Origin of the sequence: Pseudomonas sp. Tn43 (assembly GCF_014192635.1) — a bacterium.
In the GTDB taxonomy this organism is placed as follows: domain Bacteria; phylum Pseudomonadota; class Gammaproteobacteria; order Pseudomonadales; family Pseudomonadaceae; genus Aquipseudomonas.
The window spans coordinates 304,518-986,024 of the sequence record NZ_JACHYG010000001.1 but is presented as its reverse complement, the minus strand read 5'-3'; the positions used below and the strand labels follow the sequence as shown (position 1 = coordinate 986,024).

At 58.7% G+C, this 681,507-nt stretch carries 590 protein-coding genes, 10 tRNA genes, 1 rRNA gene and 22 pseudogenes; 333 read left to right on the top strand and 290 right to left on the bottom strand.

All coding sequences use genetic code 11. The features are described from left to right. The 5 genes from rrf to FHW68_RS04330 all read left to right on the top strand — a co-directional run. Window positions 1–94: ribosomal RNA gene (rrf, locus tag FHW68_RS04350) — 5S ribosomal RNA — on the top strand; the annotation flags it as partial. A gap of 331 nt (window positions 95–425) precedes the next feature. After that, window positions 426–2,330 (top strand): sigma-54-dependent Fis family transcriptional regulator, encoded by a 1,905-nt coding sequence (locus FHW68_RS04345; RefSeq protein WP_183678997.1) that lies wholly within the window; start codon window positions 426–428, stop codon window positions 2,328–2,330. Then, window positions 2,330–4,048 (top strand): ABC transporter ATP-binding protein, encoded by a 1,719-nt coding sequence (locus FHW68_RS04340; protein ID WP_183678995.1) that lies wholly within the window; start codon window positions 2,330–2,332, stop codon window positions 4,046–4,048. The genes FHW68_RS04345 and FHW68_RS04340 overlap by 1 nt, the downstream gene beginning before the upstream one ends. Continuing rightward, complete coding sequence (locus tag FHW68_RS04335) at window positions 4,038–4,715, top strand: S8 family serine peptidase (RefSeq protein ID WP_183678993.1); 678 nt, start codon at window positions 4,038–4,040, stop codon at window positions 4,713–4,715. Before FHW68_RS04340 ends, FHW68_RS04335 begins: the two co-directional genes overlap by 11 nt. Then, window positions 4,712–6,007: an FAD-dependent monooxygenase gene (locus FHW68_RS04330; protein ID WP_183678991.1), complete on the top strand. Its 1,296-nt coding sequence runs from the start codon at window positions 4,712–4,714 to the stop codon at window positions 6,005–6,007. The genes FHW68_RS04335 and FHW68_RS04330 overlap by 4 nt, the downstream gene beginning before the upstream one ends. Window positions 6,008–6,145: 138 nt before the next feature. Here FHW68_RS04330 and FHW68_RS04325 read toward each other — a convergent pair whose 3' ends face one another. After that, a complete protein-coding gene (locus FHW68_RS04325) occupies window positions 6,146–7,636 on the bottom strand; it encodes an aldehyde dehydrogenase (protein ID WP_183678989.1) in 1,491 nt (496 codons plus the stop codon). A gap of 283 nt (window positions 7,637–7,919) precedes the next feature. On the opposite strand from FHW68_RS04325, the gene FHW68_RS04320 reads away from it, so the two are divergent. The 5 genes from FHW68_RS04320 to peaD all read left to right on the top strand — a co-directional run bounded on the left by FHW68_RS04320 (window position 7,920) and on the right by peaD (window position 13,163). Next, window positions 7,920–8,174, top strand: coding sequence for a DUF1652 domain-containing protein (locus FHW68_RS04320; protein WP_095634618.1), 255 nt, complete (start codon window positions 7,920–7,922; stop codon window positions 8,172–8,174). Between the two features lie 408 nt (window positions 8,175–8,582). After that, window positions 8,583–10,163: a quinohemoprotein amine dehydrogenase subunit alpha gene (peaA, locus tag FHW68_RS04315; protein WP_183678987.1), complete on the top strand. Its 1,581-nt coding sequence runs from the start codon at window positions 8,583–8,585 to the stop codon at window positions 10,161–10,163. Window positions 10,164–10,246: 83 nt separating this feature from the next. After that, on the top strand, window positions 10,247–11,677 hold the full coding sequence (gene peaB, locus FHW68_RS04310) for a quinohemoprotein amine dehydrogenase maturation protein (RefSeq protein ID WP_183678985.1): 1,431 nt from the start codon (window positions 10,247–10,249) through the stop codon (window positions 11,675–11,677). Window position 11,678: 1 nt separating this feature from the next. Then, window positions 11,679–12,002: a quinohemoprotein amine dehydrogenase subunit gamma gene (gene qhpC / locus FHW68_RS04305; RefSeq protein ID WP_046032633.1), complete on the top strand. Its 324-nt coding sequence runs from the start codon at window positions 11,679–11,681 to the stop codon at window positions 12,000–12,002. Window positions 12,003–12,044: 42 nt separating this feature from the next. Then, complete coding sequence (gene peaD / locus FHW68_RS04300) at window positions 12,045–13,163, top strand: quinohemoprotein amine dehydrogenase subunit beta (protein WP_183678983.1); 1,119 nt, start codon at window positions 12,045–12,047, stop codon at window positions 13,161–13,163. A 142-nt stretch (window positions 13,164–13,305) separates the two neighbouring features. Here the strand turns inward: peaD and FHW68_RS04295 are convergent, their stop codons facing one another. Together FHW68_RS04295 and FHW68_RS04290 are read right to left on the bottom strand one after the other, a co-directional pair. Beyond that, complete coding sequence (locus FHW68_RS04295; RefSeq protein ID WP_095634614.1) at window positions 13,306–13,707, bottom strand: lysozyme inhibitor LprI family protein; 402 nt, start codon at window positions 13,705–13,707, stop codon at window positions 13,306–13,308. 48 nt (window positions 13,708–13,755) lie between these two features. Beyond that, complete coding sequence (locus tag FHW68_RS04290) at window positions 13,756–14,676, bottom strand: ADP-ribosylglycohydrolase family protein (protein WP_183678981.1); 921 nt, start codon at window positions 14,674–14,676, stop codon at window positions 13,756–13,758. Window positions 14,677–14,873: 197 nt separating this feature from the next. On the opposite strand from FHW68_RS04290, the gene FHW68_RS04285 reads away from it, so the two are divergent. After that, window positions 14,874–15,365, top strand: coding sequence for an SRPBCC family protein (locus tag FHW68_RS04285; RefSeq protein ID WP_095634612.1), 492 nt, complete (start codon window positions 14,874–14,876; stop codon window positions 15,363–15,365). Window positions 15,366–15,908: 543 nt separating this feature from the next. On the opposite strand, the gene FHW68_RS04280 is transcribed toward FHW68_RS04285, so the two are convergent. After that, window positions 15,909–17,234 carry a PLP-dependent aminotransferase family protein gene (locus FHW68_RS04280; protein WP_183678979.1) on the bottom strand — a complete coding sequence of 442 codons (1,326 nt, stop codon included), beginning with the start codon at window positions 17,232–17,234 and terminating at the stop codon, window positions 15,909–15,911. A gap of 88 nt (window positions 17,235–17,322) precedes the next feature. Here FHW68_RS04280 and FHW68_RS04275 point away from each other — a divergent pair, with 88 nt between their 5' ends. Beyond that, entirely contained in the window at window positions 17,323–17,952 is a 630-nt protein-coding gene (locus FHW68_RS04275; RefSeq protein WP_183678976.1) for a LysE family translocator, read from the top strand. Window positions 17,953–17,978: 26 nt separating this feature from the next. After that, complete coding sequence (locus FHW68_RS04270; protein WP_183678974.1) at window positions 17,979–18,317, top strand: antibiotic biosynthesis monooxygenase; 339 nt, start codon at window positions 17,979–17,981, stop codon at window positions 18,315–18,317. A 90-nt stretch (window positions 18,318–18,407) separates the two neighbouring features. On the opposite strand, the gene inhA is transcribed toward FHW68_RS04270, so the two are convergent. Further along, window positions 18,408–19,094 carry an isonitrile hydratase gene (gene inhA / locus FHW68_RS04265; protein ID WP_095634608.1) on the bottom strand — a complete coding sequence of 229 codons (687 nt, stop codon included), beginning with the start codon at window positions 19,092–19,094 and terminating at the stop codon, window positions 18,408–18,410. 90 nt (window positions 19,095–19,184) lie between these two features. On the opposite strand from inhA, the gene FHW68_RS04260 reads away from it, so the two are divergent. Beyond that, window positions 19,185–20,177 carry a GlxA family transcriptional regulator gene (locus tag FHW68_RS04260; protein WP_183678972.1) on the top strand — a complete coding sequence of 331 codons (993 nt, stop codon included), beginning with the start codon at window positions 19,185–19,187 and terminating at the stop codon, window positions 20,175–20,177. Window positions 20,178–20,209: 32 nt separating this feature from the next. Here FHW68_RS04260 and FHW68_RS04255 read toward each other — a convergent pair whose 3' ends face one another. Further along, a complete protein-coding gene (locus FHW68_RS04255; RefSeq protein WP_095634606.1) occupies window positions 20,210–20,599 on the bottom strand; it encodes a hypothetical protein in 390 nt (129 codons plus the stop codon). Window positions 20,600–21,084: 485 nt separating this feature from the next. Further along, complete coding sequence (locus FHW68_RS04250; RefSeq protein WP_183678970.1) at window positions 21,085–22,908, bottom strand: glycoside hydrolase family 15 protein; 1,824 nt, start codon at window positions 22,906–22,908, stop codon at window positions 21,085–21,087. 165 nt (window positions 22,909–23,073) lie between these two features. On the opposite strand from FHW68_RS04250, the gene FHW68_RS04245 reads away from it, so the two are divergent. From FHW68_RS04245 to FHW68_RS04220, 6 genes are all read left to right on the top strand, one after another. Then, window positions 23,074–23,814, top strand: a complete 741-nt coding sequence (locus FHW68_RS04245; RefSeq protein ID WP_183678968.1) for a thioesterase II family protein — start codon at window positions 23,074–23,076, stop codon at window positions 23,812–23,814. 40 nt (window positions 23,815–23,854) lie between these two features. After that, the gene (locus FHW68_RS04240) at window positions 23,855–24,838 is read left to right on the top strand and encodes a TauD/TfdA family dioxygenase (RefSeq protein ID WP_183678966.1); all 984 of its coding nucleotides are present in this window, start codon (window positions 23,855–23,857) and stop codon (window positions 24,836–24,838) included. Window positions 24,839–25,015: 177 nt separating this feature from the next. Then, on the top strand, window positions 25,016–28,423 hold the full coding sequence (locus FHW68_RS04235; RefSeq protein ID WP_183678964.1) for a non-ribosomal peptide synthetase: 3,408 nt from the start codon (window positions 25,016–25,018) through the stop codon (window positions 28,421–28,423). Next, a complete protein-coding gene (locus tag FHW68_RS04230) occupies window positions 28,420–36,243 on the top strand; it encodes a non-ribosomal peptide synthetase (protein WP_183678962.1) in 7,824 nt (2,607 codons plus the stop codon). Before FHW68_RS04235 ends, FHW68_RS04230 begins: the two co-directional genes overlap by 4 nt. Window positions 36,244–36,255: 12 nt before the next feature. After that, entirely contained in the window at window positions 36,256–49,914 is a 13,659-nt protein-coding gene (locus FHW68_RS04225; protein WP_183678960.1) for a non-ribosomal peptide synthase/polyketide synthase, read from the top strand. A gap of 75 nt (window positions 49,915–49,989) precedes the next feature. After that, on the top strand, window positions 49,990–50,946 hold the full coding sequence (locus FHW68_RS04220; RefSeq protein ID WP_183678958.1) for an alpha/beta hydrolase: 957 nt from the start codon (window positions 49,990–49,992) through the stop codon (window positions 50,944–50,946). A gap of 157 nt (window positions 50,947–51,103) precedes the next feature. On the opposite strand, the pseudogene FHW68_RS27180 reads toward FHW68_RS04220, so the two are convergent. Next, a pseudogene (locus tag FHW68_RS27180) lies at window positions 51,104–51,253 on the bottom strand (DUF6124 family protein); the annotation flags it as partial. Window positions 51,254–51,541: 288 nt separating this feature from the next. Here FHW68_RS27180 and FHW68_RS04215 point away from each other — a divergent pair. Next, on the top strand, window positions 51,542–51,922 hold the full coding sequence (locus tag FHW68_RS04215) for a hypothetical protein (protein WP_183678956.1): 381 nt from the start codon (window positions 51,542–51,544) through the stop codon (window positions 51,920–51,922). A gap of 58 nt (window positions 51,923–51,980) precedes the next feature. Here the strand turns inward: FHW68_RS04215 and FHW68_RS04210 are convergent. From FHW68_RS04210 to pvdM, 7 genes and pseudogenes are all read right to left on the bottom strand, one after another. Next, window positions 51,981–52,120, bottom strand: a pseudogene (locus FHW68_RS04210) (IS5/IS1182 family transposase); the annotation flags it as partial. 101 nt (window positions 52,121–52,221) lie between these two features. After that, window positions 52,222–52,581 carry a DUF6124 family protein gene (locus FHW68_RS04205; RefSeq protein WP_183678954.1) on the bottom strand — a complete coding sequence of 120 codons (360 nt, stop codon included), beginning with the start codon at window positions 52,579–52,581 and terminating at the stop codon, window positions 52,222–52,224. Between the two features lie 709 nt (window positions 52,582–53,290). Continuing rightward, complete coding sequence (locus FHW68_RS04200; RefSeq protein WP_183678952.1) at window positions 53,291–55,771, bottom strand: TonB-dependent receptor; 2,481 nt, start codon at window positions 55,769–55,771, stop codon at window positions 53,291–53,293. Between the two features lie 296 nt (window positions 55,772–56,067). Then, complete coding sequence (locus FHW68_RS04195) at window positions 56,068–57,717, bottom strand: cyclic peptide export ABC transporter (RefSeq protein ID WP_183678950.1); 1,650 nt, start codon at window positions 57,715–57,717, stop codon at window positions 56,068–56,070. A gap of 155 nt (window positions 57,718–57,872) precedes the next feature. Continuing rightward, a complete protein-coding gene (locus tag FHW68_RS04190) occupies window positions 57,873–58,760 on the bottom strand; it encodes a formylglycine-generating enzyme family protein (RefSeq protein WP_183678948.1) in 888 nt (295 codons plus the stop codon). Between the two features lie 43 nt (window positions 58,761–58,803). Continuing rightward, window positions 58,804–60,090 carry an aminotransferase class V-fold PLP-dependent enzyme gene (locus FHW68_RS04185; RefSeq protein WP_183678946.1) on the bottom strand — a complete coding sequence of 429 codons (1,287 nt, stop codon included), beginning with the start codon at window positions 60,088–60,090 and terminating at the stop codon, window positions 58,804–58,806. Further along, window positions 60,087–61,457 carry a pyoverdine-tailoring dipeptidase-like protein PvdM gene (gene pvdM, locus FHW68_RS04180; protein WP_095632968.1) on the bottom strand — a complete coding sequence of 457 codons (1,371 nt, stop codon included), beginning with the start codon at window positions 61,455–61,457 and terminating at the stop codon, window positions 60,087–60,089. Before pvdM ends, FHW68_RS04185 begins: the two co-directional genes overlap by 4 nt. Before the next feature lie 278 nt (window positions 61,458–61,735). On the opposite strand from pvdM, the gene FHW68_RS04175 reads away from it, so the two are divergent. Then, a complete protein-coding gene (locus FHW68_RS04175; RefSeq protein WP_183678944.1) occupies window positions 61,736–63,361 on the top strand; it encodes a PvdJ/PvdD/PvdP-like protein in 1,626 nt (541 codons plus the stop codon). A 128-nt stretch (window positions 63,362–63,489) separates the two neighbouring features. On the opposite strand, the gene FHW68_RS04170 is transcribed toward FHW68_RS04175, so the two are convergent. Genes FHW68_RS04170 through FHW68_RS04160 form a run of 3 tightly spaced genes read right to left on the bottom strand, consistent with a single transcriptional unit; the run spans window position 63,490 to window position 68,026 of the window. Continuing rightward, entirely contained in the window at window positions 63,490–64,884 is a 1,395-nt protein-coding gene (locus FHW68_RS04170; RefSeq protein WP_183678942.1) for an efflux transporter outer membrane subunit, read from the bottom strand. A gap of 7 nt (window positions 64,885–64,891) precedes the next feature. After that, entirely contained in the window at window positions 64,892–66,865 is a 1,974-nt protein-coding gene (locus FHW68_RS04165) for a MacB family efflux pump subunit (RefSeq protein WP_183678940.1), read from the bottom strand. Further along, a complete protein-coding gene (locus FHW68_RS04160) occupies window positions 66,866–68,026 on the bottom strand; it encodes an efflux RND transporter periplasmic adaptor subunit (RefSeq protein ID WP_095632972.1) in 1,161 nt (386 codons plus the stop codon). A gap of 303 nt (window positions 68,027–68,329) precedes the next feature. On the opposite strand from FHW68_RS04160, the gene FHW68_RS04155 reads away from it, so the two are divergent. The 5 genes from FHW68_RS04155 to FHW68_RS04135 all read left to right on the top strand — a co-directional run bounded on the left by FHW68_RS04155 (window position 68,330) and on the right by FHW68_RS04135 (window position 75,076). After that, window positions 68,330–68,812 (top strand): sigma-70 family RNA polymerase sigma factor, encoded by a 483-nt coding sequence (locus FHW68_RS04155; protein ID WP_095632973.1) that lies wholly within the window; start codon window positions 68,330–68,332, stop codon window positions 68,810–68,812. Between the two features lie 144 nt (window positions 68,813–68,956). Further along, window positions 68,957–70,294: a lysine N(6)-hydroxylase/L-ornithine N(5)-oxygenase family protein gene (locus tag FHW68_RS04150; protein WP_095632974.1), complete on the top strand. Its 1,338-nt coding sequence runs from the start codon at window positions 68,957–68,959 to the stop codon at window positions 70,292–70,294. A gap of 327 nt (window positions 70,295–70,621) precedes the next feature. Then, window positions 70,622–71,059, top strand: a complete 438-nt coding sequence (locus tag FHW68_RS04145; protein ID WP_183678938.1) for a response regulator — start codon at window positions 70,622–70,624, stop codon at window positions 71,057–71,059. A 153-nt stretch (window positions 71,060–71,212) separates the two neighbouring features. Then, entirely contained in the window at window positions 71,213–71,833 is a 621-nt protein-coding gene (locus FHW68_RS04140) for a response regulator transcription factor (RefSeq protein WP_095632976.1), read from the top strand. Then, window positions 71,834–75,076 carry a transporter substrate-binding domain-containing protein gene (locus tag FHW68_RS04135; RefSeq protein WP_183678936.1) on the top strand — a complete coding sequence of 1,081 codons (3,243 nt, stop codon included), beginning with the start codon at window positions 71,834–71,836 and terminating at the stop codon, window positions 75,074–75,076. Window positions 75,077–75,230: 154 nt separating this feature from the next. Here the strand turns inward: FHW68_RS04135 and FHW68_RS04130 are convergent, their stop codons facing one another. Further along, window positions 75,231–76,139, bottom strand: a complete 909-nt coding sequence (locus FHW68_RS04130) for a LysR substrate-binding domain-containing protein (RefSeq protein ID WP_183678934.1) — start codon at window positions 76,137–76,139, stop codon at window positions 75,231–75,233. A 104-nt stretch (window positions 76,140–76,243) separates the two neighbouring features. Here FHW68_RS04130 and FHW68_RS04125 point away from each other — a divergent pair, with 104 nt between their 5' ends. The 8 genes from FHW68_RS04125 to FHW68_RS04090 all read left to right on the top strand — a co-directional run bounded on the left by FHW68_RS04125 (window position 76,244) and on the right by FHW68_RS04090 (window position 84,546). Continuing rightward, window positions 76,244–77,110, top strand: a complete 867-nt coding sequence (locus FHW68_RS04125) for a pirin family protein (RefSeq protein WP_183678932.1) — start codon at window positions 76,244–76,246, stop codon at window positions 77,108–77,110. A gap of 127 nt (window positions 77,111–77,237) precedes the next feature. Beyond that, the gene (ycaC, locus tag FHW68_RS04120) at window positions 77,238–77,864 is read left to right on the top strand and encodes an isochorismate family cysteine hydrolase YcaC (RefSeq protein WP_008011497.1); all 627 of its coding nucleotides are present in this window, start codon (window positions 77,238–77,240) and stop codon (window positions 77,862–77,864) included. A gap of 107 nt (window positions 77,865–77,971) precedes the next feature. After that, on the top strand, window positions 77,972–79,414 hold the full coding sequence (locus tag FHW68_RS04115; RefSeq protein WP_183678930.1) for a mechanosensitive ion channel domain-containing protein: 1,443 nt from the start codon (window positions 77,972–77,974) through the stop codon (window positions 79,412–79,414). Window positions 79,415–79,662: 248 nt separating this feature from the next. Further along, the gene (locus FHW68_RS04110) at window positions 79,663–79,803 is read left to right on the top strand and encodes a hypothetical protein (protein ID WP_168185095.1); all 141 of its coding nucleotides are present in this window, start codon (window positions 79,663–79,665) and stop codon (window positions 79,801–79,803) included. A gap of 67 nt (window positions 79,804–79,870) precedes the next feature. Next, complete coding sequence (locus FHW68_RS04105; protein ID WP_095632981.1) at window positions 79,871–80,311, top strand: carboxymuconolactone decarboxylase family protein; 441 nt, start codon at window positions 79,871–79,873, stop codon at window positions 80,309–80,311. 198 nt (window positions 80,312–80,509) lie between these two features. Continuing rightward, window positions 80,510–81,010 carry a sigma-70 family RNA polymerase sigma factor gene (locus FHW68_RS04100; protein WP_183678928.1) on the top strand — a complete coding sequence of 167 codons (501 nt, stop codon included), beginning with the start codon at window positions 80,510–80,512 and terminating at the stop codon, window positions 81,008–81,010. Between the two features lie 40 nt (window positions 81,011–81,050). Then, window positions 81,051–82,025, top strand: coding sequence for a FecR family protein (locus FHW68_RS04095; protein ID WP_095632983.1), 975 nt, complete (start codon window positions 81,051–81,053; stop codon window positions 82,023–82,025). A 97-nt stretch (window positions 82,026–82,122) separates the two neighbouring features. Continuing rightward, window positions 82,123–84,546 carry a TonB-dependent receptor gene (locus FHW68_RS04090; protein ID WP_183678926.1) on the top strand — a complete coding sequence of 808 codons (2,424 nt, stop codon included), beginning with the start codon at window positions 82,123–82,125 and terminating at the stop codon, window positions 84,544–84,546. Between the two features lie 93 nt (window positions 84,547–84,639). Here FHW68_RS04090 and FHW68_RS04085 read toward each other — a convergent pair whose 3' ends face one another. Next, complete coding sequence (locus FHW68_RS04085) at window positions 84,640–85,791, bottom strand: MFS transporter (protein WP_183678923.1); 1,152 nt, start codon at window positions 85,789–85,791, stop codon at window positions 84,640–84,642. A 168-nt stretch (window positions 85,792–85,959) separates the two neighbouring features. Here FHW68_RS04085 and FHW68_RS04080 point away from each other — a divergent pair, with 168 nt between their 5' ends. After that, window positions 85,960–86,952: a diaminopimelate epimerase gene (locus FHW68_RS04080; protein WP_183678921.1), complete on the top strand. Its 993-nt coding sequence runs from the start codon at window positions 85,960–85,962 to the stop codon at window positions 86,950–86,952. 103 nt (window positions 86,953–87,055) lie between these two features. Here the strand turns inward: FHW68_RS04080 and codA are convergent, their stop codons facing one another. The 5 genes from codA to FHW68_RS04055 form a co-directional block, all read right to left on the bottom strand. Next, window positions 87,056–88,303 carry a cytosine deaminase gene (codA, locus tag FHW68_RS04075; RefSeq protein ID WP_183678919.1) on the bottom strand — a complete coding sequence of 416 codons (1,248 nt, stop codon included), beginning with the start codon at window positions 88,301–88,303 and terminating at the stop codon, window positions 87,056–87,058. A gap of 13 nt (window positions 88,304–88,316) precedes the next feature. Then, window positions 88,317–89,588, bottom strand: coding sequence for a cytosine permease (gene codB, locus FHW68_RS04070; RefSeq protein WP_183678917.1), 1,272 nt, complete (start codon window positions 89,586–89,588; stop codon window positions 88,317–88,319). Window positions 89,589–89,849: 261 nt separating this feature from the next. Next, window positions 89,850–90,677 carry an alpha/beta fold hydrolase gene (locus FHW68_RS04065; RefSeq protein ID WP_183678915.1) on the bottom strand — a complete coding sequence of 276 codons (828 nt, stop codon included), beginning with the start codon at window positions 90,675–90,677 and terminating at the stop codon, window positions 89,850–89,852. Window positions 90,678–90,939: 262 nt separating this feature from the next. Further along, the gene (gene queD / locus FHW68_RS04060) at window positions 90,940–91,296 is read right to left on the bottom strand and encodes a 6-carboxytetrahydropterin synthase QueD (protein WP_003173033.1); all 357 of its coding nucleotides are present in this window, start codon (window positions 91,294–91,296) and stop codon (window positions 90,940–90,942) included. A 75-nt stretch (window positions 91,297–91,371) separates the two neighbouring features. Next, window positions 91,372–92,451: a patatin-like phospholipase family protein gene (locus FHW68_RS04055; protein WP_183678913.1), complete on the bottom strand. Its 1,080-nt coding sequence runs from the start codon at window positions 92,449–92,451 to the stop codon at window positions 91,372–91,374. Between the two features lie 248 nt (window positions 92,452–92,699). Here FHW68_RS04055 and FHW68_RS04050 point away from each other — a divergent pair, with 248 nt between their 5' ends. Genes FHW68_RS04050 through FHW68_RS04035 form a run of 4 tightly spaced genes read left to right on the top strand, consistent with a single transcriptional unit; the run spans window position 92,700 to window position 95,310 of the window. Next, window positions 92,700–93,008: a PepSY domain-containing protein gene (locus FHW68_RS04050; RefSeq protein ID WP_095632992.1), complete on the top strand. Its 309-nt coding sequence runs from the start codon at window positions 92,700–92,702 to the stop codon at window positions 93,006–93,008. Continuing rightward, window positions 93,008–93,328 carry a PepSY domain-containing protein gene (locus FHW68_RS04045; RefSeq protein WP_183678911.1) on the top strand — a complete coding sequence of 107 codons (321 nt, stop codon included), beginning with the start codon at window positions 93,008–93,010 and terminating at the stop codon, window positions 93,326–93,328. The genes FHW68_RS04050 and FHW68_RS04045 overlap by 1 nt, the downstream gene beginning before the upstream one ends. A 3-nt stretch (window positions 93,329–93,331) precedes the next feature. After that, entirely contained in the window at window positions 93,332–94,000 is a 669-nt protein-coding gene (locus tag FHW68_RS04040; RefSeq protein WP_095632994.1) for a response regulator transcription factor, read from the top strand. After that, entirely contained in the window at window positions 93,997–95,310 is a 1,314-nt protein-coding gene (locus FHW68_RS04035) for an ATP-binding protein (RefSeq protein ID WP_183678909.1), read from the top strand. The genes FHW68_RS04040 and FHW68_RS04035 overlap by 4 nt, the downstream gene beginning before the upstream one ends. A gap of 54 nt (window positions 95,311–95,364) precedes the next feature. Here the strand turns inward: FHW68_RS04035 and FHW68_RS27480 are convergent, their stop codons facing one another. Next, the gene (locus FHW68_RS27480) at window positions 95,365–96,120 is read right to left on the bottom strand and encodes a methyl-accepting chemotaxis protein (RefSeq protein WP_409258739.1); all 756 of its coding nucleotides are present in this window, start codon (window positions 96,118–96,120) and stop codon (window positions 95,365–95,367) included. Window positions 96,121–96,222: 102 nt separating this feature from the next. Continuing rightward, window positions 96,223–96,369 (bottom strand): annotated as a pseudogene (locus tag FHW68_RS27475) (HAMP domain-containing protein); the annotation flags it as partial. Window positions 96,370–98,045: 1,676 nt separating this feature from the next. Here FHW68_RS27475 and FHW68_RS04025 point away from each other — a divergent pair. The 4 genes and pseudogenes from FHW68_RS04025 to FHW68_RS04015 all read left to right on the top strand — a co-directional run bounded on the left by FHW68_RS04025 (window position 98,046) and on the right by FHW68_RS04015 (window position 101,659). Next, complete coding sequence (locus FHW68_RS04025) at window positions 98,046–99,362, top strand: Na+/H+ antiporter family protein (RefSeq protein ID WP_095632997.1); 1,317 nt, start codon at window positions 98,046–98,048, stop codon at window positions 99,360–99,362. 140 nt (window positions 99,363–99,502) lie between these two features. Continuing rightward, window positions 99,503–100,327, top strand: a pseudogene (locus FHW68_RS27470) (cache domain-containing protein); the annotation flags it as partial. Between the two features lie 36 nt (window positions 100,328–100,363). After that, window positions 100,364–101,185 (top strand): methyl-accepting chemotaxis protein, encoded by an 822-nt coding sequence (locus tag FHW68_RS27465; protein WP_409258738.1) that lies wholly within the window; start codon window positions 100,364–100,366, stop codon window positions 101,183–101,185. A 315-nt stretch (window positions 101,186–101,500) separates the two neighbouring features. After that, a complete protein-coding gene (locus FHW68_RS04015; RefSeq protein WP_095632999.1) occupies window positions 101,501–101,659 on the top strand; it encodes a metallothionein in 159 nt (52 codons plus the stop codon). 70 nt (window positions 101,660–101,729) lie between these two features. Here FHW68_RS04015 and FHW68_RS04010 read toward each other — a convergent pair whose 3' ends face one another. Next, on the bottom strand, window positions 101,730–101,957 hold the full coding sequence (locus FHW68_RS04010) for a DUF6555 family protein (protein ID WP_007907010.1): 228 nt from the start codon (window positions 101,955–101,957) through the stop codon (window positions 101,730–101,732). Window positions 101,958–102,210: 253 nt separating this feature from the next. Here FHW68_RS04010 and selD point away from each other — a divergent pair, with 253 nt between their 5' ends. Then, complete coding sequence (selD, locus tag FHW68_RS04005; protein ID WP_183678904.1) at window positions 102,211–103,245, top strand: selenide, water dikinase SelD; 1,035 nt, start codon at window positions 102,211–102,213, stop codon at window positions 103,243–103,245. Further along, window positions 103,245–104,336, top strand: coding sequence for a tRNA 2-selenouridine(34) synthase MnmH (gene mnmH, locus FHW68_RS04000; RefSeq protein ID WP_183678902.1), 1,092 nt, complete (start codon window positions 103,245–103,247; stop codon window positions 104,334–104,336). Before selD ends, mnmH begins: the two co-directional genes overlap by 1 nt. Before the next feature lie 149 nt (window positions 104,337–104,485). Here mnmH and FHW68_RS03995 read toward each other — a convergent pair whose 3' ends face one another. Next, window positions 104,486–105,160 carry a histidine phosphatase family protein gene (locus FHW68_RS03995; protein ID WP_095633093.1) on the bottom strand — a complete coding sequence of 225 codons (675 nt, stop codon included), beginning with the start codon at window positions 105,158–105,160 and terminating at the stop codon, window positions 104,486–104,488. A gap of 286 nt (window positions 105,161–105,446) precedes the next feature. Between FHW68_RS03995 and FHW68_RS03990 the strand changes: the two genes are divergently transcribed. Next, window positions 105,447–106,154 (top strand): glutathione binding-like protein, encoded by a 708-nt coding sequence (locus tag FHW68_RS03990; protein ID WP_183678900.1) that lies wholly within the window; start codon window positions 105,447–105,449, stop codon window positions 106,152–106,154. A gap of 66 nt (window positions 106,155–106,220) precedes the next feature. Here FHW68_RS03990 and FHW68_RS03985 read toward each other — a convergent pair whose 3' ends face one another. Continuing rightward, window positions 106,221–107,753, bottom strand: a complete 1,533-nt coding sequence (locus FHW68_RS03985; RefSeq protein ID WP_183678898.1) for an FAD-dependent oxidoreductase — start codon at window positions 107,751–107,753, stop codon at window positions 106,221–106,223. Window positions 107,754–108,085: 332 nt separating this feature from the next. Here FHW68_RS03985 and FHW68_RS03980 point away from each other — a divergent pair, with 332 nt between their 5' ends. Further along, window positions 108,086–109,180: a DUF1615 domain-containing protein gene (locus FHW68_RS03980; RefSeq protein ID WP_095633005.1), complete on the top strand. Its 1,095-nt coding sequence runs from the start codon at window positions 108,086–108,088 to the stop codon at window positions 109,178–109,180. 245 nt (window positions 109,181–109,425) lie between these two features. Next, window positions 109,426–110,046 carry a glutathione S-transferase N-terminal domain-containing protein gene (locus tag FHW68_RS03975; RefSeq protein WP_095633006.1) on the top strand — a complete coding sequence of 207 codons (621 nt, stop codon included), beginning with the start codon at window positions 109,426–109,428 and terminating at the stop codon, window positions 110,044–110,046. 183 nt (window positions 110,047–110,229) lie between these two features. Here the strand turns inward: FHW68_RS03975 and FHW68_RS03970 are convergent, their stop codons facing one another. After that, window positions 110,230–110,670, bottom strand: coding sequence for a CBS domain-containing protein (locus tag FHW68_RS03970; RefSeq protein ID WP_095633007.1), 441 nt, complete (start codon window positions 110,668–110,670; stop codon window positions 110,230–110,232). Window positions 110,671–110,906: 236 nt separating this feature from the next. Between FHW68_RS03970 and FHW68_RS03965 the strand changes: the two genes are divergently transcribed. Beyond that, a complete protein-coding gene (locus tag FHW68_RS03965; protein ID WP_183679032.1) occupies window positions 110,907–113,267 on the top strand; it encodes a DNA polymerase II in 2,361 nt (786 codons plus the stop codon). On the opposite strand, the gene FHW68_RS03960 is transcribed toward FHW68_RS03965, so the two are convergent. From FHW68_RS03960 to FHW68_RS03950, 3 genes are all read right to left on the bottom strand, one after another. Then, complete coding sequence (locus tag FHW68_RS03960; RefSeq protein WP_095633009.1) at window positions 113,232–113,702, bottom strand: DUF1810 domain-containing protein; 471 nt, start codon at window positions 113,700–113,702, stop codon at window positions 113,232–113,234. The genes FHW68_RS03965 and FHW68_RS03960 overlap by 36 nt on opposite strands. A 30-nt stretch (window positions 113,703–113,732) precedes the next feature. Beyond that, complete coding sequence (locus tag FHW68_RS03955) at window positions 113,733–114,554, bottom strand: aldo/keto reductase (RefSeq protein WP_183678896.1); 822 nt, start codon at window positions 114,552–114,554, stop codon at window positions 113,733–113,735. A 130-nt stretch (window positions 114,555–114,684) separates the two neighbouring features. Continuing rightward, entirely contained in the window at window positions 114,685–115,833 is a 1,149-nt protein-coding gene (locus tag FHW68_RS03950) for an aldose epimerase family protein (RefSeq protein ID WP_183678894.1), read from the bottom strand. Between the two features lie 251 nt (window positions 115,834–116,084). On the opposite strand from FHW68_RS03950, the gene FHW68_RS03945 reads away from it, so the two are divergent. The 3 genes from FHW68_RS03945 to FHW68_RS03935 all read left to right on the top strand — a co-directional run bounded on the left by FHW68_RS03945 (window position 116,085) and on the right by FHW68_RS03935 (window position 119,179). After that, complete coding sequence (locus FHW68_RS03945) at window positions 116,085–116,834, top strand: hypothetical protein (protein ID WP_183678892.1); 750 nt, start codon at window positions 116,085–116,087, stop codon at window positions 116,832–116,834. 116 nt (window positions 116,835–116,950) lie between these two features. Next, on the top strand, window positions 116,951–117,736 hold the full coding sequence (locus FHW68_RS03940; protein ID WP_007901717.1) for a sulfite exporter TauE/SafE family protein: 786 nt from the start codon (window positions 116,951–116,953) through the stop codon (window positions 117,734–117,736). A gap of 84 nt (window positions 117,737–117,820) precedes the next feature. Further along, window positions 117,821–119,179, top strand: coding sequence for an erythromycin esterase family protein (locus tag FHW68_RS03935; protein ID WP_095633013.1), 1,359 nt, complete (start codon window positions 117,821–117,823; stop codon window positions 119,177–119,179). A gap of 18 nt (window positions 119,180–119,197) precedes the next feature. Here FHW68_RS03935 and FHW68_RS03930 read toward each other — a convergent pair whose 3' ends face one another. Beyond that, complete coding sequence (locus tag FHW68_RS03930; protein ID WP_183678890.1) at window positions 119,198–119,566, bottom strand: VOC family protein; 369 nt, start codon at window positions 119,564–119,566, stop codon at window positions 119,198–119,200. A gap of 178 nt (window positions 119,567–119,744) precedes the next feature. Between FHW68_RS03930 and FHW68_RS03925 the strand changes: the two genes are divergently transcribed. Further along, complete coding sequence (locus FHW68_RS03925) at window positions 119,745–120,278, top strand: DUF4174 domain-containing protein (RefSeq protein WP_095633015.1); 534 nt, start codon at window positions 119,745–119,747, stop codon at window positions 120,276–120,278. Between the two features lie 200 nt (window positions 120,279–120,478). Here the strand turns inward: FHW68_RS03925 and ampC are convergent, their stop codons facing one another. The 3 genes from ampC to FHW68_RS03910 all read right to left on the bottom strand — a co-directional run bounded on the left by ampC (window position 120,479) and on the right by FHW68_RS03910 (window position 124,732). Continuing rightward, on the bottom strand, window positions 120,479–121,633 hold the full coding sequence (gene ampC / locus FHW68_RS03920; protein ID WP_311654729.1) for a class C beta-lactamase: 1,155 nt from the start codon (window positions 121,631–121,633) through the stop codon (window positions 120,479–120,481). A 372-nt stretch (window positions 121,634–122,005) separates the two neighbouring features. Next, window positions 122,006–123,349: a glucarate dehydratase gene (gudD, locus tag FHW68_RS03915; protein WP_183678886.1), complete on the bottom strand. Its 1,344-nt coding sequence runs from the start codon at window positions 123,347–123,349 to the stop codon at window positions 122,006–122,008. 36 nt (window positions 123,350–123,385) lie between these two features. Continuing rightward, window positions 123,386–124,732, bottom strand: coding sequence for an MFS transporter (locus FHW68_RS03910; protein ID WP_095633018.1), 1,347 nt, complete (start codon window positions 124,730–124,732; stop codon window positions 123,386–123,388). A 366-nt stretch (window positions 124,733–125,098) separates the two neighbouring features. Between FHW68_RS03910 and FHW68_RS03905 the strand changes: the two genes are divergently transcribed. Continuing rightward, on the top strand, window positions 125,099–125,812 hold the full coding sequence (locus FHW68_RS03905) for a FadR/GntR family transcriptional regulator (protein WP_183678883.1): 714 nt from the start codon (window positions 125,099–125,101) through the stop codon (window positions 125,810–125,812). A 93-nt stretch (window positions 125,813–125,905) separates the two neighbouring features. Next, a complete protein-coding gene (locus FHW68_RS03900; RefSeq protein WP_095633020.1) occupies window positions 125,906–126,148 on the top strand; it encodes a hypothetical protein in 243 nt (80 codons plus the stop codon). A gap of 137 nt (window positions 126,149–126,285) precedes the next feature. On the opposite strand, the gene FHW68_RS03895 is transcribed toward FHW68_RS03900, so the two are convergent. Next, complete coding sequence (locus tag FHW68_RS03895) at window positions 126,286–127,635, bottom strand: heavy metal sensor histidine kinase (protein ID WP_183678881.1); 1,350 nt, start codon at window positions 127,633–127,635, stop codon at window positions 126,286–126,288. After that, window positions 127,635–128,315 (bottom strand): heavy metal response regulator transcription factor, encoded by a 681-nt coding sequence (locus FHW68_RS03890; RefSeq protein ID WP_095633022.1) that lies wholly within the window; start codon window positions 128,313–128,315, stop codon window positions 127,635–127,637. The genes FHW68_RS03895 and FHW68_RS03890 overlap by 1 nt, the downstream gene beginning before the upstream one ends. A 153-nt stretch (window positions 128,316–128,468) precedes the next feature. Here FHW68_RS03890 and FHW68_RS03885 point away from each other — a divergent pair, with 153 nt between their 5' ends. After that, window positions 128,469–129,005 carry a plastocyanin/azurin family copper-binding protein gene (locus tag FHW68_RS03885; protein ID WP_183678879.1) on the top strand — a complete coding sequence of 179 codons (537 nt, stop codon included), beginning with the start codon at window positions 128,469–128,471 and terminating at the stop codon, window positions 129,003–129,005. A gap of 61 nt (window positions 129,006–129,066) precedes the next feature. After that, a complete protein-coding gene (gene queF / locus FHW68_RS03880; RefSeq protein ID WP_095633024.1) occupies window positions 129,067–129,897 on the top strand; it encodes an NADPH-dependent 7-cyano-7-deazaguanine reductase QueF in 831 nt (276 codons plus the stop codon). Between the two features lie 170 nt (window positions 129,898–130,067). Here the strand turns inward: queF and FHW68_RS03875 are convergent, their stop codons facing one another. After that, window positions 130,068–130,331: a DUF4404 family protein gene (locus tag FHW68_RS03875; RefSeq protein WP_095633025.1), complete on the bottom strand. Its 264-nt coding sequence runs from the start codon at window positions 130,329–130,331 to the stop codon at window positions 130,068–130,070. 109 nt (window positions 130,332–130,440) lie between these two features. Beyond that, window positions 130,441–131,061, bottom strand: a complete 621-nt coding sequence (locus tag FHW68_RS03870) for an HAD family phosphatase (RefSeq protein WP_183678877.1) — start codon at window positions 131,059–131,061, stop codon at window positions 130,441–130,443. Window positions 131,062–131,263: 202 nt separating this feature from the next. On the opposite strand from FHW68_RS03870, the gene FHW68_RS03865 reads away from it, so the two are divergent. The 3 genes from FHW68_RS03865 to rssC all read left to right on the top strand — a co-directional run bounded on the left by FHW68_RS03865 (window position 131,264) and on the right by rssC (window position 134,042). Further along, window positions 131,264–131,953, top strand: coding sequence for a VacJ family lipoprotein (locus FHW68_RS03865; RefSeq protein WP_095633027.1), 690 nt, complete (start codon window positions 131,264–131,266; stop codon window positions 131,951–131,953). 425 nt (window positions 131,954–132,378) lie between these two features. After that, window positions 132,379–133,560: a two-component system response regulator RssB gene (gene rssB / locus FHW68_RS03860; protein WP_095633094.1), complete on the top strand. Its 1,182-nt coding sequence runs from the start codon at window positions 132,379–132,381 to the stop codon at window positions 133,558–133,560. Then, on the top strand, window positions 133,560–134,042 hold the full coding sequence (rssC, locus tag FHW68_RS03855; protein ID WP_095633028.1) for an anti-sigma factor antagonist RssC: 483 nt from the start codon (window positions 133,560–133,562) through the stop codon (window positions 134,040–134,042). The genes rssB and rssC overlap by 1 nt, the downstream gene beginning before the upstream one ends. Window positions 134,043–134,262: 220 nt before the next feature. Here rssC and tal read toward each other — a convergent pair whose 3' ends face one another. From tal to FHW68_RS03790, 13 genes and pseudogenes are all read right to left on the bottom strand, one after another. Then, window positions 134,263–135,189 carry a transaldolase gene (gene tal / locus FHW68_RS03850; RefSeq protein ID WP_095633029.1) on the bottom strand — a complete coding sequence of 309 codons (927 nt, stop codon included), beginning with the start codon at window positions 135,187–135,189 and terminating at the stop codon, window positions 134,263–134,265. Window positions 135,190–135,367: 178 nt separating this feature from the next. Continuing rightward, entirely contained in the window at window positions 135,368–136,363 is a 996-nt protein-coding gene (gene dusA / locus FHW68_RS03845) for a tRNA dihydrouridine(20/20a) synthase DusA (RefSeq protein WP_183678875.1), read from the bottom strand. A gap of 216 nt (window positions 136,364–136,579) precedes the next feature. Then, window positions 136,580–137,038 (bottom strand): hemerythrin domain-containing protein, encoded by a 459-nt coding sequence (locus FHW68_RS03840; RefSeq protein ID WP_183678873.1) that lies wholly within the window; start codon window positions 137,036–137,038, stop codon window positions 136,580–136,582. A 315-nt stretch (window positions 137,039–137,353) separates the two neighbouring features. After that, complete coding sequence (locus tag FHW68_RS03835) at window positions 137,354–138,145, bottom strand: transporter substrate-binding domain-containing protein (RefSeq protein ID WP_095633074.1); 792 nt, start codon at window positions 138,143–138,145, stop codon at window positions 137,354–137,356. 141 nt (window positions 138,146–138,286) lie between these two features. Beyond that, window positions 138,287–138,556, bottom strand: a complete 270-nt coding sequence (locus FHW68_RS03830) for a heavy-metal-associated domain-containing protein (RefSeq protein WP_183678871.1) — start codon at window positions 138,554–138,556, stop codon at window positions 138,287–138,289. 132 nt (window positions 138,557–138,688) lie between these two features. Continuing rightward, window positions 138,689–139,309 (bottom strand): annotated as a pseudogene (locus FHW68_RS03825) (heavy metal-binding domain-containing protein); the annotation flags it as partial. A 3-nt stretch (window positions 139,310–139,312) separates the two neighbouring features. Beyond that, the gene (locus tag FHW68_RS03820; protein WP_183678869.1) at window positions 139,313–139,519 is read right to left on the bottom strand and encodes a DUF2933 domain-containing protein; all 207 of its coding nucleotides are present in this window, start codon (window positions 139,517–139,519) and stop codon (window positions 139,313–139,315) included. A gap of 82 nt (window positions 139,520–139,601) precedes the next feature. Then, complete coding sequence (locus tag FHW68_RS03815; RefSeq protein ID WP_095633077.1) at window positions 139,602–140,018, bottom strand: hypothetical protein; 417 nt, start codon at window positions 140,016–140,018, stop codon at window positions 139,602–139,604. A gap of 147 nt (window positions 140,019–140,165) precedes the next feature. Beyond that, complete coding sequence (copD, locus tag FHW68_RS03810; RefSeq protein ID WP_183678867.1) at window positions 140,166–141,086, bottom strand: copper homeostasis membrane protein CopD; 921 nt, start codon at window positions 141,084–141,086, stop codon at window positions 140,166–140,168. A gap of 3 nt (window positions 141,087–141,089) precedes the next feature. Further along, entirely contained in the window at window positions 141,090–141,473 is a 384-nt protein-coding gene (gene copC / locus FHW68_RS03805) for a copper homeostasis periplasmic binding protein CopC (protein WP_095633079.1), read from the bottom strand. 54 nt (window positions 141,474–141,527) lie between these two features. Next, complete coding sequence (locus tag FHW68_RS03800) at window positions 141,528–142,415, bottom strand: copper resistance protein B (protein ID WP_095633080.1); 888 nt, start codon at window positions 142,413–142,415, stop codon at window positions 141,528–141,530. A 10-nt stretch (window positions 142,416–142,425) separates the two neighbouring features. Further along, on the bottom strand, window positions 142,426–144,210 hold the full coding sequence (locus tag FHW68_RS03795; RefSeq protein WP_183678865.1) for a copper resistance system multicopper oxidase: 1,785 nt from the start codon (window positions 144,208–144,210) through the stop codon (window positions 142,426–142,428). Between the two features lie 145 nt (window positions 144,211–144,355). Continuing rightward, window positions 144,356–145,060, bottom strand: coding sequence for a murein L,D-transpeptidase catalytic domain family protein (locus tag FHW68_RS03790; protein ID WP_183678863.1), 705 nt, complete (start codon window positions 145,058–145,060; stop codon window positions 144,356–144,358). 81 nt (window positions 145,061–145,141) lie between these two features. On the opposite strand from FHW68_RS03790, the pseudogene FHW68_RS03785 reads away from it, so the two are divergent. Next, a pseudogene (locus tag FHW68_RS03785) lies at window positions 145,142–146,889 on the top strand (murein L,D-transpeptidase). On the opposite strand, the gene FHW68_RS03780 reads toward FHW68_RS03785, so the two are convergent. Further along, a complete protein-coding gene (locus tag FHW68_RS03780) occupies window positions 146,886–147,368 on the bottom strand; it encodes a hypothetical protein (protein WP_095633084.1) in 483 nt (160 codons plus the stop codon). The pseudogene FHW68_RS03785 and the gene FHW68_RS03780 sit on opposite strands and share 4 nt — an antisense overlap. 116 nt (window positions 147,369–147,484) lie before the next feature. Further along, entirely contained in the window at window positions 147,485–148,126 is a 642-nt protein-coding gene (locus FHW68_RS03775; protein WP_183678861.1) for an HAD family hydrolase, read from the bottom strand. A gap of 342 nt (window positions 148,127–148,468) precedes the next feature. Between FHW68_RS03775 and xth the strand changes: the two genes are divergently transcribed. After that, window positions 148,469–149,263: an exodeoxyribonuclease III gene (gene xth / locus FHW68_RS03770; protein WP_095633086.1), complete on the top strand. Its 795-nt coding sequence runs from the start codon at window positions 148,469–148,471 to the stop codon at window positions 149,261–149,263. Between the two features lie 112 nt (window positions 149,264–149,375). Then, a complete protein-coding gene (locus FHW68_RS03765; RefSeq protein WP_183678859.1) occupies window positions 149,376–150,215 on the top strand; it encodes an arylamine N-acetyltransferase in 840 nt (279 codons plus the stop codon). 80 nt (window positions 150,216–150,295) lie between these two features. Here FHW68_RS03765 and FHW68_RS03760 read toward each other — a convergent pair whose 3' ends face one another. After that, window positions 150,296–150,640, bottom strand: coding sequence for a BrnA antitoxin family protein (locus tag FHW68_RS03760; protein WP_095633088.1), 345 nt, complete (start codon window positions 150,638–150,640; stop codon window positions 150,296–150,298). A 3-nt stretch (window positions 150,641–150,643) separates the two neighbouring features. Continuing rightward, window positions 150,644–150,925, bottom strand: a complete 282-nt coding sequence (locus tag FHW68_RS03755; protein WP_183678857.1) for a BrnT family toxin — start codon at window positions 150,923–150,925, stop codon at window positions 150,644–150,646. Between the two features lie 253 nt (window positions 150,926–151,178). Between FHW68_RS03755 and FHW68_RS03750 the strand changes: the two genes are divergently transcribed. Next, entirely contained in the window at window positions 151,179–152,696 is a 1,518-nt protein-coding gene (locus tag FHW68_RS03750) for a nucleobase:cation symporter-2 family protein (RefSeq protein WP_095633090.1), read from the top strand. Window positions 152,697–153,055: 359 nt separating this feature from the next. On the opposite strand, the gene FHW68_RS03745 is transcribed toward FHW68_RS03750, so the two are convergent. After that, window positions 153,056–153,367, bottom strand: coding sequence for a hypothetical protein (locus FHW68_RS03745; RefSeq protein ID WP_183678855.1), 312 nt, complete (start codon window positions 153,365–153,367; stop codon window positions 153,056–153,058). A gap of 200 nt (window positions 153,368–153,567) precedes the next feature. On the opposite strand from FHW68_RS03745, the gene FHW68_RS03740 reads away from it, so the two are divergent. Next, complete coding sequence (locus FHW68_RS03740; protein WP_183678853.1) at window positions 153,568–156,027, top strand: glucan 1,4-alpha-glucosidase; 2,460 nt, start codon at window positions 153,568–153,570, stop codon at window positions 156,025–156,027. Window positions 156,028–156,500: 473 nt separating this feature from the next. Here the strand turns inward: FHW68_RS03740 and FHW68_RS03735 are convergent, their stop codons facing one another. Further along, entirely contained in the window at window positions 156,501–157,520 is a 1,020-nt protein-coding gene (locus FHW68_RS03735; RefSeq protein ID WP_095633092.1) for a substrate-binding domain-containing protein, read from the bottom strand. 675 nt (window positions 157,521–158,195) lie between these two features. On the opposite strand from FHW68_RS03735, the gene FHW68_RS03730 reads away from it, so the two are divergent. From FHW68_RS03730 to FHW68_RS03705, 6 genes are all read left to right on the top strand, one after another. Beyond that, window positions 158,196–159,419 (top strand): carbohydrate porin, encoded by a 1,224-nt coding sequence (locus tag FHW68_RS03730; RefSeq protein WP_183678851.1) that lies wholly within the window; start codon window positions 158,196–158,198, stop codon window positions 159,417–159,419. Window positions 159,420–159,985: 566 nt separating this feature from the next. Continuing rightward, on the top strand, window positions 159,986–161,632 hold the full coding sequence (locus FHW68_RS03725; RefSeq protein WP_183678849.1) for a glycoside hydrolase family 13 protein: 1,647 nt from the start codon (window positions 159,986–159,988) through the stop codon (window positions 161,630–161,632). A 507-nt stretch (window positions 161,633–162,139) separates the two neighbouring features. Next, on the top strand, window positions 162,140–163,336 hold the full coding sequence (locus FHW68_RS03720; protein ID WP_183678846.1) for an ABC transporter ATP-binding protein: 1,197 nt from the start codon (window positions 162,140–162,142) through the stop codon (window positions 163,334–163,336). 110 nt (window positions 163,337–163,446) lie between these two features. Further along, window positions 163,447–164,715 carry an ABC transporter substrate-binding protein gene (locus tag FHW68_RS03715; RefSeq protein WP_221217027.1) on the top strand — a complete coding sequence of 423 codons (1,269 nt, stop codon included), beginning with the start codon at window positions 163,447–163,449 and terminating at the stop codon, window positions 164,713–164,715. Continuing rightward, on the top strand, window positions 164,709–165,695 hold the full coding sequence (locus tag FHW68_RS03710) for a carbohydrate ABC transporter permease (protein WP_183678843.1): 987 nt from the start codon (window positions 164,709–164,711) through the stop codon (window positions 165,693–165,695). Before FHW68_RS03715 ends, FHW68_RS03710 begins: the two co-directional genes overlap by 7 nt. 11 nt (window positions 165,696–165,706) lie before the next feature. Then, on the top strand, window positions 165,707–166,534 hold the full coding sequence (locus FHW68_RS03705) for a carbohydrate ABC transporter permease (protein ID WP_095631408.1): 828 nt from the start codon (window positions 165,707–165,709) through the stop codon (window positions 166,532–166,534). Window positions 166,535–166,724: 190 nt separating this feature from the next. Here the strand turns inward: FHW68_RS03705 and FHW68_RS03700 are convergent. The 3 genes and pseudogenes from FHW68_RS03700 to FHW68_RS03690 form a co-directional block, all read right to left on the bottom strand. Next, window positions 166,725–167,682: pseudogene (locus FHW68_RS03700) on the bottom strand (DUF3987 domain-containing protein); the annotation flags it as partial. An 894-nt stretch (window positions 167,683–168,576) separates the two neighbouring features. Beyond that, complete coding sequence (locus tag FHW68_RS03695) at window positions 168,577–169,860, bottom strand: phage integrase central domain-containing protein (protein WP_183678842.1); 1,284 nt, start codon at window positions 169,858–169,860, stop codon at window positions 168,577–168,579. Window positions 169,861–170,016: 156 nt separating this feature from the next. Next, window positions 170,017–170,092: transfer RNA gene (locus tag FHW68_RS03690), tRNA-Asn, on the bottom strand. 225 nt (window positions 170,093–170,317) lie between these two features. Between FHW68_RS03690 and FHW68_RS03685 the strand changes: the two genes are divergently transcribed. Further along, a complete protein-coding gene (locus FHW68_RS03685) occupies window positions 170,318–170,548 on the top strand; it encodes a hypothetical protein (RefSeq protein ID WP_008007186.1) in 231 nt (76 codons plus the stop codon). On the opposite strand, the gene FHW68_RS03680 is transcribed toward FHW68_RS03685, so the two are convergent. After that, the gene (locus tag FHW68_RS03680) at window positions 170,545–170,745 is read right to left on the bottom strand and encodes a hypothetical protein (protein WP_183678841.1); all 201 of its coding nucleotides are present in this window, start codon (window positions 170,743–170,745) and stop codon (window positions 170,545–170,547) included. The genes FHW68_RS03685 and FHW68_RS03680 overlap by 4 nt on opposite strands. Before the next feature lie 239 nt (window positions 170,746–170,984). Then, window positions 170,985–172,181 (bottom strand): amino acid aminotransferase, encoded by a 1,197-nt coding sequence (locus FHW68_RS03675; protein ID WP_095634577.1) that lies wholly within the window; start codon window positions 172,179–172,181, stop codon window positions 170,985–170,987. 337 nt (window positions 172,182–172,518) lie between these two features. Between FHW68_RS03675 and uvrB the strand changes: the two genes are divergently transcribed. From uvrB to FHW68_RS03610, 13 genes are all read left to right on the top strand, one after another. Next, the gene (gene uvrB, locus FHW68_RS03670) at window positions 172,519–174,534 is read left to right on the top strand and encodes an excinuclease ABC subunit UvrB (RefSeq protein WP_183678840.1); all 2,016 of its coding nucleotides are present in this window, start codon (window positions 172,519–172,521) and stop codon (window positions 174,532–174,534) included. Window positions 174,535–174,730: 196 nt separating this feature from the next. Next, complete coding sequence (gene gltX, locus FHW68_RS03665) at window positions 174,731–176,212, top strand: glutamate--tRNA ligase (protein ID WP_183678837.1); 1,482 nt, start codon at window positions 174,731–174,733, stop codon at window positions 176,210–176,212. 190 nt (window positions 176,213–176,402) lie between these two features. Then, window positions 176,403–176,478, top strand: a tRNA-Ala gene (locus FHW68_RS03660). Window positions 176,479–176,557: 79 nt separating this feature from the next. Beyond that, window positions 176,558–176,633 (top strand) — tRNA-Glu (locus FHW68_RS03655). A gap of 53 nt (window positions 176,634–176,686) precedes the next feature. Continuing rightward, window positions 176,687–176,762: transfer RNA gene (locus tag FHW68_RS03650), tRNA-Ala, on the top strand. 80 nt (window positions 176,763–176,842) lie between these two features. Further along, window positions 176,843–176,918: transfer RNA gene (locus FHW68_RS03645), tRNA-Glu, on the top strand. Window positions 176,919–177,098: 180 nt separating this feature from the next. Further along, a complete protein-coding gene (locus FHW68_RS03640; protein ID WP_095633302.1) occupies window positions 177,099–177,638 on the top strand; it encodes a TetR/AcrR family transcriptional regulator in 540 nt (179 codons plus the stop codon). 30 nt (window positions 177,639–177,668) lie between these two features. Beyond that, a complete protein-coding gene (locus tag FHW68_RS03635; RefSeq protein ID WP_183678835.1) occupies window positions 177,669–178,502 on the top strand; it encodes an alpha/beta fold hydrolase in 834 nt (277 codons plus the stop codon). Window positions 178,503–178,550: 48 nt separating this feature from the next. After that, window positions 178,551–178,988 (top strand): thioesterase family protein, encoded by a 438-nt coding sequence (locus tag FHW68_RS03630; protein ID WP_183678833.1) that lies wholly within the window; start codon window positions 178,551–178,553, stop codon window positions 178,986–178,988. A 173-nt stretch (window positions 178,989–179,161) separates the two neighbouring features. After that, window positions 179,162–180,121 (top strand): tRNA-dihydrouridine synthase, encoded by a 960-nt coding sequence (locus FHW68_RS03625; protein ID WP_183678831.1) that lies wholly within the window; start codon window positions 179,162–179,164, stop codon window positions 180,119–180,121. Between the two features lie 120 nt (window positions 180,122–180,241). After that, window positions 180,242–180,688, top strand: a complete 447-nt coding sequence (locus FHW68_RS03620) for an Hsp20 family protein (RefSeq protein WP_095633298.1) — start codon at window positions 180,242–180,244, stop codon at window positions 180,686–180,688. 187 nt (window positions 180,689–180,875) lie between these two features. Further along, the gene (locus tag FHW68_RS03615) at window positions 180,876–181,574 is read left to right on the top strand and encodes a DUF1266 domain-containing protein (RefSeq protein WP_183678829.1); all 699 of its coding nucleotides are present in this window, start codon (window positions 180,876–180,878) and stop codon (window positions 181,572–181,574) included. Further along, on the top strand, window positions 181,571–184,252 hold the full coding sequence (locus FHW68_RS03610; RefSeq protein WP_183678828.1) for a DUF805 domain-containing protein: 2,682 nt from the start codon (window positions 181,571–181,573) through the stop codon (window positions 184,250–184,252). The genes FHW68_RS03615 and FHW68_RS03610 overlap by 4 nt, the downstream gene beginning before the upstream one ends. On the opposite strand, the gene FHW68_RS03605 is transcribed toward FHW68_RS03610, so the two are convergent. From FHW68_RS03605 to FHW68_RS03595, 3 genes are all read right to left on the bottom strand, one after another. Continuing rightward, window positions 184,249–185,940: a molecular chaperone HscC gene (locus tag FHW68_RS03605; RefSeq protein ID WP_183678826.1), complete on the bottom strand. Its 1,692-nt coding sequence runs from the start codon at window positions 185,938–185,940 to the stop codon at window positions 184,249–184,251. The genes FHW68_RS03610 and FHW68_RS03605 overlap by 4 nt on opposite strands. Window positions 185,941–186,054: 114 nt before the next feature. Then, complete coding sequence (locus FHW68_RS03600; protein ID WP_183678824.1) at window positions 186,055–189,333, bottom strand: bifunctional diguanylate cyclase/phosphodiesterase; 3,279 nt, start codon at window positions 189,331–189,333, stop codon at window positions 186,055–186,057. Between the two features lie 83 nt (window positions 189,334–189,416). Beyond that, the gene (locus tag FHW68_RS03595; RefSeq protein WP_095633296.1) at window positions 189,417–190,307 is read right to left on the bottom strand and encodes a LysR family transcriptional regulator; all 891 of its coding nucleotides are present in this window, start codon (window positions 190,305–190,307) and stop codon (window positions 189,417–189,419) included. Window positions 190,308–190,468: 161 nt separating this feature from the next. Between FHW68_RS03595 and leuC the strand changes: the two genes are divergently transcribed. From leuC to FHW68_RS03485, 22 genes are all read left to right on the top strand, one after another. Beyond that, a complete protein-coding gene (leuC, locus tag FHW68_RS03590; RefSeq protein WP_183678822.1) occupies window positions 190,469–191,887 on the top strand; it encodes a 3-isopropylmalate dehydratase large subunit in 1,419 nt (472 codons plus the stop codon). Between the two features lie 10 nt (window positions 191,888–191,897). After that, window positions 191,898–192,542: a 3-isopropylmalate dehydratase small subunit gene (gene leuD / locus FHW68_RS03585; RefSeq protein WP_183678820.1), complete on the top strand. Its 645-nt coding sequence runs from the start codon at window positions 191,898–191,900 to the stop codon at window positions 192,540–192,542. A 138-nt stretch (window positions 192,543–192,680) separates the two neighbouring features. Then, complete coding sequence (locus tag FHW68_RS03580; protein WP_095633293.1) at window positions 192,681–193,448, top strand: class I SAM-dependent methyltransferase; 768 nt, start codon at window positions 192,681–192,683, stop codon at window positions 193,446–193,448. A 58-nt stretch (window positions 193,449–193,506) separates the two neighbouring features. Then, complete coding sequence (gene leuB, locus FHW68_RS03575; RefSeq protein ID WP_183678818.1) at window positions 193,507–194,589, top strand: 3-isopropylmalate dehydrogenase; 1,083 nt, start codon at window positions 193,507–193,509, stop codon at window positions 194,587–194,589. A gap of 68 nt (window positions 194,590–194,657) precedes the next feature. Continuing rightward, on the top strand, window positions 194,658–195,770 hold the full coding sequence (asd, locus tag FHW68_RS03570; protein ID WP_095052129.1) for an aspartate-semialdehyde dehydrogenase: 1,113 nt from the start codon (window positions 194,658–194,660) through the stop codon (window positions 195,768–195,770). Between the two features lie 249 nt (window positions 195,771–196,019). Beyond that, complete coding sequence (locus FHW68_RS03565; protein ID WP_095633291.1) at window positions 196,020–197,030, top strand: aspartate-semialdehyde dehydrogenase; 1,011 nt, start codon at window positions 196,020–196,022, stop codon at window positions 197,028–197,030. A gap of 209 nt (window positions 197,031–197,239) precedes the next feature. Continuing rightward, window positions 197,240–199,903 carry a FimV family protein gene (locus FHW68_RS03560; protein WP_183678816.1) on the top strand — a complete coding sequence of 888 codons (2,664 nt, stop codon included), beginning with the start codon at window positions 197,240–197,242 and terminating at the stop codon, window positions 199,901–199,903. Window positions 199,904–200,242: 339 nt separating this feature from the next. Beyond that, window positions 200,243–201,067, top strand: coding sequence for a tRNA pseudouridine(38-40) synthase TruA (truA, locus tag FHW68_RS03555; protein ID WP_168185105.1), 825 nt, complete (start codon window positions 200,243–200,245; stop codon window positions 201,065–201,067). A gap of 63 nt (window positions 201,068–201,130) precedes the next feature. Then, window positions 201,131–201,751 (top strand): phosphoribosylanthranilate isomerase, encoded by a 621-nt coding sequence (locus FHW68_RS03550; protein ID WP_183678814.1) that lies wholly within the window; start codon window positions 201,131–201,133, stop codon window positions 201,749–201,751. Between the two features lie 183 nt (window positions 201,752–201,934). Beyond that, window positions 201,935–202,855, top strand: a complete 921-nt coding sequence (gene accD / locus FHW68_RS03545; RefSeq protein ID WP_095633287.1) for an acetyl-CoA carboxylase, carboxyltransferase subunit beta — start codon at window positions 201,935–201,937, stop codon at window positions 202,853–202,855. Next, window positions 202,852–204,159 (top strand): bifunctional tetrahydrofolate synthase/dihydrofolate synthase, encoded by a 1,308-nt coding sequence (folC, locus tag FHW68_RS03540; protein ID WP_183678812.1) that lies wholly within the window; start codon window positions 202,852–202,854, stop codon window positions 204,157–204,159. The genes accD and folC overlap by 4 nt, the downstream gene beginning before the upstream one ends. Then, complete coding sequence (locus FHW68_RS03535; protein ID WP_183678809.1) at window positions 204,143–204,814, top strand: SPOR domain-containing protein; 672 nt, start codon at window positions 204,143–204,145, stop codon at window positions 204,812–204,814. Before folC ends, FHW68_RS03535 begins: the two co-directional genes overlap by 17 nt. 98 nt (window positions 204,815–204,912) lie before the next feature. After that, entirely contained in the window at window positions 204,913–205,473 is a 561-nt protein-coding gene (locus tag FHW68_RS03530) for a CvpA family protein (RefSeq protein ID WP_095633284.1), read from the top strand. A gap of 41 nt (window positions 205,474–205,514) precedes the next feature. Further along, window positions 205,515–207,020, top strand: a complete 1,506-nt coding sequence (purF, locus tag FHW68_RS03525; RefSeq protein ID WP_095633283.1) for an amidophosphoribosyltransferase — start codon at window positions 205,515–205,517, stop codon at window positions 207,018–207,020. Between the two features lie 65 nt (window positions 207,021–207,085). Further along, window positions 207,086–208,297 carry an O-succinylhomoserine sulfhydrylase gene (locus FHW68_RS03520; protein ID WP_183678808.1) on the top strand — a complete coding sequence of 404 codons (1,212 nt, stop codon included), beginning with the start codon at window positions 207,086–207,088 and terminating at the stop codon, window positions 208,295–208,297. Further along, window positions 208,294–209,070 carry an SDR family oxidoreductase gene (locus tag FHW68_RS03515; RefSeq protein WP_183678806.1) on the top strand — a complete coding sequence of 259 codons (777 nt, stop codon included), beginning with the start codon at window positions 208,294–208,296 and terminating at the stop codon, window positions 209,068–209,070. The genes FHW68_RS03520 and FHW68_RS03515 overlap by 4 nt, the downstream gene beginning before the upstream one ends. Window positions 209,071–209,262: 192 nt before the next feature. Then, a tRNA-Val gene (locus FHW68_RS03510) sits at window positions 209,263–209,338 on the top strand. Between the two features lie 54 nt (window positions 209,339–209,392). Beyond that, a tRNA-Asp gene (locus FHW68_RS03505) sits at window positions 209,393–209,469 on the top strand. 93 nt (window positions 209,470–209,562) lie between these two features. Continuing rightward, window positions 209,563–209,639, top strand: a tRNA-Asp gene (locus tag FHW68_RS03500). Between the two features lie 258 nt (window positions 209,640–209,897). Beyond that, window positions 209,898–210,407, top strand: a complete 510-nt coding sequence (locus tag FHW68_RS03495; RefSeq protein WP_095631499.1) for a sigma-70 family RNA polymerase sigma factor — start codon at window positions 209,898–209,900, stop codon at window positions 210,405–210,407. After that, window positions 210,404–211,348, top strand: coding sequence for a FecR domain-containing protein (locus FHW68_RS03490; RefSeq protein WP_183678804.1), 945 nt, complete (start codon window positions 210,404–210,406; stop codon window positions 211,346–211,348). Before FHW68_RS03495 ends, FHW68_RS03490 begins: the two co-directional genes overlap by 4 nt. A 67-nt stretch (window positions 211,349–211,415) precedes the next feature. Continuing rightward, complete coding sequence (locus FHW68_RS03485; RefSeq protein WP_183678802.1) at window positions 211,416–213,839, top strand: TonB-dependent receptor; 2,424 nt, start codon at window positions 211,416–211,418, stop codon at window positions 213,837–213,839. A gap of 101 nt (window positions 213,840–213,940) precedes the next feature. Here FHW68_RS03485 and FHW68_RS03480 read toward each other — a convergent pair whose 3' ends face one another. Next, window positions 213,941–215,224 (bottom strand): FAD-binding oxidoreductase, encoded by a 1,284-nt coding sequence (locus FHW68_RS03480; RefSeq protein ID WP_095631496.1) that lies wholly within the window; start codon window positions 215,222–215,224, stop codon window positions 213,941–213,943. 183 nt (window positions 215,225–215,407) lie between these two features. On the opposite strand from FHW68_RS03480, the gene FHW68_RS03475 reads away from it, so the two are divergent. The 4 genes from FHW68_RS03475 to FHW68_RS03460 all read left to right on the top strand — a co-directional run bounded on the left by FHW68_RS03475 (window position 215,408) and on the right by FHW68_RS03460 (window position 217,446). After that, window positions 215,408–215,484 (top strand) — tRNA-Val (locus tag FHW68_RS03475). A 160-nt stretch (window positions 215,485–215,644) separates the two neighbouring features. After that, the gene (locus FHW68_RS03470; RefSeq protein ID WP_095631495.1) at window positions 215,645–216,112 is read left to right on the top strand and encodes an anti-virulence regulator CigR family protein; all 468 of its coding nucleotides are present in this window, start codon (window positions 215,645–215,647) and stop codon (window positions 216,110–216,112) included. Between the two features lie 177 nt (window positions 216,113–216,289). Then, window positions 216,290–216,787, top strand: a complete 498-nt coding sequence (locus FHW68_RS27175) for a hypothetical protein (RefSeq protein WP_260296349.1) — start codon at window positions 216,290–216,292, stop codon at window positions 216,785–216,787. Window positions 216,788–216,990: 203 nt separating this feature from the next. Beyond that, window positions 216,991–217,446: a DUF2214 family protein gene (locus FHW68_RS03460; protein WP_095631494.1), complete on the top strand. Its 456-nt coding sequence runs from the start codon at window positions 216,991–216,993 to the stop codon at window positions 217,444–217,446. Window positions 217,447–217,637: 191 nt separating this feature from the next. On the opposite strand, the gene csrA is transcribed toward FHW68_RS03460, so the two are convergent. Next, window positions 217,638–217,832 carry a carbon storage regulator CsrA gene (gene csrA / locus FHW68_RS03455; RefSeq protein ID WP_007905913.1) on the bottom strand — a complete coding sequence of 65 codons (195 nt, stop codon included), beginning with the start codon at window positions 217,830–217,832 and terminating at the stop codon, window positions 217,638–217,640. 248 nt (window positions 217,833–218,080) lie between these two features. Between csrA and FHW68_RS03450 the strand changes: the two genes are divergently transcribed. Then, a complete protein-coding gene (locus FHW68_RS03450) occupies window positions 218,081–218,446 on the top strand; it encodes a penicillin-binding protein activator LpoB (RefSeq protein WP_095631493.1) in 366 nt (121 codons plus the stop codon). A gap of 69 nt (window positions 218,447–218,515) precedes the next feature. Here FHW68_RS03450 and FHW68_RS03445 read toward each other — a convergent pair whose 3' ends face one another. The 3 genes from FHW68_RS03445 to FHW68_RS03435 form a co-directional block, all read right to left on the bottom strand. Further along, window positions 218,516–219,205 (bottom strand): endonuclease, encoded by a 690-nt coding sequence (locus FHW68_RS03445; RefSeq protein WP_095631492.1) that lies wholly within the window; start codon window positions 219,203–219,205, stop codon window positions 218,516–218,518. A 4-nt stretch (window positions 219,206–219,209) separates the two neighbouring features. Next, on the bottom strand, window positions 219,210–219,500 hold the full coding sequence (locus tag FHW68_RS03440) for a DUF1654 domain-containing protein (RefSeq protein ID WP_095631491.1): 291 nt from the start codon (window positions 219,498–219,500) through the stop codon (window positions 219,210–219,212). 162 nt (window positions 219,501–219,662) lie between these two features. Beyond that, a complete protein-coding gene (locus FHW68_RS03435) occupies window positions 219,663–220,751 on the bottom strand; it encodes an asparaginase (protein ID WP_095631490.1) in 1,089 nt (362 codons plus the stop codon). Window positions 220,752–221,079: 328 nt separating this feature from the next. On the opposite strand from FHW68_RS03435, the gene FHW68_RS03430 reads away from it, so the two are divergent. From FHW68_RS03430 to FHW68_RS03395, 8 genes are all read left to right on the top strand, one after another. Beyond that, window positions 221,080–221,532, top strand: coding sequence for a hypothetical protein (locus tag FHW68_RS03430; RefSeq protein WP_183679030.1), 453 nt, complete (start codon window positions 221,080–221,082; stop codon window positions 221,530–221,532). A 179-nt stretch (window positions 221,533–221,711) separates the two neighbouring features. Next, entirely contained in the window at window positions 221,712–222,668 is a 957-nt protein-coding gene (locus FHW68_RS03425) for a sugar ABC transporter substrate-binding protein (protein ID WP_095631488.1), read from the top strand. A gap of 55 nt (window positions 222,669–222,723) precedes the next feature. Further along, entirely contained in the window at window positions 222,724–224,277 is a 1,554-nt protein-coding gene (locus FHW68_RS03420) for a sugar ABC transporter ATP-binding protein (protein ID WP_183678799.1), read from the top strand. Further along, complete coding sequence (locus FHW68_RS03415; RefSeq protein ID WP_183678797.1) at window positions 224,274–225,251, top strand: ABC transporter permease; 978 nt, start codon at window positions 224,274–224,276, stop codon at window positions 225,249–225,251. Before FHW68_RS03420 ends, FHW68_RS03415 begins: the two co-directional genes overlap by 4 nt. 3 nt (window positions 225,252–225,254) lie before the next feature. Continuing rightward, window positions 225,255–226,274 (top strand): LacI family DNA-binding transcriptional regulator, encoded by a 1,020-nt coding sequence (locus tag FHW68_RS03410; protein ID WP_095631485.1) that lies wholly within the window; start codon window positions 225,255–225,257, stop codon window positions 226,272–226,274. A gap of 41 nt (window positions 226,275–226,315) precedes the next feature. Then, window positions 226,316–227,233 carry a ribokinase gene (gene rbsK, locus FHW68_RS03405; RefSeq protein WP_095631484.1) on the top strand — a complete coding sequence of 306 codons (918 nt, stop codon included), beginning with the start codon at window positions 226,316–226,318 and terminating at the stop codon, window positions 227,231–227,233. Further along, on the top strand, window positions 227,230–227,634 hold the full coding sequence (gene rbsD / locus FHW68_RS03400) for a D-ribose pyranase (protein WP_183678794.1): 405 nt from the start codon (window positions 227,230–227,232) through the stop codon (window positions 227,632–227,634). The genes rbsK and rbsD overlap by 4 nt, the downstream gene beginning before the upstream one ends. Before the next feature lie 33 nt (window positions 227,635–227,667). Next, window positions 227,668–228,696, top strand: coding sequence for a nucleoside hydrolase (locus FHW68_RS03395; RefSeq protein WP_183678791.1), 1,029 nt, complete (start codon window positions 227,668–227,670; stop codon window positions 228,694–228,696). Between the two features lie 39 nt (window positions 228,697–228,735). Here FHW68_RS03395 and FHW68_RS03390 read toward each other — a convergent pair whose 3' ends face one another. Continuing rightward, window positions 228,736–228,942 carry a hypothetical protein gene (locus tag FHW68_RS03390; protein ID WP_095631481.1) on the bottom strand — a complete coding sequence of 69 codons (207 nt, stop codon included), beginning with the start codon at window positions 228,940–228,942 and terminating at the stop codon, window positions 228,736–228,738. 131 nt (window positions 228,943–229,073) lie between these two features. On the opposite strand from FHW68_RS03390, the gene FHW68_RS03385 reads away from it, so the two are divergent. Together FHW68_RS03385 and FHW68_RS03380 are read left to right on the top strand one after the other, a co-directional pair. Further along, window positions 229,074–229,379 (top strand): hypothetical protein, encoded by a 306-nt coding sequence (locus tag FHW68_RS03385; protein ID WP_183678789.1) that lies wholly within the window; start codon window positions 229,074–229,076, stop codon window positions 229,377–229,379. Between the two features lie 140 nt (window positions 229,380–229,519). Further along, entirely contained in the window at window positions 229,520–229,837 is a 318-nt protein-coding gene (locus FHW68_RS03380; protein WP_095631479.1) for an I78 family peptidase inhibitor, read from the top strand. 72 nt (window positions 229,838–229,909) lie between these two features. Here the strand turns inward: FHW68_RS03380 and FHW68_RS03375 are convergent, their stop codons facing one another. Further along, entirely contained in the window at window positions 229,910–230,122 is a 213-nt protein-coding gene (locus FHW68_RS03375) for a cold-shock protein (RefSeq protein WP_003179963.1), read from the bottom strand. A 290-nt stretch (window positions 230,123–230,412) separates the two neighbouring features. Further along, window positions 230,413–230,715, bottom strand: coding sequence for a hypothetical protein (locus FHW68_RS03370; RefSeq protein ID WP_095631478.1), 303 nt, complete (start codon window positions 230,713–230,715; stop codon window positions 230,413–230,415). Between the two features lie 374 nt (window positions 230,716–231,089). Here FHW68_RS03370 and thrS point away from each other — a divergent pair, with 374 nt between their 5' ends. The 9 genes from thrS to FHW68_RS03325 all read left to right on the top strand — a co-directional run bounded on the left by thrS (window position 231,090) and on the right by FHW68_RS03325 (window position 238,545). After that, the gene (thrS, locus tag FHW68_RS03365; RefSeq protein ID WP_095631477.1) at window positions 231,090–233,012 is read left to right on the top strand and encodes a threonine--tRNA ligase; all 1,923 of its coding nucleotides are present in this window, start codon (window positions 231,090–231,092) and stop codon (window positions 233,010–233,012) included. After that, window positions 233,012–233,563, top strand: coding sequence for a translation initiation factor IF-3 (gene infC / locus FHW68_RS03360; protein WP_177409317.1), 552 nt, complete (start codon window positions 233,012–233,014; stop codon window positions 233,561–233,563). The genes thrS and infC overlap by 1 nt, the downstream gene beginning before the upstream one ends. A 60-nt stretch (window positions 233,564–233,623) precedes the next feature. Beyond that, entirely contained in the window at window positions 233,624–233,818 is a 195-nt protein-coding gene (gene rpmI, locus FHW68_RS03355) for a 50S ribosomal protein L35 (protein ID WP_002553160.1), read from the top strand. 28 nt (window positions 233,819–233,846) lie between these two features. Then, complete coding sequence (gene rplT, locus FHW68_RS03350) at window positions 233,847–234,203, top strand: 50S ribosomal protein L20 (protein WP_007905879.1); 357 nt, start codon at window positions 233,847–233,849, stop codon at window positions 234,201–234,203. 109 nt (window positions 234,204–234,312) lie between these two features. After that, window positions 234,313–235,329, top strand: coding sequence for a phenylalanine--tRNA ligase subunit alpha (pheS, locus tag FHW68_RS03345; RefSeq protein ID WP_095631475.1), 1,017 nt, complete (start codon window positions 234,313–234,315; stop codon window positions 235,327–235,329). Window positions 235,330–235,355: 26 nt separating this feature from the next. Beyond that, window positions 235,356–237,737, top strand: coding sequence for a phenylalanine--tRNA ligase subunit beta (gene pheT, locus FHW68_RS03340; RefSeq protein ID WP_183678787.1), 2,382 nt, complete (start codon window positions 235,356–235,358; stop codon window positions 237,735–237,737). Window positions 237,738–237,740: 3 nt separating this feature from the next. Beyond that, a complete protein-coding gene (gene ihfA, locus FHW68_RS03335) occupies window positions 237,741–238,043 on the top strand; it encodes an integration host factor subunit alpha (protein ID WP_002553164.1) in 303 nt (100 codons plus the stop codon). After that, window positions 238,024–238,380, top strand: coding sequence for a MerR family transcriptional regulator (locus tag FHW68_RS03330; protein WP_003179985.1), 357 nt, complete (start codon window positions 238,024–238,026; stop codon window positions 238,378–238,380). Before ihfA ends, FHW68_RS03330 begins: the two co-directional genes overlap by 20 nt. An 88-nt stretch (window positions 238,381–238,468) precedes the next feature. Continuing rightward, window positions 238,469–238,545 (top strand) — tRNA-Pro (locus FHW68_RS03325). Between the two features lie 69 nt (window positions 238,546–238,614). On the opposite strand, the gene FHW68_RS03320 is transcribed toward FHW68_RS03325, so the two are convergent. The 5 genes from FHW68_RS03320 to FHW68_RS03305 form a co-directional block, all read right to left on the bottom strand. Next, complete coding sequence (locus tag FHW68_RS03320) at window positions 238,615–239,796, bottom strand: tyrosine-type recombinase/integrase (RefSeq protein WP_260296356.1); 1,182 nt, start codon at window positions 239,794–239,796, stop codon at window positions 238,615–238,617. Continuing rightward, on the bottom strand, window positions 239,682–240,083 hold the full coding sequence (locus FHW68_RS27170) for a hypothetical protein (protein WP_260296348.1): 402 nt from the start codon (window positions 240,081–240,083) through the stop codon (window positions 239,682–239,684). The genes FHW68_RS03320 and FHW68_RS27170 overlap by 115 nt, the downstream gene beginning before the upstream one ends. Window positions 240,084–240,119: 36 nt before the next feature. Beyond that, window positions 240,120–240,584, bottom strand: coding sequence for a hypothetical protein (locus FHW68_RS03315; RefSeq protein ID WP_183678784.1), 465 nt, complete (start codon window positions 240,582–240,584; stop codon window positions 240,120–240,122). Window positions 240,585–240,845: 261 nt separating this feature from the next. After that, window positions 240,846–241,163, bottom strand: coding sequence for a hypothetical protein (locus tag FHW68_RS03310; RefSeq protein WP_183678782.1), 318 nt, complete (start codon window positions 241,161–241,163; stop codon window positions 240,846–240,848). Then, window positions 241,160–241,474: a hypothetical protein gene (locus tag FHW68_RS03305; RefSeq protein WP_183678779.1), complete on the bottom strand. Its 315-nt coding sequence runs from the start codon at window positions 241,472–241,474 to the stop codon at window positions 241,160–241,162. Before FHW68_RS03305 ends, FHW68_RS03310 begins: the two co-directional genes overlap by 4 nt. 412 nt (window positions 241,475–241,886) lie before the next feature. On the opposite strand from FHW68_RS03305, the gene FHW68_RS03300 reads away from it, so the two are divergent. Next, the gene (locus FHW68_RS03300) at window positions 241,887–242,816 is read left to right on the top strand and encodes a hypothetical protein (RefSeq protein ID WP_183678777.1); all 930 of its coding nucleotides are present in this window, start codon (window positions 241,887–241,889) and stop codon (window positions 242,814–242,816) included. Here the strand turns inward: FHW68_RS03300 and FHW68_RS03295 are convergent. Next, a complete protein-coding gene (locus FHW68_RS03295) occupies window positions 242,786–243,016 on the bottom strand; it encodes a DUF4406 domain-containing protein (protein WP_183678775.1) in 231 nt (76 codons plus the stop codon). The genes FHW68_RS03300 and FHW68_RS03295 overlap by 31 nt on opposite strands. Window positions 243,017–243,114: 98 nt before the next feature. On the opposite strand from FHW68_RS03295, the gene FHW68_RS03290 reads away from it, so the two are divergent. Beyond that, on the top strand, window positions 243,115–243,375 hold the full coding sequence (locus FHW68_RS03290) for a hypothetical protein (RefSeq protein ID WP_183678773.1): 261 nt from the start codon (window positions 243,115–243,117) through the stop codon (window positions 243,373–243,375). Window positions 243,376–243,390: 15 nt separating this feature from the next. Here FHW68_RS03290 and FHW68_RS03285 read toward each other — a convergent pair whose 3' ends face one another. Then, the gene (locus tag FHW68_RS03285; protein WP_183678771.1) at window positions 243,391–245,448 is read right to left on the bottom strand and encodes a DNA cytosine methyltransferase; all 2,058 of its coding nucleotides are present in this window, start codon (window positions 245,446–245,448) and stop codon (window positions 243,391–243,393) included. Between the two features lie 76 nt (window positions 245,449–245,524). Between FHW68_RS03285 and FHW68_RS03280 the strand changes: the two genes are divergently transcribed. Together FHW68_RS03280 and FHW68_RS03275 are read left to right on the top strand one after the other, a co-directional pair. Further along, window positions 245,525–246,220: a hypothetical protein gene (locus FHW68_RS03280; RefSeq protein ID WP_183678769.1), complete on the top strand. Its 696-nt coding sequence runs from the start codon at window positions 245,525–245,527 to the stop codon at window positions 246,218–246,220. 106 nt (window positions 246,221–246,326) lie between these two features. Beyond that, on the top strand, window positions 246,327–246,848 hold the full coding sequence (locus tag FHW68_RS03275) for a hypothetical protein (protein WP_183678767.1): 522 nt from the start codon (window positions 246,327–246,329) through the stop codon (window positions 246,846–246,848). A 10-nt stretch (window positions 246,849–246,858) separates the two neighbouring features. On the opposite strand, the gene FHW68_RS03270 is transcribed toward FHW68_RS03275, so the two are convergent. The 16 genes from FHW68_RS03270 to FHW68_RS03195 all read right to left on the bottom strand — a co-directional run bounded on the left by FHW68_RS03270 (window position 246,859) and on the right by FHW68_RS03195 (window position 256,926). Next, window positions 246,859–247,266, bottom strand: a complete 408-nt coding sequence (locus tag FHW68_RS03270; protein WP_183678765.1) for a hypothetical protein — start codon at window positions 247,264–247,266, stop codon at window positions 246,859–246,861. 292 nt (window positions 247,267–247,558) lie between these two features. Next, window positions 247,559–247,885, bottom strand: coding sequence for a hypothetical protein (locus FHW68_RS03265; RefSeq protein WP_183678763.1), 327 nt, complete (start codon window positions 247,883–247,885; stop codon window positions 247,559–247,561). Window positions 247,886–247,966: 81 nt separating this feature from the next. Then, window positions 247,967–248,428, bottom strand: a complete 462-nt coding sequence (locus FHW68_RS03260; RefSeq protein WP_183678761.1) for a hypothetical protein — start codon at window positions 248,426–248,428, stop codon at window positions 247,967–247,969. Then, entirely contained in the window at window positions 248,425–248,667 is a 243-nt protein-coding gene (locus tag FHW68_RS03255) for a hypothetical protein (protein WP_183678759.1), read from the bottom strand. Before FHW68_RS03255 ends, FHW68_RS03260 begins: the two co-directional genes overlap by 4 nt. Beyond that, window positions 248,664–250,307, bottom strand: a complete 1,644-nt coding sequence (locus FHW68_RS03250) for a YqaJ viral recombinase family protein (RefSeq protein ID WP_183678756.1) — start codon at window positions 250,305–250,307, stop codon at window positions 248,664–248,666. Before FHW68_RS03250 ends, FHW68_RS03255 begins: the two co-directional genes overlap by 4 nt. Continuing rightward, window positions 250,304–251,161, bottom strand: coding sequence for an ERF family protein (locus FHW68_RS03245; RefSeq protein WP_260296347.1), 858 nt, complete (start codon window positions 251,159–251,161; stop codon window positions 250,304–250,306). The genes FHW68_RS03250 and FHW68_RS03245 overlap by 4 nt, the downstream gene beginning before the upstream one ends. 274 nt (window positions 251,162–251,435) lie before the next feature. Further along, window positions 251,436–251,630, bottom strand: coding sequence for a hypothetical protein (locus FHW68_RS03240; RefSeq protein ID WP_183678754.1), 195 nt, complete (start codon window positions 251,628–251,630; stop codon window positions 251,436–251,438). After that, window positions 251,630–251,815 (bottom strand): hypothetical protein, encoded by a 186-nt coding sequence (locus FHW68_RS03235; protein ID WP_183678752.1) that lies wholly within the window; start codon window positions 251,813–251,815, stop codon window positions 251,630–251,632. Before FHW68_RS03235 ends, FHW68_RS03240 begins: the two co-directional genes overlap by 1 nt. Next, window positions 251,812–252,231 (bottom strand): hypothetical protein, encoded by a 420-nt coding sequence (locus tag FHW68_RS03230; RefSeq protein ID WP_183678750.1) that lies wholly within the window; start codon window positions 252,229–252,231, stop codon window positions 251,812–251,814. Before FHW68_RS03230 ends, FHW68_RS03235 begins: the two co-directional genes overlap by 4 nt. Window positions 252,232–252,618: 387 nt before the next feature. Beyond that, window positions 252,619–253,377: a hypothetical protein gene (locus tag FHW68_RS03225; RefSeq protein WP_183678748.1), complete on the bottom strand. Its 759-nt coding sequence runs from the start codon at window positions 253,375–253,377 to the stop codon at window positions 252,619–252,621. Window positions 253,378–253,444: 67 nt separating this feature from the next. Further along, a complete protein-coding gene (locus tag FHW68_RS03220; protein ID WP_183678745.1) occupies window positions 253,445–253,642 on the bottom strand; it encodes a hypothetical protein in 198 nt (65 codons plus the stop codon). Between the two features lie 435 nt (window positions 253,643–254,077). Then, the gene (locus tag FHW68_RS03215; protein WP_183678743.1) at window positions 254,078–254,329 is read right to left on the bottom strand and encodes a DUF1654 domain-containing protein; all 252 of its coding nucleotides are present in this window, start codon (window positions 254,327–254,329) and stop codon (window positions 254,078–254,080) included. A 160-nt stretch (window positions 254,330–254,489) separates the two neighbouring features. Next, window positions 254,490–254,705: a hypothetical protein gene (locus FHW68_RS03210; protein WP_183678741.1), complete on the bottom strand. Its 216-nt coding sequence runs from the start codon at window positions 254,703–254,705 to the stop codon at window positions 254,490–254,492. A 103-nt stretch (window positions 254,706–254,808) separates the two neighbouring features. Beyond that, window positions 254,809–255,546 (bottom strand): hypothetical protein, encoded by a 738-nt coding sequence (locus FHW68_RS03205; protein ID WP_183678739.1) that lies wholly within the window; start codon window positions 255,544–255,546, stop codon window positions 254,809–254,811. 316 nt (window positions 255,547–255,862) lie between these two features. Further along, window positions 255,863–256,201: a hypothetical protein gene (locus FHW68_RS03200; protein ID WP_183678737.1), complete on the bottom strand. Its 339-nt coding sequence runs from the start codon at window positions 256,199–256,201 to the stop codon at window positions 255,863–255,865. Window positions 256,202–256,272: 71 nt separating this feature from the next. Then, window positions 256,273–256,926 (bottom strand): LexA family transcriptional regulator, encoded by a 654-nt coding sequence (locus tag FHW68_RS03195; RefSeq protein ID WP_183678734.1) that lies wholly within the window; start codon window positions 256,924–256,926, stop codon window positions 256,273–256,275. Window positions 256,927–257,035: 109 nt separating this feature from the next. Between FHW68_RS03195 and FHW68_RS03190 the strand changes: the two genes are divergently transcribed. From FHW68_RS03190 to FHW68_RS03135, 13 genes and pseudogenes are all read left to right on the top strand, one after another. Then, window positions 257,036–257,215: a Cro/CI family transcriptional regulator gene (locus FHW68_RS03190; protein WP_183678732.1), complete on the top strand. Its 180-nt coding sequence runs from the start codon at window positions 257,036–257,038 to the stop codon at window positions 257,213–257,215. A gap of 53 nt (window positions 257,216–257,268) precedes the next feature. Further along, window positions 257,269–257,883: a hypothetical protein gene (locus FHW68_RS03185; RefSeq protein ID WP_183678730.1), complete on the top strand. Its 615-nt coding sequence runs from the start codon at window positions 257,269–257,271 to the stop codon at window positions 257,881–257,883. 148 nt (window positions 257,884–258,031) lie between these two features. Beyond that, window positions 258,032–258,754, top strand: coding sequence for a Rha family transcriptional regulator (locus FHW68_RS03180; RefSeq protein WP_183679026.1), 723 nt, complete (start codon window positions 258,032–258,034; stop codon window positions 258,752–258,754). Between the two features lies 1 nt (window position 258,755). Continuing rightward, a pseudogene (locus FHW68_RS27165) lies at window positions 258,756–259,046 on the top strand (phage replication protein); the annotation flags it as partial. 9 nt (window positions 259,047–259,055) lie between these two features. Next, on the top strand, window positions 259,056–259,343 hold the full coding sequence (locus tag FHW68_RS27160) for an HNH endonuclease (RefSeq protein ID WP_260296355.1): 288 nt from the start codon (window positions 259,056–259,058) through the stop codon (window positions 259,341–259,343). Next, entirely contained in the window at window positions 259,340–260,248 is a 909-nt protein-coding gene (locus FHW68_RS03170; RefSeq protein WP_183678725.1) for a helix-turn-helix domain-containing protein, read from the top strand. Before FHW68_RS27160 ends, FHW68_RS03170 begins: the two co-directional genes overlap by 4 nt. Next, window positions 260,235–261,038 (top strand): hypothetical protein, encoded by an 804-nt coding sequence (locus tag FHW68_RS03165; protein ID WP_260296346.1) that lies wholly within the window; start codon window positions 260,235–260,237, stop codon window positions 261,036–261,038. The genes FHW68_RS03170 and FHW68_RS03165 overlap by 14 nt, the downstream gene beginning before the upstream one ends. Beyond that, entirely contained in the window at window positions 261,031–261,618 is a 588-nt protein-coding gene (locus FHW68_RS03160) for a DUF1367 family protein (RefSeq protein ID WP_183678723.1), read from the top strand. Before FHW68_RS03165 ends, FHW68_RS03160 begins: the two co-directional genes overlap by 8 nt. Next, window positions 261,615–261,893, top strand: coding sequence for a hypothetical protein (locus tag FHW68_RS03155; RefSeq protein ID WP_183678721.1), 279 nt, complete (start codon window positions 261,615–261,617; stop codon window positions 261,891–261,893). Before FHW68_RS03160 ends, FHW68_RS03155 begins: the two co-directional genes overlap by 4 nt. Next, complete coding sequence (locus FHW68_RS03150) at window positions 261,884–262,468, top strand: recombination protein NinG (RefSeq protein WP_183678719.1); 585 nt, start codon at window positions 261,884–261,886, stop codon at window positions 262,466–262,468. Before FHW68_RS03155 ends, FHW68_RS03150 begins: the two co-directional genes overlap by 10 nt. After that, the gene (locus FHW68_RS03145) at window positions 262,465–263,142 is read left to right on the top strand and encodes a hypothetical protein (protein ID WP_183678717.1); all 678 of its coding nucleotides are present in this window, start codon (window positions 262,465–262,467) and stop codon (window positions 263,140–263,142) included. The genes FHW68_RS03150 and FHW68_RS03145 overlap by 4 nt, the downstream gene beginning before the upstream one ends. 176 nt (window positions 263,143–263,318) lie before the next feature. Then, on the top strand, window positions 263,319–263,813 hold the full coding sequence (locus FHW68_RS03140) for a hypothetical protein (protein WP_183678715.1): 495 nt from the start codon (window positions 263,319–263,321) through the stop codon (window positions 263,811–263,813). A gap of 314 nt (window positions 263,814–264,127) precedes the next feature. After that, window positions 264,128–264,358, top strand: a complete 231-nt coding sequence (locus tag FHW68_RS03135; protein ID WP_183678714.1) for a hypothetical protein — start codon at window positions 264,128–264,130, stop codon at window positions 264,356–264,358. Here FHW68_RS03135 and FHW68_RS03130 read toward each other — a convergent pair. Continuing rightward, window positions 264,332–264,631: a hypothetical protein gene (locus FHW68_RS03130; protein WP_183678711.1), complete on the bottom strand. Its 300-nt coding sequence runs from the start codon at window positions 264,629–264,631 to the stop codon at window positions 264,332–264,334. The genes FHW68_RS03135 and FHW68_RS03130 overlap by 27 nt on opposite strands. 109 nt (window positions 264,632–264,740) lie before the next feature. Between FHW68_RS03130 and FHW68_RS03125 the strand changes: the two genes are divergently transcribed. Then, a complete protein-coding gene (locus tag FHW68_RS03125; RefSeq protein WP_183678709.1) occupies window positions 264,741–265,064 on the top strand; it encodes a phage holin, lambda family in 324 nt (107 codons plus the stop codon). A gap of 62 nt (window positions 265,065–265,126) precedes the next feature. Here FHW68_RS03125 and FHW68_RS03120 read toward each other — a convergent pair whose 3' ends face one another. Further along, on the bottom strand, window positions 265,127–265,468 hold the full coding sequence (locus FHW68_RS03120) for a hypothetical protein (protein WP_183678708.1): 342 nt from the start codon (window positions 265,466–265,468) through the stop codon (window positions 265,127–265,129). Window positions 265,469–265,609: 141 nt separating this feature from the next. Here FHW68_RS03120 and FHW68_RS03115 point away from each other — a divergent pair. The 24 genes and pseudogenes from FHW68_RS03115 to FHW68_RS03000 form a co-directional block, all read left to right on the top strand. Beyond that, a pseudogene (locus FHW68_RS03115) lies at window positions 265,610–265,822 on the top strand (hypothetical protein); the annotation flags it as partial. Between the two features lie 208 nt (window positions 265,823–266,030). Further along, window positions 266,031–266,501 carry a hypothetical protein gene (locus tag FHW68_RS03110; protein WP_183678706.1) on the top strand — a complete coding sequence of 157 codons (471 nt, stop codon included), beginning with the start codon at window positions 266,031–266,033 and terminating at the stop codon, window positions 266,499–266,501. A gap of 63 nt (window positions 266,502–266,564) precedes the next feature. After that, window positions 266,565–267,188: a putative metallopeptidase gene (locus tag FHW68_RS03105; protein ID WP_183678704.1), complete on the top strand. Its 624-nt coding sequence runs from the start codon at window positions 266,565–266,567 to the stop codon at window positions 267,186–267,188. 31 nt (window positions 267,189–267,219) lie between these two features. After that, window positions 267,220–267,681 (top strand): DUF2280 domain-containing protein, encoded by a 462-nt coding sequence (locus tag FHW68_RS03100; protein ID WP_183678702.1) that lies wholly within the window; start codon window positions 267,220–267,222, stop codon window positions 267,679–267,681. Beyond that, window positions 267,668–268,969: a terminase large subunit domain-containing protein gene (locus FHW68_RS03095; RefSeq protein ID WP_183678700.1), complete on the top strand. Its 1,302-nt coding sequence runs from the start codon at window positions 267,668–267,670 to the stop codon at window positions 268,967–268,969. Before FHW68_RS03100 ends, FHW68_RS03095 begins: the two co-directional genes overlap by 14 nt. Then, a complete protein-coding gene (locus FHW68_RS03090) occupies window positions 268,966–270,429 on the top strand; it encodes a DUF4055 domain-containing protein (RefSeq protein ID WP_183678698.1) in 1,464 nt (487 codons plus the stop codon). The genes FHW68_RS03095 and FHW68_RS03090 overlap by 4 nt, the downstream gene beginning before the upstream one ends. Further along, window positions 270,404–271,501, top strand: coding sequence for a minor capsid protein (locus FHW68_RS03085; RefSeq protein WP_183678696.1), 1,098 nt, complete (start codon window positions 270,404–270,406; stop codon window positions 271,499–271,501). Before FHW68_RS03090 ends, FHW68_RS03085 begins: the two co-directional genes overlap by 26 nt. Before the next feature lie 13 nt (window positions 271,502–271,514). Further along, a complete protein-coding gene (locus FHW68_RS03080; protein ID WP_183678694.1) occupies window positions 271,515–271,742 on the top strand; it encodes a hypothetical protein in 228 nt (75 codons plus the stop codon). Between the two features lie 85 nt (window positions 271,743–271,827). Next, window positions 271,828–272,535, top strand: coding sequence for a hypothetical protein (locus FHW68_RS03075; protein WP_183678692.1), 708 nt, complete (start codon window positions 271,828–271,830; stop codon window positions 272,533–272,535). A gap of 11 nt (window positions 272,536–272,546) precedes the next feature. Further along, window positions 272,547–273,515 (top strand): major capsid protein, encoded by a 969-nt coding sequence (locus FHW68_RS03070; RefSeq protein WP_007941820.1) that lies wholly within the window; start codon window positions 272,547–272,549, stop codon window positions 273,513–273,515. Between the two features lie 53 nt (window positions 273,516–273,568). Then, window positions 273,569–273,880, top strand: coding sequence for a hypothetical protein (locus FHW68_RS03065; protein WP_183678689.1), 312 nt, complete (start codon window positions 273,569–273,571; stop codon window positions 273,878–273,880). A 3-nt stretch (window positions 273,881–273,883) separates the two neighbouring features. Beyond that, window positions 273,884–274,384, top strand: a complete 501-nt coding sequence (locus tag FHW68_RS03060; RefSeq protein WP_183678687.1) for a DnaT-like ssDNA-binding protein — start codon at window positions 273,884–273,886, stop codon at window positions 274,382–274,384. 37 nt (window positions 274,385–274,421) lie between these two features. Then, window positions 274,422–274,613 carry a hypothetical protein gene (locus FHW68_RS03055; protein WP_183678685.1) on the top strand — a complete coding sequence of 64 codons (192 nt, stop codon included), beginning with the start codon at window positions 274,422–274,424 and terminating at the stop codon, window positions 274,611–274,613. Between the two features lie 47 nt (window positions 274,614–274,660). Further along, complete coding sequence (locus tag FHW68_RS03050; protein ID WP_183678683.1) at window positions 274,661–275,029, top strand: hypothetical protein; 369 nt, start codon at window positions 274,661–274,663, stop codon at window positions 275,027–275,029. Beyond that, window positions 275,026–275,622, top strand: a complete 597-nt coding sequence (locus FHW68_RS03045; protein ID WP_183678681.1) for a hypothetical protein — start codon at window positions 275,026–275,028, stop codon at window positions 275,620–275,622. The genes FHW68_RS03050 and FHW68_RS03045 overlap by 4 nt, the downstream gene beginning before the upstream one ends. Further along, window positions 275,619–276,035 carry a phage tail terminator-like protein gene (locus FHW68_RS03040; RefSeq protein ID WP_183678679.1) on the top strand — a complete coding sequence of 139 codons (417 nt, stop codon included), beginning with the start codon at window positions 275,619–275,621 and terminating at the stop codon, window positions 276,033–276,035. The genes FHW68_RS03045 and FHW68_RS03040 overlap by 4 nt, the downstream gene beginning before the upstream one ends. 68 nt (window positions 276,036–276,103) lie before the next feature. Beyond that, entirely contained in the window at window positions 276,104–276,751 is a 648-nt protein-coding gene (locus FHW68_RS03035; protein WP_183678677.1) for a phage tail protein, read from the top strand. A 9-nt stretch (window positions 276,752–276,760) separates the two neighbouring features. Continuing rightward, window positions 276,761–277,144, top strand: a complete 384-nt coding sequence (locus FHW68_RS03030; protein ID WP_183678675.1) for a phage tail assembly chaperone — start codon at window positions 276,761–276,763, stop codon at window positions 277,142–277,144. Window positions 277,145–277,191: 47 nt separating this feature from the next. Next, a complete protein-coding gene (locus FHW68_RS03025) occupies window positions 277,192–277,464 on the top strand; it encodes a DUF1799 domain-containing protein (RefSeq protein WP_183678673.1) in 273 nt (90 codons plus the stop codon). 26 nt (window positions 277,465–277,490) lie between these two features. Then, the gene (locus tag FHW68_RS03020; RefSeq protein ID WP_183678670.1) at window positions 277,491–280,529 is read left to right on the top strand and encodes a phage tail tape measure protein; all 3,039 of its coding nucleotides are present in this window, start codon (window positions 277,491–277,493) and stop codon (window positions 280,527–280,529) included. Next, on the top strand, window positions 280,529–280,867 hold the full coding sequence (locus FHW68_RS03015) for a phage tail protein (protein WP_183678668.1): 339 nt from the start codon (window positions 280,529–280,531) through the stop codon (window positions 280,865–280,867). The genes FHW68_RS03020 and FHW68_RS03015 overlap by 1 nt, the downstream gene beginning before the upstream one ends. A gap of 9 nt (window positions 280,868–280,876) precedes the next feature. Then, entirely contained in the window at window positions 280,877–281,626 is a 750-nt protein-coding gene (locus FHW68_RS03010) for a phage minor tail protein L (RefSeq protein WP_183678666.1), read from the top strand. A 2-nt stretch (window positions 281,627–281,628) separates the two neighbouring features. Then, on the top strand, window positions 281,629–282,393 hold the full coding sequence (locus FHW68_RS03005) for a C40 family peptidase (protein WP_183678664.1): 765 nt from the start codon (window positions 281,629–281,631) through the stop codon (window positions 282,391–282,393). A gap of 200 nt (window positions 282,394–282,593) precedes the next feature. Further along, a complete protein-coding gene (locus FHW68_RS03000; protein ID WP_183678662.1) occupies window positions 282,594–283,034 on the top strand; it encodes a Panacea domain-containing protein in 441 nt (146 codons plus the stop codon). Window positions 283,035–283,046: 12 nt separating this feature from the next. On the opposite strand, the gene FHW68_RS02995 is transcribed toward FHW68_RS03000, so the two are convergent. Then, window positions 283,047–283,358: a hypothetical protein gene (locus tag FHW68_RS02995; protein WP_183678660.1), complete on the bottom strand. Its 312-nt coding sequence runs from the start codon at window positions 283,356–283,358 to the stop codon at window positions 283,047–283,049. A gap of 171 nt (window positions 283,359–283,529) precedes the next feature. Here FHW68_RS02995 and FHW68_RS02990 point away from each other — a divergent pair, with 171 nt between their 5' ends. The 6 genes from FHW68_RS02990 to FHW68_RS27155 are packed head-to-tail and all read left to right on the top strand — an operon-like array spanning window position 283,530 to window position 290,496. Beyond that, entirely contained in the window at window positions 283,530–283,952 is a 423-nt protein-coding gene (locus FHW68_RS02990) for a hypothetical protein (protein ID WP_183678658.1), read from the top strand. Window positions 283,953–284,003: 51 nt separating this feature from the next. Continuing rightward, the gene (locus FHW68_RS02985; protein ID WP_183678656.1) at window positions 284,004–284,606 is read left to right on the top strand and encodes a tail assembly protein; all 603 of its coding nucleotides are present in this window, start codon (window positions 284,004–284,006) and stop codon (window positions 284,604–284,606) included. 57 nt (window positions 284,607–284,663) lie between these two features. After that, window positions 284,664–288,227 (top strand): host specificity protein J, encoded by a 3,564-nt coding sequence (locus tag FHW68_RS02980; protein WP_183678653.1) that lies wholly within the window; start codon window positions 284,664–284,666, stop codon window positions 288,225–288,227. A 15-nt stretch (window positions 288,228–288,242) separates the two neighbouring features. Further along, the gene (locus FHW68_RS02975; protein ID WP_183679022.1) at window positions 288,243–288,551 is read left to right on the top strand and encodes a hypothetical protein; all 309 of its coding nucleotides are present in this window, start codon (window positions 288,243–288,245) and stop codon (window positions 288,549–288,551) included. Next, window positions 288,551–289,234, top strand: coding sequence for a hypothetical protein (locus FHW68_RS02970; RefSeq protein ID WP_409258736.1), 684 nt, complete (start codon window positions 288,551–288,553; stop codon window positions 289,232–289,234). Before FHW68_RS02975 ends, FHW68_RS02970 begins: the two co-directional genes overlap by 1 nt. Window positions 289,235–289,257: 23 nt before the next feature. Next, entirely contained in the window at window positions 289,258–290,496 is a 1,239-nt protein-coding gene (locus FHW68_RS27155; RefSeq protein WP_260296345.1) for a hypothetical protein, read from the top strand. A 103-nt stretch (window positions 290,497–290,599) separates the two neighbouring features. Here the strand turns inward: FHW68_RS27155 and FHW68_RS02960 are convergent, their stop codons facing one another. Beyond that, window positions 290,600–291,778, bottom strand: a complete 1,179-nt coding sequence (locus tag FHW68_RS02960) for an acyltransferase (RefSeq protein WP_260296344.1) — start codon at window positions 291,776–291,778, stop codon at window positions 290,600–290,602. Between the two features lie 112 nt (window positions 291,779–291,890). Between FHW68_RS02960 and FHW68_RS02955 the strand changes: the two genes are divergently transcribed. The 5 genes and pseudogenes from FHW68_RS02955 to FHW68_RS27150 form a co-directional block, all read left to right on the top strand. Beyond that, window positions 291,891–292,316, top strand: coding sequence for a cell wall hydrolase (locus FHW68_RS02955; protein ID WP_183678651.1), 426 nt, complete (start codon window positions 291,891–291,893; stop codon window positions 292,314–292,316). Further along, on the top strand, window positions 292,313–292,630 hold the full coding sequence (locus FHW68_RS27050; protein WP_221216997.1) for a DUF6527 family protein: 318 nt from the start codon (window positions 292,313–292,315) through the stop codon (window positions 292,628–292,630). Before FHW68_RS02955 ends, FHW68_RS27050 begins: the two co-directional genes overlap by 4 nt. Then, a complete protein-coding gene (locus FHW68_RS02950) occupies window positions 292,621–293,133 on the top strand; it encodes a lysis system i-spanin subunit Rz (RefSeq protein WP_183678649.1) in 513 nt (170 codons plus the stop codon). The genes FHW68_RS27050 and FHW68_RS02950 overlap by 10 nt, the downstream gene beginning before the upstream one ends. A gap of 75 nt (window positions 293,134–293,208) precedes the next feature. Then, the gene (locus FHW68_RS02945; protein ID WP_183678647.1) at window positions 293,209–293,508 is read left to right on the top strand and encodes a hypothetical protein; all 300 of its coding nucleotides are present in this window, start codon (window positions 293,209–293,211) and stop codon (window positions 293,506–293,508) included. A 366-nt stretch (window positions 293,509–293,874) separates the two neighbouring features. After that, window positions 293,875–294,353 (top strand): annotated as a pseudogene (locus FHW68_RS27150) (DNA adenine methylase); the annotation flags it as partial. Window positions 294,354–294,544: 191 nt separating this feature from the next. Here the strand turns inward: FHW68_RS27150 and FHW68_RS27145 are convergent. Both FHW68_RS27145 and mobH read right to left on the bottom strand, forming a co-directional pair. Beyond that, a pseudogene (locus FHW68_RS27145) lies at window positions 294,545–294,692 on the bottom strand (DUF159 family protein); the annotation flags it as partial. Between the two features lie 169 nt (window positions 294,693–294,861). Beyond that, window positions 294,862–296,585 (bottom strand): annotated as a pseudogene (mobH, locus tag FHW68_RS02935) (MobH family relaxase). 222 nt (window positions 296,586–296,807) lie between these two features. On the opposite strand from mobH, the gene FHW68_RS02930 reads away from it, so the two are divergent. Beyond that, window positions 296,808–297,005: a hypothetical protein gene (locus tag FHW68_RS02930; RefSeq protein ID WP_095631501.1), complete on the top strand. Its 198-nt coding sequence runs from the start codon at window positions 296,808–296,810 to the stop codon at window positions 297,003–297,005. A gap of 132 nt (window positions 297,006–297,137) precedes the next feature. Here FHW68_RS02930 and FHW68_RS02925 read toward each other — a convergent pair. Next, a pseudogene (locus FHW68_RS02925) lies at window positions 297,138–297,617 on the bottom strand (zincin-like metallopeptidase domain-containing protein); the annotation flags it as partial. Here FHW68_RS02925 and FHW68_RS02920 point away from each other — a divergent pair. Then, window positions 297,604–298,062, top strand: a pseudogene (locus FHW68_RS02920) (transposase); the annotation flags it as partial. The pseudogenes FHW68_RS02925 and FHW68_RS02920 sit on opposite strands and share 14 nt — an antisense overlap. A 17-nt stretch (window positions 298,063–298,079) precedes the next feature. On the opposite strand, the gene FHW68_RS02915 reads toward FHW68_RS02920, so the two are convergent. Then, the gene (locus FHW68_RS02915; RefSeq protein ID WP_095631473.1) at window positions 298,080–298,538 is read right to left on the bottom strand and encodes a helix-turn-helix domain-containing protein; all 459 of its coding nucleotides are present in this window, start codon (window positions 298,536–298,538) and stop codon (window positions 298,080–298,082) included. Window positions 298,539–298,634: 96 nt separating this feature from the next. On the opposite strand from FHW68_RS02915, the gene FHW68_RS02910 reads away from it, so the two are divergent. Further along, complete coding sequence (locus tag FHW68_RS02910; RefSeq protein WP_183678644.1) at window positions 298,635–299,591, top strand: aromatic alcohol reductase; 957 nt, start codon at window positions 298,635–298,637, stop codon at window positions 299,589–299,591. Window positions 299,592–299,903: 312 nt separating this feature from the next. Then, window positions 299,904–300,685: pseudogene (locus tag FHW68_RS27400) on the top strand (LysR family transcriptional regulator); the annotation flags it as partial. Window positions 300,686–301,249: 564 nt separating this feature from the next. On the opposite strand, the gene FHW68_RS02895 reads toward FHW68_RS27400, so the two are convergent. The 7 genes from FHW68_RS02895 to gcvA all read right to left on the bottom strand — a co-directional run bounded on the left by FHW68_RS02895 (window position 301,250) and on the right by gcvA (window position 308,740). After that, window positions 301,250–302,233: an MDR family oxidoreductase gene (locus FHW68_RS02895; RefSeq protein WP_095631342.1), complete on the bottom strand. Its 984-nt coding sequence runs from the start codon at window positions 302,231–302,233 to the stop codon at window positions 301,250–301,252. A gap of 46 nt (window positions 302,234–302,279) precedes the next feature. Next, entirely contained in the window at window positions 302,280–302,819 is a 540-nt protein-coding gene (locus FHW68_RS02890) for a TetR/AcrR family transcriptional regulator (protein ID WP_095631341.1), read from the bottom strand. Window positions 302,820–303,187: 368 nt separating this feature from the next. Continuing rightward, the gene (locus FHW68_RS02885) at window positions 303,188–304,036 is read right to left on the bottom strand and encodes an ABC transporter permease (protein ID WP_047542132.1); all 849 of its coding nucleotides are present in this window, start codon (window positions 304,034–304,036) and stop codon (window positions 303,188–303,190) included. A 5-nt stretch (window positions 304,037–304,041) separates the two neighbouring features. Then, entirely contained in the window at window positions 304,042–305,316 is a 1,275-nt protein-coding gene (locus FHW68_RS02880; RefSeq protein ID WP_095631340.1) for an ABC transporter permease, read from the bottom strand. Between the two features lie 40 nt (window positions 305,317–305,356). Next, complete coding sequence (locus FHW68_RS02875; protein ID WP_095631339.1) at window positions 305,357–306,439, bottom strand: ABC transporter ATP-binding protein; 1,083 nt, start codon at window positions 306,437–306,439, stop codon at window positions 305,357–305,359. A gap of 112 nt (window positions 306,440–306,551) precedes the next feature. After that, window positions 306,552–307,607, bottom strand: coding sequence for an ABC transporter substrate-binding protein (locus FHW68_RS02870; RefSeq protein WP_095631338.1), 1,056 nt, complete (start codon window positions 307,605–307,607; stop codon window positions 306,552–306,554). A 233-nt stretch (window positions 307,608–307,840) separates the two neighbouring features. Further along, window positions 307,841–308,740, bottom strand: a complete 900-nt coding sequence (gcvA, locus tag FHW68_RS02865; protein ID WP_095631337.1) for a transcriptional regulator GcvA — start codon at window positions 308,738–308,740, stop codon at window positions 307,841–307,843. 281 nt (window positions 308,741–309,021) lie between these two features. Here gcvA and FHW68_RS02860 point away from each other — a divergent pair, with 281 nt between their 5' ends. From FHW68_RS02860 to FHW68_RS02845, 4 genes and pseudogenes are all read left to right on the top strand, one after another. Beyond that, on the top strand, window positions 309,022–311,520 hold the full coding sequence (locus FHW68_RS02860; protein ID WP_095631336.1) for a CoA transferase: 2,499 nt from the start codon (window positions 309,022–309,024) through the stop codon (window positions 311,518–311,520). Window positions 311,521–311,652: 132 nt separating this feature from the next. After that, entirely contained in the window at window positions 311,653–312,810 is a 1,158-nt protein-coding gene (locus FHW68_RS02855; RefSeq protein ID WP_095631335.1) for an iron-containing alcohol dehydrogenase, read from the top strand. A gap of 71 nt (window positions 312,811–312,881) precedes the next feature. After that, a complete protein-coding gene (locus FHW68_RS02850; RefSeq protein WP_183678642.1) occupies window positions 312,882–314,378 on the top strand; it encodes a CoA-acylating methylmalonate-semialdehyde dehydrogenase in 1,497 nt (498 codons plus the stop codon). 587 nt (window positions 314,379–314,965) lie between these two features. Further along, window positions 314,966–315,217 (top strand): annotated as a pseudogene (locus FHW68_RS02845) (aromatic alcohol reductase); the annotation flags it as partial. Window positions 315,218–315,898: 681 nt separating this feature from the next. Here FHW68_RS02845 and FHW68_RS02840 read toward each other — a convergent pair. Next, window positions 315,899–316,789: a LysR family transcriptional regulator gene (locus tag FHW68_RS02840; protein ID WP_095630469.1), complete on the bottom strand. Its 891-nt coding sequence runs from the start codon at window positions 316,787–316,789 to the stop codon at window positions 315,899–315,901. 167 nt (window positions 316,790–316,956) lie between these two features. Between FHW68_RS02840 and FHW68_RS02835 the strand changes: the two genes are divergently transcribed. From FHW68_RS02835 to FHW68_RS02820, 4 genes are all read left to right on the top strand, one after another. After that, window positions 316,957–318,039 carry a 4-oxalomesaconate tautomerase gene (locus FHW68_RS02835; RefSeq protein WP_183678639.1) on the top strand — a complete coding sequence of 361 codons (1,083 nt, stop codon included), beginning with the start codon at window positions 316,957–316,959 and terminating at the stop codon, window positions 318,037–318,039. A 44-nt stretch (window positions 318,040–318,083) separates the two neighbouring features. Next, a complete protein-coding gene (gene dctA / locus FHW68_RS02830) occupies window positions 318,084–319,409 on the top strand; it encodes a C4-dicarboxylate transporter DctA (RefSeq protein ID WP_095630467.1) in 1,326 nt (441 codons plus the stop codon). Between the two features lie 136 nt (window positions 319,410–319,545). Next, on the top strand, window positions 319,546–320,850 hold the full coding sequence (locus FHW68_RS02825) for a CitMHS family transporter (RefSeq protein WP_095630466.1): 1,305 nt from the start codon (window positions 319,546–319,548) through the stop codon (window positions 320,848–320,850). A 92-nt stretch (window positions 320,851–320,942) separates the two neighbouring features. Further along, complete coding sequence (locus FHW68_RS02820; RefSeq protein WP_095630465.1) at window positions 320,943–322,196, top strand: OprD family porin; 1,254 nt, start codon at window positions 320,943–320,945, stop codon at window positions 322,194–322,196. 89 nt (window positions 322,197–322,285) lie between these two features. Here FHW68_RS02820 and FHW68_RS02815 read toward each other — a convergent pair. Continuing rightward, window positions 322,286–322,558 (bottom strand): annotated as a pseudogene (locus tag FHW68_RS02815) (Arm DNA-binding domain-containing protein); the annotation flags it as partial. A 272-nt stretch (window positions 322,559–322,830) separates the two neighbouring features. After that, window positions 322,831–323,221 (bottom strand): annotated as a pseudogene (locus FHW68_RS27460) (hypothetical protein); the annotation flags it as partial. A 663-nt stretch (window positions 323,222–323,884) separates the two neighbouring features. Between FHW68_RS27460 and FHW68_RS02805 the strand changes: the two are divergent. Beyond that, complete coding sequence (locus tag FHW68_RS02805) at window positions 323,885–324,088, top strand: hypothetical protein (protein ID WP_095630464.1); 204 nt, start codon at window positions 323,885–323,887, stop codon at window positions 324,086–324,088. 51 nt (window positions 324,089–324,139) lie between these two features. Here the strand turns inward: FHW68_RS02805 and FHW68_RS02800 are convergent, their stop codons facing one another. Together FHW68_RS02800 and FHW68_RS02795 are read right to left on the bottom strand one after the other, a co-directional pair. Further along, a complete protein-coding gene (locus FHW68_RS02800; RefSeq protein WP_256582773.1) occupies window positions 324,140–324,298 on the bottom strand; it encodes a MerR family DNA-binding transcriptional regulator in 159 nt (52 codons plus the stop codon). Window positions 324,299–324,458: 160 nt separating this feature from the next. After that, the gene (locus FHW68_RS02795) at window positions 324,459–326,162 is read right to left on the bottom strand and encodes an ABC transporter ATP-binding protein/permease (RefSeq protein WP_183678637.1); all 1,704 of its coding nucleotides are present in this window, start codon (window positions 326,160–326,162) and stop codon (window positions 324,459–324,461) included. Between the two features lie 195 nt (window positions 326,163–326,357). On the opposite strand from FHW68_RS02795, the gene fhuF reads away from it, so the two are divergent. Beyond that, window positions 326,358–327,047 (top strand): siderophore-iron reductase FhuF, encoded by a 690-nt coding sequence (gene fhuF, locus FHW68_RS02790; RefSeq protein WP_183679015.1) that lies wholly within the window; start codon window positions 326,358–326,360, stop codon window positions 327,045–327,047. 86 nt (window positions 327,048–327,133) lie between these two features. Here fhuF and FHW68_RS02785 read toward each other — a convergent pair whose 3' ends face one another. The 8 genes from FHW68_RS02785 to FHW68_RS02750 form a co-directional block, all read right to left on the bottom strand. Beyond that, on the bottom strand, window positions 327,134–328,777 hold the full coding sequence (locus FHW68_RS02785; protein WP_183678635.1) for a cyclic peptide export ABC transporter: 1,644 nt from the start codon (window positions 328,775–328,777) through the stop codon (window positions 327,134–327,136). Further along, window positions 328,774–332,583 carry an amino acid adenylation domain-containing protein gene (locus FHW68_RS02780; RefSeq protein ID WP_183678633.1) on the bottom strand — a complete coding sequence of 1,270 codons (3,810 nt, stop codon included), beginning with the start codon at window positions 332,581–332,583 and terminating at the stop codon, window positions 328,774–328,776. The genes FHW68_RS02785 and FHW68_RS02780 overlap by 4 nt, the downstream gene beginning before the upstream one ends. A 52-nt stretch (window positions 332,584–332,635) precedes the next feature. Then, the gene (locus FHW68_RS02775; RefSeq protein ID WP_183678631.1) at window positions 332,636–341,731 is read right to left on the bottom strand and encodes a non-ribosomal peptide synthetase; all 9,096 of its coding nucleotides are present in this window, start codon (window positions 341,729–341,731) and stop codon (window positions 332,636–332,638) included. An 87-nt stretch (window positions 341,732–341,818) separates the two neighbouring features. Next, a complete protein-coding gene (locus FHW68_RS02770; RefSeq protein WP_183678629.1) occupies window positions 341,819–355,753 on the bottom strand; it encodes a non-ribosomal peptide synthase/polyketide synthase in 13,935 nt (4,644 codons plus the stop codon). 52 nt (window positions 355,754–355,805) lie between these two features. Beyond that, window positions 355,806–358,868 carry an amino acid adenylation domain-containing protein gene (locus FHW68_RS02765; RefSeq protein ID WP_183678627.1) on the bottom strand — a complete coding sequence of 1,021 codons (3,063 nt, stop codon included), beginning with the start codon at window positions 358,866–358,868 and terminating at the stop codon, window positions 355,806–355,808. 112 nt (window positions 358,869–358,980) lie between these two features. After that, entirely contained in the window at window positions 358,981–360,027 is a 1,047-nt protein-coding gene (locus tag FHW68_RS02760; protein WP_183678624.1) for a TauD/TfdA family dioxygenase, read from the bottom strand. 17 nt (window positions 360,028–360,044) lie between these two features. Continuing rightward, a complete protein-coding gene (locus tag FHW68_RS02755; protein ID WP_183678622.1) occupies window positions 360,045–363,473 on the bottom strand; it encodes a condensation domain-containing protein in 3,429 nt (1,142 codons plus the stop codon). 7 nt (window positions 363,474–363,480) lie between these two features. Continuing rightward, on the bottom strand, window positions 363,481–364,458 hold the full coding sequence (locus FHW68_RS02750) for a TauD/TfdA family dioxygenase (protein WP_183678620.1): 978 nt from the start codon (window positions 364,456–364,458) through the stop codon (window positions 363,481–363,483). 257 nt (window positions 364,459–364,715) lie between these two features. Here FHW68_RS02750 and FHW68_RS02745 point away from each other — a divergent pair, with 257 nt between their 5' ends. From FHW68_RS02745 to FHW68_RS02735, 3 genes are all read left to right on the top strand, one after another. Then, window positions 364,716–366,776 carry a TonB-dependent receptor gene (locus FHW68_RS02745; protein ID WP_183678619.1) on the top strand — a complete coding sequence of 687 codons (2,061 nt, stop codon included), beginning with the start codon at window positions 364,716–364,718 and terminating at the stop codon, window positions 366,774–366,776. Window positions 366,777–366,897: 121 nt separating this feature from the next. Further along, on the top strand, window positions 366,898–368,319 hold the full coding sequence (locus FHW68_RS02740) for a diaminobutyrate--2-oxoglutarate transaminase (protein ID WP_183678617.1): 1,422 nt from the start codon (window positions 366,898–366,900) through the stop codon (window positions 368,317–368,319). 263 nt (window positions 368,320–368,582) lie between these two features. Beyond that, window positions 368,583–369,158, top strand: a complete 576-nt coding sequence (locus tag FHW68_RS02735) for a hypothetical protein (protein ID WP_095632945.1) — start codon at window positions 368,583–368,585, stop codon at window positions 369,156–369,158. Window positions 369,159–369,279: 121 nt separating this feature from the next. On the opposite strand, the gene FHW68_RS02730 is transcribed toward FHW68_RS02735, so the two are convergent. The 4 genes from FHW68_RS02730 to FHW68_RS02715 form a co-directional block, all read right to left on the bottom strand. Next, window positions 369,280–369,462, bottom strand: a complete 183-nt coding sequence (locus FHW68_RS02730) for a hypothetical protein (protein WP_183678615.1) — start codon at window positions 369,460–369,462, stop codon at window positions 369,280–369,282. Between the two features lie 127 nt (window positions 369,463–369,589). Continuing rightward, window positions 369,590–370,855 (bottom strand): nitrate/nitrite transporter, encoded by a 1,266-nt coding sequence (locus FHW68_RS02725; RefSeq protein ID WP_183678613.1) that lies wholly within the window; start codon window positions 370,853–370,855, stop codon window positions 369,590–369,592. 38 nt (window positions 370,856–370,893) lie between these two features. After that, window positions 370,894–371,964, bottom strand: a complete 1,071-nt coding sequence (locus tag FHW68_RS02720; RefSeq protein ID WP_183678611.1) for a sugar phosphate isomerase/epimerase — start codon at window positions 371,962–371,964, stop codon at window positions 370,894–370,896. Window positions 371,965–372,075: 111 nt separating this feature from the next. Continuing rightward, complete coding sequence (locus tag FHW68_RS02715; RefSeq protein WP_183678609.1) at window positions 372,076–373,584, bottom strand: PLP-dependent aminotransferase family protein; 1,509 nt, start codon at window positions 373,582–373,584, stop codon at window positions 372,076–372,078. A 231-nt stretch (window positions 373,585–373,815) separates the two neighbouring features. On the opposite strand from FHW68_RS02715, the gene FHW68_RS02710 reads away from it, so the two are divergent. The 7 genes from FHW68_RS02710 (at window position 373,816) to FHW68_RS02680 (ending at window position 380,216) form a co-directional block, all read left to right on the top strand. After that, a complete protein-coding gene (locus FHW68_RS02710) occupies window positions 373,816–374,796 on the top strand; it encodes a quinone oxidoreductase (protein WP_095632941.1) in 981 nt (326 codons plus the stop codon). A gap of 14 nt (window positions 374,797–374,810) precedes the next feature. Further along, the gene (locus FHW68_RS02705) at window positions 374,811–375,659 is read left to right on the top strand and encodes a TauD/TfdA family dioxygenase (RefSeq protein WP_095632940.1); all 849 of its coding nucleotides are present in this window, start codon (window positions 374,811–374,813) and stop codon (window positions 375,657–375,659) included. 88 nt (window positions 375,660–375,747) lie between these two features. After that, window positions 375,748–376,800, top strand: coding sequence for a 3-keto-5-aminohexanoate cleavage protein (locus FHW68_RS02700; protein WP_183678607.1), 1,053 nt, complete (start codon window positions 375,748–375,750; stop codon window positions 376,798–376,800). Between the two features lie 92 nt (window positions 376,801–376,892). Continuing rightward, a complete protein-coding gene (locus FHW68_RS02695) occupies window positions 376,893–378,224 on the top strand; it encodes an MFS transporter (RefSeq protein WP_183678605.1) in 1,332 nt (443 codons plus the stop codon). Next, window positions 378,221–378,886 (top strand): DsbA family oxidoreductase, encoded by a 666-nt coding sequence (locus FHW68_RS02690; RefSeq protein ID WP_095632937.1) that lies wholly within the window; start codon window positions 378,221–378,223, stop codon window positions 378,884–378,886. Before FHW68_RS02695 ends, FHW68_RS02690 begins: the two co-directional genes overlap by 4 nt. Next, window positions 378,883–379,209, top strand: a complete 327-nt coding sequence (locus FHW68_RS02685) for a Rieske 2Fe-2S domain-containing protein (protein WP_183678603.1) — start codon at window positions 378,883–378,885, stop codon at window positions 379,207–379,209. The genes FHW68_RS02690 and FHW68_RS02685 overlap by 4 nt, the downstream gene beginning before the upstream one ends. Further along, window positions 379,206–380,216, top strand: coding sequence for a YeiH family protein (locus tag FHW68_RS02680; protein WP_183678601.1), 1,011 nt, complete (start codon window positions 379,206–379,208; stop codon window positions 380,214–380,216). The genes FHW68_RS02685 and FHW68_RS02680 overlap by 4 nt, the downstream gene beginning before the upstream one ends. A gap of 342 nt (window positions 380,217–380,558) precedes the next feature. Here FHW68_RS02680 and FHW68_RS02675 read toward each other — a convergent pair whose 3' ends face one another. Next, the gene (locus FHW68_RS02675) at window positions 380,559–381,611 is read right to left on the bottom strand and encodes an AraC family transcriptional regulator (protein WP_095632934.1); all 1,053 of its coding nucleotides are present in this window, start codon (window positions 381,609–381,611) and stop codon (window positions 380,559–380,561) included. Window positions 381,612–381,967: 356 nt separating this feature from the next. Here FHW68_RS02675 and FHW68_RS02670 point away from each other — a divergent pair, with 356 nt between their 5' ends. The 7 genes from FHW68_RS02670 (at window position 381,968) to FHW68_RS02640 (ending at window position 393,301) form a co-directional block, all read left to right on the top strand. Then, complete coding sequence (locus FHW68_RS02670) at window positions 381,968–382,534, top strand: alpha/beta hydrolase (protein ID WP_183678599.1); 567 nt, start codon at window positions 381,968–381,970, stop codon at window positions 382,532–382,534. A 129-nt stretch (window positions 382,535–382,663) separates the two neighbouring features. Further along, complete coding sequence (locus FHW68_RS02665) at window positions 382,664–384,676, top strand: DUF1302 domain-containing protein (protein WP_183678597.1); 2,013 nt, start codon at window positions 382,664–382,666, stop codon at window positions 384,674–384,676. Between the two features lie 41 nt (window positions 384,677–384,717). After that, complete coding sequence (locus tag FHW68_RS02660; protein ID WP_183678595.1) at window positions 384,718–386,076, top strand: DUF1329 domain-containing protein; 1,359 nt, start codon at window positions 384,718–384,720, stop codon at window positions 386,074–386,076. Between the two features lie 150 nt (window positions 386,077–386,226). Further along, the gene (locus FHW68_RS02655) at window positions 386,227–387,315 is read left to right on the top strand and encodes a YCF48-related protein (RefSeq protein ID WP_183678593.1); all 1,089 of its coding nucleotides are present in this window, start codon (window positions 386,227–386,229) and stop codon (window positions 387,313–387,315) included. Window positions 387,316–387,330: 15 nt separating this feature from the next. Next, window positions 387,331–389,847 carry an RND family transporter gene (locus FHW68_RS02650; protein WP_095632929.1) on the top strand — a complete coding sequence of 839 codons (2,517 nt, stop codon included), beginning with the start codon at window positions 387,331–387,333 and terminating at the stop codon, window positions 389,845–389,847. A 7-nt stretch (window positions 389,848–389,854) separates the two neighbouring features. Then, complete coding sequence (locus FHW68_RS02645; protein ID WP_183678591.1) at window positions 389,855–391,633, top strand: acyl-CoA dehydrogenase C-terminal domain-containing protein; 1,779 nt, start codon at window positions 389,855–389,857, stop codon at window positions 391,631–391,633. Window positions 391,634–391,657: 24 nt separating this feature from the next. Beyond that, window positions 391,658–393,301 (top strand): fatty acid--CoA ligase, encoded by a 1,644-nt coding sequence (locus tag FHW68_RS02640; protein ID WP_183678589.1) that lies wholly within the window; start codon window positions 391,658–391,660, stop codon window positions 393,299–393,301. A 181-nt stretch (window positions 393,302–393,482) separates the two neighbouring features. Here the strand turns inward: FHW68_RS02640 and FHW68_RS02635 are convergent, their stop codons facing one another. From FHW68_RS02635 to FHW68_RS02565, 15 genes are all read right to left on the bottom strand, one after another. Beyond that, the gene (locus tag FHW68_RS02635; RefSeq protein ID WP_183678587.1) at window positions 393,483–395,063 is read right to left on the bottom strand and encodes an aldehyde dehydrogenase (NADP(+)); all 1,581 of its coding nucleotides are present in this window, start codon (window positions 395,061–395,063) and stop codon (window positions 393,483–393,485) included. 307 nt (window positions 395,064–395,370) lie between these two features. After that, window positions 395,371–396,288 carry a dihydrodipicolinate synthase family protein gene (locus FHW68_RS02630; protein ID WP_095632925.1) on the bottom strand — a complete coding sequence of 306 codons (918 nt, stop codon included), beginning with the start codon at window positions 396,286–396,288 and terminating at the stop codon, window positions 395,371–395,373. 190 nt (window positions 396,289–396,478) lie between these two features. Continuing rightward, window positions 396,479–397,507: a trans-3-hydroxy-L-proline dehydratase gene (locus tag FHW68_RS02625; protein WP_095632924.1), complete on the bottom strand. Its 1,029-nt coding sequence runs from the start codon at window positions 397,505–397,507 to the stop codon at window positions 396,479–396,481. A gap of 134 nt (window positions 397,508–397,641) precedes the next feature. Next, window positions 397,642–398,364 carry an amino acid ABC transporter ATP-binding protein gene (locus tag FHW68_RS02620; RefSeq protein ID WP_183678586.1) on the bottom strand — a complete coding sequence of 241 codons (723 nt, stop codon included), beginning with the start codon at window positions 398,362–398,364 and terminating at the stop codon, window positions 397,642–397,644. Beyond that, a complete protein-coding gene (locus tag FHW68_RS02615) occupies window positions 398,357–399,007 on the bottom strand; it encodes an amino acid ABC transporter permease (RefSeq protein ID WP_095632922.1) in 651 nt (216 codons plus the stop codon). Before FHW68_RS02615 ends, FHW68_RS02620 begins: the two co-directional genes overlap by 8 nt. 10 nt (window positions 399,008–399,017) lie before the next feature. Continuing rightward, window positions 399,018–399,683, bottom strand: a complete 666-nt coding sequence (locus FHW68_RS02610) for an amino acid ABC transporter permease (RefSeq protein WP_007903733.1) — start codon at window positions 399,681–399,683, stop codon at window positions 399,018–399,020. Continuing rightward, complete coding sequence (locus tag FHW68_RS02605) at window positions 399,676–401,454, bottom strand: aconitase X (RefSeq protein WP_183678583.1); 1,779 nt, start codon at window positions 401,452–401,454, stop codon at window positions 399,676–399,678. The genes FHW68_RS02610 and FHW68_RS02605 overlap by 8 nt, the downstream gene beginning before the upstream one ends. A gap of 10 nt (window positions 401,455–401,464) precedes the next feature. Further along, window positions 401,465–402,283 carry a transporter substrate-binding domain-containing protein gene (locus tag FHW68_RS02600; RefSeq protein ID WP_007903735.1) on the bottom strand — a complete coding sequence of 273 codons (819 nt, stop codon included), beginning with the start codon at window positions 402,281–402,283 and terminating at the stop codon, window positions 401,465–401,467. Window positions 402,284–402,700: 417 nt separating this feature from the next. Then, complete coding sequence (locus FHW68_RS02595; RefSeq protein WP_183678581.1) at window positions 402,701–403,060, bottom strand: DUF6124 family protein; 360 nt, start codon at window positions 403,058–403,060, stop codon at window positions 402,701–402,703. Between the two features lie 467 nt (window positions 403,061–403,527). After that, a complete protein-coding gene (locus FHW68_RS02590) occupies window positions 403,528–404,277 on the bottom strand; it encodes an AraC family transcriptional regulator (protein WP_095632918.1) in 750 nt (249 codons plus the stop codon). A 71-nt stretch (window positions 404,278–404,348) separates the two neighbouring features. Continuing rightward, window positions 404,349–405,605 carry an FAD/NAD(P)-binding oxidoreductase gene (locus FHW68_RS02585; protein ID WP_183679013.1) on the bottom strand — a complete coding sequence of 419 codons (1,257 nt, stop codon included), beginning with the start codon at window positions 405,603–405,605 and terminating at the stop codon, window positions 404,349–404,351. Next, window positions 405,602–405,838, bottom strand: coding sequence for a (2Fe-2S)-binding protein (locus FHW68_RS02580; protein WP_183678579.1), 237 nt, complete (start codon window positions 405,836–405,838; stop codon window positions 405,602–405,604). Before FHW68_RS02580 ends, FHW68_RS02585 begins: the two co-directional genes overlap by 4 nt. Next, window positions 405,831–406,946 (bottom strand): FAD-binding oxidoreductase, encoded by a 1,116-nt coding sequence (locus tag FHW68_RS02575; protein ID WP_183678577.1) that lies wholly within the window; start codon window positions 406,944–406,946, stop codon window positions 405,831–405,833. The genes FHW68_RS02580 and FHW68_RS02575 overlap by 8 nt, the downstream gene beginning before the upstream one ends. After that, on the bottom strand, window positions 406,943–407,875 hold the full coding sequence (locus FHW68_RS02570; RefSeq protein WP_183678575.1) for a 4-hydroxyproline epimerase: 933 nt from the start codon (window positions 407,873–407,875) through the stop codon (window positions 406,943–406,945). Before FHW68_RS02570 ends, FHW68_RS02575 begins: the two co-directional genes overlap by 4 nt. A gap of 113 nt (window positions 407,876–407,988) precedes the next feature. Then, window positions 407,989–408,660 carry a GntR family transcriptional regulator gene (locus tag FHW68_RS02565; RefSeq protein ID WP_095632914.1) on the bottom strand — a complete coding sequence of 224 codons (672 nt, stop codon included), beginning with the start codon at window positions 408,658–408,660 and terminating at the stop codon, window positions 407,989–407,991. A gap of 340 nt (window positions 408,661–409,000) precedes the next feature. Here FHW68_RS02565 and FHW68_RS02560 point away from each other — a divergent pair, with 340 nt between their 5' ends. Further along, the gene (locus FHW68_RS02560; protein ID WP_183678573.1) at window positions 409,001–410,677 is read left to right on the top strand and encodes an MFS transporter; all 1,677 of its coding nucleotides are present in this window, start codon (window positions 409,001–409,003) and stop codon (window positions 410,675–410,677) included. A 63-nt stretch (window positions 410,678–410,740) separates the two neighbouring features. On the opposite strand, the gene FHW68_RS02555 is transcribed toward FHW68_RS02560, so the two are convergent. The 3 genes from FHW68_RS02555 to FHW68_RS02545 form a co-directional block, all read right to left on the bottom strand. Beyond that, window positions 410,741–411,268, bottom strand: a complete 528-nt coding sequence (locus FHW68_RS02555; protein WP_095632912.1) for a cytochrome b/b6 domain-containing protein — start codon at window positions 411,266–411,268, stop codon at window positions 410,741–410,743. A gap of 7 nt (window positions 411,269–411,275) precedes the next feature. Continuing rightward, complete coding sequence (locus FHW68_RS02550) at window positions 411,276–411,539, bottom strand: PepSY domain-containing protein (protein WP_095632911.1); 264 nt, start codon at window positions 411,537–411,539, stop codon at window positions 411,276–411,278. Window positions 411,540–411,791: 252 nt separating this feature from the next. Then, window positions 411,792–413,915, bottom strand: a complete 2,124-nt coding sequence (locus FHW68_RS02545) for a TonB-dependent siderophore receptor (RefSeq protein WP_095632910.1) — start codon at window positions 413,913–413,915, stop codon at window positions 411,792–411,794. 160 nt (window positions 413,916–414,075) lie between these two features. Here FHW68_RS02545 and FHW68_RS02540 point away from each other — a divergent pair, with 160 nt between their 5' ends. The 6 genes from FHW68_RS02540 (at window position 414,076) to FHW68_RS02515 (ending at window position 419,475) form a co-directional block, all read left to right on the top strand. After that, window positions 414,076–414,438 (top strand): metalloregulator ArsR/SmtB family transcription factor, encoded by a 363-nt coding sequence (locus FHW68_RS02540; protein ID WP_183678571.1) that lies wholly within the window; start codon window positions 414,076–414,078, stop codon window positions 414,436–414,438. Between the two features lie 32 nt (window positions 414,439–414,470). Continuing rightward, entirely contained in the window at window positions 414,471–415,187 is a 717-nt protein-coding gene (arsH, locus tag FHW68_RS02535) for an arsenical resistance protein ArsH (protein ID WP_183678569.1), read from the top strand. 10 nt (window positions 415,188–415,197) lie between these two features. Continuing rightward, a complete protein-coding gene (locus FHW68_RS02530) occupies window positions 415,198–416,202 on the top strand; it encodes an ArsJ-associated glyceraldehyde-3-phosphate dehydrogenase (RefSeq protein WP_183678567.1) in 1,005 nt (334 codons plus the stop codon). 9 nt (window positions 416,203–416,211) lie between these two features. Then, window positions 416,212–417,432 (top strand): organoarsenical effux MFS transporter ArsJ, encoded by a 1,221-nt coding sequence (gene arsJ, locus FHW68_RS02525; protein WP_183678565.1) that lies wholly within the window; start codon window positions 416,212–416,214, stop codon window positions 417,430–417,432. Window positions 417,433–417,770: 338 nt separating this feature from the next. Further along, on the top strand, window positions 417,771–418,370 hold the full coding sequence (locus FHW68_RS02520) for a serine protease (protein ID WP_095632905.1): 600 nt from the start codon (window positions 417,771–417,773) through the stop codon (window positions 418,368–418,370). 202 nt (window positions 418,371–418,572) lie between these two features. Further along, window positions 418,573–419,475, top strand: coding sequence for a universal stress protein (locus tag FHW68_RS02515; RefSeq protein WP_183678563.1), 903 nt, complete (start codon window positions 418,573–418,575; stop codon window positions 419,473–419,475). Here FHW68_RS02515 and FHW68_RS02510 read toward each other — a convergent pair. Next, window positions 419,469–419,879 (bottom strand): hypothetical protein, encoded by a 411-nt coding sequence (locus FHW68_RS02510; protein WP_183678561.1) that lies wholly within the window; start codon window positions 419,877–419,879, stop codon window positions 419,469–419,471. The two genes, FHW68_RS02515 and FHW68_RS02510, sit on opposite strands and share 7 nt — an antisense overlap. A 334-nt stretch (window positions 419,880–420,213) precedes the next feature. Between FHW68_RS02510 and FHW68_RS02505 the strand changes: the two genes are divergently transcribed. Next, on the top strand, window positions 420,214–421,050 hold the full coding sequence (locus FHW68_RS02505; RefSeq protein WP_095632902.1) for an undecaprenyl-diphosphate phosphatase: 837 nt from the start codon (window positions 420,214–420,216) through the stop codon (window positions 421,048–421,050). A 54-nt stretch (window positions 421,051–421,104) separates the two neighbouring features. Here FHW68_RS02505 and rfaH read toward each other — a convergent pair whose 3' ends face one another. The 4 genes from rfaH to FHW68_RS27125 form a co-directional block, all read right to left on the bottom strand. Beyond that, window positions 421,105–421,611 carry a transcription/translation regulatory transformer protein RfaH gene (gene rfaH / locus FHW68_RS02500; protein ID WP_183678559.1) on the bottom strand — a complete coding sequence of 169 codons (507 nt, stop codon included), beginning with the start codon at window positions 421,609–421,611 and terminating at the stop codon, window positions 421,105–421,107. Further along, the gene (locus FHW68_RS02495; RefSeq protein WP_183678557.1) at window positions 421,608–422,039 is read right to left on the bottom strand and encodes a phosphomannomutase; all 432 of its coding nucleotides are present in this window, start codon (window positions 422,037–422,039) and stop codon (window positions 421,608–421,610) included. Before FHW68_RS02495 ends, rfaH begins: the two co-directional genes overlap by 4 nt. A gap of 76 nt (window positions 422,040–422,115) precedes the next feature. Then, window positions 422,116–422,949, bottom strand: coding sequence for a UTP--glucose-1-phosphate uridylyltransferase GalU (galU, locus tag FHW68_RS02490; protein WP_095632899.1), 834 nt, complete (start codon window positions 422,947–422,949; stop codon window positions 422,116–422,118). Between the two features lie 494 nt (window positions 422,950–423,443). Then, the gene (locus FHW68_RS27125) at window positions 423,444–423,683 is read right to left on the bottom strand and encodes a hypothetical protein (RefSeq protein WP_260296358.1); all 240 of its coding nucleotides are present in this window, start codon (window positions 423,681–423,683) and stop codon (window positions 423,444–423,446) included. On the opposite strand from FHW68_RS27125, the gene FHW68_RS02485 reads away from it, so the two are divergent. The 16 genes from FHW68_RS02485 to FHW68_RS02410 all read left to right on the top strand — a co-directional run bounded on the left by FHW68_RS02485 (window position 423,597) and on the right by FHW68_RS02410 (window position 441,084). After that, a complete protein-coding gene (locus FHW68_RS02485; RefSeq protein ID WP_260296343.1) occupies window positions 423,597–424,037 on the top strand; it encodes a low molecular weight protein-tyrosine-phosphatase in 441 nt (146 codons plus the stop codon). The genes FHW68_RS27125 and FHW68_RS02485 overlap by 87 nt on opposite strands. Window positions 424,038–424,081: 44 nt before the next feature. Further along, window positions 424,082–426,310 (top strand): polysaccharide biosynthesis tyrosine autokinase, encoded by a 2,229-nt coding sequence (locus tag FHW68_RS02480; RefSeq protein ID WP_183678553.1) that lies wholly within the window; start codon window positions 424,082–424,084, stop codon window positions 426,308–426,310. 297 nt (window positions 426,311–426,607) lie between these two features. Continuing rightward, complete coding sequence (locus tag FHW68_RS02475; protein WP_183678551.1) at window positions 426,608–427,933, top strand: UDP-glucose/GDP-mannose dehydrogenase family protein; 1,326 nt, start codon at window positions 426,608–426,610, stop codon at window positions 427,931–427,933. Between the two features lie 260 nt (window positions 427,934–428,193). Beyond that, window positions 428,194–429,495, top strand: coding sequence for a lipopolysaccharide biosynthesis protein (locus tag FHW68_RS02470; protein WP_183678549.1), 1,302 nt, complete (start codon window positions 428,194–428,196; stop codon window positions 429,493–429,495). A gap of 19 nt (window positions 429,496–429,514) precedes the next feature. After that, on the top strand, window positions 429,515–430,393 hold the full coding sequence (locus tag FHW68_RS02465; protein WP_183678547.1) for a glycosyltransferase: 879 nt from the start codon (window positions 429,515–429,517) through the stop codon (window positions 430,391–430,393). Continuing rightward, a complete protein-coding gene (locus FHW68_RS02460; RefSeq protein WP_183678545.1) occupies window positions 430,383–431,486 on the top strand; it encodes a glycosyltransferase family 4 protein in 1,104 nt (367 codons plus the stop codon). Before FHW68_RS02465 ends, FHW68_RS02460 begins: the two co-directional genes overlap by 11 nt. 155 nt (window positions 431,487–431,641) lie before the next feature. After that, complete coding sequence (locus FHW68_RS02455) at window positions 431,642–432,763, top strand: DUF1972 domain-containing protein (RefSeq protein WP_183678543.1); 1,122 nt, start codon at window positions 431,642–431,644, stop codon at window positions 432,761–432,763. Next, entirely contained in the window at window positions 432,760–433,827 is a 1,068-nt protein-coding gene (gene rfbB / locus FHW68_RS02450) for a dTDP-glucose 4,6-dehydratase (protein WP_183678541.1), read from the top strand. The genes FHW68_RS02455 and rfbB overlap by 4 nt, the downstream gene beginning before the upstream one ends. A 44-nt stretch (window positions 433,828–433,871) precedes the next feature. After that, complete coding sequence (gene rfbA, locus FHW68_RS02445; RefSeq protein WP_183678538.1) at window positions 433,872–434,750, top strand: glucose-1-phosphate thymidylyltransferase RfbA; 879 nt, start codon at window positions 433,872–433,874, stop codon at window positions 434,748–434,750. Further along, on the top strand, window positions 434,747–435,286 hold the full coding sequence (gene rfbC, locus FHW68_RS02440) for a dTDP-4-dehydrorhamnose 3,5-epimerase (protein ID WP_183678536.1): 540 nt from the start codon (window positions 434,747–434,749) through the stop codon (window positions 435,284–435,286). The genes rfbA and rfbC overlap by 4 nt, the downstream gene beginning before the upstream one ends. A gap of 435 nt (window positions 435,287–435,721) precedes the next feature. After that, window positions 435,722–436,003 (top strand): hypothetical protein, encoded by a 282-nt coding sequence (locus tag FHW68_RS02435; RefSeq protein WP_183678534.1) that lies wholly within the window; start codon window positions 435,722–435,724, stop codon window positions 436,001–436,003. Between the two features lie 87 nt (window positions 436,004–436,090). Further along, window positions 436,091–437,203, top strand: a complete 1,113-nt coding sequence (locus FHW68_RS02430) for a polysaccharide biosynthesis/export family protein (protein ID WP_183678532.1) — start codon at window positions 436,091–436,093, stop codon at window positions 437,201–437,203. A gap of 14 nt (window positions 437,204–437,217) precedes the next feature. Further along, window positions 437,218–437,877: a YjbF family lipoprotein gene (locus FHW68_RS02425; protein ID WP_311654601.1), complete on the top strand. Its 660-nt coding sequence runs from the start codon at window positions 437,218–437,220 to the stop codon at window positions 437,875–437,877. Further along, window positions 437,874–438,641, top strand: a complete 768-nt coding sequence (locus tag FHW68_RS02420) for a capsule biosynthesis GfcC family protein (RefSeq protein WP_183678527.1) — start codon at window positions 437,874–437,876, stop codon at window positions 438,639–438,641. Before FHW68_RS02425 ends, FHW68_RS02420 begins: the two co-directional genes overlap by 4 nt. Next, window positions 438,638–440,728 carry a YjbH domain-containing protein gene (locus FHW68_RS02415; protein WP_183678525.1) on the top strand — a complete coding sequence of 697 codons (2,091 nt, stop codon included), beginning with the start codon at window positions 438,638–438,640 and terminating at the stop codon, window positions 440,726–440,728. The genes FHW68_RS02420 and FHW68_RS02415 overlap by 4 nt, the downstream gene beginning before the upstream one ends. Next, window positions 440,725–441,084, top strand: coding sequence for a VanZ family protein (locus tag FHW68_RS02410; protein ID WP_183678523.1), 360 nt, complete (start codon window positions 440,725–440,727; stop codon window positions 441,082–441,084). The genes FHW68_RS02415 and FHW68_RS02410 overlap by 4 nt, the downstream gene beginning before the upstream one ends. Before the next feature lie 272 nt (window positions 441,085–441,356). Here FHW68_RS02410 and FHW68_RS02405 read toward each other — a convergent pair whose 3' ends face one another. The 3 genes from FHW68_RS02405 to FHW68_RS02395 are packed head-to-tail and all read right to left on the bottom strand — an operon-like array spanning window position 441,357 to window position 445,006. Further along, entirely contained in the window at window positions 441,357–442,409 is a 1,053-nt protein-coding gene (locus FHW68_RS02405) for a glycoside hydrolase family 99-like domain-containing protein (protein ID WP_260296342.1), read from the bottom strand. A 16-nt stretch (window positions 442,410–442,425) separates the two neighbouring features. After that, complete coding sequence (locus FHW68_RS02400) at window positions 442,426–443,598, bottom strand: acyltransferase (protein WP_183678521.1); 1,173 nt, start codon at window positions 443,596–443,598, stop codon at window positions 442,426–442,428. A 13-nt stretch (window positions 443,599–443,611) separates the two neighbouring features. Continuing rightward, a complete protein-coding gene (locus tag FHW68_RS02395; protein ID WP_183678519.1) occupies window positions 443,612–445,006 on the bottom strand; it encodes a hypothetical protein in 1,395 nt (464 codons plus the stop codon). A gap of 296 nt (window positions 445,007–445,302) precedes the next feature. On the opposite strand from FHW68_RS02395, the gene FHW68_RS02390 reads away from it, so the two are divergent. From FHW68_RS02390 to FHW68_RS02380, 3 genes and pseudogenes are all read left to right on the top strand, one after another. Further along, on the top strand, window positions 445,303–446,400 hold the full coding sequence (locus tag FHW68_RS02390; protein WP_183678517.1) for an acyltransferase: 1,098 nt from the start codon (window positions 445,303–445,305) through the stop codon (window positions 446,398–446,400). Beyond that, window positions 446,397–447,161 (top strand): SGNH/GDSL hydrolase family protein, encoded by a 765-nt coding sequence (locus tag FHW68_RS02385; protein WP_183678515.1) that lies wholly within the window; start codon window positions 446,397–446,399, stop codon window positions 447,159–447,161. Before FHW68_RS02390 ends, FHW68_RS02385 begins: the two co-directional genes overlap by 4 nt. 102 nt (window positions 447,162–447,263) lie before the next feature. After that, window positions 447,264–448,075: pseudogene (locus tag FHW68_RS02380) on the top strand (transposase); the annotation flags it as partial. Window positions 448,076–448,335: 260 nt separating this feature from the next. Here the strand turns inward: FHW68_RS02380 and FHW68_RS02375 are convergent. The 5 genes from FHW68_RS02375 to FHW68_RS02355 all read right to left on the bottom strand — a co-directional run bounded on the left by FHW68_RS02375 (window position 448,336) and on the right by FHW68_RS02355 (window position 454,115). Next, window positions 448,336–449,730 (bottom strand): undecaprenyl-phosphate glucose phosphotransferase, encoded by a 1,395-nt coding sequence (locus FHW68_RS02375; protein ID WP_183678513.1) that lies wholly within the window; start codon window positions 449,728–449,730, stop codon window positions 448,336–448,338. Window positions 449,731–450,207: 477 nt separating this feature from the next. Continuing rightward, entirely contained in the window at window positions 450,208–450,876 is a 669-nt protein-coding gene (locus FHW68_RS27395; protein ID WP_095631797.1) for a winged helix-turn-helix domain-containing protein, read from the bottom strand. Window positions 450,877–450,915: 39 nt separating this feature from the next. After that, complete coding sequence (locus tag FHW68_RS02365; RefSeq protein WP_183678511.1) at window positions 450,916–451,671, bottom strand: EAL domain-containing protein; 756 nt, start codon at window positions 451,669–451,671, stop codon at window positions 450,916–450,918. An 11-nt stretch (window positions 451,672–451,682) separates the two neighbouring features. Next, entirely contained in the window at window positions 451,683–452,414 is a 732-nt protein-coding gene (locus tag FHW68_RS02360) for a winged helix-turn-helix domain-containing protein (protein ID WP_183678502.1), read from the bottom strand. Window positions 452,415–453,392: 978 nt separating this feature from the next. Further along, window positions 453,393–454,115, bottom strand: a complete 723-nt coding sequence (locus FHW68_RS02355; RefSeq protein WP_183678500.1) for a pirin family protein — start codon at window positions 454,113–454,115, stop codon at window positions 453,393–453,395. Window positions 454,116–454,328: 213 nt separating this feature from the next. Here FHW68_RS02355 and FHW68_RS02350 point away from each other — a divergent pair, with 213 nt between their 5' ends. From FHW68_RS02350 to FHW68_RS02295, 12 genes are all read left to right on the top strand, one after another. Beyond that, window positions 454,329–455,279: a GlxA family transcriptional regulator gene (locus FHW68_RS02350; RefSeq protein WP_095631793.1), complete on the top strand. Its 951-nt coding sequence runs from the start codon at window positions 454,329–454,331 to the stop codon at window positions 455,277–455,279. Window positions 455,280–455,547: 268 nt separating this feature from the next. Then, window positions 455,548–456,372: an alpha/beta fold hydrolase gene (locus FHW68_RS02345; protein ID WP_183678498.1), complete on the top strand. Its 825-nt coding sequence runs from the start codon at window positions 455,548–455,550 to the stop codon at window positions 456,370–456,372. A gap of 255 nt (window positions 456,373–456,627) precedes the next feature. Further along, window positions 456,628–457,551, top strand: a complete 924-nt coding sequence (locus FHW68_RS02340) for a LysR family transcriptional regulator (protein ID WP_183678496.1) — start codon at window positions 456,628–456,630, stop codon at window positions 457,549–457,551. Between the two features lie 497 nt (window positions 457,552–458,048). Then, window positions 458,049–458,429: a DUF6124 family protein gene (locus FHW68_RS02335; RefSeq protein ID WP_095631790.1), complete on the top strand. Its 381-nt coding sequence runs from the start codon at window positions 458,049–458,051 to the stop codon at window positions 458,427–458,429. A gap of 260 nt (window positions 458,430–458,689) precedes the next feature. Continuing rightward, window positions 458,690–459,106, top strand: coding sequence for a DoxX family protein (locus tag FHW68_RS02330; protein WP_095631789.1), 417 nt, complete (start codon window positions 458,690–458,692; stop codon window positions 459,104–459,106). Next, a complete protein-coding gene (locus FHW68_RS02325) occupies window positions 459,099–459,689 on the top strand; it encodes an antibiotic biosynthesis monooxygenase (RefSeq protein ID WP_183678494.1) in 591 nt (196 codons plus the stop codon). Before FHW68_RS02330 ends, FHW68_RS02325 begins: the two co-directional genes overlap by 8 nt. 9 nt (window positions 459,690–459,698) lie before the next feature. Continuing rightward, window positions 459,699–461,537 carry an amidohydrolase gene (locus FHW68_RS02320; protein ID WP_183678492.1) on the top strand — a complete coding sequence of 613 codons (1,839 nt, stop codon included), beginning with the start codon at window positions 459,699–459,701 and terminating at the stop codon, window positions 461,535–461,537. A 68-nt stretch (window positions 461,538–461,605) separates the two neighbouring features. Further along, window positions 461,606–462,232, top strand: a complete 627-nt coding sequence (gene ycaC, locus FHW68_RS02315; RefSeq protein WP_095631786.1) for an isochorismate family cysteine hydrolase YcaC — start codon at window positions 461,606–461,608, stop codon at window positions 462,230–462,232. Between the two features lie 198 nt (window positions 462,233–462,430). Continuing rightward, entirely contained in the window at window positions 462,431–463,336 is a 906-nt protein-coding gene (locus FHW68_RS02310; RefSeq protein ID WP_095631785.1) for a LysR family transcriptional regulator, read from the top strand. Window positions 463,337–463,429: 93 nt separating this feature from the next. Next, window positions 463,430–464,236 (top strand): class I SAM-dependent methyltransferase, encoded by an 807-nt coding sequence (locus FHW68_RS02305; RefSeq protein WP_183678490.1) that lies wholly within the window; start codon window positions 463,430–463,432, stop codon window positions 464,234–464,236. A gap of 283 nt (window positions 464,237–464,519) precedes the next feature. Then, entirely contained in the window at window positions 464,520–465,962 is a 1,443-nt protein-coding gene (locus FHW68_RS02300; protein WP_095631784.1) for a catalase, read from the top strand. Window positions 465,963–466,106: 144 nt separating this feature from the next. Further along, a complete protein-coding gene (locus tag FHW68_RS02295) occupies window positions 466,107–467,846 on the top strand; it encodes a hypothetical protein (RefSeq protein WP_183678488.1) in 1,740 nt (579 codons plus the stop codon). A gap of 161 nt (window positions 467,847–468,007) precedes the next feature. Here the strand turns inward: FHW68_RS02295 and FHW68_RS02290 are convergent, their stop codons facing one another. The 17 genes from FHW68_RS02290 to FHW68_RS02210 all read right to left on the bottom strand — a co-directional run bounded on the left by FHW68_RS02290 (window position 468,008) and on the right by FHW68_RS02210 (window position 486,776). Next, entirely contained in the window at window positions 468,008–468,697 is a 690-nt protein-coding gene (locus FHW68_RS02290; RefSeq protein ID WP_183678486.1) for an N-acetyltransferase, read from the bottom strand. Window positions 468,698–468,758: 61 nt separating this feature from the next. After that, a complete protein-coding gene (locus FHW68_RS02285) occupies window positions 468,759–469,571 on the bottom strand; it encodes a ChbG/HpnK family deacetylase (protein ID WP_095631803.1) in 813 nt (270 codons plus the stop codon). After that, window positions 469,543–470,757, bottom strand: a complete 1,215-nt coding sequence (locus FHW68_RS02280; RefSeq protein ID WP_183678484.1) for a GNAT family N-acetyltransferase — start codon at window positions 470,755–470,757, stop codon at window positions 469,543–469,545. Before FHW68_RS02280 ends, FHW68_RS02285 begins: the two co-directional genes overlap by 29 nt. Window positions 470,758–470,761: 4 nt before the next feature. Then, window positions 470,762–471,451: a GNAT family N-acetyltransferase gene (locus FHW68_RS02275; protein WP_095631804.1), complete on the bottom strand. Its 690-nt coding sequence runs from the start codon at window positions 471,449–471,451 to the stop codon at window positions 470,762–470,764. Between the two features lie 92 nt (window positions 471,452–471,543). Continuing rightward, on the bottom strand, window positions 471,544–473,463 hold the full coding sequence (locus FHW68_RS02270; protein WP_183678482.1) for a hypothetical protein: 1,920 nt from the start codon (window positions 473,461–473,463) through the stop codon (window positions 471,544–471,546). Continuing rightward, window positions 473,460–474,764 (bottom strand): lipopolysaccharide biosynthesis protein, encoded by a 1,305-nt coding sequence (locus FHW68_RS02265; RefSeq protein WP_095631779.1) that lies wholly within the window; start codon window positions 474,762–474,764, stop codon window positions 473,460–473,462. Before FHW68_RS02265 ends, FHW68_RS02270 begins: the two co-directional genes overlap by 4 nt. Next, window positions 474,761–475,762, bottom strand: coding sequence for a polysaccharide deacetylase family protein (locus FHW68_RS02260; RefSeq protein ID WP_183678480.1), 1,002 nt, complete (start codon window positions 475,760–475,762; stop codon window positions 474,761–474,763). Before FHW68_RS02260 ends, FHW68_RS02265 begins: the two co-directional genes overlap by 4 nt. A gap of 12 nt (window positions 475,763–475,774) precedes the next feature. Continuing rightward, window positions 475,775–476,911, bottom strand: coding sequence for a glycosyltransferase (locus tag FHW68_RS02255; RefSeq protein WP_183678478.1), 1,137 nt, complete (start codon window positions 476,909–476,911; stop codon window positions 475,775–475,777). Next, window positions 476,904–477,872, bottom strand: a complete 969-nt coding sequence (locus tag FHW68_RS02250) for a glycosyltransferase family 2 protein (protein ID WP_183678476.1) — start codon at window positions 477,870–477,872, stop codon at window positions 476,904–476,906. The genes FHW68_RS02255 and FHW68_RS02250 overlap by 8 nt, the downstream gene beginning before the upstream one ends. Next, window positions 477,869–479,236 carry an O-antigen ligase gene (locus tag FHW68_RS02245; protein WP_183678474.1) on the bottom strand — a complete coding sequence of 456 codons (1,368 nt, stop codon included), beginning with the start codon at window positions 479,234–479,236 and terminating at the stop codon, window positions 477,869–477,871. Before FHW68_RS02245 ends, FHW68_RS02250 begins: the two co-directional genes overlap by 4 nt. Then, entirely contained in the window at window positions 479,233–480,288 is a 1,056-nt protein-coding gene (locus tag FHW68_RS02240; RefSeq protein ID WP_409258737.1) for a glycosyltransferase family 4 protein, read from the bottom strand. The genes FHW68_RS02245 and FHW68_RS02240 overlap by 4 nt, the downstream gene beginning before the upstream one ends. A gap of 32 nt (window positions 480,289–480,320) precedes the next feature. Next, the gene (locus FHW68_RS02235) at window positions 480,321–481,916 is read right to left on the bottom strand and encodes a Wzz/FepE/Etk N-terminal domain-containing protein (protein ID WP_095631774.1); all 1,596 of its coding nucleotides are present in this window, start codon (window positions 481,914–481,916) and stop codon (window positions 480,321–480,323) included. Window positions 481,917–481,933: 17 nt separating this feature from the next. Further along, window positions 481,934–482,956 (bottom strand): polysaccharide biosynthesis/export family protein, encoded by a 1,023-nt coding sequence (locus tag FHW68_RS02230; RefSeq protein ID WP_095631773.1) that lies wholly within the window; start codon window positions 482,954–482,956, stop codon window positions 481,934–481,936. A 24-nt stretch (window positions 482,957–482,980) separates the two neighbouring features. Next, the gene (locus FHW68_RS02225; protein WP_095631772.1) at window positions 482,981–483,625 is read right to left on the bottom strand and encodes a CpsD/CapB family tyrosine-protein kinase; all 645 of its coding nucleotides are present in this window, start codon (window positions 483,623–483,625) and stop codon (window positions 482,981–482,983) included. Beyond that, entirely contained in the window at window positions 483,626–484,372 is a 747-nt protein-coding gene (locus FHW68_RS02220; protein ID WP_095631771.1) for a sugar transferase, read from the bottom strand. Between the two features lie 11 nt (window positions 484,373–484,383). Next, window positions 484,384–485,427, bottom strand: coding sequence for an NAD-dependent epimerase (locus FHW68_RS02215; protein ID WP_095631770.1), 1,044 nt, complete (start codon window positions 485,425–485,427; stop codon window positions 484,384–484,386). Beyond that, a complete protein-coding gene (locus FHW68_RS02210; RefSeq protein WP_095631769.1) occupies window positions 485,424–486,776 on the bottom strand; it encodes a UDP-glucose/GDP-mannose dehydrogenase family protein in 1,353 nt (450 codons plus the stop codon). The genes FHW68_RS02215 and FHW68_RS02210 overlap by 4 nt, the downstream gene beginning before the upstream one ends. Before the next feature lie 380 nt (window positions 486,777–487,156). Here FHW68_RS02210 and FHW68_RS02205 point away from each other — a divergent pair, with 380 nt between their 5' ends. The 7 genes from FHW68_RS02205 (at window position 487,157) to FHW68_RS02175 (ending at window position 494,545) form a co-directional block, all read left to right on the top strand. Beyond that, the gene (locus tag FHW68_RS02205) at window positions 487,157–488,854 is read left to right on the top strand and encodes a sulfatase-like hydrolase/transferase (RefSeq protein ID WP_183678472.1); all 1,698 of its coding nucleotides are present in this window, start codon (window positions 487,157–487,159) and stop codon (window positions 488,852–488,854) included. A 325-nt stretch (window positions 488,855–489,179) separates the two neighbouring features. Next, window positions 489,180–489,848 (top strand): ABC transporter ATP-binding protein, encoded by a 669-nt coding sequence (locus FHW68_RS02200; protein WP_183678469.1) that lies wholly within the window; start codon window positions 489,180–489,182, stop codon window positions 489,846–489,848. A 1-nt stretch (window position 489,849) separates the two neighbouring features. Further along, window positions 489,850–492,321: an ABC transporter permease gene (locus FHW68_RS02195; RefSeq protein WP_183678467.1), complete on the top strand. Its 2,472-nt coding sequence runs from the start codon at window positions 489,850–489,852 to the stop codon at window positions 492,319–492,321. Beyond that, window positions 492,311–493,384 carry a lipocalin-like domain-containing protein gene (locus tag FHW68_RS02190; protein ID WP_183678465.1) on the top strand — a complete coding sequence of 358 codons (1,074 nt, stop codon included), beginning with the start codon at window positions 492,311–492,313 and terminating at the stop codon, window positions 493,382–493,384. Before FHW68_RS02195 ends, FHW68_RS02190 begins: the two co-directional genes overlap by 11 nt. Before the next feature lie 62 nt (window positions 493,385–493,446). Beyond that, window positions 493,447–493,689 (top strand): hypothetical protein, encoded by a 243-nt coding sequence (locus FHW68_RS02185; RefSeq protein WP_095631764.1) that lies wholly within the window; start codon window positions 493,447–493,449, stop codon window positions 493,687–493,689. Window positions 493,690–493,699: 10 nt separating this feature from the next. After that, a complete protein-coding gene (locus FHW68_RS02180; RefSeq protein ID WP_168185070.1) occupies window positions 493,700–493,873 on the top strand; it encodes a hypothetical protein in 174 nt (57 codons plus the stop codon). An 87-nt stretch (window positions 493,874–493,960) separates the two neighbouring features. Beyond that, window positions 493,961–494,545, top strand: coding sequence for a hypothetical protein (locus FHW68_RS02175; RefSeq protein ID WP_095631763.1), 585 nt, complete (start codon window positions 493,961–493,963; stop codon window positions 494,543–494,545). Between the two features lie 395 nt (window positions 494,546–494,940). On the opposite strand, the gene FHW68_RS02170 is transcribed toward FHW68_RS02175, so the two are convergent. The 20 genes and pseudogenes from FHW68_RS02170 to FHW68_RS02080 all read right to left on the bottom strand — a co-directional run bounded on the left by FHW68_RS02170 (window position 494,941) and on the right by FHW68_RS02080 (window position 521,056). Beyond that, window positions 494,941–496,809, bottom strand: a complete 1,869-nt coding sequence (locus FHW68_RS02170; RefSeq protein ID WP_095631762.1) for an ATP-binding protein — start codon at window positions 496,807–496,809, stop codon at window positions 494,941–494,943. Window positions 496,810–497,099: 290 nt separating this feature from the next. After that, the gene (locus FHW68_RS02165; protein ID WP_183678463.1) at window positions 497,100–497,366 is read right to left on the bottom strand and encodes a hypothetical protein; all 267 of its coding nucleotides are present in this window, start codon (window positions 497,364–497,366) and stop codon (window positions 497,100–497,102) included. Next, the gene (locus FHW68_RS02160) at window positions 497,363–497,710 is read right to left on the bottom strand and encodes a DUF6124 family protein (RefSeq protein WP_183678461.1); all 348 of its coding nucleotides are present in this window, start codon (window positions 497,708–497,710) and stop codon (window positions 497,363–497,365) included. The genes FHW68_RS02165 and FHW68_RS02160 overlap by 4 nt, the downstream gene beginning before the upstream one ends. Before the next feature lie 217 nt (window positions 497,711–497,927). Beyond that, complete coding sequence (locus FHW68_RS02155; RefSeq protein ID WP_183678459.1) at window positions 497,928–498,332, bottom strand: Imm50 family immunity protein; 405 nt, start codon at window positions 498,330–498,332, stop codon at window positions 497,928–497,930. Between the two features lie 394 nt (window positions 498,333–498,726). After that, window positions 498,727–499,032, bottom strand: a complete 306-nt coding sequence (locus tag FHW68_RS02150; RefSeq protein WP_095631759.1) for a hypothetical protein — start codon at window positions 499,030–499,032, stop codon at window positions 498,727–498,729. A 524-nt stretch (window positions 499,033–499,556) separates the two neighbouring features. Continuing rightward, entirely contained in the window at window positions 499,557–499,952 is a 396-nt protein-coding gene (locus FHW68_RS02145; RefSeq protein ID WP_183678457.1) for a hypothetical protein, read from the bottom strand. 289 nt (window positions 499,953–500,241) lie between these two features. Next, on the bottom strand, window positions 500,242–500,667 hold the full coding sequence (locus FHW68_RS27455; protein ID WP_033036432.1) for a DUF6896 domain-containing protein: 426 nt from the start codon (window positions 500,665–500,667) through the stop codon (window positions 500,242–500,244). Window positions 500,668–500,784: 117 nt separating this feature from the next. Then, window positions 500,785–501,198, bottom strand: coding sequence for a hypothetical protein (locus FHW68_RS02140; RefSeq protein WP_007900671.1), 414 nt, complete (start codon window positions 501,196–501,198; stop codon window positions 500,785–500,787). Window positions 501,199–501,581: 383 nt separating this feature from the next. Beyond that, window positions 501,582–504,951: pseudogene (locus FHW68_RS02135) on the bottom strand (RHS repeat-associated core domain-containing protein); the annotation flags it as partial. A gap of 8 nt (window positions 504,952–504,959) precedes the next feature. Next, window positions 504,960–505,655: a DUF4123 domain-containing protein gene (locus tag FHW68_RS02130; protein ID WP_221217012.1), complete on the bottom strand. Its 696-nt coding sequence runs from the start codon at window positions 505,653–505,655 to the stop codon at window positions 504,960–504,962. Window positions 505,656–505,727: 72 nt separating this feature from the next. Then, on the bottom strand, window positions 505,728–506,153 hold the full coding sequence (locus tag FHW68_RS02125; RefSeq protein ID WP_256582816.1) for a hypothetical protein: 426 nt from the start codon (window positions 506,151–506,153) through the stop codon (window positions 505,728–505,730). 44 nt (window positions 506,154–506,197) lie between these two features. After that, a complete protein-coding gene (locus FHW68_RS02120; protein ID WP_095631756.1) occupies window positions 506,198–506,470 on the bottom strand; it encodes a hypothetical protein in 273 nt (90 codons plus the stop codon). A gap of 30 nt (window positions 506,471–506,500) precedes the next feature. Further along, window positions 506,501–511,396: a polymorphic toxin type 46 domain-containing protein gene (locus FHW68_RS02115; RefSeq protein ID WP_095631755.1), complete on the bottom strand. Its 4,896-nt coding sequence runs from the start codon at window positions 511,394–511,396 to the stop codon at window positions 506,501–506,503. Continuing rightward, the gene (locus FHW68_RS02110) at window positions 511,393–512,133 is read right to left on the bottom strand and encodes a DUF4123 domain-containing protein (RefSeq protein WP_095631800.1); all 741 of its coding nucleotides are present in this window, start codon (window positions 512,131–512,133) and stop codon (window positions 511,393–511,395) included. Before FHW68_RS02110 ends, FHW68_RS02115 begins: the two co-directional genes overlap by 4 nt. A 592-nt stretch (window positions 512,134–512,725) precedes the next feature. Next, window positions 512,726–513,820 (bottom strand): DUF6708 domain-containing protein, encoded by a 1,095-nt coding sequence (locus FHW68_RS02105; RefSeq protein ID WP_311654569.1) that lies wholly within the window; start codon window positions 513,818–513,820, stop codon window positions 512,726–512,728. A gap of 36 nt (window positions 513,821–513,856) precedes the next feature. Further along, on the bottom strand, window positions 513,857–517,177 hold the full coding sequence (locus tag FHW68_RS02100; protein ID WP_095630455.1) for a toxin VasX: 3,321 nt from the start codon (window positions 517,175–517,177) through the stop codon (window positions 513,857–513,859). Continuing rightward, window positions 517,174–518,073: a DUF4123 domain-containing protein gene (locus tag FHW68_RS02095; protein WP_095630454.1), complete on the bottom strand. Its 900-nt coding sequence runs from the start codon at window positions 518,071–518,073 to the stop codon at window positions 517,174–517,176. The genes FHW68_RS02100 and FHW68_RS02095 overlap by 4 nt, the downstream gene beginning before the upstream one ends. Next, window positions 518,066–520,108, bottom strand: coding sequence for a type VI secretion system tip protein TssI/VgrG (tssI, locus tag FHW68_RS02090; protein ID WP_183678455.1), 2,043 nt, complete (start codon window positions 520,106–520,108; stop codon window positions 518,066–518,068). Before tssI ends, FHW68_RS02095 begins: the two co-directional genes overlap by 8 nt. A 131-nt stretch (window positions 520,109–520,239) precedes the next feature. Next, window positions 520,240–520,755 (bottom strand): Hcp family type VI secretion system effector, encoded by a 516-nt coding sequence (locus FHW68_RS02085; RefSeq protein WP_007900657.1) that lies wholly within the window; start codon window positions 520,753–520,755, stop codon window positions 520,240–520,242. 106 nt (window positions 520,756–520,861) lie between these two features. Further along, on the bottom strand, window positions 520,862–521,056 hold the full coding sequence (locus tag FHW68_RS02080; protein ID WP_183678453.1) for a hypothetical protein: 195 nt from the start codon (window positions 521,054–521,056) through the stop codon (window positions 520,862–520,864). A gap of 102 nt (window positions 521,057–521,158) precedes the next feature. On the opposite strand from FHW68_RS02080, the gene FHW68_RS02075 reads away from it, so the two are divergent. Then, window positions 521,159–521,836: a type 1 glutamine amidotransferase domain-containing protein gene (locus FHW68_RS02075; RefSeq protein WP_095635211.1), complete on the top strand. Its 678-nt coding sequence runs from the start codon at window positions 521,159–521,161 to the stop codon at window positions 521,834–521,836. Window positions 521,837–521,955: 119 nt separating this feature from the next. On the opposite strand, the gene FHW68_RS02070 is transcribed toward FHW68_RS02075, so the two are convergent. From FHW68_RS02070 to FHW68_RS02050, 5 genes are all read right to left on the bottom strand, one after another. Continuing rightward, on the bottom strand, window positions 521,956–523,356 hold the full coding sequence (locus tag FHW68_RS02070) for a VOC family protein (RefSeq protein WP_183678451.1): 1,401 nt from the start codon (window positions 523,354–523,356) through the stop codon (window positions 521,956–521,958). Between the two features lie 129 nt (window positions 523,357–523,485). Further along, a complete protein-coding gene (gene glcF, locus FHW68_RS02065) occupies window positions 523,486–524,703 on the bottom strand; it encodes a glycolate oxidase subunit GlcF (protein WP_183678449.1) in 1,218 nt (405 codons plus the stop codon). A gap of 12 nt (window positions 524,704–524,715) precedes the next feature. Beyond that, a complete protein-coding gene (glcE, locus tag FHW68_RS02060; protein ID WP_183678446.1) occupies window positions 524,716–525,765 on the bottom strand; it encodes a glycolate oxidase subunit GlcE in 1,050 nt (349 codons plus the stop codon). Continuing rightward, window positions 525,765–527,264: a glycolate oxidase subunit GlcD gene (gene glcD, locus FHW68_RS02055; protein ID WP_095635207.1), complete on the bottom strand. Its 1,500-nt coding sequence runs from the start codon at window positions 527,262–527,264 to the stop codon at window positions 525,765–525,767. The genes glcE and glcD overlap by 1 nt, the downstream gene beginning before the upstream one ends. Window positions 527,265–527,360: 96 nt before the next feature. Beyond that, window positions 527,361–528,290, bottom strand: coding sequence for an alpha/beta fold hydrolase (locus FHW68_RS02050; RefSeq protein ID WP_095635206.1), 930 nt, complete (start codon window positions 528,288–528,290; stop codon window positions 527,361–527,363). Window positions 528,291–528,493: 203 nt separating this feature from the next. On the opposite strand from FHW68_RS02050, the gene FHW68_RS02045 reads away from it, so the two are divergent. Further along, complete coding sequence (locus FHW68_RS02045; RefSeq protein WP_183678444.1) at window positions 528,494–529,567, top strand: diguanylate cyclase; 1,074 nt, start codon at window positions 528,494–528,496, stop codon at window positions 529,565–529,567. A 35-nt stretch (window positions 529,568–529,602) separates the two neighbouring features. Here FHW68_RS02045 and FHW68_RS02040 read toward each other — a convergent pair whose 3' ends face one another. The 11 genes from FHW68_RS02040 to FHW68_RS01990 form a co-directional block, all read right to left on the bottom strand. Next, window positions 529,603–530,241, bottom strand: coding sequence for a transposase (locus tag FHW68_RS02040; RefSeq protein ID WP_183678442.1), 639 nt, complete (start codon window positions 530,239–530,241; stop codon window positions 529,603–529,605). Next, window positions 530,238–531,017, bottom strand: coding sequence for a hypothetical protein (locus FHW68_RS02035; RefSeq protein WP_183678439.1), 780 nt, complete (start codon window positions 531,015–531,017; stop codon window positions 530,238–530,240). Before FHW68_RS02035 ends, FHW68_RS02040 begins: the two co-directional genes overlap by 4 nt. 299 nt (window positions 531,018–531,316) lie before the next feature. Beyond that, complete coding sequence (locus FHW68_RS02030; RefSeq protein ID WP_183678437.1) at window positions 531,317–531,490, bottom strand: hypothetical protein; 174 nt, start codon at window positions 531,488–531,490, stop codon at window positions 531,317–531,319. A 282-nt stretch (window positions 531,491–531,772) separates the two neighbouring features. Beyond that, window positions 531,773–532,642, bottom strand: a complete 870-nt coding sequence (locus FHW68_RS02025) for an oxaloacetate decarboxylase (protein WP_183678435.1) — start codon at window positions 532,640–532,642, stop codon at window positions 531,773–531,775. A gap of 363 nt (window positions 532,643–533,005) precedes the next feature. Further along, a complete protein-coding gene (gene astA / locus FHW68_RS02020) occupies window positions 533,006–534,040 on the bottom strand; it encodes an arginine N-succinyltransferase (RefSeq protein ID WP_095635201.1) in 1,035 nt (344 codons plus the stop codon). Window positions 534,041–534,101: 61 nt separating this feature from the next. After that, window positions 534,102–535,133, bottom strand: coding sequence for an arginine N-succinyltransferase (locus FHW68_RS02015; RefSeq protein WP_183678433.1), 1,032 nt, complete (start codon window positions 535,131–535,133; stop codon window positions 534,102–534,104). Window positions 535,134–535,252: 119 nt separating this feature from the next. Beyond that, on the bottom strand, window positions 535,253–536,614 hold the full coding sequence (locus tag FHW68_RS02010) for an APC family permease (RefSeq protein ID WP_183678431.1): 1,362 nt from the start codon (window positions 536,612–536,614) through the stop codon (window positions 535,253–535,255). A 57-nt stretch (window positions 536,615–536,671) separates the two neighbouring features. Next, the gene (locus tag FHW68_RS02005) at window positions 536,672–537,424 is read right to left on the bottom strand and encodes an N-formylglutamate amidohydrolase (protein WP_095635198.1); all 753 of its coding nucleotides are present in this window, start codon (window positions 537,422–537,424) and stop codon (window positions 536,672–536,674) included. Beyond that, the gene (locus FHW68_RS02000; protein ID WP_183678429.1) at window positions 537,408–538,739 is read right to left on the bottom strand and encodes a glutamine synthetase family protein; all 1,332 of its coding nucleotides are present in this window, start codon (window positions 538,737–538,739) and stop codon (window positions 537,408–537,410) included. The genes FHW68_RS02005 and FHW68_RS02000 overlap by 17 nt, the downstream gene beginning before the upstream one ends. Continuing rightward, a complete protein-coding gene (locus tag FHW68_RS01995; protein ID WP_095635196.1) occupies window positions 538,736–539,380 on the bottom strand; it encodes an isochorismatase family cysteine hydrolase in 645 nt (214 codons plus the stop codon). The genes FHW68_RS02000 and FHW68_RS01995 overlap by 4 nt, the downstream gene beginning before the upstream one ends. 2 nt (window positions 539,381–539,382) lie before the next feature. Continuing rightward, on the bottom strand, window positions 539,383–540,237 hold the full coding sequence (locus FHW68_RS01990) for a MurR/RpiR family transcriptional regulator (RefSeq protein ID WP_183678426.1): 855 nt from the start codon (window positions 540,235–540,237) through the stop codon (window positions 539,383–539,385). A gap of 475 nt (window positions 540,238–540,712) precedes the next feature. Here FHW68_RS01990 and FHW68_RS01985 point away from each other — a divergent pair, with 475 nt between their 5' ends. Together FHW68_RS01985 and cobF are read left to right on the top strand one after the other, a co-directional pair. Next, window positions 540,713–541,285 (top strand): histidine phosphatase family protein, encoded by a 573-nt coding sequence (locus FHW68_RS01985; protein ID WP_183678424.1) that lies wholly within the window; start codon window positions 540,713–540,715, stop codon window positions 541,283–541,285. Then, a complete protein-coding gene (gene cobF / locus FHW68_RS01980) occupies window positions 541,285–542,040 on the top strand; it encodes a precorrin-6A synthase (deacetylating) (RefSeq protein ID WP_183678422.1) in 756 nt (251 codons plus the stop codon). The genes FHW68_RS01985 and cobF overlap by 1 nt, the downstream gene beginning before the upstream one ends. Window positions 542,041–542,170: 130 nt before the next feature. Here cobF and ftrA read toward each other — a convergent pair. Further along, window positions 542,171–543,127, bottom strand: a pseudogene (gene ftrA / locus FHW68_RS01975) (transcriptional regulator FtrA); the annotation flags it as partial. Window positions 543,128–543,228: 101 nt separating this feature from the next. Here ftrA and FHW68_RS01970 point away from each other — a divergent pair. From FHW68_RS01970 to FHW68_RS01960, 3 genes are all read left to right on the top strand, one after another. Beyond that, window positions 543,229–543,663 (top strand): rhodanese-like domain-containing protein, encoded by a 435-nt coding sequence (locus FHW68_RS01970; RefSeq protein WP_095635192.1) that lies wholly within the window; start codon window positions 543,229–543,231, stop codon window positions 543,661–543,663. Window positions 543,664–544,129: 466 nt separating this feature from the next. Further along, window positions 544,130–544,909, top strand: coding sequence for an ABC transporter substrate-binding protein (locus FHW68_RS01965; RefSeq protein ID WP_183678420.1), 780 nt, complete (start codon window positions 544,130–544,132; stop codon window positions 544,907–544,909). Window positions 544,910–545,096: 187 nt separating this feature from the next. After that, the gene (locus FHW68_RS01960; protein WP_183678417.1) at window positions 545,097–545,813 is read left to right on the top strand and encodes an alpha/beta hydrolase; all 717 of its coding nucleotides are present in this window, start codon (window positions 545,097–545,099) and stop codon (window positions 545,811–545,813) included. A gap of 11 nt (window positions 545,814–545,824) precedes the next feature. Here FHW68_RS01960 and FHW68_RS01955 read toward each other — a convergent pair whose 3' ends face one another. From FHW68_RS01955 to FHW68_RS01930, 6 genes are all read right to left on the bottom strand, one after another. After that, window positions 545,825–546,412 (bottom strand): hypothetical protein, encoded by a 588-nt coding sequence (locus FHW68_RS01955; protein WP_183678415.1) that lies wholly within the window; start codon window positions 546,410–546,412, stop codon window positions 545,825–545,827. Between the two features lie 137 nt (window positions 546,413–546,549). Further along, window positions 546,550–546,720, bottom strand: a complete 171-nt coding sequence (locus FHW68_RS01950; RefSeq protein WP_183679034.1) for a hypothetical protein — start codon at window positions 546,718–546,720, stop codon at window positions 546,550–546,552. Window positions 546,721–546,747: 27 nt separating this feature from the next. Continuing rightward, window positions 546,748–547,662 (bottom strand): DMT family transporter, encoded by a 915-nt coding sequence (locus FHW68_RS01945; RefSeq protein WP_183678413.1) that lies wholly within the window; start codon window positions 547,660–547,662, stop codon window positions 546,748–546,750. 103 nt (window positions 547,663–547,765) lie between these two features. After that, a complete protein-coding gene (locus FHW68_RS01940) occupies window positions 547,766–548,542 on the bottom strand; it encodes an AraC family transcriptional regulator (RefSeq protein ID WP_183678412.1) in 777 nt (258 codons plus the stop codon). A gap of 170 nt (window positions 548,543–548,712) precedes the next feature. Further along, on the bottom strand, window positions 548,713–549,510 hold the full coding sequence (locus tag FHW68_RS01935; RefSeq protein WP_183678409.1) for a hypothetical protein: 798 nt from the start codon (window positions 549,508–549,510) through the stop codon (window positions 548,713–548,715). Between the two features lie 201 nt (window positions 549,511–549,711). Continuing rightward, window positions 549,712–550,614 carry a LysR family transcriptional regulator gene (locus FHW68_RS01930; RefSeq protein ID WP_183678407.1) on the bottom strand — a complete coding sequence of 301 codons (903 nt, stop codon included), beginning with the start codon at window positions 550,612–550,614 and terminating at the stop codon, window positions 549,712–549,714. 110 nt (window positions 550,615–550,724) lie between these two features. Here FHW68_RS01930 and FHW68_RS01925 point away from each other — a divergent pair, with 110 nt between their 5' ends. After that, window positions 550,725–551,327, top strand: a complete 603-nt coding sequence (locus FHW68_RS01925) for an NADPH-dependent F420 reductase (RefSeq protein WP_095635187.1) — start codon at window positions 550,725–550,727, stop codon at window positions 551,325–551,327. Between the two features lie 173 nt (window positions 551,328–551,500). On the opposite strand, the gene FHW68_RS01920 is transcribed toward FHW68_RS01925, so the two are convergent. From FHW68_RS01920 to FHW68_RS01910, 3 genes are read right to left on the bottom strand one after another with little or no spacing between them, the layout of a single operon-like run. Further along, window positions 551,501–552,682 carry an acetyl-CoA C-acetyltransferase gene (locus tag FHW68_RS01920; RefSeq protein ID WP_183678405.1) on the bottom strand — a complete coding sequence of 394 codons (1,182 nt, stop codon included), beginning with the start codon at window positions 552,680–552,682 and terminating at the stop codon, window positions 551,501–551,503. A gap of 11 nt (window positions 552,683–552,693) precedes the next feature. Next, window positions 552,694–553,359: a CoA transferase subunit B gene (locus FHW68_RS01915; protein WP_095635185.1), complete on the bottom strand. Its 666-nt coding sequence runs from the start codon at window positions 553,357–553,359 to the stop codon at window positions 552,694–552,696. Window positions 553,360–553,395: 36 nt separating this feature from the next. Then, window positions 553,396–554,094 carry a CoA transferase subunit A gene (locus FHW68_RS01910; RefSeq protein WP_007896014.1) on the bottom strand — a complete coding sequence of 233 codons (699 nt, stop codon included), beginning with the start codon at window positions 554,092–554,094 and terminating at the stop codon, window positions 553,396–553,398. 244 nt (window positions 554,095–554,338) lie between these two features. Here FHW68_RS01910 and FHW68_RS01905 point away from each other — a divergent pair, with 244 nt between their 5' ends. Further along, window positions 554,339–555,235 (top strand): LysR family transcriptional regulator, encoded by an 897-nt coding sequence (locus FHW68_RS01905; RefSeq protein ID WP_183678403.1) that lies wholly within the window; start codon window positions 554,339–554,341, stop codon window positions 555,233–555,235. A gap of 129 nt (window positions 555,236–555,364) precedes the next feature. On the opposite strand, the gene FHW68_RS01900 is transcribed toward FHW68_RS01905, so the two are convergent. Then, window positions 555,365–556,411, bottom strand: a complete 1,047-nt coding sequence (locus tag FHW68_RS01900) for a class I SAM-dependent methyltransferase (RefSeq protein ID WP_095635217.1) — start codon at window positions 556,409–556,411, stop codon at window positions 555,365–555,367. Between the two features lie 296 nt (window positions 556,412–556,707). Here FHW68_RS01900 and FHW68_RS01895 point away from each other — a divergent pair, with 296 nt between their 5' ends. Together FHW68_RS01895 and FHW68_RS01890 are read left to right on the top strand one after the other, a co-directional pair. Beyond that, complete coding sequence (locus tag FHW68_RS01895) at window positions 556,708–557,544, top strand: DUF692 domain-containing protein (RefSeq protein WP_183678401.1); 837 nt, start codon at window positions 556,708–556,710, stop codon at window positions 557,542–557,544. After that, window positions 557,537–558,295, top strand: coding sequence for a DUF2063 domain-containing protein (locus FHW68_RS01890; RefSeq protein ID WP_183678398.1), 759 nt, complete (start codon window positions 557,537–557,539; stop codon window positions 558,293–558,295). Before FHW68_RS01895 ends, FHW68_RS01890 begins: the two co-directional genes overlap by 8 nt. 118 nt (window positions 558,296–558,413) lie before the next feature. Here FHW68_RS01890 and FHW68_RS01885 read toward each other — a convergent pair whose 3' ends face one another. Both FHW68_RS01885 and FHW68_RS01880 read right to left on the bottom strand, forming a co-directional pair. Continuing rightward, the gene (locus FHW68_RS01885) at window positions 558,414–559,721 is read right to left on the bottom strand and encodes an ATP-binding protein (protein ID WP_095635181.1); all 1,308 of its coding nucleotides are present in this window, start codon (window positions 559,719–559,721) and stop codon (window positions 558,414–558,416) included. Then, window positions 559,718–560,458, bottom strand: coding sequence for a response regulator (locus tag FHW68_RS01880; RefSeq protein ID WP_095635180.1), 741 nt, complete (start codon window positions 560,456–560,458; stop codon window positions 559,718–559,720). Before FHW68_RS01880 ends, FHW68_RS01885 begins: the two co-directional genes overlap by 4 nt. Window positions 560,459–560,762: 304 nt before the next feature. Between FHW68_RS01880 and FHW68_RS01875 the strand changes: the two genes are divergently transcribed. From FHW68_RS01875 to FHW68_RS01855, 5 genes are all read left to right on the top strand, one after another. Then, window positions 560,763–561,026, top strand: a complete 264-nt coding sequence (locus FHW68_RS01875) for a DUF2790 domain-containing protein (RefSeq protein ID WP_095635179.1) — start codon at window positions 560,763–560,765, stop codon at window positions 561,024–561,026. A gap of 41 nt (window positions 561,027–561,067) precedes the next feature. Continuing rightward, window positions 561,068–561,289: a hypothetical protein gene (locus tag FHW68_RS01870; protein WP_095635178.1), complete on the top strand. Its 222-nt coding sequence runs from the start codon at window positions 561,068–561,070 to the stop codon at window positions 561,287–561,289. Between the two features lie 83 nt (window positions 561,290–561,372). After that, entirely contained in the window at window positions 561,373–562,584 is a 1,212-nt protein-coding gene (locus tag FHW68_RS01865; protein WP_183678396.1) for a cytochrome c biogenesis protein DipZ, read from the top strand. A 186-nt stretch (window positions 562,585–562,770) separates the two neighbouring features. After that, the gene (locus FHW68_RS01860; RefSeq protein ID WP_095635176.1) at window positions 562,771–563,043 is read left to right on the top strand and encodes a DUF4242 domain-containing protein; all 273 of its coding nucleotides are present in this window, start codon (window positions 562,771–562,773) and stop codon (window positions 563,041–563,043) included. A gap of 36 nt (window positions 563,044–563,079) precedes the next feature. Then, window positions 563,080–563,892, top strand: a complete 813-nt coding sequence (locus FHW68_RS01855) for a class I SAM-dependent methyltransferase (protein WP_095635175.1) — start codon at window positions 563,080–563,082, stop codon at window positions 563,890–563,892. 204 nt (window positions 563,893–564,096) lie between these two features. Here the strand turns inward: FHW68_RS01855 and FHW68_RS01850 are convergent, their stop codons facing one another. The 3 genes from FHW68_RS01850 to pcsA form a co-directional block, all read right to left on the bottom strand. Next, a complete protein-coding gene (locus FHW68_RS01850) occupies window positions 564,097–565,023 on the bottom strand; it encodes a universal stress protein (protein ID WP_095635174.1) in 927 nt (308 codons plus the stop codon). A 293-nt stretch (window positions 565,024–565,316) separates the two neighbouring features. Continuing rightward, window positions 565,317–565,703: a DUF488 domain-containing protein gene (locus FHW68_RS01845; RefSeq protein WP_095053438.1), complete on the bottom strand. Its 387-nt coding sequence runs from the start codon at window positions 565,701–565,703 to the stop codon at window positions 565,317–565,319. Window positions 565,704–565,714: 11 nt separating this feature from the next. Next, a complete protein-coding gene (gene pcsA / locus FHW68_RS01840; protein WP_183678394.1) occupies window positions 565,715–566,437 on the bottom strand; it encodes a phosphatidylcholine synthase in 723 nt (240 codons plus the stop codon). Window positions 566,438–566,890: 453 nt separating this feature from the next. Between pcsA and FHW68_RS01835 the strand changes: the two genes are divergently transcribed. The 4 genes from FHW68_RS01835 to ligD are packed head-to-tail and all read left to right on the top strand — an operon-like array spanning window position 566,891 to window position 573,080. Then, window positions 566,891–568,276 (top strand): iron-containing redox enzyme family protein, encoded by a 1,386-nt coding sequence (locus FHW68_RS01835; RefSeq protein WP_183678392.1) that lies wholly within the window; start codon window positions 566,891–566,893, stop codon window positions 568,274–568,276. 28 nt (window positions 568,277–568,304) lie between these two features. Next, window positions 568,305–569,306: a class I SAM-dependent methyltransferase gene (locus FHW68_RS01830; protein ID WP_183678390.1), complete on the top strand. Its 1,002-nt coding sequence runs from the start codon at window positions 568,305–568,307 to the stop codon at window positions 569,304–569,306. Further along, the gene (locus FHW68_RS01825) at window positions 569,278–570,444 is read left to right on the top strand and encodes a carboxylate-amine ligase (RefSeq protein WP_183678388.1); all 1,167 of its coding nucleotides are present in this window, start codon (window positions 569,278–569,280) and stop codon (window positions 570,442–570,444) included. The genes FHW68_RS01830 and FHW68_RS01825 overlap by 29 nt, the downstream gene beginning before the upstream one ends. Then, window positions 570,441–573,080, top strand: a complete 2,640-nt coding sequence (gene ligD, locus FHW68_RS01820; RefSeq protein WP_183678386.1) for a DNA ligase D — start codon at window positions 570,441–570,443, stop codon at window positions 573,078–573,080. The genes FHW68_RS01825 and ligD overlap by 4 nt, the downstream gene beginning before the upstream one ends. A 43-nt stretch (window positions 573,081–573,123) precedes the next feature. On the opposite strand, the gene FHW68_RS01815 is transcribed toward ligD, so the two are convergent. The 7 genes from FHW68_RS01815 to FHW68_RS01785 form a co-directional block, all read right to left on the bottom strand. Then, a complete protein-coding gene (locus FHW68_RS01815; RefSeq protein ID WP_183678384.1) occupies window positions 573,124–573,405 on the bottom strand; it encodes a DUF3303 domain-containing protein in 282 nt (93 codons plus the stop codon). Window positions 573,406–573,617: 212 nt separating this feature from the next. Next, a complete protein-coding gene (locus tag FHW68_RS01810) occupies window positions 573,618–574,019 on the bottom strand; it encodes a hypothetical protein (RefSeq protein ID WP_183678382.1) in 402 nt (133 codons plus the stop codon). Window positions 574,020–574,115: 96 nt separating this feature from the next. Beyond that, the gene (phnE, locus tag FHW68_RS01805) at window positions 574,116–574,883 is read right to left on the bottom strand and encodes a phosphonate ABC transporter, permease protein PhnE (RefSeq protein ID WP_183678380.1); all 768 of its coding nucleotides are present in this window, start codon (window positions 574,881–574,883) and stop codon (window positions 574,116–574,118) included. Continuing rightward, window positions 574,880–575,707 carry an ABC transporter permease gene (locus FHW68_RS01800; RefSeq protein ID WP_183678378.1) on the bottom strand — a complete coding sequence of 276 codons (828 nt, stop codon included), beginning with the start codon at window positions 575,705–575,707 and terminating at the stop codon, window positions 574,880–574,882. Before FHW68_RS01800 ends, phnE begins: the two co-directional genes overlap by 4 nt. Beyond that, on the bottom strand, window positions 575,701–576,498 hold the full coding sequence (locus FHW68_RS01795) for a phosphonate ABC transporter ATP-binding protein (RefSeq protein WP_095635164.1): 798 nt from the start codon (window positions 576,496–576,498) through the stop codon (window positions 575,701–575,703). The genes FHW68_RS01800 and FHW68_RS01795 overlap by 7 nt, the downstream gene beginning before the upstream one ends. Further along, window positions 576,495–577,346 carry a putative selenate ABC transporter substrate-binding protein gene (locus FHW68_RS01790; RefSeq protein ID WP_095635163.1) on the bottom strand — a complete coding sequence of 284 codons (852 nt, stop codon included), beginning with the start codon at window positions 577,344–577,346 and terminating at the stop codon, window positions 576,495–576,497. Before FHW68_RS01790 ends, FHW68_RS01795 begins: the two co-directional genes overlap by 4 nt. A gap of 234 nt (window positions 577,347–577,580) precedes the next feature. Continuing rightward, window positions 577,581–577,796: a hypothetical protein gene (locus tag FHW68_RS01785; RefSeq protein WP_095635162.1), complete on the bottom strand. Its 216-nt coding sequence runs from the start codon at window positions 577,794–577,796 to the stop codon at window positions 577,581–577,583. Window positions 577,797–578,041: 245 nt separating this feature from the next. On the opposite strand from FHW68_RS01785, the gene FHW68_RS01780 reads away from it, so the two are divergent. Next, window positions 578,042–579,055 carry a GlxA family transcriptional regulator gene (locus FHW68_RS01780; RefSeq protein ID WP_183678376.1) on the top strand — a complete coding sequence of 338 codons (1,014 nt, stop codon included), beginning with the start codon at window positions 578,042–578,044 and terminating at the stop codon, window positions 579,053–579,055. A 73-nt stretch (window positions 579,056–579,128) separates the two neighbouring features. Here FHW68_RS01780 and FHW68_RS01775 read toward each other — a convergent pair whose 3' ends face one another. From FHW68_RS01775 to FHW68_RS01765, 3 genes are all read right to left on the bottom strand, one after another. After that, window positions 579,129–579,509, bottom strand: coding sequence for a RidA family protein (locus FHW68_RS01775; RefSeq protein ID WP_095635160.1), 381 nt, complete (start codon window positions 579,507–579,509; stop codon window positions 579,129–579,131). 344 nt (window positions 579,510–579,853) lie between these two features. After that, window positions 579,854–580,894 (bottom strand): AraC family transcriptional regulator, encoded by a 1,041-nt coding sequence (locus FHW68_RS01770; RefSeq protein WP_183678374.1) that lies wholly within the window; start codon window positions 580,892–580,894, stop codon window positions 579,854–579,856. Between the two features lie 9 nt (window positions 580,895–580,903). Then, the gene (locus tag FHW68_RS01765) at window positions 580,904–581,818 is read right to left on the bottom strand and encodes a GGDEF domain-containing protein (RefSeq protein WP_183678372.1); all 915 of its coding nucleotides are present in this window, start codon (window positions 581,816–581,818) and stop codon (window positions 580,904–580,906) included. A gap of 359 nt (window positions 581,819–582,177) precedes the next feature. On the opposite strand from FHW68_RS01765, the gene FHW68_RS01760 reads away from it, so the two are divergent. The 11 genes from FHW68_RS01760 (at window position 582,178) to FHW68_RS01710 (ending at window position 596,471) form a co-directional block, all read left to right on the top strand. Then, on the top strand, window positions 582,178–584,706 hold the full coding sequence (locus FHW68_RS01760; RefSeq protein ID WP_183678370.1) for a TonB-dependent receptor: 2,529 nt from the start codon (window positions 582,178–582,180) through the stop codon (window positions 584,704–584,706). A gap of 63 nt (window positions 584,707–584,769) precedes the next feature. Then, the gene (locus FHW68_RS01755; RefSeq protein WP_183678368.1) at window positions 584,770–586,683 is read left to right on the top strand and encodes a phytase; all 1,914 of its coding nucleotides are present in this window, start codon (window positions 584,770–584,772) and stop codon (window positions 586,681–586,683) included. 96 nt (window positions 586,684–586,779) lie between these two features. Further along, on the top strand, window positions 586,780–587,490 hold the full coding sequence (gene tolQ, locus FHW68_RS01750) for a protein TolQ (RefSeq protein ID WP_183678366.1): 711 nt from the start codon (window positions 586,780–586,782) through the stop codon (window positions 587,488–587,490). Between the two features lie 13 nt (window positions 587,491–587,503). Beyond that, a complete protein-coding gene (gene tolR, locus FHW68_RS01745; protein ID WP_052963043.1) occupies window positions 587,504–587,950 on the top strand; it encodes a protein TolR in 447 nt (148 codons plus the stop codon). Then, window positions 587,947–588,750 carry an energy transducer TonB gene (locus FHW68_RS01740; protein ID WP_183678364.1) on the top strand — a complete coding sequence of 268 codons (804 nt, stop codon included), beginning with the start codon at window positions 587,947–587,949 and terminating at the stop codon, window positions 588,748–588,750. The genes tolR and FHW68_RS01740 overlap by 4 nt, the downstream gene beginning before the upstream one ends. Before the next feature lie 96 nt (window positions 588,751–588,846). After that, entirely contained in the window at window positions 588,847–590,067 is a 1,221-nt protein-coding gene (locus FHW68_RS01735; protein WP_183678362.1) for a helix-turn-helix domain-containing protein, read from the top strand. A 36-nt stretch (window positions 590,068–590,103) separates the two neighbouring features. Continuing rightward, window positions 590,104–590,733: a PQQ-binding-like beta-propeller repeat protein gene (locus tag FHW68_RS01730; RefSeq protein WP_183678360.1), complete on the top strand. Its 630-nt coding sequence runs from the start codon at window positions 590,104–590,106 to the stop codon at window positions 590,731–590,733. A 103-nt stretch (window positions 590,734–590,836) separates the two neighbouring features. Next, complete coding sequence (locus tag FHW68_RS01725; protein WP_183678358.1) at window positions 590,837–591,529, top strand: DUF2238 domain-containing protein; 693 nt, start codon at window positions 590,837–590,839, stop codon at window positions 591,527–591,529. A 156-nt stretch (window positions 591,530–591,685) separates the two neighbouring features. After that, window positions 591,686–594,886, top strand: a complete 3,201-nt coding sequence (locus FHW68_RS01720) for a glycogen debranching N-terminal domain-containing protein (protein WP_183678356.1) — start codon at window positions 591,686–591,688, stop codon at window positions 594,884–594,886. A gap of 144 nt (window positions 594,887–595,030) precedes the next feature. After that, a complete protein-coding gene (locus FHW68_RS01715; RefSeq protein ID WP_183678354.1) occupies window positions 595,031–596,101 on the top strand; it encodes a hypothetical protein in 1,071 nt (356 codons plus the stop codon). Window positions 596,102–596,117: 16 nt separating this feature from the next. Further along, window positions 596,118–596,471, top strand: coding sequence for a DUF1428 domain-containing protein (locus FHW68_RS01710; RefSeq protein ID WP_095635148.1), 354 nt, complete (start codon window positions 596,118–596,120; stop codon window positions 596,469–596,471). A gap of 14 nt (window positions 596,472–596,485) precedes the next feature. On the opposite strand, the gene FHW68_RS01705 is transcribed toward FHW68_RS01710, so the two are convergent. Next, entirely contained in the window at window positions 596,486–596,680 is a 195-nt protein-coding gene (locus tag FHW68_RS01705; RefSeq protein ID WP_095635147.1) for a hypothetical protein, read from the bottom strand. A gap of 126 nt (window positions 596,681–596,806) precedes the next feature. On the opposite strand from FHW68_RS01705, the gene thpR reads away from it, so the two are divergent. After that, window positions 596,807–597,346, top strand: a complete 540-nt coding sequence (gene thpR / locus FHW68_RS01700) for an RNA 2',3'-cyclic phosphodiesterase (RefSeq protein ID WP_095635146.1) — start codon at window positions 596,807–596,809, stop codon at window positions 597,344–597,346. A 194-nt stretch (window positions 597,347–597,540) separates the two neighbouring features. On the opposite strand, the gene FHW68_RS01695 is transcribed toward thpR, so the two are convergent. The 5 genes from FHW68_RS01695 to FHW68_RS01675 all read right to left on the bottom strand — a co-directional run bounded on the left by FHW68_RS01695 (window position 597,541) and on the right by FHW68_RS01675 (window position 602,820). Continuing rightward, window positions 597,541–598,638, bottom strand: coding sequence for a polyamine ABC transporter substrate-binding protein (locus FHW68_RS01695; RefSeq protein ID WP_183678352.1), 1,098 nt, complete (start codon window positions 598,636–598,638; stop codon window positions 597,541–597,543). Between the two features lie 135 nt (window positions 598,639–598,773). Beyond that, window positions 598,774–599,658 (bottom strand): ABC transporter permease subunit, encoded by an 885-nt coding sequence (locus tag FHW68_RS01690; RefSeq protein WP_183678350.1) that lies wholly within the window; start codon window positions 599,656–599,658, stop codon window positions 598,774–598,776. Further along, complete coding sequence (locus FHW68_RS01685; protein ID WP_168185154.1) at window positions 599,655–600,536, bottom strand: ABC transporter permease subunit; 882 nt, start codon at window positions 600,534–600,536, stop codon at window positions 599,655–599,657. Before FHW68_RS01685 ends, FHW68_RS01690 begins: the two co-directional genes overlap by 4 nt. A 29-nt stretch (window positions 600,537–600,565) precedes the next feature. Then, complete coding sequence (gene potA / locus FHW68_RS01680; protein ID WP_063343315.1) at window positions 600,566–601,708, bottom strand: polyamine ABC transporter ATP-binding protein; 1,143 nt, start codon at window positions 601,706–601,708, stop codon at window positions 600,566–600,568. A gap of 350 nt (window positions 601,709–602,058) precedes the next feature. After that, the gene (locus FHW68_RS01675; RefSeq protein ID WP_183678348.1) at window positions 602,059–602,820 is read right to left on the bottom strand and encodes a gamma-glutamyl-gamma-aminobutyrate hydrolase family protein; all 762 of its coding nucleotides are present in this window, start codon (window positions 602,818–602,820) and stop codon (window positions 602,059–602,061) included. Window positions 602,821–603,100: 280 nt separating this feature from the next. Between FHW68_RS01675 and FHW68_RS01670 the strand changes: the two genes are divergently transcribed. The 4 genes from FHW68_RS01670 (at window position 603,101) to FHW68_RS01655 (ending at window position 608,609) form a co-directional block, all read left to right on the top strand. After that, window positions 603,101–604,477, top strand: coding sequence for a glutamine synthetase family protein (locus tag FHW68_RS01670; protein WP_183678346.1), 1,377 nt, complete (start codon window positions 603,101–603,103; stop codon window positions 604,475–604,477). A gap of 247 nt (window positions 604,478–604,724) precedes the next feature. Further along, complete coding sequence (locus tag FHW68_RS01665; RefSeq protein WP_183678344.1) at window positions 604,725–606,215, top strand: aldehyde dehydrogenase; 1,491 nt, start codon at window positions 604,725–604,727, stop codon at window positions 606,213–606,215. Window positions 606,216–606,267: 52 nt separating this feature from the next. Then, window positions 606,268–607,566 (top strand): FAD-binding oxidoreductase, encoded by a 1,299-nt coding sequence (locus tag FHW68_RS01660; RefSeq protein ID WP_183678342.1) that lies wholly within the window; start codon window positions 606,268–606,270, stop codon window positions 607,564–607,566. A gap of 494 nt (window positions 607,567–608,060) precedes the next feature. Next, window positions 608,061–608,609, top strand: coding sequence for a cupin domain-containing protein (locus FHW68_RS01655; protein ID WP_183678340.1), 549 nt, complete (start codon window positions 608,061–608,063; stop codon window positions 608,607–608,609). A gap of 100 nt (window positions 608,610–608,709) precedes the next feature. Here FHW68_RS01655 and FHW68_RS01650 read toward each other — a convergent pair whose 3' ends face one another. After that, window positions 608,710–610,530: a di-heme-cytochrome C peroxidase gene (locus tag FHW68_RS01650; protein WP_095635137.1), complete on the bottom strand. Its 1,821-nt coding sequence runs from the start codon at window positions 610,528–610,530 to the stop codon at window positions 608,710–608,712. Window positions 610,531–610,801: 271 nt separating this feature from the next. Between FHW68_RS01650 and FHW68_RS01645 the strand changes: the two genes are divergently transcribed. From FHW68_RS01645 to FHW68_RS01635, 3 genes are read left to right on the top strand one after another with little or no spacing between them, the layout of a single operon-like run. Further along, the gene (locus FHW68_RS01645) at window positions 610,802–611,797 is read left to right on the top strand and encodes an isocyanide synthase family protein (RefSeq protein ID WP_183678337.1); all 996 of its coding nucleotides are present in this window, start codon (window positions 610,802–610,804) and stop codon (window positions 611,795–611,797) included. Beyond that, complete coding sequence (locus tag FHW68_RS01640; RefSeq protein ID WP_095635215.1) at window positions 611,797–612,513, top strand: HAD family hydrolase; 717 nt, start codon at window positions 611,797–611,799, stop codon at window positions 612,511–612,513. The genes FHW68_RS01645 and FHW68_RS01640 overlap by 1 nt, the downstream gene beginning before the upstream one ends. 27 nt (window positions 612,514–612,540) lie before the next feature. Beyond that, a complete protein-coding gene (locus FHW68_RS01635; RefSeq protein WP_183678335.1) occupies window positions 612,541–614,301 on the top strand; it encodes an L-tyrosine/L-tryptophan isonitrile synthase family protein in 1,761 nt (586 codons plus the stop codon). Window positions 614,302–614,426: 125 nt separating this feature from the next. Here the strand turns inward: FHW68_RS01635 and FHW68_RS01630 are convergent, their stop codons facing one another. Continuing rightward, on the bottom strand, window positions 614,427–614,720 hold the full coding sequence (locus tag FHW68_RS01630) for a fructose-bisphosphate aldolase (RefSeq protein WP_183678333.1): 294 nt from the start codon (window positions 614,718–614,720) through the stop codon (window positions 614,427–614,429). 672 nt (window positions 614,721–615,392) lie between these two features. Here FHW68_RS01630 and FHW68_RS01625 point away from each other — a divergent pair. Continuing rightward, a complete protein-coding gene (locus tag FHW68_RS01625; protein WP_095635129.1) occupies window positions 615,393–615,815 on the top strand; it encodes an HD domain-containing protein in 423 nt (140 codons plus the stop codon). Window positions 615,816–615,947: 132 nt separating this feature from the next. Here the strand turns inward: FHW68_RS01625 and FHW68_RS01620 are convergent, their stop codons facing one another. Then, on the bottom strand, window positions 615,948–616,166 hold the full coding sequence (locus FHW68_RS01620) for a PLD nuclease N-terminal domain-containing protein (RefSeq protein WP_183678331.1): 219 nt from the start codon (window positions 616,164–616,166) through the stop codon (window positions 615,948–615,950). A gap of 241 nt (window positions 616,167–616,407) precedes the next feature. Between FHW68_RS01620 and FHW68_RS01615 the strand changes: the two genes are divergently transcribed. Further along, window positions 616,408–617,379: a formyl transferase gene (locus tag FHW68_RS01615; protein ID WP_260296330.1), complete on the top strand. Its 972-nt coding sequence runs from the start codon at window positions 616,408–616,410 to the stop codon at window positions 617,377–617,379. 663 nt (window positions 617,380–618,042) lie between these two features. On the opposite strand, the gene FHW68_RS01610 is transcribed toward FHW68_RS01615, so the two are convergent. Beyond that, window positions 618,043–618,819 (bottom strand): NAD(P)H-dependent oxidoreductase, encoded by a 777-nt coding sequence (locus tag FHW68_RS01610; protein WP_095635126.1) that lies wholly within the window; start codon window positions 618,817–618,819, stop codon window positions 618,043–618,045. 85 nt (window positions 618,820–618,904) lie between these two features. On the opposite strand from FHW68_RS01610, the gene FHW68_RS01605 reads away from it, so the two are divergent. The 5 genes from FHW68_RS01605 to FHW68_RS01585 all read left to right on the top strand — a co-directional run bounded on the left by FHW68_RS01605 (window position 618,905) and on the right by FHW68_RS01585 (window position 621,872). Continuing rightward, window positions 618,905–619,798 carry a LysR family transcriptional regulator gene (locus FHW68_RS01605; RefSeq protein WP_183678327.1) on the top strand — a complete coding sequence of 298 codons (894 nt, stop codon included), beginning with the start codon at window positions 618,905–618,907 and terminating at the stop codon, window positions 619,796–619,798. 112 nt (window positions 619,799–619,910) lie between these two features. Next, window positions 619,911–620,699 carry a DeoR/GlpR family DNA-binding transcription regulator gene (locus tag FHW68_RS01600; RefSeq protein ID WP_095635125.1) on the top strand — a complete coding sequence of 263 codons (789 nt, stop codon included), beginning with the start codon at window positions 619,911–619,913 and terminating at the stop codon, window positions 620,697–620,699. 61 nt (window positions 620,700–620,760) lie between these two features. Continuing rightward, entirely contained in the window at window positions 620,761–620,997 is a 237-nt protein-coding gene (locus FHW68_RS01595; protein ID WP_095635124.1) for a hypothetical protein, read from the top strand. A 173-nt stretch (window positions 620,998–621,170) separates the two neighbouring features. Further along, window positions 621,171–621,404 carry a hypothetical protein gene (locus FHW68_RS01590; protein WP_095635123.1) on the top strand — a complete coding sequence of 78 codons (234 nt, stop codon included), beginning with the start codon at window positions 621,171–621,173 and terminating at the stop codon, window positions 621,402–621,404. 69 nt (window positions 621,405–621,473) lie between these two features. After that, entirely contained in the window at window positions 621,474–621,872 is a 399-nt protein-coding gene (locus FHW68_RS01585) for a DUF5329 domain-containing protein (RefSeq protein WP_183678325.1), read from the top strand. Between the two features lie 14 nt (window positions 621,873–621,886). Here the strand turns inward: FHW68_RS01585 and chrA are convergent, their stop codons facing one another. Both chrA and FHW68_RS01575 read right to left on the bottom strand, forming a co-directional pair. Beyond that, window positions 621,887–623,245 (bottom strand): chromate efflux transporter, encoded by a 1,359-nt coding sequence (gene chrA / locus FHW68_RS01580; RefSeq protein ID WP_095635121.1) that lies wholly within the window; start codon window positions 623,243–623,245, stop codon window positions 621,887–621,889. Window positions 623,246–623,279: 34 nt separating this feature from the next. Beyond that, entirely contained in the window at window positions 623,280–624,131 is an 852-nt protein-coding gene (locus FHW68_RS01575; RefSeq protein WP_095635120.1) for a CAP domain-containing protein, read from the bottom strand. On the opposite strand from FHW68_RS01575, the gene FHW68_RS01570 reads away from it, so the two are divergent. The 3 genes from FHW68_RS01570 (at window position 624,130) to FHW68_RS01560 (ending at window position 626,996) form a co-directional block, all read left to right on the top strand. After that, window positions 624,130–624,294 (top strand): hypothetical protein, encoded by a 165-nt coding sequence (locus FHW68_RS01570; RefSeq protein ID WP_183678323.1) that lies wholly within the window; start codon window positions 624,130–624,132, stop codon window positions 624,292–624,294. The two genes, FHW68_RS01575 and FHW68_RS01570, sit on opposite strands and share 2 nt — an antisense overlap. A 26-nt stretch (window positions 624,295–624,320) precedes the next feature. Next, the gene (locus tag FHW68_RS01565; RefSeq protein ID WP_183678321.1) at window positions 624,321–624,941 is read left to right on the top strand and encodes a cell wall hydrolase; all 621 of its coding nucleotides are present in this window, start codon (window positions 624,321–624,323) and stop codon (window positions 624,939–624,941) included. Between the two features lie 339 nt (window positions 624,942–625,280). Further along, window positions 625,281–626,996 (top strand): amidase, encoded by a 1,716-nt coding sequence (locus FHW68_RS01560; RefSeq protein ID WP_183678318.1) that lies wholly within the window; start codon window positions 625,281–625,283, stop codon window positions 626,994–626,996. A 307-nt stretch (window positions 626,997–627,303) separates the two neighbouring features. Here FHW68_RS01560 and FHW68_RS01555 read toward each other — a convergent pair whose 3' ends face one another. The 3 genes from FHW68_RS01555 to FHW68_RS01545 all read right to left on the bottom strand — a co-directional run bounded on the left by FHW68_RS01555 (window position 627,304) and on the right by FHW68_RS01545 (window position 628,959). After that, complete coding sequence (locus tag FHW68_RS01555; protein WP_183678316.1) at window positions 627,304–628,044, bottom strand: Mut7-C RNAse domain-containing protein; 741 nt, start codon at window positions 628,042–628,044, stop codon at window positions 627,304–627,306. A 31-nt stretch (window positions 628,045–628,075) separates the two neighbouring features. Further along, a complete protein-coding gene (locus FHW68_RS01550) occupies window positions 628,076–628,555 on the bottom strand; it encodes a VOC family protein (RefSeq protein ID WP_183678314.1) in 480 nt (159 codons plus the stop codon). A 104-nt stretch (window positions 628,556–628,659) separates the two neighbouring features. Beyond that, on the bottom strand, window positions 628,660–628,959 hold the full coding sequence (locus tag FHW68_RS01545) for a hypothetical protein (protein WP_183678312.1): 300 nt from the start codon (window positions 628,957–628,959) through the stop codon (window positions 628,660–628,662). 132 nt (window positions 628,960–629,091) lie between these two features. Here FHW68_RS01545 and FHW68_RS01540 point away from each other — a divergent pair, with 132 nt between their 5' ends. The 3 genes from FHW68_RS01540 to FHW68_RS01530 all read left to right on the top strand — a co-directional run bounded on the left by FHW68_RS01540 (window position 629,092) and on the right by FHW68_RS01530 (window position 631,694). Beyond that, entirely contained in the window at window positions 629,092–629,484 is a 393-nt protein-coding gene (locus tag FHW68_RS01540) for a GFA family protein (RefSeq protein ID WP_183678310.1), read from the top strand. Window positions 629,485–629,785: 301 nt separating this feature from the next. Beyond that, on the top strand, window positions 629,786–631,045 hold the full coding sequence (locus tag FHW68_RS01535) for a molybdopterin-dependent oxidoreductase (RefSeq protein ID WP_183678308.1): 1,260 nt from the start codon (window positions 629,786–629,788) through the stop codon (window positions 631,043–631,045). A gap of 10 nt (window positions 631,046–631,055) precedes the next feature. Next, complete coding sequence (locus FHW68_RS01530) at window positions 631,056–631,694, top strand: c-type cytochrome (RefSeq protein ID WP_183678306.1); 639 nt, start codon at window positions 631,056–631,058, stop codon at window positions 631,692–631,694. Window positions 631,695–631,758: 64 nt separating this feature from the next. On the opposite strand, the gene FHW68_RS01525 is transcribed toward FHW68_RS01530, so the two are convergent. The 6 genes from FHW68_RS01525 to FHW68_RS01500 all read right to left on the bottom strand — a co-directional run bounded on the left by FHW68_RS01525 (window position 631,759) and on the right by FHW68_RS01500 (window position 636,375). Beyond that, complete coding sequence (locus FHW68_RS01525) at window positions 631,759–632,244, bottom strand: cupin domain-containing protein (protein WP_183678304.1); 486 nt, start codon at window positions 632,242–632,244, stop codon at window positions 631,759–631,761. Window positions 632,245–632,501: 257 nt separating this feature from the next. Then, window positions 632,502–632,963 (bottom strand): arsenic resistance N-acetyltransferase ArsN2, encoded by a 462-nt coding sequence (gene arsN2 / locus FHW68_RS01520; RefSeq protein ID WP_260296328.1) that lies wholly within the window; start codon window positions 632,961–632,963, stop codon window positions 632,502–632,504. Window positions 632,964–633,016: 53 nt separating this feature from the next. Next, window positions 633,017–634,204 (bottom strand): MFS transporter, encoded by a 1,188-nt coding sequence (locus FHW68_RS01515; protein WP_095635108.1) that lies wholly within the window; start codon window positions 634,202–634,204, stop codon window positions 633,017–633,019. Between the two features lie 63 nt (window positions 634,205–634,267). Further along, window positions 634,268–634,966, bottom strand: coding sequence for a dienelactone hydrolase family protein (locus tag FHW68_RS01510; protein WP_095635107.1), 699 nt, complete (start codon window positions 634,964–634,966; stop codon window positions 634,268–634,270). Between the two features lie 47 nt (window positions 634,967–635,013). Next, window positions 635,014–635,529, bottom strand: coding sequence for a DoxX family protein (locus tag FHW68_RS01505; protein ID WP_183678302.1), 516 nt, complete (start codon window positions 635,527–635,529; stop codon window positions 635,014–635,016). Window positions 635,530–635,745: 216 nt separating this feature from the next. Then, complete coding sequence (locus FHW68_RS01500) at window positions 635,746–636,375, bottom strand: ferric reductase-like transmembrane domain-containing protein (RefSeq protein ID WP_095635105.1); 630 nt, start codon at window positions 636,373–636,375, stop codon at window positions 635,746–635,748. 229 nt (window positions 636,376–636,604) lie between these two features. Between FHW68_RS01500 and glsB the strand changes: the two genes are divergently transcribed. From glsB to FHW68_RS27110, 5 genes and pseudogenes are all read left to right on the top strand, one after another. Next, on the top strand, window positions 636,605–637,513 hold the full coding sequence (glsB, locus tag FHW68_RS01495; RefSeq protein WP_095635104.1) for a glutaminase B: 909 nt from the start codon (window positions 636,605–636,607) through the stop codon (window positions 637,511–637,513). A 75-nt stretch (window positions 637,514–637,588) separates the two neighbouring features. Beyond that, a complete protein-coding gene (locus FHW68_RS01490) occupies window positions 637,589–638,713 on the top strand; it encodes a DUF3616 domain-containing protein (RefSeq protein ID WP_183678300.1) in 1,125 nt (374 codons plus the stop codon). A gap of 63 nt (window positions 638,714–638,776) precedes the next feature. Then, on the top strand, window positions 638,777–640,279 hold the full coding sequence (locus FHW68_RS01485) for an aldehyde dehydrogenase family protein (RefSeq protein WP_183678298.1): 1,503 nt from the start codon (window positions 638,777–638,779) through the stop codon (window positions 640,277–640,279). 226 nt (window positions 640,280–640,505) lie between these two features. Then, the gene (locus FHW68_RS01480) at window positions 640,506–640,847 is read left to right on the top strand and encodes a BON domain-containing protein (RefSeq protein WP_183678296.1); all 342 of its coding nucleotides are present in this window, start codon (window positions 640,506–640,508) and stop codon (window positions 640,845–640,847) included. Between the two features lie 125 nt (window positions 640,848–640,972). Beyond that, a pseudogene (locus FHW68_RS27110) lies at window positions 640,973–641,098 on the top strand (transcriptional regulator CynR); the annotation flags it as partial. 1 nt (window position 641,099) lies between these two features. Here the strand turns inward: FHW68_RS27110 and FHW68_RS01475 are convergent. From FHW68_RS01475 to FHW68_RS01460, 4 genes are all read right to left on the bottom strand, one after another. Next, window positions 641,100–641,402 (bottom strand): hypothetical protein, encoded by a 303-nt coding sequence (locus FHW68_RS01475; protein WP_183678294.1) that lies wholly within the window; start codon window positions 641,400–641,402, stop codon window positions 641,100–641,102. 158 nt (window positions 641,403–641,560) lie between these two features. Continuing rightward, window positions 641,561–641,890: a hypothetical protein gene (locus tag FHW68_RS01470; protein WP_095632034.1), complete on the bottom strand. Its 330-nt coding sequence runs from the start codon at window positions 641,888–641,890 to the stop codon at window positions 641,561–641,563. A gap of 462 nt (window positions 641,891–642,352) precedes the next feature. Beyond that, the gene (locus FHW68_RS01465; protein WP_095632035.1) at window positions 642,353–642,886 is read right to left on the bottom strand and encodes a GNAT family N-acetyltransferase; all 534 of its coding nucleotides are present in this window, start codon (window positions 642,884–642,886) and stop codon (window positions 642,353–642,355) included. Window positions 642,887–643,050: 164 nt separating this feature from the next. Then, window positions 643,051–645,000 carry a DNA topoisomerase III gene (locus FHW68_RS01460; RefSeq protein WP_183678292.1) on the bottom strand — a complete coding sequence of 650 codons (1,950 nt, stop codon included), beginning with the start codon at window positions 644,998–645,000 and terminating at the stop codon, window positions 643,051–643,053. 355 nt (window positions 645,001–645,355) lie between these two features. Between FHW68_RS01460 and FHW68_RS01455 the strand changes: the two genes are divergently transcribed. Then, window positions 645,356–645,718 carry a DUF427 domain-containing protein gene (locus tag FHW68_RS01455; protein WP_095632036.1) on the top strand — a complete coding sequence of 121 codons (363 nt, stop codon included), beginning with the start codon at window positions 645,356–645,358 and terminating at the stop codon, window positions 645,716–645,718. 183 nt (window positions 645,719–645,901) lie between these two features. Here FHW68_RS01455 and FHW68_RS01450 read toward each other — a convergent pair whose 3' ends face one another. After that, window positions 645,902–647,524, bottom strand: a complete 1,623-nt coding sequence (locus FHW68_RS01450) for an MFS transporter (RefSeq protein WP_183678290.1) — start codon at window positions 647,522–647,524, stop codon at window positions 645,902–645,904. Between the two features lie 179 nt (window positions 647,525–647,703). Then, complete coding sequence (locus FHW68_RS01445; protein WP_183678288.1) at window positions 647,704–649,353, bottom strand: GMC family oxidoreductase; 1,650 nt, start codon at window positions 649,351–649,353, stop codon at window positions 647,704–647,706. A 133-nt stretch (window positions 649,354–649,486) separates the two neighbouring features. Here FHW68_RS01445 and FHW68_RS01440 point away from each other — a divergent pair, with 133 nt between their 5' ends. Then, entirely contained in the window at window positions 649,487–650,371 is an 885-nt protein-coding gene (locus tag FHW68_RS01440) for a LysR family transcriptional regulator (protein ID WP_095632039.1), read from the top strand. Between the two features lie 421 nt (window positions 650,372–650,792). On the opposite strand, the gene FHW68_RS01435 is transcribed toward FHW68_RS01440, so the two are convergent. The 7 genes from FHW68_RS01435 to FHW68_RS01405 are packed head-to-tail and all read right to left on the bottom strand — an operon-like array spanning window position 650,793 to window position 657,138. After that, a complete protein-coding gene (locus FHW68_RS01435) occupies window positions 650,793–652,211 on the bottom strand; it encodes an ATP-binding protein (protein WP_183678286.1) in 1,419 nt (472 codons plus the stop codon). Further along, window positions 652,208–652,870, bottom strand: coding sequence for a response regulator (locus FHW68_RS01430; protein ID WP_095632043.1), 663 nt, complete (start codon window positions 652,868–652,870; stop codon window positions 652,208–652,210). The genes FHW68_RS01435 and FHW68_RS01430 overlap by 4 nt, the downstream gene beginning before the upstream one ends. 11 nt (window positions 652,871–652,881) lie before the next feature. Beyond that, window positions 652,882–653,526, bottom strand: coding sequence for a tetratricopeptide repeat protein (locus FHW68_RS01425; protein WP_183678284.1), 645 nt, complete (start codon window positions 653,524–653,526; stop codon window positions 652,882–652,884). After that, on the bottom strand, window positions 653,523–654,332 hold the full coding sequence (locus tag FHW68_RS01420) for an SDR family oxidoreductase (protein ID WP_095632045.1): 810 nt from the start codon (window positions 654,330–654,332) through the stop codon (window positions 653,523–653,525). The genes FHW68_RS01425 and FHW68_RS01420 overlap by 4 nt, the downstream gene beginning before the upstream one ends. Beyond that, window positions 654,319–654,993 (bottom strand): TenA family transcriptional regulator, encoded by a 675-nt coding sequence (locus FHW68_RS01415; protein ID WP_183678282.1) that lies wholly within the window; start codon window positions 654,991–654,993, stop codon window positions 654,319–654,321. Before FHW68_RS01415 ends, FHW68_RS01420 begins: the two co-directional genes overlap by 14 nt. After that, a complete protein-coding gene (locus FHW68_RS01410; RefSeq protein ID WP_183678280.1) occupies window positions 654,990–656,471 on the bottom strand; it encodes an AMP-binding protein in 1,482 nt (493 codons plus the stop codon). Before FHW68_RS01410 ends, FHW68_RS01415 begins: the two co-directional genes overlap by 4 nt. Then, window positions 656,461–657,138, bottom strand: coding sequence for a thermostable hemolysin (locus FHW68_RS01405; protein WP_183678277.1), 678 nt, complete (start codon window positions 657,136–657,138; stop codon window positions 656,461–656,463). The genes FHW68_RS01410 and FHW68_RS01405 overlap by 11 nt, the downstream gene beginning before the upstream one ends. A gap of 186 nt (window positions 657,139–657,324) precedes the next feature. Between FHW68_RS01405 and FHW68_RS01400 the strand changes: the two genes are divergently transcribed. Further along, window positions 657,325–657,894 (top strand): cytochrome b, encoded by a 570-nt coding sequence (locus FHW68_RS01400; protein WP_183678276.1) that lies wholly within the window; start codon window positions 657,325–657,327, stop codon window positions 657,892–657,894. On the opposite strand, the gene FHW68_RS01395 is transcribed toward FHW68_RS01400, so the two are convergent. Then, window positions 657,878–658,984 (bottom strand): DNA alkylation repair protein, encoded by a 1,107-nt coding sequence (locus FHW68_RS01395; RefSeq protein ID WP_183678274.1) that lies wholly within the window; start codon window positions 658,982–658,984, stop codon window positions 657,878–657,880. The two genes, FHW68_RS01400 and FHW68_RS01395, sit on opposite strands and share 17 nt — an antisense overlap. Before the next feature lie 135 nt (window positions 658,985–659,119). Next, a complete protein-coding gene (locus tag FHW68_RS01390; protein ID WP_095632051.1) occupies window positions 659,120–660,928 on the bottom strand; it encodes a monovalent cation:proton antiporter-2 (CPA2) family protein in 1,809 nt (602 codons plus the stop codon). A 246-nt stretch (window positions 660,929–661,174) separates the two neighbouring features. On the opposite strand from FHW68_RS01390, the gene FHW68_RS01385 reads away from it, so the two are divergent. Then, the gene (locus FHW68_RS01385; protein ID WP_095632052.1) at window positions 661,175–661,639 is read left to right on the top strand and encodes a hypothetical protein; all 465 of its coding nucleotides are present in this window, start codon (window positions 661,175–661,177) and stop codon (window positions 661,637–661,639) included. A 5-nt stretch (window positions 661,640–661,644) separates the two neighbouring features. Here the strand turns inward: FHW68_RS01385 and FHW68_RS01380 are convergent, their stop codons facing one another. After that, window positions 661,645–662,718, bottom strand: coding sequence for a sensor domain-containing diguanylate cyclase (locus FHW68_RS01380; RefSeq protein ID WP_095632053.1), 1,074 nt, complete (start codon window positions 662,716–662,718; stop codon window positions 661,645–661,647). A 165-nt stretch (window positions 662,719–662,883) separates the two neighbouring features. Between FHW68_RS01380 and FHW68_RS01375 the strand changes: the two genes are divergently transcribed. Continuing rightward, window positions 662,884–663,222, top strand: a complete 339-nt coding sequence (locus tag FHW68_RS01375) for an FKBP-type peptidyl-prolyl cis-trans isomerase (protein WP_095632054.1) — start codon at window positions 662,884–662,886, stop codon at window positions 663,220–663,222. Between the two features lie 278 nt (window positions 663,223–663,500). On the opposite strand, the gene FHW68_RS01370 is transcribed toward FHW68_RS01375, so the two are convergent. Continuing rightward, window positions 663,501–663,836 carry a hypothetical protein gene (locus FHW68_RS01370; protein WP_311654475.1) on the bottom strand — a complete coding sequence of 112 codons (336 nt, stop codon included), beginning with the start codon at window positions 663,834–663,836 and terminating at the stop codon, window positions 663,501–663,503. A 353-nt stretch (window positions 663,837–664,189) separates the two neighbouring features. On the opposite strand from FHW68_RS01370, the gene dmeF reads away from it, so the two are divergent. Further along, complete coding sequence (dmeF, locus tag FHW68_RS01365; protein ID WP_183678272.1) at window positions 664,190–665,113, top strand: CDF family Co(II)/Ni(II) efflux transporter DmeF; 924 nt, start codon at window positions 664,190–664,192, stop codon at window positions 665,111–665,113. An 8-nt stretch (window positions 665,114–665,121) separates the two neighbouring features. Here dmeF and FHW68_RS01360 read toward each other — a convergent pair whose 3' ends face one another. Next, window positions 665,122–666,243, bottom strand: coding sequence for a cytochrome P450 (locus FHW68_RS01360; protein WP_183678270.1), 1,122 nt, complete (start codon window positions 666,241–666,243; stop codon window positions 665,122–665,124). A gap of 81 nt (window positions 666,244–666,324) precedes the next feature. Here FHW68_RS01360 and FHW68_RS01355 point away from each other — a divergent pair, with 81 nt between their 5' ends. Further along, a complete protein-coding gene (locus tag FHW68_RS01355; RefSeq protein ID WP_183678267.1) occupies window positions 666,325–667,089 on the top strand; it encodes a helix-turn-helix transcriptional regulator in 765 nt (254 codons plus the stop codon). On the opposite strand, the gene FHW68_RS01350 is transcribed toward FHW68_RS01355, so the two are convergent. Beyond that, window positions 667,086–667,694: a LysE family translocator gene (locus tag FHW68_RS01350; protein WP_183678265.1), complete on the bottom strand. Its 609-nt coding sequence runs from the start codon at window positions 667,692–667,694 to the stop codon at window positions 667,086–667,088. The two genes, FHW68_RS01355 and FHW68_RS01350, sit on opposite strands and share 4 nt — an antisense overlap. A gap of 104 nt (window positions 667,695–667,798) precedes the next feature. Between FHW68_RS01350 and FHW68_RS01345 the strand changes: the two genes are divergently transcribed. Beyond that, a complete protein-coding gene (locus FHW68_RS01345; protein ID WP_183678263.1) occupies window positions 667,799–668,725 on the top strand; it encodes a LysR substrate-binding domain-containing protein in 927 nt (308 codons plus the stop codon). On the opposite strand, the gene FHW68_RS01340 is transcribed toward FHW68_RS01345, so the two are convergent. The 6 genes from FHW68_RS01340 to FHW68_RS01315 form a co-directional block, all read right to left on the bottom strand. Further along, the gene (locus FHW68_RS01340; protein WP_095632059.1) at window positions 668,715–669,056 is read right to left on the bottom strand and encodes a hypothetical protein; all 342 of its coding nucleotides are present in this window, start codon (window positions 669,054–669,056) and stop codon (window positions 668,715–668,717) included. The two genes, FHW68_RS01345 and FHW68_RS01340, sit on opposite strands and share 11 nt — an antisense overlap. Window positions 669,057–669,186: 130 nt before the next feature. After that, window positions 669,187–670,206, bottom strand: coding sequence for a branched-chain amino acid aminotransferase (locus FHW68_RS01335; protein ID WP_095632060.1), 1,020 nt, complete (start codon window positions 670,204–670,206; stop codon window positions 669,187–669,189). A gap of 236 nt (window positions 670,207–670,442) precedes the next feature. Then, on the bottom strand, window positions 670,443–671,825 hold the full coding sequence (lpdA, locus tag FHW68_RS01330; RefSeq protein ID WP_183678261.1) for a dihydrolipoyl dehydrogenase: 1,383 nt from the start codon (window positions 671,823–671,825) through the stop codon (window positions 670,443–670,445). A 3-nt stretch (window positions 671,826–671,828) separates the two neighbouring features. Further along, window positions 671,829–673,097, bottom strand: a complete 1,269-nt coding sequence (locus FHW68_RS01325; protein ID WP_183678259.1) for a dihydrolipoamide acetyltransferase family protein — start codon at window positions 673,095–673,097, stop codon at window positions 671,829–671,831. Next, complete coding sequence (locus FHW68_RS01320) at window positions 673,098–674,156, bottom strand: alpha-ketoacid dehydrogenase subunit beta (RefSeq protein WP_007895121.1); 1,059 nt, start codon at window positions 674,154–674,156, stop codon at window positions 673,098–673,100. 1 nt (window position 674,157) lies between these two features. Continuing rightward, the gene (locus FHW68_RS01315; RefSeq protein WP_095632064.1) at window positions 674,158–675,393 is read right to left on the bottom strand and encodes a 3-methyl-2-oxobutanoate dehydrogenase (2-methylpropanoyl-transferring) subunit alpha; all 1,236 of its coding nucleotides are present in this window, start codon (window positions 675,391–675,393) and stop codon (window positions 674,158–674,160) included. A 185-nt stretch (window positions 675,394–675,578) separates the two neighbouring features. Here FHW68_RS01315 and bkdR point away from each other — a divergent pair, with 185 nt between their 5' ends. Beyond that, entirely contained in the window at window positions 675,579–676,067 is a 489-nt protein-coding gene (gene bkdR, locus FHW68_RS01310) for a Bkd operon transcriptional regulator BkdR (RefSeq protein ID WP_017339472.1), read from the top strand. 118 nt (window positions 676,068–676,185) lie between these two features. Here bkdR and FHW68_RS01305 read toward each other — a convergent pair whose 3' ends face one another. Further along, complete coding sequence (locus FHW68_RS01305) at window positions 676,186–677,049, bottom strand: MBL fold metallo-hydrolase (protein ID WP_183678257.1); 864 nt, start codon at window positions 677,047–677,049, stop codon at window positions 676,186–676,188. Between the two features lie 103 nt (window positions 677,050–677,152). On the opposite strand from FHW68_RS01305, the gene FHW68_RS01300 reads away from it, so the two are divergent. The 4 genes from FHW68_RS01300 (at window position 677,153) to FHW68_RS01285 (ending at window position 681,181) form a co-directional block, all read left to right on the top strand. Beyond that, window positions 677,153–677,488: a helix-turn-helix transcriptional regulator gene (locus FHW68_RS01300; protein ID WP_026331709.1), complete on the top strand. Its 336-nt coding sequence runs from the start codon at window positions 677,153–677,155 to the stop codon at window positions 677,486–677,488. A gap of 238 nt (window positions 677,489–677,726) precedes the next feature. After that, the gene (locus tag FHW68_RS01295) at window positions 677,727–678,971 is read left to right on the top strand and encodes an FAD/NAD(P)-binding oxidoreductase (protein ID WP_183678255.1); all 1,245 of its coding nucleotides are present in this window, start codon (window positions 677,727–677,729) and stop codon (window positions 678,969–678,971) included. Between the two features lie 9 nt (window positions 678,972–678,980). Next, the gene (locus tag FHW68_RS01290; RefSeq protein ID WP_183678253.1) at window positions 678,981–679,787 is read left to right on the top strand and encodes a sulfite exporter TauE/SafE family protein; all 807 of its coding nucleotides are present in this window, start codon (window positions 678,981–678,983) and stop codon (window positions 679,785–679,787) included. Between the two features lie 209 nt (window positions 679,788–679,996). After that, window positions 679,997–681,181 carry a porin gene (locus FHW68_RS01285; protein WP_183678251.1) on the top strand — a complete coding sequence of 395 codons (1,185 nt, stop codon included), beginning with the start codon at window positions 679,997–679,999 and terminating at the stop codon, window positions 681,179–681,181. Window positions 681,182–681,507 lie beyond the last annotated feature (326 nt).

The following is a 681,507-nucleotide window of genomic DNA, read 5'->3' as shown; positions in this document are numbered from 1 at the left end:
AACCACCTGATCCCATCCCGAACTCAGCAGTGAAACGATGCATCGCCGATGGTAGTGTGGGGTTTCCCCATGTGAGAGTAGGTCATCGTCAAGATCAAATTCCGAAACCCCTATCTGCATCTGCAGGTAGGGGTTTTGTTTTGTCCGCAGGAAAGTGCCGCGGTGGTTACATTCGGCTGCATTGTTCATGACGTTTCGGTAGAACGGGCGCAGCTCGTTTCTTAACAGACTGACTTGAAGATCACGGATCGGCATCCTTTACATCAAGAGTCGATGCAGGCGGATTGATCTATGATCGAGATCACGTGGTGCAACGGACCAAACCCAAGCGCCATAAGGCACTTGCCATAACCCTGACGTTAACGTAAAGATTGCGACAGGGCGCTGAACTTAAAAGTGCAGGGCGGACCGATCCGGAGCGCTTGATGACGCTAATAAAAACAACTTCCCCCAAGCTGCACCGCGAAGCTCGATTGGCGCGGGAAAAGCTTCATCTCGAAGGCGCCGTCCCTGATGGCGTATTGCGTGCGGAAATCGATGCGTCGTGGCGGCGTAGCCTCAGCCATGGCGTGCATTTCAATGCCAAGCATGAGCTGGCGCTGGAATCGAGCGCGAGTCTTGAAGTGCTGCTGGTGAGCAATCGGTTGTTGATCGATGCGGCGATGCCGGCAATCGACTATCTGGCCGAGCGTCAGGGCAAGGAAGGGCTGATCATCCTGGCCAATTCCGACGCCACTATCCTCGCTGCCGAAGGTCGCGCCGACCGCTTCAGGGGTAGCGGCCTGCAAGACATCGCTCTCGGGGCCTGCTGGAGCGAAGCGGCGCGTGGCACCAATGCGCTGGGTACCGCATTGGTCGAAGCCCGGCCAACTTTGATCGATTGCGGCGAACATTACCTTGATCGCCTGACTGATTTCTCCTGCACCTCAGTGCCGATTTATTGTCCTCAAGGCGACATCCTCGGTGTGCTCGACCTGACCCGCGAAGGCCCGCTCGGCCGTGTTCACGACAGCACCGCGTTGCTGACCATGGCCGTCAGCCAGATTGAAAGCCGCGTGTTCAACGCCAGTTACCCGGACCAGATCGTTCTGGCCTTCCACAGCCGTCGACAATACCTCGAATCCCCTTGGCAGGGCTTGCTCGCGGTGAGTCTCGGCGGGCAAATTCTTGCGGTCAGTGCCCAAGCCTGTCAGTTGCTCCACGCCGAGCGTTCGGCGTTGGTAGGGCGACGCTGTGAAGAGTTTCTGGGTATCGATGGCCTGCAATTGTTATCGCGACTGCATCAGGGCGGCATCGGCAGTTTGCAAACCGCCAAAGGCGAATTTTTCTACAAAACCCTGCGCGCACCGCAGCGGTCGATCAATGTCAGCACCCCATCACGCAGCTCAGCCAAAACTGCCAAACCACAGCCTGATCTCGAATCCCTGGCCGGTAATAATGCCCGTTACGCCCGGACGTTACGCATGGCCCGCCAGGGCCTGGCCAATGAACTGCCGGTGTTGCTGCTGGGCGAAACGGGCACCGGTAAAGAAGTGATTGCCCGAGCGCTGCACATGGCCGGTACGCGCTGCGACAAACCTTTCGTCGCGGTGAACTGCGCAGCAATTCCTGAAGGCCTGATCGAATCGGAGCTGTTCGGTTACCGCGAAGGCGCCTTCACCGGTTCGCGCCGGGGCGGGATGGTCGGTCGCTTGCAACAGGCCCATGGCGGCACGTTGTTTCTCGACGAAATTGGCGACATGCCGCTGGCCTTGCAGGCTCGTCTGCTGCGGGTCTTGCAGGACCGCAAGGTTGCACCGCTAGGTGCTGGAGAAGAGCAAGACATCGACATCGCGCTGATCTGTGCCACTCACCGCGACCTCAAGCGTCTGGTGGAAGACAAGCACTTCCGCGAGGACCTGTTCTACCGGGTCAACGGTATCAGTGTGATGCTTCCGGCCCTGCGCGAACGTGACGACTTCAATGGCCTGGTCGAGCGTTTGCTGGCCAAACTCGGCGCGCCTACGGTGGTCCTGCATGATGATTTGATGCGTTTGCTCGGCAACTATCATTGGCCAGGCAACATTCGCCAATTGGAAATGGTTTTGCGCACCGCGCTGGCCATGCGCGAGCCGGGAGACACCGTGCTCACCCTCGACCATTTGCCTGACAGCATGCTCGACGAATTGACCGCCGGCGAACGCCCTCAGGGCGGCAGTATTCGTGAACAGGAACTGGAGCTGATTCGCCAGTCCCTGGATACTCACCAAGGCAACGTCTCCGCCGCCGCCGATGCCTTGGGCATCAGTCGCGCGACCCTGTATCGCAAGCTTAAACAGTTGCGTTCGTGATGCTGCGCTTGATCGTTCGGCTGATCGACAGCCAGAACCCCATGGCCCTGCAAGCGGCATTGCGCTGGCTGTACAGCTTCGTACGGCCGCATCGGTGGGCGATTGCCGGGCTGCTTGGTCTGTCGGTCTGCGCTTCGTCGCTGGTATTGGTACAGCCCTGGCTGACCAAACTGCTGATTGACGATGGCCTGCTGGCGCGCAATTTTCCGATGCTGGTGCTGATCGCCGGGCTGATGATCGTCGCCGGGTTGTTAGGCACGGCGCTGTCGGGCATCAATCGGTACCTGCACACGCGACTGTCCGGCCGGATTCTGTTTTCCCTGCGCGATGACCTTTATCGGCATTTGCAAACCCTCTCGCCGGGTTTCTACGGCCAGCGGCGAATCGGCGATTTAATGTCGCGCCTCGATGGCGATGTCGCGGAGATCCAGCGCTTTGCCGTGGACTCACTGTTCTCTGCGGTGTCGAGCGTGATCGGTCTGGTGGTCGCTGTGGCGATGTTGGTGACGTTGTCGTGGCAACTCTCGCTGCTGGCCCTGGTACTGATTCCGCTCGATGTGCTTTGGCTGCGCTGGATGCGGCGTAAAGTCGAGCGCGATGTGCGGCAGTTGCGCGAGCGTTCGGCGGACATGTCCTCGTTCATGATCGAGACCTTGCCGGTGATGAAATTCATCCAGTCCGCCGGTCAGCAACAGCGAGAAGCGCGGCGGCTGGAGACGTTGGGTCACGGGTATATGAGTCAGCTTCTGCGCCTGCAAGTCACCGAATTTGTCACTCAAGCGGTACCCGGAACCCTGACGTCGTTGTCCCGGGCCTGCGCGTTTTTGATTGGCGGTTACTGGGTGGTGCAAGGGACTTGGCAACTGGGCGCGCTAATCGCCTTTTCGACCTATCTTGGGATGGCGGTCGGCCCGGTTCAGAGCCTGCTCGGGCTCTACGTCGCGGTTCAGCGGATGACCGTCAGCCTCGGGCGAGTCATGGAGTTGCGCGGTGAAGAACCGACCGTGCTGACGCCGGTTGTGCCGCAGCCGATGCCGGCTTCTGGCGAATTGCGTTTCGACAACGTGCACTTCAGCCATCCCGGTCGCCCCACGACTTTGCGCGGCATCGAAGCGCGGATTCCCTACGGTTTGAAAGTCGCCCTGAGCGGTGGCTCCGGTGTCGGCAAATCGACCCTGATCGACCTGCTGCAACGGCACCATGATCCGCAATCCGGCCGGGTGTTGCTGGGGGAAGTCGATCTGCGGGAACTGGACCTGTTCCAGTTGCGTCGGCGGATCGCCGTGGTCAGCCAGGACATCGTATTGTTTCGCGGCAGCCTCGCCGACAACCTGGCCTACGCCGCGCCGCACGCCAGTCGCGAAGCCATTGCCGAAGTGGCACGGCTCGCGCAACTCGACAGCTTGATCGAATCCCTGCCGGAAGGCCTCGACAGTCCTTTGGGCGAGCGCGGCCAGCAGTTGTCCGGCGGACAGAAACAGCGCATCGCCATCGCCCGGGCGTTGCTGCAGGATCCGTTGATTCTGGTGCTGGACGAAGCAACTTCGGCGGTCGATGAAGCCACCGAGCGCGAAGTGATCGAGGCCATTGATCGGCTGTTCGCCGGGCGTACACGAATTCTGATCAGCCATCGCCCCTCGACCCTGGCCGATGCCGATCTGCGCTTTGAATTGCTGGATGGCGTGCTCACGTCCAAAACGGTGCAGCATGAAGCCTGAACTGCGGATTGGTGTGGTGGACAGCGGTCACTCAGTGGCGCAACGGGTGCAGGTTGTGGCCGGTCGACGGTTCTCGTTGCTGGAAGACGGACTGCTCGAAAGCGATGTGCGCGACGATCCGCTGGGCCATGGTAGCGCGGTGATCGAGGCCATTGGCCGACGGGCGCCTTCGGCAGTTTTTTGCGTGGCCCAGGTGTTTGACCAGCGCGGCGTCACCAGCGCCTTGCAAATCGCCACTGCGATCGATTGGCTGAGAGCGCAGGACGTGCGGTTAATCAATCTGAGCCTCGGTTTGCGGCAGGATCGCCGTCTGTTGCGTGAAGCCTGCGCGTCAGCGGCAGCACAGGGCATTATGCTGTGTGCATCCAGCCCGGCCCAGGGCGAGGGTGTGTTTCCGGCGAATTATCCTCAGGTGTTGCGGGTCACCGGCGATGCGCGTTGCGCCGAGCAGCAATGGTCGTGGCTCAATAGCGCCCAGGCGGATTTTGCCGCGTGTGTTCATGGCACCTATCCAGGGCAGTCTGGCGCGAGCCTCGGTTGTGCGGCATTGAGCGGGCACATCGCAAGCTTCCTGGTTGAAAATCCCGAGGCGAGCAACGAACAAGTAGTCGAGTGGCTGCGTGAGAACGCCCGTTATCGTGGTCCTGAAAGGCGCTCCGGAGCATGAACCCGATTGTGATTCTTGGTGCCGGGCCTGCGGGGGCGGCGGTGGCCCTGGGGCTGCGACGGCTCGGGTATGCCGTAACGCTGGTCAGTGAATGGCGACGGTTTGCGGCGCTGGAAGGGGTTTCCGTGCGGGTGCTCGATGCCTTGCGGGCGGCGGGACTGCATCAAGCGCTGACGGATGCGGCGCAGCCTTCCCAAAGGCAGGTGTCCTGGAACGGCCAGCAGCATGCGCAAAACATCGAATTTCTCCTGGATCGCCCGAGCTTTGATCGAGGCTTACGGCAGGATTTGCGGCTGGCCGGCGTCGAACTGATCGAAGCTCGGGTGCTGGCGGTGCAGTCGACGGCTTCGGGGCATCGAATCGAACTGGAGGGACGCGAAGCACTGGTCGCGGATTTTCTGGTGGAGGCTCGCGGGCGCCAAGCGCCGACACTCGGCAAAGGCCTGCGTGGGCCGGAGACGGTCAGCTTGCTCAATCGCTGGCAAGGTGCGCCGGGTACAACGGCCAGCGCTGTGGAGAGCCTTGAGGACGGCTGGGCCTGGATGGCGCGACGGGCCGACGGCCAGTGTTACTGGCAATGGACGGTGGACGTGGCCAGTGCCGAGTTGCCGGGCAAGGCTATATTGCTCGATTACTGCCGTCAGCGACGCCAGGATTCGGCGTTGGCCCGGGAGTTTTTCGGGAATGAGCCGGAAACCGATCTGCACCTGCATGCCCGCAGCAGCACGGCAATTGTGTGTCCGCAGGTGTGTGGCGATCACTGGATTCGGGTGGGCGACGCGGCGATGGCGGTGGATCCGCTGTCAGGTAATGGCATCTTTCAGTCATTGTCTTCGGCGTTGCAGGCGCCAACGGTGATCAACACGCTATTGCGCAAACCTGAGCGGGCGTTGCTGGCCCAGCGTTTTCATCAGCAGCGGGTGGAGCAGTTGTTTTTGCGTTTTGCGCGTATTGGCCGGGATTTTTATGCCGATGAGCAGCGGTGGCGGGATCAGCCGTTCTGGCTGGCGCGGCGGCAGTGGCCGGATGCTGAAGTGGCGCATGCCGAGGCGGATTTTTCCTCGTTGAGAGTCGAGCGTGCGCCGGTACTGCGCGATGGATTTGTGGATGAGGCCGAGGTGGTGATCACAGCGGATCAGCCGCTGGGGATCTGGCATGTGCAAGGGGTGGAACTGGCACCGTTGGTGCGGCAGTTGCGCACCGAGCCGGCCGAGCGGGTGTTGGCCGGATTGACGATGGAGCAGGGGCGGTTGGTTCGGGGGTGGTTGATCGCACAAGGTTTCAAACCCTGAGATTCTTGTTGGCCGGTGCGGCCCTAGCGCGGGTAAGCCCGCTCCCACAGGTTTTGTGATGAAGCTGCAATCTGCGGCATCACACAAATCACTGTGGGAGCGTGCTTGCCCGCGATGGCGGCCTTGAGATCGCCGAAATTACAACTTGATCAACACCGACTTCAACTCGGTGTAATGCTCGATCGCCGCATACCCCATTTCACGCCCGACCCCCGACATCTTGTAGCCGCCAAACGGCAGCGCCGGGTCCAGGGCGCTGTGGCAGTTGACCCACACCGAGCCCGATTTGATTCGCGGAATCATCCGGTGCACCGCCGCCAAATCATTCGACCAGATGCTCGCTCCCAGGCCGTAAGGGCTGTCATTGGCCATGCGCAACGCATCGGCTTCATCATCGAATGGAATCGCCACCAGCACCGGGCCGAAGATTTCCTCCTGCACCAGCGAATGTCGCTGATCGACATCGACAATCACCGTTGGCTTGACGAAATACCCGGGCCCGAATTGCTCGCCACCACAGGCGATGGTCGCGCCACTTTCCCGACCCTTTTCGATGTAACCGTAAACCCGCTCCTGTTGGCGCGCCGAAATCAGCGGCCCCATTTCGACACTCGGGTCCAGGCCATTGCCGAGCTTCATTGCATTGGCGATGTCGGCGATGTCCGCCACCACATTGTCGAAATGTTTGCGCTGCACATACAGCCTGGAACCGGCACAGCAAACCTGGCCCTGGTTGAAGAAAATCGCACTGGCGGCACCCGCTGCTGCGGTCTTCAAGTCGGCATCGGCCATGACGATGGTCGGCGATTTGCCGCCCAGTTCCAGCGTGACCCGGGTCATGGATTCCATGGCGATTTTGCCGATCTGCTTGCCCACGGCAGTGGAGCCGGTGAAGGTCAATTTGTCCACCAGCGGGTTATGGGTCAGGGCGGACCCCGCCGTGATGCCGGTGCCGGTGACTACGTTGAACACGCCTTCGGGGTAACCGGCTTCCAGCACCAGCTCGGCGAGTTTCAGTGCGGTCAGCGGGGTTTCGTCGGCGGGTTTAAGCACTACGGTGCAACCGGTGGCCAAGGCCGGGCCGAGTTTCCAGCAGGCCAGCAGCAACGGGAAATTCCAGGCGACGATGGCGCCGACCACGCCCACCGCTTCGCGGCGAATGAAACTGTGAAACTGATCGTTGGGCATCAGCGGCAGCGACACGTCAACGCTGGAGCCTTCGATCTTGGTTGCCCAACCGGCCATGTAGCGCAGGAAGTCGATGGACAGCTGCACGTCCATCACTTGGGCCACCGCCGCGCTTTTACCGTTGTTCAGGCATTCGAGTTGCGCCAGCAGTTCGGCGTCGCGCTGCATCAGGTCGGCGAGTTTCCACAACAGGTTCTGCCGCTCCCGGGGCCGGGTGTGGGTCCAGGCTGAATCGTCGAAGGCCTGACGGGCGGCGAGTACCGCGCGGTCGACATCCTCGGGTGTGGCCCGTGGCACCACGCACAGGACTTCGCCGGTGGCGGGATTGTGCAGGGGCATGGTCTGGCCGTCGGCGGCCTCGACCCAGTCACCGCCGATAAGCATGCGCGGTGCGCGCTGGATAAAAGCCGACGTGGCGGGAAGCAGATAGGGGAGGGGCATGACGAGACCTCTTGTTGTGCATGAGAACGGAGCTTTCTCCACGGTTGGCAATGGCTGTGCCAAGTATCAGGAACGGGCGGATAGCCCTTTGTCGGTGGGGTTTTGAGCCATGAAGGGAGAAGAGTGGCACCCAGGTTTTGTCGCAAATCGCGACAGCGGATGAGACGACGAGCAACCTGTTACGGTCTTGAGACACCTGCCATTGAGGATTAGAATTTTCAGGTTAATAGGGTGAATGATGGAGTATTTGCCCAGCCACACATCTGGCGTGAGGGAGGTAGCGATGTTCCTTTCAACCCTGGAAATTCAAAACATCATTGAGCACAGTTTTCTGCCCGCCGTGTGCACTTGCAGCCTGGAAGCGGACCAGTCCATGACGATTCGGGTCTGCGATTGCATGACCGGCAAAGTGGATCTGGTAGCCACCCATGTACCGGTATGGACACTGGACAGCCCCCACGCGATCGCATCGCTGGTCGCTGATATGCGGCAAGAAATTGCAGCTCACAAAAGCATTCACCCGACGTTTTTCAGCTGAGCCGATGGATGCGCCGCACCACGTCAGTGGTGCGGCGTATGTCCGTCGGGTCATGATGGATTTCCTGGAAACGTCCCGCTATCTACAACCCTCAAAAATCTTCTGCCCTTGTTGGGGCACCGCAACGTCGTGAGCGATGAAGTGTTCCGACCGCAGGCATCTATGCTTGTCTCAGACTGCAACAGCTGTCGCGATATTGGACGCGGGCATTCTCGTTCTGATGCGCTCAAAAGCCGATTTATTCAGTTAACTGATTGATTAAAAAGGTATTCCTTAAGCTGGCACGCTCCGTGTATTGCTCATCGCAGACGTTTCTCTTGCCTCCGTCAGCGGGTCACCGCCGACGGCAGAAACCATAAAAACGATAAGCCACAAAAATAAGAAAGCACCGTGCGAGGTTCGACGTAGATGAAGAGAAAACTCCGATCAGGCCTGAGTGTCAGTCTGCTGGCCGTGGCGGCCTGTGTGGCGCTGCATTCGCCTTACAGCCTGGCAGCTCGCGACGCCCAGACCATCCTCAAGGAAACCTGTCAGGGCTGTCATACCCCCGAAGCCGATAGTGCCCTGAGCCGCATCAGCCACCAGCGCAAAACCCCGGAAGGCTGGCTGATGAGCATCGCCCGGATGCAGACCATGCACGGTTTGCAGATCAGCGATGAGGACCGCCGAACCCTGGTCAAATACCTGGCCGACACCCAAGGCCTGGCGCCGAGCGAAACCGACGGCGTGCGTTATGCGCTGGAGCGGCGACTCAATACCGTCGAGAAATTCGACGAGCTGACCAGCCAGATGTGCGGCCGCTGCCACTCCGGTGCGCGGGTTGCCCTGCAGCGTCGACCGGCTCAGGAATGGGAGCGTCTGGTGAACTTCCACCTCGGCCAATGGCCGTCCCTGGAATACCAGGCCCTGTCCCGCGACCGCGATTGGTTCGATCTGGCCCGCAAAGACATGGTGCCGCTGCTGGCCAAACGTTATTCGCTGGACAACCCGGCCTGGAAAAAATGGCTGAGCAGCGCGCCGAAAGCCGAGGAGCTGGTCGGCGACTGGAGCTTCAGCGGCCACCTGCCGGGTAAAGGCGCACTGACCGGTGTAATGGGCGTGACGGCCGATGGCAGCGATACCTTCAAGATCAGCGTCAAAGGCCAATACGCCGATGGCACGCCATTCAACGGCGATGGCAGCGCGATTCTCTACACCGGTTACGAATGGCGCGGCAACGTGACCATCGATGGCGTGACCATGCGTCAGGTATTCGCCGCTCAGGACAACGCCATGCAGGGCCGGATGTTCGAAGCCGAGCACGACGAGCGCGGTCTGGACTTCGTCGCCGCCAAACAGGGTTCCAGTCGTTTGCTGGCGGTGCAGCCGGGTTATCTGAAGGCGGGCAGCGAAACCGAAGTTACCTTGATCGGCAGCGGTCTCACCGGCAAGCCGAGCTTCGGCAAAGGGGTGGAAGTGGTCGAGGTACTGGAGCAAAGTCCCGAACGTCTGCGGGTCAAACTCAAGGCGGCTGCCAATGCCCAACCGGGCCTGCGCAACGTCACGGTTGGCACGCTGAACGGCCCGACCCTGTCGGTCTACAGCAAGATCGCCGAAGTCAAAGTCGTGCCCGAATTCTCGGTGGCGCGGATTGGCGGGGGCGGCGGTTCAACGCCGAAAGTCCAGGGCCGGTTCGATGCGGAAGCCTGGGGCAAGGATGCCGATGGCAAGCCGTATCGCATCGGCGTGTTCCCGGCGCAGTGGAAAGTCGAAGCCTTCGATGAGCGCGCCAAAGAGGATGAGGACGTCAAGTTCGCCGGCACCATGCAGGCCGACACCGGCGTGTTCACCCCAGGCGATGCCGGGCCGAACCCTGCGCGCAAAATGTCCACCAACAATGCCGGCAACCTCAAGGTGATCGCCGCCGTGGACGATGCCGGGAAATCCCTGACCGGCGAGGGCCACCTGATCGTCACCGTGCAACGTTGGAACAATCCACCCATTCCTTGAGTTGGCTGAACGTACGCGTTTTTCAGACACTTTTTGGAATGACCGCAAGCCCTGAACCGGGGGTTTTGCACATGAGGTTTGCAATGGGCGCTATTTTGAATCTGGTCGAACGGAACCTGCACGAAGTGCATGTCGACGCCGACCGCATGCTGTTCCATATCCCCAGCAGTTCGCTGTTCGCCAGCGATGAACTGACGGGCTCCATCATCGATACCTTGCGCGGTCCTGGCTGTTCATCGGACGACTTGATCCAGCGGTTGGCCACACGCTTCAACGGCGAAGAAATCACCGAGACCTTGCGCGAGCTGATGGCTCTGGAACTGGTCAGCGACGGCTCGCCACTGACCCCGGACATCGGCACCAAACGGGTGGAGCGCACCGCGATCAATACCGTGGTGCTCAACGTCAACACCGGCTGCAACCTGAGCTGCACCTACTGCTACAAGGAAGACCTCGACAAGCCGTCGGCCGGCAAGAAAATGAACGTCGAAACAGCGGTCGCGTCGGTGGAAATGCTGCTGCGCGAATCCCCGGATGAAGAGCGTTTCACCGTGGTGTTCTTCGGCGGCGAGCCGCTAAGCAATCGCAAGCTGATCGAGTACATGGTCGACTACTGCGAGAAGCGCTTTGCCGAGGCGGGCAAGTTCGTCGAGTTCGTCATGACCACCAACGCCACGCTGCTCACCGAAGACACTGTGGATTACCTCAACGCCCATCGCTTCGGGCTCTCGGTCAGCATCGACGGGCCGAAAACCGTGCACGACCGCAACCGCATCACGGTGGGCGGGCAGGGCACGTATGACGTGGTGCGGCGCAAGGCCGAGATGCTGTTGTCACGCTACAACAGTCGTCCGGTCGGCGCGCGGGTAACCCTGACCACTGGCGTCACCGACGTTGAAACCATCTGGGATCACCTGTTCAACGAATTGGGGTTTGCCGAAGTCGGTTTTGCTCCGGTGACTTCCGGCGACATCAGCAGCTTCAACCTGACCAGTGACGAGCTGATCGAAGTCTTCGCTAACATGAAAAAGCTCGGCCGGCGCTATCTGGACGCGGCGCTGGAGCACCGCAATATCGGCTTCTCCAACCTGCACCAGCTGATTACCGACATCCATGAAGGCCACAAAAAGGCCCTGCCGTGCGGCGCGGGTCTGAAGATGCTGGCGGTGGACCACAAGGGCGAATTGAACCTGTGCCACCGCTTTACCGGTTCGAGCCTGCCGACCTTCGGCAACGTTCACAGCGGGGTGAAACAGGTCGAGTTGAACGACTTCCTGTCCCAGCGTCTGGACCGCACCAACACCGGTTGCGAAGACTGCCAGATCCGCAATCTCTGCTCCGGCGGCTGCTACCACGAGAGCTATGCCCGATATGGCGACCCGACCCATCCGACCTATCACTACTGCGAACTGATGCGTGACTGGGTCGACTTCGGCATTGAGGTCTATACCCGGATCATGGCTCACAACCCTGCGTTCATCAGCAGCTACATCACTCCGCGCAAGGCTCACTGACATGAAACATCTCAAGGCAATCAATAACAAAGCGCTGAAAATGGATCAGGCCGCGGCCGAAAACCGTATCGAGGAAGTTGTGGCGATGAGTTCCGTCGCCGGCTGCGCCTCGACCACCGACCCCGGTTGGGAAATCGATGCTTTCGGCGGTGTGTCGTCGTTGTGCCAGCCGATGGAAGCCGACCTTTATGGCTGCTCCGACCCGTGCTGGTGGCCGGCCCAGGTGCCGGACATGATGAGCACCTACCCGGACTGGAACAAGGATGCCCAGGCGTCCAACGAAAACTGGCGCAACCTCGGGACTGTCTTTCCTAAAGACAAATGATCGTCCATTGAAAGCAGTCGGACAAAGAAGAAGGATTCCAGCATGCCTAGCATCAAAGCCTGCGGCCTGGCCGCGTTCTGCCTCCTGAGCGCCATGTCGCTCAGTGTTCTGGCCGATGAAAGTACCGCGCTCCAAATCGGTCACGAATACATGGTGACCACCAATTACCCGAACAACCTGCACGTGATCGACCTGGCCACCGACAGCCTGTTCAAGACCTGCAAAATGCCGGACGCTTTCGGTCCTGGCACCGTGCAACTGTCTCCGGATCGCAAGACCGCTTACGTGCTGAACAACCATTACGCGGATGTCTACGGTGTTGAGCTGGACAGCTGCAAGCAGGTGTTCCACGCCAGCATCACCCAGAAGCCGGGGGAGAAAGCGAAATCGATGTTCGCCTTCACCGTCAGCCATGACGGCAAGGAACTGTTCACCATCGCCAACCCGACGTTAATGCTCAATGATCGCTACGAAGTGCAGCAACCCCGGCTTGATGTGTACGCCACCGACGCCGGCATGGACGCCAAGCCTGTGCGCAGTTTCCCGGCGCCGCGGCAGCTGACCATCATGCAAAGCGGCGACGATGGCACGCTGTATGTGGCGGGGGCGGATATCTACAAAGTCGATGTGAATACCGGCAAGTTCGACGTGCTGATCCCCAGTCGGCATTGGAAGCGCCCCAACTACAGTGCGCCGGATGTGCTTTACATATGGAATCAACAAACCTACCAGCATGATTTTTCGCTGCTCTACACTGCCGCGAAATTCAAGGACAAGAAGCAGGACCCGGCCACCGCCGAGTACGTTTACGGACTGTTCAGCATTGATCTGAAAACCGGCAAGACCGAGACCACCGATTTCGGCCCGTTGACGGAGATCTACTTCAGCGGCATGCGCTCGCCCAAGGACCCGAACCTGATGTTCGGTGTGCTCAATCGCTTGGCCAAGTACGACATCAAGCAACAGAAAATGCTGCAGGCGGCGACGCTTGATCATTCTTATTACTGCATTTCCTTCAACAAGGACGGCAGCAAGCTCTACCTGACCGGGACATTTAACGATGTGGCGATTTTCGATGCCGATAGCCTGAAGCAGATCGGCAACATCAAGTTGCCAGGTGGGGATATGGCGGTCACTACCACGCAGGTGTTCATGCGGTAATTGTGGTGCCTGAGCGGACGCCTTCGCGGGCAAGCCTCGCTCCTACATTGGGTTTTTTGGTGGACACACAATTTATGTACCGCCAAAGCCCCTTGTAGGAGCGAGGCTTGCCCGCGAAGAGGCCCTCAAGCACACCGCAGCCTCAAGCCTCAGGCACCGGACAACTCAAATCCCCTTCCTGGCACTTCAAATAAGTCTTGAACGCCTCGACCCGCCTCTTGGTCAGCTCAGTGGTGCAGTTGCTGTAGATCAGCGGATACACACTGCCACCCGCCACCCCGGACGCCGAGAACGTGCACTCGGCATCGCGAAACGCAATCCATGAGCGCTGCGCGCCGACCAACAGCTTTTTCGCCTCGGGATCGTCCTTCAACCGTGTGGTGATTTGCTGGTAAAGCGTATTCAGTTCCTTGTCGGCGGCTTTGTACTGCTGCGCCGCGCACTGATTCATCGTCGACTGGTCGGTGGCGTTGTCGCAGTCGATGGCTTGTGCAAAAGAAGCGAAAAACAGTGGCGTCAGTGCAAGGAGATAATGTGGAGGCATGAGGGGGCTCGCTGTGATGATGGAAAGTTGGGGGCAGTCTGGGAAGTTTCAACTTGTACCAAGGGCACCCGAAGCCGCGAGCAATTGGTCTGCACAGGCCTGGATATCATCGCGCCTGTGCAATTTCGCAAGCCACCCGTCAGGAATCGCCCGCACACCGTAGTGAGCCCCGGCCAACTGGCCGACGATGGCGGCAGTGGTATCGGCGTCATCGCCCAGGTTGGCGGCTTCGAGGATGGCGGCTTCAAAACTGTCAGTGTGGTGAAAGCACCACAAGGCCGCTTCCAGTGATGCAACGCAGTAACCGGTACCGCGAATATCTTCTCTGGATTTGCCGAGGTAATCGCCCCGGGCAATGTTCGCCACCTTCAACTCCACGAACGTCGTCTCTGGCAGGCTCTGCAAATCTTGCTTGGACGCTCCTTGCAATGCCTTGCGGATCAGCTCGGCAAGCAACTGACAGCATTCAAGTGCTTCCGGCGCCGCATGGGTCGTGCGCGAGCTGTCCGCGGAAAACCTCCTGATCCGCTCGGGGTCGGGAAAGTAGTACAACACTATTGGCGCTAACCGCATCAGCGAACCGTTGCCAGCTGTGTAGGGATCGGTGGAACCTGCGAATGGCTGACCGTTTTCGAGATAACGAGTCAGCGCTTCACGGACGGTCATGCCGATGTCGAAGCATTCGCCGGTCGAACTCAGGTAACCCGATTGCCACCAGTTGAGATAACGACCCATTTGATCGGCCGCATCAAAACCTTTTTTGTTCAGCAGGCTTTCTGCCAGGCAAAGCGCCATGGAAGTGTCATCGGTCCATTGCCCTGGCTTCAGATTGAACGGGCCGCCTCCAACCATATCGGTCAGCGGAGCGAATGAGCCGCGTGGCTGGAACTCGGCACGGGTGCCAACGGCATCCCCACACGCAAGCCCCAGCAAGGTTGCACGATAACGTTCCGTAAGTGAAGGCTGCATGAATCGTCCTTGTAAGGGTTCCCGTCGTTGCAAACGTTAGCAGTTTCAACCTGCTGACTCTTCCTTCAAACCAGAACTTATGGTCAAAACTGAGGCCGAATATTTCAGGCACGCTCGATGGCGGCATGCGTTTGATACAACTTTCAGGTTGGTCTTATGGTCTTTACAGGCCTACTGTTTACTACAGGAGGTGACTTATGAACCCAGCATCAGATCGCATCGAAAGGAAGATCCTGCTCAAGGCGCCGCGCTCGCAGGTATGGCGCGTGCTGGCCAATGCCGAAGTCTTCGGTCAATGGTTCGGCGTGGCGCTCGAAGGCAAGCGCTTTGTCGCCGGAGAGTGGACTCAGGGGCAGATCACTTATCCTGGTTATGAGCACTTGTTGTGGAATGTGCTGGTGGAGCGTGTCGAACCGGAGCGGGTGTTTTCGTTTCGCTGGCACCCGTATGCAGTCGATCCCGAAACCGACTATTCCCAAGAACCCACTACGCTGGTGAAATTCGAACTCCAGGATATGGACGAAGGCACATTGTTGACGGTTGTCGAGTCCGGTTTCGATCACATCCCCCAGTCGCGCAGGCTCAAGGCGTTCCGCATGGACAGCCGGGGCTGGGAAGAGCAGATGAATAATATCGAACAGTTTCTGGAAACAAATCCCAAGACTCACGAGCGGCGTCAGGGAAGTTAATGGCTGCAAGCCATGAAACTCGTGGCTTTAATGCATGATGGCGCAGCCATCCAAGGGTTTTCGGAGGGGCGGCTATAGCGAATGTCTTACACGCGATAGTAGTTATGTCGTCTATTGCAGATTGGATCCCACGCGTAATCTAACCCCATCAACTGAAGCACAGGAAGTGCTTCAGGGTCACGGATGATCGACCATAGCAAGGATCGCTGCCGACAGGGAGTCGATATGGTCTTGGGAAAAACCCGCTTCGGCGGGTTTTTTTTCGTCGTGCAAAAAAACGCGATCCTGTAGCAGCTGCCTTCGGCAGCTGCTACAGGGGAAGGTTTTCAGGCGCTGAATGGTCAATGGCTTACACGTAGTCAGTGGTATGTCGTCTTTTGATGCTTCACCGATGCGTTTAATCTGGATCCATCAACTGAAGCACAGGACGTGCTCAGGATCACGGATGATCGACCATACGCCAGGATGGCTGCCGACAGGATGTCGCAATGGTCTTGAGAAACCCGCTTCGGCGGGTTTTTTCATGGGCGTCAGAAAAGCCCGTCAGATGTCCACGACTTCACGCAAAGTTTCCAGGGCGCGCTTCAACACATCGAGGCTGATCGATCCCATGGCCACCCGCAGGGCAGGAGGCACATGAGTGGTCGTGGCAAAGGGTTCGGCGTTGGTTACCCGCACGCCTTTGCGTTCCAATTCGGCAACCACCGTCTCGGCCCGCAATCCTTCAGGCAATCTGAGCCAAAGGTAGTAGGAAGCGGGATGCGTCACCACATCGCAATGGTTCAGGATTTGCCGAGCCAGGTCCTGTCGTTGCCGGGCGTCCAGGCGCTTTTGCTCTTCGAGATTGTCGACCTCGCCGCTATCGATCCAGCGGCAGGCCAGAGCGACGGTCAGCGACGGAGTGCTCCATGTCGACACACGGATGGCTTGTTCCAGTACCGGCATCATCGCTTTGGGGGCAACGATGAAGCCAATGCGCAGACCCGAGGCAATGCTTTTCGACAGGCCGCTGATATACAGCGTGCGCTGCGGGGCCAAGGTAAACAGCGGTTTGGGCGCGGGTTCTGCGAGGAAGGCATAGGCGCCGTCTTCGATGATCAGAAAATCATAGCGTTCGGCCAATTGCACCAGGCGTTCACGGTCGGCGATGGACATCACCGTCCCCAGCGGATTGTGCATCGTCGGCATGCTGTAAATCGCCCGTACGGGGCGCCGTTTGCACAGTGCTTCCAAGGCGTCGAGGTCGGTGTGCCCGGCAATTTGCGGCAGGGCTTCGAGGTCCAGTCGATGGGCCTGGGCCAGGGTTTTCAGACCGGGGTAGGTAAGGGCGTCGAGGGCCAGAATATCTCCCGGCTGGAGTAATGCCATCAGCGTCACGGCAAGACCTTGCTGGGCGCCGTTGACGATCAGCACCTGATCTGCGCCCACTCGAATTTCCCGATTGCGTAAATGCCGGGCCGCCGTCTGCCGTTCATGCACCCGTCCGCCCTGAGGCGCGGAATGCAATAACGCATCGATATCCCCGGATGCGGCAATTGCTCGAAGACCCTCGCGTAATAACTCGTCCTGCCCGGGTACCGACGGGTAATTGAAGGTCAGGTCTACCATGCCGATACCCAAAGGTTGCTGTTCCAGCCCCAGCCCTCGAGGCAACGAAGTGTCGCGCACAAAGGTGCCACGGCCGGTTTCGCCTACGACCAGGCCGATCGCTTCCAGCTCGTTATAGACCCGCAATGCCGTGGCCAGCGCAATTCGCTCGTTCTGCATCAGCGCGCGAATGGTCGGCAATTGCGTGGCCGGTGGTAGTTCACCGCTGCGAATCTTCCCGGCGAATTCATCGACCAGGCGTTTGTAGCGAATACGGGTCATGAGTGGGGCTCTTTGTATCTGGATCAATTTTTTGTTTGTATCAGATTAGCGCTCTAATCTACAGGCTTTCCAGGACGGAGACTGCGCCGTGATTGACCCTGCAACCTTATCGATTTTCGTCGGTGCGGTGATGCTGCTGCTACTGTCGCCCGGGCCGAACATGGCCTTCGTGATCAGCCATGGGGCCAGTTATGGCTGGCGCGGTGGCGTGGCGTCGGGATTAGGCATTGGCCTGGCCGATCTGATTCTGACGGCGCTGACCGCGATGGGGGTTACGGCGCTGATTGCGAGTTGGCCGCCGGCCTTTGACCTGATCCGGTATGCCGGTGTCCTGTACCTGCTGTGGCTGGCATTCAAGGCATTGCAAAAAACCTCGGCCAGCGACACGTCGGATGTTGCGCGAGTGCCGCTCAAGACCCTGATGATTCGGGCAATGCTCAACAGCCTGTTAAACCCCAAGGCTTTGCTGTTTTTCATGGTGTTCCTGCCGCAATTCGTTGATGCGCAGCAGGGCCCCATTGCCTTACAGCTTGTGCTGCTGGGCGTGGTGCTGACGCTGGTCAGTGGTGTGTTTCACACCCTGCTCGGGGTTTTCGGCAGTACTGTCAGCGGGCGTATTTCCAGCCTTTCGACATTCGCCAAATGGCAGTCATTGGGGCTGGCCGCAGTACTGCTGTTGCTCGCCATCCGGTTGGCCCTGATGACCCGTCCGGTCTGACTCATTCACTGAAAAGGAACCTGTGCATGTACATCGCTTCGTTTATTTACAAACCCGGGCAACGGGACGAGGAGTTCAACCGCTTGAGCGCTTTGATCGACGAAGTCGCGATCAGCATCGAAGGGTTCGTGGGCACCCAGTCCTGGTGCTCGGCAGATGGCGAGCTGATCAACGCCAGTTACTACTGGCAGGACGAAGCCTCTATCCATGAGTTCGCCAGCCATCCCAGGCACCTGGAGGCCAAGCGACAGTACCGCAAATGGTACGCAGGTTATCAAGTGGTCATCTCTAAAGTGGAGCGGGCTTATGGCGATGGCACGGTCGAGCTGTTTGTGCCCAATGGTCGGCGTGCGGCGAATGCTTGAGAGGACGTTTTGGGGCTGCACAAAAACGGCGACGGATGTTGCGGCCTGAGCGACAGGCTGCGAGGGCGATAGCTCCCGCAGCCGGTTCTTTCACTGGCGGGCGAGTTTCGCCGCTGCACGTTCGGTGATTTCCGAGCGCAATGTCAACGACGCGACAGCGCGTTTGCGGGCTTCCTCCAGTACGCTGACCGGTGCTGTCTCGGGACTGCCAGAAGCAAACGGAGGGGCCGGAGCATATTCGAGCTGCAACTGCACCAGTTGCGCGGTGTCCTTATCAAACAATTCAGCCGCCAGGGTCAGGGCAAAATCGATCCCCGCGGTGATCCCGCCACCGGTCAACAGATTGCCGTCGCGCACCACCCGATCATTCACCGGGATCGCCCCCAAAACCCCGAGCAATGGGTGATACGCCCAGTGAGTGGTGGCGCGTTTGCCCTTGAGTAACCCCGCCGCGCCAAGCACCAGCGCGCCGGTGCATACCGAGGTGACATACCGCGCCTGGGCGGCCTTTGCCTTGATGAAGGCCAGGGTTTCGTCATCCTCCATCAACGGCCCGACGCCGCTGCCGCCAGGAATGCAAATCACATCCAGCGGCGGACAATCGTCGAACGTGGTGGTCGGTTTCAACACCAGCCCGGTACTCGCGGTGATCGGGACCAGGTTCTTCCAGATCAGATGCACCTTCACGTCCGGCAACGAGGCCAGCACGTCATAAGGGCCGGTCAGGTCCAGTTGCTGAACCTGGGGAAACAACAGAAAACCGATCTGCAACGTCATGGTGCTTTTTCTCCTGGTTGGGTGGACGGCTTCACTCTAGGCTCGTAGGATCTGGCGCATACGCCAATAACCCCACGAATTACGCCAAACATGCCCAGTACCCCGAAAACCATTCATGTGCTGGCCTTTGCCAGCGTACAAGTGCTCGACGTCACCGGCCCCTTGCAGGTGTTCGCTTCGGCCAATGACATTGCTCGCCAGCACGGTTTGCCGCCACCCTATGCGCCCTCGGTGATTGCCAGCGGTGGCGGGGCGGTGATGTCATCGGCGGGGTTGGCGCTGTTGGCAGAGCCGTTGCCGGATCAGGGCAGCGACACGTTGATCATTGCCGGAGGCTGGGGCGTTTACGCGGCGGCGCAAGACGAGTCGCTGGTGGCCTGGGTGCGTGAGCACGCGACGGGGTGTCGGCGGGTGGCGTCGGTGTGTACCGGGGCGTTTCTGCTGGCGGCCAGCGGTTGGCTCGATGGCCGGCGAGTGGTCACGCACTGGACTCGTTGCGAGCAATTGGCGCAGCAGCACCCCAAACTGCACGTCGAACCCAACCCGATCTTCATCAACGACGGCCCGGTCTGGACCTCGGCCGGGGTCACCGCGGGCATCGACCTGGCCCTGGCGATGGTCGAACAAGACCTGGGCCGAACCATGGCCCTGGACGTCGCCCGGCAACTGGTGGTGTTTCTCAAGCGTCCGGGTGGCCAGTCGCAGTTCAGCGTGACCCTGTCTTTGCAAAAAGAAGGTAATCGTTTCGACGAACTTCATGCCTGGATCAGCGAAAACCTCACCAAGGACCTCGGCATCCCGACCCTGGCCTTGCAGGCCGGCATGAGCGAGCGCAGCTTCGTCCGTCACTACCGCGCCGACACCGGCCAGACACCGGCGCGGGCCATCGAACTGATTCGGGTCGAGACCGCGCGAAGGCTGCTCAGCGACACCGGTGTGCCGATCAAACGGGTCGCGGTGCAATGCGGATTTGGCAGTGAAGAGACCTTGCGCCGCAGTTTTCTGCGAGCCATGGGCGTGACGCCGCAAGCCTATCGCGAGCGGTTTTGCGTCAGCTCACCAGCAGAACCAGTATTGCCTTGAGGGACGAGTCAAGTCGTCGTAGAGCCTTCCTCTCAGGCTTCGACGTCCACCACCTGATTGAAATACTTCGACCGGTCCGGTGTAAACGTCACGACCATTTTGGTTCTGGAACAGGTCAACGCCCGTTCTGCGCTCAAATCAATATCCAGATCTTCCCCGCGCAACCCCTGCCATTGGGCGAGGTATTTGAGGGATCCGTATTTTTCGAGTTTCTTCAGGCTGCGGCTGATGCCACCTTTCCAGCCCAGCACCGGGAGTTCGCCGATGAGGCATTGCTGGGCGAGGTCAGGAAAGCGGGCGGCGCGTTGGCGGCCGATTTCCCAGCATTTGATCAGGCCTTTGTCGTGGCCTTCCCACAATTCATCCCGGTTCAGGCCTGATCGGAGTGGGGTGTCGATGCTGCGATGGATACGCTGGGTCATTCTGGTTCCTTGAATTCGGGTTTTGTTGGACAGCTCCGCTGTGCCCGTTGACGTGGATGGTAGGGACGGATGTAGGCGCTGGCAACAAGGTATTTCCGGATGTAGGAATGAGTTACCGCGTATTGATTGGGCTGGTTTTGTTGAGTGATTGTAGGTTCGGCCTACCCGGTTCTGTGGCGAGGGGGCTTGCCCCGTTCGGCGGCGCAGCGGCCGCAAAACCAGCAAATGCGGTGCTTCTGGAGGAAATGGGTTGTGCATTCAAAGGGCCGCTACGCGCCCCAACGGGGGCAAGCCCCCTCGCCACGGAGGGACAGTAGTGGCTGACGGTGCGGGTTTAAGTTCATTGGGTGTAGCCTCGGTCCTACAAAAAAACGTCGTAAAAGGGGATATTTCCGACGAGTTTTGGCGGCAGTGAGCCTTGTATCAGGGATGATGGCCTTTTCGCGGGCAAGCCTCGCTCCTACAGGTTCAGCGCAACCCGGTCTTCAGGGCTGCCAGAAGTTTTTCTCCCCGCTCAACTTCCTGTTCAGAAAACTCGCCGCGCTGATCAGCGCCAGGTGCGTCAGCGCTTGTGGCGTGTTACCCAGATGCCGGGCATGGCTGTCGAATTCTTCGGCATACAGCCCCAGCGGGTTGGCGTACTTCAGCAATTGCTCGAACTCCAGGTGGGCCTTTTCCACCTGGCCGGCACGGGCCAGGCATTCGACGTACCAGAACGAGCACGCAGCGAAGGCCCCTTCGGTGCCGGGCAGGCCGTCGATCCGGCCATCGTCGTTGCGGTAGCGGTAGACCATGCCGGCGCGCACCAGGGTTTTCTCGATGGCTTCGAGGGTCGCGATCCAGCGCGGATCCTTGGCACTGACAAAACGCACCAGCGGCATCAGCAGCATCGAGCCGTCGAGGCCGGTGCCGCCGATGTGCTGGACGAAATGTCCGCGTTCTTCATTCCAGAAGTTGCTCCAGATGTCGGTGTAGATCGCTTGACGGGTCTGGTCCCAGCGGGCGAACGGGGCGGGCAGCGAGCGTTTAGAGGCCAGCCGGATGGCCCGGTCCACGGCCACCCAGCACATCAGTCGCGAGTGCAGGAAATGATACGGCTCGCCGCGCATTTCCCAGATGCCGACATCTTTTTGCTGCCAGGTTTCACAGACTTGATCGACCACTTCCACGGTGTGTTTCCAGCCTTCATGGGAAATTGCTTCACCGTGCTTGTTGACCAGGTACACCGCGTCCAGCAGCTCGCCGAAGATGTCGAGCTGGATTTGATCGTAGGCTTGATTACCGATACGCACCGGTGTCGCGCCGCAGTGACCGGCCAAGTGTGGCAGTTCAACTTCCGGCAGTTCCTGATGGCCATCGATGGCGTAGAGGATGTTGAGCTTCATGGTCTTGCCGTGACAATCCCTGACCCGACCGCGCAACCAGCGCGTATAGGCGTTGGCTTCCTCGACGAAGCCCAGGCGCATGAAGGCATAGACGGTGAACGAGGCGTCGCGGATCCAGGTGTAGCGGTAGTCCCAGTTGCGTTCGCCGCCGGGTGTTTCCGGCAGGCCGAAGGTGGCGGCGGCGAGGATGGCGCCGTGTTTGCGCGAGGTCAGCAGCTTAAGGGTCAGGGCCGAGCGATTGACCATTTCTCGCCAGCGCCCGTGATAATTGGACTGGCCGATCCAGTCACGCCAGAATTTCAAGGTGCGTTCCAGGCACAGCGCGGCAGCCCCTTCCTTGAAGCGCGCATCGTCAACGCCGCCGAGCAGGAACTCGGCGCTCTGGTCCTGTTCGAGGCTGAATTGGGCGACGGCCGCATGGCCCTCGACGCGCAAGGACTGATCCGAGCACAGCTGCATGGCTGGCTGGCCGGGAGCCTCGAAATACACACTCCGATCACGTGCGCGGGCCTTGGTCGGAGCCCGGGCATAATCATGCCGCACGGCGCAACGCATGCCGATGGTCGCTTGTCCGCTGACCACGCGCACCCGGCGCATCAGCATCGGCCAATCGTCTTCGCTGTCACCGATGGGCAGCAGGTCGGTGACTTCGACCACCGCGTGATCGCTGAGCCAGCGGGTTTGCAGGACGTTGGTGTCGGGCAGGTAGATTTGCTCACGGCGAGCGTCGGGCAGGTCCGGGGCGAGCTGGAAAATGCCGGCTTCGGGAGTGTCCAGCAGCGCGCAGAAAATCGATGGACTGTCGAATTCCGGCCAGCAGAAAAAGTCCACGCTGCCCTTGTCGTTGACCAGCGCGGCGCTGCGCATGTCGCCAATGATGCCGTGGGCGTCGATGGCGCTTTGTCGTTCGAACGGATCAACCATTGCCGCCGTGCTCCGGGGATGAGGATCTAACTAGCTGACCGGTTTTAGCCACAGAGAGTTCATTTGCCGGCAAACTGCCCCGCAGGTAGCTTATCCATCCAACAGACTAATTCTGATCACAACTCATCCGTTCTCCTAAACAGATAACCAATCGAGGTAAGTGCGGTGACAAAGCTGACACTGCTGTGCCTGCCCTATTCGGGCGCCAGCGCCATGGTCTATAGCCGCTGGCGGCGCCAGTTGCCGCCGTGGCTGCACTTGCAGCCGGTGGAGTTGCCGGGGCGGGGCGTTCGTTATGACGAACCCTTGCAGACCGACATGCGCGCCCTGGCCCTGCAGTTGGCCAGGGAACACAAGCCGTCCCTGCATGGCCCCTATGCCTTGTTCGGTCACAGCCTGGGGGCGTTGCTGGCCTGCGAGATGGCCCACGCCTTTCGTGCCCTCGGCGTTGCGGAGCCGGTGGCGCTGTTTGCTTCGGGCACGGCCGCTCCGACGATGCGCAGTGACTATGACCGTGGCTTCGCCGAACCGCAGAGTGACGAACAGTTGATCGAGCAACTGCGCACCTTCCAGGGCACCAGCGAGGAAGTGTTGGCCAATCAGGAGTTGATGAGCCTGATGCTGCCGATCCTGCGCGCCGACTTCATGCTTTGCGGGCGCTTCCGACCGATGCAGCGTCCGCTGCTCAAGTGCCCCGTGCACGTGCTCGGCGGCAAGGAAGACAGGGCGACCACCGAGCAATTGATCGGCTGGAGCCAGGAAACCCTGGGCAGTTTCTCGGTGGACATGCTGACCGGCGGGCATTTCTTCATTCATGAGCATGAAGCCAAGGTGCTGCGGATTATCAAGAATCATCTGGAAGTCCATCACCGACGTCATGCGCAACTGGCCGCGCCGGTTTTTTAGCGCGCGGTTCGCTTTATCGAGTGTTAACAGGAGGCCCGTCATGGGTGTTGCCGTGGGTTTTGCCGTTCGGCCGTTGCTGCCGGCGCGGGGTCGCTTGCCGCTGTTGGTGGAGGCGACCGAGCCGAATACCAGCCTGTTGGCGGTGTTCGATGAATTGAATGAGTTGGTGGATGAGCATTTGCTGCGTGATGGCGGCATTCTGTTTCGCGGGTTCCGGCTCGATGGCGCCGAGCAGTTCCGCCAATTCGCCGCCGGCTTCGGCCATCCGCTGCTCAATTACGAGTTTGGTTCGACGCCGCGCACCAATGTCACCCAAGGGGTTTATACCTCCACCGAATACCCGGCGCATCAGAGCATTCCGTTGCACAACGAGCAGGCCTATTCCCGGGACTGGCCGATGAAAATCTGGTTCTACAGCATGATCGCCGCCACCTCGGGCGGTGAAACGCCGATTGCCGACAGCCGGGAAGTCTATCGGCGCATGCCTGTCGCGATCCGCGAGCGCTTCATCAGCAAAGGCCTGATGTACGTGCGCAATTTCGGCAACGGGCTGGACGTGGCCTGGGAGCAAGTGTTCAACACCGAAGACCGTGAAGTGGCCGAGGCCTACTGCAAGGCCCACGGCATCATTTGCGAGTGGAAGGACGACGGAGAATTGCGCACTCGCCAGACGTGCCAGGCGGTGGCGTGTCATCCGGTGACCGGCGACCGGGTCTGGTTCAATCAGGCGCACCTGTTCCACATATCCAACCTTCAACCGGAGGTGCGCGAAACCTTGCTGGACATCGTCGATGAAGAAGACCTGCCGCGTAACGTCTACTACGGCGACGGCTCGCCCATCGAGGATGAAGTGCTCAATGAAATTCGTGCGGTGCTCGATGACTGCGCCATCAGTTTTCCCTGGCAGGAGGGCGATGTGCTGATGCTCGACAACATGCTCTCGGCCCACGCCCGCGCGCCGTTCGAAGGCAAGCGCAAGGTGATTGTCGCGATGGCTGAAGGGCACTCCCAGGACGCGCGCTGATCTGAACAGTCCTTGACGCGCCTGTCGCCGAAGCCGGTCTTGCACCGGCTTCGGCGTTTTTGTGTTCTCTCAAGAGAGCCCGGGTATCTGTACCGCTAAATCATCGCGCTAGCCATTCGTTCTTGTTGATACGACCGGGCCTCCTGGTCACGCCGCCGATCAGCAAGGACCCCATGCATGAATGCCGCAGACGCACAGAAACTCGCCCGTCGTTTTATCGAACTGCCGCAGGACAAGCGCCGCTTGTTTCTGGCCGGCATGGCCCGCGAAGGCATCGATTTTGCGCAGCTTCCCATGACCTGTTGTGTCGGGGTCGATGAGCGTGACGGCCTGTCCTATGCCCAGCAGCGGATGTGGTTTCTCTGGCAGCTGGACCCGCAGAGCGCGGCCTATAACCTGCCAATGGCGGTACGCCTGAGCGGTGCGTTGCAAATCGATGCGCTGGAGCGCGCGTTCAGTGTGTTGGTGGCGCGCCATGAGTGCTTGCGCACCACCTTCGGCCAGAAGGGCGAGCGTGCATTCCAGCGGGTGGCCGAACCCCGTGACCTGACGCTGGCGATCAATGACCTGTGTGCCTTGCCTGAAGAGCGGCGCTGGCCGCAGGCGCAACAGCACATGATGGCTGAAGCCACTCAGGCCTTCGACTTGCAACAGGGGCCGCTGCTGAGCCTTCGCCTGTTGCGTCTGGCCGAGCAGGAACATGTGTTGCTGCTGACGCTGCACCACATCATTGCCGATGGCTGGTCGATGAACATTCTGATCGACGAGTTCATGCGCACCTACGATGGGCTGGTCGCGGGGCGGCAACCGGCCTTGCCGGAACTGACCGTGCACTACCGCGACTATGCGCTGTGGCAGCGCAGTTGGCTGGAAGCGGGGGAGCGCGAGCGCCAGCTCGATTATTGGCGCACGCAGTTGGGGGAAGAGCACCCGATCCTCGAATTGCCCACTGACCGTGCCTATCCGGCCCACTCCAGCCACCAGGGCGCGCGCCTGGAAAAAGTCATCGACGGTGCTCTGCGCCAGAACCTGAAAACCCTCGCCCAGCGCCAGGGCGTGACGCTGTTCGTGGTGCTGCTGGCGGCTTTCAAAACCTTGCTGCATCGCTACAGCGGCCAGACCGATATTCGCGTCGGCGGCTTGATCGCCAACCGCACCCGCAGTGAAACCGAAGGCCTGATCGGCTTCTTCGTCAATACCCAGATCCTGCGCAGCGAGGTCACCCCGCAGACCCGTTTCAGCGACCTGTTGCAAAGCCTGCGTCAAGCAGCGCTGGGCGCCCAGGCTCATCAGGAGTTGCCATTCGACGCCTTGATCGAAGCCCTGCAACCGGCCCGCAGCCAAAGCCACAATCCGTTGTTTCAGGTGATGTTCAATCACCAGCCACTGGTGACCGATCTGCAGGACGTGCGCCTTGATTGCGGTTTGCAGGTCGGCTATCTGAGCGAGCAGCAACTGGCCGGCAGCGGGCGTCAACATGCGGCCACCAGCGACCTGATGCTCGACACCCGAGAGGAGGGCGAGCAACTGTTCGCCGCGTTCACTTACGCCACCGACCTCTTCGATGCACAAACCATCGCCGCATTGGCCGAGCATTGGCACAACGTGCTGGTGTCGGTCTGCCGTGATCCGCAACAACCCCTGGGCGAGGTGGCGATGCTCGGCACGGATGAGCGCGAGCGCTTGATTCAAGCCGTCGCCACTCCGGCGCTGCTGCCCGGCATGCCGCAACTGTTCGAGGCCCAGGCGGCGCGCATTCCCGAGGCCAGCGCCGTGATCCTCGTGGGCAATCAGTCGCCCTCGCTCAGCTATGCCCAATTGAATGTTCGCAGCAATCGTCTGGCCCATCAGTTACGCGCCAAGGGTGTCGGTCCCGATGTGCTGGTCGGTGTGGCGTTGGGGCGTTCGCTGGAACTGGCGGTGGCGTTGCTGGCCGTGCTCAAGGCTGGCGGCGCCTATGTGCCGCTGGACCCGCACACCCCGACCGAACGCCTGCGCCATGTGCTGGATGACAGTGGACTGAAACTGTTGCTGACCGAGAGCCCGCTGCTGAGCAGTTTGCCGGGGCTCGATGGCATCGATTGCCTGTGTCTGGACCGACTGCCGGACAGCGATGCGGCGAGTGAAAACAATCTGCAAGTGACGGTAGATCCGCAGAACCTCGCCTACGTGATCTACACCTCCGGCTCCACCGGCCGGCCGAAGGGCGTGGCCGTCAGCCACGGCGCGCTGAGTGAATTCATCGCCCGGGCGATCGACTACAGCGATTTGCGCGAAGGCGATCGCGTCCTGCAATTCGCCACCAGCAGTTTTGACGGTTTCGTCGAGCAATTCTTCCCGCCGCTGTGCCATGGCGCCTGTGTGGTCCTGCGCGATGCGGGCCTGTGGGACAGTGCGACCTTGCATCAGGTGATCGTCGAACAGGGCATTACCCTGGCGGATTTGCCGGCCGCTTACTGGTACTCGGTGGTGCAGGATTACGCGGCCAACCCGCCTGCCCATTTTGGCGTCTTGCGCCAGATTCACGTGGGTGGCGAGGCGATGGCGGTGGACGGGCTGCGCCTGTGGCAACGCGTCGGATTGGGTCATGTGCGTTTGCTCAACACTTATGGCCCGACCGAGGCGACGGTGGTTTCGACTCTCCACGATTGCAGCGCATTGACCGCCGAGGCGGTGTCGTGGCGTGGCATTCCGATCGGTCACGGTCTGGAACAACGCCGGCTGTACGTGCTTGACGATGATTTGAATCTGCTGCCTCAAGGCGCGGTGGGCGAGTTGTACATCGGCGGGCCGGGTCTGGCCCGTGGTTATCACCGGCAACCGACGCTCAGCGCCCAACGGTTTATCGCCGATCCGTTCGCGGTCGGCGAGCGCCTGTACCGCACCGGCGACCGTGCCCGGCTGCGCGACGACGGCGCGGTGGAGTACATCGGCCGCGTCGATCACCAAGTGAAAATTCGCGGCTTCCGCATCGAGTTAGGGGAAATCGAGTCGCGGTTGCAGCAATGTCCGGGAATTCGTGAGGCGGTGGTGCTGGCCTTGCCCCTGGTCGGCGGGCCTCAACTGGTGGCGTATCTGGTGGTCGATCAGGGCGTGCTCGACAGCGCGGCGGAGCAGGCGATTGTGCGTCAGCAAACCAGAACTTCGCTACAGAACAACCTGCCGGACTACATGGTGCCCGGCCACTGGCTGCTGTTGCCGCGCCTGCCCCTGACCCCCAGCGGCAAACTCGACCGCAAGGCCCTGCCGATTCCCGATCCAAGCCAATTGCAGAGCAGCTATCGCGCCCCGCAAACCGCCACCGAACAGGCGTTGGCGCAGATCTGGATCGAGGTGCTGCAAGTGCCACGGGTCGGTGTCGATGACCATTTCTTCGAGTTGGGCGGGCATTCGTTGCTGGCCGCTCAAGTGATCGCGCGGATCAAAAGCCAGTTGGGCGTGGTGCTGCCGTTGCGCAGCCTGTTCGAGACACCGCTGCTGGGCGATCTGGCCCTGGAGCTGGCCGCGCTGGCCGGCGGTGCCAGCGATAACGACTGGTCCGACATGGATCAGTTCATGAATTCTTTGGAGGGAGTTGAAGTATGAGCGGCAATAGGGCGGAGCGTATCGCTAAAAGATTCGTCGGTTTGCCGCTGGAGCAACGTCGACTGTTTCTCGCCAGACTGCGCGAGGAGGGCAAGGACTTCAGCCTGCTGCCGCTGCCGGTCAGTCGTCATGACTGCGCGGTGATCCCGCTCTCGTTTGCCCAGCAGCGCTTGCTGTTTCTCTGGCAGCTCGACCCGCAGAGCGCCGCGTACAACATGGCCGCCGGCCTGCGCTTGCACGGGCAGCTGAACGAGGCCGCGCTGTTGCGTTCCTTCGATCATCTGGTGGCGCGCCATGAAGTGTTGCGCACGGTGTTCCAGACCGACAATGACTCGCCGAGCCAGATCATCCTCGACCAACAAAGCGTGCCACTGCAGCGCGTCGATCTGTCGACCGTCGCCGTGCAAGAACGTGAAGCCGAGCTGGCGCGGCAGGTTCAGGAGGCGGCCGCGCAACCGTTCGATTTGCTCCACGGGCCATTGCTGCGGGCCAGCCTGTTCCGTCTGGCGGACGATGAACATGTGCTGATCGTGAGCATGCACCACATCGTCTCCGATGGCTGGTCGATGGACGTCATGGTCAAGGAATTCGTGCAGTGCTATCAGGCCTTCAGCCTGGAGCGCGCACCGCAGTTGCCGGCGTTGCCGTTGCAGTACGCCGACTACGCGATCTGGCAGCGCCGCTGGCTGGAGGCCGGCGAGGGCGAGCGGCAACTCGATTACTGGCGTCAGCAGTTGGGCGAAGAGCATCCGCTATTGGACGTGGCGGCGGATTTCCCCCGGCCGCTGACCCAGAGTTTCGAAGGCCAGACCCTGAGCTTTGATTTCGGTGCGGACCTGTCCCGGCAGTTGAATGGTTTTGCCCGGACTCAAGGCATCAGCTTGTTCATGCTGGTGCTGGCCGGGTTTTCGCTGTTCCTGTCACGTCTTGGCGGCGAGCGCGATATCCGCGTCGGCGTGCCCAACGCCAACCGTGGGCGCTCCGAGGTCGAAGGGCTGATCGGTTTCTTCGTCAACACTCAAGTATTGCGTTGCCAGGTCGATGAGCGCGGCAGTTTCGTCGATTTGCTGGCCCGGGTCCGGGAGGTATCGTTTGGTGCCCAGGCCCATCAAGAGCTGCCGTTCGAGCAACTGGTGGATGAACTGGTGCCCGAGCGAACCCTGGGGCATAACCCGTTGTTCCAGGCCAAGTTCAACCAGAACGTCGGCATGCAGACCCAGCGTGCGATGAACCTGCCGGGCCTGAGCGTCACCGAGTATCCACTGGACAAAGCAGGCACGCACTTCGATCTGGCGCTGGACATCACCGATGACGGCACGCTGATCCACGGGCAACTGACCTACGCCAGCGACCTGTACCGCCACTCGACCATCGAGGGGTTCATTCCGACGCTGCTCGGCCTGTTCCGCGCATTGCTCAGCGCCCCGCAGGCGCCGCTGCACAGTCTTGCAACCACATCTGTGCAACCGGTGCTGGCGCCACGGCAGCCGGCGGAGTCGGTGTTGCAGCAATGGGATCGTCAGGTGGTCGCGCAGCCTGAAGCGCTGGCCGCTCGCTGTCTTGAACGGACGTTGAGTTTCCAGACGCTGGATCAGGACGCCAATCGCCTGGCCCACTACCTGCGTGCGCAAGGTGTGCAAAACGGGCAACCCGTGGCGGTGCTGATGGAGCGCTCCCTGGAATGGCTGACCTGTGTGTTAGGGGTGATCAAGGCCGGGGCGGTGTACATGCCGCTGGACCTCAAGGCGCCGGCCGCGCGATTGCAGCAGATGCTCGCAGGCGCGCAGGCGAAAGTCCTGTTGTGTGCCGCAGGCGATGCGCGGGAAAGCAGTCTGGCGGTCGCCGGTTGCCAGGGGCTGGCCTTCGCCCCCGAACGCTGGCAGGACCAGCCGGCGACGAAGCCTTCGCTGTCGGTGTCGGCGGATGCCGCGGCCTATGTGATTCACACCTCCGGTTCCACCGGCCAACCCAAAGGCGTGCTGGTGAGCCACGGCGCCCTGGCCAGTTACGTGCGCGGTGCGCTGGAACGTCTGGCGCTGGAGCCGGCAGCGAGCATGGCGCTGGTGTCGACCATTGCCGCGGACCTGGGATTTACCGTGCTGTTCGGCGCCCTGTGTTCCGGGCGTTTGTTGCATGTATTGCCGGAGGAATTGGGCTTCGACCCGGACCGGTTTGCCGATTACATGGCTGAGCACCAAGTGGGCGCGTTGAAGATCGTGCCGGGGCATTTAGCGGCGTTGATGCAAGCGTCCCGGGCCGCCGACGTGTTGCCGCAACACGCACTGATCGTGGGTGGCGAAGCCTGCTCGCCGGCATTGCTCGAACAGGTGCGGCGCCTCAAGCCGGGCTGCCGGTTCATCAACCATTATGGCCCGAGTGAAACCACGGTGGGCGTGCTGACCCATGAGCTCAAGGATCTCGACTCGGGTGCCCGCAGCGTGCCGGTCGGCCGGCCGTTGTCGGGTGCGCATGTCTACGTGCTGGACGACGTGCTCAACGCGGTCGCCGATCAGGTGGCGGGCGAGCTGTACATCGGCGGCGACAGCGTGGCGCTGGGTTATCTGGGGCAGCCGGGGCTGACCGCCGAACGCTTCCTGCCGGATCCGTTTGGCGCCGTCGGCGCGCGGGTGTACCGCAGCGGTGACCGCGTGCGCCGCAACCGTCAGGGCGCGCTGGAGTTCATCGGTCGCGCCGATGACCAGGTCAAGGTGCGCGGCTATCGGGTGGAGCCGGCGGAAGTCGCCCGGGTAGTGCTGGGCTTGAACGGCGTAAGCGAGGCCGCAGTATTGGCCTTGCCACTGGACGGTGATGAAACGCGCCTGCAACTGGTGGCGTACTGCGTGGCCGCACCCGACCTGTCGTTGAATGTCGACGACCTGTGCCAGCAGTTACAGGCCTGCCTGCCGGAGTACATGGTGCCGGCGCAGATCGTGGTGCTGGAGCGCCTGCCGCTGACCGCCAACGGCAAACTGGACAAGCGTGCCTTGCCGGCGCCGGGGTTGGTCACGCAGCAATTTGTTGCCCCGGTGGGCGAGGTCGAACAGAAGCTTGCCGCGATCTGGGCCGATGTCCTGAAGCTTGAACAGGTGGGCAGCACCGACAACTTCTTCGAGCTGGGCGGCGATTCGATCCTTAGCCTGCAAATCATTGCCCGGGCCAAACGCCAGGGCATCAAGCTGAGCCCCAAGCAACTGTTCGAGAAGCAAACCATCGGCCAGTTGGCGGCGGTGGCCAAACTGATCGAGAGCAAACCGGCCGCCAGCGTCGTGCAGAAGGTCAGCGGCGAGCTGCCGTTGTTGCCGATCCAGGCCCGCTTCTTCCAGACCGACATTCCCCAGCGTCATCACTGGAACCAGTCGGTGATGCTGCAACCGCAAATCCCCCTCGACGCGATGCATCTCAGCAACGCATTGGCCGCCCTGATCGAGCAGCACGATGCGCTGAACCTGAGTTTCCAGGCGTCGGGCGAGACTTGGCAAGCGACGTTCCAGACGCAGCGCCACACAGACCTGTTGTGGGTGCGGGCGCTGGACGACCTGGCCGATTTGCCCGCGCTGGCCACCGAAGCCCAGCGCAGTCTCGATCTGCAACAGGGCCGGCTGGTGCGCGCGGTGCTGGTGAACCTGCCTGACGCGACACAACGTTTGCTGCTGGTGATCCATCACCTGGTGGTGGATGGCGTGTCCTGGCGGGTGCTGCTGGAAGATTTGCAGCAAGCCTATACCGCATTGACGGCAGGCAAGGCGATGGTCCTGCCGGGCAAAAGCAGCTCGCTCCAGGCCTGGGCGCAACACCTGCACCGTTACGGGCAAAGCGATGCCTTGAACGCCGAGCGCGATTACTGGCAGCGCACGCTGGAGGGCGGTAACAGCGACTTGCCGAGGGATTTTCCCGAGACCGTCCAGACTCGTCGCCAAGCCGCTCGGGCCACTTCTCGCCTGAACAAGACACTGACCCATGCGCTGCTCAAAGTGGCGCCGGCCGCCTATCGCACCCAGATCAACGACTTGCTGCTGACCGCCCTGGCGCGGGTGTTGTGCGACTGGAGCAAACAGGAATCGGTGCTGATCCAGCTCGAAGGCCACGGTCGCGAAGACCTGTTCGACGACCTCGATTTGAGTCGCACCGTCGGTTGGTTCAGTAGCCTGTTTCCGGTGCGTCTGACCCCACAGGCAGAGCCGGGCACTTCGCTGTGCGCAATCAAGGAACAACTGCGAGCCGTGCCGGGCAAAGGCATCGGCTACGGCGTGCTGCGCTACCTCGCGGGCTTCGAACCGCTGCGTGATCTGCCGCAACCGCGCATCACCTTCAACTACCTGGGCCAATTCGACGGTGCGTTCAGTGTCGCTGACGGCGCACTGTTGGTGCCGGCCGCCGAAAGCACTGGCGAGCATCAGGACGATGATGCGCCCTTGGGCAACTGGCTGAGCGTCGATGGTCAGGTCTACGGCGGCGAGCTGGAATTGAGCTGGACGTTCGGCCAAGGCATGTACCGCCCGCACACCATTCAGGCGCTGGCCGATGCTTATTGCCATGAGTTGGAACGGCTGATCGAACATTGCACTGGCGGTGAGCATGCCGGGGTCACGCCGTCGGACTTCAATCTGGTGCGCCTGACGCAAGCGCAACTGTCGGCGCTGCCGGTACCGGCACGGGAGATCAGCGATCTCTATCCGTTATCGTCAATGCAACAGGGCATCCTGTTCCATAGCCTCAACGAGCCGGACGGCCCGGCCTACACCAACCAGTTGCGGGTCGATGTGCAGCAGTTGGACACCGAGCGTTTCCGCCAGGCCTGGCAACAGACGCTGGAGGCCCATGAGATTCTGCGCACCGTATTCGTCTGGCCCGAGGACGCCGATGCGCCGGTGCAGATTGTAAGGCAGACGGTGCAGATGCCCATGACCGTGCAGGACTGGCGCGGTCGTGATGACCTTCACGCAGCGCTCGATCAGTTGGCCCGAGAGGATCTGGCCGCCGGTTTCGAACTGAACCAGGCGCCGCTGTTGCGTGTGTTGCTGGTGCGAACCGCTGAAGCGCAGCATCACTTGATCTACACCAGCCATCACATCTTGATGGATGGCTGGAGCACCTCGCAGTTGTTCGGCGAGGTGTTGCAACGCTATGCCGGCATGACCCCGGCGGCGACTCCGGGGCGCTATCGCGATTACATTGAATGGCTGGGGCAGCGCGACGTTCAGGCCAGTCGCGCGTTCTGGACATCGGCGTTGGTTGACCTACAAGAGCCGACCCACCTGGCCAGCGCCATGCCGGTCAGCCAGGCGCCGGCCAGCGGTTATGCCGATTACCGGCATGTGTTCAGCGAACAGCAGACCGGCGATCTGAACCGCTTCGCCCGCGAACAGAAAGTCACCCTCAATAGCCTGATGCAAGCCGCGTGGCTGGTGCTGTTGCAGCGCTATACCGGCCAGGACACGGTGGCTTTCGGCGCGACGGTGGCCGGTCGGCCAACGGACTTGCCCGGTGTTGAGCAGCAAATCGGCCTGTTCATCAATACCTTGCCGGTGGTGGCTGCGCCGTCCGCCGAGATCCCGGTCGGCCAATGGATTCAGCAAGTGCAGCGCCTCAACCTGGCCCTGCGCGAACATGAGCACACGCCGCTCTACGATATCCAGCGCTGGGCGGGGCAGGGCGCGCTGTTCGACAGTATTCTGGTGTTCGAGAACTACCCCATGGCCGAAGCGCTGGCCCAAGGCTCGGCCACCGGTCTCGAGTTCTCCACCCTCTCGCGTCAAGAGCAAACGAACTATCCGTTGACGCTGGTGGCGGTTACCGGTCGTGAGTTGACCCTGGGCTTGAGCTTCGATCAGGCCTGTTTCGATCACTCCACCATCGCCGACCTGAGCACCCAGATCGAAGGCCTGATGATGCAATTCATGGCGGTTGCTTCGCAGCCTCTGGGCGCGTTGCAACTGCTGGACGGCGCACCGCGCCAAGTGGCGGTCGACTGGGGCAAGGCTGCGATCACGGCGCTGGATTCGCGCAACGTGGTCGAGCGGATCGATGCGCAGGTACAACGCCGACCGCAGGCCGCGGCGGTGTTGTTTGCCGAGCAGACTCTCGATTACCACACCCTGGACGCCCGGGCCAATCGATTGGCGCACAAACTGCAAACGCTGGGCGTGGGGCCGGAAGTGCGGGTGGGCGTGTGCATGCGCCGCACCCCGGACATGCTGGTCGGGCTGCTGGCGATCCTCAAGGCCGGCGGTGCCTACGTGCCGCTGGACCCGGAGTATCCGCAAGAGCGCTTGCTGCACATGCTCGAAGACAGTTGCGCGGCAGTGCTGCTGACCGAAGCCGCGTTGCAGACGATGTTGCCCGAGGCGTTGCCGGCGCAAGTGCTGTTGGTCGAAGAGGGCGCCGAATGGCTTGCCGGGTATCCGTCCACGGCGCCTGTTTGCCGCATCGTGGCGCAGAACCTGGCCTACGTGATTTACACCTCCGGCTCCACCGGCAAGCCCAAAGGCGTGGCGATTACCCACGCTAACCTCGCGGCGCTGATCCAGTGGTCGCAGGGTGTTTACCGCGAAGAGCAACTGCGTGGCGTGCTGGCTTCGACCTCGATCTGCTTCGACCTGTCGGTGTGGGAGATTTTCGTCACGTTGGCCAGCGGCGGTTGCATGGTGCTGGCGGACAACGCCCTGGCGCTGTCCGAGTTGCCGGCCCGTGAGCGCGTGACGCTGATCAACACCGTGCCGTCGGCGATTGCCGCGCTGCAACGGGCCGGGCAGATTCCGGCGTCGGTCACCACCATCAATCTGGCCGGCGAGCCGCTCAAGCAGACGCTGGTCGATACGCTGTACGCCAGCACCTCGGTCAAGCAGGTCTATGACTTGTACGGGCCGTCGGAAGACACCACCTATTCGACCTTCACCCTGCGCACCGCCAATGGCCGGGCGAACATCGGGCGGCCGCTGGACAACACCGTGGCCTACCTGCTCGACAGCCAGTTGCAAGTGTTGCCGGCAGGGCTGACGGCCGAGTTATACCTGGCCGGTGCCGGTGTGACCCGAGGTTATCTGCTGCGTCCCGGCCTGACTGCTGAACGCTTCGTACCGGACCCATTCGCCATTAATGGTGAGCGGTTGTATCGCACCGGCGATCTGGTGCGACAGGGGCCAGACGACAGGATCGAGTACATCGGTCGTGCCGACCATCAGGTGAAGATTCGTGGTTTCCGCATTGAATTGAGCGAGATCGAAGCCCGATTGCTGGAACAGCCCGAGGTGCGCGAAACCGTGGTGCTGGCGCAGGAGGGCGCGGCGGGCAAGCATCTGCATGCCTACGTCGTAGCGAGCCAACCGGGCAATTTATCGTTGGGCGAAACCCTGCGGGCAGCCCTGGCCAGTCGTTTACCGGCGCACATGCTGCCGAGCCATCTGCACGTGATCGACGCGCTGCCGCTGACGCCCAATGGCAAGCTCGACCGCAAGGCCCTGATGGCGCTGGGCGGCCATCCGACGCCGCAGCGTTACGAAGCGCCGCGCACCGATCTGCAATGGGCGGTGGCGACCGTCTGGCAAGAGGTACTGGACGTCGAGCGCGTCGGCCTGACGGACAACTTCTTCCAGTTGGGCGGACATTCGTTGCTGGCGACGCTGGTGGTGACCCGGATCAAGGAACGGCTGGGTGACAAGGTGCCGCTCAAGGAATTGTTCGAAGCCGATACCCTGCAAACGTTCTGCACCCGCATCGAAGCGTTGCGCGTCGATTTATCACCGGTTCAGGACGAATTGGCTAAATCCCTGGAGGCCCTCAAACGTCTATCCCTCGATGATCTGGAAAAACTGATTTCTTGAGGGGAACAACGCGTGCAAGAGTTAATCGAGTCGGTAGGACAACTTTCGGCTAAGCAAAGAAAGGCTCTGGCGGTTCTGCTCAAGCAGAAGGGCGTCAACCTTTTTGAGATTGCCCCGGTTTTCAAGCGCACGGCTGAAGAACCGTTGTTGCTGTCCTACGCTCAGCAGCGCCAGTGGTTTCTCTGGCAATGGGCACCGCACAGCGCGGCCTACAACATCCCCACGGCCCTGCGTTTGCAGGGCCCGCTGGAGGTGGCCGCGTTGCAGCGCAGCGTCCAGGCGCTGATTGAACGTCACGAAACCTTGCGCACGGTGTTCACTCAAGACGCCGGGCACCCCTTGCAAACGATCCTGCCCGCAGGATCGTTTGCCCTGGATATTCACACGCTGAGCCCTGAACTGGCGGCAAACCCGCAGGCGTCGATCCAGGCCTTCGTCCAGACCCAGAGCCAGCAAGCTTTCGATTTGCAGACCGGCCCGCTGTTGCGCGCGGCCCTGCTGCAAGTCGCCCCGCAGGATCACGTGCTGGTGTTGACCCTGCACCACATCGTGTCGGACGGTTGGTCGTTGCAGGTGATGATCGAGGAACTGGTGCAGTTGTATGCCGGTTTCAACCTCGGGCATGACGCCGGGCTGCCGGCCTTGCCGATTCAATACGCCGACTACGCTTTGTGGCAGCGGCAATGGATGGAGGCCGGCGAACAGGAACGTCAACTGGCCTACTGGCAACACAAGCTCGGCGGCGAGCAACCGGTGCTGGAGTTGCCCAGCGACCGTGCGCGTCCAGTGGAACAGAGCTTTGCCGGCGCCAGTCACAACCTGATTCTGGACCCGACCCTGAGCGACAGCCTCAAGGCCTTCGCCCGACGGGAAAACGTCACGCTGTTCGTGCTGTTGCTGGCCTCGTTCCAGGCCTTGTTGCACCGCTACAGCGGCCAGGCCGACATCCGCGTCGGCGTGCCGGTGGCCAACCGCGGACGCGTGGAGATCGAGCGTCTGATCGGTTTTTTCGTCAACACCCAAGTACTCAAGGCGGACGTCGACGGCCAAGCCAGCTTCATCGATCTGCTGCGCCAGGTTCGGCAAACCGCCCAGGAAGCCCAGGCGCATCAGGACCTGCCGTTCGAACAACTGGTGGAAGCCCTGGAGCCGGGACGCAGCCTGAGCCACAGCCCGTTGTTCCAGGTGATGTTCAATCACCAGGCGGAAAGCCGGATCAGTGTCGAGACTCGGTTGAACGGCTTGAGCATCGAACCGCTGGAATGGCAAAGCACAACCGCGCAGTTCGACCTGGTGCTGAACACCACCGAACAGGCCCATGGCATTGAAGCGGTGCTCAAGTACGCCACCGACCTGTTCGAAGCTTCGACCATCGAACGCCTGGCGCAGCACTGGCGCAACCTGCTGCAGGCGATCGTTCAGGACCCGACCCAGCGTATTGCCCAACTGCCGGTGCTCGATGACGCGCAGCAACAGCAACTGCTCGCGCACTGGAACCCGAGCCCGGTGATGCACCCGGTCAGCCAATGCATTCATCAGTTGATCGAGGTTCAGGCCGAGCGTCATCCGCAGGCGCCGGCGGTGGTGTTCGCCGGGCAACGGCTGACATACGCCGAACTCAATCAACAGGCTAACCAATGGGCGCATCAGCTGATCGCCCGTGGCGTGGGCCCCGATGTGCGAGTGGGCGTGGCGGTGGAGCGTTCGCTGGACATGATCGTCGCCATTGTCGCGGTGCTGAAGGCCGGCGGTGCTTATGTACCGCTGGACCCGAGCTACCCCGACGACCGTTTGCGCTACATGATCGAGGACAGCGGGATCGAGCTGTTGCTGACCCAGGGCCATCTGTTGGCGCAGCTGCCGATTCCACCGGGGCTGGCCTGCCTGGACCTGAATCAACCACCGCCGGACAGCAGCACGGCCAATCCTCCTTGCCGCACCACTGCAGACAACCTCGCATATGTGATTTACACCTCCGGTTCCACCGGCAAGCCCAAAGGCGCGTTGCTGCCCCATGGCAATGTCATTCGCCTGTTCAGCGCCACCGATCACTGGTTCGGTTTCGGCCCCGAGGACAGCTGGACCCTGTTCCATTCCTACGCGTTCGATTTCTCGGTGTGGGAAATTTTCGGCGCGCTGCTTCACGGTGGCAAACTGGTGGTGGTGCCCCACGACGTCACCCGTTCGCCGGAAGAGTTCTACACCTTGCTCTGCGATGAACAAGTCACCGTTCTGAACCAGACGCCATCGGCGTTCAAACCGCTGATGCAAGTGGCCAGTGCCTCGTCGCGCAACCATGCGCTGCGTTACGTGGTGTTTGGCGGTGAAGCGCTGGAAGTGCAGAGCCTGCGCCCCTGGTTCGAGCGTTTCGGTGATCGCGCGCCGACCCTGATCAACATGTACGGCATCACCGAAACCACCGTGCATGTGACTTACCGGCCGCTGTCCATGGCGGACTTGCAGCACAGCCACAGCAGCCCGATCGGCGCGCCGATTGTCGACCTGTCGTGGTACTTGCTCGATGACGCGCTGAACCTGGTGCCCCAAGGGTGCATCGGCGAGTTGTACATCGCCGGGGCCGGGCTTGCGCGGGGGTATCTGAACCAGCCAGGCATGAGCGCCACCCGGTTCGTACCGGATCCGTTCAATGCTGTGGCCGGCGAACGCCTGTACCGCACCGGCGACCTGGCACGGCTGCGCGGCGACGGGGTGGTCGAATACATCGGCCGTATCGACCATCAGGTGAAGATTCGCGGTTTCCGTATCGAACTGGGGGAAATCGAAACCCGATTGCTCAAGCATGACGCGGTGCGTGAAGCCGTGGTGCTGGCGGTCGATGGGCTCAGTGGGCAGCAACTGGCCGCGTGGATCGTGCCGAGCGAGCCACTGGACGCGGAGGCCCATGGCGGCTTGCGCGATTCGATCAAGGCGCAATTGCGTGAAAGCCTGCCGGACTACATGGTGCCGGTCAGCTGGGTATTCCTCGACCGCCTGCCGCTGACGGCCAACGGCAAGCTCGATCGCAAGCAACTGCCCAACCCCGATGTGAGCCTGGTGCAAGAGGCTTACGCGGCACCGCGCAGCGAACTCGAACAGCGCCTGGCCGAAATCTGGCAAGACGTATTGAAAGTCGAGCGGGTCGGGCTCAACGATAATTTCTTTGAATTGGGCGGCGATTCGATTATCTCGATTCAGGTGGTCAGCCGGGCGCGTCAGGCGGGCATTCGCTTCTCGCCCAAGGACATCTTCCAGCACCAGACCGTGCAACGCCTGGCCACCGTCGCGCAGCAGAGCGATGCGGTGCAGGCGATGCAAGGTGATGTGCTCGGCGCGGCCGTGCTGACGCCGATTCAACAGTATTTTTTCGCCACCGACATTCCCCAGCGACAGCACTGGAACCAGTCGATCCTGCTGACCCCGGCCGAACCTCTGCAAGCGGCTGCGCTGGAGCAGGCCCTGGAACACCTGCAACGACATCACGATGCCTTGCGTCTGCGCTATCGCCAGACCGCAGGTGGCTGGGCGCAAGAACATGCCGCCGTCGATCAGCCGAACCCACTGCTGCGCACTGTGGCGTTGGCAGACAGCGAGGCCTTGCCGGCGCTGTGCCTGGAGTTGCAGCGCAGCCTGAACCTGAGCGACGGTCCGTTGATCCGCGCGGCCCTGGTGGATTTGCCCGATGCCAGCCAGCGATTGCTGTTGGTGATCCATCATCTGGTGGTCGATGGCGTGTCGTGGCGGATCTTGCTCGAAGACCTGCAAACCGCTTATCAACAACTCAGCGCCGGCACGCCGTTGCGCCTGCCGGCCAAGACCACGGCGTTCAAGGATTGGGGTGAACGCTTGCAAGGTCATGCGCGCAGCGCCGGGCTGGAAGCCGAGCTGGATTACTGGCGCGGGCAACTGGCCGAAGCGCCGGCGGACTTGCCGCTGGACAACCCTGATGGGCAACTGCAGAACCGTTTCGAGCGCAGTGTCGATACCCGTCTGGATGCCGAGCGCACCCGCCAATTGCTGCAACAGGCGCCGGCGGTGTATCGCACTCAGGTCAACGATTTGCTGTTGACCGCGCTGGCTCGGGTGTTGTGTGAGTGGACCGCCTCCGACAGCGCCCTGGTGCAGCTCGAAGGGCATGGCCGCGAAGACCTGTTCGACGACCTCGACCTCAGCCGTACCGTGGGCTGGTTCACCAGCATGTTCCCGGTGCGCCTGACTCCGCAGGCCAGCCTCGAAGCGTCCATCAAGGGCATCAAGGAACAACTGCGCTCGATCCCCAACAAAGGCATCGGCTATGGGTTGCTGCGTTATCTGGGCAGCGACGCTGCGCAGGCGGCCCTGAGCGGCGTGTCCCAACCCAAGGTGACGTTCAATTACCTGGGGCAGTTCGATAACAACTTCGACGAAGGCGCCCTGTGGGTGCCGGCCACCGAAGACAAGGGCGCCGGGCAGGACGAACAGGCGCCGATGAGTAACTGGCTGACCATCGACGGCCGCGTCTACCAGGGGCAATTGAGCCTGACCTGGACCTACAGCGCTGACGTGTTCGAAGAGGCGACCATCAACGCCCTGGCCCGCGCCTATGAAGTGGCGCTGGGTGAGTTGATCGAGCATTGCCTGAGTCATCCGAGCGGCGGCCTGACCCCTTCCGATGTGCCATTGGCCGGGTTATCCCAAGCGCATCTGGACAGCCTGCCAATCGCCGCGCAGCGGATCGAGGACATTTACCCGCTGGCGCCGATGCAGCAGGGCATTCTGTTCCACAGCTTGTACGACGCCGACGCCAGCGCTTACGTCTATCAGATGCTGCTGGATATCGACGGGCTGGATGTACCGCGCTTTCAGCAAGCCTGGCAGCGGGTGGTGGACCGTCATGAAGTGCTGCGCGCCGGTTTCATCTGGGGCCGCGACGGCCTCGATACTCCGTTGCAGGTGATCTATCGCCAGCTGACCCTGGAAATGCCGGAAGTGGATGTGCGCGCCGAACCGGACCTGCAAACCGTGCTCGAGGCCCGTGCCTTGGCCGATCGCGAACGCGGTTTCGACTTGCAGAATCCGCCGCTGCTGCGCCTGTGCCTGCTGCGCACCGACGATGACCGTCATCGCCTGATCTTCACCTGCCACCACATTCTCATGGACGGCTGGAGCAACTCGCGGATGTTTGGCGAAGTGCTGCAGGATTACGCCGGGCATCCGGTGCCGAGTGCCCAAGGCCGATATCGCGACTTCCTGGCCTGGCTGCAACGCCAGGACAAGGACGCGGCGCAAGCCTTCTGGTGCGGGCAGTTGGCCGAACTGGACGAGCCGACGCGGCTGGCCTCGGCCTGCCACGGGCAAACCGTGCCCGGCCCCGGCAAAGGCGTGCATAAGCTGACCTTTGACGCCGCCTTCACCCAGCGCCTCAACGGTTTCTCGCGCCAGCAGCAAGTGACGCTCAACAGCCTGGTGCAAGCCGCGTGGCTGCTGGTGTTGCAGCGCTACACCGGGCAAAGCAGCGTCGCATTTGGCGCGACGGTGTCGGGTCGCCCGGTGGACCTGCCGGGTATCGAGCAACAGTTGGGCCTGTTCATCAATACCCTGCCGGTGATCGCCAGCCCGCAAGCGACCTGCAGTGTCAGTGACTGGGTGCGCAGCGTGCAGGACAAGAACCTGCTGCTGCGCGATTACGAGCAGACGCCATTGCAAGACATCCAACGGCTGGCCGCGCTCAACGGCGAAGCGTTGTTCGACACCTTGCTGGTGTTCGAAAACTACCCGGTGTCCGACACCCTGGAGGCCAATCCAGGTGGACTGCGTTTCAGCGGTCTCGAACACCGTGAGCAAACCAACTACGGCCTGACGCTGATCGCCGGTGCCGGCGAGGTGTTGAGCCTGGACTTCAACTACCTCACCGAGCACTTCGCCGAGCGCAGCATTGTCGGCCTGGCCCGTCATTTGGAAGAAGTGCTGCGCCAGTTCCTCGACGCACCGCAACGCTTGCTGGGCGAGATCGGCTTGTTGCCGGCGACCGAGCTGCGCACTCTGGCCGAATGGAATGACCATCACGCCGCGTACCCGGCCCAGGCGTTGATCCATCAGGGCTTCGAAGCCCAGGTCGAAGCGCGGCCACAGGCGATTGCCTTGCGCCATGCCGGTGCCGAATTGACCTACGCTGAACTCAATCGCCGCGCCAACCAACTGGCCCGTCATCTGCAAGCCCTGGGGGTCGGTGCGGAAATCCGCGTGGGCGTGGCGATGCCTCGTTCCGCCGAACTGGTGATTGCCCTGATGGCGGTGCTCAAGGCCGGTGGCACCTACGTGCCGCTGGACCCGGACTACCCGGCGGATCGCCTGGCCTACATGCTCGACGACAGTCAGGCGCGAGTGCTGCTGACCCAACAGCACTTGCTATCGCAATTGCCCGAGACCCAGGCGCAAGTGGTGTGGGTCGAGGCGGGTGGGCAGGCTTTTGCCGATCTGGCGCCGCTCAACCTTGAACCCCGGATCGACTCCGCCAACCTGGCGTATGTGATTTATACCTCCGGTTCCACCGGTAAACCGAAGGGCGTGGCGATTGCTCATCGCAACGTACAGGCGCTGATCCACTGGTCGCACGAGGTGTACAGCGAGGCGGACCTGCAAGGTGTGCTGGCCTCGACTTCGGTGTGCTTCGACCTGTCGGTGTGGGAGATTTTCGTCACCCTGGCCCGTGGTGGTTCGATCATCATGGCGCGCAATGCCCTGGAATTGCCGGAGCTGCCGGAGCGTGATCAGGTGCGCCTGATCAACACCGTGCCGTCGGCCATCGCGGCTTTGCAGCGCGCAGGGCAGATCCCCCAAGGCGTACGCATCATCAATCTTGCGGGTGAACCGCTCAAACAAAGCCTGGTGGACACGCTGTACCGCGAGACCTCGGTCGAGCACGTTTACGATTTGTACGGGCCGTCGGAAGACACCACCTATTCGACTTGCACCCGCCGCGAAGCCGGCGGCCAGGCCAACATCGGCCGGCCGCTGGTGAACACCACCGCGCACGTGCTCGATGCCCAATTGCAGGCCGCGCCGATTGGGGTTGCCGCCGAGTTGTACCTGGCCGGCGACGGCATTACCCGTGGCTATCTGTTCCGCCCGGGCCTGACCGCCGAGCGCTTCGTGCCCAACCCGCTGGCCAGCAACGGCGAGCGGATGTACCGCACCGGCGACCTGACCCGTTTGCGTGAAGACGGTGTGATCGAGTACGTCGGCCGCATCGACCATCAGGTCAAGGTGCGCGGCTTCCGTATCGAGCTGGGGGAAATCGAAGCGCGCCTGCTGGCCCACGACAGCGTGCGCGAAGGCGTGGTGCTGGCAGTGGAAGGTCATAGCGGTCAGCAATTGGTGGCTTACGTGGTGCCGACGCAGTCCGACCTGAGCCCGCAACAGCAGGACGATCTGAGCGAAGCGCTCAAGGCCGGACTCAAGGCGCATCTGCCGGATTACATGGTGCCGGCGCAATGGCTGTTCATCGAACAATTGCCCCTGACCCCCAACGGCAAACTCGACCGCAAAGCCTTGCCGACCCCGGACACTAACCCATTGCAGCGCAATTACGTGGCACCGCGCACCGAGCTGGAACAGCAAATTGCCGGAATCTGGCAAGACATTCTGAAACTCGAACGAGTTGGCGTGACCGACAACTTCTTCACCCTGGGCGGCGATTCGATCATTTCCATTCAGGTGGTGAGCCGGGCGCGTCAGCAGGGCATCAGCTTCACGCCCAAGGATCTGTTCCAGCAGCAGACCGTCCAGGGGCTGGCCACTGTCGCGCAGCTAGGCAAAGCCCTGGCGCCAATCGATCAAGGCCCGGTGACAGGTGAGACACCGTTGCTGCCGATTCAGCAATGGTTCTTCGAGCAACCCTTGCCGCAGCGTCATCACTGGAATCAGTCGGTGCTGCTCAAACCGTTGAACCCTCTGCTGGCCGCGACACTTGAGCAGGCCTTGCACGCGCTGATCGATCATCACGACGGCCTGCGCCTGGGCTTTACCCAAACCCTGGGTGGCTGGTCGGCGAGCTATCGGGCCGTGGAACAGCAGCGCCTGTCGCCGTTGTGGCTGGAATCGGTCCGTGATGCCGCCCACCTGGAACGCGTTGCCGAACAAGCCCAACGCAGCCTGGATTTGCAACAAGGCCCGTTGTTGCGCGCGGTGTTGTTCAGTTTGCCCGAGGGCGAACAGCGCTTGTTGTTGATCGTTCATCACCTGGTGGTCGATGGCGTGTCGTGGCGGATCCTGCTGGAGGATTTGCAGGGCAGCTACCGTCAGTTACTGGCCGGCGAACCGTTGGCATTGGCGGCCAAGACCACGTCCTTCAAGCAGTGGGCGGAGCAATTGCAAACTCATGCCCGCAGTGAATCGCTGCTGGGACAACTGCCTTACTGGCAGGCGCAGTGCCCGGACGGCGCATCGCTGCCGCAAGATAATCCCCAGGGCAGTCTGCAGAGCCGCCATGCCTTGACGCTTTACAGTCGCCTGAACCCGACCTTGACCCGACGACTGCTGCAACAGACCCCGGCGGCTTACCGCACACAGGTCAACGACCTGTTGCTGACGGCGCTGGCCCGGGTGATCGCCCGTTGGAGCGAGCAGTCGTCGGTGCTGATTCAGCTCGAAGGCCATGGTCGTGAAGATCTGTTCGACGGCCTCGATCTGACCCGCACGGTCGGCTGGTTCACCAGCCTGTTCCCGGTCAAATTGACCCCGACCCAGGAGCTGGCCGGCTCGATCAAGCAAATCAAGGAGCAACTGCGCGCGATTCCGGATCGTGGCCTGGGTTACGGTGTGCTGCGTTATCTGGGGGACGAGGCTTGCCAGGCGTCGCTGCGGACCCTGCCGACACCGCGTATCACCTTCAACTACCTGGGCCAGTTCGACGGTAGCTTCGATAGCCAGAGCGGTGCCTTGTTCGTGCCGGCCGATGAGGGCAAGGGCGCAGAGCACAGTGACGATGCGCTGCTGGGTAACTGGCTGACGCTCAATGGCCAGGTGTACGGCGGCGAGTTGAGTGTCGGCTGGTCGTTCAGCACGCACATGTTCAACGCCTCGACCATCGAACGCCTGGCCGAGGAGTACGCCCGGGAACTGGAGCTGCTGATCGAGCATTGCTGCCAGCCGGACAGCCACGGCGTCACGCCGTCGGACTTCTCGTTGGCGCATCTGGATCAGGCCCGGCTGGACGCCTTGCCGGTCGCCCCGTCCCGGATCGAAGACATTTATCCGCTGTCGCCGATGCAAGAGGGCATGCTGTTCCACACCTTGTCGGACAATGGTTCCAGCCTGTACGTCAATCAGATCAGTTTGCCGGTGGGCGGTCTGGATGTTGAGCGTTTCCGCAAGGCCTGGGAGGCGGTCATCGAGCGTCAGGCCATCCTGCGCACCAGCTTCCATTGGCACGATGGCTTGGCCAAACCGCTGCAAATTGTCCAGCGTCAGGCGACGCTCGATTTGCAGGTGCTCGACTGGCGCGATCGCGACGCCAGCGAGGCGGACATCGCCGCGCGGGCCGCCGAGGACCGCGCGCGAGGCTTCGAACTGACCCAGGCGCCACTGCAGCGAGTGTTATTGATTCGCAGCACTGAAGATCAGTATCAGATGGTCTGGACCAGTCACCACATCCTGATGGACGGCTGGAGCAGTTCGCGGCTGTTTGGTGAGGTAATCCAGCACTACGCCAAGGGTGAAATCAGCGCTGAAAATGGCCGCTACCGCGACTTCATCGCCTGGTTGCAAGCCCAGGACCAGGACGCCCGGGAGCTGTTCTGGAAAGCCCGGCTGGCCCCGGTCAACGAGGCGACGGCGCTGAGCCAGGCGATCCATCCACGGCATGTGTCCGATGAACCCGGCCACAACGCCATCTACTCCCATTGGGACGCGCAACAGACCGGTCGTCTGCTGCAGTTCTGCCGCGATCTGCGGATTACCCCGAACACCTTGATCCAGGGTGCCTGGTTGCTGCTGTTGCAGCGCTACACCGGGAAAAACACCGTGACCTTTGGTGCCACGGTGTCCGGGCGTCCCGAGAGTTTGCCCAATGTCGGCAACATGCTGGGTCTGTTCATCAACACCTTGCCGATCATTCAGACGCTGGAACCGGATCAGCCTCTGGCAGACTGGCTGAACCGGCTCCAGGCCTACAACCTGGATATCCGCGACCATTCCCAGGCTCCGTTGGCGGACGTGCAACGCTGGTCCGGCCTGGGCGGGCAGGCGCTGTTCGACAGCATCATCGTGTTCGAGAACTACCCGATCGACGACCGCCTGCAAGAAGACAACGATAGCGGCCTGAGCTTCGGCAAATCCATCGGCCATGACGTGACCAACGTGCCGATGGACCTGGCGGTGACGCTCGGCGACGAATTGTCGATTGAATACCTGTACCTGCGCAGCCACTTCAGTGCCGAGGCGGTGGAGGGTATCCGCCTGACCCTGGAAAACACCCTTGAGGCGATGATGCGCGCGCCTGACGAACGCCTGGGTAACCTGCAGCGCCTGTCGCTCGAGCAATGGCAGGCGATGCAAACCTGGAGCGCCGAGCCGCCAGCGGATCATCAGCCACAGCTATTGCCGGAGCTGATCAGCCGACACGCACTGACTCAGCCCGAGGCCATTGCGGTGCAATGCGCCGGGCTGAGCCTGAGCTACGGCGAACTGGAACGCCGGGCCAATCGTCTGGCCCATTGCTTGATCGAGCATGGCGCGGGGCCAGAAGTGGTGATCGGCGTGGCGCTGCCGCGTTCGCTGGAAATGGTCGTCAGCTTCCTCGCCGTGCTCAAAAGCGGCGCGGCGTATGTGCCTTTGGACATTGATTATCCGCCGGAGCGTCTGGCGTACATGATCGAAGATTCCGGCATGGCGCTGCTGCTGACCCAGAGCAGCCTGCGGGCAACGTTACCGGCGCCCGAGGGCCTGTTGCGCCTTGAGCTGGATCAGCTCGACGAGTCCCGTTATGCCGATGAGGCGCCGGTGTATCGCGTGCTGGAGCAAGGGCTGGCCTATCTGGTTTACACCTCGGGTTCTACCGGCCGGCCAAAAGGCGTGGCGGTCACCCAGGGGCCACTGAGCATGCACTGTCAGGCCATCGCCAAGCTGTATGAAATGGACCCCCGCAGCTGCGAACTGCACTTCATGTCGTTCGCCTTCGACGGTGCCCATGAGCGTTGGTTGAGTACGCTGTACAGCGGTGGCCGGCTGGTGGTGCGCGACGGTTGCCTGTGGACCCCGGAGCAGACCTACCGGGCGCTGCACGAGTACGGCGTGACCATCGCTTGCTTCCCGCCGGCCTATCTCAAGCAACTGGCCGAGTACGCCGCGGCCAGTGGAATTGCACCGCCACCGGTGCGCATCTACTGCTTCGGCGGCGATGCGGTGCCGGACCAGACCTTCGAACAGGTCAAGGCGGCACTGCGTCCCGAGTACTTCACCAACGGCTACGGCCCGACGGAAACCGTGGTCACGCCAATGCTGTGGAAAGTGCCGGTGAGCGCGCAGTGTGAAGCGGCCTATGCGCCGATCGGCCGGGCAGTGGGCGCACGTTCCCTGTATGTGCTGGATGAAGAATTGAATCCGCTGCCGCCCGGTTTTGCCGGCGAGTTGTACATCGGCGGCTACGGGGTTGCCCGGGGTTATCACGGTCGGCCAGACCTGACCTGTGAACGCTTCGTGCCCAACCCCTTTGCCAGCGGCGAGCGGATGTACCGCACCGGCGATCTGGTGCGCTTGCGCCAGGACGGCGTGGTCGATTACGTCGGCCGCATCGACCATCAGGTCAAGGTGCGCGGGTTCCGCATCGAACTGGGCGAAGTCGAGGCCAGCCTGCGGCAACTGGCGCAGGTCCGCGATGCGCTGGTGATCGCCCGGGACAATGCTTGCGGCAAGCAACTGATCGGTTATGTCGTCACTGATGCTGGCCAGCAGTTGGGTGATGAACTCAAGGCCGCTCTGCGCAGCACCTTGCCGGAATACATGGTGCCGGCGCAGATCGTTTGCCTCAGTGCCTTCCCGGTCACCCCCAACGGCAAGCTCGACCGCAAGGCATTGCCCGAGCCGGAGTTCAAAAGCGAGGAATACATTGCCCCGCGTAATCAGCAGGAACAGTTGCTGGCGGACATCTGGGCGCAGGTGTTGCAGGTGGAGCAGGTGGGTATCAGCGACAACTTCTTCGAACTGGGCGGCGACTCGATCCTGAGCCTGCAAGTGATTTCCCGGGTCAGGAACCACCCGACTTTGCAAATGGAACTCAAGCTGCGCGATCTGATGCGCTACCAGACCATCGCGGGCATCGTCGAACAGAACGTGGTCCAAGCGAGCACCGCGCAACCGGCGGCGGACCTCACCCATGTCGCCAGTGAAGGGCTGTTCAATCTGCTGCCGATCCAGGAGTGGTTCTTTGCCGAGGGCATGGTCGAGTCTCATCACTACAACCAGTCGTTTTTGCTGAGTGCGCGTCAGGTGTTGGATCTGGATGCGCTGGAACAGGCGCTGGGCTGGATCGAAAACCACCACGACAGCTTGCGCCTGCGCTTCTGTCAGGAAGGCGGGCGCTGGTTGCAGCGCTATGCCGCACCGACCGAGCGCCGCGAGCCGGTGCTGTGGCGTCGTGAGGCCGAGAACAGCGAGCAGGTCGAAGCCTTGGCCAACCTGGCTCAGCGCAGCCTCAAACTTGACGATGGACCGGCCTGGCGTGTGGTGCACATCGCCTTGCCGGATGGCCAGGCGCGGCTGTTGATGGTCATCCACCATCTGGTGGTCGATACCGTGTCGTGGCGGATTTTGCTCGACGATTTGAAGGTGGCCTACGAGGCTTGCGTGATGGGCATCGAACCGCAACTGCCGATCCGCACCAGCAGCTATCGTGCGTTTGCCGAAGCGTTGCAGGCGCAGGCGCCGGTGATTGCCGAGCAGGAATTGGCCTACTGGCTGGAGCAACTGGATCAGCCGGGGATCGACCTGCCGTGCGACAACCGTCGCGGCAAGAATCAGGTGCGTCATCAGGCTCAGGCGCGGCTCAAGTTGTCTCGCGAACACACCGAGCAGTTGCTCAAGCAGGCGCCGGCGGTCTATCGCACGCAGATCAACGATTTGCTGCTGTCGGCCCTGAGCCGGGCGTTGTGCCGCTGGAGCGAACAGCCGTCGGCGCTGATTCTGCTGGAAGGGCACGGCCGCGAGGACCTGTTCGAGAACATCGACCTGAGTCGCAGCCTGGGCTGGTTCACCAGCATGTTCCCGGTCCGGCTCACCCCCGACAACGCGGACATCGGCGCGTCGATCGTCAACGTGCAGGCGCAATTGGCGGCCATCCCGCAGAAGGGCATCGGCTATGGGGTGTTGCGTCATCTGGCCGGCCCGCAACGGGCCCGCCAATTGGCCGACCTGCCGCAGGCACGGGTGACGTTCAACTATCTGGGGCAGTTCGACCAGAGCTTCGACGAGCAGGCCTTGCTGGTGCCGGCGCTGGAGGAAAGCGGCGACAACTACAGCTTGCAGGCCAATCTGGGCAACTGGCTGGAGGTTGTCGGCCAGGTATACGACGGACAGTTGACGCTGCGTTGCATCTATAGCAGCCAACGTTATCGGGCCAGCACCGTGGAGCGGCTCATGCAGGATTATCAGCGCGAGCTTGAGGCGTTGATCGAGCATTGCATGGCGCGGGTGGGCTGAGGGCCGGGGGTTTAATCATCGTTAGGGGTGTTGCTTAGGCATGCCCCTTTTTTTACGGACATAAGGATTCTTTCGATGTCGTTACACCCTGATCTGGAAGCCTTCCTCGACCTGGCGCAAGACGGCCAGGACGCAGGCCAGCCGGCGCTGCATCAACTGACGCCGGTCGAAGCCCGGGCGATCTTCGAACAAACCACGGCGCAATTGCGTTGGGATGCTCCTCAGGATCTTGATGTGCAAGAGATCGACACCACGGCCCGGGACGGTGCGCCGCTGGCGTTGCGTTTGTATCGCCCGAGCGGGGCGACGGCACCGATGCCGGTGCTGGTGTATTTTCATGGCGGTGGTTTTGTAGTGGGCAGCCTGGATTCCCATGACGGAGTCTGCCGCGAATTCTGCCGACGTACGCCGTGCGCGGTGTTGTCGGTTGGCTATCGGCTGGCTCCGGAGCATCGTTTCCCGACAGCGCTGGAGGACGGTGAAGACGCCGTGTCCTGGCTGGCGGAACAGGCGCTGGCCCTGGGGCTGGATGCCGGTCGCGTCGCGTTCGGCGGTGACAGTGCCGGTGCCACGCTGGCGACGGTGCTGGCCTTGCAAGCGGTGGTTCAGCCACACACCGTGGCCATCGTCCCCAAGGTGCAGCTGCTGTGTTATCCGGTCACGGATGCCTCGCGCACCCACGATTCGCGCTTGTTGTTCAGTGAGGGGTATCTGCTGGAGAACGACACGCTGGACTGGTTTTACCAGCACTACGCCCGCAGCCCCGAAGATTTGCTGGACTGGCGCTTCTCACCGTTGCTGGCCGATGACTTGCACGAGGTGGCGCCGGCGATTGTGTTGCTGGCCGGGTTCGATCCGTTGCTCGATGAAGGCCAGGCCTACGTCGATAAACTGCGCGCGCAAGGGGTGAATGTTGAACTCGAACATTGCCCAGGGCTGACTCATGACTTGCTCAGATTGGCTTCGGTGATGCCGGATGTGTTGGGGGTGCATGAGCGCTTGAGTCGGGCGCTGAGTCGGCATTTGGGTTGAGCATGGAGACTGCGGGATAGTGCGATCTGTGATCGTTCCCACGCTCCGCGTGGGAACGCAGCCCGGGACGCTCCACGTCCCATCTAAAGCCGAACGCGGAGCGTCCGTTGAGGCATTCCCACGCAGAGCGTGGGAACGATCGGTTACAGGTTCTTCGCTAGCCTCGCGGATCGAGGTTATCCAGCACCCGGTTCACTGCCAGCTCCCTGAGCATGACCACCGATTGAATCCCCAACATCATGTTGCGATGTGGCATGTCCATCAATCCGGCGAACTCGCTGAGCATCATGCTGGCTGATGCCAGGGTGCACAACGTGAACTTTTAACAATAAAAAAAACTGCTCGCCAGTTTATCCAGTACGCATGCCACATCGTAGATGCTCTTTCACTCAGAAGTGTGCCTTCGAAATAATAATATGCAGTCGAGTATGAATGAGTTTATGGCTATCGCGGAAAAATATAAAAAACTGTAGTTTCTGATAGGTTCATTTTTTCTATTTATTAGTTAATGTTTGGTCGCTGCAATTTGATTTGCGTATCTGTGAATTATTCACGCGTTCGCTTTTTATGGTTTATTAAATTGGAGGGTACTAAAATGTCTCACTCGGAAATGAAAGCGACTTACAACTCATATCCAGATAGGTACGTCTTTAAAGTTGAAAGTATGGATGAAAGCTCTGGTAAGTTTTCAGGAATATTTCAAGAGCACTCTTGCAATGTGGAGCTTGTAACGGGGTGGTTTAATTTTAATGATGCTGCCAAGTGTACGGATCTCAAGTTTTCCAGTAATACTGATAGTTGGAGTTTAAAGGCGCGTTATGAAAGTGGGGAGAGATATTTTGAAGAGTGGAGTGCAATACGCACATCGAAGTCAGGATCGATAGACACAGAAAATATAAAATTTTATATGGATATGTCCGATCATGGTACCAGCTGGTTTGGTGACACTGATTGGTGGGGGAAAGGACATATGTGAGTGAAAAGTAATGTCGTAAGCACCGCATAGTACAAATCAATGAGACCATCGCCGCCTAACTTTTTGCGAGTTTGCCGAATTATATATCGATGCGGCCCGGTTCTCCTTCAGCCATCCGAACATGCGCTCGATGATGGTGCGCTGGCGGTACTTGAGCCGATCAAGCAGTCTGGGCAAGCCCGGCTTGGGTTTGCGCTTTGATCGTTCTCATACTCTGCGTACCATCTAGAGCCGAACGCGGAGCGTCCGTTGAGGCATTCCCACGCAGAGCGTGGGAACGATCGGTTACAGGTTCTTCGCTAGCCTCGCGGATCGAGGTTATCCAGCACCCGGTTCACCGCCAGCTCCCCGAGCATGACCACCGATTGAATCCCCAACATCATGTTGCGATGTGGCATGTCCATCAACCCGGCGAACTCGCTGAGCATCATGCTGGCTGATGCCAGGGATTCGCAGGCGTTGACCAGCAGGGTTTCGTTATCGACTTCGGTGCCGACGTGGTAAATGGTGCTGGGCTTGCGTTTGGTGTCTTTGGGAATGTCCGGTTTGAGGTAGTAATCGAGGGCGCGGTCGGCGGCTTCGTTGAGTTTTTTGGAATCGAGGGATTCGTAGGGGGAGGTTGGATCGGTTTCCGGTGGGTTCGGTGTAGGTTTGAACATAGATGGAACTCCATATGTGATTAAAGGAGCCATCACCCTCGCTACCAAACGAAGGGTGGCGGCCATACGAAGGTTGGTAGACCGGCCCACATGGAAAAACCGGCGCGCCCGAGGGCGCCCTGCGCATGGCCACCATCAAAACAAATGCCGAAAAAGCACCTGCATAAGGTGACGCTATGCGTCATGTGGGACAGCGGGCTACCAAACCCGATCGCTGTTTTTCAGCGACCCGGAAACGATAAAGCCCGGCCCTTAGACGCACAAGCCGGCGGATTCTGGCGCAGTCGTAGGCAGCGGCGCAAGGATGTGTAGCCTGGGTGAGTGTCTGGAAGTGTCGTTTAAACATCGCCTGTTTATTGGTCTGACATCGAGCCTTGTGGCTGTCCCGGCCTCATCGCGGGCAAGCCCGCTCCCACAGGTATCTGCTTAGACCAAAGGATTTGTGAACGACACCCATCACTGTGGGAGCGGGCTTGCCCGCGATGAGGCCCGAAAGAACACCCTTGAACTTTCAGTTAAAAATTACCGCCATTGATCGTTCCCACGCTCTGCGTGGGAATGCCTCAACGGACGCTCCGCGTTCGGCTCTGGAAGGGACGCGCAGCGTCCCGGGCTGCATTCCCACGCAGAGCGTGGGAACGATCAACATCAGCTTTTCCCGCACAAAAAAACGCCCCGCAATGGCGGGGCGTTTTCATTGAGGCTGCAATCAGAAGTCAGCCTTGACCGACATCACGAAGTTGCGCGGTTCACCGTAGAAGTTGCCCCAACTTTCGGTACCGATGGTGGCGTAGTAGCGCTTGTCGAACAGGTTGTTGCCGTTCAGTGCCACGGACCAGGTGTCGTCGATGCGGTAGCCGATGCGACCGTTCCAGACCGCATAACCCGCCTGGGTAATGTTGTTGCCGCTGCTCGGCGAGGTGCGGTAGTTGCTGCTTTGGGCATTGACGCCGGCACCGACGGTGACGCGTTCCAGTGGGCCGCTGAGCGCATAGTCGCCCCACACCCGCAGCAAGTGGCGCGGCACATAGGTGTTGTACGACACGCCGTCCTGACTGACATCAGCGTCTTCCAGAATCTTGGTCTGGGTGTAGGTGTAGCCGGCGAGCAATTGCAGACGGTCGATGACTTCACCGCTGACTTCAGCTTCGAAGCCCTGGGCGCGCACTTTGCCGGAGTTCAGCGAGCAGCTGCTGTCCGGGCAGGCCGGGTCATCCTGGGCTGCGTCTTTCTGGATGGTGCGGAACAGGTTGACGGCGCTGTTCAGGCGACCGTCGAACCATTCACCTTTGATCCCCAGTTCATAGCTCTGGCCGATCAATGGCTTGAGCGTCGAACCGGTGATGGTCTTGTAGCCGCCCTGTGGGGTGAAGATATCCGCGTAGCTGGCGTAGGCGGTCAGGTTGTCGTTGATGTCGAACAGCAAGGCAGCGAACGGGGTGACTTGTCCGGTTTCCTTGGCCTCGGAGCTTGTCGGCGTGCCTTCGCCGCGCCAGAACGACACGGAATCGGTTTCGGACTTGTACCAGCTGACGCGACTGCCCAGGACGAAGGTCAGCGGATCGGCCAGTTTCAGGCGTGCCGTGGAGTAGGCGCCGTATTGCTTGATCCGGATGTCCACCGGACCACCCCGGGTGGCATTGGCCAGGTAAAAACTTTCATCCGGCTGGGGCAGGTGATGGTCGGGGTTCAGCACATCCTGGCTCTGCGGCAGGAGGGCCACGGCGTAGAAGTCATCCTTGTGGGAGCGGCTGGCGTTGGCACCGACGATCAGCTCATGCTCTTGGCCGAATGCGTTGAACTTGCCGTCCACATAAGCGTCGAGGCCGTAGTCGACCTGATCGTAGTCAAAGGTGCTGCCGATCATCGCGGTACTGGTGCTGGTGGCGCCAAGCGGTACCGTACCGCTGGGGAAGGCGTATTCCATGTCCTGGGTGTTTTTCGAATAAACCCCTGCAACCTTCAGCGCCCAGTTGTCGTTGAACTCGTGTTTCAGGTCGCCAAAGTAGGTGGCCCGTTTGCTGCGCTGGTTGTTCCAGGCGGTGTTCAGGCACGTGGAGCGTGAGAGCTTCAAGTCGCTGCCATCGGCGTAGCGCGGCAAGCCGCCCCAGCACGGAGTGGCATCGATGTCTTCATAGGCCATGCCCAGGCCCAGGGTGGTGTAGTCGCTCAGGTCGAAATCCAGCGCGCCGTAGTAGATCTGGTCCCTGCGTTCGGCCACGTCATAGAAATACTGACGATTCTGCTGGGTTACCACGGCACGGCCACGGATGGTGCCGGCGTCGTTCAGCGGGCCACCGGTGTCGACCTGGCCACGGTAGTTGTCCCAGGTGCCGGCAGACAACGACAATTGAGTGTGCGGGGTGTCCTGGCCGCGCTTGCGCACGAAGTTCACACCACCGGCAGTGCCTCCGGCGCCCTTCATCATCCCGGCCGCACCGCGCAACACTTCGACCCGATCATAGATCGCCATGTCGCTGTTGAAGGCATCGGCCTGCACGTAGCTGCTGCCGATGTCCAGCGGCACGCCGTCGTACTGGTACTGGCCGGTCATGCGGAAACCCCGGGAGAAGAAGTACTTGCCGCCCATGGGCGAGTCGTAAACGGTGATGCCCGGGGTCTTTTCCATGACCTGTTCGATGGTGTTCAGGTTCTGGTCATCGAGCATCTTGCGCGTAATGACGGTGATCGACTGCGGGGTTTCCCTGAGCGAATGCTCGCCCTTGCCAATGGTCACCGCGCCGGTGGTGTAGGAGTTGCTGCCTTCGGTGGTCGCGCCCAACCGCTGACCGTTGATGCTGGTCGGTGCCAGTTCCATCGCACTGCCGGTGGCCGGCGCCAGCAGCGTGACGGTGTTGCCGTCGCGTTGATGGCGGATCCCGGTGCCCTTGAGCATCGCATTCAGCGAATCATCTTCCTGATAGCGACCGTTGAGGGCGCTGGACCGCAGGTTCTGAATGCTCTCGGGGCTGTAGATGATTTGCAGATTGGTCTGTTGACCGAGGGTCTGCAGCGCCTGAGGCAATGGCTGAGCCGGGATATTCAGGGTCCATTCCTGGGCCTGGACATACGGCGTCACCGCCAGGGTCATTGCCAGGCCCAGGCTGGTGGATGTCATGCGCGAGCGAGTGGTGCTGCTCATTAACAGGGCGCGGGTCAGAGGTCGAAGCATGAAACGGGATGCGGACATGAGGTTAAGACCTTGGCAGGTATAGTTGGTAATGGTTCTTATTCATCTCATTAAGACGAGGCGGCCGCGGCAAACCGGAAAATTATTTTTCCGGTCCAGGGCAATGCCGATCAGTCACATGGAGACCAAGACCTGTGGCGAGGGGGCTTGCCCCCGTTGGACTGCGAAGCAGTCCTGCACCTGCCACCTCGTTCTGCCTGGCACACCGCATGCAACGCATTTGCGACTGCTTCGCAGCCGAACGGGGGCGAGCCCCCTCGCCACAGGGGGCTTGGCACGCCCCTTGGCCTCGTCAGTCAGGCGGGTTGCAGTTCGCTTTTGACCTTGCCGGCCTCCATGCGCACCAGTTGATCGGCGACGTCGAAGTAGCGGTCATCGTGGGAGATGACGATGATGGTCTTGCCCAGGCGCTTCAGGTCCGGCAGCAGTTCGGTGTAGAAAATGCGGCGGAAGGTCGGGTCCTGATCGGCCGCCCATTCGTCGAACACCAGCACCGGCCGTTCTTCGAGCCAGGCGTTGACCAGCGCCAGGCGTTTGCGTTGGCCGGTGGAAAGGTCGGTGGTGCTGAACGCGCCGTCGCGCACGCTGACCTTGTGCGCAATCTCCAGGCGTTCGAGGTAGCGCGTGGCATCTTGCGGCACTTGCCGGTCGCCCTGGATCAGGTCATCGAACAGGTAATAATCGGCAAATATCGTGGTGAAGTTCTGCCGGTAGTCATCGCGATTGAGCGCGGTGATCGGCTGGTCGTTCACGCGGATCTCGCCTTCGGTGGGCGCATAAAGGCCCAGCAGCAGCTTGATCAGCGTGGTTTTGCCACAGCCGTTCTCACCAACAATGAACACGATGTCGCCTTGCTCGATACGCAGGTTGACCGGGCCGAGGCGGAAGGGCTCGCTGCCTTCCACCGGTGGGAAGGCGTAACGCACATTGCTCAGTTCCAGGCTGTGGACCGGGCCGGGTTTGTGGCCTTGGTCCTCCAGCAGCAGGTGCGGTTCCGGGGAGGAAAACTGTTCGCTGAGTTCGGCGATCCGGCGAAATGCGATCTGCGCCCGGCTGATGATCGGCAGCGTGCTGACCAGATGTTCCAGCGGTCCTTTCATGTACAGCAGCACCAACACAAACCCGCTCATCACGGCCTTGTCGGCACTGGGCCAGAACGATTGCAGGGCCAGCGCCAGGCCGATGACCACGAAGAACAGCATCGAGCCGAACGACTTGGCGATGACGAAGGTATTGATCGAGCGGATCTGCGTGTCACAGATTTTCTCGGCGGTTTTCCGGATGCCGGACACGAACATGCGCTGACGCCGCGGGCGGTGGATGCGCAGTTCCTTGGCCCCTTCGGCGATGGCGTTGTAGTGCTTTTGCAGCTCGTCTTCGCAGTCTCGCGCCGCATAAAAACCGCGCATGCCCCTGGCCCGGGCGATCGCCTGGATGGTAGTGCCGATGGCGATGGCCACCAGCATCATCAGAAACATCGGCCACGACAGCATGGCCAGGTAGCCGAGGCAACCCAGGGTCACGGTCATGGAAATCGCCAACGGCGCGAAGGCGAAGGCGAAATCGCTGATGGTGTCCACGTCATGGGTCAGCACCGGGATCAACCGGTGGCTACGGTAACGCTCGATCTGGTCGATTGGCGCCGACAGCACTTTCTCCCCCAGCTCTTTTCGCAGCCTGGCGATGATGTGCTGGCCGACGTAGTTGGTGCCGATGTCGGACAAAATTGAAGTCAGCAGCGCCAGCATGCACAGCCCGGCAAAAATCATTACCACGGTGCGGGTCAGGCCGTCAGCGGAATGCAGGGCATTGTTGATGGTCGCCAGCAACACGGTGACGCTCAGGCCACCGATCATGCCGAGCACGATGGACACAGAGACGATCAGGCGGAAGGGCTTGAGCAGGGCGAACAATTCGTTGATCGCCCCATGCGTTGGCTTGGTCATGGAGGATTCCTTTCGACACGGAGGGAGTGCCGGTACTTAAGGAAAACGAATGGTCGGGGACTTTATTTAAACGGCAGTGGAGGGTAATGCCGGTGTAGCAGCTGGCGAAGCCTGCGTTCGGCAGCTGCTACAAGGCGTGCGGCGGCCTGTAAAAATCAGAGTTCACGCACGACGCGAAACCCCAGCCAGTCGCCGCTGCTGGTGGGCAGGCTGCTGTTGCGATTGCCGGAGCGGGAAAACACCGGCGCTTCGCCCCAGTCGTTGCCGCGCATCACCTGGCGTTTGCAGTTTTGCTCCAGCCACGGGCTGCCGTCGCTGGGCACGCCCACATAGTCTTCGCGGTAGCAGTCGGCGACCCACTCATAAACATTGCCGTGCATGTCGAACACGCCAAAGGCATTGGCCGGGAAAGTGCCGGCCGGCGAGGTGAAGTTGTAGCCGTCAGCGGCGCCGTAGGTGTTGGCGTTTTTCGAGATCTGGTAGTCGGCGCCTTCATCGAACGCAAACGGGAAAGCCCCGGTGCTGCCGGCGCGGGCGGCGTACTCGCGGATCGACTCGCTGGGCATGCGATAGGCATGACCGGTTTTCTCCGACAGCCAGGCAATGTAGCCCTGGGCCTCGGCCACGTTCATGCACACGGCCGGGTGGCGCGCGGTCTGTTTGAAGCTGGGTTTGCCGGCGGTGCAGCGACGTCCCGGGCGATCATCGAAGTCGGCGGGGGTGTTGCCGGTGGCGCGCACGTACGCGTCCCATTCGCCGGCCAGTACCTGGAAGCGACTGATGGCGAAAGGACGGGTGAAGGTCACTTCATGCAACGGACCTTCATCGGGCTGGTGGCCGACTTCATCCGCTGGTGTGCCCATGGTGTAGCGGCCCGCGGGCAGCACAACCATTTCCGGACACTCCTTGCAGTCCTTGAACACCTTGCCGGGTGCTGGCGGGCTCGCGGCCTGGACCGTGCCGGGCAGCAGGCCGGCGAGCAGTGCGGTCAATGTCAGGGCCGATAGGGTTCGCAGGGAAGAGGGTGTGTGGGGCGTTTTCATAAGTCGTCTCGGTTAAAGGAAAACGGTGCCTCGCAGCGAAGGTTCACGCGGAGCGCTTCTTGCGCAGCACGTCGATCAAACGGTCCACCTCGGCTTCGGTATTGAGCAGGCCCGGCGCAGTGCGAACCACCGGGCCGACGTCGCGGCTGACCGCATCGCTGACAATGCGGTTTTGCATCAGGTGCGCCGCCACGGCATCGGCGTCCTCACCCTTGACCCGGAAGAAGCTGAACCCCGCCGAAAACTTCGCATCGACCGGGGTGACCAGCTCGATACCCGGTTGCTCCAGCAAACGCTGTTTGAGGTAGCTGTTGAGCTGATGGATGCGCGCCTGGACGTCGGCCTTGCCCAGTTCCAGGTGCAATTTGAACGCTTCATCCACGGCCCAGCGATGTTCGAACGCGTGATAGCCGCCCGGAGACATGGTGGTGGAAAAGGTCGTGGCTTCGGAGAAGGTCGGCACGCTCGGGCTGACGTATTTCAGTTCTTCGCTGCGGCTGCAAACGATGCCGGTGCCGCGGGGGCCGAACATCCATTTGTGGGTGCCGGCAATGAAAAAGTCGCAGTTCATCGCCGGAAAACTCAGGTCTTCGACGCCGAAACCGTGCACGCCGTCGACCACGTAAACGATCCGGTCCTGATCGTCGCGCTGACGATTGTGTTCATCGACGAGGCCGGCGATGTCGCTGATCGGCAGCTTCACGCCACTGCCCGAATGCACCCAGGTCATGCCCAGCACGCGGGTCTCGGGGCGGATGTTGCGGTTGATGGTATCCAGCACCTGGTCGGTCGAGATCGACTGTGGCTGCTCGAACAACTGAATCTTGCGCACCCGGGTGCCATCGCGCCGGTTGCGAAAATGCAGGATGTTGTTCGTGGAATAGTGCTCGTGAACCGTGGTGAGGATTTCCTGATCGGAGCGCACGTGCACGCCGCCATATATCATCGCCAGGCCTTCGGTGGTGCTGCCGGTGAGGGCGATCTGAGTCGGTTTGGCCTGCAAATACCGACCGGCCCAGAGCCGCACGTTTTCTTCGCGCTGGTGGGTCACGCCCAGGTCCCAATCCATGGCCAGCCCGGGGTTCAGGTCCAGTGCGGCACGATGACGGGCGATGGCCTCACGCACGGGTTTGGGGTGGGAGGTCACCAGAAAATTGGCGAAGTGAATGCAGTTCGGGTCCTGGTCGAACAACTGACGCAACTGCGCCCACTTGTCCCGGGGCAGCGCTTGCGATTGCCCAGCGGCGACCGGTGAGCCGAGGCTGGCCGCCAACGGCAGGCCGGCGGCGAGGACCCCGGCCTGTTTCAGAAAGGTCCGACGGTTACTCATGGCTTGACCGGTTCCTGGCGAGAAATCAGCGTGGGTTTCGCGGCTTTTTGCACCTGTTCCCAGACCCGCAGGAAGTTGCCGCCCCAGAGCTTGGCGATGTCGGCTTCGGAGTAACCGCGCTGGATCAATTCGGCGGTGACGTTGCGGATTTCGCCGACATTTTCCCAGCCCTTGATGCCGCCCCCATCGTTGAAGTCCGAAGCGATACCGACGTGGTCGATGCCGACCTTGCGCACGGTGTAATCGATGGCGTCGCCGAGGTCCTTGAGTGTGGCCTTGGGTTCTTCCTCGAGAATGGCGTACAGACCGCTGGCGTATTGACCGAGCTTCTGTTCGGACCACGCGGTGATGATCGGGTCGCCGGGCATCAACGCCATCGCCAGGTTGGGCAATGGCGGCAGATCGAAACGCGCGCGCAGGGCGTTGAGTTTGTCCTGTGTGCCTTGGGTCAGCGGTTTGAGGTATTGCGAGAAGCCGACCACTTGCACCACGCCACCGCTGTTCTTGATCAGCTGCAACTCTTTGTCGCTGAGGTTGCGCGGGATGTCTACCGAGGCCCTTGGTGCCGAGTGCGAGGCCACCATCGGCGTGCGGCTCAGTTGCGCCACTTGCTCCAGGCCTTTGCTCGACATCTGCGACACATCAATGATCACGCCCAGATCGTTCAGGCGCTGCACCGCTTGTTTGCCGATGTCCGACAACCCGTCGAGGGCATCGGGGGAATCGTTGAAAAACGGCAGCGGTCGTGACGAATCGGCCCAGCTGTTGTTGCCGATGTAGCTGAAACCGAACATGCGCATGCCACGGGCGGCCCACAGGTCCAGTTTGCTCAGGTCGTTGCCCAGCGGGTAGGCGTTGAGCATGCTGATGAAAATCGCAAACTTGCCTTCGCCGTGCAGGCGCCGGAAGTCGTCGGGGGTGTAGGCGATGCCGACCTGATTGGGAAAGTCGCGCACCAGTCCGGAGATGATTTTGTAGCGCACTTCCTGCTGGTTGCGCGCTTCTTCGACGAAACCGTCGGTGGGCCGGTGTGGGGCGTTCGGGCCGTTCCACATTTCCGGCCAGCCGAAGACCGTCAAGGCCGCGCCGGACAGTCGGCCACGATTGGCCTTGATCAGGTCGAACTGGCCGGAGCCATCCTTGTCGGCCTCGTTGCCGTGGGCACCGAAACTCAGGGGAACGGTGATGTGGCTGTCGAAGGAAAGGATCCGCCCCTGCAATTCGGTGGCCTGTTTCATGACCTTGACCGGGTAGCCGGGGTTGTCTTTGAACCCGTAATCCCAGACCAGCCAGCCTGCGCCGGCACTGATGGCCAAGGCCAGTGGCAGGCCGAGGTACAGCGCCTTTTTCGAACGTGTTTTGGTCATCGCCATCTCAGTCAGGTTCGCCGTTGAGTTGCAGGCGCAGGGGCCTTTGCTATCTGGGAGGAACGAGTGACCGGCACAGGAATTTAGGTGGCCCCGAAAAGATCGCCTTTCAAATGTAGGAGCTGGCGCAGCCTGCGATCTTTTTGGGGGCACCCCAAGATGAAGATCAAAAGATCGCAGCCTTCGGCAGCTCCTACAGGGGATCGCATAAATTTGTCGGGGCAACAAACGTTCTAGCTTGGATAAAGCCATGCTTCATGGCTGACACAGGTAGGGCAATGACGATTTCTCGACGCTGGTTCATGGCGGGCCTGGCGCTCACGAGCGCTGCGGTGCCTGCCGCTTTTTATGCACATCGTGAGTTGACCCGGGAGAAGGAACCGATCACGCCGGGGGAGGCCACGGTCGACCTGGCCAGCACCGCCGGGCAGCAACTGGCGGACAGCTTGCGCGGAGTCTGGGACATTCGTTTTGTCGGCCGCGATGCCGGGCTTGAGGGCTTGCCGCAGGACGGGCTGGAGCTGTTTCTCGACATTGCTCATCGCGGGCGCGGGTTGCGCGGTTGCCTGGATACCGGCGCTCACCTGCGCGGGGAAGGCCAGCCGTGCTATCAGGTCATCGGCGATCTGGCGCCAGCCAATGGCGCCGAACTGTACTGGCGACTGATGCGCACCGATGCCCCGTTGGTGGCGCCGGTGTATGAATTCAAGGCAAAACTCGACGAAGTCTGGGCAGTATTCGGCAACGCCGGCAGCGGCACGTTCAGCGGCCAGGTGCTGAGTCTGAATCGCCCGCTGGGGTTGCCCGAACTCGACAACCGTTTTATCGCCATCAAGCGGCGGTTTCCCGAAGCGCGAGAGCGAACCGCCCTCAACCCGGCGTTTCTGGCCTGGCTGGTATCCCCCGAACATCGATTGTTTCACCAGCTCTGGCACGCATCCCGGGACAAATGGCACAAGCTCCCGGAGAAAAAGCGCGAGGCCTTGCGCGGTATCGGCTGGCAACCCGGCCCACGGGACAACGAGCGTGATGCCCGCGGGCCGCGCAAGGACCGCAACGGTTCGGGCATCGATTTCTTCTTCATGCACCGGCATATGCTCGGCATCGCCCGGTCCATGCAGGACTTGCCTTCATGGCCGGCGTTCCCTTTGCCGCAGCCGGAACTCGAGCGTGATCGCCAGGGCTTCGCGCGCTATTTCGATAATCACGATGGCAATGCCTTGCCGCCGACCTGGTTGACCGAAGGCGACGACGAGTACACCAAGTGGGTCAGTGACATCAAAGCCGCAGAGACCTATCACAGCAACTTCCAGGTCTGGGAGTCGCAGTACCGGGATCCGCGTTATCTGTCGAAACTGACCCTCGGCCAGTTCGGCTCGGAAGTCGAGTTGGGCCTGCACGACTGGCTGCACATGCGCTGGGCCTCGGTGGCTCGGGATCCGTCCAACGAAATACCCGTGCCAATGGCCCGGGATCAGGCCGACTTCGCGGCGCGCTGGTATGCCCCGGAAAACGATTTTCTCGGCGATCCGTTTTCGTCGCACGTTAACCCGGTGTTCTGGCGTTTCCACGGCTGGATCGACGATCGCATCGAAGACTGGTTCCGCGCCCATGAGCGTTTTCACCCTGGCGAACTGAGCCGCCTGGAGGTCAACGGCGTGCCGTGGTTTGCGCCGGGGCGTTGGGTGGAAGTGGGCGACCCGTGGCTCGGGCCGGACACCCACGGTTGCAGCACGACCCCGGGGTTGCAAACGGGGCGCTCGGTGGAAATGGACCCGGAAACCATGAAGCTGGCGTTGCGCATCACCTTTGGCGATGAAGACAACATGAGTGACCTGTTGCGCAAAGTGCCGCGACGGCCGTGGTATGCGCGGCATTTGAAGGTCAAGGGATGGCAGTTGTAAAACCCTGAAAGATCGCAGCCTTCGGCAGCTCCTACAGAGATTGATGTTCGTCGAAATATCGCGAGTGAACATCGATCCTGTAGGAGCTGCCGAAGGCTGCGATCTTTTGCTCTTTGAAAAACAAGCCGTCAGATGATCTGCCAACCCCCACCCAACGCCTTGTACAGCGCAATACTGGCCTGCAACCGCGACAATCTCAGCTGCACATTCAGATCCTGGGCGGCATACAGCGTGCGCTGGGTTTGCAGCACCGTGAGCAGGTCTTCGGCGCCGGCCTGGTAGCGGCTCTGGGCGATGTCGAAAGCGCTCTGCGCCTGGCTCAGTTCTTCCCCTTGCCACTGACGTTGTTCGTCCAGCCCATGAATGCTGTTGAGGGCTTTTTCCACATCGGCGAAGCCATTGATGATTGCCCCGCGATAGGTTTCCAGCAGTTCCTGTTGGCGTGCCGTGGCCTTGTCGCGCTCGGCGCTGAGGCGACCATTGTTGAAGACCGGCGCCACCAGCCCCGAGGACAGGTTGTAAAAAGTCGTGCGCAACAGATCCGAGGCCAGATCGGCGCCGGTGCCCAGGCTGGCGGTGAGCGTCAGCTTGGGCAGCATCGCCGCGCGGGCGACGGTCACATCGGCCTGGGCAGCGGCGAGTTTGGCTTCGGCGCTGGCGATGTCCGGGCGGCGGCTCAACAACTCACTGGGCACGCCGCTGGCAATCTGCGGCCAATGCAGTTGATCGAACGGCTGCTCCGTCAGCGTCAGTGCCTGCACCGGTTGGCCGAGCAGGGCGGCGAGGGTGATCCGCGCTTCCTGTGCCTGTTGTTGCACCAACGGTAGTTTGCGTTGCTGTTCGGCCACCAGGCTTTTTTGCTGAGCCAGTTCCAGCGCCGTGGCGCTGCCGGCGTCGTAGCGAGTCTGCACCAATCGCAAAACGCTTTGGGCGTTGGCCAGGTTCAGCTCGGCGATCCGTTGCTGTTCACGCAACGACAAGGCCTGGGTGTAGCTGTTGGCCACGCCGCTTTGCAAGGTCAGTTCCACGGTGGCCCGATCGAACTCACTGGCCTGCAAGCCAAAAAGGGCGCTGTCTCGGGCCGCCCGTTTGCCGCCCCAGAAATCGATTTCGTAACTGGCGCTCAGTTCTGCATCGTAATAATTCAGCGAGCGATTATCGGGGCTGACGTCAAGTTGGCTGTAGCCCTTGCCATGCAGCAAGCGTTGGCGATTGGCGTTGAGACCGGCCTTGAGTTCGGGCAGCAGCGGGGCGCCGGCGATGGTGGCGCTGGCCTGGGCTTGCTGCACCCGGGCGACAGCGGCGGCCAGGTCATGGCTGCCCACGCTGGCCTGTTCGATCAGGCGATTGAGTTGCGGGCTGCCGAACTGCGTCCACCATTGCCGATTGCTGTGTGCAGCGGCGGCGGTGTTCGGCGATTGCCAGGTGGCGGCTGGTTGCAGGCCGCTGTCGGGGCGTGGCGCAGGGTTACTGCAGGCGGCCAGCAACAGGCTGGCGGCCAGAAGGGTCAGGGGCACTTTCATAGGTCGATCATTCACTGGTAAGGGCCGTGACCGGATCGAGCCGGGCAGCCTTGCGGGCAGGCATGAAGCCGAAGATGACGCCGGTGACCAGCGCGCAGCCGAAGGCGCCGAGCACGGCGGTCAACTGGAACGCGACCGCAACATTGCCAAGCAGCAACACGCCACCGACCAACAGCGCCAGGCCGATCCCGGCGATACCACCGACCACCGAGAGCATCACCGCCTCGGTGAGAAACTGGCGCAGAATGTCGCGCTGACGGGCGCCAGTGGCCATGCGAATGCCGATTTCCCGGGTGCGTTCACGTACGGTCATCAGCATGATGTTCATGACGCCGATGCCACCGACCAGCAGCGAAATCGCCGCAATCGAACCGAGCATCAAGGACAGCGTGCCCTGGGTGCGGGCTTCTGCCTGGATCATGGCGGCGTTGTTGGTCAGTTCGAAATCGCGCTTGCCCTTGTGTTCGCGCAGCATCGTGTGTTCGATCGCCTGCTCGGCCTCCTTGACCTTGCGCGCATCTTTGGCGGCGATCACCACGTACTCGGGGTTGCGGCTGCCAAACAGCCGCACACTGGCGGCCGAGTAGGGCACGGCGATGCGGTTGTCACTGTCGGAATCGCCGGAACTGGAGCCTTTTTCCGCCAGCACGCCGAGCACCTGGAACGGCACGTTTTCAATCAGGATGTACTGGCCAATCGGGTCGACCCGGTCGTTGAACAGCTTCTCCCGGACCTTGTGGCCGATCACCGCGACGGCGGCGGCGCTGTCTTCATCGGCCTGGCTGAAATAGCTGCCGTGAACCACCGGCCAATTGAAAATGCTCGGGAAGTTGGTGTCGTTGCCACCCACATAAGCGGTGTGATCGGCGTTGCCGAAACGCACGCCGGCCGTCGAACCGTTGACCGGCATGATCCGCTGTACCTGGGGCAGGTCGGCGAGCGCGGCGACGTCGTCGAGGGTAATGATGCCGGGCGGTGTACGCGGATTGGGCGCGGCGCCGCTGAGGTAAATGATGTTGGAACCGAAGGCGCCCATCTGCGCCATCACTTGCCGTTTGCTGCCTTCACCCACCGCCAGCATCACCACCACCGACGCAACGCCAATGACAATCCCCAGCAGCGTCAACGCGGTGCGGAAGCGGTTGATCCACATCACGCGCCACGCTGCCTGAACCGCGTCCAGCAGTTCGCCTTTCCAGGCACCATTGGTTTCGCTGCCGGCGCTCAGGCGCTGGCGCAGGTCCACGGCTTGCAGTGCGTCGGGACGGGCCGTGCGCGGGGGAGCCGAAGGGTGGGCGGCCGTGTCGCTGATGATCAGGCCGTCGCGGATTTCGATGACCCGATTGGCGCGCCTGGCCACTTCGCGGTCGTGGGTGATCAGGATCACCACATGCCCTTGACTGGCCAGTTCATCGAGCAGGCTCATGACTTCGGCGCCGCTGTGGCTGTCGAGGGCGCCGGTGGGTTCATCGGCGAGGATGATGTGGCCGCCATTCATCAAGGCGCGGGCGATCGACACCCGCTGCTGTTGGCCACCGGAGAGCTGATGCGGACGGTTGCCGGTGCGCGAGCCCAGGCCGAGGCGCTCGAGCAGGGCGGCTGCGCGAGCATGGCGTTCATCCGCCGGAGTGCCGGCATAGATGGCCGGCATCTCGACATTTTCCTGGGCCGATCCGGACGGGATCAGGTGGTAACCCTGAAACACGAAACCAAAGGCCTCGCGCCGTAGCCAGGCCAGTTCGTCGCTGCCCAGGCCGGCGACGTTTTCTCCGGCGAACAGGTAGTCGCCGCTGGTGGGGCGGTCGAGGCAGCCGAGGATGTTCATCAGGGTCGATTTGCCGGAACCGGAAGCGCCGACGATGGCGACAAATTCGCCAGCATGAATCGCCAGGTCGATGCCGCGCAGCACCTCCACCACGGGGCTGTCGCCACCGCCGTAGGCTTTGCGGATCTGTCGCAGGTCAATCAGGGGCGTTTGCATTCAGCCTCCGCTGCCGGTGAGCGGGGCGCTCAGCACATGATCGCCTTCCGCCAAGCCGTCGAGAATCTGCGTGCGCAAACGGTCGCTGATCCCGGTGCGAACCTCGCGGCGCTGCACCTCGCCGTTGGCCGCCACCACTTGCGCGATCTGGCGATCCGCCGCGGTGCCGTTTTGCAGGGCAGCGGTGGGCACCGTCAGCACGTTCTGTGCTTGCCGGGCGACGAAAAATACCTGGGCGGTCATGTCGGTCATCAAGGCGTTGTCGGCGTTGTCGACATCCAGCAACACGGTGTAGAGCACCACCCGTTCGCTGCCGCTGCGCCCGCCGGTGGGGCTGCCCTGCGTTTGTTCGAGCGGGCGCGGCGGCACCGGCAAAATCTGCCGCACGGTGCTGCTCCAGCGCCGGCTGCCACCGCTGAGGGTGGTGAACCAGGCGGTCATGCCGGGTTTGACCTGGCCGATATCGGCCTCCGACACTTCGGCCCATACGGTCATTGGTGACAACTTGGCGATGCGCAATATCAGCGGCGTCTGTTGTTGGGCGTTGAGCGTCTGGCCTTCCCGGGCGCCGACGGCGACCACCGTGCCGGACATCGGCGCGTAGATCCGTGTGTAACCGAGCTCTGCTTCATCGCTGCGCAAACTGGCCTGGGCTTGACGAATCTGAGCCTGGAACATGTCGATGCGCGCTTGTCTCGCCCGCACTTCGGCGCGGGCGGTCTGCACATCTTCTTCGCGGGTCGCGCCGCCCGCCTTGAGGTTCTGCTGACGCTGGTATTTTTGTTGCGCCAGGTCGTGCTGGGCGCGCTGCTCTTGCAACTGGGCCTTGAGGTTGTCGATGGAAAAGCGCCCGGCGTCGAGTTTGGCTTTCTGGGTCGAGGGATCGATCTCCACCAGCAATTGGCCTTCCTTGACTTGATCGCCGGCCTCGACATGAATCTTCTGGATCTGCCCGGAGGCCTGGGCGCCGACGTCGACGTACCGTCGCGGTTGCAGGGTGCCGAGGGCGGTCACGCTGGTTTCGATATCGGCGCGGGTCACGGTGGCGGTGGCAAGTTTTTCACGCCCCGGCGGGATCACTTGCCAGGCGGCCAGGGCTGCGGCGGGGATCAGGCACAGTGCGACAAACAGGGCGCGTCGGGTAGGGCGGGGACGTTTCATGCGGGGTTCCAGCCGGTAAAAATCGGCCCGTCGCTCGGCGAGCGCGGCAGTGACCGGCGTCGCTGAACGCTGTCGGTGGACCGACAGACACGGGAAGCTGTCCTGTAAACGAGAACCCCGGAGCAGAATTTAAGCCTTGAAACAGGGCGTTACAGGCCGGGCAAATGAGGTTATTTCTCAGGTAAATGGATCCAGTGCTTTAAATCTATATGAGAATTACTATAAATTACGCCTCTTGCGCGCTGCCATCATCGTGCCGCCATTCTCTTTTTTGGCGCAGATCTGGCTCAAGGACGGGGAGTCATGTTGGAAAACTACTATCGCGAGCTGGTGTGTTTCCTGAACGCCAAGCTTGGCAACCGTCAGGTGGCCGAAGATGTGGTGCATGACGCTTATCTGCGGGTGCTGGAGCGTTCCAGTGACACGCCGATCGAACAACCCCGGGCGTTTCTATATCGCACCGCGCTCAATCTGGTGATCGACGACCACCGACGCAATGCCTTGCGGCAGGTCGAACCCCTGGACGTGCTCGACAGCGAAGAGCGCTACTTCACGCCATCCCCTCATAACAGCCTCGATCATGGCCAGCGCCTGGACATGCTTCAGCGTGCACTGGCGGAGTTGCCAAAGCTGTGTCGCGAGAGTTTTCTTTTGCGCAAGATCGACGGCTTGTCGCACCCGCAAATCGCCGAGCGCCTGGGTATTTCCCGGGCGCTGGTGGAAAAGCACATCGTCAATGCCATGAAGCATTGCCGGGTGCGCATGCGCCAGTGGGACGCTCCCTGATCGCCACTTCAATCAGGCCTCGTTAAATTTTTTTTCATTGTCCTCGTTCCTATTCAACAGACGATCTGCTGCCGCACAAGGCCGGTCAGGTCACCCAGGCGCTTTATCCCCGCTGCTCCGGGGTTCATCCAGAGGACACTGGAAATGACACAGGCAATTGCATCGCCCATCGTTCACGACCTGATCGGCGTCGGTTTCGGCCCTTCGAACCTGGCGCTGGCCATCGCCCTGCAAGAGCGCGGGCCGAGTCAGGGCGAGCTGGACGTGCTGTTTCTCGACAAGCAGGCGGACTACCGCTGGCATGGCAACACCCTGGTCACCCAGAGCGAACTGCAGATTTCCTTCCTCAAAGACCTGGTGACGCTGCGTAACCCCACCAGCCCCTATTCTTTCGTCAATTACCTCAAGCATCACGGTCGTCTGGTGGACTTCATCAACCTCGGCACGTTTTATCCGTGCCGCATGGAGTTCAACGATTACCTGCGCTGGGTCGCCGGGCAATTTACCGGGCAGAGCCGTTACGGCGAGGAGGTGTTGGCCATCGAGCCAGTGCTGCATCACCAGCAGGTCGAAGCACTGCGAGTGATCTCGCGTGATACGCAAGGCCGCCAGCAGGTGCGCACCACCCGTTCGGTAGTGGTCAGCGCCGGCGGTACACCGCGCATTCCCGAGGCGTTCAAGGCACTCAAGGATGACGGTCGGGTGTTCCATCACTCACAGTATCTGGAGCGCATGGCCAAACAGCCGTGCGTGAACAACCAACCGATGAACATTGCGATCATCGGCGGCGGGCAGAGTGCGGCGGAAGCCTTTATCGATCTGAACGACAGCTTCCCGTCGGTGCAGGTGGACATGATCCTGCGCGGTTCGGCCCTGAAACCGGCCGATGACAGTCCTTTCGTCAATGAAGTGTTCTCGCCGCAATTCACCGACCTGGTGTTTCAGCAGGCCAGCGGCGAGCGCGAGCGTCTGGTCAACGAGTACCACAACACCAATTATTCGGTGGTCGATATCGACCTGATCGAACGCATCTACGGCATCTTCTACCGGCAGAAAGTCTCGGGCATTGCGCGCCATGCGTTCCGTACCCTGACCACCGTCGAAAAGGCCACCGCCACCGAGCGCGGCATCGAGCTGGCGGTGCGCGACAACGCCACCGGTGAAGTCACGGTTCGTCATTACGACGCCGTGGTACTGGCCACCGGTTACGAGCGTCAGCTGCACCGCAAACTGCTGGCGCCGCTGGAACAGTACCTGGGCGATTTCGAGGTCGACCGCCACTACAAAATGATCACCGATGAGCGCTGCAAGGCCGGCATTTACATGCAGGGCTTCTGCCAGGCCAGCCACGGCTTGAGCGACACCTTGCTGTCGATCCTGCCGATCCGCGCCGATGAAATTGCCGGCTCGTTGTATGAGCATGGCAAGTCGCGGGGGCATGGCCGCTCGGTGATGGATGTGTTGTTGGCGACTGCCAGCTAAACCTTTTGCACCTGCCAAGCCGCTATCGCGGGCAAGCCCGCTCCCACAGTTTGATCTTCAGTCACCAAATCTGGGTTCACTGAAGATCCCTGTGGGAGCGGGCTTGCCCGCGATGCGGCCCTCAAAAACACCACGAATCCAGAATTCTGACCCTGCTGAAGAATCCCGCGCTGCAACGGCGCGCCGAACCCCGACCCATTCCTTGAGCGCCAGGTACTGAAGGAATAAATGGCGCAGTTTTTAGGAAATGTCCTACAGAACGCTTCTTCGGTCTTGCGTAGCCTTGCCGCCTCATTCATCAGTCATCGATTGACCTGGAGGCACGCGATGATCAATAAAGCCTTGCGTATCCTGATCGCCGACGAACAGCATTTTCACCGGATGAAAACCGAGCGGCTGTTCAATCAGCTCGGTTATTACCGCGTGGCCCCGGTACAAAGCCTTGTGGAGATGCTGACTCTGATCGAGTACGCCTGGGAGCCATTTGACCTGGTGGTCATCAATGCCTCGCTGGCGGATGGGGCATTGGACCTGCTCGGGTTCTTCCTCGATAACGGCCAGGTTCACCACGCCTTGATCTACGATGGCCGGCAGGCACCGTTGTCGCCGACCCTGGCCGCCGGTGTTGAACAGAAGGTTCAGGTGAGCCACGGGGCGCGGCCTGATCTGGAGTCCATTCAACGGCTGATGGCGCTCATCGATCCGCCTGCGGGTGAAGCTGCACAGTCCTTCCTGCCTGCGCAATATCAGCATCAAATTGCCTGATTTCGGGTTACCGCTCGTCGGTACTATCATTTCTGACAGGTGTCTTTTGCCTGTCTGCCGTGCAAAAGTCCTGGCGCAGCCGTTGCGTCCGGTCCGTCATCATCCAGAGTGCCGTCGTGGCGCAATCATCGGGTCTTTGGACAGGATTTCTCCATGAAGAAAGTGCTGATTGTGGACGATCATCCGGTGGTACGCGCGGCAGTCAGACTTGTCCTTGAGCTGGAGGGATTCAAACATATTCATGAGGCGTCCAGCGGTGGCGAGGCGATATCGTTACTCCACGAACATTCATTCAATCTGGTAATCCTCGATCTGGTCATGCCCGGCGGCGATGGGCTGGAACTGCTGGATCGGATCAGGGCCAGTGACTGGTCATGCCTGGTACTGGTTTTCACCTCTCTGGACCCACTGTTTTTTCAAGAGCGTTGCATGCGTGCCGGAGCTATGGCGTATGTCGCCAAGACCAACGTCCTGAGCCAATTGCACAAAGCCGTGCATGCGGTCATGACCGGTTATACCTATTTTGCGCGGCTGCCTTCGGTATCGCAGGACGCCTTGCAACGCAGCGAAAAACAGATGATCGACAAGCTCTCCAATCGCGAACTGACCATCCTGCAATACCTGGCCCGGGGTATGAGTAACAAAAACATCGCCGAGCTTATGCACCTGAGTCACAAGACCGTCAGCACCTACAAGACCCGCTTGATCGAAAAGCTCGGCGTGAACGCGGCGGTGCACCTGCGGGACTTCGCCAAGCGCAATCATCTGATCTGAATGAAACCGACCGTGCCCATCGTTTTGTTGGCCTTGATACTGAGCCTTGTATCGCACGTTTCAGTGTCACTGGCCGACGAGCCGCAGCAGTTGCATCTGCTGGGGCGCTCCACCGTGGAGGGCGTTGAGGTCAGGCTGGAGGAAAAGGACTGGCAATGGCTGCGCGATAAACGAACCCTGCGCCTGGGGGTAACGGGGGCGGATTACCCGCCGTACGAGGTGACGCGCCATCGCGCTGTGCTGGAAGGGATTACCGCCGATTACGCCAACCTGCTGGGGCAACTGCTGCACGTCAAGATCGACGTGCTGCGCTACGCCACTCGTGAAGCCGCCATGGACGCCCTCAAACGCCATGAACTGGATCTGCTCGGGACATCGAACAACTTCGAATTGGCCGACCCTGCGCTGACCCGGTCCCGAGCCTATGCCGAAGATCAGCCGATGCTGGTCACCCGAGTGGACGAGCGAATGCCCGTCGACCTTGCCGGCAAACGCATTGCCATGGTCGAAGACTATTTGCAGGCTCAGACGGTTGAAGCGTTTTATCCCGAGGCAAGTTTGCAGCTCTATCCCTCGGCACTCGTTGCGCTCGGTGCAGTAGCGTTCGGGCCAGACGATGTGTACCTGGGCGACTTCATCAGCGCCAATTACCTGATCAACAACAACTACCTCAATAATGTTCATCTGGCGGGGCCTTCCGGTCTGGATGCCAATCCGTTCGGCTTCGCTTTGGCGAAGGACAATCCGCGTCTCAAAAGCATCATCGACAAGGCGCTGGCGGCGATTCCGATGGAACAGCGCGTCGTCATCGAAGTGCGCTGGAGTGCCGGTAAGGCTGATTCGGCGGGTCAGGAACAGGTGAGTTTGAGCCCCAGCGAACAACGCTGGCTGGAGCGGCATCCGGTAGTCACTGTGGGTGCGATCGACAACTTTGCCCCGCTGACGTTCTACAATGCCCAAGGCCGGCTCAGCGGGTTGACGGCGCAGTTGCTGACGCTGATCAGCCAGCGCAGCGGTTTGATCTTTGAGGTGCAACGTGGCCATTCGCTGGACCGGCAGATCGAGCAACTCCAGGAGGGTGAAATCGATCTATTACCGGTGATTACTCCCAGTACCGAACGTGAAGACGCGTTGCTGTTTACCCGCGCCTATCTCAGCAATCCATTTGTGCTGGTCAGTGCAACGACCCAAGGCAGCCCCAGGACGCTGGACGAGCTGGCCGGTAAACGCCTGGCGATTTATCGTGGTCATCCGTTGTTCGGGTTCATACAGATGCGGGCGCCGCAGGTGCGCCTGATCGAGGTGCAAAGTCCGGCCGAGGGCATGGAACGGGTGATCAAGGGGCAGGCTGATGCGACGCTCAGTTCATTGATCGTCGCCCGTTACCTGATCGCTCGGCATTTCCCGGATCATCTGCGCATCAGCAGCACCGTCGGCGACCAACCTGCCCGAATTGCCCTGGCCACGCACCGCGGCGCGCTGGAGTTGCACTCGATTCTGAACAAGGCGTTGCTGAGCATATCGCCTCAGGAAATGGACGATCTGGTGGCCCGCTGGAGCAATGATGTGGTGCCGGATGACAGCTATTGGCTGCGCCATCGTCAAGGCATTCTTCAGGCGTTTGCCGTGGCTGGCGCCTTGTTGTTGCTCGCCCTGGGCTGGATCGCCTGGCAACGCCGGCAAATTCGCCAGCGTCAGCAGTGGTTGCAGCAATTGCAGGAGGCCAAGAACGAGGCGGACGATGCCAATCGCGCCAAAACCACTTTTCTGGCGACCATGAGTCATGAGATCCGCACCCCGATGAGTGCCCTGATCGGCATGCTCGAACTGGCCCTAAAACGGGCGGAGGAGGGCGTTACCGATCGCTTTGCCATTGAGGTCGCGTCCAATGCCGCACAGCAATTGCTGGCGCTGATCGGTGACATTCTGGACATCGCCCGTATCGAATCCGGACATTTGTCCCTGACACCTGAACGCGCCAATCTTCGGGAGCTGGTGGCGTCGGTGTGCCGGGTTTTCGAAGGCCTTGCACGGCAAAATGAACTGGCGTGGCGCATCGATCTGGACGAACACAGTGACTGCGATGTGATGATCGATCCCACCCGTTTCAAGCAGGTGCTGTCCAATCTGCTGAGCAATTCCATCAAGTTCACCCGTGAGGGCGAGGTGAGCCTGACGCTGCGGGTCACGCCGATGCCGTCGGGGCATCTGGCGGTCAATGTTCGCATCGAAGACACCGGCATGGGCATCAGCGACGTTGACCGGCAACGGTTGTTCAGTCCGTTCGCTCAAGCCGGCAATAACCAGCAGTCAGCTCGCGGCGGCTCCGGGTTGGGCCTGGTGATCAGCCGCACCCTGTGCGAAATGATGGGCGGCCGGCTGCAACTCGACAGCGTCCTTGGACAAGGCACGCAAGTCGACATCACCCTTGAGCTGATCGCACTGCAACCGTTGCCTTGCATTGCGGCAGTGGAAAGCGGGGTGCAGGTGCCGATGCGCTCGCTGACGATTCTGGTGGTCGACGATCATCCGGCTAATCGGTTGTTGCTTTCATGGCAACTGAGCCACCTGGGGCATCATGTCCAGGAAGCTGAAGAGGGCGCGCGAGGGCTCAAGCTGTGGCGCGAATGTGAGTTTGATCTGGTGGTTACCGACTGCAATATGCCCACGCTCAGTGGTTATGAGCTGGCGGGCGCAATCCGCGATGAAGAGCGCGCCCAGGGATTACCGTCGACGCTGATTCTGGGCTTTACCGCCAATGCACAGCCTGAGGAAAAAGTCCGCTGCCTGCAGGCTGGTATGGACGACTGCCTGTTCAAACCCATTCTGCTGGCGGATTTGAGCGCATGGCTGGCGTCCAGGTTTGCAAGCGAAGCCCCACAGACGCTCCAAGAGCAGCTCGCGCCCGAGATGGATTTGAGTGGCCTGGAGCAATACGTCGGTGCCGACCGCACGTTGCTTGATCACCTGGTGCGTGAACTGGCGGTGACTAACCGCAGTGACCGGAACAATCTGCTGCAGGCGCATGCCAAGGGTGATCGCCATGACCTGCAAGACCTGGCGCACCGCATCAAGGGCAGCGCGCGCATGGTCCGGGCGGTGCGTTTGATTGAGCATTGCGAGCGACTGGAGCGTGTCATCGATGAGGGCAACACGCTGCTGCTCGATGAAGCTGTCGATCGGTTGCAGCACGCTATGTCATTGCTGGACAAACACTTGAGCGCAGATTCGAGCCAGGGCTGAGACTTTGTTTGCAAGTCAGGAGTGGAGAATTGTTAAGAGCAAAAGATCAAAAGATCGCAGCCTTCGGCAGCTCCTACAGATGCGATGTAGGCCGCAATATCGCAGTCAAACACAATCCCGGGTAGGAGCTGCCGAAGGCTGCGATCTTTTGATCTTAGGCAATATCGCTATGGCTGAATTCCTCACCCAGAAAGTCGATCAAGGTCCGCACCGACGGCAGCAATCCGCGTCGTGACGGGAAGATCGCATGCACGATCCCGCACTTGGGTGTCCAGCCCGGCACCAGTTCCACCAGTCGGCCGGCGGCAATGTCATCGCGCACCACCACACTGGGCAGGTGGGCGATGCCGATGCCGGCGAGTACCGCGTGACGCAAGGCCAGCAAGTCGTCGGTGACCATCCGCGGGGTATGACGAATCAGCGCGCTGGCGCCATCGGCACCGAACAATTCCCACTGGTACTCGCGCTGCGCGCCACCCCAATGCACGCTCGGCAGACCGCTGAGGTCGGCCGGTGTGGCCGGTGATGACAAGCGCTGCAAAAACGCCGGAACCCCCACCAGGCATTGGGTGCTGTTGCCCAGCACCTTCATCACCATGTCGGTGTTTTCCAGTGGCGGAAAGCGCACACGCAGCGCGATGTCGAACCCTTCGTGGATCAGATCGACCCGGCGGTTGGTGCTTTCGATGAACAATTCCACCAGCGGGTATTTGAGCATGTAGCGGGTCAGCATCGGCCCGACCCAGGAATTCAGCAGCGCTGTCGGGCAACTGATGCGCACCAGGCCCTGGGGTTCGGAGCGATTGCGTTCGATCAGTTCGGCGGCGCTTTCGGCTTCCACCCGCATGGCCAGGCAACGCTGGTAATACGCCTGGCCGATTTCGGTCAACGAACAATGCCGACTGCTGCGGTGCAGCAAGCGAACACCGAGGCGTTCTTCGAGCTCGGCGATGCGTCGGCTGAGCTTGGATTTGGGCATGTCCAGCGCGCGCCCGGCCGGGGCGAAACCGCGGTGTTCCACCACTTGGGTGAAGTAGTACAGGGTGTTGAGGTCTTCCACCATCGTTCTCCAAATAGAACGCTAAGGCTGATTTTTGCAGTCTAGCGCACCAAAGGCGCCGGTTTTAAGCTTTGTCCATCGCGTCACACCACAGATTTGGAGGAAAGATGAAAAACATCATCGGTCTCTACACCAGCCCACGGCCTCATTGGGTCGGCGACGGTTTTCCGGTTCGCACGCTGTTTTCCTACGACAACCTGGGCAAACATATCAGCCCGTTTCTGCTGCTGGATCACGCCGGCCCTGCCGAATTCACCCCGACCACCGAGCGTCGTGGCGTTGGTCAGCATCCGCACCGCGGTTTCGAAACCGTGACTATCGTCTACAAGGGCGAACTGGAACACCGCGACTCCACCGGCAGCGGCGGCAAGATCGGCCCCGGCGATGTGCAATGGATGACCGCAGCGGCGGGGATTCTCCATGAAGAGTTCCACTCCGAAGGTTTCGCCAAGAGTGGCGGCACCCTGGAGATGGTGCAGCTGTGGGTCAATCTGCCGGCCAGGGACAAGATGGCCGAGCCCGGTTACCAGACGATTCTCGACGCTGACATCCCGAGCATTTCACTGAAGAACAACGCTGGCAGCCTGCGCTTGATCGCCGGTGAGTTCGAAGGCCACAGCGGCCCGGCGCGGACCTTTACACCAATCGATGTGTGGGACGTTCGCTTGAACGCCGGCAAGTTGCTGACCCTGGATCTGCACCAAGGCCGCAACACGGCACTGGTGGTGCTGCGCGGCACGGTTCAGGTCAATGGTGTGGAACTGGTTCGTGAAGGGCAGTTGGCGCTGTTCGAGCGCGATGGCGATCAGCTCAGCCTGCAAGCCAATAACGACGCCGTGGTGCTGGTGCTCAGCGGCGAGCCGATCGATGAACCCATTGTCGGCCACGGTCCGTTCGTGATGAACAGCGAGCAGGAGATTCACCAGGCCTTTGCCGACTTCCAGTCGGGACGCTTTGGCCGGATGAGTGATTGAAATCATTGTTGTAGCGCTGTGGCGTGCCGGGTTTGGCTGACTACGCTTGCCTGGCCGCGTTTAAACGAAAAATCAGAGTTCACTTCCGCCGGCCCGTTCGGCATCAACAAAAAGCGAGGATTACCCCATGACCACTTCCTACAAACGTCTCGACAAAGATAACGCCGCCGTTCTGCTGGTTGATCACCAGGCGGGTCTGCTTTCTCTGGTGCGCGATATCGATCCGGACCGTTTCAAGAACAACGTGCTGGCCCTGGCCGACCTGGCCAAGTACTTCAAGCTGCCAACGATTCTGACCACCAGTTTTGAAACCGGCCCTAACGGCCCTCTGGTACCGGAACTCAAAGCGTTGTTCCCGGATGCGCCTTACATCGCTCGTCCCGGCCAGATCAATGCCTGGGACAACGAAGATTTCGTCAAGGCGATCAAGGCTACCGGTAAGAAGCAACTGATCATCGCTGGCGTAGTGACCGAAGTCTGCGTGGCGTTCCCGGCGCTGTCGGCCCTGGCCGAAGGCTTTGAGGTGTTCGTGGTGACCGATGCTTCCGGCACGTTCAACGAACTGACCCGTCAATCGGCGTGGGATCGCATGTCGTCCTCCGGTGCCCAACTGATGACCTGGTTCGGCCTGGCCTGCGAGCTGCATCGCGACTGGCGCAACGACGTGGAAGGTCTGGCGACTCTGTTCTCCAACCACATCCCGGACTACCGCAACCTGATGACCAGCTACAACACCCTCACCAACAGCAAGTAATTAATGTGGGAGCGGGCACAGGCCCGCTCCCACAGCGTTTTGTGTTGTTCTGAAGGCATCAAATCCTCCTACACTGTGCCCATCCGTACTATTGCTGGAGTTGCTTGATGCTGTCACTGCTTACCGATCACCCGTTGCTCAGCGCGCTGCTCCTGATTCTTATCGATCTGGTGTTGTGGCGTTTGATCGCCGCCAGTGGCAGCAATTGGAAACTGGCGGTACGACTGGTGATTTTTTCCTTGTTCAGCGTGCTGCTGTTCAATGAAGGCTTGAACCCCATGGCGCCGGCGCCTTGGGTCGACAATGTGCCGTTGCACCTGGCGGCGACCGGTTTGCAGATCGGTTGGTGGCTGTATGCAGCGCGTACCCTGACGGTGTTGATCGGCACGGTGATGATGCAACGGGTCGGGCACACCGGGCGTTTGCTGCAGGATCTGCTCGGCGCCGTGATTTTCCTGATCGCGGTCATCGCCGCCCTGGCGTATGTGCTCGAATTACCGGTCAAGGGCGTGCTGGCAACCTCTGGTGCGTTGGCGATCATCGTCGGTCTGGCCTTGCAAAGTACTCTCAGCGACGTGTTCTCGGGAATTGTCCTGAACACCACCAAACCCTATCAACTGGATGACTGGATCTCCATCGACGGCACCGAAGGCCGGGTCACCGACATCGACTGGCGCGCCACACGCCTGCAGACCGCGCAAGGCAGCATGGCGGTGATTCCCAACTCACTGGCGGCCAAGGCCAAGATTGTCAACTTCAGCCGGCCCAGTGACATTTTCGGGGTGTCGATCAGCGTGCACGTAAGCCCCCATGCTCGTCCGCAAACGGTGATTGATGCACTGGAGCGGGCCATGCAGGGCTGCCGCTTTCTGTTGGCCAGACCGGCACCGAGCGTGTCATTGAAAAGCTCCGGCAGCACTGGCATGGAATACGAAATCAGTGGCTTCGTGGTCTCCATGGATCAGAAACGCATGGTGCGTAATCTGCTGTTTGATCTGGCGTTCCGGCACTTGCAGGCGTCCGGTGTCAGCCTGTTGTCCAGTGTCGAGCCCAACGCACCTGCTGCGCCGTCACGGCCGCGGGCGCTGCTGGACAGCTCGAACATCTTCTCGACCTTGCGTCAGGAAGAGAAAGAAACCTTCAGCCAGAATATGAAGCTGCAAACCTTCCGCGCCGGGGAAATGATCCTGCCGGCGGGGGAGGTCAGCGATCACCTGTTCATCATCGAATCCGGCGTGGTGTCGGTCACCCTGAGCCGCGCTGGCAAAAAAATCGAGGCCGGGCGCATGGGGCCGGGTGAGGTGATAGGCGAGGCCGGGATTCTGTCCGATGAATCGACGCTCGCCGATTTTTCGGCCAAGACCTTTTGCACGCTCTACCGCATCGAGAAGGAATACCTCAAGCCATGCCTGGATGCGCGGCATGACATCAATGAGGCGATGCAGGCCTTGCTGGATTTCCGTTTGCATACGGCTCAGGCACTGATCCAGGAAACGCCCAAGATGGTGGAGAAGAAGGGGTTTTTGCAGTGGTTGCGCAGGCGGGCTTAGGTTCGCGTGCATCCGTACACTCGGCTGGGGCTTCAACAGGCACTGAACGGATGGGCTGTTCTGCGACAGGGGTGCGGTCTTGAGCGCTCTGCTCCAAGGGCAGATGTTGCAACGCCATGCCGATGGGGCCAACCGCCAGTAACAAGCCTAGACGAGCCAGGGTTTGGCGACGTGTCAGCGGTTGCTGATGCGCCGTCCCAGAAATTGACGAAGTGACACAGGACAACGGCATTCGGGAGGAGAGCGACATGATGGCAGATACTCCTTTCGGGCATCCCGGCCGCGTAATCAAGAATGAATCGCATTCTAATGGCGTCGAGGCGCTGATGGCAATTACCCATGCCTTCTATTTATCGCGCTTGCCTTTGGCATCCTCAACTTCCCAATAATTGGCTATTTGTTCCACCGCAGGCCGGCATTAACGTAGCGCCAACCCATCTGTGACTGGAGCTCACCATGCAACCTCGTATCGATTTCTACACCGCCTCCCCGGACGGCCTCAAAGCGATGATCGCCCTGGAAGCCGCTGTCTCGAAGCTGCCCCTGGAAAAATCGCTGATCGAACTGGTCAAGCTGCGCGCATCGCAGATCAACGGCTGTGCCTTCTGCCTCGACATGCACGCCGCCGATGCCCGCAAGGATGGCGAGACCGAGCGTCGGCTTTACACCTTGTCGGCATGGCGTGAAACGCCGTTTTTCACCCCCCGTGAACGGGCGGCCCTGGCCTGGACCGAGTCCTTGACCCAACTGAGCCTGACCCACGCCCCGGACGAAGACTATGTAATGCTCAGCGCCGAGTTCAGTCCCAAGGAAATGGTCGACCTGACCGTGGCGATTTCCACCATCAACAGCTGGAATCGCCTGGCCGTGGGTTTTCGCAAAATGCCTCAAGCCTGATTTTTTGAAATAGCGACCGGGGCTCAATGGGCATCGGAAAAGGGCGCCCGCGGCATCAATGCCGGCGCGGGCCGCCCGCCCTTATTCTGGTTCAAATCTCCAGTCTTCCGACGGGCTACATCGCAGCACGGAGGGAATCCATTGCTTCCAGTTAATAGGAAGCATTACTATTCGCGCCCCCCTCCACAGCACACCGCAATGACCTCCAAGCTGCCCCGCAGACACGGCTTTTTCGAGCATTACGAAGAGTTGATTGGCACCTGGACCCGTCGCCTGAGAAATCGTCAGCAGGCCGAGGACCTGGCCCACGACACCTTCGTGCGGGTGCTTGAGTCCGATTCGGCGGAGGTGCAACAACCTCGGGCGTATTTGCACCAGACCGCACGCAACATTGCGGTGGATGGTTATCGGCGTGAGGATCGGCGGGGCGCCATGGAGTCGGAGGCGATCGATCACAGTGCGTCGTCGTCCGGCGACCCGGAGCATTTCATGCACGCGATCCAGTTGGCGGATTCCATCGAACGGGCGCTCACCGAGTTGCCGCTCAACTGCCGCAAGGTGTTCGTCTGGCAGAAGATCGAAGGCCTGACCCAGGCCGAAATCGCCGAGCGCCTGGGGCTTTCCAGGAACATGGTGGAAAAGTATATGATCCGCACCCTGCGGCACCTGCGTGATCGCCTGGACGGGTTGCAACCATGATTCGCCGCGCCTTTTCATTCCCGGCCCAACAGGACTTTCCATGATGGATACTTGTGATTGTGCGTGCGGGCAAACAACGGTTCGCGATGAAGCGGCGCGCTGGTTTGTGCGTTTGCAGGACCCTGCCGTCAACGCCGAAGAGCAGCGGGGTTTCGAGGTCTGGCTGGACGAACACCCACAGCATCGCGACGAATATCAAATGCTTCAGCGTCTGTGGGCAGCGGCCGATCTGCTACCCGCCAAACGCTTGCACGCCTTGTGCGAAACTCCGCCGGCACGCCGCACACGTCATTCGCTGGTGGGTTATGCAGCGGCCGCCAGTGTGTTGGCGGTGGCGCTCGGCCTGGGCGTATTCAGTGGCTTGAACCATCCGGCGACCTACACGGCTGAATATTCCACGGCCTTTGGCGAACGTCGCCATGTGGCACTGCCGGACGGTTCGGTGATCGATTTGAACAGCCGCAGCCGGGTGCAGGTGCGCTATGAAAAGGATCGTCGCAGCATCGAATTGACGCAAGGCGAGGCGATGTTCAGCGTCGAGCACGACAGCGGCCGACCGTTCGTGGTCGAGGCGGGCAGCGGCAAGGTGACGGTCACCGGCACCCGTTTCGACGTGCGTCGCGACAGCAGCGAAACCCGGGTCGCGGTGGAGCAGGGCACGGTCAAGGTTCAAGGTAGCGGCACGGATTTCGTCAGCCTCACCGCCGGCCTTGGTACTCGCGTCAATGCCCAGGGCTTTGTCGCTGCCGCCTATGCGGTCAACCCTGCTGAACTGACCGCATGGCGCAGCGGCAAACTGGTGTTCAACAACGCCAGCCTGAGCGAAGTGGCCGAAGAAGTGTCGCGCTACCGGGAAAAACCGCTGACGGTCGGTAGCGCCAAAGTAGGCAATCTGCGCCTGACCAGCGTGTTCAAATCCGACAACACTGACGCACTGCTCAAGGCCTTGCCGAGCATTCTGCCGGTAGCCATTCGGACCCTCGATGACGGCAGTCAGGAAATAATTGCCCGTTAGATTCAGGTTTTTTTCGAGTTCTTCGTCTTCTTGTCCAACTGCAACTGGTTTGCATTAACAGCCGCACACTTTTGCGATCCACAGGACAACGTTCGACGTGAAGAAAACCACCGCTAAAAATAACAAAACATCCTGGCTGCCCCTCGCTCTCGCCTTGGCGGTCAGCTCTGCGCTGCCTCAGGCATTCGCTGCCGATGCCATTCATATTCAGGCGCAGCCGTTGGGCCAGGCCTTGAGTCAGCTGGGCCAGCAAACCTCGTTGCAGGTTTTTTTCAGCCCTGAACTGGTGGCTGGCAAACAGGCTCCGGCAGTCGACGGTAATCTTTCGCCGGAACAGGCTTTGCGCCAATTGCTGCAAGGCAGCGGTCTGGAATATCAGATCGATGAAGGCTCGGTGACCCTGATGCCAGCCCCGACTTCCGCCGCCAACGGCCCGCTGGAATTGGGCGTGACCGACATCAAAGTGGTTGGCGACTGGCTCGGCGATGCCAATGCCGCCGTGGTGCAAAACCATCCCGGCGCGCGCACGGTGATCCGCCGCGAAGCCATGGTCGAGCAGGGCGCGATGAACGTGGGTGAGGTGCTGCGTCGCGTACCCGGCGTGCAAGTGCAGGATGCCAACGGCACCGGCGGCAGCGATATTTCCCTGAACGTTGGCGTGCGTGGCCTGACCTCGCGCCTGTCGCCACGCTCTACCGTGCTGATCGACGGCGTACCGGCCGCCTTTGCGCCTTATGGGCAACCGCAGCTGTCCATGGCACCAATTTCCTCCGGCAACCTGGACAGCATCGACGTGGTGCGTGGCGCCGGTTCCGTGCGTTATGGGCCGCAGAACGTCGGTGGCGTGATCAACTTCGTCACCCGGGCGATTCCGGAGAAAGCCACCGGTGAAATCGGCACCACTTTGGAAACCACTCAGCGCGGTGGCTGGAAACACATCGACACCGCGTTTCTCGGTGGCACCGCCGATAACGGCATGGGCGTGGCACTGCTGTATTCCGGGGTGAACGGCGACGGTTATCGCAAAAGCAACAACAGCAATGACATCGACGACGTGATCCTCAAGACCCATTGGGCGCCCACCGATCAGGACGATTTCAGTCTCAATTTCCACTACTACGACGCCAGCGCCGACATGCCCGGCGGCCTGACGCAGAAGCAGTACAACGCCGATCCGTTCCAGTCCGTTCGCGATCATGACAACTTCAGCGGCCGGCGCAAGGACGTGTCCTTCAAGTGGATCCGGCAGATCGACGACCGCACCCAGGCCGAAGTGCTGACTTACTATTCCGACAGCTTCCGTGGCAGCACCATCGCCGCACGCGACCAGAAAACCCTCAGCTCTTATCCGCGCACTTACTACACCTTCGGCATCGAACCGCGGGTGTCCCATGTGTTTGACCTTGGGCCAACCACTCAGGAAGCCAGCGTCGGTTATCGCTACTTGAAAGAAGGCATGCATGAGGAGGCGAGCCGCCTGGCGCTGGTGAACAATCAGCCGGTGGTCACCAAAACGTCTGATGGCCATGTGTTCCAGGATCGCACCGGCGGCACCGAAGCTCACGCCATTTACATCGATAACAAGATCGACGTCGGCAACTGGACCGTGACTCCCGGCATCCGTTTCGAGAGCATCAGTACCGAATGGCACGACCGTCCGGTTCTCGATACCGCCGGCAAACCTGTTCAGGAAAAGCGCCGCAGCATCGACAGTAATGAACCGCTGCCGGCCCTGAGCGTGATGTATCACATGTCTGAAGCCTGGAAGCTGTTCGCCAACTACGAAACCTCGTTTGGCAGCCTGCAATATTTCCAGCTCGGTCAGGGTGGTTCGGGTGACAACACCGCCAACGGCCTGAACCCGGAAAAGGCCAAGACCTACGAGATCGGCACGCGCTACAACGATGACGTGTGGGGCGGGGAAGTGACGCTGTTCTACATCGACTTTGATAAGGAGTTGCAATACATCAGCAACGATGTGGGCTGGACCAACCTGGGCGCCACCACGCACCAGGGCCTTGAAGCCTCGGTGCACTACGACATGGCGGCGCTGGACCCACGGCTCGACGGCCTGACCGCCAATGCCGGTTTTACCTACACCCGCGCGGTTTACGAAGGTGAGATTCCAGGCTTCAAGGGCCGTGATCTACCGTTCTACTCGCGTCAGGTGGCCACCGCCGGGCTGCGTTACGACATCAACCGCTGGACCTACAACCTCGATGCCTTTGCCCAGTCCAAACAGCGCTCGCCGGGCACCGCGGTGAACGCTGATGGTAGTTTCAGCGGCAACTACATCACCGAAGGCAGCGCGGACGGCCAGTATGGCGACATTCCGGGTTACGTCACCTGGAACGTGCGTGGCGGTTATGACTTCGGCTCGCAACTGTCGAACCTGAAAGTCGGAGCGGGGGTGAAGAACATTTTCGACAAGCAGTACTTCACCCGCTCCAGCGACAACAACTCGGGGATGTACGTCGGCGCGCCACGCACATTCTTTGTGCAGGCCAGCGTTGGTTTTTAACAGCTGAAGATCAAAAGATCGCAGCCTGCGGCAGCTCCTACACGGGATATGCGTTTCCCTGTAGGAGCTGCCGCAGGCTGCGATCTTTTCGCTCTAAACCTTCAACACCTTCCCGCCAATCGCCACGGCCACCAGCAACACCGCCATCAACCCAAAGGCAAAACTCAAACTACTGCCATGGGCGATAAAGCCGATCACCGCAGGCCCGGCGAGAATACCGGCATAACCCAAGGTGGTGATGGCCGGCACGGCGATGCTTTCCGGCATGACGGTCTGTTTGCCGACGGCGGTGTACAGCACCGGCACAATGTTCGAGCAGCCAGCCCCCAGCAACGCATAACCCACCAGCGCCGCCTCCCAGGCCGGTGCGAACGTCGCCAACGCCAAGCCTGCCGCGGCCGTCAGCCCACCGAACACAATCACCCGCGTATATCCAAGACGCCGAACAATCCTGTCGCCGGTCAAGCGCCCAACGGTCATGGTCAGCGCAAACGCCGCATAACCCAGCCCCGCATACGCCGTGTCGATCCCGCGCTCCTGTGCCAGGAACACCGCGCTCCAGTCGAGCGCCGCGCCTTCGGCCAGGAACACGATGAAGCACATCCCGCCGATAAACAGCACGATGCCATGGGGCACGGCGAATGCCGGGCCAGAACTTTCACTGCCGTAAGGTAACAGGTGCGGCGCGGCTTTGAGCAAGGCCAGCACGAGTATCACGATCACCACCAACATCGCCCCCAGCGGCGAAAAACCCAAACCGAGCAGGGCGCTGACACCCGCCGCACCGACGATTCCGCCGAGGCTGAACAGCCCATGAAAACCCGACATCATGGTCTGGCCGCTGGCCCGCTCGACGATCACCGCTTGCAGGTTCACCGTCGAATCCACGGTGCCCAGGCCCGCGCCGAACATGAACAATGCTGCGATCAACGCCGGAATCGAAGACACCGTCGCCAACAGCGGCAGTGCCGCACAGATCAATAAAGTCCCGCCGCTCAACACCCGGCGGCAGCCGAAACGCGTCGCCAGAATACCGGCCATGGGCATCGCCAGAATCGAGCCCACCCCCAGACACAGCAGCAACAGCCCGAGGGTTCCTTCATCCAGGCCGGCCCGCGCCTTGGCGTAAGGCACCAACGGCGCCCAGGCCGCGATGCCGATGCCTGCGATGAAAAAGGCGATGCGGGTGGACATCTGTTCCAGACGCCCGGGGACGAATGCGGCTTGGGTGTTGAGGCTGGTCATATCGATCCTTGGCAAAAAACGTCGCGTCCCCAAAGGGACACTGAACAACCGCAACGGGTTCGATCACCTCGTTGGGGCGGGCTGCTGTCAGACAGCGTGACATCCTTGCACAGCCGGCCACTGTTTCGCGATATCGTCAACGCATCAGTTATTCATAGAGGGAACGCCATGACACGGATGTACGACGCTCGAGGGAATATCTATGCGGTCGTGACGCCGAACGACGTGCGCAGTAGCGGAATCGAATTGCCTGCGCTGGCCAGCCTTGCCGCGCAAACCCGTGAGGCTTGGGCAATGTCGGCCATCGAGGCGTTCTGCGGTTGGGCTCCAGGTACACAGCCGCCCGGCAGCAAGGCACATTGCTGCGATGGGCTGCTGGTGGGGCCGTTTCAATCGTCGCCGCCGTTTGATCTGTTGATCGTCAACACTGACGGCACACTGGCCGAGCGTAGCGGCAATGGCCTGACGATTTTTTCCCAGGCCCTTGCTGAACAAGGGTTGATGCCCACGCAACAGACTTGTCTGCTTCAGGTTCATCACGACAAGAGCGACACGGTTTCGCCGGTGCAGACTTTGGTGAAGCCCGCTGAAATCGATGGCGTGCAAGGGTTCTGGCTGGACCTGGGGCAGCCATCGTTCGGGCCTGAAGCGGTGGCTGCGCAAGGGGTTGAACCGGCGACGTTGATGGGTTGTGAAGTCAGTCATGTGCGGCCCTTGTCGACGCTCGATCCCGCCTGGAACCGCAGCCAGTTCGTGCGCATCGGTAATCCCCATTGCGTAACGTTGGTGACCGGTGCCGAGGCGTTGCCGAGTAACGCGCAGATGCGCGAACCGGGATTGGCCAACGGCTTGACCCGCATCGCATACGCCATGCCGACCGGGGCCGGGCAGCCATGTCCGGCAGGGGTCAACCTGCAATGGGCGATGCTTGAAGCCGAGGGCCGAATCATTGCGCGGGTGTTCGAACGCGGCGAAGGGCCGACTGCCTCGTCCGGCACCAGCGCCAGTGCAGTGGCGTGTGCGGCGTGGCGCGTGGGTTGGGTGACGGCGGGGGCCGTGAAGGTGGTCATGCCTGGCGGCACGGCGCCGATTTTGCTGGAAGAGTTGGATGGTGAATTGAGTCGGGTCAAATTATTCGGGACGGCGCGGTTGATGCGGTGAATTTTAAACCGCTATCGCGGGCAAGCCCGCTCCCACAGGGATCACGCTGAACCTGTGGGAGCGGGCTTGCCCGCGATGGGGGCCATCACGTTCAACGAAGATCTCAGCTCAAACCACCACTAAACTCCACCACCGGCATCTGCCGCTTCATCAACACCTTGCCCTCGCGAACCGAATACAGCGGCAAACCCTGGCTGCGAATCACCTCATAATCGCTGTCCGCTGACAGAATCAGCAGATTCGCCGGTCGCCCTTGTTCCAGTCCATAGCGATCACCCAGGTTCATGGCCTTGGCACTGTTGTCGGTCACCAGGTCCAGCGCACTTTGCAGATTGCGATAACCGAGCATGTGGCAGATGTGCAACCCAGCCTCGAGCACCCGCAAAATGTTGCCATTACCCAGCGGATACCACGGGTCGACGATCGAATCCTGGCCGAAGCACACGTTCATCCCGGCTTCGAGCAACTCGTTCACTCGGGTCACGCCGCGGCGTTTCGGGAAGTTATCGAAGCGTCCCTGCAGGTGAATGCTTTCGGTGGGGCAAGAGACAAAGCTGATCCCCGAATGCCCGAGCAGCCGGAAGAGTTTGGCGCAGTAGGCGTTATCGTAAGAGCCCATGGCCGTGGTATGGCTGGCGGTGACGCGCGAGCCCATGTCGCGGCTGCGGGCCTCTTCGGCCAGTACCTCAAGGAAGCGTGAATGCGGGTCGTCGGTTTCGTCGCAATGCACGTCAACCAGACAACCGGTGCGCTCGGCCAGGTCCATGAGGAACTTCACCGAACTGACGCCCTGATCCCGGGTGTACTCGAAATGCGGAATGCCTCCGACCACATCGGCGCCCAGGCGGATCGCTTCTTCCATCAGCTCCCGACCGTTGCGGTACGACTCGATGCCTTCCTGGGGGAACGCGACGATTTGCAGGTCGATCAGATGATGGCTTTCCTCGCGCACTTCAAGCATCGCCTTGAGCGCTGTCAGCTCGGGGTCGGTGACATCGACGTGGGTACGCACATGCTGGATGCCGTGGGCGGCGAGGGTCTGGATAGTCTTCTTGGCGCGGGTTTTGGTGTCTTCCTGGGTGATGGTTGCCTTGCGCTCGCCCCAGCACTCGATGCCTTCGAACAGCGTGCCGCTCATGTTCCAGCGCGGTTCGCCGGCGGTCAGGGTGGCATCGAGGTGAATGTGCGGTTCGACAAAGGGCGGCACCACCAGATTACCGCCAGCGTCCAGGTCGTCAGGCCCCAGTGACGGGGCTTCGGTTTGCCGGGCAATGCTGTGAATCAGGCCCTTTTCCAGGTGCAACTCATGCAGGCCTTCTTGGTTGCGCAGGCGGGCATTGATGATATGCATCAGGCAATCCTTCTCAGAGATCTTGTAATGGTGCGTCGGCGGTACGGATACCCAGTACCCCGGTCAATAGCACATACGTTAGCGCGGCTACGGCAATCCCTACCAGCGGCGCGACCCACGGCGAGCTGAAGGCGGCGATTGTGCCGACCGCATAAGCGCTCAGCCCCGGCCAGTTGAACGCGGGCAACCGTGTGTCGGCCAGACGTGGGTAGCGGCCCCGATAGCGAAAGAAAAAGTCCGCCATGATCACCCCGCCAATTGGCGGAATCACTGTGCCCAGCAGAATCAGATAAGGCACCAGCATGTCGTACATGCCCAGCAGCGCCAGTAACGTACCGATCACCGCGCCGGTCAGGGTCACGGCTTTGCGCCGGCCGGTGCGCAGCAGGTTGCAGCCGGCGACGGCGAAGTTGTAGATGGTGTTGTCCTGAGTGCTCCAGATGTTGAGCAGCAACATTGCCATCGCGGCCATGGCGAAGCCTTGCAACAGCAGCACTTCGACCACATCCGGCTGCTGATAAACGATGGCGCCGTAGGCACCGATCAACACCATCAGACCGTTGCCGACGAAGAAACCGATCAGGCTCGCCAGCACCGCCACCCGCGCCGAACGGGAGAAGCGTGTCCAGTTGGTTGCTTGCGTCGCACCGCTGACGAACGTGCCGAACACCAGGGTAATGGCGGTCGACCAATCCAGCGTTCCCGTCGGCACCACCGCGAGCAAGCCCTCGAGACCGCCGACCTTCACCGTGGCGACCCACATCGACAGCATCAGCAGCAACATCATGGCCGGCACGGCGATGTACGACAGAATCTCCAACCCGCGATAGCCGATGTAGGCCGTGGCGCAGAAACCCAGGCCGAACACCACCATCAGCCCCAGAACCGTGCCCTCGCTCAGTTCGAAATATTTGCCCAGCACCACCGCCGCCGTTGCGGTGCCCCAGGCGTACCAGCCGATCTGGGTGAAGCCGAGGATCAAATCGCTGAGCTTGCTGCCCACTTCACCAAAGCAGAAACGTCCCATCAGCACCGAGTTCAGGCCGCTCTTGAAGGCGATGTAGCCCAGCCCCGCGGCATAAATTCCCAGCAGCAGATTGCCGACGATAATCACCGCCATCATCTCGCCGAAACTGAACGCCACACCGAGCTTGCCACCGGCAAACATGGTCGCGGTGAAGAAGGTAAAACCCAGTAGCACCATGGCGGTGGAGGCGAGTCCCTTGCGGGCATGCATCGGGACTTCGCTGAGGGGGTAATCGTTGCCCGAATCGTTTTGCGTCATGTGGCGTTCCTTGCTGGATGGAGGACGCGGGGGTGTTGCAGTGCTCGTGCCAAGCGTGGGGTGGCGTAGTTATTTATAGCCGAGCCAACGGAGTTGGCCCGCAGAGGGCTCGAAAGCGGTGCGGAGTTGAGTCAAATTGGAACATTTGCTGATCGTTCCCACGCTCTGCGTGGGAATGCAGCGCGGGACGCTCTGCGTCCCTTTCGAGGCGGACGCAGAGCGTCCATTGAGGCATTCCCACGCAGAGCGTGGGAACGATCATCATCCACCGGCCAACGGCAAAAACCGCAGCAGCGCCGCCACAATCGCTTCCGGCGCATCCTCCTGAACCAGATGCCCGGCATTGGCAATGGCATGAAACTGCGACCCCGCAATCATCTGATGCAACGCCCGGCCGCGTTCGATGGGAAGCCACTGATCGTTCTCTCCCCACAGAATCTGCACCGGGCACCGAACCGTCGGGTACAGCTCTTCCACCTCGCGGGTATAACGTTCATCCATCTGCGCGATCTGCCGATAGAACGCTGCTTGTCCAGACTCCCCAAGCCATGGCTTCATATGGGGCGCCAGCTCCTGATCGGGAATCTCGCGCTTGATCGCGCCACGAATGTAGGCCGGCACAATTGCCTGTTGAATGTAATCGGGCAGTCCACTGAATGCGGCTTCATGCTGACGCACATGCTGCACGAACGGCGAACCCCAGGGCGACAGCGCCACGGGATCGATCAGCGTCAGGCTGCGGTATTCCTTGCCATTGAGCAGATGCGCACGCAACGCGGTGGCGCCGCCGAAATCGTGGGCCACCACGTCTGGCCGTTCCAGGCCCCAGTGCTCCAGCAGTTGCGCCAATAGTTGGTTTTGCACGCCCAGCGACACATCGCCGTCCGGCTGTGCGGATTGTCCGTAACCCAGCAGATCGAAGTAGTGCACCCGATGCGTGGTGATGAAGTGCGGCGCAATCCGGTGCCACACATAAGAAGAGAAGGGCGTGCCATGCACGAACACCAGCGGCGGCCCGTCGCCACGCACGGCGTAGCGCACGAAGTGCCCGTTGAAGCGATAGGTCTGAGCCAGCGGCCAGTCAGCCATTGGGAGCGTCCTCTTGGCGTGTGCGAGCCAAGAAGCATAAGCATAAAAAAACAGCCATTGAAGGCTGTTTTTCTATTCACTGACGAAACGCAGTTGCCCTTGTGGGAGCCCTGTGGCGAGGGGGCTTGCCCCCGTTGGGTTGCGAAGCAGCCCCAAAATCTCTGATACACCAAAGATCTTGTGAGTGCTACGCACTCAAACGGGGGCAAGCCCCCTCGCCACAGAATCTCCCACAGGGGATTTTCGTTGTCTTTAGATCGGCTTACTCACCGCGATAGATGCAACCGCTGGTGCACGTCTCGTGGATACGAATCGCGCTGAGTTCCGGCAACAGGGGCTTCAATTCATTCCAGATCCACTTGGCCAGCACTTCGCTGGTCGGGTTTTCCAGGCCGGGAATGTCGTTCAGGTAGTTATGATCCAGGCGCTCGTAGAGCGGCTTGAAGATCGCCTTGATTTCCGAGAAGTCGCGGATCCAGCCCGTGTGCGGATCGAGGTCGCCGCTCAGGTGAATCGCCACTTTGAACGAGTGACCGTGCAGGCGACCGCATTTGTGGCCGTCTGGTACGTGGGGCAGGCGGTGGGCGGACTCGAAGGTAAACTCTTTGAAGATTTCCACAGTGATGTTCAGCTCTGTCAGGTGGCGATCGCCGCGGCGATATGGGCAGGCGGCGAGTTTAACAGTTTGTCCTGACTAAAGGGTCAGCAAGCGCTCGCCAAGGCGACCGTTGGCGGTCAGTTCGAGGAATTCGTCACCCAGCCTGCGGCTTTCATCCATCGTCGTGCGCCAGTATTTCTGTCGGCTCGGGGCATCGCCCATGAAGCGCTTGAAGTCGTTACGGTCCGGCAGTTTGCCGTAGGGCAGGCGCGACAGATAGTCCTTGGACGGCGCCAGCAACAGAACATCCTGCAAGCGCGCAGGGCAGGCGCGGCGCCACGGCAGGGTCTTGTCGAACCAACCGGGGATCACTCGATCAGTGAAATGCGGATACAGCACAATATCGTTGCCGCTGTAGGGCAGGTCGAGGTGATAGTCCAGCAGCCCCCCATCGCGAAACGTCCCGGCACCGGCACCCGGCAGGTCACGCACGCCTTGCATGACCATCGGGATGGAACCGGAGGCGAGCAGGGCCTGGCGCAGGTTGCCGGCATCCAGCGCAACGAAGCGCGACGGGAAGTCATCCAGCGCGTTGACCGGTGGCGCCAGGCGCGGGTCGTGGATGATCAGCCGCTCGAAATGCCGCGACAACCGCGCGCGCCCGCGCAGGTTGTCGGCGATCACCGACGACAGCCCCAGCCCAAGCCGACCGCGATGATCGTCCGCCAGCAGGCCATGACTTTTGACCACCATGATGTTCAGTCGATAGTGGACGTTGTCCAGAATCGAGGCATCGCGGCCGTCGAGCAAGTCATCGAGCATGCGTCGGGAGCTCTGGCTGATCTGCGCCATGGTCACGCCCTTGGCGAAATTCTGCTCGGTGTACAGATGACCGAGGCGGCGGATGCCTTCGGCGGCATCCGGCAGGCAGGCGCTGGCGAACCGCCAGGAACCCACTGAGGCACCGATCAGCGAACGTTCCCGTGGCGCCGCCGGCAGCCATTCACCGAACAGCGCCAGATCCAGCCCCTGAATGCCCAACGCCTTCGGGCCGCCGGCGGCACCCGGCAGCGTGCCCACATCGGCGGCGCTCAAGCCATTGGCGCGGATGCGCGCCAAGGCACGCGGGCCGGCCTTGAGCGTCAGGGAAGGGAACTTGATGTGGATCGCGGTCATACCGGTCTCGATGTCTGGCAGGCGGGGGATTATAAGCGCGTGTCAGACAGCGCAGCGCACAATCTGTAGGAGCCAGGCTTGCCGGCGAAGGCAATTTCGAGGACGCCTTCGCCGGCAAGCCTGGCTCCTACAGGGATTTGTGCAGGTCAGTAATGTCGAGTTGCCGTCGATGATGGCAATTCAGTTTCAGTTAAGTTCAAATCACTAAGGTAGCTCTCGTAGCAACACATAAAAATACGGAGACACCCATGAAAATCCTGACTGCCCTGTTTACCGCCTCCATCATCACCATGACCGCCAGCATCGCCCACGCGCGCGACCTCGGCCCCGACGAAGCCCTGAGACTGCGCGACGCTGGTACCATTGTGTCCTTCGAGAAACTCAACGTCACGGCATTGGCCAAACACCCCGGCGCCAAAATCACCGAAACCGAGCTCGAAGAAGAGTACGGCAAGTACATCTACCAGGTGGAACTGCGCGATCCGCAGGGCCTTGAGTGGGACCTGGAACTGGACGCTGTCAGCGGGCAGGTTCTCAAGGATCATCAGGATACGTAATGAAGGTGTTTTCTTTTAATCGGCGTGCCAGCGGTCGGATGGCGCTGGTGCTGCTGGCTTTTTGCTCGGTGGTCATGGCCCGCGACCTGGATCAGGACGAGGCCCTGCGCTTGCGCCAACAAGGTGTGATCCTGCCGCTGGAGCAGCTCTTGCAGCAGGCGCTGGATCTCTATCCCGGGGCCAAGCTGCTGGAAGCCGAGCTTGAGGAAAAGCACGACGTCTACATTTATGAGGTCGAGCTGCTGACCGGCGAAGGCGTGGTGCGCGAGCTGGACCTTGATGCCATCACCGGCCAATTACTGAAAGACAAGGAAGACTGACCGATGCGTTTGCTTCTGGTGGAAGACCATGTGCCGCTGGCCGACGAATTGATAGCCGGCCTCAACCGACAGGGGTACGCCGTGGACTGGCTGGCCGACGGTCGCGATGCGGTGTACCAGGGCAGCAGCGAGCCTTATGACCTGATCATTCTCGACCTCGGCCTGCCGGGTTTGCCGGGGCTCGACGTACTGGCGCAATGGCGGGCCGGCGGCTTGGCCACGCCAGTGCTGATCCTCACCGCGCGCGGTTCCTGGGCTGAGCGGATCGAAGGTCTGAAGACCGGCGCCGACGATTACCTGACCAAACCGTTCCACCCCGAAGAGCTGCACCTGCGAGTCCAGGCATTGTTACGCCGCTCCCACGGGCACGCCAATCAGCCCACGCTCAAGGCCGCCGGTTTGCATCTGGATGAAGCTCGCCAATGCGTGACCCGCGATGGCGCCGACATCCAGCTCACCGCTGCCGAGTTTCGCCTGCTGCGTTATTTCATGCTGCACCCCGAACAGATCCTTTCCAAAAGCCACCTTGCCGAACACCTCTACGACGGTGAAACCGAGCGCGATTCCAACGTGCTGGAAGTTCATGTCAACCACCTGCGACGCAAGCTCGGCCGCAGCGTGATCGAAACCCGTCGCGGTCAGGGTTACCTGTTTGGCGGGCAAGCCCAGTGAGGTCGATCCAGCGCCGCTTGAGCCTGGGCCTGATCAGCGTGATGGTGATCGTCGGCCTGGTGCTGGCGCAAACCAGCTTGTGGCTGTTCGAAATGGGATTGCAGCGCTACCTCGAAGCCGGGCTGCGCAACGACAGCGAAAACCTGCTGGTGGCGCTGGTGCGTGGGCCGCAGGGTTTGCAACTGGATGAACGGCACTTGTCGCCGGCCTATCAGCGACCGTTTTCCGGGCATTACTTCCGTATCGATTTTGCCGACAGCCATTGGCGTTCCCGCTCGTTATGGGATCAGGAGCTACCGCAACTTGACCACCCTGGCCTGCATAGCAACTTGCAACTGGGGCCGGAAGGGCAGCAATTGCTGGTGTTGCGTTCGGACTATCGCCGGTTGGGCCTGGCGATTTCCATCAGCGTCGCCCAGGACTACACCCCGGTACGCGAGAGCTTTTGTCGCATGCAACAGGTCGGCCTGGGGTTGGGGCTGGCGGGGCTGTTGTTTATTTTGCTATTGCAACGGATCACCGTGCGCCGCGCCTTGCGTCCCCTGGAAAAAGCCCGCGAGCAAATCGCCCAGTTACAGCAGGGGCAGCGCTCGCAACTCGACGAAGAAGTGCCGTTGGAGCTGGAACCGCTGGTGGCGCAGATCAACCATTTGCTGGCCCACACCGAAGACAGCCTCAAGCGTTCACGCAACGCCTTGGGCAATCTCGGCCATGCCTTGAAAACCCCGCTGGCGGTGTTATTGAGCCTGGCGTCCAGCGAAAAACTCGATGCTCACCCGCAACTGCGCAAAGTCATGCAGGCGCAACTGGAACAGGTTCAGCAACGGCTCAATCGCGAACTCAACCGCGCCCGCCTGTCCGGCGATGCACTGCCGGGGGCGTTGTTCGATTGCGATGCCGAACTGCCGGGCTTGCTGGCCACCTTGAACATGATTCACGGCGAACACCTCGACTTGAGCTACCGGGCCCCGGCCGGTTTGCAACTGCCATGGGACCGCGAAGATCTGCTGGAATTGCTCGGCAATCTGTTGGACAACGCCTGCAAATGGGCGGATGCCGAGGTTCGATTAAGCGTGGTTGAAACGGCTGAAGGGTTTGAGTTGAGCGTGGAGGATGATGGGCCGGGAATTCCCGAAGAGCAGCGCGCTCAGGTATTCAGCCGCGGTACCCGGCTGGATGAACAGACGGATGGGCATGGGCTGGGGCTGGGCATCGTGCGTGATATCGTCGATACGTGGGGCGGGGTGTTGAAGTTGCAGGAAAGCGAGTGGGGCGGGTTGAAAGTGATGATCGAGTTGCCCAAACGCTGATTTCCCTCCAGCCGATCGTTCCCGCGCGGAGCGCGGGAACGATCATGCGTTGAATCACACGCGAAACTGATCCATCAAGTTCTGCTGCTGATTCGCCAAGCTATTAAGCGACTGGCTCACCCGCGCCGATTCATTGGCCTGCCCTGACAGGGACTCGGTCACATCCCGAATGGTCGCCACGTTGTTATTGATTTCTTCAGCCACCGCACTCTGCTCTTCTGCCGCACTGGCAATCTGCAGGTTCATGTCACTGATCACCGTTACCGCCTCACCAATCTGCCGCAATGCCGTCACCGCCTGACTAACCTGCTCGACACTGCCCTGAGCCTGGCGATGGCTGTTGTTCATCGAACTCACCACCTCCTGCGTACCGCTCTGCAGCTGCTCGATCACCAGACGGGTTTCCTCCACGGACTCTTGAGTACGCCGCGCCAGGTTGCGCACTTCATCGGCCACCACGGCGAAACCGCGTCCGGCTTCACCGGCACGGGCGGCTTCGATGGCGGCGTTCAGTGCCAAGAGATTGGTCTGTTCGGCGATAGCGCGAATCACTTCCAGCACCGAACCGATTTTTTCGCTGTTCGCTGCCAGGCCTTCGACCTGGACCATGGCCGCGCTCATGTCGATGGCGAGGTGGTCGATGCTGGCGGTGGTGCGGTCGATCACGGCCAAACCCTGACGGGTCGCCTGATCGGCATCGCGCGCCGCTTGTGCGGCCTGCGCGGCGCTACGGGCGACGTCCTGGGCGGTGGCGCTCATTTCGTGGGACGCGGTGGCGACCTGATCGACCTGACGGTATTGCTGCTCCATGCCGGCGCTGGTCTGGGTAGCGATGGCGGATGATTGGTCCGCCGTGCTGCGGGCGTCCTGCACCGAGCGTTTCACTTGGGCAATGATCGGTTGCAGCTTGTCGAGGAAACGGTTGAACCAACCGGCCAACTGGCCCAGCTCATCCTGCTTGTCATAAGCCAGGCGCCGGGTCAGGTCGCCTTCGCCGCTGGCAATGTCTTCCAGCATGCGGGCCACGCCCAGGATCGGTCGGGTCACGCTACGCGCCATCAGCCACACCAACAGCAGACCGACGAGCGCCGCCAGCACACCCAGGCACAGTTCAATCAGCGTACCGGTGGTGTTGCTATCGTCGAGTTGTTTTTTCAGCGCTTCGGCGGGGCCGACCAGGACCTTCTCGGGCACGTCGAGCAACACGCCCCAGGATTTGCCACCGGGAATCGGTTGAAAGGGCGACAGCACTTTCAGTTGCCGATGGCTATGCAGGCTTTCGGTTTTACCGCTGGTGGCCAGTCGGCGCAGCAATTGGGCACCGTCGGTCGTGTCCACGGCGTCCAGGCGTTGGCTGAGCTTGCTGGCGTCCCGGCTGTAGCCGGCCAGCAGGCCGACCGGACTGACGATGCTGACGCTGGTCTGGCCGTCATAGAGTTTTTTGCTGGCGCTCTGGCTGATTGCTTGCAGGCTGTTGAGGTTGATGTCCACCGACAGCGAGGCAATGACTTTGCCGTTGATCATCAGCGGGAACACGATGCTGGTCATCAGCACGTTCTGGCCGTCGATCACATAGAAGTAGGGCTCGATCACACATGGCTTGAGCGTGGTGCGCGGGCATGTGAACCAGGCGTTGGCCGGCTCGCCGCTGGGGCCGGTGGCGGTGTCGGCCATGTCGCTTTCCGGCAGGGCCATGGAGGTCAGCTTGCCCGGTATCGGTTGCGACCAGTACAGGGCGAAGCGACCCTTTTCGTTACTGCCAATCTCTGCCTGATCGGCAAACAGTTCATCCTTGCCGTCCAGCGCATTGGCTTCGAACACCAGCGACAGGCCGAGCAGTTCCGGGTTGGCTTGCAGGGCCGACTTGACCTGCCGGGTCAGATCTTCACGCAGATCAAAGGCATCGAGAAAACGCTTCTCGGCCTGATCGCGCAAAAACAGCACCTGCCGCGAAAAGCCATGGCCATATTGATAGGCGTCCATGAACTGCTGACGAATGCCCAGCGCCTGGACTTCCCCTTGGGACTCGATGCGCGCCTGGGCAGCTTCGGTCAGCATGTCCATGCTCGAGGCTTTCACCAACGCGGAGCTGTGCTCCATGCGATACAGCGAAAGCCCTACCAGCAGGGTCACGATGCCTGCCAGGCACAGCCCGGCCAACAGGGTGATTTTCCATTGAATGGAAAGTTGTCTGAGCGACATGGAAACGTCCTTTTATTCGATAAATATCTGAGACTTTGCCCTGTAGCGGCCGGGATCCGGTTTTCTTTATCTCGTCAGCCGAAGCTTTATGGCGAAAGAGCTTGTTTGTGGTGAGGCTTGCCTGTGGTGGGGGAGTTTGGACCGGGACATGGTGGCCTGTGGCGAGGTGCCTTGCCTGTGGCGAGGGGGCTTGCCCCCGTTGGGTCGCGAAGCGGCCCCGGCATTTGATCAAATATTCGATCAGACACCCCCCATCGACAGGTCTTGCGACTGCTTCGCAGCCGAACGGGGGCAAGCCCCCTCGCCACAAAGCCCTCTGGCCACAAGCCCCTCATCACAAGCCCCTTCACCACCGGTATAAACCATCGGTCCAAACGGGGTGTTCGCTTTGACAAGGGGACGACGGTCCGGCACAGTGCGCGCCCTCTGATAAAACCCTTTTCTCCATCCGCTGGTGGCGCTCATACAGACTACCGGCCGGACTCATCCGTTTGGCGGTGATGCCTCACCGCGCTGCTTTTGAGGTAACGACAATGAATGCAGTAATTGCCGCGGTCGGCATCATGCTGATACTCAGCCTGTCCCGCGTGCATGTGGTGATCGCGCTGATCGTGGGGGCGCTGGTCGGTGGCTTGACCGGTGGCCTGGGCATCGACGCGACCCTTAAAGCTTTCAACAGCGGCCTCGGCGGCGGAGCGACTGTCGCGTTGTCCTACGCCTTGCTCGGCGCGTTCGCGGTGGCCATCGCCAAGTCCGGCCTGGCCCATGCGCTGGCCGACAGGGCCCTGGCCCTGGTCGATCGCCAGCACGCCAACGGTGGCGGAAATGTCAAATGGCTGCTGATCGGCTTGCTGTGGGTGGTGGCCATCGCCTCCCAGAACATTTTGCCGATTCATATCGCCTTTATCCCGTTGCTGGTGCCGCCACTGCTCTATGTGCTGACCAAACTGCAACTGGACCGTCGTTTGATTGCCTGCGTTATCACCTTTGGCCTGATCACGCCGTACATGTTCCTGCCCGTGGGCTTCGGCAACATTTTCCTCAATGAGATCCTGCTGGCCAATGTTGCCCGTAGCGGCGTGGACATCAGCGGCATCAACGTCACCCATGCCATGGGCATTCCAGCATTGGGCATGGTGTTTGGCCTCGCAGTAGCCTTCATCAGCTACCGCAAGAAGCGCGTTTACAACCTGGAAAAGATCGAACAGGTCGAACAGGTCGCGGTGCAATACAACCCGTTGAGCTTGATAGTCGCCGGCCTGGCCATTGCTGCTGCGTTCATTATTCAGTTGCTGCTCGATTCGATGATTATCGGGGCGCTGGCAGGCTTTCTGATTTTCTCGGCGTCGGGCATCGTCAAATGGCGCGACACCGATGACCTGTTCACTGAAGGCATGAAGATGATGGCGATGATCGGCTTCATCATGATCGCCGCGTCCGGTTTTGGCGAAGTGATCAAAGCCACCGGGCAAGTGCAGACGCTGGTCGAAGCCTCGGCCTCATGGATCGGCCACAGCAAAGCCATTGGCGCGTTGTTGATGTTGCTGGTGGGCCTGTTAGTGACCATGGGCATTGGCTCGTCATTTTCCACCGTACCGATTCTGACGGTGATTTTCGTACCGTTGTGCATGCAACTGGGCTTCAGCCCGCTCGCGATTGTCAGCATCATCGGTACCGCCGGCGCATTGGGCGATGCCGGGTCTCCCGCGTCGGACTCGACCCTGGGCCCGACCTCCGGTCTGAATATCGACGGCCAGCATCACCACATCTGGGACACCGTGGTCCCGACCTTCCTGCACTACAACCTGCCGCTGCTGGTGTTTGGCTGGGTAGCGGCGATGGTTCTCTGATTTCGCTCCCGTAGGAGCCAGGCTTGCCGGCGAAGGCGATTTCGAGGACGCCTTCGCCGGCAAGCCTGGCTCCTACAGTTTTACGTTGGCCTGCCGTTATAGCCTTGACCACGCCAACAAAAATCAAAAGAGTGAACCTCATGCGCATGAGTCTGAAGGCTAAAGTCCTGTCCCTTGCCGTCCTCCCGGTGCTGCTCTTTGCGCTGGTCATCAGCCTGACCACGTTGTTCATTCTGCAGGAGCAGGCCCGCAAGGAAGTCGAGCAAACCCGTCAGCGCCTGCTCAGCGATGCCAAGGCAACTCTGCAAAGTTACGTTGCCGTGGCCATGACCACGATCAAACCGCTCTACGACGCGGCCGCCCCCGGCGATGACGCCGCGCGTGCGCAAGCGATCAAGTTGCTGTCGAGCATCAGCTACGGCAAGGACGGCTACTTCTTCGGCTATGACTCCAATACCGTGCGCCTGTTCAAGGCCAGCAGCCCCGAAGGCGTGGGCCAGAGCTTCAAAGACAATCGCGACCCGAACGGCGTCTACGTCAACCGCGACCTGGTGAAAGTCGCCAAGGACGGTACCCACTACCTGCAATACAGCTCGACGCTGCCCGGCAACACCCAAATGCTGGTGCCCAAGCTCGGCTACACCGAATACCTGCCGAAGTGGGACATGGCGGTCGGCACCTCGGTCAACCTCGACGGCATCGAAGCGCAAGTGGCGGTGGTTGAGGCCAAGGTCCAGGAACGCATGCAAGGCGTGGTGCTGAGCATTGTCGGGATTGCCGTGGTGGTGCTGCTACTGATCGCGGCTGCCGGGATGCTGTTGGCCAACACCATTCTGCGTCCGCTGAACCTGATGAAAGCCAACCTCGACGACATCGCGGCGGGCGAGGGCGACCTGACCCGGCGTCTGGCCATCACCAGCCAGGATGAACTCGGCCAGCTGGCCGGCTCGTTCAACCGTTTCGTCGACAAGATTCATGGCCTGGTACGGCAGATCACCGAAATGACCTCGCAACTGACCGGGCTGGTGAATCAGGTCTCCGATCAGGCCCAGCGCTCGGATCAAGCCATGGAGCGTCAGCGTCACGAAACCGATCAGGTGGCCACCGCAATCAACCAAATGTCAGCGGCGGCTCAGGAAGTGGCCAAAAGTGCGCAAAACGCGGCAGTTGCTGCCCAGCAGACCGACGAAGAGGGTCAGGCCGCCAAACGCGTGGTGGCCGGCAGCATCGTGAAGATTCATGCGTTGGTGAATGACATTCGCAGCAGCGGCGTGTCGCTCGACAGCCTGCAGAAAGACGTGTCGTCAATTGTCAGCGTGCTCGGGGTGATCCGTTCGATTGCAGAGCAGACCAATCTGTTGGCGCTCAACGCTGCGATTGAAGCGGCCCGCGCCGGTGAGGCCGGGCGTGGTTTTGCGGTGGTCGCCGACGAAGTGCGTGCATTGGCCAGCCGCACGCAAATCAGCACCCAGGAAATTCAGAGCATGATCGACCGCTTGCAGGCCGGCACCCAATCGGCGGTCGAAGCCATGCGCCGCTCCAGCGAGGCCGGCGACGGCACGTCGGCCCAGGCCAACGAGGCGGGGGCGTCTCTGGACGCCATGGCCCAATTGATCGGCACCATCAACTCGATGAACGCCCAGATCGCCAGCGCCGCCGAAGAGCAAACCGCCGTGGCCGAAGAGATCAACCGCAGCGTGCATCAAATCGCCGTGGCCGTAGACAGCGTCGCCGATGAAACCCAGCTCGGCGCCCAGACCTCGCGTAGCCTGGCCGATCTGGGGCAGCGCCTGGGGCAACTGGTCGGGCAATTCCGTATCTGATTGATGTTGCTTTTGTGGCGAGGAGGCTTGCCCCCAATGCCGGTAAGTCAGGACGTAGAACCTGTAGGAGCTAGGCTTACCCGCGAAGAATGCGCCGCGGTTTTTCAGGTATTACGTGTCATCGCTCTTCGCGGGCAAGCCTCGCTCCTACAGGTGCTGTGCTTCCCCTCACCATAGGGCAATCGCGACTACCCTCATAAGTAAGCAAGCACCGTCCAAGGGTTAGTTTGAACCCGTTTGGGGAGCGGACGGTCACCTGCTTCAGGTGTCGCGCATTCGCGGCACCCGGACGACCCTAACCACGGAGTCAGACTTATGAATGACGGTACCTGCGACTGCCCGAAATGCAACTGTAAACTCGGTGAACACCCTATCGTGCGTCACGGCAAGCACTATTGCTGTGAAGCCTGCGCCAAGCACCATGAAAACGGCGAAGCCTGCGCCAACAAAGACTGCAAGTGTGCTCAACCCTGACCGCTCAGGCAAAAAAGTGGAGCCGTCCAGGCTCCACTTCACTTCAAATCTTTCCCCTCCTGTTTGACGCTCAACTGGCGGGTCGCCAAGTTACATTCTCGATGCCGAATTTTTCCGCCAGCGGCTTGCTGGTCTTCTGCACCCGTTCACGGCCAAAGCGCGGGATCCGGCCTACTCCGGCATCGCAACTTGCCCAGTGCCAAGCCTCTGCATTGTCCATCTTGTCGAGGCGGATGATGAAAGACTTGGGCTTGCCATGAAGGGTGTATTCAATGACGAAAAGTTTTGCGTTGTTCATAAAACCTGTATTCCTCCCTGTAGTTATAGAGGGATCGCGAGGCGCGGCGAAAATTCAGTCGAATTGTCGGACGGCGACAGTGACTGGCGACAGCCGGACGCCCCGTGATCCTGGTTGAACCAGTCCGACAGGCAGGCACCTTTTTTCTGCAGGTTCGCCACAATGGATCGCTTATTCCTGCGGGTTGTGAAGACCCCGCAGGAATGGGGTTGCTGTAGAATCCTCGGCATTGACTTTACAAGGTGCATCCCCGATGAGCGAGCCGATTCGTCTGACCCAATATAGCCACGGCGCAGGCTGTGGCTGCAAGATTTCACCCCAGGTACTGGAGGTGATTCTGGCCGGCAGCGGCGCGCAAAACCTGGACCCGAAACTCTGGGTCGGCAACGCTTCTTGCGATGATGCGGCGGTGTATGCCATCGACGAAGAACGCGGCGTAGTGTCGACCACCGACTTTTTCATGCCGATCGTCGACGATCCATTCGATTTCGGCCGTATCGCCGCGACCAACGCCATCAGCGATATCTACGCCATGGGCGGCGATCCGTTGATGGCAATTGCGATTCTCGGCTGGCCGGTCAATGTGCTGGCGCCGGAGATTGCCCGGGAAGTGATTCGCGGCGGGCGTTCGGTCTGCGATGAGGCGGGGATCCCACTGGCGGGCGGCCATTCGATCGATGCGCCAGAGCCGATCTTCGGCCTGGCCGTGACCGGGCTGGTGGAAAAACGCCACATGAAGCGCAACGACACCGCCACCGCCGGTTGCTTGCTGTACCTCACCAAACCCTTGGGCATCGGCATCCTCACCACCGCCGAGAAGAAAGGCAAGTTGCGCACGGCCGACATCGGCCTGGCCCGGGACTGGATGTGTACCCTGAACAAACCCGGCAGCCGTTTCGGCAAACTCGACGGCGTGACCGCGATGACTGACGTCACCGGTTTCGGCCTGCTTGGGCACTTGGTCGAGATGGCCGACGGCAGCAACGTGACTGCACGCATCGAATATGACCGGGTGCCGCGCCTGCCAGGTGTCGAGTATTACCTCGATCAGGGCTGCGTGCCGGGCGGCACGCTGCGCAATTTCGACAGCTATGCCAGCAAACTGGGGCGGCTTCAGGAACTGCACAAACGGGTGCTTTGCGATCCGCAGACCAGCGGTGGCCTGCTGATTGCGGTCACGCCTGAGGGCAATGAACAGTTTCTGGTGGTGGCAGCCGAACTCGGCCTGGCCCTTGAGCCGATCGGCGAACTGATCGAGCGACAGACTAATGCGGTCGAGGTGTTTTGATGTCCATCGACTTCACCGATTACCGCGACATCTTTCTAAACGACCGGCCAATGATGGATACCCGCGCGCCGATCGAATTCTGCAAGGGCTCATTCCCTGGCGTGGTCAACCTGCCGCTGATGAATGACCTGGAAAGGCAACGGATCGGCACTTGCTACAAGCAGCAAGGTCAGCAAGCCGCCATCATCCTGGGGCATCAATTGGTGGCCGGCGAAATCAAGGCCGAGCGCATCCAGGCCTGGGCCGATTTTGCCCGGGCGCATCCGGATGGTTATTTGTATTGTTTTCGCGGCGGTTTGCGTTCGCAGATCGTTCAGCAATGGCTCAAGGACGAAGCGGGCATCGACTATCCGCGGGTCGGTGGCGGCTACAAGGCCATGCGCACCTTCTTGCTCGATACGCTCGATCAGGCTATTGCCCAGTGTGATTTCGTTTTGCTGGGCGGCATGACCGGCACCGGCAAGACCGAGGTACTCACGCAATTGAGCAACGGGCTGGATCTCGAAGGCCACGCCCATCATCGCGGCTCCAGCTTCGGCAAACGCGCCACCGGGCAACCTTCCAACATCGATTTTGAGAACCGCCTGGCGGTGGATGTGCTGAAGAAGCGTGCCCGTGGTATCGAACAGTTCGTGCTGGAAGACGAGAGCCGCATGGTCGGCAGCTGCGCCTTGCCGTTGCCGTTGTATCAGGGCATGCAGCAATTTCCGATGGTTTGGCTGGAAGACAGCCTGGAAGGGCGGGTCGAGCGAATCCTGCGTGATTACGTGGTGGACTTGTGCGCCGAATTCATCCAGGTGCATGGCGATGAAGGCTTCGCAATGTTTTCCGAGCGTTTGCTGGCAAGTCTGAACAATGTCCAGAAACGATTGGGCGGCGAACGTCATCAGCGGATGTTGGCCTTGATGGAAGACGCGCTGGCAGAACAGGCGAACAGCGGTGCGGTGGATTTGCACCGAGGCTGGATCGAAGGGTTACTGCGCGAATATTACGACCCGATGTATGCGTTTCAGCGGGAGAAGAAGGCTTCGCGGATCGAGTTTGTCGGGGAGCGGGGGGCGGTGCTTGAATATCTGCGGGAGCGGGGGTAATGACCTAGGGTGATGTTGTTTTCGCCGGCCCCATCGCGAGCAGGCTCGCTCCCACACTGGATTTCAGTAGTACGCAGAATCTGTGGTCACTGAAGATCAAATTGGGAGCGAGCCTGCTCGCGATGAGGCCCTGACAAGCGCCCGACCGCTTACGTCGGACAAGTCTTCTGACCGTTATCCAGGCCTTGCTTGTAGCTGTTGCTCTGCAGGCTGGCCTTGCCGTTGTGCCAGGTCAGCGTGAGCACGTACAGCGAGTCGTAGTCGCTGGATGCCCAGTCCTCGGTGATGTTCTGTTTCTTGCCGACGGCTTCCCCGGCGACCTTGTTGATCAGCTCGGGCAGGTAGCCGTGGGACCAGGCCGTATAAATGACCGAGTTGTGATACTTGTCGTCCAGCAGTTCATCCGCCAGGTCGCTGGTGTCATTGGCCGAGAAGTTGATGTTCACCGGCAAGCCGAGCTTGATCGCGCTGGGGCTGATGGTCATCAGGGGGCGGATATAACTGTAGGAATTATCCAGTTCGCCTTCCTCGACATTGCGTGTCGGGTTGGCGGCAAACACGTAGTCGGCCTTGCCGAATTTTTCCGGCAACAAGGTGGCCAGGTCGATGGCGCGGTTCAGCCCCTGACAATTAAGCTGACCCAGTCCGCCAGCGGGTTTTTCCGCATGTCGCAGGAAGACCAGCGTCTGGGTGCCGTCCGCCGGTTGGGCGCGGCTTTCACTGGACTCAAGCGACAAAAACAACGCGCTGACCGCCAGCAGGGAGGGCAGGAAGATATAGGCGCGATGTTTGAAGCGTTGGGCGAATTTCAATGGATTCATCATCGAATAGGTCATCTTCAGCGTATTCGGTTAAGGCTGACAAACCTTGGCACCGCGAGCTCCCAGCATCGGGTGTTTTCCATGTCATTGACCCGGTCCGTTTCCTACAGGGCAATGCTCAGAGTCCTCTGGAGCCCTTTGGTTCGATCCGGGTAAGGCGCCTGGCACTTTAACGGCATCCTTGAACGGATTGGGGAAAGGTTATCGACTGGATGTTGCGGATTTATGGACAGGGCACATACCTTATCCACCTTATGACCTTCACTCCGTCTTTGCGTGGATGCCCCTTATGACCGATTTGTCTGCATTCCCCATTACTCGAAAATGGCCGGCCCAATACCCCGAATGGCTCCAGCTCTATTCCTTGCCAACGCCCAATGGCGTCAAGGTTTCGATCATGCTCGAGGAAATCGGGCTGCCCTACGAGCCCCATCGTGTGAGCTTCGACACCAACGATCAGCTGTCTCCTGAATTTCTCTCGCTGAACCCCAATAACAAGATCCCGGCGATCCTCGACCCCCATGGGCCGGGGGACCAACCGCTGGCCTTGTTCGAATCCGGGGCGATTCTGATTTACCTCGCCGACAAGAGCGGGCAACTGCTGGCGCAGGAATCGGCGGCACGTTACGAGACCATTCAGTGGCTGATGTTTCAGATGGGCGGTATCGGGCCAATGTTCGGCCAACTCGGTTTTTTCAACAAATTCGCCGGCAAAGACTACGAAGACAAGCGTCCTCGTGATCGCTATGTCGAGGAAAGCAAGCGCTTGCTTCAAGTCCTTGAAGGCCGTTTGCAGGGGCGGGACTGGATCATGGGCGAACGCTACACCATTGCCGACATCGCGACTTTTCCTTGGGTGCGCAACCTGATCGGCTTCTATGAAGCCGGCGAGCTGGTCGGTATCCAGAATTTCCCCAACATCATCCGCGTGCTGGAACGTTTCCTGGCGAGGCCGGCGGTGATTCGCGGGCTGGAAATCCCCAGGCAGCCGCTTTGAATCCCATCATCAGGCAATGAACTCATCGCGCCGAATTTGTGGGAGCGAGCTTCAGTGGTCTCGGGGTCAGCCGAAAAACGGCCGAATTTCTCGCTCCCGGAAATACCGCTCGATCACCTTCGGATCGGCGCTGTAGTCGGCAATCGCCACATACGTATCCGGCCGCAGCAGGTAAAACCCGTTGCGCGCCAGGCCCGCCGCTTCAAACGCCGGTCGCCAGTCGAACACCTGCAACGGCAGGTGATGCTCGGTGCACCAGGCGATCATCTCGTCGCTGGTATCGCCATACACATGCACCTGCCAGGTCGAGTCCTTCAGCGGTTCGAAATTGTCCCCTTCACCGTCGTGGGCCCAGGGCAGGCGATCACCGCCGTGAACATGGCCCGCAACGCCCTCGCTCAACGGCATGCCGCGATAGTTGAGAGTGGTCTGCGACACCGTGCGAAACAGGAACTCCCGAGCGGCTTCCAACGAGGTCATTTTCGGGATCAAAAAAGGTGCCACACGGGTGCGCAAGACGTCGGCAATTCGCCCTTCGGCGGTGACGAAACTGAAGACCCGGTCGGTAGTCGCCACCAATCGCCGGGCAAAGGCAATGCGCTCGGTTTCATAACTGTCGAGCAGTTTGGCCGAGGCGCCACCGGTTAACACCGCCGCGAGTTTCCAGGCCAGATTGATTGCATCGCCAATTCCGGTGTTCATGCCTTGGCCACCCGCGGGGCTGTGGACATGGGCGGCGTCACCCAGCAGAAACGCGCGCCCGGTGCGAAAATGATCCGCAACCCGGTGATGCACGCGGTAGGTCGAGAACCAGTTCACCTTATCGATCTGCACCTTCAGATGCTCGATGGCCCGGTGGCTGATGTCTTCAAACTGAAGGGTTTCGGCACGGTCGGCGCGCTCGTCGCGAACCGTGCCGATCAGTCGGGCCCGACCTTCGCCGGCCAAGGGGAATACGGCGAGGAAGTCGGCTTCATCAAGGTCCACATGCAGTTCACCGTTGAACGTGGGGCCGCGAGCCTGAACGTCCGCCACGTAAAAAATCTGCTGGTAAGTGCCGCCTGGAAAACCGGTGTCCAGCGTTTTGCGCACAATCGACCGGGCGCCATCGCAGCCTGCGAGGTAACAGGCCTGGCAAGTTTCCTCCTGACCATCGGGCAAACGCAGCCGGGCGGTGACGCCATCGCCGGTTTGCTCGAAGCTGTGCAGTTCGGTGTTGCGCTCAACTGTAATACCGAAGCCGGCCTCCAGGCGGTCGATCAGCAGGCGTTCGTGTTCGTCTTGCGGATACATTTCCAGAAACGCGTAGGGCGTCAGACCTTCGCCGATGCTGCTCAGCGGCAGGCGCGCGACCGGTTCGCCCTTGACCCAGAAATTAGCCGCGGCCACTTTATGGCCGTTTTGCACAACGGTGTCGCTGAGGTCGAGCTGGCGATACAGTTCAAGCGTTCGCGCCTGTACCGCCAGCGCACGTGAAGTGGTGCCGGGTTCCGAGGTCTTGTCGATAATGCGCACCGCAATCCCCAGTTTGCTCAGCCACAGCGCCAGTACCAGCCCGGTCGGGCCGGCACCGATGATCAGCACGTCGCTACGGTTCATGAGCCTGTCCTCCTCGGTGTGTGGAGCAAGTATGGTTCAGCCCGGATACACCCACCGCCCGCCTGCCCAACGGAACCAACCAGATTTTGTAGCAGCTGCCGAGCTTGCGAGGCTGCATTCGGCTGCGCAGCAGTCGTGAGTCCGATTAACGCGGTCAGCCTGACGTACCGCAATCTCTGGTTTTACGACTGCTGCGCAGCCGAACGCAGCCTCGCAAGCTCGGCAGCTGCTACAGCGCTGCAGGGGAACAGTCAGCAGCTGTCACAGTCATAGCCTGCGCCATGCCATTGATCGTATGGTTAACCCGGCTCAACGGATTTTGATGGAGCAACATGCAAGTCAATCGATTGATCATGAGCATCACGGCATTGTTGGTCCTGGCCGGTTGCGGTACCCAACGCACGATGGAACCGCCGCCGCGCAAGCCCGCCGAGGTCAAGGCCGAGATCATGCGTCTGCTACCGGCCAAGACCCCCGACCGCCAAGGCTGGGCCACGGACATCTACGCGGCGTTTGCCGCGCAAAATATTCCGCCGACCACGCAAAACCTGTGTTCGGTACTCGCGGTCACTGAGCAGGAGTCGACGTTTCAGGCTGATCCGCCAGTGCCAGGCCTGGGCAAGATCGCCCGGGACGAAATCGACCGTCGCGCCGCCAAGGCTCACATCCCAGGTCTGCTGGTGAGCGGTGCCTTACAGGTCAGTTCACCCAATGGCAAAAGTTACAGCGACCGGCTGAATGCCGCGCGCAGCGAAAGAGAACTCAGCGCGATTTTCGATGATTTCATTGGCATGGTGCCCATGGGGCGGACGCTGTTCGATGGTTTCAACCCGGTGCATACCGGTGGGCCCATGCAGGTCAGCATCGACTTCGCCGAACAGCAGGCGCGTCATTATCCCTACCCGGTAAACGGCTCGATTCGCCGCGAAGTGTTCACCCGTCGTGGTGGCCTGTATTTCGGTATTGCCCATTTGCTCGGCTACCCGGTGAGCTACAAGCAGCCGCTGTATCGCTTCGCCGATTTCAATGCCGGTTGGTACGCCAGTCGCAATGCGGCGTTTCAGAACGCAGTAAGTCGTGCAACCGGCATCCCGCTGGCGCTGGATGGCGATCTGGTGCGCTACGGTTCGATCATGCCTGGCGCTACGGAATTGGCGGTGCGCACCCTCGGCAAGCAGTTGGACATGCGCAACCTGACCATCAGGGATCAATTGGAGGAGGGCAAAGGCCTTGAATTCGAGGACACCAAGCTGTATCGGCGGGTGTTCGCCCTGGCCGAACAGGCTGAAGGCCGGCCATTACCCCGTGCGGTATTGCCGGGAATCGTACTGCAAAGCCCGAAAATCACCCGCAAACTCACCACGGCGTGGTTCGCCAAGCGGGTCGATGAGCGTTACCAGCGTTGCATGAAGCGTGCGGGGAAGTAACTGGAGCAAAAATGACTAAAAAAACCGGCTGATGAAGGCTAATGTCAGTCAAGCCATTTCAGCCGTGATGCAGTCTTTGTAGCCGCTGGCGAAGCCTGCGTTGGGCGGCGTAGCCGTCGTAACACCGCAGAGTGTGGGATGTGAGGCAGATTGCATTAGCCATTATCACGACTGCTGCGCAGCCGAACGCAGCCTCGCGGGCTCGGCAGCTGCTACAAAGAGAGAGTCGCAGAGGAGGTTTCGTCATGTATCAGCTTTACGGACATCAGAACTCGGGTGCGGCTGCCATCGAAGCTGCGCTGGAACTGTGCGAGGTGCCTTATCGCTTTATCGATGTCTCATCGTCTCCGGAGGCGGTTCAGGCATTGGAGAAGCTCAACCCGCTCAAGCAGATTCCGACCCTGCAATTGCCCGATGGCGGGGTTCTGACCGAGAGCGCGGCCATCCTGATTCACCTGGGCCTGACGTTCCCGGAGTCGAACCTGTTGCCGGAAAACCCGCTCAAACGTGATCAGGTTATTCGGGGCCTGGTGTACATCGTCACTAATTGCTATGCCGCCATCGGCATTATCGACTACCCCGAGCGTTGGCTGGCCGAGGCGGACGAATCATCCAGGGAAAACCTTAGGGCCGGTGCCCGCCGGCGCCTGCACTGGAGTTGGCAGGTGTTTGCCGATCAGTTCGCCGGCAAGTTGTACCTGGGCGACGGAGCACCGAGTGCGCTGGATATTCTGGCGGCGGTGGTGACGCGCTGGGCGGGGACGCGGGAGCATTTGCGCGTTGCGCGACCGGGGTTTTCCGCCTGGCTCGAACGCTTCGACCGGCACCCTGCCTTGGCGCCGGTTTTCGCGCGGCATTGGCCGTAAGAACACCAACAAACTATTGTGGGAGCAAGCTTTTGTGTTGAGTGAGCTTTGTGGCGAGGGGGCTCGCCCCCGTTCGGCTGCAAAGCAGTCGCAAGGCTTTCGGGGGCGCTTCGCGACCCAACGGGGGCAAGCCCCCTCGCCACAGAAGCCCGCTCCCACAGGGGGATTTTCGGTGTGCTGGAATCACTCGCCGCGAATGTACTGCTCCAGCTGGCGAATCAGTTCAGCCTGTTCGGCGATGGCTTCCTTGACCAGGTCGCCGATGGACAGCAAGCCGATCAACTCGCCGTTTTCCACCACCGGCAAGTGCCGCAGGCGCTTTTCGGACATGATGCCCATGCAGGTTTCGACGGTTTGATGGGTGTCCACGGTGATGACCGGCTTCACCATGATGTCACTGACCGGCGTGCCGACGGAGGAGCGCCCCTTGAGTACCAGTTTGCGCGCATAGTCCCGCTCGCTGATGATGCCGACGACCTTTCCCTCTTTCAGCACCGGTAACGCGCCGACGTTTTTTGCGGCCATCACCATCAGCGCTTCCAGCACCATTTGATGAGGCGCAATGGTGTGGACTTCCTGATTCTGTTGGGCCTTTAACTTGAGCAGTTGGGCGACGGTTTTCATGGCGGTTTCTCGGGTGTTGTCGTTGTTCTTGAAGAATCGTAGAGACAGGCTCTCAGAGCAAGGCAGAAAGCGGCAGATATCGCGCAAAAAGCGTCATTCAGTGATTTTTCTTTGTAAAAACTCGACGAAAATCCAGTAGGCGCGAGCGGTTTTACCGGCGTTAGGGCAAGCCTCCTCACCACACCGCCGATCACGCGTAGAATTACCCCTTGAATCGATTCGTTGAGGTTGCAGTGGTGGATTTACAGCAGGGCTTCGTCCTGACCCGGCATTGGCGCGATACTCCGGCCGGCACGGAAGTCGACTTCTGGCTGGCGACTGATGCCGGTCCCCGGCGTATCCGCCTGCCGCATCAACCGTCGGTAGCGTTCATTCCGCTAGCCCAACGTGAGCAAGCCGAAGCGCTGCTGCACGACGAGAAAAACGTCGAGTTCAAGCCCCTGGCGCTTCTGGACTTCGAGCATCGCCCGGTGCTCGGCCTGTATTGCCGGCAGCACGGTCAATTAATGCGCCTGGAAACTGCGCTGCGCAGATCAGACATCGATGTATTCGAAGCCGATATCCGCCCGCCGGAGCGCTACATGATGGAGCGTTTCATCACCGCGCCCGTTCTGTTCGGCGGCACGCCCGGCGCCGAAGGCCTGCTGCTCGACGCGCAAATGAAACCCGACCCCGGCTATCGGCCGAAGCTCAGACTGGTTTCGCTGGACATCGAAACCACCGCTCAGGGCGAGTTGTATTCCATAGCCCTGGAAGGCTGCGGCGAGCGGCAGGTGTACATGCTCGGGCCGCCCAATGGCGACGACAGTGAGGTGGATTTCCAGCTCGAATACTGCGATTCGCGAACCCTGCTGCTGAAAAAACTCAATGAATGGTTCGCCCGGCACGATCCCGACGCCATCATCGGCTGGAACGTCGTGCAGTTCGATTTGCGCGTACTGCACGAACATGCCCGGCGCCTGGCGGTGCCGCTGAAGCTGGGGCGTGGCGGTGAAGAAATGCAGTGGCGCGAACACGGCAACGGCAACCATTACTTCGCTTCGGCTGCCGGCCGGTTGATCATCGATGGCATCGAATCGCTGCGTTCGGCGACCTGGAGTTTCCCCTCGTTCAGCCTGGAAAACGTCGCGCAAACCCTGTTGGGCGAAGGCAAGTCGATCGACAATCCATACCAGCGCATGGACGAAATCAATCGCATGTTCGCCGAGGACAAACCGGCCCTGGCGAAGTACAACCTCAAGGACTGCGAACTGGTGACGCGGATCTTCGCCAAGACCGAACTGCTGACTTTCCTGCTCGAGCGTGCCAGCGTCACCGGTTTGCCGGCGGACCGCAGCGGTGGCTCGGTGGCGGCATTCACTCACCTGTATATGCCGTTGATGCACCGTCAGGGCTTCGTCGCGCCGAACCTGGGCGGCAAACCTCCAGAGGCCAGCCCCGGCGGTTTTGTCATGGACTCGCAGCCCGGGCTGTACGAATCGGTGCTGGTACTCGACTACAAAAGCCTTTATCCGTCGATCATCCGCACTTTTCTGATCGACCCGGTGGGCTTGATCGAAGGGCTCAAGCATCCCGAGGACAGCGAGTCGGTGCCGGGCTTTCGCGGTGCACGTTTTTCAAGAACCCGCCATTGCCTGCCGGCCATCGTCGCCCGGGTCGCCGAAGGTCGCGAAACCGCCAAGCGCGAACACAACGCGCCTTTGTCCCAAGCCCTGAAGATCATCATGAACGCCTTCTACGGCGTCCTCGGTTCCAGCGGTTGCCGCTTCTTCGATACGCGACTGGCCTCGTCGATCACCTTGCGCGGGCATGAAATCATGCTGCGCACCCGTCAGTTGATCGAAGCCCAAGGCCACGCGGTGATCTACGGCGACACCGACTCCACCTTCGTCTGGTTGCGCCGCGCCCACGGTCAGACAGAAGCCGCGCAGATCGGTCATGCGCTGGTGGACCACGTCAATCAGTGGTGGCGCGAGCATGTGAAACAGGAGTACGGGCTGGAAAGTGCCCTGGAACTGCAGTTCGAAACCCATTACAAGCGCTTTCTGATGCCGACCATTCGCGGTGCCGAGGAGGGCAGCAAGAAGCGCTATGCCGGATTGGTCACCCGCGCCGACGGCACTGATGAAATGGTCTACAAGGGCCTGGAAACCGTGCGCACCGACTGGTCGCCGCTGGCCCGGCAATTCCAGCAGGAGTTGTACCTGCGCATCTTCAATCGCAAGCCCTATCAGGATTACGTACGTGACTATGTGCGCAAGACGTTGGCCGGCGAGTTCGACGAGCGCTTGATCTACCGTAAACGCCTGCGTCGTACCCTCGACGATTATCAGCGCAACGTGCCGCCCCATGTGCGCGCAGCGCGGATCGCCGATGACTACAACGACCAGCAGGGACGCCCGCGGCAATATCAGAACGGCGGCTGGATCAGTTATGTCATCACCGTCGCCGGCCCCGAGCCGCTGGAAATCCGCAGCGCGCCCATCGACTACGACCATTACGTCACCCGGCAGTTGCAACCGGTGGCGGATGCGATCCTGCCGTTCGTGGATGACGATTTCTCAACGCTGATTGGGGGGCAACTGGGCCTTTTTTGAGTCCAGCAGCGATAACGTCCAGTCGTCCGGTATGCCGTGAAAATACTGATCCAGCGCCTGATGGAACAGACTACCTTTTGGCGAAACCTGGGCGAACAGTGTCATCGATGAGTGAAATTTGAGGTTATCGGGATGGCCGAAAATCTTGGTGATCGAGCTGTGAGGAATGTCCAGAACCAGCTGCGTGCACAGGCGCAAGCGTGGTCCCAGTAACGGATGCTTGAGGTAGGCGGCGGCTTCTTCACTGGAGCGAATGGCGAAGTAGCGGGACATCTCGCTGTCGCCCAACCCGGAAAACTGCGGGAAGATAAACCACATCCAGTGTCGGCGCTTCTGGCCGGCGCGCAACTCTTCCTGCACCCACTCGAACACAGGGTCCTGCGCCTGAACGAAGCGTGGCAAATTGAAAGAGTCGAGTTGATCGGTACTTCTCATGCCGATGCCCTCTGACAGCACCGCGATGGCTCAGACCATGGCCAACCGCTGCTTACATTGTGGCGCATGAAATGCCTGGTCCAGCGCCTCCAGATCCCCGATGTCAAGCTGCAACTGCGCCGCTTGTGCATTGAGCTGCACATGCTCGGGGCGGACCGCTTTGGGGATGGCGATCACGCCGTTCTGACGCAGAATCCATGCCAGCGCCACCTGCGCCGGTGTCGCCTCGTGACGGGCGGCAATCTGCTTGAGCGTCGAGTTGGCCAGCATGTGCCCACCCTGGCCGATCGGACAATAGGCCATCACCGGCATCCCGTGATGCTGGCTCCAAGGGAGCAGGTCGAACTCGATGCCGCGTTCTTCCAGGTTATACAGCACCTGATTGGTGGCGCAGGTGAGCGAGGCCAGTTCTTCCAGGTCATCCAGGTCGAAATTGGACACACCCCAACGGCCGATCTTGCCCTCTTCGCGCAGGCGCTCGAAGGCTTCGACGGTTTCCGCCAAGGGATAGTCGCCTCGCCAATGCAACAGGTAGAGATCGATGTAATCGGTATTCAATCGCCGCAGGCTGCGCTCGCAGGCCTGGGGGATGCCTCTGCGGCTGGCGTTGAAGGGATAGACTTTGCTGACCAGAAACACCTGATCGCGAAGGCCGGCGATGGCTTCACCCACCACCTCTTCAGCGCCTCCTTCTGCGTACATTTCAGCGGTGTCGATCAGGGTCATGCCCAATTCGATGCCCAAACGCAGCGCTGCAACTTCCTTTGTGTGTCGGGAGCGTTCCTCGCCCATGCGCCAGGTTCCTTGGCCGATGACCGGCACTTGGCTGCCGGCCAGCTCAAGAGTACGCATGCATCCTCCTTTCTAACGTCCGATCGATACTTCAGTTGGCAGCAAAATGGCCCGGTGGTTCCGTGGTGGTCATCGAAAGATCGCAGCCTGCGCAGGTGCTGTCGAAGGCTGCGATCTTTGATCTTTTGATCTACAGGGTAGAAAACTTGTACACCGTAGTCTGGTTATAGCTCTGGCCCGGATCCAGCCGTGTGGACGGGAAGTTCGGCTGATTCGGCGAATCCGGATAATGCTGAGTCTCCAGAGTAAACGCCCCCCAATGCGGATAAACCTTGCCAGCCTTGCCCTTGACCGTGCCATCGAGGAAATTGCTGGTATAGAACTGCACACCCGGTTCAGTCGTGTAGAGCTGCAACCGGCGTCCGGATTGCGGGTCGCTGACATCGGCAGCGAGTTTGCCCAGATCACCCTTGGCGTCCAATACCCAATTGAAATCGAAACCGCCTTGTTTGGGTTCGGCGAATTTCAGTTGCGGGTGATCAGCCTTGATGTGTTGACCGATGGCGGTCGGTTGAGTGAAGTCCATGGGTGTGCCGGCGACCGGGGCCAGTTCACCGGTAGGGATCAGTCTGCCGGTGACCGGCGTGTAGCGGGTTGCATGCAAGGTCGCAAGCTGCTTCAGGACGTCGCCATTGCCGGCGCCGGCCAGGTTGAAGTAACTGTGGTTGGTCAGGTTCAGCACCGTGGGCTTGTCGGTGCTGGCCTTGTACTCGATACGCAGCTCATTGTTTTCGGTGAGGCTGTAGGTGACTTCGGTTTTCAGGTTGCCCGGGAAACCCATTTCACCGCTCGCCGACAAATACGTCAGGGTCACGCCCACCGAATCCTTGCCTTTGCTCGGTTCGGCTTTCCACACCCGTTTATCAAAACCCTGGGCCCCGCCGTGCAGTGAATTGCTGCCGTCGTTGAGTGGCACCTGATAACGCTTGCCGTCCAGATCGAAGGTGCCATTGGCCAGGCGATTGCCGAAGCGGCCGATGGTCGCGCCGAAGTACGCGGTCCCGCTTTGGTAACCCTGTACATCGTCAAAGCCCAGCACCACATCGTCGAGCTTGCCGTTTTTATCCGGCACTTTCAGCGACTGCAGAATCCCGCCGTAGGTAATGACCGTGGCTTGCAGGCCATGGCTGTTGCGCAAGATGTATTGCTCGACGGGCGTGCCATCATCGGTTTTGCCGAAAGCTTTGTGTTCGCTGGACAAGCCGGCGGCGTGAGCGGGGAGGGTGGCGATCATCAGGGACAGTCCGAGGCTGGAGAGCAGGTATCGAGGTTGACGCATGGTTGAACCTTCCTTTTTTGTTGTTTTTGATAAGTAGTCATACTAATAAGTGAGATTTAACGCAATCAAGGAAGGATTTATAGCTTATCTAGGCAGAGTTGCAATTATAAAGTATGACTAATGCGAGGCCGCTTTCACGGTGACCTGTGTTTACGGACCACCGGCACTGCACTTTTCTGGCTTTCGCGGTTCTATCCTTGGCCAGCCCGCGGCGATCCCCACCGCCGGCCCATGCCCAAGTTCAAGAACCCATGGCTCGAGTTTTACCCGGTTTTACCCTGCGCATTCGCCGTTATTGCTGGCTGCTGATTGGCCTGTCGATGCTCTTCGCCAGTGGCTGCAGCCATCAGCCGGGCAACGACATCATTAGCCAGTTTCGCAAAGGCACCCCCCAGGAAGTTCTCCAGACCAGCGTCGATCGCATGGCGACCCTGACCATGCGCAACAACCTCGAAAGCCTCTACCTGCTGATGAACAAGCTCTACCTGCGCAACCCGCAGGAGCTGAAGAAATCCGGCTTCCTCGATGTCGGCACCGCGGAAAAACAAGTGCGCATGGCCATCGAACAGCAGGAGCCGCTGCCCACTCTCGGCGGCAAAAAAGACCTCGCCGCGCTGAGCTATGCCATGAGCCCGGAATTTCTCGGCGACCGGGTCGGTGCCTTTATCTATGCCATCGGCAGCATGCTCGTCACCGCTCACGGCAATCGGCTGGAGTTCTACATGACGGATGCGATCAACCCGACCTTCGTCAGCAATGCCGCGCGCAACATCGAGAAAGCCACCTGGATCTTGAGTCAGCGACAAAACAGGCAAGGCGAGCCCTTGCTGTTTTCCAACGAAATCTCGGAGGAGGGCAGCAACCTGAGCTTTGCCGTGGAGTTCGGCAAAATCGTCGCACGGCTGGACCTGCTGACCCAGATGCTCGATGAACGCTACCGGCGGATCGGCCTCAACTATGCCCAGAGTTTGCTGTTTCTGAATTTTTTGCCGGTGCAGTAAAACGAGTGCTGAACCCAATTCCTGGCATAACGATAGACCGCATCGATATAACTGGTTATAAGAAAAATCGCTATGCTGCGAGCCGGTTATTTTCCTGCGATTTTCTGGGCGTATTAATGGAATTCGGTAATTTCGGGTTGGTCGTTGCAGGTCTGGTGGTCGGCTTTATTGTCGGCATGACCGGCGTCGGAGGCGGTTCGTTGATGACGCCGATTCTGCTGTGGTTCGGCGTCAATCCGGCGACAGCGGTGGGCACTGATTTGCTGTATGCGGCCATTACTAAATCCAGTGGTGTGCTGGTTCATCGCAAGAACAAGAACATCGACTGGGCGATCACCGGTTGGCTGACCCTTGGCAGTGTGCCGGCGGTGGCCCTGACGCTGTGGTTTTTGAGCAGCTTGCAGACTTCGCCCGACGCGATGAACGCCGTTATCAAACAAGCCCTGGGCTTCGTTTTGTTCGCCACGGCGCTGGCCATTTTCTTCAAGAAGCGCTTGCTCGATTTCGCCCACAAACGGGCCGGCGGCCACTACAACCCTAGCGGCCCCCGGTTGAACGCACTGACCGTCATCACCGGTCTGATCCTGGGCGCCATGGTGGCTCTGACTTCCATCGGCGCTGGCGCTCTGGGCACCGTAGCGCTGTTCATTCTGTACCCGATGCTCCCCACCCGCCGTCTGGTCGGCACTGAAATCGCTCACGCGGTGCCCCTGACCCTGGTCGCCGGCCTGGGCCATGCGAGCATGGGCAACATGGATTGGCATATTTTGGGCTACTTGCTGGTCGGTTCGCTGCCGGGGATTTACCTGGGCAGCCATTTGACCGGGCGTATCTCCGACGAACTGCTGCGTCCGTGCCTGGCCACGATGCTGGTGCTGATCGGCTACAAGCTGGCGTTCTGAGCCGCGATCACTGAATTCAGCGGAATCATGCCCTCGCTGACGTAGTCAAAATGATGACGACGTGCAGATGAGGTCATGACGTCCATGAACAGTCCCGTAAGCGATCTTCTGCGACGGTTCAGCCGTCCTCGCGGCGAGCCACCCGCCAATGCGGCCGACGTGCTACGCCGTCATGCCGAGCCGTTGCCGGCACTCGACTCACCGGAATTCGGCAAACTCTTCGACCGTTTTGGCGATGCCAGCGTGGTGCTGATCGGCGAAGCCAGTCATGGTACTCAGGAGTTCTACCAGACCCGGGCGGCGATCACCCGCCGCCTGATCGAGCAGCATGGCTTTGGCATTGTCGCCGTTGAAGCTGACTGGCCCGATGCCGGCCAGATCGACCGATGTGTCCGCGACCTGGGCCGCTCAGCCTGGAAAAAACAGGCCTTCGCCCGGTTCCCCACCTGGATGTGGCGCAACACCGCCGTGCAGACGTTCACCCGCTGGCTGCACCACCATAATCGCGGGCTGACGCCTGAGCAGCGGGTGGAGTTTCGGGGGCTGGATGTTTACAGCATGCGTCACTCCATCGACGAAGTGCTCGACTACCTCGATAAGACCGACCCGCAACTGGCGAAAGAGGCGCGTCATCGCTACAGCTGCCTGACGCCGTGGCATGACGACCCGGCGCTGTACGGTCATTTCGCCGAGCGGGGCAACATGGCCACGTGCGAGGACGCCGTGGTCGAGCAATTGAATGTGTTGCTGGGCGAACGGCTTGACCCGATGGTCGCCGACGACGAGGCGTTTTTCAGCGCCACCCAGAACGCCCGCGTGGTGCGGGCTGCCGAGCAGTATTACCGCGCCATGTACCGCGGCTCCACCGCTTCGTGGAACCTGCGTGACCTGCACATGTTCGACACCTTGCAAACCCTCATGGTGCACCGCGGGGGAGGCGCCAAAGCGGTGGTGTGGGCGCATAACTCGCACATCGGCAACGCCGCCGCGACGCAAATGGGGTGGGAGGGGCAATTCAACATCGGCCAGTTATGCCGCACGGCCTACGGTTCACAAGCGGTACTGATCGGCATGGGCACCGACCATGGCACCGTTGCCGCCGCTGACGACTGGGACGAGCCGATGCAGGTTAAAAAAGTGAACCCGGCATTGGCCGACAGTTGGGAGCAGCTGTTTCTCCAGGCCGGCATCCCCGCAGCGCTGCTCGACTGGCGGACGTCGCCGAGCGAGGAGTTGCTGGACGTACTGGCTGAACCGTTACTTGAGCGCGCCATCGGTGTCATCTATCGACCCAGGACCGAGCGCCAGAGTCATTACTTTCAGGCCGTGCTGGCAGAGCAGTTCGACGCTTTCGTGTGGATCGAAAAAACCCACGCGGTCTCGCCATTACCCGCGCCTGAATTCATGGAGCATGAGGAAGACACCTTTCCGTTCGGTATATGACACGCCAATGACGGGTATCTATTGCTGGGTAAAAATCTCCAGCAGATGCCCGTCCGGGTCATCGAAATACACCCGTCGGCCGCCGCCGTATTCATTGATCTCGTTCGGCCTCTGTTTGCCTGGATCGGCCCACCAGGGCTGCTTGCTCGCTTGCAGGCGAGCGAAGGCCGCATCGAAGTCTTTGTCACCAATCAGGAACGCATAGTGTTGGGAGGCAATCGGCGGGTCGTTGTTGTAGAAATCCAGCGACACACCGTTATCGAATTTGACCACCAGCATCGGCCCGAACGGCTCGGCATCGGGCAGGCCGAGGAGGTCGGTCAGGTAGCGGGCCGACACCTGTTTGTCACGGCACCAGACGATGGTGTGGTTCAGCTGAGCGCTCATGGAAAAATCCTCACGGCGAATCAGAGGGGCGAGTCGTGTTATGAGATTAGCCCAGGCTGTTGCGCAATGACTGCCCTGACCTAAGCTTGGGGCAAGGCGAACACAAATACGTTGCCTCCCCCGGAACGTTCGCCGCGATGCGCAATCATTAGAGCGTGGATATCAAAAGGAGATGCGCATGCTCATCAGGTCTTTGACCCTGGCTTCTTTGCTGGCTTTCGTCGGCCCCTTGTTCGCCGCCGATGACGATTCCCCTCTGGTTAAAGACGTGGGCAGGGCCCGTCCCCTGATTGTCATCGCACCCAGTTCGGTCGACCCCACTTGGGTCAGCCTGAAAAAGTCGCTGGATGAACCCGCCAATCGCAAGAACTTCACCGAGCGAAACATGGTGCTGTACACCGTGATCAACACGATGGGCCAGCGCGACGGCAAAGACCTCGATCCGCAAACAACGATGGCGTTGATTCGCTCGCTCAAGTTGGGTGCCGGGGCGAAAAGCAAAATCATCCTGGTTGGCAAGGACGGCGAAAAGAAACTTGAAAAGGACGCGGTCGAGTTGAAAGAGATTTTCAGCACCATCGACGCGCTGCCAGCCGCCGAAAAGGAAGCGACAGTACCGGTGCCAGCGCCGGTGGCTGACGTTGCACCGGCCAAAGGCACAAAAGGTAAACCGGCGAAGCCCGCCAAACCGCCTGAGCAGCCGAATGATTGAATTTCCGCTGGTAAGTTAAGACATTTTAGCGACGAGAATCCTGTGGGAGCGTGGCTTGCCCCCGTTCGGCTGCATAGCAGTCGTAAATCCGGCATCAGAAGTCTATCTGATACAACACGGTGGCTGGTTTGGGGCCGCTGCGCAGCCCAACGGGGGCAAGCCCCCTCGCCACAGGTGCGCGGTTGCCCAGACTTGATGGATTATTCGACCAACGCATTCAATATCTTGTAAGCGATTTTGACTCGCTCGGCGTTCGGGTAGTTTTTGTTGGCCAGGATCACGATGCCAATGTCCTTCGCCGGGACAAAGGCGACGTAGGCGCCAAAGCCGCCGGTTGAGCCGGTTTTGTTGATCAGCGCATGATCGTGTTGGGGCTGCGGTGGGTTCAGCGGTTGGACTGCATGAGCCTCAAGCGCCATCTGCGACGAGTTGCCCGCCAGCAATGTATCGAGCGTTACCGGGTAGTTGTAGAGTTCCCATCCCAACCCTTGAGTCATCTCGCCGACGCTGTAGTAACCGGTGTGTGTGGTGGCGATGGCTTGCTGCAAAGGCTTTTCCAGCGAAGCCGGATTCATGTTCGCCTCAACATAGCGCAGTAGATCCGAGGCACTGGTTTTCACGCCATACGCTTCAGAATCCAATGCGCCCGGGCCGACCCGCACAGGCTTGTCGTCCTTGTTGTAACCCTGGGCATAAAGCGCCATCTGATCCTGCGGCACCTTGAGGTAGCTGTGCTTCAGGCCGAGTCTGGGCAGCAAGGTGTTTTCCATCAGCTCCTCGAACGGCGCTCCCATGCGGTGAGCTGCCAGATAGCCGAACAACCCAAGGCTGGGGTTTGAATACTGGCGATGAGTGCCGGCGGCGTAGGCCGGTTTCCACTGCTTGAAATAGCCAAACATTTTGTCCTGATGGTCTGCATCGCTGGGGAACTGCAGCGGCAAACCACCGGCGGTGTAGGTGCCCAGTTGCAGCACGCTGATAGTGTCGAACGCGCTGCCACGTAATGTCGGCAGCACCTGGCTGGCTTTGTCCGTAAGCGACAATTTGCCGGTAGCCTGCGCGTAGGCGGCGAGGGTGGCGGTGAAGGTTTTGCTCACCGAACCGATCTCGAACAAGGTGTCTTCGGTAACGGCTTTGCCGTTTTCTTTCGAGGCCACGCCGTAGTTAAAGTAATGCGGTTTGCCGTTGACGGTAATCGCGACCGCGACACCGGGGATCTGCTGTTGCTGCATCACCGGCTCAACGGCGGCCTTGACGATCGCTTCGATGCGGTCGTCAGCAAAGCTGTGACTGACGCCTGACAGAAGTGCGAAAGCGCTGTAAGCCGCGAGTTTTCTCTGATTTTTTATACGCATGATTGAGTCACTTTCCATGAGTTTCTGTTGTGTTAACCGCTACACTCCGAGCGGTTTTTCAAGTTGCTCCGTTGTTGGGCGAGCCAAATCTATGCAGTTTGGCGAAGACCGACAAACGACGATAATTCGGATGAGCCATTAGAACGAAACATCCGTTTATCGATTTGCGCCTGTCGACCAACAATAACCGGGTGGACGTGGCCGCTGAAGGTTCAAGGACTGGTTGCTGCAAGTGGCCCACGATGAATCGTAGGAGCTGCCGAAGGCTGCGATCTATTGATCTTGACGTTTGGCGAAGCTGAAATCGCTAAAGATCAAAAGATCACAGCCTTCGGCAGCTCCTACAAGGGAATGCGTAGTGTCCTCGGAGGGTTACCGCACCAGACACGGCCGCTTGTTATCGAATTTCCACCCCGGGATCAGAAACTGCATCGCCACGCTGTCATCCCGCGCGCCCAGCCCCATGCCTTTGTACAGCTCATGGGCCTTGGCCAATTGATCCATGTCCAGCTCAACCCCCAGGCCCGGTTTTTTCGGCACTTGCACACAGCCGTCGACGATTTGCAACGGTGCTTTGGTCAGGCGTTGGCCATCTTGCCAGATCCAGTGAGTGTCGATGGCGGTGATCTCACCCGGTGCAGCCGCTGCAACGTGGGTGAACATGGCCAGGGAAATATCGAAGTGGTTGTTGGAATGCGAACCCCAGGTCAGGCCCCATTCGTGGCACATCTGCGCAACTCGAACCGAGCCTTGCAGGGTCCAGAAATGCGGGTCGGCCAAGGGAATATCCACTGACTGCAACTGGATCGCATGGCCCATTTCCCGCCAGTCGGTGGCGATCATGTTGGTCGCGGTTTTCAGTCCGGTGGCCCGTCGGAATTCGGCCATGACTTCGCGGCCGGAGTAACCGTTTTCCGCACCGCACGGGTCTTCAGCGTAAGCGAGAACGTGATGTTGATCCCGGCACAGGCGGATCGCTTCGTTGAGCGACCAGGCGCCATTGGGATCAAGGGTGATGCGTGCATCGGGAAAGCGTTCGGCGAGGGCGGTGACCGCTTCGATTTCCTCGTCGCCGCTCAACACGCCGCCCTTGAGTTTGAAATCCTTGAAGCCATAACGGGCGTGGGCGGCTTCGGCCAGGCGCACCACGGCGTCGGCGTTCATGGCTTTTTCGTGACGCACACGAAACCAATCGTTGTCGGCGTCCGGTTCGCTGCGGTAGGCCAGATCGGTTTGTTTGCGATCACCGACATAAAACAGGTAACCGAGCATTTTCACTTCGTCACGCTGCTGGCCTTCGCCGAGCAAGGCGGCGACGGGTACATCCAGATGCTGACCGAGCAAGTCGAGCAGGGCAGCTTCCAGGCCGGTAACTGCATGAATGGTGATGCGCAGGTCGAAGGTTTGCAGACCGCGACCGCCAGCATCGCGATCGGCAAAGCTCTGGCGTACTTGATTGAGGATCTTCTGGTAAGCGCCAATCGGGTTGCCGACCACCAGTGCGCGTGCGTCTTCCAACGTCTGGCGAATACGCTCGCCACCCGGCACTTCGCCGACGCCGGTGTGGCCGGCGTTGTCCTTGAGGATCACGATATTGCGGGTGAAAAACGGGCCGTGGGCGCCGCTCAGATTGAGCAGCATGCCATCGTGGCCGGCCACCGGAACCACCTGCATGCTGGTGATGATCGGGGCTTTCGTGGCTTCTTGTAGATTCATTTTCTTGTCCTTTAAACCGTGCTCTTACATGAGTGTTCAGGCGTGATTAGGTGCTGGTTTGCCCAAGGCAACCACAGGTGCAGGTTTTGGTTTGTTGCGCGCGGCGAAGACGATGATCGCAGCGATGATCGAGGTGGCGGCCAGGCCATACAGCCCGCCCTGAATCGAGCCGGTGTGTTGTTCCAACAGGCCGAAGGTGGTTGGCGCAACGAAGCCACCGAGGTTGCCCACCGAGTTGATCAGTGCGATCACGCCGGCAGCAATCCGTGCATCCAGGTACGCCTGGGGAATCGGCCAGAACAGTGATGAGGCGGATTTGAAACCCAGTGCGGCGAAGCAGATGGCGACGAAGGCGAAGATCGGCCCGCCCGTGGTGGACATGAACATCCCGGCGGCAGCGATCAGCAGGGCAGTGGCGACCCAGGCTTGCTGGTGTTTCCATTTAGCCGACAGTGTGGCGAAGGCGTACATGCCGACGATCGACAGCAACCACGGAACAGAGTTGAACAACCCGACCTGGATGTCGCTCAGGTCGCCCATCTTCTTGATGATGCTCGGCAGCCAGAAGGTGGCGGCGTAGATGGTCAGCTGGATGAAGAAATAGATCACGCAGAACAGGATGATCTGACGATCCTTGAGCAGCGTGCCCAGCGACGGTTTGATCGGCGTCGCGGCTTCGCGGGCCAGTTGTTCGTCATCGATGGCTTTGACCAGTGCGTCCTGCTCAGGACGGGTCAGCCATTTGGCATCGTGGGGCTTGGAGTCCAGCCAGAACCAGACGAACACGCACAGCCCGACCGAGAACATCCCTTCAATGAAGTACATCCACTGCCAGCCGTGCATGCCCAAACCACTGATTTGCAGCAGCAGCCCGGACAGCGGGCCGCTGATCAGCGACGCAATCGCCGAGCCACTGAGAAAGATCGCAATCGCCTTGCCGCGTTCGACGCCAGGCAACCAGCGGGTGAAGTAATAAATCACCCCGGGAAAGAAACCGGCTTCGGCCACACCGAGCAAAAATCGCAGAATGTAGAAGTGGGTTTCGTTTTGAATGAACGCCATGCAAGAAGCCACCAGGCCCCAGGTCAGCATGATGCGAGTCAGCCAGATTCGTGCACCGACTTTTTGCAGGAGGATGTTGGAAGGGACTTCAAACAGCGCGTAACCGATGAAGAACAGACCGGCACCGAAGCCGTAGGCGGCAGCGCCAATGCCCAGGTCATGTTCCATGTGGGCGCGGACGAAGCCGATGTTCACACGGTCGATGTAGTTGACGATGAACATGATCACGAACAGCGGCAGAACGTGGCGTTTCACTTTTGAGATGGCGGACTTCAGGGCCGAATCGGCACCCTCGGTCGTCCCGGATATGGATGTATTCACTGCTTTTTCTCCCACTCGTTGTTTTTATGCGGGGTGTGGCTGGGTGGTGCGTTGTTGATAGACATCATACAACTAGGCTTTTTTGTCCTACAAGTACTGTCACTCAACAAAAAAATGCTAGGTGGGCGGGTTTTTATTCGTTTTATAGGTTTGTGTGGCGTATTTGCTGGGTTTCAGTCGAATCTATCCAATCGATAATGTCCCATTTTTCGCGACGAAGCGCGTCGGTGCGATGGTGTTAAGCGTCTTTTGTGCAATGAATATTGAGTGTTGTCATACAAGTTGAGCGACTTTTTATCAAGATTCCCGTCATCGAAAAGCGCCCGCGATGATACGATCCGGATACCCGCTTTCCGGATGATTACCATGCAAGAAGACATCGACGCACCTGCCCGCAAGCGTGCCCATAACCTGGCCCACGATCTGGTGAGCAAACTGACCGAGAGCATCCTGCTCGGCCAGATGGTGCCGGGGGACAAGCTGCCGTCGGAGAACTCGATTGTTCAGGAGCATGGCGTCAGTCGCACAGTGGTGCGCGAAGCGATCTCGAAGTTGCAGGCTTCGGGGCTGGTGGAAACCCGCCACGGCATCGGCACTTTTGTTCTGGCCCGGGCACCGGATCAGGGGCTGCGTCTGAATGTCGATACGGCGCTGGGCGTGCGCAGTATTCTGGAATTGCGCATGGGCCTGGAAACCCAGGCGGCGGCGCTGGCGGCGGTTCGTCGCACAGACCAGCAGTTGGCACAGATGCGTGAAGCGCTGGATGACTATCAAAGCCTGCTGGCCAACAACGACAGTTGCGTCGAGGCAGACAAACGCTTTCATCTACTGATCGCCGAAGCCACCGGCAATGCGTGTTTCACCGAGATCATGCAGCACCTGGGCAGTGCCATGATTCCCCGGACCCGCGTCAATGCCGCCGAGCGCGGGTCGGCGGATCTGAGCAAGCTGGGGCAACTCGCCAACCTCGAGCACGAGGCGATTCTCAACGCCATCAGACGCCAGGATCCGGATGCGGCGCGGGCGGCAATGTGGTTGCACCTGACTAACAGCCGTGACCGCTTTTCGGCTGATCGGTAGTCGCCGTTGGTCTCCTCGATAGCACCCCTTTTACAGGCTCGTTTCCAACCTGTACGGCCCGGATTCGCTGGGCTTGATCAATGGAGGTGCGTTATGGCTTACGATCAAATCCTTCAGGGGGGAACTTCCGATAACGACCCTGTCAGACCCAATCCCGATATGGACGATCCGTCGATGGATCAAGACGCACCACCGGGCATGGACCCATCGCGAGACCCGGCCGATACGGACGTCGATCGTCCTGAAGACTGGAGGGACCCAGCCCTGGACCCGGCTCTGGATGACGACATTCCAGCCCCGGATGAAGAAACGCCATTGTCCGACGACAGGCGATAAACGAAACCCGGTCGATGGGGCTCATTCGCTAAGGATTTGAGCGACGAAAATCCTGTGGGAGCGTGGCTTGCCCGCGAAGAATGCACCGCGGTATTCCAGGTACTGCGTGTCATCATTCTTCGCGGGCTCTGCTGACCTTAATCCCCCTTCGGCAACTCAATCACAAAGCGCGTCCATCCCTTATCCGATTCGCAACGAATCTGCCCGCCGTGGGCGCGGATGATTGACTGGGTAATGGCCAATCCCAACCCCGCATGCTCACTGCTGCCTTCACGGCGCGCCGGGTCTGCGCGGTAGAAGCGGTCAAACAAACGCGGCAACAAGTCTTCAGAAATCACTTCACCACTGTTTTCAACCGTCAGGCTCAGGCCTGTCGGCTGCTCGATAATCTTCACCCGAACCTCGCCACCGCCCGGGGTAAACCGCAGTGCATTGTCCAGCAGGTTGGACAGCGCCCGGCGCAACATACTGCGGTCGCCCTGCATGCGCGCGCTGCCCTCACGACTCAATTTCACCTGAGCGTCCTCGGCCAGCGGCGCAAAAAACTCCAGCAGCACATCGGCTTCTTCCGCCAGTTCCAGCGCTTCGCGCTTGGGCATCAGCAAGCCGTGGTCAGCCTTGGCCAGATACAACATGTCATTGACCAGTTGCGCCATCCATTGCAGTTCTTCGAGGTTGCTGTGCAGCGCTTCGCGGTAATCCTCGATGGGACGAGGGCGGGTGAGGGTGACCTGGGTGTGGGTCAGCAGGTTCGACAGCGGTGTGCGCAGTTCATGGGCGATGTCGGCGGAAAACGCCGAGAGCCGCTGAAAAGAGTCGTCGAGGCGTCCGAGCATGGCGTTGAAGCTGTAAGCCAGTTCCTCGAGCTCTGGCGGCATGTCTGCTTCTGGCAGGCGAGCGTTGAGCGATTGCGCCGACACGCCGCTGGCGACCGCACTCATGCGCCGCAGCGGGCGCAAACCCCTGCGTGCAGCCCAGGCACCGAGCAGAGCAGTGGCCAGGGCCGACAAACCGACGGTCAGCCAAATCAGATGCTGCATGCGCTGCAGAAAATGTTGGTGATGGGTGATGTCCAGCAACAAGGTCAGTTGCGGTGAATCGGGTTTGTCGGGGAACAGGAGGGCATTCAGGACGCGGTAGTCAGTGCCGTCGTCGCTCATCGTCGACAGGCCCAACTGGCGCGGCAAGTCCTGGGGTAAACGGGGCGAGCTGTCGTACACACGTTGGCCGTCGCTGCCCATGATGCGCAGGGAAAGATCGGCTTGGCGGCTCAATTCATCGGCCAGTCTGATCTCGCTTTCGCTGGAAGGAATGTCATCCAGTGCCCGACGCAAGCCAATCAGTTTGCCGTCGAGCAACTGCTGGTCCAGCTCGACAAAATGCGCCTCGCTGGCGCGGCTGAACAGCACCCCGGCGAACAACGACACCACGGCAGTGCAAGCTGCGAATAGCAGCGCCAGACGATTGCTTAGTGAGAGTCGGCGCATCAGGCGGGGCGCTCTTCAAGGACGTAGCCCATGCCGCGCACGGTGTGGATCAACTTGTTCGGAAAATCATCGTCGATCTTCAGGCGCAAACGGCGGATCGCCACTTCGATCACATTGGTGTCGCTGTCGAAATTCATGTCCCACACCTGGGAAGCGATCAGCGACTTGGGCAGAACTTCACCTTGACGTCGCAGGAGCATTTCCAGCAGGGCGAATTCCTTGGCGGTCAGATCGATGCGCTGACCGTTGCGTTCGACCCGGCGACGAATCAGGTCCAGGCGCAAGTCGGCCAGTTGCAGGCTGGTTTCCTGAGGCACGGTGCTGCCGCGGCGCAGCAGACTGCGAACCCGCGCCAGCAGTTCGGAGAAGGCGAACGGCTTGACCAGATAGTCGTCGGCACCCAGCTCCAGGCCGTGAACCCTGTCCTCCACGGCGTCTCGCGCTGTAAGAAACAGCACCGGCGTGTCGAGGCCCGCGCCGCGCACGGCTTGCAGAATCTGCCAACCATCGCGACCGGGCAGCATCACATCGAGGATCAACAAGGCGTAATCGCCGCTCAATGCCAGTTGTTGGCCAGTGCTGCCATCGGCCACCAGTTCGGTGGTGAAACCGGCCTCGGTCAGGCCCTGGCGCAGGTAATGGCCAGTTTTCGGTTGGTCTTCGACAATCAGCAGTTTCATGGGCGACTCGGGCAGTTGGAACGGGTGCGTTATACCGTGGGCGGCGGCGATAAAGGCCAATCTGACAAAGTTGTAATCTGCCTGTCAGGTGGCTGGCAGAGCCCGCGGGTTAAGTTTCCCACAAGCTGAACCTCATCTTGTTGGAGTGCGACTATGTTTTTGCAAAATCGTCTGGTACTGACCGCTTGCTTGCTGACTCTGAGCTTGGGGCTGGAGGCTTCACCTGCGCATTCCTACGACTTCGGTCAACCGGCGGCAGCGACCAAGGCTACCCGTAGCGTTGAAGTGGTGATGGGCGACATGTCCTTCACTTCCAGGGCGATTGATATCAAGGCCGGAGAAACCGTGCGTTTTGTACTGGTGAATAAAGGCCAGTTACTGCACGAATTCAACCTCGGCGACGCGGCGATGCATGCCCGGCATCAGCAGGAAATGCTCCAGATGCAGCAAAGCGGCATGCTGATGCCTACAGGCATGAAGGCCATGGACCACGGCGCCATGGCCACAATGGACCATTCCTCCAAAGGGCATGGGATGAAACACGATGATCCGAACAGTGTGCTGGTGGAGCCGGGCAAAACCGCCGAGCTGACCTGGACCTTCACCAAGGCCACCAACCTGGAATTTGCCTGCAATATCCCCGGTCATTATCAGGCCGGTATGGTCGGCAAACTGACAGTCAGTCAGTAAGCACTCAAAGGCGGGAGCAAAGGCTGGTAGAATCCGCTGATTCTTCAGTCAGGTTTCCGCCATGCATCCCGCAGCCGAACATTCGCCGCTGGGCAAGTCCAGCGAATACATCGCCACCTACACGCCGTCCTTGTTGTTCCCGATCCCGCGCACCGCGAAATGGGCCGAGCTGGGCCTGACGGCTGAAACCCTGCCGTACAAAGGCGTGGACTTCTGGAACTGCTTCGAATTGTCGTGGCTGTTGCCGTCCGGCAAACCCGTGGTGGCGATCGGCGAGTTCAGCATTGCGGCGGATTCGCCGAACATCATCGAATCGAAGTCGTTCAAGCTGTATCTCAATTCGCTGAACCAAACAATGTTTGCCGATACCGCAAGCCTTGAAGCCACGCTGGCAAAAGACCTTTCGGCCGCTGCCGGCAAACCGGTTGGCGTGCGGGTTCGCAGCTTGAAAGAGGTTGAGGCAGAAGGCGTCGTGGCGTTGCCAGGTGTGTGCATCGATGACCTGGATATCAGCGTCAGCAACTACGAGCATCCGCGTGCGGAACTGCTGCGGTGCAATGAGTCGCTCATTATTGAAGAGTCCGTACACAGCCATTTGCTCAAATCCAACTGCCCGGTCACCAGCCAGCCGGATTGGGGCAGCGTAGCGGTGGAGTATCGCGGCGCGGCGCTGGACCATGCGAGTCTGCTGGAGTACATCGTGAGCTTCCGTCAGCACTCGGACTTCCATGAGCAGTGCGTGGAGCGAATCTTTCTCGATCTGCAGCGGCTACTCAAGCCAGAGAAGTTGACGGTGTATGCACGGTATGTGCGTCGTGGCGGACTGGATATCAATCCGTATCGCAGTACGGAAGACGTGCAACTGCCGAACCATCGACTGGTTCGTCAGTAAAGAACCAAGGTGGGAGCGAGCCTGCTCGCGATGAGTCCAGCACATTCAACATTGATGTTGACTGACACTCAGCCATCGCGAGCAGGCTCGCTCCCACAGGGGTATTGGCAAATCCCGGATATGAAAAAGCCCCGCTATCAATAGCGGGGCTTTTTTTGTATCTGATGGGTTCAGATCCCCATGCTGACCAAGGCTTGCATGATGTTGCGCAAGGTCCCGGCAAATGCGGGATGTTCGACTTCGAAGCGCTCGACGGCCAGGTTCACATTGTCGACGAGGTTGGTGTCCGGGGTTTGGGTTTCGAGTTCAAGCTCAAGTTCGATCTGTTGCATCAGCGCGTGCAGGTCGTCGCGCTCGGCTTCGGTCAGCGGTGGATTCTGTTCCAATTGCTCGCGCAGTTTGTTGAGCTGTTCTTGCAGTTCGCGGGCAGGCATGGCGTTCTTCCTTTTATCGATAGGCACTGGCATAGACCGCAGCAGCACGCCAAAGGTCTATGGCTGACCTTTAGATTAATCCACTCCCGGGCAAACTGCATGATCTCGATCAGGGCTTCTCGCCCTTGAGCCGGCGCAGGCTGATATCCGCCAGGCAAGTGTCGAGTTCGCCCAGATGATCGATCACTGAATGCACGCCCAGGCCGAACAACTGCATTGTTGCCCTGGCGCGCAGGTGTTCCCGTTCCTTTTGGCTCAAGGCCTGCCATTCGCTAAGGGCCAGCCCGCACAGCGAGCCGCAGGACGCCAGGCCAATGGTCCACAGCCCAGCATTCAGGCCCGATTGCAGAAGTCGTGGTTCGCCGCTGACCAGCACGCAACCGTCCAGACGCTCGACATTCAATGCCATCAACGCTTGCCAACAGGCGTTCGGGGCCGGCCATGGATTGATTGTTGCCAGGTGTTGCGAAGGTTTGATCCATTCCGGGAGTGCCGCGGCCAGCGAGTGGCTGAGTGCGGGGGGCAGTTCATCGAGCCAGGCGCAAGGAATCCGTTGGTGCTGCAAGCTGGACAGGCTGTCCAGAGCGCCAAGCGTGGCTTCGGCATGCTCGGCAGTCAGCGTGCCGGCCTGGCGAGTGCGTGCGCCGAAATCCACCAGGCATCCGCTGAGGCCGAACAGTACCGCGGTCAGGCTGGGGGCGATGAGAGGCGTGGTTTCGGCGCGTGGCATATCAACATCCTTGAAATAGCAACAAGGCTATTCATGGACGGTGACAATTGAGTGACACCGATGTGAATCGCTTCCAGTCAACAGAGTCATCCCGTAGGACCATCGCGCACGATGCTGCCTAAACCGGGTTTTCCGTCATATACTAGCGGCCTTTGCGCCTGGGCCAAGCCCCCGCGCCAGTACGAATCCAAGGAGTTTCTCTATGCGCTGGAGCAATCATCTCGCTCAGCTTTTTATGTGTGCCAGTGTATTGCTGGTTCCATTCGCGGCCCAGGCGGCCACGGAAGAAGACCCTTGGGAAAGCATTAACCGCCCGATCTACAAGTTCAACGATTTTGTCGACACTTACGCACTCAAGCCATTGGCTCAGGGCTACCAATTCGTTACGCCGCAGTTTCTGGAAGAGGGCATCCACAACATGTTTCGCAACGTCGGCGACGTGACCAACCTCGCCAACGACGTGTTGCAGGCCAAGCCCGCTGCGGCCGGCGTCGATACCGCGCGTTTGATCTTCAACACCACTTTTGGCCTGCTGGGTTTCTTCGACGTGGGCACCCAAATGGGCCTGCATCGCAATGATGAAGACTTCGGCCAGACCCTCGGTTATTGGGGCGTAGGCAGCGGTCCGTACCTGATGTTGCCGCTCATGGGGCCAAGCACCTTGCGTGATGCGCCTTCCAAGTATGTCGACGGCTATACCGGTCCATACCGTTATATCCACGATGTACCGGTGCGTAATTCGATCTTCGGCCTGAACATCGTCGACACCCGCGCCAATCTGCTGTCGGCCGAAAAAATGATCAGCGGCGACAAATACACCTTTATTCGCAATGCGTACCTGCAAAATCGCGAATTCAAGGTCAAGGATGGCCAGGTCGAAGACGATTTTTAATCTCGACCGGTAAAACGAAGAAGGCGGCCATTTGGCCGCCTTCTTTCGTTGGCTGGCGCCTCGTCGCCCTCATGATTAGCAACACATCGGCATCCACTCCATGCGGATGAAATCGCGCTTTTCCCTGTAGTCCCGGCCGGTTTGGCTCATGGCTCGATACTTCCTTTGGGTTACGGTTTTGCCTGTTCTTATAACTCCCGGTGATTTGACAGGTAAAGACGTCAAGCGACCATCGGTGTGAGCTTGAAACGCCTCGCGGATGGGAGTACCGTCTGCGCCTTAGAAGGGCACCTTTGGTGTACCCGTAATTAGGGCCAATGCTCGAAAACGGTGCGGCAGAGAGGCTAGAAAGCGAATCCAGTAGTGTGTGCGAGGGCCAATGCCCAGCCTGCTACGCCAACCTAATTCTGGCGCCGTTTGCCCACATGCCAAAAACCAGTGCCACGCTGCTGATAATCGATGATGACGAAGTAGTGCGCGCGAGCCTCGCGGCCTACTTGGAAGACAGTGGTTTCAGTGTCCTGCAGGCCAGTAACGGTCAGCAGGGTCTTCAGGTATTCGAGCAAGACAAGCCCGACTTGGTCATCTGCGATCTGCGCATGCCGCAGATGGGCGGACTCGAACTCATTCGCCAGGTCACCGAGCTGTCGCCGCAAACCCCAGTGATTGTGGTGTCGGGCGCGGGCGTGATGAACGATGCGGTCGAGGCCCTGCGCTTGGGCGCGGCGGACTATCTGATCAAGCCTCTTGAAGATCTGGCGGTGCTCGAGCACTCCGTGCGCCGGGCCCTGGATCGTGCGCGTCTGCTGCTGGAAAACCAGCGCTATCGCGAGAAGCTGGAAAAGGCCAACCGCGAGCTCGAAGCCAGCCTGAATCTGCTCCAGGAAGACCAGAACGCCGGTCGCCAGGTGCAGATGAACATGCTGCCGGTCAGCCCTTGGAGCATCCACGAGTTCCAGTTTGCGCATCAGATCATTCCGTCGCTGTACCTGTCGGGCGATTTCGTCGACTACTTTCGGGTCGATGAGCGTCGGGTAGCGTTTTACCTCGCGGACGTTTCCGGCCATGGCGCCTCTTCAGCCTTCGTTACCGTGCTGCTGAAGTTCATGACCACGCGCTTGTTGTTCGAATCCAAGCGCAACGGCACGTTGCCAGAGTTCAAGCCTTCAGAGGTTCTTGGTCATATCAACCGGGGCCTGATCAGTTGTAAGCTGGGTAAACACGTCACAATGGTCGGTGGAGTCATCGACGAGGAGACCGGTTTGTTGACCTATAGCATCGGCGGTCATCTGCCGTTGCCTGTGTTATACACGCCAGACAGTGTTCGTTACCTGGAAGGGCGCGGCTTGCCGGTGGGGCTTTTCAATGAAGCCACCTACGAAGACCACGTTCTGGAATTGCCGCCAGTGTTCAGCCTGACGCTGATGTCTGATGGCATTCTGGACCTTTTGCCAGAACCCACACTCAAAGATAAAGAAGCTGCTTTACCTCAACGGGTGAAGGCAGCGGGCGGCAGCCTGGATGGTCTGCGCCAGGTTTTTGGATTGGCCACGCTAGGGGAGATGCCGGATGATATCGCCCTGTTGGTGTTGAGCAGGAATCTTTAATGAGTACCGGTAGAATCCAGTTCGCCGAGCAGGACGGCACCTTCGTCCTGAAGTTCATCGGTGAAGTTCGCCTGACCCTGTGTTCGGCGTTGGATGCGACTATCGAGCGGATCTTTACCGCGTTGAATTTCAACGCCATCGTGATCGATCTGACCGAAACCCGCAGCATCGATAGCACCACCCTGGGCCTGCTGGCCAAATTGTCGATCCTGTCGCGGCAAAAGGTCGGCCTGCTGCCGACCGTCGTCACCACCCACGAAGACATCACCCGTCTGCTGCAGTCCATGGGTTTTGAGCAAGTGTTCAACATCGTTGATCGCCCGGTCCCATGCCCTGAATGCCTGACCGACCTGCCGGATCAGGACCAGTCCGAAGAAGTGGTGCGGGTCAAAGTCCTTGAGGCGCATAAAATCCTCATGGGCCTGAACGACTCCAATCGTGAGGCGTTTCATGACCTGGTGAATGCGCTGGAGCGGCACTGATCCACTGAAACGGTGTGGGTCGGTCTGATCCCGCACTAGCCCCGCGCAAACACGCCATCTCGACCCACCACGAATCCCCTGTAGGAGCGAGGCTTGTCCGCGAAGGCGCCATAACGGTCAGCACATCCCCCAGCGCGAAGCCTATTCAATCTCCAGCATCAACACACAAAAAAGGGCGAACCCGCTAAGGTTCGCCCTTTTTGCACAGCTTCGAACTAGATCACAGCTTGGCCTGCAACAACGCCTCAAGCTTCTCTTGGTCCCGAGCAAACTGACGAATCCCCTCCGCCAGCTTTTCGGTCGCCATTGCATCCTCGTTGGATAGCCAACGGAACTGCGCTTCATTGAGGCTCAGGCGCGCCTCGCCAGCATGCCCCGGCGCCAGTTTGCGCTCGAGCTTGCCAGTATCCGCCGCCAGCTTCTCCAGCAGGTCCGGGCTAATGGTCAGGCGATCACAACCGGCAAGATGTTCGATCTGATTCAGATTACGGAAGCTCGCGCCCATCACTACAGTCTTGTAGTCATTGGCCTTGTAGTAGTTATAGATGCGGGTCACCGACTGCACGCCCGGATCATCCGCGCCGGTGTAGTCGTTGCCGGTGGCTTTCTTGTACCAATCGTAGATACGGCCCACGAACGGCGAAATCAGAAACACTCCGGCATCGGCACAAGCGGCAGCCTGAGCGAAGGAGAACAGCAGCGTCAGGTTGCACTGAATGCCTTCCTTTTCCAGCTTCTCGGCGGCGCGGATACCTTCCCAGGTCGAAGCGATCTTGATCAGCACACGGTCACGGCCAATGCCGGCCTTTTCATACAGGTCGATCAGGCGATGTGCACGCTTCAATATCGCATCGGTGTCGAACGACAGGCGCGCATCCACTTCGGTGGAAATACGGCCCGGTATAACCTTGAGAATTTCTTGCCCTACCGCAACGCCAAAACGGTCGCTGGCCAGGCCCACATCACCCTTGCAGTCGTGAACGCACGCGTTCAGCAACTCGGCATAACCGGCAATGGATGCCGCTTTGAGCAGCAGGGAAGGGTTGGTGGTAGCGTCCACGGGTTTAACGCGAGCGATTGCTTCGAAGTCGCCAGTGTCGGCAACCACGGTGGTCATTTGTTTGAGTTGTTCCAGCTTGGAAGTCATGGGCGTGCTCTATCCTTTGGGTCTTATGACATTACCCGAGCGCTGACAGCCACTCAAGGGTGCGTATGTGTATCGCAGGCCCCAGCGGCAACAACCTGAAAACGGATGTTTGAAAGGCGGGGCGTGGTATCGGTAGATACGATGCTCAAATGGGGCTCGGGTTCAACACAAGTGACGGTTAGCGCCCCTCCAACAACTCCGCCGCCTGATCCAGCAACGCCAAAGGCTCTTTAGCCTTGTGAATATCCACCGACAACAACTGACGAAACTTGCGCGCCCCCGGACAACCGGTGCCCAGTCCCAGCACATGCCGAGTGATGTGATGCATCGCACCGCCGGCCAGCAAGTGCTCGGCGATATAAGGCCGTAATTGAGCCAGCGCCTCAGCCCGGCTGATCACCGGCGCCGTGCTGCCAAATAGTTGCTGATCCACCTCAGCCATCACATAGGGATTGTGATACGCCTCACGGCCCAGCATCACGCCGTCGAACGTCTGCAAATGCTCGTGACACGCCTCCAGCGTCTTGATCCCCCCGTTGAGAATAATCTCCAGCTCTGGAAAATCCGTCTTCAACCGCGCCGCCACGTCATAGCGCAGAGGCGGAATATCGCGGTTCTCCTTCGGCGACAACCCCTCCAGAATCGCAATTCGCGCATGCACCGTGAAACTCGTGCACCCGGCATCCCGAACCGTGCCGACGAAATCGCACAGCTCCTCATAACTGTCCCGTCCATTGATCCCGATCCGGTGCTTCACCGTCACCGGAATCGACACCGCATCCCGCATGGCCTTCACACAATCAGCCACCAACCGCGGATGCCCCATCAGGCATGCACCGATCATATTGTTCTGCACCCGATCACTCGGGCAGCCGACGTTCAGGTTTACCTCGTCGTAACCGTGCTCCTGCGCCATGCGTGCGCAGGCGGCCAGGTCCAGCGGGACACTGCCGCCGAGCTGTAAAGCTAGCGGGTGTTCGGCTTCGTTGTGACGCAGGAAGCGCTCGTGATCGCCATTGAGGAGCGCGCCGGTGGTGACCATTTCGGTGTAGAGGAGAGCGTGCTTGGAGAGCAGGCGTAGGAAGAAACGGCAGTGACGATCTGTCCAATCCATCATCGGAGCGACAGAGAAGCGGCGGGAAAGCGGAGCGGGTGTAGCGGTGATTAGGGGCATTGGCGTTTCTGAAATGGATGAGGCTGAGAGGTGGGGGGAGTTTATCAGGATTGGGCTTGCGCAGATCAGGCGAGTCTAGCGGACGTGGTTGAGCAAGTGGACACACGAGCCAGAGGGTTGAGCGATGTGGCACGAGTAAATAAATATGCCCCAATGAAAATGTTTGGTGCGCCATATGGCTGCTTGGCGAGGTCAAGAATTAAATAGCATCTCCATTTAATGCCATTGACGCTTGATTTCCTGCCACTGGTTGTCTGACAGCCATTTATCCGCCGCCGGAAAGAAAATATTTTCCTCAGCGTCCATATGGTCATAGTATTTTTTGATGAAGTCGTCGATGGTATCAGCAATTACCCTCGTTTCCTGAGTTGTGTTTTCCAACATCCGCAGCTGTTCGGCGATGCGCCCAAATGCCTGATGATCTCGCTCGATATCCTTGACCCGTGAGTGGATAGGGGCCTGAGTCGCTAGCAAGGCCAGCCGGATTTGTTCTTCATTTTCATGGTGGTGTCGCTCTGCATCACCGTGCAAGGTCTCAAGCATTTTGAACAACTGCTTGCGCTCATCAGCCCCTTGGGGTTCATGTTTCATTTTTCTCAGCAATTCTTTGATCTGAGTAATTTTCATAGCCACTTCATGATGATAGGCCTGAAGTTCTTTCAATAAGACGTTCATATCAATCCTCGTCGCGACCAACCATCATGGAAAATTTTTAACCCGTAATCAAAAGGGGGCTACACCTTAAATTTCAATACTTTGCGAAACGCATCTGCTGATTTTTAGTATAGGTGAGCACAACGCGCTCACTTCGGGATACTTGCTTCCCTTGGAAGAAATTGAAATATCAAATGTATAGATATGCACGATTCTGACGGATCTCCTTCAACAAGACGTTGGCCCGTGCTCAGGCGATGACGCAACGGTGCAAATGCTTTGCGCCGTTGCGTGAGATTTAACCTTTGGGTGCATGGCGAATTCTGTTTGTGCGGTCTATTTAGCCTCTGGCACCGCGATCCATTGCCCCAGGATTTTCTGGTAATTGCCTGTCACCTTGGCCAGATGCAGCCACTGATCGACATACAGCTTCCAGCTCATATCATCGCGCGGCAACAGATAAGCCTTCTCGCCATACTGCATAAATTGCGTCGGGTTGACGGCACACAGGCCCGGCTTGAGTTTCTGTTGGTAGAGCGCTTCCGAGGCATCGGTGATCATCACGTCAGCCTTCTTGTCCAGCAGTTCCTGGAAGATGGTCACGTTGTCGTGAAGCCGCAATTGCGCCTTGGGCACAAAGGCATGCACGAAGGCTTCGTTGGTGCCACCGGCCGGTTCGACCAGACGAACCGAGGGCTGATTGATTTGTTCGATGCTTTGGTATTTCGCCTGATCTTCGCAGCGCACCAGCGGGATTTTGCCGTCGACATCCAGCGTGGTGCTGAAGAAGGCTTTCTTCTGGCGTTCCAGCGTGACGGAGATGCCACCGACGCCGATGTCGCATTTGCCCGCGAGCATGTCAGGCATCAGGGTTTTCCAGGTGGTCTGGACCCATTCAACGTTGACGCCCAGGCTGTCGGCCAGTGAACGGGCCATGGCGATGTCGATACCCGAGTATTCGCCGTCCTCACCTTTGAAAGTGTAGGGTTTGTAGTCGCCTGTCGTACAAACCCGCAATTGGCCTTTTTGCAGGACGGTGTCCAGATGTGAAGGGTTTTCCTGTGCCTGAGCGCCGTTGGCTAGCGCGAGCAGGCCGCAGAACATCATTGTGCTTTTTATGGTTTTCATGGGTATCGGGCTTTTGTGATGGAGTTGGGCAAGGCGGGATCAGTGTAGTGAAACCGCTTCTTGACTGTCATCCATCACAATGGAGAGGCCGCAGCGGCCACCGCTGGGGGACGATGCTGCGACATCCACCGTTGGCCCGGCTCAGTGACAGCAACAACTGGAGCCCCCACAGCCGGACGTTTTCCTGACACGTTCATCACGGTCTTCTGCCAGCAGGCTGGCCGGATAACCAGCTCCCTTCAGCGCTGAGATCAGGGTGTTGCTTTCTACATCTCCCGTCACCTTGACCCGGCCATGGGTCAGATCCACGGTCACTTCGCCAACCCCCGCCAACGGTTGCAGCGCCGCGTTGACGTGTTTGACGCAGCTGCTGCAACTCATGCCTTCGACCTGCAGTTCAATACGTTTCATGGATGTAACCTCTTTGGTGGAGGCGCTCATCAGCGCTTGAAGTCATCGTTGACCTTGTCACGATGGCAAGGTCAAGTGCTTGTTTCATGCTCGGTCAATCGGGATGTGACGCAGGCGCAAGGCGTTAAACACCACTGAGGCAGAGCTCAAGCTCATGGTCAGTGCAGCCACCAACGGGGACAGCAGGTGCCCGGTCAACGGGTAGAACAATCCGGCGGCAAGGGGGGAATACACATCAACTCGGCCATCCATCATGAAGGTGGCTGGAAACAGGCCGGGTGCCAGCGTGGCGACAAGGCTGTAGAGAAAGGCTGCGGCGGTACCGAGGCCGATCAGTGTCCACATGTTGGGGCTGAGTTGAATTACCGAACGCATGCCGCGTACATAAAACGGCCAGCCGGCCCAGAGTACGACAGGCGCGGCGAGCGCCAACTCGATCCCGTTCTGTGTAGCACCGTGAAACAGGTTCAAGGCATGACCACCCATGGCCAGCGCGGTGACGGCCAGGGTCAGCGGCAAGGTCCACCAGAAGCGCCGGGAAAAGTCTTCAAGCTCGGGATTGCTTGCATCCTCCAGTTCGGGCAATACCGGTTCCAGGGTCATGCCGCACTTGGGGCATGTACCCGGGCCGCGCTGGCGGATTTCCGGGTGCATGGGGCAGGTGTACTCTTTCTCGGTCGCCGCCGACTCCCATGCCTGCTGCGTCTGGACAGGTGACTTGAGGCCATCCAGATGCCCGTCATGGCGATGCATGGGTCAACGCCTGCCACCATGGTGGTGATGGCCAAACACGTGCATCAACGGGCACAGCAATAGAATCAGGTAGGGGAAAATCGTAGAGACATGGCCGTAATGTTCGCGGGCCAGGTAAAACAGACCGATCACTAGCAGCATGCCCAACACGATGCCGGATTTGCTGCGCCAGAAGGAGGCCGGAGGCGTCGAGGGAGGTGAGTGGTTCATGTGGCGAACTCCATTGCGACGAACGTATCCCGGAGTCTCATCTGCCAGACAGGCCAGAGTGAGCCTTCGCGACGAGTGAAGTTTACTGGCCCATCGGCATCTTCATCATGCTGGATTGTTGATCCATCATTTTCATCATCATGTCCATCATCGCTGTGCCGTGGCCCTCCTTGCTGCCAGACATGCCTTTGCCCATTCCCATCCCCATGCCTGGGCACTGGTCATGCATCATGCCCATGCTGTTTTTCATCGTGGACATGGCTTCCTGCATCGCCGCCTGGCGTTCAGCCGGGGTTTTGGCGGCGAGCATTTTGTCGTGAGCAGCCTGCATTTTCTGCATCTGTTCGTTCATGGCCTTGTCTTGCATGGGCGTGGCTGGGGTGGTGGTATTTGCCATCGGTGCTGCTGGCGGCTGATCGGGGTGATGTTCGTCGACCGCCAGGGCCATCAGCGGGCTGCAGACAATCAGAGCGGCGAGCGATTTAATGTAGGCGTGCATGGCAATCTCCAGAAAGTAAGCTGATTAGCAGCCGCCAGATGGCCGCGGATCAGAACATGTCGTATTTCCCATCGAGGGCATGAGCCTGAAACTACGCCATGGCTGCAGCGTGTTATTGATCCATATCAAACGATCCCGTCAGGTTTATTACGCTGCCATTTCCGGGCTCAACGTTCCGAGCCAGGCCACCAACCCCACGATCACCACCGCAGCCACCCATTCCACCAGCACGCTTCGCCGCAACGCATTCGCCGCCACCTGATACCGCCCGTTCCCTAATGACTGCTCCAGAAACGGTCCCAGGTGAAAACGGTTCAGCGCAGCAAGTACGAGCATCCCGGCAAACAGCACCACTTTTATGAACAGCAACACCCCGTAAGTACTGAGAAACACCTCATCCAGTTTCGGGCCAACAATAAACAAGTAATTCCCAATTCCGGTCACCGTGATGACCACCACGATGACCGCACCCATCACCTCGAATCGATTAACGGCGCGGGCCAACAACCTGATGCGGGCTTCAGTGCGCAGGGCGTTGATTCTTGCCATCAGCGCAAACGCCATCAAGGCGCCAAGCCAGGCCCCTGCCGTCAGCAGGTGCAAAATGTCCACCGTGAAATGCCAGATACGACGGCTGCCTTCATCCATTGCGCCATGCCCGTTCCAGGCCAGGCTGGAAAGGGCAACACCGCCGGCAAAAGTTGCGACCCATAAACCGAAACCAGGCGCACGGAGCATCACTGCTAAGCCCGCGACGACCAGCGCAACAATGCGAACCACCCACGCCATACCGACGTTCGTCTCCAACAGCATCATCTCGATGTGCGGACGCAGCTCGGCGAAGTCCGATACCCCGCTCATGGCACTTGCCATCATTACCATGCTCGCGACGGACAACATCACCCCCAGCATCGCCGTCCCCGCCAACATCGGCCGAAACGGCAACACCGCTCCCGTCAGCCGTTCCCCTCCTTTAAGGCTGTACAGCCCGAAGAGCGGCACCCCAAACAACAGCATCAAATCCACATACAACGCAAAGCGCAGGGCAATGCTGATTGAATCGCTCATCCATCACTTCACTTTGAACGTAACGTTGCCGGTGATCGGGTGAGTGTCCGAAGACACGGCGCGCCATTCGACTTTGTAGCTGCCGGTGGGCAGTGGCGAGAGCGGGGTGATGACCATGGTTTTCGGGTCGCTGCCGCCGGAGACTTTAGCCTTCATGGGCATGGGCGAGTGGGCCATGCCAGGCATTTCGGTCATGACCAGTTTGGCGCCAGAGAACTGGGTCACAAGGTTTTCCGAGAAGTGCAGTTCGATCTTGCTCGGCGCCGCGCCTTCCGCGCCTTCGGCCGGGGTAGAGGAGAGCAGTTTGGGGTGGGCTTGAGCCAGTGCGCTCATGAGCAGCCCGGTTGAAAGTGCGATGGCAACAGCGGTGGTTTTGATTGTGCGCATGCAAGGCCTCTTACCGCTTTAAGCGGTTGGTTTTTAGTTTTCGAGTTAATACATCTAGAACCACAGCCGAACGCCGACGACAAGGCGGGCTTCGCTGCGGTCCTCGCCTTCGTCCTTGGCGTAATCGGCGGTTTTGCCGTAGGTGCGGTTCCAGGTCACGCCAATGTAGGGCGCGAATTCCCGGCGAATTTCATAGCGCAATCGCAGGCCGGCTTCGGTGTTGGACAGCCCGGAACCGATGCCCCGTTGCGGGTCGTTTTTGCCGTAGACATTAAGCTCGGCGGTCGGCTGCAAAATCAGCCGGTTGGTGAGCAGGATGTCGTAGTCGCCCTCCAGCCGTGCAGCGGTCTGACCACCTTCGCCGATGAAGGCCGTGGCCTCGGCTTCAAAGTTGTACAGCGCCATGCCTTGTACACCGAACGCAGCCCAGGTTTGCGGATCGCCGGGTTTGAAATCCTGGCGCACGCCGGCCACCACGTCCCACCACGGGCTGATCGCGTGGCCCCAAAGGGCCTGAACTTCGGCGTCTTCGGTCTTGCCATTGACGCGTTCGCCTTCGGAGCGCAGCCACAGGCGATCGATGTCGCCGCCGACCCAGCCGGACAGATCCCAAGCCAACGCGCTGCCCTCGTCGGCGTCCTGCCATTCGAGTTTGTCGGCGAGCAAGTAATAGTTGAGTGCGGAGTCATGCACGGCATGGCCAGCGGGGCTGACGTAGACGGCAGCGCGGTCGGCATCGGTCAGTACCGGGATCGGCGTGCGACTTTGGGTCGGCGCGGCGGGCTGCATCTGGCCGTCCATGCTTTGCATTTGGCTGTGATCCATGCCCGGCATCTGGCTATGGTCCATGCCCTGCATATTGTCGGTAGCGGCCATGGCCGAAGAAGCCGTGAAGCCAGCGAGTGCCAATGCGAGGCGGGTAGAGCGAATCAGTCTGGTCATGGGTAGCGCCTCATTCTTCCACGCGAACTTCACGGAACATGCCCATTTCCATGTGATACAGGAGATGGCAGTGATAGGCCCAGCGGCCTAGCGCGTCGGCGGTGACCCGGTAGCTGCGCTTTGATCCCGGTGGCATGTCGATGGTGTGTTTGCGCACCATGAACTGGCCGTTCTCGTCTTCGAGGTCGCTCCACATGCCGTGCAGGTGAATGGGGTGAGTCATCATGGTGTCGTTGACCAGCACCACACGAATGCGCTCGCCGTACTTGAGTCGCAGCGGTTCGGCGTCGGAGAATTTCACGCCGTTGAACGACCAGGCGAACTTCTCCATGTGGCCGGTGAGGTGCAGCTCGATCGTGCGACCGGGCTCGCGGCCATCCGGGTCTTCGAAGGTGCTGCGCAAGTCGGAATAAGTCAGCACCCGACGGCCGTTGTCGCGCAGGCCCAGGCCCGGATCGTTGAGTTTCGGCGAGGTGCTCATGGCTTGCATGTCCACGAGGGGGTTGTCCTTTTCCGTGTCCGGATGGGATTGCATACCGGCCATGGCCATGCTGCTGTGATCCATCCCGGCCATGTTGTCCATGCCCTGCATGTCACCGCCGTCCATGCCCGTCATGCCTTGCGTGGCACTGTGATCCATCCCCGCCATGTCGCCGCCCATGCTGCCGTGATCCATACCGCCCATGCCCATGTCATCCATGGTCACCAGGGGGCGCGGATCCAGCGCTGGCACTGGCGCCGACAACCCGGCTTTCACCGCAAGGGTGCCTCGGGCATAACCGGATCGATCCATCGATTGGGCGAACAAGGTGTAGGTGTCCTGGGTCGGCTCAACGATGACATCGAACGTCTCCGCCACCGCGATGCGGAACTCGTCGACGCTCACCGGTTTGACGTGTTGGCCATCCGCGGCGACCACGGTCATTTTCAGGCCGGGGATGCGCACGTCGAAGTAGGTCATGGACGAGCCGTTGATGAAACGCAGTCGCAGCTTTTCGCCGGGGCGGAATACCCCTGTCCAGTTCATATCCGGCGCCTGGCCGTTCATCAAGTAGGTGTACGTGGCGCCGCTGACATCCGCCAGATCGGTGGGGTTCATTTTCATCTCGGCCCACATCTTGCGATCGGCAACCGTCGAGCCCCAGCCTTTTTCGCTGACGTCATGGATGAAATCGCCCACGGTGCGTTTGTGGTAGTTGTAGTAGTCCGATTGTTTCTTGAGTTTGCTCATCAGGCCGACGGCGTCTTCGTCGGTCCAGTCGGTGAGCATCACCACGTAATCGCGGTCGTACTGGAAAGGCTCCGGGTCCCTGGCGTCGATCACCAATGGCCCGTAAACCCCGGACTGTTCCTGAAAACCCGAATGGCTGTGGTACCAGTAAGTGCCGTTCTGCCGGACCTTGAACGTGTAGACGTACATTCCGTCCGGCTCGATGCCGTGAAAGCTCAGGCCCGGCACGCCGTCCATGTTGGCAGGCAGCAAGATGCCGTGCCAGTGAATGGAGGTGGTGTCCTTGAGTCTGTTTTTCACCCTCAGCGTGACGGTGTCGCCTTCACGCCAGCGCAGCAGGGGACCGGGAATGCCGCCGTTGATGGTCATTGCCGATCGAGGATTGCCGGTGATGTTGACCGGGGTGTCGCCGATGAACAGGTCGAACTCGGTACCGGCCAGTACGTTCGGTTCGCCGGGGCTGGTGACTGCCCAGACTGGCGTGCGCCACAGCCCGAGGCCAGCGAGCACTCCTCCTGCGGCGAGGCCTTTCACGAAGGTGCGTCTTGAAGTGTTGGAATGCATGCCGTTTTGGTTCCCGTCCGTCAGCCGATGAAGCCCACACTTCCTACCTGAGCGGGGAAGAGCGCTTTATGAAGTGGAGGCTAACGGGCGACGCCTTTCAGCAGACTGAGGCCAAGATTACATTTCTGACAGTTTCACGCTGTGTTCAATGATTTGCAGTCGGCCTGGCGGTGTCCGCCACGGTAGCGTTACCACAATTGATATACGAGGAAGACTTCAACCAGCGCTGATCCGGATAATAAGAAAACAACAACTGCCCATCCTTCATCGAGTCGATCAACTGATGCGCAATCGCAGGTCTTACAGCCGGGCAACCCAGGCTTCTGCCGATCCGGCCATTCGCTCGCGCCAGGTCAGGACTGACATATGGCGCGCCATGAATGACGATCGCGCGCTCGAATGCATTGTCGTTGAAACCGGGCTCCAGACCTTCCATGCGCAACGAATAACCGTTCTGCCCAACATAGCTGGATTGGGTGCGATACAAACCGAGACTGGTGGCGAAACTGGCATTGCGGTTGGAGAACTGACGGGCCATGTTCTCGCCGCTGTTGCGACCATGGGCGACCAGTTCGTGGAACAATAACTTGCGTTTCTTAAGGTCGAATACCCAAAGACGTTGCTCGGTGGAGGGCAGGGAGTAATCGATGACGGCTAGCCTTTGAGCCGGGACCGCGCCTTGGGATCGGCTGCATTGGGAAGCGCGTACGGCCAGGGCAATCACCTTGGCGTTGGCATTAGGGGCCGCTTTGATGAGGGCGGCTTCAAGTGAATCGGCGTAGGCTGCCGGTAAGGTACACGCGGTCAGCAACAGGGCCGTTATTAAAAAGCCGAAGCGGTCTTGGGCCATACGCAAGTCTCATCTGATAATTTCGAGTCTAGCAGCGCGCACGACGCTAGCTGGTTGAAAACGGGAGATTAAGGATTATCCATGGGGCAGTTAACAAGGTTATTCGTCATAAGCCGCATATTTTTTATGGGCTTTCTGATAAGCGGCAGCGCAATTGCAGAAACTTCGCCGATTGAGCCGTCATCTCCCGTTAGCATGGTTACGGATGCCGCCCCCGGCGATTTTGTCGGTCAGGCGATTCAGGCGGCGCTGGCGCCTTTGAGTTCGGCGTTCCCTCCGTTGCTCACCTCACCACGTCATCAACGGGTCGACGTTAACCGGGTCGTGCTGGATTTTTATAGTCATCGAGGCTATCGCGCCGCCTGGACGGACGATGACGATGTCGTCCAATTATTGAAAAGCCTCAGCAATACCGAAATCGATGGCCTGGACCCTGATGATTTTCGAGTTGCCGAACTGGTCACGGCCAGAACATCGATGCAGGCAACTGCGCCCCCGGGCAACAGGCCGCTTTTGATATTTCGGCCACCCAGGCATTTATTACGGCGCTGCTGCAGTTGCGCCGCGGCAAGGTCGACCCTTCGCGGCTGGACATCCATTGGAATTTCGATCCGGTGGACATAGACCCTCGGGAGGACGTCAATCTTTTCTTCGCCGCCCTCGACAGTCACAACGTCGCGCACGCGTTCGCCCAGGCGCCACCACAAGAAGCGGTGTATGGCACGTTGCGTCAGGGCCTGGCGCAATTGCGCAAGGTTCGCGACAGTGGCGGCTGGCCAAAGATTCCGGCAGGACAGACGCTCAGGCCCGGCATGGATGACGCCTCGGTGGCGCAGTTGCGAGCCCGTTTGGTGGCCGGTGGTTATCTGGCCCCACACATGAGCGGGCGCACCGATTACGACGACACGGTCACGGCGGCAGTGAAGAAGTATCAGAGCGAACAGTATCTTGGGGCGGACGGTGTGGCAGGGCCGGCAACACTGGCGGCATTGAACGTACCGGTCGAGGCGCGAATCGATCAGGTCCGCGTGAACATGGAGCGGGCGCGGTGGCTGCTGTACAAACTCAAGGGCACTTTTGTCATTGTCGACATTGCCGGGTACAAGGTTTCGTTCTATCGCGATGGCAAGCTGATATGGCGCTCCCGAGTGCAGGTGGGTAAACCGTATCGCAGCACACCGATTTTTCAATCCGAGATCACCTACATCACGTTCAACCCGACCTGGACTGTGCCGCCGACCATTCTGGTCCAGGACATGTTGCCGAAGATTCGCAATAACCCAGGCTATCTCGATGCAAACCGGATTCGTGTGATCGATCAGGACGGCAACGTGCTCGACCCGTCGACCGTCGATTGGAGCAACCCGCGCGGCCTTACGTTGCGTCAGGATGCAGGGCCGGATAACTCGCTGGGGCAGGTGGTGATTCGCTTTCCCAATGATTACGCCATTTATCTGCACGACACCCCACATCGCGAATTGTTTGCGCAATCCAATCGTGCGACCAGTTCCGGCTGTATTCGGGTAGAAAACCCGCTGCAATTGGTGGAGTTGTTGTTCAACGACCCGGTTCGCTGGAACAGCGACGGGATTCAAAAGCAGTTAGCCAACGGCAAGACAGAGAACATCAGGCTTCCCGTGAAAGTGCCGGTGCTGTTGGCCTACTGGACGGTGGACCTGAGCCTTGATGGGCGAGTGACGTTCAAACCCGATGTATATGGGTACGACAAGCCGGTATTGCGGGCGCTGAATCTGCCTTCGGAACGGCCAACGCTGGACGGGAGGCGAGCGGCGCCTCCCTCGATGGCGGTGGGGCAGAACAAGCTTTAAAGCCCAAGCCCTTCTTGCACCGCCAGAAGCAGGTTGTGTTCGGTCAGCGCGATCGCATCCGGTTGTTGTCCGGATTGATCGATCGCCTGAAGCCACCAGTGCGTCTCGCCGTGTTCATCGACGGTGCGCAACAGGGCGAGTTCCTTGCCTTGCGAGTGGATTTCGACCCGCCCGGCCCCGTCGGTGGTGAAGCGGGCGACGGGGTCGAAGGTGATGCTGTGGTGATTACCGTCGATCAGCAGTTGGTCGATGGCGTAGTCGTGGGGTGTTCCGTCCGGGGCACTCTCGAATACGTGAGTGGCATTGCGTCGTAATTTCAGACCCACCTCGATCAGTGGCTGAAGCCACGTTTCGATCTGGTGATACAAGTCGTAGACCTGGCCCGGCCAGCTGTCGATGACCTGATCGGCGATGGTCGCGTCGGCACTGGTTTGCCGGGATTGTTTCAGCTTCTCGGCGAGCTCATCTGCTTTACTCATGTCGATTTCCTGTCGTGATGTCAGTTAATCGTAGCCCCTTCAAGATAATGCGGTTTTGCCTTGGATCATATTGGATCATGGGATTGAAACACCGCATGACAAAACAAGCCTGGCTCCTACGAAATGCTGTGTAGCAACCCAAGCGCCACCAGTTCTTCACGCAATTGTCCCGGGTTGAAGAACTGAACCGCATGAAAGCCTTCCCGGCGTGCTCCTTCGATGTTCGGCGCATGATCATCGATGAACACTGCACGATGGCTATCAACGTCAAATCGGGATAACAGCAACTGAAAAATCTCTGGCGAAGGCTTGATGATTCCTTCCTCTCCCGATACCAGAATGCCTTCGAATCTCTGCAAGAACTCAAAACGCTCAAGGGCAATCGGAAAGGTTTCGGCCGACCAGTTGGTCAACGCCAATAATCGCAGGCCTTTGCCGTGCAGTTCATCGAGGATGTTGACCGTTTCATCGATGGCGCCGTCGAGCATTTCCTCCCAGCGCTCGCGATAGGCGCGAATCAATGCCTCTTGGGATGGATGCCGGGCGATGGCTTCCTCAATTGCCTCCTGCCAGCTTCTGCCCTGGTCCTGTTGTTCATTCCAGGCGGTGTGGCAGACCTCTGACAGAAAAGTTTCCATGGCTTGCAGGTCCTCACCGAATAACTTTCGATAAAGGTTTCTCGGGTTCCAGCGGATAAGAACATTGCCCAGATCGAACACAACAGTATCGATGGATGCAGGGTAGTGCGCAGCGCTCATGTTTCTTCCTCCTGGGTAGACGGGCCTGGATTGGATCCTAACAGAGGTGGCACGCAATGGGTGCTGGCTGATTTGTGACCTAAAGTCAACGGCGCAATAGTTGGGTTATCTGCGATCTTTGAGCAGCGGCAGCAATGACCGCGTCGTGGTGCAGGCGATCATCAATGCGGGCAAAGCCGTGAGGTTTTACCGCAGTTGTCCGGTGCGCAGGCATGCCGCGCTCCAGGCGTTTCCCGCTAAAAGCCTCGCGCCTTTAGTCGCCTGTTTCGCTCGCCGCGGCAACTGCCGTGGCGCACCCCGGTCACAACTGGATACCGCCCCATCTGTTGCGAGCGTCGGATCATGAAGAACCTGAAAATCGCTACCTTCAACGTCAACGGCATGCGTGCCCGCTTGCCGAATCTGCTGGCCTGGCTTGCGCGGGAGCAGCCAGATATCGCCTGCTTGCAGGAACTCAAATCGGTCGACGGCGCATTCCCTGTCGCCGAACTGGAAGCAGCCGGGTATGGCGCCGTCTGGCACGGCCAGGTGTCGTGGAACGGGGTGGCGATTCTGGCGCGCGATGCGCAGCCGTTGGAGAGCCGGCGCGGTTTGCCAGGTGACGACAGCGATACTCATAGCCGTTACGTGGAAGCTGCCGTGCACGGGGTTCTGGTGGGGTGTCTGTACCTTCCCAATGGCAACCCGCAGCCGGGGCCGAAATTCGATTACAAACTGGCGTGGTTCGAGCGTCTGATTTCACACGCCAAGGATTTGCAGAGCAGCGACCATCCGGTAGTGCTGGCCGGTGATTACAACGTGGTACCCACCGATCTGGACATCTATAACCCGCGTTCCTGGCTCAAGGATGCGCTGCTTCAACCCGAGAGTCGCGCGTGTTATCAGCGATTGCTGGATCAGGGCTGGACCGATTCCCTGCGTTTTCTGTACCCAGAGGAGCGGATCTACACCTTCTGGGATTATTTCCGGCAGCACTGGCAGAAAAACTCCGGGTTGCGCATCGATCATCTGCTGCTCAACCCGGCCTTGAGTCCTTACCTGCAGGAGGCGGGTGTCGATGCCTGGGTTCGCAACGAACCTCATGCCAGCGATCATGCACCGGCATGGATTCGAGTGGGTTCGCGCAAGCGTCGATAACCTTGGCAGGTGTTGTGATTGGCTAAATCAATTGTCAGTCCGGCGGTGTTTTCCCTTATACATGGCGCCCATCGGTGGAGTGATCCGCGGACCCTGCATAAAGGATTGAGCGATGAGCGAGACACAGCTGACGAATCTTGCGCTGTACCTGCAACGCCTGGGCTTCGATACGCCTCCGGCGCCTACCCTGGAAACCCTGCACCAACTGCAACTGCGCCACACCAGCGGCTTCCCGTTTGAAAACCTCAACACGTTGTTGGGCGAACCGGTGCTGATCGATCTGCCGTCCATCGAGCAGAAAGTATTGCACGACGGTCGCGGTGGCTACTGCTATGAACTCAATCACCTGTTCCTGGCCTTGCTTCAGGCACTGGGCTTCGATGCACGTGGCATCACGGGTCGCGTGGTCATGGGCCAGCCCGAAGGCGCGTGGACCGCTCGAACTCACCGCTTGAGCCTGGTGATTCTCGACGGCGGGCGCTACATCACTGACGTCGGTTTCGGCGGCATGGTGCCCACTGCACCGCTCATGCTGGATATCGAAGATGAGCAGTTCACTCCCCATGAGCGCTATCGCATCGAACCTCACGTCGATGGCTACACCTTGCACGCTAACGTCGGGGGGGAATGGCGGGCGATGTACATCTTCGACCTGCAACGTCAGGAAGACATCGATTACACCCTCGGCAACTGGTACGTCTCGACCCATCCGGAATCGCCCTTTCTCAAGCAATTAATGGTGGCGCGAACAGGGGAAGGGGAGCGGCGCACGCTGAACAACGGCAGTTTTGCCATTCATCGCACGGGCAGCGAGAGCGAGCGACGGCAGGTAGCGGATGTGGATGAGTTGATCGGGTTACTGGAAAGTGAATTCGGGATTCGAGTGCCGGCGCAGGACGTGTTGAAGCGAGTGCTTGAACGGTTGATTGAGCCTGTGTCGCAGGAAAACTGAGCCCCACGTAAAGGGGGGTGGATCCGACCAATTCGCCCCTTTTCTTTGATCGAGCCACCGTGGGTATTTTGGCTTTGTGTCTAGGAACGAACTTCAAGCTCCATCACATGATGGATTTCGCTGAGGACCTCGGACAACTTTTTCTCCAGGCTTTTCAGCTCGGAGGCGGTGAGGCCTTTTTTGAGATGCCCGACATGGGCAGCAGCGGTGTTCTGATCAGGCTTCGCCTTTTTGCCTTTATCGCTGAGCAATGCCTGGCGCAGGGTATTGTTGATCACCGTCTGGTAGCCATACCCCTCGCTTTCTGCCAACGCACGCGCGGCCTCTATGACGACATCATCGAGCATGATGGTGATTCGGGTCTTGCCTTTGCTGGAGGCAACCGCCCCACGCTTGGCATTGCTGAAGTCGTATTCATCTTTCATCGGTCAAGCCTCCATATAGTGGCGACGCTCGTTTTTGGTGGCGATGCGCGCGGAAATGATTCGTACGAAATTCGGGTCGCGGTAGGTGTATGCAACGACCAGCAGCCGACCTTTTGCGTCCAGTCCGATGATGATCCATCGCTGCTCATCATGGTGGTTGTTCTGAAGCGTCAACGCTCGTTCGTCATAAAACACGTGTTCTGTCTCGGCGAGGCTGGTGCCTTGGTGCTTCAGTTTGTTGGCCGCGTTCTTTGCCTTGTGGTATTGAATTTCGAATGGCTTCATTATGCATACTTTATATGTATAAGCGAGGGGGCGGCCGTGCCGGCGGTCGCTTGGAAAGCAAAAGATTAGCGGTGAGGAGGGCAAGGGGAGGAGGGATGTATTTCAAGAGTTTTAAGCTGCGAGCTCTACGGCGAAAGGGCTGTGTGAATATCTGTCCGTAATCTGACTGATTAGTTGTATACAACTCTATGGACATTTGTCCTGACTATTGAATACAGTGTGCGCACAACAAAAACCAGGGAACCCCCCAACCATGAAAACGCCCCATGTTTCACACCAACGGCCTGAGGATGAGAATCTCGGGATCGGCGCGAATATGGCTTATGGCCTGCAACACGTTCTGACCATGTATGGCGGTATTGTCGCGGTGCCTTTGATCATCGGCCAGGCGGCTGGGCTTTCGCCGGCGGACATCGGTTTGTTGATTGCTGCTTCATTGTTTGCAGGGGGGCTGGCGACATTGCTGCAAACCCTGGGCTTACCGTTTTTCGGTTGTCAGTTGCCGCTGGTGCAGGGCGTGTCGTTCTCTGGCGTTGCAACCATGGTGGCGATTGTCAGCAGCGGTGGAGAAGGCGGCTTTCAGTCGATTCTCGGGGCGGTGATTGCCGCGTCACTGATCGGCTTGCTGATCACGCCGGTATTCTCGCGAATCACCAAGTTCTTTCCGCCGTTGGTAACCGGCATTGTGATCACCACTATCGGCCTGACGCTGATGCCAGTGGCTGCACGCTGGGCCATGGGCGGCAACAGCCATGCCCCGGACTTCGGCAGCATGGCCAACATCGGCCTGGCGGCGGTGACGCTGGTGCTGGTGCTGTTACTGAGCAAAGTCGGCAGTGCGACCATCTCCCGTTTGTCGATCCTGCTGGCGATGGTCATTGGCACAGTCATCGCTGTGTTTCTCGGCATGGCGGATTTCTCGTCCGTCACCCAAGGCCCGATGTTCGGCTTCCCGGCACCGTTTCATTTCGGCATGCCGACCTTCCACTTCGCCGCGATCCTGTCGATGTGCATCGTGATCATGGTGACCCTGGTGGAAACCTCGGCCGACATTCTGGCTGTCGGTGAAATCATCGACACCAAAGTCGACTCCAAACGTCTGGGCAATGGCCTGCGCGCCGACATGCTGTCGAGCATGATCGCGCCGATCTTCGGCTCCTTCACCCAGAGCGCCTTCGCCCAGAACGTCGGGCTGGTGGCGGTCACCGGAATCAAGAGCCGTTTTGTGGTGGCCACCGGCGGTGTGTTCCTGGTGGTGCTCGGTTTACTGCCCTTCATGGGCCGGGTCATCGCCGCTGTGCCAACCTCCGTCCTCGGCGGTGCTGGCATCGTGTTGTTCGGCACCGTGGCGGCCAGCGGCATTCGGACACTGTCCAAGGTCGACTACCGCAACAATGTCAACCTGATCATCGTCGCCACCTCCATCGGTTTCGGCATGATCCCCATCGCCGCACCGAATTTCTACGACCACTTCCCTGACTGGTTTGCAACGATCTTCCATTCGGGCATCAGCTCCTCGGCGATCATGGCCATCGTGCTGAACCTGGCCTTCAACCACCTCACCGCCGGCAACTCGGATCAACAATCGGTGTTTGCCGCCGGTACCGAGCGCGTCTTGCGTTATCAGGATCTGGCAGCCTTGCGGGAAGGGGATTACTTCAGCGAAGGCAAGCTGCGTGACTGCGACGGGAACGAGATTCCGGTGGTGGAGACAGAGCATGAGCATGCCGGGCCGCGGGCGGCGCATGCGAAAAGCAGTGAGCATGTCTGACGACGGTACCTGGTAAAAAGGCAGGTAGATCAAAAGATCGCAGCCCGGGGCAGCTCCTGCATGATCCGTTTCGTCGCGTACGAAACGGATCGCATCCGGTCGGGATAAAACGCGACCGGTGTAGGAGCTGCCCCGGGCTGCGATCTTTTGAATTTATGGCGAGCACAAAAAAGCCTCTGAATCTTTCGATTCAGGGGCTTTTCGATTTTGGACTCGAACAGAAAAATAAGCCCCTCTTTTTACAATGAAACTGTGCTGATTTCTAAAATTTCTATCCCTACGATTATCCTAATCAAACCAGTATTTTATGCGAATTCGTCGCCTCCTAGTTGGGAATCAAAATCCTTTAGATAGTCCCGTCACCCACGCCGCAGTGAGTAAAGATTTGCCGTCAGGAGCAACCCGAAATCCTTTCCTGCCTCAACACGTGCTCCGTCCGGGCGAATTATCGTTACTCCGCCGCCTATATTTGAAACGACATAACCGCCATCTGGGGTCTGGACAACTCCGACCGGCGTTTGTAGATCGTCAATGACTGTCTCCAGTTGGCCATTTTCGGTTACGACGAGAATCTGGTTGGTGCGCCGGTTGGCGATTAGCAAACGCCCTGCGCGATCAAAGCCAATCCCGGCCGGCGTGGCTAGTCGCTGGTGTGTTCCAAACTTTTTCACGTAAGCACCGATCACGCACGGAAAATCTCTCTTGTGTCTTTTGTTGGCTTGTTATAGCCTTTTCCAAAGCGCTTTGGATTGTTTAAAAGCGTCGATTTAACAATCAAAAGCGCTTCTGTTTAGCGTGTTGGTTGCAACGACAAAAAATAAAAATAAGTTGGAGACATGCGATGCTTAAGACAGCGAGAAGGGTCCCGGTTATGCAGCAGTCAGTAAGGTTCCGAAAAACACTGCTGGGCGCCATGATCGGTACTCTGGTCATCTGCCAGAATGCGGGCGCTGACCCGTCGAAAGTGGCCCCGGGCGTCCCGGGCGCCGCGCCGTTCTGGTCCTATTCGGGCAAGACCGGTATCGGCACCTCCTACGAGCAGTACAAGGACGGGCAGTACTCCTCTGAGGCGGCCACCGGCGAGGTCTCGAAAGTCTGGTTCTCTCTGGCCAAGGGCGTCGTCACCGAAACCATGTTCGGGCTGATCCACGAAGCCCAGCTCAGGGAGCTGCAACTTGTCGTCCAGGGGCCGGACTTCGTCGATCTGGAGACCGAAGACACCGACAGCGAAATCAGCTACCTGTCGGTCGACAGCGAGGGACGTCCCAACTCACTCGCCTACAAGATCGTCAACCGCGACAAGCAGGGCCTCTACGAGATCGAAAAGCACATCTTCACTGATCCCGACGCCAACGCCCTGATGATTCGGGTAATCTTTCGCAGCAAGGACCCGCGCATCCAGGTCTATTTGCACGTCGATCCGGCCGTCGGCAACGACGGCAGTGGAGACACCGCCTTCGTCGACAATCGGGCGCTGTACGCCCAGCAAGGCGAGACGACCCTGGTGGTCAAGGCCAGCCGGCCCCTGGAACGGCCCACTGTCGGCTTTGCCGAGGTTTCTGACGGTCTGACCGACCTCAAGGACGGCACCCTCGACAACCTGTACGACAGCACAGGACCATCGCAGCCTGGTAACGTCGCTATGCTGGCACGTTTGCCCCAGACAGGCACCGAGACCACGCTCGATCTGGTCGTCGGCTTCGGCCACAGCCGCCAGCAGGCGGACCAGGCCGCAGACGCCACCCTGACGCGGGGCTATGCCAAGGTACTGGCCCACTACAACGGCGAAGGCCCGGCGATCGGCTGGCAGGATTACCTGCAATCCCTGTCCTCCCTGCCGGCCATGTATGCGCAGAGCACTGACAAGGGCAAGCTGCTCAACGTTAGCGCCATGGTCCTCAAGGCACAGGAGGACAAGAGCAACGCCGGCGCGCTGATTGCCTCCCTGTCCAACCCCTGGGGCGAGACAGTCCCGGCCACCCAGGGCACCACCGGCTATAAGGCGGTCTGGCCGCGTGACTTCTACCAGTGCGCCATGGCCCTGCTGGCCCTCGGCGATAAGCAGACCCCGAAGGTAGCCTTCGAATACCTGAAGAAGGTCCAGGTCACCGCCGATACTCCGACCATGCAGACCGAAACCTCGTCCAAAAACCATGAGCAGAAGCAGGGCGGTAAGCCAGGCGCGACCGGCTGGTTCCTGCAAAAGACCCACGTCGACGGCGAGGTCGAATGGGTCGGGGTCCAGCTCGACCAGACTGCCATGCCCATTATGCTGGGTTACAAGCTGTGGAAGGCCGGGGTGCTGGACGACACTCAGATCAAGCACTGGTACCAGAGCATGCTCAAGCCTGCGGCGGAGTTCCTGAGCGAAGGCGGCAATGTGAAGATGGGCTGGAACGACTGGAAGGTCGTCCCGCCGCAGACCCAGCAGGATCGCTGGGAAGAACAACCGGGCTATTCGCCCTCGACCACCGCGGCGGTCATCGCGGGCCTGGTCTTAGCCTCCGAAGTCGCGACTCAGACGGGGGATGGCGAGGCGGCCAAACGCTTCCTGGCCACGGCTAAGGGTTATTCGGACAGGGTCGAGAAGAGCATGTTCACCCAGAGCGGCAGCTTCGGCGACGGACGCTACTACCTCCGTATCACCGGGAACGACGACCCCAACGAAGGCAAGCCTCTGCTCGACAACAACAGCCGTCCGGGCCTGCCGGAGAGCCAGATTCTCGATGCCGGCTTCCTCGAACTGGTGCGCTACGGCGTCCGTCCGGCTACCGATTCGCACATCGTCAGTAGCCTGGACGAATTGGACAGCCAGGAGCTGCCCGAGAACCTGAAGGTCAAGTACGACTTCACCTTCCCTGGCGTCGAGGGCGTGTTTCCCGGCTGGCGCCGCTACGGCAACGACGGCTACGGCGAGAGCGAGGTCTCTGCCATCAACTACCCAGCCACCGGAGTACCTGTGCCGAACTCCGGATTGCGCGGCCGCGTCTGGCCGATTTTCACCGGCGAGCGTGGTCATTACGAGCTGGCCCGCAGCAAGGGCCAACTGCCGCCGGGGGTCAAGGCGTTGAGCGCCGAGCAGCTTGCGCAGCTTAAGAACACCTACGTCAAGGCCATGGAGCTGTTCGCCAACGACGGTCTGATGCTGCCGGAACAGGTCTGGGACGGCGTGGGCAACAACCGCCGGCACGGTTACGTGAAAGGTGAAGGCACGGACACCGCCACTCCTCTGGCCTGGAGTCACGCCGAATACATCAAGCTAGTCCGCTCTCTGACCGACCAGGCAGTCTGGGACCACTATCCCGTCGTCTCGGAAAAGCTCTCGCAGTGATTTGAGCGAGCAACGGGCGCCAGGCTGCGTGTGCACCATCTCTTGGCGCCATCCATCCACAACAAGAAAGGTTTTCATATCCAAACATGCCTCCGTAACCTCTCGCCCATCGGCCGTGCCTGTGCACACAGCCTTTCTCGTCGCCGTCTGTGCCGGCGTCCTGCCGCTAAGCCCGGTTAGCTCCGCCTGGGCGGAGGCCTCCAAGGCGCAGACTCGAACTGGCGACAGCACTGTCACAGTGTTGGCAGGTTGCTGAGCTGACCTCTACATACCTAGGCCCAGAAATGCACATCCTTATCCTGAGGCGCTTCGCGTCACGCACCCGAGGCAGGAGCCGTATGTGGTAGTTCTGCACGTACGGATCTGTGCGGGGTGGGGGCAGGTAGCTGTCATCCCTGTCGCGACCGTCCGTGCTTCTATCTGTGGATAACTGAAGGCAACAGTACCTATAAAGCAGGTGGAATTACTGTGGTTCAGATGTTAACTGGGCAGGGGCCATCGGAGGTGCCGATTTTCAAGGTGGGCTGCCACAGTACCTGAAGGTTTTCAGGTGATTCGCCGTCAAGCAGTGCGAGCATCAACTCTATGAGTTTCCTACCGACGGCGAGAGGTTCGGAGGATTGTAGGGCAGTGATGTCGTACCCCATGAACGCGTCCGGCGGCAGACCGTCATGGACAATGATCGACATTTCGTTGCGCAGTTCGACGCCCGCTTCAATGAGTGCACGCAGGGCGCCAGCGCCGGCGGGAGGGTTATCCACAATGACTGCGGTCGGTCGAGGATTACATGAGAGGAGGCGAGTCATGGCCTCGTATCCCCCGGCACGATCCAGGGTGCCTTCCACCATGTACTGCTGTTCTATCGGCAGTTGCGCGTCCCCCATCGCTTTGAGATATCCCTCGCGGGATTGAGTCACAAAATACAGATCCTGTGGTCCGCTCAGTAGGGCTATACGCTGGTGATTAAGGCTAACCAGTCGCTCCACAGCCATGCGCAGTCCCGCTGCTGTGTCGAAGTCGAGCCAGGCATACGGCGCAGGAAGGATACTCCGACCGTAGGCAACAAACGGGATGCCTTTCTGGGCAAGATACGACAACCGGGCATCGTTCAATCGAGTTCGGGCCACAACCATCCCGTCTATGCGTCGTCCCTCGATCATGCGTTGGTAGGTGCGGATTTCATCGGTTTTAGAGGCTGAAGCAAGCATCAGATCCATATCCGATTTGCCCAAGGCTTCGGTCATGCCGGAGACCACTTGTAGAAAGTATGGATCGTCAAGGTCATGGATCATAAGCGGATAGATGATGCCGATGGCATCTGCGCGGCCGGTAGCCAATCGACGTGCCACGGGACTGGGGCGATAGCCCGCGGCGGCGGCCGCGGTCACGATTCGTTCTCGGGTTTTTTCGCTGACATCCGTGTAGCCATTTAGGGCACGACTGACCGTTGTCTGTGACAACCCCAGCTTATTGGCAAGTTCTTTGAGATTCATACGACGATGATTGACCTGAAAGGCGAGAGCGCTGTGTGATTGCACAAAACGCCATAATTTTTGGATTTTCTCGAATACTACATTTCCCCACCTACATCCTCAAAGCGCTTTGCCTGGCCCGAACGGTGGCCCCTTGAGCAATCTGCGTAATTATCACTGGGTATCCCCTCTCACTTGAACGATTGCACAGGTGGTGGCATTGGCGGCTGTCAGTCGCTGGCGTGTTCCAAACCTTTTCACGTAAGCACCGATCACGCACGGAAAATCGCTCTTGTGTCTTTTGTTGGCTTGTTATAGTCTTTTTCCAAAGCGCTTTGGATGATTGGAAAAGCGTCGATCTAAACAATCAAAAGCGCTTTGGTTTGACGTGTTGGTTGAAACAAAAAAATAAAAATAAGTTGGAGGCATGCCATGCCTAAAACAGCGAGAAGGGTCCGGTTGGTCGCCCTCATTCATGCGGGAGTCTGTGCTGGCACAGCCGGAAAATCAGATGAGAGCTTCCGGGCTGTTGAAGCATTCGGTTGGCAGGCAATCGAGAATTTTGGCGGTCAGTTGGTGGGCATTTATCAGCGTTATATCGCCCCAAACGGGTCGCAGACTTGGGTATCCAAACTGCGTGGGGGTTTTTACGCGCAGGTTTTGCCGGATGAGCACAATAAAAATAATGGGTGGTTCTTGAAAACAACAATAAATCTCAACCTTGTAGCGGCGGGCGTGTGCCTGGCGTTACCGTTATCGGCCCATGCGCTGGAATTCGCCGGCTATGTGCGTAGCGGTGTCGGCACCTCGGTCAACAGCAGTTCCCAGTCATGTTTTCAATTGCCGGGCGCGCAGTCGAAATACCGGTTGGGTAACGAATGCGAACAGTATGCGGAGCTGGAGTTGCGTCAGGATCTGTTCACCCTGGACGACGGCTCGGTACTCAGTGTCGATGGCATGGCTTCGCTGTATAACCAGTACGACCGCAGCCTGACGTTCAACGGTGACAACGGCTCAGTGCGCATGCCGCAGCTGTATGCGCAATGGTCGAACATGCCCAGCCTCAACGGCGGCTCGCTGTGGGCCGGTCGGCGTTTCTACAAGCGGAACGATATCCACATTTCCGACTTCTACTACTGGAACCAGAGCGCCACCGGTGGCGGTATCGAAGATGTGCTGATCGGCGATCTGAAGTACAGCTACGCCTTCTCGCGCAAAGACAACCTGTACCAGAAGGACTACATCAACCGTCACGATTTCAACGTCGCCGGCTTCAACACCAACCCTGGCGGTGAGCTGGAGTTCGGCCTGAGCTACATCGACAAACCCGACAGCCGCGACGCTCATCGCGGTTGGGCGATCACCACCCAGCATGTGCAGAAGGGCTTTCTGGGTGGCAAGAATAAACTGGCCTTTCAGTACGGCGAAGGCCCCGGCACCGGGTTGGGCTATACCGGTAACGTGAGGCTGGACGACAGTAGTAAAAGCTATCGCGTGGTGGAGTTCTTCGACTGGCAAGTGACGCCGCGTTTCGGCGGGCAAGTCGAAGCGGTCTACCAGAAAGACATTCGCCCGGACGGCGCTGATCAGAACTGGATCTCCCTGGGTATTCGCCCGGCCTATGCGATCACCGAGCAGTTCAAATTCGTGACTGAACTGGGACACGATCAGGTTGAAGCCAAGGGCGGGACGCGCAAGCTGAACAAGTTCACCTTCGCCCCGACGTGGTCGCCCAAGGGGCCGGAATTCTGGGCGCGCCCCGAGGTGCGTCTGTATTACACCTATGCCAGCTGGAACGAGGCGGCCAAACGGGCGGCCAATGAACTGGCGGCGGGTTCGGCGTTGTCCGACACCGGCGCCTTCGGCACGGCGCGACACGGTTCGAACGTCGGATTGCAGGTCGAGTATTGGTGGAAATAAGCGATACATAACCCCGTAGGAGCTGCCGAAGGCTGCGATCTTTTCTCTTGGGCTCACTTGAGTCTCAAGCGGAAGATCAAACCTGACCAAGGCCACTATTGCCCTGACGAGTGGCATCTTTGGCAACTCCCGAAGTGGCTCGTCGGCGGGGGTGAAACTGGAGTGGTGGTAGCTCAGATGTGTCCTGAATAAGGTCCTCGGTAAAAAAGATAGAAGTGCGCTGGCGCTCACGAGATAAAACTTCATGGCTTATAAAATAAACGTCCACTGGTGCTTTACCTGAAATACTGAAAGCAGTACTCGTTAAACAGTACCGTGATGCTCAAGTAATTAAGAAGTGTTTTCCATCTTACGACTCACGTAACAATATAACTGATGCGCATCGGTAGGCGATTGTGCTGGTCGTGGGTTAATTGTTTATTGTCGGGCCGTGGGGTAGTTCGCTATTTGTTTTGACGACTGTTTTGCACTGGTAAGTGTTTTGGGGCTGTATCGGATGCATAGCGTGCGCTAATAAAATCGTATTCATTGACTTTAAACACGAGACGCAGGTAAAGGAAGCAAGTATGTCTATCCATATTAAAGAAGAGCCCATGACCGAATACCGTGTCGGTGCGGAGTGGTGGCGCAGCGCTGTTATTTATCAGATATATCCTCGCTCTTTTGCCGACGCGAATGGCGACGGTATAGGTGACTTGGTCGGAATCTCATCGAAAATTCCCTATCTTTCTTCATTAGGGATAGATGCTATTTGGCTCTCTCCATTCTATCGCTCTCCCCAGATGGATGCTGGCTACGATGTGGCGGATTACTGCGATGTCGATCCGCTATTTGGCAGGCTGGATGATTTCGACCGGATGTTGGAGCAGGCCCACGAAAAAGGGATCAAGGTCATCATCGACTTGGTGCCCAACCATACGTCCAGCGCCCACAGTTGGTTTCAGTCAGCTCTGAAGACCCCAGTGGGAAGTGCGGAGCGTAATCGCTACCTCTTCAGTGATGGTAAAGGTGAGAACGGCGAGTTTCCACCGAACAAATGGCAAAGCGTTTTCGGCGGTGATGCATGGTCTCGCATTCCCGGAGAAACACAATGGTATTTGCATCTGTTTGATAGTAGCCAACCGGATCTCAATTGGGAATGCCCCGAAGTGCGGGCGGAGTTTGAAGACATCTTGCGTTTTTGGTTGAAGCGAGGCGTCGATGGATTCCGTGTCGATGTGGCACATTCGTTGGTAAAAGTACCCGGGTTGCCCGATTGGGAAAGCGAAGACCCGGAAGAAAGCGCCATGAACGTTGGACCGATGTGGGACCAGGAAGGCGTACATGATATTTATCGCAGCTGGAACAAGGTGCTGAAAGAGTTCGCCGGTGATCGCATGCTGGTCGCCGAAGCCTGGGTCCAGCCGCAATCTCGGCTGGCGCGTTATGTGCGCAGCGATGAAATGCACCAAGCCTTCAACTTTGATTATCTGCTGACACACTGGGATGCCAGGGCATTGAGAGAGGTAATCGATACCTCTATGGCTGCCGCCGCTCATGTTGGGGCGCCGACGACTTGGGTCATGTCCAACCACGATACTGTTAGGCATACATCACGATATGGCCTGAGCAACCCTGGTACTCGCCCCAGGGGTATTGATGCATCCAGAGAGCAGCCGGATGAAGCATTGGGATTACGTCGTGCTCGTGCTGCGGCGCTTCTGACGCATGCATTACCGGGATCGGCTTACATCTATCAGGGTGAAGAGCTGGGTTTGCCTGAGCATACAACCCTGGACGCAGCTCACCGACAGGACCCTCGCTTTTTCCGCACCAATGGGGAGGAAGTAGGGCGCGACGGTTGCCGTGTGCCGATCCCCTGGGTTTCGGGAGAAGCGTCTTATGGATTCAGCACAGCAGGGGAGTCCTGGTTGCCTCAGCCGGAGTCATTCGCCCAATACAGTGCAGATGTACAACAAGGCAACCCGCAATCAACGCTGGAGCTCTATCGCCAATTGCTACAGCTGCGCCGTGAGTATGGGTTGGGTAGCGGTTCTCTGACCTGGTTGCCCTCGGCCCAAGGGGTACTGTTGTTTGACAATGGCCCGATCCGCATCGTGATCAATCTGACAGACATGGCCACTGCACTTCCTGACGGTCAGCTTCTGATCTCCAGCGAACCGATCAATCAACCCTACGTTTTACCCGCCAATGCTGCGGCATGGCTGAGATGAGTGATCAACTCCCTGCTCGACAGAGCAGGGAGTCACCCGGTATTTATCGGTGTTCATTAGCTGTGTCTGTGCGCCGTTGCTATAGCCAATCCAAAGCGCTTTGGGCTAGGCTGCAAGTGCTTGAGCGCAACAATAACAAAAAGAAAGTGGGAGACATCTATGATCAGTACAGTTGGCCATCGGAAGGTCAGTGTGAAACCGTCATTCGGGAGTCACGCTTGCCTGGCCTATCAAATAAAAGGCGGATTGAATCCGTTCGTCGCTCTTGGGTTTCACCGCGATAGATTGGTTTTGGGGGGGGCGTCTACTTTTCCTCTATGCAAAGACGTCTGCACCCAGCGCGAAGTTCGCCAGTATCCACGTAGCCCTTCGAGGGTTTCCTCCCGACGACGTATAAAACGCTCTACGAGCTGCTGCCCGCGAATCGAGCAAGCGTTCAACCATTAATTGTGCGCTTGGCGCGAGGCAGGCCGCTCGAATCGTTCGCGCGGATGTCCAGGAGGAAAAATGGCAAGAGTTCAGTTGCGTAATGTAGGTAAGACTTACGATACCCACCAGATCATCAAGAGTGTGGATATGGATATCGAAGACGGCGAGTTCTGTGTCTTCGTCGGTCCTTCCGGGTGTGGGAAATCAACGTTATTGCGGATGATTGCGGGTCTGGAGGACATCACCGACGGCGAGTTGCTGATCGGCGACGTACTGGCCAACACCTTACCTCCGGCCAAGCGTGGTGTCGCGATGGTGTTTCAGTCTTACGCGTTGTACCCGCACATGAGTGTGTACGACAACATGGCCTTTGGGTTGAAACTGGCTGGCAAAGACCGAAAGGAAATCAAGGACAGTGTCCTGCGAGCAGCGAGCATTCTGCAACTCGACCATTTGCTCGGTCGTAAGCCCAAACAACTATCGGGTGGTCAGCGACAGCGGGTTGCCATTGGCAGGGCGATTGTCAGACAACCAGAGGTGTTTCTGTTCGACGAACCGCTATCCAATCTGGACGCCTCTTTACGGGTACAAATGCGTATCGAAATCGCCAAACTACACAAAGACCTCAAGGCAACCATGGTGTACGTGACCCATGATCAGGTCGAAGCCATGACCCTGGCGGATAAGATTGTGGTGCTTAACAAGGGCAATGTGGAACAGATCGGGGCACCATTGGAGCTTTACAATCATCCGAAAAATCTGTTTGTCGCCGGATTTATTGGTTCACCCAAGATGAATTTCGTCGATTGCAGGATTGTTTGCATTAATTCTCATGAGGCAACTGTCTTGCTGCCTGGTGGAAGTCACGTGACGGTGGCTGTGGAGGCGGGAGGCGCCAAGCCGGGTGACGAGGTGATCCTCGGCATTCGTCCAGAGCACTTGGTAGTTGCCCATTCGGCAACCCTTGATCAGAGTTTGAGCGGCAGGGTGGAAGTGTTGGAGCATCTTGGTGACGAGACCTTTGCCTACCTTGACATCCCAGGTTCCCGTGATGGATTGCTTACGGCTCGTGTGCCGGTGGCGACGTCAATACAAATCGGTGACACGCTCACACTCCACGTACCAAAGCACGGTAGCCATCTATTTGCCGCTGATCAAAGAGCTTACCCGAGGGTAGCCGCGGTCGAGGTTGCGCTCGCTGCGAACAATCGTGCCCTGGCGGTCTCCGACAAGTCATCTGGAATCGGGCGACTCCCCGGACGCGCGTTCCATTAAATACACGAATGCGTTCGGCGAAAGCCAAAACACAACAATAATGATTTTGCACGGCGTAACGCTACCCACTTAAGGCGCGTTGTGTCTGCGAGGCTGGAGGCAATATGAACATGCGCAACTACACCAGATTCGGCTTGGGTATTCTCGTGGCATCGCTACTGCAATCGGGTATTTGCTCAGCAGCGACTGTAACCATCTCTTGTATTGCGAACGGCAAAGATCTGGAAATGTGCACGCAGGGCGCTGAGGCCTGGGCACAGCAAAGTGGTAACAAGGTTAATGTGGTGTCGTCGCCGGACTCAGGCCGATTGGCGCTGTATCAACAGCTATTAAGCGCTGGTTCATCGGATATCGATGTATTGCAGATCGACGTCGTTTGGCCGGGAATACTGGCGCAGCATCTGATCGATCTGAAGGAAAAGGTCGGTAGTGGGACTGAAGAGCATTTCGCCTCAATTATCAAAAACAACACCGTAGGCAATCGGTTGGTCGCGATGCCCTGGTTTGCCGATGCAGGAGTGCTGTATTACCGCAAAGATCTGTTGGAAAAATATAAGGCGAAAGTCCCGGAAACCTGGGACGAATTGAGCACCACGGCTCAGAAGATTCAGGATGCCGAGCGTGCTACCGGTCATGACAAGTTGTGGGGGTTTGTCTGGCAGGGCCGCAATTATGAAGGGCTCACGTGCAATGCCCTGGAGTGGGTGTCGAGCTACAACGGTGGTGCAATCGTCGATGCCGCCGGCAAGGTGACGATAGACAATCCTGAGGCAACGGCCGCTCTGACGCTAGCCCAGGGGTGGGTGGGCAGTATCAGCCCACAAGGCGTTCTGAACTATGGCGAGGAAGAAGCCCGCGGTGTATTCCAATCCGGCGATGCGGTGTTCATGCGCAACTGGCCTTACGCGTTGGCGTTGGTCAACAATACTGACAGTCCAGTCAAGGAGAGAGTCGGTGTAGCAGTACTCCCAAAAGGCGGTGAAGAGGGGCGGCATTCGCCGATCCTTGGAGGGTGGCAGCTAGCCGTTTCCAAATACTCCAAAGAACCTGACTTGGCGGCGGATCTGGTGATGTACCTCACCAGCGCGGCTGAGCAGAAACGACGTGCCATCGTAGGCTCCTACGCCCCAACAATCCCCGCCCTATACAAGGATGAAAGTGTGCGAGTGGCAGCTGGCCCGGTGGTAGACCCGCTCTACGACACACTAAGCAGCGCCGCGGCTCGCCCGTCTGCGATCACTGGGGTCCGATACAACCAGTTTAGCGCCGAGTTCTCCAATGCTGTTTATTCCGTTCTGTCTGGTCGTACCGATGCGGCGGCGAGTTTGAAGGAGTTAGCTCGTAAACTGAACAGAATGAGTCGGGGTGGGAAATGGTAACTACCACGGCGAAATCGCCAATCGCGGATATCCGCTCCAGCGAAAAACAAGAGAATCCCTCGTCCCGTAGTAGCGCTTTAACCCGCGACCGTGTTCGGTCAGCGTGGCTGTTTCTGGCCCCGATGTTGGTAGTTCTGGCGCTTATTGCCGGCTGGCCGCTCGCCCGAACTATTTGGTTTGGTTTCACCAATGCCAATCTTGCGGATTTGAGCGGCGCGCAGTTTATTGGTTTTGCCAATTATCTAAGTGTTGACGCTGGGCACTGGTCGGGTCTGCTTACGGATCCCGATTGGTGGCGCGCGGTATGGAACACCGCGTGCTTTGCGGTTGTGTCGGTCAGTCTGGAAGTCGTTCTGGGTACGATCGTTGCTCTTGTGTTGAACGCACAGTTTCCAGGGCGTGCGTGGGTGCGTGCGGCCGTGCTGATCCCCTGGGCTATTCCCACTATTGTCTCAGCGAAAATGTGGAGCTGGATGCTGAACGATCAGTTCGGGATCCTGAATCATGCGCTGATGGCCTTGGGCGTCATCGACCATCCGCTCGCCTGGACGGCGGATCCAGACCTCTCGATGATGGCCGTGGTGATGGTGGACGTCTGGAAAACTACACCCTTTATGGCGCTGCTCATTCTGGCCGGCCTGCAGATGCTGCCTTCCGATTGCTATGAAGCAGCGAAGGTTGATGGTATCCATCCGGTGCGGGTGTTCTTCAGGGTCACATTGCCGCTGGTTCGGCCCGCAATCATGGTCGCAGTGCTTTTCCGCGTGCTGGATGCCTTACGCGTGTTCGATCTCATTTATGTACTGACCTCCAATAGTAAAGACACCATGTCGATGTCGATTTACGCACGCCAGCAGCTCTTGGATTTCCAGGAAGTCGGCTACGGTTCCGCCGCGTCCACGCTGTTGTTTCTGGTTGTGGCCTTCTGCACCGTTCTATATATCGTGGCCGGGCGCGTTCGCTTCGACGATGAGCATTAAGGAGATTTGTTATGAAAAAAGCACTCGGGACCTGTGCCTTTTACTTACTGGTGGCGACGATTGTTTTCGTTTCTGTCTTTCCGTTTTACTACGCGATCATCTCCTCGCTTAAACCATCTTCGCAGCTATTTAATGTTGACTATTTTCCTGAGCTCTGGCACTGGGGAAACTATGTTTCTGTATTCCGTGAGCAGCGCTTCGGGGCTAATATTCTAAACTCACTGCTGGTCTCGCTTTCTGTGGTTGTGGTGTCTTTATTGCTGAGCGTCACCGCTTCCTATGCGTTGGGGCGAATACGTTTCCGCGGGCGCAACACCATCCTCGTGACTATCCTGGCTGTTTCCATGTTTCCGCAGGTCGTTGTTCTGTCGGGCATGTTCGAACTGATCCGCTTGCTCGGCCTATACAACAACATGCTTGGCCTGACGCTTTCATACTTGATTTTCACACTTCCTTTTACTGTCTGGGTACTGACCACTTTTATCCGAGGTTTACCCAAGGAACTGGAGGAAGCGGCAATCATGGACGGTGCGGGGCCCTGGACGATTATTACCCGTGTATTGATGCCGCTGATGTGGCCAGTTTTAGTGACTACAGGGTTATTGGCCTTTGTGGCAGCATGGAATGAGTTTCTCTTTGCCTTGACGTTCACCTTGACCAACGAGCAACGCACAGTACCTGTAGCAATTGCTTTGATTACCGGTGGCAGCGCCCATGAACTGCCTTGGGGCAACATTATGGCCGCTTCGGTCATTGTGACGATCCCCATTGTTTTGTTGGTTTTGTTCTTCCAGCGGCGCATTGTCTCAGGGCTAACTGCAGGAGCAGTGAAAGGCTGAGGCCCCTAGGTTTAGTCGGTGTGACATTCGAACACGAACACAGGAGGCTTTAATGGGCGCTTTGTCACAGGGTCTCTCTCTCTGCTCCCGTGGGTCAGAGTGTTCTCATGGTGCTCTCTTGAAGCGTGATCTTTGACTTGCCACTTTCTGACCTCCCTCGTGTGTGTATCCGTCGTGCTGCTGACCGTTTGGCAGATAGGATGTGGGTGACCTCGATCAGGTCGCGGTCTTCCAGTACCGCAAGGACGCCGGCAATCCGTAGCAGATTGTCCGCGGCCTTGGAGGCGCTGGTCGTACGTTGCAGCAGGTCGGTGATTCGTTGGGTGTAGCGTTTGAGACTGATGTCTTGGGTGAGATCCACCGGCTGATAAAAGCGCTGTCCGGCCAAGCTCGGTGGCCAGGTGATCAGGCAACGGGCGAAGATGCCTTGGCCGTTGAGCAACGGGTCCTTAAGCAGTCGACCTGCCAAATAGGGAGCATTAAGTGCAGGCTCAAGCGCCGGTCATAGGCGCGCAGGCTTTCTCCGGCCATGGAGCGAGAGTGATCGATGGGGTTGCCGTCCCACGCCGAGGACGGGGTGGTCACGGCCTTAAGGCGGTTGTCCCGGCTCATGGTGCTGCTACCGAGGAATTGGCCGCCCTCGTCGCTGAACAGCCCCATGCTGGGCAGACCCAAACACAGGCTTTTGGTCAGGTCAGTCGTGGCGCTACGGGCTCTGGCTCTATCTGATTGGCGTGTCGGTGTGGCAATCGATCGTTGCCATCTGCTTCTGAGATTGGGGCAAGTGTGGCGGGCTAGCGACTGAGTTTTCCGCGGTAGGCCTGCCATTGCAGGCGTTCCCATTCGCGGGCTGGCTGCAAGGCCAGCCACCGCCGTCTTGCGATCAGCGAAAGCCGCCATAGTGAGTAGGTACAGTGACAGCGGATAGACCCGGCCATCCAAATGCACATTGGCATGCCCCTGAGTGGCCAAAGCCGAGGTGACCAGCACCGATTGCGCGGCCATGGCCTGGAGCACACCAATCACTTCGGCCATGCGTCGACGGCCGGTCCCAGCAGATCACCGAGGGCGGCCACCGGATAATCTAATGGCGTCGGGTTGGCCTCCAGCAAGGGTTGCGGCGGCAAGCTCCAGGTTGATTGCAGCATCACCTTTCTCCTGTTCTCCCACTGATGCCCTCACGCTCCCGCCACGGATGTTGAGTGTTATCAGGGATGAAGGCCCCTGCGGCCTGTGAGGGTGTTCACTGACGCGGAACGGACGGCTCTTTACGACCAAGATCCCGGGCAACTCCCATGAATCTGGCCTCCTGGGCGCATCCGAGGATGCGGGCGAGTGGAGGCTGCATCGGCTGACGAAACCAACGTCGCGAGATCCTGAGTCAGGTAAAAGCAGTGAGGCGATGACCGGGGCATGCCTGACTGTCAGTCAGGTGCAGTCCATTCCTTGGACTGCGGCACCATCATCTGCATCGCTGTCGCTGGTGACTTCGGTGTTTGTCACGCCGATTGTCACGAGGGGGGATGCCGCAAAGCCTTCTACGAGTTGGGCTGCAGCAGTGGTAGGAGCGCCCGTCTCTTTCTAAAAGAAAGAGACGGGCGCAGGTTGGCGCAAGGAAATAGCCAGGCGGATAGGTTGCTGCGGGGCAGCTATGAAAGGGCATGAGTTGCCGCAGTGGGCATTCTGGAAGAAGTGGCATCCATCACATCGCTGTGACCGTGCGAGCCGCCGGACGCTAATCGCACTTTGGGAGAACCAGCGTGGCGTAGCCTTGAAGGTTCTGGCTACCTGGGTTGCTGTCAACGACAGCACTTTGCCCGACCTTTTCTACGCCTGTGGAGAATTGGGTCAAGGCTCGAATTTTCGGGAGTTCTGCGGCTGTGAATGAAATTATCCACTAATGGAAATCAGTGGTTTTCCACAGACAATTGCGTGGGCTTTAGATTTTTTAAGTGAGGTCCATCCAAACAGGGCGGCTTTGCAGCCCTGTTTGGATGGACCCGCGTGGACAAACGGATCACTGAGATATGAGGACCGAGCGCTTACTCAGTTGCGCCACGTTTTGCTTTTAGGCGAGTGACATTCGCACCCGTCTGATTGACGAATTCGCGTGGGCTGACATGCTTCTGCTGATTAGCCTCAAGGTAGCGACTCCACCAGTTCATGATCAGCCTGCGCTCCTCGATGAACTCGGCCTTGTGGATGTAAGCGGCGCGGACGTTGTTGCGTTCCTTGTGGCTCATCTGTCGCTCGATGGCTGTGTCCGTCCACAAACCTGACTCGATCAGTGCGCTGCAGGCCATCGAACGAAACCCATGCCCACAGATCTCGGATTTGGTGTCGTACCCCATCTTCCGAAGCGCGCTGTTCACCGTGTTTTCAGACATTGGTTTCCAAGACTTGGTATCGCCTGCGAACACCAAGTCAAATTTGCCTGTGATTGCGTGGATCTGCTCGAGCAGGGCGATCGCTTGCGGCGATAAGGGTACAAGATGGATATCGCCTGCCATCTTCGTACCCCTTGTGGAAAAGGGTACGCCTTCCAACGCTGGTCGCGTGTCGGGTATTTCCCAGACGGCACGTTTGAGGTCGAACTCGCTCCAGCGGGCGAAGCGCAGCTCGCTGGAGCGTACAAACACGTGCAGCGACAGCAAGACCGTCAGCCGGGTAAGTGCGCGGCCTTTATAGGTGTCGATCCGTTCCTGCAATTCAGGCAAGCGCGATAAGGATAAGGCGGGGCGGTGGACGACCCGCGAGGCTTTGATTGAGCCTACGAGGTCGTAAGCAGGGTTTACGGTGATAAGCCGGAGGCGCTTTGCCTCGCGCATGATGCTCTGCAGGTAGTTTTGTACCCTTAAAGCAATGTCTATCGTTCCGCGCTTCTTAATCGCGTCCAGGGGGCGCATAAGGTCGTGGGTATCTAGATCGACAATGACGCGGGCGCCGATCAGCGGGAAAAGGTGAGTTTTGAGGCGACTCATCACTGTCTTGGAATAGTCCGGTGCCCACTTGGCTGACATTTCCGTGTGCCAGCCGAGGGCAACGCTTTCAAAGGTGCGGCCTTTGATCAAAGCGTCCGTCTTGGCTTGGTTCTTGGCTCCTATGGGGTCAATGCCATCCGCTAGCATTCGCTTGACCTCCAAGCGCTTGCGGCGCGCATCGGCGAGGCCAACGATGGGGTAGTTGCCGAATGAGGTCAGTCCTTCCCGGCCATTGGGTTGGACTAGAAGGTAAAGGCCGTCGCCGTCGAAAAGCTTGTAGGCGCGGTCGGTGGGCTTGGCCGAATGGCAAGCGGCGTCGGAGAGTGGAGCAGTAGTGCGCGACATAAGGGTACTCCCTTTTATCGAACTGACCTTTATCCCAAACTCTTAAAATGGCTGGTACCCACCGGAATCCGACAGAACGCCAAAACGAAAAAACCCGCCATAAGGCGGGTTTTTCGGGGGGGCAGAGATTTTGGAAGCCTTCTCTGGAACCTTGTCTGGCTCCACGACCTGGACTCGAACCAGGGACCCAGTGATTAACAGTCACTTGCTCTACCAACTGAGCTATCGCGGAATGGCGCCTATGTTACTGATTCAAAAAGAGAAGTCAAGCCTCTGTCGGCAGTTTGATGTTTTCATCGGATCAGAGGGGGGTATCGGCCATTGGCGGTTACCAGAATCGCGGTAGAGGTCTACCATGGTCGCCCGGAAGTGGTGACACGCGCTGCCGGCCCTCAGCCGAAAAGGTATGCGCCATGAATCACCCAATCCTCACACGTCAAAACAGCGGGGTGTTCGCATGAGCATCGCTCAGATCAGCCTGCCCAAAGGCGTTGGTCCGCACGCCGAAAAACTGTTCGACGCAATCACTCAGGCCAGCACCGCTGACGAATTGAATCGCGCGGGCGGCAAGGCCGAAGGTTTTGTCCTGGGCCTGGAAAGCACCAAGGCGATTAAAAGCCAGGTGGCCGAGTCGCTTTATGTGGCCTATGACGACGCGGCCAGCCAGCGTGCAACCGAATTGGCTTAACCGCCGAAGGTGATGGTGCCAAGCATCAGCTTGGCGTACAGCATCGTGGCGCCCAGTTGTACCAGCCACAACGCCAGACCGCCAAGGAACACGCCCGCAGCCACTTGCAGCACCAGGTTATTACCGCGTTTGGCCGAAGAGCGGGGTACGAAGTAGTCCAGCTCGTCGCGGTCGGCGCGTAGGTCATCGTTTTTCATGTGGGTTTCTCAAGAATTCTCGGATGTACTCATAACCTGTGGGAGCCGGGCTTGCCCGCGATAGCGGTCGATCAGCCAACATAAATGTTGAATGTGATGGTTTCATCGCAGGCAAGTCCGGCTCCCACAGTGGGGATGGTGTGCAGTCTAGAGGGCTTGGCCATCGGGTCGAGAGATATCTGCGATCCATAAAAAAACGGGAAGCCCTTTGGCTTCCCGTTTTCGTATCACGCGAGGACTCAGATCACCTGAACGATGGCCTTGGTCACGGCGTCGATGTTGCTCTGGTTCAGCGCGGCAACGCAGATGCGGCCGGTATCCAGTGCATAGATGCCGAACTCGCTGCGCAAGCGGGTAACCTGCTCAACCGTCAAGCCGGAGTAGGAGAACATGCCGCGCTGACGACCCACGAAGCTGAAATCGCGCTGTGGTGCGTTTTTCGCCAGCAGGTCGACCATCTGGGTGCGCATGCCGCGAATCCGCAGGCGCATTTCTGCCAGTTCCTCTTCCCACTGGGCGCGCAATACCGGGCTGTTCAGCACGGCGGCGACGATGCTTGCGCCATGGGTTGGCGGGTTGGAGTAGTTGGTGCGGATCACGCGTTTGACTTGCGACAATACGCGCGCGCCTTCTTCTTTCGATTCGCTGACGATCGACAGGGCGCCAACGCGCTCGCCGTACAGCGAGAAGGATTTGGAGAACGAACTGGAAACGAAGAAGGTCAGGTCCGATTCGGCGAACAGGCGCACGGCCGCGGCGTCTTCATCGATACCGTCGCCAAAGCCCTGGTAAGCCATGTCGAGGAACGGCACGTGACCTTTGGCCTTGACCACTTCCAGCACGTTTTTCCAGTCTGCCGGGCTCAGGTCCACGCCGGTCGGGTTGTGGCAGCAAGCGTGCAGCACAACGATAGAGCCGGACGGCAAGGCGTTCAGGTCTTCCAGCAGGCCGACGCGGTTAACGTCGTGGGTGGCGGCGTCGTAGTAGCGATAGTTCTGCACCGGGAAACCAGCGGTTTCGAACAGCGCGCGGTGGTTTTCCCAGCTCGGGTCGCTGATGGCAACGACGGCGTTCGGCAGCAGTTGCTTGAGGAAGTCAGCGCCGATTTTCAGCGCGCCAGTACCGCCAACGGCTTGGGTGGTGATAACCCGGCCAGCGGCGATCAGCGGTGAATCATTGCCGAACAGCAGTTTTTGCACGGCCTGGTCGTAGGCGGCGATGCCGTCGATCGGCAAGTAACCACGGGAAACGTGTTGAGCAGCGCGAATCGTCTCGGCTTCGACAACGGCGCGCAGGAGTGGAATTCGCCCCTCCTCGTCGCAGTAAACACCGACCCCCAGGTTGACCTTGTTGGTGCGGGTATCGGCATTGAATGCTTCGTTGAGGCCCAGGATTGGATCGCGTGGTGCCATTTCGACAGCGGAGAACAGGCTCATTATTGCGGCGGCTCTGAATGGAGTATGGAGGGACGTGTCGCGCTCCAGCCGAATGCACTAGAGCGGTGCACAAACGGGGAGCTAGTATAGAGGCCATCAGCGATTGATGGCGACAGGCGATTCGGCTTTTACCGTAAGTTTTTCCAATTATTTTTCGATCGCGGGTCGGGTGGTGTCGTCATAGGTTTTACCCGATGCAGGACGTTTGCCTTGAAAGCGATGGCAATCGGCTCCACATTGAGCACAATCCAGTTTTTTCCTCGGGCGACATCGGTCGTTTGTGGTTTTTTTCGTCGCTGTCCGGTTTGACCGTACAGGCGCGAATCCAGAGGTACTTATGTCTGAATTCCAGCTAGTCACCCGCTTCGAGCCCGCCGGCGATCAGCCGGAAGCCATCCGCTTGATGGTCGAGGGCATTGAGGCCGGGCTGTCGCACCAGACGTTGCTCGGTGTGACCGGCTCGGGCAAGACCTTCAGCATCGCCAACGTGATCGCCCAGATACAGCGCCCGACGCTGGTGCTGGCGCCCAACAAGACGCTGGCCGCGCAGTTGTATGGCGAATTCAAGGCGTTTTTCCCGCACAACGCTGTTGAATACTTCGTGTCTTACTACGACTACTACCAGCCCGAAGCCTACGTGCCGTCGTCCGACACCTTCATCGAGAAGGATGCCTCGATCAACGACCACATCGAGCAGATGCGCCTTTCCGCCACCAAGGCGCTGCTGGAGCGCAAGGACACGATCATCGTCACCACGGTGTCCTGCATCTACGGTCTGGGCAGCCCGGAAACCTATTTGAAGATGGTGTTGCACGTCGATCGCGGCGATAAGCTCGACCAGCGCGCGCTGCTGCGTCGCCTGGCGGACCTGCAATACACCCGCAACGACATGGATTTCGCCCGGGCGACCTTCCGGGTGCGCGGCGATGTGATTGATATTCATCCGGCGGAATCCGATTTCGAGGCGATCCGCATCGAGCTGTTCGATGACGAAGTGGAGAGCCTGTCCGCCTTCGATCCGTTGACCGGTGAAGTCATCCGCAAACTGCCGCGTTTTACCTTCTATCCGAAGAGCCATTACGTGACCCCGCGGGAAACCCTGCTCGAAGCTACCGAAGGGATAAAGATCGAATTGCAGGAACGCCTGGAATACCTGCGTTCCAATAACAAACTGGTGGAAGCTCAGCGACTGGAGCAGCGCACCCGTTTTGATCTGGAGATGATCCTGGAGCTTGGTTACTGCAACGGCATCGAAAACTATTCGCGCTACCTGTCGGGACGAGCCGCCGGTGAGGCGCCGCCCACTTTGTTTGATTACTTGCCGGCCGATGCCTTGCTGGTGATCGACGAATCCCACGTCAGCGTGCCGCAAGTTGGCGCTATGTATAAGGGGGACCGTTCACGCAAAGAGACGCTGGTGGAGTACGGCTTCCGTCTGCCCTCTGCGCTGGACAACCGGCCGATGCGTTTCGACGAGTTCGAAAGCATCAGCCCCCAAACGATTTTTATCTCGGCCACGCCAGGCAATTACGAAGCGGAACATGCCGGCCGAGTGGTCGAGCAACTGGTGCGTCCGACAGGCCTGGTGGACCCGCAAATCGAAATTCGCCCGGCGTTGACTCAGGTCGACGACTTGCTCTCGGAAATCACCAAGCGCGTGGCCCTGGAGGAGCGGGTGCTGGTTACCACGCTGACCAAACGCATGTCCGAAGATTTGACCGATTACCTGGCCGACCATGGCGTGCGCGTGCGCTATCTGCATTCGGACATCGACACCGTGGAGCGGGTCGAAATTATCCGTGACTTGCGCCTTGGCGTCTTCGATGTGCTGGTGGGGATCAACCTGCTGCGTGAAGGCCTGGACATGCCCGAAGTCTCGCTGGTGGCGATTCTCGACGCGGACAAGGAAGGCTTCCTGCGTTCCGAGCGCTCGCTGATCCAGACCATCGGTCGGGCGGCGCGCAACCTCAATGGGCGGGCAATTCTGTATGCGGATCGCATCACCGGTTCCATGGAGCGTGCGATCGGCGAAACCGAGCGTCGTCGCGACAAGCAGATCGCCTTCAACCTGGCCAATGGCATCACGCCGAAGGGTGTGTTCAAGGACGTCGCCGACATCATGGAAGGCGCGGTTGTGCCGGGTTCGCGCAGCAAGAAGCGCAAAGGCATGGCCAAGGCCGCCGAGGAAAGTGCCAGGTACGAGGCCGAACTGCGCTCGCCAAGCGAGATCAGCAAACGCATTCGTCAGCTGGAAGAAAAAATGTACCAGCTCGCCCGCGACCTGGAATTCGAAGCGGCGGCTCAGCTGCGCGACGAAATCGGCAAGTTGCGCGAGCGGTTGATCGCTGTTTGATTTTTGTGTTGTCTGTGAGGGCCTCTTCGCGGGCAAGCCTCGCTCCTACGGGGGTCGTGTCGGCGAGGCTTGCCCGCGAAAGGTGCACCATGGTCCAAAACTTCTTAAATACCCCGCTCACTGGAGCCGGGCAGTGATCGCCTGTTACCATTCGCCTCTTGTTTGATCTTCGCTTTTATTCTTTTCGAGACATGCCATGACCACCGTCCGCACTCGCATCGCGCCATCGCCTACCGGGGACCCCCATGTAGGTACCGCTTACATCGCTTTGTTCAACTACTGCTTTGCCAAGCAGCATGGCGGTGAGTTCATCCTGCGTATCGAAGACACCGATCAACTGCGTTCGACCCGCGAGTCCGAACAGCAGATTTACGATGCCCTGCGCTGGTTGGGTATCGACTGGAGCGAAGGCCCGGATGTCGGCGGCCCGCACGGTCCTTATCGGCAGAGCGAGCGCGGCGATATCTATCAGAAGTACTGCCAGCAATTGGTCGACATGGGTCATGCCTTTCCGTGCTTCTGCACGGCTGAAGAACTGGACCAGATGCGCGCCGAGCAAATGGCGCGTGGCGAAACCCCGCGTTACGACGGCCGTGCGCTATTGCTCTCCAAGGAAGAAGTTGCGCGCCGCCTGGCCGCCGGCGAGCCACACGTCATCCGCATGAAAGTGCCGACCGAAGGCGTTTGCGTCGTGCCTGACATGCTGCGTGGCGACGTCGAGATCCCGTGGGATCGCATGGACATGCAAGTGCTGATGAAGACCGACGGCTTGCCGACGTACTTCCTGGCCAACGTTGTCGATGACCACTTGATGGGCATCACCCACGTTTTGCGCGGTGAAGAATGGCTGCCTTCGGCGCCGAAACTGATCCTCTTGTACGAATACTTTGGCTGGGAACAACCGCAGCTGTGCTACATGCCGCTGCTGCGTAACCCGGACAAGAGCAAGCTGTCCAAGCGCAAGAACCCGACCTCGGTGACGTTCTACGAGCGCATGGGGTTCATGCCTGAAGCGATGCTCAACTACCTGGGCCGTATGGGCTGGTCGATGCCGGACGAGCGGGAGAAGTTCTCGTTGCAGGAAATGGTCGACAATTTCGACCTTAAGCGCGTCTCTCTCGGCGGGCCGATTTTCGACATCGAGAAGTTGTCGTGGCTCAACGGCCAGTGGCTGCGTGACCTGTCGGTGGAAGAGTTTGCCGTGCGCGTGCAGAAGTGGGCGCTGAATCCTGAATACATGATGAAGATTGCACCGCACGTGCAGGGCCGGGTTGAAATCTTCAGCCAGGTCGCGCCGCTTGCCGGCTTCTTCTTTGCCGGTGGCGTGAACCCGGATGCCAAGCTGTTCGAGTCCAAGAAACTCTCGGGCGATCAGGTCCGTCAGTTGATGCAGTTGATTCTGTGGAAGCTGGAAAGCCTGCGTCAGTGGGACAAGGACAGCATTACTGCAACCATCCAGTCGGTGGTCGAATCCCTGGAGCTGAAGCTGCGGGATGCCATGCCGCTGATGTTCGCCGCGATCACAGGCCAGGCCAGCTCGGTTTCGGTGCTCGATGCGATGGAAATCCTCGGGCCGGACCTGACCCGTTTCCGTCTGCGCCAGGCTATTGACCTGTTGGGCGGCGTGTCGAAGAAGGAAAACAAGGAGTGGGAAAAACTGTTGGGTAATATCGCCTAAACGGCGTTTCACTCTGTAGGAGCTGCCGAAGGCTGCGATCTTTTGATCTCGATCTTCGGTGCTGCCCCCGAATTTACGGGGGGAGGGCGGTAAGTGATTGTTATGGCGACAAAAAATTTTGGAAATTGTTGAAAATAAGTTTGACAGCCTTCCGATGCGCCATTAAGATTCGCCCCGTCCTCAGCGATGAGGGGCTATAGCTCAGCTGGGAGAGCGCTTGCATGGCATGCAAGAGGTCGACGGTTCGATCCCGTCTAGCTCCACCAATTTACACTTCAAGGCCTGGCCACACCGGCCTTGAAGCGATCAACACTCAGCGTTGATCAGTTGTATAGAAGGGTTTGCGTCCCCTTCGTCTAGTGGCCTAGGACACCGCCCTTTCACGGCGGTAACAGGGGTTCGAGTCCCCTAGGGGACGCCAGTTTTACAGAAGCGATGTTGCAAGATGTCGCTCCGCCGCGAGGCGAAAAATCCGGGGCTATAGCTCAGCTGGGAGAGCGCTTGCATGGCATGCAAGAGGTCGACGGTTCGATCCCGTCTAGCTCCACCAATTTTACAGTTCAAGGTCTGGCCACACCGGCCTTGAATCGATCAGCTCTCAGCACTGATCAGTTGTATAGAAGGGTTTGTGTCCCCTTCGTCTAGTGGCCTAGGACACCGCCCTTTCACGGCGGTAACAGGGGTTCGAGTCCCCTAGGGGACGCCACGATTACCCGCTCTGCGGGATTTTTAAGGGTCATTCAATTATTGAATGGCCCTTTTGTTTGTCTGGCGTTTGGCAAACTCTCCTTTTTCCTCAAACTTTCTTCAGACCAGCGGTCACATCCACGACTTGCGAAAAATTATTATGAGAATAATATTCTATTCGTAATATTCGGAGGCAACGATGAACGATAAAAAAGCTCAAACCCGCGAACGCATCCTCAAGGCTGCCAGCTCAGCGCTGATTCAGCGCGGCCCGGCCGAGCCGAGCGTGGGCGAAGTGATGGGCGCGGCCGGCCTGACGGTCGGCGGCTTCTACGCGCACTTCGAAAGCAAGGACGCATTGATGCTGGAAGCATTCAAGCAGTTACTCAGCCATCGTCGTGGCTTGATCGCCGACATGGATGCCGAGCTGACCGGCGAAGAGCGGCGCGCGTTGGTTGCAGCGTTCTATCTGTCGCGCAAACACCGTGATTCCATCGAACAGGCATGTCCGATTCCGGCATCGGTCGGCGAGTTGGGCCGTCTGCCGGACGAATTTCGTGTGGCATTGAATGAGCATATCGAATTGATGGTCGCGCAGTTGGCGGCCAGCCCGGAAGAGGCCGACAAAGCCTTGGCCGACATGGCCTTGATGGTCGGTGGTTTGGCTCTGGCACGGGCGCTGGGGCCAGGAGAGTTATCCGATCGATTACTGCGCGCTGCCAAGTCGGCAGTGCTATGACCTGAAGGCTCCAGCCTGAGGAGATGGGCGATGAACACGTTGAGCTGGGTTCGTGGCGTTAATGGCACCTTGGGCTGGTTCGCGCCGAAACTGGTGGCGAGCAAGATGCGTCTGGCGTTCATGACGCCGCGGCAATTGCAGCCGCGTGACTGGGAGTTGCCGCTGCTGGCGAAGTCCGAACGAATCACCTTGCGCTTCGGCCTCTCGGCGCTGCGTTGGGGGCAGGGGCCGGCGGTGTTGTTGATGCACGGTTGGGAAGGCCGGCCGACACAGTTTGCCGCGCTGATCACCGCGCTGGTGGATGCCGGTTACACCGTGGTTGCCCTGGACGGTCCGGCTCACGGTCGCTCGCCTGGTCGCGAGGCTAATGTGGTGCTGTTCGCTCGGGCCATGCTCGAAGCGGCTGCTGAATTGCCGCCGCTGCAAGCGGTGATCGGTCACTCCATGGGCGGCGCCAGTGCCATGCTTGCGGTTCAGTTGGGCTTGCGCACCGAAACCCTGGTCTCGATCGCCGCCCCGGCGCGAATTCTCGGGGTACTGCGTGGGTTCGCACGTTATGTGCGCCTGCCGCCCAAAGCGCGTTCGGCGTTTATTCGCCAGATTGAGAAAGATGTCGGTATGCGCGCTGCCGCGCTGGATGTTGCGCGCTATCAGCTCGATATGCCGGGGTTGATCGTCCATGCCGAGGACGACAACTTTGTTCCGGTCAAGGAATCCCAATTGATCCACGAAGCCTGGTTCGACAGCCGTCTGTTGCGCCTGGAAGAGGGCGGGCATCAGCGGGTGCTGGCCGATCCGCGGGTGATCGACGGCGTTCTTTCGCTGCTGGCCGGTCGCAGTCTGCAATCGCGCCAATCGGCCTGAGCATCCGTTACACTGCCCCGGTCGAAATAATCTGACCAGGAGTGGGGCATGGGCTGGGATCGGGCAACGCCGTTTATCATTGATCTGGAAGTGGACGCCGAGGACATCGACGGGTTGGGCCATGCGAACAACGCGGTGTACGTGACCTGGCTCGAGCGTTGCGCCTGGCGCCATTCGCAACGGCTCGGGCTGGATCTGGTCGAGTACCGGCGGCTGGACCGGGCAATGGCAGTGGTGCGCCACGAGATCGATTACCTGGCGGCGGCCTATGAGGGCGACGAGCTGCAACTGGCAACCTGGATTGTCGATTGGGATCAGCGCTTGAAAATGACCCGCCACTTCCAGCTCAAGCGGCCCAGCGACAACACCACGTTGCTGCGGGCGCAAACCACTTTCGTGTGCATCGAACTGTCGACCGGCAGGCCCAAGCGCATGCCGGCGGAATTCATCGAGGGCTATGGTCCTGCGTTGCAAGTTCCAAGCTGACACGATCCTGTGGCGAGGGGGCAAGTCCCCGTTGGGTTGCGTAGCGATCCCCCGAATTTTACGACTGCTACGCAGCCGAACGGGGGCAAGCCCCCTCGCCACAGAGGTATGCGCAAGTCTTTCCTTAGATTATCCAGTAAACTGCCGCACGTTTTTCGTTGAGTGTGTTTTTCATGCAAATTGCTTTGGCGCCCATGGAGGGGTTGGTCGACAACATCCTGCGGGACGTGCTGACCCGTGTGGGCGGTATCGATTGGTGCGTGACCGAATTCATTCGGATCAACGATCAGCTGCTAACGCCTGCCTATTACCACAAGTTCGGCCCGGAACTGCTGACTGGCGCCCGAACCGCGTCCGGCGTGCCGCTGCGTGTGCAACTGCTGGGCTCCGATCCGGTGTGCCTGGCGGAAAACGCCGCACTGGCCTGCGAGTTGGGTTCCGAGGTCATCGACCTGAACTTCGGCTGCCCGGCCAAGACCGTCAACAAATCCCGTGGCGGCGCGGTGCTACTCAAAGAACCTGAACTGCTAAACCAAATCGTCGAACACGTCCGTCGCGCGGTGCCAGCGCATATTCCGGTCACCGCCAAGATGCGCCTCGGATTCGACAGCCCGGACGGTGCGCTGGTTTGCGCCACGGCCCTGGCTGAAGGCGGGGCGGCGCACATCGTGGTTCACGCGCGGACCAAGACCGATGGCTACAAGCCGCCAGCTCACTGGGAATGGATTCCTCGGGTGCAGGACGTGGTCAACGTGCCGGTGTTTGCCAACGGCGATATCTGGAGCGTCGAGGGCTGGCGTCGTTGCCGCGAGATCAGCGGCGTCGAGGACATCATGCTCGGGCGCGGCCTGGTATCGCGTCCGGATCTGGCCCGGCAGATCGCCGCCGCTCGCGCCGGTGAAGACATCGTGGAAATGTCCTGGGCCGAGCTGCTGCCGCTGATTCAGGACTTCTGGCTGCAAGCCAAGGCGCAAATGACGCCACGCCAATCGCCGGGTCGCTTGAAGCAGTGGCTGGCGATGCTGACCCGCAATTATCCCGAAGCGGTAGAGCTGTTCACCGTCCTGCGGCGTGAGACGGAACTGGATAATGTCTCGCGTTTACTGGGGCTTCAGGTGTCTGAGGCGGCCTGAAAAAATCTTCAAATAATCTCTTGAAAAGCAATCAGCGGTCCCTATCTAAGGATTACGCGATGCCGAATTCGGGTCGCGGAGACAAAAAAACTTGCTGATTATGTTCAGGAGATTTGAATCATGAGTACTGCATTTTCCCTGGCCCCACTGTTCCGTTCCTCGGTAGGTTTCGACCGTTTCAACGACCTGTTCGAAACCGCCCTGCGTAATGAGCCAGGCAGCACCTATCCACCCTACAACGTTGAAAAATACGGTGATGATCAATACCGCATTGTTGTAGCGGCCGCCGGTTTCCAGGAAGAAGACCTGGACCTGCAAGTGGAAAAAGGTGTGCTGACCATCAGTGGTGGCAAACGTGACACGGACGAAAACGTCACCTATCTGTACCAAGGCATCGCTCAGCGCGCCTTCAAACTGTCGTTCCGTCTGGCGGACCACATTGAAATCAAGGCCGCCGAACTGCGCAACGGTTTGTTGAGTATCGACCTGCTGCGCGTGATTCCGGAAGAAGCGAAAGCCAAACGCATCCCGATCAACGGGACGGAAAAACCGGCTCTGCAGCATTGAGTCATTCGAAGAAATACATTCGTTTGAACCGGCTGTAACCCGCGGAATGTAGGCCCCGACTTGTCGGGGCCTTTTTTTATACACCAAAAACCATCACGCAAACTTTGCTGCCTTGCGGCGCTTTCTCTACAATCCGCGCCAGTTTGGCCGCCCCCCATCCTGCCAGGTCGGCCCGGAGCTTTTTTTCATGGAAGAGATACAACAGCGTTGGCTGTGCGGTCTATCTGCGCCGATGGTAGCCCTCAATCCAGGCGCCGATTACAACGAGCCTGCTTTCTACTCCGCCCCGCAATTCATCGACCTGCAATGCAGCTGGGGCATCAACAACCGGCCGCAGTTGTTGGGCATGCTCGAAAGAATGACCGATAACGGCCACGCCACCCACCTCGCAAATGCGTATCGCTCATGGCAGCGCTGTTTGCCCAGTGAGTGGCAGGCGTTGCTCGAGACGCTGGATACGCGCGAGCGCATCTTGCATGAGTTTGCCAGTCGTACGTATAGCGGCTGCGGGGCGGGTGGTATTCAGGCGTGGGACTTGGGGCGTATGGGGTTTCTCTTGCGTTGTGGAGTGCGCAACGAGTGGATCGATCTGTGCGAGAGCCTCTGGCTGCATAGTCGGCTCGCGGTGAGGGCGCAATATCACTACGGCAGCTGGTTTTCTTATTTCAATGGGTTTCTGGCCGGCCGCGCATTCTGGGGGTGTCTGAGCAGCAGTGAGCAAACGCTCGCTTACGAACTGGACCGACAAGGGGAGTGTTCCAGCAGTCAGCGCATCGCTCACGGCCTGAACCGAAACGTGCCTTCTTTCCTGGCCGACTTGCCCTGGCATTTGGACCTCAACTTACCGCCACGCCCGGCGTCCCTTGAGGAGTTCGACTGGTCATGAGTTGCTGGATACGCCTGGGCATAGAGCCCACCAAAGACCAGACACTGATTCGAAATGCCTACCGCGCGCGTCTGCCGGAGCATCATCCGGAGAGTGATCCCGAGGGCTTTCAGGCACTGCGTGAGGCCTATGAAAGTGCCAACCGTTTCGCTCGTCATGAAGAGGACGAAATCGAGGATGAAGGCGTTGCTGCCCTCGAGGTTCCGCAGACCTTGGTGGATCTTTACGCATTACTCGAAGATCCGGCCCGGCGCTTTAACCTGGAGGCCTGGCAAGCATTTGTCAAAGCGTTGGATCAGTTGCCTCTGGATGCTCTTGATGACCTCAGTTGGGGGCTGTTCCATGCATTAGCCAATGCCGGGTCGCTGTCTTACTGCTGTGCGAATCTGCTGGCGCAACGGATGGGTTGGGAGCACCAGCTGCTGGATCTGGAGTTCGAGCAGGCCAATAAAGTTGAACAGTTCCTGCAACGCATCAAGACGCCAGATCCATTCGACACGACACTGATGAGCGGCTGGTCCGAGCCTGCGCAGATGGAAACCCTGTGGTATGCCCGCAGTCTCGACTACCTCTTCGAGCATCGTCCGCTCCGTGAATTCGAAGACTTTGCCAGCCATCACACCTGTTTGCCGCTGCCGGCGGACGAAGCATTCATCAAGCGTTTGCTCGTGCAGCTCACTCAGGCGGGTATTGGTGGTGCAGGTCTGCAGCGGCTGTGTGTCGAACAACAGAGCCAAACGCCAGACGATGTCGATTGGCTTTATTTGTTGGCTTGTCAAAGCAGTTTATTGGGTCTTGAGGATCAGGCGCTGCCTTGCTGGATCCAGCTCTGGCTGGAGTATCGTCATCCGAAGGCTGAAAGTTACTTGCTGGAGCTTTGCGCCAAACGTCAGCCAGACTTTCTCGCGCTGCTGATTCAGGCATTCGACCGTCTGGGAAATTTCCGTGACTGGTCCCATGACCTCGATGATGCCACTCAAGAATATGGTAGCCCTTCACAGCGCCCCGAAACGCTGGCTCGCTGGCTCGGGGTCGGGCAACTCAATCTGCCAGGTTTGGCAGGCGCCTTTGTCGATTGGCGAATGGCGGGGGATGAACTGCCTCTGCTGGCACTGCTACTAGGAGAGCATGCGGATTCCCGGTTACAGCGTTTGTACCGGCATGCATGGGCCTTGCATCGTGGGGATGTGTGGTTGTTGCAACAAATATTGGACGAGCCGCATCCGTTCGATGCTCTTGAGGGGCTGGTGCTGAGCGGGTTCAAGTATCAGGCGGAGCAGCAGCTCCGTTGGTTGAATCAGGCGCCGATTCCATTGGCAATGAAGGCATTTCTCAACAGTCGTTCAGTTGAACCGCAACTGGCCGATGAACTGGCAAAAGGCGAGCCGCACAATATTTGTCGCCTGTGGCTGCGCAGGCTGCGGGTTTACGATCAGTCTGCCCTGGTGCGGATCGATCAGGCCTTTGACTTGCTGGACGCAGAAGCGGATGCGAACTTGCGCAGCTTGAACCTGCTGGTCCAATTGGGGCAGCGAGGCGCGGTCCTGCCGGACATTGCGCAAGGCGAGGCCGCATGGCAATGGCACGCTCAAACGGTATTCCTGCTGGCATTGCTCGAACAGCCCGAGCGTTGGCTGGCGTTGATCGATACGCAATGCCTAGAGCGACTGGAGGTCAATCCGGCTCATCCCCTGAGTCGGCTCCAGCCGTTATTGCGGCGTTTGCAGCGTGAGCAAGGTAATTGCACCGGTTTGCTGGGGTGGCTGCAAGGTGCCGATCCGGTCCATGGCTTGCTCGTGCAGCAGCTGTTCAATGTGCAACAGGCCCTCGACAGCGCAGCGCTGCCCGGTAATGCGCAACTCTACACCTGTATTGAAAGTGATCCTGACGCATGCGGTGAGGATTTGTTGGGGCTGATGCTGCTCTGGGGTGTGCTGTATCACGATCCGAGCCTTGATGCCGAGCAGCATCGCGCACTGTTGCAATCCATCGCCGCTATCAGTTGTGAAGATGACTGGTTCGAAGCGTTTCGTGATGGTTTGATCAAAGGAGATCCTGTTTGGCCGCCGCGCAAAGTGCTGACGGATTTCGATGTCGACAAGCTGCTGGTCTATGAAGTCCTCGATACGCTGAGAAGCCTGATTCGTTATGGCGCGGCAGGAGTGCCGAGGACCAAGGTGCTGCAACAGTTGCAGCGCGGCAAGGATGACACCGCTAACAGTGTCGGCCTGCGTCTGGCTTTGACTGCCTTGCTGTCCTGGAGCGAACGCTTGCTGCTGGCCAAAAGCGACACGCGCCCGGTACCGTCTGCAGCGGTCTGGCGCTTGGGCACGCGATTGGGACGCAAGGCGTTTATCGGGCAGATGCTGGGGTGTGTGGTGATCACCCCGATCGTGACGCTGCTCAGCGGCATCGCCATCTCGGGGATTGTCATGCTGCTACTGGGTATCGCATTGTTGCTCAGTGCGATTCTGCGCCGGCTGCATGATATCGGCCGCGGGATTCCCACCCTGCTGATTATTGCCTGCCTGACGCCGGTCGTGCCGTTCCTGCCTCTGGTGTTGTTCGGCTTTCCCGGCGACAGGCTGCCTAACCGCTATGGTGTGCCGCCGGACAGCGCCGGTGAGGACACGCTGCCCGGTGGTTTGCAGGCGACCCTGCGGCGGCTTAACGGCTAAAGGCGCAGTTGATCCAGCGCTTTATTGAGTTGTGATCGATGGCTGGCAATCTCCACCGATTGCTGGCCACCGAGCACGGCGGTAAAGGCATCCAGCCAACCGGCAATTTGTTCGCGCTCATCGCCCAGGCTCTGCGTCCACGCCCGCTCCAGTCGTGCCAGCAGCGTGCGATTGGGCAGCGCGTCCCGTGGATGGATTTTCAGGGTGCTGAGCCGTTCATGGCTGTTTTGCCGTGACTGCGGATCGAGTCCGGTGGGGCTGCGATCGATGCTGTGGCTGTGGCGTTCGCCGCTCGCCAGCAGGGTCACGTCAACTTCAAGCAGACCGTTGATGTCGTAGCTGAAGCGCACATCCAGGGCCTGTGTCTGGTCGCCGGGTGTCACTGGGACGTCGAAGGCATCAATGAAAATATTGTCCCGCACCCACGGCCGTTCACCCTGATAAACCGCGATACGGATTTGGTCTTGCTGCGGATGGGTGGTGTAAAAGCGTTGCACCCGAGACGTCGGGATCACGGTGTTGCGTTCGATGATCGGCGAGAAGGTACCGCTGACGTCTTCACCGCGACTGGTCGAGATACCCAGTGTGTACGGGCAGACGTCGGTCAGGATCAGCTCCTCGATTGCGCTATCGCGGGCCTTGCACGCCGCCTGGGTGGCGGCGCCCAGTGCGACAATCGTGTCCGGATCGAGATGGCGATAGGGCAACCGCCCGAACAGGGTGGCGACCATCTGCTGCACGGCTGGCATCCGCGTAGCGCCGCCGACCAGCACCAGGCTGTCGAGGTCCCGGGGCTTGAGCCGTGCATCGCGCAGGGCTTGTTCGATGGGCGCGCGCAACCGGGCCAGCAGCGGCTCCCAGATTTTCAGTGCGGCGGCCTCATCCAGCGACCACTCGCGCAAGACGCCGGCGGATTTCCAGTTCAAATGCTGGGTGCCTTCACTGAGTTTGCATTTGAGTTGCTCCAGAGCATCGCCCAGGCTGGCCAACCCCTGGCCGTCGATCAGCTGCGGGGTGAGTTGCCAGTCTTTCAGGCAGGCCTGTAGCAACGCCGCAGTGAAGTCTTCGCCGCCGAGGAAGTTGTCACCGGTGGAAGCATGCACTTCAATCAGTGGCAGTGCGTATTCAAGTACCGTGACATCGAATGTGCCGCCGCCAAGGTCGAAAATCAACGTACGCTCGAACTTCTGCTCGTGCAGCCCGTACGCCATGGCGGCAGCGGTCGGCTCGTTGATCAGTCGCGACACCGTCAAGCCTGCCAGCTCGGCGGCAAACAGCGTGCGTTTGCGTTGCTCGTCACTGAAGTAGGCCGGCACCGAAATCACTGCCTCATGTACCGGATGGCCCAACCAGGCTTCGGCATCCTGTTTTAGTGAGCTGATCACCAGCGCTGACAGTTCTTCCGGGCTGAATTGCCGCCCGCCCAGTTCGAACTGTTTGTCGCTGCCCATAAAGCGCTTGAACGCCGCCACTGTGCGTTCCGGATGGGTGGTCAGGCGGGCGCGAGCCGCATTGCCAACCAGAATGCTGTCGTCCTCATCGAGGCTGACCACTGAAGGGGTGAGGAAATCGCCAAGGGCATTGGGAATCAACTGTGCCCGACCTTCCTGCCAAACGGCGATCAGGCTATTGGTGGTGCCAAGGTCGATACCCAGCAAGGCCGGGCGGGGGAGGGTTGCATCCTGCATGGTTGATCTCTTTGAGGCGGTGCAAAAAAACGCGACCCTACAGGTTGGGAGAAAACCTGGCAATTGGAGCGCCTGTTACGGAACATCTCCCGTGCGGTGCATCAATGGCCCCGATTATTTGAGCAGTTTCTGAAACTCCTCCACCGGCAACGGCCGGCTGTGCAAATACCCTTGATACAAATGGCAGCCCAGCCCCTGCAAAAACGCCAGTTGCTCCAGGTTTTCCACCCCTTCGGCGATGACTTTCAGCTCCAGACTACGGGCCATGGCGACGATGGCGCGAATGATTTCGGCGTCGTTGGGGTCGGTGGTGGCGTCGCGGATGAACGACTGGTCGATTTTCAGGGTGTCTACCGGCAGGCGCTTGAGGTAGGTCAATGAGGAATAACCGGTACCGAAATCGTCCATGGCGAAGCTCACGCCGAGTTTTTTCAGGCGCCGCATCTTGCTGATGGTGTCGTCCAGGTTCTGGATGACGATGCCTTCGGTGATTTCCAGTTTCAGCAATGAGCAGGGCAGGCCGTGGCTGCCGAGGCTGTGTTCGATGCGTTCGACGAAATCGTTCTGGCGGAATTGTCGGGGGCTGATGTTCACGCACAGGCTGAAATCGAGCGGATTGATCAGCCCCTTGGCGACCAGATGTTTGAAGGCCGCGCAGGCTTCGTCAAGGATCCACGTGCCGACTTCCAGAATCAGCCCGCTGTCTTCCAGCACCTTGATGAACTCGGTGGGCGATTGCGCGCCCAGTTGCGGATGGTGCCAGCGTACCAAGGCTTCGGCGCCGGTAATGCGGTTGTTGCGGGCGTCCACCTGCGGCTGGTATTGCACGCTGAATTCACCCCGGGAAAGGGCCAGGCGCAGGTCGGTTTCCATGCGCAGGCGTTCGCTGGCGGCCTTTTGCATGGTGTTGTGGTACATCTGCGCGGTGTTGCGGCCCGAGTCCTTGGCGCGGTAGAGGGCAATGTCGGCGCGTTTGAGCAGGTCGGTGGGCGTCGAGCCGTGGTCGGGAATGAGCGCGATGCCGATGCTCGGTGTGACTTGCAGGCGCTGTCCGTCGAGGAACATCGGTTCGGACAGCAGTTCGCGCAAAGTATCCGCCAATTCCCGGACCTGAGCGCTGACGGCGCTGCGCGAACCCTCCAGCCCGCTGAGCAGCACCACGAATTCGTCACCGCCCAGGCGCGCGACGGTGTCCTCCATGCGCACGCTGGCTTCGAGGCGCGCGGTGATGATCTTCAGCACCGTATCGCCCACCGGGTGGCCGAGGGAGTCGTTGATGTGCTTGAAATGGTCGAGATCCAGGAACATCAGGGCGCCGCGCAGGTTGTGGCGCTTGAGCAGGGCGATCTGCTGGCTCAGACGATCCATCAACAGCGCGCGGTTGGGCAGGTTGGTCAATGGGTCGTGGTAGGCCAGGTGACGGATTTGTGCTTCGGCATTTTTCAGCAGGCTGACGTCCCGGGCTGTCAGCAGCAGGCACGCGATTTCGTTGAGGGTGATCGGCTCCACCGAGACTTCGACGGTCAGCAACTCCCCGCGTTTGTTGCGCCCGAGCATTTCCTGATGGTGAACCCGGCCTTTGATCTGTAGCTCTGCCAGCAATTCCGAGCGCTGTTTCTCTTCGGCCCAGATGCCGACTTGATACACCGTGCGGCCGATCACTTCATCGGCGCGGTAGCCCGTCAGGCGACAAAAGCCGTCATTGACTTCCAGGTAACGTCCGGTGTCGCGCTCGGTAATGGTGATGGCGTCGGGGCTTGAGTGAAAAGCTTTGGCGAACTTCTCCTCACTGGCCTTGAGCGCCGCTTCCGAACGTTGCTGCTGGGTGATGTCGCGCAGAGTGGTGACGATGCATGGCTGATCGCCGACGCTGATTTGTCGGCTCGATATCACACACGTCAGGGATTGCCCGTTCTTGTGCTGAACGATGATCGCCACATTATTCAGGCCCTGTTCGCGGATGACCCGCTCGATCCTTTGCAGGCTCTTCGCCGAAGCGTCCCACAGGCCGATTTCGTCGGCGCTGCGGCCAATCACGTCGTCGGTGTTCCAGCCGAACGTTTGAGTAAAGCTGGAGTTGATTTCGATGAAATGACCGGTGTCCTGGCGCGTGACGCAAATCGGGTCCGGGCTGACCTGGAACAAGGTGGCGAATTTCTCTTCCGAGGCCACCAATTGCTGTTCGCGCTCCACCTGATCGGTGATGTCCAGCAGCGTGCCGGCCATGCGCAACGGGTTGCCATTGTCGTCGCGATAGAGTCTGGCGCGGCTTTCCAGGTAGCGCGAACTGCCGTCCTGCAACTGCACTCGGTACGTCAGTTGATAATTGCCGGCCGGGCCTTCACGCAAACTGCGGTAGGCGTCGCGCATGCTGTCGCGTTCTTCGCCGGGCACGCCTTCGAAAAATGCATCGAAGGATTCATGGAAGGGTTTGGGGTCCAGTCCATGCAGCTGGGCGGCCCGCGCCGAGCCGTAAAGCATGCCGCTGGGAATGTGCCAGTCCCAAGTGCCGAGTTGCGCCGAATCCAGGGCCAGGTCCAGGCGTTCCTGGCTGTCTTTAAGGGCGTGCTCGGCGATTTTGCGTTCGGTGGTGTCGAGGAATGTGCTCAGCAGATACGGCTGGCCTTCGAGTTCGACCTTTTGCGCGCTGAGGATGCCGTCATGAACCTGCCCGTTGCTGGCACGAAATTGCACCTCCATGTTGATCAGCTCGCCTTTGGCTTTCGTGGCCTTGACCAGTTGCACCCGTTGCTCCGGGTTGACCCATAAGCCCAGTTCCAGCGTGGTTCGGCCAATGGCGTCCTGTACCGGCCAGCCGAACAGGCTTTCGAAATATTGATTGGCTTCGCTGATCAGGCCATCTTCCTGACGGGTCAGCAGGACCATGTTGGGGCACAGGTGAAACAGCGTGGCGAAGCGTTTTTCCGAGCTGCTCAGGGCCTGTTCGCGTTGGCGCTGATGGGTGATTTCACGAATGACTCCAATCATTCGTGGCCGCCCGTTTTTGTCCGGCAGCAGACTGCCATTGATTTCCAGCCAGTGCAGGCTGCCGTCGGGCCAGCGGATGCGATGGTGCATCGCCTGTTCCAGCGGGGCGCCGGCAATCACTGCATGGAAGGCACGGATGGCTTTGGCCCGATCCTCCTGGGGCAGCAGATCGAGGTATTCCAGGTCCTCGGGCAATGGTTGCCGGGGATCGAAGCCGAACAACGCCTGAGTTCCCCGAGACCAACTGATTTGCCCCCGCTCGATGTCCCAATACCAGGCGCCGAGCCGGGCGCCGTTGAGGGCCGCCAGCAATTGCGGGGCACTTTCCCAGCTCTGCTCGGACCGCTTGGGGTCAAGTGCCTGAATTCGCGGCATCGGCGGCATACGTTCAACAGATTTGGGCATGGATAACAGGCCTTGGGCTGAATTGGGCGTTAGGCACAGGGTTTTGGAGCTCTATAGGCGTAGCACAAAAGAAGAAGCACAGCTTAGCCGCGAGTCCCTGGCTGATCGATTTGTGCATCCAACAGGGCCATGAAGGCCCGTGCCGCGTTCGACAGCGTCCGTTCGGTGTGCAGGATATAGCCTAGCTGGCGAGTGAGTTGTATGCCCGGCAAAGGTATGCGCGCCACTTGATCGTCCAGCATGGTGCGCGGCAAAACGCTCCAGGCGAGGCCGATCGAGACCATCATTTTTATGGTTTCCAGATAATTCGTGCTCATGGCGATGTTCGGCGTCAGGCCCTGGGCCTCGAACAGGCGCTGCACGATGTGGTGGGTAAAGGTGTTGCCGCCGGGGAAAACCGCGGGGTGCAGGGCAATATCCGCCAGGCTGACCGGACCGTTAGCGATCAGCGAATGTTCCGGGGCGACCACGAAATCCAGCGGGTCGTCCCATACCGGCGTGGCCTTGACCAGTGCGTGAGGCTCCGGTGCAAGGGTGATTACCGCCAGTTCGGCGCGGCCATGGAGGATTTCTTCGTAAGCCACTTCCGAATCGAGGAACTGAATATCCAGCGCCACTTGTGGATAACGTCGGGTGAACTCCCTTAGTAAGGGTGGCAAACGGTGCAGGCCGATGTGATGACTGGTGGCCAATGTCAGACGACCGGAGATCTCGCCAGTCAGGTTGGTCAGGGCGCGGCGGGTGTCATCCAGTACATTGAGGATCTGATAGGCCCGTGGCAGCAGGGCGCGACCGGCTTCGGTCAAGCTGACTTCCCGGCCCAGTCGATCGAACAGCCGCACCTTCAATTGCTGCTCCAGGCCGGCGATGCGCTTGCTGACGGCGGGTTGCGTCAGGTGCAGCCGTTCGCCAGCGCCGGAGAAGCTTCCAGTTTCGGCAATCGCGATAAAAGCATTGAGGTTGGCGAGGTCCATGATGAGGTCTCAGTGGCATTCCAGTTGGTTATGCAAAGCATAAAAAATATGAATTTGAGTTATTTAATGTAACCCCCTAGGATCGACCTCACAAGCCAAAGGGTTATTGAGATTCCTCAAGGACCCAGGGCATAGAAACAAGCTGATGAGGAAACCGTCTGATGGCCGGCAAAACGCTCTACGACAAGCTCTGGGATTCGCATTTGGTCAAGCAGCGCGACGATGGCTCGGCGCTGATCTATATCGATCGTCACATCATCCACGAAGTGACCTCGCCGCAAGCCTTCGAAGGCCTGCGTCTGGCCGGGCGCAAGCCTTGGCGCATCGATGCCAATATCGCGACCCCGGACCACAACGTTCCGACTACTGCGGAGCGCAAGGGCGGCATCGAAGCGATTGTCGACCAGGTCTCGCGTTTGCAGGTTCAGACCCTTGACGATAACTGTGACGAATACGGCATCGTCGAATTCAAGATGAATGATGTCCGCCAAGGCATCGTCCATGTCATTGGCCCGGAGCAGGGCGCCACCTTGCCGGGCATGACCGTGGTTTGCGGCGACTCCCACACCTCGACCCACGGCGCATTCGGTGCCTTGGCCCACGGGATCGGCACTTCCGAGGTCGAGCACGTGCTCGCCACGCAGTGCCTGGTCGCGAAAAAGATGAAGAACATGCGGGTGTCCGTCGAAGGCCAATTGCCGTTCGGCGTGACCGCCAAGGACATCGTCCTCGCCGTGATCGGCAAAATCGGCACCGCCGGCGGTAATGGCCACGCCATCGAGTTCGCCGGTAACGCGATTCGCGATTTGTCCATTGAAGGCCGCATGACCATCTGCAACATGGCGATCGAGGCCGGTGCTCGCGTAGGCTTGGTAGCCGCCGACGAAAAAACCGTGGCTTACGTCAAAGGCCGTCCATTCGCTCCGAAGGGCGCGGAATGGGATTTGGCTGTCGAGGCCTGGAAAGACCTGGTTTCCGACGCGGATGCGAAGTTCGACACCATCGTCGAGCTCGACGCCACTCAGATCAAACCGCAAGTCAGCTGGGGCACGTCGCCCGAGATGGTCTTGGCCGTGGATCAGAATGTGCCGGACCCTGCGAAGGAAATGGACCTGGTCAAGCGTGATTCCATCGAACGCGCCTTGAAATACATGGGTTTGACTGCCAATCAGGCGATCACCGACATTCAGCTGGACCGCGTATTCATTGGCTCCTGCACCAACTCGCGGATCGAAGACCTGCGCGCCGCCGCGGTGATCGCCAAGGGCCGCAAAGTGGCTTCGACCATCAAACAGGCCATCGTGGTGCCGGGTTCGGGTCTGGTGAAGGCTCAGGCCGAATCCGAAGGCCTGGACAAGATTTTCGTCGAGGCCGGTTTCGAATGGCGTGAGCCAGGTTGCTCGATGTGCCTGGCGATGAACCCGGACCGTTTGGAATCCGGCGAGCATTGCGCGTCGACCTCCAACCGTAACTTCGAAGGCCGTCAGGGCGCCGGTGGCCGTACGCACCTCGTCAGCCCGGCCATGGCCGCCGCCGCGGCGGTGAACGGTCGTTTCATCGACGTTCGTGAATTGATCTGAGGAGCGCAGCATGAAAGCTTTTACCCAGCACACTGGTCTTGTCGCGCCTCTGGATCGTGCCAACGTCGACACGGACCAGATCATCCCGAAGCAATTCTTGAAGTCGATCAAGCGCACCGGGTTCGGCCCGAACCTGTTCGATGAGTGGCGTTACCTGGATGTCGGGCAGCCGTATCAGGACAACTCCAAGCGCCCGCTGAACAAGGATTTCGTCCTCAACGCCGAGCGTTATCAGGGGGCCAGCGTGTTGCTGGCCCGCGAGAACTTCGGTTGCGGCTCCAGCCGCGAACACGCGCCGTGGGCGCTGGAAGAGTACGGTTTCCGTAGCATCATCGCGCCGAGCTATGCCGACATCTTCTTCAACAACAGCTTCAAGAACGGCTTGCTGCCGATCATCCTGAGCGATGCTGAAGTCGATGAGTTGTTCCTGCAGGTTGAGGCGACGCCGGGCTACCAGTTGCAGATCGATCTGCAAGCTCAGACCGTGACCCGTCCGGATGGCAAGGTATTGAATTTTGAAATCGATGCCTTCCGCAAACACTGCCTGCTCAATGGCCTGGACGATATCGGCCTGACCTTGCAGGACCACGAGGCGATTGCCACGTTTGAAGCCAAACACCGCGCGAGCCAGCCGTGGTTGTTTCGTGACGCGTGATTTTGCGTAAGGCTTGATGACGCCTTCGCGGGCAAGCCTCGCTCCTACGGTTGAACTGCATTCCCCTGTAGGAGCGAGGCTTGCCCGCGAAGAAGCCCGCACAGACACCACAAGACTCATCCCCAAAAGGAAGTCCCCATGACCAGCACCGCCCAGCACAGCCAAGTCGTACAAAAGCAATTCGGTGAACAGGCTGCGGCCTATCTGAGCAGCGCCGTACACGCTCAAGGCACTGAATTCGCGCTGCTACAGGCTGAATTGGCGGGGCAGGGCGATGCTCGCGTGCTCGACCTCGGTTGCGGTGCCGGTCATGTGAGTTTTCATGTGGCTTCGCTGGTCAAGGAAGTGGTGGCTTACGACCTGTCTCAGCAGATGCTCGACGTGGTGGCCGCTGCTGCCGTCGATCGCGGCTTGGGCAATGTGTCCACGGTGCTGGGTGCTGCCGAGCGTCTGCCATTTGCCGATGGCGAGTTCGATTTCGTGTTCAGCCGTTATTCGGCGCACCATTGGAGCGACCTCGGACTGGCCCTGCGCGAAGTTCGCCGGGTGCTGAAGCCGGGTGGGGTAGCGGCGTTCGTCGATGTGTTGTCGCCGGGCAGCCCGTTATTCGACACTTACCTGCAAAGCGTCGAAGTGCTGCGCGACACCAGCCACGTGCGCGATTATTCTGCTGGCGAGTGGTTGCGGCAGGTCAGCGAAGCGGGGTTGCATACCCGCAGCACCACGCGCCAACGGCTGCGTCTGGAATACACCTCCTGGGTCGAGCGCATGCGCACGCCGCAGGTGATGCGCGCGGCGATCCGCGCGTTGCAGCAATCGATGGGCAATGAAGTTCGCGAGTATTTTGAGATTGAGGCCGATGGTTCGTTCAGTACCGATGTGCTGGTGCTGATGGCTGAACGATAGGCGCCAAGACTTTTTCGGGTACGCCTGCGGGCGTGCCGACTGATGACATGAGGAAAGCATGAGCAAGCAGATTCTGATTCTTCCGGGTGACGGTATTGGCCCGGAAATCATGGCCGAAGCGGTCAAGGTGCTGGAGCTGGCGAACGACAAGTACAGCCTGGGCTTCGAACTGAGTCATGACGTGATCGGTGGCGCCGCCATCGACCAGCACGGCGTGCCGCTGGCTGATGAAACCCTGGCCCGTGCCCGTGCCGCCGATGCGGTATTGCTGGGCGCCGTGGGCGGTCCGAAATGGGACACCATCGAGCGTGACATCCGCCCTGAGCGCGGTCTGCTGAAAATCCGTGCCCAACTGGGCCTGTTCGGTAACCTGCGTCCGGCAATCCTGTACCCGCAACTGGCCGAGGCTTCCAGCCTGAAGGCAGAGATCGTGGCGGGTCTGGACATCCTGATCGTCCGTGAACTGACCGGCGGTATCTACTTCGGCGCGCCACGTGGCGTGCGTGAACTGGAAAACGGCGAGCGTCAGGCCTACGACACCCTGCCGTACAGCGAGACCGAAATCCGCCGTATCGCCCGTGTCGGTTTCGACATGGCCCGCGTGCGCGGCAAGAAGCTGTGCTCGGTGGACAAGGCCAACGTGCTGGCGTCCAGCCAGCTGTGGCGTGAAATCGTCGAGCAAGTGGCCAAGGATTATCCGGACGTCGAACTGAGCCACATGTACGTCGACAACGCCGCCATGCAACTGGTGCGTGCACCGAAGCAATTCGACGTGATCGTCACCGACAACCTGTTCGGCGACATTCTTTCCGACGAAGCGTCGATGCTCACCGGTTCGATCGGCATGTTGCCCTCGGCGTCGCTGGACGCCAACAACAAAGGCATGTACGAGCCGTGCCACGGTTCGGCGCCGGACATCGCTGGCAAGGGCATTGCCAACCCGTTGGCGACCATTTTGTCGGTGTCGATGATGCTGCGTTACAGCTTCAATCTGCAGGCAGCGGCCGATGCCATCGAACAGGCCGTGAGCCTGGTATTGGATCAGGGCCTGCGCACGGGTGACATCTGGTCGGCTGGTTGCACCAAGGTCGGGACGCAGGAAATGGGCGATGCAGTAGTCGCCGCGCTGCGGAATCTGTAATCTCTTTGGCCCGCTGCAACTTTCAACCATGAAAGCAGCGGCCCACTTTTGAAGAAGGTGTAGTTGCGATGAAACGTGTAGGTCTGATCGGTTGGCGCGGTATGGTCGGTTCCGTGCTCATGCAGCGGATGCTGGAAGAGCAGGATTTCGATCTTATCGAGCCGGTGTTTTTCACCACTTCCAATGTCGGTGGCCAAGGCCCGTCCGTGGGTAAGGACATTGCTCCGCTCAAGGACGCTTACAGCATTGAAGAGCTGAAAACCCTCGACGTGATTCTGACCTGCCAGGGCGGCGACTACACCAGCGAAGTGTTCCCCAAGCTGCGCGAAGCCGGCTGGCAGGGTTACTGGATCGATGCCGCTTCCAGCCTGCGCATGCAGGATGACGCGGTGATCGTGCTGGACCCGGTGAACCGCAAGGTCATCGACCAGCAGCTCGATGCGGGCACCAAGAACTACATCGGCGGCAACTGCACCGTCAGCCTGATGCTGATGGGCCTGGGTGGCCTGTTCGAAGCCGGTCTGGTCGAGTGGATGAGCGCCATGACTTATCAGGCGGCCTCCGGTGGCGGCGCGCAGCACATGCGTGAACTGATCAAGCAGATGGGTGTGACCCACGCCGCTGTCGCCGATCAACTGGCCGACCCGGCCAGCGCCATCCTCGACATCGATCGCCGTGTTGCCGACGCCATGCGTAGCGACGCCTACCCGACCGAGAACTTCGGCGTGCCGCTGGCCGGCAGCCTGATCCCGTGGATCGACAAGGAACTGCCGAACGGCCAGAGCCGCGAAGAGTGGAAGGCCCAGGCCGAGACCAACAAGATCCTCGGTCGCTTCAAGAGCCCGATCCCGGTCGACGGCATCTGCGTGCGCATCGGCGCCATGCGTTGCCACAGCCAGGCGCTGACCATCAAGCTGAACAAAGACGTGCCGATCGCGGACATCGAAGGGCTGATCAGCCAGCACAACCCTTGGGTCAAACTGGTGCCGAACAACCGCGAAATCAGCATGCAGGAACTGAGCCCTACAAAGGTTACCGGTACCCTGAACGTGCCGGTTGGCCGTTTGCGCAAGCTGAACATGGGGTCACAGTTCGTCGGTGCCTTCACCGTCGGCGACCAACTGCTGTGGGGCGCGGCCGAACCGCTGCGTCGCATGCTGCGGATTCTGCTTGAGCGTTGATCGATTGATGTAATGAAAGAACCCGCGCCTTGAAAGAGGTGCGGGTTTTTTGTTCCCGCCGATCATTCACACGCTCTGCGTGGGAATGCATCCCGTGACGCTCCGCGTCACTGTCTCAACGGCGGACGCAGAGCGTCCATGGCGGCATTCCCACGCAGAGCGTGGGAACGATCAAATCCCCCGTCGAATTGCCTCACTGCCAACCACCCGGTAAAGTGCCGCTCCCCCCGTTTTGCCAGAGGTAGAACCATGAGCCAGTCCTTTGATATTGCCGTGATCGGCGCCACCGGTACTGTCGGCGAAACACTCGTCCAGATTCTCGAAGAGCGGGATTTTCCGGTCGGTAACCTGCACCTGCTGGCGAGCAGTGAATCGGCGGGGCATTCGGTGCCGTTTCGCGGCAAGAACCTGCGGGTGCGGGAAGTCGATGAATTCGATTTCAGCAAGGTCCAGCTGGTGTTCTTTGCCGCCGGCCCGGCGGTGACCCTCAGTTTCGCTCCCCGTGCCACCGCCGCCGGTTGCTCGCTGATCGACCTGTCCGGCGCCTTGCCGGCGGATCAGGCGCCGCAGGTCGTGCCTGAGGCCAACGCCGAAATCCTGGCCGGCCTGAAAAAGCCCTTCCAGGTCAGCAGCCCGAGCCCTTCGGCCGCGACGCTGGCCGTGGTGCTGGCGCCATTGCTCGGTTTGCTCGACCTGCAACGCATCAGCCTGACGGCATGCCTGGCGGTTTCTGCCCAAGGCCGCGAAGCCGTCACTGAACTGGCCCGGCAAACCGCCGAGCTGCTTAACGTGCGTCCGCTGGAGCCGGCGTTCTTTGATCGGCAAATGGCTTTTAACCTGCTGGCGCAAGTGGGTAAGCCTGATGAACAGGGCCATACGTTGCTGGAAAAGCGCCTGGTGCGCGAACTGCGTCAGGTCATGGCGCTACCGTTATTAAAAATTTCCGTCACTTGCATTCAAGCTCCGGTGTTTTTCGGCGATAGCTTTAGCGTGACCTTGCAGTCTTCGAGCGCTGTCGATCTGACAAAAATCAACGCGGCTTTGGAAGCGGCGCCCGGTATAGAACTGGTCGAAGCGGGTGATTACCCGACCCCGGTAGGCGATGCGGTAGGGCAGGACGTGGTTTACGTTGGTCGGGTTCGCAGCGGGATCGACGATCCGGCGGAACTTAATGTATGGCTGACGTCAGATAACGTACGCAAAGGCGCCGCGCTCAATGCTGTGCAGGTGGCTGAATTGTTGATAAAAGACCTGCTGTAAAAGATACTTGGCAACAATTTTATCGAATGATTCCCGTCGAACATCATGCTTGGCGGGAATGCTCAAGGTAGGCCACTCCGCAGGGCTTCCCATTGCATGAATGAAATGATCGCGCGCGACGACCCTTCGCCGCCGCGTGCAATGCCTTACGGCAGCGGCAATCAACACCTTCTCGCTGGCCGAGGAATGTTCAAACAAAGGAAGAGGCTATGGTTCAAGTTCGCAAACTGGTGTTAGCAATAGCGGCCGCCTCGGCGCTGTCCTCCGGTATGGCGCATGCCCTCGGGCTCGGGGAATTGACCCTGAAATCGACGCTGAACCAGCCTCTGGTCGCGGAAATCGAGTTGCTCGACGTCAAGGATCTCACGGCTGCCGAAGTGGTGCCGAACCTGGCCTCGCCCGAAGATTTCGCCAAGGCCGGTGTCGATCGTCAGGCGTTTCTCAATGACCTGACCTTTACCCCGGTACTTAACGCCAGCGGCAAAAGCATCTTGCGCGTGACGTCCAGCAAACCGCTGTCCGAACCGATGGTGAAATTCCTGGTTCAGGTGATGTGGCCCAACGGTCGCCTGCTGCGCGACTACAGCGTGCTGCTCGATCCGTCCAAATTCTCGCCACAGACCGCCGATGCCGCTGCCCAACCGGCGCCAGCCCAAACGGTGACGGCGCCAGTGACTGGCGCGACCAAGTCGTCGCAATACACCACCACGCCGCGCGATACCCTGTGGGAGATCGCCGCGAAAGCACGTAACGGCGGTTCGATCCAGCAGACCATGCTGGCTATCCAGGCGCTGAACCCGGATGCGTTCATCGACGGCAACATCAATCGACTGAAAACCGGCCAGGTGCTGCGTCTGCCTGATCAGCTGCAGAGCACCAATCTGCCGCAACCCAAGGCCATCGCTGAGGTCGCCGCGCAGAACACCGCGTGGCGTCAGGGGCGTCGCTATGTGGCGAAGCCGGGAACCGGGCAGCAGCAACTCGACGCCACCAAACGCGCTCGCGGTGAAGGTGCTTCATCGCAACCTGCCGTCGACAAACTGAGCCTGGTCTCTGCCGACATCGGCAAGGGCGGCAAAGGCGCAGCCGGTGATGCGAAAGCGTTAAGCGATAAGCTGGCCGTTGCCGAGGAAAGCCTCGACGCGACTCGTCGCGACAATGCCGAATTGAAAAGCCGCATGAGCGATCTGCAAAGTCAGCTGGACAAGCTGCAACGACTGATCGAACTGAAGAATAACCAATTGGCCAAGTTGCAGGCCGAAAGCGGCGCGGATGCATCCGCTTCCAGCACTGCGGCGATGTCCGCTGAGCTGGCGGCCAACCCTGCGGCAACGCCAGCGGACGCGGCTCCGGTGCCTGCGCCAGAGACTGGCGCACCAGAAGTCGTTCCGGAGCCAGTCGTCGAGCCAACACCCGATGATCAGAAATTCAACGAGCTGCTGACCAATCCGATCCTGCTGGGTCTGGTGGGTGGCGGTGCAGTGGTGCTGTTGCTCTTGCTATTGTTGCTGGCCCGTCGCCGTAAGGCACAGCAAGAAGCCGAGAAGCATCTGCGCATGGCCCGTGCCTTGGAGGAGGAGCAAGAGTTCTCTGTCGAGCATGATCTGCCGCCAAGCAGCTTCGAAGGCCTGGAAGTTCCGCCGCCGAGCGTGAAACTTGCGACCGCGCCAACGCCAACGCCAACGCCAACGCCAGCACCTGCACCGGCCCCGGTGATTGCGCCGGTTGTGGTGACGCCGCCGATCGCGGCGCCATTGGTGTCGCCTGCCGCCGAGCGTTCCGATCGTTCCGACGACGTATTGGCTCAGGCACAGTCGCACATTGCCGGCGGTCGTCTGAATCAGGCCGTCGCATTGCTGGAAGACGCGATCAAACAAGAGCCGCAACGCAGTGACCTGCGCTTGAAGCTGATGGAAGTCTACGGTCAGCAGGGCGACCGCGACGCGTTTGTCGCTCAGGAGCGTCAACTGGTGGCCAACGGCGATAATTTCGCCCGGGTTGAAAAGTTGAAAAGCCGCTTCCCGGCCATGGCTGTCGTGGCGGCCAGCGGCCTGGCTGCCGCCGCCATCGCTGCCGAGCTGGACGCACAATACGTCAAGGACCTGCTGCTGGACGAGCCGCAAGCCCCGGAGCCGTCATTGTCCGACTTCGACAGCGCATTTGATCTGAGCCTGGACGATCTGGAGGCGGCTACGCCGATCGCGCCAGTTGTTGCTACGCAGCCGGAACCTGCGCTGGAGCCGGAACCAACGCCCGCACCTGCACCAGAAGAGCAGGCTGAATTGGACGAATTCCCGCTGGACGACGATCTGAGCTTTGAGTCGGTGTTGCAGCAGCAGACTGAAATCAAGGAAGACCTCGACGATCTGTCGGTCTTTGACCTGGACATGGACTTGGGGGGTAATGCCTCCCCGGCAACTTTGGCCGAAGATGAATTCCTGCTGAATCTGGATGAAGAGCTTAAGGATTTGCCTGTCGCCGAAGCGGCGCCGGTGACCGAGCCGACGCTTGACGACCTGGAGCTGCCGGCGGACTTCGATCTGTCGCTGGCCGACGAAATGGACGCGGCTCCAGATCAGCCTGACGCCTTTGAAAATGAACTCAACGACGTCAATGCTGAGCTGGATCGTCTGTCCCAGAGCCTCGGTGAGCCGAGCTTCACCGCAGACGACGCGCTGGCTACCGCGGCCGATGAGCCGGACTTCGACTTCCTCTCCGGTACCGACGAAGTCGCCACCAAACTCGACCTGGCCCAGGCCTACATCGACATGGGCGACAGCGACGGCGCTCGGGACATCCTCAATGAGGTGGTGACCGAGGGCGATGCCGGTCAAAAGAGCGAAGCCAAGGAAATGCTCTCGCGACTGGCGTAAGTGATCGACAACGGTGTAAATAAAACGGCAGCCCTGTGAGGCTGCCGTTTTTGTTTGGGCGGGGATGCGATGGCGTCTGCGAGATTGCTATCGCGGGCAAGCCCGCTCCCGCAGGTTGAACTGCCCCCCAAAAGTTGGACACCGATCCTGACTTTTGGGGGGCAGTTCAGGTTTTGTGGGTGTCGAAGATCCTTGTGGGAGCGGGCTTGCCTGCGATGAGGTCGGAACAGTCAATGGAGATCCCTCTGGCGTACCCACCCAACCGCTTTATAATGCCTGCCTTTGCGCAGATCAGCAGGCTGTCACCCCTTGGCAAATATAGATAATCCGGCTGCCGAAATGGCGGCCGACGGCTTTTTCCGGATCGCGTTAGGCGTTGAATACAAAGGCTCACGCTATCGCGGCTGGCAACGCCAGGCCTCCGGTGTGCTCACGGTGCAGGAAACCCTTGAAAACGCCTTGTCCAAAGTCGCCGACTCCCCCGTGTCGCTGCTCTGTGCCGGGCGCACGGATGCCGGGGTGCATGCCTGCGGTCAGGTGGTGCATTTCGATACCCAGGTCGAGCGTTCAATGAAGGCCTGGGTGATGGGCGCCAATATCAATTTGCCCCACGACGTCAGCGTCAGTTGGGCAAAGGTCATGCCGGCGCATTTCCACGCGCGATTCAAGGCGATCGCCCGGCGCTATCGCTATGTGATCTATAACGATCAGATCCGCCCGGCGCACCTGAATGAAGAAATTACCTGGAATCACCGTCCGCTGGACGTCGAGCGCATGGCCGAGGCCGCTCGGTATCTGGTCGGCACCCACGATTTCAGCGCATTTCGCGCCGGCCAGTGCCAAGCCAAGTCGCCGATCAAGGAGCTGCATCACTTGCGCGTGACGCGCCACGGCAAAATGATCGTGCTGGATATTCGCGCCAGTGCGTTCCTGCATCACATGGTGCGCAACATCGCCGGTGTGCTGATGACTATCGGTGCCGGCGAGCGTCCTGTGGAGTGGATGAAAGAAGTGCTGGAAAGTCGTATCCGTCGTTCCGGCGGGGTGACGGCTCATCCGTTCGGCCTGTACCTGGTGCAAGTCGAGTACCGCGACGAGTTCGAATTGCCCGAGCGTTACATCGGCCCACACTTCCTCACCGGCTTCTCGGAACTTGACGGCTGACGCCCTCGAACGCTTTTGTTACCATCCGGGACTTTCCCGGATTTGTCCTGAGGTTATATCGACATGTCAGCCGTTCGCAGCAAAATTTGTGGGATTACCCGCATGGAAGATGCGTTGGCGGCGGTCGAGGCCGGGGCTGATGCCATCGGTTTTGTGTTCTACACCAAAAGCCCACGGGCTGTGACTGTCCAGCAGGCGAGGGCGATCATCAAGGCCTTGCCGCCATTCGTGACCACCGTGGGGTTGTTCGTCAATGCCAGTCGCTGCGAGTTGGGGGAAATCCTCGACGCAGTGCCGCTGGACCTGTTGCAGTTTCATGGCGATGAAACCGCGGCTGACTGCGAAGGCTGGCATCGGCCCTACATCAAGGCGTTGCGGGTCAAGGCCGGTGATGACATCGCAGCGGCTTGCGATGCCTACGCCAGTGCCAGCGGGATCCTGCTCGACACCTACGTCGAAGGTGTTCCCGGCGGAACCGGTGAAGCGTTCGACTGGTCTCTGATACCGCAACATCTGAGCAAGCCGATCATCCTGGCGGGCGGCTTGACACCGGACAACGTCGCCGAGGCGATTGCCCGGGTTCGGCCATACGCGGTGGACGTCAGCGGTGGAGTGGAGGCGAGCAAGGGCATCAAGGATCAGGCAAAGATTCAGGCATTCATCAAAGCGGTTGTAGAGGCTTGATGTGACGGCTGGCACACTGCCGCCGTCCACAGGCATGGCTGAGGATATTTGGGGGTGTACGCAGGTCGCATCTCGCTGACCCGGCACGCCATCGATCATCGCCACACATATGAATTTAGCTCAAGGGCATACGCGGGGCTGCGAACCAGAGCGTTCGAGCCGCCGGTACTGGAGAAAGAAAGCATGAGCAACTGGTTAGTAGACAAACTGATCCCTTCGATCATGCGTTCCGAGGTCAAGAAGAGCTCGGTGCCTGAAGGTCTGTGGCACAAATGCCCGTCTTGCGAGGCGGTGCTGTATCGTCCGGAGCTGGAAAAGACCCTGGATGTTTGCCCCAAGTGCAACCACCACATGCGTATCGGCGCTCGTGCGCGCATCGACATCTTCCTCGACGCTGACGGCCGTGCCGAACTGGGCGCGGACCTGGAGCCGGTTGACCGTCTGAAATTCCGCGACGGCAAGAAATACAAGGATCGCCTGACCGCTGCGCAAAAGCAGACCGGCGAAAAAGACGCACTGATCTCCATGAGCGGCACCTTGCTGGGCATGCCGGTCGTGGTGTCGGCCTTCGAATTCTCCTTCATGGGTGGCTCGATGGGCGCCATCGTCGGTGAGCGCTTCGTGCGTGCCGCCAATTACGCCCTGGAAAACCGTTGCCCGATGATCTGCTTCGCCGCCTCCGGTGGTGCGCGGATGCAGGAAGCACTGATTTCCCTGATGCAAATGGCCAAGACCTCCGCGGTCCTGGCGCGTCTGCGTGAAGAAGGCATTCCGTTCATCTCGGTACTGACCGATCCGGTCTACGGCGGTGTTTCCGCCAGTCTGGCGATGCTGGGTGATGTAATCGTCGGTGAGCCCAAAGCCCTGATCGGTTTCGCCGGCCCGCGTGTTATCGAACAAACCGTTCGCGAAAAGCTGCCGGAAGGCTTCCAGCGCAGTGAGTTCCTGCTGGAGCACGGCGCGATCGACATGATCATTCCTCGTCAGGAACTGCGTCCGCGACTGGGCAACCTGCTGGCACAAATGATGGGACTGCCGACGCCAAAATTCGTCGCCGCGCCGATCGAGCCGATCGTGGTTCCGCCGGTGCCTGCCAACCTATGATCCAACGCACCCTTGGCGAGTGGCTCGCCTACCTGGAACAGTTGCATCCTTCGGCCATCGACATGGGGCTGGAGCGTTCGCAACAGGTAGCGTCTCGGATGGGGCTGGGCAAGCCGGCGCCTCGGGTGATCACGGTCACGGGCACCAACGGCAAGGGTTCTACCTGCGCGTTCGTGGCTTCGTTGCTGCGGGCGCAGGGCCTGAACGTCGGTGTCTACAATTCTCCGCACCTGCTGCGTTACAACGAGCGGGTGCAGGTCAATGGTGTCGAGGCGACCGACGCCGAGCTGTGCGAAGCCTTTGCTGCGGTCGAGGCCGGTCGTGGCGACACGTCCCTGACGTACTTCGAAATGGGTACCTTGGCGGCGTTCTGGTTGTTTCAACAGGCAGGGCTTGATGCGGTAGTGCTGGAAGTCGGCCTGGGCGGGCGTCTGGATACCGTCAACGTAGTGGATGCCGATATCGCGCTGGTCACCAGCATCGGCGTCGATCATGCGGACTATCTGGGTGATACCCGAGAGTCCGTGGCTTACGAAAAAGCCGGCATTTTCCGCCAGGGCGCGCCTGCGCTCTGTGGCGATCTGAATCCTCCTCAACCTCTGCTGGATAAAGCGCGCGAGCTCAAGTGCCCGTTTTTCCTGCGTGGACGCGATTTCGACCTGGGTATCACCGATCACAACTGGCAATGGCGCGGCCTTGATGCCCAAGGGCGTGCAGTCGAGTTGCATGACTTGCCATTGCTCGATCTGCCAATGGAAAACGCCGCCCTGGCGTTGCAGGCTTATCTGCTGCTCGGTTTGCCTTGGATGGATGCGCGGATTATCGAAGCCTTGAAAGCGACACGGGTGGTCGGTCGTCTCGATCGCCGTCAGCTCAATTGGCAGGGCAAGCGTCTTAATGTATTGCTGGACGTCGGGCACAACCCCCATGCGGCAGAGTACCTGGCCCGTCGCCTGGCCAGTCGGCCTCCGGCCGGCAAGCGTCTGGCGGTATTCGGGTTGTTGGCGGACAAGGACCTGGATGGTGTTGTCGGTGAATTGAATGCTAGTGTCCAGCATTGGGCTGTCGCCCCGCTGGATTCGCCGCGGGCGCGACCCGTTGAGCAGTTGCACGCGGCATTGCAGAACCTGGGCGCCTCGGTAACGTCTTATGACAGCGTGGCCGCTGCCCTGGAAGGGCAGTGCGCGCAAGCGACGAGCGACGACGAAATTCTGTTGTTCGGATCATTTTATTGTGTCGCCGAGGCCCTTGAATGGCTGGCCCGGCACTCCACGGAGGAAGCGGCAAATGGCTTTGCTGGATAAGGCGTATAAGCAGCGCATGGTCGGTGCCCTGGTGCTGGTCGCGCTGGCGGTGATTTTCCTGCCGATGCTGTTTTCCCGTCAGGACGAACAGCGCCAGGTGAGGGTCGACGCCCCGGCCGCACCGCAAGCGCCAGCGGCACCGCAAGTGCAGGTCGAGCCTGTGGTAGTGCCTGAGCCGCAGGCATTGCCGCAAGAACCTGTGCCAAGCGATGATGAAATTGCCGCGCAGCAAGCGCCGTCGGCACCGATTGCGCCAAGTGCGCCGAGTGCACCCGTGGTTCCAGCGCCACCGGCTGCCAAACCGGTCACACCACCTCCGGCGCCAGTCGCCAAGCCTGTGCCGGCACCTGCGCAGCCAATCGCTGTCGCACCGAGCAAGCCGGCTGCCACCCCAAACCGCGTCGATGCCAATGGCCTGTCGGTCAGTTGGTCGGTGCAACTGGCCAGCCTGTCGAGCCGTGAGAGCGCTGAAAGCCTGCAGAAAACTCTGCGCAGCCAAGGCTATAACGCCTACATCCGCTCCGCTGATGGCAAGAATCGGGTTTTTGTCGGGCCGCTGATCGAGCGCGCGGAGGCCGATCGCTTGCGTGACTTGTTGAGTCGCCAGCAGAACCTCAAGGGCTTTGTCGTGCGTTTTCAGCCTGAGCGTGGTTAAAACTATCACCCTGATTTGAAAAGCACTGACAATCTCAGCTTACCGACAGCCATGGGCTCTGCTAAAATGCGCCGCCTCATCTGTCTGTAGGCTGCACTGTGCCATTTACCTGGGTTGACTGGGCGATCGTTGCAATCGTCGCCATCTCCGCTTTGATCAGTCTTAGCCGCGGCTTCGTCAAAGAAGCACTCTCGCTGCTGACCTGGATCATCGCAGGAGCCGTTGCCTGGATGTTTGGTGGTTCATTGTCCGAGTACCTCGGCGGATACATCGAAACACCATCGGCTCGCGTGATCGCGGGTTGTACCATCATGTTTGTCGCCACTTTAATCGTAGGCGCAATGATCAATTATCTTATCGGCGAGTTGGTTCGCGTCACCGGGCTATCCGGGACCGATCGATTCCTCGGCATGGCCTTCGGCGCCGCGCGTGGCGTGTTGCTGGTGGTCGTGGCGGTCGGGCTGTTGAGCCTGGGGCCGGTACAGCAGGACGGGTGGTGGCAACAATCACAGCTCGTGCCAAAATTTCTATTGGTCGCAGACTGGTCCAAAAACCTGATCCTTGGGTGGAGCAGTCAGTGGCTTGCCAGCGGAATCAGCGTACCCGCTGATATACCGTTCAAGGAGCACCTCTTGCCGACGGCCAAAACGCCTCAGTGAGTTGTGTTCAGTTCAGATCCATTAAGTAGGGGTTGCGTCGCATGTGTGGCATCGTCGGTATCGTCGGTAAGTCGAACGTCAATCAGGCGCTGTATGACGCGCTAACCGTCCTCCAGCACCGCGGCCAGGACGCTGCCGGTATCGTGACCAGCCATGATGGCCGGTTATTCCTGCGCAAGGACAATGGGCTGGTGCGTGACGTGTTTCATCAACGTCACATGCAGCGCCTGGTCGGCCACATGGGCATAGGCCATGTGCGTTACCCGACTGCGGGCAGCTCGACTTCGGCCGAGGCCCAACCGTTTTACGTCAACTCGCCGTACGGCATTACCCTGGCGCATAACGGTAACCTGACCAACGTTGAACAGCTGGCCAAGGAGATTTACGAATCTGACCTGCGCCACGTCAACACCAATTCCGATTCGGAAGTGCTGCTCAACGTGTTCGCGCACGAACTGGCCCAGCGCGGCAAGTTGCAGCCGACCGAAGAAGACGTGTTCGCCGCTGTCACCGACGTGCACAACCGTTGCGTCGGTGGTTACGCGGTCGTGGCGATGGTGACCGGTTACGGCATCGTCGGTTTCCGCGATCCGCACGGCATCCGTCCGATCGTTTTCGGTCAGCGTCATACCGACGAAGGCGTCGAGTACATGATCGCCTCCGAAAGCGTTTCGCTGGACGTACTCGGTTTTACCCTGATTCGCGACCTGGCACCGGGCGAAGCGGTCTACATCACTGAAGACGGCAAGCTGCACACCCGTCAGTGTGCGACCAACCCGTCGCTGACGCCGTGCATTTTCGAACACGTCTATCTGGCGCGTCCGGACTCGATCATCGACGGCGTCTCGGTCTACAAGGCCCGCCTGCGCATGGGCGAGAAGCTTGCCGAGAAGATCCTGCGCGAGCGTCCGGACCACGACATCGATGTGGTCATCCCGATTCCGGACACCAGCCGCACCGCGGCCCTGGAGCTGGCGAACCACCTGGGCGTCAAGTTCCGCGAAGGCTTTGTGAAGAACCGCTACATCGGCCGGACCTTCATCATGCCGGGTCAGGCTGCACGGAAAAAATCCGTACGCCAGAAGCTCAACGCCATCGAACTGGAGTTCCGCGGCAAGAACGTGATGCTGGTGGACGACTCCATCGTTCGCGGCACCACCTGCAAGCAGATCATCCAGATGGCTCGCGAAGCCGGTGCCAAAAACGTCTATTTCTGCTCCGCTGCACCGGCGGTGCGTTACCCGAACGTTTATGGCATCGACATGCCGAGCGCTCACGAGTTGATCGCGCACAACCGTTCGACCCAGGACGTTGCTGACCTGATCGGCGCTGACTGGTTGATCTATCAGGACCTGCCTGACTTGATCGAAGCGGTCGGTGGCGGCAAGATCAAGATCGAGAAGTTCGATTGTGCGGTGTTCGACGGCCAGTACGTCACCGGTGACGTCGACGAGACTTACCTGAACAAGATCGAGCAGGCGCGCAACGATGCCTCCAAGGTCAAGACCCAGGCAGTCAGTGCGATCATTGATCTGTACAACAACTGAGTAATTACCGGCCCCTAGGGGCCGGTTTTGTATCTACTAAAAAGAGCAAGGCAAGGAGTGACAGCATGAGTCAGGATTGGGATGCCGGTCGGCTGGACAGCGACCTCGAAGGCGTAGCGTTCGATACCCTGGCCGTACGCGCCGGTCAGCACCGCACGCCGGAAGGCGAACACGGTGACCCGATGTTCTTCACTTCCAGCTACGTATTCCGTACCGCCGCCGACGCAGCCGCGCGCTTTGCCGGTGAAGTGCCGGGCAACGTTTACTCGCGCTACACCAACCCGACCGTGCGTGCGTTCGAGGAGCGTATTGCCGCGCTGGAAAGCGCCGAGCAAGCCGTGGCCACCGCCACCGGCATGGCCGCGATCATGGCGGTGGTGATGAGCCTGTGCAGTGCCGGCGATCATGTACTGGTCTCGCGCAGCGTGTTCGGCTCGACCATCAGCCTGTTCGAGAAGTACTTCAAGCGCTTTGGTATTGAGGTCGATTACGTGCCATTGGCGGATTTGTCCGGTTGGGATGCCGCGATCAAGGCCAACACTAAATTGCTGTTCGTCGAATCGCCCTCCAACCCGCTGGCTGAGTTGGTGGACATCGCGGAGCTGTCGAAAATCGCTCATGCCAAAGGCACGATGCTGGTGGTCGACAACTGCTTCTGCACCCCCGCGTTGCAGCAGCCTTTGAAGCTCGGCGCGGATATCGTTGTGCACTCGGCGACCAAGTTCATCGATGGCCAGGGGCGTTGCATGGGCGGTGTTGTGGCCGGTCGTAGCGAGCAGATGAAAGAAGTCGTCGGTTTTCTGCGTACTGCCGGGCCGACCCTCAGCCCGTTCAACGCCTGGATCTTCCTCAAGGGGCTGGAAACGCTGAGCCTGCGCATGAAGGCACACTGCGCCAATGCCCAGCAACTGGCCGAATGGCTGGAGCAGCAGGGCGGTATCGAGAAAGTCCATTACGCCGGCCTCAAGAGCCATCCGCAGTACGAATTGGCCCGGCGTCAGCAGAAAGGCTTCGGTGCGGTCGTGAGTTTCGAAGTCAAGGGCGGCAAAGAGGGCGCCTGGCGCTTCATCGATGCGACCCGCCTGATTTCCATCACCGCCAACCTGGGCGACAGCAAAACCACCATCACGCACCCGAGTACCACCTCTCACGGTCGTCTCGCGCCGCAAGAGCGTGAGGCGGCAGGGATCCGTGACAGCCTGATCCGCATCGCGGTCGGTCTGGAAGACGTGGCCGACCTGCAAGCCGATCTGGCGCGCGGGTTGGCTGCCTTGTGATCGAGTTGTCGACGCCGACCACGGGCACCCATGGCCGCGTCGCGCTGGTCACCGGTGCTGCGCGCGGCATCGGCTTGGGGATCGCGGCCTGGCTGATCAGCGAAGGCTGGCAAGTGGTGCTGACTGATCTGGATCGAGAGCGCGGTTCGAAAGTGGCGAAGGTCCTTGGCGAAAACGCCTGGTTCATCGCCATGGACGTCGCGAATGAAGCGCAGGTGGCGCTGGGCGTGGCTGAAGTGCTGGGGCAATTCGGGCGTCTGGATGCGTTGGTATGCAATGCGGCGGTGGCCGACCCGCACAACATCACCCTGGAAAGCCTCGATCTGGATTACTGGAATCGGGTGTTGGCGGTGAACCTCAGCGGGCCGATGCTGTTGGCCAAGCACTGCGCGCCTTACCTGCGCGCTCACAGCGGTGCCATCGTCAATCTGGCCTCGACCCGTGCCGCACAGTCGGAGCCCGACACAGAGGCTTATGCGGCGAGCAAGGGGGGGCTGTTGGCCCTGACTCACGCCTTGGCCATCAGTTTAGGGCCGGAAATCCGTGTCAACGCAGTCAGCCCGGGCTGGATCGATGCGCGAGACCCTGCAGTGCGACGCGCCGAACCGCTGACCGATGCCGATCATGCGCAGCATCCGGCGGGCAGGGTAGGCACGGTCGAGGACGTGGCGGCGATGGTGGCGTGGTTGCTGTCCAGGAACGCCGGTTTCGTCACGGGTCAGGAATTCGTGGTCGATGGTGGCATGACCAAGAAGATGATTTACAGCGAGTAACACGGCAGGGCGCTGTCGTCCGCATGGATGTCGAATGTGCCGCCTTCATCGCGAGCAGGCTCGCGAAAGCGGTCTGACGGTTGCCGACCTCGTTCGGAATGACACGATTTTGTCTTTTTCAGAAAAACTTCAAGCGGGGTATTGACTTAGCTTCGGTACCTGCGTAAATTTCGCGGCCTCGGAGATGCAAACGGGTGATTAGCTCAGCTGGGAGAGCGTCTGCCTTACAAGCAGAATGTCGGCGGTTCGATCCCGTCATCACCCACCACTTCCGAGAGTCTTGCGAAAGCAAGATGGAAGCTTTTAAAGCCTCCACCGACGCGCAGCGGTAGTTCAGTCGGTTAGAATACCGGCCTGTCACGCCGGGGGTCGCGGGTTCGAGTCCCGTCCGCTGCGCCATATTTTCCGAGTCAGGTCTACCTGACTCGAGATTGAAAAGCCTCAAAGCTTTCCAGTCAGACGAGTTACTTGGGCGAAAGTCCAAAGCGATACGCAGCGGTAGTTCAGTCGGTTAGAATACCGGCCTGTCACGCCGGGGGTCGCGGGTTCGAGTCCCGTCCGCTGCGCCATATCTGCCTCAAGGCCCACTGAACGCCTTGGTGCTACGAAGCAAGTCATTGGTATAGCCAGTGTCTGTTTCGAGTCGATAGCAAAAACCCTGGTCGAAAGACCGGGGTTTTTTGTGTCTGCGATTTGGCTTTTCCTCTCTTGTGTCCTTCCCGCCCAACCTTTCTGCGCCCCATTGCATAAAGGACTTGGTTCACAGCGTCGACATTAATTAGAATCACTCTCATTTACGATAACTCCTTGGCACAGGGCTTCTTGAGATGAGTGATGCAGCGATGCCGAAGGAGCAAACCTTCCACGACCTGTACCGCGATCACCGTGGCTGGCTGGAAGGCTGGTTGAGAAGACGCATGGGCAATGGCTGTGATGCGGCGGATCTCAGTCAGGATACGTTCCTGCGCTTGCTCGCCAGCTCTCAGCGAATTGCCGATTTGCAAGAGCCTCGTGCCTATTTGCTCACTATGGGCAAACGCCTGCTGAGTAATTTCTATAAACGTCGAAGTCTTGAGCAGGCTTATCTGACGGCGCTGGCGGCATTGCCGGAAGACTGTGTGCCGTCGCCCGAGCAGCGCTGGTTGTTGCTCGAAACCCTGCAAGCCCTGGATGAACTGCTTGATGGTTTGCCAGCGGCAGTGCGCAGGGCGTTTCTCTGGAGTCAGCTGGAAGGCTTGACCTATCAGCACATCGCCGAGCGCTTGAAAGTATCGGAGCGCACGATCAAACGCTACATGGCGCAAGCCTATGAGCATTGCTTGTTGGTGGAACTGTGAACAGTTCGGTGCCCGATGCCCGTCAGGCAGTGCGAGCTGCCGCGCAGTGGCTCGCCTTGCTGGAATCTGGAAGTGCCAATGAGCAGGATCATGCGAATCTGCAGCGTTGGCGCGACAGTTGCGTCAGCCACGAGCAGGCCTGGCAGAAGGCTCAAGCCTTGCGTCAGCGGTTTGCCGATCTGCCTTCAGCGTTGGCGCTCAAAAGTCTGGATCGCCCCGAGCCCGGTCGGCGTGTGGTGCTCAAGCGTGCATTGGGGGCGGTTGCGTTGGTACCGGCGGCTTGGCTGATCAGCCGACAACTGCCTTTGGATGTCTGGCGAGCCGATTTGCACACGGCCACCGGAGAGCGCAAACAGATGCAGCTCGCTGATGGCAGTTCCTTGCAGCTCAACACGGCCAGTGCCGTCGATGTGGATCTGCAGAACCGTCGCTTGAAGCTGATCGAAGGGGAGTTGTCGCTAAAAGTACCAAGCGCATCGCCGCTAACGATTCAAACAAAGTTTGGGCAGATCATCGTCAGCCAAAGCGAAGTCTGTGTTCGTCAGGAGGCGCGCGGTTGCCGCGTGTCGGTGTACCACGGCGCCGTACAATTGCAGCCCTTGCGAGGGCCGGTATTGGCGTTGGGTGGCGGTCAACAAATCAGTCTTCAAGCAACCGGTGTCGGGCCGATCAGCTCGTTCGATGTGCTCGCGCCAGGTTGGCGAGAGGGTGTGCTGATCGCGAAAAACCAGCCGCTGGGAGATTTTCTGCGCGAACTCAGTACTTATCGACCGGGTGTGCTGCGTTGGGAGCCGGAGCTTGAGGCGCTGCGCGTCACCGGCAGTTTTCGCCTGGACGACACCGATCGCGTCCTCGCGTTGCTCGCGGCCAGCCTGCCGCTGGAAGTGCATTCACGTACCCGTTATTGGGTGACGTTGCTGCCGCGTAAAAATAGTGTGTGAAGCCTGTCCCCTTTTTTCGACTCGCTTGTCATTCAAGGCATGTGAACGAATCAAGAGAGCACTATCAATGCCCGCAGTAATACCTTTTTGTCCGCGTCCGGCTTCTTCCCGCCTGCGTCCGTTGTTGCACCTGAGCCTGATGCTGGGCCTGAGTGCCAGTCCGTTGTTCATCACTGCCAGTTGGGCTGAAGACAGTGCCCGGCGCAATTATCAGGTGCCTGCCGGCAGCCTGAGTGATGCGCTGACCCGGTTTGCCGGTCTGTCTGGGGTCAATCTCTCGGTCGATCCGGCACTGGTGGGCGCTCGTACCAGTTCCGGCCTTTCCGGCGAATACGCGGTCGAGGAGGGCTTTGCCCGGCTGTTGCAGGGTTCTGGTCTGCAATTGCAATCGGTGGGCGATCAAGCCTATATCCTGGCCCCGGCTCCAGAAAGCAGCAGCCTGCAACTGGCTCCCACGTCGATTCTCGGTGCCACGGGCGAGGCGGGCGGTGAGGTGTATGCCGGCGGTCAGGTCGCGCGCCGCGGTTCGCAAGGCTTGCTGGGCTCGAAAGATTTCATGGAAACGCCGTTCAGCATGATCACCTACACCGATGAGGCGGTCAAAAACCTGCAGGCTCGTACCTTGGGCGATCTGATCGCCAGCGATCCTTCGGTTCGCGCCACCAACCCGGCGGGTGGGCGTTATGAGCAGTTCACCATTCGCGGTTTCAGCCTGTTCAACAGCGATGTTGCCTACAACGGTCTCTACGGCATCCTGCCTACCTATACGATCGACATGGAGATGGCTGACCGCGTCGACATCATCAAGGGCCCGAGCCAGCTCATCAACGGCATCTCGCCGCGGGGCAGTGTGGGTGGCGGGATCAACGTGGTGCCCAAGCGCGCGACCGACAAGCCCATCACTTCGTTCACCGGTAGCTACGCTTCCGACAGCCAGGTCGGTGGTGCCGTGGACGTCGGCCGGCGTTTTGGTGAAGACAACAAATTCGGTATTCGCTTCAACGGCGTGAAGCAGTCCGGCGACACCGAATGGGATCACCAGAATGTCGACCGCGAAATGGCCGTGCTGGGCCTGGATTTTCGCGGTGAACGCCTGAGACTCTCCACGGACATCGGGCGCACCGAGCGTGATACCGACGCCCCGCAGGAGCGCGTGCAGGTCGGCGCCAATGCCAAGGTGCCGAATGCGAACGATGTTCGTGACAACTACGCGCAGCCTTGGAGCAAGGCGAGTACCAACGACACGTTCGGGACGGTGAATGGCGAATTTGATGTCAGCGATTCCGTCATGCTGTACGGGGGCGTGGGCGCGCGTAAAAGCAATCATGACTTCCTCCGGCATGCCGTTGCGGTCACCAATGATGCCGGCGATTTCAGCGTTCAGCCGCGTGACTTCACCCGTGATGAAAATGTCCGCACGGCCACGGCAGGGGTGCGCAACTGGTTTCATACCGGCCCTGTGAGCCATGAAGTCAATCTGGCCGCCAGCTATTTCTACATGGACTTCGAAAATGGCGGCGCCCGTTATGCCGCGGCCCGCAGCAACCTCTACGACCCCGTGAAAACACCAGCACCTGTCAGACCCACTCGGCTCGATTCGCAGGTCTATACCGAGAACCGCTTCAGCGGCGTGGCGTTGTCCGACACCCTGGGTTTCTTCGATGACCGGCTGCTGCTGACCCTCGGCGCCCGCTGGCAACGCGTGAAGGTTGACGACTGGGCGGATGATGTCAAAGGCGCCACGGCCTACGATGAGGAAAAGGTTTCGCCGTCGGGCGGTATCCTGTTTAAGGCAACCGATAAGCTGTCGCTGTATGCCAACTACATGGAGGGCCTGAGCCAGGGCAAGATCGCGCCATCGACCTCGGTGAACGAGGATGAGATATTCCCGCCGTTCATCAGTCGCCAGGTCGAGGTCGGCGCCAAGTATGACGCGGGTGCGTTCGCTGTGACTGCCGCGATGTTCCGGATCAAGCAGCCGGCCTATGAGACCAATGCCACGACGCGGGTTTTCGGCCCGAACGGCAAGCGTGAGAATACGGGTGTGGAACTGAGTGTGTTCGGCGAGCCGCTCAAAGGTTTTCGCCTGCTCGGCGGTGTCATGTACATCGACAGCGAGTTGACCGACACCACCAATGGCGCCTTCGACGGCAACCGGGCGCCAGCCACGCCGAAATACAACATCAACCTGGGCGCCGAGTGGGATGTGCCGGCCATACACGGTCTGACCCTGACCAGTCGCGGCCTCTATTCCAGCTCGCAATATCTGGACCAGTCCAACAATAAGGAAATCGATGCCTGGGAGCGGCTCGACGTGGGGGCACGCTACGCGTTCAAGATCGATGAAAAGAACATCACCCTGCGTGCCAATGTCGAGAACGTGGCGGATAAACGCTACTGGAGTTCGGCCGGGGCCTCGGATGACAGCGAGCCTGGCTTGACGTTGTCGACCCCGCGTACCTACCTGCTGTCGGCGACGGTCGACTTCTGAATACTGTCTATTTCTGCAAATGGATCAGAAGTGAAATCTGAAGGCCGCCCGAGGCGAAATGCGGATGGCGGCTGTGAAGCCGCCTCCTGCTCGATTGTCAGTCAGAACCCCAGTTTGTCTCGCAATCCGTAATACCAGGCGCCCAGCGCAGCGAACGGTGTACGCAGCAATTGCCCGCCGGGGAAGGGGTAGTGGGGCAAGTCGGCAAAGGCATCAAAACGCTCGGCCTGACCGCGCAATGCTTCAGCCAGTACCTTGCCCGCCAGGTGGGTATAGGTCACACCGTGGCCACTGCAACCTTGGGAATAGTAGATGTTTTCGCCCAGCCGTCCGACCTGAGGAAGGCGCGATAGCGTGAGCAGGAAATTGCCGGTCCAGGCGTAATCGATTTTCACGTCCTTGAGCTGAGGGAAAACCTTGAGCATCTTCGGTCGAATGATCGCCTCGATGTTCGCCGGGTCGCGCGCACCGTAGACCACGCCGCCACCGAAAATCAGGCGTTTGTCAGCACTCAGGCGGTAGTAGTCGAGCAGGTAGTTACAGTCTTCGACGCAATAATCCTGGGGTAACAGGCTTTTGGCCAATTCATCGCCCAGGGGTTCGGTGGTAATTACTTGGGTCCCGCAGGGCATCGACTTGGCCGCCAGTTCTGGCACCAGATTGCCGAGGTACGCGTTGCCCGCAACGATGATGAATTTGGCCCTGACCTTGCCCTGAGGCGTATGCACCACCGGATTGGCGCCGCGCTCGATGCGCACCGCTGGCGACTGCTCGTAAACAGTGCCACCCAGCGACTCCACGGCTGCTGCCTCGCCCAAGACAAGATTGAGCGGATGAATATGCCCACCGCTCATATCGAGCATGCCGCCGACATACTGATCGCAAGCCACTACTTCGCGGATGCGTCGCTGATCCAGCAACTCAAGTTGCGTGTGACCGAAACGCTCCCACAGGCGCTTCTGGGATTCCAGATGGCCCATCTGCTTGGCTGTAATGGCGGCGAACACACCGCCGTCTTTCAAGTCGCACTGGATGTTGTATTTGGCCACTCGCTCACGAATGATCCGTCCACCTTCGAACGCCATTTGCCCCAGCAGTTGAGCTTGTTTGGGACCGACAGTGCGCTCGATTACATCGATATCGCGGCTGTAGCTATTAACGATCTGGCCACCGTTGCGTCCCGATGCGCCAAAACCCACTTTGGCGGCTTCCAGGACGGTGACCCGAAAACCGTTCTCCAGTAGAAACAGGGCAGAGGACAGGCCGGTATAACCGGCTCCGATGACACAGACATCAGTCTCTACATCATCCTGCAAGGCCTGGCGCGGCGGCGCTACATTGGCCGACGCGGCGTAATAGGACTCTGGGTAGGGAGTGTTCGCCATCCTGCAGCCTCTGTTTAATATATTTTACGAGTGCGTCGATCCTACCCGAGTTAAAAAACCGCCGCCAGTCAGCGGAAAATCTTCTTTGTCGAAGCGAAATTAAATATTTTGCATATTCATAGGGTTAGGTGAAAAAAAGGTGTTGACACCCCTTTGGAATTCCGTAGAATGCCGCCTCACAGCAGGCACGTAGCTCAGTTGGTTAGAGCACCACCTTGACATGGTGGGGGTCGTTGGTTCGAGTCCAATCGCGCCTACCAAACAAAATCCGCTCTGCTGGGCGGTCTGGAAGGGCTCACCGAAAGGTGGGCCCTTTTTTGTTGGCTGCGATTTAACGAGTTCCAGTGAATACAGTTTCTGAACTAATACAGCTATAACCGTCTACATTGCAGGGGCCATCCCCTTTCAGAGAGAACGGATATGTTTAAATCTCGCTCGTTGATTGTCGCTATGACGTGTCTTGCCTTGGCGTCCGGTTCAATGACTGCATTGGCCGACCCGGGAAACGGGAAAGGCCAGGGAAGCGGCAAGGGAAATCCACAAAACAGCCAGGATCATGGCAACGCCAGTCCTGGAAACAAAGGCAAGGGTTCAGGCGGTGACGATTGGAGTCACGGCCCGAGCATCAACCACGGCAGTGTCCTCGGCATCGTGGGTGGTTATCGCGACTACTGGAGCCCCGGGCCCGCCTTGCCCCCCGGCATTCAGAAAAACCTCGCTCGCGGAAAACCGCTACCACCGGGGATCGCCAAAAAACTCGATGGCCGATTGCTCGGCAGGCTTCCGCATTACGATGGCTACGAATGGCGCCAGGCTGGCACTGACTTGATCTTGGTGGCGATCGCTACCGGGATCATCTACGAAGTCCTCAATGGCGCATTCGATTGATATGAAACCGAGCCATTCAATCGCGTCCTCGTAGCATAACGACCTGTAAATCACGGGAAGCAATGTGCAGTTTTTCGATAATTGCACATTGCCTGCCCGCTGGTCGTCGGTTTTTGAACTGAATGCCACCGAAACAGTCAATTACTCCGTGCAATATCAACCACACGGAATCTCCCCATGTTATTAAAAAACAAGAGTTTTGCAGCCGTCATGTCGTGCGTGATGATGCTCGCAGCCGCCCCATTATTGCCCGCTGACCTGTCCATCATGAGTTCCGCCTATGCGAAAGGTGGTGGTGGTGGTGGTGGTGGTGGTGGTGGTGGTGGTGGTAACGGCGGCGGCAATGGTGGTGGCAACGGTGGTGGCAATGGCGGCGGCCACGGCGGTGGCCACGGTGGTTCCGGCCATTCCGGTGGCGTCAGCAATGGACACGGCAATGGCTTGAGCAGTGATCACGCAGGCAAGGCTGTACGCGACCGTGGTCTCAGTGGCAACCACTACGGTAGCGATCGTAATGGTGATCGCGGCCATGGTTCAGTGACTTCGGGTATTGCAAATTCCAGAGATACGCGAGGAGTAACGAAGGCCTCCGCCATTTCGGCCTCTACGCCCGGTGATCACAATGCGAAAGGTTTAAGCAACGCTCGCACTTCGACTTCAAAAAGAACCGATTAAGTCCAAAACTCTCAAAAAGCCGGGTATCCAATCAGGAGCCCGGCTTTTTTGTGCGTGCTATTTGCCAATTGGGCATGACATTGAAACACCCGCCTATGGCGGTGGTGATGTGCGGGTGATCAGTGAAATCGGGTGCGTGGGCAAATCCCCTCGGATGGGCTACTACTGTAGGGCTGTTCAACTTCCCTGTAAGGAGTATGTCGATGCTGGCTCACTGGTTTCTGGCGGCGATTCACCTCTTGGCCTTTGCGCTCGGCTTCTGGGCGGTATTGACCCGCGGTATGGCGTTACGTCGTCTGGTTGCCGGGACGGGGGAGGCACGCAGGGTTTTGGGGGCGGATAATCTGTGGGGGATCTCTGCCGTCATTCTCCTGGTTACGGGCGTGATGCGCGCTTTTGGCGGGTATGAAAAAGGCACTGACTACTACCTTCATCAACCGCTGTTTCACCTCAAGATGACACTCTTCGTCCTTATTCTACTGCTTGAGATTGCACCGATGGTGACGCTGATCAAATGGCGGATTGCCCTGGGACGTGGGGTAGCGATCGATACCGGTCGCGCAACGCTATTTGCCCGTATCAGTCATCTCGAAGCGCTGCTGCTGGTGCTGATGGTTGTGGCCGCCACGGGCATGGCGCGTGGGGTCGCGTTTGGCTAGCCGGGAAGGAGGAAGCCGTTTCTCGCAGCAAATCCGAAACGTCTGACAGTCAGGCATGAGGCGAGGCGCTAGTATCAACTCCATCGCGAAGGCATGGCAAAGGAGGCTGGGCGGAGAGCGATGCGGTTGCTTGAATCTTTAGCCAGCCGTTATTCGAGGCTGAATAGGCTGGCTACTGACTACAGCAGGATTCAGGGTGTTTGTGGCTTGTCTGGGGCGGTCAGGCCAGCCTGAATACGTTGATAAATTTCTTCGCGATGCACCGCAACGTCTTTCGGGGCGTTGATGCCAATCCTGACTTGCTGGCCGCTAACGCCCAGAATGGTGATCGTTATGTTGTCACCGATGTTTATGCTTTCACCGACTTTGCGGGTGAGTATCAGCATGGTTTTCTCCTTGATTGCTTGTAGGGCACCTGATTTGGACAGTGCAGAGGTCGGTATAGGTATAGATTAGTGCGAAGTCTCGCGGTTTGGGTGCCTCTTTCTGACGCGCAGATGCTGCATTAATTCCCAAGGCGTAACTATACAGAGGCCGCAACCATCATTCTCGTTGTTTTGCGCCCCTTTTGCGGCGCTCGAGCCGGATCCATGAGTGTTAAAATCGTCGTTTTCAGCATTCAGAGGGAAGCGTTGTGCGCAAAGTGGCCTTGGTAATCGCAGTATTGATGTTGGTCGGGTGCGATGAGGCTAAGGAGGTTGACGCTCAAAAGCCGCAACCGACAGTTACCTCCGCGCCTGCAGCGACAACAGGTCCACAATGGGACGTCGAGGTGCGCGGCGAAACCCCCCAGGCGGTCAGCGACCTGAGCGGCTGGTTGATTGAGCATAGCTTCGTTTCCAGCGTCATCAGGGAGAATGGAAAGGTTCGGATCCTGATAGGGCCGTTTAATTCGGAAGCCGAGGCACAAGCCAAACAAGCTGAAGTGACGGCAGCGCTCACCCGGGCAAAGAAAAGGAATATCGAGTCGCTGGTGGTCGAACACCCGACGGCTCAATAAAAAACAGCGGTGGAAACGAACAAAGGCCTGAGGTGTGATGCCTCAGGCCTTTGTGTTTTCAGCGGCTGGTCAGTTGCAGGTTTTCAAGTCCACCGGGCCGACAAATTCGTTGCCGCGCCCCATCACGCAAGCAACGCTCTGATTGCGTTGGCGTTCCCAGGCCTGTACCGGATAGGTCTTGTTCCAGGCTTCATACAGTTGCCGATCCTGTTTTGACAGGCGCAAGCCGTATTGCTTGCTCATGTAGAAATACGTCCGGGCAATCATGCCGCGAATGGAAGGGCGGGGCATGACCTTCTTCGCCTTGAAGTCGACCTGTGTCAGGCATGAACCGTATTGACCCGATTGTACGGGCAACCAGCCGAAGCTGAAGTTGCTTCGATCGCCATTCACCTCGCCGATGCTCGGCACCAGATTGTGCAGATCGGCCTCGGCTTTCTGATAGGTCGGGTCGTACCGCGTACAGTTCTTGCGACCACCTTGTTGCCAGCACTCGCGCTGATGGCCGATCTGCCAGGCCGGAACAATATGCTCCCATTCGATGCGCGAGGCGCGTTTGGCATTTTTGCGCGGCACATAACCGCAAGCCGCGAGGTCTATGCGGTTGCCAGTGTATTTGCAGCCGCAATAAAACTCGGTGGATTGCGGAGCGTACAATTTCCACGCGACTTTCTTGGCTTCGTTGAAGGTGCGTGGTGCGCCAGCCTGGGCGCCGAGGGTGATACACAGAAGCAGTAAAGCTAACCAGCGGACACTCATTGACTCAGTCTTCCTTCGGCACAACCCAGAAAACCTGCACACCACCATCATCGCGATGAGCAAGGGTGACGTTGTCGTTCTCGTCGATTTCCTCGAGCAAGCGTTCCCACTCATCCACCGATTCATCCGGAAGACGGAAGATCAGTGCCGCTTTGGCTTTTTGAGCGGTGGGGGAATTGATGATTTTCTGAACGCGCATACCCAGGCGTTCGTAGGTATCAGGAGAGGAAGAGCTAGTGGCCACGGAATTATCCTTATTAAGCTGTACGTGCATACAGTATTTAACTGTAGGCATTTTCGCAACTGCTTAAAATTCAAGAAAATCCTCTGACAGTAGTTTTTTCCGTTTGGTGTAGGACGATGGGAAATTTTTTATCGGAATAGTTCTTGAACCACTCGCCAAGGCTGGCGAGTGGTGACTGCGTTGTCTGACCGGAACAGGTCGGACGAGGGGGGATCAGTATTCCCAGAACATCCGTTGCAGCTCTTTGCTGTCGTTGGTCTTGGTCAATGCGACCATGGCCAGGATGCGGGCTTTTTGCGGATTCAGGTCATGCGCCACCACCCAATCGTACTTGTCGTCAGGCTGTTCGGCGTTACGCAGCACGAAACCACCGGCATTGACGTGGGAGGAACGAATGATTTGCACGCCGTCCTTGCGCAGGGCTTGCAGAGCGGGAACCACGCGTGACGAAACCGAGCCATTGCCGGTACCAGCGTGAATAATGGCTTTGGCGCCCGATTGAACCAAGGCTTTGTAGGCGGTATCGCTGACGTTGCCATAGGAGTAGGCAATTCCGACGTCAGGCAGGGTGGTGATGGTTTTGATGTCGAACTCCGAATCCATCGTGTGGCGCTTGGCCGGCAAGCGGAACCAGTAGGATTTGCCTTCGACCACCATACCCAATGGACCCCAGGCACTCTTGAATGCCTCAGTCTTGATATTGATCATTTTGCTGACGTCGCGACCCGACTGAATTTCATCGTTCATGGTCACCAACACGCCTTTGCCGCGTGCGTCTTTGCTACTGGCCACCGCGACGGCGTTGTACAGGTTCAGCATGCCATCGGCCGACATGGCGGTGCCTGGGCGCATGGAGCCGACGACGATGATCGGCTTGTCGGTTTTTTCCACCAGGTTGAGGAAATACGCCGTTTCTTCCAGCGTGTCGGTGCCATGGGTAATAACGATGCCATCGACGTCACTGCTGTCGGCCAGCTCAGCTACCCGACGACCCAGTTGCAGCAGGTTATCGTTGGTGATGCTTTCGGAAGCGATCTGCATCACCTGTTCGCCGCGAACGTTGGCCAATTGACTCAGTTCCGGAACCCCTGCGATCAACTGTTCGATACCGACTTTCGCCGCTTGATAGGTGGCGCTGTTGGCGGCGCTGGCACCCGCGCCGGCGATGGTGCCGCCGGTGGCCAGGATCACCACGTTCGCCAGTTTCTGTTTTGTTTCGACTTCTTTTGCCTGAAGGGCGGTCGGAAGGAGAAGCAGAAGGGCCAAAGCGCCCGGAATAAAAGTGTTGAAGGCAGATTTCATTATTGTTTTCTCTAGTAGTGAGACAGCCAAATTCATCTAGAAGCGCCCCAGGCAGATCTGAACGCCGGGGGTGTAGAGGAAGAGCAGGATCTGTACCAGCCTGGCATTCAACAAGAAGATCTTTTAACCCCATGATTTTTATATAAATTATTGAAACATCCAGAAAAGTGTTCGCGCTCCCTCGTCCGGGATCCCGAACATGGGTGACTTTTTCGTTCGGCTCTCCGACCTCCATTTAGAAAGTCGCCTTGCAAAATCGGCAATCAGTGCTAAAGAAACTCCCGCTCAGGTCGATGCTCCTTTAAAGGGATCTTTTCCAGGAGTTCACATGTCGTTAACTGTCGGTTTTCCAAATGCAGGTGCCATCACTGTCGCGGGCAAACCAGCGGCGACCATCAACGCCTTGAGTGAGGCGACGTCCGACGCTTCAGCCCAAGCCTTGGGTGAAGAGGCGGGTAGTGAGAATCAAGTCAGAACCGGTGGCGGTACGCAAACTCAAGGCGAAACCAAATCCGGAAAAAGCAGCAATCAAAGCATTGCGGTGCAGATACTGCTCAAACGCATGCAGGAACTTCAGCAGCAATTGCGCGAACAGCAGCAGCAACTTGCCGCGGCTCAAGCAGCGAATTATCCGACTCCGGAAGCCAAAGCCACCGCGGTCATGTCGATTCAGGGGCAAATTGCCGATACCAGTGCTGCGCTTGCGCAAGTGACGGGCAATCTGGTGAAAGAGCTGGCCAAGGGTTCCAGCAGCGGCAATCTGGTCAGCACCACGGCGTGATGTAAAAGGCCAGCCGAGCCACAAAACCGGTCGTTGACAAAACGCCACAGCCTTCGCATAGTTCGGTCTACGCAAACGTTTGCGCGGTTGTCTTAGGGCTTGATCCAGTGAGGCTCAGGGTTCCAGGCAACGTCCAGCGCAAGTGTTGCTCAAAATAATCATAAGATCGGAGTGAACCCATGAAGCTGCCATTCGCTGGACGTCTTCTTGCTGTCGCCATGCTGGCTGCCGCATCCGCTGCATTGCCCGTCTCTTCGGCTTTCGCCCAAACCCCTGAAAAACCGAAAGTCGCCTTGGTCATGAAATCCCTGGCCAACGAATTTTTCCTGACCATGGAAGACGGCGCCAAGGCTTACCAGAAAGACCACTCCGGCGATTTTGAGCTGATCTCCAACGGCATCAAGGACGAAACGGACACGGCCGGCCAGACGCGCATCGTCGAGCAAATGATTTTGTCCAAGGTCAACGCATTGGTCATCGCGCCGGCAGATTCCAAGGCTATGGTCCCGGTCATCAAGAAAGCGGTTGATGCCGGCATCACCGTGATCAACATTGATAACCAGCTGGACCCGGCCGTGGTCAAAAGCAAAAACATCACCGTTCCATTCGTAGGCCCGGATAACCGCAAAGGCGCGCGTCTGGTGGGTGAGTACCTGGCTAAACAGCTGAAGGCTGGTGACGAAGTCGGCATCATTGAAGGCGTTTCCACCACCACCAATGCCCAGCAGCGTACGGCGGGCTTCAAGGATGCGATGCAAGCGGCGCAGATCAAAGTCGTGTCCCTGCAATCCGGTGATTGGGAAATCGACAAGGGCGGCAAAGTTGCCTCGTCGATGCTCAGCGAATACCCGAACATCAAGGCTCTGTTGGCCGGCAATGACAGCATGGCCGTCGGCGCAGTATCTGCTGTGCGTGCGGCGGGCAAGGCCGGCAAGGTGCAAGTGGTCGGTTACGACAACATCAACGCCATCAAGCCAATGCTCAAGGACGGTCGCGTGCTGGCCACCGCCGACCAGTTTGCTGCCCGGCAAGCGGTGTTCGGCATCGAGACGGCGCTGAACATCATCAACGGCAAGGCAGTCGATAGCGGCGTCAACGGCGTCATCGAAACTCCGGTAGAACTGGTGACCAAGTAGTCCTTCTGGCGACACAACGGTGCTCGCCTCCTGGGCGAGCACATGGAGCGTTTTTATGTCAGTTTGCGCCCCGAGCGCTGTCCTCTCGGTCAGCGGGATCGGTAAGACCTATGCCCAACCTGTTCTCACCGGCATCGACCTGACGCTGATGCGCGGCGAAGTGCTGGCGCTGACCGGCGAGAATGGCGCCGGTAAAAGCACCTTGTCGAAGATCATTGGCGGGCTGGTTACACCGACTGCCGGCCAGATGCAATTTCAGGGGCAGGACTACCGCCCCGGCAGCCGGGGCCAGGCCGAAGAGTTGGGCATCCGCATGGTCATGCAGGAACTCAACCTGTTGCCGACATTGTCGGTGGCGGAAAACCTGTTTCTCGATAACCTGCCCAGCCACGGTGGCTGGATCAGCCGTAAACAACTGCGCAAGGCGGCGATCGAGGCCATGGCCCACGTCGGCCTGGACGCCATCGATCCGGATACGCTGGTTGGTGAGCTGGGTATTGGTCATCAGCAAATGGTCGAGATCGCTCGCAACCTGATCGGCGATTGCCACGTGCTGATTCTCGACGAGCCGACAGCAATGCTCACAGCCCGTGAAGTCGAAATGCTGTTCGAGCAGATCACGCGCCTGCAGGCTCGTGGCGTGTCGATCATCTACATTTCCCACCGCCTCGAAGAACTGGCAAGGGTCGCCCAGCGCATCGCGGTTCTGCGTGACGGCCATCTGGTCTGCGTCGAACCGATGGCCAACTACAGCAGCGAGCAACTGGTCACACTGATGGTCGGCCGTGAATTGGGCGAGCACATCGACATGGGGCCGCGCAAGATCGGCGCGCCGGCCTTGACGGTCAAAGGGCTGACCCGTTCCGATAAGGTTCGCGACGTATCGTTCGAAGTGCGCGCCGGTGAGATTTTCGGGATTTCCGGTTTGATCGGGGCGGGGCGCACCGAGTTGTTGCGCTTGATCTTCGGTGCCGATACAGCCGACAGCGGCACCGTCGCGCTGGGGGCGTCAGCTCAGGTGGTGAGTATCCGTTCGCCGGCCGACGCGGTTGGTCATGGAATTGCACTGATCACCGAAGACCGCAAGGGCGAAGGCTTGCTGCTCACGCAATCGATCAGTGCCAACATCGCCTTGGGCAATATGCCGGTGATTTCCAGCGGTGGCTTCGTCAACAAGGATGACGAGATTTCTCTGGCCCAGCGTCAGATCAACGCCATGCGCATCCGCAGTTCCAGCCCGGCGCAATGGGTCTCGGAACTGTCCGGTGGCAATCAGCAGAAAGTCGTGATCGGCCGCTGGCTCGAGCGTGATTGCGCGGTGATGCTGTTCGATGAGCCGACCCGTGGCATCGACGTTGGTGCCAAGTTCGATATCTACGCATTACTCGGTGAGTTGGCCCGTCAGGGCAAGGCGCTGGTAGTGGTATCCAGCGACCTGCGTGAACTGATGCTGATCTGCGATCGCATCGGTGTGTTGTCGGCAGGGCGTCTGATCGACACCTTCGAGCGGGACAGCTGGACCCAGGATGATTTGCTTGCCGCCGCGTTCGCCGGCTACCAAAAACGTGATGCGCTGCTCAACGAAGCCGCGCCTAGGGATCTTCCATGAATACTGCATCTTTGGCCGGCAAACGTAGTGGCAATTTTTATGGCCTCGGTACTTATCTGGGCCTGGCCGGTGCCTTGCTGGCAATGATCGCGCTGTTCTCGATCCTGAGCAGCCATTTCCTGTCCTACGACACCTTCAGCACCCTGGCCAACCAGATTCCTGATTTGATGGTGTTGGCGGTCGGCATGACTTTCGTATTGATCATCGGCGGTATCGACTTGTCGGTGGGGTCGGTACTGGCGCTCGCGGCCTCGGCGGTCAGCGTAGCGATTCTCGGTTGGGGCTGGAGCGTTTTGCCTGCGGCTTTGCTCGGCATGGCGATAGCGGCATTGGCCGGGACCATCACCGGCTCGATCACCGTGGCGTGGCGGATTCCGTCGTTCATCGTGTCCCTCGGCGTGCTGGAGATGGCGCGAGGCCTGGCCTATCAGATGACCAGTTCGCGCACTGCCTATATCGGCGATGCCTTCGCCTGGCTGTCCAACCCGATCGCGTTCGGCATCTCGCCGTCATTCATCATTGCCTTGCTGATTATCTTCATCGCCCAAGCCGTGCTGACGCGCACCGTTTTCGGTCGTTACCTGATTGGCATCGGCACCAACGAAGAAGCCGTGCGCCTGGCCGGGATCAATCCGAAGCCCTACAAAATCATGGTCTTCAGCCTGATGGGGCTGCTGGCCGGGATTGCTGCGTTGTTTCAGATCTCGCGCCTGGAAGCGGCGGACCCCAACGCCGGCTCCGGTCTGGAGCTGCAAGTGATCGCCGCGGTGGTGATCGGCGGCACCAGCCTGATGGGCGGACGCGGTTCGGTCATCAGCACATTCTTTGGCGTCCTGATCATCTCGGTATTGGCGGCCGGTCTGGCGCAGATCGGCGCGACCGAACCCACCAAACGCATCATCACCGGGGCGGTTATCGTGGTGGCGGTGGTGCTTGATACTTATCGCAGTCAGCGCGCAAGCCGGCGGACCTGAGTCATGGCAACGATCAAGGATGTAGCGGCACTCGCAGGCATTTCCTACACCACGGTTTCCCACGTGGTGAACAAGACGCGGCCGGTCAGTGAAGAAGTGCGTCTGAAAGTCGAGGCGGCAATCCAAAGCCTCGACTACGTGCCCAGCGCCGTGGCCCGGTCATTGAAAGCGAAAACCACCGCGACCATCGGGCTGCTGGTGCCCAACAGCCTCAACCCGTACTTCGCTGAGTTGGCCCGGGGCATCGAGGATTACTGCGAGCGCAACGGCTATTGCGTCATCCTCTGCAACTCCGACGACAACCCGGACAAGCAACGCAGCTACCTTCGCGTGTTGCTGGAAAAACGCATTGACGGCCTGATCGTTGCCTCGGCCGGCGGGGATAGCGGTCTGGCCGAAGGTCTGGCGGGTGTGCGTACGCCGATGGTGATCGTCGACCGAGGGCTGGAAGGTCTCGATGCCGATCTGGTGCGCATCGATCATGAATACGGTGCCTACCTGGCGACCCGGCATCTGCTGGACTTGGGGCATCGGGACATCGCCACGATCGGCGGCCCGGCGAACACCAGCGTGGCGCAGATGCGTCTGGCCGGTTATTGCCGCGCCTTGAAAGAGGCGGGCGTCGAAGTGCCTCGCGAGCGCAGGCTGGAAAGCGACTTCACCAGCACCGGTGGTTACAACGCCGCGGCGATCCTGCTGGAAAAGAATCGACCCAGTGCGATCTTTGCCGGCAACGACATGATCGGCATCGGTGTATTGCGCGCCGCCGCCGAACGCAATATTCGTGTGCCCAGCGAGTTGTCGGTGATCGGCTTCGACGATATCCAGATGAGCCGTTACGTCTATCCCGCGCTGACCACCGTTGGCCAATCGATCCTGCAGCTTGGCGAGATGGCAGCCGAAGTGCTGTTGCGCAGGATTGCCACGCCGGATCTGGCAACCGATCAGCGCATCGTGACGCCCAGTATTGTCCTGCGCGAATCGACTGCGCCGCTGGCCGGTGCATTCTCGCAATACCGCTGAACCCAAAAGCACGCTGAAACAGAATTGACGAGTAGTGATGTATGCCAGCAAAAGTAGTGGTGATAGGCAGCCTGAACATGGACCTGGTAACCCGGGCGCCGCGGCTGCCCCGTGGTGGTGAAACGCTGATCGGCGAATCGTTTGCCACGGTTTCCGGCGGCAAGGGCGCGAACCAGGCCGTGGCCGCGGCGCGGCTGGGGGCGCAGGTGTCGATGGTCGGTTGTGTCGGCAATGACGCCTATGGCGAAACGCTGCGCGGGGCGTTGTTGGCCGAGCAGATCGATTGCCAGGCAGTCAGCACGGTCGAAGACTCCAGTGGCGTGGCATTGATCGTGGTCGATGACAACAGTCAGAACGCAATCGTGATTGTTGCCGGTGCCAACGGTTCGCTCACGCCCGAAGTCATCGACCGTTTCGACGCGGTGTTGCAAGCGGCGGATGTCATCATCTGTCAGCTGGAAGTGCCAGATGCCACGGTCGGCCATGCTCTGAAACGGGGTCGTGAATTGGGTAAAACCGTGATTCTCAATCCGGCACCGGCCAGTCGCCCCCTGCCGGCGGATTGGTATGCCGCCATCGATTACCTAATACCCAACGAAAGCGAAGCCACGGCCTTGAGCGGATTGCCAGTGGATTCCCTGAGTACTGCTAAAACCGCAGCGACCCGTTTGATCGCCATGGGCGCGGGCAAGGTGATCATCACCCTTGGCGCCCAAGGCTCGGTATTGGCCGATGGCACACGCTTCGAACATTTCCCGGCAGAGAAAGTGAAAGCGGTCGACACCACCGCGGCCGGTGACACATTCGTCGGTGGTTTCGCCGCGGCGCTGGCGACCGGCAAAAGCGAGGTCGATGCAATCCGTTTTGGCCAGATCGCCGCTGCGCTGTCGGTCACCCGGGCTGGCGCGCAACCTTCGATTCCCACCTTGTCCGACGTACAGGCCTTTAAAGCACCATGAAAAAGACCCCTTTGCTCAACGTCGCGCTGTCGCGGCTGATCGCTTCCCTGGGTCATGGCGACACGGTGGTGATCGGCGACGCCGGCCTGCCGGTTCCGCCTGGCGTCGAATTGATCGACCTGGCCTTGACCCACGGGATTCCGGATTTCATCAGTACCTTGAAGATCGTGCTCAGCGAAATGCAGGTCGAAAGCCATGTGCTGGCCCATGAAATTATGGATAAGAAACCGTCGGCCCTGAGCGTGCTGGATGAGCTGAATGCCGACGGTGCGCTGGGTCGACGCGAATTGCTCAGTCATGACCAATTCAAAGTAGTCAGCCGACAGGCACGGGCGATTGTTCGTACAGGCGAATGTCAGCCGTACTGCAATATCGTTTTGGTGGCTGGCGTAATGTTTTAACGACCCGCTTTTCCCATGCGCAAGGAGTGCGCTATGTATCGCTATGCTCAGAAACTGCACCATCTGCTTTGGAGTCTGCTGCTTTTGGCCCTGATTACCGCAACAAGCGCCCACGCGGCGGAGAAGATCGACCTGATCATCGACACCGATCCGGGTGCCGATGACGTGGTCGCCTTGCTGTTTGCCCTGGCATCGCCGGAAGAGCTGAATATTCGTGCGCTGACCACCGTTGCGGGCAACGTGCGTCTGGACAAGACATCGCGTAATGCGCGTCTGGCCCGCGAGTGGGCGGGGCGCGAGGAAGTGCCTGTTTATGCTGGCGCGCCGAAACCCATGATGCGCACGCCGATCTATGCTGAGAACATCCACGGTAAGGAAGGCCTGTCGGGTGTCGTGGTGCACGAACCGAAAAAAGGCCTGGCCGAAGGCAATGCGGTCAATTATCTGATCGATACCCTGAAGTCCGCCAAACCCCACAGCATCACCATCGCCATACTCGGTCCACAGACCAACCTGGCGCTGGCGCTGATCCAGGCGCCTGAAATCGTGCAGGGCATTAAGGAAGTGGTGATCATGGGCGGTGCGCACTTCAACGGCGGCAACATCACACCGGTGGCCGAATTCAACCTGTTCGCTGATCCGCATGCCGCGCAAGTAGTACTCAAAAGTGGCGTCAAGCTGACCTATCTGCCGCTGGACGTGACCCACAAGATCCTGACCAGTGAAGCGCGCCTGAAGCAGATCGCCGCCCTGAACAACAATGCCGGCAAGCTGGTAGGCAATATCCTCAATGAATACATCAAAGGCGACATGGAGCATTACGGCATCCCGGGTGGTCCGGTGCATGATGCCGCCGTCATCGCTTACCTGCTCAAGCCCGAGTTGTTCACTGGCCGCTCGGTCAACGTCGTGGTTGATAGTCGCGAAGGGCCGACCTTCGGCCAGACCATTGTCGACTGGTATGACTGCCTGAATGCACCGAAAAATGCCTTCTGGGTTGAAAGCGGCGACGCTCAGGGCTTCTTCGACCTGTTGACCCAGCGTCTGGCTCGCTTGAAGTAGGTCATGGAATCCGCAGGTGCCCGCCTGCGGTCTTTTACTCTATTCGGTTTCTGTTGCGCCCATATAGTTGGCGGGGTACTTCTCGAGAACCTGTTTGATGAATGTCTGGGCGGCTTGTGTTCCCAGTTCCTTGACCAGCAAATCGATGCCAATGATTGCCAGCTCTTCCGGGCTACCCGGGCTATAAGAGCTGTGGCCCTGTGGCCACTTGGCTTTGATGTCGGCGTCGATGCTTACGGTGGTCATGATGGCGCTCGTGAAGTCGGAAAGGCTGAGTATCGAGTTAACCATTTTGCGCGGCGTTTGGCACTCCGACTTAGGCATGAGGGGAGGGCTATGCGACACTTGGTCTTTGACGAATTTTCAAGGACCGTGCTGTGCAGATCGATTTGAACACTCCCGACGGCTTGACCCTCGAAGCGGTGCGTCAGTTGCTGGCCTCTGCCAGCGATGATGTACACACTCAATTGCGGGTCACCAAGGGCGGCATCGCCTATATTTCGTCGGGTATTGTGGGTGGCACGGACATCGACGGGTTGCTGTTTCGCCTGGAAACCTGGGCCAAGGGGTCCGGTTATGTCGGATTGGTCGCAGCCAGCGACGAGGTCTGGGTGATGCAGATTTTCAATGCGCTCAAGGAAAACTGGCCGAAACCGCCTTTCGACTACATCGACGTCTATTGAGCGCTGTTCATATTCAGTCACGATTGAGGGATAAACGGCGTGCCGATGCTCAGGCACACTCGCCGCTGTCCGGTTCTGAAACCAAACGCCAAAATGGCGGTCGCACGATCTCAGCTTAACTATTGAAAAAAGGAGGCTTCATGCCTTGGAAGCTCGCGTCATTGGGTACTTTGTTGGCCGCCACCTTGCTGGCCGGTTGCAGCAGTACGTCCACCGAGTCGGCAAAGGACCCTGTGGCGACCGATACCGGCCACAGCCGTTGTGAGGCCAAAGCTGCCGAATTCACTATTGGCAAAAAGGCTTCGCCCCAATTGCTGGAGCAGGCACGTACCCGCGCAGGCGCGCAGAATGCCCGGTTCCTTAAGCCTAACGATATGGTGACCCTGGAATACCGCTCCGATCGCCTGAACCTGAACACTGACAACAACCTGGTGGTCACCCGCGTCAACTGCGGCTGATTGCTTCAGGCTTTTATTTCGCCCATAAAAAACCCCGTCACATGGACGGGGTTTTTTTAGTGCGCCAGGAAATTACTCTGGGCGGACTTGTGCAGCTTGCATACCCTTTTGGCCTTTCTCAGCCACGAAGGAAACGGTCTGGCCTTCTTTCAGGCTTTTGAAACCGTCGCTTTCGATAGCTTTGAAGTGTACGAACAGGTCGTCACCGCCACCTTGAGGAGTGATGAAGCCGAAGCCTTTTTCATCGTTGAACCATTTAACGGTGCCGGTTTGGCGATTAGACATGGTGTATCTCCAAGAAACATATATTTTCAGTAGTACTGTGCTGCTCAGGCCAACTGGGCACACCGGAGTATCATAGTCGAAATGTTCGCTTTGGGAGCCCCCCGGCTGTGCTGTTTGCCCCACAGTCGTGTTTTCTTTGTTGCTTTGTTTGGCTGAAAGCCCCGGTTTAAAAGGCTTTCAGTCGAAAGTAAAGACAATAAAAAAAGCTGAAAAACCTTCATAAATCGTACGGAAAAGCTGAAATTCATCCTTTTTTATCAGCGCCAAGGCTGGTCAGAAGGATTTTTTTCTCACTTTTTTGCCGGCGCATTGGCCTTGCATTTGGCGATCTGACCCAGCGCCTTCTGTTGCAAATCCGGGCTGGCTTTGTTGTCCATCAAGGCCTGAATGTCGCTGGCCGGGTACGATTTGATGGCGTCGGCGCCACATGCACAATGTGACTTGGCGGCCGCTGCGCCGATCTGTTGAGAGGCCGCTTGGGTGCACTGAGCCATGTATTTCTCGCGCTCGCCCTTTGGCCAGTCGGCATGGGCAGCCAGCGGCAGCAGCAGGACGACGGGTGCGACGACGGCGAATAAACGATTCAGACGCATGCTGGGATGCTCCTTTTGGGTCAATGTCTTGTTATCTGAGGGGTAAAGCAGGGTTCAAGTTCAGCACTCTGGCATAAAAATGCCTGATTTGCCCTCGCATAAAACCTTGCCGCCGCCATGACCGTTCATCTGTGCTAGCATGCCTCGCTCGGGCGTTTGCAAGCTCCGGATGACCTTCAGTCCCGGCAGCGGCAGCGGCTCGAATAACCCTGATTTGAATCCCAGTCACTCTGGTTCGGTTTTCCGGTTGGCCGCAAGGCTCCTGCCGCTGTAAGGCAGGCGTTCTTCATTGAATGGCCTGGATCGGATCTTGTACTGGCTCATCCCAACCCACGTGACCTTTGGTAGGGGTCACCACTAGGAGAGGAGGCGCCATGCCAACTATTACTCTTCCCGACGGCAGTCAACGTTCATTCGATCACCCGGTTTCCGTAGCCGAGGTCGCCGCATCCATCGGTGCCGGTCTGGCCAAGGCCACCGTGGCCGGCAAGGTCAATGGCAAGCTGGTCGACGCCAGCGACATCATCGACAGCGATTCCTCGCTGCAAATCATTACGCCAAAGGATGAAGAGGGGCTGGAGATCATTCGCCACTCTTGTGCCCACCTGGTCGGTCATGCGGTCAAGCAGCTGTACCCGACTGCGAAGATGGTCATCGGTCCGGTCATCGACGAAGGCTTCTATTACGACATCGCCTTCGAGCGTCCTTTCACGCCGGACGACCTGGCTGCGATCGAACAGCGCATGCAGCAGTTGATCGAAAAAGATTACGACGTGATCAAAAAAGTCACTCCGCGCGCCGAAGTGATCGAAGTGTTCAAGGCCCGGGGCGAAGACTACAAACTGCGCCTGGTCGAGGACATGCCGAACGAGCAGGCCATGGGCCTGTACTATCACGAAGAATACGTCGACATGTGCCGCGGTCCGCACGTGCCGAACACGCGCTTCCTGAAATCCTTCAAGTTGACCAAGCTGTCTGGCGCCTACTGGCGCGGCGATGCCAAGAACGAGCAATTGCAGCGCGTTTATGGCACCGCATGGGCGGACAAGAAGCAACTGGCGGCTTACATCCAGCGCATCGAAGAAGCTGAAAAGCGCGATCACCGCAAGATCGGCAAGCGTCTGGGCCTGTTCCACACCCAGGAAGAGTCGCCGGGCATGGTGTTCTGGCATCCGAACGGCTGGACTCTGTACCAGGTGCTCGAGCAATACATGCGCAAGGTTCAGCGCGACAACGGTTATCTGGAGATCAAGACTCCGCAAGTCGTTGACCGCAGCCTGTGGGAGAAATCCGGGCACTGGGCCAACTACGCCGACAACATGTTTACCACGCAGTCGGAAAATCGCGATTACGCCATCAAGCCGATGAACTGCCCGTGCCACGTGCAGGTGTTCAATCAGGGCCTGAAAAGCTACCGCGAGCTGCCGATGCGTCTGGCCGAGTTCGGTGCCTGCCACCGTAACGAGCCGTCGGGTGCGCTGCACGGCATCATGCGCGTTCGCGCCTTCACTCAGGACGATGCTCACATCTTCTGTACTGAAGAGCAGATGCAGGCCGAATCCGCTGCGTTCATCAAGCTGACCATGGACGTTTATGCTGACTTCGGCTTCAAAGACGTCGAGATGAAGCTGTCCACTCGTCCGGAAAAACGCGTCGGTTCCGACGAGCTGTGGGATCGCGCCGAAGCTGCACTGGCTGCCGCCCTTGATAGCGCTGGCTTGCCGTACGATCTGCAGCCGGGCGAGGGGGCGTTCTACGGTCCGAAGATCGAGTTCTCGCTGAAAGATTGCCTCGGCCGTGTCTGGCAATGTGGTACCCTTCAGCTCGATTTCAACCTGCCTGTCCGTCTGGGAGCCGAATACGTCTCCGAAGACAACAGTCGCAAGCACCCGGTAATGTTGCACCGGGCGATCCTGGGCTCCTTCGAACGTTTCGTCGGAATCCTGATCGAGCACTACGAGGGAGCATTCCCCGCGTGGCTGGCTCCGACCCAGGCAGTGATCATGAATATCACTGATAAACAGGCCGATTTTGCCGCTCAGGTCGAAAAAACTCTCAATGAAAGCGGATTTCGTGCCAAGTCTGACTTGAGAAATGAAAAGATCGGCTTTAAAATCCGCGAGCATACTTTGCTCAAGGTTCCTTATCTCTTGGTTATCGGAGATCGGGAAGTCGAGATGCAGACTGTCGCTGTGCGTACTCGTGAAGGTGCTGACCTGGGCTCGATGCCCGTCGCCCAGTTCGCTGAGTTTCTCGCGCAAGCGGTTTCCCGGCGTGGTCGCCCAGATTCGGAGTAATTATTATTAAGCGTGAAATGAGACAAGATAAACGAGCTGCACCGAAAGCCCCGATCAACGAGAATATCTCGGCACGCGAGGTTCGGTTAATTGGAGCTGAAGGTGAACAGCTTGGGATTGTGTCAATTGAAGACGCGCTTCTTAAGGCTGAAGAGGCCAAACTGGATTTGGTGGAAATTTCCGCCGATGCAGTACCCCCTGTTTGCAAACTGATGGACTACGGCAAATCGATCTTCGAGAAGAAGAAGCAGATTGCCGCGGCCAAGAAAAACCAGAAGCAGATTCAGGTTAAAGAAATCAAGTTTCGTCCAGGGACGGAGGAAGGGGATTACCAGGTAAAACTGCGCAACCTGGTACGTTTCCTGAGTGATGGGGACAGGGCCAAGGTATCCTTGCGATTCCGCGGCCGTGAGATGGCCCACCAGGAGCTGGGGATGGAACTCCTCAAGCGAGTTGAAACTGACTTGCTCGAGTACGGTTCGGTCGAACAGCATCCTAAGATGGAAGGACGCCAGCTGATCATGGTCATCGCCCCGAAAAAGAAGAAGTAATCAATAGGGCACGGCAGGCCTTCTGATTATGTTTATCAACTGAATGCGGAGTATCCGAACATGCCAAAAATGAAAACTAAAAGTGGTGCTGCTAAGCGGTTTTTGAAAACTGCTAACGGTATCAAGCACAAGCACGCTTTCAAGAGCCACATCCTGACTAAAATGTCGACCAAGCGTAAGCGTCAGCTGCGCGGTAGCAGCTTGCTGCATCCGTCTGACGTGGCAAAAGTCGAGCGCATGCTGCGCCTTCGTTAATTTTAGTCAAGAATAGAGGAAGTAACTCATGGCTCGTGTAAAGCGTGGCGTCATTGCCCGTAAACGTCACAAAAAAATTCTGAAACTTGCTAAAGGCTACTACGGCGCTCGCTCGCGCGTATTCCGTGTTGCCAAGCAAGCGGTAATCAAGGCAGGCCAATACGCCTACCGTGACCGTCGTCAGAAAAAACGTCAGTTCCGCGCTCTGTGGATCGCTCGTATCAACGCTGGTGCACGTATCAACGGTCTGTCCTACAGCCGTTTCATCGCCGGCCTGAAAAAAGCGTCCATCGAGATCGACCGTAAGGTTCTGGCTGATCTGGCAGTGAACGAAAAAGCGGCGTTTGCTGCGATTGTCGAGAAAGCTAAAGCCACCTTGGCTTAAGTACCCCCGACAGTCACCCGGCCTCACCTCTGTGGGGTCAGGTGTTAAACGTCATAAATAGGGGAAGAGCCTTCAAGCTCTTCCCCTATTTTGTATCTGGAGTCTGTACATGGAAAACCTGGATGCGCTCGTCTCTCAAGCACTAGAGGCTGTGCAAAGCGCTGAAGATATCAATGCCCTGGAGCAAATCCGGGTTCACTACCTTGGCAAAAAGGGCGAATTGACTCAGGTGATGAAGACCCTGGGGAATTTGCCGGCAGAAGAGCGCCCGCAAGTCGGCGCGCTGATCAACGTTGCCAAGGAGCGTGTCACAGAGGTTCTCAATGCGCGCAAGGCACTGTTTGAAGAGGCCGACCTGGCCGCCAAACTGTCTGCCGAGTCCATTGACGTGACCCTGCCTGGCCGCGGTCAGACCTCCGGTGGTCTGCATCCGGTTACTCGCACTCTGGAACGTATCGAACAGTTCTTCACCCGCATCGGCTACGGCATTGCCGAAGGCCCTGAGGTTGAAGACGACTATCACAACTTCGAAGCGCTCAACATCCCAGGCCATCACCCGGCCCGGTCGATGCATGACACCTTCTATTTCAATGCCAACATGTTGCTGCGCACTCATACCTCGCCGGTACAAGTCCGCACCATGGAATCGAAACAGCCGCCGATCCGCATCGTCTGCCCAGGCCGTGTGTACCGTAGCGACTCCGATATCACTCACTCCCCGATGTTCCACCAGGTCGAAGGCCTGCTGGTCGACCGCGATATCAACTTCGCCGACCTGAAAGGCACCATCGAAGAGTTCCTGCGCGTGTTCTTCGAAAAAGAACTGGCCGTGCGTTTCCGTCCTTCGTACTTCCCGTTCACCGAGCCCTCCGCCGAAGTCGACATGGAATGCGTGATGTGCAGCGGTAAAGGCTGCCGCGTCTGCAAACAGACGGGTTGGCTGGAAGTGATGGGCTGCGGCATGGTTCACCCGAACGTGCTGCGTATGTCCGGGATCGACCCGGAAGAGTTTTCGGGCTTTGCCTTCGGCATGGGCGTTGAGCGTCTGGCCATGCTGCGTTACGGCGTGAACGACTTGCGTCTGTTCTTCGACAACGACTTGCGGTTCCTCGCGCAATTTCGCTAGTCGTAACGAATTCTTAGGAGAGCAGGATGAAATTCAGTGAACAATGGCTGCGTGGCTGGGTAAGCCCGCAGGTAAGTCGCGACGAGCTGGTTGCCCGTCTGTCGATGGCCGGTCTTGAGGTCGATAGCGTTACGCCGGCCGCCGGTGAATTCAGTGGCGTGGTGGTTGGCGAGGTGCTGAGCACCGAGCAGCACCCGGATGCTGACAAGTTGCGTGTTTGCCAGGTCAGCAATGGCTCGGAAACTTTCCAGGTCGTGTGCGGTGCGCCAAACGTGCGTCCGGGTCTGAAGATCCCGTTTGCCATGATAGGTGCCGAACTGCCAGGCGATTTCAAAATCAAGAAGGCCAAGCTGCGTGGCGTTGAATCCAACGGCATGCTGTGCTCCCAGGCCGAGCTGCAAATCGGCGAAGGCAATGATGGCCTGATGGAATTGCCGGTCGATGCGCCGGTCGGTCAGGACATTCGTGAGTACCTGAGCCTGGACGATGCCAGTATCGAGGTCGATCTGACCCCGAACCGCGGTGACTGCCTGTCCCTGGCCGGTCTGGCCCGCGAAGTCGGCGCACTTTATGCTGCCCAGGTCGTGCGCCCGGTGATTGCCAGCGTTCCGGCCGTGCATGATGAAGTACGTCCGATTGAAGTACTGGCACCGGCCGCGTGCCCGCGTTATCTGGGACGCGTGATCCGTAACGTTGATCTGTCCAAGCCTACGCCGCTGTGGATGGTCGAGCGTCTGCGTCGTGCCGATGTGCGCAGCATCGACGCCGCCGTCGACATCACCAACTACGTGATGCTGGAATTGGGTCAGCCGCTGCACGCGTTCGATCTCGCCGAAATCAATGGCGGCATCCGCGTACGTATGGCCGAAGAAGGCGAGAAACTGGTTCTGCTTGATGGTCAGGAAGTCAGCCTGCGTAGCGATACGCTGGTGATTGCAGACCACACCCGTGCCTTGGCTATCGCCGGCGTCATGGGCGGCGAGCACAGCGGCGTCAACACCGCGACCACTCGCGATATTTTCCTGGAAAGCGCGTTCTTCGACCAAATTGCCGTCGCTGGCAAGGCGCGTTCCTACGGCCTGCACACCGATGCCTCGCACCGTTACGAGCGTGGCGTGGACTGGAAACTGGCCCGTGAAGCCATGGAGCGGGCCACGGGGCTGCTGCTGGACATCACCGGCGGCGAAGCTGGCCCGATCATCGAAACCGTCAGCGAGCAGCACCTGCCGTCGATCGCGCCGATCACCCTGCGTGCCCAGCGCATCACCCAGATGCTGGGCATGGAAATGGATTCGGCCGAAGTCGAGCGTCTGCTCAGCGCTTTGGGCCTGACCATTACCGCCGATGGGGCAGGGCAGTGGCGCGTAGAAGTGCCAAGCTTCCGTTTCGATATCAGCCTGGAAGTCGATCTGATCGAAGAACTGGCCCGTCTGTACGGTTACAACCGTCTGCCGGTTCGCTACCCGCAAGCCCGTCTGGCACCACAAGCCAAGGCTGAAGCGCGCAGCGATCTGCCTGAACTGCGTCGTCTGCTGGTGGCCCGTGGTTACCAGGAAGCGATCACCTACAGCTTCATCGATCCGAAACAATTCGAGCTGTTTAATCCGGGTGTCGAACCGCTGCTGCTGGCCAACCCGATTTCCAACGACATGGCGGCCATGCGTTCTTCCTTGTGGCCTGGTCTGGTCAAGGCGCTTCAGCACAACCTGAACCGTCAACAGGATCGCGTCCGTCTGTTCGAAAGCGGCCTGCGCTTCGTCGGTCAGCTGGAAGGCCTGAAGCAAGAGCCGATGTTGGCCGGTGTGGTATGTGGTAGCCGTCTGCCGGAAGGTTGGGCACAAGGTCGCGATGTCGTGGATTTCTTCGACGTCAAAGCCGATGTGGAAGCGGTACTGGGCTTCGCCGGCGCACTGGACTCGTTCACTTTTGTACCGGGCAAACACCCGGCATTGCACCCGGGTCAAACCGCACGCATCGAACGTGAAGGCCGTTTGGCAGGTTTCGTTGGCGCGATTCACCCTGAATTGTCGAAAACCCTCGGTCTCGACCGTCCGGTCTTCGTATTCGAGCTGGTTCTGGCCGAAGTGGCGCTAGGTAAAATGCCTGAATTCCAGGAGTTATCGCGCTTTCCCGAAGTGCGTCGTGACCTGGCGCTGCTGGCGGACAAAGACGTTGCGGCCACCGCCGTACTGGACGTAATCCGTGAAAATGCAGGTGAATGGCTGACAGACCTCAGGCTATTTGACGTGTATCAGGGTAAAGGCATTGATCCGCATAGAAAAAGCCTTGCAGTTGGCTTGACCTGGCAGCATCCATCGCGCACTCTTAATGACGATGAGGTGAATACCACGACGCAAAACATCCTCACCTCGCTCGAACAAAGGTTGAACGCCACGTTAAGGAAGTGACGTATGGGGGCTTTGACGAAAGCTGAGATGGCGGAACGTCTGTATGAAGAGCTGGGCCTGAACAAGCGGGAGGCCAAGGAATTGGTCGAACTGTTTTTTGAAGAAATCAGGCACGCTCTTGAAGACAACGAACAAGTCAAATTGTCCGGTTTCGGCAATTTCGACCTTCGGGACAAACGCCAGCGGCCTGGCCGCAATCCGAAAACGGGAGAAGAAATCCCGATCACGGCTCGCCGTGTGGTCACCTTTCGTCCAGGGCAGAAGTTGAAGGCCCGAGTTGAGGCTTATGCTGGAACCAAGTCATAACGACGAACTACCCGTCATCCCGGGCAAACGCTACTTCACCATTGGTGAAGTCAGCGAGCTATGTGCCGTAAAACCGCACGTGCTGCGCTACTGGGAGCAGGAGTTTCCTCAACTCAACCCCGTCAAACGCCGCGGAAACCGCCGGTATTATCAGCGCCAGGACGTGCTGATGATCCGGCAGATCCGCGCGCTTCTTTACGATCAGGGGTTTACCATCGGCGGCGCACGCTTGCGTTTGTCCGGCGATGAAGCCAAAGACGACACCACCCAATACAAACAAATGATCCGCCAGATGATCGCCGAGCTTGAAGATGTGCTGGTGGTGCTCAAGAAATAAATTCCTGCTTTAAATACTTTCAGTTTTCAAAAGCTTGCGATATATTCTTGAGCGTTCCTCGAGATGAGGGACAGATTCAACGCCTAGTCGGGGCGTAGCGCAGTCCGGTAGCGCACTAGCATGGGGTGCTAGGGGTCGAGTGTTCGAATCACTCCGTCCCGACCATATAATTCAGTAACTTAGCCGAACTCTAGCCAGTTCGGCTTTTTTACGCGTAGGGACTTTTGCGGGGGATCATCCCGTTTTCCTCCTCAAGATGGTCAGTGCCGGTCCTCGCGAATCGGTGGCTGACACTTTGTTTGCCGCGTCAATCAAATGCCCAAGCTCTGCGGTAGAATAGTGGCTCGTAATGCTACCGTTCTTGTGACCAAGTAATGCCTTTCGATCTTCTTCAGTAATGCCCGCAGCACGCAGCCTTCTGCCAAAGGTGTGCTTCAGGTCATGAACCCTGATCGAGCGGAATCCAGGGTGCGCTGGCGACTTATGCTCCTTTTCCCACTTCGCCGCCGCTCGTATCCTGGCCTTCTTCCAGGCTGTGTCATTCATCCGGTGAATCGCTGTCGGCCCAAACTGATCTGGTTGCCCATACGGGAAAACCAAATCGGGATGCAGGCCGCGCTGACCGTCAATCACTGACATCGCTACCCTGTTCAGCACCACCAGCCTTTCATCGCCGTTCTTCACTCCCGCCTTCTCATGCCGACCGCCAAACCCTGGCGGAATCAGAAACACGCTCGTTTCCAGCTCCGGCACCCGTATCTCCCATTCCCACCGCAATTTGCAAACTTCCTGCTCCCGGCATCCCGTGTTCACTTTGTAGAGGGCCATCCTCAACAGGTGATCAGGGATTTCAGCAAAGAGCATGGACTGTTCTTCCCAAGACAATGGATAGGGCTTCCTGCTCGAGCGCTTTTCTTCCAGCATCGAGATCATCGGCACGCTATCAAGCCACGGCCGCTTTTCTGCGTCTCGCCACTTCCTGTGGCAAAGGTTCAATATCCTGACGACTCGTTGCAGGGCGATGTTCACCGTCCTGTTCGAAACACCAGGCTTCACCTTCCCGGTCGCCGTGTTGGTTGGCTTTTGCCGATCCCGCTTGAAGGCGGAAAGCGTCCCGTCATCAATGTGCGTGATCGGCAAGTCGCCGATGTACGGATCCAACTGCTCAATGTGGGAAGCGGACAGGGCGATTGACGGCTGATCCTTGAACTCGACCAGAAACTTGGTGGCGGCCTCGCGCCAAGTCCGCACCTGGCGCACGCCGTAAACCTGTTCCTGCCTGAGCTTTTCCAAGCGATGAATCAGGTACTGCTCCGCTTCTTCCCTCTCACTTGCTCCAGTGCTTTCTTGAAGTCGCTGACCTCGGACGACTTTGTCGATGTGCCAAATGCCGTTCCTCTCATAGAGGCCGGACATGGTTTTTCGCGCCATTTATTAACTCCTTGGCGCCCACTGCGGGGCTGATTGTTGTCCTGATTGGCCGCTTTTTCAATTGCCATGGACTCGATGTAGGCATCTGCCCACTGGTCGAGCTCGATTCGGTCGAAGCCGATGCCCTGTTTCCCGATCGGGAATTCGCGGACATTGGGCCGGACCGTTTTGTTGAATTCATCCCGGCACATGCCGAGATAGCCGTAAGCCTCGCCGGCGCGAATGAAACGCGGGAGGATGGGCGCGACCTGGGCCGCGCTTCGATTTGACATAGATTTCTCCATGCCGCGCGTGGCGGCAGAAGGTGGTTATTGCGTGGCTTTGGCGATCACAGCTTCTGCGTGCGCAAGGTCCGCGTGGTACTTGCCGAGCTGCGCGGCGCCGAGTTTGGCCAGGCCGACAAGATTGGTGAGGCTCTCCAGCAACTCTTCCTTGGTGGCAGCCTCGTCCCGACCGATATCCCAGAAACGCTGGCCCCAGTGACCGGCCGGTGGCGGATTCCGGTTCTGTGCGCCGAATGCAATGGCTCCGACAATCGAGTCGCACAGGTCGCGCTGGTAAGCGTTGTCGCCGTCGATGCTCAGGCCTTGGCGGCGAAGGGCGTCAAGGGCGTTGTTCAAGTTCGACTCAGGCGATGGCAGCACCAGGTCAAAGTTTTTTTTGCCGGGACGGCAGGCCACCACTAGCAGCTCGCAATCAAGCGGGAGGAGCTGCGCCATATCCGAGATCGCTTCAATGTCGGCTTCGCGGAACACTTTCCTTTCTTCGGACATACGAATTCCTCGCCCGCCGTTCACCGGCAGGCTGGTAGGTGGGAGAGGGGTTACTTCCGGCGTTGGAATTCAGTGCAGCGGACGATCATGGTCTGAGCGTCCCGGGCGAGCGCCGGCATGGTGCTGAAGGGAAGGTGACTGCAATTGCGGTGGGCGTGGACACAGGTACGACACATGCCGCCTTTCGGTTGGTGAGTCATCACCGCGGCCCCTTGTAGCAGTACACGTAGGCGAACCAGGCGATGGCGCAAACAGGAATGATCATGGCGCCACCTTCAGGCCGGCGGCTTCGATGGCTTTTGCGCAGGCATGCCGCATGCCTTTGGCTGCGTGATAGGCGTCCATGAAGCTGTCGTCTATCGCGTCCACGGGTGCCTCTGGCTCTGGGTAGGGCGGCGGCAGCTCAACCACCACCGCCGCGCGGGATTCATTCCAGAAGTGCCAGTAGGTGTCGACCGAGCCGTCGGCATAACCGTCACCAGACCGGCCCAGGCACTCCACGCGTATCTCGACCTCAAGGAACCCGCTTTCTTTCATGCGGGCAATGACAGCGGCTTCGAACTGTTCGCGCAGGCTCATGGCGTCACCTCGCGGCGCGCCCATTGCACATACGGGCCGTCATCAGTATCGAAAATCCCGAGCAGGAACCAGTCGTACTCCGGCGGCGTTTCCGGCTCCCAACCGAGGCAGTTACAGGCTTCATCATTCCAGTAAGGATGGGCTTCTAAATCGGAATCCATGTGCCACCCGATCACCTTCAGGCCCTGGGCTCCGAGCCACGCCTTCCACGCTTCGGCGTCTTCATCGAAATCCGGGATGTCGGGGTGATACCAGTACCCGCTTTCGTCACGCACGACTTCGACGGGGCCAATCAACTTTTCTTCAGGCATGACTGTTCCTTTGCCGCTATAGCGGCTGACTTTGACTTGAACGTAAAAAATCCAATCAGATGGTGTGGGACGGTGAATTTGCCCAGCTGCGCTAAGAGTTTCTGGGTACTGAGGCTATAAACCGACTGCTAACTACGTGCGGTTTTGAATGAATGACTGACGCTAAATGAATCTAATAACGAGTCTTTGTTGGGTTTGATGGTTTCGCTCGTAAGTTATCGACAGGCGGTTAGGGGGGCAGGATGAAATAGGGTTATTGCTGGTCTATACCAATAACACGACCCATGCTTTGAAGTTAATTGCAGCATGCAGTTTGATCCTTGGTCTGAACTTTACACAGGGTGTTGATTTTATTCGTGAATTTAATGTGTAACTGCTAAAACAATCTGTTGAGCAAAAAAGGGGATGATTCATGGGAAGAAAACTTCATGCCGGTCTCATGGCGTTGTGTTTAGGTGGAGCCAGCTATTCATACGCATGTGGTGATGCTGAGTACGAGTCATGTTGGCGAGTCGACCTAGGACCTTTCGGTGAGGCCAGAGATTGTAAGTGTTTGCCAAAAGTCTCCGGGCCTATAGGGCAAGCCGGAAATGAAATTAGAGATGCTATTGATAATGTCGCCAACGAGCTTAGGGCGACGCCTGATGCTGTAAAAGACTGTATCGCAGATATTTCAAGATGCACAATAAATGTGTTGGCTGCGCCGTTGGCCATACCCGTCCAAGCGTATATCACTGCTCTTTATAAGCAATCTGACGGTAAGGTTAAACCCTTTTCTCCAGAGTTCATTTCCATGGTGCAACCTTATTATGGGGTTGATTTGAACGGTCTAACGTATGCGGATGATATCAATACCGGTCATGGTATGACTGTTTCGTATTGTGATCGGATATTCTTTGTTGGTCATGGGAATGTATGGCAAGACAAAAGTGAGCTTCATCATGCGCTGCACGAACTTGAGCATTCAGTCCAGTGTAAAAGACGTGGATCGCAAGCATATCTATCTGAGTATGTTCTTAAGGCCGGTTTGGATGTCGTAAGAAGCGGCAGATTTAATGTGCATGATGTTCATGATTATGAAGTGGCCGCAGAGAACAAAGCCAATCAACTCACGGACATGCTTTGGGCTAAGATAGAAGCGGCAAGAGCTTTCGCAGCAGGCGGTAACGCAGGCCCACTACCTGTACCTCCTCCTTTCAATCCCACTGCTCCACCTTCTTCTCTCGTTAAACACTGTGATACCCCTTATGGGACGTGCGGTATTCCTCCTACGATGGGTTTTATAGGAGCTCGTTGTTTCTGTAACTCTGCTTACGGGCAGATTTTAGGATTAGCTCGCTGAGAATCTAGGCGTTCAGCGTTCAGCAGTGCTTCGAAGCGAGCGCCCTTTGAATGCTCCCAGTCCGGGAGCGTGGCCACGGTGTCGCAGTCCATCAGGGCGGCGAGGTCGCGGCGCATGCAGTCGTTCCAGGAACCACCGTCAGGGTTGAACTCGGCGGGGTTGGTGACGACATGGCCAGCGGCGCGCAGATTGGCGGTCATTGCGGCGAAGGCGGGGAAGCCGGGTCATGCCCGGGCGGTGGAAGGGTTGATTTAGGAGGGATCAGCTTCAGTTGATAGATGATTTAAAAGAGGTGCGTATGAGCATCGCTGTCTGCGTTGTTTGTGGTGATACCGCCGAGAAAGCCTATCGAATAGGCAGTTTCGATGAGTTTAAATGTCCGAACTGTGGCTACTACTCAGTCAATGGACAGTTGATTGAGGAAATGGAGGCAGCAAATCAGGTCTTTGATACCGAGCGCACTCAGCAATATTTGATGATCCACTCGCGGCCGGGCCAGGTGCCTGCGATTACGCGTGACGAGACCACAAAGCATCAACTAATTGTGGAGAGCACGTGAAAAAGGTGGGGTTTATTAGGCTGCCTCTTGCTGTTGCGCAGCGTGTTTCCACGGATCGTTGGCGCGCGCTAGTGCAGCCATCGGCGGAGGGCTGACGCTGTTCCCGCACATGTGGACCTGTTGGGTTTTGGTAAACGGCTTACCGTCGGCACCGTGACTGATGATGTAGTCGGCGGGGAAACCCTGAGCCTTGTACAGTTCGACCGGTTGCAGCATCCGCAGGCAGATATCGACGATCACGTATGGCGTCCCCTTGATGGTGACGGTTACCAAGCCCAGACGATCTTTGGTGGTGATCGTCGGGGCAGGTTCGTCGGCTCCGCTCACATTCTCGGTGCCGTAGTAGCTGATCAGGAATGCCGCGACCCGCAGCGCACCGGCTTCGACCTCTGGCGAGAGCTGGAACTCGACCAGCGAGCTCTTGCCGCCACCACCAGCGGTGATGGTCGGTGCCGGTTCGTCCATGGCCTGGCCGACGCTGGCGCCGAATTGGCGCTCCATGAAGGCCGTGACCAGTCCGTGGTGAGTGCCGCCGGCGCTGATGGTGTGCAGCGGATCATTGGTGTCCCGTGCATCGCAGTTGCCACGCAGGTGTACCAGGTTCGCCGTCACCAGCTGCTGCTGGCTGCCGGTATTGGTCACCGTGGTCATCGGGTCGTCGATGCTCTTGGCGTCGGTGGTGTTGAAGCCGCCGTTCATCTGAGCCATGAACACCGTCGAGATGCCCATTGCGTGGGCTGCGCCGGCCGGGCGCTGGTAGTTGCCGCCGCTGGTGATGGTTGGCAGGGGCTCGTTGAGTGCCTTGCCTTCATCCGCAAACCGGAACTTCACCAAGTGCGCCGCGGCGAGCGCATGCTTAACACCGCCGGCGACTACTGTACCCAGCGGCTGATCCAGTCCAGGCGCGCGCGGATGTTGACCGACACGCTCGCCATATCCGGTTTGGATCAGGGTCGGACTGATCATCATCAATTCTACGCGGTTGGCGCTTGTGACTGTCGGCAGTGGCTCAGCGGGATCGTTTACGCGATCACTGCCCTGATGCGTGGCTGGCGCGATGATCGGACTGGCCATGGCAAACGAACCACCGCGTGGCCAAGACGTCACGGTCCGCAGCGGATCCTGTGCTGACTGCACGCTTTCACCGGACCAGTTCGCGATCGGCACGATGAACGGGTCAGCGGCATCGATGACGAACTTCTTCATGCCCTTGGCGATCCGGCGCAGGGTGGCCGGTGCCAGAGGCTTCGGTCGGTCGAAAATGCTTTTGCTCGGGATGGTCCAGTCGATGCACTCGGCGGCGGTGCGCCACTTCTGCTGACCCTTTATTGGGTGCTTGGCATGGGTTGGCGCTGGCCAGACAACCGGCTCACCGTCACAGCGGGCAATCATGAATAGGCGTTCCCGGCTGGTCGGCGCGCCAAAGTCGCAGGCCTTGAGCACTCGCCATTCGACGACATAACCCAGGTGCTTCAGCTCAGAGACGAATGTGGCCCAGGTCTGGCCGCGCCGTTTCGGGTCAGGCACCAGGAACTGTTGGTGGACCGGGACCACCTCGCCTGGCTCGGCGATGCCACCGCCCAACTTCACGACGCGGCCGGTGGCTTTGCAGCGCTTGGCAATCAGCGGCCCCCATTGGAGTATCTGTTTAACATTCTCGAGGCTGATGACGCGGGGCTTCTTCTTGCCAGCCCACTTCAGGCCGATCCACGACAGGTTGCGAATCTCACGCTTGCGCGGCTGTCCGCCGGCGGCCTGGCTGTGGTGCGTGCAGTCCGGCGACATGTGGAACCAGCCAACGGCCTTACCCCCGCACTCGGTATCCGGATCACCCTCGAACACATCGGTGGTGTAGTGCACAGCGCCCGGGTGGTTGACGGTGTGCATGCTGATCGCCTGAGGGCTGTGGTTCTTTGCAACATTTACCGCGCGGCCCAGGCCCATCTCCAAGCCGGTACCGGCGCCGCCACCACCACAGAAGAAGTCGACAACGATCTCATCGTCCTGAGTGCTGAAGCCAAGTCCGTATTGAGTTTTGAAATCGAAGGGGTGTTTCTTCTGTTGTGCGGACATAGGGGATCCTCGCCGGCTGGCGTTATTCGTAGAAGTGGGGTATTTGTGTTATGCAAATAAATTTGGAGTGGCGTGGATGAGTATCGGAAAAAACAACCGGCTATATCTAGCCATTGGAGCAAGTGTCGGATTCGGTATTGCTATATCGCTTGGTATAACACTCCTTCTGATAAGCAAATTTTCCGGAGCTGAATTTACTGCGTTTGTAATTTCATTTGCAGTTTTGGCTATTGCTGTTGGGTTTGCTCCTGAACTTCAAGAGATTTCCATAGCGGGTAATGTAGTCAAGCTAAAGGAAGTCAAAGCTGATGCGCTTAAAGCTATTGAGAGCCTAACAAAATCTAGAGTTGAAACACTGAGGGTTCTTCTTCGGTTGATCGTACGGTCAGAGAATGGTCCAACAACCATCGAATTGATCGATCCTAGGATTCCGGAATTTTGGCGTGTGATTGATCTTGCCGAAGAGTACGATTGTGTTGAACAAGTTAAGAAAGAGATTTTGATCGGAGTTCCCATTTTGCTCGTAGCTCAAATGGAGATCATTTCGTTGCGCAGTCATAATAGAGCTATTAATGCTGCGAAGTTTGCAAAGGAAGTATTAGAGCCCCAAGAACTTATTGTTCTTGCTTACGATAAGAGTTCGATACAGTCGGCGACTCAAAATTTTCAAAAATCACCGTATGATAAGCTTAAGTTAGAGCTAAAGACTTCGCTTTCTGAATATTCACGACTTTATCAACTAAAAGAAAAGTTGGAAACTGAGAGCAATTGAAAGTTTTTAGGTTGCAAATAGCCTGAATTAGCCAGGAGTGGTGGCAATTTGGTTTGGAGTGGGGTATTTGTGTTGGGCCAGGCATGGAGCCGGATGGAGATATTTTTTGGCTGAAATGAATTTGAAAGATGTACGCGGTTTCTGGAGAGATCTTGCAGCTCCTGCGTACCTTGAATTTTGGCGGACCTATCAGGCTGACGAGCCGCTAAGCCGTGCTCATTTCTCATTGATTTATCGACGTCTGATGAGCGCTGCTTTGTTGATTAACCATCAAGCCGACAAGGTAGCAACAAGGGATAAAGCGTCCTCGGGCTTTGATTTCATCAGCATGGTGGAGAAGCTTGATTCCGATATCGGAGCATCGCTTCACGCCTGCCGCTTATTAGTCAATGATGCAAAGCACAACGCTAAACGCCCTCAATCAGCTGCAGAGCGTTTGCGCCGTGATGGATATGACACCAAAGGAGATGGCGGTCTGCTCGAGATCAATCTCACAATGCCAAATGAGGACGTCTATGACATGTGCATAGTCGTTGGAAAGGCATTCAATTTTTGGTGTGATTATTTTGATGGACATACCGTGATCAATTTCAATCAACCCCATGTTGAACCGCCGTCGTCAAAATAAATTACGGCAGTCAGGCCCGGCGAACCTTGAAGAAGCACATGGCCTTGGCGCTATCGAGACAATCTTCCAGGCGCTTGAAGGCTTGGTATTTGGCCTGGCTTCTGGTCGCCGCCCAGACGTTTTCGACGTAGCGTCTGGCGTCTCCGATATCATGCGTTACGTCGAACCAGTCGTAGTTCTTGACGGTCATGACCTGCCATTCCTTCAACGGGAGAGTCTCGGCCATCTCACCGTACTGCATTTCATGGGTCGGGTGGTAATTGCTGATCCGCTTCTTCGAGTCTTCGTCCAGCACCACGCCGATGTAGTGGCCGCGATCGGCCAGGATGACGCCGGGCTTCCCGTAGGCGATAACACGACAGCCGATTTCGGCGGGTACCTGATAGTGCTGCCGGACGTGTGCGCAGTTGTGGCTCATGGTGATTTCCAGTCAGACGCCGCCCCTCGTGATCGGTGGTGGCAATTTGGTTTGGGTTGGGCTATTACTTCGATTCACCGAACCCGTGGAGGCGGCGAATGGAAATTGCAGAGTGCTGCAAACAATCGATGGCGTCATACGATTACGCCGATGATCCAGGCCTTTTAGTCGAGACTCAGAGGCGGAATCCGATCGGCCAAGAAATCATTTTCTTCAACTGCACGGCGTGCGGTACGCAGTGGAAGCGCTTGGTCGAGACGTTCGAAGGAGGTGCCCTAGTCTGGGTTAAGCTTCAGCCATCGTCTTGAATGCTGCGATGGGCTTCACGCATGCAGGTGTTATCTAACTGCCGCGACATATTTTCACTAATGCGGAATTTGTGTCGCGGCATCGTGGCGTAACGCGCGGACTCTTCGGCTGGCGCTTTGGCGAGGTTGATCAGTAAGGTCGATACCGTCTCCTGCCATTCCTCGAAAGCGTGACGCTCGCCCAGTACCTGGAGTGCATCAGCAAGCGCCCTCGACACAATCAGCGTGCGCTTCTCGGCGCCGATCCGATCCAGCAGAGCCTTCTCTTTGGCGCGCTTGTCCTTCTGAATGTCCGCGTTGCTCTTGGCCATGGCCTGTCTCTTCAATTCCGTGGGCCGGTAGATCCAGCCATGTCTGTCGTCGGCGCTGGCGCACCTGGTTGCTGAGGCGTCTCACGCTGCTACCTTCACCTGATGCCAGGCGCCGGCGGCGTAGAACAGCTTCGCAGCCTGAGCCTCATCAAGCGTTACCTCCGCGGGAACTGCGATCCATCCAGACGCAACCAGGTGATTCAGGTTGCAGCTATTTCGCAGCTCCAGGTAGTAATGCTCGATGGCATCCGTCAGGCGCTCCACTTTGTAGATACCCTCCGGCGATATCTCCACCGACTTGACGTATTCGACGCCGCGCTCGTCTCGACACATGGCGCTGAGGTAGATCGTCCAGTGGTACGCGAAGTCGAAGATGGCGTTGGCAATCGCCAAACTCCGGATCTGCCGACAGCTTTTCCAGTTCGCCATGATCTGCGCGCCGCTCGGATCGATGTTTACGACCGCGACGTGGTTGGTTCGGAGCAGCGCCCGACAGCTGCGTTCAGCGCGGGCGAAGCCGTTGTTGGGCTTCCGCTTGCTCATAATGCCTCCGCGAGTTTCCGCAGCGCCTTGCGCTCAGCCACGGAAATGGCGGGGCGCCGGCGCTTGAGGACGGTGCCGGGATCGATCTTCGCTGAGCTCTCCGCTGGTGGTGGATTGATCTGAGCGGGCTCCGATCTGGAGAAGCGCCCGCCCGCGGCGAGGTGCTGTTCGACCTGACTGGAAAGCTCCAGCGCTTTCTCGCGCCGGAACTCGATGTCGTATTTAAGGTTGCTGATCATGCGGCCACCTTTACCAGCCTCACGCCGGCCATGCTGAACTGGGCGCCCTGGTCCGCGACAAGTGCGTCGAGCGCTGTCCAGTCCACTGTGAGCATCGAGATTGGGGCTTGGCCATAGGCCACAGACTTGATCAATGCGTCGAGATCGTAAACCTCAGCCTGCATCGCTACCGGTAGGCTGGATTGCACCGCAACTGGCTTCGAGGCTGCCTGAACGATTGGAGCTGCCTTCGCCGGTGCAGGTGTCACAACGGGAGGAGGTTCAGCAATGGTCGCGGCAAGCGCTTTCGCCTTCGCTTCGTCTTCGATCCGCTGCAACTCCTCGTTCCGAATCCGAAGGCGTTGGGCTTCGGCTTTCTCTTCTTCGGCTTTCTTGTGTTCCGAAATCCGAACCTTGATCAGCGCCACCAGGTCATCGTTCGCCTTCAGCACAAGCTGCTGGACGTCGTTGAACAGGAAGACGTAATCGGCAGCCAGCTCGACCAAGCTGGCGAGATTTGCGCGGATGCTATCACCGACCTGGCTGGAGGCTATCTTCGCGCGGGCCAGTTCCGAATCGGCGGCATCGCGCAGACTGCTGATGGACTTCTTGCCCTTGATGGCGCCAGCGAAATCCGCGGGCACGGCCGGCATGCGAGCTTTGCCACCTAGTGAGTTGTTGATCTGGTCGATGTGCACCTGCAGCGCCTTCGCCGCACTCATGACGATATCTTCACGGATGCTGACCTTGCGGGCTTTGACCAGTTTGTCGAGCATCAGGCGTTTGTTGCGTGCTTCGGCGCTGATCTCGTCGATAGTGCGGAAAAGCGCGTCGATGCTTTCTGTCTGACTCAGCGCATGCTGCTTGGCCGCGGCTAGGCGCTCTTCAACATCGCCACACCATTTGACGGTTTTCTCGGCGTCCGCGAAGTGCTGGTCGGTTTCCAGTTCAGTGTTGATCGAGTCAAAGACCGCGAGCGAGTGAGCCTTGAACTGCTCCAGGTTACTGGCGGTAACCATGCCGGTGACTTCGATGCGAAGCGCTGGCAGGCTGCCCGGTGTCTTGCCGACAGCTTCCGGCACGACCTCGACCGGCGTGAAATCGAGCAAGTCGGCCTGGAACTGTTTCCATCCTGCAACGAGTGTCGCGGCACGACCAGGCACCGGTGTGTATTCCATCGACACGAAATGGTCTTCTGTCCCATCGGAGCAAACGAAGATCACTTTCTCGGCGCCACTCACCAGCAGTTGCTGTTCGAGCTGCCAGTAGTAGTGCGGGTCCAGATTGCCGGCCAGTACGTCGGCGGCGAGCTGCTCGTTCCACATTTTGTGTTCAAACAGTGTTTCGCCGAGCATGGTGCAGCCGTCGAGTGAGGCGAGCAGGTCGCCGTCGGTGCCGACGACGGGAAAAAGATCTTCGCCGATCCGCGCTTCCAGAATTGGCCGAGCCAGGGCTTCAGCTTCATGGCCTTTGTCGAACAAGTATTTTTGCACCCACCACGATACGTCGCGGTCGAGGCCGGTCTTTTTGGCGCTGAGCAACTCGGTGCGCTTCATCTGTTTCGAGGCGCCCATCATGGCCGGTGCCTCGGAGGCAGTGAAGTAGTTGGCGCGGAGCGCATGCCAAGCTTCGGTACCTTGGATTACTGAATGAATTTTCAAGATGCGTCTCCTTCTTGTGATGGCGCGATGATTGCGAGGATGGTTTTTTTCTGGTGCTCGGTTAGAGATGCCTTAAGCCCGAGCATCACGACGATGTGTTCAGCTGTTTTTTGCCCGCTCAGAATCATGGCGACCCACTTTGGGAAGTTCTCGGTGAACTTTTCGGGTGGATACGGGGGAAGGGATTCAGGCTCCGGTGGTAAAACCTCAGCAGGAGGAGCCCCCGAATTCCCGTCATCGTCGTCATCGGTCGTGGTGACGTTGAAAATCATCTGGGTCAGGTATCTCCGGCCGTAGCTGATCGTCGAGCCGTTCGCCTGCACACCGGTTTTGTTTGTCTTGCCGCCAGAGCCTGCGGCGTCGATCGGAAGGTCAAGCTGATAAAGCTTCGTATGGCCGCCGGTGTGCATGCATTCACAGGTGACGCGAAGGTGACCAGGCAGACGAGAATCGGCGGTGCCGAAGGACAGGGAAAAACCTTCCTTGGTGAAGATCGGGCTGATCGCTCGGTCGATATCTTCGAGTCTGGCGTAGGTGCTGGCGGTGTGTTTGTTGAGCGCGTTGCGCGTCACCGGCTTGATTCGCTTCTGCGCGCTGACCATTGCGACGCTGAATGCCGCCGAAGCCTGTCGGTCAACGTGGCGCTCGTGCATCTGCATCAGCCGCTCCATGTTGCCGACATCGACATTCGGATTGGCGGCGACCTGGATGATTACGGACATGATGCTGGCAGCGTCGTTAGATTGAGCTGCAACCTCGGTTACGACATTGGGTGATCGGCGCTGATCGATTGTTGTGACCACGCTCGACTCGACACCCTCCACAATTTGGCTGGGTTTGCGCTCTGCGGACATACGGGCTCCTTGCCGCGATGTACGCAGCGTTGAAAGGTTGGGTTATTGGGTTACGCGATCAGCGAGAGCGCTGAGCAACATCAGGAAGGCGAGGACGGTGATAGCGGGGAACGAGCCGCGCCAGATCAGCAGGCGCCGCGCCCGCTGGCGGCTGGTCACTGGAAGAACCTGTGAGCGACTTGCGGTGGTTGGCAGACGCCGGATGCGTCTCGGATGACGTTGTAGGCCAGCATCACCACAAGCAGGCCGGCAGTGAGCAGCCAGAAGACGGGCTTCATGGCCGAACCCTCACCGCGATCCGGCCGCCCTTCATCGTCGCGGCTAGGCGCTGCGGAAGATTCGCCACGCGCATTTCCCGCGGCTTACCGATGACTTCATTGAAGGGGAGGCCGAAGCCCAGCAAGATCAATTTCGATTCGATCTCGCCGAGCTGCTCGTCAATCAGCGTTTTGACTGGTGATGTCGTCATCATGCCTCCTTGCGCTGCTGGCAAATGTTTCGCAGCCGTTTGCAGTAGTGGTTGAACTCGTCGATGGTGATTGCGCCGTCGGTGAAGAGGCGGGTGATCAGCCCCTGTACCAGCAGGCTGATGTCTTCGCCGGAAGGCGCGGCTACTCCATCAAGGGCTTGGTCGATCAAGATGTGAGGGCTCACAGCTCGTTGTCCTCTGCTTGGGCGATCAAAGCTTCATCAGCCAGCGGCTCAAGCAGGCCCTCGGCAATTTCGCCAAGCTTGCCCAGCGGATGGTCGCTGTTGCCAAGCAGCTCGGTCACGGCGGGCTTGTCAGCGCTCCCCATCGCCGCCCTGATCAGCAACCAGCCCAGTGCTGGGGTATGCACGTCGCTATCGGCAAGGCGGTTGTTCACATACTCATCCACTGCCAGGGCGAATTCATCAGCGGTCACGCCTTGCGGAGCGTGCATGCGGCGTTGGAACGATACGCTGCAACCGCGAAGAAGTTCTTCGGCTGCGTTGTAAAGCCATTCGGACCGAGCGTCATCATGCGGGCTATGACTCACTGGAGGCGGCTTGCGGTGGTGTTTAGGCAGAGAACTATGCGTGGTGTTCATGATCGCCTCCAGATCGGCGAGGTGGATTAGGGCGAGGGCCGCCCTGCATCCTTTTTAAATATATTGACCGCGGGGTATTCGGCGCGATCCATCGGGAGTGTCGGAAGGAAAGGGATGCCGGTTACGCTGTCCGGCTCCAGCGTTGACGTCGCGATGAACGACCTGGCCAACTGGACGATGGTGATGCAGGTGGGCGGTTATAGGCCGCAGTTTCGTCCGCATCGGGGTGTGATCTGTCTCGTCCAGTTGAGCCGGCGCCATCACTGACCCGTAACCCATTTCATCTACCCTCGAGCTGGAGCAGCTACTTACCTGGCAGATCGCACCCCGATGCGCTCTCATAGAGAGGATCGGGCAGTTAACGACAGGCTGTCGGGGCGCTGGTTGTCAGTCGTAAATTCCGTAGCTGAATTCGTCTTCTTCGCAGTCCACCAGAATCTTGGAAGCGCCGAAGTAGAGTGCAGCCAGAAGCTTCTCGAACTTCGTTCTGAATCGCAGGGTCTGGCCAATCTTCTCGTTGTCGATTTTGGCGGCGTAGACGGTGCCGACTTCGCGACCTTTTTCGTCACGATCCGTGCCGCGCTTACTGAATGAGATATGGATGGCGTTATCCAGGCTGTACTCGTCACGCTCGCGGCTGCTGTAGAGCGACGAGTCGTCCCTCGGCTTTTTGTCGAAGTAGATATGCATGCCCCCGTAGTCGGAGTCTTGGAAACGGATATCCGGATGCTCCCAGCGCTCCTCGGCAGCGCTTTCCTTATGATCCTCGATGAAAGCGTCCATGAGGTCTCGGAGACTGATCACATCCGGCATCTGATCCTTGGTTAAAACTTCGTCAATTGCCACCTGCGCGCGGCGGACCATGTCCGCCTCTACGCCGCTGGTTTCCCACTTATCTTTCAGCGCCTTGGCGATCATGTCGTTGTAGCGCGTCAATTCGAAAACAGTGGTCAGGTTGGCTGGTAACGCCGCTTTGATTGCCTCCTCAACCTGCTTGCCAACGTCGCCATAGCGACCGAAGCAGCTATCGATCACCTTGGTGAACATGATTTTCACATGCTCGTCGATGATGGCTGCCGGCTGATCACTTGCGGCAAATGCAGTTACTCGCTCGGCCAGCAGCGCTTGAAGTGTTTGCTCGCTCATTTGGTGCTCCGTGCTTGTCGGTTGATTTCCCGTCTGGCCCTGTCGCCAAGGCCAGCCAGTGAAATCGTCATACAGCCTTTTCCAACTCGCAGCATTCTGCGTAATGCGCAATTGCGATCGGCATGTGGTAGCTGTCCAGCGGCCATTTGCTGACTTTGCAGCCCTGACCGTCGGGGCAATGAAACACAAAGAGCTCACCCGCCTCTTTGTCCATCTGCATGCTTACCTGTGCGCCGCTTGTGAAGTCGTCTTCGATGATGACCATTTCGTTTGCTCCGGTTGTTTTCCCAATGCACCCGGGCAACCAGGTGCATCAGTGAAAAATTCCTTGTTGCTCGCACCTCCTACCGGGTCATTCGCCAGTTCGGTCAACACCTCGTCCGCCGTCGCAGTTCTGCGCGTTGGTAGCCTTTCGGGGCTATCGGATCGCCGGTCGCCAGTAGTGGCAGCGCGATTTTGTTCACCTGACTTTCTCTCGCCCCACAGGTGTGGCCGGGGCTGACCTCCCAGCGTGAGCCGGGTAATCGTGTATGGCGCAGGTTGTTAAAGAGCGGCGCGGCTTTCGCTGCTGGGCCGATGTTGCATTGGCTTGAGACGAATTTAAGCAAGCTGAAATTAATGTGTCAAGCATGCTGAATAAATAAATTCAGATTGCTGAAATGTGTGGTCAACAAAAAGCCCGCTCGAAGGCGGGCTCATTTCAGGCTTCGCAATACTGTCGCCACCCGATCCTTACCGCGCCGCTCTCAAGGCGCTCCATGCTTACCCCGCTGGTCTCTTCAATTTCCTGAAGGACTTGCTGCCATGCTTCAGCGGGTTCTGCTTCAAGCCTAGTCACAGTTATGGCCTGGACCTTTTGAACACCGGGCGCAGCTATCAGACGCTGGATGCGCCGACCAACCAATTCATATGAATCTCTGGCTTGTGATACGGGTGACGCGATTTTTGACATAGAAAGCTCCTTGCTAATAACTGTATGTATGTACAGTATTGTTCCTGCCATATTTTGGCAAGAGGCATATGCGGGGAGGGGGCTTTTTCTCCGGGCGCAAAAAAGCCCGCGTTTGGCGAGCCCATACTCTGTTACGTTTACCAGGAGCAGGTCGCCTTGATCAGTCTGGTCCTTGAGCCTTCAGCTTGGCCAGGCCCTGTTTGATATGCCCAGTGTTCTCGCGGATCGTATCCAGAGCGCCGCGGATGTTACCGCCTATCTCGATCGCGCCTTGACTCTCAACCAGTAAAGTCAGCTCCATAATGGCAGCCTCCAGGGCGTGTTGATTTTCATGCATGCGATCAAGTACATCGGGGAGAGAGTATTCGGTGGGCATGGAGGGCGATTCCTTTCATGGGGGATAATTTATCAAGAGTCATAGTTGAGCTTATTAATAATTCGCGCGATCAACTCTATTAATATCTGATGATAATGTCTGATCATTTATTTAGGTGCAAATAGAAATATTTACTTATCGGGCTGATCAGTTCCGAAGTGCAATGAAAATATGCAAGTATCAGGTCGGCTTCCGTAAACCCACCTTCACCGATGCCGTCACGTAAAATCCCAAGACCTCTTTCGTATAATGGATCACCGGCAATGTCATGTCGCAGATATTGACGACTCGCCACGCACGTCATGTACTCTGTCAAAGCCTCTTCTAGGGGCGGCCCAGCCCCTTCCCACACATCAGACAAGGCCGGGCTAGAAATGCTATGGAATATCTCATGCACAATTGCGCCAATTGTGTGATTGTTTCCATTTATAAAAACTTTGGCTGTCGGGGGTTGTTCTTTTGAATTAGGCGGTTGTATTGAGTTTTGTGTCGTGTAGCCCTCCGTGCGACGAATCCGCTCAGTTGGTGTTGTCGCCATATCATGCTTGCGGCCAACTTTAAGCCACTCGATGTCATCGTCGACAATTACTACATCGGCGCTATTGCAAAATATTGGAACGATTCCGTGTTCACTTAGGAATGCATTAACAATACCGCGTGCGCGCTGTATTTTTTCGTCAGGGGGTAGGTGGTGGTTAATTTTGAGCTTTAGAGTCGCAGTAGGCGGAGAGGGTGGCTTTGCATTCTTAAAAACAACAGGCAGACCCAGCTTGTCTTGAGCTATCGCACGCCTGTGTTCTGTTGCTTCAAATGCAAATAGGGCATCGATGATCGCGCTCACCCCGTTTATCTCGTACGGTAGGGCCCATCCATCTATTATTACGTACATAGATTTCATCTCCTATTGCACAGCCCATCTGGGCATCCATGAAACGACAACAAAAAGCCCGCACGTGGCGGGCTCTCTGTCGAAGGGGGCTGATCCATCAGCTATCGTCAGTGTAGATGGCGTCTGCCAGGGTGCAAGGCAGAAAGGAACAGCCCGGCGCTGGGATATTGATCAGAATACGCGATCGAGTATTTTGTCTCGGATAGCCTGGTCCTCTGCAATCCGCCCTGGCATCGAGGGGCGGCGTCCAGCAGAGCGTGTATTTGATCTATTTTGCTAAGACTGCACGTTGGAGCCAATTCCGTCTTTCTGCTTTGGTGCAGCGTATCGTATCCATACGCCGGCTAAGTGCTAGGGATTTCGAAGGGTCAAAAGGCTTGAAAGCAGCAGAAAACCCATTTAAGCCGGCAATATCCTGCAATTCAAAAGAAAGCAGGTCGCTGAGATTTTTGCATTGATTCAGCCGTTCAGCCTCTGTGGTGGGCATCGGCGCCGAGTCAATTTGCTTCTCGAATTCCGTTTTTTCCTTCGGTGCGCTGCTGCAGCCAGAAAGGAGTGCCGCCAGCAAGAGGCCAGCAATCTTTGGCATGCGCATCTTCACTCCCATTGAAATTCCTTCAGCGCGAATACATCGCCCACACATATCCCAGAATCGAAATCTGCTGTTGGACTAGCGCACTAAAACTTCTGCAGAGCGCGAACTACAACACCAACGATCCGACAGTCCTCATTGAACGGTTCAATCGGGTAGCCAGAGTTCAGTGGCTTTAGAAAAAGCCTGCCGCCGTCATTCACCAGCTTCTTAAAAGTAGCCTCATTGCTCTCCGGCAACTTGGCGATCACCAGCTTGCCAGGTGCTGCCTCGGCTTCGGTGTCCACCAGGATCAGTGTGCCTTCGGTGATGCTTTGCCCGACAGGGGAGGTCATCGAGTCGCCTTTGACCTCAAGCCAGAACGCAGCGCCCTTCGAGTCGTATTCAGAAAACTCGTACCGATCCGAGAATCCGGCCGGGTAGGGCTCTACGGCTTCAGCCCAGGCACCGGCAGCCACCCAACTGATTACCGGGTAGCGGTAGGACTCAACAAGCTGGCGGGCTTCTCCGACGTTTGAGTCGGCTTTCTCTACCTCGTTACCCTCGCCGATGGCCAACCACTCGGCACGAAATCCGGTGGCCTTTGCAAGCGCATACAGGTTCTCCGGCCTGAGGCTTTTACTCTCGCCGGTGATCCACTGGGTTACAGCAGAGTTTGCAACGCCGCAAAGCGAAGCAATTTCACCCTTCTTTTTCCCACTGAGCGCGATGGCCCGGGCAATACGTTCATGTCTTTCCATGGACTCAATATTAAGTTAACTGAATTTAAGCATGCAGTAGGAGAAAAACGTCGTTGACGCAATAATTTAAGCATGCTGAAATTGCGAGAAGCTCGAATGAGGATGCGCAATGAATACGCATGAAGTCGCCGAATTCTTCGGCAGCAAGACAAAACTGGCAGCGGCGCTGGGCATCCGTCCGAGCGCCGTGACCATGTGGGGGGAGTCCATTCCAGAGTCCCGCCAATACCAGATTCAGGTTCTTTCCAAGGGCAAGTTCAAGGCGACCAAAAAGGAACAGGCTGCTTAGCGACATCCCTGCCCGCCGATCCATTGAAGCCAGATTAGAAGAGAGCAGTTCCCATGGAAACGTCCAGTCCAAGACACAGCGTGCAAACCCGTGACCAGGTGCTTGTTGCCCACGCGGCAAACCAGATCGCCCGCACCAGCCTGAGCCAGGACGATTTCGCCCAGGCGCTAAGCCGCGAGCTGCATCTGTCGATTCCAGAGCGGGCGAAAAAGAAAGAAGTGCCTGATTTCAACTCGCCTGAGCTGACCGGTAATGCCGGCCACTTCATTAAGGCCACCGGCCGCTGGCTCAAACGCGTTCAGCGCTGGCTGTCTGGCGAACAGGAGATGCCGTCTTGGCTGGAAGAGTCGTGGGTGAATGCTCTGGAGCCTGAATTCCGCGACCACTGCATCAACGAACTGGCCAGCCGCCACGGCTTAATCGGCGCCCGTCAAATGCCGAGTGAGCAGTGCGCGAACAAAAGCTTCGGTGCATTGATCCGCGCCTTGGGCGATGTGATCGACACCGGCAGCGAAGTGTTTGACGACCAGATGATGTGCGAAGAGGACTTGCCGCATCTGCCGGCGTTCGCCAAGCAATGCCGCCAAGTTGAAGCGCGGGCAGGGGAGCTGGGCCGAAAGGCTGAAGCGCTGCTCGCCAAGCACAGAATGAATTTGAAAATTGCCTGAATCCCGGGCACAAAAAAGCCGACGGAGAAGGTCGGCTGATTCGCAAAACTAGAGAGGGCCGATTATGCAGAGCCAACCAATTTCAAGCAATACCCCGAACAATGTCGCGACACGTTTTGTTAATTCTGAAAACGTGTCGCGGACCACGATGTCTTCCCGCGAGATCGCAAATGTCACTGGGAAGCGCCACGACAACGTGAAGCGCGATATTGTGGCAATGCTTAAAGACCTGAAAGTAGATGCACTCAGTTTTGAGGACATCTATCTGGACGGCCGCAATCGGGAGCAGGTGCAGTACCTGCTTGATCGCGAGCACACCGACTGCCTCCTCACCGGCTACAGCGCGCAGATGCGCATGAAGGTGATTCGCCGCTGGCGTGAGCTCGAACATCAGCAGGAAGCCCGCAATCAGGTCCTGCTTAACGGCACCAAGGTCGTTGGCGAGATCGCCATCATGGAGTGCTTCACGCGCCTACTGAAGCCGGCGCCGTCCAGCCAAATGATGATGCTGGCCAAGATCGCTGCGAACAATGGCCTCGACGCACAGTTCCTTCCTGGCTACGCCATCGACGCCGCACCAGACGCCACCGGCGGTAGTTCAATGCCTACCAAGGCCGTCACCGCCCTGATCAAAGACAACGGCATCGCCAGCACCGCTGCTGCCTTCAACCGCGCACTGGCTGCACATGGCTTTCTCAAGGAGATGCAGCGCAAAAACTCCAAGCAGGAATACGTCGGCTTCTGGTCGGTGACTGAGAAGGGCCTTGCCTACGGCAAGAACCTCACCAACCCTCAATCCCCCCGTGAGACGCAGCCGCACTGGTACGTCGATCGTTTCCTCGAATTGGCAGCACTGGTCGGGAAGGCCTGACATGCAATACACCGTCACGATCAACCAGGCGAAGGCATTGGAGTGGGGCCTGAACGCACAGCAAGCCCTGCTGTTTGCCTTCGTCTATGAGTGCCTGAGCTGGGCCAATCCAATCAAGACGGACACCGGGATCTACTGCGCGTTGAGCAAGGCCAAGATCGTTGACGAACTGCCGTTGCTCACTGATAAGCCCGACACCGCTTACCGCATGCTGAAGGCCCTGGAAGAAGCTGGTTTGATTGAGCTCTGTGCTGAAGGTTTTCGACTCACGGAAAAAGGACGTGAGTGGAACCCGAATCGCATGGGCTACATCAGTGCTTATCAGTCGGCAGTGCTACCCCCTCGGCGCAGGACGAAAAAAAAGCCGATCCCTTCCAGTTTGCGCGTCCAGGTATTTGCCCGCGATGGTCACGCTTGCCTGCGTTGCGGCTGCTCGGTGCTGATGCGCTTGAGGGCCGACCACGTCATTCCTGAGAGCAAGGGTGGCGTGGCGTCTATGGATAATCTTCAAACCCTTTGCATGTCCTGCAATAGCTGGAAAGGCGTTCAGGCCATAGATTTCCGTGTCCTCGCCGGGGGTGCAGCATGAGCATGGGTCTTATGGTCGCAGCGATGAAGCTTCGCGTCGGCAATCCGTTGCGCAAGCTGGTTCTGATCAAGCTGGCCGACAATGCCAGTGATATTGGCGAATGCTGGCCGTCCTATCAGCACATCGCCGACCAATGCGAGATCAGCAAGCGCTCTGTCATGAACCACATCACCGCCTTATGCGAGTCGGGACTGCTCCGCAAGGAAATTCGGAAGGGTGGGCCAAAGGGCAACTCCTCCAACGTTTACTTTTTGACTCTTGATGGTGGTGCACCTCCTGCACCAGGGGTAGTGCAGCAGATTCACCAGGGTAGTGCAGCAGGTTCATCCCCTAGTGAATCTCCTGCACTAGGGGGTAGTGCAGCAGCTGCACCCAGAACCAGTCACTCTCCTGAATCAGTCATGGAACCGGTCATTGAACCAATTACGCCCCTGGCTTCCGCCAAGGTCGTGACGGGTCAGGTCGTGCCATTCGCTCCCCAGCAGCCGCGCTGTGAAATCCCCGCCGACATGCCAGGGCCGAAAGACCAGACCTGCAAAACGTTCAAGTCCTGGGCCAACTACGCCATGGCCTACCGGAAGCGTTACGGCACTTGGCCGGTGTGGAATGCAACCGTGGGCGGCCAGCTTGGCAAGCTCATTGATCGGCTCGGCGCCGATGTTGCCCACCACGTCGCCGCTTACTTCCTGACCATCGACGACTCGCGACTGATCAACGGCTGCCATGGCATTGGTGACCTGTTGGCCAAGGCAGAGGCGTACCACACCCAATGGGCCACCAACCGCCGTATGAACTCGACCACTGCCCAGCAGATCGAGCGCAAGCAAGCGAACCTCACCGCCGGCCAAGACGCGGCCCGCCGGATCATGGATCGCGAAGGGAGGAAGGCAAATGAATTCATGTGAGCGCATGACCCCCGAGCAGGTCGCCCAGTTGGCCCTGGCCATCACCGCAACTGCCGAGGTGCTGGGTCAGTCGCTGACCGCCGATGCCGCCGAGATGATGGCCGACGATCTTGCCGACTACGCAGTCGGTGCGGTCGCCGGTGCACTGAAGGCCTGTCGCCGGGAATTGAACGGCAAACTGACTCTGGCTGCCATTCTCCAGCGGGTCCAAGCCGCTGACGGCCGCCCAGGCAAGGATGAGGCCTGGGCCATCGCCATGACAACCAACGACGAATTTGAAACCGTGGTGCTGACCGATGAAATCCAACTGGCCCTGGCCGCTGCGAAACCTGTCCTCGACGCCGGCGACAAGGTCGGTGCCCGCATGGCCTTCATCAGTGCCTACGAGCGTTTCGTTGGCCAGGCCCGCGAGGATGCCAAACCAGCCAACTGGCATGTCTCGGTGGGCTTCGACGCCAACCGCCGAGTTGAGGCGATCGCCAAGGCCGTGCAGATGCAGCGCATTCCTCACGAACACGGCCAGAAGTACTTGGCCGATATGCGAGTGGTCCCGGTCACCGAAGACGGTCGCGCGCTGGCAGGGTTGATCACCGGTGAAGCGACCCGGCCGACACCGGCGGTGCGAGAAAGGCTTCAGGGCGTGAAGGCTTCCATGTTGGAAATGCGAGCGGCGTCCGCTGAAAGGAAGGATGAAATACGGATCGAGGCAGCCAATGAGCTGGCAGATCGCCGGGCTCTGCTGTTGAGGCAGGTCGAGGAACTGGCATCGGGGAGGGCGTCTCATGGCTGAGCTCGCATTGATCCGCACCGCCCAAGGGCTGGTGCCGGCCACCGAAGCTGACCGTGAAACCGTCCAGAAGTGGAAGGCAGGCCAGATCATTCACGGCAAGTTCACTCGCATGCGCAACGGCAAGTTTCACGGGAAATTTTTCTCGATGCTCGATCTGGCTTGGGAATACTGGGAGCCGGTTGGTGGCCTGATTCCGCGTCAGGAGATGCGCGGCATTCAGGGCCTGGCCAAGTTCTTCGAGGCGCAGAGCGGCAAGCCGGGACAACTGTCGCACGCGGTTGCGGCTTACATCACCGGCCTTGAGTCAGCGCGCGCCGAGCGTTTCCCGGCAGTAGACAAGAGCCGCGAAGCCTTCCGTGAGTGGGTGACGATCGAGGCCGGACACTTCCACCTGGTGCACACCCCGGAGGGAATCCGCAAAGAGGCCAAGTCAATCAGTTGGGCAAACATGGATGACACCGCATTCGAGCCACTTTACCGCGACGTCTTCAACGCTTGTTGGCGTTTGGTGCTGTCCGCACATTTTGAGAATGAAGCTGACGCGCTTTCTGCTGCTGCTCAGTTGGGGAGTTACGCATGAGCAATCAATTCAAGTCGGGCGACCAGGTCCTAACGCTCGTTTCGAAGTATCAAATCCCGGCGATGTCCGAAGTCGAACTGGTCATTTTCCGGCTCAAAGGCCAGAAAGCCGAAGAGCCGGACGGTCAGCTATGGGTGGCACCGTATGACGGTTGGATCGTCGGCCGAGATGGGGAAGATGGCTACGGGTTCTTCAAGCCTGGGCAGCTGATGCTGCTGCACGGCGACTTCACCCTTCAGCAGCAAAAAGCCAAGGAGGCCGAGCCGTGCGCGTAGCCCTCAAGGAAGCAAAGGCGAAGAAGTGCAAGAACCCGGCCTGCGGCGTGAGTTTCAAGCCGTCATTCTCCACCGCGCAAAAGGTATGCAGTTGGGCCTGCGGCCTTGCGATTAAGGACGTGAACCAGGAGAAGGCCCGCAAGTCACTGGCTCAGGTTGAGCGCAAAGAGATCAAGGCCCGCAAAGAGAAACTCAAGAGCCGGGCAGATCACATGCGGGAAACGCAGGTTGTATTCAACGAGTGGATTCGCCTGCGTGACGCCGCGTTGCCGTGCGTGAGCTGCGGCCGTCACCACGAAGGTCAATACCACGCCGGTCACTACCGCACTGTGGGAGCGAACCCTGAGCTGCGCTTCGAGCCGCTCAATGTTTGGAAGCAGTGCGCGCCGTGCAATAACCACAAATCCGGCGACATCGTTAACTACCGAATCGAGCTGGTGAAGCGCATCGGCGCCGACAAGGTGGACTGGCTCGAAGGGCCGCATGAGCTCAAGCGCTACACGATCGAAGAACTGAAAACCATCAAGGCCGAATATCGGGCAAAGACCAGAGAATTGAAGAGGGAAGCAGCATGAAGCTGATCAACGCAAGACAGGTATGGACTGAGTCGCAGCACGAATCGAACGTGTCGATCAGTGCCGTGGCCATCGACAAGGCTGAATCGGCGCCAGTGAAGACCGGCAACCGGATGCGCCGTCATGAGGCGGTGTTTGCCGCCTTGGGGGAGGACAAGGAGGAGCGCATCCAGATCGTTCGGCAGAAGATCAGCATCAGCGAGACGCGCCGCACGCCCATTGGACGGTCCACCGCCCGCGCCGCGCACCTGGCCACCATTGGGAAGGTGCTTCGCGCCATCGACACGCTTCCGTTCCAGGTGCAGCAGTTCGGGCACTACCTCTATCACCCCGCAATGACCATGCGCCACGTTATGAATGCGGTGCTGCTGATCACCGCCAAGGCTGGGTTGCCAGACCTTACTTCGGCCAAGCGCGTGAAGGCGCAGTACTTGGTGACTCTAGCTCTGCAATCGTACAAGGGGGAGGTAGTCGGGGCGGCAGAGTGGGGGCCGGCCAGAGTCACCGCCGAGATGCAGACCTTCTTCGGCGTGACGATTGATCCGAAGAACTGGACGCGCGATTGGCTGGACCTGTGGGAATCCCTGAAAGAAGTGATAAAGGAAGTGGATATTCAGGCGCAGCAGCCAATATGGCAGGTGATACACGCGGAGAAAGATGAAGAGGCGGCATAAACATATTGACATGACGGGGGATTGCGCGTACTTTTCCCATAGTGCGCAATTTACGCAACACGCACACGAATACCTGAACCCGGCCCTCGCGCCGGGTTTTTAATACTCCTTGCGGATATGGCTAAAAGCCACATACGCTCCATGCTCATCAATTGAACGAGCAATGGAGTGGATTCATGGAACAGAATGAGCCTTCGGTGAAAAGCATTTATCAGCATAACGCCGAGTTTGTAGCCGACCCCGTTAAGCTGGTTTACGGGATACAAGGAACTGCTGTTGACTCCCATCTTCAACATCTGGTAAGCATGGTGAACAATGCCGAAACTGATTTCAGCTTCGGCATAACTTTGTTCACCTCGGCCGGTGTTGTGACAGGAAACCTGATTAGTCGGAAAAAATATTTCGAAAAATTTGGTCAGTCGTTCAAGTCTGGATTTGAACAATCTTTTCCGGATAACGATTGGCAGTATATTGCTGATAGCTTTGCAGCTAAGGGCACGGAAGGTGATGATCTGCCGGAAGGGGACGAATATGAATGCCCGCCGCAGTTCGTACATCTTGATGGTGCTAGCTTACTATCGGGCGACGGCTCACTAATTATGAAAAGTGGAATCCTATGGAGAGGAAAACTTCAGGCGGTAACTGGATTCACGCTTGGCATTATTTCCTGAGATTTTGATAAAGGACAATTAAGCCCCGCCCATGTGCGGGGTTTTTTATTACCCGAAGAAAGCAACACCGCAGTCAGGGCGGCCTAACGGAAGGCCTGGATGTCGATAGCCGGATAGTGCGACATACGGAAACAACACCGGCAGCCCGCGCACCTTGACCGTACATGCTGCAGGATGGCGCGAGACTGAATCTGCGAGATCGATGCAATGGGGTGTCGACGCAGTGAAGGTCTTTGGCGGACAGCTCGGAAAGACGAGCGCACCTATTCAGGGACTCTGCATCCGCAGGGGTTTTTTTGTTTCTGGAGCACAGCATGAAGAGTAAATATCGCCAGGCTGTTGAGTCAGTGATTGCACAAGAGGCGAAGCTTGCCGAAGTGACTCAGCTACATGACGGAGCCGCTGCTCGTGAAAAGCAGCTTGCAGAAGCTCTGCGGCTCAATCAAGAGACCCTTGCCCGATACGAGGCTTGCGTTTCTGAGCTTGAGTCGCAGATGACCTTTAATGCTCGGTTGAAATCAAAAGCCGAGGTAAGCATCCAGTAAGCTCGGATACTTCAGTGCGCCCTTTACGGCCTTCTTTTTGTTAGTGACATCGATTACAGCCATGATGTCCTTGGTTGCGTTGAAATCGCTGCCCACGTACAAGGAAGAGCAAAGCTCTTCTGCTGTCACATCCAGCTCGAAGCAGTAAAAGGACGTTGTTTCGTCCCAGTGTTTGTACTCGGTGAGCTCGTTGATTTTCTTCACGAACGAGTCATATCGAGCCTTGCGCGTGTCGTCGGACTTAAACTCAAAAGTGACGATAAAACTTGCCATGGTTCCGTCCATCTTTTTGTTGTAGGGGCAATGACGATAGCACGGAGCCATATGCCCGCCACTGAGCGGGCTTTTTTATTCCTAACTCCCAGAAAGGGAGGAACCTGAGATGCCAGACATGCCAGAAAAAGACCCGTCGTTCTGGGTGTTGGTGCTGACCGCCCTGAGAGAGAACGGCTTAGCCATGGGGCTGACCTTCGCCCTGACTTGGCTCCGCATTCAGTACGACGGCAAAGAGACGAAGCCTTTGCGTCAATTGATCGAGGCGGCGCTTGGCGCGCTGATCGTTATGGTGGTTGGCCTGACGGTGAAAGAGTTCGGCTTCAGCATTGCCTGGTCATTCGCAACGGCTGGCTTCATTGGTGTGCTGGGTGTTGAGCAGGCCCGCCAGCTTGGCAAGCGCTGGGCTGAACGAAAAGCAGACGAGATATAGGGCGCGACACGGATCTGCGCAAGGGGCAGGTAGAGCGCAGGAAGTCTTAGATTTCGATGTGTCTATGCCTGAATTCCTACCTCACCCTGTACCGCTTGAAGCGCACGCGCCTCGGTCAGCGGCGTGAAAGTTGGCTGTGTATTGCTGGCGTGCAGGTAAAGAAAGTAGCGCCCGGAATCGTCTAGCAATACCCGGTACAGTTCTGATGGCCGGAAGTTGTTGCCGATAAAAATACGTTCCTTGAGGATCTCGAAAGACTTGATCTTATGCAGTCGCATTGTGGTTTCAAAGGCTTCGTAAAGAACCTCTCTGCGGCGTCGATTGTTTCGAGCATTTAGCTTAAAAAAAACCACCATCAGCAGGGCATAACTGAAAAGGAGTAACACAACAGTGCTAGTCGGCATGCGCGTAGCTCCATGTCCGCTCAATCGTAGTACATCTCAGTGTAGTAGGCGCGCTCCTGGTGCTCATCGCCGAATGGCAAGTGTCGCGACACGTTTCGCGAATCAGCAAATTGTGTCGCGACATGCGACGAGGAAAGCACCATGGACAACCAGCACAAGAAAATCACCGGTTACCGTGACCTGAGTCAGTCCGAGATTGACGGTATGAACTCCATCAAGGCGCTTGAAGCTGACACGGGTAAGCTGTTCAAGCAGATCAGTCAGATTGAAGGCGTTGATCCTCGACTGCTGGCTCTGGCCAAGACGAACCTGCAGCAAGGTTTCATGTGGTTCGTGCGCTCGATCGCCAAGCCTCGACTGCATCACGCATTGCCGTTGAGTCCTGAGATCGTGAAAGCGATCAACGAGATGGACGCAGGTCTGGGCAATGCGATCGACACGGCCAAGGCTGCTGGTCTGCCGCAGGGTTTGATCGTCGCGTTGCTGCATGGCCAAGCTTGTAGCGAGACGGCACGAATGGTTTCCTGAGCCATACTGGGTTTTCAACTAACCAGAGGTGAATATGGAATTTCAACCGGTAACGATCGAGCAAAAAGATTCAATGCTTGACGCTGTTCAAGATGCATCCAGAGTGAGCGGATACGCGGTGCGCTTCTTGCGAAGGGTGGCTGAGATTTATGAGGAGCATCAGTTCGAGAGGGATTGGGGTGTAAAAATTGCCCTCGCTGAAGACAACCTTACTGCCACCTTCTCCTCAATTTTCGGCTTGGGAAAAGGTACGCTGAAGCTGCGTTCTGGCGATGAGGGCATTTTCGGCTTGTATGTCATTGAAAAACGTTTCGAAAACGCGACAGGTCAATCTGAGTGGAGAGCTGTATGGGCTCTGCGTGTTACGAAAGATGGGCAGATTTATCCCGGCGGAGGTATTGGCGAATCCGTGTCAGCAAGGGTGCAATTGATGCATCGGGACGACGACAGGGATGCATATGAAGTCGCAAGATCTATTTTTTATAGGCTGGGCGCAGACGAATAAGTCGTTCGGTTGATCAAGCCAAACCCCGCTAAGTGCGGGGTTTTGCGTACTTACAGGTGAAAAATGAATAGGCCAATGCCACCAAAGGGCCTCGGCCTGTTCAATGAGGGCGACGACTACCCGATCAGTTTCGCGCCTGCGCCTGAGGTCGCTGACTGGTTGTTCTCCACGATCATCGATCCCGATGGCGAACTACACAACGAAGACCACCAGCATCTGAACGATGCAGATCTTGCCGTGTTGTGGGCAGCCGGAGGATTCACCAAGCAGGGTCGGACGGTGGTTGGCCAGGCCGAACAAGTTACGTTCCGCTGTGGACCATGGCAGAAGGGCAGACAAGAGCAACAGATGACCCAGTGGTTCGGTCGAGTGCCGTCCTACCTGATAACCCTGGATGCCAGCTACTGCGCCCAGTGCTCGGACGCTGATTTCTGCGCCTTGGTCGAACACGAGCTTTATCACATAGCCCAAGAGCACGACGAGTACGGTGCCCCCAAGTTCACGAAGGAGGGAATGCCGAAGCTGTGCATGCGCGGACACGACGTCGAAGAGTTTGTCGGTGTGGTCCGCCGCTATGGTGCGAGCCCCGAGGTTCAGGCCTTGGTGGATGCTGCAAACAGTCCTGCTGAGGTGGGGAAATTGAACATATCGAGGGCCTGCGGAACCTGTCTGCTCAGATTGGCCTGACCCCTGACAGACCTAAGACGGAATTTACCCTATGGCAGCCCTGAACAGTGAGGTGAAAGGCTTCATGGTTCAGGCGCTGGCGTGCTTCGACACTCCTTCGCAGGTTGCAGCGGCTGTCCGAGAAGAGTTCGGCATTGAAGTGACCCGTCAGCAGTGCGAGGCACAAGACCCCACCAAGCGCGCCGGGAGAGATCTGGCGAAGAAGTGGGTGACGCTGTTTCACGACACCCGAAAGCGCTTTCGCGAAGAAACGGCCGAGATCCCGATCGCCAACCGTGCCTTCAGGCTCCGCGCCATGAACCGCTTCGTGGAAAGGGCCGAGACGATGAAGAACATCGGCCTGGCCATGCAGATCTTGGAGCAGGCCGCGAAGGAAAGCGGCGACATGTACATCAATCGGCACCGGAAGGACGAGCCGGACGACGAGCCGGCAATCCCGACCCGCATCCAGGTCGATGTAGTGGATGCGAGGAAGCCGAATGCCGAGCCTTAACGTTCCGCAGGCTAAATTCCTCACGCTGCCGCATAAATTCCGCGCATTCGTTGCAGGGTTCGGCTCAGGAAAGACCTGGGTTGGATGCTCGGCGCTGTGCAAGCACTTCATGGAGTGGCCCGGCGTTAACGCTGGCTACTTCGCCCCGACTTACCCTCAGATCCGGGACATCTTCTATCCAACCGTGGAGGAGGTGGCCTATGACTGGGGACTGAAGACCAAGATCAACCAGGCGAACCATGAGGTTCACATTTATAGCGGTCGGCAGTATCGCGGCACTGTGATTTGCCGGTCGATGGAGAAGCCGCAGACGATTGTCGGCTTCAAAATTGGCCATGCCCTGGTGGACGAACTGGACGTGCTGACGTCGATCAAGGCGCAGCAGGCCTGGCGCAAGATCATCGCCCGGATGCGCTACAACCTGCCGGGGTTGAAGAACGGTGTGGACGTAACCACGACGCCGGAAGGCTTCAAGTTCGTATTCCTCCAGTTCGTAAAGCAGTTGCGCGACAAGCCGGCGCTCAACGAGATGTACGGTCTGGTGCAGGCCAGCACGTTCGACAACGAGCTGAACCTGCCGGACGACTACATCCCGTCGCTGATGGAGTCGTATCCCGAGCAACTGATCCGCGCTTACCTGAATGGCCAGTTCGTCAACCTGACGTCTGGCTCGATCTACCACGCATACGACCGCAAGCTGAACCAGTGCTTCGACACTGTGCAGTCTGGTGAACCGCTGTTCATCGGCATGGACTTCAACGTCGGCAAGATGGCGGCGATCACTCACGTCAAGCGTGATCAGGGATTTCCCCGTGCAGTCGATGAGCTGATGGATGGCTATGACACGCCGGACATGATTCGCCGCATCAAGGAACGCTACTGGCGCCACAACGGCAACGACTTCGAGAAGACCTGCGAGATCAGGATCTACCCGGACGCCTCAGGTGATTCGCGCAAGTCCGTGAACGCCAGCGTCACCGATATCGCCATGCTCAAGCAGGCCGGCTTCACGGTCATCGCGCCAGCGGCCAACCCGCCTGTGAAGGACCGGATCAACGCCATGAACGCCATGTTCTGCAATGCTCAGCGCGAGCGGCGTTACCTGGTCAACCCATTCACGTGCCCGACATACGCAGACTGCCTTGAGCAGCAGGTCTGGGCACCCAACGGTGAGCCGGACAAGAGCCAGGGCAACGACCACGCCAACGACGGCGGAGGTTACTTCATCCATCGCGAGTACCCGATCGTTAAACCGGTCACCTCAATGAAAATGGGAGTCGCCCGATGACGGATGTCACTTTCACCCGTCCCGAGTACAAGGCGGCGCATTACCGCTGGCGCTTGGTACGCGACGTCTGCAAGGGCTCGGAAACCATCAAGGATGCTGGCGATCGATACCTGCCGCGGCCCAATGCTTCGGACGAAAGCAGCGACAACAAGGCTCGCTACGACGCGTACAAGAAGCGCGCCGTGTTCTACAACGCCACGGGCCGAACGAAACACAGTCTAGTGGGTGCGGTGTTTCGCACCTGGCCAACGCTGACTGTTCCCGGTTCCCTCGACTATGTGTCGAAGGACATCGACGGGCAGGGCGTGAGTATTTACCAGCAGTCGCAATCGGTGATCGGGCATCTGCTCGAAGTCGGCCGCCATGGGCTGCTGGTGGATTACGCGGCTGTTGTGGCCGGCTCTGTGAGCAAGGCAGACGAACAAGCCGGACGAGCCCGGGCGAACATCGCCAGTTACCCGGCCGAGGCGATCATCAACTGGAAGACGCGCCAAGTCGGCGGTCAGCATCTGCTGAGCCTGGTCGTGCTGCGCGAAACGGTCGATGTTGATACCGATGACGGATTTGGCAGTGAGCAGGTTGTTCAGTATCGGGTACTGCGCCTCGATACCGCTGGCGTCTACACGCAGGAAGTGTGGGAGGAAGGCTCCAGCCAGACGGCAATGATCATTGCGCCCTTCACCCCGCTGAATGGCCTCGGCCAGCCTTGGCGGGTTATCCCGTTCCAGTTCCTCGGCAGCGAGAACAACGACACCAGCATTGACGACTCGCCGCTGTACGACATGGCCGAGGTCAACATCGGCCATTACCGCAATAGTGCGGACTACGAAGAGGCAGCCTACCTGGTGGGCCAGCCTCAACCGTGGATGGCGGGCCTTGATGAGCAGTGGCGCGATCACATGGAGAAAGGCGGAATTTTTCTTGGCTCCCGAGCGCCTTGGCTACTTCCGGTCAATGGATCATGTGGCGTCTGGCAAGCCCAGCCCAATACGGTGGCCAAAGAGGCAATGGACGCCAAGAAAGAGGACATGGTGTCACTCGGCGCCCGGTTGATCGAGCGGGGCAGCGCGGTGAAGACCGCGACCCAGGCTGACAACGACAGTGCCGCCGAACACAGCGTTCTATCGCTGGTGGTGAGCAACGTCAGCGAGGCCTACAGCCAGTGTCTGGTCTGGATGGCTGAGTTTGTGAACGCTTCGGGCGCAACGCTCTACAAACTCAATCAGGACTTCAGCCAGATCAGCCTGGACGCGACAATCCTTTCAGCGCTGTTCAACGCAGTGCAGGGCGGCAAGCTGCCAGAGGGCGACTTCTGGCAGTACCTGCGCGATCGCGGGGTGATCGATCCAGAGAAGACCGACGACCAGATCCGCGACGAACTGGAGACTGAGAACCCCGGGCCAGACCTGGACGATGACACCGAGGTAATTCCGAATGGCAGCCAACCAGGCAATCCTTGATGCCACGATTCGGCATGCGGTCTTCCTTGAGCAGCTGAAGTCAGGGGAGGTTGCCAAGTTCGGGCCGTTCCTCAAGGAGATGGACCGCTCTATCCGTGAGCGTCTGACGCGGGCCGACCTGACGGATTACACCGTCGCCCGGCTGGAACGATTGCTGAGCGAGGTCGACAGCCTGTTACTGGGCATCTTCAACCGGTACAGCGCGAAGCTGAATCTCGACCTGATCGACATCGCCAACTACGAAGCCGAGTTCGAAGCGACCAGCCTGACCCGGGCGGCACCGGTGGGGGTCACGTTTGATGCGGCGGTGCCTGGTGCGGCTGCCATCAGGGCGGCGATCCTCACCAACCCGCTCAGTGTGCGCGGTGCGGATGGCGGCAAGCTGCTCAAGTCCTTCATTGATGGCTTTACCGCCACCGAGCGACAACGCCTCACTGGCGCGATCCGGCAGGGCTTCTTCGAGGGCCAAACGAACTTCCAGATCATCAAGAACATCCGCGGGACTAAGGAGCTCAAATACAACGACGGCATCCTGGCCACGACCAGCCGGAATGCCGGCGCTGTGGTCCGAACCGCGGTGCAACACGTCGCCACCCAGGCGCGCATGGAGACGCTGAAAGAGAACTCCGATGTCGTGCAGGCGGTGGAGTGGGTCAGCACGCTGGATTCGAAAACCACCAGCCAGTGCCGGTCGCTCGACAAGAAGCGGTTCAAGCTGATTGAAGGGCCGAGGCCACCGATCCACATCAACTGTCGCTCGACGGTGGTGGCGGTGACCCGCTTCAGTGCGTTGTTCGCGAAGGACGCCACCCGGGCATCCATCGGCGACGGCGGTGCCCAGCAGGTGAGGGCAGACCTCAGCTATTACGACTGGCTCAAGCAGCAGCCGGCGGCGTTTCAGGACAAGGCCATCGGTCCGGTCCGCGCCAAGCTTTTCCGCGAAGGCGGCCTAAGCATCGAACGATTCTCAGAGCTGCAGCTCGATCGCAACTTCAAACCTCTGACGCTTGTGCAAATGCGGGCTCTTGAGCCGCTGGCTTTCGAGCGGGCTGCTATAGTAGGCCTTCGTTAAATGGAGGTGCTCGATGTCCAGAAAATCTTTTCCAGCAAGAAAAGCTGATGGGACCATTGTCAACTTGGTGGTGATACAAGATCCAATTCCAGCTGGCACGTTGAATGATCCTTCTGCTACTGAGCCAGGGCTGTTGGAACTTAGAACTGCTGAAGGGCGAGCGATCAATCGAGTCAGTAAGGGAATCTACGAGACACTTGATGGCGATCGTTTGACATCGGATCACCCGCTGGCGCCTTGAGCCAGAATCAAAAAATGAAACCCGCCTCGGCGGGTTTTTTTATGCCCGCAGACAGGGTCTGCGTAAAGTCTCTGGGAGACAACAAATGCTGAAATTCCAACTGGACAGCCTTGATGGTGTCGATGAATCCGTGCGCGCTCTTTACACCGAGAAGGACGGCAAGTACGTCCTTGGTATTGAAGGCCTGCCGCAACCCGAAGACGTTTCGGGCCTGAAGTCGAAGGTTGAAGAACTGCTCGGCGAGAAGAAAGCCGCTGAGAAAGCTCGCAAGGATGCCGAAGATCAAGCCCGACTGGAGCGCGAAGAAGCCGCTCGCAAGTCCGGCAACGTCGAAGAGCTAGAAAAGTCCTGGTCCGAAAAGTACACCCGCCGCGAAGCTGAGCTGAACGGCATGCTGGAGCAGGAGCGTGGAACGCTGAGTACTCAGATCCGGGATCTGACCGTGGGCCGTACCGCTACTGATATCGCGTCTGCCCTGGCAATCCCGGGTAGTGCAAAAGCCCTGTTGCCGCACATTGAGCGCCGTCTGAGCGTCGAGCAGCGCGACGGGAAGCCTGTTGTGGTCGTGCTCGACCAGCAGGGCAAGCTCTCGGCGGCAACGCTGGATGAGCTGAAAGCAGAATTCGCAAATGACACGGCGTTCGCGCCGTTGATCGCGGGTAGCAAGGCATCTGGCGGCGGGGCCGGCGGTGCTGGAGGTGGCGGCGGGGCCGCGAAAGGAAACATCGGCGGTACCAAAGCGGAGCGCACGGCGGCAATCGCCTCCCGGTTCTCTGATCTCCCCCTAAATTAAGGATTTGACCCATGTCCCTGTCTCAAATGCAGGTTTTCAACGATTACATCATGCCGGCGACTCTCGAGACGCTGGATCAAATGCTCGAGGCGTTCAACGCGGCTAGCAATGGCGCGATTGTGCTGTCGCCGAACGGCTTCACCGGCGACTTCTTGCAAGAGTCGTTCTTCCAGAACCTGGGTGCCGCTCAGCGCCGCGTTAACCGCTATGGTGCAAACGCCGCAGTGACTCCGGTTGACCTGACCGAACTGCAAGACACCACCGTGAAAGTCGCTGGTGGCTTCGGCCCGATTCGCTACGAGCCGTCGCAAATGACCTGGCTGCAGCGTCCGACTGCACAAGGTGTTGAGGTTGCAAGCCGCGCGTTCGCCGAAGTGCTGCTAAAAGACCAGCTCAACACCGCGATCGCTGCGCTGGTGGCGGCCATCACCGCACAAGCAGCTGCCGTCAACGATGTGTCGGCCACCGCTGGTATTACCCAGTCCGGCCTGAACAGCGCGCATGCGAAATTCGGTGACGCAAGCCAGAACCTGGTTGCTCAAGTCATGCAGGGCACCACCTGGCACAAACTGGTCGGCCAAGGCCTCGCCAACCCGAACAACCTGTTCCAGGCCGGCAACGTTCGCGTCGTCGACATCCTCGGCAAGACTTCAATCGTCACCGATGCGCCAGCTCTTGCTCAGGCCGGCACGCCGAACAAGGAAATCATCCTGGGCTTGGCAGCTGGCGCCGCGCTGGTGCACGACAACCGAGACATCATCTCGAACGTGCAGACCAACAACGGTAACGAGCGCATCACCACGACCATTCAGGTGGACTACACCTTTGGTCTCGGCATCAAGGGTTACACCTGGGATGTCGCGAACGGCGGCAAGTCTCCATCCAGCGCCGCGCTTGCCACCGGCACCAACTGGGACAAAACCGCCGCCAGCATCAAGGACACCGCCGGTGTTGCTCTGATCGGCGACGCCTCCAAGTAACCACCTGATGACTGCTCCGGGGCATAATGCCCTGGCGCAGCGGAGTGACAGTGATGACTGATAACATCTGGTATCTGCCGGGCCCGTTTCACCGCTACGAAGATGATGTGAAGGCAATCGCCAAAAGGGAAGGCCTGATCATCATCGATGCCAATGTGACGGAAGATCGCGGTGGTGAAGTTGAGAAGCCGCCGAAGGCGAAGCTCAAGCCTGAGTTCCGCCCAGCCTCTAAGGCCTCAACCGCGGATCCTCGCGAAAAGCTTAAGATCGAAGAGCTCCAGGCCGCGCTGACGAAGAAAGGCGTAACCTTTGACAGCAACGCCGATCAGCCAACCCTTCTGCAACTGCTGAAAGACCAGGACTGACACATGCTCATCATCGAGGACGGCACCGGCAAGCCAGACGCCGAAAGCTACGCGAGTGCCGCAGACCTGGTCATGTACGCCGTAAAGTTCGGCGTGACCATTCCTGCGGACGAGCCCGCGCAAGAAGCACTGCTTCGTCGGTCCGCCTTGGCGATGAATGGCATGACTTGGAAGGGGCGCAAGATGGACAGCGATCAGGCGTTGGCCTGGCCGCGTCGAGGGGTTGAACTGGACTATCAGATCAAGCCCGACAACTACCTCCCTGCGCGTATCCAATACGGTCAGATGGCCTTGGCTGCCGAGATACATACCGATGACATCGACCCGATCGACAAGCGCAAAGGCGCAGTGACGCTGGAGCGTGTTGAGGGCGCAGTAACTCGCGAGTACGCGACGATTTCCAACACCAGCGGCCGACTGTTGCCGGCGGCGCCGGATCGGCCGAGCGCTACCCAGTTTGCGGATTACTTGCAGCGCCGTGGGTTGTTCGCTGTCAGGGCGTGATGGTAGCGTGGCGCCTCTACAAGGTGAGGCGATTGAAATGACGAAACTGGAAGTTTGGACTCGTTTTGCTGAAAGTGCATTGAACGGGGTCTTGGTTGCTAAAGGAAACTCAATTTCTCAGGAGTCACCTGTCAAAACGGCTGCCAGATACGCGGACGACATGGTGAAAGAATGGGAGAAAAAAAAGCAGCAGCTTGAAGAAGAGCGCCTTGCTCCCTACCGCGAATGATCTTTAGCCCAGCCACTGCGCTGGGCTTTTCACATTTGGAGCCCACCATGGCCTTCTACGACGAAATGGCCGTGATGGCTCTGGAGATGATCACAGAGTTCGGCCAGACCGTGACCATCCGGGCAGTTACCGCCGGCGAGTACGACCCTGACACCGGAACGGCACCGCCTGACACCACCATCGAGCAGGCTGCCCAAGGCATCCTGCTCGACTTCACCGGCCAAGAATTCCAGAACAACAGCCTCATCAAGCAGGGCGACAAGAAGCTCAAGATCGCCGCGCAGGGACTGGCGTGGGTGCCGGACCTGTTGAACAAGGTCATCGTTCAAGGTCGCACCTGGTCAATCGTCCCGCCGCTGAAAGAGATCAATCCAGCTGGCACGCCAATTCTGTACGAGCTGCAGGTGCGGTCGTGAGTTGCGCCGGCGCCGGTCAGTCTGGCAGCTTTGCCTTGAGCCTGGCCGAGTTTGCAGCCCAGGCGACGGAAGCCATCGACGCAAGTCTGCGCGAGATCATCATCGAGGTCGGCAGCAGCGTTATCCGCATGTCGCCGGTGGGGAATCCCGAGATATGGGCGCAGAACACCGTGGCTCGCCAGTACAACAAGGCTGTGGACGATCACAACAGCGACCTGCGTAACGATCCAGCCAACCTGACAAAGGCGGGGCGACTGAGGCCCGGGCGCAAGCTGAACGACGGCATGGATATCGTCGCCCCTGAAGGCTACGTCGGTGGCCGGTTCCGAGCCAACTGGCATCTTTCAATTGATGTCGTCGAAAACGTCACGTTTGGCCAGGTTGATCCGAGCGGACAAGAGACGATTGCCGCATTGGTTTCGGCTGTCAGCGATTTCACTGCCGGACAGACTGCCTACCTCATCAACAACCTGCCATACGCCATCCCGCTCGAGTTCGGGCATTCGACCCAGGCACCCGGCGGCATGGTCCGCATCACCGTGGCCCGCTTCCAGCAGATCGTGCAGGAGGCCATCAGGAACAATCAGGTATGAGCCACAACATCATTGCCTCAATCTACGAGGCCAAGCTGATCGCCTGGGCGAAAGCGTTGCCGGTACCGCTGAAGGTCGTCGTCGAGAACGAGACCTACACGCCAGTTGACGGCGCTACGTACCTGAAGGCCTTCACGCTACCGGCGGACACCACGAGCAACACGCTCGGCGGCGACCACAAACTCTACACCGGCGTGTTTCAGGTCAGCATCGTGACGCCATCGGGCAAGTATCGCGGTGCGGCCGGTGCACTGGCCGACCAGATCGCCGCCTTGTTCCCGCTGTATGCGCGAAGCACGAAAGGCGCGCTGACCGTCGTCACCATGACACCAGTCGACCCCGGCCCTGGAATTCCAGACGACACGACCTTCACTGTACCGGTCTCTTTTCAATACCGAGCCGACACAAACTAATCCGCCCATTGGGCAACCCAGAACCCGCCACTGCGCGGGTTTTGTCATTTCTGCAAAGAGGAAAACCCATGAGCGTCAAAATTCCCAACGGCACCACGTTCGAGATCGCTGCCACCTTGAGCACAGCGAAAGCGTTCACTGCCATCTCCAACGCCAAGCCCGCAGTGTTGACCGCTGCCGCGCACGGCCTGGCCAATGGCGACGTGATCGTCATTGATTCGGCGTGGGCAAAGCTGAACGGCCGCCCTGCGCGAGTGATTGATTCCGATGTGGGCGACTTCGCGGCCGAGGGCGTGGATACCACCAGCGTCAAAAACTATCCGGCAGGCTCCGGTGCGGGATCGGTTCGTGCTGCGTCCGGCTGGACCCAAATCGCTCAGATCACCGAGCCGACCGCAAACGGCGGTGAGCAGCAGTTCCTGACCTACGGCTTCCTTGAAGACGACGATGATCGCCAACTGCCTACCACCAAGTCGGCCAGCAGCATGACGCTGCCAGTTGCAGATGACCCTGCTCAGGCATACGTCGCAGTGGTGGAAGCCGCCGATGAAGACAAGGAGCCGCGCCTGGTTCGCGCAAACCTGCCGGGCGGCGCGACCATTTATTACTACGCGTATGTATCGATCACTGCGACCCCAACGCTCAGCCGCAACAACATCATGACGCGGACCATCACGCTGTCGTTTGCCTCCCGCCCAACTCGCTACAACGCCTAAGGGGATTCCATGGCAAAGTTTTCCATCGCGCCAAAACCGACATTCACCGTCGATGTGGCCATCCCTCAGGTGGGCGGCAAACCCGCAATGGTTCCGTTCACCTTCAAGTATCGCGACCGCACAGCCCTGGCCGAATTGTTCGACGCCTGGAAGGAGAAAGCCGAAGCCTTGGGCGAGCGCTTCAAAGACTCCCAGCCAACTCTCACCGAAATCACCGCGGCGGAAGTGGAGCAGGGTGTCGAGCAGATCAAGGACCTGGTCGTGGCATGGGGCTTCAACGACAAGCTCAACGACGAGTCGATCACCGCTCTGGTGAAGAGCTGCATCGGCGTCTCGGATGCCGTCGTGAAGGCCTACAGCGAAGCCTTCGGCAAGGCCCGCCTGGGAAACTAACCGCCGCTGCCCGTGCGCTCTACGAGTCTGACGGATCCGCCGAGCAGATGGCGTTGTTTGGCTTTTCACCTGAGGACTACGACGAAACTGTCGAGGTCTGGCCAGACAACTGGAAGTCGTTCCTCGTCATGGATTCGATGGGGACTCAGTGGCGCACAGGTGCATGCGGCGCAACCGGGCTTGATTACGGCGTTCTGCCCGACGTGATGAAGCTCGTCGGCATTCCGGCGAAGGATCGCCCAGGCGTATTTCAGGACATCCGCGTAATGGAATCGGAAGCCATCGCGGTCATGGCCGAAGCCCGCGACAACAGCCCGTGAAGACGGCACTTATTCAAGGTGAGTCGATGAACATCGCAGAACTGGGCATCAAGATTGACTCAGCTGACACCGCCCGGGCCACTGTCGAACTCGACAAGATGACCAAGGCCGGCGATCGAGCGGAGCAGTCTGCCGTCGGCCTGATGAAAGAGATGGAAGCGCTGGAGAAGTCGTTGTCGAAGGGCGCGACCACCACGCAGGAATTGGCAAAGCAGCGCGAAAATCTGGCGAAACTCACTAAGACCGGTGCCTATGGCGAGGCCGAGTTCACCAAGATCACCGCGCAGCTCGACAAGCAGCAGGCAGCGCTGGCCAAGTCCACGCTGGATGAACAAAAGGCGCTGAACAGCCTGCTCGGCGCGATCGACCCAGCCCGTGCGGCCATGGCCAAGCTCGATAATCAGGTAGAGCAGCTGGGCAAGCATCTCGATGCCGGCCGCATCAGTCAGGACCAATACAACTCGGCGCTGGGCAAGCTGAACGGCAACTATGCATCGCTGGAAAAAACTGCCACCGGTTTCGACAAGCTGAAACTTGGCACCCGTCAGGCTCAGGAAAACGTCGTTCAGCTCGGCAATGCACTGTCCTCCGGCGACTGGGGCAGTGGCGTACGCGCTGTTGCTCAGCTGGGTGCTGGTGCAGGTGCATCGGCTGCTGGCCTACTTGCCATTCTGGCGCCAATCGCCTTGGCCACTGCTGCCGTCGGCGGGCTGGCCGTTGCCTACTACAAGGGCAGCAAAGAGCAGGATGCCTATACCAAAGGCCTGGTACTCACCGGTAACGCCTCTGGCATGACCGCCAGCCAACTGGGCGAAATGGCGCGACAGGTCAGCGCGACCGTCGGCACGACTGGCCAGGCTGCCGAAGTGCTGGCGCTGCTGGCCGGCAATGGAAAAATCGCTGGCGAGAGCTTCGGCGGCATTGCCCAGGCTGCCGTGTCCATGAAGGAAGCGACCGGCAAAGCCATAAAAGAGACGGTTGCTGAGTTCGAAAAGATCGCAGACGAGCCGGTCAAAGCGTCAGCCGCGCTAAATGAGCAATACCACTACCTGACAGCTTCGGTTTATTCGCAGATCGCCGCTCTGGAAGAGCAGGGCGACCATGCTGGCGCCGTGAAACTGGCAACCGAGCAGTACGCGGATGCGATCAACGAGCGCACCCCGAGGATCCTCGAAAACCTGAGCTTCTGGGAGAAGGGTTACAACGCTGTCGCACGAGCTGCGGACAGCCTGAAGAACCTGGGGCGGCCCGATATTGATGCCGACATTGAGCAGGCCCGGCGGAATCTGGGGCAGGCGCAATCGGGCAATGTGGGCGCCTTCCAAAACCAGAAAGAGATGGTTGAGCTCTACAGCAATCAGCTGAACATGTTGGAGGACCAGAAGGCTGCAGCGGCCGACATTGCCAAATACGAAGGCGATCAAGCCAAGGCTCAGAAAGACGCTGTCTCTGCGATGGCCAAAGTCGATGCGCTGACAAAGTCCTCACTGACCAACGAGCAGAAGCGCGCCGAGGCAATCAAGGAGTACAAGAAGCAACTCGACGACATCCGCAAAACTAGCCCGAACGATGCGCGACTTGATCCGGCCGCGGTCGCCAAGAACATGGCGAATCTCAACGACAAGTTCAAAGATCCGAAGGGCGCAACAGGCAGCGTCGACCTGACGGGCTTCAATAACGCAAAAAATGTACTCGCTGAAACTCTGGCCTACTACAAAAACGCCGACAAGGAGCTCGAAGCATCTCAGCGGGCCGGTGTTATCTCACAGGCCAGCTACACAGAGCAACGTGTCAGCCTGCTGAAGCAGGAAGCCGTCGAAGTAGCCCAGGGATATGAGGCGGAAATCGCGGCTCTGGAAGCAGCCAAGGCCAAAAAGGGAGCGACTGCAGCGCAGATCATCCAGATCGATCAAAAGATATCGGATGCGCGCAGCGCGATGGTCAATGCGCAGCAGGAAACGGACAGCCAGCTTTCGATCATTGCCACCAACGAAGACGGTCGCCTGCGCAAGCAGACTCTGGCCGTCAAAACGTATACCGACGCCTTACAGCAACAGGTCGAGACGCTTCGACAGCAAGGGCTGCGCGCGGCTTCAGGCCTTGGCCAGGGTGATCGCCAGCGCGGGCTGAGGGATCAGCAGAACGGTATCGACGATCGCTTCAACCAGCAGCGTCTGGAGCTGGCCAACCAATACGGTGATGGCTCTCGGGGCATGAGTCTCGACGAGTACACCCAGAAGCTGGCCGCGCTGAAAACCACCCAGCAGGATCTGCACGACACCGTGCAATCCAACTACGACGAGATGACCGCCGCCCAGGGTGACTGGAGCGCGGGCGCTTCGTCGGCGTGGCAGAACTACCTGGAGTCAGCGCGTGATGTGGCCGGGCAGACCAAAAGCCTATTCACGAATGCCTTCAGTTCGATGGAGGACGCAATCGTCGACTTCGCAATGACAGGGAAGTTGTCGTTCGCGGACTTTACGAAGTCGATCTTGGCGGACATGGCGCGCATCGCTACTCGGCAAGCCAGTTCCGCGCTGCTGGGCAGCCTCATCGGCGCAAGTGCGAGTTACTTCGCTGGCGGTGCGGGATCAACTGCGTCAGCAGGGTCGACTCAGGGAGGCTACAGCGGCGACCTATCTGGCTTCACTCCCGGCAGTATCCAGGCCGACGGTGGTGCCTGGTCGTCTGGCGTGCAGATGTTCGCCAACGGTGGCGCCTTCGCCAATAGCGTTGTGAGCAAGCCAACAGCCTTTGGCATGGCCGGTGGCGATATCGGAATCATGGGGGAGGCGGGAGAAGAGGCGATCATGCCGCTGACCCGGACAGCCGGCGGCCAGCTTGGCGTGCGAGCTTTGAGCGGTGGCAGCAGCGGATCAACCATCAGCATCAACGCACCGGTCACCGTGGCGATTCCGGATCGCAGCTCTGAAGGGATGCAGCTCGACCAGCAGGCGCTCTCGCAAAACCTCCAGACGCAGATGAAGGCCGCAGCAGAGAGAGCCGTGGCCGAGTCGTGGCGTGCCGGCGGCGTGAGTTTCCGCAACGTTAACGGGAGAGCCTGATGGCGATTGAGACATTCACTTGGCCAACTCAGCACGGCGATGCACCTGAAATTACCTATCGGGTGCGCACTGCGCAGTTCGGCGACGGCTACAAGCAGGAAGCCGGCGACGGCCCGAACAACAAAGAAGACTCCTATCCGATCACCTACAGCGGCCCAAAAGCCAAAGTGTTGGAGATCATGGCGTTCCTCGACCGGCACGCTGGCGCGAAGGCATTCCTCTGGACCACGCCGCTTGGCCAGCTCGGCCTGTTCACCTGCAAGAATCCCGTACCCACTCCCGTGGGCGGCGGAGTTTTCAAACTCACGGCCACCTTTGACCGTGCATTCCAACCATAAGGGGCAACCATGCCGCTGATCAGTGACATCCAGGTCCTAGAGCCTGGCAGCGAAGTGCTGCTCTTTGAATTGGACGGTACGGATTATGGCGCGGACATTCTGCGCTTCCACGGGCACGCCATCCCGCATACGCCGGCCGAGATCATCGCCACCGGTGGCGATCCGGAGCTGTTGCCGGCCAAGGCCATTTGGTGGCAGGGAAACGAGTACGGGGCCTGGCCGATGCAGATCGACGGCATCGAGGCCAACGGCGACGGCACAGCGGTACGGCCTTCGCTGTCCGTCGGCAACGTCAATGGGCGCATCACTGCGCTATGTCTGGCGTTCGACGACCTGCTCGAGTTCAAGCTGACCATGCGCCACACCTTGGGCACGTACCTGGATGCGGTGAACTTCCCTGCCGGTAATCCGACGGCAGATCCAACCCAAGAGACGATCGAAGTCTGGTACATCGACCAGAAAACGAACGAGGACGGGGAGACTGTCAGTTGGGAGCTTGCCAGCCCGGGTGACGTGGGCGGTGAGTCAATCGGCCGCCAGGCTACAACCTTGTGCCACTGGTGCCTCACTGGCGGCTATCGCGGGCCGAACTGCGGCTACACCGGGCCATACGTCACCAAAGACGGGGTTGTCACCGATAACCCAGAGCTGGATGAGTGTGACGCCACATTGGGCCGGGGTTGTATCCCGCGCTTCGGTGAGGGCAACCCATTGCCATTCGGCGGCTTCCCGGCCGTATCTCTGATTGCCCGGAGCTGACCATGCGCAAGCATATCTTGAGCGCGATCCAGGCTCACGCGGCAACCGAGTACCCGAAAGAGTGCTGCGGCCTGCTGCTGAGCATTGGGCGCAAACAGCAGTACCACCCGTGCCGAAATATCGCCACAGAGCCGAACGAAGAGTTCCGGATTGATCCTGAGGACTATGCCGCCGCGGAAGACGTTGGCGAAGTAATCGGCATCGTTCATTCGCATCCGGATGCAACCAGCAGGCCGTCTCCCCGCGACCTGGCCATGTGCGAAGCGACCGCGATGCCGTGGCACATCCTCAGTTGGCCGGAGGGTGACTTGCGCACGGTGATGCCAGCTGGCGCCGTTCCGCTACTGAAGCGTCCGTTCGTGCATGGCGCTTGGGACTGCTGGCAGGTCTGCGCGGATTGGTATCAGCGCGAGTGGGGACTGGAGTTTGAAGCCTTCAATCGCGCCGACGGCTGGTGGGAGAGCAAGGACAACACCAGCCTGTACGAGGCGAACTACGAGACTGCCGGCTTCTACCGGGTCGACCAGCCTCAGCGAGGTGACATGATCGTAATGGAGGTAGGCCGGACGGTTTACCCGAATCATGCGGGGATATTCCTCGGCGCCAGTCCGTCACTGCCTGGCGAAGACGCGGCGACCTTCGGCCCTGGGCCTTTCCTACTGCATCACCTGTACGGCAGGCCGAGCGAGATCATCGTCTTCGGCGGTCCATGGCTGGACCGAACACGCCTGATCCTTAGGCACAAGGACGCACAACGAACCATATGATACGGCAGTGCCGCGGCGACTCGAGGGCGGCGCGGCGTTACTGGGGATTCATACAGGCTGGAGGAATTCGAGTTCCTAGCGAATATGGCATGACTAAGTCAATGAAAAATTGACGAAGTCTCTTGACTTGTGCAGACTCGCGCCTCATTTTTGATCTAGATTGATGCGAAGGAATTGCATCGGCAAAAAAGGAGGCGGTCGTGCCAACGAGCCACGATGTAGCTAAATACTTTCTTTCTGTCGAAGGTGACGAGGGAGAAATCTCGAACCTGAAACTTCAGAAATTGGTGTACTACGCGCAAGGTTTTAGCTTGGCTCTTCTTGATGAACCACTTTTTGATGAGCCAATTGAAGCTTGGATGCACGGCCCAGTAGTTGCCAACCTCTATCATCGTTACAGCCATCATGGATCAAGTTCGATCCCTGCTCCAGCACAATTCGACGCAACTATATTCAGCAGGGAGCAGCGTCGACTGCTCAATGATGTCTATGAGGTATACGGGCAATATTCGGCGTGGAAGCTGCGTCAGTTGACCCATGAAGAGGACCCTTGGAAGGATAATTACGAAGAGGGTGTGTCGAGCAAGCAGATCCCGTTTGAGGAAATGCAGAAGTATTTCAGAGACAATTTGGTTAACTGAAAATGGGACGAATCAAGGGCAGGGCTGCTCAAAATCCAAAAATAAAAACGCGAGATGCGGTACCTGAGGTGGATGACTCAGACCTAAAGCCTCCCGTTTTTTCGTTTGAATATCTTCAGGCTGGCTGGTGTATACACGACTGCCAACAGGAAGAACGCTCGAAAATGCTCGATCGGCTGCGGCGAATAAGCCAGATTTCTTGGCGAGATATTCGGCAGCTTGATCGTCATGGGTACGGTACAGAAATAATTGACCGCGGAATTTTGAAGGTTGGCATTCCGTCTTTTTTGACGGCTGATGTAAGGCTTTTAGCGTTTCGGGCATATGACCTAGTTGCAATGGTCGGCTACCGAAAAGGCCGAATATTCCATGTCGTGTGGATCGACAGAGAATTCAAGTTGTACGCTCATTAAATTAAGCCCAGCCAACCCGCTGGGCTTTTTCGTTTCTGACGCCCAGTGCTACATTGCAGGCCTTTCCACAGGAGTGACCTGCATGAAATTGATCGTAGGAGCGATGGCTGTCGCGGTGCTGGCAGGGTGTGCGTCGTCCGCCATCTCTGTCAATCAGGCTGAGCCGGTGCCGAGGGATGAGCTATACGCATTTCAGAGTAAACCAGCTGGAGAAAGCGGGAAGGTCACTGTAGTCAGGGACTCGGGAGCAGTTGGCTCAGGTTGCGACATCGTTATATACGTTGACGGCCGCAAAGCTGCAAAAATGGGTACGGGCCAGCGCGCAAGTTTCTACTTGCCAGTAGGTACGCCAAGTATCGGCGCAGGCCTCGCGGGGTCCGGTCTGTGCGCTGGAGCAGCGATCCGAACAGTTTCAGCAAACGTGCAGGCAGGAAAAGAAAGCCTATACCGAATCAGCGGTGACATTATGGGTTTCTATATAGGGCCTTACGTCGATTATCAGTAATACGCATCAAACAGCCGCCTCCGGGCGGTTTTTTGTTATCAGGAGAAAGCAATGTTGCTGTCTATCGCACGTTATCAGCCTATGACAACCATAAAGCTGTCCGGATCTCTCGCGTCGAAGTTTGGTCGTGTCCACCGTCGTCTTCTGGATTCCGGGCAGGCGTGGGAGGCATTCAGGGCGTTGAAAGCGACGCTGGAAGGGTTTAAAGAAGAAATTCAGCGCCTGGATCGTTTAGGGATGCGATTCGCGGTTTTTCGCAATGGGAAAAATGTTGGCGAGAAAGACTTTGGCCTGGGTGGCGCTACTGAAATTCGCATCGTGCCTATTATTCATGGAAGCAAAAGAGGCGGGCTGATACAGACAATTGTCGGAGCGGTCTTAATTGTCGCCGGCACGTTCTTTTCGGCAACCCCTTTCGGGGCTCCACTCATTGGGGCGGGTATCGGCTTGGTCGCCGGCGGGGTAATCCAGATGCTCAGCCCCCAAGCATCCGGCCTCAAGCAGAGCGCATCACCCGAGAATGCGCCGTCTTATGCCTTTGGCAGTGCGAAGAACACCACGGCCAGCGGCAACCCGGTACCGATCTGCATCGGCGAGCGCCGGTGGGGCGGCATGATCATTTCCGCATCGATCTACGCCGAAGACAAAGTGTAAGAAGGACGCAGCAAGCAGGCCGCCCAAGAGGCGGTTTTTTTTCGCCTGGAGGAAAGCATGGGCACAGCACAGCAGATCGACATCCACGGCGAGAAGGGCGGCAGCAGCAAGCCGAAGTCGCCGACCGAGGCCAGTGACAGCCTGCGCTCGACCAACCTGGCCAAGCTCCTTATCGCCGTAGGCGAGGGCGAGTTCGACGAAACTCCAACCGATTACGACATCTACCTCGACAACACCCCGATCCGGGATGCGAGCGGCAACTACAATTTCCCGAACGTGAAGTGGGACTGGCGCCCGGGCTCCGTGGACCAGACCTATATCCCCGGTATTCCGTCGGTTGAGAATGAAACCTCGCTGAACGTAGAGCTGCGCAGCGACTCCCCATGGGTGCGCTCGATCACTAACATTCAGCTGTCGGCCGTCCGCGTGCGTTTCGCCTGGCCGGCGCTGCAACGCCAGGATAATGAAGGCAACATCGTTGGCTACCGCATCGAGTACGCCATAGACGTGGCCACCGATGGGGGCGCCTATCAGCAAGTGGCGGTGGATGCAGTAGACGGGAAGACCACTACACGTTACGAGCGCTCGCGCCGGATCGATCTGCCGGACGCTACCACCGGCTGGCAGATCCGCGGGCGGCGTCTGACACCGAACCAGAACAGCAACAAAATCGCCGACACCATGCTGATCGCTGGCTTCACCGAAGTGATTGATGCCAAGCTGCGCTATCCGAATACCGCGCTGCTCTACATCGAATTCGACGCCGAGCAGTTCACCAACATTCCGGCCGTCACGGTGAAGTGTCGGGCGCGCCGCTGGCAGGTGCCGAGCAACTACGACCCGATCGCACGTATCTACACCGGGACGTGGGACGGCAGCATGAAGCAGGCCTGGACCAATAACCCGGCCTGGATCACTTACGGTGTGTGCACGGAGGACCGTTTCGGCTTGGGCAAGCGCATCAAACCGTTTATGGTCGACAAGTGGGAGCTCTACCGGATTTCGCAGTACTGCGACCAGCTGGTGCCGAACGGCATTGGGGGCGTAGAGCCGCGTTTCCTGTGCGACATGAACTTGCAGGGCAAGGCTGATGCCTGGTCGCTGTTGCGGGACATCGCTGGCATCTATCGGGGTATGACCTATTGGGCTCAGGGCCAGTTGATAATGCAGGCGGACATGCCGCGCGCGCAGGACTTCGACTACGTCTTCACTCGGGCCAATGTCATCGACGGGAAGTTTTCGTACGGCAGCGCCTCGGCCAAAACCCGATACACCCGGGCTCTGGTTAGCTATGACAATCCCGCGAACAACTACGACACCGACGTCATTCCGTTCGCGGACCTGGATCTGCAACGGCGTCTGGGCGACAAACCGACCGAACTAAGTGCCATTGGCTGCACGCGTGCTTCTGAAGCCCAGCGTCGCGGCAAGTGGGCGATCCTGAGCAACAATCAGGACCGCACAGTGTCGTTCAAGACCGGCATGGAGGGCGTTATTCCTCTGCCTGGCCACATCATCCCAGTGGCGGATTCGCTGCTGGCTGGTCGCGAGGTGGGAGGGCGGATCTCTGCCGTCGCTGGTCGAGTGGTGACGCTCGACCGTGATACCCAGGCCAAGGCTGGCGATCGGCTGATCATAAATCTGCCCGGTGGTCGCGCCGAGGGTCGCACTGTGCAGAGCGTCAACAACCGCGCTGTGACCGTGACCATCGCCTACAGCGAGGCACCGTTGCCGCAACTCCAATGGGCTCTGGATGCCGATGATCTGGCGATCCCGCTCTATCGCGTGCTGCGGACCCGGCGCACCGCCGAGGGTGATTTCGAGATCAGCGCGCTGCAGTACGAGCCAAGCAAGTTCGCTTACATCGACACTGGCGCTCGACTGGAAGAGCGGCCGATCAGCGTGATTCCGATCACCGTCGTTCCGGCACCGACCAGCGTGACTGTCACGTCGAACTCAGTTGTCTCGCAGGGCATCGCGGTCGCCACCATGACCATAACCTGGCCCACGGTGAACGGCGCAGTCGCCTATGACATTGAATGGCGCAAGGACAGCGGCAACTGGATCAAGCTGCAGCGCACCGGAATGACCAGTGTCGACGTGGTGGGCATTTACGCTGGCGCCTACGTGGCACGGGTGCGCGCGGTGAGCGCCTTCGACATCTCGTCGATCTGGCTCAACTCGATGCTCACCCAGCTCAAGGGCAAGGAGGGCCTGCCGCCCGCCGTGTCATACCTGACGGCCACACCACTGCTGTTTGGCATCTACCTGAAGTGGGGGTTCCCGGCCGGGGCCGAAGACACCCAGCGCACGGAGATCTGGTACGGACCAACAACCAGTCTGGAGATGGCTACCAAACTGACAGACCTGTCGTACCCGCAAAGCGATTTCTCGATGCTGGGTTTGCGCGCAGGCGTGACGTTCTATTTTTGGGCGCGCCTGGTGGATCGGATCGGCAACATTGGTCCGTGGTACCCGGTGGGCATCGGTGTGCAGGGGCAGTCGAGCGCCGATGCCGCGGCAATTCTGGAAATGATCGCTGGAGAGATCGGCCGCACGGAACTTGGCCAAGACATCCTAGATGAGATCGACAAAATCCCGGGCCTTCAAGCTCAGATTGATGCGCTTGATGGGCTGAAGGGCTACGACCCGGAAGCAACCTACGAAGAATCCGATCTTGTGGTTGTCGGAAAGCGGATCTACCAGGCGACCGGTGACGTTCCACTCGATACACCGCCGCCGAACCCAGACTACTGGCTCGACGTCGGACAGACAGTGCAGACGGCCAACGGACTTGCTCAGCAGGTCGCGACCAATACCGCCGAAATCACGGAGCTTGACGGGGTGGTCACTGCGCAGACGACAGCATTCCAGGCTCTGCGCGCTTCCTTCCGTGATGACGATGGGGAGGGCGAACTGGCGGATGCGCTGAAGGGCTGGTCCAGCACGGCGGCAATCGCCACCGAGGAGAAAGTCAGGGCTTCGGAAAACCTGGCCAGCGCGCAGAAGATCACCACACTGACTGCCGCCGTGGGAGAAAACGAAGCCAACGTCACAGACCTGCGGCAGGTAGTTGCTACCGAAAAGGAAGCCACGGCTACGGCGATCACTCAGGTGAACGTGAAGGTCGGCGAGAACACTGCCGCCATTCAGGAAACCGCCACGGCATTCGCTGACGTGGACGGCAACTTGCGCACCATGTGGTCGGTGAAGATGTCGGTCACGGCTAACGGGCAGTACGTCGCTGCTGGTATTGGTCTGGGCATCGAGAACGTGAATGGCGTGTTTCAGAGCCAGTTCTTGGTGAGTGCTGATCGGTTCGCCATCGTTAACACCATCGCCGGCGGCGCCATCTCGGTGCCGTTTGCGGTGCAAGGTGGCCAGGTGTTCATGAACTCGGCGTTCATCGCTGACGGCACCATCACCAACGCCAAGATCGGCAGCTACATCAGCTCGACGAACTACATCGCGGGCCAACAGGGGTGGATTCTCAACAAGGACGGAACATTGGAAATCAACGGCATTGTCCCCGGACAGGGGAGGCTGGTGATCAATTCGCTGAACGTCTCGGTCTATGACGCAAACAACGTGCTGCGTGTGCGGCTTGGATATCTGGGGTGAAAGATGGCTTATGGAATGCGAATCTGGGGCGGTGATGGATCGCTCCAGGTTGACGAGAACTCTTTCACTATCCGCGTGGCTTTGTCGACGCTGGTGACTTTCCCACCTGGTGGGAAAACCAATCAGGACTTCGCTGTTCCAGGAGTCGGGCCAGCAAACGGCGCCGCAATCGTGGTACCGATCGGGACTTATTCCGACAGCCAATTGCAATTCGAAACAGAGCTGGTTGATGGTGTGGCAAGGGTCTACAACCACACGCGCGGGTTTGCGGCGAGTACGGTGGCTACCGGAACGATGCGACTCATTGTGATGAGGTTTAGCTGATGACCTCTTTCGGCCTTCAGTACATCAACAATACCAATACGGTCGTCATCGATTCCGAGTTTGCCAGGTTGATGGTGATTTCCTCCGGTCGGTTTGCGCCGACGGAAGAGTCGGGTATGGGCTCGACCACTTACTTCGCAAGGCCGGTGACGTCTCAGGAGCCGCCACTGGTCTTTGTCAGGCCTGACACAGTCGGCGGCGTGGCGGGGCTTTGTCGAATGCGCCTGATCGGCTCGGCTGGTAATTGGACGGGGTTCTACGTCCGCGCCTATGACGCGAATACCGCACAGCCTAATGGCCGTTATTTCGTTGCCGCCTTTGCAGCTCAGGCAGCAGCTCAATACGGCATGCGGTTGTGGGATGGGGCAGGGGCCTTGCTGTTTGATTCGGGAACGCCAAATGCAACGTTTACCCGCGCTTTCCAAAGCTGGTCGTTCGTCAAATATGACACCACTCCGCAAGGACTCACCAGAAACTACTACACGGTTCCGTTCAACTTTCCGCAGAACGAATACATGTTGTTGAACACTTTTGGTATGAACATGACGTCAGGTAGCGGTATACCCCGCAATCTCTACTGTTGGTGGGACTTCCCAAACGCCACGTTGTACGCAATCACAGTCGCCGCGACAAACCCGATCGCGTTTTTCCTCCCTGCGGTATTCGCAAAGCTCGCCGTTTAATCCCTTCTATATAGGAAACAGCCATGCCCTGGTACAAATCGGGAACGGTTTCTGTCACCCAAAATTCCAATGCTGTGATCGGCATCGGCACTGCATTTATTGCCAACAGCCGGGTCGGCGATGGCTTTCGCGGGCCTGATGGTGGCTGGTATGAAGTGACCAACATCGCCAGCGATACCGCGCTCGCCATCGATCCGCCGTATCAGGGCGCAACTAATGCGGCTGGCAGTTACGCGCTCGCTCCGCTTCAGGGCTACGTGAAGGATTCAGCGGATGCGCTGCGGGCGCTGGTAAATCAGTTCGGCGGCGTGCTGGCGGTTCTGGGTGACGTTCCCACACGGGCCGGGGTGCGCGAAGCGCTCAATCTAAACAATACAGATGGCGTGCCAGAGGGTGAGACGAACAAATACCTGACGAATGGGCGGGCGCTTACGATGGTTCTGACTGGCCTCGATCCTGCTGCTTCCGGAGCCGTGGTCGCAACCGACACAATTATCGCGGCGTTCAGCAAGCTGCAAAAAAGCAAGGCAGCGGCAGGTGCGAACAGCGACATCACTGAACTCAACGGACTGACCAAGCCGATTACAGCTGCCCAAGGCGGCGTATCGGATGGCTATCTCGATGGCCTGATTCCGTCCTGGAATTCAAGCAGCTCAATCACGATTTCATCGGGCGCGGCATTCATTCAAGGATCAGGAAAAGTTTTGCGGCTTCCATCTGCTGTAACTCTAACGGGTATTGGAAGCCTGACTGCTGACATCTTTTATTATGTGTATCTTTACGACAACGTTGGAATTCCGTCGATCGAAATTTCAGCGGTTGTACCCGCAGCCCCATACTCCGGAACATCTAGATCAAAAACCGGAGATACATCTCGACGCTTTGTCTGCGCGTTACGATCTGGATCAGGCGGAACGCTATACGGATTTCAGGTGGCTGCGGGAATTATATATTATCTGGCAAACACATCGGTTGCTCCATTTAGGAGACTCGCTAGCGGCACATCGACGTCCTACGTTTCGGTATCATTATCTTCATTGGTACCGCCTACCACTCAGACAGCAGTACTGCGAGGATCGTCAAATACGGGAGTTGCCGCGCTAGCAAACCCCTTGGCAGCGAACACCCCATTGAGTTTGTTCGACGCCGGCTCGCGATATCAATTACATTTTCCAACCGGCTCTGATCAGTCAGTTCAGTATGTGATGCTATCTGCTGGGAACTTCACCCTCGATGTCTGCGGTTACGGGATGGATAGATAAGATGTCGTATGCAATTGCTGACGATGGCTAGAGGTCAATCGAGATTGATGATTAGGATCCGGCCGGAGCGGCCGGACTGGCCAGTCGCTCCTGGAACATAAAGCTAAGTTGGAGAGAGTTTGTATTTTACTTTATTAGATATGCCTTCTCCTTTTGACCTCAAGGGCATTTCCAAAAATCTGTAGCTTAATTCCGAGAGTACTAGTGTCATTGCCAGGAATGAAGCAATGTAAATTGACGTGTGTGCCACGTCGAAGTTGGTCGGGGTTGGATCGCCAAGATCACTAAAAAACAAATGTCTCACTAATGATAGGCAGATAACGTGAGTAAGGTATATGGCGTAAGATCGCGACCCGATATAATTTGAAACCGTTGCTATTAGATTGTTTTTTGTAAAATATGAACCATTATAACTGGCGATCCAAACCAACAGAGCAGATATTAGCGCCGTCAGCCCCATAGCGAATGGAAGCGGCGGGCTCGGTGCTGTGAGAGATGCGAGCAGGACAATAATAGCCGATACTGTGACTGAAAATAGAAGGCTGTTTTTAAAAAAGGTTGGCTCTAAGTTTTTGTAGGATTGCGATCCATGCCAAAGCGCCAACAATACACCGAAGGAGATGGCATCAGTTCGTAGCGCCCAAAGTTCAGGAGTAGGTCTGATTAACTGTCGAGTTAAAAAGAACTGGCTAAGTATGAGCGCGGCAAAAAATAATGGCATCCATCGCTTTCCTAACATTGCCGCTACTATGGGTAGTATGAAGTAGAACTGATTTTCAAGCGATAAGCTCCAATAAATTCCTGTGTCTCCCAACGTGCCTGCATCTCTGGCAGAGGAATAGATGAAATTAAAGTATTGAAATGCTGCAGCGATGGCGGAAGGCAAAATTTTATCGAGGCTTAGAAATACACCTTTTTCACTTAAGAAATAAGAGAGTGCGAGGCATATACCGATCCAGAACAAAGCTGAAGGCATCAATCTCCAGAATCGTCTTATCCAGAAAGGCACCGAAAATCCGAGTAAGGAGGAGAGTGATCTAGCGTTAGGTATCTCATTTTTAATGGATTTAGTAATGATAAATCCCGATACGCAAAAAAATATATCGACTCCGTAACCGAAGCGAAAATCCTCCAGTAAAGCCCAATAAATTGATGTCGGTGAAAGTATCGCTGCAACATGGGCAAATATAACCAATATAATTGCAGTAGCTCGAAGCGCCTCTATATCGCTATTTTTTTTCATTTTAACATGCGGGACTGTATGCATTTCGTGGATCTTCATCCTTGTCAAGCGCCTATGTGCACATTTAAAAGTGCCTGCATTCTACAGAGGTTCGCCTCTCTAATGATCGCCTCCCCGCCACTGTGCGGGTTTTTTTTATCCGGAGACAAGTATGAACATCACCGAAAAAGACCGAGAGATTCTCGCGCGAACGCTGTGGGGTGAGGCGCGTGGTGAAAGTTTGGCTGGTCAAGTGGCCGTAGCCTGGACCATCCGCAACCGCGTGAACGATGGCAAGGCCAAATCGTGGTGGGGCGAAGGCTATGCCGGTGTTTGCCAGAAGCCGTACCAGTTCAGTTGCTGGAACAAGAACGACCCGAACTACGCCCATCTGGCGGGCGCGAAGCAGATTCCTTTTCGTGAACTGGCGCAGGCACGGATTGCTGCCGACCAGGTGATAGATGGAAAGGTGCTGGATCCCACTGGCGGTGCCACGCATTACTACGCGACGACCATGCCGAAGGCTCCAACCTGGACTGTGGGAGCGAAGCAGACGCTGAAGCTGGGCCATCACGTCTTCTTTAAGGATGTGCCATGAGCGCCTTTCGCAGACTGTCTCGAACTCTGGCGACGGCCGAAGAGGGCAGTCTCTGGTTCGAGTGCCCGGGCTGCGAGATGGCGCACCGGATCATGCACGGACCTGGGGCGGAGCCGCGCTGGAGCTGGAACGGAAATCTGGAAAGCCCAACATTCACGCCTTCTGTTCTGGTTCGGTATCGGTGGGCTGATGGTGATCGCGTTTGCCATTCGTTTGTGACCGATGGCCGCATTCAGTTCCTTAGTGACGGCTCGCACGCTCTGGCCGGGCGGACTGTAGATCTGGCTGATTGGGAGGACAAGCCATGCCAATAGCAATCCCTTGGAAAGCCATCGGTGCGTTGGCGCTGGTGCTGATCGGCGCCGGAAGCGCCTGGCAATTTCAGGATTGGCGCTACGGGAAGCAACTCGCCGAGCAGGCAGGCCTACATCAGGACGATCTGACCGCCATCAGCAATGCGGCTGCTGCCCAGGTGCGCGCCGATCAGGACAAGCGTCTGGCGCTCGAGCAACGTCTGTCGGCCAGCGAACAATCCCACTACAAGGAACTGAGCGATGCTCAAAAGAATCAGGATCGCCTGCGCGATCGCATTGCCACTTCTGATCTGCGGTTGTCAGTCATTCTTGACGCCACGGATTCAGCCGATGGCTGCTCAATGCCAGCCGGTACCGAGGCCAGCAGCGTGGTTCATGGAAGAGCGCGTGCCCGACTTGACCCAGCGCATGCTCAACGAATTGTCGCCATCACCGCCGCCGGCGACCAAGGATTGATTGCGTTGGCTGCGTGCCAGGCTTATGTCAGGGAAGTGAATCGCTGACCGCCGATCAGCGCAGCGTTGAAAATCGCTAGGCGGATTGCCGATACTGTTTTTTTATCCAGTATTGAGCAGCCAATGCAATTCCTGATTGTGCCCATGAGAGAGCGCGGCGTCGCTAGAGCGAAAAGGGATATCGCCAGTGCTGATCCAGTGAGGGGCGATATCATTTTCGCCAGCTCACCATCTGACATCCTCAAAAGAACGTCCAGCACCGCGTCTCTGCGGCATGGTGCCTGGCCGGGTGATGTGCCGCCGCTTCGACCGCTTCTTGATGCTCGTCTGACCAGCATGGCAACGCTCGGTTTCACACTGAGCGGTCTGGAAGAGGTCGATGGGGTTCTGTACGCGCAGTCTTGGTATTGCAGAGAGGTTTGATTGTGTTCGGTCGGCAGGACGCCGGAATGCAGGGGCTTTCTTGTCGAAAGCCTGTAGGGACTTTTGCGGGGAAACGTGAAATACGGTTATTCACGGTACGGCATCGATTGCAGTGGGCGCCGTTCCAAAGGACTGTTTTTTATAGCTTTTTAGCGCCCCTGCAAGCATGGGGTGCTAGGGGTCGAGTGTTCGAATCACTCCGTCCCGACCATATTTTTCAATGTCTTAGCCGAACTCTCACTAGATCGGCTTTTTCATGTCTATTAAATTACTCCCACATTTACTCCCACGGACGCTCTGGATCTAGGTGGCTTCGTGAGAGCTGGCGATAACTTTGGCGCTGCTTTAAGTGAGCTTTGCGCAAGTAAGAAGATGACTCGCACCGAGATCCCCGCCGACATCCAGCGTGCCGCCCGATTTTTCAACTTGCGGCACCATGCCTTCGCCGGCAAGGTCTCCGGCCAGTCCTTCGGTACCGCTGACCCGATCTTCAACCTGCTGCGGATCGAGGAAAACCTCTCGGCCGCCTGACAGCGCCTGGCCGGCACCTACGTCGAAAACCTTCCTCGGCTCGAATTTGCCGAAGGCTATGACCGTCCACTCTATGGATCCGCCTTACTGGCAGACCGCCGGCTACGGGCTGGATTTTCTGGCAAGTACTATGAGCGGATGGCCTATTTCATGCGAAGTTGCAAAGGCAGAGTGATGGTCAGCGTCAACGAACACCCGGACATCCGCCAGGTCTTGAAGGCTTTCATCTTGAGACGATGGACATCTGTTATTGCAACACCAGTCAGCGGCAGGACAAGGCTGAGGTGAGTGGTGACCTGGTGATCATGAGCTGAGGGCCGGCGGAAGGGACTCGGAAAGTGGACAGTTTATTCCTGTCGAGAAAGCGAAAAAAAATCCAAAAACAACGACAGTAGAGACAATTCCGAAACCTAAACCGAAGAAAAAATAGCTGTAGAAGCGGCTACTTATTTTGAAGTTGAGGGTGTTGGCCGCTTTATAACTTTCCTACCGGTTCGATCAGTTCTCATCCTTGATTCCGCATATTGCCTAGACCCGGTCCACCGGGTACCAATTGAACGCCTCGGTCGGTTCTCCCTGAAGTAGCACTATCTGTTTGGATCGCTCCTTGGGTCCAGCCATTCCCGGGCCAGTACCGGGGATAACGTCACTGGATGACTTCAAAACCTACGTACATCAGGGCATCCTTGTCAGTAAAGGGCAGGCGGACATTGCTGAGCGTTGAGTGGTGGCAATATGATGGCGCTCGCCTTAAATTCAAGGGTAAAAGAGTAATAATGCGCGATTGAACTCCCTTCCGCGTCTCCGGCATTGCGACAAGTTTTAATCTTTTACGATTTTGAGAAAAGGATTATCGGGTGGTATCAATTCAAAAAATAATTTCGGTTCCTCAATCAAATACCCCTTCAAGGTGGTTTTCTTCCTAGGGCCTTGCACTTGGCATGCCCAGATATTCAGACCGTTGTCTCGCTTCCTGTGGACTTTTAGTTTCTCAAACTGCTTCTGTACCCAACGCCATTCTTCAATTTCTTGATCGGCCCCTTGAGAGATACCAGGAAACTCCTGCGCGTAGCGTTGGAAGAGGCCAGGTGTGACCAGAAATACGCTGCCACACACTGTGTGGATTTTAGCTTTGCTGTCATTGATGATCAGCTTGTGACTCAGGATGCCTGCCTTGACCCAATTCAGGAATGCCTGACCAGGGTCATCCGACGAGGGATTTGAGATTTCGAGAGTGCTTGCTGACGATGCGTCGCTAACCTCAGGCTCTTCCAGCTCGAACATATCCAACAGCGTGCCGAGATAGTCAACGTCTTCCATCGCCATGGGGTCTGTCAGCGAAGAGCTTCGACGCGATGATGGACTGGCTGCCTTGGGTTCCGGTGCTGATGCCGGAGCGTCAGTCGGATGGTCATCGAATGCAATGCTCACCGTTCCGCTGAAAGCATCAGGCCGGTCTTCGTTCCCCCAAATCAATGCCGGTTGAATGCGCAGAAAGGTGAAGCTCTGCTGCCAGTTTCCCTGCGCCACGAGCGCAGTCCAGATAGCTTTGCCTTCTGGAGTCGACTCGACCAGACCATGCGACTGCAGTTCGTCGAACACGGCAATGTTGGACGTGGGGATGCCCTCAATCGACTGCGACAGCAGATAGGCCCGCAGCTTGTCCGTGACCGTCTTGCTGACCAGCCACAGTGCGTCCTGGGTCAGCCATCCCGCGGCACCCGGCTGGTTGAGTTTCAGTTCGTGTTGAACCAGATGGCGCAGTCCGCTGATCAAGTGATGTTGCAGCGAATGAATCGGCGCTTGCAGCGCCTTGTTCGGGTTGCCACCGATGTTCTGTGCGGTGGAGACTCGGTCGGCCTGCATCACCAACTCACCGAACACGCCAGCACGTTCGTACTGGCCCGCCAGGACATACAGCAGGCTGGCCCACAGCGACGGAAATCCACTGAGCCAGTCCAAAATAGGTCGGTCGAGAATTTGGGTGTAGAGCAAGCCTCCGGCCGCGCCGTGCAGGTGGTAGTCGCGGCCTTTGAGGTAGCGAAAACGGTAGGGCTGATCCAGGGAACCCTGCCAAGGATGCCAAACACGGCCATCCTGGCGTTCGACCAGCAGGTCCACTGCGATCTTACCAATGTCATGCAGCAGCGCGCCATAGGCGATGCCGGCGGACCAGGCGTCAGTCTGGGCGGCCTGGTCTTCGGGCGCAGCGCCGGTGGGCAGCAGATACGACTGACGCAGTTCAAACTGCAAGCGACCAGCTCCAGGCCATGGTCGAGCATGCCACCGAGATACGCATGGTGGTGTGTCTCGCTGGCAGGGAGTTGCTGCACCTGTTCGGCGTAGCGATGGATCGGATTTAAATAGAGCTGGGTGAATTGGGCGTGGGAAAGGGCGGTGTACTGCCAGATGCGATCGAGCAACTGACGACGGTGCTCCGCTGCTAACAAGCTGTGGGCCGACTCGATGGGCAGGTAACCTTCGGCGACGCTCACGGTCGGCGGCGGAGGGTGCTTCTGCCTTTTGGGGCGAAACAGGCTGAGCATCGTGACCTCCGGGAAGTAGCTGGGTCAGTGGCCTTTTAGTTTTTTCGGATAGAGCTCTTACCCTTGGGTCCCCATTCCCTTCCAACCCTTACCCGTCCTTTTGGCGCGTGTCCCTTTGTGCGGCAACCGGAATATGGATACTGCTAGGCATCGTTTTGTTGGGGGCTGGTACGGAAAAGAAAAGAGTCGGTACACTGCGGTGCATATTTTTTGGGTCTTGCCATGAACCTCACTGACGCCACGCTCGTGCTGCTGCTCGCGGCACGTATCCATGGGACCGACGAAGCCGTCAGGGCCTCGGCGAAGAGCGTGGTCAAGAAGTTACCGCGCAGTAAACGCGATCTGATCTACAAGGTGATCGACAGCTGGAGTCCGCTCGAGCTGGTGGGTTTTCTGGCGCAGAACCTGGATGCGGAATGACAGCCTGCGGATGTGTGCCCATCTCTGATTCTTTGCGTCAGAGCCCCGCGGTATGGGGCTTTTTCTGGGCGCAGAAAAAAGGGCTCAACTCGCGTCGGGCCCTGTGAAGCGTTTACAGCGCAGATGTAACGATTAAGCTCCATCGTTCATGCATAGTGAGTCGTCCAAGACCGCTTGCTTCAGTTGCTGCTTCAGGTTGAGTACATACTCCGAGGCGCTTCGGGCGTGACCACTGGAGCGGAAGATCGCGCGCTTGTCAGCCTTGAGCAGGCTGAGCCAGGAGTCGATGTATCCCTCGTGCCGCAGTTCTCCCTGAATGCCGGCGTAAGCACATAAAAACGCCGCGCCCATCTCGGCGATCAACTCCTCAAAAGCGTAGCCTGGCGAGCCGAATGGGCAGGCTGACATCACGCCTTCGCGTTGCAACCGAGCGTGATGCCCGGTCCAGTGCGTCAGCTCGTGCAGTGCGGTGGCATAGTACCTGCCTTCATCGTGAAATTGTGCTTTTGTCGGCAGTTGGATGAGATCCCTGATCGGGTGGTAAAAGGCTTCGTCGGCAGGCCGATGAACGATGCGTGCACCTGAACTTAACAGCAGATTATACGAGGTTGAACGGAAGGCCAAAGAGATGAGAGATGAAGATCGCTGGCGATTACGCCAAGAAATGGCGATGCCCATCGCGGAGAAGTTGCATGAGTGGATGCTGGCTCAGCGCGAACTCGTGCCCGAGGGCTCGGTCACGGCCAAGGCTCTGGATTACAGCCTGAAACGCTGGGTAGCGCTGACGCGCTACCTCAATGATGGTGCTGTACCCCTCGACAACAACCGGGTCGAAAATACGATTCGGCCTTGGGCCCCTGGCCGTTCGAATTGGCTCTTTGCCGGATCACTGCGCAGCGGTAAACGAGCGGCGGCAATTATGAGTTTGATTCAATCGGCACGCATGAACGGGCATGATCCGTTCGCGTATCTCAAGGATGTACTGACGCGGTTGCCGACACAGAGGGCCAGTGCAATTGGCCAATTACTACCGCATCAATGGGCACAGGGCTCCTAACACGCTGTGAGCTACCTTCAGTCAGACGCGTCTGAATCTAATGGTGTCGATGCAGGTATTTGCCATGCGGGTTTTTTGTCATCCTGACTGTCGAAAACACGCCGCGCCTTGCGGAAATCCTCAACGTTCTCGACAACCCAAGTCCAGATAGGTGACATGCGGATCAACAGTCCCATACCCAGCGGCGTCAGCTCATACTCGACACGTGGCGGAATCTCACCGAACTCCCGCCGAACCACTAGGCCATCCCGCTCCATGGAGCGTAGCGTCTTGGTTAACATCCGCTGAGTCACCCCAGCCATCTGCCTTTTTATTTCGGCATGGCGCATCGTGCCGTACACCCCCAGGGCATGCAGAATACCTAACGACCAGCGGCTTCCTGCGTGAGCAAGCACTTCTCGTCTGACGCCATCATCGTCTTCTCTAAGCGTTCGGCAAATTGTTTCTGCCTGGCTGAGAGCCTCCTGATCGGTCATTTCTTTCTCTGGTATCACAGGTGTGCCTTCTTACGAACGTTGCCTAATCGTGCAAGCATTTGTTCATCTTACAGGCAACAGGTCTCAGGAGAAATAATGACCGAAGTGACCCAGTTTTCCCCCCAATCCATTCTCGTTCTAGGCGCCGGTGAGCTTGGGCTGCCGGTTCTGCGCAATCTTGCGCGAGTAGCAAAGCGCGCGCGCGGTTCCACAATCAGCGTCCTGCTCAGGGATTCGACCATCAACACTCAAATGCCCGAGAAAAAGGTCGAAATCGATGAGCTTCGGGGCCTCGGCATCCAGATGGTGGCCGCAGACCTCGTGAATGACTCAATCGATCAGCTGGCTGAAGTATTCGCACGTTTCGATACCGTAATAGGCTGTGCAGGGATGGTTGCAGGCCGGGAAACCCCAATGAAGCTGGCTACCGCTGCTCTGAAGTCCGGTGTGAAGCGCTACTTCCCGTGGCAGTTTGGTGTCGACTTCGAGGTAATCGGTCGGGGCAGTCCTCAGGATCTGTTCGATGCTCAGCTTGATGTTCGCGAATTGCTTCGTGCCCAGGATAAAACTGAATGGGTAATCATCTCGACGGGTATGTTCACCAGCTTTCTGTTCGAGCCAGTATTCGAGGTGGTTGACTTCGAAAACGATACCGTGAACGCGCTAGGCAGTCTTGAGACCAGCGTGACGCTCACGACTCCAGACGACATTGGTGCGTTGACAGCGGAAATTGTTTTCTTCGAACCTCGCTTCCGCGATCAGATTGTGTATCTCTCGGGAGACACAGTGACGTACGGAGAGGTTGCGAGCCTCCTCGAACGTGTACTGGGCCGCCCGTTCAAACGTAACGTGTGGACTGTTCCGTACTTGCTCCAAGAATTGGAGAAAGACCCAACGCATCACATCAAGAAGTACCGCGCTGTGTTCGCCCAGGGCAGAGGCGTGGCCTGGCCTAAAGCAGGCACTTTCAACGCGCAGCAGTCGATTCAAGTCACGACCGCTGAGGAGTGGGCCCGGGCAAATCTGGCAACCTCATCAGCACAAGGGCAGTAGCTGAACGAACGTTCTCGCGCTGGGAGTTGACCTGCTAAAAAGCTCCTCAGTCTGATAATGGGCGCTGATGACCGAAGCTAAGGCGCGGAGTACGGGTCTGGTAATCCAAGACGCCGAATCTTTATCTTATCCGCACCGTGCCGAGGTCTGAGGCGTCCCACTTTACTATCTCTTGAATTTTCTAAGCGCGGATTCCGAACCACGGTGACTTAACCAAGCGCTTACTAAAGCCTTGCAAATGAGCGTGGTTTTGAGGAGCACAGGGGGGAGAATGGTGTGGTCAGGTGTGTCTACCGGACGCTTACGGTCAACATCGACTTCTGTGTGTACAAGATATTTTCTGCCGCCGCCCGCGTCCTGGGTCGAGTGCCCTCGGCGGTGAACATGGCGGTCTCGCAACTGGAAGCGGAGCTGGACCTGAAGCTTTTCGACCGCTCGACCCGCAAGGCCCTGCCCACCCCGCCGATCGAGCGCTGGAGCCGCAGGCCCGGCAGGTGGTCAGCCAGTTGAACCTGCTCGACGCTCAGTTGCACAGGGGCCTGGAGCGCCGCCTAGTGCTGGCCATGGCGCCGGAGCTGCAGACCGGCGTCTGGAACCGCCCACTGACCACCCTGGCCCGGGAATTCCCGACCCTGGAAATCGAGATTCGCTCGACCGCACAGACCGATGCGGTGCGCATGATTCATGATGGCAGCGTGCACGTGGCGCTGATGTTCGAGCGCCCCGGCATCGACGAGCGTGGGGCCTTCGCCGAGGCTGGCAGCCAGTTGCTCACCGAGGTGGCGCCGCCGGCTACCCTTACACCAGCGACGGCCAGCCGCCGGACGAGGGCACATGGCCGACACCCGGCAGATCGTGGTGGCCAGTGGCGATACCAAGGCCTTGGACCCGCAGATCGGTCTGTCACACCGGGTGTGACAGACCGACAGCTACATGTCCACCTTCGACTTGGTGCAGGCCGGCATGGGTTGGGCCAACCTGCCCATCCGATGATCGACTCGGGTGTGCTGGCGGCCGTGAAGTTCGACAACATGGCCAGCCAGACTGAGAACTCCTCCGGGATCATTTTTTGGTTAAAGATCAGTTCCCGCCCATTTCCTACTCAGTTATGCCCGACCGCATCAGAATCGCGTCGGCCCGGCCTCGACCTGCTCGCGCAGCAGTTTCAGGTAGCGGCGCGCGCCGAGGCCCAAGGGGCGACTTTTGTACCAGATCACATCGACCCACAGGCGGCACTTTTCGCAGGATGTCGCCCGCTGCATTTGATACCTTAATGAAGATGATCTGTTCCGCCAGCCTTGCAAAAGCCGCCACCAACAGGCCGGCAATGGTTGCCGCAATCCACAACGTAACTCTAGTACGCCAGCGCATGGAAGCGAAAACTCGGCGTAACAGCGTTATCGGTTTGATCACCCGAGGGGCTTCCCCTGAAGTCGCCATATTGACCCCAAGACTAACCAAATAAGCAGCCCGTTCCAAACATCTTTGGGCACGCCACTCGACAGGCTCTTTTCGCGTTTGTAGGTATTCACCTACCCAGTGAGAGGTCTAAATACCTCCAAAAAACCGGTGTGATGAGTACCAGCATGGTTAGTATCTCTAGCCGGCCCAGCAGCATGCCGATGGTAAGGAAGCTTGGCGAGTGTGAGGCGACCGATCTAGCGGCTTACATCGACAATTAATCGGCCACGGATCTTCCCGTCCAACAAGTCGACAGCGGCTGGAAGAGCAGCCTCAATGCCAATGTCTCTGGTCATCAAAGATAAGGCATCGAGGTTGAGTTGATTAGCCAGTCGTTCCCAAGCTTCGACTCGTCGCTCAAACGGCTGAGTAACACTGTTGATGCCAAGCAGGCTTATCCCTCGCAGAATGAAGGGGGCAACGGTTGCAGGGAAATCCATTCCCTGAGCCAATCCACACGCAGCCACCAAGCCTTCGGACATCGTGCTTGCGCACGCATTGGCCAAGGTGTGGCTACCGACCGAGTCGATTACTGCAGCCCATTTTTCTTTGGCCAAGGGACGCCCTGGGGCCGAAAGCTCGGCACGATCAATGATCGTCGTAGCCCCCAGGCTCTTCAGATAGGCTTCTTCGCTGACTTTTCCTGTTACGGCGGTGACCGAGTAACCGGCACCCGCCAGAAGGCTGATTGCGAAGCTTCCGACGCCACCTGTGGCGCCTGTCACCAGCACGGTGCCGTTGGACGGCTTCAGTCCATGACGCTCCAATGCCATCACGCAAAGCATAGCGGTGTATCCGGCAGTGCCAACGGCCATGGATTCCCGTTCGGTCAGGCGATCGGGGTGGGGGATAAGCCAGTCGCCGTTCAATCTCGCCTTTTGTGCAAGCCCGCCCCAATGGCTTTCACCCACGCCCCAGCCATTCAGAAGAACGCGATCACCCGGCTTGTAGCGCGGATCATCACTCGACTCGACGGTGCCTGCAAGGTCGATGCCCGGCACCATCGGGAAGCTACGAACAACCGGCCCTTTGCCGGTGATAGCCAGAGCATCCTTGTAGTTCAAGGTGCTGTAGGCGACCTTCACCGTCACGTTCCCGCTTGGCAGTTGGTCATCCTTCAACTCGGTGAGCCGGGCCGAATGCTTTTCTCCCAGCTTCTCAATCAAAATGCCTTTGAACATTGCGTACCCTAATTTAGACCGATTGTCTTTAAATTATCGTAAGGAATCACCTAGTGATTCCAGCCAGAAAGCCTTGAAAAAAAATGTCGAGGGGACGGACATGTTGCGCCAAGCGTGCACGAAGGACGGCGCCCTCCCAACCAACCCAGAAGTAGACCGCGAGGGTTTGACAGTCATGCTGGGGAGATATCTCGTCCAGTTTGACCGCTTCCTCCAGGCAGGCAGCCAAGCGCTGCTCCCAGTCCTGCAGGGTCAGTTCCAGTTGTTCGCGGAAGCTGTCTGGCAGTACCAGTACCTCTTGGCCAAGGTTGCCCACAAGACAGCCCCTTCGGAATTGATACTTGGCCATCCCAACTTTTGCTTCCTCAACAAAGTTCGACAGTCTTCGTAGAGGTGGCACGCTCAGGTCGCTGAAGCAACGATCCAGCTTCCGGGCAAAGTAGTCTGCATAGCGCTCCAACACGGCTTGGCCGAAAGCCTCTTTGCTTTCAAAGTAGTGGTAGAACGAGCCTTTGGGTACTTGGATGCGTTTGAGAACGGTGTCGATACCGGTGGCAGCAAAGCCCTGCTCGGTGAGGATTTCCATGCCGCAGCGAAGGAGCAATTCCAGCGTTTCGCCATGCTCACGTGGGACTTTGGGGGGGCGGCCTCTTCGAGAGATTGGTTTAGAGCTATTCATGCGTTGTAATTTAGACTAACCGTCTCTAATGTCAACCGCTGAGAGATTTGATCCCCAGAACCTAGTGTTGGATGCCTTATGTAAAGCGTTTATCTGAGGAAGCGAAGTTATTTAGAGCTTCGTCCTGCGAAGGTGTGGAGGAGAACGAGCAACGATAACCAAACAACTCAAGCGATTAAAAAATGGCCTCCTCGGGGCCATTTTTTGATTGCTTTACGAAAGTCTTAAACCTCTGCAATGATTTTTAGCTGGTATGTCATTGCGCTCGAAGGTGATCACTCTTTGATGCCGCGTAAACGAAGCGAACGTCGACGCATAATTTCAACCGCAACCAGCAATGCCACCGAGCCGAGAATCAATAACGTGGCCGCCGCCAGGATGGTTGGGCTGATCTGTTCGCGCATGCCTGACCACATTTGTCGCGGTATTGTGCGTTGCTCAACCCCGCCAAGAAATTGCACCAGCACAGCTTCATCGAATGAGGTCACCATCGCAAAGAGCGCACCGGACATGATCCCTGGACGAATAATCGGGAAGGTCACACGGAAAAATGTATAGGTCGAAGACGCTCCAAGGCTTGCCGCTGCTCTGGTCAAGGAATGGTCGAAACCAACCAATGTCGCCGTCACTGTGATGATGACGAATGGGGTGCCGAGTACTGCATGGCCCAGGATGATGCCGAGGTGATTCTGTCCAATGCCCAGCGCGCTGTAGAAAAAGTACATGCCAGCGGATGAGATGATCACCGGTACGATCATCGGTGAAATCAAGGTGCCCATCAGCAGTCCCTTGCACGGCAAATTAGCGCGGCACAGCCCGAGCGCTGCCAGCGTTCCCAATGCCGTTGCGATGACCGTGGCACAGGACGCGATTATCAGGCTGTTCTTGAACGACAACACCCACAGTGGGTCTTCAAGAAGCATGTGGTACCAACGCATGGAAAAGGCTGCCGGATCGAGGTTGAGCATCCCGCTGGTGAAGCTGAAGTAGGGCTCTACATTGAACGACAAAGGCACCACGACCAGTATTGGCAGGATCAAAAACAGCAGTACCAATACACCAAAACCACGAACACTGAAGAACCAGACTCTGCCCATCGGGCTGGTATAGCTTGGAAGACTCATCTCGATTACCCCAGTTTCATGTTGTTGATGCCTACGACCCGGTCATATACCCAATACAGCACCAGGACAATCAGCAGCAGGATGGAGGCGATGGCAGCGGCCAGTCCCCAGTTCAGGGAGGTCTGCATGTGGTAGGCAATAAAGTTGCTGATGACCTGGCCCGTGCGGCCACCTACCAATGCGGGGGTGATGTAGTAACCGGTGGCCAGGATGAACACCAGAATGCCGCCGGCACTCAACCCGGGCAGCGACAGGGGGAAGTAGATCTGCACAAAGGTGCGGAATGAACTGGCCCCCATTGAGTGCGCCGCTCGGGTGTAGGTGGAGTCGATACTTTTCATGACGCTGTACATCGGCAACACCATGAACGGCAACAGGATGTGCGTCATGGCAATCACCGTTCCGAACAGGTTATACATCAGTTCAAGTGGCTGGCTGATCACGCCCAGGCTGCTCAATGTACTGTTCAGTACGCCGTTGTTCTGCAGGATCACCATCCAGGCACTGGTGCGTACCAGCAGTGATGTCCAGAAGGGCAGCAGCACCATGACCATTAACAGATTGCTGGTTTTTGCGGGAAGGGTCGCCAGCATGTACGCCAGCGGGTAACCGAGGAACATGCACAGTGCCGTGATACCCAACGCGACCATCAACGTCTTGATCAGGATGCTGACGTAGATGCGCCGGCTTTCAGGTTGCTGCACGACCTTGCCCTGGTCGTCATAGCGTAAGTCCAGTGCGGCCAGGTAGTTGGAGGCGGAATAGGGCGGCGCCATTTTCTTCAGTTGCATCCAGGTACCGATTTGCCCCCAGCGTTTGTCGGCAGCGGTCATTCGGCTGTTGAACGTGCCCGGTTCGACGGCCTCGCTGGCCAGACCGCGCGCGGTGCGGGCCATCAGAGTCTTGGCATCGCTCATGACCCGGTTGAGATCGGAGCCGACACTGTCGAGTTGTCGTGCCTGTTGCAAGCTGAGAATTTCATGCCCGACGACGTCGAACAGTTGCTCGTCCGGAAGCGCCGTGCCCTTCCAGTTGAGCAGCGCGGCTGCAGTCTGTGGCATTGCTACGGAAAGGGCAGGGGTTTGCACGCTGCGCAGCAACATGGTGCCAATCGGCAACAGAAAAAACACCGTGATGAACGCCAGCAATGGTACGACCAACAGCAATGATTTTGTCTTGTTGAGGCGTTCAGCCCGGTCAAGTTTGTCCTTCAGGTTGCTTTGCGGCTGTGCCTCGTCGACATTGTCGAGCGCGGGGCTGACGCTATATGAGTTGTTCATCTTGGGGACTCCGGCAAAACGGTAAAGTCGTTGAAAGGCTTCAGGCGTCCAGTGCTCGACAGTCGTCGGCCGACCAACCCACATCAATGCACGTACCGGCTTGGGGCGCCGGGCGTCCCGCGGTATTGACCATCTTGACAATGAACTCGTCATTGCCTGCCAGCCTCAAGCGCGCGCGCAAATGATCACCGTGGTAGATGATCTCTTCGATGCGTGCGGGCATATGGTTGTCGTACTCGCCTGGGCGTGCACCAATCTGAACGCGCTCGGGGCGAATCGATAAAGTGGTATTCGCGCTGGCGGTGGGGATGTTGACGGAAAGCGCCTTGACCAGATGATTGCCAACGCGTACTTGGCAGTAGCTTTGGTGACGCTCGACAATCTGCCCAGTCAGTCGATTATTTTCGCCGATAAAGCTCGCTACGAACGCGGTCTGAGGTTTCTCGTAAAGATCGGATGGGTTGGCTAGTTGCTGAACAATCCCGTCATTGAATACGGCAATGCGATCCGACATTGTCAGTGCTTCGGTTTGATCGTGCGTGACGTAAACAACTGTGATGCCGAGCTGCTTCGATAGGCGCTTGATCTCGTACTGCATTTGTTCACGCAGCTGTTTATCCAAGGCGCCCAGCGGCTCATCCATCAGAACCAGGCGCGGTTCGAAAATCAATGCCCGGGCCAGCGCAACGCGTTGTTTCTGACCACCCGATAACTGAGCGGGCATTCGTTTGGCAAATGGCCCCAGGGCCACTAACTCCAAGGATTTCCTCACGCGGGCTTCGATGTCTTGCCGGGACAGTTTGCGTACCTTGAGCGGGAAGGCGAGATTCTCTTCGATAGTCATGTGGGGGAACAGGGCGTAGTTCTGGAACACCATGCCGATACCGCGCTTTTGTGGGGCGATATCGTTAACCGACTGCCCATCAATGCAGATCTGGCCATTTGTCACCGTTTCGAACCCCGCCAACATCATCAAACATGTCGTCTTGCCGGAACCCGAAGGGCCAAGCATTGTGACGAACTCACCCTGTTCGATTTCGAGGTTGAAGTTTTTGACGACCAGATGTTCGCCGTCATAACTCTTCTGCACATTTCGAAAACTAACGAATGATTCAGTACGCATGGGGGAGATCTCTTGTTATTGGTGCTGTAGAGGAGCCGGGCACGAAAAGTCGCCCGGGCCCATCAAAGGGGGTGTCAGGTGTGTTGCGGCAAGGCTGTGGTTGAGTTTTTGGTTACTTGGACAGCCAAGCGTTGAAGCGCTCGTTCAATTCGTCTGCGTGGTCTCCCCACCACTGGGAGTCCACCTGAAGTGCGCTGGCAAAGTTTTCAGGGCTAGTCGGCAAGTTGGGTTTGACCTTCGGGTCTACCAAGGCTTGCGCGGAGAGTCGTGTAGGGCCATAGGCGATATAGTTACTTTGGTCAGCCAGTACCGAGCTTTGAGTGGCAAACTTCAAAAAATCCATCGCCTGATCTTTTTTCGGATTGCCGGCAGGGACTACCCAAGCCTCCATGTCATACATCTGACCATCCCACACGATTTTGAACGGCTGCTGCTCTTTCTGCTGAGCGATCACGATACGCCCGCTATAAGCTGAGATCATGCTGACCTCGCCATCGGCTAGCAGTTGCGGCGCTTGTGCCCCGGCTTCCCACCAGATGGTGTCCTTTTTGATTGTGTCGAGCTTCGCAAAAGCTCGATCCAGGCCTTCTTCAGTCCCCAGCATTTCGTACACCTTTTCACGGGGCACACCGTCGGCCATCAGCGCCCATTCAAGATTGACTTGAGGTGCTTTACGCAGTGCTCGCTTGCCTGGGAAGCGCTTGGTGTCGAAAAAGTCTTTCAGGGTATGGGGCTGTTCGCCCTTGAAGGCTTTGGTGTTGTAGGCCATGACTGTCGACCAAACGTAACTCGCCACGCCGCATTCCGTCAGGGCTCCTGGCAGAAAATCCTTTGCAGCAGGTGTTCCATCCGGTGCAGGTGCCAGGGTGGCTGGGTCAATTCGTTCAAGCAGGCCGTTGTTACAGGCACGAATGACGTTCGGTATTTCAGCATCGACTACGTCCCAAGTGACCTTTTTGCTGTCTACCTGAGTCTTGATTTGCGCGATGCCCCCAGAATAGTCCTCCGAAATCACCCGGGTACCAGTGGCGGCAGTGAAGGGTTTGTGTGCGGCTTGGATCTGGGCGTTTGTTAGGTTGCCGCCGTAGGACACAACCGTGAGAGTGTTTTCTGCGTAAGCACTGCAGGACACTATGCCGGTTAGCAAAAGAAACGTTGCGCTTTTCATGCGTGAGACCCCTCGTTTTTATTTTTGTGGGAAACCGTCACAAGCTCTTCGCACGGAGTGCGTGAGCAACCGAAGAGACGATCAGGGCTTTACTCTCGGCAAAAAAATCGGAAGGTAAAAGCAATAAAAAAAAACCCAATGGGGCGATTTTTTTTATGGGTGCAACACAAAAATTATCTATTGGTGTCTAAAGTGAAGGGCTTCAGGCATTCACGGATTCAAAAATCACTTCCTCATTCTTCGCTACGCGCGGCGGACGCTTCTTCCATCAGCCAACTTGCGAAAGCTGCCGCTTGGGGATTGACGATTTTGTGCGGGGAATACACTAAGTAAAACGCTTCTGAGGTTTTAAATTTTGCGGTCAAAGGGGCGATGAGTTGTCCTGATTCAAGATACTGCTCGACGAGCGATGATCGCGCCAAGGCAACTCCTTGACCCAGCTCCGCCATTTTCAGTGCGGAAATAAGCGTGTCGAACTGCAGTCCTTGAGATGAGTCAACGTCGTCGGCCTTGGCCTTTTTCAACCAATAGCCCCATCCCTCCTCATAACCCAAGACATGCAGAAGTTCGTGGTGACGAAGGTCTCTTGGGGTTTTCAAGGGCTTTTGCGTTGTGGGCAAATCAGGGGAGCACACAGGGAAAAGCAAATCCCAGGTCAGCCGTTCACTCTTCAGGCCAGTCCATTTACCGCTGCCATATCGAATTTCCAGATCAGATTCGAGATCGGTTTCGCCCATCCAGATGTTGCTGGTGATACGCAAATTGACATCTGGATGCTGCTCGCGAAATCGCGGCAGACGACCCGACAGCCAATGAGTAAAGAAAACCAGACTGCTGCGCACTGTGAGCACCTTCCGGTGCCCTTGACCGAATATCTCATCGGTCGCCGCTGCAAGACGCTCCACCGATTCATGGACGACGGGTAGAAAGGCTAAGCCAGGCTCCGTCAGTTCCAAACCTCTAGGTAGACGCTTAAACAGAGCTGCGCCGAGCTGCGATTCCAGTGCTTTGATCTGCTGGCTGACGGCTGCCTGAGTGAGACTCAGTTCTACAGCCGCCTCCGTAAAGCTGAGGTGACGAGCGGCTGACTCGAACGCGCGTAACCAGTTGAGCGGAGGTAGTCGCTTCTTCATGGCTCAAAATTCTCTGAGGAAAAGTGCCTGGCTATGGGGCGAGCCAGCGTACGTCTTGTAGCGGCAATCCATAAATCCTACTCCTATCGCATAAAAAAAATGAACCCATAGGGTTTTTTTTTATTGCTTTCGCAGTCCCCAACTTTTCTCGAAAGTAACTCCCAGATCGCCACTCAATGGGCCAAGCCTGAAACGCTTTGAGCCTCTGCAGACGGCTTCTGAAAACCTAAACCCTGCGTGAAAGCTTGAAGAAGCAGGACAATAAAAATAATGGGTGAAACATGACAAACCTCAGTCAGCTACCCCTTTGCGGTGTGAACGTTATCGATTTTGGCCAATACATTGCCGGCCCCGCTGTCGCGATGATACTGGGTGATCTCGGGGCCACGGTCATTCATATTGATCCACCCGCTGGCCCGCTCTGGGATAGCCCGGCGAATGCCGTCCTCAACCGAAACAAGCAGTGCTTACGCTTGGACTTGAAGTCCCCTGAGGGTTTGCACCACGCCAGGCAGATGATCGCAAAAGCCGACATCGTGATTGAGAACTTCCGTCCTGGCGTGATGAAAAAACTGGGGCTGGATTTTTCCGAGTTGCGTCGTGAACACCCGCAACTGATCACCTTGTCCATTCCAGGTTTTGCAACGAATGATGAACTCCGAAGCCAATGGCGTGCCACTGAGGCAATTATCGCTTCAGCCTCAGGGGTTTTCACTGATATGGGGCAAAATCGGGTATTGATGGGCATTAACCCGAGCTTTTCTCCACTGCCACTCGCATCCGCTTACGGCACTATGCTCGCCGTCTCGGCTGTGGTGCTGGCATTGCAATCCAGACAACGCACTGGCATGGGTGATGAGATCGAAGTGCCGCTCGCTTCGGCGGTCATGGAGGGACTTTCTTACAACTCAATCAAGATCGACGGCTATCCAGCGCGCTACAAAACCTTGCGTGAAAAAGAGATTGAGCGTCGGCGAGCCGAGAACCTGCCGATGAACCTCAGTTATGAGGATTTGCAGGAGTACCTCGACCCCTTCTACCGTACCTATGAATGTGCTGACGGACGCAAATTCTACGCAGTTTGCCCTTCCCATCGCTCGCATGCCAAACGCTGCCTACAGGCAATGGGTTTGTACGAGGAAATGCTCGCTGCAGGCCTTCCCAAAGTTGAAGATCCCTACCTGCCATTTGCACAATGGGAAGGTGATGCCTCACTCGGTGTTTATCCACTACCAGCTCATTGGGCCAAGGTTATCTCGGCGCGCATGAAGGAAGTCTTCCTGACCAAGACGGCTGCGCAATGGGAAAAAATCTTCGGTGAAGGGCAGTTTCCTGGCGCTCCTCATCGTTCAACTCAAGAGTGGTTGCACGATGAGCATGCAAACACTGCAGGTCTAGTGGTTGACGTCACTGATCATCAATATGGACTGATGAAACAGCCAGGCGCTATAGCCTGGCTGGAAGACAGTGCAGAGTTGATGTTGTCTCCGCTCTCACGACGAGAAGTCAGTATCGAGGAGGCATTGGCCACCTTGAGTGAAGGCACTCGCGAGGAGTTGCCAGCCGTAAATCAGCCATGTTCAAAAGGATGGCTGGACGGTGTTCGTATCCTCGACCTGACCAACGTGATTGCCGGCCCGCACTCGACCTCATTCCTCGGGCGATTCGGTGCTGATGTCATCAAGCTTGACCCCACCAAGCCAAATTACGATCCATGGAACACCGTGGTATTCGGTATGTCTTCGGCGCGCGGTAAGCAAAGCGTGTTGGTCGACCTCAATCAAGAGGAGGGGCGTGAGGTATTCGATAGGTTGGTGAAGTCAGTGGATGTCATTGTCATGAATGCGCCTGATCGCCAACTGGCGCCTTTAGGGTTAGATGAAGCCAGTCTGAAGGCGGTGAATCCTGAGGTGATTTTCTGCCAGTTGGACTGCTTCGGTGGCCCGCGCCGTGGCCCTAGAACTGACTACTTGGGTTACGACGATCTCATCCAGGCCACGACCGGCATCATGCTGCGGTTTGGTGGCGGTATGCAGACCCCGGAAGAACATGCTCATGTTGGCACCATTGATGTGATGTGCGGTTTCGCTGCTGCGCTTGGCGTGGCCACAGCGTTGTATCAAAAGTCCAGAACAGGCAAGGTCAGCCGAGCTCGGACGTCACTGGCTGCCTTGGGCAACCTGGTTCAAGTTCCTTTCTGTTACGACTACTCGGGGCGCGCACCCTTTGATGAGCCGGCGGGTCGTGAGGTGTTGGGTTATAGCGATCTGTCGCGTTTCTATCGAACGGCTGACGGATGGCTATACCTCGATGCAGATTCAGCGGATCTGGGCAGACTGGATGCAGTTCAAGGCTTGAACGGCCTGTCTGCGGCAGGTGACCACGCGGCTTTCCTCAGTGCAGCTCTGGCCAAGGTGGCGGGAGAAACCTGGCAACGCCGTTTGCAGGAAGCCGGAGTCGCCGCTGCTGTCCCGGATAACATCGACAATCTCCGCAATCGCTACAGCCGACCTGCTGACAACTACCCGGGCACTGACAACGGGAGCTACTCGTTCAGTGTCTATGCCGATCATCCGAGTGGGCGCTGCGTAACTCAGCTCGATCCCTTTGCCATACGCCCGCGCCATGCGGCGATCCGCAGCCTTTCACCAGCAGAAAAATTTGGCGCTTCAACCAGATCTGTCTTGGGTGAACTCGGTTACAGCGAAAGTGAAGTTGACGCTCTTATGACCCGCAGCGTTATCAGCGACAGCTGGAGCCAAGAGTATTTGCCCAGCTGACTTTCCCGTCAGAGGTTAAGGGTAAGAAGTTTCACAAATGCCCATCTACCTCGGCGACTTCCATCACAAGAAAAATAGGGGGCGGCACTCTCCTGGAGTCGACGCCCCCACAGGGAAACTTTCGGAGGCAACATGTCGAATCAAATAGTTCTGCCGCGCATCCTGCAGGTGGGCGCCAAGGCCAGCGAGGCCATTCCAGATGTGCTCGCTAGCCTGGGTTGCCATCGACCATTGATCATCACTGACAAAATGATGGTGCAACTCGGTTACGCCGGTCGTATCCAGGATGTACTTGCAAGCAAAGGTTTGAGCGCCGACGTTTTCGCCGACACTGTTCCTGAGCCCACGGTCGATTCGATTCGTGCCGGTGTTGAACATGCTAGATCGGGCGACTATGACAGCATCATTGCATTGGGTGGTGGCAGTCCAATCGACAGTGCCAAAGCCATTGGCATTCTCGCCAAGTTCGGTGGCGAGATGCGTGACTATAAATTTCCACGGCAGGTGAGCGAGCAAGGCTTGCCGATCATTGCAGTACCGACCACAGCTGGTACCGGTTCGGAAGTTACCCGTTTCACCATCATTACTGATGAACAGAACGACGAAAAAATGCTCTGCGTAGGCATCGGGTTTATGCCTGTGGCGGCATTGGTCGACTACACCCTGACGCTCTCCCTGCCAGCTCGTGTCACGGCGGATACCGGTATCGATGCACTAACCCACGCCATTGAGGCCTATGTCAGCCTCAAAGCCAACCTCTACAGTGACAGTCAGGCGCTGGCCGCGATGCGTCTGATTGGCCCGAACTTGCGTCGCGCCTATCACTCAGGCCAGGACATTGCAGCGCGCGAGGCGCTGATGCTGGGATCTACTTTGGCCGGAGTTGCGTTTTCGGCAGCCTCAGTTGCCCTGGTGCATGGTATGAGCCGCCCAATTGGAGCTTTTTTCCATGTGCCACACGGACTTTCCAACGCGATGCTGCTGCCAGGTGTAACAGCTTTCTCCATTCCAGGCGCCCCAAAACGTTACGCCGATTGTGCGCGGGCCATTGGCGTCGCGACCGCTGAGGACAGCGACGATAGCGCCAACGCTAAGTTGCTCGTCGAACTGCAGGCCCTCAATGACGAGCTGCAAGTTCCCACACCTGAAGGCTTTGGCATCAGTCGCTCACGCTTCTTCGAACTGATGCCAATTATGGCTGAGCAAGCCCTCGCATCCGGTTCACCGGGCAACAATCCTCGGGTGCCTTCGGTCGACGAGATGATCGAGCTCTACCGAAACCTCTGGTAGCCAAAAAGACAACCACGCCTCTTCATCACTTCAGCGGTAACTGCCGCGTACATAAAATAAGGAATACTCGCATGATTACTGTAGGTCATCTGATCAACGGCCAGATTGTCACTGATACTGAGCGCACTCAGGACGTGTTCAATCCTGCAACGGGCGAAGTCACCAAACAGGTTGCACTGGCCTCGAAACTAACGGTCGAAAAAGCCATTGCTGCCGCTGAAGCGGCTTTTCCTGAATGGCGCAACACACCACCGATCAAGCGCGCACGGGTGATGTTCCGCTTCAAAGAACTGCTTGAGCAGAATGCCGAACGTATCTGCCAAATGATTGGTGAAGAGCACGGGAAAATTGTCCACGATGCCATGGGCGAGCTTCAGCGGGGCATCGAAAATGTTGAATATGCGTGCGGTGTGCCCGAGTTGCTCAAGGGGGAGCACAGCAAAAATGTTGGCCCCAATATCGATTCTTGGAGTGAGTTCCAACCGCTGGGTGTAGTTGCTGGAATCACGCCATTCAACTTCCCGGCGATGGTACCGCTGTGGATGTTTCCTATGGCGATTGCCTGCGGTAACTGCTTCATCCTGAAACCCTCCGAGCGTGATCCAAGTTCGACCTTGTTCATCGCTCAGCTGCTGCAGGAAGCTGGTTTACCGAATGGCGTCATGAGCGTGGTCAATGGTGATAAAGAGGCCGTTGATACCTTGCTCCACGACCATCGTGTCCAGGCGGTAAGTTTTGTAGGTTCGACACCAATCGCTGAGTACATCTACCGGACGGCTGCGGCAAACGGCAAACGTTGCCAGGCATTGGGTGGCGCAAAAAACCACGCCATCGTCATGCCAGATGCGGACATCGATAATGCGGTCAACCAGTTGGTTGGAGCTGCATTTGGATCATCAGGGGAGCGGTGCATGGCTCTGTCTGTGGCGGTCACAGTAGGTGATGCAACAGCCGATGCCTTGATCAGCAAAATGCGCGAAGCAATGACCCGTCTCAAGGTCGGCGCCTATCAAGACAAGAGCAACGACTTTGGCCCGCTGATCACTCGCCAACATCAGCAAAAAGTGATCGGATACATCGACAGTGCAGAGGAGGAGGGCGCAGAGGTCGTAGTGGATGGTCGAAACATTCAAATTCCAGCTTGCGAGAACGGTTTTTTTGTTGGGGGGACATTGATCGATCAAGTCAAACCCGGCATGCGCTGCTACGAGGAAGAGATCTTCGGGCCGGTGCTGTTGATCGTGCGTGCGCAGAGCATGCAAGAGGCGATGCAACTGATCGATGCCCATGAGTACGGTAACGGCACCTGCATCTTCACTCGCGATGGTGAAGCAGCCCGCTACTTTTCGGACAACATTAAGGTCGGCATGGTCGGCATCAACGTACCGCTCCCAGTACCTGTCGCGTATCACAGCTTTGGTGGCTGGAAGCGCTCGCTCTTTGGCGACCTGCATGCCTACGGCCCGGATGCCGTTCGTTTCTATAGCAAGCGTAAAACGGTCACTCAGCGCTGGCCATCTTCGGGCATCCGCGAGGGTGTAGAGTTCTCTATGCCGACGATGAAATGACTGAATGGCAAGCTCAAATAAGATGTAGAGCGTTTTCTTCATCAAGTGTCGTGGTCATCGACATTTTGCCGGGCTAACGCCGAGTCCTGGCTCACCAGATGATTTTGGTTTACGTACAAAAAAGGCCCTCTACAGGGCCTTTTTTGTCGAGGATTTAGACATTGGGTTTGGCGTTAGCGTAGTGGGCGGTCACGCGCCATGCGGGATGCAAACAGCCCGCATCCATTGCGCAAACTTTCGTGCCGACGTCAGTCACCCTTCTTGTCCTATGGCGGCGTTCAAAGAAACTCCTTTCGGATGTCGATACTCGATCGTTCACCAATGTTCCTGTAGTTCTCCGTGAGCCACGTATCGGCCTCTCGTCGTCCGTTGTCGCGTAGTCCGCAAAGGAAGTCCCAGTCCGCGTTGGATTTGCTGGACACACTGAGCGCACACATCGCCTCGTCAGACTTAATGGAATGATAAGCATCTCCTTCATTGCGATCGAGCTTACATCGTCAGTATTGCCATGTGCCAACGAGTCTCCTACGCCGATACCTTTAAATCCAAGATCGTCAAGGAATACCTGCAAGCTGTCGACCGCAAGCGTTGCATTGAGCCTCGAACGTGTACTGGGCCGCCCGTTCAAGCGTAACGTATGGACTGTTCCGTACTTGCTCCAAGAATTGGAGAAAGACCCAACGCATCACATCAAGAAGTACCGCGCTGTGTTCGCCCAGGGCAGAGGCGTGGCCTGGCCTAAAGCAGGCACTTTCAACGCGCAGCAGTCGATTCAAGTCACGACCGCTGAGGAGTGGGCCCGGGCAAATCTGGCTACCTCTTCAGCACAAGTGCAGTAGCCGAACGAGCGTATCCGCGCAGGGAGTTGACCTACTGAATAGCTCCTCAGTCTGGTAAAGGGCGCTGATAACCGAAGCAAAAACGCGGGGTACGGGTTTGGTAATCCTAGACGTCCGAATCTTTATCTTTACCGCGCCATCTGCCGAGGTCTGAGGCGCTCCAAAGCCACCAACTATTGGGTTTTCTCAGCGCGGATTGCGAACCACAGCGCGTTAATCAAACACTTGCCATGATTGGGGATTCTGAAGGTGTGTTCGTAGGACGCTTACGTCTGCGTGAGGACAGAGACGTTACGGGAGGTGGGAGGGTAGGTTGCGTTCATGCCCATAGCTAACCTGCGGTATGAAGTGGCGTCCATGGAGAGGTCGATCCTTCGGGCCAATGGGCCCGGCTAGTCTATAAGCTCGAGAGCTACTCACTCAGGCGTCATGAGCACCGCTAACGTCTTATTGATGAACTATGCGTTCTCGCTGATCGTCGCCAACGCGCCGCGCATAGGTGGTCTCGATCACCTTGAGTCTTGGCGGCATGGTGCGTTCCCTGCTAAAGAATGGTGCTCTACAGGTATCGGTAAGATTCTGTGATTTCAACCGCTGTGCAGGACTTGGCTGAGACAATTCATGACAGCGAAACGCTATTTAAAAATTGTTATGTGAACTCAAAAAGTAGGAAGCGTGAGGTCATTTCTCCCATTGTTCGAGCAGTATTGAGACGAATTTTTCCGCTGCCGGAGATAGTGAAGCGCCTCTCCGGTAAACCAGTCCCAACGATCGGTTAACTATCGGCTCTATCAAAGGGACGCTTACCAATGTTGGATGATCCACAGCAGGCATTGCGAGGCTCGGCATTGCCGAGACACCTAATCCCGCTTCTACCAGACCCAGCGATGTAGATAGGTGTTGAACCTCATAGAACCACTGTGGACGCCAGCTCAAGCCGGACAAAGCGTGGTCAAGCAGCATGCGGTTACCGCTCAGGCGACCGACTCCGATAAGGCGGTAATTGCTCAGTTCAGACCAGGTGACCGAGCTGCGTTTAGCCAACTCGTGATCGCGCCGACAAGCTAAAACAAAAGGCTCGTTAACCAACGGCACGAACTCTATGTCTGGGTGCTGGCCGCTCATCATGTTGATGCCAAAGTCAGCTTCGCCACGCAGAACAGCCTCCAGCCCTTCATTCGCACTGAGATCAAGCAAGCGAATGCGGATTTGTGGATAGCGCTCGTTGTAGAGGCGAATTACCGAAGGGAGGAAGTAGAAGGCTGCGGTGGGGATACAGGCAAGGGTTACACGGCCGCTCTGCCGCTCCGCCAGCTCTCGGATGTTAAGTATTGAGTCGTCGAAGTCATCCAGTAAGCGTCGCGCCTTGGGCAGGAAGTCTCGCCCAACGCTGGTGAGGCTTACCCTTCTTGTCGTGCGATCCAGAAGCGCGGTTCCCAATCCCTCTTCAAGCTTTTTCATTCTCCGACTTAATGCGGGTTGGGATAGATGCAATGCATCGGCAGCTTCATGGAAGCTTCCAAGTTCTGCGATCTTCACGAAAGATCGGATGTCATTGAGCTCATAATTCACTTTTTTCGTCTCACAATCCGAGAGGGGTAAAGCCCGGTCAGCCTAAATCCATCATTCGTAAAACGCAATAATCAGGCTGATATTTGCATTGGAAACAATTTTTAAAGCCTGCGACTCTTGCTCACAAGACATCAATTACTCCGATTGATCAACAAGAGTCAGTATTCATGCAACGAATTCCCTGTGTGCTAATGCGCGGTGGTACTTCCAAAGGCCCAGTGTTCCTCGCCTGGGATCTACCTGTTGCGATCGAAGACCGTGACGAACTGCTGCTCAACGTTATGGGTTCTGGCCATGAGCTGGAAATTGACGGTATCGGTGGCGGTAGCCCGCAAACCAGCAAGGTGGCGATCGTTAGCCCATCGCTGCATCCTGAGGCGGATGTCGACTATCTGTTTGTCCAAGTCATGGTTTCCCAACGTCGAGTCGACACCGCGCCTAATTGCGGCAACATGCTTTGCGCCGTTGGCCCGTTCGCCATCGAGCAGGGGCTGGTAAAAGCTTCCAAAGACCTGACCCGCGTGCGTATTCGTAACCTCAATACGGGGACGTTTGTGAACGCCGAGGTACAGACGCCCGGTGGGAAGGTCAGCTATGAAGGTGACACCGCCATTGATGGCGTGCCGGGTACCGCCGCTCCTGTGCAACTGACCTTTCTGGATGCTGCGGGCAGCAAGACCGGCAAACTTTTCCCTACTGGGCAAACGCAGGATTTGATCGACGGTATTCCAGTAACCTGCATCGACATGGCGATGCCGATGATGATCGTCGAAGCCGGCCAACTGGGTAAGCGCGGCGATGAAAGTCCTGCGGAACTGGATGCCGACAAAGAGTTCCTGCGTCGCCTGGAGTCCTTGCGACTGCAAGCCGGCTTGGTAATGGGCCTGGGTGACGTCAGCGACAAAGTGATTCCCAAGCCAGTACTGGTGTCACCGGCCAAGGCTGGCGGCACAATCCAGGTGCGCTACTTCATGCCACACAACTGCCATCGGGCCTTGGCGATCACCGGTTCCATCGGCCTTGCCACCGCTTGTGTCACTGGAGGCAGTGTCGTCGCGCAATTGCTCGGCGGGATTAGCGAGCCGCGCATGAAGCAAGTACGCATTGAACATCCAAGTGGCGGGATAGATGTCGTATTGTCCTACACCGGCGCTCGTGCTGAGACAATTCGTGCCTCAGTGGTGCGTACATCGCGCAGGCTGTTCTCCGGCTTTGTCTACGCCACGGATTCCCAACGACTTGCCGGATAATTTCCCCTGGTCATTGCCGTTCTTGCATCAGCACAATTCTAAAAATGGGTGATGCCATGAAAGTTGTAAAATCGCTCTACTTCCAGATTCTCCTCGCCGTGCTGTTGGGTGTGCTGGTCGGGCATTTTTGGTCGCAACAGGCCATTGCCTTGAAACCGCTTGGTGACGCCTTCATCAAGTTGATCAAGATGATGATCGCTCCGGTGGTGTTCTGCACAATCGTCACCGGTATCGCGGGCATGAGCGACAAACGCTCCCTCGGGCGTCTGTTGAGCAAGACCATGCTGCTGTTCCTGGCGCTGACCGTGATCAGCTTGATTATCGGCCTAGTGGCGGTCTACTTGTTCAAACCAGGTGTGGGCATGAACATTGACCCAACCCAGCTGAGCACCAAGGGACTGTCGCAATACACCGATTCCGCCGCGAAGCTGGGAGTGGTCGAGTTTTTCATGCACATCATCCCGGACACTTTCATCGGCGCTTTCAATAAGGGTGAAGTGCTGCCGGTGTTGTTCATCGCGGTGCTTTGCGGTTTCGCACTGTCGGCCATCGGCGAGCGTGGCAAGCCGGTACTGGATGTACTGGAATCCGCCTCGCACATGGTGTTCAAGATTTTCTCCTATCTGATGCGCTTCGCTCCGATCGGCGCTTTTGGCGCGTTGGCATTCACCGTAGGCCAGTACGGTATTACATCGTTGGGCTCGCTGGCCAAGCTAATCATGACCTTGTACGTAGCCTGTGGCTTCTTCGTCTTTGTGGTGCTGGGGAGCATTTGCCGGGCAAATGGCTTCAGTCTCTGGAAGTTGCTGCGCTACTTCCGCGAAGAGTTCCTGGTGGTGCTCGGGACTTCCTCCACCGAGCCGGTGATGCCGCGGATGTTGGAAAAGCTGCAAGCCCTTGGTTGCAAAAAAGGTGTGGTGGGGTTGGTGCTGCCAACGGGGTACTCGTTCAACCTCGACGGTACGGCAATCTACCTATCGCTGGCAGCGGTATTCATTGCTCAGGCCTGCAACATCGAGCTAAGCCTGACACAGACCGTGACCATGCTGGCCATCATGCTGTTGTCCTCGAAGGGTGCCGCAGGTGTGACCGGAGCCGGGTTTGTCGCGCTGGCGTCGACACTGACTGTGATCCATGACATTCCCTTGGCCGGCCTTGCACTGCTGATCGGTATCGACCGCTTCATGTCGGAAGCCCGGGCCTTGACCAGTCTGGCAAGCAACGCCGTGGCTACAGTGGTGATGTCCATCTCGGAGAACGCTTGTGATCGCGAGACACTGATGCGGACTCTTGACGGCGAACCGTCGCCCGCCCTGGCACAAACCCAGAGTGAAAACTGGGATGGTCGCAAGGTCACGGAACACGTCTGACCGGACACGCCTGAAACACCCAACAAACATTTCATTCAACTCCCCGCCAGGCACGGCTGATCGTACCGTCTGGCGGGTTCGAGGTCGTGCGCCTGCGCATCGGCCACGCTACTAATAAGAACAAGAGAACTGACCTATGCTCGCATTTCTTGGTTTGGCCATGGTGGTGGTTTTTACCTATCTGATAATGTCGAAACGCCTATCGCCGATTGTCGCCCTGACGGTGGTGCCGATTGTGTTTGCGGTGATTGGCGGTTTTGGCGGTACTACGGGCAAGATGATGCTCGACGGCCTGAAGATGGTTGCGCCTTCGGCTGCGCTTCTACTGTTCGCCATTCTGTTCTTCGGCCTGATGATTGATGCCGGGTTGTTCGACCCGTTGATTCGTAAAATCCTCAAGCGTGTAAACGGCGATCCGATGAAAATCGCTATCGGCACCGCGCTGCTGTCACTGCTGGTCGCCCTCGACGGCGACGGCACAACCACCTACATGATCACCTGCGCGGCAATGCTGCCGTTGTACAAGCGTATCGGCATGAACCCGATGATTCTGGCGACCATCGCCATGTTGTCCTTGAGCATCATGAGCGGCATGACCCCATGGGGCGGGCCCGCTACAAGGGCGATCGCGGCACTGGGTCTGGATGCCGGCGAGTACTTCGTGCCCTTGCTGCCGACCATGATCGGCGGCGCGATGTGGGTGGTGTTCACCGCTTTGCTCCTGGGCCGTGCCGAGCGTAAGCGCATCGGTAATGTGCAGCTACAGAGCGGTGGCGGTAATTGCTACATCGACGCGATCCTGGGTGATGCCCCGTACAAACGGCCTAAACTTGCATACGTGAACCTGTTGCTGGTGATCGCGGTCATGGTCGCGCTGGTAATGGGGATCATGCACTCGGCGATCCTGTTCCTGATCGGCTTTGTCCTGGCACTGATGATCAACTACCCGCAACTGGATATTCAGAAAGAACGCATTCTCGCCCATTCCGGTAATGCAATGACGGTGGTGCTGCTGGTGTTTGCCGCCGGTATCTTTGCCGGGATCTTTTCGGGCACCAAGATGGTCGACTCCCTGGCGCAAACGCTAGTGGACTGGATTCCGCCATCCTGGGGACACCTGTTCCCACTGGTGGTGGCGATCACCAGCATGCCGTTGACCTTTGTCCTGTCCAACGATGCTTACTACTTTGGTGTGGTACCGATCCTGGCCAACGCGGCCGCAGCCTATGGCATTGACCCGGTGGAAATCGCCCGCGCGTCGATTCTCGGTCAGCCAGTACACCTGATGAGTCCGTTGGTAGCCTCAACCCTGTTGCTGGTGGGTATGGTCGATCGTGATATCGGCGATTTCCAGAAAGCCACCGTCAAATGGGCGGTACTCACTTCATTAGTAGTCACCGCGCTAGCCCTGCTGACCGGGGCGATCAGTCTCTTCTCCTGATTCACCCCAAGCATCTGTTTTCTCATGACACGTCTCGCTTGCGAGGCGTGCGCTGTTCTGCACTCCAAATAACAACAATGAGTAGTTTGCCAATGACCACTTTGTATACCCAACGGGCGCTGTTTTCACTTCTTGGTTTGTTGCCGCTGGCCAGTGCCAGTGCAGAAGGCTTTATCGACGACAGCAAGCTCAAGCTGCAATTGCGCAACGTCTATTTCAATGAGAATTTCCGTGACGAGCATGGCATGAGTGCCAAATCAGCAAGGACGGCGAAGAGCGAACGAGCCGAGTGGGCCCAGGGGTTTCTGTTGGATTACCAGTCGGGATTTACACCTGGCACTATCGGGTTTGGTGTTGATGCCCTTGGCCTGCTCGGGGTCAAGCTCGACTCCGGCCGTGGCCGCAGCGGCACTGGCTTATTGCCGGTGCATGATGACGGTCGTGCGACTGACGAATTCGCAAGTATGGGTATGACTGCCAAAGCCCAACTGGCCAAGACCACGTTCAAATACGGCACCTTGCTACCCAAGACTCCGGTGCTGATCTATAACGACGCGCGTCTTTTGCCGCAAACGTACCAAGGCACTCAGATCAGTAGCGTCGACATCGAAAACCTCACCCTCACCGGGGGCTACCTGGATCGATTCAAACTGCGAGATTCCAGCGACAGCATGCCGATTGTGCCCGACGGTTACGGCGGAGATAAATCAGGCGACTTCAGCTATGCAGGCGCCGAGTACAAGCTGGGAAAGAGCGTTCGTTTGAGTTATTTCTACGGCGAACTGGAAAACTTTTACCGACAGAATTTCGCAGGTATCCAGCACGATCTACCCTTGGGCGGCGGTGTGCTGACCAGTGACTTGCGCTACTTCAACAGTGTCGATAACGGCTCAGCCTTCGGTGGCAAGATCGACAACAACATGCTGAGCGGGCAATTGTCCTACGCCATTTCCGGCCATACCTTCGGTGGCGGATATCAGACCCTCAGTGGCGACGCCAGTTTGCCCTATATCAGCGGTGCAACGGTTTACTCGTTCAGCAACGCCGGTATAGGCAAGTTCATCGAGGAGGACGAGAAGACATGGATGCTCAACTACGGCTACAACTTTGTTGCTCTGGGCGTACCGGGCCTGACGTTTTCCGCCCGGTATCTGAGCGGCAACGACGGTAAGTCCGACACCTCGGTCAAGGAGTGGGAACGTGATGCCGAACTGGCTTACGTCGTGCAACAAGGCACCTTCAAGGGGCTGGGTGTGCGGTTGCGTAACTACGTTTACCGCTCTGATTATTCCCGTGGCCGAGATAGCAATCGAATCTACTTTACCTACGACATCGCCCTCTGGTGATCCCCTGATTGCGGCCTCGCGATTTTCGCAGGCCGCCTTTTCAGTGATTGATCGTGCTCGCTCGATGGGCGGCGAAAGCCTATGGGCTCGGTTTTCTTCTGCTCGTTGGGATTGATCTGCTCATCGATGAGCGCCCTAGCCTGGTTGCGGGCCTTGCGGATGTCCGTCAGGGATTTGCGTGGCCAGGACCCGCAGGCGTATTCTTTGTTCTGGTCGCCCCACCGATAGCGATAGAAAAAGCTGACCGACACGCCGTCCTTACGCAGGGAAATTCGACCCGCGAGATTGCCATCCTCCCGGAGGATCCGGCCGGCATCATTGGCGGTCAGCGACTCGAGTTCTTTGATGGTGATTTTGGCCATGAAATGGACTCCCCCTACTTTTACCCCCACAAAAACGTCGGCTCTTGATGGACGTTACTGGACTCTCGTAGAGCAGAACACCGCTGGAGCTCAAGTAAATACTGGCTTAGAAAAATCCAGAGTGAAATTTTGGAGGCTTTCAAGAAGTATGAAAAAGGAGATGGGGTGCTAGGGGTCGAGTGTTCGAATCACTCCGTCCCGACCATTATTCCTGAGTAAAATCAGACAGTTAAGCCGATCAGATAGATCGGCTTTTTTGTGCCTGCGCAAAACTACCCGGTGACGCTGATATTCAGGTCCCGGAATTGCCTCGGACCAGATGATTCGTGGTCCCGCTGGTAGTTTTTGGTCTTGCCCTCGCTCGCATAGCCTGCGATTTTCTTGACCATCTTTCTTGTACAGATGCAGCGACAGCGCTGGTACTTCGTGAAAGCCCGGCATCTCCTCTTTCTTCCATCCCTAATAGCATTCCGCTGCCTCCCGAGCCTCCTTGAACGCTCGAGTCAAATACCGCTCTTCGACTTTCGTCCAGTGGTCCTTGAGTCCGCATCCCTCGGCAATGCACTGCCCGTCGCTGATGTTCTGCAACCGCTCGACGCGGACGTCGGTGATCTCCAGCAGGATGCGGCTGGCAGCGCGGGGCATATGAATGCTCGGTTTCCACTTCAAGCCGAAGTCTTTCCGCGCCTCGTCGGAGTAGGAACCTGGCAGACACTCAACCGCATAGGCGTAGTGCTGCAACGGGCTTTTCGCCGTTGGCTGATGTTCAACACCAAATCCATGAAGGTTTCGCGGACATATAGCCGGTCACCGGGCTGGGCGAATGGGCAGAAATCGTTGTAGTAGCCGACACTGTTCGGGTGCAAGGGGCTTTCGCTTGGCAGTTCATGCCATTCTCCTAGCAATTCCTCGGGTAGGCGCCGCCCTCCGAGACCCCGGAGGCGACAGTAGGGTGGGTGGTTTATTAGGATTGGTCTACGCTTTTGACTAAATCTCAATGAAGGATTTCGACGTGAACAATCAGTCTGAAGAGACACCGGAAGTGCGTCGAAATAAAATTCTTGGCGAGGCGATTGGGCTTACTCCATGGGAGGTGGCTGAATACCACTAGAATTCAAAAAAAGAACAACAGTGATGAGTACATCATTCACTTTGGTATTCAAACTCCGGAGCTGGTCAGCGCCAAGATCATTGGCTTGCGAGGAGGGCTGTTCACTCACACTCGGCCCATCGATTTTGAAGGGCTTCAAATAAGCAGTATTTAACTGATCTCAACGCCGGTTTCGGCGAACCAATTGGCCCAGGCCACCACTCGAAAGGACTCATATGAAACTCAATATTATTACTCTTGGCCTGCTCGTTGTATTGGCCGGCTGCACTACCGCTGGCCCATATGTCACCAACATCTCAAGTGATGGGCGTAATGGTCTGAACATCGAGAAGTGCGCTGTGAAGATGAATGCTTTCATGGGGACTGTGAGCACAACTGAATGCACGACTCAGAATTTGCAGCTCAGCCGAGGCAACTGATTGCAGGTATGACGTTCAGGGCGCGAAGTGTTCGTCGCCCGGATCTTTGTGCTACTCCCGCAAACTTTCATTCCAGGTGGACGATTTCCAGATGGTGAGCGTCCGGTATCGACCGTCGCGTTCCGGCTCGTTTATCAAGCCCATCTGTTCATACAGTCGAATGGCTTTTGGTGTGCAGCTGGTCAACTCGGCGCGTCGTCCAATGCACATGCTCAAATTTCCTTTTTTTGAAATGCGTTAAATGCCTTGTACGTTTGATCGCAAGTCAGCCCGTAACCGTCAGTCCGTTCCTGGTTGAAATGCTGTTTCCCCCCCTGAAAAAAACAAAAAACGACATTCCTGTCATTCAGCATCCGAACCCCAAGCAAACTCACACAGCTTGCTTCACCTTCCGATGAACCCACTGCGCCTCGCTTTTTAGCTCCAGAACTTGCCAATGGAAGCGCTCAAGCGAAGCATTGTGTCCGACGCTGATCAGGATTGTTTCCGGTAGCGTCTGTTTAAGCATTTGATAGCAGCGCGCCTCGTTGGCCGAATCCAGTGCCGAACTGCTCTCGTCCAAGAACAGGATCGTGGGGCGGGCCAGCAGGGCGCGGACGAACGCGCAGCGTTGCAGTTCGCCGATGCTGAGGGTCTGTGACCAGTCTCGTTCCTCATCCAGTTGATCGCTCAAGTGGTGCAGGCCGACTTGCTGCATGGCCAGGCCCAGCGCGGCATCTTCTTCGCGTTGGGGAGCGTTGGGATACCAGAGTGCCTCGCGCAGGCTGCCCAGCGGCAGATAAGGTTTTTGCGACAGTGTCAGAGCACGCGCACGGTCATAACAGGTGGAGCCAGAAGCATGATGCCAAAGCCCCGTGATCGTACGAATCAGTGTCGATTTGCCGTAGCCGGACGGCGCGCTGATCAGAAGACTGTCGCCAGGCTCGAGTGAAAGATTGAAACCCTTGAACAATTGCCGGCCGTTCGGCAGCCAGATGTCCAGGTCCTTGATATCGAGGCCGTTGTCCTGTTGTTCGAGCCTGACCTTCGACTTGACCTGGACGTTATCCAGTCGGTCCTGGAAACCGATCAAGCGGTCGATCACCGATTTCCACTCCGACAGCTCTGGAAATACGCTCACCAGATAGGCGATGGCCGCATGCACTTCGCCGAAGGCGGCGCTTATCTGAGTCAGGCGACCGAGAGGAAAGGCGCCGGCGAAGAACTGCGGCGCCATGATGAACATGGGGATGACCGTAGCGCTGTTCAAATAGAAGGTCGAATAGCCCATGATCAGCTTCTGTTTTTTTACCAGCGCCCAGAAGTTTTCCAGGGCTGCGCCCAGGCGTTGGTTCAAACGTGCGCTCTCCAGGGCTTCGCCCCGGTATTGGGCGATCGAGTCGGCGTTTTCCCGCAGGCGGATGAGTGAGAAACGGAAATCCGCTTCGCGCCGCTGTTGCATGAAATTGAGACTTGGCAGCGCGCGTCCCAGCCAGAACGCGATGCCGGTGCCCACTATTGCGTACACCAGGGCCACCCACACCAGCAGCCCCGGGATGACCAATGACTGGCCGTTGAAGGGCACGCTGACGAGGCTGGAGGCCTGCCAGAGAATATGCAGGAATGAAAACAGCGACACCACCGAGGTCAGCAGTCCCAGACTCAACTTGAGTGACTTGATGATAAAGAGGTCGATGTCCTCGGCGATCCGCTGGTCGGGGTTATCGACGTCCGTCTCGGTCAGCTTCAGCTTCTGGTAACGCTGGCTGTCCAGCCATTGATCGAGCAGGTTGCGGGTGGCCCAACGCCGCCAGCGTATCGTCAGCTTCTGCTGGAAATGGAATGCGCCCACGGTGAAGGCGGCCATGCCGATCTGCAGCAGGATGAACTGCAGGCTGCCCAGGATAAATCCGGCGTAATCCATGGCCTGCAATGCGTTGTAGAAATGCAGGTTCCAGAAGTTGGTGAGGATGTTGATCCCCACCAGGCACAGGGTCATGAGCACGGTGGCCAAAAGCAGCAACAGCGCCGGGTACTTCTCCTCGGATGCCCAGAAAGGCCGCGCGAGACGCCAGAAATTGCGGAGTGTGTGCATGTGGTCTTGATGAGCCCGGTCGCTAGCGACGTTGAGTTTGCAAGGGAGGGAGGATAGGATCGGCCAATGCTAATCGTTTGCATTAATTAGGGAAAGCCACGGGTGTCCGCTATCGAATTTCCAGAATGGCTTAATCAGGCGTGGCCGCCGATACAACGTGTGATCCAGCAGCCTGGTGATCAGCCTTCGATAGCATTGCATCGGCTCGCCGACCCCGCTGTGCTGCAACCACTGCTGACCCGGTTCGCGCTGCTTTATCCGGGGGTGAATCGTGCGGCCGTGGTCTCGCAGTGGTCGATGAACTATTTGGGTATTGTCCTGCCGGCGACCCTGGCCTGTGTCCTCACGTGTCATTGCGCGATCGATTTCTGGGGTGAGGAAGCGGTGCTGTTGCACGATGACGGTCAGCCTCTGGCGCTGGGATTGACTGGCCCGCTAGCGACCATGGCAGCTGAAGACCGTGCAGCCTACTGGTCGCGGTTGATCCATGAACACCTGGCACCGCTTTTTACCACCTTGGCCGCCGCCGGTGGCCTTGCGTCGAAAATACTGTGGGGCAACCTGGTCGCCTTCTGGGATGGCGCCTTCGCGAGAATGGATGCCGACTTGTCCAGGGACGGGTTCGCCGAGACGCACCAGTGGCTGGAGCAGGTCACGGTGAACGACGGGCGCCTGAAGTTGCGGGGCTTGCAACGCATGGTCGAGTCACCTGCGCCGCAGGTTTGTCCCCGCCTTGCGTTGCGCCGGCATTGCTGCCTGCATTACCAGTTGCATGAACCAGTCGAAGGCGAACCGCCAGTCCTCTGCGAGTCATGTCCCAAGCTGCACCGCCTGCCTGTGGAAGAACAGGTGAGCTACCTGCATTACATCTATCAGGACGGTTGAGCGGGCACCGACCATGCAACCAGGTGATGCGCGCCCGAACTGCGACAATTGTCCGCGGTGCCGGGCGCTGACATCACTCAATCCCATCAAGCATAAGCCGCATGGGCTTCGACCTGGGTGAGGCGGCCGTTTTCCACTTTCAGTACCCGGTCGGCCTGTTGGAAGTAAGCGTCGTCGTGGGTGATCACTATCACGGTCTTGCCCCGGGCTTTCAGTTCCGGTAACAGCTCCATGTAGAACACCCGCTTGAAGGTCGGATCCTGGTCGGCGGCCCACTCATCGAACAGATAAAACGGCTTGTCGTCCAGATACGCCGACACCAGCGCCAGTCGCTTGCGTTGGCCCGTGGACAGCTCCACGGTGGAAAAGCGGTCGTCGACGATGCTGACTTTGTGCCCTAGACCCAAGGCCTTCACATAACGCGTCGCTTCGGCGGTGCGGTGCTCGGCGTCCGGTCCGTCGTCGCCCAGCAAATGTTCGAACAGGTGGAAGTCGGCGAACACGGCGGCAAAGTGCTGACGGAATTGCTCGCGGTTATCGTCGTCCACCTCCACGCCGTTAAGCACCACGCAGCCGGCTTCCGGCGCATACAGCCCAAGCATCAGCATCGACAGCGTGGTCTTGCCACTGCCGTTGCCGCCGACCACGAACACCAGTTCGCCCTGTTCCAGTGTCAGATCCACTGGCCCGAGCATGAAGGGATGATCCTCGTGTTCGCCGGGATAGCGGTGGCACACACCGTTGAGTAGCAGGCGCATGGGGCCTTCGCTGGCGAACACATTGCCCAGCGGGGCGACGGCTTGGGCTTCGGTGCTCAGTTCGGCGTCCAGCTGGCGTATGCGGTTCAGGGCAATACTGGCCTGACGCAGCGAGGGCAGGGCGATCATCAAATCGGAAATCGGCCGTACCAGATACAGCAGGGTGATGGTGAAACTGGTCAGCACGGTGATCGGCTGCGGCAACCAGAACGGCACGATGAACAGCAACACGCCCAGGTTGAGGTAGAACAGCAGCGTGCCAAGGTTGGCCACCACCGAATACCCGGCCATGCCGCGCAGGAAACGCAGGCGAAACTCGTCGGCGCCCGGGCGGATGACCCGCTCGACAAAGGCCTCGCCACGGGCATTGTTCAGCTGCAATTCCTTGCTGCCTTCGATCAGGCTGCGAAAGTGCTGGTAGAGCACATCTTTTTGTAGTCGCACCCGTTCCAGATGGCTCAACGGCCCGCGTTCGGCCAAGTGGAACGCAATCAAACCGACCAGCAGGAACAAGGCCAGAATCGCCAGCAGTGACCACGACAGCCAGGCCAGATAGGCAAAGCACGCCAGGGTCACCACGGCGTTGACGAACAACAGCGGCACCCACTCGAACGCCGCGGTAAAGGTGTGTACGTCTTCGGTGAGAATCACCAGCAAACGGTGTTTACCCATGCCTTGCAGACGCTTGAGCGGGGTGGCGAGCAGCTTGCGCGACAAGTCGATGCGCATCTGGAAAATCGCACTTTGGGTCAGGTGCAGCAGCGACAGTTCCGAGCAGAGTTTGCTCAGCAGCATGCCCACACACAGCCCGAAAAACCCCAGGGCCAGTTCGGGCAATTGCTGCGGATTGGCCAGCCCGCGGTTGATCAGGATCACCAGTCCCGCACTGGCCAGCCCGCCCAGTGCACCGGTGATGGAGGCCAGTGCCAGCAGGCGTGCCGATTGGCGGTAGAGATAGAGAATCAGGTTCATGCGACGGTTTCCGTCGAGGCCATGGCCAGCGACTTGTTGAGTTGTTCATGGAAGGCAGACTGTCCGAGGATCGTGTCGTGATCAGCGGCGACCTGATGATGACAGGTTCGCTGACTGATCGCGTCCCATAGCGCCGGCAGCGTCGGGCGCTCGATCAAGGTCTGCTCGGCCCACCAGAGGTGCAGGGTGGCACGCACGGACGGCACTGAATAGCCGTTGACCCAACGACGTGCGTCGGCCATCACCTCCAGCGTTTGCTCGACATAGGCCAGAGGTGCCTTGAGGCTCAGGCCGTTGGCGTTCGCCCATTGCAGCAAGGCGAAACGCAATTGCTCCACGCGACCCAGTTCTGCGGTTGCAGTGTGCAGCTGCGCCAGGCATTGCGCGGTGAGTCGCTGGCGACTGTCGCTGCTCAATTCTTGCTGAACGATGGCCTGTAATGCATCCCACGCCAGCGTTTCATCCTCGGCGTGGAACGTGCTGTCGAACAACCCCAGCCATTCGACTGTTTGCCCTTGCGCCTCCAGCTGTCGGGTCAGCTCCAGCGCGAGCAAGCCGCCCATGGACCAACCGCCCAGGCGATACGGACCTTGAGCCTGAATCTGGCGGATCTGTGGCAAGTATTCGCTGGCCAATGCAACGAGGTCCTGACTGCGCAACGATTCGGGCAACGGAATGCCGTACACCGGCATTTCCTTCGGCAACCCGGCAACCATCGGCAGGTAATGGTGAACCCCGCCCGCTGGCTGATGCAGACAGAACAGCGGTGCCTGTGCAGTTTCACCGGCTTGCAAGACGATGACCGCCGCAGGGTCGTGGGGCTGGCTAATCTGCTCGGCAAGGCCGATCAGCGTCGGGTGCTGGAAGATCACGTTGACCGGCACTTCAATACCCAGGGTCGCGCGCAACCTGGCCGTCATGCGCACCACCAGCAACGAATGGCCGCCGAGGGCGAAAAAGTCGTCGTGGCGACCGATCACTTCGGCTTCCAGCAGCTCTTGCCAGAGCGCTGCGAGTACCTGTTCGATATGGCCCTCAGGCGCTTCATAAGTCGCGAGGCTGTGGTTCGGCGCCCGGGCCAGCAAGCCGCGATGATCGACCTTGCCGTTGGCGGTGCGCGGCAGCTGCGCCAGCCACTGAATGTCGGCGGGAATCATGTGCGCCGGCAACAGCGCCGCGAGGGATTCGCGCACGGCACTGGCCTGAAGTTGTGTGCTCGCTTCGATGAAAGCACGCAAGCTCGGTTCGGCCTGAGTGGTGTCCAGCAACACCACCGCCAGTTTGGCGCCGCTGACGTTGCACAGCCCGGTTTCGATTTCGCCCAGCTCGATACGGTAACCACGCAGTTTGATCTGCGAATCGGTACGCCCGAGGAAATGCAGTTGCCCGTCCAGGTCCTGCCAGGCGAAATCGCCGGTGCGGTACAGACGTTGGCCTTCAAGAGAAGGATGACGGGCCTGGATGAATTTCTCGGCAGTCATCTGTGGCAGGCCCAGATAACCGTCGGACAGCCCCGGCCCGGCAATGTGGATTTCACCCTTGAGCCCACGGGCCACGGGTGCACCCTCGCTGTCGAGCAAATACACCCGGGTGTGGGCGATGGCACGGCCGATCGGCACGCAACCCTGATCGGGCCGACACAGGGCGACGGTGCTCCACACTGAAGCTTCCGTCGGTCCGTATTCGTTGTACAGCTGTGCATCGGGTTGGTGGCGATAGTGGTTGTCCACCAGCGCCGGCGGGCAACTTTCTCCGGCGACAATCGCGGTGCTCAGCGCACTTGCGGTATCGCCCAATTCGTCCAGTAATAACGCATACAACGAAGGCAGGGCCAGCAGGTGCGACACATCGTGACTGCGGATCAACCGGGCCAGTTGCAGCGGATCTTTCTGTTCGGTTTCGCTGGCCAGGTGCAGACAACCGCCCTGGCTCAGGCTCCAGAACAGCCCGGCGATGGAGCTGTCGAAGGCGAACGACGACAGCAGCAGGAAGCGTTGCACCGGCCGCGGATACCCCGCCAGCCGCGCCGCCAGCGAATGCAGGGCGTTGGCATGGCTGATCACCACGCCTTTGGGCTGACCGGTACTGCCGGAGGTATAAATCAGGTAGGCCGGTTGATCTCGGGAAACGCTGGGCTCCTCTTGCAACGGCACCACCGGCAGCGCTTGATCAATCGCCAGTGCGCTCGGTTGCCAGTCCACCGGCAGGTCTTGCAAGCGGGCGCGATGAGTCAGCACCAGACGGGCCTGGCTGTCACGCAGAATATGCTCGATGCGCTCAGTGGGATAAGCCGGGTCGATCGGCACGTAGCAGGCCCCGGCGCGCAGGATGGCAACCAGCGCCACCACCGCATCGATATCGCGTGGCAGGAAATGCGCGATCCGTGCACCAGGTTCCAGGCCTTGGGCGAGTAGTTGCTGGGTGAGGACGGTGACGCGCTGATCCAGCTCGGCATGGCTCAACGTCCCGCTTGGGCCCGTGACCGCCGGGCGTTGGGCATGGGCGGCCGAGCCTTGGGCGAAGCAGGCAGCCAGGTTGGGCAGGGCAAAGGTGGCGGCATAACGCTGTTCTTGCGCCGGGCTCAGGGGCGGCGAAGCGCACAGCGCTCCGGTCACCCGTTGTTGCTCGGCGGTGCTGCAGGTTGCCAGTCGGCCCAGGCTGATGAAGGGTTCACGCAGGCTGTGCTCGATCACGCTCAGCAACTGTTCGGCGAGAAGCTCGACGTGGGCAGGCGTGTAGAGCGCGGCATCAAAATGTAGCGATAAAGCACTGGCAGAATGGGGTTGATACTGCAACAGCAATGCACAACCGGCGCTGATACTGTCGGCCTGTTCGATCTGCCAACCGGCATCGTTCAGCGCACTGTGCGGCACGTCCGCGAGTTCGCGGAAACCCACGCCCGGCAATGACGGCACGTTGCTCAAGTGGCTCGGGTAGCTGTCCCGAGCATCGTTGAGCAGGCCGACACGCTCGGTCACTTGCTGGCACAACGCGGCAAACGATAGCTCGGGTGGGGTGTCGAGTGTCAGCGGCAATGGTTCGGAAAACAGGCCGAGGGCGTCGCCCAACACGTCCGGACGCGTCTGGTTCTCATAAGCCAGCGTCAGGCGTTCGGCTTCGCTGTAGCGCTGCCACAAGGTGACCCAGGCCGCGAGCACGACCGTGCCGGTGCTGACGCCGAGGCTGGCCGCTTGCTGATCGAGGCGTTGCAGGGTCGAGTCGTCGAACGACAGGTGCATCCGCGCCATTTCGGCAATCCCGATAGCCGGATTCTGGCGCTGCCAAGGCAACGGCACATCCGCGACCATCGCGTTGAACTGCTCATCCCAGAACTGGCGGCCCTGGTCGTCCACCGACTCCAGGCGCCACGCCGCATAGTCGGCGTATTGCAGCGGCGGCTCTTGCGGCGCCGCTTGCAGATAGCTCTGCGCCCATTCTTCGCAGAGATAACCCAGGCTGGTGCTGTCCAGGTGCAAGGCCGGCAGGTGCAAGATTGCCGACTGGGTGTCCACATGCAGTTCTATGCCCAGTGCCTGCCAATCAGCGACCGAATCGTCGATCACCTGCATCGGCAACGACAGGCCCGGCAGTTGTTGATAACGGGTACGCAGGATCTCGTGGCGCTGCATCAAGGCCAGCAAACCGGTTTTCAGCCGTGCGCTGTCCAGCGGTTGTTCGCTGCGAATACGCAGCGTGGCCCGCTGCGCTGACGGAGCCAGACGAGTTTGTTGCAGGCGCCACAGGTGCGCCTGTTGCGGTGACAGTTCGAAGCCTTCGAACGGTGTGTTTTCGTGAGTCTGAGTCATGCTGAGACCTGTACAAAAAAGTGGGACATGAGCGTCGATTGGCCGATCATCATCATTGTTCGGTATCCTTCACGACGCTACGGCGACGGGCCTGGCCCAGCGTGCTCTGACGCGCGCTGCCGGCTTCACGCAGCGCGGCTTGAGCCTGGTCGCGGCGGGCCTGTTGCAGTTGATTGAGTGGCACCAACAACTGAGCGACGCTGGTGTCAGCGTTCAGCACGAGTTGCTCCAGCAGGCAGACGAACAGACGGTCGAACAGTTCGATGTAGGCACCGGCGTAACGCCCGGTGTCGTAGTCGTAGACCACCAGCAGGCCTTCGCCGTCATCCACGACGTTGATCAGCAGGTCGACATCCGAAGCTTGCGGTTCCAGCTCTCGCTCGCTGATCGCCAGTCCCGGCAAATGCAGGTCCTGCTGGCGGGTGTTCTGCACCACCAGTTTGACCTGGAAGAACGGCGTGTACCGCGCGTCCCGCTGCGGCAGCAGGTCGGCCACCAGGGCATCGAACGGCAAGTCCTGATGGGCAAAGGCATCCAGCGCCACACGACGGGCATCGCTGAGCAACTGGTCAAACGTCTGCTGCGGCGTGACGTGACAGCGCAATACCAACTGGTTGACGAAGAAGCCGACCATGTCTTCGGTCTGTTGCTGATGACGGTTGGCGATGTCGGTGCCCACCAGCAGGTCTTCGCGTCCGGTTTGCTGATAGAGCAACACGTTCAGCGCACTGTGCAGCACCATGAATGGCGAGGTCTCGCGAGCGGTCGCCATCTCGCCGATGGCCCGTGCCAGCGACGCTGGCAAGCGACTGCGGTGCCGCGCGCACCCGCCGTGATCGCGAATCTGGGCGCCGGGCAACAGCAGCGGCGCGGGGCTGGCTTGCAGTTGCTGGCGCCAGTAGGCCAGTTGTTGTTGCCAGATCGGGCCCGGCAGGTGGGTGCGTTGCCACATGGCGAAGTCGGCGTATTGCAGGGCCGGGGTGTCGATGCGAGCAGCGGCGCTGCCGAAACCGACGTAGTCGGCAGCCAGTTGATCCACCAATTGCGCGATGGACCATGCATCCACCGCGATGTGGTGCATGGCGATGGCAAGCACATGGGTCTGCGCGTCCAGTTGCAGCAAACGTGCACGAATCAACGGTGCCTGCGTCAGGTCGAACGGCTGACCGAAGACCTCGGCCAATTGCGCCTGGATGGCCGGCTCCTGTTCCTGTGCCGCGATCTGTTGCAGATCGCTGACCGGCAGAGCAAATGCCTGCGCCGCTTCGATCTGCTGCCAGGGCTCGCCATGGTCGCTGTGCACGGTGCTGCGCAATACTTCATGGCGGGCGATCAGTTGCTCGAATGCCAGGCGCAGGGCTTCGACATTCAGCGCCCCGCTCAAGGTCAAGGCGAACGGAATGTTGAAACCGCTGGAGCCAGGGTTCAACTGCTCAAGGAACCACAAGCGCTGTTGGGCAAACGACAACGGCAGCGGTTGCGAACGGTCTACCGCGGTGATCGCGGGCAGGGCCAAAGGCATGGCTTGCAAGCGGGCGCTGTCGATGGCGCGTGCCAGGTTTTTCAGCACCGGGTGATCGAACACCGCACGCAAGGGCAGGTCCACGGCGAGCTGGCTGCGAATTCGCGAGACCACCAGTGTCGCCAGCAACGAGTGTCCGCCGAGGGCGAAGAAATTGTCGTCGGCACCGATGCTCGCCACGTTGAGAATCTGCTCCCAGATCGCCCCCAGTTGCTGTTCGGTGTCGCTGCTCAGCGGTTGTTGTTCGCTCAAGTCGCTATGGTCCAGCGCACGTGCGGTCAGTAGTTTGCGGTCAACCTTGCCGTTGGCGTTCTGCGGCAGCGCTTCCAGTTGTTGCCAGTGGGCGGGCACCATGTACGACGGCAAGCGTTGGCTCAGCCATTCGCGCAGCACTGCTACCGGCGTGTCATCACCGGTCCAGTAGGCAACCAGTTGCAGGTCGCCACGCTGGTCGGCGTTGACGATCACAGCCACGGCGTGCACGGCGGGATGACGTCCCAAGTGATCTTCGATTTCACCCAGCTCGATGCGGTGACCACGGATTTTCACTTGCTGATCGCGGCGACCGAGGAACTCGATCACGCCGTCTGCACGCCAGCGCCCCAGGTCACCGGTGCGGTAAAAACGCGCACCGGGTTCGAACGGGTGTGCCACGAACGCGGCTTGGGTTTTCTGCGGATCGTTGAGATAGCCGCGACCAACACCGACGCCACCCACGCAAATTTCACCGGGCACGCCCACTGGCACCGCACGCAATGCCGCGTCCACCAGGTACAGATGATTGTTGGCGGTCGGCCGGCCAATCGGCATGGCGTTGCCGCCTTCTTCAGGCACGGTGGTCAACGGGTGGAACGCCACGTCGTCGGAGCATTCCGCCGGACCATAGGCGTTCATCAGCGGCACATGGGCGAAGCGAGTGAGCCAAGCCTGGGCCAGCGCCGGTGGCAGGGCTTCACCGGTCGGCAGCAACCAGCGCAGCGCCGACAGTTGTGTGTCGGTGCTGGCGAGATCGAGCAGGGCGCGGATCATCGTCGGCACGGCTTCGAGCACCGACAGTTGCTCGTTTTCCAGCGCTTGCAGCAGGCGCTCGGGGTCGTGGGCAATCACGTCCGGCAGGATATGCACGGTGGCGCCAAGGATCGGTGCGGCGAGGAATTGCCACACCGAAATGTCGAACGCCGGGGAGGCGGTCTGGGCAATCCGGTCCGCGCTCGACAGGCCCAGGGTCGGCACCTTGCCGAAAATGTTGTTGAGCATGCCCCGTTGCTCGACCATGGCCCCTTTTGGTGTACCGGTGGAGCCTGAGGTGAAGATCACGTAGGCCAGATCGTCGGGGCTGCCCGCCACGTTCGGCGGCGTTGCATCGCCCGCCAGCCACAGGGTTTCGGTGCGCAGGCGGCGCGGGGGCGCGGTGCTCGCGGCCAGTGCCGGGTCGATGACCGAGTCGGCACTGTCGCTGGTCAACAGAATCGTCGCCCCGGACAGTTCGAGAATCTCGCTCAGGCGCTGTGGCGGATGCTTGATGTCCAGCGGCAGGTACGCCGCACCAGCCTTGAGCACGGCGATCATCATGCTCAGCAATGGCAATCCGCGTTCAGCGGCCAAGGCCACCAGCGTGTCGCGACCGGCGCCGGTTTCGATCAGTGCACGAGCCAAGCGGTTCGAACGCTGATCCAGTTCGGCATAGCTCAGGCTGTCGGCGCCACACACGGCTGCAATGCGCTGCGGATGCTCCGCTACGTGCCGGGCGAACAGTTCGGCGTAGGTTTGATCCAGCGGGAAGTCGAGTTCACTGCGGTTCCAGTCCACCAGCAGGGTCTGGCGTTCGTCCGGCGTCAGCAACGACAGCGTGGCCAGCGGTGCATCAGGCTGGGCGACCATTTGCGTGAGCAACTGACGCAGGTGGCCGAGCATGCGCTGCACGGTGTCGGTGTCGAAACGTGCGGCGTCGTAGGTCAGGCGAATGCCCAGGCGATCGCCGGGGTAGAGCACCACGGTCATCGGGTAGTTGGTGTGCACCCGGTCTTCGTAGATGTCGACGTTGAAGTCGACCTGGCGGTCCGACAGACCGGCGTCGAACGGCGCGTTTTCGAACACCACCAGGCTGTCGAACAATGAACGACCGTGCTCGATTTCACTCCAGCGCTGAATGTCCACCAGCGGTGCATGTTCGTAGGCACGCAACTCGTAGTTGTGCGCGAACAGCGCTTGCAGCCACGGCACCACGGTTTGCGAATCGTCGACCTTGACCCGCAGCGGCAGGCTGTTGATGAACAACCCGACGATGTCTTCCACGCCCGGCAAATCAGTCGGACGTCCCGACACCGTGACGCCGAACAACACGTCATCGCTGCCGCTGTAACGGGACAACAACAAGGCCCAGGCGCCCTGAATCCAGGTGTTGGGCGTGAGCTGGTGCTGTTGGCACAACGCGGTCAAGGCGCGGGTGTCGGCAATCGACAGGGTGACGTCCAGGTTGGCCACCGCTTCGACCGCTTGCTCGGTCACGGCCGGGCGATCCACCACCAACGGCGTCGGCGCGCTGAAACCGGCCAGTTCGCGGGTCCAGAATTGTTCGGTGATGGACGTATCCTGGCATTGCAGCCAATGGATGTAATTGTTGAACGACGGCAACAACGGACGCGCCACAGGCTGGCCGAGTACGCGGGCCTGATAATGGGCGAACAGGTCAGCCATCAACAGGCCGAAGCACCAGGCATCGGTCAGGATGTGGTGGAAGCTGCGCACGATCAGGAACTCCTGATCGGCCACCTGGAACACCCGCAAGAAAGTCAGCGGCGGGCGGCGCATGTCGAAACCCTGGCGGCATTCGGCGTCCAGTACGGCGTCCAGCTGACGCTGGCGGCTCGCTTCGTCGAGATGCCGCCAGTCGTACCAGGCGAAGGCCGGGTCAGTGTCGTGGTAGACGCATTGCAGCGCGGCCTTGCCGTCCTGCCACCAGAAACCGGTGCGCAGCATCGGGTGCCGGGCCAGTTGCCGGGCCCAGGCGAATTCGATGGCGCTACGGTCCAGTTCGCCATCCCAGCGATAACGTTGCTGCATCAGGTAGATGCCGCTGTCGGGACGCAGCAGGGTGTGCAGCAACATGCCTTCCTGCATCGGCGACAGAGGCAGTAAGTCGTCGATGCCGGCCCAGTCGAAGTGGGCACCCAAGTCCGTGAGATCGTGACCGGCGGCGCGGCACAACGGAAATGCGTGGGCGCCGGGAATGGCTTGCTCGGCATCGGCAGCCAACAGGGCCAGATGCCGCTCCAGTGCTTGAGCCCAGTGTTCGGCGCCTGGGCCACGGCAATCGATGTGCAATTGACCCTGTTGCAGGCTCACGGACAGGGTCAGCCCGGCGCCATCGATGGGCGCGCTGGCGGCGATGACCTCGCCCAACGGCCCTTCATGGGCCAGCCATTCACCGGCCATGACGATATGCACGGTTGGCTGCGGCAGGCTTAGCAGCGGTTCATGCAGGTAGTCGTTGTCGGCCAGATAACGCAGCACGCCGTAGTCGTCGCCAAAGTGCGGGGCGGCGGCCAGTTGCGCGTCGACCTGCGCGAGCAACTGCGCGGCGCTGGTGCCGGGTGTCACGCTCAAACGCAGCGGAACGGCGTGGCTCAGCGCGCCAATCACCGTCGCCGGATCGAAGTCGGTACGACTCAGGGCGCTGCTGAGCGGCAAACGTGCGCGCTCGCAGCGACCGCGATCCAGGCTCAGCCAGACGTTTTGTTCGGCACTTTGTTGCGCCAGTTCCGCCGCGACGGCGGTGGCCACCAGCGAAGCCCAAGGCGCGTGACTGCGGCGTTGCAGCAGGTTCAGACGGGCGCTCAGTGGCGCCGGGATCTGCACGCGGCTTTCAGTCGCCCCGTTATCCTGCTGCGTGGTCGGTGGCAGGGTTTCACCGGCATATTGCAGCCAGTATTCCCAGGCCGATTCCAGCCCGTCTTCATCGCGGGCGCAGCGGTTTTGATGGTCGGCCCATTCGTCCAGATGGCCGCCGTGACGCGGCAGTTCGATCGCACGATCGTATTGCGCTTGAGCCACGGCCAGCGCCAGGTCAGTCATCAACAACGCCCAGGAAGCAGCATCCAGGCGCAGTGCATGGGCGACCAACAACACCGCGTCGCCCTGTTCCGACAGGCATGCGTGCCAGCCTTCGCCCGCCGCGTGATCCAGTGTGGCCAGTGTGGTTTCGGCCAGTGCGTTCAGGTTGTCAGTGTCGAGCGGCTGGCGGCTGGCGCTGACCGGTTTCGGCGTGCTCGGCAGGGTTTGCGCCCAGCCACCGTCAGTCTGTTGAGTCAGGCCCAGTTGCAGTGCGCGGTGTTGCTGTTGCAGAGCCAGCACGGCGCGGTTCAGCACTTCGAGGCTGATCGGCGTATTCAGCGCCACGCAGCGCCAGTCCGCCGCCAACGGGCCGGCTTCGAGACGGGCGTGTTGACCTGCGGTCAGCGGTACATTACGCGCAGCGCTGGTGGTGTCGCGGCTGTAGCTCGCGCCTTGGCTGATCACCGCGGAGATTTCAGCGATGGTGCGGTTTTCGAACAACTGCTTGGGCGTCAGTTTCATGCCGCGCTGATGGGCGCGGGCGATGATTTGCAGGTTGAGAATCGAATCGCCGCCCAACGCAAAAAAGTTGTCATGAATCCCCACGCGCTCGACCCGCAACACGTCCTGCCAGATCTCGGCGAAGGCGATTTCCACCGCATCGCGGGGAGCCTCGTAGTTGTCCTGGCGGGTCGGTGCATCGGGCAATGGCAGACGGGCGATGTCCGGTTTGCCGTTAGCGTTCAGCGGGATGGCGTCCAGGGCGATGAAGTCCGCCGGCACCATGTAGTCCGGTACGCGCAGAGCCAGATCGGCGCGCAGTTTATCGGTCGAGAGAGAGGTGCTGGCCACCAGCCAGGCCACCAGTCGCGCGGGTTCGTCAGACGGTTGCACCACGCGCACCAGCACTTGTTGGATATTGCTCGACAGGCGTTTGATCTGTGCTTCGACTTCGCCCAGTTCAATGCGGTAGCCGCGCAATTTAACCTGGTTGTCGACGCGCCCCAGGAACGCCAGTTCAGCGGATTCCAGCCAGCGCACACGGTCGCCGGTGCGGTAGGCGCGGGGCAGATCGGCAACGGCGGTGAAGCGTGCAGCGGTTTGCGCCGGATCGCCCAGGTAGTCAATGGCCAGGCCTTCGCCGCCGACCCACAATTCACCCGGCATACCGACCGGCACGGCGTGACCCTGGCTGTCGAGTACCCGCAGTTGCCGGTTCGGTTGCGGATGGCCCAGCGGCTGTACGCCGGCCAGTGGCTGTTCGATGCGCGACAGGCAAATGCCCACGGCGCTTTCGGTCGGGCCGTAGTGGTTATAGATCGCGAGTTCCGGACGCAGCGCGCCGATAGTGTCCAGCAGTGAGCGTTGCAGCGCTTCGCCACCCAGTAGCAACGCGCGGCGCGGTAGCAGACGAGCATCAGGGTGCGCGGCGAGCAAACCGTGCAGGTGGTTGGGCGTGAGCTTGACCAGGTCCGGCGTGAATTCGCCAAAGCACTGCGCCAGGGCATTCGGGTCGGCGCGGGTGTCGTCGTCCACCAGCAACAGGCTGCCACCGCTGACCAGCGCCCCGAACAACTGGGTGTAACCAAGGTCCGCCGCCAGGGTCGACAGCAGCGCATGGCGCCACGGTTGTTCGGCCTCGGCGCAACCCAGTTCGGCCAGAATGCCGCTGACATAAGCAACGATAGCCCGATGGGACAAACGCACGCCTTTTGGTGTGCCAGTGGAGCCGGAGGTGTAGATCACATAGGCGCAGGCTTGTTGATCCACCGCCGGCAGGTCGATGCCGGTCGCGCGGGCTGAAGCGTCGATCACCTGCGCAGAGGCGGTGTCGAAGGTCGGCGCGCCAATGATGAAGCCCACGTCGGCGCTGGCCATCAGTGCACTCAGGCGCGAGGCCGGTTGGCCCAGGTCCAGCGGCAGGAAACACGCGCCGGCCTGCATCACCGCCAACAGCGAAATCACTGCGTCGTTGCAACGGGGCAGGGCCAGGGCGACGCGATCGCCCTGTTGCACACCGCGCTGACGCAAGGCGTGGGCCAGTGCGGTCGAGGCTTCAAGCAGCTCGCCGTAGCTCAATGCACCATGGGCGTCACGCACGGCTTCACGCTCGGGATGGCGGCGGGCCTGAGCGGCGATCAGTTCATGCAGCGCAGCATCCGGCACTTCAAGCGTCGCGCCGTTGCCCCAGGTGCGAGTCAGGTTCAGTTCCTGCATCGGGCACAACGGCACGTGGGCCAGTGGCCGGTTGGCGTCGCGGCTCAGTTCGTCAAGCAGCGTTACCAACTGTTCCATCAAGCGCGCGCCGGCCGCATCGGACAAGCGTTTGCGTTGGTGCACCAGATGCAGGTGCAAGCTGTCGCCTTCCATCGAAGCGATCAGCGACATCGGGTAGTTGTTGCGCCCACCCGTATGGCGTAACGGCGCGGTATGTTCGGCATCCGGCAGCCCAAGCAGGCCGTCGTCGATCTGATCCAGCTCCCGGGGGAACGGGAAGTTTTCGAACACCATGATCGCTTCGAACAACTCGCCACCGGGCGGCAGCGCGGTCAAGGCCCGCAGACTGGCGAGCGGCGTGTGTTCATGCTCGCGCATCTCGGCGTTCCAGTCCTGGATGCCGGCCAACCATTGGCCAACGGTTGGCGCATCGTCCCAGCGAACCCGCAACGGCAAGGTATTGATGAACAGACCGACCATGCGCTCGACGCCGCTCAAGCGCTGTGGACGCCCGGCCACGGTGACGCCGATCAGGGCCTCGTCGCTGCCGTTATGGCGACCCAGCAAGTAAGCGTACGCCGCTTGCAGCAGGGTGTTGACGGTCAGGTTGTTGTCACGGGCGAAGCTACTCAGGCGCGCCGTCGTTGTCGCCTCCAGCACGCGCTGGTGCTCGGTGCAGGGCAGGTGCGCGTCTGCCAGCTCGGCGAGCAGGCCGCGCGGGTCTGATTCGGGCACGCGGGTGGTGTTGGCGAAATCCGCCAGGCGGCTGCGCCAGAACTCATCGGCGGATGGGCGTTCATCGAGGTAGGCCACGTAATCCTGGAACGGGCGCACCGCTTCCAATGCCGCGTTTTGCCCACGACGGGCCGCGCGATACAGATCGCGCCAGTCCGCCAGCAGCGAGCCAACGCTCCAGCCGTCGAGCAACAGGTGATGGTGCGTCCACACCAGCGACCACTGCGCTTGTCCGTTCACATCGTCCAGGCGCGCCAGGGTCAAGCGCATCAGTGGCGCGGCACTCAGTTCGAAGGCTTGTGCGTGATCTTGCGCCACCAGGGCCGGCAGCCCTTGCGGGTTGCCGCGCAAGTCGACTTCGCGCAGCGGCAGATCGACTTCCTTGAGGATGACCTGATAAGCGTCGTCCAGCTCTTCCCACAGAAACGCCGTGCGCAACACCGCGTGGCGCTGCATCAGGGCAATCCAGGCCTGACGGAACGCGTCGAGGTCGAGGTCACCGGCCAGGCCGATGCTCATTTGCTGGTAATAGACCCGCGACTCGGGCGCATAGGCCTCGTGGTACAGCAGGCCTTTTTGCAGCGGCGTCAACGAATAGATGTTTTCGATTTGGTCATGCATGGCAGCAGTGTTCAATCCAGGAAATCGTAGAGGCACGTGCGCCGCGAGCGGCGCACTCCGAAGTCAAATTCAGGGCGATGGCGGGGCTCACTTCTTCGGCCCCAGGCGTTTGAGCAGCATGTCCAGGGACTTCTGGTTCATGCCTTTGGCCAGCGGGAAGTCCGAGGGCATCAGCGCCCCCGCCTGTGGGTCGAGGCAATGCCCGACCAGCGCTTGCAGATGCTCCAGCAGGCGAGCGGGCAAGCGACTGTCGGCGCTCGGCGTGACGCTGTGCCAGTGGATATGCAACACGCCGTCTTCCAGCCAGGCCACCACTTCACGGCCATGGGTGACGCGGTTGGCCTGTGCCACTTCCGGCGGCGCGGTCAGGCCGCTGGCGCGCAACCAGCCCTGTGGCGTTTGCTCATGCCCCAGGTAGTTGAACAACACATCGCCACGGCTTGGCGGCAGTTCGCCGCGCTGACGCAAAAGCCCGTGACCGAGGCCATTGCCCGGCACGGCGCGCAACGCTTCCTTGGCATCGCGCACTCGCTCGCCAGGGGCACCACTGGATTTCACCCGCAACGGATAGAGGGTGGTGAACCAGCCGACGGTGCGGCTGACATCCAGGCCCTCGAACGGCGCATCGCGACCATGGCGCTCCAGATCCACCACGATGTCGGCGCGGCTTTCAGCTTCTGCCAGCGTCGCGGCGAGGGCGGCGATCAGCAGCTCTTCCGGTTGTGTGCGATAGGCGGCGTGGGACTCGGTCAGCCATTGATGAGTGCGCGCCGCATCCCAACGGGCCGACAAGGTTTGACGCTCGGCGACCGTGGCCACGGGCGCGGTGTTCACTGCGGTCTGGGCATTCCAGTAGCGCTGTTCGGCGCTGACCTTGCCGGCATGGGCGTGCAGGTGTTCGGCCCATTGACGGTAGGACGTGGTTTTCGCCGGCAGGCCTGGATTCTCGCCTCGCTCCAGCCCTTGATACAGCTGCTGGAAATCTTCCAGCAGCGGTGTCCATGACACGGCGTCGACGACCAGGTGATGCGCGACCAGATACAGGCGTTGCGGTTCGCCCTCCAGCAATGCCGCCGCGAACAGCGGGCCATGTTGCAGGTCCAGACTTTGCGCGACTTGCTGCAGTTGTTCAGGCTGTTCGCAGCAGACCAATCGAGCGGGCGATACCGCTGCGATGTGCGCCTGCCATTGCCCGTCAACCTCGGCGAAACGCAGGCGCAAGGCATCGTGGTGGGCCACCAGCCGACCCAGCGTCGCCTGCACCAGTGTCGGTTGCAGACGACGATCGCTATCAGCCAATACCGACTGATTCCAGTACGCCGCTTGCGGCTGTTGTTGGTCGAAGAACCACTGATGCAACGGCATCAACGGCATCGCACCGGTCACATCACCTTGTTCGGCCAGGGTCAGCAACGGGCTGGCCACCTGCGCCAGTGCCGCCGGGGTCGGCGAGCGGAACAGGTCTTTGGGCGTGAGCGAGTAACCCTGTTCGCGCAGTCGCGAGATCAGCTTCAAACCGAGAATCGAATCGCCACCCAACGCGAAGAAGCTGTCCGTAGTGCCGACTTCGCGGCCACCGGTCAGGGACTCGCCGAGCAGTTCACCGAACAGTTGGCAGAGCAGGGTTTCCAGTTCGTTGCGCGGTGCGGCGTAATCTTCCTGGGTTTGCGGCAATGGCAGGGCAGCCAAGGCCTTGCGGTCGATCTTGCCATTGGTGGTCAGGGGCAGGGCCGGCACTTCGACCCACACCGCCGGCACCATGTACGCCGGCAGTTCGGCGGCAAGCAGCGTATCGAGGCCTGATTGCACCGCGTTGCTGCTGTAGAACGCCACCAATCGATTATCGATCACCAGGGTGCAGGCACCGGTGATGGCGGGCTGGCTCAGCAGCGCCGCGTCGATTTCCCCCAACTCGATGCGCTGGCCGCGCAACTTCACCTGATGATCGAGGCGCCCCAGGTATTCGATGTTGCCGTCGGCGAGGAAGCGGCAACGGTCGCCGGTGCGGTACAGGCGATCACCGTCGATGAACGGGCTGGCGAGGAAGCGTTCCTCGGTCAGGTCCGGGCGTTTCAGGTAACCGCGAGCGACCCCGACCCCGCCGATGTACAGCTCGCCGATGCTGCCGATCGGCAATGGCTGCCGGGCTTCGTCGAGGATGTACAAACGCAGGTTGGCGATCGGTTTGCCGATCGGCACGCTCACGTCATTCCCCGAGCAGCGCCAGACCGACACGTCGATCGCCGCTTCGGTCGGGCCATAAAGGTTGACCAGCGCCGCCGGGTGTTGGCTCATGAAGCGGCGCACCAGGTCCACCGGCAGCGCTTCGCCGCTGGCGAACACCTGACGCAGGCTGTGGCAGTTGACCAGGCTTGGCTCTTCGACAAAGGCGCGCAGCATCGACGGCACGAAGTGCAGGGTGGTGACCTGTTCCTGGCGGATCAGCTCGCTGAGGTAGGCCGGGTCGCGATGACCGTCCGGACGGGCGACCACCAGCGTGGCACCGGTGATCAGCGGCCAGAAGAATTCCCACACCGACACGTCGAAGCTGTACGGGGTTTTCTGCAACACGCGGTCGTTGGGGCCAATCGGGAAGGCGTCCTGCATCCAGTGCAGACGGTTCATCAAGGCGCCGTGTTCGTTCATCACGCCTTTCGGTTGGCCGGTGGAACCGGAGGTGTAGAGCACGTAGGCCAGGTCGCCCGCCTCAACGCTCAGTGGTTCGCCCGCGGGCGCCTGGGGCAAGGCGTCGAGGGTCCAGGCGGTGTGCCCGGCCGGCAACTTCGACCGCCACTGTGGCTGGGTCAAGGTGACCCGGGCATCGGCGTCCTCGATCAGGAAGGCCAGGCGCGCGGCCGGCAGTTCCGGGTCCAGTGGTAGCCACGCGGCGCCGGCATGCACGATGCCGAGCAGGGCGACGACCATTTCCACGGAGCGTTCCATGCACACCGGCACAATGGCCTCGCGGCCGATCCCGGCCGCACGCAAGGCGCGGGCAACGGTTTGCGCGCGCTGATCCAGTTCGGCGTAACTCAGGCGCTGGCCGTCGAACACCAGCGCCGGGGCGTTGGGGCTGAGAGCGGCCTGTTGGCTCAGCGCCGTGTGCAGGTTGGTCGGGCCGGTGTAATGACGTTCGGTGGCGTTCCAGCGATCCAGTTGCTGCTGATCCTGTTGTTGCGGGAACAACTCGACCAGCGCTAGCTCTGGCGTTGTCACCAGCGCGTCCAGCAGGGCACACCATTGCGCGCTCCAGCGCTGCATCGTCGACTCGTCAAACAGCGCCGATTGATATTCCAGCGCGAGGGTCATGTCGACGCCGTCGTCCTGGACTTCCCAGCTCTGTTCGAACTTGGCATCGATCACCGGCAGCGTCTGCTCTTCGATGTTCAGGCCCGGCCATTGGCTGCTGTCCATGCGACCGTGGTTGAGGGAGAACATCACCTGGAACAGCGGCGTGCGGTTCAGGTCGCGGCGCTGGGCCACGGCACCGACCAGTGTGGCAAACGGCAGGTCGGCATGGGCCTGGGCCGCGCGCAGATCGGCCTCGAGGCTGGCCAGCAACTGCTCGGCCGGAGCCTGTTGATCGACGTCGCCGCGGATCACCAAGGTGTTCACCAGGCACGCCAGCAACGCCTGGGTTTGCGGTTGGTCGCGCTGGTCCGCCGGGGTGCCGAGGCGAATGTCGCGTTGACCGCTGTAACGAGCCAGCAATGCGCTCAGTGCCGTCGCAAGTACCACGTAGCTGGTGGTGCCGCGTTGACGGGCGAACTGGCGGATGGCTTCGGCACGCGAGGCGCCGAGGCTGACTGTCAGCAGTTGGGCGCGACGATCCGCTTCGGCGCCGCGTGGGTGGTCGAGGGGCAGGTCGAGTTGGTAATCGTCCTCGCCGAGGTGGTTTTTCCAGTAATCCAGGCTGTCATTGCGTCGAGCCTGGGTGTCCGGATGCTGTTGCCACAGGGCGAAATCGACATAGTCGACCTCCAGCGCCGTCCAGTTGGGCGACTGCCCTTTAAGGCTGGCGGTGTAGGCCTGGGCCAGTTCGTCGATCAGCAATTGCATCGCCCAGCCGTCGGTGGCGCTGTGGTGCAGGCAAACCAGCAACAGGCTTTCGTCGCTGTCCTGCCGTTGCAACAGATGCGCACGCCAAGGTGCGGCGGTGGCCAGATTGAACGGCGCCATCAGCTCGTTTTTCGCCTGGGCGCAAGCCGCCGTCCAGTCCTGTGTGGCGACCGACGTGACCACGAGTGCCGGGCCTTGATCGTCGATCAGCAACTGCGGCTCGCCCTGAACCTCGACAATGCGGCTGCGCAGCACCAGATGGCGCTCGCTGACCTGCTCGAATGCTCCACGCAAGGCCGGGACCTGAAGGTCGCCGCGCAAAGTCAGGGCAAATGGCATGTGGTACTCGAGTGAATCCGGCACCAGACGGCTGAGCATCCAGAACCGTTGCTGAGCCAGACCCAGCGGCAGGTGTGCCGGACGCGGTTGTGCGGTGATCAGCTCCCCTGGCATCGCCGCGCGCAGATGACCGGCCAGCGCCGCTACCGTCGGTTGGGCGAATACCAGCGCCAATGGCAAGGTGGCGCCCAGGCATTCACGGACCCGAGCGACCAGTCGCGTGGCCAGCAACGAGTGGCCGCCGAGATGGAAGAAGTGATCGTCGATCCCCACCGACGGGCATTCCAGCACTTCGCTGAACAATTCGCATAGGACCGTTTCGGTGGCGTTGCGCGGCGCGGTGTGCGGCCGGTCGCTGTTGGTTTCCGGCAATGCCGTGGCGGCCAACGCCTTGCGGTCGAGTTTGCCGTTGCTGTTGAGCGGCAGGCTGTCCAGTCGCACCCAAAGGCTTGGCAGCATATGCGAGGGCAGGCTGTCGCTCAATGCCGCGCGCAGTGCGGCTTCATCGGCGTCACCACACCAGAAGCTCACCAGACGCTGGTCGAGTAACAAAGTCGCCGCATCGCGAACGCCCGGTTGCATGAGCAGTTCAGCGTCGATTTCCCCCAGCTCGATGCGCTGGCCGCGCAACTTCACCTGATGGTCGAGACGTCCCAGGTATTCGATATTGCCATCGGCGAGGAAGCGGCAACGGTCGCCAGTGCGGTACAGGCGATCACCGTCGATGAACGGGCTGGCGAGGAAACGTTCCTCGGTCAGGTCCGGGCGTTTCAGGTAACCGCGAGCGACACCGACCCCGCCGATGTACAGCTCGCCGATGCTGCCGATCGGCAGTGGCTGCAGGGCTTCGTCGAGGATGTACAAACGCAGGTTGGCGATCGGTTTGCCGATCGGCACGCTCACGTCATCCACCGAGCAGCGCCAGACCGACACGTCGATCGCGGCTTCGGTCGGGCCATAAAGGTTGACCAGTGCCGCCGGGTGTTGGCTCATGAAGCGGCGCACCAGGTCCACCGGCAGTGCTTCGCCGCTGGCGAACACCTGACGCAGGCTGTGGCAATGGACCAGGCTCGGCTCTTCGACAAACGCGCGCAGCATCGACGGCACGAAGTGCAGGGTGGTGACTTTCTCTTGCTGGATCAATTGGCTGAGGTACGCCGGGTCACGATGACCGTCCGGACGGGCGACCACCAGCGTGGCACCGGTGATCAGCGGCCAGAAGAATTCCCACACCGACACGTCGAAGCTGTACGGGGTTTTCTGCAACACGCGGTCGTTCGGGCCAATCGGGAAGGCGTCCTGCATCCAGTGCAGACGGTTCATCAAGGCGCCGTGTTCGTTCATCACGCCTTTGGGTTGACCGGTGGAACCGGAGGTGTAGAGCACGTAGGCCAGGTCGCCCGCCTCAACGCTCAGTGGTTCGCCCGCGGGCGCCTGGGGCAAGGCGTCGAGGGTCCAGGCGGTATGCCCGGCCGGCAACTTCGACCGCCACTGTGGCTGGGTCAAGGTGACTGGCGCGTCGGCGTCCTCGATCAGGAAGGCCAGGCGCGCGGCCGGCAATTCCGGGTCCAGCGGCAGCCATGCGGCGCCGGCATGCACGATGCCGAGCAGGGCGACGACCATTTCCACGGAGCGTTCCATGCACACCGGAACAATGGCCTCGCGGCCGATTCCGGCCGCACGCAAGGCGCGGGCAACGGTTTGCGCGCGCTGATCCAGTTCGGCGTAACTCAGGCGCTGGCAGTCGAATACCAGCGCCGGGGCGTTGGGGCTGAGAGCGGCCTGTTGGCTCAGCGCCGTGTGCAGGTTGGTCGGGCCGGTGTAATGACGTTCGGTGGCGTTCCACTCGACCAGTTGACGCTCACGCTCAGACGCCGCCAATGGTGACCAGTCGCCGAGGCGAGTCTGTGGCGCGTCGAGCATGGTTTCCAGCAGCGCTTGCCACTGCGCCAGCCAACGCCGCGCGGTGGTTTCGCTGAACAGTGCGGCGCGGTATTCGAGCAACACCGACAGCACCTCACCGTCATGCACTTCCCAGTTCAGGTCGTACTTGGTGGCTTGGGCAGTCACAGCCCGTTCGCGCACTTGCAACGATGGCCAGTGACTGGCCGACGCGTCAGCGTTCTGCATCACGAACAGCACCTGGAACAGGGGTGTCTGGCCAAGGCTGCGTTCCGGTGCGAGTTTTTCGACCACCTGATCGAACGGCACGTCCTGATGCTGCTGAGCGTCCAGCACGCGGTTGCGCACCTGGCTCAGCAAACCTTCGAAATCCAGCGCCGGATCGAGGTCGGCGCGCATTACCAGTGTGTTGACGAAGCAGCCAATCAGCGGCTGCAATTCGGCCAATGGACGTTGGGCAACCGGGCTGCCGACCCGCACGTCGCGCTGGTTGGCATAACGCCCCAACAACAACTGCGCCGCGCTGAGCATCAGCATGTACAGGGTGGCACCGCGTTGTTGGGCGAACTGACGCAAGCGTCCCGCCAGTTCTGGCGGCAGCTGCAGTTGTACCGTGCCGGCGGCAGGGTCGAGCTGGTTTGGACGACCCTGTTCGGTGGGCAAGTCCAACAGGTAATTGCCGTCTTCCAGTTGCGTACGCCAGTACTCCAATTGGCTGCAGAACAGTGTTTGTTGGCCTGGCTCGCGCTGCCAGAGCGCGTAATCCGGGTATTGCAGGGCCAGGTTCGGCAGTTCGGCGACGGTGCCTTGGCTTTGCGCGGTGTAGAACTGCGCCAGTTCATTCAACAGGTTCTGGCTGGACGCATCGTCGGTGGCGCAATGGTGCACGGTCAGCAACAGCAAGGCCTGGTCGCGACCGCTGCGTTGCATCAGCGTGGCACGGATTGGCACTTGGGTCGCCAGGTCGAAACGCTGCCCGGTTTCGGCGTGGATGGTCTCATCGGTCAGCTGTTGCCAGGTGCTGTCGGTGGCCGCTTCCAGTGTCGCCACGCGCAAGGTGACATTGACCTGAGGTTCGATGACCAGCGCCAACTCGCCGTCGGTATCGCGCACGATCCGGCTGCGCAGGATTTCATGGCGTTGAACCACGCTGTTCAGGGCGCACTGCAAGGCCTGGGTGTTCAGCTCACCGTCGAACTGCACGGCGCTGACCACGTTGTATTCGCCAGCGCCCGCGCTCAGTTGTTCGAGGAACCACAAGCGTTGTTGTTCGAACGACAATGGCAGGCGCGTCGGGCGGGCCGCCGGGACGAAAGTCGCCGCCGGGGTTTGCAGCGGCTCACCCAGCAACGCGGCCAACGCGTCAAGGCTGGGGTGTTCGAATACTGCCCGCAGCGGTGGAACCGTGGCGAACTGTTGGCGCAGACAGGCAAACAGCACCGCCGCCAGCAGCGAATGACCGCCGAGGTAGAAGAAGTGACTGTCGCGCCCGATCTGCGTCAGCGGCACGTTCAGCAGCTCGGCCCACAGGGCGGCGAGTTGCTGTTCGGCAACGGTACGCGGTGGGTCCTGGGCGTCTGGCGCCGCTTGAATGTCCGGCGCTGGCAGGGCCTTGCGATTGAGCTTGCCATTGTCGGTCAGCGGCAATTCATCGAGCAGCACAAATGCCGACGGCACCATGTAATCGGGCAGGGCGGCGCCGATGGTTTTGCGCCAGGCGTTAATGTCGACCTGCTGGTCGCAGGTGACATACGCCACCAGACGCTTGTCGCCGGGCACGTCCTCACGGGCCAGCACCACCGCCTGACGCACGCCCGGCTGGGCACCGATCAAGGCTTCGATTTCGCCCAGCTCGACGCGGAAACCACGGATTTTCACCTGATGGTCCATGCGCCCCAGGTATTCGAGCTGGCCGTCGGGTAGCCAGCGCACCAGGTCGCCGGACTTGTACATGCGCGCATTCGCCAGCGGCGAGAACGGGTCTTCTATGAACACCTTCGCGGTTTGTTCATCACGATTGAGGTAGCCAAGGGTCACGCCGGCGCCGCCGATGTGCAGTTCCCCCGGAACGCCGACCGGCATCGGATTGAGAAAAGCATCGAGCACGTAAGTGCGCACGTTGGCGATCGGTCGCCCGATGATTGGGCGTGCCGGGAAGTCATCCACCGCACAACCGGTCGCATCCACGGTGCATTCGGTCGGGCCGTAGGTGTTGAAGAAGCGGCTGCCGGCAATCGATGGCAGACGCTGCCAAAGTTGTGCATCCACCGCGTCACCACCAAACAGCACGAAGCGCGGCAGGTACACGTCGCCACGGCGTACGCCGTCGCTTTCAAGCAAGGCCTTGAGCTGCGCCGGGGTGCACTCGAAGGCTTGCAGACGGGTTTCACGGAAAAACTGCGCCAGGGCCTCGGGGTCGTAGCGCACCTCTTCCGGGGTCAGGTACAAGCTATGGCCATCGAGCAGCAGGATGAGCTCGGCGACTGAGCTGTCGAAGGCAAACGAATAGTTGAAGCTGGTGCGCATCGGCTGATCGGTATAGCGTCGATACAGGCCATGGATGCGCGCCCACGCCAGATTGACCACCGAGCCGTTGGTGACCAGGGTGCCCTTGGGCTTACCGGTCGAGCCGGAGGTGTACATGATGTACGCCAGATCATCAGGCCCGGCCAGCGGCGCGAGGTTGTTGTCCGGCTGATCGGCGAACAGGGCAGCGTCGCTGTCCAGGCGCAGACGCGGCAGTTCGGCACCCAATTGCTCCAGCAAACCCTGCTGACCGAGGAACAGCGCCGGCTGCGCGTCTTCAAGCATGTACGCCAGACGATCCACCGGGTAGGTCGGGTCCAGCGGCACATAGGCACCCCCGGATTTGAGAATGCCCAGCAAACCGATCAACAACTCCAGCGAACGCTCGACACACAATGCCACCGGGCGATTGGCGACCACGCCGCGACTGCGCAGGTAATGCGCCACCTGGTTGGCCCGGCGGTTCAGTTCGGCGTAGCTCAGGCTTTGGCCTTCGAAGCACAACGCATCGCGATCCGGGGTGCGCTCGGCCTGCTGTTCAAACAGCTGGGCGAAGGTCAGGTGCTGCGGCACCTCCATCTCGGTGCGGTTCCACTCGACCACGGTGCGCTGCCATTCCGCGGCCATCAGCAGCGGCAGGGCGGCCACCGGGCGTTGCGGTTCGGCGAGCATGTGTTCGAGCAAGTGCTCCAGGCGAGCGAGGGTCTGACGGGCGCTGTCGGCGGCGAACAGGTCCAGCGCAAACATCAACTCCAGTTGAATCGGCGCATTGGCCGGGCATAGCACGTGCAGATCCAGATCGCATTCGGAGTGCTTGAGCGGGGTCTCCAGCGCTTCGAATTCCAGCCCTGGAAAGCGCAAGCGCGACTCCATGGCCAATTGCTGCGCGACCATCACTTGATACAGCGGTGCATGGCTGAGGCTGCGGGGCAGTTGCAGGCTGTCGACCAATTGCTCGAACGGCAGGTCTTGATGCTGCAAACCCTCGCGCAGACGTGTGGCCACCTGTCCCACCAGCGCGGTGAAATCCGCGTGCGGCTCAAAGTCGGCACGGATCGCCAAATTGTTCAGCAAAATGCCGAGCAGGCCTTCGGTACCCGGTTGTTCACGGTGGGTGACCGGGGTGCCGATCAGCACCGTGGCATCGCCACTCAAACGGTGCATCAACACCGCGAACCCGGCGAACAATACGGTGAACGGTGTGGTGCCCAGACGACTGGCAAAGGCTTGCACCCGGGCACTGAGGTCGGCGCTGAGTTCACGCTGCACGATCCCGGCGCGGTAGGTCTGCACAGAGGGCCGCGGATAGTCGGTGGGCAGGGCCAGCAACGGGCTGCCTTCGCTGTTGCGACGGTCCAGGGTGGTGGTCCAGTAATCGAGTTGGCGTTTGAGTTCGGCACCTTGCAGGTGCTCGCGCTGCCACAGGGCGAAGTCGGCGTATTGCACGGGCAAGGCCGGCAATTCGGCGGGGGCGCCGTTGCAACGGGCTTCATAACCCAGGGCCAGTTCGCGCAGGGCGATGGTCGCCGACCAGGCGTCCGAGACCAGGTGATGCAGGGCAATGCCCAGTACGTGTTCACCCGGTGCGACACGCAGCAATCGCGCCCGCAGCAACGGCGGCGAGGTCAGGTCGAACGGTTGCTCGAAGGTTTCTTGCAACGCGTTGAACTGCGCCCCTTCGCGAGCCGTGGCGGCCAAACCCGACAAATCTTCGAACGGCAATGCAATGTTCAGCGATTCACTGATGTGCTGGCTGGGTGCGCCGTCGGTGCTGCGGATGCCGGTGCGCAGGATTTCATGCCGCACCAGCAAGTCATTCAGACTGGCGTGCAGCGCCTGGACGTTGAGCTCACCTTTGAGGTGCAGGGCGAACGGGATGTTGAACAGCGTCGTGCCGGGTGTCAGTTGCTCGATGAACCACAGGCGCTGTTGCGAGAACGACAGCGGCAGCAGCGCCGGTCGCGGCTGGGCTTTCGGCGCGCTGATCATGGCGGCTTGCGGTGCCGCGGCATCGGCCTGGCGGGCGGCGATGGCGACGGCCAGCAGGGCCACTGTCGGTTGTTCGAACAGCACCCGCAACGGCAAGTCCAGTTTGAAATGGCTGCGCAGGCGCGCAACGATCTGGGTGGCCAGCAACGAGTGGCCACCGAGGGTAAAGAAGTTGTCTTCCACGCCCACCGTGTCGCGCCCCAGGACGTTGGCCCAGACGTTCGCCACGGCGGTTTCCAGTTCATTGCGCGGTGCGATGCTTTCCAGGGTGTCGGCCTGCCAGTGCAGTTCCTGGGCGGCCAGCGCCTTGCGATCGACCTTGCCATTGTTGTTCAGCGGCAAGCGCTCAAGGCACACGAACGCGGCCGGCACCATGTAGGGCGGCAGTTGTGCGCGCAGGTGTTCGTTGAGTCCGTCGCTGCCCACGCTGTCGTCGTGGGCCGACCAATAGGCCACCAGCCAGGCTTCGCCGACGCTGTTTTCCCGTAGCAATACCGCGGCTTCGCGCACATTCGGGTGCTGCGCCAGACGGTGTTCGATTTCGGTCAGTTCGATCCGGTGCCCACGCAATTTCACCTGCTGGTCGCGGCGGCCGAGGTATTCGATCACGCCATCGGCACGCCAGCGCCCCAGGTCGCCGGTGCGGTACAGGCGGCCTTCTAGCTGAGGATGGTCGATGAACGCATCAGCGGTGCGCTGCGGATCGTGCAGGTAGCCGCGACCGACGCCGACGCCACCGACACAGATTTCCCCGGCAACGCCAACAGGCACCGGCCGCAAGGATTCGTCCAGCACATACAGACGGTTATTGGCGGTCGGCTGGCCGATGGGCATGTGGCTGACGTTGACGTCCGGCGCCTCGAAGATCGGCTGGAAAGCCACGTCGTCGGCGCATTCGGCCGGACCGTAGGCGTTCATCAGTGCGATGTCGGGGAAGCGTGCAAACCAGTCCCGGGCCACGGTCGGCGGCAGGGCTTCACCGGTGGGCAGCACCCAGCGCAGGTTGGGCAGTTGCAGGTCGCACGGGCACAGCGCGAGTAGCGTGCGCATCAGGCTTGGGACAATTTCCAGTACGTTGAGGCGTTCGCTGGCGATCACTTGCAGCAGGCGTTGCGGGTCGTGCGCCACGTCGTCCGGCAGGATGTGCACCGTGGCGCCCAATACTGGCGCGGCGAGGAACTGCCACACACAAATGTCGAAGGCCACCGACGCGGTCTGTGGAATCCGGTCTTCGGCGTTCAGCCCCAGGGCCGGCACTTTGCCGAAGATGTTATTGAGCATGCCCCGTTGTTCGATCATCACGCCTTTGGGCGTACCGGTCGAACCCGAGGTGAACAGCACGTAGGCCAGGCTGTCCGGGCCGCCGAGCAGTGGCAACGGCGCTTCATTGCCGGACGTCCAGCAGGCTTCGGCCAACAAGGCTTTGGGCGCCTGATCGAGGCCGCTGAGCAACTGATCGAGCAGGGCATTGCAACCTTCGCTGGCTATCAGCAATGGTGCCCGGGACAGGCTGAGGATTTCCCGCAGGCGCTCCGGCGGATGATTGACTTCAAGCGGCAGCATCGCGGCGCCCGCCTTGAACACGGCAATCATCATGGTCAACAGCGCCAGGCCACGGGGGGCAACCAGCGCGACCAATTGACCTTCATCGGCACCAGCGTCGCGCAAGGCGTGCGCCAGGCGAGTGGCTCGCTGATCCAGCTCGGCGTAGGTCAGGGATTCACCGTCGCAGATCGCGGCAATCTGCCCGCCGCGTTGGGCGACTTGGGCGGCAAACAGTTCGGCGAAACTTTGATCCAGCGGGAAGTCGTGAGGGTTGACGGCCCACTCGCTCAACAGTTGCTGGCGCTCATCGACAGCCAGTAGCTCGAAACTGCCCAGCGACGCGTCCGGTGCGGCCAGCATGCCGCGCACCAGGCTGGCGATATGGCCGAGCAAACGCTGGATGGTCGACGCCTCGAAACGCTCGCGGTCGTAGGACACGCGAATGCCCAACTGCTCGCCGGGCAAGATCACCACGGTCAAACCGTAGTGGGTGTGCACGCTGTGATCCATGCCTTCGAGGCTGAACTGGAAACCGCCTTCCAGAATCTGCTCGTCGATCGGGGCGTTTTCGAACACCAGGATGCTGTCGAACAGGGTTTCGCCGCGGGGGAAATCGCTCCAGCCCTGGATGTCGGTCAATGGCGTGTGTTCAAAATCACGCATGTCGACGTTCAGCCCTTGCAGCGCACTCAGCCACTGGCCAAGCGATGCGCCGGGATCCACCGACACCCGCAGCGGCAGGGTATTGATGAACAGACCGATCATCTCCGCCACGCCGGTCAGCTCTGCCGGACGCCCGGCCACGGTCACGCCAAACAACACGTCCCGTTGACCGCTATAGCGCGACAGCAGCAGCGACCAGACGCCCTGGAAAAACGTGTTCGGGGTGATTCGGCGGCTACGGCAGAACGCGGCCAGCGCCTGGGTTTCCTGCTCGTTCAGGTGAACCAATTGATCGTCCACCAGCACCGCATCGGTGTAGCGATCACGGGCCACGCCGTTGTCGACGGTCAGGGGTGTGGGCGCATTCAGCCCTTGCAACTGGCCGCGCCAGAACTGCTCGGCCTTGCCCGCATCCTGGCGTTGCAGCCACTGGATGTAATCGCGGAACGGCCGGGGGCTCTTGAGTTCGGGTGTGCGATCGTTGCACAGCGCTTCGTAGACTTTGAGGAAGTCCACGGTCACCAGGGAAATACACCAGGCATCCATCAGGATGTGGTGGAAGCTGCGGATGAATTCGTAGGATTCATCGGCCAATCGCACCAGGCGGAAGCGAATCAGCGGCGGCTTCGACAGGTTGAAGCCGACCTTCTGCTCGTCTTCCAGCAGCGTGCGAATCCGCGCTTCCTGTTCGTGCGCAGCGAGCCCGCGCAGGTCGAGGGTGTCCAGCGGCACCTTGACCTCGCGATGGATCACCTGCACCGGTTGCTTCTGGGTTTTCCACTGAAAACTGGCGCGCAGGGAAGGGTGCAGCGCCACCACCTGACGCCAGGACTCAAGGAACGCCACTTCATCAATGGCACCGCCGATTCGGTAGCGATCCTGCATCAGGTACACACCGGAATCTTCGTGCAGCAGGGAGTGGAACAGCATCCCTTGCTGCAACGGCGACAGCGGGTAAATGTCTTCGATCGGATTGCTGCTGGTTTTTTCGGTGGTCATTGAAAACGTCCTGCAAAAAAAGGGGCGACGATGTGGCGAGGTGGGCAGCCGATCAAAATTCGTTCTCGTCGAGTTCAGCCATCAGCGCCTGCATCTCGTCATCGGACAGGCCCGAAGCGCTGAACTCGGTGCTCTGGGCTTCAGGCGGCGCACTGTTGGCGGTCACGGGCTGGGCGACTTCAGCCATGGCGGCGATGGTCTGGTGCTCGAAGACATGCTTGGCCGAGAGCGCGATGCCTTGCTCGTGGGCCTGGGCCACCACTTGCAGGCTCAGGATCGAATCGCCGCCAATGGCGAAAAAGTTCTCGGTGACGCTCACGGTCGGCAGTTTCAGGACCTTGGCGACGATGGCTTGCAGGGAGGTTTCCATTGCATTGCGCGGCGCCACGTGGGCGCTTTCGTCGAACTGATCCGGGTCGGGCAACTGGCGGGTGTCGAGCTTGCCGTTGGGGGTGCGCGGGAACGTCGTCAGGGTCAGCACCCGGGCCGGCACCATGTACGAGGGCAGGCGTTCACCGAGGAAACGCTTGATCGCTTCCGAGTCCGGCGCATAACCATGGGCGGCCACGATGTAAGCCAGCAGACGCTTGCCGGCGGCGTGTTCTTGCACGATCACCGCGGCTTCGCGCACGTCGCTGTGGCTGCACAGTTGACGCTCGATTTCCCCGAGTTCGATGCGGTAGCCGCGCAACTTGACCTGATGGTCTTTGCGGCCGAGGAACGTCAGGCGCCCATCCGCCAGCCAGCAGGCCAGGTCGCCCGTGCGGTAGGCGCGGGTGCCGTCGGCGAGCGTGACGAAGGCTTTGGCGGTTTCTTCGGGTTTGTTGCGATAACCGCGGGCCAGGGTTGGGCCGGCGAGAACGATTTCCCCCGGTTCGCCGATGCCGCTGCTGATGCCGTGTTCATTCAGCACACGCAGATCCATGCCGGCAATCGGCCGGCCAATGGTCAATGTCCGGCTCGGGTCCAGCACTTCATAAGTGGCCCAGACCGTGGCTTCGGTGGGGCCGTATTCGTTCACCAGTCGCGCCTTCGGCAAGGTCTTGCTGTGCTGGGCGATCAACGACGGCGGGCAGGCTTCACCGGCAACAATCCAGCACTCGAGGCTGTCGGTACTTTCGGCGCGTTGCAGTGGATCGAGCAGGGCTTGATAGAGCGACGGCAGCGACAGACCGTGACTGACCCGATGCCGGGCAATCAACTGGGCCAGACGGGACATCTCCAGTTCTTCGCCGGTCGCCGGCAATACCAGACGCCCGCCCTGGGCCAGTGTCCAGAAAATCCCGGCGACCGAGCTGTCGAAGGCAAACGAGGACAACAACAAATAAGCGCGCACCGGCGTCTCATAGGAGGCCATGCGCACCTGGGTGGAGAAGCTCAACGCACTGTGGCTGATTTCCACGGCTTTCGGTGCGCCGGTGGAACCTGAGGTGTAAATCAGATACGCCAGGTCGTCCGCGCCTGGCAAGGGCAGTGGTGGCAGGTCGCTGGACTCGGGCGCCGTCAGGTCGTCGAGCACGAAGCGTTGCAGTGTGGCGGGCACGCTGTCGGCTAACTCCGCGCTGACCACGATGTGCGCAATGGTGCTGTCGGCGAGCATGTAGGCGCGACGATCCGCCGGGTAGGTCGGATCAACCGGTACGTAAGCGCCCCCGGCTTTCAACACCGCAAGCATGGCGACAATGGCGGCGTTGCTGCGGGCGAACAGAATGCCTACGGGCACGCCTGCACCGATACCGGCCGCCACCAGTTGATGAGCCAGATGCGTGGCGCAGGCATCGAGGCGGGCGTAACTCAAGTCGCCGTCCTTGTCGCTGAGGGCGATGGCGTTCGGCTGCCGATGAACCTGACGGGCGATCAGCTCGACCAGCGTCACCGGTTCGATCAGCGGCAGGTTCGGTCGGGCGTCGATAATCTGCGCTTGCAACGGCCCGCTCAGTGGCAGATGAGCCCAGGCTTGTGGCGGCTCGGCCAGTGCGCCCAGCAACAGTTGCAGCCATTGTTCGGCGAGGCAGGCCGCCGCGTCGGCGCTTAATGCATGGCGGTCGTAAATCACATGGGTGTACAGGCTGTCGGGCAATTGACGGACGTTCAGGCAGGCCTTCGCCGGGTTCATTACGGCGCTGGCAAAACGTTCCCGGGCATCGCCCGAACGCCAGGCAAAGGCGTAACCGCCATTGAGGTCCTGGGTGTAATAGTCCTGCCAGCCAACCGTACGCTCGACCATGGCCGCGACATGTTGGCTTTGCTCTTGCAGCGTCGCCTGGCCATCCAGATCGATGCGCACCGGCAGGCACTGCTCGAACAAGCCCAACGCGCTTTCCAGTTCCGGGCCGCGGCTTTCATGGACCAGGGTGATTGGAACTTGCTGCTGACCGGCCAGGCGCCCGAGGACGGCGGCCCAGGCGGTCAGCATCAGGTTCGAGGTCAGGGCCGGGTGGCGGGCGAGGTCGGCGGGTAAGGCCAGATCCACTCGCGCCGGGGCAAACCCGTCGCCGCTGCTGGATTCAAGCGACAGCTGCAAGGCCGGCTGTTCGGTTTCGCTCAGCGGTTTCCAGAAGTTCACGCCGGGATGGTTCGGCTCGTCTTCTGTCAGGCTCCAGCGCCACTCGGCGTAATCGGCATACTGCAGCGCTTCGGCCAGATCCGGGGTGGCGTCTTGCAGCAGCGCAGCGGCGAGCAGTTGCAGGCTGGCGAGGTCGAAGTGGCTGCTGACGGCGGCCAGGTCCAGCACCGACTGTTCGTCCGACAGTCGCACCAGCGTCACGGACAGTGGCGTCGTCCAGTCACGGGGCTGTGCGGCAAGGCTGGCCAGTGTGGCGTCCTGATCGGCGAGGCTGTGCTCACGCAGATCCTGCACCGCCACAGGCAGCGCGCCGGTGTCGTGAATCACCTGTACCGGGTGGCGCAAACCTGGCACCGGCATCAGGCGCGTGCGCAAGATTTCACTGTCGGCTATCAGCGCCAGCAGACGGCTGTTCAGCGCATCCAGATCCACCGGTTGGCACAGTGACCATTGCAAATGGCAACTGAAGGGGTGTTCAGCCGCACCATTGATGTGGGGGTATACAGAGGCCTGTTGCGGCGAAATACGAAAACCTTGGAGTCCGCTCATGTTCAACTCGACTAAAAATGGGGGTTAAACCTGGGCCATGGCAGAGGTGCGGAGGCTCGCTGACCGGTTGTCAGGTGAGCCTCTTGCAAACAGCGGATGTGCCCTTGAAAGGTCAGACGGCGACGTCGCGTTGCAGCAGGGCTTCGGCCATGCCGGTCATGATTGCGCGTTCGCCGGTGAAGGGTTCGCGACCATGCACTGCGAGCATGTTGTCGATGAACAACACGTCGCCCTGCTGCCAGCTGAACCGCACCAGCGAGTCGAGGTAGGCCGCTCGCAGCGATTCCAGTACGTGCGGTTCGATCGGTTCGCCGTCGCCATAAAAGGTGTTGGTTGGCAGGTCGAGGTCGTTGAAGTTGCTTTGCAGCGAATCGCGGATCGCCGGGGGCAAGGTGCTGATGTGGAAGAAGGTCGCGTGGTTGAACCAGACTTCTTCACCGGTACGCGGATGACGCACCACCGCCGGCCCGCGCTGACGGGTACGCAGGCGGTTGTTTTCTTTCCATTCCACTTCGATGCCGACGCTGGCGCAGTAGGTTTCCACCTCTTTGCGGTCTTCGGACTGGAACACGGTCTGCCACGGCAGGCCGAAACCGTCGCCGTAGTTGCGCACGTACAGCACGCCTTTTTCACGGAACCGCGCTTCAATTTCGGGGCTGATGCTGGCCTTCACCGCGCGGGTCGAGCCGATGGGGGTTTCGCCGCCGGTCTCGGACGGGATGTGGCAGTAGAAGAACAGCCGCAGCGGGAAGCGTGGCGAATAGGAATGTTCGTTGTGGGGGAAAATCATCTGGTCGGCCGGGTAGTCGGTCGAGGTGTAGATGTTGCCGCCGACCCGCGTGCGCGGCGAAGCACGGAACATGTATTCCAGTGCGCCAGGGGAGAGGGCGGCAATCACCTGATCGAATTGCTCCACGGACAGCACCGAGAACCCGCGAAACAGCAGGGCGCCGTATTGCAGCAGTTTTTTCTCCAGGGACTCGCGTTCACGGGTCGCCCAGGCGACCAGATCGACGCCGCTGACCGCCGGTTCGATCACCAGCGGCAAGGCGTGGTCCGGGCTCAGGAGGCGCTCGCTGACCAGTTGCTGTTCCGAGACGTTCATGGCTTTGCGACGCACGCCGCCAAGGGCGCGAGACTGTGGGGGCACGATAGACATAAAGGCATCCAACTCGGTTAAAGGGTCAGTGAGCGACGTTTGGTTTGCTTCATCTGGCTGCGACCGGCCAGGGCTTGGGATTGTTGGCGTTCACGCTGCAAATCCTGATCGAGGGTATCCAGCCGTTCGGCCAATGCGGGCAGCGGTTCGGCCAGCAGGTTTGGGGCCTCGCCCAGCAGGTACGTCCACAGGTGTTGCAGGCGCACGGCGCGATCCTGATCGAAGTATTCGCCGCGGTATTTGAGGGTCGCGTCAATGCCTGTGGCGCCATGCACCAGATCGAGCACCAGGTGTAAATCGCCCGGCGCCTGGGCCACATCCAGCGCACTCATGTGCGCACCGGCGATATCGGTCGGTGTTATCCGTGACGGTTGATAGTTGAGCTTGACCTGGAACAGCGGCGAGTGACCGGGGCGGCGCTGCGGTGCAAGCGCCGACACCACCAGATCGAAAGGCAGGCCTTGGTGGGCGTAAGCCCGTCGCGCCTCATCGCGCACCCGTTCCAGGAAACCGCCCAGGGTCGGTTCGCCGTGCAGGTCACAGCGCAGGGTCAACTGATTGACGAAGAAGCCGATGACGTCGTTATGTTCCGCCAGCGGACGGCCGCTGACATCGGTGCCCAGCAGAAATTGTTGTTGCCCACCCAATTGCTTGAGCACCAGTTGATAGCTGGCCAGCAGCAGCATGAACAGGGTCATGCCTTGTTTGCGGGCCAGTGCCGTCAAGGTTTCGCACGTGGCCTGGGGCAGGGTGAAGTTCAGGCTGTGTTCGCCGGGGATCTGACCGCTGCCACCCAGCTCGAGGGTATGCGGTACCGTTGCCAGATGTTCGCGCCAGAACTGTTGTTCGGTGGCGATGCGTTCGGCGCTCCAGTGTTCGGCTTCCCATTGGGCGAAATCCAGATACTGCACCGGCGGTTCGTCAGTGACCGAGCCGGCCAGTTCGGCCAGCAACACTTGCGCCGAACGTCCATCGAAGGCGATGTGGTGCAGGGTCAATAACAGGTCGTGTCGCTGGTCATCGCGGCTGAGCAACTGCGCGCGCAGCAGCGGCCCTGTCTCGAGTTCGACCGGCGTGGCGTGTTCGTTGGCCAGGCAGTCGCTGAGGGTTTGCTGTTGCTGTGCCTCGCTCTGATCACGCAAATCGTGCCGGGTCAGGGGTACGGCGGTGGCCGGCAACACCTGTTGCTGCGGGCCATCGACACCATCGCGATACACCGTGCGTAACACGCTGTGACGGTTGACCAGGGTATTGAGGCGCAACGCCAGGGTTTCGACGTCGAGCGGACCTTGCAGGCTCAGGTGCAACACCAGGTTGTGCCGGGTATCGTCCGGGTTCAATTGGCGCAAGAACCACAAGCGACTTTGCGCAAATGATTGCCGACTTTGGCTGACGCTGGCACGTGCGATCGATGTGCTGGTCGCGGGTGATGGCTCGCTCAGGAAAACCTGCAAGGCCAGCGCCCATTGCGCCAGGGTCTGTTCGCCGAACAGGCTTTGGGTGTCGAGACTCCAGCCCAGATCCTGGTACAGGCGAGCGGCAAAATCGGCCACGCTGATGGAGTCCAGGCCGAGGCCGATCAGGCTGAGTTCGAAGTCTGCCGCCAGATACGGGTTGACCTCGCGCAGGGTTTGCTCGAGCCATTGACGGCACGCGGCCTGCGCAAGTTGCGGCGCAGTGCCCACCAGATGCTTCAGTTGAATGAGGTCAAGGGTTTCGCTGTTCGAGGCGATCGGCCCACCGCTCTGGGCGATGATGCTCAAGGTGCCCGCCGCCAATTGCTTGCGTGCGCCCTGACGGGCGATCTTGCCGCTGGTGGTCATGGGAATGGTGCCGGCTTCCACCAGAACGATCTGGTCGATGCCACAGTCGGCGGCTTCGCGCACGGCGTTTTGTATCGAGGCAAACAGCGCCGGATGTCGCGCCGGGTCGACGAACTTACGCTGGGGCTCGGCGACGATCACCAGTTTCTCGCGACCCAGCAGCGGGTCCATTTCCGAGAAGGCGGCGATGCGCCCGGTACGGATGCCCGGCTCGGCATCGGTAATGGCGAATTCAATGTCGTGGGGGTACAGGTTGCGGCCGTTGAGAATCAGCAAGTCCTTGAGTCGACCGCAAATGACCACTTGGCCTTCGTGCATGAAACCCAGGTCGCCGGAGCGCAGGTAATGACCAGGTTCTCCCACGATTTGCGCTTCGAAAGCCTCGCGGCTGGCTTCGGGGTTTTTCCAGTAGGCCTCGGCATTGCTCGGGCCTTGCAGCCAGACTTCACCGATGTGATCAGTAGCGCAACGGTGGTGATTGTGCGGATTGACGATGGCAATGTCGTGCAGTGCCTGCGGATAACCGCAGGCGACGAACTCCACGGCAGCGGCATCGGCGGCGGCCAAGACGGCGCGACCGGTTTCCAGCACGGCCTTGTCCAGGCGCAATACCACCGGCAACGCGTCGGCCGGCGTGGCACTGACACACAGCGTCGCTTCGGCCTGGCCGTAACCGGGGCTGATTGCCAGCGGGTTGAGACCGCAAGCGGCAAAGCGCTGGGCGAAGGCTTCGAGGGTGCCGGGGTGGATCGGTTCGGCACCGTTGATTGCATGTTGCCAGGCGCTGAGGTCGAGCTGTGCGATGAGGTTGTCGCTGACCACCCGGTTGCACAGGGCATAGGCGAAATTGGGGGCGAAACTGGCGGTGGCGCGGTAGCGGCTCAACGCTTGCAGCCAGGTCGACGGTGCGTTGACGAAGGTCTGCGAGGCCATCAGGTAGCAAGGCATGCCGCTGTAAAGCGGGGCCAGCATACCGCCGATCAGACCCATGTCATGGTACAGCGGCAGCCAGTTGACCATGGCGCCATGCTCATCGAAACCATAGGCCTGGCGCATCAGTTCGACGTTGGCGATCAAGTTGCGCTGGCGTACTTCAACGCCTTTGGGCGTGCCGGTGGAGCCCGAGGTGTATTGCAGGAATGCCACGGTCGCACCGTCGACATCCGGACGTTGCCACTCACTGGCCGGCGGCGTACCGAGGTCCTGGACCGTCAATACGTCGACCTGGCCTTCCACCAGTTCCAGCAAACCCTGGCAATGATCCGCAGGCGCGAGAATCAGCGCGGGTTCGGCATCCACTACCACGTTGCGTACCCGGTCCAGGTGGCGCGGTTTGCGCGACGGTGGCGGGAACAGCGGCACGGCGATCAGGCCGGCATATAAACAGGCGCAAAACGCCCGGGCGTAGTCGAGGCTGCTGGGCAGCATCAACAACACCCGATCGCCCGGTGCGTAGCGCGATTGCAGCGCTGCTGCCAGTGATCGCGACTGCTCGTGCAATTGGGCAAAGGTCAGGGTTTCGCCGATCTCGACGCCGTCTGGCAAAAAGTGCAAGGCCGCACGCTGCGGGAAGTGCAGGGCGTTGGCCTGCAGCACGTCGATCCAGTGTTTGAATGAAAACATGTGCAATTCACGCCATGGCAACGATGACTTTGCGGTCACCGGTGTAAGGGTTGCGGCCGTGAGCGACCAGTCGATTGTCGAGCATCAGGATGTCGCCGGGCTGCCAGGGAAAACTGATGGCGGTTTGGCGGTAAACCTCGCGCACGGTGTCCAGCACACCGTCGGGAATGGCCGAGCCGTCGCCGAAGTAAACGTGGCGTGGCAGGTTCGCTTCACCCACCGCCGCCAGCAGGCTGGCGCGTACACCCGGTTCAATGGCCGATACGTGGAACAGATGCGCCTGATTGAACCAGACCCACTCACCGCTATCGGGATGCTGCAGCACGGCGGCGCAACGCTGACGGGTGCGCAGGTCGCCATCGGCTTTCCATTCCCACTCGATGTCGTTGTCCAGGCAGTAGCGTTCAACCTGGGCGCGGTCTTGGGTGTTGAAGACTTTCTGCCAGGGCAGATCCAGCGCGCCGCTGTAATTGCGCACATAGAGAAGCTCGCGGCTGGCAAACAGCTCGCGGATCTCGGTGGGCATGCGCTGGTAGATCAGGCGGCTGTCGGCAATCGGCGTTTCGCCACCGGTTTCACTGGCCTTGATGCAGTGGAACCAGATGCGCGAAGGCCACGGCCGGGTATAGGCCTGCTCGTTGTGCAAGGAAATGAATTGATGAGCCGGGTATTCGGTGGAGCTATAGACCCCGGCGAAGACTTTGCTACGCGGCGTGGAGCCGAATTCGTAGCTGGCCAGCGGTGCGCCGAAACTGGCGGCGAAGCGCTTGAAATCGATGGGCGTGGGCACGCTGAAACCGCGAAACAGGACGCCACCGACAGTCGTCAGCGCTTGGTCCAGGGTGGCACGAATCGAAGTGTCCAGGTCATGGATCGATTGTCCCGGTTTCGCCTCTATCAGCACCGGCAACGTTGTCTCGTGGCCAGCCGCTGGAGCATCGGGCAAGGGTTCGAAACGCTCGCTCAGGTGTTCGATCGACGTCATCCGTGCGCATCCTCTTTTCTATCTTTTATCAGTCAGGCGGAGGGCGTTGGCGACCCTGGAAACCGGCAAAGGTGGCTACGTTTGTGGTCCGCTGAAATGTAGTGTCTGCGATACAGGGCGGCATATTTATTACAAATGAGATCTATTATCAATCTTATTCCTTTATTTTTTTTTTTGGATTAGACTCCCGCCGGCTGGGGAAACACAGCGTTCTGGACATAGAAAAAACACCAATATCTGTCGCAGGGGAACGGGGCGTGAATTTCAAAAAAACTACAATGGCACTGGCTGTGGGGTCGGCGATCTGCTTGTCCAACACTGTGTGGGCAGCTGAACAATCCAACACGATGGAGATTGCTCCGATCACAGTGAAGGGTGAAAAAATCGACCGCACCCTGGAGCAAACCCAGTCGAGTGTCGTCGTGGTCACCGACAAGCAACTGCGCGAGAAGGAGGATCACAGCCTCGTCGACGTGTTCGCCCGAACGCCGGGCGTCTACAACCAGCCAGGTAATGAAAACTGGGGTATTCGCGGCGTACCGGTATCCGGCTTCGAAGACCAGGGCCCGGCCACGCTCAACGGTGCAGTTTCGGTGTTCGTCGACGGCGCCGTGCAACCGAACCGCGCATTGACCCTTAGCCCGATGCCGCTGTGGGACGTCGAGCAGATCGAAGTGTTCCTCGGTCCGCAATCCACTACCCAGGGCCGCAACTCGCTGGCCGGTGCGGTCGTCATCCAGACCAAGAACCCGACGTTCGAACCAAGCCTTTCATTACAGGGCAACATGGGCAGCTACGGTGAGAGCGGAGGGGCGCTTGCCGGTGGTGGCGCGATTGTCGATGACAAGATCGCCGGTCGTATCGCCGTGGATTACCAGGACGGTGACGGTTACATCGACAACATCGCACTCGACAATGATGCCAACCCGACCCGCACCTACAATGCCCGGGGAAAACTGCTGATCCTGCCGAACGACGATCTGGATGTGCTGCTGACTTACGCCCATGGTGAAAGCCGCAAGGGTGACAACTCGGTCATGCGCGAAAACGGCAAGGTCCGCTATTACGACGTGTCGTCCGACACCAAGGCTTACGACAAACTCGAACAAGACACCCTCAGCGCCAAGGTGGATTACCGCCTGGACGATAACTGGTCCATTACCAGCCTCACCGCCAATACCCGTTCGGACTATGACGCCCGCCTGGACTTCGACCAGACAGCCGACGCCAACCAGGTCGTTCTGCGCACGCAGGATGGCGACCTGTTCAGTCAGGAGCTGCGCCTGAACTACGCCGGTGACACGGTGAAGAGCTTCATGGGTGTCTACTACGGCCACAACACCAACAATTTCCATGACCAGTTGTTGTTTGGCAACGAGCTGGTCGGCACCGTCAAGGGTGATACGACGATAGAAAACAAGGCGGTGTTCGGTGAAATCAACTGGACGTTCGCCCCGCGCTGGACACTGATCACCGGGCTGCGCTACGACCACGAGAAGAACGACACCGATATCGAACAGGACGACTTCTCCACCTCGGGTAAAACCAGCAAGTCGTTCGATGCCGTATTGCCGAAGCTGGGTATCGACTATGAACTGGCTGCCAATCAGTACGTAGGCTTTATGGTGCAGAAAGGCTATCGCGGTGGTGGCGTCAACGTTCGTACCGGTACCGGTCACGAAGCCTACGATCCGGAATACACCACCAACTACGAGTTGTCCTACCGCGGCTCGTTCTTCGACCAGACCCTGCGTACCCGCGCCAACCTGTACTACACCGACTGGAAAGACCAGCAGGTCAGTGTGCTGGATACGAACACCGACTTCGTTCACGTGTTCAACGCCGGGAGCAGTGGCATCAAGGGGCTGGAAGTCTCCGTCGAGAAGGACTTCACCGAACAGCTGACCCTGACGGCCGGTGCCTCCATTACCGATGGCAAGTACAAGGACTTCGTCACGGGCGATGGCAGGGACATGAGTGGCGAGGACTTCCTCTATTCGCCCAAGTACAAGATATCGCTGGGCGGTACCTATCGCTGGAATGACCGGTTGACCCTGAACACCGACCTCATTTACCAGAGCACCTCGCCGTCGGAGTACGAGTTCGATGACGCGGGTCAAGTCACTAATGAGCGCAAGAGCGACGCTTACTGGCTGACCAACTTCAACGCCGAGTACAAGATCACCAAGAACGTCGCAGTGTCCGGTTACGTGAAAAACGCCTTTGACAAGGAATACATCACCAACAACCGCGGCGGCGACATCATCGATGTCGGCGCACCACGCACCGTGGGTCTGGTTCTGCGCTACGACATGTAAAGCGACGACGAAATGGAAGCGGGGGAAGGATTTCCCGCGTCCGGTTTCACGGCTATCGATCTGAAGCATTCGTTTCAGGCAGCCCTGTTCCCTTCCAAACCCAGCCTCCCTGGAGGAAATCATGAGTGCTTTTTCGAATGTCACATTGGGTGGCGCGCAACAGCTACGCCTGTTGCATACCGGTCTGTCGAGCCCGTACTGCCTTGATCCGACGCCGATGCTGGAACGCCAGCAACAGCAGGAGTCCAACGCCCGCAGTTACCCTCGGCGTATTCCGCTGGTGCTGGAGCGGGCCCACGGCATCTATGTGCAGGACAGTCGCGGACAGGTGTTCGTCGATTGCCTGGCCGGTGCCGGCACCCTGGCGCTGGGTCACAACCATCCGGTGATTATCGAAGCCATCACTCAGGTCATGGCCTCGGGTGTGCCGATGCATACCCTTGACCTCATGACTCCGGTGAAGGACGCATTCGTACAGGAAATCTTCGGCTGCCTGCCAGCCGACTTTGCGCGTAACGCGCGCATCCAGTTTTGTGGCCCCAGTGGTGCCGATGCCGTAGAAGCAGCGCTCAAGCTGACCCGCACCGCCACTGGCCGGCATTCGGTACTGGCCTTTGAAGGGGCCTACCACGGCATGACCCTGGGGACGCTGGCGATCAGCGGCAACCTGTCGCCGAAAAACGCCCTGGGCGGTTTGATGGCCGGCGTACAACGCCTGCCGTTCCCCCACGATTACCGTTGCCCGTTCGGGGTGGCTGGCGACCAAGGCGTAACGCTCAACGTGCGCTACCTTGAACATTTGCTCAATGACCCGGAAAGCGGCGTCACCGCGCCGGCAGCGATGATTCTCGAACCCATCCAGGGCGAAGGCGGGGTGATTACCGCGCCCGATCGCTGGATGCAGGAGCTGCGTCGCCTGACCCAGGCCCACGGCATTCCGTTGATCGTCGATGAGATTCAATGCGGCATCGCCCGCAGCGGCAGGATGTTCGGCTTCGAGCATTCGGGCATCCTCCCGGACGTGATTACCTTGTCCAAGGCCATCGGCGGCGGCCTGCCGTTGTCGGTGATGGTGTACAACGATTCCCTGGACGTCTGGCAACCGGGCGCCCACGCCGGCACGTTCCGTGGCAATCAGCTGGCGATGGCGGCCGGTACCGCGACCTTGCGTTTCATCCGCAATGAAGGCCTGGTGGCCCACGCCGAGAAGGCCGGTGCGCATTTGCGCCAGCAGTTGCTGGCGCTGCAAAGCGAATTTGACTGGATCGGCGATGTGCGTGGCCGTGGTCTGATGCTCGGCATGGAAATCGTCGACCCGCAGGGCGCCCTTGATGTTCAAGGCCATCCACCGGTGGATACCATCCGGGCCAAGGCCTTCCAGCAGGCGTGCCTGCAACACGGTCTGATCGTCGAGTTGGGCGGTCGTCACGGTGCTACCGTGCGCTTCCTGCCGCCATTGATCATCACCGAGCAGGAGATCGATTTCGTCGCGCAAATCCTGTTCCGCGCGGCCTGTGCGATCAGCGAGCGTCCGCTTCGCTGAGTCGCCGCAGCAGGGGGCAAGCCTTGCTTGGGGTCTTGTGCATACCCGTGTTTTTTGTCTGGGTCCTGTCTTTGGCGAATCGCTTGCGTCGTCGCCATGGCGCCAACATCGAGTCGGTTATCGAAGAGGGCTGAAGTCAACAGCCGCTTCCAGATGGATGGTTGATTGTGTAACTTGTTGATACAAATATGAATCTGTATCATTTAGTTTCATATCAAGGGTGCGAGGGAGTGCATTACCCATATAAAAATAAGGTCAAGGTAATGCTCAAAATGCTACTCGTGTATGGTCATCTGATTGCCACCTGTATTGCTCTGGGGAGGGTGTTACAGGCGGATCAAAAGCTATGGAGCTGGCGCAAGGATGTGTTGAATGAGATGCAGCGTGAGTATCTCGACGAGACCCAAAAAATCGTCATGCTCGCGCTATTGGCTCTTTGGGGAAGTGGCTTGCTGTTGGTGTTTCAGGGTTACCTCAATGAGGGGAGCGCGTATCTGCTCAATCAAAAACTCTGGGCCAAGGTGAGTGTTGTCGTGCTGCTTAGCCTCAATGGCGCTTTGTTGCACCGGATCGGTTTCCCGCTGCTGCAGAAGGCCCCCTTTGTCTTGTTACGCAACTCCGGCCGCACTCGCCTCGCGCTCTTGGGAGCTCTCTCTATGAGCGGCTGGTTATTTGCCGCTTTCCTGGGGGTAGCTCGAGCGTGGAATCATGTACTTCCTTACTTGCATGTGATGGGGGCTTTTGCTCTGTTCTCGTTGCTTGCTTGTGTGGTGGCGATGATAGTCGCCAGCGCAGCGGGCGTTATGGATGATGAGTTGTCACGTACGGGTAGCAAGTGAAGCCTGGTCGGTTTTCCTTCTCATTTCTGCGGTGCTGCCCTTGCGGTCTTCCAAGGTGATGCGAGTTCAAACTGTCCTCAATAAGTGAACAACGTGCCGCCGCTACGGCGGCACAGGTGGATCAAGAGATTGAGTACTCGATATACAGCCTTTCCAGAGCCTCTTGGTATTTGTCTCCCTTGAGCGTTTTCTTCAGCACTGCCAGTGCCTCGAGCGCTGAGGCCGCAGCCAGCGCCTCGTTCTCTCCCCGGTAGGCGGCGCGTAGCCGTGCTGCTGCGATGATCGATTCTTCAGTCGTTGGCATGTTATTGCCCTCGAAGGTTTGAACCTCACTGATAGTCGCAACCCTCAAGGAATTCAAGTCCAGGGCGATGGCGTGAACCGAGCGCCTTCACCGAAAGGCCTTGGCCTGCCCCGTGAAGGCAATCCGATCAGCTTTGCACCGCCCCAATCCCATCCATTGCCACCGATTTATTTCGCACGCTCCTGTACAACACGCTGGACACCATGAAGCCGACAATGGCCAACAGACTCATCAAACTGAAGACATAGTTATAGCCTTGCTGACCCGGGAAATGGTCGAGGATTGCACCGTAGATGACATAAGCGAACATGCCCGGTGCGTAGCCGATCAGGCAGCCGATACCGAAGGCTGACCCGGTGATGTGCGAAGGGATGCCGACTTCGCCCATGGGTGCCCAGAACACGCCGCGCATGGAAAACACGATCAGTGCGAAGGACAGTGTGGCGGCCATGCCTGCGTAGATAAAGCTCGGGCTTTTCGGAATCAGCAGGATGACGCCCATCAGCGGCAGCAAGGCCAGGAAGGCCCATTTCAAATAGCGGCTGGTGCTCTTGAATTGCTTGTCGGCAATGAAGCCTCCGGCGGGGCCACCGAGGATTTTGAGAAAGTACTGATTGATGATGCCGTAGGCGCCCACCAGTGCCACGGGCAGCCCGTACATTTCCTTGAGGTAGGGAATGAAATAGGTCAGGCCACAGTAGACGATGTAGACCATAAACACGTTAAGACTGACCAGCCAGATACCCGGTACCTTGATGGCTTCAAGGAGGTTCGCCAGACTGTTCTTCGGCTTGGCAATCGACTGCGCACTGCCGCCCTTGAGCAGGAACCAGGTCAGGGTTCCGGCCAGAATGTCGATGACCGAGTAGAACAGGATCGCCGATTTCAGACCGGTTTCACCGGAGCCCATGGCGACGAAAACGCCCAGTGCAGAAAAGGCGACCAGGGTATCAATGACGCCACGCCCACCTTCCAACAGTCCAAACAACCGCCCCTGTTCCTGATCGTCACCCAGGTTGCGGATGGCTTTGAGCAGTGAGGGCCAGAAGAAGCAATCGGCGCAGACGGCCAGCAGGCTGAACACGATCAGCAGATTGCTGAACGGCGGAAAGGTTGCCAGATACAGCCCCAGGCCGCCGGTACCGATCAGGCCGACCGGAATCATTTTGCGCGTATCGTAGCGGTCGGCGAGCATGCCGCCGACGACAAACAGTGCGGTGGCGATGATGGCGTTGGCGCTCAGCAGCAGGCCGATCTCAGTGTGGCTCAAACCCATGAATTCTTGCATGGGGATATAAAAGGCGTCCTTGAGGTTCGCCAGCTTATAGATGGTGCCACCACCGAGGATGAGAATCAGGAATCTGAGCCATTTGGCCTTGTCACGAGTTGTCATTATTGTTCTCCAGGCGTAAGCAGGTTGTAACGTCAGGTTCAGGCGTTTTCGTGGTTGTCCAGGGTCAACTCGGCCAGGGTTCGGAACTCGGCCAGCAGGCCTCGCACATAGGCGACCTGGTTGTTTGCCCAGCGGTGTTCGTCGGCGAGCATCCGTTCGAGCGAATAGCCGTCTGGGAGTGGCGTGTCACTCATTTCCCGGTATGCAATGAAGGGATCGGCAGCCTCAGAGGTCTGGCGGAACGCCGGGGCGATGTAGTGGTTTTCCTGCTCGAGAATGAAGGCGATCACTTGCGGGGTTGAGTCGCCGAGCATCAACAGTTCGAACAACAGGCGGGCGCTTGGCAGGTCGTCTTCGTCGCTGCCCTGCAGCACGCCGTAATGGCCGAAGCCGTTGTGCTCGGGGACAATGCGCACACCTTTGAGGTGGGTCTGGCGTATGTGCGGCGCCAGGGTGCGCAGTGCCGGTAGTGGCTGTTCGCAGGCGTTGATCATGTTGCCGAAATCGAACAAGGCGTGCAGCCGTGGGTGGTTTAGCCGGCTCAGCAATTGCGCGATCTCGGCGCTCTTGAGTTCCTCATGCTGCTCGAAGTCAAAGAACAGGTCGTGCTCGTCTGCCTGCTGCGCGAGGTAATGCAGATCTGACTCGATCATGTCCATGACCCGGGACAGCGCCCCCTCGTAACGCGAGTAAACGCGGATGTTGCGAACCCCCAGCGCCTTGGCGATGGCGATCACCTGATCGACGTCTTTTTTCCGCGTGCTGCTGATTTCCAGGTGCACATCCAGTGCGAGCGCATTGGCCTTGTCGGCAAACGCTTGCAGCTGTGCGGGTGTCATTTGGCTCAGGCTGTTTTCTTCGCCGTCGAGCAAGTGCAGGCTCAGGCCCTGCAGTTCGTGGCGATAGGCGAAGTCCAGCAGGTCGGCGGGTTTGACACGGCCATGGGTGAGGTTGGTCAGCAAGGGGTAGGCATGCGCGAACAAGCGCACCTGCCCAAGGCGGTCGAGCAGTTGGCGGGCCAGTGCTTCAGTCAGCAGGGGAGGTGTTCCATCCTCGGCAGCCTTATGGCTGAGCAAGGCATTGAATCGCTCTTGGATCTTATTGTTCATTTCGAGTCGTTCCTGGTCAGACGCCGGGTCTACCGGCGCAGTCTTTATCGCGCCAGTCAGGAACTCTCGATAGATCCATTATCAGTTAAATCATAAGACCACTTGCCTTGCTCAAGTGGCCTGCTGCAGGTACCCCATTTGGCTCAAGGCCCGGGCCAGCGCCTCGACGCGCTCTTGCGCCTGGCTCTCAGGCGTACCGGCAAAACCGATGAGCAGCGCAGGTGGCAAAGCATGCTCAAGGCAGTAGTCGCTCAGGGCATAGGTGTGGATGTTATGCCGGGCCAGTTCCCTGGCGATGGCGTCGTCATCAAGGGTGGGCGGCAGCCAGGCGATCAAGTGCATGCCGGCGTCCACCGGAGTGATATTGAAGAAGCCGCCCAGCTGTCGCTGAAGTTGCTCGACCAGTGCTTGCTGGCGGGCCTGGTACAGCGCACGCATGCGACGAATATGGCCGAGGAAGTGGCCTTCGCGCATGAAGTCCGCCGTCGTCGCCTGGAGCAGCGTGGGCGGGCTGCGATCCATCACCGCGCGCAGGGTACAGAAGGGTTCGATCAGGGCTTGCGGCAATATCACATAGCCCAGCCTCAGCGAGGGGAAGAGCACTTTGCTGAACGTGCCGACGTAGATCACTCGCGCCATCCGATCCATGGCGTAGAGCGCGGGAAGAAGGCGACCGCTGTAGCGAAACTCACTGTCGCAATCGTCCTCGATAATCCAGCTCTGATACTGCGCGGCCCAGTCGATGAGCGCCTGGCGCCGCGCATAACTCATGGTCACGCCCAAAGGATGCTGGCGAGATGGCGTGGTGAACACCAGGCGGGCGTCAGGGCACTCGGCCAGGCCTTGCCGCAGATCAATCCCCTGTTCATCGATCCGCAACGGGATCACCTGAGCCCCCTGGGCCTGCAACGCAATGCGCGCCGCGATGTGCCCAGGGTCTTCCATCCACACGCTGTCCTGCGGATTGAGCAACAGCATGCCCAGCAAGTTGAAGGCTTGCTGAGCCCCTGAAACGATGACCACCTGTTCGGCACTGCAATCGATGCCACGGGCATCAAAGACGTATTCGGCAATCGCCACGCGCAAGGCCTGTAACCCTTGCAGTTCGCCATAGCCAAGCATGGCTTTGGTCGGCTTGAGCAAGTGGCGGTTCATCAAGCGCCGCCATACCGCGAGCGGGAACGCGTCATAGCTACTGTGGCTGGGCAGGAATGAGGTGGGGGTCGCGGGGTCCCAATCGGTATAGGACACCCCGCGAAAATGACGGCTGCGCAATGACAGCATGGACTGGCTCAGGTCTGACAGGCGCGGTGGCTGGCGCTGCTGCTCTTCGTCGGCAGTCCCTCGACGCTCCCACTCATTGCCGACATAAGTGCCCGCGCCGGTGCGCGAGGCCAGGAAACCTTCGGCAATCAGCTGATCGAATGCATTGAGAATGGTGATCCGCGACAGCGCCAATTCCTGGCTCAGGGTCCGCGTCGACGGCAGGCGCACGCCCCCTTGCATTTTTCCGCTGAGAATCTGTTTGCGAATCTGCAAATAGAGTTGGCGGTACAGGGGGATGGTGCTGGCACGGTCCAGCTCGATAGCCGATAGCAGCAAACCTGCAGGGGATTTCATCGCATGCTCATCTGGAGGGGAGGTTGACCTGGAACACCATCATACCGACGTGTGCAGGGTATCGAGAGGCACTGGATAAGTCATCCATGGCCGCTGTTGATGCAGTGCCCACTGTCATGAAATGAAAAGCCATTGTCGTCTGATGAGAAGCGACTGCGCAGACGGCGTCCTACAGTCCAATCAGCGCAATTCGACGCAGCACGTCCAACTTGAGACTGGAGAATAAGAAAAATGGCCAAAGCCGTACGCTTCTACGAAACCGGTGGTCCCGAAGTCCTTCGTTATGAAGAGGTCGACGTCGGCGATCCCGGTCCAGGCCAGGTTCGTCTTCGTCATGTGGCGGTGGGCCTGAACTATGCCGACACCTATTTTCGCAATGGCACTTACCCGATCCCGATGCCCAACGGCATGGGGGTTGAGGCCTCTGGTGTGGTTCAGGCCATCGGCGCAGGGGTGACCAACGTACAAGTCGGTGATCGCGTCACCTACACCGGTTTTCTCAATACATTGGGCGCCTACAGCACCGAACGTCTGATCCCGGCCGCGCCGCTGATCAAATTGCCGGAAACCATCAGTTTCGAGACTGCCGCGGCCATGACCATGCGCGGCCTGACGTCCTCATACCTGATGCGACGCATTTACGACTTCAAGCCCGGCGACAGCATTCTGCTGCACGCCGCTGCCGGTGGTGTCGGCCTGATCGTTTCGCAGTGGGCCAAGCTGCTCGGCCTGAACGTCATTGGCACCGTCTCCACCGAGGCGAAGGGTGAAATTGCCCTGGCCCATGGCTGCGAGCATGTCATCAATTACAGCCACGAAGACGTCGCCCAGCGCGTTCGCGAGCTGACGGACGGCGTGGGGGTCAACGTGGTGTTCGACAGTGTTGGCAAGAACACCTTCATGGGCTCGCTGGACTCGCTCAAGCGTCGCGGTTTGATGGTGTGCGTCGGCACGGCATCCGGGCCGATCCCGGCTTTCGATCCGGTATTGCTGGCGATGAAAGGCTCGCTGTTCCTGACCCGTCCGGCCCTGGCCGATTACATCGCCGACCCGGCGGAAAAAACCGCGTTGGCGGGCGAGTTGTTCGATCATGTCGGCAGCGGCCGGATCAAGATCGAGATCAACCAGCACTATGCTTTGCAGGATGCCGTGCAGGCCCATCGCGACCTGGAATCACGCAAGACCACGGGCTCATCGATTTTCGTCATTTAAGGGAGTCGTCCGCCATGAAAGTCGAACAATTGACCTGCAACATTGGCGCTGAGCTGGTGGGTGTCAACCTGGCCGATGCAGTCCATGACGACGGTCTTTTTGCCGAGATTCGTGCTCAGTTGCTCAAGCATCGGGTGGTGTTCCTGCGTGATCAGGACATCACACGCCAGGAGCATGTGGCATTCGCCCGACGCTTTGGCGAACTGGAGGATCATCCGGTGGCCGGCAGTGATCCGGATCATCCCGGGCTGGTGCGTATCTACAAGAACCCGGACCAGCCGATGGACCGCTACGAAAACGCCTGGCACACCGACGCGACCTGGCGCGAGGCGCCGCCGATGGGCTGCGTGCTGCGTTGCATAGAATGCCCTCCGGTGGGCGGCGACACCATGTGGGCCAACATGGTCGAGGCCTATGCGCGCTTGCCCGAAGACGTGAAGGTGAAGATCGCCGACCTGCGTGCGCGCCATAGCATCGAAGCGAGTTTCGGTGCCGCCATGCCGATCGAAAAGCGTCTGGCACTCAAGGCGATGTACCCGGATGCCGAGCACCCGGTGGTGCGCACCCACCCGGAAACCGGGGAAAAGGTGCTGTTCGTCAACGCTTTCACGACGCACCTGAGCAACTACCACACCCCCGAGCGGGTGCGCTTCGGCCAGGACGCCAACCCGGGCGCAAGCGAGTTGCTGCGCTACCTGATCAGCCAGGCCTACATCCCCGAGTATCAGGTGCGCTGGCGCTGGAAACCCAACAGCATCGCCATCTGGGACAACCGCAGCACCCAGCACTACGCCGTCATGGATTATCCGCCGTGCCATCGCAAGATGGAACGCGCCGGCATCATCGGCGACACGACTTACTGATCTGACCGCAGCTGCATTCGCACTTGTAAACCCGCCTGCCAGGCACGATCCCGGGTGGGCGCAACAATCATAAGAACAGGAGTAACTCATGCAATTCTTCGACGATTCCCTGCACCCGGAAAACATGGAAAAGGTGGTGATCACCGTGGCCCCGTATGGCCCCGAGTGGATGCCGGAAGACTTCCCCGAAGACATCCCGCTGACCATGGACGAGCAGGTGCAAAAGGCGGTTGAGTGTTATGAGGCGGGTGCAACGGTATTGCACCTGCACGTGCGTGAATTGGACGGCAAGGGTTCCAAGCGTCTGTCCAAGTTCAACGAGTTGATCGCCGGTGTGCGTGAAGCCGTGCCGGACATGATCATCCAGGTCGGTGGCTCGATTTCCTTCGCCCCCGAAAGCGATGGCGAAGCCGCCAAGTGGCTGTCTGACGATACCCGGCACATGCTGGCCGAGCTGACGCCAAAACCGGATCAGGTCACGGTGGCCATCAACACCACCCAGATGAACATCATGGAGCTGCTGTATCCGGAATACCTGGAAGGCACCTCCCTGGCCAATCCTGCCTATCAGGCGGCGTACAGCGAAATGACTGTGCCGGCCGGCCCGGCCTGGGTCGCCGAGCACCTCAAGCGTCTGATGGACAACGGCATCCAGCCGCACTTCCAGCTGACCGGCATGCATGCCATGGAAACCCTTGAGCGCCTGGTGCGCAAGGGCGTCTACAAGGGCCCGTTGAACCTGACCTGGATTGGTATCGGCGGCGGTTTCGATGGCCCCAATCCGTTCAACTTCTTCAACTTCATCCACCGCGCGCCGGACGGTTGCACCCTGACCGCCGAATCGCTGCTCAAGAATGTGTTGCCATTCAACACCATGGCGCTGGCCATGGGCATGCACCCGCGCGTAGGCATTGAAGACACTATCATTGATCACAAGGGCAAGCGTTTCAGCTCGGTGCAGCAGATTGAGCAGACCGTGCGTGTCGCCCATGAACTGGGTCGCGAAATCGCCACGGGTAAAGAAGCCCGTGAGATCTATCGCATCGGTGTGCAGTACCAAAGCATCGAAGAAACCCTGTTGGCCAATGGCATGGCCCCCAACCGCAAGGCCGGGCAGAAAGGTGTGCCGCAACGCAGCTGATCGGCAGACGCAGCGGGGGGCCAATGGCCTCCTGCTCGCTGCCCTGCAACACGCTTGATAACAACAATAAAACGAAGCTTTGAGGAGGCTGCATGGCCTTTCACCCAATCGCCGCAGACGATGATGACTGCAGTGGCGTCGGCGTTGCGCGCAAGTACGCCTGGATTGTGTTTGCGCTGACGTTCGGTTTGTTGATTTCCGACTACATGTCGCGTCAGGTGCTGAACGCGGTGTTCCCGATGCTCAAGGGCGAATGGGCCCTGAGCGACGGCCAGCTCGGCCTGCTCAGTGGCATTGTCGCCCTGATGGTGGGGCTGCTGACCATTCCCCTGTCATTGCTGGCGGATCGCTTCGGCCGGGTAAAAAGCCTGGCGCTGATGGCTTTGCTGTGGAGCCTGGCGACCCTGGGCTGCGCTTTGGCGCAGGACTATCAGCAGATGTTCATTGCACGGTTCATGGTCGGCGTCGGTGAAGCGGCGTACGGCAGCGTCGGCATCGCCGTGGTGATTTCGGTGTTCCCAAAACACATGCGTGCAACCCTGGCCAGTGCATTCATGGCCGGTGGCATGTTCGGTTCGGTATTAGGGATGGCACTGGGCGGTGCAATCGCCGCCAAGCTTGGCTGGCGCTGGTCATTTGCCGGCATGGCGCTGTTTGGCCTGCTGTTGGCGGTGCTTTATCCGATCATCGTCAAGGAAGCACGCATTGCGCCGCAACGTGCCGCTCAGGCGGCGAACAAGACGGCTGCCGCGGTCAAGCGGCCGTTGCGTACGCTATTTTCCAGCCGCTCGGTGATCGCGGCCTACATCGGCAGTGGCTTGCAACTGTTCGTCGGCGGCACCGTCATTGTGTGGATGCCCAGTTACCTCAATCGTTATTACGACATGGCCACTGACAAGGCGGGGGGCCTCGCGGCGATCATCGTGCTGTGCAGCGGTGCGGGAATGATCCTGTGCGGCATGCTCAGTGATCGACTGTGTCGCCATTCGCCGGAGCGCAAAGTGACCTTGGCCATCGCTTATTGCCTGGGCAGTTGCCTGCTGTTGTCGGCAGCGTTCGCCCTGCCGGCAGGGCCAGGGCAATTGGGACTGATCTGCCTGGGTATGTTGATTGCCGCCGGCACGACCGGCCCTTGCGGAGCCATGGTTGCCAACCTGACCCATTACTCGGTCCATGGCACGGCCTTCGCCACGCTGACCTTGGCCAACAATATGCTGGGGCTGGCACCCGGGCCGTTCATCACCGGCAGGGTGTCCGACCTTATCGGTTTGCAGGCTGCTTTTCAGCTGGTGCCGCTGGTCAGCATCGCGGCAGCGGCGGTGTTCTTTTATGCCAAGTGTCACTACCGCAAAGACATTGCCCGGCTCAAGGGCGAGCAAGTTCTCGATTCGATTGGCAAAACGGCGTTAGAGGTGAAGTTGTGAGTGGTCGTTTACGTATTGATGTGTTTTTCGATTTCATCTGCCCGTGGTGCCTGATCGGCAAGCGTCAACTGAAGCGCGCGCAAGACCTGCTGCGCGTGCAGCAACCCGACGTGGAAATCACCACGGTGTGGCACGGGGTGCAGTTGCTGCCACAGCTGCCGGCACAGGGTGAACCCTTCGCCGATTTTTACCTCAAGCGTCTGGGCAGTCCTGAAGCGGTAGCGATGCGCCAGGCCCAGGTGCGGCAGGCAGCGATGGCGGTGGGTGTGCCCATCGATTTGAGCCGTATCCCCAACATGCCCAATACCGCCGACGCCCATCGCTTGCTGGAGCGGGCGAGGGCGCTGGGCAATAGCGCCCAATGCGATGTGTTGCTGGAACGTTTGTTCGCGGCCTACTTTCAGTTTGGCGAAAATCTTGGCTGCCCGGACACCTTGCTGGTCATCGCCCGCTCGTGTGGCTTCAACGCTGCGGCGATGGCCTCCTTTCTGCAAGGTGACGGCGAACCTTACGTCGGCAACGAGGCGGGAGCGGCCAGCGGCGTACCCAATTTTCAGTTCGACCGTCGCCTGACATTGGTGGGCGCACAGCCTGCCGAGGTGCTGCTGGAGGCCATGTGCGAAGCCTTGGTTGAAAGTACTCGCAAGCGGCAACCGGCATGAGTCTTCGTATTCCCGTGCCCGCTGCAAAACTCCCGCCGGCAGGCGGTCGTGCGCTGTTCGAATTCGAGGGCAAAAGCCTGGCGTTATTCAACGTCGAAGGTGACTTGTTCGCCATCGACGACAGTTGCCCGCACCAGGGCGCCTCGCTGTGTGGCGGGCGTCTTGAGGGGCGGGTGATTCAGTGTTGTGCCCATGGCCTGCGCTTCGATCTGCGCAGCGGTTACTTGCTCAATTCAACCCAGCTCAAAGTCGCCAACTACCCCGTCGAGATCATCGACGGTCAGGCATTCATCGTCATCGTTCCCCAGGAGTCCGTGCCATGAGCGCTCTCGCTCTTACCCGTATCCATAGCCGAACGCGCGAATTGGCGCCGGGGTTTGTCGTCAGCCTGATCGTGGCGGCGGCGGCGTCCTTTTTGTCCGAGCATTACGGCGCGCCGGTGATGCTGTTCGCGTTGTTATTGGGCATGGCGCTGAACTTCCTGGCCGGGGATGGCGCCTGCAAGGCGGGCATCGAATTCACGGCACGCACGGTGTTGCGCATTGGCGTGGCGTTGCTGGGCATGCGCATCACCCTCGAACAGATTGCCGCGCTGGGCTGGAAGCCTGTGGCGCTGGTGGTGATTGTGGTGGTGGTGACGATCGGCGTCTCGGTGATTGCGGCCAAGGCGCTGGGTTTTCAACGCTTGTTCGGCATGCTGACAGGTGGGGCCACCGCGATTTGTGGTGCATCGGCGGCGTTGGCGCTGGCGGCGGCATTGCCGAACCATCCGCAGAAAGAACGCGCAACGTTGTTCACGGTGATTGGGGTGTCGGCGCTGTCGACCCTGGCGATGATTGTGTACCCGATGATTGCCAACTGGCTGTCGTTGTCGCCGCAAGTGGCGGGCGTGTTCCTGGGGGCGACCATTCACGATGTCGCCCAGGTGGTCGGTGCCGGTTACAGCATGTCGACCGAGACCGGCGATACGGCCACGGTGATCAAGCTGATGCGGGTTGCCATGCTGCTGCCGGTGATCGTCTGCGCCGCGATGATTACCCGCATGCAAGGCGCCGACCCGACCGGCAAACGACCGCCGCTGCTGCCATGGTTCGCCGTCGGCTTTCTGATTCTGGCCTGTATCAACAGCACCGGCTGGATAGCCCCGGTGGTGCAGGGCTCGGTCAATGAATTGTCGCGCTGGTGCCTGGTGGTTTCCATCAGCGCCCTGGGCATGAAAACCCAGCTCAAGGAACTGGCGGCGGTGGGCATCAAGCCAATCCTGCTGATGGTGGGGGAAACGGTGTTCCTGGTCGTGCTGGTGCTGCTGTTGTTGCGCTGGGGGCTCTAAGCCCGTTGAAAATATTGGCAGCCGTAATGCTATCCCGTAGGAGCTGTCGAGCCTGCGAAGCTGCGATCGGCCGTAGCAGCTGTCGAGCTCCAGCGAGGCTGCGTCCGGCTGCGAAGCAGTCGTGAATCCGGCTGACGCGGTTTGCCTGATGCACCGCAGGTTCTGGTTTTACGACTGCTTCGCAGCCGATCGCAGCCTCGCTGGAGCTCGACAGCTCCTACGGGGGCCGGACTTTGTTTCACATTGCATTGGGACTCCTCGGCCGGTGTGTCATAAACACCGGTTCTTTTGCGGTGACTGTGCCAGCAGTCGCCGTTTTTTTTTGCCTGGTTTGCGTCCGCTTCAGGGTTCGCTGGAGCCGGGCAGGGGGCTCAGGTCTGATGGTGCTTTGACGGGGTGCTTTTGCGCGCTGCGCCATGCGGCGGGCGGCATGCCGAACTGGGTGATGAACCAGCGTGTGAAGGAACTCGCCATGGAATAGCCGAGCATGTCGGCAATGCGTCCCAGCGAATAATTCGGGTTTTCCAGGTAGCGCAACACCAGGTCGCGGCGCACGTCGTTGATCAGGTCGTTGAAGGCGCAGCCATCGTCTTTCAGGCGACGTTGCAGGGTACGTACGTTCATGCCTTGGGTCTGGGCGATCTGCTCGATGGTGGCGCGCCCCATCGGCAGCAGCAGGTAGATGGCTTTGCGCACCTCGAACAGCATCGAAGGGCCTTCGTGGCTGAGCAGCGAGTCGAGGTAGCTCTGGGCGTAACGAGCCATGGCCGGGTCGGCATTGGGGTTGGTCACGTCGAGGCTGGCGTCGGAGCAGACAATGCCGTTGAACTCGCTGCCGAACTCCAGCTTGCAACCGAACAGGCGCCGATGCAGTTGCAGGTTGTCGGGAGGCTGGTGCGTGAAGTTGACGCTGTAAGGGTGCCAGTGGGTGCCGAGCAGCGCGGCGCACAGGCGGAACATCACACCGATGGCCAGTTCGGTGGCTTGCCGGCTGGGCATCGGCGACTCGGTGACCACCTCTTCGCGAATGATCACCATCTTGCCGGCTTCTTCAATGAAGATGGCCAATGAATCGTTCATCAGATGACGGTAATGCACCACCACCTGCAAGGCATCTCGCAGCGTTCGCTGGTGGCTGAGCAGCAGGCTGACCACGCCGAAGTCCGACAGCTGACGGGACTCGGCCATGCTCAGGCCGAAGCTCTGGCAGCCACTGGCGGCGGCCGAATCTTCCAGCAGGCGTACGGCGGCATCAATGGGGATGCGGTGTTCGGGCGCTTGCAGCAGCGCTTTGCTCAAGCCGACGCCGGCCAATACATCACGCGGGTTGAACCCCAGGTATTGAGTGACCTCCAGGTAGTTGGTCAAGACAGCGGCGCGAACAAGCTTGGGCATGCGAAGTTCTTTCCTGGGCCGGTTGCGATTCGGATGAGCGTGGCGACTATATCCAGCACATCAGCAATTGAACAGTTGTGACGTTGTCGAGAGAACTCACCCGATTCTGTCCAGAAGCCCCTGCGTGGTTGTCGAGCAAACGACGCTCACCCATTGATTACAGTGACCCACAGCGAAGCTGGGGGCTTTTTCGACCAGTGGTCGGGGCACGCCAGTCTCGGCAAATTTGTCATGAAAAGAAAAGTGCCTGACGTCCAATGAAAAGCACCTGGGGTGGGGGGTCTTTAATGTCAGTCCTACAAAAAGCCCCTGGCGTATAGAGCCAGTCGAGTCATCGAGAAAGCGAAGGTGTTGAAGTGGACAAACTGCAAACTGCCGCAACCGTTCTGATCGTACCGGGTCTGCGCGAGCACGTTACCGAGCATTGGCAAACGCTGCTTGAGGCAAGGCTGTGCAAGGTACGCAGTGTGCCGCCCCTGGAAACCGACAAGCTCGATTGCGCCAAGCGTGTCGAAGCGATCCAGCACGCGCTGGAGCAGATCGACGGGCCGGTGATCCTGGTCGCTCACAGCGCCGGTGTGCTGATGGTCGCGCACTGGGCAGCGCAGCACAGTCGGCCGATCAAGGGCGCGCTGCTGGCCACGCCTCCGGACCTCGATGCTCAATGGCCGCAAGGCTACCCATCTGCCGAAACCCTGCGTACCCAGGGTTGGAATCCTCTACCCAAAGAGCCACTGCCATTCCGCAGCCTGGTGGCCGCCAGTACCAACGACCACCTTGCCAGCCTGGATGCCGCCACTCGCCTGGCGCACAGCTGGGGCAGTGAACTGCTCAACCTGGGCGAGGTGGGTCATCTCAATCCGGCAGCAGGGTTTGGCCACTGGCCGCAAGCCGAAGCACTCATCCTGGAGCTGGATCGCTAGTTCAGGCGCCGGTTGGCCCCAGCCATCCGGTATTTGCCCTCATTCCTGAAAAACGCAAACACCTGAAACAAGGGTTGCGCGAGGGCGGCTGCGCTTAAAACAAATACAAAAAGGCGGAGAGACAACGCAATGTACAACAATAAGAGTCACGGCTTCGCACCCTCGCGATACACCTTGCTGGCCTCGGCCATTCTGGCCGCAGCCATGCCGGTCGCGCAGGCGGTCGAATTCGAGACAGGTAACCCGGACTGGACCGTGCGTGTTGATAACACCGTGAAGTACAACTACGGCGTACGCACCGAAAGCGCCGACAAGCGGATGTTGGCGACACCGAACAACAACGATGGCGATTACAACTTCCGCAAGGCCGGAACCAACATCACCAACCGTATCGACCTGTTGACCGAGATGGATGTGGTCTACCAGAACCACATGGGCTTTCGCGTCAGCGCCGCCAGCTGGTACGACAAGGCCTACGAGAATACCGGTTCCAATTCCAACCCGTTCGTCAACGGCAATGACGCAAGGTCGGGTCTGGTGGCCAACGATCCGCGCCTGGCCGGGGTCACCGGCGACAATGTCGGCAACGGCAGCCCGCACCTGAGCAACTACGCCCAGCGTTACTACACCGGTCCATCCGGCGAAATCCTCGATGCCTTCGTGTTCTACAGCACCGAAGTGGGCGAGGAGTCGCTGTTGAGCGCCAAGGCCGGCCAGCACAACGTGTTCTGGGGAGAAACCATCCTCAACCCGGTGCACTCGATCAGTTATGGCCAGTCCGGCCTGGACCTGGCCAAACTGGCCGCCTCGCCGGGGACCGAAGCCAAGGAACTGTTCGTTCCGCGTAACCAGTTGTCGATGTCGTTCACCGTCAATCCCGAGTTGACCGTGGGTGCTCAGTATTTCCTGGATTGGGATGCCGCCCGCCTGCCTGAAGCCGGTACTTACTATGGCGGCTCCGATCTGGTCGGCTTCGGTGCGCAATCGTTCCTGCTGGGCAACACCAATGGCGTGGTGCCGGGCAGCCCGCTGGGTTGTGGTCTGGCGCCCTGCAACGGGCTGACCAATGTGCGTCGCGGTCACGACCTGACGCCAGACAAGCGCGGAGACTGGGGCGTGATGGCCAAGTGGTCGCCGGCCTGGCTGGATGGCACCCTCGGCGTTTACTACCGCGAAACCTCGGAAATCCTGCCGCAAGCCTGGCTGGATGCCAGAGGCCTGAGTTCGGCCAACCCCAACGGCACCCGGCCGGCAGGGCAAGTGCCTGCGGTGATCAACACGCTCAACTCGCTGAGCACCGCCACCTATCAAATGGCCTATGCCGACAACATCAAGATCGTTGGCCTGAGCCTGTCCAAAGACGTTGGCGGGATCAGCGTCGGGTCGGACCTGAACATTCGTCACAACATGCCGTTGGCCAGTATTCCGGCGATTGTCAGCACTAACAGCCCACTCGGTCTGGGCGCGGGCCTTGGCCTGTTGCCGGGGCGTACGGCGGCCACCGGTGTGGTTTATGACAACCCGCAGAAGGGCGACAGCATGGCCGCCACCGGCGACACCTTGCACTGGACGCTCAACGGCCTGATGACCTTCCCGAAAACCCCGGTGTTCGATTCGGCCAGCCTGCTCGCCGAGTTGTACTACAGCAACTTGCTCAAGCTCGATAGCAAGAACGAGGCGCTCTACAAGGGTAAGGATACCTATCGCGGTATCGACCAGCCGACCCGGGACAACTGGGGCATCGCGGTCAACTTCACACCGACCTGGTACCAGGTGTTTCCCGGTGTCGACCTCAACGCACCGATGTCCATCAACATCGGTCTGGACGGCGTGTCACCGGTGTCCGGTGGCGGTGCCAAAGACACCGGCAACTATGCCGTGGGCGTAGGGGCTGTTGTGTACAACAAATACTTCATCGACCTGAAGTACGTGGACTCCTTCGGCGAGACCGACAAGTGCGACACCAGCGGTCTGAGCAGCGGCGCGGCCAATGCCGGCAGCGGCGACGGGTCCACACCCAATGCCTTTAGCGGCAATGAAAACTACGCGTGTTACGGCGGCGGCTACTCAGCCTTCTCCGGTGGTGGTGCCACGACTGAGGACCGTGGCGCCGTTTACCTGACGATGAAAACCACTTTTTGATGCACCACTGATTTGCTCAACGCAAGCAGGAGAATAACAAGATGAACTACGCAAAAACCGTGTTGGCCGCTTCGCTGGCCTTGGTCCTTGCCGCCCAGGTACAGGCCGCTGTTTCAACCCAGGACGCTGCCAAATTGGGCAGCAGCCTGACCCTGGTCGGGGCCGAAAAGGCGGCAAATGCCGACGGCTCCATTCCCGCCTATGACGGTGGCCTGACCACGCCGCCGACCAGTTTCAAGTCCGGTGACAGCATGCGTCCGGACCCCTTCGTCAACGAAAAGCCGTTGCTGGTAATCGACGGCAAGAACGTCGATCAGTACAAGAACTTGCTCAGTGCAACCACGGTGGAATTGGCCAAGCGTTTCCCAAGCTTCCACGTCAATGTCTACCCGACCCACCGCACCGTCTCGTTGCCCAAGGCAGTGCTGGACAATGGCGTGAAAAACGCCACCGGTGCCAAGTCCCTGGAAGGCGGCCTGGCGATCGATAACGTACTGCCCGGTGTGCCGTTCCCGATTCCGCAGTCGGGTAACGAGGCGATGTGGAATTTCCTGTTGCGTTACCAGGGCGTCAACATCAACTCCAAGTACGACTCCTGGAACGTCGATTCCGCTGGCGTGCCGAGCCTGGCGACCACCGGCCTGGCATTCATTTCCTATCCGATCTACGAAAACCTTTCGCAGCCGATCAGCAGCGCCGACGTGTACTACCAGATGAAGCTGTCCTACACCGGCCCTGCGCGCCGGGCCGGTGAAGCGGTGATGCTCAAGGACGCCGCCAACCCGCTGCAGCAACCGCGCCGCGCCTGGCAATACTTGCCGGGCCAGCGTCGGGTCAAACTGGCACCGAACCTGGCGTACGACACGCCTAACCCTGGCACCGCCGGTGCTGGCACCTACGACGATGTTTTCGTGTTCAACGGTGCACTTGACCGCTACGACTGGAAGCTGGTGGGCAAGCAGGAAATGATCGTTCCTTACAACACCTACAAGCTGACCTACGCCCAGGACCCCAAATCGCTGACCACCGCCAATCACTTGGCACCGGATTACGTGCGCTGGGAAAAACACCGGGTCTGGGTGGTGGAGGGCAACCTCAAGTCTGGCGCCCGGCACATCTACCAGAAGCGTCGCTTCTACCTCGATGAAGACAGCTGGACCGCTCTGGCCTCTGACCAATATGACGCCCGTGGTCAGCTGTACCGTGGCTCCTTCGCGTTCCTCAGCCAGAGCTACGACAAGCAGATCCCGGACTCCACGCCTTTCATGATTTATGACCTGGTGGGTGGCTCCTACAACATCAACGGTGTGGTTGGCCCTTACGGCGGCATCAAGTACATCGATCCGCTCTCCAAGGCGCAGTGGTCGCCTGAGTCCCTGGCCGGTAACGGGATTCGCTAAGCAAACCGTGACAAAGCGTCCGTGCAGTCCGCTGCCTGCCAGGCAGGGGACCGCACGACGGTCGGTGCATGCCGATCGTTTTGGGCGCCAGGTTGGAACGTCAGGCACACGGACGTGTGTCCCGGCGCGGTTTTCCGAAGAGGACGCGGTATGTGTTCGTACAAGAATTATCTGCAGTTGGCGCTCGGCGCCTTGCTTGTAACGTTGCAGGGCCTGAGCCAGGCGTCCGCTTATGTCGACGTACTGGATCTGCCGGCCAGGGTCAGCGCCTTGGCCGTCAACAGCCCGCTATCGGGCATGGCCCGTGCCGGCGAGCGTCTGGTTGCTGTCGGGCAGCGTGGTCACATTCTGTATACCGATGATGTCGGCAAACACTGGCAGCAGGCAGCGGTGCCAGTCAGTGCCGACCTTAATGCCGTGAGTTTTCCAACCGCTACCCATGGCTGGGCGGTGGGCGGTGACGGCGTGGTGTTGCACAGCAACGACGCCGGTGCGACCTGGCGCAAGCAACTGGACGGTCGCCAGATCGGTGCCTTGCTGGTCAAGCATTACGGCGCGTTGGCCAGTGCAGAACCGGGCAACGAGCAATGGCCACTGCTGGTCGCCGAAGGTGAACGCCTGATGGCGCAGGGCGCCGACAAACCGTTGCTCGATGTCTGGTTCGCCAACGACCGCCTCGGTTACGTGGTCGGGGTGTTCAACCTGATCTTGCGCACCGAAGACGGCGGCCAGAGCTGGACGCCGTTCCAGGACCGCACCGACAACCCGCAGGGCTTTCACCTCAACGCCATCGCCTCCACTGGTGATGCGCTGTACATCGCGGGAGAGCAGGGGCTGTTGCTCAAATGGGATGACACCCAACAGCGGTTCGCCGCCGTGCAGACACCCTACCAAGGCAGTTTTTTCGGTGTGCTCGGCAAGCCTGGGGAAGCGCTCGTCTATGGCTTGCGCGGCAATGTGCTGCGCAGCACCGATGGCGGTCTGAGCTGGACCCCGCTGGACAGCGGCCTGCGCGTCAGCATCACCGCTGGCCTGGTCGATGGCCATGGCAACTACCGCTTGTTCACCCAGGGCGGGCAGATGCTGGTCAGCCAGGGCACGGGCGCGCAATTGCATCTGGTTCAGCAACAGGCACCGACACCGGTGACCGGCGCCACTCAGTCCGCCGACGGTGCACTGGTGGTGGTTGGCAGCCGTGGTGTACGGACGCTGTCCGTCGATAAGCCCTCGAACCCTTAGAGCGAGTACCCAGACATGGGCAATATCAAACAAGAAACCATGCCGGTGATCCGCGAACTGCGGGATTTCGACCGCCATTCCGGCAACCTGCTGGAGCGGTTGGTATTCAACTACCGTCCGTTGTTCATGCTGCTGATGGCGCTGGCCACCGTGGTGTTGGGCTACATGGCGGCAACGCGCCTGGAGCTGCGCCCCAGCTTCGAAAAGATGATTCCGCAGAGCCAGCCGTACATTCAGAATTTCCTGGAAAACCGCCAGTCGCTGCGTGGTCTGGGCAACTCGGTACGGGTGGTGGTGGAGAACACCCAGGGCGATATTTTCGATCCCGCTTATCTTGACGTGCTCAAACAGGTCAACGATCAGCTGTTCGTCACCGAAGGCGTCGACCGTGCCTGGATGAAGTCGTTGTGGAGCCCGGCGGTGCGCTGGACCGAAGTCACCGAGGAAGGTTTCCAGGGTGGCCCGGTGATGCCTGATACCTACCAGGGCAAGCCGGAAGAAATAGAACAGCTGCGCCAGAATATTTCCCGCGCCGGTATCGTCGGCAGCCTGGTGGCCAGTGATTACAAATCGAGCATGCTCATTGTTCCATTGCTGGATAAGGCCACGGCCAGCGGTCAACGCATCGACTACCACGCCTTTTCGCAGATGCTCGAAGAGCAGTTGCGCGACAAGATCGAATTCGCCGGTGACAGCGCTGCGCGCAAGGCCGGGGAAGAGGGCAAGGGCCAGTACAAAATCCGGGTGATCGGTTTCGCCAAACTGATGGGCGACCTGATCGATGGCCTGATCCAGGTGATGATGTTCTTCGGCCTGGCCGTCGTCACGTCGCTGATCATCATTTACGCCTACACCCGTTGCGTGCGCAGCACCTTGCTGGTGGTCGGCTGCTCGCTGATCGCGGTGGTCTGGCAACTGGGCATCGTCGCCTGGCTGGGCTATGCCATCGACCCGTATTCGGTGCTCGTGCCGTTCCTGATCTTCGCCATCGGTGTGTCTCACGCGGCGCAGAAAATGAACGGCATCATGCAAGACATCGCCCGTGGCACCCACAAACTGATCGCCGCGCGCTACACCTTCCGCCGCCTGTTCATTGCCGGCGTCACCGCGCTGCTGGCCGACGCTGTCGGGTTCGCGGTGCTGATGCTGATCGATATTCCGGTGATCCGCGACCTGGCGATCACCGCCAGCATCGGTGTGGCGGTGCTGATATTCACCTCGCTGTTGCTGATGCCGGTGGCACTGTCTTATGTCGGCGTCGGCACCAAGGCGGCCGAGCGTGCGCTGAAAATCGACACCCGTGCAGACGGGCACAAAGGCTTCGGCAAACTGTGGGACTTGCTCGATCGCTTCACCACGGCCAAATGGGCCACGGGCGCGGTACTGGTTGCGGCGCTGATGGGCATCGGCGGCTTCATGGTCAGCCTGCAGTTGAAGATCGGCGACCTGGAAAGTGGCGCACCGGAGTTGCGTGCCGACTCTCGCTATAACCGTGACAACGCCTACATCACCAGCCATTACGCGCTGTCCAGCGACCTGTTCGCGGTGATGATCAAGACGGCGCCGGAAGGCTGCTTGAACTACAAGACGCTGGTCCTGGCCGACCGCCTGGCCTGGGAGCTGCAGCAGTCTCCAGGCGTACAGGCCACCGCGTCGTTGGTCAACGCGGTGCGGCAAATCACCGCCGGCACTTATGAAGGCAACCCCAAGCTCAACAGCATCCAGCGCAATCAGGACGTGCTGAACTATGCCGCGCAACAAGCCTCGGTCAACTCTCCGGAGTTGTTCAACACCGATTGCTCGTTGATGCCGGTGATCACCTTCCTCAAGGACCACAAGGCCGAGACCCTGGATGCCGTGGTGGGCATCGCCGAAAAATTCGCCCGGGAGAACAACAGCGCAGATCGCCAGTTCCTGCTGGCGGCCGGATCGGCCGGGATTGAAGCGGCGACCAACATTGTGGTGCGCGAGGCCAATCGCACCATGCTGCTGTATGTCTATGCGGCGGTGACGCTGTTCTGCCTGATCACCTTCCGCAGCTGGCGCGCCACGTTGGTTGCGTTGTTGCCGCTGGTGCTGACTTCGATCCTTTGCGAGGCGTTGATGGTGGCCATGGGCATTGGCGTGAAAGTCGCGACCCTGCCGGTGATCGCATTGGGTGTGGGCATCGGCGTGGACTACGCCTTGTACCTGCTCAGCGTGCAGTTGCATTACCAGCGCCAGGGCCTGCCGCTGAGTCAGGCTTACCGCAACGCGGTGTCGTTTACCGGGCGGGTGGTGGGCCTGGTGGGCATCACCCTGGCGGCGGGCGTGGTGTGCTGGGTCTGGTCGCCGATCAAGTTCCAGGCCGACATGGGCATCCTGCTGACCTTCATGTTCCTGTGGAACATGCTCGGCGCGCTGATCCTGATTCCAGCCCTGTCGTACTTTTTGCTGCGCCACCCCGTTGCGCAAGCCAACGAGGCGCAAACCGGTGAAACCGGTACATCCCAACGTCAGGACATGTCGCATGCCCTGACCACTTCCGAGTAAGCCAACTATGTCTGATTACAAAGCTCCTTTGCGCGACATGCGCTTCGTACTCAACGAAGTCTTCGAGGTGTCCCGCCTATGGGCCCGATTGCCTGGCCTGGCCGAGGTGATTGATGAAGAAACGGCCGCCGCGATCCTTGAAGAGGCCGGCAAGATCAGCGCCGAAGTGGTCGCGCCGCTGAACCGCAGCAGCGACGAGCAGGGCTGCACCTGGAACAACGGCGCGGTCCAGGCGCCGGACGGTTTTGTCGCGGCCTACCAGGCCTTTGCCGAAGGCGGTTGGGTGGGTGTGGGTGGCGATCCGCAGTTCGGTGGCATGGGCATGCCCAAGGCGATTTCGGCTCAGGTCGAAGAGATGGTCAACTCGGCGAGCCTGTCGTTTGGCCTGTACCCGATGCTGACCGCCGGTGCGTGCCTGTCGATCAATGCCCACGCCAGCGAGGAACTCAAGGAACGCTATCTGCCGAACATGTACGCCGGCACCTGGACCGGTTCTATGTGCCTGACCGAGGCACATGCCGGCACGGACCTGGGCCTGATTCGCACCCGCGCCGAACCTCAGGCCGACGGCAGTTACAAGATCAGTGGCAGCAAGATTTTCATCACCGGCGGCGAGCACGACCTGACCGAAAACATCATTCATCTGGTGCTGGCGCGGTTGCCGGATGCGCCGGCCGGCCCCAAGGGCATTTCGCTGTTTCTGGTGCCCAAGGTGTTGGTCAATGACGATGGCTCGCTGGGCGAGCGCAACTCGCTGTCCTGCGGTTCCATCGAGCACAAGATGGGCATCAAGGCCTCCGCCACCTGTGTGATGAACTTTGACGAGGCCACCGGCTGGATCGTCGATGCGCCGAACAAGGGCCTGGCGGCCATGTTCACCATGATGAACTACGAACGTCTGGGCGTGGGGATCCAGGGCCTGGCGTTGGGTGAGCGCTCCTACCAGAACGCGGTCGAATACGCCCGTGACCGTTTGCAAAGCCGTTCCCCGACCGGCGCGCAGAACAAGGACAAGGCCGCCGACCCGATCATCGTGCACCCGGATGTACGACGCATGCTGTTGACCATGAAAGCCTTGAACGAGGGCGGGCGCGCGTTCTCCAGCTACGTGGCCCTGCAACTGGATACCGCCAGGTACAGCGACGACGCGGCAACCCGCACCCGTGCGCAGGAACTGGTGTCGCTGCTGACCCCGGTGGCCAAGGCGTTCCTCACCGACATGGGCCTGGAAACCACCGTGCATGGTCAGCAGATCTTCGGCGGCCACGGCTACATTCGCGAATGGGGCCAGGAGCAACTGGTTCGCGATGTGCGCATCACCCAGATATACGAAGGCACCAACGGCATTCAGTCACTGGATTTGGCCGGGCGCAAGATCGTCGCCAGCGGCGGGGCACTCTATCGCTTGTTCGCTACCGAGATCCGCCACTTCACCGCCAGCGCCGATGCCGACCTCGGCGAGTTCTGCAAACCACTGGACGCCGCCGTGGACACCCTCGACGAACTGACCGCGTGGTTGCTGGATCGGGCCATCAGCAATCCCAACGAAATCGGCGCGGCCTCGGTCGAGTACCTGCAAGCATTCGGCTACACCGCTTACGCCTACATGTGGGCACTGATGGCCAAAGCGGCCATGGGCAAACAGGCCGAGGATGACTTTTACGCCAGCAAGCTGGGTACCGCGCGTTTCTACTTCGCCCGCCTGCTGCCGCGCATCCACTCGTTGAGCGCGTCGGTCAAGGCCGGCAGCGAATGCCTCTACGAGCTCGAACCCGCGCACTTCTGATCGAAAGGACAAGGAACTTCACCCATGATGGCGACAAAAATAATTCCGCCCGCCGATGGCGCCTATGCCTATCCCTTGCTGGTCAAGCAGTTGTTGCTATCCGGTGTGCGCTACGAACCGGGACGGGAAATCGTCTACGCCGACAAACTGCGCTACAGCTACCAGACCCTCAACCAGCGGATCCGCAGGCTGGCCAATGCCTTGACGGCTGCCGGCGTCAAGGCCGGCGATACCGTGGCCATGCTCGACTGGGACAGCCACCGCTACCTGGAATGCTTCTTTGCCGTACCGATGATCGGTGCGGTGCTGCACACCGTGAACATTCGTCTGTCGCCGGATCAGGTGCTCTTCACCATGAACCATGCCGAGGACGATCTGGTGCTGGTGCATGATGATTTCCTGCCGCTGGTTGAGCAGATTCAGGGCCAGCTCAAAACCGTCAAAGGTTACCTGCAGCTCACGGATGACACCGCAACCGACACGTCGCTACCGGTGCTGGGGGAATATGAAAACCTGCTGTCCGGGGCTTCGGACCAGTACGACTTTCCTGACTTTGACGAAAACTCGGTGGCGACCCTGTTCTACACCACCGGCACCACGGGCGACCCTAAAGGCGTTTATTTCACCCACCGCCAACTGGTCCTGCACACCTTGAATGCCGTGGGCACGTTGGGCGTCTATCAAGGCCTGCCGTTGCTGCGCTCCGATGATGTGTACATGCCGATCACCCCTATGTTTCACGTGCATGCCTGGGGGGTGCCTTATGTCGCCACCCTGATGGGGCTCAAGCAGGTGTACCCCGGCCGCTACGAACCCAACAGCCTGGTCCGGCTGCATCGTGAGGAAAAGGTCACTTTTTCCCATTGTGTGCCGACCATTCTGCAAATGATCCTGGGCTGTGAAGAAGCAGCCCGGACCCGTTTCGATGGCTGGAAAATGCTTCTGGGTGGCAGTGCACTGACGCTGGGAATTGCCAGCGAAGCGAATGCCAAAGGTATTGAGGTGCACAGCGGTTATGGCATGTCGGAAACCTGCCCATTGCTGTGCCTGACTTACCTGCGTGACAAAGACCTCGAGCTGCCTATGCAAGCCCAATTGGCCTCTCGTATCAAGACTGGCACACCAGTGCCGATGGTCGACCTGAAAATCATCGATGCCAATGGCAATGACGTGGCCCATGACGGCGAGTCTCTGGGCGAGATCGTGGTGCGCGCACCCTGGCTGACCCAAGGCTATTTGAAGGAACCCGAAAAGGGCGCCGAGCTGTGGCACAACGGCTGGATGCACACCGGCGATCTGGCCTCAATCGACGCCTTGGGAGGGGTGGAAATCAAAGATCGAATCAAGGATGTGATCAAGACGGGCGGGGAGTGGATCAGCTCCCTGGAACTGGAAAGCCTGATCAGCGAACACGCGGCAGTGAAGTCGGTCGCGGTCGTGGGCATTGCCGATGAGCAATGGGGCGAACGGCCGATGGCGCTGGTGGTGTGCGAGCCCGGGCAGTATCTCGACAGCAAGATCCTCGAGGCGCACCTGCAAGGCTTTGTCGAGCGTGGGCGCATCAACAAATGGGCGATCCCCAAGCAGTTCAAGTTCGTCGCGGAGATTCCTAAAACCAGCGTCGGGAAGATTGACAAGAAGCTGATCCGGCAAAGTGGATTGGGGTGAAAGCGGCGTTCGGTGGGCCCGGGCTTGAATGCGATGAAAATCCTGTGGGCGCGCGCTCTTGTGGCGAGGGGGCTTGCCCCCGTTGGGTCGCGAAGCGGCCCCTGCATTTCATATAACGGTTTTACGACTGCTTCGCAGCCGAACGGGGGCAAGCCCCCTCGCCACACAGGAGGTTGGGTTTTTACAGCGGTTCGCGGTGGCTGTTGCCATCGACCAGGCGCGCAATACCCAGCGGGTTGGCGTTTTTCAGGGCGTCGGGCAGCAAGGCGTCCGGGCAATTCTGGTAGCACACCGGGCGCAGGAAGCGCTCGATGGCCAGGCTGCCGACCGACGTGCCGCGGGCATCGGAGGTCGCGGGATAAGGCCCGCCATGCACCATGGCATCGCAGACTTCGACGCCAGTGGGGTAGCCGTTGAACAGCACGCGACCGACCTTTTGTTCCAGCAGCACCAGCAGGTCGGCGTGTTCCTGCAGGTCCTGCGTTTCGCCAATCAACGTGGCGGTGAGTTGACCGTGCAAACTGTTCAGCGCTTGTCGCAGCTCAGCCTTGTCGGCCACTTCGACGACAATAGTGGTCGGGCCAAACACTTCTTCCTGCAACAGCGGATCACCCTTGAGCAACAGACCGACGTCGGCCTTGAACAATTGCGGCCGCGCCTGATTACCGTGCTGATCCTGGCCCGCCAGGCGGGTTATTCCCGGATGGTCGATCAAGGCCTGCACGCCTTTTTCGTAGCTGCCGAGGGTGCCGGCGTTGAGCATGGTTTGCGCCGGTTGTTCGGCCATCAAGGCACTGAGCTGCGCGATGAAAGCGCTGAAGTGCGGGGAGCGCATACCGACCACCAACCCCGGATTGGTACAGAACTGACCGCACCCCTGGACCACCGACGCCATTAGTTCACCGGCGATGTTCTCGCCACGTACTTGCAAGGCCCCGGGCAATACCAGCACCGGGTTGATGCTGCTCATTTCGGCGAACACCGGGATCGGTTGTGGCCGTGCGGCGGCCATGTCACAGAGGGCGCGACCACCCTTCAGCGAGCCGGTGAAACCGACGGCCTGGATCGCCGGATGCTTGACTAGCGCTTCACCGACACCCGCGCCGTAGAGCATGTTGAACACACCTTTGGGCATGTCGGTTTGCTCGGCGGCGCGGATGATTGCATCGGCCACGCGTTCGGCGGTCGCCATGTGTCCACTGTGGGCCTTGAACACCACCGGGCAACCGGCGGCCAGCGCGGCAGCGGTGTCACCGCCGGCGGTGGAAAAGGCCAGCGGGAAATTACTGGCACCGAACACGGCCACCGGGCCGACGCCGATCCGGTATTGGCGCAGGTCGACTCGTGGCAATGGCTGACGGTCGGGCAAGGCGCGGTCGATGCGCGCACCATAAAAATCGCCCCGGCGCAGAACCTGAGCAAACAGGCGCATTTGATGGCTGGTACGGCTGCGTTCGCCTTGAATGCGTCCGGTCGGCAAGGCGGTTTCGCGAGTGACCAGAGCGACGAATTCATCATCCAGTGCATCCAGTTGCGTGGCGATGGCTTCAAGAAATTCTGCACGGCGAATGGCCGGCAAGTTGCGAAAGGCCGGGTAAGCGGCAGCAGCGGCCTGGGCGGCGGCGTCCACTTCTTCCACGGTGGCTTGCATGAACGAGTAGGGCAGCGCTTCGCCGGTGCTGGCGTCGTAACTGTGCAGAGTGATACTGCCAGCGGCGCTGCGGGCGCCGCTGATGTAGTGGTGGCCGATGATCTCGGGCATCAAAAAAACTCCTGTCGGGAACGAGGGCAAGATTTTCGTGTTTGTCAGAATGCCAGGATCGCAGCCTTCGGCAGCTCCTACACAAGCGATCTGTGGTTGTTTGTGATCCCTGTAGGAGCTGCCGAAGGCTGCGATCTTTTGGGACCTCAAACCAACGAATCACCCCGGCGTGCCATGGCCGGCGCGGCGCTATCCAGTGCAGCAATGCGCGCAGCGGCTTCGGCATCCACCCGAGTGCAGTGATTTCCTGTAGGGGCGCAAAAACAGGCAGCCGGGCCGGGTCCGCAAAGACCCGCCCGGCAATCACTCAGAGACCCACGTCTGGCAACTCCGGACGGTTGGCCAGGGCCTTGGCCATGATTTGCTCGACGAACACCCGATCGGCTTCCGGCAGGGCCAGGCGTGGTGGCCGGGTCAGCGCGCTGCCGCGACCGGCGATGGCTTCGCAGAGTTTGATGCACTGCACCAGGTCGGCGCGGGCATCGAGGTGCAGGATCGGCATCAGCCATTCGTAGATCGGCATGGCTTCGGCGAAGCGACCGGCCTTGGCCAGGCGGAAGATGGTTTCGCCTTCTTTCGGGAACACGTTGGACATGCCAGAGACCCAGCCTTCGGCACCCACCGCGATGCTTTCCAGCACCACATCGTCGAGGCCGGCGAACAGCACGAAACGGTCGCCGACTTCATTGCGCACGTCGATGAAACGGCGGGTATCGCCGGACGAATCCTTGAAGCACACCACGTTGTCGCAGTCGGCCAGGGAAATCAGGATGTCCGGGGTGACGTCGTTTTTGTAGATCGGCGGGTTGTTGTAAACCATCAACGGTACGTCGGCATTTTTCGCCACGTAGCGGTAGTGCTCGGCGGTCTCGAACGGCTTGGCCCCGTAAACCAGCGCCGGCATCAGCATCACGCCATCGACGCCGACCCGGCGCACGGCATTGGCGACCTTGGCCGCTTGCACGCTGGTGAACTCGGCCACACCGCAGATCACTGGCACGCGGCCCCGGGAGGCGTCGACCGCGACTTCGGTCACGGCGATTTTTTCTTCGGCGGTCAATGAGGTGTTTTCCCCCACCGAACCACACACCACCAGGCCTGAGACGCCGTCGCGGATCACGTTGGAAATCACCTGATGGGTTTTTTCCAGGTTGATGGAAAAGTCATCGTTGAATTGAGTGGTCACCGCGGGGAAGACGCCACTCCAGTTAATGCGTTTGCTCATTGTTGTCTCCGGTTTGTGTTTTAGTATTTCGTATACGATATTTCAAGCGCCAGTATTCGGCTAGTGGTTTTTTCAATCAATCAGGGTTTTTTGTTGGTGAGTGCTGTGGAGCGGGAGCTTGTGTGGTGAGGGGTTTGCTGTGGTGAGAGAACCACAGCAACCCCCTCACCACAAAAGCTCTGGTTTGGCGTCAAGCCCCCGGCCAGGTGTCTGACAAGCGATAGCCCTGCGGCCACGGATCGCTCGGGTCGAGCAGCAATTGGTGGGTGCCGGTGATCCAGGCCCGGCCGGAAATGCATGGGTAGATCGCCGCTCGGCCGGCCACTTCGGTCAGCGAATCGATGCGGCAGTGGAATTCGGAACCGATGATCGAACGGCCAATAAAGCGCTCGCCCACCTGCATCAGTCCCTTGGCCTGCATCACCGCCATGCGCGCCGAACAGCCAGTGCCGGTGGGCGAGCGGTCGATCTTGCCGGGTTGAATCACCACCGCGTTGGCACCCGTTGCGATGCCGTTCTCCATGACGATGGGCGCGGCAATCTGGCAGAAGGAAATATGCGACCACTCGGGGTTCAGCGGATGGACGAAGCCCAATTGTTCATTGGCCGCACGAGTGATTTTCAACCCGACTGCCACCAGGTCGGCAGCCTCATCGGGACGAATGGAAAAACCCAGGCGTTCGGCGTCGGCGATCACAAAACTGTCACCGCCGTACGCGGTGTCGACCTGCAACGAGCCGAGGCCTTCGACTTCGATCCAGGCATCGAGGCGGTCAGCGAAGGAGGGCACGTTCTTGATTTCTACCCGCTCGACCTTGCCATCTCGGCAGTCGGCCACGGCCTCGATCAGGCCGCCGGGGGCTTCGAGTATCAGTCGTGTTTGCGGTTCGGTCATTGGCAAGATGCCGCTGTCGAGCAGCACCGTGGCCACGCACAGCGAATTGGAGCCGGACATCGGTGGCGTGTCTGCCGGTTCCATGATGATCCAGGCCATTTGTGCCCGCGGATCCTTGGCCGGCACCAGCAGGTTGACGTGACGGAACACACCGCCGCGAGGCTCGTTGAGCACGAAGTTGCGCAGGGTCTGATCCTTGGCGATCCAGCGCGATTGTTCCCACACGGTGGCCCCCGGTGGTGGGGCGACACCGCCGACGATCACATCGCCGACTTCGCCTTCGGCGTGACAGCTGACTACATGAATGACTTTTGATGAGCGCATGGTTTGATCCTTTTTCTGTTTGTGCGGGCCCCTTCGCGGGCAAGCCTCGCTCCTACATTTATCTGTGGCGGTCACCGACTTTGTGTGCATCACCCAACCCTGTGGGAACGGGCTTGCCCGCGATGGGGCAGTCGTTATTTCACTGACTTCAGAAACGCCGCAGTCTCCGCATGCACCGGACTCCCAATTACCTGATCCGGCGAGCCAATCTCATGCACCAGCCCATTGCGAAAGAACGCCACGCGGTCGGAGACATCGCGGGCAAAGCGGATTTCGTGGGTCACCAGCACCATGGTCATGCCGTCTTCGGCAAGCATGCGCATGGTGTCCAGCACCTCACCGACCAATTGCGGGTCGAGCGCCGAGGTGGCTTCGTCGAACAGCATGTAGTCCGGCGACATGGCCAAGGCGCGGGCAATCGCCATGCGCTGCTGCTGGCCGCCGGACAACTTGCCCGGGAAGGTCTTGAGCTTGTCGCCAAGGCCCACGTGGGTCAGTTGCTGCACCGCTAGCTCTTCAGCGTCGCGCTTGCTTTTGCCCAGCACTTTGCGTGGCGCGAGCATCACGTTTTCCAGCACCGTCAGGTGCGGGAAGGCGTTCCATTGCTGGAACACGATGCCGATTTTCTGCCGCAAGCGATTGAGGTCGGTGGCGCGGTCATGGACCTCGACACCGTCGACGCGGATGTTGCCTTTCTGGATCGGTTCCAGGCCGTTGATGCACATCAGCAGGGTCGATTTGCCGGAGCCCGAGCCGCCGATGATCGACACCACCTCGCCCTTGTTCACCGTCAGGCTGACCCCCTTGACCACGGCGAGATCGCCGAAGGATTTATGTACGTTGTCGATCTCAATCATTTTCTTGCCACCTTCTTTCCAGACGAGCGCCCAGGCGTGCGACCACCAGGCTCATGACGTAGTAAATAAGGCCCGCGATGCACAGCACCAGCAACGGTTCCTGGATGCGGGTGACGATGGTTTGCGAGGCGCGCAGCAGTTCGACGATGCCGATCCACATCACCAGCGCGGTGTCTTTCATCACACCGAGCACCAGGTTCAGCCAGCCCGGAAAAGCCACCCGCGTGGCCATCGGCAGGACGATCCAGCGCAGGTCCTGCAGGAAGCTCAGGCCCAGCGAGCGACTGGCCCTACGCAGGGTGAACGGCACCGACAACACGCCAGCGCGCACGATCTCGGTGAAGTACGCGGCGGCGTAAACCCCCAGCACGATGCAGCCGACGCTGAAGGCGCTGATGTTCAAGCCGACGATGCTTTTGAGCGAGTTGAACAGTACGAACTGGATCAGCAACGGCACGCTGCGAAACACGTCCAGCACCCAGGCCAGGGGCAAACTGGCCCGAGGCAGCAAGGCTCGCAGCAGACCGAAGAGCAAGCCGGCCAGGGAGCCGAGCAGGATCGACCAGAACGTCAGTTGCAGCGTGACCCAGGCGCCATTGAGCAGGAACAACAGGTCATTGGAGGAAAAACCGGTGGCAAACATGGACAGCTCCTCAGTAACGGAACAACCGCCAGGCCATCAGCCGGGCTGCCGCGACGATCGCCTTGGCAATCAGGTAATACAGCACCGCTGCAATGGCGAAGAACTCGAAGGTGCGGAACGTTTTGACGTTGTAATCCTGGGTCACGCCGGTCAGGTCATTGTTCAGCCCGACAATCACCCCCAGCGACGTCATCAGCACCGCCCAGACCATTTGATTCGTCAGCGGGTAAAAGACGATCCGCAGCAACTGCGGCACGATGATCATGCGGTAGGCCTGAAAGGCACTCATGCCCAGCGAACGTGCGGCGCGCACTTGTGTGTCCGGTACGGCCTTTAGGCCACCGCGAAAGTTCTCCGCCAGATACCCGGCATTGTTGAAGGTGATCCCGGCCAGCAGGGCGAGCCATGAACTGACGTGCAGGCCCAGCGAGCCGAGGCCGAAGTAGAGGACGTAGATCTGGAACAGCGACGGGGTGTTGCGCGCAATCGATACCCAGCCGTTGCCGATGCCGCGCAGCAGCGGGTTCTTGCTTTCGCGCATCACGGTCAGGGCCAGGGCAATCAGCACGCCGAAGATCATCGACAGTGCTGCGGTCTCGAAGGTGACCAGGGCACCGGCAAGCATGTCCGGCAGGGCACGCAGCGCTGAGCGCCATTGGAAGCTGTAATCAAACATGCGCAGGGCTCTCCAGTAAGGCGGCAGGTTGTAACCACGCCGGCAGGCGCCCGCTGGCGGTGCCCTTGCAGGCGGCATCGACGCATTCGGCGAGGCCGGCGAAATGCACCTTGCGGCCCACCAGGCCGGGTGCGTAATGGGCGTACTTGCCGGAGTTGGTCATCAAGGTTTTTGCGGCCAGCGGGATCACCGGCTCACCGAGCATGCACCAGCAGGTATCGGTGACCAGGGTCGCGCCAAAAGCTTCGATCACGGCGACATGCCCGGCGTCGCGAGCCTGCTCCAGCACGGCGCGGCCGCAGGTAATGGCGAGGACCACATCAGGATGTTTATGCCGACCCAGGCACAACCGCGCGAGGTGGGCAAATTCGCTGAGGGAGAAATGCGGGTTGCCCAGGGAGACCACATCCACCCGGCTGTCGCGGGCACTGTTGAGTTCACGCCAACTGAGCAGCAGATCCTTCAAGAGGATGCGTTCCACCGGTAACGGTTTATCCGTATCCAGCACTTGCGACGGGTCGATGGCCTCCGGGGTTATCCCGGCGATATGGAACAGGGACGCGGCGGACGTGGTGGCAAATGCCGCGCCGAACGCTTTGAGATCGTCCAGGCTCGGCTGGCGGTTTTCCAACCCGCGTACCAGTGGAATCCGGCTGCCCGCCAGCGCGCCGATGTGGTAACCGAGCAGCGGATAGAACGCGTCATCCAGTTCATCCAGGGCGGGTAACTCGACTTGCAGGCCGGCCTTGCGTTGCGCGTCCAGATGGCAGCCGATCAACGGGGCGCGGCCGGTCAGGGCGATGCAGATGTCCAGGTAGTCCGGGTATTTGAGAGTACGTGCGCCGAGCACGCTGTTGGCGTAAACCACTGCGTTGGATTCGGCCCAGACGATCTGTTCGCCAGCCTTCGGCGCGCTGTCGAGCAAGTAGGGCGCGCAGGTGAAACTCAGCTGTGCGCCCATCGCCATATAGGCATCGCCCAAGGCACTGGCCGGTTCGCCAAGGGCCGGGTCGATGCCCAATTCGCGCCAACGACGCTGGTCCACGGAAATCGAATTGAGGGTGGTGGGCACCCGCACTTTTGCCCCCCATTGCACAAATTGCCGGGCAAAACGCAGGCTCGCCGGTCCCGTGTAGATGCAGCCGTCGATGTGCGCCTGGGTGACGTCCACCAGATGGCGGGCACCTTGCAGTTCGGCCATGCGCAGGACGATCTGCATCGCCACCTGCGCGGCTTTGCCATGCTGACCGTCGAGCAATGCCCGGTCGTGTTGGGTGAGTTCGATCGAGGCGCTGGTTTCTGCAGGTTGCGGTGGGCTGTCGATTGCCTGCCAAGCATCGTTTGGCAGGTATTCGAACAGACTCAATGTTGCGTCTTCTATCCGAGCGAAGGCCTTGCCGCGCAGGGCGGCGAAGGCCTCCCGGCCGATGCACAGCACCGGCAGGGAACGCTCGAAAATGGTCTGTGCCACGAGCACGCCCAGGGTCAGGATTTCATCGGGTTCGGCCAGCACCAATGCCGCCGGTGCGTGACCGTTGCTGATCAGTTCCATCAACACGCTGCTGCCGGTGCACGAGCCGCGACCGCTGGGGATGGCCAACACGCGGCCGGCCAGGTTTTCGCCGCTGAGCGGGTGGTGACGGTCAATGATCTCGCCGCTATACGGATCGACCCCGCCCCAGAAACTCAACCCGATATCGGCGAACAGCAGGGCGCCCTCGGCGGCGCCCGCGACCAGGCTGCGACCGGTCAGAGAAGTGAGCCTAGGCATGCCGGACACCTTAGTAGTAGACCTGTGGCACGGTCAGGTTGGTCGGCGAAATTTCGGTGCCGACCCATTTGACGAACAGCTCCTTGTAACGGCCGGTGCGCACCTGCTGGTTGACGAACAGGTTGAGGTAGTTGAGCAGGCCATACTCGTTGCGCTTGGCGCCGAGGGACACGTAGTCGATCACGTACGGCGCGTTACCGGCGACTTTCAGGTTTTTGTATTTGCCGGATTTGAGAGTGGCAGCCGCCACGGTGTTGGTGACCACGGTGGCGGCGATATGGCCTTGGGCGACAGCCAGCAACGTGTCGTTTTGCGACTGATAGGCACGGAAGGTACCGGTGCCCCAGCTCTTCACATCTTTCTCCAGAGCGATGGCTTCATAGGTGCCGCTGGTGTTGCCGACGGGTTTGCCCTTGAGGTCATCGAAGCTATTGATGCCGGTGTCGTCGCGGGTCAGCACCACCATCTGGAAGGCAAAGTAAGGCACCGTGAGGCCGACGGTCTTGGCCCGTTCGAGGGTGTCGGAGGTCGAGGCGACGATCACGTCGGCCCGTCCGGAAACCAGCGCCGGAATGCGGTCCGGGAACGGCGTCTCGACCACTTCGGCATCGACCCCGAGGATTTTCGCCAGGTCGTGGCAGTAGTCCACGTCGAAACCGGCCGGGTTGTTGCCGGCATCGCGAAAACCCATGGGCGGGAAGTCCAGGGTCACGGCGCAGCGCAGCTTGCCCGAACCGATAATGTCGTCGAGCTTGTCGGCCTGGGCGGTGGCGATGAAGGAGGTACTGAGAACAGCGCTGAGGGCTACGGCAAATGCGGGGTTTTTCATAGAGGCCTCGTTGATGTGAAGTGCTGTTGAATATCGTATTGGGGATTTCGTATACGATATTAACAATAGCAATCAACGTGCCTATTGCCAGGCAGAGGTGAGAATTTAGTGTCAGGGCTTGAAGTAGAGGTGTTGCGGTGCGTCAGGCGTAGTGTCGTGAGGGTCGAGGTCCGCAATGGCGGGTGTTACAGATGGGAGCAATGGTTGTGCGGAGCGCCCCTTTAAGGAACACCGACCCACCCCGTGCCCTGAACAACTTCATGTGGCGAGGGGGCTTGCCCCCGTTGGGTTGCGAAGCGACCCCAAAACCTGCAACCGCATGTTTTCAGGTACACCGCATATGCCGGTTTTACGACGGCTGCGCCGCCGAACGGGGCGATGCGGCGTTCCGACAAGCCCCCTCGCCACAGTTCTTCGCTAGCCTCGCGGGTCGAGGTTATCCAGCACCCGGTTCACTGCCAACTCTCCGAGCATGACCACCGATTGAATCCCCAACATCATGTTGCGATGTGGCATGTCCATCAACCCGGCGAACTCGCTGAGCATCATGCTGGCTGACGCCAGGGATTCGCAGGCGTTGACCAGCAGGGTTTCGTTATCGACCTCGGCGCCGACGTGGTAAATGGTGCTGGGTTTGCGTTTGGTGTCTTTGGGGATGGGTGGTTTGAGGTAGTGATCGAGGGCGCGGTCGGCGGCTTCGTTGAGTTTTTTGGAATCGAGGGATTCGTAGGGGGATGTTGGATCGGTTTCAGGTGGGTTGGGTGTAGGTTTGAACATAGATGAAGCTCCTTGATGACTGGAGCTGCCGCCGTTCGCGGTCAAACGAACAAGGTGGCAGCTGTACGCGGGTTGACCGACCGGACATCAAGGAATCCGGCACACCCGAAGGTGTCCCACGCACAGCCACCGCGACACGATATTTCAGACAATGCCTGAATGAGGTCTTGGACGCTGGCGCGCCTTGATTGATTCGGACGGTCAAATCCGATCGCTGATTCGTCAGCGACCCGGAAACGATAGAGCCCGGCCCCAAGGCGCACAAGCCGGCGGATTCTGGCGCAGTCGTAGGCAACGGCGCAAGGATGTGTAGCCTGGGTGAGTGTCTGGAAGTGTCTTTTAAACATCGCCTGTTGATCGTTCCCACGCTCCGCGTGGGAATGCCTCAACGGACGCTCTGCGTTCGGCTCTGGAAGGGACGCGGAGCGTCCCGGGCTGCATTCCCACGCGGAGCGTGGGAACGATCCTTAGCGCTGATTATCCCGAAACTGGCTCGGTGACAGGCTGGTCAACCCGCGAAACTGTCGGCTGAAAGCACTGTGGTCGGTATAACCGCAGCGCAGGGCGATTTCGGTGATGGGCAGGTCGGTGTGCAGTAACAGCCGCGAACCTTCTTCCAGGCGCGCCTTGTGAATCATCTGCCGTGGGGTGAGCTGGAAAACCCGTTTGCAGTGACGCTCCAGTTGCGCCACGGAATAGCCGGCGATGGCGGTCAGTTCGGCGAGGCTGATGGCGCGGGCGAAGTGACTGCGGATGTGCGCATCCACGGCGGCAAGTTTCTGGAAGGCGGGATGGTTGGACTGGGGGGATTGCAGGTCGCGGGAGATCCCGGCCAGGCCAACGATCTGACCCTGTTCATCGTGCAAGGCGAGTTTGTGGGTCAGGCACCAGATCGGCTGGTTACCGTAATACAGGTGCAGCTCCAGTTGGTCAGACAGTTCGCGACCGCTGGACAGGACCCGTCGATCCTGTTCGGTATACAGCGGACCGAAGCGCTCCGGGAAGACCCTGTCGGCGGTGAGCCCCAGCAGTTCCTCGCGACATTTGAAACCGCAACGCCGGGCCAAAGTCTGGTTGACGAAGGCGTAGCGCGCTTGGCTGTCCTTGATGAAAAACACCACATCCGAGAGGGTATCGAGCAGCGGCGCAATCGGCTGCAGACTGTTGAGCAGCGTTGGCAGGTCGCAGGGTTTGAAGGTGCTGAGCGAGGGATACATGGCGCTGGGGTCTGAGGGCGACCCCGGGATCATAGAGGCTCGACAGCGTGGCCGAAACCCCCGAGGGCATTTCAGGTCGGCGGGGTGTCGTCCAGGCACATCAAGGTCTCGATTCGCGCCGGGCTGAAGGGTGGGCGGGGCGCCGACGGTTGCCAACCGAACAGGTGCTGCACTGCGCCGCCACACACCCGGCCCTGACAGGCGCCCATGCCGCAGCGGCTGGCCAGCTTGGCTTCGCGCCAGTCAGTGTGCCCGGCCAATGCGGCGTAAGGCACGTCTTCGCAGCGGCAGACCAGGGTGTCGGGCTGGGCCAGGGACTTGAGCGGCGGGGCGAGGGCGAAGGCCTGATTAAGCGCCTTGGCGAAACCCTGCCAGCGTGCCCGGCGTGGCCACAACTGCCGGGCCGCTTCCAGGTCGCCGACCGCTGCGTGGCCGGCGATTGCACCTTCAACCAACGCCAGTTCACTGCCACCAAACCCGGTGCATTCACCCGCCGCGTAATGATCGGCGCGACTGCTGGCTTGCCAGGCATCCACCGCCAACGCCTGACCTTCAATGGCATAACCCAGTGCCTGGCCCAATTGAATGTTCGGGATCAAGCCGAAACCACAGGCCAGCCGATCACATGCCAGTTCGACGATTTTGCCTTGTTGTTGCAGGCGCACGCCTTCCAGTCGGTCAGTGCCAAGGGCGGCCAGCACGTGCGTCGCGGTGCGGTATTGGCGGTCGAGCAAGCTGAACGATTGCAACCATTTGGCGGGCCAGCGGGGCAGTTGCGCGGCGAAACCGGCGACGGCTGTGCGCGAGGCTTGCTCGGCGATGCGTTGTACCTGGGCGCCCTGTTTTTTCGCGGTGGCGGCACTCGCCAGTAAAAGCGGACCGCTGCCGGCGATCACCACACGCTCACCTTGCACCGGCACACCCGCCTTGATCAGCGCCTGCAAGCCACCGGCCCCGGTCACCCCCGGCAAAGTCCAGCCGGGGAAGGGCAGCAGCAGCTCGCGGGCGCCGGTGCACAGAATCAGTTTGTCGTAGCTGATCAACCAGCCGTTGTCATCATCTTCGACCAACAGTTGTTTCGGACCGGGACTGGCGATCACCCGCGTACCGGCATGACGGCGGATGTTGCTGCAAGCCTGCAAACGCTCACACAGGCGACGGGCCTGATCGGGCACGTTGGCTTGAGGGCCGTCACGCCAGATTTGCCCGCCCGGCAGCGGGTTGTCGTCGAGCACGACGATGCGTGCGCCGCTGGGGGCGGCAGCCAGGGCGGCGGCCATGCCCGCGGGGCCGGCACCAATGATCAGCAGGTCAGCGTATTCGTTCATGGGCATGTCTGCACCTGCATGCCGTCTCGGCATAAAGTCTGGCAGGCCAGGCGTCGCCGGCCGTCGATGGTCACCCGGCATTCCTGGCAGATGCCCATGCCGCACAGCGGTGCGCGGCGTTGGCCACTGACTGACGTGCGCGTGCAGCCGTCGCTGCCCAACGCCAAGGCCGCAGCGACGCTGGTTCCCTCGGCCACCGTCAAGGCGCGGTCGTCCAGCAGCAATTCAGGCATAGGCAGGTTCTCCAAGGAAACGCTGGGGCAGATAAGGTGGTGCGGCCAGAGGCGGGGTTTCGTTGAACAGTTGCGCCACCAGCAAGTCGGCGGTGCCGGGGGCCGTGGTGACGCCCAAACCTTCGTGACCCACCGCCAGCCACAAGCCTTGGCGTTGCGGGTGTTGGCCCACCAGCGGCAGGCCGTCGGGGCTGGCGGCGCGAAAACCGGTCCAGGCGCGGATGCCGTTGAGCCGGGCCAGCCCTGGCATGTACTCGGCGGCGCGCTTGAGCATTTTCGCCAGCATCCAGCTTTCGACTTGCGGGTCGGTGGTACCGAATTGCCGCGAAGCACCAATGAACAATTGCCCGGTAGGACGCGGCTGAATATTGCAGGCGGTCGACGGCCCCGTAGCGTTGTGGGCGCTGGTGACGTAACCCAGTTCCACCAGCGTGTGGGTGACGGTGCGAGGATAGCGATCGGTAATCAGCAGGTGACCTTTCTTCGGCTCGATGGGCAACTCCGGGCACAGTTCGTTGGCCTGAATACCGTTGGCCAACACCACCGCTTCGGCACTCAACCAGTGACCGTCATCGAGGCGAACGCGGTTGCCATCGACCGCGCGGACCCGCGCCCGGCGCTGACGAATGTTCGGCGTGTCGAGCATCCAATGGGCTGTCGCCGGCGCATAAAGAATGCCGTCGCCATGGATCAACAAACCGCCTTCCAGACCCTCGCGCAGTTCCGGTTCACGCTGGCGCAAAGCACTGGCACTGATCAATTCGCAGACCACGCCCTGGGCTTGCAGGTTCAGGTATTTGTCTTGGGCGACCGCCATTTCCTCGGCGTTGGCCGCCAGCCACAGCGTGCCGTTGTTGCGGTAGGCGCAGCCGTCGGGCAGGTCCGGCGCCAGTTCGCGCCAGCGTTGCAGGGAATATTGACTCAGGGCCAGCTCGGCCGGGTTGTCGTCGAGCACCAGCAAATGGCCCATGCCCGCCGCTGTCGCACCGTGCAATCCGGCGTCCAGCACCAGCACCTGCAAGCCACGACGGGCCAGCGCCTGGGCACAGGCGGCGCCGATGATGCCGGCGCCGATCACGATCACATCGGCCACAAGGCCCTCGTTCATGGACGAATGCCCCAGGCGAACGGGTCATCCTGTTCGATGATCAGACTGGCTTCGGCGCTGATAAAGGCACGGCCGCGAATGGTCGGCACAACGCGTTCGCCCTGCCATTCGTAAGTGCCTTCGAACTCACTGCCGATGACACTGGCCTGGCGCCAGATCTGCCCGGGTTGCAACTTGTCGTCCGCGGCCAGGCACGCCAGTTTGGCACTGGTGCCAGTGCCGCACGGTGAGCGGTCGTACGCCTTGCCGGGGCACAGGACAAAATTGCGGCTGTCGGCGTGATCGTCATCGCTGAACAGCTCGACATGGTCGATCAGCCCGCCGTCTTCGCCACGTATACCCTGGGCCTCCAGCGCCTGTTGCACGGCGTAGGTGTAAGTGGTCAGCGCGTCGAGGTTGTCGCTGGCCACCCGCAGGCCATGCTCGGCGATCAGGAAAAACCAGTTGCCGCCCCAGGCGATATCGCCGATTACCTGACCGATTCCCGGCACCTGCAACACCAGCGCCTTGCGGTAACGGTAGGCCGGCACATTGCGTACGCTCACCGAATGGTCGTCGTGCAAAGTCGCCTGCACCGTACCCACCGGCGTCTCGATGCGATGCACGCCGGGGCTGATCCTGCCCAGATGCGCCAACGACGCCACCAGGCCAATCGTGCCGTGGCCGCACATGCCCAGGTAACCGGTGTTGTTGAAGAAAATCACCCCGGCACACGCGCTCGGGTCGACCGGCTCGCAGAGCAGGGCACCCACCAGCACGTCGCTGCCACGGGGTTCCAGCACACAGGCGGCGCGCCATTGATCGTGATGTTCGGCAAGCCGCTGGCGGCGTTCGGCCATGCTGCCGGTGCCCAGGTCAGGAAAGCCGGCGGTCACCAGACGGGTCGGTTCGCCGCCGGTGTGGGAGTCGATCACGGTGATGCGTTTCATGGGAGGGCCACGTCCGTTCAGATGAGTGAACCAAAGAGTGGCCTGTGCAGGGGGTGTCGGCTTGATGGATTTATCCTGTGCCGATGACGAAATCAGCACAGCGAGCGGAAGGCTCAGTGCGTGTGAGGCAGGTGCTCGAACAGGGTCTTGCAGACCCCGGCAATGTGCTCGTCCAGCAACTTCACCGCCAGATCCACGTCCCCGGCACGACAGGCTTTGATGATTTCACGGTGCTCGTGATCAGCCCGTTCCTTGCCGGCCGACAGGCTCATTTGCATGCGCAGGTAGCGCTCAAGCTTGTCGTTGACCGAGCGGATCAGGCTCACCAGGAACGGCCGTTGCGCCGGCTCGTAGAGGCAAGCGTGCAGCTCCCAATTGAGTTCGGCCCAGCGGCCCACGTCGTCCTCGCCGATGAACTCCTGACAGATGCGCTCGGCACGGGCGAAGGTTTCTTCGGTCATGTTGGGAATGGCCAGGCGCAGTATCTTGTCTTCGAGCAACATCCGCACTTCGAACATCTGCGCCAGTTCGGCATCGGACAGCCGCGTGACCATCGCTCCGCGATTGCGCTGGAACATCACCAGCCCTTCGGCTTCCAGCCGCTTGAGGGCCTCGCGCACCGGGATCTTGCTGACGTTGAACTGGCGAGCGATGTCGTCCTGGCGAATCGGCTCATCTTCGGCGAAATGCCCGGCGACGATCGCGTCCCGCAGATGACGGGTGATGATTTCCGAGGTCGAAGGGGTGTTGCCAAGGTCGGGAGCGTTGAGTTTGGGTAGGTTCACGGCAGCGGTCGTTTGGAGTGAGATGGCGATAGGGTATACGAAATTCCTTCACTGCGAAGTTCCGGGCGATGGTCACCCCGAAGAATAGGTATCAGCGAGCGCCACCCAGACGTTCACTGGCCTAAATAGTCATTCGGCAACGCGTCGGCCGGGATGGCCGAGTGGATATCTGCGCGAAGCCGATTATGCTTCAGACAAACCTTGCAGCGATGCGAGGCCGTCAGCCTGTTTCCATGCTTTGCGCAATCCTTGATCCGATGACATCAGCCCTGGGGCCTGGGTGCGGTAAAAAAATAATGAGGTACTCCGGCCTACAACAAGAGCAAGACGGAGAAGAATCATGGCCGCAATCGACAATACAACCACAGGCAGCGCGCCTAATCGCGGGATCACCAGGGAGGAGCGCAAAGTCATTTTCGCCTCGTCCCTGGGCACTGTGTTCGAGTGGTATGACTTTTACCTTTACGGCTCCCTCGCCGCGATCATCGCCAAGCACTTCTTTGCTGGCGTCAATGAGACAACGTCCTTCATCTTTGCGCTGCTCGCGTTCGCCGCGGGCTTTGCCGTACGCCCCTTCGGCGCCGTCGTATTCGGTCGACTGGGTGACATGATCGGGCGCAAGCACACCTTCCTCATCACTATTGTCATCATGGGTGTCTCCACCGCCGTCGTGGGCTTCTTGCCCGGCTATGCGACCATCGGCGTGGCGGCGCCGATCATTCTGATCACCCTGCGCCTGTTGCAAGGCCTGGCCCTGGGCGGTGAATACGGCGGGGCGGCGACCTACGTGGCCGAACATGCGCCCAAAGGCAAACGCGGCTACTTCACCTCGTGGATCCAGACCACCGCGACCCTCGGCCTGTTTCTTTCGCTGCTGGTGATCCTCGCCTGTCGAACCCTTCTCGGCACCGAAGCGTTCGAGGCCTGGGGCTGGCGGATTCCCTTCCTGCTGTCGATTCTGTTGTTGATCATCTCGGTATACATCCGCTTGCAACTCAGCGAGTCGCCGGTGTTCTTGAAGATGAAGGCGGAAGGCAAGTCTTCCAAGGCGCCGCTGACCGAATCCTTCGCCCGCTGGGAAAACCTCAAGATAGTGATCATGGCGTTGCTTGGCGGTACCGCCGGCCAAGCCGTGGTCTGGTATACCGGGCAGTTCTATGCGCTGTTCTTCTTGCTGCAGACGCTGAAGATTGACCCGCAGACTGCCAACTTCCTGATTGCCGGCTCGCTGCTGATCGGCACGCCGTTCTTCATCGTATTCGGCAGCCTGTCCGATCGTATCGGCCGCAAGGGCATCATCATGGCGGGCTGCATCCTCGCGGCGCTGACGTACTTTCCGATCTTCAAGGCGTTGACCCAGTACGGCAACCCCGACGTGTTCGCCGCGCAGGCGAAAAACCCGGTGACCGTGGTCGCCGACCCCGGCCAGTGCTCGTTCCAGTTCGACCCGGTGGGCAAGGCCAAATTCACCAGCTCCTGCGACCTCGCCAAAACCGTGCTGGCGAAAAAGGCCATTCCCTACAATAACGAAAAGGCCGAGCCGGGCACTGTCGCGCAGGTGCGCATCGGCGGCAAGGTGATCCCGAGTTTCGAGGGCACCGGCATGCCGGCGGCGGATTTCAAGGCCCGCAACGATGCCTTCGTCGCTACCCTGGGCACCGCCCTCAAGGACGCCGGTTACCCCGAGAAGGCCGACCCGGCGAAGACCAACTATCCGATGGTGCTGTTGCTCCTGACCATTCTGGTGATTTACGTCACCATGGTTTACGGCCCGATCGCCGCCTGGCTGGTGGAGCTCTTCCCGGCGCGCATCCGTTATACCTCGATGTCGTTGCCCTATCACATCGGCAATGGCTGGTTCGGCGGCTTTCTGCCCACGGTGGCATTCGCGATGGTCGCGGCCACGGGGGATATCTACTACGGGCTGTGGTACCCGATCGTCATCGCCGTGATGACGGCCATTCTCGGCACGTTCTTTCTGCCGGAAACCAAGGATCGGGAAATTCATCACACCTAGGATTGGCACCTGCCCTTTCCCGCAAGGGGGAGGGCAATGTGCAGTATCAGCAGGCTTTGAGCGCTAGCGCTTACGCCGATGGCCAGTGATCATCGATAGGGGCAGGTTTTCACGCAGGCGCACGCTCTCCACCAACGCCGCGACGATATGCACGCAAACCAATGCGAGCAGTGTATCGGCCATCAACTCGTGAACATCACGCAGCCAGTCTTCGCCCCAGAAATAGTCCACTTCTTCCATCAAGAAGCCGCTGATACCAAGACCCGTCATCAACAGCAGCATGAGGACCATCACCAGTGCACCGATGGGCGAATGCCCCATGCGGTGATAGCCCTTGCCGGAAAATAGCGCCCGGCCATGCTGAACGACCCGCGTCGGCGTCGGCCAGAAGTCTGACCAGCGCGCCGAGGGCGGGCCGATGAACCCCCACACCACACGCACCAGCACGACAGCCACGGCGTAATAGCCGAGCCAGCGATGCCAGCTGTCACCTTCCTCATTGAGGAAGTAGTCGCTGATGAAGACAACCACCAGGGACCAGTGGCAAATGCGTACGAGCGGGTCCCAGAGGCGCAGGGTTTCAGCGTTCACAGAGGGCCTATTCGATCTCTTCTTTCACGACTTTTCCGGTGACCGGGTCGAAGTAGATCTCGACTTTGCGCTTGTCTTTGTCCCAGCCGTAGATCTCGTAGCAATTGCCGCTCGTGACCTTGAATTTCTTGATGTCATAGCCCTTGGCCTTGAGCTCTTCCTGAAATTTGGCCTGATCCTGCCATTGGGCCTTGTCGGTGGTAGTGCATTGAGGGCCGGCGAAGGCCACGGGGGAGGCGGCAAGAAGCGAGAGCAACAGAAGTTTACGCATGGGTTTTCCTCTGAATATTGTTGTCTGACAACGCGAGAGATTCTCATCACGCTGTGCGCGCTGAAGGTTAGTCGAGCTTTGAATCGTTGTCACTGTGTTGCGGGTTCAAACCAACGCCCTGGCGTTTGAACCACTGGAGGAGCCAGGCTTGCCGGCGAAGGCGTCCTTCAGAACGCCTTCGCCGGCAAGCCTGGCTCCTACATGTCCGCACTTAACTGACCGGCATTGTGGTATTGGATTTCAGGTTTCCACTCAGAATCGGTAGTTGGTGCTCAGCTCCAGCGTGCGTGGCGCTCCGGGAGTGATCAGGTCCACCGAGCCATGGGCCGAGGCGTAATAGTCCTTGTCGAAGACGTTACGCAAGCGCAGCGCCATGTCCCATTTCGGCAGGTTGTAGAGCAACGCCGCGTCGAAGGTGGTGTAAGCGGGCATGACCACCCGATTATCCAGGGCGGTATAACGGTCATCGACATAGTTCGCCCCCATGCCTACGCGCCAGGTATTGGTCAGCGAGCGCACCAGCCAGAGGTTGGCACTGTGACGCGGGGTCAACGTGGGTGTCTGGCCTTCGTTGGCAACGCCATTGGTTCGGCTGTTGGACTTGGTGATCTCGGCATCCAGATAGGCATAGCCGGCATAGACCTGCCACTTGTCACTCAACTGCCCGCTGGCGGTCAATTCAAGACCGTCGGTGCGCTGCTCGCCAGCCAGGACCAGTTTGGTCGGGTTCGCCGGATCGGTCGTTTTCATGTTGGTGCGTTCCAGCCGGAACAGCGCCGCTGTCAACGCCAGGCGATTGTCGAGCAGGTCCCACTTGCCGCCGATCTCGTAGTTGGTGGTTTGCTCTGGTTCAAGGTCCTGGTTGGTAGTGCTCAGGGCAAAGACTTCGGAGGAAGGTTGGTAGGAGCGACTCACCGAAATGTAGTAGGACTGAACCTGATCAGGCTGATAGACCAGGCCTGCGCGCGGGCTCCAGGTGTTGTCGGTTCGGGACATTGAGGCACCCGTCAGGTCATCCGAATACTCCTGATCGAACACGTCATAGCGCACGCCCAACAGGGCTTTCCAGTGTGGGGTCAGTTCAATCAGATCCTGGACGTAAAAACCGGCCGTGTCCTGGGTGGTGGTGCCCTTGGCGGTTTGTCGGTTGGCCTGGAACGGCACGTCGACCAAGCCATCGCGGTACACCGGAACCCGCGCCACGTTGCTTTGGCTGAAGACCGATTGGTCCTTGACCTGACGTCCCAGTTCAACGCCATAAAGAAGGTTGTGGTTCATCCCGGCCAGCGTGGCCTGTTGTTTCAGTTCGGTCTGGTTGAACCAGCCGTCTTCCTTGCGCTGCACGTTGCCGCGATTGAGTTTGACCAGCAATTCGCCGTTGGGGGCGGTGACGAAACGTGTCGGGCTGGAGTCGGCAAGTGTGTTGTTGCGATCCAGATCGTAGTGGTAATAGCGGCTGGTGTTGCTCAGGGTGAAATCGTCGTTGATGCGATAATCGACGCCGGCCGTGAACGAAAATACTTCGCTGCGGGTGTAATCGTCATCCGGGTCGGCGGAACCGAAGCGCTTGTCGCGATCCACATCGACCGGGCGATCGCCCCGCGCGGGAATGCCGAAATCGATCAAGCGTTTGTCGTAGAGGTACGTGGCCCCCAGGTTCAACTCAAGATCGTCGGAGAGTTTGAAGTAAGCCGAAGGTGCAATGGCCTTGCGATCGATATAGCCGTCATCGCGGAAGGTGTCGCTGTTCTCCAGCGCGCCGGTCACCCGGAACGCCTTGTCGTTTTGCTGCTGATCGGCCCAGCCGGCGTCGAACTGCGTGCGCTTTTTACCTTCGCTGTCGACGCTGACACCCACCTCTTGCTTGGGAGTGAAATTGGGTTTCTTGCTGATGCTGTTGATCAGGCCACCGGATGATCCACGGCCATAGAGCACCGCTGCCGGCCCCTTGATCACTTCCACGCGCTCGACGTTGGACAGATCGCGGAAATACAGCGCGTCGTCACGAACGCCGTCGACGTACATGTCGCCGATGGCACTGAAGCCGCGAATGGTGACTTGGTCGCGTTGGCCATCGCCATTGGAAAGACCGACGCCGGGGACGTTTTTCAACACGTCTTCCATCGACTGCGCGCCTTGATCCTTGATCACGCTCTGGGGGATCACGTTCACCGTTTGCGGGATATCCCGCAGCGGGGCGTCGATCTTCAGCGCACTGCGGCTGTCGGTCGGCCGATAGCTCTGCTCGCTGTAATCACTGGTCACAGCGGTTGCAGGCAGGGCCAATGTCGATTGGGTTTGTGCTTGCAAATCAGGTACTGCAAAAAGCCCCAACAGTGAGAGAGAGGCGGGGTGAATGCGCGGTAAAGCCACCATGAGCTCCTTTTTTAATTATCGCGTGAATGATAACGATTATCTTTTGTAAGTAAATAAATATCATTCACAGATGGAGTCGACACATAGGCCGTTGAATTTCACATGCGGAAAAACGTATATTCGCCAAACCGCATATGAGCGCCCGTCGCAGAGAAACCCAATGGCTGACCTGACGCCGACCACTGTTTTCAAATGCCTGGCTGACGACAACCGGGTCCGCATGATGTTGCTCATCGCCCATGAGGGAGAGCTGTGCGTCTGCGAGCTGACGTGCGCGTTGGATGAGAGCCAGCCCAAAGTCTCCAGGCACCTGGCGCAGTTACGCACTTGCGGATTGCTCTCGGACCGGCGGCAGGGCCAATGGGTTTACTACCGACTGCACCCCAATCTTCCGGGCTGGGTGCATCAGGTGCTGAGCGTGGTGCTTGAGTCCAACAGGCATTGGTTGAGCCCGGATGCCAAACGCCTTGAACAAATGGGTGACCGTCCCGAACGCGCAGCGGCTTGCTGCCCGGCTCGATGATTTCAGACGCGCTATTGCGCAGGACAATGACCATGCACGATGACCACATGCCCCATCTCGATACCGAACTGGTTGATCTCCCGTCGACCGACAAGCTCGGCATCGAACACACTTCCAGCCACAAACCGCGCATTTTGCTGCTGTACGGATCGACCCGTGAGCGCTCCTTCAGTCGCTTGCTGGTCGAGGAAGCTGCCCGTTTGCTAGAGCATTTCGGTGCCGAGACACGGGTTTTCGATCCGTCTGGTTTGCCGCTGCCTGATGATGCCGGCGACGATCACCCACGGGTGCAGGCGCTGCGCGAATTGATGATGTGGTCGGAAGGGCAGGTCTGGTGTTCACCCGAACGTCACGGTTCGATGAGTGCAGTGTTCAAGGCGCAGATCGACTGGGTGCCGCTCGCGATGGGCGCCATACGTCCGACCCAGGGCAAGACCCTCGCCGTGATGCAAGTGTGCGGCGGCTCGCAGTCGTTCAACGTCGTCAATCAGTTGCGGGTGCTGGGGCGCTGGATGCGCATGTTCACCATTCCCAACCAATCCTCCGTGCCGAAGGCCTATCTGGAATTCGACGTTAACGGCCGGATGAAACCTTCGCCGTTCTACGACCGTGTCGTGGATGTGATGGAAGAGCTGGTGAAATTCACCTTGTTGCTGCGCGACCGTCAGGACTATCTGGTCGATCGATATTCCGAACGCAAGGAATCGGCGCAAGCCCTCATGAAACGTGTCAATCAGCGCTCTATTTGAAGGAGGAAACATGACGATCAAAGTGGGCATCAATGGTTTTGGCCGCATCGGTCGCCTCGCACTGCGAGCAGCCTGGAGCTGGCCAGAGTTTGAATTCGTGCAGATCAACGACCCGGCTGGCAATGCGCTAACGCATGCGCACCTGCTGAACTTCGACTCGGTGCATGGCCGTTGGAATTATCAGGCGGACGCCGAAGGTGATTGCGTCGTCATCGAAGGCAAGCGAATCAAGGTAACGGCCAACAAGGCGATCGCCGACACCGATTGGTCGGGCTGCGACCTGGTGATCGAAGCCAGCGGCAAGATGAAGACCGTCGCGGTGCTTCAGGCTTACCTGGACCAAGGCGTGAAACGTGTGGTGGTCAGCGCTCCGGTGAAGGAAAAGGGCGCGCTGAACATCGTCATGGGCGTCAACCATCAGCTGTTCAACCCGGCGGAACATCGTATTGTCACCGCCGCGTCATGCACCACCAACTGCCTGGCGCCTGTGGTGAAGGTGATCCACGAAAAACTGGGCATTCGCCACGGTTCGATCACCACCATCCACGACTTGACCAACACTCAGAGCATCCTCGATCAGCCACACAAGGATCTGCGTCGCGCCCGTGCGTCGGGCATGAGTTTGATCCCGACCAGCACCGGCTCGGCCACCGCGATTGCCGAAATCTTCCCGAAGCTGCGCGGGCGTCTCAATGGCCACGCCGTGCGCGTACCGTTGGCCAACGCTTCGCTGACCGATTGTGTCTTTGAAGTCGAGCGCGCCACCACCGTCGAAGAAGTGAATCAGTTCCTCAAGAACGCGTCCGAAAACGAACTGAAAGACATTCTCGGTTTCGAGGAGCGTCCGCTGGTGTCCATCGACTACCGCACCGATCCACGCTCATCGATCATCGATGCGCTGTCGACCATGGTCGTCAACGGCACCCAGGTCAAACTCTATGCCTGGTACGACAATGAATGGGGTTACGCGAACCGCACCGTCGAACTGGCCAGAATGGTCGGCCTGGCCGTTTAAGGAGCGGTGATGAAAGCGTTGTCAGCCCTCACGCCTCAAGTGCGGCAGTACTTGCTCGTGACAGGCAATTACTGGGCCTTCACCCTCACCGATGGTGCTTTGCGCATGTTGGTGGTGTTGCACTTTCACACGTTGGGCTACAGCCCGCTGCAAATCGCGGCGTTGTTTCTGTTCTATGAACTCTTTGGCGTGATCACCAATCTGCTGGGCGGTTATCTCGGCGCTCGACTGGGCCTGAACCGGACCATGAACATCGGGCTGGGGATGCAGGTTGTGGCGCTGTTGATGCTGACGGTGCCCGTGGCCTGGCTGACGATTCCTTGGGTGATGGGTGCGCAGGCGCTGTCGGGGATCGCCAAGGACCTGAACAAGATGAGCGCCAAAAGCTCGATCAAGTTGTTAGTGCCCGATGGGCAACAGGGCAAGCTTTACCAATGGATTGCCATCCTCACCGGCTCGAAGAATGCACTCAAGGGTGTCGGTTTCTTTCTTGGCGGGGCATTGCTTGCCCTGATCGGGTTCAAAGGAGCATTGCTGGCCATGGCGGCGGTGCTGGCGCTGATCTGGGTCAGCAGCTTGATCCTGTTGAAAAAGGATCTGGGCAAGGCCAAAGCCAAGCCCAGGTTTCGCGACATCCTGTCCAAGAGCCGGGCCATCAACATTCTGTCGGCGGCGCGGATGTTCCTGTTTGGCGCCCGCGATGTCTGGTTTGTCGTGGCGTTGCCGGTGTACCTGAGCAGCGTCTTCGGCTGGGATTTCTGGAAGGTCGGTGGATTCCTTGCGATCTGGGTGATCGGCTACGGTATCGTGCAATCGTTCGCGCCGCGAATCACCGGAAAGAAGCGGGGGCATGTCCCGGATGGCCGCGCTGCGTTTTTGTGGGCGCTTGCTTTGGCAGGCCTGCCCGCGGCAATCGCTCTGGGGCTGAACACCGGGTTTTCGCAGCAGGCGGTGCTGTTAGGCGGGTTGATGGTTTTTGGGGCGCTGTTCGCGGTGAACTCCTCGCTGCACAGCTATTTGATCGTGTCCTATGCCAAGGAAGACGGCGTGTCGCTGGACGTGGGTTTTTACTACATGTCCAATGCCATGGGCCGGCTGATCGGCACCGTGCTCTCCGGCTGGGTTTATCAGGCTTTCGGGCTGGAGGCGTGTTTAGGGATATCCAGCGCATTTGTTATTTTCGCGGCCATGATTTCTATGGCGTTACCGAGGCATGCCGACGCGCGTTAAGTTGCTCTAATGACGGCTTTTTTACTCTTTTTTAGTTGAAGTTTTAAACTTTGATTTCTGTTTTTATTTGTCGCCGTGTCATTTTTCAGGCGTCAAATATTTGCAACTTTGTATATGGATCGAAAAGTAATTAGTCTTAGCACAATTTAGTTGTACGCATTCTTTACAACTTCAGCCATAAATAAACGCACCGGAGCAGGCTGCGAGGAAGAACAAAAGCCAGACAATTAAAAAAATCGCCACAATAAAAATCAAATCCTCCTTATAAGTCGGTGATCATCATGATTAAAATCATGACCTACTTTTTAATAGGAGCTGGTATTGCAGGATGCAACGGTATGGTAAAGCCCGACTTGTCGGGGCCTGCCAATGACTCATATTTTTCCGTCTTCTCGGGCTTTCCTTTGCCTTATCTGTACATGGCCTCGGCTGTGCAATGGAACGAAGACTATGCCGTCACCACGCGTCACACCCCTCTCGTTCGCAACGTGAAATACACCTGCAGCACTGGTTGCGACCTGGTTTTCATCCAGCACAAGGCCGACGGCCGCTACCCGTCATGGCGCGAACCGCGTGTGGGTGAACACATCACTGCCGTGGGCGCGAGCCCCTACATGACCACCGTCACCGGGCAAGGCAAAGTGTACCCGGCGCCTTTCATCAACAGTGATGAAGGCAGCGGCGAACGCTATTCCATCCATGACGCCCCGATGATTAAAGGGATGTCGGGTGGTCCCGTTATTGGCAGTGACGGCAACATTGTCGGCATCAATGTCGGTTTTTTCTCCACGACGCTTAATGACGTCAGTTTTCACCCTGGGTTAAAGGGCGCTCAGCGGGTCAGCATCTTTATCCCTTATGCGACTATTCAGCGTGAATGGCAGCTGATGCAAGTCAAGCTTAATGATCCACATGGCGCGCAGTATGCAAAGAAGTAACGTAGCATCGTCAATCAACTAGCCGTCGGGATGGGTTCATCGTAGGGGTTACGATGAACCACCTCTTGGCGGGTTAGTTGAATCCAGGCGTATATTGATTGTGTCGCATCCGGGTTATTGAAGCGATAGCAGATCGCTGGCGGTGCGACAGACAAGAGACTGGGGGCGCGAGCAGATATCCCAGAACGTTTGGAGGTATGACATGAGCCAGTATCAACGACTCTTTCTAATAGCCGGCCCCACCATGCGTCACACGCCGGCGCTGCAGCGAGCCGTCGCCATTGCCGAAGCCACGGGCGCAGCGCTGCATATCACGGTATTTATCGAAGATTTCAACATCCTGGGTTTGATCCATGCCAGTGCGCGGTTTCGTGAGGCTTGCCAGCAAGAGAACGAAAAATGGCTCAAGGATGAAGCCGATCTGATTCGTGGACGCGGGATCAACCTGAGTACCGAGGTGCTGTTCACTCGCGACGCGCTGCAAGAGATCCTTCAGCACGTGACAACAACGCAGGCGGATCTGGTCATCAAGGATGTGCAGCATGAGTCGGCGCTCAAGCGCGTTTTCATTACGCCTCTGGATTGGCATCTGCTGCGCGAATGTCCGGTGCCTGTTCATCTGGTCAGTGAAGTCAGTTGCCCACTTCCGCGGGTGATCGTGGCGGCTGTCGATCCGTCGCATCCAGAGACTCAGATCACTGGAATCAACGACCTGATCGTCCAGGCAGCGAACGAATTGGCAATCCAATGCCATGCAGAAATGCATCTGCTGTATGCCTACGATCTATCGCAGACGCATATATCCGATGCGGGCGCGGGTGCAGTGACGATGCCCGGCTTCAACAGCGACCTGCGCAAGTCGTTGCATAAGTCATTCATGGCATTGGCCGATCATTACGGCGTGCCCGCCGAACGGCAACACTTCGTTGCAGGGCCGCCAGGCAAGGCACTGGCCGACTTTGCTGCGCATCACCGGGCCGACGTGATCGTCATGGGCAATGCGCACCGCAAGGGGCTGGAAAAATGGGTGGGCAGTACCACGGAGCATGTTCTGTATCGGGTGCCCTGCAACATTCTCGCCGTCGCCGGGCAAGCGGATCAATGAATGGACTCGTTGTGAGATGAGCTGGAACCTCGGCGGCCCGCGCGGGATTTTTTCAGGGCGCGCGCCGAAATATCCTGGAAGGTGTCACTGTCAGTCGCCGCGAGCAGCTTTTCGCCGTCCTTCAAGGTGGCCATAAAAGTCACTTCGGTATTTTTTCCGGCGAGCAGGTAGCCGGCAATGGCGCCGACGGGACCGAGCAACATGGCACCTGCGAGTCCCAGGCCGATGGCGCTCTTTATATTTTTGTTGGAATCAGTGTTCTGAACGGTCAGGTCCTTGAATTCCGAGACCGGGAAGCTGGTTCCAACCCGGGGCTTGAGGGAGGTTTTGAGGGTGATGGTTCCAAGGTGATATTCCCCGTCGCACTGCGGGAAGTCACCGGCGAGCACTATGATCTTTGCCATATGAAATGTTCTCTTGGGCGATCATTTTTGGGTAGAACATTGCGCGCGCCCCAAGCCTAAACGTCAACGATCCGACGATGAGTGGCATCCATGAATTCGCGATATACAAGTGCCGATTCTGCAAAGAATTTCATTTACAGGCGTCCTCGGATCGAAGGGCATTTCAGGAGCGCGGCTCCCGGCGCTGCGACATGGACGTTTTATAACGTTTAGCTCAAGCGGGCAGAGAGTGCGCTTTAATCCTCCGCTGGTCCGACAGGTTTAAGCGCGACCAGAATCAAATGTTCGGCATCATCAACAGACCTTTCAGCCGAAAGGGTTTAACGGGGGATTAATGGACTTCTGGACCACCACGCAAGTATCGATTCTAGGATTGGTTGAAGGGCTTACAGAGTTTTTGCCCATCTCCAGTACCGGTCATCAGATCATTGCCGCGGACTTGCTCGATTTCGGCGGAGAGCGAGCCATGGCGTTCAATATCATCATTCAGTTGGGGGCCATTCTGGCGGTCGTCTGGGAGTTTCGTCGCAAGATTCTGGAGATCACTACCGGTTTGCCGACCCAGCGCAATGCGCAACGTTTCACCTTGAATTTATTGATCGGTTTCTTGCCGGCGGTTGTGCTGGGTGTGATGTTCGCCGACAAAATCCATGAGTATCTTTTCAACCCGATCACCGTGGCCGTGGCGCTGGTGACAGGTGGCATCATCATGTTGTGGGCAGAGCAACGCGAGCATGTGGTGGTTATCGATCACGTGGACGAGATGCGCTGGACCGATGCCTTGAAAGTCGGATGCGCACAGTGCCTGGCAATGATTCCCGGCACTTCGCGCTCGGGTTCGACGATTATCGGCGGGTTGCTGTTTGGCCTGTCACGCAAGACGGCTACCGAGTTTTCATTCTTCCTGGCGATGCCGACGATGGTGGGGGCCGCAGTGTATTCGGGCTATAAGTACCGGGACCTGTTCCAGGCTGCAGACTTGCCGGTGTTTGCCTTGGGGTTTGTTGCCGCATTCCTCTTTGCGATGATTGCCGTGCGCGGTTTGCTCAAGTTCATCGCCAATCATAGTTATGCGGTGTTCGCCTGGTACCGGATTGCATTCGGTTTGCTGATTCTGGCGACATGGTTTTTGGGTTGGATCGACTGGAATCATCTCTCGACAGGGGCGTAGGTCTGTGGCGAGCAAGGTTGCTCGCCACATTTTTTTTTGACTCAAGGCCCGTATCTAAATCTTGTTAACCCCAGCCAATGGCAGGCTGATGCGCTGTTCACGTTGCAGGAAATTCATCATCAACAGCACCCGTTCCTCGCCATCCATGGCCAGGAACACCGCCTCAAGATCAGAGAACGGGCCTTCAGTGATGCGCACCGTATCTCCGTGCCTCAACAACGTTGTGACGATCGCCTGACCGTCTTGCTCCTGGAGCTCGTCGATCAGCGCATCGCGGATCGGCAATGGCTGACCGCCGAACCCGACCACTCGCGAAACGCCACGGGTCGAGCGCAGTGGGCCCCAGCTGTCCTGAAGGCTCAGTTGGATAAACAGATAGCCCGGAAACAACGACTCGCTGATCACCCGACGCTGCCCGCGCAAAACGCGCTCACGCCGGTAGGTCGAACGAAAACAGGCGTAGCCCTGACGCTGTAAATGCTCTTGGGCGCGCTCATCCTGTTTGGGCTTGCACTGAAGCAGATACCAGGCTTTGGCGGTGTGCTCTGCAATCGCGTTCATTTGAATACCCTCTCGGCGTCGATGTGCTTCAGCACCTCGGCGGTTTTGTGCTGCATGAACGAGCTGTCGCCGCGGCTTTCCACGGTCAGGCACGTCACGCAACCATCCTCCAGAAGACGCAAGCTGAGACGCCAGTCGGTAAAGACCAGGTTCAGCCCATCACTCTCGTCTATGTCGAGGGCATCGGCGGCATAACGTTGCCTGATGCTCGCCATCAACGCCGGCCCATCCTTGACACGACGGCGGATTTCCCCGGAAGAGGGGAAGGCACCGATGCGTTCCACCAGCAGCACCGGCTGTTTCTGCACCCGCGCAAAAATCAGCTCCGATGCATAGGCACGCACGATGAGGTACGCGAGGTTGTTCTTAAGGTCAGCGCCATACGGGCGGCGACTGTCATCTGCCTTGAAACCGCTCAATGTCTTCATAGAGGCTTCGTCCATAGGGTAATAAAGACCAAAAAATCAATTCGATAACGCACACGATTGTCAGGGTTCAGCGCCGTCAAAAGGTGTTCTTGTGCAGGTGCTCGAAACAGAAGTTGGTCGCTTCGATGTAACCTTCGGCGCCGCCGCAATCGAAGCGTTGTCCCTCGAATTTGTAAGCCAGCACGCAACCGTTCTGGGCCTGCTTCATCAAGGCGTCGGTGATCTGGATTTCACCGCCCTTGCCAGGCTCGGTGTCGGCGATCAGGTCAAAGATATCGGGGGTCAGAATGTACCGACCAATAATGGCCAGGTTGGACGGGGCGTCTTCCGGGCGGGGTTTTTCGACCATGCTGTTGACCCGGTAAATACCTTCGCGAATCAGCTCGCCGGCAATCACGCCGTACTTTTGCGTCTGCTCACGGGGCACTTCCTGGATCGCCACGATCGAGCAACGGAACTGTTCGTAGAGCTTGAGCATTTGCGCCAGCACGCCATCGCCCTCAAGGTTCAGGCACAGGTCGTCGGCCAGCACCACGGCGAATGGCTCATCACCGATCAGCGAACGACCGCTGAGAATGGCGTGACCCAGGCCCTTCATCTCTACTTGGCGGGTATAGGAAAAAGTACAGTTATCGATCAGCTCACGAGTGCCTTCCAGGAATCGCTCCTTATCAGTGCCGCGAATCTGGTGTTCGAGCTCGAAGCTGACATCGAAATGATCCTCCAGCGCTCGCTTGCCCCGGCCAGTGACGATGGCCATATGTTGCAGGCCGGCGTCGCGCGCTTCCTCGACGGCGTATTGGATCAGCGGCTTATTGACGATCGGCAGCATCTCCTTCGGCATGGCCTTGGTGGCAGGCAAAAAACGGGTCCCATAGCCGGCAGCAGGGAATAGGCATTTACGAATCATGGAAGCGTCCTTGAAAGTAGACAGATGAGTAATGGCAGTAGGAAAGGTTCGACTCAATTGTCGAAACCGGCACGCTGAAGAGTGCGGGCTCTAAATGGCCCGATCACTCGAGAAAAATATTCGCAACCCTGCAGGGGCTGTGAAAACTCTGTACGCCATGGTTAAGCGAGGCGCAGGCAGAGAAAATCGTGCGGTCGGTTGATAGGCGAGCACGCCTGGTTGTTCCACGGCATGCTCCTGATACAACCCGCTGTAAACAAAGTTATTGCCCAAGGCATCTCTTTACCTAACTTCTAATCGAATGGCCGACGCCCTGGCAAAGCACTAACGGAACGGCTATATATTAACCGTTCGCTGTTTCGGTGTAATTTAGATTGAACGGTCGCGGGAAAACGACAATTGTTAGAAATTGTCTGGATAAATTCCTGCACTGTTATTTTCACGCTCAAAGAGTGAAATGTTATTTTTTGTCTGGAGAAAAAGTTGGGGGCTGTTCAAGCGTCATGGTAATAAATACGCACTGATGGTTTGAAAGTTTCAGTTGCAGTTACCGGGTTATGAATACCCGGATTCATTCGTAGTTTAAAGCTCTTATGTTCGGCAAGTGCTATGTCACCGCCAATGTTGACAAGACGGGGAATGTTATCTTGCTTAAAAGGGTTTTGATTGTCTGCGTCGGCAATATTTGCCGCAGTCCCACCGCGGAGCATTTGCTGCGCGGGGCGCTCGTTCATTCCGATATCCAGGTCAGTTCCGCTGGCCTCGCTGCCTTGGTGGGCAAACCCATCGAGTCGACGGCACACGCCGTGCTCACCGAACATGGTCATCTGCCCCATGAGCACCAAGCCGTTCAGCTCACCTCTCAAGCCGTCAGTGAGGCGGACTTGATTCTGGTGATGGAGCGGCGACATGTCAGTGGCGTGCTCAACATTGCCCCTGAAGCGCGAGGCAAAGTGTTGCTATTGGGCAAATGGCAAGACGATCGCGAAATCAGCGACCCCTACCGTCAAGGCAAACCTGCATTTGTGCACGCTTATGCGTTGATCGAAGAAGCCGTACACGCATGGGCACAGCGCCTGGCGCGCTGATGGCCACTCCTTATTGAATCGAATAAAGGCAAAGAATCCGACTTATGCAGCAAGCACCGGTAGTTAACGTGCGGGACGACGACAATGACGAGATTGATCTTCTCGGCTTGTTTGGAACACTCATCGACCATAAATGGCTGATTGCCGCGATAACCGGCGCCTTCATGGTGGCTGGGGCCGCGTACGCGGTGCTTGCAACTCCGGTATACCAGGCAAATGCGCTGTTGCAGGTTGAAGCGAAAAAGAACGATTTGTTGGGCTTTTCCGATGTCAGCAGCATGTTGGGAAAAGAGTCGCCTTCGGCGACCGAGATCGAACTGATCAAGTCTCGTGCGGTGATTGGCAAGACGGTTGATAACCTGAAACTTGATATCGTCATACAACCGATGTACTTCCCGGTTGTCGGTGAGTTCCTGGCGCGTCGGTTCCAGAATAAAAATCCCGGTGAAATATCCGATCCTTTGTTGGGACTGAACAGTTTCGCCTGGGGAGGGGAGTCGCTGAAGATATTCAAACTGGAACTTCCCGACTCGCTACTGGGCAAGAAGTTGACCCTGACCGCGGGTGAAAACGGTCATTACACCTTGGTGGACGAAGACGACAACGTTTTGGCGGCCAGCCAGGCTGGGCAACTTTTCGAACAAAATGGCGTTGCGTTCCAAATAGAAGAAATGCACGCCAATCCTGGAACCCGCTTCACTATCATCCGCAATTCTCGCCTGGCCAGCATCCTCGATTACCAAGAGGATTTGGATGTAGCCGAGCGCGGAAAAGAGTCGGGCATGATCGGTCTGGCGCTGGAAAGCACAGATCCTGATAAGGCCATTAAAACCCTCAATGAAATTGCCGCTATTTATGTGCGGCAAAACGTAGAGCGTACTTCCGCTGAGGCCGCGCAGAGCCTGGCGTTTCTCAAAGAGCAACTTCCGGTGGTCAAGAAGGACCTGGAAAAAGCCGGGAATGCGTTGAATGAATACCAGACACGCAGCAAGTCCGTGGACATCACGCTCGAAACCAAAGCCATTCTCGATCAGATTGTCGGGCTGGATACCAGCATCTCCGAGTTGAAGCTGCAGCAAGCCGAGATGGACCGTAAATTCACCCGCCAACATCCCGCCTATCGCGCCTTGTTGACGCAGATTGGTGAATTGAGCAGCAAGCAGAAAAGTCTGGCGTCCAAAGTGGAGGGCCTTCCCTCCACCCAGCAAGAACTCCTGAGTCTTACCCGGGATGTGGAGGTTGGTACGGCCATTTATACCCAGCTGCTGAATAAATCTCAGGAGCTGGATGTAATGCGTGCGGGCACCGTAGGTAACGTGCGCCTGATCGATACTGCGGATGTCAATTTCCTGAAGCCGGTCAAACCGAAAAAAGCTTTGATTGTATTGATCGCTACCATTCTTGGCGGCTTCCTGGCGGTGGCCCTGGTGCTGGTACGCAAGGCGCTGAACCGAGGGCTGGAAAGTCCCGAAGCCATTGAGCAACTTGGGTTGCCGGTCTACGCGTCGATTCCTTACAGCATTCTGCAGAAAAGTGAAGAAGACAAAATCTCCCGTGGACGAGGGCGCTCCGGGGCAGGTACTACGTTGCTGGCCGTCAGCCATCCTACCGATCTGGCGATCGAGGCGTTGCGCAGTCTGCGTACCAGTCTGCACTTCGCCATGCACGAAGCCGACAATAACCGCCTGATGATTTCCGGGCCTAGCCCTCAGGTGGGTAAAACCTTCGTGTCGGTCAACCTCGCGGTGGTGATAGCACAAACCGGGTTGCGGGTATTACTGATCGATGTCGACATGCGCAAGGGCTATCTGCACAAAGTGTTAGGTGTTCCTGCAGACAATGGGCTCTCCGATATCCTGGCCCGGCGCTGTGATGTGGCTACCGCTATCCATAAGACCACAATCGACAACTTCGATTTTGTCAGTCGAGGTCAGATCCCGCCCAATCCTTCCGAGTTACTGATGCACGCCAATTTCAGCAAATTATTGGAGCAGGCGAGCAAGCAATACGATCTGGTAATTCTCGATACGCCACCGATATTGGCAGTGACAGACGCGGCGATCGTCGGACGCTTGTCTGGGACTAACCTGATCGTGACGCGCTATGGCCTGAACCCGGCGAAAGAAATTGAGTTGACGGTCCGTCGGTTCTCCCAGAATGGCGTTGCCATTAAAGGTGCGATTTTTAACGGCGTGGAGAAAAAGGCCTCCAATAAATATGGCTACAGTGATTATGGTTATTACCATTATGACTACGCCTCTGACAAAAGTTGATGAGTATTATTAGGGTCGCGTCATAAGTTTAGATTTTTGACGGCGTTACTGTTCTTGAATATTTATCGTTATTGCTGCGCCGGGTCATTAGCCAATAGGCATGATCAAACCGATATTTCATGGAAACCACCACGTCCTGAGGAAAATGACGAAAAATCCTGGGGCGGTAGCGTGTCTTATACCGCCTCCTTCCTCATCGGTCATTCTCTTTAAGGGCTATCAAAGAGCCTAAGGTTACTTCGGTTTTCAGTGGACGGCGTGAGCCAAAAAACAACGTTTGTATCACAGGTAATCATCATGAAAGTCACTGTATTCGGAATTGGCTACGTAGGTCTTGTTCAAGGGGCGGTGCTCGCCGAGATTGGCCACGATGTAATTTGTGTGGACGTAGATGAGCAAAAAGTAAGAAATCTGGAACAGGGGATTATTCCAATCTATGAGCCTGGACTGGAAGTCTTAGTTAAAGAGAATTACAGCGCTGGAAGATTGAAATTCACTACAGATGCTATAACTGCAGTGAAACATGGAGAGGTTCAATTCATTGCGGTAGGCACACCTCCTGACGAGGACGGATCTGCGGACCTAAAATATGTGCTGGCCGTTGCAGAAACGATAGCAAGTAACATTGAGAGCAATTGCATTATCATTAACAAATCTACCGTTCCTGTTGGGACGGCTGATAAAGTGAGAGACCGAGTTGCGAGCGTACTTTCTGAACGCGGTCGCACTGATCTCTCATTTGACGTTGCATCGAATCCAGAATTTTTAAAAGAAGGTTCTGCAGTATCTGACTGCATGCGTCCAGACCGGATAATTGTCGGAACAGAGCAAGCTAGCACAGAAGAAGTCATACGTGACCTCTATGCTCCATTCAATCGAAATCACGAAAAAATAATTGTCATGGATATTCGCAGCGCGGAGCTGACGAAATATGCAGCTAACTGCATGCTTGCTACAAAAATCAGCTTTATGAATGAGATTTCTAACTTGTCAGAAATGCTCGGGGCTGATATCGAAATGGTGCGAAAAGGCATAGGTTCAGATCCAAGAATTGGCTATCACTTCATCTATGCTGGATCCGGCTATGGTGGATCTTGCTTTCCTAAAGATGTAAAAGCTCTCATTAAAGCTTCCGAACAGCTAGACTTTGATGCAACACTTCTGAAGTCGGTAGAAGCAAGAAACAACGATCAAAAGAGCGTGATTTTCAGAAAAATAATTAACCACTACGATGGAAATATTGCAGGAAAAACATTCGCTCTTTGGGGTTTAAGTTTTAAACCGAATACGGATGATATGCGTGAAGCACCTAGTCGCGTACTGATTGAGGCTCTATGGAAAAGTGGCGCCAAGGTTAGAGCGTATGATCCGGAGGCGATGGAAGAAACTCAACGTATTTACAGCAATCGTGATGACTTGAGTCTATGCGGAACCAAAGAAGAGACTTTAAAAGAAAGCGATGCGTTAATCATCATTACCGAATGGCAGGCCTTCAAAGCGCCCGATCTAGATCAAATTAAAAGCCAGCTTCGCGAGCCTGTAATATTTGACGGAAGAAATCTTTTCAACCCTCAAAAGCTTAAAGACAAAGGCATTAAGTATTACTCCATAGGCCGCCAGTAGCTTTGTGAGTGAAGTGGGGCTTTAGTCTTGGACAGTTTGGCAACTGGTAGCCATGCATTTAAGCTGAAATAATCATGTATTCGTTTTCGGCATACTAGCGCCATTGCAATGATATCACTGTTCCAGCATCCATCCAGGTCCATATATTACTGTAATTGTATGACCTGGATCTTGCTGGTCATCTCAGCCAACTTGGTCAGACACAAAAGCGATCAGGCTATTGAAGTCAACTACTTAAACAATTGGCTACCAAGATCACAATGAATATACTGAAATCGAAATCACTTCACTTGCTATGCGTTCGAATTACCGGCGCCATAGCAGTATTGCTTGCAAATATTGTTATTCTGAAAATAGAAAGCAGTGATTTGGCGGGTCTGTTTCTTGTTGTTTACACTATATTTCAGATCTCCGCAGTCATAGCGCGCTTCGGATCGGACATCCACTTGGTAAGAAATTACTACAAACAATCCAGCGAGGAAGTGCAGGACTGCTTCAATCAATCTGTAGTGGTTAGCCTTTTAATGGGCTCAATACTGATCCCAATGACATACTTTCTTGGAAGTTTCTACGTCCAACACTGGAGTGACATATCAAGCACTAGCAATGATCACTCGTCAATACTTCTTATATTTTTATTGATCCCTCTGTTTTCTGCCGCCAATACGGTTTTTTTTATATATCAAGCCAGGCATAAGACCATCATTCAAATCCTGGGTATCAATGTCATTCAGCCCTGGGTTTTTTTGGCCTTTTATCTAGCGATTAAACTCGCCATCCACTTTGATTTTCTGTCCTTAACTCCCGACACAACGATTGTAGCCTCCTTCTATGCCTCCATTCTAATTTACATGATTCTCTCTGTTGTGCTTGCAAAAAAAGCAAGCATGACGTGGGCGCCGATATCTGCACTATCAAAAAAATCACTGAATAAAATTCTAGCCTCGCAACTGAAGTTTGCATCCGCAACAATAGGAACCCAGCTAGTTGGCTGGTTACCCTTTCTGTTAGCCTCGTTGCTTTTAGGCGCTTCATTTGCTTCGGTCTTTAACATACTCCAAAGACTGGCAATGCTTTCAATATTTATATCGGTATCAATAAATTCTATATCCGCGCCTCAGTTTTCAGAGCTTTCCAGTAGATCCAACTATCAAGCCATAAAAAAAATATTCTGGTCCAATACAAAGAAGTTAACTGCCTTCTCCTGCATTTATCTGTTTTTTCTTCTGGTCTTAGTAAGGTTTAGCGGGCAAATACCGGAGAACTTCCACGTTGCATGTTATATCGTATTGTTTGGCTATTTTGTAAATTGCTCTACGTCGGTATGCGGGTATTATTACCAGAACGCTTCAAGCATTTACCATCTTAACGTAGCACTGTATTTGACTGTTGCACTGTCTCCCTTCGTGACTTATTGGCTTTTAGGAGCCTGGGGTGTGTTGGGGGCTGCAACTGCCATTGGGAGTACCATTGCATGCATTAATGCAATTCTATTTCCTCTAGCCGCAATAGAACTTAATCGGCGCACATCGACAATGGTCATTGGTTCAATTCAATCGTAGCTAAACTATCAGGTTCGTCATGATGCACATACAGAGCCAAGTACAGGTTAACTTCCTTGTTGTGGTTTACTCTACCAGTCCTAGTTTAACCACTACGCTCAAGTCTCTAGCCACCCTGGATTTTCAATCGGCAAGAATTCTTCCAAAGTTTTCAGTTTGGGATAACTCTGAACAGGGGTTTGGGGAGGCATCAATCCCCACGCTGCCTGGTGAAGTAACGTATCACCACAGCGGAAAAAACGAGCCCCTTTCAAAGGTATACAACGCCCTAATCTCCCGCAGTGCAGATTCGGACTACTTTATAGTTTTGGACGACGACTCCAGCATAACGAATGATTATATATTCAGTTTGGATGTGTTTTTCAGGAGCAGTGTGCCAGTCGCTGTACCTCAAATTTTATTCAATAATAGCCTTATATCGCCTGGAACCATAAAGGGGGTTCGCGGCAGAGCGTTGAACTTGCAAGATCTGGTGACTGGTGCCGTCCCGTCAAAAAGTATCGTGGCAATGATGAGTGGGACTGTCATCTCTAAAGAAGCGCTGTCGCGGGGGCTGAAGTTTGATGAACGCTTGAGTTTTTATGGGGTTGATACACGGTTTTTCATCGACTATGCAAACATATACAGCGAAATATTCATTCTCAAAGCATCAATTCCTCATAGCTCGGCACTCCGAGAGAACGGGCAAGCTTATACCAAAAAGGTTCAGCGATTCCGGAATCTCATACTGTCGCGGCCACTAGTTTTCGATTACGTCAAGCATCACAAATTTAAAATATCATTATATGTTCTGTTGTTTAGCCTAAACACATGCCTTAAAGAAAAAAATATCAGGTATTTATCCCTGATGTTACTTTCGCTGCACATACTGAACCCAAGGAAATCCTATGCGAGATGAAATACTTTGCCTTCATCAAAGCTCCGAGCTGTACGGTTCAGATCGAAGTTTCCTTACGGCGATTGAATCGATTTCCGCAAAAAAGAAAATCTATTGCATTCTACCTTTTCTTGGGGGGCTCTCTGCTCGAGTTAAATGCATAGGGGCCGAAATAGAGTATTACCCCTACGGAATACTGAGAAAACAAAAACTGAAAACCCCTATCAGCTATGGCATAGAACTAATTAAGGCAGCCTTGTATTACACAAAGAAATATAAGGAGTTTAATGCAATATACATAAACACGACCGTTATGGTGTCCGCGTTGCTTGCTGCTGGGTTTTATAGATTTTCGAAGAAGAGTTTCTTTTGCCACATCCGAGAAATTCCAGACAAGAAACTCATAATGATCTTCCGTTTGCTTCTGCGGTTCTCAGGTGCAAAATTAATATTCAATTCCGAGGCTACGAAGGCCGCTTTTAATCTTCCGGGAACAGTGATTTACAATGGTGTAGCCCCCCTTTACAGCGTCCCGTCGATGCGTATTGAAAGAGACCGTAAGAATCTACTCTTGATCGGCAGGATAAACACATGGAAAGGGCAAGACTTTTTTATTGATGTAATTGGAAAGATAGCCAATAACGCCGGAGATGACCTTCACATAAGGATAGTGGGTAGCCCTTTTGAGGGATACGAATACCTAGAAAAGGATTTAATCGAGAAAGTAAACTCATATGGGATCTCCGACAATGTTGAGTTTTTCCCTTTTTGCTCGGATCCAACCGAGCACTTTCAATGGGCAAGTTATGTTGTTGTCCCCTCCACGAAGCCGGAGCCGTTCGGTCGAGTAGCGATCGAAGCGTTCTCCGTCGGAAAACCAGTGATAGCTGCGGGCCATGGTGGTCTGGTAGAGATCGTTAACCACGAGCAAGATGGTTTTCTCTTCATCCCTGCCAATCAAAGCAGCCTTGAGGATGTCCTGCTAAAACTTCCTCCGCCTAGTAGCCCGCTGTACGAAAAGCTGAGCAAGTCTGCACTGGATACTTATTACAAGAAATTTTCATTAAAAAGCTATAAAGAACACATAAACTCAACGTTAGAAAGTTCATATTAAAAAACTAGGTCAAGTCACGCCATAGGAATGTCATGATGCTTATCATGTTTCATGTGTTCCTTGTTTTTTCAATATTTAGAATCGATTAAAAGCACGTTAAAAGTTTCAGGTAACTCTGAGAGCCCATTACATTGAAAGAACCAAAAAGCGCCTCTATGAAAAACCTCTATATCCTCGGCATCCGCGGCGTCCCCGCTAAACATGGCGGTTTTGAAACCTTCGCCGAAAAGCTCTCTCTCTACTTGGTCAAGCAGGGCTGGAAAGTCACTGTCTACTGCCAGGAAGAGGGTTCCGGCGGTATATCGACCAGTGAATGGAAGGGTGTTCATCGGATTCATATTCCGATCGCCAATACAGGCGTGGCGGGCACAGTGCTTTTCGACTGGAAGGCCACCGTCCATGCGCTGAGCCAGAAGGGGCTGTTTCTGACTCTCGGCTACAACACGGCGGCCTTTAATATTCTGCAGCGGATCAAGGGCCAGACCAATGTCATCAATATGGATGGCATCGAATGGCGGCGGGAGAAGTGGGGACTCGTGGCGAAAACCTGGTTCTGGCTGAACGAGCGGGTGGGGTGCTGGATCGGCAACCACCTGGTGGCCGACCACCCGAAAATCAAGGATCACCTAGCCACCCGGGTCAAGGATTCGAAGGTCACCATGATCCCCTATGGCGGGGACCGGGTGAACGATGCGGACTCAGCCGCCCTGGCCGGTTATGGGCTGGAGCCCCACGGTTTCTCGGTGGTTATCGCCCGGCCGGAGCCGGAGAACTCCTTTCTACAGGTCGTCAAGGCTTTCAGCAGCAAGCGCCGTAACCACAAGTTGGTGGTGTTGGGCAACTTCACGCCAGAGAAGAACGAGTACCACAAGCGGGTGATGGACGCGGCCGGCGAGGAAGTGATCTTCCCCGGTGCCATCTATGAGGCGGCAGTGGTCCGGGCCCTGCGGTTTTTCAGCCGCTTTTACATCCATGGCCATCAGGTAGGGGGCACCAACCCTTCGCTGGTGGAGGCATTAGGCGCTGGCTGCTCGGTGATTGCCCATAACAACCATTTCAACCGTTGGGTTGCCGGTGATGCGGCGGTGTATTTCGACGACGAGCACGACTGTGCGAAGTTGTTCGAGAAATATCTGCGCGACGACCACAACCATTTGATTACGGCGATGAAGGCTGAAAGTACCCGCCGCTTCAACGAAAAGTTCACTTGGGAAAACATCCTTTCCCAATATGAAAAATTACTGATCCAGTGGTACCCCAGGGAGTACAGCAAGTGACCCAACGTATTATCGTCACCGGCGGTGCCGGTTTTATCGGCTCCGCCGTCGTTCGCCATCTGATCGACAACACGGATGTGAGCGTGCTCAATATTGACAAGCTCACCTACGCCGGCAATACCGAGTCCCTGGTGTCGGTCGCGGGCAGCCCCCGGTATGAATTCCAGCAGCTGGATATCTGCGACACGGCGGCGTTGCACGAACTGTTCGCGCGTTTCCAGCCCGATGCGGTGATGCACCTGGCGGCCGAATCCCATGTGGATCGTTCCATCGACAGCCCATCGGATTTCATCCAGACCAACATCGTTGGCACCTATAGCATGCTGGAGGCCAGCCGCCACTACTGGTCGGGGCTGGCGGCGGAGCAGAAGCAGGGCTTTCGCTTCCACCATATCTCCACCGATGAAGTCTATGGCGACCTGGAAGGCACCGACGACCTGTTCACCGAGACCACGCCCTACGAGCCGAGCTCGCCGTATTCGGCGTCGAAGGCCGGTTCCGATCATTTGGTGCGCGCCTGGCACCGCACGTATGGCCTGCCGGTGCTGGTCACCAATTGCTCAAACAATTATGGGCCCTTCCACTTCCCCGAAAAGCTGATCCCCCATGTGATTCTCAATGCCATCCACGGCCAGCCGCTGCCGGTGTATGGCGATGGGTCGCAGATCCGCGATTGGCTGTTTGTCGAAGACCATGCCCGAGCGCTGTTCGAAGTTGTGTCGCGCGGCACCGTGGGCGAAACCTACAACATCGGCGGGCACAACGAGAAGCGCAACCTGCAAGTGGTGGAAACCATCTGCGAACTGCTCGATGAGCTGCGCCCCCGCGATGAAGAGCTGGGCTCATACAAGGAACTGATCACCTTCGTCACCGACCGCCCTGGGCATGATCTTCGTTACGCCATTGATGCGAGCAAGATCGAGCGTGAGCTCGGTTGGCGACCACAGGAAACCTTTGAAAGCGGCCTACTCAAAACGGTTCAGTGGTATCTGGATAATCAAGAGTGGTGGCAGCGCGTCCTTAACGGTGAGTACCGCCCGAAGCGTCTTGGCCAAATCGATTGACCATTCAAACTCTGCCTCTATTAAACTTTAAAGGGAATCCACATATGAAAGGCATCATTTTGGCTGGCGGCTCCGGTACTCGCTTGCATCCCATTACTCGTGGTGTATCCAAACAACTGCTACCGGTCTACGACAAACCGATGATTTATTATCCGTTGTCGGTATTAATGCTCGCGGGGATTCGCGAGATATTGATTATCTCCACCCCGCAGGACTTGCCCAACTTTCAGAACCTGTTGGGTGACGGCTCTTCTTTCGGCATTGAACTCAGTTATGCCGAACAACCTTCTCCCGATGGTCTGGCCCAGGCCTTTCTGATCGGCGAGGATTTTATCGGCGACAGTAATGTGGCGCTGATTCTGGGCGACAACATCTTCTACGGTTATGGCTTCAGCGCCTTGTTGCGCGACGCGTCACAACGACAGACCGGTGCCACCGTCTTCGGTTATCGAGTCAGTGATCCGGAGCGTTTTGGTGTTGTCGAGTTCGACGATAACGGCAAGGCGATCTCGATCGAAGAGAAGCCAAAACATCCGAAGTCCGACCATGCTGTCACCGGCTTGTATTTCTATGATAAAGACGTTGTGAGCATTGCAAAGCAAGTCAAACCTTCGATCCGCGGCGAGCTCGAAATCACTGACGTGAACAACGCGTATCTGCAGCGCGGGGATTTGCACGTCAGTGTGTTGGGACGTGGTTTTGCCTGGCTGGACACCGGGACCCATGATTCGTTGATGGAGGCCGGGCATTTTGTCCAGACCATCGAAGCGCGTCAGGGTTTGAAAGTGGCTTGTTTGGAGGAGGTGGCGTACCACCAGGGTTGGTTGTCGGCCGCGGAACTCGATAAACAAGCCACCGCGTTACACAAAACCGGTTACGGCCAGTATCTGGCACGGGTGCTGAATATGGAGCCCGCAAAATGAATGTCATCAATACCCGGTTGCCCGGTGTACTGATCATCGAGCCTAAAATCTTCGGCGATGCCCGCGGGTTCTTTCTCGAGAGCTATCACCAGCAGCGTTATCGCGACGCCGGCATCGAATTGCCTTTCGTCCAGGACAATCACTCGCGCTCGCAGTATGGCGTGTTGCGTGGTTTGCACTTCCAAAAGACCCGGCCCCAAGGCAAGTTGGTGCGGGTCACCCAAGGCGCGGTGTACGACGTGGTAGTGGACATCAATCCCCAATCCCCCACCTGTGGTGAACATGTGGGCGTCAAGTTGACCGCCGACAACCATCTTCAGCTATGGGTGCCGCCGGGTTATGCCCACGGTTTTTGTGTGCTTAGTGATACCGCGGATTTTCAATACAAATGCACCGATCTGTATTACCCCGAGGACGAGGGTGGTCTGCTCTGGAATGACCCGGAACTGGGCATCGCTTGGCCGTTGGAGTCGCCTTTACTCTCAGAAAAAGACTTGCGCAACCCGCGCTTGCGCGCGGTGTTGAGTGGGGAATGATGGATTAATGATGGATTAATGATGGTCTATAGTTAATATTAACTATTTATGATCATTGTATTGTGCCTTGGATAATCAAACACATAGAGCTTTGCGGGATGGGAGTTCTGGAAAATCCTGACTAATAATAACAGTCGGTATGAGGCGCGAATTGTTCAAGGTCGCGAATTTGTGTCGAAAATGTCTTATTGGGTAGTAAACGTCTTGAAAAATCTCATTTTCGTCAAAGCGTCCTGCTCCTGCGCAAGCGCTTTGCGAATGAGGTGACAAGGCTCGGCATATGGCATGCAATGCCTATAAATGACATCCTCCAAAGGAGGCAATGTGCATGAACTGTCTCGTTCAATATACGGGTGTCAGTTCTATTCACCTGCTGTTCATTCCCGGTCCTAGTATCAAATCTAATGCATAGTTGATGTCGAGAAGGAGTCTGATATGAAGAAACTACTTACGGCCGGCTTGCTGGCTGTCATGAGTACCGCGGCTTTGGCAGCGGATGAACCAGTGAGCAAAACGGTGGGCGAAAGCGAGCCACTGTCGTTGAACACCCCGCTGGTCGGGGGTGTGACGGTCGCCGAAACCGTAGTGGTCGGTGCGGCCATCCTCGGCGCTGCAGTGGCCGCTTCAAACTCCGGTGGCAGTTCCAATGGCGGTACTTCCGGAACCGGCGGCACCACTGGTACGGGTGGTACGGGTGGTACAACGGGTACCAACTAATACCCCGCGAAGTGTGTTGTACAAGATCACTCAGAACTTTCTGGGTGATCTTTTTTTAGACTTGCCCTCGACTAGCGTAGTGCCATTATGATCCGTAGGTTTTCTGTTGTTATGCTGGCAAGCATCAGCTTGTCCGGCTGTATGTTTTCGCCTGGTCAACACATGGACACCAGTCAAATGGTGAGTGACGGCTCTTCGGAGAGTAGCCGGGTGGAACTTATTCCCATCACCCCCAAATTGATTGCCATGGATGCCGCCACGAAAGTTCGCGAATCGATCCCCTCGGCATTGTTGTCTTATGCGCCGGGCGGTTATCGCGTGGGCGCCAATGATTTGTTGTTTATCACAGTCTGGGATCATCCCGAGTTGACGGCGCCTTCCGGGCCGCAACAACAAATCGATGCCAACGGTCGTCTTGTGCGCCCGGACGGCACGCTGTTTTATCCCTATATCGGCAATATTCCAGCCGCCGGTAAAACCATCGAAGAGTTGCGAGCCTTTATCGCCGAGCGCTTGTCGCAATTTGTCGAAAGCCCTCAGGTCGACGTCAGTGTATTGCGCTTTGCCAGCCAGACCGTGGTGATTTCCGGTGCGGTGCTCAAAGCCGGTCAGCAACCGATCACCACCACCCCGTTGAGTGTGGTTGAGGCCGTTGGCGCGGCCGGGGTGGACCCTTTGAACGCGGACTTGTCGGGCCTGACGCTGACCCGGGACGGGCGCGAATACAAGCTTGATCTGGACACCCTCAATCGCCGGGACTCAGAGCTGCAGGGCGTCTACCTCAAGGGTGGCGACCGGTTGTACTTGCCTTATAACGACCAAAAGCGAATCTATGTCATGGGCGAGGTCAATCAACCTCGCGCGCTGAGTTTCAAGAGCAAATCGATCAACCTGACCGATGCCTTGGGCACCGTGGGTGGCTTGAACCAGACCACCTCCAATGGCAACGCGGTGTACGTGATTCGCGGTGCGGACAACCTGGAAACGGAGCCGGCCAAGGTATTCCAGCTCGATGCAGAATCGCCTTCCGCTTTGGTGCTGGCCACCCGTTTCGACTTGCAACCGCAAGACATCGTCTATGTCGGCCCGGCCGGCGTGACGCGCTGGAACCGTCTGATCACTCAGCTTCTGCCTACCGCCAGTGTCCTGGGGACCGGTGCCAGCTCGGTTAACGACCTCAGCGAAGCCAACAGCAGATAAGGCTCTATCCCGCCGTGAAAATTTTGCCTACCTGTGCCTGTCTGTCGATGGCGCTCTTGCTATGCGGGTGTAACCCGTTGATGAAGGCCTCTTGGGACACTCTGGAATCCTCCATCACAGGACCTGCCTCCATCAACCTGACCCGCGCTCAGGTCGACGCCGTGCCTTATCCGCAGATCCTGGTCACCACCATCTCCAGCGAGGGGATGATGGCCATGGCCCGTCGGCGCGGCGACCTGCAGTTCTGGGTTGCTTCCGGCAAGCAGGTGCTGATGATGCGCGACGGTCTGGTGGTACGCACCGTCGGGCTGGGCGTGTCTCTGGATGGCACTCGCTTTAATGATGAGTCGCCCTTCAAACGCGGTCTGCAGCAATTGCCTGACGGCTATACCAGCACGCGCTGGATTGACATCTATGACGGCAACCGCATCGGCATTGCGGTCAACAGCCGTTTCAGCCCCCATGGCATCGAAACCATCAGCATTCTGGACAAGGATTACGCCTTGCTGCGCATCGACGAGCAGGTGGATGTACCCACCCTGAATTTCCGCGCCACCAACCGCTACTGGGTCGACCCCCAGGACGGCTTCATCCTGCGCAGTGAGCAACACCTGACGCCGCAGCTGTTCCTGAAAATCGTACAGCTACGCCCCGATCGGGGGGCTGCCCGGTGAAGTGTTCGAACCTTGTGTTGCTGGGCTTGTTCTTGATGGGGCCGGGCGTGAGCCAGGCGGCTGTAACAGTCAGCGGTGATGTGCGTAGCCCTGGGCCCATCGACGTCAAACCCGGTGCGCGTTTGATGGATGTCATTAAAGGCGCCCAACCCAATGCCGAAAGTTACTGGCTGGGTGCGGCGTGGCTGCACCGCTCGTTGGAGGTTCAGCAAGCGCGTTTGAAGGCCGGCATCTTGTTTGATCTGAAGTTATTGCAACGGGGTGCCTTGCTGGATGGCAAGCGCACGCGAGCAGATGTGAGTGCGCGCCTGTATGAGCACATCGAGCGGCTGCCGGTCACCGGGCGCCAGGTTGCAGTGCTCGACCCGATCGCGGTGGAAGTGGGGTTCGCCCGCAACGCTTTGCTCGATGATGGCGACCGTCTGATCTATCCCGTGCGGCCGTCCACCGTGGAAATCCTCGGGGCAGTCGCCCAGCCCTGTCATGTGCCTTACCGCGCCATGCAAGAAGTTCATGCCTACGCCGGGCAATGCACCATCCTGGACGATGCCGAGCGCGACTATCTGTGGCTGATCCAGCCCGACGGCAAGATTCGGCGCGTGGGCGTGGCTGCATGGAATCGTGAGGAGGGTATTGTTGCGGCGCCGGGCAGCAGGATTCTGGTGCCGATCCGCAACGAGGATCTAGAGGTGCCGACGCCTGATCTCAATCAACAAATGGCTGAGTTTCTCGCCACTCAACCACTGGCTGAGGTGGCCCCTTGAAGTTGCGTTTTGCTGTTGTATTGCTCTTGCCCTGTGGATTGGCTCATGGTGAACCACGCTACACCCAGAATGATTTTGGTGGCGTCGGTCTGTTGCAAACGCCTACCGCGCGCATGGCTCCTGTGGGGGAGTTGAGCGCCACGGCCAGTCGTACCGATCCTTACACCCGCTATAGTTTTTCCCTGCAGCCGCTCGATTGGCTGGAGGGCTCGTTTCGTTACACCGCGATCACCAACCGCAACTACGGTCCCGAGGATTTTAGCGGTGATCAGAGCTTCAAGGACAAGGCCATTGACGTCAAGGCGCGGCTTTGGGAAGAAAGTCGCTGGGCACCACAGGTCGCTGTCGGTGCCCGGGACATTGGCGGTACCGGGCTGTTTTCCAGCGAATATTTTGTCGCCAACAAGCGTTATGGCGACCTGGATTTCAGCCTCGGCATTGCCTGGGGCTATCTGGGTAATCGGGGGGATTTCAGCAACCCGCTGGCGGTCTTCGGCAGCAAGTTCAACGACCGGCCTGAGAGCTCGGCGGCTGTCGCCAGGGCAGGGGACGTGAACACCAACGCGTATTTCCGAGGTCACCCTTCGTTGTTTGGCGGAGTGGCTTATCAAACGCCTTGGGCACCGCTGAGCCTGAAGATCGAGTATGAGGGCAACGATTACGAGAACGAGCCGCTGGACAATTCGATCAAGCAAGACCTGCCGATCAACATCGGCGTGGTCTATAAGCTCGCGGATAGTGTCGATCTGAGTGCTGGCTGGGAGCGTGGCAATACCGCGATGTTTGGCATCACCTTGCACACCAATTTTGTCAGCCGCAAGGCGCCGGTCAAGACGTATGATCCTCCCGCCGAGCCGTTGCCGGCGCAGGAACCATCGACACCGCCCGATCAGGTCAACTGGGCCGATGTCTCCAATCGGCTGCAACAAAATGCTGGCTATAAGGTGAAACGCATCACTCAGCGTGGCTCCGAATTGATGGTGTATGGCGAGCAGTCTCGCTATTTTTATCCGTCCAAAGCTGTCGGGCGGGCTAGCCGGATTCTTGATAACAGCGTCAATCAGGACATCGATTGGTTCACCCTGGTGAACCAGCGTTATGACATGTCCATCGAAGAAACCAGCGTGCCGCGCGAAACGTTCCGCGCGGTGGTGAACAATGACCAGCCGCTGAAGGATCTGCACCGTACGACCGAGGTCAACCCGGCGATGGCACACCGGGAAACCACGCTCTACACCCAGGCGCTGGAACCGTTCACCTATGGCCTCGGCCTGGGCTACAAACAGAACATCGGCGGCCCGGATGGATTGCTTTATCAGTTCACTGCCGATGCCGACGCGGAGTACCGTTTCACCCGCAATACCTGGTGGAGCGGCCTGCTCAGCGTCAACCTGCTGAACAACTACGACAAGTTCACCTACGACGCACCGAGCGGGCTGCCGCGAGTGCGCACCGATTTGCGTCAATACATGACCACCTCCGATGTGATGATGCCGACGTTTCAGTTCAACCATGCGAAACAGCTGGATCAGGACTTGTATGGCATGGTCTACGGCGGTTATCTGGAGTCCATGTACGCTGGCGTTGGCAGCGAAGTGCTCTATCGACCTACGGGGAAACGCTGGTCGGTGGGCGCTGACCTGAACTTCGTGCGCCAGCGCGATTATGATCAGGGCTTTGGTCTGCGTGACTACGACACCGTGACGGGGCATGTCACCAGCTATACTGAGCTACCCAATGACATGCTCGCAGCGGTCAGTGTCGGGCGTTATCTGGCGAAGGACTGGGGCACCACCGTCGACCTGTCGCGGGTGTTCAAGAACGGTGTGAAGTTTGGCGCCTGGGTCACCCTGACCAGCGCCTCGAAAGAAGAGTATGGCGAGGGCAGTTTCGACAAAGGGATTTATGTTTCCATCCCGTTCGACGAACTGATGAGTACCTCCACCATGCGTCGGGCCAACATCGTCTGGGCGCCACTGACCCGCGATGGTGGTGCACGCCTGAATCGTGCCTACTGGCTGCAGACCATGACCGACGGACGTGATAGCGACCTGTTCTACAACAACTTCGAGAAAATTACCGAATGATCACGTGGCTCAAAGGCTTGGTGGAGTTGCCGTTCTGGCTGCGGGGCCTGGTCTTTGCCGCGGTGACCGTGATTCTGCTGTTCGCGGGTTTGCGCGCTCAGCCAATACCGGAACTGTTCGTCGAAGAGGACAAGCTACATCACTGGATTGGCTTTCTGGTATTTGCGTGCAGTTGCCGCCTGGCCTTTCCCGCTGTGAAGTTTCGCTGGATCGCCGTGGGGTGCTTGCTCACCGGCGTACTCATCGAGGCTGCGCAAGATTTGATGCCGCTGCGCACGGCTTCGCCCTACGACATGCTGGCAAATACTGCCGGCGTGTTGATGGGGTTATTGATTTCAAGGTATTGGGGGCGCTGAAAAGGGACGAAATACCAATCAGCCTGCCGGCATGTTGCAACCGCAGATCCTCTCTCTATCCCTCCTCAGTAACACCTCTCTTGCCGATGGCACGAACACCCTCGACCCCCCTTGATGTAATCGGAGTCGAGGATCCCATCCGGCCGTTCAATTTCATACCCAGGGTTATCTTGCCGTTAGCGGGCCCAGCGCGTATGACCGAGCCAGAGTGCCTAGCCTAGCCTGTGAAAGACTATATAAAATAACTGCAAAAAAACAGCTTGATTTAAAGACTATTGGGTTTTAAGGACTTTATGTATTTGCTCAAGATAGTCGAATCCAAATTTTTTAGTGGGCTCAATATAAGAGCCTTCCCCGAACTCATTCCAGCAGCAAACAATGATTGTGTTTAGCGTTTTTTTGGGGTGGCCAAGAAGTTCTGCTTTTGCCCTGGATAAATGCTCCGAAAACTCCTCAGGGGTGCTGTAGGAGTTGTCGTGCGCTGGATCGCTGCTTCCACCCCAAGGAGTTCTATCCCATCCCGAGGTCACTGGAATGACGTAAGGCAAGGGGCTTGTTCTCAACGTAAAACTCCAAGATTGGGAGTAGCCATCCATCAGCTCCGAATAGCTTTTGGATAGAGTACGAATCCCTGGAGTTTTTGACGGTCCGTACTGATAATTATAGGCACTCACTGCATCATACGTTTGATTTGGTAATTCAAGTGTTAGTGAGTCTTTTTTTGAACCTGGCGTCCCAATGAAAAAGATTCCGTTGAGCCCAGATTTTTTTGCTAGCTTACGCGCTCTCGTTAGTAGTTCCTTGGGCGATGAACCAAATTTCGCTGAATCTCTACTTAGCATGTCTGAAGAAAATAAATATACTACAGGCTTGTCGTCGATTTTTTTGTATTTTGGATTTTTGAAGTAATTCAATATCCAGTAATTAACTATCTCATCAAACTGTGACATGCTTTCCGGAGTGTTCGTATGGTTCGCCCATAGTAGAGCAAACTCTACGTTGTAGTCCTTAGAGTTCTTTATGTATGAGTCTATAGCATAAGTGCGGTTTTTTACACCTGTTCCTTGATCCCAATACCAATCATAGGCAATAAAGTTTATTCCGTATTTTTCCATCCATTGCAGGTGCCTTCTCGTCACCTCATCCGCCCCCTCTGTGTACCATCCTAGAAGCGGCTCTCGTTCGGGATGCGCTTTGATTTTCGCCCAGCCATCTACATCAGGCCTTTTCCAGCCGGGATAATAGTAGACTCCGACGTCAATAGCATATGTGGTGGAAGTTATCAGGGAAAGAAATGAAAGAGAAGCAACTAGTAGCTTTTTCAAAGTGGCACCGTGAGTCCTAGATGTTAGTGGGTTTGGCAGTGCTCAGTGATTGGGAGATGGGCTTTGTCCTGTTTTTATTGGATGACATAAATGGTTTTTCGATGAATAGGTAAGTTATGACAGAAGTGCCTGATACTACGATTAGTACGACAGGGAGAAGTGCGATAAATTTGAAAACCTCTGCTTTGGAAAAGTCAAAAATATTGAATGTCGAGAATGCCCAGTAAAGTATAAGTCCATGAGTAAGGTAGATGCTATAACTTACTTCTCCGAGCGATTTGAGTCCACGGTTTTTCAGCAAGCCAAATATGTCGTTTCCAAGGCTAATGATAGCGAATGGAATCGCGAGAAACAGCATTTGGAGTGTTGAATATTCTTCATGCTGGAAGAGTGAAACTGCAATTAATATTGTGGCAATAAATGCAGCGCCTTTTCCTTGCAATAGGGGGACTGCGTGGGAAAGGTGTTTTTTGATTAGGATCGGAATAAATCCGATAAAAAATAGCTGGAAAAGACTAGGTTTAATGAGGTTGCTATAAAACCCTAGCGCCACTAGTGTAAGGGTGAGTAATGAAAGTAATAGGTAGGCTCTTGGGCCATTTTTTCGGAACAAGATAGCTATGAGAGGAAGTGTTAAATAGAAAATCCACTCGTAGCCTAAGGTCCAATGAGCTCCAGCAGTCATTCGGATACTGTCCTGGAACCCATTAAATGATGCCCCGAAGAAGATTAGCCATTTCAGTGTTTCTTTTGCTAATAAGCCGAGGTGAACAAATTTGAATTCTGTTTTGATAAGGGTGGTAAGAATAAGTGCCGCGAACACAAATAAATATAGCGGCATGATGCGGCGTACACGTGAGCTCAGCAGTTTGGCCCAGTTGGGGTGTGACTCATAAATTTTTCCTAGAAAAAGAAATCCGGTGATCATGAAAAATAATGAAACCGGGACGGCACCTAGGTTGTTTAATAGATCGCTATCAGGGCGCGACCAAACTCCAGTTGTTTTCCAATAGTATGTGGTGATGAAGTGGTGGCACACTACTGAAGTTGCAAGGATTCCTCTAAGCGCATCTAATGGTGAAGAGCGATCTAAGATTTGTTGAGTTAGCAATGTGGAGTAGCTGAATAGCTTGTTTAGTAATGCTATTGATAATGTGTATAGCAGTAGTAACGCTGCGATAACTGTCATTTTGGAAAGCCTATTAAGAAGCTATAGCGTGGTTCGATGGCGGCATCGTTTCGGGATTGTTGTCTTGGAACAGGATAGGTCTTCGTGTGATAGAGCGATTCTCATTGGCTTCAAATTTAAATACATAATACAGGGCGCAAATCATGAACAAGGTATTCTGTAATGTGTCGATGAGACCGGTAGATATTGTAAATGTAATATAGCCTATCATCATTCCCAGATACATACGCCGAGCAGGCCGTTGTCGGATGGTTCGAGCGACCTTGATATAAAGTAAAAAGAAAAATGTAGTATAACTAATGAGGCCAAGAGAGCCTTGGTCGATCATCAAGCGAAATACGATACTTTCAGTATTGAAAAGGTCCGGGTCGAGGCCTGAGGATACAATGTTGCGAGTCGCATCAAGGCCGCCTCCGACAAGAGGAGAACTAAAGAAATGACGGGCGGAAGCAGCAAATTGTGCGCCACGCATAGCTAAATCGGAGCCATTCATGTCTTCGCCGAAGTTGGAGTCAAATATGTTGGCAACGGATAGTACTTTTCCTCTAAATAGTTCGGAGGTGGAAAAAAGCGTAACAAAGATCAAGGAAAAGGTTAGCGTGTATCTTAAGGATTTTGCTGCGCTTTGGCTAAGTGCAAATATTATAAGTGGGATTGCGAATAAAATAAGTGGGGTTCTAGAGTTTGTAAATAACGCGCCTCCAATAATTATTGTCGTGGCCAAGCCGATTTTTAGATGGTCTTTGAGGTTTAGCTTCGGTTTTTTGAGCTTCACTGTATAGTAAGTGAGTAGCATCATTACAATAAGTGCGCCGTAAGTGATAGGGTGCGAAATTGTGCCTTGTGCCCGGATGCCGCGTAATGTTTCCGCGTAGGTTTGAGCAATGATACGACCTGTATGAGTAGTTGAGTTAATGAATTCAATATAAGGATTGTAGTTTATTAAGTAGCATATTGTTCCGTATGCTGCCAGGGCGCAGTAGTATGTTATATATTTACTCATGAGTGTGTTGAGCTTTTCGGAGGTTTGTCTGCTTAGGTATTCGCAATAGATAGTTACAGGCATGATCACTTCAATGACCAAGCTTATTAGCGTCAGCAGTCCAGAGTTGCTAGAGCTTATATTTAATATGGCTGAAACTGCCGAGGAGATTAGGATTATATAGAATGCACGGCTGAAAGGCTTTTTGGAGGGGTGTGGTCTTTTTTTGAGTAAAGTCTTTGTCAGGTACATGCCTATCATTACAAGGCAAAGATATTTGTAAAGACTGAAGGCGGGCAGTGAAGGTATATCAAGTAGGAGCAGAGCTTTGGGCGTCAGCACCGTCCAGACAGGGATAAGCAGTACGCTCCTGCGAAATGACAATATCATTGCCAGTGTGCCGAGGGCGGCCAGGATAAAGATCATATGTTGGGGCCTTAGGTCAAGTGCTTGCGGTGTATTGGTCTCCCGGACGGAGTAATACTTAGGCTCTAGCGGTGGGGAGGAATTGTAAAAAATATCTGATCTTCTAACATGTTTTTGTAATTTTCTATATTGTTTTATGTGGACGAAAAATAACGAAATCATTTGCTCGTTACTTATGTTAAAAATCGTCGGATATCGGATGGCGACAAGAAGAGCGCCCGAGTTCATTCTGTTCATTTCGGCCAAGCTTTTCTTGCCTACAGCATTTTGGCCATTAATAAATACTTGGGGGTGATATGTTGGCGGCAAAAAAACATGCCGGAGGTACGACGGCGGTTAAGTTCGAATTGATCCAGGTATTGCGATTCATTGCTGCGTTGGCTGTAGTTGTCTGCCACTCTGCGTTTTACTCAAAGGAAAGACTGGATTCAGGGACTATTAGTTATAATCTTGGTGCTAATGGAGTACCCCTGTTTTTTGTTATTAGCGGCTTTGTGATGATGATAGCCGCTGAGAAAATGCACAATGCGGACGGTGCTTGGAAGCTTTTCGCCATACGCAGAATCGTTAGGATTGTTCCGCTTTACTGGTTTGCCACTTCCGTAAAACTATTCACTCTACTGGCTGCAGCGGGTCTGGTATTGCACGCGCAAGTTGATTGGTTATACATAGTGAAGTCCTATTTTTTTGTGCCAGATATTAATGTTGATAACGAAATAAAGCCACTATTGGCGGTTGGTTGGACTTTGCTATTCGAAATGTTTTTTTATGCTATTTTTACACTAGCATTGCTGGTTCGGGTGGATGCGGTGAAATTTACAGCGCCAATATTAGGTGCTCTCGCAGTTGCGTCAATTTTTAAATCTGATACATGGAATGTGGTTTTGGCCTTTTATGCTGATCCAATAGTTCTTAATTTTTTGTGGGGGATGTTGACGGCCAGGCTAATGCAGCAAGGTGTACTCATTGAGCGAAGTGTTTCCGTTGTGATTCTGCTTTTTTCACTTGGGTACTTGTTTTTTCCACGTTTCCCTGAATATGGGAATGTCATAACTTATGGTTTGGCTTCTTTTTTGTCGGTTTATTGCTGTGCTAGCCTTGAAAAGGCAATAAAATTTACAATGCCTCGGGTTTTGGTGTTTTTAGGGGCGGCGTCTTACTCCATTTATTTGTTTCATCCCCTAACTTCCCCGGCGGTGCCTGAGGTGTTCAAGAGACTTGGTATTATCTATTCTATTCCGTCGGTGGTTGGCAGTATCTTTGTCGCCATTTGCGCTGGGGCTTTCATGTATCGCTTTGTTGAATCTCCACTTACGGATAGGCTCAATCGCTATGTAAAACAATATTTTAATAGTTCAACTGATTTTAGAAAGCAGATGAAAAATTTTGAATGAAAGGTTTGGTGAAGGTGTTGGTAGGGAGTGTCCTTAATTTTTGTTGCTCCTTTTTGGCTGCTGCACCGTTGTCACAGCTAGATACTGTGATGTCGTGCGATACTGAAAATTTCAAGGCTTACCGGATATTGTTTGTCGGTGACAGTATTACTTTGCATGGCTTCGACGAGACTACCAGGAAGAATTTAGGATGGAGTCATATAAGTGGTATGGCCGCTTCTTCTAGGCAGTCTGATTATGTAAGTATTTTAAGTCGAGAAATAAGTGATGCCCGCAAGCAGCCGACGGCGGTTTGTTATCACACTGCAGGAGGTGGTGGAACAGTTGACCAACGACTCCGAGCATTGGGCTCTGTAATTAATATGCGTCCAAATCTTGTGGTTATTCAGCTAGGTGAGCACGAAGACATTAGAAGCGGAATCGATATTTTAGAAAAAAATTACAAAAAGCTAATTACTGCTCTCCGGCAACTAGACAGTCGTCCGAGTATCATTGCCGTGGGGCCATGGTCCTTGTCTCGTCAGAATAGCCTTGGGCGTTACAGTGGTTGGTCCGGGGAGGTCGATAGGGTTATGGCGTCGGTCTCCTCTGAAGAGCATGTGCCTTACTCTTCAGTAGCCGATATCGCGGCTCTTCCACTAGCCCATGGTGCTGGTTTATCTGATGGGGTGCGCTGGCATCCGAATGATTACGGGCATAGCTTATATGCTAAACGTTTATTTTTTTTGTATCAGCAGGCCGCTTCCTCAGTGCGAGATTAATTTGGCGTTTTGGGGATGTTGGTAGTCACTTCATTGTCAATCTGGTTTGTGTGATTAGGTTGGGTGATGCCTCAAAGACCTTTCTTATGACCCTGTGAGCAAATGATCAGTGGGCACGTGTCTGACAAAGGTAAGATTGTTCATCTGAATAAGAGAGCGCGCTGTTGCGCTAGAGATTGTTCGGGCATAAGTCCGAACAAACGACTGATCTGGCAACGCCGCCGCTGGCTCTCTTCAATGAAGCAGAAAGTGTTACGGGGTCTGTCGATGAAGTCTGCAAAGAAGTTGTCGTGCCGACCAGCGTCGCGGCAAACGTAAGCCGCTGCCCTTCAACCTGTGCCGAATCAAAGTCATCCACGAACTTCCCGAGCATGAGCTGATGTGTATCAGCGGCTGCCATAAACACGCCATCGGCGAGGAGGTCGGCCAACAGCTTGAAATCATCCCGATGCAGATCTGCGTCATCAAGCATTTTCGGGAGATCTATGGCTGCCTGAGTCAGCATCGGTGAGGGCGGATAAACCCGCCCAACTGATTGAAAAAATAATAGCCCGTCCGAGCATGCTGGTCATGTTGCTGACGACCAAATTCATCGGTGGTCTACCGCTTCACCGCTTCGAAAAGGTGCTGGGCCGTCACGGCATCTATATCCCGCACCAGAGCCCGACCGACCTGACAGGCCGGTAATCCGTTTTGACTACTCCACCAACCGGGCGCAGGAGGTGGCGACGCGCTTGCTCGATGGCTATTGCGGCTACGTGATGACAGACGATTACGCCGGCTGCACCGCACTGGACGCACAGGCATACGCTGAGCATTTGCGCTGTTGAACGCATGCACGGCGCAAGTTCGTCGATGCACAAAAAGTGCAACCCAAGGGCAAGACGGGGCGTACGGATATCGCGCTGAACATCCAGTGGTCTACGAGTTTCACTCTCTGACCCATTGGAACTCTCGATACCAGGGCATGGTCAGGCACCTCCTGACCGTATTTCATACCTGTAAACGATGGCTTCGGTTTAAAACGTAAAGGATGTCTCCGGTTTCTACCATTTGGTAATGGCTGCTTGCAGGGGATGGGATGAGGCAGTGGGGCGGGGCTCCGGGGCAGTCAGGGACCAGCCTGCCCCGGTAGATAAGCTGAAGAATAGAAAGGGGATGAACATCTCGGCAGTTAATAGATGTCCTTGGAAAACAGCGTAAAAGGAGTCTTGATCAGAATCTTGATATCAAGCCACAACGACCAGTTGTTGATGTAGTTGAGATCGATCTCCACGCGCTTTTGCATCTTGTCCAGGGTCTCGGTTTCGCCACGGCAGCCGCTGATCTGGGCGAGCCCGGTGATGCCCGGTTTGATTCGATGGCGCGCCATGTAAGCCTGGATTTTCCCGGTGTAGTAGTCGTTATGGGCGATCGCATGGGGCCGCGGCCCGACCAGCGCCATATGGCCTTGCAGTACGTTAAAGAACTGCGGCAGTTCATCGATGGAGGTGCGTCGTATGAAACGGCCAACCGGCGTAATGCGCGGGTCTTCACGGCCGGCCTGGCGCACCTGATGATCATCGTGCAGGCGCATCGAGCGGAACTTCCAGACCTTGATGATCTTGCCGTTCCAGCCATGACGCTCCTGTTTGAAGATGATCGGGCCCGGGGACGAGATCTTCACCGCAGCGGCGATTATCAGAAGCAGCGGGCTGAAGGCGATCAGCGCCAGGGCGGCAAGGCTTCGATCCAGCATTGTTTTGCTTAGCGCCGCTGTCGGATAACTGGTCAGCGGGCTTTCATTGAGATGAATGGCGGGCAGGCCATCCAGTTCGCTAACGGAATGATTGAGCAGCGTCATGCTGCCCAGGTCAGGAACCCAGACCACATCGACATTCGAGTCGAGAAGGTCGATGTACAGCGCTTCGACCTGTTTGGCCTCGCTCAGGGGTAGCGCGATGTATAGCCGCCGTACGTCATGCACCCGAATCAGCTCACGCAGTTCCTGCAACTGACCGACGATTCTGTGGGCGTTGACGTTGGTCGACAGTTCGTTGGGTTTTGAACTGATCAGGCCGACCAGCGGCGGGTATTCGGTTTTAGCCAGTTTATCCGCCAGATTCACCGCCAATTGGTCGGTACCGATAATCAGGGTGTTGTTTTGGCTGTGCAATTGCCGATGGTAGTGCTTGGAAAAGCTGTGCAGAGGCAGGTACAGCAAGGCCTGCACGCAATAACCGGCCAAAGCCCATACCAGGATGATTTCCCGGGAGAACAATTCGCTGGTCTTGCTGAGAAAGCCGATAGTGGTCAGTCCGGCCAGCGTCAGCAGCCACCCCAGTAGCAGTCGACCCAGGCCGGAGAGGTAACCATGCTGTTTGTGATAAACCAGCAATAAGGAATAGGAGGGGACCGAACCCAATAGAGTAAGCACCGCTAACACGCGGTAATGGGCCTCTATGTCTCCAGTTTGATAGAGTGCCAGAGCAAATAACAGCGCGTTGACCGAAGTGATGGCAATTATCCATTGCCCCCAGAAAGTCAGTCCTTTGGATATGCTGTTTCGATTAATACGATTATGTACCATCGCGGTGTCCCTCGGGCATGCGCCACGTTGTGTATCAGTCGACGGTTAATAAATGGCAGCCACGCGCAAAAGCTGAGCGAACGAGGTTCAGTCAGAAGTTATTTTTTATTATTAGACGAATAACATGGGATGGCTGGCCATTCTGGCTTTTTTTTTCAAGTCAGCTGATACGGTTGTCTCAGTGTCCAGGTTTTATACTAGTACCTAATTCTTTGTGGGTGTCTGACGAATTATAACGGCCACTCTTGAAGAGGCCTTGTTATAAAAGGTCGTGCTGTTTTGTTAGGACGATATCACTCAATCATCTATATAATTGCAGCATTCGATAAACGTAAGCGAGGATTTGAAACGGAGCCGCAGACGTGAGGGATATGATGCACGTCGGTATGTGCGGTGCCAGGAGGCAGGTCGCGGGAGTGGATGGATCAGGTGGAGCGGGGAGTCGCGTTTATTGTTATTGTTTTTGCGAACTCTCGCTCAGTAAGCGACTCTTATCCTCTGGGCCAGGCAGTAACCACGGTTTCTGACCGAGCGTACCAGTCGCTCGCCATTAGCCGCAGTCTTGAACTTCTTCTGTAGCCGACTCAAGCACATTTCAAGTCCGCTATATTGGTCCGGATCTTTATCGATGCGTAGAATAAGATCATGTTTGCTGAGTACTCGTCGATCGCTGAGGATCAATTGAGTGAGCATTAACGATTCGGTTCCGGTCAATGAAATAGTGATGTCTTCTTTGAACAGTGTTCGATCGTCAGCATTAAACCACCAGATATCAGGATTGCCTTGGGACTCTTTAACCCGACTGACTGCCGAAATGAACTCTTCGTCAGCCACCGGCTTCTTGAGAAAACCATCAACACCAAAGTGTGAGAAGTGATGGAGTTCCGAAGATTCAGAGTTGGGCGTTATGAGGATGATTTCCGCATCTTTTTGATTTTTACGGATGAAACTGACGTCGCTTAACGATATGTCCGCCTGGTCGAGCAGGATGTGCGTGAATCGACTCTTTCGGATGCGCTCGCTGCTGAGTTTGCCTGACTCGATTTCAAAAGATAAATACAGGCGTTGCGCGAGAAGCGATTCGATTGCTTGTCGGGCCAGTTGGTCCCGGGTGAAAATCAGAAAGCTGTTATTCGGGGTATTCACAATAAGGTTCCTTCCTAGTCGGGTGAAGTTTTCAACAACCTAAATAAGCTCAGTCGGCGAGTAGTACCTCCCCTGAAAAAAGTCGAAGGGCATGCTGCGAGCCAGTGTGTGCAGCGCTTTGTGCTCCACCCGGTCCGCCACGAATTTGATCTTGCTGTCATGGATCATGCCGCTCAGACAGTCGTAAGACCGGTTGAAAAAGTCCTGGCTGTTTTCGACCATGATGTCGAAATTAGATTTGGTCAGGTCCACTTTTATATAATCGAACAGCGTCAGGCTAATCAGTTTTTCAGTGCTGTCGTCGCTTAAGTCATAGCCGTCAAAGGCGATTTCGATCCCATTGTCTTTCAGTAAATGAATGTGATTGATAATGGTTCTTTTTTCTTTCAGGTTGAACGACAGGAACGAACTGCTGTTAATGCTGGGGATTAGCTGTTGCTCATGCTTTTTGAGTATCGCTTGAGCATCGTTCATTTCCTTGATCAGCGCTTTATCCAATAAGGCAGATTGGTTCATGGTCACAAACAGTTTGTTTGGCACCGGTGCGGAGTGGGAAGGCATGGCCTCAATCTGCGAGAGGGCATTCAATTGGATCCGTGTCAGGACTTCGTAATAAGTCGCCAGCGGATGGTCGGAATGGAGTTGTTGATACCCCTTGTTCAGCGGCGTCTCCTGTTTGGTCGCCTTGGCATAAATTTCGCTGCCGAACAGTTCATCGTTCCGTTTCAGAATCGATTGCCTGAAGAAGACCAATGCGAAGTTTTCATGCGCTATAGCTTGCCTGCCGGGCTCCATTACTTAATCCTTTAAGAGTGAAAATTTGTTTGATTAACAGAGACGACTCCTCGAAGCAGTCGATAACCATAACCACGCACGCTGTGAATAATGTTAATGCCGAAGTGCTTTTTGATTTTGTTTCGAAGGCGGCTTATGGATTTCTCCAAAACACGTGAGTCGTAGAGTTTTATATTCAAACCCATGGACTCTGCCATGCAATCATGGTGCAGGATATTACCTTCTGCATTGATCAGCGCATCCAGGGCTTTCATTTCCTGATAGGCCAGATCCAGTTTGTACTCATTGTTGTATAAGTGCAGGCATGTTTGATCCAGGGTCAACTTTACACTTGGCTGCCATTCGGGAGTTTCTATCAGCTCTGAGAGTAGTCTGGCTTTTTCATCCTGATCGTTAGGGACATTGATACAATGATTAGCGCCGGCCAGGTAGCATTCAATTTTAGCGTGCGGAGAGCGATAGTTGATTGCGACGATAATGGCCAGTTCCGCCGGGTTCGTACGTAATTTCTTGATCAGCGCCAGGCAATCATTAAATATGGAGGGGCTTTCGATATCTATCAATACAGTATCGAGTTTTTGCGTTTCGATATCCAGGCTTGTCGGGCTTGGATAATCTAATGTATAAACATGTTTGAGATCAGGTACAAATAGTTGGCGAAGTTTCTCGGTTGAGCGCCAAGTGCGCCCAATAGCGAGAATACCCCTCTGGCTATTATCGGTTTTGCTCTCAGTACTCATCATGCAAATTACTCATATGTGCTGGCGTTGCAATCTTAATACACAAAATACTGACGTTATCTGACTTTTTATAACATTTTCCGTCTTGAACACACGTCGCTCCATGCCCTGTAGTTTTAGCTGATTCAATGACATAGGCAAATGCCGAGGGCTTAAGCCCATGGTGTTTGTGATCGAACGTTAGTTGGTGACTCCCTCCAGTCGGACTAGGGTTTTTTAGGTTGACTTTTCTACGGGCGATACCGGCGCAATGGCCAATTGCCCACTTGGCTGCAGAATGAAGCACAACTGCGAAGTCTTGCGTTTGAACTGTGCGGATGTCCGCGTTTGAAAATTGTAGTTGATTTATAAGGATATTCCACGGTGTTTCAAGCTGATGTAGTGCACAATCGGAAGGTGATCAACAAGCGACCGCCTCATTTTAGGGCGATTGACTCTATTAGTTGAGCCATTTTGGATTATATTCGTAATATTTTGCTCGGGGGGATAATTTGTCAACGTGTAGTTTATGCTGTTTGGGATTGAAAAAATCCAAAACTTGATATTAAAGCGCCATTAAATTTTTATGTACTAACCGGGGGAGGAGCCCGGTTACGGACTCTTTTCGCAAACTAACCCTCCCGCATCGAATCGAACGACCCGCATGGCGGGAGCCATCCAGAATGCGTCGCTCTTGAGTGCCGGCGGGTTTGACTTAGATAGCAAAGCCCTGAGCGCGTTGGCAGCAAGCGGCCGCCGAGGGCATGGTTGCATCCTTTTATAGAGCGTCTGGATCGCGGTTACGCCATGCAATTGAGGGGGATGGTTTGCCGGTGGGCAGGAATGATCCGGTGGGCAGATTCACAGCTACATGTGCCGCGATTCCGATATTCCGATTCTAACGACAGCCTGGTCGCGGCGGGCGGTATGCGCAGCTGTTCAACGAGCAGGCTCGTGGTTATCGCTGTGCCAGCCCGCGCATTTTAATGTGGCGAGGGGGCTTCACGGCATCTGCGGCAACTCTTGCGGCCGCAAATCAAACACCAGCACCTCGGCATCCATGCCGTTGCTCAATGTCAGCACGTGCTCCTCACGAACCCGCACACCATCGCCTTCCTGCAACTGGACGCCGTTCAACTCGACACTGCCACGCGCCACATGCACATAGGCGTAGCGATTGGCGGCCAGCTGCAGCGTGGCGCTTTCCTTGCCGTCGATCAGGCCGGCATACACACGCGCATCCTGGCGAACTTTCAGCGACCCGTTGGCGCCATCAGGCGAGATGATCAGTTGCAAGCGCCCGCGTTTTTTCTGCGTGCTGAAGTGTTCTTGCTGATAACGCGGTTTGGCGCCGCTGACCTCTGGCACGATCCAGATTTGCAGAAAGTGCACCGGTTTGCTCGGCGAATGGTTGAATTCGCTGTGAGCCACGCCGCTGCCAGCGCTCATCAACTGCACATCACCGGGGCGGATCACCGAACCGGTGCCCAGAGTGTCTTTGTGTTCCAGGGCGCCTTCGAGCACATAGGAAAAAATCTCCATGTCACGGTGAGGGTGCTGGCCAAAGCCTTTGCCGGCTGCCACGCGGTCGTCGTTGATCACCAGCAGGTCGGAAAAACCCTGCTCCCGCGGGTTGCGGTAGTTGGCGAAGGAGAAAGTGTGGAACGATTTCAACCAACCGTGATTGGCCGCGCCACGATCCGAAGCTTTACGAAGGGTCAGCATGATGAAATCTCCTGTCAGGACGTGAATTCGTCCGAGTGAGGAGAAGGTTAATGTTTACTGTTTGGTGCAATAAGTAGATGGAAATTGAAATACTGTCTCTTTAGAGTTGACAATTTTTGGTGCCGGTTCACGTATTCTAGTGGTTACATTTGGCCCTGATGCTCAGCGCAGCTGACGCTAACCTTCTTCTTTGATATCAGTGATGTTCAATCCATGAAAACCGTGGCAATGGTGCTGTTCCCCGACTTTCTTCTGCTCGACATGGCCGGTCCGATGGAGGTGTTTTCCATCGCCAATCGTTATCTGCAACCGGCGGACCGTTACGAGCTGTCAACCATCGGCACCGAGCCGGGTGCGCTGCGAGCCTCCAACGGCGTTAACGTCCACGCTGATTTGCCTATCGATCAGGCGAACGAGCGCTATGACTTGTTGCTGGTGCCGGGCGGTCCGGGGGCCTACAACGAAAAACATCCACCGTTGCTAGGCTGGCTTCAGGGCGCTGTTACCCGGTCGAACCGTTATGGGTCGATCTGCACCGGCGCATTCGTGCTCGGGCATGCCGGGCTGCTGGACGGTTATCGCGTGACCACTCACTGGCATTACACCGAACGCCTGATCAAAGGCTTCCCCAAGGCCACTGTCGAGACCGATCAGATTTACGTGCAGGACCGCAATCTCATCACCTCTGGCGGAGTCACTGCAGGCATCGACCTGGCGCTGGCGGTGGTTGCCGAAGACCATGGCAAAAAGGTTGCCCAGGACGTCGCCAAGGTATTGTTGGTCGTCATGAAACGCCAGGGCGGGCAGGCGCAGTTCAGCCCGTTGATGGCGGCAGTGGCACCCCATGAAACGCCGATCACCCGGGTGCAGAACCACGTGCTCGAACACCTCGATGAAGCGTTCAGCATCGAACGCATGGCCAGTCTGGTGAACATGAGTGCGCGGCACTTCGCCCGGGTTTTCGCCCGGGAAGTGAACATGACGCCCATGGAGTTTTTGCAAAGTGCGCGCATCGATTGCGCCCGAAACCTGCTGGAAACCACTGACCTGCCGCTCAAGACCGTGGCCTATAAAAGTGGCTTCGGCAGCGTGCGGCATATGCGTTTTCTGTTCAGTGACAAGCTCGGCCTGACCCCCACTCAATACCGCGAACAGTTCAGTTAGGAAGCGTTGGCCGTCATGCGCACTGTGATGGTCGTGATGCTCCTTGCGTGGTCGTTGTACCGACATCCATGCCTGCCAGGATACCCGTGAACTCATTGCCAGGAAGGTGCGGGCACACCATTAAAAATTAATAACTTTTAATTCGTCGTGCGTCCGGTCAACGCTCAATAATCCATCTCTTCAAGTTCAAGGCACCTGTCGGCTGATTCCGGTCGAGGAAGTGAGCACCGGGAACGTCGCAAAAATCCATGCATGAGGAGGCATCACAATGAGTACCTTTACCACCCGAGACGGCACCGAGATTTACTACAAGGACTGGGGCACCGGTCAGCCGATCGTCTTCAGCCACGGCTGGCCATTGAACGCCGACAGCTGGGAGTCGCAGATGATCTTCCTGGCTTCCAAAGGCTACCGGGTCATTGCCCATGATCGCCGTGGTCACGGTCGTTCGAGCCAGCCATGGTTCGGCAATGAAATGGACACTTACGCAGATGATCTGGCGCAGCTGATCGAGCATCTAAACCTGCAAAATGCCGTGCTGTTCGGCTTCTCCACCGGCGGTGGCGAAGTGGCGCGCTACATCGGTCGCCACGGCACTGGTCGCGTGGCCAAAGCCGGGCTGATTTCCGCAGTGCCGCCGTTGATGCTCAAGACCGAAGCCAACCCTGGCGGCTTGCCGCTGGAAGTGTTCGACGGTATTCGTCAGGCGTCCCTGGCCGACCGTTCGCAGCTGTACAAGGATCTGGCCAGCGGTCCGTTCTTTGGCTTCAACCGCCCGGGTGCCAAGCCGTCCCAAGGCATGATCGACTGGTTCTGGCTGCAGGGCATGATGTCCGGGCACAAGAACGCGTATGACTGCATCAAGGCGTTCTCCGAAACCGACTTCACCGAAGACCTGAACAAATTCGACGTGCCGACCCTGGTGGTGCATGGCGACGACGACCAGGTCGTGCCGATCGAAGCCGCCGGCATCGCTGCGGCGAAACTGGTCAAGGGCTCCACATTGAAAATCTACCCGGGAGCCCCCCACGGCCTGACCGATACTCATAAGGATCAACTCAACGAAGATCTGCTGACGTTCATCAAGGGCTGATCAAGATCCAAAGATCGCAGCCTTCGGCAGCGCCTACGCGGTGATGTGAACGCCCGGAGCTGCCGGAGGCTGCGATCTTTAGCCAGTACGTTCGTTCTGAAAAAAGATTTGCGCAGAGGGCGTTATTGTTGGTCGCACAGGCTTTGGCTTGCGAGTTAAACGTTGTTAATTTCTCGATGGGCATGGCTGTCTCGAGCACAGTCGGCCACACTCGTTAACCCCGTGCCGGGCTGAAAACACAATGGGATTGTGCTTATGAACCGTAACGATCTGCGCCGCGTCGACATGAACCTGCTGGTGATTTTCGAGGCATTGATGTTCGAAAAAAACCTGACACGCGTCGCCGAGAAGCTGTTCATGGGCCAGCCGGCGGTGAGTGCTGCGCTGGGACGGCTGCGTGATTTGTTCGACGATCCGTTGTTGCTGCGCAATGGTCGCGGCATGGAGCCGACGGCGCGGGCACTGGCGATTCTCAAGGAATTGCAACCGGCGATGGACACGATCTCGGGAGCGGTCAGCCGCGCCAAGGAATTCGATCCGGCGAACAGTTGCGATGTTTTTCGCATCGGGCTGTCGGACGATGCCGAGTTCGGACTGTTTCCGCCGTTGTTGCGCAAACTGCAAGAAGAAGCGCCGGGGATCGTGGTTGTGGTGCGTCGCGCCAACTACCTGCTGATGCCGGCGTTGCTCGCCTCTGGCGAGATTTCGGTGGGGGTGAGTTACACCACCGACCTGCCGGCCAATGCCAAGCGCAAACGCCTGCGCGACATTCCCTGCAAAGTGCTGCGCGGTGACGATCGTCCAGGGCCGCTGACCCTCGACGAATATTGCGCGCGGCCGCACGCGATGGTGTCGTTCTCCGGTGACCTGAGCGGCAACATCGATGTGGATCTGGCCAAAGTCGGGCGCTCTCGCCGGGTGGTGCTGGGTGTGCCGCAATTCAGCGGTTTGCGCGCGTTGCTCGCCGGCACCGAGATGATCGCTACTGTCCCCGATTACGCAGCCTGCGCGTTGGTTGAGGGATGCGCTTTGCGCGCCGAAGATCCGCCGTTCCCCATCGATGCGGCGCAGTTGTCGATGGCGTGGAGCGGGGTGCATGACAACGACCCTGCCGAGAAATGGCTGCGTTCGCGGATCAGTCAGTTCATGTCGGTGGCGCTGGATATTCCGGTGGTTTAAGGCTGCGAATACAGGTTTTCAAAACTCCTCAAACACTGTGGGAGCGGGCTTGCCCGCGATGACGTCGGCACATCTGCATTGGTGTCGACTGGCAGACCGCTATCGCGGGCAAGCCCGCTCCCACAAGAATCTGTGTCTGTCTGACAGATTTGTTGAATAGTGTTGAAGATGATTTCCGGGAAGCTACAGATCCTTGCGCCGTTGCCTACGACTGCGCCAGAATCCGCCGGCTTGTGCGCTTTGGGCCTGGTCTTTATCGTTTCCGCATCGCTGCCAATCAGCGATCGGGTTTAGCGACTCGGACTATTCAAAGTGCATCAGTGCTCCAGACTTCATTGCCGACTTTTGACGTCTGCAATTGCGTTATGGTGGCTGTATGCGGGAGACCTTCGGGTCTACCGGGTGCCTTTGACCGGTTCGCTAACCTGCATACAGTCGCCACCCTTATTTGTTTAGCGACAGGTGCTGGTGGTGCTATTTTCCAAAGGAGATTCACCATGTTCAAAGCCACACCTAACCCGCCAGAAATCGACGACGTTTCCCCCTACGATCCCCTCGATCCCAAAAAACTCAACGAAGCCGCCGAGCGTGCTCTCGATCACTACTTCAAACCGTCCGACCCCGACGGCGCCAATCAGCCCCCGCGCAAACCGAGCACGATTTACACCGTCGCCCTGGGCATCGACATCGAAGAGCTGCTGGTCAATGCCTGTGAATCCTTTGCCTCGGCCAAGGTGATCGCCAGTGACTGTGCCGGGTTTCTGGAGGGGTCGCAGCGCAATACGATACTGGGCGTCGCGCAGCTCATCATGCTGGGTGAACTGGCTGTGAGCCGGGCGCTGGATAGTCTGGAATTGAAGGCTGATTCATCCCGGTAACGAAACAAACTTGTGGCGAGGGGGCTTGCCCCCGTCCGGCTGCGCAGCAGTCGTAAAACCTGAGCATGCGGTTTGCCAGACAGACGGTGATTGCAGGTTTTGGTGCCGCTTCGCAGCCCAACGGGGGCAAGCCCCCTCGCCACAGTGAGTTGTGTTGTCTTTGTATACGGCGTTCCCCGTACAAAGAGAGCACGTACATTCAATTTTTTCCTACCCCGTCACTGCACTATTCAGGGCAATGATTGAACAAGGGTAGGGCCATGAACGCTTCCCAACGGAATGAACGGGCGCAAGATTTCGGGCTGCTGTTTCTGCGTGTCAGCGGCGGGCTGTTTCTGTTGTGTGTGCACGGCTTGCCGAAACTGCTCGATTACAGCGCCGAACTGCAGCGCATCGAAGACCCGTTCCACCTCGGCGCTCACCTCACGCTAATCCTGGCGATCTTCGCCGAAGTGCTGTGCCCATTGCTGATCGTCGCTGGCGTATTTGTGCGTCTGGCGTGCCTGCCTGTTTTGTTTGTGCTGCTGGTGGCGATGCTGATCGTGCATCCGCAATGGAGCGTGGCCGAAGGGCAGTTCGGCTGGCTGCTGTTGATTCTGTTCACCAGCATTTTCATCGCCGGGCCCGGACGGCTGGCGCTCAATATTCGTTTCGCCGGAGCCCTCCGTTATGCCTGATTCCAATCGTATCGATGAGATCGTGACGCTGATCGTCAAACATCGGGTCAAGGCCGGTTTTGAAGCAGCCTATGAAGCCTGGTTGCGCAACATCGTCAGTGTGGCCGGGCAACGCGAAGGGCACTTGGGCGTGGATGTGATTCGCGGCAAGAGCGGTGGCCTCGACCTGTTCACCTGCGTGCTGCGGTTTTGCTCCACTGACGCGATGCAGCGCTGGCTCGACTCGCCACAACGCCAGGCCCTGGTCGACGAAGCTGCGCCGATGCTGGCCGACGGCGACCAGACCGAGGTCAACCCGGTCAATGAATTCTGGTTCGCACCGCTGGCTGAGGCCGGTTCGCCACCGCCGCGCTGGAAGCAGGCCGTGGTGACGTTGCTGGTGATCCTGCCGCACACCTTGCTGGTGCCGCTGCTCTGGGGACCGCTGTTGCAGCTCAATGCCTTCCTGTCCAACTACGTGGTCGCCACTTTTCTGATCACCCTGACTATCGTGCTGTCGGTGGTGTACGTCTTTATGCCGCTGGTCACGCGCCTGTTCGCGCCGTGGCTGGAAGCCGGCCAGTCCCATTCCACACAGCCTTAAGGAAACGCGATGAACGCCGATCTGATTTTGTTCAATGGCCAATTCCATACCGTTGACCGTGAGAAGCCTCTCGCCAGTGCCGTGGCGATCAGCGACGGCCGCTTTGTCGTGGTCGGTACCGATGCCGATGCCATGGCCCTGCGCGGTTCGGGCACACAGATCATCGACCTCAAGGGCCGTTGCGTCATCCCCGGCCTCAACGACTCGCACTTGCACCTGATCCGTGGTGGTTTGAACTACAACCTCGAACTGCGCTGGGAAGGTGTGCCGTCCCTGGCCGATGCCTTGCGCATGCTCAAGGATCAGGCCGACCGCACGCCCACGCCGCAGTGGGTGCGGGTGGTGGGTGGCTGGAACGAATTTCAGTTTGCCGAAAAACGTATGCCGACGCTGGAAGAGCTTAACCAGGCCGCACCCGATACACCGGTGTTCGTGCTGCATTTGTACGATCGCGCCTTGCTCAACCGCGCCGCATTGCGCGTCGCCGGTTACACCCGCAACACGCCGAACCCACCGGGCGGCGAGATTGTGCGCGATGCCAACGGTGAGCCGACCGGCATGCTGGTGGCCCGCCCCAACGCGATGATTTTGTACTCGACCCTGGCCAAGGGGCCGAAGTTGCCGCTGGAGTATCAGGTCAACTCGACCCGCCAGTTCATGCGCGAACTCAATCGCCTGGGCCTGACCAGCGCCATCGATGCCGGCGGTGGTTTCCAGAATTACCCGGACGACTACGCGGTGATCGAGCAGTTGGCCAAGGACCAGCAACTGACCGTGCGCATCGCCTACAACCTGTTCACCCAGAAGCCCAAGGAAGAACTGACCGACTTCAAGAACTGGACCGGCAGCGTCAAGTTGCATCAGGGCGACGACTTCCTGCGGCACAACGGCGCCGGGGAAATGCTGGTGTTCTCGGCGGCGGATTTCGAAGACTTCCTCGAGCCGCGTCCAGACTTGCCGGCAACCATGGAAGACGAGCTGGAACCGGTGGTTCGCCACCTCGTCGAGCAGCGCTGGCCGTTCCGTTTGCATGCGACCTACAACGAATCCATCAGCCGCATGCTCGACGTGTTCGAGAAGGTCAACCGCGACATTCCCTTCAACGGTTTGCCGTGGTTCTTCGATCACGCCGAAACCATTACCCCACAGAACATCGAGCGGGTAAGGGCGTTGGGCGGTGGCATCGCGATCCAGGATCGCATGGCGTTCCAGGGCGAGTATTTCGCCGAGCGTTACGGCGCCAAGGCCGCCGAAAACACACCGCCAATCAAGCGCATGCTGGCTGAAGGTGTACCGGTGGGCGCCGGCACCGATGCGACTCGAGTGTCCAGCTACAACCCTTGGACTTCGTTGTACTGGATGGTCAGCGGTCGCACCGTCGGCGGGCTGGCCTTGCACAGCGAAGGCCTGCCCCGGCAGACCGCGCTGGAACTGTTCACCCATGGCAGTGCCTGGTTTTCCTCCGAACAAGGCAAGAAAGGCCAGATCAAGGTCGGGCAACTGGCCGACGTCGCCGCCCTGAGCGCGGACTTTTTCAGTGTCGAGGAAGAAGCCATCAAGTGGATCGAATCGGTATTGACCGTGGTTGGCGGCAAAGTGGTGTACGCCGCTGGCGAGTTCGAAAAACTCGGGCCTCCCAGCGTGCCAGTGCTGCCGGACTGGTCGCCGGTGGTCAAGGTGCCTGGTCACTGGCGTCCGGCTTCACCGATGCAGGCGCAGGTTCACCAGTGCAGCGGGCCGTGCGCGGTGCATTCCCACAGCCATGAACGGGCGCGCTTGTCGAATGCGCCGGTCAGCGATTTCCAGGGGTTCTGGGGCGCGTTTGGCTGCTCGTGCTTTGCCTTCTAGTGATTAAAAAATGCGTCGGCCTGGTGGGTCGGCGTCCCTGAAAAAGTCCATTCCGCGAGGAGTTTCACATGAGCAACGTTCCTTACAAGCGTCTGAACAAAGATGATGCAGTGGTACTGCTGGTTGATCACCAGACTGGCCTGATCTCGTTGGTGCAGGATTTCTCGCCCAACGAATTCAAGAACAACGTGCTGGCCCTGGGCGACATCGCCAAGTTCTTTGATCTGCCGACCATCCTCACCACCAGTTTCGACAGCGGCCCGAACGGCCCGATCGTGCCGGAGCTTAAAGAGCAGTTCCCGGACGCTCCGTTCATTGCACGCCCGGGCCAGATCAATGCCTGGGACAACGAAGACTTCGTCAAAGCCGTGAAGGCCACTGGCCGTAAGCAACTGATCATTGCCGGTGTTGTGACGGATGTCTGTGTGGCGTTCCCGACACTGTCGGCGCTGGCTGAAGGGTTTGAGGTGTTCGTGGTAACCGACGCTTCCGGCACCTTCAACACCACGGTGCAACAGGCGGCGTGGGCTCGCATGTCGGCTGCCGGTGCGCAACTGCTGAACTGGTTCTCCGTGGCCTGCGAGCTGCAGGGCGACTGGCGCAACGACATGGAAGGCCTGGCCAACCTGTTGTCCCAGCGCATTCCGAACTACCGCAACCTGATCAACAGCTACACGACGTTCACCGCGAAGTAAGAGGTATGGCGGCCGGTATCGGCCGGCCGCTTGAAAAGATCGCAGGCTTCGCCAGCGCCTACATGAATGGGTACACCCCTCTGTACTCCATCTTCGTAGGAGAGCTGGCGAAGCCTGCGATCTTTTGATTTTTGGATTGGGAGAGCCGGAAACGAAAAAACGGCTATAAAGCGTTTGGCTGTCAACCAGAGCGCGACAATGAACCCGTTCGAAGATATGCGTATGTTTTGCCAGGTCATGGACTCTGGCAGCTTTACTGCGGCAGCCGATCAATTAGGGTTGTCCAAGCAACTCGTCAGTCGCCGCCTGATGCAACTGGAAGAGCGCCTCGGCGTGCGCCTGCTCAACCGTTCGACCCGGCGATTGGACGTCACGCCGCTGGGACAGAGTTATTACGAATCAGCCCTGCGCCTGCTCAGCGAAGTGGAGCAAGTGGAACAGGGTATCGCCGGTCAGACCACCGAGCCTCGTGGCACCATTCGCCTGAGTGCACCGTTGTCGTTTGCCGTGGCGCATCTGGGCTGTCTGTTGCCGGAGTTTTTGCAACGTTATCGCGAGGTCACCGTGGAGGTCGACCTGAGTGATCGGCCGGTGGACTTGCTCGGCGAGGGTTACGATTTGGCATTGCGCATCGGCGTGCTGGAAGACTCGACATTGATCGCCCGACGCCTCGCCGCCATCGAGCGAGTGTATTGCGCCAGCCCGGTGTATCTGGCCGCGCGTGGCACGCCGCTCAAACCTGAGGATTTGCACACCCATGATTGCCTGCCTTACGGCCACAGTCGTCAGGTGCAATGGCGTTTCGAGGGGCGTGGCAAGCCGCAGAACATCAACGTCACCGGGCGGATGCGGGTCAATAATGGTGAGTTGCTCAAGGACGCGGCCATCGCCGGCATGGGCATCACGTACCTGCCGACCTTCATCGTCGGTTCGGCCCTGGAGGACGGCAGGCTTGTGTCGGTGCTGGATGATTTTCGCCCCGAGCCGCTGACTTTGTCGGCGGTCTACCCGCAGCATCGCCAGAGGTCACGACCGGTGCAGGCGCTGATCGAGTTCTTGCGTGAGCGCTTGAATCAAGGCGAAGAGGGTTCGCGCTACCGGTGATTACAAGATCACAACAAAGCTCGAATGGTGGTTTTGCTGACGCTGATCCAGACTCGTGCCGGCCAATCGAAGGCCCGAATTCTGGAGCGTGCAATGGAAATGCCGACAAAAGAAAAAGCCATCGCCAGTAATCGCGATGCCTGGAATGACTCCGCCCCACACCACAAAGACACCCCTGAGTGGCAGGCCTGTTTGAGTGCCGTGAGCCATGGCGACTTTTCCTGTCTGGATGACACCCTCACCGGGTTGCTTCAACAGGTCGGCGTCGACGGCAAGGATGTGGTGCAGCTCGGCTGCAACAACGGACGCGAAAGTCTTTCGCTGTTTGCGCTGGGAGCCCGCCGTGTCGTGGGCATTGACCAGTCGGAGGCCTTTCTCGATCAGGCCCGGGAGCTGGCATCCCGTTCGCCCCATGCGCCCGAATTCATCGAGGCGGACATCCATCATCTGCCGACTGATCTTCACCAGCGTTTCGATGTAGCGCTGATTACCATCGGCGTATTGAACTGGATGCCGGACATCGCCGACTTCTTGCGCCATGCCGCGCAAACCCTCAAGCCCGGCGGTGCTCTGGTGGTGTATGAAACCCACCCGTTCCTGGAAATGTTCGACCCCGAGTCAGCCGATCCCGATCGCCCGGACAGCTCGTATTTTCGCAGCGAACCTTTCGTCCAGAACCAGCCGATCGTTTACGAAGGCAAAGTCGAACAGCCCGCATCAGCGTCTTACTGGTTCGTCCACACCCTGGGCGCCATCTTCACTGGTGCCATTGAGGCGGGGTTGCAGATCAGCCACTTCAAGGAATACCCGCACTCCAACCGCGAAGAACTCTACGATCGATATCAGCAGCAAAAGGCCCAGTTGCCGTTGTGTTACACGTTGATGGCGGTGAAGCGCTGAGTGTCGGCTTTGAGAAATGGGTTTGTGCCGGGTGAAACCCTTTGATCAATCGCCACACCCTGTGGCGAGGAAGCAAGCTCTCCCTCGTGAAGCTACACACCACCGTTCGTCAGAATTAGTCGCTGACCTGTAAGTTCTGACAGTGGCGCCAGTTGCCGCTCCAGTGTTTGATAAGCCAATGCCCCGGTAGCTAGCTGATCACACATAGAGAATGCCAACGATCTACCGCCCCCCGCCGGTTTTCGCTCCTGATAAGAGCAACAAGCGCCACGAGGTCATCTCCATGAAAAAGCTCACAAATGCCACCGGCGCTCCGGTGGTCAATAACCTCAATATCCAGACCGCCGGTCCTCGCGGGCCGGCGGTCTTGCAAGACATTTGGTTATTGGAAAAACTTGCCCACTTCGACCGCGAACTCATTCCCGAGCGACGCATGCACGCCAAGGGCGCGGGCGCCTATGGCACCTTTACCGTCACCCACGACATCAGCCGCTACACCAAGGCCAATATGTTCAACACCGTGGGCAAGGAAACGCCGCTGTTCGTGCGTTTTTCCTCGGTAGCAGGAGAGCGCGGCGCGGCGGATGCCGAGCGCGATATCCGTGGTTTCGCCGTGAAGTTCTACACCGACGAAGGCAACTGGGACATTGTCGGCAATAACACACCGGTGTTTTTCTTTCGCGACCCGCTGCGTTTCGCTGACCTCAACCACGTGGTCAAACGCGACCCGCGCACCGGTCTGCGCAACGCCACCAGCAACTGGGACTTCTGGACCCTGCTGCCCGAAGCGCTGCACCAGGTGACCATCGTGATGAGCGATCGCGGGATTCCCACCAGCTTCCGTCACATGCACGGTTTCGGTAGCCACACCTTCAGCCTGATCAACAGTGACAACAAAAGGGTGTGGGTGAAGTTTCATTTCGTCTGCCAGCAAGGCATCGAAAACCTCTCGGATGCCGAGGCTGAAGCGGTGGTCGGAAAGGACCGCGAAAGCAACCTGCGAGATCTGTACGAAGTCATCGAGCAGGGCAACTTCCCGCGCTGGAAACTGCACATTCAGGTGATGGAGGAACAGCAGGCGATTGACTATCGGCACAACCCGTTCGACTTGACCAAGGTCTGGCCCCACGGCGAGTTTCCGCTGATTGAAGTGGGCATCATGGAACTCAATCGCAACGCCGAGAACCACTTCGCTGAAATCGAACAAGCGGCGTTTTCGCCGGCCAACGTGGTGCCGGGTGTGAGCTTTTCTCCGGACCGCATGCTCCAGGCGCGGCTGTTTTCCTATGGCGATGCACAGCGCTATCGATTGGGGGTGAACTTCAATCACATTCCGGTCAACGCACCGCGCAACCCGGCGCACAGCTATCACCGCGACGGCGCCATGCGCACCGACGGCAATCTCGGTGGTACCGCCAGTTACTTCCCCAACAGCGTCGACGAGTGGCAGGACTCGCCGGAGCTAGCCGACCCGCCGCTGCCAGTGGAAGGTTTTGTCCAGCACTATGACCATCGATTGGAAAATGATCATTACGAGCAGCCGGGTAACCTGTTCCGTCTGCTGGACCCGGTGCGCAAACAACTGCTGTTCGACAACACCGCACGATCAATGAAAGGCGTGCCCCAGGCGATTCGTCAGCGCCATATCGAAAACTGCACCAAGGCTGATCCAGCGTACGGATTTGGAGTGGCCGAGGCATTGGAACGTCTCGTTCCGTTGGGCTGACACACACTGAAGTGAGGGAAGCCCCTCGAGCTTTAGCAGATCGCCGAACCCAATCACGTCAATTATTGGGGCTAATGCCCAGAACCTGACGTTGATAGATACGTCGATGCCAGTAACGGCTTGGCACGCACAGGGAATGAAATGATGAATAGTCAGACTGCTGAACTAGTCACCGATGACTTACCGCCCCCCCGCATTCGCGAAAACCCGACCTCCGACCTCCTGAATCCAGTGGCGCTCAGGTATAGCTGCACGATCATCATCGAATACGCTATTGAACCCGGGGACAGCGTTCACATAACCTGGGCGGGTGTCGAGGGGGCTGGCTCATATACCTCGGATCCCTTCTCGGTTGGAGTGCTGCGGCCATTGGCGGTCGGGATAGGCGGGGTGCCGCTGGTAATTTTTAATCAGGGAAAAACGGTGAAACTGAGCTACACCGTCGTTCGAGGCGCGTCGGCGCCGGTGACTTCTAAGCCTCTGATTCTGTACGTGTTGCCTGTCATGCAAAGTGATTTGCCCAGACCGTTTATCACGCAGGCATCCGACTTGGGCGATGGTTCAGTTCTTGATGTCAATGCCCTGACTGAATTCACCTTGCGGATCAATGCCTGGCCTTTGCTCACTGAGGGCCAGTACTTCTGGTTGCGGCTCAGAGGAACCAACGCCGACGATAGTGCGTTCGATGAGTTGTACTGGAGTGCGCCGGGCAACCTTGTCGACCAGGAATTTAGCAAGGGCTTCTATGCGCGAAACTACTCCGCCAACCTGCTGACAGGTCTCAAGGATCGTAGCCTGCTGACCCTGGAGTTCATGGCCGGCCTGGAGGGGAGCCAGGATGTGGCTATTGCCCAGCGGTTTGCGCATCGAAACTACATTGTCAGAACAGGTGCACCGGTGATCCTGTTGGTGAAAGATCCACTCGGACAGGATATTGCCGATGGTCGGGATACCGAGCATAGCAGCGTGACAGTCGAAGGTTCCGCCTCGATGGATGGAGAAGTTGAAATCTTTGATGGGCAAGATTCCCAAGGTACGGTCAGGGTCGATCGTGGCAATTGGAAATACCAGGTAACCGGATTGACTGAAGGACCACACGTTTTCACGGCCCAAGCCTTATACGGCAACCGTGATGTGTCCAACCCATGGTCGATCAATGTGATATTGCAAAATCGCCGGCTGTCGATCAAAGAGGCACCCGATAACGTCAACCTGGACCCCCTTGTTGCCAGCCAATACCTGACCGCAGTCTTGAACATGTTGGAGCTGGAGCCCGAAGACTTAATCACTGTGACTTGGAAGGCCGCGCCCGGCACGCCGGCAGCGGGTTCGCAAACGACAAGCGCAGTTCTGGCTGGCAGCAATCGCCCCATAGAAATAGCACTGCGCGTTTCATTGGTGGCGTTTAGCCTGGGTAAAGGGGTGGAGGTGACCTTCACCTACACACGCGGTGCATCGGCCCCGGTGACCTCGCAACCGTTTCTGCTCAACGTTCTGACGATCCCGGCAGCCAAGTTCATTGCTCCGGTGATTACCGAGGCGAACGGTACTGCCGTTCTGGATCTGAAAGACGTGACGGCCGGGGCGACTCTCCAGTTTGGCTGCTGGCCGCATATTGCCGTCGGACAGCGGATCTGGCTTGACCTGGAGGGCCGCAACGCCAGTGGTGCCAGCCACAATCTCAGCATGTGGACGGGCAACAACAATGCGGTTCATCGAAGTTGGGTACTGAATGGCTACAGCGTTATGGTTTTGTACAGCTACCTGCAGAATCTGGGGGATGGCAGCACATTGTCCATCCGCTTCAGGGTGAATATGGATCAGGTCGCGAATTCGCAGACAGCGGTGGTTTTTGACACGCGTGAATATACCGTTCGGGCGTGAAGTTGTTGCCGTCTGCCATCGTGGGCAGCCCGCTCCCAAAGGGAGAGGCGGTCAGGTGTGTGAGCGGGCTTGCTCGCGAAAGCGGTGTACCAGACAACATTAAAATCGCTGATACGCCCTCTTCGCGAGCAAACATTGGTCTGAGCCGGACGCAAAACCCATCACACCTGCGCCGCGGTCACTGTCTGCTGTTCCGGTTTGCGCAACGCAGTCAGCCGCGAGCCGCTGTAGCAGGTTTCGCGGAAGAAGCGAAAGCGGCCGAACAGGTCGTAGACGTGGGTGATGCGTCCCTGTTCCTGGTAGTCCATGCGCAGGTGCATTTTCATGGCCTGGATGTTGCGGGCATCGCAGACGTCCATGACCTTTTCGCAACCTTGAGCCCGCATCGCACCCCAGATGTTGTACTGGGCGTCCACCGACAGGCTGGAGCCGAAGTAGAGAGGGATCATTTCGCCGCCGAACTGGAAAAACTCCCCGGGTTTGACCCTGAACCAGCAACCGTAATAGTGCTGGTCAAAGTAGTCACTGAGGCTGCCCCAGATGAATCCGACGGCATCACCTTGCTCGTCCACATACATGTGCCCGGTGTGACCTTCGGAGGCGATCTGTGCCATGGCCTTGACGCGGTTACCGTAATACTTGGTGAAAGCCGTGGCGTTCTCCTGGGTAATGGTCACCAGACGCAAGCCGGTATAGGGCCGCAGTTTGTTTGGCGCCACCGGTGTGACCAGATCGCGCCCCAGCCACAACAGCTCTCGGTGCAAATACACATAGCGCTTCCACAACGTCTGGAGCGTATGAAGCAGGCCTTTTTGTTTGATTCGTTCGCAAAGTTTGGCGATGGCGCTCATGAAGTCCTCCGAGGCTGAAGCCAGGGTTGGTTGGGGGAACGTTTTGTTCAACGGCGATCAATCAAGGTTGCAACGTTCGTAGGTCGATCGAGTACGGCGGTTCCTCTTCGAACGTCCTGGGTACTGCGGCATAGGACACCCTCGGAATTCCTGGAAGACGCAGCTCCAGGATGTGAGCCAGAGACTCTCCGGGGTTTAAATAGATATCGCCAAAGTCAGCGCCGATAGAGGTCGGGTGAACGACGATTTCCAGCAGTCCGTCGGTGGGCATCGTCACGTTGCGCAGGTCTACCGGCGTGCATACGTATTCGGCGGTCGCTCCGGCCAGGCGGCTCAATCGATGGTTGAGCAATGTCTTGAATACCCGCTTGGGCACGCTGAGGTTATTTCCCAGATGACGCGCCAGTCGCACGGGCACCCCTTGATAGGCGGCGAAGCGCGCGACGATTTCGCCGATGGGCCAGATGTTATGGACGTGCTGATGGGAATCGATGTGGCTGGGGCGCAGGCCGTTGTCCAGGCAGCGTTGCCATTGGGCCTGGAGTTCTTCCAGCACCGCTTCGCGATCATGGCGGTTGAGCCAGAGGCTATGGCGGGGCAGGTTGAGATTGAACATGCCCTGGCCGTCACAGAACGTCGCGCGCGTGAGAATCGAGGGGCTCAACGGCCGGCCATAGGTGAGGTTGAAGTGCAAGCCGATTCGCCCCTGGAGCAACGGTTGCCGGGCCAGAACGCAGGCCTCCTCGAACGCCGGCATATTGGCCATGGCGGTGGCGGAACTGATGACCCCAGCCTGGAAGGCGCCGAGGATCACCGCGTTTTCGCTCGGGCTGAGGCCGAAATCGTCAGCGTTGACTATGACTTGGCGAGGCATGTTTGCCCTCCCGGTTTTTTTCGGTGGTCGCAGAGGCTTTGTCGACATTGGCGGGTGTCGAAGGGGACGCAGGAGCAACTGATGCCCGCCAGGCCTGCCACTTTTTCAACCACGGCTTGAATTGATGCCAGAGTCGCATGGTCAGCCCCAAGGCGAGGCCGCTGGGGCGCCAGGAGTAAAAGCTCCAGCGCCAGTGCTCCAGTTGCCCGGTCATGCGCTCCTGAAGTTGATGGCTGGAGTTCTTCAGGCTGACTCGCGATGCGTCGATCCAGTGCCAGTTATCGTCCAGACCCCAGCGAATCCACTCTTCGAGCAGCACACGACCGCTGCCCAGATCAGCGTATTTGGGCAGGAACGCCAGGTTGTAATCGTACAGCCGGCCCTGTTCCAGCAACCCGAGCCGGTAGCTGATGCAACGTCCGTCGAGCTCCAGCAGCACCACCCGCAGCAGTCCCTGCCTGGCGAGGGCGGTGAAAGCCAGGTCGATCCATTGTCGGCTACGGTTGCTGGTGAAAATCCCCACGCCCTGGATGCCTTTCCAGCTCTGCGCTTCGACTTCGCCCAGGGCTTGCAGTAAAGGCCCGATGGTGGCCGCGTCAGGGATGACGCGTCGGACATGAGCGCCATAGGCCAGAATGCGTTTACGTGCCCTGCGCAGTTTGTAGCGCGGGTCGCCGGAGACTTCCTGGCGGTCGGTGTCGCTGATCAAATGCACCGGCACCCGGCAACTGATGCGACGCTCGCCGGTCGAGCTGTGGGCCATCCATGCGGTCAGCGTGCTTTCTTCGCCGATGGGTTCGGACAATTCGTTGAGTTGCAGCATCGCATGGGGCAAGTGACGGCGGATGATCACCAGCGCCTTGCGCATGCTGTCGGCATCCAGGCAGGTGAGCAGGGCCAGCCGATCAGTGAGGGGATAACCGAGGTGATGCAAGACCCGAAATGGCAGCCTTCCAAAGCGCTCCACGGACGCGACCAGCGGCACGCACAAGGCCAATTCATCACCTTGCCAGCCCAGCAGAATATGCAAGCGTTCGCCGGCGGTCAGTGCCTGCTCGGATGCGCCCAGCCAGGCGAGGGTGTTGAACGGCGTATGGTCTGTCACGCGCCTGCGCAACGCCTCATAAGCAGCGGCCGGAAAGTCCGGGGCGCACAGTGAGGTGCGCCATTCGAATCGAACCATCATATTTTCACGCCATTGACTCAGGAACAGGTGAACGGGACGGTTTGCGCAGCGCATCCAGGCGTGAGTCGCTGTAACGGGTTTCATGGAAGAAACGCCAGCGACCGAATAATCGATAGACGTGCTGGATGCGTCCTTGCTCGTGATAGCCCATGCGAATGTGCAGTTTCAGCGCCGGTACATTGCGCGCATCGCAGACATCCACGACGGTGTGGCAGCCCTGGGCCTGCATGGCTTTCCAGAGTCGCAGTTGCAGGTCCACCGAGAGCGTGGTGCCCCAATAGGCGCGGGCCAGTTCGCCGCCGAACTCGAAGAATTCGCCTTGCTTTACCGGGAACGTGCAGCCGTAGAAATGCCGGTCGTGGTAATCCCGGGTGCTGCCCCAAATGAAGGCCACTGCGTCGCCTTTGCCATCCAGATACATGTGCCCGGTGTAACCCTCGGTGGCCAGTTCTTCCATGATGGTGACCCGGTCGCCAAAGTGACGGGCGAAGGCTGCGGTGTTGTGCACGGTAATGGTCTGCAACCGTAACGGTGAGTAAGGCTTGAGCTGATGGGGCGGTACCGGGCTGACGAGGTCACGCTTCATCCACAGAAGCTCCCAGTGAACGAACAGGTAGCGCCTCCAAAGGAGCCGGACCGTTGCACGCAGGCCTTTTCGTTTGATGTGTTGGCGAAGTTTTTCCAAGGCATTCATATCATTGCCTCCTGACAGAGACCGGTCGCCGCTGGCGTGGTGAAACGCGCGGTCGAGAGCGGCACGGTCGTGGTGATGCAAGTGGGCGGTGTTCATGAGCCGCTCCAGCTCAAGGCGAACAGGGTTTCACCCGGCAGGTCGAAGCTGACACGGTCGTCGTGACAGGTGAATTGAGCGCTACGACTGCGGTTGTCGGCACCGAAATACACCAGCGCTCCCTTGGCCAGCGGACACGTCGCCCCGCTCAGATCGACACGCTGCAAGCGCACCCCCTTATTGACCCCCAATAAACTCCGCTGGCGTTCGGTGGCCATGGCCAGCACATCGACTTCGAAAGCGTCGTTGTCCAGGCGCAAGACATTTTTCAGCCAGTGTTGCTGGATGAATTGCTGGGCCAGGCCTACTGGCTTGAGTTCGAAACGGTCGCCGCCCAACACCCGCACCATGCCTTTGGGGTAGGTCGGCTCGTCGGCGGCCTGGAACCAGTTGAGCATGTCCAGCAACCCATCCTGCGCCGAATTGACGACCACCGAAGTCCACCACAGCGAAGCAAAATGGGTTTCCTGATCATAGGGGCTCAGGCTTGAACCACTGGACAGGTTGGTCTGATCCAGCAGCAAGGCTTTGCGGGGCCGGCCTTTGGCATCGAGGCCCACCAGCTCGGCGGCACGACGCACGCTATCGCGATAGACCCGCGTCGCCAGCAGGTCGCGAATCATCCATTCGTGCCAGGCGAGGGCGTCGATCTGATCAGCGGATTCGGCCAGCAGGCGCCGTGCCCAATCGATCCCGCGCTTGTCGGCGGCGTTGTCGGCGAACGGGCCGTTGACGAAGCGCGACGTGGCGGGCATGGCAATGCGTACACCGGCCCTGGCGTTGGCCGGATCGCTGCGCACCTGCCGGGCCATGCTGTTGAAAATCGACTGGTAGTCGGCGTAGCTCGAGTAGTTGAGGTTCGGCTCGTCGGCGAACGCGATGTAGTGCGTACCGGTGCCGCCGAGGGCGCGAGTGGCGGCGAGCCAGGCGTCGAGGCCGGCGTTGCTTTGAGTGTCGGCGCGCAAATCCGCCTGACGCTGGCTGCCGGCCAACAGCGTGAGGTTCTGGGTGATGCCGAAGCGGTTCTGATAGAGCTGGCGGAACGCATCTTCGTGATGCGGATTCTGCGCGGTGACGTCAACGAAACTGTAATAGGTGCCCGCCTGAGGCTTGAGGGCGTCGAGCGCTGCGAAACTGGATTGAGGGGGCAGCACGTAGGGCAAATAAATGCCCAGGTTCGGGGTCGGGCCGAGCACTTCTTTGTGCAGGGTTAAGCGGGTCTGGCCATCGTCTTCGCGCAGCGGTTTGAGCTGCTGCGGTTTCTGCGCAAACAGATTCGCCGTGCCATCGAGCCAGAACGCGACTTTGCCGCTGCCTTGCAGGCGCAGGCGCCAGACCTGTTCGTCCTGCGTGACGGGCAATGCGACTTGATCGAACTGCCAATAGGCGCGATGGGGTTTCAACGCCAGCGACAGCTGTTTGCTGTCGCTCACGCGCTGGGCCTGCAGGGTATTGATCCCACCGTGAAATTTGCCGGCCAGGACCGCATGTTCCCCCGGCGCAACCTTGAAATACAGCTCATCGCCGCCGCGGGTTTCGGCGCTGAAATGCACCTTGGCCGGGGCGAACAGCGCCACCGTGCGTTCGTCGTGTTCGATCGTGTAGCGGCGGAAACTGTAGCCCGGGATTTCCAGTCGATAACTGGCGGCACTCGGCGTCAGTGGCCAACTCTGCTGGCCCCGGGTTTCACTGGCGGCGATCAGGCGTTCACCCTTCAGGTTGCCGTTGCCGTCGAGCAGGTACAGGCGTTCCTCGTTGGCATCGGCCTGCCACGCCGGAGCCCAGCGAACCGTCAGCGTGTCAGGGCGATCCGGTTGCAGGTACAGGCTGCCGTCGCGAATATCAGCCCAGCGCATGGGGGCCGCCTGGGCGCTCAAACCCAGGCCCAGGCTCAACAGCAGCATGAGGCGTTTCATGCCGATTTCCGTTGCAGCATCTGAACCATCGGAGCCACATCGCTGGGCAGGATGATCAGGGTTTGCCAGACCGGTACGCCACTCAACCGGCAATACATCACCAGCAGCGCGAGGGTGACCGCCAGGTAGGCGATGGACGATGCCGTCGCGGCGCCGACGATGCCGTAAATCGGGATCAGCAACAGGTTCAGGGCCAGGTTCAGCAACGCGCCGAGGCCCATCAACAGCGAAACCGTGCCGGGGCGATTTTTGCCCAGCAAGTCCAGGCGCAAGATGCTCGCATAGCAAAGACCGAGCAGCCCCGGCAGCAGCGCCAGTAACGCCGGGTAGGCTGGTTGATAGGCAATGCCGAACAGCGTGACGATTAGCCATTCACCGATCACCGCCATGGTCAGGCAGGCACCGAGCATCACCGTGGCGGTCAGGCGTAGCGCCAACGGCGTCAGGCGATCCATGCCTTCGTCCTGTTGCAGCAGGCGTTTCATCAGCGGCGTGGTCACTGCTTCCGGGACGATCAGTAATAATTCGGCGGCGGCGCTGGCCATGGCGTAATGCCCCAACGCGGTGCTGCCGAGCAGGGCGCCGATGAACAGGTAATCGGAACGCAGAATCACTTGCTGGAACAGCAGGTCCGGATGGCTGCGAGCGCTGTAGCGCCACAGTTCGTTCTGGCTGGCACGGTCCCATTGCAACTTCAAGGGCTGAGCACGCCTGAGCCAGAACCAGCCGGCCAGCACCACCAGGCTGAGGCCGGCCAGCCAACTGATCAGCGCCGCTTCCAGGGCTGCGTCTTTCCACATCCAGAACAAAGCCAGAAACAGCAGCAATGGCGCCAGGGATTCCACCAGCCGCAAGATATTGAACGCCACCACACCGCCCGACGCATTGTGCAAGGTCAGCAGACCGCTCTTGAGGACGGTCAGCGGCACCGCCAGCAGCAACAGCCAGGCGAGCAATCCCAGTTGCGTGGTGATGTCGAGTTCACCACCGAACTCGCGCACCAGCGCCACCACCAGCAACGTCAGCAAACCCGCCAAAAGGCAACCGAACACCAGCACCTGGCTCAACAACAATCCCATGGACCGTTGCTTGGCCGCTTGATACCCCACCGCCGAATTCAACCCGCCGCTGGTGGCGGCGCTGATCAAATCGGGCAGGGTACTGAGCAACGCAAACAGACCGCGTTCGCTGGGCCCCAGAATCCGCGCCAGCAATACATTGCGCAGCAGCCGCAGGCCAATCATCGCCAGTTTGGTGCCCATGCTCAGGGCCAAATGTTTGAGATAGTGATTGCGACTCATGGCCGGGCTCCGCGGTAGATGCGCCAGGACAGCAACTCCGGATTGCGCGCCGTGCGATGGCTGATACCGATTCGCGGCAAGGCCAATGGATCGCTGAGACCACGATAAATCCCGATGTCGGTGCCCAGGGCAAAGGGGAAGTCGTGGTCCGCCACGTGTTCGCGCACCCGCGCATCATGGTTGCCATTGGGGTAGCAATAGACCGGCAGCGGGCGGTTGCAACCGTTGAGCAAGGCATTGCGGCTGCGGCTTAGCTCCTCATCCAGACGTTGATCGTCCAGGTCGGTGAGAATCGCATGACTGGCGCCGTGGGGACCGAAGCGGATCAACCCGCTGGCTTCCATCGCGCGTACCTGATGCCAGTCCAGGGCCTGGGGCAACGACTCCTCAGGGCATTGATCGGTGAGCCGATCCAGTTCGCCCGACGGCAGGTTCTTCAGGCTGTGCAGAAAGTGCAAAAGCGCCAGGCTACGGCGCTGCACATCCAGATCCTCGAGCAGCACCGGTAACGGTCGCCCGATCTGTCGCAGGCATTCAATCAAATGCGTCCGGGCTTTTTCACCGTGGCTGCGCCACAGGGTTTCCCCCAGGCTTTCCCACCAGAAGCGTTGACGGCTGCCGATGAAATCGGTGGAGAGAAAAATGCTCGCCGGCATCTGATTCTTTTTCAGCAACGGGAAGGCATTCAGCGCGTTGTCCCGCCAGCCGTCGTCGAAGGTCAGCGCGATTTTCGGTTGTCCGGTGCTGATGACGCCCGGCTGCAAGAGATCCATCAGTGGTACGCAGTCGAAGTTTTTTTTCAACCAGGCGAGCAGATGTTCGAAGGCCTTCGGCCCCACGCACAGCTCATTGCGATGGGGCAGGTCGGCGGCGCGGTCATTGGCCAGCACCCGATGCAGCATCAGGATCACCCCGGCACCGTGCAGTTGGTGACGGCCTACGGGCGAGTTGAGATAAAGCCAGCCACTGGTGCGTTTTAATAATTGTTTGATCGCCATGGCGCGGTCCTTTCAACGATTTTGCTCGGGGTTCCATTGCGCGTACCGCTGGCCGCGCAAGAACTGCCAAAGACCGATACTCATCCCGGCCAGGGTCACCAGAACAAACGCGGCGAGGCGAAAGGGTTTGGGCAAACGGTGTTTCACATCCAGCAGGCCGACGATGGCCATCGCGTAACCGAGCAATTGTGCGATCAGGCTCAGGCGATAGAAGCCATGTACATTCAACAGCCATAAATTGCTCAGCAGTAACGGTACCAACAGGACCGGTGCCAGGCGTCGAATCAACTTGTGGCTGATCAGTGCAATCGCATACAGGCCATATCGCCAAGGGTTCAGCAGCTCTCGGCGCTGGGCCAGGCTTTGCAGACCGCCGACCGTGACGCGCTGGCGACGGCGCCATTGCTTGGCGATTTCGTCGACGCCCTGGTCGCTTACCCGTGCTTGGGGCACATAGACGATGCGTTTGAACGCCACCGGCGCGCAGGTGCTGATAAAGAAATCGTCGTTGACCTCCGCCGGCACGCGCTGGAACAACTCGCGGCGCAGGGCGAGCAGGGCGCCGTCGGCGGAGACCATGCAGCCGGTGCGATTTTCCACGTTGCGCAACCAGCCTTCGTAATGCCGGTAAAGGCTGTCGCCCAGGCTCAGGCCCTTGCCCGGTACCGGAATCAACATATGCCCGGCACAGGCCCCGACCTGTGGATCGGCCAGGGGCGCGAGCAACTGGCCGAGGGTGTCGGTCGACCATTGGTTGTCGGCATCGGTGAACACCAGAATCTCACCCGTGCTCAGGGCCACACCGGCATTCAAAGTGGCCGCCTTGCCCTGACGAGGCAGGTCGAGCACGCTGATACGCGGGTCAATGACTTTGTTGGCGCAGGCCACGGTGTCGTCGGTGGAACCGTCGCTGGCCAGAATGATGTGGAGCGAGCGCGCCTGATAATCCTGGGCGAGCAGGATGCGTAATTTCTCTTCGATATGCCGGGCCTCATTGTGCGCGGCGATGATGATGCTGACACTCAAGGGGGGAGCTGGCGCATGCCGCCGTGCGCGGCACAACGGCGCAATCAGTGTCAGCAGCAGCGGGTAGCCGAGCCAGGCATATACCGGCAATAGCAGGCACAGCCAGAAAATGAATTCAGCCACGGGCCGGCCTCCTGGCATTCCAGTGACACAGGCTCAAAATGAGCGCGGCACCGGCCAGGTGCAGGCGCACCCAGTGCAGCCCCCACAATTGCAGCATCAGGCCTGTGTCATGGTGTTTCAGGCTTTGGCGCAGGCTCAGCACCAGCGCTGGCAGGCTGGTGATGAACAGGATGAACAACGCTGCGTTGGGAAAACCATTGAACAGGGCAGACAGCGCGATGAAATCCAGCGCCCAGACGCCCATGGAAAAGGCCGGGAATCGCAGCAAGCGCAGGCTCATTCCCTGGGTGCGCAGCAGTTGCAGGTGACTGCCCTGGCGCCACAACTCCTTGCCCATCCATTCGCGCCAACTGCCTTCGTAACCCCAATGCAAGGCGATGCTTTGGTTGACCGCGAGCAATCGCGCGCCGGCTTCGCTCAGGCGCAAGGTGAACGCTTTGTCTTCGCCGGTGCGCAGGGTTTCGTCGAAGCCGCCGACCTTGTCGAACCAGCTGCGACGCATCAGCAGGTTGGCGCTGGGCAGCCATTGCACCGGGTATGAGGCGTCAGTGGTCGGGCGGGCCATGCGGCGTTGCCAGGCCGTGGCAAACCATGGCGCCTGGACAGGGGTGTGCAAGTCCAGGGCGAGGACATCGGCCTGGCCGCCGGACTCGAGTTCCAGGAGCCGCGTCAACCAATCCTCGGGCACCTCGATATCGGCATCGATGAAGCCCAGCCACTGACCCGTTGCCACCGCCGCCCCGCGATTGCGCAGGGCGCCGATCAGCAAGCCGGGCAGTACCAGCACCTGCGCGCCGAATTGGCGAGCGATGTGCGGGCCCTGATCGTCGGAGCCGTTATCGACCACAATCAACTCGCATTCCAGCCGGGCAGCCTCGACGGCTTTTTTCGCGGCAAGCAATGTACGGCCGATGTGGCGGGCCTCGTTGTACATCGGGATGACGAGGCTGATGCGGCTCATGCGCTGGCCTCCGTCGGCAGATGTTCTTCAGCCTTGAGGCGCAACACGAACGTCAGCGCGAGCATGATCCACAGGTATTTGTGATTCGGTGCGCTGAGGAACATCAAAAACAGCAGCAACGACACATAGCTCATGCAAAGGTGCGTGATCAGGTCGGCCTGTTCCCAATTTCGTCGCAGCATCCAGGCGTGACGGGCGCGGACCAGGTTGTAGATTCCCAGGCCCAGCATGCCGACGAACAACAGGCCCGCGGGAATTCCCACTTCGCTGAAGATTTCCAGGTAAGTATTGTGCGCGCGGCGGTACAAGTCGCCGGGCTTGCGGTTGGCGGAAAACACCTTGGCGTAACCGGTGGTGGCGTAGTGCAGCGGGAAGGTGCCGGGGCCGGAACCGAGTAACGGGTGCTCCTGGATGATCTGGCTGCCGACCAGGATGTACGACGCGCGACGGCCCAGGGATTCGTCCTGGCTCTTGGCACCGGCCTTCAAGATGCTCAAGGACTGGATGCGTGCGATGTAACCGGCCGGCATCGAGTAAATCGCCAGCGGGATCACGATCGCAAGGCCAAGCATGGCAAAACCCAAATGGCGCGGACGGATGCGCGGCAGCTGCGCGCGGTAGTGCCAGGCGCCGATCATCAAGCTGAGAAAAAGCACCACCAGCCCGGAACGTGAATCCGTCTTGGTCATGCCGCCCAGCAGCAAAATGCAGCAGGCGCCCCAGAACAATCGGTGCAACAGGTTCGGGCCACGGATCACCAGTAACAGAGCCAAGGGCACGGCGAAGGCGATCAGCAGGGCAAACGTGTTCGGGTCTTCCAGCAGCCCGGAGGCGCGGCCCTGGTCCTGATACTTGGTGGAAAACATGGCCAGCACGCAGGTCGCGCTGACACTGAGGGTCACCAGCCGGGCGAACATATCGAGGTTCAACTCACGGCCAATCAGCAAGGTGATCACAAACAGTACCAGGCCGACGCTCAGGTCCCGCAAATGACCTTGGGACATGTCCAGGTTATCGGTATTGATCATGCTCAAGAGGTACAACACCATGAACCAGATCAGCAGGCGCCAGATGTTGCTGCGCAGGCGCTCGGACGGAATCTGGTGGATAGCCAATTGCAGCATCACGATTAGCGCCAGTGACGCACCGATGAACTTGGTGCCCGATAGTGCGCTGCCCTTGAAGAAGCCTTCGAACGGCACCAGCGCCGCAATGCCCAACAAACCCCAGGCAGGTTTTCGGTACAGCACCGCGACAGCCACCAGCCCCAGTACCGCGCCTGGTGCCAGATAGGGATAAGGGCTGGCCAGCAAACCAAGGCAGACCAGGGCGAGCAGACTGACGATCGAGAGCGGAAAGATCACGCGCGTGCCTCCCGTGCAGTACGGATATAAAGCTGCGACCAGCGTTCGGCCAAGGCCTTCAGGTCGTAACGGTCCAATTGCGTACGTCTTGCGTTGTCGATCAATTCGCAAGCCAGGGCCGGCTCATTCAGCAGCGTATCGATCTGCCGGGCGAGAGCGGTGGTGTCGGCAGGTGTCGCCAGCAGGCCGTTGTACCGGTCCTCCAGCACATCGGGAATCCCGCCCACGCTGAATGCCACCACCGGCACTCCGGCTTGCATTGCCTCCAGCAAAATCATTGGCGTGCCCTCGGTGCGTGAACTGATCACCAATGCATCGAGTTGCTGCCACCACCGGTTCATGTCGGTCTGATAACCCGGCAAGGTGATGCGTTTGTGCAAGCCGGCAGCGGCAATCCGCGCCAGCAGGGTTTCCTGTTCCGGGCCGTCGCCGAGCATCACGGCGTCCAGTTGCGGATGTTGCTGACAGAGCGGAATCAGGGCATCGAGAAACAGGTCCGGGCCTTTCTCGTTGCTCAGCCGACCGACGTAACCCGCCAGCCAGCGCGGGTGTGTGGCGGTGTGCGGTAGCAGGCCGCTGGCCTTTGGCAGACCATTGGGAATCACTTGCAGTTTCTCCGTCCGGACACAGGCCTTGCGGTGCAGCACCGCGATGCTTTCGGCCACGCAAACCACGCGGTCCACCGACGCCGTGCGACACAATTGCAAACTCAGCCAGCCATAAACCCGTTGCTTGCGACTGCGCGGGGTGAAACCGTGCTGGGTAATGACCAACGGCAGATCCAGCAACGTGGCGGCCACCCAGCCAAATAACAGACCCTTGAAATTGTGCGTATTGATCAGCGGCTGGTCAGCCCGCCGCTGACGTAAATGACGCAGCAATTCCCTCAAACCGGTGAAGCTGTGGCAGTCGACCCCAGCCCCGCGAAATCGCGCGATCAGCGCTGGCGGCGCATCGAGAAACAGCACTTGGTGCTGCCCCGGCGTCGCCAGGCAATGGTCCAGCAGCATCCGCTCAGCCCCATAGAAGCCGCCGCTGCTGATCAAATGCATGATCGGCAGGGCGCTGGCGCTGAGCGGCCCGTTCAATGGCGCACCCAATACACGAAGCTATCCACGGTCCAGTTTTTGTGTGGATTGTTCGGCATAACGTCTTGCTCGTTGATCACCAACAGCACCGGCAAGCCCAGTTCATGGGTAATCTGCGCTGGGTGTTTGAAGCGGTGATCGAAGAACTCACGCACGTAGACGAAGGCAATCGCCAGCAGCAAACCGGTGAGCATTCCGAACGGAATGATCAGCATCGGCTTGGGAAACGCCGCATCGGCCGGTTCGTAGGGCGGGCTGAGTACCCGGGCGTTGGACATATCGTTGTCCAGCGAGCGGGAAGTACTGCTTTCGGCAAAACGCTGGGCATAGGTGGAGAACGCGGCATGCAGGGCGTTGATCTCGGTGTCCATTTGCGCCAGCTTGCTTTGAGCCACTTGCAACTGATGGATGCGCTCCTTGAAGTCGGCGATGCGCGCGGTTTTCTGCTTGATCACCGAGGTGACAATCGCCAGGTCGTTGGTGCGCTCCTGAATCCGGTTGCTGACGATTTTCAGGAACTGCTGACGAGTGCGGGAAATCTGCTCACGGGCCAACAGCATCGGTTCACTGCCCGGCTGGAAGATCGCCAGGTCGTTCATGTAGCGGCTGACCTGAGTGGTCAATTGTTCACCGAGCTGTCTGATCTCCCGGTCTTCGAAGGCAATGTTGTCCACCGTGGTGGTGAAGGTGAAGGGGAAGGTGTACTCGCTGAGCCGGGACGTATTGGTCGCAGACGTCAGGGCGGTTTTCAGGTAGTCGAGCCAGCGCTGGCTTTGCAACAGGCGATCCTGATACAGGTTCAGGGCCTGTTCCTCGGTATTGATGGCATTGAGGCGAAAGGTGATTTCTTCCTTCGGATCGGACGAAGCCACGCCTTCGAGCAACGCCAGCCGCGTGCCTTCCAGGCCGTCGAGGCGTACCTGATATTGCTTCTTCTTGGTTTCGTAGAAGCTCTGCGGCAGGTCGATCGATTGCAGTTCCTGACGGCTGGTCAGGTAGTTTTGCAGCAGTGCCGCGACAAACCGGGTGCCTTGGGCCGGATCGCCAAAGTTGTAGACAATGGAGATCACGTTGGAACCCGGTAGCGTTTCGATCGTCAGGTTTTCGATGGCTTGCTGGGTGAAGACATCCAGATCGGTATCGCGCACGGGATCGGTCTCAAGCCCGAATGCATCGCGCACTGGATTGATCACGTATTCACGCAAGGGGGTGGTCACGAAACGCTTGATCGGTTCGGTCACCAGTTTGCTGAAAATCCCGGGGTTGGGCGCGTACTCGCCTTTGTCCCGCAGGTCACTGATGGTCTGACGGATCAAGGCCGGGGAACGCAAGATATTGCTCTCGGTTTCCATGTCTGCCAGTGACGGCGGAATGAACGAGGCATCACCTTGAGTCAGGGACGTGGTGGCGTCTCCCTGGGAGAGTTTTTTGGATTGCACGATCACCTGCGCGGTGATGTCGAAGCTCTGTTTGAGCATCAGCGGCAAGATCAGGGCGATCACTGCAAAGATCAGGAAGACGCGCTTCACCAACTGCTTGTTGGCGAAGAAAATCCTGAAGAACTCATGCAGGTAGTTTTCCTTTGGGTTCATGGTCGGTCACCTGAGCGTTAGTTGTCGCTGTCTTTGTTGTCGACGCGGTAGGCGAATCCGAAGCCCACCCCCTGGAACAACACCACGTCCGCCAGTTGCCGCGCGAGTTCACCGGCGCTGGCCAGTTTGGTCTTGGGCACGTAGAGCATGTCGTCCGGTTGCAGGTAAGCAATCTGCGACGCATCACCGGACAAGGCTTTTTCAACGTCGTAATGCACGGCCTGCACGTGGTTGCCGGTGCGGCGCATGATCACCACCGAATCGAGCCGCGCCTTGACGTTGGTGCCACGGGCCAGGGTCAGCGCTTCGAGCACCGAGACCGGCCGGCGAATCGGGTAGGAGCCCGGTTGCGCGACTTCACCCAGCACATAGATTTCGTTACCCGACGTGGATTTGAGCATGACGTCGACCTTCATCCGCCCCGGCAATTGCGCGTAGCGTTGATTGAGGAACGTTTCCAGTTGGTTGAGCGTCATGCCTTGCAGCGGCACGGAGCCGATTTCCGGGAAACTCGCATAGCCGTCATTGCCCACAACGATCTCCCGACTCATGCCGGTAGCGGGGTGGTTCAGGTTGCTCTTGAGGTTTTGCTCGTCGCTCAGCGGGCTGGTCACCAGCACCGTCACCTGATTGCGATTGGGCTGGAACAGGGATTTGCGCTCATAGGCACGCTGGATCTCCTGCCGCGCTTCGACAGCTGTCAGCCCGGCGACTTTCACCGAGGTATTGGCCCCCGGCAGTTCGATGGTGCCGTCGGGCAGCACCCGTTGGGTGCCGTTGAGCTGGCTGGCCGCGGTGAAGTTCAGGGCGACCTGGTCACCGGACTGAATGCGGTAAGCGCCCGAGCTGCTGGTGCTGATGTGAAAGATCACCTCCAGCACGTCCTTGGGCCGCAGGGTCTGTTCGACCTTGGGCATGTCGGTGGCCTGGGCATTGGCCGGCTCGGCCGTGAGGATCTGCACCGGCATCTGCTGGGTTTCACTGGTGCTGGAGCAACCTGCAAGCGGCAGCAACAGCAGGAGAAGCATTTTGGCGTTCATGGCGTCATCCTTTTCTGCGGTTGCCTAGAGGTTTTTGTAGAGCCATTTGGGCATGTAGTACTTGCGCCGGTTGAAGACGCTGCCCACCAGTTTTGCACCCGCCTGAGTCAGGCGCTGGACTGCGGCCTGAGCCACCTCCCAGCGCGTGTCCTCGGCGCGCACCACCATGATCACGCCATCCACCAAGGTGCTGATCACCAAGGTGTCGGCGGCCGAATACACCGCGTCGCCGTCGATCACCACAAAGCGATAGCGATCGCCCAACTGGTTGAGCAACGGCGCCAGCTGTTCGGTGGTCAGGTGCTCGGCGCCGCGGATGTGCCGCCCGTTCGGCAGGATGTGGAAGGGCAGGCTGGAGACATTCACCAGGCAGTCCTGCAGCAGCGGCGGCGAGGCATTGAACAGCAGGTCGCGAAAGCCGCGCTCTTTGGTCAGCCCCAACTGTTGCGTGAGGTTGCTCTCCGATTGGCTGGCATCCACCAGCAGCACTTGGCCGCTGCTCATCGACGCCAGCTGGCTGGCCAGCGCCAGGGCGCTGGTGGTGGTGCCGGTGCCTGTGTTGGCAGCGGTCAGAAAGAGGATCCGCAGATCCAGGTCAAGCACGGTCGAGGTCAGGTTGGACTCGCTCGGGCTGGCGATGGTCAGGCTTTTATTCGATGAACCGTCCATTTAACTCGCTCCGTGGCCGCTGAATACTTTGAAGGGGGTTTTCAACAGGATCTTCAGATCAAGCAAAAGGCTCTGCTCGGCGATATAGTTGAGGTCCAACTCAACGCGCTGGTCGAAGTCGATATTGCTGCGCCCGGATATCTGCCACAGGCCGGTCATGCCGGGGTAGATGCTCAGGCGTGCAAGGTGGCTGTCTTTGTAGCGATAAGCGTTGAACGAGGTCGGTCGCGGACCGACCAGACGCATGTCGCCGCTGACTACATTGATCAGGTTGGGCAACTCATCAAGGCTGCTGCGCCGCAGGAAGCTACCGATCGGAGTAATCCGTGGGTCGTTGTCGATCTTGAAATCGATGGCATCGGCGCCGTGCTTGTTCAGGTGCCGCAAGGATTCCTTGAGCTCTTCGGCGTTGGTCACCATGGTGCGGAACTTGTACATGCCGAACAGGCGGCCGCGGTAACCGGTGCGCTTCTGCACGAACATCACCGGCCCCGGGCTGCTGAACTTGATGACCAGCGCCAGGCCCAGCAGCACAGGGGACAGCAGCAGCAGAATCACCAGTGCGCCGAGGGATGCAACCACTCGGTTGGTGCGCGACAGCGTCCAGGGCCGACCACCGTCACGGCCGGTCATCCAGCCGCGGCCCTGCATATGGATCGCCGTGTCCAGGCGCATTCGGTGTTCGGGGTCCAGGCGTTTGTCACGCTGCATGTGATTGAGCAACATGCCTTTTTCATGTCCAGTCATAGAATCCTCCGCTAAAGCCCTTGCGCGAGTGGCGAGTGGGCGTGGCGCAGTGAGTAGTAGTCGCGGAACCAGGCGATGAATCGTCCGAGTCCTTCATCCAGCTCGATCCGTGGCTGGAAACCGGTGGCCTGGGCCAGATCGCTGGCATCGGCGCAAGTGTTGAGCACGTCGCCCGGCTGCAGAGGCAGCAACTCGACGAGGGCTTTTTGTCCGAGGTGTTTTTCCAGCAGCGCCAGGTAGTCCTTGAGCTCCACCGGTTGTTGTCCGCCAATGTTGTAAATGCGCCATGGCGCCATGCTGCTGGCCGGGTCCGGTTGTTCGCGGTTCCAGTTAGGTGCGGCTTGGGGGGCGCGCTCGATCAGACGAACGATGCTCTCGATGATGTCGTCGATGTAGGTGAAATCACGCTGGTGCTGGCCGTAGTTGAACAGCTTCAGCGGCTGCCCTTCGGCAATCGCCCGGGCGAACCGGATCGGCGACATGTCTGGCCGGCCCCAAGGTCCGTACACCGTGAAAAAACGCAAACCGGTGCAGGGAATACCGAACAGATGGCTGTAGCTGTGAGCCATCAGCTCATTGGCTTTTTTGGTCGCGGCATACAGCGACAACGGGTGATCGACGCCGTCCTGGACCGAATAAGGCGTGCGTTGGTTGGCGCCGTATACCGAACTGGACGAGGCATAGATCAAGTGTTTGACCGGATGGTGGCGGCAGCTTTCGAGGATGTTCAAAAAACCGCTCAGATTGCTGTCGACGTAGGCCCGGGGATTCTCCAGGGAGTAACGCACCCCGGCCTGGGCCGCGAGATGAATCACCACCTCCGGCTGTTCGGCGACAAACAATGCGTCGAGGGCCGTGGCGTCGGCCACATCGACTTTGGCGAGGGGGAAATCGCCGACTTGCTTGCGCACCCAATCCACGCGGTCATGCTTGAGTTGCGGGTCGTAGAAGTCGTTGAAATTATCCAGGCCGAAAACCTCATGCCCGTCGCGCAACAGCCGCAACAGGCAATGGGCGCCAATGAAACCGGCCGCTCCGGTGACGAGTATTTTCATGGCTGTGGCGCCTCGGGAGCGATGTGCCGCAGCCCGATGCCGCTGTAGTGCAAGCCGGCCGCCGCCACGTGTTCGGGGTTGTAGAGGTTGCGCCCGTCGACAATCACCCGCGCGCGCAATTTGCTCGCCAGCAGATCGAAATCGACCACGCGGAAATTCTTCCACTCGGTGCAGATCACCAGCGCATCGGCATCTTCCAGGGTGTCGTCGCGGGTCGCGCACAGATGCAGGTCATTGCGGTAACCGTAAATGCGCCGGCACTCGGACATGGCTTCCGGGTCGTAAGCCTGGACGCTCGCACCTTCTGCCCACAGCGCTTCCATCAGATAACGGCTGGGGGCTTCGCGCATGTCATCGGTATTGGGCTTGAAGGCCAGGCCCCAAATTGCGATGGACTTGCCGCCCAGCCCATCGGGAAACAGCGCCTGCAGTTTGCTGAAGAGGATGTGCCGTTGGCTGTCATTCACATCGGTGACGCTGCGCAGCAGACGCAAAGACATGCCGTGATGTTCGGCGGTGTGCAGCAGGGCGCGCAGGTCTTTAGGGAAGCACGAGCCGCCGAAGCCACAGCCGGGGTAGATGAAGTGGTAACCGATGCGTGGGTCCGAGCCGATGCCTTTGCGCACCGCCTCAATGTCGGCCCCCAGCAACTCGGTGAGGTTGGCCAGTTCGTTCATGAAACTGATGCGGGTGGCGAGCATTGCGTTAGCGGCGTACTTGGTCAGCTCGGCGCTGCGATTGTCCATGAACATGAGCTTTTCGCGGTTGCGGCAGAACGGCGCATAGAGTTCGCTCAATTGGTTGCGCGCTTCATCGTCATTGGTACCGACAATGATCCGGTCCGGGCGCATGCAATCGGCCAGGGCGCTGCCTTCCTTGAGAAACTCCGGGTTGGACACTACTCGAGCGTTCAACGCCTCTTTGCCACGGCGTTGCAGTTCTTCATTGGCAGCGCTCGCCACTTGGTCCGCGGTGCCCACCGGCACGGTGGACTTGATGATCAGGGTGCGATCGGACTCCATGAAACCGGCGATTTGCCGAGCGACACTCAGCACATGGCTGAGGTCGGCGGAACCGTCTTCATCGGCGGGAGTGCCCACCGCGATGAAAATCAGCTCGGCGTGTTCAACCGCATCACTGGCCTGGGTGGAGAAGAACAGGCGACCGGCTTTGATGTTGTCTTCCAGTGCGCTGGACAGTCCCGGTTCGCTGATCGGGGGCACGGCTTGTTGCAGTTGCTTGATCTTGTTCAGGTCAATGTCGACGCACAGCACGCGATGTCCGACATCGGCCAATGCAGCGGCTTGTATCAGACCGACGTAACCCGTACCAAATACGCTCACGTCCATATTGGCGTGCCTCGTAAAACGGTGGATGTAACTGATATGAGACTGTCAAAAGGGGTATAGCCCAGCCATGGGAAAGCGAGTCAGCAAAATGACGGGTAACGCGACCCCGAAAACCCCGGTTTCACGGGCTCTTTGCCATCAAGTGCTTGCCACTGCTGGATTTACTGCGGTTTTGAGGGATTTTTGAGGGTGTTGACAAAACGATAAACGGTCGTAAGGCTTGAAACACAAGGGTTACAGGCACTTGAGTGTGTCAGATTCGAGGCAACGTTTTTTTGACGCTTTGGGGAAAAAACCGGCATTTCTTGCGCTTCGAGGGCTCGGTGCTAGTGTCAGAAAATGGCCGACAATCCATTGGCCACGGAGGTGTTGTAATCGCCATGATCCGTTACCTCAAGGAACTGTTGCTGGTTCTGTATTTACTCAAGAATTACGCCGATTACCTCGATCGTCTTGACGCGCTGGGCATGAGTTTTCCTGTGCTGCTGTATGGCGCAATGTTCCTTGTGCTGACGGTGGCGCTGTTCATGACCGCGTACATCCGTCAGACGTTGGTCCGTCATCTGTTCGCGTTGGTGATGTCTGGCTCGGCGGTGTTCTTCGACGTCTATACGCAAGTGACTGCCGGTTACATGACCTACAGCAGTTTTGTGTCGCTGGTGTATTCCGGCGGGTTCATTCAGGAGGCGGCGTACCAGTACCGCGATGCAATCATCAGCGCGATGTTCAGTGGTTTGTTGCTGCTGTTCGGTATCGGGCTCAAGCCGCGTAGACGGGCGCCATTGCCGGGCGCACTGTTGGTGGCGGCGCCTGTGCTTGGGGTGATGATGCTCAGCACTGTGCTGTTCATGCGGGCCGGCGAGGGGGCCCGTGGCTTGCCGATCATGTACACACCGCTGGCCTATCTGAATCTGTTCACCTATGAAGCGCTGCACAACACCGTCGGCCCGCGTGAGCCAGTGAGCCTGACGCGCATTGATCAGCCGGTGGGCCATGACATTGTGCTGATCATCGACGAGAGCATTTCCGGCAACTACCTGGACATCAACACGCCGTTCGGTGTGCACAGCAATCTCAAGGAACCGCGCCCGGGCGTGGACATCTTCAATTACGGCTATGCGGCATCCATCGCCAACTGCAGCGCCGACACCAATGTCACCCTGCGCTACGGCGGCACCCGCACCGATTACATGCGAATCAACAGCACATTGCCCTCGATCTGGCAGTACGCAAAACAAGCCGGGCTGCGCACCGTTTACATCGACGCCCAGCGTACCAGCGGCAACCTGCAGAACCTGATGAACGCCGCCGAGAAAAAGGACATCGACGAGTTCGTGCAATTCGACCGCATCAGCGTGCGTGACCGTGACATGGCCGCGGCGGCCAAGCTGATCGAGTTGCTCAACGACGCTACGCCGCAGCTGGTAGTGATCAACAAGGTCGGTGCGCATTTTCCAGTGCACGACAAGTACCCGGACGCGTTCATGGCTTACCGCCCGACATTGCCGCGTGGACGGTTTGTCGAAGTGGCGGACACGGGCACACGTGATGGTTTCAACGGTCAGCCGGATGATTGGTTGCTGTACCGCAACGCCTACAAAAATACCGTGCTGTGGAATGTCGGCGAGTTCTTCGCCCGGGTGTTTGCTCAGGCGGATCTGAGCCATGCGTTGCTGATCTATACCTCCGATCACGGGCAGGATCTGCACGAGCGCGGTAACCCGGGGCTCAATACGCACTGCGGTGACGATCCGGTGGAGGAGGAGGGGTTGGTACCGTTGGTGGTGATTTCCGGCCGCGATTTGCAAACCCTGGACTGGCAGGCGCAATGGCCGGCCAACAAGGATCGCTCCAGTCACTACAACATCTTCCCGACCTTGCTGCAGGTGATGGGTTATGACCTGGCGGGGATCGAGGCGGTGTATGGCAAACCGCTGAGTGTGCCGACGGCGGATGAATTCACCTTCAACTATCGCTTCAACGCGCGGCTCGGTGCGGTGCCGGCGTGGAAGTACATTGACCTGAAGAGCATCGTGACGCCGGGTCGGGTGATGCCGAGTGTGGCGGTGGGGCAGTGAGTTTTTCGCTGGGATGACCCGGCCTCATCGCGGGCAAGCCCGCTCCCACAGGTGATTGAGGCGTACCCAAACATCGCATACACCATCGCCCCCGTAGGAGCGAGGCTTGCCCGCGAAGGCGTCAATCCGGTATGCCCACAGATTCTGCGTACACCGGCGCCCCCGTAGGAGCGAGGCTTGCCCGCGAAGGCGTCAATCCGGTATGCCCACAGATTCTGCATACACCGGCGATCCCTGTGGGAGCGGGCTTGCCCGCGATTAACGATAACGCGGTCCCGCTGCCGTCCGCTATCCTAGGCCCACTGCCTTCAACGAGTCTCCCCTCATGCTTTCGGTCCAGGGCGTCTTCAAAAGCTACGCCACCCCCCAAGGCCCGCTGCCGGTATTGCAAGGCGTCGACCTCACGTTGAAACCCGGCGGCAGCCTGGCGCTGATGGGTGAATCGGGCAGTGGCAAGAGCACCTTGCTGCACCTGATCGCCGGGCTGGACAAGGTCGACCGCGGCAGCATCCGCAGCGGCGAGTATCGGCTGGAGCAGATGAGTGAAAGCCAATTGGCGAACTGGCGGCGCACCGAAATCGGTCTGGTGTTCCAGCAGTTCAACCTGATCGGCAGTTTGCGCGTCGAAGACAATCTGGCATTTCAGGCGCGTCTGGCCGGGCGCCACGATCCACGCTGGCAGGCGCATCTGGTGCAACGTCTTGGGTTGGCAGAGTTGCTGCGGCGTTACCCGGAGCAACTGTCCGGCGGGCAACAGCAGCGGGTCGCCCTGGGTCGTGCCCTGGCATCGCAACCCAAACTGCTGTTGGCCGACGAGCCCACCGGCAGCCTCGATGAAACCACCAGTGATGAGGTGTTGAAGTTATTGCTGGAACTGCTCGACGACAGCCCGACGACTTTGCTGATGGTCACTCATAGCCCACGGGTCGCCGCACGGCTGGCAGACAAAGTGGTGCTGCACGGTGGCCGTCTGGCTGGCGCGGACGAGCGCTGAAATGCGGGTTTTTCGCGAGACGCTACGGGCGCTGCTCAGCCATTGGCGACAGCACCCGGTGCAATTTTTCAGTGTGCTGACCGGGCTCTGGCTCGCCACCAGCCTGCTGACCGGCGTGCAAGCGCTGAACAGCCAGGCGCGAGAAAGCTACGCCCGGGCCAGTCAGCTGATCGGCGGCGAACCGCAAGCCAGTCTCACTGCACCCGGCGGTGGGGTGTTTTCCCAGCAAGTATTTGTCGACCTGCGTCGTGCGGGCTGGCCGGTATCGCCGGTGTTGCAAGGGCGGGTGACGCTCAAGGGCCATGAAGAGCAGCGCTTGCAGTTGATGGGCATTGAGCCGGTGTCACTGCCGGCTGGTTCCGCAGTGGCCGGGCGGGCGTTGCCGATCGAGCAGATCGTCGAGTTTTTCACCCCGCCGGGCAGCACCTGGATTTCACCGCAGACGTTGCAGGCATTGGGCTTGCGCGAAGGCGAAACCCCGGTAGCCCAGAGTGGAGTCACCTTGCCGCCGCTGCGTGCCCAGACTGACATGGCGCCCGGTGTGTTGCTGGTGGACATCGGCTTCGCCCAACAGATTCTGCAGTTGCCCGATCAACTGTCACGCCTGCTGCTGCCCAAGGATTTCAGCGCGATTCTGCCTGATGAGCTAAAGGGCCAGCTTCAGTTCAAAAGCAGCGGCGAAGAAAATAACCTTGCGCGCCTGACCGAGAGCTTCCACCTGAACCTCGATGCCTTGGGTTTTCTGTCGTTCGTGGTCGGCCTGTTCATCGTTCACGCGGCGATCGGCCTGGCGCTGGAGCAACGCCGAAGCTTGCTCAGAACCCTGCGCGCCTGTGGGGTCAGTGCTCGCCTGTTGATTACCTGCCTTGCCGTCGAACTGGGTGCTCTGGCGCTGATCGGTGGAATCGCCGGCGTTGTCAGCGGCTATCTGCTAGCCGGCGTGCTGCTGCCGGACGTCGCCGCCAGCCTGCGCGGCTTGTACGGCGCCGAAGTGCCGGGGCAGTTGAACCTCAGTGCACCGTGGTGGTTCAGCGGTATTGGCCTGAGCCTGTTCGGCGCTTTGCTGGCCGGCGCCAACAGTTTGCTGCGGGCGGCGCGTTTGCCGTTGCTGGCATTGGCCAATCCGCAAGCCTGGCATCAGGCCCACGCACGCTGGTTGCGGCGCCAGGGTTGGGTCGCGGTGATAGCGGCGCTCATCGCGTTATTGGCGTTGATCTTCGGCGACAGCCTGAGCAGCGGCTTCGTACTGATGGCCGCGTTGTTGATCAGTGCCGCACTGGCCTTGCCGGTGGTGTTGAACAGTGTGCTCAACGGGGTGCTTGGGCGCAGCCATTCGGTACTCGGCCAATGGTTTCTCGCCGACTGCCGCCAGCAACTGCCGGCCCTGAGCCTGGCCTTGATGGCGCTGTTGCTGGCGTTGGCGGCAAACATCGGCGCTGGCAGCATGACCGCCGGTTTTCGCCAGACGTTCAGCAACTGGCTGGAACAACGCCTGACCGCCGAGCTGTACCTCAATCCGCAAAATCCCGCCCAGGCTCAAGAACTGCACACCTGGCTCAAGCAACAACCTCAAGTCAGCGCAGTGCTACCGAACTGGCAGGTATCGATCCAGTTGCAAGGCTGGCCGACGGATATCTTTGGCGTAATCGATCACCCGACGTATCGTCAGCATTGGCCCCTGCTGGAAGCCTTGGGCGACAATCCCTGGGAGCGACTGGCCAACGATGACGCGCTCATGCTCAGCGAACAACTGGCCCGGCGGTTGAAGGTACGGCTCGGTGATCACCTGACGATCCCGACGCCGAATGGCCCATGGTCGCCGCGGATCGTCGGAATCTATGCCGATTACGGCAATCCCAAGGGGCATCTGCTGGTCAACATCAATCATCTGTTGCGCGGCTGGCCGCCGTTGACGCCCAACCGTTTCAACCTGCGCATCGACCCGGCGTCGATTCCCGGCTTCCTGGCCGCGCTGCAAACCCGGTTCAACCTGGATGACAGCCGCATCGTCGATCAGGCCCGGCTCAAGGGCTGGTCCACGCAAGTGTTCGAACGCACCTTCGCCGCCACCGCCGCGCTCAACAGCCTGACGCTGTGCGTTGCAGGCGTGGCGCTGTTCATCAGTTTGCTGACCCAAAGCCAGAGCCGCCTCGGACAACTCGCACCGCTGTGGGCTTTGGGCGTGACCCGGCGCCAATTGATGCTGCTGAACCTGGGGCAAACCTGGTTGCTGGCGGTGTTGACGCTGGTGCTGGCATTGCCCTTGGGCATCGCGTTGGCGTGGTGCCTGGACACGGTGATCAACGTTCAGGCCTTCGGCTGGCGCTTGCCGTTGCGGGTGTTTCCGTTGCAGCTGTTGCAGTTGATGGGCCTGGCCTTGCTCGCGACATTGCTCGCTTCAGCGTGGCCGTTGTATTCGCTGTATCGCACGCAACCGGCGGATCTATTGAGGACGTTTGCTCATGAAGATTAAGGCTGGCCTGTGGTTATTGGCCGTGTTGCTGAGCGGATGCGACAACACACCTGCGCCGGAAAAAGGCTTCGCCGGCCTCGGTCATCAGGCCGAGGCATTTACCCCGGTGGTGCCCGGGCGAGTCTTCAGTTTTCCGGCGGATCACGGCCCCCACGATGGCTTTCGCATCGAATGGTGGTACGTCACTGCCAACCTCAAGGACGATCAGGGCCAGGAATTCGGCGCGCAATGGACACTGTTTCGCAGCGCCTTGAAAGCGACACCCGAGCAACCCGGCTGGGGCAATCAGACCATCTGGCTGGGCCATGCCGCCGTGACGTCCGCCACGGCACACCATGCCGCCGAACGCTACGCCCGAGGCGGCGTTGGCCAGGCCGGCGTGAGCCTGGCGCCGTTCAAGGCATGGATCGACGATTGGCATTTGAGCAGTCAGGCCAGCCATGAAGACCCTCTGGCGGACTTGCAACTCAGCGCCCGCGACAAGGCTTTCAGCTACCAGCTTCGACTGACCTCCACACGCCCACCGGTGCTTCAGGGCGACAAAGGCTTCAGCCAGAAATCCGAACAAGGCCAGGCGTCGTACTACTACAGCCAGCCGTTTTTCCAGGCCAGCGGCACATTGCAAATCGATGGCAAAACCTACGCCGTCAGCGGCCCGGCCTGGCTCGATCGCGAGTGGAGCAGCCAACCCCTGACCGCCGACCAGACCGGTTGGGACTGGTTCTCCCTGCACCTGGACAGCGGCGAACAGGTCATGCTCTACCGCATGCGGCAAAAGGACGGCGCGCCATACCTCACCGGCACCTGGATCGATGCCCAAGGGCAAACGCAGTTATTGCACGCCGACGACATCAGCCTCACGCCTCAGGAAAAGACCAATGTCGCTGGCCGTTCGATGCCAGTGAGCTGGTCGATAAAAATCCCCGCCAGACACCTCGAAATCACCATCAGCGCCCTCAACCCCAAGGCCTGGATGGACCTGCGCATACCGTATTGGGAAGGACCGGTTCGGCTCAGTGGCAGTCATGGCGGGCAGGGGTATCTGGAGATGACCGGCTACTGATCTGGAACTCTCGGCGCCACGCCGTTTTCCTACGTAATGAAGCCCATTCATGGGAGCCCGCCATGAGCAACGACCTCAAACCGCCCACCCTTGCCACATGGCAGCGGCTGTTCGACGACAAAGCCTACTGGCAGCAATCCCCCGACGCGCATTACAGCGAACTGCTGCGCATCGCCGACGATCTGCTAGGGCAGGGCGCCATCAACCTCGATCAATGGCAAATTCTCAAGACCAAGGCCGATCAATCCCACAAAGACTCGCCCGCCGTGAACGTCGCCCATGAAGTTGACGATCCCGAAGCCTGAGGACATCCCCATGAATCCCAAACCGACCACTCCCTCACAAAACCCCGACGAACCCCGGCCACCAGGCGAAGTCGAGCGCGACAACGACGCCCTGCGGCCCACCGACCCGACCCGGCGCAAGGAAAGCGGTAAAGGCACAGAGAGCGGCGAATCCACCGCGCAAGAAACTGCGGAAACTCCCTGATCCGCGTCTATGCTCATCGACAACAGACGGCTCCGCACCTGGATTGAGAGCTGTCTGCTGCCATCCATCACAGGGAAAGTAACGCTTATGAAGCTCAACGCACTGACCAAAGCCATCACCCTCGCCACGCTCCTGTCCACTGCCAGCCTTAGCGCCATCGCCGCAGACATCCCGCTGTCCGCCGTTGTGGAAGCCGATCAGGTCGTCACCAAAGTCCTGGCGGTCGACGCCGCCAAACGCCAGGTTGTCCTCGAAGGCGCGGAAGGGCGGCAGGTCCATGTACAACTCAGCGACAAGGCCAAAAACCTCGGCAAACTGAAAGTCGGTGATCAGGTCAATGTCGAAGTCATCCGCTCGGTCGCGGCCTATCTCGACACCAACATCGACAAAGGCTTGCCAGGCTCTATCGAACACACCGGCGAAATCCGCGCCAGCAAAGACAACCCCAACCCCGGCGGCGAAGCCTTCCGTCAGGTACAGGTTCAACTGAAAATCACCCACATCGACCTGAAGAACAATCAGGTCACCTTCCAAAACCCGGCCGGCCAATCCAAAACCGTCAACGTCGAAAGGCCTGAAGTCCAGGCGAAATTGAAAGATCTGAAAGTGGGGCAGAGCGTTGTGGTGACCTATACCGATGTGCTGAAAGTCACCAGCCAACACCCAAGCTGATCATTACTTGTACCTGTTGATTGTTCTTGTACAGAAAGTTGTAGAAGAACAATCAGTTTTAATGGTCGAACTGGTGAATTTTAAAAGTTTGTATTTGGTTTTTTAGCAAAAACTTACGAAATATTACGTGCATAAATTTCATGTTTATAGCGAGGACATATCCGCCAAATTCTATTAAAATCCTTCCCGTTCGCCCGGTGTCAGGGCTCTTTACCGGTGCATGGATTGCCAGGCCATTACACTGGGCGAACACCTTCTTTGGGAGGTGCTGTTTAAAAGTTTCGGATATAAAAAATGGGCGACCTTGGAGTCGCCCATTTTTATTGGCTGGGTTAAAGCGGCGGCGCCGGACACCCTACCGGGGGGTTGTAATGGCGTTTGTAGCCTGAGTCATTTCAACCCGAAATTGTATCCATTATCGGAGTGCTAGACTGGAGCTGCTGCCGGTAGTTGGCTGCACGCTGAAGCACTCGGCACAAGGCCTGAAAATTTGCCGGTTTGGTCAAAATATCATTGGCACCGGCGGCCCTGAAACGTTCTATCTCGCTCGAAAAAGCACTCGCTGTGAAAGCGACGATGTAGCAAGTATCGCCCAGTGCCAGTTTGCGGATTTTATGGATGGCCTCCAGCCCATTCATGACAGGCATGTTGATATCCATAAAAATGATATCTGGAGTCGAAGTCATGCATTGATTGATCGCCTCCAAGCCATCTGACGCAAGGTCGGGCGCATAACCCAACTCTTGCAACATCGCTATGGCAACTTTCTGACTCACGGGATGGTTTTCCACCAGCAGAATATCGAGCGGGTAATCCTCGGCAAAAGATGAGTCGAAACCAACCGATGCATGATCATCCCGGATGGGTAGTTCCGAAACTGAAAAAAGCTCCATGGGGAGTGAGAAGGAGAACGTCGATCCGACGCCAGGCTGACTGGTAAAGGATAAAGTCCCCTGCTGCGCCTCGACCAGATTTTTGCAGATGGAAAGACCGAGCCCACTCCCGGTAAAGCGTTGACTGGCCGGTCCTTTAAACTGAGCAAAGGGCTTGAACAGGCTGTCTTGCCGTTCCATGGGGATACCTATGCCGGTATCGCGTATGGAGAATTCGAGTCGGGCTCGAGTGCCGTAACCGCTAGTCGTGACCATGAGCGATACCTTTCCGGCCTCGGTGAATTTAACTGCATTGCCCAGCAAGTTGATCAGTATCTGGCGCAGGCAATTGGTATCGGTTTTGACCAAGGGAGGTACGTCTGGTGAGACCAGGGCCTCAAGTACTATTGGCTTGTCCTGCATGTTTTGCCGGATCATTTCAATACTGGATGAAACCAGAGCTCTTATTTCGAAGACACGAGGCTTCAACTCAAGTTTGCCTGCTTCGATTTTTGCAAGGTCGAGAATGTTGTCGATAAGAGACAGCAGGGCTCGTCCACTTGTATTGATCGTTTTTAGCAGACTGCTTTGCTCGCGGTTCAGGGCAGATCTTGCCAGCAGCTCCGTCGCGCCGATAACACCGTACATGGGCGTGCGAATTTCATGACTCATGGTGGCCAAAAATCTGGTCTTTGAACGATCTGCGTCCTCGGCGGCATTTTTTGCCTGATTCAATACTTCTTCGTTTATTTGCATTTGCTGGAGATGAGCGCGCATGCGTATAAGGCTGAAGACGAGAAATACCAGAATGGCCAGGATGATATGGTGCAGGGAGTCTTGATTAAGTTGCTGGTAGTAATCCGCCAACGTCATCTCCGCACCCGCAATATAAATCGTACCGTCCTGCGATTTCATCGGAACGAAGACGGCGCGAAAATCTCCCCAGTGATCCGAGTAGTCGATCCAGGTGGGTTCGGTGCGTTCAAAGCTGTCGAGCAAAGCCTGACTGGCATCCGGATAGGGATCGAAAAAGCGTACGAAATTCTTCTCCTGTATCTCTTTTTTCGATGCGCTGGAGCTGACCAGATAAGCCTCGCCCGAGCGTTTGACCACACTGTAGACAAAAGCAGTACCCATGGAATCGTTGAAGCTGGAGAGCCGTTGAATGGCATTCCAGTCCTCCGCCTCGGATTTTGACTGTTTGTCGATCAGATTGTCATGGTAGCGATCGCCAAGGATGGCCGAAGCCCCCAGCGCGGCATGCAGCAGCTTGTTATTAATGTTGTCAGTGAGGATCCCTTGAGTCTCGACGTAGAGGTAGTAGATATAGCCACTGACACCTACTATGTAGACCAAGAGAAAAATCCACGTTTTCCGTTTGAGTTTGAACATAAATCACAGCCTCCATACTGTAGGGCCAAGCATAATTTGAAGGCGGGCTGAAAACCATTGTTTTGTTTTTTGCTGTTTTCAGGTGAGGTGTTATTTGACCGAAGAGCCAGTTTTTTTGGTTTTTTTGCTCACGATGTTGAGTCGATTTTTTTGGATTGATCAGAAATTTAAAGACGGTTTTTAACAAACTCTTGCGAATTGCTACATGCATAAGTCCGGGAGGCGGTTTTTGAAAGTTGCAGATATAAAAATGGGCGCCCGTACCTGGGTCGCCCATTTTTATTGATGATTTAAAGTTGCGCTCGCAACCGCCGTCCGACCACATCCAGCAAATCGCAGCCATCGCGCAACGGGATGGCCAACACCCGCGCAAACTCTTGCAACAGCACAGCATCACCACCAAGCGCTTCGCCCAGGGAAAGCGTTTCCAACAGTTGAGTGACACTGCGAATGCGATACGCCGCCGTGTCATGCAACACATCGACAGGCGCTTCAGTGTCGATCAGCAGCGAAGGGATCGTGCAATCGATGCCGGTAATCGGCATGTATCGAGTCATGGTTGGACCTCCTCAGCGTCGGACACCTCACCGGGTGGATCGAGATTGTCCAGCGCCCGGTTTACCAACAACTCACCCAGCACGGCCAATTGCTGAATCGATAGCGCCAGGCTGCGGTGCGAGCCTTCAAGTTCGCAAGCAAAGTCAGTCGTCAGCACGTTAAGCGAGGCGAGGGTTTCGCAGGCGTGGCTTAGCAGAGTTTCGGTGTCAATGTTGGGGAGAAGGGTGAAAACGTGGCTGATGGGGTCGGGATTTTTTGGATCGCGGAGTCGGGCACTGATGGTGCGTTGGGTTGCTTGGCTGAGTTGATTGGGGTCGAAGAAGTCGGGTGGAAATTTTTTCATCGTGAAGCTCCTGAAACAATGGAGCCGCAAAGCGGCATTTGCATGCCTTGATCGTGTTCGGCCTGTCAAAACCGGTCGCTGAGGTTACAGCGGCTGGGGGAGGTTATCTGGGGAGGAAGGGGTGTACAAGTTCATTGGGAGCGACGGGTTTTGTGGGAAATGTCCGATGCTTTTGTCAGCCGTCCCGAGGGGCAGAAAAATTGAGTCAGATTTGGTCTTAAGTGAACTCGGGTTTTTTATCGCTCATGTAAACTGAGGGTCCACAAAGTAGTGGATATTTCGTTGTGAATTCAATTATCGAGCTGTTGTTCGAAGCGTGAATCGTGAAGAGATTTTCGCTCTGAGTGATTCTTATGCTAAGTTTTTCTTTTGTAGGTATATTTTTTATCATCAGGTTGCTGATTTCGCTGCAGTTGAAACCGATGCGACATGTATTGAATTCAGCCTTTCTCCATTTTGCGGGAGGAGCGTCAGGGAGCTCTTCGATGTCAAATTCCAGTATTATCGTTGGTCTCTTGTTTTCGATGTTTATTGTGAAAAATTCAATGAGACCAATTGCTACGGGGGGTTTGAAAATCTGGTTAAAAAAAATGCTGCCATCGATATCGTTCCAGAACTTCATTTTTGCTCCTTGTGGCCAAACTTAGTGGGCAGATTTGTTTTTATGAATGCGTAAAAATAGATCCATTCTCTTTTTTTTGTTGTGCTTTTTTTGATTTTTGGTTAAGGCTTCCAGAAATCAATATTCTTCATGTGTCTTTCTATGTCGTCCATATCGTCTTTGCCAAGTGTGTTGTCAAAGCTCTCGCTTAGTATTCGTCGTACCTTGGCGAGTTTTTGTGTGTTTTTTTTCGTTGTCTATAAAGTCGGTTGTCGCACGTTGGTAGTCTGCAATAGGTTTGTCACTATAAAGCTACCCATTTTATGTAGAGATATTAATATGAACTCTATCTCTGCTAGTGCATCGAGTGCGACTCTCCGTGGATTATGATTTTTTTGTTTGTGTCTAGCATTTGTCATTTTTCCAGTTTGTTTAAAGTATTGGAAATTGCTTTGTTTAATTCTGTCCAGCTGTTTGCTTTTTCGCTAAAAATCGGGTGCTCCCAGTCATGGGCTTTAATTAAAGAAATTCTAAATGTGCCGTTTTCACAAAACTCAGGGTGCCAGCCTATGTCAATAAGCTGATCATGAGGGAAGGCGGCTTGGAATAGATCCTCCTTTAAGTCATCAACGATCATCGAAGTATCAGCAAGCTGATTGAGGTGGGATATATCATCAAATGATATTGTTCCGCCAAGCTCAATTATTTTTTTAGTGTCCATTCAATTTCTCTTCGTCTTTGCTCAAGGTGGCAAAGTTGTTTCATGAGCGAGTAGAAAATAAATCTGTCCTGCCTTCGTCTTCATAGGACTATTTTAAGTAAGAAAACTTTGGATTGAAGATCGTCTGGCCTTTGCACGGAGCTAGCTCGCTAACCTCAAGTTTAGATTCCGATCGCAGATGATCTAGGGCTTCTTGTGGAGTAAAAAGATTCTTGGATTCTTCCTTTAAATATTCTTCCATGGTTATTTTTTGAGTCGTAGATTTCGCTTGAGTATGTTTTATATTTTTCTTCATGCTTTTGTATTGCAATCGAAAGCCAAAGGACGTCATTTTCAGTATCTAGCTTTCCTCGGCCCCCCCACCTGTTTGCCGGCCTCTATCCAGCTGATAATTTTTTCATCCGTATTCATGTTGCCTTCCGAGTACTGATGACGATTTTGGGGGGCATGAGTGCGTAGAAAATAAATATATCCCCTTTTCTTTTCTTTCTCTTTTCTTTCTCTTCTTTTTTTCGATTCGCCTTTCAGTCTAGCGGATAGTCACATGCCCAAGGTGGAGTGAATAGCTCTGGATCGATGTTGTTCTCTTGAAGGTAGTCATTTATCTCTTCTTCGGTTTCTAACGTTTGACACTTGATAATGGTAGTGTCACTGCTTCCAATGCTATCTCTTGTTTCAATTATTAACTTAGGTATTGTGAAGTCTATTGCTACATATTTTGAATTTTTTGCGTCTTCCAAGAACTTATAATAGAGTTCTCCTGGGTATCTGTTTGTAAAATTCAAATGGTATACCGCGTATATAGCAATCCATCTGCGTAAGGAGTCGTCGTTTGTAGTGAGTTCTTGCGCGATCTCTGTATACGATTTCGCTTCCAGATCCCACCAGACTTTTCTTGGAATTATTTTTGGATTGCTCATTTTTGACCTTTAAATGGATTTGGCCAGTAGATTCGAATTGCTTCACCTTTGACAGGGTGTAGTTGTAAGTGTGGGCGATCACCATGAGGATCATTGGGGTCGTGGTTTGCCATGGTGACTTTCCTTGCAAAAAAGGGGACACCCATTAGCCGGTCTCAAGTCAAGGTTAATGGGTGTCTCCTTTCTCAATGTTGGCGGTGCTAGTCCGTGAATTCTAAGTGAGATTGTCAGCGCCCCAATAAAATTTAAAAAAACCTGAATTTTAAAGGGCGAAAATCTAAATGTGAGGTTAATTGGACTTTTTTGATTGTGTAAAAAAATATAAGTTAGAGGTGGAATTGTCTATTTTTTTAACCATATTTTCTTGGATGTATTGGTTTAACTCTGATTCAACTGTAGCGAGGTTTGTGTATTTTGCATGTTTCTCTGGGAATTCGCATGCATAGTTATACAAGCGCCATGCGTCGAATCCATCGGTTCTTCCATTTGGCCCGAAATCGAAATCCACACAGTACTCCGGGTATTCGATCATGCATCCGTTCCCATGTAATTGATAGCTTACACCCTTAAAAATCTCTCCTCTTTGAGCTATTTTATTGTCATGCCATAATTGGTGTAGTGATCTCGAGCCGAATTTGTCTTCAAGCAACTGTAGTGAGGTTTCTACAGCGCCTAAAAAATCAAAAATTAATAATTTCAGATTTTTGTTAATCATCTTCTCAGCCAAAAGGGGAGCAGCCAAAAGGAACAGATTTATTTTCATGAGTGCGTAGAAAATAGATCTGTCGCCTTTCTTGTTATTTTTTTTTTTTTTTTTTTTTTGGTTGCTAAGTTACTCTGAGTCCATAAGTGTTTTGTATTTCGCAAATGTGGTGATAGCTTGCTCGTCGCCATCAATTAAGTTTTCATAAAAGCTAATGTTTGTGGCCCATTCTTGGAATATAAGCGAGCTTTTGTATTTGTTGTTTTCTTGGGTTCGAAAGCTAAGTTTCCAATGAGAGGAAAGTCGCTCATCAATAATATCAAAGACATCAGCTGCATATGGTTTTGGATACTCATCATCTTCTTCTGCGCATATATAGAACCAAGGGCAGTTGTCTCGAAACTCGATGCCGTAAACCGTGTATTCCATTCCCAGTTGCAAGTCTAGCTCGCCGTCAGGCATGAATATGTAACGCTTTAAACGCATGACGGTTTCTGGTGCTGATATGTCATTCAGATTGTTGATTTTGCATACGACTTTCATTTGTCGATGGCTCCGGGTGGCACTGATGGGTCATTACCCCAAGGTTTTATATCATCGGTGCTGTGTTTTTTGAATTTGAAATCCATGAGCTCTCCGGTCTGCGGATTGCGTACATAATGTACTACGGAGTCATTTCCGTTCTTCGATTTTATCTTGAGCTCAATTTTATCCATTCCTTTAAAGGCAGGATCATTGAGGTTTTCGATAATAACGACGCCTCGACCTTCTTTAGCTGCCTGTAATGTCATCTGATCTTGAATGCTTTTAGGTTCCCGACTCCACTTGTCCGGTTTTGGAGGGGCTGGAGGGGGAGGAGATCCTTCATTTACGGTCGCTTTAACTGGTGGATCTTCCAGTCTGATTTCCGGCTTGCTACCACCCGCTCCAGGACAGCTTGTCAACCCCATCGGATCCACCCACCCCGTAGGGTTAGGCACGTATTGGTAGTTGTTCAACCCACCCGCCAGCTTAATCGGATCCGGCGTCAGAAACCGTCCAGTCCCCGGATTGTAGTAGCGATGCCGGTTGTAATGTAAGCCCGTTTCCGCGTCGAAGTACTGACCCTGAAAGCGCAGCGGGTTGTCGATTTCGGCGATGTCCAGCGCAGCGAGGTTGCCATAGGCGCGGTACTTGGCCGACCACATGATTTCGCCGCTGTAATCGGTGAGTTCCTGCGGGGTGCCGAGGTGGTCGAGTTGGTAGTAGAACGGCGCGGCCTTCAGCGGGCCTTCGCCGTCGAGCATGGCCAATGGGCGGAAAGTCCCCGGCTCGTAGATGTAGCTGCGATAGCGATTGTCGGCGCTCTCGGCGATGAGGCGTTCGCCTTGCCAGAGGAATTCGGTGGTATGGCCATCGACGGTCTTTTCGATGCGTCGACCGAAGGCGTCGTACTTGTAGGACGCGACGCTGCCGCCCGGCAGGCTGACGCCGATCAGGCGATGTTGGCAGTCGTAACGGTACTCGGTAACGAGTTTCTGTCCGGCGCCTCGGCGTTCGCGGATCAGGTTGCCGTAGGCGTCGTAGTCGTAATGACGGTCGCCCTGCATCAGCAGGCGGTTGCCCTTGACGTTGGCGAGGTTCGCGGTCGGCTCGTTGTTCTGGCCGAGGAGGTTGCCCGCCGGGTCGTGGGCGAAGCTTTCAGGCGTAGCGCCGCGTACATTGATCAGGCGGTCAAGCGGATCATAGTGATAGCTGCGGTGGCCTTTGCGGCTGTCGTCGATGCCGGCGAGGTTGCCGTTGGCGTCGTAGGTGTAGCGGCGCTGGAACAGATTTTTTTCGCGCTGGCTGACGCTATGGGCTTGCAACCGACCCTGTTCGTCGTACTGGTATTGGCTGAGCAGCAGGCCTTGTTGGCGCTGTTGTTCGCGACCGGCGTTGAACTGGTGGCTGGTCAGGCGCGAGCCGTTGAGGTCGATGCTGCTCAGCTGGCCGCCAGGCTGGTGGCGGTAATCGAGCTTGCTGCCGTCCGGCAGGCGGCAGTGTTTCAGTTGGCCGACGCTGTCGTACTCGTAGCGCAGCGTGCTCCAGCCCTGGTGTTCGGTGATCAGGCGATCTTGCAGATCGTATTCGTACGCCAGCGGCCAGTTGCTGTCGTCAACGTTGACAAGGCGCCCGAGGGCGTCATAGCTGTAGTGAATTTCCTCGCCGTCGGCCAGGGTTTTCACAAGCAGACGGCCAGCGGCGTCGCGTTGGTACTCGGTGATCAGCTCGCTGCCGTCGTCGCCGAATTCGGTTTTCTTCAGCAGTTGGCCATTGAGATCGTACTTGTAAGCGGTCCGGCGACCGTCGAAACCGGTTTCCTGCTGGATCAGGCCGTTCGGGTAGTAGTCGAGGTGGTAGTGCTCGCCACGTTCGTTTTCGATCTCGGTGAGCAGCAGGCGCGAGTTGTCGTAGCGGTAGCGCAGCTGGCTACCGTCCGGGTTGATGCGGCGGCTGACCAAGTGCAGGCCTTCGGCGTATTCGTAGCGGGTGATGCGCCCGAGTTCATCCCGTTCGGCGGTGACGCGACCATACGGGTTATAGGTAAAGGCACGGGTGGCGCCGCCGGGGAGAGTGATCTGTGTCAGGCGATCAACGGCGTCCCATTGGTAATGAGTGATGGCACCGGTTTCATCCTGACGTGTGATTTGCCGACCTAGCGCGTCGTAACGGTACTTGCGTTGGCTGCCGTCGGGCAGGCGTTCTTCCAACAGTTGACCAAGATTGTTCCAACCCAGTTGATGACGACTGCCATCGGGGTGACGAATCTCCAGCAGGCGACCCTGACGGTCGTAGTTATAGTGAGTTTCGTTGCCGTGGGGATCGGTTTGTTGGGTGATATCGCCCTGGCGGTTGCGCTCGTACTTCCAGCGCGCTTTACCTCGCTGGACATCAATGAGTTGACCATTGAAGTAGTTGTAACGGGTCGGTTCGTCTTCTGGCGGGATTACGGCCATCAAGCGCCCGGCATCGCTGTACTGATACTCGGTGATGGCGCCCATCGGGTCTTTTACTGCGACCAGACGTCCCTGATCATCATAGGCTTTCTGCGTTTCCCCACCATCGGGAGCGGTCTCGCTGATCAAACGCGCATTTTCGTCATGCACATAGACTTGTTCACTGCCGTCGGCGTTGTAAACAGTCACCGAACCTTTGTCATCCCACTCGTAACGGGCTTCCAGTTGCGAGTAGCTGGCCCAGTGGCGGACGCAACGGGAGAGTTTGCCTTCGCGCTCCCATTCCCAGAAGAAGCTGGCGCCCCCGGCCAGTTGCCGTTCCAGAATGACATGCTGATCGTTGTAGCGGTAATACTCGGTTTCACCTGCTGCATTGGTCGAGGATACGAGCTGATTACGCGTGTTGTAGCGGTAGGAGACCAAGGTCTGAATGGTTAGCCATGGATCCTGGCGTTCACCGCGGTCGTTGTACTCGGAGCGTTGTTGCTGATGATCCACCGCGGCGATATGACGGTCGTCGTAACGCAACAGCAAGGCGCGACCTGCACCGTTGTCGATGCGTTGAATGCGGCCGACCAGGTCATAGCTGATGTGTATCCGGTTGTCATAGGCATCGCTGATGGTGATCAGACGCCCGGCATGGAAATGGTAGAAGCGTGCCTTTGGCCCGGCTTGGGTGAGGATTAGTTCGCCAGGTGCATTGCCCAAGTAAATCGCGGCTTGGGCAAGGCTGTTGGTGATGGCCGGGCGTTGTTCCGTTGGCACCGGGAATAGATGCCTGCCAAAGCGGCAGGAAACTGGTGCTCCATTCAGTCTGCAACCAGCCGCTCAAATCGCCGATCACGCCCTGATAGGAGTTGAACAGGCTGTCGATCTGCGCGCGAGTAGGATTCGGGAAGAACGTGATTTTGTATTGCTGATTGGGCGTGAGGCCGGTGACTTCCAGAATCCCGGTCGAGTCGATTGTCTTGTTGATCTCCGGTCCGGCTTCGTTCTTGCCAGTGAACCGGCCATCCACCACAGGCACCAGACGGACCGGCGTATTGCCGATGGGGACAAATCGCGCAGACTCGAAGCTATGCACAAGCGTGAGTTTGCCGTTGGCCGGGCAGTTGGCATAAAGGGTGTTTTCCTTTTTGCTGTCCTTGTCCTGAGTACCCACCTCATCACCAACCTTGAATTGCTGTTCCGCGTCCAGCACACCGCCGTACCAGGCCTCGGCATGCTCACGGTAATCCTTCAGACACTTTTTGAAGTCACTGACGATGACCTGAGCATCTGGTTGTTTCGCTGTCAGGTTCCCAACGATCTCACCCATCAAAATGCTCATACAGCCACCTCATTTTCCAGATGGGCCTTCAACAGCCCGGTGAAATTTTCTTCCGTGAGCGGCGTGCGTTTTACGAAGCGCGCCACTTTTGTTCGCAGGTTGGATTCGGGGAACGAAAAGTAAAGCTCGGCATGATCCTCCTTCAACCACTGCATCATGTTGCCGACTACGGTCGACGGGTTTTGCTTGGTCAGGCCATCAAGCAACGCCTTCGGCACCTCCCACCAAGGCCAATCCTTCGCTGGCGGCACCACCCTCGGTCCCACCTCCAGGCTCTTGCCATTAATCAAATACCGATCAAACACCGGCAGCACCTCCCCGGCGGCATCGCCGAGGCCTTTCAGAATCGGGTAGATATGCCGCCCATCCCAAAACCGGAAGAACACCTCGGTCCCATCCGGCATCCGCACTTGAGTCAGGCTGCGTAGGTGTTCGAACACCACGTTCGATTCGCTGCGGGAAACGGCCAGCCACCCCCAATCAAGGGCATCCGTTTCGGCAATCCATGACAGGAAGCTTGAGTTGGGTTTCAATTCGGTGAGGTAGGGCATCACCGGCTGCCAAGCCGCGTAGGGTGTGCCGCCCCAGATCGGGATCGCCTGGGTTGTGGGTTCATTTTGGTAAAGCGTCTTGAGCGCTTCGGCATCGCTGGCGGCGCTGACGATCAGGTAGAGGCGTTCACCCGGTAGCAGCGGAGATTTGGATAGCTAGACCTGTGGATTGATATCTTCAGATGTCACAACAGCCGTCCTTGATGAGTGAATCTAAAAACTCATATCCGCTTCAATATTTTCTTCGTAAGTCGAGAGCAACTTCACAATTCTTTCGTTTCCAGAGTATTTCTCTTTCAACTGCTTCAGTTTTTGATCTGTGCCCTTGCAGTATTTATTGATATCGCTGATGACACGGCTGAGGTTGTCCGGGTCGGCGGGGTCCGGCTCAGGAATATCTCCGCGCAAAGAATCACAGTTGTCTCTGCTTTTTATGTAGTCGGAGGCGTCGCCAGACCCTGTGCCGTTGCTTTCGGCTGCACAAGAAAGCAGCGGGACAGCCAGCGCGATAAGCAAGAAATAACGTGGAGGGCTGTACATATATTGTCCCTTCTCTATGTAGTCTCGTCTCGTCCTAGCTGATATTTCTTTTTGGAGACCAAAAGAGGCGGATTTATTTTCATGCGCATAGAAAATCAATTTGCCTCTTTTGTACTAACTAGTGATGGCTGGTTTTTTGTTTGCTAAACGCTTAAAAGCCAAGACTCACATTGTTTCAGTTTTTCATTGTCGCTCATTGTGTGAGATATTTTTTTGTCTATTTCTTTGAATTTATTTGGTTCGTTTTCTTTGTAAAATATCAGCCAGCTGTCTCTGCCGTCATGTTCTATCATGTATTTTTGTTCATTTTTTTTTATGTTTAATGACCAAGACGAAAAGAAGTCTGGATGATCCGTAAATACTGTTACCGTAAAGCCACAGCGACTTGTCATGTCATATAGATCGGATTGTTTCATTTGTGGCCTCCTAAATGTGAATTAGAAAAATTACTGAATTTTTTCAAAGTTTCCTTTAGCACTGCTAAAGACTTGAGTTCCGCCCCCTGATGACGGTTGCGTCATCCCTTTCACAGACCAAGTATCATCTATTGGTTTGGCTGTGGATTTCAATACGGGCGTTTTTTGGGTGGTTCGATAAATTCCTTGCAACTTGAGCTCGACTGTGCCGGCTGCGCGATTATCTCCGAGTGGACCAATACCTAGCTCTGATGGGGTTGTAGCGGGGTTCAGAGAATAGTAGTTGCCTTGTGGAGCACCGGGCGATTGGAATTGATAAACGGTTTTTCCTCGGTTTAAAGTCTCTACATTTACCGGTTGATTAAAATCTATGCCGTTTAAATGGCCTGGAATGCTAGCCTCTTCAAAGCCTTGCGTTCGATAAAATTCCGTAGCGGTCTCTTTTCTTCCACGGGCATTGATATCGTTATTGATATCCCCTGTTCGGCCATATTTTTTATTCAGCTCAACTCGTCTGTCATCTGGGCAATCACTTGGAACGCAGCTCAACCCCAACGGATCCACCCATCCTGTAGGGTTAGGCACGTACTGGTAGTTGTTCAACCCACCCGCAAGCTTAATCGGATCCGGCGTCAGATACCGTCCAGTGCCCGGATTGTAGTAGCGATGCCGGTTGTAGTGTAAGCCCGTCTCAGCATCGAAGTATTGGCCCTGGAAACGCAACGGGTTGTTGATTTCTACGATGTCGAGAGTAGCGAGATTGCCGTAGGCGCGGTATTTCGCCGACCACATGATCTCACCGCTGTAGTCGGTGAGTTCCTGTGGCGTGCCGAGATGATCAAGTTGGTAGTAGAACGGCGTGGCTTCAAGTGGGCCTTCGCCATCGAGCATGGCCAGCGGGCGGAAGCTGCCGGGTTCGTAGATGTAACTGCGATAGCGGTTGTCGGCGCTTTCAGCGATGAGGCGTTCGCCTTGCCACAGGAATTCTGTGGTTTGGCCGTCTACGGTCTTGGCGATGCGTCGGCCGAAGGCGTCGTATCTGTAGCTTGCGATGCTGCCGCCGGGCAGGCTGACGCCGATCAGGCGGTGTTGGCAGTCGTAGTGGTACTCGGTGACGAGTTTCTGCCCGGTACCACGGCGTTCGCGGATCAGGTTGCCGTGGGCGTCGTAGTCGTAGTGGCGGTCGCCTTGCATCAGCAGGCGGTTGCCTTTGACGTTGGCCAGGTTCGCGGTTGGCTGGTCGCCTTGGTCGAGGAGGTTGCCCGCCGGGTCGTGGGCGAAGCTTTCCGGGGTGGTGCCACGGACGTTGATCAGACGGTCAAGCGGATCGTAATGATAGCTGCGGTTGCCTTTGCGGCTGTCGTCGATGCCAGCAAGGTTGCCGTTGGCATCGTAGGCGTAGCGGCGACGGAACAGGTTGCGCTCCTGCTGGCTGACGGTGTGGGCTTGCAGTCGGCCTTGTTCGTCGTACTGGTATTGGCTGAGCAGCAGTCCTTGTTGGCGCTGCTGTTCGCGGCCAGCGCTGAACTGGTGGGTGGTCAGGCGCGAGCCGTTGAGGTCGATGCTGCTCAGGCGACCGCCGGGTTGGTGGCGGTAGTCGAGTGTGCTGCCGTCGGGGAGGCGGCAATGGCTCAACTGGCCTAGGTTGTCGTACTCATAACGCAGGGTGCCCCAGCCCTGGTGTTCGGTGATGAGGCGGTCTTGCAGATCGTATTCGTACGCCAGCGGCCAATGGCCGTCGTCGACGTTTACGAGGCGACCGAGGGCATCGTAGCTGTAGTGAACTTCTTCACCGTCGGCCAGGGTTTTCACCAGCAGGCGGCCAGCGGCGTCGCGCTGGTATTCGGTGACCAACTCATTGCCGTCTTCACCGAATTCGGTTTTCTTCAGCAGTTGGCCGTTGAGATCGTACTCGTAAGCGGTACGGCGACCGTCGAAGCCGGTTTCCTGCTGGATCAGGCCGTTGGGGTAGTAATCGAGGTGGTAGTGTTCACCACGTTCGTTCTCGATCTCAGTGAGCAGCAAGCGTGAGTTGTCGTAGCGGTAGCGAAGCTGACTGCCATCCGGGTTGAGGCGACGGCTGACCAGGTGCAGGCCATCGGCGTATTCGTAGCGGGTGACGCGGCCCAGTTCATCGCGCTCAGCGGTGACTTTACCGTAAGCGTTATAGGTGAAGGCGCGGGTTGCACCGCCGGGCAGGGTGATTCGCGCGAGACGGTTGGCGGCGTCCCATTGGTAGTGGGTGATGGCGCCGGTTTCGTCCTGACGAGTGATCTGCCGACCCAAGGCGTCGTAACGGTACTTGCGTTGGCCGCCGTCCGGTAGCTGTTCTTCGAGCAGTTGGCCGAGGTTGTTCCAGCCCAGTTGATGGCGGCTGCCATCCGGGTGACGGATCTCCAGCAGGCGGCCCTGGGGGTTGTAGCTGTAGTGGGTCGAGTTGCCGTCTGGATCGACTTGTTCGGTGATGTCGCCCTGATCGTTGCGCCAGTATGTCCACTTTGCCGGGCCACGGTTCACCACACGGACAAACCCACGGTAGTACTCGTAAGTGGTGGGAGCATCTTCCGGCGGAATCACCGCAACCATTCGGCCGGCTTCGTTGTACTGGTATTCGGTGACCGCGCCGAGTGGGTCTTTTTCGGCGATCAGGCGGCCCTTTTCGTCATAGGCCTTCAGGTGTTCGGCACCGTCCGGATCGACTTTGGCGACCAGTCGAGCCTGATCGTCGTGGGTGTAGATCTCTTCGCTGCCGTCGGCGTTAGTAACCGTGACGCTGCCCTTGTCATCCCAGGTGTAGTGGGCATCCATCTGCGAGAAGCTTGCCCAGTGATGGATGCAACGTGCCGACTTGCCTTCTTTTTCCCATTCCCAGTAGAAGCTGGCACCACCAGCCAGTTGCCGCTCGAGAATGACGTTTTGGTCGTTATAGGCATAACGCTCGGCTTCACCGGCGGCGTTTTTGGCTTCGATCAGGCGGTGCTGGGCGTCATAGATGTAGGTGACCAGGGTCTGGACGGTGCTCCAGGCATCTTCCAGGTTGTCCGCCGGGCTGAACTGCTGATAGTCGATGGCAACGATGTGTTTGCGGTCGTAGCGTACAAGGAGGGCAAGACCGGCACCGTTATCGACACGTTTGATTCTTCCGTGAATGTCACGGGTGATGTGCAGGCGGTTGTCGTAGTTGTCGCTGATGGCGATCAGCGTCGCGCCTTTGCTGTTGTAGCGGAAGTGGTAGAACTGCTTGCGTTCGCCAGCTTGGGTGAGGATCAACTCGGAGGGATCCTCACCAAGGAAAATCGCCGCTTCCGACAGGCTGTTGGTGATCACCGGGCGCTGCACACTGGGCAACGGGAACGTCGTGACGCGGTTTTCGTGGTCGGTCCAGATCACCTCATCGCCGTTGATATCGACGCGTTGCGCCAGGGCATGGCTCCAGCCGTAGCCGAGGCCGCAATCGATTTCTGCGGCGCTGGTGCGATAGAGACGTGTCCAGCTGAAGGGCAGCAAACCGCCGAGTTCGCCGTCGGTCAGGGTCAGCAGCTCTTCGCCGGTGACCATCGATACCGGGCAACCATTGGTGCAGGTTTTCTTGGCGCAGGTGGCACTTTTGTCATCAGGCGTTTTCGACTGAGTAGAAGCGTCGTCGACCTTTTCTTTTGGTGCGAGGGTGGTCTGTTTTTCTTTTTTGCCACGCGGAAACGAAGAAGCATCTTTCACTTCCTGCTTCGGTGTATCCGTAGTTTTCGGCACCTGACTTTTAGAACCGTTGGCGGCGGCCTCGTCGATTTTTAGCGATGCCGTTTTGGCCGGCTTCATCGGCACGTTATTGGCACTGGCAATCAACGGCTTCGACACTTCGGCGTGCGCTGGCAGGCTGTGCTTGCCGCTCAGGGTCATCAGTTTCGCGGCCAGCTCTTCAAGGTACTTGATCGCCGTACCGGATTTGACCGTGGACAGGGCTTTGGTCCCCACCCGTACCGCAATTCCGGCACCACCAGTTAGGCAAATACCCAGCACCACGTTGATCAGGAACTCCGACGCAATGGCCGTCACCACGTCGACGATGACTTGCGTCGGCAGCATGCCGACCCACGCCACTATCGCTGAGATGTAGATGAACATCAGCGGTTCGTCACTGAGGATCAACAGACCCGAAGCAATGGATTCCTTCGACGCGGCATAGAGTTTGTCTATCTCGACATCCGACAGGTATTTGCGGAGTTTTTCGAGGTTTTCCTTCGGGGGCGCGAGCAGTTCGAACAGGCTTTTGATGTCGTCCCAAAGCCTGAGCAGTGCCTTCTCCAAGCCATCCATTGCTCGTTTCAACAGAATGACAGAGCGGCCCGCGCGGTCAGCAGCCGAGTAACTGGCCCACTGAGGCTGGAACTTACTCGACCATTCACTTTGCAACCAGCCGTTCAGATTGCCGATCACACCTTGGTAGGAATCGTAGAGTGCTTTGACATTGCTCTGGGATACGTTCGGGAAAAAGGTGATGCGGTACATCTGGCCTTTCTTGCAGCCGTCGATCACCTTGATGCCGCTCGGGCCTATCGTTGTTTCAATAACGGGCCCGGTGACGTCGTCGTAGAAAGTACCTTTGGTGACCGGCTCCAGTTTCACTGGCGTGTTGCCGATCGGTACGAAGCGCGCTGACTCGAACATGTGAATCAGCGTGAAATCGCCCACCAGAGGGCAGGTCGCGTAGGTCTCGACCTTCCCGGTTTTGGTTTTGCGTTTGGTCACGCTGACTTCATTGCCGACTTTGAAGGTCTGGTCGACATCCAATGCCCAGCCGGTCAAAAAGCCGTCCGCCCAGTCCTTGTAATCGCTCAGGCAATTTTTGAAGTCTTTGAAAATCAGGTTCACGTCAGGGGTTTTGGCGTCCAGCACGCGCAGGACCAAGGTACCAATCGGGGTATTCATGACGTGACTTCCTTTGTCAGCTGAGCAGCAAGACGCTCTGCCAAATCTTCTGTATTGGGTTGTTGGCGCACGAAGCGCTCGACCTTGTGGCGCAAGTTACTTTCGGGGAAGGCGAAGAACAGTTCCGGGCAGTCCTCTCCCAGCCACTGCATCAGGTTGTCGACGACGGTGGTGTGGTCTTTTTCCGCCAGTGTGTCGAGCAACTTCTGCGGCACCTCCCACCATGGCCATTCCTTCGCTGGCGGCACGGCCCTCGGCCCCACTTTCAGGCTCTGGCCATTGATCAGGTAGCGGTCAAACACCGGCAATACCTCACCCGCGCCTGCACCCAACCCTTCAAGAATCGGATAGATATGCCGCCCGTCCCAGAACCGGAAAAACACTTCGGTTCCATCGGGCATGCGCACTTGAGTCAGGCTGCGAAGGTGCTCGAACACCATGTCCGGCGTACTGGTGGACACTGCCAACCAACCCCAGTCCTGAGCATCGGTTTCGGCGATCCACTGCAGAAAACCGGCATTGGGTTTCAACTCGGCGAGGTAGGGCATCACGGGTTGCCAGTCGGCGTAAGGCGTGCCGCTCCAGATGGGGATCAGTTCTGGCGCCATTTGTTGCTGGTAGAAGGCCTTCAGTGGCTCGGCATCGCTGGCCGCGCTGACGATCAAGTACAAACGCTCGCCCGTCTGCAACGGCCGTTCGGTGGGTGCCTGACTGTTATCAAGGAGCGTGCCAGAAATGATTAAGGCTATATAAATCAGTTGGTTGAGGTGGTTTTTCCAACGCCGGAGAGGTTTTTGGCAAGGATCCGCTGAAAAAGTGCGCAAGAAGTTGCGCCCCACTGCGCAACTTCTTACGCACTTGGCTGCAGCCCTTGTTTAGCGTGACCTGGAGCAGAAATGGTCGGTATTTTCAGAAGATGAGTGCGCAACTTCTTGCGCATGATGGCGATGAGGCACTTGTGGTGGTGATGGTGCAACCAAGCTGTTGCCGCTGACCGAGAATTGATCTAGTAGCCGTTGTCCTGCCCGCTGAAAATTGCTCCATGTGTTTTCAGCTGCTCCCACTTTGCTTTTGAGCAAGAGGACACGGGTCATAAAATTTGAAATCAGCAATCGATCCTAGATCAAATTGCAATCGGCAGAGGTGAGACGAAAAATGCTTCGCTAGTGGGTAAGCGACAAGTTCCCCCGGCGACGGGCGCTGCTGTCGAATATCGTACTCGTCGTACTGCGGAGAGGTAGGTGTCATGCAGGATAACCATGAAGTCCATCTCCAGCATGAGGTAGTCGATTATATTTATGCATCAAGGACGCGGCTCATCGTTTCCATTCAATTATTTATCGATTCTTCTGTCTTGATTTCATTTAGGTTCGCCTTGAAGTACGTCATGAAATCTTGTCCCTGAGCAAAAGCTTTTTCGATCTTGGCGCTTTGCTCTTTCAACGCTTGGCTCGGCTTGGCCCACTGCTCAGTCGGTAGAGATTTTGACCACTCAGAAATGGAATCAGGTAGAGATTTCATGCTGAAACGATGGTCCCATTCAGCAACCCAGTACGGAAAACGCCACCAAGTGATCAGGTGTGTCAGGTACCACCAACCAACTCCTAAAGCGGAACGTTCGTTGTGTTGGTATTCCTCGTGCATGTTCTGTCGTTCTTGATCGAAAGTGTGGCGACCCTCGTATGGTGCTTTACCAGGGCAAAACTCCGGTCCTTTTTCCATGTAGACACGTATGGCTTCCCATTTGCCTAGTCCATGAACAGGAGTCATGACCTCCTGTGTAAGAAAGTGCACCGTATCGGCCTTGGGATTATCTATGGCCATGCCAAAGGTGTAGCTGCTGATTACGCCTACTCCGGTGGATCCGGTGCTGACTGAGATCCACGCAACCGTGTCTTCCCAAGGCTGGATCACGGGTTCGTCGGAGTCATTCGGGAAGTAACAGACCTCTCGGCGTTGACGGTTAAATCGGATGGGTCGGGCGCGGGCTTTGCTTCTTGTGGTGCTGATAATCGCGTACAGGCCAATCAGCGCTGCTCCCCCTCCACACCAGAGCGCTAGTGATATTCCGAACTCAAAAAAATCGTTGAAGTAAAACCAAAAGCTTCTGCCGAATGGATTTATGAATGCTGCGAAGCCCATCAAGGTTGGGAGAACAAATAGACAAACGATAACTACGACTGTAGGGAGTGACACAGCTAATCGTGCTTGGAAAGACTTGGTGAGATTGCTGCTACCCAAGTCCAGGTAGGTGTCGTTGACTTCAACAAAACTTCCGCCGAGATCCATTGGGATTTGTCCGGTAGGAACTGGCAACGGTGAGAAGAATAATGCTTCACCTGTGGCAAAACGACGAGTTTCACCCGCCGTGGGGCGGTGATTTTTGAGGTCAAGCTCGACTTGCTGTTCATGTTTGGGTGGCATGCAATTCAACCGAAAAAATGTAGGCGGGTTAGGCAACTACAGGGAGTCGCTAGTTACTAGCAACCAAGGGGCATCCGTGGTACGTGTCTTTAACACAGATACTGATTGAAGCAGTTTGCCATTCTGCGCGTTTAGGGTCGTGGTTTCGAATCGCTTCTCTCGGAAAAATTTATTACCGGCTACGGGGTGGTAGCGTAAAACGACGGCAAGACCATGCTGGGCGTTAGCTTCGTGTTGGAATATTTCCAAGCCAAGCTTGAGAGGTTCGCCCGGGGCACCTAGTAGATTGAGTTGATACAGCAATGGTTCGCTCCACGCTTCCCAGTCATTGCGCTGATGGTTAGTTAGCCAGTAAGCACAGAGGCCGAGACTGACATCTTCCAGATCATTGGCTGTCATCCCCGGCACGCTCAAGACGGCCATGTGCTTGCTGTTTACTTGTTGTAGGGCTATCTGCGGAGCGGCAGTAATATTTGCTAACATCAAACGCTCCTCTGCAAGACTTCGGTTTGCGCTCTGCTTGCCCCAAGGACCTTTAAGCAGCCATTTATCCAGTTCGGTCTTATTATTACGGTTGTATAGCCATTCACCACCTAGCTGGAGTCCTGTCAGGACTAGGCCAATCAGGTTGGCCCGTGCGGCGACGCTGAGCAACTTACCACCAGCCGTAACCCACGCAAGAGCGCGCGCCTGGCTTACATTCGTCATAGCTTCAAACGTGTATTGAACTGTTCGTGCGGTCGCCCAGCCATTGACAACTAGTTGGCCGGAGTCTCCAGCCAGCGTCATGCTAGCCCCAGCTAGCTTGGCGCCATCGCCTGACCGTAAAGCTTCGGTCCACCTTGCGGCAGACCCTTTTTCACCGTACAAACCGGTGCCTGCGGCAATAGCGCCAAAAAGGTAGGAAAACGGCCCCAATACGCCTGTAATTTTGCCTAACTTGGCGGCTAATCCGATTTTAGCTGCGGTACTCGCATAGTTTTCAATTGCGACAGAAAGGCCGGTAATAGCAATTCCTTGGGCTGCGGCAATAGTCCCCCCAATCATTGAAAAAAGAGCATTTGCTACAGCCAACTTATCGGAGAAATCCGCCTCTTTTTTTCTAGCAATTTCACTATAGACAGTCGCAAAGCTGATAATTTGCAGAACTGCTGCTGCTGAAGAAAACAAATCCCCTCCAGCTGATGCGAAAACCGCCTTGCTTATTCCTTTGGAAGGACGCTTGAGCCGATAGTCATCGGCCATCCGCTCAAACTCAAGCACCTGAGCATTGTTAAGCCCTTTGATCTTGAAGGCAGCCTTACCCGGCCCGTCACCAACAGGACTCATGGCCTGAGCTATCCGCCCTTCAAGTGGAGCGACAGTTTGCTGAATGGCTTTGCGGCGAGATACCAAGGTTTTGTAACCGCCTTTTGGTAACCGGCCTTTACGTTCATCAGCCAGGGTTTGCCGAATCTGATTTTTCAGCGAAGTCATTTGCTGGCGCAGATCTGTCAGTTTGGCCATATCAGCTTTGAACGCGGCAATTTGATTCGCAGAGGCAAACTCCAACGTAATACCCCCCTTACCAAAGGCACGCAGAACATCTATCCAGGCCGAGCCAGGAATTCGGCGCAATACTTTTGCTGGATCTAGCGGCTGGCCACTGCGTAGCGCTTGCATGGCCTCATCCAGCGCTCCTGCCAGGCGCAATTGCTTTGCCGGCTCATACGCCGTGTTGCGCAACTGACCGAGCACAATGCCGTTTTCACTCAATTGCATTGCTGCTGCGAGATTTTGAGTGAGCAAATTGCCAAATTTTCCGCTGAGAGCCTGGGCACCCTGATAGTCGTCCTTGGCCATATAGGTATCGCGCAGGGACTTGACGAAAGATGTGACCTTGGCGTGCATGTCCTTCTGATCAGTCAAGCTCAATGTGAAGAAGGTTGGTACGGTAAAACCCGGCTGTTTCTCGATCAGATCGGCAAGCTTTTCAGTCGCTTTATCTGTCCGGCAAATGTCTCTCATACAGGCATATTCAGTAGCGAGAGTTGTGTCTAGTTGATCGCCAAATTTGGGGTCGAAATACCAGGCTGAGCGTTGGAAGCGTTCTTCATTGATCAGATTCGCGCGATCGTCACTGATCAGATCTAGACGTTTGTTCCAGCGACTGAGTTGGGCGCGTTGCTGTTTCAGAAAGGCTTCCATAGCGGGCCGATCGATCAGATCGTTGATGCCTTGTTGCCCCATTTTCGCGCCGTCGAGCGCGTCATCCGCGTTGTCTTCGATGGTCTCGATCAGGTCTTCGTACTTGGAATGCAAAGGTCCAAGACTCGTACGCATCCGCGACTTTGAAGCTGCAATAGCCCCACGCTGCGTACCGACACCAGAATATTGGGTTTTATTTTTAGCGTTGACGTAGTCGACGATAGATTGCCGCTGCTCTTCGCTTGTTTCGTCCTTGAGTTTGGCAAAACGAGGGTCGCCTTGGGCTGCATTCAGAATGGTTTCGCCGGTTACGGTGTACAACGATTCGATGTAGCAACCAAACACATACTTCTTTTGATTGGCTTCAGCGTCACTCCAGTCACTGATCCAGCCAGTGACCAAATCCTGATGCTCGGCGAGATCGCGCAGCACGCCCAAGTCATCCTGTATGACCAAGTACAGATGGTCACGCTCATTTTCTGCCTTGACTTGCTTTTTGAGCGCGCCCAACTGAGTTTTCTTGAAGTGCGACGCTTGCTCCCAGAGATAGTCCTGGCTTTCCTCAGGTTTGGCACCCGTAACCGCCGGTTCCTTACTCGGCTGCTCCGCAACTTCCGCAATCCATTTTTCCGCCTGACTTGGCGTCAACAGATTAGCCGCGCCTTTCTCCGGATCAGCCTTGGTCAGGTCTACTGCCTGCATGAAGTATTCACGCTCGGATTTGTGCTTGATGACCTGCGCGCATTTGGCGGCGGTCCATTGCACTTCTGAGTAGTTGACGTAGAGCTTGCTCAAACGCGGGAAGATCAGCACGGCTTCGCCCACGTTGCTTTCGCGTTTGTTGGCGGTGATTTCGCCTTTTTCCCACAGCAGTTGGGTCACGATGCCGTTCTGAATTCGGTATTCATGCATAACGGCTTGAGGTTTCTTGTCGACGATGACGTAGAGCCAGCCATCGCGGATCAAGCGAATTCCCAAAGGACGCGAGGTGGTTTTGTACGGCATGGCTAGTGCACTGGATGGGTCGAGTCGTTCGACCAGGCCGTAACGGAGAGGGATGAGCTGGATTTTGGCCTTCATCAGCGAGCAGCCGCCCAAGGCACACTTGCCATCGTCCCGGCTTTTTGCAACGTTGTTCGGGCTTTTGCCGGTCGATGTGGGCGTTGTCATCCTTGGCTCCTTGGCAGGGTTTCAGCCCGTTCCTGGGCAATATCAGCGACCCGTTCGAGTCGCTGAGCGGGCGTTTGTTCCGATGGCGTTTTAAGTATCGCATCCAGGTCCGGATGTTCTTCCAGCGCTCGCTCACCGAGAAACCCGTAAATGTTGGCGTAGAGAGTGATGTCGAGCTCGGTGTTGAAGCCTCGATCATATGAAGTCGAAGCCAATGCATGTAGGTGTTCCCAGCGCTGCAGAGGCGTTGCTTGTGCCTGATAGGACGGAAAGTATTCGTGCATGTGTTCGTTGAGGCGCAGGACGATGCTGCGAAAATTCACTTCATCCAATTGACTGAGTTGTTCGTCGCTCAAGCGGTAGCGTTTGCTGTGATTCGGTTCGGGGACTTTGCCGGGGCGCTGGTTGATGTGCCAGCAGCCCAGCGCCGCATCGGCGGTGACGATCTGCGGGCAAGGGCCGAACAGGGTCGGGTCCTTGATGCTCTCGCCGTGGCTGAGCAGCGCGTGGGCCACGGCGGGGTCGGCGACGCGCAACAGGACTTCTTCACCCTGAGGGTGCATGACACTGGTCAGCCAGCGGAAGTGCTCGACCATGTGCTCCCAGGGTTGATCGCTGAACACGAGGTAGCCCCATTCTTGGCGAGGCTCAGCCAGAAACTTTGCCAGGATGGGATTGTTCTGCGCTTTTATCTGAACCAGACACGGCGAAACGTCGCCCAATTCAACCCACGGGGTACCGAGGTAGAGTGGCTCGAAAACCGGATTATCCGACCATTGATAAAGGTGCTGGGGCAGTTTTTCGACGCTGACGCCATCCAGCAGCAAACCGACGGTGCCATTCCACGGCAGGCCTTGAGGTAACCCATTTTCCAGTGGCCACTCGGACTTAAGCATTTTGCGCCTCCAGTTTGGCCTTCTCGCAGATCGCGCAGATTGGCTTCTTCTGCATCAACGCTTGCCGCTGTGCGGGCACCAACAATTGGCCAGCCTTATCCGCATCCGCCGGCTTCAACACCCCAGGCATCAATGGCGCCGCACCGGTGCCGCTGCCCGGGCTCCCTCCGGAGTTCATGTTGATCACCGGGCCGCTCAGCGTGACGCCGCTGGCGTCGATCTTGATGAAGCTGCCGCCGCCCTTGAGGGTGAGTTCGCTGCCGGCTTCGAGCACGACTTTCATGCCGCTGCTCAGGTGGATTTCCTGGCCGGCTTCGATGAACTGGCCGGTGCCGACCTTGATGTGCTGGTTGACGCCCACGGTCAGGTGGTCATTGGTGCGGGCTTCGACTTTGCGATCGGCATAGACGGTGTGGTGTTCTTCGGCCTTGAATTCGCTGTAGCTGTTTTGCTCCACGGTGTCGTGGCGTTCGTTGCCGACGCGGATTTTCTGGTCGTGTTCGACGTTTTCGTCCCAGTCGCGCTGGGCGTGCAGGAAGATCTGTTCCTGGCCTTTTTTGTCTTCGATGCTCAGTTCGTTGTAACCGCCGCCACCCGGAGAACTCAGGGTTTTGAAGGTGCTGCGGGTTTTGTTCGCCGGCAGGGCGTACGGGACGACGTTTTCCTTGTGGTACAGGCAGCCGCTGATCAGCGGTTGGTCGGGGTCGCCTTCGAGGAAGCTGACCAGCACTTCCATGCCGATCCGCGGGATGGCGATGCCGCCGTAGTGGGCGCCGGCCCAGGCGGAGGAGACGCGCAGCCAGCAGCTGGTCTTGTCGTAGGCCTGGCCTTCGCGGTCCCAGTGGAATTGCACTTTGACGCGGCCGTACTGGTCGCAGTGAATCTCTTCACCTTTGGGCCCGGTGACCACGGCGCTCTGGCTGCCGAGGATCCGTGGTTTGGGGTGCTTCAGCGGCGGGCGGTTCGGCACGTCCCAGGGGGTGGCCTGGAAGCGGTTGCGGTAGCCCTGGTGGAAATCGTCCTTGAGGTTAGTCGTGCTGCTGGTGACCGATTCTTCCAGCACTTGCGGCTGTTTGCCTTCGTGGAGGATTTCGGTCAGCAGCCACAGGTCGTTCCATTTGGCCTTGGGGTGTTGGGTCAGGGCCAGGAAGTGGCCGCTGACCAGCAACGGCTGATCGCTTTTGCCTTCGGCGAGCTGGAAGTCGCTGCGGTGACGCTCGAGGGCGCGCTTGGCCAGGTGCTTGCCGCGTTCGCGATCAATGAAGCGGCCGGGGTAATCGTAGTCTTCGAGGTCGGGCAGGGCGTCGCCACGGTGTTCGCTTTCCAGGGTCAGGCGCGGTTTTTCGAAGTCGTAGTCGCGGCGGGTGGTGCGGCTGGTGCGGGTTTCCAGGCGCAGGTCGAAGCGCTTGATCACCGGGTCGTTGGCGACCATGCCGGAGTCTTGCTGGTAGGCCACGGGCGCCAGTTTCGGGAACACCGTCTGGTCATCGCCGAACACCAGCTTGTGGGCCGTGGCGCTGTGCTGGAAGTGGTAGTGGATACCTTCTTCCTCGCACAGGCGCTGGATGAATTGCAGGTCCGATTCATCGTACTGAACGCAGTAAATGCGCTCGGGATAAATCGCTCCGACTTTGAATTGGTAGGCATTGCTTTGGATGCCGTGCTCTTCGAGGACGCTGCCGATGATTTTCGGCACGCTGAGGTTCTGGAAGATGCGTTGGTTGATGCGGTGCGCCAGGTAGGCCAGCTGCGGGCGCAGGGTCACGGCGTAGCGGGTCAGGCGTTTGCCGGAATCGCCCTGGGCGGCGCGGTAGATCTGGCCATGGATGCCGCTGCCGTCAGGCGAGAGCTGCAAAAAGGCCGGTTTGTGCAATAGCGTTTCGAGGTCCAGGGACGGCTGTTCACTGACCAGCTCCACCTCAAACACAAAAGGCTGGCTGATGGCTTCCCGACCTTGCAGGGCAAGGACCTGGAGATCGTTCTCCAGACCTTCGACAGTCAGGGCAAAGTGGGTCTGATTGGCCGGCGCGAACATCCCTTGTTCCTCATGCAGTGCTGCGGCGCACGCCGACACCCAAACGGGCGCTTGCGGGCGCGAAAATTCCAGGTAGGCGCAAATGACATCGACCAGCAGAGCTGGCCGATGTTTGGAACCGTCAGCCGCGATTAAGCGACTGGAACACGCCAGTCATCGGAACCCGAGGTACCGGATACTTCGTGGGTCCAGGTGATTTTGCGGTAGGTGAATTGCACTTCTTCCAGGTGCGTGAAGTGCGAGTTCGACGGATCCTGGCAGTTGTGCATTTTGTTGTTGATGGCGACGATGATCGCGTCTTCCAGTTTGGTGGTGTAGTAGTGCTCTTGGGTACCTTGAGCCGAAGTGCGGTACCACTGGATAACGATTTCGCTCATGCGCTCGCCGGAGGTCAGCGCCGCTTGCAGCAGTGGCGAGGACTTGTCGTAGACCTTGGTGATCACGACTGGCTTGTGTACGCGCTGACCGGTCGGTTGGCCGGACTGTGGGTCACGCGGGATGATCACGTCGTGGCTGAACGCCTGAACCATGACCTGGTCTTCGTGGCCTTCCTGGTAGGTGTTGCCAACGGAGTCGGCGGTGAACGCGCCGGCAGTGATCAGGCCTTGTTTCTCGCCGGTAACCGACATGTACGCTGGTGTAGCCATGGATGTGCTCCTTGCTAAAAAGTTAGGGTGCCCGGGAGGCGGTATCGCCCGGTGGGTGCCTGACTGTTATCAAGGAGCGTGCCAGAAATGATTAAGGCTATATAAATCAGTTGGTTGAGGTGGTTTTTCCAACGCCGGAGAGATTTTTGGCAAGGATCTGCTGAAAAAGTGCGCAAGAAGTTGCGCACCACTGCGCAACTTCTTGCGCACTCGGCTGGAGGGCTTGATAAACCTGACGTCCAGCCTCGCTCAAGGACTTTTCACCGACACAGTTGCGCAACTTCTTGCGCATCAAGGCCATGAGCCGTCACCCCCCGACAATAGGCGCAACGAACAGCGCTACCCGGAGGTCAAACCCAGCATCTGGATCACTGACCAATCCTGACATCGACTGGAGAACGACATGAAAATCCTGATGGTTTTAACGTCCCACGATCAATTGGGTAATACCGGTAAGAAAACCGGCTTCTGGCTCGAAGAATTCGCCGCGCCGTATTACGCCTTCAAGGATGCTGGCGCGCAGCTGACCCTGGTTTCACCCAAAGGCGGTCAGCCACCGCTGGACCCCAAGAGTGATGAGCCCGACGCGCAAACCGAGGCCACCGATCGCTTTCGCAAGGACTCCGCTGCCCAGTCTGCATTAGCGTCTACCGGGCTGCTGGACACCGTGCGGGCTGAAGACTATGACGCTGTTTTCTATCCAGGCGGGCATGGCCCGTTATGGGATCTGGCAGAAGACCCTTTTTCAATTGCGCTGATTGAAGCGTTTTACAAGGCGGGCAAACCGGTGGCGGCGGTCTGCCATGCGCCGGGGGTATTGCGTCACGTCAAGGATGCGGATGGCCAGCCGTTGGTCAAAGGCAAGCGTGTAACGGGCTTCACCAATTCCGAAGAAGCCGCTGTGCAGCTGACGGACGTGGTGCCGTTTTTGGTGGAAGACGTGCTCAAAGCCAACGGGGGACTCTTCTCCAAGGCCGATGACTGGGCGAGTTACGTTGTGGTGGACGGTCTGTTGCTGACCGGTCAAAACCCGGCGTCTTCGGAAGCGACCGCCAAGGCGTTGTTGGCGAAGCTGCAATAAGATCAAAAGATCGCAGCCTGCGGCAGTTCCTACTTCGACCGCGTGCAACCGCAATGCAATGGGTGCCCTCGACCCGTAGGAGCTGGCGAAGCCTGCGATCTTTTTTGCAGCCATCACGCCTATTCGGAAACGTTCAAACCCAGTGCTGCAAAACACTCCCCAATCGACCGCCGCTGCGTCTCGGCATACAGCCCCAACTCATCAATCGTCGATCTTCCCAAGGCCTTTTCGAACGCTTGCTGGTTCGAATGCACGCCATAGAGGGTTTGCGCCGCGTCCCCCAGGTTCGACTGAAAAATCCCCGCCGCGCTGACCGGCAAGAAGTCTTCATACACCAGCGGTTCAACCCGCACATAGCCTTCGCGAAGCAAATCCTCCAGCGATAAACCCTTCAGCCCCTTCAGCCCCTTCGCCGCCAAGCCTTTTTCCGTCACTAAGTAGCGAAAGTACGCCAGTTCCTGTCGGCGCATAGCCTCGACCGTGTCGGGGAATTCGGCAAAGTGCTGCGTCATGAGTGCGTTGTAGCGTGCAGCATTGGCTTCGTTGGGGAAGTCCTTGAGTTCATCTCGGGCAGCGTTAAGCAAGCGGTCGTAAAGCGCCCGGCCTTTGGGGGTGAGCGCCGCGCCGCGTTGCTCGATTTCACCGAAACGGGCGCTATGGCTGCCGCGGGTCTGGGCTTGATCGGTGAAGGTGACGGGTTCGTCCAGCGCCTTGAAGCTGGTTTGACGCAGCAGGATCGGGCACTTCCGGCGAGGCGGGCCTTCGATCACCGCTTTGGGAGTGATGCCATGGGCGGGCATTTGCGCCTGGACGATGTCGATGTCCAGGGTGCGTGGCGTCAGATGGTTAATGTGTGGGCCTTTGAAGGCCACCACGTCGGCGATCAGCCGGTGCTGGGCGCTCAGTTGCTGATATTGCTCGGCGGTGACCGTGGCGCTGTGGTGCCAGCGGAAGGTTTCCAGGGCTTGTGCGACAAAATCCTGCGCCTCGTCTTCGCTCAGGCCGCCCCGGGTTTCAGCACGTTCAATAAGGGCCAATGCCGCCGGAGTGAAGATCGAGCGCTTGTCCAGCACCGACTGGGCAAAGGCTTGCAGTTGGGCGTCTTCGATCAGCTCCAGGCGCAGCAGCGAGGTAAACACCCGGAATGGACTGACCTGCAACGCGGCTTCATGCACGGCGCGGAACGCAGTGGAATGCACCGGAACACCGGCGGGGGTCAGATCGTAATACCCCACCGGCTGCATGCCCATTACCGCAAACAGGCGGGCGAGGGTCGCCAGTTCGGCGGCGGTGCCCACCCGGATCGCGCCGTGGCGTTCCAGGTCCAAACGCTGGATTTCGCCGGTGCTGTGCAGCTGTCGGGCGATCTGCGGGTCGCTGTCCAGCACGTGGCGGTTGGTCTGTTCCACCAGTTCCATCAGCGCGCCATACAGCGGCACTTCTTCGCGGTACATGTCGGACATCGCTTTGGAGAAGCGTTGGCGGATCAGGTCAGGGCTGACGAAGTTCGGATGGCTCATGAAAAAGAATTCCTGGCGCGGTGTGTGAGGATGCGGGAAAAGATCGCAGCCTTCGGCGGCGCCGACAAACGAAGTTTCTGACGAACTTCATTCTGCCAAGGACTGTTCTTGCAACACTGCCCCATTCGTTTAACGTAATACTGGGTCGACCAGTTCGATCCAGTGCCTGACCGGCGTTCGTCCGGCGCTGTTGAGGTGGTTCTGACAGCCGATGTTGGCGGTGGCGATGACGTCGGGGTGGCCGCTTTCCAGAGCGTTGAGCTTGTTGTCGCGCAGTTGCCGCGCCAGTTCCGGTTGGGTGATCGAATAGGTGCCCGCCGAGCCGCAACACAAATGACTGTCGGGCACTGCCGTGAGATTGAAACCCAATCGGGTCAGCACGGCTTCTACCGCACCACCGAGTTTTTGAGCGTGCTGCAAGGTGCAGGGGCAGTGGAAGGCGACGCGCTGGTCAGTGGCGGTGCAGACCCGTTCCAAAGGTTCAGCGGCCAGCACTTGCACCAGGTCCAGGGCCAGTTCGCTGACCCGTCGGGCTCTGGCCGCATAGATCGGATCGCGTTCCAGCAAATGCCCGTAATCCTTGATGAATGCGCCGCAGCCGCTGGCGGTTTGCACGATGGCTTCGGCGCCGTTTTCCAGGTGCGGCCACCAGGCGTCGATGTTGCGTCGGGCGCGGTCCAGGCCCGTGGCTTGGGCGTCGAGGTGATAGTCCAGTGCGCCGCAACAGCCGGCATCGGGTGCCGGGATCACACTGATTCCCAGCCGGTCCAGCACCCGCGCGGCCGCGGCATTGGTGTTCGGCGAAAGACCAGGCTGCACGCAGCCTTCGAGCATCAGTACCCGGCGAGCATGCCGAGGGGCAGGGCGCTTGCCTGCGGCGGGGAGGTCGTGGGGCAATTTTGCCTCTATGCCCCGTGGCAGTAACGGGCGAAACGTCGCGCCAATCTGCAGCAGGGTTTTGAACAGGTTCGGATTCGGCGCCAGTGCCCGCAATCCCTGACGCAACAACCGCTGACTGGCTGGGCGTGGCACCGCTTGATCGATCACGGCGCGGCCGATGTCCAGCAAGTTGTGATAATCCACCCCGGACGGGCAGGTGGTTTCGCAATTGCGGCACGTCAGGCAGCGATCCAGATGCAACTGCGCTTTGGCCGTGGCGGGGGCGCCTTCGAGCACTTGCTTGATCAGATAGATGCGCCCGCGCGGCCCGTCCAGTTCGTCGCCCAGCAGTTGGTAAGTCGGGCACGTGGCGTTGCAGAACCCGCAATGCACACAAGTGCGCAGAATCTTGTCCGCTTCTTCGGCGCGGGGCAGTTGCCGAGACTGTTCGCTGAGGTTGGTTTGCATTGAAAACGTCCCCTAAAGCTCCGCGTACATTCGCCCAGGGTTGAACAGCCCTTGCGGGTCCAGTTGCGCCTTGAGTTGTCGGTGATAGCGCAGCAGTGCCGGGGCCAGCGGCTGGAATGGCGTTTCGCTGACGCCGTGGCTGAAACAGGTGGCGTGTCCTGCGAGTTCACTCGCCAGTGATTGAATGTTGTCGGCTGCAGATTTCAACCAGCGTTGTGCGCCGCCCCAGTCGATCAGTTGCTCGCCAGGCAAATTCAGAGGCCCAAGGTTGTTGGGCAATGACAAGCGCCACAGCGGCAGGCCCTCATTGAAAAAGTCTAGTCGTTGTTCGTTCAGGTCAGCCCAAAAACCGGAGTCCAACGGTTCGCCGCCGAGCCGTTGATGCGCGGCCGTGACCGAACCTTCGCCGCCTTCGAGCCGCAGAAACAGACGCTGACCGTCGTGGCAGGCGGCGCTGATGGGCAGTGGTTGCTGGCCCCATTGCGCCAGATTGTCCAAAGCGCGGGCGCAGTCGATGTCCAGGCTGATGCTCAAGCATTGCCGGGGTTTGGGTAGCACTTTGAGCGAGACTTCGGTCAGCACCCCGAGGCAGCCGTAACTGCCCACCATCAGGCGCGAGAGGTCGTAGCCGGCGACGTTTTTCATCACTTCGCCGCCGAAACGCAGGTGGGTGCCGAGGCCGCTGATCACCCGCGTACCGAGGACAAAATCGCGCACTGAGCCAGACCACGGGCGCCGCGGCCCGGACAACCCCGCCGCGATCATCCCGCCGACGGTGGCACCTTCGCCGAACGACGGCGGCTCGCAGGGCAGCATTTGCCCCGCTGCATCCAGTGCGGCAAACAATTCGCTCAGCGGCGTGCCGGCGCGAACGCTGATCACCAGCTCCGTCGGGTCGTAACTGACGATGCCGCGATGGACGCGGGTGTCGAGTATTTCTCCGGCCACCTCCCGGCCAAGAAACGCCTTGGTGTTACCGCCCTGAATGCGTAGCGGCGTGGCGTTCTCCCGCGCCTGTTTGACTTGCTCCAGCAGGGCTCCACTGGCATCGACGTCCGGCATCAGAAACGTTCCAGTTCAGGGAACGGCAATTGCCCGGCGTGGATGTGCATCGCGCCGAATTCCGCGCAGCGGTGCAGGGTCGGGATGTTTTTGCCGGGGTTGAGCAGGCCCTTTGGGTCGAACGCGGCTTTAACTGCATGAAACAAGGTCAATTCGTCGCTATTGAATTGTGCACACATCTGATTGATTTTCTCCCGGCCGACGCCGTGTTCGCCGGTGATGCTGCCACCGACTTTCACGCAGAGTTCGAGGATCTTGCCGCCGAGGGTTTCGGCCCGCTCCAGTTCACCGGGCTGGTTGGCATCGAACAGGATCAGCGGGTGCATGTTGCCGTCGCCGGCGTGGAAAACATTGGCCACGCGCAAGCCATATTCTTTCGCCAGGCTGGCGATGCCCTTGAGCACGCCGGGCAATTCGCGACGGGGGATGGTGCCGTCCATGCAGTAGTAATCCGGCGAGAGACGGCCAATCGCCGGGAAAGCGTTTTTGCGTCCGGCCCAGAACCGTACGCGTTCGGCTTCGTCCCGAGCCTGGCGCACGTCGCTGGCACCGGCCTGTTGCAGCACCTGGCGGACCCGCTCGCAATCGTCATGGACATCGGCTTCGACGCCGTCCAGTTCGCACAGCAGGATCGCTTCGGCGTCCACTGGATAACCGGCGTGAATGAAATCCTCGGCGGCACGGATCGCCAGATTGTCCATCATCTCCAGGCCTCCCGGGATGATTCCAGCGGCGATGATTTCGGCCACTGCGCGACCGGCTTTTTCCACGGAATCGAAACTGGCCAGCAGGACTTTGGCGACCTGGGGTTTGGGCAGCAGTTTGACCGTGACTTCGGTGATGATCCCCAGCAAGCCTTCGGAGCCGGTGAACAGGGCCAGCAAATCGAAGCCTGGCGCGTCCAGCGAGTCGGCACCGAGGGTCAAGTGCTCGCCTTCGAGGGTAAGTACTTCGAGTTTTAGCAGGTTGTGTACGGTCAGGCCGTATTTGAGGCAGTGCACGCCACCGGCGTTTTCCGCGACATTACCGCCGATGGAGCAGGCGATTTGCGAGGACGGGTCTGGCGCGTAATACAGACCGAAGGGCGCCGCTGCCTGGGAAATCGCCAGATTACGCACCCCTGGCTGGACCCGTGCGGTGCGGGCGGCAGGGTCGATGTGCAGGATATTGTTGAACCGTACCATCACCAGTAGCACGCCTTTGTCCAACGGCAGCGCCCCGCCGGACAACCCGGTGCCAGCCCCGCGTGCCACCACCGGCACGTTGCGGGCATGACACAGCCTGAGCAGCGCCTGCACCTGTTCCAGCTGCCGGGGCAGGGCGACCAGCATCGGCGTGGTGCGATAGGCCGAGAGGCCGTCACATTCGTAGGGTTTGAGTTCTTCTTCGCGCCAGAGAATGTCCAGGTCCGGCACCTCCTGCTGCAAGGCTTTGAGTAACGCAGCCTTGTCGACATTGGGCAGAACACCGTCGATGCGTTCGTCGTACAGAATGTTCATGATCGCGCCTCAGATGAATCGCTGAACATCACCCCGAATTATCCGCCGAATATCCCCGTAGCAGCAGCCTCGCAGCCTCGCAGGCTCGAGGAGAGCTCATGAGCGATGTGTCTCCAAAAACTCCCGATACAGCCGCGCGGTCTTGGACGGTTGTTCAACCATCGGCATATGGCCGACACCGTCCCAGATCTCCACCTGCAGATCGGCGATGCCCTTGCTCCAGACCGGTACGCTGCTGACGTCGATCAAGCGGTCCTTGCGCCCCCACAGCAGCAGTGCCGGGCATTTGATGTCAGGCAGTTTGGGCTCCATCGGCGGGCTGGCGTGGAAATCCCTGAAGATTTCTTCCAGCTCGTCGCGCTGCTGTTCATAACGCTGGGCGACAGCGTCCAGCACGATCCCCGGCACCCATGGCGGCGAGACCATGGTCATGGCATAAAAATGCTGGAATTCTTCACGGGAATGAATCAGAAACGGATTGTGCCCACGAGCCAGGTGTCGCTCCATGTCGCTGGGCTCGGGGGCCGTGACGCCGGCCGGGTCGATCAGCGCCAGCGAAACAATGCGCTCCGGGTAATTGGCCGCCAGCCACGCCGCGATGTAGCCGCCCATGGAGTTGCCGATCACATGGACCTTTTCGACCCCGCAAATATCGAGCAACTGGATCAACCGTTTAGCCTGGACCGGAATGTCATAACCCCCGCCGGCCTTGAAGCCGGTTTCGCCGTGCCCCGCCAGATCAGGAATAATCACCCGGTAGTCGTCGACAAAATGCCGGGCGAAGCGCAGCCAGATGTTTTTGTCGGCGCTATAGCCGTGCAGCATCAGCACGCTGCTGGAGGCTTCGTAAGGGCCGCCTTGCCAGGTCGAAACTGTCATTTCGGGGATTGGCACGACGATCTTGTGCAACCGGTACAGCCGGGCCTCCAGCGCCATGTTCAAGTCATAGAGCCAGTAACCGATGGCCGGGTAGCTCAACCAGCTCCAGGCCACGAAGACGGCGATAGTGACAACCAACAAAAGCATCAGGCTATTCCTTGTGATCAGGGTAGGTTGTTTATCGATCCTTCCCTTCATGTATAGACCAAACATTGGGCACTCAACTCATGGGAGGCCACGCTATTCAGACCGCCAACCGGTGATGGCTATTTGCCGTTGCCCTGATAGACTTCAAACACACTTTCAAACCCGTGTGTTGTCAGGCTCCGTTCAGCAGTACAGAGGCCTCTATGGAAAAAAAGGGAGGAAAGGGACTTTCATTGGCCAGGAGGCTTTATGGGTCGCGAATTCTGGGGCTGGCCCTGGGATTATTGTGCGTCGGCGCAGGAATGTATCCACTCGACCCGGCGCCATGGGTCTGGGGGATGATGTTGTTCAACGGGCTGCTCTGGCCGCATGTGGCCTATCAATGGGCGCGCCGGGCGGAAATTCCTTTTCGTGCCGAACACCGCAATATCCTGGTGGACGCGTTTCTTGGCGGTTTCTGGGTGGCCGCCATGCAGTTCAATCCGCTGCCCAGCGCGGCGACCCTTTCGATGATGGCGATGCACAACGTGGCCATCGGCGGCGTGCGTTTTCTGTTGCTGGGTGCCGTCGCGCAGTTGCTCGGGATCGGCGTCGGGCTGTTGGTGTTCATGCCGGCGTTTGTCCCGCTGACCAGTCCGTTTCAGCTGTACGCCTGCCTGCCTTTGCTGTCGATTTATCCGCTGTCCCTGGGCTGGGTCTGCTTTCATCAGGCCCATACCCTTGGCCGACACAAGCGCGAGTTGCTGGCCCTGAGCCGCACCGACAGCTTGACTGGCCTGCTGAATCACGGTGCCTGGAAAGATCAGCTGGAAATCGAGTTTCAGCGTTGCCAACGCCAGCAGCAGGGCGGGGCGATTGCGCTGATCGACATCGATCATTTCAAAACCATCAACGACACCTACGGCCACGTCGCCGGTGACATCGTCCTGCGTCGGCTGAGCAAAATGCTCAAGCAGAACCTGCGGGCAACGGATGTCGCCGGCCGTTATGGTGGCGACGAATTCTGTGTGCTGCTGCCGGACCTGCCGCTGGACCGCGCTGCGGTCGCAATGGATGCGCTGCGTGATCGTTTCGCCACCCTGGGTTACGAGCAGAACCCACCGCTGAAGGTCAGTTTGAGCATCGGCCTGGCAGCCTTCAATCCGGCACATGACGATGCAACCCTATGGCTCAACGACGCCGACCAGGCGCTCTACGAAGCCAAGACCACCGGCCGCAACCGCGTCATTTGCCACAGCGACGGTAAACCGCATAAGGCGTTGCTCAATTCTGTATAACCCCGGGACGTCACCTTGCCGATCTCCTGTTCAGGCTACTTCATCCCCAGCAATGACAACGTGTGTTCGTAAAAGGCGGTCTCCTGCGTTGCAATGCCGGGGTACGTGGGCGAGTAATCCTCGTCAAAACACCAGGCCTGAGCACTGGTCGTTAGCGGCGCATGAATAATCAGGCTTAGCGAAGAAGACATGCTTCGAGGTGGCAGTTGTCGATGCACCTCGTAATAAGGTTGCATGTGCATCACTTCACCTGGGGCGAGTTTGATTGTTGTTTCGTCGCCCAAAGAAGGACGAATCCCGGCACGTAATGGCGTCTGATCGAGGATCTTGCGCTTGATGGAGATGTAGCCATCGCCGCTGTAACCCACCGCGTAAATCTCAAAATCGTGGGTGTGGTTCAAGTTGTAGATAAAGGTTTCGCTTTCGTCCTGGCTGGACACCGGAGCCCAGAAACCGAGGCGCACGGAATAGGCATCCGAGTAGTGCAGCACAAAGGCGTAGGCGTTATACAAACTGTTTTTGGTGCTATACCCGTCTCGTTGGAGGGTGTTGTAAAGGTGCTCGCTCAGCAATGTTCTGTGGGTGGCGAGTTCCCGCAGGTCGGCGATGATGTGTGATGTGTCTCGATGGAGATCGTACGTGTCCATGCGTTCAACGAAGGTGGCCAATTTCATGCAATCTCACCCCCGTGCTGATCCAGTAGTTCATTGAGTCGAGTGTTTTGCAGGTTTCTTAGAAGAGGCGCATAACCCAGCGCTGTAGCGGGATTTAGCAGATGAATTATCTGGAACGCCTTCCATGCGACGGCGGGGTGATAGTGATAGATCAGTTCTTCGGCCACTCTGCTGGCGTCGGGATCCTGGGCGGCCTCCAGCAACTCCAGGCTGACCAGATAGCGGGCGGCGCTATCGTCGTGAGGGAACCAGGCAATTTTTTGCAATGACACCCGATCAAAAACGTAAATGTCAGCGCTCTTGTCAGGAAAGTTAACACTGCCGATAAATGCGCTGTGTCCGGTGCCGTCCACATTACTGTCGAACAGGGTTTGCGTGCCATCGATGAACAACGGGTTGCCGGCATCGACGATGACCAACTCTCCACGCGTCAGATGTTCATCTTCGAGTTTGTAAAGTTGAAGAGAAAATGAGGCAGCGTTAATCGAAAATAAAACACTGTTGCCGGGTACGGAATAGAGGTGTTCAGGTGCAGGTGCGTTATCAGGCGTCTTGAGGCTGATATTGCCAACTTCATTGCAATGTAATGTCAGTGTTCCAGTGTGGGTGTTGGTCCGTCTCAGGATCTCCGCCTGTTGAGACGATTCAAAAGTGCGTGCTGTTTTTTTAGGTAACTGGTTGGCCAGTTTTTTAACTTCGGCACTCATGTTCAGTGTCTTGATGCGGTTAATAAGTTGTGAAGGCGTCAAATCAGCGTCGAGCAAGGTTTTTATCATGAAGCATCGCCTTGTTTTTTATGGCTTGTAATGATGAGGCTGTTGAACGGTTTAGTTGTAAGTAGACGTCAGAGGCTGAGTGCCGTGGCCGCTGACGTCTATCCAACAGATGGGGCGGTGCCGCCAAGCAGGTTTGCGCATCACGCTCAACTGCCAGCAGCGTGTGATGACGTAAAGGTTGCCAATATTAAGGCGGCGGATATGTTTCCATCAGTTCATGCCGTGGTGTTTTCTTTGAGACGCGGCAATGATGTTTTTTTTACGCGAAGTAATTGCAACCCGGTAATCGCTAAACGGTGTTAATGCTTGGGTGCGCTCCAGAATTTCTTGATTTCGTGAATGTTACCGATATTGAAGCGCAGCCCATCCCAACCAGGACAGTTGGCTTCATGGTTGGATTTTGTCGGCGTGGCAATAACTTTGGCATCGGCGCGTAACAGAGGAGCCTGTTGCCAGTCATTGGTGGTTTTCATATATGTTTCCTTGTTGTTGTGATTGCGGCGAGTAGTCGCTCGGTATGTAAGTTGCTTTCAGGGTTAAATGTTTTTGTTGTTTGACGGCGGTGAGATTAGAGAGGGCGATGTTTAATATCAACTGAGGAGTTGTTATTAAATGTTGGTGTTTGTTTTCAGGTGTGTATTTCCTGGCCAAGACAGATCATAAACATTCGCCCGTATTCTCTTGCAACCCTGCCGGTGATATTGCATCTACCGGCCGAATCACAAGTCGTTTCAGGCGCTGGAATCAGCGAGGACTCATTCCTTGACACTCATGAACTGTTCCGCCCAACGAATGTATTCCTCAGGCTGGGTGTAGGTATGCGTCAGTTCCGTCGCGCTCAGATCCGATGCCTGGGTGAAGATTTGGCGTTGTTCGCGCAGGCTGTCATAAGTCGCCTTGATCGCAGCGAAGTAGGCGCCATGACCGTCGATGGTGACGCGCACACCCAGTTCGGCCAGGCGATTGTCGTCGCGCAGCAGCGGGTTGCCATAGGTGACAAGCATCAACGGCACGCTCAACTGCTCGGCGATCTGTTCGAGATGATCGAAGTCCCGCACGCCCACCATGCAAATCCCGTCCGCCCCCGCCTGTTGGTATTGCTGGGTGCGACTGATGATTTCCTGAACCGGCAGGATTCCGGCATTGGTTCGCGCAATGATCGCCATTTCCGGGTCGACCCGGGCTTCCAGAGCCGCGCGGATTTTGCCGACGCCTTCCGCGACCCCGATCAGATCAGTGGATTTGCGGCCGAATTGTGCGGGCAGCAAGGTGTCTTCAATGGTCAGGGCGGCCACGCCGGCGCGTTCGAGTTCGACGATGGTGCGCATGACGTTGAGCGCGTTGCCATAGCCGTGGTCAGCGTCGGCGATGACCGGCAATTGGGCCACGCGGCCGATACGGGTAGCCTGCTCGGCGAACTCGCTCAGGGAAATCAATGCAAAATCGGGGGCGCCCAGCACCTGCAGCGACGCGACCGAACCGCCGAGAATCCCCACTTCAAAACCGAGGTCAGCGGCAATGCGCGCCGACATCGGGTCGAAGACCGAGGCGGTGTGATAGCAGGCGTTGGAAGCGAACAGTTGGCGGATGTTACGGCGCAAATCTTGATGTGACAGCCTGGACATATGAGTTCCACCATACAAAGGAATGGAAGGGCTTGAGCAAAAGTGTCAACGCCGAAAGAACAAAAGGCTATCACGAGAGCGAATCAAGAATGATGACGAATTTGCCGACCACTGGAGACAAGATCAAAAGATCGCAGCCAGCGGCAGATCCTGCAGCGTGCATACATCCGGATTGAAACGAATCCTGGCCTCGACGCGATCCCTTGTAGCAGCCGCCGAAGGCTGCGTTCGAGTGCGAACCGCTCGCCATCTGATCGAAAGTCATGCAGAAGAAGTTTTAATGGCGATCAGTCCGGGAAACCGAGCTGGCAGGTTTTACGACTGCTACGCAGCCGAACGCAGGCTTCGCCAGCTCCTACCCGATCACGCCGCCACTGCCCGCTGCTGTTTGTCATGCAGCGGCACGGCACGCACCGAATTGCCGGGTTGCAATTGCAGGCGTTTGGCGGTGAGCCGGTCGACGATCAGGCTGTTGCCTACCAGCCGCGCCTGGGCGGTGGTGATGCGGCAGTTTTCCAGACGGCGATTGTGAATCAGCCACACCGGCGCCTGGTCGTCGGGCGTGCCGATGGCCAGCTCCAATCGTTGGCTGTCCCGCACCGTGCGGATTCTCGATACCGGGGCTTCGACTACCGGGCCGGCGTCGAAGATGTCGATGTATCCCTTATGGGCAAAACCCTCGGCGGTGAGGATCTTCAGCGCAGGTTCGGTGTTCGGGTGCGGCTTGCCGATCACCGCCTGGGCCTCTTCAGTGAGCAGGCAAGTGTAGAGTGGCTGGCGCGGCATCAGTTCGGCGATGAGTGCTTTGCTGCCCAGCCCCGACAAGTGATCGGCATGGCTGAAATCCATCTTGAAAAAGTGCCGGCCCAGGCTGTCCCAGAATGGAGAGCAACCTTGTTCGTCAGCACTGCCGCGCAGTTCGGCGATAAGCTTGTCGCCGAACAGGTGCGGAAATTCGGCGACGAACAGCAGGCGCCCCAGCGAAAGCAGTCGACCATTACTGCCGTGACGTTGATCGTGGCGCAGAAACAGCGAACAGATTTCCGATTGGCCGGTCATTTCGTTGTTCAGGAACAACGTGGGGATCTGGCGCGCAATGCCCAGGTCCGGCGATGAACTGACTGTCAGGCCGACCCGGTAGTTGTACCAGGGCTCGCGCAGGCCGACGGCGCCTGTCAGGGCGCTGACGCCGACCACTTGTTGATCGTCGTCTTCAAGCACGAACAGGTAATCGGCGTCCGCGCGTTCCACCTGTTCGGCAAAGGTGCGCTGGGCCCAGCGCACACGATGGGCCAGGCGCTCTTCACTGGCCGGCAGGGTGGTGAAGCCGGGGCCGGCCCGTTGCACCAGACTAAGCAGGGCGGGCAGGTCGGTGACTTTAACCGGGCGGACAATCATGGTGCAGCTCCTTCTTCGCGCCTGTTCCGGCGTTGTCGTTGGGCACGGGGCCGGTGGCGGCTCACAGGGCGATCAACCGGATAGCACTGGTGTCGGTCACCTTCAGGGCCGCGCACATCTCGGCGTTCAAGGCCACGGGTTGCCCGGCGCGATAGTCCAGCTCGGCAACGATGGCGCGGTAGTCCTTCAACGAGTCGTTGCTCACCAGATAGTTGCTCATCGGGGAACTACCGCGCGCATCGATGGCCGAGCCAGGATGCACCGTGCCGGTCTGGCTCTGGGCAATGGAGCGGATGTTCGAGGTGCGTGCGTACAACGTCGGGCCAGCGTCGAACAGGTCGATGTAGCTGTTGGTCTCGAAGCCTTCGCGTTCAAGAATGTCGAAGGCCTCTTGACCGTCAGGATGAATCCGGCCGATACAGGCCTGTGCCGCCGCCGGCAGCATAGGTACATAGATCGGGTACTGCGGCATCAGTTCGGCGAGAAACGTTCGGCTCTGCAAACCACACAGACGCTCGGCCTCGACGTACGGCAAGTCGAAGAAATGCTTGCCCAGCGCATCCCAGAACGGTGACTGGCCCTGTTCGTCGCTGTAACCAACGATTTCGGTGATCACCGCTTCGGCAAAACGCGTCTTGTGGGCAGCAATGAATAGCAAACGCGCCCGGGACAGCAATTCGGAAAACCGCGTGCGTTCCCATGCCGCGTCGATATGAAAACCCCGCAGCAAGGTGTGACCGCTGAGGTCGTGGCACAACGACAGCGCCGGCACCCCGTGCTCGATGTTCAGTTCCCGTGAGGCGCTGGTGAAATGGCGATTGCGCAAACTGTAGAACGGCTCGTTGAACCCCGCAGTGGCGAGGATTTCCGAGCAGCCGACCAGATGGCCGGTCGCGAGATCTTCCAGCACGAAGAAATAATTCTCCGGGCCTGGCACCTGAACGGCTTTGCCGAACGAAGCGCAGGAGTCGAGAATCTTCTCGCGCAGGCGTTCGGTATCGTCCGGCAAGGATGTGACCCCCACCAGGCTGTCACGCGCCAGTTGCTGCAACTGGGGCAGGTCGGTTAACTCCACTGGGCGTAAGACCAGCATGGATGTACTCCTGTATCAAAGGGTTCGGCGATTTGCACCGAACCTGACTATCACTGTCGGTTTCCACGCGTTAAATCGGCAGTCGCCTGATTTAATGTCAGACGCTGCTCTTTTTCTTGTCAGCCATTGCTTGGGTCGGTGCTCGGATCAGGCAGCGCCGTGCTGGCTCCCAGTTTGTTGAGGAAGAACAGATACACCAGCCCCAAGGCAATCCAGATCAGGCCGAGCTTTTGTGCGTCGACGCCCATGTTGTACATGATGGCCGCGACGATGCTGAAGCCGATCACCGGGCAGATCAGGTGACGGATCACCTGGCCGGACTGCTGCCGACGCCAGTAATAGTTGATGACGGTCAGGTGCAGCAACATGAAACCGCTCAGGGCGCCGAAGTTCACCAGGGAGGTGAGGATGTCCACCGAGTTGATGAACAGGTAGCAGATCACCAACGACAGCACCGCCACCAGATAGATGCTCATGTACGGGGTATTGTGTTTCGGGTGCACCTTGGCCAGCACTTTCGGCAGTTTGCCGTCCCGGGCCATGCCGAACAGCAGGCGCGAAACCGCCGCTTGCGAGGTGATCGCGACGGCTACGCCCCAAGCCAGGGCGGTGGCCACGGCGGTCAGGGTGGCCAGCCAGCTGCCGGCGGCGATTTCAGCGATTTCATAGAACGCAGTGTCGGCGCTCTTGAAGCCCAGGCCGGCGGCCAGATCGGTGGCAATCCAGGTTTGCACGACAAAGATCACGCCCATGACCAGCAATGTGATCAGCGCAGCCTTGCCGACGCTACGGCCCGGGTCGCCCTTGATCTCTTCGGCGAGGGTGGAAATCGCATCGAAACCGAGGAACGACAGCACGGCAATCGACACCGCTTGCATCAACAAGGCGAAGTTGAAGGTCTCGGGGTTGTACAGCGGCGCCAGGGTCAGTTGACCGTTACCGCCGCCGCTGTGCAGGGCATTCCAGGCGTAGAACAGGAAGATTCCCAGCACCGCCAGTTGCGCCAATAGAAAGACGATGTTCATTCGTGCGGTGAAGGTAATGCCCCGCAGGTTGACGAATGTCGCGCTGACCAGAAAGGCCAGGATGAAGCCGACTTTCGGGATATCCGGGTACAGATGATTCAGCGCCATCGCTGCGTAGACGTAGAGCAGCGGCGGAATCAGCAAATAATCGAGCAGCATCAACCAACCGGCGATAAAGCCGACATGCGGGTTGAGGCCGCGTTGTGCGTAGGAATACACCGAGCCCGCAACCGGAAAGGCCCGGGCCATGCTGCCGTAACTGAGGGCAGTGAACAGCATCGCCACCATGCCGATGATGTAGGCCAGCGGTACCATCCCCGGGGCTTCGGCGTTGACGTAACCATAGACGCCGAACGGGGCGATGGGAATCATGAAGATCATCCCGTACACCACCAGGTCCGTCAGCGACAGGCTACGTTTCAACTCTTGCTTGTAGCCGAATTCTTCTATTTCCATGAAGCCCTTCTCCTTGATTTGCAAGCAGCGGCACGCTGCGAGTGTGAAGCTGTTGTTCTACAGCAGCGGCGCCAGGTAGTCGGTCCAGCGGCCGATGTTTTCCGGTGTGCGCAGCAGGTCGTTGCGCACCTCGATCAACACCGACTCAAGCCCTCGTGCATCGCCGTGAAACGGCACGGTCATGTCGCTCAGCGGATCGACTTTGTACGGCTGATTACCCGCCACTTTCAAGGGATGCCGACGCAACCCGTCGATCACTCGCTGGGCGTACTGCTCGGCCTGTCCATACAACACGCCGACTTCCAGCACGCGTGGCTGGCCGTGATATATCGGCGTGAAACTGTGAATCCCCACCACGCGAACCGGTCGACCTTGCGCCACACGGGCGTCGATCAAGGTTTGCAGGCGTGCATGAAACGGCGTGAACAGGCAGTGCCGGCGATACTCGCGGGTGGCCTCGTCCAGAACCCGATTGCCCGGCACCTGATAAATCTCGCTCTGCACAGGAATGCTGTCCGGCGCATGGCGCGGGCGATTGAGGTCAATCAACAGCCGTGAATAGTTGGCCGCCAACAGGGTAGCGCCCAGTGCTTCGGACAAGCCCTCGGCCAGCGCCAGGGCGCCGATGTCCCAGGCGATGTGTTCGCGGGCGGCTTCATGGCTCAAGCCCAGGTCATTCAACCCGGCGGGGATAAAACGACTGGCGTGTTCACACACCAGGATCAGCGGATGCTCGGAGGCTTCCCGGCTCAGGGTGTACGCAGGCTGGGTATAGAGCCCCAGCTCGGCAGACTCAGTACAGGCGCGCATAGTGCTCACACAGATCGGCGGACGAGAGCTGTTCCGTCAGCTTCAGTTCCTCGGTTTTAAGGGCGAACCAGGTGTCCAGCAAGGCGCTCGGCAGGGCTTCTATCAGCGCCTCGCTGTTGCGCAGGCATTCCAGGGCCTGGGCCAGGGACGCGGGCAGGGCGACGATGCCGCGAGCCTGGCGTTGCTCTTCGTTCAGCGAATCGGGGACTTCATCGGTGATCGCATTCAGGGCCAGGCGCTGCTCGATGCCCAGACGCCCGGCGATCAGCAACGCGGCCATGGCCAGATGCGGCGAGGCGGTGGCGTCCATGGCGCGAAATTCCAGGTTGTACTGCGCCGCCACGGGTTTGCCGCCCAGGCTCACGGTCGGGCAAATTCGCAGCGCCGCTTCGCGGTTGCGTTGGCCGAGGCAGGCGTAGGAAGCGCTCCAGTGATGGGGCTGCAAGCGTTCGTAGGAAACCGGTGTCGGCGCGGTAAAGGCGCAGAGCGCCGGCAAATAATGCAGAACGCCGGCGGCCCAATGCTGGCCGAGGGTCGACAGACCGTTGCGGGTGTCGGCGTCGTACATCACCGGGTGGCCGGCCAGATCCTGCAAGCTCACGTGCAAGTGCACGCCATTGCACACCGCCCGGGCAGAGGTCTTGGGCGCGAAGCTCAGGTCCAGGCCCATTTGCCGGGCGATTTCACGGGTGATCTCACGCACGTTCACCGCGCGGTCGGCGGCGGCGACGCCGAGGGCGGGGCGGCAGGTGATTTCATATTGGTGCTTGCCATATTCCGGCAGGAACATCTCCGGTTCCACACCGCCGGCACGCAGTGCACTGAGCAACCAGCCGCCGAACTCGGCGCCCTGGCGCTGAGCCTCAAGAGAGAACGCCAAAGGCTCAGCCGCGCCGCTGCCGAGGTTGAATTCATGTTCGAACGCGGCGTTGATCTGCAATCCCGATTCGCCGCGATAACGCTCTACCTCGTTGCGCAGCAGTGTGCGCGGGCAGGCGCCCCACAGGCGGCCATCGGTTTCGCGAATGTCGCCGTGAATGAAGTCCAGCGCCGGGGCATTGGCATCCGGGCCGTTGTTCACGGTCACGCGGCTGCTCATGTCGGGGATCAGCCGCAAGTCGCCATAAGCGCCCCATGGATTGCTGGAGGCAATGATGTCTTGCGGGGTCAGGGCGCTGTTGGCCGGCACCCAGCCGCAGCCCGCCACTTGATAGGCCTCGAGTTCGTCCGTGGGAAAGGAACGGCCGCGGGTCACGCCGATCAGGTCGGTGGTGACGATGGTGGTCATGGGTAATGGCGACAGGCGTTCGCTCATGGCTGCATCTCCTGCAAACGACCGAGCACGGTCTGGGTGTCGGTGATCCAGCAGTAGCCTTTGATGGCGTTCAGGCAGGCGTGATGCCGTTGTTCGGTGTAGGTAGCGCAGGCATCTTCGACCAGCGTCACCAAGTAACCACGGTCGGCGGCATCGCGCACGGCCATGTCGACGCATTGGTCGGTGACGATGCCGGCGATGATCAGGTGTCGGGTTCCCAGGTTGCGCAGCACATAGTCGATGTTGGTGGAGTTGAAGACCCCGGAAGAAGTCTTGGGCAGCACGATTTCGTTTTCGATCGGCGTCAGATCATCGATGATTCGCGCTTGCGGGCTGCCCTTGGGCAGGTGCATGTCCGAGAGCTTGTGGTCCAGCGAACGGTCGCGCCCATCGGCGGTGAGGCTTTCGATGAGCGTATGCAGCACGTTTTGTCGCGCATTGCGAAAAGCACTGAGCAGCCGGCGTTGATTGGGCACCACTTGCACACGGGCGCGGGTCAGAAAATAGTCGGCTTCCGGCTGATTGAGATGCGGGTCGAACTGCGGCTCGAGCCAGGCACGCTGCATGTCCACCAGCAATAGCGCGGTGTGGTCAGCGGCAAATGGCAAATCCCGTGGTGAGTGGTGGGGGAGCGTGAACATCCTTATTTATCCTCCAGCAGGTGAGTGTCGAAGTCGGTCCGCAGGGCATCGATGCCTTCCAGGCGATCGGCCAGATCGGGGCTGCGCAGGGACAGGCAGGCCACCAGTGCTTCAACCTGGGCCAGCGCCGGAACCATCGAGTCGAAGGCCGACGTCGATTCCACCGGTGCACTGATGATCAGGTCGGCCATTTCTCGCAGCGGTGATGCATAGATATCGGTGAATAGCACGACCCGCGCATGTCGACTCTTTGCCGCATTGGCAACCCGCAGGGCCTGGGCCTGGTAGCGGCGGTAATCGAACACCAGCACCATGTCCTGACGCTGCACGTCGAACAGCCGGTCCGGCAATTGCGCGTTGTCTTCCAGGGCAAAACAGCCGGGCCGCAACAGACGCAGGTGGTTGAGCAAATAGTGGGCGAGGAAGCTGCTGAAGCGGCCGCCAAAGCAATGGATCTGATGGCGGGTGTCGAGCAGCCATTCGATGAGAATTCGTACATCTTCGGGTTGGGTCAGCGCCTGGGTCTCGACCAATGCCCGATGGGTGTTCGCCAGATAATGGCCCCAAGGGTCATCTTTATTGAGATGGGCGCGGGGTTGCAACAGGGTACTGGGGGAGCGCAGGCGGTCATCCATGTCGCGGAGCAAGGCGTCCTGAAAGTCGGCGTAACCGCTGAAGCCAAGCTTCTTCACCAGCCGCACGATGGTCGGGTCGCTGACACCGGCATGTTCGGCCAGACGTGACATCGGACCCAGTCCGTTGCGCGGGTACTGATCCAGCAAAGCGCGTACGACTTTGCGTTCCGATGGCGTAAGTTCCAGGCCGGGATCGGTGATCAGGTCTCTGAGAGGGGGCATCCGGGCTCCTGCTGGATGAGTGTGTCGGTTTCGTTTCAGAAATTGCTAAAACAGTATTTATGTAGCGTGTGCTACATGTCTAGTGAATTTTCGCGAGGATTTTCCAATCCCAGGAATCGGGCGAAACCCCCGTGCGCCGTGGGCTACGCGGATGTCGACTGAGTTTGTAGGACATCGCTCATAGCGGTGTGAGATATCGGCCCTGCTCAGGGATAAAATGGACAAGTCAAGCCGTCACTTGGTCCGTAGCAGCTGCCGAGCCCGCGAGGCTGCGTTCGGCTGCGAAGCAGTCGTAAACCCAGAACTTGCGGTGTATCAGGCAAACTGCGTCAGCCGATTAACGACTGTTTCACAGCCGAACGCAGCCTCGCGGGCTCGGCAGCTGCTACAGGGAATGCATTCTGAGCGTATTTCTTGCGGCACAATGAGCCGGTTGTCAGCGGCACTTTTCCATCCCATCCAGAGAGATTCTTCCGTGCAGGCGACCCGCTTGACCCTGATGTGCCACGCTCGAACCGTCGCACAAAAATTGGCGCGTTTTCCTACGAATGAGCCGTTGGAAATGGATTGGCATTCGGCGCAGGGTTCGCGTTGCCGCCAGTTCAAGGGTCCCCTCCGTTTACTCTGTGGCCCAGAACTGCGGACCCGACAAACCGCTGAACTGTTTGGCCACGATGTGGAGATTGTTGCGGCACTGGCGGAGTGCGATTTCGGACGCTGGAAAGGCCTGTCGATCGACGACCTGCAAGCAACTGAACCGGAGGCACTCCAGGTCTGGCTCAGTGACCCGACCTCGGCACCCCACGGTGGAGAATCGGTGGCGCAACTCGGTGAGCGGGTGGCTGCGTGGTTGAATAGCCTTGAAGCGACGCCGGGGCATGTCGTTGCCATCACCCATCCTTTTGTCATTCGCGCCGCCCTGATGCAAGTGGTGCAGGGCGCGGCGTTCAACCAGATCGACGTCGAGCCGTTGTCGGCCATCGAGTTGCGGTTCAACGGTCGCTGGCGGTTACGTTTGATGGGTACGCAACCTGAGGGAACATGCTGATGAAAAACCTTCTGGTCATTGGTGTCGGCGCCGGCCATCCCGACTACATCACCATGCAGGCGGTGAAGGCGCTGAACCGCGTCGATGTGTTTTTCCTCATGGACAAGGGTTCGAGCAAGGACCAACTGATCGAGCTGCGCCGCGAGCTCTGTGAGCGCTACATCACCGATCGCGATTACCGCTTCGTTGAAGCTCACAGCCCTGAGCGGGAGCGCGGGGATGTGGACTACAAGGCCAGCGTCGAAGACCTGAACCGCGCCAAGCAGCAGACCTTCGAGCGGCTGATCAACGAGGAAATGACCGACGACCAGTGCGCTGGTTTTCTTGTGTGGGGCGATCCTGCGTTGTACGACAGCACCATACGGATTCTGCAGGCGATTCTGGCGTCGGGCCGGTGTGTGTTCGAGTTCGAAGTCATCCCCGGTATCACCAGCGTGCAAGCGTTGGCGGCGCAACATAAAGTGCCGCTGAACCGCATCGGTCGCTCGATTGAAATCACCACCGGTCGGCGATTGGCGGCGGGGCAGGTGAGTGACGCCGATAGCCTGGTGGTGATGCTGGATGCGCAAGATGCCTACCATCAGGTGGCCGATCAGGAGACGGAGATTTACTGGGGGGCTTACCTGGGGACGCCGGATGAGATTTTGATCAGTGGCAAGCTCAAGGATGTCGCGGATGAGATCGAGCGAGTGCGCAAGGCGGCGCGCCTGGCACAGGGGTGGATTATGGATACGTATCTGTTGCGCAAGCCTTGAGATAAGGGGTGTCTGGGGTGACGCCTTCGCGGGCAAGCCTCGCTCCTACAGTGGATCTGTGGCAAGACTCCTGTAGGAGCGAGGCTTGCCCGCGAAGAGGCCCTGAATAACACCTCAACAAATCGCCTTTACCTCGCCCAAACCGCTCCCGATACACCGACGGCGGCACGCCGACCACGCTGCGAAACGCCACCCGGAAACTCTCCACCGAACGATAACCGCAGTGCTGGGCAATCTGCTCGGTGTTCTGGCGGGTGCTCTCCAGCAACTCGCGGGCACGGGCCAGGCGCTCATGTTGCAACCAGGTCTTGGGCGACAGGCCGCTGGCTTCGGTGAACCGCCGCAGGAATGTGCGTTCACTCATGGCCGCTTCGCTGGCCAGGTCGCGAACTTCCAGCGGTTGGTGCAGACGTTCCCGCGCCCATTGCATGACTCGCGACAGATCGCTGCGCGGCGTCGGGCTGACCGGTGATGGAATGAACTGCGCCTGACCGCCGGTGCGTTGCGGCGACATCACCAGGCGTCGCGCCACTGAGTTGGCCACCTGCGTGCCAAAATCCCGCGCGACCAGGTGCAGGCAGGCATCGATGCCCGCGGCACTGCCAGCCGAGGTGATCAATTGGCCTGAATCCACATAGAGCACGTCCGGGTCCACCTGAATGTCCGGATAACGCTCGGCCAGTTCCCTGGCATAGCGCCAATGTGTCGTGGCGCCGTGGCCGTCCAGCAAACCGGTGGCCGCCAGCACGAATACCCCCGAACAGATCGACAGCAATCGGGCGCCCCGGGCATGGGCCTGGCGTAGGGCGGAGAGCAAAGGTTCAGGCACCGCTGCGCTGCGATCGCGCCAGCCGGGGATGATGATAGTTCGCGCCTGTTCCAGCAGTTCCATCCCGCCGTCGGCCAGCACCTGAATGCCGCCCATGGCCCGCATCGGCCCCTGGTCGACGGCAACAATTCGATGCTCATACCAGGGGAAATCGAACTCCGGTCGCGCCAGGCCGAAGATCTCCACGGCAATACCGAATTCGAAAGTGCAGAGGCCGTCATAGGCCAGAATCGCGACCAATCCAGGGGTGGGCTGCATTTGGCGGAAAGTTCCCGGTGAGTGTCTTGTGCGCCACTGTAGCGGTAAGCGCGGGGCAGATAAAGTCTTCCCACACCCATCAAGACTTTGGAGTACAGCCCATGCGCAGCCTGGTTCGCGAAATTCCCGCCGCCCCCTCCGCCATCGCCCTGATGCACTTCAGTAACCGTCTGACCTTCGAGACCGATTGTTCCGACGTCTACGGCAGCCAACAGGCCGGCGAGGTGGATTTTGTCCTGGTCGACGTGCGTGGACCGTTGGCGTTCGAACGCGGACATGTGCCAGGCGCGATCAACATCCCCGGGCGGCTGATCACGGCTGACGTCCTGGCGGCTTATTCGACATCCACGCTGTTCGTGGTCTATTGCGCAGGGCCCCACTGCAACGGCGCTAACAAAGCCGCGGTGAAGCTGGCGGCACTGGGTTACCCGGTCAAGGAAATGATCGGCGGGGTAACGGGGTGGCTGGATGAAGGGTTTGCATTGAGTGTTTCGGTTGCACGCACCGCAACGGCGGTCATTGGTTGCGAATGCTGAAATTCAGACACAGGTGATCAACTGTGGCGGGGGGCTTGTCGGAACGCCGCATCGCCCCGTTGGGTCGCGAAGCGGCCCCAAACCCTGCCACCTGATTTTGTCGGATACACCGCATTAACCGGTTTACGACTGCTTCGCAGCCGAACGGAGGCAAGCCCCCTCGCCACAAAAATCCATCCAATTCCAATTTCGGCTCCGCTTCCGGCCACGTCGGCCCGGCATTGGATTCATAAGGCCCGCCCCAGGTTTTGTCTGAAACAAAGGATTGTCCTACAGCCCTTGCACCACCGTGGCGCACGCTTCAAGTACCTTGAAACCCTCGGCTGTTTTTCTATAAGTATTTGTCGCCTAAACACAATTTGCCCTTCTGAAGCCACTCTAGACTGCCCGCCACTTCGGTTTTCATCTACCGAAAGTTGCCAATCGAAAGCTGCCAATAAAAAACCTCCATACACAGGAGTTATAAATGAAGAAGCGAATGATGTTCGGTGCCCTGGCACTGTCGATGTTGTCCCTGACCGCCGTGGCCGATGACGCCAAGCCGATTCGCCTCGGTATCGAAGCCGGCTACCCGCCGTTCTCGATGAAAACCCCGGACGGCAAACTCACCGGTTTCGACGTGGACATCGGCGATGCGTTGTGTGAGCAGATGAAGGTGAAATGCACCTGGGTCGAGCAAGAATTCGATGGCCTGATCCCAGCCCTGAAGGTCAAGAAAATCGACGCAATCCTGTCGTCCATGACCATCACCGACGATCGCAAGAAAAACGTCGATTTCACCATCAAGTACTACCACACCCCGGCGCGCTTCGTGATGAAGGAGGGCACCGACGTCAAGGACCCGCTGACCGAGCTCAAAGGCAAGAAAGTCGGTGTGTTGCGCGCCAGCACCCACGACCGTTTCGCCACAGAAGTGCTGGTACCCGCCGGCATCAACCTGGTGCGTTATGGTTCCCAGCAGGAAGCCAACCTGGACATGGTCGCCGGTCGCCTCGACGCGATGCTGGCCGACTCGGTCAACCTGGACGAAGGTTTCCTGAAAACCGACGCCGGCAAAGGCTTTGCTTTCGTTGGCCCGACCTATGAAGACGCCAAGTACTTTGGCGGCGGTGCCGGCATCGCTGTGCGCAAGGGTGATAAAGAGCTGGCGGACAAATTCAACACCGCCATCACTGAAATCCGCGCCAACGGCAAGTACAAGCAAGTGCAGGACAAGTATTTCAATTTTGATGTTTACGGCCATTAATAGGCGGTAGAAAAAAGTGGCCACTGTTGACGCGGTGGCCACTTTTTTTATGCTCGCACTATTGAGATGAGAAACCTGTGGTAGCGAGCCTGCTCGCGATGGCGGCTTCAGCAACACCTGAAATGCCCCAGCATGCTTCACAGTGTTAGGCTTTGCCCCGAATCCTGCGCGCTGTGAAGGAAGGTTTATGTTGAAGTTACTTGCTCTGCTCACGCTCCTGGCGTCCACCGCCGTCCACGCTCAAACCCCGCTGCACACCGATCTGCCGCTCAAGTACCTGGAGCAGGCCCACGCTGAATCCCGCAATCAACCTCTGGTGATTTTCCTGCACGGTTACGGCAGTAACGAGCAGGACCTGTTCGACCTCAAGGATCAATTGCCGCCGCAGTACAACTACCTGTCGGTGCGGGCACCGATGACGATGGAAGAGGGCAGTTACCAGTGGTTTCGCCAGAAGGGCGAGGGCGCCTATAACGGTGAGACGGACGACCTGAAGGCCAGCGGCCAAATGCTGCGGGATTTTGTCGCACAAGCGGCGAATAAATATCACACCGATGCGGACAAGGTATTCCTGGTGGGTTTCAGCCAAGGCGCGATGATGTCCTACGAGGTCGCATTGCGTCATCCCGAGGCGGTGGGTGGAATTGCGGCACTGAGCGGGCGAATTCTGCCGGTGCTCAAGTCCGAACTCAAACCGGATGAAAAACGCCAGCAACTGGCGATTTTCATTGGTCATGGCACCGCCGACACACTCCTGCCCTACAACGACGGTACTGAAGCCGACAGCCTGTTGCAGCGCCTGTCACTCAAGCCCGAGTTTCATGCCTATCCGGGTGTCGGTCACAGCATCAGCGCCCCCGAGATGCAGGATTTGAGCGCTTGGTTGCAGCGCAAAAATCCCTGAATCGGTCGGGCCTATTTACCGCTGACGATTTGTTTCACCAGTGCTTCGTGGCCGGTTTTGTCATTGGGGCGCGAAATGATCTGAACAATGGCCATGCGCGTTCCGGAAGCGGCCATCAACGTGCTGTCCAGCGTCATGCCACCGCCCTGGGTGGCGGTGCTGTCGATCTGCCGAAGGCCCAGGCCCGTGCCTTTCTGAGTCAGGCTTTTTTCGCTGGTTTTGTTGAAATCCGGCAAGGCGTTGCGTTGCTCGGTGGCGAACGCGGACACGGTGTTGTCGAGGAATTCACCGTCGTTGTCCTTGACGTTAACGCCGCCGGGGATGGTGTTTTCCGCGGCGATCACCACGGTTTTGGTGGTCTGGTTGGTGTACATCGTACCCGTCGCCCCAGCAGTGCCGGTGGCCGCATCGCCGGCTGGCAGCGGGTTGGCGATGAAGCCCTTGGGCAGGGTGAAGGTGAACTTGCCGCCGAGCATCGAGACCTTCTCGGCCGGCGCTTTGTCGCCGGCAGTGGCCTTGGCCGCCTGCGCATTCAAGGCACCCAGGCTGGTAGTCGCCATCAGCAGCAGAACAACGGCTTTTTTACTCAATAATGACATTCAAACTCTCCAGTGGATGATCCGCGCTTTGACGGCGATCATCCCATGGAGGTCAGGAAGCACTCCAGCGCGAATGTGCTGACTGGTTACGCAGTACTGGCGAATGAGTTGGTTGTGGCGAGGGGGCAAGCGCTCTCTCAAGCATCCACCGGCCACGTCCCACGCCGCACCATCTTCCTGACCCGATCGGCACCGTTGGCGCGCACCAGCAGTTCCATGCGGGCTTTTTCGATGTCTTCGGCGCTCCACTCCTTGTCGTAATGGCGGACTACGTATTGCTTTGTTCCTTCAGAGGCAATCAGGTCCATCTCCACAGCTCCTTTACAACATTGATGTCAGGCTTTGGGCTGACCTGTTCGCGAGGTTGCGATAACGGCGCCGACGATAATCAGCAGGGCGGGAATAATCAGGAACGGGCTGGCATGGCTTTGCCCGATGGCCACCAACAGCAGGGTCGAGATCAGTGGCGCGAGGTACGACAGTGCGCCGAGCATCGACAGGCTGCCGTGCTTGGTCGCGTGATCCCAGGCAAAAAACGCCAGCCCCACTGGCCCCAGGCCGAGGCCGACGATGGCCGCCCATTGGCCGGAGTCGGGGGTGACCGAGGTCTCAAACGCCAGATGACAGACCAGACCTGCCACCGCGACCAGGCCGCAGATGCCGCCGATGATGCTGCTTGGCACTTCGTTGAAGCGCCGGTTGATGACCGAGTAGGACGACCAGACCAACGCGCAGGCGAATGCGGCCAGGTAGCCGGCCACCGGCATGTCGGCGACTTCCGCCGAAGCACGCTGCTGCATGATGAATGCGGTTCCGGCCAGCCCCAGCAGCGCACCGAGCAGTTGGCGTTTGCGTAGCTGTTCACCGGCGGTGAAGGCCGAGAGCAGCACAATCAGCAGCGGCCACAAGTAGGCGATCAGGCTGGCCTCGGCGGCTGGAGCGGCTTTGAGGGCGAAAAAATACAGCGCGTGGTAGGCGAAGATCCCGAGAAAACCGACCGCCCACACCGACCAGGGCTGGTTCCAGCTGCGAAACCCTGCCACACCGCGTCGCCCGAGAATGCACAGACTCGCCACAAACGCGACGCCGAAGCTCAGGGTCAGCAACTGAAAGGGGGGAATGCCTTCAGTAAGGGTGGTCAATAACGCCAGGCAGGACCATAGGAACACTGCGATCACACCGACGGCAGTGGCGGATGTCGCGGTCTTGGCGGACCGAAGTGTTTTGGTTGTCTGCGTCGCTTCGCTCATCTGTGCCTCGTCTGATTCTTCATGTCAGTGAGGCGATGATAGAAAGGTCTGGTGGGGAAGGTATTGACGGAAACTGCTGAAGATTTGTTCAGGCCTGCCGGATTCACGCCAAGCGTGAACTTCTGCGGACGGCGGCCGGGGTGAGGTCACGGTGCTTTTTCAGCGCATGGGTGAGGGCACTCTGATCGGCATAGCCGACCCGATGAGCGATTTCGGTGATCGACAGCGCGGTCTCGCAAAGCAGCTCGATGGCTCTGTTCAGGCGCAAGCTCGCAATGTGCGCGAAAGGTGTGGTCTTCAAGTGCTGATCGAACAACACGTAGAGGCGCCGTTCGCTGGTTCCGGCCACCCGCGCGATGCCCGTGGCGGTGAGCGCGCTGTCCAGGTTACTTTCGATACAGGCCAGGGCCCGGGCGAGCGTGAACTGGCTCTGATCGGGGATGTTTCTGGAGGGCAGCGTCAGAGAGGACAACAGCAACGTGCTCCAGGATTCGGCCACCTGAGGCGAGCTGATCAGCATCGGCGCGCTGCGGGCGGCGTAATCGAGCAAATGGCGGATTTCCGGGCGTACCGGGAAGAAGAGTTTGTCGACCAGCAGTCTGCTCGACAAATCGATATTCTGCTGCCCGCCGAAAGGCGCCGCTGGCACGTCGAGCACCAAAAAGGTATTAGCCTTCTGCGCCAGAAACGCATGACGCGCACCGGCGGGAATCACCACTCCCTGGCTCCAGTCGACTTTGCCGCCCTGGCCGTCAACCTCGATGTCCATGGCGCCGGACTGCGGTAGCACGACTTGATGGAAGTCGTGATCATGCAGCTCGACCTGACCCGAATACGAACGCAGGGCCAGTGAAACCGATGGGCTATCGTTGCTGCTCAATACGCCTCTCCGTTGGCTGAAGTTCGCATCATGCCTGAGTCACCGAACTCTGTGCCACCCTCGCAATCGTTCAAGAAAAACGGCCTCTTCATGGGGAAAGGACGGGACGCATCATGCCGTAATGCCTGCGGTTTGTGCCGGCGTGATGTCTAACCGCTGAAAAGCCAAGGCTATCCATTCATCTTGCGCAGCTTTCGTGTTCCTGGTGCATTGTTTCCAGATCGCAAAAGCAAGCGTTTCGTGATCAACAACATTCCCATCGATACTCCCACGCCCAAAACAAACCCCTGCCACCCAAACTGCGGCAGCGCAAGCGCCAACACCAGACAAAACGCCGCAAACGAATACATCCCCGTCGCCGTCGCCCTGAGCAACGCCGCAGTAAAAGCAGGCCCACGAGTCTGTTGGGAAAACACCGCCATCACACTGCCCAGCACCGGGAATACCGCGAGCAACCCGCTCCAGCGTTCGCCGACGGTGCTGGCCAGCAACGTCACAGCCAATGTGAGCAGGGCGCCGGCCAGCATGCGCAGCAGCAGTTTGTCGGACTTCGGCGTCGGGCCTGAAACGATAGGTTGCACCGAGGGAAACAGGTACGGCGCGGCCAGTAATGCGGTGGCGGCCGCGATTACCGAGAACACCAGAGACGGCGGAATCAGCGACAGCACAATAGCCGCCAAGGCCCAGACCAGCAGCGAAATCGTCAGCGTCCACGGCCAGCTCAAACGTTGTGCAACCTGGGCGTAGGTCACGCAAAAAGCAATCATCGCGAACATTGCCGACAGCGCCGCCGTCGCGGCCTGAGCAGCGAACAGCTGGCCCTGCTCAATGGCGAGGAAGAACAGAATCGGCCCCACCACCACCGGCAACCCCGACAGCCAACCGGCCACGCTTGGGCCCCAGCGTTTTCCAGCCAGGGAAATCATCAACAGAAATCCCGGAATCACCAGCAGTTTGAGCATCAGCACGCACGCGTCTCCATTCGGTGTGAGCCGGCCACGTTAGCATTGCGGGTGATGGATTGCTCAGGGCGGTTTCTGAGTCGAGAGGTGTCTTGCCTGGCCGGGCCTCTTCGCGAGCAAGCCCGCTCCCACATTGGAACTGTGCCGATCACAAAATGTGTGATCAACCCCGATCAATGTGGGAGCGGGCTTGCTCGCGAAGAACGATTACGTGGTCTCCCGCCCAAACGCCTCGACCAGATAATCGATAAACACCCGGGTCTTGGCCGGCATCAAACTGCGGCTTGGGTAATACAACGAGATCGGCCCCGCGTCGGCATGCCAGCCTGGCAGCAAGCGCACCAGTTCGCCACGCTGAATATTGGCGGCGACATCGGGCAACACCAGCAGCGTCACTCCGAGGCCGAGCAGGGCCGCTTCGCGCATGGCGGCCGGGTCATTGAGCACGATGTTGTCACTCAGCTCGGCACTTGCTTCATTGCCCGCGCCATCGCGCATGACCCAGTGACGCAGTCGCCCGGTGCGCACGCCACGCATCACAATCCCGTTGTAACGAGCCAGGTCCGCCGGGTTGTCGGGCGGCGTGCGCCCGGCCATGTAGGCCGGGGAAGCCACTGCCACCACATGCGCCGCCGCCAACGTCCGCGAGACGACTCCGGGCGTCAGTTCGAAACCACCACCGATGGCTGCGTCATAACCTTCGGCGATCAGGTCCACCTGGCGATTTTCGAAATGCCATTCGGGACGAATCAGCGGGTAGCGCGCCAGAAATGCCGGCAACAACGGCAATACATGACCAATGCCGAACGTTGGCGCCAGGCTGACTTTGAGCACCCCCGCCGGCTCCCCGCGATCACTGGACACCGAACTGATCGCTGCCTGCAACGCTTGCAGATTGCCGCTGATACTTGCCAGAAAACGCTCCCCGGCTTCGGTCAGCGACAACTTGCGGGTCGATCGCTGGAATAGCCGCACACCGATGTTGCGTTCGAGCATCGCCACGTTGCGGCTGACGGCGGCGGGTGTCAGTGCCAGCAGCCGCGCGGCGGCGGAGAAGCTGCCGGTTTCGGCGCTGCGCACGAAAGATTCGAGGTTGGCGAGGGTTTCCATTCCGGGCACCTGCTATTAATGCTTGAAGATGATTCAAGCTATTACCCTCTAATCAAGTCGTAATGACAAGCGCAGTATTCACTCCATCAACCCACCACGGAGTGAACACCATGAGCACAATCGGAATCATCGGCGCTGGCGCCATCGGTAAAGCCTTCGCCAAAGCACTGTCCCGTCAGGGCATTGAAGTCGTCATCGCCAACAGCCGCGGCCCGCAAACCCTGGCCGCGCTGGTAGAAGAACTCGGGCCGACAGCGCGGGCCGGCACCCGTGAAGAAGCGGCCGCGCAGCCGATCGTTCTGGTCGCGGTGAATTGGTCGAAGTTACCGACGGCATTGGCCGGGCTGCCAGATTTTGACGGGCGAATTGTGATCGATGCGAACAATTCGATCGAGGCGCCATCGTTCAAAGCGGTGGATTTGCAGGGCCGTCCGTCCAGCGAAGTGTTTGCCGAATGGGTGCCCGGTGCGCGGGTCGTCAAGGCATTCAATCACCTGCAGGCGCATCTGCTTGAGAGCGACCCGAAAGCGGAGGGCGGTCGGCGGGTGCTTTTTCTCTCAGGTGACGATGCCGAGGCCAAGGCACAAGTGGCTGCATTGATCGAGCGGTTGGGGTTCTTCGGGATTGATCTGGGCGAGCTGAGTGTCGGAGCGCGGCTGGTGCAGTTTCCGGGCGGACCGTTGCCAGTCTTGAACCTGGTGAAATTCGCCTGAGGATCAGAGTTTGTGGCGAGGGGGCTTGCCCCCGTTGGGCGGCGTAGCAACCCCAAAATCTTGGATGCACCAAAGATTTTGTGAGTGCTACGCACTCAAACGGGGGCAAGCCCCCTCGCCACAGGTGTCGTTTTTCAAGTCTCATCATACAAGCGGGCTTGCTCGCGAAGCTTTTAAGCTCGTTCGATCGCCAACGCCACGCCCTGACCACCACCGATGCACAGGGTGGCGAGGCCTTTTTTGGCATCGCGCTTGATCATTTCATGCAACAACGTCACCAGCACCCGGCAACCCGAGGCACCGATCGGGTGGCCCAGGGCAATGGCGCCGCCATTCACGTTGACTTTGTTCAAGTCCCATTCCAGGTCCTTGGCCACGGCTAGAGATTGTGCGGCGAAGGCTTCGTTGGCTTCGACCAGGTCCAGTTGATCGATGGACCAGCCGGCCTTATCCAGGCAACGGCGAGTGGCCGACACCGGGCCGATGCCCATGATCGCTGGGTCGACGCCCGCGTTGGCATAAGCGGCGATTTTCGCCAGCACGGGCAGGCCGAGGGCCTTGGCTTTCTCGGCGCTCATCAGAATCACTGCAGCAGCGCCGTCGTTCAGCGAAGAAGCGTTGCCGGCAGTCACCGAACCGTCCTTCTTGAAGGCCGCTTTCAGTTTGCCCAGGGAGTCGGCGGTGGTGCCGGCCCGAGGCTGTTCATCGGTGGCGAAGGCCAGCGGATCGCCCTTGCGCTGCGGGATCAGGATCGGTGTGATCTCATCGGCAAACCGCCCGGCTTCGATGGCGGCCACGGCTTTTTGCTGGGAGGCGGCAGCGAAGGCGTCCTGCTGTTCACGGGTCAGGCTGTATTTTTCCGCCAGATTCTCGGCGGTGATGCCCATGTGGTAATCGTTGAACGCATCCCACAAACCGTCGCTGATCATCGTGTCGACGATCTGCGCGTGACCCATGCGCAAACCGGTGCGGGCGCCCGGCATGACGTAATTGGCCAGGCTCATGTTTTCCTGGCCGCCGGCGATGATCACTTCGGCATCGCCGCAGCGAATCGCCTGCGCCGCCAGATGCAACGCTTTGAGGCCCGAGCCGCAGACCTTGTTCAGGGTCATGGCCGGCACGGCGAAAGGCAGGCCGGCCTTGATCGCGGCCTGACGCGCCGGGTTCTGGCCGGCACCGGCGGTCAGCACCTGGCCCATGATCACTTCATCGACCTGCGCCGGGTCCAGCCCGGTCTGCGCCAGCAACTGGCGGATCACCGCAGCGCCGAGGTCAACGGCAGACACATTCGCCAGCGAACCCTGGAAGCTGCCGATGGCAGTGCGAGTGGCGGCAACGATTACGACTTCTTGCATGGAAAAATTCCTCACTGGGCAACGAACTGCATTTCCGGGACGTGGTCAGGCACGATCAGTTTACCAGCGGTCTTGGCGACGATTTCCTCGACGCTGACGCCCGGCGCGCGCTCCTTGAGAATGAACGCACCGTTCTTGATTTCCAGGTAAGCCAGGTCGGTCAATACGCGTTTGATGCAACCGGCGCCGGTCAGCGGCAGGCTGCAACGCGACAGCAGTTTCGACTCGCCGTCCTTGGAGGCGTGGGTCATGGTGACGATGATGTTGTCCGCACCGGCCACCAGGTCCATTGCGCCGCCCATGCCCTTGACCAGTTTGCCAGGGATCATCCACGAGGCGATGTTGCCTTCGACGTCCACTTCAAACGCACCCAGCACGGTCAGGTCGATGTGGCCGCCGCGAATCATCGCGAAGGATTCGGCGGACGAGAAAATCGACGCGCCAATACGCGCGGTCACGGTTTGTTTGCCGGCGTTGATCATGTCGGCGTCGACTTCGGCGTCGGTCGGAAAGGCGCCCATGCCGAGCAGGCCGTTTTCCGATTGCAGCATGACTTCCATGCCTTCCGGGATGTAGTTGGCGACCAGGGTCGGGATACCGATGCCGAGGTTCACGTAGTAGCCGTCCTGCATTTCGCGGGCGACGCGTTGAGCCATTTGTTCGCGGGAAAGTGCCATTGTTGTTATTCCTTCATTCGGTCCGGGGGCAGGGGATCACTTACGCACGGTGCGCTGTTCGATGCGCTTCTCGAACGTGCCGCAAATGACCCGGTCGACGTAGATGCCTGGGGTGTGAATCTGCGACGGGTCCAGCTCGCCGGGTTCGACGATTTCTTCGACTTCGACCACGGTGATCTTGCCGGCGGTGGCGGCCAGCGGGTTGAAGTTCTGGGCGGTGTGGCGATAGACCACGTTACCGAAATGGTCGGCTTTCCAGCCTTTGACGATGGCAAAGTCACCGGTGATGGACTCTTCCATCAGGTATTGGCGGCCCTTGAATTCACGCACTTCCTTGCCGTCGGCCACCGGAGTGCCGACGCCGGTGGCGGTGAAGAACGCCGGGATGCCGGCACCGCCTGCGCGCATTTTCTCGGCGAGGGTGCCTTGAGGGGTCAGGACGACTTCGATTTCGCCGCTCAGCAGCTGTTTCTCGAACAGCGCGTTTTCGCCGACGTAAGAGGCCACCACCTTGCGGATCTGCCGGTCTACCAGCAATACGCCGAGGCCGAAACCGTCGACGCCGCAGTTGTTGGAGACCACGGTGAGATCGCGCGTGCCACGGTGCTGGATCTCGGCGATGAGGTTTTCCGGAATCCCGCACAGGCCGAAGCCGCCAGAAATCACAGTCATGCCGTCTTCAAGACCTGCCATCGCTTCCTCGTAGGAATACACGCGCTTGTCGAACCCTGCCATATGCACCTCTTTTATTCTTTGTGGGCGGCTGGCTAGCCGGATGGGGAAGGAGTGTCTCGCTGGATGATTGATTTGTTAAGTTGATTTTTAAGGTTGATTGATGGATAAAACTCAATAATGCGTAGGAGCTGCCGCAGGCTGCGATCTTTTGATCTTCAACACCTTCAAGGGGAGCCGAAAATCAAAAGATCGCAGCCTTCGCCAGCTCCTACATGGGATATTCCTTACCGTGGAGACCGTGGCCATGACCGTCAAACAGATCCGCGCATTTCTCGCCGTGGCCCAGAGTTTGAGTTTTGCCGTGGCATGCGAGCGGCTGCACCTGTCCCAGTCGGCATTGAGCCTGACCATCAAGGCGCTGGAGGAAGGCTTGGGCGGGCGCTTGTTCACGCGCAATACCCGCAATGTTGCGCTAACCGCCGAAGGCGAATCGTTGCTGCCTTTGGCTCGTCGGCTGATCGCAGACTGGGACAATGCCGAGGATGAACTGCGCCAACGCTTCACCCTCCAGCGCGGCCGCGTGACGCTGGCGGCGATGCCGTCGTTTGCCGGCAACCTGTTGCCGCCGATCCTCAAGACCTTTCGCGCGCGCTACCCCAAGGTCAACGTCACCGTGAACGACGTGATCAACGAGCAGGTGCTGGAAATGGTTCGCGACCGTCAGGTGGAATTGGGCGTAGCGTTCGAACCGACCCAGAGCTCGTCGCTGGAATTTACCCCGTTGTACATCGACCGGTTTGTGGCGGTAGTGCCCCTCGATTCACCGCTGGCGCAGCTGGCTGACATCGATTGGCAGTCCTTGCTCAAGGAGCCATTCATTACTTTGCAGCGACCATCGACGGTGCGGGTGATGCTCGAAGAGCACTTGCAGGCGCGCGGCATGAAATTGCCGGTGGAATTTGAAAGCCATCAATTGGCGACGGTCGGGCGGATGGTCGCCAGCGGATTGGGCGTCAGTGCGGTGCCGGCCCTATGCGCCGGGCAGATGCGCGAGCTGGGCGCGCGTTGCATCACCCTGCGCGACCCGGTGGTGGAACGGGCAATCGGGGTGCTGACGACGGGGCATGAACTGTCGGCGGCGGCGCAGGCGCTGTTCGATATTCTCAAAGCCGAAAACCTTGGCCAACAGCTTTCCCTTTGAAATCCAACACGGCCCCGTAGGAGCTGCCGAAGGCTGCGATCTTTTGATCTTGATTCGGCGATGTTGAAATCGCTGAAGATCAAAAGATCGCAGCCTTCTGCAGCTCCTACGATCAGCAGTCAGCAGTGTTTACTTACGCGCCTCCAGTATCAGGTTGAACGGCGTTTCCGTGGCCCGCCGGAACTGCGTGAACCCCGCTTCGGTGAAGACCTTGCGCAACCGTGCCTCACCCGCCTGGGCGCCGAGCCCGAGGCCGACTTCCTGGGACAGCGAGTTAGGCGTGCAGACAAAGGTCGAGGCGGCATAAAACAGTCGTCCCACCGGCGTGGTATTGGCATCGAGCGTGTCGTTGGCGAACGGCTCTACCAATAGCACCGAGCCGTCGGGCTTGAGCGATTCATAGGCATGTTTTGCGGCGCCGACCGGGTCGCCCATATCGTGCAGGCAGTCGAAGTAGCAGACCAGATCATAGTCGTCGCCCGGATAGCTTTTCGCGGTGCCCTGGAAGAACCGCGCCCGGCCGGACACGCCACCTTCTTCGGCGCGCTGGGTGGCGACGGTGACCGAAGGCGCGTGGTAATCGAAACCGACGAACCGTGAATTGGGAAACGCCTGGGCCATGATCACGGTCGAGGCGCCGTGGCCGCAGCCGATGTCCGCCACCTTGGCGCCGGCTTCCAGTTTGGCGACCACTCCATCAAGTGCCGGTAGCCATTCATTGACCAGATGCGCTTTGTACCCAGGGCGGAAGAACCGTTCAGTGCCGCTGAACATGCACGGATGATGATCGCCCCAGGGCAGGGCGCCGTTGCCGCGCATGGCCTTGACCAGTTTGTCCTTGTCATGGAAAAACGAGGCAACCACGCCGACACCGCCGGCCACATAGACCGGTGAATCTTCGATCGCCAGCGCCATGGCTTGCTCTTCGGGCAGGCGGAACTGGCCGTCCCGGTGTTCCATGTAACCGGAGGCGGCGTGGGCGCTGAGCCATTCGCGCAGCAGGCGGGTGTTGCAGCCGGTCTTTTCGGCGAGTGCTTCGGGGGTGACAGGCTGGCTGTCGGCCATGGCCCGGTACAGGCCGAGCTCTTCGCCGAGGATGACGTTGGCCAGCATCGCCGCGCCACCCATGTCGTTCACCAGTTTGCCCATGAAATCATTGAGTCTGGCCTCGTCCATCATGTGTGCTCCTTCAGCAGGATCAGAGTCCAGAGGCATTGTTTGTCGAGGCATGCACCTTTGGGCGGTGATCGTGGGAATGAACAGGACGATAACGGTGTCCTGGCCCCTGCGGGGGTAATCAATAAGTCTAGTTCGTGTATCCCACTGTATCTGACTGCCTGTCCGATACAGTGGCCTGAGAAGAGCGGCGTTTGTGAACACACACCCGACACACCGCGGCACTTGACTGGGCTTGCCGGCTGGCACTGAGTTTTCAGACGCTGGAGACCGGATCCCAGGATGAGATCGACACCATGCAAACTCCCCTCATATCAGCGAAGACGAGCGTCGGGCTCGGCTTGCGCCGCGGTTTAATGAAGCATCTTCAAGCGGCCCCGGTGGGCGCTTTCGACTTTCTGGAAGTCGCGCCGGAAAACTGGATCGGCATCGGCGGTGCTCATGGCGCGGCTTTTCGCGCCTTGGCCGAGCGCTATCCGTTGTCCTGTCACGGCTTGTCCTTGTCGTTGGGCGGGCCGGCACCGCTGGACGTCGGGTTCCTGCAAGAGGTGCGGGTTTTCCTCGATCAGCACAACGTGCCGCTGTACAGCGAACACCTGAGCTACTGCAGCGATGACGGGCATCTCTACGATCTGCTGCCATTGCCGTTCACCGAAGAAGCGGTGCATCACGTTGCCGGCCGAATTCGCCAGTCACAGGACATTCTCGGTCGGCGCCTGGCGGTGGAAAACATCTCCTACTACGCCGCGCCACAACAGGACATGGACGAACTGAGCTTCATCAACGCAGTGTTGCGTGAAGCCGATTGCGACCTGTTGCTGGACGTCAACAATGTCTACGTCAACTCGATCAATCACGGTTTCGATCCGCAGACCTTTCTGGCCGGCGTCGACGCGGGGAGGGTGGTTGCCCTGCATGTGGCGGGGCATTTTGATGAGTCCGACACGCTGAAGATCGACACCCATGGCGCCTCGGTCAAACCGGTGGTCTGGTCGCTGCTGGCCGAGGCCTACGTGCGGTTTGGTGTGCAACCGACACTGCTGGAACGGGATTTCAACTTTCCCCAATTTTCCGACCTGGTGAGCGAGTTACAGACCATTCGCCGCCTGCAAGGTGAGGTGAATCATGGCTAAGCCGACGCTCTATCAGCAGCAAGACACATTGACCCGTTACTTGCGCGACCCTGAACACTGTGCGCCGCCCGCGGAGATGGACGTGGCACGGGCGCAGGTTTATCGCGACCTGGTGTTTTCGAATCTGTCGTCGTTACTGCGCGGAACTTTTCCCGTGCTGGTGAAGGTGCTTGGCGATGATCATTGGCGTGCATTGGTGCGGATCTTCCTGAGGGACTATCGCGCTCAAACGCCAAAATTCGGTGAGGTTGCCCAGGAATTTGTGGAATTCCTCGCCTCCGAGCCACAGGTGTTGTGCGATGGACCGTGGCCGCCATTCATGGTCGAGCTGGCGCATTACGAATGGGTCGAAATGGCGCTGCAACAATCCGACGCCGAGCCGTTGCCGACCGGCGATGCCGCATTGCTGCTGGATCGACCGTTGCAGGTTTCGCCGCTGGCCTGGCCATTGGCGTATGGCTGGCCGGTGCAGAGGGTGGGGCCAGATTACCGACCGGACACGCCGTCCGTTCAGCCGACGTTACTGTTGGTTCATAGGGCCGAGGATTGGGGTGTACGGTTTTCCGAACTGAGCCCGTTGGCGTGGCGGTTGTTGCAGCGGATCGAAGCGTTTCCTCAGCTCAATGGTCGAGCGCAGCTGGAAGGATTGGCGGTGGAGGCGGAGATGGTCGGGGCGCCGGATTTTATCGACAACGGGTTGGCGTTATTGCGGCAGATGCACGGGGAAGGGGTGATCGGCATAGTCGCCTGACTGCCCACAATCTCCCAAAAAACCGATATCCCTGTGGGAGCGGGCTTGCCCGCGATCGCGGAGTGTCAGCCAACATCAATGTTGGATAGGCCGGCCGCTCCCACAGGACTCGTAGTGTTTAGTGAGGTGTCGGCAACCTGAGCTCCGCACACAACCCACCCCCCTCGCGATTGCTCAATTTCAATGACCCGCCAATCGCAATGGCCAACTGCTGCGCGATCGCCAACCCCAACCCGGTCCCTCCCGTACTGCGGTTACGCGAATTTTCCACGCGGTAGAACGGTTCCATCACCTGCGCCAATTCCTCTTCGGCAATCCCCGGCCCACGGTCCATCACCTTCACTGACAAGCCATCAGCCTTCGTTTCTACCCACAACTCTGCGGCACCGGCGAATTTCAGCGCGTTGTCTATCAGGTTCACCAGCACCCGACGCAACGCATGCGGCCGGGTGTTGATCACGGCTGCGCTTTTGCCGTCGAGCTGCACGTCTTTGCCCATGTCCTGATAATCGAACACCAGGCTGTCGAGGAATGAATCCAGATCGGTGCGGCGACTTTCCTCGGTGGCACCATGAATGCTGCGGGCATAGGCCACGCCTTCGCGAACCAGGTGTTCCATCTCGCCGAGGTCATGCCACAGTTTGTCTTTTTCGCTGGAGTCTTCCATGAATTCGGCGCGCAGTTTCATGCGGGTGATCGGGGTTTGCAGGTCGTGGGAAATCGCCGCCAACAGTTGCATGCGTTCCTTGAGGTACGCCGCAATGCGCGCCTGCATTGCATTGAAGGCTCTGGCTGCGTAGGCGACTTCGGTGGGGCCTTTTTCATCCAGGTGGATGGCGTGGGTGTTGGGGTCGAGGGTTTCCGCCGCTTGGGCGAGGCGGGTGAGCGGGCGGATGGCGATTCTCACCGCCAGCCAGGTGCAGGCAATCATCAGCGCCAGTTGCCCCAGCAACACCGCCGGCAACCACGGCGACAACGGCACCATCGAAGGCCGTACATCAATGGTCACAGGGCTGCCGTCCTTGAGTTTCAGGTGGGCCTGAAAGTGTTTTTTCGGGCCGGGGATGTCGGTAAAGGTCAGCGGGTAATCACGGCCGATGGCGTACTGAATCGAGGTGACTGCAATCGGCACATCGCGGGCCGCGATCGGTGTGCCCGGCGAGCCTTCATTCAACAGATAGCCGTAGTTGGTGCGTTCCAGACGCTGTAGCCAGTTCGGGCGCTCTTCGGCGGGCAAGCGGTTGAGGATGGCGATGGAGGTCGAGACATCGGTTTCCAGATTGCCCAGCATGGTGTTTTTCGCACTTTGATAACGCTCATAGTACTGAGCGCCGAAGGACAGCGCCTGGGCGAGGATCAGACCGATCAGAAAAATCAGCGACAGCCGCGACGCCAGCGTGCGGGGCCAGTGCAGCGCAAGGTTCATGACGGCGCACCGAGCACTTCCACCGGCAGGGAAAACACATAGCCTTCACTGCGAACGGTCTTGATGTAGGCCGGTTCCCGGGCGTCGTCCAGCAGACGCTGACGCAAGCGGCTCACCAGCAAATCGATGGAGCGGTCGAACAGGTCGGCATCGCGGCCCTGAGTCAGGTTGAGCAACTGGTCGCGATTGAGCACCCGCTGAGGGTGATCGAGGAACACCCGCAGCAATCGATACTCCGCGCCGCTGAGGGCGACCATGGTGCCGTCCTCATCCAGCAAATGCCGGGCCGAGGTGTCCAGGCGCCAGCGACCGAACGCCAGCAGGCGACCGCTTTCGGTGATGATCAGGTTCGGTGGCAGCATCCGCGTGCGGCGCAGCACGGCGTTGATGCGGGCGAGCAATTCGCGGGCGGCGAACGGTTTGACCAGGTAATCGTCGGCACCCATTTCCAGGCCGATGATGCGGTCGGTTTCATCGTTGCGAGCGGTGAGCATCAGCACTGGCGTGGCCTTGTGTTTGCCGGCGCGAAGTTCGCGGCAGAGGACCAGGCCATCATCCCCCGGCATCATAATGTCGAGCACAATCAGGTCCACCGGCGTGGACTCCAGAAACGAGCGCATCTGCCGTCCATCCGCCACCACGGTGGTGCGCAGGCCGTTCTTTTTCAGGTAATTGCCTACCAGTTCCCGGATCTCGCGGTCATCGTCCACGATGAGAATGTGATCGACGTGTTCCATGCTGAAGCCTCTTGAAGGGGAGTTGTCGCGCAGTCTATCGAGCCATGGCCCGCTCGCCTGCCGTCGATTGTATTGCAGTGTATCTGGCGTCTGGGCGGATACACGGGGATGCAAAAAAACAGCCGGTTTCAGGGGTTTTGTATCGCTGTGTATCGCAGGCCGGCGTCGATACACAGCGATTTACTCGCGCCTGTTCCAGACACAGACGAGATACCTCGCGGGTTTCAAATAGGTTCCATCGAGGCACACCCAACCGCCTCGGCTCAATCAACGATTGACCTATGGAAGCCCAGAGGAAACCACCATGAACACCAAAGCCGTGTACGCCGCCTGCCTGTTTGCCGCCCTGAACATTTGTACCTTGTCGGCCCGGGCGGAGGCCGAAGTCACCCCTCAAACCTACACCTACGGCACCCACCTGGACATCCAGAAAGTGCTGTCGATGAAACAGGACGCCACACCTGCCTGCGGGATTGTGAATGCCCGGATGACCTACCTGGATTCCCAAGGCCAAACCCGGGTCCTGGATTACAGCAAATTCGCTGACGGCTGCAACGAAGGCAACTGAGTCTTTCGATTACCCATCCCCTTTGCAACAGGAAGAACATCATGAACAACATTACCCGCGTTTTGACCGCCATCGTCTTCTCCGTAGCAGGCGCCGTCGCCCATGCCAACGCTGTGGTTGAACAGAGCAGTTGTGGCAACAGCACCTGCTTCCAACTGACGCCGCTGCTGGCCGAGGATGGTTCCAGCCGCACACCGCAAGGGCAACTGGTTGCCGAAAATGGCTACAGCCGGACGCCGCAGGGCCAGCAGCTGGAGGGCTGAAGCCTGGCCCGGTTCTGTCAATTCCCGCCGTCCCAGTGTGGGAATTGCGGTGTATCGCCCTTCACATTCTCAAGGTGATCCCCATGTTTCTCATCGCATTCCTGGGCGGTATTTTGACCGTCCTCAGCCCCTGCATCCTGCCGGTCGTGCCGTTTCTGTTTGCCGGGGCGAAACGCACGCGTTCTTCCATCCTGCTCACCCTCGGTGGCATGGCCCTGACCTTCGCCCTGATCTCCAGCCTGGCGGTGGTCAGCAGTGATTGGGTGGTGCAAGCCAGCAACACCGGCCGTCATGTGGCGCTGATCGTGATGGTGCTGTTTGCCCTGTCGCTGATCTCTGCCCGCATGGGTGGCTGGCTGGCGCGCCCGTTCGTGCTGCTGGGCAATCGCCTTGATCCCGACACTCGCAAAATGTCTGGCCCGTCGGGTTCGGTAATGATCGGCGTCGCCACCGGGTTGCTCTGGGCGCCGTGTGCCGGGCCGATCCTCGGCGTGATTCTCACCGGCGCCATGCTGCAAGGCGCCAACGCTCAGACCAGTCTGCTGCTGGTGGCGTACGGCCTGGGCAGCGCGTTGTCCCTGGGCACTTTGATCTTCGCCGGTCGCGGCCTGGTCAATCGCTTGAAACCGTCGATTCCGCTGACCGGTTGGCTGCGGCGCGGTACGGGGGGTGCGGTGTTGGTCGCCGCCGCAGTCATCGCCACTGGCACCGACAACAAGTTGCTCGCCAGTACCTCGTCCGAAGGTGTCACCACGGTTGAACAGCGCCTGCTGGAAAGCGTACCGAAAGTCATCGATTACGTCGTCAGCAAGGTCAAGGCCGACTCGACCCTGGACGCGGCCAAGGGCGCGATGCCGTCACTCGCTGGCGCGGTCCAATGGCTCAACTCGCCAGCACTGAGCAACGACTCCCTGCGCGGCAAAGTGGTGCTGGTGGACTTCTGGACCTATGACTGCATCAACTGCCAGCGCACCTTGCCCTACGTGAAGGACTGGGCGAAAAAATACGAGAAAGAGGGCCTGGTGGTGATCGGCGTGCACACCCCGGAATATGGCTACGAACGCATCATCGACAATGTCCGCGATCAGGTGAAAAAACTCGGTATCACCTATCCGGTGGCGATCGACAACAACTACGCGATCTGGCGCGCCTTCAATAACCAGTACTGGCCCGCTCATTACCTGATCGACGCCAAGGGGCAGGTGCGTTACACCCATTTTGGCGAGGGACGGTATGAGACTCAGGAGCAGATGATCCGGCAATTGCTGGAAGAGGCCAAACCGCCTGCCGCTTAACCCGTTTCGGCGACGCAAGCCAATCTGTCAAGGCGGCGTTACAAATGGCGACCACGCATCGGAGAATCCCCTGTTTCGTGAATTCTCCGGACGATTGGCAGGACGCCGGCGTATCCGGGAGCGATAGTTTGTGGACGACAGGATCATTGCCGACCCTGTCATCACCCTCAAGAAAAGGAAGTTGTCATGCCTAAATTCATTATTGAACGCGAGCTTCCAGGCGCTGGCGCACTGCCGCAACAGGAGCTCAAGGCGATTTCGCAAAAGTCCTGCGATGTATTGCGCGAGATGGGGCCAGAGGTGCAGTGGCTGGAGAGCTACATCACGGGCGACAAGATCTACTGCGTGTACATCGCGCCGAATGAGGGACTGATCAGGGAGCACGCCCAAAAGGGTGAATTTCCCATCAACAGCGTGTCCCGGGTCATGAACGTCATCGATCCCACCACGGCGGAGTGAGCCGGACGCGTTCCAACCCGCAACGGAGCAGATTTCATGAGCACACCCATTGACCTCACTGCCCTGAAAAACCGGCAAATGGCCTCGTGGGCCAGCGGCGACTACGCCGTGATCGGCACTACCCTGCAGATTGTCGGGGAACAACTGGCCGAGGCCTGTGACTTGCTTTGTGATGAGCAGGTGCTGGATGTCGCCGCCGGCAACGGTAACGCAACGCTCGCTGCCGCGCGCCGGGGCTGCAAGGTCACGTCCACCGATTACGTGGCCAAGCTGCTTGAGCGCGGCGAAGACCGCGCTCGGGCAGAACATCTGGACGTGACTTTTCAGGTGGCCGATGCCGAGGACTTGCCGTTCGAGGACGCCAGTTTCGATGCCGTGCTTTCGACCTTTGGTGTGATGTTCACCCCCGATCAGCCCAAGGCCGCAGCGGAACTGGCGCGGGTGTGCCGTCGTGGCGGACGGATCGGTCTTGCCAACTGGACGCCTGAAGGCTTCATCGGCCAGGTGTTCAGGACTCTGGGCCGCCACCTGCCACCACCGCCAGGCGCGCAACCCCCTTCGAACTGGGGCACCGAAGCCTGGTTGCACTCACAGTTTGATCAGCGCGACTTCCAGCTCCAGGTGACGCGGCGGTTGTTCAACTTCCGCTATCGCTCGGCCGCGCATTGGATCGATACCTTCCGTACCTGGTATGGCCCGGTTCACAAGGCCTTTGCGACCCTGCCACCCGAAGGGGGCACCGCCCTGGAAAACGACCTGACCGAACTGCTCAATCGCCTGAACCGGGCGGGGAAGCGGTCGCTGGTGGTGCCCAGTGAATACCTGGAGGTGGTGATTACACGGCGTTGAAACGACAACACAAATCCCCTGTGGGAGCGGGCTTGTCTGGACCGGGGACATGGTGGCTCTGTGGCGAGGGGGCTTGCCCCCGTTGGGGCGCGAAGCGGCCCTAAAAGCTTTGCGACTGCTTCGCAGCCGAACGGGGGCAAGCCCCCTCGCCACAGAGCCCGCTCCTACGGGGTATGTGCAGTATTGACTACCTGACCAGGCCGATCACTCATCCAGCCGTTCGGTGTACACCACCCATACACTGCACGGCATTTTGTACAGCAGGTGCTCCACGGTACTGCCGATCAAGCGACCGAGGCCACGATGGCCGACCCGGCCCATGACAATCACATCGACGTCATAGGTCTCGGCGTAGCGAGTCAGCACCTTGGTCGGGCTGCCCATGAGCATGTGCCGTTGCTGCGGGGCGATGCCGTTGCGTGCGGCCAATTCGTTGAAGGCATCTTCCTGAAAGTCGAACAGGGTCTTGGCCTTGTCCGAAGCGAAAAACGCTGAACCGTTTTCGAAGCTGAACTCGTCCGAGCTGATCGACGAAAGGTCATAGGCGTAGACCACGTCGAGCTCGGCATTGCAGGCACTCGCCAGTTTTGACGCCTCGTGCAGAATCCGGTCATTGAAGCTTTTGTAGTGATCATCACGATGGAAGGGGTCCACCGCTGCAACGATCTTGCGCGGCAACGCATGTCTGGCATGGCTGACGAAGTGCAGCGGCACCGGGCATTCGCGCAGCAAATGTACATCGAGTGGGGTAAACACCAGCCGTGATAGCCGCGATTGATGTTCCAGCGCCTTGATCAGTACGTCCATCGGCTGTTCTTTGAGGTGGGTGAGGATTTCTTCCAGCGGATTTTCGACCCACGTCACCTCCGTGGTGACGTGCACACCGATCTTGCGCAACGGACGGGCCTGTTCCTCCAGCCACTGGCGGTGACGCTCGACATAGCCCAGACGCATCTGCTCCAGGGCCTTTTCGTTGACCAGGCTGGCGGTCGCCAGGCCTTCCAGATAGTCAAAGGCTACGATATGCAGGGCTGCATCTTCGGCTTTGGCCAGCGCTGCGGCTCGGTCGAAGGCAGGGCTGTGTTCCATCAGGGGCGAGGCGACCAGCATGAAACGAGCTTGACCAGACATGACAAACCTCCCGTGGGTAAACGAGCAGACGACGGTCCCCCCGGGCTGACATGGGAGAGCGACAGTGCGCCCGACGTATGGTCATTCGATAGCCATTCAATCCTCTCAGTATTGACCATGATCAAACTCTCGTCCGCAAGCGGGTGATCACGCGTTGAGGTAACGGATGACTCGGTAAAAAGTGTGGGAGCGAGCCTGCTCGCGATGGCGCAATGTCAGTCGACAGCTGCATTGACTGGAAAACAGTCATTGCGAGCAGGCTTGCTCCCACAAGGGGATGGGGCTCGTGCGACCTATACAACCTTCGCCCCCCGTGCCTCCAGCAATTCCCGTAACACGGAACGGTGGCAGTGGGCTTCGTCTTCGCAATAACACCCTACCGCCAGTGACGTTTGATGGGAGAGGGCGGCCAGCAGGTCGAGCAGTTGACTGGGCGCCGGATGGTTCATCTCGGCCTTGAATTTGCGCTTGAAGGCGCCCCAGGCCTTGGCATCTTCGGCCGCTTTGGCTTCGGCCACCAACTCGGGGCTGGGGGACAGCAGCGGTTGCCACACATCGTAAAAATCCCGGCTGGCGAATTCGGCCTTCGGTACGCCACGGGGCGGGCGGCGTACCGTGCCCAGGCGCAGGCCTTCATTAGCGGTGCGGGGTGAGCCGAGTTGGACGATGTGAATGGGCATGATCGCAGTGCCTATTTGAGCCGCGAACTGTCGAACCACTCCAGCGCCGTGCGCCAGAAGCAGATCCCCAGGAAGTACGCCGACATCAGCAGCCACAAGCCCATCACCAGCGGATTGATGACCGGGTGATTGACCACCAGCGACAAGCTGCACAGCAGCCAGATGGCCGTCACGGCAATGTTGATCGGCATGAACCGGCGCACGCGGAACGGGTGCAGGAATTTCATTCGGGTCACGGTCAGCAGTGCCAGGCCGATGATGGTGAGCAAGGTGATCCACGGGGCCGGGCCAATGATGTACAGGCATAGCGCAACGACGTTCCACGCAGCGGGGAAGCCCTGGAAATAGTTGTCTTTGCTCTTCATGTTGACGTTGCAGAAACAAAACAGTGACGACACCAGAATCAGCGACACAGTCAGCAGCAGGGTGTAGTCCGGCAACGGGATATAGCGGTAGATGAACAGGGCCGGGATAAATACATACGTCAGGTAGTCGATCACCAGGTCGAGGATCGAACCGTCGAAACCTGGCAGCACCGACTGCACATTCACCTTGCGTGCCAGCGCGCCGTCCAGACCGTCGACAATCAGCGCCACGCCCAGCCACAGCAGACAATGGGTCGGCTGGTTCTCCAACAAGGCGAGGGTCGCGAGGAAGGCTGTGACCACGCCAGTGGCGGTAAAACCATGGGCGCCCCATGCTTTGAGCCTGGCAATGTGTACGGTGGATATCACGGGGGCGTTCTCCAGAAAGTGAAGCAAGCCGATGATCACCCTCTTGTTGAGGGTGTCGGGCGAACCGGGTCGGGTTGCAGGTATCGACCGGATTTGCGGGGATAAGGTTCACCCCCTATGAATCTTAGTCGCCGGACAAAAAAATACCCCGGTAATAGCCGGGAGGTGCAAGGGCGGCGCGGCATCCACCTGTAGGAGCTGGCGAAGCCTGCGATCTTTTGATTTTCAGCGGCTTGAACATGGCCAGGATCAAAAGCTCGCAGCCTGCGGCAGCGCCTACACACATTGTGTACAGCCCGGGCGAATTGCCTCGCGAGCCAGTGCCACGGCGCTGGCCCGTCTGTCCGGCCATTTTCAACGCCAATGGAATTTTTTTCAGGCACCGCCGCTCTGCTGATAGAGACGTGCTGATCCAGCGTCCTGCCACTGGCCGCAGAGTGAGAAGACTATTCCATGACTGCCCTGACACGACTTGAATCCCGGCCTGCCCGCGAACACCTGATGACTGCTACCGGCGGCGTGAAGTCGTTCTATGAACAATTGCTGCTGAGCGACGATGACGCGATAAAGACCCCGTTCGCCCGCCGCTTCCTGCAAGAGCAATTGCAACAAGCGGCGCAGTTGCCTGATGAGCTGCCGCGGGACCTCTCGGCCCTGCAAAACTGGGTCGAACAGCACAGCGTCGACGTGGCCCGGCAATACGCCGACTACGTTCAGCAACGCAAGGCGGGCGGTGCGCGACAGTTCTTCAGCAATAAAGCCCATGCGTTGTTTTTCCTGCAGGCAGTGGCCCCGACCAAACTGGTGGATGGGGCCTGGCTCTATGGCCTGTTGCCGCACTGGAAGGACCCGCGCTTCGACGGGCTGTTGAGCACTTATCTGGAGGAGTTGGGCGAGGGCAATCCGGCACAGAATCATGTGCTGATCTACCGCAAACTGCTCGCCGAACATGGCTTGCCAGACGCGGCTGCGATTACCGATGAACGCTACCTGCAAGGCGCGATTCAACTGGCGCTCGGCTATTGCGCCCAGGAGTATTTACCGGAAGTGATCGGCTACAACCTCGGCTATGAACAGCTGCCGCTGCATTTGTTGATCAGCGCTTATGAACTCAGCGAGCTGGGCATCGATCCGCTTTATTTCACGCTCCACGTGACCATCGACAACGCCAGCATCGGCCATGCTCACAAGGCGGCGCAGTCGGTGCTGCAATTGCTCCCGGTGGAGGGCGATCGCGATGACTTTCTGCGTCGGGTGGCGCTGGGTTATCGGCTCAACGACCTGGGGCAGGGCAGCCGGGCGATCATCGAGTCGTTCGACCTCGACAGCGAAGTGCTGAGCATGCTGGAACGCAAACGCCCGTTCGGCCAGCACATGCATTCCGATTACAGCCGCTTTGAAGGCAAGACCGTCAATCAATGGTTGTCGTCATCGGAGCAGTTGCCGGGATTGCTGGCGGCCATGGAAAACAAAGGCTGGATCAAACGTCACCAGGACCCGCAGGCCAGTCGTTTCTGGCAATTGATCGATGGCCCCGGCGCGGCGATGTTCGGCGTATTCAGCCCATACGAGAAACAGTTGCTGCACGACTGGATTGCCGGTGACTGGAAACCTGAACATCCGGCGGTTGCCGTACGACGTGGCAGCAGTGTGGCGGCAGAAACGCCGGTGCCTGACAGCGATCCGGATATCCAGCGCCTGCACGCCGCGCTGAACGGTCTGAGCGGGCACGAGCAAATGCCGGTGTTGATGCGGTGGCTTTCGCCCCATCGGCATGCACATCCTGCGGGTCTGTTGGCGACGCGTCGTTTCATCGAACTCAAATCCAGCCTTCTCTAGAACGCTTTTTTATCAACGGGAGCGGTTTATGAGTCAGGAAGAACAGCTGTCTGTCGCCGACCTGGCGCTGGTGCAACTGGGACGGCGCCTGCAGGCTGACGGTTATCGGTTCATTACGCCGACGCCGCTGACCCATCAGCGCGTCAATAGCCGCGCCGAAGGCCGACGGGCCGAGACCCTGCGCGATGTTTTTGGCTGGTCGCGGCCGTTCGAGCCAGGGCTATTGTCGGCGGATGAACAACGCCAGTTGCAACAGGCGCAGGTGCTGGAGGCGTGCAACGGGCGGCTGAAAAGCCGGGTGCGCTGGTCCAGCCTCGACGACTTGCTGTTCGTGCATTCGGCCTTTCCGACGGAGGCCGCCGATTCGGTGTTCTTCGGCCCCGATACTTATCGGTTCGCCCAACTGATTCACGCCCATCTGCAGCAGAGTTTTGCCCCGATCAGGCGCGCCGTGGACGTGGGTTGCGGCGCCGGTGTCGGTGCCATTCTGATTGCCCGCGCCCGTCGCGAAGCCGAGGTGTGGGCGCTGGACATCAACCCCGAGGCCCTGCGCATGACGGCCATCAACGCCGCGCTTGCCGAAGTGCACAACCTCAGGGTCGAGGCCAGCGATCTGCTGCAGGATGTCGACGGATACTTTGACCTGATCGTCGCCAACCCACCCTACATGGCCGATCCGGCCGGCCGTGCCTATCGGCATGGCGGCGGCGCGTTGGGCGCGGAATTGTCACTGCGGATTGTCGAGCAGGCACTGGGTCGGCTGGCACCCGGCGGCTCGTTGCTGCTGTACACCGGCGCGGCGATGGTCGATGGCCGCGACCCATTGCTGGAGGCCCTCGCTTCGCGCCTGGAGGCTCCGGGGTTCGGCTGGACCTATCGTGAACTCGATCCTGATGTGTTCGGTGAAGAGTTGTCGACACCCGGTTATCAACGGGTGGAACGGATTGCCGTCGTCGCGCTGACCGTGACGCGTCTCGGCCCGGGCATTGGGGAAAACGTTGATGAGCAGGCGCCTGAATTTCGGCATTGAAGAAGAATACTTCCTCACCGACCTCGTCACCCGGCACATGCCGGTGCAGCCCTCGGCCCAAGCGATCGAGGCGTGCAGGGCGGCGCTGGGCCAGTCGTTCGCCTATGAAATGTTCCAGGGGCAAATTGAAGTCGCCTCACCGGTTTTCAGCAGTGTGCCGCAGGCCGCCGATTACCTGGCCACCACCCGCAGTGCGCTGCGACGTGCTCTGGAGCCGTTCGGGTTGGGCCTGCTCAGCGCCGGCAGTCATCCCTTGGCGGATTGGCGAATTCAGCAACCGACGGATCAGGTGCATTTCCATCAGCTGTTCGATGATTACCAGCGAGTGGCCCGACGCAGCCTGTTGTCCGGGCTGCACGTGCACGTTGAAGTGCCCGGTCATCTGGACCGGATCCGCATCATGAATGAAGTCTTGCCGTGGGTGCCGCTGTTGTTGGCACTCAGCACCTCGTCCCCGTTTTGGGAGGGAGTGGACAGCGGTTTCATGAGCTATCGCCAAGTAGCCTGCGACGAGTGGCCGCGCATGGGCATCCCGGAGTTTTTCGAGGATCAGGATGCGTTCGATGACTATGTCGCGCTGATGACCCGCACCGGCTCGATCCGCCAACCTGGTGACTGTTGGTGGAGCGTGCGCCCGGCCGCACGGTTTCCCACGCTGGAGCTGCGCATCACCGACGCCTGTCCACGGCTGGACGATGCGCTGTGCATCGCTTCGCTGTTTCGCCTGATGGTCGCTGATGCCGTCGCGCAGCCGTTGCCCGGGGCGAACTTCAACCGGACGGCTTACTGGATCCTCAAGGAAAATCGTTGGCGCGCCAAGCGTTACGGCATTCACGGCACCTTCATCCGCAAGGACCACGAACCGACAATCTCGGTCGAGCAATGGCTGGCGTTGGCGCAAGTGACGTTTGCCGAGACCGCGCAGCAACTGGGCGTGCAAGATGTCTTCAAACAGGCTCGGCGTCTGTTGATCGACGGGACCAGCGCCGATCGGCAACGGCACGCGGTGGAACAGGCCTTGTGCGACGCACGCTCGATGCCCGAGGCGTTGGCGCAAGCGGTCGATCAACTGCTGATGGAAACCGGCGAACAACCTTGCGCCAGCCCGGCCCCGCAACGAGCGGTAGGTGAGCCATGAACAAGAACCTGGACGATTACAACCGCATGCGCGATTTCTCGGCGACCTCGGAACCGGCCGCCGTCAAACGCTCGGGCAAAAAAGCAGCGAAGGATCATGCGTTGCAGTTCTGCATTCAAAAGCATGATGCCTCGCACTTGCACTATGACTTTCGCCTGGAACTCGACGGCGCGCTGAAAAGTTGGGCCGTGCCCAAAGGTCCGTCGCTGGACCCCAAGGTCAAGCGCCTGGCCATTCATGTCGAAGACCATCCGCTGGAATACGCCACGTTCGAGGGCACTATTCCTGAAGGGCATTACGGTGCTGGCGATGTGATCGTCTGGGATCGTGGGGTGTGGATTCCCCTGGACGACCCGGCCAAGGCGTACGCCAAAGGCCGGCTGAAATTCGAGCTGCAGGGGGAAAAGCTTGGCGGTCTGTGGAACCTGGTGCGCACGCACATGCCGGGCAAGCAGGAACAGTGGTTTCTGATCAAGCATCAGGACAGCGCCGCCAGACCCGACAGCGAATACGACGTGGTCGCCGCCCAGCCGGACAGCGTGCTCAGCGACCGCACCATTCTGGAAAAAAAGCACGGTGCTGAAAAACCCAAGCCGATCAAAAAAGTCCCGGCCAAGGCACGTAAGGAAAAGTCGGCACAATTGACGGGCGCGCGCAAAGCCAAGTTGCCGGAGCTGCTCAAACCTGAGCTGGCGACACTGGTCGAATCGGCGCCAGGCGGCGAATGGAGCTATGAGATCAAATTCGACGGCTACCGGGTCATGGCGCGCATCGACCACGACGAGGTCAGACTCTTCACCCGCAACGGTCATGACTGGACCCACAAATTGCCCGCCCAAGCCCGGGCATTGGCTGCGCTGGATCTGGAATCGGCCTGGCTCGACGGCGAAATGGTGGTGGCCAACGAGCAAGGCGTCCCGGATTTTCAGGCGCTGCAAAATGCGTTCGATTCCGGCCGAAGCGGCAGCATTGTTTACTACCTGTTCGACTTGCCCTACCTCAATGGCGTGGACCTGCGCGAAGTGCCTGTCGAGGAGCGCAGGGCGGCGCTGGCGATTGTGCTCAAGCCCAATCAAAACCCGCTGTTGCGATTCTCCGACGCCTTTGGCGAATCCCCGGAGGCGTTGCTCAACAGTGCCTGCGAAATGAAGATGGAAGGGCTGATCGGCAAGCGCCTGGGGTCGCCTTACGTGTCCCGGCGCACCAGTGACTGGATCAAACTCAAGTGCAAGCACCGGCAGGAATTCATCGTGGTCGGCTTTACTGATCCCAAAGGTACGCGCAGTGCTTTTGGCGCGTTGTTGCTGGGGTTGCACGACCGCGACAGCGGTGAATTGCGTTATGCCGGCAAGGTGGGCACCGGGTTCAACGAGGCGACCCTCAAGCGCATTTACGAACAATTGAAGCCCTTGCAGACGAAAAAACCATCGGTGGTCAATCCGCCCAGCGGTTTCGAAGCCAAAGGCGTGCATTGGCTCAAGCCCACATTGCTGGCGGAAGTGGCTTTCGCCGAAATGACCAAAGACGGCTCGGTGCGCCACGCCGTGTTCCATGGTTTGCGGGATGACAAGCCTGCCGAAGAAATCACCGAGGAGTTGCCGAAAACCGTGAACACATCAGCCTCGAACACAACAACCCCGAAAACTGGCACAGCAAAGTCCGTGGCGAAGAGGAAATCAGCCGCCGAAAAACCCGACACCGCCGACCCGAAAACTACCCGCTCGACTGTCGCGCCGTCGCAGATCGGCCTGGCCAGCGGCAAAATACGCATCACGCACCCGGACCGGGTGATCGACGCCAGCAGCGGCACCACCAAGATGCAATTGGCGGAGTACTACGCCAACATCGCCGAGTGGATTTTGCCGCAACTCAAGGACCGGCCGGTGGCGCTGGTGCGTGCGCCGGACGGCATCGCCGGCGAACTGTTCTTTCAGAAGAACGCCGAACGCCTGGCCATTCCGGGGATTGTGACCCTGGACAAGGAACTGACCGGCCAACCGGTGATGATCATCAACAACGCCAAAGCGTTGATCGGCGCGGTGCAGATGAGCACCGTGGAACTGCACACCTGGAATGCCACGTCAGTCGATCTGGATAAACCCGATCGCTTCGTCCTCGATCTCGACCCGGATCCGGCGTTGCCCTGGAAAAGCATGATCGAAGCGACCCGGCTAACCCTCACGGTGCTGGATGAGCTGGGACTCAAGGCGTTTCTCAAAACCAGCGGCGGCAAGGGGATTCACCTGATCGTGCCGCTGACTCGCAAACATGGCTGGGACGAGGTCAAGGACTTCAGCCACGCGATCGTCAGCCACATGGCCAAATTACTGCCGGACCGCTTTTCTGCGGTGTCCGGACCGAAAAACCGCGTGGGGCGTATCTTCATCGACTACCTGCGCAACGGTCTGGGCGCCACCACGATTTGCGCCTATGCCGTGCGCACCCGCGAAGGGCTGCCGGTGTCAGTGCCGATCTTTCGCGAGGAGGTGGCCGAGCTCAAGGGAGGCAATCAATGGAACGTGCACAACGTGCATGAGCGCCTGGCCGACATTGGTGACGAACCCTGGGCTGACCTGAAGAAGACCCGACAGACGATAACTGCCGACATGCGGCGGCGGGTGGGGATGAAAAAATAGTGAATCGAGAAGAAGGTGGCGAGGGCACTCGCCACCTCGACGACTATTGCTTGCCGATAGCGGCAGCCAGCAGCGGCGCCACTTGTTCATCGGTCAATGCGGCGTGGACTTCCATGCTCATAAGGTCGCTCCATTCCAGCACCCACTTCTGAATCAACACCGGATCACTGGCCTCTGCAATGCCAAAACCACTCGAGCCACCGACGGCATGCCAGCGCCCCAGCATCTTGACGTCTGCGGGTGGCGCGCCACCGGTCTTGAGAAAACGTTCGATTGCGCTGTTACGATGTTGCTGACTGATGGACCAACGGACGATGAATAACATTTGCCACCTCCTGCTACGGATTGGCACCTTTTTTTTCGCGCACATGGCTGGCGCCGGGGCCACGGCCACGCTTGTGTTTCCAGCTCCATCCTGGCTGGCCTGATACCTTTGCTCCCATCAGAAGGCATAGCAGCGGCCCGCGTTTGGCGTACGACCGCTGATCCTCTTTCAGGGCATTTGAAACGAATATATCGAGATAACAGCGCAAACCATCAGGCATCACGCAGCAAGTCGTTGGCATTGAGTAGCTCATAGGCAATCTCCGGGCGCTTCTCCAGCCCTCGACGAATCGCCGCCGGAATCGACTGACGGGTTTTGCGGCACAGGCCCGGCAATTCACCGAGGGTGATGTTGATGCCGCGCATGGTGCGCACTTCGTTGAAGCCCGGGACGATCTCCACGCGCAGACCCAATTGCTCGTACATCCGGTGTTGCAGACGCTCCAGATCGCTGAGGCTCTGGAGATTTTCCAGGCGTTCGATCAGGCGCTTTTCTTCCGAGCGGGTCAGGCTCAGGATGCGCAGATCCGCGCCGGGGGTTTCCAGCAACGGCTCCCGCTCGCAGATGCAGGCTCCGGGCGGGCAGGGTTGGCGGATGGGTAGAGAGGTCGTCATGGGGTTCAATCATAGAGCGCTATGATCGGGTTTGCCCATGGGGTTGTCGTGCCGTTGAGCGCAACGCACTCTGTGCAACCCGCTATGCGAAAAAAGTCAGGCCTTGACCCAGCGTTGACGGCTCCAGCTGCTCAATGTATCGACGGCGAATACCAGCAACAGCATGGCCAGAATCACCGTGCTGGCTTGCGCCTCCTGGAACAGGCTGAGGCTGACATAGAGCATTTGCCCCAAACCACCGGCGCCGACGAAGCCGAGCACACTGGCCATGCGGATATTGTTTTCCCAGCGGTACAGGATGTAGGCCAGTAACTGTGGCAACAGGTTGGGCAGTGTGCCGTAACAGAAAGCCCATACGGTGTTGCCGCCCTGAAGGCGAATGGCTTCGGCCGGTTCTGGTGGGGTGTTTTCCAGCGCTTCGGCAAACAGCCGGCCTAGCACGCCAGTGGTGTGCAGGGCTAGCGCCAGGGTACCGGCATTGGGGCCGAGGCCGGCGGCAAGGACCATCAGCGCAGCCCACACCAGTTCCGGAACCGCACGCAAGGCGTTGAGCACCAGGCGCGACGCGCTCTGCAATGGCCAGCCGAAGCGCCCGGCCGCAGGCAAGGCCAACAGCAGACCGAATACCGCTGCGAGCAGGGTGCCCAGGGCAGACATGGCAATGGTTTCCAACGCACCGTGGGCGATGGCTTGCAGATGACCGGGGCTCAGGTCCGGGCTGAGAAAACGCTGCGCATAAGCGCCCATCTGCTTCAGGTTGCCCGTGCCGCCCAGCTCGCCCAGGTCGATGCCCAGGTAGATGAACGAGACGGTCACCGCTGCGCCGATGCAGAGCAGCAGGGCCAGATTGATCAGGCGACTCATGCCAGCCTCCAGCGCAGCAGACGGCTGAGTTGATCGGCGAGCAGTACCAGCACCAGGAAGGTCAGTAACAGACTGGCCACTTCACCGCCGGCAAACATGCGCAACGATAGATCTATTTGCTGGCCCAGACCGCCGGCACCCACGAAACCCATCACCACCGAGGCGCGGATGGCGCATTCCCAGCGGTACACCGTGTACGACAGCAGTTCCGCCGCCACATTGGGCAGGATCCCATAACAAAAGGCCGCGAGCCGGCTGGTGCCCGATTGCAATAGCGCGTGGGCTGGGCGCTGGTCGGCCGACTCGAAAATTTCCGCGTAAACCTTGCCCAACATGCCGCTGTAGGTAATGGCAATGGCCAGCACTCCCGCTGTCGGGCCGAGGCCGACAGCGCGTACGAACAGCAGGGCCCAGACGATTTCCGGCACGCTGCGCAGGAAGATCAGTAAACCGCGTACAGGCCAGCGCAGCAGTTGGCCCCAATAGCTCGGGAGGCCGGCTCGGGAGGCCGCAGACAGCGACAATGCGCGGCTGGCCAACAGGCTGGCCGGGATTGCCAACAGCAACGCCAGGGCCATGCCGGCCGTGGCGATGGCCAGGGTCTGCAGGGTGGCTTGCAACAACAGCTCAATGAACTCCTCGCCATGGGCCGGTGGCCAGAAGGCGGAGACAAACCGGCCCATCTCGCTCTGACTGTCGCTTGCCACCAGCACGCTGAGGTCCAACTCGCTGAAATGGATGCCAGGCCATAGCAGGGCAAGGGCCAGCAAGGTGAACAGCAGGCGGGGCCGGGTGGCCGGATCGCGGGTATCACGGGTCAGCATCGGGGAATCTGCACACTCAAGGGCGCTGGAGCAATCGGTGGGGATAGCAATTGTTCGTTGGCGTAGAGCTTGTCGAGCAACTCACGGTCGACTTCGCTGGCCTGAAGGTCGAACAGAATCTGTCCATCACGCAAGCCGATGATGCGCGAAAAGTGCGCCAGGGCCAGCTCCACCGCATGCAAGCTGGCGACCAGGGTAACGTTGTGCTGCCGGGCATGGCTGCAGAGCACCGAAAGCGTGTGCTGGGCCAACACCGGATCCATGGCCGAAACAGGCTCATCGGCCAGCAACACCTCGGGCGCCTGGTACAACACGCGGGCAATGCCCACGCGCTGCAGCTGTCCACCGGACAGTTGCTGGCATTGCGCAAATAATTTGTCACTCAGGTCCAGCCGGGCCAAGGCCGCGCGCGCGCCCGGAATATCCAGTGGGTGCAGCAGGTTCAACAGGCTCTTGCCCAGCCCCCACTGACCCAGCTTACCAGCCAGAACCGCGGTGACCACACGTTGGCGCGGTGGCAGGGGAGGCGACTGATGAATCAGCCCGATACGCGCGCGCAGGCGCTGACGCTGACGGGCAGAAAGCTGCCAGGCACGCTCACCGAGCACCTGCAGCTCACCGTGGCCTGGTCGCAGGGCGGTGGCCAGCAGGTTGAGCAGGCTCGACTTGCCCGCGCCAGACGGGCCGATGATGGCGACCTGTTCGCTGGCACCGATGTGCAGGTCCACGCCGCGCAGTGCCTGGACACCATTGGCGTGGGTAAGGCTTACCTGGGTCAGACGTAATGTCATTTGAGCAGTTCGGCAGCGCGGGCGGCTTCCTCGATGCCCTTGTAGTTCTCGGGTTTGGTTTCGATGAAACGGCTGGCGGCCTGCAGATCCAGAATTTCCTTGTCCGCAGGCTTCGCCGGATCGAGGGCCAGGAAGGCTGTTTTTATCTTGGCCGCCAGCGCCGGGTCGAGGGTCCCGCGCACCGTCCAGTTGTAATCGAAGTAAGCCGGTGTGGTGGCAAACACTTTGACCTTGGTGGTGTCGACCTTGCCGGCGGCGACCAGTTTTTCCCACACGCTGGCGTTCAGTACGCCGGCGTCGACCTTGCCGGCCTGAACCCAGGCAACAGTGGCGTCATGGGCGCCGGAGTAGCCGACTCGGCTGAAATAAGTTTCAGGCTTGATGCTGTCCTTCAGCATGAAATAACGTGGCATGAGACTGCCGGACGTGGAGGACACCGAGCCGAAGGCAAACGTCTTGCCCTTGAGATCGGCGAGGGACTTGACGGCAGGGTCGGCGGTGATGAATTTGCTGGTGAATTGGGCGTCCTGTTCACGCTGTACCAGCGGAATGGCATTGCCGGTTTTCAAGCGTGCCTGCACGAACGTGAAACCGCCCAGCCAGGCCAGGTCGATGCGGTCGGTGGCCAGCGCCTCGACCACGGCCGGGTAGTCACTCACCGGAACGAACTCGACCTTCATGCCCAACTGTTGTTCCAGATAGGCGCCAAGCGGCTTGAACTTGCGCAGCAGTTCGGTAGGGGCTTCATCGGGAATCGCGCTGACTTTCAGCGTATCGGCCGCCTGCGCCAACAGGGTGCAAAAAGGCAGGATCAAGCTGACGGCCAACGCCAGGGTACGCTTGAGCATGAAAATCTCCGGTGTATGAACAAAAGAATGTCGAGGCGCCAAGCAGGCCTGGCGCTTTGTGAGGGTAGACGAAAGGGAGCGATATTGACCGGTTTTGGCCCAATTGCAATCTGTTGCATCGACGGATTGAATCCAAAACGCAAAGCGGTCAATTTTCGGAGTGCATAACACCGTCTGTCAAATCACCCCGGTCAACATCTGCACCATGACTTCTCGCGTTCCAGCGGCACTCTGTTAGTTGCCATCGGCCACTTTGCGTTCTATCTCCGCTATTTTTCGACGGAGCTCTTCAGCCTCCAGCTCCTGGGCATGGGTTTTATTTATACCTTCGGCGTCACTGTCCTCAAGCTCTGTTTCAATCACATCCTCGGGTTTGCCAGAGGTATCGGCAGGCGGGACGTTCGGGGTCGTTTCTGCTTCGTCGTCATTAACACGGTCATCATTGTTCATTTCGCTCACCTCCATTGGCTAATAAATTGGATTCAGCGGTATGGAGGGAGTTCGGGTTTTTAAGTGCTCATGACGCAGTTCAATGCGTGCCGTTCTCAGCCATTGCCATCTATCATTTTATTTATCCGCTTTTGCGCATTAATTGAGAACGACCCCTAGGGCTTTTTGAGCTTGTGCAGGTAGCATGGACGCTCTATAAGCGCACCAAATGACAGATTGGCTAACGTAACCGAGTGGGTCGAACATTGATCGAACGACGTCAATTCAGCGGGGGCATGAAAGGGAAAAACCTCCGCTATCTGAATGAAAACCCTGGCGAGCCTGCTCGAATGACTCGGGCAGGCTTTTTGCTGCTCGAGCATTTCTCGCTGCCTGCGTTCACGCAAGCGCTGGACACGATTGTCACTGCGAATCTTCTGCGCCCCGGGTTGTTCTCTTCCCGAACGTTCGGCTTGAATGAGGGGGAGGTCATCAGCGACCTGGGCCTGGTCATCCGGCCGGACGCACGCATCGACTCTTCAGCCATCCACAACTTGGACCTGCTGGTCATTTGCGGCGGCTACAGGACAGAACTGAAGGCGACTGATGAGTTCATCAGCCTGTTGCGAGCGGCGGCAGACCAAGGTGTCAGTCTGGCCGGGTTGTGGAACGGTGCATGGTTCTTGGGCAGCGCAGGCTTGCTCGATGGATACCGTTGCGCCATTCATCCCGAACATCGTCCCGCACTGGCGGAAATCTCCAAGGCGACGCACGTCACCAGTGAGCCCTATGTCATCGATCGAGACCGGCTCACCGCGTCCAGTCCCTCTGGGGCATTTCATATGGCGTTGGACTGGATCAAGGAACTGCACGATAAAGCCCTGGTCGAGGGGATCGAGGACATTCTTGCTTTCGAGGAGTCTCGCTACCGGCGCATCAAGCCGGCTGAAAATATCTGTGTGAGCGCGCCATTGCGCGAGGTGGTCAAGCTGATGGATGCCAACCTCGAAGAGCCTCTGGAGCTGGAGCAACTGGCGGTCTACGCGGGCCGTTCCCGGCGACAACTCGAACGCTTGTTCAAAGGGCAGCTCGGAACCACGCCGCAGCGGTATTACATGGAGCTGCGCATCACCGAAGCGCGTCGGCTGCTTCAGCACACAGAACTGTCCCAGGTAGACGTGCTGGTTGCCTGTGGCTTTGTGTCGCCCAGTCATTTCAGCAAGTGCTATAGCTCGTATTTCGGCTACCGACCTTCCAAGGAGAAACGGCTGGTCAAGTAGCCGTTTTTTGAGTCCCGGTGAAGATCGCCCGACGACGCAGAATCCGCCGTCGGGACCGGACAAGTCCGCGGACTCAGCGCTTGGCCGCCATCGCAGTGACTTCCACGCGCATGCCTTCGACGGCCAGGGATGCCACGCCAACGGCGGCGCGAACCGGCCAGGGCTTGGCAAAAAAGCGCTTGTAGACTTCGTTGAAAGCGGCGCGGTCGGCCATGTCAGTGAGGTAGATGGTCAGATGCAGCACCCGGTCCATGGAACTGCCGGCTAGCTCCAACGCTACCTTGAGCGCTTGCAGCGTGCATTCGCTCTGCTCGGTGATGCCACCCAGCTCCAGGCTGCCATCGATGCGGGTAGGGATTTGAGTGGAGACCAACAGGCCGCCGAAACCGGCGACATCGGAGGAGATGGATTCCGGGTCTGGATCAGGGAGAAAGGTGATGTCGCGATTTGCCATGAGGGTTCTCGTGCTTGAGGGGCGTTTGTATAGGGGCAGTTGTAGCAGCTGTCGAGCCCCGGCGAGGCTGCGTTCGGCTGGCCGTAAAACCAGAGATTACGATACGTCAGACGTCAGGCAAACCGCCTTAGCCGGATTCACGACGGCTACGCAGCCGAACGCAGCCTCGCCGGGGCTCGACAGCTGCTACGGGTTAACCGCGGTCAGTTTACAGCACGAGACTATCTGCCAACCTCATGGCCTGCTGAGTCGCGGCCTTGCGCGCATTCAGGTCAACATCTTAGCTCCTACAATCGATCATAGCCTCGCCGGAGCTCGACGGCGCCTACAATCGATCGCAGCGCCTACAGGCCGGCATTGAATAATTGGCGGATCAGATTGGGCGTACTGCCGGTCCAGCGTTTGAACGAGCGACGGAAGTTTGCCGCATCGTTGAAGCTCAGGTACTCGGCCACGGCTTCGTTGCTGAACCCTTTGATCTGGTACAGGTACAAGGCCATGTGCATGCGCACCAGATCCACCTGCTGCTGGAAACCGGTGTCGTGTTTTTGCAGTTTGCGCTTGAGGGTGGCGGGGCTCATGGCGAAGGCCTGGGCGGCTTGTTCCAGGCTTGGGGTGTGGCGCACGTGGCGTTGTAAATAGCGGTGCAGGCAGTCGAGAAAACTCGACGTGCAGCCCAACTGTTGCAGTTGCCCCTGAGCTTCCTGACGGGCGACCTGCCCGGCAATGGCCGACGCATCGGGCCATTGCCGGGCGAGAAATTCCCGGGGGATGCGCATCAGATCCAGTGGTCGATTGAACTGAGTGTGCTCGCCCAAATGCACCCAATATTGCTCGACATAACGGGGCTCGGCATGGCTGAAACTGCACTCCCACGGCAGACGCTGGCCGCTCAGCGCGCGACTCATGGCCACCAGCGAGGTCATGCTCGCTTCCAGCAGAAAACGCCATTGCTCGCCGGCCCCGCAACTGTCCAGCCAATAGAGATAGGCGTGTTTTTCATCCAGCACCAACCGCGGCGTCATTAACGGGCTGAGCAGCGCCTGTTGCTGCACCAGGGTGTCGAGTGCCTGGTGCAGGTTTTGGGCATGGCGCAGGGCGTGGCTGGCGGCGCCGTAGTGGCCGGGCAGCAGGCGCTGACCGAACAGAAAACTGCTGTCGTCGGCATCCAGCAGACGTCTGCTGTTACCGATCAGCGCGAAAAACTGCTGGGGGCTGAGGCGGGTCTGGCCCGCCAGAATGTCTTCATGAAACAGCCCGGTGCCGCGCAGCAGACGATGGCTGTCGATGTCCCGGGACAGCGCCAGGTCGATCAGGGTTGCCGGCTGATAATGCCCGGGAATGAAGCGGCTGTCGGTTTCGTACCAGGTGGTTTTCAGGGTCATGGCCGGGCCTCAAGCGGTTCTGGCCAGAGGCTGTTTGGCCCGGGCCAGCGCCAGGTTAAGGCGTTTGAGCAGGGCCTCCGGCGACTCGTTCAGCGCCATCACCACCGCCGTGCTCGCCGACAGTTGCAAGCGTTCGCCATGCTGCCGGGTTTTGTGTGCCAGGCCCTGAACCGCCTGTTGCAGCTCCAGCGCCAGCAACCGTGCCTGACTCTCGCCAGTGTTGGGCAGCAGCACCACGAAACGGTCGCCGGCCAGTCGACAGAGCAAGTCCTGGCGCCGCAGGTTGAGCAGCAGCAAATGACTGAGCGCTTGCAACACGGCGTCGCCTTCGGCATGCCCGAAGGCCTGGTTGATGGCCGAGAAGTTGTCCAGGTCCAGGGCCAACAACGACAGCGGCTGTTGGTGGCTATGACTTTCCTCAAGGCTGCCGGTCAGTTGCCGCTTGAGGTAATCGGCGCCGCCCAATGGCGTGAGTTTGTCGAACAACCGATGCTCGCGGAACAGCCGCTCGCGTTTCTCCATCTGCGCGCTGATCGCCAGTTGTTCGCGGTGCCAGTGATAGATGCCGATGGTCAGCAGGATCATGCCGACCGGCATCGGCCCGGACTCGAGCCAGTGATCCCAGGTGATGCTGTCGGGCAGGCGGATAAACTCGTCGAGGCTGTCGATCCACCAGGAAAAGAAGATACCGCTCAAGCCCAGCACCAGGTAATTGGTGACGCGCCCGGCCGGCCGACTCTTGAGTACCAACCCCAACCAGACCAACGCCAGCAGCGCCGAACCGCCTTCACCGACGACGTCCAGCCAGACCCATTCGCTGACCGGTTTCAGCTCGCCGCAGGCCAGATGCAGGAGCAACCCCAGATGGGCGGCCAACAGCAGCAGGGCGAGTTTCCAACGGTGAGGTTTGAGCACAGAGAACATGGCCGCGATCCTTTGGCGAAGAAGCAATGCGCGCCAGCACAGCAGATGTTTGTGACAGTCGGGTGACGGGGTGGGAATGGAGCAGGGAGGTCGAATCAGCTCATGGTCCTATGGGATTTTCTGGCGAGTGTGGACCACAGGTAAGCCCCACACCACAGGAAAACTCACTCACCACAGAATTGTTGTCTGCGGGAGCAAGTCATTTCAGCTCACTTCCTTCACCGAAACCCGGCAAAACCCCGGTTTACCGCACCTCCCGCCAATCCCTGTCACAGAAGCGTCATCCACCATCCCTAGCGTGCCCTCCCAGTTGCCGGGCCTCTTGCCTGGCGTTAACGGACTCTTGGGGGAGGACATTCATGTACAAGCGCAGCAACACCGCCGGAGTCGTCGGCTTCACGCTCACTGCCCTGGCCATGGCGATCGCCAGTGAACGCCTGAGCGCCGCCGAAGCCGTGGCGAACACCGAACACGTCGAAGTGGTGGGCCAGGCGGCGAGCATCGATCAGGCGCTCAAGGAGCAGCGCAGTTCCGACAGCATCAAGAGCGTGGTGCATGCCGATGGCGTGGCGCAGTTGCCGGACGAAAACGTTGCCGAAGCGGTGCAGCGTCTGCCAGGCATCAGCGTCGAGCGCGACCAGGGCGAAGGGCGGTTTGTCAGCGTGCGTGGCCTCGGTCCGGACCTGAACAGCGTGACCATCAACGGCACGCTGGTGCCCTCACCGGAAAGCGAACGCCGGGCCGTGGCCCTCGATGTGTTGCCCTCGGAATTGGTGCAGTCCTTGTCGGTAATCAAAACCCTGACTCCGGACATGGACGCCAACTCCCTGGGCGGCACCGTGGAGGTGAAAAGCCTCTCGGCCTTCGATCACAAAGGACTGTTCTACACCGGCAGCAGCGAAGCCAGTTACGACAAGAATACCCAACAGACCAGCCCGAAATTTTCCGGCGCCATCAGTGATCGCTTCAGCCTTGGCGACGGCATCGACAACTTCGGCGTCGCTGCGGCGCTGAGCTGGCAGAAGCGCGACTTCGGCTCCGATAACGTCGAAACCGGCGGCGCCTGGGACTTTGAGCAAGGCGCCAGGTTGCAGGAATTCGAGCAACGCGATTACGACATCCGCCGTGAACGCGCCGGTGGCGGCCTGAACTTCGATTACAAGCCTGACGACCTCAGCAGCTATTACCTGCGCACCCTGTACAGCCGCTACAAGGACAGCGAGACGCGCAATTCCACCAGCCTCGAATTCGCCGACCCGCTGGCAGCGAGGGAGTTGGGTGACGCCGAAGGCTCCCGCAAACTGAAGCAGCGGGAGGAGACCCAGGAAATCCAGTCCTACGTATTGGGTGGCGAGCGTATGTTCGGCCTCTGGACCCTCAGCGGTCAGGCCGGCTACAGCCGCTCCAGCGAAGACAGCCCGGGCCACATCGCCAACGCCGCGTTCAACGGCACCGACGATTTCACCGACAGCGGTTTCCACGACAACGACAAGCCGCGGCCCATCATCGGTCAGGGCTTCTACAACCCGGACAACTTCAGTCTCGATAAGGTCGACTGGGAAAAACAGAAAACCACCGACACCGAGAAAAACCTGCGCCTGGACCTGGCCCGCGACTACGACTTCAGCGGCTATGCGTCCCAGGTCAAATTCGGTGGCAAGGTCAGCCGCCGCAACAAAGACAACAACCTCGACGCTTGGGTCTATGAAGATTTCGACGACCTGGGGTTGAGCGATGAACAGCTCAACCTCAGCCAATTCAAGAAAGGCTCCGTGGACTACCGCCTCGGCCAATTCGGCCCAGGCATCAGCGGCAGCGCCATCAAGCAGTTGATCGGTGGCCTGAATCGGGCGGACTTCTACGACGAGACCGAATCGCGGGTCAACGATTTCAAGATCAGCGAAGACATCAACGCCGGCTACCTGATGAACACCATCGATATCGACGACTGGCGTTTCATTGCCGGCCTGCGCTACGAAAGCACCGAGTTCGAAGCCAAGGGCACGGGCGCCACCGACGGCGAGTTCCAGTCCACCGAAACCAAACGCCGTTATCACCACTGGTTGCCCGGCCTGCATGCGCGCTATCAACTGGACAAGAACACTCAGGTGCGCGCGGCCTGGACCAAGACCGTGGTGCGCCCGACTTTCGGCCAACTGGCGCCGGGTTTTGTCATCGATGATGACGAGGCGACGTTCGGCAACCCGGACCTCAAGCCGCTGGAGTCCAGCAACCTCGACCTGGGCATCGAGCACCACATGGGCCATGCCGGCACGGTCTCGGCATTCGTGTTCTACAAAGACATCAAGAACTTCGTCTACAACACCGACCTGGCCGGCACCGGCGCCTGGGCCGATTTCTCCGAGGCTCACACGTTCGCCAACGGCGACAGCGCCAAACTCTATGGCCTGGAACTGGCCTACTCGCAGAAATTCGACTGGCTGCCCGCACCCTGGAACGGCCTGCTGCTCGGTGCCAACACCACCTTCAGCCGCTCCGATGCCGAGATCGAAGGCTTCGACGCCGCCAATGGGGTCAACCGCAAGCGCAGCATCGATTTGCCCAACCAATCGGACACCGTCGGCAACCTGATGCTCGGTTGGGAAGACGACAAGTTGAGCCTGCGCCTGTCGGCCAACTACAAGTCCGATTACCTCTTTGAGCTGGCCTCGATCAACGACAAGGCCCACGACCTGCACGTCGATGCCCAGACCTTCGTCGATTTCAGCGCACGGTATTCGCTGACCAAAAACCTGCAAGTCAGCTTCGAGGCGCAGAACCTCACCGACGAGCCGTACTTCGTCTACACCGGCAACCGCTCCTACAACGGCCAATACGAAGAATACGGCCCGACCTACAAGCTCGGCCTGACCTTCACCCACTTCTAAGCCCCGGGGCGGCAGCCCGGTGCTGCCGCCGTGATGGATGCACGACAAGGACTTTGCCTGTTCATGAGTATCTCGTGGTTACCCAAACACGGTCTGCTGACCACCCTGATCAGTTTGACCATCGGCCAGGCCATGGCGGCCGCGCCGAACCTGAACCTCACACCCTGGGCGCCGAACCTGAACGTCGACGCAGTGGCGTTTTTGCCCGCCGACCTCGGCCCCGAACGCCTGGCCGCCAGCGAGCGAGACGGCTTGCTACTGCTCGACGCGCAAGGCAAAGAGCTGGCGCGTTTGAAGGGTTCGTTCAATAGCCTGGACAGCCGCGCCGCCGGCCAACACGTTTTGGTGGCCAGCCTCGACAACGCCCGTCAACAAGCCTTGCTGGTCAGTCTCGATCCGGCCAGGCGCAGTTGGGGGCAACCGGTGTATCTGCCAACACGGGATTACCCGGTGAACGGCTTGTGCCTGTACCGCGACGAAGCCAGCAACCTGTTCCTGTTTCTGGTGGGCGAGGAGGGCAAGGGTGAGCAATGGCTGGTGGGCAACGGCGTCACTTTGAACCCGCAACCGCAACGGGTGCGCGGTCTGCCACTGCCGCCGTCGGCACAGTTTTGCCAGGTCGACGATGCGGCCAATCAATTGATGGTCAATGAGGAAAATGTCGGTTGGTGGGCTTATCCGGCGCATGCCGAAGCCGATGTGACGCGCTCACCGGTGGCCATGCGCGAACCGTTCGGCGAAATCAAACAGGCCGCGGGTGCAATGGCCCTGGTGCCGGGTGGCATCGTCGCACTCGACCCGCAAGCCGCGCAGCTGCATCTCTATCAGCAGCAGGGCGAACGCTGGACGGCTCAGGCCACACTGACGCTGCCAGGTCTGAAAGAACCGGAAAACCTCGCCCTGCGCCCGACGGCCAATGGTTTGCACGTACTGCTGCGCGACGATGATGACGGCCGTCTGTATCAGGGCGAACTCGACTGGCAAGCCACGCCGGTGCCCTTGGCGCCGGTGCTGGCGAACGTACAAGCAATCAGCCAAAGCGAACCGGTAGGGCGCCAGGGCGATGCCGCGGATGATCCGGCGATCTGGATTCACCCACAGCAACCCACCCTGAGTCGGGTGCTGGGCACTAATAAAAAGCAGGGGCTGCTGGCGTACGACCTGCAAGGCAAATTGCTGCAGGAATTGCCGGTGGGGCGGCTGAACAACGTCGATATACGACCGAATTTCAAGCTCGGTCAACAGACCGTCGATCTTGCGGTGGCGAGCAATCGCGATCACAACAGCCTCAGCTTGTTCAGCATCGACCGCACCAGCGGTGAGTTGCGCGAAGCCGGCGAGATTCCCACGCCGCTCGACGACATCTACGGCATCTGTCTGTTTCAACCGGCCAGCGGCGAACTCTACGCGATCGCCAACGGCAAGGACGGCACCTTCCTGCAATACCGCCTGAGCGCGCCGAACGGCAGCGTACAGGGTAAGTTGGTGCGCCAGTTCAAGGTCGATAGCCAGCCCGAAGGCTGTGTGGCCGACGACCAGCGCCAGCGCCTGTTTCTCGGCGAAGAGGATGTCGGCGTCTGGGCGGTGGACGCCCGCGCCGATCAGCCGGCGACGCTCAGCAGCGTGATCAAGGTCGGTGCGCAGTTGCAGGCGGATGTGGAAGGGCTGGCGCTCTATCAAAGCGCGACGCAGGACTATCTGGTGATCTCCAGCCAGGGCAACGACAGCTATGTGGTGCTCGATGCCGAACCGCCGTTCGCCTCTCGCGGCGCATTTCGCGTCGGGCTGAACGCGGCGGCAGGCATTGACGGCGCTTCGGAAACCGATGGCCTGGAAGTCACTTCGGCCAATCTCGGCGGCCCCTGGAGCCACGGCATGCTGGTGGTGCAGGACGGGCGCAAACGCATGCCCGAGCAAACCCAGAACTTCAAATTCGTGCCCTGGGCCGAGGTCACCAAGGCGTTGCAATTGCCCTGACCCGGCCAGTCATCAACCTGTCATCACTATTTCATCGAATAGCTCAACGGCCGTCGCGCATCGCCGGCCCGAGAGCGTCAGACAAGGAGTTTTACCATGCAAGCGACACTGGAACACATGACCATCTGGGGCCTGATCAGTGACGCCAGCCTGCTGGTCAAAGCCGTCATGCTCATTCTGTTGCTGGCGTCGGTGCTCAGCTGGTACCTGATCATCCAGCGCAGCGGCGTGCTGCAACGTCGCGAGCGGCAGCTGAACAACTTCATGCAGCGCTTTCGCAGCACTGCGGACCTGTTGCCGCTGTACCGCGAGACAGCACAGAGCACTGACAGCGAAGCCGGTGTCGAGCCGATTTTTCACGCCGGGTTTCAGGAGTTCAGCCACCTCAAGCAGCACGCGGGCAACGCGGCCGATGTGGTGCTCGTAGGCGTTGAACGGGCGTTGTACGTGGCCATCAGCGAGCAAGAGGTCCGCCTGGAGAAGGGTTTGCAGTTCCTCGCCACGGTCGGTTCCGTCAGCCCTTATATCGGCCTGTTCGGCACGGTGTGGGGGATCATGAATTCCTTCCTCGGCCTGTCCCAGGTGCAGCAGGCGACGCTGTCCACCGTGGCCCCGGGCATCGCCGAAGCGCTGATCGCCACGGCCATCGGCCTGTTCGCCGCCATCCCGGCAGTGATTGCCTACAACCGTTTTTCGGCGCGCAGCCAAACCCTGCTGACCCGCTACTACGCCTTCGGCAATGAATTGCAGGTGCGCTTGCATCGCACCTTGCATGGCACGCCGATGAACCTGGCCGTCGCAGCCTGAGAGGAGAATGCAGATGCTCGTCAGACCGCAACGCAAGCACGGGCCCAAGGCCGAAATGAACGTGGTGCCGTACATCGATGTGATGCTGGTGCTGCTGGTGATTTTCATGGTCACCGCACCGATGCTGACCCAAGGCGTAAAGATCGAACTGCCCAAGGTCGCCAGCGAAGCGTTGGCCACCGATACCCGCCAGCAAATCCTTACCCTGTCGGTGAAGGCCGAGGGCGGCTATTACTGGAACCTGGGCGGTGAACTGGATACGCAGCACCAGACCGACAGTGCGGTGGCGCTCGACGAGATGCGCGCCAAGGTCGCGCAGATTGTTGCCGAACGCCGTGACACTCAAGTTTACATTCGCGCCGACAAGGACGCCGGTTACGGCAGCGTGGTCGCAGCCATGGCGGCACTGCAGCAGGGCGGTGTGAGCAACCTCGGGCTGGTGACCGAGGCCCCGCAATGACGGCGATGATCATGCACAGTCCATCCATGACGCTGCGGGACGCCGCTCGCAACGGGTTCTGGAAAAACAGTCTGGCGGCGAGCCTGGCGGTAGGGCTGCATGCCATCGTGCTGGCGTTGCTGGTGCATGGCGGGTCGCTGGAGAAACCCGCGCTCGATCAGCCCGCGGTGTTGCGAACGCAACTGGTGATGCTGCCACCGGCACCGCAGCCACAGGCGCCTGAACCGGTAGCGGTGTCGACGCCGGAGCCGGTTGCCGAGGCGCCTACTCAACCCGTCAAACCGACTGTTGATCCGCAGATCCAGGCGCAGAAACTTGAACAGGCCGCTGTTGCGCGCAAACGCGTCGAAGACAAAAAACGCGAACACCAGGCCGAGCAACAACGCCAGCGTCAGGAAACAGAAAAACGCACCCATGACCTCGAACAGCAACGCCAGGCCCAAGAGCAGGCGCAACAGGCACATCGCGCCGAACAAACGCGCCTGGCCGCCGAACGCGCGCGTCAGCAGGCCGCCCAGGCAGCTGCCGACAGCCGCCAATACCTGCCCCTGAGCAAGGACGCCCCGGACTATCCCCAACGGGCGCTGGATAAGAACATCGAAGGCGATTGCACCGTGGAATACACCGTCAATCCCCAAGGCCACATCGAGAACCCCAAGGTGCTGGACGGTTGCCACCCGTTGTTCATGCGTCCGTCGCTGGCCGCCGCCAACACCTTCCGTTACCAGCCGAAAATCGTCGACGGTCACGCGGTTGCGGTGCCGGCCGTGCGCAATACCTTTCACTACCGGATCAAGTGAGCGGCATCCCTGGCGGATCGGCGTGCGGCCGGGCGGTCGTGAGATAGACTGATCAGCGGGCATCGGACGGTGGGGGTGACAGGTGGCGCGCTTCAGATGGATTCGCTGATCACGGCGGCGGCCCGTGCGCTCGCGGCGGGTGATCCCTTCGGCGCGCTGAACCGCATCGCCTTGCGCGACGATGCGCCAGCCCTCGCGCTTCGTGGCATCGCGATGGCGCAGTTGGGCGACCTTGTGCGCGCGAAGGCGCTGGTGCGCAGCGCCGCACGTGCTTTCGGGCCGAAAGAGGCCTTGGCCCGGGCGCGCTGTGTCGTCGCCGAGGCCGAAATCGCGCTCGCCTCGCGGGATCTGAACTGGCCGACCAAGGCACTCGACGCCGCGCAGGCAACGCTTCAGGCGCACGGCGACTGGGTCAACGCCGCCCATGCGCGGTACCTCGAGATCCGCCGCTTGCTGCTGATCGGGCACCTCGAGGAGGCTGAACACCGGCTCGCCGAACTCGATCCGACACCGTTACCGCCCGCATCGAGGGCAGCTTACGAACTGGTCGTGGCGGGCATCGCAATGCGTCGCCTGCAAACAAAAACGGCGCGCGCGGCACTTGAACGGGCCGAGCGTGCCGCACAACACGCCGCTATTCCCGCGTTGACGGCCGAGGTCGAAAGCGCCGCGCGCATCCTCGACACGCCGGCGGCGCGGCTGATTGTCGGTGGCCAGGAACAGCCGCTGCTGCTCGATGAAATTGAAGCGTTATTGGCATCCACCAAGCTGGTCGTGGACGCCTGCCGGTATGTCGTGCGCGACGCAGGCTCGACGGTTTCACTCGCCCGGCGGCCGGTGCTCTTCGCGCTCGTTCGGGCGCTGGGCGAAGCATGGCCCGCCGACGTGCCGAGGGAGACGCTGATTGCGCGCGCCTTTCGAATGAAATTCGCGGATGACTCCCATCGCGCGCGGTTGCGTGTCGAACTCGGGCGATTGCGCGCAGCGTTGCACCAGATCGCCAATGTCGTCGCGACCCCGCGTGGGTTTGCGCTGGTGCCGCACGATGCGCGTGACGTGGTGGTGCTGGCGCGGCCTGTCGAAGAGCAGCATGCGACGCTGCTCGCCTTTCTCGCCGACGGCGAATCGTGGTCGAGTTCGGCCCTGGCGTTGGCGCTTGGCGCCAGCCAGCGCACCGTGCAACGGGCTCTCGACACGCTGGCGGTGGCCGGCAAGGTGCAGTCGTTCGGTCATGGCCGGGCCCGTCGCTGGATGACCCCGCCGGTTCCGGGATTCGCGACGGTATTGTTACTCACAGGGTTGCTGCCCAATGATTAGCATCCCTTCACCAACCCAGTGAATGAGGAGCAAGGCATGAAACATTCAACGGCTGAAATTATCCGCGAATATGGACCTTTCCCCGGCGTCGACAGCGTGCATGGCGTCACCCATGACGGCCGGCAGGTCTGGTTTGCCTCCGGCGACAAACTCAATGCCCTCGATCCCGCGAGCGGCAAGACGCTGCGCTCGATCGATGTCGCCGCCCACGCTGGCACAGCCTTCGACGGTCAGCACCTGTTTCAGATCGCCGAGGATCGCATCCAGAAAATCGACCCACAGACCGGTCGCGTGCTCTCCACCATCCCCGCGCCCGGCGGCGGTGGCGATTCGGGGCTCGCCTGGGCCGAAGGGACGCTTTGGGTGGGTGAATATCGCGAGCGCAAGATTCATCAGGTCGACCCCCAGACCGGGACAGTGCTGCGCACCCTCGAATCCAACCGCTTCGTCACCGGGGTAACCTGGGTCGAGGGGGACCTGTGGCACGGCACCTGGGAAGGTGACGAGAGCGAGTTGCGGCGAATCGATCCGGCCACGGGCGACGTGCTGGAGAGCGTCCAGATGCCGGCTGGCGTCGGGGTCTCGGGACTTGAGTTCGATGGTCACGACCGGTTTTTCTGTGGCGGCGGCAACAGCGGGAAGGTGAGGGCGGTGCGCCGGCCTTGATAAGCGTTGGGGGCGGGTATCGGGCCGCCATACCCGCCCAGAAAAAACGAACTTGCGAAGCGGCCGTGTCTCGAATTTAAAAGACTCGAGAAGAAGGCGCCCAATGAGCACGTCAGTAGGCGCAAAAGACCTGAGTACTCACAGCAGACCTCTGCCGGTCATGACGCCCAAAGAGCACCCGCGATACGACCTGGCGCTGTTGATTGCATTTCTTCTTATCGTCGTCGCGCTGGGAATTTCGCCCCATAGCCGAGTGGACTGGGTCCTGGAAAATCTGCTGGCCCTGCTGCTGGTGCTGGTCCTGATCGGCGTTTACCGACGGTTCCGCCTGTCTGCGGTTTCCCTCAGCCTGGTGTTCGTTTTTCTGTGTATTCATGAGGTGGGTTCGCACTACACCTATGCGCTGGTGCCCTACGACCGCTGGTGCTCAGCCTTGACCGGGATCAGCCTCAACAAAGCCCTCGGGTTTGAACGCAATCATTACGATCGGCTGGTGCATCTGACGTATGGACTCTTGATGGTGTATCCGATTCGGGAAGTGCTTGTACGAATCACGCCGCTGCGGGGTTTTTGGGTTGGGTTCATCGCGTTGAATATCGTGCTGTCGACCTCGGCTGTGTATGAAATCGTCGAATGGATAGGTGGGCAATACCTGGGAAAAGACACGGCAAAGGCTTTTGTCGCTGCCCAAAATGACCCATGGGATGCTCAGGCCGACATGGCGCTGGCGGTGGTGGGGGCATTCTTCACGCTATGGGTCGTGTGGTTACGGCGACGGTTGTTTCGGGTAAGTTAAGCCATTCAGCTGCTACAGGATTAGGTCGTATAACCGGATGGAACTGTTGTAGCAGGCGCACCGTCAATCGAGGATAAAGCCGCCAGACCTCGGCGAATAGAAACGCCGAGACGCTGGAGGCCTTAATTCTTCGACCCCATGACGGAGGGCCTCTCCATGAGGATCGCTCAGATCGCGCCGCTCACCGAACGTTGTCCGCCCCGTTTGTATGGTGGCACTGAGCGGATTGTGTCTTACCTGACCGAAGAGCTGGTGCGCCAAGGCCACGATGTCACGCTTTTTGCCAGCGGCGATTCGCAAACCTCGGCCCGCCTGGAGTCAGGCGCACATCAGGCCTTGCGGTTCGATCCAGGCGTCAAGGACGGAGCGCCTCATCACATTCTGATGCTTGATCAAGTGCTGCGTCAGGCGGATCAATTCGACGTGATGCATTTTCATACCGACATCTACCATTTCCCCCTGATTCGACATTTGGCCGGGCGCAGTGTGACCACGCTTCACGGGCGTCTGGATATCAGCGATTACCAATGCTTTTACCCTCACTTTCCCGAAGTGCCGCTGGTTTCGATTTCCAAGGCGCAGCGCAGTCCGGTGAAGGGCGACGTCAATTGGGTGGGCAATGTCTACCATGGCATTCCGCGCGATTTACTAGCCTTCAACCCTGAGCCGCGCGGCGACTATCTGATGTTCCTGGGGCGCATTTCTCCCGAAAAACGCCCGGACCGTGCCATCGAGATTGCTTCGAAGGCCGGGCTGCCATTGAAGATCGCCGCCAAGGTCGACAAGGCCGATCAGGTGTATTGGGAAGAAATCATCGCACCGATGATCGCCAGCCGGGCAAATGTCGAATTTCTCGGCGAGATCGATGAATCCCAAAAGGCAGGCTTGCTGGGCAATGCCCGCGCCTTGATCTTTCCCATCGACTGGCCCGAGCCGTTCGGCCTGGTCATGATCGAAGCCATGGCGTGCGGCACGCCGGTGATTGCGTTTGGTCAGGGCTCGGTGCCGGAAGTGATCGACGAGGGCGTATCCGGTTACATCGTCGATGGCATTGCAGGAGCGGTGGCGGCGGTGCAGCGGTTGGGAGCGCTGGATCGGCGCAAGGTGAGGGCCAGGTTCGAGGAACGGTTCACGGTCGAGCGCATGACCAATCATTATCTTGAGTTGTACCGTCATCTGACGGCGGGCAACACGTATGGGCATCCGTCCACACCCTTCGACATTCCGGCCACCGCGTCGCTGCAAGAGCTGCGTTTGCGTAACTTGAAAAATAACGAGACCTTTGGGGTGTTCGACCCCAATGGCGATGTGCTGTTTGCCGACGACAGCCCGCAAGGGATTTTCCACACCGATACCCGCCACCTTTCCGGGCTTTACCTGACGCTTAACGGCATGCGCCCGCTGTTGCTCAGTTCCACGCTGCGTGATGACAACGCAATGCTCACGTGCGACCTGACCAACCCGGATCTGTTCGACAGCCATGGCGAAAAAATCCTGCACCACGATTTGATCCATTTGCGCCGTTCACGGTTCTTGTGGAAGGGCTCCTGCTACGAACGCCTGACCCTGCGCAATTTCGACGACGTTCCTCAGCTGTTGAAACTGAGAATTCAGTTTGCCGCCGACTTCAAAGACCTGTTCGAAGTTCGCGGGGCCCGGCGTGCGCAACGCGGCGAAGGGCACCGGGCAGAGATTACCAATGAAGAGGTGGTGCTTTCCTACACCGGCCTGGATCACAAACGGCGCATGACCCGCCTGCGTTTTGCCCCGGTGCCGGTCAGCCTGACTTGCGATTCAGCGTTGTTCGAGGTTCGGCTGGCCCCGGGGGAAAGTCAGTCACTGTTCATGGACATTAATTGCGGTGTGCAAAACCCGCCGTTTACGGTGCGCCACGGCTTCTTTATTTCATTGCGCGATTCCCGGCGCGAGTTACGCACATTCTCTTCCCGAGCGGCCTCGATGGCGACCTCCCATGATGTGTTCAACGAAGCAGTCAGCCGCAGCGTGTCCGACCTTTACATGCTTATGACCAAAACGGCGGAAGGGTTATATCCCTACGCGGGTATTCCATGGTTCAGCACTGTTTTCGGACGAGATGCCCTGATCACGGCATGGGAGATGCTGTGGTTCGATCCTGGTATTGCCAAAGGTGTACTCGGGCATCTGGCCGCCAATCAGGCAACCATCATTGACCCTCACGCCGATTCGGAGCCCGGTAAAATCCTGCACGAAATAAGGCTGGGAGAAATGGCTGAATTGGGCGAGGTGCCGTTCCGCCGCTACTACGGCAGCATCGACTCCACGCCGCTGTTCGTCATGCTGGCCGCTGCCTACCTGGAGCGCACTAATGATTTGAGTACCGTGCGTCAGCTCTGGCCGAATATCGAAGCGGCGCTGACCTGGATCGAGGAATACGGCGACCGCGATGGCGACGGTTTTGTCGAGTATGGCCGCCAGTCTGCCGAAGGGCTGATTAACCAGGGATGGAAAGACAGCCACGACTCGGTGTTCCATGCCAATGGACAATTGGCCACCGGGCCGATTGCGATTGTCGAAGTTCAGGCCTACGTGTATGGGGCCTGGACCGGTGCGGCCAGAATAGCCAGCCGGCTGGGGGATTCGGACCGGGCTCAACAACTGAAATACAAGGCTCAACGTTTGCGCGAAGAATTCGATAACCGCTTCTTCGACGAAGAACTGGGCACTTATGTATTGGCCCTGGACGGCCACAAAAAGCCCTGCCGAATCCGTACTTCCAATGCCGGTCACGCCCTGTTCGCGGGCATCGCTTATCCGGAGCGCGCGGCAACGGTCGTCAGTACGCTGATGGAACGCTCATCCTTTTCCGGCTGGGGCGTGCGCACTGTCGCAGCTTCCCAGGCTCGCTATAACCCGATGAGTTATCACAACGGCTCTGTCTGGCCCCACGACAATGCGCTGATCGCCGCCGGCTTCGCCCGCTACGGTTACCGCCGGGATGCGGCGCGTATTTTCGAAGGGCTGTTCGCCGCCTCGACTTACATCGATCTGCGGCGCTTGCCTGAACTGTTCTGCGGCTTTGCCCGGCAACGTACCCAAGGGCCGACGTTCTATCCAGTCGCCTGCATGCCCCAGGCCTGGGCCGCTGCTGCGCCGTTGTCGATGATTCAGTCATGCCTGGGAATGAGTTTCAGGCCGAGGAAGCTCAACATCCTGTTCGACGAACCGGTGCTCCCGAGCTTTCTAGACACCATCACCTTGCGGCGTTTGGCCGTGGGTGGTGAATGTGTGGACTTGATGCTCCGGCGCTCGGGGGAGAACGTCATGGTCGAGGTTCTCAATCGCCAGGGACCGGTGCGAATCCTGAGTACCAGTTAAGGTGATGCGGGGAAAGTAGGGGCTATTTTGGGGGGCACCCTCCATCCATCTGACGGACGGCCCCCGACCCCGACCTATACTCAAATCAGCACGGTGTTTAGCGTCGGACATTTCGTTCGACGAGACATGTAGGGCCCCGCGATCTTGAACCTGCGTTCGCTGATCGTCGCTGTGTTAGTGATCTTGGCGGGATGCGCCACGCCTACGCCTGCCCCGGTGATTGTGGTGCCGGTGGTGGTGTCCCAGAGCACCTGGCAGCAGGTAGACCGGGAGATTATCGTCGCTTCGCAACAGGCCACCGAACAGGCCAGGGTTTATGCCCGCGGGTCCATGGAGCATTGGCGCACGCGGGTTTATCAGCAAACCGAAGAGGTCTTCATTCCGTGGTTCAGCAGCTACTGGACCCAGGAATGGCTGTCGATGAAAGTCAGCTGGTACACCCTCAATGCCGGCGACGAGCAGGATGCGACGACCAAACGCCTGGCCGCCTATCTGCTGGAGCAATATCACCGGCGCGTGCTGGAACCGGTGGCGGTGGAGATCGATCCCGACGCGATCCTTAGCCAGGCAACGGAGTTTTATGTGCAACTGATGGGGCAGCAGCTCGAAGTCATTTCCAAACGTCATGGCGTACCGATGGCGCAGCTCAACAGTCGTGTCCAGAAAATTCCGGCTATTGCACTGGGCCCGCCGTCTGCCCGTGACGCTTCGCTGTATCAGGTAGTGCATGCCGAACTGAGCAAATTGCCGGCCTATCTGGCACTGATCGACACGATCCACGCGGCGGGCGGCGAGAAGGGCATCGCCTCGACGGACGCCGGCATGGCGCCGGTGGCCAAGCGTGCCAGCAAGCGAATACAAGCCGAAATGGCCCCGCGAGGGGCAGCCAGTGCGGTGGCGGCAGTGGCCGGGAAGGCGGCCGGTGCGTTGATTTCCGTAGGAGTGGCGGGAGTACGCGCGATGATTCAGGCCAACGACCGGCCCGACAGTGAAGCGCTGATCCGCAGCAGCCTGGGTAACTCGTTCGACAAGGCCTGGGTGAAGCTGGTGAATAACCCTGCCACCGGCGTCATGGCCGGAACGCTGTACATGGCCAGGCAGATCGAGGGCAACCTGGCCCTGACCCTCGAACAGCCCGCCGAGCCGTCGGTCGGTCTGGAAGCGGGAACTGTCGATTGGAGCCACGCTGATTCGACTACCCAACGAATCCCATAACCTGAGGAAAACGATCATGGCTTATGTCGATGGCTTCGTCGCTGCAGTACCCACCGCCAATCGCGAAAAATTCAAGCAGCATGCGCAATCCGCCGCCGAGATTTTCAAGGAAAACGGCGCCCTGAGCCTCGCTGAATGCTGGGGCGATGACGTGCCTGATGGCAAAGTGACCTCATTTCCCATGGCCGTAAAACTCAAGGAAGACGAAACCGTGGTGTTTTCCTGGATCGTGTGGCCCGACAAGGCCACCCGTGATGCCGGCATGGCGAAACTCATGAGCGATCCGCGGATGCAACCGGACGTCAACCCAATGCCGTTTGACGGCCAGCGAGCGATTTTTGGTGGTTTCGAGATGATCGTCAAAGCCTGAACAGGGTCGCAGGATCACTCCGGCGTCGGGGTGGTCCTGCAGCTCTTGCGGTTACGAATCTCGCTGTCCGACGGCCGCTCCTTGATGAATTCGAAGCGCGGCTCGCCTTCGTTGTAGTGAACCAGCCAGCCCCATTCCAGCTCGGATTCATCCTGGCCGGGTTTCGGTGGCGCGGCCCACCATGGCTCTTTGCTGATGATCTGACGCATAGCGGCCTCCCGTCGATTCGGTTGCTTCAACTATAACGCGCCTGCCGGCAGGTGCCAGAAATGCACTTGCTGGCCGGGTACTGCTTTGTAAAATCAAAGGGTCTCCGAAACCTTGAGGTGGCGAACATGAGCGATGAAACCCGTGAACCGTTCAAACGGCTGTTCTTCGCCCTGAACTGTGCCCCCGAACAACGCCGGGCCATCGCCCAATGGCGCAACGCGCTGGCGCTCAATGTCGGGCGTCCGGTGCCAGCGGAAAACTTTCATCTGACGCTGCTGTTTCTCGGTACGGTGAAAACGGAACAGATAGCGGGCGTCTGCGAAGCCGCTACCCATGTGCGGATGCCCGGCGTGCCGTTGACGGTGGTGCTTGATCGGCTGGAAGTCTGGCGTCGCTCCGGGGTTTTATTGCTGGCGCCCGCGCAGGCGGAGCCTGAGTTGCTGCGGTTGGTGTATGCGCTGGAACAGGCCATGTTGCCGTTCGGTTTTGAAGACACCCGGCGAGAATTTCGTCCGCATCTGACCCTGATGCGCGACTACCGGGCGCCGGTCCCTGAGTCCGCGACGCCGCCAGAGTTTTTCCTGCGGGCGGATCGTTTTACCTTGTTCGAATCCCGTAAAGGCCGGTACCGGGCGCTGGCCGAATGGCCGTTGGTTTGTGCCTGAAAAGGCGCCCGAAATACCACCCAACCCTTTCATTGATTGATCGTTCCCACGCTTTGCGTGGGAATGCAGCCCGGGACGCTCCGCGTCCCCTCCAGAGCCGAACGCGGAGCGTCCGTGGAGGCATTCCCACGCGGAGCGTGGGAACGATTAATGTGATAGCCCCATCGCGAGCAGGCTCGCTCCCGCATTTTGAATCACTTACCCAGCTTCACCCGCGTCCAGCCTCGGGTCATCACCCGTTGGATACCGATCGGCATATCCGGAATCGCATACAGCGTCGCCATCACCGCTTGTGGCGGGTAGGACCCCGGGTCGTTTCGAATCGCTTCATCCACCAGCGGCGTGGCCGCTGCGTTGGCGTTGCTGTAGCCGATATTGTTGGTGACTTCGGCGATGATGTCCGGGCGCATCAGGAAGTTCATGAACAGGTAGGCATTGTCGACGTTAGCCGCATCCCGTGGGATGGCGACCATGTCGTAGAAACTGCCGGCGCCTTCTTTCGGGATGCTGTATTCGATCTTCACCTTGTCGCCGGCTTCATGGGCGCGGGCCTTGGCTTGCAGCACGTCGCCGGAGTAACCGACGGCGACGCAGATGTTGCCGTTGGCCAGGTCGGAGATGTATTTCGACGAATGAAAGTAAGCCACCGACGGGCGAATCTTCATGAACAGCGCTTCGGCTTCAGCGATCTGCGCCTTGTCCCGGGAATTCACCGGGTAGCCCAGATAGTGCAGGGCAGCCGGGAGCATTTCTGTCGGTGAATCAAGGAAACTGATACCGCAGGCTTTGAGCTTCGCGGCGTTTTCCGGTTTGAACAGCAAGTCCCAGGAATTCACCGGCGCATCGGTGCCCAGTACTTCCTTGACCTTGGCCGGGTTGAAACCGATGCCGATCGAACCCCACATGTACGGGAACGCATGGCCATTGTCAGGGTCGCTGGCAGAGGCGTTTTTCAGAAGCACCGGGTTGAGGTTTTTCCAGTTTGGCAGCTTCGATTTGTCCAGCGGCTGATACACGCCAGCCTTGATCTGCTTGGCCAGGAAGCTGTTGGACGGCACCACGATGTCGTAGCCGGACTTACCGGCCAGCAAGCGTGCTTCAAGGGTTTCATTACTGTCGAACACATCGTAGGTCACGCGGATGCCGGTCTCGTCTTCGAACTTCTTGACCGTGTCCGGGGCGATGTAATCCGACCAGTTATAGACGCGCAATACCTTGTCATTGGCCTGGGCGCCGGTCGCCATTGCGCCCAATAAGGACAGTGTCAGCAGAGTCCTGCCAAACATTTTCATCGGTACAACTCCATTTTCTTTTTATAGAACACAGTAGGAGCGAGGCTTGCCCGCGAAGAACGATGACGCGTAATGCCTGAAAAACCGCGGTGTATTTTTCGCGGGCAAGCCTCGCTCCTACAGGACTTTCAGCGACTAAGCCGTCGCTTCAACCTGCTGGTTTTTCGGCTGCTGCCACGACTCACTGGCCGTCTGGTCCATCGCTTCCTGGATCGCCCGCTTGCGGGTGGCTTCGGCCCTGCGGCTGAAGTACCAGACCATGAACGTGACGAACGACACCGCCAGCAGAATCAAACTGGCCACGGCATTGATCTCAGGCTTCACGCCCAGACGCACCGCCGAGAACACTTCCATCGGCAAGGTCGTGGAGCCTGGCCCGGAGACGAAACTCGCCAACACCAGGTCATCCAGCGACAAGGCGAACGACATCATCCCGCCCGCCGCCAGCGATGGCGCGATCATCGGGATGGTGATCAGAAAGAACACCTTGAACGGACGCGCACCCAAGTCCATGGCTGCCTCTTCGATCGACAGGTCCAGCTCACGCAAACGCGCCGAAACGACCACCGCCACATAGGCCGCGCAGAACGTGGTGTGCGCGATCCAGATCGTGACGAGGCCACGCTCCTGCGGCCAGCCGATCAGTTGCGCCATGGCCACGAACAGCAGCAACAGCGACAGACCGGTGATCACTTCCGGCATCACCAACGGCGCCGTCACCAGGCCACCAAACAGCGTGCGACCCTTGAAGCGCGTCACGCGGGTCAGCACGAACGCGGCGAGGGTGCCCAACGCCACGGCGGCAATCGCGGTGTAGCAGGCGATTTCCAGCGAGCGCACCACCGAGCCCATCAGTTGCGAGTTGTCGAGCAGGCCGACGTACCATTTCACCGACCAGCCGCCCCACACCGTCACCAGTTTCGAGGCGTTGAACGAGTAGATCACCAGAATCAGCATCGGCAGGTAGATAAACGACAGGCCGAAAATCAGCATGAACTTTGAAAACCCGAAGCGTTTCATCCCCGTCCCTCCATCTCTTTGGCCTGGCTGCGGTTGAACAGCAGAATCGGCACAATCAGAATCGCCAGCATCACCACCGCCAAGGCAGATGCCACCGGCCAGTCGCGGTTGTTGAAGAATTCCTGCCACAGCACGCGACCGATCATCAGGGTTTCCGGACCGCCCAACAGTTCCGGAATCACGAACTCGCCGACCACTGGAATGAACACCAGCATGCACCCGGCAATGATGCCGTTCTTGGCCAGCGGCACCGTGATTTTCCAGAAGTTGTTGAAGGTGCTCGAACCCAGGTCCGACGCGGCTTCCAGCAAGCTGTGATCGTGCTTGACCAGGTTGGCGTAGAGCGGCAATACCATGAACGGCAAGTAGGCATAGACCACGCCGATGTACACCGCGGTGTTGGTGTTGAGGATCTCGATCGGCTGCGACGTGAGCCCGGTCCACATCAAAAACCCATTGAGCAAACCGTTGTTGCTGAGAATGCCCATCCACGCATAGACGCGAATCAGGATCGCGGTCCAGGTCGGCATCATGATCAACAGCAGCAAAACGTTTTGCGTTTCCTTGTTGGCCTTGGTGATTGCATAGGCCATTGGGAAACCGATCACCAGGCACATCAGCGTGCTTAAAAACGCGACCTTCAACGAACCGAAGTAAGCCGAGATGTACAACTCATCTTCGGTCAGCAGCGAGTAGTTGCCGATGTTCAGCAGCAACTGAAACTTCTGTTCGGCGAAGGTGTAAATCTCGGAGTAAGGAGGAATGGCCAGCGCCGCTTCCGAGAAGCTGATCTTCATCACCAGGAAGAACGGCAACAGGAAAAACAGGCACAGCCACAGGAACGGAATGCCGATGACCAGTTTGCGGCCGCTGGGCACCAGGCGCAGGAATTGCTGATTGAAGGTTCTCATGAGCGCAGTACCACGCCGCTGTCGTCTTCCCACCACACGTAGACCTGATCGTCCCAGGTCGGGCGTGCGCCACGGCGTTCGGCGTTGGCCATGAACGACTGGACGATCTTGCCGCCGGGCAGCTCCACGTAAAACACCGAGTGGCCGCCGAGGTAGGCGATGTCATGCACCTTGCCTTCGGACCAGTTATAGCGAGTCTCGGGCTTGAGGGTGCTGACCAGCATTTTTTCCGGGCGGATGGCGTAGGTGATCGACTTGTCTTGCACCGACGTGCTCACGCCGTGACCAACGTAAATCTTCTGCTCAAGGTCCGGGCTGTGAATGATCGCGTGACCTTCCAGATCCTCGACCACGGTGCCGTCGAAGGCATTCACGTTGCCGATGAACTCACAAACCATGCGGCTGACCGGCGCTTCGTAGATATCGACCGGGCTGCCAATCTGGGCGATCCAGCCCAGGTGCATGATCGCAATGCGTTCGGCCATGGTCATGGCTTCTTCCTGGTCGTGGGTCACCATCACGCAGGTCACGCCGACCCGCTCGATGATCTCCACCAGCTCCAGTTGCATTTGCGAGCGCAGCTTTTTATCCAGCGCGCCCATCGGTTCGTCGAGCAGCAACAGCTTCGGTCGCTTGGCCAAGGAACGTGCCAATGCCACACGCTGACGCTGACCGCCGGACAACTGATGCGGCTTGCGTCTGGCGTACTGGGTCATGTGCACCAGCCGCAGCATCTCTTCGACACGGGCGTCGATTTCGCTGGCGGGCAAGCGGTCCTGCTTGAGGCCGAAGGCGATGTTCTGCGCCACGGTCATGTGCGGGAACAGTGCGTAGGACTGGAACATCATGTTGATCGGCCGTTCGTACGGCGGCATGTCGGTGATGTCGACACCGTCGAGCAGAATCCGCCCTTCAGTCGGGCGTTCGAAGCCGGCGAGCATGCGCAGCAGCGTCGATTTACCCGAGCCGGAACCGCCAAGCAGGGCGAATATTTCGCCTTGATGGATCTCCAGGGACACATCGTCCACAGCAGTGGTTTCGTCGAATTTCTTGGTGACGCGGTCGACTTTCACCAACACCTTTTTCGGTGCCTGGTGACCTTCAAGAGCCTTCCTGTAGATGCTGGAGGCGTTTGCCATATGAAACTCCCAACAGGTTTCAGTCGTCGGGCCAACGCGGCCTGACTTAAGAGTGGATTGCAACCCGGGCCGTACGGTGCCAACGCAACCCCTGTAGGAGCGAGGCTTGCCCGCGAAGACGGTGTGTCAGTCGACATCATCGTTACCTGATACACCGCCTTCGCGGGCAAGCCTCGCTCCTACAGGGATTTGCGCTTACCCGTACCGGAGGGCTTATTCGGCACCGCCATCCTGGCTGCCTGGTCGTGCTTGTTGTTATTGCGGTTCATCTATTACGTGAACGACCGGCGCGCAAAGGCACGCCCGCCAGACTCACGGGGGCAGTTAAATCGTTGAATGCTTTTTTGAAGTCAGGGCGTATTACGCCGCGCCGCCCGTTGTCGGCACGCGTCGCCAAACGCCTGGAAAATACTCAAATAGGGAGGATTCGAAAGCACCTGCCATTCCGGGTGCCATTGCACGCCGACGGCGAAGGCCTTGCTGTTTTCGACGGAAATCGCCTCGATCAAACCATCCGGCGCGACAGCCTCGGCGCGCAGGCCGGGCGCCAGTCGGTCGATGCCCTGGCTGTGAATCGAATTCACCTGAAACACCTGCGGCAGGTCCAGCGCCTGGAACACGCCGCCCGGTTGCACACTCACCGCATGGGCCGGTGCGTACTGCACAGCCAAATCCGGATGATCCGCTTCGCGGTGGTCGAGGTAGCCTGGCAGTTCATGCACCTTCTGATGCAGGCTGCCGCTGAACGCCACGTTCATTTCCTGAAAGCCCCGGCAGATGCCGAGCACCGGAACGCCGGCGGCGATGGCTGCGCGCAGCAAGGGCAGGGTAGTGGCGTCCCGTTGCGGATCGTGATCCGTACCGGGGGCACTGGCCGGGCCTTGATAGTGGAAGGGTTCCACATTCGACGGCGAGCCGGTCAGCAACAGACCGTCGAGATGCGCGAGCAGGTCATCGATGTCGGTCAGATCGCCCAGGGAAGGAATGACCACGGGCAACCCCAAAGCCGCGATGCTGACAGCACGCAAGTACTTGTCGCCGCTGACGTGGTAGGGGTGCAGGCCAATCTGTTTGATGCACGCAGTAACGCCGATCAATGGCTTGAATGCCATTTTTATCACCTCGAAGTTTCACACTTGAACGAGCTTTTCCGGAGCTTAGCCTTGTTGATTTTAATTAACAACTCTCATGTAAAAAATTCTAAACGCCGCACGTCCGATCTTCAGGATTTACGCGGTGTGCAAGGCTGATCTGTCATTCTGATGCTCGAGAAAGGCCCGAAAATAAAGGTTGAAAGGCCAAGTGTTCGCTATTGACTTCACTTTGCCTTTCGGATTGACTGGGCTCGTGAAAGGGTAGTGAACATAATAATTAACAGCCAATAGGTGCATCATGTCGGTCCCTCTGCGTGCCGTTCAACTCAACGAAGCAAACGCATTCCTTAAGAAACATCCTGAGGTTTTGTACGTCGACCTTCTGATTGCGGATATGAACGGTGTGGTGCGCGGCAAGCGCATCGAGCGCACCAGTCTTCATAAGGTTTACGAAAAAGGCATTAACCTCCCGGCGTCGCTGTTTGCTCTGGACATCAATGGCGCCACGGTGGAAAGCACCGGCCTGGGTCTGGACATCGGCGACTCGGATCGAATCTGCTTCCCCATCCCCAATACCTTGAGCATCGAGCCTTGGCAGAAGCGCCCCACCGCGCAGCTGTTAATGACCATGCACGAACTCGAAGGCCAGCCGTTCTTTGCTGACCCCCGTGAAGTATTGCGTCAGGTGGTGAGCAAGTTCGATGACATGGGCCTGACCATTTGCGCCGCCTTCGAACTCGAGTTCTATCTGATCGACCAGGACAACGTGAACGGTCGCCCGCAGTCGCCACGCTCGCCGGTGTCCGGCAAACGTCCGCACTCGACCCAGGTCTACCTGATCGACGATCTGGACGAATACGTCGACTGTCTGCAAGACATCCTCGAAGGCGCGAAAGAGCAGGGCATCCCCGCCGACGCCATCGTCAAGGAAAGCGCCCCGGCGCAATTCGAAGTGAACCTGCATCATGTCAGTGACCCTATAAAGGCCTGCGACTACGCGGTGTTGCTCAAGCGTCTGGTGAAGAACATCGCCTACGACCACGAGATGGACACCACCTTCATGGCCAAGCCGTATCCGGGCCAGGCGGGCAATGGTTTGCACGTGCACATTTCGATTCTCGACAAAGAAGGCAACAACATCTTTGCCAGCGAGGATCCCGAGCAGAACGCCGCACTGCGTCACGCGATCGGCGGTGTGCTCGAGACCCTGCCGGCGCAGATGGCGTTCCTCTGCCCGAACGTCAACTCGTACCGCCGTTTCGGCGCGCAGTTCTACGTGCCGAACTCGCCAAGCTGGGGCATCGACAACCGTACCGTGGCGGTGCGCGTGCCCACCGGTTCGGCGGATGCGGTGCGCATCGAACACCGCGTTGCCGGCGCCGATGCCAACCCGTACCTGCTGATGGCGTCGGTGCTGGCCGGTATTCACCACGGGCTGACCAACGAAATCGAACCGGGCGCCCCGGTCGAAGGCAACAGCTACGAGCAGAACGAGCAAAGCCTGCCAAACAACCTGCGTGATGCGTTGCGTGAACTGGACGACAGCGAGGTCATGGCGCGCTACATCGACCCGCTGTACATCGACGTGTTCGTGGCGTGCAAGGAAAGCGAGCTGGCCGAGTTCGAGAACTCCATCTCCGACCTTGAGTACAACTGGTACTTGCATACGGTTTGATGGGCCAAACACCCGTCAATCGAGGATGTGGGTATCGACACCTCTTTGATGACGGCGAATAACCCCCGTAGGAGCTGCCGAAGGCTGCGATCTTTTGATCTTGGTTTTGATATCCATGAAGCCGCCGAAGATCAGGATCAAAAGATCGCAGCCTTCGGCAGCTCCTACAGTGGACCGTGGTTTTCTGATCGTTAATTGGTCGGCTTTAGTCCGGCGATTACTTATTCCTCTGCGTAGAGTCACAACCATGACAAACACTCGCAGCGACTGGGAGCAACGCTTCCAGTCCCTCACACTCGAAGGCCGCGCATTCATCGATGGCCAATACTGCCCGGCGCTCAGCGGCGACACCTTCGAATGCATCAGCCCGGTCGACGGCCGCTTCCTGGCGAACATCGCCAGCACCGACGAAGCCGATGCCAATGCCGCCGTGCAGGTGGCTCGCCGCACGTTCGAATCCGGCATCTGGGCGCGGTTGGCGCCCGCAGAACGCAAGCGCATCCTGATCCGCTTCGCCGACCTCATCCTGGCCAACCAGGAAGAACTCGCCCTGCTCGAAACCCTCGACATGGGCAAACCGATCAGCGATTCCATGAGCATCGACATCCCTGCGACCGCTAACGCGATCCGCTGGAGCGCCGAAGCCATCGACAAAATCTACGACGAAGTCGCCGCCACACCCCACGACCAACTCGGCCTCATCACCCGTGAACCCGCTGGCGTGGTCGCCGCCATCGTGCCGTGGAATTTTCCGCTGATCATGGCCAGCTGGAAATTCGCCCCAGCCTTGGCGGCAGGCAATTCGTTCATCCTCAAGCCTTCGGAAAAGTCACCGCTGACGGCGATTCGCATCGCGCAGTTGGCCCTCGACGCCGGCATCCCCAAAGGCGTGTTCAACGTCCTGCCAGGCTTCGGTCATACCGTCGGCAAAGCATTGGCGTTGCACATGGACGTCGATGTGCTGGCCTTCACCGGCTCCACTGCGATTGCCAAGCAACTGCTGATCTATGCCGGGCAAAGCAACATGAAACGCGTCTGGCTGGAGGCGGGCGGCAAGAGCCCGAACGTGGTGTTTGCCGATGCGCCGGACTTGCGTGCCGCCGCTCAGGCAGCGGCCAGCGCGATTGCCTTCAACCAGGGCGAGGTCTGCACCGCTGGCTCGCGTCTGCTGGTGGAGCGTTCGATTCGCGAGCAATTCATTCCGCTGCTGGTGCAAGCACTGCAAGCCTGGAAACCGGGCCACGCCCTCGATCCTGAAACCACCGTCGGCGCGGTCGTCGACCAGCGCCAACTGGATAACGTGCTGCGCTATATCCAGATCGGCAAAGACCAGGGCGCGCAACTGATTGCCGGCGGCAATCGTACCCTCGCAGACACCGGTGGCCTGTACGTGGAGCCGGCGATTTTCGATGGCGTGACCAACGCCATGGCCATCGCCCGCGAAGAGATCTTCGGCCCGGTGCTGTCGCTGATCACCTTCGACACCGCTGAAGAGGCCCTGCAGATCGCCAACGACAGCATTTTCGGTCTGGCGGCCGGCGTATGGACCAGCAACCTCAGCAAGGCCCACACCTTCGCCCGTGGTTTGCGCGCCGGCAGCGTCTGGGTCAATCAGTACGACGGCGGCGACATGACCGCGCCATTCGGCGGGTTCAAGCAGTCGGGTAACGGTCGGGACAAATCGCTGCATGCGTTCGACAAATACACCGAACTCAAAGCGACCTGGATCAAGCTCTAACACCTTTACAGCGGCGGTCGCGGGCAAGCGTTTGCGGCCATCGGAGAAACCTATGAAACAAGACTCTGTTAAACAAAAGCATGTAAACAGCTACTACGCCGCGACCCGCAATCAGACCGGTGATTACCCGATTCTGGAAGAACTGGTGGAATGTGACGTCTGTGTGATCGGCGCCGGCTACACCGGTTTGTCCTCGGCGCTGTTCCTCAGCGAAGCGGGCTACAGCGTGAGCGTACTGGAAGCCGCCAAAGTCGGCTTCGGCGCCAGCGGTCGCAACGGCGGCCAACTGGTCAATTCGTATAGCCGCGACGTCGATGTGATTGAAGAGCGTTACGGCGACAAAACCGCCGAAGTGCTCGGCAGCATGATCTTTGAAGGCGCCGATATCATCCGTTCGCGCATCAAAGAGTACGACATTCAATGCGACTACCGCCCCGGCGGCATCTTCGCCGCGCTGAACAAGAAACAACTCAATGGCCTGGCCGAACAGAAGCGCAGTTGGGAGCGCTACGGCAACAAAAACCTGAGCATGCTCGACGCGGCGGACATCAAGCGCGAAGTGGGTTGCGACAACTACGTCGGCGGCCTGCTCGACATGCAGGGTGGCCACATTCACCCGCTGAACCTGGCCCTCGGCGAAGCCGCTGCGATCATCCGCCTGGGCGGTAAAATCTACGAACAATCCGCCGCCGTGGAAATCACCTACGGCGAGCCGATCACCGTGCGCACTGCCAAAGGTGTGGTGCGCGCCAAGTACCTGCTGATCGCCGGCAACGCCTATTTGCCTCAAGACCTCGACAACCGCGTCACGCGCAAAAGCATGCCCTGCGGTTCGCAAATCGTCGTCACTGAGCCGCTGGCCGAAAAAGTCGCCCGCAGCCTGATCACCAACAACTACTGCGTCGAAGACTGCAACTACCTGCTCGACTACTACCGCCTCACCGCCGACAACCGCTTGCTGTACGGTGGCGGCGTGGTCTATGGCGCTCGCGAGCCCGACGACATCGAACAATTGATCAAACCAAAAATCCTCAAAACCTTCCCGCAAATGAAGGACGTAAAAATCGACTACCGCTGGACCGGCAACTTCCTGCTGACCATGTCCCGCATGCCGCAATTCGGCCGCATCGAAAAGAACGCCTACTACATGCAGGGTTACAGCGGCCATGGCGTGACCTGCTCGCACCTGGCCGGCAAACTCATCTCGGAAATGATCCGCGGCGACGCCGAACGCTTCGACGCCTTCGCCTCCCTGCCGCACATGCCCATGCTCGGCGGCCGCACCTTCCAGGCTCCGCTCACCGCCATGGGCGCCGCGTATTACGCGCTGCGGGACCGGTTTGGTATCTAGGTTGAACCTACGGCGGCCACCCCCAAAGGTGCCGCCAGCCAATGCCAGATATAGAAGGGGACCAAATCCTGTGGGAGCGGGCTTGCCCGCGATGAGGGTTGCACATTCAATATTGATGGCGCCTGACACACCGCCATCGCGGGCGAGCCCGCTCCCACAAGGAAATTAGCGACATACACAAATTTTGCGAACAACACCGTCCACTGTGGGAGCGGGCTTGCCCGCGATGAGGGTTGCACATTCAATATTGATGGCGCCTGATACACCGCCATCGCGGGCAAGCCCGCTCCCACAGGTTTCGTACATGGACGGGCGACTATCGTTCGCCTGTTCAATTTATCCAGCCGTTTATCGAACCTGCTGAGCAACACCGACAAACGTGATTTAATACCCGCCTTCCACGGTTCCGGGACGGGAAACGGCGTGATCCGCGGCCACCAGTCGCCCGCCACCCACCCCCATTACCCCTTAAGTATTCTTCGCATAAGGCTGTCATGGACACGGGCTCACGACTCAAATTAGTACGCGAAAGCTACAAACTGTCCCAGCGCGAGCTGGCCCGGCGTAGCGGCGTCACCAATGCCACCATTTCCCTGATCGAACAGAATCGCGTCAGTCCCTCCGTCAGCTCCCTGAAAAAACTGCTCGAAGGCATCCCCATGTCGTTAGCGGACTTTTTCACCTTCGACCAACCGCCCCGCGAGCACCAATACGTGTTCCGTGCCAACGAACAGCCGGATCTGGGGCGGCATGGGTTGCGGTTGTTGCTGATCGGCGCTTCGGTACCCAGTCGGCAGATGCGGCTGTTGCGCGAGCAATACGCGCCTGGGGCGAGTTCGGGGGAAGAGCCCATCGTGCATGCTGAAGGGGAGGAGTGTGGACTCGTTACCCGTGGCACGGTTGAGCTGACCGTGGATGGACAGATCAGTGTGCTCAACGCTGGCGACGGCTATTACTTCCCGACAACGCTGCCTCACAAGTTTCGCAATATTGGGGCGGATGAGGCGGAAATCATCAGCGCCAACACCCCGGCGAACTTCTGATATCGATAGCGAACATCAAACCTGTAACGAACTTCGCAGAGGCGACCACTACTTGTGGTCGCCCCTCCATGCCATCAGCTGATGGTATCGGCGACGCCGTTTAAAGTGATTTCAAGTAATCGAGAAGCTGTGACCGTTGGATATCACTAAGGCGACCCACGCCATAGTCATGCCCGGCGTTGCTATTGCCATCAAGCCTGGTGTCGAACAGAAACCGGTTCTTGTCCGATTTCTCGGTCTTGAATCCCACCCTTTGGTTATCGAATTCATTGGTCCCAGTATAAAAAGTCGAGGGACGCTGACGGGGTGGCAGGAGAAGGTCGTTCAAGGTCGGCACAGAGCCGTTATGCAAATAGGGAGCTGTGGCCCAGATGCCAGTCAGGGGTCTTGCTTTATAGGCGAGAAGAGCAACGGTTGGGCTGGCACGGTAGCATTCGATTAGCCGTAGTGCTTTATCATCAACATTGCTGAATAAGGCACGGTTCCTGAGTCCAGGGACTTTTACAGGTTGAGGCTCTATTCCAAGCAATCCATCGAAAGCCAGCTCGGCGACATCACGTCCTTTGCCAAGCAATGTCTCAAGGACGGTCACACCCAGCATGCTGTAGAGCAGGTCATTCGACTTGATGGGTCCTGACTTATCGACTTTGGCATAACCCGCTAACACTCCAGCATCCGCTTTGAATTGATAGGCATTGCACGCCATCCAGGGGTCCGTGCTGATGGTCCTGTCATTTGGGCCCCGAGGATTTAAATTTTCATTCGCAGAGATTGGAACCATGACCGCTTTGATTGGCGTGGCGAGATCGTTTCTTTCAAGGGATGCATGGCAGCCGGCACAATTTTCCGTAAATAATTTGGCGCCTGACGTGAGGTCTTCTGGCAGCGATCCAGGCCACCGTGGAGGCTTCAAGCTATAAAGAGAATGTTCCAGGATCTCCAGGTTTTTCACGTTCACACTGGAGACAAATCCTGCCTTAGCCGGATTTTCTTTAACCGGTCGAATATCGGCGTACACGCCGATAGCCTCTCCAGCATTACGCCCCAGACCTCCAACATCGAGGCCGCCGCCTGGTATTAACGAAGGAAGTTTTGCTTTACTGACCATCCCGTTCCATTGGAGAACGTTGTGTTGAGGTGTGTTCCAGAGAAATGGATAACTCACCGGCGCATCAGAGGGGTTAGGGGTAGGCGGTGTCGCTTGGGTGACTTGACTGATTTTATTGAGAATGTGCCCCACTGCATCCAGGCGACCTGGGCCATATTGCAGATCTGTGGCATTGAGCGTTGCGTTTTGTGCATAAAACGCATTCAAGCTATCCAGCGATTTCTTCAGCCGCTGGCGATTCCCGTTTGACAGGTCATCACCCAGAACACTCTTTGCAAAGCGTTCGAATTTTTCAGGGTCAGCAGCCGTTGTGTTTAAAGCCGCGCTCAACGCCTTGAAGAAATTCTGAAAGTCGGCGTTCGTTGGCCCGCCATTGATGACAAGATTCTGTCCTTCAAAATTGATTTGAGCCGTGTGACAAGCAGAGCAGTTCATCCCCACCCACGGCTCTTGCGACCCTTGTCCAAAAAACCAGCGCAGTTTGGTGAAAGACAGTTTGCTGTCGTGACTGTCATCCAGAACGAAACCCATCGGCAACGTAAAACGCTTACCGTTATAAGACGGATAGTAAGGCGTGTAACCGTAGGCCGAGATCGTTTTGTCACTCATGAACTTCTCTTCTGAATCAGGCTCTTCCAATGCCAGCGCCCAGGAGAAAGGGAGAATTCGCGATCCTTGTGAAAGGTTTTGCCAGTTGGACAGGGTGGCCTCACTCCATCCCTGATCCAGACTGTCGGTAGCCTGAGCTATTGAATGACCGCCGAAAAACAACAATGCAGCGCAAGCAAACGGGGAGACTTTTGATTTGCTCATGAGATTCCCTTCTATTTTTAATTTCCTGTTGGGACTAATCACCTTGGTAGCCGAAGCTACTCGCGATGAGTGTAGCCAGAAAAAAAGCAAGGCTTAGATTTTGTTCCAGGGCACTTATGTGACGGCAAGATGGCTTTGCCGGTCTGGCCGCAATATTCCTGATTGCCACGATTGACAGCCGTAACGACTTGTAGGAATTTAGCCGCCCGCAGGTAAGGAATATCTGCTGACGGCCAAAAAATGGCCGTTATTCACCACACAGGGATTGTCTATGCAGGGTTCAAACACCGTTGCTCAACAGGTGTGCGGTCAGCTGGTGCACGAGCATCAGCACAACGCGCACATGAACATTGCCCAGCAAATTCTCGAATGCCTGTTTCGACGTCGTAGCCTTGCCCCGGGGCAGGATCACGCGCTTTCGTTGCAGGTGCTGGAACCCCATCTGGCGAAGGTCGTGCAAGCGGTCGAGAGCGGTCGCCAGATCGAAATGGTCTTGCCAGCCTTTCCCGGCAAGTCGCCCAGCCGCAAGAAAACCCTCAGCCATCTGCCCGACCTTGCCGAACATCACGCCATCGACGAGTTGCATCGCCTGTGCAATGAGATCCAGCAGATCTACGCACCGGGGGCGTTGATTCATATCTGTTCCGATGGCTATGTGTTCTCTGACCTGGTGCATGTTCCCGATGCGCACGTCAAAGCCTACACCGACGCTATCCAGGACTACGCCGAACAGCACTATCCCGGCACGTTCGCTCATTTCGATCTTAAGGATGCCTATCCTTCGCTTGATTGCCTGGACGCCATGCGTGAGGAGATGATGATCGAGCATGGCCAGTCACTGGTCTTGTTGCAGCAGCGTTTCAAGGATGAGCCGCACATGACGTTGATGTACTGCGGTATCCATCGCTTTCTGTCCGAGGATTACTCGGGGCTCAAAGTGTTCGCCGGCATGAGCCTCAATGCGGTGAAGAAAATCGCCAAACCGGCCTCGCAGCGGGTGATCCAGCGCAGTGAAGCCTGGAGTGCGCTGTTACAGGCGCGCTACCCGCATTGCCTGCGTCTGTCGATTCACCCACAACTGGCGGTGTCGACGAAGATCGGTATCCGGTTGGTGCCAACCAGTGACCTGTGGCGCACGCCCTGGCATTCGGTGGCTATCAAGCGACGGGGTGTGGTCACCCTCGAGAAACGCAGCAATGTCGATGAGCGCTACCACCGCTTGGTGTTCCGCAAGGGGCGTCCTTGTCACTACGCCAGTGCTCAATGATGGCGCCTCGGTTGCGGGTCGAAGCCGTACTCTTCGATTTGGACGGGACCCTGGTTGACACTCTGCCTGACATCACCTGGTGCCTGAACCAGGTGTTGCTCGAACACGGTTGCCCGGCGCAGTCAGCGCAAACAGTGCGCGATTATATCGGCGGCGGGGTCACGGCGATGATCGAGCAGGTTGCCACCCGGTTTGGCATTGCCGATGCGGCCGCGATGCATCAGCACTATGTGGCGCTCTACCAAAACAACCTGGTTCAATTTTCCCGGCCCTTCAGCGGTGTGCTTGCCTTGCTCGAAGGCTGTCGTCAGTTGCAAGTGCCGTTGGCAATCGTCACCAACAAGACCGAGGAAATGGCCCTGCAAGTAGCCGATGCGCTGCTTCCACAGAATACCTTCGGGGCCATTCTGGGGCATCGCGCGGGCAGGGCACTCAAACCTCAACCGGAGGTGGCATGGGAAGCCGCCCGACGGTTGTCGGTGGACCCGCAACGCTGCTTGTTCGTCGGTGACACCGAGATCGATTTGCAAACCGCCCGTGCGGCAGGCATGCACTCGGCGGCGGTCACTTGGGGCTATGGCCTGACACCTGACTTGCAGGCCCTGGCCCCGAACTTCTGCTGCGAACAGCCGGCCGGGTTGTTGCGCATTCTGCAGCAAGTGTGCGCTACAGCACATGCATTCACCGGGCATGGCGACGCCGTTAAATCCTATTGATACACACACTCTCAAGGAAATTGTTCTATGGAACATAGAGACGCCTGGATCGCTGCCGTCAGCGATTTGCTCGCGGGTTATCTGCTCAAAGGCACGGATGATTGTTTCGACACACAAGGCAGAGCGCATCTTGCGCAACGCTTGGGGCATTGCTTCGATCAAGGCCTGCCGGTGCGTCTGGTACTGCCAGGTTTTCCCTGCAAGTCACCAAACGCCACTGACCAGACTTTTGGCGTGCTGCCGGACTACGGCGAGGTCATCGCCATCGAGCGCCTCGACCAACTCGGCCAGGCCATCGCCGCGCTGCATACACCGGGTTGTGTAGTGTCGATCCTCAGTGACGGAACGACGTTCAACGACATCGTCGGTGTGGCCGACGACGTTCGCGAGAACTACAACCGGGCGTTGCGCGAACTGTGCACCACCCACACGATCCAGTGGGTCAGCATGGAAGACCTGTTCCCACAGGCCCAAAGTGCCGAGTCGGTTCGCGCCAGCCTGATCAAGCAGGCCCGTCTGCCCTGGAAAAACCTTGGGGATCTGATCGAGCAGAGCCGGCACGATGAATCCCTCAGCCAGGCCCATGACCATCTGTGCAGTCACCTCTACAACGACCTGCGTCTGTGCCGTGAAGAGGGGCAGAGCGAGGATGAGTACCTGCAGCAAATCAACTTCAAAGCCTACCAAATGATGTTTCGCGGACAGGCATTGAATGCGGCAGTGGAGCGTTTCTTCGGCGATGACATTCGCTTGTCCGTCCATCAATACAACAATGCCGGACCCAAATTCACCTTCGGCCTGGCCGAAGGGCTGACCCGTGTCGACAGCCCCTGGCATGCCGTGCCGGTGCGCAACCTCGATGGCAGTCAAACCCTTCGCGCCCGCGCCCAGGTCGACATCGACCACCATGTGCTGGTCACCTTTGAGGGGCGGCCATGGCTCTACCACCAAACAGAAAACCCGCAGGCCCAAGGCTTCGAATACGAACTGCAAAAACTGCCGCTGTTTGGCCTGGTGGTGCGAGACCCGTTGGGGCTGGGTTTCGAACGACTGTCCACGGGTTTGCTGGCAGCACTGGTGGAAACCTTCGGTTTCGTCTGCCTCAAGGGCTGCCGCTTCGATGATCAGGACAGTTTCGCGCGCAGCTGCGAACGCTTCGGCACGCTGTACGAATGGGCCTTCGGCGCCGTGCACGTGGTCAAACCGGCGGATAAACCCCAAGGCGTGGTGCACTCGCTGGAGAAAACGCCGTTACACTGGGACCTGAACATGCTGCCCGACAGCGACGCACAGGTTCAGCGCAACCCGAAATTCTGCGCCAGCAAATTCATGCTGTATTGCAAGACCGCGCCGCAGCCGGGCGAAGGCCAGACCACCATCGTCGACAGCCGAAACGTACTGCGCAAAGTCGGCCAGCAAGTCGCCCGACAATGGCAGGACGTGAACATCACCTACTACACCAAAATGACCTACTTCGGTGGCTCGCCGCGCATGTACAGCCTGGTCGACCATCACCCCCGCAGCGGCGAGCTCATCCTGCGTTACCAAGAGGGCACCGACTCGACACTGCAGACCCTGAGCCAGGCTGTGCAGGACCATGACGAGGAAGCTCAACAGGCGCTGCTCGAACAGATCAACGCGCTGGTTTACGACCCGGAGTGCCTGATTGCTCATCAATGGAGTGAGGGGGATCTGGTGCTGATCGACAACTATCGGACGCTGCATGGGCGGTTTCCGATGTCGGCGGCATCATCTTCGCGGGAATTGTGGCGGGTGCAGGTTTACTGATCGTCGAGATCTTTTGCCATCGCTGTGCAATGAAGTTGCGAATCGAGAAAAATCGCCCCGTACGAATGGTTGCAGCCGTAAAAAACCCGCAATAACGCGGGTTTTTTTACGACTCAAATAATGGGTCATTGACCCTCAGGCGCATCAAACCCACGCTGCTCAATCACCCGAAATACATCGCTCACATCCTGAACCATGATCCGGGCGATGTTGGTGACGGTGTTGATGTCGTGCTCGGCGTAGTCCGGCAGGCTGGTGCAGGCCATGAGGTTGAGGTATTTGAGGACGGCGCTGAGGCGTTCGCTGAGGCAGTTGTGGAGTTCGCGCAGTGGGGCGTCGGCGTCGATCAGGAGGACGGGGTGGTCGGTGGCGAAATGGGACATGGGGGTGTAGTGGCGGAGCGGGTTGTTCGTACTCATAAGTAAATCTTCCTCGTATCTGTAAGAAGAGCTACTGCCGTTCGCTGCGGATCGAAAGGGTGGTAGCTATGTGCGGGTTCGCAGACCGAGGATACGAGGAACCCGGCAGACCCGAAGATCTCCCACACACAGCCACCATAAAACGGAGTACGGGCGCGTTTTTGCGGCCGTTGCTGGTTATGGGGTGCAAGGTTACTACACGTATCGTCAGGGCTGCGAAACCCTATCGCTGAATTCGCTCAGCGACAGACCCACTCTAGGCAGCGATTTCGGTAGCCGCAACCGGGCTGTAGGACCACACGCGCTCACTGTGGTGAGGGGGCTTGCCCCCGTTCGGTGGCGCAGCCGCCGCAAAACCGGGCGTTGCGGTGTGTCTGAGGAAACGGGCTAGCAGGGTTTGGGGCTGCTTCGCAGCCCAACGGGGGCAAGCCCCCTCGCCACAAAGGGCAGATTCCTACATGTTTTTCAGACTTCAAAATCTTGGGCGCGCCTTCATTGCGTGGGATTTTCGGTGGTGAGTGACGCTTGCTTCCGTCTAGCGCCGTCGTAGACTGAACGCCAACGGGAATTCAAGGATCGAGAAAGCCCATGATCGAAATCGGCAGCCGCAACAACGCCCCCACGCCACATCATTTCAGCGGCCGTTACGGCGTTTAACCCGAGGAGAATCCCATGACCCAGACACTGGAACGCGCCATTGCCATCGCAGCGGCGGCGCATGAGGGGCAGGTGGACAAGGGCGGTGCGCCTTACATCCTGCATCCGCTGAGTGTCATGCTGCGGGTGAATACGCTGGAAGAGCGCATCGTCGCGGTGCTGCACGACGTGGTCGAAGACTGCGGCATCAGTTTCGACGATCTGCGTAACGAAGGTTTCAGTGAAACGGTGCTGATGGCGATTGCATCGGTGACCAAGGTGCCGGATGAGTCCTACGAGGCGTTTATCGAACGCGTGGCGCAGAACCCGATCGGGCGGGTGGTGAAACTGGCGGATCTGGAAGAGAATAGCGACTTGTCGCGGATTGCCCAGCCGTCCTGGGAGGATCTGGAGCGCGTTGAGAAGTATCGGCGGGCGATCGGGGTGTTGCGTTCGTAGTGAGTGTTGGCACCGCGTCGCCGGCGTGAGTGCCGGAGGTGTTCCAGCCAGAAGCGACAAAGCCCCAAATCATCAGGGCTTTGTTCTTTGAAATTGCGCAGTTCGCAGATCGTTACCGCACGCCGTCCGACGTTATTGTCTGGCCTGCGGTGAATGCGGGGTCTGTGCAATGTGCTTCGGTCCCGCCAAGGCCCATGCGATCAGCCCGAATAGCGGCACAAACACGATCACCACCATCCACACCAGTTTGTTGCTCGATTTGCCTTCGGCTTTTCGCACCCTGTTGATCGCCCACAACTCAATCAGTACAAGTACTGCTGCGAGCACGATCCAGATTGTTTCGATTTGCATTCGTCACCTCCTGATAGTCATTCAGTTAGGCGAACGGGTGGGGGCGGGGTTCATTAAATTTGGGGTGGCTTGGGACCGCAATTGCACTCCACTTGACCACCCGTTTGCATTCGACCTGACCAGTCATTTGCATTCGTTCTGACCACCGATTGCATCGGATTTCACCAGCACGCTTTGTAACCATGATCTGCAGAGAACGGCCAGGAGCTGCTGGGGGCGTAGCAATGACGAAATAGCAACTATGCTAGGTTTGATGCCGGAATTGATCGAGCAGATCGGGCCTTCCGTCCATACGTCGTGGCAACAATGGAAATGGGATCGATCCGCTTGTGTTGAATTGGCCGTTGCTGCTTCTCAAGGCAGGTCTGCCGGAGGAGGTCTGAAGTTGCGAATCGCTTTTTTGGTGAACAGGGACGTGGAGAGCAATCTCACTCTCAATTTCCTGTTGCCCGAGATTCACGAGAGCACAGTGGGAATATTCCTCTCGGAGAGAGTGGGATCGGGCAGGAAGGTGCCACGCATGCTCGGACAACTGGCATTGATCGAGCAGGACTTCTTCAATGCCTTGGCTCCTGGGTTAATCGGATCGAGCGACCAGGTTAGCAGCGGGCATCGATTCGGTTTTGCAGAACTGCAGCAACGCTTTGGGGTTCCTGTGCGGGTATTGCCCAGCTTGAGGGATCCTGCGGGCCTGCAAATGCTGCAGGATGCGGGAGCGGATCTGTTCATCTCAATCCGCTTTGGTCAAATCCTGAAAAATGAAGCGTTGGCAATTCCGCCACGCGGCGTCCTAAATCTTCACTCTGGCCTCTTGCCTCAATATCGAGGTGTTCTCGCGACCTTCCGGGCGCTGCTGAACGGGGACCCTGAGATCGGTTGTACTCTCCATTGGATCGACAGTCCCGGCATTGATGTCGGTCGCATCATTGAGACTGCGCGTGTGGCAGTCGAAAAGGAGCGCTCCTTGCTGTGGCACATCCTTTCACTTTATCAACCAGGCGCGCGTCTCATCATGAACGCAATCAGGCGCTTGGAGCGCGATGAGCCCATGACGGGGACGTCTCAAGATCCATCTGCCGGGGTCTACTACTCCTTTCCCGGCGAGGATGACCTGATGCAGTTCACGACACTGGGGTGGCGGCTCTTCGATCGCGAGGACGTTTGGGATCTTTTCGAATCGTACGGATTTCCGTTGCGGATAAGCGCTCCTTGAGAGCTGAACGGCGGCAAGGCTTACTGAGGCCTTGTTGCTGGAGCATTGAAAAGCTCAAAACGACGCCGCAAAAGGTTGGCGTCGCTCAACGTCTGTGTTGCAGCTCCTGCACTGTGGCGTTCGTCCTGGTTCGAGCCATAGGGGCGCAGCGTTAGTATCTTTCCATTTACCTGTCATTCCCTTAGAAAAGAATCGGTCTAAAAAGCCTGACCCAGGCTTCGATCGATTTGCTATTCTGAAACTGTAGGTGAAGACGCAGACTGATGCGCAAAGGGATAGCGAGGAAGCGTGGGGCGCGCTCCCAAGGGTACACGGTTAGAAAGATCTCCGCGCTGAGATCCAGCCCTTATGCCGTGTGAGGCAGAACAGCCCAAGGTTAAAAATCCTGTTCTGTGAGAGGCCCGATAAATCTCGTAAGCCAGAGACCAGCACTGGCCACCTACATCGATTTCCAAAGCCCGCCTTGTGCGGGCTTTTTCGTATTCGCGAATCGGTAAACCCTTAAGCCACGACGCGTTCTTCGTAGCAGCTGCCGAAGGCTGCGTTCGGCTGCGCAGCAGTCGCAAACCCTGAACGCAGGGTGTGCCCGATGGACTGCAGTGCCTGATTTTACGACTGCTTCGCAGCCGAAGGCAGCCTCGCGAACTCGGCAGCTGCTACAGATCACATGACGTGCGCCGCAAATCCGGTCTGATCCCCAGCAATCTCCGTACGCAATGTCAGCTGCGGGATGTCGTATGCGCCTGCATTCTGGGGTCGGAAAGGAATCGGTGCGGTTTTCCACAGGTCATCCAGTCGTTGGCCGAGCGCATCGCAGGTCGTCGAAAATTTCGCGTCATCCATTCGGCTGGTGCGATAGATCACGAACGGTGGCAGCACGTCGAAACCGGGGTAAAACAGTACGCCATGCTGAATCGGGAATAACACATCATCAATGGGCCCATTGATGCCCCGAGGGCTGTAATGAGACTCCCATCCACCGGTGGTGACGATCAGCATCGCCCGTTTGCCCGCCAGCGTGCCTTCTCCATAGCGGTTACCCCAGCGCGCATCGGAATGCTCGCCTACGCCATAGGCAAAACCATAGGCATAGACGCGTTCCACCCAGCCTTTGAGGATCGCCGGCATCGAAAACCACCACAGCGGAAACTGCAGAATGACGGCATCGGCCCAGAGCAGTTTTTCCTGTTCGAGGACGATGTCCTGGCGTTGCCGGCCTTCTTCGAAGGCAAGTTTGGAGTCCAGCGAAGGATTGAACCGCGATTCGGCTGGCCGGCCGGGACTGTCATCGGCATCCAGCGAGGCTTTCCAGTCCATCGCGTATAGATCGGAGACTTGCACTTGGTGGCCGGCGGCCTCCAGGTGTTTGACGGCAAAATCCTTGAGCGAGCCGTTCAACGATTTGGGCTCGGGATGGGCATAAACGAGTAGGACTTTCATGGCTGAGTCTCCAGTGTCGGGAGACTGCAGAGTCAGGCTTTGCCAGGTATATTGGAAATGAATAACCAATATGCCAGGTATTACCATGAATAATCTGCGACGCCTGGACATCAATCTGCTGCTGACCCTTGATGTCTTGCTCTCGGAACACAACGTGACCCGTGCGGCGCAACGCCTGAATTTGTCTCAACCGTCGGTGAGTGTTCATCTTGCCAAATTGAGGGACATTTTCGGTGATCCGCTGTTGCTGCCAGGACCCCGGGGCATGCGGCCCACGGCCAGGGCCGATGAGTTGCGCGAGCCCTTGCGTCAGGCCCTGGAAGCCCTGGAGCGCGCGGTGTCGCCCGCCAGCCCTTTCAATCCGGCCGAGGCCCGGCAGACGTGGAATGTCATGGCGTCCGACTACGGTGAGACGACTATCGTGTTGCCTGCGTTGGCTGGCCTGCGTTTGGCAGCGCCGGGCACGCGTCTGGCGGTGTTTGATCTGGTTCCGTCACAGATCGCCAGGCAAGCGGAGCAGGGGGCAATCGATCTGGCTTTCCATACCAGCGAGGACGCTCCCGCCGGCTTGCGGCGTCGCACGTTGTTTACCGAACAGTATGTTTTGGTCGGCCGTGCCGGCCATCCGCAGTTGAAAAAACAACCGACACTGGCGCAATTCTGTGAACTCGACCACGTGATCGTGTCGCGGGATGGTGGGGCGTTTCAGGGTGTCACCGACCAGGCGCTTTCGGCGGTGGGCATGACGCGCCGGGTGGTGCTTTCAGTCCCGCATTTCCTGTTTGTGCGGTCGGTGCTGGAGAGTACCGACATGGTGGCGATGCTGCCGTCGCGGCTGGTTCGCGATGCGGGGGCGTTGGAAGTGGTCGAGCCACCGCTTGATGTCCCGGGTTACGAGATGTCGATGCTCTGGCCCGAGCGTGTTCATCGCGACCCTGCGCATCAATGGTTGAGGGAGTTCATTGTGAAAGCGTTGTGAGGGGCATCAGTTGACCACAAGCCCGCTCCCACAGGTTCTGCGCTGCCATGCCGGTTGTGTTCATTCAGCTGTTTGGCTAATCTCGCACAAACACGCAAAAACAGGCATAACCATGCAAGCCGAGCATTCCATCGCCGAACTCCCGCAGCTGCGCCGTCAGAAAATCCTTTTGATCCTGGAACGCGACGGCAAGGTCATGGCCTCCGAACTGAGCCATCATTTCGCTGTGTCTGAAGACACCATCCGCCGGGATCTGTCGGAACTGGCCAGCGCCGGGCTGGTGCAGCGGGTGCATGGCGGAGCGCTGCCGCGGCCCAAGGACACGGGCAAGGATTACTTCACCCGGGTCGGCGAAACCGACGAAGTGAAAACCCGGCTGGCCCAACTCGCCGCACGCCGGGTGAAAAACGGCCAGATCGTGATTTTCGATTCCGGCAGCACCACGCTGCAGATTGCGCGTTCGCTGCCCGCTGATATCTCCATCACGGCCATCACCGCGTCGCCGATGATCGCCATCACCTTGGCCGAATACAAAGGCATCACGGTGATTGTTGCCGGTGGTCAGCTCAATCCCGCGACGATGTCTTCCGGCGGCCATGAAACCTTGCGATTGATCGAAGGTGTCAAGGCCGATTTGCTGTTCACCGGGGTCTGCGCCATTCATCCGGAAGTCGGCATCAGCTCGCTGCATTTCGACGAGGTGCCGGTGAAGCAGGCAATGCTCGCCAGCGCTTCCCATGTGATTGCCGTCACCACCGCGGACAAGCTGGGGGCGGTGGAGCCCTTTGTTGTTGCGCCTTGCAACCGCGTGCATACCTTGATCACCGAGTGTCACGTGGCCTCGGGCAATGTCGGGGATTATCAACAGCTGGGGATCGAGGTGGTGCAAGTGGACGCTTAAGCGTCATCGCGCTCAGTGCTGCATGGGTTACGCTGATAGCAACGACGGGAGGAATGCAGCCATGACTGAGCGACACATAACCCACTCGGAAACGCTATCGAACGGATGCACGATCAAGGTTAAGGCCGAGATATTGAGAGACGGTTCGCTGGGGATGTTCATCGGTGTCTACTGGCCGGACGGTTCGGCCATCGTTGAGGACAATCACCCGTCGCCGCATTTGCTGGACATGGAAGCGGCGCTGGATTGGGCCATCGAAAAAGCCAAAACCATCGGTAACAGCCAAAGAACGCTGTAAGGCCTAACGTCGCCATCGAATTTTTGTAGCAGCTGTCGAGCCCCAGCGAGGCTGCGTTCGGAATCATTGTGCACCTGGAAGGTCGTATCTGCGGTTTGCACGCACTTCGATTGAATTCGTGGATAGCGTCAACTCATCCCCGCCGCTCTGACCTTTGCTTTTAGGATGTTCAAATGAAGCGCACCGCGATAATGACCCTGGCCATTGCAACTACTCTTCTACTGGGAGGCTGCTTTCCTCACTGGGAAGATGATGACAGGTACGATCGGGATCACCGTCGTGAATACCATCGCGACCATGACCGAGGTTATGACCAACGTGATGATCGACGCTATGACCGGGATTACGACCGACGTGATGATCGCCGTCGTTACCGCGACCGGGATGGCGACGACTACGACGATTGATACTTGCTCGTCAGCCTTCAGAGCGGCCACCGCCGCTCTGATCTGCCGTCAGTCATGCGAGGTGTCACCATGGGAATTGTGCCTGGACGTTTCACTCGGTATGTCAGCCACTGGTTGATTGCGGCGGGTATCAGCCTGACCGCCGTGGTGCTCGATGCACAGGCGCAAACCCCACCTCAAACCACTCAGGAAATAAACAGCTTGCTGGACTTTGTCGAGCACAGTGAATGCCGGTTTGTGCGCAACGGGAGCGAATACCCGGGCGCCCAGGCCCGGGCGCATCTGGAAAAGAAGCTTGAGTACCTGGAAGAGAAGGACAAGATCACCAGTGCAGAAGACTTCATCAGCCTGGCGGCCACCCAAAGCAGTGTGAGTGGTCGCGCCTATGAAGTGCGCTGTCCTGCGGGCATTCAACCGGCAGATACCTGGCTGAAGACCGAACTGCAGAGGCAGCGACAACTTCATTGATCACGTTTGCTGCGCTAGCGCAGCAAATGCACCACCAACCCGATCAGCCCGCACCCCATCAGTACTTCGATCACGCCCCGCTTGAAGCGAAACAAGGCGATGGCCGCCGCAATGGCGATCAGCGCCGAAGGCCAGTCAAGTTGGCCGCTGAAGCCGTTGGGCCAGAGCACGTGGTAGCCGAAGAAGCACGCCAGATTAAGGATCACGCCAACCACCGCCGCGGTAATCGCGGTCAGCGGCGCGGTGAGCCGGAGTTCATTGTGCGTCGACTCCACCAGCGGGCCGCCGGCGAGGATGAACAGGAACGAGGGCAGAAAGGTGAACCAGGTCACCAGCGTGGCGGCGAGGGCGCCGGCCAGGAACACATGATCAGGGCCGAACACCTGCTGAACATAGGCGCCAACGAAACCGACAAAGGCTACCACCATGATCAGCGGCCCGGGGGTGGTTTCGCCGAGTGCCAGGCCGTCGATCATTTGCGTGGGTGTCAACCAGCCATAATGGCCGACCGCGCCCTGATACACATAAGGCAATACGGCGTACGCGCCGCCGAATGTCAGCAACGCCGCTTTGGTAAAGAACCAGGCCATCTGGGTGAGGGTGCCTTCCCAGCCGAACAGCGTGGTGAGAATGCCCATCGGCAACGCCCACAACGCCGCACCCACCAGCAACAGGCGCAGCAATTTGAGACGGTTGAAACGGGCGTGTTCGGGAGGCGGGGTATCGTCATCGATCAAGGCGGGGCCAAAGGATTTTTTCGCCGCGCTGTGACCTCCGGTGCGGAACCGTTCAGGTGCCAGGCGTCCGCCGACATAACCGATAATCGCAGCGCCCAGCACAATCAACGGGAACGGCACATTGAACACGAAGATGGCCGTGAATGAAGCCGCGGCGATGCCCCACAGCCAATTGTTCTTCAATGCCCGCGAGCCGATCCGGTGGGCCGCCTGGACCACAATGGCGGTCACCGCAGGCTTGATCCCATAGAAAAGCCCGGCCACCACCGGCACTTCGCCAAAGGCGATGTACACCCAGGACAACGCGATCAGGATGAACAGCGAAGGCAGCACAAACAGCGCGCCGGCAATCAGGCCGCCCCATGTGCGGTGCATCAGCCAGCCGATGTAGGTCGCCAGCTGCTGAGCCTCAGGCCCGGGCAGCAACATGCAGTAGTTGAGGGCATGCAGAAAGCGCCGTTCCGAGATCCAGCGTCGGCGCTCCACCAACTCCTGGTGCATGATCGAGATCTGTCCGGCCGGCCCGCCGAAACTGATGAAGCCCAGTTTCAGCCAGAACAGGAACGCTTCCCGCAAGCTGATGGCGTCAGGCTTTGACAGGTCCTGTTCGACGGTCGAGGAGGGGGCTTTATTCAAATGATGATTCCTTTTTCAAGCTCGATTCAAACCTTCACGGCGTGCCGAACATCGCCGTCCAGTAAATGCCAGCGTCACTCTTCGGGTCCACCGCATAGGCCGCACCCAGCTCGCGAAATTGCGGGTTCATCAGGTTGGCGCAATGGCCTGGGCTGGCGAGCCAGCCATCGACCACTTTGCGCACGGTGTCTTGCCCGGCGGCGATGTTCTCGCCGACCTGTTGGCCCGCATAACCCGCCAATTCAGCCCGATCACCCGGCGTGCGACCGTCGCGGTCCTTGTGATCGAAATAGTTATTGTTGGCCATGGCCCGGCTATGGCTCTCCGCCGCGGAGCCCAGTGTGGCGTTCCAGGCCAGCGGCGTCGTGGCGGCAAAGGCTTGGCTGCCGCACTGGCGCGTCTGAGCGCGGGCGCTGTTCATCGCTTCAAGCAGTTTTTGTCCTTCCGCCTGCCAGTCACCCAGACGCCCGGTCAATAGCGGACGCGCCAGCACAATGCGCCATTCACGGCCATCGCGGCTGATGCCGATGTCGACGAATTGCGGGTCCAGCACCACTTGGCAGAAGCTCTCCTGAATCGCTTTCATGGCCGACGGCGCATCACGGGGGCCGGACAGGCTGATCGCCTGCACATTGACCATCGGATACGCCGCGCGGGCCAGTGCCTGTTGCAAATCACCGATGCTGTTGGCGGACAGGACCAGCCGCGGATCATTCGCCAGCGGCGGCAGTTCCGCAGACGCCTGGCCAGCGCAACGCTGCACCTGACTGCGGTAAAGATTGATCGACTCGACCAGCTGCGTTTCCTCGGCCGCCGAGGCAGCGACGCTGAACACCAGCCCGAATGACAACACGGCGAGATGCAAAATGGATGACGGGCTGCGCATGAAAATCTCCCTTGGACGGATTGCGTCCATGATGCGCGATTTCACCCCTGCGCAGGCAATGCCTTTTTGCATCGAAACGCGTTTATTGTCAGGCGGCTGGAATAACGTGCGACGACTACAATCACAGCAGATCGGCACCACAACATCGCTGTTTCATGGCTAACGCCCGTGTCATCGGAAGGATCATTCATGGGATCTAAATGGGCACTCACCGGCTTCGCGATCATCCTTCTAGGCAGCCAGGTGTGGGCGGCTGATCAGGAACAAAAACAGGAGGTGGCTGAGGACAAGGCCCAGGTCCTGGAGCAGAAAGCGGCCGAGAAGGGCAGCGAGCTTCCGGTGCCCAAATCCGAAGCCATCACCACCTCGGAAGCGCAGGCGGTCGATCCGGCGGGTGCCGCGCCGCTGGACGATGCCATTACTTGCCTTGCACGCAGTATCTATTGGGAAGCCAAAGGCGTTGCACCTTCCAACATGGAAGCCGTCGCCAGCGTGGTGATGAACCGGCTCGGCCAGGAGGGTTTTCCCGATACGGTCTGCGCGGTGGTCAAGCAAGGCTCTGAAACGGGTTCCTGCCAGTTTTCGTGGTGGTGCGACGGCCGTGCCGATCAGGTGAAGGAAGATGACGAATATGCCCTCGCCAAGGAAATCGCGCGCAAGGCACTCAACAAACAACTCACGGACCGCACCCACGGTGCCTTGTATTTCCACGACAGAACGGTGAAACCCGACTGGGCGAAGAAGTACACCAGGACGGCCGAGACCGGGAAGTTCCTGTTTTATAAACCTCGCGGCGGGACGGCGCAGTAAGCGCTTGATGAGCCTTGGGGGAGATCTTTAGATCACTGATTCACCGCTACGGTTTATCGAGTTTGTGCGTGAGCGGCTTCAGGAGGCGTAGCGTTCCAGGCAGCTCTTGGAGTGGGCTCTTGCTCTAATCTCATGCAAAATCACGGGTACAAACGTATTTATCGCGTAGTGATCGCAACTCTGCATCAAGCTGCCTGAATAAAGATGTTAAGCACCTGTTGTGAATAATCGACCGCGCTAATGCAGTGCAACGAGAACCACTATGAAAACCCCTTTTTGAGATAAGTGATGTCTTTGAGCCCAACATCCAGTCACCCATCACTCGCCGGCGGTAACAGCATGATCGAGGTCACCGAGGTTCCCATTGCTCAACTGCGTGCTGCGCTCGAATCGGGCCAGACGACGGCGGTTGAACTGGTCCAGGCCTATCTCGCCAGGATCGATGCCTACGACGGCCCCGACACGCCTACCGCCCTCAACGCAGTGGTGGTTCGCAACCCCGATGCGCTCAAGGAAGCGCAGGCGTCCGATGCCCGTCGGGCCAAGGGCCAGATGCTAGGGCCGCTCGATGGCATTCCCTATACGGCCAAGGACAGTTATCTGGTGAAAGGGCTCACCGCAGCCTCTGGAAGTCCTGCGTTCGCGAACCTGATTGCTTATCGCGATGCGTTCACCATCGAACGGCTGCGTGCCGCTGGGGCGATTTGCCTGGGCAAGACCAATATGCCGCCCATGGCCAACGGCGGCATGCAGCGTGGGGTATATGGCCGGGCCGAGAGCCCGTACAACGCTGACTATCTCACCGCACCCTTCGCCTCGGGCTCATCGAACGGCGCCGGCACTGCAACCGCCGCCAGCTTCGCGGCATTCGGCCTCGCCGAAGAAACCTGGTCGAGCGGACGTGGCCCGGCCTCGAACAATGGTTTGTGTGCCTATACGCCTTCGCGCGGGGTGATCTCGGTGCGCGGCAATTGGCCGTTGACGCCGACCATGGACGTTGTCGTGCCGTTTGCCAGAACCATGGCCGACCTGCTCGAAGTGCTCGACGTGGTGGTGGCGGACGATCCCGACACACGAGGCGATCTGTGGCGGATGCAACCCTGGGTGCCCATCCCGAGTGTCGCCTCGGTGCGTCCCGCTTCCTATGCCTCGCTTGCTGCGAATTGCGATGCCCTTGCCGGCAAGCGCTTGGGCGTTCCTCGCATGTACATCAACGCGGATCTCGAGGCGGGTACGAGCGATGCGCCGGGTATCGGTGGTCCGACGGGGCAGCGAATCAACACCCGTCCTTCCGTGATCGCGCTCTGGGAAGAGGCTCGCAAGGCACTCGAAGCCTGTGGTGCCGAAGTGATCGAGGTCGATTTCCCGCTGGTGTCCAATTGCGAGGGTGATCGTCCCGGTGCGCCGACGGTGTTTAATCGGGGCCTGGTTTCCAAAGAGTTCCTTCACCATGAGTTGTGGGACCTGACGGCCTGGGCATTCGACGATTTCCTGCGGGCCAACGGCGATCCAAAACTCAATCGCCTGGTCGACGTGAACGGGCCGCTGATCTTCCCGCACGACCCCGGGACGCTGCCCAACCGTGAGGGCGACCTTGCCGCTGGCATGGACGAGTATGTGCGCATGGCCGAGCGCGGCATCACGCCTTGGGACCAGATCCCCACGGTGCCGGACGGGCTGCGCGGCCTTGAACAGACGCGCCGAATCGACCTTGAGGACTGGATGGATCGGTTGGGACTCGACGCGGTGATCTTCCCGACGGTGGCCGACGTCGGGCCGGCGAATGCCGATGTCGATCCGAAGTCGGCGGACATCGCATGGAGCAACGGTGTCTGGGTCGCCAACGGCAATCTCGCCATCCGCCACCTGGGCGTTCCCACGGTCACGGTGCCGATGGGAATCATGCCGGACATCGGCATGCCCGTCGGGCTGACCTTCGCCGGTCGGGCCTATGACGATTCGACGCTGCTGCGCTTGGCTTCGGCGTTTGAGTCGACTGGGACGAAGCGAGTGATTCCGCCGCGAACCCCACCGTTGTCGGGTGGTCAGAACTAGGAAGGGCGGGATTGGCGCACGGCACACGCGCCAGTCCCGCCCGGTAACGCCAAGCCAGAGCCGTCTGGCTGTACTCAAACCGTCGCTCGCAAAAACAGTGCGCAGCGCAGCCGATGGGTTTTCCCGGCAAAGGTGCAGTGTCTTGTCTTTCTAACGCAGTCCTGTCCAGGTTGAGAGGTGGATTTCATGAACAACATCATCTACATCGTCGGGGTAGTTGTGATCGTCGTGGTCATCCTGTCGTTCCTCGGGTTTGCATAGGCTGGAAGACCCTGCACAAGCCAGTTTTCCTGGCAGCCGCGCCCGGCTATCGGCCCAACAGAGGTGCCAACAGTGCGCACATGCTGCGCCAGTGTGAACCCTCCCAGTAAACCCGTTGGCAGGCGTCGCAGCGCAGGAAGTGCGAATAGAGCGCGCCAACGCGGGGCGGCACCTGCAACCGGGCCAGTTCCGGGCTGATCTCGTGCAGCGGCAGGTTGCAATGCAGGCACAGGCTGAAGGGCCGCGCACTACGTGCCAGGTCGAGGCGCTCGTACAATTCGCGCAACTGCAGCGACGGTTTCAGGGCATGCACGTAACAGCCATGGCTGATGATCCGCCGCTTGAGCAATTCGCGGTCGCGGGTCAGTACGATGCGTCCTTGGTGCGCTGCGATCTCGGCGATCTCGCCGTCCTCGAAGCCATTGTCGTAGAGGGTGTCGAAGCCGCTCATGCGCAGCAGGTGGGCCAGCCCGCCAAGGTGCGCATCAGCGATAAAGCGCAGCACCCGTAAAGGTTGTGCGCGAACCTTGAGCAACGGGCTGATGTCCAGCGCTTCGAACTTGGGATACACCGCCAGCCGGTCGTTGTCGAAAATCACCCGCTCCAGGCCCACCGACTCGCCATTGAGCAGCACCAGTTCGACCTCGGTGTGCGGGATGCCGAGCGCTTCGATCATGTGCTTGACCGTCGCCCCGCGTGCGCACTCGCAGGTGAAGGACTGTCGCCGCCGTTCGGCCGGCAGGAAATCGTTGAGCTCCTCGTAGAAGCGGAAGGTTGCACGGGTCATGTTCAACAGTATGGCAGGGCTGCAGCGCCGGTTAACCTTTCAAAGCCGCTTCAATCGCAGCAATGTCGATCTTGCCCATCCCCATCATGGCGTCGAACGCACGCTTGGCCGCCGCCGGATCAGGATTGGCTATCGCGGCGGTCAGCACGCGTGGCGTGATCTGCCACGACAGTCCCCACTTGTCCTTGCACCAGCCGCATACATTTTCCTGACCGCCGTTTCCGACGATCGCGTTCCACAAGCGGTCGGTTTCAGCCTGGTCGTCGGTCGCAACCTGGAATGAGAAAGCCTCGTTGTGCTTGACCCCCGATCCGCCGTTCAGTCCCAGACAAGGGATACCCATCACCGTGAACTCCACCGTCAAGACATCGCCCTGTTTGCCCGCCGGATAGTCGCCGGGCGCACGAAGGACAGTGCCCACGTCACTGTCGGGGAATGTCTGGGCGTAGAACGTTGCGGCATCCAGTGCGGTGCCGTCGTACCAGAGACAGATCGTGTTCTTGCTGATCATCTTGGTTCTCCAGAATTGGCCTGTTGTTCATACCCTCGGTCATGGCCGACGGGTATGTATTCAGACGATTGACCGCGAACGGAATGGACCGTTTCGATGACGCTCTAATTTTTGCACTCCGACAACACCACCTGGCAGGTGGCGGGCGTACCCCCGGATCGACCGGCATAGCGGATGCAATTGTCCATGGATTTTTTGCGAGCCATGCTCAAGGTATCGCCCCACGCCAGGCCGCCCTCGCCGGCAGTGGGGATCGCTTTTGCGTAGCAGTTCGAGCCCATAGTTGAGGCTGAATAGCGCGCCGTGGAAGCGTTGCCTGCACATCCCGCCATCAGCGCCAGGTTGATCGCGAGCAGGGAGGGCATAACCCATGACGAACACTGGCGCGCTGTTTTTCCGGTCATCCCGTTTCCCCTGAGGCTAGAGGCTGTTTGCGCTGGTGCTCTACTCAGATTAGTCGACCCATGGCCGTGGCTTCGCTACTCTTTTCACAGTTTGCAACGTCACAACCGTCGCTTGATCAGAGGAGACGCAGCATGGACCGATTCACCGGCGGTTGCCTGTGCGGCAATGTCCGGATCGAGGCGTCGGGACTCCCGTACCGGGTCGGTCTTTGTCACTGCCTCGATTGCCGCAAACATCATGGCGCGCTGTTTCACGCCTCCGCGATATTCCCTCAGGATGCGGTGACGATCGAGGGCGAAACATGTGACTACGCCGGGCGGTTTTTCTGTCCCCGCTGCGGCTCGTCCGTGTTCGCCCGCACCGGCGATGAAATCGAAGTGAACCTGGGCTCCCTGGATGCCCCTGACCAACTGACACCCACCTACGAAAGCTGGATCGTGCGTCGCGAATCCTGGTTGCCGCCGTTTCCGCTGACGCGACGATACGAGCGCGATCGTGACGCCACGGGGCGCTTTGAGGAGTAGGTCGCCCGAACGGTTCCGCTTGCAGCACGCTGGTCGCTTGCGCCGATCTCGTTCCGCGACGCTGCGCTAGCAGCCTCCAAGCCAGTGTGAAGGGCGTTCAAGTACCGCTTCGCCTCTGTCATCAAATGTTAAATCACTGACGCTCAATGAAAAGCAGTCGATTTGCGCGTGACAATACTGACTTACTCACTGACGGTGAACAGTTAAGCGAAATTCCACTTACACATTAAATCCGATGCCTCTCTGCCTTGATGGGAGGCTGTCAGTTGCATCTCAGTAAAACAATCATAGAGCGTGCAGAATGAAGTTCAGTTTTGTAGATAACAGCGAGCCGAGCCGCCGACGCATTCTACGCGATGCCTTCACTCTGGCTTTGGCGGCCTCTCCATTGGCAAGCCTCGCCAAGGCCGCCGACGAAACCAAGGCGGCCGACGAAAACGCCGAAGAAGTCACCTTCGCTGCTGGCCCGCGGCCGCTAGTGCGATACCCGCAAAAACGACCGTTGACCCTGGTGACCACTCGGCCACCGCATCTGGAGACCCCATTCTCTGTCTTCAACCAGGGGCCCATTACGCCGAATGACGCCTTTTTCGTGCGTTACCACCTGCCCGATTTCCCGACCAGCATCGATCCGGACAACTACCGTTTGACGATCAAGGGCTCCGTCAACACGCCGCTGTCACTGTCGCTTGCAGAACTCAAGGCCCTCGCTGAACCGGTCGAGGTGGTGGCCGTGAATCAGTGTTCGGGGAATAGCCGTGGCTTCTCGATGCCACGCGTGTTCGGCGCTCAGTTGGGCAACGGTTCAATGGGTAATGCCCGCTGGGTGGGGGTGTCGCTCAAGGCGGTACTGGAAAAGGCGGGGGTGAAAGCCGACGCCAGGCAAGCGACATTCCGTGGGCTCGACAGGCCAGTGCTGCCGAGCACGCCGGAGTTCATCAAGGCCTTGGACATCGGTCATGCCATGGATGGCGGGCCTATGATTGCCTGGTCGATGAACGGCACCGACCTGCCATTCCTCAACGGTTACCCGATACGTCTGGTGGTGCCAGGTTATTTCGGTACGTATTGGGTCAAGCACCTGAGTGAGATCGAAGTCGTCAACCACACCTATGACGGTTTCTTCATGGCTAAAGGCTACCGCGTTCCGGATAACGATTGTTATTGCATCGCCCCAGGGACCACTGCGGCGCAGACTCAGCCGATTTCCAGGTTGCCAGTGCGCAGTTTCATCACCAGCGTCAAACACGGCGATGTGTTGCCGCTGAAAAAAAGTATGGTGCTCAAGGGCATTGCGTTCGACGGCGGCGTTGGAGTCAACAAGGTGGAAATATCGATCGATGGCGGCAAAAGTTGGCGTGAAGCCAGGCTTGGGCAGGATCTTGGTCGTTTCTCCTTCCGTGAATGGACGCTACCGATCACCTTTACCAGTAAGGGCGCCACACAGTTGATGGTGCGAGCCAGTAACAGGGCGGGCGAGACGCAACCGATGCAAGCCGACTGGAACCCCGGTGGCTACCGCCGCAACGTGGTAGAAACCAGCCACGTGACCGTCGCCTGAGGGGGCCCGCATGAAATATATGACCACCTTGCTGTGCGCGGCTCAGGTTTTTTTGGCTGCCATGGCTAGCGCGGCACCACTATCGATCACGTTGCCGCCCGAAACGGCTGCGTTCAAGCCCAGTGCGCTGCCTGGCTACTCGTTGGCCCAGCAGAAATGTTCCACCTGTCACTCAGCCGACTACATCAACTTCCAGCCTCCTGGCATGACCCTGGCTCAGTGGACGGGTGAAGCGAGCAAGATGCAGCACGTGTACGGTGCTCCGATCAGCGATCAGGATGTGAAGATTATCGGCGCTTACCTTGCGGTGACCTACGGGAGTGCCCATGCGAGCGATGCCGATGTGCTGGCTGCTTCGAACCCGTCGGCGAACCAACCCCCGGCGGCGTCTGTAGCAAAAGACGATGCCATGGCCTTGTTCCAGAGCAACGCCTGCCTGTCGTGCCACGCGATCGATCATAAGGTCGTAGGCCCGGCCTTTCACGATGTCGCTGCCAAGTATGCCAATGACCCGCAGGCACTGGCCAAGGTAACGTCCAGCATTCAGCACGGTGGTGCCGGCAAATGGGGAAATATCCCAATGCCGCCTTTTGCGCAGCTAAGCCCGGACGATCTGCAAACCCTGGTAACTTTCATCCTGGACCAGTAAGCCAACCTTTACGGCCAGGCGATCTGCTGCATCCTCGCCGCCATCTTCATCGCGCAGGGCGCGCTCACTGCATTGTTTTGTTCCTGGGATCGTCCGCCGGGTTGAGGTAAGTGATTCCCCAAGGCCCTGTGCCGTGGAGTTGAAGCACGGTTTCCTGTTCTTGACTGGCGCCGTACATCGACGTGCCGACAGGAATGATCAGGGTGTCACCCGGATGATAGGCCTTGGCCCGTGCCGGATCGAAGGTGTCTCCGGTGGCGAAGTAGAAGGTGCCCGAGATAACGGTTACGCGTTCGGTCACGGGATGGGTATGCACGCCGATTTTTGTATTGGCCGGCAGCTTCAAGCGCAGGGTGAAGGGCTCGGCGGCTTTCAGGTCACCTTCAATCACGGCAATCATGGCGCCGGGGCCCACTGCCGGCGCAGGTTTCCAGTTGAGTCCGGATGAGGTGGCGGCAATAAAACCCGCTTCCTCGGCCAGGGCGGTCAATGTCAGAAAGGCAGGGCTGAGCAAGGCCAACAAAACAGCGGCCGCTTTGTGGGCAGTCATCATGGTTTCCTCATGTATGGGGGCCTCAACGCACAGGCGCAGAGCCTGTGCAATCAAGTCATATACGTTGACGGTAGCCGAATGCCGGATCGCGGATATACCCATTGTGAACCAGTGCTATAACGCATAAGCATGAATGTATGCTGGCCTGAGGTTGAAAGGGTCGATGAGAAGGCGTTGAAAGCGCTGATTCGAGCGGCGGTAGCGCTTAACACATCGGTGTGAACGGCTGACTGCAAAGAATTATCAAGAAAAGCCTATAAAGTTTTTCGTAGATAGCGCGCCGATGCAGGACACAGGTGCTTGAACTGGGCTGTCTGGCTGATGACCACAGGCGCTTCACCCCTATCGAGCAATTCATAGCCATTGGCTGCGAAAAAACCAGCCGCGCTTTGGGTCAGCAAGTGAAGCCGGACTGCGCCTTGGGCGATTGCACAGTGTTCCAGTTCAGACAACACGGCTTTACCCAGCCCCTCGCCACGACGAGTCTCACAAACGATCAGTGAACGAAGCAACAGATCCGCGCCAGAACCTTCCAGCCCTCCATAAGCAACCCGGCTTCCATCCACCTCGAAGCGGAAAAACTGCAGCCCCGGTTCTCCGACATCATCGCAGGGCAATCCTGCTTCGCTCAAAGACTCACGGAGCTGATGCAAACCGCTTGGCCCTACCTTCATCATCTGCATCGTTTGCTCCATTAAGATGTTTTTGGCACTCAAATTACTGGCTCGATCCTGGCGCTTTCCGGGCTCAGGTTAGCGGCTGCGATGGACTAAGGCTTGCGCAACAGAAGCAACAACAGCGCCGCAGCCGCCAGGCCCGCCCCGACGATGAACGTGCTGGCCGAGCCCGAGATTTCCCACAGCGCACCGGCAAGCACACTGGCGATCAACAGGCACACGCCGCTGATCAGGTTGAACAGGCCGAACGCCGTACCCCTGAGGTGTTCCGGTGCGGTGTCGGCGATCAGCGTCGCCAGAATGCCTTGGCTGAAGCCCATGTGCAGGCCCCACAGGGCCACGCCCGCCAGCATGCTCATGATTGAATCTGCTTGCGCCAATAACAGGTCCGCCAGGATCAGCAGGACGATGCCGATGCATAGCACTTTGGTGCGGCTGATCCGGTCGGACAACCAGCCGGCAGGGTAGGCGGATACGGCATAAAGCAGCGACATGACCACCATCACCATCGGCACCCAAGTGGCCGTCAGCCCTGTTTGCTGTGCTTTCAATACCAAAAAGGCTTCACTGAAACGGGCCAGTGTGAAAAGCCCGCCGATGATCACCACCCACCAATAATCGCGCGAGAAATCCCGCAGGACTTTCCAGTGGATAGGCGAGCGGAAGGCGCCTTCGCCAGCGACAGTGGTCGGCTCTTTGACCCCGCCGATAATCAGCGCCACCGATATCACCGCCGGAATCACCGCGAACCACAACACCAGATGGATCTGCCCGAGCCAGAGCATCAGGATAATGGCCAGAACCGGACCCAGAATGGCGCCCACGGTGTCCATCGATTGGCGCAAACCAAAGCAGGCACCACGGATTTCGGCGGGTGCGATATCGGCGACCAGGGCATCTCGCGGCGCGCCACGAATGCCTTTGCCGATGCGATCCAGAAAACGCGCGGTGAACACCACCTCCACCGATTGCGCGAGGGGGAAAAGCGGTTTCGACAACGCCGCCAGTCCATAGCCCATCAACAGCAAGCCTTTACGCCGGCCGATAAAGTCGCTGATGGCGCCGGAGAAGATCTTGGTCAGCATTGCGATCGCTTCGGCGATGCCCTCGATCACCCCGACAGTCAACGCGCTCGCGCCCAAGGTCGTGACCAGAAATATCGGCAGCAGGCTGTGCACCAGTTCTGAAGACAGGTCCATGAACAGGCTGACAAAACCCAAGGCCCAGACCGTGGAGGGGATGCGTACTGAAGCCGGTCTGGGTTTCGAGAGGTTGTCCATGCAGGTTTCCGGGATTGAATGCTCACCGATCGTTTATGTCGCCAACCCCCTTTAAAGGAGCCCTTAAAGGTTTTGACTCAAAAAGAGCAACGTATTGCCATGGGCCTCGACCGCCGCCCGCTGGTTATAGCTGTCACGGTGCGAACAATTGAAGCCATGTTCGGCCCCCGGATAGACCTGGATATCGACATCGTCGTTGAACTCGAAACGCTCGGCGATTTGCTTCACGGCGTCGATGGGAATGTGGCTGTCCTGTTCACCGAAGTGCATCAACACCGGCACCTTGATTTCATCGGCTCGATCCAGCTGGTTCTGAATGCCGCCGCCGTAGTAGGCGATCGCCACATCGACAAAACCGTTGGCCGCGGTGTTGTACGACAGCATGCCGCCAAAACAGAAGCCAATGGAGGCGATTTTTCCATCCAGCCCCGGCTGTGCTTTCAGGGCGTCGATGGCCAGTTTGATGTCGGCTTGCGCTTTTTGGGTATCGGTGGCGTTCATCAGCTCGACGGCGCGTTTCCAGCCGGTTTCGTCGTAGCCCAGTTCGATTCGGTGGCCGTGGCGCCAGAACAGATCCGGCGCGATGACCAGGTAGCCGTCGGCGGCATATTGCTCGGCGACCGAGCGAATGTGCTCGTTGACGCCGAAGATCTCCTGAATCAGCACAATCCCCGGGCCTTTGCGGGTATGGGGAATGGCCAGGTAAGCGCCGAATGTGCCCTCACTGCTGGTGATTTCGATCCATTGGGTGGTCACGCTCATGATGGCTCCTTTACATAAGTTGGGTGAGGTATCGAGACGCTGGCGGATCAGCGGTGACTGCGCCGCCAGAAGTATCGAGCCAACAGCGCGTCGACGCTGAGCTTACCGGCCCCCGAGAGCAACAACGGCAGGAGGGCTGCGAGATAGATCAGCGGCAGTTTGAAATTGCCGTGGCCTTTATTGCTGATGGCATAACCCTGGACAAGTTCACTCAATGTAGACCAATCGGCCGGCCAGTGAACGGCAGCGGTCGCAACGATCGTGACCACGGTCAGGATAATCGCCGAGACCCGCGTCCCCAGGCCCGCCAGCAGGGCAAAGGCGCAGATCAATTCGGCCCACATTGCCAGTTCCCAATTCAGCGTGGCGGGAACGTGGTTGAAGGGGAACGGGAAGCGGTGCTGGATGTCGGCGAACCAGTTCTGGCCGTTCCATTTTTCCAGGCCTGACTCGAAAAACTCCCAGGCCAGAAACACCCGCAACGTCAGGGGCGCGATCCAGCTGCCGAGACGGTCGAGGTTCAGGTGCAGGCTTTTGAGGGCTGATGAGAGGGGGGGATTCATGGGCTTGAGCTCCGGGATTTGATCGACAGGTACATTCATTGTGGTAGCGGGCTTTTGTGGCGAGGGGGCTTGCCCCCGTTGGGTCGCGAAGCGACCCCGGCATTTCAAAGTTAAATCGCATGTAACGGGTTTACGACTGCTTCGCAGCCGAACGGGGGCAAGCCCCCTCGCCACAAAAGCCCGCTCCCACAGGGGAATGTTGGTGTTGTTGAGGTTTCATTCGGTCAATAACGCATGCCTCGTTGACCGTTTGTACTTCAACGCAATCTTGCCCAGCAGCCGAACGACGATGGCCGAGAACATCAGGCCGAACGGCAATACATACCAGGCGCTCAGGGGGATGCGTTTGAAGTTGGAATAGGTGAATACCGCTGCAATCACCCACATGCCGCTGACATGCAGGGCTTTCCAGGCTTTGGGGCCGATCAGCCGCGCCGTGGTTTTGAACGAGGTCAGCGCCATCAGCACAATGAACAGATAACCCACCGAGCCCGGAATGTTGCCGACCGTGGTACGGCCGGGCCAGAACTCGGGGTTCAGTTGGCCGTAGCTATAGATCAGCAGGGCATGTACCAGATGGGAAAACGCAAAGGCCAGACCGATGAAGCGTCGTTCACGCACCAGCGATCGAGTGAAAGGCGAGGGCACCAGCACAGCGACGGCGGAGGCCGTGAACGCCGCCAGAAACAGCACAAACGACGTGCGTGCGGTGGCGCGAATGGCACTGCGCGTGGCCTCTACCAGATCCGGATTCAGCAGCAGAATCAGACCGGTCATCAACAACACCAGCAAGGACAGCAGGCCAAACAGCGACCAGCCGTGGTAACGGGGAATTTGGGTCATCATGACAACTCTCCTGAGCAAGAGCCGACCCGGTTTTGCAAGCGGTCGGCGGACGGCAGGAGTTTTTCAACCCGATGTGTGGGCGGTATGTCCGAAAGCGCGCCCGGTGCAAGTTCATGTATCCCGGGCCTGGACAGATACATTCCCGTACAAAACTGTGATTCAGCCCCGATCAGTGGCGTCTAGCGACAGTGTCCCCGCAATCCCATGGGGCGAGACTTCGGAACCCGGCATGCAAGCGCTGTTGAACGAGATCCTTGACGCAGTCCGACCGTTGATCGGTCAGGGCAAAGTGGCTGACTACATTCCCGCCCTCGGCACCGTGCCGGCCAATCAGTTGGGCATTGCCGTGTATGGCAATGACGGTGAGTTGTTTTGTGCCGGCGACGCCGACACGCCGTTTTCGGTGCAGAGTATTTCCAAGGTCTTCAGCCTGGTGCAGGCCATCGACCATTCCGGTGAGGCGATTTGGCAACGTCTGGGCCACGAGCCGTCCGGGCAGCCGTTCAACTCGCTGGTGCAACTGGAGTTCGAACGCGGACGCCCGCGCAATCCCTTCATCAACGCCGGTGCGCTGGTGATCTGCGACATCAACCAGTCCCGTTTTGCCGCGCCGGCGTTGTCGATGCGCGATTTTGTCCGGCGCTTGTCCGGCAACCCGAATGTCATGGTGGACGGCAAGGTTGCCGAATCGGAATACCAGCACCGCGCGCGTAACGCGGCCATGGCGTATCTGATGCAATCGTTCGGTAACTTTCATAACGACGTCGAAGCCGTGCTGCGCAGCTACTTCAGCCATTGCGCGTTGCGCATGAGTTGCGTGGATCTGGCTCGCACGTTCTGCTTTCTGGCTAACGACGGTTTCTGCAAGCACAGCGGCGCCCAGATTCTCAGCGCTCGCCAGACCCAGCAAGTCAACTCGATCATGGCCACCAGCGGGCTGTACGACGAAGCCGGCAATTTTGCCTATCGTGTCGGCCTGCCGGGCAAGAGCGGCGTGGGTGGCGGGATTGTCGCCGTAGTGCCGGGGCAATTCACGGTGTGCGTCTGGTCCCCGGAATTAAACACTGCCGGCAACTCCCTCGCCGGCATGGCGGCGCTGGAGTTATTAAGTCAGCGGATTGGCTGGTCGGTGTTCTGATGGCCTGTCTTGACTAGCGCCCGATGACCGCTACCGTGAAGCAGGCATTCTTTCACTCAAGGGGCGGGTGACTTCATGGCGAATTTCGGTTCCGGGCTTCTAGTCTTCAACGATCCGGACACTCATATGCGCAAAGGCTTGTCTGCCGTGGTCCAGATAGGCGACACCCTTTGGGTTGCCAATGATGAATCCTTGAGCCTGGAGCGCTTTACCTTGCGTGAGCGCGTCGGTGCGGGCGAGTTTCTGTTCGATCAGCACAAACAATTCCCGTTGGCGTCCCTGTTGACGCTGCCGGTCATCCCGACGATTGGCGAAGCATGCGTTGAGGCAGACCTGGAAGGCATGAGCTACGACCGCGACACGGGGTATCTCTGGATGGTGGGGTCTCACAGCCTGAAACGGAAAAAACCTGATAGCTCCAAGTCCCCGAAGAAAAACGCCGAGCGCCTGGCAACGGTCAGCTGCGATGGCAATCGTTTTCTCCTGGCCCGGATTCCGGTGGTCGAAGAAAACGGGACGTTCACGTTGGTGAAGAGCACCGTCAGTGATGATCGAGTCGCCGCTCAATTGTCCGGCGATCAACTGGGTAATGAATTGCTCGACGAACTCAAGGATGACGAGCATGTCGGGGCATTTCTGCACATTCCCGGCAAGGACAACGGGTTCGATACCGAAGGTCTCGAGGTCAATGGCAAGCGGGTTTTTATCGGGTTGCGAGGGCCTGTGCTGCGGGGCTGGACCATTATTCTGGAGATCGAACCCCAAGCCCATCCCAAGACCGCCCACACGCTGAGGCTGAAAAAAATCGGGCCCAAGGGGCGCAAATACCGAAAGCATTTTCTCCAGTTGGGCGGGCTCGGCGTCAGGGATTTGTGCATCGATGGCGACGACATGCTGATTCTGGCCGGGCCGACGATGAACCTCGACGGGCCAGTCAGCGTATTTCGATGGCTCGACGGTGCCAGCCCAACAGAGGAAGGTTTTGTCTTCAGCGAACAATTGCCGCCGGTTCTGGAGGTTCCTTACGGGCAAGGAAAGGATAAAGGACGCGATCATGCCGAGGGACTGACCTTTATCAGCGCCGCAGGCGTAGAAGAGCCCTTGCTGCTGGTGGTCTATGACGCGAACGCCGGATGGCGCAAACAGGGGAGCAATCGCCTGGAGCAAGATGTATTTCGCCTGGCAAAAAAGCCCCGGTGAATGACGCTTGACGGATTTTCCTATACATTTTCTGGCCGCTCTCCTGCATGGTGAAACCGTTTCATGTCTCTTGCGCTCGAACGTCTAGTCGCTGGCACGCCAATCCCTTTTGCCGGTAATCGTGTCACTGTCGTCAGCCCCGAACTGGCGGCGCGCTTTCAGCCCGGCGACCATCTGCTGGTGGAGCAGGTCAGCGGCGAATTGTTGCTGATTCCAGTGGCCGACCAGCAAGCGGCGGCGGTCGCCATCGAGCGTGCCGAAGCAGCATTCGCTGCAATGTCCGGCGTCCCGGATCAGGCCATCAGCGAGTTCTTCGATCATTTTGCTCAACGCCTCGAAAACCCGGAATGCTGGGCCTTGATTGCGGCCGCCAACCTGGCCGACATCGAACGGGCCAAGGCGCGCGGGCGTTCCACCACGCGGTTGCTGGCCGATGAACGCATGCGCGGCGACATGATCGCCGGCCTGCGGGCCTGGCGCGATGCCCCGGCCACCCGTGGCAAAGTCGTGAGCTGCGTCGAGCACGACGGCTGGAAAGTCGAGCAAGTGGTCTCGCCGCTGGGCATTGTCGCGTTCGTGTTCGAAGGCCGACCGAATGTCTTTGCCGATGCCGCTGGTGTATTGCGCACGGGCAACACCGCGGTGCTGCGCATTGGTAGCGATGCATTGGGCACTGCCCAGGCCATCGTCACCCACGCATTGAATCCGGCATTGGCCGACGCCGGCTTGCCGACCGGTGCGGTTTCGCTGGTGGAAAGCGTCAATCACGCCGCCGGTTGGGCAATGTTCGCCGACCGCCGCCTGTCATTGGCGGTGGCCCGTGGCTCGGGACGGGCAGTCAGCCAGTTGGGCAGCATCGCGCAACAGGCCGGCACCGCCGTCAGCTTGCACGGCACCGGCGGCGCGTGGCTGATCGCCGACCAACACGCCGATGCCCGGCGCTTTGCTGCCGTGGTGCGCAACTCGCTGGACCGCAAAGTCTGCAACACCCTTAACGTCTGCCTGATCCACCGCGACCGCGCCGCTGAGCTGGTGCCGCTGTTTCTCGACGCACTGCAACAGGCCGGCACCGCTCGGGGCCAGGGTTGCAAGTTGCATATCGTCGAGGGGAGCGAGCAGCACTTGCCAAGTGATTGGCAAACCGCGAGCGTCGAGGTATACCGCGCCGACGGCTATCAGACCGAAGCGTTGGCCGAACCGCTGCCCGAGGACCAATTGGGTCGCGAGTGGGAGTGGGAAGAAACCCCGGAAGTCAGCTTGAAAATCGTCGACGACCTGGAGCAGGCCATCATCCTGTTCAATCGCTACAGCCCGCAATTCACTGTGTCGCTGATCAGTGAAGATGCCCCGGCGCAGGAGCGTTTCTACAACGCGGTCAACGCGCCTTTTGTTGGCAACGGGATTACTCGCTGGGTCGATGGCCAGTACGCACTGAACAAGCCGGAACTGGGGCTTTCGAACTGGGAGAGTGGCCGCCTGTTTGCACGCAGCGCGATTCTTTCGGGCGATGGCGTGTTCACCATCCGAAGCCGCATGACCCAGACGAGTCTGTCGGTCAAACGCTGAGACGTAAGCCGCGCAAACCCGCAAACCTGTAGGAGCGAGACTTGCCCGCGAAGAGCGATGATGCGTTATCGCTGAAAAAAATGCGGTGCATGCTTCGCGGGCAAGCCTCGCTCCTACAGGACTTTCGTCGCCCCGACCGCAGACAACGGCCGCACTATACTTAATGTGTGTCCATGCCTGCGGGGGAGCGGACAGCGCATCTGATTACTTCAGAGAGGGTTGCGCCATGAAACTTCATTCCTTTCAACATTATTCTCATGGTCTGGAAACGGTCGTTAACGACGCGTGGATTACCACCCGGGTGAAGTCGGCCCTGGCATTGGCCGACTCAACCCTTGGTCTGCATGTCCATGTCAAAACCCATGCGGGCAGGGTTGCATTGAGCGGCCGTGTCAACACTCATAGACAGTGTGAGCAGGCTGTTGCTCTGGCCCGGTCGGTTCCTGGTGTCGCCGACATCGATGCCAGCGAATTGCTCACTCACGTGTTCACCCCGGGGCATTCTCCAGAAGCACCGAATGCCGAAGAGACCACTGAGCGTCGGCCATCCTCGTCAGACGACAAATGATCATGGCGATCTTGTGAGTGTCATGCCTGAACCGGAGCCAAGGATGGGCGCAGTCATGTGCCTGCCCATTTTGTAACGTGGCGCCGAGCCTTCAGTCGGCTTTGACTGCTTGACCATGCACCGGCCGGATTGAATTACAGGGCGAAGCACCCCGGCGCGACGCGGCGTTGTTGCGCAGGAAGAACAACTACCACAGTGCCGCGTCGGTGGCATTCGCGAACCTGGTGATGGCGGGCAGCGCCAGCGTGTAGATCAATCATCCACCGACTGGCAGATGCCATTGCCGCCTTTCTTGCTGATATAGGTCACGGCAACCGAGTCATCATCGGCGATGCTGATCGAGATCGTTACGTCCGAGCCCTTCGCCTCGAAAAGACGCTCATTGATCATTCTGGTCTGGGCTTCTTTGCTATTGATGATGACCGGGCCATCCTGGTCGGCGTGGACCATGATGTTCCCGGGGCAGTCCACATCGAAGGCAGGAACGCCGGGAACGCTGTTCGCATGAGCGGCACCCGCCAACGCCAGGAGAATGAATGTGAGGGCTTTTTTCATCGCAGACCTCCAGTGGATAAACCGATGTCCAGCGTTTTGTTAACCATAGCTCTGTTCTTTTGACTCAGTGGTGTCGCACGTGTCGCAGGCAAATAAAAAAGGCCCCGCTCGATGAAACGAGCGGGGCCTTTTTATGGAGGGCGGTTAATCTTCCCTAATCAGTACAACCGATCAATCACCCGAACTTCGTTCTGGTTCTGCATCGATGCCCATGCCTGTTTCAGCGTTTGCAGCACATTACCGATGAAGTCTTTGTCGGCCGCGGCTTTCTTGCCGACATAACCCTGGCCGCGACGGTACATCTTCAGTCGGGCGAGCAGGTTCTGGTTGTTCCGGTCGAACTCTTCTTCATGGGCATAGGGCGACAGGCAGTCGATATGGACCTGGCCCGATTTGCTGATCCACAGAATATGGCTGTCCAGGCTGTCTTTTTTCGCAGCGAACAAACGAGCCAGTTCATCGATAGTAGGTTGATTGTTCAAATTCATTGTAAGCCCCTTGACCATTTGGTGATCTTTCAAAGTTGATTCGCTAATACAAGTAGCCCATCGGTTAGTTGATCCCTGGCACCGAAACCAGGACGTCAGCGGCCGGCCGTCAATACGACGGGGTTCGCGTCTGTTGCATGTAGTCGTGTTGAATAACTGCTACGCAATAGCGTCACAACGAAGAGAAGCGGCGAAAACCTGGAGGCCACTGCCGACGTTTTCAGGGTCGGCCACAAGCTTCATGAGGATTGATCGCCAGCGCTTCTCGTCCTTGTACTGGACGTTCAGGCCAGGTCAGCTTCTTCAATCTGCCTTGTGGGCAGCGTGTATCCGGGAAAAACAGCTCGGCGGTCAGACGAGCTTGCTCAAACGTGTTGCCTGTACTCCCGATCGGGGAGATGTCTGCATCATGCAAGGGCAAATCGGAGGCGTCAACGGTTTTGTAGTGATTATTTTTGATCACTACATATTGTCGGACAAAGTGGTTTTGGAATTAGAGAAGCGGTAAAAGGTGCAGGGGTAGCCATCCACTGCCAGTTGCTGCACGGTGAATGCTGAGCCCGTGAGATCAGGCATCACCTTGGCCCAGAACCGCCGCGCAGGCTGGTTGGCATCGATGTGGAAAATCTGCCATTGACCGGGGAATCGGCTCAAGAGGGCAGAGGCGACAAACTTCGCGACGCCTTGGCCACGAAAGCGTCGACTGACAAAGAAGTAGCCGATGTTGTGCTCCGCACCGACGACATGGGTTTCGTCATCCACGGTCACGAAACCGGCAAGCTCGCCGTCAACCTTGATCAGAAACGGCCTGGTTGCCGGATTGCGCCAGTAGTCCTGTCTGGGCTGGATGTTGAAGAAGCCATGCTCACCGAGTTTCAGCGGCAACCATTCGCTGAAGTCATACACGTAGAACTGCATCAGGTTCTCGATGGTTTCCAGTTCGTCGCGCTGAGCGGCGTGCAGTTCTATCAAGGGCTGGCTTCTGACTGTCGTCATGGTTGTACCTTTTCAGAAAGCAGGGCTCTTGCCTGATGCGCCGCAGTACCTGTAGGAGCGAGGCTTGCCCGCGAAGAACGATGACGCGTAATACCTGAAAAACCGCGGTGAATTCTTCGCGGGCAAGCCACGCTCCTACAGGTTTCGATTCGTTGCAAGTGCTCTCAAGCCTTGCCCGCCGGTTTCGCTACGCGCTTGGTGCCGGTCGAAGCCTTGCGTTTGGCCGGTTTGCGTTTGTTTTTCCACGGTGCGGCGCCACGCCCGGCGGGGCTTGCCGGCCCGCTAATGGTCAGGTTCAGGCCGGCGCAACGGGCCACTTGCTTGCTCATCCACGCCGCTTGTTTGGTGACGAATTCTTCCAGGCTCATTTCACCGCTCTGCACCATGTCCAAAGCCTGTTCCCAGATTGCCGTGGTGCCGGGGTCGGCAATGGCGCGCGGCACGGCGTCGATCAGGCTGAACGCTGCCGGCGTCGCGGCCAAAGCCTTGCCGTTCTTGATCAGGTAGCCACGGTCCAGCAGACCCTGGATGATTGAGGCGCGGGTGGCTTCGGTGCCGATGCCGGTCGTGTCCTTGAGCTTTTGCTTGAGCAGTGGATCTTCCACCAGTTTGGCGACGTTCTTCATCGCCTTGATCAAATCGCCTTCGGTGAACGGCTTGGGCGGCTGGGTCCAGAGGTCCTTGAGCTTCACATCCGCCACCGCGCAGTCACGCCCTTCGGCCAGTGCCGGCAGTGTTTGTGGTGCCGGTGCTTCACGGCCCTTGGCGGGTGCGAGGGCCTCGGGCAGGGCGCGTTTCCAGCCAAGCTCGACAATCTGCTTGCCCACCGCGCGCAAGGCTTCACCGGCGCAGTCGAAGTCGGCTTGGGTCCGGTCGTATTCATGGTTGGGCAGGAACTGCGCCAGATAACGCGCACGAATCAGGGTGTACACCGCCCGTTGCTTGCCCACCAGTCGGTCGAGGTTTTTCGCCGCCGCCGTGGGGATGATGCCGTGGTGAGCGCTGACCTTGGCGTCATTCCAGGCCCGTGAGCGACGCTGGGGTTCCAGATAATCGTGCAAGGCATTCAGGGCCGGATCGGCCTGCATCAGCGCGGCCAGGATTGCCGGTGCTTCGCTGTGCTGACTCAGCGGCAGGTAGCCGCAGTCGCTGCGCGGGTAGGTAATGACTTTGTGGGTTTCATACAGGGCTTGGGCGATGTCGAGGGTTTCCTGGGCGCCGAGCCCGAGCTTCTTCGAGCAGACTTCCTGCAACGTGCCCAGGTCGAACGGCAAAGGTGCGACTTCGCGCATGCGTTCGGTGCGCAGTTTGATCACCCGGGCGCTCGCCGCACTGCCAATGGCTGTAGCCGCTTTCTGCGCCAGCGCCTGATTCAGGCAGCGATCCTGATCATCGCAAGCGTCGGAGGCCGCACGCCACTGGGCGGTGAACGCCGTGCCATCGTGCAGCAGTTGCACGTCAATCGCCCAATACGCCACCGGGACGAAATCGGCAATGCTGCGGTCGCGATCCACCACCAGGCGCAAAGTCGGCGTCTGCACCCGACCGACCGGCAATACACCCTGATAGCCGGATTGACGTCCCAGCAGCGTGAACAGCCGACTCATGTTCATCCCGATCAGCCAGTCGGCCCGGGAGCGTCCCAATGCCGAATGATAAAGGCTGAATGTCTCGATCCCGGGCTTGAGCACCGCCAGGGCCTTGCGAATCGATGCATCGTCCAGCGCCGACAGCCACAATCGCCGGATCGGCCCGCGATAACGGCAATGCTCCACCAGCTCCCGGGCGATCATCTCGCCCTCACGGTCGGCGTCGGTGGCAATCACCAGTTCACTGGCCTCGCCGAGCAAGCGTTTGACCGCCTTGTACTGGCTGGCCGTGCGCGGTTTGACGGTCATCTTCCATTTTTCAGGAATGATCGGCAGATCCGCCAGCACCCAACGTTTGTAACGTGCGTCATAGGCATCCGGCGGTGCGGTTTCCAGCAGATGGCCGATGCACCAGGTGACCGTGACGTTTGTTCCCAGCCAGCAACCATCGCCCCGGCGCTTGGCGCCGAGCACGGCCGCGATATCTTTGGCCTGGGAAGGTTTTTCACAGAGGTACAGCTGCATAACCACCATCATCGATCAGTGTTCGAGAGGTGCACAGAATGGCGGCTGATGAGCGATGGAGCAATCTTTATCTGTATGGATGTACAGCTTAAGCTGTTGCGGTGGATGACAGCGGTCAGTCCACCACAAACAACCTGGCGCCCATGGCGGTGGATGAACGATGCGCTTCGGCATTGTCCGCCACTTGATAACTCATGCCCGGCGTGAGAACGAAGACTCGACCGTCCTTCCATTCAGTGCGCAGTTACCGTAGCCAGGCAAGCTCCGTTCGGCTGTGAAGCCGTCGCGATACCGAAACATGAGGTATACCTGTCGGAGCGCCAATACAACGCAGCAGCGACAGAGGATCCTGTTCATGAAAGCCCCCAGCCCCGGTACTCCCATCACCATCAACCCTCAACCCGGCTGCGTGGTGGTGAAATTCCATGACATTCAAGTGGCGTCATCCACTCGGGCGCTGGTTATGCATGAGGCCAATTATCCTCCGGTGTATTACATCCCCCGGGAGGACATCGCCGAACAATATTTCGCCCGCACCGACCACACCAGTTACTGCCCGTACAAGGGCGATGCCAGCTATTTCAGCCTGCAAATCCCCGGGCATGAAGCGGCCAATGCGGTATGGAGTTATGAGCATCCGAAGGTGTCAGTCGCGCAGATTCGTGGGTATGTGGCGTTTTATCCCGAAGAAGTGACGTTTGAGGTGCTTGATACCTGAGGTGCGCAAAGCATTTGTGGTGAGGGGGCTTGCTCCCGTTCGGCTGCGAAGCAGTCGTAGAACCTCCAATCGCAGTGCGCCTGACACACCGCGTCGAACGGTTTTGGGGCCGCTTCGCGACCCAACGGGGGCAAGCCCCCTCGCCACAGGTAAGCCTGCTCCCATCGCTAGAGGTTCATGCCGTCAGTTCTTGTCCAGATCCACATCCTTCGTCTCACGCAAACACATCATCCCCACCACCAGGCTCACCCCGGTAATCACCACCGGGTACCACAGCCCGTAGAAAATATCCCCGGTGTACACCACCAAGGCAAACGACACCGTCGGCAGGAAGCCACCAAACCAACCATTGCCGATATGGTAGGGCAGGGACATGGAGGTGTAGCGGATGCGGGTCGGGAACAGTTCGACCATCAGCGCCGCCAGCGGGCCGTAGCACATGGCGGAGATGATGATCAGGGCGACGATCAGCGCCACGATCATGGGTTTGTTGATCTGTTGGGTGTCCGCTTGTGACGGATACCCGGCCAGGGTCACAGCACCGCGCAAGGCCGCTTCATCGTAGCCATCGATTGTCACCTCGCCGATGCTGACCTGCACGGCGCTGCCGGCCGGGGCCGCTTCGCTGTTGTAGGGCAGGCCTTGCTTGACCAGGAAAGTTTTGACCTTGTCGCACGGGCTATCAAATTTAGCCTTGCCCACCGGGTCGAACTGGAAGGTGCAGGTGGCCGGGTCCGCCAGCACGGTGATCGGTGCCTGGCGGCTGGCCTGGTCGATGGCCGGGTTGGCGTAATGGGCCAGGGTCTTGAAGATCGGGAAGTACAGCGCAGTGGCCAGCAACAGGCCGATCATCAGCACCGGTTTACGGCCGACCTTGTCCGACAGCCAACCGAAAAAGATGAAGAACGGCGCGCCAATGGTCACGCTGACGATCAGCAGACTGTTGGCCAGTGCCGGGTCCATTTTCAGGAACTGGGTGAGGAAGAACAGCACATAGAACTGCGCGGCGTAGAAGGTTACCGCTTGCCCGGCGTTGATGCTGAACAGCGCAATCAGCACCACTTTGAGGTTGTCCCATTTGCCGAAGGAATCGCGCAGCGGTGACTTGCAGAGCTTGCCTTCTTCTTTCATTTTCACGAACGCAGGCGACTCATGCAGGCTCAGGCGAATCCAGGTCGAGATACCCAGCAACACGATCGAAAACAGAAACGGAATGCGCCAGCCCCAGACTTCGAACTGGTCGCCGGTGAAGTAGCGGCAGCCCAGCACCACCAGCAGCGACAGCAGCAAGCCGAGGGTGGCGGTGGATTGAATCCAGCTGGTGTGGAAACCGCGTTTGCCCATCGGTGCGTGTTCAGCGACGTAAGTGGCAGCGCCGCCGTATTCTCCGCCCAATGCCAGACCCTGAAGCATACGCAGCACCACGAGGATGATCGGCGCGGCGATGCCGATGCTCGCGTAGGTCGGCAGCAAGCCGACGCAGAACGTCGCCAGCCCCATGAGGACGATGGTCGCCAAGAACGTGTATTTGCGCCCGATCATGTCCCCCAAGCGTCCGAACACCAGCGCACCGAAGGGCCGCACGATGAAGCCGGCGGCGAAGGCCATGAGCGCGAAGATGAACGCCGTGGTGTCGTTGACCCCGGCGAAGAACTGTTTGCTGATGACCGCCGCGAGGGCGCCGTAGAGGAAAAAGTCGTACCACTCGAACACCGTCCCCAGGGACGAGGCGAAGATGACTTTCTGGGTTTCCTGACTGGTGCCGGCGCTGCGGACCGCTTCCAGGGGCTGAACATGTTCTGACATACCGGTATCCCTCACAGTGATTGTTTTTGTTGTTCCACTGTCGGCGCCAGCCTGGTGGGCGGGTGCCGCGTTTATCCGTAAAGCGGGGTGTACGTCGATCTTTGCAGGAGCGAAGTTTGCTCGCGAAGGCGTCAGACCTGACACACCACGTCATCGTTCTTCGCGGGCAAGCCTCGCTCCTACAGTGGGTTGCTCAGCAGTTCCTTCTGCGGGTCAAGGCTCCTTGTGCTGGGGCTGAGCATCAATTGCGCGGCTTTCTCGGCGATCATCAGTGTCGGCGAGCAGGTGTTGCCCGAGGTGATGCGCGGCATGATCGAGGCGTCGGCGATGCGCAGGCCGGGGACGCCATGGACGCGCAACCCGGCGTCGACCACCGCGTGGGCATCGTTGCCCATCCGGCACGTGCCTACCGGGTGGAAAATCGTGGTGCCGATCCGGGCGGCGGCTTCGTGCAATTGTTCTTCGCTCTGCAAGCTGTCGCCGGGCAGGTACTCGACCGGTTTGAACGCTTGCAAGGCGGGCGCGGCAACGATGCGGCGGGTCAGGCGGATGGCATCGGCTGCTACCCGCAAGTCTTCGGGATGGCTCAGGTAGTTGGGCTGAATCAGCGGCGCTTCCCGTGGGTCGGCAGAGCGAATGTCTATCCGGCCACGACTTTGCGGGCGCAGATCGCAGACCGACGCGGTGAACGCGGGGAAGGCGTGCAGCGGCTCGCCGAAACGCTCCAGGGACAACGGTTGCACGTGGTATTCGAGGTTCGCCGAGGTCTGCTCCGGTCCCGATCGCGCGAAGGCGCCGAGTTGGCTTGGGGCCATGGACAGTGGGCCGCTGCGGTCATACAGGTAACGCAGGCCCATGCCCATCTTGCCCCACAGCGTGCCCGCAATCTGGTTCAGGGTGCGGGCGTTTTCCAGTTTGTAGATCAGCCGCAGTTGCAGATGATCCTGCAGGTTGCCGCCCACGCCGGGCAGTTCATGGACCACGCCGATGCCCAGTTTTTGCAGCAGCGGGCGAGGGCCGATACCAGAACGCTGAAGAATGCCCGGTGAACCGACGGAACCGGCACACAGAACGATTTCCTTGCGCGCCTTGAAGGTTCTCACCTGGCCTTGCCAACGCGCACTGACCGCCGAGGCGCGGCCGTTTTCCAGTAGCACGCGGTCCGCTTCAACGTCGGTCAGCACCGTCAGATTGGTGCGCTGACGGATCGGTTTGAGAAACGCCTTGGCCGCGTTCCAGCGCACTCCGGCCTTTTGATTGACCTGGAAATAGCCGCAGCCTTCGTTGTCGCCCTGATTGAAGTCATCGATGCTGGCGATGCCGCTTTGCTCGGCTGCCGTGCGAAACGCGTCGAGGATCGGCCACGACAGACGCTGACGCTCGACTCGCCATTGCCCAGCGGCGCCGTGAAATGCCGAGTCGCCGGCAAAATGGTTTTCGCTTTGCTTGAACAGTGGCAGCACGTCTTGCCAGCCCCAGCCGGCATTGCCCTCGGCCGCCCAAGCGTCGTAATCGCCAGCCTGGCCGCGCATGTAGATCATGCCGTTGATTGAGGAACAGCCGCCGAGCACCTTGCCGCGCGGGTAGCTCAGGGCGCGACCCTGCAGGCCCGGTTGCGCTTCGGTCTTGAAGCACCAGTCGGTGCGCGGGTTGCCGATGCAGAACAGGTAACCGACAGGAATGTGAATCCATGGGTAGTTGTCGCGGCCGCCGGCTTCGAGCAGCAGCACGCGATGCTGCGGGTTGGCCGACAGTCGATTGGCCAGCAAACAACCGGCCGGCCCGGCGCCGACCACGATGTAGTCGTATTCATCAAGGGAAGTCTGCATCCTTGACCTCATATTGTTGTTCTTGTTGTCGGTCATCCTAGTTGTTAGCTTTCGTTAAAAGAATGTTAGTTTTTGCGCAGGTGCTGTGCGTTTTTAAACAGCGTCGTTAACGGCCTAACGTCAAGGATGGTTCATGTTCGACTGGAATGACCTGCGTTTTTTTCTAGAATTGCAGCGCAGCGGCCGCTTGCTGACCGCCGCGCGCCGTTTGAACACCACCCACGCCACCGTGGCCCGGCACATCGAGGCCATCGAAAAAAGCCTCGGCACCGCGCTGTTCATCCAGCATGCCCAAGGTTACGAATTGACCCCGGCCGGCGAAGCGCTGCTCAAACACGCCGAAGCCATGGAGAACGTCGCGTTGCTGGCTCAGGAAGAAATCACCCAGTCATCCGCGCCGCTAGGCAAGATCCGCGTCGGCGTGACGGAAGGGCTGGGCATCATGTTCCTTGCCAGCCGCATGAACGGGCTGTTCGAACGCTATCCGGGGCTGGAAGTGGAACTGGTGGCGGTGCCGCGCTTCGTCAGCATCCTCAACCGTGAAGCCGAGATTAGCATCCACCTGGAACGCCCGGCCGCGGACATGCTGGTCACCCGCAAACTCACCGACTATCGCCTGGCGCTCTACGCCAGCCAGGCCTATCTGGACCGTTCGCCACCCCTGCGCAGCCGCGAAGACCTCGGCCGTCACGCCTGGATCGGCTACGTCGACGACTTGCTGTTCAGCCAGGAACTGATGTTCCTCAACAGCTTCTGCCGCAACCCCCAGGTGGTGTTTCACAGCACCAGCGTCATCGCCCAGCAACAGGCAGCGCGCTCGGGCCTGGGAATCGCCGTGCTGCCGTGCTACATGGCCAGCGCCGATCCCCAACTGGTGCCGTTGCTGCCGGATGAAAGCATCCAGCGCAGTTACTGGATCAGTACGCGGCGCGAGCTGCACAAGTCCGTGAGGTTACGGGTGTTGTGGGATTACGTGGTGGAGTTGTGTGAGCGCGAGCAGGGGTTGTTGCTGGGATAGTCAATATCAAAAAATCGCGGCCTTCTGCGGCTCCTAAGGGAGAGGGGTAGGCGCTACCGGAAGACCGCGATCTTTTGATCTGGGAGAATTTCAGATTCATTTGCGCCAATAGATAACCATTCGAAACATGATGAACGCCTCAAGTCATTTCTAGGGGCAGCTTATCCCGGGCCAAACTGAAAGTGACCTGTTAGAACTGACAGTTCATTAGAGCGCTTCGCGATAACTTCAATCATTGCTTATTAATGGCGAGCTAGTTTGCGCTGGACTGCGCAGCGGTCCTGGACTTCAATTCCCGGGATCAAGGCAAGGAGCGTCCACCGCCCGCGAAGAACGATGACGTGGTGTGCCAGACCTGACGCCTTCGCGGGCAAGCCTCGCTCCTACAAGGGATTGTGTTTAGGCGTACGGCTGTAGTCACTCAGCCATTGGGCGGCAGCTCGCAGGTGGTCCGCTGCGCAGGGTTGTGGTGTTGGCCATCGGGAATCGACAGGGTCGCCCGCAACCCGCCTTCAGGTAGATTGACCAGCGTAATTCGCCCACCCAGCCGCGCCGCAATGGTGCTGACGATGGTCAGCCCCAGCCCCGCGCCCCCGGTATTTCCACGGCTGTAGAAACGTTCGAATAACCGTGCGCGATCTGCTTCATCGATGCCTGGCCCCTGGTCCTGGACGCTCAAATCATAGAACCCGTTCTCCTGACTCAATCGCACGGTGATGACACCCTGCTCCGGCGAAAAATTCGCGGCGTTGGTGACCAGGTTGTTCAGAGCGATGTCGATGTCGGCGGCGTCGGCCAGCACTTCAAAAGGCTGGTCAGCAACATCGAAGGCCAGCTCCAGATTCCTGCTCAATAACCAGGGCGTGAGTTGGGCCAGACTGGCGCGCACGGTTTCGCTCAGGTCGATGCTTTGCTCCATTGGCGCCACGGCTTTGGGTTCAAGACGGGCCATGGTCAGCAATTGATTGACCAAGCGGCTGGTGCGGTCAACACCGGCAATCAGAAACGCCAGGGATTCACGACGCTCCTGTTCCGTGCCGGCTTCCTGCAGGTTCTGCGCATGCACTCGCAGCACCGCCAGCGGCGTGCGTAATTCGTGAGCGGCGTCGGCGATGAAGCGCCGTTCGCGGCCAAGCACTTCCTGAATTTGCGCGAGCATGCGGTTGAGCGCTGCCTGCATCGGTTCCAATTCACTGGGTAATGGGTTCAGTTGCAACGGCTCCAGAGAACCGCTGTGCCGAGCCCGCAACGTTTGCGCCATATTGGCCAGGGGCTTGAGCCCCCAGCCAATGGCCAGCCAGACCATGGCCGCCAGGATCAGGCTACCCAGCACATTGGGCCACAGGGTATGACGTACGATCCGGTCTACCAGGTCCGCACGCACGTCGTCCCGTTCACCGACCCAGATGCGCAGGTCATTCTGTTTGTCTTCGAGCATGAACACCCGCCAATGGCGATTGTGCAGGTCCACCACATCGCTGAAGCCCGATTTGGTCGGCGGTGCCGTGAAGGAGGGCGCACTGGCGGTATGCACCAGCACTTCACCCTTGCGATTCCACACCTGAAAGGCAATTTTGCTTTCGTAGGGATGACCATCGACTCTCGGCACCGCTTCACTCAAGGCCTTGTTGAATGCTTGATACAGTTCAGCGTGTTCACGGCTGGCCAGCGGCATGCGCATCACACCCTGCAGAAGCCGGGCGTTCTGGGCCAGTTGGGCGTCGTAGACTTCGGCAATTTCATGATTGCTGTCGTGCAGGTTGAGCACACTGATGATCGCCAGGCCTGTCAGCATCAGGCCGATGATCAGCGTCAGGGTGCGACGCCGAATCGAAGTCATCGACGCTCCTCGACCAGGTACCCGACACCGCGAATGGTACGGATCAGGTCAGTGGAGAACTTCTTGCGCAGGTGATGGATATGCACTTCCAGGGTGTTGCTTTCGGCTTCTTCGTTCCAGCCGTAAAGCAGTTGCATCAGGTGATCGCGAGTCATGACCCGGCCTGGAGGCGAAAGCAATTCGTGGAGCAGTTGATACTCCTTGGGCGTCAGCGCCACCGGCTCACCTCGATAGCTGACTTGCTGGGTGCCGGGGTTCAGGCTGATGCCGGCGTGCTCGATCAGCACTTGAGCGCGACCGGCGCTGCGTCGCAACAAGGCCCGCAGGCGAGCCTTGAGTTCGGCCAGGTCGAAGGGCTTGATCAGGTAATCGTCGGCCCCGGCATCCAGCCCGGCGATGCGGTCTTCGGTGGCATCCCGGGCGGTGAGAATCAGTACCGGAAGGTTGGAGCCACTTTCGCGCAGGCGGTGCAATACTTGCAGACCGTCCATGCGCGGCAGGCCGAGGTCGAGGACCGCCAAGTCAAATGTTTCGCTGAGTAACGCATGCAAGGCACTGCGCCCGTCTTGCAGCCAGTCGACGGTGTAACCCTCACGGCCCAGAGCCTGATGAATGCCCTCGCCAAGGGCCACGTCATCCTCGATCAGTAATAAGCGCACGCGGACTCCTGTCAGTTGAGTTTTTTGTTCACGTCCACCAGTAATGCCTCGATCTCTTTGCGCCGCCCGGCATCGGCGCTTTCCCGGCCAGGGCGTGGTGCCGCTTGCAGGGCTTTTTGCAGTGCGTCCCTGGCTTCACCATAGCGCTTTTGACGGTAAAGGTGATCGCCCCAGAAGTACAGACTGTCGATGCCGGCCGGGTTCAGCTGCAAAGCCTGCTTTAACAGCTGTTCGGCCTTGTCGGCATCGCCAAAACCGATGGGCCAGCCGGGGACGCGATCATACAACGCCGCAAGGCTGGTGAAGGCCGAGCCCTGCAGGGCCTTGGGGTCAATGGCGAGGGCTTTTTCCAGATCGACTTTGGCGGCCTTGACCTTGCTCAGGGCTCCGATGCCACCTTGGGCGCCGGCCCAACTGCTGGTGACGATACCGGACCAGATCCACGCTTCGGCCAGGGACTGGCGTTCCCGGGTGAAGGCCGAGGTCTGGGTCGCGAGTTTTTCGAAGGCCGCGGTACGCTGGTCGGCGGGCAATTCGTATTGAATGTGCGCCCAGCTTTGCTGAATGCCATTGAGGCGTTGCTGATCGGCGGTGTCCAGCGCCCAGACGCTTTGGCTCAACACTCCGAGCAGCAAGCAAGTGACGATTTTTTTCATGGTTTGAGACTCTCGTTATCGGGTTTCTGACTGAGGCGACGGATCAGCGGCAACTGCTTGCGCAGGCCACGGTCCACCAAATGTGGCAACAGACTGTTCAGGCGAACGAAAAAGCGCTCCGGCCAGCCCAGGTACACATCGCGCCGGTCACCGGCAATCGCGTGGATGACCGCCGAAGCGACAGTTTGCGGATCGTCGACATTGGCGTTGAGCGCATCGTTCAGCGCCTGGGCCGCCGGGCTGTTCATGCTGGTGTGGGTCGCCCGGGGGGCGACGTAGAGCACGCTGATCCGGGTGTCGGCCAGCTCCCGGCGCAGGGCTTCGGAGAAACCGCGCAGGGCGAACTTGGTGGCGCAATAGCTGGCGTAACCGGGATAACCGATGGAGCCGTAGGTCGAGCCGACGTTCACCACCATGGCGCTCTCGGCTTGCTTGAGCAGCGGCAGCAAAAGCCTGGTCAGGCAGATCGGCGCACTGATGTTCACCGCCAGCATCGCATTGATCTCGCTGTCATCGAGCTGTTCGAGCATGGCGAATTGGTTGACCCCGGCGGCGTTGACCAGCAGGTTGATGCCACCGATGGCTTCGCCCGCAGCCAGCACTTTGCATCGATCGCCGGGGACGGTCAGGTCAGCGCCGACCCAACACAGGTGCATCGGGTAGCGTTCGAGCAAGGGTTCCAGCGCCTCCCGGTGCCGGCATACGGCCAACACCCGTGCGCCACTGGCACACAGGGCGCTGGCGATGGCCAGGCCGATACCCCCGCTGGCTCCGGTCAGAACCACACGGGCTTCATGCAGCTGCATGCAGGTTCTCCCCATCGCGGGGCAGGCCACGGAACATGTCGGTATAGAGCGTGTAAACGACCTTTGAGGCATGAATCACCGCGGCTTGATCTGCCGGGTCTTGGAGTGTGTTCATCAGCTGGCGGTAGGTCTGCATGTGTTCGATGTCCAGCGAACCGTGGGAACTCAGGTAGCTGAAGGCAGTTTCCGGCAGCGCCAGGCGTTCGCGGATGCTGCCGGCCGCATGGGTGGCCAGGGCTATGCTGGTGCCTTCCAGCACATTGACCATGCCGAACAGGCCCACCGGGTTGTCTCGGGCAATCAGGTCGTAGAGGAAGCTGATCATCAACTCGATCGGCAGCGATGGACGACCGTCACGCACCGCCTCTTTGTCACCGCCACAGGCCGCGATGTCGTCGAGTATCCACTGTTCGTGGCCGTACTCCTCGTCGATGTACTCACACACCGCTTTGCGTAGCCATTCCAGCCGCTGCGGCAGACGTGCGCCGCACGCCATCATCAACGGCACGGTATGGCGCACGTGGTAGTAGGCCTGAGCGAGGAAGGCACGGTAGCTCTCCAGGCTGACCTTACCCTCAAGGGCATCGCGGATGACCGGCAGGTTGAACAACTCGTGGCGTTCCTGCTGGGTAGCTTCTTGCAGGGTGTCGAAAAAACTCATGATGCGGATTCCTCGGAAAAAACCAATTCAGTGAGCTGCGCCCGGTAACGCTCGACAATGGCATCGCGGCGCGGTCGGCCATTGGCGGTCAGCAAACCGTTGGCGGCGGTAAACGGTTGATCGAGACGGGTCCAGTGATGAACCTGGGCGTAATCTGGCAAGGCTTCGTTGGCCTGGGCCACGGCGGCAGCCAGTTCGTCATCGGTGCAGTCCGGCCAATGGGGCCAGAGCAGAGCGTGGTTGTTCGGCATCGCTTCGCCGTAGACGAATGCCTGAGCGATGTGGCGACGCTGAGTGAGTTCAGCCTCGACCCATTCCGGATTGACGTTGCGGCCGAAACTGGTGACGAACTGATGCTTCTTGCGCCCGTTGAGGTAGAGAAAACCTTCCGGGTCGAACTCGCCGAGATCGCCGGTCGGCCACCAATCATCGGGGAAGGGCGCTTGTCCCAGATAGCCGAGCAGGGTCGAGCCCTTGACCAGTACTTCACCATCATCGGCCAGGCGAATCCCGACATGGGGCAAAGGCCTGCCAACGCTACCAGGGCGGCGCGCGCCCGGGCGATTGAGGCACACCACCGACGAGCATTCCGACAACCCGTAACCTTCATAGACCGGGATGCCGATGCGCTGGGCGCGATGCAATAATTCTTCGCTAACCCGTGCACCGCCGACCGCAGCAAAACGCAACGATTGGGGGTTGAACGTTTTTTGCTCGGCGGCGCTGACCAGCATCAGCAGCAACTGCGGCACCAGGATCAGACTTTCCGGTTTGCGGGTGGCCAGACAACCCGACAGTCGTGGCGCATCGACACCGCTGGCACCCTGAATGCCCAGGGTTTTCTGGCTCGGTACGCTCAAGGTCGCGCCGGCATACAGCGCGGCATAACAACCGAGGTTTTCCAGCAGAATCGCCAGGGGCAGCAGTGCCAAGTGATGACGTGGGTCGGTGGGTTTGCTGGCCTGATCCAGTTCGCGGGCCACTCGCAAAAGGCTCTCGGCGCTAAGACACACGCCTTTGGGCGTGCCGGTGGTGCCTGAGGTGAAGGTCAGTTTGGCGGTGCCTTCGGGTATCCGGTTCGGGCCGTTGAAGGTGCGACGCCAGAATTCACCGGTCTTTTCGTAGCCGGCTGCTTGCAGTTCGGCCTTCAGGTCCGGTTCGGCAATCATCAGGGCTGCCTGGCTCTGTTCCAGGCAATGGCTGCGTTGTGCCGGGCTGAAGAAGGGCGGCAACGTCAGGCAGGTCAGGCCTTCGAACAGGACGGCCAGATCCCAGAGCATCGCCTCGATGCCGTTGTCCAGGGCCAGCGCGACCACTTTGACGTGCTCATCGCGCAGACGCTGTTGGCGGTACATGACCTCGGCGTAGAGCGTGGCGTAGTCCAGTTTCAACTGATCGCCCCACAAGGCGATGGTGTTGGTCTTGCGCTCGGCATGATTGCGCAAGGTCTGCTTGAACCGCTCCATTTCAAGCGACATGGCTGGACTCCTCAAGGGAAGTCGGCAACCCCAGGCGATTGAACAGACCGATGTTGCGCAAATGGATGAAACCGGCGCGGATGTTGCCGACATGCACCCATGGCTGGCTCTCGTAATAACTGCCCCAGAGGTGACGGTCGTCGCCCAGCCGCGCTGGGTCGGCGGCGCAGAGCGTTACCGGCCTCAAGCCCAGGCGATGAAAACTGTTCACCAGCCCGATGTTGCCGGTGAACGCCACCCATTCCAGCCCACCCATGGCCAACAGGTAGGTGATGGCAATGATGCTCAGGCGCGCACTGCCGGTATCGCTGGCGGCGAGGTTACCGACCTCGACAATACCTGCCCGGTCCACGGGTTGCCCGGCGGTGTCGCTGATCAGCGGATCGATTGCCTCATCCAGGTAACGCTCCAGAAACAAGGGTTCGACATTGGCCAGTCGTACGCCAGCCACTGCACACAGCGAGCCTGACGCATCGCTCATGCCGAACAGTTGCGGCATGAATTGGCGGATGTCGGCGCCGTGGGCCTTTCGAAAACGCTGCTGGATAAAGGCTTCGAAAACCGGACGCTGGGGATCGTCCGCCAAGGCTCTGGCCAGACTCATCTGCGGAGTTTCGGCTTGGCCGAAGTGCAGGGGCATCGGGATGTTCCAGTCGAAATCGGGCATGGGCAAGAACGCCTCCCTGAGTAAGTTCGGGAGGAGTATCAAAGGCAATTCTTAACGGAGTCTGAAGGTGGACCTTCAGATTGTCTTAAGACTGGACGGGCAGGGTGACGCCGGTCGGTTCGACGAAACCGGATCCAGGCTGTACGAAATGAATCGGCAGCCGCCACCGATCTTCAAGAGGCTCTTATGACCCGAGATTCAGCGGTACACCGGTATGGAAAACTCTCGATCACCTTGCATTGGCTGATGCTGGCGCTGTTCGTCGGCGTTTATGGTTGCATCGAGATCAAAGGATTGCTGCCCCGTGGGCATGCCTTGCGGGGCCTGTTTCTGGGGCTGCACGGCGTATTCGGGTTGAGCATTTTTGCGCTGGTCTGGGTTCGCTTGTTCGGGCGTCTCACGCCCCGGCCACCGATTACCCCGACCCCGCCCACCTGGCAGACGGGCGTCTCGCACCTTATGCACTTGGCGCTGTACGGGCTGATGATCGCTACGCCGCTATTGGCCTGGTTGATGCTGGCCGCCGGGAACAAGCCGATGCCGTATTTCGGTTTTTTCCTGCCGGCGCCGGTTGCGGTTGATCCCGATCTGGCCAAGCAACTCAAGCATTGGCATGAATGGCTCGGCAGCGCTGGCTATTGGTTGATTGGTTTGCACGCAGCAGCGGGGTTGTTCCATCACTACTGGGTCCGCGATAACACGCTCACGCGCATGCTGCCGGGGGGCGTTGGTGTGGGCGTCAATGAGCGTCAGTGATAATCCGGAATTGGGTGCTGGCCAAGCGTTCGCCATTTACCAGAATGTGCACCGCGTGCTGGCCGGCATAGTGCCTGCGGGTGGTCAGTTCCTTGATGTGCTGACTGCGACTAATGGCTTCGCTGGCATTGTCGGACAGCGTGAGGGCTTTAAGTTTGAACACCTTTGCCGAGGTGCTGCCGTTGGCTTTGACATAATCGATAGCGTAATCGATCACCAATCGCTGACTGTCCGGGACCGTGGACTTCACTCTGAAAGACAGGGTGATTTTCTCACCCAGACGAATCACCGCCGGTTCGACCTTCACGTCAATGATTTCAACCTCGGGCTTGCCGCCCGCGCCAATGATTGCCAGCGCCCGCTTGTTACCTTGTTTGATCAAACTGCGCAGAGCGTGTCTGGCGATCCACGCCGTGTGTTTGTTGTCCAGCGACCAGCCCTCGATCAGCGCCAGCACCCACTCGGGATGATCCTTGGTGATGTCGTTGAGGTGGTTGGCCACGGACTTGCGCACGTAGAGGCTGTCGTCGGCCTTGAGGTTGTCGAGGATCGCAGCCGCCAGTGTCGGGTCGGCCTGGACCTGTTCCAGGCGGAACGACCATGGCAGGCGCGGTCGGCTGCCTTCGCTGGCCAGGCGCCGGACGTGTTCGTTTTCATCCAGCGACCAATCGTGCATCAGTTTGAGTGAACGTTCGAAATCACTGCGCAGGAAGTGCCGGATCGCGAATTCCGATGAGCCGAAGGCGGTGAAATATTTGAGTGCGTCCATCGACAGATCAAACGCGTGAGCGCCATAGGTCGCGACATAGTGCGGCAAAAACATACTGACGAAGGCGCTATTGAGGCGCGGGGCGAGGGCGCGCAGGACGTCGAGGGATTCTTCATAACCGAGTGGCAATATCGCGTGCAGGCATTCGCTGACGCGGGCCATGCGTTGCATGACTGACAATTCCGCCAGACCGGTTTTGGCCAGTTTCAGGAAAGCCTTGGCATCGAAGCCGGGGTAGACCGCAGTTATCTCGGTGGCGATGTGCACGAGGCGTTCGGCGTTGAAGATTTCCTTCAGGGCGGGGGAGGTCTGGTCTGCCATCGTGGATTCCTTGCCAGGTGATCGTTCCCACGCTCTGCATGGGAATGCATCCCGTGACGCTCTGCGTCACATTTCAAGAGCGGACGCAGAGCGTCCATGGCGGCATTCCCACGCGGAGCGTGGGAATGATCTGGATCAAACCTTACCCGCTTCCTCTTCCAACTGATCCGACTCAAACAGTTTTGCCAATTCCGCCCGCGCTTCCTGGGCAGTCTGCATCACTTTGGCCGCATCGTCATACACCGCGTGCTGGGCCTCCAGCACCTGTTCATCGTGATGGGTAAAGCGCTTGATCCGCGCATCTGCCTGGGCCTGTGTCAGGCCCAGGCCGACCAGGGTCCGCCGGGTCATTTCCAGGCTGGAGTAATAGGTTTCCCGCACCGCCTGCGCCCCGACATCCACCAACCGGTGCACATGTTGACGGTTACGCGCCCGGGCGATGATTTTGATGTGCGGATAGAGCTTGTGCACCACCTCGGCCGTCTTGATATTGGTCTCCGGATCATCGGTGGCGATCACGAAAAACTCCGCTTGCTCGACCTTGGCCGCGCTGAGGATTTCCGGGCGCATCGGGTCGCCGTAGAACACCGGCACGCCGCCGAAGCTGCGGGACAGTTCGATGGTTTCCACTGACGTGTCGAGGGCGACGAACTTGATGTTCTGCGCCCGCAGAATCCGCGCCACGATCTGCCCCATACGGCCCATGCCGGCGATCACTACGCGGGGTGTATCGGTGTCGATTTCACGGAATTTTTCCGGCACCACCACCGGTTGAACCTTGGGTTTGACCAGTCGTGCGCAGGCCAGCAGCAACAGCGGCGTCAACGCCATCGAGAGGGTGATGGTCAGCACCAGCAAGTCGTACAGACGCGGCTCGAACAAGCCCTGATCCCGACCGATCTTGAACACCACAAAGGCGAACTCACCACCGGCCGCCAGCACGATGCCGAGGCGAATCGCATTGACCTTGCCCAAACCTCCGGCCAATCGACCGACAACGAACAGCAGCGGCAACTTGATAGCGATCAGCAACAGGGTCAGCCCCAGCACCACGACCGGCGCACTGAGCAGCAAACTCAAATTGGCGCCCATGCCGACGCTGATGAAAAACAGCCCCAGCAGCAGGCCCTTGAACGGTTCGATCTGCGCCTCCAGCTCGTGGCGGTATTCGGAATCCGCCAGCAGCAAACCGGCGAGGAATGCGCCGAGGGCCATGGACACGCCGACCAGGTCCATCAACCACGCTGTACCAATCACCACCAGCAATGCGGTGGCGGTGGACACCTCCGGCAGACCGGTTTTGGCCACCACGCGAAACACCGGTCGCAGCAAGTACCGTCCGCCAATCACCACCACCGCGATACTGCCCAGTACCCGCAAGCCATGGTTCAAATCTTCGGCGGCACTGCTGGTGTGATCGCCGCCTGCCAGCAGCGGCACCATCGCAATCAGCGGGATCGCGGCGATGTCCTGGAACAGCAAAATCGCGAACGCCAACCGCCCATGGGGGCTGGTCAGTTCCTTGCGCTCGGCCAGGCTTTGCAAACCAAATGCGGTGGACGACAGCGCCAGGCCCAGACCTAACACGATGGCACTGTTCAGGGATTGGCCGAACACAAACAACGCCAGCACACCAATCACCGAACCGGTCAGCAACACCTGCGCCAGGCCCACGCCGAACACCGATTTGCGCATCACCCACAAGCGTCGTGGCGACAGCTCAAGGCCGATGATGAACAGCAGCAACACCACCCCGAGTTCGGAAATGTGGCTGACGCTTTGCGGGTTGCCGATCAACCCCAGCACCGACGGCCCGATGATCACTCCGGCGAACAGATAACCCAACACTGCCCCCAACTGCAGGCGCTTGGCCAAGGGGACGGTGAGTACCGCCGCGAATAAAAAGACGACAGCGGCTTGCAACAGGTTGCCTTCGTGGGGCATGTGAAACTCCAAAAACTCGATACGGCGGGAGCGCACAGAATAAAGGCTGGAGCCGGATGCGTCAGCTATGAACGTACAACGTTATTAGCTGACACACCGTTATAGCGAGCAGGCTGAACTGGCCTAATGATTTTTGGACACTACAAGCCGTTTGAAACATTCAGCCACGGCGGCCTGATTGATATTGTCCACCGTTCGAGTAAAACGCCTAGGGTATTTGATTGACTGGAAGTCAGGAGCGCCCCGTTGGAAAAGAAGCCCCTCTACCGCAAGATCAACACTCGTACCAGGGGTGTTCGGCTGAATGATTACTCGGGTGAGTACCGGTATCAGCGCCATACCAAAGCCGAAATCCATAGTGAGTCATCACGCGGTTCGATGCATGGAACCCGCCGGCACGGCCTGGATTACACACCGTTGTTCCGATTCCTGTTGTCTCACGTTGGTGGACAGTGGGATGAGGTTTTCAGCGAAGCGGTGGCTCGCCTGGATCGACCTGAGCCGGTGTTCTGGATGGTTGCCCTGCATGAAAAGGACAGGCAGGAGCAGGTTCGGCTGGGGGAGTCGAGCTATTTCAGCGGTTTGTATGTCGATGATCAGGGCTGTTTGCAGATCGTCAATCCTGAACTGACGGCTGAATACATGACCCCTTACTGCTCTTGTTGCACCCACACCTTTAACGGTGTTCCATTTGGCCAACGCAACGAGTGAATGGGTCAGTCGACCCGGCTAGGGCTTGCTACCTGACCGCCCAACCGATACTGATTATTCCCACTGCGCTTGGCCTCATACATCGCGAGATCGGCAATGTGAATCAACCGGTCCATGCTCGGCGCATGGTCCGGGAACACCGCCACACCCAGGCTGCTACCGATATGGCGCTGGTCGTTGCCGATAGTCACCGGCGGTGCGAGTTCGATGAAGATTTTCTGGCAGATGCTCCGGGCTTCGTCTTGCAGGCTGTTGCCTTGGGGAAGGCCTTGCAGAATGACCACGAATTCGTCGCCACCGATCCGCGCGACGGTGTCGGTTGAACGCAGGATTTTCTTCAGGCGTGTGGCGGTTGTGATCAGTACGCGGTCGCCGGCCGCATGGCCATAGAGGTCGTTGATCGCCTTGAACCCATTGAGGTCGACAAACACCAGTGCCACCCGCGTGGCGCTGAGGCGGGCCTGTGCCAGGGCATCGGACAGGCGTTCTTCGAGCACCAGGCGATTGGGCAGGCCGGTGAGCGGGTCGTAATGGGCCAAGTGTTGCAGGTAACTGGCGGAGGCCTTTTCTTCGGTGATGTCGCGCACCACGCCCATCATCTTGATCGTGGCGTCATGGTCGTTCTTGACCACATTGCCGGTTTCCCGCAGCCAGCGGATGCTGCCATCCGGCCAGACCACGCGGTATTCCTCATCGTGGTTTTCACCAGTTTCCAGGCAACGCAATTCGCCGGCGCGGACCTTGCCCCGGTCGTCCGGGTGCACGCAGGCGCAAAACAGTGCGTAGGAGGGCGTCACTTCGCCGATCTTGAACCCGAACATGCCATAGATCGCGTCCGACCAGTAGAGCTTGTCAGTATCAACCTCCCAGTCCCAGGTGCCGATGCGGGCGAAGTACTGGCTGCGTTTGAAGCGTTCGGCGTCGCCTTCCTGGTGGATGCTTTGTCCCTCGGTGAGGCTGTCGATCAGCGCACGGCACTCGGCCAACTGCTTTTGCAACGAACGATCGCGCCAGATCAGCGCGATAATCAGGGTAACGGTCAGAGAGCCGATGGCAGCGCTGGTCCAGACGGAATTCATTCAGGAATCGCGATCATGGTGAATCGAACCGTAGGAGGAGGTGGCGGGTATATTAGTTCACCGCCACTGCCAGATACAGAGCGAAACGGTTGCCAATTGCCTGCATTTCTGGGAAAACGGCGCCCATGAAGCTTGTTCGGGCAGACGCACACTAGAGTGAATGTAATGAATGATGAACTGCAGATAATCGATCTTGAAGTGGGCGACGGCAAAGCCGCCGTCAAAGGCGCGCTGATCACTACTCAATATCGAGGTTGGCTGGAAGACGGTACTGAATTCGATTCTTCCTACAGCCGAGGAAAACCTTTTCAGTGTGTGATTGGTACCGGGCGGGTAATCAAGGGCTGGGATCAGGGAATCATGGGCATGCAGGTCGGCGGCAAACGCAAACTGCTGGTGCCGGCGCATCTGGCGTATGGCGAGCGGTCGATGGGCGCGATTACACCGAACTCGAACCTGATTTTCGAGATTGAATTGCTGGAAGTGCTGACGCGGGATGATTGATTGGCGCGTGGGCTGAAATGACAAGACCCGCTGTCTCTGTGAGGAGGCAGCGGGTTTTTGCTATCTGTGACGGGGGGGCTTGTTGTGGTGAGGGGGCTTGCTGTGGCGAGGGGGCTTGCCCCCGTTGGGTTGCGCAGCGACCCCAAAACCTGTGCATGCGGTGCATCAGGTAAATCTCCGCTCGCCAGTTTTGCGGCTGCTGCGCACCCGAACGGGGGCAAGCCCCCTCGCCACAGCGTTCGGCTCGCGGAAAAAGTGTTCTTTTGCTAAACGGCAAGTCAGGTGAATACCTCAATATCATCGAGGGTGTCCGCCACAGTCCCTTCCAGTGAGGGGAATTTTTCCTTCACCTTTTCAAGAGCGGGGAGTACAGCACCCAAATCCAGAGCACCCTGTCTGCGGGCTATGTGACCGAGTGCGGTAATGGCAGCGGCTGCAACCGATTCGGATTCACTCTCGAGGTACTTCAGGCAGGTGTTCTGAGCCCAGGTTTTGTCTTGCTCATTCAGGCCGATGGAAATCAATGCGGCTGCAACGCTGGTTTCTACGTCGCTAGCTAGAAGCGTTGTCGCTTCCTCGTGGCTCATTGTTGGATCTTGGTAGAGAAGGCTCACTTTTTAACTCCCTGAATGTTGCCTTTGTGATCGGTTTCCTGCCTCGAACCATCGAGAATATTTGCTACCCCAAAAGATCGCAGCCTGCGGCAGCTCCTACGGATTTGTATACGGCTTCGATTCCACGGGTGTACCCGGTCGGCATAGGAGCTGCCGAAGGCTTCGATCTTTTGATCTTTGGGTGGCAGTTGGATCAGCACCTTAAGCCCTGACGCAAAGCGATGTCACTTGTTGCGGTAGCCGGAGTTTGCGTTGTTTGTCAGACTGCTATCGCGAGCAGGCTTGCTCCCACAGGAATTTGTGTCGATCACGAATGCTGTGTACGGGAAGACTTCGAAATGGAGGCCACCGCCATGACCCTGAAACCACAGGCTTCGCACTTTGCCCACGACCACCTGTTTCTAGGCGCCGCCCACGATGACAATGCCCGCCGCACGTTGTGGGTGGTGGCGCTGACGTTTGTGATGATGATTGGCGAAATTGCCGCCGGTTACATCACCGGCTCCATGGCACTGCTGGCGGACGGTTTTCATATGGCGACCCACGCCGGGGCCTTGGGCATTGCCGCGCTGGCTTACGGTTTTGCCAGGCGACATGCCAACAATTCGCGCTTCAGCTTCGGTACCGGCAAGGTCGGGGACTTGGCAGGATTTACTTCAGCCATCGTACTGGGCCTGGTGTCGCTCGGCATTGCCGGCGAATCCATCGTGCGACTGTTTCAGCCAACCACGGTGGCCTTCACCGAAGCGACGATGATTGCGGTGGTGGGGCTGGCAGTGAACATCGTCAGTGCGTTTCTGTTGTCGGGCAATCATGGACATCGCAGCCATGATCATCACGACCACAGCCACCATCACCATCACGACAACAACCTGCGTTCGGCGTATCTACATGTACTGGCCGACGCGCTGACCTCGGTGCTGGCCATCGTGGCTTTGTTGGCTGGGCGCTACCTGGGCTGGGTCTGGCTCGATCCGGTAATGGGAATCGTCGGCGCCATTGTGATCGCGAAATGGGCCTATGGCTTGATGCGTGACAGCGCCGGCGTGTTACTCGACACCACCGATGAGCACGTCGCCGCCGAAATTCGTGCGCTGCTCGAGTCGACGGGCGATGTTCGCATCAGTGACCTTCACGTCTGGCACGTCGGCCCTCAGGCGCGGGCCGCGATTGTCAGCGTCGTGGCCGTGGCAGGTGTCAATGCCGACGCCATTCGCGAACGTCTGGCACCGGTTCATGAGTTGTCTCACCTGACGGTCGAGCATCGCCACGCTTGAGCTGTCCTTCAGGCAAAAAGCGGAATACGCCCGTTCAGGGAAGGGCGGTAGCGCCAGGTCAAACGGTCCAGCGCGGGTTTCAGGGTCAGGATTTTTCTCAGTGTCGCACTGGCAATGCTAATGGCCAGCACCTGTCCCGGACATTGATGCCGGCCCGCGCCGAACGTGAAGCTGCGACGGTTCGGGCGGTCGAGCAAAAACCCATCGGGATCATCATTGAGCTGCGGATCGCGATTGGCCGAGGCCAGTAGCACCAGAATAACGTCGCCGGCGTTCAGGCTCACGCCATCGATTTCACACGGCGCGGCGACGAAGCGGCGGGTGTTTTGCACTGACGGGTCGAAGCGCTGGACTTCAGCGATCAAGTCATCAACGATCACGTCATCAACTTGAGCCGAATCCAACTGTGGGTTTCGAATCAACGCCAGTAGCGCATTACCGATCAGCCCGGCTGTGGCTTCATAGGTTTGGGAGAACAATCCGATCAGGTTGGCGATCAAGCTTTCAGAATCGATCGATGTCACCGCGAAACGCTGCCGGATACCGGCGAGCAAGGCGCTTCGATTGTTCGGGTCGTCCAGAAGCTCGATGAAATAACCCTTCAGCTGTTCCGCCGCGACATGGGCGGTGTCCAGCTGTGCCTGATCGCTGAGAGGCGACAGGCAGGCGACGAAGTCTGCGGTCAGCTCGCTGATGGCCCGGCCCTGAGCCGGAGAAAACCCCAGCAATGCCGCTACCACGCAGACCGGCCCGCGAAACATCGCCGCGTACAACCCGTCGGGGCCCGGGGTAATCAATCGAGCGCCGACCAACGCATTGACCTCATTCACGTCAATCAACGCCAGCCCCGGCTCAATCGCCGCCCTCGGGCAGCGCTGCCGCTCACCTTCATTCATCCGCATCAACTGACCGAACACCTTGCCGGCCATGCCTTGAGCAATCGCCTGGGGCACCGGTTCATGAGAAGGCCGCACATGACAGTCCGGATGCGTCAGTACGGCGGCGACGGCCTGAGCGCTGCTGGCGACCCACAGTTTCAGTCCTTGATGAAAAACCAGCCCACCCTCGGCGCGCAGTTGCGCGTAGTAAGGGTAGGGATCGGCGTGAGTCGCAGCGATGATCGGGTTCATGGGTCGCAGCCTTATCGGTGGTTGAAAAGTGTTGCTACTATCTCCAGTCCGAAAGGGCCTTGATTCGTCCGGGAGCGAAATATGAACGCAGAACAACACGACATCGGCGTCTCTCAAGTGGCTGCCGCCATCGCGGAACCTGCCCGAACGAAAATCCTCTGTTCGCTGATGGACGGCCACGCCCGCACCAGCACCGAACTGGCGGCGGTTGCCGAAGTCAGCGCCTCGACCGCCAGTGCTCACCTGGCCAAGCTCAAGGAACTGGCGCTGGTGCGTTTGCATGTTCAAGGCCGTCACCGCTATTACAGCCTCGCGGACAAGCGCGTGGCCCAGGCGCTGGAAGCGCTGATGGTGATCGGCCAGAACGCCGCGCCGACGTTCAACCCGCGCACCCCCGACCGCCTGCAATTCGCCCGCACCTGCTACGACCATATGGCCGGCACGTTGGCGGTGTTGTTGCATGACCGGATGATCGAAGCGGGGTGGTTGCTGGAAACCGATCAGCAGGTTTATCAACTGAGTGCCAGCGGCGTAGCGTCGTTCGAAGCATTGGGCATGGACGTCAAAAACCTCGGCACCTTGCGCCGCCGCTTCGCCTGTCCATGCCTGGACTGGAGCATGCGTCGGCCGCACCTGGGCGGCGCCTTGGGTGCGGCATTGCTGCAAACGGCGATCAAGCGCAAATGGGTGACGCAGGATCTGGACAGTCGGGCGCTGGCGTTGACGGCGCCGGGGCGCAAGGAACTCAGTAGTCGGTTCGCCATGGAGCTGCCGGTTCAGGCTGCGATAGCACAACCTGCGTCCACCGAGACCCCACGCCGCGCGATCGCCAGCCCTGTGGCTTAACGACTCGACGAGGCCATGAGCACGCCAAAGCCGGCGAAGGTCACGCCGGAGACTTTCGCCGCCAGCCAGGAACCCTTCGGGCTCGACAACCAGCCTTTGGCGGCGTTGGCGAGCAAGGCATAGCTGCCATGCACCAGAATCACCAGTACTCCGTAGGAAGCGACCAGTTTGATGAACTGGGTGTAGAAATGCGCCGAGGTGTCGATGAATTGCGGGAACACCGCCAGAAAGAAAAACACCGCCTTGGGGTTCAATAGCTGCATTGAAGCCGCTTCAAGGAAGCGATAGCCAGGGCTTGAAGCGCGGGTTTCAAGCAACGTGCTCAAACGATCCGAGCGCCAGCTTTTGTAGCCCAGGTACAACAGATAGGCGGCCCCTGCGTATTTCAACGCGGTAAAGGCGTTCGCGGAGGTGCTGAGTATCAGGCCGACACTGGTGGCGCTGATGGCGGCGACGACAAACGCCCCCGACGCGATCCCCAGAATGCCCGGCACCGCCCCGGTCCAACCGTGTTGCACCGCGTTGGACAGGGTCAGGACCACGCCTGGCCCCGGGCTCAAAATGGTCAGGGTGGCGAAAAGTACAAAGAGTCCATAGCTGTTCATGTCTTGCTCCGTCGGTGGCGCTGGCTGCGTGTTGGCAGGTTGGCGTGATGAGACGAGCGTGACAAACGCTTTAATTAAAGCGCATAGGTGACTAAATTAGACCCATGAAAAATCAACTACCGCCGCTTAATGCTGTTCGCGCCTTCGCCGTTGCTGCTCGTCATCAGAGCTTCAGGCTGGCTGCCGAAGAGCTGCATGTCAGCCACAGTGCCGTCAGTCGGCACATCAAATTGCTTGAGGACTATTTGGGCGTGCTGCTGTTCGAGCGGCGCATCCGTCAATCGGTGCTGACGCCGGCCGGCCAGCGCTTTTATGAACAGGTCAGCGCAGGGCTGTCGCAGATCGCCAATGCCGCGACTGCGCTCAAGCAACAGGCCGCGCTGCCGACCGTGAAAATCAATGTCCGTCCGTCTTTTGCTGTGCTTTGGCTGACGCCCAGGCTGGCGGATTTCATTGCGCAGCACCCAGGCATCAAGCCGCAGGTGATCACTCAAACCCAGGCACCCGATCAGGCACGCGACGGATTCGATGTCGTCATTCGCCGGGGTCGTGACGACTGGGCTCCGGCGATTGAGGCTCGACCGCTCTTCGAAGACGAACTGTTACTGGTCGCGGCGCCCTCGCTGATCGAGCGTCTGCCCCTTGAAGACCTCACTTCGCTGAGCCGGCACACGTTGCTGACCGCCAAGGCGCGTCGCGAAGACTGGCACCATTGGGCGATGCACTTTGGTCAAAGTCTGTCAGCCACTCAGGTCACCCGGCAGTTCGATCACATGCACCTGGTGCTTCAGGCCGCCGTGGAGGGGCAGGGCATTGCCTTGTGCCCGACCTCTTTGCTGGGCACCCATCTTTTGAGTGGGCAGTTGATCTGCCCATTGCCCGAGTTGCGCGTGCCGTTGCCGCGTTATTACTACGGTGTTGCGCCAGATGTGACGGCGCAGACACGGGTGTTTGTTGAATGGATGTTTGCCCGGATTGCTCAGGATGAGCTGCGTTGGCAAACACCTCGTTCGGTGACTGCTACGCCCTGAAGTCCCAGACTATTTCCACCACTCGTACTGCCAGGATCATGTAAACCAGAAACAGAATGATCTGGAACGCCGTGTGATACGGCAACCGGGACAGCCGACGCAGGCCGTCGCTGATATTGAGCAGCATCAGCACCGCTGACATCAGGATCAAGCCCCAACCGGCGAGGCTCGAGGTGAGAACCCCCATGAACAAGTACTGATCGCTGTGCAACGCGTTGGTGCCCGCCGCGAACAGCAGGGCGCACACCAGCAGGTTCTTGATGTTGTCGAATACTTGCGCGGTGAAGTCGGTGTCCAGCAAGGCCAGATACTTTCGCCAGAGTTTTCCCATGGTTTTAATGACACCCGTTGATCACTGTTGGACGTGGCAAGTTTACTGACCTTTTCCACGATTCGCGGACGAAAAAAAGCCCGGCCTTCAATGTGATGGCCGGGCTTTTATGTTCAAGCGGACAGTCGCGTCAAACTTTGACGATCCAGCCTGCTGGCGCTTCGACGTCGCCGGTCTGTACACCGGTCAGCTCTTTGTAGAGCTTCTGGGTGATTGGGCCGACTTCGGTTTCGCTGTGGAACACGTGCAATTTGTCGTTGTAGCTGATGCCACCGATTGGCGTGATCACCGCGGCCGTACCGCAAGCACCGGCTTCCTTGAAGTCGGACAGTTTGTCGATGAACACGTCACCTTCGACTACTTCCAGGCCCAGACGGGTTTTGGCCAGTTCGATCAACGACAGACGAGTGATGCCCGGCAACACCGAAGGGGAATTGGGGGTGACGAACTTGTTGTCGTGGGTGATCCCGAAGAAGTTGGCCGAGCCGACTTCCTCGATTTTGGTGTGGGTCAGCGGGTCCAGGTAGATGGCGTCGGCAAAATGCGCCTTCTTGGCCTGGGAACCCGGCATCAGGCTGGCGGCATAGTTGCCACCGACCTTGGCCGCGCCGGTGCCTTGCGGGGCGGCGCGGTCGTAGCTGGAGATCAGGAAGTTGTGCGGGGTCAAGCCGCCCTTGAAGTAGGCGCCGACCGGGATGCAGAAGATCGAGAAGATGAACTCGGGCGCGGTGCGCACACCGATGTTGTCACCCACGCCGATCACGAACGGACGCAGGTACAACGCGCCGCCGGTGCCGTAAGGCGGGATGAAACGCTCGTTGGCGCGAACCACTTCCTTGCACGCTTCGATGAACTGCTCGGTGGACACCTGCGGCATCAGCAGGCGTGCGCAGCTGCGTTGCATGCGTGCGGCGTTCTGGTCCGGGCGGAACAGGTTGATCGAACCGTCCTTGCAGCGGTAGGCCTTCAGGCCTTCGAAGCACTGCTGGCCATAGTGAAGGGCAGTCGAGCCTTCGCTGATATGCAGCACGTTGTCTTCGGTCAGGGTGCCTTTGTCCCACTCGCCATTACGCCAGTGCGACAGATAGCGCTTGTCTGTCTTGATGTAGTCAAAACCCAGCTTGTCCCAATTGATGCTCTCGTTACCCATGACACCCTCTATCACTTAACAACCGCCGAAACGGTTCAAGGCTTCTGACATTTTTCTGGATGGGGACAACAATACTTCATTCCGGGCCCATTTCGCAGCCCGCAATTCGTTCCTTTGATCGTTCCCACGCTCTGCGTGGGAATGCAGCCCGGGACGCTCCGCGTCCCTAAAGCGGATGCGGAGCGTCCCTTGAGGCATTCCCACGCAGAGCGTGGGAACGATCAGTGAGATCCGGTTTATAGATGTAGCGCATGCCCCAACGCACGCAACGCCGCTTCCTGCACCGCTTCACCCAGCGTCGGATGGGCGTGGATGGTGCCGGCGATGTCTTCCAGGCGAGCGCCCATTTCCAGGCTCTGGCCAAATGCTGTCGACAACTCCGACACGCCCACACCCACCGCCTGCCAACCAACAATCACATGGTTGTCCCGCCGCGCCACGACCCGCACGAAGCCGCTTCTCGACTCCAGCGTCATCGCCCGGCCATTGGCGGCGAACGGGAAGCTGGAAACAATGCAGTCCAGCCCCGCCGCCTTGGCTTCGTCCGGGGTCTTGCCGACCACCACCAGTTCCGGGTCGGTGAAGCACACGGCGGCGATGGCGGTCGGGTTGAATTCGCGGTGTTTGCCGCTGATCAGCTCGGCGACCATCTCACCCTGAGCCATGGCCCGGTGCGCAAGCATCGGTTCGCCGCTCAAGTCGCCGATGGCGTAGACGTTGCGCATGCTGGTCTGGCAGCGGTTGTCGATCTTGATCGCTGAACCGTTCATGTCCAGGTTCAAGGCTTCAAGGTTCCAGCCTTGAGTGTTGGGTTTGCGACCGACGGCTACCAGTACCTGATCGGTTTTCAGGTTCAGGCTATCGCCGCTCGGGTCAATCACTTGCAATGTATTGTTAACAGAATCAAAGCCTTGAACGCTATGTTTCAAGTAAAGCTTCACATCCAGTTGCTTGAGTGCCTCATGCACTGGATGGGTCAGTTCAGCATCGTAGGCTGGCAGGATGCGATCCTGCGCCTCGACCACGCTGACCTCGGCGCCGAGTTTGCGATAGGCAATCCCCAGCTCCAGACCGATGTAACCGCCGCCGACCACAATCAGCCGTTTTGGCACGGACGTCGGCGCGAGGGCTTCGGTGGAAGAGATGATCGGCCCGCCAATCGGCAGCATCGGCAGGTTCACGCTTTTCGAACCGGTGGCCAGCACCAGGTGCTCACACTGAATGCGCGTGTCGCCGACTTCGACGGTTTTGCCGTCAATCACTTTGGCCCAGCCTCGAATGACCTGAACCTTGTGCTTCTTCAGCAGCGCCGAAACGCCGGTGGTCAGGCGATCAACGATGCCGTCTTTCCAGTCGACGCTCTTGCCGATGTCCAGGGTCGGTGCCGATACGCTGATGCCCAGCGCCGAGTGCTGGCTGTGATGTTGCGTCTGATGGAACTGTTCGGCGACGTGAATCAACGCCTTCGACGGAATGCAGCCGATGTTCAGGCAGGTGCCGCCCAACGATTCGCCTTCCACCAGAATGGTCGAAATGCCCAGTTGGCCGGCACGGATTGCCGTCACATAACCGCCAGGGCCGCCGCCGATGATCAGCAGCGTGGTGTTCAAAGTCTGCATCTCTTACTCCACAAACAAGGTGGCGGGTTGTTCGAGCAAACCACGGATGGCCTGGATGAATTGCGCCGCGTCCATGCCATCGACCACGCGGTGATCGAAGGAGCTGGAGAGGTTCATCATCTTGCGAATCACGATCTGGCCTTTGACGACCATCGGCCGTTCGACGATTTTGTTCACACCGACGATCGCCACTTCCGGCAGGTTCAACACCGGCGTACTGACGATGCCGCCCAGGGCGCCGAGGCTGGTCAGGGTGATGGTCGAACCGGACAACTCATCGCGACTGGCCTTGCCAGTGCGCGCGGCGGTGGCCAGACGGGAGATTTCCGCAGCGCTGTCCCACAGGCTGCGGGTTTCGGCATGACGCACCACCGGCACCATCAAACCGATGTCGGCTTGGGTGGCGACGCCCACATGCACGGCGCCGAGGCGGGTGATGACTTGGGCTTCGTCGTCGTAACGGGCGTTGATCTGCGGGAAGTCGCGCAAGGCCACGACCAACGCGCGGACCAGGAACGGCAGCAAGGTCAGCTTGCCGCGAGTCGCACCGTGTTTTTCATTCAGGTGTGCGCGCAGTTCTTCCACGGCGGTGACGTCGATTTCTTCGACGTAACTGAAGTGGGCGGCACGCTGAGTGGCATCCTGCATGCGCTGGGCGATCTTGCGGCGCATGCCGATTACCGGAATTTGCTCTTCATCGTTACGCTGGGCGTACGCGGCGGTGGCGGTCGATGCATTCGACTGACCCTGGGCCAAATAGGCTTCGAGGTCTTCGTGCAGAATCCGACCGGCAGGGCCGCTGCCACGCACCAGACGCAATTGAATGCCGAGGTCCAGCGCATGTTTGCGCACGGCCGGGGAGGCCAGTGGGCGTTCATCGGCTTCACGAGCAACCATAGGGCCTTGGCACGCGGCGGCCGGGCGAGGCGCCGCAACCGGTTTGCTCTCAACAACGGCTTCAACTTTCGGCGCTGCAGCGGGTGCTTCTTTAACCGCAGCTGGTTGAGCCGACTCTTTAACGTTGCCCGCGCCTTCGACTTCGATGCTGATCAGGATGCTGCCCACCGCCATGACTTCGCCAGGCTGGCCACCCAAGGCAATCACCTTGCCATGCACCGGGGACGGGATGTCGACCATCGCCTTGTCGGTCATGACATCGGCCAGCACCTGATCTTCGACGACCATGTCACCGACCTTGACGTGCCACTGAGACAGTTCAACTTCTGCAATGCCTTCGCCAATGTCCGGCATTTTAATAACGTGCGTGCCCATTCAGACCTCCATGACCCGATGCAAAGCCGCGCCCACACGGGACGGCCCAGGGAAATACGCCCACTCTTGCGCGTGCGGGTAAGGCGTGTCCCAACCGGTGACGCGCTCGATCGGCGCTTCCAGGTAGTGGAAGCAATGCTCTTGCACCAGGGCGACCAGTTCGGCGCCGAAGCCGCAAGTACGGGTCGCTTCGTGAACGATCACGCAACGGCCGGTTTTCTTCACCGACTTGACGATGGTGTCCAGGTCCAATGGCCACAGGCTGCGCAGGTCGATGACCTCGGCGTCGATACCGGTTTCTTCAGCGGCCACTTGCGACACATAAACGGTGGTGCCGTAGGTCAGGATGGTCACGTCCTTGCCCGGACGGGCAATGGCAGCGACGTCCAGCGGCACGGTGTAGTAACCGTCCGGCACTTGTGCGGCGGGGTGTTTCGACCAAGGGGTTACCGGACGGTCGTGATGGCCGTCGAACGGGCCGTTGTACAGGCGCTTGGGCTCAAGAAAGATCACCGGGTCATCGTTTTCGATAGAGGCAATCAGCAGGCCCTTGGCGTCGTAAGGGTTGGACGGCATGACGGTACGCAAACCGCAGACCTGGGTGAACATCGCCTCGATGCTCTGGCTGTGGGTCTGGCCGCCATAGATACCACCGCCGCAGGGCATGCGCAGGGTCATCGGTGCAGTGAACTCGCCGGCCGAGCGATAACGCAGGCGCGCGGCTTCGGAAATGATCTGGTCCGACGCCGGGTACACGTAATCGGCGAACTGGATCTCGGCCACCGGCCGCAAACCGTAGGCGCCCATGCCCACGGCAACGCCGACGATGCCGCTTTCGGAGATCGGTGCGTCGAATACGCGGGAGGTGCCGTACTTGTTCTGCAGGCCTTCGGTGCAACGGAACACGCCGCCGAAGTAGCCCACGTCCTGGCCGAACACCACGACGTTGTCGTCACGCTCAAGCATCACATCCATGGCCGAGCGCAGGGCCTGGATCATGGTCATGGTGGTCGTGGTCATGGCGGTTTCCAACTCGATTTTGTTGTTGTGATCGTTCATGTCAGATCCCCAACTCTTGGCGCTGGCGCTTCAAGTGCTCCGGCATCTCTTTGTAGACGTCTTCGAACATGGTCGCGGCGCTCGGAATCTGGCCGCCGGCGAGGGTGCCGTACTGTTCGGCTTCTTTTTGCGCGGCAATCACTTCGGCTTCCAGCTCGGCGCTGACCGCGGTGTGTTCCTCTTCAGACCACTGACCGATTTTGATCAGGTGCTGCTTGAGACGCGCAATCGGGTCGCCCAACGGGAAGTGGCTCCAGTCGTCGGCAGGACGGTATTTGGACGGATCATCGGACGTCGAGTGCGGGCCGGCGCGGTAGGTGACCCATTCGATCATGGTCGGGCCGAGGTTGCGGCGGGCGCGTTCGGCGGCCCAGGAAGAGGCGGCGTACACCGCGACAAAATCGTTGCCATCGACCCGCAGGGAAGCAATGCCGCAACCGACACCGCGACCGGCGAAAGTGGTGGCTTCACCACCGGCGATCGCCTGGAACGTCGAGATCGCCCACTGATTGTTGACCACGTTGAGAATCACCGGCGCACGGTAGACGTGGGCGAAGGTGAGGGCCGTGTGGAAGTCCGATTCAGCGGTAGCGCCGTCGCCAATCCAGGCCGAGGCGATTTTGGTATCGCCCTTGATCGCCGAGGCCATGCCCCAGCCCACGCCCTGAACGAATTGGGTGGCCAGGTTGCCGGAGATGGTGAAGAAGCCGGCGTCCTTGACCGAGTACATGATCGGCAACTGACGGCCCTTGAGCGGGTCGCGCTCGTTGGACAGCAGTTGGCAGATCAGGTCCACCAGCGGCACGTCGCGGGCCATCAGGATGCTTTGTTGACGGTAGGTGGGGAAGCACATGTCGTCGATGTTCAAGGCCAGGGCCTGGGCGCTGCCGATGGCTTCTTCGCCAAGGCTTTGCATGTAGAACGACATTTTTTTCTGACGCTGGGCGACCACCATGCGGTTGTCGAAAATTCGCGTCTTGAGCATGGCGCGCATGCCTTTACGCAGGATCTCGACCGGCACGCCTTCAGCCCATGGGCCGAGGGCATTGCCCTGATCGTCGAGCACGCGAATCAGGCCTTTGGCCAGATCAGCCGTGTCGGCCGGTTCAACGTCGATTGGGGGTTTGTGCACTAAGCCTGCGTCAGTCAGATGCAGGTAGGAGAAGTCGGTTTTGCAGCCGGGGCGGCCCGAAGGTTCGGGAACGTGCAGGCGCAGCGGTTCATACGCTTGGTTCATGGCTTCTACGCTCGATCTTGTGAATTTCTTGTAGTGAGCTGGCAGTCATTCTTCGGTAAAAGAATTCTTGTCCTACAACAATCATAGGCCGGGCCCAGAAGAATATTTCTCTGTGTTTCGTTGCGTCCGAGGTTATTTAAGGATAAAAATTCTGCATAAACCTAAAAAACAGGTGGTTTTGTCTCATGCGCAAACTGGACCGTACCGACATCGGCATTCTCAACAGCCTTCAGGAGAACGCGCGCATCACCAACGCCGACCTCGCGCGCTCGGTTAACCTGTCGCCGACGCCGTGCTTCAACCGGGTCAAGGCGATGGAAGAATTGGGACTGATCCGTGAGCAAGTGACCCTGCTGGATGCCGACTTGCTGGGGCTGCATGTGAATGTGTTCATTCACGTCAGCCTGGAAAAACAGGTGGAGGAGGCGCTGCAGCATTTCGAAGAGGCGATCTCGGATCGCCCGGAAGTGATGGAGTGTTATTTGATGGCCGGCGACCCGGATTACCTGATCCGCGTGCTGGTGCCGACCATTCAGTCGCTGGAGCGCTTCATGATGGACTTTTTGACCAAGGTGCCGGGGGTGGCGAACATCCGTTCCAGCTTTGCGCTCAAGCAGGTGCGGTATAAAACGGCGTTGCCATTGCCGGCGAATGGGTTGACGTTGGCTAATTGATCGTTCCCACGCTCCGCGTGGGAATGCATCCCGTGACGCTCTGCGTCACATTCGGAAGCGGAACGCGGAGCGTCCCTGGCGGCATTCCCACGCGGAGCGTGGGAACAATCGAATGGGTTTACAGCTTGTTAATCGGGATCTTCAGGTAAGTCACGCCATTGTCTTCCGCCGGCGGCAAATTCCCCGCCCGCACATTCACCTGAATCGCCGGCAGCAACAGCGTCGGCATGCCCAACCCGGCATCGCGCCGGGTGCGCATGGCGACGAAGGTGGCCTCATCAATGCCGTCATGAATATGGATGTTGTTTTTGCGCTGCTCGCCAACCGTGCTCTGGCACTGGTGTTCGCGGCCGGCCGGCGGGTAATCGTGGCAAACATAAAGACGCACGCTGGCGGGGAAGGCCAGCAGTTTGTGGATCGAGGCAAACATCTGGTTAGCATTGCCGCCCGGGAAGTCGCAGCGTGCGGTGCCGACGTCCGGCATGAACAACGTATCGCCCACCAGAATCACATCGCCGTCGATCAGATAGGCCATGTCCGCCGGGGTATGCCCGGGCACATGCAGGGCCGTGGCCTTGAGGTTGCCGATCCGGAATGACTCGTCCGGGGCAAACAAATGATCGAACTGTGAACCATCGACGCTGAATTCCGGTTCAAGGTTGAACAGCGTCTTGAACACGTCCTGAACCTTGCTGATCGACTCACCGATTGCAATCTTGCCCCCCAATTCCCGACGCAGATACGGCGCGGCCGACAGGTGATCGGCATGGGCGTGGGTTTCCAGCAGCCACTGCACCTGTAACTGATGCTCGCGCACGAAGGCGATGATCTTGTCGGCCTGGACGGTTGCGGTGCGACCGGCGGCGGGGTCGTAATCCAGCACCGGGTCGACAATCGCGCAGTGCCCGCCATCGTGTTCGTAGATCACGTAGCTGTAGGTCGATGAGGCGGGGTCGAGGAAGGCTTCAATCAACGCAAACATGGCAGGAACCTGTGGAAAGGGACGGGAGGGCAATAACCGGTTGCAACACTTTATGTTTAAACATAATGTCCGCAGCTTAAGTGACGTCGAAGGCATCCTGCAAATGCAATCCAGTCTGACCGAATGTGAAGTCGCCCAGCTCCGGGCCTCGGCCTCCAAGGCCTGTGCGCTGCTCAAGGCTTTGGCCAATGAGGACCGCTTGCTGATTCTCTGCCAATTGACCCAGGGCGAGCGCAACGTCGGCGAACTGGAAAAAATGACCGGCGTGCGCCAGCCCACTCTGTCCCAACAGCTGGGCATCCTGCGCGACGAGGGATTGGTCGCCACCCGTCGTGAAGGCAAGTACATATTCTATGGTTTAGCCAGTCATGAAGTGATTCAGGTAATGAAGACGCTGTCCGGCCTGTATTGCGGGGCGGTGCTGAAAAGCTGGGGCTGAACCTGATGCCAAGCGCAATCCCATGTGGGAGCGGGCTTTTGTGGCGAGGGGGCTTGCCCCCGTTGGGTCGCGAAGCGACCCCGGCATTTCAAAGTCAAACCGCATTTAATGGGTTTACGACTGCTTCGCAGCCGAACGGGGGCAAGCCCCCTCGCCACAGCCCGCTCCCACATGGATTGCGCTTAACTGGCATCAGGACTGAACCCTGAGCCATGCGTGCAATAACAAGGAATGAATGATGAACGATCAACACTGGGGCCCATCCATCAGTGCCGACATCGTGGTAATAGGCGGCGGGACTGCCGGCATTGGCCTGGTGGCCAGCCTGCTGAAACGCGATCCAGGCTTGAACATCACCGTCATCGAACCCGACAGCCAGCATTACTACCAACCGGCGTGGACGCTGGTGGGCGGCGGTGCTTACGCGGTGAAAAACACCGTGCGCCCGATGGCCTCGGTGATGCCGCGCCAAGCCACCTGGCTGCAGGCAGCCGTGACGGAGATCGCCCCGGACAGCAAACAGCTGACCCTCGACGATGGTCGCACTATCGGTTACCAGAACCTCGTGGTCTGCCCCGGTTTGCGCCTGGCCTGGGAGAAAATCGAAGGCTTGCAGGACACCCTCGGCCAGAATGGCGTGACCTCCAATTACAGCTATCGGCATGCGGCCTACACTTGGGAACTGGTCCGGGGATTGCGCGGCGGCAAAGCCATCTTCACTCAGCCAGCGGTACCGATCAAATGCGCCGGTGCGCCGCAGAAAGCCTTGTACCTGTCTTGCGATCACTGGCGCAAAACCGGTGTTTTGGGCAAGTTCGACGTGGAGTTCAATCTGGCCGGTGCTGCGTTGTTCGGCGTGGCGACATTTGTGCCGCCGCTCATGAAGTACATCGAAAAGTACAACGCCCGGCTTGCCTTCAATTCCAATCTGATCAAAGTTCACGGGCCATCGAAAACCGCCTGGTTCGAGGTCAAGGACGCTGCAGGTGCCGTGACCGTAGAAGAAAAAACCTTCGACCTGCTGCACGTCGTGCCGCCTCAGGTCTCGCCGGATTTCATCCGCCAAAGCCCGTTGGCCGACGCCGCTGGCTGGTGCGAAGTGAACCCGCACAGCCTGCAACATGTGCACTATCCGGATGTCTTCGCGCTGGGCGATGTCTGTTCCACCAGCAACGCGAAAACGGCCGCCGCCGTGCGCAAGCAGATCGTGGTGGTGGCGCAAAACCTGCTGGCCCTGCGCAAGCAACAGCCGTTGCCACTCAAGTACGACGGCTACGGTTCGTGCCCGCTGACGGTGGAAAAGGGCAAAGTGATTCTCGCCGAGTTCGGTTACGCCGGTAAGTTGTTGCCGACCTTTCCCCTCGACCCGACCGTGCCGCGTCGTTCGGCCTGGTTTCTCAAGGCGACCCTGCTGCCGTGGTTCTACTGGAATGGCTTGCTCAAGGGCCGTGAATGGCTGACCCGTCTGTCCAAGGTTGACTGAGAGAACCCTATGTTGCTGGCCAGTTTTTTCGGCGTTGTCATGGGCCTGGTGCTGGGTTTGACCGGGGCCGGTGGCGGTATTCTTGCGGTGCCGGCCCTGGTGCTGGGTTTGGGTCTGACCATGACCCAAGCGGCGCCCGTCGCCTTGTTCGCGGTGGGCAGTGCGGCGGCGATCGGTGCGATCGACGGTTTGCGTCATGGCCTGGTGCGCTATCGCGCCGCGTTGTTGATTGCACTGCTGGGCGCGGTGTTTTCGCCGGTGGGTATCTTTCTCGCCCATCAGTTGCCTGAAAAAATCTTGATGGTCCTGTTCAGCCTGCTAATGGTCATGGTGGCCTGGCGGATGCTGCGCCGGGAAAAGCCCGACAATGGCCCGAGCGACCACGGGCATGCCAACTGGGGCCAGAAGAATTGCATGCTCGATCAGCAGACCGGGCGTTTTTCCTGGACAGCCAAATGCACCGCGACCCTGGCCGCACTCGGTGCGGTGACAGGTGTGGTCTCCGGGCTGCTCGGGGTCGGTGGCGGCTTTCTGATAGTGCCGGCGTTCAAGCAACTGACCGATGTGCAGATGCGCGGCATCGTCGCCACGTCGTTGATGGTGATCAGCCTGATCTCGGTGATCGGCGTGATCGGTGCGTTTCATGCCGGGGTGCGGATCAATGGTTTGGGCGGGTCGTTCATTGTCGCCAGCATCCTCGGGATGATCCTCGGTCGAAAACTCTGCGCGCGGGTGCCGGCCCGAGGGTTGCAGATGGGCTTTGCCAGCGTCTGCGTGGTAATCGCCGTTTACATGCTGTTTAGAGCGCTCGCCTAGCCGGCACCGGTTCCTGTGGACGCCAGTCGGGTCCACAGGCGTACACCCTAAGTTCCGGGTCTGTCCGGCGGGCGGTCTTACACCGAACTTGCCGCGCACCACTCGCCAATCCAAAGCAGCTGACAACCGCCTCCAAGGCAGCGTATGACGCCGCCGGTCAGCTTTCGATAATCGCCTCCGACATCAAGTCCCCCGTTGCGGAGCGCGTCATGCACAACAATAAGAATTTCAAGCATCGTTTCTTGCCAGCCCTCATCGCCAGCGTGTCGTCCCTTGGCCTGAGCTCAATGGCCGAAGCCGAGATCATGCTGTACGACAAGGACCAAACCACGTTCTCCACGGATGGCTACATCAACGCCTTCTATGTGAACAGCGATGTGGACCGGGCCGGCGAGCAGTACGACCGGCGCCAGGCGCGGGTGAAGATGGGATTTCTGCCCAACTACCTGGGCTTCAACATGGGCAAGCAGGTCGATGATCTTAAACTCGGCGCCCGCGCCTCGTTCTGGGTGACCATCAACGACAGCGAAACCAACGGCACCGACACCGCCATCGACGTGCGTCAGTTCTACGGCACGGTGGCCAACCCAGAATGGGGCGAGGTGCTGGTCGGCAAGGACTTCGGTCTGTTTGCCCGCTCCAACATCCTGCTCGACGAATTGCTTGCCGGCTATGGCCAGGTCAGCGATACCTTGGGCCTGGTGGACGGCGGCGGGGTGTCGTTCGGCAACATCGGCAGCGGTTATCCGTACCCGTTCCCGACGTCGCAGATCACCTATCGCACCCCGGTGATGGACGGCTTGCGGGTGGCGGTCGGGATCATGGACCCGGTCGATACCAACGACAGCAGCGCGACGGGCAAGGCCTATCAGGAGAACCCGCGCACCGAGAGCGAGATCACCTATCAGTTCGACCTTGGTGGGGCGAAGATTTACAGCTGGCTCAACGGCAGCTACCAGACGTCGGACAATACTGATTCCAGCGTCGAATCCGTCACCTCCAAAGGCGTCGGTTACGGGGTGCAGGCGAAGATGGGCGGGCTGTCGTTGACCGGTTCCGGTTTCCAGGCCAAGGGCATCAACCCGTTCTTCACCAACAACGCCGGCGAGCCGACCCTGCGCAATGTCGACAGCGACGGTTACCTGTTGCAGGGCTCCTACAAACTGGGCAAAAACCGCCTGGCCCTGTCTTACGGCAAGACCGAGGACGACGGCAACGGCGTGGTCGGCAGCGGCGCTGATTACGAGACCCGTGGCATTGCGCTGTTCCATGACGTCAATGACAACTTAAAGCTGGTGGCCGAGTACAACCAGTTCGAAATCAATGGCCACGACACCACCGCCCAGAATGAAGACACCGATACGTTTGCGGTGGGGGCGGTGTTGACCTGGTAACCGGCTGAACCACTGTGGCGTGGAAGCTTGCCTGTGTGCCAAGGCTGCCTATGTGCCAGGGGCTACCTGTGTGCCACGGGCTGCCTATGTGCCACGGGCTGCCTGTGGCGAGGGGGCTTGCCCCCGTTGGGTCGCGAAGCGACCCCCGATTCTGGTCGCGCATCGGCCAGCATTCGGGGGACTGCTGCGCAGTCCAACGGGGGCAAGCCCCCTCGCCACACAAGCTCCAGCCACACAAGCTCCAGCCACACAAGCTCCAGCCACACAAGCTCCAGCCACACAAGCTCCAGCCACACAAGCTCCAGCCACACAAGCTCCAGCCACGC

Coding starts and splice junctions, on each gene's coding strand:
- FHW68_RS03725 (WP_183678849.1), top strand. CDS start 159,986: ATGTCTATCCATATTAAAGAAGAGCCCATGACCGAATACCGTGTCGGT.
- FHW68_RS02805 (WP_095630464.1), top strand. CDS start 323,885: ATGAAACTCAATATTATTACTCTTGGCCTGCTCGTTGTATTGGCCGGC.
- FHW68_RS02855 (WP_095631335.1), top strand. CDS start 311,653: ATGTCGAATCAAATAGTTCTGCCGCGCATCCTGCAGGTGGGCGCCAAG.
- FHW68_RS01790 (WP_095635163.1), bottom strand. CDS start 577,346: ATGCTCAAGCGTACCCTGGCGTTGGCCGTCAGCTTGATCCTGCCTTTT.
- leuB (WP_183678818.1), top strand. CDS start 193,507: ATGAGCAAGCAGATTCTGATTCTTCCGGGTGACGGTATTGGCCCGGAA.
- FHW68_RS04160 (WP_095632972.1), bottom strand. CDS start 68,026: ATGAAACGTCCCCGCCCTACCCGACGCGCCCTGTTTGTCGCACTGTGC.
- FHW68_RS01635 (WP_183678335.1), top strand. CDS start 612,541: ATGGAACATAGAGACGCCTGGATCGCTGCCGTCAGCGATTTGCTCGCG.
- FHW68_RS01565 (WP_183678321.1), top strand. CDS start 624,321: ATGGGATCTAAATGGGCACTCACCGGCTTCGCGATCATCCTTCTAGGC.
- FHW68_RS01910 (WP_007896014.1), bottom strand. CDS start 554,094: ATGGCAGGGTTCGACAAGCGCGTGTATTCCTACGAGGAAGCGATGGCA.
- FHW68_RS03595 (WP_095633296.1), bottom strand. CDS start 190,307: ATGGACCTCGCCAACCTCAATGCTTTTATCGCGATTGCCGAAACTGGA.
- FHW68_RS02710 (WP_095632941.1), top strand. CDS start 373,816: ATGGCCAAAGCCGTACGCTTCTACGAAACCGGTGGTCCCGAAGTCCTT.
- FHW68_RS01595 (WP_095635124.1), top strand. CDS start 620,761: ATGACTGAGCGACACATAACCCACTCGGAAACGCTATCGAACGGATGC.
- FHW68_RS01445 (WP_183678288.1), bottom strand. CDS start 649,353: ATGCAGACTTCCCTTGATGAATACGACTACATCGTGGTCGGCGCCGGG.
- FHW68_RS02600 (WP_007903735.1), bottom strand. CDS start 402,283: ATGAAAAACCCCGCATTTGCCGTAGCCCTCAGCGCTGTTCTCAGTACC.
- FHW68_RS02175 (WP_095631763.1), top strand. CDS start 493,961: ATGAAGCTCAACGCACTGACCAAAGCCATCACCCTCGCCACGCTCCTG.
- codA (WP_183678919.1), bottom strand. CDS start 88,303: ATGCATATCATCAATGCCCGCCTGCGCAACCAAGAAGGCCTGCATGAG.
- asd (WP_095052129.1), top strand. CDS start 194,658: ATGAAACGTGTAGGTCTGATCGGTTGGCGCGGTATGGTCGGTTCCGTG.
- FHW68_RS03265 (WP_183678763.1), bottom strand. CDS start 247,885: ATGGCCAAGAGCAACGCGGACATTCAGAAGGACAAGCGCGCCAAAGAG.
- FHW68_RS01400 (WP_183678276.1), top strand. CDS start 657,325: ATGACCCGAGATTCAGCGGTACACCGGTATGGAAAACTCTCGATCACC.
- FHW68_RS03550 (WP_183678814.1), top strand. CDS start 201,131: ATGTCAGCCGTTCGCAGCAAAATTTGTGGGATTACCCGCATGGAAGAT.
- FHW68_RS03160 (WP_183678723.1), top strand. CDS start 261,031: ATGGCTGAGCTCGCATTGATCCGCACCGCCCAAGGGCTGGTGCCGGCC.
- FHW68_RS02720 (WP_183678611.1), bottom strand. CDS start 371,964: ATGAACAATAAGATCCAAGAGCGATTCAATGCCTTGCTCAGCCATAAG.
- FHW68_RS01620 (WP_183678331.1), bottom strand. CDS start 616,166: ATGCAAATCGAAACAATCTGGATCGTGCTCGCAGCAGTACTTGTACTG.
- FHW68_RS02285 (WP_095631803.1), bottom strand. CDS start 469,571: ATGCCTCGCCAAGTCATAGTCAACGCTGACGATTTCGGCCTCAGCCCG.
- FHW68_RS04145 (WP_183678938.1), top strand. CDS start 70,622: ATGATCAATAAAGCCTTGCGTATCCTGATCGCCGACGAACAGCATTTT.
- FHW68_RS02215 (WP_095631770.1), bottom strand. CDS start 485,427: ATGAAAATACTCGTCACCGGAGCGGCCGGTTTCATTGGCGCCCATTGC.
- tolQ (WP_183678366.1), top strand. CDS start 586,780: ATGCAAGCGACACTGGAACACATGACCATCTGGGGCCTGATCAGTGAC.
- FHW68_RS02265 (WP_095631779.1), bottom strand. CDS start 474,764: ATGAGTCGCAATCACTATCTCAAACATTTGGCCCTGAGCATGGGCACC.
- FHW68_RS04010 (WP_007907010.1), bottom strand. CDS start 101,957: ATGAACAACGCAAAACTTTTCGTCATTGAATACACCCTTCATGGCAAG.
- codB (WP_183678917.1), bottom strand. CDS start 89,588: ATGACGCAAAACGATTCGGGCAACGATTACCCCCTCAGCGAAGTCCCG.
- FHW68_RS03945 (WP_183678892.1), top strand. CDS start 116,085: ATGGCTCGAGTTTTACCCGGTTTTACCCTGCGCATTCGCCGTTATTGC.
- FHW68_RS02350 (WP_095631793.1), top strand. CDS start 454,329: ATGAAAACCGTGGCAATGGTGCTGTTCCCCGACTTTCTTCTGCTCGAC.
- FHW68_RS02785 (WP_183678635.1), bottom strand. CDS start 328,777: ATGAACCTGATTCTCTATCTCTACCGCCAATCGGCACGCCTGCTGGCA.
- FHW68_RS02960 (WP_260296344.1), bottom strand. CDS start 291,778: ATGAAGATCCACGAAATGCATACAGTCCCGCATGTTAAAATGAAAAAA.
- FHW68_RS03610 (WP_183678828.1), top strand. CDS start 181,571: ATGAGTTGCTGGATACGCCTGGGCATAGAGCCCACCAAAGACCAGACA.
- pheS (WP_095631475.1), top strand. CDS start 234,313: ATGGAAAACCTGGATGCGCTCGTCTCTCAAGCACTAGAGGCTGTGCAA.
- glsB (WP_095635104.1), top strand. CDS start 636,605: ATGCAAGCGCTGTTGAACGAGATCCTTGACGCAGTCCGACCGTTGATC.
- FHW68_RS02160 (WP_183678461.1), bottom strand. CDS start 497,710: ATGAAAAAATTTCCACCCGACTTCTTCGACCCCAATCAACTCAGCCAA.
- FHW68_RS02975 (WP_183679022.1), top strand. CDS start 288,243: ATGCGAATCTGGGGCGGTGATGGATCGCTCCAGGTTGACGAGAACTCT.
- FHW68_RS02115 (WP_095631755.1), bottom strand. CDS start 511,396: ATGAATACCCCGATTGGTACCTTGGTCCTGCGCGTGCTGGACGCCAAA.
- FHW68_RS02970 (WP_409258736.1), top strand. CDS start 288,551: ATGACCTCTTTCGGCCTTCAGTACATCAACAATACCAATACGGTCGTC.
- FHW68_RS04290 (WP_183678981.1), bottom strand. CDS start 14,676: ATGCAGCCTTCACTTACGGAACGTTATCGTGCAACCTTGCTGGGGCTT.
- FHW68_RS03930 (WP_183678890.1), bottom strand. CDS start 119,566: ATGAGCGCTCAGCTGAACCACACCATCGTCTGGTGCCGTGACAAACAG.
- FHW68_RS01955 (WP_183678415.1), bottom strand. CDS start 546,412: ATGTCATTATTGAGTAAAAAAGCCGTTGTTCTGCTGCTGATGGCGACT.
- FHW68_RS03750 (WP_095633090.1), top strand. CDS start 151,179: ATGAAAACGCCCCATGTTTCACACCAACGGCCTGAGGATGAGAATCTC.
- FHW68_RS04325 (WP_183678989.1), bottom strand. CDS start 7,636: ATGCCCCTCCCCTATCTGCTTCCCGCCACGTCGGCTTTTATCCAGCGC.
- FHW68_RS01915 (WP_095635185.1), bottom strand. CDS start 553,359: ATGGCACTTTCCCGCGAACAAATGGCTCAACGCGTCGCCCGCGAAATG.
- FHW68_RS03495 (WP_095631499.1), top strand. CDS start 209,898: ATGAGTGATGCAGCGATGCCGAAGGAGCAAACCTTCCACGACCTGTAC.
- FHW68_RS04065 (WP_183678915.1), bottom strand. CDS start 90,677: ATGGCTGACTGGCCGCTGGCTCAGACCTATCGCTTCAACGGGCACTTC.
- FHW68_RS03740 (WP_183678853.1), top strand. CDS start 153,568: ATGCAGCAGTCAGTAAGGTTCCGAAAAACACTGCTGGGCGCCATGATC.
- FHW68_RS03620 (WP_095633298.1), top strand. CDS start 180,242: ATGAGTACTGCATTTTCCCTGGCCCCACTGTTCCGTTCCTCGGTAGGT.
- FHW68_RS02040 (WP_183678442.1), bottom strand. CDS start 530,241: ATGAAATTGGCCACCTTCGTTGAACGCATGGACACGTACGATCTCCAT.
- phnE (WP_183678380.1), bottom strand. CDS start 574,883: ATGAGTCGCCTGATCAATCTGGCCCTGCTGCTCTGCATCGGCGCAGCG.
- FHW68_RS01990 (WP_183678426.1), bottom strand. CDS start 540,237: ATGCCCCCTCTCAGAGACCTGATCACCGATCCCGGCCTGGAACTTACG.
- FHW68_RS27155 (WP_260296345.1), top strand. CDS start 289,258: ATGCCCTGGTACAAATCGGGAACGGTTTCTGTCACCCAAAATTCCAAT.
- FHW68_RS03200 (WP_183678737.1), bottom strand. CDS start 256,201: ATGGGAGTGAAGATGCGCATGCCAAAGATTGCTGGCCTCTTGCTGGCG.
- FHW68_RS01825 (WP_183678388.1), top strand. CDS start 569,278: ATGAGCAGGCGCCTGAATTTCGGCATTGAAGAAGAATACTTCCTCACC.
- FHW68_RS03565 (WP_095633291.1), top strand. CDS start 196,020: ATGAGCCAGTCCTTTGATATTGCCGTGATCGGCGCCACCGGTACTGTC.
- FHW68_RS01295 (WP_183678255.1), top strand. CDS start 677,727: ATGAACGATCAACACTGGGGCCCATCCATCAGTGCCGACATCGTGGTA.
- FHW68_RS01890 (WP_183678398.1), top strand. CDS start 557,537: ATGGCTAAGCCGACGCTCTATCAGCAGCAAGACACATTGACCCGTTAC.
- FHW68_RS02325 (WP_183678494.1), top strand. CDS start 459,099: ATGCCTGATTCCAATCGTATCGATGAGATCGTGACGCTGATCGTCAAA.
- FHW68_RS02395 (WP_183678519.1), bottom strand. CDS start 445,006: ATGATCTTTATCCTGGCCGCCCTCGGCACACTGGCAATGATATTGTCA.
- FHW68_RS03110 (WP_183678706.1), top strand. CDS start 266,031: ATGGAATTTCAACCGGTAACGATCGAGCAAAAAGATTCAATGCTTGAC.
- FHW68_RS02995 (WP_183678660.1), bottom strand. CDS start 283,358: ATGCCCGAAACGCTAAAAGCCTTACATCAGCCGTCAAAAAAGACGGAA.
- FHW68_RS02505 (WP_095632902.1), top strand. CDS start 420,214: ATGGACTTCTGGACCACCACGCAAGTATCGATTCTAGGATTGGTTGAA.
- FHW68_RS02885 (WP_047542132.1), bottom strand. CDS start 304,036: ATGAGTCTTCCAAGCTATACCAGCCCGATGGGCAGAGTCTGGTTCTTC.
- accD (WP_095633287.1), top strand. CDS start 201,935: ATGAGCAACTGGTTAGTAGACAAACTGATCCCTTCGATCATGCGTTCC.
- potA (WP_063343315.1), bottom strand. CDS start 601,708: ATGGCAAACGCCTCCAGCATCTACAGGAAGGCTCTTGAAGGTCACCAG.
- FHW68_RS03375 (WP_003179963.1), bottom strand. CDS start 230,122: ATGTCTAATCGCCAAACCGGCACCGTTAAATGGTTCAACGATGAAAAA.
- FHW68_RS02615 (WP_095632922.1), bottom strand. CDS start 399,007: ATGTTTGCCACCGGTTTTTCCTCCAATGACCTGTTGTTCCTGCTCAAT.
- FHW68_RS27480 (WP_409258739.1), bottom strand. CDS start 96,120: ATGGAGCAGCAATACCGTCAGGTCGATCAGGTCGCCACCGCGTCCCAC.
- FHW68_RS02610 (WP_007903733.1), bottom strand. CDS start 399,683: ATGTTTGATTACAGCTTCCAATGGCGCTCAGCGCTGCGTGCCCTGCCG.
- dusA (WP_183678875.1), bottom strand. CDS start 136,363: ATGCCCCTAATCACCGCTACACCCGCTCCGCTTTCCCGCCGCTTCTCT.
- inhA (WP_095634608.1), bottom strand. CDS start 19,094: ATGACGTTGCAGATCGGTTTTCTGTTGTTTCCCCAGGTTCAGCAACTG.
- leuC (WP_183678822.1), top strand. CDS start 190,469: ATGGCCGGCAAAACGCTCTACGACAAGCTCTGGGATTCGCATTTGGTC.
- FHW68_RS02145 (WP_183678457.1), bottom strand. CDS start 499,952: ATGAGCAATCCAAAAATAATTCCAAGAAAAGTCTGGTGGGATCTGGAA.
- FHW68_RS03255 (WP_183678759.1), bottom strand. CDS start 248,667: ATGATCAGCAACCTTAAATACGACATCGAGTTCCGGCGCGAGAAAGCG.
- FHW68_RS03775 (WP_183678861.1), bottom strand. CDS start 148,126: ATGAGCGCTGCGCACTACCCTGCATCCATCGATACTGTTGTGTTCGAT.
- FHW68_RS02575 (WP_183678577.1), bottom strand. CDS start 406,946: ATGAACGAGGGCCTTGTGGCCGATGTGATCGTGATCGGCGCCGGCATC.
- FHW68_RS01555 (WP_183678316.1), bottom strand. CDS start 628,044: ATGACCCGTGCAACCTTCCGCTTCTACGAGGAGCTCAACGATTTCCTG.
- FHW68_RS03935 (WP_095633013.1), top strand. CDS start 117,821: ATGAACAGTCCCGTAAGCGATCTTCTGCGACGGTTCAGCCGTCCTCGC.
- FHW68_RS03830 (WP_183678871.1), bottom strand. CDS start 138,556: ATGAAACGTATTGAACTGCAGGTCGAAGGCATGAGTTGCAGCAGCTGC.
- FHW68_RS02275 (WP_095631804.1), bottom strand. CDS start 471,451: ATGAATGCCTTGGAAAAACTTCGCCAACACATCAAACGAAAAGGCCTG.
- FHW68_RS03430 (WP_183679030.1), top strand. CDS start 221,080: ATGTCGTTAACTGTCGGTTTTCCAAATGCAGGTGCCATCACTGTCGCG.
- FHW68_RS02340 (WP_183678496.1), top strand. CDS start 456,628: ATGAACCGTAACGATCTGCGCCGCGTCGACATGAACCTGCTGGTGATT.
- FHW68_RS01730 (WP_183678360.1), top strand. CDS start 590,104: ATGAAACATTCAACGGCTGAAATTATCCGCGAATATGGACCTTTCCCC.
- FHW68_RS03905 (WP_183678883.1), top strand. CDS start 125,099: ATGCAAGAAGACATCGACGCACCTGCCCGCAAGCGTGCCCATAACCTG.
- FHW68_RS02705 (WP_095632940.1), top strand. CDS start 374,811: ATGAAAGTCGAACAATTGACCTGCAACATTGGCGCTGAGCTGGTGGGT.
- FHW68_RS01465 (WP_095632035.1), bottom strand. CDS start 642,886: ATGACGACAGTCAGAAGCCAGCCCTTGATAGAACTGCACGCCGCTCAG.
- FHW68_RS01705 (WP_095635147.1), bottom strand. CDS start 596,680: ATGCGTCAGATCATCAGCAAAGAGCCATGGTGGGCCGCGCCACCGAAA.
- FHW68_RS04260 (WP_183678972.1), top strand. CDS start 19,185: ATGCCCAGTACCCCGAAAACCATTCATGTGCTGGCCTTTGCCAGCGTA.
- FHW68_RS02870 (WP_095631338.1), bottom strand. CDS start 307,607: ATGAAAAGCGCAACGTTTCTTTTGCTAACCGGCATAGTGTCCTGCAGT.
- FHW68_RS03015 (WP_183678668.1), top strand. CDS start 280,529: ATGGCGATTGAGACATTCACTTGGCCAACTCAGCACGGCGATGCACCT.
- FHW68_RS01695 (WP_183678352.1), bottom strand. CDS start 598,638: ATGAAAATGTTTGGCAGGACTCTGCTGACACTGTCCTTATTGGGCGCA.
- FHW68_RS03280 (WP_183678769.1), top strand. CDS start 245,525: ATGAGTATCGGAAAAAACAACCGGCTATATCTAGCCATTGGAGCAAGT.
- FHW68_RS01570 (WP_183678323.1), top strand. CDS start 624,130: ATGAAAATCTCCCTTGGACGGATTGCGTCCATGATGCGCGATTTCACC.
- FHW68_RS03140 (WP_183678715.1), top strand. CDS start 263,319: ATGGAACAGAATGAGCCTTCGGTGAAAAGCATTTATCAGCATAACGCC.
- FHW68_RS02910 (WP_183678644.1), top strand. CDS start 298,635: ATGACCGAAGTGACCCAGTTTTCCCCCCAATCCATTCTCGTTCTAGGC.
- FHW68_RS03075 (WP_183678692.1), top strand. CDS start 271,828: ATGCTGAAATTCCAACTGGACAGCCTTGATGGTGTCGATGAATCCGTG.
- FHW68_RS03790 (WP_183678863.1), bottom strand. CDS start 145,060: ATGGCCCAAGACCGCTTCGGCTTTTTAATAACGGCCCTGTTGCTGACC.
- FHW68_RS03105 (WP_183678704.1), top strand. CDS start 266,565: ATGAATAGGCCAATGCCACCAAAGGGCCTCGGCCTGTTCAATGAGGGC.
- bkdR (WP_017339472.1), top strand. CDS start 675,579: ATGCGCAAACTGGACCGTACCGACATCGGCATTCTCAACAGCCTTCAG.
- FHW68_RS03960 (WP_095633009.1), bottom strand. CDS start 113,702: ATGAGAAGTACCGATCAACTCGACTCTTTCAATTTGCCACGCTTCGTT.
- FHW68_RS03035 (WP_183678677.1), top strand. CDS start 276,104: ATGAGCGTCAAAATTCCCAACGGCACCACGTTCGAGATCGCTGCCACC.
- FHW68_RS01865 (WP_183678396.1), top strand. CDS start 561,373: ATGTTTCTCATCGCATTCCTGGGCGGTATTTTGACCGTCCTCAGCCCC.
- copD (WP_183678867.1), bottom strand. CDS start 141,086: ATGAGCGATTCAATCAGCATTGCCCTGCGCTTTGCGTTGTATGTGGAT.
- FHW68_RS02280 (WP_183678484.1), bottom strand. CDS start 470,757: ATGATGGTTCGATTCGAATGGCGCACCTCACTGTGCGCCCCGGACTTT.
- FHW68_RS01290 (WP_183678253.1), top strand. CDS start 678,981: ATGTTGCTGGCCAGTTTTTTCGGCGTTGTCATGGGCCTGGTGCTGGGT.
- cobF (WP_183678422.1), top strand. CDS start 541,285: ATGAAAAACCTTCTGGTCATTGGTGTCGGCGCCGGCCATCCCGACTAC.
- FHW68_RS03030 (WP_183678675.1), top strand. CDS start 276,761: ATGGCAAAGTTTTCCATCGCGCCAAAACCGACATTCACCGTCGATGTG.
- FHW68_RS04105 (WP_095632981.1), top strand. CDS start 79,871: ATGCAACCTCGTATCGATTTCTACACCGCCTCCCCGGACGGCCTCAAA.
- FHW68_RS03875 (WP_095633025.1), bottom strand. CDS start 130,331: ATGCCTGCCCGCGAACTGCAAGAACAGCTCAACAAACTGCGCGAGCAA.
- FHW68_RS01725 (WP_183678358.1), top strand. CDS start 590,837: ATGAGCACGTCAGTAGGCGCAAAAGACCTGAGTACTCACAGCAGACCT.
- tssI (WP_183678455.1), bottom strand. CDS start 520,108: ATGTTCGCGCCGGCCAATCAGACCCACTTTGCCCTGACTGTCGAAGGT.
- FHW68_RS01530 (WP_183678306.1), top strand. CDS start 631,056: ATGAAATATATGACCACCTTGCTGTGCGCGGCTCAGGTTTTTTTGGCT.
- FHW68_RS01410 (WP_183678280.1), bottom strand. CDS start 656,471: ATGTCGCTTGAAATGGAGCGGTTCAAGCAGACCTTGCGCAATCATGCC.
- FHW68_RS02080 (WP_183678453.1), bottom strand. CDS start 521,056: ATGGCCTTGATGCGCAAGAAGTTGCGCAACTGTGTCGGTGAAAAGTCC.
- FHW68_RS03900 (WP_095633020.1), top strand. CDS start 125,906: ATGGCTTACGATCAAATCCTTCAGGGGGGAACTTCCGATAACGACCCT.
- glcE (WP_183678446.1), bottom strand. CDS start 525,765: ATGCCGGACGTCGATGCCAGTGGAGCCCTGCTGGAGCAAGTCAAACAG.
- FHW68_RS01630 (WP_183678333.1), bottom strand. CDS start 614,720: ATGAGTACGAACAACCCGCTCCGCCACTACACCCCCATGTCCCATTTC.
- FHW68_RS02460 (WP_183678545.1), top strand. CDS start 430,383: ATGCGAGATGAAATACTTTGCCTTCATCAAAGCTCCGAGCTGTACGGT.
- FHW68_RS03715 (WP_221217027.1), top strand. CDS start 163,447: ATGCGCAACTACACCAGATTCGGCTTGGGTATTCTCGTGGCATCGCTA.
- selD (WP_183678904.1), top strand. CDS start 102,211: ATGAGCGAGCCGATTCGTCTGACCCAATATAGCCACGGCGCAGGCTGT.
- FHW68_RS01490 (WP_183678300.1), top strand. CDS start 637,589: ATGGCGAATTTCGGTTCCGGGCTTCTAGTCTTCAACGATCCGGACACT.
- ligD (WP_183678386.1), top strand. CDS start 570,441: ATGAACAAGAACCTGGACGATTACAACCGCATGCGCGATTTCTCGGCG.
- FHW68_RS02150 (WP_095631759.1), bottom strand. CDS start 499,032: ATGGACACTAAAAAAATAATTGAGCTTGGCGGAACAATATCATTTGAT.
- ampC (WP_311654729.1), bottom strand. CDS start 121,633: ATGCGTATAAAAAATCAGAGAAAACTCGCGGCTTACAGCGCTTTCGCA.
- FHW68_RS01665 (WP_183678344.1), top strand. CDS start 604,725: ATGACAAACACTCGCAGCGACTGGGAGCAACGCTTCCAGTCCCTCACA.
- FHW68_RS01380 (WP_095632053.1), bottom strand. CDS start 662,718: ATGAATTCCGTCTGGACCAGCGCTGCCATCGGCTCTCTGACCGTTACC.
- FHW68_RS01390 (WP_095632051.1), bottom strand. CDS start 660,928: ATGCCCCACGAAGGCAACCTGTTGCAAGCCGCTGTCGTCTTTTTATTC.
- FHW68_RS04195 (WP_183678950.1), bottom strand. CDS start 57,717: ATGACCAAGCCAACGCATGGGGCGATCAACGAATTGTTCGCCCTGCTC.
- FHW68_RS03070 (WP_007941820.1), top strand. CDS start 272,547: ATGTCCCTGTCTCAAATGCAGGTTTTCAACGATTACATCATGCCGGCG.
- FHW68_RS02700 (WP_183678607.1), top strand. CDS start 375,748: ATGCAATTCTTCGACGATTCCCTGCACCCGGAAAACATGGAAAAGGTG.
- FHW68_RS01775 (WP_095635160.1), bottom strand. CDS start 579,509: ATGGCAAATCGCGACATCACCTTTCTCCCTGATCCAGACCCGGAATCC.
- FHW68_RS02780 (WP_183678633.1), bottom strand. CDS start 332,583: ATGACTCAGACTCACGAAAACACACCGTTCGAAGGCTTCGAACTGTCA.
- FHW68_RS03025 (WP_183678673.1), top strand. CDS start 277,192: ATGGCGTTGTTTGGCTTTTCACCTGAGGACTACGACGAAACTGTCGAG.
- FHW68_RS02015 (WP_183678433.1), bottom strand. CDS start 535,133: ATGCTGGTCTTACGCCCAGTGGAGTTAACCGACCTGCCCCAGTTGCAG.
- rfbC (WP_183678536.1), top strand. CDS start 434,747: ATGAATGTCATCAATACCCGGTTGCCCGGTGTACTGATCATCGAGCCT.
- FHW68_RS01375 (WP_095632054.1), top strand. CDS start 662,884: ATGAATGATGAACTGCAGATAATCGATCTTGAAGTGGGCGACGGCAAA.
- FHW68_RS03895 (WP_183678881.1), bottom strand. CDS start 127,635: ATGCGCCGACTCTCACTAAGCAATCGTCTGGCGCTGCTATTCGCAGCT.
- FHW68_RS03560 (WP_183678816.1), top strand. CDS start 197,240: ATGGTTCAAGTTCGCAAACTGGTGTTAGCAATAGCGGCCGCCTCGGCG.
- FHW68_RS04345 (WP_183678997.1), top strand. CDS start 426: ATGACGCTAATAAAAACAACTTCCCCCAAGCTGCACCGCGAAGCTCGA.
- FHW68_RS01785 (WP_095635162.1), bottom strand. CDS start 577,796: ATGAACAATGATGACCGTGTTAATGACGACGAAGCAGAAACGACCCCG.
- FHW68_RS02050 (WP_095635206.1), bottom strand. CDS start 528,290: ATGCTTTTGTTGGTTGTCACTATCGCCGTCTTCGTGGCCTGGAGCTGG.
- FHW68_RS03815 (WP_095633077.1), bottom strand. CDS start 140,018: ATGCACGCCTACATTAAATCGCTCGCCGCTCTGATTGTCTGCAGCCCG.
- FHW68_RS02980 (WP_183678653.1), top strand. CDS start 284,664: ATGGGCACAGCACAGCAGATCGACATCCACGGCGAGAAGGGCGGCAGC.
- FHW68_RS01660 (WP_183678342.1), top strand. CDS start 606,268: ATGAAACAAGACTCTGTTAAACAAAAGCATGTAAACAGCTACTACGCC.
- FHW68_RS01765 (WP_183678372.1), bottom strand. CDS start 581,818: ATGTTCTCTGTGCTCAAACCTCACCGTTGGAAACTCGCCCTGCTGCTG.
- FHW68_RS04250 (WP_183678970.1), bottom strand. CDS start 22,908: ATGGTTGATCCGTTCGAACGACAAAGCGCCATCGACGCCCACGGCATC.
- FHW68_RS01480 (WP_183678296.1), top strand. CDS start 640,506: ATGAAACTTCATTCCTTTCAACATTATTCTCATGGTCTGGAAACGGTC.
- mnmH (WP_183678902.1), top strand. CDS start 103,245: ATGTCCATCGACTTCACCGATTACCGCGACATCTTTCTAAACGACCGG.
- FHW68_RS04110 (WP_168185095.1), top strand. CDS start 79,663: ATGATGGCAGATACTCCTTTCGGGCATCCCGGCCGCGTAATCAAGAAT.
- FHW68_RS03925 (WP_095633015.1), top strand. CDS start 119,745: ATGCTCATCAGGTCTTTGACCCTGGCTTCTTTGCTGGCTTTCGTCGGC.
- FHW68_RS03290 (WP_183678773.1), top strand. CDS start 243,115: ATGAGCATCGCTGTCTGCGTTGTTTGTGGTGATACCGCCGAGAAAGCC.
- FHW68_RS03625 (WP_183678831.1), top strand. CDS start 179,162: ATGCAAATTGCTTTGGCGCCCATGGAGGGGTTGGTCGACAACATCCTG.
- FHW68_RS02225 (WP_095631772.1), bottom strand. CDS start 483,625: ATGGACGGTTCATCGAATAAAAGCCTGACCATCGCCAGCCCGAGCGAG.
- FHW68_RS02075 (WP_095635211.1), top strand. CDS start 521,159: ATGAAAATCCTGATGGTTTTAACGTCCCACGATCAATTGGGTAATACC.
- tolR (WP_052963043.1), top strand. CDS start 587,504: ATGCTCGTCAGACCGCAACGCAAGCACGGGCCCAAGGCCGAAATGAAC.
- FHW68_RS03885 (WP_183678879.1), top strand. CDS start 128,469: ATGTTTTTGCAAAATCGTCTGGTACTGACCGCTTGCTTGCTGACTCTG.
- FHW68_RS02180 (WP_168185070.1), top strand. CDS start 493,700: ATGAATCCCAAACCGACCACTCCCTCACAAAACCCCGACGAACCCCGG.
- tal (WP_095633029.1), bottom strand. CDS start 135,189: ATGACTTCCAAGCTGGAACAACTCAAACAAATGACCACCGTGGTTGCC.
- FHW68_RS02305 (WP_183678490.1), top strand. CDS start 463,430: ATGGAAATGCCGACAAAAGAAAAAGCCATCGCCAGTAATCGCGATGCC.
- FHW68_RS03155 (WP_183678721.1), top strand. CDS start 261,615: ATGAGCAATCAATTCAAGTCGGGCGACCAGGTCCTAACGCTCGTTTCG.
- FHW68_RS27050 (WP_221216997.1), top strand. CDS start 292,313: ATGAGCGCCTTTCGCAGACTGTCTCGAACTCTGGCGACGGCCGAAGAG.
- FHW68_RS27125 (WP_260296358.1), bottom strand. CDS start 423,683: ATGAACGAGCGCCCCGCGCAGCAAATGCTCCGCGGTGGGACTGCGGCA.
- FHW68_RS04125 (WP_183678932.1), top strand. CDS start 76,244: ATGAAAAACATCATCGGTCTCTACACCAGCCCACGGCCTCATTGGGTC.
- FHW68_RS03305 (WP_183678779.1), bottom strand. CDS start 241,474: ATGCCTGAAGAAAAGTTGATTGGCCCCGTCGAAGTCGTGCGTGACGAA.
- FHW68_RS01355 (WP_183678267.1), top strand. CDS start 666,325: ATGAACGCAGAACAACACGACATCGGCGTCTCTCAAGTGGCTGCCGCC.
- FHW68_RS02385 (WP_183678515.1), top strand. CDS start 446,397: ATGAAAGGTTTGGTGAAGGTGTTGGTAGGGAGTGTCCTTAATTTTTGT.
- FHW68_RS03600 (WP_183678824.1), bottom strand. CDS start 189,333: ATGCCCAAATCTGTTGAACGTATGCCGCCGATGCCGCGAATTCAGGCA.
- FHW68_RS04230 (WP_183678962.1), top strand. CDS start 28,420: ATGAGCGGCAATAGGGCGGAGCGTATCGCTAAAAGATTCGTCGGTTTG.
- FHW68_RS04040 (WP_095632994.1), top strand. CDS start 93,332: ATGCGTTTGCTTCTGGTGGAAGACCATGTGCCGCTGGCCGACGAATTG.
- folC (WP_183678812.1), top strand. CDS start 202,852: ATGATCCAACGCACCCTTGGCGAGTGGCTCGCCTACCTGGAACAGTTG.
- FHW68_RS02035 (WP_183678439.1), bottom strand. CDS start 531,017: ATGATAAAAACCTTGCTCGACGCTGATTTGACGCCTTCACAACTTATT.
- FHW68_RS01360 (WP_183678270.1), bottom strand. CDS start 666,243: ATGAACCCGATCATCGCTGCGACTCACGCCGATCCCTACCCTTACTAC.
- dctA (WP_095630467.1), top strand. CDS start 318,084: ATGGGTGATGCCATGAAAGTTGTAAAATCGCTCTACTTCCAGATTCTC.
- FHW68_RS01875 (WP_095635179.1), top strand. CDS start 560,763: ATGAACACCAAAGCCGTGTACGCCGCCTGCCTGTTTGCCGCCCTGAAC.
- FHW68_RS03390 (WP_095631481.1), bottom strand. CDS start 228,942: ATGACCACCGTAAGCATCGACGCCGACATCAAAGCCAAGTGGCCACAG.
- FHW68_RS01860 (WP_095635176.1), top strand. CDS start 562,771: ATGCCTAAATTCATTATTGAACGCGAGCTTCCAGGCGCTGGCGCACTG.
- FHW68_RS27465 (WP_409258738.1), top strand. CDS start 100,364: ATGACCTCGCAACTGACCGGGCTGGTGAATCAGGTCTCCGATCAGGCC.
- FHW68_RS03440 (WP_095631491.1), bottom strand. CDS start 219,500: ATGCCTACAGTTAAATACTGTATGCACGTACAGCTTAATAAGGATAAT.
- FHW68_RS02155 (WP_183678459.1), bottom strand. CDS start 498,332: ATGAAGTTCTGGAACGATATCGATGGCAGCATTTTTTTTAACCAGATT.
- FHW68_RS02590 (WP_095632918.1), bottom strand. CDS start 404,277: ATGTATCCCTCGCTCAGCACCTTCAAACCCTGCGACCTGCCAACGCTG.
- FHW68_RS02640 (WP_183678589.1), top strand. CDS start 391,658: ATGATGGCGACAAAAATAATTCCGCCCGCCGATGGCGCCTATGCCTAT.
- FHW68_RS02095 (WP_095630454.1), bottom strand. CDS start 518,073: ATGCTTAAGTCCGAGTGGCCACTGGAAAATGGGTTACCTCAAGGCCTG.
- gudD (WP_183678886.1), bottom strand. CDS start 123,349: ATGAATCTACAAGAAGCCACGAAAGCCCCGATCATCACCAGCATGCAG.
- FHW68_RS01305 (WP_183678257.1), bottom strand. CDS start 677,049: ATGTTTGCGTTGATTGAAGCCTTCCTCGACCCCGCCTCATCGACCTAC.
- FHW68_RS02465 (WP_183678547.1), top strand. CDS start 429,515: ATGATGCACATACAGAGCCAAGTACAGGTTAACTTCCTTGTTGTGGTT.
- FHW68_RS03990 (WP_183678900.1), top strand. CDS start 105,447: ATGACCGATTTGTCTGCATTCCCCATTACTCGAAAATGGCCGGCCCAA.
- FHW68_RS03005 (WP_183678664.1), top strand. CDS start 281,629: ATGCGCAAGCATATCTTGAGCGCGATCCAGGCTCACGCGGCAACCGAG.
- FHW68_RS04080 (WP_183678921.1), top strand. CDS start 85,960: ATGACACGGATGTACGACGCTCGAGGGAATATCTATGCGGTCGTGACG.
- FHW68_RS02475 (WP_183678551.1), top strand. CDS start 426,608: ATGAAAGTCACTGTATTCGGAATTGGCTACGTAGGTCTTGTTCAAGGG.
- FHW68_RS01460 (WP_183678292.1), bottom strand. CDS start 645,000: ATGCAGCTGTACCTCTGTGAAAAACCTTCCCAGGCCAAAGATATCGCG.
- FHW68_RS04220 (WP_183678958.1), top strand. CDS start 49,990: ATGTCGTTACACCCTGATCTGGAAGCCTTCCTCGACCTGGCGCAAGAC.
- uvrB (WP_183678840.1), top strand. CDS start 172,519: ATGTCTGAATTCCAGCTAGTCACCCGCTTCGAGCCCGCCGGCGATCAG.
- FHW68_RS02345 (WP_183678498.1), top strand. CDS start 455,548: ATGAGTACCTTTACCACCCGAGACGGCACCGAGATTTACTACAAGGAC.
- FHW68_RS01960 (WP_183678417.1), top strand. CDS start 545,097: ATGTTGAAGTTACTTGCTCTGCTCACGCTCCTGGCGTCCACCGCCGTC.
- FHW68_RS02730 (WP_183678615.1), bottom strand. CDS start 369,462: ATGCCAACGACTGAAGAATCGATCATCGCAGCAGCACGGCTACGCGCC.
- FHW68_RS01770 (WP_183678374.1), bottom strand. CDS start 580,894: ATGACCCTGAAAACCACCTGGTACGAAACCGACAGCCGCTTCATTCCC.
- ihfA (WP_002553164.1), top strand. CDS start 237,741: ATGGGGGCTTTGACGAAAGCTGAGATGGCGGAACGTCTGTATGAAGAG.
- FHW68_RS02295 (WP_183678488.1), top strand. CDS start 466,107: ATGAATAGTCAGACTGCTGAACTAGTCACCGATGACTTACCGCCCCCC.
- FHW68_RS01450 (WP_183678290.1), bottom strand. CDS start 647,524: ATGTCAGAACATGTTCAGCCCCTGGAAGCGGTCCGCAGCGCCGGCACC.
- FHW68_RS03010 (WP_183678666.1), top strand. CDS start 280,877: ATGCCGCTGATCAGTGACATCCAGGTCCTAGAGCCTGGCAGCGAAGTG.
- FHW68_RS01435 (WP_183678286.1), bottom strand. CDS start 652,211: ATGACTTCGATTCGGCGTCGCACCCTGACGCTGATCATCGGCCTGATG.
- rssB (WP_095633094.1), top strand. CDS start 132,379: ATGCCAAAAACCAGTGCCACGCTGCTGATAATCGATGATGACGAAGTA.
- FHW68_RS03705 (WP_095631408.1), top strand. CDS start 165,707: ATGAAAAAAGCACTCGGGACCTGTGCCTTTTACTTACTGGTGGCGACG.
- FHW68_RS01585 (WP_183678325.1), top strand. CDS start 621,474: ATGGGAATTGTGCCTGGACGTTTCACTCGGTATGTCAGCCACTGGTTG.
- FHW68_RS02550 (WP_095632911.1), bottom strand. CDS start 411,539: ATGCGTAAACTTCTGTTGCTCTCGCTTCTTGCCGCCTCCCCCGTGGCC.
- FHW68_RS03295 (WP_183678775.1), bottom strand. CDS start 243,016: ATGACCGCCAATCTGCGCGCCGCTGGCCATGTCGTCACCAACCCCGCC.
- FHW68_RS03835 (WP_095633074.1), bottom strand. CDS start 138,145: ATGAAAACCATAAAAAGCACAATGATGTTCTGCGGCCTGCTCGCGCTA.
- FHW68_RS03180 (WP_183679026.1), top strand. CDS start 258,032: ATGTCTTCCCGCGAGATCGCAAATGTCACTGGGAAGCGCCACGACAAC.
- FHW68_RS01795 (WP_095635164.1), bottom strand. CDS start 576,498: ATGACATTACGTCTGACCCAGGTAAGCCTTACCCACGCCAATGGTGTC.
- FHW68_RS01600 (WP_095635125.1), top strand. CDS start 619,911: ATGCAAGCCGAGCATTCCATCGCCGAACTCCCGCAGCTGCGCCGTCAG.
- FHW68_RS02375 (WP_183678513.1), bottom strand. CDS start 449,730: ATGGTACATAATCGTATTAATCGAAACAGCATATCCAAAGGACTGACT.
- FHW68_RS03445 (WP_095631492.1), bottom strand. CDS start 219,205: ATGAGTGTCCGCTGGTTAGCTTTACTGCTTCTGTGTATCACCCTCGGC.
- rssC (WP_095633028.1), top strand. CDS start 133,560: ATGAGTACCGGTAGAATCCAGTTCGCCGAGCAGGACGGCACCTTCGTC.
- ycaC (WP_008011497.1), top strand. CDS start 77,238: ATGACCACTTCCTACAAACGTCTCGACAAAGATAACGCCGCCGTTCTG.
- FHW68_RS03310 (WP_183678782.1), bottom strand. CDS start 241,163: ATGAGCCTGCGCGAACAGTTCGAAGCCGCTGTCATTGCCCGCATGAAA.
- FHW68_RS04340 (WP_183678995.1), top strand. CDS start 2,330: ATGCTGCGCTTGATCGTTCGGCTGATCGACAGCCAGAACCCCATGGCC.
- FHW68_RS03245 (WP_260296347.1), bottom strand. CDS start 251,161: ATGTCCGCAGAGCGCAAACCCAGCCAAATTGTGGAGGGTGTCGAGTCG.
- FHW68_RS03020 (WP_183678670.1), top strand. CDS start 277,491: ATGAACATCGCAGAACTGGGCATCAAGATTGACTCAGCTGACACCGCC.
- FHW68_RS02825 (WP_095630466.1), top strand. CDS start 319,546: ATGCTCGCATTTCTTGGTTTGGCCATGGTGGTGGTTTTTACCTATCTG.
- FHW68_RS03215 (WP_183678743.1), bottom strand. CDS start 254,329: ATGTCAAAAATCGCGTCACCCGTATCACAAGCCAGAGATTCATATGAA.
- FHW68_RS04085 (WP_183678923.1), bottom strand. CDS start 85,791: ATGACCAGCCTCAACACCCAAGCCGCATTCGTCCCCGGGCGTCTGGAA.
- FHW68_RS01340 (WP_095632059.1), bottom strand. CDS start 669,056: ATGGGAAAACTCTGGCGAAAGTATCTGGCCTTGCTGGACACCGACTTC.
- FHW68_RS01735 (WP_183678362.1), top strand. CDS start 588,847: ATGGATTCGCTGATCACGGCGGCGGCCCGTGCGCTCGCGGCGGGTGAT.
- FHW68_RS03695 (WP_183678842.1), bottom strand. CDS start 169,860: ATGTCGCGCACTACTGCTCCACTCTCCGACGCCGCTTGCCATTCGGCC.
- FHW68_RS01335 (WP_095632060.1), bottom strand. CDS start 670,206: ATGGGTAACGAGAGCATCAATTGGGACAAGCTGGGTTTTGACTACATC.
- astA (WP_095635201.1), bottom strand. CDS start 534,040: ATGATTGTCCGCCCGGTTAAAGTCACCGACCTGCCCGCCCTGCTTAGT.
- FHW68_RS04285 (WP_095634612.1), top strand. CDS start 14,874: ATGAACCCAGCATCAGATCGCATCGAAAGGAAGATCCTGCTCAAGGCG.
- FHW68_RS02890 (WP_095631341.1), bottom strand. CDS start 302,819: ATGGAAATCCTCACCGAGCAGGGCTTTGCTGCCACCGGTATCGACACC.
- FHW68_RS02750 (WP_183678620.1), bottom strand. CDS start 364,458: ATGACGTCGATCGAACACCTGAGCGAGCGTTTCGAACCCTTGCCCGAT.
- FHW68_RS04335 (WP_183678993.1), top strand. CDS start 4,038: ATGAAGCCTGAACTGCGGATTGGTGTGGTGGACAGCGGTCACTCAGTG.
- FHW68_RS02240 (WP_409258737.1), bottom strand. CDS start 480,288: ATGCATTTGATCAGCAGCGGCGGCTTCTATGGGGCTGAGCGGATGCTG.
- FHW68_RS01835 (WP_183678392.1), top strand. CDS start 566,891: ATGACTGCCCTGACACGACTTGAATCCCGGCCTGCCCGCGAACACCTG.
- FHW68_RS01930 (WP_183678407.1), bottom strand. CDS start 550,614: ATGGAAACCCTCGCCAACCTCGAATCTTTCGTGCGCAGCGCCGAAACC.
- FHW68_RS04295 (WP_095634614.1), bottom strand. CDS start 13,707: ATGCCTCCACATTATCTCCTTGCACTGACGCCACTGTTTTTCGCTTCT.
- FHW68_RS02455 (WP_183678543.1), top strand. CDS start 431,642: ATGAAAAACCTCTATATCCTCGGCATCCGCGGCGTCCCCGCTAAACAT.
- FHW68_RS02235 (WP_095631774.1), bottom strand. CDS start 481,916: ATGAACCCAAAGGAAAACTACCTGCATGAGTTCTTCAGGATTTTCTTC.
- FHW68_RS02310 (WP_095631785.1), top strand. CDS start 462,431: ATGAACCCGTTCGAAGATATGCGTATGTTTTGCCAGGTCATGGACTCT.
- FHW68_RS01925 (WP_095635187.1), top strand. CDS start 550,725: ATGAGCACAATCGGAATCATCGGCGCTGGCGCCATCGGTAAAGCCTTC.
- FHW68_RS01995 (WP_095635196.1), bottom strand. CDS start 539,380: ATGTTCACGCTCCCCCACCACTCACCACGGGATTTGCCATTTGCCGCT.
- FHW68_RS01900 (WP_095635217.1), bottom strand. CDS start 556,411: ATGGACGAGGCCAGACTCAATGATTTCATGGGCAAACTGGTGAACGAC.
- FHW68_RS02530 (WP_183678567.1), top strand. CDS start 415,198: ATGACGATCAAAGTGGGCATCAATGGTTTTGGCCGCATCGGTCGCCTC.
- FHW68_RS02200 (WP_183678469.1), top strand. CDS start 489,180: ATGCTTTCGGTCCAGGGCGTCTTCAAAAGCTACGCCACCCCCCAAGGC.
- lpdA (WP_183678261.1), bottom strand. CDS start 671,825: ATGCAGACTTTGAACACCACGCTGCTGATCATCGGCGGCGGCCCTGGC.
- FHW68_RS04025 (WP_095632997.1), top strand. CDS start 98,046: ATGAATGCAGTAATTGCCGCGGTCGGCATCATGCTGATACTCAGCCTG.
- FHW68_RS02365 (WP_183678511.1), bottom strand. CDS start 451,671: ATGGAGCCCGGCAGGCAAGCTATAGCGCATGAAAACTTCGCATTGGTC.
- FHW68_RS03720 (WP_183678846.1), top strand. CDS start 162,140: ATGGCAAGAGTTCAGTTGCGTAATGTAGGTAAGACTTACGATACCCAC.
- FHW68_RS02755 (WP_183678622.1), bottom strand. CDS start 363,473: ATGTTTTCATTCAAACACTGGATCGACGTGCTGCAGGCCAACGCCCTG.
- FHW68_RS01590 (WP_095635123.1), top strand. CDS start 621,171: ATGAAGCGCACCGCGATAATGACCCTGGCCATTGCAACTACTCTTCTA.
- FHW68_RS03125 (WP_183678709.1), top strand. CDS start 264,741: ATGCCAGACATGCCAGAAAAAGACCCGTCGTTCTGGGTGTTGGTGCTG.
- FHW68_RS01905 (WP_183678403.1), top strand. CDS start 554,339: ATGACCGTCAAACAGATCCGCGCATTTCTCGCCGTGGCCCAGAGTTTG.
- FHW68_RS02540 (WP_183678571.1), top strand. CDS start 414,076: ATGGCTGACCTGACGCCGACCACTGTTTTCAAATGCCTGGCTGACGAC.
- FHW68_RS01575 (WP_095635120.1), bottom strand. CDS start 624,131: ATGCGCAGCCCGTCATCCATTTTGCATCTCGCCGTGTTGTCATTCGGG.
- FHW68_RS02495 (WP_183678557.1), bottom strand. CDS start 422,039: ATGAAGACATTGAGCGGTTTCAAGGCAGATGACAGTCGCCGCCCGTAT.
- pvdM (WP_095632968.1), bottom strand. CDS start 61,457: ATGACCAAAACACGTTCGAAAAAGGCGCTGTACCTCGGCCTGCCACTG.
- FHW68_RS03415 (WP_183678797.1), top strand. CDS start 224,274: ATGAATACTGCATCTTTGGCCGGCAAACGTAGTGGCAATTTTTATGGC.
- FHW68_RS01815 (WP_183678384.1), bottom strand. CDS start 573,405: ATGTTATTCATCGTCCGTTGGTCCATCAGTCAGCAACATCGTAACAGC.
- FHW68_RS01315 (WP_095632064.1), bottom strand. CDS start 675,393: ATGAACCAAGCGTATGAACCGCTGCGCCTGCACGTTCCCGAACCTTCG.
- FHW68_RS02740 (WP_183678617.1), top strand. CDS start 366,898: ATGAGTGCTTTTTCGAATGTCACATTGGGTGGCGCGCAACAGCTACGC.
- FHW68_RS03060 (WP_183678687.1), top strand. CDS start 273,884: ATGCTCATCATCGAGGACGGCACCGGCAAGCCAGACGCCGAAAGCTAC.
- ycaC (WP_095631786.1), top strand. CDS start 461,606: ATGAGCAACGTTCCTTACAAGCGTCTGAACAAAGATGATGCAGTGGTA.
- FHW68_RS02140 (WP_007900671.1), bottom strand. CDS start 501,198: ATGAAAGTCGTATGCAAAATCAACAATCTGAATGACATATCAGCACCA.
- FHW68_RS02770 (WP_183678629.1), bottom strand. CDS start 355,753: ATGACCACCGAAAAAACCAGCAGCAATCCGATCGAAGACATTTACCCG.
- FHW68_RS03605 (WP_183678826.1), bottom strand. CDS start 185,940: ATGCAGGATGCAACCCTCCCCCGCCCGGCCTTGCTGGGTATCGACCTT.
- FHW68_RS03615 (WP_183678829.1), top strand. CDS start 180,876: ATGGAAGAGATACAACAGCGTTGGCTGTGCGGTCTATCTGCGCCGATG.
- FHW68_RS01845 (WP_095053438.1), bottom strand. CDS start 565,703: ATGCCCATTCACATCGTCCAACTCGGCTCACCCCGCACCGCTAATGAA.
- FHW68_RS02030 (WP_183678437.1), bottom strand. CDS start 531,490: ATGAAAACCACCAATGACTGGCAACAGGCTCCTCTGTTACGCGCCGAT.
- FHW68_RS02390 (WP_183678517.1), top strand. CDS start 445,303: ATGTTGGCGGCAAAAAAACATGCCGGAGGTACGACGGCGGTTAAGTTC.
- rbsK (WP_095631484.1), top strand. CDS start 226,316: ATGCCAGCAAAAGTAGTGGTGATAGGCAGCCTGAACATGGACCTGGTA.
- FHW68_RS02895 (WP_095631342.1), bottom strand. CDS start 302,233: ATGTTCAAAGGCATTTTGATTGAGAAGCTGGGAGAAAAGCATTCGGCC.
- FHW68_RS03995 (WP_095633093.1), bottom strand. CDS start 105,160: ATGATGAATCCATTGAAATTCGCCCAACGCTTCAAACATCGCGCCTAT.
- FHW68_RS02300 (WP_095631784.1), top strand. CDS start 464,520: ATGAAAAAGCTCACAAATGCCACCGGCGCTCCGGTGGTCAATAACCTC.
- FHW68_RS02580 (WP_183678579.1), bottom strand. CDS start 405,838: ATGCCTGAATTGCTGCTGGACGACCGCGCCTTGACGGTGGCCGAGGGA.
- FHW68_RS03320 (WP_260296356.1), bottom strand. CDS start 239,796: ATGTCCGGCCTCTATGAGAGGAACGGCATTTGGCACATCGACAAAGTC.
- FHW68_RS01710 (WP_095635148.1), top strand. CDS start 596,118: ATGGCTTATGTCGATGGCTTCGTCGCTGCAGTACCCACCGCCAATCGC.
- FHW68_RS01470 (WP_095632034.1), bottom strand. CDS start 641,890: ATGAATTTGAACAATCAACCTACTATCGATGAACTGGCTCGTTTGTTC.
- FHW68_RS01655 (WP_183678340.1), top strand. CDS start 608,061: ATGGACACGGGCTCACGACTCAAATTAGTACGCGAAAGCTACAAACTG.
- FHW68_RS02250 (WP_183678476.1), bottom strand. CDS start 477,872: ATGAGCCGCATCAGCCTCGTCATCCCGATGTACAACGAGGCCCGCCAC.
- FHW68_RS01345 (WP_183678263.1), top strand. CDS start 667,799: ATGAAAAATCAACTACCGCCGCTTAATGCTGTTCGCGCCTTCGCCGTT.
- FHW68_RS02210 (WP_095631769.1), bottom strand. CDS start 486,776: ATGGACGTGAGCGTATTTGGTACGGGTTACGTCGGTCTGATACAAGCC.
- glcD (WP_095635207.1), bottom strand. CDS start 527,264: ATGAACATTCTGTACGACGAACGCATCGACGGTGTTCTGCCCAATGTC.
- FHW68_RS02205 (WP_183678472.1), top strand. CDS start 487,157: ATGATCCGTTACCTCAAGGAACTGTTGCTGGTTCTGTATTTACTCAAG.
- FHW68_RS01850 (WP_095635174.1), bottom strand. CDS start 565,023: ATGTCTGGTCAAGCTCGTTTCATGCTGGTCGCCTCGCCCCTGATGGAA.
- FHW68_RS02675 (WP_095632934.1), bottom strand. CDS start 381,611: ATGCCCAAGCTTGTTCGCGCCGCTGTCTTGACCAACTACCTGGAGGTC.
- FHW68_RS02430 (WP_183678532.1), top strand. CDS start 436,091: ATGATCCGTAGGTTTTCTGTTGTTATGCTGGCAAGCATCAGCTTGTCC.
- FHW68_RS03100 (WP_183678702.1), top strand. CDS start 267,220: ATGGCAGCCCTGAACAGTGAGGTGAAAGGCTTCATGGTTCAGGCGCTG.
- FHW68_RS03470 (WP_095631495.1), top strand. CDS start 215,645: ATGTTTAAATCTCGCTCGTTGATTGTCGCTATGACGTGTCTTGCCTTG.
- FHW68_RS02360 (WP_183678502.1), bottom strand. CDS start 452,414: ATGATGAGTACTGAGAGCAAAACCGATAATAGCCAGAGGGGTATTCTC.
- thpR (WP_095635146.1), top strand. CDS start 596,807: ATGAGCGATGAAACCCGTGAACCGTTCAAACGGCTGTTCTTCGCCCTG.
- FHW68_RS04215 (WP_183678956.1), top strand. CDS start 51,542: ATGTCTCACTCGGAAATGAAAGCGACTTACAACTCATATCCAGATAGG.
- FHW68_RS04235 (WP_183678964.1), top strand. CDS start 25,016: ATGAATGCCGCAGACGCACAGAAACTCGCCCGTCGTTTTATCGAACTG.
- FHW68_RS03210 (WP_183678741.1), bottom strand. CDS start 254,705: ATGCCCACCGAATACTCTCTCCCCGATGTACTTGATCGCATGCATGAA.
- FHW68_RS02120 (WP_095631756.1), bottom strand. CDS start 506,470: ATGAAACAATCCGATCTATATGACATGACAAGTCGCTGTGGCTTTACG.
- FHW68_RS01965 (WP_183678420.1), top strand. CDS start 544,130: ATGAAGAAGCGAATGATGTTCGGTGCCCTGGCACTGTCGATGTTGTCC.
- FHW68_RS03535 (WP_183678809.1), top strand. CDS start 204,143: ATGGCTTTGCTGGATAAGGCGTATAAGCAGCGCATGGTCGGTGCCCTG.
- FHW68_RS03270 (WP_183678765.1), bottom strand. CDS start 247,266: ATGAGCCACAACTGCGCACACGTCCGGCAGCACTATCAGGTACCCGCC.
- FHW68_RS01650 (WP_095635137.1), bottom strand. CDS start 610,530: ATGAGCAAATCAAAAGTCTCCCCGTTTGCTTGCGCTGCATTGTTGTTT.
- FHW68_RS03050 (WP_183678683.1), top strand. CDS start 274,661: ATGGCCTTCTACGACGAAATGGCCGTGATGGCTCTGGAGATGATCACA.
- FHW68_RS03120 (WP_183678708.1), bottom strand. CDS start 265,468: ATGCCGACTAGCACTGTTGTGTTACTCCTTTTCAGTTATGCCCTGCTG.
- FHW68_RS02170 (WP_095631762.1), bottom strand. CDS start 496,809: ATGTTCAAACTCAAACGGAAAACGTGGATTTTTCTCTTGGTCTACATA.
- FHW68_RS01970 (WP_095635192.1), top strand. CDS start 543,229: ATGCGCAGCCTGGTTCGCGAAATTCCCGCCGCCCCCTCCGCCATCGCC.
- FHW68_RS01420 (WP_095632045.1), bottom strand. CDS start 654,332: ATGCAGCTGCATGAAGCCCGTGTGGTTCTGACCGGAGCCAGCGGGGGT.
- FHW68_RS04100 (WP_183678928.1), top strand. CDS start 80,510: ATGACCTCCAAGCTGCCCCGCAGACACGGCTTTTTCGAGCATTACGAA.
- FHW68_RS01485 (WP_183678298.1), top strand. CDS start 638,777: ATGTCTCTTGCGCTCGAACGTCTAGTCGCTGGCACGCCAATCCCTTTT.
- FHW68_RS01615 (WP_260296330.1), top strand. CDS start 616,408: ATGCTAGGTTTGATGCCGGAATTGATCGAGCAGATCGGGCCTTCCGTC.
- FHW68_RS03460 (WP_095631494.1), top strand. CDS start 216,991: ATGCTGGCTCACTGGTTTCTGGCGGCGATTCACCTCTTGGCCTTTGCG.
- FHW68_RS04135 (WP_183678936.1), top strand. CDS start 71,834: ATGAAACCGACCGTGCCCATCGTTTTGTTGGCCTTGATACTGAGCCTT.
- FHW68_RS02595 (WP_183678581.1), bottom strand. CDS start 403,060: ATGTTCAAACCTACACCCAACCCACCTGAAACCGATCCAACATCCCCC.
- FHW68_RS02270 (WP_183678482.1), bottom strand. CDS start 473,463: ATGAAACGCCTCATGCTGCTGTTGAGCCTGGGCCTGGGTTTGAGCGCC.
- FHW68_RS01320 (WP_007895121.1), bottom strand. CDS start 674,156: ATGAACGATCACAACAACAAAATCGAGTTGGAAACCGCCATGACCACG.
- FHW68_RS01740 (WP_183678364.1), top strand. CDS start 587,947: ATGACGGCGATGATCATGCACAGTCCATCCATGACGCTGCGGGACGCC.
- FHW68_RS03890 (WP_095633022.1), bottom strand. CDS start 128,315: ATGAAACTGCTGATTGTCGAAGACCAACCGAAAACTGGCCATTACCTG.
- FHW68_RS03520 (WP_183678808.1), top strand. CDS start 207,086: ATGAGTCAGGATTGGGATGCCGGTCGGCTGGACAGCGACCTCGAAGGC.
- FHW68_RS04255 (WP_095634606.1), bottom strand. CDS start 20,599: ATGACCCAGCGTATCCATCGCAGCATCGACACCCCACTCCGATCAGGC.
- FHW68_RS04330 (WP_183678991.1), top strand. CDS start 4,712: ATGAACCCGATTGTGATTCTTGGTGCCGGGCCTGCGGGGGCGGCGGTG.
- FHW68_RS02715 (WP_183678609.1), bottom strand. CDS start 373,584: ATGAAATCCCCTGCAGGTTTGCTGCTATCGGCTATCGAGCTGGACCGT.
- FHW68_RS01870 (WP_095635178.1), top strand. CDS start 561,068: ATGAACAACATTACCCGCGTTTTGACCGCCATCGTCTTCTCCGTAGCA.
- FHW68_RS01540 (WP_183678310.1), top strand. CDS start 629,092: ATGGACCGATTCACCGGCGGTTGCCTGTGCGGCAATGTCCGGATCGAG.
- FHW68_RS02945 (WP_183678647.1), top strand. CDS start 293,209: ATGCAATTCCTGATTGTGCCCATGAGAGAGCGCGGCGTCGCTAGAGCG.
- FHW68_RS02480 (WP_183678553.1), top strand. CDS start 424,082: ATGCAGCAAGCACCGGTAGTTAACGTGCGGGACGACGACAATGACGAG.
- FHW68_RS02185 (WP_095631764.1), top strand. CDS start 493,447: ATGAGCAACGACCTCAAACCGCCCACCCTTGCCACATGGCAGCGGCTG.
- purF (WP_095633283.1), top strand. CDS start 205,515: ATGTGTGGCATCGTCGGTATCGTCGGTAAGTCGAACGTCAATCAGGCG.
- rpmI (WP_002553160.1), top strand. CDS start 233,624: ATGCCAAAAATGAAAACTAAAAGTGGTGCTGCTAAGCGGTTTTTGAAA.
- FHW68_RS01350 (WP_183678265.1), bottom strand. CDS start 667,694: ATGAACAGCTATGGACTCTTTGTACTTTTCGCCACCCTGACCATTTTG.
- FHW68_RS02070 (WP_183678451.1), bottom strand. CDS start 523,356: ATGAGCCATCCGAACTTCGTCAGCCCTGACCTGATCCGCCAACGCTTC.
- FHW68_RS03425 (WP_095631488.1), top strand. CDS start 221,712: ATGAAGCTGCCATTCGCTGGACGTCTTCTTGCTGTCGCCATGCTGGCT.
- FHW68_RS01920 (WP_183678405.1), bottom strand. CDS start 552,682: ATGCAAGAAGTCGTAATCGTTGCCGCCACTCGCACTGCCATCGGCAGC.
- FHW68_RS01755 (WP_183678368.1), top strand. CDS start 584,770: ATGAGTATCTCGTGGTTACCCAAACACGGTCTGCTGACCACCCTGATC.
- FHW68_RS01855 (WP_095635175.1), top strand. CDS start 563,080: ATGAGCACACCCATTGACCTCACTGCCCTGAAAAACCGGCAAATGGCC.
- FHW68_RS03420 (WP_183678799.1), top strand. CDS start 222,724: ATGTCAGTTTGCGCCCCGAGCGCTGTCCTCTCGGTCAGCGGGATCGGT.
- FHW68_RS03165 (WP_260296346.1), top strand. CDS start 260,235: ATGAATTCATGTGAGCGCATGACCCCCGAGCAGGTCGCCCAGTTGGCC.
- FHW68_RS01760 (WP_183678370.1), top strand. CDS start 582,178: ATGTACAAGCGCAGCAACACCGCCGGAGTCGTCGGCTTCACGCTCACT.
- FHW68_RS01500 (WP_095635105.1), bottom strand. CDS start 636,375: ATGATGACCCAAATTCCCCGTTACCACGGCTGGTCGCTGTTTGGCCTG.
- FHW68_RS02000 (WP_183678429.1), bottom strand. CDS start 538,739: ATGAGCGAACGCCTGTCGCCATTACCCATGACCACCATCGTCACCACC.
- FHW68_RS03710 (WP_183678843.1), top strand. CDS start 164,709: ATGGTAACTACCACGGCGAAATCGCCAATCGCGGATATCCGCTCCAGC.
- FHW68_RS02045 (WP_183678444.1), top strand. CDS start 528,494: ATGGAAAAAAAGGGAGGAAAGGGACTTTCATTGGCCAGGAGGCTTTAT.
- gcvA (WP_095631337.1), bottom strand. CDS start 308,740: ATGAAGAAGCGACTACCTCCGCTCAACTGGTTACGCGCGTTCGAGTCA.
- FHW68_RS27455 (WP_033036432.1), bottom strand. CDS start 500,667: ATGATTAACAAAAATCTGAAATTATTAATTTTTGATTTTTTAGGCGCT.
- FHW68_RS03185 (WP_183678730.1), top strand. CDS start 257,269: ATGGAAACGTCCAGTCCAAGACACAGCGTGCAAACCCGTGACCAGGTG.
- FHW68_RS03970 (WP_095633007.1), bottom strand. CDS start 110,670: ATGAAAACCGTCGCCCAACTGCTCAAGTTAAAGGCCCAACAGAATCAG.
- FHW68_RS01625 (WP_095635129.1), top strand. CDS start 615,393: ATGACCCAGACACTGGAACGCGCCATTGCCATCGCAGCGGCGGCGCAT.
- FHW68_RS01810 (WP_183678382.1), bottom strand. CDS start 574,019: ATGACGACCTCTCTACCCATCCGCCAACCCTGCCCGCCCGGAGCCTGC.
- peaD (WP_183678983.1), top strand. CDS start 12,045: ATGCCTAGCATCAAAGCCTGCGGCCTGGCCGCGTTCTGCCTCCTGAGC.
- FHW68_RS01720 (WP_183678356.1), top strand. CDS start 591,686: ATGAGGATCGCTCAGATCGCGCCGCTCACCGAACGTTGTCCGCCCCGT.
- FHW68_RS02520 (WP_095632905.1), top strand. CDS start 417,771: ATGGTAAAGCCCGACTTGTCGGGGCCTGCCAATGACTCATATTTTTCC.
- FHW68_RS03040 (WP_183678679.1), top strand. CDS start 275,619: ATGAGCCACAACATCATTGCCTCAATCTACGAGGCCAAGCTGATCGCC.
- thrS (WP_095631477.1), top strand. CDS start 231,090: ATGCCAACTATTACTCTTCCCGACGGCAGTCAACGTTCATTCGATCAC.
- FHW68_RS02625 (WP_095632924.1), bottom strand. CDS start 397,507: ATGCGCTCATCAAAAGTCATTCATGTAGTCAGCTGTCACGCCGAAGGC.
- FHW68_RS02320 (WP_183678492.1), top strand. CDS start 459,699: ATGAACGCCGATCTGATTTTGTTCAATGGCCAATTCCATACCGTTGAC.
- peaA (WP_183678987.1), top strand. CDS start 8,583: ATGAAGAGAAAACTCCGATCAGGCCTGAGTGTCAGTCTGCTGGCCGTG.
- FHW68_RS01415 (WP_183678282.1), bottom strand. CDS start 654,993: ATGAGTTTTTTCGACACCCTGCAAGAAGCTACCCAGCAGGAACGCCAC.
- FHW68_RS03480 (WP_095631496.1), bottom strand. CDS start 215,224: ATGGCGAACACTCCCTACCCAGAGTCCTATTACGCCGCGTCGGCCAAT.
- FHW68_RS02775 (WP_183678631.1), bottom strand. CDS start 341,731: ATGCATGACCAAATCGAAAACATCTATTCGTTGACGCCGCTGCAAAAA.
- FHW68_RS03435 (WP_095631490.1), bottom strand. CDS start 220,751: ATGAAATCTGCCTTCAACACTTTTATTCCGGGCGCTTTGGCCCTTCTG.
- FHW68_RS03800 (WP_095633080.1), bottom strand. CDS start 142,415: ATGACCAGACTGATTCGCTCTACCCGCCTCGCATTGGCACTCGCTGGC.
- queF (WP_095633024.1), top strand. CDS start 129,067: ATGCATCCCGCAGCCGAACATTCGCCGCTGGGCAAGTCCAGCGAATAC.
- FHW68_RS03315 (WP_183678784.1), bottom strand. CDS start 240,584: ATGTCCGAAGAAAGGAAAGTGTTCCGCGAAGCCGACATTGAAGCGATC.
- FHW68_RS01405 (WP_183678277.1), bottom strand. CDS start 657,138: ATGCCCGATTTCGACTGGAACATCCCGATGCCCCTGCACTTCGGCCAA.
- FHW68_RS02570 (WP_183678575.1), bottom strand. CDS start 407,875: ATGAAACGCATCACCGTGATCGACTCCCACACCGGCGGCGAACCGACC.
- FHW68_RS03940 (WP_007901717.1), top strand. CDS start 116,951: ATGGAATTCGGTAATTTCGGGTTGGTCGTTGCAGGTCTGGTGGTCGGC.
- FHW68_RS04270 (WP_183678974.1), top strand. CDS start 17,979: ATGTACATCGCTTCGTTTATTTACAAACCCGGGCAACGGGACGAGGAG.
- FHW68_RS02650 (WP_095632929.1), top strand. CDS start 387,331: ATGGGCAATATCAAACAAGAAACCATGCCGGTGATCCGCGAACTGCGG.
- FHW68_RS02435 (WP_183678534.1), top strand. CDS start 435,722: ATGAAGAAACTACTTACGGCCGGCTTGCTGGCTGTCATGAGTACCGCG.
- FHW68_RS02335 (WP_095631790.1), top strand. CDS start 458,049: ATGTTCAAAGCCACACCTAACCCGCCAGAAATCGACGACGTTTCCCCC.
- FHW68_RS02685 (WP_183678603.1), top strand. CDS start 378,883: ATGAGTCTTCGTATTCCCGTGCCCGCTGCAAAACTCCCGCCGGCAGGC.
- FHW68_RS01895 (WP_183678401.1), top strand. CDS start 556,708: ATGCAAACTCCCCTCATATCAGCGAAGACGAGCGTCGGGCTCGGCTTG.
- dmeF (WP_183678272.1), top strand. CDS start 664,190: ATGACCCTGAAACCACAGGCTTCGCACTTTGCCCACGACCACCTGTTT.
- rfbA (WP_183678538.1), top strand. CDS start 433,872: ATGAAAGGCATCATTTTGGCTGGCGGCTCCGGTACTCGCTTGCATCCC.
- FHW68_RS02410 (WP_183678523.1), top strand. CDS start 440,725: ATGATCACGTGGCTCAAAGGCTTGGTGGAGTTGCCGTTCTGGCTGCGG.
- FHW68_RS02665 (WP_183678597.1), top strand. CDS start 382,664: ATGTACAACAATAAGAGTCACGGCTTCGCACCCTCGCGATACACCTTG.
- pheT (WP_183678787.1), top strand. CDS start 235,356: ATGAAATTCAGTGAACAATGGCTGCGTGGCTGGGTAAGCCCGCAGGTA.
- FHW68_RS27160 (WP_260296355.1), top strand. CDS start 259,056: ATGGGCTACATCAGTGCTTATCAGTCGGCAGTGCTACCCCCTCGGCGC.
- FHW68_RS03680 (WP_183678841.1), bottom strand. CDS start 170,745: ATGAAAAACGATGACCTACGCGCCGACCGCGACGAGCTGGACTACTTC.
- FHW68_RS03410 (WP_095631485.1), top strand. CDS start 225,255: ATGGCAACGATCAAGGATGTAGCGGCACTCGCAGGCATTTCCTACACC.
- FHW68_RS27175 (WP_260296349.1), top strand. CDS start 216,290: ATGTTATTAAAAAACAAGAGTTTTGCAGCCGTCATGTCGTGCGTGATG.
- FHW68_RS03130 (WP_183678711.1), bottom strand. CDS start 264,631: ATGGCAAGTTTTATCGTCACTTTTGAGTTTAAGTCCGACGACACGCGC.
- FHW68_RS03145 (WP_183678717.1), top strand. CDS start 262,465: ATGAAGCTGATCAACGCAAGACAGGTATGGACTGAGTCGCAGCACGAA.
- FHW68_RS02545 (WP_095632910.1), bottom strand. CDS start 413,915: ATGGTGGCTTTACCGCGCATTCACCCCGCCTCTCTCTCACTGTTGGGG.
- FHW68_RS01425 (WP_183678284.1), bottom strand. CDS start 653,526: ATGAAAAAAATCGTCACTTGCTTGCTGCTCGGAGTGTTGAGCCAAAGC.
- FHW68_RS03170 (WP_183678725.1), top strand. CDS start 259,340: ATGAGCATGGGTCTTATGGTCGCAGCGATGAAGCTTCGCGTCGGCAAT.
- FHW68_RS02560 (WP_183678573.1), top strand. CDS start 409,001: ATGGCCGCAATCGACAATACAACCACAGGCAGCGCGCCTAATCGCGGG.
- qhpC (WP_046032633.1), top strand. CDS start 11,679: ATGAAACATCTCAAGGCAATCAATAACAAAGCGCTGAAAATGGATCAG.
- FHW68_RS01610 (WP_095635126.1), bottom strand. CDS start 618,819: ATGAAAGTCCTACTCGTTTATGCCCATCCCGAGCCCAAATCGTTGAAC.
- FHW68_RS02680 (WP_183678601.1), top strand. CDS start 379,206: ATGAGCGCTCTCGCTCTTACCCGTATCCATAGCCGAACGCGCGAATTG.
- FHW68_RS03780 (WP_095633084.1), bottom strand. CDS start 147,368: ATGAGTAAAGCAGATGAGCTCGCCGAGAAGCTGAAACAATCCCGGCAA.
- FHW68_RS04185 (WP_183678946.1), bottom strand. CDS start 60,090: ATGAGTAACCGTCGGACCTTTCTGAAACAGGCCGGGGTCCTCGCCGCC.
- FHW68_RS03135 (WP_183678714.1), top strand. CDS start 264,128: ATGAAGAGTAAATATCGCCAGGCTGTTGAGTCAGTGATTGCACAAGAG.
- FHW68_RS01560 (WP_183678318.1), top strand. CDS start 625,281: ATGATCGAGGTCACCGAGGTTCCCATTGCTCAACTGCGTGCTGCGCTC.
- FHW68_RS01505 (WP_183678302.1), bottom strand. CDS start 635,529: ATGAATCCCCCCCTCTCATCAGCCCTCAAAAGCCTGCACCTGAACCTC.
- FHW68_RS04155 (WP_095632973.1), top strand. CDS start 68,330: ATGTTGGAAAACTACTATCGCGAGCTGGTGTGTTTCCTGAACGCCAAG.
- FHW68_RS01670 (WP_183678346.1), top strand. CDS start 603,101: ATGTCGGTCCCTCTGCGTGCCGTTCAACTCAACGAAGCAAACGCATTC.
- FHW68_RS03630 (WP_183678833.1), top strand. CDS start 178,551: ATGGGCTGGGATCGGGCAACGCCGTTTATCATTGATCTGGAAGTGGAC.
- FHW68_RS02220 (WP_095631771.1), bottom strand. CDS start 484,372: ATGACTGGACATGAAAAAGGCATGTTGCTCAATCACATGCAGCGTGAC.
- FHW68_RS03285 (WP_183678771.1), bottom strand. CDS start 245,448: ATGTCCGCACAACAGAAGAAACACCCCTTCGATTTCAAAACTCAATAC.
- FHW68_RS03795 (WP_183678865.1), bottom strand. CDS start 144,210: ATGCATTCCAACACTTCAAGACGCACCTTCGTGAAAGGCCTCGCCGCA.
- FHW68_RS01645 (WP_183678337.1), top strand. CDS start 610,802: ATGCAGGGTTCAAACACCGTTGCTCAACAGGTGTGCGGTCAGCTGGTG.
- FHW68_RS02190 (WP_183678465.1), top strand. CDS start 492,311: ATGAAGATTAAGGCTGGCCTGTGGTTATTGGCCGTGTTGCTGAGCGGA.
- FHW68_RS03765 (WP_183678859.1), top strand. CDS start 149,376: ATGAGCGAGACACAGCTGACGAATCTTGCGCTGTACCTGCAACGCCTG.
- gltX (WP_183678837.1), top strand. CDS start 174,731: ATGACCACCGTCCGCACTCGCATCGCGCCATCGCCTACCGGGGACCCC.
- FHW68_RS01800 (WP_183678378.1), bottom strand. CDS start 575,707: ATGCTGACCCGTGATACCCGCGATCCGGCCACCCGGCCCCGCCTGCTG.
- FHW68_RS02765 (WP_183678627.1), bottom strand. CDS start 358,868: ATGAGCGGACTCCAAGGTTTTCGTATTTCGCCGCAACAGGCCTCTGTA.
- FHW68_RS01510 (WP_095635107.1), bottom strand. CDS start 634,966: ATGAGCGTGACCACCCAATGGATCGAAATCACCAGCAGTGAGGGCACA.
- copC (WP_095633079.1), bottom strand. CDS start 141,473: ATGCGCACAATCAAAACCACCGCTGTTGCCATCGCACTTTCAACCGGG.
- FHW68_RS04140 (WP_095632976.1), top strand. CDS start 71,213: ATGAAGAAAGTGCTGATTGTGGACGATCATCCGGTGGTACGCGCGGCA.
- FHW68_RS01440 (WP_095632039.1), top strand. CDS start 649,487: ATGTTCGACTGGAATGACCTGCGTTTTTTTCTAGAATTGCAGCGCAGC.
- FHW68_RS02230 (WP_095631773.1), bottom strand. CDS start 482,956: ATGAACGCCAAAATGCTTCTCCTGCTGTTGCTGCCGCTTGCAGGTTGC.
- FHW68_RS04045 (WP_183678911.1), top strand. CDS start 93,008: ATGAAGGTGTTTTCTTTTAATCGGCGTGCCAGCGGTCGGATGGCGCTG.
- FHW68_RS03190 (WP_183678732.1), top strand. CDS start 257,036: ATGAATACGCATGAAGTCGCCGAATTCTTCGGCAGCAAGACAAAACTG.
- FHW68_RS02630 (WP_095632925.1), bottom strand. CDS start 396,288: ATGAGCAAACGCATTAACTGGAGTGGCGTCTTCCCCGCGGTGACCACT.
- xth (WP_095633086.1), top strand. CDS start 148,469: ATGAAGAACCTGAAAATCGCTACCTTCAACGTCAACGGCATGCGTGCC.
- FHW68_RS02660 (WP_183678595.1), top strand. CDS start 384,718: ATGAACTACGCAAAAACCGTGTTGGCCGCTTCGCTGGCCTTGGTCCTT.
- FHW68_RS01475 (WP_183678294.1), bottom strand. CDS start 641,402: ATGAAAAAAGCCCTCACATTCATTCTCCTGGCGTTGGCGGGTGCCGCT.
- FHW68_RS03055 (WP_183678685.1), top strand. CDS start 274,422: ATGACGAAACTGGAAGTTTGGACTCGTTTTGCTGAAAGTGCATTGAAC.
- FHW68_RS04190 (WP_183678948.1), bottom strand. CDS start 58,760: ATGAAAACGCCCCACACACCCTCTTCCCTGCGAACCCTATCGGCCCTG.
- FHW68_RS03195 (WP_183678734.1), bottom strand. CDS start 256,926: ATGGAAAGACATGAACGTATTGCCCGGGCCATCGCGCTCAGTGGGAAA.
- FHW68_RS04015 (WP_095632999.1), top strand. CDS start 101,501: ATGAATGACGGTACCTGCGACTGCCCGAAATGCAACTGTAAACTCGGT.
- FHW68_RS01950 (WP_183679034.1), bottom strand. CDS start 546,720: ATGGACCTGATTGCCTCTGAAGGAACAAAGCAATACGTAGTCCGCCAT.
- FHW68_RS02985 (WP_183678656.1), top strand. CDS start 284,004: ATGTTGCTGTCTATCGCACGTTATCAGCCTATGACAACCATAAAGCTG.
- FHW68_RS01605 (WP_183678327.1), top strand. CDS start 618,905: ATGAATAATCTGCGACGCCTGGACATCAATCTGCTGCTGACCCTTGAT.
- FHW68_RS02735 (WP_095632945.1), top strand. CDS start 368,583: ATGCTCAAAATGCTACTCGTGTATGGTCATCTGATTGCCACCTGTATT.
- FHW68_RS02105 (WP_311654569.1), bottom strand. CDS start 513,820: ATGCCACCCAAACATGAACAGCAAGTCGAGCTTGACCTCAAAAATCAC.
- truA (WP_168185105.1), top strand. CDS start 200,243: ATGGCGGCCGACGGCTTTTTCCGGATCGCGTTAGGCGTTGAATACAAA.
- FHW68_RS03240 (WP_183678754.1), bottom strand. CDS start 251,630: ATGACGACATCACCAGTCAAAACGCTGATTGACGAGCAGCTCGGCGAG.
- rplT (WP_007905879.1), top strand. CDS start 233,847: ATGGCTCGTGTAAAGCGTGGCGTCATTGCCCGTAAACGTCACAAAAAA.
- FHW68_RS02835 (WP_183678639.1), top strand. CDS start 316,957: ATGCAACGAATTCCCTGTGTGCTAATGCGCGGTGGTACTTCCAAAGGC.
- FHW68_RS03985 (WP_183678898.1), bottom strand. CDS start 107,753: ATGAACCGTAGCGACGTGCTGATCATCGGTGCCGGCCCGACCGGGCTG.
- FHW68_RS03675 (WP_095634577.1), bottom strand. CDS start 172,181: ATGAGCCTGTTCTCCGCTGTCGAAATGGCACCACGCGATCCAATCCTG.
- FHW68_RS01830 (WP_183678390.1), top strand. CDS start 568,305: ATGAGTCAGGAAGAACAGCTGTCTGTCGCCGACCTGGCGCTGGTGCAA.
- FHW68_RS04200 (WP_183678952.1), bottom strand. CDS start 55,771: ATGTCCGCATCCCGTTTCATGCTTCGACCTCTGACCCGCGCCCTGTTA.
- FHW68_RS02510 (WP_183678561.1), bottom strand. CDS start 419,879: ATGGCAAAGATCATAGTGCTCGCCGGTGACTTCCCGCAGTGCGACGGG.
- FHW68_RS02930 (WP_095631501.1), top strand. CDS start 296,808: ATGAACCTCACTGACGCCACGCTCGTGCTGCTGCTCGCGGCACGTATC.
- FHW68_RS04055 (WP_183678913.1), bottom strand. CDS start 92,451: ATGACCGCGATCCACATCAAGTTCCCTTCCCTGACGCTCAAGGCCGGC.
- FHW68_RS03080 (WP_183678694.1), top strand. CDS start 271,515: ATGTCCAGAAAATCTTTTCCAGCAAGAAAAGCTGATGGGACCATTGTC.
- FHW68_RS03485 (WP_183678802.1), top strand. CDS start 211,416: ATGCCCGCAGTAATACCTTTTTGTCCGCGTCCGGCTTCTTCCCGCCTG.
- FHW68_RS03220 (WP_183678745.1), bottom strand. CDS start 253,642: ATGGTCATCATCGAAGACGACTTCACAAGCGGCGCACAGGTAAGCATG.
- rbsD (WP_183678794.1), top strand. CDS start 227,230: ATGAAAAAGACCCCTTTGCTCAACGTCGCGCTGTCGCGGCTGATCGCT.
- FHW68_RS01395 (WP_183678274.1), bottom strand. CDS start 658,984: ATGGCAGACCAGACCTCCCCCGCCCTGAAGGAAATCTTCAACGCCGAA.
- FHW68_RS03870 (WP_183678877.1), bottom strand. CDS start 131,061: ATGCCACGCGCCGAAACCACGCCTCTCATCGCCCCCAGCCTGACCGCG.
- FHW68_RS02400 (WP_183678521.1), bottom strand. CDS start 443,598: ATGACAGTTATCGCAGCGTTACTACTGCTATACACATTATCAATAGCA.
- FHW68_RS03260 (WP_183678761.1), bottom strand. CDS start 248,428: ATGAGCAAGCGGAAGCCCAACAACGGCTTCGCCCGCGCTGAACGCAGC.
- FHW68_RS03635 (WP_183678835.1), top strand. CDS start 177,669: ATGAACACGTTGAGCTGGGTTCGTGGCGTTAATGGCACCTTGGGCTGG.
- FHW68_RS04240 (WP_183678966.1), top strand. CDS start 23,855: ATGGGTGTTGCCGTGGGTTTTGCCGTTCGGCCGTTGCTGCCGGCGCGG.
- FHW68_RS01880 (WP_095635180.1), bottom strand. CDS start 560,458: ATGGAACACGTCGATCACATTCTCATCGTGGACGATGACCGCGAGATC.
- FHW68_RS03065 (WP_183678689.1), top strand. CDS start 273,569: ATGACTGATAACATCTGGTATCTGCCGGGCCCGTTTCACCGCTACGAA.
- FHW68_RS04280 (WP_183678979.1), bottom strand. CDS start 17,234: ATGACCCGTATTCGCTACAAACGCCTGGTCGATGAATTCGCCGGGAAG.
- FHW68_RS02875 (WP_095631339.1), bottom strand. CDS start 306,439: ATGCGTACTGAATCATTCGTTAGTTTTCGAAATGTGCAGAAGAGTTAT.
- FHW68_RS02800 (WP_256582773.1), bottom strand. CDS start 324,298: ATGTGCATTGGACGACGCGCCGAGTTGACCAGCTGCACACCAAAAGCC.
- FHW68_RS03980 (WP_095633005.1), top strand. CDS start 108,086: ATGCAAGTCAATCGATTGATCATGAGCATCACGGCATTGTTGGTCCTG.
- FHW68_RS03685 (WP_008007186.1), top strand. CDS start 170,318: ATGAGCATCGCTCAGATCAGCCTGCCCAAAGGCGTTGGTCCGCACGCC.
- peaB (WP_183678985.1), top strand. CDS start 10,247: ATGGGCGCTATTTTGAATCTGGTCGAACGGAACCTGCACGAAGTGCAT.
- FHW68_RS03380 (WP_095631479.1), top strand. CDS start 229,520: ATGCCTTGGAAGCTCGCGTCATTGGGTACTTTGTTGGCCGCCACCTTG.
- FHW68_RS01640 (WP_095635215.1), top strand. CDS start 611,797: ATGGCGCCTCGGTTGCGGGTCGAAGCCGTACTCTTCGATTTGGACGGG.
- FHW68_RS02515 (WP_183678563.1), top strand. CDS start 418,573: ATGAGCCAGTATCAACGACTCTTTCTAATAGCCGGCCCCACCATGCGT.
- FHW68_RS01515 (WP_095635108.1), bottom strand. CDS start 634,204: ATGGACAACCTCTCGAAACCCAGACCGGCTTCAGTACGCATCCCCTCC.
- FHW68_RS03395 (WP_183678791.1), top strand. CDS start 227,668: ATGTATCGCTATGCTCAGAAACTGCACCATCTGCTTTGGAGTCTGCTG.
- FHW68_RS04165 (WP_183678940.1), bottom strand. CDS start 66,865: ATGCAAACGCCCCTGATTGACCTGCGACAGATCCGCAAAGCCTACGGC.
- FHW68_RS03735 (WP_095633092.1), bottom strand. CDS start 157,520: ATGAATCTCAAAGAACTTGCCAATAAGCTGGGGTTGTCACAGACAACG.
- FHW68_RS04320 (WP_095634618.1), top strand. CDS start 7,920: ATGTTCCTTTCAACCCTGGAAATTCAAAACATCATTGAGCACAGTTTT.
- FHW68_RS02850 (WP_183678642.1), top strand. CDS start 312,882: ATGATTACTGTAGGTCATCTGATCAACGGCCAGATTGTCACTGATACT.
- FHW68_RS01675 (WP_183678348.1), bottom strand. CDS start 602,820: ATGGCATTCAAGCCATTGATCGGCGTTACTGCGTGCATCAAACAGATT.
- FHW68_RS02005 (WP_095635198.1), bottom strand. CDS start 537,424: ATGCGCGCCTGTACTGAGTCTGCCGAGCTGGGGCTCTATACCCAGCCT.
- FHW68_RS02955 (WP_183678651.1), top strand. CDS start 291,891: ATGAACATCACCGAAAAAGACCGAGAGATTCTCGCGCGAACGCTGTGG.
- FHW68_RS02585 (WP_183679013.1), bottom strand. CDS start 405,605: ATGAACGAATACGCTGACCTGCTGATCATTGGTGCCGGCCCCGCGGGC.
- arsH (WP_183678569.1), top strand. CDS start 414,471: ATGCACGATGACCACATGCCCCATCTCGATACCGAACTGGTTGATCTC.
- galU (WP_095632899.1), bottom strand. CDS start 422,949: ATGATTCGTAAATGCCTATTCCCTGCTGCCGGCTATGGGACCCGTTTT.
- FHW68_RS03330 (WP_003179985.1), top strand. CDS start 238,024: ATGCTGGAACCAAGTCATAACGACGAACTACCCGTCATCCCGGGCAAA.
- FHW68_RS02330 (WP_095631789.1), top strand. CDS start 458,690: ATGAACGCTTCCCAACGGAATGAACGGGCGCAAGATTTCGGGCTGCTG.
- FHW68_RS02260 (WP_183678480.1), bottom strand. CDS start 475,762: ATGGCGATCAAACAATTATTAAAACGCACCAGTGGCTGGCTTTATCTC.
- FHW68_RS02470 (WP_183678549.1), top strand. CDS start 428,194: ATGAATATACTGAAATCGAAATCACTTCACTTGCTATGCGTTCGAATT.
- FHW68_RS03950 (WP_183678894.1), bottom strand. CDS start 115,833: ATGCGTCAACCTCGATACCTGCTCTCCAGCCTCGGACTGTCCCTGATG.
- FHW68_RS02355 (WP_183678500.1), bottom strand. CDS start 454,115: ATGCTGACCCTTCGTAAAGCTTCGGATCGTGGCGCGGCCAATCACGGT.
- FHW68_RS03580 (WP_095633293.1), top strand. CDS start 192,681: ATGACCAGCACCGCCCAGCACAGCCAAGTCGTACAAAAGCAATTCGGT.
- FHW68_RS03840 (WP_183678873.1), bottom strand. CDS start 137,038: ATGAACGTCTTATTGAAAGAACTTCAGGCCTATCATCATGAAGTGGCT.
- rfaH (WP_183678559.1), bottom strand. CDS start 421,611: ATGAACGCGATTGCAGAGCACACCGCCAAAGCCTGGTATCTGCTTCAG.
- FHW68_RS03640 (WP_095633302.1), top strand. CDS start 177,099: ATGAACGATAAAAAAGCTCAAACCCGCGAACGCATCCTCAAGGCTGCC.
- FHW68_RS03975 (WP_095633006.1), top strand. CDS start 109,426: ATGTATCAGCTTTACGGACATCAGAACTCGGGTGCGGCTGCCATCGAA.
- FHW68_RS02760 (WP_183678624.1), bottom strand. CDS start 360,027: ATGTCTATCGTGCCCCCACAGTCTCGCGCCCTTGGCGGCGTGCGTCGC.
- FHW68_RS03865 (WP_095633027.1), top strand. CDS start 131,264: ATGCGCTGGAGCAATCATCTCGCTCAGCTTTTTATGTGTGCCAGTGTA.
- FHW68_RS04095 (WP_095632983.1), top strand. CDS start 81,051: ATGATGGATACTTGTGATTGTGCGTGCGGGCAAACAACGGTTCGCGAT.
- FHW68_RS01285 (WP_183678251.1), top strand. CDS start 679,997: ATGCACAACAATAAGAATTTCAAGCATCGTTTCTTGCCAGCCCTCATC.
- FHW68_RS02605 (WP_183678583.1), bottom strand. CDS start 401,454: ATGCCTAGGCTCACTTCTCTGACCGGTCGCAGCCTGGTCGCGGGCGCC.
- FHW68_RS03225 (WP_183678748.1), bottom strand. CDS start 253,377: ATGAGCGAGCAAACACTTCAAGCGCTGCTGGCCGAGCGAGTAACTGCA.
- FHW68_RS02290 (WP_183678486.1), bottom strand. CDS start 468,697: ATGAGCGCCATCGCCAAACTTTGCGAACGAATCAAACAAAAAGGCCTG.
- FHW68_RS02085 (WP_007900657.1), bottom strand. CDS start 520,755: ATGGCTACACCAGCGTACATGTCGGTTACCGGCGAGAAACAAGGCCTG.
- FHW68_RS04170 (WP_183678942.1), bottom strand. CDS start 64,884: ATGAAAGTGCCCCTGACCCTTCTGGCCGCCAGCCTGTTGCTGGCCGCC.
- FHW68_RS02620 (WP_183678586.1), bottom strand. CDS start 398,364: ATGATTGAGATCGACAACGTACATAAATCCTTCGGCGATCTCGCCGTG.
- FHW68_RS03300 (WP_183678777.1), top strand. CDS start 241,887: ATGGGAAGAAAACTTCATGCCGGTCTCATGGCGTTGTGTTTAGGTGGA.
- FHW68_RS02025 (WP_183678435.1), bottom strand. CDS start 532,642: ATGTCCAGGCTGTCACATCAAGATTTGCGCCGTAACATCCGCCAACTG.
- FHW68_RS01535 (WP_183678308.1), top strand. CDS start 629,786: ATGAAGTTCAGTTTTGTAGATAACAGCGAGCCGAGCCGCCGACGCATT.
- FHW68_RS04150 (WP_095632974.1), top strand. CDS start 68,957: ATGACACAGGCAATTGCATCGCCCATCGTTCACGACCTGATCGGCGTC.
- FHW68_RS02950 (WP_183678649.1), top strand. CDS start 292,621: ATGCCAATAGCAATCCCTTGGAAAGCCATCGGTGCGTTGGCGCTGGTG.
- FHW68_RS01545 (WP_183678312.1), bottom strand. CDS start 628,959: ATGACCGGAAAAACAGCGCGCCAGTGTTCGTCATGGGTTATGCCCTCC.
- FHW68_RS02915 (WP_095631473.1), bottom strand. CDS start 298,538: ATGACCGATCAGGAGGCTCTCAGCCAGGCAGAAACAATTTGCCGAACG.
- FHW68_RS01455 (WP_095632036.1), top strand. CDS start 645,356: ATGAAAGCCCCCAGCCCCGGTACTCCCATCACCATCAACCCTCAACCC.
- FHW68_RS01300 (WP_026331709.1), top strand. CDS start 677,153: ATGCAATCCAGTCTGACCGAATGTGAAGTCGCCCAGCTCCGGGCCTCG.
- FHW68_RS01945 (WP_183678413.1), bottom strand. CDS start 547,662: ATGAGCGAAGCGACGCAGACAACCAAAACACTTCGGTCCGCCAAGACC.
- FHW68_RS04175 (WP_183678944.1), top strand. CDS start 61,736: ATGACGATTTCTCGACGCTGGTTCATGGCGGGCCTGGCGCTCACGAGC.
- FHW68_RS03955 (WP_183678896.1), bottom strand. CDS start 114,554: ATGCGTACTCTTGAGCTGGCCGGCAGCCAAGTGCCGGTCATCGGCCAA.
- FHW68_RS01550 (WP_183678314.1), bottom strand. CDS start 628,555: ATGATCAGCAAGAACACGATCTGTCTCTGGTACGACGGCACCGCACTG.
- FHW68_RS03090 (WP_183678698.1), top strand. CDS start 268,966: ATGACGGATGTCACTTTCACCCGTCCCGAGTACAAGGCGGCGCATTAC.
- FHW68_RS04050 (WP_095632992.1), top strand. CDS start 92,700: ATGAAAATCCTGACTGCCCTGTTTACCGCCTCCATCATCACCATGACC.
- FHW68_RS02100 (WP_095630455.1), bottom strand. CDS start 517,177: ATGACAACGCCCACATCGACCGGCAAAAGCCCGAACAACGTTGCAAAA.
- FHW68_RS01885 (WP_095635181.1), bottom strand. CDS start 559,721: ATGAACCTTGCGCTGCACTGGCCCCGCACGCTGGCGTCGCGGCTGTCG.
- FHW68_RS03820 (WP_183678869.1), bottom strand. CDS start 139,519: ATGAACCACTCACCTCCCTCGACGCCTCCGGCCTCCTTCTGGCGCAGC.
- leuD (WP_183678820.1), top strand. CDS start 191,898: ATGAAAGCTTTTACCCAGCACACTGGTCTTGTCGCGCCTCTGGATCGT.
- FHW68_RS04205 (WP_183678954.1), bottom strand. CDS start 52,581: ATGTTCAAACCTACACCGAACCCACCGGAAACCGATCCAACCTCCCCC.
- FHW68_RS02635 (WP_183678587.1), bottom strand. CDS start 395,063: ATGCCCGAGATCATCGGCCACCACTACATCAGCGGCGCCCGCAGCGCC.
- FHW68_RS02880 (WP_095631340.1), bottom strand. CDS start 305,316: ATGAACAACTCATATAGCGTCAGCCCCGCGCTCGACAATGTCGACGAG.
- FHW68_RS02645 (WP_183678591.1), top strand. CDS start 389,855: ATGTCTGATTACAAAGCTCCTTTGCGCGACATGCGCTTCGTACTCAAC.
- FHW68_RS02165 (WP_183678463.1), bottom strand. CDS start 497,366: ATGACTCGATACATGCCGATTACCGGCATCGATTGCACGATCCCTTCG.
- FHW68_RS02695 (WP_183678605.1), top strand. CDS start 376,893: ATGGCCTTTCACCCAATCGCCGCAGACGATGATGACTGCAGTGGCGTC.
- FHW68_RS03230 (WP_183678750.1), bottom strand. CDS start 252,231: ATGAACACCACGCATAGTTCTCTGCCTAAACACCACCGCAAGCCGCCT.
- FHW68_RS03755 (WP_183678857.1), bottom strand. CDS start 150,925: ATGAAGCCATTCGAAATTCAATACCACAAGGCAAAGAACGCGGCCAAC.
- arsJ (WP_183678565.1), top strand. CDS start 416,212: ATGAAAGCGTTGTCAGCCCTCACGCCTCAAGTGCGGCAGTACTTGCTC.
- FHW68_RS02795 (WP_183678637.1), bottom strand. CDS start 326,162: ATGCACACACTCCGCAATTTCTGGCGTCTCGCGCGGCCTTTCTGGGCA.
- FHW68_RS01525 (WP_183678304.1), bottom strand. CDS start 632,244: ATGACTGCCCACAAAGCGGCCGCTGTTTTGTTGGCCTTGCTCAGCCCT.
- FHW68_RS03370 (WP_095631478.1), bottom strand. CDS start 230,715: ATGCGTCTGAATCGTTTATTCGCCGTCGTCGCACCCGTCGTCCTGCTG.
- FHW68_RS02860 (WP_095631336.1), top strand. CDS start 309,022: ATGACAAACCTCAGTCAGCTACCCCTTTGCGGTGTGAACGTTATCGAT.
- FHW68_RS02655 (WP_183678593.1), top strand. CDS start 386,227: ATGTGTTCGTACAAGAATTATCTGCAGTTGGCGCTCGGCGCCTTGCTT.
- glcF (WP_183678449.1), bottom strand. CDS start 524,703: ATGCAAACCAACCTCAGCGAACAGTCTCGGCAACTGCCCCGCGCCGAA.
- FHW68_RS03760 (WP_095633088.1), bottom strand. CDS start 150,640: ATGAAAGATGAATACGACTTCAGCAATGCCAAGCGTGGGGCGGTTGCC.
- FHW68_RS01325 (WP_183678259.1), bottom strand. CDS start 673,097: ATGGGCACGCACGTTATTAAAATGCCGGACATTGGCGAAGGCATTGCA.
- FHW68_RS02195 (WP_183678467.1), top strand. CDS start 489,850: ATGCGGGTTTTTCGCGAGACGCTACGGGCGCTGCTCAGCCATTGGCGA.
- FHW68_RS03085 (WP_183678696.1), top strand. CDS start 270,404: ATGGCAGCCAACCAGGCAATCCTTGATGCCACGATTCGGCATGCGGTC.
- csrA (WP_007905913.1), bottom strand. CDS start 217,832: ATGCTGATACTCACCCGCAAAGTCGGTGAAAGCATAAACATCGGTGAC.
- FHW68_RS03095 (WP_183678700.1), top strand. CDS start 267,668: ATGCCGAGCCTTAACGTTCCGCAGGCTAAATTCCTCACGCTGCCGCAT.
- FHW68_RS02010 (WP_183678431.1), bottom strand. CDS start 536,614: ATGGAAATAGAAGAATTCGGCTACAAGCAAGAGTTGAAACGTAGCCTG.
- FHW68_RS02820 (WP_095630465.1), top strand. CDS start 320,943: ATGACCACTTTGTATACCCAACGGGCGCTGTTTTCACTTCTTGGTTTG.
- FHW68_RS04130 (WP_183678934.1), bottom strand. CDS start 76,139: ATGGTGGAAGACCTCAACACCCTGTACTACTTCACCCAAGTGGTGGAA.
- FHW68_RS02990 (WP_183678658.1), top strand. CDS start 283,530: ATGAAATTGATCGTAGGAGCGATGGCTGTCGCGGTGCTGGCAGGGTGT.
- FHW68_RS27170 (WP_260296348.1), bottom strand. CDS start 240,083: ATGTCAAATCGAAGCGCGGCCCAGGTCGCGCCCATCCTCCCGCGTTTC.
- FHW68_RS04115 (WP_183678930.1), top strand. CDS start 77,972: ATGCTGTCACTGCTTACCGATCACCCGTTGCTCAGCGCGCTGCTCCTG.
- FHW68_RS01690 (WP_183678350.1), bottom strand. CDS start 599,658: ATGAAACGCTTCGGGTTTTCAAAGTTCATGCTGATTTTCGGCCTGTCG.
- FHW68_RS02725 (WP_183678613.1), bottom strand. CDS start 370,855: ATGACAACTCGTGACAAGGCCAAATGGCTCAGATTCCTGATTCTCATC.